This window comes from Enterobacter hormaechei ATCC 49162, from assembly GCF_001875655.1.
In the GTDB taxonomy this organism is placed as follows: domain Bacteria; phylum Pseudomonadota; class Gammaproteobacteria; order Enterobacterales; family Enterobacteriaceae; genus Enterobacter; species Enterobacter hormaechei.
In genome coordinates, this window is sequence record NZ_MKEQ01000001.1 from 1,021,505 (window position 1) to 1,941,969 (window position 920,465).

Genomic DNA, 920,465 nt, shown 5'->3' on the forward strand with positions numbered 1-920,465 from the left:
AAACTGTTCTGGCTGGACGAGGCGGAACCGGAATACCGCGCCTATGATTTTGACAACTATCGCTACCACGCCGGTCCGGTGCTTGAAGTGGGCAATCGCTACCCGCGTGATTTTGCGCAGGGCTTTTACGATGGGCTTCAGGCGAACGGTGAAACCGACATTGTTAACCTGGTACGCTGTGCCTGGGCAGGCAGCCAGCGCTTCGGCGTGCTGGCCTGGTCGGGTGATGTCCACTCCTCGTTCCATGCTTTTCGCAATCAACTCGCCGCGGGACTGAATATGGGGCTGGCGGGGATCCCATGGTGGACGACCGATATCGGCGGCTTCCAGGGAGGGAACGTTAACGACCCGGCGTTCCACGAATTGCTGATCCGTTGGTTCCAGTGGGCGGTGTTTACGCCGGTTCTGCGCATGCACGGCTATCGTGAACCGCAGATCCAGCCCCCGGAGCGCTACCGGGACGGTATTCCTCAGTGCAACAGCGGTTCGCCTAATGAACTGTGGAGTTACGGAGAAGAGAATTACGCCATCATGCAGCACTGGCTTACCGTGCGCGAAACCCTGCGCCCGTATATTGACGCGCTATACCAGCAGGCTCACCGGCATGGAGACCCGCTTATGCGTCCGCTGTTCTGGCACTATCCTCAGGATAAGCAGAGCTGGGCATGTGAAGATCAGTATCTGTTTGGCGAAGATCTTCTCGTGGCGCCGGTTATGCAGGCCGGTCAGCGTGAGCGCGATGTCTGGTTGCCGCCAGGCAATAGCTGGATCGCCCTGAACGGAGAGCGCTACGCTGGCGGGGAGTATATCAGGGTGCCCGCGGCGCTGGACACCATCCCGGTGTTTGTCCGTGAGGGCAGCCCGCTGGTGGGCGATCTGGTGAGCTAATTTCAGGCAAGTGCCCAAAAATAGACAATTTTTTCAGTAAAGCCTGCCTGCCGTCGCGTTTGCGCGTAAAGTAAGCAGGCTTACTATTTTTGGCAAGGATCCCGTCATGTTCGACCCTACTCTGCTCATACTTCTGGCCCTGGCTGCGCTGGGTTTTGTCAGCCACAACACCACCGTCGCGATTTCCATTCTGGTACTGATCATCGTTCGCGTCACGCCGTTAAACACCTTCTTCCCGTGGATAGAAAAACAGGGGCTTACCATCGGGATCATCATTTTGACCATCGGCGTGATGGCCCCGATTGCCAGCGGAACGCTACCGGCCTCAACGCTGCTGCACGCCTTTGTAAACTGGAAATCGCTGGTGGCGATTGCGGTAGGCGTTTTTGTCTCATGGCTTGGCGGGCGTGGCGTGACGCTGATGAGCAGCCAGCCTTCTCTGGTGGCCGGTCTGCTGGTGGGTACCGTGCTGGGCGTAGCGCTGTTTCGTGGCGTGCCGGTTGGCCCGCTGATTGCCGCCGGACTGGTTTCGCTGTTTATCGGGAAGACGTAGTCAGGCTGGCGATATAACGGGCAGGCGTCTGCCCAAGTCCTTTCCTGAACATGGTGATAAAGGCGGTGGTGGAGTCATACCCCAGCGCCTGTGCCGTCTGCTGGACCGACTTCCCGCCAATCAAGAACTGCAATGCGACAATCAGCTGGAGCTGGTGCCGCCAGCGGCGAAAGCTTAAGCCGGTCTCTTTCACCACCAGCCGCGCCAGATTGCGCTCGCTCATGGCAAAGTGGCTGGCCCACTGCGCCAGCGTCTGCCAGGCGGCAGGTTCGTTTGCCATGGTCTCACTCATCAGGCGAATTTTCGGATGCGATGAAACCGGCAGCTGTAGATGCTCCTGCGGTTGCAGGGGCAGTTCGTCAAACAAGACGTCTACCAGCCGTCCGGTAGCGGGAAGAGACAGTTCTTCCCGTGATCTGTCCGCGAGCGCCAGCACCAGTTCCCGCACCAGGGGCGATATTTTCAGCGTACAGGTACGCAACGGCAAGTCGAGCGCACCGGGTTCAACAAACAGCAGGCAGAGCTGCGCGCCGGGCGTCGCCTTGTTGCTGTGCGGCGTTTGGCCCGGGATCCACACCGCATACTGGGGCGGCACCATCAGCATCGCGTTTGCCACTTCACAGGTGATCGCGCCACCCAGCGCCATAATCAGCTGCCCTTTGCGGTGCTGATGCTGCGGAATGTATTGTTCCTGTGCCACCACGCGGATGCGAAAGGCTACCGCCGCGTCGTGCTGGCTATCGGGATCGTAGCCGTCTAGCCCCAGTCCGTACATAAAGTTGTCCGATATGAGCGATAAACTGTCATTTTAGCCTGATTTCAACCACGACTTAAATCGGTATGGTATGCGCTCGCCTGAACGTAAGAGACAATAATGACTACTGCTATTCAACCTTCCGGGAAACAGGGTGCGCTGCTGGTTGCAGGCATCCTGATGATTGCCACGACGCTGCGCGTCACCTTTACCGGCGTTGCCCCCCTGCTCGACACCATTCGACAGGACTATGGCTTAAGCACGGCGCAAACCGGCCTCCTCACGACGCTGCCCCTGCTGGCCTTCGCCTTGATCTCTCCCCTTGCCGCAGGCGTCGCCCGGCGCCTGGGCATGGAGCGCAGCCTTTTTATCGCTCTGCTGCTGATTTGCATCGGGATTGGCGTACGTTCGCTGCCGTCGGCCTCGCTGTTGTTTATCGGTACGGCGATCGTGGGCTGCGGAATTGCGCTGGGCAATGTCCTGTTACCCGGATTAATCAAACGCGATTTCCCGGGCCAGGTCGCAAAACTCACGGGGGCGTATTCGCTGACGATGGGGGCCGCCGCCGCCGCAGGGTCGGCGCTGATCGTCCCGCTGTCGCTGGGGAGTGCTGGCTGGCACGGGGCGCTGTTGATGCTGATGTTCTTCCCGCTGGTGGCGCTGCTGCTGTGGTTACCGCAATGGCGCAACAGACCAGCCGCCACCCTGACCGGAGCGGGCGCGTTGCACAATCGGGCTATCTGGCGCTCCGCCCTCGCCTGGCAGGTGACGCTTTTTCTGGGCATTAACTCGCTGATTTACTACGTCATTATCGGCTGGTTACCCGCGATTCTGCTTAGCCATGGCTACAGTGAAACGCAGGCTGGCTCCATGCACGGGCTTCTCCAGCTGGCAACCGCTGTCCCCGGTCTCGCCATTCCGCTGATCCTGCACCGTCTTCACGATCAGCGTGGCATTGCCGGGCTGGTCGCCCTGATGTGCGCCGTCAGCGCAGCCGGGTTCTGGTTCGCGCCGGGGCTGGCCGTCGTCTGGACGCTGGTGTTTGGCTTTGGATCCGGCGCCACCATGATCCTCGGTTTGACGTTTATCGGGCTGCGCGCCAGCTCGGCCCATCAGGCCGCGGCGCTCTCCGGCATGGCACAGTCAATTGGCTATCTTCTGGCGGCCTGCGGTCCACCGCTGATGGGGAAAATTCACGATACCGCCGGAGACTGGCGCATTCCGCTGCTCGCCTGTGCGCTGGCCGCGGTGGTGATGGCCCTGTGCGGCATGCTTGCCGGGCGTGACCGGGAGATCACACCCCGCTGACACACAAGGCAGACCTGACGGTCTGCTTTTTTATCCCTGCGCCGCCCGGAGCATGGCCTGTACCAGCACGACCGGACGCCCTTGCAGCGCAGCTCGCTCATGCTGGAACAGGGTAATCACAAAGAAGGGATGGGTCACCAGCTCTGCCGCGCGGATCTCGCCCTGCTCGTCCCAGCCCGTTACGCGCATGTCGCCCTGCTCAAGCTGGCTGGCAAACTCAGGTGAGACGCCGTAATTGCAGTGATACCCTTCCTGAATTTCCGGCTTGCCGTACGCTCTGGCAATCAGCGTGTTGTTCCGCAGTTCGATCGCGTCGGTTTTTTCCACCAGCGAACAGGTTAGCGGCGCAATCACCATCCTCCCTTCGGTATCCGTTTCGGCATGGCCTGCATCGTGCCAGCCCAGAACATTACGCGCATACTCAATCAACGCATGCTGGAACCCGCCGCAGGTGCCGAGAAAAGGAATGCTGTTCTCACGCGCGTAACGTGCCGCAATAAATGCCGCCTCGGTGTTTTTATACGGGCTTGCCGGTACCAGCCAGATGGCATCGTACCCGACCAGGTCTTCGGGGCTGGTCAGCTCAGGCGTGGCGAGCCAGTCATAATCAGCGGTGAGATCCAGAACCGCAGCGGCGTCGTCAATTGCCAGCGGGATCGCCTGGTGCGCAATAACATCGGGATTGTAATCACCTACCAGCGCAATGCGCAGCGTTGTTTTAACCGGGGAGAGTTCCATGAGAGATTCCTTATGCAGGAGGATTTTCAGATAACATAAGGAACCTCAGACTACCGATCTTTTGCAATTATCACAATACCTTAAATTGGGTGGATAAACGCCGGGTGCTATAGTGTTCTTGCTGAAGGTCGTAAGGAAATGAGGAGGACCCATGATTCAATGTAAACGCGTGTATGAGCAGGCGACCTCAAAAGACGGTTACCGGATCCTGGTCGACAGACTCTGGCCGCGAGGGATAAAAAAGAGCGACCTTGCGTATGATGAGTGGTGTAAAGCGCTAACGCCGTCCAGCGAACTACGAAAAGCTTTCCACAGTGAAACGATCGATTTCACCGCGTTCAGTGAGGCCTATCGAAAAGAGCTGGCGCAGCATCAGGATGAAGGCAAACGCCTTGCGGCCCTCGCCCGACAGCAGACCGTGACGCTACTCTATGGGGCGAAAAATACGGAGCAGAATCACGCCCGGGTGCTGGCAGACTGGCTGCGTAAACTGTGATTAACCGATCGCCAGTTCATCAACGATGTGTGGCATCTCGTCCGGAGTAAGCGGCATCAGATGTTCCGGGCGAACAAACGCAAAACCGTGCTGGTTATCAAACGCGTAGACATCACCGGTGACCAGCCACAGCGCACGCGCTGACGTGGCGGGTAATTGCGTCATGACGCCGTTAACCGGGTTCACAAAACGCTGGCCCGGCTGACAAAGGCCAAACAGCTCCACGGATTTACCGATATTTCGACGGCCTGCCGTCGTACGCGCACCCACGATCATCGCCATGCTGCCCGGTTTTAACTGAAACATACTTCTTCTCGCACACGTACTGCCAGAAACTGGCTAAGAATAATCCTAAAGAGAAGTGTATCGCAGTTTTATTGCCGTTGTCATCTGGTCGGTTGCGGGTGATCGCGGCGGTAGAGATCCCATTCATCGATCACTTCCCCGCCCGGCAGTTTGCACTCGGTGCGAACGCCCTGAGGACTTTGAACAGGAATTTGCTCTCCCCCTTTCTCAAGACAGTACACTGACGCCGGGTTGGCCATACCGATAGCGTGCGGCGGCTGAGGCGCATCAGGAGGGGTTGTCTTTGTTGAGCAGGCGGCCAGCGGTAACGCCAGCGCCAGAAGAAGATATTTCATCATCATGATCCTTCAGGTGTTTTGAAAACGTCAGAGTAACGGGTCATTGCCGTTTTCTCCATGTTTTCTCCATTAAACCTACACTATTTCCCCCTATAGTAGGGCCTGTTCTCACTCTGACCAGAGAACATCATTCCGTAATCAAGATGTTTTGCCCCGATCTCCGCATCGGGGCTTTTTTTTGCCTGTCCCCCAGCCCGCTTCCCGAAGAATATATAAAATTTTTCTCATTCATGTTTTACTATGGCCGGAGTCTATATTTTCAGCATAACATGCAGATACAGAGGTCTTCTGCATGGGAGTTAACCTGCCTCATGTCAGATATCATTCTTGCCCGTGTTTCAGAAACCCTCTCCACTGAGCAATCTCTCGACAGTCTGGTGCGTCAGCTACTGGAAATGCTGGAAATTGTGACGGATATGGAATCAACCTACCTGACGAAAATCGATATTAATGCGCGTTTGCAGCATATATTGTACGCCCGTAACAGCAAGCAAATGCAGATCCCGGAAGGGTTCAGCGTGCCCTGGGACGAAACGCTGTGTAAGCGCGCCATTGATAGCGATACGGTGTTCAGTAACGAGGTGCCCGAACGCTGGCCGGAGTGTGAAGCGGCAAAAGCACTGGGTATTACAACCTATATGAGCGTGCCGGTTCATCTTGCGGACGGTTCTCTGTACGGCACGCTTTGCGCTGCCAGCACCGCGCAAAAACAGTTCAGCGAGCGTGGCGAGCAGGTGATCAGACTCTTTGCCGGGTTAATTGGTCAGTACATCCAGAAAGAGTCGCTTGTGCTTCAGCTTCGCGAAGCAAACGCGGCGCTCATTGCCCACTCTTACACCGACGCCCTCACCGGCCTGCCGAATCGCCGCGCTATTTTTGAAAATCTCACCACCCTGTTCTCACTGGCGCGCCACCTTAACCGCAAGGTCATGATGGCCTTTATTGACCTCGATGATTTCAAGCGAATCAATGACCAGTACGGGCATGAGGCGGGCGATCGGTTCCTCGTACAGGTCGGCAGGCGACTGACGCACGAGCAAACGCAGGATGAGATTATCGGCCGACTCGGCGGCGATGAATTTCTGGTTGCCAGCCTGAGTCACGGCGATGATGGCGACGCCAGCACAGAGGTCAACGCAATCAAAACCCGCCTCAATAGCCGCATTGCGGGTGAATACGGGTTAGGTAATGCCACTATTCTCTATCCTGGAGCAAGCCTTGGCGTCGTTATCGTTGATCCTCACAGCACTGATGAAGATAGCGCCCTGCGCACCGCAGACCTCGCGATGTATCAGGATAAAAAAGGGAAAAGCAAAACAGGCTTTGTCGCGTTAGATTAAAACCGTACACTCTACGGCCTTATAGAAACTCAAACAGGTGATGGCATGAGAATAGGGATCCTCTTTCCGGTGGTTATTTTTATCACGGCGGTGGTGTTTTTAGGCTGGTTTTTCATCGGCGGTTACGCCGCGCCGGGAGCATAAATGAGAAAAACGACCCTCATCATGCTGATTGTCGCCATCGTGGCCGTCGCCGGAACGCAGCTAGGCTGGTGGTAACGCCCAACGTAAAAAGGCCGCCGTCAGGCAGCCTTTTTTAACACAGGTCAGATTTAGCTTTTGATTTTTCTGTAGATAAACAGAACCACCAGCGCGCCAATCACCGCGACGACAAAGCTGCCGAAGTTGAAGCCATCAACTCTGCCAAAGCCGAACAGGGTACTGATCCAGCCACCGACGACTGCACCCACAATCCCCAGAATGATCGTGACGATGAAACCGCCGCCATCTTTGCCCGGCATGATCCACTTCGCCAGGATCCCCGCAATCAGCCCAAAGATAATCCAGGATAAAATTCCCATAGCTTTCCTCTCTGTATGGTTTTTGTCATTAAATCAACGACACAGAAAAGGATAGCACAGGATCTGAGAAAGGAAATTTGTGATAAGAATCACATGGTTCGTTTGAGTGAAATATGAGCAGCAAAAAATTGTCGTTCCACACTCATCGTGGGGTTGCATCTTTTACTGAGAAAGATTATCTTTCTCATTACTGAATAGTTGAGCAAATCACTCAGGTATTCAGTACGACATTGCTCACATTGCTTCCAGTATTTCTTGCCCACTTTTGAGTGGGCTTTTTTTTGCCTGAAACCACCAAAATCTGGCGTTTTATTTGTGAGAGTGAAACGCTAATCTCTGTGGCTCCTGAACAGCAAAAAACGTTGATAACATGAACGTATCGAGCAAGTTTGTCATCTGTCTTAATCTTGTTTCTGCCAGTACGCTACTGTTACTGCTCTCTACACGGTATGAGTGGTTCTGAAATGAACGGAGCCTGGCACGGTGGCTTTCATTTCAGTTCCGGGCAGGCTCAACTCTCATACTTGTAGCTTTTATGACCTGTGTTAAGATCCCTGCACCTCAGGACGTGGCGGGACAGCAGGAAAATGAAGAAGGCCATAGCCGTTGCTATCATCTCAACCTTTATGGTCGTCCTGTCGCTGTATGCGGTTAATGCCATTATCGCTGAGCAGCAAAAGAACCGGCAGAGAGATCTCTCCCACACACTCTTAAGCTATTCCGAAGCATTCACGCAAAATATCGCCAGTACGCTAAAAAATACCTCCGTACAGGGATGCGATAGCGAAAGTCTGAACGTCTACCGAAAATTAAAGATGCGCAGTCTCTATTTCGCCGATGTGGGGTTTATTGAAAAGGGGAAAATTACCTGCACCGCGTTTTGGGGCAAACTGGCGCATCCCATCACCCTGCCCTCTGAAATACATAAAACCCAGAACGGCTTCAGTCTGGCGCAATTTTCGCAGAAAGATTTCTTTGTCGGCAATGCGACAATTTATAACCATCTTATTATCTTCACCTCCCGTTCGGCCTACGATAAATTTACACCCGTCACTGCCAACTATTCGCTTCGCTCTTCCACTAAAGATTTCGACCGCACCTTTTTCACGGTTACGTCTCCTACAGAAAACCTTAGCCGCTTACAGTCTCTGTTATTTACGCTGGCTGTGACGCAGTGCAGTACACGCTGGGATCTGTGCGTTACCGTCACACACCACGATGCCGGACTGGCCTCACTCTCACACATCGTGATGGTGCTCCTGTGCCTGTTTTTATACTTTATCTGGGTGTCGCTGACGCTATTTTCTCTGCGGCTTTATGAAGACCGGCGTTCTCTGGAGCGAACGCTGGTCAAGGCGGTGAAAGCGAATACCATCAGCGTTCATTTTCAGCCTGTTATTCGGGTGGCCGATAAGAAAATCGTCGGAGTTGAAGTATTATCAAGATGGCAGGATAACAATCACAAAGAGGTTTCTCCTGAGCTGTTTATCCCGTTAATTAAAAAAATTGGCCTGTATAACGTCTATTATCAGAACATGATAAAAAAATCCCTGGCGGAAATTGCTGCGCTGGCCGCTGAACATCAGTTAATAATTTCGTTGAACGTTGGCCGAACGGAAATTGAAGACGGCAAATTCCTGGCGGTGTTACGCCATGAATGCTTACAGAACGCTATACCCTTATCGTTAATCAAAATTGAGTTATCCGAGAACGGCGTTTCCACTTCGGCCATTCTTGAAGAGTTTTGTGAGGAGCTGACATCGGCAGGCGTCAAAATTTCAATAGACGATTTTGGCGTGCAAAACTCGAATCTGGCCAGGCTATCAAATCTCAAATATGACGAGATTAAGGTAGATAAGTCGCTAGTGGACGGCATCAACGAGCACTATAAACAGGATATTCTGGTTATTTTTAGCGACGCGCTCGCTAAACTGCATAAAACCCTCGTTTTTGAAGGGGTCGAAAGCGAAACGCAATATCAGTTCATCGCGCAGAGATACCCTGATGCTCTCGTACAAGGCTGGTACTTTTCAAAGTCACTCACCCGGCACGACCTGGCCAGCCTGCTGGCAGACTCCGCGCGATGATGCGTTATTCATTGCCCCATTGATTCAGGAAGTTTGCAATATCGTCAATGCGATCTTCAGCTATCTCTGCCTGCACAGCCATCTCCCGCTGCGCCTCTTCACTGATTTCCTCATTGTTATACAGGCGAGTGAGTAGCAGCTGGAAGTAGTGTGCCAGCGGCGTACGCTCTGCCTCTTCAACCGGTTTCGCCGTTTCAGTCGCATACTCATCGACAATGTCATAATACTTCAGCGGGATATCCTGGTTCATAGCGTAGTTTACCTGTTGTGTGCATAAAAAACGGGAACCCTCAGGCTCCCGTTATCACTTAACCCAGCGAGTGGATTACATGTTTGCGATAATCGCGTCACCAAACTCTGAGCATTTCAGCAGTTTAGCGCCTTCCATCAGACGTTCAAAGTCATAGGTGACGGTTTTGGCGTTAATCGCGCCTTCCATACCTTTAACGATCAGGTCTGCGGCTTCGAACCATTCCATATGACGCAGCATCATCTCTGCGGACAGAATGATAGAGCCTGGGTTCACTTTGTCCTGGCCTGCGTATTTAGGTGCAGTACCGTGCGTTGCTTCGAACAGCGCGCACTCGTCGCCGATGTTCGCGCCCGGGGCGATACCGATACCACCCACCTGTGCGGCCAGCGCATCGGAGATGTAGTCACCATTCAGGTTCATACAGGCGATCACGTCATACTCAGCAGGACGCAGCAGGATTTGTTGCAGGAACGCATCGGCGATCACATCTTTAATGATGATCTCTTTACCGGTGTTCGGGTTCTTAATTTTCTGCCATGGGCCGCCGTCGATCAGTTCACCGCCGAACTCTTCGGTCGCCAGCTGGTAGCCCCAGTCTTTGAACGCGCCTTCGGTGAACTTCATGATGTTGCCTTTGTGAACCAGGGTCACAGAGTCACGGTCATTGGTGATAGCGTATTCGATGGCTGCACGCACCAGACGCTTGGTCCCTTCTTCGGAGCACGGCTTAATGCCGATGCCGCAATGCTCAGGGAAGCGAATTTTCTTCACGCCCATCTCTTCGCGCAGGAATTTAATCACTTTTTCTGCATCAGCAGAGTCCGCTTTCCATTCGATACCGGCGTAGATGTCTTCTGAGTTTTCACGGAAGATAACCATGTCGGTCAGTTCCGGGTGCTTAACCGGGCTTGGCGTGCCCTGGTAGTAACGCACCGGACGCAGACACACATACAGATCCAGTTCCTGACGCAGCGCTACGTTCAGGGAGCGAATGCCGCCGCCTACTGGCGTGGTCAGAGGGCCTTTGATAGCAACGCGATAGTCGCGGATCAGGTCCAGCGTTTCGGCTGGCAGCCAGACGTCCTGGCCATAAACTTGAGTCGATTTTTCACCGGTGTAAATTTCCATCCAGGAAATTTTACGCTCGCCTTTGTAGGCTTTCTCAACAGCGGCATCAACCACTTTCAGCATTGCCGGGGTAACGTCTACACCGATACCGTCACCTTCAATGAACGGGATAATCGGGTTGTGAGGAACGTTAATCTTGCCGTTTTGCAGGGTGATCTTTTTACCTTCCGCCGGAACAACTACTTTGCTTTCCATTAACCTCTCCTTCGAGCGCTTCTGGTTGTTACTGATCTTATGTTAATAAATTGTAATGAGCCTTCCGATAGTACCTGATTGTCCGACGCCATGAAAGGTCTTCGTTATTAGGCTATAATGCGGCAATTGATAACGCCTGAAAATACCATGAAGAAAACTTCTTTTAGAAAACACCGGGTTGAGCGATTCAGCTCACGACAAGCCACCAGAAGAACGCCAGAACCCCAGCCAACGCGGGTCATACTGTTCAATAAACCCTACGATGTTTTGCCGCAGTTTACCGACGAAGCCGGGCGCAGCACGCTGAAGGACTTTATTCCCGTTCAGGGGGTTTACGCGGCCGGGCGTCTGGATCGTGACAGCGAAGGGTTACTGGTGCTCACCAATGACGGTGTGCTCCAGGCCAGGCTCACTCAGCCGGGCAAGCGTACCGGGAAAATTTACTTTGTGCAGGTTGAAGGCGAGCCGGACGACGCGTCGCTGGCAAAACTGCGCAACGGCGTAACGCTGAACGACGGTCCCACCCTGCCGGCTGGTATTGAGCGCGTGAATGAGCCAGAGTGGCTGTGGCCGCGCAACCCGCCGATTCGTGAGCGCAAATCCATTCCCACCAGCTGGCTTAAAATCACCCTGTATGAAGGCCGCAACCGACAGGTCAGGCGCATGACTGCGCATGTGGGCTTCCCTACCCTGCGACTCATTCGCTATGCCATGGGCAGCTACACGCTGGACTCGCTGGCAAACGGGGAATGGCGGGATGTTACCCCTAAGGAGAACTGATGTTTAAACCTCATGTTACGGTCGCCTGCGTGGTCCATGCGCAGGGGCGATTCCTGGTGGTGGAAGAGACCATCAACGGCAAAGCGCTGTGGAATCAGCCCGCCGGGCATCTCGAAGCCAATGAAACCTTACTCCAGGCGGCCAGGCGCGAGCTGTGGGAGGAGACGGGTATCCGCGCTGAACCGCAGCATTTTATTCGTATGCATCAGTGGATAGCGCCTGACCACACCCCTTTCCTGCGTTTTTTATTCGCCGTTGAGCTTAGCGAAATGTGCGCCACTGAACCGCACGACGACGATATCGATCGCTGCCTGTGGGTGACCGCAGAAGAGATCCTGAACGCGCCAAACCTGCGCTCCCCGCTGGTTGCGGAAAGCATCCGCTGCTGGCAGTCTGAGGCGCGCCTGCCGCTGGATGTCATTGCAGAATTTAACTGGCCGTTTACAGAGGGTGTCAATGGTGGGGGGGCGTGATAGAATACGCCGCCTTGAAGTTCAATGTCGTGAGTATTCCATGTCAGATAATAGCCAGAAAAAAGTGATCGTCGGCATGTCCGGCGGTGTCGATTCCTCCGTTTCCGCCTACCTGTTGCAGCAACAGGGCTATAAGGTGGAGGGCCTGTTCATGAAGAACTGGGAGGAAGACGATGGCGAGGAATACTGCACTGCCGCTGCGGATCTCGCCGATGCGCAGGCCGTGTGCGATAAGCTCGGCATCGAACTGCACACCGTTAACTTTGCCGCAGAATACTGGGACAACGTCTTTGAACTCTTCCTCGAAGAGTACAAAGCGGGCCGCACGCCAAACCCGGATATCCTGTGCAACAAAGAGATCAAATTCAAAGCCTTCCTCGAATTCGCCGCGGAAGACCTGGGCGCAGACTACATTGCGACCGGCCACTATGTGCGTCGCGCGGATGTGAATGGCAAAAGCCAGCTGCTGCGCGGCCTGGACGGCAACAAAGATCAGAGCTACTTCCTCTACACGCTGAGCCACGAACAGATTGCCCAGAGCCTGTTCCCGGTTGGCGAGCTGGAGAAGCCGGAAGTGCGTAAGATTGCAGAAGATCTGGATCTGATCACCGCCAAGAAAAAAGACTCCACCGGTATCTGTTTTATCGGCGAGCGTAAATTCCGCGAATTCCTGGGGCGCTACCTGCCTGCACAGCCGGGCAAAATCGTCACCGTTGACGGTGATGAGATTGGTCAGCACCAGGGACTGATGTACCACACTCTCGGCCAGCGCAAAGGTCTGGGTATCGGCGGCACCAAAGAGGGCAGCGAAGATCCGTGGTACGTAGTCGACAAAGACGTCGAAAACAATATTCTGGTGGTGGCTCAGGGTCACGACCACCCGCGTCTGATGTCCGTTGGACTGATCGCGCAACAGCTGCACTGGGTCGATCGCGAGCCGCTGAAAGGCACGCTGCGCTGCACCGTGAAAACGCGCTACCGCCAGACAGACATCCCTTGCACCGTAACCGCACTGGATGACGATCGCATTGACGTGCGTTTCGACGAGCCGGTTTCCGCCGTTACCCCTGGCCAGTCTGCTGTTTTCTACAGCGGCGAAATTTGCCTCGGCGGTGGGATCATCGAACAGCGCCTGCCGCTGCCTGCTGTTTAAACCGTTTGCACACATAAAGGAGACCGTGTGGCGAAGAACTATTACGACATCACCCTGGCGCTGGCGGGAATTTGCCAGTCTGCCCGTCTGGTGCAACAGCTGGCGCATCAGGGTCATTGTGACGCCGATGCCCTGCACGTTTCACTCAACAGCGTTATCGATCTTAACCCCGGCTCCACGCTGGGCGTCTTTGGCGGCAGTGAAACCAATCTTCGTCTCGGTCTTGAAACCCTGCTCGGCGTGCTCAACGCCAGCAACCGTCAGGGGTTGAACGCGGAACTGACCCGCTACACCTTAAGCCTGATGGTGCTGGAGCGTAAGCTGAACGCGGCAAAAGGCGCAATGAATACCCTGGGCGATCGCATCGCCGGGCTTCAGCGCCAGCTCGACCATTTTGACCTCCAGTCCGAGACCCTGCTGAGCGCGATGGCCGGTATCTACGTCGACGTGATTAGCCCGCTCGGCCCGCGTATTCAGGTCACCGGTTCGCCTGCCGTATTGCAAAGCCCACAGGTACAGGCGAAGGTACGCGCTTCGCTGCTGGCAGGCATCCGTGCCGCCGTGCTGTGGCAACAGGTCGGCGGTGGCCGCCTACAGTTAATGTTTTCTCGTCATCGCCTGACGACTCAGGCAAAACAAATTCTTGCTCATTGTTAACCTCCCGGAGTTGCGAATTATGGAATTATCCTCACTGACCGCCGTATCCCCTGTCGATGGACGCTACGGCGATAAAGTCAGCGCGCTGCGCGAGATCTTCAGCGAATATGGCCTGCTGAAGTTCCGTGTTCAGGTTGAAGTACGCTGGCTGCAAAAGCTGGCCGCCCAGACAGCAATCAAGGAAGTTCCTGCTTTTGACGCAAAGGCAAACGATTACCTTGATAAAATCGTTGCTGAGTTCAGCGAAGAAGATGCTGCGCGCATTAAAACCATTGAACGCACCACCAACCACGACGTGAAAGCGGTTGAGTACTTCCTGAAAGAGAAAGTGGAAAGCGTCCCTGCCCTGCATGCTGTGTCTGAATTTATTCACTTCGCCTGTACATCTGAAGATATCAACAACCTGTCTCACGCGCTGATGCTCTCCACCGCGCGGAAAGAAGTGGTGCTGCCTTACTGGCGTAAAATCATCGACGCGGTGAAAGCGCTCTCCGTGGAATACCGCGACATTCCGCTGCTGTCCCGTACTCACGGCCAGCCAGCAACCCCATCCACCATGGGGAAAGAGATGGCGAACGTGGCGTACCGCATGGAACGCCAGTATCGTCAGCTGGAGCAGGTTGAGATCCTCGGCAAAATCAACGGCGCGGTGGGTAACTACAACGCCCACATCGCCGCGTACCCGGAAGTGGACTGGCACCAGTTCAGCGAAGAGTTCGTGACCTCTCTGGGGATCCAGTGGAACCCGTACACCACCCAGATTGAGCCGCACGACTACATCGCCGAGCTGTTTGACTGCATTGCGCGCTTCAACACCATCCTGATCGACTTCGATCGTGACGTCTGGGGTTACATCGCCCTGAATCACTTCAAGCAGAAGACCATCGCCGGTGAAATCGGTTCGTCCACCATGCCGCACAAAGTGAACCCAATCGACTTCGAAAACTCCGAAGGTAACCTGGGCCTGGCAAATGCCGTGTTGCAGCATATGGCGAGCAAACTGCCGGTGTCCCGCTGGCAGCGCGACCTGACGGACTCCACGGTGCTGCGTAACCTGGGCGTGGGCATTGGCTACGCGCTGATCGCCTACCAGTCCACCCTGAAAGGCGTGAGCAAGCTGGAAGTGAACCGCGATCGTCTGCTGGACGAGCTGGATCACAACTGGGAAGTGCTGGCGGAGCCGATTCAGACCGTGATGCGTCGTTATGGCATCGAAAAACCGTACGAGAAACTCAAAGAGCTGACCCGCGGTAAGCGCGTTGATGCTGAAGGTATGAAACAGTTTATCGACGGTCTGGCGCTGCCAGAAGAAGAAAAAGCGCGCCTGAAAGAGATGACTCCGGCAAACTATATTGGCCGCGCCATTACCATGGTTGATGAGCTGAAGTAATTGCCCTTCCCCCTTTCCACCCGGAAAGGGGGCTGCTTTTCATTATCGTGTTGACGTTTTCTCGTCCCATGACAGGCTTTGCCTGAATTAACGCCTGCCGTCAGGCAGATTGTTATTTTTCGTCGTGGAATAACTTTCCGGAATATAGCGTTTTAAGCCGAACGGGCATAGCCTGAACTGGCACGGGGTGTCAACCGCGCACGGGCGATCCATCTCCTGTCGGTTGCCTGGACACGCGTTTTTCTGCCTGAATCCCATCCAGCCTATTGATGTAAATGGCATTGCCTGTGCTATCCATACTCTTCTGCGCCGATCGTTAATCAGGATCCCCTGGTTTGATGTGGTGATGATTTCACCTGCCCGAACGTAATAATCTCCCTTTAACCACAGGATATAATTCAGGCCATACTGTGTCTCAACTTTGCAAAAGATGGTTCCGCTTTCCGGACTCGCAATAGTCTCAACAACCTTCCATTCCATAAAATCCTCTTTACTCGCTATATTGCTGTTTTGTTGTGTAAAAATGCTGCTTTTCTGGCACATCTTATGCAAATCTAATTTCGCACCATAAAATAAGCGTAGATAAAGATGGCAAAAGTGAGAACATCCTTACAAAAAAAAGGGCAATATTTACAAAACTAGCGAGCCCGTTCATACCAAAAAGCGACGCGCCTTCAACAGTCAGTAAACGGATGGTTGTTTTATGCGAATTACGGAAGCTTGCGAAAACAAGGCAGTTTATATTACCCGCGCAATGCCTCCTGTGTTCAGGAGCCTAAAAAAATCATTTAATTTCATCACGCTGGTGCAACCTGGATAATCAGCGTTAAACTATTCATACCATTTATAAAGGGAGAAATGATGATGCGCGTACTGGTTGTTGAGGATAACGCATTGCTACGTCATCACCTGAAAGTTCAACTTCAGGAGATGGGTCATCAGGTGGACGATGCTGAAGACGCAAAAGAGGCCGATTATTATCTCAATGAACACCTGCCGGACATCGCCATTGTCGATTTAGGGCTGCCGGATGAAGACGGTTTGTCCCTTATACGCCGCTGGCGTAGCCATGACGTTTCTCTGCCGGTGCTGGTGCTGACCGCTCGCGAAGGCTGGCAGGACAAGGTTGAAGTCCTGAGCGCTGGCGCGGATGATTACGTGACCAAACCCTTCCATATTGAAGAGGTTGCCGCGCGTATGCAGGCGCTGCTGCGCCGCAACAGCGGGCTGGCGTCGCAGGTGATCTCTCTGCCGCCGTTCCAGGTGGACCTCTCCCGCCGCGAATTTTCAATTAATGATGAAGTGATCAAGCTGACCGCATTCGAATACACCATCATGGAAACGCTGATCCGTAACAACGGTAAAGTGGTGAGTAAAGATTCCCTGATGCTTCAGCTCTATCCGGATGCCGAGCTGCGCGAAAGCCACACCATCGACGTACTGATGGGTCGCCTGCGTAAAAAAATACAGGCGCAGTACCCGCATGACGTGATCACCACCGTGCGTGGTCAGGGCTACCTGTTCGAATTACGCTAAATGAAAGGAATTTTGCGCCATATTTTACCCCTTTCGCTGCGGGTTCGCTTTTTGCTGGCAACCGCCGCCGTCGTGCTGGTGCTGTCACTCTCTTACGGGATGGTGGCGCTGGTCGGGTATAGCGTGAGCTTCGATAAAACCACCTTCCGCCTGCTTCGCGGTGAAAGTAACCTGTTTTATACCCTGGCTAAGTGGGAGAACAACCGGATCACCGTTGAGATGCCGGAAAATCTCAACCAGCAAAGCCCGACGCTGGCGCTGATCTACGATGAAAAAGGGAAACTACTCTGGGCCCAGCGCGACGTTCCCTGGCTGAAAAAGCGCATCCGTCCAGAATGGCTGAAAACCAACGGTTTTCATGAAATAGAAGCCGACCTCAACTCCACCAGCAGCCTGCTGCGTGACGATCGCGCCTTACAGATCAAGCTTAATGAGATCCGTGCCGAAGATGACGACACGGAAATGACCCACTCGGTCGCGATTAACCTTTATCCCGCCACGCTGCACATGCCGCAATTAACCATTGTGGTGATCGATACCATACCGGTTGAGCTGAAACGCTCGTATATGGTCTGGAACTGGTTCGTGTATGTTCTGGCTGCCAACCTGCTGCTGGTGATCCCTCTCCTGTGGGTCGCTGCGTGGTGGAGCCTTCGACCGATCGAATCTCTTGCCAAAGAGGTGCGCGAGCTGGAGGAACATCACCGCGAGAAGCTCAACCCGGAGACCACGCGTGAGCTGACCAGCCTGGTGCGCAACCTCAACCGACTGCTGAAAAGCGAACGTGAACGCTACGACAAGTATCGCACGACGCTCACCGACCTTACGCACAGCCTGAAAACCCCGCTGGCCGTGATGCAAAGTACCCTGCGTTCCATGCGCAGTTCGAAAATGAGCGTGGATGACGCCGAACCGGTGATGCTGGAGCAAATCAGCCGGATCTCACAGCAGATCGGCTATTATCTGCACCGCGCCAGCATGCGTTCCGGAAGCGCCCTTTTGAGCCGTGAACTGCACCCGGTAGCTCCGCTGCTGGATAACCTCACCTCTGCGCTGAACAAGGTGTACCAGCGTAAAGGGGTTAACATCAGTCTGGATATCTCACCTGAAATTAGCTTTGTCGGTGAGAAAAATGACTTTATGGAAGTGATGGGAAACCTGCTCGATAACGCCTGCAAATATTGTCTGGAGTTTGTCGAGGTGTCCGCGCGGGTAACGGATAACGAACTGCATATTATCGTTGAGGATGATGGTCCTGGCATTCCCCGTAATAAACGCGAAGTGGTGTTCGATCGCGGTCAGCGGGCCGATACGCTGCGGCCAGGCCAGGGTGTCGGATTATCCGTCGCCAGGGAAATTGTCGATCAATACGAAGGTAAGATTGAAACCGGTGAAAGTTTGCTGGGCGGTGCCCGTATGGAAGTCATTTTTGGCCGCCAGCATCCCGTATCGAACGATAGTTAACCCGAAAGGTGAAAAATACGCGGATCTCGCAGCCAGGGGGCGGGGCTTCCGTTATAATCCGTCTCAGTAAGAGCCTGCGGAATACAAAAATATGGATTATCAATTAACGCTTAACTGGCCCGAATTTATTGAACGTTACTGGCAAAAACGCCCGGTCGTTCTTAAACGCGGGATCAGCAATTTTATCGACCCTATTTCTCCTGACGAACTCGCTGGTCTGGCGATGGAAAACGAGGTAGACAGCCGACTGGTGAGCCACCAGGACGGGAAATGGCAGGTCAGCCACGGTCCCTTTGAAAGCTACGATCACCTGGGTGAAAGCAACTGGTCTTTACTGGTGCAGGCGGTCAATAACTGGCACGAACCCACCGCAGCCTTGATGCGTCCGTTCCGCGCCCTGCCAGACTGGCGAATGGACGATCTGATGATCTCCTTCTCGGTGCCCGGTGGCGGCGTGGGTCCGCATCTCGATCAGTACGACGTGTTTATCATTCAGGGTACCGGGCGCCGTCGCTGGCGCGTGGGCGAAAAAGTGCCAATGAAGCAGCACTGCCCGCACCCGGACCTGCTTCAGGTTGATCCGTTTGAAGGGATCATTGATGAAGAGCTGGAGCCAGGCGACATTCTTTATATCCCGCCGGGTTTCCCGCATGAAGGTTATTCCCTGGAAAACTCGCTGAACTATTCGGTCGGTTTCCGCGCACCCAGCGTACGCGAGATGATCAGCGGATTTGCTGACTATGTTTTACAGCGCGAGCTGGGCAGCTACCGGTACAGCGATCCGGACGTTCCGGCGCGTGCGCACCCGGCGGATATTCTGCCAGAGGAGCTGGATAAGCTGCGCGGTATGATGCTGGATCTGATCAACGAACCGGAGCACTTCAGACAGTGGTTTGGCGAGTTTATCAGCCAGTCGCGTCACGAGCTGGACGTCGCACCGCCAGAGCCGCCGTATCAGGCGGATGAAATTTATGATGCGCTCCAGCAGGGCGATAAGCTGGTTCGTCTGGGCGGGTTACGCGTACTGCGCATTGGCGAAGAGGTATTCGTTAACGGCGAGCGACTGGACTCTCCGCACCGCCCGGCACTGGAAGCGATTGCCAGCCATATGGTGCTGACTGCGGAAACCTTTGGCGACGCGCTGGACGATCCCTCCTTCCTCGCCATGCTGGCCGCGCTGGTGAACAGCGGGTACTGGTTTTTTGAGGACTGAGCCGCTTTAATGCCCGGTGGCGCTGCGCTTACCGGGCCTACGATCGAAATGTAGGCCGGGTAAGGCGTAGCCGCCACCCGGCTTTTTACTTCCGCTCCCCCGCCGCAAATTCCTCAATCTCACCCGCCCAGTCTGCCGGATATAACCCTTCCCGCACGTCCCGGTGAAACGTTGAATATGGCCAGTCGACGACTTTCCCGACATAGCCATGCTTCAGCGGATTAATATAGACGTAATCCATATGCCGCCGATAATCCTGCTCATTGCGAAGAGTGTGCTCCCAGAAACGCGGTTGCCAGACGTGGCGCATCTCAATGTTGCGGCTGAATGTTTTTTTGATATCGCGCCAGCGCGCTGAAAAGTCACTGTCCCCTTCCGGCAGGGTCCAGATACAGTGCATATGTTCAGGCAGGATAACCCAGGCGTTAATGGTGAACGGTTTCGCACGCTTAACCATGGCGGTAGCGGAACGCAGGCTGTCGATGTGGCGAGTCAGTAAATCGCTCTGGCGGTTTTGCAGATTGACGGTGAAAAACCAGGTCCCACCGGGGATGTAGTGGCGGCGGTAGTTTGACATCTGAACTCCCTGTTCATTTGCCGGGTGGCGGCTACGCCTTACCCGGCCTACAAAAGCCATTCCTGTAGGCCCGGTAAGCGAAGCGCCACCGGGCATTTTCTTACCGTTTCGCGGTTAACTCCGCTATCCGCACGATCACCTGCACCGCTTTCTCCATCCCTTCCAGCGTCACGAATTCATGCTTGCCGTGGTAGTTATATCCACCGGTAAACAGGTTCGGGCACGGCAGGCCCATAAACGACAGCTGGGAACCATCGGTACCGCCACGGATCGGTTTCATCACCGGCTCGATGTCACAATCGCGCATCGCCTGCTGGGCGATATCAAGAATGTGCGGATGCTCCATCACCTTATCGCGCATATTGTAATAACTGTCTTCGATGATCAGCTCAATATAGCAATCCGGGTGCAGCCCCTTGCCGACCTTTTTCGCGATCTCCATCATCTTACGCTTGCGCGCTTCAAAGGCTTTGCGGTCGAAATCGCGGACAATATAGTGCATCTGCGCACTGTCCACGGTCCCCTTGATGCTGGTCAGGTGATAAAAACCTTCATACCCTTCCGTCATCTCCGGACTCTCTTCGGCGGGCACTTCCGCATGAATACGCGCTGCCAGCGACAGGGCATTCACCATCACCCCTTTCGCAGACCCCGGGTGCACGTTATTCCCGACGATTTTGATCGTCACCGATGCCGCGTTAAAGTTTTCATACTCAAGTTCACCCACACCGCCACCGTCGACGGTGTAGGCCCACTGCGCGTTGAACGCCTCAACGTCAAAGTGTTTCGCGCCTTTTCCAACCTCTTCATCCGGCGTGAAGGCCACGCGGATATCGCCATGCGGGATATTTTTGCCCTTCAGCACCGCCAGCGCCGTCATGATCTCGGCGATGCCCGCTTTGTCATCGGCACCCAGCAAGGTTTTGCCGTCGGTGGTGATTAACGTCTGCCCCAGTAACTGATGCAGTACCGGGAACATCACTGGCGACAGCACTTCGTCGCCAATGCCCAGCGCAATATCACCGCCGCGGTAGTTTTCAACAATCTGCGGATTAACGTGTTTACCGCTAAAATCAGGTGAGGTATCGACATGAGAAATAAAGCCAATTGCCGGGATATCTCCGTCAATATTCGCCGGCAGCGTTCCCATCACGGTCCCTTTTTCGCTCAGCGTGACGTCGACCAGCCCCATGGCCTCCAGCTGCTCTTTCAGCAGATTTAGCAGCTTCCACTGGCCTTCGGTGCTTGGCACCTGTCGGACCCCTGGCTTAGATTGGGTATCCAGCGAAACGTAATGTAAAAAACGCTCAAGTAGTTTATCCATGCAGTCACCCTCACTTTTTGTGACAACATTATCATTAAGCAGCAAAACGCAAATATTGCGTCAGGTCACTTTTATCCCGCAAACGAGAACTTTTTACGTTTATATCGTTCTGCGTTAATAAATGTAGCCTATGAATAAGTGAGAAGGATTGGCGATTCAATGGGTTTGCCGTAGAATGTCCGCCCTCATTACGAGTCACCAAGGTGGTTACACACAAACCCCGCTTCAGTCTGCTGCCTGAGGCGTCTATATGGGACAGCGCGAAAATTGAATACACAACCCCGTTCCCTTTCACCGCTGGTGCAACTGGAACGAATTCGTAAAAGTTTCGATGGCAAAGATGTCATTTCCGACCTTAATCTGACCATCAATGACGGTGAGTTTCTCACGCTGCTCGGCCCCTCCGGCTGCGGCAAAACCACCGTCCTGCGCCTTATCGCCGGGCTGGAAAGCGTCGATAACGGCCATATCCATCTTGAGAACCAGGACATTACCCAGGTTCCTGCCGAAGATCGCCACGTCAATACCGTCTTTCAGAGCTATGCCCTGTTCCCGCACATGACCGTGTTTGAGAACGTGGCGTTTGGCCTGCGGATGCAAAAAACACCGGCCAGCGAGATCCCGCCGCGCGTTACCGAAGCCCTGCGCATGGTGCAGCTGGAGGCGTTCGCCCAGCGAAAGCCGCATCAGCTGTCCGGCGGACAGCAGCAGCGTGTGGCCATCGCCCGCGCCGTGGTCAACAAACCGCGCCTGCTCCTGCTGGATGAGTCCCTCTCCGCGCTGGACTACAAACTGCGCAAGCAGATGCAGAACGAGCTGAAAGCGCTTCAGCGTAAGCTCGGCATCACGTTCGTATTCGTCACGCACGATCAGGAAGAAGCCCTGACCATGTCAGACCGTATCGTGGTAATGCGCGACGGCAAGATTGAACAGGACGGCACGCCGCGTGAAATTTACGAAGAGCCGAAAAACCTGTTTGTCGCCAGCTTCATTGGCGAAATCAATATCTTTAACGCCACGGTGATTGAGCATCTGGACGATCGGCGCGTCCGCGCGAACGTAGAAGGCCGCGAATGCAATATTACCGTCAACTTTGCCGTCGAGAAGGGTCAAAAGCTCAACGTCCTGCTGCGCCCGGAAGATCTCCGCGTTGATGAGATCCACGACACGGCTGACGTCGAAGGGCTGATCGGTTACGTTCGCGAACGCAATTATAAAGGGATGACCCTTGAATCCGTTGTCGAACTGGAAAACGGCAAAATGGTGATGGTCAGCGAGTTCTTCAACGAGGACGATCCGGACTTCGACCACTCACTGGATCAGAAAATGGTCATCAACTGGGTAGAAAGCTGGGAGGTTGTACTGGCTGATGAAGAACACAAGTAAGTTCCAGAATGTGGTGATTGCCACGATCGTCGGTTGGCTTGTGTTGTTTGTCTTTCTTCCCAACCTGATGATCATCGTAACCAGCTTCCTGACCCGCGACGACGCGAACTTCGTGGCGATGATCTTTACGCTGGACAACTACGCGCGTCTGCTCGATCCGCTCTATTTTGACGTGCTCCTGCACTCGCTCAATATGGCGCTGATTGCCACCCTCGCCTGTCTGGTGTTGGGGTATCCGTTCGCGTGGTTCCTGGCCCGCCTGCCGCAAAAAGTGCGGCCGCTGCTGCTGTTTTTACTGATTGTGCCTTTCTGGACCAACTCGTTAATCCGCATCTACGGGCTGAAAATCTTTCTCAGCACCAGAGGTTATCTGAACGAGTTTCTGCTGTGGCTGGGGGTGATTGAGACGCCGATCCGCATCATGTTCACCCCAAGCGCGGTGATTGTCGGCCTGGTCTATATCCTGCTGCCGTTTATGGTGATGCCGCTCTATTCCAGCATTGAAAAGCTCGATAAACCGCTGCTGGAAGCGGCAAAGGACCTGGGCGCCAGTAAGTTACAAACCTTCGTCCGCATCATTATTCCGCTGACCATGCCGGGAATTATCGCCGGATGTCTGCTGGTCATGCTGCCTGCGATGGGCCTGTTCTACGTATCGGACCTGATGGGCGGGGCGAAAAACCTGCTTATCGGTAACGTGATTAAAAGTCAGTTCCTGAACATCCGCGACTGGCCGTTCGGCTCGGCCACCAGCATTACGCTGACAGTGGTGATGGGGCTGATGCTGCTGGTCTACTGGCGTGCCTCGCGCCTGCTGAATAAGAAGGTGGATCTGGAATGATCGGTCGACTGCTTCGCGGCGGTTTTATGACCGCCATTTATGCGTATCTCTATATTCCGATCATCATTTTGATCGTGAACTCCTTTAACAGCTCACGCTTCGGGATCAACTGGCAGGGGTTTACCACCAAATGGTATGGCCTGCTGATGAACAACGACAGCCTGCTTCAGGCCGCTCAGCACTCGTTGACGATGGCAGTGTTCTCTGCCACCTTCGCGACGCTGATTGGCTCGCTGACCGCCGTGGCGCTGTACCGCTACCGTTTTCGCGGTAAGCCGTTCGTCAGCGGCATGCTGTTTGTGGTGATGATGTCCCCGGATATCGTGATGGCCATTTCACTGCTGGTGCTGTTTATGCTGTTGGGCGTCCAGCTCGGTTTCTGGTCGCTGCTGTTCTCGCATATCACCTTCTGCCTGCCGTTTGTGGTAGTGACCGTCTACGCGCGCCTGAAAGGGTTCGACGTGCGGATGCTGGAAGCGGCGAAAGATCTGGGTGCCAGCGAGATGACCATCTTGCGCAAAATCATTCTGCCGCTGGCGATGCCCGCCGTGGCAGCCGGATGGCTGCTCAGCTTTACCCTGTCGATGGACGACGTGGTTGTCTCCTCCTTCGTCACCGGGCCGAGCTATGAAATTCTGCCGTTGAAGATCTACTCAATGGTTAAAGTCGGTGTTTCACCCGAAGTGAACGCGCTGGCGACTATTCTGTTGGTGTTATCGTTGGTTCTGGTGATTGCCAGCCAGGTTATTGCTCGTGATAAAACAAAATCTCAGGGGACACGGAAATGAAAAAAATGCTTGCCGCTGCGGCACTGGTGCTCGGAATGGGTGCCGCGCATGCTGATGACAGCAAAACGCTCTATTTCTACAACTGGACCGAGTATGTGCCGCCGGGCCTGCTGGAACAGTTCACCAAAGAGACCGGCATCAAGGTTATCTATTCCACCTACGAGTCGAATGAAACCATGTACGCCAAGCTCAAAACCTACAAAGATGGCGCGTATGACCTGGTGGTGCCGTCGACCTATTTCGTCGACAAAATGCGCAAAGAGGGCATGATCCAGAAGATCGACAAAACGAAGCTAACCAATTTTTCAAACCTCGATCCTGAAATGCTCAACAAGCCGTTCGACCCGAACAACGACTACTCTATTCCGTACATCTGGGGCGCGACGGCAATTGGCGTCAACAGCGATGCCATCGATCCCAAAACGGTTTCATCCTGGGCTGATCTGTGGAAGCCGGAATACAAAAGCAGCCTGCTGTTAACCGACGATGCGCGCGAAGTGTTCCAGATTGCGCTGCGTAAACTCGGCTATTCCGGCAACACCACCGATCCGAAAGAGATCGAAGCGGCGTATAACGAACTGAAAAAGCTGATGCCAAACGTGGCGGCGTTCAACTCGGATAACCCGGCTAACCCGTATATGGAAGGTGAAGTGAATCTGGGGATGGTCTGGAACGGCTCTGCGTTTGTGGCGCGCCAGGCCGGGACGCCGCTGGAGGTAGTCTGGCCGAAAGAAGGCGGCATCTTCTGGATGGACAGCCTCGCGATCCCGGCGAATGCGAAAAACGTCGATGGTGCCGTGAAGCTGATTAACTTCCTGCTGCGCCCGGATGTGGCAAAAGAGGTGGCGGAAACCATCGGCTATCCAACGCCGAACCTGGCCGCACGTAAGCTGCTCAGCCCTGAAGTGGCGAATGATAAATCGCTCTATCCGGACGCTGAAACCATCAGCAAAGGGGAATGGCAGAACGACGTCGGTGACGCGAGCCGCCTGTATGAAGAGTATTACCAGAAACTAAAAGCAGGCCGTTAATGCACAACGGGCGACGCAATGTCGCCCGTTACTCTTACAGCCCCTTCAGGAGTTTATCCACAAAGGCTGGCACCACCTCGCTAGCCAGACCGTAATGCTTCTCTTCAAACTCGCTCCCGACCTGGCTTGGCTCCAGATTGAGTTCCACCGTATGGGCACCTTGCAGTCGCGCTTCATGAACAAATCCCGCCGCTGGATAGACATGTCCCGAAGTACCGATGGCGATAAAGACGTCCGCCATGGCCAGGGCACTGTAGATCTCATCCATTCCCAGCGGCATTTCGCCAAACCAGACCACATGCGGACGCAGACGCGAAGGGAACTGACAGCAGTGGCAGCGGTCTTCGTCCAGCACGTCCTCTTTCCAGTCCAGTACCTGACCACTCCATGCGCACCGCACTTTGAGCAGTTCGCCGTGCATGTGAATGATGTTGTGGTTCCCGGCCCTTTCGTGAAGATTATCGATGTTCTGCGTCACCAGCAGAAAACGATCTCCCAGCGCCTCTTCCAGCTTTGCCAGCGCCAGGTGCGCCGCATTCGGCGCGATCTCCGGCTGCTGAAGCTGGCGACGGCGGGCGTTATAGAACGCCTGCACCAGCGCCGGGTCGCGGGCGAAACCTTCCGGCGTCGCCACATCTTCAACCCGGTGTTCTTCCCACAGTCCGTCCGCTGCGCGGAAGGTCTGAATACCGGATTCGGCGGAGATCCCCGCCCCGGTCAACACCACCACTCTGGGTTTATCCATCGCTTCTGGCATCATCCTGTCTCTGAAAAAGATCCGCTGACGCAGGCGTTCACGTAAGCGGCGTTTATTTTTGCGAAAACGGCTGAGTCGACCCTGGCGACGCGACAGCATAATAACCTCGTAAACTAATCGGTGAGATGAAGGAATGCGGCTCCGCGCATGCCTCCTGCGTCCCCGTGTCGCGCACGCTCAATGCGCGGCACGCGGGCGACCGGCAATAAATGTCGGGGCAGACGCCCGGACAACTGTTCCGTAATCGCGGTAAAGTTTGACAGCCCTCCCCCTATCACCAGAAGATCCGGATCGACGATGGTCAGGATATTCCCCAGACACACCGCCAGCAGATCGAGATAGCGCTCAACATGCTCTCGCGCCTGCGCATCCCCTTGTTCCCACAAGGTTATGATCTCAGGGGCCTCACGTTTCTGATGATAGAAGTGTTCATAAAGCCATGCAAACCCGCGGCCTGAGAGATAGTTCTCGATGCAGCCGTGCTGGCCGCAGCCGCAGCGGGTTAGCGGGAAATCACGTCCGACGACATCCAGCGCATCCACCGGCAGACGGATATGACCAAATTCGCCGGTAATGTAGCTGCGCCCGGTAATGGGCTTGCCGTTAATGACAATCCCGCCACCCACTCCCGTCCCGAGGATCAGCCCCATTACCAGCGGATAGCGACGAAACTCGTCGTCCCAGGCTTCGGAAAGGGCAAAGCAGTTGGCATCGTTGTCTAAGCGCACGTCGCGCTCAAGGAGAGCAGAGAGATCGGCGCGCAGCGGTTTGCCGCTGGCGGCAGGCACGTTGGCGGCATACAGCGTACCGTCGTCGGTTTCGGGCATACCCGGAATACCAATGCCAACGCTGCCTTTGACGCCAAACCGTTCATCCGCTTGCGCCACCAGCGCGGCAATGGCGGTTAAAAATTGATCGTAGCTTTCGCGCGGCGTAGGAACGCGGGTTTCCCATTGTAGCTTAAGGTCTTTATCGAACACGCCGAGCGCAATCTTGGTGCCGCCAATATCAAATCCGTAATACATGATGCATTCCTCTGTTTGATTCAGCGGCCAAAAGACCGCTAAACCATGACGAAATTACTGGCCACTTAATACCCTCGCCGGATCAATTCGGCTTGCGCGACGCGCCGGATACCAGCTTGCCAGCAGACTCAGTAAAAGTGCTGTAACCAGCACATAAATAACGTCCAGCCAGTGCAGTTCAGACGGCAGGAAGTCAATAAAATAGATATCACCCGACAGGAACTGATGGCCGATAAGCGCTTCAATCCCGTTGATAATCGGCGTCAGCTTAAGGGAGACCACCACGCCGATCGCCACGCCGCAAAGGCTGCCAAACAGCCCCGCCAGCAAACCGTACCAGACGAAGATGGCGCGAATAAGCCCGTCTTTCGCCCCTAAGGTACGTAGCACGGCAATGTCGCCGCTCTTATCCTTAACGGCCATCACCAGCGTCGAGACGATATTAAAGCACGCCACGCCAATCACCAGCACCATCGCCAGATACATAATCGCGCGGATCATCTGGATATCACGGTACATATACCCGTAAGTGCCGATCCAGCTTTTGATGTAGACGTAGTTATTGGTCACACTGCCCGCGTCACGCACCAGTTTATTGGCGTTGAAGACGTCGTTAACCTTGATGGCAATGCCCGTCACGCTGTCGCTCATATCCAGATACTGGCGCGCATCTTCCAGCGGCACCATCGCGAAGCTGTGATCAAGCTGGCCGCTCAGCTGCAAAATACCGGTGACGTGCAGACGCACGCGCTTAGGCTGCTGCAATTTGTGGTCAGCGCTGGCATTCGGGATCATGATCGAGACCCAGTCGCCCTGCTTCACCTTCAGCGCATCGGCAACGCCTTTGCCCATGATGATCTGCTGCTCGCCAGCCTTAAAGTTGGCCCATGCGCCATTTTGCACATAGCGCGGCAGCGCGCTCAGACGCTCCTCCTGTCGAGGATTTACCCCTTTCACCTGAATGGCGCGCAGGTTTACCCCGCTCTCCACCAGCCCGGTAAAGTTGATGTACGGTGCAGCCGCCGCAATGCCGGGCACCTTTTCCACTTTATTTAGGGCATCACGCCAGTTAGACCACGGCTGATTAACCGGCTCGATTTCGCCGTGGGGGACAACGGCCAGAATGCGGTTATTCAGTTCACGCTCAAAGCCGTTCATGGCGCTTAAGCCCACGATCAACACCGCCACGCCCAGGGCGATCCCGATGGTGGAGATCACGGAGATAAGGGATACCATCCCACTCCGGCGACGACCGCGGCTAAAGCGTAACCCGATGAGTAACGATAACGGTGAAGCCATTACTCCGCTCCCATCAGCGTCAGTTCTGCATTCAGACGACCGTCGCGCATTTCCAGCTGACGTCCCATCCGTTTAGCCAGTTGCAAATCGTGGGTAACCACCAGGAACGCCGTCCCCTGCGCGGCATTCAGTTCGCCGAGCAGCTGGAAAATGCTGTCTGCGTTACGCGCATCGAGGTTACCTGTCGGTTCATCCGCCAGCACCAGACGCGGGTTGTTGACTAACGCACGGGCGATCGCCACACGCTGACGCTCACCGCCGGAAAGCTCAGACGGACGGTGATTCCCGCGATGACCCAGCCCTACCGCTTTCAGCATGTCGCTGGCGCGGGCATTAATTTCCGCGGGCTTCTTTTTACCAATCATCAGCGGCATCGCCACGTTTTCCAGCGCCGTGAAGTCCGGCAGCAGATGGTGGAACTGATAGATAAAGCCCAGCTCACGGTTACGCAGCTCGGCTTTCGCCGTAGACGACATTTTACTCAGCGGCTGCCCGGAGAAGATCACATCGCCTTCGGTTGGCGTGTCCAGCCCGCCAAGCAGGTGCAGCAGCGTACTTTTACCGGAGCCGGAGCTGCCGACAATCGCCATCATCTCGCCTTCACCCACGCTAAAACTCACATTGTGCAACACGTCGGTCTGCACAGTGCCTTCCTGATAGCGTTTGGACAGGTTGTCGCACTGCAACAGGATCTTATTCATAACGTAAAGCCTCAGCGGGTTGAGTGGCGGCAGCCCGCCAGGAAGGATAAAGCGTAGAAAGCAGCGCAATGGCCATCGCGGCCAGCGCAATGCCGACCACCTGGAGCGGCTCGATAGCCACCGGCAGCGCCGCGCCATCAAGCAGCGCGCCGATGATCGGCATAAGATTATTGAGCTGGCTGGCGAGCAGCGCACCCAGCGCCGCGCCGAGCAGCGCGCCGATGATGCCAGCGCTGGCACCCTGAACCATAAAGACCGCCATGATCTGGCGCGGGGTCAGCCCCTGGGTTTGCAGAATGGCGACTTCGCCTTGCTTCTCCATCACCATCAGCCCCAGCGAGGTGATGATGTTAAATGCGGCAACGGCCACGATCAGGCTTAGCAGCAGCCCCATCATGTTTTTCTCCATGCGCACGGCCTGGAACAGCTCGCCTTTCCGGTCGCGCCAGTCCTGCCATTTCGTCCCTTCCGGTAACGTCTGCTGGCTAAGGGTATCCACCTTCAGCGGCGCATCCAGCCACAGACGCCAGCCGGTAATGTTCCCCGCCGGGTAGCGCATCAGACGCGAGGCGTCCTGAATGTTCACCAGCATCTGGTAACCATCGACTTCGCTGTTCGCCGCAAACGTGCCAATTACATTGAACAGGCGCTGGCTTGGCAGACGCCCCATTGGCGTAAACTGGCTGGCCGAGGGCACCATTACGCGCAGCTGATCGCCACGGTTAACCCCAAGCTGCCCGGCAAGCTGCTCGCCGAGGATAACGTTGTATTTACCCGCTTCGAGGTCGGTTTGCTTCACGTTAACCAGAAACGGCGTCAGCGGGTCTTTTTGCGCCGGGTCAATCCCCAGCATCACGCCAACCGCCACGCTGCGGGCGCTTTGCAGCACTACATCGCCCGTTGTGAGCGGCGCAACGCGCGTGACACCCTGTAACTTCACCGCGCTTTCCGGCAGCTGTTGCGGGTTAACGGAACCGTGAGTGGAAGAGAGAACGGCCTGCGGCATCAGCCCCAGGATATTGTTTTGCAGCTCGCGCTCGAAGCCGTTCATGACGGAAAGTACCGTCACCAGAGCCATCACGCCAAGCGTAATGCCAATAGTCGAAAGCCAGGAGACAAAGCGACCGAAGCGGTCCGCGGCGCGCCCACGCATGTAACGTAAGCCTATGAAGAGTGCGACAGGTTGATACATGAAATCCGTCTGTTTGCTGATAGCAGACCCACGAGTATATAAGCGAATCCGTTAAGCGTAAATGACTGAAACCGTAAGATTCGGTAATCATTTTTCCGAAAAATTCAGATAAATCATCATGCTACTGACCGAACTTCCGCCAGACAGCCTCCACCTTTTCCGAAAATCGTCCTGATACAGACTGTTACCCGTTACATCGGAGTTTCATTTTACAACAATCGACCTTTCGTTTATGGCAACAAGGTCGTCACGCACAATGAAACAAAAAGCATTATGGATTAACCAGATAAAAGGTCTATGCATCTGCCTGGTGGTGATTTACCACTCGGTGATCACCTTTTATCCTCACCTGGACGGGCTACAGCATCCGTTATCGGGCCTGCTCGCCAAATGCTGGGTCTACTTTAATCTTTACCTCGCCCCGTTCCGTATGCCGGTGTTTTTCTTTATCTCCGGCTATTTGATCCGTCGATATATTGACGAGGTGAACTGGCGCACCAGTCTCGACAAGCGGATCTGGAGCATTGTCTGGGTACTGGCCCTGTGGGGCGTCCTGCAATGGCAGGCACTGACCCATCTCAATGCCTGGCTCGCCCCCGAGCGAGAACTGGCGACATCATCCAATGCGGCCTACGCCGATTCCGTTTCAGGGTTTGTGCTGGGGATGCTCACGGCCAGCACCAGCCTGTGGTATTTGTACGCGTTAGTGGTCTACTTTACGCTCTGTAAACTGCTGAGCCGCTGGAAACTGCCGATGCTGGGACTTCTGGCGCTGGCAAGCATCGCCATTAACTTCCTGCCGTTACCGTGGTGGGGAATGAACAGCGTGGTGCGCAACATGATCTACTACAGCCTCGGCGCATGGTACGGTGCGCAGTTGATGGCGTGGATGAAAGGGATGGATCTGCGCCACAGCTGGCTGGTACTTATTGCCTCTGGCGCGGTGTCGGTGGTGTTGTGGTTCGCTAACGTCCCTCTGCCGCTCTCGCTGCTGTCGATCGTGGTCATCATGAGACTCTTTTACAGCTTCGAGCAGCGTTATGCCGTTCATCCCAATAACCTGCTGAACGTCATCGGTTCAAACACCATCGCGATTTATACCACTCACCGCATTTTAATTGAGGCGTTTAGCCTGCTGCTGATTCGCGAAATGAATGCGGCGTACTGGCCGGTCTGGGCAGAATTAACGCTGATTCTGGTCTATCCGTTTATCAGCCTGCTCGTCTGTACGCTGGTTGGGCTGGGGGCACGTAAGCTGTCGACCGCCCTCTTTGGCGATCTTTTCTTCTCTCCTCCCGCGCGCCTTACGCCACAGACCGCTACCCGTTAATCTTCGCTGCCCCCATCCGGGGGCACTTTCCCTCTTGTGCGGTTACGATTTGCTTATGTAAAACGATCGAGGATAATAAAGACATTGCGTATCAGTGATATGCCCCAATACTGTTGGTATATCCCCAAGAGACTCTGACATAGCCATGCCTGAACACTATCGTTACTCCTTGCCTGTCAAAGCGGGCGACCAGCGCCAGCTGGGCGAACTCACGGGCGCGGCCTGCGCCACGCTGGTGGCAGAAATTGCCGAGCGGCATCCTGGCCCGGTGGTGCTGGTTGCCCCGGACATGCAAAACGCCCTGCGCCTGCACGACGAAATTCGTCAGTTCACCGACAGTCTGGTATTCAGCCTGGCCGACTGGGAAACGCTTCCCTACGACAGTTTCTCTCCGCACCAGGAGATTATCTCCTCGCGCCTGTCGACACTGTATCAGCTCCCCACCATGCAGCGCGGTGTGCTGATTGTGCCGGTGAATACCCTGATGCAGCGCGTCTGCCCCCACAGCTATCTGCACGGCCATGCGCTGGTGATGAAAAAAGGCCAGCGCCTGTCGCGCGATGCCCTGCGCGTGCAGCTGGACGGAGCCGGTTATCGGCATGTCGACCAGGTGATGGAGCACGGCGAATACGCGACGCGCGGTGCGCTGCTGGATCTCTATCCGATGGGCAGCGACCGACCGTATCGTCTGGATTTCTTCGATGATGAGATCGACAGCCTGCGCGTGTTCGACGCCGACACCCAGCGCACGCTGGAGGAAGTGGATTCCATTAACCTGCTCCCCGCCCATGAGTTTCCGACGGATAAAACCGCCATCGAACTGTTCCGCAGCCAGTGGCGCGACAGGTTCGACGTGAAGCGCGATGCCGAACATATCTACCAGCAGGTCAGCAAAGGCACCCTTCCGGCCGGGATCGAATACTGGCAGCCCCTGTTCTTTAACGAACCGCTGCCGGCGCTGTTCAGCTACTTCCCGGCGAATACGCTGATTGTGAATACCGGGGATATCGATGCCAGCGCCAGCCGTTTTGAAAGCGAAACGCGCGCCCGCTTTGAAAACCGGGGCGTTGACCCGATGCGTCCGCTGCTGCCGCCGGAAATGCTGTGGCTACGTACCGACGAGCTTAACGCCGAGCTGAAACGCTGGCCGCGTATGCAGCTAAAAACCGATTCGCTTGCCGATAAGGCGGCGAACACCAATCTCGCGTTCCGGACGTTGCCGGACCTGGCTGTTCAGGCGCAGCAGAAATCCCCGCTGGATAATCTGCGTAAATTCCTTGAGTCCTTTACCGGACCGGTGGTGTTCTCCGTTGAGAGTGAAGGCCGCCGTGAAGCGCTGGGCGAACTGCTGGGACGGATTAAAGTCGCGCCTAAACGCATTCTTCGTCTGAGCGAAGCCACCGGAAACGGCCGTTACCTGATGATCGGCGCCGCCGAGCACGGATTCATTGATACGCTCAATAACCTGGCATTGATTTGTGAAAGCGATCTGCTGGGCGAGCGTGTCGCGCGCCGTCGTCAGGACAGCCGTCGCACCATCAACCCGGACACCCTGATCCGCAACCTGGCCGAACTGCACCCCGGTCAGCCGATCGTTCACCTTGAACACGGCGTGGGTCGCTATCAGGGTATGACCACCCTCGAAGCAGGCGGTATCAAAGGTGAATACCTGATGCTGACCTACGCCAACGACGCCAAACTGTACGTGCCGGTGTCGTCCCTGCATCTGATCAGCCGTTACGCCGGGGGCGCGGAAGACAACGCGCCGCTGCATAAGCTGGGCGGCGATGCCTGGGCGCGCGCGCGGCAGAAAGCGGCGGAGAAAGTGCGCGACGTGGCGGCCGAGCTGCTGGATATTTACGCCCAGCGCGCGGCCAAAGAGGGCTATGCGTTTAAGCACGATAAAGAACAGTATCAGCTGTTCTGTGACAGCTTCCCGTTTGAAACCACGCCGGATCAGGCCCAGGCCATCAATGCCGTACTGAGCGACATGTGCCAGCCGCTGGCGATGGATCGCTTAGTCTGCGGTGACGTTGGCTTCGGCAAAACCGAAGTGGCGATGCGCGCCGCCTTCCTTGCGGTGGAAAACAACAAGCAGGTGGCGGTGCTGGTGCCGACTACCCTCCTCGCCCAGCAGCACTTCGACAACTTCCGCGACCGCTTCGCCAACTGGCCGGTGCGCATCGAGATGCTGTCGCGTTTTCGCAGCGCCAAAGAGCAGACGCAGATCCTGGAACAGGCAAGCGAAGGCAAAATTGATATTCTGATCGGCACTCACAAGCTGCTGCAAAGCGACGTGAAGTGGAAAGATCTGGGGCTGCTGATTGTCGACGAGGAGCACCGCTTCGGGGTGCGCCACAAGGAGCGCATCAAAGCGATGCGCGCTGACGTCGACATTCTGACCCTGACCGCCACGCCGATCCCGCGCACCCTGAATATGGCAATGAGCGGCATGCGCGATCTGTCGATTATTGCCACACCTCCGGCGCGCCGTCTGGCGGTGAAAACCTTTGTTCGCGAGTACGACAACCTGGTGGTGCGCGAGGCGATCCTGCGCGAAGTGCTGCGCGGCGGCCAGGTGTATTATCTGTATAACGACGTTGAAAACATTCAGAAAGCCGCTGACCGGCTGGCAGAGCTGGTGCCGGAAGCGCGCATCGCCATTGGTCACGGGCAGATGCGCGAGCGCGAGCTGGAGCGGGTGATGAATGATTTCCACCACCAGCGTTTCAACGTGCTGGTGTGTACCACCATCATTGAAACCGGCATTGATATCCCGACCGCGAACACGATTATTATCGAACGCGCGGATCACTTCGGCCTGGCCCAGCTGCACCAGCTGCGCGGGCGCGTCGGGCGTTCACACCATCAGGCCTACGCCTGGCTGCTGACGCCGCATCCGAAGGCGATGACCACCGACGCGCAAAAGCGTCTGGAAGCTATCGCCTCGCTGGAAGATCTGGGTGCTGGCTTTGCACTGGCGACCCACGACCTGGAGATCCGCGGCGCCGGTGAGCTGCTGGGTGAAGACCAGAGCGGCTCCATGGAGACCATCGGTTTCTCCCTGTATATGGAGCTGCTGGAAAATGCCGTCGACGCGCTTAAAGCCGGACGTGAACCGTCTCTGGAAGATCTCACCAGCCAGCAGACCGAAGTGGAGCTGCGCATGCCTTCCCTGCTGCCGGATGATTTTATTCCTGACGTGAATACTCGTCTGTCGTTCTACAAGCGCATTGCCAGCGCGAAAAGCGAAGGCGAGCTGGAGGAGATCAAAGTCGAGCTGATCGACCGTTTCGGCATATTGCCCGATGCGGCGCGCAACCTGCTGGATATTGCCCGGCTGCGTCAGCAGGCGCAGAAGCTGGGGATCCGCAAGCTTGAAGGCAATGAGAAAGGCGGCGTGATTGAGTTTGCCGAGAAGAACCATGTCGATCCGATGTGGCTGATTGGCCTGCTGCAAAAACAGCCGCAGCATTTCCGTCTTGATGGCCCGACGCGGCTGAAATTTACCCAGGATCTGACGGAGCGTAAAACCCGCATGGACTGGGTGCGTAACTTTATGCGCCAGATGGAAGAGAACGCTATCGCATAACGGATCCCCCATCAGCGCCCGGCTGGTGGGGGACAATTTACAAACTCTTTGCACTTCGCCCGAACTTCCCGACTATACATTCGCCATAATTATCATTAACACCTTATAAAACAATAACCTTATCATTTGCATGGATTATGATAATGATGACCTCTTCGCGTTTTACCCGCTGGCTGACTCTGTTTGCGCTGGCCGCGACGGTTGCCGTCGCGCTCCCTGCTCGCGCCAATACCTGGCCTCTTCCGCCTGCCGGCAGCAACGTCGTAGGTGAAAACCGCTTTCACGTGGTTGAAAACGATGGCGGTTCGCTGGAAGCGATTGCCAAAAAATATAACGTCGGGTTCTTGGCACTGTTGCAGGCCAATCCGGGCGTTGATCCGTATGTACCCCGGGCGGGCAGCGTACTGACGATTCCGCTGCAAACCATCCTGCCGGACGCGCCACGTCAGGGCATTGTAATTAACCTCGCCGAGCTGCGTCTGTATTACTACCCACCGGGCAAGAATGAAGTGACCGTCTACCCTATCGGTATTGGTCAGCTGGGGGGCGATACGCTCACGCCTACCATGGTCACCACCGTCTCTGATAAGCGCGCCAATCCCACCTGGACCCCGACGGCAAACATTCGCGCCCGTTATAAAGCACAAGGTATCGATCTGCCTGCCGTGGTGCCCGCTGGCCCGGATAACCCGATGGGGCACCATGCGATCCGCCTGGCGGCCTACGGTGGGGTTTATCTTCTGCACGGCACGAATGCGGATTTCGGGATCGGGATGCGCGTCAGTTCCGGCTGTATTCGCCTGCGTGATGACGACATCAAAACGCTCTACCGCGTGATCTCTCCTGGCACAAAAGTAAATATCATCAATACCCCGATTAAAGTGTCTGAAGAGCCGGGGGGCGTCCGTCTGGTTGAGATCCACCAGCCTCTGTCGAAAAATATCAATGACGATCCGCAGACGCTGCCGATTAACCTGAATGCGTCGATGGTGAGCTTTAAAACGAACGCCAACACCGATGGCGCGGTAATGGAGCGGGCGATGGAAGCGCGCTCGGGTATGCCAACCGATGTCACGCGGCATCATGAGGTTGTTCAGCAATCAATGTAGAACGGTTAGAACGACAAACGCCCTGCTAATGCAGGGCGTTTTTTATTGCAGTGGCATAACGGAGGGTTGCGTTACGCTTATTTGTAGATAACTGCGGTACCGTGCAGGGTATTAGGACCGGTCACAGAGGTGATGCGGAATGATTTCGCACCCATTTCGTCAGCTTTTTGCGCCAGCTGATCTTCCAGTGAGCCCAGGTTAGTCCCGGCTGTGGCAGAAATGGTACCGACTTTTTGCTGGTCTGCTGGAGTAGATTGCACTTCAACAGCAGCGAAACTTGCGAAAGAGAGTGAACTCAGAACAGCGGCAGCGATGAGGGTTTTAACGTTTTTCATGATTTTGTACCTTTAGGCAGATGATGTAGTGGTCGTTAGTTATTTAGTTAACGATCGATAGGTAAATGATAGATGTGATCCAGGTCACACGTCAACTCCTTTTTATAACGACCGTTAAATTAATTTCATTTGCCTTATATTTCATAAAGATAAAATTAAATTATTTTTCAGAAATCACCGCTGGTCGTCGCAGGCGTTTATTTTTATAATGATTATTCAACAAAACAACAGAGGACCAACGGCACATGACAACCGATGTCACGCGTTGCGCAAAGAAAAGCCGTGGCCGACCAAAAGTGTTCGACAGGGATGCGGCGCTCGATAAGGCCATGACGCTCTTCTGGCAGCATGGGTATGAAGCCACGTCGCTTTCCGATCTGGTGGAAGCGACGGGCGCGAAAGCCCCTACCCTGTACGCAGAGTTCACCAACAAAGAAGGCTTATTCCGGGCCGTTCTGGACAGATACATCTCGCGCTTCGCGGCAAAACATGAAGCCCAGCTGTTCTGCGAAGAAAAATCCGTTGAGCAGGCATTGCAGGATTATTTCACGGCAATCGCATCCTGCTATACCAGTAAAGACACGCCTGCGGGCTGTTTTATGATCAACACCTCCGCCACCCTTGCGGCATCGTCTAAGGAGATAGCCAATACGGTTAAATCCCGGCATGCGATGCAGGAGGAGACGCTCAGCACGTTTCTGGCTCAGCGTCAGCAGCGCGGCGAAATCCCGGCGCATTGCCGTCCGCAGGAGCTTGCCCGGTATCTGAGCTGTATTTTACAGGGGATGTCCATCAGTGCCCGTGAAGGGGCAACGCTGGAAAAATTGCAGGGAATTACGCAAACCACGCTGCGCCTGTGGCCTGAACTGCTTAAACTCTGACGCAAAAAAAAGCTCCTCAGCCTGAGCGCATGAGGAGCTAAGTTCAGAGAACATCTTTTTTACACTTTGTTATTCAGTATCAGCTGACCATTACCGTCGAGAGGGATCTGCGTGCCCGGATCTTTATCCATGCGGATTTTCCCCTGCTGATCGCCGATTTTGTAGGTTACGTCGTAACCCAGCATTTTTTCAGACTTGTCATACACGGTTTTACACCGTTGCTGCGTTGTGGTGTAGGTATCATTTTCCTGCATCGCGCCCTGCACCTGGTTACCGGCATAACCGCCACCCAGCGCACCGACAACGGTCGCAACATCCTTACCACGGCCACCACCAAACTGATGACCAATCACCCCACCTGCAACCGCACCCAGCACGGAGCCAGCGATACGGTTTTCATCCTGAACCGGACGACGATGGGTGACAGAAACATTACGGCACTCCTGACGAGGCGTCTTGACCGTCTCTTTGATCGGTGTAGCGGAAACCACCTGCGCATACTGCGGGCCACGATCAAGTACGTTCAGACTGGCAACGGCAGCCACACCTAACGCAGCAGCGACGCCAATCCCTATACCCGCCAACATTGATTTATTCACGGGACTTCCTCCTTTGTTGCAATTGGTAGCAATTTTGCCGCGCAGTAAACGCTTCGCCAATAAGATAAAGGATCAAAAACCGGGGCGATGAGCTGGGATAGCGTCTGTTTAGGAGAACTCTTAAGGGGTCTGGAGCGAGATGAACAGCATGATGTGCTGAAAATTCCCTCCGGAGAGCCCGGAGGGAGAGAGAAATTAGTGCAGCTTCAGGCGTGGGCGGATCACGCGGTTGATGCGGCCGACCAGCATCATCAGGCCGGTTTTGAAGTAGCCGTGCAGCGCAATCTGGTGCATACGATACAGAGAAATGTACACGAAGCGGGCGATGCGCCCTTCCACCATCATGGAGCCGCGCATCAGGTTGCCCATCAGGCTGCCCACGGTGGAGAAGTTTGAAAGCGACACCAGAGAGCCATGATCTTTGTAGACATAGGCTTTCATCGGCTTGCCTTTCATCTGCGCCAGGATGTTATGCAGCACGAGGCTTGCCATCTGGTGTGCGGCCTGAGCGCGAGGCGGTACAAACCCGCCTTCCGGACGTGCGCAGGAGGCACAGTCGCCGATGGCAAAGATTTCAGGATCGCGCGTCGTTTGCAGCGTCGGCTCTGTCACCAGCTGGTTAATGCGGTTCGTCTCCAGCCCACCGATATCTTTCATGAAATCAGGCGCTTTGATCCCCGCGGCCCAGACCATCAGGTCGGCCTGGATGTATTCGCCGTCTTTGGTATGCAGGCCGCCCTCATCCGCACTGGTCACCATGGTCTGGGTCAGTACGCGCACGCCCAGTTTGGTCAGCTCGTTGTGCGCCGCACCGGAAATACGCGGCGGCAGCGCAGGCAGAATGCGTACACCCGCTTCCACCAGCGTCACATTCAACGCTTCGTTAGTCAGCCCTTTGTAGCCATAGCTGTGCAGCTGTTTCACCGCGTTATGCAACTCTGCCGATAACTCAACGCCCGTTGCGCCGCCACCCACGATAGCAATGTTAACCTTGCCGTTGGCACCCATATTATTGGTGTACTTCAGGAACAGGTTAAGCATCTCCTGATGGAAACGACGCGCCTGATGCGGGTTGTCCAGGAAGATGCAGTGCTCTTTTACGCCTGGGGTGTTGAAGTCGTTAGAGGTGCTGCCCAGGGCCATCACCAGCGTGTCATAGGCCAGCTTGCGCTCAGGAACCAGCAGCTCGCCTTTATCATCGCGCAGCTCAGCCAGCGTGATGGTTTTGTTTTCACGGTTGATGTCCACCACCGAACCCAGCTGGAACTGGAAATGGTGGTTACGCGCATGCGCCAGATAGCTCAGCGCATCCACACCCTCATCCAGCGACCCGGTCGCCACTTCGTGCAGCAGCGGCTTCCACAGATGGCTGTGGTTACGATCCACCAGCGTAATTTTGGCTTTCTTACCGCGCCCCAGCTTCTTACCCAGCTGTGTCGCCAGCTCCAGTCCGCCAGCACCACCGCCGACAATCACTATCTTTTTCAATGGCGTAGTCAACGTGACCCCCTCAAATTATTAACCAATTGTTAATTAAAAGTTATATAAATAACCCTTAATTAACAACAGGTTACTGCGCTGAAACCATTCAGATTCATTGAGAATAGCACGTCAGGCGCATTGGTCATACCAAAATTGATATGTATCAAGTTTTGATGGTTTAAAAGTAGACAACTCTGACAAAAAAGAGGCCCGGTACGCTTTCACGTACCGGGCCTTTGTCAGGTTCAGGGAGGTCAGCCCAGCGTTTTGAAGGCTTTAATGCGCTGCAAATGCGGCGAAATGTTTTTGAATTTGTGGGTCTGCTCTTCGTCCCAGACAATTTCGTAGTAATGATGCAGAAGCTCGGCGGCGCGGGAGCTGTTTAGCGCCTCATCGTTGCGGGAGAGGATCACCAGACACCGGTCGCGGTTCTTTTCACGGAAATTGCTCACGCATTTGGTTGCGATATCGGCGTACTCTTCCGGACGGTCAATCTTGCCTTCCATGTTTTCGTTTGGAAACAGGTTAGGGTTAAAAATGACCTGACGGATATCGCATAAAAAACCGATACGCTCTGCCCAGTATCCCCCCAACCCCACGCCGCAGATTAGCGGGCGATCGTCGATATTGAGCTGCAACATTTTGTCCACTTCTTTCAGCAGATGTTGCATGTCATGCTTCGGATGACGTGTGCTGTAACTGATCAGCCGGACATCCGGATCGATAAACTGCAATTGCAGCACTTTCTCATGATTACCAGGACTGTTTGAGTCAAAACCGTGTAAATAGATGATCATCGTCTCACCACGCTACGCCTTCCGGGATGAATTAAAGGGCTGCTTTATGTGCCTGCCAGCGCTCGTTCAGGGCTTCAAGCCGGGCGTTTACTGTTTTCCAGCGCGCCGAGTCCATCAGCTCCTGACGACTAAATGAACCTTTATGATACAATTGTGTAACACGTTCAGCATTGATCGGCGACAGGTTATCCAGCACGCTCACCGCCCCTTTACGATTATTGCAGACGAGGATCATATCGCAACCCGCATCCAAAGATGCCTGCCCACGTTCAGCATAGCTGCCCATGATCGCCGCCCCTTCCATGGATAAATCGTCAGAGAATATCACGCCATTGAAGCCTAACTCCTGACGCAGCACGGTTTTCAGCCAGTGCGGAGAACCGCTGGCCGGACGCGGATCGACCTCACTGTAAATGACGTGAGCTGGCATGATGGCATCCAGCTTGTTATCGGAAATCAGCGAGCGGAAAACAGACATGTCTTTCGCGCGAATGTCGGCTTCCGGGCGCGGGTCATGTGGGGTTTCTTTATGGGAATCCGCCGTTACCGCCCCGTGGCCCGGGAAATGTTTGCCGGTGGTTTTCATGCCCGCATCGTGCATACCGTCGATGAAGCGCGTCGCCATGGCCAGCGCGATACGCGGATCCTCATGATACGAACGCTCACCAATTGCCGCGCTAATGTGTCCTACGTCCAGCACCGGGGCGAAGCTGATGTCGATATCCATGGCGATCATCTCGCTGGCCATCAGCCAGCCAGCGTCCTGCGCCAGTTGGCCGCCCTCTTCGGTCCCCAGCAGCGCAGCAAAAGATTGCGCGGCGGGTAAACGGGTAAACCCTTCGCGGAAACGCTGCACGCGTCCCCCTTCCTGGTCCACGGCCACCACCAGGTGATTGCGTGACGCCGCGCGGATCTGGCGAACCAGCTCACGTAACTGCTCCGGATCATGATAATTGCGGGTGAAAAGAATCAGCCCCCCGACCAGCGGGTGCGCCAGAATTTCGCGCTCTTCCGCATCCAGCTCAAACCCTTCAACATCCAACATTACTGGACCCACACCAACCTCTCTTATCCTTTCGTTTGTAACTGACGCCAGGCATCATTTGCCAGCGCAATAAATTGTTTGTCACGTGTCTGCTGAAGGCGCATTTCAAACCATCCCGCCATCAGCATCAGCACCCACGGACGCCACCGCGCGACCTGCCGCGCAAGGGTGAGCGCATTGATGTTGGCATTCCGGGCATAGGCGATCACAAGCTGCTCGCGCGAGGCCTCATCAGGCATCCAGACCGCAGCGAGTTCGAGCGCCACGTCACCGTCCCCGACATACTCCCAGTCGATAAGTTTCTCGCCCGCCGTGGTATGAACGATATTCCCCGCGTGGACATCCATATGCAGCGGCGCCAGGCGTAACGCCTGCGGCTCGCCCGCTCTGCGCAGCCGCTTAAGCTGCGCCAGCCAGTAAGGCGTACGTCGTTCAGGCGCAGCCTGCTGCCAGTAGCGTTCCAGCAAGGGGAGCAACATTACCCGCCAGCCCAGACGCGGCTGGCGATGCAGATGATACAGCATGGCTGCCAGCGTGGGCGTATCGGGAAGCTCGCTTTTGATCTCACCCGCAATAAACTGCACCGCCATCCAGTCTCTGATAAAAAGATGCGGTTGCGGTGCAAGGTCGGCGGGCAGGCGCTTCAGGGCGCGGAACTGGCGACGAAAATGGGAGGCAGGCGCGGCGGCATCGTGATGCTGACGTAAAACCAGCCGATGGTCGCCACGCTCAATAATGCAACTCGCGCCGCCAAGCCCGGCGGGGGCTTGCGGCGCGATAACACGGTACTGAGGGAAATAGCGCGTCAGGACATCATCACGCGTGCGCTTATTGTTGCGTAACGGCACCTTTACCTGACCAGATAATTTCGCCGGTCTGCACCAGCATTAACTGCATCTGCAACGACGGCGTGTTCACGTTGCCTGTCGCGTTAGAATAAAGGACATACTGCGCGCCAACGTTGCGGGCAATACCGATCGCTTTACTGCGCGAACCCAGGCTGTCCTGAGGCGACAGGCCAAGCTGCTGCTTAGCCACCGCGAGCTGCTGGGCTGAGACCAGCGTAAATTTACCGTTATTCGCCAGCGCGTTACGCAGGGTTTCCGTCGCTTCTCCCGCATTCAGGGAACCGTTTGTACGGTTGTTCACGCTGTCCACCAGCAACACGCTGCCAGGCGTAACGCCCTGCGCCTGCAACATTTTGCCTACCATCGGCTGCATTGCGCCGTTCCAGTCATAGTGACGTACTCGCGGCGCAGGCTGTGCGGTGTCGTCCGGATGTTCGATCGGACCAGGCTGTGCCGGGATGGTCGGTACAGACGGCACGGTTGGAACAGGTTGCGCTGGGGTTGTTGGCTGTTCCGTTCCCGGCTTCGCCTGATCCACCGGTGCAGGTTCTTCCGTTCGCGTCACACAACCCGCCAGAAAGAGTGCAAAGGCACTCAGGAGCGCATAACGGCTCATTGTTTTAATCAAGGTTCACTCCTTACAAATAAAGATAAAGTCTCACCTTATGTGCACCCAGATAGCTGGCGCTGCCGTAAAGCGTAACCGACGATCTTGCCGGGATCGTCACGCTGCGCGGCGCCTCAAGCGGGTGCATCTCAAGACCTCTCACGTCATACCAGTAGAAGCGATAATGCACCGTCACTGGCTCTTGCCTTTCGTTATAGAGCGTAGAGGAGGCAGAAGACTGAATTTCGCTTATGGTCAGCGAAGGCTTCTCCGCCGTGATGCCCGCAGCAAGTACTGAGGACTCCATCACCAGCGTCTGTTCCTCACTGACCGGGATGGCGGGACGCGCGCTGCACCCAACCATGACCAGCGTTACGATCAGCGCTGCAATACGCCCAATAAACATATTAAAGACCTTTATGTGCCAGCATCGGTCCCAGTGGACGTCCACCCAGCAGATGCATATGAATATGATAGACTTCCTGCCCGCCATGGCGATTACAGTTCATGATCAGACGGTATCCGTCTTCAGCAATCCCTTCCTGCTCGGCGATTTTCGCGGCCACCGTAAGCATACGGCCTAGCGCCACTTCATGCTCGGTTTTAACGTCATTGACGGTCGGGATCAGAATATTGGGAATAATAAGGATGTGCGTCGGCGCCTGGGGAGAAATGTCGCGGAAAGCCGTGACCAGTTCATCCTGATAGACAATATCCGACGGAATTTCGCGGCGGATAATTTTACTGAAAATCGTTTCTTCAGCCATGACCTTTTCCTTTTAAGTTTAATCTGGCGTCGTGCGTCCGTTGTTAACACACATTGACTGTTTTACTGTGTGACACAAGACAAGAGTATGAGCGAGTTTCTCCTGTCCTTTCAACCTTCTCCCGTGATTTCTTTCCTGATTGGCCCCCATCTGGCTGAAGAGGCATCGCTTTAGGACATTTCTTTTCTGAAACCTGATTTCAGTTCATCCCGAAACATCTGTTTACAGCGGTAATCACAATGCGTATATTTCGCATTTGCATTTTCATGCGCATTTTTAACATAGAAAACGACGTCAGCCCGTGCTATCGGGACTGTCGCGAACTACCTTCACCATTCACTAAGGGTTTGATGATGTCTTTCATTAATCACACCAGGGATGGGCAACGTCAGCCTGCCGCAACACCTTCGTTGCTGGCCGCCTGCATTGCTATGGCATTGACGCCAACCACCGCTTTCGCTGCCTCTACAACCGAAGATACCGTTGTCGTTGATGGCGGTTTTGACAACACACAGGATCTGTCTGCCAGCCAGGATCAGGATTACAGCGTAAAAACCACCACCACCGGCACTAAACTGCTGCTGGTCCCTCGCGATATTCCGCAGTCCGTCAGCGTTATCAGCCAGCAGCGTATGGCTGACCAGAATCTGCAATCCATCGGACAGGTGCTGACGAACACCACGGGCATTACGGCGCAGGTGCAGGACAGCGACCGTACCGTGTTCTACTCACGTGGGTTTTTCGTCAGCAACTACGCCTACGACGACCTGCCGACGTCTATCAGTGAAGTGTGGAACTTTGGTGATACCGCCGCCGATACCGCGATTTATGACCGTATTGAAGTGGTCCGCGGTGCCACCGGCCTGATGTCCGGCACGGGCAACCCGGCGGCATACGTTAATATGGTGCGTAAGCATGCGGACAGCCCGGAATTTAAAGGTAACGTCTCCGCCAGCTACGGCAGCTGGGACAAGCAGCGCTACGTGCTGGATCTCCAGGCGCCGCTGGTAGAGTCAGGTAAGGTACGGGGCCGTCTGATCACCGGTTATCAGGACAACGACAGCTTCGTGGATAACTACCACTACCGGAAGAAATTCCTCTACGGCGTGATGGACGCGGATGTCACCGACAGCACGACCCTCTCGGTAGGGTATGAGTATCAGGAAAGCCATACCGCCGACCCGACATGGGGCGGACTGCCGACCTGGTACAGCGACGGAAGTAAGACCCACTACAATCGCAGCCAGACCGTCGCACCTGACTGGGCTTATTCAGATAAAGACAGCACCCGCATCTTCGCAAACCTGACTCAGCGTTTCGATAATGGCTGGGAAGCGCACATCAACGGCATGCATGCTGAAACCAACTTCGACTCCAAACTGATGTATATGTCCGGCTACCCGGATAAAGAGACCGGCGCGGGTCTGGTGGGTTATGGCGGCTGGAACCGCGGGGAACGTAAACAGGATGCGGTTGACGCCTTCCTGCGCGGCGGCTTCGATCTTTTTGGCCGTCAGCACGAAATGATGTTCGGCGGCAGCTTCAGCCGTCAGCGTAACCATTACGACAACTCCATGCCGGATGCGGTATACGGCATGGTTGATGTCGGCAACTTTAAGAACTGGAGCGGGAACATTGCCGATCCGCAGTGGACGCTGTGGAAACTCTACAGCAAGGATGATATTCGTCAGTCTTCAGCCTATTCCTCTGCGCGTTTCTCGCTGGCCGATCCGCTGCACCTGATCCTGGGCGCGCGCTACACCCAATACAACATTCGCTATAACCCGGCAGGATCGCCGAATACCCGTCTGGAAAGCACTAAAGATGACGTCACGCCGTACGCAGGCCTGGTGTATGACATCAATGAGGACTGGTCGACCTACGTCAGCTATACCTCCATCTTCCAGCCGCAGGATAAGCGCGATGCCAGCGGACGTTATCTCGACCCGACCACGGGCAAAAGCTACGAAGCCGGGGTGAAGGCAGACTGGTTTAATACCCGCCTCACTACCTCGCTGGCAATTTTCCGCATTGAGCAGGATAACGTCGCCAGCAACACCTATACCTACATGCCGAGCGGTGAGTCGATCTATGAATCGCTGGACGGCGTGGTCAGCAAAGGGGTTGAGTTTGAGCTAAACGGTGCGCTTACCGATAACTGGCAACTGACCTTCGGCGCGACGCGTTACATTGCAGAAGATAAGAATGGCAACGCCGTCAGCTCCGATCAGCCGCGTACGACCATGAAGCTGTTCACCCGTTATCAATTGCCAATGCTGCCGGAACTGACCGTGGGCGGTGGCGTCAACTGGCAAAACAAAGTGTGGACGGACGTGGAAGGCGGCCCGGCAGGACGCTCCCGCGCAGAGCAAGGCAGCTATGGGCTGGTGAACCTGTTCAGCCGTTATCAGGTCACCAAAGACTTTGCTGTTCAGGCTAACGTCAACAACCTGTTCGACAAAGAGTATTACGACTACGTCGGATCTTATGTGGTGTATGGCGCGCCGCTGAACGTCTCGGTGAGCGCAAGCTACGATTTCTGAGTGACAGAAGCCCGGTGGCGCTGCGCTTACCGGGCCTACCCATCACGTAGGGCGGGTAAGGCGCAGCCGCCACCCGGCACCACAAACCGCAGTAATAAAAAAGGCAGCCATTCGGCTGCCTTAGTCTCCCCAGGTCACAGCTTAGTTGTTGCGGATGTACTCATCCATTTCGGTTTTCAGGTTATCGGATTTGGTTCCGAAGATTGCCTGAACACCAGAACCTGCAACAACGACGCCCGCTGCGCCCAGTTTTTTCAGACCCGGCTGGTCTACTTTCGCCACGTCGGCAACGCTCACACGCAGACGAGTGATACACGCGTCCAGGTTAGTGATGTTTTCTTTACCGCCGAAGGCAGCGACCAGAGCAGGTGCCATTTCGCTGGTCACACCGGCTTTGCTGTCTTCAGTTGCATCTTCACGACCTGGAGTTTTCAGGTCCAGTGCTTTGATCAGCACGCGGAAGACGGTGTAGTACACCACTGCGTAGCCCGCACCCACGATTGGGAACAGCCACAGCTTGCTGCTGTTACCGGACAGAACGATAAAGTCGATCAGGCCGTGAGAGAAGGACGTACCGTCACGCATACCCAGCAGAATACAGATTGGGAATGCCAGACCTGCCAGTACCGCGTGGATGATGTACAGGATCGGCGCAACGAACATGAAGGAGAACTCGATCGGCTCGGTGATACCGGTCAGGAACGAGGTCAGCGCTGCGGAGATCATGATACCGCCCACTTTTGCACGGTTCTCTGGTTTAGCAGAGTGCCAGATAGCAATTGCAGCGGCTGGCAGACCGTACATTTTGAACAGGAAGCCACCAGACAGTTTACCTGCCGTTGGGTCGCCTGCCATGTAGCGAGGAATATCACCGTGGAACACCTGACCTGCTGCGTTGGTGTATTCACCAATCTGCATCTGGAATGGAACGTTCCAGATGTGGTGCAGACCAAATGGTACCAGGCAGCGCTCAATGAAGCCGTAGATACCGAACGCCACAACCGGGTTCTGGTAAGCTGCCCACTGAGAGAAGGTCTGGATTGCCGTACCGATTGGTGGCCAGATGAAGGACAGGACTACACCGGTGAAAATCGCGGCCAGACCAGAAATGATCGGCACAAAACGTTTACCCGCGAAGAAGCCCAGATACTCAGGCAGCTTGATGCGATAAAAGCGGTTAAACATGTACGCTGCAATCGCACCGGAGATAATACCACCGAGAACACCGGTGTCCGCCAGGTGCTTAGCGGCAATCTCTTCAGCAGGTAAATGCAGTACCAGTGGCGCAACCACAGCCATGGTTTTCACCATGATGCCGTAAGCAACAACGGACGCCAGAGCGGATACACCGTCGTTATTGGTGAAGCCCAGAGCAACACCGATAGCGAAGATCAGCGGCATGTTAGCAAAAACAGAACCGCCTGCTTCGGCCATCACGTGGGAAACTACGGCTGGCAGCCAGCTGAAGTTTGCAGAACCGACACCCAGCAGGATACCTGCGATAGGCAGTACGGATACTGGCAGCATCAGCGATTTACCGACCTTTTGCAGGTTAGCAAATGCATTCTTAAACATAATTGAGAGTGCTCCTGAGTATTTGTGCTTTTTTTACGCTTTCACGCATTGGCCCGGGGGGAGTACCGCGCCGTGGACAGGACATCTAAGCGCCCTTTATTTATTACACAGAGTAAAATAATTCCCTCTGAGTTTGTTTGACGGCTATCACGTTTCAGTTCAAGACGGTCAAAAAACTTGCAGATATTTACATAAAGCATGTCTGGATGTGTCTAAAAACGCCATCACCGCCCCAAATGAGGCGGTGAACTTTACTCGTTTTACTTATTAATTACGAGCCTAAAAATAACAGGTGTATCAGACAGATTGCAGGCGGGCGGGGTCGATATGGAACAGGCTGGCGAAGTTTTCCGTTGTCACGCGAGCCAGCTCTTCAATACTGACACCTTTCAGAACGGCCATATACTCAGCGACATCCCGGGTCATCGCTGGCTGGTTCTCTTTACCACGATGAGGCACCGGCGCCAGGTACGGGGAATCGGTTTCCACCAGAATACGATCCAGCGGAACATAACGCGCCGCATCACGCAGTTGCTCAGCATTGCGGAACGTGACGATCCCCGAAAACGAGATATAAAAGCCTAAATCAAGCAGCTTACCCGCCGTTTCTCTGTCTTCTGTGAAACAGTGTAGTACGCCACCGCAATCCGTCACCTTTTCTTCCCGCAGGATCGCCAGCGTGTCGGCGCGGGCATCGCGGGTATGAACGATAACCGGCTTATTCAGTTCACGGCCAATACGGATGTGGTTGCGGAAGGATTCCTGCTGGCGAGGTTTTGTTTCCGGGGTGTAAAAATAGTCGAGACCGGTCTCACCCATCGCCACAACGCCCTCTTCTGCGGCAAGGCGACGTAAGTCCTCAACGTCATACTCCTCGTCCTGATTCAGCGGATGTACGCCACAGGAGAAAACGACATTATCGCGCTCGCCAACCAGTTCACGCATGGAGCGATAACCCGGCAGCGTGGTCGCCACAGCCAGGCAAAATTTCACATCACGCGCGGCGGCTTTCGCCAGCACGTCGTCCACATTTTTATGCAGGGATTGATAATCCAGGCCATCAAGATGGCAGTGTGAGTCGACTAAAAACATAATGTCTCTCTCAGAGGTGGGAAACCGGTGGTATTACACCCGGTTGCAGGTAGTGTTCGATACGCAGTAACTGGTCGGTCAGTAAAAGCTCACGATTAAGACCGGTCACTGTCAAAAGTTGTTCACGACTCTGGCAGATATCATGAAGGATAGCGAGCAGCGACTGCCCTGACAGGCGATTCGCCAGCGTGGTGACCAGCGTCCACACGTCAGGGTTAGTCAGAAGGGTAGCCCCTTGCTGGATCTTGAGCGCATCCAGCAGCAGCGCAGCCAGCCAGTGGAGCCGTTCCGCAGCCTGATCGCTGTTCAGCGCTGGCAGTACGCTAAGCCAGTCGTGGCTGTCGAGGGCGGATTCAACCGCACGACAAAGCGTTTCACGCTGGGACCATACCTCCGGCTGCAATAAGGCCAGTGCAGCCGCAGGCGCGCCGCTGCACAGGCGTAACGCCGAGCGCGCCGCATCTTGTGACACCGTCACTTCTCGCTCAAGCCAGGCGAGCGCCCAGGACTCCTGGGGTACAGCGAGGTGGTGAAGACGGCAGCGACTGCGTAGCGTCGCCAGCAAGCGTTCCGGCTCTCGGCAGGAGAGGAAAAACCAGGTATTCTCTGGCGGCTCTTCCAGGGTTTTTAACAGGGCGTTGGCGGCCGCTTCCGTGAGCAGCGCGGCGTCTTTCAGCCACACCACTTTCGCCCCGCCCAGACGCGCATATTCGTACAGTTTCTCACTGACCTCACGCACCGCGTCAATACCGAGCGTATTTTTGCCCTTCTCCGGTTCGAGGGTGTAATAGTCAGGATGCGTACCCGCCTGCATGAGCTGGCAACCCCTGCACTTACCGCAGCTTTTATGCCCTTCCGGCTGCTGGCACATCAGAAAGCGGGTGATGGCGTAAATCAGCGCATCATCCCCCATTCCCGGCAGCGCCTGGATCAGTAACGCATGATGCCCCCGACCAACCTGATAGCTGCCGATCAGCTGTTCAAAGTGCGGGCGCAACCATGGATACCATTTCATGCCTGCTGCTCCTGTAGCCACTGCGTAACGGCCTGCTGAATATCACGCGTAACGTCTTCCAGGGATTGCGTCGCATCGATGGTACGAATGGTATCGTCCTGCCCGGCCAGTTCCAGGTAACGCGCGCGGGTGCGGTTAAAGAAGTCGAAAGACTCCTGTTCAATGCGATCCAGTTCGCCGCGGGCCCGGGCACGCTTCAGGCCCACCTCAGGCGTTACGTCCAGATACAGCGTCAGGTCAGGACGGAAATCGCCCAGAACCGCGTCGCGAAGCGTAGCCAGCATGGTCTGATCGATACCCCGGCCTCCGCCCTGATACGCCTGGGTTGAGAGATCGTGGCGATCGCCAATCACCCATTTCCCTTCTGCCAGAGCGGGCGTGATCACCGTCTCCACCAGCTGAACGCGCGCCGCATAGAACATCAGCACTTCCGCTTTGTCGGTAATAACTTCATCGCCAACGGATTTGATATCCAGAACCAGGCTGCGCAGTTTTTCCGCCAGCTGCGTACCGCCCGGCTCGCGGGTGAAGACCATGTCGGCGACGCCAAGCGATTTCAGCGTATCAACCACCACGTTACGGGCGGTGGTTTTACCCGCCCCTTCGAGTCCCTCAATGACAATGTATTTACTGCGCATTTTTTTCCTTAAGTGCCTTCAGATAGTCCTGAACGGAGCGATTATGGCTGGCCAGGTTGGTATTAAACGTGTGCCCCCCTTTTCCGTCAGCCACAAAATAGAGATACGGCGTTTTGGCCGGGTGCGCGGCGGCCTTCAACGATGCTTCACTCGGCGTCGCAATCGGTCCAGGCGGCAAGCCGCTAATCACGTAGGTATTATACGCCGTTGGCGTCTCCAGATCTTTTCTGGAGATCCTGCCGTTGTAGTTTTCGCCCATGCCATAGATGACGGTAGGATCGGTTTGCAAACGCATGCCGATGCGCAGACGGTTTATAAACACCGAAGCAACCTGGTCACGTTCGGCAGCAACGGCCGTCTCTTTCTCGATGATCGAGGCCATCGTCATGAACTGGTTTTGATCTTTATACGGCAGGCCATCAGCTCGCCCTTTCCAGGCAGCTTCTACCGCCGCGACCATTTTGTTGTGCGCGCGCTTCAGAATGGCCACATCCGTCGTACCTGCCGTATACATCCACGTGTCGGGCCAGAACCAGCCTTCAACCCACTCGGGATGTTCGAATTTTAAGGCGTCTGCCACGGTCTGGTAGCGGTCATCTTTCAGCGTATGCTTGATGTACGGCGCGTCACGCAGCTGCCGGAGATAATCGCTCAGACGCATACCTTCCACAAAACGCAGCGGGAACTGGGCTTCTTTACCACTTTCCAGCAGTTGCAGCATCTCACGCACGGTCATGCCAGGGGTAAAGCGATAGGTGCCCGCCTTGAAGTGGGACAGTTCCGGCTCAATACGCAGCAGCCACTGGAAAACGCGTGGGCGGTTAATAATTTTGTCGCCATACAGCTGCTGACCAATCGCCTGCCGCCCGGTCCCCGCTTTCAGGGTAAAAATCGTCTCGTCTTTAATCAGGATTTTACTGTCCGCCAGTTGGCGAACTTTCCATACTCCCGCTCCGCCAGCAATACCCAACGCAACAATAAGGAGAAGGACAAAGCGCAACATTTTCTTCATGACTATCTGGTTTGCTCACATATCGGGGCTAAAAACTGGAACAGCTCGCGGGATGACCAGCACTTGTGGCCATAAGCGCGAACGGGCACAACGGGCATCAGCGCATTGCAGATAACGACTTCATCAGCGACCATCAGCGCCTCTTCCTTTGCGTTGACTTCGACAACGCGAAAGCCTCCGCGTGCCAGCTGATGCATACAAAACTGCCGCATAATGCCGTTGACTCCGGCCTGCTCCAGCGAAGGCGTGAACACGTCACTGCCCTTCCGCCAGAGTAAATTAGCCGCACAGCATTCCGTAATGTACCCTTCGCTGTCAAGAACCAGCGCCTCCACGGCCTCCGTCTGCTCAAGATGATTACGAATAAGCACCTGTTCAAGGCGATTAAGATGTTTTATGCCAGCGAGCATCGGGTTTCGCCCCAGACGTACCGGGCTAAGCGCCAGGACTACGCCCTCTTCACGCCAGCGCGCGTAATGGGAAGGGTAATCAGAAACGGAAAGGATCCGCGTGGGATGCAGGCAGGCAGAGCCGCTATAGCCCCGGCCACCGCTGCCGCGGCTGATGATGACTTTCAAAACACCGCATGCTTTGCCTGACGCCAGCTGCCGCATTTCACTTTCAAGGGTGTCCCACTGCGAGAAGGGGATCAGTAATGTCTCGCAGGCTTTTCGTAAACGAAGGATATGGGCATCAGGCAGGCATACGTCACCGTTGAGAATACGCGCAGTGGTGAAACAGCCATCGCCAAACTGGGTCGCCCTGTCGCTTGCTGGCAGCGTTTCTTGCTCAAGGCCATTAATTAAAAACATGGTGGCTCCTTATGCGTGGTGGCTCAGTCTGGCAGGATGTGGGTAGCCGGACAAGGGGATTTCACCTAATAAAAAAGGCCCGGCAAGCGGACCTTTTTTTATCGTCAGCGACTAATCAGACTCAGACCTTTTTGAAGATCAGAGAACCGTTTGTGCCACCGAAGCCGAAGGAGTTACACAGGGTGTACTCCATACCGCTCACCTGACGCGCTTCGTGAGGTACGAAGTCCAGATCGCAACCTTCATCCGGGTTATCCAGGTTGATGGTTGGCGGTACAGCCTGATCGCGCAGCGCGAGAATAGAGTAGATTGACTCTACTGCCCCCGCAGCACCCAGCAGGTGACCGGTCATGGATTTCGTGGAGCTAACCAGTACGCGGCTGGCAGATTCGCCGAAGATAGACTTAACCGCCTGCGCTTCTGCTTTATCGCCTGCTGGCGTAGAAGTGCCGTGCGCGTTAACGTAGCCAATCTGTGCCGGCGTAATGCCCGCATCACGGATGGCGTTTTCCATCGCCAGCGCAGCACCCGCGCCGTTCTCTGGAGGAGACGTCATGTGATAAGCATCGCTGCTCATGCCAAAGCCAACAACTTCAGCATAGATTTTCGCACCACGTTTTTTCGCGTGTTCGTACTCTTCCAGTACGATCATGCCTGCACCGTCACCCAGCACGAAACCGTCACGGTCTTTATCCCACGGACGACTCGCCGCCTGAGGATTATCGTTTCGGGTAGAGAGCGCACGCGCTGCACCGAAGCCACCGACGCCCAGTGGGGTACTGGCTTTTTCAGCGCCGCCCGCAACCATAGCATCTGCATCGCCGTACGCGATGATACGCGCGGCCTGGCCGATGTTATGCACGCCAGACGTACAGGCTGTCGCGATTGAGATGCTTGGGCCACGCAGGCCGAACATAATGGTCAGGTGACCTGCCACCATGTTGACAATGGTAGACGGAACGAAGAACGGGCTGATTTTACGTGGGCCACCATTCATCAGAGATGTATGGTTTTCTTCAATCAGACCAAGACCGCCAATCCCGGAGCCGATAGCGGCGCCGATACGGGTCGCGTTCTCTTCCGTAATCTCAAGGCCAGAATCCTGCATGGCCTGAACGCCAGCGACAATTCCATATTGAATGAAGGCATCCATCTTGCGCTGTTCTTTGCGCGAGATGATCTCTTCACAGTTAAAATCCTTTACTAAGCCAGCAAATTTCGTTGCATAGGCGCTAGTATCGAAATGGTCGATTAGGCTGATGCCGCTCTGACCGGCAAGGAGAGCTTTCCAGGTGGACTCTACGGTATTGCCGACAGGAGACAACATGCCAAGTCCGGTCACAACTACACGACGCTTAGACACGTTTGTCCTCCAGGGAGGGATAAAAAAAGAGATTCGTGGGACGACAAAAGATAAAACTCAGGCGGTCGAATGACCGCCTGGAGATGTTCACTTACGCCTGGTGACCGTTGATGTAATCAATGGCAGCCTGAACGGTGGTGATTTTCTCAGCTTCTTCGTCCGGAATCTCAGTATCAAACTCTTCTTCCAGAGCCATTACCAGCTCAACGGTGTCAAGAGAATCTGCGCCCAGGTCTTCAACAAAGGAAGCGGAGTTCACAACTTCTTCCTGCTTAACGCCCAGCTGTTCGCCGATAATTTTCTTAACGCGTTCTTCGATAGTGCTCATACTCTTAAATTTCCTATCAAAACTCGCTTTCGCGATGGTTTTCGTAGTGTATAAAATGTTGAAAAATTTGCAACTAAATCCCGGCAGGTCTTACCACGATTTTACGTTATTTTGAGGCCATTTGCCCAAATAACGCAAATATTTTCGATCGTGATTAAACCATGTACATCCCGCCGTTGACGTGGAGGGTTTCACCAGTGATGTAACCCGCTTCGTCAGAGGCTAAAAATGCAACCGCGCTGGCGATTTCTTTAGGGTCGCCAAGACGACCCGCTGGAACTGCCGCCAGCGTACCCGCACGCTGATCATCGGTCAGCGCACGCGTCATGTCCGTTTCAATAAAGCCCGGAGCAACAACGTTTACAGTAATTCCGCGGGACGCGACTTCACGCGCCAGCGACTTACTGAAACCGATCAGACCTGCTTTCGCCGCAGCGTAGTTAGCCTGACCAGCATTTCCCATGGTACCAACCACAGAACCTACAGTGATAATACGACCATGACGCTTTTTCATCATAGCGCGCATTACCGCTTTTGACAGACGGAATACAGATGACAGGTTGGTTTCGATAATATCGTTCCACTCGTCGTCTTTCATTCGCATCAGCAGGTTGTCGCGAGTGATCCCGGCATTATTGACCAGAATATCCACTTCGCCAAACTCTGCGCGAATATTTTCCAGAACAGATTCGATAGATGCTGGTTCAGTCACATTCAGTACCAGACCTTTACCGTTCGCACCCAGATAGTCGCTGATGGCCTGTGCGCCATTCTCGCTGGTCGCAGTCCCGATCACCGTCGCGCCGCGCGCAACCAGTGTTTCAGCAATAGCGCGCCCGATACCGCGGCTAGCGCCGGTCACCAGGGCAATTTTTCCTTCAAAACTCATGGTATTCCTCTTTTATTGCGAGAGTGCCGCTTTCATTGCTTCCGGCTCGTTAATCGCCGAGGCAGTCAGGGTGTCTACAATACGTTTTGTCAGGCCAGTAAGAACCTTACCAGGGCCGACTTCATACAGGTGTTCAACGCCCTGAGACGCCATAAACTCAACGGTTTTGGTCCACTGCACCGGGCTGTAAAGCTGGCGAACCAGCGCGTTACGGATAGCGTCGGGTGCGGTTTCGCACTTCACATCGACGTTGTTCACAACGGAAATCGTCGGTGCGTTAAAGGTCATTTTTTCCAGCTCAACCGCCAGCTTATCAGCAGCGGGCTTCATCAGCGCACAGTGGGATGGCACGCTCACCGGCAGTGGCAGTGCACGTTTTGCACCCGCAGCTTTACAGGCAGCACCTGCACGCTCAACCGCTTCTTTATGACCCGCGATAACCACCTGGCCTGGCGAGTTAAAGTTTACCGGAGAAACGACCTGACCTTCAGCAGATTCTTCACAGGCTTTAGCGATAGCAGCATCATCCAGACCAATAATGGCAGACATGCCGCCCGTGCCTTCTGGAACCGCTTCCTGCATGAATTTACCACGCAATTCAACCAGACGTACCGCGTCAGCGAAGGCAATCACGCCTGCGCAGACCAGCGCAGAGTATTCACCCAGGCTATGACCCGCCATCAGCGCTGGCGCTTTGCCGCCCTGCTGCTGCCATACGCGCCACAATGCGACGGAGGCTGCCAGCAGCGCCGGTTGGGTCTGCCAGGTTTTGTTCAGCTCTTCAGCGGGGCCCTGTTGGGTCAGCGCCCACAGATCATAACCCAGCGCATCAGAAGCTTCACGGAAAGTCTCTTCAATTACCGGATAGTTTGCTGCCATTTCAGACAACATCCCAACGGTTTGCGAGCCCTGTCCCGGGAACACAAAAGCAAATTGCGTCATTTTTTAATCCTTATCCTAGAAACGAACCAGCGCGGAACCCCAGGTGAACCCGCCACCAAAGGCTTCAAGCAAGACCAGTTGGCCCCGTTTAATTCGTCCATCGCGTACCGCTTCGTCAAATGCGCACGGTACCGATGCCGCAGAGGTGTTGCCGTGGCGATCAAGCGTCACCACAACGTTATCCATAGACATGCCCAGCTTCTTCGCCGTCGCGCTGATAATACGCAGGTTAGCCTGATGCGGCACCAGCCAGTCGAGTGCGGCGCGATCCAGATTGTTCGCTTCCAGCGTCTCATCAACGATGTGAGCGAGTTCAGTCACGGCGACTTTGAACACCTCGTTACCCGCCATGGTCAGGTAAATCGAACTGTCCGGATTAACGCGATCGGCGTTAGGCAGCGTTAACAGCTCGCCATAGCGACCGTCAGCATGCAGATGCGTGGAGATGATTCCCGGCTCTTCGGACTGTCCCAGCAGCACCGCGCCCGCACCATCGCCAAAAATAATGATCGTGCCGCGATCGGTTGGATCGCAGGTACGCGCCAGCACGTCAGCCCCGATCACCAGCGCATATTTTACGGCGCCCGATTTTACGTACTGATCGGCGATGCTCAACGCATAGGTGAAGCCCGCGCATGCAGCGGCAACGTCAAATGCCGGGCAGCCTTTGATGCCGAGCATGTTCTGTACCTGGCACGCTGCGCTTGGGAAGGCATGCGTGGCTGAGGTGGTTGCCACCACGATAAGCCCGATCTGTTCTTTATCAATGCCCGCCATCTCAAGCGCACGCTGAGCGGCTTCGTAGCCCATGGTGGACACGGTTTCGTCTGGCGCGGCGATACGACGTTCACGGATACCTGTGCGCGTGACAATCCACTCGTCAGACGTATCTACCATTTTTTCAAGATCGGCGTTGGTACGCACTTGTTTTGGCAGGTAGCTGCCGGTACCTAAAATCTTCGTATACATGTACGCTCAGTCACTTTTAGCTAATACAGATCCCAGGCGAGCGGCAATCCTCTGAGGGACTTGTCGCTGCACCGCCTGCACTGCCTGTTCAATCGCGACGGTAAATGCTCGCTGATTGGCGGCGCCATGACTCTTAATCACGATGCCGCGCAATCCTAACAGACAGGCGCCATTATACTGGTCGGGGTTGAGGTGACTGAATCGCCGCGTCAGGCTTTTTTGTAACCAACGCTTTAATAAAATCAGCCACCAGGACCTTTTTTTACCCTCCCCCTGCGATTTCAGCAGAGAAAGGAACATTCTTACGACCCCTTCCATGGTCTTCAACGTTACGTTTCCGGTGAAGCCATCACACACTAATACATCCGTTTTGCCCGTCAGCAACTCATTGGCTTCGAGATAACCAATATAGTTGATGGAGGGGACCTGTTTGAGTATTTCCGCAGCGTCGCGAATACTGTCCAGGCCTTTGGTCTCTTCTTCACCAATATTCAATAACGCAACGCGGGGATTGTTAATCCCGACCACGTCTTCTGCCAGCACTGACCCCATTACGGCAAACTGAGCCAGCATTGTACTGTCACAATCCACGTTAGCGCCCAGGTCGAGCACCACCGTTTTGCCCTTCTGCTGGTGCGGCAACACCGTCACCAGCGCCGGACGCTCAATGCCCTCAATCGGCTTGAGCAATAATTTCGACAGCCCCATCAGCGCGCCAGTATTTCCCGCGCTGACGCAAGCCTGGGCGCGCCCCTCTTTCACCAGCTCCAGCGCCATTCGCATAGAGCTGCCGCGGCTATTACGAATAGCCTGCGATGGCCGGGCATCACTGGCAATAACTGACTGCGCAGGAATAATCTGCAGACGCGAACGTTGTTCAAAGTCAGCTTTTGCAAGTAATGGCGTGATTGTGTCGGGATTACCGACTAAAAGAAGTGTGAGTTGCGAATTAGAATTCAGTGCCTGCAATGCTGCAGGCACTGTCACGGTAGGGCCGAAATCTCCCCCCATGACATCTAACGCCAGGGTTAGACGTGTCAAGGTATCGTCGCAGCCTGGTTCGGTAAACTCCCCGTTTGCACGGGGAAGTTCCTCACTAAGCCTAATCACGCTGACGCGTGATTACTTAGTGATAACCTTGCGGCCGCGGTAGAAACCGTCAGCGGTGATGTGGTGACGCAGGTGTTTCTCACCAGAAGTCTTGTCTACAGACAGGCTGGTAACTGCGGTCAGCGCGTCATGGGAACGACGCATGCCACGTTTGGAACGGGTTGGTTTATTCTGTTGTACGGCCATGGACCTTACTCCTCAATTACTTACGCTTTAAGCTGGCTAATACGGCAAATGGGTTTGGTTTTTGCGCTTCATCAGGCAGTTCCCCAAAGACCATGTCCGCCTCGGACACTTCACAGTGTTCAGAATCATGCACCGGAACGACTGGCAGGGAGAGGATGACTTCATCTTCAACCAGCGCCAGAAGATCGATTTCACCGAATTCGTTAACCTCAATCGGCTCATACGCTTCCGGGAGTGCTTCAGCCTGTTCGTCAGAACGAACCGGACTGAAACAATACGTTGTGTGAACATGCTGTACAAACGGTTTCCCGCAACGCTGACATTCGAGCGTTACCGTCACCTTTGCATCACCGGTTAACACGGCGAGGCGCTGGTTGTCGATAGCGAACGACATGGAGCATTCTACATCACTGTCCACACTGACTACAGATTCGGCAATACGCTCAGCCTGATCGGAAGAATAGATTCCTTCGTAATCGAGGCGTTTTTGAGCCGTACGAACCGGATCAAGAGTCAGGGGTAATTTTACCTTTTGCATAGGGCGCGCATATTAACTTTGTAACGTCATAGAGTCAAAGAAAAAGGCAACCAGAGCTGCCTTTTGCCAATTATTCGCACACATTGCGGCCTGTAGTTTAAAATGGCTGGCATCGATACGCTATATCTGGTGATAAAAATATGCCAAATCTCGTCCTTGCTTCCACTTCACCTTATCGCCGAATGCTGCTGGAAAAGCTCGGGATCCCGTTTGAATGCGCTGCGCCGGAAGTGGATGAGACACCACAGCCGGGCGAGTCACCGCGTCATCTGGTGACGCGTCTCGCGAAAGAGAAAGCACAGTCGCTGGCCGTACGTTACCCCGCTCATCTGATTATAGGCTCCGATCAGGTTTGTGTGCTGGACGGCGAAATCACCGGCAAACCGCATACGGAAGAAAACGCCTGCCAGCAGCTTTTGCGTGCGCGGGGCAGTATCGTGACCTTTTATACGGGCCTGGCGCTTTATAATTCTGCCTCCGGTCATCTGCAAACCGAATGCGAGCCGTTTGATGTCCACTTCCGCCATCTCAGCGAGCAGGAGATTCTGAATTACGTGCGCCGTGAACGTCCGCTGAACTGCGCAGGAAGCTTTAAAAGCGAAGGACTGGGGATTGCGCTGTTCGATAAGCTGGACGGTCGGGATCCGAACACGCTGGTGGGGTTGCCGCTGATTGCGCTGTGCCAGATGTTAAGGCGAGAAGAGTGTAATCCGCTGACGGCGTGAGCGTTGCGGCCTGATGCCCTCACCTCGGCCCTCTCCCACAGGGAGAGGGAGGAAGGCAAAATCAGCCGCGCAAAACCTTCAGGCAGCGTTTCAACTGCTCATCCAGCGGCGCTTCAATACGGATCACTTCACCGGTATTAGGATGGGTAAACTTCAGTGCGGCCGCATGCAGGAACAGACGCGACAGCCCCGTGCCCGCCAGCTGCTTATCAAACTCACGATCGCCATAGCGGTCATCAAACGCAATCGGATGGCCCGCAAACTGGGTATGGACGCGAATCTGGTGGGTACGCCCTGTCACTGGGCTACAGCGCACCAGCGTGGCGAATTCGTAGCGCTCTTCGACTTTAAAGCGCGTCTCAGACGGTTTCCCTTCCTGATTAACACGAACAATGCGCTCGCCGCTTTGCAGAATATTTTTCAGCAGCGGGGCCTGCACCACTTTCACGTGGGACTGCCACTGACCGCGCACCAGCGCCAGATAATCTTTCTGCATCCCTTTTTCGCGCAGCTGTTCATGCAGGGAACGCAGCGCAGAACGTTTTTTCGCTACCAGCAGCACGCCAGAGGTATCACGGTCAAGACGGTGAACCAGTTCGAGGAAACGCGCTTCCGGGCGCAGGGCGCGTAAACCTTCAATCACACCGAAGCTCAGGCCGCTCCCCCCGTGAACCGCCGTTCCGGACGGTTTATTCAGCACCAGAATGTGGTCATCCTCATAAAGGATAACGTCGCTCAGGGCCGCAACTTTTTGCAGCTTCGGAGAAACGACCTCTTCTTCACGCTCTGCAACACGTACCGGCGGAATGCGGACTTCATCGCCCGCCTCGAGCTTATACTCGGGCTTCACGCGTTTTTTGTTCACCCGCACCTCGCCCTTACGCAAGATGCGATAAATCATACTTTTTGGCACGCCCTTAAGCTGGGTGCGCAAAAAATTATCGATACGTTGCCCCGCCTCATCGTCGGCGATGGCAACCATTTTTACGGCTGGAGTCTCTGTTTTCATGGTTGGCGATTCTAAATAGCGTCAGGCATTAGCGCCACTCATTTTTCTATGCTTATATTTACTTTTATCCGGACCACTCCCCTTTCGCGCAATCGATTTGGTGGTTATTAAACCAATCACCCCGTTGAAGTGAAGAAACTGTGAGTAACCGGGTGATAATTGGTAAAAGTCATCTTGCTATAACCCGGCGAGCAGTGGAATAATGAATCCGTTTTCCGCGTTAAATCCGGGTTTTGTAAGGATATCGACGGAATGACCAATTTTGTCTGACCGATCATCCACGCAGCAATGGCGTAAGACGTATTGATCTTTCAGGCAGTTAGCGGGCTGCGGGTTGCAGTACTTCCCGGTATAAGGATTGTTTTCTGGAGAGTTTTCCCAGGCAATTCCCCTGATAATTGCGCTGTGTTTCCGTATGAAATACAGGCAACCGACACTCTGCGCCTCTTAAGCGAGCGACAACCGTGAGGTTGGCGACGTGAACAGACACGAGGCCATCGGTTCATACCCCGGAAAGCGTCACCTTGCCCGCAGCTTTGTCGTCAATGTAAGAATAACGAGTAAGTTACGATGAAAAGAATGTTAATCAACGCAACTCAACAAGAAGAGTTGCGTGTCGCCCTTGTGGATGGGCAGCGCCTGTACGATCTGGATATCGAAAGTCCTGGACACGAACAGAAAAAAGCGAACATTTACAAAGGCAAAATCACCCGCATTGAACCAAGCCTTGAAGCTGCATTTGTCGATTACGGTGCTGAGCGTCACGGTTTCCTTCCTCTCAAAGAAATTGCCCGCGAATATTTCCCTGCCAACTACAACTCCCATGGCCGTCCGAACATCAAAGATGTTCTGCGTGAAGGTCAGGAAGTTATCGTTCAGATCGATAAAGAAGAGCGCGGCAACAAAGGTGCTGCACTGACCACCTTTATCAGTCTGGCAGGCAGCTATCTGGTATTGATGCCAAACAACCCGCGTGCGGGTGGCATCTCTCGCCGTATCGAAGGCGATGACCGCACCGAGCTGAAAGAAGCGCTGGCAAGTCTTGAGCTGCCAGACGGCATGGGCCTTATCGTGCGCACCGCAGGCGTCGGCAAATCTGCCGAAGCGTTGCAGTGGGACCTGAGCTTCCGCCTGAAGCACTGGGAAGCCATTAAGAAAGCGGCTGAAAGCCGTCCTGCTCCGTTCCTGATCCACCAGGAAAGTAACGTTATTGTGCGTGCTTTCCGTGATTATCTGCGTCAGGACATCGGTGAAATTCTGATTGATAACCCGAAAGTGCTTGAGCTGGCTCGCCAGCACATCGCCGCGCTGGGTCGCCCGGATTTCACCAGCAAAATTAAACTGTACACCGGTGAAATCCCGCTGTTCAGCCACTATCAGATTGAATCCCAGATCGAGTCTGCCTTCCAGCGTGAAGTGCGTCTGCCGTCCGGCGGTTCTATCGTTATCGATACCACCGAAGCGCTGACCGCTATCGACATCAACTCCGCGCGTGCAACCCGCGGCGGCGACATCGAAGAGACCGCCTTCAACACCAACCTTGAAGCCGCAGATGAAATCGCCCGCCAGCTCCGCCTGCGCGACCTGGGCGGTCTGATCGTTATCGACTTCATCGACATGACCCCGGTTCGCCACCAGCGTGCGGTTGAAAACCGTCTGCGTGAAGCGGTACGCCAGGATCGTGCGCGTATCCAGATTAGCCATATCTCGCGCTTCGGCCTGCTGGAAATGTCCCGTCAGCGCCTCAGCCCGTCACTCGGCGAGTCCAGCCATCATGTTTGCCCGCGCTGTTCCGGTACGGGTACCGTGCGTGACAATGAATCTCTCTCCCTCTCTATTCTGCGTCTGATTGAAGAAGAAGCGCTGAAAGAGAACACCAAAGAGGTTCACGCCATTGTTCCGGTGCCGATTGCCTCTTACCTGCTGAACGAAAAACGTGCAGCGGTGAGCGCAATCGAAGCGCGTCAGGGTGGCGTTCGCTGCATCATCGTGCCAAACGACGAGATGCAAACCCCGCACTATCACGTACTGCGCGTGCGTAAAGGCGAAGAGACAAGCACCCTCAGCTACCTGCTGCCGAAGCTGCATGAAGAAGAAATGGCGCTGCCATCTGATGAAGAGCCTGCCGAGCGTAAACTGCCTGAGCAGCCAGCATTAGCAACCTTCATCATGCCGGAAGCACCGCCGGAAGCGACGCTGGAAAAACCAGCGGCAAAACCTGCTGTACAAAAAGCGGCGCCTGCCGCGCCAACAGCGCAGCCTGAGCAACCGGGTCTCCTGAGCCGCATCTTCGGTGCGCTGAAAAAAATGTTTGCTGGCGAAGAAGTACAGCCTGAGCAGCCGAAAGAAGCACCAAAAGAAGCGAAGCCAGAGCGTCAGCAGGACCGTCGTAAGCGTCAGAACAATCGTCGCGATCGCAATGACCGCAACGACCGTAGCGATCGTAACGAGCGCCGTGATAATCGTTCCGAGAACAACGAAGGTCGTGAACAACGCGAGGACAACCGTCGCAACCGTCGCGAGAAGCAACAGCAGAACGTTGAAGATCGTGACATTCGCCAGCAGGCGGGCGATGAGTCCGAGAAGAGCAAACAGCGTGACGAGCAGCAGCCTCGCCGCGAGCGTAACCGTCGTCGTAACGACGAGAAACGCCAGGCCCAGCAGGAAGTCAAAAACCTGAACCGCGAAGCGCCTGTAGAACAGCAGGACACGGAGCAGGAAGAGCGTACTCAGGTTATGCCGCGTCGTAAGCAGCGTCAGTTGACCCAGAAAGTACGTGTGGGTGCTGTTCAGGCGGAAGAAAACGACGTTATCGCGGTTGAAGCGGCAGAAAGCACAACGGGTACACAGGTTGCGAAAGTTGACCTGCCAGCCGTAGTGGAAAATCAGGTTGAGCAGGACGAAAGCAGCGAAAACCGTGATAACGCGGGTATGCCGCGTCGCTCCCGCCGTTCTCCACGTCATCTGCGCGTGAGCGGTCAGCGTCGTCGTCGTTACCGTGACGAACGTTACCCGACTCAATCTCCAATGCCACTGACCGTGGCGTGCGCGTCACCTGAAATGGCATCCGGTAAAGTCTGGATCCGTTATCCGGTTGCTCGCCCGGAGCAGGCTGTTGAAGAACAGGCTGTGACCGAAGAGGTGATTGCACCGGTAGCGGCGGTGGAAGAGGTCGTGACTGAAGCGGCAACCGTGGTTGAACCGCAGGTAGTTGAAACGGCGGCACCGCAGGCCGTGGAAGTGGAAACGACCCATCCTGAAGTGATTGCTGCGCCGGTCGATGCCGCCCCGCAGATCATCGCCGAAGAAGATACCGTGGTGGCTGAAGAAGTCGCGGAAGAAGCTGAGCCGGTCTCCGTAGCAGAAGAAACCGCAGACGTTGCCGTTGAAACGGTGACGGAAGAGGTTGTTCAGGACGTTGAGATTCAGGTTGAACCTGTTGTTGAAGAGGTCAAAGCGCCTGAAGTGAAATCCGAGCCAGTTGAGGCCGTTGCCGCGCCAGCGCCTGCTCACGTTGCTACCGCGCCAATGACTCGCGCCCCGGCACCTGAGTATGTTCCTGAAGCGCCGCGCCATAGCGACTGGGTTCGTCCGGACTTCAACTTCGAAGGTAAAGGTGCTGCCGGTGGTCACAGTGCGACGCACATGGCTACTGCCCCTGCTACCCGTCCTCAGCCTGTTGAATAACGCACGCTAAGACTGAAAGCCGACCTTCGGGTCGGCTTTTTTATGGCTGTTGCAGGGGCTTTCTCATCCCGGTCACCTCCGGCATTATCTGCCGCATTAACTCCAGAAAACGCCGCAAGCGCGCCGGATAATAACGAGACCAGGGGTAAACCAGATGTACCGGTAACGCTGCCGGCTGCCACTCTGGCAGTAAATGCACCAGTCGTCCTTCCTGAATATCATCCTGTACCGTCCAGCTGGAAACCACCGCCACGCCAAGCCCGGTGAGTGCCGTATTGCGCGCCACATACAGGCTGTCGGTACTCAGGCGTGGCGTAATGGTAACCCGCGCCGGGGCAGATGATGCATCGTGGAAAAGCTCCACATGGCGTTGATAAAAAGAGCTGATGGCAATCCAGGGAAGCTGTTGCAGATCGTCCGGCGTGCTAACCGCGGGATAACGGGCCAGTAGTTCCGGTGACGCCACCACCGAGCGCGGCACCTCGGCCAGCAGCACAGATACGGTCGCCGGATCGACTTCCGCGCCTACCCGAATAGCGCAGTCCAGATTATCACCAAGGAAATCAGCAGACCGATCGTTGAGCATCCACTCAACAGACAACTGCGGATAACGCTGCAAAAACTCGGTTAACGGTTTCAGAAGCTGATCCTGGCCAAACGCGTGTGGAGCGCGCACCCTCAGCACCCCGACAGGCTCATCTTCCGTCTGCCCCACCTCGTCTTCCAGCGCCAGCCAGCTGTCAATCACCCGTCGGGCATGCTGATAGCAGCGTTCGCCGTCATCGGTCAGCCGGGTCGTATGCGTTGTGCGCAGCATCAGGCGCACGCCCAGCATAGTTTCAAGCGACTGCAACCGTCGGCTCACCGTGGCCTGGGTTGTTGCCAGCTGGCGTGCCGCCGCAGAAAGGGAACCTGCCTCAACAATGCGAACGAACGTCCGCATCAGTTCTACGCGATCTATACGCTCAGACCTTTTCATCTCAATCTTACTCATACGCTACACGTATAAGCGTTTTACCACCGCGCCCGCTACCGTCGCAAGGCGTACTGATAAAAAATAGCCGCATACGACGAATGAGGAACATCTTATGAACACAACCACCACCACCCGGGCCGTAAGCCGCTGGGTAATTTTAATGCTGGCGCTCGGTGCGGGCTTCAGCGTGGCATCCATCTATTATGCCCAGCCTCTGCTGCCGCTGATGGGTTCAGACCTGCACCTGAGCATCGAAGGCATGGGCCTGGTCCCGACCCTCACCCAGGCGGGTTATGCCCTGGGCATCCTGTTTCTGCTTCCGCTCGGCGATCGCCATGACCGCAGAACGTTGATCCTGATAAAAAGTGCGGCCCTGGCGCTGTTCCTGCTGGGCTGTAGCCTGACCGGACAACTGCACTCCCTGTTGCTCACCAGCCTGCTGATTGGCATGGCCGCCACCATGGCGCAGGATATTGTCCCGGCCGCAGCGATCCTCGCGCCGGAAGGCAAACAGGGAAAAACGGTCGGCACGGTGATGACCGGCCTGCTGCTGGGGATTTTGCTCTCCAGAACCGTGAGCGGCGTGGTGGGTGAAGCCTTTGGCTGGCGGGTGATGTATCAGCTGGCCGCCGCAAGTATTGCCTTTGTCGGCGTGGTGATGTGGGCCGTGCTTCCCCGCTTCGCCGTTCACTCCACGCTGAGCTACCCGGCGCTGATGCGCTCCATGGAACACCTCTGGCGTCGCTACCCGGCGCTGCGTCGGGCCGCACTGGCCCAGGGTTTTCTGTCGATTGCCTTTAGCGCATTCTGGTCAACGCTGGCGGTAATGCTGCTGGAACGGTATCACCTTGGCAGCGCCGTGGCAGGTGGGTTTGGTATTGCCGGTGCCGCAGGCGCGCTGGCCGCACCGCTGGCAGGGGGGCTGGCGGATAAGCTGGGGGCCGGTAAAGTGACCCAACTGGGTGCCGCGCTGGTGACCCTTTCGTTTGCCCTGATGTTCCTGATGCCAGCACTGGGTGTACACGGTCAGCTGATCCTGATTGCCCTCTCCGCGGTCGGTTTCGATCTTGGCTTACAGTCCAGCCTTGTGGCCCACCAGAACCTGGTCTACAGCCTTGAGCCGCAGGCTCGTGGGCGTCTGAACGCCCTGCTGTTTACCGTCATTTTCATCGGAATGGCGCTGGGTTCAGCATTAGGCAGCAATATCTATACACTGGCAGGTTGGTCTGGCGTGGTGGCGCTGGCAACCCTGTGCGGTGCCATTGCGCTGGCTATCAGAGTGATTGAAGGCGCCCGGGTGCTGTCCGCACAGGCCGAAAGTGTGTAAAAAAAATGCCCAACCCGGACGGGTTGGGCAGTCAAAACATGCCCAGTTTCATGACATGTTCCAATCGGTCAGCGTCTTATCTGTTCATCTGGAACAAAGACATACCCTGCATATCGCTAAAGGCTTTATACGAGGCCTGCAACGCCGCCTGCTGCATGGTGTAGGACGAAATCACCGAGTTCCAGTCCACGTCAACCAGGTTACTCATTTGCTGGGTCTGCCCCAGCGCCCGGTCTTCACCCAGAGCGTCCAGCTTGCCCAGCTCGTCCAGCTTGATACCGAGGTCGGCGCGCACGGTCAGCACGTTGTTGAGGGAGTTGCTCAGGCCACGGTTGGCTTTATCAATCGCCGCGGTAAACGCTTCAGCCTTCGTTTCGTCATCGCCAATCGGTTTATTCAGCGCATCGATGGCAGCATCGAGGATCTTGAACAAATTCGTTTCCGGCGCACTACCATCTGGCTCTGGCTTCGCATTGCTGGTGAAGCTGGTGAAAACTTCAGTGCCCGTATGGCTGATTTGCATCGTGCGCGCGGAGTCAACCTGCTGGCTGATTGGCGTTCCGCCGCCCTTATAATCACCCGTAGTCTGGTCGAAAGCCGCCGCTTCGGTTTTGTAACCGGAAAAAATATATCGACCGTTACCGTCCGTGCTGTTAGCCAGGTTCATGAGCTGATCGCGAATACCTTGCAGGTTCGTTGCCAGCGAAGCGCGGTCATCATCACTTAACGTACCGTTGCCCGCATTGACAATCTTTTCCTGAGCAGCCTGGATAGCGGTTGTCACTTGCGATAACACGTTCTCTTCCAGCGATACTTTCGTCGTAGCGAAGGAGCGCGCCAGCGCATACTGGCTGTTTTGCGTTTGAGCCTGAGAGAGCACCACGGCCTGCGAGGCGGCAATCGGATCGTCAGATGGACGGTTGATGCGCTTACCCGTAGACATCTGCTCGCCGTAGCTGAGCCAGAGACTTTGGGAGTTCGTCACGCCGCGCATGCTTTGCTCATACATCATTTGAGTACTAATACGCATTTTTTATGCCTCAGCCTTAGCGGATATTGATCAATGCATCAAACAGCGTGCTCGCCGTTTGCAGCACCTGCGCATTCGCCAGATAGTACTGCTGATAGCGTTGCAGGTTGCCATACTCTTCATCCAGGTTAACCCCGGAAATTGACTGCTGTTGTTTGGTCAGCTGCGTCACCACGTTAACTTTGGTTTCGCTGCTGGTTTTCAGCGACGCCGTGGTGCTGCCCACCGTACTGACCAGCGCGGCATAAGCATCGTTAAAGGTTTTATTCCCCCCCACCAATTTGGCGCTCTGCAAATCCAGCAGCTTCTGGCCATTGGTATTGTCGCTTTCGCCGCTTCCTTGCGCGGAGGCCATCGCCAGTTTGGATTCGTCGCTGATCGCAACGTCCATATTCACAATAACGTCATTCACCGGTTTAACGATGAAACTGTCTTTATTATTGGCTGAGCCGCTAATCTTGACGTTGAGACCATCAAACGACAGATTACCGCCAGTATCAGGTTTGGCCGTGAAGCTGGTGTTGTCTGACAAACGCGTGATTGTCCAGTCAGTACCGTTGTACTCAACTTTATAGTTTGTCGCCTGGACCTTTGTACTGTCCGTCATTGTTGCCGTAACGGACGCGCTCCCGGTGTTTTTGCCGTTACTCAGTACCGCCGGAGAGCCAAAATCAAACAGCTTGCCGCCTTTAACCCCGTTGGCATCAAAGCCCGCCTGGTGCTGGGTATTCATGGCATCCGCAAACGCCAGCGCCATCTGGTTAAGCGTATTTCGCGCCTGATCCAGATCCTGAGAACGGAAGGTTAACAGGCCCCCAAGCGACCCCGTGGTGATCTGTTTTTCCGAGATTTCCACGTTGCCCACGGTTGCATCCACATACGCAAGCGTTGTACGTGCAGGATCCGCACTGGATTTCACCGCCGCCAGCTGGCTGGCGTTGCTGCCCTGTACCAGGGTGTAACCGTTGGCGATAGAGATGTTGTAGGTGCCGCTGTCCTGTACGGTAACGTCCACACCGACAATCTTGTTCAGTTCACTCACCAGCTGATCGCGCTGATCGAGCAGTTCGTTCGGGGATGCGCCCGCACCAACGCCAGTCAGCCGGGAGATCTGGTCGTTAAGATTGGCAATCTGCTTCGCATAGTTATTGATCTGATCGACGCTGGTAGAAATCGCCGTATTCACCTGCGCATCCTGATCGCGGAGATATTGATCGTTGGTTTTAAACTGGTTAACCAGACCATCCGCCTTCCCGAGCACCGTCTGGCGTGCAGCCGGATCTTCTGCGTTACTTACCAGCGTTTGCAGACTTTTAAAGAAATCCTGGAGGTTGGCAGAGAGCGAGTTAGTGGTATCCGAGAGCACGTCGTCAATTTTTGACATCTGCTGGTAGCGCGTGGTCAGCCCACTGCTCTGGTTCTGCGCCGCGCGCAGCTGGTTGGTGATAAACGCATCATATTCACGCTGAACACCGGAGACATAGACCCCGTTACCCACCCAGCCACCGCCGGTCAGGGTGCTGTTGGATGCCCCCAGAATGGTGGTCTGGCGGGTATAACCTGCCACGTTATAGCTTGAAATATTATTACTGACGGTATTGAGTGCCGACTGTGCAGCACTGAGGCCACTCATGGCGCTGTTAATCAAACTGGACATGGGGGTTCCTTTTATACGTTCAGACACGAGTCCTGATGAAGGTTATCGGCAACCTCCACCGGGACTTGAGAACTTTCAGAACAGATTTTCGAGATCTGTGCTATAGGCTTTGCTGACCTTCTCAGACATGGATTTCAGTTGCTGGATCATGCTGGTCAGCTTGCGCGCATAGTTTGGATCGGTCGCGTAGCCGGCATTCTGCAATGCCTGAGCGCCCTGCTCTGGCGTAGCGGCCTGGGTCACGGCGGTGTAGCGCGGATTCCGGCTCAACAGCCCGACATAATCCGACAACGCTTCCAGATACGAGCTATAGACGCGGAATTTGGCTTTCACCTTCACCGCCGCACCATTTTCATATTCGGTGGTGGTGATTTCCGTGGTCGGCCCCTTCCAGCTGGAGGTGGCCTTCACGCCAAAGATGTTGAAGCTCGGCTCGCCGTTCTCCCTGCGGATCTGACGTTGACCCCAGCCCGACTCCAGCGCCGCCTGCGCCAGAATCAGATGGTGCGGCACGCCACTCTCTTCACTGGCAAGACGCGCTGGCAGAGAGAGCTGCGCCAGGAAGTCTTTGCTGTCGCCAGAGAGCGGCTCGTCACGCGTTTCTGCTGGCTTCGGCATCGCCTTACGCACCATCTGCGTCAACGCCTGATTTTGATAACTGGTCACCTTTTCCAGATCAAACTTCAGCGGCACCTGCTGCGGGGTCTCTTCAGGCGGCAGCCCCTGAGCGGCTGCGGTCTGCTTCACAATCATGTCCGCCAGGCCAAGTCCCTTTCCGGCGGTCATTTGCTGGGCAATCTGCTGATCGTACATGCTGGTGTAAAGCCGCGTGGAATCGCTGCTGAACATGCCATCTTTCGGCAGGGTTTCACGCATGCTTTTCAACATCATCTGCACGAACATGCCTTCCACCTGACGGGCAACCGGGCGGATATTCGCCGCCGGATCCTTGCCCGCTTTGGTTTTCAGCTCGTTGAGCGACTGGGCATCCCAGGCGGCACTGGTCAACAGTTTGCTATCGGTCAGCATTTAGATGATTTCCAGTTTAGCGCGCAGGCAGCCTGCACTTTGCATGGATTGCAGAATGGACATCAGATCCATTGGCGTTGCACCCAGCGCGTTCAGGGCACGCACCACGCTGTTCAGGTTGGCGCTGGAACGCACGCTCTGCAACGAACCGCCGCTCTGACGCAGATCAATCTGCGTTTGCGGGGTCACTACCGTCTGACCACCACCAAACGGCGTATCCGGCTGGCTGACGTTGGCCGAACGGTTAACCGTGACGGAGAGATTACCCTGCGCCACGGCACAGCTGTCCAGCGTCACTTCGCGGTTCATCACCACCGAGCCGGTACGGGAGTTGATAATGACTTTCGCATCCTGCACCGGCACGTTCACTTCCATGTTCTGGATATCGGCCAGCATCCGCACCTGGTTACTGCTCCCGGTTGACGTGCGGATCTGCACGGTGCGGGCATCCAGCGCGGTGGCGCTGCCGTAGCCCCGGCTGCGGTTGATGGTGTCAGCGATCTGCTGCGCCATCGTAAAGTCTTCGTTATTCAGTTGCAGGTTAATGGTGTTACCGGTACCGAACTGGGTCGGCAGTTCACGTTCAATGATCGCGCCGTTGGTAATACGCCCGCCGTTCAGCTGGTTCACCTGCACGCTGCTGCCGCCCGCCGACGCGCCTGCCCCGCCAACCAGTATGTTGCCCTGCGCCAGGGCATACACCTGGCTGTCGACGCCTTTCAGCGGGGTCATCAGCAGCGTACCGCCGCGCAAACTTTTGGCGTTACCCATCGACGAGACAACCACGTCGATGGTCTGACCCTGACGCGCAAAGGCCGGATAAGACGCGGTCACCATCACGGCCGCCACGTTTTTCAGCTGCATGTTGGTCCCGGCCGGTACGGTAATACCGAGCTGAGAGAGCATGTTATTCAGACTCTGGGTAGTGAACGGCGTCTGGGTCGTCTGGTCACCCGTCCCATCCAGCCCCACCACCAGGCCGTAGCCAATCAGGGAGTTTTCACGCACGCCCTGCACGCTGGTGAGATCGCGAATGCGGTCCGCCTGCGCAACGGTTGCGACCAGCGTCAGTGCCACGGCGAAGAGAAATTTATACATAGGTCACCTCGCTTACATCGGCGATAAGTTAAGGAAGAAGCGTTGCAGCCAGCCCATATTTTGCGCTTCGTTGATGTAGCCGTTGCCGACGTACTCAATGCGCGCATCCGCCACCTGGGTGGACGGTACGGTGTTGGTGCCGCTGATGGTGCGAGGGTTAACCACACCGGAGAAGCGAATAAATTCCGTACCCTGGTTAATGGCGATCTGTTTTTCACCCACCACGTGCAGGTTGCCGTTCACCAGAACCTGGTCAACCGTTACCGTCAGCGTTCCGCTGAAGGTATTGCTGGCGTTCGCACCACCTTTACCGTTAAAGGTGTTGCCGCCAGAGGCTTCCACATCCGCACGGGCGTTGCCGAACAGCCCTTGCAGATAGCGCGGTACGGTGTCGAAGCCAAAATTGGTTTTGCCGTCGCGGCTGGCGTTCGCCGACGAGCTCTTGCTCGCACTGACGTTTTCCTGCAACACAATGGTCAGCGTATCGCCAACGTTACGCGGACGACGGTCTTCAAACAGCGGCTGATAACCGTAATTAATCGGCTGCGCGGTCTGGAAAATAGAGCCGTTCACCACCGGCGCGGGGCCGGGAACGGGTTGGGCGGTAGTCGCACCCTGTACCAATGGTTTAGACGGGATCCAGGCACACCCGCTGAGGGTGACGGCCAGAACAGTCAGGATCGGATAACGAAACGCCGCGTTTTTTTGCATTGCCTTCATCTTCGAAAACAGGGAGCCGGTGCGGGGTTTACCGCACCGGGCTACACCTTAAAGTTGCGTCAGTTTTTGCAGCATCTGGTCGGTCGTCGACACTGCTTTACTGTTAATTTCATAGGCGCGCTGAACCTGGATCATATTCACCAGCTCTTCCGCCACGTTGACGTTCGAGGTTTCCACATACCCCTGATACAGCAGCCCCGCCCCGTTCAGGCCCGGTGTACTTTCATTTGGCGTACCGGAAGATTGCGTTTCGGTGTAGAGATTCTCACCGATGCTTTCCAGGCCGGTATCGTTCATGAAGGTCGTCAGGTTGAGCTGGCCAACCTGGACCGGCGCGGCCTGCCCTTGCTGCGTGACGCTGACGATGCCGTCGCGGCCAATGGTGATGCTCAGTGCGTTCGCCGGGATGGTGATTGCAGGCTGAACCTGGAAGCCGCCCGCCGTCACCAACTGACCGTTCTGGTCCACCTGGAACGAACCGTCGCGAGTATAGGCAGAGGTTCCGTCAGGCAGTTGCACCTGGAAGAAACCCTGACCTTTAATGGCAACGTCTTTACTGTTGTTGGTCTGGGACAGGTTGCCCTGGCTGTGCAGACGCTCGGTGGCAACCGGGCGCACGCCAGTACCAATTTGCAGACCAGACGGCAGCGTGGTTTGCTCAGAAGACTGCGCTCCCGGCTGACGAATCGTTTGATAAAGCAAATCTTCGAAAACCGCACGCTGACGCTTGAAACCATTGGTGCTGACGTTTGCCAGGTTGTTGGCAATCACATCCATATTGGTTTGCTGTGCGTCCAGACCGGTTTTCGCGATCCATAAAGAACTGATCATAGGGAGTCCTGTTAACTCATAGCCAGAAGTTGGTTAGCCTTGCTCGCGTTTTCATCGACGCTGCTGATGATTTTCATCTGCATTTCGAAGCGGCGAGCGCTGGCGATCATGTCGGTCATGGCTTCCACCGGTTTGACGTTACTGCCTTCCAGCACGCCGGACATCACGCGGATGGTCGGGTCGGCCTGTAACGTAGCGCCACGCGTGGCCTGAGCCGCCTGGGTCAGACGAAACATCCCATCATCGCCACGCTGCACTTCATTGCCTTCCGCTTTCACCAGCTTCAGACGACCGACAGGCGCAACGGTGTTAGCCGGGTCACCCGGGTTTAACGCCGAGATCGTCCCGTCTGCCGCAATGGTCAGCTCTGACCCTTCCGGCACCGTCAACGGACCGGCTTCGCCCATCACCGGATGCCCCTGAATCGTCAGCTGCCCGGTGGCGCTTACCTGGATATTACCGTTGCGGGTATACCCTTCCCCGCCGTCAGCCGTTTGCACCGCCAGCCAGCCGTCCTGCTGAAGGGCAACGTCCAGCGGACGCGCGGTGTAATCCATCTGGCCTGGCGTCATGTCGGCGCCCGGCGTGGAGGCGGTGACCAGCGTACGCGTGGGCAATGACAGCCCTTCTACCGGCACTGCGCGCAGCGCGTTGAGCTGCGCACGAAAACCTGGCGTGGAGGCGTTCGCCAGGTTGCTGGCGGTAACAGCCTGCTGATTGAGCGTCTGGCTTGCTGCGCCCATCGCGGTATATATTGCGTGATCCATTGCGCTTTCCCGTCAGCTGCTTAACGCAGGTTAACCAGCGTGTTGAGGATCTGATCCTGGGTTTTGATGGTCTGCGCGTTGGACTGGTAGTTACGTTGCGCGACGATCATGTTCACCAGCTCTTTACTCAGATCGACGTTCGAGGCTTCCAGCGCGCCGTTGGTCAGCGTACCGAAGTTGCCGGAACCCGCAGTACCCAGCAGGGCAACACCGGAGGACTGCGTGGCAGACCAGACGTTATCCCCTTCGGATTTCAGGCCTTCGTTGTTGGCGAAGTTTGCCAGCACGATCTGGCCCAGCACCTGGGTCTGTTCGTTGGAGTAGTTACCGACAACGGTGCCGTCATCGTTGATCTGATAGCTCACCAGATCGCCCGGCTTATAACCGTTCTGGCTCGTCGCCACGATGTTGTTTGCACCGGTGTTTTGCTGCATGGAGTTGGCGAAGCTCATGGCAAACGTGGCTGGCGTCGCGCCCGGAACAGTACCCGTGGTGATATCAATACTCCCGCCCCCCGTCAGCACACCGCTCTCGTTAAAGGTCAGCGTGGTTTCTTCCGTCACCGCGCTTCCCGCCACGCTGCCGTCCTGCGAATACACCTTCCAGGAGTTGGCTGGCGTCGCGTTTTTGACATAGAACAGGTTCATGTTGTGCGCATTACCCTGGCTGTCAAACACCGTCACGGTGCCTTTCTTGTTGTAAGAGTCAGGGTTGGCCGGGTCGAAGGCGACGGTTGGCGCGGTATCGGTGGAGTTCAGGTTGATCTGCTGAGAGGCCGTCGTGGTGGACTTCGCCGCCATCAGCGTCGTTGGGATGGAGATCGCCTGCGGATTCGCACCGGTTTGCACCGTCGGCGGCGTGCCCGCAACCGGATAACCGGTTAACTGAAGCCCCTGCATGTTCACCAGGTTACGGTTTTCATCCAGCTTGAACTGGCCATTGCGGCTGTAGAACACGGAACCGTTGGCGTCCACCATACGGAAGAAACCGTTCTGGCTGATGGCGACGTCCAGACCGCGACCGGTGTTGGTGGTCGTCCCGTCGGTGAAGTCCTGGGTGATGCCCGCCACCTTCACGCCCAGGCCCACTTTAGAGCCTGCAAACATATCTGCAAAAGACGCAGAACCGGATTTAAAACCATAGGTCGCGGAGTTGGCGATGTTGTTGCCAATGACGTCCAGGTTGGTGGCCGCAGCATTCAGGCCGCTGACCGCTTGAGAAAAGGCCATGACTTACTCCTGATAAGTATGAAGGCTTAGATAATCTGCCGAACTTCGTCGAGTGTGGTGGTACCGGAGGTACCCAAATCCAGCTTGTTGCCATCGCTACCTTTGATGACCCCCTGAACCAGGGCAAACTGAAGCGGCTGAGCCACCAGCTGGGTCGTACCGCTGCTGGCGCTGATTGCCACGTTGTAAGAGCCGTTTGGCGCTTTCGTGCCGTCGGTCAGGCTGCCATCCCAGGTAAAGGTGTGGACGCCCGCTTTCAGCTCGCCGATATCAATGGTGCGTACCACTGCCCCCGTAGCGTCAGTGATGGTTGCGGTGACTTTGTCGGCTGGCTGCTGCAACTCAACGCCAAACGGCGTGGTGGTGGTGGTTGAGGTGCCATCGGTGGTGCTGGTGCCCGCCAGAATCGTGGTCCCCGGGATCATCACCCCGTGACCAATCAGGTTGGCGGCCTGCAAGGACTGGCTATTATCGATTTGACCGGAGACAGAGCCGAGGGTGGTGTTCAGTTTCTCAATGCCGCTGACGGTACTGATCTGCGCAAGCTGCGTGGTCAGTTCGTTGTTCTGCATCGGGTTGGTCGGATCCTGATTTTTCAGCTGCGCCACCAGCAGGGTCAGAAAGCTGCTCTGTAAATCGGAGGCATTACTCCCGGTAAGGGAGCTGGAACCGGTCGCACTGCTGGTGCTGTTGACGCCGGTATTTGTCGGGTCATTCACGTTTACGGCGATGGACATGCGTGTCTCCTTTACTGGCCGAGAGTGAGTGTTTTGAGCATCATGCTCTTCACGGTATTAAGCACTTCGACGTTTGCCTGGTAGCTGCGTGACGCAGACATGGAGTTCACCATCTCCCCGACCACATCCACGTTCGGCATTTTCACGTAACCGCTGGCATCCGCGAGCGGGTTGCCTGGCTCGTAAACCAGCTTGTCGGGCGCCTGGCTCTCAACCACATCCGCCACTTTTACGCCGCCCGTTGCCGCACCCGGAGCGGCATCAACCTGGAAGACGACCTGCTTAGCGCGATACGGTTGTCCGTCAGGGCCGGTCACGCTGTCGGCGTTGGCCAGGTTACTGGCTGCCACGTTCAGTCGTTTGGACTGCGCCGTTAATGCCGAACCGGCGATATCAAAAATATTCAGCAAGGCCATTTACTAATTGCCCCCCTGTAGGACGGTCATCATGCCTTTGATTTGCCCGCCGAGTAGCGTCAGGCCTGTCTGGTATTGCAGGCTGTTATCGGCAAACTGTGTGCGCTCCCGGTCCATGTCGACGGTGTTGCCATCAAGCGAGGGTTGATCGGGAATACGGTAAAGTAAGTCGGTCGCAGGCGCGGTCATCGCCTGAGCGGGAATATGACGTGAAGATGTCAGGGCCAGTGAGACACCCGTTCCTTCGGCACGTCCACGCTCCATCACTTTTTTGAGTTCACTGGAAAAATCAATATCGCGCGCCTGATACCCGGGGGTATCCGCGTTGGCAATATTGGCGGCTAAAATCTCCTGCCGCTGGGCGCGTAAATTGAGCGCTTCCTGCTGAAAACGTAACGCGGCGTCGAGTTTATCGAGCATGTCTCCTCCGCTGATGAGAAAATTTCAGTTCACAGCTTAAATCTCAAGGCGTCTCCCTTATCGACGGAATAAGCGCAAAATGCGTCGCTATTTGTTGCGTTGATGGAAAACCACTGCGGGTAGAATTTGCTTAATTCTGGACATGGTGGAACGTGCGATGCGGACTTTTAAACGTGGCCTGGCGGCGACCCTACTGCTTTTAAGCCCTCTGGTGCAGGCGGAGGGGTTAGAGGACCAGCTCAATACATTTTTTGCGCAGAAGCTGGCCGGTTTTAGTGATGACGTACGCGTGACCGTGCGCACTCCGCCCAACCTTTACCCTTCCTGCGAAGCCCCGTCATTTAGCGTGACCGGCACTACCCGGCTATGGGGCAACGTGAACGTGCTGGCGCGGTGCGCCAATGAAAAACGCTATTTACAGGTTGCGGTTCAGGCGACGGGCAATTATGTTGTCGCCGCCGTTCCAATTCCGCGGGGCAGCCTGCTGCAACCTGACAGCGTAACGCTGAAGCGAGGCCGCCTGGATCAGCTTCCACCGCGAACGATGCTGGATATTAACCAGGCGCAGGAGGCGATGAGCCTGCGCGATGTCGCCCCTGGACAGGCGATACAGCTCTCCATGCTGCGTCAGGCGTGGCGAGTGAAAGCGGGTCAACAGGTGATGGTGGTCGCCAATGGCGAAGGCTTTAGTATCAACAGCGAAGGAAAAGCACTGAATAATGCCGCAGTGGCGCAAAATGCCCGGGTCAGAATGTCCTCAGGCCAGGTGGTCAGCGGCACGGTCGGTCCTGATGGGAATATTCTGATTAACCTGTAATCTTTTTAAAGATTTCGCGGCGACTGCCGATAAATATTCAACAAATGATGATGTCAGGCGCAAACGCCGCGAACCCTCGATGAGGACAACACTATGAGCATTGATCGTACATCAGCCCTGAAGCCGGTTAGCACTGTACAACCTCGCGAAACGAATGAGGCTGCCCCGCAAAAAACGCGTCTGGAAAAAACGTCGACGGCTAACAGCACCAGCGTCACGCTGAGCGATGCGCAGTCGAAGCTGATGCAGCCAGGCAGCAGCGATATCAACATGGAACGTGTTGAAGCGCTGAAAACGGCTATCCGTAACGGCGAACTGAAAATGGATACCAGCAAAATCGCTGATGCGCTGATTCAGGACGCACAGAGTTTCCTCCAGAGTAACTAACCGTATGAGTCGACTGTCAGAAATACTGGATCAGATGACGGTGGTCCTGAACGACCTGAAAACGGTGATGGATGCAGAACAGCACCACCTCTCTTCTGGTCAACTCAACGGCAGCGCGTTGCAACGCATTACTGAAGATAAAAGCTCGCTGCTGGCGACCCTGGATTATCTGGAAAAACAGCGACGCGCTGAGCAAGACGCGAAACGCAGCGCCAATGATGAGATCAATGAACGCTGGCAGACCATTACAGAAAAAACCCAGCATCTTCGCGATCTCAACCAGCACAACGGCTGGCTGCTGGAAGGTCAGATTATCCGTAATCAGCAGGCGCTTGAAGTGTTAAAGCCCTATAAAGAGCCGGGGCTGTACGGTGCGGATGGTCAGACGGCCACGGCACGTATCACGGGCGGGAAAAAGATTTCGATTTGACGCAGTAGCGGCACGTCATAAAACGGGGAGCACCTTTTGGTGAACTCCCCTTTTGGCGTTTATACCATGCGGCGGGTGAACTCTTTCACCTTGAAGCCAAGCACCGCCAGCGTGGCAAAGTACGCCACCACACCGACGGCCACCACGGCCATCAGACGCATCAGGCGATAAGGCATGGTGCCCTGCGCCCAGTCAGGCATGACATACAACATGCCAACCAGCGCTGCCGCCATCACCACTACCGCAATCACCAGACGCAGCAGGAAGCTTGCCCAGCCCGGCTGCGGTGTGAAGATATCCTGCTTACGCAGTTGCCAGTACAGCAGCCCGGCGTTCAGACAGGCCGCCAGACCAATCGACAATGACAGACCCGCGTGTTTCAGCGGTCCGATAAACGCCAGGTTCATCAGCTGCGTCATGATCAGCGTCACAATGGCAATCTTAACCGGCGTTTTAATGTCCTGACGTGAATAGAAGCCCGGCGCCAGCACCTTCACGACAATCAGCCCCATCAGCCCCACCGAGTAGGCCACCAGCGCACGCTGGGTCATGGCGGCATCAAAGGCGGTGAATTTCCCATACTGGAACAGCGACACCGTCAGCGGTTTCGCCAGGATCCCCATCGCCACCGCGCTTGGCAGCGCCAGCAGAAAACAGAGACGCAGGCCCCAGTCCATCAGGCGACAGTATTCGTCATGGTTGCCGCTGGCGAAACTTTTCGACAGGGACGGCAGCAGAATAGTCCCCAGCGCCACGCCCAGCACCCCGGACGGAAACTCCATCAAACGGTCGGCGTAGTACATCCAGGACACCGAGCCAGACACCAGGAAAGAGGCGAAGATGGTATTGATGATGAGCGAGATCTGGCTGACGGACACGCCGAGTATCGCCGGTCCCATCTGTTTAATAACGCGCATTGCGCCCGCATCTTTGAAATTAATGCGCGGCAGAACCAGCATGCCGATCTTTTTCAGGTGCGGAAGCTGATAAGCAAGCTGTAACACCCCGCCGACGGTCACGGCCCAGGCCAGTGCCAGCACCGGTGGGTTAAAATGCGGCGCGGCGAACAGCGCAAAACCAATCATGCTGACGTTGAGGAACGTGGGGGCAAAGGCCGGAACGGAGAAGCGGTTCCAGGTATTCAGGATGGCCCCCACCAGCGACGCCAGTGAAATCAGCAGGATATAGGGGAAGGTGATACGCAGCAGTTGCGTGGTCAGGGCAAATTTATCCGCCGTGTCCGCAAAACCCGGCGCCGTCACCATGATCACCCAGGGTGCTGCCAGCATCCCCAGAACGGTCACGATCGCCAGCGCCAGCGTCAGTAATCCGGAAACGTAGGCCACAAAGACGCGGGTGGCATCTTCGCCCTGTTTGCTTTTATATTCCGCGAGGATCGGGACAAATGCCTGCGAGAAGGCCCCTTCGGCAAAAATACGACGCAACAGGTTCGGCAGCTTAAACGCGACGAAAAAGGCGTCAGTCGCCATCCCTGCACCAAATACCCTTGCCACAATGGCATCGCGCGCAAAGCCAAGCACGCGGGAAAACATGGTCATCGAGCTGACGGCCGCCAGCGATTTTAATAAGTTCATTAACGTGAAGTTCCACAACCCTACGGATTTGTAGGCCAGGTAAGCGAAAGCGCCACCCGGCAAAGCCAACAAGCGGCGCTTAGTCTAACCGGATTTCAACGAATTACTATCGGCAGATGTAACAGTGAATTATTCGCTCATGGCTTCCCGCCAGAGTCGTTCCACGATGCGCTGCGCCAGAATAGCCTGCTCCCCGGACGTTTCAGGAACTGTCTGATTCTGCACGCAGGTGATGAAGTGACGTGCGCAGCCCACAAAACCACGCTGCTCCAGCGTGCTCTGCCAGCCGGGAACGGGTAACGCGACCACGCCGCTGCCCTTCTCTTCCCGCCACTCTCGCATATCGGTAACGTCATACAGCGCCCCATCCGTTACGGCCTGCACGGACTCGCGCTGGCTGCCCGCCCGACGATGCATGCTGGTTGTTACCTGCAAATGCTCAACGGCAAAATGATGTTCGGCATAGACCATCTCACCCTGCTCGTTGGTCAGCAGCGTGCCGCTTTGCAGCTGTGCATGTCCGTTACTCAGCCACAGGGCCGTATCCACGACGTGCAGATAATCATCCAGCAGCGTGAAGCGCAGATCGTTCGGCCCCACGCTGTCGGTACGGTGCTTATCCATACGCAGAGAGGCAAACGAGCCGGACCGGGCCTTAAGCTGCTGGTAGAGCGGCGCAAAACGGCGGTTGAAACCGACCATCAGCGTCAGCTTTTTCCGCGCGGCCAGCTCAATCAGACGTTCTGCATCCTGCACATTCTCCGCCAGGGGTTTATCCACGCAGACGTGAACGCCCGCATTCATTAACTCGCTCACGACCTGGTAGTGCGTCGCGGTTGAGGTATGCACAAACACCGCATCACATTCACGGGCTAAATCCTGAAGCGAACCGGCATAAGGGATGCGCCAGGTTTTACAGATACGCTCTGCTTTCTCGCGGGTGGGCGACCACGCCCCTTGCAGCGTCCAGTCTGACGCTGCGCCTAAAACGGGCAGCCAGGCTTTTTGCGCAATCCCCCCCAGCCCCACGACACCTATACGTAATGTTGTCACGATTAATCTCCAAGATGTGCGAGTAACGCATCCAGACGCTGCTTCAGCCCGGCAACCTCGTCTTCCAGCGCGGCCACGCGCGCGGTCAGGCTGTCGTTTGACGCTGCCGTATCGGATTCTGCGGCCAGCGCAGAGGGCTCCACGTCGCCGCTAAACAGGTGCATATAGCGGCTTTCACGCTTGCCCGGCTCGCGGGCCAGACGGACGACGTAAGGACCGTCCTCGCGCGTGGCCAGCCCCTCCAGGGTCTGCTCAACGTCCTGCATATCCTGAAATTCATGCATGCGGGAGGCGCGGGTGCGCAGTTCGCCCGGCGTCTGGGCGCCGCGCAGCAGCAGCGTGGTGATAACCGCCACTTCTGCGGCGCTCAGTTTTAAATCGCCAAATTCAGAATTACAAAAGCGCTGTTCATATTTAGTGACGCGATTACCGAAACCGCTGACGGTGCGCAGGTAGTGGCGCTTCACCAGCTCATCAAGGATATCCTGCACTTCGTGTTCGCCCAGGTTCATCACCGGCTCACGGTTTGTCTTCTGGTTGCAGGCCATCGTGACGGCATTCACGGACAGAGGATACTGTTCCGGCGTCGTGACCTGCTTTTCCAGCAGGCAGCCGATCACGCGCGCTTCGGCGCCATTTAACTGATATTTCATTTTTTTCTCCTTAACGACCCGCGGTCCAGTCCTGCGTGGTGAGCGCGGTGAGCACATGGTCCCGCCACTCGCCGTCAATCAGCAGATAATCTTTGGCATAGCCCTCTTTCTCAAACCCCAGGCGGGCCAGCAGATCGCCGCTACGCTTATTGTGCGGCATGTAGTTCGCCATAATGCGATGGATATGTTGCGTGCGCTGCATGTAGCGAATCGCCGTCGTCAGCGCTTCAAACATAAGCCCCTGCCCCTGCCATTTCTGGCCGATGGAATACCCGAGATAGCAGGCGTGAAACGACCCGCGTACCACGTTTGAAAAATTGGCAATGCCAACGATCTCTTTCTCTTCCGGATCGAGAAGCGCGAAATAAAACGCACTTCCCTGTTTGTGAAATTCCGCAATCATACTGAGGCGCGCCTGCCAGCCGGAGGGGTAGCAGTGGCTCTCGTCCCGAACGGGTTCCCAGGGTTTTAAAAACTGGCGATTCTCGGCGTAATAATCCGCCAGACGCCAGGCATCACGCTCATGCACCAGACGAACGACCAGCCTGTCCGTCGTCAGACGCACTTTTGGCACATTACTGCGATAGCCAAACATCGATACCACTCCTTCCCGTCGCTTCTGCTCTGCCTGTTAGCTTTACTATACCTGCGCCGGTGCCTTCTGTGAAAACAGTGACATACCATTTTGATCGCTTTTCACATTTTTCGATGAGAACTCTCTATCAAAGCACCTTTTTGATAAAAAAATATTGTCTCCAGCGGGTATGGGAAAAAGCGTGGCGACACCGCAGAATGTTAGCGTGCTCACCTTTTATTTTCCCTGGAGGGAAAATGTCCCGCGTATCACAGGCCAGGAGCCTGGGTAAATATTTCCTGCTCATCGATAACATGCTGGTCGTACTCGGCTTTTTTGTCGTTTTTCCGCTTATATCGATTCGTTTTGTCGATCAAATGGGCTGGGCGGCGTTGATGGTCGGGATCGCGCTGGGCTTACGCCAGTTTGTACAACAGGGTCTGGGCGTGTTTGGCGGCGCAATAGCCGATCGCTTCGGCGCGAAACCGATGATCGTCACCGGCATGCTGTTACGTGCGGCGGGGTTCGCCACCATGGCCATCGCTCATGAACCCTGGCTACTGTGGTTCTCCTGTTTCCTTTCCGGAATTGGCGGCACCCTTTTCGACCCACCGCGTACCGCGCTGGTGGTGAAGCTTATCCGTCCGCAACACCGGGGCCGCTTCTTCTCAATTTTGATGATGCAGGACAGCGCCGGTGCGGTCGTGGGCGCCCTGCTGGGAAGCTGGCTGCTGCAATACGATTTCCGTCTGGTCTGTGCCACCGGCGCGGTACTGTTTATTCTCTGCGCGCTGTTTAACGGTCTGTTCCTCCCGGCGTGGAAGCTGTCGACGGTTAAAGCGCCAGTGCGGGAAGGGCTTGACCGCGTGCTGAGCGATAAACGCTTCGTCACGTATGTGTTAACGCTGACCGGGTACTACATGCTCGCCGTGCAGGTCATGCTGATGCTGCCGATTATGGTTAACGATATTGCAGGCACACCCGCAGCGGTGAAATGGATGTATGCCATTGAAGCCTGCCTCTCTCTGACCCTGCTCTATCCAATTGCCCGCTGGAGCGAGCGCCGCTTCCGGCTTGAGCACCGTCTGATGGCCGGACTGCTGCTGATGACGCTGAGCATGATGCCCATCGGTCTGGTGAGTTCGCTTCAGCAACTGTTTATGCTGATCTGCACCTTCTATATTGGTTCAATCATTGCCGAGCCAGCCCGTGAAACGCTGAGCGCGTCACTTGCCGACGCCCGGGCCCGTGGCAGCTACATGGGGTTCAGCCGTCTCGGACTGGCGCTTGGCGGCGCACTGGGTTATACCGGTGGCGGCTGGCTGTTCGATGCCGGAAAAGCGCTTCATCAGCCGGAACTGCCGTGGGTCATGCTCGGCATGGTCGGCTTTATGACGCTGATTGCCCTCTGGTGGCAGTTCAGTGATAAACGCAGCACCCGTGGGATGCTGGAGCCTGGCGCATAGCCTCCTTTCACTATCAGTTTTTTCTGCTGGTTTCTGTAGGATCACCCTGACATACTGGCGTATCAGGACAGATGCGCCGATTTTATGTTGAGGAACGCCATGAAAAAGATCGTTATTGCCGCTGCGTTAATTGTCAGTGGTCTGCTGGTGGGTTGTAATCAGCTTACGCAGTACACCGTCAGTGAGCAGGAAATTAATCAGGCGCTGGAAAAACATAATAACTTTTCAAAAGATATCGGCGTACCCGGCCTTGCGGATGCGCATATCGTCCTGACGAATCTCGCCAGCCAGATTGGACGCGAAGAGCCGAACAAAGTCACCCTTTCCGGCGATGCCAGCCTGGACATGACCTCGCTCTTCGGCAATCAGAAAGCGGACATCAAGCTGAAGCTCAAGGCACTGCCGGTGTTCAATAAAGAGAAAGGGGCAATTTTCCTGCAAGAGATGGAAATCGTTGATGCAGTTGTGACGCCGGATAAAATGAAACCGGTGCTGCAAACGCTGATGCCTTATCTCAACCAGTCGTTGCAGAACTACTTTAACCAACAGCCTGCCTATGTTCTGAGCGAAGACAAGAGCAAAGGCGAATCTCTGGCGAAAAAATATGCCAAAGGGATAGAGGTGAAACCGGGTGAAATCATCATTCCTTTCACCGACTAAACATGACGGGCGCTGAGGCGCCCGTTTTTTTTAACGGAATAGTGTGCAAACGAAAACGTTTCCGCTTATGATTTGTGTCCGGCAAAAACAGCCATCTTATGACTGATCCCTTTCAAGCCGGAGCTTCCATGACTGTACAATCCCAGGTTCTCAAAATCCGCCGCCCAGACGACTGGCACATCCATCTTCGTGATGGCGACATGCTGAAAACCGTCGTGTCTTATACCAGCGAAATTTACGGCCGTGCGATTGTTATGCCTAACCTGGTTCCGCCAGTCACTACCGTCGAGGCCGCGATTGCCTATCGCCAGCGTATCCTTGATGCCGTTCCGGCCGGGCACGATTTTACCCCATTAATGACCTGCTACCTGACGGACTCGCTGGATCCCAATGAGGTTGAGCGCGGGTTTAACGAAGGTGTGTTCACCGCCGCGAAGCTCTACCCGGCGAATGCCACCACCAACTCCAGCCATGGGGTGACCAGCATCGACGCCATCATGCCCGTCCTGGAGCGTATGCAAAAACTGGGAATGCCGCTGCTGGTGCACGGGGAAGTGACCCACGCTGACATTGATATTTTCGATCGCGAAGCCCGTTTTATTGAAACGGTCATGGAGCCGCTGCGCCAGCGTCTGCCGGGGCTGAAAGTGGTGTTTGAACACATTACGACCAAAGATGCCGCAGAGTATGTCCGGGATGGCAATGAGCTGATTGCCGCCACCATTACCCCGCAGCACCTGATGTTTAACCGTAACCACATGCTGGTGGGCGGTGTTCGTCCACATCTGTATTGTCTGCCGATCCTCAAGCGCAATATTCACCAGCAGGCGTTGCGTGAGCTGGTTGCCAGCGGCTTCCCTCGCGCGTTTCTCGGCACGGATTCCGCCCCGCATGCCCGTCACCGTAAAGAGGCGAGCTGCGGCTGTGCAGGCTGCTTTAACGCGCCGACCGCCCTGGCAAGTTACGCAACCGTGTTTGAAGAGATGAATGCGTTAGACCATTTCGAAGCCTTCTGCTCCCTCAACGGCCCGCGTTTCTACGGTCTGCCCGTCAATGACACGTTCATTGAGCTGGAGCGTAAAGACAGCCAGGTTGAAGCATCGATTGCACTTACCGATGATACGCTGATCCCCTTCCTGGCCGGTGAAACCGTAAGCTGGTCGGTAAAACGCTAAAAAAATCATCCCCCCTGTTGCCAAACAGACAAGATAACTGTATAAATAAACAGTATATTACACAGGGGGCATTTATGCGTATTGAAGTCACCATTGCCAAAACCACCGTCCTGCCTGCTGGCGCACTCGACGCTCTGGCAGGTGAGCTATCCCGACGTATTAACAGCACTTTTCCTGAAAACGATGGCGCCGTAACGGTACGTTATGCGACGGCAAACCATCTTTCCGTCATCGGTGGCGCGAAAGAAGATAAAGAACGCATCAGCGAAATTTTGCAGGAAACATGGGAAAGCGCCGACGACTGGTTCATCACTGATTAATATTTGCTCCCTCATTGTGTTTTTTTGCCGGGTCGCCCCGGCTTTTTTTCGTTTCGTCTTCTGAAAGTTCAAATTATTTCAGCATCTTCTTAGAAAATCGTGAACAAGATGGCGTTTTATTGTTCGAACAATCCTAAAAAGCAGAAAAATGTGTTGCTACCCGTTTATTTTTTCCTTCTTAACCCTTATTAATTGATATACTGAAATTGCTTTCAGAAAAACATGCATTGAACCTCAAAGTCGTTGTCTTCTAACACGCATTAAGGGGGTTATAATGGAAAAGAATAGTGATGTCATCCAGACCCATCCGCTCGTTGGCTGGGATATCAGCACCGTAGACAGCTACGATGCGCTGATGCTGCGTTTGCACTACCAGACCCCAAATCAGCAAAACCGTGATGAAGCGGAAGTTGGACAGACGCTGTGGCTTACAACAGACGTCGCCCGTCAGTTTATCTCTATTTTGGAAGCAGGCATTGCAAAAATAGAATCTGGCGACTATCAGGAAAATGAGTATAAACGGCATTAACCCTTATGCCCCTTTTGACTCAACAGGCACCCTCGCGGTGCCTTATTTATTTCGTTCTTGTATAAGCCCCCATAGTTAATTACTCTGCTAACAAAGCGTTAGTAAAGAGAAGCCTATGAAATACGATTTGATCATTATCGGAAGCGGCTCCGTAGGATCTGCCGCCGGTTATTACGCAACGCAGGCGGGCCTGAAAGTGCTGATGATTGATGCCCACCTCCCTCCCCACTCTGAAGGAAGCCATCACGGCGATACCCGTCTGATCCGTCACGCTTACGGTGAAGGTGAACGTTATGTACCGCTGGTGCTTCGGGCTCAGACGCTGTGGGATGAGCTGGCCGCACTCACCGAAGAACGCATTTTTGAGCGCACCGGGATCATTAACCTTGGTCCAGCCAACTCCACGTTTCTGGCGACCGTCGAGGAGAGCGCGAAAGCCTACCACCTGGACGTCGAGCGTCTGGATGCGAACGGCATCATGGCGCGCTGGCCGGAAATTTCTGTCCCGGAAGACTACATTGGATTGTTTGAAGCCAATTCCGGGGTACTGCACAGCGAAACGGCCATTAAAACCTGGATTGATCTCGCCGCTAAAGCGGGCTGCGCGCAGTTGTTCAACTGTCCGGTCACGGGCATCACCCACCATGCGGAAGGTTCCACCGTCACCACGTCTGAGGGGGAATATACCGCCACGCGCCTGCTGGTGAGTGCGGGAACGTGGGTGACGAAACTGCTGCCGGACCTGCCCATTCAGCCGGTGCGCAAAGTCTTCTCATGGTTCCAGTCGGACGGGCGTTACAGCAGCCAGAACAAATTCCCGGCGTTTACCGGCGAGTTACCCAATGGCGATCAGTTCTACGGTTTCCCCTCTGAAAAAGACGCGCTCAAGATTGGCAAACATAACGGCGGACAGGTCATTTCCTCCGCGGAAGAACGCAAGCCATACGGCGCTTATGCGCAGGATGGTTCCGAAGCCTTCACGTTCCTGCGTAATATCCTGCCAGGCGTAGGCGGGTTGCTTTACGGCGCAGCGTGCACCTACGACAACACGCCGGATGAAGACTTTATCATCGACACCCTGCCCGGGCACGACAACATTCTGCTTGTAACCGGGCTTAGTGGTCACGGGTTTAAATTTGCCTCGGTGTTAGGGGAAATCGCCGCCCAGTTTGCTCAGGGGATCACGCCTTCGTTTGATCTCAAGCCCTTCGCGCTCTCGCGCTTTAACCGATAATACCGCTCCAGGCTCCGAATAACCGGAGCCTGTTTAGCGAGAGAGGCGAGATGCGCAGACTGGTGAATTACCTTATCAATAACATCCGCGAGCATTTCATGCTCTACATTGTCCTTTGGTCGCTGCTGGCGATCATTGATGTCATTTATATTGTATTCTTCTGAAAAACCTCACTGACATTTATTGACATTCCTTTAAACTTATTTAACCTATATTTTTTAAAAAACGTCACCTCAAATTTATTGAACGAAGCGATTGAAATACATTGCGGAAAAACATTCAAATTCGCTGAAATAAATTAAATAAAAAACATTATTCATTTTTTTCAGTTGCATTATTTATTTAATCCGGCCATTTTTATTGCTCAGTCATTTGAGAACGGAAATTCATATGCAATGGCGTAACTCCTCCAGCCGCTACGGAATAATATCCATGTGTTTACACTGGCTATTTGCACTTGCCGTCTATGCCATGTTTGGTCTCGGCCTCTGGATGGTGACATTAAGCTATTATGACGGTTGGTATCATCAGGCCCCCGAATTGCACAAAAGCATTGGGGTTCTGCTGATGATGGGTCTGGTTTTTCGCGTGATCTGGCGACATGTCTCTCCGCCTCCTTCCGCGCCCAAAAGCCATGGCCGACTTACCCGCCTGGGCGCTGTTGGCGCACATCTCGCACTCTATGCCCTGCTGTTCGCCATTCTGATCAGCGGCTATCTCATTTCGACCGCAGACGGCAAACCGATCAGCGTGTTTGGGCTTTTTGACGTCCCTGCCACGCTGGCTGACGCCGGTTCACAGGCTGATACCGCCGGTGTGGTTCATCTGTGGCTGGCATGGAGCGTAGTGGTCCTGTCTGTCCTGCATGGCCTTGCGGCCCTGAAACACCACTTTATTGATAAAGACGATACGCTGAAGCGCATGCTAGGCCGTTCGTCAGTTGACTCTGGAGCATAAAATGAAAAAACGCCTGTTGGGTATCGCATTAGGTTCGCTGCTATTTACCACCGGTTCGGCCATTGCCGCTGACTATAAAATTGATAAGGAGGGTCAGCATGCCTTCGTCAATTTCCGTATTCAGCATCTGGGTTACAGCTGGTTATATGGCACATTCAATGATTTCGATGGCACATTTACTTTCGACGAGAAAAACCCTGCTGCCGATAAAGTGAACGTCACCATTAATACCAACAGCGTCGATACTAACCACGCCGAGCGTGATAAACATCTGCGCAGCGCTGAATTCCTGAACGTGGGTAAATTCCCGCAAGCTACTTTCGCGTCGACAGAAGTGAAGAAAGACGGTGATAAGCTCGCTATTACCGGTAACCTGACGCTGAACGGCGTGACGAAACCGGTCACACTCGATGCCAAATTAATGGGACAGGGCGACGATCCGTGGGGTGGCAAACGTGCTGGCTTTGAAGCCGCAGGCAAAATTCATCTGAAAGATTTTAATATCACCACCGATTTAGGCCCGGCATCGCAGGATGTGGAGTTGATTATTTCGGTGGAAGGCGTTCAGCAGAAATCATAAAACAGGCCCGGCAGGCTTTCGCGCCGCCGGGCAGTGTTTTACTCGGGGTCCGGAATACCCAGTTTGGTATTCAGTCGGCCCCGGGATTTATTAAAGATCTTGTTCCCGTTCTCGCGCCCGGCACGGCGGCGACGTTGCTCTTCTTCTGGCAAGATACTCTCTTCACTGCACAGCTCGCTACAGCAGCCATTAAATTTCTCGGCACATGCAGGGCACTGAATAAACAGCAGATGACACCCGTCGTTTTTGCAGTTGGTATGCGTGTCGCACGGCGTACCGCACTGGTGGCAGTGCGCGATCACGTCCTCGGAAATTCGCTCGCCCATACGCTCATCAAAAACAAAGTTCTTACCGATAAAACGCACCGGTAAACCCTGCTCACGAGCGCGGCGGGCATATTCAATGATCCCACCCTCAATGTGCCAGACTTTATTAAAACCGTTGTGCTTCATCCAGGCGCTGGCTTTTTCGCAGCGGATCCCCCCGGTGCAGTACATCACGATCTTTTTGTCTTTATGCTCCTGCATCATCTCAACGGCTTTCGGCAGTTGTTCGCGGAAGGTATCGGCAGGAATTTCCATCGCATTTTCGAAGTGCCCCACTTCATATTCGTAGTGGTTACGCATATCGATGAACACCGCATCCGGATCGTCGAGCATGGCGTTCACTTCAGCGGCCTTGAGGTACTCCCCCACATTCGCGGCATTGAAGCTCGGATCGTCAATACCATCCGCCACAATACGCTCACGCACTTTCATGCGCAGCACCCAGAATGATTTGCCGTCATCATCCAGCGCAATGTTCAGGCGTAAGCCGTTAAGCGCCGGATCAAATCCGTAGAGGAGTTCGCGAAAGGCGCTGACTTTGCTTTCCGGCACGCTGATTTGCGCGTTAATCCCCTCACGCGCCAGATAGACGCGGCCAAACACATTCAGGGCGGTGAATGCCTGGTAAAGCGCATCGCGGGTCGCCTGTGGATCGTCGATGGTGAAATATTTATAGAAAGAGATTGTCGTGCGCGGTTCGGTTTCGGCCAACATACGCGCTTTCAACATCTCATTCGAAACGCGGTTGTGTAACACTGGCATGGTGTACAAGTCCTGCAATCGTTGAGAAATAAAAATCGGTCGGCATCATATAGCAAACAAAGACAATTTACATCCACACAATTTACGCTACATTTCAGTCAATCTGATAAATCATACTTAACAGTTGCCTGTTCTTTCAGGTTTCGATGACAGACATTTTGGCTATGCCCTAAAAAATGAGACAATAGCCCTTCAGGACGTTAGAACACAGGACAGACATGACCCAGTTACCGAAATTTACTGCCGCGCTTTTGCACCCCCGCTATTGGTTAACATGGTCAGGCATTGGCTTGTTGTGGCTTATTGTACAGCTGCCTTATCCCGTCATTTTCCGCATGGGTAAAGGGCTGGGCCGCATTGCTCAACAGGTTATGAAACGTCGCGCCAGGATCGCCTACCGCAACCTTGAGCTTTGCTTTCCTCATATGAGCGAATCTGAGCGCCACGACATGGTGGTTAAAAACTTCGAATCGGTCGGCATGGGGCTGATGGAGACCGGTATGGCCTGGTTCTGGTCGGATAAGCGCATGGCGCGCTGGACGGAAGTGGCCGGGACCGGCATGGATCCGGTGCATACTCTTCAGGCCAACCAGACTGGCGTCCTGCTGATTGGCGTTCATTTCCTGACGCTCGAAATTGGCGCGCGGATGTTCGGCATGCAGGCGCCGGGTATTGGCGTTTATCGTCCTAACGATAATCCGGTAATCGATTTGATCCAGACCAACGGACGCATGCGCTCTAATAAAAGCATGATCGACCGCAAAGACCTGAAAGGGATGATCCGCGCCCTGAAATCAGGTGAAGTGGTCTGGTATGCCCCGGATCATGACTATGGCCCGCAATCCAGCGTGTTTGTTCCGTTCTTTGCGGTGGACGATGCCGCGACGACGACCGGGACCTGGATGCTGGCGCGAATGTCCAAAGCGGCTATCGTGCCGTTTGTACCGCGCCGTAAACCAGACGGTTCAGGCTATCAGCTCATCATGCTGGAGCCGGAACTCGCGCCACCGCTGATTGATGCGGAAACCACCGCGCGGTGGATGAACGGCATTGTCGAGAAATGCATTATGCTCGCCCCGGAGCAGTACATGTGGCTGCATCGCCGCTTCAAAACCCGGCCTCAGGGCGTCCCTTCCCGGTATTAATCTGCATGCGGCCTTCCGGGCCGCATGTTGTTTTAGCTTTAAAAGCTCCCCGTCATTGCGGCAATCATACCCCAGGCGCATAATTAGCAGGCTTATTACCTCACTGTTTACGGTGCCCTGCACCTCATTATGCGGATAGTTATGTCCCCCACAGATGCCCCCATAAACTGGAAACGTAACCTGACGGTTGCGTGGCTGGGTTGTTTTCTTACTGGCGCCGCCTTTAGCCTGGTGATGCCCTTCCTGCCCCTCTACGTTGAACAGCTCGGCGTCACCGGCCATAGCGCACTGAATATGTGGTCCGGGCTGGTGTTCAGCATTACGTTCCTGTTCTCCGCCATTGCGTCGCCGTTCTGGGGTGGGCTGGCGGATCGTAAAGGCCGCAAAATTATGCTGCTGCGCTCCGCGCTCGGCATGGCGATCATTATGCTGTTGATGGGGGTGGCGCAGAACGTCTGGCAGTTCCTGATATTACGCGCACTCCTGGGCCTGCTCGGGGGATTTATCCCTAACGCCAACGCCCTGATCGCCACCCAAATCCCGCGCCAGAAAAGCGGCTGGGCGTTGGGCACGCTCTCCACTGGCGGTGTCAGCGGCGCATTGCTGGGTCCGCTGGCAGGCGGGCTGCTGGCCGACCACTACGGGCTTCGGCCGGTATTCTTCATAACCGCCAGCGTGCTATTCCTCTGTTTCCTCGTGACGCTTATCTGCATCCGCGAGCATTTCACGCCCGTGGCCAAAAAAGAGATGCTGCACGCCCGTGATGTGCTGGCTTCGCTGAAAAACCCAAAGCTGGTGCTGAGCCTGTTTGTAACCACCATGATTATTCAGGTGGCCACCGGTTCAATCGCGCCGATACTGACGCTCTATGTCCGCGACCTGGCCGGCAACGTCAACAATATCGCCTTTATCAGCGGTCTGATCGCCTCTGTTCCCGGCGTGGCCGCGCTGCTGAGCGCGCCGCGGCTCGGCAAGCTGGGAGATCGTATTGGCCCGGAAAAAATCCTGATCTGCGCCCTGATCGTCTCCGTCCTGCTGCTGATCCCCATGGCGATGGTGCAGACTCCGTGGCAGCTTGGCGTCCTGCGCTTCCTGCTGGGGGCTGCGGATGGCGCACTGCTTCCGGCTGTACAGACGCTGCTGGTCTATAACTCCACCAACCAGATAGCCGGACGTATTTTCAGCTACAACCAGTCGTTTCGCGATCTGGGTAACGTCACCGGACCGCTGGTCGGCGCGGGGATTTCGGCCAGTTTCGGTTTCCGGGCGGTCTTCATCGTGACGGCAGGCGTTGTGCTGTTCAACGCCGTTTATTCCTGGCTCAGTTTATCCCGGGCGTTACGCCCGGGGCGCATAACACAACATCGTGACGGCTAATTTACGCATTCATACTTGCAAAATCATATAATCAGCTATTCTTTCCCTGAATACCTTCACGAAAAACAGGGAGACACCAATGACCATGTACGCCACGCTGGAAGAAGCAATTGATGCCGCTCGCGAAGAGTTCCTCGCCGATAATCCCGGCATTGAGGAAGAAGATGCTGACGTGCAACAACTCAATATCCAAAAATACGTCCTACAGGACGGCGATATTATGTGGCAGGCCGAATTCTTTGCTGATGAGGGTGAAGATGGTGAATGTCTGCCGATACTGAGTGGTGAAGGTGCGCAGGCGGTTTTCGACGGCGACTATGACGAAATTGAGTTACGTCAGGAGTGGCTGGAAGAAAATACGCTGCACGAATGGGACGAAGGTGAGTTTCAGCTTGAACCGCCGCTGGATACCGAAGAGGGTCAGGCCGCAGCGGATGAATGGGACGAGCGATAAGCTGTCGTTACTCGTAAGGGCCGTGGCTGGCATCGATGGGCAGCAGTAGCGTGTCGAAAATCAGCGAAAACGGCAGATCGAGCACGGTGAGATAGCGCCATGCGGAATCATGGACATCCCACTGTACGCCGGGATAGTACTGATTCCCGTGGCCCTGCCCGGGGATGGTGCGACTGATAATGCTGCCGCAGCCGCTGAGCAGGCATGCCATCATGATGACAATGATTACTTTCATTTCTGACCTCTAAAAAAATACCGGCGATTAAGCCGGTATTTTATTTGGCGGGTAAAGAAGCGTTACTTCGCCTTCAGTGCCAGCGGATTCAGCTTCACATCCTTGTAGTAGTTCACCCACGAAGAGTATCTCTCCGGCGCGGACCACACGCGGTAGTGAAGCCTTGCCATCGTCACCGGATCGCTCAGCAGCACCAGACGACGGTCGCGGTTAAGCTTTTCTGGCGTCTCGTTCAGCGCCTGCTCAACGTGGCGGTCGCGGGCAATCTCCAGCACCTGGCTGGCGCGGTGACGCGCCGTCGCCATTGCGGTTGCCAGCGCGTTGAATGACGGGTTAAACACGGCGTGCATAAAGCCATCATCCAGCGTGCGTTTGCGGTTCTGCTCCAGGTAGGTATCGGTATCCACCAGCACCTGCGGCGGAGAATACTCTTCCGGGATCAGGAACAGCTTCCAGCGTTTGGTACGCAGCCCCACCGTGGAACGGCTGGAGATCACCGACACAAACGGCGACAGGATCAGCGAGAAGACGATTGGCGCCAGCCAGAACAGGAAACGCAGATCCAGCCAGGCCATACCAACGGCCCACACCAGGCCCAGCAGCAGTTGAGAGCCGTGGCGCATAAAGGCTTCACTCCACGGCGTAGAGTCATCGTCACGCTGCGGGGAATTCCACACCACTTCCCATCCCAGGAACGCGCTTACCACGAACACCGTATGGAACAGCATACGCACCGGTGCCAGCAGGACCGAGAACAGCACTTCCAGCAGCAGTGAGAGGGTCACGCGGCAGAAACCACCGTACTCCTTCGAACCTTTGCACCAGATCAGAATGATACTGAGCAGCTTAGGCAGGAACAGCAGCACCATGGTCGACGCGAACAGCGCAATCGCCAGCTCCGGACGCCACTGCGGCCACACCGGGAACAGCTGGCGCGGTTGCAGGAAGTACTGCGGCTCCGTCAGGGCATGCACGACCTGCAACGCGGTTGAGAGCGCGAGGAACATAAACCACAGCGGTGCAGACAGGTAGGACATGACGCCCGTCAGGAACACCGCCCGGTGAACAGGGTGCATCCCTTTCACCAGGAACAGGCGGAAGTTCATCAGGTTACCGTGACACCAGCGGCGGTCGCGTTTGAGTTCATCCAGCAGGTTCGGCGGCAGCTCTTCATACGACCCAGGCAGATCGTAAGCAATCCAGACACCCCACCCTGCACGACGCATCAACGCCGCTTCCACAAAGTCATGCGACAGAATGGACCCGGCAAACGACCCTTCACCCGGCAGCGGTGCCAGGGCACAGTGCTCGATGAATGGCTTCACGCGGATAATGGCGTTGTGGCCCCAGTAGTGAGATTCACCCAGCTGCCAGAAGTGCAGACCGGCGGTAAACAGCGGCCCGTAAACGCGGGTCGCAAACTGCTGGCAGCGTGCATACAGCGTGTCCATACCGGACGCTTTTGGCGAGGACTGAATAATACCCGCGTTCGGGTTGGCTTCCATCAGACGGACCAGCCCGCTCAGGCAGTCGCCGCTCATCACGGAGTCCGCGTCCAGTACCACCATGTAGCTGTACTGGTTACCCCAGCGACGACAGAAGTCATCGATGTTCCCGCTCTTACGCTTCACACGACGACGACGACGGCGGTAGAAGATCTGCCCTTCGCCCTGCACTTCAGCAATCAGCTCCATCCAGGCTTTTTGCTCTGCCACGCAGATATCCGGGTTGTAGCTGTCGCTCAGGATATAAATGTCGAAATGCGCTGCGTTACCGGTCGCCTTTACAGACTCCCAGGTAGCACGCAGCCCGGCGAATACGCGGTCAACGTCCTCGTTACAGATAGGCATGATCAGCGCGGTGCGGTGCTCAGGGTTGAGGGGTTCATCCCCGACCGTCGACGCGGAAATGCTGTATTTGTCACGTCCCATCAGCAGTTGCAGGAAGCCCATCAGCGCTGTCCAGAACCCGGCAGAGACCCAACAGAACAGCACGGCGAACAGCAACAGAATGCCGCTCTGTAAAATATACGGCAGCAGCTGCATGAAGGAGACCCAGATATCCTGGCCAATCATGTCAGCAGGGTTAATCAACGCCCAGCCCTGGTACGGCAGAATGGTTTTCATGTACCAGGTAGCGACAACCGTCTGCGCCAGCGTCAGCAGCAGCAAAATGTAACGACGAATCGTTCCCACGGTACGCCATTTCTGCTCGGACGCCTGCTGTTCTTTGGTCAGACGTGACAGATAGCGCGGCGTCACGTCACGCCCACGCAGGCGATCCCAGAAGCGGCCCACCGGGTTGGTGCGCCACGGATCGGGGAACATAGAGGAACGCGTGGCCTTCGGCATCGCCTGTAGCTGGTCACGCCCTTCGTCATCCTTGATTAACTGCCCTTCTGCCAGCGAGTCCGGCCATGCCTGCTCCAGACGTGCCTTCACTGACCCCAGCGGCGTATCATCATCACGGGAAAAGTGACGATGTTCACCATCCAGCGCGGTGTGAACCGCGCGGATGTCGCTCGCAGGGAGTGCCGCTTTTTCAATGTCCGTTAGCGGCATGGCATCAATATATTCAGATGTATTATTCATTGGCAGGTAGCTGATAGCTCCAGGTTTCACTCAGCGGCTTATCGTTACTGACCAGCGCGGCGCGCATTTCAGTGGTCTGTTTCGGATCTTTCACCTTCACGCGCAGGGTCAGACGCCACCCTTTGGTGACCGGATTGTAGCGCACGGCGTTCTCAACGATTTCACCGTTATCGCCAATGCTGGCCTGTGCCGTCACGGCAGTATCCGGCGCCAGTTTTTTCATATCCTGGCCGGTGAAGTCCACGATAAACGCCAGCGTGCCATCCGGCTGACGAATCAGGTTGGACTGCTTCACGTCACCCGTCGAACGGCGCGTCTGCATCACATACGCGTTATCCGGTGCGTGCAGTTTGTCTTCGTCACGGCTGAAGGTGATCGCATACTTGAAGTTCATCTCTTTACCGGCTTCCGGCAGCTGATCCGGGGTCCAGTACGCGACGATGTTATCGTTGGTTTCATCGTTGGTTGGAATTTCAACCAGCTCAACCTTACCTTTACCCCAGTCGCCTTTCGGCGTAACCCAGGCGCTTGGGCGCAGATCGTAGCGGTCATCCAGATCTTCAAAGCGGGAGAACTGACGGCCACGTTGCAGCAGACCAAAGCCCTGCGGGTTTTCCATCGCAAAGCTGCTGACGGCGAGATGTTTCGGGTTGTTCAGCGGACGCCAGATCCACTCACCGTTACCCGCATGGATGGAAAGGCCATTGGAATCATGCAGTTCAGGACGGAAGTTGGTCGCCGGAGAAGGCTGGTTCGGCCCGAACAGGAACATGCTGGTCAGCGGCGCGACGCCCAGTTTGCCCACTTTATCGCGCAGGTAAACTTTAGACTGCACGTCAACGACCGTGTCACGCCCAGGCATGATCACGAAGCGATAAGCGCCTGTCGCACGAGGGGAGTCCAGCAGCGCATAAATTGTCAGACGTTTGTCGGTTGGTTTTGGACGTTCGATCCAGAACTCGCGGAAACGTGGAAATTCTTCACCTGATGGCAGCGCGGTATCAATTGCCAGACCGCGCGCAGAAAGCCCGTACACCTGCCCCGCGCCAATCACGCGGAAGTAGCTGGCGCCAAGCATGCTGACGATTTCGTCGTTTTTATCTTTGCTGTTAATTGGGTAAAGCACCTTGAAGCCGGCAAAGCCGAGGTCTTTCACTGTGTCTTTATCGTGTTGCACATCGCCAAAATTGAAATAATCCGGGCTGTACTTGATTTTGCGTACCGCGGTCGCCGTCACTTCATTGATGGCAACCGGCGTGTCGAAGTACATACCCTGGTGGTAAAATTCAAGCTTGAACGGGGTTTTAATATTGTTCCAGTACGCTTTATCGTGATTGAACTGGATCTGCTGATAGTCCGCGTATTTCATGTCGCGGAAAACGGAGGGCAGGTTACTTTTTGGCGCTTCGTAGCTCTTGCCCGCCATCGATTTAGCCTGTTTTGCGACGTCATCGATGTTAAAGGCCAGTGCAGATGAGGTATACAGTGACAACAGCACTGCTACACCCAACCAACGCATTTTCATCATTTGTGGTTTATGTTTCATAATAAGTAAGCACTTCCCCCTTTGTGTGCTTATATCGATCCGATCCATTTTAATGGAAACTCAGGCAATCCGACAACATTATCACTGCTTTGTTCAGCTCGCTGGCTCATGGATTAAGCAAATGAAAGAACCCGCATTTCACTTTGCGTGCTTATCCTGGAGACAGGGTGTCGGTCTTGGTGTAGGGTTGGCTCCGAATGTAACCATTATGAGCCTTAGGGATAAGGCGAAAAGTCTGAGAATGCGCAAAGTTATATGAGCACAACCCCTGTACAACGTGAATATTTCCTCGACTCGATCCGCGCATGGCTCATGCTATTGGGGATCCCTTTTCATATTTCACTGATCTATTCCAGCCACACCTGGCACGTGAACAGCCAGCTGCCCTCCTGGTGGCTAACGCTGTTTAACGATTTTATTCATGCCTTCCGCATGCAGGTGTTTTTTGTCATTTCCGGCTATTTCTCTTATATGCTCTTCTTGCGCTATCCCCTGAAGCGGTGGTGGAAAGTGCGCGTGGAGCGCGTGGGTATACCGATGCTGACGGCCATCCCGCTGCTGACGCTGCCGCAGTTCATCATGTTGCAGTATGTGAAAGGCAAGGCGGAAAACTGGCCGAATCTCTCCCTCTATGAGAAATACAATACTCTGGTCTGGGAGCTGATCTCGCACCTCTGGTTCCTGCTGGTACTGGTGGTGCTCACCACGGTGAGTTTGCTGATCTTCAGTCAACTGCGCCAGCGCGCGAGCACCGCGTCTTCGACCTTCTTCGGCAACATCACCCACGGCAAGCTGTCGCTGCTGTTTCTTGCGCTGGGCATCGCTTATGCCGCCGTCAGGCGTACCCTGTTCATTGTCTACCCACCCATTTTGAGCGATGGGCTGTTTAATTTCGTGGTGATGCAGACACTGTTCTATATTCCTTTCTTCCTGATTGGGGCGCTGGCATTTATTCATCCCCGGCTTAAAGCGCTGTTTACTACCCCCTCCCCCTGGTGTGCAGTGGGTGCCGCGCTGGCCTTTGCCGCCTATCTGCTCAATCAGCGCTACGGCAGCGGCGACGCATGGATGTATGAGACGGAGAGCGTGATAACGATGCTGATGGGGCTGTGGATGGTGAACGTGGTGTTCGCCCTGGGCCATCGTCTGCTGAATTTTAAGTCCAGTCGCGTAACCTATTTCGTTAATGCGTCGCTGTTTATCTACCTGGTTCACCACCCGCTGACGCTGTTTTTCGGCGCATACATTACGCCGCATATCACCTCGAATGCGCTGGGCTTCTTCACCGGCCTGGTCTTTGTGGTTGGCATTGCTATTGTGTTGTATGAAATCCACCTGCGGATCCCGCTTTTGCGTTTCCTGTTCTCAGGCAAACCGCAGGTTAAAGCGGAATAACAAAACGGCGCCTCCGGGGCGCCGTTTTTGCATTTCAGGCATCAAAATGCCTGGCTACGCTCGGTCAAAATCCGCTGATACAGGTCGGCGGTTTGCTCATCGAAACAGACGAAAATGACTTTTTCCGGCATGGGTTTGAGGGAAAGGTAGTGATAAACGGTATTCACGGCGATCGTTGCTGCCGCTTCCTTTGGATAACCGTACACCCCCGTGCTGATGGCGGGGAACGCCATGGTTTTATACCCGTTATCTGCCGCAAGCCGCAGGCAGTTACGATACGCCTGCTCCAGAATCTCAGCCTCATGGCGGTCGCCCCCGTGCCAGACCGGGCCAACGGTGTGGATCACCGCTTTTGCCGGGAGATCGCCCGCGAGCGTGATAACCGCATGCCCCGGGGGACACTCTCCCTGCTGCTGGCGCACGGTTTTGCATGCTTCGAGAAGCTGAGGACCTGCGGCCCGGTGAATGGCTCCATCCACGCCGCCCCCACCCAGCAGGGAGGAGTTGGCTGCGTTGACGATCACGTCAACGTGTACCGTCGTGATATCGCCATGAATAACGTCGATTTGCGGTCTCATAAAACACCCTCTGCAACCCGCCTTTTTCCTAAGTGTATCGCAGAGGGAGAAGGAGAAAAACCGCCGCGAAAGAAACGGCCGCTAGCGGTAATCCACCTGAACGACCGCCAGCGTTTTCTTTTCATTCAGGTATTTCATGGTGACAGCAGCCAGATCGGATTGCGTACGATGGCCCCGGAGCGCTTCGTCATAACTGATAGTATGCGTTTCCATACGGTTATTTTTTGGACAGGAGATTGCAAACTGCTGATGCCGGGGCGTCACTTCGCATGGGTCAGCAACCACCGCGCCGCGAAAATGAATTACCCCACCATTTACAAGGGTTGCTGAATAAGCCGGAGAAAAAATAGAGGACAAAAGCAGTCCCAGACCTGAAATAATAGACGCTGCGGATTTGAACATTATTTGTACTCCTCAATGTAATTCGTCCTTGAGGGGTAAAAACGCTCCGTTATGACCTATGAAATATCAGTTTACGGAACCAAATTGCCGGGTTCTTGATATCAGCATAGCTTAACTGCGCAGCTCCGCCACTTTTATAAATCATTGATTTAATGAATGATTAATGCGTGTGCATCGGTACGGTCCATTGCTGCGATAAATAGAGCGATTTTCCATCAGATACGGTGACAATTATTTTTACCGCATCCCCTGAGCGAATATTAAAACTGATTCGGCTTAAATCAATCGGCTGATTAGCGGGTATAAAAAGGGTATTTTTCTGCCGCGATGTACTTTTTCCCACCAGCCCCTCGCGAACAGATAACACCTCAACCTGGCATTCGCAGGCGTCCGCCAGGGTGACCTGAGGAATAATGGTTGTCATATTTTCCTGTTGTGACGTGCTGAACGTTATCTGGCTGGCAAGCGCGGCAAGGAGAATGAAGGTGCTCATGAGATCCTCCCGAAAAAAAACAGGGCCTGTGCCCTGTTTTTGGATACAGAAAAAATCAGTACTGATGCGCGGTCGCGTTGTTGCCAAAGCCAACCTGATGCACAGTCACCGTTGAACCGGACGCCGTCTGGTCTACCGCCGCACCGTTGCCGCCGCCGAACTGTTTCACATTGATAACAGAGTCTTTGCTATTCCACTGGTCGATGGTGGCGCTGTTACCAAAGCCTTTTTGCAGCAGATCGATAGAGCTGTCATCAGATCCCTGTCCAACATCCGCGCCGTTACCGCCACCATGCTGGGTAATGGTCAATTCAGAATCTCTGGCGTCCGTCTGCAAAGCAAGCGCGGAGTTACCGCCGCCGTACTGGTAAATGCTCAGGGTTGAATCAGGGCCGTTATTACCGCCACCCCAACCACCACCGTGGCCGCCGCCAAATTGTGGTACCGCACCTGCGAAAGCACTGCCAGAAACGACGATTGCTGCAATAACTGCCACTTTGATAAGTTTCATGGTAAACCCCCATCGGATTGATTAAGGCGTCACACATCGCTAGCGTTGAATAACACGAATAGCCATTTGCGACTGTCTCTGTACTACAACTGCTGTTTTCTGCGTACCATACTGCGTTATATTCGCCCTGTTACCCGAGCCTTTCTGGATAATCATGGCGGTGTTGCCAAAAGCGCCCTGCTTAATACTCGCATCGTTACCGTTGCCGGTCTGATCGATATAAGCAAGGTTATACGTCCCTGACTGATCAACATTCGCTCGGTTATTCCCGCCCTCCTGGGAAATAACGGACAGTAATTTAGAACCGCCCTGGCGAACGTCAGCATTATTACCTGAACCCTGTTGACCAATAATGGCTGCCTGATTGTATGAAGCTTTACTTAATTCATTTATCGCAAAATTATATTCAGAAGCGGCTAAATCTGAATCACCTGCGATGACATACCCAGGCGCACCCAGTAATGTAAACATCATAAACAACGTTTTGTTTTTCATGCTGTCACCCTGGACCTGGCGATTAAATAACTGTTCTGTTCTCCGCTAACGCGATTCATTTTGTTAACGCCGCGTTACGGAAAAGAGTATGTCTGCCGAAACATGTTTTATATCTCACCCGTGCGCCTTATTTTTATATTTTGATTCACCTCAAAGTCGTAAATTCCGGCTAAAAACCCCTCCGCGCGCAGCTGATGCGGAAAAACAGCCTTCTCCCGGCGCCTGTACAACAGCGAGGCTGGTTGTCCAACCTGTGTCAGCTTGTTCAGACAAAAACAACGGTGCCCTTGATCACGTGCGTGACACGAAGCAAGTTTTCTTAAGAAAACCGTCCGGCTTAGAGAAGTCTTACCTTTTTATCGACATTCATACTTTTTGCCGCTTGGCTTATAATAATATAAAACAAGATAATTCAATTAATTATAATATATTGTATGCTTTTTAAAATGTGTGCACGTTTATACACCTGTACAACTTTCCCCTTATCTTTAAATCTATTGCGACCGTCAAATACACAAATTAATATTGAATTTTACATTCTGTTACACGATTAACACTTGCTTTAAAGTTTGCAATAGCTAGATTGAAAACAGCAGTACGTTATTTGTTTTTTAAATTTACCGCCTCCTCTGGAGGAAGGTTTTTTAACTACACACAGCAGTGCCACACCTGTCAGTACTTCTGGTGCCCTTTACATAATACGAAGGGCAGCTGCCGGGTGTCATAAATAACGTGGGGTTTCATCATGTTTAATGAAGTCCATAGCTTACCCGGTCATACATTATTGTTGATCACTAAACCTTCCTTACAAGCGACAGCGTTATTGCAGCATTTAAAGCAATGTCTGTCGCTTAACGGGAAACTGCATAATATTCAACGTTCTTTTGATGATATCGCTCCTGGCAGCATCATTCTTCTCGATATGATGGAAGCGGATAAAAAACTCATCCATTACTGGCAAGATAATTTAAGCAGGAAAAACAATAATATCCGCGTGTTGTTATTGAATACGCCTGATGAGTATCCTTTCCGCGAAATTGAGAGCTGGCCGCATATTAACGGCGTGTTTTACGTCACTGAAGAAGAAAACCGTGTCGTGGAGGGGTTGCAGGGCATATTGCGGGGGGAGTGCTATTTTTCGCAAAAGCTGGCCAGCTACCTTATTACCCACTCCGGAAATTATCGCTATAACAGTTCAGAATCGGCTCTTCTGACGCACCGTGAGAAAGAGATCCTGAACAAACTGCGTATTGGTGCTTCAAATATTGAAATCGCCCGTTCGTTATTTATCAGCGAAAATACGGTTAAGACGCATCTTTATAATCTTTTCAAAAAGATAGCTGTTAAAAATCGCACGCAGGCGGTGTCATGGGCAAACGATAACCTCAGGCGTTAATAGCATGAAACGCACCTTAAGTTGGATTGCTGGCGCAGGTTTTATGCTTGCTGCCGGAAACCTTCAGGCTGTTGAGGTGGAAGTCCCCGGACTATTAACCGACCACACCGTCTCCTCTGTCGGACACGATTTTTATCGTGCCTTCAGCGATAAGTGGGAAAGCGATTATCCGGGTAACTTAACCATCAACGAACGGCCCAGTGCACGGTGGGGAAGCTGGATCACAATAACCGCTAATCAGGACGTTATTTACCAGACCTTTTTATTCCCAACGAAAAGAGACTTCGATCAGAACGTCGCTTTCGCACTGGCACAAACCGAAGAAGCTATTAACCGCCTACAGCTGGACAAGGCCCTTTTGAGCACAGGCGATTTAGCAAAAGATGAGTTCTAGCAACGACACCTATTTCGGAGGCTGTAATGCGTCTCGCACACACAGTGATTTCGTTAATGCTCATTGCGCCGTTGAGCTGGGCCGGAAATATGACATTCCAGTTCCGCAACCCTAACTTTGGCGGCAACCCGAATAACGGAGCCTTTATGCTTAACCAGGCTCAGGCTCAAAACTCCTATAAAGACCCCAGCTATGATGATGATTTCGGTATCGAGACCCCGTCAGCCCTGGATAATTTCACTCAGGCCATCCAGTCGCAAATATTAGGTGGCTTATTAACCAACATTAATACCGGCAAACCCGGCCGGATGGTCACAAACGACTTTATCGTCGATATTGCCAATAAAGACGGGCAGCTTCAGTTAAATGTGACAGACCGAAAAACCGGTAGAACCTCGACAATCCAGGTTTCAGGTTTGCAGACCAGTTCAACTGATTTCTAAACAACCCCAAAATAAGGACAATTATCATGCAGCGCTTTTTTATTTTAGTTGCAGTGTGCTTATTAAGCGGTTGTTTAACTGCCCCGCCAAAAGAAGCCGCTAAACCCACCTTAATGCCCCGTGCCCAGAGCTATCGGGATCTGACGCATCTGCCGGTGCCAACCGGGAAGATATTCGTCTCGGTGTATAACATTCAGGACGAGACGGGCCAGTTCAAACCGTACCCGGCCAGTAACTTCTCGACGGCCGTGCCGCAGAGCGCCACCGCGATGCTGGTTACTGCCCTGAAAGATTCTCGCTGGTTTATCCCGCTGGAACGTCAGGGGCTGCAAAACCTGCTTAATGAACGAAAAATCATTCGTGCCGCACAGGAGAACGGTACCGTTGGCGTCAATAACCGCATGCCGCTACAGTCTCTCACCGCAGCCAATATCATGGTGGAAGGCTCGATTATCGGCTATGAAAGTAACGTGAAATCGGGCGGCGCGGGTGCGCGTTACTTTGGTATTGGAGCCGACACGCAGTATCAGCTGGATCAGATTGCCGTTAACCTGCGCGTGGTTAACGTGAGCACGGGTGAAATTTTATCCTCCGTCACCACCAGCAAAACCATTCTCTCTTATGAAGTGCAGGCAGGGGTATTCCGCTTTATCGACTATCAGCGTTTGCTGGAGGCCGAAATTGGTTACACCTCCAACGAGCCGGTCATGCTGTGTCTGATGTCGGCCATCGAAACCGGCGTGATTTTCCTGATTAATGACGGTATCGATCGCGGCTTGTGGGATCTTCAGAATAAAAGTGACGTGAGTAATGCGGTGCTGGTGAAATACCGTGAGATGTCGGTGCCGCCGGAGTCCTGACTGGCAGCGTATAAAAAAGGCGAGATGTCCGTCTCGCCTTTTTTTATTTACTCACCGCAGGAACGTTCTGGCTCTTTTCGCGTCGGGCCGCAAGCCAGAGACCACTGTTTTTCATGGCATAGCCAAACAGTAATCCCAGCATGACCGAAGGAACCACCAGCTTCCAGTCCCCCTGCCCTGCAAAGGTCGCACAGGCGCCCATAAACGTGCCGGGCACAAAGGACAACAGCAGATGTTTTGCCTGAACGCACATCAGGAAGGCCACAATACCGGTCATGACGTACCCCAGAATTTCCACATGCGGCGCCAGCGCGCTGCCCTTCATAATGACCAGCGCCCAGACCACGCCACTCAGCAACGTGCAGCCTGAAATAAACAGCCCTTTGAGACCACCCTGCGGGCAGGCGAAATAGGCCGTACAGCCAAGAAAACCGGCCCAGCTCAACAAACCGAGAGACACCGCCACCCAACCCCAGAGGCCGGAGAGGATGCCAGTCGTGATTGCAATACAAAGTAATATGTTCATGGTGCGCATCTTAGCAGATGCGCACCATGGAAATGAGATCAGAAGCACATTACGTGCAAGTTTAAATGTATGGTTGCAGGATTTCTGTGATTCAGATCACTCTTCGTTCTCTTCTTCCAGCTCATCCCACATAGCAGCGATAGCGTCGCGCGTCAGCGGAGCCAGCGTTCTCCAGAATGGCGAGGTGGCATGTGCTTCAACTTTGCCCAGGAAGGTGCCCACCCATGGCAGCAGATACGTTTCGAAGAGGGTTTCAATCGCCTCATTCTCATCATCACCTGCATTATCTTCAATCCAGGAGGCCGCCAGCAGCAGCGTACCGATATGATCCGCAGGCATGTCCGTCAGCGGCATGCCGCGTTCTGAAAGAAATGCCCGCACTTCCGCTTCGGTCGCACCGTCCTGCCAGGCAGAGCGATACGGCGATACGCGACACTCTTCCCCCACGAACAGGGCGTTGTAATCCGTTGAAATCTGCTGCATATCGCAGCTTTTTTGCAAGCGTTCCAGCAACTCATCCTGTTCCAGCGGCCAGCTCTGCGCCAGTTTACCTTCACGAATCAGGGTAAACAGCGGAACCAGCAGCGGATCCTGCGGCTGGCGGTAATATAAGGTGCCCAGCACGCGGCAAAGGATGGAAAACTCATTCATGTTTTTATTCCATTATTAATTAAAGATCGGCAAATTCGTCTATCGGCGCCATGCCGCGCGACTCAAGGAAATCGAGCATACGACGCGGCGTGACGTTCAGGATCTGTTCTTCCGGGAAATTCACGTCCTGCAATATTTTCAGGCACTCGCTGAAATCCCCCAGCGTGAAGGCCGTGTGGGAATCAGAGCCCAGCGCCACCATGCCGCCCGCGTCACGCACGGCCGCCGCCACTTCGCGGCAGTTGGCTTCACTGCCCTTACGAGAGTGAACAAAGGAGGAGTTGTTAATTTCCAGCGCCACGCGATGCTCCGCTGCCGCCTGCGCCACGGCCTGAATATCAATCGGGTATTTTGGATTTCCCGGGTGGCTGATAATGTGCACGTTGCCACTGGCAATGGTGGCAATCATCGCCGCGGTGTTGGTCTCTTTATCCTGAGGCGCAAAGACCGGCTCGTGGAATCCCGCGAGGATCAGATCTAACGAGGTCAGCATCGGGCCGGTGCAGTCAATCTCACCGTCGGTATTTTTGATGTTCGCCTCGATGCCGCGCAGTATCCCGATACCGTCCACCAGACGTGGCCAGATACGCATATTCACAAAATGCCAGTAGTGCGGCGCATCCGCCATATCCGGACCGTGATCGGTTATCGCAAACAGCTTGATGCCTTTCAGCTTCGCCTGAGCGATATAATCATGGAGGTTACTGTAAGCGTGGGTACTGGCGACGGTGTGCATATGCAGGTCAACGGGATACATCTTTCTCTCCTCTGCGGTTTTTCCAAAGGATAGCAGTTATCAGCGGCGAATATTAGCAAAAACCCGGCGAACGCCGGGTTTCTCTCAGTAGCCTCGCTGTCTGTTGACCTGTCCGGTCACCGCATTGCCCTTCTCTATTTCGCTGATGGTATGCGAGATGTACGCCACGGCCTCCGCCGGTCGCGTCACGGCAGCAATATGGGGCGTCATCGCCACGCGCGGATGTGCCCAGAGTGGGCTGTCTGTTGGCAGCGGTTCGCGGCTATACACATCCAGCATTGCCCCTTTCAGTTTGCCGTTATCCAGCGCTTTCAGCAGATCCTCCTCCACAACGTGTACCCCGCGCGCCAGGTTCATTAAGTAGCTATCATCTGCCAACTGGTTGAGGAGCGCGTCATTAATAATCCCGACCGTTTCCGCCGTATTGGGCAGCAGGTTGATTAACACGCGCGTGCCATTGAGAAAGGCCGGAAGCTCATCCGTTCCGGCAAAACTCTCGACGCCCGGATAATCCTTACGGCTCCGGCTCCAGCAGCGCAGTGGGAAGCCCCACGGGGCGAGCGCTTCGGCGACTTTCGAACCCAGCACCCCCGCCCCGAGGATGCCGATGGTGAAATCTTCACGCTGATAATCCGGGAGCGGTTCCCAGTGGGATTGCTGTTTAAACGCCTGATAATCGTCGAAGCGGCGGAACCAGTGCAGCACCTGGCTTACGGCATATTCCTGCATCTGCTGCCCCATACCGGTATCTTCCAGACGAAACAGGGGGATCTCTTCTGGCAGCATTTCAGGGTGTGCTTTCAGCTTGCTCAGAATGGAATCCACGCCGGCTCCGAGCGCGAACACGGCTTTCAGCTTACGGCCCTGGAGCATTTCTACCGGCGGATGCCAGACCAGCGCGTAGTCAGCATGTTCATTGTCGCCCTGTTTCCATTCGCGAACGCGTGCGCCAGGCAGTGCCGCGGTGAGTGCCTTAATCCAGTAAGCCGTATCAAACGTGGGGTGATAGAAAATAATATCCATAGTCATTGCCTTTTATTGCGCTGTTTTATTTTCATTTTCAACTGGATTGCCAGCATAGCAAATTTATCGCCAAACCGCGTTGCTGATAAAAGAGGCGCTTTTCGCACATTTCGGAATCAGGTTGCCTGAAGTTTGTCTAAACGCGCTAAATTACTGAAAAAGTGAGTTGACGGCAGTACGGCTTTTCCTTACATTAGCGCCCGTCCCGACAACAATGGGATGACAATATGGTGAGGTGTCCGAGTGGCTGAAGGAGCACGCCTGGAAAGTGTGTATACGGCAACGTATCGGGGGTTCGAATCCCCCCCTCACCGCCATATTCAAGACAAAAGCTCGTACGAAAGTACGGGCTTTTTTCTTTTATATTTTCCGTAAGGGGGGGATGAGAGCCCCCCGTGCTACATTCAGCTCGGTGCGGCCTGAGCCCCTCACCCTAGCCCTCTCCCCAAAGGGGCGAGGGGATCGTTACTCCTCCACCATCCGCGCATACTCATCGGTAAGAAAATCCACCAGCGTTCTGACGGATGGCAGCAAACCGCGCCGTGACGGATATACCGCGTGGATCACTTCCCGTCTGGGTTCCCAGGTGTTCAGCACCCGTACCAGTTCCCCTGATGCCAGCTGATCCTTGACCATTAAAATCGGCAGTTGCACCACGCCCACGCCCGCCATTGCCGCTTCACGCAGCGCCAGCATATCGGTAGTAATCAAGCGCGGCGTGAAGTGAATTTCTGCTTTAGCGCCCTCCGGCCCGCTCAATTCCCATTTATGCAGATGCTTACCCGCCCCCATACTTAACCCCGGCCATTCGCTGAGTTCAGAGGGCATCGCCGGGTTGCCCATCCGTTCAATCAGTGCCGGTCCGGCAACCAGACAGTGCCCCCTGTCTGCCAGTACCCTTAATACCAGATCGCTGTCATCAAACGGTCGCGGGCGAACGCGGATCGCCACATCCACACCCTCCGCCACCAGATCGACCCGCCGATTAGTGGCTTCAAGCTGGAGGTTGATCCCCGGATAGCGCGCCATAAACCGCGCCAGCATAGGCCCCACGTGAACGTGCAGCAAGGTGACGGGGCAAGTGATCCTGACCATACCGCGCGGTTCAGCCTGTAAAGCGGCCACCGCCTCCTCCGCAGCTTCGGCCTCCACCAGCATGGCTTTACAGTGCTGATAGAACGTCTGCCCTACCTCCGTCACTGTAAACTGCCGCGTGGTTCGTTGTATCAACCGAACACCCAGGCGTTCTTCCAGCTGCGCAATTCGACGGCTCAGTTTCGACTTTGGCTGATCGAGCGCCCGCCCCGCCGCCGCAAAGCCGCCATGCTCCACCACCTTAACAAACCATACGAAATCATTGAGATCCTGCATACGCCCTCATTGTTCCATTTTAAGAACAGTGAATGTCATTTTCACTATCTACCGGGATATTAAACCTGAATATAAGCTAATTACATCAACAGAACATCAGGAGGTAATCATGAAAAACGTAACAGGCGTGTATACCGCACCTCGTCCGCACTGGGTCGGTGACGGTTTCCCGGTTCGTTCGATGTTTTCTTACCAGACGCACGGCGAGCCGCTGAGCCCTTTCCTGCTGCTGGACTACGCCGGACCGCATACCTTCCCGGCGGACGGTGCGAAACGCGGCGTAGGCGAGCACCCTCATCGCGGCTTTGAAACGGTAACCATCGTCTACTCAGGCGAAGTAGAGCACCGCGATTCCACCGGCAGAGGCGGCGTCATCGGCCCAGGCGACGTGCAGTGGATGACGGCTGGCGCAGGCATTTTGCACGAGGAGTTCCACTCCAGCGCGTTCTCGCAGAAAGGCGGGGAACTGAAAATGATGCAGCTGTGGGTCAACCTGCCCGCCAAAGACAAAATGGCGACGCCTGGCTACCAGAGCATCACCAAAGCCGATATCCCGGTGGTCACGCTGCCGGATAACAGCGGAACATTGCGCGTGATTGCTGGCCGCTTTGAAGAGGTCACCGGCCCGGCCCATACCTTCTCACCGCTTAACGTATGGGATCTTGCGCTACACCAGGGCAGCCACCTGACGCTCAATCAGCCCGAAGGCTGGAGCACGGCGCTGGTTGTCGTTGAGGGCAGCGTGACGGTAAACGGCACCACGCCAGCGGGTGAAGCGCAGCTGGTCGTGCTGAGTCAGAGCGGTGACAAACTGCATCTCGAAGCCAGCAGCGACGCAAAAGTGCTGCTGATGGCCGGGGAGCCGCTGAATGAACCGATTGTGGGCTATGGCCCGTTTGTGATGAACAGTAAAACCGAAATTGCCGAAGCGATTCGCGATTTCAACTCTGGCCGCTTTGGCCAAATCTAAACGTAATAAAGGAGCGCATTATGTCTACCCCTGCAAACTTCAACGGTGCACGTCCCGTTATTGACGTAAACGATGCCGTTATGCTGCTTATCGATCACCAGAGCGGACTGTTCCAGACCGTTGGAGACATGCCAATGCCTGAGCTGCGCGCCCGTGCTGCGGCGCTGGCAAAAATTGCCTCGCTGGCGAAGATCCCTGTCATCACCACCGCGTCGGTTCCACAGGGTCCGAACGGTCCGCTTATCCCGGAGATCCACGCCAACGCACCGCATGCGCAGTATGTGGCTCGCAAAGGTGAGATTAACGCCTGGGATAACCCGGAGTTTGTGGCGGCGGTGAAAGCCACCGGGCGCAAAACGCTGATTATTGCCGGTACGATCACCAGCGTCTGCATGGCCTTCCCGTCCATCAGCGCGGTGGCGGACGGATATAAAGTGTTTGCGGTAATTGATGCCTCCGGCACCTACAGCAAAATGGCGCAGGAGATCACCCTTGCACGCGTGGTGCAGGCAGGCGTGGTGCCGATGGATACGGCGGCAGTAGCCTCTGAGATCCAGCGCACGTGGAACCGTGAAGATGCGGGTGAATGGGCTGAGGTGTACACACACATCTTCCCTGCCTACCAGCTGCTGATTGAAAGCTACAGCAAAGCGCAGGATGTGGTGAAAAACAGCGAAGTGCTCGATTCACAGCGTTAATCCTGCGCGCTACGGCATAAGCTGATTAAGGCTTAACCGAACAAGCACGAATGCAGAAAATCTGCTTGACCGTTTTAGCGCAACTCCCTATAGTAGCGCCCCGTTGCCCCCCAAGCGGTCAGGCAGCAAAACAATATGGTGAGGTGTCCGAGTGGCTGAAGGAGCACGCCTGGAAAGTGTGTATACGGCAACGTATCGGGGGTTCGAATCCCCCCCTCACCGCCATATTCAAGACGAAAGCTCGTACGAAAGTACGGGCTTTTTTCTTTTATTATTCCGTAAGGGGGGGATGAGAACCCCGACCGGGGTTCGACAACTGGCGACAGCCAGTTGGACAGACTGTGAGCGTAGCGAACAGGCTGCCCGGAGGGCGAGCGAAGCGAGTCAATCCCCCCCCGGTGCAAACTGAACCACCTCAGCTACAAAAAAGCCCGCGCATAAGCACGGGCCGTTTTAAACCATTCCTCAGCTATTCAACTTACCTGCCGGCTGCTTTCCTTCGGGAGATGAAACCTGCCCAGGATTAGCAACAGCCTCATCCTTACGCTCCTCCAGCCAGTAATCCGCATTTTTAATTCCCAGCCGAACCGGGTCAAAGTGGGGATCCAGCCCCTGCGCATTCTGGATTTCATAATCCTTCAGGCTGGCAAACGCTTTTTTATGCAGCAGAACGATGGCAATAATGTTGAGCCATGCCATCAGCCCTACGCCAATATCCCCTAATCCCCAGGCCAGATCCGCGGTGCGAACCGTGCCATATACCGTCGAAGCCATCAGACACAACTTGAGCAGGAACGTCAGCCATGGGCGATGAATCTTACGGTTGATGTAGGCGATATTCGTTTCAGCGATGTAGTAGTAAGCAATGATGGTCGTGAAGGCAAAGAAGAACAGCGCGATGGCAACAAAGTAATTACCGAAGCCCGGCATCATACTTTCCATCGCCGTCTGCACATAGCCAGGACCGGCCGCCACGCCTGCAATCCCGGTATAGAGCGCTGCACCGTCGACGCCCTGCACGTTATACAGACCGGTGATCAACAGCATAAACCCGGTCGCGGAGCAGACAAACAGCGTGTCGATGTACACGGAGAACGCCTGAACCAGCCCCTGTTTCACCGGATGGCTTACGGCCGCCGCCGAGGATGCATGTGGCCCGGTACCCTGCGCCGCCTCGTTGGAATAGACGCCGCGCTTCACGCCCCACATGATAGCCTGGCCCAGAATAGCGCCAAACCCAGCTTCAAGGCCAAAAGCACTTTTCCAGATCAGCAGTATAACTGAAGGAAGCTGATCAATATTGATAGCGATAATCACGCACGCGACAATAATATAGCCGAGTGCCATAAACGGAACCACCATGCTGCTAAAGCTGGCAATCCTTTTCACGCCACCGAAAATAATAAAACTCAACAGCACGGCAAGTAACGCCGCCGTGACATTCGGACTCAGACCGAAGGCAATATCCAGGCTCGCACCAATAGAGTTTGCCTGCACGCCTGGCAGTAATAATCCGCAGGAGAAAATCGTTACGATGGCAAATAACCATGCGTACCACTTCACGCCTAACCCTTTCTCAATATAAAAGGCAGGACCACCACGATATTCGCCGTTAATTTTTTCTTTATAAACCTGACCTAACGTGGATTCGACAAACGCAGAGCTTGCCCCCAAAAATGCCACGACCCACATCCAGAAAAGCGCACCGGGTCCACCAAAGGTAATGGCGGTCGCGACACCGGCAATATTCCCTGTCCCCACGCGGCCCGCCAGGGTCATCGTCAGCGCCTGAAACGACGACACGCCAGCCTCGGTAGGACGCCCCTGAAACATCAGGGTAATCATATGTTTTATATGCCGTAATTGCAGAAAGCGACTACGCAGTGAGAAATAGAGGCCGACACCCAGACATAAAAATATTAACGCCGGGCTCCAGATAACACCGTTAATTGCACTAACCAGTTCGTTCATGTATGACCCTCAGCGTGATGTTCCAGAGGAAACGATCCCCTGGCGTGTTTCTTTTTAGAATTTTGTTTGAACAAGTACGAAACATAGATAATAACCCAAAAGACACCAACTTAATTTTTACTGCTTAATCATGTTCTGTGACAACATTCACGTTTAATTTTAAACTAACAATTAGCGTGATCATTATATTCATAGATATTTTGTGGGTATTATAAATACATATCACATTTCCGCGGCCTGTATAAAAACCGTCCACTACTGATTGGCAGTAATATTATTAATACCGCAAAATGGCGCGTAAATCCCGTTGAATGTTATAGGAAATAAATATGATTTAAAAAACCACTATTACAAAGGGAATAAAAGAAGCTTCCCGGCATGACGCCGGGAAGAAATGGCTTAAAAAGTGAAATGATCTTACTCGGAGTACACTTCCAGCGTGCGTTGACACAGCGCTGAACGGACGCAATCCTCTTTCCTGAAGCGGACCACCCCTATCATCTCATCTTCCTCAAAACGTGACATGGCATCGCTCAGGCCGGACTTCACTCCCGAAGGCAGGTCACACTGGGTAATGTCGCCGTTGACGATGACCGTCACGTTCTCCCCGAGGCGCGTTAAAAACATTTTCATTTGCGCAGCGGTCACGTTCTGAGCCTCGTCAAGAATAACGACCGCATTTTCAAAGGTACGTCCGCGCATATAGGCGAACGGCGCGATTTCCACCTTGCCAATCTCTGGTCGCAGGCAGTACTGCATAAAGGAAGCGCCCAACCGCTTCACCAGCACGTCATAGACGGGCCTGAAGTACGGCGCAAACTTCTCGGATATATCGCCGGGCAGGAAGCCCAGATCTTCATCCGCTTGCAGTACCGGACGGGTAACGATGATCCTTTCCACGTCTTTATGAATCAGCGCTTCCGCTGCTTTGGCCGCACTGATCCAGGTTTTCCCGCATCCGGCTTCCCCGGTTGCAAAGATGAGCTGTTTACTCTCGATAGCATTCAGGTAGTGCGCCTGAGCTTCATTCCGCGCCACAATTGGCGATGCATCGCGGCTGTCCCGCGCCATGCCAATGGATTCTACGCCGCTCATCTGCACAAGCGAGGTGACCGATTCTTCTTCACGCTGTTTATGGCTACGTGAATCCCGTCTCAGCACACGTTTTGCTTCGCGACGAGCTTTGATCACTGCTTTTTGTCTTCCCATGGATAGCACCTTGAGTTGTTGGTATTCATCACACGCGCCAGTTTCGGCACGATTATGCGCACGAACATCAGAGGGTTGGCTTCCTTGTAAGCCATTGCTTGTATTACCGGATGACGATACAGAACGGCTACGCGCACCGTTATGCACGTCGGTAGAAACAGGTTTTTGAAGTGAAGGAGAGAATTTGGTGGTGAGGAAATCGCTGCCGGAGTCTGAGCCTCCGCGCCGGGTGCTGCGGTTGATGTGTTTACCTTGTCCAGTACAGGACGCAACCATTCGCGATCTCCATAGTGAGTTAATATCACTGCCGGGAACTACCGCTGTCTTACCTTAAGTACATCAGGGTTTATCATAAATGCAACATTTATTTTACCTGAGTGCAACTTTTCAGACTGCCCCTACATGGAAAATCAGTCTCATATAGAAATATTACAGAAATATAACAATAAGATAGTCCTGGGAAAAAATAATGTCCCCGCGAACTGTCGCAGGGACGATTATCAGGCTTCTATCAGACCCTGGGCGAGATACGCGCCAGCATCGTGCGCGCCCGGCAGGGCAAAGAAATAGCCGCCGCCGATGGGCTTAATGTACTCCTCCAGCGCTTCGCCGTTGAGCCGCTTCTGCACGGTGAGGAAGCCCTTCTCCAGATCGTGCTGATAGCAGACAAACAGCAGTCCCATATCAAGCTGCCCGGAGTTGGTCACCCCCAGCGAGTAGCTGTAACCCCTTCGCATCATCAGGCTGGACTGCGTCTCTTTGGTGCGCGGATTGGCGAGGCGAATATGGCTGTCCAGTGCGATGACATCCCCGTTCGGATCGCGGGCATAGTCAGGCTCATCGTGCTCATTCTTCATGCCGAGCGGTGCGCCAGTGTGCTTATCGCGGCCGAAGATCGTCTGCTGCTCTTTCAGTGGCGTGCGGTCCCAGAACTCCACGTGGAACTGGATGATGCGCACCGCCTGATAGCTGCCGCCTACCGCCCAGGCCGGTTCGCCCTGATCCGCCGTCACCCAGACCACGTTTTTCATCAGCGCGGCATTGCTGCTGTCCGGGTTGGCGGTGCCGTCTTTGAAACCGAGCAGGTTGACCGGCGTCTCTTTCCCCTTACTGCGCGCGGCGTGGTCAGAGATAAATCCTTCCCGCTTCCAGCGCACGCTCAGCAGATCCGGGGTGTGCTTGATGATATCGCGCAGGGCGTGGATCACCGTATCCTGGGTATTGGCGCAGATCTGCAACAGCAGATCGCCGTGGCACAGCGCCGCGTCGAGAGAGTCATTCGGGAAACGCGTCATTTTTTGCAGCGCTTTCGGCTTCTGCTTCGCCAGTCCGTAGCGATCGTCAAACAGCGATTCCCCCACCGACACGGTGATGGTCAGGTTATCGGGCGCGATAAACGCTCCGAGGATCCCGGAATCCATCGGCGGCAGGCGCGGATTCGGTGTTTCCGGCGCCGGACCGCCCGCGGTAAGGAAGGCAATGCGCGTGGTTAACAGCCTGAACAGACGTTCAAGGTCGGCCTTATCACTCGCCAGCGAATCGAAAGCCACCAGCATCATCGAAGCCTGTTGCGGCGTCAAAATACCCGCCTGGTGCTCGCCATAAAACGGCTGCGTTTCCATACGCGCATCCGGGGAGAGTGTGCCGGGGGCGGTTTGCGGTTTTGCCGCATGCGCGACCGGGCAACCTCCCGCCAGGGCAAACGCGCCGCCCAGCGCCCCTACCCCTTTCAGCAACCGACGTCGGGTAGGTTCCGCGACGTCGTACTCGTCATGCTTATTCATCGCTTAGTCCAGACCCAGAACGCCACGCAGCAGGGAGAGATCTTCCGCCAGCGTCGTAATCGGGCCTTTCAGCGCGTTACGGTCAGCATCGGTCAGCTTGTCATAGGTTTCGAACCCGTCTTTCGTGCGGTATTTCGCCAGGATGGTGTCAACTTTCTTAAAGTTGGCGTCCACTTTCGCCAGCAGTTCGCCGTTCTCTTTTTGCAGCTGAGGCCGCAGGAGATCGACAATTTTCTGTGCGCCGTCAACGTTCGCCTGGAAGTCCCACAGGTCGGTGTGGCTGTAGCGATCTTCTTCACCGCTGATTTTGCTCGCGGCCACTTCTTCAATCAGGCCCGCTGCGCCGCCCACCACTTTCGACGGCGGGAAGGCCAGTTCGGTGATGCGTTTTTGCAGCTCCAGCACGTCACTGTTGAGCTGATCGGCGTATTTCTCCATCCCTTTGGTAGCGTTATCGCCAAACAGGGCTTTTTCCAGACGGTGGAAGCCGGTGAATTTCGGATCGGCGGCCTTCTGCTCATAGTCATCTTCACGGGCATCAATGCTGCCATCGAGATCGGAGAACAGCTCGGCAATCGGCTCGATGCGCTCGTAGTGCTGACGGGTTGGCGCATACAGGGATTTCGCTTTTTCGATATCGCCCGCTTTCACCGCATCGGTAAAGGCTTTGGTACCCGCCACCAGGTTCGCCGTCTCTTTGGTGACGTAGGCTTTATAGGCAGTAATCGCGTCGCCCAGGCTCAACAGGGCTGTGCCTTTGGCCGCGTCCGCCGTCGCTGCGCCTTTGACGATCAGCTTACCTTTCGGGTTAGTCAGCAGGCCGCAGGTCATCTCATATTCCCCCGGCTGAAGATTAGCGGTCATCTTCTGGCTGAAGCCTGGCGCGATATTCTCACGCTCTTCCACCACCATCACGCCTTTGAGGATCTCCCACTCCAGCGCCTTCTGGCTGTGGTTCTGAATAATAAACTGGGTTTTGCCGCTGTTGACGGTGATGGTCATCGGCTCGCACTGCTTATCGTTGACGGTGACTTTTACCTGCGGAATATCTGCCGCCTGAGCGGTGAAGGCAGAAGCGAACAGCGCGGCAATGCCTGCGCATAACGCACTACGACGGAACTGATTGGCCATGACTCTTCCCTTTAAAAGTATGTTGTAACTAAAACAGCACTTACGGCGCGACGCGCGACGTCTGCGAGTCGGTACGCGGCGGCATAACGAACAGGATCAGCGCCGGAACCAGATAGATAAAGTACATTGCCACTTCGCTGACGCTCGGCGTTTCCTGGTAGCCAAAGATGCCTTCGAGCAGGGTGCCGGTCAGCGAATGGGTGGACAGAACGTTGCTGAGGTCAAACGCCACGTCCTGAAAATGGTTCCACAGGCCCGCTTCGTGGAAGGCGCGGATTGCGCCTGCCGCCAGCCCCGCGGCCACCAGCAGAATAAACAGGCTGGTCCACTTGAAGAACGCGCCCAGGTTGAGGCGAATGCCGCCCCAGTAGAGCAGGAAGCCAAGCACGACGGCGGTTGCCAGCCCGAGCATCGCGCCCAACGGCGGCCAGATGCCCACGTCCTGCTGGAAGGCCGCGAGCAGGAAAAACACGGATTCCAGGCCTTCACGCGCCACGGCGAAAAAGACCATCATGATCAGCGCCCAGCCGTGGTGGTTGCCTTTTTGCAGGGCGTTATCCACCGCCTGCTCCAGCTGCACCTTCACGTTGCGGGAGACTTTGCGCATCCAGAAGACCATCCACGTCAGGATGAACACCGCAATCACGGCGACGATCCCTTCAAACAGCTCTTGCTCTTTCTGCGGGAATTCACCGGTGGTTTCATTGATAAGAATCCCCAGCCCCAGGCAGAGCGCCGCGGCAAGGAAAACGCCAACCCACATCACGCCAATCCAGCGCCCACGCTGGGTGCGCTTCAGATAACTGGCGATAAGGCTAACAATCAGGGCCGCTTCAAGGCCTTCACGTAACATAATGAGAAAAGGAACAAACATGCCGACACCTTAAATGTTTATCGCGGTCAACTGATGCAAAGAAAGGTAAATTCTTGTGATAGTGATTATCATTACGGCAAGAAGAAAAACAAGCGAAATGTGTTGCGTTTTAATGACCAGATGTAAACGCATTGCGGAGTAATAATTGCATGAGTAACCGTTACGTTTATAAGGTATAACGAAAATGCCCATTTACGGTTAACCGGGGCTGTGGCTAAATGTCCGCCTCGCAAACCAACCGATCATAAACCATGTTTAAAATTGTCCATTTCCTGCTGGCGCTGGTCATTATTCTTGCCCTTGCCTGGCTGGTGAGTTTCGACCGCCGAAAAATTAGTATTCGTTTTGTTTTACAGCTGATCGTCATTGAAATTGCGCTGGCGTTCTTTTTCCTCCACGCAGAAAGCGGCCTGTTTATTATTAAATACGTCTCCGGTTTCTTTGAATCGCTGCTTAAATTCGCCGCCGAAGGGACGAATTTCGTCTTTGGCGGAATGGGGGAAAAAGGGCTGGCGTTCATTTTCCTTGGCGTGCTGTGTCCGATTATTTTTATCTCTGCGCTGATTGGTATTCTTCAGCACTGGCGAATACTGCCGATCTTTATTCGGGTTATCGGCACGCTGCTGTCAAAACTGAACGGCATGGGCAAGCTGGAATCCTTTAACGCGGTAAGCTCGCTGATCCTCGGGCAATCGGAAAACTTCATTGCCTACAAGGGTGTACTGGGGGATCTCTCCTCGCGTCGTCTGTTCACCATGGCCGCAACCGCCATGTCGACGGTCTCTCTGTCGATTGTCGGGGCGTATATGACCATGCTGGACGCCAAATTTGTCGTTGCGGCGCTGATCCTGAACATGTTCAGTACTTTTATTATTCTCTCCGTCATTAACCCGGCCCGCCCGGAAGCCGAACCCGATATCAAACTGGAAAAACTGCATGAGTCCCAGAGCTTCTTTGAAATGCTGGGCGAGTATATTCTGGCCGGTTTTAAGGTGGCGATGATTATTCTGGCGATGCTGATTGGCTTTATCGCCCTTATTAGCGCCGTTAATGCCCTCTTCTCCAGCGTATTCGGCATGAGCTTCCAGCAGATCCTGGGTTACGTGTTCTATCCCCTGGCGTGGCTTATCGGGATTCCGCTGAGCGATGCGCTAAACGCGGGCAGCATTATGGCAACGAAACTGGTGGCGAATGAATTTGTGGCGATGATCGAGCTGCAAAAAATAGCCCACCAGATGTCACCGCGCGGGCTGGGTATTTTGTCCGTGTTCCTGGTGTCGTTCGCGAACTTCGCCTCCATTGGGATTGTAGCGGGGGCAATAAAAGGCCTGAACGAGCAACAGGGTAACGTGGTGTCGCGGTTTGGTCTGCGTCTGGTGTACGGCGCGACGCTGGTGAGTTTGCTGTCGGCGAGCTTTGCGGGGTTGGTGCTGTAAGTTTTGTGCCCGGCGGCGCTTCGCTACAATACAACAACGGCGGGATATCCCGCCGTTTTTATTAGAACTGCACGCACACCGGCTGGTCGACGCGCATCACCGACTCCTGCGCGAAGCGTGATTTATAAATCCCGCGTAACGCTTCGATATTTGTTTCGCTCTGCGCATCTTTACCGTGGATCAGCATCAACGCTTTGCTGGGTTCACGCGCCACTTGTCCGTTGTTACCCAGCCACTGCCCGCGCGCATCAAACACCGTTAAGCCATCGCGAAAGCGCGGCGTCACGTCCTGGTCAACAAACTGCTGCCACTCGCTACCGGTAATCTGCGCCCCTGCCGGACGGTTTAAGCCGAAATAGAGCGTGGTCTGCTGCATCTGGTTATCCGCTTTGCAGATGTCAGTCGCCGTATTCTGCGACGGTGCCGTACAGCCTGCCAGCAACACGAATGCCGCCGCCATCAACCCTGTTTTAATCATCATTTATTATTACTCACACTGGTGAACGATCTGTCCCCTCTCCCCTTTGGGGAGAGGGTTAGGGTGAGGAGAAAATTATTCTGCCTGAAGCTTAGACGGCGGCGCGGTGTGGTAATGCGCGTCCGCATCCGCGAAGCGCTTCTGGATAGAGGCAGAAGGCGCTTTACCCAGCAGGCTGAACACCACAATGCCGATGCTGCCGAAGATGAAGCCCGGAATGATTTCGTACAGGCCCAGCCACGCGAACTGTTTCCAGACGATAACGGTCACCGCCCCGATGATCATCCCCGCAAGCGCGCCGTTACGGGTCATGCGAGACCACATGACGGAGAACAGAACGACCGGACCAAACGCGGCACCGAAGCCCGCCCACGCGTAGCTCACGAGGCCCAGCACGCGGTTATCCGGGTTGGCCGCCAGCGAAATCGCCACCAGCGCCACGGCCAGCACCATAAAGCGCCCTACCCACACCAGCTCTTTCTGGCTCGCGTTTTTACGCAGGAAGGCTTTGTAGAGGTCTTCGGTGATCGCACTGGAGCAGACCAGCAGCTGGCAGCTTAGGGTGGACATGACCGCCGCCAGGATCGCGGAGAGCAGGATACCGGCAATCCACGGGTTAAACAGAACCTGCGCCAGCTCGATGAACACGCGCTCGGCGTTCTGGTTCACCGCGCCCGCCTGCGCCGGGTTGTTGTTGAAGTACGCGATACCGAAGAAGCCGACCGCACACGCCCCCGCCAGACACAGGATCATCCACGTCATACTGATACGACGCGCGTGAACGATGGTGTGGTGAGAATCCGCCGCCATAAAGCGCGCCAGAATGTGCGGCTGACCGAAGTAGCCCAGACCCCAGCCCATCAGAGAGACGATGGCCACAAAGTTCAGCCCTTTCAGCATGTCGACGTTTTCAATGCTCTTCTGCTTGATCACTTCCAGCGATTCACCAAAACCGCCGACGGTGAAAATCACAATCACCGGGGTTAGGATCAGGGCGAAAATCATCAGGCTCGCCTGTACGGTGTCGGTCCAGCTTACCGCCAGGAACCCGCCCACGAAGGTATAGAGGATAGTCGCGGCCGCACCGGCCCACAGCGCCGTTTCGTAGTTCATGCCGAAGGTGCTTTCGAACAGACGCGCGCCCGCCACGATGCCCGAGGCACAGTAGATGGTGAAGAACAGCAGGATCACTAACGCGGAGATAATGCGCAGGATACGGCTGTTATCTTCAAAGCGTCCGGTGAAGTAGTCCGGCAGCGTCAGGGCGTTGTTGTTGGCTTCGGTGTGCACGCGCAGACGGCCTGCAACCAGCTTCCAGTTGATCCAGGCGCCGACGGTCAGGCCGATGGCGATCCAGCTTTCGGAGATCCCGGAGATGAAAATCGCGCCCGGCAGACCCATCAGCAGCCAGCCGCTCATGTCGGATGCACCCGCAGAGAGCGCGGTGACCATCGGGCCTAAACTGCGGCCGCCGAGGATGTAGTCGTCAAAGTTTTTAGTGGAACGCCATGCCAAAAACCCTATCAGGATCATGCCAAAAATATAAACGAGAAATGTCACCAGCATCGGTGTGCTAATAGCCATTTAAATTCTCCAAAATGTCGAGCGACAACCGTCCGGGTTGCCTTGTTATGTCATCACCGGAACGTAGTGATGTGTGTATGTATTTCCGTTGGGCGCGCTATCCTGCCGTATACGCATCCCACTGACAAACGATTTAACACTGCATTTACATGAATTTCATCCCTGGTTTTATACGTCTTTCCTATAGGTTGCACTTGCTCACGCTTTTACGGGTTGCACCTTTAAAAAGTGTTAAGCACCGCATAAAAACTGGGCTTAGAAACTACCGCGCGTTCTTTTTCTCAGCTAACTAATCGTTAACAATCCATTCATTTTCCAGCTTGCAAACCAGGTCACATTTAACACGGTTGCACAAAGTTGCAACATGGTGGATATTTCACGCTATCAACAGAACGCTATTACAGAACAACAGGAGTTTTGGCATGGGGATGACCACCATGGGGGTTAAGCTGGATGACGCTACCCGCGAACGGATTAAGACCGCTGCGACCCGCATCGACCGCACACCGCACTGGTTAATCAAGCAGGCGATTTTTAACTATCTGGAAAGACTGGAGAGTGAGGAAGGTCTGCCGGAGCTGCCTGCCCTGCTGGCGGGCGCAGCGAACGAAAGCGAAGAGGCTGCGACGGCTGTGGAAGAAAACCACCAGCCGTTCCTCGAATTTGCCGAGCAGATCCTGCCGCAGTCCGTCAGCCGCGCCGCCATTACCGGCGCTTACCGCCGTGCTGAAACCGACGCCGTGCCGATGCTGCTGGAGCAGGCGCGCCTGCCGGAAGCCGTTGCCGCCCAGGCGCACAGTCTGGCGTATCAGCTCGCCGACAAGCTGCGTAACCAGAAAACCGCCAGCGGACGCGCCGGTATGGTGCAGAGTCTGTTGCAGGAGTTCTCCCTCTCCTCGCAGGAGGGCGTGGCGCTGATGTGCCTGGCGGAAGCGCTGCTGCGTATTCCGGATAAAGCCACCCGCGACGCGCTGATCCGCGACAAGATCAGCAACGGCAACTGGCACTCCCACATTGGCCGCAGTCCGTCCCTGTTCGTTAACGCCGCCACCTGGGGTCTGCTGTTTACCGGCAAGCTGGTCTCGACCCATAACGAGGCCAACCTCTCCCGCTCCCTGAACCGCATCATCGGCAAGAGCGGCGAGCCGCTGATCCGCAAGGGCGTGGACATGGCGATGCGCCTGATGGGCGAGCAATTCGTCACCGGGGAAACCATTGCTGAAGCGCTGGCGAACGCCCGCAAGCTGGAAGATAAAGGCTTCCGCTACTCCTACGACATGCTGGGCGAAGCGGCGCTGACCGCCGCCGACGCGCAGGCCTACATGGTCTCTTACCAGCAGGCGATCCACGCCATCGGTAAAGCGTCGAACGGTCGCGGCATTTATGAAGGCCCGGGCATCTCTATCAAGCTTTCCGCCCTGCACCCGCGCTACAGCCGCGCGCAGTACGACCGGGTGATGGAAGAACTCTACCCGCGCCTGAAGTCCCTGACCCTGCTGGCGCGCCAGTATGACATCGGCATCAACATCGACGCCGAAGAGGCAGACCGTCTGGAGATCTCCCTCGATCTGCTGGAAAAACTGTGCTTCGAGCCGGAGCTGGCGGGCTGGAACGGGATTGGTTTCGTTATTCAGGCCTACCAGAAACGCTGTCCGTTCGTCATTGACTACCTGATTGATCTCGCCAGCCGCAGCCGTCGCCGACTGATGATCCGTCTGGTGAAAGGCGCCTACTGGGACAGCGAAATCAAGCGCGCCCAGATGGAAGGTCTGGAGGGCTATCCGGTCTATACCCGCAAGGTGTACACCGACGTCTCTTACCTCGCCTGTGCGAAAAAACTGCTTGGCGTGCCTAACCTGATTTATCCGCAGTTCGCGACCCACAACGCCCATACTCTGGCGGCGATCTACACCCTGGCCGGGCAGAACTACTATCCGGGCCAGTACGAATTCCAGTGCCTGCACGGCATGGGTGAACCGCTGTACGAACAGGTGACCGGTAAAGTGGCGGACGGCAAGCTGAACCGTCCGTGCCGTATCTATGCCCCTGTGGGCACCCACGAAACCCTGCTGGCCTACCTGGTACGTCGTCTGCTGGAGAACGGGGCGAACACCTCCTTCGTTAACCGCATCGCCGACACCACCCTGCCGCTGGACGAGCTGGTAGCCGATCCGGTGCAGGCCGTTGAGAAGATGGCGGCGCAGGAAGGGCAGATTGGTCTGCCGCATCCGAAGATTGCCCTGCCGCGCGAGCTGTATGGTGCAGGCCGCGTCAACTCAGCCGGTCTGGATCTCGCCAACGAACACCGTCTCGCGTCGCTCTCCTCTGCCCTGCTTAACAGCGCATTGCAGAAGTGGCAGGCCAAACCGATCCTTGAGCAGTCCGTTGAGGACGGTGAAATGCAGCCGGTGATCAACCCGGCAGAGCCGAAAGATATCGTTGGCTACGTGCGTGAAGCGACCGAAGCGGAAGTGGATCAGGCGCTGGAAAACGCGGTCAACAACGCGCCAATCTGGTTCGCCACCCCACCGCAGGAGCGTGCTGCCATACTGGAACGCGCGGCGGTGCTGATGGAAGATCAGATGCAGTCGCTCATCGGCATTCTGGTGCGTGAAGCGGGTAAAACCTTCAGCAATGCCATCGCCGAAGTGCGCGAGGCGGTCGACTTCCTGCACTACTACGCCGGTCAGGTGCGCGATGATTTTGATAACGAAACCCACCGTCCGCTGGGTCCGGTCGTCTGTATCAGCCCGTGGAACTTCCCGCTGGCGATCTTCACCGGCCAGATTGCCGCCGCCCTTGCCGCAGGCAACAGCGTGCTGGCAAAACCGGCAGAGCAGACCCCGCTGATTGCCGCGCAGGGCATCAATATTCTTCTGGAAGCCGGCGTACCGGCGGGCGTGGTACAACTGCTGCCGGGCCGTGGTGAAACCGTCGGGGCCAAACTGACCTCCGATAACCGCGTGCGCGGCGTGATGTTTACCGGCTCGACCGAAGTGGCCTCCCTGCTGCAACGCAACATCGCCACCCGTCTGGATGCGCAGGGCCGTCCAACGCCGCTGATCGCTGAAACCGGCGGCATGAACGCCATGATTGTCGACTCCTCCGCGCTCACCGAGCAGGTCGTTGTTGACGTGCTGGCCTCTGCCTTCGACAGCGCGGGCCAACGCTGTTCCGCCCTACGTGTACTGTGTTTACAGGATGACGTGGCTGACCACACGCTGAAGATGCTGCGCGGTGCGATGGCGGAATGCCGCATGGGCAACCCGGGCCGTCTCACCACCGACATCGGGCCGGTGATCGACGCGGAAGCCAAAGCCAACATTGAAAACCACATTCAGACCATGCGTGCCAAAGGCCGCCCGGTGTTCCAGGCGGTGCGCGAGAACAGCGAAGATGCCCGCGAGTGGCAGACCGGCACCTTTGTGCCGCCAACGCTGATTGAGCTGGCAAGCTTCGACGAGCTGAAAAAAGAGGTCTTTGGTCCGGTGCTGCACGTGGTGCGCTACAACCGAAACAACCTCAACGCGCTGATCGACCAGATCAACGCCTCCGGCTACGGCCTGACGCTCGGCGTGCATACCCGTATCGACGAAACCATTGCCCAGGTCACCGGCAATGCCAAAGTCGGCAACCTGTACGTCAACCGCAACATGGTCGGCGCGGTCGTGGGCGTGCAGCCGTTCGGTGGCGAAGGCCTCTCCGGCACCGGTCCGAAAGCGGGCGGTCCGCTCTATCTGTACCGTCTGCTGGCGAACCGTCCGCAAAATGCGCTGGGCGTAACGCTGGCGCGTCAGGATGCGGAATATCCGGTGGATGCGCAGGTGAAAGCCGTACTGACCCAGCCGCTGGACGCGCTGATCAAGTGGGCTGACAATCGTCCTGAACTGCGGGCGATTGCCCGTCAGTACGGCGAGCTGGCGCAGGCGGGAACACAGCGTCTGCTGCCGGGTCCAACCGGCGAGCGCAACACCTGGACGCTGATGCCGCGCGAGCGCGTACTGTGCGTGGCCGATAACGAGCAGGATGCGCTGGTGCAGCTGGCCGCCGCGACCGCGACGGGCTGCGAGGTGCTGTGGCCGGAAGATGCGCTGCATCGCGATCTCGCCAAACAGCTGCCAAAAGCGGTCTCGGCCCGCATTCGCTTTGCGAAGGCCGATGCGCTGCTGGCCCAGCCGTTTGACGCGGTGATCTACCACGGTGATTCCGATCAGCTGCGCGAACTGTGCGAGCAGGTAGCGGCCCGCAGCGGGGCGATTGTCTCGGTGCAGGGCTTTGCGCGCGGGGAAACCAACCTGCTGCTGGAGCGTTTGTACGTAGAGCGCTCGCTCAGCGTCAACACCGCGGCGGCAGGCGGTAACGCCAGCCTGATGACAATCGGTTAACGCTGTGCTAATAAGGCTCCGGAGACGGAGCCTTATTTTATTGGGGAGTATATGAAACGATTTCTTATCGCAGGCGCAGCACTGCTGCTGAGCGCCAGTGCGCTGGCCGACGAGTGCGACAACGCGACCACCCAGCTTGAGCTGAATACCTGTAGCGCGCAGCAGTACCAGGCCGCCGATAAAAAGCTCAACGAGACGTATCAGGCCGCCATCAAACGTGCGGCGGCCCCCCAGCGCGACCTGCTGAAAAAAGCGCAGCAGGCATGGATTAGCCTGCGCGACGCGGACTGCGCGTTTATCGGTTCGGGTACGGAAGGCGGAAGCGTTCAGCCAATGATTGTGAACCAGTGTCTGGCGGAGAAAACCGCCGAGCGCGAAGCGTTTCTGGCCACGCTGATGCAGTGTGAAGAGGGCGACTTAAGCTGCCCCCTCACCCCGGCCCTCTCCCCATAGAGGCGAGGGAGAAAAGACAGCACAGAGCAGTCCCCTCACCCCATAGAGGCGAGGGCTAAAAGACAGCACCGAACAGTCCCCTCTCCCCTCTGGGGAGAGGGTTAGGGTGAGGGGGGAACTAGCGCACGCGGATCCCTTCGATAATCATCCGCTGTACGTTTTGCAGGGTGCTCTGGAAAAACGCCTCGTTCTGGAGCGTTTTACCCGTCACCGCCTCGACCTGGGCCGCGAAGTCAGCGTAGTGCTGGGTTGAGGCCCAAATCATAAAGATCAGGTGCTGCGGATCGACGGGCGCCAGTTTTCCGCTGGCGACCCATCCGGCAATAATCGCCGATTTATCGTCCATCAGCTGCTTTAAATCCCCCGTCAGTTCCGCCTGCAACAGCGGCGCGCCCTGCAACATCTCCAGACAAAACAGCCGTGAGGCCTGCGGGTAATCACGCGATACCTCCAGCTTCAGGCGTATGTACTCCTCAATCGCCACCAGCGGGGCCAGCTCTTCGCGAAAGGCTTTAAGCGGCGCGAGCCAGATATCGAGGATCTGCTGCATCACCGCCACATACAGCGCCTCTTTCGACGGGTAGTAGTAGAGCAGATTGGTCTTGGACACCCCCGCCTGCTCCGCCACCTGCTCAAGGCGCGTACCGTGAATACCAAACTGCGAAAATGTCTCCAGCGCGGCGCTGAGGATCGCCTGTTTCTTGGCGCTCACCGCCTGCGAACGTTTACCGGGTGTTTTCACTGCGCCTTGTGTCATTTTCGCTCTCCATTTTCTTTCCTGCGCTCAGCATAGCAAAACCCCCGTCTCGCCACGACCTTCTGCACCCCCATCGCGCATGAGTGCCTGTTTTCTGTGCAATGTTTTTGACCATTCAGTCCACATTTTTTACACCCAATTCACCAACCAGCAGTTAACACATTAATAACAAAGCTTTTTTCAAAACTGGCACTCCCTTTGCAAAATCGCCGTTACACCTGCGACGTAATGAAGAGAGGTTCGTGATGAAAATTGGCGTATTTGTACCGATCGGCAACAACGGCTGGCTTATCTCGACCACTGCCCCGCAATACATGCCGACCTTTGAGCTGAATAAAGCCATCGTGCAGAAAGCGGAGCACTACCATTTCGACTTTGCGCTCTCGATGATCAAACTGCGCGGCTTTGGCGGCAAAACTGAATTCTGGGACCACAACCTGGAGTCCTTCACCCTGATGGCGGGCCTGGCGGCGGTCACCTCCCGCATCCAGATCTACGCCACCGCCGCCACGCTCACCCTGCCCCCGGCGATCGTGGCGCGGATGGCCTCCACCATCGACTCCATCTCCGGCGGGCGCTTTGGCGTTAACCTGGTCACCGGCTGGCAAAAACCGGAGTACGAGCAGATGGGGATCTGGCCGGGCGACGATTACTTCTCGCGTCGCTATGACTACCTGACCGAATACGTGCAGGTGCTGCGCGACCTGTGGGGCAGCGGCAAAAGCGATTTCAAAGGCGACTTCTTCACCATGAACGACTGCCGCGTCAGCCCGCAGCCGTCGGTGCCGATGAAGGTTATCTGCGCCGGGCAGAGCGACGCGGGAATGGAATTCTCCGCCAAATACGCGGACTTCAACTTCTGCTTCGGCAAAGGCGTTAACACCCCTGCCGCCTTCGCCCCTACCGCCGCGCGGATGAAAGAGGCCGCCGACAAAACCGGGCGCGACGTGGGCTCCTACGTGCTGTTTATGGTGATTGCCGACGAAACCGACGACGCCGCGCGCGCCAAATGGGAGCGGTATAAGGACGGCGCTGACGACGAAGCGCTGAGCTGGCTAACCGAGCAGAGCCTGAAGGACACCCGCTCCGGCGCGGATACTAACGTGCGGCAGATGGCCGACCCGACCTCCGCCGTCAATATCAACATGGGCACCCTGGTTGGCTCGTATGCCAGCGTCGCCAGAATGCTCGATGAAGTGGCTGCCGTGCCCGGCGCCGAAGGCGTACTGCTGACCTTCGATGATTTTCTCACCGGCGTGGAAACCTTCGGCGAGCGCATTCAGCCGCTGATGCAGTGCCGCGCCCACATCCCAGCCGTGACGAAGGAGGTGGCGTAATGACGACCTTAACCGCGCGCCCGGAAGCCATCACCTTTGACGCGCAGCGCAGCGCGCTGATTGTGGTGGACATGCAAAACGCCTATGCCAGTAAAGGCGGGTATCTGGATCTGGCGGGGTTTGACGTCTCCGCCACGCAGCCGGTGATCGAGAACATCAAAACCGCCGTGAGCGCCGCGCGCGCGGCGGGCATGCTCATCATCTGGTTCCAGAACGGCTGGGACGACCAGTACGTCGAAGCTGGCGGCCCTGGCTCACCCAACTTTCACAAATCCAACGCCCTGAAAACCATGCGCCAGCGGCCCGAACTCCAGGGCACGCTGCTGGCGAAAGGCGGCTGGGATTATCAGCTGGTGGATGCGCTGGTACCGGAACCCGGCGACATCGTGCTGCCGAAACCACGCTACAGCGGCTTTTTCAATACCCCGCTCGACAGCCTGCTGCGCAGCCGGGGCATTCGTCATCTGGTCTTTACGGGCATTGCCACCAACGTCTGCGTGGAGTCCACCCTGCGCGACGGCTTTTTCCTCGAGTATTTTGGCGTGGTGCTGGAAGACGCCACCCATCAGGCCGGGCCGGATTTCGCCCAGAAAGCCGCCCTGTTCAATATCGAAACCTTTTTTGGCTGGGTCAGTACCGTCAATGATTTCTGCGACGCGCTGGATCCCCCCCTCGCCCGTATCGCCTGAGGAGAACCGCTATGCCGAAATCCGTGATTATTCCGCCGGGCACCAGCACCCCGGTTGCCCCGTTTGTTCCCGGCACCCTCGCCGACGGCGTGGTGTATGTCTCTGGCACGCTGCCGTTTGATAAAGACAACAACGTGGTGTTTATCGATGACCCAAAGGCGCAAACCCGCCACGTGCTGGAGACGATCAAAACCGTGATCGAAACGGCGGGTGGCACGATGGAGGACGTGACCTTCAACAGCATCTTTATCACCGACTGGAAAAACTACGCCGCGATTAACGAAATCTACGCGGAGTTTTTCCCCGGCGATAAACCGGCGCGGTTTTGCATTCAGTGCGGGCTGGTGAAGCCGGACGCGCTGGTTGAAATCGCCACCGTTGCGCACATCGCAAAGTGAGGCGACCATGAAACTGTCCATTTCCCCGCCCCCCTTTGCAGGCGCGCCCGTAGTGGTGCTGATTGCCGGGCTGGGCGGCAGCGGGAGCTACTGGCTGCCCCAGCTCGCCATGCTGGGGCAGGAGTATCAGGTGGTGTGCTACGACCAGCGGGGCACGGGGAATAACCCGGATACCCTGCCGGAAGACTACACCCTCGCACACATGGCCGACGAGCTTACTCTGGCGTTATCCGAGGCCGGGATCGTCCGTTACTGCGTGGTGGGCCACGCGCTGGGGGCGCTGGTCGGCCTGCGGATGGCCATCGATAAGCCCGACGCCCTCATCGCGCTGGTGTGCGTTAACGGCTGGCTAACCCTTCATGCCCATACCCGCCGCTGTTTTGACGTTCGCGAACATCTGCTGCATGCGGGCGGCGCGCAGGCGTGGGTCGAGGCGCAGCCGCTGTTCCTCTACCCGGCAGACTGGATGGCCGCCCGCGCTCCGCGGCTGGAGGCCGAGGAAGCGCTGGCGCTGGCCCATTTCCAGGGTAAAAGCAATCTGCTGCGCAGGCTGCATGCGCTGAAGCAGGCCGATTTCAGCCAACACGCTGCATGCGTTCGCTGCCCCGTGCAGATTATCTGTTCCGCCGACGATCTGCTGGTGCCGTCCGTCTGCTCCGCTGAACTGCACGCCACCCTCCCGCACGCCCGCAAAACGGTCATGCGCCAGGGAGGTCATGCCTGCAACGTCACCGAACCGGACACCTTTAACACCGTGCTGCTTAACGGGCTTGCCAGCCTGCTGCACAGCCCTGAACCCGCTTTGTAAGGAGCTTTAATGAGCGAAGCCATTACGCCCGCCGCGCTGGAAACGCTGTTTACCGGCGCACGAACCCATAACGGCTGGCTGGATATACCGGTCAGTGACGAGACGCTGCGCGAAATTTATGACCTGATGAAATGGGGGCCGACGTCCGCCAACTGCTCCCCGGCGCGCATTGTCTTTGTGCGAAGCCCGGAGGGTAAAGAGAAGCTGCGCCCGGCACTCTCCAGCGGCAACCTTGAGAAAACGCTCTCCGCCCCGGTCACGGCGATTGTCGCCTGGGACAGCGAGTTTTATGAGCGCCTGCCGGAACTGTTTCCGCACGGCGATGCCAGAAGCTGGTTTACCTCCAGCCCTGAGCTTGCGGAAGATACCGCCTTTCGCAACAGCTCGATGCAGGCCGCGTACCTGATCTTCGCCTGTCGCGCGCTCGGGCTGGACACCGGGCCGATGTCCGGCTTTGACCGGGAAAAAGTGGACGCGGCCTTTTTCACGGGCACGCTGCTGAAAAGCAATCTGCTGATCAACATCGGCTATGGCGATATGAGCAAAGTCTATGGACGCTTACCGCGTCTGACCTTCGAAGACGCCTGCGGTCTGGCGTAAGGAGCCACCATGACGACACCCGATCAACAAACGTTCCGTGATGCCATGGCCTGCGTCGGTGCGGCGGTCAATATCATCACCACCGACGGCCCGGCGGGAATGGCGGGCTTCACCGCCAGCGCGGTATGCAGCGTGACCGATTCGCCGCCGACGCTGCTGGTTTGCCTCAACCGTGGCGCGTCCGTCTGGCCGATCTTCAGTGAGAATCGCACCCTGTGCGTTAACACGCTGAGCGCCGGACAGGAGCCTTTATCCAACCTGTTTGGCGGTAAAACGCCGATGGAGGACCGCTTTGCCGCCGCTCGCTGGGAGACGGGTGAGACGGGCTGCCCGCGCCTGGAGGCGGCCCTGGCCTCGTTCGACTGCCGCATCAGCCAGGTGGTCAGCGTCGGTACTCACGATATTCTGTTCTGCGACATCGTTTCCATCATTCGCCACCCTGCACCGCAAGGGCTGGTGTGGTTCGACCGGGGCTACCACGCACTTATGCGACCCGCCTGTTAACCCGCATTAAGGAGACAGATCATGTTCGGACTTCCCCACTGGCAGTTGAAATCGACCTCCACAGAAGCAGGCGTGGTCGCGCCGGATGAAAGGCTCCCGCTCGGGCAGACGATGGTGATGGGTGTGCAGCATGCGGTCGCGATGTTTGGTGCGACGGTGCTGATGCCCATGCTAATGGGGCTGGATCCTAACCTCGCCATATTGATGTCGGGTATCGGTACCCTGCTGTTCTTTTTTGTCACCGGCGGGCACGTGCCGAGCTATCTCGGCTCCAGCGCCGCCTTCGTCGGGGTGGTCATTGCGGCAACCGGGTTTAACGGTCAGGGCATTAACCCCAACCTGAGCGTAGCCCTTGGCGGCATTATCGCCTGTGGGCTGGTCTACACCCTGACCGGACTGGTGGTGATGAAAGTCGGCACGCGCTGGATAGAGCGGATGATGCCCCCCGTTGTCACCGGGGCGGTGGTGATGGCGATAGGCCTGAATCTCGCGCCGATTGCGGTGAAGAGCGTTTCCGGTTCACCGTTTGAAAGCTGGATGGCGGTGATTACGGTGCTGTGCATTGGCGTGGTGGCGGTCTTTACGCGCGGCATGATCCAGCGGCTGCTGATCCTGGTCGGTCTGATTGCGGCCTGTCTGGTCTACGCACTGCTGGCGAACGTGTTCGGCCTCGGCAAGCCGGTTGATTTTACACTGATTCACCAGGCTGCCTGGTTCGGCGTGCCGCAGTTGACCTCACCCACTTTTAACGCTCAGGCGATGATGCTCATCGCGCCTGTCGCGGTTATTCTGGTGGCTGAAAACCTGGGCCATCTGAAAGCCGTAGCGGGAATGACTGGCCGCAATATGGACCCGTACATGGGACGGGCGTTTGTGGGAGACGGTCTGGCGACCATGCTTTCGGGTTCCGTGGGCGGCAGCGGCGTCACCACTTATGCGGAAAACATCGGCGTGATGGCGGTGACCAAAGTCTACTCGACGCTGGTCTTTGTCGCGGCGGCGGTGATGGCGATGCTGCTCGGCTTTTCCCCGAAATTCGGCGCATTGATCCACACCATCCCGGCACCCGTGATTGGCGGCGCCTCGATTGTGGTATTTGGTCTGATTGCCGTCGCGGGGGCACGCATCTGGGTGCAGAATCATGTTGATCTGAGCCAGAACGGTAACCTGATCATGGTGGCGGTGACGCTGGTGCTGGGGGCGGGTGATTTCGCCCTGACGCTGGGCGGGTTTACGGTGGGCGGGATAGGCACGGCAACGTTCGGCGCGATCCTGCTCAACGCCCTGCTGAGCCGCCGGATGGCTGCCGCGCCGCAGGGCGCCGTGGTGACTCAGGATCCGTGAAATCTACACGTCGGGTGACGGCGACGCCTTACCCGACGTGCATGTTCCTTAAGAGCGATCACACCTGCTCAAACAGTCGTTCGATAGATTGCGTGGGGAAGAACAGTGAACTGCTGTTTTCACCTGCCAGCGGGATAAACCCCAGCTTCAGATAAAATCGTTTGGCCCGTTCGTTAAGCGCATCCACAAAAATTCCGTGGACGCCAACAGCCTGCGACGCCAGATAAACAACGCGCATAGCGTGTGTGACAAGCGTTGTTCCCCACTCGTTTCCCTGTAGTTCTTTATGGACAGCCAGACGTCCCAGCGTCACGCTGGGGACGTTGCTGTATGGGATGCGGCGCTGCTGAGTCTTTGAAGGAAGCATCGCTTTTTCAAAGCAACTTCCCGAAAGCGTGTAATAGCCCAGGATACGTGGGTGGTCGCGTTCTTTAAGTAGGTAGCCGCGTAAAATACGTCCGCTGTGCTGACGTACCAGGTGATCGGTAAGGAAGGCATTGAGCGAGGGTTCACCACAATCGAAATTGCCGAAATCGTAATCGGTTCCCTCTGATAACATTTCGATCGTGAGATTTGCCACGACGCTTCACTCCATGTTTCGAAGACGTTTCGCCGCGCGTTTCAGGCGTTCATTTGGCTCTGGCGGATTATCGATGGCATCCATAACGGCATTCCATGAGGCTTCGTTTAATACGAGACGCCGATGCTGTTCGATGACTTCGGCAGCCCGCTCTGACGCACTGTTCACCATAAACTGGGTGATCGTTTGGTTGGTCATCGCTGCCGCTTCTTCAATCATTGTTTTGTCTTCGTCCGATAAGCGAAGATCGATACGCTGTTTTTTAAGTGCTGGCATGGTTTCATTTATCGTGTACGGTTTTTATCCGTACATATCGTAGTTAAACCTGCGCTTTATTTCAATCAAAAGCTTATTCGGCCGTTAAATCGCTCGCCGCATTCCGGCGCTTGCGGAGCTTTAACTCACTCACCAGTACGCCGAGAATAATAAACGCCGCGCCCACCAGCGCCAGCAGCGGCAGACGCTCCCCGGCGAGTCGCCCGAAAATACCCGCCCACACCGGCTCACCGGTGTAAATGACCGTCGCCCGTGTCGGGGATACGCTGCGCTGCGCCCAGTTCATGGTGACCTGGATAATGGCGCTGAAAATGCCCAGCCCCAGCGCCACGACGATAAGCCCTGTGGACATCGGCGGCACAGACTCCCCTGCCGGGACCATCGTCGCGAACGCCACCAGCGACGCAGTGGCAAGCTGCACGACCGTCACCCGCTTAACGTCCACTTTCCCTGCCCAGGCGCTAATCAGAATAATTTCAGCCGCAATGGCAACGGTCCCCACCAGGGTGATGATCTCCCCCGGCCCCAGCGCCAGCAGATTATTTTCCGGCCCGGCTAATAAAATGAGGCCGATGAACGCCAGCACGATGCCAATGCACGACATCAGGCCCGGCATTCTGCCGAGGCACAGCCACTGCAACAGCGGCACCAGCGGTACGTACATGGCGGTGATAAAGGCAGATTTACTGCTGGAGATAGACTGAAGTCCCCACGTTTGCAGGCTGTAACCCATGGCAATCGCCACGCCAATGGCGACACCCGCTTTAAGCTCTCTCAGGGTCAACCCGCGCAGCGTTTTCAACGAAATAAGCGCCACGGCGATTGCCGCGGTTGCAAAGCGCAGACCCACGAAGAAAAACGGATCGCTCATCGTGACCGCGTACTGAACGGCGAGAAAGGTTCCGCCCCAGAACATGGTGATTAAAATCAGGATGGCTTCCTGAGGCTTAATGGAGAAGGTAAAACGGGAAACGGACATGGGACACCAGCACGAAGAATCAATCCTGTAGTGTGCGATGCCTTTGGTTACAGTTCAATGTTGCAGACATAAAAAAACCGCCGGGAAACCCGGCGGCAGGGAGTTAACCCGGCGTACTACTTGTTGCTGCCGTGGCTATTTTTACCCCCTTTTTTACCAGCCTCTGATGCGCGCTGAGGGTCGTTTTTAAAGTTGCCCCCGCTAGACTGGCCACCTTTACGACCTGCTTCTGATGCTCTTTCACGGTCTTCAGCGAAATTACCTGAACCACCACGATGGTTTGCCATCTCTAACCTCCAGAGTGTGAAACATTAGACATCATATTGCATTCAGTAAAAGAGGATTCTTTCACCTCGCGGCTCAAGGGCAGTGCCTTTATCTGTGCCGCGTGAAACTAAGCTTAGTGTAATGCGGCTATCCGGCAAGCGAGAGGTAATATTCTGCAACATGATCTCAGCCTTTCGTATGAAATATTTCAACGGTTATACATAAGCCATTCTTATATTTTGGAAAATCCGCGCCGCTAAAGTTGTTTCATTTTGCTACAAGGCGCACAACCAAAAGATATTGTTATATATCAAAGAAATGCCGTTCATTTTTGCAGTCTGGCTGTGATGTCATATCTTTAAAGGAGCGCAGCGATCCGCTGTAAGAAAACCAACGAGGAGTGATGCAAAATGGCAAAAGTTCTGGTGCTCTATTATTCCATGTATGGACACATTGAAACCATGGCTCACGCAGTAGCAGAAGGCGCAAACAGAGTAGACGGCGTTGAGGTCGTGGTTAAACGCGTACCGGAAACCATGCAGGCGGAAGCCTTCGCCAAAGCTGGCGGGAAAACACAAAATGCCCCGGTGGCGACCCCGCAGGAGCTGGCAGACTATGATGCCATTATCTTCGGCACCCCGACCCGCTTCGGCAATATGTCCGGCCAGATGCGCACCTTCCTCGACCAGACGGGCGGGCTTTGGGCCTCCGGTGCGTTATATGGCAAGCTCGCCAGCGTGTTCAGCTCTACCGGCACGGGTGGCGGTCAGGAGCAGACGATCACCTCAACCTGGACTACCCTTGCACATCATGGGATGGTGATAGTGCCAATTGGCTACGGCGCGCAGGAACTGTTCGATGTTTCCCAGGTTCGTGGCGGGACACCGTATGGCGCAACCACCATTGCCGGTGGGGATGGTTCACGCCAGCCAAGCAATGAAGAACTTTCAATCGCCCGCTATCAGGGTGAATACGTCGCGGGTCTTGCCAAAAAACTGAACGGCTAACCCAACAGGAGGACAAGTATGCCAACGCAAGAATCCAAAGCTCACCACGTGGGTGAATGGGCAAGTTTACGCAATACCTCTCCGGAGATTGCCGAAGCCATCTTTGAAGTCGCCAATTATGACGAAAAGCTGGCTGAACAGATTTGGGAAGAAGGCAACGATGAAGTGCTGGTTCGCGCCTTCGAAAAAACCGACAAAGACTCGCTGTTCTGGGGCGAGCAAACCATCGAACGTAAAAACGTCTGAACGTGCCCCCCGCTCGCGCGGGGGGATTTCTGCTATTTCGCCGCGTTATTCATCACCGCATTGAATTTATCGATCGGACAGAAGCCATTGCCATCCACCGGACAGCCCTTCAGCTCCAGCGTCACGCGCTGCGCAGGGGATTGCAGCGACAGTACGCTGGCGTTACGCAACTGGTCAGAACTCTGGTAAACATACTCAATTTTCATCAGCTCCTGATTAGTGTTTTTGTCATGCCAGCGCTGGAAGACAATTTTACCGCCAATCGGGGTCCGTTCCTGCTGGTCGTGCAGCTGATATGGCCTGAAGTCCAGCGCAGTCAGCAGCGAGGCGATGTTGGAGTCATGCCCCACCAGCAGGGTAATTTTTGGCGCTTTTGCCTGTTCGGTCACCAGCGCTTTATCAATGTACTTCACCAGCGGTTTAGCCACGTTTTGCGCCACGTCCGTCGAGGTAAACAGCGAATCCTGATAGCCATTTTTCAGCTTCGACAGCACCCGCCACTGCTGATCGGTTTTGATTTCGCCCCAGGCCACCTGGTCTGTCGGGAAGCCTTCGTAATACTGTAGCGTGAACGCATCCACCAGCGAGTTACCCACCTTCAGCGGCCCGGAGACGCCCGGCTCTTTTTCATAGTCGGCACTGAAGGTATCTTTCGCGTCCGCCAGCGAGCAGACTTTTTTCTCTTTGCAGGACGGCGAGTCGGCGTAGCTGGTCATCTGCTCCAGCAGCTTGTAGCTTTCGCCAAGCTGCATTTTCTGCCGCTCGGACTCCATCGCTTTCAGCGCTTTTTCGCGGAATTCCGGGGAGTTATCGGTAATGACCGGATTGAATGTCGGATCCATGGTGCCCATTTTTTCCTGATGATGCACAGGAACATCGCACCCCGGGAACGCGCCGGTGTTAAAGAACTGGGCGGTCGCCACGGTGCGCTGGAGGCTGTTGGCGTAGGCATAGACGGTATCCGCTGGCGGGCATTCACCCGTCTTCACCATCCCCTGCTCTGCCAGCCACTCGCGCATATAGTGACCCATATACACTTCCAGTACGCCCCCTTTGGTGGTGAGCTGTCCACCCGGAACGTCCCACTCCGGCCACTGCTTCGGCGTGGACTGCTCCAGCACGCTGCCGTTATTGGCAAGCGGCGCGCGCAGGTTGTGGCGGCTCATGATGAGCACCTGTTCCAGCTGATAGCCGTCCGGCGTGACCTGCGCCTGTGCGCCAAAGGTCACGGAAAGGGTACCTGCCACAGCAACTGCGAGTAGTGCTTTTCTCATCCCTAATTCCTCACACGTTTTTTAATGTCGCACTGAGTGTGACAGATTCGTGACAGGTTTTTCGGGAAGCATTTCTCATACTGATAAATACGTGACTCGCTGATTCAGACGCTGATGCCGGTGACGATGCCGACATACAGCGCTGCCCATGCGCAGGCTGAAAGCAGGCTGACGGCGTATACCTTTAACGCGTTCAGCCTGAGCATGCCCGCCGCCAGCGGCACGATATAGCGCAGTACCGCCAGGAAACGCGAAGTGAACAACACCAGCACGCCATTTTTATGCAGCTGGTGCTGTACCCGCAAAAACTTATCGGCATGTTTTGCCGTGAAGCGTGACACCAGCCGGGTATGCCCCATCAGCTGGCCGATATGGTAATTCAGCACCGAACCTGCCGTAGCGCCCATCACCACCGCCAGCCACGTCAGCGCCGGATGCATGCTTGACTGGCTGACGGCGATCCCTGCCAGCAGCATGACCGATGCGGGCGGCAGCACGGAGGAGACCAGCACCGTCGATTTACTCAACGCCATAATAACGAGCAGCGCGAACAGATGCGTCGGATAATGCGCAAAATGATCCAGCAGCGTGTCCAGCCATGCCATTTTACTCTCCCGATAACCAGTGAATTCTCCATTAGAAGTGAAACCGGTTAAATAAAACGTCAACATCCCTTTAATAATATTCATTTAAACCGTACTTAAACATTATTAAAATTCTTCGGCAGCCATTTTAAATAAGCGTATTATCCCTCCCGTTTTACAACGATCTCGTTATGGCGAGGCTCCTGTACAAATACACGTTATCGCTCTGGTGGGTTCGAGAGAACCGGCACAGGGTAAAACAGGCACTGTCGAATCAAGGCTTTGTCAGTATAACTTCCCTTTCGGGATACGGTGTACAGTGCTGAACCCAGGACGTGGGGATCTCCTTTCCGACATGCCCTGTCTTGCTCGCCCCTGAGAGATTTTATTATTCAAAGGGAATTTACTATGTCTTACGCTATTCACAACCAAAACCTGGCTTTTAATGACAGCGCCATCGCGCAATATATGAATACCGATTTTATTGTTATCGATATTTCATTATGCGTGGCTCTGGCACGCGAACAGTTCTTTGAAAAATTAAAAGACGATGATATTCCGTCGCATATTTTTATCGAAGATAACGGTCGCCTCGCGGGTTTGATTGCCGTACGCAAACTCTTGCAGGCCACGGATACCGTACAGCCCGTAAAGGGGCTGATGATATCGGATTTTATCCAGCTCAAACCGGAAGATGAGCGGGCGGATGTCGCCGGGGTCCTGGCGCACGCGGGTGCGGATGTTGTGCCGGTAGTAACCCACGGCAAGCTGGTGGGCTGCCTGACCGAGCGCGAAATCGCCCATCTGCTGGAAGATGATGTGACAGAAGATGCCCAGCTTCAGGGGGCGACGCTGCCGCTGGAAAAGCCCTATCTGGAAACCAGCGCCTTTAGCCTGTGGAAGAAACGCTCCGTCTGGCTGCTGCTGCTGTTTGTTGCAGAAGCGTATACCAGTTCGGTGATCCAGCATTTTGAAGAGGCGCTGGAATCCGCCATCGCGCTGGCGTTCTTTATTCCGCTGCTGATTGGCACCGGCGGAAACAGCGGGACGCAGATCACCTCGACGCTGGTGCGCGCCATGGCGCTGGGGGAAGTTCACCTTCGCGACGTGGGTCGCGTGCTGCGCAAAGAGATGAGCACCTCGCTAATGATTGCCGCCACGCTGGGTCTGGCGGGCTGCATTCGCGCCTGGATAATGGGCATTGGGATGGAAATCACGCTCATCGTCAGCCTGACCCTGGTCTGCATTACGCTGTGGAGCGCAATCGTCTCGTCGGTGATCCCGATGGTACTGAAACGCTGCAAAATCGACCCGGCGGTGGTCTCCGCACCGTTTATCGCCACGCTGATCGACGGAACCGGGCTGATTATCTACTTCAAAATCGCGCAGTATACGCTGGGGCTGGAATAACGAAAAAACCCTGCGATATTGCTATCGCAGGGTTTTCGAATTTGGCGGAAGCGTAGAGATTCGAACTCTAGAACCCTTTCGGGTCGCCGGTTTTCAAGACCGGTGCCTTCAACCGCTCGGCCACGCTTCCAAAGTGAGGCGCACTATAAACATCTCTGAGCATGATGTAAAGCATGAAATTGCATTACGTTAAGCATCTTCGTCGTTCCCTTCCGCCTCGCTGACTTTTTCATCATCGACTGGCTAAAATGTAAACATTTATTTTTACATTCATTACGTTTATTAAATTCGCGGGTGGTCATTTAGACTCTTTTTCGTACAACACCCATTAACCGTGCATCACTGCGATACGAGATTAGCCATGACTTTATTTAACGACGATTATGAATTTTATATTTATCAGTGATAACTATTACCTTTGCCATGGTGTTTCAAGCGCCCTGACATCCACCTGTTTGATTCGCGATGACGCGGATATTCACGATCTCAACAGGCTCGATCCAGCAATGGATTTTATCATTGCGATTGAACAGGATAAGTTACGCAATAAAACCATTCAGCAGGTCAAAAAAGTCAAACGTGATTACATCGTCCTGATGCATGAGATAGAAGCCAACAGCGCGGTGAGAATCGATAATATTATCTATTCGTCGATGCATTTTACTGCTCACCCTTTTCAACAATTAATGCGTTTTTATCGGGCGCTGAGAACACACTCCTTTACGCGACGCGAATATGACGTGCTGAAGCTTTTTCATATGGAAAACCATGAGATCGCGAAAAAGTTAAAACTGTCACAAAAAACCACCAGCACCTACCGCGTGAGGATCCTCGAGAAATTAAATATGCGTTCTAAAAATATTCTGGCGATGACCCGGATAAAATCGGCGATTGTCGATCAGAAGCTGTGACATTTCGCCTGGCCTCGCCAAAACCGACGCATCAGTTTTCGCCCTGAGGGGGTTTAGCTGGCGCGGGATACCAGTTCTCTTTGGCAACCATCACGCTGCCCTCCGGCTGCATAACAAAATTCGGGGACATGATCTGCACGTTAAATTCATTAAACACGTCCTGTATCTGGCTGTGCAGTTCATTGCGGGCAACCGCGAGGGACTGATCGGGCAGCAGACGAACCTGCAATTCGTAAGCGATATACCAGTCCATTAACCCTAACTGGCGCACCAGCGGCGGCTCGGTAAGGTCAATTCCTTTTGCCCGTTTCGCAGCCAGCTCCAGCATGGCATGCACCTGACGCCATGGGGTGTCATAACCGATCGTGACGCTGACCGTCAGATTGAGGCTGCCATCGGGCTGTAGCGCGCTCAGGTTGGTGATCTTACCGCTCACCACCACCGCATTGGGCACGGTAACGACATAATTTTCCCGGGTAATAATTTTGGTCGCCAGCATGCCTATTTCACTGACCTTACCTTCGTTATCCGCCACCCGAATGACATCGCCTTTACGCAGGGCGCGGGAGTAAATCAGGACCAGACCGCTCATGGCATGGTTCATTACCCCCGCCGAGCCCAGCGTTAACATCAGGCCGAAGAAGACGCTAATACCTTTAAACGCCAGCGAGTTTGCGCCGGGGAGAAACGGCCAGGCGGCAGAGAGAGCAAATAGCCAGACGGCAACGGAAATGAGCTTGCGGGTCGCCCCCACGGTTTCCGGATGGACGCCGGGGAGTTGCAGACGACCAGCCTCCACCTGATTGAGCACCACCTTGAGAAGCTTCAGAATAAAAGCGGTAAGGAGGAAAATGATCAGCACAATCGTCAGCCCCGGCAAGGCCGAGACAATTGCCAGGGCGATTTGCTGCACCACGCGAAGCGTCCAGTCCCCCAGCGACGTGCCCCACACCCGGGTCCATGGAAACAGGCTGAATGCCCAGCTCAGCCAGACGTAAAAGCCAATCAACCCCAGCAGGAACATCAGGATGCCGTAAAGCCGAATCTCAATTGCGCCTATGTACCGCCGCCAGCTTTGCGGTACACGGCTGCGATTCTCCACAATACGCCGACGGTAGACGCGCCGGAACCAGCGCCAGGATCGCCAGGCGCCATAGCAGAGCAGCATAAGCGCCAGCAGACCAGCGGCTGTTTTTACCGTCGACAGCGCCAGCCAGCCGGTATCGTATTGATCGCGCAGCGCCATTCTCTGCGCTTCCATGCGCGCCAGCACGCGCTGCGCGGCCTGATCGAGGGTAAGATCGTCCCCTTCATCCAAATCCCCTTCCGTCAGCAGCATCACCGGCTTACCGTTCATCACTATCAGCCGTCCCTGCTGGTTATAGCGGGTGACGGGGACGACGCTGAGCGGCTCACGTACATCCGCCTCGGTAAAATTGCGCAGGGTGTTGCGGATGCGTAAAACGCGCTCTTCGGGCGTAGTCAGGCCAAACTTCGCCTGTAGCATGACGATCGGCTGATGGAAGATATAGACGGTTCGGGCGCGCTCCTGCTCCGTAGGCGCCTGGCGAGGCTCTGCGGCATACGATGAGAAGGCGCTCAGGGCGGCAAAACAGAACGCAAACGCGAGCAGGATTTTTTTCATCCTCACTACCCCAGGTCAGAAATCTTGTTATTTTTCAGGCAACCCGCGAATGCCAGGTGGGTATGTTGAGAATAGTCCAGCCTTCCGTTTCTGCAAGATGCAACCGTGAGCGTGTTGCTCTCAAACACAATATATGTATTATGTTATAACATAACATTTTCGGATTGCGTTCTATGAGACTTAAAAAAGGGTTATTTCTGGCTTCACTTCTTTCCATGGCACCTGCCGCTTTCGCCGCAACCTCCTGGCCTCTCACGATAGAAAATTGCGGCGTAACGCAGACCTTTGCGCAGGCTCCTCAGCGCGTCGTGACCGTGGGTCAGCATGAAACTGAATTATTGCTCGCTCTGGGGCTGGAGAAAACGATCGCCGCGACGTCGGTCTGGTTCGGTGAACTTCCGGCTCCGCTGGCGGATGCCGGAAAAAACCTTCCCCGGCTCACAGAAAATTCGCCCTCTTTTGAAGCTGTGGTGGGACAGAAACCGGAGCTCGTTCTCGCGCAGTATCACTGGCACATTGGTCCGCAGGGAGAAGTGGGAACACGTGAGCAGTTTGCATCGCTGGGAATAAATACCTGGATCTCCCCTGCCGACTGCACGGATAAAGCGGTGACGGAAACGTCAAACGCAGACGGAGCACGAAGCGCGCCGTTTTCACTGGCGGAAATTACGCGGGAAGTGACAGATCTGGCCACGATTTTTGATGTTTCCGCCCGAGGTGAGCAGCTCAACCGCGCGCTGACGGAACGTATCGAAAAGGCCCGGGCGCGCGTCTCAGCGAAACCGCTTCGCGTCGTGTTCTGGTTCTCCAGCAGCCGTCTGAACGGCGACCCCTGGGTGGCGGGGAATTACGGCGCGCCTGGCTGGATCAGCCGCACGCTGGGGTTGAAGAACATTATTGACTCTCACGACGAATGGCCAGCTGTAACGTGGGAACATATTGCCCGGTCGCAGCCGGACGTGATTGTTATCGCTGAGATGTCCCGCAGGCTCTACCCTGCCGATGACGTTGCGGTAAAAGAAGCATTCTTGCGCAGTGACCCGGTGACGAAGAACATGCCTGCGGTCAGGAACAACCACATCATCGTGGTGCCAGCGATGTCGTTAAACCCTTCATTGCGTAACGTTGATGCCGTTGAGCTTATCAGCGATCGACTGGCTTCTTTCCGGGATGAACAATGAGTCCGTTGGCTTTTGAACGCCGCCAGCAAACTTTACTGGCGGCAGGCATCATGGCGCTGCCGCTGATGCTGGTCTTTGCCGCCAGTATCGGTGATATGCCGGTGTCGTATGCCAGTACCGGGAAAGCGATCCTCAACGGACTGGGGTTGACCGCTTATGCGTTGCCGCAAACAGAGGAAGGTATCATCTGGGAATATCGCATGAGCCGGGCAGTAATGGCGGCGTGCAGCGGCGGTGGCCTGGCGCTGTGCGGGCTGGTGTTACAGTCGATCCTGCGTAACCCTCTGGCTGAGCCGTATCTGCTGGGGATTTCCGCGGGCGCATCACTGGGCGCCGTCTGTGTAATGCTTCTCGGTATCGGGGGAAGCGTGATTGGCGTGAGCAGCGGTGCGTTTGTCGGCTCCTGCGCCGCCTTTGCGCTCATCATGCTGATTACAAACGGCATGAGCGCAAGCCCGTCACGCATTTTACTGGCTGGCATTGCGGGTACTCAACTCTTCAACGCCATGACCGCGTACGTTGTCAGCACGTCCGCCAATGCCGAGCAGTCCCGTAGCGTCATGTTCTGGCTGCTGGGGAGCCTGAGCGGCGTGCGCTGGCCTGACGCGCTACTGGCGCTGGCCGTTACGCTTGCAGGTTTACTGGTGATATTTCTCTTTTCGCGGGCGCTGGATACCTTCACCTTCGGGGATGAGGTCTCTGCCACGCTGGGGATCCCGGTTACCGCCGTGCGTATTGTCTTATTGCTGACCTGCGCCGTCGTCACCGCAACGATGGTGAGCGCCATAGGCGCAGTGGGGTTTGTGGGACTGGTGATCCCCCACGTGACGCGCATGCTATGCGGGCCGGGTCATCGTCGCGCGATCCCGCTGACGTTTCTCATCGGCGCCCACTTTATGATCCTCGCAGATATCGTCTCACGCACGCTGATTGTGCACCAGGTTCTGCCCATCGGAGTGGTGACTGCGCTGGTGGGCGCCCCCGTCTTTGTGGCGTTGCTTTATCAAAACCGAAAGGAGCATCCATGAATATTACCGTGGCCGGGTTAACCGTAACCCGACAAGCGCAGACGGTGCTGAAGGATATTGATCTCGACCTGCCATCCGGGCAGATTGTCGGCCTGTTAGGGCCAAACGGCTCGGGCAAGTCGACGCTATTGCGCTGTCTCGCCGGGCTGATCCCGCGACTTAGCGAACGTGTTGCGCTTAATGGCACAACGCTTGGCACGATGCCACTGAAAACACGCGCGCAGACCATGGCCTTTGTTCCGCAACATGCTGAAGTCGACGGAGAGCTGACCGTTGAGGAAATCGTTAGACTGGGGCGTACGCCCTACCGGAAAACATTCCAGAGAACCACTCGCGAGGATGAGGCTGCGGTTGAACAGGCGATTGGCCTGATGCAGTTAACCGGATTGCGCCAGCGGCGATGGCAGTTTTTGTCTGGCGGAGAGCGTCAGCGAAGCCAGATAGCCCGCGCGCTGGCCCAGCAGCCGCAGGTGCTGTTGCTTGATGAACCAACGAACCACCTGGACATTCAGCACCAGCTGGAGCTGATGCGGCTCGTTTCACAGCTGCCGCTTACGGTGGTGGTTGCACTGCACGATCTCAACCTTGCGGCCAATTACTGCCAGCGGCTGATCCTCCTGAAAGCCGGAAAGATTTCAGCCACGGGCGCGCCCGAAGCGGTGCTGACGCCAGCAAACATCGAGGACACCTGGTGCGTAAAAGCGCAGGTCAGTAAGGCCGACGCCGGGATCACGATAAGCTACAACATGGGCGGCATGGCTGAAGTCTGGCGCAAAAGCAAAAACCCCTGCGATATTGCTATCGCAGGGGTTTCGAATTTGGCGGAAGCGTAGAGATTCGAACTCTAGAACCCTTTCGGGTCGCCGGTTTTCAAGACCGGTGCCTTCAACCGCTCGGCCACGCTTCCTAAGTGAGGCGAACTATAAACACCTCACCGCGCGCTGTAAAGAGTGCGCGCATTCGTTCGCTTTAAAAATAGCCAAAATGCGTTTAATCGGTTGAATAGACGACAGATTGGCCATTTTGCCAGCATAATATCCACCGCGGATCGTTAGTGCTTTTTGATGTACATATCTTTGGTGTAGTAATACCCGAGCTTGTCCGGCGTGAATCCCCCCACCCAGGGTTTTACCAGGTGCGTGCGCACGTAGTGATAGACCGGGATCGCCGGTACATCGCGTCCCAGCAGATCTTCTGCCTCCTGGTAGAACTTACCGCGCTCCTCCGCCGTTTTCGATTTCGCCGCGTTCGCCAGAGCCCGATCGTAGTCCGGATTGCTGTACTGCGTGGTGTTTTGGCTATCCCCGGTACGGAAGGTGTTCAGGAAGGTTGCCGCATCGTCGTAATCGGCAATCCAGGCGTAGCGTACCGCGTCAAAGTTATGGGTGTGCATAGTATCAAGCATGGTTTTCCACTCCTGATTTTGCAGCTTCGCCTCCACACCGAGGTTCTTCTTCCACATAGAGCTGGCGGCAATGGCAATACGCTGATGCGATTCTGACGTGTTATAGAGGAGATTAAAGCTGAGCGGATGGCTGTCGTTAAATCCGGCTTCGGCCAGCAGCTTTTTCGCCTCGGCAATGCGTTTATCCATCGGCCAGCTGGCGTAATCCGGGTTCTGTAGCTTGACGCCGCCAATATCCGTCTGGCTGATCAGCCATGCCGGGCGCTGCCCCTGCCCTAATACTTTCCCGGCGATGATGTCTTTATCCAGCGCCAGGTTCAGCGCCTTGCGCACGCGGGCGTCGTTGAACGGCGGCCGGGTGGTGTTGAACTGATAATAATAGGTGGCAAGCTGCGGTGAAACGTCCAGCTCGCTCCCCAGCGTTTTCTTCAGCTGAGCAAACTGGTTGATCGGCACCGTGTAAACAATGTCGATTTCGCCCGCTTTGTAGCGGTTGACGTCAGCAGCTTCAGAGGAAATGGGCAGATAGGTCACCTTGTTGATGACGGTATGTTCGTTATCCCAGTATTTCGGGTTCCGCACCGCCACGATGCGTTCGTTCACCACCCACTGTGACAGTTTATAGGCCCCGCTGCTGACGAAGTGCTCCGGCTTGGTCCACTTATCACCGAAACGGCCTACCAGGACTTTATCTATCGGCACCAGAGACGGGTGAGCCAGCATCGCCAGGAACGCGGCATTTGGCTGCGTGAGCGTCACTTCCAGCGTGGTGTCATTGATGGCTTTCACACCCAGCGACTCGGGCGCTTTTTTGCCTTCTGCAATATCAGCGCCGTTGACGATACGCATACTGCCGGGATAGCTGGCATAGGGAGAGGCGGTTTTCGGGTCGACCAGCCGCTGCCAGCTCCAGACAATATCTTCCGCGGTGATGGGGGTTCCGTCGCTCCAGGTAATGCCCGGGCGCAGATGGAAAGTCCAGACGGTGTTGTCTTTATTTTCCCATTTCTCCGCCAGGCGCGGCTGGATTTCACCTGCCGGAGAGACACTGACCAGCCCGTCGAATAAATCGCTGATAATATTGAATTCGACATCGCTTTCGACTTTATGCGGGTCGAGCGAGGCGGGTTCACTGCCGTTGTTTCTGACCAGTTCCTGCTTATCTGCCAGCTGGGTTCCTGCCGGCACGTTAGCCGCCCAGGTTGCCGTGCTCGCGCACAGGATCCCCGCGGTTAACAAAGAGAGCGTAAAGTGCGTGCGTGTTTTTGGTTTCATTTCCTTCGCCTTATTGTCTGTTTTTATGACGATCCGGAAATAACTCGTAGCGGCCTTAGGGAAATAACGCAATATTTTTCAGTAACCTATAAGAGGTTGATCTGAATCCGCCCTACAAACCGCACTTCATTCTGAGGACAAAGGCTTTACCAGAATAAAAAACCAGCATAATCCCTAAGGGGCTGAGTAAAGATGGGTAAAACCACTTTGCGTCTGCCGCGCCGTTTCCTATTCTTTGCGCTAATTACATCTGTCATAAGAGAGTGACTCATGGATCGTATTATTACTTCTTCACGCGACCGCACATCGCTACTCAGCACCCATAAGGTGCTGCGCAATACTTATTTTATGCTCAGCCTGACGCTGGCGTTTTCGGCGATCACCGCGACGGCCAGCACCGTACTGATGCTGCCTTCTCCGGGTCTGATCCTGACGCTGGTGGGTATGTATGGTCTGATGTTCCTGACCTACAAAACCGCGGATAAACCAGTAGGTATTCTTTCCGCGTTCGCCTTTACCGGCTTCCTGGGCTACATCCTGGGGCCAATCCTGAACGCCTATCTGTCTGCCGGTATGGGTGACGTGATTGGTATGGCGCTGGGCGGTACCGCGCTGGTGTTCTTCTGCTGCTCGGCCTACGTGCTGACCACCCGTAAGGACATGTCCTTCCTTGGCGGTATGCTGATGGCGGGTATCGTGATTGTGCTGGTCGGTATGCTGGCGAACATCTTCCTGCAATTGCCTGCGCTGCATCTGGCAATCAGCGCGGTGTTTATCCTGATTTCATCCGGCGCAATCCTGTATGAAACCAGCAACATCATTCATGGCGGTGAAACGAACTATATCCGCGCCACCGTGAGCCTGTATGTGTCGCTGTACAACATTTTCGTCAGCCTGCTGAGCATCCTGGGCTTCGCCAGCCGCGATTAACTCATCGTGTTGTGAACATGGCCCCGCTTATGCGGGGCTTTGTTTTTTTGGTAGACTGATGCGGTTTTTGACTAACGCGTGAATGATTATGTTGAGTTTTGAAGGCAAAGAGATCGAAACCGATAACGACGGTTATCTGAAAGAGAGCAGCCAGTGGAGCGAAGCGCTGGCGGAGAAAATTGCGGAAAACGAAGGAATTACCCTCTCCCCGGAACACTGGGAAGTGGTGCGCTTTGTGCGGGAATTTTACCTTGAATTCAACACCTCACCCGCTATCCGCATGCTGGTCAAAGCCATGGCAAATAAGTTTGGCGAAGAGAAAGGCAACAGCCGTTATCTGTATCGCCTGTTTCCGAAAGGCCCGGCTAAACAGGCGACAAAAATTGCCGGTCTGCCAAAACCGGTAAAATGTATTTAATAGCGAATACTGAAGTCAGCGTATTCCCGGCCGGGTTGATGCGGTTCCGTTAGCACTTTATCAACCCGCGCGCTGCGCGGTCCGCCCGCTTTCAGCCACGCCACCAGCTTCTCTACCCGATCCGCCTCACCGCAGGCCACGACCTCCACGCTGCCGTCATCCATGTTACGCGCATACCCCGTCAGCCCAAGCTGAAGGGCTTCGCGCTGGGTGCTGTAGCGGAATCCGACGCCCTGTACAAGGCCATAGACCCAGGCAATGGTGCAAACATTTGACATCATCCTTCTCCTTATCCGACTGGCGCGTTGCATTTCCTCACTGAAGTCGGGAAAAGGGCGGCCATTTCATTGGAATCGACAGAATAGCAAATTATGAGTGTACGTTTAGTGTTAGCCAAAGGGCGCGAGAAGTCATTACTGCGCCGTCATCCCTGGGTCTTTTCCGGCGCGGTTGCCCGCATGGAAGGTAAAGCCAGCCTCGGTGAAACCATCGATATTGTTGACCATCAGGGGAAATGGTTAGCACGCGGCGCATATTCACCTGCATCTCAGATCCGCGCGCGCGTCTGGACGTTCGATAAAGAAGAAACCATCGATATCGACTTCTTCGTCCGTCGTCTGCAACAGGCGCAGCAGTGGCGCGAGTGGCTGGCAAAGCGTGACGGACTGGACAGCTATCGTCTGATTGCCGGTGAATCCGACGGGCTGCCAGGGGTGACAATCGACCGCTTCGGCAATTTCCTGGTGCTGCAACTTCTCAGCGCCGGGGCGGAGTACCAACGTGCCGCGCTGATTAGCGCGCTGCAAACCCTGTTCCCGGAATGCGCCATTTACGACCGCAGCGACGTGGCGGTGCGCAAAAAAGAGGGCATGGAGCTGACGCAAGGCCCGGTCACTGGCGAACTGCCCCCTGCCCTGCTGCCTATCGAAGAACATGGCATGAAGCTGCTGGTGGATATCCAGGGTGGCCATAAGACCGGGTATTACCTCGACCAGCGTGACAGCCGTCTGGCGACGCGCCAGTACGTTGCCGATAAGCGCGTGCTGAACTGCTTCTCCTATACCGGCGGCTTTGCGGTCTCTGCCCTGATGGGCGGCTGTGCTCAGGTGGTGAGCGTCGACACCTCACAGGAAGCGCTGGATGTGGCGAAACAGAACGTTGAGCTGAACAAGCTGGATCTGAGCAAAGCGGAGTTTGTGCGTGACGACGTGTTTAAACTGCTGCGTAAATACCGCGACCAGGGCGAGAAATTTGACGTCATCGTGATGGACCCGCCGAAGTTTGTGGAAAACAAAAGCCAGCTGATGGGCGCCTGCCGTGGCTATAAAGATATCAACATGCTGGCGATCCAGCTGCTGAACCCGGGCGGCGTACTGCTGACATTCTCCTGCTCTGGCCTGATGACGACAGATTTATTCCAAAAAATCATCGCCGATGCCGCAATAGATGCGGGTCGTGATGTACAATTTATAGAGCAGTTCCGTCAGGCCGCCGATCACCCGGTGATCGCTACCTACCCGGAAGGGCTGTATCTGAAAGGGTTTGCCTGTCGCGTCATGTAACTTGAAAAGAGAAATATTGCCCGCACATAGTGTGTATGTAATGTTTCCCGGGAGGTGACTATGATTGCCAGCAAATTCGGTATCGGCCAGCAGGTCCGCCACACCTTGCTTGGATATTTGGGTGTGGTCGTGGATATCGACCCGGAGTATTCCCTTGATGAACCGTCAGCAGACGAGCTGGCGGTTGACGCAGAGCTTCGCGCCGCGCCCTGGTATCATGTGGTTATGGAGGGCGACGATGGTCAGCCTGTCCATACCTATCTTGCCGAAGCGCAGCTGAGTGGTGAACTACAGGATGAGCATCCGGAACAACCCACTATGGATGAGCTTGCTCAGACCATCCGCAAACAGTTACAGGCACCAAGACTGCGAAACTAAAGGTGTTAAAAAGCCCGTCAAACGGGCTTTTTTTATTTTGCCAGCCCCAGACGGGGGATATCGATTGCCGGACAGCGATCCATCACCACCTTTAACCCGGCATCGCGCGCCAGCACAGCCGCCTGCTCATTAATCACGCCCAGCTGCATCCACAGCGTTTTCGCGCCGATAGCGATCGCCTCCTGCGCCACGCCCCAGGCCGCCTCTGAATTGCGGAACACGTCCACCATATCTACCTTTTCCGGCACGTCCGCAAGCGTCGCATAGCCCTGCTGACCCAGCAGCGTTTTCCCCGCCACCTTCGGCGAAACCGGGATTACGTGATAACCCTGGTCCAGAAGGTATTTCATGACCCGATAGCTTGGGCGATCCGGTTTATCGCTCGCGCCGACCAGCGCGATAGTGCGCGTGGACGTCAGAATCTCGACAATGTCGTTCTCTTTCATGCTCTTCCTCCTGGTTTTTTTTAAAGTGTACGTCAAAGCGGATATCTCAACCACGCATCACCTACAGAAGTATGAGGGCAAAACGGCAGAATATGTCTATATGTTAGTAAACGTGATTATCGAAAACTTTTGATACATTCTTACCGAGTGTTTTGTCTACAGGAGTCTGCTATGAAAACCGGCATTGCCTCGGCTGTGGTTGCGTTAATCATGCCGGTTTGTGTTTTCGCAACCACCCTCAGACTCTCAACCGACATAGACCTGCTGGTGCTGGACGGGAAAAAAGTCTCCAGCTCCCTGCTGCGAGGTGCAGACAGCATTGAGCTGGATAACGGTCCGCATCAGGTGGTTTTTCGGGTGGAAAAGACGATTCGCCTCGCCGACAACGAACAGCAGGTATACATTTCGCCTCCGCTGGTTGTGAGCTTTAATACCCAGCGTATCAGCCAGGTCAACTTCAGTCTTCCGCGTCTCGTAACAGAAAAAGAGTCACTGGCATTTGATGCTTCGCCACGCATCGAGCTGGTGGACGGAGATTCCATGCCCATCCCGGTAAAGCTGGATATCCTGGCGCTGACAAAAAGGCCAAAAGGAACAGATTACGAAGCAGACACGGAGATCTATAACAGGGCCAGCAGACGCGCTTCCCTGCCCCAGTTCGCCACCATGATGGCGGATGACAGCACCCTGCTTTCGGGCGTATCGGAGCTGGATGTACTCCCCCCTCAGTCACAAACGCTTACTGAGCAGCGCCTCAGGTTCTGGTTCCAGAATGCCGATCCGGACACGCGCGCCCGTTTTCTGCAATGGGCAAAACGACAACCTTCGTCATGAGCCACATTTTTTTGTCCTTTCTCTTGCAGCATCAGTCAGTTCCCGTCATCGTGTAGCGAGGTAACCTCACGGATAAGATTATGGAACTGACAACTCGCACACTTCCGGCGCGCAAGCATATTGCTCTGGTTGCGCACGATCACTGTAAACAAATGCTGCTGAACTGGGTTCGCCGCCATCAGCCTCTGCTACAGCATCATGCCCTTTCTGCTACGGGAACAACCGGCAACCTGATCCACCGCGAAACCGGTCTGGAAGTAAATGCCATGCTGAGCGGCCCGATGGGAGGGGACCAGCAGGTAGGTGCTCAGATTTCGGAAGGCAAAATTGACGTTCTGATTTTCTTCTGGGATCCACTGAATGCGGTTCCGCATGACCCTGACGTTAAAGCGCTGCTGCGTCTGGCGACGGTGTGGAACATTCCGGTAGCCACCAATCTTTCAACGGCAGATTTCATCATTGAATCGCCGCAGTTTAACGATCCGGTGGAGATTTTGATCCCGGATTATCCGCGTTATCTTGCGGAGAGACTGAAGTAGTTTTTTGCCGGGTGGCGGCTCCGCCTTACCCGGCCTACACAATTGCCCGCGTCGTTACGGCTTTCTCGCCACCGGTACGTCAATACTCTTCAAAATATCGACAAACACCGACGGCTCCTCTTTGTTAAACAACAGCCACACGCGATGGCGCGCGCGGGTTATCGCTACGTACAATAAACGCCGCTCCTCTGCATCCGGGAAATCTTCGGGAACAGGCAGTAACGCCTCTTCCATCACAGATTCCCGCGCCGGTGCCGGGAATCCGTCGCTCCCCTCTTTTAGCCCCACCACAATCACGTAGTCGGCCTGCTGCCCTTTACTGGCGTGAATGGTCATAAAATCGAGCTGTAGTTTTGGCCAGCGCGTCGCCGCTTTTTCCAGCGCCGTCGGCTTCAGGTGGTGATAACGCGCCAGGACCAGAATGCGCTCATCCGGTTTCGCATAGCCGCTCAGTTTATCCAGCAGCGGTTCCAGCTGATCGTCCGCCAGCAGGGTGACGGCCTTTTTATCCCCCGACGTCAGGCTGTTAAGCGGTTTCGACAGCTGGTGCGGGTTCTGCTGAATAAAACGGTTGGCTATTTCGCCAATCCGCGAGTTGAAGCGGTAGGTGGTGTCCAGATCGCTGCGATCGCCTTCCCCAAAATAGTGATGGAAGGCCGTCGTGAGAGAAAGCTGCGCCCCGCTGAAACGGTAGATAGCCTGCCAGTCATCACCCACGGCAAACAGCGACGTGTGTTTATTCTGCGCCCGCAGCGCCGAAAGCAGCGCAGCGCGCTGCGGCGAGATATCCTGAAACTCATCCACCAGAATGTGTTTCCACGGGCTGACGAAGCGCCCTTTCTCCAGAATGATAATGGCCTGATGGATCAGCCCGGAAAAGTCGACCGCGTTTTCGTCTTTCAGCGCGGTTTTCCACGCTTTTAGCATCGGTGCCATCAGCTTAACCCGCTTAGAAAACACGGCGCGGATAGACTCCGGTGCGCTTTCTATCATCTCTGCCTGAGATCCGCCATGCGTGCGCATCAGGCTTACCCACCGGTCGAGACGAGAACCCAGACGGCGCGCCAGCTTTTCATCCTGCCAGAAGCTGCCCTCTGGCACCTCCCAGTGGAGTTCCTCTTCAAGCCACTGACGCCAGCCTTTCGCCTGCGCCTTTTTTTCACTGCATTGCTGACGCCATGCCTTGATAAACAGCGCCTGGCGAGCCTGAGCATCATTCTCCAGTTTGCTGACAACAGGCACTTTTTTGCTGCCCTGTTGAATGATGTGTAACGCAAGGGAGTGGAAGGTGCGCGCCGAGATATCCTGGGTATGCAAACGCGCCTGAATGCGTTCATCCATTTCCTGCGCCGCCTTGCGGCCAAAGGCCAGCAATAAAATCTGGTCGGCAACCGCCTCGCCCGTCGTCAGAAGCCAGCCCGCGCGCGCCACCAGCACCGACGTTTTGCCGCTCCCGGCACCTGCCAGCACTAATAAAGAGTGCTCGCCATTCACCACGGCGCGCGCCTGGGCAGGATTGAGGGGCGATGATTCCACCGTACTGAAGAAATCGGCATATTGCGTAAGCATCGCATCGGTCCAGGCCTGGTTGTGCGCCATTCGGCTTTTCTCGATATCGCTCAGCCATGCCTGACACTTCCGCCACGCGTCGCGGCAGTTATCAAACTCCTCAAGCCGCGCCACCGGTAAAGGCAATGCCGTCAGCGCCTGGGCGATTTTTTGCTGAAGCCCGGCAGTTTGCTGGCGCGTCAGCCACCTCTGCTGAGTATTGCTTAGCGCGATATCATCCAGTACCTGTTGCAGCACCTGTGCGGCAATCACGCTCATCTCCTGGCTCCACTGCTGCCAGCGCGTGTTCAGATGATGGTGGAAGCGTTGGGTTTCCGCCCACTCGGTCCCGTGGAGTCGCACCACTTTTTCTTCTGGCAGAACGAACTCCAGTTCTCCCCAAACCAGCCCTCGCTTGCAGTGAATGGCCAGTAGCTGATTAAACGGAATAAGGTATTCGTGGCGTTCACCGGACACTTTCACTCCCGCATTGAGGAGGACAACCTTGTCGTAAGGGTGTTGCGCCAGGCGTTTGCCCATTGAAGTTGCTTTCAGTTCCATATCCTGCCGGATCCACGAGGTCATAATTTGTCAGACAGTTTAACTGCCAGTTTTAAGGTGCTCCAGCCCAAAAAAACGTTACAATCACCGGGCGTTAATCATATCGAAGGAAATGAGGGTTTATGCGTACCGTTCTGAATGTGTTGAATTTTGTCCTTGGCGGTTTTGCCACCACCCTTTCCTGGCTTTTTGCCACCCTGGTGAGCGTCGTGCTCATCTTCACCCTTCCGCTGACGCGCTCCTGCTGGGAAATCACCAAACTGTCCCTCGTTCCTTATGGAAATGAAGCCGTACACGTGGATGAGCTGGAGCCGGAAAGAAAAAATGCTTTGATGAATACCGGCGGCACGCTGCTGAATATTCTGTGGCTGATCTTCTTTGGCTGGTGGCTGTGTCTGATGCATATCTTCGCCGGTATTGCCCAGTGCATTACGATTATTGGCATTCCGGTTGGCATCGCGAATTTCAAAATTGCCACCATCGCCCTGTGGCCGGTAGGACGCCGCGTTGTCCCGGTTGAAGTGGCACAAGCCGCGCGTGAAGCCAATGCCCGTCGTCGTTTTCAATAATAAGGACTGGCCGCTCTCATGCTAAGCCCCCTGCTTCGTCGCTATACATGGAACAGCAACTGGCTTTATAACGTCAGGATCTTTATCGCCCTCTGCGGCACCGCCGCGCTGCCGTGGTGGCTGAATGATGTGAAGCTCACCATCCCCCTCACGCTTGGGGTGGTGGCTGGTGCGCTGGCAGATCTCGATGACCGGCTGGCCGGTCGTTTGCGTAATCTGGTCATCACGCTGGTCTGCTTCTTTATTGCTTCCGCGTCCGTTGAGCTGCTTTTCCCCTGGCCCTGGCTGTTTGCCTTAGGGCTGACCGTCTCCACCAGCGGCTTCATTTTGCTCGGCGGCCTCGGGCAACGCTACGCCACTATCGCGTTCGGCGCCCTGCTGATTGCCATTTACACCATGCTGGGCGTCTCCCTTTACGATCAGTGGTATCAGCAACCGGTCCTGCTGCTGTTGGGCGCTATCTGGTATAACCTGTTGACCTTAACCGGGCATCTTATTTTTCCGGTCCGTGCCTTACAGGACAACATTGCCCGCAGTTACGAACAGCTGGCCCACTATCTGGAGCTGAAATCCCGGCTGTTCGATCCGGATATCGAAGAGGACAGCCAGGCGCCACTGTACGATCTGGCGCTGGCAAATGGCCAGCTGGTCGCCACGCTGAATCAGACCAAAGCCTCTCTGCTCACCCGTCTGCGCGGCGATCGCGGTCAGCGCGGTACCCGCCGCACACTGCACTACTACTTTGTCGCCCAGGATATTCACGAGCGCGCCAGCTCATCGCATGTGCAGTACGCTGACCTGCGCGAGAAATTCCGCTACAGCGACGTGATGTTCCGTTTCCAGCGCCTGCTGTCGATGCAGTCTCAGGCCTGCCAGCAACTTGCGCGCTCAATACTGCTGCGCACGCCCTATCAGCATGACCCTCGCTTTGAGCGCGCATTCAGTCATCTGGATGCAGCCCTCGATCGCGTTCAGGCCAGTGGGACATCGCCGGAACAGTTCAAAGCGCTGGGATTCCTGCTCAACAACCTGAGAGCCATCGATGCTCAGCTCGCCACCATTGAGTCTGAACAGGCAATGGCGATGCCGGGCAATGACGCTGACAACCAGCTTGCCGATGACAGTCTGAACGGTTTCAGCGATATGTGGCTGCGCCTGAGCCGTCATTTTACCCCGGAATCCGCACTCTTTCGTCACGCAGTGAGGATGTCGCTGGTCCTGTGCGTGGGCTATGCCTTTATCCAGATCACGGGACTGCACCACGGCTACTGGATCCTGCTGACCAGCCTGTTCGTCTGCCAGCCGAACTATAACGCGACCCGTCATCGCCTCGCGCTGCGTATTGTCGGGACATTAGTCGGGGTCGCTATCGGGCTGCCGGTGCTCTACTTTGTGCCATCGGTCGAAGGGCAACTGATCCTGATTGTGATTACCGGCGTCTTGTTCTTCGCCTTCCGCAATGTGCAGTACGCCCACGCCACAATGTTCATCACGTTGCTGGTTCTGCTCTGCTTCAATCTGCTGGGTGAAGGCTTTGAAGTGGCCCTCCCCCGCGTGATCGACACGCTTATCGGCTGCGCCATCGCCTGGGCGGCGGTGAGCTTTATCTGGCCGGACTGGCGTTTTCGAAATTTACCCCGCGTGTCCGACAGAGCAATGAACGCCAACTGCCGCTATCTGGATGCCATTCTTGAGCAGTATCATCAGGGTCGTGATAACCGTCTGGCCTATCGGATTGCCCGTCGCGATGCGCATAACACTGACGCGGAGCTGGCTTCCGTTGTCTCGAATATGTCAACAGAGCCGCGCGCCACGGCAGAAATCCGGGAAACGGCCTTCCGCCTGCTGTGTCTGAACCATACGTTCACGAGCTATATCTCTACCCTTGGTGCCCACCGTGAGAAACTGACGAATCCGGGGATCCTGGCGCTACTGGACGACGCCGTTTGCTACGTTGATGATGCGCTTCATCATCAACCTGCGGATGAGCCACGGGTTCACCAGGCACTGGATGAGCTGGTGCAGCGTATCGCACACCTTGATCCTGGTACCGACAACAAAGCGCCGCTGGTCCTACAGCAAATTGGCCTGCTTATCGCTTTGCTGCCGGAAATTTGTCGACTGCGACAGCAGATTGCTACCTGGCGGAATGATGGCCCTGTGACTCAGGCAGCGCATTAAACCACTCCGTAAGCTCCCGGCGAATATCCGCCGGGAGTGCCGCTTCATGTAGCCCTTCGATGGCCCCTTCCAGCGCGAACAATACCCGGATACTCAGCGCTTTATTTTTAGAGCGCATTTTCAGCCAGCTCGTTTTTGCCCCCAACTGTCGTAGCATCTCTTCGTTGGTGATGCCCGCCTCCATAAGCAGGACCTCAATCTGAAAGGTCAGGTTCGGCAGATCTTTAAGCCGGTTACGCTGATGGCGCTGGTAGCGCTCTTTCCTGGCAGCATCGAGCGCAAACGAGGAGAGCTGAAGCAGTTTTTCCCTGTTTTGCCACAGGCCTTCATCCACACGGTAGTAATTAAGCAGCACAGGACGTCCTCGTTTCATCAGGGTCAGAAAAGAGGAGGCATTTTTTACACAGTATTTTGCACTTTGCTCACAAGCGCGAAGGTACAGCTCGCCGTCAGACACCATCGCGAACACCGCTTCATCCACGGCGAGGGTGTAGCCGCCAAACAGGGCGCGATGATGAATTTCACCCAGCGGAGAGAGGTATTCCTGCGATTGATAAATCCGCTCATAGGATATCTTTTTCATGATAATTCCATTAAAAATCATACAGTAAACACGATATTTCTTACTAACGGATCCGTTAGCAGGAAAATAGGCAACTTATTGCCGTTGGGCAAGATGATTTTTTCAGGTTCACCAGGAATGGATGAAATTTGCGAGTCGCTTTCCGAAAATGAGGTTGATCTTTATGCACACAGGGGTTACTGTATATCCATACAGTAACTACAGGGCTGGAATGAATATGTACACTTCAGGCTATGCAAATCACTTAACACCTTTTTCTTCTGCCGCGGGCAATGCTGCGCAGAATTCTATCGGGCGTGTATCGACAGGGCTTATCAGTGAAGTGGTTTACCGTGAAGACCAGCCGCTGTTAACACAACTCTTACTCCTGCCGCTTTTGCAGCAGCTCGGGCAACAGTCTCGCTGGCAGCTCTGGCTGACGCCACAGCAAAAATTGAGCCGTGAATGGGTTCAGTCGGCTGGCCTGCCGCTGGCGAAGGTGATGCAGATTAATCAACTCTCCCCTTGCGATACGGTCGAGTCGATGGTTCGGGCATTACGTACCGGGAACTATAGCGTCGTGATTGGGTGGTTGCCTGAGGATCTGTCGCAAGAGGAACATTTGCGTCTGACTGAAGCTGCTGAAGAAGGTAACGCGATGGGCTTCATCATGCGACCGGTTCGTGGAGATTCCTATCGCAGAGGACAACATCCCGGCTTAAAAATTCACTCAAATGTGTACCATTGAGTCATTTTAAGAGTTTTCCTGGAATTTTTTTCGACCGCAGTATGCAAAAAAAGTTCAACGCGCCAAAACTGCGGCAAGGCTTGTCTGACGCGGTTCTCGTTAATTTTACTGCACAAAATTCATTCAAAAATTGTTAAATATTAGGTATACGGAACTTTTTTTTTCATATGCCTGACGGACTTCACACTTGTAAGTTTTCAGCTACGTTGTAGACTTTACATCGCCAGGGGTGCTCGGCCTAAGCCGAAGATATCGGTAGGTTTATATTTGACCACGCCCCCCGGTGAAGGATTTAACCGTGATTCCTCCGATGGAGATATTCATGGCAAATTTTGGATGATAACGAGGCGCAAAAAATGAAAAAGACAGCTATCGCGATTGCAGTGGCACTGGCTGGCTTCGCTACCGTAGCGCAGGCCGCTCCGAAAGATAATACCTGGTATGCAGGTGGTAAACTGGGCTGGTCTCAGTTCCATGACACCGGTTGGTACAACAGCAGCCTGAACAACGATGGCCCTACTCACGAGAGCCAGCTGGGTGCAGGTGCGTTCGGTGGCTATCAGGTTAACCCATATGTTGGCTTTGAAATGGGTTACGACTGGTTAGGTCGTATGCCTTACAAAGGCGACAACGTAAATGGCGCTTTCAAAGCTCAAGGCGTACAGCTGACCGCTAAACTGGGTTACCCAGTAACTGACGATCTGGACGTGTACACCCGTCTGGGCGGCATGGTATGGCGTGCAGACTCCAGCAACAGCATCGCTGGTGACGACCACGACACGGGTGTTTCCCCAGTATTCGCTGGCGGCGTTGAGTGGGCAATGACCCGTGACATCGCTACCCGTCTGGAATACCAGTGGGTTAACAACATCGGTGACGGTGCTACCGTTGGCGTTCGTCCAGACAACGGCATGCTGAGCGTTGGTGTTTCTTACCGTTTCGGTCAGCAGGAAGATGCGCCAGTCGTAGCTCCAGCACCGGCTCCAGCTCCAGAAGTACAGACCAAGCACTTCACTCTGAAGTCTGACGTTCTGTTCAACTTCAACAAAGCTACCCTGAAACCAGAAGGTCAGCAGGCACTGGATCAGCTGTACACCCAGCTGAGCAACCTGGATCCTAAAGACGGTTCTGTAGTGGTTCTGGGCTTCACCGACCGTATCGGTTCTGACGCTTACAACCAGGGTCTGTCCGAGAAACGTGCTCAGTCTGTAGTTGATTACCTGGTATCTAAAGGTATCCCAGCTAACAAGATCTCCCCACGTGGTATGGGCGAATCTAACCCAGTGACCGGTTCTACCTGTGACAACGTGAAACCACGCGCTGCACTGATCGACTGCCTGGCACCAGATCGTCGCGTAGAGATCGAAGTTAAAGGTATCAAAGACGTTGTAACTCAGCCTGCGGCATAAGTTATCGTCTTATAAAAAAACCCCGCCATGCGGGGTTTTTTATTATCTGAAGAAAGGCAAAACGTTATTTTTTACCTAACAGTGCCTGAAGATCGTTCTTCAGCGTCGACATCTGGCTGGCATACTTCTCTTTGTGCTCGGCATCTTCAATCAGCTGCACCACCGTTTCCGACAGGGTTTTCCCGCGCCGTTGCGCAAGCCCGGCCAGACGTTGCCAGACCATAAACTCCAGGTCGATGGATTTCTTACGGGTGTGCTGATGCTCGGCATTGAAATGCCGTTTACGACGAGCACGGATAGTTTGCTTCATCCGGTTCAACAAGGCCGGATTAATGTGTTTCTCAATCCAGCCGTTGACCTGTACCGGTTCGTTTTCGAGGGTCAGCAACATATCCACAGCTTCTTGTGCCGCGCTGGCTTCGATGTAGCAGGTGATCAGCTCCCCTTCACGGTGCTTTTTGACCAGGTACTTCCATTTCCAGCCGCTTTCGAGGTTTTCCAGTTGTTGATATTTCATTGCGATCTCAGTGTTACCGTGTAACTCTGTTCAGAATATCAGTTTTTTGGCAATCTGCTGAAAAGAAATCATATCCTGTGAAACACCGCAGGCGATCCGCATGACGAAAACCCGAATCCTGATTGGGCAGAGTGCGCCGCTTACGGTATACTCCACGGTTTTACTTCTGACTAAAAAACATCAACTTTGACCATTACGAAACTTGCATGGCGTGACCTGGTTCCGGATACCGAGAGCTATCAGGAGCTGTTTGCACAGCCAGACCTCACAAAAGAACACGAATTCATACTTAGCGATACACAACCGCGTTTGCATTACGCGCTGGAGCAGATGTCATCCCCATGGGCTACATCTCCTTTCATGCTGCTCAAAGCCCCGGAAGAAGCCGAGTATCTGACGCTTCTCGGTGATGCCATGCGCCAGTTGCAGCCAAAAACGAACGCCGTTTTTGGTGGTCAGTATCATATTGCCGGACGTGACGTGACGTTCGAACCTGCCACGCAGGCAGACGGACTGTTCGCGGCAAAAGGCGAGGTGATTACCGCCAACTGGGTGGAAGCAGAACAGCTGTTCGGCTGCCTTCGTCAGTTCAATGGCGATGTGTCACTACAACCCGGGCTGGTACACCGCGCGAATGGCGGCGTGTTGCTCATCTCCCTTCGCACCCTGCTTGCACAGCCTCTGCTGTGGATGCGCCTGAAAACGGTGGTGACGCAGCAACGTTTTGACTGGGTAGGATACGACGAGTCACGTCCTCTTCCTGTTTCCATCCCGTCTATGCCACTGTCGCTGACCGTCGTGCTGACGGGTGACCGTGAATCCCTGGCTGATTTCCAGGAAATGGAGCCAGAACTTGCGGAGCAGGCTGTCTACAGCGAATACGAAGACAATATTCAGATTGCCGATGCCGATGATATGGCGCAGTGGTGTCAGTGGGTTATGGCCGTGGCAGAGCGTTTCTCGCTGCCTTCCCCTGCCGAGGATGCGTGGCCGGGCTTGATCCGTGAAGCCGTACGCTACACCGGCGATCAGGAAACCCTGCCGCTCTGCCCGCTCTGGATCGGTAAACAGCTGCGTGAAGTGGGCGTTATCAGCGGCAACGGTATGTTCACCGGTGAGCAGCTTAGCCAGATGCTGGCCCAGCGTGAATGGCGTGAAGGCTATCTTGCTGACCGTATGCAGGATGAAATTCTGCTGGAACAGATTCTGGTGGAGACCGAAGGCGAACGTATCGGGCAAATCAACGCCTTGTCCGTCATCGAGTTCCCCGGGCACCCCCGCGCCTTTGGCGAGCCTTCCCGTATCAGCTGTGTCGTGCACATTGGCGACGGCGAATTTACCGATATCGAACGTAAGGCGGAACTGGGCGGAAACATTCATGCTAAAGGCATGATGATCATGCAGGCATTCCTGATGTCTGAACTCCAGCTTGAGCAGCAGATCCCCTTCTCTGCCTCGTTGACCTTTGAACAGTCCTACAGTGAAGTCGACGGCGACAGCGCCTCAATGGCGGAGCTGTGCGCCGTGATCAGCGCGCTTGCGGACGTGCCGATTAATCAGAATATTGCGATTACCGGATCCGTGGATCAGTTTGGTCGTGCCCAACCGGTGGGTGGACTGAATGAGAAAATCGAAGGCTTCTTCGCTATCTGTCAGCAGCGCGGCTTAAACGGCAAACAGGGCGTGATTATTCCAGCGCCTAACGCTCGCCATTTGAGCCTGAGCCAGGCGATTCTGGATGCGGTAGAGCAGGAACAATTCACCGTCTGGGCCATCGAAGGGGTTGAGGATGCACTACCCTTACTGACGAATCTGGTCTGGGACGGCGAAGGCCAGACAACCCTGATGCAGACCATTCAGGAACGTATAGCTCAGGCGACACAGCAGGATGCTCGTCATCGTTATCCCTGGCCGTTACGCTGGTTAAGTTGGTTTAGTGCAAACTGATCGGACTTGTTCAGCGTACACGTGTTAGCTATCCTGCGTGCTTCACTAAAATAAGGCTTACTGAGAACATGGTAGATAAACGCGAATCCTATACGAAAGAAGACCTTCTTGCCTCTGGTCGCGGTGAACTGTTTGGCGCGAAAGGCCCGCAGTTACCGGCCCCTAATATGCTGATGATGGACCGTGTCGTGAAAATGACCGAAACCGGCGGCAACTTTGATAAGGGTTACGTAGAAGCAGAACTCGATATCAACCCGGACCTGTGGTTCTTCGGTTGCCACTTTATTGGCGATCCGGTAATGCCTGGCTGCCTGGGGCTCGATGCCATGTGGCAGCTGGTTGGCTTCTATCTGGGCTGGCTTGGCGGTGAAGGCAAAGGCCGTGCGCTGGGCGTAGGCGAAGTGAAATTCACCGGTCAGGTTCTGCCTACCGCGAAGAAAGTCACCTACCGTATCCATTTCAAACGCATCGTTAACCGCCGCCTGATTATGGGCCTGGCGGACGGTGAAGTGCTGGTAGACGGTCGTCTGATCTATACCGCGAACGACCTGAAAGTGGGTCTGTTCCAGGATACCTCTGCTTTCTGATAACGGCTTTTAGCCCCTTCCAGAAAGGCGAAACCTCCGCATTGCGGAGGTTTCTTTTTAAAGAGACGGTATCAAGCAAGTACTGCCCTGTCTCCGATGGCTTCTCGCCAGCCCCCTAGCCATTGGGACCTTTGATTCAGGGCCTGATAGGGACACATTTCTTTTGAACGTCCGGCGATGCCAGCCTGATAACCACGTTGATGAGCCCTTTCCAGGCGATCTCGTTTCTGTCTCTTCATGCCTCGTTTCCCTCATTCTTTTGTCTGGTGGAAAGAAAACAGTGGTTGCAATAGGTGCAAGCACAGTTAACGAATACCCCGAATCGGCGTCAGCGTCAACGTTCAAAATTCATACGGGTGTCATATTTGTGAGCTACATGGAAGATCGTTTGTACAAAAAATATGACGCGGGACAAGTAACAACCTGAACATAAAACGAAAAAAAAGCCGCAATCAGCAAGAAGCTGAGTGCGGCTTTCGTCGATGAATTTTACTTATGGCAACCGGGAAATCTCTCTTGCTATTGCGGCCGCCTCCTGTGCCCACCCTTGCGCAAGCACTTTCACCATTTCGTCATAGCCATCTTTCTGCTGCTTCAGTTCCAGATGGAAAGGACGCTTAATCAGCTGGCCCTGGTGATTTAACAGCCACTCCCCGCTGATAACAACGGCACCATCATAGCGGCCATGGAATCCCGTCACGTTAACATTGAGGGTATCCTGATCGCTTCCCAGAGGCTGCGAGGCGACCACCCAACCTGGGAGCTGGCTGCTCAGATTCGCCACCAGCGTATTGCGTAGCTGCTGATCCAGCGGACTGGCCCACAGGTTATTGTTGGCGATAACGTACTGCACATCGCTGGTCTGGTAGACCACCCCGTTGCCCGCCAGATAATCTGGCACGGCAACCTGTTCAACCCACAGCAGACGGCTGCCCTGTGAGGCGCTGCTCTGCGCACCGGACTGCGCGCTTAATGGCAGCTGGTAGTAGCTTTTGTTATCGCTTCCAGAGCTACAGGCCGTTAATACCAGTGCGCCTGCGATGATTAGCCATTTTTTCATTGTTTCGCCCTCTTAGGCTCAGGATCCTTTTTGTCTTTCGCTTCAAACACCAGCGCGTTGCTCTTTTCATTGAGCGTTTTCAGAACGGGCTGTAGCTCGCGTAAAACCTGATCAAGACGCTGCATATCCGCCACCATCTTGTTGTAGGCCGCTGAACCCGGCTGGAAGCCCTGCATACTGCGATTCAGTTCGCGCAACGTTTTCTGCATATCCTGCGGCAGCTGCTGCATGGACTGGTTGGCGGTGATTTTGTTGATATTATCCAGCGTGGCTTGCAGACGTTGCATCGTCGCCTGGCTCTGACGCAGTGACCCCGTCGCAGCCTCAAGCATTGGATTCAGCGGCAGATTGTTGATCTTATCCAGCGTTTCCATCAGGCGCTGTTGGATCTGCGCCAGGCCACTGCTGACCGTAGGAATGATTTTGTAGCCGCCAAACTCACGGATCCCCGTCATGGGTGGCGCTTTTGGATAGAAGTCCATATCGACATACAATGCCCCTGTCACCAGGTTGCCGGTTTTCAGCGAGCCGCGCAGACCGCGATTCATCAGGTCGGTAATATGCTCGCCGATATCCTGATCCTCACCAATCTGGTTAAGCAAACGCTCAGGCTCAATGCGGATCAGCACCGGAATACGATAATCGTCATCAAGCATCTGCTTAAGACCCGGAACAAAGTAAGGCACTTGTCCCACCGTCCCCAGACGAATACCGCGGAACTCGACTGGCGCCCCTGGCTGCAAGCCGCGTACAGAATCCTTAAAGAACATCAGGTAGTCGATGTGATCGGTATAGAGCGCATCCTGGATGCTCTTTTGATCGTCAAACAGTCTGAAGGCGGTTTTCTCCGCCACCGGTTGTCCCAGATCCAAGCCTTCCGGCACGTCAAAACTGACGCCCCCACCAAAGAGCGTGGTGAGTGAACCCATTTCAACGCGCATCCCCGCAGAGGTGAGGTCTACTGCGATCCCGCTGTCTTTCCAGAAGCGAACGTTGCTGGTAACCAGGCGATCATTAGGCGCATTGATAAATAGCTGATAGCTGATGGTCCGTTTTTGCGGATCGAAGGTGCTTGTTTCAACCGAACCGACGCGATACCCGCGGAACAGCACCGGATCGCCCGGTGAGAGCTGGCCCGCTTTTTTGCTGTCCAGAATAACGCGGATCCCTTTTGCATCCGGCGGCGCAAGTGGCGGTGAATCCAGCAGCTGATAGTTTGCTGGCTGGACGCCTTTGTTGCCGGGCTGGAGTTCGATATAAGCCCCTGACAGCAACGTCCCTAAGCCGCTGATCCCCTCTCTACCGACCTGCGGTTTCACTACCCAAAAAACGGAATCTTCATGGAGCAGTTTTTCCATGCCAGCATGCAGGCGGGCCTTGATTTCAACATGGGTTAAATCATCCGTCAGGGTCGCGCTTTCCACGACACCCACATCCACGCTGCGGCTCTTGATGGTGGTTTTACCGCCCTCAATCCCCTCTGCATTGGTGGTGATTAGCGTCACTTCCGGCCCCTGATGGCTGTAATGATAAAACAGGATCCATGCACCGATCAGCGCGGTCACGATGGGGAAAATCCACACCGGCGACCAGTTTCTGACCTTCTGCACTTTAGCCTCTCCACTCTTATTTTCCATGCTCTTACTCTTCCTCATGGCTTGAATCGGGCTCACGATCCCACGATAAACGAGGGTCGAAGGTCATGGCCGCAAACATGGTCATAATGACGACCAACGCAAACATCAGCGCTCCCATAGCGGGATAAATACTCATCAGTCCCCCCATGCGCACCAGCGCTGAGAGAACCGCAATCACGAACACGTCAATCATCGACCAGCGGCCAACAAATTCCACTACCTCATAGATTAAATGCATACGCTCGCTGTCGCGCTTACCATGCCCTTTTGCATCCCAACAGAGCCAGGCAATGGCAATCATCTTTAAGGTCGGAACCATGATACTGGCGAGGAATATGACGCCTGCCACAGGGTATGATCCCTCGCTCCACAGCAGTATTACCCCGGCCAGTATGGTCGAGGGCATTCTGTCGCCGAGCAGATCGGTGATCATGATCGGCAAGATATTGGCGGGCAGATAGAGCATGACAGAGGTCACCAGCAGCGCCATGGTCCATTGCAGACTATTTTTACGCCGGACGTGACCTTTTGTTTCACAGCGCGGACACACCTCGACATCCGCGGGCAGCACGGCGGTGCAGCAGGAGCAGGAGCGCAGACCCTGACGGATACCCGGTACACCCACCTTTACCGTCTGCGAGAGCGTCGGCGCCGGGGCAATATCATCCCAGGCCCAGCGTCGGTCCACGCACTGGAACGCGCGCAGTTGCAGCACACAATACAGACACCAGGGAATAAAACTGCTGCCAATGCCCACATCGCCGTACGCCATGAGCTTCACGAAGCTCACCAGGATACCCGCAAGAAAAATTTCCGCCATCCCCCAGCTTTTCAGCTGGAACAGGATCCGCGCGAGTTTGATTTTAAGGACAGTGGGCATCCTGACGCGGTTGACCAGCAGCAGAATGACGACCAGGCAAAAAGCCGGGACGATCTGCACGAAAAGAAGAAAGAAGGTGCCAAGGCTGGCGTAATCTACCGAGAACATTACGCCTGGAATTTCCAGTAAATCCACCTGACTGGTCATCCCGCCCACTTTCATATAGATGAAAGGGAAGAGATTGGAGAGCAGTAACATGAATAGGGCTGCCAGCGCGTAAGCCGTAGGACGCTGCCTTGGCGCATCCCACTCGGTCGTCAGCGTCGCTCCGCAGCGCGGGCAGGCAGCCTTATGTCCGTGACCAAGCTCTGGCAACGCCACGAGCATATCGCATTGCGAGCATAAAATATGCCGATCGGCATGGTGCTGGTCACACATAGTTTATCCCTGTTTATGCGCCGTTTTTCAGAGACTCAAGGTACTCCCAGCGCTCAAAAGCCTCTTCCAGCGCCTGTTCAGCCTGGGAGAGTTCAGCCAATACTTTCTGAGTATAGTCGTGAGGCTGCGTAAAGAATGACGCATCAGCGACCTGAATTTGCAGTGCTTCCAGTGCAGCTTCCAGCTCTTCCAGACGCTGCGGCAGCCCTTCCAGCTCGCGCTGCAAGTTATAGCTCATTTTAGCTGGAGACTTTTTGACAGTTTCTGCTTTCGCAACAACAGGTTCGGCGACATTTTTGGTCTTCGCCTGTTTTTGCGCCAGCGACTGCGATTGCTGCCCACGCGCGTCATGATAGCCGCCCACATATTGTCCGATGCGTCCTTCGCCTTCGAAGATCCAGCACTCGGTCACGGTGTTGTCGACAAACTGACGATCGTGGCTGACCAGCATCACGGTTCCCTGATAACCATCAATCAACTCTTCCAGCAGTTCCAGCGTTTCGACATCCAGATCGTTAGTCGGTTCATCGAGAATCAATAAGTTACTGGGTTTCAGGAACAGACGTGCCAGCAAAAGACGGTTACGCTCCCCGCCGGACAGCGCGCGCACCGGCGTCATGGCGCGTTTCGGGTGGAACAGGAAGTCCTGTAGGTAGCCCAGCACGTGACGCGGCTTGCCGTTAACCATTACCTCCTGTTTACCCTCAGCGAGGTTATCCATCACCGTACGGTCTGGATCCAGCTCTGCGCGGTGCTGGTCAAAGTACGCTACTTCCAGTTTAGTACCGCAGTGAATACGACCGCTGTCGGCCTGAAGCTGGCCCAGCATCAGTTTCAGCAGCGTGGTTTTACCGCAGCCATTCGGACCGATAAGCGCAATCTTGTCACCGCGCTGCACCTGAGCGGAGAAATCGTTCACCAGCACTTTGCCGTCAACCGAATAATTCACGTTCTCCATTTCGAAGACAATCTTGCCCGAGCGGGACGCCTCTTCCACCTGCATTTTGGCGCTACCCATGACTTCGCGGCGTTCGCTACGTTCGCGGCGCATCGCCTTCAGGGCGCGAACGCGGCCTTCGTTACGGGTACGACGCGCTTTAATGCCCTGACGGATCCATACCTCTTCCTGCGCCAGCTTGCGGTCGAACTCCGCATTTTGCAGCTCTTCCACGCGCAGGTTCTCTTCTTTCTCCAGCAGATAGGTATCGTAATCGCCCGGATACGTCACCAGCTTGCCGCGATCGAGATCGACAATGCGCGTTGCCATGTTGCGGATGAAAGAACGGTCATGGGAGATGAAGATAATGGTGCCATTAAAGGTTTTCAGGAACCCTTCCAGCCAGTCAATCGCTTCGATATCCAGGTGGTTCGTCGGTTCGTCCAGCAGCAGCACCTTAGGCCCGCTCACCAGGGCACGACCCAGCGCCGCTTTACGCAGCCAGCCGCCGGAGAGCGCTGACAGCTCCATATCCGCTTCCAGGCCAAGCTGGGCCAGCACTTCGTTAATGCGGTTTTCCAGCTGCCACAGGCCGTGGTGATCGAGCATCTCCTGCACTTTTGCCAGCTCGTTGAGATTCTTGTCGCTCGGGTCCGTCATCACCAGATGCGAAATCTCGTGGTAGCGTTTGAGGTATTCCGCCTGCTCTGAAATCCCTTCGGCCACGAAATCATACACGCTGCCGGTGACGTTACGCGGCGGATCCTGTTGCAGACGAGAGACGATCAGATCCTGCTCGTAAACAATACGACCGTCATCCAGCCCCTGTTCACGGTTGAGGATTTTCATCAGCGTTGATTTACCTGCGCCGTTACGACCCACCAGACAGACGCGCTCGTTATCTTCGATATGCAGCTCTGCATTATCGAGAAGCGGTGAGTCGCTGAAAGAGAGCCACGCGCCGTGCATACTAATTAAAGACATTTATTTTTCCTTTCAGACCGCGGAGATCAGCCAGCAGTTGTGGATTTGACGGTTACGGGCAAAGTCCTGAGACAGCGTTTTTTGGCTGATTTCTTGTGCTTTCAGTCCCAGTTCGGCCAGGCCGTCGTGATCCATGCGGAATCCGCGCTTGTTGTTCGAGAACATAATAGTGCCGCCTTTACGCAGCAGACGCTTCAGGTCGGTCATCAGGCGCAGGTGATCGCGTTGAACATCAAAGCTATCCTCCATACGCTTGGAGTTAGAGAAGGTCGGTGGATCGATGAAGATCAGATCGAACTGCTCATCGGTATCACGCAGCCAACCCAGTACGTCGGCCTGTAACAGGCGATGCTGACGGCCGGTTAAACCGTTAAGACGCAGGTTGCGCTCAGCCCACTCCAGATAAGTCCGGGACATGTCTACCGTGGTGGTGCTACGCGCACCGCCAAGCCCCGCATGGACGCTGGCGCTGCCGGTATAGGAGAACAGGTTCAGGAAGTCCTTGCCCTTGCTCATCTGGCCCAGCATACGGCGGGCGATACGGTGATCGAGGAACAGGCCGGTATCAAGGTAGTCGGTCAGGTTAACCCACAGGCGCGCGTTATATTCGCCCACTTCGATGAAGTCACCCTTCTCGCCCATCTTCTGATACTGGTTTTTGCCTTTCTGACGCTCACGGGTTTTCAGCACCAGCTTGTTAGGCGAAATGCCGAGTACGGCGATGGTGGCCGCAATGACATCCAGCATACGCTGACGCGCTTTCTGCGCATCGATGGTTTTCGGCGGGGCGTATTCCTGAACCACCACCCAGTCCGCATAGCGGTCAACCGCTACGTTGTATTCCGGCAGGTCTGCGTCGTACAGACGATAGCATTCGATGCCTTCCTGCTTCGCCCACTTCTCAAATTTTTTCAGGTTTTTGCGCAGGCGGTTGGCGTAATCTTCCGCCACGCCAGTCGGTTTGCTGTCTGCCGCAATCTCTGCCAGATGGTAGTTCTTCTGCACGCAGTCCAGCGGGCCGTTTTTCGCTTTGAACTGGCGATCGGCACGCAATTGCAGGCAGCTCAGCAGCTCCGGCGAGGCGCTAAAGAGAGAGAGGTTCCAGCCGCCGAAATGCGCTTTCATGTTGCGCCCCAGCAGGCTGTGCAGCGCAATCAGCGCTGGCTCGCTGTCCAGACGTTCGCCGTACGGCGGGTTGCTGATCACGGTCCCGTACGGGCCTTTTGGCAGCGGGTTGGTCAGGTTGGCCACGTCTTTCACCTCGAAGGTGACCAGCTCGCCGATACCGGCGCGACGGGCGTTGCTGCGCGCGCGTTCAATCACACGTGCGTCGCTGTCTGAACCGTAAAAGTGAGAGGTGTATTCCGCCAGCCCCTTACGCGCGCGGGTCTGCGCGTCGTCTTTGATCTCTTTCCAGATAGCTTCATCGTGCTGTGCCCAGCCTTTGAAGCCCCACTGTCCACGATGCAGTCCTGGCGCACGGTCGGTGGCCAGCATCGCGGCTTCAATCAGCAGCGTACCGGAACCACACATCGGATCGAGCAGCGGCGTACCCGGCTGCCAGCCGGAGCGCATCACGATGGCGGCGGCCAGCGTTTCTTTGATCGGTGCCATCCCGGTGCGATCGCGATAGCCGCGAAGATGCAGACCGGCACCGCTCAGATCGAGGGAGATGCTCGCCGTGTCGCCGTTCAGCCAGACGTTAATACGCAGATCCGGGTTTTCACGATCAACGTTCGGGCGTTCCTTATTGCGCCGCGTGAAGCAGTCCACAATGGCGTCTTTGACGCGCAGGGCACCGTACTGGCTGTTGCGGATCTCATCGTTGACGCCGTTGAAATGCACCGCAAAGGTGGCGTCAGGGGTGAAGATCTCTGTCCAGTCGATCATCTGTACGCCGGTGTAGAGATCAAGATCGCTGTAGACCTTGCACTCTTTCATCGGCAGCATGATGCGCGACGCCAGACGGCTCCACATCAGGCTCTGGTAAATAAGCCGCGTGTCGCCCTCAAAATGGACACCACCCTGAACCACCCGGCACTCTTTCGCGCCCAGGGCTTCCAGTTCAGTTTTTAACAGCTCTTCCAGCCCACGGGCCGTACTGGCAAACAGAGAATTCATATCGTCACTTTTACTCATAGAAAATTGTCGCGCATTATAGCTAATATGGCGTGTATGTCATAAAGTTGAAGGCTTATTTTCTTTCGCGGGAGTGTGCAGTGGCGACGTTATCCAGGCTTTTTATTCATCCGGTGAAATCGATGCGCGGTATTGGCGTGACTCACGCGCTGGCCGACATGAGCGGATTCGCCTTCGATCGTATTTTTATGGTCACCGAGCCTGACGGTACGTTTATCACCGCTCGTCAGTTCCCGCAGATGGTTCGCTTTACCCCTTCCCCGCTTCATGACGGTTTGCATTTGACCGCGCCGGACGGCTCAAGCGTCGTGATCCGCTTTGCTGATTTTGCGCCGGTTGATGCGCCAACGGAAGTGTGGGGCAATCATTTTACCGCGCGTATTGCGCCGGAAAGCATTAACCAATGGCTGAGCGGCTTTTTCTCCCGTGACGTTCAGCTGCGCTGGGTGGGGCCTGCGCTGACCCGTCGCGTGAAGCGCCACGACGCGGTTCCCCTCTCCTTCGCGGATGGTTTTCCCTTCCTGCTAACCAGCGAGGCCTCGCTGCGTGATTTACAAAACCGTTGCAAAGCCAGTGTGCAGATGGAGCAGTTTCGCCCGAATCTGGTGGTGACCGGAGCGGATGCCTGGGATGAAGATACCTGGAAAGTGATCCGCATAGGCAGCGTTATTTTTGATGTCGTGAAGCCGTGCAGCCGCTGTATTTTTACCACCGTCAGCCCGGAGAAAGGCCAGAAACACCCTTCCGGCGAACCGCTGAAAACCTTGCAGTCATTTCGTACCGCGCAGGATAACGGTGATGTCGACTTCGGTCAGAACCTGATCCCCCGCTCCAGCGGCGTGATCCGCGTGGGCGATGAGGTCGAAATTCTGACCCGCGGGCCTGCCAGGGTGTACGGCGCAGGTCAGGAAGAAGAGATGGTTGACGTTGTGACCAACGTCGCTTCCGCGGTGGATATTCACTGGGAAGGCAAAGTTATCCGTGGTAACAATCAGCAGGTGCTTCTGGAGCAGCTGGAGCAGGCGGGTATTCGCGTCCCGTATTCCTGTCGCGCGGGGATTTGCGGATGTTGTCGCATCAAACTGGTCGAGGGTGAAGTGAGTGCCCTGAAGAAATCGGCGATTGGCAATGACGGCACGATCCTGTGCTGTAGCTGCGTGCCAAAAACGAGCGTACAGCTCGAAGCTTAAACCGCCTGTTCAAGGCTGAAGGAATCGACGCGCAGCTGTGGCTTCAGCCTGTCATTCATTACTTTAATGGCATCACCTAACTGCATGACTCGCCCGGCAATGGTCACGCCGGGTTGGGCCAGCAAACAGAGCGCGGCGTTTTCACCGGGTTCAACCACCAGCAAATTCACCTCTTCTTCGGTATCGCTCAGATTGACGCTTGCCGCATCGCCGATAGCCGGGGTCCAGCTCATGCCGTGCGCGAGGAAATGCCAGCTTTTCGGCATTTGTGGTTTCAGGAAACGGATCGCCACCAGCGCATTTAAAACCAGTTCAGCGCGCTGTTCTTTGGAGAGATCGAACTCGCGGCATTTTTCTTCAAAAGAGAAATAGAGTGCAGCATCGTCAACGCAAAAGCCTGAAGGAGCAAACGCGTCTGGCGTTAACATTCGGCGCGCAAAACGAGAGCGAAACAACATGCCATTGGCTAAGTCGAGCATCATACGGTCATGCTCGTCACAAAAATACCAGCGCCAGTTATCGTCAGGTTTAATTCGCATGTTTCTCTCCCGTCCCCTAAACGTCCTGTACTAAAAATGTCCTGTTTGTCGCTTCGCTTATAACACCAGTAATAAAAGACTATAATGTCTAAATAAGCAACAATGACGGAATATAAAACAACCAGGGCTGGAAATAAAGCCCTGGTTGTCTGATTAAGAGAAAAGATTAGATATGCGTGACGATTTCTTTAATCAACGGCGGCCCTTTAAAAATAAAGCCGGAATAAATTTGCACCAGCGATGCGCCTGCCGCCATCTTCTCACGTGCAGCGATGACGGAGTCAATGCCACCCACGCCAATAATCGGCAGCTGGCCTTTTAATTCCGCGGAGAGTGCGCGAATAATTTCGGTGCTTTTTAATTGTACCGGACGGCCGCTTAATCCACCCGCTTCGTCACAGTTTTTCATTCCCTGGACGAGAGAGCGATCGAGTGTCGTATTGGTTGCAATCACACCATCAATATTATGGCGAACTAAACTGTCGGCAACCTGGATCAATTCTTCAACCGAAAGATCCGGGGCGATCTTAACCGCGACCGGGACATATTTATGGTGGATCGCCTGTAGCGCCGTTTGTTTATTTTTAATGGCGCTAAGAAGATCGTCGAGCGCTTCGCCATATTGTAATGAACGCAGCCCTGGGGTGTTAGGCGAGGAGATATTCACCGCGATATAACCGGCATAGGCATAGACTTTTTCCATACAAATCAGATAGTCATCTTTACCCTGCTCAACCGGCGTATCTTTATTTTTGCCAATATTAATACCCAGCACGCCATCAAAATGGGCTTTTTTAACGTTCTCTACCAGATGATCGACGCCAAGATTATTAAAGCCCATGCGGTTGATCAGCCCCTCGGCTTCAACCAGGCGGAACAGACGCGGCTTATCATTTCCCGGCTGCGGGCGCGGCGTCACCGTCCCGATTTCGATCGAGCCAAAGCCCATCGCACCGAGTGCATCAATACATTCGCCATTTTTGTCCAGACCGGCCGCCAGGCCCAGTGGATTTTTGAAGGTCAGGCCCATGCACTGAACTGGTTTTTCTGGCACGTTTTGACGCACCAGCGCGGCCAGAGGCGTTCCTGTAATACGGCGTAACTGCTGAAATGTAAATTCATGAGCGCGCTCAGGATCGAGCTGGAAAAGGGCTTTACGAACGAAGGGGTAGTACATGAACTCTCCTGGATTCCCGGTGTGCAAACCGGGAGGGGATTATGTGCGATCCCGCCCGGAAAGGGAATTGACCTGTGGCAAAAAAAGCCATGTAAAACGCAATCGTTTACTTATCGGTTCGCTTCTTATGCATTTTTCTGCATTCATCCTGAGGATAAATCATTTAGTGGAATAACCACACAATGTCACACTCCTGAAAATTGTTATGAATGTTAGATAAAAGCAAACAATTAGTTATAAGGAGCAACCATGCGCGTCATTACTCTGGCCGGAAGCCCCCGCTTCCCCTCTCGCTCCAGCGCTCTGCTGGAATACGCTCGCGAAAAGCTTAATGCTCTGGATGTGGAAGTGTGCCACTGGAATTTGCACAATTTCGCGCCTGAAGATCTGCTCTACGCCCGTTTCGACAGCCCGGCGCTGAAAACCCTGATCGAACAGCTTAAGGGGGCTGACGGGCTGGTCGTCGCGACTCCGATTTATAAAGCCTCTTTTTCCGGCGCACTGAAAACGCTGCTCGATTTGCTGCCTGAACGCGCGCTGGACGGTAAAGTCGTCCTGCCGCTGGCCACAGGCGGTACGGTAGCCCATTTACTGGCGGTGGATTATGCCCTTAAGCCGGTACTGAACGCGCTGAAAGCGCAGGAGATCCTGCATGGCGTCTTCGCTGACGACTTACAGGTGATCGACTACCAGCATAAACCGCATTTCACGCCAAACCTGCAAACCCGCCTCGACAGTGCGCTCGACACCTTCTGGCACGCCCTGAATCGTCGGGATCGCCACGCAGCGGCATTTTATCAAACACAAGGAGTGGCGCATGTTTAAAACCGTTACCCGTATCGGGCTGGCAGGTCTGCTGGCAGTGGCGTCGCTGGCTCAGGCGGCGGAGAAAGCACCGGAGAGCCTGCGTATCGGTTATCAGAAAGGCAGCGTCAGCATGGTGCTGGCGAAAAGCCATGCGTTGCTGGAGAAGCGTTTTCCAAAGACCACATTCTCGTGGGTCGAATTCCCTGCCGGACCACAGATGCTGGAGGCGCTGAACGTCGGGAGTATTGATTTAGGCAGCACCGGCGATATCCCGCCGATCTTTGCGCAGGCTGCCGGGGCGGATCTGGTTTACGTTGGCGTTGAGCCCGCCAAGCCGAAGGCAGAGGTGATCCTGGTGCCGGAAAACAGTGAGATCAAAAGCGTGGCCGATCTTAAAGGTCATAAGGTTGCTTTCCAGAAAGGTTCCAGCTCGCACAACCTGCTGCTGCGCGCGTTGCAGGAGGCTGGCCTTACATTCACCGATATCCAGCCCGTTTACCTGACGCCTGCCGATGCGCGCGCGGCGTTTCAGCAAAAAAATGTTGATGCCTGGGCTATCTGGGATCCGTACTACTCCGCCGCACTGTTGCAGGGCGGGGTACGGGTGCTGAAAGACGGCACCTCCCTGAAGCAGACCGGTTCGTTCTACCTGGCAGCACGTCCTTACGCTGAAAAAAATGGCGCCTTTATTCAGCAGGTGCTGGACACCTTCTCTCAGGCCGATGCGCTGACCCAGAGCCAGCGTCAGCAGAGCATCACGCTGCTGGCAAAAACCATGGGCCTGCCTGAACCGGTGATCGCCACCTATCTGGATCACCGACCACCCACCACCATTGCACCGGTTGATGCCCACGTTGCCGCTCTCCAGCAGCAAACGGCAGACCTCTTTTATCAAAACCGCCTGGTTCCAAAGCAGGTGAATATTCGCGAACGCATCTGGCAACCCACTGGCATTGAAGGAAAAAAATCATGAGTCTGAATCTTTTCTGGTTTTTACCCACCCACGGTGACGGACACTATCTTGGCACAGAAGAAGGCGCCCGCCCGGTTGATCACGGCTATTTACAGCAGATCGCCCAGGCAGCAGACCGCATCGGTTTTACCGGGGTGCTGATCCCGACGGGCCGCTCATGTGAGGATGCATGGCTGGTTGCCGCGTCGATGATCCCCGTCACCCAGCGCCTGAAATTCCTGGTAGCCCTGCGCCCGAGCGTGGTGTCGCCAACCGTCGCAGCGCGCCAGGCGGCAACGCTGGACAGGCTCTCTAACGGCCGCGCGCTGTTCAACCTGGTAACGGGCAGCGATCCGCAGGAGCTGGCGGGCGACGGCGTCTTCCTCGATCATACCGAGCGTTATGAAGCTTCCGCGGAGTTTACCCGCGTCTGGCGACGTCTGCTGGAAGGGGAAACCGTTACCTTCGAAGGAAAACATATCCACGTTCGTGATGCGAAACTCTACTTCCCGCCGGTACAGCAGCCGCGCCCGCCGCTCTATTTTGGCGGATCGTCGGATGTCGCCCAGGATCTGGCCGCCGAGCAGGTCGATCTCTATCTGACCTGGGGTGAACCGCCTGAACTGGTGAAAGAGAAAATTGCCCAGGTACGCGCTAAAGCCGCAGCACATGGCCGTACGGTGCGCTTCGGTATTCGCCTGCACGTGATCGTCCGCGAAACCAACGACGAGGCCTGGCAAGCCGCCGACCGTCTGATCGCTCATCTGGACGACGACACCATCGCCAAGGCACAGGCGGCGTTTGCCCAAACTGACTCCGTGGGCCAGCACCGGATGGCCTCCCTGCACAACGGCAAGCGCGAAAATCTTGAGATCAGCCCGAACCTGTGGGCCGGGGTGGGTCTGGTGCGCGGCGGCGCGGGCACGGCGCTGGTCGGCGACGGTCCCACCGTGGCGGCACGCATTAATGAGTACGCGGAACTGGGGATCGACAGCTTTATCCTGTCTGGCTATCCGCATCTGGAGGAGGCGTACAAGGTAGGTGAACTGCTGTTCCCGCATCTGGATGTCGCTATCCCGGCCATTCCGCAGCCACGTCAGCTTCAGTTACAGGGCGAAGCCGTGGCGAACGCGTTTATCCCGAGAAAAGTCGCGCAAAGCTAAGGAGTCACTATGTCTGCAACCGCACAAAAATGGCTGCTGCGGGCCGCGCCGTGGTTTCTGCCCGTCGGCATTGTCCTCGTATGGCAACTGGCGTCGTCAACTGGCTGGCTGTCGAGCCGCATATTGCCCTCTCCGGAGGGCGTTGTGGAAGCATTCTGGTCGCTCAGCGCCAGCGGTGAGCTATGGCAGCACCTGGCCATCAGCTCCTGGCGCGCGGTAATCGGCTTATCGATTGGCGGAAGCATCGGCCTGACGCTGGGACTGATCAGCGGCCTGTCACGCTGGGGTGAGCGGCTGCTGGATACCTCCATTCAGATGCTGCGTAACGTGCCGCATCTGGCGCTGATCCCGCTGGTTATCCTGTGGTTTGGCATTGATGAGAGCGCCAAAATTTTCCTCGTGGCGCTGGGGACGTTGTTCCCTGTTTATATCAATACCTGGCATGGGATCCGTAATATCGATCGCGGCCTGGTTGAGATGGCCCGCAGCTATGGTTTGTCAGGTTTTGCCCTGTTTACCCATGTGATCCTGCCGGGCGCCCTGCCCTCCATTATGGTTGGGGTGCGTTTTGCGCTCGGCCTGATGTGGCTGACCCTGATCGTGGCGGAAACCATTTCGGCTAACTCCGGTATTGGTTATCTGGCAATGAACGCCCGCGAGTTCCTGCAAACGGACGTGGTGGTGGTTGCTATTATCCTTTATGCCCTGCTCGGCAAACTTGCGGACGTCAGCGCCCAGTGGCTGGAGCGTAGCTGGCTGCGCTGGAACCCGGCCTACACCGCTCAGGAGGCGAAAGCATGAATACTGCACGACTGAACCAGGGTACACCGTTACTGCTGAACGGCGTGACCAAACGCTACGGCGATAACACCATTCTGAATGCGCTGGATCTGCATATTCCCGCCGGACAGTTTGTGGCCGTTGTCGGTCGCAGCGGTGGCGGCAAGAGTACCCTTCTGCGTCTTTTAGCCGGGCTGGAAGCGCCAAACGGCGGTGACATTCTGGCAGGCACCACGCCGCTGGCTACGATTCAGGATGATACGCGCATGATGTTTCAGGACGCGCGTCTGCTACCGTGGAAAACGGTGATGGATAACGTCGGGCTGGGTCTGAAGGGCAGCTGGCGGAAGGACGCCCGGCAGGCCCTCGCCGCAGTCGGGCTGGAACATCGCGCGGGAGAATGGCCTGCGGCCCTGTCGGGCGGTCAGAAGCAGCGCGTGGCACTGGCCCGGGCGTTAATCCACCGCCCCGGCCTGTTACTGCTTGATGAACCGCTCGGCGCGCTTGATGCTCTGACCCGGATCGAGATGCAGGATCTGATTGAGACCCTCTGGCAGGCGCACGGCTTTACGGTGCTGCTGGTGACGCATGATGTAAGCGAAGCTGTGGCAATGGCAGACCGGGTGCTGTTAATAGAAGACGGGAAAATTGGTCTGGATCTGACGGTGGATATTCCACGTCCTCGCCGTGTGGGATCGGCCAGGCTGGCGGAGCTGGAAGCCGAAGTGCTGGATCGGGTGATGAAGCGTGGGGGAGCGGAGATCCAGCGGATAAAGGCTAATGCCTGATGCCCTCACCCCGGCCCTCTCCCACAGGGAGAGGGAGGGTTAAGCTTTCTATCAAGCCAGTGCTTTAGCAATCTTCTCGTACAGATCGCCAGACAGGTTTTCCAGCCCTTTCAGCTGCTCAAGCGCGGCGCGCATTTTCGCCTGGCGCTGCGCATCGTAGCGTTTCAGGCGGATCAGCGGCTCAATCAGACGAGACGCCACCTGCGGGTTACGGCTGTTCAGTTCGGTCAGCATTTCAACCATGAACTGATAACCGCTGCCGTCTTCGGCATGGAACGCGGCCGGGTTGCTGCTGGCGAATGCGCCAATCAGAGAGCGGACGCGGTTCGGGTTACTCATGGTAAACGAACGGTGCTTCAGCAGGCTGCGGACCTTGCTGAGCACATCGGCCGCCGGGCTGGTGGCCTGAAGAATAAACCACTTGTCCATCACCAGACCATCCTGATGCCACTTGTCGTCGTACTCCTGCATCAGCGCATCGCGGCACGGCAGCTCGGCGGCAACGCTTGCAGCCAGCGCGGCCAGCGCATCCGTCATGTTATCGGCGTCGTGGTACTGCTTGCTGACCAGCGTGTTCGCCAGCTCTGCCTCACCAAACGCCAGATAACGCAGGCAGGTATTGCGCAGGGAACGTTTACCGATATCCGCATGTTCCACCCGATACGCGTCCAGCTTGTTGGCGTTGTAAATGGCGAGGAACTCATCTGCCAGTTCGGTCGCCAGCGTACGGGTCAGTGCTTCACGCACGGCGACAATCGCAATCGGATCAATGATGTCAAACAGCTCGGCGATTTCAGTCGCAGACGGCAGCGTTAAAATTTCAGCCGCCAGCGCCGGGTCAATCTTCTCATCCAGCAGGATGGCACGGAACGCGTCGGCCACATGAACCGGCAGCGTCAGCGGCTGGCCCTGCTGGTAACGGTTCACGTTAAGCTTGATGTAGGTCGCCAACAGGCTTTGTGCCGCATCCCAGCGAGAGAAATCGTTGCGTGCGTGTCGCATCAGGAACGTCAGCTGCTGATCGCTCCACTTGTACTCAAGTTTAACCGGCGCGGAGAACTCGCACAGCAGGGCAGGAACAGGCTGGAAATAGACGTTATCAAAGATAAAGGTCTGCTCTGCCTGGGTCACGTTCAGCACGTTATGTACCGGGTGACCGCCCTTCTGTAACGGGATCACGTTGCCTTCGTTGTCGTACAGTTCAACGTTGAACGGAATGTGCAACGGATGTTTCTCTTCCTGCTCGGCCGTTGGCGGCGTGCGCTGGCTGATGGTCAGCGTGTACTGCTCGGTTTCCGGGTTGTAGTCGTCTTTGACCGTCACAATCGGCGTACCGGCCTGGCTGTACCAGCGGCGGAAATGTGAAAGATCGACGTTAGAGGCGTCTTCCATCGCCTGGACGAAGTCATCGCAGGTAGCCGCACTGCCGTCGTGACGCTCGAAGTAAAGCTGCATCCCTTTCTGGAAATTCTCTTCGCCCAGCAGGGTGTGGATCATGCGGATAATTTCAGCGCCTTTTTCATACACCGTCAGGGTGTAGAAGTTATTCATCTCAATGACTTTGTCCGGACGGATCGGGTGCGCCATTGGGCTGGCATCTTCTGCAAATTGCAGACCACGCATGGTACGTACGTTGTTGATGCGGTTCACCGCCCGCGACCCCAGATCGGAGCTGAACTCCTGATCGCGGAAGACGGTTAAGCCCTCTTTCAGGCTGAGCTGGAACCAGTCGCGGCAGGTGACGCGGTTCCCGGTCCAGTTGTGAAAATATTCGTGGCCGATAACGCGTTCAATATCGAGATAATCTTTATCCGTTGCGGTATCGGTACGCGCCAGCACGTATTTGGAGTTAAAGATGTTAAGACCTTTATTCTCCATCGCGCCCATGTTGAAGAAGTCGACGGCAACGATCATATAGATGTCGAGGTCATATTCGAGGCCAAAGCGCGTTTCATCCCACTTCATGGAGTTGATGAGGGAGGTCATTGCCCACGGCGCGCGGTCAAGGTTGCCACGATCCACGAACAGCTCCAGCGCGACTTCACGGCCAGAGCGCGTTTTAAAGGTGTCGCGCAGAACATCGAAATCTCCCGCCACCAGCGCAAACAGATAGCAGGGCTTCGGGAATGGATCCTGCCACTGCACCCAGTGACGACCGTTCTCCAGTTCCCCCTCGTCAATCCGGTTGCCGTTGGAGAGCAGGTACGGGTACAACGTTTTGTCGGCAATAATTTTGGTGGTAAAGCGCGCCAGGACGTCCGGACGATCGAGATACCAGGTAATATGGCGGAAACCTTCGGCTTCACACTGGGTACACAGGGCCACGCCTGACTGGTAAAGCCCTTCCAGCGCGGTATTGGCGGCAGGGCTGATTTCGTTCACGATGCGCAGGGTAAAGCGTTCCGGCAGGTTGTCGATGACCAGCTGGTTGCCTTCTTCTTTATAGTCTGACCAGGCTTCATCATTAATGTGCAGGGAAACCAGCGTCAGGTCTTCACCATCGAGACGCAGCGGCACAGCTGTCGCGCTCTGGCGCGTCACCTGGCTTACCGCCGTCACGACGGTTTTTGTGGCATCCAGGTCAAAAGTCAGATCGATATCGCTTATCAGGTAATCCGGCGCACGGTAGTCGTGGCGGTATTTAGCTTGTGGCTGTTGTGTCATAGAAAACCTTATGCATCGTTTGTCGAGTAACGATTCAATATATTCCTGTTGTGTAAAACGCGCTATGCAGAATGTTCATCTTTTCAGGCACAACGCCCTTTTTAGCTACATTTTTATAACACGGGGCACGAAATGCACTCGACCATAAAGTGTGCTTATGTTGTGATCGGGGTTCAATAAATCACTAAACAAGGTATACTCCGGAGTTGTTTATTGTACTAAACGCTCCCGTGAGAGGATGCTACAGCGCACCTATGACTCAATTCGCTTCTCCGGTTCTGCATACGTTGCTGGATACCGACGCGTACAAGCTGCATATGCAGCAAGCCGTGTTTCACCACTATCATGATGTTCATGTTGCGGCGGAATTCCGCTGCCGGGGTGACGACTTGCTGGGTATCTACGCAGATTCCATTCGTGAACAGGTCGATGCCATGCAGCATCTGGCGCTCAACGATGACGAATATCAGTGGCTTTCTGGCCTGCCTTTCTTTAAAGCGGACTACCTGAACTGGCTGCGTGAGTTCCGCTATAAGCCGGAACAGGTCACCGTCACCAATGATAACGGCAAGCTGGACATTCGTCTGACCGGCCCGTGGCGCGAAGTGATCATGTGGGAGGTGCCGCTTCTGGCCGTGATCAGCGAGCTGGCCCACCGCTATCGTTCCCCTGAAACCGGTGTGACGCAGGCGGTTGCCGCTCTGGAGAATAAACTCGTTGAGTTTTCCAGACTGACCGAAGGGCTGGATATGTCCCGCTTCCGTCTGATGGACTTTGGCACGCGCCGCCGCTTCTCTCGCGAGGTTCAGGAGGCCATTGTCAGACGTCTGCAACAGGAGCCGTGGTTCGTTGGCACCAGTAACTACGATCTGGCACGTCGCCTTGATTTAACGCCGATGGGCACCCAGGCGCACGAATGGTTCCAGGCGCACCAGCAGATCAGCCCTGACCTTGCCAACAGCCAGCGCGCCGCCCTTGCCGCGTGGCTTGAGGAATACCCGGATCAGCTGGGTATTGCTCTTACCGACTGCATTACCATGGACGCGTTCCTGCGCGACTTTGGCCCTGAGTTTGCCGAACGCTACCAGGGTTTGCGCCATGACTCCGGGGATCCGGTTGAATGGGGTGAGAAAGCCATAGCCCATTACGAAAAACTGGGTATCGACCCCATGAGTAAGGTGCTGGTCTTCTCCGATAACCTTGACCTGGCGAAAGCCGTTGACCTTTATCGCCACTTCTCATCGCGGGTGAACCTGAGTTTCGGGATCGGTACGCGGTTAACCTGCGATATCCCTCAGGTGAAACCGCTGAACATCGTCATAAAACTGGTGGAATGTAACGGTAAGCCGGTCGCGAAGCTCTCCGACAGCCCGGGCAAAACCATCTGCCATGACAAAGCGTTTGTCCGCGCATTACGTAAAGCCTTCGATCTGCCGCAGGTTAAAAAAGCCAGTTAACGGCTTCGGGGAGCCTTCATGGCTCCCCTTCTCTTATTAATTTCTTATTTCTTCTCTTAAGACGGTGAAATTTACTTGTCTGATAGCGGATGGCAGGTAACATAGATATCCCCCCGATAAGGGCGGACAAGTGTTTATTTTTTCCGACTATTAACAGAGAGAATATTATGAGCGTTGTGCCTGTAGCCGACGTACTCCAGGGCCGTGTCGCCGTTGACCAGGAGGTCACCGTGCGCGGATGGGTGCGTACTCGCCGAGATTCTAAAGCTGGCATCTCCTTCCTCGCCGTCTATGACGGTTCCTGCTTTGATCCTGTACAGGCCGTCATTAATAATTCTCTGCCCAATTACAATGATGACGTTCTGCACCTGACAACAGGCTGTTCCGTGATCGTCACCGGTGTTGTGGTGGCCTCTCCGGGCCAGGGTCAGAGCTACGAAATTCAGGCGACCTCGGTGGAAGTGACCGGTTGGGTTGAAGATCCGGACACCTATCCGATGGCGGCTAAGCGTCACAGCATTGAATATCTGCGTGAAGTCGCGCACCTGCGTCCGCGCACCAACCTGATTGGTGCGGTTGCTCGCGTGCGTCATACATTGGCGCAGGCGCTGCATCGCTTCTTTGACGAGCAGGGTTACTTCTGGGTGTCTACTCCGCTTATCACGGCATCCGATACCGAAGGCGCAGGTGAAATGTTCCGCGTATCAACGCTGGATATGGAAAACCTGCCGCGTACGCCGGAAGGTAAAGTCGATTACGACAAAGACTTCTTTGGTAAAGAAGCCTTCCTGACGGTTTCCGGCCAGCTCAACGGCGAAACCTACGCCTGTGCGCTGTCTAAGATCTACACCTTCGGCCCAACCTTCCGTGCGGAAAACTCCAACACCAGTCGTCACCTGGCGGAATTCTGGATGCTGGAGCCGGAAGTGGCCTTTGCCGATCTGAATGACGTAGCGGGCCTGGCTGAAGCGATGCTGAAATACGTGTTCAAAGCCGTTCTCGAAGAGCGTGCAGACGACATGAAATTCTTCGCTGAGCGTGTCGATAACGACGCCATCGCCCGTCTTGAGCGCTTCGTCTCCGCAGACTTCGCGCAGGTGGATTACACCGATGCGGTCGCTATCCTGGAAAAATGCGGTGAGAAATTCGAGAACCCGGTTTACTGGGGCGTGGATCTCTCCTCCGAGCACGAACGTTATCTGGCAGAGAAGCACTTCAAAGCACCGGTTGTAGTGAAAAACTATCCGAAAGACATTAAGGCGTTCTATATGCGCCTTAACGAAGACGGTAAAACCGTTGCCGCGATGGACGTCCTGGCGCCGGGCATCGGTGAGATCATCGGTGGCTCCCAGCGTGAAGAGCGTCTGGACGTGCTGGACGCGCGTATGCAGGAAATGGGGCTGAACCCGGCGGACTACAGCTGGTATCGCGATCTGCGTCGCTACGGCACCGTTCCGCACTCCGGCTTTGGCCTGGGCTTCGAACGTCTGATTGCCTACGTAACAGGTGTACAGAACGTACGTGATGTAATTCCATTCCCACGCACACCGCGTAACGCAAGTTTCTAACCGACCTCATCATGCATGGCCAGCAAATGCTGGCCATTATTTTATCCTGCAATGTCAGTTTTCGTCAGTCAAAAGTAAGCATCTTTAAACCACAACCCCGCGATAACCTCTACCTGTTACGTTTTGTTTCCACGAAATATCTGTGGACAAAAAATTAACCACATTCTCATTGCGCCTAATACAATTCTCATCGATAGCATAAAAAACAACCAATTTCACAGCCATCTGGACGGCTTTTTTTGCTCATAAGAAAAATTGCGCCGTTTAACTTCTGTTTATATGAAAGACCTTTATATAAATTAAATATAAGGAAATCATATATATAAGAATAAAGCGGGTGTTTATTTCGCCAGGGAACGCTGAAATTTGAGGTGCTTCACAAAGTTCCTAAAAATACACATTTAGTTACACATATTTTCTTTTAGAAACTGAATCTTGAAGATTGTAGCACTTTCAGTGTAGCGAAACGGTTCTATGAATGGAAAGATGCCTGTCAGACACATAAAGACACCTAACTCTCATCAATAGTTCCGGAAATATTTATTGACAGAATTTATTGACGGCAGTGGCGAGTGTCATAAAAAAACCAATGAGGGTAATAAATAATGATGAAGCGCAATATCCTGGCAGTGGTAGTCCCTGCCCTGCTGGTAGCCGGTGCAGCAAACGCTGCTGAAATCTATAACAAAGACGGCAATAAATTAGATCTTTACGGGAAAGCAGTTGGCCTGCATTACTTCTCTGACAGTGATGGCAACGATGGCGACAACACTTATGCGCGTCTGGGCTTCAAAGGCGAAACTCAGATCAACGATCAGCTGACTGGCTACGGTCAGTGGGAATACAACTTCCAGGGTAACAACTCTGAAGGCGCTGATGCCCAGAACGGCAACAAAACCCGTCTGGCATTCGCAGGTCTGAAATTCGGTGACGCAGGCTCCTTCGACTACGGTCGTAACTACGGCCTGGTCTATGACGCAATCGGCATCACCGATATGCTGCCTGAGTTTGGTGGTGACACCGGCGCAACCGACAACTTCTTCTCTGGCCGTACCGGTGGTCTGGCGACTTACCGTAACAGCAACTTCTTCGGTCTGGTTGATGGTCTGAACTTTGGCGTTCAGTACCTGGGTAAAAACGACCGTGATATCGCAGTACGTTCCAACGGCGACGGCTGGGCAACCTCTCTGAGCTATGATTTCGAAGGCTTCGGCATTGTCGGTGCTTATGGCGCCGCTGACCGTACCAACAACCAGCAGACGCTGGATTGGGGTAAAGGCGACAAAGCTGAGCAGTGGGCTACTGGTCTGAAATACGACGCAAACAACATCTACCTGGCAGCTGTATACGGCGAGATGCGTAACGCCGCGCGTCTGAGCAACAGAGGTTTCGCTAACAAGTCTCAGGACTTCTCCGTTGTGGCTCAGTACCAGTTCGACTTCGGCCTGCGTCCGTCCATCGCTTACTACAAATCTAAAGCGAAAGACGTAGAAGGTATCGGTGACGAAGACTACATCAACTACATCGACGTTGGTGCGACATACTACTTCAACAAAAACATGTCCACCTATGTTGACTACCAGATCAACCAGCTGAAAGACGACAACAAGCTGGGCATCAACAACGACGACATCGTGGCTCTGGGTCTGGTTTACCAGTTCTAATCAGCACACCTCGTTGTTATATACTTAATGAACAGGGCTTCGGCCCTGTTTTTTTTATTCCTGAGAGGAAAAAATAGCGACTTTTGAAAAGCCGCACGCTTTTCGTCGCAAACGGTTGGCATTTTGTAAATCTACCGTTAACCTGATAGCGGATTTCACTTCTGTAATCACAATGGAACTTCGTCATGTTTGAGAACATTACTGCCGCTCCTGCCGACCCAATTCTGGGCCTGGCCGATCTGTTTCGTGCCGACGACCGCCCTGGCAAAATCAACCTGGGTATTGGTGTATATAAAGATGAAACCGGCAAAACTCCGGTACTGACCAGTGTAAAAAAAGCTGAGCAGTATCTGCTGGAAAACGAAACCACCAAAAACTACCTCGGTATTGATGGTATCCCTGAATTTGGTCGCTGCACCCAGGAGCTGCTGTTCGGCAAAGGCAGCACCATTGTGAGCGAAAAACGCGCCCGCACGGCGCAGACCCCAGGCGGTACCGGCGCACTGCGCGTGGCGGCAGACTTCCTGGCGAAAAATACCGCCGTGAAACGCGTGTGGGTCAGTAACCCTAGCTGGCCGAACCATAAGAGCGTGTTCAATTCTGCGGGTCTGGAAGTGCGTGAATATGCCTACTACGACGCGGCAAATCACTCTCTCGACTTTGACGGCCTGCTGGCAAGCCTGAGCGAAGCCCAGGCGGGCGACGTGGTGCTGTTCCACGGTTGCTGCCACAACCCAACCGGTATCGATCCTACGCTTGAGCAGTGGGAACAGCTGGCTAAGCTGTCCGTTGAAAAAGGCTGGCTGCCGCTGTTCGACTTTGCTTACCAGGGCTTTGCCCGTGGTCTGGAAGAGGATGCTGAAGGACTGCGCGCATTCGCCGCCGTGCATCAGGAGCTGATTGTCGCAAGCTCCTATTCCAAGAACTTTGGCCTGTATAACGAGCGTGTCGGCGCCTGTACGCTGGTGGCCGCTGACGATCAAACCGTCGATCGCGCATTCAGCCAGATGAAGTCCGTGATCCGCGCTAACTACTCCAACCCACCCGCACACGGTGCGTCTGTGGTCGCGACGATCCTGAGCAACGATGCGCTGCGCGCGATCTGGGAACAAGAGCTGAACGATATGCGTCAGCGCATTCAGCGCATGCGTCTGCTGTTTGTGAACACGCTGGCAGAGAAAGGTGCTGACCGTGACTTCAGCTTCATCATCAAGCAGAACGGCATGTTCTCCTTCAGCGGCCTGACCAAAGAGCAGGTGCTGCGCTTGCGTGAAGAGTTTGGCGTGTATGCCGTTGCCTCTGGCCGCGTAAACGTTGCAGGTATGACGCCTGACAACATGGCGCCACTGTGCGAAGCCATTGTCGCAGTGCTGTAACCTGCACCCACAAAAAAGCCTGCATCGCGCAGGCTTTTTTATTTAACCAGGTTTACCAGACAGGCATTTCATCCTGAAGGAACGGGTTATGCAACCGCTCATCGCCCAGCGTCGACATCGGGCCGTGTCCAGGAATAAACGTCACATCATCACCCAGCGGCAATAACTTCTGCTTAATCGACTGAATCAGCTGACCGTGATCGCCGCGCGGAAAATCGCTGCGTCCTACGCCCCCTTTGAAAATCACGTCACCGGAAATCAGCAGACGCGAAGCGTCATCAAAGAAGACAATATGACCGGGGGTATGCCCGGGGCAATGCAACACCTGTAAAGTTACATTCCCCACGTTAACGCGATCGCCTTCGTTCAGCCAGCGGTCCGGTGTCAGTGGCTGACAGTCTTCCAGGCCAAACATACGGCTTTGGGCAGGTAGCCCCTGTAGCCAGAACTCATCTTCTTTTTCCGGGCCGATAATCGGCACACCGTAGTGTTCAGCCAGTTCAGCCGCTGCACCCACATGGTCAAGATGACCATGGGTCAGTAAAATCTGCATCAGCGTCACACCGCTGGCAGCGACTTCCTGCTTGATTGTCTCAGCGTCTCCGCCAGGATCGACAAGCGCGGCCAGTTTAGTTTGTTCACACCAGATCAATGAACAGTTCTGTGAGAACGCGGTAACCGGAATAATACGATAGTTCATACTGCTCCTGTGTTTCGTTATTACCAGTGCCGAACCGGCCCGGTATCAATATGCACAAAGTTGCTACGTGGGTAGTATCCTACACCACCTGCGCGCATAGATAACGCCGCTTTGCGAATATTGGCTAACGAAACGCCTTCAATATGGAAATCCATCGCCTGACCTTTGGTGTGATAGCTTTTTTTCGCTACCCCACGGCTGTGGGCGCGCAGTTCATTGTTGGTATCCAGAGAGCGATAGCCAGAAATGAGTTGCACCGGCCTTTTGGTGCCCAGCAGTCCCTGCAAACGGTAAAGCTGATCGAATAATCCAGGGTCGATGGCTTTGATTTTATTCGCGCGGAAATCACGGAAAAAATGGTTGAGTCTTGCTAATTCATCCTGAATATAGCCTCTGCCATCGAAAAATTCCGCTTTAAGCGTCTCACCAGTGTGCAGATTGTTGAGCGTTAAAATACGCGGACGAGGTGTCGAGAGGGTGGCAAATGCTGGCGTCGGAAGGATGGCCGCTGCGCCCAGCGCAACGCCACCTAACGCCAGCAATTTGCGGCGATTAGCGTCAAATTTGTCCATGATAATCAGGTCTACAGGTAAAAGAAATTGTCAATATGCTTAGCGCACGAAGGGCACCATAACTGGCAAAACCTGTTACGTCAAGGCGCCCAATCCCAGTAAATACGCGGCTTACAGCCAGATCGCCTCATATTCACCATAACTTACGACAATCATTTTTACCGAACTACTTCATTTACCTGATTAATTGTTCCGCTTTTGGCAAAATTTGTGCGCCGGATCGCGCTGTCAGATCATAATTGTAAATATCTGTACGGTACTGGGTACGTCCGTCCGAGCCCACAAACGCCGTCAGATAATAAAGATTAACCGGAATATTGTGGCGAATATTAACGTAACGCGTATCCCCCTGCTTCAGGGCATCTGATATCCGCGTATCGTTCCAGCCTGCATCCTGCAACAGCATATTCGCCAGCTCCGAAGCCTTGTTCACGCGAACACAGCCGGAACTGAGCGCGCGCGCATCTTTCTGGAACAGATTATGGTTCGGGGTATCATGCAGATAGATAGCGTCCGAACTTGGCATATTGAATTTGTAACGCCCCAGTGAGTTATGTGCGCCCGGTGCCTGCTGGAAACGGAACGGCAGGTTCGAAGGCGTAATCGTTGACCAGTCCACCATCCAGGGGTCAATCGCTTCTTTGCTGTTCCAGCCCCGCATCACCGTATAGTTATGTCGCTCCAGATATCCCGGATCATTCCAGACCTTAGGCAGGATATCTTTGCGCGCCAGCGTCGGCGGCACGTTCCACGGCGGGTTAACCACCACGTTATTAAGCGCGCTGCTCATCATTGGCGTTTTACGATCAGGCCGACCCACAATCACACGGGATGCCAGCACTTCGCTACCGTCCTGATAGTAGACCAGGGAGTACGCCGGAATGTTGACCATAATACCGGTAGACAACGTGCCCGGCAGCAAGCGCAAGCGCTGGATATTCAACGCCAGCACCCCTGCCCGCTGGGCCGGAGAGACGTTCAGCCAGTCGCGAGTGGAGGGACCAATCACGCCGTCGGCCCCCAGCCCCTGTGCGGCCTGGAACTGCTTAACCGCCGCGACCAGCTCACGATCGTATGCAGCGGGCTTATTGCTCAGCACAGCGGCGGTTTTCTCTTTTACCGGCGCCGACGGGCTGACGACCGCGTTTTGCGTCTCGTCTCCGGGCAGCGCAATTTTAGGACCATTGTCGAGAATACCGGAGCGTTTCATAATTTCGCGGATCGCAGGCACATCGCTGCTCCACTGCCCCGGACGCAGCGTTGTGGTGCCGCGCAGCTGAGGCCAGGGGCGGGAATCCGCAACCAGCTCAAGGAGCGACTGATGCATCGTGGCATATTGCGGATGGGCAGGTGCCAGGCTTGCGATAAAGCGCGGCAGTTCACCATTATCCAGCGACAGTTGCCACTGATTAATAACGGACAGCGCGGGCGTTGCCAGCTTGTACGGTTTACTGCTGTATAACCAGCGGTTGCCGTTCACCGAAATGCCCGCCACAAACTGTAAGTAGCCCATCATGGCATCAGACAGCACCACGTCACGCGCCTGTCCGGTAACGGCAGGGTCGGTCAGGAGTTCAACCCAGGTCGTGAACTGCGGCTGAAAACCCGCAATCGCGACTTCAGCCAGCTGCTGCTGGAAGGCACGTACCGCCTCGCGATTTTCCCACATCGGTTTCATATCACGCGCCGCGTAAAGCAGCGTGAGCTGGTTAATATAAGCCGGGGTATAGCCCGAGGGCAGCCCGGTCATAAGCTGCTGGCGCAAGGATTCAATGTCGATGCCTTCCGGCAGCGGTTTAATGCCGGCCATAATGGCCGTGGCCGGAGACTGATCCAGCGGTTGTGACAGTGACGTCGGCTGCACGCCCATCGTCGCGGAGCTGTCAGTCGGTACAATTTCAGGCTCATCGGCCTGAGCGGTAAACAGTGGAGCAAACATCACTGTCAGGCACAAACTCAGCGCAGACAGCTGACGACCACGATTTTTATTAAGCAACATCCCTTGCCCCCTGTTTTTCACGACATGCCCATTATTCTGGAGCTTTCCTTCAGTATAGAAAGGCATACACGCTACTGCCTTACCTTATGTAAAGAAGTTTAAAGATAACGCAGCCCTGAACACAAGTTAAGTGAATAAAAAAAGCGGCGCCTCAGCGCCGCCCTTTGTCGCACCCCGCGTTAAGAGGCGTCAGCCGTGCCCGGTAATGACTCCGGTGGCTGTGGTGCGAAACCGCGCAGGCCAACGACGTGTACGTGCTCGCTATTCTGGAATACCTTACGCACCAGTTTATAGGTCGTCCCTTTTTCCGGGCTGATGTTTTCCGGCGCCGCGATAATGAGCTGCATATCAAGGCGATCGCAAAGCTCAAACAGCGTGGCAATGGAGCGGGCGTCGAGACGCGCGGCTTCATCGAGGAACAGCAGGCGGCATGGAGAGATGTCTTTGCCACGCAGACGACGCGCTTCATCTTCCCAGCTTTGCACCACCATCACCAGAATCGACATACCGGTACCGATGGCTTCCCCGGTAGAGAGCGCACCGGATTCAGCGCGCAGCCAGCCGTCGGAACCACGGTTAACCTCAACTTCCATTTCCAGATAGTTGCGGTAGTCCAGCAGCTCCTCACCGATGGTTTGTGGCGTACGCTGGCCCATGTCAATCTGCGGATTCAGACGTTGATACAGTTTCGCCAGCGCTTCGGAGAAGGTCAGGCGGTTACTGTTGAACAGATCCTGATGCTGCTCATGCTGTTCAGACAACACGTCCAGCAGCGTGGAGTGCGCTTCACGCACGTTCACGTTCAGCCGCACGCTGTTGACCTGGCCAAACGACACGCTTTGCAGCCCCTGGTTCAGCTGACGGATACGGTTCTGCTCGCGCTGAATGGTTTTACGAATAATATTCGCCACGCTGCGGGAGCTGATTGCCAGCTTCTGTTCGCGGGAGGTCAGCTCCTCCGTCAGACGGCCCAGTTCGATCTCCATCTGTTCGATGGCTTCTACCGGATCGTCGGTACGGATGATGTCCTGACGAATACGCTCGCGTAAGTGCTGATAAACCGCCACGAAGAACTGAATTTTGCGCTCAGGACGCTTCGGATCTTCGGACATGCGCAGCACGTCGCGCAGGTGTTCATTGTCCGCCACGGCCAGACGCAGCGCACCCAGCGCCTTATCCGACATCGAACGCAGTTCATCGGCAGACAGGTACGCCAGCTCGCGACGGTGCAGACGACGTTCCACGTTATTGTCTTTCACCATGCGCATTACCGCGCACCAGCCCGCCTTCGCGGTCACAACCTGTTCACGCATCTCAAAATAGTCACGCTCCAGCTTGCGCAGGCGTCGTGTCAGGTTGTCCATTTCCGCTTCACAGAAGGTCAGCGCTTTTTCCAGCTGATTACGCCGCGCGCGGTTGTTGCTGAGCTGAGCATGCAGCTCATCGCGACGAATACGCGCCCGCTCTTCTGCACCGCTGTCGGCGCGCACCCCAATGTCCTGCAACTCTTTATGCAGATCGTTTAATAGCTCTTTCTTGGTGTCGAAGGAGCTTTTCAGCGACGCCATGACCTGGCTGTACTGGCTCAGCTGTGCGGCGTGAGTACGCATCGCTTCACGGGTGCGCGTACGTTCTGCTTCGGCCTGCTCCAGACGCTGGCGCAGCTTTTCATTCAGATCGCTGTTCCCGCTCAGCATTTCTGCTGAATCGGAGTAGCCGAAATGCGCGCGACGTTGCACCACTTCCGTCAGGGCAAACGCCTGCTGACGGGCTTCGCGCTGCACCTGTTGTGACCAGGCGTAATCTTCTTTTAACTGCTCAAACTGTTCCGGGTCGCTCTGAAGAACGGAAACCATCGGCTCCAGTTTTGCCAGCTGATTGCCGTGCTGCTGCACAAAGCGCGCCGCTTCCTGTGCCTCGTCCAGACGTTCCTGAATTTCATCCACGCGGTCGGCGAGCGTATCGTCCGCCAGCAGGTTCAGGCGCGGCAGGATGCGGTTAAGCGCCGCAACGCCCTCTTTCGCCTGCTCGAACTGCACGCGGCTTTGCTGGTTGTCATTTTCATGGCTGGCAAGCGCACGCTCCAGCTCACCACGGCGGGTGTTGAGCTTACGAATTTCGGCTTCCGGATCGGGTTCAAAGGCAACGCCCAGATGGCTGCCGATAAAGCGGCTGAACGCCTGATGCAGACGCTGGGTTTTCTGCACATCAAACGACAGGGTTGCAAAACGTTCTGAAAGCGTTTCGCGCTCGGCGTGCAGGCTTTCAATTCGGTTTTCACGCGCGGCGCGGCCAAACAGCGGCAGTTCCGGGAAGCGCGAGTAACGCCACTGGCGATCGGCGATTTTCACCACCACCGCTTTTTCCAGCTCGTCGACGCTGAATACGCTGTCATCAAACGACTGCGGATCCCCTTCGATGAGGTAGAGATCTTCCGGACAGTCTTCCAGCCCTGCCAGCTGGTCTGAAATCAGCGACAGATCTGGCACCACAATCGCGTTACGGGACGGACCGTACAGCGCGGAGAAGTACGGCGCATCGTCCAGACCAACGTCGTCGTAAATTTCAGACAGCAGCACGCCGCCGAAACGCTCGGCTAAGGCATTCAGGCGCGGATCTTCTGACCCACCCGGCTGGCTTAAACGTTCGATTTCTTCATCGACGTCACGCTTGCGCGCGCCCACTTCGTCACGCTCAACAATTGCTTCACGCTCGCGCTCCAGCAGCTGTTGCATGTATTCGGTGACGTCCTGGCTGGAGGCAAACTCCTGGCCACACTGTTCGCTGAGCTGGTTCAGGCTGCTTTGTGCGGCCAGCCAGATCGGCGCACGCTGTAAGAGCGTCTTCGAACGGGACTGAAGCTGCTCCAGCTCCTGACGCAGCGTCATACGCTGTTCGCTGGCGTTCGATACGGTATCGGACAGGGCCGCAATACGCGCTTCCAGCTCCTGGTGCAGGGCTTCAAGCTCGTCAAAATCGTAATTTTTACCCTGACGTTTGCAGAATTCCGCCAGCAGACGCTCCGCTTCCTGCTGTTCACGCAGACGCTGTTCCAACTCGTTCAGGCGCATGCGCAGCGGCTGCACCTGCTCGGCCAGATGGCGTTGATTGACGCCGTCGCGCAGCAGTTCACGGGCAACGTCCCACGCTTCGTTACGCGCCAGCGGACCGTTAATCGCCACCACCAGCTGGTACGCCTGCTCAAACTGGCTGTGCGCCGTTTGCGCCACGCTCATTTTCTGATCGAGAGAAAGCAGTTTTTCAGTGGCTTCCTGCTCTTTGGCCTGGAACGTATCCAGCCATTCGTCAGCGCTTTCCGGGGTCAGGTCCGGCAGGTGGCATAGCTCTCTAGCACGCTGCAACGCCTGCAACGCCTGGTTGTACTGAATCGCACGCGTCTGCTGCACGTCCAGCGCCTGCTGGTAGTCAGCGAGCTGGCTTTTCAGCTCATCCACTTCCAGCTCGGCGGCTTCCGCGCGGGCTTCGTTCTCTTCCTGCAATTCGGCGGCTTCGGCCACCACTTCATTTTGCTCTTCAAGACGAATTTGCAGCTCATCAAGATCGGCTTCGTAGCGCTCGATTTTTTCCTGCTGACGCAGCGCGGTCTGCACCAGGTTCAGGTGATCGCTGGCTGCCTGGTAATCGGCTTCCAGATCCCCTTCGGCACCGTTGTGCTCACCCAGTTCGCGCGCCATTTCGACATGCTTATACTGCTCGGCCACCAGCTGTTTGCGGGACGTAAACAGCTCGCGGCGATACTCTAACGCCTGGTCGAGATGGATGCGGCGCTCGTTGGCGTGGCGCATATAATCCGCCGCCACGTAGTTAGTGGCTTCGCTGATCAGGTGTTTAAACAGGTCGCGGTCAGACTGTGTTACGCGAATCGCTTCCAGCGTCATGCGGTTTTCACGCAGCGCAGCTTCCATATCCTGGAAGGCCTTACGCACGCCGCTGTTTTCCGGTAACAGATAGTCACGCAGGGAGCGGGTAATGGCGCTGGAGATACCGCCGTACAGAGAGGCTTCAATCAGACGGTAGTATTTACTACGATCTGACGCACTGCGCAGACGACGGGCCACCACACCCAGATCGAACATCAGAGAGTGGTAGTCGGTAATGGAGTTAAACTGCTTAAACTGTACGCCTTCAATGGCTTCCAGCTTGTCTTTCAGCTCCTGGAGCGTCAGGACGCGCGCCTGGCGTTCATTCAGGGTTTCCGTCAGCAGCGCGGTCGGCTGCACGGAGGTTGGCAGCCCCTGGATCGCAAACGGTTTGATATCCACTTTACGGTCGCGGCCAGCAACCTGTTGCAGGCGCACGCCTACAACCACGCGCTGATGACGGGAGTTGACCACGTCCAGCACGGAATAACAGACGCCCGCTTTCAGCTTACCGTGCAGACCTTTATCACGAGAGCCGCTCGTGGCGCCCGCTTCGGTGGTGTTACGGAAGTGCAGCAGGGTCAGGTCAGGGATCAGCGCCGTCACGAAGGCCGCCATGGTGGTGGATTTACCCGCCCCGTTACCGCCGGAGAGCGTTGTCACCAGCTCATCCAGATCGAAGGTTCGGGCAAAGAAGCCGTTCCAGTTAATCAGCGTTAGTGAGCGAAATTTACCGCGTTCAATCATTACTCTTCCTCCCCGCTATCCGGCTGATTCTCTTCGTGCTCGTCATTGAGCTGCAAATGGTTTTCCACCGGCATCGCTTCACCGTCACGGATCATGCGCAGCTGTGCTTCACGCGCATCGTCACCCGCGCGCACGTCGGCGCCAAAGCGGAAGACCGATTCGGTGATGCGGAACTTACTGCTGTCGTGACCCATGAACCAGACCATTCCCAGACGGCGCAGACGGTTAAGGGAAGATCGCACTTTTTCCTGTAATTTCTGACGGTCCAGATCGGACCCCGTCGAGCGGTTATTCACCAGCTTGAGCAGCTTACTTTCATCCGCCAGCGACAGCAGCTCATCGTAAAGCTCCTGCTGGGTGAAGATCCCTTCATTCGCCAGACGTTCCGGGCTGAGGTAGAGGTAGCAGAGAATTTTGCCGACCATCATATCCAGTTCGGAAATCACCGAGCGCGGAATAAGCGTGGTAGAGCGCGGACGCAGGTAGAAAAACCCTTCCGGCGCGCGGATCAGCTCAACGTTATAGCGAGCGTAAAACTCTTCCAGATACTCCTGAAAGTCCATCAAAAAGGCGTGATTATCCAGCTCGTCAAGGCCAATGTGACGACCGGCACGCAGCTGGCTGTCCAGCGCCGGAAACAACGGATTCGCCAGCGCCTGTGCCAGCTTAACTGGCATCACGTGTTCAATATTTGTCAATGACATGCGCCTGTACCTTGGCTCCGTAATCGTTAATCGGCTGCCACTTCGGCGGCAGTCCGGTGAAATCGGCTTGTGCGATGCCCAGGCGCACCGCCTGGTCTACAACAATGCGGGCAACATCGAAGTGGCGCGCGCGCGGATACTGCGCCAGATAGTCGCGTACCACGAGGCCAAGATCCAGCGGTGCTTGTCTGGTTTTGTAGACAGCGAGCTGTTCTTCGATCATCGCCGCAAGTTGCTCGCGAATTTCGTTAAATTCTTCGTATTCCAGATCCGGCGGCAGTTCCCCGGTGACCTCTTCATCGCGCAGCGCCATCTCTTCGTCGCGCATATCCAGCAGACGATCGGCGTTGGCATAGGTCAGCGCCCACGGCGCATCAAAGTAAGTCTGCACCGACTGGCGCAGACGCTGAGCAAAGACGCGGTTTTTATCCATATCAATGGCGGTACGGATAAATTTATGCACGTGGCGGTCGTAGCCGATCCACAGGTCGATCGACTGCTGGCCCCAGCTGATAATGCGGTCAAGCTTGCTTTGCAAATCGAACACCAGACGGTCGACAAAATGCAGATCGTCGTGCGCCATCGTCGCGTCCTGGATGCGCAGCAGGTTGGCCTGAAGCTTATCTCCCGCCGCCTCCAGCGTATCCTGCAATTCACGCAGCGTACCCGACGTTTCTGACAGTAAGAGTTCACAGCTGGAGATGGCCGCACGCCAGTCTTTATTCAGCAACTGGGCAATATCGTCTTTCACCTGCTGCTGCTGTTCGTCCATCAGACGTTGAGTCAGATCGATACTGTCGAAAATCTCGGCGACCGAGTATTTCAGCGGCGCGTAAACGTTGCGGTGCCAGTGGAATTCGTCACCGTTTTCATCGGCCGCGTCGGCGGCACGCTTCAGCTCGCCTGCAACAATAGAGAGCTGCATGGAGAGACGCAGGGTGGAAAACTCGCGCTGGCGGATGTAATAGTCGGTAATGCCAATGCCCAGTGGCGTAAGACGATAGATGGCGTTTCCTTCCGCCTGTTCGCTGGTAAAGCGGTTCAGCAGACGTTGACGCACCATATCATTGATTGCGTTGTTGGCACGCACGCTAATGGTTTCGCTGGTTTGCTCAAACGCATCACTGACGTGGCGGAACGCATCCACCAGTTCGCCTTCACTCATTTCGCCATCAAGACGTTCGCCGTTTAGCGTCGCAACCGCCAGCAGGAATGAGAGTCTGTCTACCGGCAGCGAGATGGAGAAATCGTTTTTCCTGGCCCAGGCAACCAGTTCGGGGACTGTCTGGGAAAATTCACTCATAGATTATCCTTGCATCTGCGGCTTGCGCGCGGTGACGTGTATATAGCGGCCAAGGCTCAGATAAGGCTCCTGGCGGCAGTACCGCGTCTCTATTTCTGTTAAGGCGTCTAAACAGTCATCCTGTTTTTGTTTATCACGCAGATAATCATGAAACACCCTCACGCCGGTTTTGCCGGTAATTTCCCAACCGATCTCCTCCAGCCAGCCATAGACCTGCTGCGGTTCACGGGGGAAATCCGGTGAAAGCGTGCGTCGTTTCTTTTTATACATGCCCTGCTGTACGTAGCCAAAATTGCCAACCAGCACGTTTCGCATCAGCAGGCCGTTGGCATTGTAAAACATCAGCGATAACGCACCGCCCGGGCGCAACATCGACCACAGCGTTTTTAACATCGCCTGTGGTTCGGCGACCCATTCGAGCACAGCATGAAACAATATCAGATCAACCTGCGTTTCCAAATGCTGCGGAATGTCCTGAGCGGCGCAATGTATAAAATGCATGTTGTCGCTCACACCTTTCTCTTCTGCCGCTCGCCCGGCACGTGCAACCATCTCGGCAGAAAGATCGCAAAGCGTGACGTGATGTCCCCGCTGCGCCATCAGAATTGCAGTCTGGCCTTCCCCACCGCCGGCATCCAGCACGCGCAACGGTCGGTCACCGAATTCCGCCAGCAGCTTGTCCAGATCCTGCCAGAGGATCGTCTGACGAAGCTGACCTTTGGTGGTGCCATAAATGTTGCGCGAAAACTTTTCCGCGATGTCATCAAAATTGCGATCCCGCATTGGGAGGGTTCCACTCACTGCAAAACCGCTATTTTGTCACACCCGCGCGGAGAATGAACCACTCTGGTGTAATATCACGGGCAATCGCCTGCTGTATGGTTAAAAAAGGAACCAAAAAGGATGCTTTTTACCCTAAAAAAATATATCGGAGGCATGATGCTTCCTCTTCCCCTGCTGCTGCTTCTCATCGCGCTGGGGCTGGCATTGATATGGTTTAGCCGCTTTCAGAAAAGCGGTAAATCTCTCGTTACCGTGGGCTGGCTGGCGCTGCTGTTACTCAGCCTGCAACCGGTCGCTGACGGTTTGTTACGTCCGATTGAAAACACCTACCCGACATGGCAGGGAAGTCAGAAGGTGGGCTATATCGTGGTGCTGGGCGGCGGGTATACCTGGGATCCGAACTGGGCACCCAGCTCGAACCTGATCAACAACAGTCTGCCGCGTCTGAACGAGGGGATCCGCCTGTGGCTGGCCAATCCGGGATCGAAGATGATCTTCACGGGCGCTGCGGCAAAAACCAACCCGGTCAGTACCGCTGAAGCAGGAGCGAGAGTGGCTGAATCCCTCGGCGTACCACGCTCCGCCATCATCACGCTGGATAGCCCAAAAGATACCGAAGAAGAGGCGGCCGCAGTGAAACAGGCCATCGGTGATGTCCCATTCCTGCTGGTGACTTCTGCTTCACACCTGCCGCGCGCAATGATTTTCTTTGAGCAGCGGGGCCTGCATCCGCTTCCTGCTCCGGCAAACCAGATGGCTATTGACGCCCCGCTCAATCCGTGGGAACGAATAATCCCGTCCCCCGTATGGCTGATGCACAGCGACCGCGTCGGCTACGAGACGCTTGGCCGCCTCTGGCAGTGGCTCAAAGGTTCCTCAGGCAAGCCAGGGCAGGAGTGATTTAGCGGCCAGATCGAAACTGGCGCGATTAAAGCGCCCGGTGTTGACCAGCTGCGCCACCTCATCCCAGAGCAGATAGAGCCAGCGCCGCCAGAGAAAGGCCTCCGCGACAGGAGCGCGCTGAAGATAGTGCCAGAGCAAATCTTCCGCCGCCCCGCCCTCGCTGAGCCGGAACAGTTCGTACTCACGCGGCGCCCAGAGCATGATCCCCGGCCCGACCATCGCCAGCAGCTGGTCGCTGCGCGAGTCTTTCAGCATACTGCGCAACGTGAAGTTGCCGTGCACCAGCACGCAGTTGTCGTTAAAACCTTCAAACAGCGTCGGCAGACATTCCCGGGTGCGGAACAGAATACGTTTGTCCTGCATCGTTAAACCGGTGTTGTTGAACTGGTTCAGCGTGCCCCACAGCACTTCGACACGCTGGCGATACCACAGCGGCCACAGGTTTTCCTGCGTGCTGTCTACCGCGCCGACAAGACCCCGGCTGTCCTGCCGGTGCCAGGCAAGCAGAGCCTCAACAATCTGATCTTTCAGCTGTTCCCAGCGCGCCGGTGTACGCGTCGGGGCCTCAACAGAGACCCCGCGTAAACGCTCAATAAGCAGAACATCCGGGCCGGGATGATCCTCATGCGTCATCACGCCGTAAACCGTCGGCATACGGACCGTTCCTTCCCGCGCCAGCATTGACATTTTCCAGGCCAGCTGTCTGGCGACACCAGGCGAGGTAAAACTTCTGGCCATCAGCGGCATGGGGTTTCCCTGACTGTCATACAACGACCAGAGTGCGGTATCGGCCTTTTCATTCACGCACTCCACCCGGCTTAGCTTTTCGCCCAGCAGATGGCTGAGTTCAGCACGCAGTTGTTCCATATGAGATTACCCCCATTAAGACTACTGCTTTTATAATGAGCGCGTGAACCCCGGATGTCACCCGGTAGAGATCAATAATGAAAAAGAAAAGAGAAAAATAGCCAGGCGGGAGAGCATCCCCCCGGACGAGGGGATGCCAGCGAATTAACGCATTTCGACGCGTACGCGCTCAAGATCTTCAGGGGTATCCACGCCGGTGCCAGGGATTTCACGGGCAACCGCAACGTGAATTTTCTCGCCGTACCACAGCACACGAAGCTGTTCGAGCATTTCGATATGCTCCAGCGGGCTTGGCGACCAGGCGACATAGCGACGAATAAAACCGGCGCGGTAGCCATAAATTCCAATGTGGCGCAGGAAGGTTTCGCCGATCGTCTCTTTCGATTGTGCAAAACGGTCGCGATCCCACGGAATGGTGGCGCGGGAGAAATAGAGCGCGTAGCCCTCTGCGTCCGTGACCACTTTCACCGCATTCGGATTGAACGCCTCTTCAGCGTGGTGAATCGGCACCGCGAGGGTCGCCATGCCAACCTGACGCTGCGCCAGGTTGTCGGCCACCTGACGGATAATCGCCGCCGGGATCATCGGCTCATCGCCCTGCACGTTCACAATCACCGTCTCGTCGCTGAAACCACATTTTTCGACGACTTCCGCCAGACGCTCGGTGCCTGACTGATGATCGGCACGGGTCATGCACACTTCCCCACCCGCGGCCTCAACCGCTCGCGCGACATCCGGGTGATCGGTGGCGACGATGACGCGTCCGGCACCCGATTCGCGCGCCCGTTCAAGCACGTGCACAATCATCGGCTTACCGTTGATATCCACCAGCGGTTTACCCGGCAGGCGCGTTGAAGCATAACGCGCAGGAATAATGACAACAAAACTCATGGTTTGCTCTCTTCTGCCACCAGGGAACGGGCTTCATTTTCCAGCAGGACCGGAATACCGTCACGCAGCGGGAATGCCAGGCTGTCCAGTTTGCAAATCAGCTCTTGTTTATCCTGGCTGTAATAGAGTTTGCCGTTGCACACCGGGCAGGCAATAATTTCAAGTAAACGGTGATCCATAGTTCCTCCGTATGGGTAATCGCTAAAGCTTATCACATTCCGTTTTCAGGGAGTGTCTGTTTCCCAGCCACCTCGACAGGTCGTAAACAGCCCCGCAGGTACGCGACCGAGTACAATTTCATGCGCCCCCTGCCAGCGCGCAAAGTCACTGAGCGCAGTCGTTAACCCTTTTTCCAGGCCAGCCGTCACTTTTATGCCCTCTTCGAGCCAGAGCGCGATAATTTCAAGCATGCCGGTTTTACGGTGCATTTTAGCGTCCATCCGCCCGACCAGCTGGCCTTTGTGCAGCAGCGGCAAAACAAAATAACCATACAGACGCCTTGGCGCCGGGGTGTAGCATTCCAGACGGTAGCTGAAATGAAACAACTGCCCGGCCCGCTTTCTGTCCCAGACGACGGGGTCGAACGGCGACAGCACGGCACTGTGGGTCGCCTGAAGTTTGCCCTCCTGCGCCTGCGGCAGCAGAGGGAACAAATCCGCATGCAACCACATTTCACCTAACGACGCTACCGAGACCGGCATGACGCGCTGTTCGCGCTGCCACGTTTCCAGCAGCGGTTTTAGCTGCGGCTGACGCAGACGATAATAATCCGCCAGCCACTGCGGGCGAAATATGCCCAGGCTGCGGGCGCTGTTTTCAAGCATGATGGCTTCGGCTGCGTCCTGAGACAGCAGGTCACGCGTATCGTCCCAGTGAGGCATAACGCGGTGCGTGAGGTCATAGACGCGCTGAAAATTGCGACGCTCGACCACCATCACTTTACCCGACGTAAACAGCCCTTCGAGATGACGTTTGTGCGGTTTCCACTCCCACCATCCGCTTGCGCCTTTTCGCGGATGTTCAAAATCCGCGGAGCGTACAGGACCGTTTTCCTGAATATGGGCAATCAGTTGCTCTATTTCCGCCGCGTGTTCCACCATCCACTCCTGGCGGTATTTCCAGCCCATTTTCTCCGGGGCGAGCATGCGGTGACGCACCAGTGCAAAATCGCTGCGCGGGAGAAAACAGGCTTCATGCGCCCAGTATTCCATCAGTTCGCCCTGACTCAGCGCATTATCCAGCCATTGCGGAGGATAGTTTCCCAGGCGGCTAAACAGGACCAGATACGGGCTACGCGCCACGATGTTAATGGTGTCGATTTGCAGCAACGACATGCGTTGCACGGTTGAGAGGATATCCGCTGGCTGCGCGCGGCGGCGGGGCTTTTTCAGAAGCCCCTGGGCGGCAAGATGCAGGTTTCGTGCGGCTGCAAGTGAGAGTTGCGGTAGAGACATGCGTTTTCCTGTCAGTCAAAGCGCCACCGGAACCGCGTAGAAGTTACTGCACTAACGCGAGCAGTTCCTTGAGCAAATGTTCCGGCTGTTCGCCGCTGAGTTCAGCGTCAACCGGCAGATACCACCAGTTTTCTTTCGCAAAGGCCCGGCATTTTACCGCGTCTTTTTCCGTCATGATCAGCGTCTGACCCGGCGCTGCCAGCCTGTCGACCTCTTCGGCAACCAGCGCCTGGTGATCGGCCAGCGGTATACGTTTTTCCAGCCGTCCGCCACATTGCTCCAGCGTCGCGAAGAACCGCGGCGGATGACCAATCCCGGCCATCGCAACCAGTTGCCCCAGTTGTGCGACGTCTTTACGTTCGCCGGTCAGCAAATTCACGGCCTGTCCGGGACGAAGATGCATTGGGATTTCGCCCGCTCTGGCTTCACCGCCGTTCACAATCACGGCATCGACGGTCTTCAGGCGCGACGCACGCTCACGCACAGGCCCGGCGGGCAGCCACCAGCCGTTGCCAAAACGTCGCACGCCGTCAATGACCACGATCTCTTTGTCACGCGCCAGCGCGTAATGCTGCAAACCATCATCAGTAATAATGATTTGTACGTCATGCTTCGCAAGCAGTGCCTTCACGGCATCACTGCGCACCGGCGATACCGCGACCGGCGCGCCTGTACGCTGGTAAATCAGTACCGGCTCATCACCGGCTTCAGCGGTTGTCGTGTCAGGGCTCAGAACCAGAGGATACTGCGCCGCTTTGCCACCGTAACCGCGTGAGACAACCCCCGCGCGGATGCCGCGCTTCTGGAGTTGTTCTACCAGCCAGATCACCACCGGGGTTTTGCCGTTTCCACCCGCCGTCAGGTTACCGACCACCACTACCGGTACCGGTGCGCGCCAGGCGCGCTTGATCCCGAGGCGATAAAGCAGACGAATAGCACCGCTCACCAGGCCATACAGCCAGGAGAGCGGGAGTAGCAGCACCCACAGAGGGGATTCACCTGACCAGATGCGTGCAATCATTGACCGAACTGCATTTTATGAAGCTGCGCGTAAACACCCCGTTGTTCCAGCAGGTCCGCATGGCTGCCGCGTTCAACGATCACGCCGTCTTCCACCACCACGATTTCGTCAGCCTGTTCGATAGTCGACAGGCGGTGCGCGATAACCAGCGAGGTGCGGTTTTTCTGTAATTCATCCAGAGCCGACTGGATAGCGCGTTCAGATTCCGTATCCAGTGCAGATGTCGCTTCATCCAGGATTAGAATCGGACTGTTGCGCAGCAGCGCACGGGCTATCGCGATACGCTGACGCTGACCACCGGAGAGCAGCACGCCGTTTTCACCAATGACCGTATCCAGACCATTATCCATTTTGTTAATGAAGTCCATCGCATAGGCCATACGCGCCGCATTCTCGATCTCTTCACGGCTATACTCTTCGGTACGGGCATAGGCAATGTTGTTCGCCACCGTATCGTTGAACAGATGCACGTTCTGCGAGACCAGCGCGACCTGATTACGCAGCGACTGTAGGGTATATTCCCGCAGGTCATGACCATCCAGCAGGATCTCGCCCTGGTCGATATCGTAGAAACGGGTAATCAGGCTGGCAATGGTCGACTTGCCTGAACCGGAACGACCGACCAGCGCAACGGTTTTCCCCGCCGGGATGGACAGGCTGATATCGCGCAGCGCCGGTACTTCGCGGCCAGGATAGGTAAAGGTGACGTTGCGGAATTCCAGGTCGCCTTTAGCGCGCGCGATCACGCGTGTCCCTTCATCTTTTTCCTGTTCGGAATCGAGGATGCTGAACAGCGTCTGGCAGGCTGCCATCCCACGTTGGAACTGGGCGTTGACGTTGGTCAGCGATTTCAGCGGACGCATCAGCGCAATCATGGATGAGAACACCACGGTAATGGTACCCGCAGTCAGGGTTTCCATGACGCTCGGGAAGCTTGCGGCATACAGGACAAAGGCCAGTGCCAGAGAGGCAATCAGCTGAATGATCGGATCGGAAATCGACGAGGCCGATACCATTTTCATTCCTTGCAGGCGCATTCTGTTGCTGACCTTATCAAAGCGTTTGGTTTCGACTTCCTGACCGCCGAAAATCAACACTTCTTTATGGCCTTTCAGCATCTGCTCGGCGCTGGTAGTCACCTGCCCCATCGTATTCTGCATATTTTTACTGATGTTGCGAAAACGCTTTGATACCACGCGAATAGCGATAGAGACAATCGGCGCCAGCACAATAAGGATGAGCGACAGTTGCCAGCTGTAATAGAACATCATCGCAAACAGACCGATGATGGATGCGCCTTCACGCACAACGGTAATTAGTGCGCTGGAGGAGGAGGACGCCACCTGCTCTGAATCGTAGGTAATACGTGACAGCAGCGTACCGGTTGACTGTTTATCAAAGAATGAGACTGGCATCCCCATCATATGGCTGAACAACCGACGGCGCATGGTCATCACCACTTTACCGGATACCCAGGAGATGCAGTAGCTGGATACATAGCTGGAGATGCCGCGTAAGATCATCAGCCCAATAACCACCAGCGGCATCCATAGCAGCACTGAACGATCCGTTTTACCAAAACCGTCATCCAGTAACGGTTTGAGGAGCGATAACATAAACGTATCGCTGGCTGCGTTGAGGATTAACGCTACGCCCGCCACGATCAAGCCTGCTTTGAAAGGAGCAATCATCGGCCAGAGCCGGCGGAACGTTTGCCACGTGGAGAGATCTTTGTCGTTATGCATTCAAAAAACCAGCATTTGTTGAAATAGCCGCATATTCTACCCGTTATCTACGGGCGCGCCAAACCACTGATGATACCAACGCGGTAAATAGTGTTCGCGTAAGCGGCGAATTTGCCGACTATGGTGCGAAAACGTCACGGATATCTGCCCGGACTGCGGGGTATCAAGCCAGAGATAACCCTCATTTCGATAGCGCCGGACCACTTTGACGGAAGGGAAACGCCACGCGTTATAGCGGGCCATTGAGGCCAGCGACACCTGCCCCTCCACGCGCTGTAGCAGCGGTGTCGAGGATGACGTGTTACTTCCATGATGCGGCACCTGAATCAGTGTAGCCGTAAGTTGACGCCAGCGGTGGCTCAGCATTCCCAGTTCTGCCTGCGCTTCAATATCCCCGGTCAGTAAAACGCTCTGTTCGCCGTCATCAATTTTTACCACGCAGGAGCGGTTGTTACCTTTCACCGGAGTGTTTGCGGGTGGCCAGTGCACGGAGAACGTTAATCCCTGCCACTGCCATCGCTGCCCACGAAAGCAGGGAAGATGCCCGGCCCAGGCTAAGGGGCTTCTGATCCACATTGCGGGCCAGGCAGCTTTTAGCGATGCCAGTCCCCCCGCGTGATCGAGGTGTTCATGGCTCAGGATCACCCCTTCCGGCCTCAGGTGATGCCAGCGTAGCCAGGGGATGATCAGCTGCTGCGCGCTGTCCCCACCTGGCCATGCCAGCCCCGTGTCATACAGAATCGTCTTACCGTGACGCTCAATGACCATCGCCAGCCCCTGCCCTACATCAAGCATATGCAGGGACCAGCTGTCGGTTTTTACCCTGTGCCAGAGTGGAAATGCCAGTACCACGCTGCCTGCCAGACAGACTGCGGGTACTGTGCTGAAGGCCCTGAATCGCCAGCCAATGATCAGCAGCCAGGGCAGTAACGTCAGGTATTGCCAGCGTTCATCAACGTCCTGCCAGCCATTCGGCAAACGCATCAATAGCCAGAAAAGCCCTGCCAGAGATTTATCGGCAGCCAGCCAGACGATACTTTCCAGCGCCGCCACAGGAAACAGATGCAGAAACATGCCGAGCAGGATCAGCGGAACTGAAATAAAGGTCACCAGAGGAACAGCAAACAGATTCGCCACCAGCGAAGAGAGACTGAAACCATGGAAAATCAATATCTGTAGCGGCAACAGGAGCAGCAGCATTCCGACCTGCAAATACAACAGCGTAATCAGCGTCCGCAGGCACCAGCCCCGTTGCCAGTGCGCGAGAGGCAACCACTGATACCAAAAAATAAGCGCGGCGACCGCAAACGCTGACAACGCCAGGCTTTGTGACAGTACCGCCAGTGGGTCGAAAATCAGGATCGCCGCCACGCAGGTAAGCCATACCTGCCAGGGCGACCACTGGCGACCGCTCATTTTTAATGCAGCCAGTACCACAAGCGCGATAACCGTACGCAGCGCGGGCGGCTGCAAGCCCGTTAACCATGCATAAAACGCGGCAAAAATCAGTCCTGCCAGCAAGGGAATTTGCCAGATAATCCAGCGGCCCGGCAGGAAGAACTGGATGCCCCGCGCCAGAAACCAGATAACGGAAGCGGCCAGCGCAATATGTAATCCCGAGATTGCCATCAGATGCATCGTACCGGTCTCGCGCATCAGGTTTTTTATCTCCCGCGAGACCGACAGCCGCTCACCCATTCCCAGCCCCAGGATCACGGTCCCCCACTGATATGCTGAAAGTGTATTCTGTAGTGATGTCAGGTATTGCGCACGCAGACTACAGTGTGCGTCAACAATCTCCGCATGGGTAAACCGTCCGCTCAGCGTCTGGTGTCGGGCAAAGGCATTTTTCTGCGAATCATAACCGCCATCGTTGAGTTCTCCATGCACTGCCCTGAGCCGCAGGGTCGTTGCCCAGCGTTGGCCGACGCAGACGTTTTGTGGCAGGTAGTTGCCATACAGCGCCACGCCTATGGCAGCCCACACGCGCTTCCCATTGAGGCTGACAATCCTTCCCTGATGCATCGTTGCGCCGTCCGTTGCGGTAATGACTACCTCGGCCTGCTGCGGTGCTTTCGTCAAATGGTTCATCGGCCACACGCTTTCCTGAGCGGCCAGAATGCCCCAGCATAAAAAGAGCAATGCAAGGCCTGAAAACGTAAGCCATTTTCTCTGCTGTAGTGATAACGCGATTCCTGCGGCAATCAGCATCCAGACGGTCTGCAAATCTGGCAAAACGGGCAACCAATAGAGCGGAATTATGGCCAGAATGGCGCAAATACTGATGACGTGGATCCCCATCTTCACCTCCATATTTCAGGTGATTATGCGGCGGGACTGATGCGTCGTCAGACAGAAAAGGCGTGATTTACAGCGGGCGCTGCAACGTTTTTAAGTGTTTACAGCAAAGAGAAAATAAGAATGCGGCGCGTATTCAGAAATGCAGGGGCGGGATACAAAAAAAGCACCCTGAGGTGCTTTCTTTAAACTCAGTTTAACCCTAAGGATTAAACTCAGTTACCGTAAATATTGGCGCGATCGCGCAGTTCTTTACCCGGCTTAAAGTGCGGAACATACTTTCCTTCCAGCTCCACTTTATCGCCAGTCTTCGGGTTACGCCCGGTACGTGGTGCACGATAGTGCAGAGAAAAACTACCGAAACCGCGGATTTCAATGCGCTCGCCCTGGGCAAGAGTGGTAGCCATATGCTCCAGCATCTCTTTAACGGCATCTTCCACAGCCTTGGCAGGGATATGCGGTTGCTGACTGGCAAGTCTTTCAATCAATTCTGACTTGGTCATGATTCCTCCGGTTCCTTTCAAACCCATTAGCTGAACAGCTTATTAAACAAGGGCGGCCGTAGCCGCCCTTTGTTATTGATTACAGGACGAATCCTGCAATCTGTCAAGTCTGCTCTCCATCCTTCGCGCTGTAAATGCGTTACAGCTCAAATGATGGTGCGAACCTGAACTTACTCGCCTTTAGCTGCTTTGAAAGCTTCAGCCATTGCGTTGTTAGAGAAGTTTGCATCTTCCTGTTTGTTCACAGTTGCGATTGCATCTTTCTCATCAGCTTCGTCTTTAGCACGAACAGACAGGCTGATTGCACGGTTCTTACGGTCAACACCGGTGAACTTAGCTTCAACGTCGTCGCCAACGCTCAGAACCAGAGTTGCATCTTCAACGCGGTCACGTGAAGCTTCGGAAGCGCGCAGGTAACCTTCAACGCCGTCAGCCAGTTCTACGGTTGCGCCTTTAGCGTCAACAGCAGTCACTTTACCGTTTACGATTGCGCCTTTCTTGTTCAGTGCAACCCAGTTGTTGAACGGATCTTCTGCGAGCTGTTTAACGCCCAGGGAGATACGCTCACGCTCTGCGTCAACTTGCAGAACAACTGCTGCGATTTCGTCGCCTTTTTTGTATTCACGAACTGCTTCTTCGCCTGCAACGTTCCAGGAGATGTCAGACAGGTGAACCAGGCCATCGATGCCGCCGTCCAGGCCGATGAAGATACCGAAGTCAGTGATAGACTTGATTTTACCTTCAACACGGTCGCCCTTGTTGTGGGTTTCCGCGAACTGCTGCCATGGGTTGTTTTTGCACTGCTTCAGGCCCAGGGAGATACGACGACGTTCTTCGTCGATATCCAGAACCATCACTTCCACTACATCACCAACGTTAACAACTTTGGATGGGTGGATGTTTTTGTTGGTCCAGTCCATTTCGGAAACGTGCACCAGACCTTCAACGCCTTCTTCGATTTCAACGAAGCAGCCGTAGTCAGTCAGGTTGGTCACGCGACCAGTCAGTTTAGTACCTTCTGGGTAACGCTTAGCGATAGCTACCCATGGATCTTCGCCCAGCTGTTTCAGGCCGAGGGATACACGAGTACGCTCGCGGTCGAACTTCAGCACTTTAACAGTGATTTCGTCGCCCACGTTCACGATTTCGCTTGGGTGCTTAACGCGTTTCCACGCCATGTCGGTGATGTGCAGCAGGCCATCAACGCCGCCCAGGTCAACGAATGCGCCGTAGTCAGTGAGGTTCTTAACGATACCTTTGACTTCCATGCCTTCCTGCAGGTTTTCCAGCAGCTGATCGCGTTCTGCGCTGTTTTCGGATTCGATAACGGCACGACGGGAAACAACAACGTTGTTACGCTTCTGGTCCAGCTTGATTACTTTGAACTCAAGCTCTTTGCCTTCGAGGTGCAGGGTGTCACGGACTGGACGAACGTCTACCAGTGAACCTGGCAGGAACGCACGAATACCATTCAGCTCAACAGTGAAGCCACCTTTAACTTTGCCGTTGATAACACCGACCACAGTTTCAGCTTCTTCGTAAGCTTTCTCCAGCGTGATCCATGCTTCGTGACGTTTCGCTTTCTCACGAGACAGCAGGGTTTCGCCGAAGCCGTCTTCTACTGCGTCCAGAGCAACGTCAACTTCGTCACCAACCTGGATTTCCAGCTCGCCCTGGGCGTTTTTGAACTGCTCAGCCGGGATGGCAGACTCAGATTTCAGACCGGCGTCAACCAGTACTACGTCTTTGTCGATAGCAACAACAACGCCACGAACGATGGAACCCGGACGGGTTTCGATTTCTTTTAAGGATTCTTCAAACAGTTGAGCAAAAGATTCAGTCATGTTTAATCTTCAGGTTAATATTAACGTCCACCTGGCTCCGTGCCGGATGGGGTTGTTTCACATACCCGCCGTCAATCCATTGCAGCGGGGGTACTGCTAAATCGGTCGCGTTTACGCGAGTGCCAGTTTTTGGCGCGCATATTGTAGCGCTTTTTCAATCACTTGCTCAATAGTTAAACTGGTTGAATCCAGAACTAATGCATCTTCTGCGGGAACAAGTGGTGCGACGGCGCGGTTACGATCGCGGTCATCGCGCTCTTTTATCTCGGATAAAAGGCGATCAAAGTTAACACTAAACCCCTTTTCCTGCAACTGAAGCATGCGGCGTTGAGCACGTTCTTCCGAAGAAGCGTCAAGGAAAATTTTCACGGGTGCATCAGGGAATACCACGGTTCCCATGTCGCGGCCGTCGGCGATCAGCCCCGGCGCTTCGCGGAAACCGCGCTGGCGACGTAACAGCGCTTCACGAACGCGTGGGAAAGCCGCCACCTGAGAGGCCGCATTGGCCACTTCCTGCGTACGGATTTCACCGCTGACATCTTCCCCTTCCAGGATCACTTCAAGGTTGCCATCAGTAGAGACAAAGCGCACATCCAGATGCGCAGCCAGCGGCACCAGCGCTTCTTCAGACGCAACATCCACATGATGATGCAGCGCAGCCAGCGCCAGCACGCGATAGATTGCTCCCGAATCTAAAAGATGCCATTGCAATGCTTCCGCCATCGCTTTGCACAGAGTACCTTTCCCTGCGCCACTTGGCCCATCAATGGTGATTACCGGGGCAATTGCCGTCATCTTTTTCTCCTTAATTAAGGCATACCGTTTACATGAACGCCGCGCATTATACGCGCCAACGTGCGCAACTGTTACCTTTGCGTGCAAATTACGGAATGATTGAAGCAGAGTGTAGAAGAAATGAAAGAGGATGACTGTCAGAAAGCGTAAGGAAATGCCGCATCGAATGATGCGGCATAGGGTCATCAGGCCAGAGTGCTGATGCGCGCCAGCTGCTCGAAGTAGTCCGGGAAGGTTTTTGCCGTACACTTCGGATCGAGAATAGTCACTGGCGTATCGGACAGCGCCACCAGCGAGAAACACATCGCCATGCGGTGATCGTTGTAGGTGCCAATTTCTGCAAATTGCAGTTTCGCTGGCGGCGTGATGCGAATGTAGTCTTCGCCCTCTTCTACCTCCGCCCCCACTTTACGCAGCTCGGTTGCCATTGCGAACAGGCGGTCCGTCTCTTTTACGCGCCAGTTATAGATGTTACGCAGTGTAGTGGTTCCTTTGGCAAACAGCGCCGCCGTAGCAATGGTCATCGCCGCATCCGGAATATGGTTCATGTCCATATCGATGGCGTTCAGCTCGCCGTGGGTACAGGCGATAAAGTCATCACCCCAGGTCACCACCGCGCCCATTTTTTCCAGTACGTCAGCAAAACGGATATCGCCCTGCACGCTGTTGCGGCCAATACCCGTCACTTTTACCGTACCGCCTTTGATCGCGCCAGCGGCAAGGAAATAGGAGGCGGAGGAAGCATCACCTTCAACCAGGTAGTTGCCCGGGGACTGATACTGCTGCGCTCCACGCACCACGAAGCCCTGATATGACTGGTTTTCCACCACAACACCAAAGGTGTTCATCAGGTGCAGCGTGATATCAATATACGGCTTAGAGACCAGGTCGCCTTTAATGCTGATAACGGTGTCCTGTGGTGCCAGCGGTGCGGTCATCAGCAGCGCGGTCAGGAACTGGCTGGAAACGCTGCCGTCAACCTCAACGTTACCGCCTGTAAAACCACCGCGCAGACGCAGGGGCGGGTAATTTTCCTGCTCAAGATAATCGATCTGCGCGCCGCCCTGACGCAGGGCATCCACCAGATGGCCGATCGGACGCTCTTTCATTCGCGGCTCGCCGGTCAGCACAATATTGTTGTCCCCCAGACACAGCGCTGCGGCCAGAGGACGCATCGCTGTACCCGCGTTACCCAGGAAAAGCTCCAGCGCTTCAGCAGAATGTAACGCACCGCCGTTACCGGTGACTTCACAACGGGTACGATCGTCAGACAGCGCGTACTGAACGCCCAACGCTTTCAGTGCATTGAGCATATGGCGCACGTCATCGCTGTCCAGCAGATTGGTGAGGACGGTGGTGCCGTTTGCCAGAGCTGCCAGCAGCAGAGCGCGGTTCGAGACACTTTTTGAACCAGGCAGATTAATGGTGCCATCTACCCGCGCGATAGGTTGTAACGTCAGGGATTCCATGAAACTCAACTCTCAACTCAACATAATAAAAACCCCGCAGGAACGCTGCGGGGGTGAAAAACAGCCAATTAACCGTGACGACGTTCGAAGTCGATCATGAAATCAGTCAGGGCCTTAACGCCTTCCAGCGGCATGGCGTTATAGATAGAGGCGCGCATGCCGCCTACTACTCGGTGGCCTTTCAGCGCATGCAGACCCGCCGCGAAGGACTCTTCCAGGAACAGGTTATCCAGGTTGCTGTCCGCCAGCTGGAACGGCACGTTCATACGTGAACGGTTAGTGTTGGCGACGTCGTTACGGTAGAAATCACTCTTGTCGATCACGCCGTACAGCAGTTCAGCTTTTTGCTGATTGATCTTGTCCATCTGCGCCACGCCGCCTTTTTGCTTCAGCCATTTGAAGACCAGGCCGGAGAGATACCAGGCAAACGTTGGTGGGGTGTTGAACATGGAATCGTTGTCGTTCAGGACAGTGTAATCCAGAATTGACGGGCAAGACTTATGGGCTTTCCCCAGCAGGTCTTCACGCACGATAACGATAGTCAGACCCGCAGGACCGATGTTTTTCTGGGCACCCGCATAGATGACGCCGTAGCGGCTGACATCCAGCGGGGTAGACAGAATGGTGGAAGAGAGGTCCGCTGTCACAATCACATTTTCGCCAAAGTCTGGCTCTTCGTGTATGGCGATACCGTCGATGGTTTCGTTCGGGCAGTAGTGGAGATACGCGGCGTTGTCAGAAAGCTGCCACTCGCGCATTGGCTTCACGGCGCGCAGACCGTCAACGGTCACTTTTGCATCGATAACATTCGGTGTGCAATATTTGTGTGCTTCTTTTACCGCACTGGCTGCCCAGTAGCCGGCATCAACGTAATCAGCGGTGGTTTTGTCGCCGAGCAGATTGAGCGGGATCCCCGCAAACTGGCCGCGTCCGCCGCCGTGACAGAACAATACTTTGTAGTTCGAGGGAATATTCAGCAGATCGCGAAAATCCTTTTCTGCCTCCTCCGCCACCTGAATAAACGCTTTACCCCGGTGGCTGACTTCCATCACCGACGTACCCAGACCGTTCCAGTCACACAGCTCCTGTTGAGCCTGTTTAAGTACGTCTGCCGGTAACATTGCCGGACCTGAACTGAAATTAAAGACTTGAGCCATTTCCCCTCACCACGCTAAAAGCCATAAGTTATAACTGTGGATATCGGTTTTATCATTCAGTGACACGCGCCGCAATGTCTAAAACTGATGACCGGAGAAATGTGTCCCTCGTCACACAAAACAATCTGCCGCACCGTTGTCACAAAACCGACAAAATCGCTGTCAGGTGATGCGTTTAGCCCGGCTAACCTTCGTCCATTCTGGATTCGTACAGCGGGGGCATAATTGATGATCGCCCGCCTGCATGACCACCACATGACTACATTTTATGCAGGCGTACTCGCCCGCTTCAGGTACGGTTTTGTATCGTTCGATGAGCATATCCGGCAGAATACACAGGCCGGGCTTCACCTCATCGTCAGAATAGTAATAGACGCTGATTTGACCGTTCGTTTCCATAATCGCCAGACGTACCTGCCCCAGTTGCTCAACGCTGCTCAGACGGAGTTCCATAAAAAACTCAAACTCCGTCATATTGGCGCTTTTCACATTCTCCCAGGCCAGTTGACCCTCTTCGACAATCACCACCGGCTTCCCTTCCAACAGATCTTCCAGTTTCTCACTTTTCGACATCAGCCACATGACCAGCCGGTACAGCAGCGCAAGCGTCACGAAGACGATAAAGACCGGCACCATCGGCACATCGTCATAAAAGGCAACGTCCCCTGCTGCCGACCCCAGCGTCAGGATGATCAACACTTCAAACAGCGACATCTGCCGCACGCCACGGCGTCCGGTGATTTTCAGAAACAGGAAAACGAGTACAAAGGTGTACAGGCTGCGCAACGCCACTTCGCCTAAAAACTCTGGAGGGACTTTATCAAACGCCATCCGCTGGAGATCAAATGCTTTCATTTTTCTATGCCTTAACAGTAGGTTACTGCTTATAAGCATAGCCCAGCCATTTATTTTCGTCGGAGATAGCACCCGTCACGCAAAACCCGTATCATTGCGCGCTTTACGTACGATAAAAGTGAACGCCATGACTCAAACGTTTATCCCCGGCAAAGACGCCGCTCTGGAAGATTCCATCGCTCGCTTCCAGCAGAAACTGACCGACCTGGGCTTTAATATCGAAGAAGCCTCCTGGCTGAATCCGGTGCCTCACGTCTGGTCCGTGCATATTCGCGACAAAGACTGTGCGCTGTGCTTTACCAACGGTAAAGGCGCGACCAAAAAAGCGGCGCTGGCCTCTGCGCTGGGTGAGTATTTTGAGCGTCTGTCCACCAACTATTTCTTCGCCGACTTCTGGCTGGGCGAAACCATCGCCAACGGTCCGTTCGTTCACTACCCGAACGAAAAATGGTTCCCGCTGACCGAAGATGACGAACTGCCGGAAGGTATTCTCGATGCCCGCCTGCGCGCGTTCTACGATCCGGAAAACGAACTGACCGCCAGCATGCTGATCGATCTTCAGTCTGGCAATGAAGAGCGTGGTATCTGCGCCCTGCCGTTCACCCGTCAGTCTGACGAGCAGACCGTTTATATTCCGATGAACATCGTCGGCAACCTGTATGTGTCTAACGGCATGTCTGCCGGTAACACCCGTAACGAAGCGCGCGTGCAGGGATTGTCTGAAGTTTTCGAGCGTCACATCAAAAACCGCATTATTGCTGAATCCATCAGCCTGCCGGAGATCCCGGCAGACGTGCTGGCGCGCTACCCGGGCGTGGTGGAATCCATCGCCAAACTGGAAGCGGAAGGTTTCCCAATCTTTGCTTATGACGGCTCTCTGGGCGGCAAATATCCGGTGATCTGCGTGGTCCTGTTCAACCCGGCAAATGGCACCTGCTTCGCCTCTTTCGGCGCGCACCCGGACTTCGGCGTGGCGCTGGAGCGTACCGTGACCGAACTGCTGCAAGGCCGCAGCCTGAAAGATCTCGATGTCTTTACCCCGCCAACCTTCGATGACGAAGAAGTCGCCGAGCACACCAACCTCGAAACGCACTTCATCGACTCCAGCGGTTTGATCTCCTGGGATATGTTCAAGCAGGACGCGGACTATCCGTTCGTGGACTGGAGCTTTGCCGGTACGACGGAAGAAGAGTTCGCCACCCTGATGGCGATCTTCAACGCGGAAGATCAGGAGGTCTACATTGCCGACTATGAACACCTCGGCGTCTACGCGTGTCGTATTATTGTGCCGGGCATGTCGGATATCTATCCGGCAGAAGATCTGTGGCTGGCGAACAACAGCATGGGCGCGCATTTGCGCGAAACCCTGCTGGCCCTGCCAGGCAGCGAGTGGGATAAAGAAGATTATCTGAACCTGATCGCCCAGCTGGACGAAGAAGGACACGATGATTTCACCCGCGTACGCGAACTACTGGGTCTGGCGACCGGGAAAGATAACGGCTGGTACACCCTGCGCATCGGTGAGCTGAAAGCGATGCTGGCGCTGGCGGGCGGCGATCTGGATCAGGCTTTGGCCTGGACCGAGTGGACGATGGAATTTAACCAGTCCGTCTTCTCCGCCGAGCGCACTAACTATTACCGTTGCCTGCAAACGCTACTCCTGCTTTCTCAGGAAGACGGTCGCGAGCCATTGCAGTATCTGAACGCCTTTGTCCGCATGTACGGTGCGGATGCCGTTGAAGCTGCCAGCGCGGCGCTGAGCGGTGAAGAGCCGTTCTATGGCCTGCAAGCGGTTGATAGCGATCTGAAAGCCTTCCCGGCACATCAGTCGCTGCTGAATGCATATGAAAAATTGCAGAAGGCAAAAGCCGCTTACTGGTCAAAATAAGCGCACATAACATTAATGGCTGTAGGCGTATTCAATCGCCTGAGCTATATTACGGGGCAATTTCATTGCCCCTTTTTTTTTATTTTTTCGCAATGACGTTTGATTGTAATAATTAAGTTAATCACGGGTAAATATATAAACACTTACCTGAGCTTTATTGTTACCTATTATAATAAATACTCCATTTTAATTAACTGTCCAACAGGAGGCTGAAGGAAAAAATTCAACTCTTTTCATAACTTTTAAAATTTATTTTTTTACGGATAATCAAATACTTACTCCGCTTTTGTTGTAAAACCATACACATTGCGGGCCTATAAGCCAGGCGAGATATGATCTATATCAATTTCTCTTCTATAATGCTTTGTTAGTATCTCGTCGCCGACTTAATAAAGAGAGAGTTAGTGTGAAAGCTGACAACCCTTTTGATCTATTACTCCCCGCTGCGATGGCGAAAGTTGCCGAAGAAGCGGGTGTCTACAAAGCAACGAAACATCCGATGACGACGTTCTTTCTGGCCATTACGGCTGGGGTGTTCATCTCCATCGCTTTCGTCTTCTATATCACAGCCACTACCGGCACGGCCGGGATGCCTTTCGGCATAGCGAAACTGATTGGCGGTATTTGCTTCTCACTGGGCCTGATTCTCTGCGTCATCTGCGGCGCCGACCTCTTCACCTCGACGGTGTTGATTGTTGTGGCAAAAGCCAGCGGAAGAATTACCTGGGGTCAACTGGGGCGCAACTGGCTCAACGTCTACGTTGGCAACCTGATTGGCTGTCTGCTCTTTGTTCTGTTGATGTGGCTTTCTGGCGAGTACATGACCGCCAACGGCGGCTGGGGGCTTAACGTCCTGCAAACCGCCGACCACAAAATGCACCATACATTTATCGAAGCCGTTGCTCTCGGCATCCTCGCAAACCTGATGGTCTGCCTGGCGGTCTGGATGAGCTACTCTGGTCGTAGCCTGATGGATAAAGCCATGATTATGGTTCTGCCGGTTGCGATGTTTGTTGCCAGCGGCTTTGAGCACAGTATTGCGAATATGTTCATGATCCCGATGGGGATTGTTATCCGCAACTTTGCAAGCCCGGAGTTCTGGACCGCCGTTGGTTCAACCCCGGAAAGTTTTTCACACCTGACTATTATGAACTTTATTACTGATAACCTGATCCCCGTCACTATCGGGAACATTATCGGTGGGGGTCTGTTAGTTGGGTTGACATACTGGGTCATTTACCTGCGTGGCGGCGATCATCATTAATGGTTGTCTCAGGCAGTAAATAAAAAATCCACTTAAGAAGGTAGGTGTTACATGTCCGAGCTTAATGAAAAGTTAGCCACAGCCTGGGAAGGTTTTGCGAAAGGTGACTGGCAGAATGAAGTCAACGTCCGTGACTTCATTCAGAAAAACTATACCCCGTATGAAGGTGACGAATCCTTCCTGGCTGGTGCGACTGACGCAACCACCAAGCTGTGGGACAGCGTAATGGAAGGCGTTAAACTGGAAAACCGCACTCACGCGCCAGTTGATTTTGACACCTCCGTTGCGTCTACCATCACTTCTCACGATGCTGGCTACATCAACAAAGCCCTTGAGAAAATCGTTGGTCTGCAAACTGAAGCACCACTGAAACGCGCAATTATCCCGTTCGGTGGTATCAAAATGGTTGAAGGTTCCTGCAAAGCGTATAACCGCGAGCTGGACCCAATGCTGAAAAAAATCTTCACCGAATACCGCAAAACCCATAACCAGGGCGTATTCGATGTTTACACCAAAGACATTCTGAACTGCCGTAAATCTGGCGTTCTGACCGGTCTGCCAGATGCCTATGGCCGTGGTCGTATCATCGGTGACTACCGTCGCGTTGCGCTGTACGGTATCGACTTCCTGATGAAAGACAAATACGCACAGTTCGTCTCTCTCCAGTCTGACCTGGAAAACGGCGTAAACCTGGAAGCGACTATCCGTCTGCGTGAAGAGATCGCTGAACAGCACCGTGCGCTGGGTCAGATCAAAGAGATGGCGGCTAAATACGGCTGCGATATCTCTGGTCCTGCGACCAACGCTCAGGAAGCTATCCAGTGGACCTACTTCGGCTACCTGGCCGCTGTTAAGTCTCAGAACGGTGCAGCAATGTCCTTCGGCCGCGTATCCACCTTCCTGGATGCGTACATCGAACGTGACCTGAAAGCAGGTAAAATCACCGAGCAAGACGCTCAGGAAATGATTGACCACCTGGTCATGAAACTGCGTATGGTTCGCTTCTTGCGTACCCCAGAATATGATGAACTGTTCTCTGGTGACCCAATCTGGGCAACCGAATCTATCGGCGGTATGGGCGTAGATGGCCGTACTCTGGTTACCAAAAACAGCTTCCGCTTCCTGAACACCCTGTACACCATGGGTCCTTCTCCGGAGCCGAACATCACCGTTCTGTGGTCTGAAAAACTGCCTCTGAACTTCAAGAAATTCGCCGCTAAAGTGTCCATCGACACCTCTTCTCTGCAATACGAGAACGATGACCTGATGCGTCCTGACTTCAACAACGACGACTACGCTATCGCTTGCTGCGTAAGCCCAATGGTTGTTGGTAAGCAAATGCAGTTCTTCGGTGCGCGTGCAAACCTGGCGAAAACCATGCTGTACGCAATCAACGGCGGCGTTGATGAAAAACTGAAAATGCAGGTTGGTCCTAAGTCTGAACCTATCAAAGGCGACGTGCTGAACTATGACGAAGTCATGGAGCGCATGGACCACTTCATGGACTGGCTGGCGAAGCAGTACGTGACCGCGCTGAACGTTATCCACTACATGCACGACAAGTACAGCTACGAAGCCTCTCTGATGGCGCTGCACGACCGTGACGTCGTTCGCACCATGGCGTGTGGTATCGCAGGTCTGTCCGTTGCGGCTGACTCCCTGTCTGCAATCAAATATGCGAAAGTTAAACCAATTCGTGACGAAGATGGTCTGGCGATCGACTTCGAAATCGAAGGCGAATATCCGCAGTTCGGTAACAACGACTCTCGCGTTGATGACATGGCGGTTGACCTGGTAGAACGTTTCATGAAGAAAATTCAGAAACTCACTACCTACCGTAACGCTATCCCGACTCAGTCTGTTCTGACCATCACCTCTAACGTTGTGTATGGTAAGAAAACCGGTAATACCCCAGACGGTCGTCGTGCTGGCGCGCCATTCGGCCCAGGTGCTAACCCAATGCACGGTCGTGACCAGAAAGGTGCGGTTGCCTCTCTGACCTCCGTTGCTAAACTGCCGTTTGCTTACGCGAAAGATGGTATCTCTTACACCTTCTCTATCGTGCCAAACGCGCTGGGTAAAGACGACGAAGTACGTAAAACGAACCTCGCGGGTCTGATGGATGGTTACTTCCACCACGAAGCGTCCATCGAAGGTGGTCAGCACCTGAACGTGAACGTGATGAACCGTGAAATGCTGCTCGACGCGATGGAACATCCTGAGAAATACCCTCAGCTGACCATCCGCGTATCTGGCTACGCAGTACGTTTTAACTCCCTGACGAAAGAACAGCAGCAGGACGTTATCACCCGTACTTTCACTCAGTCCATGTAAGTGGAATTGACTGAAATCACGCGTTAAAAAGCGTACAATAAAGGCTCCACGCAAGTGGGGCCTTTTTAACACCCTCGCTTCATCAGTCTCTTTTGTCCGCTATCTATACTCTATGGATAACAGCCAAAACAGACTCGACATAGCCTTTGAGCTGTGCAACTACACAGGCCCCCGGATGGGCCAAATTCGGAGATATCACCGCAATGTCAACTATTGGTCGCATTCACTCCTTTGAATCCTGTGGCACCGTCGATGGCCCGGGGATCCGCTTTATTACTTTCTTCCAGGGCTGCCTGATGCGCTGCCTGTACTGCCATAACCGCGACACCTGGGATACCCACGGTGGCAAAGAAGTCACCGTTGAAGATCTGATGAAAGAGGTGGTGACCTATCGCCACTTCATGAACGCGTCCGGCGGTGGCGTGACGGCATCTGGCGGTGAAGCTATCCTTCAGGCTGAGTTTGTCCGCGACTGGTTCCGTGCCTGCCGTAAAGAAGGTATTCATACCTGTCTCGACACCAACGGCTTTGTGCGCCGTTACGATCCGGTTATTGATGAACTGCTTGAAGTGACCGATCTGGTCATGCTCGATCTCAAACAGATGAACGATGAGATCCACCAGAATCTGGTTGGCGTCTCGAACCACCGTACGCTGGAATTTGCCAAATACATTGCCAACAAAGGCGTCAAGACCTGGATCCGCTACGTGGTTGTTCCCGGCTGGTCAGATGATGATGATTCCGCGCATCGTCTGGGTGAATTTACCCGTGATATGGGGAACGTGGAGAAAATTGAACTCCTGCCCTATCACGAACTGGGTAAACATAAATGGGTGGCGATGGGTGAAGAGTACAAGCTTGATGGCGTGAAGCCGCCGAAAAAAGAGACGATGGAGCGCGTCAAAGGTATCCTTGAGCAGTATGGCCACAAGGTCATGTATTAAAGAGAAGGCCCGGTGAATACCGGGCCTTATTATATTCTATTTAAATACGCCGTTAATAACGGAAGTCACAATTGCCGTACTCAGCGCAATTAAGACCAGATCGTCACCCACCACGCGCCATTCATAGCCCGGGTAGGAAGGAAGCTGGCCCAGCATAGAGGCTGGCACGGTTTTCTTCGCAATACCCGGAGGCAGTGGCTTACCGCGCGCCAGGTTTTTCGCAATACCTGGAGGCAGAGAGTCATAGCCCGTTAAGCCGTAATTCAGTGCCAGATGGCGCGCATGATCAAAGCTCACGCGAGCATCCACATCATTCCCGACATCTTTGCTGCTTTTGAAGCTCTTGTCCGATTTGCCCGGGTTATCCTGACCGCCATTTTGCTTATTACCATGGTTACCGGAATTACCATGATTGCCGCTATTACCCTGTCCGCCACCGTTACCGTGACCACCGCCATTCCCGTTGCCAGGGTTAGCCATGACCGGAGCCGTTGCAAACGTTAAAGACAACACTACGGCAAGTGCGGTAGTGGAAAAACGACGTGTAGACATGATTGCTGCCTTTTAGTGGTAGAACTCATTTGAATTATCGCCAGGCGGGAAAAACAAACAATACGTAAAAGTCTTATATGTGACAGGGACAAAAAAGCCTGTCGATGACAGGCTTTTTATTAATCAGGCATGTGCCACTGGCGTTGGATGTTCGCCCACTTTACGCAGCAGCATTAAGAGATAGATAAACGATACGCTGGCGATCATGATAAACAGTAAATTATCGGAATAATTCTGCATCAGCATCGCGGTAAACGTCGGCCCTAATAAACTGCCGATCGTATAGCTCAATAACAGCGCCTGGTTCATTGCCACGAGCTGGTGATGTTCTACTTTCTCACAGGCCCAGGCCATTGCGACCGGATAGAGCGTAAAACCTGCCGCACCCAGAATGAACAACGCAGGTGCCATCGCGGCGTTGCTGAGCATGGCGAGACAGCCCATGATCACCACAAAAACCTGAACGCGCAGCACCAGCAGCCGACCAAAGCGGTCCGCCAGGCGACCAATCGGCCATTGCCCGACAATCCCGGCGCTGACCATCACCGCCATCCAGAAACCAATCCCGGAATCACTGACCCCCTGATGGTTAAGCCAGAGCGGCATCAGGCCATAGAGCGAGCCCAGCACAATCCCGGAGATAATGCAGCCGTTAACCCCCAGACGCGCCTGGCGCAGTCTCAGCATTGGCCACACGTGCGTGGCTTCCTGGTGTTCGCTGTTTTGATTCACAATGCGGGTAAAGAGCAGCGGCAGGATCGCAGCCAGCACCATGCCCGTCACCCACGGCAGCACGCTCATCAGGTCGGTTGGCAGTTTGCTGACCATCAGTTGTCCCAGTACGGTACCGACATAGTAAACCATCATATAAGCCGCCAGCAGGCGTCCGCGGTTGCGGGATGTGCCGCTACACATCAGCGCACTCTCAACGACCACCCAAATCATGGCGCAGCCGACACCGGCAATAAAACGCCATACCATCCAGCTCCAGAAGCCGACCATCAGGCCTAACCCGGCACAGCCGACGGCAAAGATCAGCGACGCCAGGTAATAACTGCGGTTAAAACCAAAGCGCTTAATAAGGCCGCCCGTTAATAAGGTGCCCAGCAGATTGCCCGTAAAAAAGGACGAGCTAACCATACCCACCTGCCAGGTCGGTAAGTTTTCATGGGCGAGCCATAGCGGGACGAGTGTGTTTAACACCGCGATCGCCAGGGTCAGCAAAAGCAGGCCACAGAGCAACAAAAGCACCGGGCGGGTATAGGTGGTCATGGATTAAAAACCGTGAGGAAGTTCAGATTTCGTGCGCATCATGCCACTGGCAAAAACAAAGTCAATCCACCGGTTCTGGCGTCACGCACAATATGCACCACGTCGATTTAAAAAACTCATCCTGCTAATGCAAAGCCTGCTACTGATATTAATTATCTATTTGTTTTTATTTATTTCCGGGAATTTTTACAACGAAACATCAGTCGAAAAATTTCATGAATGAAAAAAGAAAAGCCGGGCGCTATGTCCCGGCTTTTTATAACAAAATCTAAAATTAGCTGGCGATAGCCATACCGACCGTCATATGCAGACCGTAAAAGACGCCGCGACCGATCAACTCCCCGGCCAGCACCAGCACAAAGGCCAGTGACAGCAACGGTAGCGCAGGCGAGTAACCTTTAAGCTGAGGAGCAATCCAGCACACCAGCGCCGCCGTCAGCAGTACCACGCGCCAGGCCATCAGCGAACCGTAATCCGGCACCAGCGCCGAAGCCTGCTGGATAGAGCTGTGAATGGTCGCCAGCTCCGCTCCCTGCATCAGCGCCACGACGGTACTGACGACCAGCGCCAGCAGCGAGATCGCGGGCAACAGGCGCATCGCCCAACCACTCACACCTGCCACGCGCAGCAGCAAATAACCCAGCAGCGGCCCGCCGATAAACATCGTCAGGAAGAAGCTCATCGGTGTCCACACGCTGTACCAGGTCGGAACCGTATCGATGGTGTTGTACACCCGAACCATCATCCAGACGAAAACAACGCCCAGCACCATGGTGACGATGAGCCACAATGCACGTAACCCTGACGGCAGCTTTTTCAGCGCTGCCAGCAGCCACCCCAGCCCGCCCACGGCGAAGAAAATGGCGCCACTGGCAATCTCGTTACTCAGCGAGGAGGCGCCCACGCGGTTCAGGGAGTTGAACGCGCGCATCGGCGACCCCAGGTGCAGCGTGGAGGCAATAAAGCCAATCCCCATCAGCACCCACAGGCCAAACATGCTCAGTACCAGACGCTGCTGCTGTTCGGCATTGAGATTACCTTTCAGCAGCGCCAGCGCGAGCACGATAAACCCGCCCACCACGCACTGTCCAAATACCGTGAAGATCATCAGCGGCCATTCATGCCATCCACTTCCCATCTCACACCTCCTTCGGGTTTGCCAGGTAGCCGGTGGTGTCACCCGTCGGACGGCTGTTGGCGTTAGGTTTGATCACAATACTCGGCTTCGTGAAGTGCGCAGACGGCAGCGGCGCGACGGCAGCAAGCTGGCCGTGTTTTTTGCGCAGCTCCTCAATCGGGCCAAAGTCCAGCGCGCGCAGCGGGCAGGACTCGACGCAGATGGGCTTTTTGCCGTCCGCCACGCGGCTGTGGCAGCCGTCGCACTTGGTCATGTGGCCTTTGGCGGCGTTGTACTGCGGCGCGCCGTACGGACAGGCCATGTGGCAATAGCGACAGCCGATGCAGACATCCTCGTTCACCACCACAAAACCGTCGTCGCGCTTGTGCATTGCCCCGCTCGGACAGACCTTGGTACAGGCCGGATCTTCGCAGTGGTTGCAGGCAATCGACAGATAATAGGCGAAGACATTCTGATGCCAGACGCCGTTGTCCTCCTGCCAGTCGCCGCCCGCGTATTCATAAATACGGCGGAAGCTGACGTCCGGGGTTAAGTCTTTGTAATCCTTGCAGGCCAGCTCGCAGGTTTTGCACCCGGTGCAGCGGCTGGAATCAATAAAAAATCCATACTGGGTTGTCATCGGTTACTCCTTACGCCTTTTCAACCTGAACGAGGTTTGTGTGGGATGGGTTGCCCTTCGCCAGCGGCGACGGACGCTGCGTAGTGAGAACGTTGATGCAGCCCGCCTGATCGATACGGTTCGCATCCGGGTTATACCAGGCCCCTTCCCCCAGCGCGACAACGCCAGGCATCATGCGCGGCGTCACTTTAGCTTCGATATGCACTTCGCCACGCCCGTTGAAGATACGTACGCGATCGCCATTGCTGATACCGCGCGCTTTCGCATCCATCGGGTTGATCCACATCTCCTGTCGGCAGGCCGCTTTCAGTACATCAACGTTGCCGTAGGTGGAGTGAACACGCGCTTTGTAGTGGAAACCGGTCAACTGAAGCGGGAATTTCTTCGTCAGCGGATCGTTGTAGTTTTCGAAACCAGGGGTATAAATCGGCAGTGGATCGATAACGTCCCCTTCCGGTAATTCCCAGGTTGCGGCAATTTTTGCCAGCTCTTCGGAGTAGATCTCGATTTTGCCTGACGGCGTGGTCAGCGGATTCGCCTGCGGATCTTCACGGAACGCTTTATACGCCACGTGATGCCCTTCCGGGTCACGCTGCTTGTACATGCCCTGCTTGCGGAAGGTGTCGAAGTCCGGCAGGTCAGGAATCGCTTTACGAGAGAGTTCGTGCAGATGGCGCATCCACCCTTCCTGCGTGCGTCCCTCGGTGAACTGCTGCTCAACGCCAAGACGTTTCGCCAGCTCGGAGGTCATCTCATAGATGGTTTTGCACTCGAAGCGCGGCTTGATGGCCTGGTCGGTAAAGATCACGTAGGACATGTTGCCGCAGGAGGCGTCCAGCGCGAAATCCATCTGCTCAGACGCGGTGCAGTCTGGCAGCAGAATATCGGCATACTTCGCCGACGAAGTCATGTGGCAGTCGATCACCACAATCATTTCGCACTTCTTGTCGTCCTGCAAAATTTCATGGGTACGGTTGATTTCAGAGTGCTGGTTGATCAGGCAGTTACCGGCATAGTTCCAGATCATTTTGATCGGCACGTCCAGCTTGTCTTTGCCCCGGACACCGTCGCGCAGCGCGGTCATTTCCGGGCCGCGTTCGATCGCGTCAGTCCACATAAACATGGAGATGCTGGTCTGAACCGGGTTATCCAGCGTTGGCATACGTTCAAACGGTACTTCATATGAACCTTCACGCGCGCCAGTGTTACCGCCGTGAATACCGACGTTGCCGGTCAGGATAGAGAGCATAGAAATAGCGCGGGTGGCAATTTCGCCGTTCGCGTGACGCTGTGGACCCCAGCCCTGGCTGATATAAGCCGGTTTTGCTGAACCAATTTCACGCGCCAGCTGAACAATACGCTCAACCGGAATACCGGTAATGGTGGACGCCCACTCAGGGGTTTTCGCTATACCGTCGCTGCCCTGACCAAGTATATAGGCTTTGTAATGCCCGTTCGCCGGTGCGCTGGCTGGCAGGGTCTTCTCGTCGTAACCAACGCAGTATTTATCCAGGAATGGCTGATCGACGAGATTTTCTGTAATCATCACATACGCCAGCGCGTTTACCAGCGCAGCATCCGTGCCCGGCCGGATGGGGATCCACTCGTCTTCACGTCCTGCCCCGGTATCGGTATAGCGCGGATCGACGATGATCATGCGGGCATTAGATTTGGCGCGCGCCTGCTCAAGATAATATGTTACCCCGCCGCCGCTCATGCGCGTTTCGCCCGGGTTATTACCGAACAGCACCACCAGTTTACTGTTTTCGATATCGGACGGGCTGTTACCGTCAGCCCAGCCGCCGTAGGTGTAGTTCAGGCCAGCGGCAATCTGTGCGGAAGAGTAGTCACCGTAGTGATTGAGATAGCCGCCGCAGCAGTTCATCAGACGGGCGACAAGCGTCTTACCGGGTGGCCAGGAGCGGGTCATGGTGCCGCCCAGCGTCCCGGTGCCGTAGTTCAGGTAGATGGATTCGTTGCCATACTCTTTGATCAGACGCTGCATGTTGGTGGCGATGATATCGTAGGCTTCGTCCCAGCTAATACGCTCGAACTTCCCTTCCCCACGCTTACCGACACGCTTCATCGGATATTTCAGACGATCCGGGTTATAGACGCGACGTCGCATTGAGCGTCCGCGCAGACAGGCACGAACCTGATGTAACCCTTCGTAGTTATCGTCCCCGGTATTGTCGGTTTCGACATATTTGATTTCACCGTCCACAACATGCATACGCAGGGGACACCGGCTACCACAGTTAACGGTACAGGCACTCCACACCACTTTTTCCGGGGCTGAAGCGGGAGACAGAGCCTCCGCCGCCGACGCCAGACGGGTAAAAGGGAGCGTAAAGGCGCTGCTGGCAACCGCCAGACCACCTATTGCCGTGGTTTTCATCAACCCACGGCGAGTGACCTCGGCAGCCATAAACGCTTCAGGCGCTTTGATTTTCATAAAGACTCACTTTGGTTGCTCACAAAGAAAAGAGAGGCGGCGCAAACCGCTATGTAGTTTTATATATAACGAATTACTACGTTATTGGTGTTTTATGCTAACTTTCATTCGGAGAAGTATTACTACTTTAGAGTGAGGAGGTATTGCGTCGTATCAATTCAGAGGGATAAAAAAAGCGCCCGAAGGCGCTTTTGTGCGTAAGTGCAAAATCATTAACCGATGAACTGCTGACCTTTCATGTAAGGACGCAGCACTTCAGGGATCTCAATACGTCCGTCAGCCAGCTGGTAGTTTTCCAGCACAGCAACCAGCGTACGGCCTACAGCCAGACCAGAACCGTTCAGGGTATGAACCAGACGGGTTTTCTTGTCAGACTTGCTGCGGCAACGCGCCTGCATACGGCGTGCCTGGAAATCCCAGACGTTAGAGCAGGAGGAGATTTCACGGTAGGTGTTCTGCGCTGGCACCCACACTTCGAGGTCGAAGGTTTTGCAGGCGCCGAAGCCCATGTCACCGGTGCACAGCGCCATACGGCGATATGGCAGGCCGAGCAGCTCCAGCACTTTCTCTGCGTGACCGGTCATCTCTTCCAGCGCGTCCATAGACTCTTCCGGACGAACGATCTGCACCATTTCAACTTTATCGAACTGGTGCATACGGATCAGACCGCGAGTATCACGACCGTAAGAACCCGCTTCAGAGCGGAAACACGGAGAGTGCGCGGTCAGTTTGATTGGCAGATCGTCTTCGTCGATGATCTCATCACGCACGAGGTTGGTCAGCGGCACTTCCGCGGTTGGGATCAGCGCGTAGTTGCTGCTGTCAGCTTCCTCGTCCAGCGGACGGGTATGGAACAGATCGCCGGCAAATTTCGGCAGCTGGCCTGTACCGTACAGCGTATCGTGATTAACCAGATACGGAACGTAGGTTTCGCTGTAGCCGTGCTGCTCGGTATGCAGATCCAGCATGAACTGCGCCAGCGCACGGTGCAGATGGGCAATCTGACCTTTCATTACCACGAAACGAGAACCGGTCAGCTTAACCGCAGCCGCAAAGTCCAGGCCCGCATGTATTTCGCCCAGCGTCACGTGATCGCGTACCTCGAAGTCAAACTCGCGAGGCGTACCCCAGCGTTTCACTTCAACGTTGTCGTTTTCGTCTTTGCCGACAGGCACGCTGTCGTCAGGAATGTTCGGGATCGCCAGGGCGATATCACGAATTTCAGCCTGAAGAACGTCCAGTTCAGCTTTCGCCTGATCCAGCTCTTCACCCAGTTTGTTCACTTCCAGGCGTAATGGCTCAATATCTTCCCCGCGCGCTTTCGCCTGGCCAATGGATTTCGATCGAGAATTACGCTCTGCTTGCAGATTTTCAGTTTGTACCTGCAAAACTTTACGACGCTCTTCAAGAGCGCGCAGCTTATCTACATCCAGCTTAAAGCCCCGGCGTGCCAGTTTTTCAGCGACTGCGTCTGGCTCATTACGCAGCAGATTGGGATCGAGCATGCTTATCCTGTGCTTATCGAATTAAAAGAGGAAAAAGTGACCACAGCCTGCGGCCACAGAGATATATTGCCAACATTACCGCAACGATTGAACTAACGGTAGCGTTTTATAGGGCTATTTTGATCCTGTCCGGCAAGCCAGGCGAGCTTTTCGCCAATCTTGCCTTCAAGACCTCTGTTTGTGGGGTGATAATAGCGGGTTTGTGCCATCTCCTGCGGGAAATACTCTTCCCCGGCGGCGTAGGCGTTGGGTTCGTCATGGGCGTAGCGATACTCCTGCCCGTAACCCATCTCTTTCATCAGTTTGGTTGGCGCATTGCGCAGATGAACGGGCACATCGTAGTCCGGGCGCTCGCGCGCGTCCGACATCGCCGCTTTGAAGGCGGTATACACCGCATTGCTTTTCGGCGCGCAGGCCAGATAGACAATCGCCTGCGCAATGGCACGCTCCCCCTCCGCAGGTCCGACGCGGGTAAAGCAGTCCCAGGCGGAGATAGCGACCTGCATGGCGCGCGGATCGGCATTGCCGACATCTTCCGACGCAATGGCCAGGCAGCGACGTGCGACATATAGCGGATCGCCACCGGCGGTGATGATACGCGCGTACCAGTAAAGCGCCGCATCCGGGGCACTGCCGCGCACGGATTTATGTAATGCAGAGATCAGGTCATAAAAACGGTCGCCTTTATTATCGAAGCGCGCGCTGCGCTCCCCGGCTATTTCGGTCAGCAGCTCCTGCTTCAGCACCCGCTTTCCGGCATCGTCCACTTCGGCCATGTCGGCCATCATTTCCAGCGTATTCAGCGCCCGGCGCGCATCGCCGTTAACCAGTTCTGCAATCGCCCGCCGCGTGTCGTCCGGCAGAACGATATCCTGCCCGCCGTAGCCGCGCGCCTTATCCTCCATCGCCTGCGTCAGAACCTTTTCGATATCTTCCGTGGTCAGGGATTTAAGGAGATACACGCGCGCACGGGAAAGAAGCGCCGAGTTCAGCTCAAACGATGGGTTTTCCGTGGTTGCGCCGATGAAGAAAATCGTACCGTCTTCAATGTGCGGCAGGAACGCATCCTGCTGGCTCTTGTTGAAGCGGTGGACTTCGTCAACAAACAGAATGGTGCGACGCCCGGCATTGCGGTTTTGCCGCGCCCGCTCGATCGCCTCGCGGATCTCTTTTACACCCGACGTCACCGCAGAAATCCGCTCAACGTCTGCATTGGCGTAACGGGCGATCACTTCAGCGAGGGTGGTTTTACCGGTTCCGGGTGGACCCCAGAGGATCATGGAGTGCAGATGCCCCGCCTCAATAGCGCGCGGCAAGGGTTTCCCCGCAGCCAGCAGGTGTTGCTGGCCAATATACTGCGCTAAATTTTCTGGCCGCATACGGGCGGCCAGAGGTTGAAACGCATTATCTGAAAAATCGAGCGACAGGTTGCTCACTCATGCCTCTTACTTATTGCGTTGGTCGTCCACCGTTACGCCCTGCGGCGGGGTAAAGGTGAATTTCGATGCATCAACGGCGCCGTTTTGCTGAGACTTCAACTGATAGCTACTGTGCTGATCGTCCTGCTCAACCGCACCAAACTGATTGATAGTACCGTTGCTGCTCACGTTAATGGTGAACTGTTTCAGGTTACCGTTGCTGCCTTTTGGCGTCAGGACAAACTCATCACCGTTTTGTTTAATGTTGTACTGCTGCCAGTCGCTGGACTGGTTACGGGCAATGAGCATAAAGGGCGTATTGCTGGTCGCGTCTTTCAGCCAGGTAGCGGTCGCCTGCTCAACAAACGGGTTGTAGAACCATAAGGTTTTACCGTCAGACACCAGAACGCTTTCATCCGGCTGGGTCATATGCCAGTTGAAGAGATTCGGGCGTTTGACCCACAAATCCCCCTGACCTTCCTGCACCGCGTTGCCGCTGCCGTCAGTCACTTTTTGCGTGAAGCTGGCGTGGAAGCTGCTTACTTTATCCAGTCGGCTTTTAAGGTCGCTGGCTGCATCAGCCCAGACGCTGCTGGCAACAAAACTGGAGAGTAATGCACAGGCGATGGCGATTTTTTTCATTGTTATTCCTTAAAATACGTCTTCCCGATATGGGGGTTCCGTTTCTATTCTGGACCTGCCCGAAGGCAGGCGACAGAAGAATATGCTTAATTTTTGCTGATTTACCCTTCTTTGCAATCGCTGAAGGTTAATCAAACGGCGGTGGCGCGAGCACCTCACGGTTACCGTTATGCCCCTGTTCGCTGACGATACCCTGCGCTTCCATCTGCTCGATAATACGCGCCGCGCGGTTGTAGCCGATGCGGAACTGACGCTGCACACCAGAGATGGACGCTTTACGTTTTTCGGTGACGAAATTAACCGCCTGGTCGAATAACGGATCCAGCTCTTCGCCGCCGTCAAAACCACCGCCGCCGCCTTCGCTTTCGCTGTCGGAGGTGATGCCGTCAACGTATTGCGGACGTCCGCGCGCTTTCCAGTCCTGCACCACGGCATGCACTTCCTGGTCGCGAACAAACGCACCGTGGACACGCACCGGCGAGGTGGAGTTCGGGCCGGAATAGAGCATATCACCCATCCCCAGCAGCGACTCTGCACCGCCCTGGTCAAGGATAGTACGCGAGTCAATTTTACTCGACACGGTAAAGGCGATACGGGTCGGGATGTTTGCCTTAATAAGACCGGTGATAACGTCGACGGACGGACGCTGTGTTGCCAGCACCAGGTGGATACCCGCGGCACGCGCCTTCTGTGCCAGACGCGCAATCAGCTCTTCCACTTTCTTGCCAACGGTCATCATCAGGTCGGCGAATTCATCCACCAGCACCACGATGTAAGGCAGTTTTTCCAGCACCGGATGCTGGGCATCCATGCTGTCACCCGGCTTCCAGTATGGGTCCGGAATCGGACGGCCCATGCGCGCCGCCTCGGCGATTTTCTCGTTATAACCGGCCAGGTTACGCACGCCCAGCGCCGACATCAGCTTGTAGCGACGCTCCATTTCATTGACGCTCCAGCGCAATGCGTTGGCGGCGTCCTTCATGTCGGTTACCACTTCCGTTAACAGGTGCGGAATACCTTCGTAGACGGACAGTTCGAGCATTTTCGGGTCGATCATGATGAAACGCACATCTTCAGGCTGCGCTTTGTAGAGCATACTGAGGATCATGGCGTTCACCCCGACCGATTTACCGGAGCCAGTGGTACCCGCAACCAGCAGGTGCGGCATCTTCGCGAGATCGGCAACCACCGGATCGCCAGCGATATCTTTACCCAACACCACGGTCAGCGGGGATGGGTTATCGCGGAATTTGGTGTTATCCAGAACTTCACGCAGGTAGACGGTCTGGCGTTTCTTGTTCGGCAGCTCAAGACCAACGTAAGGCTTGCCTGGGATCACTTCCACTACGCGTACCGCCACGGTGGACAGAGAACGCGCCAGGTCGCGGGACAGATTCGAAATACGCGCCGCTTTTACGCCCGGCGCCAGGTTCAGTTCGAAACGGGTGATCACCGGACCCGGTGAGTAGTTCACCACATCCGCTTTAATACGGAAGTCAGCCAGACGTGCTTCAACCAGACGGGCCATCTGCTCAAGGGCAAAGGTGTCAACCGGCTCCACTTCTGCTGGCGGCGGCGTTAACAGATCCAACGATGGCAGCGGCGTGCTTGGGCGTTGCAGCGGGCGGCTGTCTCCGTTACGCATCAGCAGCGGGTGAATCAGGCTTTCCTGCGGCTGTGGTGCTGGCTGCTGGTACTGCGGCTGCGGCGGTTGGGCAGGCGTCTGCGGCTGAGCATAAGCCTGTAGCGCTGGCTGTTGTGGCTGCGCATAAGCCTGTGGCGCTGGCGACTGATGCACCGGTTCCGCTTCCGGCATCACGCTCGGCGTAAACAGCGGCTCGCTCGGCCCGTCATCCACCAGATCTTTCATCGGTGAAAATTCAAAATCTGACAGCGAGAACGGGGTTGCACCCGAAGGCTGTTCACCGGAATAACGTTGCTGTTGCGTGGCCGCAAACTGACGCGCTAATTCCGCTTCGGCAGCATCATCCTCATCCTGCTGAGAATGAACATCGTGTTGGTACTCGTTCCCATACCGCTGAGTCTGCTGGGCGGCAAACTGACGCGCCAGCTCATCCTGATGCAGTTCGTCGGCATCATCTTCGTAGTCGGACTCACGGGCTTTCTCTTCCGCCATACGCTGGGAAGGCAGTTTAATGCCATAAGAGGCCAGCTCCCGGCGCGTCGGTACGCGCACGCGATTAGGGCGCGGCAATTGTGGACCAATGCCCTCTTTCACCTGAGGACGCGGCGCACCGTCAGTTACCGGGCTGAACAGCGGAGCGGACGCGGCAGCGGCTGCCGTTGCCTGCTTCACGGTTTCAGCTCCCGACGCAACGGCTGGCGTGGGGTCTACAGGTGCAACGCTCGCAGAAGGCGCTTTTGCAACAGGCTCCTGCACCGGCTCAGGCACGGGCTGATACCAGGCGGCAAGCTGCTCGCGCTCACGGGCGCGGCGCTCTTCCACTTCTTCAAAATAGTACAATGGCGGACGGGATGGCTTCGCTTCCTCCACCGCTTCGGGTTCAGGCGCAGGCGCAACGTATGGCTGTTCAGATACAGCGGGTTCGGGCGTATAAGCCTGATACGGTTGTTGCGGCTCGCTGGCAGGCTCAGGCGGCTGATACGGTTGCTGCCACTGTTCCTGCTGCACAGAGATATAGCTTTCAGGCTCCGGCGCAATGGTCGGTTCAGGCGTATGGACGCCTGGCGCAGTCTGCCAGTCTACCTGCGGTTGCTGGATCGCGGACTCTGGTGCCGGAACAGGCGAGGACGGCATGACGGCTTCAACAGGCGCAACATGGGCCTGCGCAGCCGTCGTTGCGGCAGCAGCAGCGGCTACCGGTTCAGTCACGGAATGACCATTCAACAGCGGATCGTATTCGTCATACTCACCCGGCGTGGCTCGATGACCAGAGAACAGCACGTCATCAGGATCGACGGCCGCACCGCGATACTCAATCTGCTCGTCTTCATCCATACGCTTGCCGGAGAAAAGCGCGGCATCCGTTTTACGGCCTAACGGGTTAGCAAATTTTTCAGCAACGCGCTGACGGCGCGCCAGAGCACCGCGCAGAATACGCGCGCGACGAGATTCACGACGCTCATCAGGCGCATCGTCTTCTTCATACTCATCTTCATATTCGTCTTCATCGACCCACGTATCGTCGCGACGGGTGCGATTGCTGGCAAACGTGAGCAGAGTCAGAATAAAGCTGCCGATTTTTTCGGCAATGCTCACCCAGGACCAGCCGGTAAACAGCGTCAGTCCCGCCGCCCAGATACAGAGCAGCGCCAGCGTGCCGCCGCTGCTGTGAAGCATCGGTTGCAGCGCGGAACTTAACAGGCTGCCAATCACCCCGCCAGAGGCGAAATACCAGATATCATCGGCATTGATCGCCGCCAGCCCACAGGAGGTGAGGATCAGCGCCAGGGCGCCAATCAGACGCAGCGAAACGGCAAAATAATCGATGTAGTCGTCGTTCTGTCGATGACGCCATGCAAACCAGCATCCGCCAATAATAATGACGGGAAGGGTATAGGCCATCACACCGAAAATGAAGAAGAGCGTGTCCGCAAGCCAGGCGCCGGGAACACCACCTAAGTTATGGATAGGCTCATGCCATGCGGTTTGCGACCAGCTGGGATCCGAGGGGTTGAAACTGAGTAAGGCAGCCATCAGCCAGACGGCAAAAAGGGCAATAACAATCAGTAACGCCTCAAGGAGACGACGTCCGCTGCTTAGCTTAGATAATGTGACTTCTTTGTCTTCAGTGTATTCCTGGCTCAAGAAAGGCTCTCCAGGTATCAGGCATGTCCTGCCTGTGTGCTAAAACGGACAACAGCGCCGGGACTCCCCGGCACTGTTGCTGTATGGATTAACAGGAGTGTAATCAAACTACACTGATTTTGCACCTGTTCCGTGTTAGCGCGTCTTAATAACCAGACGATTGCTCTGTTTGACCTCTTCCATCACCACATAAGTACGGGTGTCGTTCACGCCTGGCAGACGCAGCAGGGTTTCACCCAGCAGCTTACGGTAGGCGGACATATCAGGCACACGGGTTTTCAACAGGTAGTCAAAATCACCGGAAACCAGATGACACTCTTGAATTTCTTCAAGTTTTTGTACAGCGGCGTTAAATTGCTCAAACACATCCGGCGCACCACGATTCAGAGTAATCTCAACAAATACCAGAAGTGAGGCATCCAGATAATGCGGGTTCAGCAGAGCCGTATAGCCCTGAATAAAACCCTGTCTTTCCAGTCGACGCACACGCTCAAGGCACGGCGTCGGGGAAAGTCCCACACGTTTTGAAAGCTCGACGTTGGAAATACGCCCATCCTTTTGCAATTCATTAAGAATGTTACGATCGATACGGTCGAGATCTTTGCCAGGGCGCTTCTTGCTATCTACCATTATTATTGTCTCTCTGTATTCCTTCCCTACTCCTGCCTGGACCCTGTGCACATCACTGTTCAGAGCCTGTACCCGTTATTCATCACATCGCCTGGTTATGTATTAGACGCGATGTGGATTCGGGTTCTGCGGTAAGAAGACCGTTGCCCGAAAGCAGTCACAGACATCACGTATGGCGTCTGTCCACACCATGCGTAGATTTCACTGACCCGGTAAAAATGGCATTTCCGTGCATGTCTATGCGACATGCAGTTCGTGCGTCTTTTTTTCTTCCTTGAATGTTTTCGCAAAAGCGCAGGGGATTGTCAAAGCAAAACATCGATTTTTAGTACAAGATGCCGGATATTCATTACGGAGGGGTATTAATCCTCATTTTATTGCCTTATAAACGCGCAGTTTTCAGTAGCAGACGTGATGTGACCGCCTATGACCCATAGGGCGCGTCTATTGCATATATCGGAAGCAAAACTGTCGTGCTCTTTTTTTACGGCAACAAATTCCCTACAATCCAGCCCATTGCCTGCCAACAACAATGGGGATCTCATGGGCACGACCAAACACAGTAAGCTGCTAATCCTTGGTTCTGGACCTGCGGGATATACCGCAGCGGTCTATGCTGCACGCGCTAACCTGCAACCGGTACTGATCACCGGGATGGAAAAAGGCGGTCAGCTGACCACCACCACGGAAGTGGAAAACTGGCCGGGCGACCCGAACGACCTGACCGGGCCGCTGCTGATGGAGCGCATGCATGAGCATGCCACCAAATTCGAAACCGAAATTCTGTTCGACCACATTAATAAAGTGGATTTGCAGAACCGTCCGTTCCGCCTGACGGGTGACAGCGGCGAGTACACCTGCGATGCGCTGATCATCGCCACCGGCGCCTCTGCCCGCTATCTCGGCCTGCCGTCTGAAGAAGCGTTCAAAGGCCGCGGCGTGTCAGCCTGCGCCACCTGCGACGGTTTCTTCTATCGCAACCAGAAAGTTGCAGTGATCGGTGGCGGCAACACCGCTGTGGAAGAAGCGCTGTATCTGGCAAACATTGCCTCAGAAGTGCACCTGATCCACCGTCGCGACACCTTCCGCGCGGAGAAAATCCTGATCAAACGCCTGATGGACAAAGTGGCGAGCGGCAACATTGTGCTGCACACCAACCGTACGCTGGAAGAAGTGACCGGCGATCAGATGGGCGTGGCGGGACTGCGTATCCGTGATACCCAGAACACCGATAACGTCGAAACGCTGGACGTGGCGGGCCTGTTTGTGGCAATTGGTCACAGCCCGAACACGGCTATCTTCGAAGGCCAGCTGGAGCTGGAGAACGGCTACATCAAAGTGCAGTCTGGCATTCACGGCAACGCCACCCAGACCAGCATTCCAGGTGTCTTCGCGGCAGGTGACGTGATGGACCATATTTATCGCCAGGCGATCACCTCTGCGGGCACCGGCTGTATGGCCGCGCTGGATGCAGAACGCTATCTGGATGGACTGGCTGAACAAGGTAAATAATCTTTACAAGTCAGTAACAAACGTAAATAAAGGCGGCCACAGGTCGCCTTTATTTTTGCTCACGTGTAACATGCAGATGTCTAATTTCTTATAACGTCACCTGCAAAGTACGCAATGGAAAAAACCCGTCAACAAGAGTTAACACGCTGGCTGAAACAGCAAAGCGTTCTGTCCCGCCGCTGGCTTATGATCTCCCGCATTCTGGGTTTTATCAGCGGTCTGTTGATTGTTGCCCAGGCATGGCTGCTGGCCCGCATTCTCAATCATATGATCATGGAGAACATCCCGCGCGAAGCGCTGCTGTTGCCGTTTATCGTTCTGGTGCTGGTTTTTGTTCTGCGTGCGTGGGTGGTCTGGCTGCGCGAGCGGGTTGGGTTCCATGCCGGGCAGCACATCCGCTATGAGATCCGCCGCAAGGTGCTCGACCGGCTTTCTGAAGCCGGTCCTGCGTGGATCCAGGGCAAACCGGCCGGTAGTTGGGCAACGCTGATCCTTGAGCAAATCGATGATATGCACGATTACTACGCGCGGTATCTTCCACAGATGGCGCTGGCAGTTTTTGTGCCACTGCTGATCGTTATCGCTATCTTCCCTGTTAACTGGGTGGCGGCGTTGATCCTGCTGGGCACCGCCCCGCTGATCCCGCTGTTTATGGCGATGGTCGGCATGGGCGCGGCAGATGCAAACCGTCGCAACTTCCTGGCGCTGGGTCGGTTGAGCGGTCATTTCCTGGACCGTCTGCGCGGAATGGAAACCCTGCGGATCTTTGGTCGTGGTGAAGCGGAAACCGAAAACATTCGCCTGGCGTCGCAGGATTTTCGTCAGCGCACCATGGAAGTGTTGCGCATGGCCTTCCTCTCTTCTGGCGTGCTCGAATTCTTTACTTCCCTGTCGATTGCGCTGGTGGCGGTTTACTTTGGTTTCTCCTACCTCGGCGCGCTGGATTTCGGCCACTACGGTACGGCGGTAACCCTTTCCGCCGGGTTCCTGGCGCTGATCCTGGCCCCGGAATTTTTCCAGCCGCTTCGCGATCTCGGCACCTTTTACCATGCCAAAGCGCAGGCGGTGGGTGCTGCCGACAGCCTGAAAACCTTCCTGGAAACGCCACTGGCGCATCCGGAGCGTGGTGAAGTGACGCTGAATACGAATGATCCGGTGATCGTTGAAGCACAGGATTTTTCTGTTCTGTCCCCTGAAGGCAAAGTGCTGGCCGGTCCGCTGAACTTTACCCTGCCTGCCGGACAACGTGTGGTGCTGGTGGGTACCAGCGGCTCAGGTAAAAGCTCATTGTTGAATGCGCTGTCAGGTTTTATGGCGTATACCGGGTCGCTGCGTATCAACAAAACGGAGCTGCGCGAACTTGATCCTGATGCCTGGCGCAAACAGCTAAGCTGGGTGGGTCAAAACCCTCAGTTGCCTGCCCCGACGCTGCGCGAGAATGTGCTGCTGGCACGGCCAGATGCGCGTGAAGATGAGCTGCAATCGGTCCTCGACCGCGCCTGGGTCAGCGAGTTTCTGCCGCTGCTTGCGCAGGGTGTCGATACCGTCATTGGCGATCAGTCTGCCGGGCTGTCAGTAGGCCAGGCACAGCGCGTCGCGGTTGCCCGTGCATTGCTAAACCCCTGTTCGCTAATGCTGCTTGATGAACCCGCGGCCAGTCTGGACGCTCACAGCGAGCAGCGCGTGATGGATGCGCTTAATGCAGCCTCACGCCAGCAAACCACACTGATGGTGACCCACCAGCTGGAAGGTATTGCCGACTGGGATCAGATCTGGGTGATGGAAAACGGACACATTGTTGAGCAAGGCGATTACGCCGCGCTTGTTGCCGCGCAGGGGCCGTTTGCGACCCTGCTGGCGAACCGTCAGGAGGATATCTGATGCGCGCCCTGCTTCCCTATCTTGCACTGTATAAACGGCACAAATGGATGCTGACGCTCGGCATTGTGCTGGCGATCGTCACTCTGCTCGCCAGCATCGGCCTGCTCACGCTTTCCGGCTGGTTCCTCTCCGCATCTGCGGCCGCAGGCTTTGCCGGGCTGTACAGCTTTAACTACATGCTCCCTGCCGCCGGGGTGCGCGGCACGGCGATCACGCGAACAGCCGGACGCTACTTCGAGCGTCTGGTCAGCCACGACGCGACTTTCCGCGTGCTGCAACACCTGCGTATTTACACCTTCAGCAAACTGCTGCCCCTCTCCCCTGCCGGGCTGGCACGTTTTCGACAGGGCGAATTACTCAACCGCGTGGTCGCAGATGTGGATACGCTGGATCACCTCTATCTGCGCGTCATTTCACCCATGGTGGGCGCGTTTGTAGTGATTGTCGTGGTGACGCTGGGGTTGAGTTTTCTGGATGTTCCCATCGCGCTGACGCTCGGCGGCATCATGCTGATGACGCTGATTATTCTGCCCCCCCTGTTTTATCGTGCAGGTAAAACCACCGGGGAAAACCTGACGCGTCTGCGCGGAGAGTACCGCCAGCAGCTCACCGCCTGGTTGCAGGGACAGGCCGAACTCACCATTTTTGGCGCCAGCAAACGCTACCGCGCCCGCATGGAAAATACGGAGCTGAACTGGCATGAAGCCCAGCGTCGCCAGTCAGAGCTGACCGCGTTCTCTCAGGCGCTGATGATGTTAATCGGCGGTATTGCCGTTATCGCCATGCTCTGGATGGCCTCCGGTGGCGTGGGCGGTAATGCACAACCTGGCCCGCTGATTGCGCTGTTTGTTTTCTGTGCCCTGGCCGCTTTTGAAGCTTTAGCCCCGGTCACGGGCGCTTTTCAGCATCTCGGCCAGGTTATTGCCTCTGCGCTACGCATTACGGATATTGCCGAGCAGGAGCCGGAAGTGACGTTCAGCGCCGGTCACACCGCCGTGCCGGAGCAGGTCGCGCTCACGCTCAGCAACGTCACTTTCGCCTACAATAATCAGGCGCAAAACGCGCTGGAAGAGATCAGCCTTTCTGTTGATGCCGGGCAGCGCATAGCGATCCTTGGCCGTACGGGATGTGGAAAATCGACGCTTCTGCAACTCCTCACGCGCGCCTGGGACCCGCAGCAGGGCGAGATACGGTTTAATGACATTCCGCTGTCTGGTTTCAGCGAAGCGGCCCTGCGTAAAACGGTCAGCGTCGTGCCCCAGCGGGTGCATCTGTTCAGCGCTACGCTGCGTGATAATCTTCTTCTGGCGGCACCAGACGCCTCCGACGATACGCTGCGGGCGATGCTGGAGCAGGTTGGGCTGCACAAGCTGCTTGAAGACGACGGGTTGAACAGCTGGCTGGGTGAAGGCGGTCGACAGCTCTCCGGCGGCGAACTGCGTCGTCTGGCTATTGCACGTGCGCTGCTGCACGATGCGCCGCTGATGTTGCTGGATGAGCCGACAGAAGGACTGGATGCCACGACAGAGAGTCAAATCCTTGATTTACTGGCGACAGTGATGAAAGGTAAAACCGTGCTGATGGTCACACATCGTCTTCGCGGACTGGTGAATTTCGATCAGATAATTGTGATGGACAACGGACACATAATTGAGCAAGGTAGTCACGCAGAGCTGCTGGCAAAACAGGGTCGCTACTACCAGTTTAAACAGCGCCTGTAGACTATATTTGTAGCGTCCTCTCTCGCGTACTGGAGTTCTGTTGTCATGCGCCTGGTGCAGCTTTCTCGCCATAATATTGCGTTCCCTTCTCCGGAGGGGGCGCTACGTGAACCTAACGGATTGCTGGCTCTGGGCGGCGATCTTAGCCCGGCACGACTCTTAATGGCTTACCAGCGCGGCATCTTCCCGTGGTTTTCTCCCGGCGACCCGATCTTATGGTGGTCTCCCGACCCGCGAGCCGTGCTGTGGCCTGGGCAGTTTCACCTGAGCCGCAGCATGAAGCGTTTTCACGCAAAATCCCCCTTTCGCGTCACGCTCAATCACGCGTTCGGGCAGGTCATTGAAGGCTGCGCTGAAGATCGTCACGAAGGCACCTGGATAACCCGCGATATCATCATCGCCTACCATCAGCTTCATGAACTGGGCTACGCGCATTCCATCGAAGTGTGGGACGGCAGCAACCTCGTCGGGGGCATGTACGGCGTGGCGCAGGGTACGCTGTTTTGCGGCGAGTCGATGTTCTCTCGCGCCACGAATGCCTCGAAAACCGCGCTGCTGGTTTTTAGCCAGGAATTTGCCCGACGTGGCGGACAGCTGATGGATTGTCAGGTGCTGAATGAGCACACCGCCTCGCTCGGTGCCGTTGAAATCTCCCGCCGACACTATATCGAACACCTTGAACAGTGCCGAAAGGAGACCCTTCCACGCGATTTTTGGGTTCCCAGAACGCTCTTTATGCCCAATGCCTAAATGTTTTCCGCATATTTTTTATGAGGGTGTTATAATTACGCCGCAGAGTAGCTTCTGCCTGTTGCCCCGCCGCCGTTTGGGACCCTCGCTTCAGATAACGTCCTGACGTTTATCCTGTCGTCTCCCCTTTACGAATGCGCTTTCTGTTCGGTTGTACCGTGACGCTTGGGCAATACGCTGAGACTGTTTTGCTGCGTTTTAAACGCGCAATTCTTTACTTAATTGAGGAATTTCGGCATTATCTTGCCGGTTCAAAACTTGGTAGTGATACCCCAGAGGATTAGATGGCCAAAGAAGACAATATTGAAATGCAGGGTACCGTACTTGATACGTTGCCTAATACCATGTTTCGCGTAGAACTGGAAAACGGTCACGTGGTAACTGCGCACATCTCCGGTAAAATGCGCAAAAACTATATCCGCATTTTGACGGGCGACAAAGTGACTGTTGAACTGACCCCGTACGACCTGAGCAAAGGCCGCATTGTCTTCCGTAGTCGCTAATTGTTTTCGCCTGTAATGGCAGATGAATATTAAATAAGGCCGGGATTTTCCCGGCCTTATTTTTTTGTCAGGACAGTCGATTATTTGAACGGTTGGTTGGGTTTAGTTTCGGGTTTTGTGTTGGTTGTACGGTGGTGCACACAATAAAATCACACAGCCTCACACTCGATGATTTCTAAGCTGCCTGTACGGCAGTGAACACAGACGTGAACATGTTCAATGCAATCTTCATTTTCTAAGCTGCCTGTACGGCAGTGAACCTTAACGCCCTGAATCCATCCGCTTACGGTCGTTTCTAAGCTGCCTGTACGGCAGTGAACAGAAACAAATCTTCGCCATCTTATTGTTCGAAAAGAAAATAATCAACATATCTACCTCAAACCCTTTTTCTGCGGCCTTGATTAGCACAATAAAAATCAATAACTTAAAGAACCGCTCGTAAAAAGGGTTTCGCCATACCGCGCCGGAGTCCCTCCCCCGACGCGCTACACCACTGTCAATTAATGATATGAATTGCAGGCTTTCCACATTCAGGTGCAGCCACATCTGCCGCCATCGAATGTGTAATGTCATGCAACAATCCTGTCAGATGGGGCAGCATCTCGCGGTCAAAATGCGACACCAGCAGCACGTGGTTTAATGCCCGGCAGTAATCGCACTTGGTTTCGGTATCTTCCAGAAGCCATTCTTTTTCCTTCAGCCGTTCCGCCTCGTCGTCAAATTCAACCACCTGAAAGTCACACATTGATTCTGCGAGTTCGGTTTTGACTACGTCCAGATAAGCACCGAGACAACGGCAAATGGGCTGCGTTTGCGGAAGCGAATGGCAATCCAGCAGGATTTCAGTGAGCAGATTACAGCGCTCGACGAGGGTTGGGAGATCAGGGGTGAGAGAGAGTTCGCTGTAGAGTTGGGAGATAGTCTGGTTTTCCATATTCATAATTTCCATATCAAGAGCTGAAAACTACCACCAGAAACGCCAACTTCGGGTGGCAGACTGAACCGGTTTGGCGTACCGACCATATGGAAAATCGGCGCTTCAAAAGAAGCCCCGGTTCAGCCCACCATATTTGAAGATACGGATTATACCGCACCTAAAAAAAGTGTGAACGAAACCAGTGACGTTGCTGTGCGCAACATCTTTCCATATGTGTGTTATCAGGACGCCAATCCCGACACCTGTTTTTGCAGGTGCGCCGCCATTTTATTACTGTAGTTTTATCCAGCAACAGACATCGAAAGAAACTGGAAAGCGCCTCGCAAAATTTCGCTGCGGCCTGTTCCCCTCACCCTAATCCTCTCCCCAAAGGGGCGGGGGACTGTTCCGTGCAGACATTATTCCCTCAGCCCACAGGGAGAGGGAGAAAAGCAGGCATAAAAAAACCGGGCATTCGCCCGGTTTTTAAGTTTAACGGTCAACTCAGTGAGCCGCTTCTGGCTTGTGCTTCGCCGCACTCTGGAAATCGTACGTCAGTTCGTTCTTCGCCTGATCCAGCCCCACCGTTACCTGGCCGCCGTCCACCAGCGAACCAAACAGCAGCTCGTTAGCCAGCGGTTTCTTCAGGTTGTCCTGAATCACGCGCGCCATCGGACGAGCGCCCATCGCACGGTCGTAGCCTTTCTCAGCCAGCCAGTTGCGGGCCTCCTGACTCACTTCCAGCGACACGCCTTTCTGATCCAGCTGAACCTGCAACTCGACAATGAACTTGTCCACCACCTGGTGGATCACCTCGGTAGACAGATGATCGAACCAGATAATGTTGTCCAGACGGTTACGGAACTCCGGCGTGAAGATCTTCTTGATCTCTTCCATCGCATCGGTGCTGTTATCCTGGTGGATCAGGCCGATGGATTTACGCTCGGTTTCCCGCACACCCGCGTTGGTAGTCATCACCAGCACCACGTTGCGGAAGTCCGCCTTGCGCCCGTTGTTATCGGTCAGCGTCCCGTTATCCATCACCTGCAACAGGATGTTGAACACGTCCGGGTGCGCTTTCTCGATTTCATCGAGCAGCAGTACCGCATGCGGATGCTTGATTACCGCGTCGGTAAGCAGGCCGCCCTGGTCAAAGCCCACGTATCCCGGAGGCGCACCAATCAAACGGCTGACGGTGTGACGCTCCATATACTCGGACATATCAAAGCGCAGCAGCTCAATGCCCAGCGCTTTGGAAAGCTGAACCGTCACCTCGGTTTTCCCCACGCCGGTCGGGCCAGCGAACAGGAAGGAACCAACCGGCTTGTGGTCATGCCCCAGGCCAGCACGGGCCATCTTGATCGCTTCGGTTAAGGCCTCAATGGCTTTATCCTGACCAAAGACCAGCATTTTCAGGCGATTGCCGAGGGTGCGCAGCGTGTCGCGGTCGCTCTGAGAAACGCTCTTCTCAGGAATACGCGCGATGCGGGCCACCACGGACTCGATATCCGCCACGTTCACGGTTTTCTTCCGCTTGCTGGCAGGCATCAGGCGCGCACGCGCACCCGCTTCGTCAATCACGTCGATCGCTTTATCCGGCAGATGACGATCGTTGATGTATTTCACCGCCAGCTCCACCGCCGCACGTACCGCTTTCGCGGTGTAACGCACGTCGTGGTGCGCTTCGTACTTGGTTTTCAGGCCGTTGATGATCTGCACCGTTTCGTCAACCGACGGCTCGGTAACATCGATTTTCTGGAAACGACGCGCCAGCGCACGATCCTTCTCAAAGATGTTGCTGAACTCCTGATACGTCGTGGAGCCCATCACGCGGATCTTGCCGCTGGAGAGCAGCGGTTTGATCAGGTTAGCCGCATCCACCTGGCCACCGGAAGCCGCACCTGCGCCGATGATGGTGTGGATCTCATCGATAAACAGGATGCTGTTGGTGTCCTGCTCCAGCTGTTTTAACAGCGCTTTGAAACGTTTTTCGAAATCACCGCGGTATTTGGTGCCCGCCAGCAGCGAGCCAATATCCAGCGAGTAGATGGTGCAGTCGGCAATCACTTCCGGCACGTCGCCCTGCACTATGCGCCAGGCCAGCCCTTCGGCAATCGCGGTTTTACCCACGCCAGATTCCCCCACCAGCAGCGGGTTGTTCTTGCGGCGACGACACAGCACCTGGATGGCTCGCTCCAGCTCTTTGTCGCGGCCAATCAGCGGGTCGATACCGCCAACGCGAGCAAGCTGGTTAAGGTTGGTGGTGAAGTTTTCCATACGATCCTCCCCGCCTGCTTGCTCTTCATTGCTGTTGATCTGTCCGCTGGGATCCGATGCCTGGTTAGGCTCGTCTTTGCGCGTTCCGTGAGAGATAAAGTTGACCACATCGAGTCGGCTGACTTCGTGTTTACGCAGCAGGTAGGCCGCCTGGGACTCCTGCTCGCTGAAGATGGCGACCAGAACATTGGCGCCCGTCACTTCGCTACGTCCGGAAGACTGGACGTGGAAAACCGCGCGCTGCAACACGCGCTGGAAGCTGAGCGTCGGCTGCGTGTCGCGCTCTTCTTCACTGGCTGGCAGCACCGGTGTAGTTTGTTCGATGAAGGCTTCGAGTTCCTGACGTAGCGCCACCAGATCCACGGAGCAGGCTTCCAGCGCTTCGCGGGCAGATGGGTTGCTAAGCAATGCGAGCAGCAAGTGCTCGACGGTCATAAACTCATGTCGGTGCTCACGCGCTCTGGCGAAAGCCATGTTTAAACTGAGTTCCAGTTCTTGATTGAGCATAGGCACCTCCCCCAATTTTATGCCTTATCAGGCCTTTTCCAGCGTACACAGCAACGGATGCTCGTTCTCCCTTGCATAGTCGTTCACCATCGCTACTTTGGTTTCCGCGACTTCGGCAGTAAAGATGCCGCAGATCGCTTTGCCACGATAATGAACGGTAAGCATCAGTTGCGTTGCACGTTCAACATCATAAGAAAAGAACTTTTGTAGCACGTCAATAACAAATTCCATCGGCGTGTAATCATCGTTCATTAACATAACTTTATACATAGATGGCGGTTTTAGCGCGTCGCGCACTTTATCTTCCGCCAGCTGGTCAAAATCCAGCCAATCGTTGGTCTTACCCATTATGCATAACCACTTTGAATCTACCTCAGATGTTAGATAACAATCATCTATTACTGTCATCCGCGATGTCTGTCACAAACTGTTGCAATAGCGTTAACTGCCTCAAATTTTGGTTGATTATTGTCCCAACTCCAGCGCCAAACGCTTGACGGCTTCTTCCGATTCTCTAAATTGTACAAGCGTGAGTTGGCGAGGTTTTGAACAGCCCCCACTCCACCACCGGTTCATTCCATCTTAATTTATAAGATTTACGAAGGATGTCGAAGCATGGAAATGGGTACTGTTAAGTGGTTCAACAACGCCAAGGGGTTTGGCTTCATTTGCCCCGAAGGCGGCGGCGAGGATATCTTCGCTCACTATTCCACCATTCAGATGGATGGTTACAGGACGCTCAAAGCCGGGCAGTCCGTCCGGTTCGATGTACACCAGGGGCCAAAAGGCAATCACGCCAGTCTTATCGTGCCCGTTGAAGCAGAAACGGTTGCATAGCTCTCTGATTCATTGTGTACACCCCGCAGGCAAAATGCCAGCCCGATCGGCTGGCATTTTTATTTTCGGGCTATTCCCGCGCCAGTGCATCCACCGGATCCAGCCGCGCCGCGTTTCGCGCCGGCAGCCAGCCAAACAAAATGCCGGTAAACGTGGAACATAAAAACGCGGTGAGGATTGCCATCGGTGAGAAGCCAATCTCCCACCCCGGTAAAAAGAGCTGGAGCGCGAAGGCGATCATCATCGAGAGCGCAATCCCCATCGCGCCGCCCACCAGACACACCAGCACCGCTTCAATCAAAAATTGCTGGAGCACGTCGCTGGCTCTGGCCCCGACCGCCATGCGGATGCCGATCTCCCGCGTACGTTCGGTCACCGACACCAGCATAATGTTCATCACCCCTATCCCGCCGACGACCAGCGAAATCACCGCCACCAGCGTCAGGAACAGCTGAAGAGTACGTGTGGTCTTTTCCGCCGTTTTCAAGAGGCCGTCCATGTTCCAGGTGAAGAAATCCTTTTTCCCGTGACGCAACGTTAACAGCCGTTCCAGCTGCTGTTCCGCCAGCGCGCTGTCGTAGCCCTCTTTCACCCGCACGGTAATGGAGTTAAGCCAGGACTGTCCCATAATGCGCCCGGAAATGGTGCTGTACGGCAGCCAGACGCGCAAAATTTTGCTGCTGCCAAACATCGACTGTTTCTCTTCCGCCACACCAATCACCGTGGCGGGCATGTTCCCCACCAGGATCACTTCCCCCACCACACGGGTTTTATTGGGGAAAAGCTGTCTGCGCGAGTTAGCGTCCAGCACCACCACCTGCGCCCTACCCGCCAGCTGTTCGGCGTTGAAGGTCGCCCCTTCGCTGAAGGTCATGCCATAAACGTTGAAGTAATCTCCGCTGACGCCGTTAGCGCTGGCCGCCACGTCGATGTTGCCGTAGCGCAGACGCAGGTTTTGCGACACGGCAGGCGTGGCGGAGTTCACCCACGGCTGCTTCTGAATGGCCGCCAGATCGTCATACTTTAGCGCCTGCTGATACTGCGGCTCGTCGTCGCCAAAATCTTTGCCGGGGTAAACGTCGATGGTGTTAGTCCCGATGGCGCGAATATCCGCCAGCACCAGCTGTTTCGCCGCATCGCCCACCACCACAATCGACACCACCGAGGCGATACCGATAATAATGCCGAGCATGGTCAGCAGGGTGCGCATTTTGTTGGCCGCCATCGCCAGCCAGGCCATGGTCAGCGCCTCGCGAAAGCCGCTGGAAAACTGTCCCCAGCCGGTAGACGCAGGCAGGGCTTCTTTCGGCGCCGCCGCTCTGGACTGACGCGGCGGCGGGTTGCTGACCAGCTCGCCGTCGCGGATCTCGATGATGCGTTCGGCCTGTGCCGCCACCTGCGGATCGTGGGTGACGATAATCACCGTGTGCCCCTGATCGCGAAGCTGATGCAGGATCGCCATCACCTCTTCACCGGAGTGGCTGTCGAGCGCGCCGGTTGGCTCATCGGCAAGGATCACCTGCCCGCCGTTCATCAGCGCGCGGGCAATACTCACGCGCTGCTGCTGACCGCCGGAAAGCTGCGAGGGCTGATAGTCCACACGCTCCGCCAGCCCCAGACGCGTTAACAGCCCCTTCGCGCGTTCGAGACGTTTTTTGCGCTCGACGCCCGCATACACCGCTGGCACTTCCACGTTCTGCGCCGCACTCAGGTGGGAAAGCAGATGGTAACGCTGGAAGATAAAGCCAAAATGCTCGCGACGCAGCCTCGCCAGCGCGTCGCCGTCCAGAGTAGAAACATCCGTCCCGGCCACGCGATAGGTGCCGCTGGTGGGCTTATCCAGACAGCCGAGAATGTTCATCAGCGTCGATTTACCCGAGCCAGACGCCCCGACAATCGCCACCATTTCACCGGCTTCCACGCGCAGGGAGATGCCTTTCAGCACCTCCACCGGCCCGTCGCCGGACGGATAGTTGCGACGAATGTCATTCAGCTCAAGCAGCGCCGTCATTGCGCGGCTCCGGGCAGGCTTTCGCTGGTGACCACTTCCTCACCCTCTTCCAGCCCTTTCACCACCACCACGTCGGTGTCGTTACGCGCGCCAATCACCACTTCCCGCTCGCGGATTTCGCCGTTGCGCAGTACTTTCACTTTGTAGCGATTGTCCCCGGCGGATTCGCCCAGCGCGGAGAGCGGAACCGTCAGCACGTTTTTCACGCCAGTCAGTTGGATATGCACCTGGGCGGTCATATCCAGACGCAGCACGCCCTGCGGGTTTGGCACCTCAAAACGTGCATAGTAGAAGATGGCGTCGTTGACCTTCTCCGGCGTCGGCAGAATATCTTTCAGCACCCCTTCATAGCGGGTTTGCGGATCGCCCAGCACCGTAAACCAGGCTTTTTGCCCCGGCTTAAGATGGATGACGTCCGCTTCAGATACCTGAGCTTTCACCAGCATGGTGCTCATATCCGCCAGGGTCAGGATGTTCGGCGCCTGTTGCGCGGCGATAACCGTCTGGCCTTGCAGGGTGGTTATCTGCGTCACTTCCCCGGCCATTGGCGCCACGATTTGCGTGTAATCGAGGTTGGTTTTCGCCGTATCCAGCGAGGCCTGATTCCGCTTGATTTGCGCGTCGATGGTGCCAATCTGCGCCTGCTTCACCGCCAGTTCCGTGGCGGCAGTGTCCAGATCCTGTTTCGAGATGGCCTGCGTTTTCGCCAGCGCCTGCTGGCGCGTCAGGGTGACCTGGGCCAGATTACGCTCCGCCTGAGCCTGAGCGCGCTGGGCGCGCAGCTCCATCAGCGTCGCTTCCACTTCGCGGATCTGGTTTTGCGCCTGCTCAGGATCGATCACCCCCAACAGCTGGCCTTTTTTAACCTTATCGCCAATTTCAACCGACAGGGTTTTTAACTGGCCGCTGACCTGCGCGCCCACGTCAACCTTACGCAGGGCATCCAGTTTTCCCGTCGCCAGCACGTTTTGTTGTAGCTCGCCCGGACGAACAATCAGCGTTTGATACTGCGGTACCGGCGCGTTCAGTACCTTCCATAACCAGAATCCGCCCGCTAACACCACTACCGCCAGCAGCAGAAACAGCTTTCTGCGTTTTCCCTTCAGGTTCATAAATATTCCAAATAATTGTTCTGGCTATCATCACCGTTGATTTTATCTAAACCACTCCTCAACGAAACCCCCGATCCCCGTAATCGTCGGGAATTGTTTACCCGATGTTGATAAAGCGCCTGCTGAAATAGCGATATTCCACCAGAAGCAGGATCTAACATGTCTTCCATCGTCGATACACCTTATTCAACGCTACCCCAGCCTAAATCGGGCTGGCAATTGTTCAAAAGCCTGGCATCGGGTTCTCTCGCGCCGGGGCTGGCGTGGCAAAATCCGGCCTATCGACGTAAGTTTATGTTGCGCTCGCTGGCAACGCCGTTCACCACTGCGCGCCTGCTTGGACACCTTGCCAAACAGCCCCGTCTGATGCAGATCCTGCGCGTGCAGCCCGGCCTGCCGTGCCGCCTGCACCGACCGTGGCTGACCGTCAATATGGGCCGTCAGAATACGCTGGACGCATTGAACGATCACTATCAGATGATGAGCCGCCATCTTCCGGTGTCGCTGCTAAATGGCTACCTCTCCAGTCAGGGCATCACCCTGGTGACGTTAACGGGCAAAGAGGAGCAGCCGTTTAGCGTTCGCCTGAGCGCGGATGCGTTTCTGGACAAAGAAGGAGAAGCGACCCTCACTTTTTGCGACCACCAGAACACGGTGCTGGCCGAGCTGACCTTTACGCTGTGCCAGTACGAAGGCAAGTCAACGCTGTTCATCGGCGGAATGCAGGGGGCGAAGGCGCATGTCGCGCACGAACACATCCAGCTTGCGACTAAAGCCTGTCACGGACTGTTCCCAAAACGTCTGCTGGTGGAAGCGGTCATGACGCTGGCAGGTGCCTTCCCGGTCGAGCAGATCCTCGCGGTGAGTAATGCCACCCATATCTACCGCAGCTGGCGCTATCGCAAGAAAAAAGAGGGAAAATTGCTGGCTGATTACGACAGCTTCTGGCGCTCTCTTGGCGGAGAGCAGCAGGATAACGGCAACTTTGCCCTGCCGCTGACCATGCCACGCAAGCCGATGGAAGAGATAGCGAGTAAAAAACGGTCCGAGTACCGCCGCCGCTATGCCCTGCTGGACAGCCTGATCCAACAGGTTTCACAGGCCACTGCCCGTTAATCTGCCCTCCCGCGAGCCAGCCAGAGGACGCGGGAGAACATTTTACGCAGCAGCGTGGGTACCGACTCCACGCCTCGCCTGCCCGCTTCCGTCGCCACTTCGATGGCCAAATCCGGTTTTGACGAACGGTGGATCGCTTTCGCGATCACCCGGCGCATATTCATCGGCACATCCACCGGGATCATCGCCACGCGGTGAAAGACGTCGTCAAAGCCCTGGCGGTACATAAAGTGCTCCATGTCCATCGCAGGCAATGCGGTCAGATGTTCACGCTCCGCCTCCCGATCGTTATTGAGCAGGCTGCGTACGGTCGCCGCATATTTTTTACCCGCCTCATCGCCATCCACCAGCACGTGCCACTCGATCCCCATCCGGCGCGCAAATTTGATCAGCGGCTTTAAGCCCGACTGAGCAAATTCGATCACCTTGATCCCTTCGGCATCAAAGTGGTGCCCGCACTGGCGAGCCAGCTCGTTTATCACCCAGGTTTCCGTTTCGCCTTCCACCAGTAACCAGCAGCGGGCAAACAGGGATGAGGCTCGGTTAAAGCGGATATGAAAGGCAATCCGTCGGCCATCTTCGGCATTTAACCCGCCGGGTCCAAGCCGGTAGGCGGTGACACGCGACGATTCACGCACCAGGCGGCAGACATACTCCACCGGCGTCAGGGAGAGCAACTCTCCGGAATTCGTGGTGGTGACACGCTGCAACGGCAGCAGATTCAGAAGATGCCACGCCACGGAAAGCATAATCGGGTGCAGCCGCGTTTCCGGATCTTCCACCAGCAGCAGCGGGCGCGCATCCCGATCCAGGCGCACCGTCCCTTTCGCCTGCAAAAGCGTGGAGAATAATCCCAGCAGGATCACCCGATGCGTGCGCCCGCCGGGGCGGTCGATCATGCGGTTGATAATGTCGAGATAGCGCCAGCTTCGTTGCTCATCGTGCGAGCGGCGGCGCATCAGACGGTGGCGCGCCTGCCCCGTTCCCTGCTCGGAGAAGTAGTGCTCCAGTAATTGCACCATGGCAGACAGCCCCTGACGGATCTGGCCGTCGGTGAGGTTCTGCGGGCGCGAGACCAGTTCACGGGCGAGGAAATCCAGTTCGCGGGCGGTCACCTCCACTTCGGGCATATTCGGCACGGTGCCGTTGCGGATCCGCCGCATAAAGCGCGCGTCACGTAAGCGCAGCACGGGGGAGAGACGGATAAGATGGCGGGCAAGCTCGTCAATATTATCGAGCGGGATCGGATTCCCCTTCTCATCCAGGAATTCACGCAGGGTTAACACGCCGTCGTTTTGCGCCATTTCGCCCTCAAGGCGATAGAAAATACGGTGGAACCCATCTTCACAGGGCACCCAGCAGGGCGACATTGGGCGAAAACGACGCACGCGATGGCGACCAGGCTCAGATTCGCGGAAGGTCAGGATGATATGCAGATGTTTCTCGCGTCCGTTGACATCCCCCGGCGGAAACCAGAAGTCATCATGAACGAAGTGGTACAAGTTCTCTTCGGGCGAAAGCAGCAGCGTCAGGGCATCCAGCAGGCTGGATTTACCCCAGGCATTTTCGCCTATCAGGACGTTGTTCTGTTCCAGTTGCAGTGACAGGCGGTTAATCCCGCGAAACCCGACAATCTCCACACGTTCGAGTAGCATACATCCCCCGCATTTCGGCCACTTTTTCCTTCAAGTTATCAGCAGTATAGCGGCAGGCTGTGGGTCACGACAGCAGAATATACGCCCCGTTAATAATTGGGCTATGCTCTATTTACCTCCGATCTGAACAAGGATTGACATCACATTGCCTTAAATCAAATTTAATGAATTTATTTGAGTGGCGAAGGGATGTTGATGGTTTCAAAATACGGGCTCTTTGAGTCGTCAGCCCTTTATGGCGATATAACCCGCGCGCAGGAATGGGTGCGGACGTTTATTATTGAGGTGGTTATGTTCAGAAAATTAGCGGCAGAATGCTTTGGTACATTCTGGCTGGTGTTTGGTGGCTGCGGTAGCGCAGTACTGGCAGCCGCATTTCCGGAGTTAGGTATTGGCTTTGTCGGCGTCGCGCTGGCATTCGGTTTAACCGTATTAACCATGGCATTCGCCGTGGGGCATATTTCCGGTGGTCATTTCAATCCGGCCGTCACGTTAGGTTTATGGGCGGGCGGACGTTTCCCGGCGAAAGATATTATTGGCTATATTATTGCCCAGGTTATCGGCGGTATTATTGCCGCGGCGGTGTTGTACGTCATTGCCAGCGGAAAAGCCGGGTTTGATGCCGCGGCCAGCGGATTTGCGTCGAACGGTTTCGGTGAACACTCTCCAGGCGGCTACTCAATGCTGTCTGCTATCGTGATTGAAATTGTGCTCACCGCAGGTTTCCTGCTGGTGATCCACGGTGCCACGGACAAATACGCGCCTGCGGGCTTCGCCCCTATCGCTATTGGTCTGGCGCTGACGCTGATCCACCTGATCTCCATTCCGGTGACCAACACCTCCGTTAACCCGGCGCGCAGCACCGCCGTCGCCATTTTCCAGGGCGGCTGGGCGCTTGAACAGCTGTGGCTGTTCTGGGTGATGCCAATTATCGGCGGTATTCTGGGCGGCGTGCTGTATCGCACCCTGCTGGAAAAACGCGATTAATTAAGTGCGGTCTGTAATGTCGGGTGGCGCTAAAGCTTACCCGACCTACGTTAGTGTGCACTTTGTAGGCCGGGTAAGGCGTAGCCGCCACCCGGCTTTTTTTGTAGCTTTACCTCACAGCCTTTATTGGGTAGTGTCTCTGGCGCTTAACTGTTACTCAAAAGGACCGGCTGTTCATGTTCTCAGGACTCCTCATCATTCTCCTGCCCCTGATTGTGGGCTATCTTATTCCGCTGCGTCATGAATCGGCCTTAAAGCTAATTAATCGTTTTCTCAGCTGGATTGTTTACGTCATTCTGTTCTTTATGGGGATCAGCCTGGCCTTCCTGGATAATCTGGCGACGAACCTGCTTTCCATCCTGCATTATTCTGCGGTCACGGTAGTGGTTATTCTGCTGTGCAATATCGCCGCCCTGTTCTGGCTGGAACGCACTATTCCCTGGAAAAATCACCATCATCAGGAAAAACTCCCCTCCCGTATTGCGATGGCGCTGGAATCATTAAAACTGTGCGGCGTGGTGGTACTCGGTTTTTTACTGGGGCTGACCGGCTGGGCATTTTTACAGCATGCAACGGAAGCCAGCGAATATACGCTTATTTTCCTGCTCTTCCTGATTGGTATTCAGTTGCGAAATAATGGCATGACGCTGAAACAGATTGTCCTTAACCGCCGGGGAATGATTGTTGCCGTTATCGTTGTGGCCAGCTCAATGGTGGGGGGCGTAATTAACGCCTTTATTCTCGACCTGCCGCTGAAAACCAGCCTGGCGATGGCGTCCGGGTTTGGCTGGTATTCGCTCTCCGGTATTCTGCTGACCGAATCGTTTGGTCCGGTCATCGGCAGCGCCGCCTTCTTTAACGATCTGGCCCGCGAGCTGATCGCCATTATGCTGATCCCCGGCCTGGTACGCCGCAGTCGCTCAACCGCGCTGGGCCTGTGCGGGGCCACCTCAATGGACTTTACCCTGCCGGTGTTACAGCGTTCGGGCGGGCTGGAAATGGTCCCTGCCGCTATCGTCCACGGCTTTATTCTGAGCCTGCTGGTGCCCATTCTGATGGCGTTCTTCTCAGCCTGATACTGCTTTGGCGGTAGTGAACCTGCCGCCAAAATTGCGCTAAATCAATAACCCTCCACTTAGTACAAGAAAGCACTTTTCTCTGTTGTGGCACAGGCATAACCTTAAACATGTATCTCAAATATAACTTTAACAGGTGTGATTATGTTTTGTGTGCAATGTGAACAAACCATCCGTACCCCGGCAGGCAACGGCTGCTCTTACGCGCAGGGTATGTGCGGCAAAACCGCAGAAACGTCCGATCTTCAGGATCTGCTGATTGCGGCGCTGCAAGGCTTGTCCGCCTGGGCGTTTAAAGCCCGCGAGTATGGCATTGTCGATCACTATGTCGACAGCTTTGCGCCGCGCGCATTTTTCTCCACGCTGACTAACGTTAACTTCGATTCTCCACGCATTGTGGGCTATGCCCGCGAAGCGATTGCCCTGCGTGAAGCCCTGAAAGCGCAGTGCCTGAATGCCGACGCCAGTGCCCGCGTGGACAACCCGATGGCGGAGCTACAGCTGGTGAGCGACGACCTGGGCGAGCTACAGCGCCAGGCCGCAGAATTCACCCCAAATAAAGACAAAGCGGCGATTGGCGAGAACATCCTCGGCCTGCGTCTGCTGTGCCTGTACGGCCTGAAAGGTGCTGCGGCCTACATGGAGCACGCGCACGTTCTCGGTCAGTACGACAACGCTATTTACGCCCAGTACCACAAAATCATGGCCTGGCTGGGCACCTGGCCTTCCGATATGAATGCCCTGCTTGAGTGTTCAATGGAAATCGGCCAGATGAACTTCAGAGTGATGAGCATTCTGGATGCCGGTGAAACCAGCACCTACGGTCACCCAACGCCGACGCAGGTCAACGTCAAAGCGACCGAAGGCAAATGCATCCTGATCTCCGGCCATGACCTGAAAGATCTCTACAACCTGCTGAAGCAGACCGAAGGCACCGGCGTGAACGTTTATACCCACGGCGAAATGCTGCCCGCGCACGGCTACCCGGAGTTGCGTAAATTTAAACATCTGATCGGTAACTACGGCAGCGGCTGGCAAAACCAGCAGGTTGAATTTGCCCGCTTCCCTGGCCCGATTGTGATGACCTCTAACTGCATCATCGACCCGACCGTCGGCGCGTATGACGACCGTATCTGGACCCGCAGCATCGTCGGCTGGCCGGGCGTGAGCCACCTTGAAGGCGACGATTTCGGTCCGGTTATCGCTCAGGCGCAGCAGATGGCAGGCTTCCCGTACAGCGAAATTCCGCACCTGATCACCGTTGGTTTTGGTCGTGAAACCCTGCTCGGTGCCGCAGATTCCCTGATTGACCTCGTCAGCCGTGAAAAACTACGCCACATCTTCCTGATCGGCGGCTGTGACGGCGCGCGCGGGGAACGTAACTACTTCACCGATTTTGCCACCCGCGTGCCGGAAGACTGCCTGATCCTGACCCTGGCCTGCGGTAAGTACCGTTTCAACAAGCTGGACTTCGGCGACATCGAAGGTCTGCCGCGCCTGGTGGATGCCGGTCAGTGTAACGATGCGTATTCCGCCATCATTCTGGCGGTCACGCTGGCAGAGAAACTGGGCTGCGGCGTGAACGATCTGCCGCTCTCGCTGGTGCTCTCCTGGTTCGAGCAGAAAGCGATCGTGATCCTGCTCACCCTGCTCTCGCTCGGTGTGACCAACATTGTCACCGGGCCGACCGCGCCAGGCTTCCTGACGCCGGATCTGCTGGCCGTGCTGAACGAGAAATTTGGTCTGCGTTCCGTGACCAATGTTGAAGATGATATGAAGCAACTGCTGAGTGCGTAAGGAGTAATTCATGACCATGCCAACCTCACAATGTCCGTGGCGGATGCAGGTTCATCACATCCATCAGGAGACGCCGGATGTGTGGACGCTGTCGCTGCTGTGCCATGACTACTACCCGTACCGCGCAGGCCAGTATGCGCTGGTCAGCATACGCAATTCGGCGGATACGCTGCGCGCCTACACGATCTCCTCCACGCCGGGCGTGAGCGAATATATTACGCTCACCGTCCGTCGGATTGATGACGGCGCAGGCTCCCGGTGGCTGACCCGGGACGTGAAGCGCGGGGATTACCTCTGGCTGTCTGACGCGCAGGGCGAGTTTACCTGTGACGACAAGCCGGAAGATAAATTCCTGCTGCTGGCGGCGGGTTGTGGCGTGACGCCGATTATGTCGATGCGTCGCTGGCTGGCGAAAAACCGTCCGCAGGCCGACGTGCAGGTCATCTTCAGCGTACGTTCCCCGGAAGATGTCATTTTTGCTGAAGAATGGCGCAACTATCCGGTAACGCTGGTCGCGGAAAATAATGCCACGCATGGCTTTGTCGCGGGCCGTCTGAGCCGTGAACTGCTGCAAAGCGTACCGGATATTGCGAACCGCACCGTGATGACCTGCGGCCCGGCGCCATACATGGAGATCGTGGAGAAAGAAGTGAAAGCGCTCGGCGTGACGCGCTTTTTCAAAGAGCAGTTTTTCACACCGGTCGCGGAAGCGGCGACCAGCGGGATGAAGTTCACGAAGCTGCAACCGACGCAGACCTTCTTTGGCCGCGTGGGCACCACGCTGCTTGAAGCGCTGGAAAGCAACAACGTACCGGTGGTGGCGGCCTGTCGTGCCGGGGTGTGCGGTTGCTGTAAGACCAAAGTGGTTTCCGGTGAATATACGGTCACCAGCACCATGACGCTGACCGACGCCGAAATTGCAGAGGGTTATGTGCTGGCGTGTTCATGCCATCCACAGGGCGATCTTGTTCTGGCATAAACTGTCGCTGTTCTTCCGCAGGCCCGGTAAGCGTCAGCGCTACCGGGCTTTTTTGCCCGTGCAGGCCAGCTCATTTGCCTTTCGAACCCCTGTAGGCCCGGTAAGCGTCAGCGCCACCGGGCTTTTTTGCCCGTGCAGGCCAGCTCAATTGCCTTTCGAACCCCTGTAGGTCCGGTAAGCGTCAGCGCCACCGGGCTTTTTTGCCGGGTGGCACTACGTTTACCCGGCCTACGTTGAGCCTACTGCCTGTACGACAGTGAACTTATTTAAGGACTCACTATGCAAGACATTTCATTTCTAAGCTGCCTGTACGGCAGTGAACGAAAGCCATTAGTTCAGAGAGCGATGGCGTGTTTTCTAAGCTGCCTGTACGGCAGTGAACGCAGGTTGTCGAGCCACTCCGCCTCGGCCTCCTTTCTAAGCTGCCTGTACGGCAGTGAACCTTCTTGTTGTTAATGTCGGTCTTAACCATCATTTCTAAGCTGCCTGTACGGCAGTGAACCATAACAATCTACACCTATCACCTTGTCAGATAAAGAATTCCCCTAAAAATCTCTCAAAAACCCTTTTTTACCACTTACCATTCAGCACAATAAAATCAACCACTTAAAACCCACCAATAAAAAAGGGTCCGCGGTCCCCTTCCTGCATTCCAGCATCCAGCATTCACTTCCACGCCGGGCCTTTCCCCAGCGCAAACCGCACAGCCCCTGAAAACGCCAGCATCAACCCGCCGACGGCAAGGGGTAAAAAGAGTTTGCCAAAATCGTCGTGCTATAGCTTTTCATTAATAGCGTTCAAAAAACACATAACCCGTTGAAATGATATCTGTTTTCATCCAGTCGATGACCAGATCATGCTGAATAATCGCGCAGAAAACCACTTTTAACTGATGGGTATTGAGCAGGCAATACAGTCACTTTCTTCTAAGCTTGTAAGCGATATCACATAAAGGAGATGGACAACCATGAAACAAACCGTGGCTGCATACATAGCGAAAACCCTTGAGCAGGCTGGCGTAAAGCGTATCTGGGGCGTCACCGGCGATTCCCTGAACGGACTCAGCGATAGCCTCAACAAGATGAAGACCATTGAATGGATGCCCACCCGCCATGAAGAGGTCGCCGCCTTCGCCGCAGGTGCCGAAGCGCAGCTTACGGGCGAACTCGCCGTCTGTGCGGGATCCTGTGGACCAGGAAACCTGCATCTCATCAACGGCCTGTTCGACTGCCACCGCAACCACGTGCCGGTGCTGGCGATTGCGGCTCACATTCCGTCATCCGAAATCGGTAGCGGCTATTTTCAGGAGACACATCCGCAGGAGCTGTTCCGTGAATGCAGCCACTATTGCGAGCTGGTGTCGTCGCCGGAGCAGATCCCGCAGGTGCTGGCGATAGCCATGCGTAAAGCGGTCCTGAATCGCGGCGTTTCGGTGGTTGTACTGCCAGGAGACGTGGCGCTGAAGGCCGCCCCTGAAACCGCCACCACCCACTGGTACTCTGCGCCACAGCCAACCATTACCCCTGCCGATGAAGAGCTGAAAAAGCTGGCGCAACTGCTGCGATACTCCAGCAATATCGCCCTGATGTGCGGCAGCGGATGCGCTGGCGCACATACAGAATTGGTAGAATTTGCCGGCAAGCTGAAAGCGCCAATTGTTCACGCCCTGCGCGGGAAAGAGCACGTTGAGTACGATAACCCGTACGACGTCGGCATGACCGGGCTGATCGGTTTTTCCAGCGGCTTCCATACCATGATGAACGCCGATACGCTGATCCTGCTCGGCACCCAGTTCCCGTACCGCGCGTTCTACCCGACGGATGCCAAAATTATCCAGATCGACATTAACCCCGGCAGCATTGGCGCGCACAGCAAGGTGGATATGGCGCTTATCGGCGATATTAAATCCACCCTCGCCGCCCTGCTGCCGCTGCTGGAAGAAAAAACGGACCGCAAATTCCTCGATAAAGCCCTGAGCGACTATCGTGATGCGCGCAAGGGGCTGGACGATCTCGCCAAACCGAGCGATAAAGCCATCCACCCGCAGTATCTGGCGCAGCAGATCAGCCACTTCGCCGACGACGATGCCATCTTCACCTGCGACGTGGGCACCCCCACCGTCTGGGCCGCACGCTATCTGAAAATGAACGGCAAACGTCGCCTGCTTGGGTCGTTCAACCATGGCTCGATGGCCAACGCCATGCCCCAGGCGCTGGGCGCAAAAGCGACGGCACCGGAACGTCAGGTGGTGGCGATGTGCGGCGACGGCGGGTTCAGTATGCTGATGGGAGATTTCCTGTCAGTGGCGCAGATGAAGCTGCCGTTGAAAATCGTGGTCTTTAACAACAGCGTACTGGGCTTCGTGGCGATGGAGATGAAGGCCGGGGGCTACCTCACGGACGGCACCGAGCTGCATGACACCAACTTCGCCCGCATCGCCGAGGCCTGCGGCATCACCGGCATTCGGGTAGAGAAAGCCTCCGAGGTGGACGACGCCCTGCAACGCGCCTTCGCCATCGACGGCCCGGTGCTGGTGGACGTGGTGGTCGCCAAAGAAGAGCTGGCGATCCCGCCTCAAATCAAGCTGGAACAGGCCAAAGGTTTTAGCCTCTACATGCTGCGCGCTATCATCAGCGGGCGCGGTGATGAAGTGATCGAACTGGCAAAAACCAACTGGCTCAGGTAAAACATTTCACAAGACCTCTTAAATTAAAGGGATGTGAAATGATTGATTTACGTAGTGATACCGTTACCCGTCCGGGCCGTGCCATGCTCGAAGAGATGATGGCCGCCCCGGTCGGGGACGACGTCTACGGCGATGACCCGACGGTCAACGAACTCCAGCGTTATGCGGCAGAACTGAGCGGTAAAGAAGCCGCCCTGTTCCTGCCCACTGGCACGCAGGCTAACCTGGTGGCGCTGCTCAGCCACTGCGAGCGCGGCGAAGAGTATATCGTCGGCCAGGGGGCGCATAACTACCTGTACGAAGCTGGCGGTGCGGCGGTGCTCGGCAGCATCCAGCCACAGCCGATTGATGCCGCGCCGGACGGCTCCCTGCCGCTGGATAAAGTCGCGGCAAAAATCAAAGCCGACGATATTCACTTCGCCCGCACCAAACTGCTCAGCCTCGAAAACACCCATAACGGTAAAGTCCTGCCGCGCGAATACCTCAAGGCCGCATGGGACTTTACCCGCGAGCGCAAGCTCGGCCTGCACGTTGACGGCGCACGAATCTTTAACGCCGTGGTGGAGTATGGCTGCGAGCTGAAAGAGATCACCCAATATTGCGACTCGTTCACCATTTGCCTTTCTAAAGGTCTGGGTACGCCGGTGGGCTCTCTGCTGGTGGGCAATGCGGACTACATCAGGCGCGCCAACCGCTGGCGTAAAATGACCGGCGGCGGCATGCGTCAGGCGGGTATTCTGGCGGCTGCCGGACTCTACGCCCTGAAAAATAACGTGTCTCGCCTGAAAGACGATCACGACAATGCGGCGTGGATGGCAACGCAGTTGCGTGAAATCGGCGCTGATGTCATGCGTCACGACACTAACATGCTGTTTGTGCGCGTGGGAGACGAGCATGCTGCCGCGCTGGGCGAATTTATGAAGGCCCGTGGCGTGCTGATCAACGCCTCCCCGGTCGTGCGACTGGTGATGCATCTTGACGTTAACCGTGAGCAGTTGACCGAGGTGGTGAAACACTGGCAGGCGTTTTTACAGCGTTAAGGAGCATAGCGTGCCGCAACGTATTCTGGTGCTCGGCGCCAGCGGGTATATCGGTCAGCATCTGACCACGGCGTTAAGCCAGCAGGGGCACCAGGTGCTGGCAGCGGCACGCAACACTGAGCGCCTGCAAAAGCGACATTTGCCTGGCGTGACCTGTCACAACGTTGACCTTAACTGGCCGAAGGAGCTTCCTGCGCTGCTCGAAGGGGTCGATACGCTTTACTATCTTGTTCACAGCATGGGCGAAGGCGGCGATTTTATCGCCCACGAGCGTCAGGTGGCGATGAACGTCCGCGATGCGTTGCTGCAAACGCCGGTGAAGCAGGTGATCTTCTTAAGCTCGCTCCAGGCGCCTGAACACGAGCAGTCCGACCATCTGCGGGCCCGCCAGCTGACGGCCGACACATTGCGCAGCGCTAATATACCCGTTACCGAACTGCGGGCGGGGATCATCGTCGGCGCGGGTTCCGCCGCGTTCGAAGTGATGCGCGATATGGTCTACAACCTGCCAGTGCTGACGCCCCCGCGCTGGGTACGCTCGCGCACCACGCCGATTGCGCTGGAGAATTTACTCCACTATCTGGTGGCATTGCTGGATCACCCGGCGGAGCAGCATCGCGTGCTGGAAGCCGCTGGCCCTGAAGTGCTGAGCTACCAGGCGCAGTTCGAACATTTTATGCGGGTCAGCGGGCGCCGCCGCTGGCTTATCCCCGTCCCCTTCCCAACCCGCTGGATTTCAGTGTGGTTTTTGAATGTGATCACCTCGGTTCCCCCGACGACCGCCAAAGCGCTGATCCAGGGGCTGAAGCACGATCTGCTGGCGGACGATCGCGCGCTGCGTACGCTGATCCCTCAGGAACTGATCCGCTTCGACGACGCGGTACGCAACACGCTCAAAGAGGAAGAGAAGCTGGTCAACTCCAGCGACTGGGGCTACGACGCGCAGGCCTTTGCCCGCTGGCGGCCCGAGTACGGCTATTACCCGAAACAGGCGGGCTGCACGGTAAAAACCTCTGCCAGCCTTCACGCGCTGTGGGAGGTGGTGAACCAGATCGGCGGCAAAGAACGCTATTTCTTCGGCAATATCCTCTGGCAAACGCGCGGCGCGCTGGATCTGCTGGTCGGTCACCGGCTGGCAAAAGGTCGCCCGGCGCATCCGTACCTTCAGGTGGGCGATGCTGTTGATAGCTGGAAGGTGATTATTGTCGAGCCAGAAAAACAGCTGGCGCTGCTGTTTGGCATGAAAGCACCGGGGTTAGGTCGGCTTTGCTTTACGCTGAAGGACAAAGGCGACCATCGTGAACTGGACGTTCGGGCATGGTGGCATCCGCACGGAATGCCGGGTCTGTTTTACTGGTTGCTGATGATCCCGGCACACCTGTTTATCTTCCGCGGAATGGCGAAACGGATTGCGCAACTGGCAGAACAAAAGCAGGAAGGTAAGTAAATAAAACGCTTTTTCTTTCACCTTTCCCATTGCAACACATCGTAATTCACGAAAGAATGCGCACGAAATTCTTTTCAACACAGTGGATTGTTATGAAGGTACTGGTTACCGGGGCGACCAGCGGCTTAGGCCGAAATGCGGTCGAGTTTCTGCGCAACAAGGGCATCAGCGTGAGGGCCACCGGTCGCAATGAGGCGATGGGTAAACTCCTGCAAAAAATGGGCGCTGAATTTGTCCATGCCGATCTGACGGAGCTGGTCTCCTCGCAGGCGAAGGTGATGCTCGCCGGTATCGACACGCTGTGGCACTGCTCCAGTTTTACCTCCCCGTGGGGCACGCAGGAAGCCTTCGACCTCGCCAACGTGCGCGCTACGCGTCGTCTGGGCGAATGGGCCGTTGCCTGGGGCGTGCGTAACTTTATTCATATCTCCTCCCCGTCGCTCTATTTCGACTATCACCACCATCGTGATATTCAGGAAGATTTCCGCCCGGCACGCTTTGCCTGTGAGTTTGCCCGCAGTAAAGCGGCGGGCGAAGAGGTGATTGACCTGCTGGCGCAGTCAAACCCGCACACCCGCTTTACCGTGCTGCGTCCGCAGAGCCTGTTCGGGCCGCACGACAAGGTATTTATTCCGCGGCTTGCGCAGATGATGCACCACTACGGCAGCGTGCTCTTACCGCGCGGCGGCGATGCGCTGGTGGACATGACCTATTACGAAAATGCCGTTCACGCCATGTGGCTGGCGAGCCAGCCGGACTGCGATAAGCTGGTGTCGGGGCGCGCGTATAACATCACCAACGGCGAACCCTGTACCCTGCGCAGCATTGTGCAAAGACTGATTGACGAGTTAAAGATCGACTGTCGGATCCGTTCCGTTCCCTACCCGATGCTGGATATGATCGCCCGCAGCATGGAGCGCTTTGGCAGTAAATCCGCCAAAGAGCCTGCGCTGACGCACTACGGCGTGTCGAAGCTCAACTTTGATTTTACGCTGGATATTTCGCGCGCGGAAAACGAGCTGGGGTATAAGCCGATTGTTTCGCTGGATGAAGGCATTGTGCGTACGGCGGCGTGGTTACGCGATCACGGGAAGCTTCATCGCTAGCGTTTTTGCCTGGTGGTGTCACCGTACTGTTCCCTCGCCCCTCCGGGGAGAGGGTTAGGGTGAGGGGAAAGTGCAAATACTAAAACGGCAACCCGAGGGTTGCCGTTTCGCTTTTACAGAGCCGTCCAGGCTTCAGCCCAGGCCAGGCCTGCGCCCGGTTCATAGTACGCTGGCGCGTTGTTACACCAGCCGCTGTACGGGAACGGTTTGCACTGGAACAGTTTACCGTGGTTATTCACGATATCACCCGCGTTGTACTTGCTGTTCGCACTCCACGCAGGATAAGACGTGTCGCCTTCGGATGGCGTTGACGCCTTCGCCTTAACGTTCAGCAGGTAAGAGGTGGTGCTGCTCAGCTCGCCATCGCTGACGGTCAGGCTAACTTCATACTGCTGCGCCGTTGCAGACTCAGGTGCCGCGAAGGTCACGACCGCTTTGTCCTGACCGGTAACAGTCTGACCGTCCTGTGAACGCCAGGTATAAGTCAGTTTGTTGCCGTCTGGATCGGTAGAACCTTCCGCGCTCAGAGAAACCTGCGCACCCGCTTCCACTGCGCCGATCGGACCCGCAATCTGCGCAACCGGTGCGTGGTTTACCGCAACCGGTTCAACCGGGGTTTCGTCCGGTACAGGCGCTGGCGCCGGTGCTGGCGTTTCATCTTCGGACGGTGCCGGTGCTGGCGTTGGCGTTACCGGGGTTTCGTCCGGCGTTACGGCAGAACCGTCGTCGTTAACGATGTTCACGTTATAGAATTTCTGTACACACTTGGTGTAGTCACCGTCTTTGAATGCGCTGAACGGCGTCTGGTAGCCCACCAGCTGGCAAGAGTAAGTCTTACCGTCCGGCGTATCTGCGCTCCATCCCCAGTCCTGTTCCCAGTAAATCTTCAGGGCGCCAGCGCCACCTTCGTCGAACTGTTTCATGTTGGCGCAACCCAACACTTCGTTCGCCGGAACAGGCACTTTCAGGTAGTTCGCGAACTCTTTGTAGTACTTGATACGGTTCTGAGACTGTGCAATTTCAGTCGGGCCGCCGCACTCAACGCCGCCGTTGATGATCTGGGTGGTCACACCGAAGCCCGGGACCAGACCGTTGGCTTTATCGCGATCGTTCGGCTGCCACGTGCCGTCGATAACCTGCAACATGCTTGGTTTTGGCGGCTGTGGATAGGCGAAGAAGAAGATCGCACTCGCCAGGTTCAGCCAGGTGTCCGCTACCAGCTCAGGTTTGTCGAGCAGGGTGCGCACGTCGCCGTACATCGCTTCAGAGAATGGACCGTAGTTGTAGTTGTAAGACAGCTGCTTCGCACCGCGACCAAAGTAGCTCAGGAAGTCACCGTCTTTATCTTTACCGCAAGGCCAGGTCTGACCCTGCCAGACGTCCGGGTTACATTCGCCGTTATAGCCGCCCTTCTGCCCTTCGCTCCAGCCCATTTCACGCACGTGCACCAGCGCCTGACGCCATTCGGCTTCCGGACGCCAGCTTTCGTGGCCGCCGGTTTCCTGGGCAAAGTGAGCAAACATGGTTGCCAGCTCTTTGCGGCAGATCGCGTCGCTGTCGCGACCGTCGTTATAGGTTTTACACAGCGCAGGGAATTTACCTACTGCTTTCAGGAAGTTGCTGTAGGTGTATGCCTGAGCACGCAGCGGGAAGAGATATTCCCAGTCGCTGGCTTTCACGATCCCTTCAACGCGTTTTACGTTTTCCGGGTTCGCCGCGCGGCCTGGCTCAATCAGTTCGACCTGGGCGTTATCCAGCGTCTGAATGGTCTCTTTAACCGAAGCCATCAGAGGGAAATCCGTCAATTCCTTCTCTTTCTTCGCCAGATCGCTGGCTTTGATGGTGTACGGCTCACTGCTGGTTTCCTTCAGATTTGCAGCCTGGGCCATTAATGGCGCCACGCAGGCTCCGGCAATGAGTACACTCAGTAACGTCCTTTTGTTCATATCAATATTCCTGTTCGTATCAAATTAAATGTTAAAAAACCGGTTTAGGTATTATTCCGTTAATACATAAACCACATTCAGCTGTTTTCTCTTTTCGAAGAACACCTTCAGGAATTCTTCAAAAATAAAAAACGTTAATAACGTGCTGCTAATTTCAGTTGCTGGTATTTGGTCCAGACCTTACGGGCATATTTCATTCGCTGCGGATAATTTTCTTTTTTCAATCCGGCGTTATAGGCACCCACGGCCTCCCAGTTATAGCCATATACCTTGATCATGCCGGAGAGGATTGAAGCGCCCACCATGATGGACGTACACGGCTCCGTCATTAACCGGTATTCGTCGATACCTCTGCTTTCCAGCGCCGTAAAATGCGAACTGTTGATTTGCATCAGCCCGACATCCCGCGTGCCATCGCGGTTTTGCCCAACCGCATACGGGTTCATTCCGGATTCCACATTCGCTATCGCGTACAGTAAATAGGGATCGACATGATAATAATGCGCCGCTTTATCCCAACAGTTTGCCAGTGCACTTTGGCTTATTATCAATAACAACAAAATCAATTTTTTCATTTTTACCTGCTGACAGTTTCGGTTATTTCTCCTTAGCAACATCCTGTAAAATGAATTTTGAATAACTCCCCCCCTTTAGGAGGGGGAGTTATTAATGGGTTAGATTATTTGCAGTCTGTTGAAGGACCTTCTTTCACCCATACGTCGCTGTTAGCTGGGTTATCACCGCTGGTCCACCATTTCGCACGGTAAACATTACCTTCGTAAGTGGTGGTATCGCCGCCGTTATAAACCATGTCAGAACGCCAGTTCATCTTCACGTTGCTGACCAGTTCCCAGGCATCCACACCGAAGCCAGGCTGGTTGCCCTGCGTCCAGTACTTCGCTTTCCACACCAGATGGTCGAAGCTTACGGTATCGCCATTGTTGTAGATCTTGCTTGCATCCCACGCAGCATATTTGCTGGCGTTAGCATCGACAGGTGCGTCGCAGCTGTTCGTTGCAGAGCCTTCGTCAGATGGCGGAGTCACGTCATCAGCCGGAGGAGTTACGTCGTCAGCTGGTGGGGTCACGTCATCAGCCGGTGGCGTTACGTCAGCCGGTTTCGGATTCACGGTAACCTGCACGTTAGACTGCACGCTGGTTTTACCATCGCCGACCACTACGCTCAGGGTATAGGTAGAGGTAGAAGTCACGTCTGGTGCAGTAATGCTCACGTTCGCGGTATCAGTACCGGTGGCGTGCATGTCTGCTGGTACGCTCCAGGCGTAGGTCAGCGCGTCACCGTCAGGATCGGCAGCCTGTGCATGCAGAGAATAGGTTTCACCCGCCTGAAGCGTTACCGCTTCCATCGCGTTCACAACCGGCGCCTGGTTCGCTTTCGGCGCTTTGTTCACAACCTGCACATCAATCGCGTTGCTCAGGCCTTTCGCATCCGTTACCGTCAGACGGAACGTCATGGTCTGGTCGGTCGTCGCGGCCGCTACGTTGAAGGTCGCTTTCGCTTTGGTGCTGTTGTTGATGGTGACAGACGGACCAGAAACCTGAGTCCATTTGTAGGTAATCGCATCGCCATCAGGATCGCTGGAAGCAGAACCATCGAGCGTGACGGTTGCCGGGCCAGAAACGTTCTGATCCGCAGATGAAGCGATTGGCGCATGGTTAGTCACCACCGGATCAACCGGAGTAGAACCGCCCAGCAGGCTTTCGTTCATCGCGTTCAGGATGTCGCCGGTGTCAGAATCGATAGACCATGCGAACAGGCCGCCCAGTTTATTCGCCAGAACATACTTACCTTTCGCCGTGGTTGAACGCGCATCTTCATACGTGATCAGGTCGCCGGTAGTTTTGTTGAAGACGTAAGGGGCTTCCGCGTCCGCGTCGTAGCCGTATTCCCAGCCTGGTTTGCCTTTGTATTCGTTGACGATCTGACGATAGTCAACCACGCCTGGTTCCCAGGTCCCTTTCACCATACCGGTCGCAGTACCAGTGAATGGATTGTTACCGGTGTAGCCATGTACGCCGGTCCAGCCGCGGCCATACATGCCCGCACCCACCACGATCTTGCCTGGCTGTACACCCTGGGAAAGCAGCGCGTTAACGCCATTTTCAGTGGTGTAGTCAGTGTCCGGACGCCATGCTGGCGCACGCAGCGCAGCCTGGTGGCCCAGAACGGTGTTGCTCCAGCCGCCGTAGAAGTCGTAGCTCATCAGGAAGATGTGGTCGAGGTACTGCTGAGCGGCAGTGTAATCCACGTCTTCGATCTTATCGCGACCTGCACCGATGGCGCTGGTCAGTTCATAGGTACGGCCCGTCTGTGCAGACAGCTCGTTCAGCATGGTGCGCAGGTCGTGCATCAGTGCGGTATAGGTGGCTTTATCCTGCTGCGGGTTGCCCAGGTTTTCGCTCACACCGCCGCCGCCTGGGAATTCCCAGTCGATATCCACGCCGTCAAAGAATTTCCAGGTCTGGAGGAACTCTTTCACAGACGAGACAAAGCGTGCACGGATAGCCGGGTCGCCCATGTGGAAGAACGGATCGGAAAGCGTCCAGCCGCCGATAGATGGCAGCACTTTCAGGTCAGGATGTGCTTTTTTCAGCGCCATCAGCTGGCCAAAGTTACCTTTGTACGGGTCGTCCCAGTTGGAGACGCCAGCCTGTGGTTTTTGCAGCGCAGCCCATGGGTCGTGGATCGCCACGGTATAGTCAGGACGGCCCTTACAGTCGTTCTGAAGCACGCGGAAGCTGTTGCCGCCTTCAATGGTTTTCAGGCCGTCGTTAATGCCGTCACCGCCACAGATTGGAATGAAGCCGTACAGAATGTGGTTGAGGTTAGCCGCAGGAATTTTATCAACCGGGAAGTTACGATCGTAAACGCCCCATTCCGGGAAATAGGCTGCAACCACTTTATCGGTGTGCTTCGCGAAAGCCTTGTTGTTTTCCTGCATGGTGGTGTTCAGCGGCAGCAGGTGGCTACCGTCGGTGTCAGCCACGATAATCAGCTTGCTGGCGCTTTTCGCACAGCCGCTGGCGTTACAGACTTCAACCTGCTCCTGATAACGTCCACCTTTTTTCACTTTGAACGTTGCTGAGCCGGTCGCGCCGCCAGCGCCGGTCCAGACGGTCTGTCCGTCCAGCAGCACTTTTGCTGAGGTTGGCGCATCGCCACTCCAGACGTTCCACTCAACTTTTACATCCACGCCATCGTTATGCACTTTGACAAGATTGTTATAATCCTGAGCAGCCTGATCCACTTCCACCAGGGCAAATTTGTCATTGCCATAGCCGATCGTCGGTGCACCCGGCGCTGCTGCAAATGCAGAGCTGGTTGCCGCCGCAATAAAGAGCGCCAGATATTTTGGCTTCATAAATTTCATTTTTATTTCCTGATAAATTTATTCGTAACGTAATAACCCATGTCTCTCCGTGAGATCATGGATGCATTTCGCGTAGTGCGTATTTAACCAACCTGAGTGCCGTGAACAAAAATAGATTTTTTTGCTGCGTTGTATTCCTCCATTAAAAGATACAAGCCCAATTCCGTGTAGCTTATATCCCTTACGATACACTGAGCGCAAAGAGACGTCCTTCTCTTCCACCATCAAAAAGATTTATAAAAAATCTTGACCTGTATATTTAAAATGTGAAAGTAAGCTGCTGACTAATAAACACCACTATTCCAGCAAAGGCGAGGTAGGGTCCGAAAGAAATAGTGAGGTTATTTTTATTTAAATTATTTGCGGCGAAATATCCGACAATACCGCTTAACGCTGCCGCCAGTTCAATGGAGGGTAATGCCTGCCAGCCGCACCAGGCACCCAGCGCGGCCAGTAGCTTAAAATCACCGTAACCCAGACCTTCGCGCCCGGCCATCAGCCGAAAAGCCCAGTAGAGCAGCCAGAGCGACAGATAGCCCGACACGGCGCCGAACAGGGCGTCGCGTAGCGGCAACGTATGGTCAAACGCATGGAGCACTAACCCCGCCCACAGCAGCGGCTGGGTCAGGCAGTCCGGAAGCAGCTGGTGCTGCCAGTCGATCATGGCCAGCGGCAGTAAAAACGCCGCCAGCAGCCATAAGGAAAACAGCGACTGAAGGTCTGGCATAACCCAGGCCGTGACGCCGCAAAACAGCGCGGAGAAAAGTTCGACCAAAAATATCCGCAGTGGGATAGCCGTACCGCACTGGTGACAGCGTCCGCGCAATAAAAGCCAGCTGACCAGCGGGATATTTTCCCACGCCGCTAGCGTGTGCTTACACACGGGGCAGTGCGAGGCCGGAAAAAGCAGATTGCCGCTCCCCTCCACCTCCATCACCATCCCCGGGACACGCTCGGCCACGACGCCTAGAAAACTGCCTGCAATCCCCCCCAGAATCGCACTCATTATCGGGAAACCCAGCGGACAGGTATCCCACATCAGCACGACGGTATTCATGCGGATTTGGACCAGGTAAGCTCCACCTGCGCTTTAACATCGCTGAGATGATCCACCGGCGTAAGATTCATTTTCTGTAATCTGACGCCGGAGGTCTGATTAATTTCGCGCAGCCAGCTTTTTAATTCATAAACGTTAACGCGATTCACGACAAAGGATAATGTTTGTCCCTCCTGGCGCACATCCGTCAGCGAGAGATTAATTTCATGGGCGCTGTTCTCTACCACCGTGCGTGGATTATCCGTTTTGACTAACTGAACCTGAAGATGATTTTTATCAATTTCACTGCGCATCCAGTTAAGCGTCTCTTTTTGTCTTTTTAGCGTTGATTTACTATTTTGAATCATATTATCCAAGGGAATTACTCCTGCGTAATACACCGCAGCCCCGAAAATGGCGACGGCACATAGTTTTAAAATCACTTTTTCCCGGGCGCTATAATTCTGATAGCGCGATTTCAACTGCGCGATTCGCTCTTTCATTTATGTTTCCCTGCGATCATGGCGGTATAGGGTTCGGTTGTTGAAACAGGCTGTAAGGAAAAATCAAAATTCTCACTGGTCTGATTAACAAACGCCTGTAGCGCGGGCTGATTTTGCGCACTGACGCTCAGGGTCAGCCGGTTTTGCTGTGCATCGTATTCCAGCAGATCGATTTCCATCGCCGGAACGGCCTGCCTGGCGCTCTCCAGCTCTTCCAGCTGAAGGAAGATCCCTTTGCTCTGTTTCTTCAGGTTTTGACCAAAGTGATATTTGATGTTGGTCTGCTGGCGCATGCTGGGGAAATGGTGCTGATACACCTGGACGATCTCCTCCTGCAACTGGTTTTCCTGCTGCACCAGCATCCAGGCCATTGCGATACGCGGCCCCAGTAGCAGGCCGACTGACAGCAGGCCCGCCGTCGCCATTGCCACCTTCATGCTTTTCGCGGCCCGGCCATTACTGGCCTTTGGGCTGAACTCACTGTGCAACATATTGACGCGACAGCTTTGCCACTGCGGCTGAATCAGCACCAGCGGGTGTTGCCAGGCGTACTGGACATCCACGTTAACGCCTGCGGGGGCATCGCCGTAGCAACAGACTTCCCCTTCCCCTGTTTTCTGCATGAGCAGCGGCAGCAGGCTCGCCTCCATTTCACCGGCCACGTGGGGCGAAAAGCGCAGCCAGTAGCTCCCCTCCTGCGCCACCAGCGTACTGCCGCCTGCGGTCACGGGCAGCAGCCAGGCATCAGGCAGGGCCTGAATCACCTTTAATCCGGCGTCCTGACAGCGGGCCAACGCCGCACGCAGGCGATCGGCATCCATCGCCACGGCATCGACCTCGGCCCCTTTTTTATGCAGCACCGTCCAGTGCAGATTGTCCACGTCACCGATCAGCGTCTCCTCCGCCATCCACGAGAAGGCCATCGCCTGAGAAGCCACTTTTTTCGGCAGCGTGAAATGCCGGAAGATCATGTCGCTGGCGGGAAGCAGTAAACAGACGCGCGCAGCCAGCGGGTGATCCGCCAGCGCCTCCAGGGTGTCGAGCACCTCAACGCGTTCACTGCCGGACTCACACCACATTATTTTCCCGCCCTCGCGGCTGTCGGGACGAACAAAAAGCACCTGTTTCATAACGTTCTACTTTTCTTATTCAATCATTCGGTAACGACGCTGCCACGTCACGATCTCACCGGCTTCGTTATTGACCTGAAGCTGGCTGACCACGCGAAGCGTTAATTCATCGGTATTGCCGCTGTAATTGACGCGGAAGTACCGGCTGTTTAGAGAAAATTGATCGGCCACCTGCGGGAGATCGTCTTTTAACTGCGGGAAGGTCTGCTCCAGCGCTTTGCTGAACGCTTCCAGATTTTCCCAGCCCGATTCCGGACGCGAATCCAGCAGGCGAACGGCGTCATCCCGCGTGAGTTTTCCCGGGAACATGGCCGCCAGCACGGCAGCCTGTTCCGGTTGCAGGGTGTTGACATCAACCTTGCTGGCGGCGTCCGGCAGGGCGCACAACAGCTTGCTCACCTTCGGATAGGCCGCCACCGGGAACGCGGGCAGCCGTTTGATCTCCGCGATGTTGCGCATCATCTGGTTTGCTGGCTGCCGCGCGGGCACGACGCCAGCCCACGCATCGCTCTCGGCCCCCTCTTTCGCCGTTGTGCTGTCGCCGTCGAGATAATCCACCAGCTGGAAATAGACCTCCTCCGCCGTGCTCTGGCTGAGGCCGCTCTCCGTCAGCAGTTGCTCAATAATTTGCGCTTTACGCGGTTTTTCTGGCACGGCGGGGGCGCTTTGCCCCTGGGGTGCGGCGTCGGCGGTCAACAGGTTATTGACGTTGAAGCAGTCCTGCGCGTCTTCCACCTGGCTCACAACCGTGTAGTCTTCCCCTCGCGTCTCCAGCGGCTGATGCCAGTCACCATCCAGAGAGAGCGGCTTACTCTCGCCGCTGGCGTCGGTCTGTAGCCGATCTTTCACCACTTTCTCCTGGGCCAGCATCGCCCAGCGCAGCTGCTGCTGGCTGACCTGATAATGGGTTTTCTGCAAATTACGGCAGAACTGCTGGCTGATTTTGGCGGCCAGCGCTGACATCATTACCAGCAAAATCAGCACCACCAGCAGGGCGACACCTTTTTGTTTATGGATCCGGCTCATGGTTTGGCCTCCGGCGCAGGAGCGGCTTCCGGTGCAGGGGCGGCTTCCGGGGTCGTCGCAGGCGCGTCAGCGGCCTTCTCCGGCGCTGCGGCAGCGGCCATCTCCGGCATGTCACCCGGCGTGGTAAACACCCAGCGCCAGGTATCACCGTTTTCCATCGTCAACGTCACCTCCACGCCGTCCGGCAGATGGGCGGCGTCGCTCCAGCTTTTCAGCCATCCCTGACGGTAAAAACGCCATTGCAGGGATTTCACCTCGCTGATAATCGGCACTTCGTCAGGCTTAGCGTCTGCCGGGCCGTCAATCACCGGCCAGACGTCGCGATACAGACGCCCCTCTTCCAGCCGCCAGCGCACGCGCTCCAGTTGAACCGTTCCGCTCACCCCGTTCAGGGTGGTCAGTTCAAGGGCATCCCCCTCCTGACGAAATATCTCCGGCTCGTTACGCGGGGCGCGGGCCTGAAGCTGGAAAAAATCGCGCTCCATCAGGCTCCAGGCGCGCTGAAGCTGGTTGAGCTTTGCGGCGCTGGCATCGGTGGCCGAACTGGTGCGCATCGCGCCGTCCAGAATTTGCCAGGCCAGGGTGCTGATCACCGCGAAGATGGTCAGGGCAATCATGATCTCCAGCAGGGTAAATCCGCGCTGGCGTCGCGTATTTTTCACTTGCTCTCTCCCGGCGGAATGATGTGCAGCGAAATAACCGGCTGGCTGTCGTCGCCTTCCGCATAGACGCGAATGGCGTTTGCCCAGCCGTTGTCGGCGGTTTTCACCCGCTGCTTGCGCCAGTTCCAGCTGCGTCCGCCCATGATTTCCGTTCCCTGCTGCTCGGCATCCGGGAAGTCGGTTTTCGTGAGCTGCGCTTCCGCCAGCTGGTTTTCCGCCACCCAGCTGGCCTGAAGCGTGTCGGCCAGACCGTGGGTAAAGCGCACGTTCAGGGAGACCGAGTTCATCAGCGCCAGCGCAGCGGTGGAGAAGATCACCAGGGCGACCATCACCTCCAGCAGCGTCATTCCCTTTTGCTTTTTGTTGCCGTTAGCCATCGTTTTCTACCGATACCGGGGCCGCGCCCTGCGACACCACGCGGAAATGGTGCTGTTTGTCATAACTTTGCAGCGTCAGGGTGAAGCGGCTGATTTCACCGTCCGGTAAAAAAATCACCTGCGGCTCGGACGCTACCGTGGCGGCCAGGCGCTGCGGCGAGAGCGAAACGTGCATCTCTTCCGGGAAATCGCCTTTGGTGGTAATCCGTCCCGCGGATAACGGCACCCAGTGACGTTCGCCGTTTTTATCAGCGAGCGTCACCAGCTGATATTTATCGGTGGTGATCACCAGCCCGACGATATTTCCGTCCATCACCGCGCGGTCTGAACCATAATCAACGAGCGCTTTCAATTGCTGGCCAAATATATCCGCACCGCTGCGCGAAGGTATTGTTGACACCACCATCATGGCGCAACTGGCAAATATCACCAGCGCCAGAATAATTTCCAGCAACGTAAAGCCGCGTTGATTTTTCATTATTTCTCTTTCTTATCCAGAGACCAGTTTGTAATATCATCGGCGGTATTGGCTTCACCGTCCGGACCGGCTGAGAAAACGTCTACCGCGCCGTGTTCGCCTGGGCTGACCAGAATATAATCACCGCCCCACGGATCCTGCGGCAGGCGACGGATATAGCCGTCTGCACGGTAGCCGTTCGGGATTGGCGCGATTTCAGGCTTGGTCACCAGCGCCTGCAAACCCTGCTCGGTAGTCGGGTAGCGGTGGTTGTCCAGCTTATACATGTCCAGCGAGCCTTCGAGCGCGACAATATCGCTGGTTGCTTTTTGCTCGTCCGCTTTCTCTTTATTTCCCATTAAGTTTGGCACCACCATACTCGCCAGGACGCCGAGAATAACAATAACCACCATTAATTCGAGCAATGTGAAGCCCGCCTGGCGAGCCAGGTTTTTACGTTTTAAAGCCATGATTTAACCTACCATATTATTAAGTTGCAGAAGCGGTTGTAATATTGACAGTACGATGAATAAAACAATCGTTGCCATGGATACCACCAGCGCCGGTTCAAAGACCGACAGCGTTAATGTAATTCGATGCTGTAATGCCGATTCCTGGTTTTCCGCCGCGCGGTCCATTAAATTACCTAATTCCCCGCTCTCTTCCCCGGAGGCAATCATATACAGCATGGTCGGCGGGAATAATTTCGCCTGTTCAAGCGCCGCATACAGCGAGGCCCCCTGGCGCACGGTGTCGGCGGCCTGCTCCAGCACCTGCCGGGCATAGAGGTTTTCGATACCGTCCATCGCGATATACATCCCCTCCAGCAGCGGCACGCTACTGGCCTGCAAAATGCTCAGGGTACGGATATAGCGGGCGCTGTTGATGGCGCAGACCAGTTTTTTGATCGGCGAGCCGTTTACCAGCCAGCTGTGCCAGCGAAAACGGTTTTTGGCATTCCTCAGCCAGGTTTTGAAGCCGATAAAGCCGCCCCCCAGAATGCCCACAATATAAATGCCCCAGGCTTGCAGGAAATCACTCACCGCAATCAGCGTCCGGGTGGTGATCGGCAGTTGCTGCTTCATATGGGTGAACTGCTCGATCACCTGCGGCACCACCGCCACCAGCAGGATGCTGATAACCGCGATGGCAACAACGGTGAGGGTGATCGGGTAGACCATCGCCTGCGTCAGCTTGCTTTTCATCTTCTGGCGCTGCTCGTTGTACTCCGCCAGCTTCTCCAGCACATCGCCCAGATGACCGGTCTTTTCACCCGCCATCACCAGCGTGCAGTAGAGCTTGTCGAAGGTGCGCGGGAACTGGCTGAAGGCGTCGAACAGCGTATGCCCCTCGACCACCTTCTCGCGGATCTCCACCACCATCGCCGCCAGCTTTTTGTCTTCCGTCTGCTTCGAGATCGCCTTCAGCGCGCTCTCCAGCGGCAGGGCCGCATTCACCAGCGTGGAAAGCTGACGGGTAAACATCGACAGCACCGGCGTGGAGAGCTTTGCGCCGGTTTTCGCTTTTCCGGCCGTCGCCGCCTCGCGGGTTTCGGTGATGCTGACGGGCATGAGCTTTTGCTCGCGCAACATCTGGCGAACCTGCTTCTGCCCCTCGGCCTGTAGCGTCCCGCGCTGGGTTTTCCCCGCGGTATCCGTCGCCGTCCAGGCGTAGAAAGCCATTACGCATCCCCCCCACGCTCGGCGGTGACGCGCATCACCTCTTCCAGCGAGGTCACGCCGCTAATCACCTTCAGCAGCCCGTTTTCACGCAGGCTGTAGGCCTGCTTAAAGAGCTGCGTTTCGATAGACATTTCGTCTTTATCTTCATGAATGGCGCGGCGCATGGTGCTGTCCACCACCAGGAATTCATGAATACCGGCGCGGCCCTGATAGCCGCTCTGGCGGCAGTGTTCGCATCCCACCGCGCGGTAAATGGCTTTTGGCGGCGCGTCCATAAAGCTGAACAGCGCTTTTTCATTTGCATCCAGCGGACTGGTGGTCCGGCAGTGCGTACACAGCCGACGCACCAGACGCTGGGCAATGACACCGAGCAACGATGAACCAATTAAAAAGGACTCCAGCCCCATGTCCCGCAGACGGGTTATCGCCCCTGCGGCACTGTTGGTGTGCAGCGTAGACATGACCAGGTGACCGGTAAGCGACGCCTGCACCGCGATCTGCGCGGTTTCACCGTCACGAATTTCCCCGATCATCACCACGTCCGGGTCCTGACGCAGAATGGCGCGCAGCCCGCGGGCAAAGGTCATGTCCACGCGCGGGTTAACCTGCGTCTGCCCCACCCCTTCCAGCTCGTATTCAATCGGGTCTTCAACGGTCAGGATGTTGCGTTCGTGGCCGTTCAGCGCCGAAAGAATGGCGTACAGGGTGGTACTTTTACCGGAACCTGTCGGTCCGGTGACCAGGATAATGCCGTGAGGGCGGTCAATCAGCCCCTTTAATTTCTCCAGTTCTTCGTCGATCAGCCCGAGCTTGTTGATGTCGGGCTTCAGGTTACTTTTGTCGAGCAGACGCATGACCACGCGCTCGCCGTACTGAGACGGAATGGTCGAGACGCGCACGTCGATGGCCTTGCGACCGATGCGCAGGGAGATACGACCATCCTGCGGCAGTCGTTTTTCAGCGATGTCCAGCTTCGACATGACCTTGATACGCGACACCAGCAGCGGCGCGAGCTTACGCGCCGGTTGCAGTACCGGACGCAGCACGCCGTCGACGCGAAAGCGAATGCTCAGCGTGCGTTCGAAGGTTTCGATATGGATATCCGACGCGCCGTCTTTTACCGCCTCGCCGAGAATGGCGTTGATCAGGCGGATCACCGGCGAGTTTTCGTCGTTATCGAGCAGATCTTCGTTATCCGGGATCTCCTCGGTTAACGCCATCAGATCGATATCCGCGTCCATGTCATCCACCAGCTGCTGCGACACGCCGCTGCTCTGCTGCCAGATCTTCGCCAGCATCTCGTCAAAGGCTTCCGGCGTCAGGGTGACCGGGACGAACGCGCGTCCCAGCACCCGGCGCACTTCCAGCAGTGCAAACGCCGGGGTGTCATCACGGATATAGACGTCATTGTTATAAAATAAAACGCCGTTATCTTTTGCGTAGCTGCTGCTACACAGAGTTTTACTCAGTTCGTCCACGTTGCCCCTCCGCCTTATTCTTTAAACGGATTGCGCGTCGCGCTGGTTTTCACCGGTGCGGCGCTGGTGCTGGCGGAAGGAAACGCGGGCAGAACAGGGCCTTCCTCCGGTTCAACAATGCCTAGTTTTTTCTCCTCCGCACGCTGCATCTGGCGTACGCGGATCTGGTCATATTTCTCTTTCGACGCCGCGCTGTAGTTGTCATCGTCACGCAGGACGGTGGTATGGATAAACACCATCAGGTTGCGTTTAGAGGTATCCTGCGAGGTGTAACGGAACAGCTGTCCGACCAGCGGAATATCACCCAGCAGCGGCACTTTAGAGACGGACTGTTTGGTGACGTTCTCCATCAGACCGCCGAGTACTACCGTCTGGCCACTGTGCACCATCACTTCGTTATTGATCGTGCGCGTGTTGAACGTCGGGCCGAGGCTGGCGTCTTCCGTCGCGTTGTTATCGACGCTGGACACTTCCTGCTCAATTTTCAGGTGGATCATGTCGCCATCATTGATTTGCGGCACAATTTTCAGCTTGGTACCGACCGTTTTACGCTCAACGGAGTTAAACACGTTGTCGCCACTGGTGGTCTGCGACCCGGAAAGCACCGGCACGTCCTGACCCACGTTGAACGACGCTTCTTTGTTATCCAGCGTGACCACGCTTGGCGTGGAGAGAATGTCGTTTTTGCCGTTGGTCGAGAGCGCGGTCATCAGCATGCCGAAATCACCGTTAAAGAAGCCGGTCGCCAGGCCAGTGAAACTCGTCCCCTTCATGGTGCCATTTTTGATCTGGCTGATTGGCAGGTCAGTTGCGCCGAACTGTACGCCACCGTGCTTGCTCGTCCACTGCACGCCAAGATCCATACCGTTGCCGTCCTGCACTTCAGCAATGATCGCTTCCACCAGCACCTGCGGACGGCGAATATCCAGCTTGTCGATCACCTTCTCAAGGGAGTTCATCACGTTAGGCTGCGCGGTGATCACCAGAGCGTTGGTTGACTCGTCGGCGGTAATATTCAGATCCGTGGAGGCGCTCGCGGTTTTCGCTTTGGCGGTGCCCGGCTTGTCTTTCAGCTGCTCGCCAATCCCGGTGAGCACTGGCACCACTTTGGTGGCGCTGGCGTATTTGAGGTAGAAGACGCGGGTGTTCCCCTCGTTATTCTGTTCACGATCCAGCTGGTGGATAAGCGAACGGGTACGCGCGCGCGCATCTTCCGGGCCGCTGATCACCAGGCTGTTGGTTTCGTCGTCGGCCACCACTTTGGTGGCCAGCTGCGGCGCGTTCTGCCCTTTCTGCTCCTCGTTGCTGAGGTTGTTCAGCATTTCTGCAAGCTCTTTGGCAGAGGCAAAGCGCAGCGGCACAATTTCGCGCCGCTGGATACCGTTGTTATCCACGCGCTGCACCAGATCCACCAGACGGTTAACCACCGAGGCTTTCCCGGTTAACAGCAGCACGTTCGACGGCTCGAAGTGGACCACGTTGCCAATGCCTGTCGCATCGTTAAGCTGACGCAGCAGCGGGGCCAGCTCGCGCACCGGGACGTTTTCCATGCGCACCACGCGGGTGATGATCTCGTCACCTTTGCCCGGGTTTTTGCTGTCTGCCAGCGGCGCACCGGCGGTGCGGGCTACGCTTGAGCGCACCACTTTCACCATACCGTTGTCCATTGGGATGACCGACAGACCGTACAGATCCAGCACGCTCAGGAAGAACTGGTAATATTCGTCTTCCGTCAGCACGTTGTAGGTTCTGACCGAGACGGTTCCCTGAACGGACGGATCGACCAGTATGGTTTTGTTGAGATTGCGACCTACCGTATCGATAAACTCGCGAATATCAGTATTTTTAAAACTCGCGCTAAAGTTAGCTGCAAGCAGCGAACCTGAATATAACGACAATGCGGTCAGCGCCACGCACGCCCAAGGAAATTTCTTCATGTCTGTACACTTGTTAATTGTTTAGAACATTAACCCGAATATTTTCAAGGTGAGCGTGACGTCGGACGACGACCTCCGCTTCTTTCATTTTCGACCAGTTAGCAATAATACTTTTTGCTTTTGCTTCATCCGTCATATCGACAGAATTAACTTCTACCGCAACATCACCTTTTTCCAGACCAGACTGGCTGTAAAAGGCGGACGCATTCCTTGGGTTTATCCTGTAGCCTTCCAGGTGGCCCTTTTCGATTATTGGTTTTAACACCAGATAATCATCAAGATGCACGCTGTCAGCGCCTGCATCTTTTGTCGATTTCGTTACCGGGCCGCTGTCCACGCCGCCTTTAAAATAGTCTGGCTGCTTTAATGCCAGTACCTGCGTAGCACCTTCATAATTAACCACCACATTATCTTTATTAATTTCCTGAATAAATGCGTCGTTAAAACCGGTCAGCGGTTCGCCTTCACGGTAGCTTTTCTGGCCGCCAGGCGTTTTGATGACGGCGAAGGAGAGCCAGGGGTCATCGCTTCTCACAATGCCTTCGATTTCCGCCGCCAGCGGGGCTTTCACCGCTGCCGGTAAATTTTCCTGACGAACGGCAGCGGTAAAGAGCGTAAAGGGTTTTTCGTTACGCGACGCTTTCAGCGGCTGTTCATCAGAATCAGCCAGCTTATTCGTAACTTTTTTATAATCTTTAAAGGTGAGATACCCCTGCTGGCCGCAAAAGATAAGCAGCACAAACATAAAACAAGGCGTTATCCACCGTGACAGAAATGAGAACCTCATTTTTTATCCGGCCTGTAGCAAAGCAAAAATAAGCAGCGTCATACTGCGCCAATATGGAGGAAAATAGTAATAAGCTGTTGCAAAAGCGACCACCGACTTCGCCACTAACTTTCATAAAGAAAAATATTGACCGTATAAAATCCAGATGTTAGGCACGGCCTGGTGGATATTTTTACCCTGTTTGCAAATTGACCACCTCAGGGCATTACCGTACTTTCTGGTGCTGTTGCTATTCCTAATCAGAGACGGTAAGTCGTTATGTATCAGAGCCACTTTAATTTTAAAAATCCGCCATTCAGGACAATCACCCGTTTATCCGGTGATTTTCTGGTGCCTTATCATCAGGACGTGTTCAACCTGCTGAAAGAGAAAACCCAACTGGCGGGAATTATCGGGCTGTTTTGCGACGACGCGCCGCTTCTGAGCCAGTTCATTGATGCGCTGAAAGCCAGCAACAACACCGTTCTTGCCATCAACGCGTTTCCCAAACTGAGTGCCAGTAGCCTGCTGTACAAACTCAACCCGGGAACGAAAGCGATTAAAGATCGCATGCAGGCGGTGGATGCCGTCGTGCGCCAGTGGCAGGAGGGGAAAGCGAAATCCAGAGTGCTGACGATTGCCCATGCCGAAGCCATGAAAGAGAGCTGCCGTGAAGTATTGGGCACGCTGCTCACGCGCGCCCAGGAGCTGAACTTCCGGCTCTCCGTGGTCCTCACGGGCACGGCGGATCAGGCAATCCTGCTCGGGCAACCTGAACTGCGCGAATATACGCACACGCATCATGTCCTGCGCCCCCTGACCTGCCGCGAATACCTGAGCTATGTTCAGGCCCAGTGCGAAGAACACGGCTGTGAAAATTCACCGTTAACCCCAGCCCGCGTGCGCAAAATGCACACGCTGACCAAGGGCAACATCAGCAAACTGAACGCGCTGGCGCACCTGTCAATGCTCGCCGCCTGGACAGAACGCGCGGCGCAGGTCAGCCCACGACATTTACGTCTGGCGGCGGGAGAGATCCTGCCCGCCAAAAAACACGGTAAGCGCCTGGCAACCGTGGGGCTGTTTGCGTCCGTGCTGTTTGCCACCTGCGGCTGGTATTTGACCTCGTCCATCAGCGCGCGTCTTCCGATCCAACTGCCGGTGCCGGTCAGCTGGAAACAGCAGGTGCCAAAAGCCGACGCGCCCGTGGTGCCGGTTATCGACAACGAAATGGTTAATCAGCCGGATGCGATGCACCAGCTTTATCTGATGTGGGGGTATGACGCCTCGGCGGAAGATGCGCTTTGTGAGAACGCCGCGAAGGTGAACCTGATGTGTAAACAGGGGAACACATCGCCGGATACGCTGGCGAAAGAGGGTTATCCGTGGGTGAGTGAACTCAAAACGGGCGGGCATCTTAACTATGCGGTGGTCGCCCGCGTTGGCGACACCTCGATTGACCTGTTGATGAATAACCGCACCTGGCAGGTGAGCCGCAGCTGGTTTAACCGCCATGCGACCGGCAACTTCACCCAGTTGCACCGTCTGACGCCGGAAGGTAAGGACGCGATCGGCGCGGCCAGCGACAGTAAAGACATGGCCTGGCTGGATCGGCAATTAAGCCTGGCGCTGAGCCAGCCCGAAACCCATGCCCGGATCTGGACCGCAGAGATGATGAAACGCACCCGCGAGTTCCAGCAAAAAATAAATCTGCCCGTGGATGGCATCCCTGGAGAAGATACGCTGATGCAGTTAATGCGCGTAACCAACAGTACGCCAAGCGTACTGATCCAGGCCAACCAGACGAAAACGGACGCGAAAACGCAGGAGAAGAAAGCCTAATGTCAACCATCTGTCTTGCGGCCCAGCGCAGCTACACCACCGGGGAAGCGGTCTGGTTTTCGTACCGCCTTCCCAGCCTGAAAACCGTGTTCGGCAACAGCCTGTTATGGATGGTTGGGCTTTGCGCCATGCTGGTTGCCGGCCTGTATGCGCATATCTACTGGAACCTGCGCCATCCGGCCCCTGAACCGGTAAAAGCCAGCGTTGCGAAACCGGAAACGCAGCTTTCCGATATGCATTACGTGTACGTGAGTAAACCGTTCCCGCATCCACATCCCGCCCCCGCGCCGATGCATGTTGATGTTCCACCGATGCAGGATCTGCCTATTAACAGCGATGATGCCGACTGGCAGCAGGCGCCCGACGGTGCAGTGCCGCACGACACCTCGCGGGATACCTTACCGGGAACCGAGGCGCACGAGCAGGATATGCCTTCCGCCAGCGCTGACCATAATGACCGTGATAACGCGTCATTAACGGAATTATTTAAGCAGGCGTTAAAAGAACAGGAGCGAGATTATTCGCAAGGCAAAATTCCCGCGCCGCCGGTTGACGAAACGCAGGATAATTCTCAGGCCAGCTTAAAAAATTATGGACATAGCCGTTCTCCCTTAAGTATTAAAGAAGAACGGCTGGAGCAGGATTAGTATTTTTCAGGAAGCGTGGTGAGGTTAAGCAGTCGCCCTTTTTCGACCACAATATACTGACCTTTTTTAAGGTCGGAGAGAATTTTGATAATGGTACTACGCGCCAGGTTAGTGTATTCCTGAATGTAATCGTAAACGTTAATATCACGTTGCTGATGAACAATCAGATCATTAATCTCGTACAAAAATTCGCGAACAACGGAATAAGCACTGCGGGCAACCAGAACATCATCACGCTTGCTCAGCATGCAAATATACCAGGACAGGACTTTGGTCAGTTCTGGCCATAAGTTTTTTTCGGTCATCAGCTGGGCGAAGTCCTCCTTCCTGACTGAGCGAACAATGGTATTCGCCCTTACAAGGCCGTACATGTGGGTGGCGTTGTAATACATAGATGAGAGGCCAAAGATGCAATGCCCGGTCACGGTAAACATGCACAGTTCGTCAGATTCACGTCGAAATTCCACTTCGCCGCTGACGATAATATGAATATACCCGGTATCAGCAGTGGAGATTTTTTGCCATTTCTTTAATGTTTTTTCTTCAAAGACTGAAGTTGCTGAAATGATTTTTTCCATTTCATGATGCGGACGTAATTTTTTTGCATAGATGCTTAACATTGTTATACCCGATTTAAGATATGATTATAAAAAAACATGGCCACGGCATGGGCGCCGAACCATAAAGCCCTTCCTGGTGGAAATTTAAAAACAAGCAAAAAAAGTGAAGCTTTTAATTTATTTGCCAGAATACTTAGCAAGCTATGTGTCTATCTTAAATCCGGATAATTTTAAGTCAATTTACTAAAAGTTAATTGATTTTGTACTTAAGATTAATCTCATAGAAAATCAGAGAAAAATACTCTCTATGAGGTATATAAATGGCTCAACCTTGCCCGTATTTCTCTAAAAGTGCTTCGGCAATGGCCATCGTTTCCACATCTGCTATGCCGTTCCATAATTGCGGACGAAAATGCATCTGGAAGACCATAATGATGCGTTGCTGCTGTGCTGGCGTAGCGTCCTCGGGGACTTCGTAGCCGTAGCGCGACAGCAAATCGAGCAGGACAGCCGTATCGACCTGCTGATAACGTGGTCGTCCGTTGATATAGAAGTTTACGCGTGCCGGATCGGGCCATGCGCCTATGCCCTGTTGCGCCAGTTCATGCCACGGGAACAACGGGCCAGGATCGTCTTTACGCTGCGGGGCGATATCCGAATGCGCCACCACGTTCTGCGGCTTGATGTCGTAACGGGCGATGATGTCTCTGGCGAGTGGGATCAGCGCCGCAATTTGCTTTGGTTCAAAGGGGACGAAGGTTTTCACGCCATGCGTTTTCCGCCAGCCGCGATTTTCAAGCTCAATGCCAACGGACGTATCATTTATACGGTTAGTGCCACGCCAGAAGCTGATGCCTGCATGCCAGGCCAGTTCGCTCTCCGGCACCAGTTGCCAGATACGGGGTTTGCCGTCCGGTGCGGGGGGATTGGCGGGGATAAGATAATGTGAACTGACGTTTTTATCGGTTAACGTCGCAAGCGACGTGTCAAAATCATCTGCGGTGTAGTGGATCACCAGCACCTTTATTCGCGGGTAGGCCGCCTGCGCCTGATGGCGCGTATCCAGTTCGTACGCGCCTTTATCAACAATGCCTTTTTCCTGGGCACATCCTGCCAGCAGCAATGCCAGCAGGAGGGTTGAGAGCGAACGCTTCATCGACGGGTTTTCACCGCCGTGCCGCTTACGCTGACCATCAGCATGCTGGCATCTTTCCCGACCGTTTCGTAGTCAATATCTATGCCCACCACCGCATCCGCGCCCAGTGCTTTGGCCTGCTCGCCCAGCTCTTTAAACGCAATTTCGCGGGCCTTACGCAGCTCTTTTTCGTACGCGCCGGAACGTCCGCCGACAATGTCCCGAATACCGGCAAAGAAGTCGCGGAAGATATTGGCGCCCAGAATCGCTTCGCCGGTCACCACGCCGCAGTACTCGGTAATCGGTTGTCCTTCCAGGGTTGGCGTTGTTGAAAACTGCATACTTTCTCTCCTTCTTTAGCGTTCAATGCGTTAGCAACAGCATTATCGGTTCGTTACGCTATGATTGAAAGGATAGTTAATAAATAAGGAAATCAACATGCGCTACTCTGCTTTAACGCTTTTAGTGCCATGCGCGCTGGTGCTCAGCGCCTGCACAACGCCGGTCACGCCAGCCTTTAAGGATATCGGAACCCGCAGCGGCCCTTGTATCGAGGGCGGCCCGGACGCCGTGGCGCAACAATTTTATGATTACCGTATTCAGCATCGCGGGAATGACATAACTGCCCTGCGCCCGTACCTGAGCGATAATCTGGCGAAACTGCTGAGCGATGCCACCCGCGATCCGCAGCACAATGCGTTGCTGTCATCCGATCCGTTCTCCAGCCGCGCCACGCTGCCGGACAGCGCTGAGGTCGCCAGCGCGTCCACCATTCCGAATACCGACGCACGCAATATTCCCCTGCGCGTGAAGCTGACCCAGGGGACGCAAACCTGGCAGGATGAGGTGCTGATGATTCGTGAAGGCCAGTGCTGGGCAGTCGACGATGTGCGCTACCTCGGTGGCAGCGTTCATGCCCCGGCTGGCACCCTTCGCCAGTCGATTGAGAACCGCTAAGGCATCCGTTAAATAAACGTTAACCCCGTAAAATGTCCGGCATTTCATGCGGAATGCCGACATTTATACTCGCCCCCCTTCCTCTTCACTATTTTGTGCTATGTTTAAGAGGAAACACGGGTTATATTTAACTTTTAACGCAGAAATATTGCATAACTATTCTGTCAACGGTACTATCTGCGGCCTCAATTGCTATAGATTGCCTGGATGAGTAAAGACTGCCCCGATGAGTATTAAACTAAACGGCATTAACTGCTTCTACGGCGCACACCAGGCGCTGTTCGACATTACGCTGAGTTGCCCGGAGGGCGAAACGCTGGTTTTGCTCGGCCCAAGTGGCGCGGGAAAAAGCTCCCTTCTGCGTGTTCTTAATCTGCTTGAAATGCCCCGTTCGGGCACGCTGGCCATCGCCGGTAACCATTTTGACTTCGCGAAAACCCCGTCTGATAAAGCGATTCGTGAACTGCGTCAAAACGTGGGCATGGTCTTTCAGCAATATAATCTCTGGCCGCATCTGACGGTGGTGCAAAACCTGATTGAAGCGCCGTGCCGCGTGCTCGGTTTAAGCAAAGACCAGGCAATGGCGCGAGCGGAAAAGCTGCTGGAACGTCTGCGTCTGAAGCCGTACAGCGATCGTTATCCTTTACATCTCTCTGGCGGTCAGCAACAGCGTGTGGCCATCGCCCGTGCGCTGATGATGGAGCCAGCGGTGCTGCTGTTTGATGAGCCAACCGCGGCGCTGGACCCGGAAATTACTGCCCAGATCGTGAGTATCATTCGTGAGCTGGCGGAAACCAACATTACCCAGGTCATCGTGACCCACGAAGTGGAAGTGGCGCGCAAAACCGCCAGCCGCGTGGTTTACATGGAAAACGGGTATATCGTTGAGCAGGGTGATGCGAGCTGCTTCACCAACCCGCAAACCGATGCCTTCAAAAACTACTTATCTCACTGATGTGTTAGGGAAATTATAATGAAAAAAGTCTTGATTGCCGCGCTGCTTGCTAGCGTCAGCCTTTCCGCTACCGCAGCCCAGACCATCCGTTTCGCCACTGAAGCGTCCTACCCTCCGTTTGAATCCATTGATGCGAACAACAAGATTGTTGGCTTCGACGTGGACCTGGCAAATGCCCTGTGTAAAGAGATCGACGCGACCTGTACCTTCAGCAACCAGGCGTTTGACAGCCTGATCCCAAGCCTGAAGTTCCGCCGTATCGACGCCGTGATGGCCGGTATGGACATCACTCCGGAGCGTGAGAAGCAGGTTCTGTTCACCACCCCTTACTATGACAACTCGGCGCTGTTCATTGGTCAGAAAGGTAAATATGCCTCCGTTGACCTGCTGAAAGGCAAGAAAGTCGGCGTGCAGAACGGCACCACGCACCAGAAATTCATCATGGATAAGCATCCGGAAATCACTACCGTGCCGTATGACAGCTACCAGAATGCGAAGCTGGATCTGCAAAACGGTCGTATCGATGCGGTGTTCGGGGACACGGCTGTCGTGACTGAATGGCTGAAAGCGAACGACAAGCTGGCCGCCGTGGGTGACAAGGTGACCGATAAAGACTACTTCGGTACAGGTCTGGGTATTGCCGTGCGTCAGGGCAACACCGAGTTGCAGCAGAAATTCAACGCGGCGCTGGAAAAAGTGAAGAAAGACGGCACCTACGAAACCATCTACAAAAAATGGTTCCAGAAGTAATTCCTGATGAATGAAATTTTTCCTTTAGCAAGCGCCGCCGGGATGACCGTCGGCCTTGCCGTTTGTGCACTGATTATCGGCCTGGTACTGGCGATGTTCTTTGCGGTGTGGGAGTCCGTTAAGTGGCGCCCTGTCGCATGGCTCGGTTCAGCGCTGGTGACTGTGCTGCGTGGGCTGCCGGAAATTCTGGTGGTCCTGTTTATCTATTTCGGTTCCTCACAGCTGCTGTTAACGCTGTCGGACGGCTTCACCCTTAATCTCGGCTTTGCGCAGATCCCGGTGCAGATGCAGATCGAGAACTTCGACGTCAGCCCGTTCCTGTGCGGCGTGATTGCGCTCTCCCTGCTCTATTCGGCCTATGCGTCACAAACGCTGCGCGGCGCGCTGAAAGCGGTGCCGCAGGGTCAGTGGGAATCCGGCCAGGCGCTGGGCTTGTCGAAAGCGGCGATCTTCTTCCGGCTGGTCATGCCGCAGATGTGGCGTCATGCCCTGCCAGGGCTGGGTAATCAGTGGCTGGTACTGTTGAAAGATACCGCGCTGGTGAGCCTGATCAGCGTGAACGATTTGATGCTGCAAACCAAAAGTATCGCCACCCGTACGCAGGAGCCTTTTACCTGGTACATCGTCGCGGCGGCTATCTACCTGGTGATCACGTTGCTGAGCCAGTACGTTCTGAAGCGTATTGATCTGCGCGCAACGCGTTTTGAACGGAGACCAGGCTGATGCTGGATTATTTACCCGAACTGATGAAAGGGCTGCACACCAGCCTGACGCTGACCGTCGCGTCTATCATCGTGGCGCTGATCCTGGCGCTGATCTTCACCATCGTCCTGACGCTGAAAACGCCGGTGCTGGTGTGGATTGTACGTGGCTACATTACGCTCTTTACCGGTACGCCGCTGCTGGTGCAGATCTTCCTGATTTACTACGGTCCGGGGCAGTTCCCGTCGCTACAGGAATATCCGGTTATCTGGCACCTGCTCTCTGAGCCATGGCTCTGCGCCCTGATTGCCCTCTCCCTGAACAGCGCGGCTTACACCACGCAGCTGTTTTACGGTGCGATCCGCGCGATCCCGGAAGGCCAGTGGCAGTCCTGCGGGGCGCTGGGCATGAGCAAGAAAGACACGCTGGCGATCCTGCTGCCCTACGCCTTTAAGCGCGCGCTCTCTTCCTATTCCAACGAAGTCGTTCTGGTGTTCAAAAGCACCTCGCTGGCCTACACCATCACCCTGATGGAAGTGATGGGCCATGGACAGCTGTTGTATGGACGCACCTACGACGTGATGGTGTTCGGTGCGGCGGGTCTGGTCTATCTGGTGGTCAACGGCCTGCTGACGCTGATGATGCGCCTGATCGAGCGTAAAGCGTTGGCGTTCGAGCGCAGAAATTAATCAGCTTAATGCATAAATCTGTTTTCACAGTGCGGGTAACCTGATGGGTTATCCGCATTTTTTTATGCTTTAAATAATATTTACTCATATTTATTGCATATAAATTCATTGAATGGCATTGTACATCCATGCCGCAGACACGGCGCATAATGACAAGACAGACGGGAGCATTACCATGAAAAAGTTAGTTCTGGCCGCATTACTCGCAACCTTCGCCGCTGGCGCATCCGCCGCAGATAAAATCAGTTTCGGCGTTTCTGCCACCTATCCGCCGTTTGAATCGCTGGATGCCAGCAATCAGATCGTGGGTTTTGATATCGACCTGGCGAAAGCGCTGTGCAAACAGATGCAGGCCGACTGCACCTTTACTAACCACGCGTTTGACAGCCTGATCCCGTCCCTGAAATTCAAAAAATATGACGCGGTGATCTCCGGCATGGACATTACGCCAGAGCGTAGCAAGCAGGTCGCGTTCACCGATCCATACTACGCCAACTCGGCGGTGGTGATTGCGAAGAAAGGCGCATATACCTCTTTCGATCAGCTGAAAGGCAAACGCATCGGCATGGAAAACGGCACCACGCACCAGAAATATCTCCAGGACAAACATCCTGAAGTGAAAACCGTGGCCTATGACAGCTACCAGAACGCAATTATCGACCTGAAAAATGGCCGTATCGATGGCGTATTTGGCGACACCGCGGTCGTGAATGAGTGGCTGAAAACCAACCCGCAGCTGGGTACAGCGACGGAGAAAGTGACCGATCCGCAGTACTTCGGCACTGGCCTCGGCATTGCCGTGCGTCCGGATAACAAGGCCCTGCTGGAAAAACTGAACGGCGCGCTGAAAGCGATCAAAGCGGACGGCACATACCAGAAAATCAGCGAGCAGTGGTTCCCGCAGTAATCTCTTTTTGTCGGGTGGCCTGGCCTGCGGGGGTGGTCTGTAGGCCGGGAAAGCGCAGCGCCACCCGGCAATTTCTCACAACGGCACAAAGAACCTGAACCGCGCCCCGCTCACGGACTCCATCAGCCTGATCCCGCCGCCGTGCAGCTCCAGCATTCTTTTCACGATCAACAGCCCTAACCCGCCCCGGTGCTCCCGCGCGGCCTGCGGATTTAACGCTGACGGTCGCTGGAACAGCTCGTCCCGTAACGCGCCGTCAACACCCGTTCCACTGTCAGCCACTTCAACCTGCAACCGGTCGTTCTCCTGCCACACCGCCAGACGGATGTCCCCGCCTGCTGGCGTATGGCGTATCGCGTTATCCAGCAGATTCGTCACCACCCGTTCAATCATGGAAACATCGGCGAACACCTGCGGCAGCGGACCCGGCACGTCAATGTGCAGGTTTAACTCCCGCGTGCGGGCGGTGAGTTCAAACTTCTGCGCCACGTCGGAAATCAGTTCGGCCATGGCAAAACGCTCGCGCTGGGGTTTGATGCCGCCGTGCTCAAGACGCGCCAGCTCGAACAGCTGCTGCGACAGATGGCGTACCTTCTGCCCCTGACGCAGTGCGGTAGCAAGGTACTGCTGGTGCTCCTGCGGCGACAGCGTTGCAGATTTCAGCGACAGGGTTTCCAGATAACCCAGCAGTGAGGTCAGCGGGGTGCGTAAGTCATGCGAAATATTGGCGATAAACTCCCGGCGCTGGCGATCGCTGTCGGCCAGCCGATCCCACTGGGAGGTGATTTTGCGCGCCAGCTCAATAAAGGTGTTGCGCAGGATCGCCACTTCATCGTGACCGGCAGGCTCGAGCGGCTGGGCCGCCAGCTGCTTAATTGCGCTGATGCTGTCCTGCTCCAGCCCGGCCACGTTCAGCGTGAGCTGTTTAACCGGGCGCGTCACCCAGTACCAGAGCAGCAGCCCCGCCAGCAGACCAAACAGCGCCACCAGCAGCATCGACCACAGCGCCGTACTCCAGAGCGCCTTGTGCCAGGCCATCTCCGCCAGCGCGTTGGACTCCTCTCCCTGCAAAATAATATATAAATACCCCTTCAGTTCACCGTCCTGCCGCAGCGGGGTGGCGCTGAACACTTTCTTATTCTGGCTTCGGGGATCGTCGCCAAACACCGGCATCACCGTCCCGCTCAGGAAACTCTGTATCGGCGCGAGGTCAATTTTTTGCCGCTGAATGTGGCCCGGCGGGGCGGCATCAGCCAGAATCTCGCCATCTGGCGAGACAACATACAGCTCGACGCTCGGATTAAAGGTCATCAGCCGGTCGAACAGCGGTTTTAAGGCACTGCGATCCACCCTGCCCTGCGCATCCAGAATCGCTTCCCGCTGCACAATCTGCTGCGCCAGCCCGCCGGAGAGCCGCTGTACCATCGCGTTGCCGTACTGCATGCTACTGTAGAGCTGCACCGCACAGGCGACGCTCGCGCAGAGCAACAATAACACCGTAAACAGCAGCGTCAGGCGCTGGCTCAGGCTAAAGCGCCGCATCATGATTCAGCTCCGCAAATTTGTAGCCTTTGCCCCAGACGGTACGCACGATCTCCGGTTCGGCGGCATCTTTCTCAATTTTGATCCGCAGGCGGTTAATGTGGGTGTTGACGGTGTGTTCGTAGCCTTCGTGCTGATACCCCCACACCTGCTCCAGCAGCGCCAGCCGCGAAAACACTTCACCAGGATGGCGCGCAAAGAAGTAAAGCAGTTCAAATTCACGCGGGGTGAGATCGACGTGTTGACCATTGAGACGCACGGTGCGCGCCAGCGGGTCGATAGTCAGGCCGTGCGCCTGAATAATGCCATCCGTCTGCGCCTGGCCCATCGCCTGCTGACGGCGGAACAGCGCCTTAATGCGGGCAATCAACTCCTGCACCGAGAAAGGTTTTGCCAGATAATCATCCGCCCCGGTCTCCAGACCGGTAATACGGTCAGTTTCACTGCTGCGGGCGCTAATAATGATGATGGGCAGGTAGCGGGTCATCTGGCGGATACGGCGGCAAATCTCCAGACCATCAACATTCGGTAGCATCAGATCGAGGATCACCGCATCCCACGGCTGTTTTTCCAGAAGCGGTAATGCCTTTCCCCCGTCCGGCTCGTGGGTAATGGTGTAACCTTCGTCTTCTAAGTTGAGGCGCAGGAGCGCCGCGATATCGTGGTCGTCTTCCACCAGCAGGATCTGCTTCATGGGTAAGCCTTTATTTGTTTCTCATGGCTTAAGCTTACCTGATTTCGAGCGGGGGAAGAGTTCACATTTTGTTGAACATTGTGCGGGGTTTATGCCGGGTGGCGGCTACGCCTTACCCGGCCTGCGCTTTGGTTAACAACGTCAACACTTCATAATGCGCGGTATGCGGGAACATATCGAACAGCTGAACGCGTTCAATGCGGTAGCCCGGCAGGCTGGCGATGTCTTTCGCCATGGTCTGGGCGTTACAGCTGGAGTAGACGATGTACTCCGGCGCCATCTGGCTCAGGTAGTCGCAGAGCGCCTGGCCGATGCCCCGGCGCGGCGGGTTCACCAGCACCAGTTCCGGCACGTTGCCCTGCCCGGTGGCGAACTGCGTGGAATCCAGCGCCTGGAAGTGCAGATTCGTTAACCCCAGTTCGGCGGCGGACTGCTTCGCGCAGGCGATAGCCTCGGCAGAAATCTCAATGCCGGTGAGCTGCATGTCTGGCGTGGCGCAGTGCAGGCCGAAGCCGCCGACGCCGCAGAACAGATCCCACATATGATGGACACGTAACGCGCGCACCCAGTCACGCGCGGTGGCGTACAGCGCACTGGCGACGGTCGGGTTAGTCTGGAAGAAGCTTTGCGGACGGATCCACAGCGGCACGCCGTTAAAGTTCTCCGCCAGCGCATGCTGGTCGGTGAAGAAGATCTCTTTCTCCCCTTCCATGATAGCCATGTGCACCGGCTGAATATTTGCGGTAATCACCTTGAGCTGCGGAAGCTGTTCCTGCAACTCCGGCAGCGCCGCGCGCAGTTGCTCCAGCTTGGTTTCCGAACGCAGCACAAAGCGCAACATCATTCCGCCGTCGATCTGGCTTTCGGTCAGCAGAAGGTACTTCAGCTCGCCGCGCCTGCGGGCAACGTTATAGGGCGTTAACCCCGCGCGGGCGATAAACGGTTTCAGCGCAGCGAAGACAGGCTCAAACGAGGCGGGATACAGCGGGCAGCCGGTGAGATCTTCTGGCGTGCCGTCGCGGTGCAGCATCCCCAGCAGCGGCTTTTCAACGCTGCCGCTAACCACCATTTTGGCTTTATTGCGAAAGCCCTGCTCCGGGCCGCTGACGGGTGCGCACCACTCGCCCACCGCGTGTGCTGCCAGCAGCTGTTGCAGGTCGACCATTTTGGCGGTGAGTTGTTGAGGGACCGGCTGTTCTATCCACTGACAGGATCGGCAGCGTCCGGCGTCATAGAGTGCGCACTGCATATGAAAACCTTAAGGATCACGAGGGCTGCGATTATACACATTATTGCAGGCGGAAGAACCGCCGGCTCGAGGCTGGTGCAAATAGCAGGAACAGGACCAGCATATCCGGCAGTTTTTGCATCACCAGTGAATGGAAAATCTCACGTCGTGACTCACCGGGTATGCTGAACAGTTCCGGATAGCCATAGCCCAGCGAGGCGGCCCACAGATAGCTGGCGGCGGTGATCTGCGTCAGCAGATAGACCCAGCGCGCCCAGTTACGCCCTTTCACCAGCGAGAACGCGCAGTAGATCTCAATAAACACCAGCATCAGGCTGCTGAGAAACACCAGCGTCAGATTCCACGTTTGCGCGCTGCGGTGAATAAATTCCCCCATTCCGCGCGGCCCCAGCGTGTTCATTATCATCAGCACATCCAGGCAGCGGATCATAATAATGGCGAGCGCCGCCACCTGCACCAGCGCAGGGACGTTCGGACGAGCGTGCGAATGACGTGTTTTTTGTAAGAATCCCACTGTTTTTACTTCCCTGAAAAACAGTGCCGCGTCATACGCGGCACATCACTGGAAATAGTAATTCCTTCAGCCGCGTCTTGCACGCTGGATATCGCGCACTCGCTGTTTTTCCGCGCGCGCCATCAAATACCAGGCGATAAATCCGACAATTCCGACCACGCCAAGAATGATGGAGGCCAGGGCGTTGATCTCCGGATTCACCCCCATCCGCACGCTGGAGAAGACCAGCATCGGCAGCGTCGTCGCGCCCGGCCCCGACACAAAGCTGGCGATAACCAGATCGTCGAGCGAGAGCGTGAACGCCAGCAGCCAGCCGGAGATCACCGCGGGCATAATCATCGGCAGCGTGATGATGAAAAAGACCTTCAGCGGCGTTGCGCCGAGATCCATCGCCGCCTCTTCAATAGAGCGATCCAGCTCGCGCAGCCGCGAGGAGATCACCACCGCCACGTACGCGGTACAGAAGGTCACGTGCGCCAGCCAGATGGTGAGCATCCCGCGATCCGCCGGCCAGCCAATGGCGTGCGCCAGGGCAACAAACAGCAGCAGCAGCGACAGGCCGGTGATCACGTCCGGCATCACCAGCGGGGCGGTGATCATAAACGCAAAACCATTTGCGCCGCGGAAACGGCCAAAGCGCACCATCACCAGCGCGGCGATCGTGCCCAGTACGCAGGCCATCGTCGCCGCCAGCGCTGCAATGGTCAGGCTCAGCCCCACCGCGCTCATCATCGCATCATCGTGGAACAACTCGCTGTACCAGCGCGTCGACCAGCCCGCCCAGACGGTCACCAGCTTAGAGCTGTTGAATGAGTAGATCACCAGCATCAGCATCGGCGCATACAGGAAGGTAAAGCCGATAACGAGGATCGCAATGCGCCACGGGGAGCGTACTACCGGTAAGTTGTTCATCCGTGGTCTCCCATCTGTTTCTGCTGGTGTTTGTGGAACCACATGATCGGCACGATCAGCAGCAGTAACATCACGATCGCCACCGCCGAGGCCACTGGCCAGTCGCGGTTATTGAAGAACTCCTGCCACAGCACACGGCCAATCATGATGCTGTCCGGGCCGCCGAGCAGTTCCGGGATCACAAACTCCCCGACCGCCGGGATAAACACCAGCATCGACCCGGCAATGATCCCGCCCTTGGTCAGCGGCACAATGACGCTAAAAAAGGTTTTCAGCGGACGTGCGCCGAGATCCAGCGAGGCTTCCACCAGCGAGTAATCGATCCGCGTCAGCGCCGTATAGATCGGCAGCACCATAAACGGCAGATAGGCATAGACAATCCCGATATACACCGCAAGATTAGTGTGCAGGATAGTCAGCGGCTGGTCGATCACCCCCAGCCACAGCAGAAAGTTATTCAGTATGCCGTTATTTTTCAGGATCCCCATCCACGCGTACACGCGGATCAGGAACGACGTCCACGACGGTAGAATGACCAGCAGCAGTAAAATATTTCGCGTCGACGGCTTACTGTGCGCCACCGCCCACGCCAGCGGGTAGCCCATCAGCAAACAGCAGATCGTTGAAATAGCTGCAACCTGTAACGACTGCAAATAGGCTTCGAAATAGAGCGGATCGTCGGTCAGTTGCAGGAAGTTACCGAGGTTTAAGGTCAGCGTCAGCTGGCCGTCAGCCCACTCCCACAGGTCGGTATACGGTGGGATTGCCCGCGCCATCTCCGCCAGGCTGATCTTAAAGACGATCAGGAACGGCAGCAGAAACAGCAGGATCAGCCAGATATAGGGCATGGCGATGACCAGCTTGCGGCCATGCACCATCTGCATGCGCGCCAGCCAGGGCGCGAAACCGCCCGGTTTTTTGACGCGGGCTGGAGGTTCAAGTGTGCTCATGACCGCTCCTTATACCGTCAGGACTACGCAACTGTCCGCATCCCAGCAGAGGCTTACTTCATCGCCCCAGGTTGGCTGTCCCTTGCGATACCGGTGCTCGTTCTGCAACTGGGCGCTGAGCATCTGCCCGCTTTTCAGGCGCACATGGTAAATCGACAGATCGCCAAGATAGGCAATGTGGACCACTTCGCCCACGGCAAAGTTATAGCCATCGGCGGGCGGCTCATCGCAAAGCATGATTTTTTCCGGGCGCAGGGCAACATAAACCGGCACGTTGTCCACCACAGAGTTATCCGAGTCAACCTTAAGCGGGTGCACCAGCCCTGGCGATTCAATCACCAGGCCGTCTTCCTGACGTTCCTTCAGCAGCCCTTCGAAGACGTTTACCGAGCCGATGAACTCCGCGCTGTAGCGGGTTGTCGGGTGTTCGTAAATCTCTTCCGGCTCGCCAATCTGCACGAACTTACCGCGATTCATGATCGCAATGCGCCCGGCCATGGTCATCGCCTCTTCCTGGTCGTGGGTCACCATCACGCAGGTCACTCCCACGCGCTCAAGGATATCCACCACTTCCAGCTGCATACGGTCGCGCAGCTTTTTATCCAGCGCGCCCATCGGCTCGTCGAGCAGTAATAATTTCGGACGCTTCGCCAGACTTCTTGCCAGCGCGACACGCTGGCGCTGGCCGCCGGAGAGCTGGTGCGGCTTACGCTTCGCAAACTCCTGCATATGCACCAGGCTCAGCATCTCCGCCACGCGCGCGGTGATTTCGGCTTTCGGCAGTTTGTCCTGCTTCAGACCAAAGGCGATGTTCTGCTCAACGGTCATGTGCGGGAACAGGGCATAGGACTGGAACATCATGTTAATGGGCCGCTGGTACGGCGGCACGCTGGAGAGGTCAACGCCATCCAGCACGATCTGCCCGGCGGTGGGCTGTTCAAACCCGGCGAGCATGCGCAGCAGCGTGGATTTACCGCAGCCGGATGCGCCGAGCAGTGCAAAAATTTCACCTTTATAGATCGTCAGGCTGACATCGTCCACGGCATGCTGGCCATCGAAGGATTTGGTGAGGTTACGAATTTCAAGAAGCGGGGTCAGCGCTTTACGGACTTTCGCCTGCGGGCGGGGGATCGCGTCATTCACGGGGTGCTCTCCGGCATAGATCAAATCATGGTGCAGGCGCACCAGAACGGTGCGCCTGTTGCCGGGGGCGCTAACGCTTGCCCGGCCTAAGACTCACGGTAACTTATTTACCGCTCTTCACCTTCGTCCACGCGCGGGTACGCACACGGTCAATTTTCGGTTCCTGTACTTTCAGGGTGAACAGCTTGGCAAACACATCGGCTGGCGGATAGATCGCCGGATTATTGCGGATCTCTTCGCTCACCAGCGGCACAGACGCTTTGTTACCGTTGGCGTAGTAGACGTGGTCGCTGATGTGGGCAATCACTTCCGGGCGCATCAGGTAGTTGAGGAACTGATAGGCTTCGTCTTTGTTTTTCGCATCAGCAGGCATCGCGAAAACATCAAAGAAGGCCAGCGCCCCCTCTTTCGGAATGAAGTAGGAAACGTTCACGCCGTTTTTGGCTTCTTTCGCGCGGTTAGCCGCCTGCCAGACGTCGCCCGCCCAGCCGATTGCCACGCAGATGTCGCCGTTGGCCAGGTCATTGATGTACTGAGAGGAGTGGAAGTAGCGAATATTCGGACGCAGCTTCAGCAGCAGGTCGGTCGCCGGGCCGGTGTAGTCATCAGCCTTGCTGCTGTTCGGATCTTTGCCGAGATAGTTAAGCACGGTGGCAAATATCTCTTCCGGTGCATCAAGGAAAGAGACGCCGCAGCTTTTCAGCTTCTCGAGGTTTTCCGGCTTCAGCACCACGTCCCAGCTGTCCAGCTTGACGTCCGGGCCGAGCGCCGCTTTGACTTTATCCACGTTATAGCCAATACCGGTGGTCGCCCACAGGTAAGGCATCGCATATTTATTCTCCGGATCGTGCTTCGCCACCAGCTTCAGCACTTCCGGATCCAGATTTTTCCAGTTCGATAACTTGCTCTTGTCCAGCGGCTGGAAGACACCCGCCGTTAGCTGACGCTCCAGGAAGCTTGCAGACGGGACGACCAGGTCAAAGCCGGTGCTGCCTGCCATCAGTTTGCCTTCCAGCACTTCGTTGGAATCGAATACGTCGTAGACCACTTTAATACCGGTCTCTTTTTCAAAATTAGCCACCGTGTCCGGGGCAATATAGTCAGACCAGTTATAGACATGCAGCGTTTTTTGTTCCGCAGCGAGCGTGCCGGCAGAGACGGCCATCAGAGCACCCGCAACCAGACCCGATAACCATTTTTTATTCAAGGCGATCATATTGTTATTCCTTCTGAAAGCTCGTTAACAAACGAACCAAAACTGTGCAGCCTGAAGATATGCAATAATCATGCATAGTTTGTCGCTCTGCCCGAAATAAAATACCGCCCTTTTCCGGCAGGTTCCGCTCGCTTTTTTAAGCACCGCAAGAATAACTGTAGCCCGTGTCTCCGGCTATAGCCCAGACGAAAAAACGCCTTTTATCAATTTTTTATGCAGATTATGTCTACGTGATAAGCCGAAACGGCCTGAGAGGAGGTGAAAAATTCTTTAAAGAAAGGTTAAAAGCAGCAGAAAAAACGGTGTAATGCAGCCGCTCTGGCAGCGACTGCGCAAAAGTCAGACGGGCTTAGTGGAGAAAATTGGGAGATGCATCATTATTCTCGGCATCATCTTCCGCGCTATACAGCAGGTGATGTGCGTTGGCTTCCATCATTACCATGGAAATTTGCTCTTCGCTCAGGCGCATAAACCAGGCGAACTGCTTGAAGGAGAGCCCTGCGCCGGAGAATAAAGACTGGCAAACCACCAGCTTCGGCAGATTATCATCCTGTATGTCGAGAAACGCTTTCACCGTCAAAGAACTGGCGTTGATCGCAGACAAATCAGACGCCAGCGCCAGCAGCGCTGAAGGCTTCACTTCAGCCAGCGCGGAGAACAGGATCACGTCGTTAATCAGATCGATTTTGGCATCGAAAATGCCATCGAAATTTTGCATATGAGGCAGATGCAGCGCCTGACAGGAGTCGCATTCGAAGAAAGTGATACCGGCATCATCAAGCCATTGACGTAACGTATCCAGTGTAGGGACGACCTGTAAATCCATCGCTGTGCAGCCTCTTAAATAAAAACGTTGTCCAGATTACGCAAAAAGTGCGCGCGGATCCATTTAACCGCCCGTTTTCAGGCAAAATCCCGGCGTCGCATGGCGCTCAATCCATGCGATCATTTTACCTGCTATATCAACCCCAGTGGTTTTTTCCACCCCTTCCAGCCCCGGCGAGGCGTTGACCTCCATTACCAGCGGCCCGCGCTCGGCACGCAGCAGATCGACCCCCGCCACGTCCAGGCCCAGCGTCTGCGCCGCTTTCACCGCAATCTCGCGCTCGCGTTCGCTGATAAGGGCGACCCGCGCGATACCGCCGCGGTGCAGGTTAGAGCGGAAGTCGCCCTCTTTCGCCTGCCGTTCGATGGCGGCCACCACTTCATCGCCCACCACGAAGCAGCGGATGTCGCGCCCTTTGGCCTCTTTAATATACTCCTGCACCAGAATATGGGCATTCAGACCGCGAAAGGCGTCAATCACGCTCTCCGCCGCCTGACGCGTCTCCGCCAGCACCACCCCGATACCCTGCGTGCCTTCCACCAGCTTAATGACCAGCGGCGCACCGCCCACCATGTCGATCAAATCGCTGGTGTCGTCCGGCGAGTGGGCAATCCCGGTGACGGGCAGATCGATCCCCTGACGCGCCAGCAGTTGCAGCGAGCGCAGCTTGTCGCGGGCGCGGGAGATCGCCACCGACTCGTTGAGCGGATAGCTGCCCAGCATTTCAAACTGACGCAGTGCGGCCGTGCCGTAATAGGTGATCTGGGAGCCAATGCGGGGAATGACCGCATCAAAATGCGGGAGTTTGCGGCCTTTGTAATGAATCGACGACGCCGCAGGATCGATGTTCATATAGCAGGACATCGGATCGAGGATCTCAACCTGATGTCCGCGTTTCGCCGCCGCTTCTCGCAGGCGTTTACATGAATAGAGCGTTCCATCCCGGGACAATATGGCAATTTTCACCCTGCACCTCTCTAAAGACATGGGAAAAGCCTGCCTATCATACACGAGGCGCAGGAGGAATGGACTAACGCGTTGCCCAGCCCTGTTTGTGCAGGTACTCAAGAATGAACGGGCGGTTCTCCTTAATGATGGTGCGACGAATATGGTCGCTCCAGGTATCGCGGCGGTTGTTGCTGTCGCGCGTCAGATAGTAGTTGGCCAGCTCTTCATCGTATTGATTCAGAACGTCCTGGTCGACCGGCTGGTAGTGGTTTTCATGCACCAGCATCGCGGCAGGAATACGCGGCTTCAGATCCGGGTTATCCGCCGGCCAGCCGAGGCACAGGCCAAACAGCGGCAGCACGTGTTTCGGCAGCTTCAGCAGTTCAGTTACGCTCTCAATATTGTTACGCAGACCGCCGATATAAACGCCGCCAAGCCCCAGCGACTCCGCCGCGGTGAACGCGTTTTGCGCCATCAGCGCCGTATCCACCACGCCCAGCAGCAGTTGTTCCGCCAGCCCCAGCTCCGCCTCAGGGCAGATTTGCAGGTGGCGGTTAAAGTCGGCGCAAAATACCCAGAACTCCGCCGCCTGGGCAACGTGCTTTTGCCCCCCCGTCAGCGTCACCAGCTGTTCACGCATCGCCGGATCGGTGATGCGGATAATGGAGCTGCACTGCAAAAAGCTGGAGCTGGAGGTGCCTCTTGCGCTGTCGATGATCGCGTCCCGCTGCGCCTGGGTAATCGGCTCATCGGTGAAATGACGAATGGAACGGTGGGAACGAAGCAGGTCAATGGTTGGCGTCATTTTGTCTCTCTTTGTGTTGCGTAAAACGTATGGCAGCCAGTATAGGCAATGATCCACATGATGTAATTGGCGAAACATAGCCTGACTGTATCAAAGTGACAGGTGAAACCTTCTTTCCATGACGGCAGGTTATCGTGCACTATAGGCGTTATTCGCCGTCAGGCTTGTTTTTTGAGGAGAGAGAAATGTTTGCAGTAATTTTTGGTCGTCCAGGATGCCCTTACTGTGTGCGCGCGAAAGAGCTGGCTGAGAAGCTGACTGAAGAGCGTGATGATTTCAACTTCCGTTACGTGGATATCCACGCGGAAGGCATCACTAAAGCCGATCTGGAAAAAACCGTGGGTAAACCGGTTGAAACCGTGCCGCAGATCTTCCTCGATCAGAAACACATCGGCGGCTGCACTGATTTCGAAGCCTACGCCAAAGAACACCTGGGCCTGTTTGCGGCTCAGTAATGCGAAGACGCCCTCACCCGGAGGGCGTTTTTATTTACGGTGCTTCCGCTGTTGCAGCAGGCTACGCGTAAATAAGAAACAGAGCGCCCCCAGCGCGCACCAGAAAACACCGCTCAGCAGCCACGCCACTTCCTGCCAGACGCTTCTCGACGAGATTAACAGCAGGCGCATCAGGAGTAAGCAGAGGGGAGCCGCAAGCATGGCTCCGATAAGCGGCATCACCACCTCGCCTTTGCGCGAGAGAAAACTGGCCACTGCCCCCGGCAGGATGAAAAACAGCAGGCCCAGCTCGGGATGACCAGACGCTCTGAAGGCGCCCTTCACGTTAAAAGCAAGCGACATGCAAACGACCGTAAACAGCAAAAAACAGCTGATTACGCCAGCCCAGTTTCGTTTAAAGTTCAAACTATCCTCCTGACTTATCTCTATCAAATACAAAAATCGTCCGGTGGACGCCCAGTCAGATAAAGCATTGCGGCAATCCTTGCCAAAGCACGCCCAGAAGTCGTGCGATAATAGGTGGCTGTCGGTAGCTATTACGATTAAACTAACCGCCTGCTAGTGTTTAGGGTATTTATCAGGAAACAGGGATGTGAGAAGTGATTCCCTGACTCTGAAAACAGTAGCCCAAATAGTCCTTTCATTCAACAACTTACTGGTAAACAAGAAGTTAGCCTCCGTGAATATAAACGTCGCAGACTTGTTAAATGGGAATTACATCCTGTTATTATTTGTGGTACTGGCACTGGGCCTTTGTCTGGGTAAATTGCGCCTGGGTTCAGTTCAACTTGGTAATTCCATTGGCGTTTTAGTCGTCTCCCTGTTATTAGGCCAACAACATTTCAGTATTAACACGGACGCGCTTAACTTAGGTTTCATGCTGTTTATTTTTTGTGTCGGCGTGGAAGCCGGTCCGAACTTTTTTTCCATTTTTTTCCGGGACGGCAAAAATTACCTGATGCTGGCGCTGGTGATGGTCGGCAGCGCCCTGCTGATTGCGTTAGGGCTGGGCAAACTGTTTGGCTGGGACATCGGCTTAACGGCCGGTATGCTGGCAGGCTCGATGACCTCCACGCCGGTGCTTGTTGGCGCGGGGGATACGCTTCGTCATTCTGGCATGGCAGGCACCCAGCTTTCCGCCGCGCTGGATAACCTGAGTCTGGGCTATGCCCTGACCTATCTGATTGGTCTGGTGAGCCTGATTGTGGGCGCGCGCTATCTGCCAAAACTCCAGCATCAGGATCTCCAGACCAGCGCACAGACCATCGCCCGCGAGCGCGGTCTGGACACGGACTCCAAACGTAAAGTGTACCTGCCGGTGATCCGCGCCTACCGCGTCGGGCCGGAACTGGTTGCCTGGACCGACGGGAAAAACCTGCGCGAGCTGGGGATTTACCGTCAGACTGGCTGCTATATCGAACGTATCCGTCGTAACGGCATTCTGGCGAACCCGGACGGTGACGCAGTGCTCCAGATGGGCGATGACATTGCCCTTGTCGGCTACCCGGATGCCCACGCGCGTCTCGATCCGAGCTTCCGCAACGGGAAAGAGGTGTTCGACCGCGACCTGCTGGACATGCGTATCGTCACCGAAGAGATTGTGGTGAAAAACCACAACGCCGTGGGCCGCCGTCTGGCACAACTGAAGCTGACCGACCACGGATGTTTCCTTAACCGCGTGATCCGCAGCCAGATTGAAATGCCTATCGACGATAACGTGGTGCTCAATAAAGGCGACGTGTTGCAGGTCAGCGGCGATGCCAGACGTGTTAAAACCGTTGCCGACCGTATCGGCTTTATCTCGATCCACAGCCAGGTGACGGACCTGTTAGCCTTCTGCGCCTTCTTTATTGTCGGCCTGATGATCGGGATGATCACCTTCCAGTTCAGCAACTTTAGCTTCGGCATCGGTAACGCAGCCGGTCTGCTGTTCGCGGGGATCATGCTGGGCTTCCTGCGAGCGAACCATCCCACGTTCGGCTATATCCCTCAGGGGGCGCTGAACATGGTGAAAGAGTTCGGTCTGATGGTCTTTATGGCGGGTGTCGGCTTAAGCGCCGGGAGTGGTATTGGCAACGGTCTGGGCGCTGTCGGCTGGCAGATGTTGGTTTCCGGACTTATCGTCAGCCTGGTACCGGTGGTGATCTGCTTCCTGTTCGGCGCCTACGTGCTGCGCATGAACCGCGCCCTGCTCTTCGGCGCGATGATGGGGGCGCGCACCTGCGCACCGGCGATGGAGATCATCAGCGATACCGCGCGCAGCAATATCCCGGCGCTGGGCTATGCAGGCACGTACGCGATCGCCAACGTGCTGCTGACGCTGGCGGGTACGTTGATCATCATCATCTGGCCAGGACTCGGATAAATCTCAAGTTTGCGTGTGACGCAAAAAATTTTCGTTACGCGCAGAACTTTTTTCGCAGGGTGCAGTCATAACTAGTGCCACTGCTTTTCTTTGATGTCCCCAATTTGTGGAGCCCATCAACCCCGCCGTTTTGGTTCAAGGTTGATGGGTTTTTTGTTGTCTGAAATTCTATGATTCAGAAAATCAACTAATTACAACCCCGCTTTCTTATGTTGTGCGCTAGCACGAATGCCTTTCTGAACAAAATGCACTTCCCCTCACTCTTTTCCCTTTCTTGCTCAAGAAAACCATCGCACTCAGGCAGCAAATGAATAAAATCAGGAAAAAGGTCAGTAAGGAAAGCCACATGTTCGATTTTTATCCCGAGAAAATCTACAGTCGAGTGGAAGTAATGGGTAAACCATCACCAGTTCCGCCAGTGAATGGTGTCTACTTCTGGTGGTTCAAGGAAATACCGCCAGGTGTGCCGACCGATGGCTGTATTACCTATGCCGCGTACACGCTGCTTTATGTAGGTATTTCACCCGACCAACGAGGGAAACCTAACAGCCGTTCAAATTTAAGAACACGTATCAAAACGCATTACAGCGGTAATGCAGCTGGCTCCACACTTAGGCGCACACTTGGCGTGCTATTAAGCAGTGTAAGTAGTTTCCCCCTGCGCCGCGTTGGATCTGGCTCCAGAATGACATTTACGCATCCAGGCGAGCAGTGGCTTGATGTCTGGATGGAAAACAATGCCAAAGTTCACTGGTTCCCTGCTGAAGCGCCCTGGAAACTTGAAGACACGCTGATCGCATCGCTTTCCTTACCATTGAATATCCAAGGAAATGCTCATGACTTTAAAATGACGCTTTCAGGAATGCGAAGTAAGGCTGCTGCGCAGGCAAGATTGATGGAGATTGCTGATGAGAGAGGTTTCAGAAGGAGATTGGCAGCGCAGTGACATGATAGATCTCCAGTGCAACTTGCCTATCAAAATCATTAGACTGATTATTCATGCAATTTTCGGGTGAGATTGTATGCGCTGGATTTTTGTAGGTGACGCCAAAAGCAAACATATGTTTATGCTTCATTAATGTATGATTGTGCAACCTATCATTCTAAACTGTCACCTAGTATGCAAACATTAATGGTGTTTGTACAAGGGGGAATGTACCCGCAGGGTATGAGTTTACTTAAAGTATATCGTATAGGTGTGACATTTATTTTTAGATATCTACCCGCATACTCAGTGTTTCACTTAAGGAGAGCACAATACGTTAAAGTCGTTTCACTGAACATCAAATAACCAACATAAATAAGTCGATTGGGCACTGTTTGATCAAAAAAATTGGAATCTTTTCTGTTAGACTAACTGTCCCAAAAACCACGTTCAATATTTATATATCAGAAACGTTTTGGGCTAATTTTTCAAATTTTAAACTTGCTGCATACTATGGAGCATTCTAGTTTAACACTGTTAGAATTAAAGGATTTTGAAATGGATTTATTTCTCGTTGTGGTTTTACTATTAGCCTTATCCGCCCCAATACTGGCTGTCATTCTGCTCAAGAAGAACAAACAGCATAAGGTGGAAGTTGAAAAGCTGAACCATCAAAACATCACTCTTTCGCATGAACTAAGTGAAAACCAGGAACGTTTAGCGCAGGCTATTCGAGAACACTCTGAACTGGAAGGAAAAGCAGCTTCGCTGTGGCAGTATGAGGAGTTGCATAGCGCAGTTCTCGAAGCTGAGAAAAAAATTAAAACCGCGGATTCTATTGCGACAAATAAAATTAATGAAGCGCAACTTAAAGCCTCAAGCGTTATTTTAGAAGCAAATAACCATGCCCGATTAACAATTAGCAATGCCAACAATGAAGCCACCATCATCACTAAAGAAGCCCGTAACGCTCGATTAAAAGCCAAAGAAAAATTAGATAATGCTAATAGTAGAGCCGACGAGCTGATATCCAATGCAAACGATAATGCCGTTAACATAATCACAGATGCAGAGAACCGAGCAAAACAAATCGCCGGTTCTGCATATGAGGCGAAAGAGTTCGCGGAGACTTACCAGGCTGTGGCTAAGTCAATGAAAAATAAAATTGAAGGATACGGTGATGAATGGATAATTCCAAATAGAAGCGTTTTGGACGAGCTAGCAGACAATTATGAATTTACTGATGCGGGGAAAGAACTGCAAAAAACCAAAGAGTTAACCAGGTCTCTTATCAAAACAAGCAAAGCGGCAAGCTGTGAGTATGTCGAATCTAACAGACGAAACACCGCAATAAAATTTGTACTAGATGCTTTTAATGGAAAGGTTGATAGCACCCTTTCAAAAATTAAACATAACAATTATGGTAAATTATCTCAAGAAATTAAAGATGCTTTTGAGCTTGTGAATTTTAATGGCTCTGCTTTTAGATCCGCCAGGATTACTGATATATACTTACAGGCCCGTCTCAATGAGCTTAAATGGGGAGTGGCTGTAAATGAAATCATGCTTGAAGAAAAAGAAGAACAAAGACGAATCAAAGAGCAATTGCGTGAAGAAGAGAAAGCGCGTCGCGAGTACGAAAAAGCGATTAAAGAAGCTGAAAAAGAAGAAAAAGCAATTCAACAGGCCATTGAGAAAGCGACTAAAGAACTGATGCTCGCAGGTGAAGAACAACGTTTAGCCCTCGAAGAGAAACTAGCTGAACTACAAATTAAATACGAAGAAGCTGAAGCCAAAAACCAGCGAGCCATTTCGATGGCGCAGCAAACACGATCAGGTCATGTATATGTGATAAGTAACATCGGTTCCTTTGGCGAAAACGTTTATAAGATTGGAATGACACGCCGACTTGAACCACTTGATCGAGTTCGTGAGCTTGGGGATGCCAGCGTACCATTCTCATTCGATGTGCATGCAATGATCTACAGTGATGATGCCCCTTCGCTTGAAAATCACCTTCATAAAGTTTTTAATGATAAACAGGTAAACAAAGTTAATTCACGTAAAGAGTTCTTTAATGTTGGTATTAAAGATATTAAATCTACAATTCAAAAAATGAATATTGATGCACACTGGACGATGTTTGCAGAGGCAAAGGAATACAGAGAATCTTTAGCTATTGAGAATGAGCGCAACGCAGCATTTATAGATAATGATGAGTTAGTTGTTGCATAAAATATCGTCGTCATAATATGACCTGGCATACTAATGATACGCCAGGTCATATCGTAATCTCTGCTTCTCTCCCGCCATCATCAAGCCGCAGCCGAAGGTCTTCCGCCATATGGCATTGCTCAGCGAATCCGGGCTAGTTATCGACCGTTGTGAGGATAAATGGATCCACTAACGTCTCTCTCCCAACATGCCTGCATGGGCGGCAACCGTTATCGACAACAGTTGGAACTGCCTGCGGGAAAAGACGTGCATGAAGATGAAAACCGGATTCCTGGCTCGTGCTGACCACAACATATCCATAAAAACAGATATAATGCAGCAAAAGATGTTTTTGGCAGGGGCTACGTCTCTCCTTCACACCGTTATGAGTCACTGATATGAGCCACATCACCATTTATCACAACCCCGCCTGCGGCACGTCGCGCAATACGCTGGAGATGATCCGCAACAGCGGTACGGAACCAGAGATTATTCTCTATCTGGAAAACCCGCCGTCACGCGATCAACTGACCACGCTGATTGCAGACATGGGGATTTCCGTGTGCGATCTGCTGCGTAAAAACGTCGAACCTTATGAGCAACTGGGCCTTGCACAGGGACCTTTCACCGACGACCAGCTTATCGATTTCATGCTGCAATACCCTATTCTTATTAACCGTCCGATTGTGGTAACGCCGCTGGGCACCCGTCTGTGCCGCCCTTCTGAGGTCGTGCTCGACATCCTTCCAGACGCGCAAAAAGGGGCATTTACGAAGGAAGATGGTGAAGTCGTCGTTGACGCCAGCGGGAAAAAAATTTCCCGGCAGTAGGCGTAGTTGGGCGAGCGCTATCAGACGGTATCCTCGCCCGCAATCCTCCCCACCATCGTCCGGATCTCCTCACGGGATAACGGCGCCCGATCGGTCACAAAATGCAGCGTCATCCCTTCGATAAACGCATCAAGCGCGCGGGCGGTGGCCGGATCAAACCACTGCTCCAGCGTAGTCTGGCTCATCTTCATCCAGTCCTGCATGACCGTTTTCAGCGCGGCGCTGCGGTGCATAAAGGCGTACAACTGATACATCAGCGCCATATTGTGTGGCGTGGTCACGGCGGAGCTGTGGATCAGCGTGGTAATGGCCTCGCACGCCCTCTCCCGCCCGGTCACCCCCGCGAAGAAATCCCGGTACTGCTGAGACATCTGCTGCGTAAACCACGTGAACGCCTCCTCCAGAAGCGACTCCATCCCGTCGAAATAGTAGGTCATCGACCCCAGCGGCACGCCTGCGCAGGTGGCAATCTTGCGGTGCGTGACGGCATGAATACCGTGTTCAGCAATGGTGTCCAGCGTCGCCTGGAGTATCTTCTCGCGGCGGTTAGGGTCGTTCGGTGGTCTGCTCATAAAATCCTCATCCGGTTTATGTACAAATGTACACAAAGTTGCTAGTGTTGTCGCTATTGTTGTACTTCTGGTGCTTATCCCAATGACGCTAACTTCTCCTCGCAAAGCCCTGCATCTGCGCATGTGGGCGCTGTTTATGTTCTTCTTCATCCCCGGACTGCTGATGGCTTCCTGGGCGACGCGTACCCCGGCAATCCGCGATACGCTGTCCGTCTCGACGGCGGAGATGGGGATCGTGCTGTTTGGTCTGTCGATTGGCTCGATGAGCGGCATCCTCTGCTCGGCCTGGCTGGTGAAGCGCTTTGGCACGCGCGCGGTGATCCGCACCACCATGTGCTGTGCAGTAGCAGGTATGCTCGGTCTGAGCGTGGCGCTGTGGTTCGCCTCGCCGCTGATGTTTGCCCTTGGGCTGATGGTGTTTGGCGGCAGCTTTGGTGCGGCTGAAGTGGCCATTAACGTGGAAGGGGCCGCCGTCGAACAGGCGATGAACAAAACGGTACTGCCGATGATGCATGGCTTTTACAGTCTCGGCACGCTGGCGGGCGCGGGCGTGGGGATGGGGCTGACGGCGCTGGGCATCGCGGCCAATGTGCACATTTTACTGGCGGCGCTGGTCTGCATTATCCCGATCCTCACTGGCATCAGGGCCATTCCCGCCGGTACGGGACAAAACGCCTCGGACGAACAGAAATCTGCGGCAAAAGGATTGCCCTTCTATCGTGATTTCCAGCTGATGCTGATTGGCGTGGTGGTGCTTGCAATGGCATTTGCTGAAGGCTCCGCCAACGACTGGCTACCGTTGCTGATGGTGGATGGGCACGGATTTAGCCCCACCTCCGGCTCGCTGATTTACGCCGGGTTTACGCTCGGTATGACCGTCGGACGTTTTACCGGCGGCTGGTTTATCGACCGCTACAGCCGCGTGGCGGTCGTCCGTGCCAGCGCCCTGCTGGGCGGGCTGGGCATCGCGATGATTATCTTTGTGGATGTGGACTGGATTGCTGGTGTGTCGGTGATCCTGTGGGGACTGGGCGCCTCCCTTGGCTTCCCGCTGACCATTTCCGCGGCCAGCGATACCGGCCCGGATGCGCCGACGCGCGTAAGCGTCGTGGCGACCACGGGCTACCTTGCTTTTCTGGTGGGGCCACCGCTGCTTGGGTTCCTCGGTGAGCACTACGGGTTACGCAGCGCGATGCTGGTGGTATTAGGGTTAGTGATTATTGCCGCCCTGGTGGCGCGCGCGGTGGCAAAACCGGAAGCAGAACCAACGTCAATGGAGAAGGGATATGAGCGTTAAACTGATTGCAGTCGACATGGATGGCTCCTTCCTGAGCGATGCAAAAACCTATAACCGCGCGCGTTTTCTGGCGCAGTACGCGCGCATGAAAGCGCAAGGCATCCGTTTTGTGGTCGCCAGCGGAAACCAGTACTACCAGCTGATCTCATTTTTCCCGGAGATCGCCCATGAAATCGCCTTCGTCGCCGAAAACGGCGGCTGGGTGGTGGATGCGGGCGAAGATGTGTTTAACGGCGAGCTGTCGAAAGAGCACTTCCTGACCGTCGCCACCCTGCTAAACGACGTGCCCGGCATTGAAATCATTGCCTGTGGAAAAAACAGCGCCTACACGCTGAAAACGTATGACGACCTCTTTAAAGAGATCGCCGCGAAATACTATCACCGCCTTGAAAGCGTCAGCAGCTTTGACAACCTCAACGATATTTTCTTCAAGTTCGGGCTTAACGTCTCTGATGACGAAATACCGCGCATTCAGGCGCTGCTGCATGAGAAGCTTGGCGACATCATGGTGCCGGTGACCACGGGACACGGCAGTATCGACCTGATTATCCCCGGCGTGCACAAGGCTAACGGTCTGCGGATCCTGCAAGCGCGCTGGGGCATTGACGACAGCGAGGTGGTGGCCTTTGGCGACAGCGGTAACGACGTGGAGATGTTGCGACAGGCTGGGTTTGGCTTCGCGATGGCCAATGCCAGACCGCATATTAAAGCGGTGGCCCGCTATGAAGCGCCAAATAATAATGACGAAGGGGTGCTGGACGTGATTGATAAGGTGCTGGACGGGAAGGCGCCGTTTAATTGATTCCGTGCGCTCTGGTGTCCTCTCCCCTTACCCAGGCCCTCTCCCCAAAGGGGAGAGGGATAAAGATTACGGTTGCAGGGCGTTTCCGACGCGTTTGTCCTTCAGGAACACCACCATCAGCCCTACCCACAGCACACCGTTTGCGAGATTGAACAGGCTGAACAGCCCGTTGCCGCCGAAAGCATAGGCGTGCTTGCTCACCTCAATACCGACGGTGAAAATCAGCATTTGCAGCATCCCCATCGCGGCGGACACCGTGCCTTTACTCATTTCACTGGCAAACAGCGTCAGGCGTACCAGACCGGCATTCGCCACGCCAATACCAAACGCGTAAACGCTCAGCCCCGCCGTCATCCACAGGTACGCATGAGACGAGGCTACGGTCGCCACCGCCGCGATAATCAGCCCTGCCGCAATGGGCCAGCCGCCCATAATAATCAGCGAACGCACGGTACGACGCGACGTCAGACGCGCCAGCACCAGGTTACCGATAATCAGCGCGCCAAAAATCGGCACCTGTAACAGGCCATACTCATAGCTGCTAAGCTGCTCGCCGCTGATGATAATAACCGGCGACTGGGCAATCCACGCCAGCAGCGGCAGGCTGACAAAGCCCGTCGCCAGCGCGCCCGCGACAAAACGGCCGTTTTTCAGCACCGCCTTATAATCCCGCCCCAGCTCTTTAAGCGAGAGCTTTTCGCCCAGGCGGGTGGCGGTTTCCGGCATCGCCCGGTGCAGGCCGAAGAAAGAGATCGCCGCGAGCGCGGCAAAGAGGACGAACATCCCTTCCCACGGCGCAACGTGGACCCATGCGGCGCCCACCAGCGGCCCCAGAAGCGGCGCAATCAGCGCCACGTTTGCCATCAGCGCGGTAATTTTGATACACACCGCCTCCTCAAACGACTCCTGAATAGCGGCATAGCCCACGGCGCCGATAAAGCACAGGCTCACGCCCTGAAGGAAGCGCAGCAGCGTGAATTGCTCAATATTTTGCGCCAGCAGGGTGGCGAGACAGGTGACGATAAACCACACCACGCCCGTCAGCATCACCGGACGGCGGCCAATACGATCCGACAGCGGCCCTAACAGCCACTGTAAAAACATACCGCCCGCAAGATAGGCGGTCATGGAGGTTGGCACCCATTCAATACCTGCGTTGTACTGCTCAACCACAGCCAGCATGCCTGGCTGGATCATGTCGTTGCCGATGTAGGTAGAGAATTCGTAAAGCACCAGACACAGAGGAAAAAGTAACGCCTGACGACCCAGACGATTACCGGAAGAAGAACGGTTTATCATGCAATCTCTTTAGTATGAAAAAATCGCGATGAGTGTAATGAATTGCCGCTGTCTGAGATAGCACAATCACGTGAAAACACAGAAATAAGGCACTTATCGTTGTCGTTTAAGGTTTCCTTAAGTTGTCCTCCCTATGATAGTGCTATTTCACGTTATTGACCGAAACTATGACACACGCCGTCAGCCCTTCAGAATTATCTAAGTTACCGACAAACAAGACAAAACGCCTTTACCGTTTGCCCGTCCGCTTTTATGGTTATCAGCTTTTCGTGCTGATCGTCCTTGCGGTGCTTTTTACCTGGCTTTCGCGCGATGAATCACTTGACCGATGGATCACCGGCTTCTGGTATGACGCGGCGACGCACCATTTTCCGCTCCAGCAAAACCCGCTGCTGGATCTGCTGAACCATCGACTGGCGAAATACATCGCCATTGCGCTGGCTGCCGCATCGCTGATTTACGGCGCTTACAGACGCAATGCCCGGCTGGTGACGGCCGCGCTTCTGATGGGGCTGGGTGCGCTGGTGGTGGGGGTGCTGAAAAGCATAAGCCACCACAGCTGTCCGTGGGATCTGGTGGAGTATGGCGGCAAAGCCGTTGCGTATCCCCTGTTCAGTGCGATCCCGACCGACAGCGGACCGGGACGCTGCTTTCCCGGCGGCCACGCCTCAAGCGGGTTTATGGTCATGGGGCTGTTTTTTGCCTTCTGGCGTGAACGTCCGCGCCTGGCCTGGACCTTCGTCGCGGTGGGTGCGGTGATGGGCCTTTTGATGGGCTTCGGGCAGGTCATGCGCGGGGCACATTTTTTCTCTCACAACCTGTGGGCCGGGTGGTGGGTCTGGTTTTCCCAGGTGCTGGTTTACGGGCTGGTTTCCACCTGGTTTGCTAAAGAGTAACGAGATTATGTTAGAAAATCTGAACTACGAACTGTTTTACCTGCTCAACGCCACGCCGTCGTCACCGGAATGGATGATTGATCTCGCCACCTTTATTGCGAAAGATGTGATCAGCATTGTCCCGGCGCTGGCCGTGATCCTCTGGCTATGGGGGCCGCGCAAGCAGGTCACTGCCCAGCGCCATCTGGTGATCAAAATGGCGATGGCAATCGGCGTCAGCGTGCTGGCAAGCTACGTGCTGGGCCACGCCTTTCCGCACGATCGTCCGTTTGTCGATCGCGTCGGTTATAACTTCCTGCACCATGCGCCGGATGACTCGTTCCCGAGCGATCACGGCACGGTGATCTTCACCTTTGCGCTGGCCTTCCTGTTCTGGCATCGCCTGTGGTCCGGCGTGGTGCTGATGGGGGTCGCGGTCGCCATCGCCTGGTCCCGCGTCTACCTGGGCGTGCACTGGCCGCTGGATATGGTCGGCGGTTTCCTGGTAGGGCTGATGGGCTGCGTCAGCGCAGCCATCCTGTGGAGCCTGTTTGGTCCGGCGCTTTATCGTGGATTATCACAGGCCTATCGCATTCTGTTTGCCCTCCCGATCCGCAAAGGCTGGATACGTGACTAACCCCGGTCCGTCAGGTTACACTTGAGCCCCCGCCCTGCGGGGGCTCACTTTTTTAGCCCGAGGATCTATGGAAACACGTCGCGATGACCGCATTGCTCAGCTGCTTCAGGCGCTGAAGCGCAGCGATAAGCTGCATCTTAAGGAAGCCGCTACCCTGCTTGGCGTGTCTGAAATGACCATTCGTCGCGATCTGAACAGCGACAGCGCCCCCGTTGTCCTGCTTGGCGGGTATATCGTCCTCGAACCGCGCAGCGCCAGCCATTATCTGTTAAGCGATCAAAAAACGCGTCTGGTGGAAGAGAAGCGCAAAGCCGCGCGGCTCGCCGCCTCGCTGGTGCAGCCGCATCAAACGCTCTTTTTTGACTGCGGTACGACCACCCCGTGGATCATCGAGGCCATCGACAGCACCGTTCCCTTTACCGCCGTCTGCTATTCGCTAAACACTTTTCTGGCCTTGCAGGAGAAACCCGCGTGCCGGGTGATTTTGTGTGGCGGCGAGTTTCATGCCAGCAACGCCATCTTCAAGCCGCTGAATATTCAGGACACGTTGAGCAATTTATGCCCGGATATTGCCTTTTACTCGGCGGCAGGCGTGAACGTGAAGCAGGGGGCAACCTGTTTCAATCTTGAAGAGTTACCAGTGAAACAGTGGGCACTCAACGCCGCGCAGCAGCACGTGCTGGTGGTGGATCACAGTAAATTTGGCAAGGTCCGTCCGGCAAGGATGGGAGAACTGTCGCGCTTTGACGCCATCGTCAGCGATTGCCGCCCGGATGATGAGCTGGTGGCATATGCGAAAGCGCAGCAGGTGAAGTTGATGTATTGAGATTATGCCGGGTGGCGGCTTCGCCTTACCCGGCCTACAACGGCTCGAACGTAGGCCGGGTAAGCGCAGCGCCACCCGGCAAAACCTAGCTGAACCAGCTACCAAACCAGCCGTGGAATTTCATTAACACAAAGTCCCATATCCGGCTGAAGAAGCCGCCCTCTTCCACCGCTTCCATCACCACCAGCGGACGCTGCTCAATGGATTTGCCGTTAAGCTGGAAATCTATCGTCCCGACGACCTGGCCTTTTTTCAGCGGTGCGGTGAGCTGTGGCTCGGTCAGGGTATAGCTGGCTTTCAGGTTTTTCAGCTGCCCGCGAGGAATGGTGACGGAACCCGCTTCACCAGCCCCCAGGTTCACTTCGCTTTTATCACCAAACCAGACGCGCTGGCTGACGAAGGTGGCGTCCGGCTTAATCGGCGTGACGGTTTCAAAGAAGCGGAAACCCCAGGTCAGCAGTTTTTCGGATTCGTTAAAGCGAATGCGATCGGTTTTCGTCCCCAGCACCACCGAGATCAGGCGCATATCGCCCTGCGTCGCGGAAGCCACCAGGTTGTATCCGGCCCCGGCGGTGGTCCCCGTTTTCATACCGTCCACGTTAACGTTACTGCTCCAGAGCAGACGGTTACGGTTAGGCTGGCGGATATTGTTGAAGGTAAACTCTTTCTCTTTATGGATGGCGTACTCATCCGGCACGTCATGGATCAGCGCTTTGCCCAGCAGCGCCATATCGCGCGCGGTACTGAACTGACCCGGCGCATCCAGGCCGTGAACGGTTTTGAAGGTGGTGTTGGTCAGGCCCAGTTTTTGCGCGTAGCCATTCATCAGCCCAATAAATGAGTCCTGACTGCCCGCGACGTAATCGGCCAGCGCAATACAGGCATCATTTCCCGACTGAATAATGACCCCTTTATTCAGATCGGAAACGGAGACCTGGTCGCCAGGTTTGAGGAACATCACGGACGAGCCGCGCAGCGCCGGGTTACCGGTCGCCCAGGCATCTTTGCCGACGGTGACCATATCATCCAGCTTGATTTTGCCCGCTTTCAACGCCTGGCCGACCACATAGCTGGTCATAATTTTCGTCAGGCTCGCCGGGTCAAGTTTTTCGTCGGCGTTACCTTCCGCCAGCACTTTCCCGCTGGCGTAATCCATCAGGATCCAGGCGCGCGCATCGACAGGCGGCGCTTCGGGCGCTGTCTGTTCCGCCGCATGGAGCGTTGGGGCAAAAAGGAAAAGCAGCGCCGAGCCTGCCGCCAGGCTGCGCAGAGAAGAAGTTTTTTGCGTCATAAATGCCACCCGAGTGTCCATTCTAAAAATCACGTCACAATCACCGTGTCGCAAGAAGCGATGAGTAATAGCGCACTACAGCGTTCAAAGAAACCTGTTCCAGGTAAAGTTTTTAAAGTTTATGCAATAACATTCAGATACGCTTTGATTGCGGCGTTTTTTTTAGCATCTGTTGCGTAATTGTTAGGTTTATCTCACCATGACGAAAAGCTGACTCGGATTCACATCTCATCGGGAGTAAATATGATTACGCTGTGGGGCAGGAACAATTCGACCAACGTGAAGAAAGTGCTCTGGACGCTGGAGGAGCTGGATTTACCGTTCAATCAAATTATGGCTGGAATGGCGTTCGGGGTGAATAAAGACGCTGACTATCTGGCGATGAACCCCAACGGGCTGGTGCCGTTGCTGCGCGATGACGAGACAGACGCCACGCTGTGGGAGTCCAATACCATCGTGCGTTATCTTGCCGCACAGTACGGCCAGGGTCGGCTGTGGGTTGAAAATCCGGCCCAGCGCGCCCAGGGCGAAAAATGGATGGACTGGGCAAACCAGACGCTTTCCCCCACGCACCGCGTGATCCTGATGGGGCTGATCCGCACGCCGGAAGCCGATCGTGATTATCCCGCCATTCATGCCGCCCAGGACGCCTGCGAATCCCTGTTCGCGATGATGGACGACGAACTGGCGAAGCACACCTGGTTCTCCGGTGAGACGTTCGGCGTGGGTGATATCGCCGTCGCCCCCTTCGTCTGGAACCTCACCAACATGGGTCTCAGCTGGACTCCGCGCCCTCACCTGGAGCGCTGGATCCAGCAACTCAGCGAGCGCCCGGCGTATCGCAACGTGGTGATGATCCCGGTGACTTGATTACGACCCGGACGGGCTGACTTTCAACAGTTGCCCGTCCGTCTCGTCGGTCAGCACGTACAGATAGCCATCCGGCCCGACGCGCACATCGCGAATACGCTGATCTTTATCCCCCAGAATGCGTCCGTCCTCGGTCACGGTATTGCCGTTTACGCTCAGTACGATGACGTCTTTCTCCTTCAGCGCGCCGATAAACAGCTTGTTTTTCCACTGCGGGAAGACGTCGCTGTTGTAGAACGCCATGCCGCTGACGGCGGGCGACACTTTCCAGACAAACAGCGGTTTTTCGGTGCCTTCAACGTGCTCGCCTTTTGCTTCCGGGATTTTCAGGCCGCTGTAATTGATCCCGTGCGTCGCCACCGGCCAGCCGTAGTTTTTTCCCTTTTCAGGAATGTTGATCTCATCCCCGCCGCGCGGACCGTGTTCGTTGAGCCACAGCGTGTCACTCCACGGGTTCATCGCCATCCCCTGGGGATTGCGGATACCATAAGACCAGATTTCAGGGCGCGCACCGGCGGTGTTCACAAACGGGTTATCCGGCGGCACTTTCCCGTCTTCCGTCAGGCGTACCACCTTGCCCTGAAGCTTATCCAGATCCTGCGCCGTCGGGCGCTGGTTGTTTTCACCTAAGCCAATAAAGAGATGGCCTTTACCGTCAAACACCAGCCGTCCGCCAAAGTGGTTGCCGGTAGAGAGTTTCGGCATCTGTCGGAACACCACCTGGAAGCCCTCAATGCGCGACAGGTCATCGCTCAAGCGCCCGTAGCCCACCGCGGTACCTGCTTTGCCATCCTTGCCTGCCTCGGCGAAACTGAGCCAGACCCGCCGTGACTGTGCGAAATCCGGGGCCAGCGCGACGTCCAGCAGTCCGCCCTGGCCGCTCGCCCATACTTTCGGCACGCCAACAATCGGATCGGATAGCCCTTTCCCTGCCTGCCAGTGCTTAAGCTGCCCGTCTTTTAGGGTGATCAGCAGCCCCTTATTGTCTGGCAGAAACGCCAGCGACCAGGGGTGATCCAGTTTTGTCTGTAGCACGTCAACCTTAACCGACTCGGGCGCCGCAAGCAGCGAAAGCGGGAATAACAGCACAGGAAGGAAAATCAGCGAGGATCGAGGCATAACGCACTCCTTTATCGACATATGGCTTAAAGATTAGCCACTGTTCCCGGGTGCGTTACCACTTTTACAAAAGCTTAATCAGAAGGGGGAGTTGCCTCCCCCGGGGGTCAGTGGTGGGCAAGCGTTTCCGGCTTGTTCAGACACATGATGCAAAGCGCGAGCGTGGTCAGGCAGTTTTCAAGCTTCTCCGCGTTAACGGCAATAAAATTCGGGCAGTCGTGACGTCCATTCATCAAACAGACCCCGGCGATGGAGAGCACCTCGGCGGCACGGCGCAGCGCCACTACCTCGCTTTCAGCGTAGTGCGCTTTCAGAATGGGTGCTTTTTCACGCATGAAATTGCAAAGTTCAAAGAAGTTATCACGCAGATTTTCGCTTTCGCTGACTGACATATACCCTTTCGCCTTGCGCAGTTGCAGATATGCAGCCAGGTCGATTCGGGCGTTGATCAGCTTGTTAAGCAGATCGCGTTTCAGTCTGTCAACGGACATGCTATTTCCTCCTCTGTCAGCCATGTTACCTTATTAAGAATAAGGTCATTTTTTGTACAATGTAATGCCTGAGATCAATAAACGATAACTGATTAACATTCTTTACAATGTTACAACGATTGCCCGGATCAACTGAGCCACTAAGAGTGTATAAATCCCCCGCGATACGCTGTAAAATCCCGCCCTGATAACTCCATAATTGATGAATTTTTAACCTATGAGCAATGTTACGCACCCGCCGAAAATCGGCTTTGTCTCCCTGGGCTGCCCGAAGAACCTGGTGGATTCCGAACGCATCCTCACTGAACTTCGCACTGAAGGCTATGACGTGGTGCCAAGCTACGACAACGCCGACATGGTGATCGTCAACACCTGCGGGTTCATCGACAGCGCGGTCCAGGAGTCACTGGAAGCCATCGGTGAAGCCCTCACGGAAAACGGCAAAGTGATTGTGACCGGCTGTCTGGGCGCGAAAGTGGATCAGATCCGCGAAGTGCACCCGAAAGTGCTGGAGATCACCGGCCCGCACAGCTACGAGCAGGTGCTGGAACACGTTCATCACTACGTACCAAAACCAAAGCACAACCCGTTCCTGAGCCTGGTGCCGGAACAGGGCGTGAAGCTGACGCCGCGCCACTACGCGTACCTGAAAATTTCCGAAGGCTGCAACCATCGCTGCACCTTCTGCATCATCCCGTCGATGCGTGGCGATCTGGTGAGCCGTCCAATTGGCGAAGTGCTGGCAGAAGCCAAACGCCTGGCCGATGCGGGCGTGAAGGAGTTGCTGGTCATCTCCCAGGACACCTCCGCCTACGGCGTGGACGTCAAACACCGCTCCGGTTTCTATAACGGCGAGCCGGTGAAAACCAGCATGGTCGGCCTGTGCGAGCAACTGGCTAAGCTCGGGATCTGGACGCGTCTTCATTACGTCTACCCTTACCCGCACGTTGACGATGTGATCCCGCTGATGGCGGAAGGCAAAATCCTGCCGTATCTGGATATCCCGCTGCAACACGCCAGCCCGCGCATTCTGAAGCTGATGAAGCGTCCTGGATCCGTTGACCGCCAGCTGGCGCGCATCAAACAGTGGCGTGAGATCTGCCCGGATCTGACCCTGCGTTCGACCTTCATTGTCGGCTTCCCGGGTGAAACCGAAGAAGACTTCCAGATGCTGCTCGACTTCCTGAAAGAAGCGCGTCTGGACCGCGTGGGCTGCTTCAAGTACAGCCCGGTTGAAGGCGCAACCGCCAACGAACTGGCGGACCAGGTACCGGAAGAGGTAAAAGAGGAGCGCTGGAACCGCTTTATGCAGCTGCAACAGCAGATCTCCGCCGAACGCTTGCAGGAGAAAGTGGGCCGCGAAATTCTGGTCATTATCGACGAAGTGGACGAAGAAGGGGCGATTGGCCGCAGCATGGCGGATGCGCCTGAGATCGACGGCGCGGTGTACCTGAACGGGGAAACCAACGTCAAGCCGGGCGACATCATTCGCGTTAAGGTTGAAAACGCCGACGAGTATGATTTGTGGGGTAGCCGGATTTAATTAACTTTCATCCCCCTCACCCCGGCCCTCTCCCCAGAGGGGAAAGGGTGTTAAAGTTCCCTCTCCCCTCTGGGGAGAGGGTTAGGGTGAGGGGCAAGGTCCAACAAAACACTACCCCTTTATCCTCGGATCCAGCGCGTCGCGCAGCCCATCCCCCAGCAGATTAAACGCCAACACGGTCAGGAAAATCGCCAGGCTCGGGAAAATCGCCACGTGCGGGGCAATCACCATATCCGCCCGCGCCTCGTTCAGCATCGCGCCCCACTCCGGCGTCGGTGGCTGTGCCCCTAACCCCAGAAACGACAGGCTCGCCGCCGAGATAATCGACACGCCTATGCGCATGGTGAAATAGACCACGATAGACGACACCGTTCCCGGCAGAATATGGCTAAACAGGATGGTGGCATCGCTGGCCCCCATGCTGCGCGCCGACTCGATAAAGGTTTGCTGCTTGAGTACCAGCGTGTTGCCGCGCACCAGGCGCGCGAAAGCGGGAATCGAGAATACCGCCACGGCGATGATGACGTTCGCCATGCCGCTGCCCATCACCGCTACCACGGCAATCGCCAGCAGAATACCGGGAAAGGCAAACAGCACGTCGCAGATGCGCATGATGATGCGGTCCCACCAGCCTTCGTAGTACCCGGCCACCAGCCCCAGCACGGTGCCAATTGCTGCGCCCATCAGCACCGCGAAGACCCCGGCCGCCAGCGAGATCTGCGCCCCGACCAGCACGCGGCTGAAAATATCGCGCCCGAGCGAGTCCACGCCAAACCAGTGCATCATCGACGGTCCGTCGTTCAGGCGGTCGTAGTCAAAGTAGTTTTCCGCATCAAACGGGGCTATCCAGGGGGCGACGATCGCCACCAGGATCAGTAGCAACACAAACAACCCGGCAACCATAGCGACGGGCTGACGACGGAATCGCCGCCAGAATTCCCCCCACGGGGTGCGAATATGGTCCGGCCTGATCCCCGGCATCGCGTTCAAAACGGCCTGACGCCGCCAGTTCAACAATCGCATCTTACTTATACCTGATGGCCGGGTTAATGGCGGCGTACAGCACGTCCACCACTAAGTTGATAAGAATAAACTCCAGCGAGAAAAGCAGGACTTCTGCCTGAATTACCGGATAGTCGCGCATGTCTACCGAATCGACGAGCAAGCGCCCCAGCCCCGGCCAGTTAAAGACCTTTTCCACCACGATAGAGCCGCCCAGCAGAAAACCAAACTGAAGCCCCATCATCGTCACCACCGGGATCATCGCGTTACGAAAACCGTGCTTCAGAATGACCCATTTCTCGCTCACCCCTTTTGCCCGCGCGGTGCGAATATAATCTTCGCTCAGCACGTCGACAAACGAGGCGCGGGTAAAGCGGGCCATTACCGCCGCAACCGCCGCGCCAAGCGTCATGGAGGGCAAAATGTAGTGCTTCCAGGTGTCGGCCCCGACGGTCGGCAGCCAGCCCAGCTCGACGGAGAAAATCTGCATCAGCAGCATGCCCAGCGCAAACGCCGGGAAAGAGATGCCGGTGACCGCCAGCGCCATACCGAGCTTATCCGGCCAGCGGTTGCGCCAGACGGCGGCGACAATGCCCGCGCCCAGGCCAAACACAACCGCCCAGCTCATACTGGCAATCGTTAACCAGAAGGTGGGCATAAAGCGGCTGGCAATCTCTTCCGATACCGGACGACGCGACACCATTGAAATGCCAAAATCGCCCTGAAGGACGTTGCCAATGTAACGCAGAAATTGCCTGTACAGCGGCTGGTCAAGACCGAGCTGCTTACGTACCAGTTCAATAACCGTCGCATCTGCTTCCGGTCCGGCAATCAAACGCGCCGGATCGCCGGGCAGCATGTGGACAAACAAAAACACCAGCACGGCCACAATCAGCAGCGTCGGGATAAGCCCCAGCAGACGTTTACAAACATAATTCAGCATGAGTTTTATTTTAAATCCGCGTCATCAAAGCTAAAGCCCGTATCCGGCATGATGTAAAAACCGGTCAGCGCTTTGTTGTGGGCTGAGACCAGTTTTTCCACCACCAGCGGCACCCACGGCGACTCTTTCCAGATAATGTCCTGCGCCTCTTTGTACAGGCGCGCTTTCTCTTCCGGTTTGGTGGTTTTCAGGGCATCCGCCAGATCCTTATCCACCTGCGGATTACTGTAAAACGCGGTGTTGAACAGCGTTGGCGGCCAGTTCTGGGAAGCAAACAGCGGCGACAGCGACCAGTCTGCTTCACCGGTTGAAGCCGTCCAGCCGGTGTAGAACATCCGCACGCCGCTCTCTTTCTGCCCTTTGCCTTCCACTTCCGCCGCTCGCTGTCCGGCATCCATCGCCGTGACCCTAGCTTTAATGCCCACCTGCGCCAGCTGCTGCTGGGTAAATTGCAGCACCTTTTGCGCGGTACTGTGGTTATGCGACGACCACAGCGTGGTGCTAAAGCCGTTCGGATAGCCCGCTTCTTTCAGCAGCTCCCGCGCTTTCGCCGGATCGTACGGCCATGGCTGATAGCTCTGCGCGTACTCGATGGTGGGCGGCATCACGCCCGTCGCGGGCGTGGCGTAGCCGGCAAAGGCCACCTTCACCAGCGCCTGGCGGTTAATGGCGTAGTTGATGGCTTCACGCACCTTCGGGTTATCAAACGGTTTCTGCGTGACGTTCATGCTGATGTAGCGCTGCATAATCGACGGGCTGGCCACCAGTTCCAGCTTGCTGTTTTTCGCCAGCAGCGCCGCCTGTTCGTACGGGATCGGGAAGGCAAACTGCGCTTCGCCGGTTTGCAGCATCGCGGCGCGGGTATTGTTGTCCACGACCGGACGCCAGGTGAGGGTATCCAGCTTCGGCAGTCCCTGCTGCCAGTATCCGGCGAATTTTTTCACCTTCACAAAATCGGTCTGATTCCAGGTAAGCAGTTCGTACGGTCCGGTCCCCACCGGGTGGAAGCCAATCTCTTTGCCATATTTTTTCAGGGCAGCGGGCGAAATCATTGCCGTCGCCGGATGCGCCAGGATATTGATAAACGCCGAGAACGGCTCTTTGAGGGTGATCTTCACCGTCGCCGGGTCAATCACCTCGGTACGGGCGATATTTTTATACAGGTTATAGCGCTTCAGACCGTTTTCCGGGTTGCTGGCACGGTCCAGGTTGACCTTAACCGCCTCGGCGTTGAAGTCGGTGCCATCCTGAAACTTCACGCCGGTACGGAGCTTAACGGTATAGATCAGCCCGTCGTCCGACACGGTATACCCTTCCGCCAGCACGTTTTTCAGCTTCATCTCACGGTCCAGGCCGAACAGCCCCTGGTAGAAGGATTTTGCCACCGCCTGAGAAAGGGTGTCGTTAGCATCATACGGATCCAGCGTCGTGAAGTTTGACCCCACCGCCACCACCACGTCTTTCGCCGCGAACGCGGGAGCGGCAGCCAGCGCAGCCATCACGCTCGCGGCCAGCAGCCATTTACGAGCAACAAAAGGAACCATTGTGTTCTCCTGCCTGTTGTAAGTTATAACCGCGAGAATGCATTGTCCTGACGCGGCGGTGCGACAAAATGACCGGGTCCCACCTCACGCAGCGCCACGCGCTCCAGGGTTTCGCCCCGTTTACGAATATTGCTCGGCATTTCGTCCTGCAACAGCACGCGCTGGGCGTGGCGATGCTCAGGATCGGCAACCGGTACGGCGGCCATCAGCTTGCGGGTGTACGGATGCTGCGGGTTTTCAAACACCGCCCGACGGGGGCCGATTTCAACAATCTGTCCCATGTACATCACCGCCACGCGATGGCTGATCCGCTCCACCACCGCCATATCGTGGGAGATAAACAGAAACGCGATGCCTAAATCCCGCTGTAAATCGAGCAGGAGATTGATGATTTGCGCGCGGATGGAGACATCCAGCGCGGAAACGGACTCATCCGCAATCACCACTTTTGGATTCAGGGCCAATGCCCGCGCAATACAGATGCGCTGCCGCTGACCGCCAGAAAATTCGTGCGGATAACGCCAGGCATGCTCCGGCTTCAGGCCCACGCGCTCCAGCAGCCACGCGACACGGCGCTGTGCGGCTTCACCGTCGAGCAGGTTATGCACCCGCAGCGGCTCCATAATCGAGTACCCCACCGTATGGCGCGGATCGAGCGACGCATAAGGATCCTGGAATATAAACTGAATATCCCGGCGCACCGCCTGCAAGTTACTGTTAGGGAGGGTGTCGATGCGCTCACCGTTGAAGGTGATGCTCCCCTCCTGCGACTCCACCAGCCTGAGCAGCGCCCGCCCGGTGGTGGATTTACCGCAGCCGGACTCCCCCACCAGTGCCAGCGTTTCGCCCGGCCAGAGATCAAAACTGACGTTTTCAACCGCATGCACTTCGCGCTTCACGCGATTGAGGACCCCGCTACGCAGCGGGAAACGGGTCACCAGGTCACGCACTTCGAGGATTGGCCTGCCGGGAACCACCGTATTCTGCTCGGTTTCGTCTTCCTGCTGGCCCAGTTCGGTCTGGGAGAACAGCGGAAAGCGGCGCGGAAAATCACTGCCATTCATGGCGCCGAGACGCGGAACCGCCGCCAGTAGCGCTTTGGTATAAGGATGCACGGGCGCATGAAAGACCTGCTCCACCGTACCGGTTTCGACGGCATTGCCCTGATGCATAACCAGCACCCGGTCGGCAATATCCGCCACCACCCCCATATCGTGGGTGATGAAAATCACCCCCATCTCCATCTCCTGTTGCAACACCTTAATCAGTTGCAGGATCTGGGCCTGAATGGTGACATCCAGCGCCGTGGTGGGTTCGTCCGCAATGAGCACCGCCGGACGGCACGACAGCGCCATCGCAATCATCACCCGCTGGCGCATGCCGCCGGAAAGCTGATGCGGGTAGCGGGACAAAATTGCGTGCGCCTCCGGGATACGTACCAGCTCCAGCATCCGTTTCGCTTCGTTGAGCGCCTCATCACCGCTCAGTCCCTGATGGAGGCGGATAGATTCGGCAATCTGCTCACCCACCGGGAAAACCGGGTTCAGGGAGGTCATCGGCTCCTGAAAAATCATCGCAATATCTGCCCCGCGTACCCCCTGCATCTGGGACCCGCTCAGCTCATTGAGATCGATAACCTGACGGTTGCGACGGCGCAACAGCATCCGCTCGCTGGTGACCTGCCCGCCCGTCTGCTCTAGCAGACGCATCAGCGCCAGCGCGGTAACGGATTTACCGGATCCGGACTCGCCTACAATCGCCAGCGTTTCGCCACGATTGAGCGAAAACGACAGGTGCTGGACTGCCGGGATAAACTGCCGCTCTTCCTGAAAGGCAATATTCAGTTGGTGGACAGCCAGCACTTCGCAGTTGTCCAGCTCTTCACGGTGCGGCACGCTATGCCCCCTTATTCACGATAAATTCCTGTGCTGGGCGCATCGCCGGCATACCCCCACGCCCGGTACATCCCTTCACTGTTGAACGGCAGCGCCACGTTGCCTTCCCGATCCACCGCAATTAAGCCTCCCGCGCCGCCCAGCGCGGGGAGTTTCTCCATCACTACCCGCTCGCAGGCCTCGCTCAGGCTTAATCCGCCGTAATCCATCAGCGCGGTAATGTCGTAGGCCGCCAGCGCGCGGATAAACACTTCGCCGGTGCCGGTGCACGACACCGCCGCCGTGGCGTTATTGGCATAACACCCGGCCCCCGGAAGCGGACTGTCGCCGACGCGTCCGGGAAGCTTGTTAGTCATACCGCCTGTCGACGTCGCGGCGGCGAGGTTACCGGCTTTATCCAGCGCCACCGCGCCTACCGTGCCCATTTTGCTGCGTTCATCGAGCGGCGCGGCATGGTCCAGCTGCGTCATCCCCGCTGTACGGGCCTCCAGCAGTTGCCGGTAACGCTCCTCGGTGGAAAAAAGATCGGGCGAGACCGTGTCCATCCCGTGCTCGACGGCAAATTTCTCCGCCCCTGCGCCGGTCATCAGCACATGCGGGCTGTGATCCATCACCAGACGCGCGGCCAGCACCGGATTACGCAGACGGCTGACGCCCGCCACCGCCCCCGCTTTCAGGGTGACGCCGTCCATCACGCAGGCATCCAGTTCGTGCGTTTCATCGCGCGTAAAGACCGAGCCAATGCCAGCATTAAACAGCGGGCACTCCTCCAGCAGACGCACCGCTTCGGTCACCACGTCCAGCGCGCTGTCGCCCGCTTCCAGCATCCGCTGGCCTGTTTCCACAATGGCGTTCAGCGCGTCAATATAACGCTTCTCCTGCTCGGGACTGAGCTGTGCACGGGTGATTGCCCCGGCACCGCCATGAATTGCGATAACCGCTTTACTCATTTCGCATCACCCATCAGCCTGGCTGGCTGCTTTTTCTATAAATATCATTATCGTCGACGAATCTTCAGATGATTTTTGAATATAGAAAGACGCAACTGTGATGTAAAGCGTACACCCATCGGGTCATACAGTTAGCCGCACTTTTCTGCCATAATGAGCGCTTTCGTTGTTACTCCGCAGGAGCCCACCATGGATTTTACCGCCGGACTGATGCCGCTTGAGACGGCACTTTCGCAGATGCTTGACCGGATTACTCTACTGCACGATGTTGAGACGCTGCCGCTTGTGCGCTGTTTTGGCCGTATTGCCGCACGCGATATCGTCTCGCCGCTGAACGTGCCGGGGTTCGATAATGCGGCGATGGACGGCTATGCCGTACGTCTGGCGGATGTACAAACGGGTCAGCCGCTGCCGGTGGCAGGTAAAGCGTTTGCCGGGCAGCCGTTCAACGGTGAGTGGCCTGCGGGTACCTGCGTGCGCATTATGACCGGCGCACCGGTGCCCAAGGGCTGTGAAGCCGTGGTGATGCAGGAAGAGACCGAACAGACCGACGACGGTGTGCGTTTTACCGCCAGCGTCAAAGCGGGTCAGAATATCCGCTGCACCGGGGAAGACATTACCCTCGGCGCAACGGTCTTTGCCGCCGGGCAAAAACTGACGGTGGCCGAACTGCCGGTGCTGGCATCGCTTGGCATCGCGGAGATTGACGTCGTTCGCAAAGTGCGCGTGGCGGTGTTCTCCACGGGGGACGAGCTACAGCTTCCGGGTCAGCCGCTGAACGAGGGGCAGATTTACGACACCAACCGTCTGGCGGTGCACCTGATGCTGAAGCAGCTGGGCTGCGAGGTGATTAACCTCGGCATCATTCCTGACGATCCGCAAAAACTGCGCGCCGCGTTTATCGACGCTGACGCCTCTGCCGACGTGGTGATCAGCTCCGGCGGCGTCTCGGTTGGCGAAGCGGATTACACCAAAACCCTGCTTGAAGAGCTGGGCGAAATCGCCTTCTGGAAGCTGGCGATTAAACCGGGCAAACCGTTCGCGTTTGGCAAGCTTCCGCACAGCTGGTTCTGTGGCCTGCCGGGTAACCCGGTCTCTGCCGCGCTGACCTTCTACCAGCTGGTGATCCCGCTGCTGGCGAAGCTGTCAGGTAACAATGCCAGCCCGCTGCCTGAACGTGTGCGCGTGCGGGCGGCAACGCGCCTGAAAAAATCACCGGGCCGTCTCGACTTCCAGCGCGGCATTCTGGCGCGCAACGCCGACGGTGAACTGGAGGTGAGCACCACCGGGCATCAGGGTTCGCACATCTTTAGCTCCTTCAGCCAGGGCAACTGCTTTATCGTGCTGGAGCGCGATCGCGGCCACGTCGAGGCGGGCGAATGGGTTGAAGTGGAACGCTTTAACCACCTGTTCGGAGGCTGACATGACGGTGGAACTGAGCGACCCGGAGATGATGCGTTACAACCGCCAGATCGTGCTGCGCGGGTTTGATTTCGACGGTCAGGAAGCGCTTAAGGCGGCCAGCGTGCTGGTTGTTGGCCTGGGCGGTCTGGGCTGTGCGGCGGCGCAATACCTGGCTGCGGCGGGCGTCGGCAGCATGACGCTGCTGGATTTCGATACCGTGTCGGTGTCCAACCTGCAACGCCAGACGCTGCACGGCGACGCGACGGTGGGTCAGCCAAAAGTGGAATCAGCACGCACGGCGCTGACGCGCATTAATCCCCACGTTCAGTTCACCCTGATTGACGCGATGCTGGATGACGACGCGCTGTTTGCGCAGATAGCACGGCATGACCTGGTGCTGGACTGCACCGATAACGTCGCCATTCGCAACCAGCTTAATGCGGGCTGCTTTGCCCATACAACGCCGCTGATTTCCGGCGCGGCGATCCGCATGGAGGGGCAAATCAGCGTTTTCACTTACGCTGAAGGAGAGCCGTGCTACCGCTGCCTGAGTCGTCTGTTTGGCGAGAATGCCCTCACCTGTGTCGAGGCGGGCGTGATGGCACCGTTAGTGGGCGTTATCGGTTCCTTGCAGGCGATGGAAGCCATCAAAGTATTGGCGCGCTACGGCACGCCAGCGGCGGGCAAAATCGTGATGTACGACGCAATGACCTGCCAGTTCCGCGAGATGAAACTGATGCGTAACCCGGGGTGTGAGGTTTGTGGAGGTTAAAGCAAACGGCAACCTTCAGGTTGCCGTTTTAGTGTTTGCTCCCTCTCCCCGTGGGAGAGGGCTGGGGTGAGGGCATCAGGCCGCCCCCGTCAGATCGACGTCCGCCCAAACGCCCCCTGCCAGTCCTGCTCAAACTTCACAATCGCCGCATCCACTGCCGGAGAGGTAATAAACTGCTGCGCCACGTCCAGCGGCAGCGTGATGGACTCGCACCCTGCCAGCAGGCAGTCCAGCGCCTGGCGCGGGGTTTTAAAGCTCGCCGCCAGCACCTTTGACTGCGGGGCATGCAGGGTCAGCAGCTGTTGCAATTCGACTACCGTCTGGATCCCGTCCCCGCCCTGCGCATCCACGCGGTTCACGTAAGGTGCGACATACTCCGCCCCCGCCAGCGCGGAGAGCATCCCCTGCGCTGCGCCGTAGACCGCCGTGCCCAGCGTCGGGATCCCTTCTGCTTTCAGCATTTTGATCGCCGCCAGCCCTTCTGCGGTCACGGGTACTTTCACCACCAGATCATTGATGATCGCGCGCAGTTTACGTGCGTCTTCCACCATCCCTTCAGCGGTCGTCGCCATCACCTGCGCAAACAGACGGCCCTTGCCGCCCAGCGCGTCGTGCAGCGCGGGCAGTAGCTCTTCCAGAGGCGTTTTTCCCGCCGCCACAATGCTTGGGTTAGTGGTCACGCCCGCCAGCGGGAAGATACGCGCCAGCTTTTTGACTGCCGCAACGTCAGATGTGTCGAGATAAAGTTCCATGATGTCACCCTCAAAATTAGCCTGCATTTACCCTATCACAGCAAAACCTGCTCATGAATTGACCCACATCAAGATAACTTTCATTCGAAAGTCATTTAATCTTCATATGTAATTCGAGGGCAAAAAAATGATCTTCAATGTACAGCGTTATTCCACCCACGACGGCCCCGGTATTCGAACCGTGGTATTCCTGAAAGGCTGCTCGCTGGGCTGTCGCTGGTGCCAGAACCCGGAAAGCCGCTCCCGCACGCGGGACGTACTGTTTGACGCACGTCTGTGCCTGGAAGGCTGCGACCTGTGCCAGCAGGCGGCACCGGGCTGTGTTGAACGCGCGCTGAACGGGCTGGTCATTCACCGTGAAAAACTCGATGAAGCCACGCTCAACGCCCTCACCGACTGCTGCCCGACGCAGGCGCTTACCGTCTGCGGTGAAGAGAAGCAGGTGGAAGAGATTATGGCGACCGTCCTGCGCGACAAGCCCTTCTACGATCGCAGCGGCGGCGGGATCACCCTCTCCGGCGGCGAGCCGTTTATGAACCCGACGCTGGCACACGCCCTGTTTAAAGCCAGCCATGAACAGGGCATTCATACCGCCGTTGAAACCTGCCTTCATGTGCCGTGGCATTACATTGAGCCGTCATTACCCTACGTCGATCTGTTCCTCGCGGACCTGAAGCATGTGGACAGCGACGTATTCAAACAGTGGACCGATGGCTCAGCCAAACGGATCCTGGACAACCTGAAACGCCTCGCCGCTGCCGGGAAAAAAATCACCATCCGCGTGCCGCTGATCCAGGGCTTCAACGCCGATGAAGCGTCTGTTACCGCCATTACCAATTTCGCCGCCGACGAGCTCGGCGTCGAGGATATTCATTTTCTGCCGTATCACACGCTGGGCATGAACAAATACACCCTGCTCGGCCAACCCTACTCTGCCCCTGACAAACCGCTGGATAACCCTGCCCTGCTGGACTTCGCGCAGCAGTATGCCTGCCAGAAAGGGTTAACCGCGACCTTACGAGGATAAACTTATGACCACTCTGAATCTCAACACCCTCAGCGAACGTATTAAAGCGCATAAAATGGCGCTGGTGCATATCGTTAAGCCGCCGGTCTGTACCGAGCGCGCACAGCATTACACCGAAATGTACCAGCAACACATGGACAAGCCGATCCCGGTACGTCGCGCCCTGGCGCTGGCGCATCACCTGGCAAAACGCACCATCTGGATCAAACACGACGAGCTGATTATCGGTAACCAGGCAAGCGAAGTGCGCGCCGCGCCGATTTTCCCGGAATACACCGTCTCCTGGATTGAGAAAGAGATTGACGATCTGGCGGACCGTCCGGGTGCGGGCTTCGCGGTGAGCGAAGAGAACAAGCGCGTGCTGCATGAAATCTGCCCGTGGTGGCGCGGTCAGACGGTACAGGATCGCTGCTACGGTATGTTCACCGACGAGCAGAAAGGCCTGCTGGAAACCGGCATCATCAAAGCGGAAGGCAACATGACCTCCGGTGACGCGCATCTGGCGGTGAATTTCCCGCTGGTGCTGGAAAAAGGGTTAGACGGCCTGCGCGCGAAAGTGGCCGAGCGCCGCTCGCGTATCAACCTGACGGTACTGGAAGATCTGCACGGCGATCAGTTCCTGAAAGCCATTGATATTGTGCTGGAAGCCGTCAGCCTGCATATCAAGCGTTTCGCCGATCTGGCGCGTGAGATGGCCGCCAGCGAAACCTTCGACAGCCGCCGCGACGAGCTGCTGGCCATGGCGGAAAACTGCGACATCATCGCCCACGAACCGCCAAAAACCTTCTGGCAGGCGCTCCAGCTGTGCTACTTCATTCAGCTGATCCTGCAAATTGAGTCTAACGGCCACTCCGTCTCCTTCGCCCGTATGGACCAGTACCTTTACCCGTACTACCGCCGCGACGTGGAGCTGGACCAGAGCCTGGACCGCGAACACGCCATCGAACTGCTGCACAGCTGCTGGCTGAAACTGCTGGAAGTGAACAAAATCCGCTCCGGCTCGCACTCCAAGGCTTCTGCGGGCAGCCCGCTGTATCAGAACGTCACCATCGGCGGCCAGAAGCTGGTCAACGGTGAGCCGATGGACGCGGTCAACCCGCTCTCCTACGCGATCCTCGAATCCTGCGGCCGCCTGCGCTCCACTCAGCCGAACCTGAGTGTGCGCTACCACGCCGGGATGAGCAACGACTTCCTCGACGCCTGCGTGCAGGTGATCCGCTGCGGCTTCGGGATGCCCGCGTTTAACAACGATGAAATCGTCATCCCGGAATTTATCAAGCTCGGCGTGGAACGAGAGGACGCCTACGACTACGCCGCCATCGGCTGCATCGAAACCGCCGTCGGCGGCAAGTGGGGCTACCGCTGCACCGGCATGAGCTTTATCAACTTCGCACGCGTGATGCTCGCCGCGCTGGAAGGCGGCCGCGACGCCACCAGCGGCAAGGTATTCCTGCCGCAGGAGAAAGCACTTTCTGCGGGTAACTTCGACAATTTCGATGAGGTGATGGCGGCGTGGGACAGCCAGATCCGCTACTACACCCGCAAATCCATTGAGATCGAGTACGTGGTGGACACCATGCTGGAAGAGAACGTCCACGATATTCTCTGCTCGGCGCTGGTGGATGACTGCATCGAACGCGCGAAAAGCATCAAGCAGGGCGGCGCGAAGTATGACTGGGTTTCCGGCCTACAGGTGGGGATCGCTAACCTCGGCAACAGCCTGGCGGCGGTGAAGAAGCTGGTGTTTGACCAGGGCGCTATCGGTCAGCAACAGCTGGCGGCGGCGCTGGCGGATGACTTCGACGGGTTGACCCATGAGCAGCTGCGTCAGCGTCTGATCAACGGCGCGCCGAAGTACGGTAACGACGACGACAGCGTGGACATGCTGCTGACGCGCGCCTACCAGACCTACATTGAGGAGCTGAAGCAGTACCACAACCCGCGCTACGGTCGCGGCCCGATTGGGGGGAACTATTACGCGGGCACGTCGTCCATCTCCGCAAACGTGCCGTTTGGCGCAGCGACAATGGCGACGCCAGATGGCCGTAAAGCCCACACTCCGCTGGCGGAAGGGGCAAGCCCGGCGTCCGGTACGGATCACCTCGGCCCGACGGCGGTGATCGGCTCCGTGGGTAAACTGCCTACCGAGGCAATTCTTGGCGGCGTGCTGCTGAACCAGAAGCTGAATCCGTCGACGATGGAAAACGACAGCGATCGCCAGAAGCTGATGGTGCTGCTGCGTACCTTCTTCGAGGTGCATAAAGGCTGGCATATTCAGTACAACATCGTCTCCCGCGAAACGCTGCTGGAAGCGAAGAAACACCCGGATCAGTATCGTGACCTGGTGGTGCGCGTGGCGGGTTACTCGGCGTTCTTCACCGCCCTGTCGCCGGATGCGCAGGACGATATTATCGCCCGTACTGAGCATACGCTGTAAAAAAACGCCCGGTGGCGCTGCGCTTACCGGGCCTACATTGTTCCCCCGTAGGCCGGGTAAGGCGAAGCCGCCACCCGGCTTTCTGACTTTCATTCGAAATTAAATTTGTGCTCCCCGTCACCTTGTTATTAGAATGTTTCAAAACGCAGTGACCCAGGAGCACAGTATGACCGTAAAAGTTATCGTCACCGATATGGACGGAACTTTCCTTGATGATGCCAAGCAGTACGATCGTGACCGCTTCCAGGCACAGTTTGAGCAGCTTAACGCCCGCGACATTGAATTCGTTGTCGCCAGCGGCAACCAGTATTACCAGCTCATCTCCTTCTTTCCCGAACTGAAAGACCAGATCTCCTTCGTCGCGGAAAACGGCGCGCTGGTCTTCGATCACGGCGAACAGATTTTCCACGGCGAGCTGACGCGCCATGAATCGCAGATCGTCATTGGCGAACTGCTGAAAGACAAAGGGCTGAACTTCGTGGCCTGCGGGCTGGAGAGCGCATACGTTAGCGATAAGGCACCAGAAGCCTTCGTGGCGCTGATGTCGAAACACTACCATCGCTTAAAGCGCATCAGCGATTACCGCGAAATTGACGACGTGCTGTTCAAGTTCTCCCTGAACCTGCCGGACAGCGATATCCCGAACCTGGTCGATAAGCTGCACGTCTCGCTGGACGGCATTATGAAGCCGGTCACCAGCGGCTTCGGTTTTGTCGATTTGATTATTCCCGGCCTGCATAAAGCCAACGGCATTAGCCGCCTGCTGAAACGCTGGAAAATCTCCCCGCAGGAGTGCGTCGGCATTGGCGACAGCGGCAACGATGCCGAGATGCTGAAGCTGGTGAAATACTCCTTTGCGATGGGTAACGCGGCAGAGAGCATCAAAGAAATCAGCCGCTACAGCACCGACGATAACAATCATCAGGGCGCGCTGAATGTCATTCAGGCCGTGCTCGACGCGCACTCCCCGTTCGACGCCTGATCCCCTTCCTCGCCGGAGCCTCGCTCCGGCCCCCTCACTCTTTTCTCATCCTGTGGCACCCGTCAAGGTTTTAAACTTGCATTAACTTATTTTTAACTTAAAGTATCACTTGTAGACACTTTTACTTTCGAATGAAAGATGCGAGGCAGTTATGACCTTTACCAGCGAAACGTTGCCAGCGGACCACAAAGCGGCAATTCGGCAGATGAAACGCGAGCTACGGGCCCAGATCGGTGACGTCCAGGCGGTTTTCGACCGGCTCAGTGACAAAATCGCCACCCGCGTGGCGGAAATTAACGCATTGAAGAATAAAGGCGAAACCGTCTGGCCGGTGATCCCGTTTACGGATGTGAAAAACGGCACGATTACCGACACACAGCGCGAGGCCATTAAGCGCCGCGGCTGCGCGGTGATCAAAGGCCACTTCCCGCGTGAGCAGGCGCTGGCATGGGATCAGTCGATGCTCGACTACCTCGATCTGAACAAATTTGACGAGGTGTACAAAGGACCGGGCGATAACTTCTTCGGCACCCTAACGGCCTCTCGTCCGGAGATTTACCCGATCTACTGGTCACAGGCGCAAATGCAGGCGCGCCAGAGTGAAGAGATGGCACAGGTGCAGTCGTTCCTGAACCGTTTATGGACATTCGAGAGCAACGGTAAACAGTGGTTCGACCCGGACGTGAGCGTGATTTACCCGGACCGCATCCGCCGCCGTCCACCGGGAACCACCTCAAAAGGGCTGGGGGCGCATACCGATTCCGGCGCGCTCGAGCGCTGGCTGCTGCCCGCTTATCAGCAGGTCTTTGCCCGCGTGTTTGACGGCAACGTCGACAAATACGATCCGTGGAACGCCGCGCACCGTACCGAAGTGGAAGAGTACACCGTGGATAACACCACCAAATGCTCGGTGTTCCGCACCTTCCAGGGCTGGACGGCGCTGTCGGACATGATCCCCGGCCAGGGTCTGCTGCACGTGGTGCCGATCCCGGAAGCAATGGCTTACATTCTGCTGCGTCCGCTGCTGGATGACGTGCCGGAAGACGAGCTGTGCGGCGTGGCGCCGGGGCGCGTGCTGCCCATTTCGGAGAAGTGGCACCCGCTGCTGATTGAAGCGTTGACCAGCATTCCGGCGCTGGAAGCCGGTGATTCCGTGTGGTGGCACTGCGACGTGATCCACTCCGTCGCGCCGGTTGAAAATCAGCAGGGCTGGGGCAACGTGATGTATATTCCTGCCGCGCCGATGTGCGAGAAAAATCTCGCCTACGCGAAAAAGGTCAAGGAAGCGCTGGAAACCGGCGCGTCGCCGGGAGACTTCCCGCGCGAGGATTATGAAAAGAGCTGGCAGGACCGTTTTACCGTGAACGATCTCAACATCCACGGCAAACGCGCGCTGGGCATGGTCTAACTGTCGTACAGCCCTTCCCGCTCCACGGCGGTGCGTCGTTTCCCCTGACGTATCCGCCGTACCGACTCCCGTACGGTCAGCGTGCCGTTAAGCAGCAAGGTTCCCACCGGCGCATCCGGGCGCATCAGCCGCTGCTGGAGCATATGCACCGCTTCCGTTCCCAGTTCATCGCGGGGGACATGCACCGCCGTCAGCGGCACGTCCTGGATGGCGGCCAGATTAAAGCCGTCAATGCTCATCACCGACACGTCCTGCGGCACGCGCAGACCGTGGTTTTGCAGGGCGCTGATGGTGCCCGCCGCCATAAAGTCACCCCCTACCAGGAACGCCGTCGGCAGGTCTTTTCCCTGCTGCTGGTGAAGCCACTCGCTCACCAGTTGCTCCGTCTCTCTGGCGCTGAAGCTCGGCACCACCAGCAGGTCGCGCCTGTCGCTGAACCTGAGGTTATGGCCGTGCCACGCGTCACGGATCCCGGACAGGCGCAGCTCCATAGTGTAGCGACGCAGGCACAGCACGTTCATCACCTCACGGTGTCCCATCTCGAACAGGTACTCCGCCGCCCGCTCGCCAATGGCGCGGTGATCAGGCGCGACGGCGAGCAGGCGCATGTGGCGGTCCCGGCAGTTAATCAGCATGCAGGGTTTCCCCACGTCTACCGCCAGATCGTGGATATGCGGATCGTCGATACCGAGGAGGATTGCCGCCTGGGTGTCCGCTTCGTTCATGCGGGCCAGAAACAGCTGGGCATCGCTGTCGTTCTCCTCCAGGGCACAGTAGCGCAGACGCACCTCGTGCGAGGCCAGCCCTTTGCTCACGCTCTGGATGACGCGGTAGTAAAAGATGTCGGACCGCTCATCGAAGGCGCGCTGCGGGGCGAACACCACCAGGCTGTTAAGCAGCAAACGCCCCGCCGCCATACCGTCCATTACCCCCAACTCCCGCGCGCATGCCAGCACCTTTGCCCGTGCCTTTTCGCTGGTGTTTGCCTTCCCCGCCAGCACGCGGGAAACGGTGCTGATGGAGAGCTGAGTACGGGCGGCGATTTCGTTGATTTTAAGCCTTTTGTCCATTTTGTGATCTGGCTCCGGATGTGAAATGAAAAAATTTTCACAGCATGTTTATCAGGTAATAACTTGTCTGAGGGCCATAATGCCGAAAAACAGACCTCGGTTATGAGAAAGTTTGCACAAAATCCACTATTCCCTGCTCAATTTCTCTCTTAAGGTGAACCTGTCACACAACTTCCATACTAGTTGTATAGCAGCATGGCACTCTAAAACTGATAACTTTCAAATACCTGACGCTGTGTGACGCCTGAACCTTTGTCCCCTTACCGTCCGTCTTGTGGAGAAGAAAATGAGTCAGGACATCAATAACACCGTTGCGACAAGCAAAACCCGTCGCGTCATCAGGAACCTGCGCTGGTACGTACTGGTGCTGTTTCTTCTTGGCGTGACCGTCAACTACATCACCCGTAACTCGTTAGGTATTCTCGCCCCGGAACTGAAAGAGAGCCTTGGGATCACCACCGAGCAGTACTCCTGGATCGTCGGTGCGTTCCAGATCGCCTATACCATTTTCCAGCCCCTGTGCGGCTGGCTGATTGACGTCATCGGCCTGAAAATCGGCTTTATGGTCTGCGCCGGGATCTGGGCGCTGATGTGTATCTTCCACGCGGGTGCCGGAAGCTGGCTGCACCTCGCGATCCTGCGCTTCTGTATGGGGGCGTCAGAGGCCGCCGCCACGCCCGCGAACGCCAAAACTATCGGTGAATGGTTCCCGAAATCAGAACGCCCCGTTGCCGCAGGCTGGGCGGGGGTGGGCTTCTCCATCGGTGCGATGCTGGCCCCGCCTATCATCTACTTCGCGCACGCGTCGTTCGGCTGGCAGGGTGCGTTTATGTTTACCGGCGTGCTGGCGCTGCTGTGGGTGATCCTGTGGTGGGCGTTTTATCACAACCCGGAACAGCATCCGAACCTGAGCCGCGATGAGCTGGCGTTTATCAAGCAGGATAACGAACCTGCACCGGTCAAACTGCCTTTTCTGACCGCGCTGAAAACCGTCTCGAAGAACAAACGTTTCTACGGTATCGCCATTCCGGCCTTTATGGCGGAACCGGCCTGGGCCGTGCTGAGCTTCTGGGTGCCGCTGTACCTCGCCAAAGAGCACGGCATGGATCTGAAACAGATTGCGATGTTTGCCTGGCTGCCGTTCCTGGCCGCCGATCTCGGCAGCGTGGCGAGCGGCTACCTGACGCGGCTGTACACCCGCTGGTTCGGTTGCACCCGCGTTAACTCGGTCGTCGCAAGCTCCGTCACCGGCGCGTTCCTGATGATTTCTCTCGCCGTCGTCGCCGTGACCCGCGACCCGTATATCACCATCGTGCTGATCTCCATCGGCGGCTTCGGGCACCAGATTATCTCCTGCATGCTCAGCGCGCTGGTCGTGGAGTCGTTCGACAAAGGCCAGATGGCGACCGTCAACGGCATGCGCGGCTCGGCAGCGTGGATCGCCAGCTTCCTGTTCTCGCTGTTAATCGGGGTGACCGCCGACAAAATCGGCTTTAACCCGCTCTTTATCGCCATGGGCTTCTTTGACCTGCTTGGCGCTGTTTTCCTGGTGGCATTTATTGCTGAACGTCGCGCCAAGCGCGCCTGATAGTGGATGTATTGCATATGAAAACCCTGAAAAACTGGACCGTCGATACGCAGTCGGCAAACCATCTTGAACTGCTGGTGGATAATCAGCACCGCCTGTGCCTGTATGTGCTGGAAGAGAACCTGTTTCGCGTGCTGATAAAACGCAAAGGCGAGCTGGCGCTGGACCGTACCTGGAGCATTGCGCCGGAACAAGACGTGCCGTGGGAAGGCCGCCGTCGTGACGACTTGAGCGGTTTCTCCTGCCCGGCCTGGACGCTGACGCAACAGGGCGACACATTAACCGTAGCGACTGAACAGCTGCGCGTGACCGTCCACCAGCCGCTGTGGCTGGAGTGGCACTACCGCAATGAGGCGGGCGAGTGGCAGCCGCTGGTCAATGACCGCCCGACCAGCGCCTACCTGCTCAACGCCCACGGTGACGGGGTGGCGCACTATCTCAGCCGCCGCAAGGACGAGCGTTTTTACGGTCTGGGTGAGAAAGCGGGTGATTTACAGCGCAACGGCAAGCGCTATGAGATGCGTAACCTGGACGCGATGGGCTATAACGCGGCCAGCACCGATCCGCTGTACAAGCACATCCCGTTCACCCTCACCCGTCGCGACGACGTGAGCTACGGCCTGTTCTACGATAACCTGAGCAGCTGCTGGCTGGATCTGGGTAACGAGATCGACAACTATCACACCGCCTACCGCCGCTGGCAGGCGGAAGCGGGCGATATTGATTACTACATCTTTACCGGCAAGCGCGTGCTGGACGTGACCAAAGCCTTCGTGCGCCTGACGGGGAAAACGCTGTTCGGACCGAAATGGAGCCTGGGCTACAGCGGCTCGACCATGCACTACACCGACGCGCCGGACGCGCAAAACCAGCTGATGAACTTCATCCGCCTGTGCGATGAGCATGCCATTCCGTGCGACTCGTTCCAGCTCTCCTCCGGCTATACCTCCATCAACGGCAAGCGCTACGTCTTTAACTGGAACTACGACAAGGTGCCGCAGCCAAAGGTGATGAGCCAGGCCTTCCACGACGCGGGGCTGAAGCTTGCGGCAAACATCAAGCCGTGTCTGTTGCAGGATCATCCCCGCTACAGCGAAGTGGCGGAACGCGGCCTGTTCATTCGTGATTCAGAAACCGATGCACCGGAACGTTCCAGCTTCTGGGATGACGAAGGGTCGCACCTCGACTTCACCAACCCGCAGACGGTGCAGTGGTGGCAGAACGGCGTCACTACCCAGCTGCTGGAGATGGGCATTGATTCCACGTGGAACGACAACAACGAGTATGAAGTGTGGGACGGGGAAGCGCGCTGCTTTGGCTTCGGCCAGGAGATTGCCATCAAGCACATTCGCCCGGTGATGCCGCTGCTGATGATGCGCGCCTCGCTGGAAGCACAGCAGCGCTTTGCCCCGGAGAAACGTCCGTATCTCATCTCCCGCTCCGGCTGCGCCGGAATGCAGCGCTACGTTCAGACCTGGAGCGGCGATAACCGCACTAACTGGGACACCCTGCGCTATAACATCCGCATGGGGCTGGGCATGAGCCTTTCCGGGCTGTTCAACGTCGGTCACGACGTGGGCGGTTTCTCCGGTGACAAGCCGGACGCCGAGCTGTTCGTGCGCTGGGTGCAGAACGGCGTGATGCACCCGCGCTTTACCATCCACTCGTGGAATGACGATCGCACCGTGAACGAGCCGTGGATGTATCCCGGCGTCACGCCCGCCATTCGCAGCGCGATTGAGCTGCGCTACCGTCTGCTGCCGTATCTCTACACCCTGCTCTGGCAGGCGCACGCCGACGACGAGCCGATGCTGCGCCCGACCTTCCTCGACCACGAGCACGACGCGCAAACCTTTGAAGAGTGCGACGACTTCCTGCTGGGCCGCGACCTGCTGGTCGCCAGCGTCGTCGAAGCCGGGCAGCGCGAACGCCGCGTCTGGCTGCCGGATAACGATACCGGCTGGTACGATTTTTACACTCACGCGTGGTATGCGGGCGGCCAGTCGATCGTTCTCGACGCGCCGCTGGAAAAACTGCCGCTGCTGGTGCGTGCCGGGGCCGGTTTACCGCTCAGCGAACGCATCCGTCACGTGAGCGCCGATAAAGACGATACCCGCGAGCTTAAACTGTTCCCGGTGAAAGGCGTCGGCACCACCTCCGGGCTGCTGTTCGAAGACGACGGCGAAAGCTGGGGCTACCAGAACGGCAACGCGCTGTGGGTGGAATGGGAGATGGTGTGCGACGGCGCGACCATTAACCTGAAGGTCAACGCGCGCGGCGACTATCGTCCGGCGTGGAAGGCGCTGAAGGTATCGTTGCCTGTTGGGGAAAAACGTACGTTGCGGGTGAACGGAGTTGAAGGGGGCGAGTGGGTGCTGTAACAGATCCCCTCACCCTAGCCCTCTCCCCAAAGGGGAGAGGGAACTTGAACACCCTCTCCCCTTTGGGGAGAGGGCCGGGGTGAGGGGGTTGTTTTAACTCTCGATACCTTTACTGCGCAGGTAATCTTCGTAGTTACCGGTGAAGTCCACCACGCGCTCTGGCGTAATTTCGATCACGCGGGTCGCCAGTGAGCTAACGAACTCACGGTCGTGAGAGACGAAGATCAGGGTGCCCTGATACATCTCCAGCGCCATGTTCAGCGATTCAATCGATTCCATATCCAGGTGGTTGGTCGGTTCGTCCATCACCAGGATGTTTGGTTTTTCCATCATCAGCTTGCCGAACAGCATGCGGCCCTTCTCACCACCGGAGAGCACTTTAGCAGGCTTTTTGATGTCGTCCTGGCTGAACAGCAGACGTCCCAGAATGCTGCGTACCGCCTGCTCGTCGTCGCCTTCCTGCTTCCACTGGCTCATCCAGTCGAAGACGGTCAGGTCGTTTTCGAACTCATATTCATGGTCCTGCGCGTAGTAACCAATCTGCGCGTTTTCAGACCATTTCACGGTACCGTTGTCCGGTTGCAGTTCACCCACCAGGGTTTTCAGCATTGTGGATTTACCCACGCCGTTGGCGCCGAGGATGGCAATCTTCTCGCCCACTTCCAGCAGCAGGTTGAAGTTTTTGAACAGCGGACCGTCATCGAAGCCTTTGCTGAGGGCTTCCACTTCCAGCGCGTTACGGAACAGCTTTTTGTCCTGCTCGAAGCGAATGAACGGGTTCTGACGGCTGGAGGCTTTCACCTCTTCCAGCTTGATTTTGTCGATCTGACGAGCACGTGAGGTGGCCTGACGCGATTTTGAAGCGTTGGCGCTGAAGCGGCTCACGAAGGATTGCAGGTCTGCAATCTGCGCTTTCTTCTTGGCGTTGTCGGCAAGCAGACGTTCACGCGCCTGGGTGGCCGCCGTCATGTACTCATCGTAGTTGCCCGGGTAAACGCGCAGCTCGCCGTAATCCAGATCCGCCATGTGGGTACACACCATGTTCAGGAAGTGACGGTCGTGCGAGATGATGATCATGGTGCTGTCGCGGTCGTTCAGCGTCTGCTCCAGCCAGCGGATGGTGTCGATGTCCAGGTTGTTGGTGGGTTCGTCGAGCAGCAGGATGTCCGGGTTAGAGAACAGCGCCTGTGCCAGCAGCACACGCAGCTTCCAGCCTGGTGCGACTTCGCTCATCGGGCCGTAATGCTGTTCAACCGGAATGCCCACGCCCAGCAGCAGTTCGCCCGCACGCGCTTCCGCAGAGTAGCCGTCCATTTCGCCGTATTGCGTTTCCAGATCGGCCACTTTGTAACCGTCTTCTTCGCTCATTTCCGCGAGACCGTAGATACGATCGCGCTCCTGCTTCACTTCCCACAGTTCCGCGTGCCCCATGATCACGGTGTCGAGCACGGTGAACTCTTCGAAGGCGAACTGATCCTGACGCAGCTTACCGATGCGCTCGTTCGGATCGAGCGACACGTTGCCGAGCGTTGGCTCCAGATCGCCGCCGAGGATCTTCATGAAGGTGGATTTTCCGCTACCGTTGGCACCAATCAGGCCGTAACGGTTGCCGCCGCCAAATTTGACGGAAATGTTTTCGAACAGCGGCTTACTGCCAAACTGCATAGTGACGTTGCTGGTAACTAACACGGAGAGATTCCTGCGAAAAGTGTGATAAACACGGCATTATGCCACAATTCCGAATTGAGATCCCGTGTTGCGGTAATCCACTAAACTTTAACAAAATCGAAAAAAATGTGATTTCGTACACATCTGAATTCCCAGTTAACGGGAATGCACATATAATGCGCTCCCATTACAGATTCAGACTTATCAACTCATCGCCAGAATGGCTTAGATACCTCGCATAACATGAACATGAAATTAACAACGCTTTTTGCGGCGGCGTTAGCCGTAGTAGGTTTTTGTAAGACCGCGTCTGCGGTGACGTATCCCCTGCCGACAGACGGAAGCCGTCTGGTGGGTGAAAACCAGGTGGTGACGGTGCCGGAAGGTAACACTCAGCCGCTGGAATACTTCGCGGCCCAGTATCAGCTCGGCCTCTCTAACATGCTGGAAGCGAACCCGGGCGTTGACCCGTATCTGCCGAAAGCGGGTACGGTACTGAATATTCCACAGCAGCTGATCCTGCCGGATACCGTGCATGAAGGCATCGTGATTAACAGCGCCGAAATGCGTCTGTATTACTACCCGAAAGGCACCAACACCGTGATCGTGCTGCCAATCGGTATCGGCCAGTTGGGTAAAGACACCCCGCTGAACTGGACCACCAAAGTGGAGCGTAAGAAAGCAGGCCCAACCTGGACGCCGACCGCCAAAATGCACGCGGAGTACATTGCTGCTGGCGAGCCACTGCCCGCCGTTGTACCTGCCGGCCCGGATAACCCGATGGGTCTGTACGCACTGTACATTGGTCGTCTGTATGCGATCCACGGTACTAACGCCAACTTCGGTATCGGCCTGCGCGTAAGCCACGGCTGCGTGCGTCTGCGTAATGAAGACATCAAATTCCTGTTCGATAACGTGCCGGTGGGTACGCGCGTCCAGTTCATTAACGAACCGGTGAAAGCGACGTCAGAGCCGGACGGCAGCCGTTACATTGAAGTGCACAACCCGCTGTCCACCAGCGAAGACCAGATCAACAACAACGAAATCGTACCGATTACGCTGACCAGCGCGGTGCAGTCTGTCACCTCTCAGGCGGATGTTGAGACGGCCATCGTTGACCAGGCGATTCAGAACCGTTCCGGTATGCCGGTGCGTTTGAACTAATCGCAAAACAAATTAAAAAAGCGGGCCGCGAGGCCCGCTTTTTTTTATCCGTTATTCACGATAACTATGCCGCCATGGTCATAGCGATAGTGACAATGGGCGTACTCCAGCGGCGTACCATCTTCCAGATAGATCACCTGCTCCACCTCCAGCACCGGGTCGGTTTGCTCACCGACAAGATGCTGCATATCCAGCGCGCTAGGCTTCAGCGCCCGCACCACCCGATACGATCCCATGATCTTCAGCCCCAGCGTCTCCTGCACATACTGGAACACCGAACTTTCGAGATGGGTTTTGTTCAGGCCGGGCACCAGATTGAGCGGCATTACCGTCGCGTCCAGAGACATCGGCTCACCGTTCAGTAAACGCAGGCGGATAAAGTCATAGATCGGCGTATCCGGATTGATCATCAGCGATGCCTGCTCTTTCTCGTTCGGGAAGCGCAGTTCGAAGTGCACCACCTGGCTCGTCACCGTGCCTAAATGTTCCCAGGTTTTGGTCGCCCCGAAGTAGTCGCTGCCGGAGAGATCCCACTGCGAGAGCTGAAGGAAGTTTTTGCGGATGAACGTGCCCTGCCCCTGACGGGTATAAACCAGCCCTTCAACGATAAGCTGACGCATCGCCTGCTGGATGGTCATCCGGCTGGTGCTGAACTCCGCCGCCAGCGCGAACTGGTCCGGCAGCGGTTCATTGGCGGCGTAATGCTGGCTGATAATGCGTTTCTTAATTTCCCGCGCTATGGTGATGTACTTCGCCGCCATCGTCCTTCCTTAAATTAGTTTTCTATCCCGCTGTTTTTCAAGGCCACTCGCTCGGCAACTTTGAGGAAAGGCAGGTAGAAGAATACACCAAATACGATGATTGCCAACTGCACCACCACCGCCCGCCAGTCCCCCGCCGTTGCCAGCCATGCGCTGAGGATCGGCGGCGTGGTCCACGGGATCATCACCACGCAGCGCGACATCAATCCCAGCGTGGTACAGAGCCAGGCAAAGTAAATGCCGATAGCGGGCAGGAGGACAAACGGGATCATCAGCGGCAGGTTAAACACAATCGGCAGGCCAAAAATCACCGGCTCGTTGATGTTAAACAGGCCCGGGGCCAGCGACAGACGCGCCACCTGCTTCGCTGATTTCTGTCTGGAGAAGATGAAGATCGCGATCAGCAATGAGATTGTGCTGCCCGTGCCGCCCACCATGCCAAAGGTCGGCACAAAGATATTGTTGATGATGTGCGGGATCGGCTGGCCGTTGGCGAAGGCCAGCATGTTCTCGTTGGTGTTGATCAGCAGGAACGGCTCCAGCACCACGCTGTTGACCACCGACTGATGAATACCGAGGGTGAACAGGAAGTTGCCGAAGCTGTAGATGAAAATCGTCCCCGGCAGGCTGGTGTTGATCAGCCGCAGCGGCTGCTGGATAAAGGTGGTAATAAGATGGATCAGATCCGTGTGCAGTACGTTCGCCAGTATGGCCGCCAGCACGGCGAACAGCGAGAGCGTGAGGATGGTCGGGATCAGCGCGGTAAAGGATTTGCTCACCGCTGGCGGTACGTTTTCCCCGAGCGAAATGTGCAGCGCCTTGAGCCGCGAAATGGCGATAAACAGCTCCGTTGAGAGCAGCCCAATCAGCACCCCGGCGAAAATCCCGGTAGAGCCGATATTGGCGAACGTCAGCACCTGGGTGACGCTCACCGCGGCGTCGCTGCCGACGGGCGTAATCTGTAAGCGCATCGGCATCATGATGATGAAACTGCTGACGGCGATAACCACTGCCGAGACCGGATTGTCGAAATCTTTGTTGCGCGCCAGCGACCAGGCGATCATCGGGGCCAGCAGCAGCGCGGCGATGTTCAGCGTGCCGTTGATGATCGCCTCGCCCCACACCTTAAACTGCGTGAGCGTGTCGCCTTCCAGCACCCATGGAAACACCACGTTATTCACCAGCACCGCCAGTCCGGCAAGGATGAAAATTGGCATCACCGTGGCGAAGGCATCGCGCAGAGAGCGAAGATGCACCTGATTTGCCAGGCGCGCTGAAAACTCAACAAATCTGTCGACAAAAGACTGCATGTGCGGTGTTATTTTTGTTTCAGACATAGCGGATAGTTCCCATCAATCAGTCACAAAAACGGCCCGGCAGCGTACGGCTTACATCTCGCGTCCGTTGGTATGGATAACCTGTTTTAACCACGCGTAGCTCTTCTTCGGCACGCGCTTCAGGTCTTTCAGGTCATGGTTTTCACGGTTGACATAGACCACGCCGTAGCGCTTACGCATGTCGCCCTGGGAGCTGAGAATGTCAATTAACCCCCAGCCGAGGTAGCCGATCACCTCTGCCCCATCCTCGAACATCGCCTCCTTCATGGCCTCGATGTGCGCCCGGTGGTAGTCGATGCGGTAGGTGTCCTCAATCGGATTTACGCCGTCCCAGGACTCAATGACGCCAATACCGTTTTCAATCGGGAAGACCGGCATCCGCCAGTCGTTGGCATAGCGGGTGATGATGGTGCGAAAGCCCAGCGGATCGATCTGCCAGTTCCACTCGGTGGCCTTCAGGTACGGGTTGTTTTTTTCGCCGTGCAGCAGGTAATAGTTCACTGGCGTGCCTTCCGGGATGGCATCGCTGTCCAGCGTTTTGCTGGCGTAGTAGCTGAAGGCCATATAGTCGTTTTTCGTGCGCGCCAGCAGTGCTAAATCCTCGGCGCGATAGATATCACCGAAGCCCTCCTGCTCCACCACCGCCATCACCGCCGGGCTGTAGCCCTGACCGGCAAAGACGCGCAGCAGGTTCTGGTTGAGAAATTCATCGTACTGCTGGGCACAGAAAATATCGCGCGGTTTGCAGGTGGCTGGATAGATCAGCTGGTGCGCCAGCATGCCGCCCATCAGCTGGCCCGGTTTGGTCTGGTGCAGATATTCGGTCAGCGACATGTGCGCCACCATCGTATGGTGCTGAAGTTCATACAGCTCGCGCAGGGTTTGCTCGCCTTTCAGATAGCCCGAAATCCGGAAGGCTTCCGGCATATGGAAGATGTTCTGCTCGTTGAAGGTCAGCCAGTACTTCACGCGGTCGCCGAAGCAGTCGATCATCTTTTTGCCGTAGCGGATAAAAGCCTCCATCACGCGGCGGTCGTTGAAGCCGTTGTACGCCTGCGCCAGCGCCAGCGGCATATCGAAGTGGTAGAGGCAGACCATCGGCTCAATACCCCGGGCGATGAGATCGTCAATAAAGCGGTCGTAAAACGCAATGCCTTCGTCGTTGAAGGGGCCGTCACCCAGCGGGCAGACGCGGCTCCAGGAGATCTGGAAGCGGTAGCAGTTCATGCCCAGATCCTGCATCAGGTCGAAATCTTCCCGGTAGCGGTGATAGGAGTCAGTCGCCACTTTCCAGTCAGAGGTGTTCTCCCCGGCCTCGCGGATGTCGTACACCGACATGCCCTTCCCACCCTCGTTCCATGCCCCTTCCGTCTGCATGCTGGACACCGAGTTGCCCCATAAAAAGTTGGCTGGCAGCAAATTGTTCATGCTTTCTCCCTATATGACTAGTCATTTAAATTTAATGACTAGTCATATAGGCGAAGATGAAATTTCGATCAAAGAGAAGGATCGTTTTTTGTGAGCAGTGCGGAAAAAAAAGCCCCGGTAAGCGAAGCGCTACCAGGGCGAGGAAGGTTATTGTTGTGCAAGCTGATTTTGATAACGCATAACGCTTTCCTCGCATGGCGATTGGGTGTCTGTGAGTGATATCCGCCCCCCAGCCATCGCGAATGTGGCGTCCCTGTCCGTTTCTTGCCCAATCCTCCGAATCTATCCGCGCGGAGCGTCGCCAAAGACGCTGTAGTCCGGCAACTGCACCTGCTGATACGGCTCCCAGCCGCCGCCGAGGGCTTTGTAGAGCGCCACCAGGTCAAGCGCGCTCTGCACCTGCGCCTGTGCCCGTTGCTGTTCGGCCTGAGCAAGCTGGCGCTGGGCGTCCAGCACGTCGATAAAGCTGGCGATACCCTGCCGGTAACTGTCACTGGCGAGATCAAAGGCGTTTTGCAGCGCATCGATCGTTTTAGCCAGGCCCGCCTCACGCTGCTGGTCAGTGCGATAGCTCACCAGCGCATTTTCAACGTCCCCGAGCGCCGTCAGCACCGTCTGACGGTAGTCCAGCACCGCTGCCCCCTGCTGCGCGCGCGCCACCTTGACGCTGGAGACCAGCCGACCGCCCTGGAAGATGGGAATGGAGACCTGCGGGCCAAAGCTGTAGAAGTGGCTGCTCCAGTCGGTCAGCCAGTTGGATTCGCTGTTGCGCAGGCCGAACTGCCCGGAGAGGGTAAAGCTCGGGAACAGCTGTGCCACCGACACGCCAATCTGCGCCGTGGCGGCGTGGAGGTTCGCCTCGGCTTCGCGCACGTCCGGGCGACGGCGCGCAAGGGTGGACGGAATACCGGTCTGCACAATATCCGGCAGCGCGGGCATCGGCTGCACGGACTGGAGTTCGGCATCCAGCGCACCCGGCGGCTTGCCGAGCAGGATCGCCAGCCCGTTCATCGCCTGGCGCTCCTGCGCCTGATACTGCGGCAGTTGCGCTTCAAGATTGCCCAGCTGCGCCCGGGCGTTTTCTACGTCCATCTGCGGTGACAGCCCGCCCCGCTGACGGCTTTCGGTCAGATCCAGCGTCTGCTGCGCGCTTTCAATCTGGGTATTCAGCGTGGCGATAATGCTCTGTGCCCCGCGCAGCTGTAGCCACGCCCGCGCCACTTCGGCTTCCAGCGACACCAGCGCATCGTTACGCTGCTCTATCGCCGCTTTCTGCTGCGCTTCGGCGGCCTCCACCTGACGACGCACCTTGCCCCAGAGGTCGATTTCCCACTGGGCGTCGAAGCTGCCCTGGTAGAGGTTAATCGGCTGCGTCAACGGGCCTAACGCGCCCCGCAGTTCAGGATCGATATTATCTAACTGGTCATACACGCCGTGGGATTTAAGCTCCCCTTCCAGCCCAAGCTGCTGGCGCGTCGCCTGCACATTGCCATTCACCGACGGGAAAAAGGCCCCACCGGCCTGGTTAATCTGTTCGCGCGCGCCGGCAATGCGTAATACCGTTTGCTGTAGCGTCAGATTCCCGGCGATGGCACGTTCAATCAGGCTGTCGAGCTGCGGCGAGCCAAAGGTTTTCCACCACCGCGGGTTGGCGGCGGCGGAGGACGTTTGCGATTTCACCGCGCTGTCGCCCTTATCGTTCCAGTGCGTGGTGGCGGGCGGCGCGGGCGGCTGGTAGTCCGGCCCGACGGCGCAGCCCGCCAGCAGCATCATTATCATCAGGGGGTGTAAACGTCTGTGTATCATCAGTGTGCTCCTGCACTCCCCTCGCTCTTAACCGGCGAGAGCAACAAACAAAACGGAATCAGTACCAGGGCCACCGCGCTCAGGATGGTGAAGACGTCGATGTAGGCCAGAAAGCGCGACTGCTCGATCATCGTCTGGTACATCCGCCCGGTGGCAATACCGGTCGGATCGCCCACCTGCGTGGTGAAGTTCTGGATCGCCTGGGCGCTTTCGCGTATCGCCAGCTGGAACTGCTCATTAAACGGCGAAGCGTGGTAAGCCAGATGCGCGCTGTGCGCCTGCGAACGCTCGGTGATGGCCGCCGTCGAGAGCGAAATCCCAATCGAACCGGCCACGTTGCGGAACATGGTAAACAGCGCCGCCGCGTCGGCGTTAAGCCGCCTTGGTATAGAGATAAAGGCAATGGTGGTCAGCGGTACAAACAGGAACCCCAGGCCAATCGACTGGGCGCTGCGGAACAGCACCAGCGTTTCGAAATCGATATCCGGCGTCAGCGTGCGGGACCAGAAGAACGACACCGCCAGGCAGGTAAAGCCGAAGGCGATGATCCAGCGCGTCTGCACCACCGGCATCAGCTTCAGCACCAGCGGGATGGTCAGCACAATCAGCACCGCCCCGGGCGAGAGCACCAGACCGGACCAGGTGGCGGTATAGCCCAAATCCTGCTGCGCCAGCTGCGGAATAACTACCGAGCTGCCGTACAGGATCATCGCCATCCCCGCCATCAGCAGGCTGGAGACCGCAAAGTTGCGATCCTTCATGCAGTGCAGATCCACCACCGGCTTTCTGGCATACATCAGCCAGTAGATGGCGCCGATAATGCCGACCAGCGTCAGCACCGCGAAGGTGCGGATAAAGTTCGAATAGAACCAGTCATCATCTTCGCCCCGGTCGAGCATCACCTGCAAACAGCCAAGACCGAGGGCGATCAGGCCGATCCCCGTCCAGTCCACGGTAAGCTTCTCTTCCGACTTTTTCTCCCACGGCGGATCTTCCAGCAGCTGGTAGATGGCCAGCACCGTCACAATCCCTACCGGGATATTGATAAAGAACACCCAGCGCCAGGAGTAGTTATCGGTGATCCAGCCGCCCAGTGTGGGGCCAAGTACCGGCGCGACAATAATGGCAATGGATGAAAGGCCAAAGGCTTTGCCCCTGTCCTCCGGCTTGAAGTAGTCAAGCAATACCGACTGCTGGGTGGGCTGCAACCCGCCGCCAAAGAAGCCCTGCATCACGCGGAACAGGATGATTTGCCATAGCTCGGTGGCGATGCCGCACAGAAACGAGCAGATGGTGAACATCACAATGCAGATCAGGAAGAACTGCTTGCGGCCAAACAGACGGCTCAGAAAGGCCGAGATGGGCAGCACAATGCCGTTCGCCACCAGGTAGCTGGTGAGCACCCAGGTGGATTCGTCATAGCTGGCCGAGAGCGAGCCAGCGACGTGCGGCAGCGCCACGTTGACGATGGTGGTGTCCAGAATTTCCATAAACACCGCCAGGGTGACCACAATCGCCACCGCCCACGGGTTACTGGCGGGCTTCCAGTTATCGTGGCTGTGATCCGTCATTCCACGGTGACCTTCGGTTCAACCGACAGCCCCAGCGGCAGCGGCTTGTTCGGATCCAGACCTTTATCAATGACGATTTTCACCGGCACGCGCTGAACGATCTTCACAAAGTTACCGGTCGCGTTTTCCGACGGGAAGGCGGAGAAGCGCGAGCCGCTGCCCTGCTGAATACTGTCTATATGGCCTTCAAGTTCCATATCCGGCCAGGCATCGACGGACACGGTCACTTTGTCGCCCGGCTTCATGCGCTCAAGCTGCGACTCTTTGAAGTTCGCCACCACCCACACGTTCGGGGAAACCAGCGAGAACAGCGCCGTACCCGCCTGCACCAGCGTGCCGGGCTGGACGTTGCGTTTGGTGACAAAACCGTCGAACGGGGCGCGGACCTCGGTATAAGAGAGGTTCAGGTTGGCGGTTTCCAGCTGCGCTCTGGCCTGATCGACCTGACGCTCGCGGGCTTCGACGTTGGTCTCCTGCTGGCGGATTTGCAGCTGAACCTGCTCCGCCACTTCCAGCTGCGCCTGCGCGCTGGCCAGACCCGCCTGAGCACTCCGCAGTTGGGCGTTCGCGGCATCGATACTTTGTTGCGTGGTCGCGCGCGGGTCAACGCCGCGCTGACGGCGGTACTCTGCCTGCGCGTTGGCCATATCCGCCTGGGCTTTCAGTACCTGAGCTTTGGCTTCATCGCGCTGGGCGGGATATTGCACTTTCGAGAGCGCCAGCTGCGCCTGCGCCTGATGCAGCTGCGCAATTGCCAGCCCAAGCTGGGCCTGAGCCTGATCGCGCTGAGCGGTGGTATCGCGAGGATCGATCACCACCAGCACATCCCCTTTCTTCACGCGCTGGTTGTCCCGTACGCGAAGCTCGGTCACGTAGCCCGCCGTTTTAGGGGCGATCGTCACCACGTCGCCATCGGTAAAGGCGTCGTCGGTGGTCTCTTCGTTACGGGTTAAAAACCACCAGACCAGCGCCACGATCACCATCACGATGACCACAATGCCAAGGATAATTAACGGTTTTTTGCCCGGGCGCTTGCGCTCGTTATTGTTTTTATCCTGCTCGTCAGCAGGTGGGTTTTGATCTTCTGCCATAGTTCAGCAACGGTCCTGTCAGTGAGCGGCATCACACTATGCCGTTCACTAAAGCTAGGACGTTGCTATACATTTGCCAGGAAAAACTGACAAATTGCGCACTATATGAGAAGGAATAGTCCGAAACCGACCGCCGCTGACCAGAGCAGCATCGGGATTGACCAGAGATGGAAGCGCCACCAGATACGGCGATCGTTTGCCATGCGCAGGGCGATCAGGTTTGCCAGCGAACCAGGCAGCAGCCCAAAGCCGCCGACGTTGACCGCCCACGCCAGCAGTACCGTCGGGGGAACATAGTTAAGCAGTAAGATGGTGGACGGCACGTTGCTGATAACCTGCGAGAGACCAATCGCTGTCAGCCATAAGCCTGGCTGGGACAGACCGCTGACGCTATGGAGAACGTTCTGCAATACCGGGAGTTGGATCAGCAGATGCACATCAATAAACATCGCCATAAAGACCAGCAGCAGAGTCCAGTCGACGCTCACCAGCACCCGCCGGGCGAGGAACAGGAAGCCGCACGCCACCAGCAGCGCGCCCACCAGCGCCTGGTTTAACTCAAGCGCGGTAAGGAAAACGATGTACAGCCCCAGACAGCTCCAGACGAGACGCGGCTGCCACTGGGGGCCGGTGGTACCGCTGTGGTACTGCAACGATTTATTCGGGAAAGCAAACCAGCCCACCGCGAGTAGCGTCGCCACGATCGCGAGCGCCAGCGGTGCCATCTGCCCGGTAAACGCGGTAAACGACAGGCCAGAGCGTCCCCACAGCAGAATGTTCTGCGGGTTACCGATCGGTGTAAGCAGCGAGCCAGCATTGACGGCCAGCGCTTCAAAGATAATCAGACGGGTGACCGGTATTTCGCACAGCTTACGCAGCGTGAGGGTGAGCGGCACCACGATAAACAGCGCCACATCGTTCGTGAGAAACGTCGACAGCAGCGCCGCCGAAAAGACCATGAACAGGGCCAGTTTGCGCTCGGTGGCAAAACGGCGCACCATTTTGCGCCCCAGCACGTCAAAATAGCCGCTCAGCTCAACCCCTTTGGTGAGCATCATCAAACCGCTCAGGGTAATGATGGTGCGCCAGTCTATTGCCGCAGGCCAGGTCTGCGGCGCAAAGGGCACAAAGACGCTAAGCCCCACGCCAATGAGAAGTAAAAGATGGAAAAAACGATCGCGTTTCAGGGCCTGCAAGCCGGGGATGTTCATTCAGCGGAGGGACCGTATTTAAGCGTAAATTCGCGGAACCTCACCAGCGTCTCTTCGCTGACATGGTGTTCCATACCTTCGGCGTCCCGACGGGCAATTTCCGGGCTGACGCCCAGCACGAGTAAAAAATTCTCGACGATCTGGTGACGCTCGCGGCTCTCCTGCGCCAGCTTTTCACCCTCAGCGGTGAGAAACACCCCGCGCCAGGGGATCATCTCGATCAGCCCTACTGACGCCAGACGTTTTAACATTTTGGCAACGGTTGGCTGCGAGACCCCCAGCCGCGCGGCCATATCCACCTGGCGCGCTTCTCCAACCTCACGAATCAGATCAGAGATCAGTTCGACATAATCATCAATCAGCTCCCGGCGGTGCGCCTCGCGCACCTGGCGGAAGCCTTCCACATGCTCTTCAACGTTCACCAGTTGCGTCGTTTTTTTTGTTGTTGGCTTACCTGCGCGACGGTTCATTGTGCTTCCTCAATGGGGTTGACGCTTCCAGCGCCCTGTAACGGAGCGCACATTGTAAACCATAGCTCTACAAGCACAAAAAATTAACGAATTAGCCATAGCTATACAATATAGCCTGTGCTATATCTGTATGTAATGCAGTCACCCTTCACGGATCGAAGGGATCATGAATCAGGAGGTCTTATGAATGAATTCAAGAGGTGTATGAACGTGTTTACCCACTCTCCTTTTAAAGTGCGTTTAATGCTGTTGAACATGCTGTGCGATATGTTTAACGCCAAACCGCAGCAGGACGACAAATCTTCCCACTAAGCGGCGTCGCGGTACGCCGCTTCATTTTCCTGTCACATTTCCGCTGTAAACTGCTTTATTCCCGATTATTTTTACGGATTTGCAGCCCCCTTCGCAAAACATCTGTTTAGCAACTGTTGACCTTAATTCACGCTCGCACTATCTTCTTGCAGCCCTGCACAATTTGCGGCTCGCTGAAGCGGACCTCTCATTCCCTTTCCACGCACTGTCCGGCAGGCTTTGACCCTTGACGCCAGGGTGAGCACATGGCGTTTTCGTGATAGTGATCTATGAACGTAACCCTGATTGATACACTTGTTACCCGCAGCCGGGCCTTAAGCCCGTGGACGGGATTCTATTTTTTGCAATCGCTGTTGATTAACTTTGCCCTTGGCTATCCCTTCAGCCTGCTTTATGCCGTCGGGTTTACCTGCATCCTTCACCTGCTGTGGCGAAGCGCACCGCGCGTGCAGAAAGTGCTTATCGGGATCTGTTCTCTGGTCGCCGCGGCCTATTTCCCGTTTGGCCAGGCCTACGGCGCGCCGAACTTTAATACCCTGCTGGCGCTGCACTCCACCAATATGGAAGAGTCCACGGAGATCCTGACGATCTTCCCGTGGTACAACTACGTGGTTGGCCTTTTCATTTTTGGCCTGGGCGTGATTGCGGTTCGCCGTAAGCAGGTTGAGAAAAAGGCATGGGGTAAAATAGAAAGCCTGTGTCTGGCCTTTAGCGTGGTGACGTTTTTTGTTGCGCCGGTACAGAATCTGGCCTGGGGCGGCGTGTTTAAGCTTAAAGATACCGGTTATCCGGTATTTCGCTTCGTCAAAGACGTGGTGGTGAATAACGAGGAAGTGCTCGACGAGCAGGCGCGTATGGCCGAGCTTTCCACGATGAAAGACACCTGGAACGTGCTGGCAGTGAAGCCGAAGTACCACACCTATGTGGTGGTGATCGGCGAAAGCGCGCGTCGCGATGCGCTCGGCGCATTTGGCGGCCACTGGGATAACACGCCGTTTGCCAGCACCGTCAACGGTACGCTGTTTACTGACTACGTGGCGGCCAGCGGCTCGACGCAAAAATCCCTCGGTCTGACGCTCAACCGCGTGGTGGATGGAAAACCGCAGTTTCAGGATAACTTTGTCACCCTGGCCAACCGGGCTGGTTTTCAGACGTGGTGGTTCTCCAACCAGGGACAGATCGGCGAGTATGATACCGCCATTGCCAGCATCGCTAAACGTGCCGACGAGGTGCAGTTCCTGAAAAGCGGTGACTTTGAAGCGGATAAAAATACGCAGGATGAAGCGCTGTTAAAAATGACCGCGCAGGTTTTTGCCACCCAGCGCACCCAGCCGCAGCTGATCGTCCTGCACCTGATGGGTTCTCACCCGCAGGCCTGCGACCGCACGCAGGGGAAATATACCGAGTTTGTGCAGTCGAAAGAGACCTCCTGCTACCTCTACACCATGACGCAAACCGACGATCTGCTCAGCAAACTTTACGCACAGCTGCGCAACAGCGGCGACAGCTTCTCAATGGTCTATTTCTCAGACCACGGGCTGGCGTTTAAGGAGCGCGGTAAAGAGGTGCAGTATCTCGCCCACGATGATAAATACCAGCAGAATTTCCAGGTACCGTTTATGGTGCTGTCGAGTGATGACAAAACGCATCGCATCATCAAAGCTCGCCGTTCCGCGAACGATTTCCTGAAATTCTTCTCCCAGTGGACGGGGATTAAGGCGAAAGAGATAAAAAATGATTACCCGTTTATCTCCGGGAAGAAGGGCCCGCCAGTCTACATTACCAACTTCAAGTTACAGAAAGTCGACTATAACCATCTTGGGACGGATATTTTCGATATTAAGAGTAAGTGATCTCTGCCGTCTCGTGCGGGCTGATGTTCTCACCCTGGCCCTCTCCCACCGGGAGAGGGTTCCCCAGTAATTTCAAAACAGAAGCAATAACGTTGCCTTCAGAATAACTGAAGGCTTTCAGCGATGCCTCGGTCCGGCTGTAAATCGCTGAGGCGTTTCCTGTAGGCCGGGGCGAGGCGCAGGGATGCGCCGAGAGGGCGGGCTTTACAGGGATGTTACCTCCGCCCGTCCCCGATAAGCCGGAAGGAATAAGCCGAGGGCACCGCGAAGCGGCGATTTACCGCCGGAAGCCCGGGTCGCCAGGGTGGTGGCGACTGAGCCACCCTGGCACGTTCACCGGTCATGCCGTGACAGAGTAGCAGGGAACATAAAGTGAACGGAATGACCACCAGAGTCGTATGTTCCCCCTCACCCCAGCCCTCTCCCATGGGGATATGGTACAAACAAAAAAAAATCCGCCTCAAAGGGCGGATTTTTTACTGGCTCACCGAAGTGATTAGAAGCGGTAACCTACGCCCGCGATCCAGGTGCCAACGTCAACGTTGCGGATACGGCTCTGCTCATAGGAGAAGTCCAGAGCAACGTTTTCGATTGGGTTGAACTGCATACCAGCGCCATAAGAGAAACCGTAGTCGCTGTTGCTTGCAGTACGGTTCAGACCTTCGTTTTCGGTCTGCTGGAATTTACCGTAGCCAACACCTACAACACCGTAGATGCTTGCCCAGTCATTCAGGCGGTAAGCAGGACCCGCGGTGATGCCGTAGTACTGACCTTTATTGTAAGAGCCATTTTCAGTACGATCTTTCTCGGTGTAAGTGAAAGAACCGATCACACCCAGCGGGTTGTTGTCTTGCTCGTAACGGTACTTCAGGTTGAAACCGTTGGTTTTGTTCATCACGCCCTGCATATCGCTCTGAGCGTAACCACCAGTTACAGTAGAAGTTGCCGCTACAGCGGTACCTGCGGAAACAGCCAGAACAGCTGCCAGTGCTGAAAGACATGCAATTTTTTTCATAACCACCTCAAATGTGCTTCAAGTAAGTCCGTAAGTTTTAAATATATCAAAAAATTCTGTGAAACTCTTTGTCATTCACGATGTCTAATGCGACCTTTCCTGTAACAGAACATTTCCAGCACAAGCTATCTCGTTAAAATAACACCAGATTTTCACCGGTAAATGCTAATAGTGCGCGTCATCGCCATTTAGTTCATCCAGATTATTCCTAATCTTGCAGGCGATAAAAGCATCAACGTTTCTTCATTTTACGGATTTTCCCTGGATTTTTTTCAACAGTAGCTCAACCGTTGCAGCTTATTTCCATTACACTGCGACTTTTACCTCTTTTGACATAAATTGACAGGAGAAAGGATGCCTGGTTTACCCCGTAAATCATCGGTCTGGATGCCGGTGGCAGTCATACTCATCGCGATGATGTCCATACAAAGCGGCGCATCGCTGGCAAAATCGCTCTTCCCGCTGGTGGGTGCGCCGGGCGTCACGGCGCTGCGTATCGCGTTAGGCACACTGATCCTCGTGGTTATCTTTAAACCCTGGCGGCTGCGTTTTAAAAAGGAGCAGCGACTGCCCCTGCTCTTTTATGGGCTGGCGCTGGGAGGGATGAACTACATGTTCTACCTCTCTATTCAGACCATCCCGCTGGGGATCGCGGTTGCGCTTGAATTTACCGGCCCGCTGGCGGTTGCCCTCTTCTCTTCTCGTCGTCCGGTAGACTTTATCTGGGTCATACTGGCCGTCCTGGGGCTATGGTTCCTGCTGCCGCTTGGTCAAAGCGTTTCACAAGTCGATCTGACAGGGGCTGCTCTGGCGCTGGGCGCGGGGGCGTGCTGGGCGGTGTATATTCTCACTGGCCAGCGTGCGGGCGAAGAGCACGGCCCCGCGACGGTCGCCTTAGGCTCGCTGATTGCCGCCATCATTTTTGTCCCGATCGGAATGGCACAAGCCACGGACTCCATATGGCAATGGTCCATCCTGCCGGTTGGGCTGGCGGTCGCCATTCTCTCCACCGCGCTTCCCTACTCTCTGGAGATGATCGCCCTGACGCGTCTGCCCACACGCATTTTTGGTACGCTCATGAGCATGGAGCCCGCGCTGGCTGCCATATCAGGAATGATTTTCCTCGGGGAAACCCTGACCCTGGTGCAAACGCTGGCGCTCTGTTCCATTATCGCGGCGTCAATGGGCTCCACGCTGACCATGCGCCCGGAACCAAAAGTTCAAAAAATTGACCTTAACTAAGCCTTAAATTCTGCATGGCTTACCCGCCATGCAGAATATACCTCTCATCAGTGCTTCAAATAATTTCTTACAAACTCTGTTATATTGCCAAAATATTTCACCTGCCCGCCTTGTCAGGAGAGGAATTAAGATTGATCTGCATCAATTTATATAAACCCCTTTAATTTCAATGCACTGGCAATACACCACACCTTTCGCTATTAAACCAATAGGCAGAGCCAAACCGCAGACAATAAATCCGGTGCTATACTTAGTTCCGTAATTACCTGGGACACAAACATCAAGAGGATATGAGATTATGAGTACCGCTAAACTGGTGAAAACGAAAGCGTCTAATCTGCTTTATACCCGTAACGATGTATCGGATAGCGATAAAAAAGCGACCATTGAGCTGCTGAATCGCCAGGTGGTCCAGTTCATCGATCTTTCGCTGATCACCAAACAGGCCCACTGGAATATGCGCGGTGCAAACTTTATTGCCGTTCATGAAATGCTGGATGGCTTCCGCACAGCACTGGTGACTCACCTGGATACCATGGCCGAGCGCGCCGTACAGCTGGGCGGTGTGGCACTGGGTACCACACAGGTGATCAACAGCAAAACGCCACTGAAAAGCTATCCGCTGGATATTCATACCGTTCAGGATCACCTGAAAGAGCTGGCGGACCGTTACGCGATTGTGGCGAACGATGTGCGTAAAGCGATTGGCGAAGCAAAAGATGAAGACACCGCTGATATCTTCACTGCCGCGTCACGCGACCTGGATCAGTTCCTGTGGTTCATTGAATCCAACATCGAATAATCCCTGCGGATTATCTGAATAACCCTCGCCCCTGGCGGGGGTTTTGCACATTTATGGTGCGCACTTTTGCCCGCAACGGCCGCAAAAGTGAATAAAATGTAATAATCACCTCACACAACCGTTAACGGAAGATTGTTTTTTCGTCAGATTCTGCGCTAAATATCCCCTTGTCAGAAGGCCTTATCGACGCGCACCAAAACGGTGCTCCATTCTGGTGCAACCTGACAAAATTGCCACGCTTTTTGTGCAATGCGTGACATCATCCCCTTTGCAAAACAACAGCTTGTAAAACTGGCATGATTTTTTCATTGTGCCAGAGGTTCTCGCAGGGGATCGCCCCGTGGATATAAAAGGAAATGCTATGAAGTCTGTATTAAAAGTTTCACTGGCTGCACTTACCCTGGCGTTTGCGGTGTCCTCGCAGGCTGCCGACAAACTGGTTGTGGCGACTGACACGGCGTTCGTACCGTTTGAATTCAAACAGGGTGATAAATACGTTGGTTTTGACGTGGATCTGTGGGCCGCTGTCGCAAAAGAACTCAAACTGGATTACACCCTGAAGCCAATGGATTTCAGCGGCATTATTCCGGCACTGCAAACCAAAAACGTTGACCTGGCACTGGCAGGCATCACCATTACCGAAGAGCGTAAAAAAGCGATCGACTTCTCTGACGGCTACTACAAAAGCGGCCTGCTGGTGATGGTGAAAGCGGATAACAACGACGTGAAAAGCGTGAAAGATCTCGACGGTAAAGTGGTCGCCGTGAAGAGTGGCACCGGTTCCGTTGATTACGCGAAAGCCAACATCAAAACCAAAGACCTGCGTCAGTTCCCGAACATCGACAATGCTTACATGGAACTGGGCACCAACCGCGCTGACGCGGTGCTGCACGACACGCCTAACATCCTTTACTTCATCAAAACCGCCGGTAACGGCAAGTTCAAAGCCGTAGGCGACTCTCTGGAAGCGCAGCAGTACGGTATCGCGTTCCCGAAAGGCAGCGATGACCTGCGTAACAAAGTGAACGGCGCGCTGAAAACACTGAAAGAGAACGGCACCTATAACGAAATCTACAAAAAATGGTTCGGTAGCGAGCCTAAATAATTTCACCTGACTTCAGGTTTGTAACGCCCGGTGGCGCTCCCGCTTACCGGGCCTACGTTTTTTGTTTTTCACCACGGTATACAGGAATACATCATGCAGTTTGACTGGAGCGCCATCTGGCCTGCCATTCCTCTCTTGCTTGAAGGCGCTAAAATGACCTTGTGGATTTCGGTCCTCGGTCTGGTTGGCGGGTTGATTATCGGTCTTGTCGCCGGTTTCGCCCGCACCTACGGCGGCTGGATTGCAAACCACATCGCACTGGTTTTCATCGAAGTGATCCGCGGCACCCCTATTGTGGTGCAGGTCATGTTCATCTACTTTGCCCTGCCGATGGCCTTCACGGACCTGCGCATTGACCCGTTCAGCGCCGCCGTTGTCACCATTATGATCAACTCCGGCGCCTACATTGCGGAAATCACCCGCGGCGCGGTGCTGTCGATTCATAAAGGCTTCAGCGAAGCCGGTCTGGCGTTAGGTCTTTCCCGTCGCGAAACCATCCGCCACGTGATCCTGCCGCTGGCGTTGCGCCGCATGCTGCCGCCGCTGGGTAACCAGTGGATCATCAGCATTAAAGACACCTCGCTGTTCATTGTTATCGGCGTGGCCGAGCTGACCCGTCAGGGCCAGGAGATCATCGCGGGCAACTTCCGCGCGCTGGAAATCTGGAGTGCGGTGGCCGTTGTCTATCTGATTATCACGCTTGTCCTGAGCTTTGTTCTGCGTCGTCTTGAAAGAAGGATGAAAATCCTGTGATTGAATTTAAAAACGTTTCGAAGCACTTTGGCCCAACCCAGGTGCTGCACAATATCGATTTGAACATCAGGCAGGGTGAAGTGGTGGTGATCATCGGGCCGTCCGGTTCCGGTAAATCCACCCTGCTGCGCTGCATTAACAAGCTTGAGGAGATCACCAGCGGCGATCTGATCGTCGATGGCCTGAAGGTTAACGATCCGAAAGTGGACGAGCGCCTGATCCGCCAGGAAGCGGGCATGGTGTTCCAGCAGTTCTACCTGTTCCCGCACCTGACGGCGCTGGAAAACGTGATGTTCGGTCCTCTGCGCGTGCGCGGGGCCAGCAAAGCGGCAGCGGAAGCGCTGGCAAAAGATCTGCTGGCGAAGGTTGGTCTGGCGGAGCGTGCCCACCACTATCCTTCCGAGCTGTCCGGCGGCCAGCAGCAGCGCGTGGCCATTGCCCGTGCGCTGGCGGTGAAGCCAAAGATGATGCTGTTCGATGAGCCAACGTCGGCACTCGACCCGGAGCTGCGTCACGAAGTGCTGAAAGTTATGCAGGATCTGGCGGAAGAAGGCATGACGATGGTGATCGTGACCCACGAAATCGGCTTTGCCGAAAAGGTGGCGTCCCGTCTGATCTTCATTGATAAGGGCCGTATCGCGGAAGACGGGAATCCGCAGGCGCTGATTGCGAACCCACCAAGCCAGCGCCTCCAGGAGTTCCTGCAACACGTCTCCTGATAGACACACCCAGAGCCGGGCATGCCCGGCTTTTTTACGCCGGATTGTTCCCAAAACCTCCCCTCCGCTTCCCGCGCTCTATACTTATCATTTTGCACGATATTTTTGTCGGAGGACGCCGTGCCGTGGATCCTGTTGCTACTGTTAAGCCTGTTCAGCGCGCCATCACTTGCTGTAACCCTTCCCGGCGTCACCACCGGCGCCACCGCCACCCAGCAAAATGCGCCGCCAGAACCCGACGCTGAACAGAAAAAAGCCGCCTACGGCGCGCTTGCCGACGTGCTTGAAAACGACACGTCCCGGCAGGAGTTGATCGATCAGCTGAGAAAGGTGGCCGCCACGCCGCCTCAGGATCCGGTTCCCGCTATTGCGCCGCCGGAAGCCGAAGAAGAAAAAACGGTACTGGAAAACGTCACCGACATCAGTCGCCGCTACGGGGAAGCCCTGTCGTCGCGTTTTGCCCAGCTCTTTCGCAACCTGGTTGGCACCTCCCATAAGCCTTTTAATCCTCACACCTTTTCCGCCGCCGCCACCCAGTTTGCTATTCTGGCCGGTGCCGTATTCATTTTTTACTGGCTGTTGCGCCTGTCAGTCTGGCCGCTTTACCGGAAGATGGGTCAGTGGGGACGTAAAAAGAATCAGCATAAAAGCAGCTGGCTGCATCTTCCGGCAATGATTACCGGAGCCTTTATTATCGATTTACTGCTGCTGGCCCTGACGCTGTTTGTCGGCCAGATGCTGGCCGACCGTCTTAATACCGGAAACAAAACCATCGCGTTTCAGCAGGGGTTGTTCCTCAATGCGTTTGCCCTGATTGAGTTCTTTAAGGCCCTTCTGCGGTTGATCTTCTGCCCGCGCGTGCCGGACCTTCGCCCCTTCGCCATTTCGGATCAGAGCGCCAAATACTGGGCGGTGCGACTCAGCGTGCTGAGCGGGTTGATCGGCTATGGCCTGCTGGTTGCCGTACCCATTATCTCCAACCAGGTTAACGTGCAGTTCGGCGCGCTGGCGAACGTGCTGATCATGCTCTGCATTACCGTCTGGGCGCTTTACCTTATCTTTCACAATAAAAAAGCGATTACCGACAGTCTGCTGCACCTGGCCGATCGCTCCCTCTCCTTTTTCAGCCTCTTTATTCGCGCCTTTGCGCTGGTGTGGCACTGGCTGGCCAGCGCCTATTTTATTGTGCTCTGTTTTTTCTCCCTGTTCGACCCGGGTAACAGCCTGAAATTTATGATGGGGGCGACGTTCAAAAGCCTGGCGATCATCGGCATCGCGGCCTTTGTCTCGGGCCTGCTCTCCCGCTGGCTGTCGAAAACAATCACTCTCTCGCCGCAGGTGCAGCGTAATTACCCGGAACTGCAAAAGCGGGTGAACGGCTGGATGACGGTGTCCCTGAAAGTGGCGCGTATTCTGACGGTCTGCGTGGCAATTATGCTGCTGCTGAACGCGTGGAGTCTGTTTGATTTCTGGAACTGGCTGCATAACGGCGCGGGGGAAAAGACCGTTGATATTCTTATTCGCATCGCGCTGATCCTGTTCTTCTCCGCCGTCGGCTGGACGCTGCTGGCAAGCCTTATCGAAAACCGTCTGGTGTCGGATGTCCACGGCAGACCGTTGCCGAGCGCCCGCGCCCGCACGCTGCTGACCCTGTGCCGCAATGCGCTGGCGGTGATTATCAGTACCATCACCATCATGATTGTGTTGTCGGAAATCGGCGTGAATATCGCCCCGCTGCTGGCGGGCGCCGGTGCTCTGGGGCTGGCGATCTCCTTTGGTTCGCAGACGCTGGTGAAGGACATTATCACCGGTATTTTTATCCAGTTTGAGAACGGGATGAACACCGGGGATCTGGTGACCATCGGACCGCTCACCGGCACGGTGGAACGCATGTCCATTCGCTCCGTCGGCGTGCGTCAGGATACCGGCGCGTACCACATCATTCCGTGGTCATCGATCACCACCTTTGCCAACTTTGTGCGCGGCATTGGTTCGGTGGTGGCGAATTACGATGTCGATCGTCACGAGGATGCCGATAAGGCGAAACAGGCGCTGCGGGATGCGGTGAGCGAGCTGATGGAGATGGAGGATATTCGCGGGCTGGTCATTGGTGAGCCGTCGTTTGCGGGCATCGTCGGGCTGACGAACACCGCCTTTACCCTGCGCGTGTCGTTCACCACCCAGCCGCTAAAACAGTGGACGGTGCGCTTCGCTCTCGACAGCATGGTGAAGAAGCACTTCGATCTGGCGAACGTGAGAGCGCCGGTGCAGACGTATCAGGTATTGTCGCCGCCCGCTTCGCCGCTCCCTCCGCAGGAGCCGACGCTGTAGCCGAGCCGGGTGGCGGCTTCGCCTTACCCGGCCTGCGATGGGGTGCTATTTGCGGCGTTTGTTATCGTCCATAAAGGTCCAGGCAATAAAGCGGCTCTGCTTCTGGCCCTGCGCCATCTCTTTTTTGACCACTTTCACCGCGCCGACGTCGGTCAGGGCGCGGTAAAGCGGCGGCAGGTTATCGCCACGGGAGACCAGCGTGGTAAACCATTTCACCTGACGACCAAAGCCCTTACTCTCGGCAATCATGCGCAATATAAAGGCCACTTCCCCGCCCTCGCACCACAGCTCCTGCTGCTGGCCGCCAAAGTTCAGCGCGCCATCTTCAGCCTGGCCCAGGTTACGCCGCTTGCGTTCACTTCCCGCGCGTGCGGAGGCGGCGGAATCGTGGAACGGCGGGTTGCACAGGGTGGCATCATAGTGTTCGTTCTTATGAATGATGCCGTTGAAAATAGCCGCGGCATCCTTCTGACGACGCAGACGAACGGCCCGGCTTAACCCCGGGTTGGCGTTGATAATGGCTTGCGCGCTGGCGAAGGCCTCGGCACCCGTCTCGCTGCCGGTAAACCGCCACTGATACTCATGTGCGCCAATCAGGGGGTAGATCAGGTTCGCGCCGGTCCCGATATCCAGCACGGTAGCCTGTTTCGGCACCACGCCGCCATTGTCATCTGCCAGCAGATCGGCAAGGTGATGGACGTAATCCGCACGGCCTGGCACCGGCGGGCAGAGAAAACCCTCCGGGATGTCCCAGTGCGTAACGCCATAAAAATGGGCCAGCAGCGCTTTGTTCAGCGTTTTAACCGCCAGCGGATCGGCAAAGTTTACCGAGGGTTCACCGGCTGGGGTCTGAACGATAAAATCCTGCAACGCAGGGCAGCTCTGGCACAGGGCTTTCATGTCGTAGCGGCTACGATGGCGGTTACGCGGGTGCAATCCCGGCTTTTGGGAAGTCATGGCATTCTCCTTTAAACAGCCGCGTAAGATACCCCGTGACGGCGCGGGGGTAAATATCTGTCTGCACTGTACAAAAAACAGACGGAAATCAGCAATTTGTATGTCTATGATCTGTCAGCACATTGTCAGCATTTATCGTTCAAAAAATAAGCAGATCATCATCAAATTTTTGCGCTAAATCACATTCGTCAGGCTTCTAAACTTAAGAGGAATCACCTGTGGTTTCCCCTGAGGATGTGATTATGAAAAAGTATCTGACCTTAATTATTGCGGGTGCGCTGGCAGGCGCATCGTTCTCTGCCTGGTCCGTTCAACCCCTGACCGACAGCACCGATACCAGCCAGCTACGCGCGGCCGGGACGGTCTCAGTCAGCCGGGCAAGCAACCTTGATGACCTTCAGGACAAGCTGGCCGAAAAAGCCCGTCAGGAAGGAGCGAAAGGCTTCGTGGTGAACGCTGCCGGTGGCGATAACCATATGTACGGCACCGCGACCATCTATAAATAACGCCCTCTTTTCTCACACTGCATCTGCCAGGCAGATGCAGTCCTCATTTCCTTCCTTCAGCTTGACTGTGCGTTTTTTAACCCCATATTGAGAGGTATGGCTTAAACCGATCAGGAGAACATGATGGCTTCCGGCTGGGCGAATGACGATGCCGTTAACGAACAGATCAACAGTACTATTGAAGATGCGGTTGCCCGTGCTCGCGGTGAAATTCCGCGCGGCGAAAGTTTAACGGAATGCGAAGAGTGCGGGGAGCCTATTCCTGAGGCCCGGCGTAAAGCCATTCCCGGCGTACGGCTATGCATCGCCTGTCAGCAGGAGAAAGATTCAAAAAACGCGGCTCATTCAGGATATAATCGCAGAGGATCGAAAGACAGCCAGTTACGTTGACTTTCCTTTACCGTAGTTAACCGCGCCAGCAGTTTACTTTACGCTCACGACTTTTAGCGAAACGCGTAGCAAAACGTGCCCTTCTCACTGCTTCTGTAAAGCGCATCCACAAGAAGTGTCAATTGCGCTTCTGAATTTATTAATAATCAATAAGTTATTTGTCATTCAATTTTTTTGAGCAACCACGTCAATTCTCTTCGATTTTATCTTCCGCTGAAAACCGTGATACTTATCACATCGACGGAACATCGTCCCCTTAACAGAATAACCTGCGAGAATTGACCTATGAAAACCATCAAATATGCTGTTGCCGCTGTTGCCCTGTCCGCTCTGTCTTTCGGCGCTTTCGCTGTAGAGCCTGTCTCCTCTACTCAGGCACAGGATCTGAACAAAATCGGGGTGGTGAGTGCTGAAGGCGCGACCACGCTGGACGGTCTGGAAGCCAAACTGGCTGAAAAAGCTGCCGCTGCTGGCGCAAGTGGATACACCATTACCTCCACTAACGGTAATAACAAGCTGAGCGGTACTGCGGTTATCTACAAGTAATCGAACACATTATGCTCCACCCTCGCCATACCCTCTGGTGAGATGCTCCAACCCTCATTGACCCTGTTGTTGTTACCCTTGTTTGCCCGTCCGCCACTGGACGGGCTTTTTTTTGCTTAAAACGACTGCGCCACGCGCTGCAACCCGGCGTCCACGGACTCCACTTCCCCTGCCGCCAGCAGACAGCAGGCCATTTGCAGCTTGATTGACTGCGGAACCGGCACCTTTCCGGCCAGACACTGCACTATCCAGTGCGCGGTGACCTGCGGATCTTTCGACTCAGGCAGGATCACATCGCTGTTCTCTTCCCCACGTTCGAGCACGACCCGCGTTCCGGCAGGCTCAATCAGCATCAGCTGTGGACAACGCTGCGGGTTGGCGTACACCTCCCCTTCCGTCCCGTGCATCAGCAACGCCCGCCCGCCGATTTCGGCAAAGAATTGTCCAACGCGCGTCACGTACTCCGGATGGGAGACGCTGGAAAGACGCAGCGCAGCATCTTCGGCAAACGGCGTCGCCAGCTTCGCGAGGGTGTGAGCGCTGTTACGTACCCCCATGCGCCAGCGCATATCCAGCTGCTTTTCCAGCGGCGGGCAGAGCGCACGCACGGGAATATAGACCGGCTGGTTCCCCTCCAGTTTCGCCTGCGCCTGACCAGCATGGAGAGTGGGTTCGATGCCTAATAATTCCAGAATGGTTTCTGTCAGTACGCGCGTCGGATCTTCGCTCACGCCATGCACCACCACCGGGAAACCGAGTTTCTGCAACAGAATTGCCAGCAGCGGCGTGAGGTTTGCCTGCTTACGCGCGCCATTGTAGGTCGGGATCACAACCGGCATCGGCTTCGTGACGGGCGGGGTTAAACGCATCGTCTGTGCCTGCATGGCCTCGTAAAAACCGCGCATCTCCGCTTCACCTTCCCCTTTGATGCGCAGCGCAATCAGAATGCCGCCCATTTCCAGCTCCGGCACGTCGCCATTCAGCATATGCGTGTACAACGCACGGGCTGTCTCCTGGTCCAGATCCCGGGCATGGTTTTTCCCACGCCCTACCTCTTTGATAATTTTGCGGTAATCCACGACATTTCTCCTGACAGCATCATCTTGTTAACAATATAGCCCGATGAACACGCCCCCGATAGTGTTTTGTGATCAATATCAACCCGCTGTTTTCAGCTAAAAAAAATAAACTCAAGCATTTTTTGCATTATTTGTGATTGGGACAAAAGATTCGTGCTTGCCTTTTTTTTGATTAAATAAACATCTGAAAGTCATTAAAGGCCAACGGTGAAAACGTCCAGGCAACGTTTTTGCCAGAAACAAATCAGGATTTACTATGAACAAGGTTGCATTAGGGTTATTTATTGCCGCAACGGTGGGATGTTCTGCATCCGCATTTGCGGCAACCAACGGCGAAGGCCAGATCAATTTTAACGGCGAAATTATCGATTCTGCCTGTCAGGTCGTGAATGGATTAAGTAATCCATTAAACGTTGAGTTGGGTAAAGTGTCAAAAACGGTCTTTACGGGTGCCGGTTCGACCAGCACATTAACGAAGTTTAATATTGAGTTAACGAATTGCCCGGAAACGGTGACCTCCGCAGCGATTAACTTTGGCGGTACGCCGGATGTTAATAACAACACTGCGCTGGCAATCACGCCAGATACAGATGCTGCGACCGGTGTGGCCATCCAACTGGTTGACGATTCCGGACAACCTGTCAGCCTGTATACGCCTTCGAAGGAATATCCGTTAACCTCCGGTACGGCGGTTAACGATCTGGAGTTCGGCGCGCGTTATATTCAGACCCAGGCAGCCATTACCGCAGGTCCTGCCAACTCGGTATCGACCTTCACCGTTATTTATAACTGATCTTATCAATCCCGGGATATTAATGCTTTTGCGGGCATTAATATCTCGTCTATTTATTGAGAAATCTTTATGCGCCACGGTTATTTACTGAGCACTCTTTTACTGGTAGCCGCCTCGGCACATGCGGGGGTCATTATTAATGGTACCCGTCTGGTCTATCAGGGAGATAAAAAGGAATCATCTCTTGGTCTTTCAAACCCAGATACGACGGATTATCTGGTACAGTCCTGGGTCGATTCTGGCAGTAAAAATCCGGCCAAAGCCCCGTTCCTGATCACTCCGCCGCTTTTCCGTCTGGATGCGAAAGAGGATAACGTCCTGCGCGTGGTGCGTACGGGTGGAAATTTACCGGAAGACAGGGAATCCCTGTACTGGTTGAATATTAAAGCGATCCCGTCTTCAAAGCACGTTGAAGGCATGAATACGCTGCAAATTGCCATTAATACCCGCATTAAATTGCTGTATCGCCCGTCTGCGGTAAAAGGCAAACCAGACGATGTGGCCGATCAACTTGAATGGCGTCGTGAAGGTAACGATTTAGTGGTGAATAACCCCACGCCTTTCTATATGAATTTCCAGACCGTCACGCTGAATGGTCAGAAAGTCACAAAAGCGACCTGGGCCGTACCAAAAACCGAAACGCATTTTGCTTTACCGGGCAACGTCGGAGGCTCGACCGTCGCGTATTCCATTATTAATGATTACGGCAGCGTCAGCCATACCTGGTCGAAGTCCGTTCATTAATAATATATCCCTGTCATAAGATGATCATGTACAGCCATAAAAAGCCGTTCACTTGCCGATTTTCGTCATTACTGGTCATTCTTTGTGGCCTGGTAATGGCGATCTTTGCGCAGCAGGTTTTGGCGGATGATTATTTTAACCCTGCCCTGCTGGATATTGATAATCCGCAGCAGGGCATGACCGACCTGTCTGTCTATGAAAAAGGACCGGGCCAGGCGCCGGGTAAATATCAGGTTGCGGTGTTTATCAATAACGCGAAAATTGATACCCGCGACGTTACCTTTACGTTAGTAAAAGATGCCGAGGGCACCAGCACGCTTCAGCCCTGCTTTAGCCTCGAGGATTTAAAAAGCCTCGGTATCAAAACCCAGAAATACCCGCAGCTGATGGCAAAAGGCCAGTGTGCCGATTTACGCGCTATTCCTGCGGCTTCCGCGACCTTTCGCGTGCGCAATCAGCAGCTACTTCTGAGCATTCCCCAATCGGCGCTGGGCCAGGTGCCTCGCGGTTACATCGACCCGAAAGAGTTTGACGAAGGGATCAACGCAGGCCTGCTTAACTACAGCGCAAATGCCAGCCAAAGCCATGCGCGCCAGCAGGGGGAGCAGGATAACAGTAGCCAGTACGTCAACCTGCGTCCCGGTTTGAACATCGGTGCCTGGCGGGTACGTAACTATTCCACCTGGAATCGCAGCACCACGGGTAACGAGGAGGAGCACAAATTCACCTCCGTTTACACCTATGCGCAACGCGATATTGTGGCGATGAAAAGCGACCTCACCGTTGGCCAAAGCTCCTCGCCTTCCGACGTTTTTGACAGCGTGCCCTACACCGGCATAGAGCTGAAATCCGATAACGACATGCTGCCGGACAGTCAGAAAGGCTATGCCCCCATTATTCGCGGCACCGCCCACAGCAACGCGCTGGTAATGGTCCGCCAGAACGGGTACGTCATTTATCAGAACACGGTTGCACCGGGGGCGTTCGAAATTAACGACCTCTACCCAACCGGCAGCAGCGGCGATCTCCAGGTCACGGTGAAAGAAACCGACGGCAGCGAAAGCCATTTCGTCGTGCCCTATGCCTCCGTGCCGGTGTTGCAGCGTGAAAAAAATCTGCGCTACAGCGTTACCGCCGGGCGTTATCGCGCTTATGACAAAGATGTTGAAAAGACGCCGTTTGCCCAGGGGAGCGCCATCTACGGTTTACCCTACGGCTTCACCGCGTATGGTGGCCTTCAGCAGAGTAGCCATTACCAGTCGCAGGCAATAGGTGCCGGGAAAAACATGGGCGATCTGGGGGCGTTCTCCATCGACGTGACCCGCGCCAAAGCCTTGCTGAAAAAACAGCAGGCGAGTACAGGCCAGTCGTGGCGCGTACGCTACAGCAAAGATTTCGCCGGTTCGGGCACCAACTTCACGCTTGCGGGCTATCGCTATAACAGCAAGGGGTTTTACACCCTGGACGACACTATGGAGTCGTATACCCATTCCGACGACTGGTCTGCCCCCCAGCAGCGCCGAGCCCGTACCGAAGCAACTATCGACCAGACGCTGCCGGAAGGCTGGGGGTCCGTCACGCTGAGCATGGTGAAGGAAACCTACTGGAGCCAGAACCAGGACATGACGTCCATGAGCGTCAGCTACAACAACAGCTGGCACGTCGTAAGCTACAGCCTCAGCTACAGCATGAACAAAAACACCCAGGACAGCGATGAAGACGGTAATGAGGTCACGAACGACAACCAGTTCTCGCTGAGCGTTTCGGTACCGCTGGATCGCTGGATGCATAACACCTGGGCCACATACAACCTGAACAACACCAAAGACGGCACCACGCAGAACATCGGCCTGAACGGTACGGCCCTGAAAGAAGACAACCTGAACTGGAATATTCAGGAAGGGCTAAGCAGCACGGGGAGTGGTAATTCAACCAGCCTGAGCGCCGACTACAAATCGACCTATGGCGAAGTGAACGCAGGAGTCAGTCAGGATCAGCATCAGCAAACCCTGAACGTGGGTGTGCAGGGCGGCGTGATTGCCCATGCGAATGGCATCACGCTGAGCCAGCCGCTGGGTGAGACGATCGCGCTGGTGAAAGCCCCGGGAACGCACGGGACGCACATCGCGAACCAGACGGGCGTCGAAACTGACTTCCGCGGCTATACCGTCGTGCCGTACGTGACCGCCTATCGTCACAACACCATTGCGCTGGATACCGAAACGCTGCCGGACGACGCCGACGTCACCCACGCCGCGCAGATCGTGACCCCAACCCGCGGTGCCGTGGTACGCGCCAGCTTTAATACCCGCGTGGGCAATCGCGTACTGATGACGCTCACGCAAAACGGAAAACCGCTGCCCTTCGGCGCAACGGTTACCACGGACGATAAGGACAGCGAATTTATTGTCGGGAATGACGGCCAGACCTACCTCTCGGGTCTGCCACAGCAGGGGCATCTCAACGTCTCCTGGGGACAGGAGGCAAGCGAGCACTGCGTCGCTGACTATGCCCTCACGGATGAGAAAGCGAAATCCAGCATCATTAACGCTGCCGCGCAGTGTCATTGATTACCGAGCAGGCAAAACATTATGCAAATGATTAAACAGTGCTTTTTCTTACTGATCCTGGGGACCGCGGCGTTATTTATGCCGCATGCGAAGGCGACCTGCACGACGCCGGATCTCCCCAAAATGATCAACGTGGCATCCATTTCTGTCCCGACGACGCTGGCCGTTGGCGCAACCATCCCCGGTACAGAGCAGAGCGTTCACGTTGCCGGGCATTGCGATCAGAGTAACGACAGCGGTCTGGAAATCGTTTCCTGCTACTACGGCACCGGCTCGGAAATTCCCGGGCTCAGGGGCGTATACGATTCCGGCGTACCGGGCATTGGGGTCGCGCTGATGAACGATCAGGGTCAGCGTATCAGCGGCGCTGGCGGCATAGAGTGCGATTCCCGCGGCACCCCCGTTGGCTACGTCTCTACCGATGGTACCCAGTCTTTTAATTTTGAGGTCACGCTTGAACTGGTGAAAACAAGTGACACCGTGACATCCGGCACGCTGGTGCAGTCTCAGACCGAATTCGGCATTGGCGTTTTCGGCCATGAAGGGATTGGTAACCCTAACCACATCGCCTATTCAGGTAACGTCATTCTGCATCAGGTTACCTGCTCCGTTTCGCCGAAAAACCTCACCGTTAATTTGGGCGATTTTCCCGTCAGTGATTTTATGAGTGTGGGTTATCTCTCCAGCCCCGCTCAAAATTTTAATGTCAGCGTTAACTGCGATACAACCGTACAGCCTGAGTTAAAAATCACCAGCGCTAACGGGTATGAAACCGCATTTGATGGGGTGCTTAAGCTCACGAAGCAGACAGGGATGGCAACCGGCGTCGGGGTGAGAATGTTGTTTGATGACCATATTGCCACCTTTGACACCTACGTCACTACCCAACGACAGGCCGTGGCCAATGAAACGCTGGAAATCCCCTTTCAGGTTCGATACGAGCAGATCGGTGATGTCGTGACGCCCGGCCCCGCCAACACCGTGGCAACCATTACTCTCGCCTATAAGTGACCAACATGAAAAAGACAATCGCATTGCTGGCGCTGGGCTTAATGACCCAGGCCCATGCAGAGGACATTCAGATCCAGATGACGGGAAATATTTACGCCAATACCTGCATCATCGATACCGCCAGCAGGAATCTGACGGTGGATCTGGGTCAGGCAGTATCGGGCAGTTTTAAAGACGTGGGCGATACCGGCGAGTGGAAAGATTTCTCGCTGTCGGTATCACATTGTCCGGCGACGCTCGCGCTCGCCACCGCATTTTTCTACGGTCAGCCAGACAGCACTCACCCGACAAAATTTGCCAATACCGGCACCGCAAAGGGGCTGGCGCTGGAGCTGGCAGATCGTCAGGACAAAATATTAATCGCCCCGCAGGCGGCATTTAACGCCGCCATTAATCCGAGTGACCATACCGCCACGTTTCCGTTGTCCGCACGCTATTACGCCACCGCCATGCCCGTCACGGCTGGCACCTTCAGCAGCGTTGTGCAGGTGACATTCACTTACCAGTAGGACCGCGCCCCTTAGCATGGATGCTTTTTCGACGCCCGGCAGACCGTTTAGCCGGGCGTTTTTTTACCTCCGGCACGTCCGGCTGCTCAATCGGGAACACCGGCAGCGCATTCAACAGCCGTTGACCATAGTTTTTGGTGAGCAGACGTTTATCGTAAATCACCACCTCGCCCCAGCAGCCGTGGCTACGAATCAGTCGTCCCACCTGCTGGATCAGGTTAAACGACGCCGCAGGCAGGCTTTGCACCTCAAACGGATAGCGGTTAAGGCTTTTCAGCCACTCGCCTTCGGTGATCACCACCGGGCTGTCGATGGGCGGGAAGGCGATTTTATGGATGTGCACCTGCGTCAGGTAGTCACCTTTCAGATCCAGACCTTCCGCAAAAGACTGTAACCCCACCAGCACGCTGCGTTCGCCGTTATCAATGCGCTTACGGTGGGTTTCCACCAGGCGGTAGCGCGGCTGATCGCCCTGTACCAGCAGGAGCAGTCGCAGATCGGTCACGTACTCAAGAAAGCGCTGCATCGCGCGCCCGCTGGCAAACAGTACCAGCATGCCGGGGTATTTTTTGCTCTCGACCTGTTCGCGGAAGTAGGCCGCCATTTCCGCAATATGCTGCTCTTCGTTGTCGATAAGCGGCTCATAGTGCATGCGCGGAATGACCAGCTTGCCCTGTTCGCAGTGATTAAACGGCGAGTCGAGGGCCACAAAACGGTCCCCCGCTTTCTCTTTCAGGCCGCTCATCTCCTGCAACCTTGAGAAGCTGTTCAGGGAACGCAGGGTCGCTGACGTCACCACCACGTGCGGCACGCTGCGCCAGATCAGCTTTTCCAGCTGATCGGCCACGCGGATGCCTACGCAGTGGAAGAACAGGTGTACCTGTCCGTCCCGCACTTCGCGAGTGGCCCATTTGGTGACCGGCGCGCCGGACGCCTGCGCCATCGAGGCCAGCCGCCAGAGCTTGCTCTGCGCCTCAAACATACCCAGCGCACGGTTCATTTGCAGCAGAATGCGATGCAAACGCACCACGTCATGGCTACCGGTTTTCTCGCTGAGATCGTTTAAGAACATCTCCGCCAGCCCGCGCAGCTTTTCGAGGTGCTTCGCCAGCTGCTGGCAAATCTCCATCACCTCTTCCGGAAGCTCCCCCATCGCAAAGCGGTGTTCCGCTTCCTGGGTCGCGGGAAGATACAGATTCAGAATATTATTCAGCGAGGAGATAAGGCCGTACACCTCTTCGCAGTGCTCGCTCAACCGCTCCGGGACCGCCAGCGGCGGCGTGGTTTTCGGGCGGAACTGCTCCATGCAGGTTGCCACCAGCTTGCAGAACAGATCCAGTTGCAGGCGAAACCACGGGGCGGTAATTTCAGCGCTCATCTCCAGCGCATCCCGCGCCACGTCCGGCAGATGGTGGCCTTCGTCGAGCACCAGCAGCAGGTTTTTTGGCTCCGGCAGCACCGATTCGCTCTCCAGCGCGGCCATCACCAGCGCGTGGTTTGCCACCACCACTTCCGCCTCCTGAATTTCACGCCGGGCGACAAAAAACGGGCATTCGCGGTAGTAGTGACAGTTACGGTTCAGGCAGCTCGCTTTATCGGTGCTGAGCCTGCGCCACAGGTCGTCGCCAATCGCCTGGCTGGTGTGGTCCCGCAGGCCGTCCCACTTGTAGCCGTCGAGATCGGCCTTCAGCTTTGCGCACTGCTCCTGCTCCGCCTTGTTATTTGGCGTCAGTTCGTCATCCAGAAACGCGAGCAGATCCTGCTGCGAAGGTTCACTGCTGGCCAGCGCCGCCAGATTGCGCGGGCAGACGTAGCGCCCGCGACCAAAGGCGGCGGTGAACCGCAGGTCGGGGATAATTTTGCGTAAAAGGGGTAAATCTTTGCTGAAGATCTGATCCTGCAAGGCGACGTTCGCGGTGCTGACCACCAGCGTTTTGTCCTCCTCCCGCGCAATGGCGATGCCGGGAATGAGGTACGACAGGGTTTTCCCGACGCCGGTTGGGGCTTCAATCGCCAGATGTCGCCCGTCGTCCCCGGCGAGCGTTTTTGCCACGTCGGCAATCATCTGCCGCTGCGGCGCTCGGGGGATAAAATCGGGGATCTGCTGTTGTAGCGCCTTATACCATGCGCCAATTTGCGCTTTGAGCGCAGCGGTTAAAGCCATTAGAAAACCTGAAATACTGTATAAACAGCCACTATTGTGGCACTTTCTTTTCGCTGCCGCAAAAAGAAAAGCCCGGCTTTACGACCGGGCTTCCAGATTACTGCGGGTTAGCAGGTTTGCGCGGGCGGCGTCGGCGCTGCCCTTCCCCTGCCGGCTTCCCTTCGCCGCTACGCCACGGGTTTTCACCGGCCGGTTTGCTGTCGTTGTTACGACGCGGCGGTTTGCCTGATGACTTCGGCGCGCCGCCTTCGGCACGACGCGGCTGCTGGCCACGACCACCACCGCCCTGACCGCGACCGCCACCCTGACGACCGTTCTGAATCGGCTCGGCTTTGATCGACGGATCCACTTCATACCCCGGGGTTTCAATACGCGGGATCTCTTTCTTCAGCAGGCGTTCAATGTCGCGCAGCAGCTTGTGCTCGTCCACGCAGACCAGAGAGAGCGCTTCGCCGGTTGCCGCCGCACGACCGGTACGGCCGATACGGTGAACGTAGTCTTCCGGCACGTTTGGCAGCTCGTAGTTCACCACGTGCGGCAGCTCTTCAATATCCAGACCACGGGCGGCGATGTCGGTCGCCACCAGCACACGGATGTCGCCGGATTTGAAGTCCGCCAGCGCACGGGTACGCGCGCCCTGGCTCTTGTTACCGTGAATGGCAGCGCTGCGGATGCCGTCTTTATTCAGCTGTTCCGCCAGGTGGTTCGCACCGTGCTTGGTGCGGGTAAAGACCAGCACCTGCTGCCAGTTGCCCTGGCCGATCATCTGGGAGAGCAGTTCCCGCTTGCGCTTCTTATCAACGAAGTGAACGTGCTGCGTCACCTGTTCGGAGGCGGTGTTGCGGCGCGCGACTTCCACCTCCAGCGGGTTGTGCAGCAGTTTTTCCGCCAGCGCCTTGATCTCGTCGGAGAAGGTCGCGGAGAAGAGCAGGTTCTGACGACGCGCAGGCAGTTTAGCCAGCACGCGGCGAATGTCGTGAATAAAGCCCATGTCGAGCATGCGGTCGGCTTCGTCCAGCACCAGAATTTCGATGCTGTCCAGCTTCACCGCGTTCTGGTGTTCGAGATCCAGCAGACGTCCCGGCGTTGCCACCAGCACGTCCACGCCGCCGCGCAGCTTCATCATCTGCGGGTTAATGCTGACCCCGCCGAAAACCACCAGCGAACGAATGTTGAGATAGCGGCTGTACTCACGCACGTTCTCGCCAATCTGGGCCGCCAGTTCGCGGGTTGGGGTGAGGATCAGCGCACGCACCGGACGACGGCCTTTGGCGTGCGGCTGGTTTTTTACCAGCAGCTCTAACAGCGGCAGGGTAAAGCCCGCGGTCTTACCGGTACCGGTCTGCGCACTTGCCATCAGGTCACGGCCCTGCAAAACAGCCGGAATAGCCTGCTGCTGGATAGGGGTTGGCTCAACGTAGCCCTGCTCTGCGATGGCGCGCAGAATTTCCGGGTTCAGACCAAGGGAATCAAAAGACATAAAAACTCCGAACCGCCCCGACCATCACAGGTGTAGTTTTCAGGGAGATATAACGAATAGAAGGACAAAAACCACAATGTCGCGAAGGTGCGGAGTGTAGCAGCTTTTGTGACGTGGCGCATAAAATATCCCCGGGAATGACTCGACGGATGGGCGAATCAGGCATAATCTTAATCAATCGATTGATTAATTTTTAATGCTGCCATGAATACAACCCCAACGACAACCAAAGGTGAACAGGCGAAAAGTCAGCTTATCGCCGCCGCGCTGGCGCAGTTTGGCGAGTATGGCCTGCATGCCACCACGCGGGATATTGCCGCTCAGGCGGGACAGAATATTGCGGCCATCACCTACTATTTTGGCTCAAAAGAGGATTTATACCTCGCCTGCGCCCAGTGGATCGCGGATTTTATCGGCACCAGCTTTCGTCCTCACGTTGAAGAGGCCAGCGGGCTGCTGAGCCAGCCGACGCCGGATCGTACCGCTATCAGGCAGCTTATTCTCAATGCCTGTCACAACATGATCCGCCTGCTGACGCACGACGATACGCTGAACCTGAGCAAGTTTATCTCCCGCGAGCAGCTCTCCCCCACAGCCGCTTATCAACTGGTACACGATCAGGTGATTGCCCCGATGCACACCCATCTGACCCGACTGATCGCCGCCTATACCGGACGGGACGCCGGTGATACCGAGACCATTTTGCATACCCACGCCCTGCTGGGCGAAGTGCTCGCCTTCCGTCTGGGGCGTGAGACCATCCTGTTACGTACGGGCTGGACACAATTCGATGAGGATAAAGCCGCGCAAATTAGCCAGGTCATTACCTGTCACGTTGATCTGATCCTGCAAGGCTTAACGCAAAGGAGCCAGAAGTCATGAAAAAACCTGTCGCCATCATCCTGGTGGTTGTTGTCTTGCTTGCTGCGGGAATTGGCGGCTGGCTGTGGTATCAGAGCCAGCAGGATCGTGGCCTGACGCTGTACGGCAACGTGGATATCCGCACCGTGAATATGAGCTTCCGCGTCGGCGGGCGGCTGGCCTCGCTGAGCGTTGACGAAGGCGATACCATCAAAGCCGGACAGACGCTGGGGATGCTGGACAAAGCCCCGTTTGAGAACGCGCTGATGCAGGCAAAAGCAGGCGTCTCCGTCGCCCAGGCGCAGTATGACCTGATGCTGGCGGGCTATCGTGATGAAGAGATCTCCCAGGCCGCCGCTGCCGTTAAGCAGGCAAAAGCCGCCTATGACTATGCACAGAACTTCTATAACCGTCAGCAAGGCTTATGGAAAAGCCGCACCATTTCCGCCAACGATCTGGAAAACGCGCGCTCGTCCCGCGACCAGGCGCAGGCGACGCTGAAATCCGCGCAGGATAAGTTAAGCCAGTACCGCACCGGTAACCGCGCGCAGGATATCGCCCAGGCGAAGGCCAGCCTTGAGCAGGCGCAGGCGCAGTTAGCCCAGGCGGAGCTGGACCTTCGCGACACCACGTTAATTGCGCCGTCTGACGGCACGCTGATGACCCGCGCCGTGGAGCCGGGCAGCATGCTCAGCGCGGGCAGCACCGTGTTAACGCTCTCCTTAACCCGTCCGGTGTGGGTGCGCGCTTACATTGATGAGCCGAATCTTGGCCAGATGCAGCCGGGCCGCGAACTGCTGCTTTATACCGACGGTCGCCCGGACACGCCGTATCACGGCAAAGTGGGCTTCGTCTCCCCAACGGCCGAGTTCACGCCAAAAACCGTTGAAACGCCGGACCTGCGTACCGACCTGGTGTATCGCCTGCGCATCATCGTCACCGACGCGGACGACGCGCTGCGTCAGGGCATGCCTGTTACCGTGACCTTAAATGACGGGGAACGACATGAATGATGCGGTTATCCAGCTCACCAATCTGGTCAAACGCTTTCCGGGAATGGCTAAACCGGCGGTCGCGCCGCTGAACTGTACGATTCAGAAAGGCTATGTGACCGGGCTGGTGGGGCCGGATGGCGCGGGTAAAACCACGCTGATGCGCATGCTGGCGGGATTGCTGAAGCCGGATGAAGGCAGCGCCAGCGTGCTTGGCCTCGATCCGATCAAAGACGACGCGGCGCTCCACGGTATGCTCGGCTATATGCCGCAGAAGTTTGGTCTGTATGAAGATCTGACCGTGATGGAAAACCTCAATCTGTATGCGGATCTGCGCAGTGTCACCGGCGAAACCCGGCAGAAAACCTTTGAGCGTCTGCTGGCGTTTACCTCCCTCGGCCCGTTCACCGACCGGCTGGCGGGCAAACTCTCCGGCGGGATGAAGCAGAAGCTGGGGCTGGCCTGCACGCTGGTGGGCGAACCGAAGGTGCTGTTGCTGGATGAACCCGGCGTGGGCGTGGACCCTATTTCCCGCCGCGAACTGTGGCAGATGGTGCACGAGCTGGCGGGCGACGGCATGCTGATCCTCTGGAGCACCTCTTACCTGGATGAAGCAGAGCAGTGCCGCGACGTGCTGCTGATGAACGAAGGGGAACTGCTCTATCAGGGTGAACCCACCGAGCTGACGCAAACCATGGCCGGGCGCAGTTTCCTGCTGCACAGCCCGCAGGAGTCCAACCGCACGCTGCTGCAACGGGTGCTGAAGCTGCCCCAGGTGAGCGACGGGATGATTCAGGGCCGTTCGGTGCGCGTGATCCTCAAAAAAGAGGCCACCGCCGATGATATCCGGCGGGCGCAGGGTATGCCTGAACTCGACATGACAGAGACCACACCGCGCTTTGAAGATGCGTTTATCGATCTGCTGGGCGGGGCGGGAACCTCGGAGTCGCCGCTTGGCGCCATCCTGCACACGGTGGAAGGTACGCCGGGCGAAACGGTGATTGAAGCGAAATCGCTCACCAAAAAATTCGGCGATTTCGCCGCCACCGATAACGTCAATTTTGCCGTCAGGCGCGGCGAGATTTTTGGCCTGCTCGGGCCGAACGGTGCGGGGAAATCCACCACCTTTAAGATGATGTGTGGCCTGCTGGTCCCTACTTCCGGCAAAGCGCTGGTGCTGGACATGGATCTGAAGGTCAGCTCCGGCAAGGCGCGCCAGCACCTGGGCTATATGGCGCAGAAGTTTTCACTCTACGGCAACCTGACGGTCGAGCAAAATCTGCGATTTTTCTCCGGCGTCTACGGCCTGCGGGGACGGGCGCAGAACGAGAAGATTCGTCGCATGTGCGACGCCTTTGGCCTGACCGATATTGCCTCACACGCGACCGACGCGCTGCCGCTTGGCTTCAAACAGCGGCTGGCGCTGGCCTGCTCATTGATGCACGAGCCGGATATCCTGTTTCTTGATGAACCCACCTCAGGCGTGGATCCCCTCACCCGCCGCGAATTCTGGCTGCATATCAACAGCATGGTGGAAAAAGGCGTGACCGTGATGGTGACCACCCACTTCATGGATGAGGCGGAGTACTGCGACCGCATCGGGCTGGTCTATCGCGGCAAGCTGATCGCCCACGGCACGCCGGATGACCTGAAAGCGCAGGCCGCCGACGACGCACAGCCAGACCCGACCATGGAGCAGGCGTTTATCACCCTCATCCACGACTGGGATAAGGAGAATGCCCATGCGCAGTAACGCCCTTTCCTGGCGCCGGGTGCGCGCCCTGTGCGTTAAAGAGACGCGGCAGATCGTGCGTGACCCCAGCAGCTGGCTGATTGCGGTGGTGATCCCCCTGCTGCTGCTGTTTATTTTTGGCTACGGCATTAACCTCGACTCCAGCAAGCTGCGGGTCGGGATCTTGCTGGAGCAGCAGAGCGAAGAGGCGCTGGATTTCACCCACGCCATGACCGGCTCGCCCTACATCGACGCCACCATCAGCGACAACCGCCAGGAACTGATCCAGAAAATGCAGGCCGGTAAAATTCGCGGCCTGATCGTCATTCCGGTCGATTTCGCCGCCAACATGGCGCGACCGGGTGCCGATGCGCCGATCCAGGTGATCACCGACGGCAGCGAGCCGAATACCGCGAATTTTGTGCAGGGCTATGCGGAGGGGATCTGGCAGCTGTGGCAAATGCAGCGGGCGGAAGATCGGGGCGAAGAATTTAAACCGCTGATCGACGTGCAGACGCGCTACTGGTTTAACCCCGCCGCCATCAGCCAGCACTTTATTATCCCGGGGGCGGTGACGATTATCATGACGGTGATTGGCGCGATCCTCACCTCGCTGGTCATCGCCCGCGAATGGGAGCGCGGCACCATGGAGGCGCTGCTCTCCACCGAGGTAACGCGCGTCGAGCTGTTGCTCTGCAAGCTGATCCCCTACTACTTCCTCGGCATGCTGGCGATGCTGCTGTGTATGCTGGTCTCGGTATTTATTCTCGGCGTGCCGTACCGCGGTTCGCTGGTGGTGCTGTTCTTTATCACCAGCCTGTTTTTACTCAGTACGCTGGGGATGGGACTGTTAATTTCCACCATCACCCGTAACCAGTTTAACGCCGCACAGGTGGCGCTTAACGCCGCCTTCCTGCCGTCGATTATGCTCTCCGGCTTTATCTTCCAGATAGACAGCATGCCAGCGGTGATCCGCGCCGTGACATACATCATTCCGGCGCGCTACTTTGTGAGCACCCTGCAAAGCCTGTTCCTGGCGGGGAATATCCCCGTAGTGTTGATTATCAATACCCTGTTTTTGCTGGCGTCGGCGGTGATGTTTATCGGGCTGACGTGGATGAAAACGAAAAGAAGATTAGATTAGCCATCGGATTTTGTAGGTCGGGTAAGCGTAGCGCCACCCGACAGGAGGACGACGCGATGTTTCACCGTTTATGGACCTTGATCCGCAAAGAGCTGCAATCGCTGCTGCGTGAGCCGCAGACCCGCGCCATTCTGGTGTTGCCGGTCTTGCTCCAGGTTTTACTGTTTCCGTTTGCCGCCACGCTGGAGGTCACCAACGCCACCATCGCCATTTACAACGAAGACAACGGCAAGCATTCCGTCGAGCTGACCCAGCGTTTCGCCCGCGCCAAAGCCTTTACCCATGTCCTGCTTCTGGAAAGCCCGCAGGCCATCCAGCCCACCATCGACACGCAGAAAGCATTATTGCTGGTGCGCTTCCCGGCGGATTTCTCCCGTAACCTGGATACCTTCCAGACCGCACCGATGCAGCTGATCCTCGACGGACGTAACTCCAACAGCGCCCAGATTGCGGCAAACTATCTGCAACAGGTGGTGAAGGATTACCAGCAGGAATTAATGACAGGCAAACCCAAACCCAACAACAGCGAGCTGGTGGTGCGCAACTGGTACAACCCGAATCTGGACTACAAGTGGTTTGTGGTGCCGTCGCTGATCGCCATGATCACCACCATTGGCGTGATGATCGTCACCTCGCTGTCCGTGGCGCGCGAACGTGAGCAAGGTACGCTGGATCAGCTGCTGGTCTCGCCGCTCGCCACCTGGCAGATATTTGTCGGCAAGGCGGTGCCAGCGCTGATCGTCGCCACCTTCCAGGCCACCATCGTACTGGGCGTCGGAATTTGGGCGTACCAGATCCCGTTTGCCGGATCGCTGGCGCTGTTTTACTTCACGATGGTGATTTACGGCCTGTCGCTGGTTGGGTTTGGGCTGCTGATTTCCGCGCTCTGCTCAACGCAGCAGCAGGCGTTTATCGGGGTGTTTGTCTTTATGATGCCGGCGATTTTGCTTTCAGGGTACGTTTCGCCAGTGGAGAACATGCCGGTGTGGTTACAGAATTTGACGTGGATAAACCCGATTCGTCACTTCACGGATATCACCAAGCAAATCTATCTGAAGGATGCGAGTCTGGATATTGTGTGGGGAAGTTTGTGGCCGCTACTGGTCATCGCGGCCACAACGGGCTCAGTGGCCTATGCGATGTTTAGACGAAACATCGCGTAGTTTTTTCTCTTTGGTGAGCAACGACACCACCGCGGGTCCTGCAAGGATAGCCAGACCCGCGAGGGCCAGCAGCAGGTTGTTTTGCAGCACGCGTGACAACAGCCACAGGACGATCATTGCCGCACCAAAATACCAGGTGGTGGTGAGCTCTTCGAGCACATCACCCACTTCACGCCAGCGCGCGTCGTGGTGACGCTGTAAAAACAGCATCGACAGCACGGTCACGCCGTAAAGCACACATAACCCTAAGCCGACGCGCACCAGCGTGCCGCTCATCCAGCCCATCACCAGTACGGCCACGACCAGTAAATGCAACATAATCTGCCAGCAACTCAAACCGGTTGCGACACGAACGCGTTGTTGCCACTTCATGGCTTCTCTCCTGAAGGATTTTTCTCTGCTAGTTCAGACTACCGCACTTTACGGAAAATTCCGTAACGCCGCATCTTTTTGTGACGCCTACTACACTTTATTTTCATCGGGATAGTCACCCAGGAAGGTGTTTATGAGCAAAAAAACGCAGCATTTCTCGCTTAAGGTGCTGACGATAAACATTCATAAGGGCTTCACAGCATTTAACCGCCGCTTCATTTTACCGGAGCTGCGCGACGCGGTACGCACTGTCAGCGCCGATATTGTCTGCCTCCAGGAGGTCATGGGCGCACACGAGGTGCACCCGATGCATTTCGAAAACTGGCCCGACACGCCCCATTACGAGTTTCTGGCGGATACCATGTGGAGCGATTACGCCTACGGGCGCAATGCGGTCTACCCGGAGGGGCATCATGGTAATGCGGTACTGTCGCGTTTTCCTATCGAGCATTATGAGAACCGGGACGTCTCGGTTGGCGAAAGCGAAAAACGCGGGCTGTTATACTGCCGCATCACGCCCCCGGCGCTCGATTTTCCCATTCATGTCGGCTGTGTTCATCTTGGCCTGCGTGAAGCCCACCGTCAGGCCCAGCTACAGATGCTGGCAGACTGGACCAATGCGCTGCCGGAGGGCGAACCTGTTGTCGTGGCCGGTGATTTCAACGACTGGCGACAGCGTGCCAACCATCCGCTAAAGGTACATGCGGGGCTGGAGGAGATTTTTACCCGCGCACGCGGTCGCCCCGCGCGGACGTTTCCGGTGCGCTTCCCCCTGCTGCGCCTTGACCGCATCTACGTAAAAAATGCCCACGCCAGCAGCCCGACGGCGCTGGCTTTACTCAACTGGCGACATCTCTCCGACCATGCCCCACTCAGCGCGGAGATCCACTTATGAAATGCACATGGCAGGAAGGTAACCGTATTACGCTGCTGGAAAATGGCGATAACTATTATCCGGCGGTTTTTGAGGCGATTAGCCACGCACAGCAGAAAGTTTTTCTGGAAACGTTCATCTGGTTTGAAGACGACGTGGGCAGGCAGTTGCACAGCGCACTGCTGCATGCCGCCCGTCGCGGGATAAAAATCGAGGTTCTGCTTGACGGATATGGCTCGCCGGATCTTAGCGATGATTTTGTGAATGAACTCACCGCCGCAGGGGTGGTGTTCCGCTATTACGATCCCGGCCCACGTCTGTTCGGCATGCGCACCAATCTGTTCCGTCGGATGCACCGCAAAATTGTGGTGGTGGATGAAAAGGTGGCCTTCGTTGGCGGCATCAACTACTCCGCCGAGCATATGTCGGATTACGGCCCTGAGGCTAAACAGGACTATGCGATCCGCATCGAAGGACCGGTAGTTCAGGACATCCAGCTGTTCGTGCTGGAAAATTTACCCGGCAAAGAGGCCGTTCGCCGCTGGTGGCGACGCCGTCATCGCCCGGAGGAGAACCGCAAGCCCGGCGAAGCGCAGGCGCTGTTTGTCTGGCGGGATAACGAGGAGCACCGGGATGATATTGAACGTCATTACCTGAAGATGCTGGCGAACGCGAAGCGCGAGGTGATTATCGCCAATGCCTATTTCTTCCCCGGCTACCGGATTTTGCACGCCATGCGCAACGCGGCCCGACGCGGCGTGACCGTGAAGCTCATCGTGCAGGGCGAGCCGGATATGCCGATTGTGAAGGTCGGCGCGCGTTTGCTCTATCGCTATCTGGTCAAAAGCGGCGTGCAGATCTATGAATATCGCCGCCGCCCGCTGCACGGCAAAGTGGCCGTGATGGATGACCACTGGGCGACCGTCGGCTCCAGTAACCTCGATCCGCTGAGCTTATCGCTCAACCTGGAAGCGAACCTGATCATCCACGATCGCCAGTTTAACCAGACCCTGCGCGATAACCTTCAGGGTCTTATCACCCGAGACTGCGTTCGGGTGGATGAATCTATGGTGCCAAAACGCAGCTGGTGGAACGTGGGCATCGGCGTGGTGGTGTTCCACTTCCTGCGCCACTTCCCGGCCATGGTGGGCTGGCTGCCCGCCCATACGCCGAAACTGGCGCTGGTGGATCCGCCTGTGCAACCCGAAATGGAAACCCAGGACCGCGTAGAGGCGGAAGATGGAGGGAAAACCTGATGTCGAAATCTCATCCTCGCTGGCGGCTGGCGAAAAAAATCCTGACCTGGCTGTTCTTCATCGCCGTCGCGGTCCTGCTGGTGGTGTATGCCCAAAAGGTGGACTGGGAAGAGGTGTGGAAAGTTATCCGCAACTACAACCGGACAGTCCTGCTGGGGGCCGTTGGGCTGGTGATTGTGAGCTACCTGATGTACGGCTGCTATGACCTGCTGGGGCGCGCCTACTGCGGGCATAAGCTTGCCAAACGGCAGGTTATGCTGGTCTCGTTCATCTGCTACGCCTTTAACCTGACGCTGAGCACCTGGGTGGGCGGGATTGGCATGCGCTATCGCCTGTATTCCCGCCTGGGCTTACCGGGTGGCACCATTACGCGCATTTTCTCGCTGAGTATCACCACCAACTGGCTGGGGTATATCCTGCTCGGCGGGGTGATTTTCACCATTGGCGTGGTACAGCTGCCTGCACACTGGTATATCGATGAAGCTACCCTGCGCATTCTGGGCATCGTACTGCTGCTGATCATCGCCGCCTACCTGTGGGCCTGCGCCTTTGCCAAACGTCGCCATATGACCATTAAAGGCCAAAAGCTGGTGCTGCCGTCGTGGAAGTTTGCCGTCCTGCAAATGGTGGTTTCCAGCGCCAACTGGATGGCGATGGGGGCCATTATCTGGCTGTTGATTGGCGAAGATGTGAACTACTTCTTCGTGCTGGGCGTGCTGCTGGTGAGCAGTATTGCCGGGGTCATTGTGCATATTCCGGCGGGGATCGGCGTACTGGAAGCGGTGTTTATCGCGCTGCTTGCGGGGGAGCATGTTTCTCACGGGACGATAATCGCCGCCCTGCTCGCCTACCGCATGATCTATTACTTCCTGCCGCTGGCGCTGGCAACGGTCTGTTATCTGGTGCTGGAGAGTCGGGCGAAAAAGCTGCGCGCGAAGAACGAGAAGGCGATGGCAAAATAAAAGCAAAACGGCAACGAAGTTGCCGTTTTGAGAACCGTAGGCCGGGTAAGGCGAAGTCGCCACCCGGCAAAACAACCCTAGCGACGGAAGCCAAAAATCCGCAGCAGCATCAGGAACAGGTTGATAAAGTCCAGATAAAGCGTCAGCGCGCCCAGAATCGAGTATTTGCGCAGGTTCGAACTGTCGCGAACGTCAATTTGTTCACCGATATTTTTCAGCTTCTGGGTGTCGTAGGCGGTCAAGCCAACGAAGATCACCACCCCGATATAGGTCACTGCCCACATCAGCGCTTCACTCTTCAGCCACAGGTTTACCAGCGACGCCAGCACAATCCCGATCAGCCCCATAAACAGCATGCTGCCGAAACCGCTCAGGTCGCGTTTGGTGGTGTAACCGTACAGGCTCATCACACCGAACATCCCGCCGGTGACGACAAAGGTGCTGGCAATGGAGGAGTAGGTATAGACGATGAAAATACTGGAGAGCGTCAGCCCGGTCAGCGCTGAATAGAGCATAAACAGCGTGGTCGCCATGCCCGCGCTGAGCTTGTGCACCAGTCCGGAGAGCACGAACACCAGCGCCAGTTGCGCAATAATCAGCCCAAAGAAGGTGATTTTGCTGGAGAAGATGAACATCATCAGTTCAGGCGTGTTTGCCGCATACCACGCGATAAACGCGGTAAGCAGCAGGCCGACCGTCATCCAGCCATACACCTGAGCCATGTAGGTTTGCAGCCCGCTACGGGTCTGCTGAACTATCGAATCGGAACGCGGAAATCGGTCCATGATTCACTCCTGATTAAGTAAACACACACGTTAAGACTAACACATCCACGTAAACCTGTTACCAGCGGCTGGCTGCCTGTTTATCGCTGTCCCGCGATTCCACCCAGCGCTCACCTTCCGGCGTCGCTTCACGCTTCCAGAACGGCGCTTTGGTTTTGAGGTAATCCATGATGAACTCCCCCGCCGCAAAAGCACTCCCGCGATGGGCGCTGGTGACGCCGACAAACACAATCTCTTCACCGGGCCACATTTCGCCGATGCGATGGATAACCGTAACGCGCCCAAGCGGCCAGCGGCCTCGCGCCTCTTCGACAATGCCCGCCAGCGATTTCTCGGTCATCCCCGGATAGTGCTCCAGCGTCAGCGCTTTTACGCTGTCGCCGAGATTATGATTACGCACTTTCCCGGTAAACGTCACGACCGCGCCGTCTTCATCGCGCTCTGCCAGCCAGCTGTATTCGGTACCGACGCTAAAGCGTTCAGGGCCGACCAGAATTCGGGTTTCCGTCATCTTAACCCCCTGTGACCGGCGGGAAGAAGGCCACTTCGTCCCCTTCGGCCAGCGGGTGGTTCAGTTCCACCAGCGTCTGATTCACGGCGGCCAGTAGTTTGCTTTCGTCCAGCGCCAGCGCCCAGCGGTCGCCTTGCGCCGCCAGATGCGCACGCAGGGCGGCGACATTTTCAAAAGAGCCGTCCAGCGTCAGGCTGTCGGTATTGACCAGCTCGCGGACCTGGGCAAAAAAGAGCACCTTAATCATGGCTTTCCACCTTAAAATCGCCGGATTTGCCGCCGCTTTTTGCCAGCAAACGCACCGGACCAATCACCATATCTTTCTGCACCGCTTTACACATATCGTAGATGGTCAGCGCCGCCACGGAGGCTGCCGTCAACGCCTCCATCTCCACGCCGGTTTTCCCGGTTAAGCGACACAGGGATTCAATACGCACGCGGTTATGCTCCGGCTGTGCCTGCAAATTCACCTCTACCTTGCTGAGCATCAGCGGATGGCAGAGCGGGATTAAATCCCAGGTACGTTTGGCGGCCTGAATTCCGGCGATGCGCGCGGTGGCAAAAACATCACCCTTGTGATGGCTGCCGTCGATGATCATCGCCAGCGTTTCGGGCAGCATGGTGACGAACGCTTCCGCGCGCGCCTCGCGCACCGTTTCGGCCTTGGCGGAGACATCCACCATATGCGCTTCGCCAGCGGCGTTAATGTGGGTCAGTTGTGACATAGCTTATTTCTTTAAATGGGGATGGAAATTACACGGACGGGTACGGGCATCCAGCTGCGGGGCAATAATGTTTTCCCACGCGGTGCGACAGGCTTTGGTCGACCCCGGCATGGCGAAAATCAGCGTCCTGTTCGCCACCCCCGCGACGGCACGGGACTGAAGCGTAGAGGTGCCAATCTCTTCAAACGAGAGCATGCGGAACACTTCGCCGAAGCCTTCCACTTCGCGATCGAACAGCGGGATCAGCGCTTCTGGCGCCTGGTCGCCTGCGGTAAAGCCGGTGCCGCCGGTGATCAGCACCACCTGGACGTCATCGCTCGCAATCCACTGTGAGACCTGAGCGCGAATGGCGTAACGGTTCTCTTTGACGATCGCTTTATCAACGATCTGGTGTCCGGCTTCGTGTGCCGCCTCGCGCAGCCAGTGGCCGGAGGTATCATCCTCTTCACCACGACGATCGGAAACGGTAAGAATAGCAATGCGTGTCGGGATAAATTCCGCGCTTACCTGACTCATCTTCTGGTTCCTTCTAAAGCCTGATTACCCGCCGATATAGGACAGGTTCTGAGTAATGCCGGTGTTGCCCTGATGCAGGAAATGGGTCTGTTTTTTGTGCGTCAGGGCCTCGGAAATGCGGGCTTCAAGCGCGTCCTGTTGGGCGTCATCTTCCAGCAAATCGCGCAGATCGACGCCGCCATCCCCGAACAGGCAGAGGTGCAGCATGCCGACGGAGGAGACGCGCAGGCGGTTGCAGCTGGCACAGAAGTCTTTCTCATAGGGCATGATAAGCCCAATCTCACCTTCATAATCCGGGTGACAAAAGACCTGTGCCGGGCCATCGCTGCGCTGGCGGATCTGGTGGATCCAGCCGCGTTTCAGCAGCTCGTCGCGCAGCACCATGCCGGAGATGTGATGCCGACGGAACAGCTCGCTGCCCTCCCCGGTCTCCATCAGCTCAATGAAACGCAGTTGAATGCGCCGCGGTTTGATCCACGCCAGGAAGGTGTCCAGCTGATGGTGGTTCACATCACGCATCAACACGGTATTGACTTTGACCTTGTCGAAACCGGCGGTGAATGCGGCATCGATGCCGTCCATCACCTGGCGGAACTTGTCCTGGCCGGTAATGGCGTGGAACTGACGGGCGTCCAGGCTATCGACGCTGACGTTAATCGCCGTCAGCCCCGCATCACGCCAGTTCGCCACGTCACGCGCCATGCGGTAACCGTTGGTGGTCACCGCAATCTGGCGGATACGTTCGTTTTCACGCACGGCGGCAATGATGTCAGGGAAATCACGACGCAGGGAGGGTTCGCCCCCGGTCAGACGCACTTTTTCCGTACCGAGTTCCGAAAACGCGCGCGTAACGCGGCGTACTTCATCCACGGAGAGAAAGCCGTTATTGGTGACGCTGCCCGGCTTGTAGCCATCGGGCAGGCAGTAGGTGCAACGGAAGTTGCACACGTCGGTAATCGACAGACGTAAGTAGAAAAACTTACGCGCGAAAGCATCAGTAAGTTGTGAAGCCATGTACACCTTTCCAGATCGGGAGGCACAGTCATTTCTTTCTGTACCCTGGTGGCAAAACCGCCACGGCCAGGGCGCCATATCTCTCGACACAGGCGCCAGGGCTAGAGTGTATGTTTTCAGTGTTGAAAACAGGGTTATGGCGATAGTAGCGTGGAAATCGCCACTTCGCCATTATCGCTTTTCGCTATATAAATTTATATATAGCGGCGTTATCGTGCATTTTCACTAAAGAATACGCATAAACAGCGCTTTCGCATTGATATACGTCATTATGGAAGGTAAGAGGCATCGTCTTTTAGGAGTAGTTGCGTTACTGTGACGCAAGCTAAACAGGATAAGGAATAGGTATGCGCAATCGCACTTTTGCGGATCTGGACCGCGTGGTCGCTCTTGGCGGAGGACACGGTCTGGGACGGGTTATGTCGTCGTTATCGTCACTCGGCTCACGCCTGACGGGCATCGTGACAACAACGGACAACGGCGGCTCAACCGGGCGGATCCGACGTGCTGAAGGCGGGATCGCCTGGGGTGACATGCGCAACTGTCTCAACCAGCTCATCACGGAGCCAAGCGTGGCTTCTGCGATGTTTGAGTATCGTTTTGGCGGGAATGGCGAACTTTCAGGCCATAACCTCGGAAATCTGATGTTAAAGGCGCTGGATCACCTGAGCGTGCGCCCTCTGGAAGCGATAAATTTAATTCGTAACCTGCTGAAGGTGGATGCGTTGCTGATCCCGATGTCCGAACAGCCGGTGGATTTAATGGCGATCGATGCTGAAGATCACGAAGTCTACGGCGAAGTTAACATCGACCAGCTTCTGCTGCCGCCAAAAGAGCTGATGACCTATCCCAGCGTACCCGCTACGCGTGAGGCGGTAGAGGCGATTGGCGAGGCCGATCTGATCCTGATTGGGCCGGGGAGTTTTTATACCAGCCTGATGCCGATCCTGCTGGTGAAAGAGCTGGCGCAGGCGCTACGCAGAACGCCCGCGCCCATGGTCTATATCGGTAATTTAGGCCGCGAACTCAGTCCGGCGGCGGCAAGCCTGTCGCTGGCGGATAAGCTGGACCTGATGGAACAGTACGTTGGTAAGAAAATTATCGATGGTGTCGTGGTCGGGCCGAAAGTGGATGTGTCGGGGATTGGCGATCGCGTGGTGGTACAGGAGCCGCTGGAAGCCAGCGATATAAAATATCGCCACGATCGCCACCTGCTGCGCGAGGCGCTGGAAAAGGCGATTCAGGCGTTGGGTTAGGTTCGCTCTGTGCGGCCTGATGCCCTCACCCCAGCCCTCTCCCACGGGGCTGAGGAATCCCCACAAATTAATGCGAGCAGTGAACCATCCCCTCGCCCCTTTGGGGAGAGGGTTAGGGTGAGGGGCACATACGGCGGTAGTGGTCATTCCGTTCACGTTATGTTCCTTGCTACTCTGTAAGCATATGACCGGTGAACGTGCCAGGGCGGCTCAATCGCCACCGCCCTGGCGACCCGGGCTACCGGCGGTAAATCGCCGCTTCGCGGTGCCCTCAGCTTATTCCTTCAGGCTATCGGGTCGGGCATGAGCCTGCATCCATGCAGGCCACGCCCTCTCGGCGCATCCCTGCGCCTCGCCCCGGCCTTACGGAAACGCTTCGGCGATTTACAGCCGGACCAGGACGTCGCTGCAAGCCATCGTTCATTCTGAAAGTCGCTTTATTGCTTCAGCTTAAAAATTACTGGGGATCCCTCAGCCCACGGGGAGAGGGGGAATACACGCCGCTTTACCTACGATGCCGCAATAAACAGATCCCGCAGCTGATGCAGCTGATCGCGGATTTGCGCGGCCTCTTCGAACTCCAGATTCTGCGCATGCTGCATCATCTGCCCTTCCAGCTCGTGGATCTTCTGCTGCAACGCTTTCGGCGTCAGCGCGACGGTATCCTCTTCCACCACTGAACGGGCCTTGCCGCGGCCTTTCGCTTTGGTCTTCGCAATGTTCTGACCCAGCGCCAGGATATCCACCACCTTTTTGTTCAGCCCTTGCGGCGTGATGCCGTGCTCTTCGTTGTAGCGCTGCTGCTTCTCGCGACGACGTTCCGTTTCGCCAATCGCTTTGGCCATTGACGGGGTGATTTTATCCCCGTACAGAATCGCCTTGCCGTTGACGTTACGTGCGGCGCGGCCAATGGTCTGGATCAGCGAGCGCTCGGAACGCAGGAAGCCCTCTTTGTCCGCGTCCAGAATCGCCACCAGCGACACCTCCGGCATATCCAGACCTTCTCGCAGAAGGTTGATACCCACCAGCACGTCGAACTCGCCCAGACGCAGATCGCGGATAATCTCCATGCGCTCCACGGTATCGATATCCGAGTGCAGATACCGCACCTTCTCGCCGTGTTCTTCCAGATACTCGGTTAAATCTTCCGCCATACGTTTGGTGAGCGTGGTGACCAGCACGCGTTCGTTGATGGCGGAACGGGCACGTATTTCCGAGAGCAGATCGTCCACCTGCGTCGCCACCGGACGCACCTCGATAATCGGATCCAGCAGCCCGGTTGGACGCACCACCTGGTCCACCACGTCATCACCGGATTTTTCCAGCTCGTAGTTGCCCGGCGTCGCCGAGACGTAGATAGTCTGCGGCGCGAGCGCCTCAAATTCTTCAAACTTCATCGGACGGTTGTCCAGCGCTGAAGGCAGTCGGAACCCGTATTCCACCAGCGTCTCTTTACGCGCGCGGTCACCGCGGTACATCCCGCCGATCTGGGGGATCGTAACGTGGGATTCGTCGATCACCAGCAGGCCGTCCGCCGGAAGGTAGTCAAACAGCGTCGGCGGCGCTTCGCCCGGCCCGCGCCCGGAGAGGTAGCGCGAGTAGTTTTCGATGCCGGAGCAGTAGCCCAGCTCGTTCATCATCTCCAGATCGAACTGGGTGCGCTGGCTCAGGCGTTGCTCTTCCAGCAGCTTATTGTTCGCCAGCAGCACCTTGCGGCGGTCCGCCAGCTCGATTTTGATCTCTTCCATCGCCTGCACGATACGCTCGCGCGGCGTTACGTAGTGCGTTTTCGGGTAGATGGTGAAGCGCTGGATGACAGACTCAACGTGACCGGTCAACGGATCGAACAGCGACAGGCGTTCAACCTCTTCGTCGAACAGCTCCACGCGCAGCGCCATGTCGTCCGATTCCGCCGGGAAGATATCAATCACCTCGCCGCGCACGCGGAAGGTGCCGCGCTGGAACGCCTGATCGTTACGGGTGTACTGCAACTCCGCCAGGCGACGCAAAATCGCACGCTGATCGATGATCATCCCCTGCGTCAGGTGCAGCATCATCTTGAGATAGAGATCCGGATCGCCCAGGCCGTAGATCGCCGACACCGAGGCCACCACCACCACATCGCGACGCTCAAGCAGCGCCTTGGTCGCCGACAAACGCATCTGCTCGATGTGTTCGTTCACCGAGGCATCTTTCTCGATAAACGTGTCAGAGCTGGGGACGTAGGCTTCCGGCTGGTAGTAGTCGTAGTAGGAGACGAAATATTCCACCGCGTTTTCCGGGAAGAACTCTTTCATTTCGCCATACAGCTGCGCCGCCAGCGTTTTGTTTGGCGCGAGAACCATGGTCGGACGCTGGAGATCGGCAATGACGTTGGCGATGGTGAAGGTTTTGCCCGAACCGGTTACCCCCAGCAGGGTCTGGTGCGCCAGCCCGTCTTCCAGCCCCTCTTCCAGGCGACGAATAGCCTCGGGCTGATCCCCGGAAGGACGGAAAGCAGAATTCAATTTGAACGGTTTACTCATGGGCGACGACCTGATGACAGAATAAGCGGCAGGTGAGTAATTTTACTCGTTGTGGCCAGGATTGCCAGTAAAAAACACTGGATGAAAAACCAGTAGCGTGTCAGGATATTTAGCGTAGCACAGAGCGGATTAGTGCGTTCGCGAGCCAAATTTCGACTGTGACAAAATAAAACACCAGCCTCAGGGGGTTATCCCCAGAACTATTACTTTTTTAACATTTGTCAAGGGCGGTTATGAAAGTTTTATGGCAACGGGTCTCGCCGGGGTTGAGGGAATTGCTTTTATCTAATTCTTTAAAAAATAAAGACTATTTCATAAAGCCGCGTTTCGCATCAATTTGGGCGTAAGCCGCGTATTCTCTCGCTTATCGCGTGTTTTCTAACTCTAATGCACAAGGTTATCCACAGGAATAGTGGATAACTGCTTCCAGCCCGTACAGCATGCACCCCAGCAAATTCCCGGTTTTTCCCACGAAGCGGCAGTAAAAAATTTTTATCACGCTTTTTTGCCTGGAAAACGTTCATTTTTTCATAAGCGACTGGCGAGATCTTAATCACAATTTTGTCATTTCCCCTGCACCACGATCCAACATGCCCGGCACCGGGAGTGTGCAATTCGAACAAACGTTCACCTTTTGATAGTGAGTTATTCCTAAAAAAAGCCTTTTTTTAATCATTATGAAGTTCCTGGCAGGCGTTTTGCAGATATCAGTCTGTGCATTACCCCCATACATTTTTAAGGAGAGAAAGATGTTGAGTCTGCGTGCTGTAAATCAGTTTTACGGAAGCCAACATACGCTATGGAACGTGAATATCGATTTCCCGCAGGGCGTGTGCACGGGCATTATTGGCCTGCCTGGTATGGGTAAATCCACGCTCATGAACTGCATTACCGGAAAAGTGCCTGTCGAGAGCGGCACCATCATCTGGCATGAGGCTGGCGCGCCGCCGCGTAATTTGCTCAGCCCTGCGTCAGAACGCCTTGCGCCGCCAACAATAGGCTATGTCCCGCAGGATCGTCGGATATTCTCCCAGCTGACCGTCGATGAAAATCTGCATATCGCCATGCGGGCGACGGGGGAACCCGACCCGACATCAAAAAATGAGGTGTACGCCCTGTTTCCGGAGCTTTATCCGCTGCGGCAGATCCGTGCCTCTACGCTGTCCCCTGACGACCAGTATCAGCTGGCCCTCGCCAGCGCGCTGGTTAATCGCCCGCGCGTGTTAATTCTGGATGAACCCATGCATGGCGCAGGGCAAGGTTTCGCCCGCAGGCTGGGGCAACTGCTGGTGCGGTTAAATCGGGAGCTGGGTATGACGGTGCTGTTAGCGGAGCAACAGCTGTCGTTTATCCGCCGGGTAGCGGATCGTTTCTGCATGCTTTATCGCGGGCGTAACGTGGCACAGGGCCACGTTAACGAGCTGGATGACGATCTTATTGCGCATTGGATGGCGCGGGACATACGGCGCTGAGGTCAAGATAGCGCCCGGTTTGTGCGTGCTCTGCGCCGTCGGCAAGCCACGGGATCTCGCCGAGAAACGGCGCAGGCAGTACCCGCTTCAGCGTCGCCAGATATTCAGCATGACGTTTTCCCGGCGCCACCACGTCATTGGCAATCCACCCTGCCAGACGCAACCCGGCCTGCTGCACGGCCTGAGCGGTCAGCATGGCGTGGTTGATACAGCCAAGCTTCACGCCGACCACCAGAATGACCGGAAGCTGCTCGGCCTGCACCCAGTCAGCAAATGTCTGCTCGTCCGAAAGCGGGGTAAACCAGCCACCGGCCCCCTCCACCAGCACCCAGTCGGCCTGGCTTTCCAGGGCGCGTAACCCGGAAGAGAGAACCGAAAAATCAATCGGTCGATCTTCATCGGCGCTGACGATGTGCGGCGAGGTGGGTTCCGCAAAGGTATAGGGATTTACCGCAGAGTAGGCCAGCGCAAGGCTGCTGTTACGCTGTAGCGTCAGCGCATCAGTATTGCGTAAGCCTTCCGGCGTCATCTCGCTGCCAGAGGCCACGGGCTTATACCCGGCCGTCGTTTTCCCCAGCAGACGCGCCGCCTGCAACAGCGCGGCGCTGGCAACCGTTTTACCGACTTCGGTGTCCGTGCCGGTAACAAAATAACGTTCAGTCACGTTCAATAATCCCATGAAAAAGGTGATAAGAGAGCGGGAACTGGCCCCGCTCCTGCGGCCACGCCAGCTCCAGACGCTGGAGTTGTCCGCGGGTAAGGGGCTTCTTCTCCCGCCCGGCGTGCAGGTGCGTAGCGCCTATGCCCTTAAGCGATCGCATGGCGCTTAACGCATCGCTAAATTCGAGGGTGACGGTCTGGACCACGCTGCGATAGCGCCAGCCGGTCAGCGCCTGAATGACCTGCTCGTGCGAGAGAAACCGGTTGGCATGCGGCTTTGCATCCACCGCTTTCCATGCCTGATTCAGCTCCGGCAAAGAACTTTCCAGCAGCGTGGTAAACGCTAACGTCCCGCCGGGCCGCGCCACGCGGTATAGCTCGCGTAGCGCCTGCGGCAGGCTGGCACACCACTGCACCGCCAGATGGCTCCAGACAAGGTCAAACTGAGCATCCTCCAGCGGAATGGCCTCAATATCGGCCACCAGATAATGGTCTGCTGACTGCTGCTGGCGGGCTTCATCCAGCATCTGTGCGGATAAATCCAGCGCCGTAACGTGGCTTCCGGTTGCGCGCCAGTAGCGGCTATTGCCTCCTGGCCCGCAGCCGGCGTCCAGCACCTGTGGAAACCGTTGGTCGCCGAGCGCGGACAGCAACCCGCGTGCGCTCAGGCGTTGCAGCTCATCGTGCCGGGAATAGCTTTGCGCTGCCCGGCCAAACGCGGCGGCGACGGCCTGTTTATTGACAGGAGACATGCAGCGCCTCCAGAAGCGTATCGATATCCTGCGGCTCGTGCGCTGCCGTGAGCGTCAGACGCAAACGCGCAGTACCTGGCGGCACGGTAGGCGGACGGATCGCCGTGACCCACTGCCCCCGTTCTCGTAGCGCCTGTGCCAGCGCCAGCGCCCGGGAGTTTTCACCCACAATCACGGGCTGAATGGCGCTGTGCGAATCGGTGAGCCGGAAAGAGAGTTCGTTTATCCCCCGGCGAAAACGCTGAATATGTTCAGCCAGACGCGCCCGGCGTTCAGCGCCGTCTTCGCTGCGGATCACCGTAAGCGACGCAGAGAGCGCCACGGCCTGCGCCGGGGGCATGCTGGTGCTGTAAATCAGGTGTCGGGCGAACTGCACCAGGTAATCGGCCACCGGCTCGCTGCACAACACCGCGGCACCGCTGACGCCAAAGCCTTTGCCAAAGGTGACCACCAGCAGTTCCGGCCTGACGCGTTGCTGGTACGCGCTTCCACGTCCCTCCTCGCCGGTGACGCCAATGCCGTGGGCATCGTCGACCAGTAGCCAGGCGTTCTGCTGTTTCGCGGTCTCGTGCAGCGCGGCAAGGGGTGCGCTGTCGCCGTCCATGCTGAAGACCCCTTCCGTTACCGCCAGCTGAAGTCCTGAACAGGGTTTACCCAGCATGACATTCAACTGTGCGGCATCGTTATGGGCAAAACGCCGCAGTTGTGCCGGGCTGAGACTGGCCGCTTCAAGCAGGGAGGAATGGCTCAGGCGGTCCGCGACGATGCGGTCATCTTTGCCCATCAGGGCGGCAATCACCGCCTGATTCGCGGCAAAACCGGAAATAAACAGCAGCGCACGCGGGTAACCCAGCCAGTCGGCCAGTGCCTCTTCCAGCGCCTGATGCGCCGTGGTGTAACCGCTGACGTGCCCGGAGCCACCGCTGCCCACGCCGTAGCGATCCGCGCCCTGCTGCCAGGCACGAACGATCTGCGGGTGCTGGCTCAGGCCCAGATAATCGTTGCTGGAGAAATTACAGAAGCGCTGGCCTTCCCGGGTAAGAAAACGGCCCGCGCCGTTTTCCACTACCCTCCGAACCCGGAAGGCCTCCGCCGCCCGCCGCTCGTCGAGCGCGGTATTGATACGTGCCTGCCAGGTCATACGGCTGCCGCGTTGTAGAACTGGTCAGTGTCGGCGTTGAAAATCTGCTGCTCCAGCTGCTGCTGTTGCTCGTTATCCCCCGCCAGCACCTCGGTCTGGTGCGGGTTCAGCCCCAGCTTGCGGAACAGCTGGACGTCTTTGTCCTCTTCCGGGTTTGGCGTGGTCAGCAGTTTGCAGCCGTAGAAGATGGAGTTGGCCCCGGCCATGAAGCACATTGCCTGGGTCTGCTCGTTCATCTGCTCACGACCGGCAGAGAGACGAACGTACGAGGTTGGCATCATGATGCGCGCCACCGCGATGGTGCGGATAAAATCAAACGCATCCACGTCCTCGTTATCCGCCAGCGGCGTGCCTTTAACCTTCACCAGCATGTTGATGGGGACGCTTTCCGGCGGGGTCGGCAGGTTCGCCAGCTGTAACAGGAGACCCGCACGATCTTTTACCGTCTCGCCCAGTCCTACGATCCCACCGGAGCAGACCTTGATCCCCGCATCACGCACTTTATCCAGCGTGTCCAGACGCTCCTGATAGGTGCGCGTGGTGATGATGTTGCCGTAAAACTCAGGCGAGGTATCGAGGTTGTGGTTGTAGTAATCCAGCCCCGCCGCCGAGAGGCGCCGGGCCTGCTCCTCGTTCAGCGTGCCCAGGGTCATACAGGCTTCAAGCCCCATCTCCTTCACCCCCTTCACCATCTGCTCCAGATACGGCATGTCGCGGTCATGCGGATTTTTCCACGCCGCACCCATGCAGAAGCGGGTCGAGCCAGCGTTTTTGGCCTTGCGCGCGGAGTCGAGCACCTGCTCCACTTCCATCAGGCGCTCGGATTCGAGACCGGTTTTGTAGCGCGCACTCTGCGGGCAATATTTGCAGTCTTCCGGGCAGGCCCCGGTTTTAATCGACAGCAGCGTGCTGACCTGAACATGGCGCGGATCGAAGTGCTGACGGTGCACCTGTTGCGCTTCAAACATCAGCTCCAGGAAAGGTTTGTTGAATAATTCAGTGACTTGCGACATCGTCCAGCGTGCGTGGTGAGCCATCGGGCTTCTCCAAAGGGTTTTGTTAATTGTCGGTTCGGTTTATACTTGTAAACCTAAAACTTTTCAAAATGGTTTACAAGTCGATTATGACCCAGGACGATCTCGCCTTCGACAAGCAGCATATCTGGCACCCTTACACCTCCACGACCCGCCCCCTTCCCGTCTATCCGGTAGCCTCTGCCCACGGCTGCGAGCTGCATCTCGCCAGCGGCGAGCGGCTTGTTGACGGGATGTCCTCCTGGTGGGCGGCGATCCATGGCTACAACCATCCGCGACTGAACGCGGCGATGAAAGCGCAGATTGACCAGATGTCACACGTGATGTTTGGCGGGATCACGCATCAGCCCGCGGTGGATTTATGCCGTCGACTGGTGGCGATGACGCCTGAATCGCTGGAGTGCGTTTTCCTGGCCGATTCCGGCTCGGTGGCGGTGGAAGTGGCGATGAAAATGGCGTTGCAGTACTGGCATGCGAAGGGCGAAACGCGCCAGCGGTTCCTGACCTTCCGCAACGGCTACCACGGCGACACCTTCGGCGCGATGTCGGTGTGTGACCCGGACAACTCCATGCACAGCCTGTGGAAAGGTTATCTGCCGGAAAACCTGTTTGCGCCAGCCCCACAGAGTCGCTTCGATGGCGAATGGGACGAGATGGACATGGTGGGCTTCGCGCGGCTGATGGCGGCCCATCGCCACGAGATTGCCGCCGTTATTCTCGAACCGATTGTGCAGGGCGCGGGCGGAATGCGGATGTACCATCCCGAGTGGCTGAAGCGCATTCGGAAGATGTGCGACCGCGAAGGGATCCTGCTGATTGCCGATGAGATCGCCACCGGCTTTGGCCGCACCGGGAAATTGTTCGCCTGCGAGCATGCGGGGATCACGCCGGATATTCTGTGCCTGGGCAAAGCGCTCACCGGCGGCACCATGACGCTCTCCGCGACGCTTACCACCCGCCAGGTTGCCGACACCATCAGCGACGGCGACGCGGGCTGCTTTATGCACGGTCCGACGTTTATGGGCAACCCGCTGGCCTGCGCCGTCGCAAGCGAGAGCCTTGCCATTCTGGAGAGCGGCGAGTGGCAGACGCAGGTGGCGGCGATTGAGGCGCAGCTGAAGCAGCAGCTAAGTGCGGCGGCGGAGGCGGAATACGTCGCGGACGTCCGCGTGCTGGGCGCCATCGGCGTGATCGAGACAACGCACCCGGTGAACATGGCCGCGTTGCAGCGCTTCTTCGTTGACCAGGGCGTGTGGGTGCGACCTTTCGGTAAGCTGATTTACCTCATGCCGCCGTACAGCATTTCTGCGGATCAGCTCCACAAGCTGACCGGAGCAGTGGTTAAAGCCGTTAACATTTCAGCGCATTTCACGATTTAACCCCATGCGTTACACTTTCTGAATGAGTGAGTAACGAGGGGAAATCGGATGAAAATCATCAGTAAAGATTTGCGCGATGGCGAAAAGCTGCCGGAACGTCACGTGTTTAACGGGATGGGTTATCAGGGGGATAATATCTCTCCCCATCTGGCGTGGGATGATGTCCCCGCGGGAACCAAAAGTTTTGTCGTGACCTGCTACGACCCGGATGCACCCACCGGCTCGGGCTGGTGGCACTGGGTGGTGGCAAACCTGCCCGCCGACACGCGCGTGCTCCCGCAGGGGTCCGGTTCCGATCTGGTTGCCCTGCCTGAAGGGGCGATTCAGACCCGCACTGACTTTGGCAAAGCGGGCTACGGCGGCGCAGCGCCGCCAAAAGGGGAAACGCACCGCTATATCTTCACGGTGCACGCGCTGGATGTGGACAAGATTGAGGTCGACGAAGGGGCGAGCGGCGCGATGGTAGGGTTTAACGTGCATTTCCATTCGCTGGGCAGCGCGTCGATTACGGCGATGTATTCGTAAAAAAAGCCGGGTGGCGGCTACGCCTTACCCGGCCTACATTTCGCACGCGTAGGCCCGGTAAGCGCAGCGCCACCGGGCAAAAAAAATCACAGCACCGGCGGCAACAGCCCCACCAGCCGCCCTTCTTCCAGAAGCTGTATCGCCATATCAATATCCGGCGCAAAGAAGCGGTCATCATCGTAGTGCGTAACGTGCTCGCGCAGCGTATGACGCGCCTGCTCCAGCAGCGGGCTGGATTTTAGCCCTTCGCGCAAATCAATACCCTGACACGCCGCCAGCCACTCCACCGCCAGTACGCCGCGGGTGTTGGAGGCCACCTCCCACAGTCGACGCCCGGCAGCCGGGGCCATCGAGACGTGATCTTCCTGGTTCGCGGAGGTGGGCAGGCTGTCCACGCTGTGCGGGTGCGACAGCGCTTTGTTTTCGCTTGCCAGTGCCGCAGCTGTGACCTGAGCAATCATAAAGCCCGAATTCACCCCGCCATTACGCACCAGGAACGGTGGCAGCTGGGACATATGTTTATCCATCATCAGCGCGATGCGACGCTCGGACAACGCGCCGATTTCGGCAATGGCCAGAGCGATATTATCCGCCGCCATTGCCACCGGCTCGGCGTGGAAGTTGCCGCCGGAGACCACCTCGTTTTCCTGGGCAAACACCAGCGGGTTATCGGACACCGCGTTGGCTTCCACCAGCAGCACCTCCGCCGCCTGACGCAGTTGCGTCAGGCATGCGCCCATCACCTGCGGCTGGCAGCGCAGAGAATACGGATCCTGCACCTTCTCGCAGTTGTGATGAGAATCAGCAATGTCGCTGGTGTCGGTAAGAACATAGCGGTACAGGGCGGCGGCATCAATCTGACCGCGCTGGCCGCGCACCTCATGGATGCGTGCGTCGAACGGACGACGCGAGCCGAGCACCGCCTCGGTAGTCAGCGCACCGCACACCACCGCGGAGGCGAACAAATCTTCCGCTTCAAACAGGCCACGCAGCGCAAAGGCCGTCGACGCCTGGGTGCCGTTGAGCAGCGCCAGCCCCTCTTTTGCCGCGAGGGTGATCGGGGCTAATCCGGCTTTTTTCAGTGCTTCCTTCGCAGGAAGCCACTCGCCCTGCCAGCGCGCCTGGCCTTCACCCAGCAGCAGCAGCGACATATGTGCCAGCGGCGCCAGATCGCCGGAGGCGCCGACAGACCCTTTCGCCGGGATCCACGGATAAACTTCCGCATTGACCAGCGCCATCAGCGCCTGGATCACGCTCAGACGAATGCCCGAGAAACCGCGCGCCAGGCTGTTGATTTTTAACACCATCATCAGGCGGACAATCTCGTCGTCCAGCGGCTGGCCCACCCCCGCCGCGTGCGACAGCACCAGCGAACGCTGTAAGTTTTCCAGATCGTGCGTGGCAATGCGGGTCTGCGCCAGCAGGCCAAACCCGGTATTGATACCGTAGGCGGTGCGTCCCTCCGCCACAATCGCCTCCACGCAGGCTACGCTGTCGTTAATGGCACGGTGGGCGCTTTCATCAAGGGCGAGTGTCACCGGCTGACGCCAGACCTGACGCAGCTGTTTGAGGGTCAGCGAGCCGGGAGTAAGTGTTAACGCGTTCATGCAGGCTTTCCTTGTGTGGCAGGGATCATCGGCAGGTTCAGGCCCTGCTCTTTGGCACAGTCAATGGCTATCTCGTAACCCGCATCCGCGTGACGCATCACGCCGGTAGCCGGGTCGTTATGCAGCACGCGAGCAATACGTGCCGCCGCTTCGTCAGTACCGTCGCAGACGATGACCATCCCAGAATGCTGGGAGAAGCCCATCCCGACGCCGCCGCCGTGGTGCAGCGACACCCAGGTCGCGCCGCTGGCGGTGTTCAGCAGGGCATTCAGCAGCGGCCAGTCGGAGACTGCATCCGAGCCGTCGCGCATGGCTTCGGTTTCACGGTTCGGGCTGGCGACGGATCCAGAGTCCAGGTGGTCGCGGCCAATGACGATCGGCGCGGAGACTTCACCGCTGCGCACCATTTCGTTGAAGGCGAGGCCAAGTTTTTGCCGCCACTCCAGCCCGACCCAGCAGATACGTGCCGGAAGGCCCTGGAAATTAATGCGCTCGCGCGCCATGTCCAGCCAGCGGTGCAGATGCTCGTCGTCGGCGACAATTTCCTTCACTCTGGCGTCGGTTTTATAGATATCCTCCGGGTCGCCGGACAGGGCAACCCAGCGGAACGGCCCGATGCCGCGGCAGAACAGCGGGCGGATATAGGCAGGCACGAAGCCGGGGAAGTCAAAGGCGTTATTCACGCCCATCTCTTTCGCCATCTGGCGGATGTTATTCCCGTAATCAAAGGTCGGAATGCCCATCTTGCTGAAGGCCAGCATCGCGGAGACGTGTTCCGCCATTGAACGCTTCGCCGCCAGCACCGTGCCTTCCGGGTCGGTTTCCGCCTTTTGCTGGTAGTCTTCCCACGTCCAGCCTTTTGGCAGATAGCCGTGGAGCGGATCGTGGGCGCTGGTCTGGTCGGTGACCAGATCCGGACGCACGCCGCGCGCCACCAGTTCCGGCAGAATATCCGCCGCGTTGCCGCACAGGGCAACCGACACGGATTTGCCTTCAGCGGTGTATTTTTTGATGCGCGCCAGCGCGTCATCGAGGTTGTCGGCCTGTTCATCGACATAACGGGTACGCAGACGGAAATCGATGCGGCTCTGCTGGCACTCAATGTTCAGCGAACATGCGCCCGCCAGCGTCGCGGCCAGCGGCTGCGCGCCACCCATGCCGCCCAGTCCGGCGGTGAGCACCCAGCGGCCTTTCAGTGAGCCGTTGTAGTGCTGGCGGCCTGCTTCCACGAAGGTTTCATAGGTGCCCTGCACAATCCCCTGACTGCCGATGTAGATCCAGCTTCCGGCGGTCATCTGGCCGTACATCGCCAGCCCTTTCGCGTCCAGCTCGTTGAAGTGTTCCCACGTCGCCCAGTGCGGCACCAGGTTGGAGTTGGCAATCAGCACGCGGGGCGCATTTTTATGGGTTTTGAATACGCCGACCGGTTTGCCGGATTGCACCAGCAGCGTTTCGTCGTTTTCGAGATTCGTCAAAGACTCAACAATGGCGTCATAGCACGCCCAGTTGCGCGCGGCGCGGCCTATGCCGCCGTAGACCACCAGCTCGTGGGGATTTTCCGCTACCTCAGGATCAAGGTTGTTCATCAACATGCGCAGCGGTGCTTCGGTGAGCCAGCTTTTTGCAGTGAGCGTGGTGCCGCGCGCGGCGCGGACATCCTGCTTGCGGTATTTCTCTGACGACATTGTGTGTTCCTCATAAGGGACAGATGATGCATTTAGATATACTTGTATAGACAAGCACACACAAGGTCGGATTTAACAAAAAAGATACAATTTTGCTATATTGCGTTAGCGATCACGCTTATAAAACTTATGACATAAAGTGGCCCTGCAACCGGTAGCGGTTCCCCGGGAACAGCAGCTTCGCATGCGATACAATTTGCGAGGATGACCAGGTACGACGGCGGATCAGCAGGCAGGGATCGTGCTCTTTAATACGCAACAACTCGCACTCCTGCGGCGTGGCGCGCACCGCCTCCACGATATGCTCCCCTTCCGTCAGCGGGGCGACGAGCGAGAGATACGCATGTGGCGTGGTTTGGGTGTAATCCTGGCCCAGATAGTCCGGTATCCGCTCCGCGTTGACGCAGCGATCTTCAATCTGGACCGGAATGTCGTTCTCATAATGCACCATCACCGAATGGAAAATCCGGGTGCCCTCTTTCACGTTCAGCTCGATGGCCTGCTCGGCGCTGGCCTGCGTCTCTTCAAGCACCAGCACCTCGCAATGATGCTGATGCTTGCGGGCGGCAATCTCATCGGCAATGCTGCGGATTTCAAACAGCGCCGACTGTCCTTTTGGCTCCGCCACAAAGGTTCCGACCCCTTGCAGGCGCACCAGCAGCCCTTCATCGGTCAGCTCACGCAGTGCGCGATTGATGGTCATGCGGCTAAAGCCAAACTGCGCCACCAGCTCCGCTTCGGAGGGAATACGGTCGTGCGGACGCCAGACGCCAGCGGCAATTTTTTCGCTGATCGCCTTTTTCACCTTCCCATAAAAAGGTGCGGGTGGGCTGGAGGGATGCTGCGGTGAGCGTGAAAACATGCTGACTCCTGTAATGTGTTTATGCCCACCAGTGAGCAATTTGCCAGGCCAGTCGGGCGGCAAGCTTCGCCCCCTGTCCGTCCCGATCGTAGTGCGGATTAAATTCCACCAGATCCGCCGCCTGTAGTTTACCGCTTCGGCAGATACGCTCAATCACCGGGAACAGATCCAGCGCCGGGATCCCCAACGCCGCAGGGGCAGACACGGCGGGCATTTCCGCGGCAGGCAGCACATCAAGGTCAACGGTGAGATAAACCCGGTCGGCCTGCGCAAGAACGTTATCCAGTGAGGGTAGCGCATTCCGGCGAAAATCAAGATCTTCAACCAGCGTCACGTTCAGTCGCTCAGCTTCCTTCCACAGCGCCTGGGTATTCGCCGCGCGGCTTACCCCCAGGCAGGCGTAGTGAAACGCCCGCGAATGAGACGCGCAGTAGTGCGCCAGCTGGCGGAACGGCGTGCCGGACGTCGCCCGTTCAGCCTTGCGTAAATCGAGGTGCGCATCCAGGTTGATCACCGCAATGCGCTCGTTCGGAAAGGCGTCCAGCACGCCGCGCCCGTGCGCCCAGGCGGTTTCATGTCCACCGCCGAAAACCAGAGTACGCATCCCGGATTGCTGGCACGCGGTTATGGCCTCGCTCAGCGCCTGCTGTGCCGCCTCCAGCGCGTGGCCTTCAACATAAACAGAACCCATATCCACGAGACGCTCATGCCCCTGATGGCTCGCCATATTCGCCAGCGCGCCGCGCAACACATCGGGCGCCTGTGCTGCACCGGGTCTGCCCTGATTACGCTTGACCCCTTCATCACATTCAAATCCCATCAGAGCGATGCCTGACGACGCAGGTGCAAAGTGTTCGCGCTGCTGTGTGGTCTGGAAGAGACGTTTCGCGGTGCTGGACTCGGCGCTGTCGTCACGCCCCTGCCAGACCTGCGGGGAAACGGGATGCCACAATTTCATGCTACCTGCCCCCGAAAAACACGTTGATATAAGGGATTTCGCCCCGGCTCGTAAACCATCTCAACCGGATGATTCGCCTCCCAGACGACAAAATCAGCCACATAACCTGGCTTTAACTGCCCGTGCGTCGCGCCGCGTCCTAGCGCCTGCGCCGCATGCCGCGTCACGCCAGCCCAGGCCTCTTCCGGTGTGAGGCCAAACTGGACGCAGGCCATGTTCATCGCCAGATGCAGGCTGGCAAACGGACTCGTTCCCGGGTTGTAGTCGGTGGCCACCGCCATCGGCACACCCTGCTCTCTGAGCTGCGCCACCGGTGGACGCTGGCGCTCCTGAAGAAAATAGAACGCGCCGGGGAGCAGTACCGCCACCGTACCGCTTTGCGCCATGGCCTGAATACCTGCATCATCGAGATACTCGATATGATCGGCCGACAGCCCTTTATACTGGCTGACCAGCGCCGCGCCGCCCAGATTCGACAGCTGCTCTACATGCCCTTTTACCGGGATGCCGAGCGCGGTGGCGGCCCGGAACAGGCGCTCAGTTTGCGCCGGGGTAAAGCCAACGTTTTCACAAAACACGTCCACCGCTTCAAATAACTCTTTTTGCCACAGCGTGGGCATGATCTGCTCACAGATCAGCGCCAGATAGGCATCCGGATCCTGTCGGTACTCGGCAGGAACGGCATGCGCGGCCAGTAGCGTCGGGCTGATATCAATCAGATTGTTCAGGCTGAGCTGGCGGGCCACCAGCAGCATTTTCTCTTCGGCTTCGGCATTCAGACCGTATCCCGATTTGATTTCAACGGTCGTTACGCCTTCATTCATTAGTCGCTGGAGTCGCTGCTGCGCCACCGCGAGGAGCGTTTCCGGCGAACTGTTGCGGGTGGCCGTGACCGTGGCGTTAATTCCGCCGCCCTGCGCGCTAATGGTCTGATACGACACGCCGTTAAGCCGTTGCTCCCATTCCGCTGCGCGATCGCCGCCGAACACCAGATGGGTGTGACAATCGATAAGGCCAGGGGTAACCAGACGCCCGTCGAGATCGACACACTGGCGATGCCCGGCGGGGATCTCTGATTCAGGAATAACGGCCAGAATCGTCTGGCCGCGCACGACGAGAGCATGGTGTTCTTTCAGGCCATAGGGTTCCGGCTCACCTGTCGCCAGGGTTGCCAGTCGCGCATTTCGCCATATCACATCATCGGGATGAAGCTGCTGCATGTGCCTTCCACTTGTCATGGGTTGTATAGACATTTATTTTCATCTGTCGCCTGCTGTCAACCGCCTTGCGGGAAAATGTTATTTTTTTGTGATGACTTTCCCGTCGCCTCCGGGCAAAAATGCAACTTTTCCCCTTTTTATCTTCCCGTTTCGCTCAACTTAGTATAAAAAAGCAGGCTATTTCGTCTATCCAGATAAGACTTGCATACCCAGGAGCATTACCTTGACTATTTCCAGGATTTCCCGTCTGGCGTTGGCACTCGCCTTTGGCGTGACTTTATCCGCTTGCAGTTCAACACCACCGGATCAGCAACCTTCTGAGCAGGTTGCTCCGGGCACCGCTTCCCGTCCGATCCTGTCAGCGGATGAAGCGAAGAACTTCACCCGTGCGCACTACTTCTCGGCGATGGATCCTAATGCAGCTCCGTGGACGCCTTCTTCTATTAACCTGCCGAAACAGCCAGACTTCGTTGTCGGCCCGGCTGGGGCGCAGGGCGTCACGCACACCTCTATTCAGGCAGCCGTTGATGCCGCAATCACCAAACACAGCGCATCCCGCCAGTACATTGCCATCCTGCCTGGTGAATACGAAGGCACCGTTTATGTTCCGGCGGCACCGGGAAGCATTACGCTTTACGGCCTGGGCGAAAAAGCGGTCGACGTGAAAATTGGTCTGGCGATTGATTCAGAGATCGACACCACCACCTGGCGTCATCTGGTGAACCCGGCCGGTAAATACATGCCAGGGAAACCGGCGTGGTATATGTTTGATAACTGCCAGCGCAAACGTGCCGCCACCATTGGCGTGATGTGCTCGGCGGTATTCTGGTCGCAGAACAACGGTCTGCAATTGCAGAACCTGACCATTCAGAACACCCTGGGCGACAGCGTTGACGCCGGTAATCACCAGGCCGTGGCGCTGCGTAGCGATGGCGACAAGGTACAGATTAACAACGTCAATATTCTGGGCCGCCAGAACACCTTCTTCGTGACCAACAGCGGCGTGCAGAACACCCTTCAGAACAACCGTCTGACGCGCACTCTGGTGACCAACAGCTACGTTGAAGGCGACGTGGATATGGTCTCCGGTCGCGGTGCGGTGGTGTTTGAGAACACCGACTTCCGCGTGGTGAATTCACGTACGCAGCAGGAAGGTTACGTCTTCGCGCCAGCGACCCAGTCCAACCTGTTCTATGGTTTCCTGGCCGTGAATAGCCGCTTTACCGCAGCGGGCGATGGCGTGGCGCAACTCGGTCGCTCTCTGGACGTGGACTCCGCCACTAACGGCCAGGTCGTGATCCGCGACAGCGTGATTAACGAAGGCTTCAACATGGCGAAACCGTGGGCGGATGCGGCGATCTCAAAACGTCCATTCTCCGGCAACACCGGCACGGTGGATGATAAAGAGAACGTGCAGCGCAACCTGAACGACGCTAATTTCAACCGCATGTGGGAATACAACAACCGCGGGCTGGGTAGCAAAGTGGTCGCTGAGCCGAAGCAGTAACGCGCATGTTGCCGGGTGGCGGCTGCGCCTTACCCGGCCTAGCCCATGCAGTAACCGCGCATAAAAAAACCTCGCATTTGCGAGGTTTTTTTTCGTCTACGGATCAGTGCGCGTTAATGACAACCCACATTGGCCCTTGTCCGACCGCATAGCGTCCTTTCTCTTCCAGTAGACCCTGCACGCCCTTGATTTCATAGAGCGCAATGTGGTGGGATTTCTGCCCCGCCGCAATCAGGTATTTGCCGCTGTGATCGACATTAAAGCCGCGCGGCTGGGTTTCTGTCGGCTGGAAGCCTTCAACTGCCAGAACGCTGCCATCCTCAGAGACGCTGAAAACGGTGATCAGACTGGAGGTACGGTCACAGGCATACAGGTGGCGGCCATCCGGCGTGATGTGAATATCTGCCGCCCAGCGTGTGTCGGAGAAGTCAGCTGGCATCATGTCCAGCGTCTGTACGCACTCGATCTGCCCGTTAGGATCGTTCAGTTCCCACACGTCTACCGAGCTGTTCAGCTCGTTCACGACATAGGCATACTGCTGATTCGGGTGGAAGACCATGTGGCGCGGGCCTGCGCCTTCCACGGTGGTGACTTCCGCTGGGCTTTGTGCGACCAGATGGCCGTCATCGCTCAGGGTAAACAGGCAGATGCGATCCTGCTTCAGCGCTGGCACCCACAGCGTACGGTTATCCGGTGAAATGTTGGCGGAGTGGCAACCTTCGAGCCCCTCTACCACGTCGACGGTTTCAACGGGAATACCGTCTTCCAGGCGGGTGACGCTCACGCAGCCTGCATTGTAGGAGCCGCTGAAGATAAAGTTGCCTTTATGGTCGGTAGAAATATGGGTCGGGCTGCCCGGCAGCGCGGCTTCTGCGGTGTAAGTCAGCGCGCCGTCATCCGGGGAGATGCGGTATGCCAGTACGCGGAATTCCGGGCGTACGCCGACATAAAGAAAACGTTTATCCGGGCTGACGACCATCGGCTGTACCTGGCCTGGCACATCAACAACCTGAACCAGCGTAAGCGAACCTTCTGTATTCAAACGCCAGACATGGATCTGCTGACTTTCAGGACTGGCGGTATAAACGGTTTGTTTCATGAATACTCCTGATTATTTTTAACGGTGAATGCTGAATTGTAGTTCGGGATTTTGCAGGGATCCGCTCTGGGTGTACCATCCCGACAGACCTTAAATTCAACATTAACCCGGAAGAAAAAATGACCTCGCGAGTGATTGCCCTGGATTTAGACGGAACACTGCTTACCCCTCAGAAAACCCTGCTCCCCTCTTCTCTTGAGGCCCTCAAACGAGCCCAGGAAGTGGGGTATCAACTCCTCATCGTAACGGGTCGACACCACGTAGCCATTCATCCTTTTTATCAGGCACTGGGCTTAGATACACCTGCAATTTGTTGTAATGGCACCTATTTGTATGATTATCAGGCAAAAAAGGTTTTAGCCTCCGATCCGCTTCCCGTTACGCAGGCGCTGCAATTGATTGATTTGCTGGATGAGCACGCGATTCACGGCCTGATGTATGTGGATAACGCCATGGTCTATGAGCGTCCTACCGGCCATGTGATCCGCACCAGCAACTGGGCACTGTCACTGCCGGAAGCGCAGCGTCCGGTGTTCACTCAGGTTTCCTCCCTGCGCCAGGCGGCGGAAGACGTCGAGGCAATCTGGAAGTTTGCCCTGACCGATGAAGACACCACTAAACTGAATACCTTCGCAAAACATGTTGAGCATACGCTGGGTCTGGAATGTGAATGGTCCTGGCACGATCAGGTGGATATTGCCCGCAAAGGCAACAGCAAAGGCAAACGTCTGACCCAGTTCGTGGAATCGCAGGGCGGATCAATGCAGGACGTAATTGCCTTCGGCGATAACTATAACGACATCAGCATGCTGGAAGCGGCCGGAACGGGCGTGGCGATGGGCAATGCCGATGATGCGGTGAAAGCGCGCGCTGACGTGGTGATTGGCGATAACACCACCGACAGCATCGCGCAGTATATTTATACCCACCTGCTGTAATCAGGCGGTGATGGAAACGCTCTTGATTTGCGCGTAAAGCCACAGGCCAGGCTTGATGCCTAACTCATCCCTGGCCCACGGGCTGATGCGCGCCCACAGCGTTCTGCTGCCCACCTCCAGCTGCACTTCCACCTGGCCGTTATCATCAAAACACTGCGCCACTTTTGCGCGCAAAATATTGCGGATACTGGTTTGCAGCGGCGGTTGCAGCACCAGGGAGACGTCCGACGCCTGAATGCGGATCCGTAACGTCGACTGAATCGGCGTATCGATTTTATTCACCCACAAATGCTGATCGCCCAGCGCCAGCGCGGTCATCGCATAATGTGGATGGTGCTCCAGCACGCTCACCTTCAGAATGCTGCTCTGCTGCTCCTTTGGCAGCCACGGATGCATAACGCTGCTGCCCCACACCTCTTCCAGATTGCCGAATGCCTTCACCCTGCCCGCTTCCAGGACCAGCACTTTGTCGGCCAGATGTAAGATCTCATCCAGCGAATGGCTGACGTAGAGCATTGGCACGTTGATTTCCCGCGCCAGACGTTGCAGGTACGGCAGCAGCTCGCGCTTGCGCGGAATATCCAGAGAGGCCAGCGGCTCATCCAGCAGCAACAGCTCCGGCGCGGTTAACAGGGCGCGGCCAATTGCCACGCGCTGTTTTTCCCCCCCCGACAGCGACGACGGCAGACGATCCAGCAGCGGTTCGATGCCCAGCAGCGCCACCAGCTTATCAAACTGTCCGGCCATGCTTTTTGCCATGCCGTAGCGCAGATTTCCGCGCACGCTGTAATGCGGAAACAGGCGCGCATCCTGAAACACATAGCCGATGCGGCGTTTTTCCGGTGACAGGCAGACCTTCTTCTCCGCGTCATTTAAGACGCGGTTATTTAACACAATACGGCCAGACTGGGGACGCGTCAGGCCGCTAATCGCATTAATTAGCGACGTTTTACCTGCCCCGGACACGCCAAAAATGGCGGTAATACCGCTGGCAGGCAGCGTTTCGTTCAGCGTCAGGGTGTGGTTGCCCAGGGTTTGCGTAAAATTGAGTTCCAGCATCACGGTTTCCCCATCCGTTCACGGCTGAGGCGCGCCAGCCACTCGGACACCAGCAGCGAGACCAGGGCGAGCACAATCGAAATAATACACAGCCGGGCCGCCGCACCTTCGCCGCCCGGCGTCTGAATCAGGGTATACATGGCCGACGGGATGGTCCGCGTCTCGCCGGGAATGTTCGACACAAAGGTGATAGTCGCACCAAACTCGCCCAGCGAGCGGGCGAAGGCTAACACCGTACCGACGATAATACCCGGTAGCGTGAGCGGCAGCGTGATGGTCAGAAAGACCCGCCAGCGGCCAGCGCCGAGCGTGCGGGCGGCCTGCTCTAGCCGGATATCCACCCCTTCCAGCGCCAGGCGGATAGCGCGCACCATTAGCGGGAATGACATCACCGCCGCGGCCAGCACCGCACCACGCCAGCTGAAAGCAAAGGTCAGGCCGAACCAGTCATACAACCATTCGCCGATGAAACCGCGCCGCCCCATGGAGATCAGCAGCAGATATCCAACCACCACAGGCGGTAAGACGAGCGGAAGATGGAGAACACTGTCGAGCAGGGCTTTGCCTGGAAACTTCACGCGAACCAGTAACCAGGCAAAGAACACCCCGAAGGGCAAACTCAGCGCAACCGCCAGGGAAGAGACTTTCAGGCTCAGCAGCACGGCCTGCCATTCAGGTTCGGTCAATATCATTCGTGAGTCGTAAATCCGTAACGTTTAAAGATAGCGGACGCTTCCGGCCCCTTCAGGTAGTCAACGAAGGCCGTCACGGTCGCATTTTTATGTCCATCAACTATCGCAACAGGATATTCCACTTTCTTATGCGAGTCTTCCGGGAAGGTGCCTACCACCTTCACACCTTTACTGGCGACGGCATCGGAGCCGTAAACAATCCCGAGTGGGGCTTCGTTACGCTCCACCAGCGCCAGCGCGCCGCGCACGTCTTCTGCGGGGGCCAGTTTCGGCGATAAGGTCTCCCATGCGCCCAGTTTTTGCAGCGCTTCTTTGGCATAAATCCCGGCAGGAACATGCTCCGGATCGCCCACCGCCAGACGGCCGCCGTTGAGCAGACGGGTCCAGTCCGTCTGTTTGTTAATGGCGATGTCGCCCTGCTTACCGTTTACGGGCGCGACCACCACCAGGCTATTTCCCAGCAGCGTTTCGCGGGTAGCCGTTTCAACAGACTTTTTCTCAACCGCATAATCCATCCATTTCTGATCGGCAGAGATGAACAGATCCGCAGGTGCCCCCGCTTCGATCTGGCGAGCCAACGTGGACGAGGAGGCAAACGACGAGACGACCTCGACGTTTTTCTCTTTTTTGTATACCGCAGCAATATCCTGCATCGCGTTAGTCAGCGACGCCGCCGCAAAGACCGTGATTTTTCCTTCATCCGCCAGCGCGTGGCCGGTGAGAGAGAGCGTCAGCGTTGCCCCTGCAAAAAGGCGTACCCATGAACGTGCCATTTGAATCTCCTGTACGTATCGTTATATACAAACAAATATAACGATATGTCGCAGGCGTTCCTAGCGCTAAATCGTACCCATTAATGCGTAAACGCAAGGAACGTTGTAAAAGATATCGGCGGGAGAGGGATAAACTTGAGAGCAAAACGCCCGGGCTGGCCGGGCGTTTTGGAGGAAATCATTGCTGCTTTTTAGGCTGGTCTCGACGATGACCAATGTTCGAAAAGACGTTGAACACTTCACCCAGGCCGTAGATGGCACCGAGGATGATAGCCATCACTACTGGCACCATGATTACCGCGAATACCAGACTTTTCAACAACTCTAACATGGTTTTCTCCAGATCTTGTGAACGGCTTATTCTACCCTGAAAAGTAAGAAAAACATCCCCTTTTGTGCGGTGCGCTTTCCGCCCCCGGGCATTTGGGTCACAATAGCCTTTTTGCCAGGACACTGTTATGCAGGCCGAAATTCTCCTCACCCTACGACTTCAGCAGAAGCTTTTCGCCGATCCGCGGCGCATCGCCCTGTTAAAACAAATAGAACAAACTGGCTCGATTAGCCAGGGGGCCAAAAACGCCGGCATCAGCTATAAAAGCGCCTGGGATGCGATTAACGACATGAATACCCTGAGCGAACACACGCTGGTGGAGCGCGCCACCGGCGGGAAAGGCGGCGGCGGCGCCGTGTTGACGCGTTACGGGCAACGTCTGATCCAGCTCTACGATTTACTGGCGCAGATCCAGCAAAAAGCATTTGATGTGTTGAGCGATGACGACAACCTGCCGCTGGACAGCCTGCTGGGCGCCATCTCCCGTTTCTCCTTGCAGACCAGCGCCCGTAACCAGTGGTTTGGTACGGTGACCGGGCGTGACCATTCGCAGGTGCAGGAGCATATTGAGATCCTGCTCGCGGACGGCACGACGCGCCTGAAGGCCGCCATCACCGCGCAAAGTGGTCAACGCCTTGGGCTGAACGAAGGTAAGGACGTGCTGGTATTACTCAAAGCCCCCTGGATCAGCATCACGCTTAATCCTGAGCAGGCCGCAGAAGCCGATAACCAGCTACGCGGACGTATCAGCCACGTCGAGCGCGGTGCAGAACAGTGTGAAGTGCTGATGACCCTGCCGGATGGACAGCCGCTCTGCGCTACCGTGCCGGTGAACAACGCCACCGAATTAGAAGAAGGTGCTGTGGTGACCGCATATTTCAATGCAGACCGGGTAATTATCGCCACATTGTGCTAAGCGCATTGACAACCCTGCTAACAGTGAGTATCCCTGACATCTGTTGCTGCAAAAAATGGGATAACACATGTCATCATTGCATATTTCGCAAGGCACGTTTCGTCTTAGCGATACCCGTACCTTATCGCTGCCAGAGTTGACCCTGCGCGCCGGAGAAAGTTGGGCGTTTGTGGGCACGAACGGCAGCGGAAAATCGGCGCTGGCCCGCGCTCTGGCGGGTGAATTAACCCAGCTGAAGGGTGAACGCCGGTGCACCTTTACCCGGATGACGCGCCTTTCCTTTGAACAGTTGCAAAAGCTGGTCAGCGCTGAGTGGCAGCGTAACAATACCGATTTGCTCAGCCCCGGCGAAGAAGATACCGGCCGCACGACGGCGGAAATTATCCAGGATGAGATAAAAGATCCTGCCCGCTGCCAGCAGCTGGCGGAGCAATTTGGCATTACCGCCCTGCTTAACCGTCGCTTCAAATACCTCTCTACCGGCGAGACGCGCAAAACGCTGTTGTGCCAGGCGCTGATGAGCGAGCCGGAACTCCTGATCCTGGATGAACCCTTTGACGGGCTGGATGTGCAGTCCCGCGCGCAGCTTGCAGCATTGCTGGCGACGCTCAACCAGCAGGGATACACCCTTGTGCTGGTCCTTAACCGCTTTGATGAGATCCCGGATTTCGTACACTATGCGGGCGTGCTTGCAGACTGTAGCCTGACCGAAACCGGCGAGAAAGCCGTGCTGCTGCGGCAGGCGCTGATTGCGCAGCTGGCGCACAGTGAAAAACTGGACGGTATCGCCCTGCCGGAGCCGGATGCGCCTTCGGCACGCCACGGGCTGGATCCCGCTCAGCCGCGCATTGTGCTGCGCGACGGGGTGGTTGCTTACGACGATCGCCCTATTCTTCATCACCTCAGCTGGACGGTTAATCCTGGCGAGCACTGGCAGATTGTCGGCCCCAACGGGGCAGGTAAATCCACGCTGCTGAGCCTGATCACCGGCGATCACCCGCAGGGATACAGCAACGATCTGACCCTCTTTGGCCGTCGGCGCGGCAGCGGGGAAACCATCTGGGACATCAAAAAGCACATCGGCTATGTCAGCAGCAGCCTGCATCTGGACTACCGGGTGAGCACCTCGGTGCGAAACGTGATCCTCTCTGGCTTCTTTGACTCTATCGGTATTTATCAGGCGGTATCCGACAAGCAGCACAAGCTGGCGCAGCAGTGGCTGGATATTCTGGGCATGGACAATCGGATAGCCGATGCGCCATTCCACAGCCTGTCGTGGGGGCAGCAGCGGCTGGCACTGATCGTCCGCGCGCTGGTCAAACACCCTACGCTACTGATTCTGGACGAGCCGTTGCAGGGGTTGGATCCGCTTAACCGTCAGCTGATCCGCCGCTTTGTGGATATCCTGATTAGCGAAGGTGAAACCCAGCTGCTGTTTGTGTCCCACCATGCGGAGGATGCGCCATCCTGCATCACCCATCGGCTGGAATTTGTCCCGGACGGCGAGCATTACCGCTACCTGCTAAGCAAAATCGATTAACCTCTGGAGGGCGCTGCCCTCCGCTTTTCAGACAACCTGCAACAACACATCTCTATCTCTTTGATCTACAATGCACTCACTCTTTTAAAAAGCGGGTGTGAAAACCAGTGTAAACGATACCACTATTTTATCCCATGTCACACTTTTCGCGTCTCTGATATGCTATGGTTAATTCATACCATAAGCCTAATGGAGCGAAATATGCGAGTTCTGGTAACAGGTGGTAGCGGTTACATAGGAAGTCATACCTGTGTGCAACTGCTGCAAAGCGGCCACGATGTCGTCATTCTTGATAACCTGTGCAACAGTAAGCGCAGCGTGCTGCCGGTCATTGAACGCCTTTCGGGTAAACAGCCGACTTTCGTGGAAGGCGACATCCGCAATGAAGCGTTGATGACGGAAATCCTTCACGATCACGCGATTGAAACCGTTATCCACTTCGCCGGCCTGAAAGCGGTTGGCGAATCGGTGGCAAAACCGCTTGAGTACTATGACAACAACGTCAACGGTACCCTGCGCCTGATCTCCGCCATGCGTGCGGCGAACGTTAAAAACTTTATCTTCAGCTCCTCCGCCACCGTCTACGGCGATCAGCCAAAAATCCCTTACGTTGAAAGCTTCCCGACCGGTACGCCGCAAAGTCCGTACGGCAAAAGTAAGCTGATGGTGGAGCAGATCCTCACCGACCTGCAAAAAGCCCAGCCGGAGTGGAGCATCGCGCTGCTGCGCTACTTCAATCCGGTTGGCGCGCATCCGTCAGGGGATATGGGCGAAGATCCGCAGGGCATTCCTAATAACCTGATGCCCTATATCGCGCAGGTTGCCGTAGGGCGTCGCGAATCCCTGGCGATTTTTGGTAACGATTATCCCACCGAAGATGGCACCGGCGTACGCGATTACATTCACGTGATGGATCTGGCCGACGGCCACGTAGCGGCGATGCAGCAGCTGGCGGATAAACCGGGCGTGCATATTTACAACCTCGGCGCCGGGATCGGCAGTAGCGTACTGGATGTGGTGAACGCCTTCAGTAAAGCCTGCGGCAAGCCGGTGAATTATCACTTCGCGCCCCGCCGTGACGGCGACCTCCCGGCTTACTGGGCCGATGCCACCAAAGCGGATAAAGAGCTTAACTGGCGTGTCACCCGCACGCTTGATGAAATGGCACAGGATACCTGGCACTGGCAGTCACGCCATCCGCAGGGGTATCCGGACTAAGGATTTGTCATGACGAAATTCAATCCCGTCGATCACCCCCATCGTCGTTTTAACCCGCTCAGCGGGCAATGGATTTTGGTTTCACCGCATCGCGCCAAGCGCCCCTGGCAGGGGGCGCAAGAGACGCCTGCCAAACAGACGCTGCCTCAGCACGATCCGGACTGTTTCCTCTGTCCAGGCAATACGCGCGTGACGGGCGATAAAAACCCCGATTACACAGGCACTTTCGTTTTTACTAACGACTTTGCCGCGCTGATGACCGATACGCCGGACGCGCCGGAAAGCCACGATCCGCTGATGCGCTGCGAAAGCGCCCGCGGCACCAGCCGCGTGATCTGCTTCTCTCCCGATCACAGCAAAACCCTGCCGGAGCTGAGCGTTGAGGCGTTGAAAGAGGTGGTTACTACCTGGCAAACGCAAACGGCGGAGCTGGGCCAGACCTACCCGTGGGTGCAGGTGTTTGAAAATAAAGGCGCGGCGATGGGATGCTCAAACCCCCATCCGCACGGTCAGATTTGGGCGAACAGCTTCCTGCCAAATGAAGCCGAGCGTGAAGACCGACTGCAAAAAGCGTATTTCACCGAGAACGGTTCGCCGATGCTGGTGGATTACACCCAGCGTGAGCTGGCGGATGGCAGCCGTACCGTGGTGGAAACCGCGCACTGGCTTGCGGTAGTCCCTTACTGGGCGGCGTGGCCGTTTGAGACGCTGCTACTGCCTAAAGCCCATGTTCAGCGCATCACGGACCTCAACGACGCCCAGCGTGACGACCTTGCGCTGGCGCTAAAAAAACTGACCAGCCGTTACGACAACCTCTTCCAGTGCTCTTTCCCCTACTCCATGGGCTGGCACGGCGCGCCGTTTAACGGCGAAGAGAATCAACACTGGCAGTTACATGCACACTTCTACCCGCCGCTGCTGCGTTCTGCGACGGTACGTAAATTCATGGTGGGCTATGAAATGCTGGCGGAAACCCAGCGTGACCTGACGGCGGAACAGGCGGCAGAACGTCTGCGTGCCGTTAGCGACGTCCATTATCGCGAATCAGGAGTCTAAAAAATGAGTCTGAAAGATAAAACACAATCCCTGTTTGCTGAGAAATTTGGCTACCCTGCCACCCATGTTATTCAGGCGCCAGGCCGCGTTAATCTGATCGGCGAGCACACCGACTATAACGACGGTTTTGTCCTGCCCTGTGCCATCGACTACCAGACGGTGATCAGCTGCGCGAAACGCGACGATCGTCACGTGCGGGTGATCGCTGCGGATTACGACAACGAAATTGACGAATTTTCTCTCGATGCGCCGATCGTAACCCACGACAGCCAGCAATGGTCGAACTATGTTCGCGGCGTGGTAAAGCACCTGCAAAAGCGTAACAAGAATTTCGGCGGAGCCGATCTGGTGATCAGCGGCAACGTGCCGCAGGGGGCGGGATTAAGCTCTTCTGCATCACTGGAAGTGGCGGTCGGCACCGTGTTCCAGCAGCTTTATCATCTGCCGCTGGACGGGGCGCAGATCGCCCTCAACGGTCAGGAAGCGGAAAACCAGTTCGTGGGCTGCAACTGCGGCATTATGGATCAGCTGATTTCCGCGCTGGGTAAGAAAGAACATGCTTTGCTGATTGACTGCCGCTCCCTCGGGACCAAAGCGGTTCCGCTGCCGAAAGGTGCGGCGGTGGTGATCATCAACAGTAACTTCAAACGCACCCTGGTGGGCAGCGAGTACAACACCCGCCGCGAACAGTGCGAAACCGGCGCGCGCTTCTTCCAGCAGCCAGCCCTGCGTGATGTCTCACTTGATGAATTTAACAAGGTTGCTCACGAGCTGGATCCGGTTGTCACGAAGCGCGTGCGTCATATACTGACGGAAAATGCCCGTACTGTAGAAGCCGCCTCCGCGCTGGCAAAAGGTGATCTGAAACGGATGGGCGAGCTGATGGCAGAATCGCATGCCTCAATGCGTGACGATTTCGAAATCACCGTGCCGCAAATTGACACCCTGGTGGAAATTGTGAAAGCCACGATTGGCGACAAAGGCGGCGTGCGTATGACCGGCGGCGGATTTGGCGGGTGCGTCGTCGCCCTGGTGCCGGAAGAGCTGGTCCCTGCCATTCAGGACGCGGTGGCTAAACAGTACGAAGCCAAAACGGGCATCAAAGAAACTTTCTATGTCTGCAAAGCATCACAAGGAGCCGGACAGTGCTAAACGAAACACCAACACTCGCACCGGATGGTCTGCCGTATCGCCTGTTAACCCTGCGCAACAGCGCCGGGATGGTGGTTACGCTGATGGACTGGGGCGCAACGTTACTTTCTGCCCGCGTACCGATGCCTGACGGCAGCGTGCGCGAAACCTTGCTCGGCTGTGCATCGCCCGAGCAGTATATCGAGCAGACCGCGTTTCTGGGCGCATCCATCGGCCGCTACGCCAACCGCATCGCCAGAAGCCGGTTTACGCTGGACGGCGTAGAGTATTCCCTGCTTTCAAGCCAGGGTGAAAATCAGCTGCACGGCGGCCCGGAGGGGTTTGATAAACGTCGCTGGAAGATTGTGCAGCAGAATGACGGTGAGGTCTGGTTCTCTCTGGACTCCCTCGACGGAGACCAGGGCTTCCCGGGCAATCTCACCGCAACCGCGCGCTTCACCCTGACCGAAGATAATCGCATCGCCATTGAGTACCGCGCAACGGTCGACAAGCCGTGCCCGGTCAACCTGACCAACCACGCCTATTTCAACCTTGACGGCAACCAGACCGATGTTCGCAGCCACAAACTTCAGATCCTGGCGGACGCGTATCTGCCGGTCGATGAGATGGGTATCCCTTATCAGGGGCTGAAGCCAGTTAGCGGTAATAGCTTTGATTTCCGCCAGCCGAAAACCATCGCCCAGGATTTCCTCAGTGATGACGATCAGCGTAAGGTGAAAGGCTACGACCACGCTTTCCTGTTGCAGGCGAAAGGCGATCTTTCTCAACCTGCCGCACAGGTCTGGTCGGCTGATGAGAAGTTACAGATGACGGTCTACACCACTGCCCCTGCGCTACAGTTCTACTCCGGTAACTTTCTGGAGGGGACAACGGCGCGTGAACATGACGCCTACAGCGCCTGGCAAGGACTGGCGCTGGAGAGCGAGTTCCTGCCGGACTCGCCTAACCATCCTGAATGGCCGCAGCCGGACTGCGTGCTACGTCCGGGTGAAGGGTACGTGAGCGTCACCGAGTATCATTTCATTCCGCGCGCTTAATGTCCGGCGGCGCTACGCATGTACGGGCCTGCGAATGAAGGCCGGATAAGCGAAGCGCCATCCGGCAAAAAAGCCAGCCCTCCCGACGAGGGCTTTTTTCTGCTCCGCTTGCTGAAAATAGCGGCGATCGCAGACAAAATCATAACCCTTGATTCACATGCATCTTACACTCTCGAACTATTTTCGCTATGGTTAGGGTTAAGCGTTGCTGCTGGCACAGTCACGGCAATATAATGAGAATTGTTATCATTCAAAATGCTTGAGGAGTAAGAAATGGCTAATACTAAGCTTGTCCTGGTGCGCCACGGCGAAAGCCAGTGGAACAACGAAAACCGCTTCACCGGTTGGTATGACGTTGATCTGTCCGAGAAAGGCGTGAGCGAAGCAAAAGCGGCAGGTAAACTGCTGAAAGAAGAAGGCTTCACCTTTGACTTTGCTTACACCTCTGTGCTGAAACGTGCCATCCATACCCTGTGGAACGTGCTGGACGAGCTAGATCAGGCCTGGCTGCCGGTTGAGAAATCCTGGAAACTGAACGAGCGTCACTACGGTGCGCTGCAAGGTCTGAACAAAGCGGAAACCGCAGAAAAATACGGTGACGAGCAGGTTAAGCAGTGGCGTCGTGGTTTTGCAGTCACGCCTCCAGAGCTGAGCAAAGATGACGAGCGCTACCCGGGTCACGATCCGCGTTACGCGAAGCTGACTGAGGCTGAACTGCCGCAGACCGAAAGCCTGGCGCTGACCATCGACCGCGTTGTGCCTTACTGGAACGAAACCATTCTGCCACGCCTGAAAAGCGGCGAGCGCGTCATTATCGCTGCTCACGGTAACTCCCTGCGTGCGCTGGTGAAATACCTGGACAACATGGGCGAAGATGAGATCCTCGAGCTGAATATCCCTACCGGCGTGCCGCTGGTGTACGAGTTCGACGAAAACTTCAAGCCAGTTAAACATTACTACCTGGGTAACGCCGACGAAATCGCTGCAAAAGCGGCGGCCGTGGCGAACCAGGGTAAAGCGAAGTAATATTCGCCGGACATAAAAAAAGCGTGGAGCAATCCACGCTTTTTTATTGCCTGCGACAAACTTAACCGCGACGCGCTTTAACCGCATCCGCCAGCTGACGCAGGATCGCATCGGTATCGTCCCAGCCAATGCAGGCATCCGTCACGCTCTTACCGTAGACCAGCGGCTCGCTGCCCTCCAGGTTCTGGTTGCCTTCCACCAGATGGCTCTCAATCATCACCCCAATCACTGCGCGTTCACCGCTGGCGATTTGCTGACAAACATCTGCGCCGACTTCCATCTGCTTTTTGAACTGTTTGCTGGAATTCGCATGGCTGAAGTCGATCATCACCTGCGGCGGCAGCCCTGCTTTTTCCAGCCCGGCCTTCACCTCTGCCACGTGTTTAGCGCTATAGTTAGGCTCTTTACCGCCGCGCAGAATGATATGGCAATCGCCGTTACCGCTGGTGTTCACGATAGCCGAGTGGCCCCACTTGGTCACCGACAGGAAGCAGTGCGGTGCGCCAGCTGCATTGATGGCATCAATGGCGACCTTAATAGTGCCATCAGTGCCATTTTTGAAACCCACCGGGCATGACAGGCCAGACGCCAGCTCGCGGTGCACCTGAGATTCAGTCGTACGCGCGCCAATAGCGCCCCAGCTCATCAGGTCTGCCAGATACTGCGGGGTGATCATATCGAGGAATTCACCGGCAGCAGGCAGCCCGCTGTCGTTAATTTCCAGCAGCAGCTTACGCGCAATGCGCAGGCCGTCGTTGATCTGGAAACTGTTGTCCATGTGCGGATCGTTGATCAGCCCTTTCCAGCCCACAGTGGTACGCGGTTTTTCGAAATAAACGCGCATCACGATTTCCAGTTCGTCTTTCAACTCCTCACGCAGGGCCAGCAGACGCGACGCATACTCTTTGGCCGCAGCAGGATCGTGAATGGAGCATGGCCCAATCACCACCAGAAGACGATCGTCGCTCCCTTTGAGGATCTTGTGGATCGCCTTGCGGGCATGAGACACCGTGTTGGCGGCATTTTCGGTGGCGGGGAATTTTTCAAGGAGCGCTACGGGAGGTAATAACTCATTGATCTCTTTAATGCGTAAATCGTCGTTCTGATAATTCATCTTCTTTCCGGCTCTGCCATATCTTTAGTAATGAAAGCAATGCTTTCAATCTAACTTGTCGGCCCTGAAGTGTAAACGGGCTTTTACACTTCACGCAGATAATTCCTGGAATTCAGCTAAAATACGCAACAAAATAGCGAAAAATGAGATCTGGCCTAAAATTTTTACTTGTAACGACTGAATTTAAATATTTATACGCGATTCCATCCTGACATAACTCGGGAAACTGGGATCTTTCGCCACTGAACAAGATGCACTGTTGGAGAATGTTATCCAGCGTAACGATAAGAACAGGAGCACCATGATGAAAATGACGAAACTGACTACGCTTTTCCTGACGGCAACCCTTACCCTGGCAAGCGGTAGCGTACTGGCAGCCGATACCGGCTCTTCCGGCAGCAACGGCGACGCGAATGCCGCTGCCGAAGCGGGCCAGGTTGCGCCGGATGCAAAGCAGAATATTGCGCCGAATAATGTTGATAACAACAATATCAACACGGGCAATACCAATACTGGCGGTACGAACACCGGCACGATGAATCATGACGGTATGAGCACTGACGAGGTTCATAAAAACTCAATGTGTAAAGACGGCAAATGCCCGGACCCGAATGACAAAGTGGGCAGCGATGCCGATACCAAAACAGACGGTACGACTCAGTAACCTTCTGTAAGGTAAAAGAGGGAGAGCGAATGCTCTCCTTTTTTATTTAAGCTCTTAAAAACGCTACACTAAAAATAATAATAAATCAGGAACGATACCATGGCGCACTCCCACTCCCATCCTCCCGCTGCTGGCGATGAAAATGCCAAACGGCTTCTGCTGGCCTTCGGCGTCACCGCCACCTTTATGATCATAGAAGTGATCGGCGGGCTGATATCCGGCTCTCTGGCGCTGCTGGCCGATGCCGGGCATATGCTGACCGACGCTGCCGCGCTCCTGTTTGCTCTGCTGGCCGTGCAGTTTGCCCGTCGCCCTCCCAATGCCCGCCATACCTTTGGCTGGCTCAGACTGACCACGCTTGCCGCCTTCGTGAATGCGATTGCACTGGTGGTGATTACTATTCTTATCGTCTGGGAGGCTTTTCAGCGCTTTCGGCATCCTCAACCGATAGCCGGAACAACGATGATGGTCATCGCCGTTGCCGGGTTGGTCGCCAATATTCTGGCGTTCTGGATTTTGCACCGCGGCAGCAGCGAAAAAAATCTGAACGTGCGGGCCGCGGCGCTTCATGTGCTGGGCGATCTGCTGGGTTCTGTGGGTGCCATCGTAGCGGCGCTGATTATTATGGGCACGGGCTGGACCCCTATCGACCCGATTCTTTCCGTGCTGGTATCGTGCCTGGTATTGCGCAGTGCCTGGCGGCTATTGAAAGAGAGTGTTAACGAGTTGCTGGAAGGCGCTCCTACGTCGCTGGATATTGGCGAGCTAAAACGCAATCTGTGTCGCTCCATTCCTGAAGTTCGTAACGTTCACCACGTTCACGTCTGGCTGGTGGGTGAGAAACCGCTTATGACGCTGCACGTTCAGGTTATCCCGCCCCACGATCACGATGCGTTGCTTGAACGTATTCAGCACTTCCTTGAGCATCACTACGAAATTGCCCACGCCACCATTCAGATGGAGTATCAGCCGTGTAACGGGCCAGACTGTCACCTGAACGAGGCGCAGTCCGGCCATTCACATGCCCATCACCATTAACGGGAAAGCGCGCGAGAGCCACGCTCACGCGCGCTGTTAATCCACATACGGCTGCCGTTCAGGGCAATGAAGGTCAGCAGCATGTACTCCAGCGACATGGCATACACGCCCTGACGGGCAAAAATCACCACGCTTATCACGTTAATGACCACCCACAGCAGCCAGTTCTCCACGTATTTACGGGTCATCAGGATCATTGCGGCAATCGACAGCACCATCATGCAGGAATCCCAGAATGGGAAGGCATCCGGCTGAAGTTCAGGCATCGTCACGTTTAATCCCAGACCCGACATCACCGCGACCGCCACGCGCGTCAGGAAGGCAAATACCGGATCAATAAAGACCGTCATAAAGCCGATAGCCACCACGCAGGCAGCGAACCAGGCGATGGCTTTTGGCAACGGTAGCCAGCGGATTTGTAGCTCCGCCTCCTGCTGACTGTTTTGCCGCGACCAGGCATACCAGCCATAGATATTGGCCGCGAAAAAGAACACCTGTAGAAGCAGGCTGGCGTAGAGCTGGATCTGGAAGAAGATAATCGCAAACAGCGTGACGTTAATCAGCCCGAACGCATAGTTGCTGATCTTCTCAAGGCTGGCCAGCCAGATACAGAGTAATCCGGCCAGCGTCCCTACCGCTTCAATCCAGGACAGGTCATAGCCGCCCGCACCAATCGGGATATGAACCAGGATGTTCTGTGTGCTAAAAAAATCCATTTTTTCTCCGGGGCGTAATGAGTTAAGTACGTAGTGTAGCCGCAAAATCCAGCATACGGTTAAGCGGAATTAACGCGCCTTCACGCAGGGCGGCATCTACGTGGATTTCATGCGCTGCGCCACCGTTCTCCAGCCCCTCCGCAATCGCCTTGAGTCCATTCATCGCCATCCACGGGCAATGCGCGCAGCTGCGACAGGTCGCCCCTTCTCCGGCGGTCGGCGCTTCGAGCAATACTTTTTCCGGCACGGCCTGCTGCATCTTGTAGAAGATACCGCGGTCGGTCGCCACAATGAGCTGCTTGTGCGGCAGGGTTTTCGCGGCATGTATAAGCTGGCTGGTGGAGCCGACGGCATCCGCCATGTCAACGATGGACTGCGGGGATTCCGGGTGCACCAGAATGGCGGCGTCCGGGTATAACCCTTTCATGCGTGTCAGTGCCTGGGTCTTAAACTCGTCGTGAACGATACAGGCACCCTGCCAGCACAGCACATCCGCACCGGTCTGTTTTTGCACGTAATTTCCCAGATGGCGATCGGGCGCCCAGATGATTTTCTCCCCCAGGCTGTCCAGATGTTCAATCAACTCAACGGCGATACTGGACGTCACTACCCAGTCTGCCCGGGCCTTTACAGCAGCGGAGGTGTTGGCGTAGACCACAACGGTACGGTCGGGGTGGGCATCACAGAAGGCGGTGAATTCATCTATCGGGCAACCGAGGTCGAGGGAGCATTCAGCATTCAGCGTCGGCATCAGAACCGTTTTTTCCGGGCTGAGGATTTTTGCCGTTTCCCCCATAAAACGAACGCCCGCGACCAGCAGCGTGGAGGCAGGATGTTTAGCACCGAAACGCGCCATCTCCAGGGAGTCTGAGATACAGCCGCCCGTCTCTTCCGCCAGCTGCTGAATTTCCGGGTCGGTGTAGTAATGCGCCACCATCACCGCATCACGCTCTTTAAGAAGGCGCTTGATTTTCTCACGATAAAACTGCTTCTCATCCCGGCTTAGCGGAGCAGGCTTCGGCGGGAAGGGATAGATTGCGGTTTCGGGATTAAACATCACACTCATTATGGCTTCTCGTTTTGCTGGCTTAACAATATTGCCTTTCTTTTGCATGAGATAACAAAAATGAGGCAATGGTGTTTTATATACTAAACAAGATAGCGAATCTGAGGGGAAATGTCATCGGGAATTGATGCTGGCGGCAATTGTCGGGTGGCGGCTTCGCCTTACCCGACCTACAAAGCACGGGCGAACGACAGATAGCAAAAAGGCGCCTTTAGGGCGCCTTTCTACATTGGTGGGTCGTGCAGGATTCGAACCTGCGACCAATTGATTAAAAGTCAACTGCTCTACCAACTGAGCTAACGACCCCTTGCGGGATGTACTTCAAATCTATTCAGGCTGGTGGGTCGTGCAGGATTCGAACCTGCGACCAATTGATTAAAAGTCAACTGCTCTACCAACTGAGCTAACGACCCATTCGGGTGTTGCCTGAATTATCACTCGGAACCAATAAAATTGGTGGGTCGTGCAGGATGACTCGGCTTCGCCTCGCCCTTCGGGCCGTTGCTAAAGCAACGTTATCCTTCACGTTTAATATCTGAGTAAGACATTAAAATTGGTGGGTCGTGCAGGATTCGAACCTGCGACCAATTGATTAAAAGTCAACTGCTCTACCAACTGAGCTAACGACCCGAGTGGTGGGTGATGACGGGCTCGAACCGCCGACCCCCTCCGTGTAAAGGAGATGCTCTACCAACTGAGCTAATCACCCACTCTGTACTGCCGGAACTGCTTTAAGTGGTGGGTCGTGCAGGATTCGAACCTGCGACCAATTGATTAAAAGTCAACTGCTCTACCAACTGAGCTAACGACCCACTTTTGCGCTGCTTTCACGTTGTTTGATATCCCGTGGCAACGGCGGCATATATTACTGATTTAAGAATTCAGCGCAACAAAAATTTCGATGAAGATCACTTAACTGCTTAGGAATCATGCTGCACGACCAGAAATAACGCGATTTCTGGTCATGCGGTAATCAACCCATCGAACTCAAACGTTTTTGCGCTTGTTTAGCGCCGTCGGTACCCGGGAATTTCGCAACCACCTGCTGATAAACCGCTTTGGCTTTTGCAGTGTCGCCTTTGTCCTGCATGATCACGCCGACTTTATACATCGCATCAGGCGCTTTCGGTGATTTCGGGTAATTTTTCACCACAGAGGCAAAATAAAACGCCGCATCATCCTTTTTACCCTTGTTGTAATTCAACTGACCCAGCCAGTAGTTCGCATTTGGCTGGTAAGTGGAATCAGGGTACTTCTTAACGAAGTTCTGAAACGCAACGATAGCATCGTCCTGACGCGATTTATCCTGCACCAGGGCAATGGCCGCGTTATAGTCCGTATTCGCGTCACCGCTCTGTACAGGCGCACCAGACGACGCGGAAGCATCTGCCGCAGGCGCAGGCGCTGCCGCACCGCTTTGATCGCCTGCCGCTGGCTGGGCTGCTGCTCCGCCGCTGTTCAGGCTATCCATCTGCAACAAGATTTGCTTCTGGCGCTCCACAACCTGATTAAGCTGATACTGACTCTCCTGGATCTGACCACGGAGGGAATCAATATCATTCTGGTTATCGGAAAGCTGCTGCTGGAGTTGAGTTAAAAGCTGGCTGTGAGCGTTAGAAATACGCTCGAGTTGAGTGACCCGGTCTTCTACCGAGCCTGAGCCGACACTACTGATTGGTGCCTGAGCAAAAGCGGCCCAGGGGGCCGCTATTCCAACCAGTAACGACAGACTCATCAGATGATGTCTGAAGTTACTGCTCATGCAATTCTCTTAGTAAACGAGTACGGCACGACGGTTTTTGGAGTAAGCCGCTTCGTCGTGACCCAGTACTGCTGGTTTTTCTTTACCGTAAGAAACGATGGAGATCTGGTCAGCAGAAACGCCTTTACCCTGGAGGTACATTTTAACAGCGTTTGCACGACGTTCACCCAGGGAGATGTTGTACTCCGGAGTACCACGTTCGTCCGCGTGACCTTCTACGGTGACTTTGTAAGACGGGTTGCTACGCAGGAAGTTTGCGTGCGCATCCAGCATCGCAGCGAAGTCAGAACGGATGTCGTATTTATCCAGATCGAAGTAAACGATGTTGTTCTGCTGTAACTGCTGCATCTGAAGACGCGCTTGCTCTTCAGAAGACATATTGCCATTGCCGTTAGCGTCCATACCGGTGCCGGCACCCATCATGCCTTCGCCGCTCTGGTCATTGCTTGCGTTCTTGTTAGAAGAACACGCTGCGATTGCCATAACAGGCAGAGCGATCATCAGCCCCTTCAGCACTTTGTTCAGTTGCATTTCTAAGATTCCTTTAGTAATCAATTAATTATTATTACAGATACGGCGACCAGGCAGGTGATTTTACCTGTCCATCAGTTGCCGGAAGACGCGCTTTGAAACGCCCATCTGTAGAAACCAGATTCAGCACGGATCCCATCCCCTGAGAAGAGCTGTAGATTACCATGGTGCCGTTAGGTGCCAGACTTGGCGTTTCATCCAGGAACGTTGACGACAGTATTTGTACGCCCCCCGTTACCAGATCTTGTTTGGCAATGTGTTGCTGACCACCCGCAGTGCTGACCATTACCATTGTTTTACCATCGGCACTGACGTCAGCATCCTGGTTCTGAGAACCTTCCCAGGTAATACGCTGCGCTGCTCCGCCGTTGATATTCACTTTATAAACTTGTGGACGACCTGCCTGGTCAGACGTAAAGGCCAGATTCTGGCTGTCCGGGAACCAGGTTGGCTCAGTATTGTTGCTACGACCATCCGTGACCTGACGGATCTGACCAGAACCAATATCCATCACGTACAGGTTCAGGCTACCGGTTTTAGACAGGGCAAACGCCAGTTTAGTCCCATCCGGAGAGAACGCAGGTGCACCGTTGTGACGCGGGAATGACGCAACCTGACGCACAGCACCGTTAGAGAGCGTCTGGATAACCAGCGCGGAACGGCCGCTTTCGAAGGTTACGTACGCCAGCTTAGAGCCGTCCGGAGACCATGCCGGAGACATCAGCGGCTGCGGAGAACGGTGTACGGTAAACTGGTTGTAGCCATCGTAGTCAGAGACGCGCAGCTCATAAGGGAACTGGCCGCCGTTGGTCTGTACTACGTACGCGATACGGGTACGGAACGCACCTTTAATACCGGTCAGCTTCTCGAACACTTCGTCACTCGCAGTATGACCTGCGTAACGCAGCCACTGCTTGTTCACTTTATAGGTGTTTTGAGCCAGAACGGTACCCGGCGCACCGCCGGTATCCACCAGCTGATAAGCGACGTTATAGCCACCGTCTGGTGCAGGGGTAACCTGTCCGATAACCACCGCGTCAATACCCAAAGCAGACCATGCGGCAGGCTGAACTTCCTGCGCAGTACCCGGCTGCTGTGGCAGACGAGAACGATCTAAGGGATTAAATTTACCGCTGTTACGCAGGTCAGCTGCAACAATGCCGCCAATATCTTCAGGCGCGGCACCTGGCCCTGCCCACTGGAACGGAACGACACCGATTGGACGCGCCGAGTCCACCCCTTGGGTGATCTCGATACGTACTTCTGCGTGCAGTACAGCTGCCCACAGCATTAAAAAACCAAATGCTACACGTAATGCCTGCTTCATCATATCTCCCTTATCTGGGTAACCTTACCCACGATAATTTAGCAGAATGTTAACAAACCCAAATAGACAAAACTACTTATCCTGTTTACGACAATAGACTGTTTTTCATACTTCCGTTAGAGGAGATGATTACAGCTTAAAGTCCAGTTTGGCATCTTTTATCTTTTCATAAACAGCCTCATTAGGCGGTTTAGGAATGTTCGCCGATCTTGCGGCGGCCAACGCTGCCTGACAAAGCGCAGGATCGCCCCCTTCAGACGTCACACTTTTCAACCTGCCATCTGGCGCAAGATTGATATGCAACACGCACTGCTTACCCTGATACAGGCCTGCATCAAAGAGGCGGCTTTGAATCGCAACCTGGATCTGCTTAGCGTAAGCACTAATATCTGCACCAGTCGCCCCACCGTTGGCGCCAGAGGTACCGCTGTCTTTCGACGGCTGGCCACTGCCTTTCGCTCCACCGCCTGTTTTCGGTGCATTTTTACCGGAACTCAGGTCGCCAAGCAGGTCGTCAACACCGGCGGCAGCGGCGGCTTTTTCAGCAGCAGCCTTTTTCGCTGCGGCTTTTTCGGCAGCCGCTTTTTTATCGGCAGCGGCTTTCGCGGCGGCGGCTTTTTTATCTGCGGCGGCCTTCTCAGCGGCAGCGGCTTTTTCTGCCGCAGCTTTCTCAGCGGCGGCCGCTTTTTTGGCAGCATCGGCAGCCGCTTTCTTCTCTGCTTCCTGCGCAGCTTTTTTGGCGGCTTCCGCTTCGGCTTTCTTCTGCGCATCCGCTGCGGCTTTCTTCGCGGCTTCAGCTTCTGCTTTCTTCTGTGCATCAGCAGCGGCTTTCTTCGCGGCTTCGGCCTCTGCTTTCTTCTGTGCGTCAGCAGCCGCTTTCTTCGCGGCTTCTGCGGCTAATTTCGCCTGTGCATCTGCCTGCGCCTTCGCGTCTGCTGCGGCTTTGGCTGCCGCCTCTTCCGCCTGCTTCTGCTGTTCCTGCGCTTTTTTCGCTGCGGCTTCAGCCTGTTTCTGCTGCTCCGCCTGCTCTTTGGCGGCTTCCTGCGCCTGCAAACGCTCTTTCTCAAGCTGCTTCAGACGTTCCTGCTCGGCGGCCTGCTTCTCACGCAGCTCTTCCGCCTGCTGTTGCGCCTGTTTTTCACGCTGCTCTTCCGCACGTTTTGCGCTCGCCTGCTGCTGTTGCTGGCGATTATAGTTCTGCACTACCGCACCGGGATCCACCATGACGGCGTCGATGGACGAGCCTCCACCGCCTCCCGATGCATCAATGTGCTCATCGAACGAACTCCAGATCAGCGCTGCAAAAAGAATCACGTGCAGCACTGCGGAGACGATTATCGCTCGCTTAAGCTTGTCGTTCTGTTCGGTTGCCTTTGACACTATCGGTTCCCAAAAACTACGCAGATGATCAAATAGGCTGAGTCATTAAGCCAACTGACTTAACGCCCGCGCTATGTAGCAAGTTCAGCGCTTTGATAATTTCATCATATGGTACGCCTTTCGCACCACCGATTAAGAAGACCGTCTTCGGATTTGACTCCAGGCGTCGTTGCGCTTCAGCAATAACCTGCTCTGGCGGAAGCTGATCCATACGATCTTTCTCGACCACAACGCTGTACTGCCCTACGCCGGAAACCTCAATGATGACCGGAGGATCGTCATTGGTGCTTACCGCCTGTGATTCTGTTGCATCCGGCAGATCAACTTCCACGCTCTGGGTGATGATGGGCGCTGTCGCCATAAAGATCAGCAGCAGCACCAGCAGCACGTCCAGTAACGGAACGATATTGATTTCGGACTTGAGCTCGCGACGACCTCGTCCACGCGATCTGGCCATGGTTTACCCCTTGTTGCTCTCGGTGCTGGTAAACGCCTGACGATGCAGAATCGCGGTGAACTCTTCCATAAAGTTGTCGTAGTTCAGTTCCAGTTTGTTCACGCGCTGGTTCAGACGGTTGTACGCCATTACCGCCGGAATTGCGGCGAACAGACCGATTGCGGTCGCGATCAGTGCTTCTGCGATACCCGGTGCAACCATCTGCAACGTTGCCTGCTTCACCGCGCCCAGCGCGATAAAGGCGTGCATAATCCCCCAAACCGTACCAAACAGGCCGATATACGGGCTGATGGAGCCAACGGTTCCGAGGAAAGGAATGTGCGTTTCAAGATTTTCCAGCTCGCGGTTCATGGAGATACGCATCGCACGCGACGCCCCTTCCACGACGGCTTCCGGCGCATGATTGTTTGCCCGGTGCAGACGAGCAAACTCTTTGAATCCGCTATAGAAAATTTGTTCGGAGCCGGTCAGGTTTTCACGGCGCCCCTGGCTCTCCTGATACAGACGAGAAAGCTCAATACCCGACCAGAACTTATCTTCAAAGGCTTCGGCTTCGCGGCCAGCGGCATTGAGGATACGCGTTCTCTGGATAATGATGGCCCAGGATGCGATTGAAAAACCAATCAAAATCAACATGATAAGTTTAACCAGAAGGCTTGCCTTAAGGAACAAATCAAGGATATTCATGTCAGTCACTGCTTAAACTCCGCGACAATAGACTTAGGAAGCGCACGAGGCTTCATTATGGTTGGATCAACACAAACAATCAGGACTTCAGCTGAGTTCAGTACCGTGTTCTCTGCATTGACTATCCGCTGCGTGAAAACCAGTGAAGTTCCGCGCATTGATGTAATTTCTGTTTGGACTTCGAGCATATCGTCGAGTCTGGCAGGCGCAAAATACTCAAGCGTCATCTTGCGTACCACGAAGGCAACTCGCTCAGCCAACAGCACCTGTTGACTAAAGTGATGATGGCGCAGCATCTCTGTGCGTGCCCGTTCATAAAAAGCAACGTAGCTGGCGTGGTAGACCACACCACCGGCATCGGTATCTTCGTAATAGACACGTACCGGCCATCGAAACAGCGTTGTATTCACTTTACATCCCGGTAATACAAGAAAATTGGAGCTTTCAAACTTCGCTACTATACGCGCGGGAATGATGGTTTGGAATGGGGGAAAGTAAACGGAGAGTAAATTTTTATGGGCTCGGGTAAGCCCATAACGTTAACGGACATTTCTTATTCAGAAGAAGAAGAAAATCAAACCGGCGAGGAGAACCAGATCGGCAATCAGTGGGCAGAAGATGCCTTGCCAGTGAAGGGCTTTCGGACGAAAGCCGACACCGTGAATCACACCTGCGCACACCGCCCACATCATCAGGAAGCCGTGCCAGATCTCAAGCTCGCTGGTTTTTGCCGCGAAGCGCGACGGGTCCCAGAAGATACAGCCTGCCAGCAGTAATGCCATCACTAAAGAAAGCGCCCGCAAGGGGCGCTTATCCATTACCGCATACAGCGTTGCGATAATGTTCATCAGTGTTTTTCTTCACCCGCTTTAGACGCTTCTACATGCTCAAGCGCCAGGGCAGTGATGACACCAAATGCACAGGCAAGAAGCGTCCCTAAAATCCATGCGAAATACCACATATTCAGCTCCTTACTTAGTACATAGAGTGGGTGTTGCTTTCGATATGTTCTTTAGTAATACGACCGAACATTTTCCAGTAACACCAGATGGTGTAAGCCAGAACAATCGGAACGAACACGCAAGCAACATAGGTCATTAAGTTCAGCGTCATATGGCTGGACGTTGCATCCCACATGGTCAGGCTAGCGTTCATCATGGTGCTGGACGGCATCACGAATGGGAACATGGCAATACCTGCCGTCAGGATGATGCACGCCAGCGTCAGTGAGGAGAACACGAACGCCAGAGCGCCTTTCTCCAGACGAGACGTCAGCACGGTCAGCAGCGGCAGCAGCACACCCAGAGCCGGGATAGCCCACAGCGCAGGGGTATTATTGAAGTTCACCAGCCATGCACCGGCCTGACGCGCCACTTCTTTAGTCAGCGGGTTAGACGGCGCAGTATGGTTGATCGCGGAGGTCACCACGTATCCATCAATACCGTACACCACCCACACGCCTGCCAGTGCGAAGCAGACCAGAGTCACCAGCGCCGCCACCTGAGCGGTAGCACGGGAACGCAGGTGCAGTTCACCCACGGTACGCATCTGAAGATAAGTTGCGCCCTGCGTGATGATCATCGCCACGCTCACCACGCCCGCCAGCAGACCAAACGGATTCAGCAGCTGGAAGAAGTTACCGGTGTAGAACAGACGCATGTATTCGTCGACGTGGAACGGCACACCCTGCAACAGGTTACCGAACGCCACACCAATGACCAGCGGAGGCACGAAGCTACCGATGAAGATGCCCCAGTCCCACATGTTGCGCCAGCGGGTGTCTTCAATCTTGGAACGGTAGTCAAAACCTACCGGACGGAAGAATAAAGAAGCCAGCACCAGAATCATCGCCACATAGAAGCCGGAGAACGCAGCCGCGTAAACCATCGGCCAGGCAGCGAACAGCGCGCCGCCTGCGGTGATCAGCCACACCTGGTTACCGTCCCAGTGCGGGGCGATGGAGTTGATCATGATTCGACGCTCGGTGTCATTACGACCGAGAAAACGGGTGAGCATGCCCACGCCCATGTCGAAACCATCGGTGACCGCAAAACCAATCAGCAGAACACCGATCAGCAGCCACCAGACAAAACGCAATACTTCATAATCGATCATTTGATGACTCCTGTCTTAGCGTGCCGGCTGAGTAGTCGCAGCAGACTGCTCGTAGTGGTAGCGACCGGTTTTCAGGCTGCTTGGGCCAAGGCGCGCGAACTTGAACATCAGGAACAGTTCAGCCACCAGGAACAGGGTGTACAGACCGCAAATCAGCAGCATGGAGAAGATCAGGTCGCCTGCGGTCAGGGAGGAGTTCGCTACCGCAGTTGGCAGCACCTCACCGATCGCCCACGGCTGACGACCATATTCCGCAACAAACCAGCCGGACTCGATAGCAATCCATGGCAGTGGGATACCGTACAGCGCCGTGCGCAGCAGCCATTTTTTCTCACCGATACGGTTACGAATGACTGACCAGAACGAGGCGGCGATGATCAGCAGCATGATAATGCCGCAACCCACCATGATGCGGAACGCGAAGTACAGCGGCGCAACGCGTGGAATAGAGTCTTTGGTTGCCATCTGAATTTGCGCTTCCGTCGCGTCAGAGACGTTCGGGGTATAGCGTTTCAGCAGCAGACCGTAACCGAGGTCTTTCTTCACGTCGTTAAATTGATCGCGAACGGCCTGATCGGTAGAGCCAGCGCGCAGCTGTTCCAGCAGCGAGTAGGCTTTCATCCCGTTACGGATACGCTCTTCATGCTGCACCATCAGATCTTTCAGGCCAGTCACCTGTTTGTCGACGGAGCGCGTGGCGATAATACCCAGAGCGTAAGGAATTTGAATGGCGAAGCGGTTTTCCTGTGCTTCCTGATCGGGCACACCGAACAGGGTAAACGCGGCTGGCGCTGGCTGGGTTTCCCATTCAGCTTCAATTGCGGCCAGTTTGGTTTTCTGCACGTCGCCCATTTCGTAACCGGATTCATCACCCAGAACAATAACAGACAGAATCGCGGCCATACCGAAGCTTGCTGCAATAGCGAAAGAACGCTTGGCGAACGCGAAGTCACGGCCGCGCAGCATATAGTAGGAGCTGATGCCCAGCACGAACATCGCGCCGCACACATAGCCAGACGCCACGGTGTGAACGAACTTAACCTGGGCAACCGGGTTCAGGACCAGCTCAGCAAAGCTGACCATCTCCATACGCATGGTTTCGAAGTTGAAATCAGACGCAATGGGGTTTTGCATCCAGCCGTTCGCCACCAGGATCCACAGTGCGGACAAGTTGGAGCCTAATGCCACCAGCCAGGTTACCGCCATATGCTGGACTTTACCCAGACGGTCCCAACCGAAGAAGAACAGACCTACAAAGGTGGATTCGAGGAAGAAGGCCATCAGACCTTCAATGGCCAGCGGCGCACCGAAAATATCCCCGACATAGTGGGAATAGTAAGACCAGTTGGTTCCGAACTGGAACTCCATGGTCAGACCGGTTGCCACGCCCAGCGCAAAGTTGATACCAAACAACTTGCCCCAGAACTTGGTCATATCTTTATAAATCTGTTTGCCGGAGAGGACGTAAACCGTTTCCATGATGGCCAGCAGGAACGCCATACCGAGCGTCAGCGGCACAAACAGGAAGTGGTACATCGCGGTCAAGGCAAACTGTAAGCGCGACAGTTCGACTACGTCTAACATTATGACTCCTTGCTCATCGCATGAAGACTCCGAGAGTGAACCCCGTTAGATAAGGATCCACACGCATGCCCCAATACAAAGTTATCTGCGTCCCTTCTTCGTTGCTTATTCTCAACAGGAGGAAAAAGCAATGATGAAAGGTTACAAATACGTTAAGAAAAAACCAAATTGATCCCGTAAATATAATACGCTGCAAAACCCTTACAATAAACAGGTTTTTATTCGAACAGATTTACGTTTTTCGACGGCGATCAATTTATAGCAAAATTACCACTTTTCGGCCATTTTGATCGGGAACAATTTAACGCCTTTTGGAGCCTTTTTCCAAGGATTAAACATTGATTTAAATCAAAATCAGTCAGAACTGTTAATGATGTTTCTTTGTGATACGGATAGTAAAGACCTTGTTAAGGATATGTATATTTAAAGGCATTGATGGTTATAAAAGCCCGAAGAAGATATAAACAGTTGTGATTTTTATTAACGCCCGTGAAAAAACACGTTTTGCAGGAAGACAAACCTATAATGTTAGCCGCTTCACAGTATTTTTCTTTTACTTTGCTACCAGCCCAAATGATTACATTTTATTCACTTTTATAATCTTAAAATTAACACCCTTTCGTGACTATTTGATGAAATAAAGGCCGCAGGTGATGCGGCCTTTATATTGTTATGAGGATGACCTTTCAATTTTTATGCTGAAGGTGCGTGACTGGCCTGGCCGGAATGGCCCCGTAATACCCGAGCCGTCCTCCCCCTGCGCGTTAACGGCCTCATTCATGTCCGTTTCGCAACACGCCAGGACAGCACGGTTCACCGACAGCGCCACATCGCAGGTGCGGGTCTCCGACGGGTTGTACAGACGCAGAATCATCTCATCACGATCTTCCGCCTTTTTCAGCGCACTGAGCATACATCCATTTGGCGCCAGCGTTAGCAGGCTGTAGCTACAGGGCGTGGTGAAAGAGGCACGGTTAAGCTTCATCGCATCCCACGGAATTTTGTTATAGCAGTGCACCGGCGTTAACCACGACTTCGCCTGCTGCGCAACACCGGCACTGACGGCCGTGCCAGTAAAACTGAACAGGCTAAAGCGACAGGTTAACTGGCCCCGCATCTGTGAATCAGGCACCGGCATTTTGATCCCGGACGGTCTGCCCGGACGCAGAAGTAAATCTTCCTTCCCAAGCAACCCCACGCCGCGAAGCAACGTCAGGGCAAAGGTTTTTTGACGCTCGCCAGTCACTTCAAATTCGCGTAACCCTTCGGTGAACAGCGCCAGCCCGTTACGCCGTTCCTGGAGCACAGCGTAGTTGAGCAGATTCCACACCGGCAGCGGCGCTTCCTTCCAGCCCTCCTCCTGCCAGTTCGCCATCGCGTCATCCTGAACAGGGCGCGTCAGCGAACCGAACTGGGTATCGGCTAACACCGCGTCCGTGGTGAACGGCGTCGGGATCAGCACCCGCACGCGGTGATCATCCGCGTGATTTCCCAGACGCGCCTCGACGTCGATACGTCGGCTGTTGTGGCTGAGCGTAACCGTGAGTTCTGCCTCAAGCGTTCCCGTCTGCTGGCGCGCCGAGCGTTCGGCGAGATCTGCCGGTACCGCCATATGATGGCGGATTATCGCCCTGCTCTGCCAGGCGTCGTGGATCACCTCAACCTCGTGCTCGCCCTGTGCAGAAGTGAGTCTCCACTCTTCCCGTGAAGGCGAGTAGTCGTACTCATCGCCATCATCCGAACTCTCTTCAATTTCAAGTACCCGGTCATAGATAAGCCCGGATTCTTTATCACGCAGACGCAGGGTACCATCGTCGTTTAAGGCGATCTCCCAGAACGCATTTTCCAGCAAAGCCTCCGGGGACTTCGCCGCGTCGAGAACCTTACCAGCCACATGCGGCTCAATATAGAGAGTGCGGTAACCCATTGATGGCAGAATTTGTTTGACCTGAATGTCAAACTCCATAAATGGATCGTAGTTGCCGTAATGCACAATCTGCCGGTCAATCAACCCGGGGTCGATCTCGCGTGCGCTGCGGAGGTAGTAAGGAATTTCATTCCCCTTATCGTCCAGCAGGCGGAACTGGCTGGCGCGCAGACGCAGCGTGGTGTTGATCACCTCCTCACGCGGCCAGGGCATCAGGTTAAACATCACCAGTTTGTCTTCATCGCTCTGCGGCATGTTGTCGACGATCTTGCGCATATAGAAGCTCGTCAGGTTATCGGCCATGTCTTCCGCCAGTTCGAAGCGGGACATCACCTCGCGATGCACTTTGTCACTACAGCAGCAGCCGATACTGTCGTGGGCGTGATTCTTGAGGATCTCTTTCCACATTTTTTCCAGCAAGCCGTGGTGATACTCAAAGCCCAGCGTCCACGCAAGCGTGGCCAGCGGCTCAAGGACGTTGACGATTTTATTCTCTATTCGGGCGTGAGCGATTTTGATGTCCATCCGCGTGGAGCCGATCGTACGGTGCACCCGCATATATTTACCGTCAATAAACTCCCCTTTCAGCGTCGCCAGTTCATCGCGGTGCGCGTCGATGTGGTCAAACACCTCCTCAAAGCGGCTCATCACAAACTGACGCTGCGGGTAGATTTCGCGGAGCTTATCCATCACCGTAAAAATGTTCTGCTGGAGCGGCATCTGGTCATGGCCGTTAGGCAGCAAAATTTCTTTCGTCACGGAGGCTTTTTCGAGCACCTCGAGCCAGGCGTCGAGCCGTTTCCGCAGCCCGGCTTCATCCTCCGGTAAGTACTTACCAATCGCGTAGCCCAGCGGCAGCACCTGCGCCGTGACTTCACTGCCGTCCTGGCTTTGCCAGAGAAACTCTGTTTTATCGGTACCGTGCCGCTCGGAACAGCCGCGCCAGAACATGGTGCGCGTGATGCCGAAACCGTTATAAATGTGCGGCAGCTGGGAGGACATGCCGAAAGAGTCTGGCAGATAGCCAATTTTCATCGGCTCGCCAAAGGCCAGACAGTCGCGAATGCCGTACATCAGATTTCGGATAATCGACTCGCCGGAGACGAGGGTGGTATCGGTCTGGGTATACCAGGGTCCGATTATCAGCTTCCCGGCCTCCACCAGCGCTTTCACGCGTGGTCTGTTTTCCGGCTTCACGGCAAAATAATCTTCCAGCACCGCCGTCTGGCCGTCGAGAACGTAGTATTTATACTCTGCGTCCTGCTCAAGACGGGTGAGGATCTCTTCCATATTGTTGACCAGAAGAATACGTGACGCTTCGGTGGTGAAGTACCACTCACGGTCCCAGTGCATATGTGGCGTGATATGAACGCGAGATACTGCTTTCATCTTCGTTTCCTGTCAGTGCGTGTTTAGGATGTTATGTCTTCAGTCACGTAGGTGCCGCGCTTCACGGCATGGCGTCGCCAGAGCAGTAAAATGAGCGTAGAAATGGCGGTGCCAACCAGCGCGGCGCCAAACCAGCCCGCAGCGGCCATCGCGCCGCCCAGCCCGGCATCATGCAGTAAGAAGAGAGAGAAAATGCCCGCGCCCGGGGTGGAAAGCCCAATCCCCATCGCCCCGACAATCGCTCCGGTCGCCATTGACCCCAGAACAAATGAGCCGATGACCCGCAACGGATCCTCGATAGCCATCGGGATTGCCCCTTCGGTAATACCCGCCAGCCCCAGCAGCCAGGTGGACTTGCCGGTCTCAATTTCGAACTGTTTAAACAGATTCGGGGCCAGCATCGTTGCCGCCGTCACGGTAAAGGCCGACACCATTTTGACGGAGGCAAAAATCGCATAAGGCCCGTAGACACCGTTGGCCATCGCGCCCAGACAGAACGCGTAAGAGGCTTTGTTGACCGGACCGCCCAGATCGAACGAGCACATAAAGCCGAGGATCGCCCCCAGCAGCAGCGCATTCGCGCCGGACAGACCATTAAGCCAGGCGGTGAGCGTGTTATTAAGCCAGGCTACCGGCTCGCCGATCACAAACAGCATCAGGCTGCCCGCGCCCAGCACGCCGATCACCGGATAGAGATAAAAGGTCAGGAAGCCGTTGAACCGGCTGCTCAGACGGACGTGATTTTTCACCCAGCGCATCAGGTAGCCCGCAATCAGCCCGCCGACGATAGCGCCCAGAAAACCGGAGCCGATCATATTGGCGGCAAGACCGGCCGCAAAGCCCGGCGTCAGCGCGGGTTTATCTGCCAGCGAGTAAGCGGTATAGGCCGCCAGAACAGGCACCATCAGAATACCGAGCATTCCGCCGCCCAGTTTGCGGTACATCCACAGCCACGAGTTTTCCTGATCGAAGAGATGCTGCAAGCCGAGGATTTGCGCCAGCAATACCGACACGGCCAGCACCGTGCCGCCAGCGACAATCAGCGGAACCGCAAAAGAGATACCGCTGAGAAGCGCCTGCTTGAGTTCGGTTTTAACGCACTTTTTCGCGTCAGGGTCGACATGCGCAGGACGCGCATCGGATACAGGCGGTAGCGCCAGCGCACGCTCAATGAGCGCTTCAGCATGGCGCAAGGGTTCCGCCACGGGCACCGTAATGGCGGGGATCCCCTGAAAACGCTCACGCTCTTTGATTGCCACTTCTGCGGCAAAAATGCACGCTTTTGCCTCCTGCAACTGCCGGGCGGTGATGCGCCCTTCAATGCCGTTCGCCCCCTGCTTTTCGACCACCACCCTGACGCCCAGCTTGCGCCCCGCTTTTTCCAGATACTCCGCGGCCATGTAGGTATGGGCGATCCCGGCCGGACAGGCGGTCACACAGACAACGGTTGGTGCATCCTGAGAAAGCGTACTCGCCTGCGTCAGCGCATTCGTATCCAATGCCGCCAGAAGCGCCTGAGGGGTGGACGCAGCCTGCACGCGCGCGCGCAGTTCATCATCCGCCAGCCGGGTGGTCAGCGTTGTCAAGAGTTGCATGTGCGTACTGCCTGCTTCCGCAGGAGGGATTGCCAGCAAAAAAATCAGCTCGACCGGCTCCGGGCCATCCACACCTTCCCACAACAGTGGCTCCCGCAAGGTTGCCACCGCAAAGGCCGCTTCTTTCACCGCTGAGCTTTTCCCGTGCGGCACGGCAAGCCCCTCGCCCAGCGCCGTCGGGCCCAGGCTTTCGCGGGCAAACACTTCATCAAGGAAAGACTGCGAGTCGGTAATTTTGCCAAGCGAGACCAGCCGCTCAGCCAGCGCGTGAATAGCGTCTTCACGGCTACTGAAATGTGCATTGAGGCACAGCGCATCAGGATGCGTTAACGCCGTCAGGTTAATCATCATTCTCACCCTATCAAAGAAAAGCATGCAGCGAGTCTGGCAGAATCAACAATACATTTATGTGATCACTTTCACCGATGTCGGATATTTGTATTTAATTTGTATTATTTACAACGCCCCCTAACGGTGCATAATTAGCGAGAATAGTATTAAGAAAACAATACAAAAACGGAATAACATGACCCGTAAACCGATGTACCGACAGATTGCAGATGCGTTGCGCCAGCACATTCAGGAGGGCGAACTCAAGCCCGGGGATGCGTTACCCACCGAATCCACCCTTCAGGAGGCGTACGGCGTCAGCCGCGTCACGGTGCGTCAGGCGCTTAAGCTGCTCACCGAGCAAAACATCATTGAGAGCATTCAGGGCAGCGGATCGTATGTGAAGGAGGAGCGGGTCAATTACGACATTTATCAGCTCACCAGCTTTTACGAAAAACTCGCGGACCGGAACGTTGAAACCCACAGCGATGTGCAGATTTTTGAAGTTGTGAAAGCGGATGCCCCCCTGGCGCAGACGCTGCTGCTGGCAACGGGCGAAAAAGTGTGGCACGTCAAACGCGTGCGCTTTATCAAGCAAAAACCGGTGACGCTGGAAGAGACATGGATGCCGCTCGCGCTTTTTCCTGACCTGACCTGGGAAGTGATGGAAAATTCCAAATATCACTACATTGAGCAGATCAAAAAAATGGTTATCGATCGCAGCGAACAGGAGATCGTCCCGGTCATGCCGGATGAAGACGTGATCGCCGCGCTGGGGATTGATCCCGCCAAACCGATCCTGGAAAAAATTTCGCGCGGCTTTCTCAAAGATGGCCGAGTTTTTGAATATAGCCGCAACAGTTTTAAAAGCGAAGATTACCGCTTCACGTTAATTGCGCGTCGTCATCACTAAAATTTATGCCCTGTATAACAACAGGGCATAATAATTAATAGGATGAAATATTTCTTTGTGTACCTTTTTGTAAGGGCTGACAAAAATAGTATTTACGAAACAAATAACATACAGTGAGCGTGCTCACGCTTATTATTCTGATTTTGACAAAGCCCACGCCTTTACCCCTTATCCACGCTGGCTTTCCGTTATTCATTCGCTAAAGCAATAAATTGCCGCGCTTTTGTTTATAAGGCGAACGGTTCATACTACTCGCGGATATAATATCTCTTTTCCGATTTCATTATGCCTCATTCTCAGCGTGGTTTTTTACACAAAGGGATTCAGGATATGAAACTCAAGAAAATAGCTTTCCTCATGCTTACCCTGGCGGTATCCGGGCAGGTCTGCGCGACCCGCGTCGCCCCCGCAGCCTCTGCGTACACCCGTGAAAACAACGCGGCGATGTATCAGAAGCTTAATTTCAACGACAAGCGCGATATCGACGATGCAAAACGTGGATTTATCGCCACCATCGATCCTTTAATAATAAAAAAAGACAACGGCAAACCGGTTGTTAACCTTGAAAACTGGTCATTTTTAAAAGGTGAAGCACCCGATACCGTTAACCCTTCACTCTGGCGCCATGCGCAGTTAAATAATATTAACGGTCTCTTTAAAGTGACCGACCGCGTATATCAAATACGCGGCATCGATATTTCAAATATGACCATCATAGAAGGCGATAGCGGATTAATTATCATCGACCCACTGGTTATTCCCGAGTCCGCGCGCGCCGGGCTGGAACTGTATTATCAGCATCGGCCTAAAAAACCGGTTGTCGCGGTGATTTATTCCCATAGCCACCTCGACCACTTTGGCGGCGTCAAAGGCATGGTGTCCGAAACGGATGTGAAAAGCGGCAAAGTCAAAATATATGCGCCCGAAGGGTTTGTGGAAGAAGCCGCCAGCGAAAACTTCCTGGCCGGTAACGCGATGAGTCGTCGCGCGCTTTATATGTACGCGATGATGGTCAAACCCAGCGCTGTAGGCCAGGTGGACGATGGGATCGGTAAAACTATCGCCACCAGCAAAAACACGCTCATCACCCCCACCAATATCATTAGCCAGCCCGAGCAGCGCGAAAACATTGACGGCGTTGAGGTGAATTTTATGCTCGCGCCGGGCGCAGAAGCGCCATCAGAAATGATGATGTGGTTCCCACAGTTCAAAGTGTTTGATGGCTCCGAACTCTTCAACGCCACGATGCATAACCTCTATACCCTGCGTGGTGCGAAAGCCCGCAGCGCCGTTAACTGGTGGAAAGCGCTGGATAAAGCGCTGATAAAATATGGCGATCAGGCGGAGATCGCGCTCAGCCAGCATCTGTGGCCCGTCTGGGATAATGCGCGGGTCAAAGATTACATCGCCTCTCAGCGCGACATGTACAAATACATCAACGATCAGTCGCTGAATCTCATCAACAAAGGCTACAACATGGATGAAGTGGCTGAAAAACTTACCCTGCCAGACAGCATCGGCAAACGGTGGTCTAACCGGGGCTACTACGGCTCGCTCAGCCATAACGCTAAAGCAATGTATATGTTTTACATGGGCTGGTATGACAGCAACCCCGCTAATTTGAACCCCCTTCCGGAGAAAGAGGTCGCCCCGAGATATGTTCGCCTGATGGGAGGCGAGGAAAAGGTGTATCAGCAGGCGAAACAGGCGGCGGACAGCGGGAATTATCGTTGGGCGGCGCAGCTGCTGAATCATCTCATTTTCGCCAATCCTGATAACAAGCAGGCGAAAGATCTTCAGGCCGACATATTTACCCAACTGGGTTATCAAAGCGAAAACGCCATCTGGCGCAATGAATATCTCAGCGGTGCGAAAGAACTTCGTGATGGCGTTCCTGTCCTGCCGGTCGCCAGTACGCTGGACAGCGATTTAACCGCCAGCATCCCGCCTGAAACCCTGCTTGATTATATGGGCGTGACGTTAAACGGTCCGAAAGCGGACGGCAAAACCCTTCGTTTTAACTGGACCGTGCCTGAAGGCGACACCTACGGCGTGGAGCTGAATAACAGCGTGATTATTTATCGCAAAGGGCAGCCATTTACCGATGCGGCATTTAGCCTCAAAGCCAATGTCGTCGATGTGGCGCGGCTGATAAGCCATAGCGCGCCCGTGGATAAAATCCTCAATGATGGCACGGTATCGATGAAGGGTAACCCGCAGAAACTGGACGAATTACTCGCCCTGCTGGATGTCTTCCCGCAAATGTTCAATATCGTCACCCCGTAAACGCTGACGGCTCCCGCCTTTAGCGGGCGGGAGCCGTGCGCAATAAAAATAACAGGAGGGCTTTATGCGAAGCTCTGAGCGTAACCTTTTGGTCGCCATTATTGTTTTGATAGTGGGGATGCTGCTCGTCCTATTGCCGGTCTATGTGCGCGCCGATAATGCCCGCGACTGGCAAAACCTGCCTAAAGATAAGAACCTGGTTTTTGGTTACTACAATAATATTCACACCAACACCTCCATTGACAGCGCCCTGCCCGTGGACGGCGCGAGCGTTGATGCCGATCTCTACCTGCTGCGCTATGCCCGCTCTTTTGATATTGACGGGCGAATATCGGCGATACAGATCATTCAACCTTACGCCAGCGTGACGGCCTCGCTCGATAACGCCCGTTATTTCACCGGATCGTTGAGCCATGAAAATCTCGGGGATACGCAGGTTATTTTTGCCCATAACCTGTTTGGTGCCCCCGCGCTAAGCGAAGAGGAGTTTCGCCGCTGGCAGCCTGGAATGTTTCTCAGCGCCGCCATGTGGCTCACGTTACCGACCGGCGACTACGATAGCAGTAATACGATCAACATCGGTGCGAACCGCTGGTCCTTTAAGCCGGAACTGGCCTTTGGTGTGCCCATCGGCGCAAGCTGGCTGGAGCTGAACAGTTGGGTAAGTTTTTACACCGACAATAAAGACTATCAGCAAAATAGCCGCCTTGAGCAGCGTCCGCTCTACACGCTGGAAGGCCACTGGAGCTATACGCTCTCCCCCGCGCTGTGGCTGTCATTAGACGGAAGCTGGGCAAAAGGCGGTGAAACCCGCGTCGATGGGCAGTTACAGGACGATGAGCAAGAAAACGTGCTGCTGGGCGGTTCTGTCGGTTTTATGCTTACCCCGCACTTTGGCGGAATGGTCGCTTACACCGATACAGCCAAACATCGCGATGCCTCGCCTGACGTCACCACGTGGACCTTCAGGCTCCAGTATCTCTGGTAAGGAGACAACGCCGATGCGCTGTATAACAGTTATTCTCGCGCTGCTGGGCGCGTTGCCAGGGCTGTGCCTGGCGGAGGAGACGGATGCCGTAGAAAAAGCGACCAATCCGTTACATCTGTCCACGTCCATTGCGCTTCAGGACTATTACACCCCGCAGCTTTACGGTAGCGATCAGCACACCAACGATACCCTGCTACGCGCAACCGTGCCGATTGCCGCTAACGACTGGGTGCCTGTGCCGCAGATCCTGCGCATGACTGTCCCGCTCGCTACCCGCCCCCAGCCCGGCAGCGGTTACAGCACCGGGTTAGGTGATATCAATCTGTTCGATATTTTTCTGCTTAAACAGGAAGGCGTCAAAATCGGTGTTGGCCCGCTAATCACGGCCTCTTCCGCCTCGGAAGACGAACTGGGAAGCGGCAAATGGCAGGCGGGGTTATCCGCTATCGCCATCAAATCCAGCCCCCGGTGGATGGCGGGTACGCTGGTGCAGTGGCAAAAAAGTTTTGCAGGCGATGGCGAACGTGATGACGTTGAAACAGGGACGTTTCAGCCCATCGTGGTCTATAAATTGCCAAAAGGCTGGTATTTACGCACTTCCGGCATCTGGACCTGGAATATGAAAAGTGACGATTATTCTATTCCACTCGGGTTTGGCGGCGGACGCGCCTGGCCGATAGGAGATAAGGTGATGAGCGCGTTTGTGGAGCCGCAATGGACCGTGGCGCATAAAGGGGACTATTTACCGGAGTTCACCCTTTTCGCCGGGGTCAGCGTGACGTTATAAAAAAAAGGCCGCTTTCAGCGGCCAACCATGTCGAAACGGACATTTTTATACTTCAACGCTCCCCGTCCGGGGAGCAGAGAGGACTTACTTAATGATGGATTTCAGTGCTTCGCCGATATCCGCCAGGCTGCGAACGGTTTTCACGCCTGCGGCTTCCAGCGCTGCGAATTTCTCATCAGCCGTACCTTTACCGCCAGCGATAATCGCGCCTGCGTGACCCATACGCTTGCCTTTCGGCGCGGTCACACCCGCGATGTAACCGACGACCGGCTTGGTTACGTGATCTTTGATATAAGCCGCCGCTTCTTCTTCCGCGCTACCACCGATTTCACCGATCATCACGATCGCTTCAGTCTGTGGATCTTCCTGGAACAGCTTCAGGATGTCGATGAAGTTAGAGCCAGGGATCGGGTCACCGCCGATGCCCACGCAGGTGGACTGGCCGAAACCGTAATCGGTGGTCTGCTTAACCGCTTCATAGGTCAGGGTGCCGGAACGGGAAACGATACCCACTTTACCCGGCTTGTGAATGTGCCCCGGCATGATGCCGATTTTGCATTCGCCCGGGGTGATAACGCCTGGGCAGTTCGGGCCGATCATGCGCACGCCAGCTTCGTCCAGCTTCACCTTCACGGTCAGCATATCCAGCGTCGGGATACCTTCGGTGATGGTGATGATCAGTTTGATGCCTGCGTCGATCGCTTCCAGAATGGAGTCTTTGCAGAACGGCGCCGGAACGTAGATGACGGTCGCGGTTGCGCCCGTTGCTTCTACCGCTTCACGCACGGTGTTGAACACCGGCAGGCCCAGGTGCGTGGTGCCGCCTTTACCTGGCGTTACGCCGCCAACCATCTGCGTGCCGTAGGCAATCGCCTGTTCAGAGTGGAAAGTCCCCTGGCTACCGGTGAAGCCCTGGCAGATAACCTTGGTATCTTTATTAATTAAAACTGACATTATTTCCCCTCCACTGCGGCAACAACCTGCTGAGCTGCATCCGTCAGACTTTTCGCTGCAATAATATTCAGGCCGCTGTCAGCCAGTTTTTTCGCGCCGAGTTCAGCGTTGTTCCCTTCCAGACGAACCACAACCGGAACGTTAACACCCACTTCTTCTACCGCACCGATAATGCCGTCAGCAATCAGGTCGCAACGGACGATGCCGCCGAAGATGTTAACCAGTACCGCTTTAACGTTGTCGTCAGAGAGGATGATTTTGAACGCTTCGGTTACGCGCTCTTTGGTTGCGCCACCGCCCACGTCGAGGAAGTTTGCCGGCTCACCGCCGTGCAGCTTAACGATGTCCATGGTGCCCATTGCCAGGCCCGCACCGTTAACCATGCAGCCGATGTTGCCATCCAGCGCCACGTAGTTCAGCTCCCACTGTGCAGCCTGCGCTTCACGCGGATCTTCCTGAGACTGGTCGCGCATTTCGCGCAGATCCGGCTGGCGGAACAAGGCGTTGCCGTCAGCGCCCAGTTTGCCGTCGAGGCAGATCAGGTCGCCCTGGGTGGTGATCACCAGCGGGTTGATCTCGATCAGCGCCAGATCGCGCTCCAGGAAGATCGTTGCCAGACCCATGAAGATCTTGGTGAACTGCTGAACCAGTTTACCTTCCAGACCCAGTTTGAATGCCAGCTCGCGACCCTGGTAAGGCATTGGGCCTGCCAGCGGATCGATAGCCACTTTGTGGATCAGGTGTGGGGTCTCTTCCGCCACTTTTTCGATTTCCACGCCGCCTTCGGTAGACGCCATGAACACCACGCGACGGGAGCTACGGTCAACAACCGCGCCCAGGTACAGTTCTTTCGCGATGTCGGTCGCCGCTTCCACCAGGATCTGGTTAACCGGCTGGCCGTTCGCATCTGTCTGGTAGGTCACCAGACGCTTGCCGAGCCAATGTTCAGCAAACGCACGAATCTCTTCTTTGCTCTTAACAACCTTCACACCGCCCGCTTTACCACGGCCACCAGCGTGAACCTGACACTTAACTACCCACGGGCCGGAACCGATTTTAGATGCGGCTTCTTCTGCTTCACGCGGGGTAGTACAGGCATAACCCACCGGAGCCGGTAAGCCATACCGGGCAAACAGCTGTTTGGCCTGATATTCATGTAAGTTCATGTGTTCTATCCATCCTTCAGGTAATCGTTAGGTAGTGCTTTTGTAGGCCCGGCAAGCAACGCGCCGCCGGGCAAGACTGCAAAAACTAGACGTCCAGCAGCAGACGCGTTGGATCTTCCAGCAGCTCTTTAATGGCAACCAGGAAGCCCACGGACTCGCGGCCATCGATCAGGCGGTGATCGTAAGAGAGCGCCAGATACATCATTGGCAGGATCTCCACTTTACCGTCTACCGCCATCGGGCGATCTTTAATGGCATGCATACCCAGGATCGCGCTCTGCGGCGGGTTGATGATCGGGGTAGACATCAGCGAGCCAAATACGCCGCCGTTGGTAATGGTGAAGTTACCGCCGGTCAGGTCTTCTACGGTCAGCTTGCCGTCGCGGCCTTTCACGGCCAGCTCTTTGATTTTCTTCTCGATGTCAGCCATACCCAGGGTGTCCACGTCACGCAGAACCGGGGTCACCAGGCCGCGTGGGGTAGAAACCGCCATGCTGACGTCGAAGTAGTTGTGGTAAACCACGTCATCGCCATCGATAGACGCGTTCACTTCCGGGTAGCGTTTCAGCGCTTCAACGACCGCTTTCACGTAGAAGGACATGAAGCCCAGACGGATACCGTGACGTTTTTCAAACGCGTCACCGTACTGCTTGCGCAGGTCCATGATTGGCTTCATGTTCACTTCGTTGAAGGTGGTCAGCATCGCGGTGGAGTTTTTCGCTTCCAGCAGACGCTCGGCCACGCGCTTACGCAGGCGGGTCATCGGCACGCGTTTTTCGCTACGTGCGCCCAGCGCTGGCTGTGCCGCTGGTGCTGCCGCAGGCGCTTTCGCTTCTGCTTTCGCCTCAGAAGGCGCTTTTGCCAGATGCTTGTCGATGTCTTCGCGCGTCAGACGGCCACCTACGCCGGTGCCTTTGATGGCTGCCGGGTCGAGGCTGTGCTCAGCCAGCAGGCGACGGATCGCCGGGCTGAGCGCGTCGTTGCTTTGCTCTTCCAGAGACGCCTGCTGGCGCTGGGCCGGGGTAGACGCTTTCTCTTCAGATTTGGCGCTGGACTCTTTGCCCGCGCTGTTGCCTTCACGCAGGCGACCCAGGATCTGGCGAGAGGTGACGGTCGTACCTTCATCTTCCAGGACTGCATCCAGAATGCCATCCGCTGAAGCCGGTACTTCCAGTACCACTTTGTCAGTTTCGATTTCTACCAGCACTTCGTCACGGGTTACCGCGTCGCCTGGTTTTTTGTGCCAGGTGGCGACGGTTGCATCTGCTACGGACTCAGGCAGGTCGGGAACAAGAATATCTACGCTACTCATTATGTATCCTTTAATTAATCGACGTTCAGCGCGTCATTGACCAGATCTTGTTGCTGCTTCTGGTGAACGGACATATACCCTACCGCCGGAGAGGCGGAGGCCGGGCGACCTGCATAACGCAGAGCAGACCCAAATGGAATCACTTCACGGAAATGATGCTGGCTGCAATACCAGGCGCCCTGGTTGAGCGGCTCTTCCTGGCACCAGACAAAATCATGAACGTGAGCGTACTGTTTCAGCACTTCCTGCATCGCCTGATGCGGGAACGGATAAAGCTGTTCGATACGCACGATGGCGACATCTTTCTGATCGTTCTTACGGCGCTGTTCCAGCAGGTCGTAATAAACCTTACCAGAACACATCACCACACGCTTAACGGCCTGCGGATCCAGCTCATCAATTTCTCCGATGGCTGGCAGGAAGGTGCCGTTTGCCAGCTCTTCCAGGCTGGACACCGCCAGTGGATGGCGCAGCAGGGATTTCGGCGACATCACCACCAGCGGACGGCGCATACCGCGCAGCGCCTGACGACGCAGCATGTGGTAGACCTGAGCCGGGGTGGACGGCACGCAAACCTGCATGTTCTGCTCGGCGCAGAGTTGCAGATAACGTTCCAGACGCGCGGAGGAGTGCTCCGGCCCTTGTCCTTCGTAACCGTGCGGCAGCAGCATCACCAGGCCGCACATACGGCCCCACTTCTGCTCGCCGGAGGAGATGAACTGGTCGATAACAACCTGCGCACCGTTAGCAAAGTCACCGAACTGCGCTTCCCAGATGGTCAGGGTGCGCGGTTCTGCGGTGGCGTAGCCGTATTCGAAGGCCAGCACCGCTTCTTCTGACAGCACGGAGTCCCAGACCTTGAACTGGCCCTGACCGTTATGCACGTGCTGAAGCGGAGTGTACGTTGAACCGTTAGACTGGTTGTGCACCACCGCATGACGGTGGAAGAAGGTGCCACGACCCGCATCTTCACCGGACAGACGAACCGGAATGCCTTCGTCAACCAGCGTCGCGTAAGCCAGCGTTTCCGCACCGCCCCAGTCGAACAGCTTCTCACCCGCCGCCATTGCCTGACGGTCGCCATAGATTTTGGCCACGCGGGACTGCATCTCGATCGCTTCCGGCACGGTGCTGATGCGTTTAGCCAGCTCCTGCAAACGCTTCATCTCTACCTTGTTTGGGTAGCTCTCGTCCCACTCGTGGTTGAGGTACGGCGACCAGGTAAAGGAGTGCATGTTCATTGGACGCAGCTCTTTCACCACGCATTCACCCGCGTCCAGCGCGTCGCGATAGAGGTTGACCATTTCGGTCGCATCTTCGAGCGTCGCCACTTTTTCGCTTTCCAGCTTGTCAGCGTAGATTTTACGCGGCGTCGGGTGTTTTTTGATTTTCTGGTACATCAGCGGCTGGGTTGCACTTGGCTCGTCGGCTTCGTTGTGGCCGTGACGGCGGTAGCAGAAGAGGTCAATGAACACGTCGCGCTTGAAGGTGTTACGGAAGTCCAGCGCCAGACGGGTAACGAAAGCAACGGCTTCCGGGTCATCCGCGTTAACGTGGAAGATGGGCGCCTGAACCATTTTACCGATGTCGGTGCAGTATGGGGTGGAACGCGCATCCAGCGGGTTAGAGGTGGTGAAGCCCACCTGGTTGTTGATCACGATGCGAACGGTACCGCCCACTTCATAACCACGCGCTTTCGACATGTTCAGGGTTTCCTGAACCACGCCCTGCCCTGTGACCGCCGCATCACCGTGAATGGTGATTGGCAGCACTTTATTGCTGCTCGGCTCGTCCAGACGATCCAGACGCGCACGCACGGAACCGATAACTACCGGGCTGACGATTTCCAGGTGCGACGGGTTAAACGCCAGCGCCAGGTGAACCTGACCGCCCTCGGTTTCGATATCCGACGAGAAGCCCATGTGGTACTTCACGTCACCGGTGCCGAGATGCTCTTTATGTTTACCCGCAAATTCGTCGAACAGATCCTGCGGCTTTTTACCCAGCACGTTAACCAGCACGTTCAGACGACCACGGTGCGCCATGCCCAGCACCACTTCGCGCGTGCCGCTCTTACCGGCATGACGAATCAGCTCTTTCAGCATCGGGACTAACGCATCGCCGCCCTCCAGTGAGAAGCGTTTTGCGCCCGGGAATTTCGCGCCCAGATAGCGCTCAAGGCCTTCCGCTGCGGTCAGTTCGCTGAGGAAACGTTTTTTCTCATCTGCTGAGAAATTCGCGTGGCCTGCCACGGATTCGATACGCTGCTGGATCCAGCGTTTCTCTTCGGTGGAGGTAATGTGCATATATTCCGCGCCGATGGAGCCGCAGTAGGTTTGCTTGAGCGCGTCAATCAGATCGCCCAGCTTCATCGTGTCTTTGCCGATGGCAAAAGAACCTACGTTAAAGCTTTCCTGGAAATCGGCCTCGGTCAGATCGTGATAAGCCGGATCGAGATCCGCCACACGTTCCTGCTGCCACAGTCCCAGCGGATCGAGATTCGCATGCTGGTGACCACGGAAGCGATAAGCGTTGATAAGTTGCAGGACTTTAACCTGCTTCGCATTGGTGTCAGGGTCGGAAATCGCAGAAGAGTAACGTGAGGCATCCTTCGCCAGACGACGGAAATAATCACGTGTTTTTGAATGGAATTGATCCGGTTTGACCCCTGTACCAGGCAACTGCTGGAACATGGAACGCCAGTTTGCGTCCACTGAGTCAGGATCGGTTAAGAAGTCTTCATAGAGCTGTTCTATCCAGCTCTGGTTTGAACCAGAGAGGTAAGAAGAGTCCAGCCAGGCTTTCATTGCGCCGTTCTGCATCGTGATCCCTTAAGCATTTTTATGCTTACTTTCGCCGTAGAAACTACCACGCACACCACGTGTACGTGCCGGGGTTCACCTGCGAGCTCTTTTCATTTGGCCCGCGAAGGAACCTTTAGAAACTGTCTAAACTTCAGGGCAGTTTTTAAAGGTTTCTGCAATTTGCCCGGTGGCGCTACGCTTACCGGGCCTACTGTTACGTAGGCCGGATAAGCGCAGCGCCATCCGGCGTTGTTACTTACGCACTGCGCTGCAACAACATCGACTTAATATGGCCGATGGCGCGCGTCGGGTTCAGCCCCTTAGGACACACACTGACGCAGTTCATGATGCTATGGCAGCGGAATACGCTGAAAGCATCACTTAACCCTTCCAGACGAGTCTCGGTTTCGGTATCGCGGCTGTCGATCAGGAAGCGATAGGCAGCCAGCAGACCCGCAGGGCCGATAAATTTATCCGGGTTCCACCAGAATGACGGGCATGACGTTGAACAGCATGCACAGAGAATACACTCGTACAACCCATCGAGTTTTTCACGCTGCTCAGGAGACTGTAAGTGCTCGCGAGCGGGTGGATTTTGCCCATTATTCAATAAGTAAGGCTTAATCTTCTCATATTGTGCATAGAATTGTCCCATGTCCACCACCAAATCACGCACGACCGGCAGGCCAGGCAGAGGACGGATCACAATTTTCTGGCCAGGACGCTGTAGCGCTGAAATCGGCGTGATACAGGCCAGGCCATTTTTGCCGTTCATGTTCACACCGTCTGAGCCACATACCCCTTCACGGCAGGAGCGTCGGAATGACAGCGTAGGATCTTTTTCTTTCAGCTGGATTAAGGCATCCAGCAGCATCATGTCACGACCTTCTTCCGCTTCGAGGGTGTAATCCTGCATACGCGGAGCATCGTCTACATCCGGGTTATAACGATAAACTGAGAATTCGAGTTTCATTATCCTGTCTCCGCATTAGTAAGTACGAATCTTCGGCGGGAACGCCGGACGCAGTTTCGGTTCCATGTTAACGCTACGACGCGTCATGGTTTCCGACTCTGGCAGATACAGGGAATGGCACAGCCAGTTTTCGTCATCACGATCCGGGAAGTCGAAGCGGCTATGGGCGCCACGGCTTTCGGTACGGAAGTTTGCCGACATGGCGGTTGCAAACGCGGTTTCCATCAGGTTATCCAGCTCCAGACACTCAACGCGCTGGGTGTTGAACTCGCTGGAGGTGTCGTCCAGACGGGCATTCTTCAGACGCTCGCGGATCGCTTTCAGCTGCTCAAGCCCTTTGGCCATCGCGTCACCTTCACGGAATACCGAGAAGTTGTGCTGCATACACTCTTGCAGCGCTTTGCGAATTTCCACCGGATCTTCGCCGTTACGGTTGCCGTTCCAGCGGTTGAGGCGTTCCAGAGAGGCATCGATTTCGTCGTCGGTCGCATCACGCAGCGCGCCCTGCTCGGCGATGGATTCCTGGAGATGAAGCCCCACCGCACGACCGAATACCACCAGGTCCAGCAGGGAGTTGCCGCCCAGACGGTTTGCGCCGTGAACGGATACGCAGGCAATTTCGCCTACCGCGAACAGGCCAGGAATCACCACGTCTTCGCCCTGCTCGTTCACGGTCAGCGCCTGACCGGTCACTTTGGTCGGAATACCGCCCATCATGTAGTGACAGGTTGGGATAACCGGAATCGGCTCTTTTACCGGGTCGACGTGGGCGAAGGTGCGGGACAGTTCCAGAATGCCCGGCAGTCGGGATTCCAGCACTTCTTTACCCAGATGGTCGAGTTTCAGCTTCGCGTGTGGACCCCAAGGGCCGTCACAGCCGCGGCCTTCACGGATTTCGATCATGATGGAACGCGCCACCACGTCACGACCCGCCAGGTCTTTCGCATTCGGGGCATAACGCTCCATGAAGCGTTCGCCGTGTTTGTTCAGCAGGTAACCACCTTCACCGCGGCAGCCTTCGGTGACCAGTACGCCCGCACCGGCGATACCGGTTGGGTGGAACTGCCACATCTCCATATCCTGCACCGGCACGCCCGCGCGGATCGCCATCCCAACGCCGTCACCGGTGTTGATGTGGGCGTTGGTGGTGGACTGATAGATACGGCCTGCGCCGCCGGTCGCCAGCACGGTTGCGCGGGCTTTGAAGTAAACCACTTCACCGGTTTCAATGCACAGTGCGGTACACCCCACCACGGCGCCATCGGCGTTTTTCACCAGATCCAGCGCGTACCACTCGGAGAAGATGGTGGTGTGATTTTTCAGGTTCTGCTGATACAGCGTGTGCAGCAACGCGTGGCCGGTACGGTCAGCCGCCGCCGCGGTACGTGCCGCCTGTTCGCCGCCGAAGTTCTTCGACTGGCCGCCAAACGGACGCTGATAGATAGTGCCATTTTCCAGACGGGAGAACGGCAGACCCATATGATCCAGCTCCAGAATCGCTTCCGGGCCGGTTTTACACATATATTCGATGGCATCCTGGTCACCGATGTAATCGGAACCTTTTACCGTATCGTACATGTGCCATTCCCAGTTATCTTCATGGGAATTACCCAGCGCAACGGTGATACCGCCCTGCGCAGACACAGTGTGGGAACGGGTCGGGAAAACTTTAGAGAGCAGCGCACAGGTCTGGCCGCTCTGGGAAATTTGCAGTGCGGCACGCATACCTGCGCCACCCGCACCAATCACAACAGCATCAAATTCTCTGACTGGCAGTTTCATTACACACCCCACACCACAACAAATCCATAAATGACGTAAACCAGCAGAGCAACAACAATAATCAGTTGCAGCGGAAGGCGAATCGCCAGCGGTTTAACGTAATCGGTCAACACCTGCCACATGCCGATCCAGGCATGAATAAGGATGGAGAACAGCGCCAGCAGGGTGAACACTTTGGTGAAGGCCGATCCGAAGAAACCACTCCAGATTTCCCACGTCAGCGTCCCGCTGGTCGCGAAGAAACCGATCATATAGATGATGTACAGCGTGAGGACGATGGCGGTAGCGCGGACCAGAATGAAGTCATGTACGCCGTTGCGTCCTAATGCGGAGGCGTTGCTTACCATACGAGAACTCCTGCGAGAAGTGAAAGCACGACAGTGATCACAAATGAAATGTTAGCGGTACGTTTACCGGCCTCGAACGTCTCTTCCAGGTAGCCAAAGTCCATCAGCATGTGGCGAACGCCGCCAACAACGTGATAGGCCAGCGCGGTCAGAATGCCCCACATGATAAATTTCACGAAGAAGCTGTTCATAATGGCTGAGGCCTGGAGGAATCCTTCAGGGGATGAGAGGCTGGTTCCCAGTAACCACAGCAAGATACCAACCGCCACAAACGTAATCACACCAGAAACACGGTGCAGAATGGACGCTATTGCTGTTACAGGGAATCGGATCGTTTTGAGATCCAGATTGACAGGTCTTTGTTTTTTCACATTTCTTATCATGAATAACGCCCACATGCTGTTCTTATTGTTTCCTTCCTCCGGACTGCGATGCGGGTCAGACAGCGTTCCTTTTCTATAACTGCGCGTCATGCAAAACATTGCTTCCAAATGCTAAAACGACACGTTACAACGCTGGGTGGCTCGGGATTGCAGGGTGTTCCGGAGACCTGGCGGCAGTATAGGCCGTTCACAAAATCATTACAATTAACCTACATACAGTTTGTTGGGTTTTCTCTGGAACAGTGATCGGGGTCACGATAACAACATCTTTTTAATTTTTAATCATCTGATTTGACAAATGTTAAACAATATTGTTACAAACGTCATCAGAAAAGGCATATAATGCGCAAAAGTTATGAGGTCTCTCTTTCACCTGACAAATAGTTATGTAACAGTGTGATGGTATTGACCGAAGTTATCAGGACAGTTATTAGTGATATACAGGTTTGAATAATTCGGACTGCAAAAACGCTGATTTGCTGTTGTTTCACTGATATTTCATTCGTTTACCTGCAAGGCGCCATAGCTCTGTACCCTGGTTTCTCCTCGTGAGCTGAGCGGTAAGCCAAATAACAATCTGGTAACGGTGATTAACAGCTGAAGGCAAATCCGGTAAAAGCAGTCTTAAGCATAAGGCGCTAAGGAGACCGTAAATGGCTGATACAAAGGCAAAACTCACCCTAAATGGTGATGATGCTATTGAACTGGATGTGCTAAAAGGCACGCTCGGTCAGGATGTTATTGATATCCGTACGCTGGGTTCCAAAGGGGTATTCACCTTTGATCCTGGATTCACCTCCACCGCATCTTGCGAATCCAAAATCACCTACATTGACGGTGACGAAGGTATCCTGCTCCATCGCGGCTTCCCCATCGATCAGTTAGCCACCGAATCCAACTATCTGGAAGTGTGCTACATCCTGCTGAACGGCGAAAAACCGACGCAGGCGCAGTACGATGAATTCAAAACCACCGTGACCCGTCACACCATGATCCATGAGCAGATCACCCGTCTGTTCCATGCGTTCCGTCGTGACTCTCACCCGATGGCGGTCATGTGCGGGATTACCGGTGCGCTGGCGGCGTTCTACCACGATTCTCTGGACGTGAATAACCCACGTCACCGTGATATCGCGGCGTTCCGTCTGCTGTCCAAAATGCCTACCATGGCGGCGATGTGTTACAAATACTCTATCGGTCAGCCGTTTGTGTACCCACGCAACGACCTCTCCTATGCGGGTAACTTCCTGCGCATGATGTTCTCCACGCCGTGCGAAGAGTACGAAGTAAACCCTGTGCTGGAACGCGCCATGGACCGTATTCTGATCCTGCACGCTGACCACGAACAGAACGCTTCTACCTCTACCGTCCGTACCGCAGGCTCTTCTGGCGCGAACCCGTTCGCCTGTATCGCCGCGGGTATTGCCTCCCTGTGGGGACCGGCGCACGGTGGCGCGAACGAAGCGGCGCTGAAGATGCTGGAAGAGATCAGCTCCGTGGAGCACATTCCTGAGTTCGTGCGCCGCGCGAAAGACAAGAATGACTCCTTCCGTCTGATGGGCTTCGGTCACCGTGTTTACAAAAACTACGACCCGCGCGCGACCGTTATGCGTGAGACCTGCCACGAAGTGCTGAAAGAGCTGGGCACCAAAGATGATCTGCTGGAAGTGGCGATGGAGCTGGAACACATCGCGCTGAACGACCCGTACTTCATCGAGAAGAAACTCTACCCGAACGTCGATTTCTACTCTGGCATTATTCTGAAAGCGATGGGTATTCCGTCCTCCATGTTCACCGTGATCTTCGCCATGGCGCGTACCGTGGGCTGGATTGCGCACTGGAACGAAATGCACAGCGAAGGCATGAAAATCGCCCGTCCTCGTCAGCTGTACACCGGCTACGAGCAGCGTGATTTTAAGTCTGATATTAAGCGCTAATAAACGTTGGGTGCGGCCTGATGCCCTCACCCCGGCCCTCTCCCACAGGGAGAGGGTGAAAATATTAAAAACGGCAACTTTCGTTGCCGTTTTGATTTTACATCTGGCACCCAGGACACCAGTAAAACGGTCTGGAAGAGATCGTCGCCTTCTCAATCACCCCACCGCACCGCTCGCACTTTTTACCCGCCCGATGAAACACCTTGAAGCGGAACAGCGCCCCGTGATGCTTGTTCTCATCCACCACGCCACGCGTGTTGTACGACAGCCGCGGAATAGCCAGTAACGCGTGCGACAGCGCCTCCAGCTGTTCATCGCTCAGCTGCGACGCTTTGTGCTGCGGCGCCAGCCCCACTTCCCAGAGGATTTCCACCCGCAGGTAATTTCCCAGCCCCGCCAGAAATGCCTGATCGAGCAACAGCCCGGAAAACTGCCGGTTGCGGAATGTGGGGGATAACAGCCGGGCTTTCACCTCGCTCGCCGTCAGGCGCATGTCCAGCACGTCTGGCCCGACACGCTGTAAGAACGGATGCGTCAGCAGCTGCTCCGGCGTTAACATTTCGATATCAGAGGCGCTGTAAAGCAGGATAGCTTTTTCCGCCGTTTGTAGCCTTACACGCAGCACGCGGGTCGTTTGCGGTTGCTCGTCCGCCTCCACCACCCGCCAGACGCCGTAAAGCTGATTGTGGCTATATAACGTCAGGGTATGGGAAAAGTGGGTGAGTAACGCTTTGCCGCGCGTTTCAATGTGGGTCACCGTCTGCCCCACCAGTTGTGATTCAAACGGTTTCAGTTGAGGAAAAGCAAACCAGACGTGAGTCAGAGGTTTGCCCTTTATCGCCACCTCCAGGCTATCCGCCGCGCGGCGGATCTCCGGACCTTCTGGCATGTTATTGTCCTTTCATGATTATTCAGCGCTGACAAGAATGCCCTCGTCCGAGAACGCCGCCCGCAGGCGTCGCGCAAACTGGAGCGCATGCTCGCCGTCGCCGTGTAAACACACCGTATCGGCCTGAACGTTTGCCGTTGTCCCCTCCGTTGAGGTTACTCGCCCGAAGCGCACCATCTCCAACGTTTGCGCCAGTGCTTTAGCTTCGTCGGTAATCAGCGCACCGGCCTGCGTACGCGGAACCAGGCTGCCGTCCGGCAGGTATCCCCGATCGGCAAACACTTCCTGCCGCGTCGTCAGCCCCAGCCGTTCTCCGGCACGGATAAGCTCGCTGCCCGCCAGGCCCACCAGAATCAGTTGCGGATTACAGTCCCGCACCGCGCGGGCAATGGCATCCGCCAGCGCCGGATCTTTCGCCGCCTGGTTATAGAGCATGCCGTGCGGCTTCACGTGGCGCAGCGCGCCATTCTCAGCGCGCACTATCGCCTCCAGCGCGCCGATCTGATAGAGCGTTTGCGCGTACACCGTCTCCGGCGGCAGATCCATCGCCGTGCGGCCAAAGTTCTCCCGGTCGGGAAAGCTGGGGTGAGCGCCAATCGCAACGCCGTTATTCATGGCATTGCGCACGCTCTCCAGCATGGTCTGCGCATCGCCCGCGTGAAAGCCGCAGGCGATGTTGACCGAGGTGACCAGCGTCATCAGCGCCTCATCGGCGCTACTGCCCTCCCCCAGATCGGCATTTAAATCAATCTTTACCATCAAGCCTCCACGCCAGCTGCTCGAGATAGCGCTGCTGATCCTGCCGGGCTTTCAACGCCTCCTCCAGCGAACACTGCACAAAATGTATCGGCTGACCGAGAGGAATTTGCGCCAGATGGTAGCGATCCGCTTCGATAATGCAGGCAATACGCGGATATCCACCCGTCGTTTGCGCGTCGTTCATCAGTACGATGGGCTGCCCGTTGCCCGGCACCTGAATCACGCCCGGCAGCAGGCCATGGGAAAGCAGCTCCCGGTCAGTCGTGCGGGTCAGCGGCTGGCCCTGAAGCCGGTAACCCATGCGGTTGCTCTGCGGGCTGATCTTCCACGGCGAGCGCCAGAAAGACTCTTTCGCGGCTTCATCAAACTCCTGGTATTCCGGCCCCGGTAAGGCGCGGATCACGTTCCCCCACAGCAGCTGTTTCACACCCTGCGTGGTGGTGAAATGCCGCGTTGAGGGTTTTATTCGCAGACGATCGCCGTCGCGCAGCAGCCGTCCTTCATGGCCGCCCATACCTGCTTTCTGGTCGGTACTGGACGATCCCAACACCTCCGGCACGTCGATGCCCCCCGCCACCGCAAGATAGCTACGCACGCCGTGAAGCGGACGCTTGAGCGTCAAACGCTGCCCGGCCTTCGCCCGCAGGCGCCAGCCGGTCCACACCGCTTTGCCGTCCAGCGTCGCATCACAGCCTGCACCGGTTAAGGCAAACCAGGTTTCCTCACCAAATTCAATCTCACACTGGCCCAGCGTAATTTCCAGCGCTGCCGTGCTGCCTGCATTACCAACCAGCAGGTTAGCAATCTCCAGCGACGGACGGTCAAGCGCACCGCAGTAGCTCACGCCGGACTGGCGCAGCCCAAAACGCCCGGCATCCTGTACCGAGGTGTAAAGCCCTGCGCGAATAAGCGTTAACATACCCCCTCCTTCTGCGGGATAAAGCGCAGGGTATCTCCCGGACGCAGGAGTATCGGCGCGTCCTGGCCTGGTTCAAATAGCGGCGTGGAGGTGTGCCCAATCAGCTGCCAGCCTCCCGGTGAAGCGAGCGGATAAATTCCCGTTTGCTCGCCACCAATCGCCACGCTGCCCGCCGGTACGCTCAGGCGCGGCTCAGCACGCCGCGGCGTATGCAGCTGGGGCGATAACCCGCCCAGATAGGGAAAGCCCGGCTGAAATCCCAAAAACCAGACAACATAGTCGACTGAGCTATGCAGCTCTACAACCTGCTTTTCCGTTAATCCACAGTGCCCGGCCACCACGCCAAGGTCGGGGCCTCCCCTGCCGCCATAGACAACGGGGATCTCAATTGCCCGCGATTCCGGCTCCAGCGCCTCGCTCTCCTCCCACCAGCGTTGCAGACGCTCAATAGCATCCAGCGCCCCCGTGTGCGGATCGCGTAGCACCACGGTGATATTGTTCATGCCCGGAATAGCTTCAACCACGCCCGGCATTTCAGGCAGACGCTGTGCCAGCCGCCAGATACGCTTTTGCGTGGCAAGCGTCACCGGCGGCTCAAGCTCCAGAACCACTGCGGTTTCACCCAGAAGATAACAACGCGCTCGCTGCACTTAACTACCTCTCATCAGGCCGGATTAGGGATATCAATAAAGGTCACATCCAGATCGGTATTTTCCGTCAGCCACTCGCTGAGGGCGCGGATGCCGCCACGCTCGGTGGCGTGATGGCCTGCCGCGTAAAAATGCAGGCCTTGTTCACGGGCAGAGTGAACCGTCTGCTCGGAGACTTCGCCGGTAATAAACGCATCAACACCGAAGCGTGCGGCGCTGTCGATAAAGCCCTGGCCGCCGCCGGTACACCATGCTACACGCTTCACGGTATCCGGCCCGGTGTCGCCGCACCACAGCGGACGACGCCCCAGGCGCGCTTCGATCCACGAGGCCAGCTCCAGACCCGGCACCGGCATCGACAGTTCACCCCACGGCACCAGAGGTTCAATTTCGCCCATCACGGTAATCCCCAGCAGCTGCGCCAGCTGAACGTTATTCCCCAGTTCAGGATGTGCATCAAGCGGCAGGTGATACCCGTACAGGTTGATGTCATTCGCCAGCAGCGTTTTGAGGCGATTGCGCTTCATACCGCGGATAATCGGCGATTCGTTTTTCCAGAAGTAACCGTGATGGACGATCACCGCATCGGCTTCCTGGCGCACCGCCTCATCCAGCAGCGCCTGGCTTGCCGTCACGCCGGTGATGATTTTTTGCACCGTGTCGCGCCCCTCAACCTGCAAGCCATTCGGACCATAGTCGCTAAACGAGGCGGTGTTGAGTTTTTCGTTAATCAGGCGTTCCAGTTCACTGTTTTTCATCATCATTCTCTCAAACTTTTCGGGCGGCTTCGTACGCCGCCAGCGTGGCGACGCGCGCCTGTTTATGGTCAACAATGGGACGGGGATAGTTCAGGGTAACACGCTGTTTATCCGCCCATACCCAGGGTTCATGGATGGCTTTGGCGGGAACATCCTTAAGTTCAGGCACCCAGCGACGAATAAACTCGCCGTCGGCGTCAAATCGTTGTCCCTGCGTGGTCGGATTGAAGATCCGAAAATAGGGCGCCGCATCCGTTCCGGTGGAGGCCGCCCACTGCCAGCCGCCGTTATTCGCCGCCAGATCGCCATCGATCAGCTGAGAGATAAAATAACGCTCTCCGGTTCGCCAGTCGATAAGCAGATCCTTCACCAGGAAGCTGGCGGTAATCATACGAAGACGGTTATGCATCCACCCGGTTTCATTGAGTTGCCGCATAGCCGCATCAACAATCGGAAAACCGGTGAGCCCACGCTGCCATGCCTTAAGCAGCGTCTCATTCGACTGCCACTGTACCTGTTCGGTCCAGCGAATGAAGGGCCGATGTTTACACAAATCAGGATGATACGTCATCAGGTGGCGATAAAACTCACGCCAGATCAGTTCGTTCAGCCACACTGCGCCCGCTCCCCCGTCTAACGCATGAGGCTTTTCCGCCAGCAGCCGATGTAAACACTGGCGTGGCGAGAGCGCGCCCAGCGCTAAACAGGCCGACAAGCGGCTGGTGCCTTCAATCGCGGGGAAATCCCGACGCGCCTCGTACTCCGCCGCCCCCTGCGTGCAGAACTGACGCAACCGGGCGATGGCCGCTTTCTCGCTGGCGGGGAATACCGTTTCATCGAACGACTGCTGGGGATAATTCAGCCTGATCGCTGGCAGCTCCGTTATCGTTTCCCCTCTCACGGCCGGGGCGGTAACGCACTCTGGCAGCCCCTCTTTCAGCCGCTTGATAAAGGCATTTTTAAACGGGGTGAACACTTTATACATCTCGTGACTGCCGGTCATTACGCTACCCGGCGCGAGCATCACGCTGTCATCAAAGCCTTCACAGATCACCCCCGAAAGCGTTTTCTCCAGCAGGCGATCCCGCTGCTGCTCGTTAAATTCATACTGATAGTTGTAATAAAGATGCGTTACTGCGTGCTGCTGGCAGATTGCCTGCACCGTCTGGCGCTGCGCGGCAAAATCAGTCGCCTCTTTATAGATCAGTGGAATGCCTTTTTCGGCCAGGGAATGTTGCAGGTCATTCAGATATGCGCTGAGCAATGCCGCTTGCCGGGGCGCCATGTCATGCTGCTGCCACTGTTCAGGCGTGGCGATAAACAGGGCCAGCACATTCGCGTCTTTAGCGCGGCAGGCCGCCGCGAGAGCGAAGTTGTCGTGAATGCGTAAATCCGCGCGAAACCAAACCAGATGGGTGGGCATAAAACTCCAGGCGATTGTCCATTATGTCCGTAAGGGCATGCCGTAAAAGGAAAAAGGCACGCATTGAACTACTTTGCCATGAAGTGTAGACGGGATGAAATAAAAAAGGCCGCACAAGGCGGCCTTAACGCTACTTGTCCTGCGCTATCGGGGTAAAGGCAATAAACACATCCGGTTTATCACTCTTTACAACGAGTACGCTGGCGACAATGAACGCGATGCAAAAATAGCGTTTCACTATGCGGTCCCTGCTGCTAACCGCTCCACCTATCACCACCGGTGATAAATCGGTGGACACAAGCTCTGTGTGGAGCCTGACTCACGGTTGTGGTAACACCTTTCCCGGGACCGGTGCCCATTTGCGAGATGGCGGAAAGGGACGCTGCATAGTAGGCATCACGTGAGCAAAACGTAATCCATTGAACCTGTTTTTAAGAATTTATTTAGGAGTGAAGCGTTTGCTTATTAAACCAGCAGAAGTATGCTTGTAAGCCTCTGTGTGAGAGCTTGAAAACCACCCAACGGACCGCGAATCCCGAGGGACAAAAAAACCGCCACATTGCTGTAGGCGGTTTTTTTATGGCTACGACGTCGCGCCGTATCAGTAGAAATCGCAGGTGGCTTTCTCTGCCTGATCCATCCACACCGGCTTTTCGCTGGTTTTCGCCCAGACGCGGTGCAGGTAGCTGTAGAAACGTGCGCGATCTTTCCAGAACAGCATCACCGACAGGGCCAGCACGCCAGCCACTACGGCGAAAGTGCGACGCATGAAAATGATATGAGCCGGAAACTCTTTATAAAGATCCATAATTTTCTCCCCTGTAGTTGGCCGGAAACCTTCTCCGGAAAATGTGAAATCTGTGACCTGGTTAAAATAATACCGCTTTGTTTGTAATTTTACTACTCATCCGACCACTCATTTTCATCCATTTCGTGAATATTTACATTCGCGCCCGTAATTAAGTTACAAAAAAGTTAACAATTTACTTACCAATAGTTAAATTGTGGTCTTTCCCTTTTTTATACTTTTTTTACACCCACCCTTCTGATTTTTGCGAAATCTTTGCGCCATAAATCCTACCGTTTGTACAACAATAAAAGTCACCCGGAGGTGGAGTGTGAGTGCAGGTCTGATTGCCGGCATCGTGCTGGTGTTCCTGTTATTGGGTTATCTGATTTATGCCCTGATTAATGCGGAGGCGTTCTGATGGCTGCTCAGGCGTTTTTGCTTATTGCCAGCTTTTTACTGGTGCTGTTTGTGCTCGCCAGGCCGCTGGGAACAGCGCTGGCGCGGCTGATCAACAACGTGCCATTGCCGGGCACGAGAAACATTGAAAACGTGCTCTGGCGCATTTCAGGTATCAGCGACCGGGAAATGAACTGGCGCCAGTACCTGATGGCAATCCTGCTTCTGAATATCGTGGGACTTATTGCCCTCTTTACGCTGCTGATGCTTCAGGGCAGTCTGCCGTTGAACCCGCAGCAGTTACCCGGTTTATCCTGGCATCTGGCGCTGAACACGGCGGTCAGCTTTGTCACCAACACCAACTGGCAGTCTTACGCAGGGGAAACCACGCTCAGCTACTTCAGCCAGATGGCCGGGTTAACCGTGCAAAACTTTCTTTCTGCGGCCAGCGGTATCGCGGTGATCTTCGCCCTGACGCGCGCGTTTGCCCGTCAGAATGTCAGCACCCTCGGCAACGCCTGGGTTGACGTCACGCGCATCGTCCTTTGGATCCTGATGCCTGTTGCGCTGATTATTGCCCTGTTCTTTATTCAACAAGGCACCCTGCAAAACCTGCTGCCTTATACCCCTTACACCTCGCTTGAAGGCGCCAGAGAACTTCTGCCAATGGGGCCAGTGGCGTCGCAGGAAGCGATCAAGATGCTGGGTACCAACGGCGGCGGCTTCTTTAACGCCAACTCATCGCATCCGTTTGAAATCCCAACGGCATTAACCAATTTTGTGCAGATGCTGGCGATCTTCCTGATCCCCGCCGCGCTCTGCTTCGCCTTTGGCGATGTGGTTAACGATCGCAGTCAGGGACGCACGCTGCTGTGGGCAATGTCGTTGATCTTCGTGGTCTGCGTCGCACTGGTGATGTGGGCCGAATGGAACGGCAATAGCCACTTCATGCAGCTGGGCGCTAACAGCAATATAAACCTTGAAGGCAAAGAGAGCCGCTTCGGCATTCTTGCCAGCAGCCTCTATGCGGTGGTCACCACGGCGGCCTCCTGCGGGGCGGTGAACGCCATGCACGACTCTTTCACCGCGCTCGGCGGCATGATCCCCATGTGGCTGATGCAGACTGGCGAGGTGGTCTTCGGTGGGGTTGGCTCGGGGCTGTACGGGATGCTGTTGTTCGTTCTGCTCGCCGTATTTATCGCCGGGCTGATGATCGGCCGCACGCCGGAGTATCTCGGCAAAAAAATCGACGTCCGCGAAATGAAGCTAACCGCACTGGCGATCCTGGTTACCCCCGCCCTTGTGCTGCTCGGCACCGCGCTGGCGCTGATGACCGAAGCCGGTCGCAGCGGCATCTTTAACCCGGGCATTCACGGCTTTAGCGAAGTGCTTTACGCCGTTTCATCTGCCGCCAACAACAACGGCAGCGCCTTTGCAGGGTTAAGCGCCAACTCGCCGTTCTGGAACTGCCTGCTGGCATTTTGCATGTTCGTCGGGCGTTTCGGGGTGATTATTCCCGTCATGGCGATCGCGGGAGCACTGGTGAATAAGAAGATCCAGCCGACCACCACCGGTACGTTACCGACTCACGGCGCGCTGTTCGTCGGCCTGCTGATTGGCACCGTTCTGCTGATGGGTGCCCTGACCTTTATCCCCGCCCTCGCGCTAGGCCCGGTTGCGGAATACCTCTCTTTACGCTGATTTTGCGGAGAATTTGTCATGAGTCGTAAACAACTGGCCCTGCTCGAACCGACGTTAGTTCGTCAGGCCCTCATGGATGCGGTAAAAAAACTCAGCCCGCGCGTGCAGTGGCATAACCCGGTGATGTTTATTGTCTGGACTGGAAGTTTACTCACCACCGCACTGGCGATTGCCATGGGAACGGGACACCTTTCAGGGAATGCAACGTTTACTGCCGCCATCAGCCTGTGGCTGTGGTTTACCGTGCTGTTCGCCAACTTCGCCGAAGCGCTGGCGGAAGGCCGGAGTAAGGCGCAGGCCAACAGCCTGAAAGGGGTGAAAAAGACCGCCTTTGCGCGCAAATTACGTGAACCTAAATATGGCGCGCAGATGGACCACGTGCCAGCGGATGAACTGCGTAAAGGCGACGTGGTGCTGGTGGAAGCTGGCGACATCATCCCCTGCGACGGGGAAGTGATCGAGGGCGGCGCGTCGGTAGACGAAAGCGCCATTACCGGGGAATCCGCACCGGTGATCCGTGAGTCCGGCGGGGATTTCGCCTCTGTTACCGGCGGGACACGCATTCTTTCCGACTGGCTGGTGATCCAGTGCAGCGTCAACCCGGGTGAAACCTTCCTCGACCGGATGATCGCCATGGTGGAAGGCGCCCAGCGTCGTAAAACGCCGAACGAGATCGCCCTGACCATTCTGCTGGTGGCGCTGACCCTTGTCTTCCTGCTGGCCACGGCGACCCTGTGGCCCTTCTCCGCCTACGGTGGTACAGCGGTCAGCATCACCGTACTGATCGCCCTGCTGGTCTGTCTGATCCCCACCACTATCGGTGGCCTGCTGTCCGCGATTGGCGTGGCGGGGATGAGCCGTATGCTGGGCGCGAACGTCATCGCCACCAGCGGACGCGCCGTTGAAGCCGCGGGTGACGTAGACGTGCTGCTGCTGGATAAAACCGGGACCATCACCCTGGGGAATCGTCAGGCCTCTGACTTTTTACCCGCTCCCGGCGTGGATCAAAAAACGCTGGCCGACGCAGCGCAACTTTCCTCTCTGGCCGATGAGACGCCGGAAGGCCGCAGCATCGTGATCCTGGCTAAGCAGCGTTTTAACCTGCGCCAGCGCGACGTACAAAGCCTGCACGCCACGTTCGTGCCCTTCACCGCGCAAACCCGCATGAGCGGGATCAACATTCAGGACCGGATGATCCGTAAAGGGTCCGTTGATGCCATTCGCCGTCATATTGAAGCCAATAACGGACACTTCCCTCCGGAAGTCGACCATCTGGTGGAAAGCGTGGCGCGTCAGGGAGCGACACCCCTGGTGGTGGCGGAAGGTGCAAACGTTCTGGGGGTGATCGCCCTGAAAGATATCGTGAAAGGCGGTATTAAAGAGCGTTTCGCCCAGATGCGTAAGATGGGCATTAAAACGGTGATGATCACCGGGGATAACCGCCTCACCGCAGCCGCCATTGCCGCTGAAGCGGGCGTGGATGATTTCCTTTCCGAAGCGACGCCGGAAGCGAAGCTGGCTTTGATCCGTCAGTATCAGGCGGAAGGCCGTCTGGTGGCAATGACCGGCGACGGCACTAACGACGCCCCGGCACTGGCGCAGGCCGACGTGGCGGTGGCGATGAACTCCGGCACCCAGGCGGCAAAAGAGGCGGGCAACATGGTGGATCTCGACTCGAACCCGACCAAGCTGATTGAAGTGGTACACATCGGGAAGCAGATGCTGATGACGCGCGGCTCGCTGACCACGTTCAGTATCGCCAACGACGTGGCGAAGTATTTCGCCATTATCCCGGCGGCCTTCGCGGCCACATACCCGCAGTTGAATGCCCTGAACGTGATGCACCTGCACTCTCCGGCCTCGGCCATTCTGAGCGCGGTGATCTTCAACGCCCTGATTATCGTCTTTCTTATTCCGCTGGCGCTGAAAGGGGTGAGCTATAAGCCGCTGACGGCCGCCGCCATGCTGCGCCGCAACCTGTGGATTTACGGCCTGGGCGGGCTGGTGGTGCCCTTTATCGGGATCAAGGTTATCGACGTGTTGTTAACGCTGTTCAGGCTGGTTTAAAAGGTGAATCGAATGACGATGTTACGTCCCGCTATACTGTTGTTTATTCTGCTGTCTCTGATTACCGGCGGGCTGTACCCGCTGATGACGACGGTGCTGGGCCAGTGGTGGTTTGAGGACCAGGCCAACGGCTCGCTGATCATCCAGAACGGTGAAAGCCGCGGCTCGCGTCTGATTGGGCAGAACTTTACGGACCCGCGCTACTTCCAGGGACGCCCTTCCGCCACTGCGGAAAGCCCGTATAATCCAATGGCCTCCGGCGGCAGCAATCTGGCTGGCAGCAATCCTGACCTGGACAAAGCCGTTGCTGAACGCGTTGCCGCCCTGCGCGCCGCGAATCCACAGGCCAGCCGGGAGGTGCCGGTTGAACTGGTCACCGCTTCCGCAAGCGGGCTGGATTACAGCCTGACGCCGGATGCGGTGGTGTGGCAGATCCCGCGCGTGGCCGCCGCCCGCCAGCTGACCGCCGAACAGGTAAGCCAGCTGGTTGCAGAACATACGCATAAGCCGCTGGTCAGCTTCATCGGCATGCCGGTAGTGAACATTGTTGAGCTGAATCTGGCGCTGGATGCGCTAAGGAAGAACTAAATGACCGACGAGCCCATGCGCCCGGATCCCGACAGGCTGCTTGAACAGACGGCTGAAGCCCATCGCGGCAAGCTGAAAATTTTCTTCGGCGCCTGCGCGGGCGTTGGGAAAACCTTCGCCATGCTGACGGAAGCCCAGCGGCTGCGGGCGCAGGGGCTTGATATTCTCATCGGCGTGGTGGAAACCCACGGTCGCAAAGAGACGGCGGCGCTGCTGAAGGGGCTGGCGACGCAGCCGCCCCAGAGGATCAGCCATCGCGGGCGGCTGGTCACGGAGTTCGACCTTGATGCCGCCCTCGCCCGCCGCCCCGCGCTGATCCTGATGGACGAACTGGCGCACAGCAACGCCCCTGGCTCACGCCATCCAAAGCGCTGGCAGGATGTTGAGGAGCTGCTTGAGGCAGGCATCGACGTCTTCACCACGGTGAATGTTCAGCATCTGGAAAGCCTGAACGACGTGGTGAGCGGCGTAACCGGTATTCAGGTGCGGGAAACCGTCCCCGATCCGTTTTTTGATTCCGCCGATGAAGTGGTACTGGTTGACCTGCCGCCGGACGATCTGCGCCAGCGCCTGCACGAAGGCAAGGTGTATATTGCCGGCCAGGCCGAACGCGCCATCGAACATTTTTTCCGCAAAGGTAACCTGATTGCCCTGCGCGAACTGGCCCTGCGCCGCACCGCCGATCGCGTTGATGACCAGATGCGCGCCTGGCGAGACCTACAGGGGCAGGAGCGCGTCTGGCACACGCGGGACGCCATTCTGTTATGCATTGGTCACGGCAGCGGCAATGAAAAACTGGTGCGTACCGCCGCCCGGCTTGCAGCGAAGTTTGGCAGCGTCTGGCACGCGGTCTACGTCGAAACGCCGCAGCTTCACAGCCTGCCGGAAAATCAACGTCGCGCCATTTTGAGCGCATTGCGGCTGGCGCAGGAGCTGGGCGCCGAAACCGCAACCCTGTCCGATCCGCAGGAAGATAAAGCTATTTTGCGCTACGCGCGTGAGCACAACCTGGGCAAGATTGTCATTGGGCGTCGCCAGCATCGCCGCTGGTTTAGCCGTGAATCATTTGCCGACAGGCTGGCCCACCGCGCACCGGACCTTGATTTAGTCATCGTCGCGCTGGATGACAAGCCCGCCCCCCTGCCCACCCGTACGCCGGACGCACGTACTTTTGGTGATAAATGGCGTATTCAGATCCGGGGCTGCCTGGTGGCCGTGATGCTTTGCGCCCTGATTACGGTGATTGCCAGCCAGTGGCTGATCGCCTTCGATGCCGCCAATCTGGTCATGATTTATCTGCTGGGTGTCGTTGTGGTCGCGCTCTTTTATGGCCGCTGGCCGTCGGTGCTGGCAACGGTGATCAACGTCATCAGCTTCGATCTGTTCTTTATTGCGCCGCGCGGGACGCTTGCTGTCTCGGACGTGCAATACATCCTGACCTTTGCCGTGATGCTTACCGTCGGGCTGGTGATCGGGAATCTGACGGCCGGTGTACGCTACCAGGCACGCATTGCCCGCTACCGCGAGCAGCGCACGCGCCATCTGTATGAAATGTCAAAATCGCTGGCGGTCGGCCGCACGCAGCGGGATATCGTGCAGACCAGCGAGCAGTTTATCCGCTCGACCTTTCATGCCAGTAACCTGATTTTGCTCCCCGACGAGCAGGGGCGCCTTCGCCCGCTGACCTCCGCTTCGGGCATGACGCCCTGGGATGAAGCGATTGCCCGCTGGAGTTTCGATAAGGGGTTACCTGCCGGTGCCGGAACCGACACCCTGCCCGGCGTGCCTTATCAGATCCTGCCGCTGCGCAGCGCGGATAAAAATCACGGGCTGGTCATCGTCGAGCCGTCTAACCTGCGTCAGCTGATGATCCCCGAGCAGCAGCGCCTGCTGGAAACCTTCACCCTGCTGGTCGCCAGCGCCCTTGAACGGCTGGCGCTCACCACGAGCGAAGAGCAGGCGCGGCTGGCAAGCGAGCGCGAAAGCGTCCGAAACTCGCTGCTGGCCGCGCTGTCACACGATTTGCGCACCCCGCTCACCGTGCTGTTTGGTCAGTCCGAAATTCTGACGCTGGATCTGGCGGCGGAAGGTTCAAAACATGCGATGCAGGCCAGCGAAATTCGCCAGCACGTGCTGAATACCACGCGCCTGGTGAATAACCTGCTGGATATGGCGCGCATTCAGTCCGGCGGATTTAACCTCAAAAAAGAGTGGCTCACCCTTGAGGAGGTTGTCGGCAGTGCGCTGAAGATGCTGGAGCCGGGTCTCGGCGGGCGCCATATTGAGCTGGACATGCCGGACCCCCTGACGTTAATCCACGTTGATGGCCCGCTGTTTGAACGCGTGCTGATTAACCTGCTGGAAAATGCCGCTAAATACGCCGGGGCAAAGGCCCGTCTGGGGATTGCTGCCAGGGTGGATAACAGTGCGCTGCGGCTCGAGGTCTGGGATACCGGGCCGGGGATTCCGTCGGGTCAGGAGCGCGCCATATTCGAAAAATTCGCGCGCGGTAATAAGGAGTCCGCCATTCCGGGCGTTGGGCTGGGGCTGGCGATCTGCCAGGCGATTGTCGACGTGCATGGCGGCACCATTTCCGCAGAGAACCGCCCGGAAGGTGGCGCACGCTTTTGTGTTACACTTCCTCTAGAAACCCCGCCAGAACTTGATGAATTACCAGAGGATGTGTGATTAACGTTCTGATTGTTGAAGATGAGCTTGCTATCAGCCGATTTCTGCGTACCGCGCTGGAAGGCGACGGTTTGCGCGTTCATGAAGCCGGTACGCTTCAACGGGGGTTAATTGAAGCGGCCACCCGCAAGCCAGACCTGGTTATCCTGGATCTGGGACTCCCGGATGGCGACGGCATCGATTTTATCCGTGAGGTGCGTCAGTGGAGTCAGATGCCTGTTCTGGTGCTCTCTGCCCGCACTGAAGAGACGGATAAAATCGCCGCCCTGGATGCCGGAGCGGATGATTATCTGATCAAACCGTTTGGCATTGGCGAGTTGCAGGCCCGGCTTCGTGTGGCGCTGCGTCGACACAGTGCCACGTCCCCTTCTGATCCGGTGTACGCCTTTGGCGATATCCGCGTCGATCTTGCCGCCCGCCGTATCGTGCGAGGGGAAGAGGAGATCCACCTCACGCCTATCGAATTTCGTCTGCTGGCCGTGCTGCTCAATAACCATGGCAAAGTGTTAACGCAGCGACAGCTGTTAAGCCAGGTCTGGGGGCCGAATGCGGTCGAGCATAGTCACTATTTACGCATTTATATGGGACACCTTCGTCAGAAACTGGAAGCCGATCCCGCGCGCCCTCGTCATTTATTAACAGAAACCGGTATCGGATATCGGTTTATGATCTGAATAAGTATTCATATTCATTTTAAATAAATAACCCCACCAGCCTGAATATGCCATGAAAATAACGAAGAGATTATTTTCATGGTGATATCCGACCTTCCAAAACACAATGCAAACATCGATTTAACACGAAACCAACAAAACAGCATTTTGATCTGCGTTATTCACTCAAAACGACTAATTATTTCTGAAATGATCGGTTATTGGTGATCAGTTTCACAGTTAATCCCTTTTCTCTGGATAAAATGACCATGCTTTCAATTACTGAAAGGAAACTGAACATGGAAAACAATAATCGTTTAATGCCCCATATAAGGCGGACAACACATATCATGATGTTTGCCCACCGAAACTGTTTTGACTTTCATCTCTTTAACGCCCGGTAGTCCTTCGACTTCTGGCGCATCTGCATACAGGTCATCCTGAAACACGCTATTTTACAGGCTGTTGCCTGTGAACACCTGCGCTCATTCCTTGTGATTCAGATTCTCCGCAACCGGGCGGACTGAATTCTACTCAGCAAAAAAGCAATTAACTGATTTCGTATCAGCGGACACGCTTTGCTTTTTTTCCCGGAAATAATCGATTTCTTTATCGCAAGAAGTCGAGGGCCTCATATTGCCTGAAATAAAGAGAAAAAGATGAAAATGTTAAAAATTGCCGTCAGCCGTGCCTGCCCTGAATGCTTTACCACTTCACGCGACATTGTGGATATCAGCGCATCGGATTATATTGATGTGGCAGCCGTAGTCCTGGCCGTCAGCGATATTTTCAATGGCGTCATAGAAGAAATAGAAGCCACGGGATTCGGTATTCCGGTGTTTATTGCCACGCATAAAGAAGAAAGGGTTCCGGCTGAATTTCTGTCGCGTATTCACGGTGTTTTTGAGTGCTCTGACACCAGCAATGCGTACTACGGACGCCAGCTTGAAGCGGCTGCGCAGAAGTACGAAACTCAGCTCCGTCCGCCGTTTTTCCGCGCGCTGGTCGATTACGTCCAGCAGGGGAACAGCGCGTTTGACTGCCCCGGGCATCAGGGCGGTCAGTTCTTCCGCCGCCATCCGGCCGGGAATCAGTTTGTCGATTTCTTTGGCGAAACGCTTTTCCGCGCCGATCTGTGCAATGCTGACGTGGCAATGGGCGATCTGCTGATCCACGAAGGCGCGCCATGCATCGCCCAACAGCATGCGGCAAAAGTCTTTAATGCCGATAAAACCTACTTCGTGCTGAACGGCACCTCTTCCTCTAACAAGGTGGTGCTCAATGCCCTGCTCACGCCAGGCGATCTGGTGCTGTTCGATCGCAATAACCATAAATCTAATCACCACGGCGCGCTGTTACAGGCAGGAGCGACGCCGGTATATCTGGAAACGGCGCGCAACCCGTACGGGTTTATCGGCGGGATTGACGCACACTGTTTTGAAGAGCGCTACCTGCGGGAGCTGGTGTCAGAGGTCGCGCCAGGCCGCGCGCGGGATGAACGTCCGTTCCGCCTGGCGGTGATCCAGCTGGGCACCTACGACGGCACCATCTATAACGCCCGTCAGGTGGTGGATAAGATTGGTCACCTGTGCGATTACATTCTGTTTGACTCCGCCTGGGTGGGTTACGAGCAGTTTATCCCGATGATGGCCGACTGCTCGCCGCTGCTGCTGGAGCTGAACGAAAACGATCCGGGCATTTTGGTTACCCAGTCGGTGCATAAGCAGCAGGCGGGGTTCTCGCAAACCTCGCAAATCCATAAGAAGGACAGCCACATCAAAGGCCAGCCGCGCTATGTTCCGCATAAGCGTCTCAACAATGCCTTTATGATGCACGCCTCCACCAGCCCGTTTTATCCGCTGTTTGCCGCCCTGGATATTAACGCCCGCATGCACGAGGGGCAAAGTGGGCGCAACATGTGGATGGACTGCGTGGTGACGGGTATCGAAGCGCGGAAACTGATCCTTCAGAACTGTCAGTTTATTCGCCCGTTTGTGCCGGAGACGGTGGATGGTCGTCCGTGGGAAAGCTGGGATACGGCGGACATTGCCACCGATCTGCGCTTCTTCCATTTCGTGCCGGGCGAACGCTGGCACGCCTTTGAGGGATATGCCGAACACCAGTATTTTATCGACCCGTGCAAACTGCTGCTGACCACGCCGGGCATCAACGCCCGCACCGGTGAGTACGATGATTTCGGCGTGCCCGCCACCATCCTCGCCAACTTCCTGCGTGAAAACGGCATCGTGCCGGAAAAATGCGACCTCAACTCCATTCTCTTCCTGCTCACCCCGGCAGAGGACATGGGCAAATTGCAGCAGCTCGTCGCCCAACTGGTGCGCTTCGAGAAACTGCTCCAGAGCGATGTGCCGCTGAAAGAGGTTCTGCCCTCTCTCTGTAAGCAACATCCGGAACGTTATGCGGATTATACCCTGCGCCAGATCTGCCAGGAGATGCACGATCTCTACGCCCGCCACAACGTGAAACAGTTGCAAAAAGAGATGTTCCGCAAGTCTCACTTCCCGCGCGTCATGATGGATCCGCAGGAGGCGAACTATGCCTATCTGCGCGGTGAGGTTGAACTGGTGTCCCTGCGCGATGCAGAAGGCCGTATCGCCGCGGAAGGTGCGCTGCCTTACCCACCGGGGGTGCTGTGCGTGGTGCCGGGGGAAGTCTGGGGCGGTTCCGTGCTGCGCTATTTTGCCGCGCTGGAAGAGGGAATCAATCTGCTGCCGGGTTTTGCCCCTGAGTTACAGGGGGTTTACGTCGAGGAGTGTGACGGTCGCAAAGAGGTGCGCTGCTATGTCATCAAACAACCTGCCGCTCAGCCATCGCTGCTGAAAGGAGAAAAATTATGAGTAAGGCCAACAAGATGGGCGTGGTGCAACTCACTATTCTCACTATGGTAAATATGATGGGTTCCGGGATCATCATGCTGCCCACCAAGCTCGCTGAAGTGGGGACGATTTCGATTATCTCCTGGCTTGTTACCGCCGTAGGTTCGATGGCGCTGGCGTGGGCGTTTGCCAAGTGCGGCATGTTCAGCCGCAAGTCAGGCGGGATGGGGGGCTATGCCGAATATGCGTTCGGTAAGTCCGGTAACTTTATGGCCAACTATACCTACGGTGTGTCGCTGCTGATCGCTAACGTGGCGATTGCCATTTCCGCCGTCGGTTACGGCACGGAGCTGTTTGGCGCGACGCTGACGCCGGTGCAGATTGGGCTGGCGACCATCGGCGTGCTGTGGATCTGCACCGTCGCTAACTTTGGCGGCGCGCGCATTACCGGACAACTCAGCAGCATCACCGTCTGGGGCGTGATCATCCCGGTGGTCGGTCTGTGCATCATCGGCTGGTTCTGGTTCAGCCCGACGCTGTACGCCAACTCCTGGAATCCTCATCACGTGCCGTTCTTCACCGCCGTGGGATCGTCCATCGCCATGACGCTGTGGGCTTTCCTCGGTCTGGAGTCGGCCTGCGCGAATGCGGAAGTGGTGGAAAACCCGGAGAAAAACGTGCCGATCGCGGTACTCGGCGGAACGCTGGGGGCGGCGGTGATCTACATCATCTCGACCAACGTGATTGCGGGGATTGTACCTAATATGGATCTGGCTAACTCCACGGCCCCGTTCGGGCTGGCGTTTGCGCAGATGTTTACGCCGGAAGTCGGGAAAGTGATCATGGGACTGATGGTGATGTCCTGCTGCGGCTCGCTGCTGGGCTGGCAGTTCACCATTGCTCAGGTATTCAAATCTTCCGCTGACGAAGGTTATTTCCCGAAAATCTTCTCCCGCGTCACCAAAGCGGATGCACCGGTACAGGGTATGCTGGCAATTGTAATTTTCCAGAGCGGATTGTCGCTGATGACCATCAGCCCGTCGCTGAACAGCCAGTTTAACGTGCTGGTCAACCTGGCGGTGGTGACGAACATCATTCCGTACATTCTGTCGATGGCGGCGCTGGTGATCATTCAGAAGGTGGCGAAGGTGGATCCGCGCAAAGCGCGGGCGGCCAATATCGTGGCGCTGATTGGGGCGATTTACAGCTTCTACGCGCTCTACTCCTCCGGTCAGGAGGCGATGCTCTACGGCGCGATGGTGACGTTTATGGGCTGGACGCTGTACGGTCTGGTGTCGCCGAGATTTGAATTGAAGAACAAACATAGCTAAAAAAAAGCCCGGTGCGCTAACGCTTACCGGGCCTACGAAGTCAATGCAAAACGGCAACCCTGAGGTTGCCGTTTTTAATGTTTTCTCCCTCTCCTCGTGGGAGAGGGCCGGGGTGAGGGCATCAGCCCGCACCCGAACACGACTTATGCGTTTTTCAGCACTTCGCTGACAATCTCTACCGCTTCTTTCTCAATCTGCTGACGGTGCTCAGCGCCGAGGAAACTTTCACAATAGATTTTGTACGCATCTTCCGTACCGGATGGACGCGCGGCGAACCAGCCGTTTTCGGTCATCACCTTCAGGCCGCCGATGGATGCGCCGTTACCCGGTGCTGCCGTCAGACGCGCGGTGATAGGGTCACCTGCCAGGGTGCTGGCGCTGACCATTTCCGGAGAGAGTTTTGACAGAGCAGCTTTTTGCGCAGACGTGGCGCCAGCCTGGATACGGTTATAGCTTGGCGCGCCGAAACGTTCCGCCAGTTCGTTGTAATGTTCCTGCGGGTTCTTACCCGTAACCGCGGTAATTTCCGCCGCCAGCAGGCACATGATGATGCCGTCTTTGTCGGTTGACCATGGGGTACCGTCGAAGCGCAGGAACGATGCCCCCGCGCTCTCTTCACCGCCGAAGCCGAAGCTGCCGTCGTGCAGACCGTCAACAAACCATTTGAAGCCCACCGGCACTTCCACCAGCTTGCGGCCCAGCGCATCGACCACGCGGTCGATCATGGCGGAAGAGACCAGCGTTTTACCAACAGCCACCTCTTTCCCCCACTGCGGACGGTGCTGGAACAGGTAGTTGATCGCCACTGCCAGGTAGTGGTTCGGGTTCATCAGCCCTGCCGGGGTGACGATGCCGTGGCGGTCGTAGTCCGGGTCGTTGGCAAACGCCAGGTCGAACTTGTCACGCAGCGCCAGCAGGCCAGCCATTGCACATTCGGACGAGCAGTCCATACGGATTGCGCCGTCTTTATCCAGGTGCATAAAGCGGAACGTCTGATCAACGTGATCGTTCACGATGGTCAGATCGAGCTTGTAGTGCTCAGCAATGCGTTTCCAGTATTCGATACCGGAGCCACCCAGCGGATCCACGCCCAGTTTCAGGCCAGCTTTCTGGATCGCGGCCATATCAACGATATCCGCCAGCCCTTCCACAAACGGCTGCACCAGGTCCTGCTCTTTCACATGACCGGAGGCCATGGCTTCATCCAGCGAGATGCGCTTCACGCCGTTCAGACCGTTAGCCAGCAACGCGTTGGCGCGATCTTCCACCACTTTCGTGACGTTGGTATCTGCCGGACCACCGTTAGGTGGGTTGTACTTGATGCCGCCATCTTCCGGTGGGTTGTGGGACGGGGTGATGACAATACCGTCAGCCTGCGCGCCACCTTTTTTGTTGTGTACCAGAATAGCGTTAGACACCGCAGGCGTTGGCGTGAAACCGTTGTTCTCCTGAACAATCACGTCTACGCCGTTCGCCGCCAGCACTTCCAGTACGGAGATAAAAGCAGGTTCAGACAGGGCGTGGGTATCTTTCCCTACATAGCACGGACCGGTGACGCCATTTTTGGCGCGCTCTTCCGCGATGGCCTGAGCAATGGCCAGAATGTGCGGTTCGTTAAAGCTATGGCGCGCCGCGCTGCCGCGGTGGCCAGATGTACCAAACTTCACTGCGTGTTCTGCGTTGCCCACGACCGGTTTCAGCACGTAGTACTGCGCGGTCAGTTGAGCGACGTTAATCAAATCGCGTTGTTGTGCAGGTTGTCCTGCACGGCTGTGATTTGCCATTGCCTGGTCCTTCTGATGCAAGGGTTAAATTGTACCGCAAACCTTTTCGATCAATTCCGCCGGGAACTGCATGGATTGCATGATATGTTCGATCATGCTGCACTTGCGGCCCGTATTGGTGTTGGTGATCACCCAGTATGGCGTACCGGGAACATGTTTGGGTTTGGTTTGGTTGCCATTTTGCAGCAGGGTCTGCTCGTCGCCTGCAAAGTAAACGCGCGTGCGACCGTGCAGCGACTCTGTCGCTTCAGCAAATGCTTTGTGATCCAGAGAGTAAAGTGTAGACAGCACCAGCATAAAGCGGTTAACCGCCTTTTTCTGCTCTGCATATTCATCGGACAGCAGCAGCTCGCGCATCGCGCGCACTTTGTCTTTTGCCGGCATGACGGCAGGTTTTACTTGTGCAACAACGCTCGGCTGAGACACGACATCTTTAGTGGCAGGAGTGGGCTGTGAGGCGGCGGAAATTTTAAGCATGCGCCGTAAAATGTCGGACGCGCTCTCCCCAATATGCCGCGTCTGGCTGGCAATATACTGATAGAGTTCGTCATCAACTTCGATTGTTTTCATCTTAATCCAGTGCGATATCTTATCTGAATACAAGTCGTTGAGATTATAAGGTCAAATCCCAACAGCGGATAGCGTCAAACCAGGTTGGCGGCAAAAGTCGGATTAAACTGGATCCTTGCCCCCGGGCGGCAGAATGGTCAACATGATACCCTAACCTGACAAACCTAAAAAAAGAACTTTGCCATGAAATTGAATACCCGAGCGCAAACTGCACAATCGCCGAACAATAATTCTCCCATCGTACTGGTTCACGGCCTGTTTGGTAGCCTGGATAACCTGGGCGTGCTGGCGCGCGATTTAGTGACCGATCACGCGATCCTCCAGGTTGATATGCGCAATCACGGACTTTCCGGGCGCTCGGAGGAGATGACCTACGCCGCCATGGCGCAGGATCTGCGTGACACCCTCGATGCGAACGATATCCAGAAAGCGACGTTCATCGGGCATTCAATGGGCGGCAAAGCGGTGATGGCGCTCACTGCGCTGGCCCCTGAGCGGATCTCCGGGCTGGTGGTCATTGACGTGGCACCCGTCAATTATGACGTTCGTCGTCACGATGAGATTTTCGCTGCAATCAACGCCGTGACGGCGTCAGGCGTCTCCACACGCCAGCAGGCGGCTACCGTTATGCGCGAGCATCTCGATGAAGAAGGCGTGGTGCAGTTCCTGCTGAAATCGTTTGTTGACGGACAATGGCGCTTTAACGTCCCGGTGCTCTGGGATCAGTATTCGCATATTGTGGGTTGGGAAACCGTGCCCGCCTGGCCACACCCTACCCTCTTTATTCGCGGCGGCAACTCCCCTTACGTTACTGACGCGTACCGAGACACGCTGCTGGCACAGTTCCCGCAGGCCCGTGCTCACGTCATTGCCGGTGCCGGGCACTGGGTACACGCGGAAAAACCGGATGCCGTCCTGCGCGCCATTCGCCGCTATCTTACTGATACTGCGAATTGATTAAAAAGCCAGCGACCGGAAGCCGACGGGCTTCCAGTCGTTGGCGTGTGGATTTGGGTAATGTATGATGGCGCGCTTATCGCCCGGGCATTAGCAGGGCGGCGTGTTTCCCCCGAAGTCTCAGAATCATGGCCAAAGAACAAACGGACCGTACGACACTAGATCTGTTCGCGAATGAGCGTCGACCGGGACGACCGAAAACGAATCCGCTTTCGCGCGATGAACAGCTGCGTATCAATAAACGCAACCAGCTTAAACGCGATAAAAATCGTGGACTTAAGCGTGTCGAACTGAAGCTGAATGCCGATGCCGTCGATGCGCTTAACGAGTTAGCTGACGCGCGCAACATCAGCCGCAGCGAACTGATCGAAGAGATGCTGATCGCCCAGCTTGAGACGTTACGCGGCAAGGCGTGAGTCAGAAAATCCCCAATATTATCTTTTTCATGTAGCACAGAGTGCAGTCCTGCGTGATAGCTGTTTCCGCAGGGTTGCCTGTTCTGCTATTATTGCCCTTATCCGTGGACAATTTGCGCCACCATACCATTAAGTTTCAAGAGGTTATTTTACTCATGGCAATCATCGGCATTTTCTTTGGCAGTGATACCGGCAATACTGAAAATATCGCAAAAAACATTCAAAAACAGCTCGGTAAAGACGTTGCTGATGTGCATGACATCGCCAAGAGCAGCAAAGAAGATCTCGAGGGCTATGACATCCTGCTGCTGGGCATCCCGACCTGGTACTACGGTGAAGCACAGTGTGACTGGGATGATTTCTTCCCAACGCTGGAAGAAGTAGACTTCAACGGCAAGCTGGTTGCCCTGTTCGGTTGTGGCGATCAGGAAGACTATGCAGAGTATTTCTGTGATGCGCTGGGCACCATTCGCGACATCATTGAGCCACGCGGTGCGGCGATCGTCGGTCACTGGCCAACTGCCGGTTACCACTTCGAAGCGTCCAAAGGTCTGGCCGATGACGATCACTTCGTTGGCCTGGCCATTGATGAAGACCGTCAGCCAGAGCTGACCGCTGAACGTGTAGAAAAATGGGTTAAGCAGGTTCGTGAAGAGCTGAACCTGGACGATATCCTTAACGCCTGATATCCCTGCGGCGCAACTCCGGTTGCGCCCGTTTCCAGGTAAAACCGATTAAATTAATTGCTACAAACTTTTAACTTTTTCGTCCAGACCTGTACAATATCCCCCTGGTAAAAAGTGGGTGCCATCGAACAAGTTTGTTGGTGATACCACGTTTTTATAAGCATACTTTGCTTGAGACTTGCAGTTTTCATTTAGCCATGGCAGTTCTATAATGAGACGCATTATCCCAAGTGCATTTTCTGTCACTTCTTCTTTTGAAGTGAATCGTTTAGCAACAGGACAGATTCCGCATGACTGACAACAATACCGCATTAAAGAAAGCTGGCCTGAAAGTAACGCTTCCTCGGTTAAAAATCCTTGAAGTGCTTCAGGGGCCAGACAATCACCATGTCAGTGCGGAAGACCTTTATAAGCGTCTTATCGATATGGGTGAAGAGATTGGGCTGGCAACCGTCTATCGTGTGCTGAACCAGTTTGATGACGCGGGCATTGTTACTCGTCATAATTTCGAAGGCGGTAAATCCGTGTTCGAACTGACTCAGCAGCACCACCACGATCACCTGATCTGCCTCGACTGTGGCAAGGTCATTGAATTCAGCGATGATTCCATTGAATCACGCCAGCGTGAAATCGCCGCCCGTCATGGCATCCGCCTGACCAACCACAGCCTGTACCTGTACGGTCACTGCGCTGAAGGCGATTGCCGTGAAAATGAACATGCGCACGACGCAAAATAAGCGAGTGTTCATACTCTGAGCCAGCCGAAAGGTTGGCTTTTTTTTGCCTTTTTTGGGCAATAAAAAGCCCGGTAGCGCAACGCCACCGGGCGTGAAAACAACTTATTTGTTGTTATTGCGTATCTCGTCCCAGATCTTATCGCAACGCTTCGCCACTTCCTGATCGTTACCGGTTTTACGCGCCTGAATACAGGCCTGGTAATCCATCACGCGAACGCTTTCCTGCGTCGCAAACTGCTCATGCGCTTTCTCTTTTTTCAGCACATTCAGCACGCTCTGACAGGCTTCAATCTTCTCTGGCGATCCTTGTGCTGTATTGATGCAGGCGCTATACGCCTCCTTCAGACGGGAGTCTTCTTTCTGCGCCTGATCCTGCGCACACGCCACCAGCCCCGATGCCAGCAGCGCAACGATTACCCATTTTTTCATCATGTGCAGTCTCCATGCTGGCGGGACTTCACCCGCCAGCGTGTTCATCAGAAGATTGTGAATGGCGCAATGACCATGAATTTCACGTCACGTTCATCCTGGAAGATGTTGTTATATCCCCCGCCGTAGCTTGGCAGATCGGAGTGGTTGTCATACTGAGTGAAATGCAGCTTGAACATGGTTCCCTTGGCACGGCCATCCTGGAGGACGTAGGCAGCATCCAGGCTATAGGCAGACTCTTTCAGGCGCTGGCTCTGATCGTAGATCGGCGCGCTGCTTGGTTTAGCATCCCAACCGTAAGCGTAGGACGCACCCACTGACCATCCTGCAAGGTTCCAGTTTTTGAGGTCGTACATCGCGCCGAAGAACACCGCCTTTTCACCATTGGCGTTGAAATCAGAACGGTTATCCCACCAGATATCCAGGCGACCGTTTGATGAAGCGTAAGTTGGCGTCATGCGTTGCAGGAAGAAGCCCTGATTACCGTCAGCCTTAACCCATGTACCCTCAAGGCGCAGATCCACCTGGCCGATCTTATAGCCAAACGTTAAGGCTTGCAGCCAGGCCGTGCCGTCATATAAGTCGTTGGCCAGCGCGACCTCATCATTAGTCCTTAAGTTATTTTGCGCATCGGCTTTGTCACGTGCGCCATAGAACTGATAGCTGGTAGAGAGTGGGCTGCCAGCGATATCGAATTTATACGATGCTTTAGCAAAGTACTGATCCATGTAGCCTTCAGCCTGACCAAACGCTGCTTCCAGGACAAGGTCATTTTTAAAGTCGTATTTCAAACCCAAAGAGTGGAGATAATCCACTTTGGTTTTACGATCGCCCTGGTAGAACTTGTCCATCTCAATGTGCCACGGTGCTTTGTACTCGTTGGTCCACATATACGAGAAGCTCAACGCGCCCGCATCGCCGTAGTCAAAGTTAGCCCCGGCTTCCGCGCCCTGGTAGGTACCCGGCATAAAGCTCCAGTGCGGCGCTAACAGCGTTTGACCGGTTGGCTGAATATAGCCCCCACGTGCCCACACCGGGCCGTATTTGAATTTCGCTGCTGCCTTGTACAGGCTGATACCGCTTTTATCACCGGACCAGTCTTCGTCATAGGCTTTATTGCTGGAGGAGAACGCAATTTCGTTCGGGTGGCCGCTGTCGCCATTTTCAGCCATTTCGATTGCCGTGAATGCCGCAATATCCAGACCAAACATATCGGCGGCATAGCCTGACTGGAAATCCAGGTTGGCGTTCCAGGTGGAGTGAGAAAGGTTAGTTTTGTATTTATCTTCCGCAACGTCTTTACGGTCACGCTCACGCTGCCAGTAATAAACACCGCCCGTGAGGGTAGAATCTTCAATGAAACCTGCTGCTTTTGCCTCTGGCGCAACCACCAGGCCCGACATTGCTGTGACACCGGCGATAGCCAGCGCCAGCGCACTACGTTTGCCACTGAACGTACGCATAGATTATTCCTCTTTGACGAATTAAAACGCCTTAAACGGCGAAAAACAGAAAAGACCAAAAGGTCAGGGGTAGTCAGAAATACCCTCGAATTAACTACCGTCTTTAGGTTATTTTTCGCGACGCGAATTATCAATGCTTTTCCGTGGGCAAAAGTCAGGATTATGACGAAGTGCACATAATTCGTAGTGCTTTGTAACATTTAGAGGAGAGCGAGGATTGGCGGGGAAATATCAGAAATTTCATCGGGTCGCGCAGGTATTTGCTGTTTATTTTTCATCCTCTTTATATTTCGTAAAAATACAAACTTTTTTTAGAAAAATAAGTAGCACCACATTGACCTGATATTTTAGCGGCTTATCTTTAAGCCCTGGCTTAATACCATGATCATTAAATAAAAAAAACGCCGCAATAAGCGGCGTTTGTTTCTCCTTGACCAGAGCAGCAATATTATTCGCCGATCTTAGTCCAGGTATCACGCAGGCCGACGGTACGGTTAAATACCGGTTTTTCTGCCGTGCTGTAACGGCTGTCCAGGCAGAAGTAGCCTTCACGTTCGAACTGGAACGCTTTGCCCGCTTCAGCGGCTTTCAGAGACGGCTCGGCATAACCCTGCTTGATAATCAGCGACTCAGGGTTGATAACCGCCAGGAAGTCTTCCGCAGCACCTGGGTTAGGCACGCTGAACAGACGATCGTAAAGACGGATCTCAACCGGCAGCGCATGCTGTGCGCTCACCCAGTGGATTACACCTTTCACTTTACGACCATCAGCCGGATCTTTGCTCAGCGTCTCTGCGTCGTACGTACAGAAGATGGTCGTGATGTTACCTTCCGCATCTTTCTCTACGCGCTCGGCTTTGATCACATAGGCGTTACGCAGACGCACTTCTTTACCCAGCACCAGACGCTTGTACTGCTTGTTGGCTTCTTCGCGGAAGTCAGCACGGTCGATCCAGATTTCACCGCTGAACGGCACGTCACGGCTTCCCATTTCCGGTTTGTTCGGATGGTTAGGCATGGAGACCAGTTCGCTTTCGCCCTGCGGGTAGTTTTCGATAACCAGCTTAACCGGATCGATCACGGCCATCGCGCGCGGCGCGTTTTCGTTGAGGTCTTCACGAATGCAGGATTCCAGAGACGCCATTTCGATGGTGTTGTCCTGCTTGGTGACGCCAATACGTTTGCAGAATTCACGAATGGACGCAGAAGTATAACCACGACGACGCAGGCCAGAGATGGTCGGCATACGCGGGTCGTCCCAGCCTTCGACGTGCTTGTCGGTCACCAGCAGGTTCAGCTTACGCTTGGACATGACGGTGTATTCCAGGTTCAGACGAGAGAACTCGTACTGACGCGGATGCACAGGAATGGTGATGTTATCCAGCACCCAGTCGTACAGACGACGGTTGTCCTGGAATTCCAGCGTACACAGCGAGTGCGTAATGCCTTCCAGCGCATCGCTGATGCAGTGGGTGAAGTCGTACATCGGGTAGATGCACCACTTGTTACCGGTCTGGTGGTGTTCCGCGAACTTAATGCGGTACAGCACCGGATCGCGCATCACGATGAACGGAGACGCCATATCGATTTTGGCGCGCAGACACGCTTTGCCTTCTTCGAAGCCACCGGCACGCATTTTTTCAAACAGCGCCAGGTTCTCTTCCACGCTGCGGTCGCGGAACGGGCTGTTTTTGCCAGGCTGAGTCAGCGTACCGCGGTATTCACGGATTTCGTCAGCAGACAGTTCGTCGACGTACGCCAGACCTTTGTTGATCAGTTCAACCGCATAGGCATACAGCTGATCGAAATAGTCAGAGGAGTAGCAGATATCGCCAGACCAGTTAAAGCCCAGCCATTGCACGTCGTTTTTAATCGACTCAACGTATTCGATGTCTTCTTTTACTGGGTTGGTGTCATCGAAACGCAGGTTGCACTGCCCCTGGTAGTCTTGCGCAATACCAAAGTTCAGGCAGATCGATTTGGCGTGACCAATGTGCAGGTAGCCATTTGGCTCCGGCGGGAAACGCGTGTGGACTGTGGTGTGCTTACCACTGGCCAGATCTTCATCGATGATCTGACGAATAAAGTTACTCGGGCGGGCTTCTGCCTCACTCATCGTGGATTCCTCAAAGCGTAAACAACGTATAACGGCATATGATCTTATAAGCCGGACGTAGTGACAACCCTTAAAACGTCCCGGAAGAAAATAATGGGGGCAAATGCTGCAAAAAAAAGCGGCGGAGGATATCCCCCGCCGCTAAAGGCATAACTCTACTCAGGAGCGATTACTTGCCTTTAATCTCATACAGTGGCGTCTGGCCTGCAACCACCTGACCCTGCGCCTGGATCACCAGACCGCTGAAGTCGTCGATGTTGCTGCACACGACCGGGCTAATCATGGAGCGCGCATTGGCATTGAGGTAATCCAGATCCATCTCCAGAATCGGCTGACCTGCCACCACTTCGGCACCCTCTTCCACCAGGCGAGTAAAGCCCTGACCGTTCAGCGCAACGGTATCGATACCCATATGGACAACGATCTCCGCGCCTTTTTCGGTTTCGAGGCAGAACGCGTGGTTGGTGTTGAAGATTTTCACGATAGTACCGGCCGCAGGAGATACAACGGTTTTGTCCGTTGGTTTCACCGCCACGCCGTCACCGACCGCTTTGCTGGCGAACGCTTCGTCAGGCACCTGCTCAAGCGCAACCAGATCACCTGTCACCGGAGAGACCAGCGCAGCGATGGTCACCGCATTTGGCACCGCCTGCGGTTTTGCAACCGGCGCGTCAGCTACTGGCGCGCTGTCCGTTGAGGCGGCAGCGACCGGCCCACGGGCAACCACTTTTTTCATTTCATCGCCGATCGATTCGGCTTTCGCACCCACGATAACCTGGATGGTTTGCTTGTTTAGTTTCACCACACCTGACGCGCCCAGGCGTTTGCACATTGCATCACTCACGCGTGCAGAGTCACCTACGGTCAGACGCAGACGGGTAATACAGGCATCGATCGCTTTCAGGTTGTCAGTACCGCCTACAGCGGCAATGTAGCTGGTTGCCAGCTGGGTTAAACCTTCTTCGGTATTGCTGTTTGCTTCACTGGTCACCACATCGTCTTTCGTATCTTCGCGGCCCGGCGTTTTCAGGTTAAACATACGAATAACCGCGCTGAACAGAACGAAGTAGATAACGAAGAACACCAGACCCATCACCACCAGCATCCAGACGTTGCTGCTTGCCGCTGGCAGGTTGTACATCAACACATAGTCGATAGCGCCTGCGGAGAAGGAGAAGCCAGCATGGATACCCAGAAGGGTGGCGACGAACAGGCTGATACCGGTCAGGATCGCGTGCATCAGATACAGCAGCGGAGCCAGGAACATGAACAGGAATTCCAGTGGCTCGGTCACGCCGGTCAGGAAAGCGGTGATCGCAACGGACAGCAGCATCCCGCCAACCATTGGGCGACGCGCTTTCGGCGCAGCCAGGTACATTGCCAGCGCAGCGCCAGGCAGACCAAACATCATGATTGGGAAGAAGCCAGACATGAACATGCCCGCGGTGCCGTCGCCTGCGTAGAAGCGGTTGATATCACCGTGGAACACCGCGCCAGCCGCGTTGGTGAACTCACCAATCTGGAACCACGCGATGGTGTTCAGTACCTGATGCAGACCGGTTGGGATCAGCAGACGGTTAATGAAACCGAAGATGCCCGCACCCATTGCACCCGCAGACACGATCCACTCGCCGCCCGCATGGATAGCATGCTGCACCGGTGGCCACACGTAGCCAAAGATGGCTGCGAGGATCAGACAGAAAAAGCCCGTCGCAATCGGTACAAAACGTTTACCGCCGAAGAAGCTCAGGAAGTCAGGCAGTTTGATACCCGCCCAACGGTTGTACACGGCACCACCGACCAGACCGGTAATGATACCTGCCAGCACACCCATGTTGATTTCAGGGTTGATGGTTACCATCGCTTTCGTGAGGATGAAGTAACCGACAGCCCCTGCCAGTGCCGCGGCACCAGCGCTGTCTTTAGACCAGCTTGACGCCACACCGATGGCGAAAATCAGCGCCAGGTTGTCAAAAATTGCGCCGCCTGCCTGGGCAATAAACGGCACGTTAAGAAGATCGGGTTGCCCGAATCGCAGCAGCAATGCTGCAACCGGTAGCACGGCGATAGGGAGCTGCAAAGCCCTACCGAGGCGCTGGAAAAAACCTAAAATATTCATCCTATTCCCCCTACGAGACCCATTGTTAAGACTCGCGCATAAACTATGTTTTTATTGTGTCACGAACGATAGATACAGTTGATGATTCACTGGCAGTGTGAGTGTGTGAAAAATTAATTCGTATCGCAAATTAAACACCTATTTTTTGTGATTATTGTCACCAAATATCGTATTAAACCCTCCCTTTCGCTGGCTAACGACGAAAACTTATTTTATCATTCAAAAAATCAAGACGGATTGATCCGGCCTGAAAGGTTCCAGGTTACGCTTAGTTCAGGTTGCACTAATCATCCGCCCACTTTTACTTAAACTTTAGAGGTGAATAATGAGACTGATTCCCTTGGCAACAGCTGAACAAGTCGGAAAATGGGCTGCGCGTCATATCGTTAACCGCATCAACGCGTTCAAACCAACAGCCGATCGTCCTTTCGTTCTCGGTCTTCCAACCGGCGGTACACCCCTGACCGCGTATAAAGCTCTGGTTGAAATGCACAAAGCGGGCCAGGTTAGCTTCAAACACGTTGTAACCTTCAACATGGACGAATATGTCGGCCTGCCAAAGGAACATCCGGAAAGTTACCACAGTTTTATGCACCGCAACTTCTTCGATCACGTTGATATTCCGGCGGAAAACATTAATCTGCTGAATGGAAACGCGCCTGATATTGACGCAGAATGCCGTCAGTATGAAGAAAAAATCCGTTCCTACGGTAAAATCCACCTGTTTATGGGCGGCGTAGGCAACGACGGTCACATCGCGTTCAACGAACCGGCATCGTCACTGGCTTCCCGCACCCGTATTAAAACGCTGACCCATGACACGCGTGTGGCTAACTCCCGCTTCTTTGACGGCGACGTCAATCAGGTACCTAAATACGCCCTGACCGTGGGCGTGGGCACGCTGCTGGATGCCGAAGAGGTGATGATTCTGGTGCTGGGCGCGGTGAAAGCGCAAGCGCTTCAGGCTGCCGTTGAAGGTAACGTGAACCATATGTGGACGATCAGCTGCTTACAGTTGCATCCAAAAGCGGTTGTCGTGTGTGACGAACCGTCCACCATGGAGCTGAAAGTGAAAACGCTGAAATACTTCAACGAGCTGGAAGCTGAGAACATTAAAGGTCTGTAATTGAATAACCGCCTCTTTTATCCGGGGCGGTCGCTTTTTTTAACCGGGGGTCGATATGTACGCTTTAACCCACGGTCGGATTTATACCGGCCATGAAATTCTGGATGACCATGCGATCGTTATCGCCAATGGCCTGATTGAACGTGTTTGCCCGCTGGCGGAACTGCCGCCGGAGATCGAACAGCGTTCCCTCAATGGAGCAGTAATCTCCCCCGGTTTCATCGACGTACAGCTCAACGGCTGCGGCGGTGTCCAGTTTAACGATACCGCAGAGGCGGTAACGGTTGAAACGCTGGAAATCATGCAAAGAGCCAACGAGAAATCGGGCTGCACCAGCTATCTGCCAACACTGATTACCAGCAGCGATGACCTGATGAAACAGGGTATCCGCGTGATGCGCGACTACCTGGCAAAACACCCGAATCAGGCGCTGGGTTTGCACCTGGAAGGACCATGGCTGAACATGGTCAAGAAAGGCACCCATAACCCGAATTACGTGCGTAAACCCGATGCCGAGCTGGTGGATTACCTGTGCGCCAATGCCGATGTGATCACCAAAGTGACGCTGGCACCGGAAATGACCGGCACGGACGTGATCAGCAAGCTGGCTGCCGCCGGGATTGTGGTGTCTGCGGGTCATTCGAACGCGACGCTGAAAGAGGCGAAAGCTGGCTTCCGCGCGGGCATCACGTTTGCCACGCACCTCTATAACGCAATGCCGTATATTACCGGCCGCGAACCGGGGCTGGTCGGCGCAATTCTGGATGAACCGGACGTCTACTGCGGCATTATCGCTGACGGCCTGCATGTCGATTACACCAATATCCGCAACGCCAAGCGCCTTAAGGGCGACAAGCTCTGCCTGGTCACGGATGCCACCGCTCCGGCAGGGGCGAATATTGACCAGTTCATTTTTGCTGGTAAAACAATATACTACCGGAATGGACTGTGTGTGGATGAGAACGGCACGCTGAGCGGTTCTTCGCTGACAATGATCGAAGGGGTTCGTAACCTCGTTGAGCATTGCGGCATTGCGCTTGAGGAAGTGTTGCGCATGGCCACGCTTTATCCGGCGCGCGCCATTGGCGTCGATAAACAGCTTGGCGGTATTGCGCCAGGTATGGTTGCAAACCTGACGGCGTTCACACACGATTATAAAATTATTAAGACCATCGTTAATGGTAACGAGGTCGTCACTGAGTAAGTAAAAGTATGACACCAGGCGGACAAGCTCAAATCGGTAATGTCGATCTCGTTAAACAACTTAACAGCGCGGCAGTTTATCGCCTGATTGACCAGCACGGGCCAATCTCACGCATTCAGATAGCCGAACAAAGCCAGCTTGCTCCCGCCAGCGTGACAAAAATTACACGTCAGCTTATTGAGCGCGGCCTGATCAAAGAAGTCGATCAGCAGGCCTCCACCGGGGGCCGCCGCGCGATTTCCATTGTCACGGAAACCCGCAATTTTCAGGCGATTGGCGTCCGCTTAGGCCGTCATGACACCACGCTTACGCTCTACGATCTGAGCAGTAAGGCCATTGCCGAAGAGCACTACCCCCTTCCTGAGCGCACGCAGGAGACGCTTGAACACGCGTTACTGAATACCATTGCGCATTTTATCGAAAGCTGTCAGCGCAAGATCCGTGAACTCATCGCCATCTCGGTGATTTTGCCCGGCCTGGTTGACCCGGAAAGCGGCGTTATTCGCTACATGCCGCATATTAAGGTAGAGAACTGGGGGCTGGTTGAGGCGCTGGAAAAGCGCTTTAAGCTGACCTGCTTTGTTGGTCACGATATCCGCTCGCTGGCGCTGGCGGAGCACTACTTTGGTGCGAGCCAGGATTGCGAAGACTCTATTCTGGTGCGCGTTCACCGTGGTACAGGTGCGGGCATCATCTCAAATGGCCGCATTTTTATTGGCCGTAACGGCAACGTCGGCGAGATTGGTCATATTCAGGTTGAACCGCTTGGCGAGCGCTGCCACTGCGGTAACTTTGGCTGTCTTGAAACCGTTGCCGCCAATGCCGCCATTGAACATCGCGTTCGCCACCTGCTGGAACAGGGTTACCAGAGCCGCGTCACGCTGGACGATTGTAAGATCGGCGCCATCTGCAAAGCCGCTAATAAAGGTGATGCGCTGGCCTGCGAAGTGATCGAACAGGTAGGACGCCACCTGGGTAAAACCATCGCCATTGCCATCAACCTGTTCAATCCGCAAAAAGTGGTGATTGCCGGTGAGATTGTGGAAGCCGAAAAAGTGTTACTGCCCGCGATTGAAGGCTGCATCAATACCCAGGCGCTGAAAGCCTTTCGCCAGAACTTGCCGGTGGTGCGCTCTACGCTCGATCACCGCTCGGCGATTGGCGCATTCGCCCTGGTAAAACGTGCCATGCTCAACGGGATCCTGCTGCAACATTTGCTGGAATCCTGATCGGACCTTATAGTAACGCCTTCTTTTTTTGATGTCGGATTGTCCATGACCATTAAGAATGTAATTTGTGATATCGACGGCGTGCTGATGCACGACAACGTTGCCGTGCCGGGTGCTGCGGAGTTTCTTCACCGCATCATCGACAAAGGAATGCCACTGGTTCTTCTCACGAACTACCCTTCACAGACTGGTCAGGATCTGGCAAACCGCTTTGCAACCGCAGGCGTCAACGTCCCGGACAGCGTGTTTTATACCTCTGCAATGGCGACCGCGGATTTCCTGAAGCGTCAGGAAGGCAAAAAAGCCTATGTGGTTGGTGAAGGTGCGCTGATCCACGAGCTATATAAAGCGGGCTTCACTATTACCGACGTGAACCCGGACTTTGTCATCGTGGGCGAAACGCGCTCCTTTAACTGGGAGATGATGCATAAAGCAGCTTACTTTGTCGCCAACGGTGCACGTTTTATCGCCACCAACCCGGATACGCACGGTCGTGGTTTTTATCCTGCCTGCGGTGCGCTGTGTGCCGGTATCGAAAAAATCTCTGGCCGTAAGCCGTTTGTTGTCGGCAAACCGAGCCCGTGGATCATCCGCGCCGCGCTGAATACGATGCAGGCACACTCAGAAGAAACCGTCATTGTGGGCGATAACCTGCGCACCGATATTCTGGCTGGCTTCCAGGCGGGGCTTGAAACCATTCTGGTGCTGTCTGGCGTCTCGCAGCTTGATGACATTGATACGATGCCGTTCCGCCCAAGCTGGATATATCCCTCCGTCGACGAAATCGACGTAATTTAATTCAGAACCACGCCTCAGGGCGTGGTTTTTCATTTCCGCCGCCTGAAATCCTTACGTCATCTAACGAAACCCACCTTTCATTGAATAAACATCAATAAAATCGCTTTAGTCATACTCATTTTTTAAGATTCAGCAATTGCCATTGCACTTTTTACGTTTTCACCCGTAAAACGCTTGCGCCCCCTCCCCCTTTTGCGGCATTTTCATAAGCAAGCAACATCACAACGCAACAGGGTTAACGGAGAAGGTTATGTGTTCTATTTTTGGCGTACTGGATATTAAAACTGACGCGGGCGAACTGCGTAAAAAAGCACTCGAATTGTCCCGCCTGATGCGCCATCGCGGTCCGGACTGGTCAGGCGTTTACGCCAGCGATAAAGCGATTCTGGCTCATGAACGTCTCTCCATTGTTGATGTCAACGCTGGCGCACAGCCGCTGTATAACGAGAAAAAAACGCACGCGCTGGCTGTTAACGGTGAAATTTACAACCATCAGGCGCTGCGCGCCGAGTACGGCGATCGCTACGCGTTTCAGACTGGCTCAGACTGCGAAGTGATCCTGGCGCTGTATCAGGAGAAAGGTCCGGAGTTCCTCGACGATCTGCAAGGTATGTTTGCCTTCGCGCTGTACGACAGCGAAAAAGATGCTTATCTGATTGGCCGCGACCATATTGGTATTATCCCGCTGTACATGGGGCACGATGAACACGGCAACTTCTACGTTGCCTCAGAGATGAAAGCGCTGGTCCCGGTGTGCCGCACCATCAAAGAGTTCCCGGCAGGCAGCTATCTTTGGAGTAAAGACGGTGAAATCCGCCCGTACTACCAGCGCGACTGGTTTGATTATGACGCGGTGAAAGACAACGTGACGGACAAAGCCGAACTGCGTCAGGCACTGGAAGAGTCTGTGAAAAGCCACCTGATGTCAGACGTCCCCTACGGCGTACTGCTCTCCGGCGGGCTGGACTCCTCCGTGATCTCCGCGATCACCAAGAAATTCGCAGCCCGTCGCGTGGAAGATCAGGAGCGCTCTGAAGCCTGGTGGCCACAGCTGCACTCCTTTGCCGTGGGTCTGGAAGGGGCACCTGACCTGAAAGCCGCCCAGGAAGTGGCGAACCATCTCGGTACGGTGCACCATGAAATTCACTTCACCGTGCAGGAAGGTCTGGATGCGATCCGCGATGTGATCTATCACATTGAAACTTATGATGTGACCACCATTCGCGCCTCCACGCCGATGTATTTGATGTCGCGGAAGATCAAAGCGATGGGCATCAAGATGGTCCTCTCCGGCGAGGGTTCTGACGAAGTGTTTGGCGGTTATCTCTATTTCCACAAAGCGCCGAACGCCAAAGAACTGCATGAAGAAACGGTGCGTAAGCTACAGGCGCTGCACATGTTTGACTGCGCGCGCGCCAACAAAGCGATGTCTGCCTGGGGTGTGGAAGCCCGCGTACCGTTCCTCGATAAAAAATTCCTGGATGTGGCGATGCGTATCAACCCGCAGGACAAAATGTGCGGCAACGGCAAAATGGAGAAACATATCCTGCGCGAATGTTTTGAATCCTACCTGCCAGCGAGCGTGGCGTGGCGTCAGAAAGAGCAGTTCTCCGATGGCGTGGGTTACAGCTGGATCGACACCCTGAAAGAGGTGGCGGCGAAACAGGTTTCTGATCAACAACTGGAAACGGCGAGCTTCCGTTTCCCGTACAACACGCCAGCGTCGAAAGAAGCGTATTTGTACCGTGAGATCTTTGAGGAGTTGTTCCCGGTTCCAAGTGCAGCCGAGTGCGTACCGGGTGGCCCATCGGTCGCCTGCTCTTCTGCGAAAGCCATTGAATGGGATGAATCTTTCAAAGCCATGAACGATCCGTCAGGACGCGCAGTGGGCGTTCACCAGTCTGCCTATAAATAATGTTCAGATAATCATCAGGCCCTCCGGGGCCTGATTTTTTTGCCTCTCATTTCCCCGCATAAAATCGATTAATAACCAATAATTGTCGAATATTCGGCCTCGCTGTTCGCAACCTAACCAAACAGTCACATTCCGGCCATTTTCATTGAAAAAGGTGTTGACGCTGCAAGGGTCTATACGCATAATGCGCCCCGCAACGCCGATAAGGTAACGCGAAAAAAAGATGGCTACGTAGCTCAGTTGGTTAGAGCACATCACTCATAATGATGGGGTCACAGGTTCGAATCCCGTCGTAGCCACCATCTTTTTTGCGGGAGTGGCGAAATTGGTAGACGCACCAGATTTAGGTTCTGGCGCCGCAAGGTGTGCGAGTTCAAGTCTCGCCTCCCGCACCATTCCCAGGTAAGCGTTGCACGGATGGGGTATCGCCAAGCGGTAAGGCACCGGTTTTTGATACCGGCATTCCCTGGTTCGAATCCAGGTACCCCAGCCATATTTCTTCGATCATGCGGTTCTCCGCGGTATTGGGGTATCGCCAAGCGGTAAGGCACCGGTTTTTGATACCGGCATTCCCTGGTTCGAATCCAGGTACCCCAGCCATCGAAGATTGCAGTACTGGCTACGTAGCTCAGTTGGTTAGAGCACATCACTCATAATGATGGGGTCACAGGTTCGAATCCCGTCGTAGCCACCATATTTACGTTATCGAATACGATTCGGTAAACTGAACATTGTTGGGGTATCGCCAAGCGGTAAGGCACCGGATTCTGATTCCGGCATTCCGAGGTTCGAATCCTCGTACCCCAGCCACTTTAAAGTCGTTAAGCTGTTTGTTTAACGCAATTGGGGTGTCGCCAAGCGGTAAGGCTCTGGTTTCTGATACCAGCATTCCGGGGTTCGAATCCCTGCACCCCAGCCACTTAAAACAAAAAAGCCCGCTCTGCGGGCTTTTTTGTTTTTGTTGTTTGTGTTGTGTGGCCTGATGCCCTCTCCCCACGGGGAGAGGGAAAAAGAATTAGAGTCCCAGGGCGTATTTCAGGGCCTGACGTTTCAGACCACCGGCACGTTCTGCCGCCATCAATCCAATGTTACGCAGTATGCGTACCGGGGCCAGGTCATTACTGAATCCGGCATAGAACAGATCCATCCCCGATTGCATGATGAAGTTATCCGCCATACGGCGCGTCTGGTAGCGCTTCAGCACCTGATGGCTGGCCCAGGCCTCCGCATGACCGCGCGCATTGCTTAAAACGTCCAGTAACGCATCGACGTCACGGTATCCCAGATTCACCCCCTGCCCCGCCAGCGGATGAATGGTGTGCGCCGCGTCACCCACCAGCGCCAGCCCTTCACGGGCATACTGCAACGCATGACGGCGCATCAGCGGGAATGCGCCAGCGGCAACCGGCGTTACGTTCCCCAGACGGCTCGGGAAGTGCTGCCGGATTTCGCGCTGCAACTGATCCATCGACAGCCCCTGCAACTGCCGAATGCGCGCCGGTTTGTCATACCAGACCAGCGAAGCCCAGCGATCAAACAGCGGTAAGAATGCATGCGGGCCGTTCGGCGTAAAATGCTGCCAGGTGCTTTCGCCCGGCGCATTGTCGCACTGGACGGTGATCAGCATGCAGGACTGCTGGTACTGCCAGGCATGGATCCCAATGCCTGCCATCTGCCTGACCTGCGAGTTTGCGCCATCCGCCCCCACCACCAGCTTCACGGCCAGTTCATCGTCGTTGTCCAGCGTCAGGAGATACCCGCCCTCATGACGATGCAGGGCTTTCAGCGAGTCCGGAACGCGCAGCGTCACCTTCGGGTGCGCCTCCAGCGTCTGCCAGAGCGCCAGCTGGAGCACGTTGTTTTCCACCATATAGCCCAGGCGCGGCAGTTTCAGCTCGGCGGCGTCAAACGAGACGTGAGCATTTTCCCACTCCCAGGTTTCAAGACGGCTGTAAGGGTGCGCGCGCATCGCCAGCACCGCCTCCCAGACGCCCAGCCCGCGAAGCAGATCAACAGACGCCGCGCTGATGGCGGAAATACGCACGTCCGGTTGGCTGGCAGGATCGAATGCCGGTGGAGCCGCCTGTTCAATAACGGTTACGTCAAATCCCTGCTGCGCCAGCCCCAGCGCCAGTGCGCCGCCGACCATACCGCCGCCAACAACGGCAACTTCGGTGTTCAGGAGTGTCATGGTCACTATTCCTTATTGGAGAATACCTTAAGTTTACCGGATTTTTGCGGCCCTGAGGTTGACAACCTTCATACTGGTCACAACCGCACCAAAGCATTACAATACGCGGCTTGCAATCCTGAGCTGAGCAAGTCGATGACTAAAAAACTCCATATAAAAACCTGGGGCTGTCAGATGAACGAATACGATTCATCCAAGATGGCCGATCTGCTGGATACCACCCACGGATACCAGCTGACTGAAAATGCGAAAGAAGCCGATGTGCTGCTGCTGAACACCTGTTCAATTCGTGAAAAAGCACAGGAAAAAGTCTTTCATGTGTTAGGCCGCTGGAAGCTTCTCAAACGGAAAAATCCGGACCTGATCATTGGCGTGGGTGGCTGCGTGGCATCGCAGGAAGGTAAGCTGATCCGCCAGAGAGCCCCCTATGTGGATATCGTTTTTGGCCCTCAGACCCTGCACCGCCTGCCAGAGATGATTAACAAGGTTCGCGGCAGCCGTAGCCCGGTGGTTGACGTGAGCTTCCCGGAGATTGAGAAATTTGACCGTCTGCCAGAGCCGCGCGCGGATGGCCCGACGGCCTTCGTCTCCATCATGGAAGGCTGCAACAAATACTGTACTTACTGCGTGGTGCCTTACACCCGCGGTGAAGAAGTGAGCCGCCCGGCAGACGATATTCTGTTTGAAATCGCACAGCTTGCCGCGCAGGGCGTTCGTGAAGTCAACCTGCTGGGCCAGAACGTGAACGCCTGGCGCGGGGAAAACTACGACGGCACCACCGGCAGCTTCGCCGAGCTACTGCGTCTGGTGGCAGCGATTGACGGCATCGACCGCATTCGCTTTACCACCAGCCATCCGATGGAATTTACCGACGACATTATTGACGTCTATCGCGATACGCCGGAGCTGGTGAGCTTCCTGCACCTGCCGATCCAGTGCGGATCTGACCGCGTGCTGAACCTGATGGGCCGTCCACATACGGTGCTGGAGTATAAGTCCACCATCCGCAAGCTGCGTGAAGCGCGCCCGGATATCCAGATTAGCTCCGACTTTATCGTCGGCTTCCCTGGCGAAACCGCTGATGACTTCGAGCGCACCATGAAGCTCATTGGCGAGGTGAATTTCGACGTCAGCTACAGCTTCATCTTCTCTGCTCGCCCGGGCACCCCTGCGGCCGATATGGTTGACGATGTGCCGGAAGAAGAGAAAAAACAGCGTCTGTATATTTTGCAGGAGCGCATCAACCAACAGGCCAACGCGTGGAGTCGTCGTATGCTCGGCACCGTCCAGCGTATTCTGGTGGAAGGCACCTCCCGTAAGAGCATCATGGAACTGTCTGGCCGAACCGAAAATAACCGCGTGGTGAACTTTGAAGGCACCCCGGACATGATCGGTAAATTTGTGGATGTCGAGATTGTAGAAGTGCTCACCAACTCGCTGCGCGGGAAAGTGGTACGCACTGAAGACGAAATGGGTCTGCGTATTGCCGAGACGCCTGAATCCGTCATCTCTCGCACCCGCAAAGTCAACGATTCGGGCGTAGGTATTTACCAGCCTTAATCCTTCTGGCCTGCCTGTCCGGCAGGCCTTGTATTTCCTCTCATCACCCCCAATATCTACCGCAACGCTTGCGCCTTTATTCTATGGCGTGAATAATTTCGGTAATGACCGTTTTATTACGCCGTGTGGCCACAGGTCAGTTAACCAATCAAAGAGGAACAGTTTGAACATAGATACGCGTGAAATTAGCCTTGAGCCCGCAGACAACGCTCGCCTGCTGAGCCTGTGCGGGCCGTTTGATGACAACATCAAACAACTGGAGCGACGTCTGGGTATCGAAATCAATCGTCGCGATAACCATTTCAAACTCACCGGACGCCCAATCTGCGTCAACGCCGCGGCAGATATTCTCCGCAGCCTGTATGTTGATACCGCCCCGATGCGCGGCGAGATCCAGGATATTGAGCCGGAACAGATCCACCTCGCCATTAAAGAGGCGCGCGTGCTTGAGCAAAGCGCGGAAAGCGTGCCGGACTACGGTAAGGCAATCAATATCAAGACCAAGCGTGGCGTCATCAAGCCGCGTACGCCAAACCAGGCGCAGTACATCGCCAACATTCTTGACCATGACATCACCTTCGGCGTGGGTCCGGCCGGTACGGGTAAAACCTATCTGGCCGTTGCGGCCGCGGTCGATGCGCTGGAGCGTCAGGAGATCCGCCGTATTCTGCTGACCCGCCCTGCCGTTGAAGCCGGTGAGAAACTCGGCTTTCTGCCGGGCGATTTAAGTCAGAAAGTGGACCCTTACCTGCGCCCGCTGTACGACGCGCTGTTCGAAATGCTCGGCTTCGAGAAAGTTGAAAAGCTCATCGAGCGTAACGTGATTGAAGTGGCCCCGCTGGCCTATATGCGCGGCCGTACGCTTAACGACGCATTCATCATTCTGGATGAGAGCCAGAACACCACTATCGAACAGATGAAGATGTTCCTGACGCGTATTGGCTTTAACTCGAAAGCGGTTATCACCGGTGACGTCACCCAGATTGACCTGCCGCGTAACACCAAATCGGGTCTGCGTCATGCCATCGAAGTCCTGGCCGAGGTAGAGGAAATCAGCTTTAACTTCTTCCACAGTGAAGACGTGGTACGCCATCCGGTTGTCGCGCGTATCGTTAATGCTTATGAGGCCTGGGAAGAGGCAGATCAGAAACGCAGGGCCGAACTGGCCGCAGAACGTAAGCGCGAAGCGCAGGAGCATGAACAGAAATGAGTCAGGTGATCCTCGATTTACAGCTGGCCTGTGAAGATAATTCCGGCATGCCAGAAGAGGCACAGTTTCAGAAATGGCTGGACGCCGTCATCCCGCAGTTTCAGGAAGAATCAGAGGTCACGATTCGCCTGGTGGATGAAGCAGAAAGCCATGAACTCAACCTGACCTACCGCGGGAAAGATAAGCCGACCAACGTGCTCTCTTTCCCGTTCGAAGCCCCTCCGGGCATGGAGATGCCGCTGCTGGGCGATCTGATCATCTGCCGTCAGGTGGTTGAACAGGAAGCCAAAGAGCAGCAAAAGCCGCTGGAAGCGCACTGGGCACACATGGTGGTCCACGGTAGCCTGCATCTTCTGGGTTACGACCATATTGAAGATGACGAAGCGGAAGAGATGGAATCCCTCGAGACAGAGATAATGCTTGCTCTGGGCTATGAGGATCCGTACATTGCCGAGAAAGAATAGTCAGTTACTGACTACCATGCCGCCGCGCAGGGACATAGCGCGGCGGTTAACGTTGAACTAACAAGAGAACCCTTAACAAACGCCATGAGCGACGACAATTCACACAGTAGCGACACGACAACCACTAAAAAGGGATTTTTCTCCCTCATTCTGAACCAGCTTTTCCACGGCGAACCGAAAAACCGTGATGAACTGCTGGAGCTGATTCGTGATTCCGGGCAGAACGACCTTATCGACGAAGATACGCGCGAAATGCTCGAAGGGGTGATGGACATCGCCGACCAGCGCGTCCGCGACATCATGATCCCCCGCTCGCAGATGATTACCCTGAAACGCAACCAGACGCTGGACGAGTGCCTTGATGTCATTATCGAATCGGCCCACTCACGTTTCCCGGTCATCAGCGAAGACAAAGATCACATTGAAGGGATTTTGATGGCGAAAGATCTGCTGCCGTTTATGCGCAGCGATGCCGAAGCCTTCAGTATGGAAAAAGTGTTACGCCCGGCGGTGGTTGTGCCGGAAAGTAAACGTGTGGATCGGATGCTGAAAGAGTTTCGCTCCCAGCGTTACCACATGGCGATTGTTATTGATGAATTTGGTGGCGTTTCCGGTCTGGTCACGATCGAAGACATCCTTGAGCTGATCGTGGGCGAAATTGAAGATGAGTATGACGAAGAAGAGGATATCGACTTCCGTCAGCTGAGCCGCCACACCTGGACCGTGCGCGCGCTGGCCTCAATTGAGGACTTCAACGACACCTTTGGCACCAGCTTCAGCGATGAAGAGGTGGACACCATTGGTGGTCTGGTGATGCAGGCCTTCGGCCATCTTCCGGCCCGCGGTGAAACCGTTGACATCGATGGTTACCAGTTTAAGGTCGCCATGGCCGACAGCCGACGTATTATTCAGGTTCACGTCAGAATGCCGGACGACTCACCGGTGCCAAAACGGGAAGATTAATGTAAATGGCATTTGCCCCACTCTTTGAACGCCAGCGCGTCCGTTTGCTGCTGGCGCTGTTACTCGGAGCCAGCGGTACGCTGGCTTTTTCTCCTTACGATATCTGGCCAGCCGCGATTCTTTCCCTGATGGGGCTACAGGGGCTGACCCTCAACCGTCGTCCGGTACAGGCCGCGGCTGTCGGCTACTTCTGGGGGCTGGGGCTGTTCGGCTCCGGCATTAACTGGGTCTATGTCAGTATCGCGCAATTTGGTGGGATGCCGGGGCCGGTTAACGTCTTCCTCGTTGTGCTGCTTGCCGCATATCTCTCGCTCTACACCGGCCTGTTCGCGGGTATCCTGTCTCGCCTGTGGCCAAAAACGACCTGGCTGCGCGTGGCGATAGCGGCGCCCGTTGTCTGGCAAATCACCGAATTCCTGCGCGGCTGGGTACTTACCGGCTTCCCGTGGCTACAGTTCGGCTATAGCCAGGTTGACGGCCCGCTGAAAGGGCTGGCGCCAGTTATGGGCGTGGAAGCCATCAACTTCCTGTTAATGATGGTCAGCGGCCTGCTGGTGCTGGCACTGGTCACGCGTAGTTGGAAGCCGCTGGTTGCCGCGCTGATCCTTTTCGCCCTGCCCTTCCCACTGCGTTATATCCAGTGGTTCACGCTGGAGCCCGCGCGCGCCACGCAGGTTTCGCTGGTGCAGGGCGATATCCCGCAGTCATTGAAATGGGATGAGAATCAGTTACTGAACACGCTGAAAATCTACGCCAACGCCACCGAAGAGGTGATGGGCAAATCACAGCTCATCATCTGGCCTGAGTCTGCGATCCCGGACCTGGAGATCAATCAACAGCCCTTCCTGAAGATGATGGACGATTTGCTGCGCGCGCGCGGCAGTACCCTGATCACCGGGATTGTGGATGCGCGTCTCAATCAGCAGAACCGCTATGACACCTATAACGCGATCATCACGCTCGGTAAGGACAGCGACTACAGCTACACCTCCACCAATCGCTACAACAAAAACCACCTTGTACCGTTTGGCGAGTTTGTTCCGCTGGAGTCGATTCTGCGTCCGCTGGCACCGTTCTTCGATCTGCCGATGTCCTCGTTCAGCCGTGGCCCTTACGTTCAGCCGCAGCTGCATGCGCACGGTTTTGCCCTGACGGCCGCCATTTGCTACGAGATTATCCTCGGCGAGCAGGTGCGCGATAACTTCCGCCCGGACACCGACTATCTGCTGACCATCTCAAACGATGCGTGGTTCGGTAAATCGATTGGCCCGTGGCAGCACTTCCAGATGGCGCGCATGCGTTCTCTGGAGCTGGCGCGTCCACTGCTGCGTAGCACCAATAACGGCATCACCGCCGTGATTGGTCCGCAGGGCGAAATCCAGGCCATGATCCCGCAGTTCACCCGTGAGGTGCTGACCACTAACGTCACGCCAACTTCCGGACTTACGCCGTACGCGCGCACCGGCAACTGGCCGCTGTGGATCCTGACCACACTGTTCGGTTTCGCCGCCGTGCTGATGAGCCTGCGTCAGCGTCGTAAATAACCTTACCTTCTGTTGCCGGGTGGCGCTGACGCTTACCCGGCCTACTTTCCCATGCTGTAGGTCGGGTAAGGCGTAGCCGCCACCCGACAATTTCCTCCCAAACTTCAATTCTGGCACGCCTGTTGCTTTGTTTATTCATATCAACGCTGTCTGGCTTAACGTGCAACTTTGTCGCACCAGCGTAGATCATCGGTAGCACCTAAACGGTGCAACGAGAGATTATTGCCTCTGAATGGTGCGGCGCGCTTCGCAAAAATAAACAATAACGCAGCAAAATCTTTACATTAAGCCAGACTAAATGTTAACAAGCTTGCATAACACGGCACTCGCATTTCGCGAGATATAACAACATCACAATGGGTATCGAAGCGTCACTGGCGCTGATAAGAAAGGAGTTGGGTATGCAATTACGTAAACTGGCCACAGCAATGCTGGTTATGGGAATGTCTGCGGGCGTCGTCCACGCTGAAGACGCTCCGGCCGCAGGAAGCACTCTCGACAAGATTGCCAAAAACGGCGTGATCGTGGTCGGCCACCGTGAATCTTCTGTCCCGTTCTCTTACTACGACAACACGCAAAAAGTCGTGGGCTATTCACAGGATTACTCCAACGCCATCGTTGAAGCTGTGAAGAAAAAGCTGAACAAACCTGACCTGCAAGTGAAGCTGATCCCCATCACTTCACAGAACCGTATTCCTCTGCTGCAAAACGGCACATTTGATTTCGAATGTGGCTCGACCACCAACAACCTTGAGCGTCAGAAACAGGCTGCCTTCTCCGATACTATCTTCGTTGTCGGCACTCGACTGCTGACGAAGAAAGGCGGCGACATCAAAGATTTTGCTGACCTGAAAGGCAAAGCGGTTGTCGTGACCTCCGGTACCACTTCCGAAGTGCTGCTGCACAAGCTGAACGACGAGAAGAAAATGGACATGCGCATCATCAGCGCGAAAGACCATGGCGACTCCTTCCGTACCCTGGAAAGTGGCCGTGCCGTGGCGTTTATGATGGATGACGCCCTGCTGGCGGGCGAGCGCGCGAAAGCGAAGAAGCCAGATAACTGGGAAATCGTCGGTACCGCGCAGTCGAAAGAAGCCTACGGCTGTATGCTGCGTAAAGGTGACGAGGACTTCAAGAAACTGATCGATGACACCATCGCCCAGGCGCAAACCTCTGGCGAAGCGGCAAAATGGTTCGACAAGTGGTTCAAGAACCCCATTCCACCAAAAAACCTGAACATGAACTTTGAACTGTCTGACGACATGAAAGCGCTGTTCAAATCACCAAACGACAAAGCTCTTAACTAATTAGAACGACAGGGGCGGGATCTCCTGCCCTCTCGATTGTCGGGAAGCATGGACAGACTATACGTTGAGTGGTCGTTCCCCACTCAGCGCAAAAATTGAGCTTCTCACCAATCTTCGAGGGTAGCACTGCTACCCTTTTTTTTCTGGAGTTTACTATGTCAATTGACTGGAACTGGGGCATCTTTCTGCAACAAGCCCCGTTCGGCAACACCACCTATCTCGGCTGGCTGTGGAGCGGCTTTCAGGTTACCGTTGCGTTATCGATAACGGCGTGGATTATCGCGTTTCTTGTCGGTTCGCTGTTCGGTATTCTGCGTACCGTCCCTAACCGTTTTCTCTCTTCGATTGGCACGCTCTATGTGGAACTGTTCCGTAACGTTCCGCTGATCGTGCAGTTCTTTACCTGGTATCTGGTGATCCCGGAGCTGCTGCCGGAAGATCTCGGCATGTGGTTCAAGGCCGAGCTGGATCCTAACGTACATTTTTTGTCTCGTCCATGCTGTGTCTGGGGCTGTTCACCGCTGCGCGCGTCTGCGAGCAGGTGCGTGCCGCCATACAGTCACTGCCGCGCGGGCAAAAGAATGCGGCACTGGCGATGGGCCTGACTCTTCCCCAGGCCTACCGTTACGTCCTGTTGCCTAACGCTTACCGCGTGATTGTGCCACCGATGACCTCCGAGATGATGAACCTGGTGAAAAACTCGGCCATCGCCTCAACCATCGGTCTGGTGGATATGGCAGCCCAGGCGGGCAAACTGCTGGATTATTCCGCTCACGCGTGGGAATCCTTCACGGCGATCACGCTCGCCTATGTTCTGATTAACGCTTTCATCATGCTGGTGATGAACCTGGTTGAACGCAAAGTACGCCTGCCGGGCAATCTGGGAGGCAAATAATGTACGAGTTTGACTGGAGTTCCATTGTTCCGTCCTTGCCCTATCTGCTGGATGGACTGGCGATCACCTTAAAGATCACCGTTATCGCCATTATCGTCGGTATTGTCTGGGGTACCCTGCTGGCAGTGATGCGCCTGTCGAGCTTTAAGCCGCTCGCCTGGTTTGCCACGGCTTACGTTAACGTGTTCCGCTCCATCCCCCTGGTCATGGTGCTGCTGTGGTTTTACCTGATTGTTCCCGGCTTTTTACAGAACGTACTGGGACTGTCGCCGAAAACCGATATCCGCCTGATCTCTGCCATGGTGGCGTTTTCCATGTTTGAAGCCGCCTACTACTCAGAGATTATCCGCGCAGGTATTCAGAGTATCTCTCGCGGGCAGTCCAGCGCTGCGCTGGCGCTCGGTATGACGCACTGGCAGTCCATGAAGCTCATTATTCTGCCGCAGGCGTTTCGCGCCATGGTTCCGCTGTTGCTGACGCAGGGCATCGTCCTGTTCCAGGATACCTCCCTGGTCTACGTGCTGAGCCTGGCAGACTTCTTCCGTACCGCCTCCACCATTGGCGAACGTGACGGAACGCAGGTTGAGATGATCCTCTTCGCGGGCGGGGTCTATTTTGTGATTAGTTTAAGCGCATCGCTGTTGGTCAGCTGGCTGAAGAAAAGGACGGTATAATGATTTCCCTGAAAAATGTTTCTAAATGGTATGGGCACTTTCAGGTGCTGACCGACTGCTCAACAGAAGTGAAAAAAGGCGATGTGGTGGTGGTATGCGGCCCGTCCGGTTCCGGTAAATCAACGCTTATCAAAACCGTTAATGGGCTGGAGCCTGTCCAGCAGGGCGAGATTGTCGTTAACGGCACCAAAGTGAATGACCGCAAAACTAACCTTGCTCAGCTTCGTTCCCACGTGGGAATGGTGTTCCAGCATTTTGAGCTGTTCCCTCACCTGTCCATCATTGAGAACCTGACGCTGGCGCAGGTCAAAGTGCTGAAACGCGATAAAAAAGCGGCGCGCGAAAAGGGACTGAAGTTACTGGAACGCGTCGGGCTGTCTGCGCATGCGGATAAGTTCCCGGCTCAGCTTTCCGGTGGCCAGCAGCAGCGCGTGGCGATCGCGCGTGCGCTGTGCATGGATCCGGTGGCGATGCTGTTCGATGAACCGACGTCCGCGCTCGATCCTGAGATGATCAACGAAGTGCTGGACGTTATGGTGGAGCTGGCGCACGAAGGAATGACCATGATGGTGGTGACGCACGAAATGGGCTTCGCCCGTAAAGTGGCTAACCGCGTGATCTTCATGGATGAAGGGAAAATTGTTGAAGACTCACCGAAAGAAGAGTTCTTCGCCAACCCGAAATCCGAACGCGCTAAAGACTTCCTCGCCAAAATCCTGCATTAATCTTTTCAGTGCGCAATCTACGGATTGCGCACTGCTTCACGCTTTAGATCTCTTTTTCTATTCGGCGTCACATCACAGCGTTAACCTTGTCACAAATAATGCTAAGAATGGAGAACGCTATGGCACAGCCAATTATTCTCGACTGCGATCCGGGTCATGATGACGCGATCGCGCTCGTCCTCGCACTTGCCTCCCCTGAACTGGACGTAAAAGCTGTCACCTCCTCCGCCGGGAACCAGACGCCGGATAAAACCTTACGAAACGTGTTGCGCATGTTGACGCTGCTGAAACGCACCGATATTCCGGTCGCAGGCGGCGCCGTTAAGCCGCTGATGCGCGAACTGATCATTGCGGATAATGTTCACGGTGAAAGTGGGCTGGATGGCCCGGCGCTACCGGAGCCGGATTTCGCACCGCAAAACTGTACCGCCGTGGAGCTTATGGCGAAGGTGCTGCGTGAAAGCGCAGAGCCCGTGACGCTGGTGGCGACCGGCCCGCAGACCAACGTTGCGCTGCTGCTGAACAGTTATCCTGAACTGCACAGCAACATCGCCGGTATCGTCATCATGGGCGGCGCAATGGGCCTGGGGAACTGGACGCCAGCCGCGGAGTTCAACATCTTTGTTGACCCGGAAGCCGCGGAAATCGTCTTCCAGTCGGGCCTGCCGATTGTGATGGCGGGGCTGGACGTTACCCACCGCGCACAAATTATGGCGCAGGACATCGAACGATTCCGTTCTGTCGGCAACCCGGTTGCAACGACCGTGGCAGAGCTGCTCGACTTCTTTATGGAGTATCACAAAGCCGAGAAATGGGGTTTCCACGGCGCGCCGCTGCATGACCCATGCACCATTGCCTGGCTGCTGAAGCCGGACATGTTTACCACGGTCGAACGTTGGGTTGGCGTGGAAACACAGGGGAAATATACCCAGGGGATGACGGTGGTGGACTATTACTCGCTGACGGGAAATAAGCCGAATACCACGGTGATGGTGGATATCGATCGGGAAGCATTTGTGGATTTGCTGGCGGAGAGGCTGGCTTATTATATTTAGGTCGGAAGGCAAAAAACAATTGGGCATTCCAGGCAGTCTGTCGCCTGATCCCCACAACCTGGCTCTCTCCTGCAAAGAATCTCGTGAAATCATTGTTCAAAAAATAAAAACACTGTTATAGATATTACCCTCCATTTATTCATAATAACAATTATTACTTGCGACCAATTCAATTCAAGAATAAACAGGAGGCATTTTTTTGCAATTTTTTTCAAAAATGAGATAAGCATCGCTTTGTTTTAATAATGACATGCTCGATGATCGAAAGAACATAGCAAAGGAGCCGTTATGTATTACAGCGAAGAGATCATTGAGCGCATTGGAACTGATAAAGAGCTAGCTGTTCGTTTAGATAAAGCGTTAATGGGGGTTAAAGAGGGCGTTGTAGATTATGTCAATGGTCTTGGTGATGCCACAACACGGTTACTTTATTATACATCCTGTCTTACAGAAAACTATCAGGATGTATGTAAAAAACTTGGGTCTGAGGATATAAGGTTTATTTGCGCTCTGTATGAACTTGTCAAGCACAGAGATATTATATTCAGGATGTTGAAAATATATATTGAAACCATCCTAAAAAATAAAAATGAGACCGAAAAGAAAACAATTCTTCAGAAACTGACACCATTTACAAAGAATTATTCCATTAAATACATTTCAAAAAATGGTTTAATTTACGCTGTAGCATCGTATATATGCTACGGGAATAAGATGAATTTATCTGTACAAAATGCATTAATGACAAAAATAGGAAGCAGAGTCGGGTGGATTGTAGGGGGGTTGAATATTTATGGATTTGTACAACGTGCTGCTGAGAGTGCAGATAATCTGAAAAATTTCTGCCCTTTATTTTATAATGCCTTATACATGGAAGGTTTAGAAATGATGTATTTTTTAATAGAACCCATGATCATGAAGTCAGGCTATTTAAATATTAACACGGCAACTGATGAAGAAATTGTCAGAGCACTAAAGAGAATGATGTGACCATGTTTAATTTAGTAAATAGCTTTTTAAGGAACTGTTTACGCCATTTTTTCAAAAGCATAAAAGATGATTGCATTAATAATATTATAGGTTTTGGAATGGTTTTCATTATTGCCATAATTTCAATTTCTGTTTCAGCTCTCATCGACAATAATAAAATAGCATTCGGAATTATCGCTTTGATAGTAATACTTATACTGTTGCTAATGTTCTTTTATAAAGAAAAAAAATAAAATGTCTATACCGGCACATATTTGGCTCACCGATGACAACGGCTCACCTTTGATTGGTGAATATTCAATGCCAACACGATTGGGTTCGACTGAACTTAAATCGTTCAATCATTCCGTATGGATCCCGACAGATCATAACACCGGCAAACTCACAGGAACTCGCCTTCATGTGCCGATCAGATTTGAAAAAGAAATAGACCGTCTCACCCCATACTTATTCAGGGCTGTGTGTCAAGGAAGAGTATTGAAAGAAGCTGTGATAAAAATGTATAAGATTAATGAAGCCGGAATCGAGGTGGAATATTTTAATATAATACTGGAAAATGTAAAGATAACACAAATTTCTCCAGTTCTATTTCCAGTAGGTATTGCAAGTAAACATATGGAAGAAGTTGAGATTCGATATGAATCTATAGAATGGAAATATACTGATGGAAATATAATGTTCAAAGATTCGTGGAATGAAAGAGTCATAGCATAAAAGAAAAGGACTCGCTGGCGTTCCTTTCTGTTTTACTTTTACCTTGTGCGGCCTGATGCCCTCATCCCAGCCCTCTCCCACGGGGAGAGGGAGCAAACACTAAAAACGGCAACGGGGTTGCCGTTTTGCTTTTATTCATGGCTCAAACGGCCGACGCTGGAACTGGTCGTGCCCACATTTCGGACACAGCGACAGCACCTCCGGCGTATAAACGGCCATATGGTGGTGGCACTTCTCACACACCAGGTTCCCCAACCCCACAACTTCGCCGCTGTGATAGACACCGTGGTGGTTTAAGTCCTGAAACACCTCGCGCCATTCCAGCTGCGTTTTATCGGTAATATCCGCCAGCTCCTGCCACAGACTCTCTTTAATGACCCGCATAAAAACGCTGTCGGCCATTTCGTCCTGACTCTCTTCATAGCTTCGCGCAAACTCTTCCAGGTCACGACGCACAGCGCGCGTCACCTCTTCCACTTCGGTTCGCGTTAACTCACCCGTTTGCGTCACGCGTGCGCGTGCCTGTTCAACCAGCGCGTCGATATCACGCTCACCGTTACGCAGCCGTTCCGTCAGTGTCGCTACCAGTTCACGGTAAAATTGAGCAACCTTGTTCATCATTTTGCCTCCCGGGTAAGTAACTGTCTCTAATAATAGACCTTATTTTGACACCGCTTTGTCAGGTGAAGCACAGACCCGGTAAATTCCTGCAAAGTGCATTTGCGTGAAAGGCTGTTTTGACGCGGGCGTTTGGGCTATGCTATGCGGATCTGAATTACCACATCCATTGGCTACATTTGTAGCTGTATTGAACACAGGACCACTGGCTGCCATGCAAGAGCAATACCGCCCGGAAGAGATAGAATCAAAAGTCCAGCAACACTGGGACGAGAAGCGCACCTTTGAAGTAACCGAAGACGAGAGCAAAGAGAAGTATTACTGCCTGTCGATGCTTCCCTATCCTTCTGGTCGACTACACATGGGCCACGTGCGTAACTACACCATCGGTGACGTGATTGCGCGCTACCAGCGTATGCTGGGCAAAAACGTGCTTCAGCCTATCGGCTGGGATGCGTTCGGCCTGCCTGCTGAAGGCGCGGCGGTGAAAAACAACACGGCACCGGCTCCGTGGACGTACGACAACATCGCGTACATGAAAAACCAGCTGAAAATGCTGGGCTTTGGCTATGACTGGAGCCGCGAGCTGGCAACCTGCACCCCGGAGTACTACCGCTGGGAGCAGAAATTCTTCACCGAGCTGTATAAAAAAGGCCTGGTGTACAAGAAGACCTCTGCCGTTAACTGGTGCCCGAATGACCAGACCGTTCTCGCGAACGAGCAGGTTATCGATGGCTGCTGCTGGCGCTGTGACACCAAAGTCGAGCGCAAAGAGATCCCGCAGTGGTTTATCAAAATCACCGCCTACGCTGACGAACTGCTGAACGATCTGGATAACCTGGATCACTGGCCGGACACCGTTAAGACCATGCAGCGCAACTGGATTGGCCGTTCCGAAGGCGTGGAAATTACCTTCAACGTTAACGACTACGACCAGACGCTGACCGTCTACACCACCCGTCCGGATACCTTCATGGGTGCGACCTACCTGGCTGTGGCTGCCGGTCACCCGCTGGCGCAAAAAGCGGCGGAAAACAACCCGGAACTGGCAACCTTCATCGACGAATGCCGCAACACTAAAGTGGCCGAAGCCGACATGGCGACGATGGAGAAAAAAGGCGTTGATACCGGCTTCAAAGCGATCCACCCGCTGACGGGCGAAGCCATCCCTGTCTGGGCGGCAAACTTTGTGCTGATGGAATACGGTACGGGCGCCGTGATGGCCGTGCCGGGTCACGATCAGCGTGACTACGAATTTGCCACCAAATACGGTCTGACCATCAAGCCTGTTATTCTTGCTGCTGATGGCTCCGAGCCCGACCTCTCCGAGCAGGCGCTGACTGAAAAAGGCACCCTGTTTAACTCCGGTGAGTTCAGCGGCCTGAGCTTCGAAGAAGGCTTCAACGCCATCGCCGACAAACTGGCCTCCCTGGGCGTGGGCGAGCGTAAAGTGAACTACCGTCTGCGCGACTGGGGCGTTTCCCGTCAGCGTTACTGGGGTGCGCCAATTCCAATGGTGACCCTGGAAGATGGCACCGTGATGCCAACGCCGGAAGATCAGCTGCCGGTGATCCTGCCGGAAGACGTGGTTATGGACGGCATCACCAGCCCGATCAAAGCCGATCCTGAGTGGGCGAAAACCACCGTCAACGGTCAGCCAGCGCTGCGTGAAACCGACACCTTCGACACCTTTATGGAGTCCTCCTGGTACTACGCACGCTACACCTGCCCGCAGTACAAAGAAGGCATGCTGGATTCCGATGCAGCAAACTACTGGCTGCCGGTAGACATCTACATCGGTGGCATTGAACACGCCATCATGCACCTGCTCTACTTCCGCTTCTTCCACAAACTGATGCGTGACGCAGGCCTGGTCAACTCTGACGAGCCAGCAAAACAGCTGCTGTGTCAGGGCATGGTGCTGGCAGATGCGTTCTACTACGTTGGCGCGAACGGCGAGCGTAACTGGGTTTCTCCGGTTGATGCGATTGTGGAGCGCGACGAGAAAGGCCGTATCGTGAAGGCGAAAGACGCCGAAGGTCATGAACTGGTGTATACCGGCATGAGCAAGATGTCCAAGTCTAAAAATAACGGTATCGACCCACAGGTGATGGTTGAGCGTTACGGCGCTGACACCGTGCGTCTGTTCATGATGTTCGCCTCTCCGGCAGATATGACGCTGGAATGGCAGGAATCCGGTGTGGAAGGGGCAAACCGCTTCCTGAAACGCGTCTGGAAACTGGTTTACGAGCATACCTCTCAGGGTGATGCGCCAGCGCTGAACGTGGCTGCACTGAGCGAAGATCAGCAGGCGCTGCGTCGTGATGTTCATAAAACCATTGCGAAAGTCACCGATGATATTGGTCGTCGTCAGACCTTCAATACCGCAATTGCGGCTATTATGGAACTGATGAACAAGCTGGCGAAAGCGCCGCAGGACGGTGAGCAGGATCGTGCGTTAATGCGTGAAGCGCTGCTGGCGGTCGTTCGCATGCTGAACCCGTTCACGCCGCACGTTAGCTTTACCCTGTGGCAGGAGCTGAAAGGCGAAGGCGATATCGACAACGCGCCGTGGCCAGTGGCGGATGAATCCGCTATGGTGGAAAACACCACGCTGGTTGTGGTGCAGGTTAACGGTAAAGTGCGCGGTAAAATTACCGTCGCGGTCGACGCAACCGAAGAACAGGTTCGCGAGCGCGCAGGCCAGGAACACCTGGTCGCGAAATACCTTGAGGGCGTTACCGTACGTAAAGTGATCTACGTACCGGGTAAACTGCTGAATCTGGTCGTTGGCTAAGCGCGGGAGGAAACGTGCGACAACTGGCAACAATACTCTTATCTCTGGCGGTGCTTGTCACAGCTGGCTGCGGCTGGCACCTGCGCAACACCACGGCAGTGCCAGCTCAGATGAAAACGATGATCTTCGACTCATCCGATCCGAACGGACCGCTGAGCCGGGCCATTCGTAATCAGCTGCGTTTGAACGATGTTGAGCTGATCGAGAAGGGAACCCTGCGTCAGGATGTTCCTTCGCTTCGCGTCCTGAAATCAACGCTGTCACAAGACACGGCATCGATCTTCCAGGATGGTCGAACCGCGGAATACCAGATGGTGCTTACCGTTGATGCGGCCGTATTAATGCCGGGTAAAGATATTTACCCTATCAATACTAAAGTCTATCGTTCGTTCTTTGATAACCCGCAGACGGCGCTGGCAAAAGACGCCGAACAGCAGATTATCATCAAGGAAATGTATGATAAGGCCGCGGAACAGCTGATCCGTAGACTGCCTGCCATTGCCGCGTCGACGAAAAAAGGCGCTGACGTCATCGAAACACCGGATGCCAGCACGCCGGATATGCCAACGTCGCTGGGTAACTGATGATCAGGTTGTATCCTGAACAACTCCGCGCGCAGCTCAACGAAGGGCTGCGCGCGGCCTATCTGCTACTCGGCAACGACCCCCTGTTACTTCAGGAAAGCCTTGATGCGGTTCGCCATGCGGCGGCGGCGCAGGGTTTTGATGAGCATCATACGTTTCAGATCGATAACAGTACCGACTGGAACGCCATCTTCTCGCTTTGTCAGGCTATGAGCCTGTTTGCTTCACGTCAGACAATCCAGATCCTGCTGCCAGAGAATGGTCCTAATGCTGCCATCAATGAACAGCTGACCATGCTGGTCAGTTTGTTACACGGCGATCTGCTGCTTATCGTACGCGGCAACAAACTCACAAAAGCGCAGGAAAACGCGGCCTGGTTTACCCGGCTGGCCACCAGCGCGGTGCTGGTCACCTGCCAGACACCCGAGCAGGCCCATCTGCCAAAATGGGTTGCCGCACGAGCAAAGCAGCACAATTTGCAGCTGGATGATGCCGCCAGTCAGCTCCTCTGCTACTGCTACGAAGGCAACCTTCTGGCACTGGCGCAGGCGCTGGACAGGCTCGCTCTGCTGTGGCCTGATGGCAAGCTGACGCTGCCGCGCGTGGAACAGGCGGTGAATGATGCCGCGCACTTTACCCCCTTCCACTGGGTTGATGCGCTGCTGTCAGCGAAAAGTAAGCGTGCCCTGCACATTCTGCAACAGCTGCGCCTGGAAGGCAGTGAGCCGGTCATCCTGCTCCGTACCCTTCAGCGCGAATTACTGCTGCTGAACAACCTTAAACGCCAGTCGGCACATACGCCCCTGCGCGCCTTATTCGACAAACATCGCGTATGGCAAAACCGTCGGGCGATGACCACGGAGGCGATAAACCGCCTGAGCCAGGAGCAGTTGCGTCAGGCTGTGCAACTTCTGATGCGCGCCGAACTGACGTTAAAACAGGATTACGGCCAGTCCGTCTGGGCGGAGCTGGAGAGCCTCTCTTTGCTGCTCTGCCATAAGGCGCTGGCAGACGTATTTATCGATGGGTGATATGTATTCTTTACAGGCCATGTATGGCGGGACCTTCGACCCGGTGCACTATGGGCATCTTAAGCCGGTAGAAATCCTCGCGAATTTGATTGGGTTGCAGCGGGTAATCATCATGCCCAACAATGTTCCGCCGCACCGTCCTCAACCAGAAGCAACCAGCGAGCAGCGTAAAACAATGCTCGCGCTGGCTATCGCCGATAAGCCTCTCTTTACGCTGGATGAGCGCGAACTGCGCCGGGATACGCCTTCCTGGACATCGCAAACGCTGCGGGAGTGGCGCGCTGAGCAGGGACCCGAGAAACCGCTGGCGTTTATCATCGGCCAGGATTCCCTGCTCAACTTTCCCAGCTGGTACCAATACGACACCATTCTGGACAACAGTCATCTGCTAGTCTGCCGCCGTCCGGGCTACCCGCTGACCATGCGCGACGCGCAGCATCAGCAGTGGCTGGACATGCATCTCACGGACAATATAGAAGAGCTGCACAGTCTCCCCGCCGGGAAAATTTACCTCGCTGAGACACCGTGGTTTGATATTTCCGCGACCCTCATCCGCGAGCGTCTCCAGCAGGGTTTAGACTGTAACGATCTCCTGCCCTCACCCGTGCTGGCCTATATCCACGCACACGGTCTGTATCAGAAAAGTACAGATGCCTGAGCATCATCGGCGAAATTGTCTGTTATTGATTATCCTGCCTTGACAGGCTAAGCCATACTGATATCCTCCGCTGCCAGACTTTCCCGCCGATCGTTGCTTTACAGAAATTGTTTTACAAAAATGGCGATGCAATCTCAGGCGGAGGGTGGGATGATACCCGCCTTCAAAAGCCGGGCGGTGACATTTGTCCCGCGACTGGCGTCAGTTCAGGTATACTGGCTGACCACGAATTCATAGTTTTACAATCTCATTCACCCAGGGGGAAAACTTGCAGGGTAAAGCACTCCAGGATTTTGTTATCGACAAAATTGATGACCTGAAAGGTCAGGACATCATCGCTATCGACGTTAAGGGTAAATCCAGCATCACCGACTGCATGATCATCTGCACCGGGACCTCAACTCGTCACGTTGTTTCGATTGCTGACCATGTTGTTCAGGAATCGCGCGCGGCAGGGCTGCTTCCGCTGGGCGTTGAAGGTGAAGCGACCGCCGACTGGGTGGTTGTCGATCTCGGCGATGTGATTGTCCACGTCATGCAGGAAGAGAGCCGTCGCCTGTATGAGCTGGAAAAACTCTGGGGTTAATGCGTGAAGTTGCAGCTGGTCGCCGTCGGCACCAAAATGCCGGACTGGGTACAAACCGGTTTTACTGAGTATCTGCGTCGTTTCCCAAAAGATATGCCGTTCGAACTGGTGGAGATCCCAGCAGGTAAGCGCGGCAAGAACGCAGATATCAAACGTATTCTCGATAAAGAGGGAGAGCTGATGCTGGCGGCCGCAGGCAAAAACCGCATCGTGACCCTCGATATCCCGGGCAAACCCTGGGATACGCCGCAGCTGGCGCACGAACTGGAGCGCTGGAAGCAGGACGGTCGTGACGTCAGTCTGTTGATTGGCGGACCAGAAGGGTTATCTCCCGCCTGCAAAGCGGCAGCAGAACAAAGTTGGTCACTCTCTGCGCTGACGCTGCCCCACCCGCTTGTGCGGGTTCTCGTGGCAGAAAGTTTGTATCGCGCGTGGAGCATCACTACCAACCACCCTTATCACCGCGAGTAATGACTGACCAGGGTAATTTAAGCAGCGGATGAAACTACAGAATTCTTTTCGCGACTATACGGCTGAGTCCGCGCTGTTTGTGCGCCGGGCGCTGGTCGCCTTTACGGGGATTTTGCTGCTTACCGGCGTGCTGATCGCCAACCTCTATAATCTGCAAATTGTCCGCTATACCGATTACCAGACCCGCTCAAACGAAAACCGTATTAAGCTGGTGCCCATCGCGCCCAGCCGCGGCATTATCTACGATCGTAACGGCACCCCGCTGGCGCTAAACCGCACCATCTACCAGATAGAGATGATGCCGGAGAAAGTGGATAACGTGCAGGATACGCTGAACGCGCTGAGAAGCGTTGTCGACCTGAATGATGACGATATTGCCGCGTTCAAAAAAGAGCGCGCACGCTCTCACCGTTTCACCTCCATTCCGGTAAAAACCAACCTGACAGAAGTACAGGTCGCCCGTTTTGCCGTTAACCAGTACCGTTTCCCCGGTGTGGAAGTCAAAGGCTATAAGCGCCGCTACTATCCTTACGGGTCCGCGCTGACGCACGTGATTGGCTACGTCTCCAAGATCAACGATAAAGACGTCGAACGCCTTGATAAAGACGGCAAGCTGGCTAACTACGCCGCCACCCATGATATTGGCAAGCTGGGGATCGAGCGGTATTACGAAGATGTCCTGCACGGTCAAACCGGTTATGAAGAGGTTGAAGTTAACAACCGTGGCCGCGTGATCCGTCAGCTAAAAGAAGTTCCCCCGCAGGCGGGACATGACGTCTATCTGACGCTCGACCTGAAGCTACAGCAGTATATCGAAACGCTGCTGGCGGGTAGCCGTGCTGCGGTTATTGTGACCGATCCGCGCACCGGCGGCATTCTGTCCATGGTTTCCATGCCTAGCTACGATCCGAACCTCTTCGTGGATGGCATCTCCAGCAAGGACTACTCCGGCCTGCTCAACGATCCAAACACGCCGCTGGTGAACCGCGCTACGCAGGGTGTTTACCCTCCTGCTTCAACGGTTAAACCGTATGTCGCCGTGTCTGCCCTGAGTGCGGGTGTGATTACCCGCAACACCAGCCTGTTTGATCCGGGCTGGTGGCAGTTGCCTGGCTCTGAAAAACGCTACCGCGACTGGAAAAAATGGGGCCACGGCCACCTGAACGTGACCAAATCTCTGGAGGAGTCGGCGGATACCTTCTTCTATCAGGTCGCTTACGACATGGGTATTGACCGTCTGTCTGAATGGATGAGCAAATTCGGCTACGGGCATTACACCGGTATAGATTTGGCGGAAGAACGTTCCGGCAACATGCCAACCCGCGAATGGAAGCTGAAACGCTTTAAAAAACCCTGGTATCAGGGTGACACCATTCCGGTGGGGATCGGCCAGGGCTACTGGACGGCAACACCGCTGCAAATGAACAAGGCGATGATGATCCTCATCAACGATGGCGTCGTGAAAGTGCCGCACCTGCTGCAAAGCACCGTTGAAGACGGCAAAAAAGTGCCGTGGATACAGCCTCACGAGCCACCGGTGGGTGACATTCATTCCGGGTACTGGGAAATCGCGAAAGACGGCATGTACGGTGTAGCCAACCGCCCTAACGGGACAGCGCACAAATATTTCGCTGGCGCACCGTATAAGGTTGCCGCGAAATCAGGTACGGCTCAGGTCTTCGGTCTGAAAGCGAATGAAACCTATAACGCACACAAAATTGCCGAACGTCTGCGTGACCACAAGCTCATGACGGCGTTTGCCCCTTATGATAACCCGCAGGTTGCGGTGGCGATGATCCTTGAGAACGGCGGCGCAGGCCCGGCTGTGGGTACCATCATGCGTCAAATTCTCGACCACATCATGCTGGGTGATAACAACACCGAACTGCCGGCTGAAAACCCGGCAGCCGCTGCGGCGGAGGACCAATAATCATGACGGATAATCCGAATAAAAAATCGCTGTGGGACAAGATCCACATCGACCCAGCTATGCTGCTGATCCTGCTGGCTCTGCTGGTGTACAGCGCCCTCGTAATCTGGAGCGCCAGCGGCCAGGATATCGGCATGATGGAGCGTAAAATCGGCCAGATCGCCATGGGCCTGGTCATTATGGTGGTGATGGCGCAAATACCTCCGCGCGTGTATGAGGGCTGGGCACCCTATCTTTATATTTTCTGTATCATTTTGCTGGTGGCAGTAGATGCTTTCGGGGCTATCTCGAAGGGGGCGCAACGCTGGCTGGATCTGGGGATTGTCCGCTTCCAGCCGTCGGAAATTGCCAAAATCGCCGTCCCGCTGATGGTGGCGCGCTTTATTAACCGCGACGTCTGCCCGCCCTCGTTGAAAAATACCGCCATTGCGCTGGTGCTGATTTTCCTGCCGACGCTGCTCGTGGCCGCACAGCCGGACCTTGGCACCTCGATCCTTATCGCCCTCTCCGGCCTGTTCGTTTTGTTCCTGTCCGGTCTGAGCTGGCGTCTGATTGGTATCGCGGTGGTGCTGGTTGCCGCCTTTATCCCTATCCTCTGGTTCTTCCTGATGCATGATTACCAGCGCCAGCGCGTCATGATGCTGCTCGATCCGGAAACCGATCCGCTGGGGGCGGGCTATCATATTATTCAGTCGAAGATTGCGATTGGCTCCGGTGGCCTGCGTGGAAAAGGCTGGCTGCACGGGACGCAGTCGCAGCTCGAATTTTTACCGGAACGCCACACTGACTTTATTTTTGCCGTTCTGGCTGAGGAGTTAGGGCTGGTTGGCATCCTGGTTCTGCTGGCGCTCTATGTGCTGCTGATCATGCGTGGGCTCTACATTGCCGCGCGCGCGCAAACCACCTTTGGCCGGGTCATGGCGGGTGGATTAATGTTGATTTTGTTCGTTTATGTCTTCGTAAATATTGGTATGGTGAGTGGTATTCTGCCGGTTGTCGGCGTACCGCTGCCGCTGGTGAGTTACGGGGGCTCGGCACTGATCGTGTTGATGGCCGGGTTTGGTATCGTGATGTCGATCCATACCCACAGGAAAATGTTGTCCAAAAGCGTATAAAAATAAGGGGATCGCAATGCGCAAGCAGTGGCTGGGTATCTGCATCGCAGCAAGTTTACTTGCCGCCTGTACAAGTGATGATGGTCAGCAACAGGCAACCGTCGCGCCGCCGCAGCCTGCGGTCTGTAATGGCCCGATTGTTGAAATTAGCGGTGCCGATCCCGTTTACGAACCGCTGAACGCCAGCGTCAATCAGGATTATCAGCGTGACGGCAAAAGCTATAAAATCGTTCAGGATCCTTCCCGTTTCAGCCAGGCTGGCTTTGCTGCCATCTATGACGCTGAGCCAGGCAGCAACCTGACTGCGTCAGGTGAAACCTTCGATCCGATGCAGATCACGGCGGCACACCCGACGCTGCCAGTCCCAAGCTATGCACGCATCACTAACCTGGCGAATGGCCGAATGATCGTGGTGCGCATCAACGATCGTGGTCCTTATGGCAACGATCGCGTGATCTCCCTGTCTCGCGCGGCGGCCGATCGTCTCAACACCTCAAATAATACCAAAGTGCGTATCGACCCGATTATCGTGGCACAGGATGGCTCGCTCTCTGGCCCGGGCACAGCCTGTACCACGGTTGCGAAACAGACCTACGCCCTGCCCGCGCGCCCGGATTTGAGCGGGGGGATGGGGGGTGCTTCAACGCCAGCGGAGCCTGCACAGCCGCAGGGTGAAGTGCGCGCCATCAGTAACGATACGCTGCAAAGTGAAGTCGCGACCGGCGCCCCGGTGAAAAGCAGTGGTTTCCTTGGCGCACCGACTACATTAGCGTCTGGCGTGATTGAAACGAATGAACCTGCCCCAGCGCCTGCGCCTGTTGTTGCTGCACCCGCGGCACAACCCGCCCCGGTGACCGTCCCTGCTGCGACGCAGACTGCTGCGCCTGCGACGGTGAGCGGCAGCTATGTGGTTCAGGTTGGTGCCGTCAGCGACCAGACCCGTGCAGAGCAGTATCAACAGCGCTTAAGCCAGCAGTTTGGTGTGCCAGGCCGCGTTGAGCAAAACGGTGCGGTATGGCGTATCCAGATGGGTCCGTTTGCCAGCAAGTCGCAGGCAGCGTCCCTGCAACAGCGTTTGCAGAGCGAAGCGCAACTCCAGTCGTTTATTGCTGTTGCGAAGTAATTAATCGGTGGTATCCGAAATGTCAATTTGTGTAAACCACGTTAACACTCTCATGATGAAAGTCGGATGCCTGCCCGTATAGCATTTGCTATAGTAAGGCACTTTTTTTAATTCCATCACGGATGTCGTAGTTCTGACCATGAAGACCACTTTTTCTGCTCGTTTTGTGCAGCGCATGGCGCTGACCACGGCCCTTTGCGCTGCTGCCTTCTCCGCAGCTCACGCGGATGACCTGAACATCAAGACCATGATCCCTGGCGTTCCGCAGATCGACGCGGAATCCTACATCCTGATTGATTACAACTCCGGCAAAGTTCTGGCAGAACAGAACGCCGATGCCCGCCGCGATCCGGCCAGCCTGACCAAAATGATGACCAGCTATGTTATCGGCCAGGCCATGAAAGCAGGTAAATTCAAAGAAACTGACCTGGTCACTATCGGTAACGATGCGTGGGCAACCGGTAACCCGGTGTTTAAAGGTTCATCGCTGATGTTCCTGAAGCCAGGCATGCAGGTTCCGGTATCTCAGCTCATCCGTGGCATCAATTTGCAGTCGGGTAACGACGCCTGTGTGGCGATGGCCGATTTTGCAGCAGGTAGCCAGGACGCGTTTGTGGGCCTGATGAACAGCTACGTCTCCGCGCTGGGCCTGAAAAACAGCCACTTCCAGACCGTTCACGGCCTGGACGCCGAGGGTCAGTACAGCTCCGCGCGTGACATGGCACTGATTGGTCAGGCACTGATCCGCGATGTGCCAAACGAGTACTCTATCTACAAAGAGAAAGAGTTCACCTTCAACGGCATCCGTCAGACCAACCGTAACGGCCTGCTGTGGGATAACAGCCTGAATGTCGACGGCATCAAAACCGGCCACACCGACAAAGCTGGCTATAACCTGGTCGCCTCCGCCACTGAGGGCCAGATGCGTCTGATCTCTGCCGTGATGGGTGGCCGTACGTTTAAAGGACGCGAAACAGAAAGCAAAAAACTGCTGACCTGGGGCTTCCGCTTCTTCGAAACCGTCAACCCGCTGAAAGCCGGTAAAGAATTTGCCTCTGAGCCCGTCTGGTTTGGCGATAACGATCGTGCTTCCCTGGGCGTGGACAAAGATCTCTATCTGACCATTCCACGCGGTCGTATGAAAGATCTGAAAGCCAGCTACGTGCTGAATACCACCGAGCTGCACGCCCCGCTGCAAAAGAATCAGGTTGTGGGTACCATCAACTTCCAGCTGGATGGCAAAACCATCGATCAGCGCCCACTGGTGGTGCTGGAGGAAATTCCTGAAGGCAATTTCTTCGGCAAAATCATTGATTACATTAAACTGATGTTCCATCACTGGTTTGGTTAAAAATTGAACACTTGAAAGTGTGATTTTGATCCCCATATACTACGTATCAGTAAAACTCCCGCCCTGTGGCGGGAGTTATTATTTTTTATACACACGCCGGAGCTGACATGAAAACCAAACTTAACGAACTGCTTGAATTCCCTACCCCTTTTACTTACAAAGTAATGGGTCTGGCGAAACCTGAGCTGGTTGATCAGGTGGTTGAAGTGGTACAGCGCCATGCGCCGGGCGACTACTCTCCATCAGTCAAACCGAGCAGCAAAGGTAACTACCACTCGGTCTCAATCACCATCACTGCCACACACATTGAGCAGGTTGAGACGCTGTACGAAGAGCTCGGCAATATCGAAATTGTTCGTATGGTGCTGTAGTCCCTCAGCGGTTGCCCGGTTTGCCGGGTAACCCCCTTCCCCGCTGTGATATACTCCGCGTTACCTATTCTCCCTTGTCTTCGGAGACATCTTTTTGTACCAGGATAAAATTCTTGTCCGCCATCTTGGGCTACAGCCTTATGAGCCTGTCTCTCAGGCTATGCATGACTTTACCGATATGCGCGATGACACCACACCTGATGAAATCTGGCTGGTTGAACATCTGCCGGTGTTCACTCAAGGCCAGGCAGGAAAAGCCGAACATTTATTGATGACGGGCGATATCCCGGTGATCCAGAGCGATCGCGGTGGACAGGTGACATACCACGGCCCGGGCCAGCAGGTAATGTATGTCCTGCTTAACCTCAAACGCAGAAAGCTGGGCGTGCGTGAGCTAGTGACCTTACTGGAACAGACCGTGGTAAACACGCTGGCTGAGTACGGTATTGACGCTCACCCTCGCGCAGATGCGCCGGGCGTCTACGTGGGAGAGATGAAGATCTGTTCGCTGGGTCTGCGTATCCGTAAAGGCTGCTCGTTCCATGGGCTGGCGCTGAATATCAATATGGATCTGACCCCATTCCAGCGCATCAACCCCTGTGGGTATGCCGGTATGGAAATGACGCAAGTGCGCCAGTGGGTCGATACCGCCACACCTGACAATATCCGGCCCGTACTTCTGAAGAACTTTTTAGCGCTGCTTAACAACCCCACCTACGAATATATTCCTGCTTAACTTTCTTCCGGCAGTGGTTCGATTATTTGACGAGCCACTGCTTAATTGCCGCATTTACGCTTTACAATAAACCGCATATTCTATATTTTCGAGTCGCCCATATATTAGCGTCCCATATTAATTAGAACCTTAATAGTACCATCGCAGGGTATCATGTAACGTGCGTGACAATCACCCAACTGCTTGTTTTCGATAAATAATGGAAACTTACGAAACACTTTACGAATCTCTGCAAGCATAATAAATAAATTCAACTATCATTCATATTGTGAATGGATACGGAGTAAGAGCGTGGAGCCTACTAATTTACCAGCCAAACGCCTGAATGAAACCAGCGGCGAAGATAAGCCGCAAATTTTCCGGACTTTACGAAATATTGATCTCAATTTATTGACTATTTTTGAGGCGGTATATGTCCACAAAGGGATCGTTAATGCTGCGAAAATTCTTAATCTCACGCCTTCTGCTATTAGCCAGTCAATTCAAAAATTGCGCGCTATATTTCCCGATCCGTTATTTATTCGTAAAGGCCAGGGCGTAACCCCAACCGCGTATGCCACCCATCTGCATGAGTACATCAGCCAGGGTCTGGAATCGATTCTGGGCGCACTGGATCTCACCGGCAGTTACGATAAGCAACGAACCATCACCATAGGCACCTCTCCCTCTGTGGGCGTTCTGGTCATGCCGGCTATCTACCAGGCTGTGAAGCAGCATGCGCCACAACTGCTGATCCGCAACGTGCCCGTCAACGATCCGGAAACTCAGCTGGCGCAATTCCAGACAGACCTGATCATCGACAGCAACAGCTTTACGGCCAGGGCATTAGGGCATAACGTCCTCTATTCCGACTCTCTGGCGCTCGTGTGTCGTCATAATCACCCTGCGTTGGGCGCACCTTTAACACCAGAAAATTTACGTCAGTACGAACATGCAACCTTTATGTCCGAGGGGCAGGGTCCGGATCCGCTGCGCCAGCGCATTGACGAACTGTTCCCGGACCGTCTGATCAGCTTCAGCAGTTACAATATGTTTACCCTCGCAGCCCTGATTGGCAGCAGCGATTTGCTCTGTATCATGCCTGTACGTCTCTTCACTTTGCTTCAGAAGTGCTGGCCGCTGGAGAGCATTCCAGTGAGTCAACTTTCTACGGAATCTGTTGAAATCTCACTGCATTACAACAAGCTCAGCCTGCGCGATCCGGTGCTGGAAAACGTCATTAACGTGATCCGCCAGGCTTTCTGATCCCGCCTTTCAGCACAAGCCCCTGCCGCATGCGGGGCAAAAGGCACAAAACAACAACTATTTTACAAATTGGCGACCTGGCAGGCTGCTTTATCGCCCCTTTAGATGATATACTGCCTGTCGTTCGTTCAAAAATAGTTGATAATTACAACATTCCCTTGAATTGAAACGCTTTCCTTCGATATTCGCAACTGGAACACGCACGCTATGAGTAAACCCATTGTGATGGAACGCGGTGTTAAATACCGCGATGCCGATAAAATGGCCCTTATCCCGGTTAAAAACGTGGCTACAGAGCGCGAGGCGCTGTTAAGAAAACCGGAATGGATGAAAATTAAACTTCCGGCCGACTCTTCGCGTATCCAGGGGATCAAAGCGGCGATGCGCAAAAATGGCCTTCACTCTGTCTGTGAAGAGGCCTCCTGCCCTAACCTTGCTGAATGTTTCAATCACGGTACCGCGACATTTATGATTCTGGGTGCCATCTGCACCCGCCGCTGTCCGTTCTGTGACGTCGCCCATGGCCGTCCTGTTGCGCCTGACGCTAACGAACCGCAAAAACTGGCGCAGACGATTGCTGATATGGCGCTGCGTTATGTCGTTATCACCTCCGTTGACCGTGACGATCTGCGTGATGGTGGTGCTCAGCATTTCGCTGACTGCATTACCGCCATCCGCGAAAAAAGCCCGAATATTAAGATTGAGACGCTGGTGCCGGACTTCCGTGGTCGTATGGATCGCGCGCTCGATATCCTGACCGCGACGCCACCAGACGTGTTCAATCACAATCTGGAGAACGTGCCGCGTATCTACCGTCAGGTGCGTCCAGGTGCAGACTACAACTGGTCTCTGAAGCTGCTGGAGCGCTTTAAAGAAGCCCATCCGCATATCCCAACCAAATCTGGCCTGATGGTAGGTCTGGGTGAAACCAACGCTGAGATCATTGAAGTGATGCGCGATCTGCGCCGCCACGGCGTCACCATGCTGACGCTGGGCCAGTACCTACAGCCAAGCCGTCACCACCTGCCTGTACAGCGTTACGTCAGCCCGGATGAGTTCGATGAAATGAAAGCCGAAGCGATGGCGATGGGCTTTACCCATGCCGCGTGCGGTCCGTTTGTTCGCTCCTCTTATCACGCCGATATGCAGGCGAAGGGCGAAGAAGTGAAATAAACCTGTAAAATTTATTTACAGTAAAACAAAAAACCGGCTTCGTGAGCCGGTTTTTTATGCAAGCCTTGCAGCATTGCCATTACTCTTTGTGCGAAAGCTTTTGTGCAGTGATGTCATCGTCGGCACTTTTCTTCGCTGCCGCGTCGTCATCGTTCATTGCTTTCTTAAAGCCCTTAATGGCAGCACCCAGGTCTCCCCCCAGCGTGCGTAACTTCTTGGTACCGAACAGCAGGACGACCAGTGCGGCAACCACCAGCAGTTTGGTAATACTAATCTCACCCATAAATACCTTCTTTACATGAAACAGGCTGCATTCCGCCAAAAAACCTGAATGTATTAACGGTCATTTGACGCGTGCACACAATAGCAATCTGTAACAAGGTGAATCAAGCATTGTTGAAAAAAACATCAGATTAATTGCGGTGGCGCAAACCTGCGGTTGCGCAGAACGGGTAATTGCTCACGAGCAAGCGCGATTCGCGCTGAAATTATCTCCGTCAGCAGTAACGCAGGCGCCTCTGCTGCTGCCGCAACCGTAACCCCCAGCGGATCGACAACCCTGCTCTGCCCGATATTCCTGTTACCACACTCCCCCGCGGCCACCACATAACAGGTGGTATCCAGCGCGCGTGCTGCGAGCAGCGTCGCCCAGTGATGCTCCTTTAGCGGTCCTTTGACCCACGCGGCGGGCAGAACCAGCACCTCAGCCCCCTGCAATGCCAGGTTGAGCGCCAGCTCCGGAAAACGAATGTCGTAGCAGGTCATCAGGCCCACTTTAAAACCTTCCACCTCAATCAGCGGCGGAATTACGCTCCCCGGATCAACCCGTCGCGACTCCTGAATGCTGAACGCATCATACAGATGAAGTTTGGCGTAACTTGCGATAATCGCGCCTTCACGTATCGCCACCAGCGTGTTCACCGCGCGCCCCGGCGTGGAGGGAACATGAATAGTCAATATGGTGGTGTGCGTGCTACCGACGCTCTCGGCCAGGAGGCGTTTCAGAAACGCCCCTTCGAGCGTTTGCGCTGATTTTACCGACAGGTCCGGATCACCGTCATCGCGCGCCAGTAACGCTTCAGGAAGCACCAGCAGCGCCGCCCCCTTTTGCTTCGCCTGGTGCATCAGGGAGACGCATTTTTCCGCGTTTTCACTCCAGTCCGGCGTCACCGCGAACTGCCCTACTGCAACATACATAATTGTCTCCCGGTTAAAAACAGCGTTACACTCGACGCACTCACACAGCTAATGCAGGTATTGACAGTGTTACAACTACTTATAGCCGTTTTTATTGGTGGAGGCACGGGTAGCGTTGCGCGGTGGCTCTTAAGCATGCGGTTTAACCCTCTGCATCAGGCCATTCCGATGGGAACACTGGCGGCAAATCTGATGGGGGCGTTTATTATTGGGATGGGGCTGGCCTGGTTTAATCGCATGACCCAGATCGATCCTATGTGGAAGGTTCTGATTACGACCGGTTTCTGTGGCGGCTTAACGACGTTTTCGACCTTCTCTGCGGAGGTGGTGTTTCTGTTTCAGGAAGGCCGGATGGGCTGGGCGCTGACGAACATTGCCGTGAACATGCTTGGCTCGTTTGCGATGACCGCGATCGCATTCTGGTTATTTTCCTCCGCCAGCGGGCATTAAGCGCGACAACCTTAATGTTGGCTTAATTTTTCTCTGTCACTCTTAGCTCAATATTGAACGAGGGTGATAGCATGAAAGAAAATCTGTTGGGCGCGGGAATGGTATTGTTAAGCGTCGCGATCGTCGCCAGCTTTCTGAAGATCTATCTTGTTGGTTGATTCAGAACGAAAAAAACCCGCTCAAAGAGCGGGTTTTGAAATTCTTGCTGACGCGTCTGAATTACAGAGCGATTACGTTAGCAGCAGAAGGGCCTTTGGCACCGTTAGTGATTTCGAACTCTACACGCTGACCTTCAGCCAGAGTTTTGAAACCATTAGACTGGATTGCAGAGAAGTGTACGAACACGTCTTTGCTGCCATCTTCAGGAGTAATGAAACCGAATCCTTTGGACTCATTAAACCACTTAACGTTACCTTTAATCTTAGACATCAAAATTACCTTTACATTAAAAAACGACACAAATGCTGTGTCGGGTATCAGTACAACAATTGTGAGGCGTTTTGTCCAGCGGATCTTTGATAAAAAGTGACAAAAGTCGCGTTAATTTTCACTGTCCGATTTTTATCCTTTACAATTCAATGCCTGTGCATTTTTTGGCCGGATTACCACCAAAATTCAGTTAAAACTGAAACCGCATCCATGCAAAGTAAACGTTACCGTTGTTGTACGTACCCGGTATGTAGGTCATCTGAAACGTCGCCGGACCATAACCGACAGAGGCAAGCGGCAACAGCACCGGAACAGGAATGTATTTCCAGTTATCACGCGCCGTAAACCCTGCCGTATAGCCCAGCCCCAGCCGGAAGTTATCGTCTGATAACGGACGCCAGGTTTTTTCCCAACCGTAGCCGCCAATAGGCTCCCATTTGTTGTAGGAGTCCTTAAACGCCATCAGGTACAGGCCATGCCAGTTACCTTTTTCATCCCAGCGAGACTGACCGAAACCGGCCCCCCACGGACGCTCGTTATAACGGTCTGTTTTTTCTTTATCGTAGGCAAAACGTGCATGCCACGTAATAGCCGGAATATAGAGATCGTAATGCTCGGGTTCGCTCCAGGTTTGCGCGACGTTATCCGTAAAGGTGGTAAACCAGCCTTTCTCTGTTGCGTTGTCTTCTGCATGCGCAACCGAAGCAATCGTTAACTGCCCAAAGATAATCAAAAATAGCAGGATAAATTTATTTCGTAACATCACAATGCAATAACCATTCTTAGTATTCAAAGCAAAGTTTACCATAGGATAGTTGAATGAAGTCTTAACAACATCCGTGTTATTCCTAAACCTCTATTATTAATCTGGGAATATTCTTAAGCGGAATGCCTGCATACGTAAATAAACGTATGCAGGCCTAAAAATTAACGTTGATGTAACAATTTATACAACGCGGGAATAACCAGCATCGACAACAGCGGCGCGGTAACCATGCCTCCAATCATCGGCGCGGCGATACGCTGCATGACCTCCGATCCGCTTCCCCCACCCCACATGATGGGCAGCAACCCTGCCATAATAGTGGCTACCGTCATCACCTTCGGACGCACGCGCAGCACCGCACCTTCGTGGATCGCCCGCATAAGCAGCGCATTTCCCCCTTCGGGTTCGCGAGCCCGATATTTATCAAGGGCATGATTCAAATAAAGAACCATAATTACGCCGAACTCTGCCGCCACCCCGGAAAGGGCAATAAAGCCCACTGCCCCCGCCACTGACAAATTATATTCAAGCAACCACAAAAACCATACGCCACCAATAAGCGCGAAAGGCAATGTCCCCATTATTATCAGGACATCTGATATCCGCTTAAAGGTTAACCATAAAAGAATGAATATAATCATCAGCGTGACAGGTAAGACTATTTTGAGCGAGGCCGTCGCACGCTCCAGATATTCAAACTGCCCGGACCAGGCGAGAGAAACGCCCTGCGGCAATGTCACCTGCTCCGCCACGCGCTTTTGCATCTCATCCACGGCTGACTTCAAATCTCGCCCGCGTAAATCCACATAGACCCAGCTTGAGAGCCGCGCGTTTTCGCTTTTCAACATCGGCGGGCCTTCCGACACGACGATATCAGCCAGCTCCCCGAGCGCCACCTGGCTTCCATTTGCGGTCACTACCGGCAAAACCCGCAGCTTGTCGATATTGTCTCGCAGATCGCGCGGATAACGCAGATTGATGGGATACCGCTCGCGCCCCTGAATCACTTCGCCGATATTCTCCCCGCCCACCAGAGTGGAAACCAGGCTTTGCAGTTCATCCACGGAAACACCGTAGCGCGCAGCCTTTTGCCTGTCGATACGAATATCCACGTAGCGCCCGCCTTTGAGACGCTCCGCCAGCGCAGAGGTGACGCCAGGAACGTGCTTCACCACCTGTTCAATCTGCCGGGCGACACGTTCAATGTCGGCAATATTATTGCCGTTCACCTTAATGCCGACCGGGCTTTTGATCCCGGTTGCCAGCATATCCAGACGGTTGCGGACAGGGGGCACCCACACATTGGCAATGCCCGGCAGCGACACGGTCTTATCCAGCTCGTCCACCAGCTTTTGCGGCGTCATTCCTGGCCGCCACTGCTCGCGGGGCTTAAAGTGGATGGTCGTTTCCAGCATGGTTAAGGGCGCGGGATCGGTTGCCGATTCGGCCCGGCCCGCTTTACCAAACACGCTCGCCACTTCCGGTACACTCTTGATTAACCGGTCCGTCTGCTGAAGCAGCCGCGATGCCTCCCGGGCAGAGATCCCCGGCAGCGTGGACGGCATATAGAGCAGATCCCCCTCATCCAGCGGCGGCATAAACTCGCTGCCCAGATGGCTCAGCGGCCAGAGCGTGGCGAACAGCAGCAAACAGGCCAGCGCCAGCGTCGTTTTCGGGAAGGTCAGCACCTTGTCCAGCAGCGGCTCATAAAGGCGGATCAGCACGCGGTTGATCGGGTTTGCTTTCTCATCCGGGATCTTCCCGCGAATGAAATAGCCCATCAACACCGGGACCAGGGTGATCCCCAGCCCTGCCGCGACCGCCATCGACCAGGTTTTCGTGAACGCCAGCGGCGAGAACATCCGCCCTTCCTGTGCTTCCAGCGAAAACACCGGAATAAACGACAGCGTAATGATTAACAGGCTGCAAAACAGCGCGGGTCCCACTTCAACGGCAGCCCGTTCCGCCAGCCGCCAGTAATCTCCCGAAGTCGGCTCTGTACCCGGATTATCATGCCGCCACTGTTCCAGCACCTTGTGCATATTCTCAATCATCACAATTGCCGCATCCACCATCGCCCCGATGGCAATCGCAATCCCGCCGAGCGACATAATGTTCGCGTTAATGCCCTGATAGTGCATGACCACAAAAGCACCGAGGATCCCCAGCGGCAGTGAGACTATCGCCACCAGCGCGGAACGCAGGTGGAACAGGAACAGCGCACACACCACCACCACCACGGCAAACTCTTCAAGTAGCTTATGCGTCAGCGTTTTGACCGACTCCTCAATCAGCGTGGCGCGATCGTAGACCGGGACAATCTCAACGCCTTTTGGCAGCGTTTTTTGCAGTTCGCTCAGCTTCGCTTTTACCGCACGAATGGTTTCCAGCGCGTTCTGCCCGTAGCGCATGACCACCACGCCACCCGCTACCTCCCCTTCACCGTTAAGCTCCGCTACCCCCCTGCGGATCTCCGGGCCGATGCCCAGGGTGGCAACATCTTTCAACAGAACGGGCACGCCATTCCGGCTGGCGATCACCACCTGGCGAAAATCCTCCAGCGTGTGCAAATAGCCTGTCGTGCGAACCATATATTCCGCTTCGCCCATCTCCAGCAGCGCACCGCCGCTCTCTTTATTCGCGGCCTGCACCGCGCTGGAAAGCTGGCTGTGGGTGATGTTCAACGCGCGCATTTTCGCCGGGTCCGCCACGATCTGATACTGACGCACCATGCCGCCAATGCTTGCCACTTCAGACACATTCGCAACCGTCTTAAGCTCGTACTTTAGCGTCCAGTCTTGCAGGGCACGCAGATCCGCCAGGCTGTGTTTCCCACTGCGGTCGATAAGCGCATATTCATAGATCCAGCCCACGCCCGTCGCATCCGGCCCCAGCGACACCTTCACGCCGGGGGGAAATTGCGTCTGGACCTGGCTTAAATACTCCAGCACCCGGGACCGCGCCCAGTAGAGATCGGTCCCGTCCTCAAACAGCACATACACATATGCATCGCCAAACATTGAAAAGCCGCGCACGGTTTTGGCACCCGGTACGGACAACATGGACGTTGTCAGCGGCCAGGTCACCTGGTCCTCAATGACCTGCGGCGCTTTTCCGGGGTAACTTGCTTTGATAATGACCTGCACATCCGACAGATCGGGCAACGCATCCAGCGGTGCGCGCTGCACCGCCCACCCGCCCCATCCGGCTATCATCAACGCGGCCAGGATCACCAGCAGGCGGTTACGCAGCGAGGCGCGAATCACAGCGGCAATCATGGCGTCACCTCCGGCATTACGCTGCGCAGGCTGGCTTCAGAATCGATCAGGAATTGCCCGGAGGTCACCACGGCATCGCCCTCTTTCACGCCGGACAGGATCGCCGTCCAGCCCTGCGCCGTCAGCCCGGTTTTCACCGTCACGGGGCGGAAATAACCGTCTCCGGTCGCCAGCAGCAGACGCGAAGATTCGCCGCTGTTGATGACCGCCTCCTCCGGCACCGCCAGCACCGGCGGGCGTTGCGTTTCTTCCGCCCGCGTGACGGATAAATACATTCCCGGCTTCAGTTTATGCGCAGGATTCTCCAGCACGATGCGCGCTTTCAGGGTACGCGTGGACGCTTCCATCTGCGGCAGTAGCTCGCTGACCACGCCGTGGAACGACTCTCCCGGCCAGCTCTCTGACGTTGCCACCATTTTGCTACCCACAGCCAGAGACTGCGCCTGCGTTTGCGGGTAATCGACCACCAGCCAGACCGGATCGAGGCTGGCAATTTCAAACAGCGGTGCCGTTGCGCTGATTTGCGCCCCTTCCCGCACGTCCAGTTTCACCACGTAGCCCGCCCGGGCAGCGCGCAGGGTGAGCGTGGTCTGCGGCTTACCGCTGCGTTCCAGCAGGCGAATGACCTCTTCCGGCATAAACTGCAACGCCAGCCGATCGCGCGCCGCGCGGGTTAGCGCGGCATCGCCAAGCTGACGAACGGCGAGATACTCCTGCTGGGCGGTCGTCCACTGCGGGATCCAGAGCTGCGCCAGCGCCTCTCCGGCTTTCACCTGCTGCTGCGGCGCATTAACAAATAATTTCGACACCACGCCACTGGCCGGGGCGGATACCACCGAGACGTTACGTTCATCCGTTGACACCGTGGCAAAAGCCGAGAACGGCGAAACCAGATGGCGCATCTCTGCTTTGACGGTTTTCATTCCCAGATTTTGCTGCTGTTGCGTGCTAATAGCCACGCCTGACGCCGCCTGCTCTTCATCGGCATAGCGCGGGACCAGGTCCATATCCATGAAGGGGGATTTACCCGGCTTATCAAAGCGCTGTCCGGGCATCATGGGGTCGTACCAGTAAAGCACCTTACGCTCCGTGGCGTGTGGCGCGCTGACTGGCTGACGCGTCTGTTTCTGTCCGGCCATATAGCCGCCAGCGGCAGCCGCCGCGATGGCAATGGCCACCGCCGTTAAGGTTGTTATTTTCATTGCGCCAGTTCCTGTGGGATCAGCCAGTTCACGGCAGCCCAGGTCCGCGCCATATCGCGTTCCGCCTGGTTGACCGCCAGTTCCGTATCCAGCACGTCACGACGCGCCTCCAGCAGCGCACCAGGCGCAGACTGCCCGGAGCGATACTGCGCCGTCAGCACCGCCAGCCGCTGACGCTGTAACGGCAGAACCTCGTCCCGCTGACGCTGCCACAGCGTTTGCGCAGCCTGATACTGCGCCACCAGCGCCTGCACCTGAGCGATGTGTTCGCGTTTGAGCAGCGTCAGTTCGTCCGCCGCCTGTATGGAGCGGGAGACATCGGCGGCATAATCCTTGTCCTGACGTTTTGACTGGAACAGAGGCAGATCGACGCTGAACATCACGCCAGCCATGTCGTCATAGCCTTCGGCGCGATGCGCGTAATAGACCTCCACGTCAACATCGGGTATCGCCGCCACGGCAGATTGCGCTGAACGCGCTTTCGCGGTTTCCGCTTCACGTCTCGCCGCTTCCACTTCCGGGTGCTTTACAATGCCCTCCTGCAACGTCATTTCATCGGCAGGAAGACGCTGGTAGCGTGGCAGTGGCCCGCGTACATCCGTTATTGCGTGTCCGGTCAGCTGTAGCAGACGGCTTTGCGCCAGCTGCACGTCCCGCTGCGCCAACGTCTCTTTGTCGCGCATGGCAATCAGGATCGTCCGGAGTGCCAGCACGCTGTCCGGCGTTGCACTTCCCGATCCGACGCTCGCCTTCTGCACGCCGCGCTGGCGTTCCGTTTCCCTGACCAGCGCTCTGGCTATTTTCAGCGCCTGCTGCGCCAGCGCCAGATCCAGCCAGGCCTGGGCGGTATCGCGCTGAAGCGCGGCGCGGACGGCCTCTGATTTTGCCAGCACGCCTCGCGCCTGTGCCTGAAAGGTCCGCGCTTTGCGTTCCCGCTTCTCAGCGCTGACGTAGCTTTGCATGATGCCAATCTTCTGCATGGTCATCCCTTCGCGCGTCAGCCGCCTGTCATTTCTGCCCTGTACCGGCACGTTTTCAATGCCGAATTTCAGTTTCGGGTCGGGTAATTGCGTGGCGGAATCTGCCATCGCATCCAGCGCCTGCGCTTCGTTACGGCTGGCGGAAAGTTCCGCTGAATAGCGCTCGGCTTCGGTCAGGGTGTGTTCGAGCGTCCACGGCTCCGCCTGGGCGGCGGAGCTTAACAGGCCGAACAACACCCCACCGAGCCACTGGCTCAATGTGTGTCGTGTCATGGGGAACCTCGCTTAGCGCGCTGGCGTCAGCGAGACAATCTGAAAACCGTCACCCGCACGCTCCAGCGTGAAGGTCACCTCATCTCCCGGTTTCGCGCCATTCAGCGTGGCGCCCGCTGATAAGGTAAACGGCATGGTCATGGCGGGCCATTTCAGTTCCGGAATCGCGTCGTGCTGAAGCATAACGGTGTTGTCAGCGATCGACTGAACCACCCCATGGCCCTGCCATGTCTGGTTTGCCTGAACGGTGTAAGACGTGAAAGAGACGGCCGCGCCAGCCAGCGCGGAAAGGAATAAAGTACGCATGATAAAACTCCTGTTAAACGTTAAATGAATAAAATCAACGAATTAACAGGTTTTTACTCTCGAAACCGGCAATAGCGGATCGTTGCCGGTGGCCCCACTGCGGGAGGGGTAACGGACCACGCAGAATGGTCCGCAGAGGCGGATTCTGGCGTGATTAAGGTCAGCGTCATGACGGCAGGCAGCGCCACCAGATGCGGCTGCGCAGGGTCTTTTTGCACCTGATCCGGCACACAATGCTTTTCACACAACGGTGAGGCGCCGGTCGCATGCTGCGGCCCCGGCGCCATCATATCCATATGCTGAATAGTGGCCACCTCGCCGCGTACATCCATTGAACAGGCATGGGACGCGACGGCGACCTGACTCTGGATCAGCAGCCAGCCAAACGCCACCAAAAACATCAGCAGATGTTTTTTGAAAAAGCGCAGGCGATAGGTCCAGCTGGCATGCATAGTCGGATTGTCGGCGGTGAAAACGTGGCCCGAGTATAAGCAGGCAAAAGAATGAAAGAGAAATGGTTTTAAAGAGATTTACGTTTTAAATCCGTTTCCGGCAAGTAACACCCAAAACCTTAACACTTCAACATCAATTTAATGACATACAATATCTATTCATCAGGTCAATAACGACTTAATATAAATGACGCAGGTTTAGCAAAAATATTGTCATCATTGCCTTTAGTCGTCTCTTTCTTGATTTTAATCAGCAAGAACAGGCCATTTATTCGGCACATTTCAGGCCTCTTTTTTATTGATTATTTGTGCTCTCGGGTAGCAAGGATACAGGGGAAATCATGCTTACTTTTCTCGAACTCCTCATTGGAGTCGTGGTTATTGTCGGTGTAGCACGCTACATCATTAAAGGTTATTCAGCCACCGGCGTGCTGTTTGTCGGCGGCCTGACGCTGCTGATTATTAGCGCCCTAATGGGCCATCAGGTTTTACCCGCCAGCGAAGCCAGCACCGGATATACCGCTACCGATATTGTGGAATATATCAAAATTCTGCTGATGAGCCGCGGCGGCGACCTGGGCATGATGATCATGATGCTCTGCGGTTTTGCTGCCTATATGACCCATATCGGCGCGAATGATATGGTAGTGAAGCTGGCCTCTAAGCCGCTGCAATATATTAACTCTCCCTATCTGCTGATGGTCGCAGCCTATTTCCTGGCCTGCCTCATGTCATTAGCCGTTTCCTCCGCGACGGGCCTGGGCGTACTGTTAATGGCCACGCTGTTCCCGGTGATGGTTAACGTCGGGATCAGCCGTGGCGCAGCGGCGGCTATTTGTGCCTCTCCGGCGGCGATTATCCTTTCCCCAACTTCCGGTGACGTGGTCCTGGCCGCGAAAGCCGCGGAAATGTCCCTGATTGACTTCGCCTTCAAAACCACACTGCCGATCTCCATCACCGCTATTCTCGGCATGGGCGTGGCGCATTTCTTCTGGCAGCGCTATCTCGATAAGAAAGAGAACGTCAGCCACGAAATGATGGACGTCAGCGAAATTACCACAACCGCCCCGGCGTTTTATTCCATCCTGCCCTTCACGCCGATTATTGGCGTGCTTATTTTTGACGGCAAATGGGGTCCGCAGCTGCACATCATTACCATCCTGGTGATCTGTATGCTGCTGGCGGCCATCCTGGAATTTGTTCGTGGCTTTAATACCCAGAAAGTATTCACTGGTCTGGAAGTTGCCTTCCGCGGTATGGCGGATGCCTTCGCGGGCGTGGTAATGCTGTTGGTTGCCGCTGGCGTGTTTGCTCAGGGCTTAAGCACAATCGGCTTTATCCAGAGCCTGATCTCCATCGCCACCTCGTTCGGCTCGGCCAGCATTATCCTGATGCTGGTGCTGGTGGTGCTGACCATGCTGGCGGCGATGACCACCGGCTCCGGTAACGCGCCGTTCTACGCCTTTGTTGAGATGATCCCGAAGCTGGCACACTCCTCCGGCATCAACCCGGCTTACCTGTCCATTCCGATGCTTCAGGCCTCCAACCTGGGTCGTACCATCTCTCCGGTATCGGGCGTGGTGGTTGCGGTTGCGGGGATGGCAAAAATCTCTCCGTTTGAAGTGGTAAAACGCACGTCAGTGCCGGTGCTGGTTGGCCTGATTATCGTGATTATCGCCACCGAGGTGCTGGTTCCCGGCGCTGCCTAAGCGAAATTTCTGATTTCCAGAAAGCGCCTGCGGGCGCTTTTTGTGCTTTAATAACCCCCAGAAATTAATCGCGCCCAACCAATCAGGAAAGCAAATGTTCAGGAAGGATATCGTTATCCCGTCTGGCGCAGTAGCGCTTGCACTCTGTGTCTTCTCAATACAGGCAGATCCGCTTAAGGCAACCCAGTACGGTGATTTCGATCGCTACGTTCTGGCTCTTTCATGGCAAACCGGATTTTGCCAGAGCATGGTCGAACGTAACCGCAACGAACCGGAAGAGTGTCGACTGCAAAAAGAGAGCAACAACAAAACCGATTTTCTGACCGTCCACGGCTTATGGCCAGGTCTGCCGAAATCTATTGCCGCTCGCGGTGTGGATGAACGCCGCTGGATGCGCTTCGGCTGTGCCACTCGTCCGGTTCCGAACATGCCGGAAGCAAAAGCCAGCCGCAAATGCGACGCCGCCGAGACCGGGCTATCGCTCTCGGGCGCCGCGAAGCTGAACAGCGTGATGCCCGGCGCGGGCGGCAACTCCTGCCTTGAACGTTATGAGTACGCCAAACACGGCGTCTGCTTTGGTTTTGATCCCGACGCTTACTTCGGCACCATGGTGCGCATGAATCAGGAAGTGAAGAGGAGCGCGGTAGGGCAATTTCTGGCGGAGAACTACGGCAAAACCGTCCGCCGTAGCGACTTCGATGCAGCCGTGGCTAAAAGCTGGGGGAAACAGAGCGTGAAAGCGTTCAAACTCACCTGCCATGGCAATCCGGCTTATCTGACAGAGATGCAGATCTCGCTGAAATCCAGCGCCATCAACACTCCCCTCTCTGCCAACGCCTTTGCGCCACAGCCGCATCCGGGCAACTGCGGCAAACAGTTCGTTATTGATAAAGCCGGTTACTGACGGCCTTCCGGCCGGATGTGCGCTGCAACTTAGCCCCTGCGCGCATCCGGGCGTACCAGATCGAACCGATGGCTGTCGCTAATGGCGTAGTAGGCCGTCGGTCCACCCGCACGCAGAATGGGCTGCGCTTTTGCGGTCTGGTAAATCCCCTCTTCCAGCAGCATTTCGGCGATATGGACACCTACGACTTCACCGAGCACCAGCCAGGTGTCAATCGGCGTCCCATCCGCGCCGGTAAGCTGAATGCACTGTGACAAGCGACACTCGAAATTCACCGGACTTTCCGCCACGCGCGGCGCGCTCACAAGCTGGCTGGCTACGGGCGTCAGGCCGGCAAAGGTAAACTCATCCTCGTCATGCGGGAGCGTGGCGGAGGTTTCATTCATCGCCTCGGCCAAATCGCGCGTGGCGAGGTTCCAGACAAACTCACCTGTTTCGGAAATATTCCGCACGCTATCCTTCCAGCCATTGCTGGAAAAACCGATGATCGGCGGGCGATAGTTAAAGCAGTTAAAGAAGCTGTACGGGGCCAGGTTCAGTTGACCGGCCTTATCACAGGATGAGATCCAGCCAATCGGACGCGGACCAATAATGGCGTTCAGCGGGTCGTGCGGCAGGCCGTGCCCCTGAGAAGGTTGGTAAAAGTACATATCGCTCTCTCTACGGTGGGGCTGCAACGCGCATTGCCCGAATTCAGTTTTCCCAGCGTAACGAAATTTCCGTTCAGCGTGAATCGGGATGCCGGGTTTATTGCCAAAAATTCATATGGCCTATGATTGTGACCTTCATCACTTCAAACTTAGGGATTCAGACAGTATCATCAGACACGTTAAACCCTCGCTGCCAGACGGCGAGGGTTTTCTTTTGGATTGGTTTCTGCGTTACACGCAGCATTAACGACATGGAGTAAAAATGTCCAGACCTACGATTATCATCAATGAACTCGACGCAGAACGTATTGACCGCCTGTTGGAAAAACCAGAATTTGCCTCACTGCCGGTAGCCGATGCGCTGAACGAGGAGCTAGACCGGGCGCAGATGTGCACGCCTGAGACCATGCCGCATGATGTGGTCACCATGAACAGCCAGGTGAAGTTCCGCAATCTGACTACCGGGGAGGAGCTAACCCGTACGCTGGTCTATCCGGCACAGATGACCGACAGCAGCACGCAGCTGTCAGTGCTGGCACCCGTGGGGGCGGCGCTGCTTGGACTGCGCACGGGGGATACCATCCACTGGGAACTCCCTGGCGGTGCCTCAGCCCATCTGGAAGTGCTGGAGCTGCTCTACCAGCCCGAAGCCGCTGGCGATTACCTGCGTTAATCCCTTCTGAACAAGCGACCCCGCTTTGCACAGAGGATGCATCTGCATCCTCTTTCCGCACCTTCACCCGAGGGTGTGAATGGACGACCTCACACAACGCCGCCCGGGAAGGCATTGACCAATCCCTTCACTTTCTGCTGCGCTGCTTCCGGAGTGTCTGCGCCAGGCACCAGGATCACCTTGCGGCACTCCTCCTCCCGTTTTTCGAAAATCTTATAGGCGCGCTCCGCATCAGCCAGCGGAAGATAATGGGTCACAATATCTTCTGGGGTAAGCAGCCCCTTTTCGATGAGCGGCAGCAGCTCTCCCAGCCAGGCATGGACGTGCGTCTGGCCCATCTTAAAGCTCAGCCCTTTATCGAACGCATCGCCAAACAAGAAGCCGTGAATAAAACCGGCATACACGCCCGGTACGCTGACCACACCACCGCGTCGCACCGCAGCGATACACTGGCGCAGCGCCTTGCCGCTGCTGCCCTCAATTTTCAGGTTACTGAGGATGGTTTCCGTCGTGCTGCCTTTGGCCTCAAACCCGACCGCATCAATCACCGCATCCACCCCGCGCTGCCCGGCCGTTTGCTCAATGATTTTCTCCGCCGCGTCGTTATCGTCATCAAAGTTAATCGGGATCGCGCCGTAGCGCTCCTGGGCAAACCGCAGTCGATAGGGATGATGGTCAATCACGAAAATCTGCTCGGCGCCGAGAAGCCGCGCGCAGGCAATGGTCAGTAACCCTACCGGCCCGGCCCCGAACACGGCGACGCTGGAGCCTTTCTGGATCTGCGCATTTTTCGCCGCCTGCCAGGCGGTAGGCAGAATATCTGACAGGAAAAGCGCTTTGTCGTCAGACAGAAGCTGCGGCACTTTAAACGGCCCCACGTTGCCTTTTGGCACGCGCACATACTCCGCCTGTCCGCCCGGCACGCCACCGTAAAGATGGCTATAGCCAAACAGCGCGGCAGGGGCGGGAATTTGCTTTTTGTTCAGCGCCGCGCCCTGCCCGCGGTTCGTGTTTTCGCAGGCCGCGTACTGTTGCATTTGGCAAAAGAAGCAGTCACCGCAGGCAATCACAAACGGGATCACCACCCGGTCGCCCTTCTGCACATTTTTCACCTCGCTCCCGCACTCCACCACCTCGCCCATAAATTCATGACCAAAGATATCGCCGTGCTGGACCTTGGGGATTTTTCCGCGATAAAGATGCAAATCAGAGCCACAGATCGCCGTGGCGGTTACGCGCAGGATGATATCGTCAGGCTGTTCGATACCCGGATCAGGCACATTATCGACACGAACATGGTGTGGACCGTGATAGGTGAGAGCTTTCATGCAACCTCCGAAAGGGTGTGGGTAAGCTTATAAAAGGGTAGCTACCTCTCGGGATCTGCCCCGGAATCCGGCTGTTTTGAGATTTATCCTGGCGATATAAAAAGTGCTGTCGGGATTACAGAAACCACTTATATTTTGTGGTTGAATGATTTCAGCGTTTATAAACAAGGAGAAACGGTTATGTATCAAACAATCATTATGCCGGTTGATGTTTTCGAAATGGAACTGAGTGATAAGGCAGTACGTCACGCGGAATTTCTCGCGCAGCAGGACGGAGTTATTCATCTTCTGCATGTTTTACCAGGCTCGGCCAGCCTGAGCCTGCATCGCTTTGCCGCCGACGTGCGTCGTTTTGAAGAGCATTTACAGCATGAAGCCGAGACGCGGCTGCAAACCATGGTCGGCCATTTCAGCATCGATCCTTCCCGCATCAAAACCCATGTCCGCTTCGGTAGCGTACGCGATGCCGTTAACGAGCTTGCCGGGGAGCTGAACGCAGACGTCGTGGTCATCGGTTCGCGCAACCCGTCTATCACCACTCACCTGCTGGGGTCGAACGCCTCCAGCGTGATCCGCCACACCCACATTCCGGTGATGGTTGTCAGATAAAAAAAGAGGCCACCGTCTGGTGGCCTCTTACATTGCAGATGTCGTCTTACTTTCTTTTATTATGCGGTTTTGGTGCGAATCAGGTAATCAAACGAACTCAGTGACGCTTTCGCACCTTCGCCGGTGGCGATGATGATCTGTTTGTACGGCACGGTGGTGCAGTCGCCCGCCGCAAATACCCCTTTCACGCTGGTTTCGCATTTCGCATCAATAATGATCTCGCCCATGCGGTTGCGCTCAATCGCGCCTTCCAGCCAGGTGGTGTTAGGCAGCAGGCCAATCTGCACAAAGATCCCCGCCAGCGCTACGCTGTGGATATCACCACTCACGCGGTCACGGTATTCCAGACCGGTCACTTTGCTGCCGTCGCCTTTCACTTCTGTCGTCTGGGCATTGAGCACAATGTCGACGTTAGTCAGGCTACGCACTTTATCCTGCAACACCTGGTCCGCTTTCATCTCCGGGGCGAACTCCAGCAGGGTAACGTGTTCAACAATTCCCGCCAGATCGATAGCCGCTTCCACGCCAGAGTTACCGCCGCCGATCACCGCCACGCGTTTACCTTTGAACAGCGGGCCGTCACAGTGCGGGCAATAGGTCACGCCTTTGGTGCGATACTGATCTTCGCCCGGAACGTTCATGTTGCGCCATTTTGCACCGGTGGCAATGATCACGCTGCGCGCTTTCAGCACCGCGCCAGAAGCGGTTTCAATCTGGTGTAAGCCACCTTCCACCGCCGCCGGAACCAGTTTGCTGGCGCTCTGGCTGTCAATCACATCCACGTCGTAATCGCTGACGTGCGCTTTCAACGCCCCGGCCAGTTTCTGACCTTCAGTTTTCGGCACGGAAATGTAGTTCTCAATGTCCACGGTATCCAGTACCTGACCACCAAAACGTTCGCCCATCAGACCGGTACGGATCCCTTTACGTGCGGAGTAGACCGCCGCTGCCGCGCCCGCCGGGCCGGAGCCGACAATCAGCACATCGTACGCATCGCGTTGGTTAAGCTCTTCTGCCGCGCGTTTTTCTGCGCCGGTATCCACTTTGGCGACGATTTCAGTCAGCGTCATACGGCCCTGACCGAACTCCTGACCATTCAGGTAAACCGCCGGAACGCCCATCACGTTGCGCTCGGTGATTTCGTTCTGGAACGTACCGCCGTCAATCGCCGTATGCTTAATGCGCGGGTTGAGGACTGACATCAGGTTCAGCGCCTGCACCACGTCCGGGCAGTTGTGGCAGGAGAGTGAGTAATAGGTTTCAAACTCAAAATCACCGTCGATATCGCGGATCTGCTCCAGCAGCGCCTGCGCTTCTTTTGACGGATGACCACCGGTCCACAGCAGCGCCAGCACCAGGGAGGTAAATTCGTGGCCCAGCGGAGAACCCGCGAAACGCGGCCCCTGGTCAGACCCCGGGTTGGCAATCAGGAAAGAAGGCTTACGGACTGCCAGAGTATTGTCTTCTTTAAAGGTCACTTTCGGCGACAGCTCAGCAATCTCTGTCAGCAGTGCTTTGATTTCTGCCGATTTCGCGCTGTCGTCCAGCGTGGCAATCAGCTCAACAGGTTTGGTCAGTTTCTCAAGGTAGGCCTTGAGCTGGGTTTTCATATTCGTGTCGAGCATTATTCTTCCCTCTCTTAAAACGTCATCATGCAAGCCGCCTTATACGGGCTGCCTGAATGCAACTTGCATCATGGTGCTGGAATGAAATGGGCGCGGGTGCGCCCATTGATTGCCGGAGGCACTTCGTTTACCCGGCCTACGATACCGTAGGCCTGTGCAAGCGCAGCGCCGCCAGGCTTTACAGACTTAGATCTTGCCGACCAGGTCCAGAGATGGAGCCAGCGTCGCTTCGCCTTCTTTCCATTTCGCCGGGCACACTTCGCCTGGGTGAGAAGCAACGTACTGAGCCGCTTTCACTTTGCGCAGCAGGTCAGATGCATCACGGCCGATACCTTCAGCGGTAACTTCGATAGCCTGGATAATGCCCTGCGGGTCAACAACGAAGGTCGCACGGTCAGCCAGGCCTTCATCTTCACGCATGTTGTCAAAGTTACGGGTCAGGGCGCCAGTCGGGTCGCCGATCATCGCGTATTTGATTTTCGCGATAGTTTCAGAGCTGCTGTGCCACGCTTTGTGGGTGAAGTGGGTATCGGTAGAAACAGAGTAAACATCGACGCCCAGCTTTTGCAGTTCTTCGTAGTGGTCTGCCACGTCGCCCAGTTCGGTCGGGCAAACGAAGGTGAAGTCAGCCGGATAGAAGAAGAACACGCTCCAGCGGCCTTCGGTATCTTTCTCGGTCACTTCAATGAACTCACCGTTTTTGAACGCCTGGTTTTTGAAAGGTTTAATTTTGGTGTTAATCAAAGACATCTGTACTTCCTCCGTGTTTTCGTTGAGATGTAAGGTAACCAACTTTGTTCATCGGGGCTAATGCGTATGCTTTATCAAATCAATCAGCCAAACCTTACAACTTCAACAAGACAGCAAGGTGAACCTTTTACAGGAAAGCCTGAAAGTAAAAAGGCCGCCTCGACGGGCGGCCCTGATACCTGAATTCCCCGCAGGTACATTCAGTGCCAGCCGGAACTGGCGTTGCGTTGCGCTCTACTTACCTTGTATCAAGGCTGTAACAGCGCTTTGATTACAACACCAGTGAAGAGGAAGGGCAATGCACCGTGGCGGCATTCCTGCCTATAGTTGTGATAGGTTTTATCGAACGATGTACAAATATTAATGCGAAGAAATGTACCCGGTTTATATATCTTTAATGAAATATAAATGTCAATTGTGTATTCCCTTCTCTACCGCACTGCTAAAGATAAAATTATCTTAACTTCCTTTGAAGAACTATTTCATTAATCCGACGCCGTGATATATTAAGGTGACTTAAAAAACTAATTAAGTAAGTTAGTCACACGGATTGTAAATGGCTGGCTTCAATCTATAGTTATCAGTGATGTGATAACTTCAGCATACACGGCATCATCAGGATGAATCATGGCAAATCTCTACGACCTTAAAAAATTTGACCTTAATCTTTTAGTCATATTTGAATGCATTTATCAGCATCTCAGCATCAGTAAAGCGGCTGAAACGCTTTATATTACGCCATCCGCCGTAAGCCAGTCGCTGCAACGCCTGCGCGGGCAGCTTAACGATCCCTTGTTCATTCGCTCCGGTAAAGGCATTACGCCTACCACCGTGGGCGTCAATCTGCATCATCATCTGGAACAGAATCTCAACCATCTGGAACAGACCATTAACATGATGCATTCCAGCGGGCTTAAGAAAAGTTTTGTGATCTACTGTCCGCAATTTATGACGCCCAAAATCATGCTTGAACCCATGCAGCTGCTCATGGACAAGTACAATTATCACATTGAACTGCATGATGTTTTTCTCGCGCCGGATTCCGCTGAAGACCTGTTAGCCTACCGCAAGGCCGATCTTGTTTTCGCCTTCTCTCCGCTGAATAGCCGTTCTACCGCGTGCAGCCTGTATTATGAGATGCAGTTTACGCTGGTCTGCCGGAAGGACCATCCGCGTATCGGGCTGAACGCTACGCCTGATGAACTCCTGCGTGAAAATTTCACCGCCTTTTTAAGCGATGAGACAAGTGTCAAAACGTATCAGGAAAATGCGGAAATACTGCTTCCCGAAAGAAATATTGTCTTTCGCAGTGACTCCTATATTTCACTGCTGTCGATGATCAGCTTCACCGATATTATTGGCCTGGTGCCCGTTCCGGCATTCGAACAATACGGCGAGGCATTAAACCTGCGCAGAATTGAGACTAACCTTACATTCCCGTCCATCAATATATACATGATGTACAACCGCTCGGCGCTGAACAGCCCGGCATTTTCTAATTTTATTGATGAACTTGTTCCACCCCGTAGCTAAAGATGACTGGCTGCTTGATGGGTAGCCAGAAATTCTCCCAGTAACATTCATTAAAATGATATTTAAAAAAAATCATACAATTTACCTCCCTTAATTAATCTCCGCTGTTGTATCCTTTCTGGTATTGACGCCACCGTCAGGCAATTATTACTCAGGAAGAGAATGATCATGTCAATCTATAAAATACCCTTACCCCAAAATGTCCTCAGCGCGACCGAGGCGCGAATAGCGTGGACGCTTGAGAATATCCCCCGGGTTTGCGTCTCCTTTTCAGGCGGTAAAGATTCTACCGTCATGCTGCATCTTACGGCGCTGCGGGCCAGGCAGATGAAAAGAAAAATTGACGTGCTGTTTATAGACTGGGAAGCGCAGTTCACCTATACCATCGCCCACATTGAGCACATGCGTTCACTCTACAGCGATGTGATAGACCACTTCTGGTGGGTAGCCCTTCCCCTTACCACTCAAAATTCGCTGTCGCAGTTTCAACCAGAGTGGCAATGCTGGGAACCCGACACGCAATGGGTGCGACAGCCCCCCGACGATGCCATTACCGACCCTGCCTTTTTTCCGTTTTACCAGCCAGGAATGACCTTCGAAACCTTCGTACGCAGCTTCTCCGACTGGTTTTCCCTCAATCGTCCCGCGGCCATGATGATAGGCATTCGTGCCGATGAATCCTACAACCGCTTTCTGGCGATTGCGTCTGCACGTAAGCAGCGCTTCTCTGACGATAAACCCTGGACGACCGTCGCACCGGGCGGACACACCTGGTATATCTACCCTCTCTACGACTGGAAAACCGCCGATATCTGGACGTGGTTCGCGAAAACAAAATGCTGCTATAACCCGCTCTACGATCTGATGTACAAGGCCGGCGTACCGCCACGTTATATGCGCATCTGTGAACCCTTTGGGCCGGAGCAGCGCCAGGGGCTGTGGCTCTATCATGTCATTGAACCTGAACGCTGGGCGGCCATGTGTGAACGCGCCAGCGGCGTGCGCAGCGGGGGTATTTATGCCGGGCACGATAACCATTTTTATGGACACAGGAAGATCCTGAAACCCGATCACCTCAGCTGGCGCGAATACGCGATGCTATTGCTCGACAGCATGCCGCAAAATACAGCCGAACATTACCGCAATAAAATCGCGATTTATCTTCACTGGTATCAAAAGCGAGGCATGGACGATATTCCCGATACGCAGGAGGGTGACATTGGCGCAAAAGATATCCCTTCCTGGCGACGTATTTGTAAGGTTTTACTTAACAATGACTATTGGTGCCGGGCACTCTCGTTTAGCCCAAATAAGCCTAAACACTATCAGCGCTACAACGAAAGGGTGAAAGCGAAGCGTAAGGAATGGGGAATTTTATGCAACAACGAATAATCAACGAAATGGAAGCTTATCTTCAGACGCTTTCTGAAGACGAGCGAATTAACGCCATAAATGCTTTTCGTCTGGCATTACATCACATCAGCCCTTTCCGCGATCAGCCCATAGACTGCGTATTATGGGTAAAACAGGACGACATCACGGCCAATGATTACAACCCTAATAACGTTGCGCCACCGGAAAAACGGTTGCTCACCACGTCACTGGAGCTGGATGGATTCACGCAGCCTATCGTTGTGACGGAAAATGCGCCGCAGCACTACGAAATTGTGGATGGTTTTCACCGGCATGATATTGGCCGTCATCGGGCTATTCTGAAGCGCCAGCTTAAAGGTTATCTTCCCGTCACCTGCCTGCGCAAAGAGCGTCAGGCAAAGTTCGACCGCATGGCCGCGACCATTCGCCACAACCGCGCGCGTGGCCGCCACCAGATCAACGCCATGGCGGAGATTGTGCGTGAACTGGCGCTGATGGGCTGGAGCGAGGAGAAAATCGGTAAAGAGTTAGGCATGGACAGCGATGAAGTGCTGCGGCTGAAGCAGATCAACGGCCTGCTGGAACTCTTCGCAGACCGTCGTTTCTCAGAAGCCTAGACGGTGAAATAGTCAGAGTTTATTTAAGCGCTCTGCCGCGGCCAGCAGCGTCGATTCCTGTTTCGCAAAGCAAAGTCGGATAAGCTTATGCGGGAAGGGATCGGCGCAGAACACCGACAGCGGAATAGCCGCCACGCCCACCTCTTTCGTCAGCCACTGGCAGAAACTCACATCATCGAGATCGGAAATCGCGCTGTAGTCGGCCAGCAGGAAATAGGTTCCTTCACAGGGTAAAATCTCCAGACGGCTTTTGCTTAACGCATTCACAAACCGATCCCGACGCGCACGGTAAAAATCCGGCAGTTCACGGTAGTGCCCGGGTTCGCTGCCAAGCATATCCGCCAGCGCCAGTTGAGCAGGTGTGTTCACCGCAAACGTCAGATACTGGTGCACTTTACGCAGTTCAGCGCTGATGGCGGCAGGCGCCACGCAGTACCCTACCTTCCAGCCGGTCATATGGTAGGTTTTGCCAAATGATGATACCGCAACTGCACGCTCGCGAAGCTGCGGATGCGCCAGCACGCTGGCATGCCCCTCTTTCGCGAAGCAGATGTGCTCATATACCTCGTCGCTCAGAACATAGATTTCACGTTCGGCAATGGCCTGCCACAGGGCGGCAAAATCACGTTTCTGCCACACCGTCGCCGACGGATTGTGCGGCGTATTCAGGATCACCATCCGGGTTTTATCGCTTAGCAGTGCGGCAAACGCCTGCCAGTCCGGACGAAAATGCGGCGGCTGAAGCGCCACGCGTTTCACCACGCCGCCAGCCAGTTCAATCGCCGGGGCGTAGCTATCGTAGCTGGGATCAAAACAGATAACTTCATCGCCCGTACGCACCAGGGCGGTGATCGCCGCATACAGCGCTTCGGTCGCCCCTGCGGTTACCGTGATATCGCTGTTCGCATCGGGCTTATGGCCGTACAACGCCGCCGTTTTATCCGCAATGGCTTCACGCAACGCCTGTACGCCGGTCATCGGCGCATACTGGTTGGCTCCCTGAGCAACGTGGTACGCCAGACGCTCCTGCAAATATTTCGGCCCGTCAAAATCCGGGAATCCTTGTGAGAGATTAATGGCGTTGTGCTGCTGCGCCAGGGCGCTCATCTGGGTAAAAATCGTCGTGCCGAGATTAGGAAGTTTACTCTGAGGAATCAATGCGTTATGGCTCATTGTGCGTTACCTGCCTGTAATACTTATGTTGCTGACACTATAACACGATGTTAGTCTTTGGCAATCAAGACGCTTAGACGTCTAAACGATATAACTATTCCTGACCGAGAGGGCAAAAGGCAATGACAGACAACCTGCAACTCACGCACCTGGTCGAGGCCTGCCGCTGGATTGGCGCTAAAGGCTGGGCGCCCGCTACCGGCGGCAATATGTCCGTGCGTCAGGATGAACACCTGTGCTGGCTCAGCGAATCGGGAAAAGATAAAGGCAGCCTGACTCCCGCCGATTTTCTACAGGTTGAGATCGCCACCAACCGCGCGCCGTCCGGGCGTAAACCGTCGGCAGAGACCGGGCTGCATACCCTTATCTATCGCCTGTTCCCGGAGGCTAACGCCGTCCTGCACGTTCACACCGTCAATGCGACGGTGCTGTCACGTCTGGTCAACGAGGCCGAGCTGAAGATCACCGGTTTCGAGATGCAAAAATCCCTTACCGGGCAGACCACGCACCGGGACACGGTGTCCATCCCGGTGTTTGATAACGACCAGGACATTGACGCCCTCGCCTCGCGCATCGCCCATTACGCCCAGGAACGCCCGCTTAATTATGGTTTTCTTCTGCGCGGTCATGGCTTAACCTGCTGGGGACGCGACGTGGCCGAAGCCCGCCGTCACCTGGAAGGATTAGAATTCTTATTTGAATGCGAAATGCGTCTACGACAATGGGAGAGAGTATGATTCGCGCGATTGTGACGGATATTGAAGGAACCACCAGCGATATCCGTTTTGTCCATGATGTTTTGTTCCCCTACGCGCGTGAGCGGCTGGCGGCCTTCGTGACCGCGCAGCAGTACGCCGAGCCGGTCAAATCGATTCTGGACAACCTGCGCGATGAAATCAGCGCTCCGCATGCCAGCGTCAGCGATCTCATCAACGTGCTGTTTACCTTTATGGATGAAGACCGCAAATCGACGGCGCTCAAAGCCCTGCAAGGCATCATCTGGCAGGACGGTTACGTCAACGGCGACTTTACCGGCCACCTCTACCCTGACGTGCTGCCCGCGCTGGAAAAGTGGAAGGCGCAAGGGATTGATCTCTATGTTTATTCCTCTGGCTCCGTTGCCGCGCAGAAACTGTTATTTGGCTACAGCGATGAAGGTGATATTACTCATCTGTTCAGCGGCTATTTTGATACCCACATTGGCGCTAAGCGCGAGGTGCAGTCTTATCAAAACATTGCGGCGCAAACGGGCATCGCCCCGTCGCAGATCCTGTTCCTGTCGGATATTCATCAGGAGCTGGACGCGGCTGAACAGGCGGGTTTCCGTACCCTGCAACTGATTCGCGGTGAAGATGACGGCGCGAGCCATCACCATCAGATCCACCAGTTTGACGAGATTAATCCGGAGCAGATCCCTTCATGAGCGCATTGACCATTTATTCCGATAAAGACGCCCGCCAGCACCTGTGGCACAGCACCGACGCCGCCGAAATCGCCCAACAGCTGAACGCCAAAGGCGTGCGGTTTGAACGCTGGGCGGCGGATCGCGATTTAGGACACGATCCCGCGCCTGAAGCCGTGATCGCGGCGTATCAACATGCGATCGACAAGCTGGTGGCAGAGAAAGGCTATCAGAGCTGGGATGTCATCAGCCTGCGCGCCGACAATCCGCAGAAAGCGGCGCTACGCGCGAAGTTTCTCAACGAACACACTCACGGCGAAGACGAAGTGCGCTTCTTCGTGGAAGGCGCCGGGTTGTTCTGCCTGCACATTGGCGATGAGGTGTATCAGGTGCTGTGCGAGAAAAACGATCTGATTTCCGTTCCCGCAGGCACACCGCACTGGTTTGATATGGGCTCAGAGCCGAACTTTACGGCGATTCGTATTTTCGATAACCCGGAAGGCTGGGTGGCGCAGTTTACCGGAGATGCCATTGCGGATGCGTATCCACGCCTGGCTTGATGAGCCAGCACCGAACAGTCCCCTCGCCCCTTTGGGGAGAGGGTTAGGGTGAGGGGGAACATCCCTGTAAAGCCCGCCCTCTCGGCGCATCCCTGCGCCTCGCCCCGGCCTACTGGAAACGCCTCAGCGATTTACAGCCGGACCGAGGCATCGCTGAAAGCCTTCAGTTATTCTGAAGGCAACGTTATTGCTTCTGCTTTGAAATTACTGGGGAACCCTCAGCCCCTTCACCTACCTCACCAGTTGAGCGCCCCTTCAGGCTAGCTATTCTCAGGCAAATTTCCCTGCCGCCACCTCGTCCGGCGTGACCACGCCCGTATCCAGCACCCAACCGCTAATCAGCGAGGCGGGCGTAACGTCAAACGCCGGGTTATAGACCTGCGCGTCCTCCGGCGCCCACTGCACCGCGCCAAAGCTCCCCGCCACGCCCGTCACTTCGCTGGCCGCGCGCTGCTCAATCGGGATCGCGTCCCCGTTCGGACAGTCCGGGTCGAGGGTCGTTTGCGGGGCGGCGACGTAGAACGGAATGCCGTGGAACTTCGCCAGCACCGCCAGGGAATAGGTGCCAATTTTGTTCGCCACGTCGCCATTGGCGGCAATACGGTCTGCCCCCACCCACACGGCGTCCACCTGCCCTTTTGCCATCAGGCTGGCGGCCATGGAGTCGGTAATCAGCTGATACGGCACGCCCAGCTCGCCCAATTCCCATGCGGTCAGCCTGCCGCCCTGCAACAGCGGACGGGTTTCATCCACCCAGACGTTGCTTACCTTACCTTCCTGATGCGCGCGGGCAATCACGCCCAACGCGGTGCCGACACCCGCCGTCGCCAGCCCGCCGGTGTTGCAGTGGGTCAGCAGACGGCTGCCGGGCTTCACCAGCGCGCTGCCCGCTTGCGCAATCGCGTCGCAAAGCCGTTTGTCTTCGTCAATCAGGCGCAGCGCTTCAGCCACCAGCGCCGGAACGAACGCCTCCTGCCAGAGCGCCAGCTTCATGCGGTCGAGATTGTTCATCAGGTTCACCGCCGTCGGACGGGAGGCGCGCAGGGTTTCCAGCGCCACCGCCAGCTCGTCGCGGCTTTTGCCGTTTTCCGCCAGCAGCGCCAGCAGCAGGCTTGCAGAGAGACCAATCAGCGGCGCGCCGCGCACCCGCAGGGCGTGGATGTGCCCAACCAGCGCCTCCACCGTCGAGGCATCCAGCCAGCGTTTCTCCTGCGGAAGCGCCTGCTGGTCGAGAATAAAGAGCTGATTATCCGCCACCCGCAGGCTGGTCGTCTGTAATGTCTGCATGTCGTTAATTCCCTGTTGCGTTGTTGTAGCACATTGTGTCAGGATGAAATCCAGATGTATAGACGTCTACATGTCTTAATTAGCAAAACTGAGGAGCAGGCCATGTCGCAATACCGTACCTTTACCGCTCAGGACGCCGTGGAGTATGCCAGGCAGTTTGGCGGACTTGACGATCCTTCATCGCTGGTAGAGGCGCAGGAAATTGGCGACGGCAACCTCAATCTGGTCTTTAAAATTTTCGACAGCGCGGGCGTGAGCCGCATCATCGTTAAGCAGGCGCTGCCCTACGTGCGCTGCGTGGGCGAGTCCTGGCCGCTGACGCTGGACCGCGCCCGTCTTGAAGCGCAAACGCTGGTGGAACACTACCAGCACAGCCCGCAGCACACGGTGAAAATCCACCACTTTGACCCGGAACTGGCGGTGATGGTGATGGAAGATCTCTCCAGCCATCGCATCTGGCGCGGCGAGCTGATCAACAATATTTACTACCCGCAGGCGGCGCGTCAGCTGGGCGAATACCTTGCTCACACCCTGTTCCACACCAGCGATTTTTATCTGCATCCGCACGAGAAAAAAGCGCAGGTGGCAAAATTCATCAACCCGGAGATGTGCGAGATCACCGAAGATCTGTTCTTCAACGATCCGTACCAGATCCATGAGCGCAATAACTATCCTGCCGAGCTGGAAAATGACGTCGCCGCCCTGCGCGACGACGCTCAGCTAAAAATTGCCGTGGCCTCCCTCAAGCACCGCTTCTTCTCGCACGCCGAAGCCCTGCTGCACGGGGACATCCACAGCGGGTCAATTTTTGTGGCCGACGGTAGCCTGAAGGCCATCGACGCCGAGTTCGGCTATTTCGGGCCGATTGGCTTTGACGTCGGCACCGCCATCGGCAACCTGCTGCTCAACTTCTGCGGCCTGCCGGGGCACCTTGGCATTCGCGATGCCGCCGCCGCGCGCGAGCAGCGCCTGACCGATATTCAGGAGCTGTGGAACACCTTCGCGGAGCGCTTCCAGGCGCTGGCGAACGAGAAATCCCGCGACGCCGCGCTCAGCGCGCCGGGCTATGCCTCCGTGTTTCTGAAGAAGATCTGGCATGACGCCATTGGCTTCTGCGGCACCGAATTAATTCGCCGGAGCGTCGGGCTTTCGCACGTTGCGGATATCGACACCATCCAGGATGAAGCGATGCGTCACGAATGCCTGCGCCATGCGATAACGCTCGGTAAAGCGCTGATTGTGATTGCCGAGCGTATCGACAGCGCGGAAGAGCTGGTGGCAAGGGTGCGGCAGTACAGCTGATTTTCTCCCTCTCCCTGTGGGAGAGGGCCGGGGTGAGGGCATCAAACCGCACTCACCCCAAATACTCAATCACCGACATCCCGCCGTTATAATCCGTGCTGTATATGATCCCCTGCGCATCCACAAACACGTCGCACGACTGGATCACCTGCGGGCGATTCGGCCGCGTATCCATCATCCTCTCCGGCGCGGCGGGCACCAGCGCGCCTGTTTCCACCGGTCGATACGGATTAGAAATGTCATACGCGCGCACGCCCGCGTTCTGGTACGTTGCGAAGATCAGCGTCGAGCTGACGAAGCTCCCTGGCCGGTTCTCGTGCAGGTTATGCGGGCCGAAGTGCGCCCCTTTCGCCACGTAGTCGGTTTCATCCGGCTGCGGAAAGGTGGCGATGCTCACCGGGTTCGACGGCTCGCGGATATCAAACAGCCAGATCAGCTTCTCGCCATCTTCCTGATTGTCGAGCACCGCTTCATCCAGCACCACCAGCAGATCGCGGTCCGGCAGCGGCAGCGCGGTGTGCGTTCCGCCACCAAACGGCGGACTCCAGTTACGGTGGCTAATCAGCTTAGGCTGATTGCGGTCCTTCACGTCCAGCAGCGTCAGGCCGCCGTCGCGCCAGCTGCCGTAGGCGGTATCGCCCGCGATAATCGCGTGATGCAGGGCGTAGCGTTTGCCCTCCGGCCACGTGGGCTTTTCCCCTGCGGCCTGGTTCATCCCCGGCAGCCACCAGCGCCCTGCCACTTCGGGCTTACGCGGGTCCGCCAGATCGATTGTCAGGAAAATATAATCCGTAAAACCGTCGATCAGCGCCGACACGTACGCCCAGCGACCACCCACGTACCAGATGCGGTGAATACCGATGCCGCTCAGCGACAGAAAACCAATCTCGCGCGGTCTGTCCGGCGTGGAGATATCAAACACGCGAAGCCCGGCGCTCCAGCCTTTGCCCTGCACGTCGCTGACGGTCTCCCCCACCTGACGGGTATAGTAGACCTTCTCGTCGGCAAAGCGCGCATCGGCAAACAGATCCCGGGCGTTAATCACCAGCAGCAGGTCGTCGTGCGCCTGTAGGTGCACATTCCAGGTGCCGGGTGGCGCGGGCACGTAGCCCACGGCTTTCGGGTTTTTCGGGTCGCGTACGTCGACAATGGAAAAGCCCTGCGACACCATATGGCCGATATAGGCGAAACCGCGGTGCACCATCAGCTGTACGCCGTCCGGGCGACCGCCCTGATCGCTGTGGCCAATCAGCCGCATATTGCGGCTGTATTCGGGAGGGGGTAATTGAGACACCTTATGCTCCTTACGCCCGGTGGCGCTACGCTTACAGGGCCTACGGGTGCGAAATGTAGGCCGGGTAAGGCGCAGCCGCCACCCGGCTTGGGTTTACTTGTTTTTAGCGGCAAGCGTCGCAAACCACGGCGCAACAAAATCTTCCGTCTGGCCCCAGCCCGGAATGATTTTCCCCAGCGACGCCACGTTCACCGCGCCCGGCTGAGCGGCCAGCAGCGCCTGCGGAATGGCCGCTGCTTTGAAATCGTAGGTGGCAGGCGTCGCTTCCCCGGCAATCTTGTTAGCGATCAGGCGCACGTTGGTCGCGCCAATCAGCTTCGGATCCACCGCCACGCTCACTGCCCACGGGCTACCCGGCTCGCGCATCAGCTGTAAGTCCTGGTTGGAGATGTCGATGCTGTAGAGTTTGATCTCGGTGCGGCCGTTCTCTTTCAGCGCCTTATACGCCCCCTGACTGAAGGCATCCCAGGTGCCCCAGATGGCGTCGATTTTGCCTTTCGGGTACTTCGCGAGGATCGCGCCCACCTTGTTGGCGGTATCGCCCTGCACGTCAGAGGAAACGGCACCGATGGACTCCAGCTCTTTAATTTCCGGATACTGTTTTTGCAGTTCTTTGTACGCCGCCTGACGACGCTCCATCGGCGGGAAACCCGCGACCCACAGCTTGACGATATTCGCCTTGCCGTTGAAATCTTTCGCCAGCTGACCAAAAGAGAGGTTGGTCAGGGAAGCATCATCCTGCTGGGTGACGGTCACGCCCGGGATCTCGCCGTTCATGGCGGTATCAAACACGGCGACTTTGATCCCGGCATCCACCGCTTTCTTCACCAGCGCGGTGGAGTAAGGATCGCGCCCCTGAGAGAGAATAATCCCGTCGTATTTCTGGCTGATGGCCTGATTAACAAAGTCCTGGAATCTGGCGTCGTCCCCGTTGCTCAAAAAGGTGCTGACCTTAAAGCCAAGCTTCTTCCCTTCCTGAATCGCCCCGGCAACAAACTGCGTGGTGTTGTCGTCCGAGCCGAGGTTGCGGATCACCGCGATGCGGATCGGGCCGTCGTGGTTGGCAATGGCAGCAGGAACCGGCGCGGGCGTGGCCGCAAAGCCCGGCAGAGCCGTGAGTAACCCCAGTGCCACCAAAGAGAGCGCAATCTTTTTCATTTATTATCCCGTTGTGTTGTCAGCGTTTTTGTATGTAAGTAATCGCCAGTGCCACCGCGAGCACCAGCCCTTTTATAATGTCCATGGCGTAATACGGCACGGAGAGCATCACCAGCCCGTTCGACAGCACGCCGAGAATAACCGCCCCGACCAGCGTGCCCAGCGCGTTCGGCTTGCCGGATCCGGCCAGCGAGAAGCCAATCCACGCCGCCGCCACCGCATCCATCAGATACCCGCCGCCCGCATTCACCTGCGACGACCCGATGCGCGAGGCCAGCAAAATCCCGCCCAGCCCCGCCAGCAGCGAGGCGATCACGTAGGCCGCCACCTTGTAGCGCGTGGTGCGAATGCCCGAGAGGCGCGCCGCTTCCGGGTTGCCGCCAATGGCGTACATCCGGCGTCCATGAGTGGTCAGCGACAGCCCAAGCTGTGCCAGAAGGGTCACCGCCAGCATGATGATGACGATGGTCGGCACCTGCCCCAGCAGGCTGAACGCCGCCGGAATGGTGCCTTCAGCCATGTCGCCGCTCGGCAGCACCATGTTCTCGGTAATCGACCCGCCGTAGCTGTAGGTCATCGCCACACCCTGGATCACAAACAGGCTGGCAAGCGTGGCGAGCATGTCCGGAATGCGCAGGATGACGATAAGAAAGGCGTTAAACAGGCCGACCAGCGTGCAGAGCGCGAGGGTGATCAGAATCGACTCGGTAGTGCCGAAGCCGTGCCAGACGAAAAGCGAAATCACCAGCGCGTTCGCCAGCGACGCGGTGGAGCCGACGGAGAGATCGAACCCGCCGACGGTGAGCGAAATCGACACGCCCACGGCAATCACCGTCACGATGGCGATCGCGCGCAGAATGTTGAGGATGTTATTCGGATCGAGGAAGCTGTCGGATGCCAGGCCAAACACGGCCACCAGCGCAACGACGGTCAACAGCATGCCCCACCTGTAGAGAAAATCAAAAAGTTGCTGACGGCCAGACGCCGCCGCCGTTACTGAAAGGGCCTTGCTCACGACGCCGTTCCTCCGGTTGAATAATAAAGTAGTGTCTCTTCGCGGGCCTCCGCCCCGGGGATTTCCGCCACGATGCGTCCGTCCCACAGCACGCAGATGCGGTCGCACAATCCCACCAGTTCAGCAAATTCGCCCGAGGCGTAAATCACCCCCTTGCCCTCGCGCGCCAGGCCGTCGATCAGCTGAAACAGATCGGTTTTGGCCTTCACGTCCACGCCTTTGGTCGGCTCGTCGAATATCAGCACGCTGGCATCGTTGCGCAGCCATTTACCAATGGCGATCTTCTGCTGGTTGCCGCCGGAAAGCCGAAGCAGCACCTGCCCCGGCCCGCGCGTGCGCACGCCAACCCGGGCGATAATCTCTTCCGCCCAGCGCCACGCCTGACGATGACCGAACAGGCTCCAGCGCGAGAAGCTGTTATCGGCGCACACGGCAAGGTTCATGCTGACCGTCTCGTCGATAAATATCCCCTCTTTGCGCCGCTCCTCCGGCACCAGCGCCAGACCGCGCAGCACCGAGTCTGCCGGGTCGCGCGGGGTCCAGGCCAGTTGGTTCAGCTCACCGCGTTCGACGCGGCTTTTGCTGGCGCCAAACAGCGCCTTACAGAGTTCGGTTTTCCCCGCCCCCGCCAGCCCGGCAATGCCGAGGATTTCGCCCTTGCGCAGGTGCAGGGAGATATCTTTCAGCAGCGCATCGTCGTGCAGCCCTTCCACCCGCAGCAAGGTTTCGTCGCCGTGCGGCGGTCGCGCGGGCGGGTAGATATCGCTCAGCACATGGCCGAGCATCTTCTCGACGATCGCTTCGCCGCTCAGATCGACCATCGGGCCGGACTCGATCATCTTGCCGTCGCGCAGCACCGTCAGGGTGTCGCAGATGGCCTTCAGCTCGTGAATACGGTGGGAGATAAACACCACGCCGATACCCTGATCTTTTAAACGTCTCACCACCGCAAAAAGACGCTCGCTCTCGTGCGCGTCCAGCGGCGCGGTGGGTTCATCAAGGATCAAAAAACGGCAGTGATGAGACAAGGCGCGCGCCAGCAAAATCTGCTGCTTTTCGGCCAGCGTGCAGCTGTCGATGGCGCGGCGAACGTCGAGCGAAACATCCAGCTGCGCCAGCGCCTGCCGCGCCTGCTGGCGAACGGTGCGCCAGCGGTAGCGGTGCCCCGGCTGCGCCAGCTGGTCGAGCATAATGTTCTCTGCGATGCTCAGCCCGGGGATCAGCGCCACGTCCACCTCCTGCTGCACGAGGTGGATGCCCAGCCGTTTGGCGTCCAGCGGTTCGCGGAGACTTACCGGCTGGTTATTAATGCAAATTTCGCCTTCATAACGATCGTGCGTCCCGCACAGCACCGCCATCAGCGTCGATTTCCCCGCGCCGTTAGCACCGGTCAGCGCATGTACGGACCCGCCGGTTAAGGTGAAATTCACGCGCGACAGCGCCTGAAAGCCGGAAAAGGCCAGGCTGATACCGCGCATTTCAAGGCGACTGGAAACCATCCGCGTAAATCCTTCATTACTCTTCTGATTTAGCGAATTTTTCACAGCTCCGGTTGACTGACAACGACGGAAAAGGCATAAGATAAAGCGAAATATTATTAGCCATCCGGATGTCCAGACATAACATCGGGTTAGCGCTTGCTAAAAAAGGACAACACCATGAGCAACACCGATATCCGCGTCGTGCCCGGCCCGGCGAACTACTTCTCTCATTGCGGAAGCCTTGCGCAGCTGGATGATTTCTTTACGCCGGAACAGCTTTCCCGCGCGGTGTGGATCTACGGCGAGCGGGCAATCGAGGGCGCACGCCCTTATCTGCCGGAGAGCTTTAACGCGCCGGGGGCAAAACATCTGCTGTTTAAAGGTCATTGCAGCGAGCGTGACGTCACTCATCTGGTGAACGAGTCGGGCCGTGAAGCGAGCGTGGTGATTGGCGTGGGCGGCGGCGCGGTGATGGATACGGTCAAGGCCGTGGCGCGTCGTCTGGGTGTGCCGTTCGTGGGCATTCCCACCATCGCCGCCACCTGCGCGGCATGGACGCCCCTCTCCGTGTGGTACAACGATGCCGGTCAGGCGCTACAGTTTGAGATTTTTGACGACGCCAACTTTCTGGTGCTGGTAGAGCCGCAGATCATTCTGAACGCCCCGGCAGAATATTTGCTGGCGGGCATCGGCGATACGCTGGCGAAGTGGTACGAAGCGGTGGTCCTCGCCCCTGAACCGGAAAACCTGCCTCTGACCGTGCGTCTCGGCCTGAACGGTGCGCTGGCGATCCGCGACGTGCTGCTGGCGCGCAGTGAAGAGGCGCTTGCGGATCAGCAGCGCGGGGAACAAACGCAGGCGTTCCGGGACGTGGTGGATGCGATTATTGCCGGAGGCGGTATGGTTGGTGGTCTGGGTGAGCGTTATACCCGCGTGGCGGCGGCGCATGCGGTGCACAACGGCTTAACCGTGCTCCCGCAGACGGAAAAATTCCTGCATGGCACCAAGGTGGCCTACGGCATTCTGGTGCAAAGCGCCCTGCTCGGTCAGGACGACGTGCTGGCGCAGCTGGTGGCGGCGTACCGGCGCTTTAACCTGCCGACCACGTTGCGCGCGCTTGACGTCGACATCAATAACCGCGACGAACTGGATCAGGTGATTGCCCACACCCTGCGTCCGGTAGAGTCGATTCACTATCTGCCGGTTGCGTTAACGCCTGACGTTCTGCGCGCCGCGTTTGAGAAGGTGGAATCCTTCCGCCGTTAATCACGCCGACGGACTATACCTAATGATGGTTCTCACCACTCTCGTAACGAGGTCATCATGCAGATCGATTTAACAGGTAAAAAGGCGCTGGTTACCGGCGCCAGTCGTGGGCTGGGTCGGGCGATTGCGCTGTCGCTGGCGCGCGCCGGTGCCGATGTGGTTATCACCTACGAAAAATCCGTCGATAAAGCACAGCAGGTCGTCGATGAGATCAACGCGCTGGGGCGACACGGCGAGGCGATTCAGGCCGACAGCGCCAGCGCGCAGGCGATTCAGGATGCGGTCACGCAGGCGGCGCGCTCCCTCGGCGGGCTGGACATTCTGGTCAATAACGCCGGGATTGCGCGCGGCGGCCCGCTGGAATCCATGACCCTGGCAGACATTGACGCTCTGATTAACGTCAACATTCGCGGCGTGGTGATCGCCATTCAGGAAGCGCTGGTGCATATGTCTGACGGCGGACGCATCATCAACATCGGCAGCTGTCTGGCAAACCGCGTGGCGCAGCCGGGCATTGCCGTCTACTCAATGACCAAATCCGCCCTTAACTCTCTTACCCGCGGGCTGGCCCGCGATCTGGGGCCGCGCGGCATTACCGTTAACCTGGTGCACCCCGGCCCGACCAACAGCGATATGAACCCGGAAGACGGGGAACAGGCAGACTCTCAGCGTCAGCTTATTGCCCTGGGCCATTACGGTCAGCCGGAAGACGTCGCGGCGGCGGTCACGTTTCTTGCCAGCCCGGCTGCGGGGCAAATTTCCGGCACCGGTCTGGACGTGGACGGCGGGTTGAACGCCTGATCGCATATTTCCTGCAAGCCTCTGTCGCCCGGCAGAGGCCTGTTCGAGCCGCCTCGACGATTCGCGTTTTGCCGCTTTCACCCATTTTTTCTCCGCTCTACAGTATCCCATTAGAAATTCGGAATTTATCTAATAGTCTTATTATTCCCTTATATTTTGTGTGGGCGTACAGTGGAGGTACGGATGAAGATTGTCTGGTCCAATGGTGCAAAGAAGGCATTTTCAAAGATTGACGAGCGGTATCAGCATCGCATTGAGGTAAAGCTCTCCGAGTTAGATGACCGCTCTGCTCCCCGGCCCGATATCAAGAAAATATCGGCGACAGAAGATCATTTCCGGCTACGCGTTGGCGATTACCGCATCATCTATACGCTTCGGGACGATCCCGATGACCATTGTTATGTTTTGGCCGTCAAGCGCAGAACTTCAACGACTTACCTGCATGAGGAGAGTGCCAACTATGGCTGTACAGCTAATCAAGGACGATAACGGGAAAACGCAGTACGTCGTTATTCCCTATCACGAGTATTTTCGTATGCTCTTACAGATGGCAGAAATTGACGATGAAACCGACGACGATCTGGAGGATATTGAGGTCGAACACGATAGCCTGGATGATGTGGAATTGCCCGGAGAAGTGTGCAGCATCATGACCTGGCAGAAGGTCAGCCTACAGGCCGCCTGGCGCATTTTACGCGGTATGTCTCAGCAGGAGGTGGCGGAGAAGCTTGGCATCACCCAGTCCGCCGTGTCACAGCTGGAAGCGCTGGACTCCCGTCCGCAAAAGCGCACCCGCGAAAAGCTGGCGGCGATCTACGGCTGTAAACAGGAGCAGATCAGCCTCTATTTACCAAAAGAGGGTTAACAGCACTTCGCCCCGCCCTTGCCACCGTAGCGGGCGTCCTGGCGGTCGCGGAAAAATTCTTCGTAGGTCATGGGCGTCTGGTCCGGGTGGTTGACGCGCATATGCTCGACGTAGTTATCGTAATCCGGCACGCCAATCATCATTTTAGCGGCCTGGCCCAGGTACTTACCTGCTTTGGAAAGGGTGTCAAACATAAGTCGTTTCTCACATGTTCCCCTCACCCCGGCCCTCTCCCCAAAGGGGAGAGGGTGTTAGAAGTCCCCTCTCCCCTTTGGGGAGAGGGTTAGGGTGAGGGGTGGTTGTTCAAATTAATGCGCCCCTTTCGCCTGGGTCACAATCTCGTCCAGGTTCTCAGGCATTGGCTCATACGGTGTCTCTTTCGCCGTTGGCTTGTCGACTTTCAACGCCGCCAGCGCGGTTTTGAGAGAATACAACGCCAGCACCACAACCACCACCATAAAGAAGATGGTCAGCCCGGCATCCAGACGGTTGTTAAACACCAGCTGCGACAGCTGGGATTCGGTGTACTGCGACGGGATCTTGCCGCTATCGATCATCGCCTGGAACTTGTTGGCGATCGCCAGGAAGCCCACCTTGTTGTCCGGGCTGAAGGCTTTCTGCCAGCCCGCCGTCAGGGTACAAATCAGCAGCCACGCCGTTGGCACCAGTGCCACCCAGGCGTAACGCTGGCGCTTCATCTTGAACAGGACAACGGCACAAAGCATCAGCGCCATGCCCGCCAGCATCTGGTTGGCGATACCGAACAGCGGCCAGAGGGTGTTAATCCCGCCCAGCGGATCGACCACGCCCTGATGCAGGAAGTAGCCCCACGCCAGCACGCACAGTGCCGTCGCCAGCAGGTTAGCCGGGAGTGAATCGGTACGTTTCAGGTTCGGGGAGATCACCCCCAGCAGATCCTGCAACATAAAGCGCGCCGCGCGCGTACCGGCATCCACCGCCGTCAGGATAAACAGCGCCTCGAACAGAATGGCGAAGTGATACCAGAACGAGACATCCATCAGCCCGCCCAGCGCGCCGTGAAGGATGTAGGCCATGCCCACCGCCAGCGTCGGTGCCCCACCCGCACGGGAAATTATCGACTGCTCGCCTACCTCGTTGGCGATATGGGTCAATGTTTCCGGGGTGATCGCAAAGCCCCAGCCACTCACCACCTGCGCGGCAGAAGCGACCACATCAACGGTGCCTGCCGGAGCCAGTACCGCCATCGGGCTGTTCATCGCAAAGTAGACGCCCGGATCGATGATGCAGGCAGAGACCAGCGCCATGATGGCAACGAAGGACTCCATTAGCATGCCGCCGTAGCCAATCAGGCAGGCCTGATTTTCATTCGCCAGCATCTTCGGCGTGGTGCCAGAAGCGATCAGCGCGTGGAAGCCCGACACCGCGCCACAGGCGATGGTGATAAACAGGAACGGGAACAGGTTGCCGGTCCAGACCGGGCCGGTGCCGTCAATGAATTTGGTCAGCGCAGGCATGGTCAGGGTCGGACGCATAATCAGGATGCCGATTGCCAGCCCGACAATGGTGCCGATTTTCAGGAACGTAGAGAGATAGTCACGCGGGGCCAGCAGCAGCCATACCGGCAGCACCGCCGCCACGAAGCCGTAGCCCACCAGCATCCAGGTCAGCTGTACGCCGGTAAAGTCGAAGAACGGTGCCCAGGTCGGGCTTTCCGCTACCCAGCCGCCGGAAATAATGGCAAACACCAGGAACACCAGGCCAATCACCGACACTTCGCCAATGCGTCCCGGGCGCAGGTAGCGAATGTAGATCCCCATAAACAGCGCCAGCGGAATGGTAAAGGCGACGGTATACGTCCCCCACGGGCTGTGGGTCAACGCTTTCACCACGATCATCGCCAGCACCGCGAGGATGATCACCATGATCATAAAGGTCGCCACCAGCGCAATCACCCCGGCGGTCGCCCCCATCTCCTCTTTCACCAGTTCACCCAGCGAGCGCCCGTCGCGGCGGGTGGAGACAAACAACACCATAAAGTCCTGCACCGCGCCCGCCAGCACCACCCCCGCGAGGATCCAGATCATCCCCGGCAGGTAGCCCATCTGCGCCGCCAGCACCGGCCCCACCAGCGGGCCTGCCCCGGCAATCGCCGCAAAATGGTGACCGAACAGCACTTTTTTGTCGGTCGGCACGTAGTCCAGACCGTCATTGTGACGCACGGCAGGCGTCATGCGCGTGCCGTCTACGCCCAGTACCGTCTTCGCGATATAGCGGCCATAAAAACGGTACGCGATCAGATAAATGCAGACGGAGGCGACGACGATCCAGAGCGCATTGATCTGCTCCCCCCGGTTGAGGGCGATGTAGCCCAGGGCAAAGGCTCCCACCACGGAGAGCACCGCCCACGTAAGGTATTTCCCTGAGTTGTTCATAGTTGTTGTCCGTTGTTGTGAAACAGTGAGATGTTACATTTTGTTTCTAGAACAACGGATAAAATTTAACAACTTTGAAACGCAATAATGCGTGGTCAAACCAGAGATTTACACCACAGTGTTAAGCCGATCACTTTCAGCGGAATGCCTTACCCCAACACCATCGTACTCAACCGACAGGTACAGCATCGCCGTCCCTGCTCGTCGAAAACCACGATCTCCCAGCTCTGGCTGGAACGCCCCAGATGCAGCGGCTGACACACGCCGCGTACCTTACCGTGAGAGACCGCGCGGTGGTGGGTGGCGTTCAGTTCCGTGCCCACCACGTTCTGCCCGTCACGGGTCATCAGAAAACCGGCCATTGAGCCGAGCGTTTCCGCCAGCGCCGCCGAGGCCCCGCCGTGCAGCAGGCCAAACGGCTGATGGGTACGCGCATCCACCGGCATTTCGGCTTCCAGCGTATCGTCCCCGAGGCGGGTATAGACGATGCCAAGGTGCCCCACCATCGTGTTCTGGCTGGTGGCGTTCAGCTCATCGAGGGATAAATGACGTTTCCAGATCATTACGCCCCCAGCGTGGAGCCGCCGTCTATCACGATGTCCTGCAAGGTGATATGGCTGGCGGCATCGGATGCCAGGAACAGCACCGTGCTGGCAATCTCCTGCGGACGGGCAATTTTACCGAGCGGAATGCCGAGCTTGAACTGCTCGCCAAAGCCGCGAATGCGCTGCTGTTCGGCATCGTTGCTGGTCCACAGGGTGCGCTGCATGTCGGTATCCGTTGAGCCTGGCGACACCAGGTTACAGCGCACGCCGCTGCCCGCCAGCTCCAGTCCGACGGTCAGCGCCAGGCTTTTCAGCGCCGCTTTTGACGCGCCATAGGCGCTCATGCCGATGCGCGGCGTGTGCGCCGCGTCGGAGGCCACGGTGACAATCGCCCCCCCCTGCTGACGGCGGAACTGGCCCATCGTCTGCTGGAACAGGTTGAACGCACCGCCGACGTTGACCGCAAAAGTCTGCTGCCAGTCCTCCTGCGAGAGTTGATCCGTCGCCCCCATGCGCAGAATACCCGCTGCGTTGACCAGCACGTCGAGCCGCTCAAGGGTGCTGAGTAAACGCCCGCAAACGTCACTCACCTGCGCCGCGTCCGCCACGTCCAGCGTTTCGGTGGCAAACGGATAATCGCCCTGCGGAAAGGCCAGATCGAACCCGGTCACCTGCGCGCCCGCCTCCACAAACGCCAGCGCGGTCGCATAGCCAATGCCCTTACCCGCGCCCGTCACCCAGACCGTTTTGCCGGTAAAATCGAACCCCGCCATTACTTCACCTCGCGGGAGAGCAGCGCCCACCAGGCGTCGAGGGTCGGATTTTTTGCCAGCATCACAAAATCAATGTCGCCGTGCACTTTGCGCCAGCGGGCGGCCAGCGCCATCATGCGCACTGAATCCAGACCGAAGTCGATCAGGTTTTCGTCATCCATCGGTTCGTCGGACTCGTCCAGCAGCGGCAGGATCAGCTCACGCAGCGCGGCTTTCGTTGCCGGAACGGACGGCAGCAGCTCGTCGGTCATCACCACGCGGCCAGAGCGACCGGCCACGTATTTCAGCGACATCAGGTGCTCGTCGCGGGTGAAATCCGCCAGCGCGTCGGCGATAAAGAACGGCTTGATGTCGCGCATAAAGGCGTCGGTGGCGGTGGTCATGCAGCCGATGTGGGCGTACACGCCGGTGATCAAAAGCTGATTGCGGCCGGTCTCTTTCAGCATCTGCTCCAGCGGCGAGCGGTGAAACGCGCTGTAGCGCCACTTCACCAGCACGGTGTCCGCTTCGTCCGGGGTCAGCTCTTCGACGATGCGCTGCTGCTCCGGCGAGCGGGTCAGGCCCGGCCCCCACATATCGTTCAGCAGGGCGCGGTCTTCATCGCTCTGCTCTTTCGGCTGCGCGGTGTAGTACACGGGAATGTTGTGTTCTTTGCAGTACGCGCGCAGTCTGGCGATGTTCGCCACCACCTGCTGCATCATGTCGCTATTTTCGCCCCAGAAGTTCAGAAAGTATTCCTGCATATCATGGATCAGCAGTGCGGCGCGTTCCGGCTCAAACGCCCAGTTCACCTTGTTGGTCGGCAGTTCGGCGGCGGTTGGCAGCGCGTAAGCGGTTAATTTTGGAATGGCCATTCTCTGTTCCTCAGCCCCGGGCGCGTTCAGCAAGCCACAGGCGCAACTGTTTCTTATCAACTTTGCCGACCGGCGTGAGCGGAAGCGCATCCACGCTCTCCACGCGGTCTGGCAGCTTAAATTCGGCAACGCCCTGCTCGCGCAGGAAGCGGCGCACCTCAACCGCACGCAGGGGCTGTTTCACCACCAGATACGCGCAGCTTTTTTCACCCAGCAGGCTGTCCTCCATGCTCACCAGCGCGGCATGGTTCACCGCTTCGTGGCGCAGCAGCAGGTTTTCGATCTCTTCGGCGGCGATCTTCTCGCCACCACGGTTGATCTGATCTTTCTCGCGCCCCTGCACGGTGATGTACCCCTGCTCGTCGATGGCGATCAGATCGCCGGAACAGTAAAAGCCGTCGGCGTCGAAGGCGCTGGCGTTATGTTCCGGGCTGTTGAAATAGCCGCGGAAGGTGTACGGGCCGCGCGTCATCAGACGTCCGACCTCCCCGCGCGGCAGCGGGTTGCCGTCCTCGTCCGCCACCCACACCTCATCATCCGGGCACATCGGGCGGCCCTGGGTGTTAATGATGCGTTCCGGCGCGTCGTCGAGCGCGGTGTAGTTCACCAGCCCTTCCGCCATGCCAAACACCTGTTGCAGCTGGCAGCCGATTTCCGCCGGAATACGCGCCGCAAGCGTGGCGGAGAGGCGCGCCCCGCCCACCTGGAGCAGCTTCAGGGATTTAAGCTGCGCGTTCCCCGCGCCGTCGGCAATCGCCTGCAACCACAGGCTGACCGCGGGCGGCACCAGCGAGGTGACGTTTATCTGATGCTGCTCAATCAGCGGGAAGCAGAGCGTGGCGCTCGGATCGTTCGCCAGCACCACGCAGCCGCCCGCCGTGAAAACGCCTAACGATCCCGGCGAGCTCATGGCGTAGTTGTGCGCCGCAGGGAGCGCGTTCAGATAACGGGTGTGCGCAGTGATACCGCAAATCTCGTTGCTGCGGCGGATGCTGTAGTCGTAATCGTTGTGCGTACGCGGGATCAGCTTCGGCGTGCCGGTGCTGCCGCCGGAAAGCTGGAAGAACGCCACTTCGTCGGCGGGCGTCGGGTTCGGGATGAAATTGTCCGCCGGGCGCGCAATCGCCGCTTCCAGCGCGTGTTCGCCCTTATCGCCGCGCAGCAGCACGACGCGTACCGAGCGATGCGCATCCACAAAAGTGTTGAGAAAATCATCGCCCGCGAACAGCGCGTGGTCGCGATCGGCAATCAGCACGGCGGGTTTGATCTGCAAGGCGTAAGCATTCAGTTCGCTGCGCTGATGGCTAAAGAGCGCGTTGACCGGCGCGACGCCAATTTGCAGCAGCGCGAAGAAGGTGATGTAGAACTCGGCAACGTTGCCGAGCTGCACCAGCGCGGTCTCGCCGCGATGCAGCCCCTGCGCCTGAAGGGCGGACGCCAGGTTATTCACCGACTGATGAAACGCGCGATAGGTGATGCGGCGATCGCCGTCAATAATCGCGACCGCATCGCTGTCCGCATGGTCCGTCAGGATGTGGGTCAGGGGCCGATCCTGCCAGTAGCCTTTTTCACGGTAGCGGCGGGCGAATTCCTCAGGCCAGCGGGTAAAGGGAATAGTCATGAGCGTTCCTTAGTGCAGTCCGAACACGTTGAGCATGGTGGAGAGCTTCACGCCCGTCTCGCGCCACTCGCCCACCGGGGAGGAAGCAGGCACAATGCCCGCACCGGCAAACAGGCGAACGGTATTTTGATGCAGCCGCGCGCAGCGGATAGTCACCACCCACTCGCCGTTGCCTTCGCTGTCGCACCAGCCAACGATGCCGCCAAACAGTTCACGGTCGAAGGGTTCCAGCTCGGCAATCAGCTCTTTTGCCGCCTGATGCGGGAAGCCGCTCAGGGCCGGGGTCGGGTGCAGCAGGCAGGCCAGCGTCAGGGCGTTCTCGTTTTCACGCGCGTCACCTTCTACCGGCGTGGCCAGATGCCACAGCGTTGGCGTGGTGATGAGCTGCGGGGAAGACGGCATGCTCAGATGATGGCTGCGCGGTTGCAGAAGGGTTTTCATCGCCTGGGTCACCAGGTCGTGTTCGTGACGGTCTTTTTCGGAAGCCAGCAGCTTAGTGCCCGCTTCGCGATCCAGCACATCGTCCGGCTGACGGCGCGCGGAGCCTGCCAGCGGCAGCGAGCTAAAATGCGCGCCCTCTTTACGCAGCAGCAGTTCCGGGCTGGCACCCAGCAGTACGCCGCCGTCTTCCAGCGGCACGTGGAAGTTAAAGCTCGCCGGGTTCTGGGCGATCAGGCGCTCCATCAGCGCGCTGCTATCAATCTTTTTGTCGGTGGCGATATCAATCAGGCGCGACAGCACCACCTTATTCACCTGCGGCGTGGCGGTGAGCGACGCGGCGCGAGCGACCATCTCCTCGAAAACCGGCTGCGGTGGGATCTCGGTGCGCTGTTGCACATTCAGCGTCTGCGCGCCGGAGGCGTAGCGTGCGGACTGCTGACGCGCCGGGCGGGAGAAGGTTTGCCAGCGTTGCGGAATATACAGCGACGACGGTTTGCGGGTATCGAAGGGGATCGCCCCGACCATCACCGGATGGGCAATGCCGCTGGCTTTCGCTTTCCGGAAAGCCTGGGCTAATTTCTGCTGAAAGGGACCTGCCGGATCGTCACCGCCGACGGCGGGTTCAGAAAAACGGGCAAAACAGCCGGACGTGGTAAAACTGCGGTAAGGCGACATAAAGAAAAAGCTGTCTGATTGCAGCGTAGTCGCGGTGTGCTGAACTTCCTCAGCCAGGGACGTGTCCATATCATCCTCCTTAAAATGATAAAAGAAGCAATAATGATTATCATTTATATTTTCGTCGGCTAACCTAATCCCACATCGCCCCGCTGTCAACCATCGGGCAATTAACTTGTGCGACAAACGCTTGCATCCCTTCCCCGCAACCATGAAAATGAGAAGCATTATCTTCAATAAAAACAGGATGCCGCTCTGTGAAACTCCCTGCCGTTTGCCGCAATGCCCTTCTTCTGACAGGACTTTTTGTTTTAGGACTAACCTCAGCGGTCGCCGCCGACTGGCCGCGCCAGGTCACCGACAGCCGCGGTGTGTATACGCTTGAGAGCAAACCGACGCGCATTGTCTCCACCAGCGTGACCTTAACCGGCTCTCTGCTGGCGATTGACGCGCCGGTCATTGCCAGCGGTGCGACCACGCCGAACAACCGCGTGGCGGATGCGCAGGGCTTCCTGCGCCAATGGGGGGATATTGCAAAACAGCGTAATGTTGCCCGGCTGTACATCGGCGAGCCGAGCGCCGAAGCGGTCGCGGCCCAGATGCCGGACCTGATTTTGATCAGCGCCACCGGCGGGGATTCCGCGCTGGCGCTGTACGATCAGCTCTCCGCCATCGCCCCGACGCTTATCATTAACTACGACGACAAAAGCTGGCAGGAACTGCTCACCCAGCTGGGGACGATCACCGGGCACGAAAAACAGGCCGCTGAACGCATCGCTGCCTTTGATAAACAGCTCGCCCAGGTGAAACAGCAGATGAAACTGCCGCCGCAGCCGGTGAACGCCATCGTCTACACCGCCGCCGCGCACACGGCGAACCTGTGGACCGCGGAATCGGCGCAGGGCAAGCTGCTGCACCAGCTGGGCTTTACGCTGGCGGACCTGCCCGCCGGGCTGCACACCTCGAAAAGCCAGGGCAAGCGCCACGACATCATTCAACTGGGTGGAGAAAATCTGGCGACGGGGCTGAACGGTGAAGGGTTGTTCGTGTTTGCGGGCGACCAGAAAGATGTGGATGCGATTTACGCTAATCCGCTGCTGGCGCATTTGCCGTCGGTGAAGAACAAACGCGTCTGGGCATTGGGAACCGAGACGTTCCGCCTGGATTATTACAGCGCGATGTTGGTGTTGCAGCGTTTGAATTCAATTTTTAAATAAGTGGCACATTCCCCGTAGGCCCGGTAAGCGCAGCGCCACCGGGCGTTTTGTCGGGTGGCGGCTACGCCTTACCCGACCTACAGGGGCTGCCTGAACCGACGCAACTCCGCCAAAACCGCCAATAAAATCACGCCAACAACGGCTAACACAAACCCGCTGCTGCTCGCCGAGGCCACCGGGGTCATAATCGCCCCCAGCCCGCCGAGGATCGCCGCGCCGATCGCATCGCCCGTCACGTTCTGCGCGGTCCACAGGCCGTTAATGCGCCCGAGCATCCCTTCCGGCGTCTGGGTCTGGATCAGGGTGTACTGCAAAAGCGAACTGACGGCGCTCAGCCAGCCGAAAATCACCAGACACATTACCCCCAGCGCCCACACCGGCATCAGGCTGAAAAAGCCAATGGCGATAAACGAGGCCAGCGTCGCCACCAGCATAATCAATCCCGGTCTCGCGCTCTGCGCCAGGTTGCCGCTGGTGAGTGCCCCGAAGGCCGCACCGAGCGGAATGGCGGCGTACAGCACGCCAATCTCCGAGGCGCTCATCTGCCACTCCCCCGCCAGCGCGGGGTAGAGCACGCGCACCGCGCTTGCCATCGTCAGCAATCCACCGAGCAGCGCAATGCCACCTATCAGCGGGTTGCTGAACAGAAAACGAATCGCAGCCATCAGCGATTTCAGCGGATGCTCGCGCGGCTGCGGCGGAGGCGGCAGGAGCGGCAGACGCAGCAGGGTCAGGGTGGTGATAAACGTTCCCGCCGCCGCCAGCCCGTAGTTCCACGCCACATTGCCGGTCGCCAGCAACAACCCGCCGACCATCGGCGAAATCACTGAACCCAGACGCACGGTGAGCATGGTAATCGCCCCCGCCTGCATCAGGTTTTCGCGCCCGACCAGCGCAGGCGTGGCCGCCAGCAGCGCCGTCACGCCCAGCGAGGCAAAAAAGCCGTCCCACAGCCCCAGCGCGTAAATGGCAATCAGCGACGGCTCCGGCAGCATCGCGTTCAGGCACAGCCCGATAAAGCCCACGCCGCAGGTGCCGCGCGCCAGCAGGATCAGCTTCTTACGCTCGTAGCGGTCCGCCAGCACGCCGCCGACCATCAGGCCGATGAACATCGCCCCGCCGGTTAAGGTGACGGATAACCCCACCAGCCAGCTGGAGTGGGTCATGGACTGGATCTGTACCGGCACGGCGACGCCGAGCAGGCCGAGGGACAAAATGGAGATAAAGCGAGCGATAAAAACGGCGCGATACGCCGGGTGCGTTTTCAGCAGGCTGAGGTTGAGCAGCCAGGATTTTTGATTCATGACAAAGCCTTGAGTCTAATTCTACCCATTCCATGGGCGCACATGCTAACATAGCCAAATAAGATAGATAACGATAATCACTATCATTATCAAATCATGGATGTTGCTATGTCGTTTTCCTCTTCTGCGGTGCGCGCCGTTGCCGTGCCCGCGTTATTGCTACTGCTAATCCTTGCGATTGCACTCAGCCTGCTGGTCGGCGCGAAGCCGCTGCCCGCGTCCGTTATCGTTGATGCGCTCTCCGGCACCTGCCAGAGCGCAGACTGCACCATCGTGCTCGACGCGCGCCTGCCCCGCACCCTTGCCGGACTGCTGGCCGGTGGCGCGCTCGGCCTTGCCGGTGCCCTGATGCAAACCCTCACCCGTAACCCGCTGGCGGACCCCGGCATTCTCGGCGTTAACTCCGGGGCCAGCTTTGCCATCGTGCTCGGCGCGGCGCTGTTCGGGTTAACGTCGCCCTCTGAACAGCTGGTGATGGCCTTTTGCGGCGCGCTGGCCGCCTCGCTGGTGGTCGCGTTTACCGGCAGTCAGGGCGGCGGTCAGCTCAGCCCGGTACGTCTGACGCTGGCGGGCGTGGCGCTCGCGGCGGTGCTGGAAGGCTTGTCCAACGGCATCGCCCTGCTCAACCCGGACGTGTATGACCAGCTGCGCTTCTGGCAGGCTGGTTCGCTGGATATTCGTACCCTTGAAACCTTAAACGTGGTGGTGATCCCGGTGATTATCGCCGCCGCCGTGGCGCTCTTTTTAAGCCGATCGCTGAACAGCCTGAGCCTCGGCAGCGACACCGCGACCGCCCTCGGCAACCGCGTGGCGCGCACGCAGCTGACGGGTCTGCTCGCCATCACGGTACTGTGCGGCAGCGCGACCGCCGTGGTCGGTCCCATTGCCTTTATCGGCCTGATGATGCCGCACATGGCGCGCTGGCTGGTGGGGGCGGATCACCGCTGGTCGCTGCCGGTCACGCTGCTGGCGACCCCTGCCCTGCTGCTGTTTGCCGACGTACTGGGCCGCCTGCTGGTGCCGGGTGAACTGCGCGTCTCGGTGGTCAGCGCCTTTATCGGCGCGCCGGTGCTGATCTTCCTGGTACGACGCAGACCGGGAGGTAGCGCATGATGGCTCCATCCCGTCGTTTACTTACCAGCGTCTCCCTGCTTGTCGTCGCCAGTCTGCTGCTGGCGGTCTGGAGCCTGCAAAGCGGCGCGGTGACGCTTGATTTTTCTCAGGTGTTTAACGCCCTCATTGGCAGCGCGCCGCGCAACATCACCATGGTGGTGACGGAGTGGCGACTGCCGCGCGTGGCGATGGCGATCCTGGTCGGCGCGGCGCTCGGGGTTAGCGGTGCGATATTCCAGTCGCTGATGCGTAACCCGCTGGGCAGCCCGGACGTGATGGGCCTGAATACCGGCGCATGGAGTGGCGTGCTGGTGGCGATGGTGCTGTTCGGACAGCATCTGACGGCGATCACCTTTACGGCGATGGCGGGCGGCATTCTCACCTCCCTGCTTATCTGGGCGCTGGCCTGGCGCAACGGCATCGACACCTTCCGCCTGATCATCATCGGGATCGGCATCCGCGCGATGCTGATGGCCTTTAATACCTGGCTTCTGTTGCAGGCGTCGCTGGAAACCGCGCTCTCCGCCGGGCTGTGGTACGCCGGTTCCCTTAACGGTCTGACGTGGGGAAAAACCTGGCCCGCCGCGCCGCTGATTTTGCTGATGTTTATCGGCGCGCTGCTGCTGGTGCGGCGCATGCGCCTGCTGGAGATGGGCGACGACAGCGCCTGCGCGCTGGGCGTGAGCGTGGAGCGTTCGCGCCTGCTGCTGATGCTGGTCGCCGTACTGCTGACCGCCGCCTCTACCGCCATCGCCGGGCCGATCTCGTTTATTGCCCTCGTCGCGCCGCATATTGCGCGGCGTCTTAGCGGGACGGCGCGATGGGTCTTAACCCAGGCGGCGCTGTGCGGCGCGCTGCTGCTGCTGGCTGCCGATCTCTGCGCCCAGCGGCTGTTTATGCCTTATCAACTGCCGGTGGGCGTGGTAACCGTCAGCCTCGGCGGGATTTACCTCATCGTCTTGCTCGTTCAGGAGTCACGCAAGAAATGACAGATTCAACCACCCGCTTGCGCGGCGAAAACTTGACCCTCGGCTACGGCAAAAAGATCATTGCCCGTGATTTATCCGTCGCCATTCCGGACGGCCACTTCACCGCCATTATTGGTCCGAACGGCTGCGGCAAATCGACACTGCTGCGCACGCTGAGCCGCCTGATGACGCCGGTTGAGGGCAGCGTGTATCTCGACGGGGAGCAGATCCAGCGCTTCGCCAGCAAAGAAGTGGCGCGCCGAATTGGTCTGCTGGCGCAAAACGCCACTACGCCGGGAGACATTACGGTACAGGAGCTGGTCTCGCGCGGACGCTACCCGCACCAGCCGCTGTTTACCCGCTGGCGCAAAGAGGACGACGAGGCGGTGAAGCGCGCGATGCAGGCGACGGGGATCACCGATCTCGCGCAGCAAAGCGTGGACACCCTCTCCGGCGGACAGCGCCAGCGGGCGTGGATCGCCATGGTGCTGGCGCAGGAAACCGCCATTATGCTGCTGGACGAGCCAACGACCTGGCTCGATATCAGCCATCAGATTGACCTGCTGGAGTTGCTGAGCGAGCTGAACCGCACGCAGGGGTATACCCTGGCGGCGGTGCTGCACGACTTAAATCAGGCGTGCCGCTACGCGACGCATCTGATTGCCTTGCGAGACGGCGAAATTGTGGCGCAGGGCGCGCCGAAGGAGATTGTGACGCCGGATCTGATCGCGCAGATCTACGGCATGCGCTGCATGATTATCGAGGATCCGGTGGCGGGTACGCCGTTGGTGGTGCCGTTGGGTCGGCGGTAATTGCCGGGTGGCGGCTACGCCTTACCCGGCCTACATTTTGCTCCCGTAGGCCCGGTAAGCGCAGCGCCACCGGGCATTTGCACTATCCTAAAATTTCCTTCAGTACCGGCCCTATCTTCTCAAACGCCTGCGGTGAAATGATATCCACGTGGGCGCAGTCCTGACTGTACACCTCCAGCTCACTCACCCACGGCGACCACGCAACATGCGGATCCATCGTTCGCGTGCGCTCGGCAACAAACAGCGTTGCTTTGCCGTTAAACCGCGCGCTGTGCGCCGTGGTAAGCAGTCGCACCGCGTCCGCGTAGTTGCCTTCAATGGCATTAAACAACTCGCCGGAGCCCTGCCCCTGCTGGGCGGCGATAAACGCCTGACGTTCGCGTTCGATCTCCGCCAGTACCTCCGGATCGAGGCCGTTGGCCTCTTTCTCCGACCAGTTCTGGGTTTCCGGCGGCCAGGTATCCAGCAGGCCGAGGAACGCCACCGCTTCACCCTGCTCGCGCAGACGGGCGGCAATGCCCTGCGCCAGCGTGCCGCCGAGGGAATAGCCGAACAGATAATACGGCCCCTGCGGCTGCTGCTTACACAACGTAGCCAGGTGGTGCTCAATGACCCCATCCAGATCCGCACACTGCTGCATCGGCCCGTCAGGTCGGGGAGACTGAATGCCGACGATTGACCAGCGCGGGCTGAGGTAGCGCGCCAGCACGCTAAACTGCCAGGCAAAGCCGGACGCCGGATGGAAGCAGAACAGCGTCGGCCCGCTGCTTTCACGCAGCGGGAGAAGAGTTTCATACCCCAGACGCTGCGCCTGCTCGTCGCTCATCTGCGAGTCCAGCAGCGCGCTGAGCTTGCTCACCGTCGAGGCGACCATAACCTGCCCCGGCGTGACCTTGCGGTTAAACGCGCGGCTGAGCTGAGCCGCGAGGCGCATCGCCAGCAACGAGTGACCGCCGAGGGCAAAGAAGTCGGCTTCGATATCGTTCACCGCGCAGCCCAGCAGGAGAGAAAACGCCTGCGCGACGGCGACTTCGGTTTCCGTCTCCGGCGCGCGGCCGGAGGTTTTACTGGTCAGCTCCGGCAGCGGCAGCGCCTTGCGATCCAGCTTGCCGTTGGCGCTTAACGGCAGCGCACTGATTTGCAGCACCACCACCGGCACCATATGCGGCGGCAGCCGGGCTTTAAGTGATTCAAGAAGCGCATCGCGATCCAGCGGTAAGCCGGATTCAGAAACCACATAGCCCACCAGCTGGCGGGCATCCCCGCCCGTGGCTGCGGCCTGGTTGAACACGCAGGCGTGCGCCACGGCCTGAGCCACGTCCGGCAGCGCGAGCATCGCCCGGTCAATTTCGCCCAGCTCAATGCGCTGACCGCGGATTTTGAGCTGGTCATCGCTGCGGCCCAGATATTCCACCGCGCCGTTGTCCAGCCAGCGGGCAACGTCGCCGGTGCGGTACATGCGCTCACCGGGGACGAACGGATCGGCGATAAAGCGGCTGGCGGTGAGGTCCGGACGGTCCAGATACCCCTGCGCCAGCTGAATGCCGGTGAGATACAGATCCCCCGCCACGCCAAACGGCACCGGGCGCATCATTGCGTCCAGAATGCGCAGCCCCGTATTCCACACCGGGAAGCCGATCGGCACGCTGTTGCCCTCCACCGCCGCCAGTTCAGGGCCAAACGCCGGATACCAGCTGACGTCCACCGCCGCTTCGGTCGGGCCGTAGAGGTTGTGCAGCGGTACATGAGTGAGCTGCTCCCACTCGCGGCACAGCGCGGTGGGCAGCGCCTCGCCGCTACAGAAGACCTGCTTCAGCGTATTGCAGCAGTCCACGTTTTCCGGCGTCAGCGAGGCGACAAACGCCGCCAGCATCGACGGCACGAAGTGGGTGGTGGTTACGCCATATTCTGCGAAGAAACGCTGCATCGCCTGCGGATCGCGGTGCGCGTCCGGCTCGGCCATCACCAGCTTCGCCCCGGCGATAAACGGCCACCAGAACTCCCACACCGACACGTCAAAGCTGCACGGCGTTTTCTGCGCCACCACGTCATGCGCCGCCAGTGGATAATGATCCTGCATCCATTTCAGGCGGTTAACGATGGCGGTATGCCCAACCATGACCCCTTTCGGGCGTCCCGTCGAACCGGAGGTGAAGATGATGTACGCGGTCTGCTCCGGCTTCGCCAGCCGCAGAGGTTCAGCATCGGTGGTTGGTAATAGCATGTTGTAACTAAAAGCAGGAATAGGCAGATCGCTAAAGCGCGGGAGCTGCTCGTCGGTGGTAATGAGCAACGAAGGTTTGGCATCCTCCAGCATCATCCGCAGACGGTCGTCCGGGTAACCGGTATCCAGCGGCAGCCACGCGGCCCCTGCTTCAACAATGCCGTGCAGCGCCAGGGTCAGAAACATCGAGCGCGGGAGGGCCACCGCCACGCTGTCGCCCGGCTTCACGCCGCGTTCGCGCAGCAGGTTTGCCAGCGCGACCACCTGCTCGCGCATCTGACGATAGCTGAGTTCAATACGGGCATCCGCCAGCGCGGGGGCGTCCGGCGTTTTGCCTGCCTGCTCCGCCACCAGATCCGCCAGCGTGGTGGACGGTAGCGCCAGCCCGGTATCGTTGATGCGCGCCAGCTGTGTGTATTCCTGCTCAGAAACCGTTTCCACCTCACCGCAGCGCAGGTCAGGGTTGGCCGCAAACTGCGTCAGCATCGCGTCCAGGCGCGCCGCGTGACGCTTCAGCGTCGCCTCGTCGTAACGCTGCTTATTGGCGAGGATCTCAATGCTCAAGCCACCCTGCTCGTCCGGGAACAGCGCCAGCTCCAGATCGTTCACCGGGCCGGTTGCCAGCGTGTGGGTGATAGCCTCCACGCCGTCGAGATCCAGCTGATAATCGAACACTTTGACGTTCAGCACCGGGCCGAACAGGGCTTCGTCGCCCGCGGCCTTCCCGCTGTCGCGCACGATCTGCTCGGCGTCGTAACGCTGATGGCGGCGCATTTTTTTCAGCTGGTTCGCCAGACGCAGCGCCAGTTCCGGCAGGCTCTCCTGCGGGTTAATATTCACCGCCAGAGGCAGGACGTTGAGCACCGGGCCGGTCGCGGTCAGCGCGGCAGACCCCATGCGGCGCATAAAGATAAACCCGGCGGCGTAATCCAGCCGTCCGGTCAGGCGGCCCAGCCACAGCGCCACCAGCGCAAGGACCAGATCGGTGCGCTGCACCTGCCCTGCCGCCTGTGCAATCTGGCTAAAGGCGCGAGCGTCAATTGCAATTTTCAGGCGCAGGATGTCGGTGGTGGCGGCGCGTCCCGGCAAGGGCGCGGAGGAGAGCGAGACCGGAGAAGGCAACTGCCTGCGCTGCTCGGCCCAGAAGGCACCGTCACGCAGATACGCCTCGCTGTCGCGATAGCGCTGATACTCTTCCACCACCTCGGCAAACGGCGTAAACGGGGAGACAGGCGTCGGTTCACCCTTTATCCACGCAGCGTAAATGGCGGCGATCTGACGGGTAATGGCCGGGAAACTGAAGCCATCCACTACCAGATGGTGATAACGCTGATACCAGTACCAGTGACTTTCGCCCACCTGAATCAACTGGTGAAACGCCAGCGGCTGACCGCTGTCGACGCGCAGGTTCTGGTTGAGATCGGCCTCCATCAGCGCCACGGCGGCGTCGTGGGAGTCAACGCGCACGATGGACGGCTCCGGCAGGATCATGGCCTCATCAACCCACTGCCACACCTCGCCGTTATCCTCGGTGAAACGCATCCGCAGGGTGTCGGCCTGCATCATGCCTTCCGCAATGGCTTTTGCCAGCAATGGTGCGTCGACAGCGCCTTTCAGTTCGGTGTAGTGCGCCACGCTCCAGGCGTTTGGCAGGGAGGAAAGCTGCTCTGCCATCCAGATCCCCGGCTGGGCGGCGACGAGAGGAAGACGGTTCATGCGCGCTCCCCCGCAAAATAAGACGGCTCAAGCGTCTGCCAGTATTCTGCCAGCCACTGCTGGCACGCCTCCTGAGATTGCGGTTCGCAGACCACGCGCCAGCCCGCGGGCAGCCCGCACTGCTGCGGCCACAGGCTGTATTGCCCGTGGTCATTTTGCAAAATGGCGAACTGTCCCTGCGGATTATCGAAAGGATTGCTGAATTCCATACAGACTCCGTTAGTGAATAAGCGGCTGCCAGAGGGTCATCAGCCCCTGCGTCAGCCCACCGCGCCAGCAAAGCGCATCGTGTCCGCCGTCAACCTGACGCCAGAAAACCGGCTGCTGCGTGTGTAGTTCGGCGAGGATCGCCTGGTTTGCGCGCAAGATAAGCGGCTCGTTGCGCCCGGCCTCAAGGACGATGCGCAACCCGCGTGCGGTTTTTTCACCCGCTTTGAGTTGTTCGATGAGCAGCCCGTCCTGCGGTGCGCCGCGGTGCGGCCACCAGTAGGATCCGGACTGGCTGAGGATGCAGCCAAAACGCTGCGGCCAGTTGAGGCCAGCATAAAGCGAAGAAAGCCCGCCGAAGCTCTGGCCTGCCACCACGGTACGGTCGGGGCGGTCGCTGAACGGGGCAATGTTGTTTACCTGCGGGAGAAGTTCGTCCTGCACCGCCAGCCAGAAATCGGGGTTACACGGCAGCTCGCGGCTGCGGTGTGCGGTGTCAATGACGTCGATTAAGACATAGACCGCAGGGGGCAGCTTGCCGTCGCGCGTGAGTGACGCCAGCGCAGGCCAGACGGGCATGCTTTCGGCCCAGAACTGCCCGTCGAGCAGCACCGCCAGCGGGCGATCGGGGCGGTCATCCCCGGTGGTAAAAATCCAGACGCGGCGACGGTTCTTCAGACGCGCGCTGTGCCACTCAATGCAGACAGGCTTTTTGTAAGGGGCATCGGGATGGTTCCAGCCCGGCTGTACGGGTGCGTCCGGCATCTCCAGCGCCGAGACGGCGTGCCCGCGCCCGCCGCGCCAGCTCTGCGCATTTAGCGGGTCGGAAATCGCGTGCGGCAGCAGCTTACGCCAGCCTTCGCGCAATGCCATGCGGTCCGGCTGCGCGCCATCAAACACTGCATCGGCAAAATCATTTTCATTATCGGAGGGAATAAAACAGTAGCTCCCGCGCCATTCGGGGCTGAACTCCCCCTGCCACTGCCAGACGTCGGTATCCGGGATGCGTTCAAGGGATTGCGGACGGGCATTCTGATGGTGATCGGTCACGCCGGTGACGTAGAGCCAGACGCGTTTCACCGTGGATGTTTTCTGCGTGCCTGCCGGGTCCCGCCACCAGAAAGTGACGCGATAGTTATCCTGATGACGTTCCCATTCCGGCCCGTTTTTCGCCTGCCACCACGCTTCACTTCCGGTTGTTAACGCCGTCACCCTTATAACCCCATGTTTCACAGTCTTTTTTGTTTCAGAGCAAATTTTATTGATAATATTATTGATAACTATTTGCATTTGCAATAGCGTAATGCCCGCGCTGTGGGAAGCGCGTTCATAAATAACCATAAAAGCGGGACGTACAATGAATAAGAAGATTCACTCTCTGGCCTTGCTGGTCAATTTAGGGATTTATGGCGTCGCGCTGCCCGCCATGGCAGACGACAACACCGCCTCCGCGCAGCACGAAGACACCATGGTGATCACCGCCGCCGAGCAGAATTTGCAGGCGCCGGGCGTGTCGACCATCACCGCCGATGAGATCCGCAAAAACCCGCCCGCGCGGGACGTGGCGGAAATCATCCGCACCATGCCGGGCGTTAACCTGACCGGCAACTCCACCAGCGGCCAGCGCGGGAACAACCGTCAGATTGACATTCGCGGCATGGGCCCGGAAAACACCCTGATCCTGATCGACGGCAAGCCGGTCACCAGCCGCAACTCCATCCGTCTGGGCTGGCGTGGCGAGCGCGATACGCGCGGTGATACCGGCTGGGTGCCGCCGGAGATGATCGAACGCATCGAAGTGATCCGCGGCCCGGCTGCGGCCCGCTACGGTAACGGCGCGGCAGGCGGCGTGGTAAACATCATCACCAAAAAATTCGACGACCAGTGGCACGGCTCCTGGAACACCTACCTGAACGCGCCTGAACATAAAGACGAAGGTTCCACCAAACGCACCAACTTCAGCCTGAGCGGTCCGCTGGGCGGCGACTTCAGCTTCCGTATGTTCGGTAACCTGGACAAAACCCAGGCCGACGCGTGGGACATCAACCAGGGTCACCAGTCCGAGCGCACGGGCGCTTACGCCAACACCTTGCCCGCAGGGCGTGAAGGTGTAGAGAACAAAGACATCAACGGCGTGGTGCGCTGGGACTTCGCGCCGATGCAGTCGCTGGAGTTTGAAGCAGGCTACAGCCGCCAGAACAACCTGTATGCGGGCGATACGCAGAACACCAACAACGACAACGCGCTGGTGAAGAAAAACTACGGTAAAGAGACGAACCGTATCTATCGTCAGAACTTCGCGGTGACCTGGAACGGCGGCTGGGACAACGGCATTACCACCAGCAACTGGGCGCAGTACGAGCACACCCGCAACTCCCGCCTGGGCGAAGGGCTGGCGGGCGGGACGGAAGGCCTGTTCAACAGCAATAAATTCACCGACACCGATCTGGCCGACGTGATGCTGCACAGTGAAATCAACCTGCCGATTGATTTCATCGTCAACCAGAACCTGACGCTGGGTACCGAGTGGAACCAGCAGCGGATGAAGGACTCCACCTCGTTCTCGCAAACCCAGCAGGGCGGCACCATCCCGGGCATGAGCGAAGACCGTAGCCCGTACACCTCAGCGGAGATCTTCTCCCTGTTCGCTGAAAACAACATGGAGCTGACCGACAGCACCATGCTGACCCCTGCCCTGCGCTTCGATCACCACACCATCGTCGGCAATAACTGGAGCCCGTCGCTCAACCTGTCGCAAGGTCTTGGCGATGACTTCACCCTGAAGATGGGCATTGCGCGCGCCTATAAAGCACCAAGCCTGTACCAGACCAACCCGAACTACCTGCTCTACAGTAAAGGCCAGGGCTGCTACGCCAGTTCCGACGGCGTGGGCTGCTACATGATGGGTAACGACGATCTGAAAGCCGAAACCAGCATTAACAAAGAGATTGGCCTGGAGTGGAAACGCGACGGCTGGCTGGCGGGCGTGACCTGGTTCCGCAACGACTACCGCAACAAAATTGAAGCGGGCTACGCGCCGATTGGCCAGACGTCCACCAGCAAAGTCACCACCGATATCTACCAGTGGGAAAACGTGCCGAAGGCGGTGGTGGAAGGTCTGGAAGGCTCCCTGAACGTGCCGGTCAGCGACACGATTAACTGGACCAATAACATCACCTATATGCTGCAAAGCAAGAACAAGGAGACCGGCGACCGTCTGTCGATCATCCCGGAGTATACGCTGAACTCAACCCTGAGCTGGCAGGTACGCCAGGATGTGTCATTGCAGTCGACCTTCACCTGGTACGGCAAGCAGCAGCCGAAGAAATACAACTACAAGGGCCAGCCGGTGACCGGGTCTGAGAAAGACGAAGTCAGCCCGTACAGCATCGTTGGCCTGAGCGCGACCTGGGACGTGACCAAAAACGTCAGCCTGACCGGCGGCGTGGATAACGTCTTCGACAAGCGCCAGTGGCGCGCAGGTAATGCCCAGACGACCGGAAATGCCACCACCGGTGCGTATATGTACGGTGCGGGTGCGTATACGTATAATGAACCGGGTCGCACCTGGTACATGAGCGTCAATACGCGTTTTTAAGGCACTGAAATCCTTCCCTCTCCCCTCCGGGGAGAGGGTCAGGGTGAGGGGAAAACCATGCACACCACCCACAGCACATTTTCTCTCGCCGGCCACACCCTCCACCGCATCACCTTCGACCCCGCCACCTTTACCGACGCCGATCTCCTCTGGCTCCCCCACCACGCACTGCTCGCTGACGCCGGACGCAAACGCAAGGCCGACCACCTGGCAGGCCGCATCGCCGCCGCACATGCATTGAACGATCGCCCCGTTCCCGGCATCGGTCCCAGCGGGGAACCGCTCTGGCCGGAGGACGTTTCCGGCAGCATCACCCACAGCGGCACGCAGGCCATGGCAGTGGTGGTCCGTGATCGACAGGCGCTTATCGGCATTGATTGCGAAGCGATCCTGCCCGAATACGAAGCCAGAGAAATAAAGGATGGGATCGTCGATGCGCAGGAAGAACGTGTGCTTACCCGTACGGAATACCCGTTCGCCCTCGCCCTGACGCTGGCGTTCAGCGCCAAAGAGAGCCTGTTCAAGGCCCTCTTTCCGCGGGTGAAATCATATATGGGCTTTGACTGCGCCCGCGTCACCATGCTCGATGACAGCACGCTTACCCTGGCGTTAACCCGCCCGCTGGCAGACTACACCGAAGGCGCCACCTTCACCCTGCACTGGCAGCTGCACGGTGAGCAGGCGATCACCCTGTTGTCACACGCTCCTGCCGACGGGCCTTCACGCTGGTAACGGCAAACGTCACGATAAACACCGCCGCGAACAGGACCACAATGGTCGGCGCAGGCGCGCTGTCGAGATAAAACGACGCATATACGCCGCTGACCGACACAATGGCTGAAACGGCGACCGCCACCAGCAGCGCCATGTGGAAGCGTCGGGTGATCAGCACCGCCACCGCGCCGGGGGCGATCAGCAGTGAAATTGAGAGAATGATCCCCACCGCTTTCAGCGTTGCCACAATGGTCAGCGAGACCATGCACAGTAAGCCGTAGTGCAGCCAGCGGGTGCGCAGCCCGCTCGCCTGCGCCTGCTGATAGTCAAAGCAGAACAGCAGAAAGTCCCGCCACTTCAGGCCAATCACCAGCGCAATCAGCCCCGCCACCAGACCGCTTTGCAGAATGTCCATGCCGTTTATGCCCAGCATATCGCCGAACAGGATGTGGTCGAGATGCACCTCGGGTTTGACGGCGATGTAGAGGATCAGCCCGGCACCGAACATACCGGAAAAGACGATCCCCATGACCGTATCCTGCTTGATTCGGCTGTTATCCTTCAGGTATCCGGTGGCGACCGCGCAGAACAGCCCGGCCACAAACGCGCCAAGCGCCAGCGGCAGGCCCATCATCCACGCCAGCACGACGCCGGGAAACACCGCGTGACTCATGGCGTCGCCCATCAGCGCCCAGCCTTTGAGCACCAGAAAAACCGAGAGCAGCGCACAGGGCACCGCCACCAGGAGTGAAATCAGCAGCGCGTTGTTCATAAACGCAAACTGGAAGGGCTCAAGAAGCAGCGTCATCATGGGTGTGCCTCCCGCGCGCGACGGCGGCTGGCAAGCAGCCCGTGCTTCGGCGCAAACACAAATGCCAATAAGAACAGCAGCGTCTGGGCAACGACGATAATGCCGCCTGTCGCGCCGTCCAGGTAATAGCTGGCCCACGCGCCGAGGAAGCTGGTGATGCTGCCAATGGCGACCGCAATCATCAGCAGGCGCGGAAAGCGATCGGTCAGCAGCCACGCGGTCGCGCCGGGCGTGACCACAAGGCAGATCACCAGAAACGCGCCGACAGTTTGCAGCGCCGCCACGGTAGAGACCGCCAGCAGCGTGAAGAAGAGAATTTTCAGGCGTTCCGGACGCAGGCCGATGGCGCGGGCGTGGTTCTCATCAAAAAAGGTCACCATCAAATCTTTCCATTTGAGCAGCAGGATAACCATCGACACCACGCCGATAATCGCTAGCTGGACGATATCCTCCGGCGCAATGGCGAGGATATTGCCGAGCACGATGGTCTGAATGTTCACCGAGGTCGGGTTGAGCGAGACCATAAACAGCCCCAGCCCGAAAAAGGAGGAGAAGATCAGCCCGATAATGGCGTCCTCTTTCAGACGGCTGCGCTGGTTGAGAAACAGCATGCTCCCCGCCGCCAGCCCGCCCGACAGGAACGCCCCCAGCGAAAACGGCAGCCCGAGCATATAGGCTCCCGCCACGCCGGGCACGATGGAGTGTGACAGCGCATCGCCGATCAGCGACCAGCCTTTGAGCATCAGATAGCAGGAGAGAAACGCGCACAGCCCGCCCACCATCGCCGAGACCCACATCGCGTTGAGCATGTACTCGTAGCCAAAGGGTTCGAGAAGCGCATTCATTTGGCCTCCTGACGGTGCGTGACGAAGGGGCGCTCGTCGTCGGTAATGATGCGATCTTCCGAGCCGCTGAGCACCACGTGGCGCAGCACGCCGCTGAAGGCGCGCTCCAGGTTCTCGGCGGTGAAGGTGGTGTCCGTCGGGCCGCTCGCCAGCACGGTGCCTTTGACCATCACCGTGTAATCGCAAAACTCTGTGACCGAGCCTAAGTTGTGGGTCGAGACCAGCATGGTTTTACCCTCGTCGCGCAACTCCCGCAGCAGGCTGATGATCCTGGCTTCGGTTTTGACGTCCACGCCGGTAAACGGCTCGTCGAGCAGGATCACCTCCCCCTGCTGGGCAATCGCCCGCGCCAGAAACACGCGCTTCTTCTGCCCACCGGACAGCTCGCCAATCTGCCGATGGCGCAGCCCGAGCATATCCACGCGCTTCAGGGCGTCGGTGACGATCTGCTTATCGCGATCTCTGGGCCGACGCAGAAACCCCATATGCCCGTAGCGGCCCATCATCACCACGTCTTCAACCAGCACCGGAAACGACCAGTTAACCTCTTCCGACTGCGGCACGTAGGCGACCAGGTTCTGACGCAGCGCCCGGTGAGGCGGCAACCCGAGAATAGAGATAGTGCCGCTCGCCGCCCGCACAAAGCCCATCACCGCCTTAAACAGCGTGGATTTGCCGGAGCCGTTCACCCCCACCAGCGCGGCAATCGATCCGCCCGGCACGCTGAACGACGCGTCGCGCAGCGCCGTGTGGCCGTTGCGGTAGGTCACGGTTACGTCTGAGACAACAATCCCCTTGTGCATGGTTACTCCTTCATCCCGTCGCGGATGCCCTGCACCAGCGTGCGGGTGGTGACGTTCAGCAGATCGATATAGGTCGGCACCGGGCCGTTTTCCGCGCTCAGGGAGTCAACGTACAGCACGCCGCCGTAGTGGGCGCCGGTTTCCCGCGCCACCTGACGGGCGGGCTTATCTGAGACCGTGCTTTCGCTGAACACCGCCGGGATGTGATGTTTTTTCACCAGATCGATCACCTTGCGAACCTGCTGGGGAGTGCCCTGCTGATCGGCGTTGATCGGCCAGAGGTAAAGCTCCTTCATTCCCAGATCCCGCGCCAGATAGGAGAAGGCGCCTTCACTGGTCACCATCCAGCGCTTGTCTTCCGGGATCGCCGCGACCTGCTTACGCAGCGGTTCGAGGGTAGCGGTGATCGTCTGCTTGTAGGCTTCCGCGTTGCGCTGATAGGTCTGCGCGTTAGCCGGATCGTACTTCACCAGCGCGTCGCGGATGTTATCGACGTAAATCAGGGCGTTGTCCGGCGACATCCACGCGTGCGGGTTGGGCTTGCCGTTATACGGCCCTTCGCTAATCCCCATCGGCGTAATGCCTTTGGTGACAATTACCTCCGGCACGCCGTTCAGGTGCTGATAAAAACGCTGGAACCACAGCTCCAGATTCATGCCGTTCGCCAGGATCAGCTGCGCCTTCTGCGCGCGTTTGATATCCCCCGGCGTGGGCTGGTACTCGTGGATTTCCGCGCCCGGTTTGGTGATGGAGGTGACGTCTGCGGCATCCCCCGCCACGTTTTTCGCCATATCAGCAATGACGGTAAAAGTGGTGATAACCTGGAACTTTTCAGCCGCCAGCGCGCCCGTGGTGGTCGCGGTCATGAGCAGCGCGCCGAGCAACAGACGCTTCAATCCTTGCCGTGGATGCATCGCAGAAGTCTCCTGAGGTGATTAAATTCAAAGCAAAATTAGCCCGTGCTATAAGGTATAGCACAGGCTATATTTAAATGAAAATAGTTATCATTAAAGTTGTGTCAATGAAGGGCGTGCCTGATGGCGCTTCGCTTATCAGGCCTACGGTAAAGCAGATTTGTAGGCCGGGTAAGCGCAGCGCCACCCGGCAAGAAAGATGGCTGGATTGTTAACGACAGGGGTTTGTCATCATTTAAACATCCGGAAACATCACGCTGTTCCCCGGCGCTTCCCTGTGCAGATGGATAAAGTTCAGGTGCCGTTCATACTGGTCCAGAATGTCCGTGATCACCTGCTCCTTGCTGTAATCCATCAAATCATTCCCCTGGCTGCCCTCCAGCAGGAAGGTTTCCAGCCGGTAGTAGGTCGATTTCCCGCTGCGCGCCCGGTAGGTGAACCCGGGAACCGAATACTGCTGCGGCCAGATCTGATAGACAAAGTTCTGCTCGTCGCCCATGTGCACCAGCAGATCCAGGTGCCCCAGGGTTTCGCCCTCCTCCGGCGGCAGGTTTTTCAGCTCCACGTAAGCACCGCGCAGCTTCAGCTCCTGCGCCACCTCTTCCATCGCCGGGAAGCACACCGTCTCCATCATCTGGCTGGTATAGCGCGTGCCCGGGTAGTTCATCAGGCGCGAGAGGCGTTTTTTCCAGCTCAGCCTGTCCTGCGCGCCCAGCGGACGCGGGGCGGTGTCGCGACTGGCGCTGACGCGGCGGTAATCTTCCACCTTGAGCGATTTATACAGCCCGGCCATCACGAAGAAGATCACGAAACTGAACGGCAGGCCCATGATCACCGTGGTGTTCTGCAATGCCGAAATGCCGTTGGTCATCAGCATGCCGAGCGTCAGCAGGCCGATGGCGACGGACCAGAAGATGCGCAGCCAGTTTGGCGCATCGCTGTTAATGTCCTTCAGCTTCGAGGTGAAGTTCCCCAGCACCAGCGCGCCGGAGTCCGCCGAGGTGACGTAAAACAGCAGGCCGGTGATGGTTGCCACGGAGGCGCTAAAGGTGAACGCCGGGTACTGCGCCAGCAGGCTGTAGAAGCCGCGCTCCGGGTGCGCCATCGCTTCCTGGGCAAAGGTTGCGTTGCCGTGGATGATCTCGTGCAGCGCGCTGTTGCCGAAAATCGACAGCCACAGCAGGGTGAAGGTGAACGGGATGATCAGCGTACCCATCACGAACTGACGGATGGTGCGCCCGCGTGAAATACGCGCCAGGAAAAGGCCGACAAACGGCGACCACGCCACCCACCACGCCCAGAAGAACAGCGTCCAGTTGTTCATCCACTCCACCGGACGGTCAAAGGCGAAGCTGTTCAGCGTCATGCCCATAAAGCGGTTCACGTAGTCGCCCACGTTCAGCACTAAGGCATTGAGCAGGAATGAGGTGTCGCCCATAAACAGCACGAACAGGATCAGGCCCAGTGCCAGCGCCACGTTCAGCTCGGAGAGCACGCGGATGCCTTTATCCACGCCGGAGGTCACCGAGATGGTGGCGATGATCACCGACAGCGCAATCAGCGCCGCTTTGGCCGCCATCGAATCCGGGATATCAAACAGCACGCTCAGCCCGTAGTTGAGCTGCACCACGCCAATCCCGAGCGTGGTCGCGATGCCGAAGATGGTGCCGATCACCGCCGCGATGTCGACCGTGTGACCAATCGGACCGTTAATTTTTTTACCGAAGATCGGGTAGAGCGCGGATCGGATGGTGAGGGGCAAATTATAACGATAGCTAAAGTATCCGAGCGCCATGCCCATCAGGGCGTACATTGACCATCCCGTCAGGCCGTAGTGGAACAGCGTCCAGACCATCGCCTGGCGCGCGGCCTCCATCGTCTGCCCTGCCCCTTCCGGCGGCTGCATATACTGCGTGACCGGTTCTGCCACGGAGAAGAACATCAGGTCGATGCCGATGCCCGCGGCAAACAGCATCGCGGCCCAGCTCAGCAGGCTGAACTCGGGCTTGGACTGCTCTGGCCCGAGCTTCACCGACCCAAAGCGTGAGCAGGCAATGCAGACGACGAAGACGATATAGAGCGTCGCCGCCAGCAGGTAGTACCAGCCGAAGGTCTTCGACACCCAGTTCAGGGTGTGCCCAATCCACTCGGCAGAAAAATCACGAAAGAAAATGGTCGTCAGGGAAAACAACAAAATCAGCCCGGCGGAAGTATAAAAAACGACCGGGTTGATTTTGTCTTTTTCTCTGTCCTGTGAAAGGTCTGTCATCCAGTATCCTCACTGTTTTTGTAACTATTGAAATCCAAAATCGTAACAATTAAGACACATTTTATATTGAACGTCCAATCAAAAACCGCTTTAATGTATTACCAACGCTGATGAATGGAGTGGCAAAAATGCCCAAAGTGGGGATGCAGCCGATCCGGCGCAGGCAGCTTATCGACGCCACGCTGGAAGCAATAAATGAAGTGGGAATGCATGACGCAACCATCGCGCAAATCGCCCGTCGGGCGGGCGTGTCCACGGGGATCATCAGCCACTATTTCAAAGACAAAAACGGTCTGCTGGAAGCGACCATGCGCGACATCACCGGTCAGTTGCGCGATGCGGTATTAAGCCGTTTACGCGCCCTGCCAGACGGCAGTGCAGAGCAGCGTTTGCAGGCGATCGTCGGCGGCAATTTTGATGAAACCCAGGTCAGCGGTGCAGCGATGAAGGCCTGGCTGGCCTTCTGGGCGAGCAGCATGCATCAGCCGATGCTCTACCGTTTGCAGCAGGTCAGCAGCCGCCGGTTGCTCTCAAACCTGGTGTACGAGTTCCGCCGCGAGCTGCCGCGTGAACAGGCTGAAGAGGCGGGCTACGGGCTGGCGGCGCTGATCGACGGGCTGTGGCTGCGCGCTGCGCTGAGCGGCAAGCCGCTGGATAAAACCCTGGCCCAGTCGCTCACCAGCCACTTTATCAGCCAGCATTTACCGACCGACTAACCGAGGAGAATTTATGTCCCGAATGGCAGAACAGCAGCTTTATATCAATGGTGGTTATACATCCGCCACCAGCGGTCGCACCTTCGAGACCATCAACCCGGCGAACGGTGAAGTTCTGGCGAGCGTTCAGGCTGCCGGACGCGAAGATGTCGATCGCGCCGTGGAAAGCGCAAAGCGCGGGCAAAAAATCTGGGCAGCGATGACCGCCATGGATCGTTCGCGCATCCTGCGTCGCGCCGTCGATATCCTGCGCGAGCGCAACGACGAGCTGGCGAAACTGGAAACCCTCGACACCGGTAAAGCGTATTCCGAAACCTCAACCGTCGATATCGTCACCGGCGCGGACGTGCTGGAGTACTACGCGGGGCTGATCCCGGCGCTGGAAGGCAGCCAGATCCCGCTGCGCGAGACCTCATTCGTTTATACGCGCCGCGAACCGCTGGGCGTGGTGGCGGGCATCGGCGCGTGGAACTACCCGATCCAGATCGCCCTGTGGAAATCCGCTCCGGCGCTGGCGGCGGGCAACGCGATGATCTTCAAGCCGAGCGAAGTCACCCCGCTCACCGCCCTGAAGCTTGCGGAGATCTACACCGAAGCGGGCGTGCCGGACGGCGTGTTTAACGTCCTGCCGGGCGTCGGCGCAGAGACCGGCCAGTACCTCACCGAGCATCCCGGCATCGCCAAAGTCTCCTTTACCGGCGGCGTCGCCAGCGGCAAAAAGGTGATGGCGAATTCGGCGGCCTCGTCCCTGAAAGAGGTGACGATGGAGCTGGGCGGCAAATCCCCGCTGATTATTTTTGACGATGCGGATCTGGATCTCGCGGCGGACATCGCCATGATGGCGAACTTCTTCAGCTCCGGCCAGGTGTGCACCAACGGCACCCGCGTGTTCGTGCCTGCAAAATCGAAGGCCGCATTTGAGCAGAAAATCGTTGAGCGCGTGGGCCGCATCCGCGCGGGCGATCTGTTCGATGAAAACACCAACTTCGGCCCGATGGTCAGCTTCCCGCACCGCGACAGCGTGATGCGCTACATCGCCAAAGGCAAAGAGGAAGGCGCGCGCGTGCTGTGCGGCGGCGACGTACTGAAGGGTGACGGCTTTGACAACGGCGCGTGGGTTGCCCCGACCGTGTTCACCGACTGCACCGACGAGATGACCATCGTGCGCGAAGAGATCTTCGGCCCGGTGATGTCCATCCTCACCTATGAAAGCGATGAAGAAGCCATCCGCCGCGCCAACGACACCGACTACGGTCTGGCGGCGGGCATCGTCAGTGCCGATCTGAACCGCGCGCACGGTGCTATTCATCAGCTCGAAGCGGGCATCTGCTGGATCAACACCTGGGGCGAATCCGCCGCGGAGATGCCGGTGGGCGGCTACAAACACTCCGGTATTGGCCGTGAGAACGGCGTCATGACGCTTCAGAGTTACACCCAGGTGAAGTCCATCCAGGTTGAGATGGGTAAATTCCAGTCCATATTTTAACCGGGAGGTTTATTTGCATTTTGACTACATCATTATCGGGGCTGGCTCTGCCGGCAACATTCTGGCGACACGACTGACTGAAGATCCGAACACCACCGTCCTGCTGCTTGAGGCGGGTGGGCCGGATTACCGCTTTGACTTCCGCACCCAGATGCCTGCCGCGCTGGCCTTCCCGTTGCAGGGTAAGCGCTACAACTGGGCGTATGAAACCGAGCCAGAGCCTTTCATGAATAACCGCCGCATGGAGTGCGGACGCGGCAAAGGGCTGGGCGGCTCGTCGCTGATTAACGGCATGTGCTACGTGCGCGGCAACGCGATGGATCTGGACAACTGGGCGAAAGAACCGGGTCTGGAGCACTGGAGCTACCTCAACTGCCTGCCCTACTACCGCAAGGCCGAGACCCGCGACGTGGGGCCGAACGACTACCACGGCGGCGACGGTCCGGTGAGCGTCACCACCTCTAAGCCGGGCGTGAACCCGCTGTTTGAAGCGATGGTAGAGGCAGGTGTGCAGGCGGGCTACCCGCGCACCGACGATCTCAACGGCTATCAGCAGGAAGGCTTCGGCCCGATGGATCGCACGGTCACGCCACAGGGCCGACGCGCCAGCACCGCGCGCGGCTATCTGGACCAGGCGAAACCGCGCCCGAACCTGACCATCCGCACCCACGCCATGACCGATCATATTATCTTTGACGGCAAGCGCGCGGTGGGCGTCGAGTGGCTGGAGGGCGAAAGCACCATTCCCTCCAAAGCGACAGCCAACAAAGAAGTTCTGCTATGCGCAGGGGCCATTGCCTCCCCGCAGATCCTCCAGCGTTCCGGCGTGGGCAACGCTGAACTGCTGAAGCAGTTTGATATCCCGCTGGTACATGATTTACCCGGCGTAGGGGAAAACTTGCAGGATCACCTGGAGATGTACCTTCAGTATGAATGTAAGGAGCCGATCTCCCTCTACCCCGCCCTGCAATGGTGGAACCAGCCGAAAATTGGCGCAGAGTGGCTGTTTGGCGGCACCGGCGTGGGCGCGAGCAACCACTTCGAAGCGGGCGGGTTTATCCGCAGCCGCGAAGAGTTCGAGTGGCCGAACATTCAGTATCACTTCCTGCCGGTGGCGATTAACTACAACGGTTCGAACGCGGTAAAAGAGCACGGCTTCCAGTGCCACGTCGGCTCCATGCGCTCGCCGAGCCGCGGACACGTGCGCATTAAATCCCGCGATCCGCACCAGCATCCGGCCATTCTGTTCAACTATATGTCCCACGAGCAGGACTGGCAGGAGTTCCGCGACGCGATCCGCATCACCCGCGAGATCATGCACCAGCCTGCGCTGGACAAGTATCGCGGTCGTGAAATCAGCCCGGGCGTCGAATGCCAGACCGACGAACAGCTGGACGAGTTCGTGCGCAACCACGCCGAAACCGCGTTCCACCCGTGCGGCACCTGCAAGATGGGCTACGACGAAATGGCGGTGGTCGACGGCGAAGGCCGCGTTCACGGGCTGGAAGGGCTGCGCGTGGTGGATGCGTCGATTATGCCGCAGATTATTACCGGCAACCTGAACGCCACGACCATTATGATCGGTGAGAAAGTTGCCGACGCCATTCGCGGGCGCGCGCCGCTGGCGAAGAGCACGGCGGCGTATTATGTGGCGGATGGGGCGCCGGTTCGCCGTTAAGGTGCGTTTTTCCCCCTCACCCTAACCCTCTCCCCAAAGGGGAGAGGGGACGATGACACCCTCCCCCCTTTGGGGAGAGGGCTGGAGTCTTTTACTGCCGAAATGCCTCAAGCCTTTTAATCTGCCGCCCTTCCCCGTCAAAATTCTCCGCCGCCAGCCAGGCGCGCAGTTCCGCGTCCCTTTGCGGCCATTCGCGGTCAATAATCGAAAGCATATCGCTGTCGCGGTTGCGGCCTTTGCGCACCAGCTTCTGGCGCAGGCGACCTTCCCAGACAAACCCCAGCCGCTCCGCCGCGTTGCGTGAGGCAATATTCATCGAATCACACTTCCACTCCAGCCGACGGTACTTGTGCTCAAAGGCATTTTTCAGCAGCAGCCACACCGCTTCAGTCCCCACGCGCGTGCCCTTCATTCTGCGCGACCAGGTGACGTGGCCGATCTCCACCGAGCCCTGAAAGCGCTCTATTGCCATATAGCAGACCAGGCCTACCGCTTTTTCAGTGCGTAAATCGATGACGGCAAAGGGCACCAGGTCATCATCCAGCACCTTTCCAAGCACCCAGTGCGCGGTAGCCTCAACGCTCATGGGCTGAGTGCTGGCAAGCCAGGTCCAGTCGCTGTCATCCCCCAGCGCGTAGGCCTCGTATAAATCAGCCGAATGACGATCGGCATCCAGCGGCTCGAGGCGGCAATACTGGCCGGTAAGCGGGGTGCGGGTTAACGCGCGGGCGCATTTCCAGTCCGGGACGATATCGTTAACGGTTTGACCATGTTGATTGATTTCGGGCACGGCAATGACTCCCTGAAAGGTAAGGAGTTTGTTATAGCAGGTAAAAAAGCGGGCGAAAAGAGAGAACGTGCAGGCCGGGTAAGGCGCAACCGCCACCCGGCATAAGATTACTTCAGCAGCTTCACCGTGGCGTCGATGTCGATTTCATCTTCGGTAAAGATCATGGTCGTATTCTGGAAAGTGGTGATCGCCAGCTTCTTCACCGTGCGCATTTCGCCCGGCTTTTTCTCGGTTTTCGGCTTGATGCTGTTCATCAGCAGCCCCACCGACAGCACCGCATTCTCTTTGTCGATTTTGGTGTCAACGGGTTCTTCCTCGCTGAACACCACGAAGGACTTGATTGAGGTGAGCTTCACGCGCTCGCCCGCAATATAGAGGTGCTTGCTCTCCGGGATCACTTTCACCGCATACGCGGAAAGGCCTTTGTTGTTGGTGGTTGGCTCGAAGGTCACCGCCGCATCTTTTTTAATCAGATCAGGGTTGGCGACCTTAATCACATGAAAATAGCGGTTGTCGCCGTTTTCATCTTTGATAAATCCAAAGCCTTTATCTTTAAACCACGTTGTGATTGTACCGTTCATCGCTGTTACCGCCTGTCAGATCTCAAGACTAAAGTTTTGCAGCGCGCAGTGTAATGCACAATGGCTGAGGAGACAAAAAAAAGCCCCTGCACGGGCGCAGGGGAAAGTTCATGTCAGAGCTTTTTAGTATTGGTATTTAGTTGAACACCATCCCACCATCAATCAGCAGGGACTGGCCGGTCATGTAGTCGGAATCCGGTCCGGCGAGGTAAGAGACGCAGGCGGCCACGTCTTCCGGCTCGGACAAACGGCCAAGCGTGATGCGTTTGGCAAAGGTTTCCGTTCCGTAGCCGAGCGGTTTACCCGCCGCCTCGGAGACCTGACGGTCGATTTCTGCCCACATCGGCGTTTTAACGATCCCCGGGCAGTAGGCGTTAACGGTGATCCCCAGCGGGGCGAGATCCCGCGCGGCGGTCTGGGTTAAGCCACGTACCGCGAACTTGCTGGAACTGTAGACGGCCAGCTCCGGGTTACCGGTATGCCCCGCCTGGGAGCAGGCGTTGATGATTTTGCCGCCGTGTCCCTCTTTGCGAAACGCGTCAATCGCGGCCTGAATGCCCCAGATCACCCCTTTCACGTTGATGTTGTAAACCTTGTCGACAATCTCCGGGGTGATGGATTCGATTGGCGTGGACGGCGCGACCCCGGCGTTATTGACGATGACGTTGAAGCCACCCAGCGCGGTACGGGCTTTTTCCACCGCCGCAAACACCTGATCGCGGTCAGAGACGTCCACCTTTACGGCGACAGCTTTCCCGCCGTTGCGGGTGATCTCATCCGCGACGGTTTTCGCCGTCTCTTCGTTATAATCCGCGATAGCAACGGCAAAACCATCCTTCACCAGGCGAAGCGCGATCGCTTTCCCAATCCCCTGGCCGGAGCCGGTTACGAGAGCCACTTTTTGCATTTCTCTGTCCTTATGTTGATTCACAAAATCTGGCTGAGATGGAGCTGGCCCATCAGCAGCGGGTTATCGCTGTAGTCGACGGGAATGGCCACCACGGCCGGGCCATCGACATCCATTGCCGCACGCAGCGTCGGTTCCAGCGCATCGGCGCTTTCGACAGCAAAGCCTTTCGCACCGAACGCGTCGGCATAGGCTTTGAAATCGACCGGACCGAACTCCACGCCGGAGAGACGCTGGTATTTTTTCTCTTCCTGAATGGCCACCATGTTGTAGGCGTTATCCACCCAGATGATGTGCAGCACGTTGGCGTTGAGTCGCACCGCGGTTTCCAGCTCCATGCTCGACTGCAAAAAGCCGCCGTCCCCGGAGACGGACACCACCTTGCGCCCCGGATTCACCAGCCACGCGCCAATCGCCCACGGCAGCGCCACGCCCATGGTCTGCTGACCGTTGGAGATCATCACCTGACGCGCGCGGAAGCTGTAGAGGTAGCGGGCGATCCAGATGTGGAAGCTGCCCATATCGACGGTGAGCGTCACGTCGTTGTTCATGATGTCCTGCATAGCGCGCACGATGCGCAGCGGGTGCAGGGCAAACTGGTTAAGCGATGCGCCGCGGCGGTCGAGGAGGTCCCGCTGATGCTGACGATCGACAAGAATTTCCGAGGCGCGCTGGCTGAGTTCAAGTTTGTGCTCAATGCGGCTGGCGAGCAGGTTCAGCGTGGCGGCGATATCCCCCACCAGCTCCAGATCGGGAACATATTTGCGCTCCTCATAGGCGGGCAGCACGTCGATATGTACCAGTGTCGCGTCGCCGCTGTTCCACATGGACGGCTCGTACTCCACCGGGCTGTAGCCGATGCAGATGATCAGATCCGCCAGGTGCAGCAGCCGGTCGCCCGCCTGGTTGTTAAACAGGCCGACGCGTCCGGCAAAGCGGGTGAAGTGTTCCTGATTCACCGCCCCGGCGGCCTGGTAGGTGCTGGTCACCGGAATGCGGCTTTTCTCCAGCAGCTTGCGTAGCGCGGCGCTGTTCGCGGGCTGGCTCGCCATCAGGCCGAGTAAGATGACCGGGTTTTTGGCTTTGTCGATGAGCTTCGCCACGTCGTTAATGGCCGATTCGGGAGCCGGGCCCATCAGCGCCGGGCCGCTGGCAGGCAAAATCGCCCCCGTGGTGGGCTGGTCGACAATATCCTGCGGCAGGCTGACAAACGCCCCGCCCGGTCTGCCCTGCTCGGCGGCGCGAAACGCGTTCGACACCACCTCGGCAATCGCATCCGGCGAATTCACTTCGACGGCGTATTTGGTGACCGGGCTGAACATGGCGACGGTGTCCATGCTCTGGTGCACCAGCTTGGCTTTATCCGCCCGCTTCACCGCCCCGCCCAGCGCCACCACCGGGTCACCCTCGCTGTTGGCGGTGGCGATGCCGGTGATCAGGTTCGAACAGCCCGGCCCGGAGGTGACCAGCGCCACCCCGGCTTTGCCGGTCAGACGCCCTACCGCCGCCGCCATAAACGCCGCGTTAGCCTCGTGACGCACCGGGATAATCTCGATGGAGGAGTCCAGCAGGGAATCGAAAACCTTGTCGATTTTTGCACCCGGTATGCCGAACACCTGCTTCACACCCTGCGCTTCCAGCTGGCCGACAACCATATCGGCGCCGTGCGCCCACTGACGTGACTGTTTTTCACTGTTCACGGTAGTTCTCCTGTTAGTTTTCGACGGCGCGGATAGCCGCATCAAGGTTGCTGGGGTGCAGGTTGGCCTGTAAAAACGCGCTGTCGGCGGGCAGGTCAATCATCAGCTTGTGGATCTCCCCGAAGGTGAGCACGCCGTTCTCCAGCTGGTAGTCGAGCAGGTGGCCCCCGCCCTGACGGTCGTCGGTGATAAAGTGTTCGTGATAGCCCGCCACGTTGATGCCCTGCATATGCTGCGGGGTGCGGAACCCAACCAGCACGCCTTCGCGCTGGTTAAAGCGGAACACCGGCTGGTCGTCCAGCACGTCGGTCATCGCCCGGTACGGCGGCGTCTGGCGCGGTACGGTGCGGGTGTGGGCGTGGCGGAAATTGCCGTCGATGCGCAGCGCGCAGAACAGGTTATCGGAGGGGATCTGCTGGTCGATGACGTCGTGGATCTGCTGACGGCTGACCGGCCCGTCGAAGGTTTTGCGGTACTGCGGCTGGAACCAGGTCATTACCGCGAACGGCGTTTTTTGCTCCGGCTTCGCGGCCCGGGCGCTGCCGTCGGCGCGCAGCTGGTAAACCTGACTGCTGAAGGCAATCATTTCGCCGTCCAGCTCGTTAAAGGTGCCGAGACCAAAATCACCGTGTGCCAGCAGGTCGGCAATGGTGGTCTCCCCTTCGTAGACGCCGCTTAGCAGGGCGCTCATTAGCGATGTCTGATAGATCACGCTGTCAGGATGCTGAGCCGAGAACCCGCGCAGGGTCTCGCATAAACTCGCCTCACAGTCGCATGCAGATGAATGCATCATCATGCCCGTCCTCTTCAACTTTATTTATAAAGGTTAAATAAATGTTGACCCGATTCAGCAGAGAGTTCCAATATAGAATCCATGCTGGTTTGAGACGTTTTTGATATGGAACTTCGTTATCTGCGCTATTTTGTCGCGGTTGCACGCGAGCGACACTTCACCAGGGCGGCCAAAGCGCTGGGTATTTCACAGCCTCCTCTGAGCCAGCAGATCAAACGGCTCGAAGAGGAAGTGGGCACGCCGCTGTTCAGGCGCCTGACGCGCGGCGTGGAGCTGACCGAGGCGGGGGAAGCCTTCTATGAGGACGCCTGCAAGATCCTGGCGCTGAGCGACGCCGCGCTGGAGAAAGCCCGGGGTATCGCGCGCGGGCTGAACGGCAATCTGTCGATTGGCATCACGAGTTCAGATGCTTTTCATCCCAAAATCTTCGCCCTGATACGTCAGTTTCAGGTGCAGAACATGGCGGTGCAGGTTCACCAGGTAGAAGCCAATATGTCGTCGCTGACGACGATGCTGGCGGAGGGCGAGCTGGATATCGCCTTTGTGTGCCTGCCGTGCGAGAGCAGCAAGGTGTTCGAGTTAAAAATCATCGATCGGGAGCCGATGGTGCTGGCGCTGCATCGCGATCATCCGCTGGCGGCGTGTGGCGATTTGGAGCTGGATGCGCTTCGGGATACGCCGGTGGTACTGTTCCCGCAGGAGGTCGCGCCGGGGCTGTATGACCGGGTTTACGGCAGCTGCGAGCGGGCCGGAATCGATATGCAACACACGCTGCAATCTTCACAACTCTCCTCTTCCCTGAGCATGGTCTCCGCTGGCGGCGGGTTCGCCCTGGTGCCGAAATCCATGGCCGCTATTTCTCCGCCGAATGTCACCTACCATGCCCTGCGCTCACCGGAGCTTTATACCGATATCGCGCTCTGCTGGCGGCGCTTTGAGCGCTCGCGAACGGTGAAGCGGTTTCTGGCCATGATGAGCGAGGGGTAGCTACGGTGCGGCTGTGCCCGGCGGCGCTGCGCTTGCACGGGCCTACGGTTCGTGTCCCGGGTTGGCTGGTTGACGGTTTTGTAGGCCGGGTAAGGCGTAGCCGCCACCCGGCAATGCCCTTCTGGAAGCCGCCTCGCAAACATTTAAGAAACCTTATGTAATTCAGGGTTATCCCTTTTCATCACTTCTCCGCGGTCGTAAAGTGCCTGCGTTGCGGCACATCCGTAACCGGGCGTAGGAACCCGTTAGCATGACGTAACATTTTTTCGGACAAAGAGGATGCTAAATGGTTACTACCCCTGGATTTTCATACGTACGCGCTGAAGAAAGCGCTGTTCATCACCTTCTCCACCTGCAACTTCCCGATTCTGCGGATCTCTTTGAACTGGCTGACACCTGTGCGGCGTACGTAAGCGTACTGGTGGAAACGGACGATGCGGTGACATTTGCCACGCTCTGTAAACAACTGCTGGCTGCGCTGAAACGGCTGCGGGAATGCTGCGATGCCGAATTGCCTTCGTATCTGGTTGAACAGCTGATCGCAGGGGAAAAGATCGCCTCCTGTATGTCGGACTGCTGGCAGGATACAGCGTTGCAGGTGGACTATGCCGTGGCGTTAACGCTGGCGGTGATGGGCGGGACGTTGCCTGCGAACGTGGCGAAAGAACTCATCGGGCTGCTGCATGATATGGTCTGGCTGCTGGCGGAGTTTGTGAAGGAGCCTTATATCACGGCGCACTGAGGCGGGTGATGGAAGGCCGGAATACTGCTGGGTGAGAGGCGGGATTTCGGCCTTATACAAAATACAATATTGTTTATAGAATGTCAGTTAAGAGGTAAGAGCAAACATTTGTACTTTCGCCCTCCCCATAGACTGAGAACATAATGACGGCATCTCATTCCTGATATTGTTCGTTTGCCCATTTCTTTGTATTTATTTCCTTTTATTATGCCTATCGCATCCATACATATGAACTATTTCCCAACTGTTTGTTAAAGTATTCATATCCATCTTTGTTACTGGCAATATGCAAACTTTCATTATTTGTAATATCAAAATAATCGAATCCGACTAAAAAGAAACCCTCACGAATTTTGTATGGATTAATGTTTATGCATATAGAGTTTTTCTCGGCCCAATCAACCCAAGCATTATCATTGCTTTGATGCCAGATTCTAATACTATGGTTAAAGTTAGGGTTGTTAAATGTTGAGAAGTAATGTTTAAATAAATCCTTCTTATTTTTGAATAAATATTCAATTATGGACCTTTCTGGATTAACATCAATTTGGTTAATGTTTTTCCCATAATCAATTAAACCATCTCGCATTATTTTACTCTTAATTATTGATTCTTTTATTTCACGTGATAAATGATAGGATAAATCAATAATCTCATGGCTATGCTTATTAAATTCATTATCACAATAATGCGCTATTGCAATATTAATTGCAACAGCGATATCTATTGTAGAAAAATGATAATCACCTGGTTGGTAAAGTGAATTAATTATCCCTCTAAACTCTCTGGAATTAATCAAATCAAGAGGTCTGTAACATTCTCGTAGTTTTTTATCATTAACACTTGTTAGAATATCAATAATACTCTTTTGATATAAGTAATTAGATAGTTTTCTCTTAAATATGTAGTGAAACGGAGATGTAATTACTTCAGATATTTTAATAACGTCATTTAAAATCACTTTGGATACCTGGGATGTAAGCTAAGCACATGTGCTAACCATATCAAACTATTGCAAAAAATATATGTAGAATCTGCACTCCCCTCGCAGTTTCCACATTGTCAACTCACCTACCACTATCTATAATTTTTCCAACCTGGAAACAAGGGGCAAGGATGCACGTAGTTTCAAGAGCGCCTTTCGATACAGCGGCCAGACATTATCCCAATCAAGCATAAGCCCTGGACGATCTTTACCGGGTACTAAAAAAGGAACACTACCCCTCACCAGACGAGATGCGAAAGCGCTTTCCCAGCCTGGACCGGATGAAATACCGGGAAAAATGGTGGGTCATTGAAGTGGGTGGCGGGCATCTAAGAGTAATGTTTTTTGCTGATTTTGAGCGGGGAAAGATCTTCATCAAACACATCAGCACGCACGCAGAGTATGACAAGCTCACGGACTACTACCGGAGAACGAAAGAATGAATTATGCAGCAGCCATCAAAGCGGCAAACGCTCTGACAAACGAGCTCCCTTTCCTGGGTTCAACCCCGTCGCGGCAAGACTACGAGGATGCGCTGGCGCTGGTGGAGTATCTTATCGAGCACGACCCGGATAACCCGCTGGTAGATATGCTCACTGCCAAAATCGATAAGTACGAAAACGAGTCCCCGGAATTTGCAGAATTTAACGCGCGTATTGCCAGTATTCCGTCAGGCGTTGCGTTACTGCGAACGCTGATGGATCAGTACCAACTCACTCAGAGTGATTTCGAGAACGAGATTGGTAAGAAGTCTCTGGTGAGTCGGATCCTGAACGGACAGCGCACGTTAACGCTGGATCATATGCGTGCGCTGGCGAAGCGTTTTGGTTTGCCGGTGAGTGCGTTTGTTGGGAATTAATGCGAGGTTTTCACCCAGACCGACTCCCGAGACTTTAATACCTCTATCTCACTTACCCCGGCCCCTCGCTCCCCGCCGCCAGCAGCGGCACCACCACGTCGCTGATGGGCACCGCAATACCGTGCCTGCGACCGTAGCGCTGGATCACGCCGTTGCGTATGTCCCACTCCATCGGGCGATCGGCCTGACGGTCGGACAGGATCGACAGCATTAAAGATCTGCACTGGGACATTCGCCCCAGCCCGCACATTAGCTCCGTGCAGGTGCGGTCGACGGATAAGATGTTGACGCTCAACCACGCGATTAATATCGCCGGGCTGCTCCAGGCCACCTCGCACTGGCTGTTGACCACGCGGCCTAATAAGCATCAGGAACGGGATTTTCTGCGGTACCTCTTTACCGTTTTCAGGTGTGTCGCTACGGATAGGTGGGCATTCAGACGAGCCGTTATGAGTTTTTAAACAATTAATAAAGAATCAAATAGACAGAGTATCCAATAACCATTCAAGTATTTATTACATTTTCAATCAATATTCACTTAATTATTATTTAAGCAAAACCACCGTATTAATCATTAACAATTTATCCAGATCCAAACCATAAGCCCCCATACTTTCTTAATTTGCATCAATGAAACCGCAGATCGTTTTATATCCACACTGTACAAAATTGACGGCTAATTTTGTACGCGCTAGCGTTGCACTAGTTACGTAACAAGCTAAACCATAAGGTCTTTTCAGGATTTCCTTAAATGGAGTTTTAAACAAATGGCTATTCCCGCTTATTTATGGCTCAAAGACGACGGTGGTGCCGACATCAAAGGCTCTGTCGATATACATGGCCGTGAAGGAAGTATTGAGTTAATCGCACTGAACCACGGCATAATGCAGCCCACGGACAAGCATAACGGCAAGGCTACAAGTCTTCGCATCCATTCCCCCTATTCTTTCGATAAAGAGATCGACGCTTCCAGCCCCTATTTATACAAGGCTGTTAGCACGGGCCAGAAACTAAAATCCGCTGAGATAAAGTTTTACCGTATCAACGATGCTGGTCAGGAAGTGGAATATTTTTCCACCCTTCTGGAAGGCGTGAAGATCGCCAGCGTTTGTCCAATGATGCTTGATATCAAAGATCCTGACTACGAGAAGCATAACCATCTTGAGCTGGTAGAGCTGCTCTATGAAAAAATTACCTGGCGCTACGTGGACGGTAACATCATGCATTCAGATAGCTGGAACGACCGCAAGACGGCATAAGGAGAACATTATGGGATGGAAGTATGAGCAATCAACTGGCAAGATGTATAAAGACGGCAAATTAATTGAGACAGGATATTCCGGTGCCCTTACCAATAAAAATAATCCGGACCGTCAGCATGTGAAGGGTCTGGGTCCGCTGCCGCGCGGAACATATAAAATTGCGGGACATTCGAATTCTAAAGGACCCATTACCATTATCCTTGAGCAAACTTCGGGAGAGAGTTTTGGTCGTTCAGAGTTCCGCATTCATGGTGACCATAAGTACGGTCCAGCCGGATTTGCTTCGGAGGGGTGCATTATTCTCTCACTGTCAACGCGACGTAAAATCCTTCGTGACGGCGGTGAGCTTGAGGTAGTGCGATGAAATACCCAATCGTCCTGCTGCTTTGTGCGCTCACTGTCCCAGCCATTGCAGCCAGCACTGACTGGCCATCAGCACTTCATGGAATCGCCTCAGGTGACACACACTGGATTGAGCAAGCCCCAACGCTGGCTGCCACGGCTGACGTCAGGCAGGCGCAACTGCTGGAGGATGCTTTGGCCGCAGCGCTCACAACAAACACCAGCGCCACACTGAAAGCGCTCCAGACCATTGACGCGGGAAAGTGGCCGCACATGGTTGGCAGCGATATCGTCTGCACGCCGCCTCTAGAGAAATCCCCCGCCGAAGTCGACGCGTTCTATCAGCGCACCCGCCGGGCGCTGCTGGAGACGGTTGAGGGTGCTCAGTGCCTCTGGATCCTGGAAGCAACAATGGTAGAGCTAAACGCTGAGAAAGCCCGTCAGGGTAAGTAAGAGAGTTACCCGGCGCACAACGGCCGGGTCTTTCCTTCACTCCAGACCCTGGCTCACCCCAGCCCCTCGCTCCCCGCCGCCAGCAGCGGCACCACCACGTCGCTGATGGGCACCGCAATACCGTGCATGCGACCGTAGCGCTGGATCACGCCGTTGCGGATATCCCACTCCATCGGGCGATTCGCCTGGCGGTCGGCGAGGATCGACGTACCCAGGTCCTCAGGCGCACGCTGGAAGTTCGCCAGAATCTCCTCCGCCACCGCATCGTCCAGCTTCGCCCCTTCGGCGCGGGCGACGGTAAGCCCTTCGCGCAGATAGGCCAGCGCCAATTCGCTGATATCTTCGCGCCTGAACATTCCGGCGCGGCGGTTAGAAAGCACCATCAGCCCGGCGACTGCGTTTTGCAGCAGCTTGCGCCAGGCGACGGTGGCGAAATCTGTCGAAATTTCAACCGCGCAGCGCGTATTGCGAAGCGCCTCCACCACCCGCTGCACCTGCGGCACGTCCGGCAGCGTCAGGCGCGGTTTTGCCCGCAGCCAGACGGAGGCATCCGGCTCGCGCTGGGCCGGGAACCAGACTACCGACGGCAGCACCGTCGCGCCGTTAACCCACGCCTCAAGCTGGGCTTTTTGCTCTACGCCGTTTTGCAGCGCGCAGACCACGGTGTTTTCATCGCACAGGGCGCGCAGCCACCCGGCGCTGTCGGCATTTTGCGTCGTTTTTACCGCCACAAAAACGAGATCGGCGGGGCGCGTAATGACGGCAGGATCGGTGAGTACCGGACCGGGCACCACGATTTCCCTCTCATCGTGACGCAGGCGCAATTCCGGGTGCGCGGTGCGACCGCACAGCAGCGGCGTGCGGCCCGCATCATGCAATACCGCGGCAATGGTGGTGCCAATCGCACCAGGACCAATCAGCGCAATGGTTGGATAGTCAGACATGGGTCACTCCCCTTTTGCTAAGCCTGAAATCAGTTATACCACCCTGAAAAGAGCGCGCCACGCCCATTGTCTATACTCAACACATAACAGACAACGGAGTGCGCCATGCCCTTACCCGATTTTAAGTCCTCTGAACCTTATACCCTCGGCATTGAACTCGAACTCCAGGTGGTTAACCCGCCGGGTTACGATCTGAGCCAGGACTCCTCTGCCCTCATCGCCGCCGTCAAAGACGAGATCAAAGGGGGCGAAGTCAAACACGACATCACCGAAAGCATGCTCGAAATCGCCACCGGCGTGTGCCAGACCATCGACCAGGCAGCGGCGCAGTTCTCGGTGATGCAGCAGAGCATCCTGCGCGCGGCGGAAGAGCAGCATATCCAGATCTGCGGCGGTGGGACGCATCCGTTCCAGAAATGGCAGCGGCAGGAGGTGTGCGACGACGAGCGCTATAACGTCACGCTGGAGCGCTTCGGCTATCTGATTTTACAGGCGACGGTGTTCGGCCAGCACGTGCACGTTGGCTGTCGGACCGGGGACGATGCCATTTACCTGCTGCACGGCCTGTCGCGCTTTGTGCCGCACTTTATCGCCCTCGCCGCGTCGTCACCGTATATGCAGGGCACGGACACGAAGTTCGCCTCATCGCGGCTGAACATTTTTTCGGGGTTCCCGGATAACGGCCAGATGCCGTGGGTTAACAGCTGGCAGGAGTTCGAGGGGCTGTTCCGCCGCCTGAGTTCCACCAGCATGATCGACAGCATTAAAGATCTGCACTGGGACATCCGTCCCAGCCCGCACTTCGGCACCGTGGAGGTGCGGGTGATGGATACGCCGCTGACGCTCGGCCACGCCATTAACATCGCCGGACTGATTCAGGCGACGTCCCACTGGCTGCTGACCACGCGGCCCTATAAGCATCAGGAACGGGATTTTCTGCTGTATCGCTTTAACCGTTTTCAGGCCTGTCGCTACGGGCTGGAAGGCATTCTGACGGACGTGCATACCGGCGAACACAAAACCGTGGCGGACGATATCGCCTGGCTGCTGGAGCAGGTTGCGCCGTCGGCCGAGAAGCTCGGCGCGACGAGTGCAATCAATGAAATTGCCCTGCTGTTAAAGCAGGGCAAGAGCGAGGCGCAGCGCATGCGGGACTTTATCGCCGACGGCGGCTCGCTTATTTCTCTGGTGCAGAAGCACTGCGAGCTGTGGGCGACGAGTCCGTAAGGCCGTGGCCCCACTCGCGCAGGCGCTGGAACAGCACGAACAGCGCGGGGATGAACACAATCCCTACCACGGTTGCCACCAGCATGCCGCTGAACACCGTGGTGCCGATGATGCGGCGGCTCTGGGCACCCGCCCCGGTCGCCAGCATCATCGGCAGAACGCCGATAATAAACGACACGGCGGTCATCATCACCGCGCGGAAGCGGCGCGATGCCCCTTCCCGTGCGGCATCGACAATCCCCATCCCGTCCATGCGCCGGGCGCGGGCGAACTCCACGATCAGGATCGCGTTTTTGGCCGCTAACGCGATCAGCAAGACCAGACCGATCTGCACGTACACGTCGTTGGCGTAGCCCGCCAGCCACAGCCAGACCAGCGCCCCGCCGATGGCGAACAGCACCGAGAGCATTACGCTCGCCGGCAGCGTCCAGCTCTCATACTGGGCGACGAGGAACAGCCACGCCATCACCACCGCCGCCAGTACGATCCATATCGCCTGGTTGCCGGTCTGCTGCTCCTGATACGACATGCCGCTCCAGGCGTAGTCGTACCCGGCTGGCAGGTTTTCCGCCAGAATCTCGCCCATCGCCGCCATCGCGGTGCTGCTGCTTACCCCTTCCGCTGCCGAACCGCTCATCGATACCGACGGGAACTGGTTGTACTGCTGAATAAAGGGCGCACCGACGGTCGGCGTAATGGTGACGAGGTTGCTCAGACGCACCCGCTCGCCGCTGTTGCTGCGCACGAACAGCTCGCTGATTTGCTCCGCGCGCTCGCGCCACTGCATCTCGTTCTGCATCACCACGTGGTAGACGCGGTTGTTGACGCTGAAATCCCCGGCGCGCGTGCCGCCGAAGGCGGTTTGCAGGCTGCTGAAGATGCGCGACACCGGCACGTCGAGGCGCGCGGCGCGCTCGCGGTCAACGGTCAGCGTCAGCTGCGGCACGTTGCTGCTCCAGGTGGTGAACACGCGGCTCAGCTGCGGATGCTGGTTAGCTTTCGCCAGCACCTCACGCGTCACGCGCTCCAGCTCCGCCGGGCTTTGCCCCGCCTGAGCCTGAATGCGCAAGTCGAAACCGGAGGCGTTGCCCAGCCCCGGCAGCGTCGGCGGCGCGAAGGTCATGATGGTCGCTTCCGGCAGAGCCAGCAGCTGGCGCTAAAGGGTGCCCATCACCTCATCCAGCGGCGGACGCTGACTCCAGTCTTTGAGCATGATGGAGATAAACCCGCCGTTGGAGGCGCTGGTGCCGTTGAGGATGTTAAACCCTGAAACCTGAATCACATCTTCCACCGCCGGGTTTTTAGCGATGAGTTCGCGCGCGGTGGTCATCACCGCTTCGGTGCGCTCCAGCGACGCCGCTTCCGGCAGCTGGACGCTGGCGAAGAAGTAGCCCTGATCCTCCTGGGGCAGGAAGCCCTTTGGCATCGACATAAAGCTGAAAACCACCACCGCCGCCGCGCCTGCGGTGGCCAGCAGCGCCAGCCACGGGCGCAGGTTTAATACGTTCACGATGCGGGTGTAGAAACCGCGTGCGGCATCCAGCCCACGGTTAAAGGCGCGATAAACTGCCGCAGGTTTCTTCGGGCGCGGACGCAGCAGCAGCGCGCACAGCGCGGGCGTCAGGGTCAGCGCCACCAGGCTTGAAAGCGTCACGGCGGTCGAGAGCGTTACCGCAAACTGGCGGTACAGCTCACCGACAATCCCCGGCAGGAGCGCCACCGGCACAAACACCGCCAGCAGCACCAGCGTCGTCGCGATGACCGGCCCGGCAATCTGCCGCAGCGCCAGCGCGGTCGCCGCCGTGCGGCTCTGCCCTTCCGCCATCAGCGTTTCGACGCTCTCCACCACCACGATGGCGTCATCTACCACCATGGTCAGCGCCAGAATAATGGCAAACAGGCTCAGCGTATTGGCGGAGTAGCCGAGCGTATAGAGCACCGCAAAGGTGCCCACCAGCGACACCGGAATGGCCAGGGCGACAATCAGCGTCGCGCGCCAGCTTTGCAGGAACAGGGACACCACGACCACCACCGCCAGCATCGTCAGCGCCAGCGAGACGCCGATCTCTTTGATGGTGGCGGCCACAAACGAGGTGGTGTCGAATTTAACTTCATAGACCAGATCGTCCGGGAAACGCGTGGACAACCGTTCCAGTTCCGCGCGCACCGCATCGGCCACGCGCAGGGCGTTGGCGGACGGCGTGGGGTAAATGCCGAGATAGGCGGAGTCGTGTCCGTTAAGCTGCGCGCCAGAGCTGTAGCTGCGCGAGCCAAGCTCGATGGTGGCGACGTCCTTCAGGCGCACCAGCTGTCCCATCTCCCCGGCGCGAATGATAATGCTGGCAAAGTCGTCGGCCTGGTTTAAGCGCCCCAGCCCGTTGATGGTCAGGGTCTGCTGCTGGCCGTTGAACACCGGCGGCGTGCCGACCTGACCTGCCGCCCCCTGCACGTTCTGTTCGCGCAACGCCTGCGCCACGTCGTCGGTGGTGACGTTCAGGGCGTTCATGCGGTCCGGACGCAGCCAGATGCGCATGCTGTAATCCCGCGCGCCGAACATCTGCACCTGCCCGACACCCGGCAGGCGGGACAGCGCCTCGCGCACCTGCGTGCTGGCATAGTTGCTGACGAACAGCGGCGTGTGGGTATTGTTCGGTGAGTAAAGACTTACCCCCAACATCAGGTTGGTGGCGCGCTTGCGCACCTGCACGCCGTTTTGCTGCGCCTCGGTCGGCAGCTGCGCCAGGGCCTGCGACACGCGGTTCTGCACGTCGATGGCGGCGAGATCCGGATCGGTGCCTGCCGCAAAGGTAATGTTCAGGCTGTAGGTGCCTTCGTCCGAACTGGTGGACTCCATATAGAGCATGTGATCCACGCCGTTCAGCTGCGTCTCCAGCGGCGTGGCGATGGCCTCCGCCACGTCAGCCGAGCTGGCGCCCGGCCAGCTGGCAGAGACATTCACCACTGGCGGGGTGATCTGCGGGTACTGCTCCACCGGAATAATCCTCAGCGCGATGGCCCCCAGCAGGGTGATGACCAGCGCAATCACCATCGCAAAGCGCGGGCGTTTGATGAAAAACGTCAGCATGATGGCTCCTTAATTCAGTATCTGGACGGCAGCGCCGGGCTGCACGCGCTGCGCACCGTCAGTAATCGCTCGCTCACCGGGCTTCACGCCGGAGGCAATCTGGAACTGCTGGCCGATCTGCCCGGCAACCTTCAGCGGGCGCATTTCGGCCTTACCGTCGGCGTTGACCACCCAGGCGAAGAACCCGTCGCCGTTCTGCTGGACCGCGGCGGCGGGCAGGGTCAACACCGGCTGTTCGCTGGCCGGGCGCAAATACACGTTTACGTTGCCGCCGGGCAGGAGCTGATGGCGCGGGTTGGCGAACTCGGCGCGCAGCATCACGCTGGCGGTGCGCGGGTCGATGCGGTTATCCACGGAGGTCAGTTCCCCGCTGATGCGCTGGCCGTTGCTGTCAATCAGCGCCTGCCAGGCCTGCTTCATGGCGCGGATATCCGCATGCTGTCCGGCTTTAGTGGCAAACGCGCCCTCTTCCAGCGCAAAGGCGATGCGGATCGGATCAAGTTGCACCACCTCCACCAGCACGCCGCTGGCAGGGTTGACCAGGCTGCCGACGTGGAAGTTGCTGTGCCCCACGCGCCCGTCAATCGGCGAGGTGATGCGGGTGTAGTTCAGCGTGACGCTGCGGGTGTCAAGCCGTGCTTTCGCCTGCTCCAACGCGGCGCTCGCGACGTCGCGCTGCATGCGGGCGTTGTCCACGTCGTGGCGGCTGATGGCGTTACTGCTGCCCAGGCTTTCGAAGCGGGACAGCTGCTGCTGCGCCTGACGCAGCGTGGCTTCGGCGCTTCTTACTTCAGCCTGCGCCAGACGCAGGGCGGCGCGCGGCTCGGCGTCGTCCAGTTCGAACAGCACGTCGCCTTTTTTCACGTACTGCCCGTCGCGGAAGTGGATTCTGGTGATGACGCCCTCCGTACGCGCGCGCAGCTCAACGGTGTGAATGGCTTCGATGCGGCCCGGGATCTGGCGCTCGGCGGCGTGGGCAGTCTGCTCCACGGTGGCGACGCGAACGGGAATGGCGGCAGCGAATGCGGGTTGCAGCGTGCAGGCGAGGAGTGCGAACAGGAGCGGGAATTTCATGGGAGTACCTCAGCGTTGTCTCCCCTCACCCTAACCCTCTCCCCAAAGGGGAGAGGGAACTTGAACACCCTCTCCCCTTTGGGGAGAGGGCAGGGTGACGGGGGGCTTAGTTATGCGGACTTACGGAACCTGCGGGTCAGTCGCTTCTCGATTTCGACGACGAAGAACATCACCCCCGCCACCGCCAGCGTCACGAACCAGTAGCGCAGCGGCAGCGCTTCGGTACCGAACAGCATCTGCATAAACGGCAGGTAGATAATCGCCGCCTGGAGCAGGAACAGTACGCCCGTTACCAGCCAGATCCCTTTGTTCGCCAGCAGGCCACGGTTCAGGGAGAACCCGTCGGTGTTGCGGCAGTTAATCATGTATACCCACTGGGCGCAGACCAGCATCTGCAACAGCACGGTGCGGATGAACTCCGCGCTGTGGCCGCGCGGGGCCAGCCAGGCTTCCAGCGCAAAGGCGGCGATGGCAATCATGGTGCCGACGAAGGCCACGCGCCACACGGCGTAGGCGTCCATCACGTGCTGCCCGGTCTGGCGCGGCGGACGACGCATAATGTTGCGCTCGGCGGCCTCAAAGGCCAGGCCGAAGGAGAGCGTGGCGGAGGTCGCCATGTTCATCCACAGAATCAGCACCGGCGTCAGCGGAATGATGTTCCCCGCCAGCAGCGCAATCACAATCAATAGCCCCTGCGCCAGGTTGGTCGGCATAATGAACAGGATGGTCTTCTTCAGGTTGTCGTAAACGCGACGCCCCTCTTTCACCGCGCTGGCGATGGTGGCGAAGTTATCGTCCGTCAGGACCATGTCCGCCGCCTCTTTGGTCACTTCCGTGCCTTTAATGCCCATCGCGATGCCGACGTCCGCCTGGCGCAACGCCGGGGCATCGTTCACGCCGTCGCCGGTCATACCGACGATTTCGCCTTTGTCCTGCAACGCTTTCACCAGGCGCAGCTTATGCTCCGGGCTGGTACGGGCGAAGATGTCATACTTCACCGCCGCTTCCGCCAGCTCGGCGTCGTCCATCTTCTCCAGCTGGTAGCCGGTGACCGCCTGCTCGCTGTTGGTGATCCCCAGCATCTGACCGATGCTCATCGCCGTCTGCGGGTGATCCCCGGTGATCATCTTCACGCGGATCCCCGCCTGCTGGCAGGCATTAATCGCCTCAATTGCCTCCGGGCGCGGCGGATCCATCATCCCGGCGATGCCGAGGAAGATCAGACCGTGGTTCAGGTCGTCGTGGGTTAATGCCTGCTCGCCATTTGCTGGCTTGAACGCCGCGGCGACCATGCGCAGTCCCTGACGTGCATAGCGCTCCATCTCGTTTTCCCAGTACGCGCGGTTAAAGGCTTGCGCACCGTTGCGGGTCTGCTGCTGCTCACACAGGGCGAAAATCACGTCCGGCGCGCCGGTAATCAAAATCTGCTCCTCACCGCCAATCTGGTAGTGGGTGCTCATGTACTTGTACTGCGAGTCGAACGGGATCTTGTTAATCAGCGTGGTCATGACCGGCGCGAGGTGGGCTTTCGCCGCCAGCACCTTCAGCGCGCCCTCGGTCGGCCCGCCAGTGATGCCCCACAGGCCGCGCTCGTCCTGAATCAGCTGGCTGTCGTTGCACAGGTCGATGGTGCGCAGGTACTGCTCCAGTACGGTACCCGGCTGGATCTGCACCGGCTCGTCGCTGCCTTCCAGATAGATGTGGCCCACCGGCTCGTAGCTGTTGCCGTCCACGCGATAGCAGGCGTCGGCGGTGATGATGGCTTTCACCGTCATCTCGTTCATGGTCAGGGTGCCGGTTTTATCCGAGCAGACCACGGTCATTGCGCCCAGGGTTTCAACCGTCGGCAGCTTGCGGATAATCGCCCGCTTGCGCGCCATCGCCTGCACGCCCAGGGATAGGATGATGGAGATAATCGCTGGCAGACCTTCTGGTACAGACGCGACAGCCAGGCTAATGAGGGAGAGCAGCAGCTCGCCCATTGGGATCTCGCGAAACACCAGGCTGAAGACAAACAGCGCGGCCATCATCGCCAGAATGATGGCGAAGATCGCCTTGCCCAGCTTGTCCATCTGCACCAGCAGCGGCGTGCGGTGCTTTTCAATGCCCGCCATCATCTGGTTGATGTGGCCGAGTTCGGTCTCCTGCCCCGTGGCAATGACCACGCCAACGCCGCCGCCTGCGCTTACCGTCGTACCGGAAAAGACCAGGTTCGTGCGGTCGCCCAGCGGTAATTCGCCGTTCAGCGGATTCGTGTGTTTATCCACCACGGTGGATTCACCGGTCAGAATCGCCTCTTCCACGCGTAAATTATGCGCTTCGATTAAACGCATATCCGCCGGAATACGATCCCCCGCGCGTAATACAATAATATCGCCCGGGACTATTTCCGTCGTCGGTATGGTTTCATGGTTGCCGTTACGAATAACGCGCGCCTCGCTGGAGAGCATATTACGAATACTCTTCAGGGATTTTTCCGCGTTGCTTTCCTGAATGTGGCCAATTAGGGCATTGATTACCGCCACGCCCAGAATAACCAGCGTATCAACCCAGTGTCCCATTACCGCCGTTAATACGGCTGCCGCCAGCAGGACGTAAATCAGCACATCGTTAAAATGCGCGAGAAAACGCAGCCAGCCCGGCTTGCCTTTTTTCTCCGGCAGCGCGTTCGGGCCATGCTTCTGCAAACGCGCCTGCGCCTCGGTGCGGTCCAGGCCATTAGCCTGGCTCTGCGCCTGAGCAAGCACCTGCTCTACGGTCTGCTGGTACGCCTGCCCACCTGCGGGTGGCATATTCTGCGAGAAATTTTTTTTGGTCATGGTATTTTTCCTTCAATATCCGGTGGACGGAAGCCGGAATTCCTTTCTGGCTTTAAATAATTCATTTTAAAGTCTTGCGGGTTAAATTGATCTACCGCAATATATTGACTACCCGGTTATTCAAAACTGATTAAAATTATTTCGACGCATTGATTTTTACAAAATATTTCTAAACCAACACTAAACGAGGAGGAAGCATGTTTGGTATTTATCGCGGACGGCGCCTGGCGTTATACATTGTCGCAGCCATTGTTATTGCGACGTTAATTGGATACAGCACCTATAGCTTTGTAAAATTATTTTCGTGATACAGACATTTATTTACATAGCGCGATATTAATTTAATCCTCAAGGTTAAATTAATCTCTTTCCGTACATTATTTGTCGGGGCATGGAATTATTTAATTAAAAAAGGGCCGGAGGGTTGATATTGCTTTACGTTAAAGGATGCCGGACAATGACATTTTTAACTGACGATTAACATTACGATGAAACACCCGTTGGAATCGCTGCTGACTGCGGGGGGCATTTTATTGATAGCCCTGATCTCTTGCTTACTGCTGCCCGCGCCGTCGCTGGGTCTGGTGCTGGCGCAGAAGCTGGTTCAGACCTTTCATATGGTCGACCTGAACCAGCTCTACACCATTTTGTTCTGCGTGTGGTTTTTACTGCTCGGCGCTATCGAATTCTTCATCCTGCGTTTCGTCTGGCGCCGCTGGTTCTCACTGGCGTCGTAAGCCAATAAAAAAGCCGGGTGGCGGCGATGCCTTACCCGGCCTGGATTTCCAATTTTAATGTGTCTGGCTGTGATTCTCTTTGCGGTACGCCCCGGGCGGCTGGTTGAAGGTGCGGGTGAAGATGCGCGTAAACGTCTGCTGCGAGTCAAACCCGTAGCGCAGGCAGATTTCGTACACGCGTTCGTCTGATTCACGCAGATCGCGTGCCGCCAGCAGCAGCTTGCGTTCGCGGATGTAGCGCCCCAGACTTTCACCTTTGTATTGCATAAACAGCCGCTGTAAATGCCATTTTGAGTAACCCGCGTGACGGGCAATCTCTTCGATGCGTAACGGCTGATGCAGGTTGTCATCGATCCATTCGACAATCGTATCAATGACCTGAGCGGAAATCGTCATACTGCTCTCCCCCTCTGCTTCTCGCTTAAACATTATTCCCACCACTCGCGAAATTGTTGCGTGCTATCGCTCACCCGTACCGGCTCGCCCAGTTCCGGCGTCAGCAGCCGATAGTTTTTATCCTTGCTGGCTTTCGCCAGCTGGATCAGTGGATCGTTCCAGGTATGTTTCGCCAGCACGAAGCGTCCGTTATGTCCCGGTACGACCGCTTTGGCATTGAGATCTGCCGAGGCCTGCGCCGTTTCCGCCGGATGCATATGGATGTACTTCCAGTCCTGGTCGTACTGCCCGTTCTCCATAATGGCCAGATCAACGCCGCCAAACTGCTCGCCGATAGATTTGAAGTGCGGGCCGTAACCGGAGTCGCCGCTGTAGTAGACCTTCCGCTCCGGGGTGACAAACATAAAGCTGCCCCACAGGGTCTGGTTACGCTTAATGCCGCGTCCGGAAAAGTGGCGCGCTGGCAGCACATGCACCGTCAGCGCATCGCTGATGTGCACAGACTGGTTCCAGTCCCGTTCATCAATAATGTCCTGGCTCATCCCCCAGTAGCGCAGGTGTGAACCGACGCCGAGCGGCGTGACCACGCGCTTCACCTTCGGCAGCAGCGCCTTGATGGTGGCGTAATCCAGATGGTCATAGTGATCGTGGGAGATGATCAGCAGGTCGATTTCCGGCATGCTCTCCGCACGCCACGGATACTCCCCCGCAAAGGCTTTATTGAGGAACGAGAACGGCGCGGCGTAGTTACTCAGAACCGGGTCGATCAGAATGCGTTTTCCCGCCAGCTGCATATACCAGGAGGAGTGGCCGAGCCACACCAGCGTGTCCTGGTCAGGCGACAGACTCGCCAGATCGGTTTTCACCAGCGGCAGCGGCTGCGCCGGACGGGCGTTTTCGGTTTTACGGGTCAGGAACTGCCACCACGCCACCAGCATATTTTGTTGCCCGGTAAAGCCCGGCGTTGGGAGCGTGTTATGGAATTGCCCGTCGCGATAGTGCGGGGAGGCTTCCACTTCAGAGAGCTGCGCGCCCTGCGGTGGCTGGCCAAATCCGGCGTTCAGTACAAACGGTAAACTGGCAGCTGAAGCAATAATCATGACTAATACCACGCAGATGAATAGAGGCTTTTTCATTTCCTGACCCGCCTACGCGCCCCGTCCGATGGTTTGCGCGGGTGATACTTGATTATGAGTGAGTAAGCACTCATTATAGAGAGGATGATTACGCCGTCAAGAAGGTTTTCGATCTTTGACATTCCGCGTTGCAGCGTAACAAGGGAAGTGTTTCAATCAGGGCTTTTACAATTGACGGGAGGAAAAATTTAGTGGCACGTCCGAAGAGTGAAGATAAAAAACAGGCCTTACTGGAAGCAGCCACCGCGGCATTTGCCCAGTCAGGTATTGCCGCCTCAACGGCGTTAATTGCCCGTAATGCGGGCGTCGCTGAAGGGACGCTGTTTCGCTACTTTGCTACCAAAGACGATCTGCTGAATGCCCTCTACCTGCATCTGAAACAGGATCTCTGCCAGACCATGCTGGCGAACCTCGATCGCACCCTCTCCGAGCCAAAAGAACATACCCGCAATATCTGGAACAGCTATGTAGACTGGGGCATACGTAACCCCCTGGCGCATGCGGCTATCCGCCAGATTGGCGTCAGTGAAAAGCTGAGCGCCGAAACGGAACAGGCGGTGAAAGAGATGTTCCCGGAACTTCATGAGTTATGCCGCCGCTCGGTGCGCCCGGTGTTTATGTCCGATGAATTCAAAACGTTTGGCGATGCGCTTTTCTTATCGCTGGCGGAAACCACCATGGAGTTTGCCACCCGCGATCCGTCTCGTGCCGTCGATTTTAAAGCGCTGGGCTTTGAGGCCATGTGGCGCGGGCTTGCAGAGGAAGAGATCCATGGACAGTAAATCCTTGCAGGACCATGCCAGACGCGTCGCGCTGGAGATGCCTTTCACCGAACACTGTTGGCCGTTTGGCCCGGAGTATGACGTGTTTAAGGTGGGCGGGAAAATTTTTATGCTGATGGCGACCGCGCACGGTCGGCCCCACGTCAGCCTGAAATCCGACCCGGAAAAATCGCTGCTTAATCAGCAGATTTACCGTGGCGTGGAGCCGGGCTATCACCTCAATAAAAAACACTGGATTTCACTCTACGGCACGGACGACGTCACGCCTGAACTGGTCACCGACCTTATTACGGATTCGTGGAATCTGGTCGTTGATAAACTGCCAAAAAAAGATCAGAAGTGGATTCGGCCAGGCTGATTGTTCGTCTGAGACGAACAGAATAAGCGCTCGAATCGCACTTATCTTTTCCCGCTTCGCGCGGTAATCTGCTTTCCTTTCACGCCCGCCCGCGGGCGAATTTCATCACCAGGAGTTGTTATGGATATTATTTCTGTCGCCCTGAAACGCCACTCAACCAAGGCGTTCGACCCAGCCAAAAAACTGACCGCAGAAGAAGCGGAAAAAATCAAAACGCTGCTGCAATACAGCCCGTCCAGCACTAACTCCCAGCCGTGGCACTTTATTGTTGCCAGCACTGAAGAGGGTAAAGCGCGCGTGGCAAAATCCGCGGCGGGCACCTATGTGTTTAACGAACGCAAAATGCTGGATGCCTCTCACGTGGTGGTGTTCTGCGCGAAAACCGCGATGGACGATGCCTGGCTTGAGCGCGTTGTCGATCAGGAAGAGGCTGATGGCCGTTTCAATACGCCAGAAGCCAAAGCCGCGAACCACAAAGGCCGCTGCTATTTTGCCGACATGCACCGCGTCGATCTGAAAGATGACGACCAGTGGATGGCGAAGCAGGTTTACCTGAACGTCGGTAACTTCCTGCTGGGCGTGGCCGCGATGGGCCTGGACGCGGTGCCAATTGAAGGCTTTGACGCGGCTATTCTTGATGAAGAGTTTGGCCTGAAAGAGAAAGGCTTCACCAGCCTGGTGGTGGTCCCGGTCGGGCATCACTGCGTGGAAGATTTCAACGCCACGCTGCCGAAATCACGCCTGCCGCTGAGCACGATTGTGACTGAGTGCTAAGTAAAACGGGCCGCTCTGTGCGGCCCGTTACGCTTTACTGATGACCAGCCTGCGATGCGGATGAACATCACGATCGTTGCCCCAGGCAAAGGCAATCCAGCGCTCTTCCAGTTCGGCGTAAGAATTTACGGGCGTTAATGTCCACTCTTCTCCCACCGTACCGTCTGCCACACTAATGCGATAGTTCATGGTAAACGCCCAGTCGATCATCCGCAGCCAGAACCGTTGCCCGTCTCCCGTTTGCTCGCTGTCCGAGACTACGATGTCGTATTCGCTTAGCACCCACTGGAAAAATAATTGCGGTAATCCGCTTATCACGCGCTGGTGGACGGCGCGCGGGGTGCGCCACACCATGACCTGCGTAGCGGCACCGTGGGGAAAGGTGATTTCTTTGTGAAATGTAAGCTTTACGGCATAAGCCGTATAAGGCTTGCCGCCATCGGTAGTCACGAGACGATATTCATCGCCATAACGCGATTTTAAAAACCGGTATCCGACTGGCAGCAAGAACCCCGGCAGATGAAAATCCGCTGTGCCCCGTGCAAGAAATGCTTCGGTATGTTCGACGTTTCGGGAGATAAGGCCGAGTTTTTGGCTGAAGTCTGCGGAATCAATCATCAGTGGCGACATTAGTTGTTTCTCATGGCGTGAGTATAGTCGACTTAACCCCTCATCGAAATGATGTCGATGCCGTCGGTTGGTTTACGTTAAACGCCACCTTACACCTGTCTCATCCGCTTAGCAGAGCCAGCTCTGATTCCCTGAAAGCCCCTCGCAAAAAACTTACTTCCCCTGCTCCGCCAGCCACGCCATCGCCCTCTCCCCTGCCTCATCCACGGGTAAATAGACCAGCAGCCGCGATCCGTTTCGCGGCGCGGAGTACCAGTACATCTGCTGAAGGTGAAAATCCCCCAGCTCGGGATGGGTAAACAGCTTGAGCTGGTTCTCCACGCCGCGCACGTCGTTGCGCTGGTGCCACAGGGTTTTGAACTCTTCGGATACCGCAAAAAAACGCGCCAGCTTCGCTTCCCAGAGCGGGTCCCCCCGATGCTCAGCCATTGCCGCGCGGAAGTAGGAGACGAAAATCGGCAGCACGTCGTCACGTTTGCCGAGCCGCGCGCGCCAGGCCGGGTGGGTAAGAAACAGGTAGATGCAGTTGCGATCTTCCGGCGGGATGGCGTTGAAATCGACGCCCATCAGGTGTCCGAAGCTGTCGTTCCACGCCACGATGTCGAAATTGGGTTTCTGAATACTGGCGGGTTTCGGCAGCAGGGTATCCAGCAGGCGACGGGTGCCTTCGCTGATCCCCTCGCAACACACCGCCTGCGGGGCTTCCCCCGGCGGCAACCCGGCGAGTACAAAAAGATGCCGGGCTTCGGTCGGGGTGCATTGCAGCGCTTTTGCGATGGCGGCCATTACCGCACTGGACGGGTTGACGTCCCGGCCCTGTTCCAGCCAGGTGTACCAGGTCACCCCGACATCCGCGAGCATCGCTACCTCCTCCCGGCGCAGGCCCGGCGTGCGGCGGCGGCCGCTGCGCGGTAAGCCGAGGCGCTGCGGATCAAGGCTTTCCCGCCGTGCTCGCAAAAACGCGCCCAGCTGCTTGCGGGTGTCATCCTGAAGAGAGGTGACAGGTTCAGACATCAGCGCCATAACATCTCCTGCATGGTAGTGTCAGTACCAGTATAAGCAAGAACTGGTACCCGTTTATCAGATGGTTGATGCTACGACTCTACGCTGTTTGACGCAATGGAGTCACCATGAATACGTCAGTTGTTTCACCGGGTCGCGCGGGCCTGATTTTGCTGTTAACCGGCCAGATGCTGCCGCTGATTGATACCTCAATCACCAACGTGGCGCTGGATTCCATCACCCATTCGTTACACGCCACCGCCACCGAACTGGAGCTGATCGTCGCCCTCTACGGCGTGGCCTTTGCCGTCTGCCTGGCCCCCGGCAGCAAGCTGGGCGATAACCTTGGCCGCCGTCGCCTGTTTATGTGGGGCGTGGCGAGTTTTGGCCTGGCCTCGCTGCTGTGCGGCATGGCGGGCAATATCGAACAGTTGCTTGCCGCGCGCATTATTCAGGGCGCGGGCGCCGCGCTGATCATGCCGCAAATTCTCGCGACGTTGCATGTGACGTTAAAAGGAACGGCACACGCCAGAGCGATCAGCCTGTTCGGGGGGATCGGCGGAATTGCATTTATCGTTGGCCAGATGGGTGGCGGCTGGCTGGTATCGGCGGACATCGCCGGGCTGGGCTGGCGCAACGCCTTCTTTATCAACGTGCCGATTTGTCTGGTGGTGCTGGCGCTGAGCCGTCGCTACGTGCCGGAAACCCGCCGCGACACGCCGTCGCGCATTGACTGGATCGGTACCGTCCTGCTGACGGCGATACTATGCTGTCTGCTGTTCCCGATGGCGCTCGGCCCGCAGTGGCACTGGTCGTGGCCGCTGAAGGCCGCCCTGCTGGCGATTGTGCCGCTGGCCTGTTTGATGGTGCTGAACGCGCGCAAAAAAGAGCGTGAGAATGCCCATCCGCTCATCGCGCCGCGCCTGTTACAGCTGCGCAGCATCCGCTTTGGCGTGCTGATTGGGATACTCTTTTTCAGCGTCTGGTCCGGGTTCATGTTCTGTATGGCGCTGACCATGCAAAGCGGTCTGGGAATGGCGCCGTGGCAGTCCGGAAACAGTTTCATCGCACTCGGCGTGACCTATTTTATTTCTGCCTGGTTCGCCCCGCGCCTGATTGCCCGCTACAGCACCAGCGCCATCCTGCTGACCGGGCTGGCAGTTCAGCTTGTCGGCCTGGTGGCGCTGATCGCCACGTTCCGTCACTGGGGAATGCAAAATACCGCGCTGACGCTGGCCCCGGCCACCGGGCTGGTGGGGTACGGGCAGGCGCTGATTGTAAACAGCTTCTACCGCATCGGGATGCGCGATATCCAGCCTGACGACGCGGGAGCCGCGAGCGCGATTTTGAGCACGCTGCAACAGGCTGCGCTGGGGCTTGGCCCGGCAATTTTCGGCGCGATTTTGCTGCACGGGCTACAAAGTTATCACGGAGATTACACCCAGGCGGTCAACGTCTTCCTGATGGTGGAAACGGCCATGATGGTGGTCCTGGCGCTGGCCACGCTGCGTATGCGCCATCGTCTCTGTTTACCGGTCGTCAAGGCCTGTCCGGCGACAAAATAAAACTGCCTGAATTTGCATAATAGATCCGCAGCCGCCATTATGGGGCTGCATCAATACAGGAGACGTTATGCAGGAATTAATTGCTCAGGTTGAAGAGTTAGGGATTGAAATTAATCACACCACCTCTTTAGTGATTATCTTTGGTATTATTTTTCTTACAGCCCTTATCGTTCATTTTATTCTGCACAAAGTGGTGCTGCGCGCATTCGAGAAACGCGCGCAGGCCAGCAGCCATTTATGGTTGCAGATCATTACGCAGAACAAGTTATTTCACCGTCTGGCGTTTACCCTTCAGGGGATAATCGTCAACGTTCAGGCGGTTCTGTGGCTGCAAAAAGGCAGCGAAGCGGCGGAAATGCTCACCACCTGCGCAAAATTGTGGGTGATGGTCTATGCCCTGCTCTCCTTCTTCTCGCTGCTGGACGTGATATTCAATCTGTCGCAGAAAATGGCCACCGCGTCACAGCTTCCGCTGAAAGGGATATTCCAGGGCATCAAGCTGGTGAGCGCCATTCTGGTGGGAATATTAATTATCTCCCTGCTGATCGGCCAGTCACCCGCTATTCTGATAAGCGGCCTGGGTGCAATGGCTGCCGTTCTGATGCTGGTGTTCAAGGATCCGATACTGGGCTTAGTGGCCGGTATTCAGCTTTCCGCCAACGACATGCTCAAGCTCGGTGACTGGCTGGAAATGCCGAAATACGGCGCCAACGGCACGGTGACGGACATCGGCCTGACTACCGTTAAAGTGCGTAACTTCGATAACACCATCACCACCATCCCAACGTGGGCGCTGGTCTCTGACGCGTTCATCAACTGGAGCGGGATGTCCGCCTCCGGTGGTCGCCGCATTAAGCGCAGCCTGAATATCGATACCACCAGCATTCATTTCCTCGACGAGCAGGAGCAGCAGAAGCTGATCCAGGCGAAGCTGCTGAAGCCGTATCTGGCCGCGCGTCATGAGGAAATTAGCCTGTGGAATCAGCAGAACGGCGAAGGGGAATCGGTATTAAACCTGCGCAAGATGACCAATATCGGCACCTTCCGCGCCTACCTGAATGAATATTTGCGCAATCACCCGCGCATTCGCAAAGATATGACGCTGATGGTGCGCCAGCTCGCGCCGGATGCAAACGGCCTGCCGATTGAAATATACGCCTTCACCAACACGGTAATCTGGGCGGAATATGAAGATATTCAGGCTGACATCTTCGACCATATTTTCGCGGTGGTGGATGAATTTGGTCTGCGTATTCACCAGTCGCCAACCGGAAACGATATTCGCTCGCTGGCAGGCGTTATCGCGCAATAATCAGGTGCTGGCGCGGGAAATAAAGCGCCAGTCCATCATTACCCTTTCCGTGGGCGCATCCGGGTTGTCGATTTTATTCAAGAGCAGATCGACCGCCTTGCGCCCGATATCCCGCGACGGCTGTTCAATGGTGGTGAGTGAAATCATCTCTGCCAGCTCGGTGCCGTCAAAGCCCACGACCGCGATATCCTCCGGCACCCGCAGTCCGGCCTGCTGAATGGCGCGCAACGCCCCCGCCGCCAGCGTATCGGAAACGGCAAATACCGCGTCCGGTGGGTTTGTTTTTAACAGGTTTTGCATCGCCGCCATGCCCGCACCGGAGCTAAGCTCACTGGCATACTCCACCGCCTGATAGTCCAGATCCCGCAGGTGAATGACGCTCTTGTAGCCGCGCTCGCGCAGGCGGGCATATTTATAGCTGAGGTCGTGGTTGATGAGCGCAATGCGTTTGCGTCCCCCGTCGGCCAGCTGGCTGACAACGTGCTGGGAGGCATCGACATCATTAATCCCCACGCAAGAGACCGCGCCCGCATCCGCGTATTCGGCGCACTGCACCCACGGCGCGTTGCCAATCAGCGCGGCCAGCTCCGGCAGTTTCGAGAACGCATCCATGGTGATAATGCCGTCGACAATTTTGCCGGAGAGCAGGCTTAAGCCCGAGCGGGAGCGCTCGATGTCCGAGCCGGAATTGCACAGCAGAATGCGATAGCCGTTCTTTTCCGCCTCGGCTTCGATGCCCTTCACCACTTCGGCGCAGAACGGGTTGGCGATGTTCGAGACCATCACCAGGATCATATAGCTGCGGGCGGTGCGCAGCTGACGCGCCAGCAGATTGGGCTGATAGTTACTCTCCTGGATCGCCTGCAAAACGCGCTCGCGGTTTTTCGCCTTCACGGTATCGCTGTTATTCAGTACGCGGGAGACCGTTGCCACGGATACTCCGGCCAGTTGAGCGATTTTCTGAATTGACATAGCGACGATACATCCTGCGGTTAGCGTTTTGTGCAGGCTACCATAAATTGGTTGCCCGGCGAACCGGGCAATGCGTCAGTATCCTACGCGCACCCAGCGCTGTTGCTGATGGCTTTTCACAATCGCATCAATGATATACATCACGTTCGCGCCGTCGTGGAAGGTGGCAAACGCAGGCTTATCCGGCATCGCGCCCGCCTGCACGGCGCGGTAGAACTGCGCCATCATATTTTTGAAGGCATCCGGCCAGCCTTCAATGTGCCCGCCGGGGAAATGGGCGCTGTCGGCCACGTCAGAGTTCATCAGGCCCGGATCGTCGCTGAGCGTCTGGTTGGCCCTGGCGCGATGGCCTATCCACAGCTGCTGGGGGATCTCCTGATCCCACGCCAGCGAGCGCTCGCTGCCGTTAATTTCAAAGGTCAGGCGATTTTTGCGCCCCGCGCTTACCTGCGAGACGCTAAAGCTGCCCTTGCTGCCGTCGTCAAAGCGGAACAGCACCGAGCCGAAGTCCTCGGTCGAGACCGGTTTGTCTTCATACTCCGCCTGCTCGTCATGAGAGAAGGTCTGATGGCCGCCCGCGCTGGCCTTGCGCGTCGGCCAGACGATGGACAAATCAGCCATTACCTCGGTAATGCGCCCGTCGGTCACATACTGCACCGTATCGCACCAGTGGGAGCCGATGTCCGCCACCGCGCGCGATGCGCCGCCGAGCGCGGCATCCACCCGCCAGTTGTAGTCGGTTTCCAGCAGCATCCAGTCCTGCAAATAGCTGCCGTGCGAGGCAAACAGCCGCCCGAGGCTACCCGCGCGCATCATGCTCGCTGCCTGACGCACCATCGCAAACTGGCGATAGACAAAGCTCACGCCGTGCACCACGCCCGCCTGCTCCGCCAGCGCCACCAGCTCGCGCGCCTCGTCCGGGGTCATGCACAGCGGCTTTTCGGAAAACACATGCTTACCCGCGCGCAGGATCTGGCGGTTAATTTCGGCATGCAGGTGGTTCGGCGTGCAGTTATGCACCACATGCAGACTGGGGTGGGCGAGCAGTTCCTCCACGCTGGCATACGCGTGCGGCACGTTAAGCTGACGCGCCTTTTCCTGCGCCTTACCGAGCGCGCCGTCGCAGAGCGCGACCACCTGCACAAACCCGAGACGCCTGATTGCCTCGATGTGTGCCGGGCCAATAAACCCGCTGCCGATAATCCCGACGTTAATCATGCCCGCCTCCTGCGGCGAAATCATCAAACGCCCGCCCGGAAACGGGGATAATATGGCGGCGGATGAACTCGCTGCCTTCGCGCGCGCCGGTATCGCCATCCTTCAGGCAGCACTCCCACTCCAGCACCGCCCAGCCGTCGTAGTCGTACTGGGCCAGCTTGCTGAAAATACCCCTGAAGTCGATCTGCCCGTCGCCGGGCGAGCGGAAGCGTCCGGCGCGGTTGATCCACGGCTGATAACCGCCGTAGACGCCGCTGCGCCCGTTGGGGCGGAACTCGGCATCCTTGACGTGGAACGCTTTAATGCGCGCGTGGAAGATGTCGATAAAGGTCAGGTAGTCCATCTGCTGGAGCAGCATATGGCTTGGATCATAGAGAATGTTGCAGCGCGGATGGTTATCCACCAGCGCCAGAAAACGCTCGAAGGTGACGCCGTCGTGCAGATCTTCCCCCGGATGCAGCTCAAAGCAGACGTCCACGCCCTGCTCGTCGAAGGTATCCAGTATTGGCCGCCAGCGGGTTGCCAGCGCTTCGAACGCTTCCTGGAAACGCTGCTCGTTGTGCGGCGGCCACGGGTAGAAGAACGGCCAGGCCAGCGAGCCGGAGAAAGTGGCGTGTGCTTTCAGGCCCAGTCTTGCCGAGGCGACCGCCGCCTGCTTCAGCTTTTCCGTCGCCCACGCCCGGCGGGCCACGTCGTTGCCGCGCACGGCGGCGGGGGCAAAGTGGTCAAATGCCTCGCTGTAGGCGGGGTTTACCGCCACAAGCTGCCCTTCCAGATGGGTCGACAGTTCGCTGATAACCAGCCCGTGCGCGGCCAGCTTAGCGGCGAAGTCATCGCAGTAGGCCTGGCTCTCCGCGGCTTTTTCCACATCAAAGATATGCGGATGGTTACAGGGGATCTGCACCGCTTTGTAACCCTTCGCCGCCGCCCATCCTGCCAGCCCGTCGAGCGAGTTAAACGGCGCTTCTGCGCCAATAAACTGCGAGAGAAAAATACCCGGTCCTTTTATCGTCCTCATACCACCTCCTGAACGTTACGCCTTGTCATCGTCATACTTAAACGTGAGAAGGAAAATCAGCGCGATCGCCGCGGCAGCCACCGCCGGGATCCACCAGAATGTGACCCACGCCTGCGGCACGGTTTGCCCCGCCACCAGACGGTTGTAGAGCGCGCCGGAAATCTGCGAGCCGAGCAGCATGCCGATGCCGTAGGTGAACATCACAATCATGCTCTGCGCCTGGCCTTTCACCTTTTCGCCCGCCACGCGGTCGGTGTAGATAAAGCCGACGACAAAGAAGAAATCGTAGCAGACACCGTGCAGCAGAATGCCGAGATACAGCAGAATGCGCCCTTCCTCGCTGACGCCCAGCGCGAACATGGCATAACGCACGAACCACGCCAGCATGCCGATCAGCAGCATATATTTCACGCCCAGACGACGGAACAGGAGCGGAATAACCAGCATGAAGACGATCTCAGACATCTGCCCGAACGACATGGCGGTGCTGACGTCGGCAATTCCGGCATCCGCCAGATACGAGGCGGTGTAGGCGTAATAGGTGCCGAGCGGGACGGAGATCAGCATTGCGCAGACGGAGAAGACGAAGAAGTGACGGGTTTTGAGCAGCGCGAAGGCGTCCGCGCAGAAGAGATCCCGCACCTTCACCGGCAGGCCTTTCGCCGGGGCTGGTGTGTGCGGCAGCGTCAGGCTGTAGATCGCCAGCAGCACGGAACTGACCGCCGCCACCTGGAAGATGGTGACACTGGAGGCCACGCCGGTGACGCCGATAAAAATGCCCGCCACGATCCAGCCGATGGTGCCGAACACGCGCACCACCGGGAAGGTTTTATCCACGTTCGCCAGGCTGTGAAACGCGATGTTGTTGGTCAGCGCCAGCGTCGGCATGTAGCAGAGCGTGTAGCCAAACAGCAGGCCAATGAGCAGCGCGCCGTTTTCGGCAATCAGCGCCCCCGGCACGAACCAGAGGATTGCCGCGCCCGCCAGGTGCATCACCGCCATCACCTTCTGTGAAGCGAAGAAGCGGTCCACCAGCATGCCGAGCACGAACGGCGAGAGAATGGAGGCGATAGGCCCGGCGGAGAACGCATCGCCAATCAGCAAAGACATGTTGTGCTGAGTCATCACCAGGCCAAGCGTGACCGACCAGCTACCCCAGATAAAAAATTGCAGAAACATCATCAGCGACAAACGCGGCACCAGCAGCCGGTGTTGCGTTATCGCCTTTTCACTACTCTCAGTTGACACCATGATAAGCCTCACCCGGAAAAAAGTAATCGATTACAAATTCGCTCAATTGAAAAGTAATCGATTACAAAATAAAGATCCTGTGGATCGAAACAGAATTGGGAGAGGGGTCACGATAAAGGTGAAGGGGTGGTGCGGTCTGGTGCCATCACCCCGGCCCTCTCCCACGGGGAGAGGGTGCAAACACTAAAAACGGCAACCTGGTTGCCGTTTTGCTTTTACCTTCGTGAGAGCTTAAACGCCACAAACAGGAACACCACCCACACCGGCAGCAGCATCGCTGACAGGCGCATCTCATCCATGGCGCACATCAGCACCAGAATCAGTCCCAGGAATGCAATACAGATATAGTTCCCTGCCGGGTAGAGCAGCGCTTTGAACTGCGTCTCGCGTCCCTTGCGGCGCATCGCCGCGCGGAAACGCAGGTGCGCGAGGCAGATCATGATCCAGTTCAGCAGCAGCGTCGCCACAACCAGCGCCATCAGCAGGCCAAAAGCCTGTTTCGGCAGCAGATAGTTGATCAGCACCACCAGCGAGGTAATAGCGCCAGAAAGAAACAGCGAGTTGATCGGCACGCCGCGACGGCTGACGCGGGTGAGGAACTTCGGCGCGTTGCCCTGCACGGAGAGGCCAAACAGCATGCGGCTGTTGGAGTAGACCCCACTGTTGTAGACCGACAGCGATGCCACGAGAATAACGAAGTTCAGCGCCGAAGCGACCACGTTGCTGTTCAGATCGTGGAAAATCATCACGAACGGGCTACTGTCAGATTTCACTTCTACCCACGGGTAGAGCGCCAGCAGCACCACCAGCGAGCCGATATAGAACAGCAAAATACGGTACACCACCTGATTGACCGCTTTCGGAATGCTTTTGTGCGGGTCGCGCGCTTCAGCAGCGGTAATGCCAATCAGCTCCAGCCCGCCGAAGGAGAACATAATGACCGCCAGCGAGAGGATCAGCCCTTTCCAGCCGGTTGCCAGGAAGCCGCCGTGCTGCCACAGGTTGTCGATGCTCGCGCGCTCGCCGCCGTGGCCGGAGAACAGCAGCCACAGGCCAAAGCCGATCATGCCGATAATCGCCAGCACCTTGATCAGCGCAAACCAGAACTCGGTCTCACCATACAGGCGCACGTTCACAAGGTTAACGGCGTTAATGATGATGAAGAAGGCCGCCGCCCAGATCCACGTCGGGACGTCCGGGAGCCAGTACTGCATATAGATGCCAGCGGCGGTCAGCTCGGCCATGCCCACCAGCACGAACATCACCCAGTAGTTCCAGCCGGAGAGGAAGCCTGCGAACGGCCCCCAGTATTTGTAGGCAAAGTGTGCGAAGGAGCCAGACACCGGCTCTTCAACGACCATCTCACCGAGCTGGCGCATGATCAGGAAGGCGATAATCCCGGCGATAGCGTAACCCAGCAGAACCGCCGGGCCAGCCATCTGAATGGCGGGGCCGATGCCGAGAAACAGCCCGGTACCGATCGCGCCGCCGAGGGCAATTAACTGAATATGTCGATTTTGCAAACCACGTTGCAGCGTCGGACTCTGATCCGACGAGGCTTCAGCGCGACCATGGCCTGAAGCGGATGACGCGTCTTTCACGCCCTACCCCTGTCTCTTTTTTAGAAGGGCACGTTTTAACACTTCATGCTGGTGGTAGCAAGCTTAACGCCGGGCCAGCGCGTGCGCCCGGCGGATAAACCTTACGAGCCGATGATCCCGCCGTCGGCTTTGACGATCACCACCGTTGACGAACGCGGGCGTCCGTCCGGGCTGGCGTCTGGCCAGTTCGAAACTGCGCGCGGATTGGCCGGGTCGGTAATATCATCTCCGCCCTCCCCCGGATGCTGAATGTTGATAAACAGCGTCCGGTTGTCCGGCGTAAACGCAATGCCGGTGATTTCGCACCCGCGCGGCCCGGTCAGGAACCGGCGATACTCGTTGGTGCCCGGAATGGTAGCCACCATCTGGTTATTGCCCATCCCCTCGTACGCTTTCTTATTAATGGTGCTGGACGAGACATCGGTCTGGATCCACAGCACACCCTGATGGTCAAACGACAACCCATCCGGGCTGCCGAATGCCGCGCCCTGCATCGAGCCTTTGGCCTTCGGATCGTCGCCGTCGGTGCGCCCGGCCAAAACCAGAATATCCCACTTAAAGCGTGCGGCGGCAGGATCGGCGCCGTCTTCGTGCCAGTGCATAATATGCCCAAACACGTTACTGGCGCGCGGGTTGGCGGCATCGACCGGCGCTTTACCCTCTTTACCGCGATCGCTGTTGTTGGTGAGCGTACAGTAGACGCTGCCGCTGGCGTGCGGATCGACGGCTATCCACTCCGGGCGATCCATTTTCGTTGCCCCCACCACGTCCGCCGCCAGGCGGGTTTTAATCAGCAGATCGCCCTGGCTTTCGAAACCGTTGCTTTTATCCAGACCATTTTGTCCGAAGATCAGCGGCAGCCAGTCGCCGCTCCCCTCTTCGTTGAACCTGGCGACGTACAGCGTGCCGGAGGTCAGCAAATGCATATTGGCTTCACGGTTTGCGGGATCGTATTTTTTATCCGAGACAAACTTATAGATGTACTCAAACTTCTGATCGTCCCCCATATAGACCACCACGCGATTATCGGCGGCGAGCGTGACGGCTGCCCCCTCATGCTTGAAGCGGCCCAGCGCGGTGTGCTTGCGCGGCGTGGAGGTCGGGTTGTAGGGATCGATCTCCACCACCCAGCCGAAACGGTTGGGTTCGTTAGGGGTTTTATCGACGCTGAACCGGTCATCCACCTCGTTCCAGCGGTAGGATTCATCGCTGTCGCTGATGCCGTAGCGTTTTTCCAGCGGGTTGAGATCGGCTTTTTTCACAAAAATGTCCGACCAGTTCTCCTCGCAGGTGAGATAGGTGCCCCACGGCGTATGGCCGTTGGCGCAGTTCTGCATGGTGCCCAGCACGCGCTCCCCCTGCGGGTCGGCGGCGGTTTTCATTAAATCCTGGTGCCGTGCCGGGCCGGTAAGCTGCATTGGCGTATTGACGGTAATACGACGAGCGAAGGAAGACGGACGCACCACCTCCCAGTCGCTGCCCGCTTTTTTCACTTCCACCACTGACACGCCCATCGCGTTCTGCCCCTTGCGGGCTTTGTCGAGGCTCCAGTTCGCCGTGCCGTCGGTAAACAGCATCCCGTTATCAATGTATTCATGGTTCATCGCCAGCAGGCCATGCTCCGGATTTTGCCCCCCCTGCGGCAGGCTAAACCACGCCATGCCGTCGTGGTGCATGCCCGCCTGCACGGCCTGTTCGTCCGTGGTGTTGCTGGCGTCCGGCTTAAACGCTGGCATGTTATTTTTGATCCCCGTCGGATCGCCCCAGCGATAGAACGGACGGGCGATGTAGCCTTCCGGCACCCTGACCGTGTCTTCCGTGGAGACGTCGATGCTGGTAAAGCCCAGGGACACCGCCTTTGCCAGCGCGGACGGTTTTGAGACCGCGGCAACGGCGCTTTCGGGGCTGATCAGATACGGGAATGATACGGCAGCCCCCGCGACGGCCCCCATCTGGAGAAAACGGCGGCGGGAGAGGAACACCTCAGCAACCTCGGAGAAAACGGGGTTAGCGCTGCGGTTAGTGATGTCGTCGCGATGTTCTTTTTTAAATACGGATTTGAGGGGTCTGCCCATAGCGGCTTCCTGTCATTGGCCAAGAGGTAAGGTTGTGGCGACCAGTGTAAGAAGCTTTTATTACAATTTTATAACACGCTAACGACGGGAGTGGGGCGTCCCTGCCCCGGATAACGAGGTGGAACGCTTAGAACTCGTAGCCAACCGAGACCTTAAAGGTACGCGGTTCGCCCTGAGTGATGTAGGTGCCGGAATCGTCCACGCTGGCCCAGTAGTTTTCGTTGGTCACGTTGTCGATGCCCGCCCGCAGGGTCATCTGGTTTGCATTGTGATTCACCGCGAAGCGATAGCGCATGCCCAGATCCAGCGTGGTGTAGCTGTCGAGCTTTTTGCTGTTCGCCAGGTCGGCATACTGCGTGCCGGAGTGGTTAACGCGCGCGGTCGCCGTCAGACCCTCAATCGGCTTGATGTCGTACTCTGCGCCCAGCACGGCATAGAAGTTCGGAATACCAATGGCATCATTGCCCTGATTGACGCCATTTTTGGTTTTGGTCAGCTCGGCCTGCAACCAGGTGGCGCTGGCGTTCAGACGCATCCCGAGCATTGGCTCGCCGAAGACGTTCAGCTCCACACCACGGTTACGCTGCTCTGCGTCCAGGCCGTAGTGACCGCTGTCGTCGAGGATGGCCGACGGCATTTTGATCTCAAACAGCGCCAGGGAGCCGCCCACGCGACCAAAGTCCGCCTTCACGCCCACTTCGTTCTGCTTAGAGTGAACGATACCGGTGCTCTGGCCGTAGTTGTTTGCTGAGCGAGGCGCGGTTTCACCGGGCTGCAACGCTTCGGTGTGGTTGGCGTAGAGAGAGATTTCCTCCCACGGCTTATAGACCACACCGTAGGTGGGCATCCAGCGGCTGCCGTCAAAGCCGTCCCCGTCGTTTTCCGCACCGGTGATTTTGTTGTACCCGCGAATCACCACCTTCTGATGGCGCGCGCCTGCGGTGAACAGCAGCTTGTCATCCAGCACGCCCAGGGTATCGCTCAGCAGCCAGCCCTGTGTACGGGTGCGCCCGCTGGTCAGCGGATCGCTGTATTTGCCGCCGGAGCCGCTGAAGTTGGTGCTGTCCGGCATAGCCACGCCGGTGTTGTGGTAGATGTTAGTGGTCGGGTTATCCGCCGCGGCCGACATTTTCCACGCGATTTTTTCGTTTTTGGTCATTGCGGAGTACCCGACGTTCACCTTGTGCGAGACGAAGCCGGTGCTGAAGTTGCCGCGAATGCCCGCCATGCCGCTGACGGAATCGCTGATGCGGTTGGTATCAAGGCGGCTGACCGTCGCATTACCGCTTTTGTCCAGGAGCTTCGGCGCGCTGTAGATCCCTTCTTCGTGCGCGTGCTGCGCGCCGAGGCCGGTATACGCCGTCCAGATATCGGTAATGTCGTACTCGCTGCGCCACATCCCGAACTCGTTTTCGATATCGCTGTAGGCCCATTTCTGCGAGAAATTGCGATCGTTCTTCGGCGGTTCTGGTACGAAGTCCACCGCCGAGATGTTGACGCTGGTCGGGCTGCCGTGGAAAGTTTTCTTCTGATAGCCCAGATCCAGCGAGGTGCGGAAACGGTCGCCTTTGTAGTCCAGACCGGTGGAGAGCAGCGTGGTGCGGCGGCGATCGTTCGGCACGCCGGTTTCCCCTTCGCGATGCACAAGGTTCACGCGCGCGCCAAACTGGTCGTTATCACCAAAACGGCGCCCCGCATCCAGCGTGGTGCCAATCTGGGAATCCGAGGTGTAGTCAACGCCCACTTTCGCCTGCGGAGTGTCGCCCGCGTGTTTTGGCTCAAGGTTGATCATCCCGCCCACGCCAGAGCTTGCCGCGCCGTTCATCAGGGAGTTGGCGCCTTTGAAGATCTCAATGCGGTCGACCATCTGGGCATCCACCACCTGACGCGGCAGCACGCCAGAAAGCCCACCAAAGGTCATGTCGTCGCCGTCAAACTTCAGGCCGCGAATGCGGAAGGTTTCCGCGCTGTTGCCGTACCCCTGAACGAACTGCACCCCCGCATCGTTGGCGACCACGTCAGCAATGGTTTTCGCCTGCTGATCTTCCACCAGCTTCGAGGTGTAGCTGATAATGTTGAACGGCACGTCCATGGCGTTCTGCTGACCGAGCATCCCCATTCGTCCGCCGTTCGCCACCTGCCCGTCAAGGAAGGCGGGCACCAGCTGGTCGCCGCCGGGTTTGAAATCACTCCCCGTCGTGGACTGGACGACAATGGTGTCCTCTTTTTTCTCATCCGCCGCAAAAGCGGAGTGTGTAACCGCGCCAATGGCAATCGCCAGCAGCGTTTTGTGCATTGTGGTGTTGTTCATCATGAGCTCTTAACGTGCGCGCAAAAATGACCCGTTGTCGGGCCTTAAATTTATTAAAAGAAATGCAAATGAGAACTATACGCATTATGCATGCGTAATCAAGTGTCAATGGCATCTCTGCGCGAGAAGAGGCAAGAAACAATGCTGGGGGGGACGTATGGCGCGCAACCACCCCGAAGCCGGGGTGGTTGCTAAGGGATTATTTTTTCTTGTAAATATCGGCAGTGCCGTGGATCTTGTTGTTGGTATTACCGGAAGTCAGCACCAGCACATCAGCACCTTGCTTATCGGCTTTCTCGATCAGCTCTTTTTTCGCATCGTCGACCGATACTTCATTGGAGGTGTTAACAGTACCGATTTTTTCATACTGTGATTCTACTTTCTCAAACTCGTTTTTTGTCAGCAGTTCAGCCGCAAAGGTATTGGTGGTAAACAGAAATGCAGCGCCCATCAAAATAGCAGTCGTTTTTTTCATAAACTTTTTCCTTGAGATTAATCAGCAACTACAAAAAGCCCCACCAGTAAGAGTGAGGTGTTATGAGCATGGTAGAGGAATTGCAAAATTGCCACAGCGTAAGAAAAATACTGTTATAACAGTCAATTGTGCTGTGAAAAACGTGCGTTAACGCTATTTTCGGTATGAGTGTTTCAGGGAGAAAATCAGCAGGACGTCACGCAGGCGGAAATCTGTGAAATGTAATGGCACGCCCTGTAGGATTCGAACCTACGACCTACGGCTTAGAAGAACGTAGAGTGCTATTTAACACACTGTAATATCATTATTTTTTCCGCGCTCGCACCGCGTTTGTGTCATAACGTGTCATTACATGCCGTCGTATTTCCTTCTGATTCATCCATGCATGACACAACTGTGACACAGAGAGTACACAGCCATGCCTCAGGTATAGCTGTGTAGTTTTCTTCACATCACCGGACAGTCATCAAACTCACCAGAGCGCGCATCGTTGATGATGTACGTGATGACTCCAAATATTGGTAGCGCTCCGCTTATGCCATCGTCGTTCCCGGGTAACTTCTCTCTTCTCCCGTTCGTTACGTTCTCAAGATGAGGCTGCGGGTATATTCGATACCTCTTTACTTTAAACTCACCGTTGCAGTCACAGATAAGCAGCGAGCCGTCACATGGCTTAAGGGACGAATCAATCACAAGCAGCGCATCCTTCATGATGCCGCACCTGTAGATAGTCTCACCAGCCCGCATGTAGTACGTAGCGGCTGGTTTATGGATAAGGCGCTCATCAAGCGATATGCGTGATTCAACGTAATCAGCAGCCGGGCTCGGGAATCCCATAACTCACCTCCGATGGTTACTGTATATGCATACAGTATTATCGATCGGCGGTATCGATCAATAGTCTTTGTGGTGCTACACTTCAGACCTTTCCGAATTCACTGATTTCTATAATGTTAAAGTTATTCGCCAAGTACACATCAATAGGTGTTATCAACACGCTCATTCATTGGGTGGTGTTCGCCGTTTGCATTTACGCATTCCATACAGGTCAGGCACTTGGCAACTTCGCCGGTTTCGTCGTAGCGGTGTCGTTCAGCTTCTTTGCAAACGCCAGGTTCACTTTTAAGTCCTCCACAACCACCATGCGCTACATGCTGTATGTTGGATTTATGGGAACCTTGAGCGCAGCTGTTGGTTGGGCTGCAGATAAGTCCGGTATGGCCCCTATCATCACATTAGTCGTGTTCTCCGCCATCAGTCTGGTGTGCGGTTTCATTTATTCAAAGTTCATTGTCTTTAGGGATGCGAAATGAAAATTTCTCTGGTCGTTCCCGTCTTCAACGAAGAAGACGCGATACCTATTTTTTATAAAACCGTTCGGGAATTTGAAGGTCTTAAGCAGCATGAAGTCGAAATAGTCTTCATCAATGACGGCAGTAAAGACGCGACAGAATCAATTATTAAAGCGCTTGCTGTTGCCGATCCGCTGGTTGTTCCACTGTCATTCACAAGAAACTTCGGTAAAGAGCCCGCGCTGTTCGCCGGGCTTGACCACGCAACCGGTGAAGCAATCATCCCCATTGACGTAGATTTGCAGGACCCTATAGAGGTAATCCCACACCTGATTGAGAAGTGGCAGGCCGGTGCGGAAATGGTTCTGGCAAAGCGTTCTGATCGCTCTACCGACAGCAGATTAAAGCGTAAATCTGCCGAGTGGTTCTATAAACTCCACAATAAAATCAGCAATCCAAAGATTGAAGAAAACGTGGGTGATTTTCGCCTGATGTCGCGTGATGTTGTAGAAAACATAAAGCTCATGCCAGAACGCAATCTGTTCATGAAAGGCATATTGAGCTGGGTTGGTGGTCGCACTGATGTTGTTGAATACGCGCGTGCTGAGCGCGTTGCCGGTAATACAAAATTCAATGGATGGAAATTGTGGAACCTTGCCCTTGAAGGGATCACAAGCTTTTCCACATTCCCTCTCCGTATGTGGACTTATATAGGGTTGTTTGTTGCGGGGCTTTCATTCCTGTACGGTGCGTGGATGATTGTTGACACGCTGGCATTTGGAAATCCAGTTCGTGGGTATCCATCCTTGCTGGTATCTATTTTGTTCCTTGGCGGCGTGCAGCTTATAGGGATCGGTGTGCTTGGTGAGTACATTGGCAGAATATATGTTGAGGTCAAAAACAGACCTAGATACATTCTTAAGGGTAACAAATGAGCATTGAAAACAAAAACAACCAATATTTTGCATTATTTTTAATGCTCTTGGTTATTTTTCTACCTTTTATTACGTCAAATATATACTACATTGATGACATTGGTAGATCTTCCGAAGGATATACCCGATGGGGAATAGACGGCAGGCCTTTTGCCGATGCCGTTATGATTGCATTAAACTTTGGAAAGCATATCGCTGATATGCACCCACTGCCACATATCTTAGCGCTCGGGTTTATTTTATTTACATTTTATAACTTCAGAAATGAATATGTTGGTAAAGACATTTATGCATCACTTGTAATGGTGAGCTTTTTTTCATCGCCTTTTATATTCGAGGTTTTAACTTATAGATTTGACGTGCTAACAATAATGATTGGCATATCGCTTTGCTTTAATGCTTTTTACGTGAGATGTAAATCTCATTTGTTATCATATGTTACACAAACGCTTATCTTAGTTGCAGCGTTATCATCGTATCAAATAGTAATTAATGTGTTCTTGATTCTAGTCGTGATGGAGTTCGCGAGCTCTGTTGCAAAAAATATAAACAATAAAGATATAATTATAAGAGGGGTGACTAGATTATCGCAGGCATCCTTATCTCTTCTTGTTTACATGAAAATAGTATTACCTGCATCTTTCGATGGGGAGCATGGAGATAATCACCCAAGTATATCAAGCAACCTTTTTAATTCTTTAATTGAAAACTCGAACAGTTATTACAAATATTTTTGTGAGTCACTTTTCGGGGGCGCAACTACTTATATACTAGCAATAGTGGTCGCAATTGGGTTTGTTAGTTCATTAATAATATCGTCCGCTTACTATAAACAAAATGGGTCAAGGGGTTTAATTTGCTCACTGCTTTTAGTAATTACTCCTTTTTTAGCCCTTCCATTGACAATGGTAAGCTTGCTTGCTCTTGATTCATCAATCTCTCACTTCCCAAGAGTATATATTGGTATTTCAGCTTACATAATGTATATATGTTTTCTTTTTTATAAAGCATGCAGTATTTCTAAGCTAGAAACATTAAAGGCCATGATTCTCATCCCAATTATCTATGGAACTGGATATGGTTATTCATATGTCAATGCATTATCCGATCAAGATAAACTTAACAGGCAAACTATCTACTCGATTAAAGAAAGCACGAAGGATATTGATTACAATACTGTATATCCAATATTTGTTGGTAATGCGCCAGAGTCCCCAGTGCTCAGCAACGCAAAAAGGAACTACCCATTAATTTCCAGTATGGTAGTAAATTACTTCAGCACATGGTATTGGCCGCATCGCTACTGGTCATTTAATGGATATCATCAACTGTATCTTAGAAAGAAAACCGGATTGATTGATTATAATAAAAAAATGATGTGTTCTTTTGAAGTATACAAAAAAACCCAGGATTTCACTATAAGGAAGAACGGCGACATAATTATAATCGACTTTAATAGGTCGAAATGTTAAATAAATAAAGGGCGCTAAACGCGCCCTTCCATTCACACATTTCCTACATTGAACTTCTTGTTTGTTAGTCCTAGAGTGGTGTTATTAGACCCTCCTGAATATTCATTGTAAACCATTGCAATATCGCACGTTATGAATGCATCAAGCGACTCCCACCCTGCAAATGTAATTATAATCCTGCCGTCTGTTTCACACCTAATAGACGGATTTAATGCCGTTCCTGTTGTGTACAAAGTATTTGTATTGCCCGTTAATGTTACATTTCCTGCTGTAGTACCTTGTACCAATTGTCCAACTACACTGCCACCCCATGTACTTGTGCTTCCTGATGAAGGCGATGTCGCTTTAATATTAACAGAAAGGAAACAGATTGTTCTATATACACTCATCGATCCAATCTGGAAGCTTGATGCATCACCTGATGCTTTTCTTATCGTACATGTGGTTTTAAGCGATTGATATGCATTTTTAACAGCATTTTTAGTTGTGAAATCATAAAGATTGCAGTTATTAAACATGACCTTATCGCCATAGTTTTGAGCATACAATGCCATTTCTGGTGCAGAGACATTATCCAAAACTATTTGCCCACTAGAGGTCGCCGCCCCTGCTAATTGGTTAGTGTTTAAATATACACTACCACCATTCAACTTTCTTACTACAAGATCTTTTAGGTAAAACCCATTTACGCTATCACCAGATTTCCAGTTATCTCCACTATTGAAATTATATACCCAAGCGTTATTGCCGGAATCCCCACCTCCTAACTCAATCCTACCTTTTATATATATGTTGGAATAAACATATCCTCTTGCTGTCACATCTCCTATAGTTTCATCAATCATTTTAGTAGTACCTATCACACTCCCCCAATTCCCACCAACAACATCGTAATCTATTGTGATATTTCGCATCACTCCTGAGATAAGTGGCTCTGTTATTGAGCTGTCCCATCCCCAATCCAACCATATTGGTGCTACACGATAAGGAAGTGTGTATCGTCCTGTGCTCCGATATTTATACTTAACATATAAATTACTAACCTGATTGTCCATATTTCCGTTAAAGAAATACATCTTTATGGGGGTACCCTGCTGGGTGTCAACGGCATCAACGGTTATCTGTCCGCCTGCGCATTTATTCTGCAAAAAGAAATCTCGTCTACATCCATTATTAGTTGTATAGATATCAACTGTTCCAATGTCAGTAATTGAGTGTGGATATCTGGTGTCGTTGTTTACGCTTCTTGCATAAAGATTTTTTACCGAATGCGCTTCATATCCTTGGTAACACTTATTAGTCTTACCAATAAATGTGAAGTTATCGCATCCATTCAGGCGCAGTGGGGTCAGTCCGCGCTTATCATCACCCACATACTCAAGGGTGGAAGATGCATCCACTTCAAACACCAGATTGGTGATATTCGTCAGGTCGAACACGCGCGTCAGGTCAAATGCACCGGAGTAAAGCAGGGTGTCCCTGATAACCAGTCCGCGGATTTCAAGCCAGTCCATATTGCTCAGGGTTACGATCGTACCTAAACCACCGCTACCTGGGCCAAAGTTCACAACCTGGTCAAAAATAATTTCAACGTTTTTTAGGTTGTTAGATGTGATGTAAGACTGCAAAGATTGCAGCGTACCGAATCGGGAGAAGTAAAGGACGCGTTTATTTACAACAGAATCAAGAGCATCTTTTACTGTAGATGAGCCGTAGCCGACCAGACTTGCCTTTTCACCGCTGGAAAGATCAGTTCTTAGTGATGCATCGCTAACAGCAGACCACGCGCCCACTCCAATTCCACCTGTGGTATCTGGATTTGATGCTGCGGGAACATCCTTCGGTAACTCCCCACTCCAGTAATACCAGCTCTTACTCTCCTCATCCCATATAAAATCTGTGCGTGATGCGAGTGATGCTCCATCCAGGAATGTATTGGAACCGTCGACAAAACCAGTCAACTTATCATTGACTTCATCTACTGAAGGAACATCCAGATTCGCACGCGCCTGACCAATATCTGCAAGGTCAGAAAGGTTGTTTTTAGAACGAAGAAAATGCGTTACAAGAAGCTTTTGGTCTGTACTGTTCTGGTTTATCAGCAACTGTGCGGTATCAATGGTATCTGTTGCTGCGGGTAAGTCGGTTAATTTTACTTTCTGTTCGGCCATTTATGCAGTCCTGTACCATCCGGCAAGTTTGACGTATTGGTTCGTTACTGAGAATGGAGCACCATCTCCAGCACTTCCTGTGTCACCCTTTACAGGGTGGTCGTGAGCGCCAATTGCTACCGTGTGGGCGTGTTGATAACTGGATGTGCTTGTTGATTGAGATGAGCTGATATCGTCGCTGCTTCCATCCTGTGAGCCTCCAGTCCATTTGCCGATGCTTCGCAGTGGAACCGTATGGGAGTGGTTATCCTGACTTGTGTTTTTGGTTCCATAGTCAAACTGACCTGTTCTTAAATCTACCGGGTGTACATGCGGTGAAAGATTCGCCCCTGTCAGAGTTACAGAATCACTCCCACCCTGCTGGAGAACGTCACTACCGGTGCTGTTAGCAAGACGAATAGTCCTTCCAGCGCCTGGAATTCGTGCCCACGTAGAACCCTGCCAGGTTGCATTTGGGTTGACGTCATTTGCGAACCACTCTACTTTTCCAACCGGATAGCGCATGTTGAATAAGGCAGTGGCAAGGGCATCAAGAGTGATTGAACGGTCGTTACCGTTCTGATTGATATGCATCAGGTCTGTTGATTCTGCATCTGAGGCGGATGGTAAATCTGTAAGGTACTTAAGAAGAATGTCGGCCATTAAGCCCCCTCAAGCGCTGTAACGCGAGCCTTCAAGTCAGCTACCTGCGCGTATAAGTCGTTTAGTAGTGTATTGAGGTGATTTGCTGCGAGCTTGCTGCCTGCCGAGATTGAACCATCTGGCATCCGCACTGGAGGCACGAACCCGCTGGAAAGGATTTCATCTGGTACGGGCTCTTTATTTTTCTGCCCGTCCGCATAAGTGACGTCAGTATCTGCAAATGATGTGATAGCCATTTAATTTCTCACTTAGGCATAGCGCCGCAAAGCATCGTCCCGGTGACGCCATAGTCACGGGAGAAGATAAGAAGGTAATCGTCGTCAGCGACGCCGAGATATGAGTCGTTTACTTCAAGTACACCTGACACGGACCCAGCCGCATCAAGATATGAGCCAGCAATGAATACAGACCCACGGTTAAGTCCAAGTGCCGTGTCGGTGTCTACCTGCATTGCTGTGTTATCGCCGACCTGTAACGCTTGCCCTGAATTGGTGTCTATTCCCGCCAGGGAGAAACCGTTGAGCCCATAATCATGTGTTGAATATGCTCTGACACCCGCCACAGATGCGCGGTCGACGATGGCGTTGATGTTTGTTGGGACATAAGGTCCGGTTGCGTGAACGCTGAATGCGGCAGGATAGAGCTCAACCAGTTCGACATCAGTACTTGAAGTAGTGGTTGCCGTTACGACCATGACGTTATCTGGTGTTCCGCTGAACGCAGTCGCCAGTTTCGCCTGCATGATTGCCCGGCGATAATCATCGTCAGACATTCCATCACGACCGACATCAACGTACTGTCCGAATCTGTCCAGCTCTATGCCGTGGGCGTTGTATATGCTTTGCGTCAGGTAGATGTATTTGGCGCGCGCTTCAATTTCAGGATGAAGTACGCCAACAGCAGCAAAGAGATCTGGAACCTGTCCGCCTTTTTTAAGCCAGTCAGTAGGCCTTTGTCGTATCAGCGCAAGAAAATCGATATCAATCCAATCATCAGACACCTGTGACCTCCACATTGGCAGCGGAGAACGAAGCAAATGAGTTTTCAGCAACGGAAATGTTACTTTCTGCAAACGTAGTTCCGTCAGTGCTGACGGTGATGGTCATCTTCCCGATGCCAGTTGTATTGGCATAGATGTAGCCGTAAATGCGCTGGGTAATAACGTCATCTCCAAGACCAAGCGTCGCACCGTAAGCAACAACACCTTGCTTGATAGCGTCCACAACAGTCGCAGGCAATGGCTCCTCAGTATCCAGAAGGACAACGTCAACTTTGACGTAAATATCCACTTCTGTAGGTCGTGAAAAGTTAACCAGATGGGGTCTTTCGTACCGGTCATATACAGTGATCGCAATTGAACCGTATGTCGCTATACCTGCACCTTTGTACTTCCAGATTGCGTCAGCAATATCCTGTTCAAGACCGCCAGAAACGATAGTGTGGATGGCTTTTGGAGGAATGCTGTCCACTGTCGTCATGGTGTCGTTTTCAATGACTTTGGCTAAGGTTACGCCGCTGACTTCCGTAATCAGGCGAGTCTCAATTGCTGGGATGGTTGCCGCACCGCCAGATGATGCCCTGCTCTGGTATAAACGTTGGCGGTAATCTGTGTCTGATTCGCGATCTGAACCTGTTGCCCCCTGAACGAGGTTATTAACTCCAGTCCATCCGGTGATCGCACTTACAGGATTGTTTAATCCACCAACAGGAACGACAATCGGACCTGCTTCAGTTGCCTCAAAGATTGCCGGTGAACCAATTAACTGCCACGCCAGCCCAGCGCTAAGCGACACTGCGTAACCTTCAATGAGGTTTTCAGAGGTGAGTCTGATTACTGAGCCGTTTGCTGTGGCTGAATACTGGCTTGTTGAGTCCACTACTGCGGCAAGGCCTGTAGCAATGGTGTTTACCGTGTCTCCTGCAACTTTCGTGTAGGTATGATCAACGCCAGCAATCCGTACCGTGTAACTGGTTTGTGTGTTGTTAGATACCCTCACCTCTCCATCCAGAAGCGTCGAGCGTGAGATGGTATAATCTTCCGTCATTCTGAACTGGTAATTACCGAAAGAAGCTAAAGAACCAGAAGGAACAAGTCGTGATTCAGATCCATAAATAACGGCGTTCACTTTTGTCGTGGTTTTGCCATGCCGGGTAATCCCACCCATCCAGTCGCCGAGAGCATCAAGGGCGAATCCCTCAGCAGAAGCAAGAAACCGGCTGGCCCACAACTCCTCTTCAGTTTCGAAGTGAATTGCGTTTTGCTCAGCTTCAATTCCGATCCACTGTCCGGTGGTCGAATCAGCCTCTCTGTTAATCGGTCCGACGACCGTTTCAATTGCATCACCGATTTCCTGAACCATCTCCGGTAATGTCGGCTTGTCAAAGCCTGTCGCAGTAATGTAATCAGCCATATGCACCTTATTTCAGGCATAAAAAAGCCCCGCACATTGGCGAGGCATATTGAAGGGGTATTTATCAGGGGTACTGCACCAACCCGTACTCAGTGTTGGCTGTAAACTCTACGCTCAGCTTTCTCTCGGCACGGTCAAAGTTGTAGGTAAATTCAACGATTCCGGTGACTCCTTCTACAGCGAGGATTTCTGTACGGATGGCTGATAGCGCTCCGTTAAGCGTTACCTGCTTACCGAGAACATCCTGTAGGTAAGGCGTTCCGAATTGACTATCCAGGAACCACTCTCCGCGCCACAGATTAAGCCTGAACTCCACCTGTTGCCTGACGCGCTCAGCTCCATCTACGTACTGAAGCAGGCCGTTAGTGAACACGACTTTATTATCGGTAATTCTGAAATCTATCATCTTGGACCTTTTAATAAAAAAGCCCATGTTTATGGGCTTATTCCTGGCTCAATTTCGAGATTATTTCTCAATCATCAAGGAGTCCAGACTTTGGTGCAGGCTGGTTTTTCCCTTTGTATATCCTTGATAATTCAGTTATCTCCTCATCCATTGAGCCTACACGGGAGCTGACCTTTTCCAGAAGGGAGATAATCTGCTTCTGATTGTCAATGTGCTCCTGGATTTTCCAATACCAAAGGTTGAATTTCCTGAATACGATGAAAAGAACTATAAGAACTACCAGAATAATCAGCGCGTTTTCCATGTTGCCCCGTTAGTTAATAGGCTCTCCAGTGGTTCCACCACTATCGCCAGGATGTTTGTGAGTGCCTATTTTAATACCATTTATAACTACGTCACCAATTACCTGCATCGTCCCTGTAATGGTAGCTACCGATGTTTCACCGCCCGAGCCAGTCATGCCGCCCTGGTAAGTGAACAATTGCTCAACAGTCATGCTTCCTTTAACGGTATGCAGCGGGGTTGTTTCTTCCACCCCACCTGGAGCTTTAATAGTCATTTTCCCGTTGGCGTCGATAGCAATGAAGGCGTCGCCAAAATACATTCTCACGTCATCGTTGCCAGGAACAGCATCGCTGTAACCCGCACCTGGAATAACGTATGAGTCGATGATGTCAAATCGCCTTGTGTCGTCGCTTCCATCGGTTGCCTGCTGGCAGACCACCAAAAGGCATTTATCTCCTGCCTGAACTGGTCCTTTTAATCCGGCCTGACCGTTTGCAAACTGCGGCCACACCATACGCAAATCGCTCAGTACCGGATAGGCATTGGTATCTCCATCTGCGTATATTTTCTCGCCATCAGGCTTTACCGTTACCTTGCCTCCGGAGTAACTCACCACGGTACATGGAAGTGCAGTGTTTACCGTGTCCATTTCGGAGCTTACAAGCCGCCTAAGCGCTTCTACTACATCACTGTTATCAGCCATCAGATAAACCTCAATAGCGCTTCCACGCTCCATTCCTGCCCGTGCGTATCTCCGGTGTAATGTGCTTCTTCAACTCTGAAGAACTCCCCATCAATTCCGCGAGATTTAAGCTGCACATAAGCGCCAGGATAAATGGCAGGGTTGAGCAGTGATTTCACCCGGTAGCCCTGCACCTCAAGAGTTACCCTGTCTTTTAGCTTCGCCGTTGGGTCTTCTACATCCACCACCGTCCTGACGATACCTTTCTGACCGTATTTTATGCCCTGCTTGGCTGCCGTCTTCTCGGTCATGGTTTTTGCTTCACGACGGGGATATCCGATCATGCCAGTGTCTTTCGACAGCACGACAGCAGTATCTGCATAGACGCCACCCTTTTTGATAATCTGTATTTCGCTATCCTGAGCGCTCCACTCCAGCCCGAGATAATTACAGACCCTGTCCATGGCATCACGAACCCTGCCGTTATAGGCATATCCGCCGACGTACTGCTTATCCTGAACCTTGCTAATGCTCTTCTTTATTGGCAGCCCGAAGTTCTTCGCCACTCCATCCAGAACAGTCATTGCTGACGTATTTGGAGGGAAGGAAACGCTTATCTTGGCGTCGCGTAAAGGTATGACGCTATCCCTTAACTCCATCTCCGTTATGATGTCAGGACCGTCCTGATACGTCAGGCTACGGCATGTGGTGCCTGTGAAGATAGTGATAGCCCCGATGTCATTGACGTATCCTGCCTTGATGATGACCACGTTATTTACGGTCTCCATCAAAGTGATTGTTGTGGGCGCGGCGTTGTAGATTTTGAGTGATGCTTCGTTGGCGGTTTTGCTGGCTGTTTTGGTAATATCGAACTCAAATCGCAGGTCTTTAATACTTACTGCCTCACCCTGAGGCTGACCTACGATGATTTCACCCGTTCGCAGAAACAAACTCATCTATTTCTTCCTTAGTGGCATACACCAACAGGTGATCGCCTCCAATCGAATCGATATCAGGGCGAACCTTTTCACCATACGTACGGATGAAGTAGATATCGCCGGAGAAATTATCGAAACTGAAGTTCTTTAGAAGCGGGTAATTCTGTACAAGCTTAACTCCAGTTATGATGGGCAATGACTCACGGTCATAGATACCAAGCGACCAGAAGCCAAAGCGCTCATTCCATCGCAGGCGAAGCGTAACCGGTGTATCGTCGAAAACAGCCTGCAATGTCTGGTCAGTAAATCCAGCCTGAAAATTTAGTGGGGTCATGGGGTGACATTACCTATGATGTTGCCGAGATATTCCTGAAGCTTGCCGCCCGAGCCGGACAACCCATCCAAAGCCTGACTCAGGATTGAACCAGTATTCTTACCAACGTTTTTGGTTGGCGTAGCCCGGTTAGCAGTAGCGGGGTCTGCTGAGTTTGATGTCCCGGCTTTAGCAGTAGCGCCATTACTGGTCGCATCCGTTTTCCTGACGCCTACACCAGGCGGAACCTCTGTCGTAGCTGTGCTGACGATATTTGCCTGAACAGCATCTATCGTAAAATTGACCGCATCACCATCATCCACCCTTCTGGGAATGTTAATTCCCTGAATCAGCATATTCTCGTAGGTGTAATTTTTGGTGTAGATGGTTACCAGTTCGTTTGAAAGAAAGAGCGAGTCAAGGAGCTTGATCGCTGTGTTAACCCTGTCTTCCCCGTCGAAGCCGCTATCCAGAGCGTTTGCCGCCTGAGTTAATACCCCCGTCACCGGCGCGTTGCTTATCATGCCGGCAACGGTAATTTTTTTCGGCTGACGGATGATGTGATCTGATATTGGCGACCCGTTTTCTACGGGATTCATTGTCACATCGCGCGTCCACTCATGGGTTTCCTGGTCCAGCGTGTCGAACTCAAGATTCCCGACGCCCGGGTCATTAAGACTGAAGGTGCTATCGCCTGACGAGTTCCAGAGGAAGCCGAGCACATCAGTTGCCATGCTAACCTCCAGTGTTGAAGTTTAATGTGTTACCCAGCGCATTCCATCCGTAGTCACTGAATGCTGACTTGGCGCTATCCTGGAGGAATTTCACCTGCTCGTCAGGCGTTCCGGCAGGCACTGAGATGTTGCCAATATTGACATCAATCTTAGGCCCAGCCGCAGCGGATGGTGGTGGCAGAGAAAGAGATTGGTAACTTGGGAGTAAAGTATTTCCACCTTTTGCGTCCTGATTGAAACCCCTTACCCCTGCAAGCATGTCAGACCACATTCTCGGCACATCAAATGCACCGTTGGTTTGTGCATTTCCCCAGGACGCCCATTTACCCAAGTCCTCAACAAGCCATCCGGCCTTTTCTTTCAACCATGGTCCGAACCTTGTAGTTCCTAGCTTATCACCCCACTCCTGCGCCTTATCCTGGCTGGAGTTAAAGAAGTTGGTAAGGCTTTTGAGGACGTTTAGCGCCCACACGGCCATGTCCTTCATGTCGGTGAGGGCCACTTTCAAAGAGTTGATTGAATCGGTGTACTCAGAAACCGGTCCTATCATGTCTCCCAGAAGCGATTTATTTCCATTTAGCCAGGAGTTTATATCCTCACCAACAAGGAACAGAGCAGCAAGTGCAGCTATCACCAAGAATACAGGGCTTGTGAGTGCGGTAAATGCTGCGGACAAGAGATAAACAGAACCTACAAGGCCTGCTGCGCCAAGAGCTACTCCAAGCAGCTTTACGGCATTCTCTGCGCCACCAAGAGCATCAATAACTGAGTCCAGTGCATACTCGATTTTATCAGCCATCCACAGGAACTTATTTGCCACCCATGTCACAGCTCCACTGCTGCGGTTGAGCCTGTTGATAAACATCGACCATCTGTTATTTACCAGAACAAGCGCCTGACCAATGGTCATAGGCATTTGTTTAAACTGGTCGACGAACTGCGGAAGGACTTTAATCAACCCCTCAGCAAGCATTTTCCCCGTAACCTTACCGGTAGAGATGAAAGCCTTAAGGTTATTGTTCGCCCCTGGAATGGCTTTACCAAGCGCTCTGAACAGGTCAGGAGCCACATCGATAAGCGTGTTCATCTCTTCCATCTGGACAGTTGGAGAACCAATTGCCTGACCAAGCTGGAAGAAAGCCTGTCCCTGCGCAACAGCTGTTGAGCCTGAAGCAGCAAGCGCTATGGATACTGCATCGGTGAGCTGTAAAACCTGCTCCTGGTCTTTATAGAAATCCTGAGTGGCGTTACCAGCCTTGATGTAAAATGATGCATACTCTTCAATGCCCTGCCTTGCTGCGCTTGCCCTTTTAGCCACAGTGTCGAATGCTTCTGCACCGGTAGTGATTGTCTGCGGCAGCATTCCAATGCGAGCCTCCAGAGACTGCATCTCGTCAGCCGTTTTGGCAATGTTTGAGATCGTTACAGCACCGAATACCGTCGCAAGCACACCGCCAAGCGCATTGAATGACTGAATGGTTTTATCCACCTTTCCGTCTACCCTGTCCAGCCCTCGCCCCACACTATCTGATCCGGTAAGGCCGAGGCGGATAAGTAACTCTCTTATGACCATTTACTTCTCCATTGGCGTGTTCAGATAGTCGGTCATCTCTATGAGGGCGTTAAGCTTTAGCAGGTCTTCGCATGTGATAAGGCCTGACTTAACCTCTGCAACCGTACACATATTTCTCATTATCGGACGCCATACCCATAGCTCTGTTTCAACATCTTCCCTTAACTTTCCTGGGTCGCGCTTTTCGCCAGTGACTGAACCCGATTTGCAAGCTCTTCTGGGCTTAACCCAAACAGGGTGAGAACTTTCGTAAAAAAAGGGGTGAAGTTGAGCTTCAGCACTTCCCAGCACAGCTCGAAGAAGTCGAACAGCGTGTCTACGGTGAACACTAGGTTCATTGCGTTAGGGCTGTCGATTTTCTTCTCGTCTGTAACGCTGAATGTTGATGAGTCTCGCAGGATAGGAATGATGACCTCCTCCAGCGTTTTCTCATCGATGCCGGCCAGTAACTGAATGGCGTTTGCATCACCGCCTGAAGCCAGGCCTTTATCAAGCAGCGTTTTTAGTTTTACTAGGTGCTTTGCCGCAGCGAAGGCGTTCATTTTGGCGGCTTTAAACTCTTTGTCACCGATATGGAAGGTTGCGAATTCCTGAGACATATGGACCTCAAAAAAAACCGCCCGAAGGCGGCATTGTTAAACGTTGTTACCACCGAGGGAGAATTTCAGGTCAGCACACTCAAAGGTGTAAATGCGTTCACCAACCTCGTTAGTTGAGAAGGCCACGTCGCCGAGCTGATAAAGCCAAGCCTGTCCTGCTGCAATAACAGTACGGCCAGAGAAGTCAGTTACTGATACCGGATAAACTGCCTTGCCGTCCTGCGTTAATGAATCAAGGTTCATCAGTGCAGATAGTTCATCGTTTGCCGCGGATGTCTGCAAAAGGTGCAGTTCGATCTGCCCACGCTTATCCGTTACTCGCGCGCGACCTACTGAGCCATCGAGGCCAGCGCGTGATTCATAGAAGTTGGCATTCTTACGAGCCGTAATGGAGTCTCCATCACTGAAGCCGGTTAATAGCAGCGGGCCGATAGTGACAAATACTTCTGAGCCGTCATAAGAGCCAGTTAATTCAGCAGCCATAATTAGCCCTCGTAGCTATAGGTAAGTGAGCCGGTGATTTCGACCACCTGGATTGCGCCAGCCAGAAGCGCCACAAACTCGATATAAAGAGTGCGGGTAGCTTTGATATCAGCAGATACGTCGGCTGCATTAGGGTAAGTGATACGGAAGCCAGGGATTGTGTTGCCTTCGCTGTCACGCTCGTCAGGAGCGATGCCGCCTGCCTGTTGACCCTGAATAAGTGAACCGTTCAGGTTGTTGACGATGAGGGCAATACCACCATTGGTATAAGGCACCTTCTTCTGGCGGATCATCAGAGAAGCCATGTTCTTCTGAATGGTGTCTACAAGCCAGTCACGGAATCGCACAACATCAATCCATTCGCCAGAGGCAACCTTGCCTTTGTTAATCAGGTAGGTGTTTTCTGCGTACTGTTCGTAGGCGTTGGCATTCTTCTGGAAGATGTAGCTCTGCTCTGTGTCGCTGAACTTGCTCGGCGTGATAGCTGCCAGTGTTTTAAGTGCCCACGTTTCGCCACCGGGCGCGATGGTGAAGCACCGACCCATCCATGCCATTTCAGGATACTCAGTCGCGGCTGCCTTGTGAGCAATTAGCGCTGTACGCAGATATTGAAGGTCCTGCAACTGCGATGCGATATCGTCATCAGCAGACGTCCAGATATCAGCATTATTGCTGCAAGCGAAGAACAGTTTGGTCTGCGTCTCAGCCCATGCCGCTGCATCCTGAATTAGTGCGTCACCACGTTCTACCAGAGCAAATCCGTACCAGCCCGGGTCTTCCTGCTGAATGGCGTTAAGGTCAGCCTCTAAACCGTCTGCTGATCCTGCGGTTGAGATTGACAGATTGGTCACTGGCTTAACGATGGTTGCTGTCTCAGGAACTTTAACTACCAGGTGTAGCCCTTCAGCATCAGCGGTGCTGGTAAACAACGCATCAACTACAGATTGTGCCGCCAGCGCTGTTTTCAGACCGGTATATACATCTGACGCATCATCACCACTCGCTGCTGTGTACGTTACGGTGGTGCCATTCACGCTGAATGCGAAAATGTTGCCCGTTGTGATCGTCGCGTTGGTTACTGTCAGGTCAACAGAAACGGCGTTTCGGCGACCTACCCATGCCTGATTTGGGCGCGGGGTCTGACTAAATACTGCTGAGAGCGCCTTGAGCGTCTGCGGGTCAAGTCCGTCCTGCTGCGCCGCGCTGTAGCTTGAATATTTACGGATTCGCTCACTGAATGCCGTTGTCGGCGAAACTGCAAGTGGAATGCCGAATGACGCCTTCGCGATACTCGCTGTGTCCAGCGAAATATTCACGTTGGCAATCTGGCTTAGATTTGCCATTGATGAAACTCCGTGTTGATTAGTCGGATGTGACGGCGATAGTGAGGTGTGTTTCTATTCCGCCGATGTCGCCTGTCGCATCAACGGTTTCTATGAGCCCTACGTTATCCGTGTACCTGCCGGTGTAGCGGAATGTAAGGTCTACATTCGCCATCGCTTCGAAGTTTGCTTCATCTCGCAGACCTGTAAGGTCGTTAACCTGGGCGCTGTTTGCGATAATGAATTTTTCTCTGCGCATCAGGTAGCGTGATGTGGTTTTACGGATGTTATTAATCAGATCGTCGCAATGCTCTCGTGCGCTTCCGCCGTACACATTAACCATCACCGTTCCTTCTCTAACGCCGTGTGACGGCATTACACCCTCATCATCTACTTCGCCATGCTCATCCCTGCCTACGGCCGTGCGCGTTGATACACGAAGCGTGGCATAAGGCATAGGGAGCCGGGAGTTATTCTGATTGGCGTAAGCGAGAGGTACGGGTAATAGCTGGGACAAAACACGGTAAGCGGCAGACTCTACAGCATCAGGAACGAAATTCGACACTGTGGTTTCAGCCATCGCGTTTCCTTACCACATAATATTTATAGTGGGGTATGATTCCGTTTTGCCATGGTTCACGGTGCTTAACTTCGTAGTTAAAACCATCAATAACGACAAGTGCAGGCTGAGCCATTGGGAAATCATCAGTAATCTGAAGCTTGGTGTCGCTGTACAGCCGGCGATAATCAGTTAACCTCCTCCCTTCCTCCAGACTCTCAATCTCCTGCGTATCTTTGATGCTTTGTACGCTGAAGTAAGCTGTTGACTCCGTCATTACCCCATCAACAATCACGCCGTTAACCAAAGTCGAAGGCGATGGAGTAAATACCTGATAAGGCCTGCGAAACGGATTGCTCATCTCGATGTTCCATAAGGGTGTATGGCATAAGTAATGCTATTAAGCATCGTGCCCGTATCAACAAGTGGCTTTGAAGACTTTTTCCTGTCTATGGTGTATTCGGCGTTTGGTGCCCATGATTCGTTAAGGATGCTCTCTTTTATCAGTTGGACCATTTTTACTCCAACTGCATTCATAAGCTGGTCTTGATTGATTTTCCCATCAACAATCCCACGCCGCCCCTGATAAAAGAATCTGACAAGTGTCTCCACGTTTTTATCGAAAGCATTTCTCATGAAGGGACGTGATGGAGTTGTTCTGGTACCAAATTCGTTCCAAGTAGCATATTCAGCGACAAGCACTCCATCATTAACCTCCCCTTTTTGAATCCCTGCCACTACCTCAACGGGCTCCAGCTCATTAAGTCCGACCCTTATTCTTCTCCAGACCTCTTTTTTGTCTGTGATTTTTACGGACACAAGCATCCCCCCACGACTCCGCGAGTCATAATCGAGAATCCTGCCCCCCTCTTCTTACGGAGCAGTTGCAGCAGGTTTCCGTATGTAGTCCCGCTGAGGTAACTGGAATCATTTGATACGTTGCCATAAGTGATTGCCAGATCACCTTCCTTGCGTGAGAGGATGCGACCAGACGATGTGGAACCGTTATCAGAGTAACCGCCAGGCGATGCCATGATATGGGCCGCCATTAGAGCCAGAGCTACGTTATATGCGTCTCCGTACTCGTCTTCGCAGACAAACAGTGATGCAAGGTCGATGTAGCCCTGAACAACCTCATCAGGAACAGCCGCAAATTCAGGCGCTAGCTTGCGGAAGATTTCCAGAGGCGTAAGACCTTCAAATGCGGCAATGTTCATTACTTCTTGTCCTTCTCTTTTTTCTCTACCTGACTGGCGGTTACGGCTTCATCTTTGTCAGCGAGTCGCAACTCACCTTTAGTGATGGATGCCTGCACCGTTTTGTTGTCCTTCCAGGAATCGTCGACTTCGGCAGTCTGACCCGGCGCCAGTTTCTGGCCGGCGATGTAATACAGTCGTGCTGATGCGTTGGTAATCTTCATTGGTAATCCTTAAGAAAAGAGGCCGAAGCCTCTTAAATGCCTTTGATGAGATGCAGTGTCAGCGGCAGGTAAACCTGTACGCCGGTAGCGCGGCTGTGGCATGGAATCTTGAACGCCAGGTTGTTAGCCTGAGGTGGCAGTTGTTCGAACGGCTGCGGGATTTCCATGGATGCGTTATCAGCGTTACGCTCCATTACTAGGGCAGCCTTAGTGCCTGCGCCATCGATGTCTTCCAGCTCGTTTACACGAATCCACTGCATACCCGGATACTGGGTGTTGAAGAATGTCATGTAAGACGTGTTGGTGTTTGGCATTGCCTTAGCCAAAATCTTGAACTTGCTTGGCTGAAGGCCAATTACGTTCGCACCATGCAGGCCTTTGGTGATTGTCTCGATAGCAGATACTGCGTCCTCAAGCTCACCAGACGCGATCTCGCCAGTAGTCCAGCCAGCAGAGGTGGTTACTGGGATGTTTGGATGTTCCAGAACGCCGACGATCTGATAATCATCATCGCCGTAGAACGCCAGGTCATTAACCTTCACGTCGTGCGCTCGACGGGCAGCGTTAGCCAGACGAGTTGGCAGATTCTTACCGGTTGCCTGTGATGCTCGAATTTCCATCAGGCTGTATTCGTAGAAGTTACCCAGGCTGAACACCTTGCCGGTTTCTTCACGATAGTTAACGCCGACATTTGGCAGGTCGTCAGAATAGTCAGCGATGATGCGAGCCATGCCTACTGCATCCCATACGCCGTAAGTGAACGTTTTGGCGTATGAAGGGATTTCTGATGTGACCGGGAAGAGAGTGGTCGCAGTCAGTGCAGGGTATTCGACTTCGTAAACCTTGGTTTTAACGTAGTCCAGCTCACGAGCCAGGAAGATTGACTCACCTTCATCCAGTCGAATGCCGTTAGCCGCCGCGCCGTGTTCAATAGCGAACAGGTCCGCTTCGTCGTAATTCATCTGTTCCATTATTGTTCCTTATGCGGTTGGCTGTGTGGTCTGGTTGCGGATTTGAACTTCAGCCAGGTTAACTGTTGCGCCAGCGCTGTTTTTGAAAGTGGTGAACTTACCAGTGAACACCCAGCCAAGAGCCAGAGAGCCACCGGTCGCTGCTACCTTGCCAGCGTCTGCGCCAGAGGTCAGAACGTTAACGCCTGTACCCATGGTTGGTGCTGCTGATAAGGTGGTTACAGCCCAGATTCGGCCCCATGTCATCACGTTGACGGCATCGCCATCTTCATACTGACCGGTTACACAGCCGTAGTGGCTGAAGCGGCAGATACCCATCAGGTTTGCTGCATCGCCAGCCGCAGATACCTGTTTAACTACGTGCTTGTCGTTAGCCACTGATACGCGAGCTACCACATAGCCAGGCCTGATAGCGCCTTGTGCTGCGTTGCAACCGTCTGTGATTTGATGGGTTGAATCTGAACGCATGCCGGGCATTGCGATCTGCATGTCGTTATCGTAGGAAGTCTGAACAGGCATTATGCTGTCTCCTTTTTGCCGTGCAGGCGGTCGAGGTATTTTTGGCGAGCAGCAGCAGAGCCTTTTGGTTCAGCGGAGTCATCGCGGGTTTGGGCTTTGTCCTGATTGACGATTTTGCGCTGCTGCTCCATAGGTGCTGACTCAATCGCCATGTCGAAAGCGACATTGATGTAGGTGTCGTCTTTGCCGTCGAGCTTGATAGATGGCTTCAGCTTGGCTACAACCGCTTTCTTGACGGCAATATCATCCAGGCCATCACACTTGATGCCGTGCTTCTCTGCTTTTGCTTCGAGTTCTGTGCGAGCTTTAATGGTTTTCTCTGCATCTTCGCGAGCGTGCTTCAGCTTGTTTTCAAACTCTGCTGCGTCAGCTTTCAGAGTGTCGCGCTCTGCTGTGATGGTGGAGATGGTTGTTTGCGCTTCGGACAGCTTGGCATTAGCGTCCTCTGCATCCTGTTTAAGGGCGTTGAACGCCACGACGACTTCAGGAGAAGCATCGTACTCAAGCCCGTTGTCGAGTCGCAATTTCTGCATTGTTTTACCTTTTGGTTGGTTGTCGTCATCGTCTAAGGTGATTTCTTCATCACCGTCGAGATTCAGTGTTGCTACATCACCGGCCCGGGCTTTAGATACGAGGGCGAGATGATTGATGCGAATGTTTCGCTGGACTGCGTCATATGGCTGACCATTCCATTCGCCTGGAGTCTCATCGAGGTCGAGTCGGTAGCCGAGGGATAGTTGCTTTGTCCTGCCGCTGGTTGCTGAGTTAATGGCGTTCTCGTCATACACCATGATTGGTACTTTGACGTTTTCACCATCCTGCCTGCCTGGCTCAAGCATGGTTCCGACCATGTGCTTTTTAGCGTTGCGGGAATTAACCGCCCCCGGGTGACCGATAGTGATAGGCTTGCCTTTGAAGCTAGCCAGTGAGTCAGCGTTGAATACTTCTTCAGGTGGGCGTAGCTCGCGACGCACTGAGCCATCTGGATTTCGGTATAACTGGATTCCAACGCGACCTACTACCGGAACGTCCTCCAGATAGCCATCCTCGTTTACGGACGCACGAAGCTCTCCCACATCGAAGCGAGATACTGTTTTCATGTTTTGCCTTATTTATTCGCCGATATCGAAAACTGAACCAGACCAGTCGGGCTCTGCGTAACATCGACACCGAACAGGTTGCCCGGGATGTCCATCAGGCGGCGGCTTGCTCCACTTGTAGGAATTTCCCTCTCGCGCTCTGTGCTCTGGCCTCTCGCGTTCATCAAGTACGCCTCGCCATTTGTAGCCTGTTACCCCGGCATCGGCCTGACGCTGCTTTGTGAGCGCTGAATTAGCCTTGCCTATCTGGTCAACTGCAATCAGCTTTGCGCGCCTCTCAGTGACGCCATAGCGCTCCTGAATCTGCTTCTTGATTGTGTCAGCGCTTGAGCCATTCATTACACCGCGATGGATGATGCCTTCCATGTCCGCCAGTTCGTCAGCAGGTATGGACTTAATCAGCCTGATGTTCTCTGATACCCATAACTCCTGCATCTCTCTCAGCCATGGCTCTGCGCGATAAGCATCTACGCCAAGTACACCCGATGAGACGGGAACAGTTGTCTGTCCGGCAATAACAGCCTGCGATGGTGGGATGTCATAGCCGGTTCCGCCCTTCACAACCAGCCGCCATTGCTTGTCGTTAAACTGGCTCGTTAGCGCGAAGAATGTCGGGAGGCGTTCAATTACTGGCTGGAAGATGCGGTTGCCAGCGTTGCGGAGATAAGCCAGTACAGCCGACATATCGTCCTGCCAGCCATCGAACCGGATATCGCCATATGCTGAGTTTATTTCTCTGTTGAACTGCCTGGTAGCCTTTACAAGCGCGTTGGTGTAGTCGCGTTCTATGCCGTAGGGATGAAGCCAGACTTTAGCCATTGCTCATCTCCGGATAGACGTAGCCTCCACGTTTTTTCAGTGTGGCGATACCTTCATCGTTGCTAACCCACCCAAGCTGCGAATAGCGTTCATCAGCCTGTGACCATTGGTTAGCCGTCTCTGCCTGCTCTTTCTCTGTTGGTACTGAGAGAGGATTGAACTTAATCGTCCAGGTTTTATCAGTGGTGAGGAAGTTGACTACCTTTTCAATTGCAGGTCTCGCCTCATCCTTTTGCTTGCGTCCAATCAGTTGCTTCCATGACTCAGGAACGGTGGTTTTATCCGCTCCCTGACCTGATGGCGTTTTGGTGAACAGGATTTGCTCATCGATGCCGGTCAGCGCTGATATGCGTAACTGCTTCCGGTCCTGTACATCGACTACGCCCTCCAGAGAGCCGTTAAGCAGCTCGTACTTCTCCGTGTTCGCGTCCACGCCGATGGTATTGCCGTTGCTGCATGAAGTGGTCAACAAAAACTGGCCACCGCGTTAGAGTTTTTCCAGTATCGGTTTTCTGATTCGTTTGGCGTTAACCCACCATTATATTCGTGCGGTCTTAGTGCGCTGTAATATCCAACGATATAGTCCGTTATTGCGTGAGCTGCATCGCTGAAGCTTACATAGCCCGTCGCCGGCACCCATTCGTTCTTCAGACTCCTGAAGAAGCGCTCCATTGGGCTGTTATCCCAGCAGTTTCCACGCCGACTCATACTCTGCCTGATCCGGTATCGCCACAGTAACTGCCGGAACTGCCTGCTCGTATAATGGCTGCCTTGATCGCTGTGGAACATCACCCCGACGGGCTTACCACGGGTTTCCCATGCCATTTCCAGTGCTTTCATGGTGAGCCTGCTGTCCGGCGAGAACGACATGGCCCAGCCCACTGGCTTTCTTGCGAACAGGTCGAGAACAACGGCGAGGTACGCCCAGCGCTTACCCGTCCAGATATAGGTCACATCACCGCACCACACCTGATTTGGTTCCGTTACGGCGAACTGTCGCTCAAGATGATTCGGGATAGCAACGTGCTCATGACCGCCACGCTTATACCGGTGAGTCGGCTGCTGGCAACTGACCAGCCCCAGCTCTTTCATGAGTCTGCCAGCAAGCCAGCGCCCCATTTGGTAACCTCTCTGGGTTGCCATTGTGGCGATGCTTCTTGCTCCGGCAGAGCCGTGGCTGATGCCATGCAGTTCAAGTACCTGACTGCGTAATACAGCCCGTCTGCCGTCTGGCTTTTCAGGACGGTTTTTCCAGTATTTGTAGCTGCTGCGATGAACCCCGAACACATGGCAGAGAGTGGCCACAGGATAACGCGCCCTGAGTTTCCCGATTATCGAGAACTGTTCAGGGAGTCTGACATCAAGAGCGCGGTAGCCTTTTTTAATATTTCATTTTCCATTTCAATACGTTGTAGCTTTTTCCTGAGCTCACGGATTTCAATTTGTTCCGGGGTAATGGGGGAGGCTTTTGGTGTTTTGCCCTGCCGTTCATCACGTAATTGTTTCACCCATCGCGTCATTGTGGAAAGGCCGACATCCATAGCGCTGGCTGCATCTGCCACGGTGTAGTTCTGGTCAACGACCAGTTGAGCGGATTCGCGTTTAAACTCTGCGCTGAAATTTCTTTTTTTCATTATGACACCTGTGTTGTTCTGAGGTGAGCATATCACCTCTGTTCAGGTGGCCAAATTCAGTAAACCACTTCACTCTCCGTCGAACACATGACATCTGCTGGCGTGAACGTAGTAAGGCGTTCCTGAGATAGGGTTGATCTGGTACTGAGTTATCTCTCCGTACGTTGCGCTTTCAGGGTTAGTATCGCGCAGGAAAGGCTGCACCTGATATCGGTCATAAACACGGACAAACTCAAGTTCACCCTCGCCTATTGGTGACTGAAGGTCTTTGCCATCATTAACGCCGAATAGCATCAACGAGCCGCCATATAAGCGAGCCCATGCCACTGCGTCAGTAAACTGCTGAGTGAGGTTCAACTCGTCCCAGCGCGACTTAATCTCCGGCTCGTTGTTCGCGCCATCTACAGAGAAGCCGGCACGAAACATTTCATCTGCCACCACATCGATAATACGGCGACCCAGTCCGTCACCGAGATAGATGCTGTCGAGAGTTGCTTTGGTTAGCAGGTGAGCTGTACGGATGCGGCTGTAGGCTGACCTGTCACCGCCCGTTCCGATGTTCATGAACACGTTTTGATAACTGTCCATGTTCATCTTTTTGTCGATTTTCTTTTGCTGCCTGTTGTTGCGTTTAGCCATTGCCTCACCTTAACTGGCAAGGGCTTTGAGCCTCGCCAGAGCATTAGAAGTTGGCGCAAAGGCCATAATTAAAGAGTCGGCCATGTTTGGCGACGGGATGCCGCGTTTTTTCATGTCCTTTTTGCTCTCTACCTTTACCCTGCCGTTGTTGTCGTAATCGACGCGTGGGCGTGACAGTTCTGCCTTGAGGTATTCGAGATTTTTGATGTCAGATGAAAGGCTGATGAGTTGGTCGTCAGGGAACGTCTCGCCATGCTCTATAGCTCGCCAGGTGTTATAGAAACGATTTCTCACTCCCCACCATGCCTGAGCCTTAAGGTTCGCGAACATGTCTTTGTTGGTCTTTCCTGGCTGGTATTCTCGGTCTGGCTCAAAAACTGCCGCCGCCGCATTGAATCCCTCTACCTGGCTTCTGGCGATGCGGTTTAATTGCGCCTTCACGCCAGCGCCAACCCCTATCGAGTCGTAAATGACCTTGTCTGCGGCAATGGAGTCTGCGTACTGATTAACCCTGTTAGCAGACTCAATGACATCGCCTCGACTCCACTCCTGAACATCCTTAACTACTGAGCCATGAGCCATAGTGATCGCGTTGCTATCCTCGCCTTCATCGGCAACGTCAAAGCCGATTCTCTTAGCGCCAGATGCCTCAAAATTGAGCTTAATGTGTGCATCTACCGCTGCTGCTATCCAGGAAGGCTTAATAATGGCTAGGTCGCTATCTGCTACCGGCTGCCCTTCCCAGATATGCTGATATAGGTCGAAGTCCTTACGCTTGCACTCCTCCATTTCGAGGCGCAATACATCTGGGAAGTGAGGGTTATCGTTCCAGTTAACCGTCAGCAGGCAAATATCATCAGGAGGGTTGATGACGAATCTTTGGTGAGTATCGTCTAGAATGTTCTTTGGGTTGTAGCTTACCCATATTTCAGAGCCAGGCTTTCGAATCGTAGGAATGAGCACATCCCAGCTGGCCTTTGTTACTGCCTCAGCCTCTTCTACCCAGCATATGTCTATGCCTTCCAGGGATTTCACTTTCGTGATGTTGTTTTTAATCCCGTAAAACATGAAAAGGCTGTTCGTCGCCAGGTGGCGGATATAGACCTTCTGTATTTCGAACTCGTGGTTATATCCCTCACGCTCTATCGTGTCGGCGATAAGCTGAATAACGGAGTCAGCGATGCTTGCCTGAAATTCACGAGCACAAAGGAATCGGTACGTACCCCTGCGGGATATCTCAACGAGTAGCCGGGCGATAGACCATGACTTGCCGCTGCCTCGACCGCCCTTTGCCACCTTGTAGCGATGAGGTTTAATGAACGGCTTGAATACAGGGTTAAGTTTCGTCATCTTCAAAAAGTTCCGACAATGGCTTTGTGGCCGTAATCGTAAGCTTCGACTCTTTCGGAGGTTCCCATCCCTGCAACTCTGCAAGTTGCTTGATGGCAGCTTTCGGATCGTGAAGCTTGATTGATATTCCTCGCTTACCCGCCGTGAGCTCTGATATTGCTGATAACGATCCAGCGCTCTGCAATGCTGAATCTTTAAACTTCCAGCCAGCCTGAATGATTGGCTTGCCATTATCGTCTGTGCCGAGCTCTACCTCGCTAAATTCAACCATCTCATGCAAAGATGCCCTTCCCATCACTGAAAGCCGTTCTAGGGCTTCCTGTCGCGTCATAACCGCGTTTGTGATGGCTTCCTTGTTCATCTCGTCGATAAATGCCTTTACCTTAGGATTGGTTAGGATTTCACTCGCACACGCACTGGCGGTTTCATCTTTCTTGGCCTTACCACCGGCTTGTTTGTACGCATCAATTTGGCTAAGCCCCTTTACGATGCCTAACGCAAACTTCTGCTGTAGTTTTGTCAGATCATCGAATAGGGCTTTCTGGTATTCAGTTAGCTCCATGTCGATTCCTTGTGGTTGTCATCATCGAAGCCCCTAGGAAGGAGCTTCTGTAATGGCTACTTCACTGTTTCGATGGTCGATCCGTGAGAGTTCATCACGTAAACCTGGTCGCCCGGATAGATGAACTGGTAGCGGATGCCATCAAATGCTTTCTGCTTTGCATGCTCAGGACTCTCAAAGTCTTCGATAAGAACAGCAATAGCCTGGTAATCTAGTACCCCCTCTCGCTCACTGACGATTAGCTCCTCTTCCTGCAATGCATTTTTGCACTCTGCATCTGCATAAACATCAGGTAGCCAAATAGCAAAGTCAGGGCTTGAGTGGTAATCAATCAACTTAAGAATATCTTCAAATCTTTCGGAGTCTGGTCGCGCTACCGTGAATGTCGGCAGCTCGCAGATATGGGTTACACCGTTGATGATGGTTTTCACTGTGAACATGGTTACTTCCTTCTTCGTCTTCTGGTTACTACAAAAAAGCCCCGCGGATGCGAGGCTGTGAGAATTTGCTACGTTTAAAGTCCAGAGGAGAGACAGTGTCAGAACCTCAGGGATGAGGTTCTATTTCCCCTGGGTCTGCTTATCCCACTCCTCGCGGAACCTGGATGGGTTTTGACTTCCTTCTAATGACATGATCACCTCACTTTAAGCACTGCTCTTTGATGTAGTCCTGCAAATAGCCGACCTGCTTTGTCACTGTGACGATTCGCTCTCTGAGGGTGAAATAATCCCGTTCAGCGGAGTCAGTAAGTCGGGGGCCGGAAGCATCGCCCAGGCCGCCGGAGCTGGTCGTTCCGTTCGCGGGACAGCTTGCGTTGAGCTGCAGCCGCTTACGGCCAGCAATGACATCGCTATGCAGACGCTCAATGGTTTCTTTCGCATCAGCCAGTTCTCCGGTGTATTTGGCATCCAGCGCAGCTGCATCGCGCTGGCGGGTCTGCATGTCTTTGATGGTAGCGTTCGCCAGGCTGAGCTTCTCAGTGGCTTCATCGCGCTGGTCTTTGTAGGTGATGGCGTTGTCGCGGTAGTGGTTAATCGCCCAGGCCATGGAAACCAGCAGGCAGATAACGACAGCGCAGATGATTGCTGTTAATCGGCTCATCGCTCATCCCTTACGGATTGCTGAACTTTGCCTACCAGTTGCGTATGCGAACCTACTTCAGAAATGCCGATACCGCTTATGCCGATGTATTCCTTCCCGGTTTGCTGATCCTGAATGAGGTATACGCCACGCCAGTTATCGTAAGCCAGGGTATCCCTGAACTCTGACATTTTGGTCACCTTAATGCGGTCTGCGTCAGAGGACAGTTGAGAGGAAACAGCCATTGTTGATTTTGCTGGCTCAGGGCCACGATCACAGGCCGTAAGCATGAATAAAGCTACCAGTAATGCCACTCTCATTTTTGGCTCCATTCGCATACTTCACGCTCAATCTCGCGTCTGGTAATAAGCCCCTTCCACTGCTTGCCACCGGCATACGTCCAGCGCTGCAGTTCTTTGCATGCACCTGGTACATCACCGGAGTTAAGCTTCTTCAGCAGCGTCGAGCTGGCAAAAGCACCAGAGCCAACGTTGTAGGTAAAGGAGTAAAGCGCTGCACGGGTAGGCTCAGGGATACGAACCTTGATCAGCGGGTCGATAGCATTTGCCACCTTTCGCAGATCGGCCTTCAGCAGGTTGTCGCACTCTTTGTCGGTGTAGCGGTGACCGCGGCGGATGTCCGCTCCGGTGTGCCCATCGCAAACAGTCCAGACGCCGACCACATCCTGATAGACGTAATAGCGCCGTCCTTCCAGCCCGTCGGCATTGCCCAGCATTACTGCAGCAATGGTGATTGCTCCGGATCCGCCAACAATGGCACCCACCAGTTTATTCCTGAGTGTCGGGTTCATCTCGGCTCCTGCTGCGGCGGTTGTCTTCGCGGATCTTGAAATATAGATTCGTCAGATACGTCAGTACGGCAATGATGATACCCACCAGCACGCCGATAGCGTTCCACTGCTCGGGGCTGTAGGCATTAAGCATGCCGTTTAGGATGCTCCCGGCTGAAGCGCCATAGGCAGCACCAGTGGTTATTTTTTCCATGCGATACATGCTCTCACCTCGCGTAGTTAGCGGGTGCTGTTCGTGTAGTGGGAAAGGCCGTCAGACACGATAGCTACGGGGCATCTGGAATTGATTGTCTGCGGCCTGAATAAAAAACCCGGCGACAAGCCAGGAAGATGAGGGTAAGGCAATGTCGGCTCTCTGGCCTAATGGTCCCAGGTAGTGGGTTCTGGTGCCGGGCAAAGGAATCGAACCTCTGACGCGCAGCTTACAAGGCTGCCGTTCTGCCACTGAACTAGACCGGCGAATTTGGCGGGACAGGAAGGATTCGAACCTTCGACCATTCGGTTAACAGCCGAACGCACAACCGCTGTGCTTCTGACCCTGAAACGAAAAAGCCCAAGGCGTTAACCTCGGGCTTGAATTTTTTTGCTTCGGAACGACTGAACGGATTCCCAGCGTTAGAGATGAATCTATCCAGTTTTTCCGCGAAATGCAATACCTATTTCCTATATATTTTCAACATTAGGGAAAATTATTTTCATCTCGTTACTTTTGAGAGAATGGAATCAGCCATAGACTCCTGTTTATGGCATTCGGCGACCAACTCCTCAAATAGCGGCTGAAGTTGCTCATATGCCGCCGTTTTCTTTATCTCCGCAACAGTATTAACGCCCTCAATTACCGTTGAGAACTTAAGCCTGGCGTAACCTCTACCACCGCAGCGGTCGCAGGCTTTCATTACTGGAACGCCCTGGCGATCGCTTTCTGCCTTGTCCAGCACCTTACCTTTGCCATGGCAGCGACACGAATTGCTGATAACGCCTTTTCCGTTACACGGCTTGCATTTAACTCGCACCACCTCACGCGCCTGTGTCCAGCTCTCCCAGTCGCTTGGGCGAACGGCACGCGACATTTTCGACCAGTAAGGCGGTTTCCCCCATGGGTATGAGACCTTGTTGGTAAACACTTGCGCCTCTGTAAATCCGCCACCATCACAGCAATCACATTTTCGAGTGCTGGCAGCACTTCTTGAATAATCCTGGTATGCAAAAGCGCAGAGAACCTTAAGCACGCCTGACCGAGCTGATTCATCGAGTTCAGACAGTGCTCTGAATTTACCTGATAACTTACGTGCCTGCTCATAGAGTCTCTCCAGTGCTATATCTGGGCTGCTAATGCCGATTTTCGAGAGGTAAAGATCGAAACCAAACCCGCACTTGTGGCCAGCAAGGCCAAGCGCCGCCATAACGTCAGTGCCGGTGAGACTGTCTGATGAGGTTGCGCGAGGAGAGTCACTGAACATCGGTGATTTAGGCGCAAAGTATTTAGCGATTGATTCGAGGTTCATTATGCGGCTTCCTTATGTGGCTGATTGGTTTTGTTCTGGCTGTGCTTTGCTACTGGTGGCATGCTGGCGCGCTTAACGCTTTCTGCCTGGTACCGGAGGAAGTCGGTGTGGTTCATGCGGCCTCCTGTCGGCGGGCCCGGCGTTTTTCCAGCGCGCGGGCCTTACGGGTGAAGATGGATTTGATGCGTTGCAGGTATTGGATGTCGAACCGGCGGACGGAGTTATCGTTGTTTATCGCCTCAACTTTTTCGGCGCCGATGCGCTCAATTAGACCCTGCTCGAAAGCCTTTTGCGCACCGTCCCGATCCCGGTTGCAATAGACACACTGGGCAGCGGTATTGTGAAGGTTGAAAGCCAGGTGCGCCGCTGCGCCGCGGGTGCGGTAGTGGCCGCAGTCCATGGTTCCGCCAAACTTCTGCTCCGGCATCCTGCCGCAGCTGATGCATGGCTTACCGGCATCCCTCAGACGGACGTACCGGTTGAAAGCTGTCTGCGCTTCAGATCTCCACTGCGGTTTCGTTTTTAGCGCCACCTTTCTCGCTTTCAGATCCCGGCGTTCCGCGCGCTCTTTCTCTTTGCGCTCCTTGATGCGCTTAGCCGCGGATTTCACCTTCTCCTTCTCGCGTTCTTCCATTGCGAGGATTGCGCCGTGCTCCGGGCTGCACCAGCGGATCCGAATGTCGTGAAATTTCGGCACGAAGTATTCGCCGCATACTTTGCACTTACGGCGGGATGGTTTACGCATGGTTCCTCCGAGCCGCGAGACGCAGCCATTTCTGATCCACCAGACGGGCGGTGTAGTCCTTGAAAGTCGGGATTTCGGACGGCTTAACCGCGGCCTTACGCTTGCGGCGCGCCGGAACGCGGAAGATTTCGTTCGTGATGACGCGGGAAAGTGGAGTAGACATCAGGCCTCCTGCTTATCGCGCAGTTGCTGGTACTCGCAACTTTGGGGAATGGTCAGGTGACAGCCAATGTTCATCGCCCAGGCTTCGACCTTGCACAGGAAGATGTACATTTCGCCCGTTTCCAGATCAGACGTATGGCGGAGGGATTGGACGGTGGTGACCTCGCCGGACACGACGTCTACCCGATCCTTGCTTTCGTAGCCGAGATACGTGTGCTTCATCGCGTCTTTAACCCACTCGGGTGTAGCGAAGGTCTTTCCGCGGGCGATGAGGTACTCGCTGATTTCCGTGTACCACATGTGGCTGAGCGCGTTCTGCGACAGGCTGCGCTTCTCGCGCCACGGTTTCACCTGCAGGCGGAAGCACTGCCCGGCATCCAGCAATGGCTGAATCTGCTGGCCTATGGCCGCGAAATTACCGCGATGGAGTTTGATCCCGTCTACTGGAAGAGTCATACGGCCTCCTTAACGGAAACCGCAGAATGCAGAAAATCGCAGGTGCATTTCTGCATCTGTGACAAGGTGAGGAGTTCAGATTGTGGTCGCATTTAAGTCCCCTTAAATGCGCAGAAGTCACCGGAGTTGTTCAGGCTCCGATGACATGATTATGGACGGTTGATTCAACAAAATCAACGCGAGAAAAAGGCCTCCGGAGAGGCCCTGGCTGTCGATATGGGGATTCCCATTTCGCTTGTATGGTAGCTATGGTTTGAATCTATGCTTAGTTAACCTCGCCCCCAGTTCCCACTCTTCCATGGCCACAGTCTTACCCTTCCTGATTTGGCTTTCTACCTCCTGCTGCGGCGCTGCTGGATACGCACTACCTTCCTGCCCTGGCTCATTACTTCCGGTGCATGCATTACGGTGGTCATTGGCGTGCGGGCAGCGTTTGTTGCCGCATTCAGGGCAGACGACAAAGCGGCTATCACTAAAAGTCAATGGGCGGCAGGTTAGGCATGAGCAACCCGGAATCACCGGAGAGTTGCCGCTCACAGCCTCCTGAAAGCGTCCAAGCTCCACATACTCCTGACATGACCACCCGCCATCAATAAAATCGCGAGCTTCAACAGCGTCGAAAGTGAACGATGTTTCACCGCCAGTTGGTGAGGTTAAGCCGTACAGGTCTGCTACCGGCTTAAACTGTGTGGCTGGAATATTTTCCGGAATATTTTGCGGTTCGTTTTGTGGTCGATCGGCACCCTGAAGCATGGCGGCGCGGCTGGCGTTCAAATCACCGTAAATCTGACCGATGAGATTAAACCCCTCCATTGGCCAGTCAGTCGGAGAATAAGCAACTGCTCCATCTTCGGCCACGAATAAAAAACCAACTGGTTTCAAATCTGGCACAGATACCGGCGCTGGCGGGGCAGAGTACAAGCGAGTTCCATCCTTGAAGTTTTCCCAATCAGCCTGACCATCAGCGGCTATGCACACCACCCTTGCTTCCGGGTGGCATCCGCAATCGTCATATTCTCCAAGGACGACCTCGCCAACAGCCTCCGCTTCGAGCGATGCCAGCGCGATACGAAATACCTCAGCGGTTAGACTGCGAGATGACTGATTATCGTGCGCCGGGTCGCTAAGGAAGCCAGTAATAAATGCCTTCAATTGCTGATTGTGAATCTCGCGTTTGTCGATGTTGCTCATTGGGCGGCCTCCTGGCTATCTGTGAGCACTAAGCGCCCATCACAAAGCGCCTTGATGATTTCCTGATACTCCCACCCGAAGTACATGCTCTCGACGTAGACACGCAGAGGTGGATAATCATGCTGCTTACGGCGAATGAAAGCCTCCGCTGCTTCACGGGTAAGGTGGGCGTTGATGTTCTGCCACTCTTTACAAGTTCCGCAGACAGTGTGGCCGTCAAGGTCAGCCAATACTTCCCACTGAGCGTCTTCGTCGAGATCGGTAAATGCTGTATCGCACTGGTCAATGCAGAAGGCGTTTAACTCTTCCTGCTGCTGTTCATCCAGATCGTCCCAATACTCTTGCGGGCAGTCCCATTCGCATTCATCGAAATGGACTATCTTCGATTCGCCGTACTCTTCTGCCAGGCCATAAATGGTTGCCTGCTTCTGAACCATGAAAATTGGGTCAGCTGTGGCATGGCGGTTTACCCCCTCGCCGCGATGGTGATACTTCAAACGTTCAATGAAATCAGCGAAAGTTTCCGGCGTTAATTTCGCGCCGTCTGCGATAGAGTTGCTCATGACTGCACTCCTTTGCGAAGCTGGGCTGCGAATCGTTCAGCATCAACAGCACTGCCGCAATATGCAGCGCGAGTCATGGAATCCAATTCGTCGCGGTTCTTTCTGACGTATTCCTTCTGGCTTTCAGCAAACATCTCCACCCCCTGCGCCCGCACTTCAGCCAGGAAAGCGTCTGTCGCCGGGGTTTCATTCAGAGCGCGGCATACATCATCGTGGCAACTGTCATGCTCAGTTCCACAGCATGGGCATACAGTGAAACCATCACTATGCTCACTGATAGCCGACTTCAGCCCCGCATTCTCCGCAGCCAGCGCCGCGAATGTGGTTTCAACTACGTTAAGCAGAGTCGTAACTTCTGCCGGCGACATGTGCTCACCACAATCGGCATTCATCCTGGCGTTTTTAACCAGATCTTCGTATTTGTTGCTCATACCCCTACTCTCCCCCAAACCATCAATACTCGCTTCATCGCCGCGCTGTTTCGGCACTCCTGGCAGATCACGTTTGTCTCTGTGCGCTGCACCAGCTTCGAATTTCCGTTTGGCATCGCCGGTATGGTTTCCGGTGCGTACTTCATGCCGTAGCTGGTCAGCCGATACAGCCGCTGGCCATGCTTGCCTTCGAACTCGATCAGGCCGTCTGCAAACAACGTGCTTAACGGGCCGGAAATCTTTTTGGTGGTCATGCCGATCATGGTGGCAATACGCCCACTGTTCAGGCCCGGGTTATTACGTAGGGCTGCAAGAATCTGCCCACGAATTGTTATGGTCATGCTGCCCCCTTAGAACGGTAAGAATCCCACGTGAATGACAGAGTGCACCCGCCGCCATCGCTCATGCGATCAAGAACGCGTTCGCCGATGAATGCAGCCAGTTCTTCCCGGGTCTGGTTGCTGATCAGGATGGTTGGCTTCATCCGCTCATAACGGGTGTTGATGATTTCGAACATGATCAACTTCTCGGCGTCGCTTCCGAACTGCACGCCGACCTCATCGATAATCAGCAGGTCGGGCTTCGTGAAGTAACGGATAACTTCGTCTTCAGTACGGCTTGACCCCTTCGACCAGGTTGACTTGTACTCCCTGGCAATTTTCAGCGCGGTGGTGAACACAGCTGAGCTTTGGTGCTCGGTGATTGCATGCCGGGCGATAGCCAATGCGAGGTGGTTCTTGCCAGTTCCAGGCTTGCCACACATCACCAGGCCGCCACCCTTCTGCAAACGCTCAGGCCAGCGACTGGCGTATGCCTGACAGACCTTCAGGGCGCGTTTCGCTTCTTCGTTCACCGGTTCATAATTCTCCAGTGAACAGGATTCAAACCTGGCCGGGATGCTCAGTCCATCCAGCAGGCGCTCGATGTTTCTTTTGCGGGCTGCTTCGTTGATGCTAATTCTTTCCGCCTGCAAGCGGCCTAACTCCTCTTTGAGGCATTCAGGGCAGCAGCTTGGGCGCGGGGGAATTTTCACGACTGAGTTTAAGAAATGCCTGGTCCTGCATTCAAAGGGGCCATGCGTTTCGCAGTTCTCGGTGCTGATAGTTAGCTCGATATCTTCATGCTGAACTGGCGGCTGGCTCAGCTCAGCAATGCGTTTCTCAAGTTGATTGATTTTTTCATCCAGCGTCATGATCAGTCCCTCGCCCATGCAGGAATTTCAGTCTGGCCGTAGTCTTTGCCAGCAAAGTTCTCAGATACGCGAGACTGCGCGCGAGGCGGCTGCTTGGCTGTCTTTGGCTCAAACAAACCCTGCCAGCCATTCGCGATGCTCTGGTTGATGATTTCTTCAGGCTGGTATCCGCTGCACTTGCAACGCTCAAGCAGGTTGATGGCCTGGGTTACCGTCTGCTGAGACTTAATCGGTTTCTTCAGGTCGCGACGATAATCGACCCATGACTTCCAGACTGAAACTGACAGCCATTCAGGAAGGTCAACACCAGCCGGATCGAACGAAGCCGGTTTGGGGGATTTAGGGGGTTTATTAATATTGTCTTTATTGTCTTTTGTAATAGTGTCTTTTGTGTGTCCCCATTTTGGTGACAGGGTTGTCACTGTTTTGGTGACACTTTTTGTCACCACCGTAGGGACACTGTCACTACCATGGTGACAGTCACTACTATGGTGACATTTTGGCGCAGGCTTAGTGCCCGGAATTACCCATTCACTCAGGTTTTTGTTGGGCCCGATCAGCATGCCGTCGGACACCAAAACATTCATCGCAATGAGTTCGTTTTTGGCAGCGTTAACCTTCTGGCGAGGTAGTCTGGTCAGCTCAGAAAGTTGTGAGTCTGCTATGCGGTCCATCTTCTTGTTGAACCCATAGGTTTTGCGGCAAACAGCATGAGCTACCTTGGCCTGATTTTTGGTCAGGTTCGCGCCGATAAGCTCCTCATACAACTCGTTTGCCAGACGGGTGTACCCATCGTCTGTATCGGCCACGCGTTGCTCCTGTATTCCCGAAACTACAGCGGGAAAGTTGAGAATTTCTGCGGTGTTTGACATACTTACTCCCGTTACTTGGCGTAACACAGTGTGATAAGGGCCTTTGAAGTTACCGCTTCAAGGGCTTTTTCTTTTCTTGTGCCTCTCATATAACCCCCAGCATCGATGTAACCATCGTCATCAGCGGTCCTACCTGCTCCGGCATGAGGCGGAACAGCGACGCTATACCCTCGCTTACCTCTTTCAGCTTCTGATGCTCTGGAGCGTCCAGCAGCACGGCCTGTTTAGCCTCAGCGAGTTCTTTCTCGGCTTCAGCCAGACGAGACATTTTGCAATCGGCACCGATAAGGCGAGTGCGATACTCAACAGGCAGCACGGCCATGATTGCGGGCGTCAGCTGGCGCACGTTCTCGCGGTACTGCTCGGAGTCGAAGCGATTATCCAGGAAGCGAAACAGTTTCTGGCGCGCCCGGCTGATGTCTTCCGGAAAGCTGATGGCGGTACCGCCCTGCTCCCGGTATTCGTTGATGATCAGCGCCGAAACGACGTCCTGATTGTCCAGCGCCGACGACCATGCCCGGACCGCATCGCGGATCTTTTCGTGGTCTGGCGCCGCTTTAGCTTGAGCGCGGTTTATCATCGCTCCCGGGTGGATTCCGGTATTGTGTTGATACGCAAGTGAATGCATTGCTTTCCCTTTCGTGGTTAGGGCCGCCAATCAGGCGGCATTATTTTTTGGTGGGAACAACGCATCGAGAGATGTATTGCTCCCCAGCTTATTCATCGCATCAACCAGGCGGCGGCACGAATCCAGGTCTGGTGCTCGTATGCCAGCTTCATAGTTAGCAAGGCGGGACTGGTTCCAGCCGCACGAACCTGCTAACTCTGATTGAGTGATGCCAAGCTTCTTACGTTCGTTGGCGATATTGTTCATGCTGATCCTTTCAAGAATGGTCACTCAGCATCATTAAACACAATTCGTGATTATTAATCAACACAATTCGTGTAAAGCTTTTTAACACGGCGCGTGATACAAAATGAGAATGAATAGAATCGAAGATATAGCGGGCCGCATTAAGCGACTTCGCGAAGATAAAGGGCTGTCACAAAAGGCTCTCGCAGAGCTTTGCGGGTGGGCCTCGCAGTCACGCATAGGGAATTACGAATCAGGCACCAGGAGCGTTAGCGTTGATGATGCAACTGTAATAGCTAAGGCGCTGGGGGTTGCGCCTGCCGAGCTGCTTTTTGGCGATGACTACAAAGGCCCTTACAAGCCAGGTGATAAATACCCAGTTATAAGCAAGGTGCAGGCAGGAGCATGGTGCGAAGCTGTTGAGCCGTACACCCTTAAAGATATCGACCTTTGGCTTGAATCAGATGCTCACATTCAGGGGGAGGCGTTCTGGCTGCAGGTTGATGGTGACTCAATGACGGCGCCAGCTGGCTTGAGCATTCCTGAAGGAACCTTTGTCCTCTTCGATACTGGTCGGGAGGCGATCAACGGAAGCTTGGTAATAGCAAAGCTATCCGATTCTAACGAGGCGACTTTTAAGAAGCTGGTGATCGATGGTGGGCAGAAGTACCTGAAGGGCCTTAACCCGCAATGGCCACTCGTGCCGATTAATGGTAACTGCCGGATTATTGGGGTTGCTGTAGAGACAAAGTTGCGTTTAGTTTAAATGTGCTAAATATAAAATGCACAGACTATTGATTCAAATAGTAATTTCAGAATGCCGTGCAAACAATATCATACATATTTGAGACTTCTTCCTGTTGACATTTTCACCCTGGACTTACCATAATGGTAATAAAGATATGTAGTAGGTATAAGACTGGTGCGCCAAAGGAGCCCTTGAGAGATGGCGAAGAGCGCATCATTGAGGGAGGCCCGCTGTATCCTAACCTCCTGGCGGAGTTAGCAAGGTGCCAAGTAAACTCTGTTACACATAAGACAAATGATTTTTTAGCACTTCATCGTGTGGATCTGGGGGATGTTCGTACATACGTAGAACTAGCCTTAAAAGGTGGGCGATACATCAACTCACAGTGGTGCAATGGTAACGCTCCGAAAGGACTATTTGCATGTGATGCTTATGTAGTGCCTGCGCAATTGTACATACCCCACGAACGTTGCGAGTGCACAGTTATGTTATACGTAAAAGTATGCCTTTTAGACTCTGGAAACACGGTAGCAGTCATTTCATTGCATGAATCAACTGAAAACTAAGGACAAATCATGAAACGTTATTCACTCTGCCCAATATGCGGGGATGAAGGGTTGCATGAAACGAAAACCAAAATCCTCAGGGAGTTTGAGGGTTTTAAAAAAGAGGTCCCGTTCCATGCATCTGTTTGCGAATCATGTGGCTCAGAAACTCTGACAGTTCAGCAGGCAAAATTTAACAAACGCCAGATGACTGATTTTTATCGAGAAGCTGATGGATTGCTTACAGGCGGTCAGATAAAGGCAATCAGAGAGGATTTACATCTTACCCAATCTGAAGCAGCAATCATTTTTGGTGGGGGCAAAAACGCGTTTACTAAATATGAAAATGGTGACGTTACGCAATCATTTGCGCTGGATAAGCTTTTAAGAACGGCTTACTCGGTTCCCGCTGCTTTTGAGTTTCTCCGTAAAGGTTGTCCAGCCGTAACCACCGTAGAGTATACCAATCGCACTACCGAGTTAGAGATGATCAAGACTTATCTTGTTTCAAAAACTGGTCACCTTAAATACGCGAAAAGTCCTGCTGAAGATTCGGTAAAAGTCGTCATCCAGAATTATGTGTCTGAACCAACTCAGCATAATACTTGGCATATGATTGAAACGATTGCCTTAGGTAGTAAATTATGATTTTAAGAGAAGTAAAAGATGTACTGTTGAGAAAGTCTTCTCTCACTTTTGATGCTGACACAAACATTTTTATGTTAGAGGGCATGGATCTAACCCTTCACTCGAATAACCGTATTGTTAGCGTACAAGTTGCTGAAAAGTATGAAGATGAAGAGCTAACTAAGATAAGTCGATGCGCATGTCTTTTCAGGCTGCAATGTTCGATAAGAGCAACTGAAGCAGGGCAAGATCCAGAAACATCTAAAGTTCTGTTCGAAATTGAAGCTCAGCACGATGTTGTTTTTGACTCAGACTCAGTTGTAACAATCGAAGAGATAGAAAAGTTTAGCGCTGATGACATAATTAACAATGCGGCTTGGCCGTATTGGAAAGAGCATGTTACTTCGCTTTGTTCCAAAGCTGGACTCAGCCCTTTGCAGGTGCCATCAGCTCAGAAGAATGATCCAATAAAAATTACAGCCAAGCGAGAGTTGTAAACAAAACCGGCCGCGTGCCGGTTTTTTTGTGTCTGCCGATCCCCATTCGACCACCACCACCACGTCAGCGTAACCAATTGAATATTATGGGATGCTGGCATTAACGGCGTCTATTCCCCGCCAGCTGGTAAACAACCCGATCCCTCTGGTAAACGCTGTCATCCTTGGTAAACGATTTACCATTGGTGACACCGTTAACCATCTATAAGCCTTTCCGCACTATCTCAGCCGCATCCCTGTTCACGCCCTTCCCTATCACGTTTCCTGTTTCCTTCCGGTACTGCTTCAGCTTGTCGATGATGTTTTGCTGGGTCATGGGTAAATCAGCCAGTGACAATTCCATCACCGCCCGCCCCATCGCCTGAATTTTCATGCTTATACGCTCTTCATCCAGAACCATGCACATCCCTCCTGCTGTTTTTTTAAGCGTAGCACTGGTATTTAAAAAAATAAATTCCCTTTCAAATCAGCAACAACACGCTTTGTTGTCATCATTAATCACAATTCGTGTTGACCAATAAAACACAATATGTGATTATCCACCCATCGAAACGAAACATCGACAGCTGAGCGAAGTTAGCCAGCGGCGGACAGCAAGTCGCCTGCTCATTAAGAATTCAGTCAAGCAGCAAATCACCCGGAGCGCTCCTGGCAAATTGAAATGGCGCCCAATGGGATTGAGGCAGGTGTGTAACGCGTGGCGGGTATAGCACACGAAGAGGACTCCGCACCGGAATGGTTTGCTGCTCAGTTCCCGAACATCGGGGCAGTAGTACCAAAGGAATATTTTAGGGTGAAGCGGCGTGGGAAATCGGTGACACGCACAGCGTCTACGTGAGCGCATCGTATTTCACGATTGGGCAGGCAGGTGGCCCAGAGAGTTCGGTTTCGTCCGACCTTCAACACATCGCCGGGGTAACGTCCGGCCTTCACCACCAAAACATTTCTCCCGCATCAGCGGGTAACGACAGAGGGTAAGGCGATGCCGAGACTGATTGTGCTTTTGAATGTCGATGACGCTGAAGGAGTAGAGATAGCCAAGGATGAATTCGACGAAAACTTAACGTTTAGCTCATGGCATGAAGCCGATGACTGGTGTGCACGAAACACGAGATGCGTTTGGGTTAAAACCATAAACCTCGATGACGATGATGATGACTAACCCGCTCCGGCGGGTTTTTTATCGGCCATACATAGGCAGATTTTCGAGTCTGCCCATTTATGACAACCGGCGGCCATCCACCGCCCATTAGCGCAGAAGTCTTTAGTTCTGACATTCGGGAAAGACCGGGAGAGAAAATGAATTGGTCAAACTACTTTACTTACGATCCAAAGCTCGGCCTGCTGCGATGGAAGCAAAGACCTGCTGATATAGATGACTCAGCAGCAAAAATCAGATCGTGGAATAAGCGATACGCAGGCAAGGAAGCCGGAACTACGAGAACCGATGGATATATCGCTGTTGAGATCGTTTTCCTTAAGCGAAAAATAAAAGCCCACAGAATTATATGGGAGATGCACAACGGTCCTATTCCTGACGGACTCGTAATTGACCATATAAACCGTAACCGATCTGATAACAGGCTTGAAAATATCCGGGTGGTCACGCGTCGAGATAACTTTCTGAACTCGGAAAGATTCGACGGAAAGCCGATTCCGCCAATCAAAACAGACGAACATCGGACCTTCAAAAAGCAGAGAACTCACGCCAAAGGCACGAGCAAGTTGAAGCTTAGCCGTCCCAAACCATGGTCGGCAAAGATATGGGTTGATGGCCGCAACGTTTCACTCGGCTATTACGCGACAGAATCTGAAGCGAGCGCTGCTTATCAAGCGGCAGTCGCCAAGTATCGAAACAACTAACCACCGGCGGCGCGGCCTTAAGCGCGGAGATGATTATGAGCACCGGAATCGGAAATCACGAGTTCAGCACGAACTATCGAAACATCTACAAACCAGACCTGGCCATCTGCCCTTATTGCGGATTCGAAAGCTGCGAAGCTGACCACTGCGATGTAGGGATCGGCATGGTTCAGTGTGGTCCGTATTACTGCCCACAATGCTGTGCATCTGAAATTAGCAGCCTGGATACGCGAGAGCTTACTGACCGTGAAAAAGAAACCGGGTGGTTTAAGCCTGATAGCCCGGTAAGCGATGTCGCCAACACGGTCAACGGCCAGTTGGTTAATCACAAAGAAGCCAAGCAGGCTTACGACATTGGCTTGCTCGATGTTAAGAAATTAGACCGGGAGGCATCATGACAGTCACCCACAACGGCAAGCAGTACATCGCCAAAAAGCTCAACGATAACGAGTGGCAGCTGACGTCGGTATCGGCACCGCGTGAAAAGTTGTTGCTTAACCGCTGGCAGATGCATATCGCTGGCCTCCTGGAACAGGTTGAGGTGAAGGTATGATCAACCACTACGGCACTACCCCGCTCATTCGCCAGTGCGTCACGCCCGGCATGATGGCAATGCATGAAGGCCGAACCTATCGCGTCTCAGCAGTCATTCAGGAGCGCAAATGGGTATACCTGCACACCGATGCAGAAATCATCCGTCTCAGTGACTGCGTGATTGACGTCCTTCTGGACGGTCACGGCAACCCTATCCAGCACTAACCACCCTATTCAACCGATCGGCCTGGCATTACGCGGGCGGGATCTGCACATCCAAATTTCAGGAGAAACCATGAGCGAAGTAACGGACTTAACTGTCATCGAAATCAAGCCGGAGCAGGCACCAGTGCTTTACGTAGCCGGCGGCCTTGACGCTTATCTCGAGCAAATCCGCCAGGCAGTGAACGAAGTGCCGGACCTGTCCACGAAGAAAGGCCGTGACCGTGTCGCCTCTCTGGCGGCGCAGGTGTCCCGCAGCAAGACGGCGATTGAAAAGCCGGGCCGTGAGTACCTGAAGCGCCTGAAAGAGGCTGTGCGTCCGGCTGAGGCCGAAATTAAGCGATTCGTTGATGCCTGCGACGAGCTGCGCGATGCGACCCGCCGCCCACTCACTGAATGGGAAGCCGAGCAGGAACGCATCAAGGCTGAAGAGGCCATGAACGCGCTGCACGCCGAAGCGTTGGTGATGAACGAAGAGTTCGACCGCCAGCGCGCCGCGCAGATCGAGGCAGACCACGAAATGGCTCTGCTGATGAATGACAAGTTTGACCGTGACCGCGAAGAGCAGCGCCGTCAGGCGGAACAGGCTCAGCGTGAACGTGACGAACGACTGAAGCAGGAAGCGGCAGAACAAGCCCGCCGCGATGCCGAAGCGAAGCACAAAGCGGAGATTGAAGCCGCAGCGCGCCGTGAAGCTGAAGAGAAAGCACGTGCAGAGCTGGCTGAACGCCAGCGCGTCGAAGCGGAACAGCGTGCGGCACGCGAGAAGCAGGAAGCAGAAGCGCGGGCGGAACGCGAAAAGGCCGCGGCGGTGGAAGCTGAGCGCCTGAAGGCAAAACAGGCAGAAGAAGCCCGCCAGGCGGAAGAAAAACGCAAAGCCGATGAGCAGGCGAAGCGCGAGGCTGACGTGAAGCACCGCAAGACGGTCGGCACCAACATCGTTAACGCGCTCACCAGCTACACCAGCTTAACCCGCGAACAGGCTATCGAAGTTCTTACCGCTCTAAAAGATGACCTGATCCCCTGCGCGAAAATTCATTACTGAGGTGAATCATGAATATCACATGCGAGTGCGTAGACATGCGCACATCCGTCGGCCCCCACAACACCATCAAAGTTGAGATGGAGGGCGTTGTCCTGGCCGGCACCGTTAAAACCCGTGACGTACTACCCCAGCTCGACGGCGCAGAAGTCATCGAGTGGCTGGCTGAACAGGGTTACGTCATCACTCATCAGGAGCGTGCAGCATGACGGCAGCAGAACGGTGGGATGAAGAGTCGTTCCTTCGCCTTATGCGCGACGTGATACCAGAAAAGCCAGAAAACGACGACGAGCCAGTCAGCCTGGCCGCCGAGCGGCAGAATCCGGTCATTAGCTGGGATGAATTTGCGGGGAATTACACATGAACCTTGATGATTTAGATGCGCCATTTGCCAGTGAGGATATTGAATGGCGCATTCAGCAGGCGGGAAAAAACAATAACGGAATCTGGGCCAAGGTGCTGGCCTACGTAACCAACCGCGCAATCATGAAGCGGTTGGATGAAGTTTGCGGCAAAGCTGGCTGGCGTAACGAATACCGCGATATACCGAATAATGGCGGCGTTGAGTGCGGTATTTCCATAAAAGTTGAAGGCGAGTGGATCACCAAGTGGGATGCGGCAGAAAACACACAGGTTGAAGCTGTGAAAGGTGGCCGCTCTGGCGCCATGAAGCGCGCCGCCGTGCAATGGGGGATCGGTCGTTACCTCTACAACCTGGAAGAAGGGTTCGCAGTGGTTTCAGCAACGCGCGCGCCCGGGTTCCAGTACGCCAAATCAAAAGAGGTTGGCGTGTTCTACTGGAAGGCGCCTGCTCTACCAGGGTGGGCATTGCCATCAGGAACACCAATCGAGCGGGGCCAGCAACCGCATGATGGTCATCAGCAGCGAGACCAGGCAACTCAGTCCGTGGATGCGGACAAAATCCTCGCCGAATTCTCTGCATACGCTGGATCTGAAAACGATAGCGAGCGGCTTAAGCATCGCTATGAAGATACCTGGAAATTACTTAACGGCTTTACTGAGCACCAGAACAAATGCAAAGACGTTACAGGCATTCGACTCAAAGAACTTAAACAGGCGGCGTAAATGGCTAGCAAAGGCGTAAACAAAGTGATCCTCGTCGGCAACCTCGGGCAAGACCCCGAGGTCCGTTATCTTCCGTCCGGCGGCGCAGTGTGCAGCGTGACGCTGGCAACTTCGGAGTCATGGCGAGATAAAGCCACTGGCGAACTGAAAGAGCAAACGGAATGGCACCGCGTCGTTCTGTTCGGAAAGCTGGCTGAGGTGGCCGGAGAATACCTGCGCAAGGGCTCTCAGGTTTATATCGAGGGCCAACTGCGTACACGAAAATGGACAGATCAGGCTGGCGTGGAGAAGTACACCACGGAGGTAGTGGTAAACGTCGGCGGCACAATGCAGATGCTTGGTGGCCGCCAGGGCGGTGGAGCGGCACCGGCAGGTGGCAGCCCAGTGCAGGGCGGAAATCAGTTCAGCGGCGGCGCACAGCCTCGCACACAGCAGCAGTCTGCACCCGCCCAATCTAACGAACCGCCAATGGACTTCGACGACGATATACCCTTTTGAAGCATCTCCCGGTCAGGAGGAACCAATGAACAAATTTACCCCAGAGTATCGAAAATACCTTCTCCGGCCAATCCCTGACCGGAAGCTTTCACCAGCTGAGCGAGCCGATCGCAAAGAGCTTTACCAAATCATCCAGCAAGAAAGAGCCAACGACGATTCACCCCCTTCCCCATCCAACTACACGCCAGCTGACCCATACCTAAACGACAATCGCAAAGGCCTCGGCGGCGCTTCAAGGAGTGACTAATGACTCACGCTCACGACGACATCAGGGTTGGCACACTCTGCCTTCCCTTCATTGGTAACGGCTGGCTAATGCCATGGGGTGAAGTGGTCAGCAATCCATTAAAGGCGCAGCGGCTCGCTGAGGAATATCGGGAAAGGCAGGAGGCGGCATGAATAACATCCCCAACCAGGACATAGACGCCCTCGTAAAATCAGGCGCCCTTTTCGTTTCAAACCATTCTGGCGGTAAAGATAGTCAAACGATGCTTATCAAGCTGCTTGAGGTTATCCCGCCAAAGCAGATCGTCGTAGTGCATGCTTCGCTTGGCGCCATGGAATGGCCTGGCGCGCTGGAGCTAGCCGAGAAGCAGGCTGGGGGTTCTGGACTGCCGTTCATCGTTGCCAGGGCGCGCAAGACCCTGCTGGAGATGGTGGAGCGACGCTTTGCGAATCGCCCAGAAGTGCCGAGCTGGCCGTCAGCTAGCACGAGAAAATGCACTAGTGACCTGAAGCGCGGCCCTATCCAGCGTGAGGTGAGAGCCTACGCGAAGGCGAACGGTTTCAAAGTAATCGTCAACTGTCTCGGTCTGCGCGCCCAGGAGTCCCCTGGCCGAGCCAAGCGTCAGGTGTTTCGCAAGAACGAAACTGATTCCAACTCGGTGCTGACCTGGTACGAATGGTTGCCAATTCATGAGCTGAAGGTGGAAGAGGTGTTTGCCTCAATTCGCGAGGCCGGTCAGGAACCGCATTACGCTTACGCGTTGGGAAATGAGCGTCTTAGCTGCGTGTTCTGCATCATGGCGAGCCGAAACGACCTGCGGAACGGTGGACGGCATCACCCAGAGCTGCTTGAGCAGTACGCAGCGCTGGAGGCGCACACCGGGTACACGATGCACATGAACCGCATCCCGATAAAGGAGCTGGCAGCATGACCGGAAAATACTCTCTTATCTACGCAGATCCTCCCTGGTCTTACGGCAACACCATCAGCAACGGTGCCGCCGCCGACCACTACTCCACCATGAAGCTCATCGACATCAAGCGCCTGCCAGTGTGGGAACTTGCCGCCGAAAACGCCGTGCTGGCGATGTGGTACACCGGAACGCATAACCAGGAGGCTATCGAACTGGCCGAGGCCTGGGGTTTTGCCGTTCGCACGATGAAGGGCTTTACCTGGGTGAAGCTGAATCAGAACGCCGAACTGCGCATCAACAAGGCGCTGGCCGAGGGTGAAATCACCGACTTTTACGACTTCCTAGATCTGCTTAACGCCGAGACGCGCATGAACGGCGGCAACCACACCCGGGCCAATACCGAAGATCTGCTGATTGCTACCCGCGGCGCCTGGCTGGAAAGAAAGCACGCCGGGATTAAGCAGGTGGTCTACAGCCCGCTCGGCGCGCATAGCGAAAAGCCGTGGGAAGTGCGCCACCGGCTGGAGCTGCTTTACGGTGATGTGCCGCGCATTGAGTTGTTTAGCCGCTGCGCGGCGCCGGGCTGGCACCACTGGGGAAATCAGTGCGCCACCGCCGCGGTTGAATTGCTACCCGGCTGCGCCATCGACGCTGTGAAAAAGGAGGCCGTATGACGCCAGAAACAGACAACGCCATCCGTGCTGCCTGCCGCCGCTGCACCGAGGAAATCCAGCAGGCCATGCGCAAGAAACCAAAGCCTAACTGGAACGAAACGGTACCTCCCATCATCAACAAGCATCACAAGAAAATAGAAGCTCTGGGAGTTAGCCTCCTGGAGTTTGTCGTATACACAGGGCGCCTGAATAAAAGGTTTGGAGTTGAACAATGACCCTTACGCAAAACAGGTTAAAAGAAGTGCTTAGTTATGACCCCTCAACAGGGGTTTTTTATTGGCTAAACCCTACTGCTTACTGCATGCATCCAGGTGATGTCGCTGGGTTCGTAGATTACACAGGCTATGCCTACATAAAAGTAGACAAGGTCAAATATTCAGCACATCGCCTCGCATGGATTTACGTCTATGGACACTCACCAATTGAGCAGATCGACCACATTAACAATGTCAGATCGGATAACAGAATTGTTAATTTAAGACTGGCCACACGCTCTCAAAACATGATGAATCAACCAGCCAGAAAGGGCAGCATTTCAGGGGTTAAAGGAGTTAGCTGGGACAAAAAAATGCAAAGCTGGCGAGCAAGATGCCAAGCCAATGGTGAAAGGATAAACATTGGGTGGTTCGACTCAATAGAAGAAGCCGCAGAAAGTCTCAGAGTTTATAGACAGCAATACCACGGCGAATTTGCTAACCATGGAGATCATCATGACAACAGAATTTAAAGCGTTACCCGTAGAACGCAACCAATACGGTTACTGGACTCACCCGCTTTACGATGAATTTTGCGATGGCCGCGAATCCATTTCGCCCATTGAGTTCAACGCATGGCTGGAGAAGAACGGCCTCGAGTGGAAAGTGATTTACCGCGATGAGGATGACGTCGATCCAGATGTTGACGGCTATGACATTTCATCGTGGCAGCCCGAAACTCCCGCCGGTGGTGGTTGGTTTGTCGGTTCAATTCACGACACGGAAGATGGGGCGGTATGCATCTGGCTGCGGCACGCTGGCGGTGCGGAATGAACAGAGCCTCGCCCGTCGATTTGAGGAAAAGCCTCGACATTGCCAATCACCTGGCGCACATCGGCATTCGCTTTGTGCCGATCCCGGTGGCGACCGAGGAAGAATTCCAGACGCTGGCCGCCGAGCTATCACGACGGCTTGAGCAGATGGCAGTCGAAGCAGAGAAGAATGAAGGCGGTGCTGCATGAAGGCACTAATCACCAGGTCGCTAAAGCGGCCTTTTTTATTGCTGGCGTTCACATTCAACCGTATTAACCGACAGTTCCGGGAGCATTGACCATGGCCGATATCATCGATACCGCAGCAGAGATTGAAGAGCTTCAGCGTAACGCTGCCCTTTCCGCTCACCGGCTGAACCGCAATGCCGTATCAGCTGAGCGTTGTGAAGAATGCGACGAACCAATTCCCGAGCCGCGGCGCGCTGCCGTTCCCGGCTGCCAGACGTGCGCAGAGTGCCAGGGTGTTATCGAACTTAAGAATAAGCAAAGGGGAATGTGATGTGGCCTATATGCAAACACTGCGGCCGTATGTGCTGGAGTGAATGGTGTATTAAATGCGACAAGCGGGGGTGAAGTGATGGATTACAGCAAGCTAGGCGATTTTGAGATAAACAAACTGGTCGGCGATGTCGTTTTCAAAGGACTATGGTCATGCAGGCCGGGCACTGCGGGAAATAAAAGTGACTCATGGTATTACGGTAACGCGGATGCTTCGCTCAACCCGCTATCACCGCTTCCCGACTACTGCAACGATGCGGCTGCCGCATGGCCGATAATCACCGCAAATAAAATCAGCATTTACGCAATGAGCGAAGCGGACAAAAGAGGCGGTTGGGGGGCCGAGGCTTTTCATCCCAACGATGCATATAGCTTTAACGATAACCCACTTCGTGCCGCAATGATTGTCTTCCTCATGATGCAGGAGTCAGCCAATGTTCCAGCTAATTCAACGGGGTCAGATTTACGCTGACCAGCACGGTTGGCCCGTCATAATCCACAGTTGCACATCACAGATAGTCCGATACTGGCGACAGGGCCGGATCAACACCGCTTCAATCGACCGTTTTAACAATGATTTTGAGCACCTCGATCACCGTGAGGCGGCACAGATACGCGCCGAACTGGAGACGAGCGAGCATATTAAATTGCTGCGCGCCCAGCGTGCTGCGTGAACATCGACATAGGCCCATCAGGGCTTTTTTTACGCCCGGAGATTAACGAATGCGAGTAGATAATGAAGTTCTGAACGTACTGAGCGCGGCAGAGTGTAATGGCCCGCAACTCTTCCTTACCGGTCAGCTTGATCGCAACCTCTACACCAGAACAAACAAAGTGCTGGAGGCGGCTGGAGGAAAATGGAACCGCAAAGCCAAAGCGCACATTTTTGATACCGATGCCTCAGATCGCATCGAGCAAATTATTCTCACCGGTGACGTCGTTGTACCAAAGGATGATTTTGAGTTCTTCCCGACCCCGCCAGCTGTAGCCGAACGAGTAATAGAATTGGCAGATATTCAAAACGGCATGCGGGTTCTTGAGCCAAGTGCTGGTAAGGGAGCCTTAGCGCTGGCCGCTCAACAATCAGCTTTGGACGTTAAAGTCGATATGTTCGAACTGATGCCAGAAAATAATGCTCACCTTCACAGTATGAATATCAAAAACGCGAAAATTGGTGACCCCATAGACTTCCTTTCTGTTGAGCCGATGGCATCTTTCGATCGCATTGTTATGAATCCTCCTTTCGGCCGACAGGCAGACATCAAGCACGTTTCTCATGCACTGAAATTCCTTAAGCCGGGCGGCCTGCTGGTATCGGTAATGGCTTCTTCTGTGACGTTTCGCAGCAACAAGCTGACAACTGATTTCCGCCAGCTCATAGAGGAGCGCGGCGGCCACATCGAAGAACTACCTGAAGGTGCATTTAAATCATCTGGAACGATGGTGAATACCGTCATCGTGGTCATTCCAGGCTGACGCAACTGATAGCCAGTTATGAGCTGGCTATTGGGTGCGAAAGCACTGCTCCGTTATCCCCCATTTTGCCCGGCTCCGCGCCGGGTTCTTTTTTGCCTGGAGGAAATGCATGGTTGAGGCAAAAACACTGACAGCCAGACAGGCGGCCGAGCTACTAATCACCTCACCGAGAACTGTCTACCGTCTTATCGACTCGGGGCAGTTGGCCGGGAAGAAGATCGGGAACAAATACCGAACGACCGACGTCGCCTGTATTGCGTATTTACATGACCCGCGCGATCCTGTTCCTGCGAGCGCGGGTGAACATAAAGGAGAAATTTTATGTCAATCACCCTCAGAGGCGGCGTATGGCACTGTCATTTCGTTACGCCGTCAGGGAAAAGAATTAGACGATCTCTTGGTACGGGGGACAAGAAACAAGCGCAGGAGCTGCACGACAAGCTGAAGGCTGAAGCGTGGCGGGTTGATAAAATTGGAGAGCTGCCGACGAGGACGTTTGAGGAATGTTGCATCAGGTGGATCCGCGAGAAGGAGCATAAGCGGTCACTCGATGACGATAAGACCAAAATCGAATATTTCCTGCGGCATTTCTCCGGCCGGGATATTTCAACCATCACAGCTGATCAGGTTCATGAGGCTGTTTCGAAGATGGTCAACCGTAAGCATATTCAGGTCTGGGAGTCGCGCAGGGACGCGGCTATACGCCGGGGGAAGGAACCGCCTCCGTATGCTGAGAAACCGGTAAGCCAGGCCACAAAGAGTCAGCACCTTTCTTTCATGCGATCTCTGTTCAAGGCTGCGGCTAATGACTGGGGCTGGATTAAAACGGCCCCGGTTATAAAAACGAAAAAGCCGATCAGCAAACGCATCCGATGGCTGACCAGGGACGAGGCAGAACGGCTTATCTCCTGCATGCCGGAGTCGATAAAGCCGGTGGTGATATTTGCACTGGCAACCGGCCTGCGCCGCTCCAACATCATTGATCTGGAGTGGCAGCAGGTCGATATGCAGAGAAAGGTTGCATGGGTAAATCCGGAGAACGCGAAGGCGGGCAAGGCTATCGGCGTGGCTCTGAATGATACCGCATGCAGGGTGTTAAGGGATCAGATCGGGAAAAGTTCCAGGTGGGTATTCGTTCACACGAAGCCATCAACGCGCCCGGATAAAACCGTCACTCCGGCTGTCCGCAAAATGCGAGTGGATGACAATGTCGCCTGGCGCATTGGACTGGAAAGAGCGGGTATAGAAGACTTCCGTTTTCATGACCTCCGGCATACCTGGGCGAGCTGGTTAATTCAGTCCGGCGTTCCGTTGTCAGTTCTGCAAGAAATGGGCGGCTGGGAGTCCATCGAAATGGTACGTCGATACGCTCACCTGGCACCGAACCACTTAAGCGAACACGCACGGAAAATTGATGCCATTTTTGGCAACCATGACACAAATACGACACAAGGAGAAAATCAGGCTGGCTTGAAACTGGCGTAAGCGACTGTTTTTAAATGGCACGCCCTGTAGGATTCGAACCTACGACCTACGGCTTAGAAGGCCGTTGCTCTATCCAACTGAGCTAAGGGCGCACGGAGAAGAGTGTACTTCGCGGTGGTGAAACGCCTGGAATTATACGGTCAATGCGTAGTGAGTCAATGCCTTTTCCGCCTTCTCTGGCGATAATGACTAGTTGATTGTAAATACGGCTGTTTTTTCAACATTTATCCCTCTTTTACGGGCTGCGAAAAGGCTTAGCCGCTTTTAAGTAACGCCTGCTGTTTTCCTGTTCACTTCGCCTTCACACTGTCCTGCGGTATCCCGGCCGCCAGGAGGCTGGAAGTGAACAGGACGACGGAGTGACAGCGCCAGACCAGACAGGTTTCCCCTCGCACGTGCAACACATCTCACGCGACATTACAGGCATCAAGCTTGAACCCATTGTCGCCCTCTCCTCATCGCGCACGGTAGGGGCCGAAGTGCTCAGCGTGTTGTCGCCGCATCAGCAAAGCGAAGGCTTTTTCCGCGACTTGTCCGCCGCCGGGGCGCTTATGCTGCTGGAAGCACAGATCGCCGCGTTAAAAAACCCCTTCCCCTGTGACAACCTTTTCATAAATTTGCCGATAACCGTTCTGACCATACCGGAAATGTTCCAGCGTTTACTGCAACTGAATAGCCCACCGCTGAACATTGAACTCGTGGAACCTGCCTCGTTCTTTTCACTCTCAGACCCGGCACGTCTGAGGGTGAGTTGTGCGCTTCAGCAGTTGACCGCGCAGGGGCACCGGATCTGGCTGGATGATATTGATGAAGCGTCAGGACGTGCATTTTTAGCCTGCCGCCTGCCGTTAAGCGGAATAAAAATCGATAAGATCGCTTTCTGGCGTTTACGTGCAACGCCGGCGCTGACACAGCTGGTCACGCTTTGTTCAAAAATCGCTACGAATGTGCTCATTGAAGGCATTGAAACAGAAAGGGATCGTGCATGCGCACTTCAGGCTGGCGCGCGCTTCGGTCAGGGATATTATTGGCCATCCTGGAGATGGCAGGAGGACTGAACGGTCATCGCCAAGAGGGAAGCTATGCGAATGACAGTGCGCCGTTATCGGCGTCGTCGGACAGGAAGTGATTCACTGGGTTCTACGCACTCGCCTTTTGCTCTCCCATTTTTTGATCGTCTCGAATATTTGAGCCAGTCAATCAACCAGACCCGCAAAACCGATGCTCCCTTTATCATTCTGGTCACACAGGATAATTTTTTCCGTTCCGGTTTTCTGAGCGGGCAGTCGCCCCTGAGCAATTGCTGCGACTATTCCACGCTGGATGCCGCCCTCAGTGATTTAAATCACTGGCCTTCATCGCGTCTGGTCGTCGACATCGAGAGCCGCGCCTCGCCGCTCATTGACCTGCTGGACCGATTACGCCGCCACAGCCTGTTCGCCCCCTACCTGACACCCTACCTGCTCGTCCGCGCCGATGATTATGATGCCCGCCTGTTTTGTAAAGCGGCTGGCCCTTTTCATGTGCTTGAACGCCAGCTTACGGCGCTGGCTATGCAACAAACTTTGCTGGAAGCGCCCTCCCCTCCCGGACACCGTAAAGAGTGGTTTTCCCGGGATGAATGGCCGATCTTACAGGCACTGTCGCAGGGTAGCTCCTTGCGCCAAATCGCGCAGTTACAGAACCGCCCTTACAGCCGCATTATTTACCGTCTCAGCTGCATCCTGGCGAAACTTGGGCTGAATCATCGTCATGAGTTGCTACATCTTCTCAACAACCTCTCAGATTTCACGTATTAACGTATTCAGTAACCCCTTAATTCCTAAAGACCTTTAGGAAATTACTTAGGATATATGTTAAATTTTTGTGTTTTTTAACAAAACTTTCGATTTTATAACTATTCCTAATTCTTCATCTTCAACCCTGCAAAATGCTGCCTGCACGCTCGATGAGAGTGGTTTTATCCATGCGTTAAGGTTCTGGCGTTTCCGTTAACAGGATGATAATGGTGTAAAAACAAGCGATTCACCTGTAAAAGAAAGCGATGAGAGGTGAAGAAAACAGCAGATAGTGCTGTTCTGTTGTTTGGATCGTTAATCTGGCATGAGATGTTTGAAACGGGGGGATAACGTACGAACAAGCGGATATCTGGGAGGGCGGACGGGCGGGAAACAGGCTGTCACAGCCCTCGCATTTTTAACATTTGATTAACACACAGTAAGATCGTTTATTTTTTGTTATTACATAAAGATGAAAGTGTGTGGTAAATGCAATATCAGGACATTTTTGCTAATTTTAAAAAGTTAGCGATTCAGATCCAGAAGATAATAATCAGCAATATATGGATATTAATTTACAGGCTTTTCGGACAATACTTAAACGGTATAATAAGACGTGTTTGACACGCGAATAAGAAAAATCATTTTGCCATAACCAGCCTTATGAGATAACTGCGCTGAGGCATTGATATCACCACTACGTAAACAAGGATGCTTTCGCTCTTCCCAGGGACATTTACCGTACAAGGATCTGCGCAATTATCCTTCCGGCTTTTCGAGAGTTTTAACAAAACTCAGCATAACGCTTTTAACAATCTGAGGCATAAAAAATGAAACCGGCATCCGTTATCATTATGGACGAACACCCTATCGTCAGAATGTCGATAGAAGTCCTGCTACAGAAAAATAAAAACATCCAGGTTAAACTGAAGTCAGGCGACAGCCACGAAGTACTTGACTGTATACGCAATCACCCCATTGATCTGGTCATTCTCGATATTGAAACGACGGGCACAGATGGGTTCGTATTACTGAAAAGAATCAGGAACTTAAATAAAGACATTAAGGTTCTTTTCCTCTCTTCAAAATCTGAAGCTTTCTACGCAGGGCGCGCCATCCGCGCCGGGGCAAATGGTTTTGTCAGCAAGCGAAAGGATCTGGGGGAAATTTATAACGCGGTGGAAATGATCCTGACGGGCTATTCTTTTTTCCCCTCAGAAACATTGAGCTTTATAAACCATCTTGGCTCCCGGACAGGTGCCGCTGTGGATATGCCATTATCGAATCGTGAGGTGACGGTTCTGCGATATCTGGCGAACGGATTATCAAATAAGGAGATTGCGGATCAATTATTACTTAGCAACAAAACAATTAGCGCCCATAAGTCTAATATCTTTTCCAAGCTGGGTGTGCAAAGTATCGTTGAATTAATTGATTACGCGAAAGCGCACGAATTACTGTAACCCTGCACTCTCCCTGCAACGTATAACCGTAACAGGGAGAGTATATCCGATTAATTATAATTAATCATGAATGTTGCATCGGCGTCAGCCCGGCCCGGCTGTGGGTTATCCGCCGTGGCGATATAATTGGCATAAAACGACAGTTCGGCATTTCCCTGCGCATCTACCGACACCGTCTGGCTCGCCTGCTGTAAGGCGAGGCGCGTTTTATCCCGGTCGAGGATCTCCACGGCCACGTTGCTGGCTGCGCTGGCATCATTCAGCGCCAGCAGGCTGTTATCATGCCCGTCAACCTTCCCCGTAAACGTGACCGAAGCCGCCCCAGGCGGGCATCCGGTCAGCTTAAGGGTGAACGGCACAGGCTGCGTCCGGCTTCCCGTTGTGCGAAGCTGCTTCGTTGGCCAGGTGCCGAGCGTGACGGTTTTATTGCTGTCATCCCCCTCCGCCACGCAGGTAAAATCGACGATATTGCCGTAAAGCTGAATGTTAATTTCCCCAAGCGCCGTCTCTGCATACGCATGGGGGCAAAGCGCAAAGAGCGCGACGGCTAAACACCGCATCCCGTTTCGCATACCTGCTCCTTAGTCGTAGTCGACGCGTAAATAGCCGCGCGAGGTAAAACGCCCCTCGGCAGGTTTTTTCCCGGTTACGCTGACGGGCCACGCGCGGATCCCCACCTGCGCCTGCGCGCTGTCGTCCAGACGGAACGGAATTTTACTGGTCAGGTTGTTCGGCGTCAGCGGCACGCCATTACTGTTGGCAATCACAAAGCCCACATCCGCGTTATCGGAAACCAGCGTACTGCCTGAAACCTTCTCCGCTTCAACGCGCATCGTCAGCATGGCGTTCGCCTCGACGTTAGTGCATTTTATGCCGATGGTTTTGCTTTGCGCTGAGACACCCTCCGGCTTATTCCCGATGCCCGCTTTACTGAACAGGGAGGCGCCGATGTCCCCAAAATCGAACTCCACCACATTCCCGGCATTAATTTCACAGCTCTGAGGCACCTGAATGGTCCCGCTGTAGCTGATGGTATAGACCGGCGTGGTGAGGGGATCCGAGGAGGTGGTGGTGACGTAAACCCGGAACATGGTCGCCCGGGGGATCACCACCATATTGATAAAGCGTCGGGTCACTTTAAGCCGAAAGACGAGGCTGGAATCCTGTACGCCAAACGGTTTGTTTTTAGACACATTCGGGTGGCTCCCCATCTGAATGTATTTTTTGGGCGGATAAAACGTGCCAGTGGAGCTGTCGGTGATTTTCATCGCCCCGTCCAGATAGTCGTTAAGCTTCAGATACTGGTAGCCATCGCTGGTGCCGGTGACCGGGAAATCGGTCACATAGCTGCGCTTGGTGGTGTTCCCGATCGTTCCCTTAGGACAGACGGCGTTAACGCCCACCCACTGGGACTTCTCGCTGAGCGTGACCACCTGCCCCACCTGGTTATTGGAACTGTTGAATTTGTCCGTCAGGTCGTAATACACCTCCGTCGGTACGCCATTTTCATTGACGCAGACGGTGGCGAACGCCGCAGATACCGGCAAAAACGCCAGAAGGGATAACCCCAGATAATGGATTTTATTCACAGCGGATCCCCTTAAGTGTGATCGCCTGTTGCAGGCTCTGTTCTGGCAGGCTGTAAGGTGCACGACACTGGGACTGTTTCCCGTCTCCCCACTGAATCAGCAGTTCTCCGCTCAGCGGCAGCCCGCTCAGGTAAATCTGGCCGTCATCTCCCACCATGCTGGTGACGCCGCTTTTGGTCTCACGCACCACCGCCCCAAACGGTACAGGCTGGTTATCGCGCTTCACGGTGAGCAGCGCGCGCACGCCGATGCGGGTGTCAAAACTGGCGCGCACCAGCGCACCGTTCGTCGGCACGACGCTGGAAACGTTATTTTCAATGTCGGTGTTGTTGCTCATGGTGTTGGTGTCGAGCGCCACGCGGTTGTAACGGTACACCGTGGCGTACGGCATTACCGCATAGCCACGCCAGTCTGTTTTGACGCCGGTCTGGTTTTCGACGCTGACGCCTGACGCACCCGGCGCTTTGATCAGAACGTTGGTATCGCCCAGCGGCTGACTGAATGTGATGCCGTCGGAATGCCCCACCACGCCGCCGGAGAGCTGCCAGTTGAGGTCATGCTGATCCCGGGTGTAGTTGTAGCCCACGCCCAGCGTGCCGTACGTCGCCTGCCAGTTGGCACTGGCGCTGCCGCTGGCGCCGTTGTTGCTGGTGTGGCCCTGCGTGACGCTGTAGTTCAGGTTACGATCCTGGAGCAGCGTTCCGCTGATCCCGGTCTGCCAGCTGGTATCACCGTCGCTGTTACGGCTGGCTGAGGCCGTGGCATAGGCCCGGTCGATCGCGCTGTCGCGACGGTAGCCGTGACGGGTAAACAGGCTGAACGGGACGGAGACGTTGAACGAGGCGATCCGGTCGGTTCCGTCAATGCCGACGGACTTGTTCCACGACCAGGATAAGGCGTAGCTGATCCCTTTCACCCCGCCCGCGTAGCCGAGCTGGTACCAGACGTTGGACTCGCTGGTGCCCCAGTAGCTTTGCTGGCTGCCTGAGACGTACAGCGAACCGTAATCGCCAAGAGACTGGGAGATATTGAGCTGGAATCGCCCTTTTTTATTCAGCGTCAGGTTGTGATAGCTCTGCACGTCCGGCACGCCGTCATCATCCTGATCGTCGCCATACTGGTAGCCTTCCATTGTGCGCCAGGCCACATCGTCGAGGGTGTAGAAGCCTTTGGTCGAGTAGCGATAGCCCAGTAGCTGGAAGTTGGTGCCGAATCCGTTAAGGGATTTGGCGTACAGGAACCGCAGGGACTGCCCCTCATGGCGGCTGTCATCCGCAAGCTGACTGCGGGCATGCGTGAGATCAAGTGAGACCGCCCCCCAGTCACCGAGGTTTTTCCCCGCGCCAATGGCAATGGCGGTATACCGCGAGGCCAGCTGCGTACCGCCGTACAGCGTATAGCCGTCGGCAAGGCCCGCTATCATCGTTCCCTGAGCGAAGAATGGCGTATCCTGCTCGCTGTTGCCGCTGCGATAATCCCCCGCCACCAGATCGTATTTCCAGCGTCCTTCACGCTGGAGCAGTGGGACGGTGGAATACGGTACGGTGTAGCGCTGCTGGCTGCCGTCCTTCTCTTCCACCGTCACCTCCAGGTCACCGCTTGAGGAGGTCGGGTTAAGGTCGGTGATCGCAAAGGCCCCCGGCTGCACATAGCTCTGGTAAATCACGTATCCGTTCTGGCGGATCACCACTTTGGCGGGGGTGCGGGCGATTCCGCGTACGGTCGGTGCGTAGCCTTGCAGGCTGTCCGGGTACATGCTGTCGGACGAATAGAGCCGCCCACCGCGAAAACCGACGCTGTCGAAGACATCGTTACCGGTGTTGCTGTCACCCAGCACCAGCTCGCTTTTCAGCGGGATAATCGTACGCTGCGCCCAGGTGCCGATATTTTGCCAGCTGCTGTGCCGCTGGCCGTTGCTATCGGTGTAACGCCACGCGCCGTTATTGCGTAATCGCCAGGCGCCATAGTTCAACCCGCTTTGCAGGTTCAGATAGTAGCTGTCGTCGTCGCTGCCCCGGTTGCCGGTAAAGCTGTAGTTCAGCAGCGCGGCGGGGATACCTTCATCCCACTGTTCAGGCGGAATATACCCCCGGGCGCTGTTTTGCATCGCCACCTGAGGCAGGCTGACGTTAAGGCGCAACGAGGCGAAGTTAAACGCCGTTTCGCTGCCGGGAATGGCCGTGGTGAGGGGAACGCAGGTATCGCCCTGCACGTTGCTCAGTTCCGGGAAGGCGGCGATATTGACGCCAAAGCGATCGAGCATCGCGCGCGTTATACACGGCGACAAACCGCCCGCGACCGGCGGCGTGTTGTCAGCTTGCTCAAACCGCACATCCTGCGTGCCGATAAACTCATCGTTACGCCAGATATCGACGCGATAGACGCCAGGTGCCTGCTGATGGCCTTTTTCAAAACGCGACAAATCCGCCACGTTCGCCGCGTCATCGGAGAGAAACGCCGGGTTAAAGTAGCTCTCGCCCCAGCCAGCCTGTGGCCAGAGCGTTGCCATCAGTGCCAGCGCAACCGGGCAGTAACGCCATTGAGTGTTCATCGCCCTGTCTCTGCTCACAGGCTGACGCTACGCGCCGGGGTAATGGCGCCATAGTCGTTCACACTCTGCCAGGAGAGCGTGCCGCTCGCTGCGGTGGGCAGCACTTGCTGCGCCGAGCTTTTGGGGGCAACCATCAGGTTATCCAGGGTCTGACCGCCAAGTTTCAGATTGACCAGCGTGACGTAATACGGCGAGGCATTGCTCACCTTAAGATGGTTGCCGACGCGCTCAAAGCGCAGCTGTGAGAGCGCCTCTTCCGGCGGCATCGCCAGACTAGCCGGGCGAACAAACAGCTTGATGCGAGACAGAATGGCCAGTTGCAGGACGTTGTTGCCGTCCTGATGTTTTTTGCTGACGGAGGGAATCGCTTTGACGTTCATGTAAAAAAGCGATTCGCGATCGGCAGGCAGCGCCGGGCCTGCGTAGATAATGCGCAGGGTGTTTTCGCTGGCTGGCTCGCTGACAAACAGCGGCGGCGTGACGGCAAAGGTTTTTTCCTTTTGCCCGTTAGCATTTTCTATCCACGCGTTAATTAAATAGCGCTCTTGTTTATTGCTGTTGGTGATCGCCAGCGACGTTTGTTTTGCATCGGCCGGATAAATAACGCGCGTCGCGCCCAGCGCAATTCCGCCGGACGCATTCGCGGTGGCAGAAATCATCATCAAAATAAAAGATAAAAACAGTCCAGGTTTAATCAGGGTGTTCATCACAACCGTACCTTTAATAATTAGTTCGCAGGCGTCAGGGATAAATCAACGTAAACCAGACATTCGACTGAATAGTGCCTGGTACAAGGTGTTCGGATATTGCCCGGTAGCGGGCGCTGAAATGAAATGCCAGCTCGCGGGTATTAATGGGCAACCAGCTCACCGCCGTCGCGTTCGGGATGATTTGGCGTTGCTGTTCGTCAAAAAGCGCCAGCCCGACACCACTGCTGACCGCGTTTTCCCCCGGCCGCGATGTCGCCAGGAAAACCTGCGGGTCTTCTGCCGGTGTCACTCCCTGGAACTGGATCCCTACGGTGCGGGAGACGTCCACGCTGCAATCCAGCAGGCGTACGGTGAAAGGCACATTAACCGTGGAAAAGCTGCCGACGCCGGAAAAGGCGTTTGTGCGGTATTGCCCCATATCCACGCGCATATTCTGGCTGTCCGGGGCCACGGCGCAGCCGCCGTTAACCAGCTCTCCCCTGAGGTGTACTTTGCCGCCGTCAATCACAACGGTATGTGCGTTTACCGCTGGGGCAATCGCAAGGGCACACAGCAGTATCCCAGTCCTTGTCATCCTTCGCTCCCGGTATAAGCGATTAAAAGACCTCTTCCCTGAGGCCAGCCACATCCCTGTATTCAGGCATTACTCGTATTTCATTACGAATGTTGCGTCCGCGTTGGCCTGGCCTGGCGCGGTGGTTGCCGCCGTGGCTTTATAGCGCGCGGTGAAGTTCAGGGTGTTAGTCCCTTCAATCAGACTCTGCGCCGCAGAGAAGGTGGCGCCATCCGGGGTCAGCGTGGTGGATTTGCTGTCGAGGATCTCAATGCCCACGCCCTTCGCGGAGTTGTCGTTGTTACCGGAGCTTACCGCCAGCAGCGTTTTGTCGGTGGCGTCGATCTGGCCGGTAAACGCGACAGCAGCGGTTTTCGCTACCGCAGGATCGCAGTCGTTCAGTTCGATGGTGAACGGAATATTGGAGGTGGTGTCACCCACTTTGGTGAATTTCGCGGTACGGTACTGGCCGAGATTAACCGTCTGCTCAGAAGAGTCAGTATTTACTGAACACGCGGCATTCACTAATTCACCTTTAAAATGCACCGTACCACCGTTTACAGATACAGGCGCTACCGGATCTTCTGCGTGAGCGGCACCCGCGACCAGGGCCAGAGTTGCAATAACAGTAGAAGCAATGTTGCTGAGTTTCATGTCTATTCCTTTAAAATGTAAATAACCCTTCCCGCGCATATTCGGGAATAAGAAATACGTTCAATTAAAAAATTGAAGGCTTATTTCGGAGAGGACAAAGTAGCTCAGGAATCTATTTTGTAATATGTCAAAACGCTGCCATTTTGCCAGGTCACATCCTAATCCCCTCTAAGAAATTGACCATACCCCCAGAAGGGGTTTTGCAGGCCAGCGATGAAATCTCGTAAAGGGTGACTGACAGCGGCGCTCGCTTCTGACAAAATACAGGCAATCCCCCCTTTCTAACGTTACAGACGGAATCTTCTCTCTGATGGCAGCAAAGATTATTGACGGTAAAACGATTGCGCAGCAGGTGCGCTCTGAGGTTGCGGAAAAAGTGAAGGCGCGTAAAGCCGCCGGATTTCGCGCCCCCGGGCTGGCCGTTGTGCTGGTTGGCAGCAACCCGGCTTCGCAAATTTATGTCGGCAGCAAACGCAAAGCGTGCGAAGAGGTGGGGTTCGTCTCCCGCTCTTACGATCTGCCGGAAACCACCAGCGAAGCAGAACTGCTGGAACTGATCGACACCCTGAATGCCGATAAAGAGATCGACGGCATCCTGGTTCAGCTGCCACTGCCTGCGGGCATTGACAACGTGAAGGTGCTGGAGCGCATCGCGCCGGACAAAGACGTTGACGGCTTCCACCCGTATAACGTGGGCCGCCTGTGCCAGCGCGCGCCGCGCCTGCGTCCATGCACCCCGCGCGGCATCGTGACGCTGCTGGAGCGTTATAACATCGATACCTACGGCCTCAACGCCGTGGTGATTGGCGCCTCCAACATCGTGGGCCGCCCGATGAGCATGGAGCTACTGCTGGCGGGCTGCACCACCACCGTCACCCACCGCTTCACCAAAAACCTGCGTCACCACGTCGAAAACGCCGATCTGCTGATCGTGGCGGTCGGCAAGCCGGGCTTTATTCCGGGCGAGTGGATCAAAGAGGGCGCGATTGTCGTGGACGTGGGGATTAACCGTCTGGAAAACGGCAAAGTGGTCGGCGACGTAGTGTATGAAGATGCCGCGGCGCGCGCGTCTTACATTACCCCGGTCCCGGGCGGCGTAGGCCCGATGACGGTAGCAACACTGATTCAAAATACCTTGCAGGCGTGCGAGGAGTATCACGACGTAGAGGACGCGTAATCATGGCAACTTTTTCTTTAGGTAAACACCCGCACGTTGAGCTGTGCGATCTGCTGAAGCTGGAAGGCTGGAGCGAAAGCGGCGCGCAGGCAAAAATCGTTATCGCGGACGGGCAGGTGAAAGTAGACGGCGCGGTGGAAACCCGCAAGCGCTGCAAAATTGTCGCGGGCCAGACCGTGAGTTATGCAGGGCAGAGCGTGACCGTGACGGCCTGAGGCCCCTCACCCTAACCCTCTCCCCAAAGGGGAGAGGGAACAGTCCGAACGCCGTTTGTAGGTCGGGTAAGGCGTAGCCGCCACCCGGCAATTTCTCTCACAATCCCCTCACATCCATCGCGGTTAATTATCGATCAACTTCAAATAATCACTATTTCATCTCTTGAAAGGTGAGATTTCAGTTGCGCGTTTTTCAGACTTTCCCCACGATAAGTAGAACGTTCTACTAAAACGTTCTACTTACAATAACAGCGCTAAAAAAAGCGCTACTCGGGGGAAATCAGCATGAGTCTGATATCAGGGTTTGTTAAATCGCTGTCTAAATTATCGATGATTGGTCGCGCCTTAATGCTGCCAATTTCACTGCTTCCCGCTGCGGGCCTGCTGCTGGCCTTCGGCGATAAGTTCCACCTGCCGCTGATGATGAACGCTGGCGGGGTTATTTTTGATAACCTGCCGATGCTGTTTGCCATCGGCTCTGCCGTGGGTCTGGCGTCGGAGTCCGGTATCGCGGCGCTTTCTGCGGCGGTGTCGGTGTTTGTCACCAACATCACCATCAGCACCGTGCTGAGCATTACGCCGGAAATGGCCTCTCAGGGCGGGAAATACGCCATGGTCGTCGGCATCCCGACGCTGCAAATGGGCGTCTTTGGCGGCCTGATCTGCGGTATTCTTGCGGCCTGGTGCTACAACCGTTTCCACACCATGCAGTTGCCGGAGTTCCTCGGCTTCTTCTCCGGTAAGCGTTTTGTGGCGATTGCGACGGCGTTCCTGTCGTTCCTCCTCGGCCTGCTGCTGCCGTACGTCTGGCAGCATATTCAGTCCGGGATCGACGCCCTTTCCGTGGTGGTGAACGGCGACAACCAGGCGGCCTCGACCTTTATCTTCGGCCTGGTGGAGCGCGCGCTGATCCCGCTCGGCCTGCACCACATCTGGTATCCGTCGTTCTGGTATTCTTTCGGGGATTACACCACCCAGGCAGGCCAGGTGATCCACGGCGACCAGACCATCTGGTTCAAGATGCTGGAAGAAGGGGTGAAATCCTTTAGCAGCGACACCTACCAGAACGCCGGGAAGTTCATGCAGGGTGAGTTCCCGCTGATGCTGTTCGCGCTGCCCGCGGCATGTCTGGCGATGTACTACGAAGCGCATACCAAAAATAAGAAAATCGCGGCCGGTATTCTCTTCTCTGCGGCGCTAACCTGTTTCCTGACGGGGATCACCGAGCCGGTGGAGTTCACCTTTATCTTCGTGGCGCCGATTCTCTACGTTTTCAACGCCATCATGGCGGGCCTGGCGTACATGACCATGTACCTGCTGCATGCGCATATCGCCAAATCGTTCTCGGCGGGCTTTATCGACTACCTGTCGTTCGGCATCCTGCCGTCGTTTAATGGCTATCAGACCAACTTCCTGAGCGCCATTATCATCGGCATTCCGATGGCGTTGATCTATTACTTCACCTTCCGCTTCGTGATCCGCCGTTTCGACGTGAAAACGCCGGGCCGTACTGAAGTGACCGCCAGTGCGAATGACAAGTCCGATTCCGAACTTGCCACCGAAATCATCGGCCTGCTGGGCGGTGCGCAGAACATTGATTCCGTCGGCTCGTGCATCACCCGCCTGCGTCTGGAAGTGGCGAAGAGCGATGCGGTGGACCGCGACGGGCTGAACGGGCTTGGCGCGCGCGGCGTGGTGTTCGTGGGCGACAACGGGATACAGGTGATTTTCGGGGCCAGAGCACAGTTTATCGCCCAGACCATGTCCACGATGATTGGCAAATAATAAGATGCCTGAAAGAGGCGTCTCCTGTAGGCTGGGGGACGCCTCTTATCTGGCTGATAATCGGTAAATTTCAGGGAGCGGTTTTGAAGAAAGTCAGCATTATTGATGTTGCAAAGCATGCGGGCGTGTCGGTCTCTACCGTCTCGCTGGTGCTGCGCCAAAAAGGGAAGATCTCAGAGGCGACGATCGGGAAGGTCAATGCCGCCATCACCACGCTGGGCTATATTCATAACGTCGCCGCTGCCAACCTTCGCGCCAACACCTCCAACTTAATCGGCCTGATCCTGCGCGACTTCAGCGACAGCTTTTCCATTAAAGTGATGGCGAGCATCGTTCAGGAGCTGGAGAAGCAGGGTTATATGGTTTTTCTCGGCCAGCCGCTGAACGACGGCGAACATCTTGAACGGACCCTGCTCTCGTTTAAGCAGCAGGGCGTGGCGGGCGTCATCTACCTGGCGTCGGACACCCGCGCCGCCTCTCTCCCGGAACACATTCGTCACTGCCCGCTGCCGCTTGTGGCGGTTTCGCAGTCGTTGCTGGAAGAGAAATGCAATCTGGTGATGCGCGATAACCGCCAGGCGGCGAACCTGGCCGCGCGGTATCTTATTGAGCGCGGGCACCGCAACATTGCCTACATTGGCGGGCGCGACGGGTGCCGTATCCGCGAGCAGCGCCTGCTTGGTTTTCGCAGCGCGATGACGCAAAACGGGCTGGTCTGGCGTGAGGAATATTCTCCCGCCTGCACCGATGACACGCAGGCGGCGGCCATGGCGACTCGCCAGCTGCTGGAGAAGAACAATACAATTACCGCCCTGCTCTGCCATTCACCAGATGCAATGCTCGGTTCGATCTCGGGCATTCACCAGGTGGGGCGCACGGTGGGTAAAGACGTGTTTTTAACCCAGCAGGTGGCGCTGATTGGTTTTGAAGATATGCTTCACGTTAACCTCACATCGCCGTCGCTGACTTACGTGTCGTCTGCCAGTGAAGAGACAGGCCGCCAGGCGGCAGGGCTGATGATCCGCAGGCTGAAAGAGCCGGATCTGCAAACGCAGCGCATTACCCTCTCCGGGCAGCTTATTGCGCGGGAATCGGCGTAAAATCAGAATTTAGCACAGGTTTGCTGCGGCGGATCTGCTGCTATATTCCCATGATTTGCCATGGATAAATGCAATGCCTACCGTCATCACTCACGCTGCCGTTCCTCTGTGTCTGGGCTTAGGGCTCGGAACCAAAGTCATCCCACCCCGCCTGCTGTTTGCCGGGATCGTCCTCGCCATGCTGCCGGACGTCGACGTACTGGCGTTTAAATTCGGTGTCGCTTACGGCAACATTTTCGGCCATCGCGGTTTTACGCATTCGCTGCTGTTTGCCTTTATTTTGCCGATACTTTGCGTGCTGGCAGGCCGACGATGGTTCCGGGCCAGCCTGACGCGCTGCTGGCTGTTTTTAACCGTGTCGCTGCTGTCGCACAGCCTGCTGGATTCGATCACCACGGGCGGGAAAGGCGTCGGCTGGCTGTGGCCCTGGTCGGATGAACGTTTCTTTGCACCGTGGCAGGTGATCAAGGTCGCGCCGTTTGCACTGTCGCGCTATACCACCCCGTACGGGCATCAGGTAATCATTTCAGAACTGCTGTGGGTGTGGCTGCCGGGGATGGTGCTGATGGGGGTGCTGTGGTGGAAGAAGAGAAGGTAAAAAAAAGCCGGGTGGCGGCTGCGCCTTACCCGGCCTACTTTCACCTGTAGGCCCGGTAAGCGTTAGCGCCACCGGGCGTTACGGACTTACTTACGACGCCAGGTGGTCCCCTGCGGGCCATCTTCCAGAATAATGCCCATCTCGGTCAGACGGTTACGCGCCGCATCCGCCGCCGCCCAGTCTTTCGCCTGACGCGCTTCCAGACGCGCTTTAATCAGTGCTTCAATTTCCGCCACTTCACCGTCGTCCGCCTGCGCACCGCTTTGCAGGAACACGTCCGGCTCCTGCTCCAGCAGGCCGAGCACGGAGGAGAGCTTACGCAGATGAGACGCCAGCGCATTCGCCGCCGCCATGTCTTCTGACTTCAGGCGGTTCACCTCACGCGCCATGTCGAACAGCACGGAGTAGGCTTCCGGGGTGTTGAAGTCGTCGTTCATGACCTCAACAAAACGGGCTTCGAACGCCTCGCCGCCTGCGGCCGGAACAGACCTGTCGGTGCCGCGCAGTGCGGTATACAGACGCTCCAGCGCAGCGCGCGCCTGCTTCAGGTTCTCTTCGCTGTAGTTCAGCTGGCTGCGATAGTGACCAGACATCAGGAAGTAGCGCACGGTTTCCGCGTCGTAATACTTCAGCACATCGCGGACGGTGAAGAAGTTGCCCAGCGATTTCGACATCTTTTCGCGGTCCACCATCACCATCCCGGAGTGCATCCAGTAATTCACGTACTCGCCGCCGTGGGCGCAGGTAGACTGTGCGATTTCGTTTTCGTGATGCGGGAACATCAGATCCGACCCGCCGCCGTGAATGTCGAAATGGTTGCCCAGCTGTTTGCAGTTCATCGCGGAACATTCAATGTGCCAGCCCGGACGCCCTTCGCCCCACGGGGATGGCCAGCTTGGTTCGCCCGCTTTGGACATCTTCCACAGCACGAAGTCCATCGGGTTACGCTTCACGTCCACCACGTCCACGCGCGCACCGGCCTGGAGCTGATCCAGATCCTGGCGGGAAAGCGCACCGTAGGTGGGGTCCGTCGGCACCGAGAACATCACGTCGCCGTTGTCCGCCACATAGGCGTGACCGCGTTCGATCAGCTTTTCGGTGATCTCGATGATTTCATGAATGTGATGAGTCGCGCGCGGCTCGCTGTCCGGGCGCAGAATATTCAGGGCATCAAAATCTTTGTGCATTTCCGCGATCATGCGATCCACCAGCGCGACAAAGCTTTCGCCATTTTCATTAGCACGTTTAATGATTTTGTCGTCAATGTCGGTAATGTTGCGCACGTACTTCAGGTTATAACCCAGGAAGCGCAGGTAGCGTGACACCACGTCGAACGCGACAAAGGTACGGCCATGGCCGATATGACAGAGATCGTAAACCGTAATACCACACACGTACATGCCGACTTCCCCGGCATGGATAGGTTTAAATTCCTCTTTTTGGCGCGTCATTGTATTAAAGATTTTTAACATCGAAGATTCCATGTAAACACGTGTGTGGATTGTTTGTTCCTTATAATACCCATAATTCGGAGTATGGTCAGCACACAATGCAAGGTGATCGTGTCCTGTGGTTATGCTATAACAAGCCCCTATATGTGACCCGAGCACGGGTCGACGCACCACAATAACGGAACAGGATGCAAAAATGGTTACTTTCCACACTAATCATGGCGATATCGTAATCAAAACCTTTGATGACAAAGCGCCTGAAACAGTTAAAAACTTCCTGGACTACTGCCGCGAAGGTTTCTACAACAACACTATTTTCCACCGTGTGATCAACGGCTTTATGATCCAGGGCGGCGGTTTCGAGCCTGGCATGCGCCAGAAAGAGACGAAAGAAGCGATCAAAAACGAAGCGAACAACGGCCTGAAAAACACCCGTGGTACGCTGGCAATGGCCCGTACTCAGGCGCCACACTCTGCAACCGCACAGTTCTTCATCAACGTAGCGGACAACGACTTCCTGAACTTCTCTGGCGAAAGCCTGCAAGGCTGGGGCTACTGCGTATTCGCAGAAGTGGTTGAAGGAATGGACGTGGTCGACAAGATCAAAGCCGTTTCTACTGGCCGCAGCGGTATGCACCAGGACGTTCCTAAAGAAGACGTTGTGATCACAAGCGTGACCGTCAGCGAGTAATTGGTGGCGACACTCTTTATTGCGGATCTGCATCTGCAAACAGAAGAACCGGCGATCACCGCCGGTTTTCTGCGTTTTTTACGCGGTGAAGCGAAAAGCGCCGATGCGCTGTACATTCTGGGCGACCTGTTTGAGGCCTGGATTGGCGACGACGACCCGAACCCGCTGCACCGTGACATGGCTGCGGCCATTAAAGCGCTGGTGGATTCCGGCGTCCCCTGCTATTTCATTCACGGCAACCGTGATTTCCTGATTGGCCAGCGCTACGCCCGGGAGAGCGGCATGACGCTACTGCCGGAAGAGCAGGTGCTCGACCTCTATGGCCGCAATATTCTGATCATGCACGGCGACACGCTCTGCACCGACGATACCGGCTACCTGGCGTTTCGCGCCAAAGTCCACACCCCGTGGATCCAGAAAATGTTCCTCGCCCTGCCGCTGTTCATCCGCAACCGCATCGCCGCCAGAATGCGCGCGGGCAGCAAAGCCGCCAACAGCAGCAAATCGATGACCATTATGGACGTCAACCCGCAGGCGGTGGTAAACGTAATGGAAAAGCATCGCGTTCAGTGGCTGATCCACGGCCATACCCATCGTCCCGATGTGCATTCCCTTATCGCCAACGGTGAACCGGCCCATCGCGTCGTTTTAGGCGCCTGGCACAGGGAAGGATCGATGGTGAAAGTCACGCCGGAAGGTGTGGAACTGATCGCCTTCCCGTTTTAACCTCTCCCCGTTTTTTCGCCCATTTCTCGACCACGCAACCGTTTTCCTTGCCGGTATTACATGCTATTCTCTGTGCCCTCGAAAGCAGTGTGTTCCGCACCACAGGAGTTTTAAGACGCATGTCTTCCCGCAATAATCCGGCGCGTGTCGCCATCGTGATGGGGTCCAAAAGCGACTGGGCTACCATGCAGTTCGCCGCCGAAATCTTTGAAATCCTGAATGTTCCGCACCACGTTGAAGTGGTTTCCGCGCACCGTACGCCGGATAAACTGTTCAGCTTCGCCGAAAGCGCCGAAGAGAACGGTTACGAGGTGATCATTGCTGGTGCGGGCGGCGCAGCACATCTGCCGGGCATGATTGCCGCCAAAACGCTGGTGCCGGTACTGGGCGTACCGGTACAAAGCGCCGCGTTAAGCGGGGTGGACAGCCTTTACTCTATCGTCCAGATGCCGCGCGGTATTCCTGTCGGTACGCTGGCGATTGGTAAAGCAGGTGCTGCAAATGCCGCCCTGCTGGCCGCGCAGATCCTGGCGACGCATGATAAAGACTTACATCAGCGTCTGGCTGAGTGGCGTAAAGCCCAGACCGACGAGGTGCTGGATAACCCGGATCCGCGGGGTGCAGCATGAAGCAGGTTTGCGTTCTCGGTAATGGTCAGCTTGGCCGCATGCTGCGTCAGGCCGGTGAGCCGCTGGGTATTGCCGTCTGGCCCGTCGGGCTGGATGCCGAGCCGGAAGCGGTGCCGTTCCATCAGAGCGTGATCACCGCCGAAATTGAACGCTGGCCGGAAACCGCCCTGACCCGCGAGCTGGCGCGCCATAACGCCTTTGTGAACCGCGACGTATTCCCGATCATCGCCGACCGTCTCACGCAAAAACAGCTTTTCGACAAGCTCGGCCTTGCGACCGCGCCGTGGCAGCTGTTGTCTGACAAAAGCGAGTGGAATGACGTGTTCGCGATGCTGGGCGAGCTGGCGATTGTGAAGCGTCGCGTGGGTGGCTACGACGGTCGCGGGCAGTGGCGCCTGCGCGCGCACGACACCGCCGAACTGCCGGACAACTGCTACGGCGAGTGCATCGTCGAGCAGGGCATTAACTTCAGCGGGGAAGTGTCGCTGGTGGGCGCACGCGGGCACGATGGCCGCACGGTGTTCTACCCCCTGACGCATAACCTGCATCAGGACGGCATTCTGCGCACCAGCGTCGTCTTCCCGCAGGCCAATGCCGACCAGCAGGCGCAGGCGGAAGAGATGCTCTCCGCCATCATGCACGAGCTGGGCTATGTGGGCGTGATGGCAATGGAGTGTTTCGTCACGCCATCGGGTCTGCTGATTAACGAACTTGCGCCGCGCGTGCACAACAGCGGCCACTGGACGCAAAACGGTGCCTCCATCAGCCAGTTCGAGCTGCATCTGCGCGCCATTACTGACCTGCCGCTGCCGCAGCCGGTGGTGACCAGCCCGTCGGTGATGATCAACCTGATCGGCACCGATCTGAACTACAACTGGCTGAAGCTGCCGCTGGTGCACCTGCACTGGTACGACAAAGAGGTCCGCCCGGGTCGTAAAGTGGGCCACCTTAACCTGAACGATACCGACACGGATCGCCTGAGCGCCACGCTGGAAGCAATTGTTCCCCTGCTGCCGCCAGACTATGCAAGCGGCATTGTCTGGGCGCAGTCAAAACTGAAGTAAGTATCCCCCGCCGGGGAGTTGACCTTCCCCTTCCCCGGCGTACAATCCCCGCCCATTGCTGCTCAGTTTTCTTCTGGAATCACCATGAACGATGGAACGGACTATCGCGCGATCCTCGCGTCCGATACCCCAATAATCGACGTTCGCGCGCCGATCGAATTTGCCCAGGGTGCGATGCCCGCCGCACTCAACCTGCCCTTGATGAACGACGACGAGCGTGCCGCCGTCGGCACCTGCTATAAACGCGAGGGACCCGAAGCCGCACTGACGCTCGGCCATCGCCTGGTCAACGGCGAGACGCGAGAGGCACGCATCAACGCCTGGCGCGAGGCCAGCCTTGCCCATCCTGAGGGCTATCTCTGCTGCGCGCGCGGCGGTCAGCGCTCCCACATCTCTCAGGCCTGGCTGAAAGAGACGGGTGTCGATTACCCGCTGATCCGCGGCGGCTATAAGGCCCTGCGCCAGACGGCGATTCAGGTGACCGTTGAGCAGTCACAGAAACCGATGGTGCTTATCGGCGGCTGTACCGGCAACGGTAAAACGCTGCTGGTGAAGCAGCACGTACAGGGCATTGATCTGGAAGGGCTGGCGCACCATCGCGGCTCGTCGTTTGGCCGCACGCTCACCCCGCAGCTTTCTCAGGCGAGCTTCGAGAATCACCTTGCGGTTGAGCTATTGAAAAAAGATGCTGCGCGCTGGGTACTGGAAGATGAGGGCCGGATGATTGGCTCTAACCACCTGCCGGAGTGCCTGCGCGACCGCATGGCTGACGCCCCTATCGTGGTGGTCGAAGATCCGTTTGAGATCCGCCTGGAGCGCCTGCGCGAAGAGTATTTTGACCACATGTGGGCCGATTTTTCTGCTGCCTACGGCGAGGAAGCGGGCTGGAAAGCGTACAGCGAGTACCTGCATCACGGCCTGTTCGCCATTCGCCGTCGTCTTGGACTACAGCGTTTTGCGGAATTTACCGCCCTGCTGGACGCTGCACTTGCCGAACAGCAGCGAACGGGCTGCACTGACGCACACTTCAGCTGGCTTGCGCCGCTGCTGAAGGACTATTACGACCCGATGTACAGCTATCAGCTGGATAAAAAAGCGGAGAAGATTGTGTATCGCGGGACCTACGAAGAAATTGCCGAATGGCTTGAACGCTAAAAAAAGCCGGGTGGCGGCTACGCCTTACCCGGCCTACGCGTGCTTTTGTAGCCCCGGTAAGCGCAGCGCCACCGGGGAACAAACCACTTAGAAGTCGTAACGCAGACGCACCAGGTTCATGTCGCCCAGGTTGTCGGTGCTGGAAGTGAACACGTGTTCGTAATCCACGCGGAAACCGTAATCCAGCTGGAAGCTGATACCCACGCCGTTGTCGATACGCTGGTAGTTACGACCATTCACGTACTCAATGCGGTCACCCATGAAGTACGGCTGGATGGATTTCACCGCATACTGACCCACCGGGAACTTGTACCCGGCAAAGTATTCAATACCCCATGCATCACCGGCGAAGTAGTCGTTAACAGACACTTTTTTGGTGGTCATGAAGTTCTGATACCAGCCGCCGCCCGCGGAGAAGGTCCAGTTATCCGGCGTCCAGCTCAGCGCAGTACCGAGGATGTTCTGGTCGTAAGATTTGCTGTCGCCGTTGTCCGGGTTACGCATGTCCGCGCGAGTGTAGTTCCACGCGGCGCCCCAGGTCAGGTCGGTGGTCAGATGGTAATCAATACCCAGCGAGCCGCCGCCTTTACGCTTGTAACGCAGGCCGTTGCCCGGCAGGTATTCGCTGTCTTCAAACAGGTAAGAGGCGTAGATGTCGGCATCGCCCACGGTTTTCTTGTACTTCAGCATCTGGCGTGAACGGTATGAACCGTCGTAGTCGCCGTTGATCCCGTTACCCGGCGCCTGACCAATCATGTCGTAGTCCCAGATATCGGTTTTTGCGCCCACCACGTCATAGTACACGCTGTTCTGTTGACCGAAGGTCAGCGTACCCCAGGTGTCGCTCTTCAGGCCGGTGTAGAGCATACGACGTGAGGTGTCGTGCGCGCCGTCGGCATAGTGGTTATCCCAGTTAAACTGCGCCGGAATGTTCACACCCAGCTCGTAGTAGGTGATCCAGCTGATGTCATCGAACAGGTAGTAGTCTGCCGCGAAACGGAAGCGGGTACCGCCGTCAAAGCCGTTACGCTTGTAGCCGTTTTTGCCGTCATCACCGGTCATGTTCTGGAACTGAGGACGGATGCTGCCGCCAACGGTGAAGTTCAGGCGGCTCAGCGGATTACCCGCCTGCGGATCTTGTTTCAGAAGGGTGATTTCCGCCTGCGAGGCGAAAGAAGCCAATGCCACTGCTGCGCCGATCGTTGTCGCCAGCGCTGTTTTTCTTATAGTCATTCTTTTTCCTTGATAGACACGCTGCTAAATATTTAGCTGGTGAATATTAACCGGAAAAATTCGGGCTGTGTGGGCGGGTTTTTAATGTTTTGTGCTACTAAATGCAGGGGCATTAACGATTTGTGCCGTTAAGCGACAACGCACCAGCAGAAATGCCGGTGCGTCATCATCACGTCAGTAAACTAGCTGACAAACTGGCGGAACAGCGCTTTACCTTTCAACAGCCGGGTTCCGAGCCAGCCGCCGCACAGGGACAGCAGCACGGCGCCGCAGACGGGCAGCGTTACCCACAGCCGCCAGTCAGGCTCCCACGGGAAGTCGAAGACGTTGTTCTGGAGTACCGCCAGCGCGGTTTCCGCCCCGATGGCCGCCACGAGGCCCGCTACCAGCCCGAGCAGGGCAAATTCGCTCCACAGCGTGGCGCGCAGCAGCCGTTTACTGGCCCCCAGCGTGCGGTAGACCACCAGCTCCTGATGACGCTGACGCATGCCCACCTGCACCTGCGCCAGCAGCAACAGCACGCCGCAGATTGTCACCAGCACCACCATCACCTCCAGCGCACGGCTCACCTGCTCCAGCACCTGCCCGACCTGTTTGAGGATCGCGCCGATATCCAGCAGGCTCACCGTCGGGAACTCCCGGTTAAGCTGGGTCAGCATGCCGTTGCCGTTTTCCCAGCGGAAGCTGGTGAGCCAGCTCTGGGGCTGTCCGTCCAGCGCGCCCGGCGGGAAGATGAAGAAGAAGTTTGGCCGCAGGCTTTCCCAGTCCACTTTACGCAGGCTGGTGACTTTGGCGGTGAAATCCTGGGTATCGCCGGTGAAGGTGACGCTGTCTCCCAGCTTCACGTTCAGGCGCGTCGCCAGCCCCTCTTCCATCGACACCTCCCCCGCTTTCGGCGGCCAGGTGCCGGCGGTAATCGGGTTATGGTCCGGCCGTTTCTCCTGCCAGGTCAGGTTCAGTTCGCGGTTAAGCGACTCATCTTTATTTCCCTCCGTCGACTGGCCGTTGATCTGCGTCAGACGCGCCCGCACGATCGGATAGAACGACTCGGGGATAATGTGATGCTCCGACAGGAAGCCCTTCAGCGGCGTCACCTGTTCGGGGGCAATGTTAATCAGGAAATAGTTCGGGCTTTCCGGCGGAAGCTGCTGCTGCCAGCGATCCAGCAGATCCCCGCGCAGCACCAGCAGAAGCGCCAGCAGCATAAACGACAGCGAAAATGCCGAGAGCTGGCTGAGGGTAGACCACGGCTGGTGCAGCAGACGGTTCACCGCCAGCCGCACCGGGAGTGATTTCACCGTCAGCTTTTTGAGCAGGCTGAGCAACAGCCAGCCCAGCGCGCCGCACAGCAGCGCCAGCACCACCGCGCCTGCCAGTACCGCCCAAAGAAGCGTACTGCCGCCCATCAGCCAGGCCAGCAGCGCGACCGCCACCGCAATAATCACCGGCAGGTAAACCTTCAACGGCCAGACGTTGGCCACCACATCGCGGCGCAGAACGCGCAACGGCTGGGTGGCGAGCAGCAGCCGGTACGGGCGTAACCCCACCAGCAGGGAGATCGTCGTCATCGCGCCAATGGCCCACAGCCACGGCCAGAGGCTTGCCGGGGGCAATGCAGCCGGAAGCACCGGTTTCAGCAGCACCATCAGCAGCTTTTCAAACAGCAGCCCTATCGCCCCGCCGGTAATAGCCGACAGCGCCAGCACCATCAGCCACTGGCCGACAATCAGCCTGCGCAGCTGCGCCCGGCCCGCGCCCAGGGTTTTGAGGATCGCCACCAGATCGTAGCGGCTGCGGCAGTAGTGCCCCATCGCCACGGCCACCGCCGCAATAGCCAGCAGCAGGGTTAACAGCGCAGAGAGCAGCAGGAACTGCTGAGAACGTTCGAGGGATTTGCCGAGTGCCCCCTCGTCCTGCTCCAGCCCGTACCAGCGGTGCTCCGGCTTGAGCTGCGGCAGAAGCCATTTTTCATACGCCTCCAGTTGGGCAGGCGTTCCGCCAAACTTATAGCGCCAGGTGACACGGCTGCCCGGCTGGACGGCACTGGTTTTCGCCACGTCGGCGGTGTTCATCAGCAGGCGTGGCGCAAGCTGGAACGGGTTAAAGCCGGAGTCAGGCTCCTGCACCACCTCCCCGGCGATTTTCAGCGTCGCATCGCCCACGTCAATACTCTCGCCGGGTTTCAGGTTCAGAAGCGCCATCAAGCGCGATGCCAGCAGTACCGTACCGGGCGTCGGTTTAAGCCCCGGCGGGCTGGTTTGTAAGTCACCGTACATCGGGTAGATGTCGTCCACGGCTTTCACGCTGGCGAGCTGCGGCGTATCGCCCGCGAAGGTCATGGTCTGGAAGGTGATCTGCTCCCCCACCTTCAGCCCCTCTTTGCGCGCTGCCTCAATCCAGCCCGGCGGCACCGGGCGAGAACTTTGCAGGGTTCGATCCCCCGCCATAAATTCCCGGCTCTGCTGGCTTAGCCCCTTTTCCATACGATCGCTGACGCTGCCGAGCGCCAGCACGCAGGCCACCGCCAGGCTCAACGCCAGCCAGACAATCAGCAGCGAAGGCGAGCGCCATTCGCGCCAGAACCAGCGGGCAATCATGCTTCCTCCTGAAGAACGCCGTTGACCAGCCGCAGGCGACGGTCGCAGCGGGCAGCCAGCTGGGGATCGTGGGTGACAAGAATCAGCGTCGTGCCGTGCTCGCGGTTGAGGGAAAACAGCAGATCGGCAATTTTGTCCCCGGTTTTACGGTCGAGATTGCCCGTTGGTTCATCGGCAAACAGCACTTCCGGCCGTCCGTTAAACGCCCGGGCCAGCGCCACGCGCTGCTGCTCACCGCCGGAGAGCTGTGCCGGAAGATGGTCGAGACGTTTCCCCAGCCCCAGCTGTTCCAGTAAGGCCTTCGCGTGATCGCGGCTTTCACGGGTATTTTCACCGCGCAGCAGGCCGGGCAGTTCAACGTTTTCCAGCGCGTTCAGCGTCGGGATCAGCATGAAGGACTGAAAGACAAACCCGATATGCCGGGCACGCAGCGCGGCGCGGGCCTCTTCATCAAGCGCGTGGAGAGGCTGGCCGACCAGGTTCACTTCACCACTGCTGCCATCGTCCAGACCGGCGAGAATAGCCAGCAGCGTGGACTTACCGGAACCGGATTCGCCAATCAGGGCGATGGTTTCGGCACGTTTGACAACGAGTTCAACTCCGGTGAGGATGGAAAGCTCGTGTTCTCCCTGACCGACGGACTTCTTAAGACGATGAACTTCAACAATGTTTTCCGCTGGCATTTGCCCTTCCTGTTTTTGATGCTGATGACCTTCCGCGCGGCGGCTGCGGACACGTTATTGATTCTGGGTGACAGCCTGAGCGCGGGCTATCGTATGGCCGCCAGTGCGGCCTGGCCCGCCCTGCTCAATGATAAATGGCAGTCCCGGACGACTGTCGTTAACGGCAGTATCAGCGGCGATACGTCGCAGCAAGGCCTGTCGCGCCTGCCTGCCCTGCTCAAGCAGCATCAACCGCGTTGGGTGCTGGTCGAACTCGGCGGCAATGATGGTTTGCGCGGCTTCCAGCCTCAGCAAACAGAGCAAACGCTGCGGACCATTTTGCAGACCATTAAGGCCGCCAACGCCCAGCCGCTGCTGATGCAAATTCGCCTGCCCGCTAACTACGGCCGTCGGTATAATGAGGCGTTTAGCGCGATCTATCCTAAGCTTGCCAAAGAGTTTGATATTCCGCTGCTGCCATTTTTCATGGAAGAGGTCTATCTGAAACCCCAGTGGATGCAGGATGATGGCATTCACCCCAATCGCGATGCCCAGCCGTTCATTGCCGACTGGATGGCAACCCGGCTGGCTCCTTTAGTAAAACATGACTCGTCAAACAGCTGAGAACCTGACAGGTAAAGTTATGCAAAAATCGGTCTTAATAACAGGATGTTCCAGCGGAATTGGCCTTGAAAGCGCCCTTGAACTGAAGCGTCAGGGGTTTTGGGTGCTGGCAGCCTGCCGCAAACCCGAGGATGTTGAACGCATGAGAGGGCTGGGATTTACCGGCATACTGCTGGATCTCGATTCGCCAGAGAGCGTGGAGCAGGCCGCCGATGAGGTCATCGCCCTGACCAACAACCGTCTTTACGGTCTGTTCAACAACGCGGGCTACGGCGTGTACGGCCCGCTACAGACCCTCTCACGGGAACAGCTGGAGCAGCAGTTCTCCGCAAACTTTTTCGGTGCGCATCAGCTTACCATGCGCCTTCTCCCGGCCATGCTGCCGCACGGCGAAGGGCGCATCGTGATGACCTCCTCGGTCATGGGCCTGATCTCCACGCCGGGCCGCGGGGCTTATGCTGCCAGTAAATATGCGCTTGAAGCCTGGTCCGATGCGTTGCGCATGGAGCTGCGCCACAGCGGTATTAAGGTCAGCCTGATTGAGCCGGGTCCCATTCGCACCCGCTTTACGGAAAACGTTAACCAGACGCAGGCGGACAAACCGGTCGAAAACCCCGGAATAGCGGCGCGTTTTACGCTTGGCCCAGAAGCCGTCGTTGCCAAAGTGCGCCACGCGTTTGAGAGCGATACACCTAAAATGCGCTATCCGGTTACGCTGGTAACCCATGCCGTCGGCTGGTTGAAACGCCTGCTGCCCGGGCGGATGATGGACAAAATTTTGCAGGGTTGAGTTGAAGCGACGACGCTTACCCCCATGTAAAGAGTAAACCGATAAAAGAGAATGCCGCATGTCCGTACAGAATATCGTCAACATAACTGAAGCTAACCTGCAACAGACGCTCGAACAGTCGATGACCAAACCGGTGCTGTTCTACTTCTGGTCTGAACGCAGCCAACACTGTCTGCAACTGACGCCGGTCCTGGAAAGCCTTGCCGCGCAGTACAACGGTCAGTTCATTCTGGCGAAACTGGATTGTGACGCCGAACCGATGGTCGCGTCCCAGTTTGGCCTGCGTGCGATCCCAACCGTCTACCTGTTCCAGAACGGTCAGCCGGTCGATGGCTTCCAGGGGCCGCAGCCGGAAGAGGCGATCCGCGCCCTGCTGGATAAAGTCCTGCCGCGCGAAGAAGAGCTGAAAGCGCAGGAAGCCATGGCGCTGATGCAGGAAGGCAAGTACGACGAGGCGCTGCCGCTGTTAAAAGACGCCTGGCAGTTGTCGAACCAGAACAGCCAGATTGGTCTGCTGCTGGCAGAGACCCAGATTGCCCTGCACCGCCCCGAAGACGCGGAAGCCGTGCTGAAAACGGTGCCGATGCAGGATCAGGACACCCGTTATCAGGGTCTGGTGGCGCAGATTGACCTGCTCAAACAGGCGGCGGATACCCCTGAAATTCAGCAGCTTCAGCAGCAGGTTGCGGACAACCCGGCGGATGCCGCGCTGGCAAGCCAGCTGGCGCTTCAGCTTCATCAGGTGGGGCGTAACGAAGAGGCACTGGAACTGCTGTTTAGCCATCTTCAGAAAGACCTGGGCGCCGCAGACGGTCAGGCGCGGAAGATGTTCCAGGAGATCCTCGCCGCACTCGGTACCGGTGATGCGCTGGCGTCGAAGTATCGTCGTCAGCTGTACGCGTTGCTCTACTAACCCAAAAATGCCCGGTGGCGCTAACGCTTACCGGGCCTGGAAAAGCCGATATTACCCTGTCTTTTTCAACTGCGTCACCACCAGCTGGTGGCGCGCGTTGTAAAACTTCCGATAGGTCAGGTAGCAGGCAATAATCGTCGACAGGCTCGCCGTAGAGAGCAGCATAAACGTCACCATAATCTGGTACTTAATGGCTTTTACCGGATCGATACCGGCAAAAATCAGCCCCGACATCATTCCCGGTAAACTGACCAGCCCCACCGTTTTGGCGGAATCCACCGTTGGGATCAGCGAAGAACGAATGCTATCGCGGATCAACCGCGCCGAGGCCACCTTAGGCGTCGCACCCAGGCTTAACTTCTCCTGAAGCTGCTGCTGTTCACTGCTGAAGCGTTGCCCCAGATTGTTGTAGCACAACCCAACCGCCACCATCGCATTGCCCGCAATCATCCCGGATATGGGGATCACCTGCATCGGCGTAAACTCAATCGAGCCGGAGAGCACTAGCACCGCCAGCGTTAACGCGGTTCCGGTGGCGATGGCGATAAACGATGAAATGAACGCTTTATCGATGTATTTACTGCGCTTCTGCGCATTCCACGCCGCGTTAAAGCAGATAAACAGCACCATCAACAGGGTCAGCACGGCATGGTTGACGTTGAAGATGTATTTCAGCACATAGCCGACGATGACGAGCTGAATGACCGCACGGGCGATACTCCACAAAATGTCTTTTTCCAGCCCCAGCTTTTCCCGGTAGCTGACCACAATCGCCACCAGTACCAGTACCATCGACAGCGCCAGCGATTCGTTGGTTATATTATGTTCACCCACGGTGAGCCTCCTGCATTTTCCCGCCCTGCGGCCTGAGCGTGATGACATCATCCGCATGGGTAATTTCGTTTGAATCATGCGTCACCCACAGCACGGCAATATTCTGCTCCCGGGCGTAGCGGTGGATAATGTCATTGACGTTGCGTTTGTTAGCGTCATCCAGCGCGCTGGTGATCTCGTCCAGCAACAGCGCCTTCGGCAGGAATTGCAGGTTACGGATCAGCGAGACGCGCTGCTTTTCCCCGCCTGAGAGGTCGGCGATCGATTTGGTCAGCGTTTCCGGCGAAAGCCCAAACCGGGCCAAATCGTCGGCAAACTTTTTCGGTTCAGGCGTTTGGTTGCGGATGTCCCAGGGGAACACCAGATTGTCGTACACCGTGTCACCAAACAGGGACGGCGTTTGCACGCAGTATGACACCTGCTGGCGATAGCTTTCCGGTGAAAGCGTGGCGATATCTTTCCCTTCAAACAGAATGGTTCCTTCCGTCGGGCTGAGTAACGAGGCCACGATTTTCAGGAGTGTGCTTTTGCCGCACCCGGAGGGGCCGGTAATCAGTTTAAATTCGCCCGGCGACAGACAAAAATCGACATGCTGAAGCAGGGTTGTGTCACCCACGCGAAAGCCAACATCCCTGATATCCAGAAGCTTTTTTTTATTATTCATTCCGATTCCGTTAAGCGCTGTAATAAGAACAGCCTTTAGCATAATCCTTTCCGGTATACAGCGCGAATAGCCTTAATCTATAGCAAGTGTTAAACTTTTTGTTCGCTAATTGTCACCTCTATAACTACAGGAAGTCAGCAACATGACACATATCTTTTATGAGTTCTCTTCCCTGAAGCCAGGTGTTCCTGATGTGGAAACATTAATGGAAGTCATCAATTCTTCAGAACTCACGCGTTTTGTCATGGGTGCTGAGGTGGTCGATTTTGTTAAGAAGGCGCTCATCGTTAACACCACGATCGGTAGCTTTAAAAACTGCTATTTTGCTTTCGATGACGGGGCTTACTTTCTTGAATTTGACGGCAAGGGTAAATCGAGACGCTTTACCGAGGTGCCGGACTGGTTCGTTTCTCCTGCGGAATTTGCCCGCTCGCAATGGCTGATTAACCATGACCTGGCCGATGTGAAGGCGACGACGTTTATTGACGTGCTGATGTCCTATCCGCTCAAAGAGCGCCGGGCGCACTGTAATCTGCTGTTTGGTCTGGATCTGCATAAGGTCAATGTGGTTCCGGCGCCAATAGCGCCTGCCGGAAAAATGGGCAATAAAAACGGGAAAACCACCAAGCCGCGCGTCACGGATCTCGGCTCATTTGAGCTATTTACCGCGTTCTTTGCGCGCATGAAAACCGCCGTCTATGCAAATGAATTCCCTACCCTACAGGTGCTGACCGGCCAGGAGGATCTGACAAAAGCGCCGCACAGCTTAAAGCAAGGGATCAGAACCTGGTTTAAAGCGATTACCGGCGATCTGCCGCCGAACAACAAACGTGTCGGGGCGGGCAATGCAGTGCTGTTTTGCGCCCCCATCCGCGAGCAGATCCAGCAGATAGAGGCCATCGGCCTGGAAAAATACTATCAGGGCTTATCGAAAGCCATCGCTGACGCCGGGGATGGGTTTATCACCGACTTCAGCTATACCTGGTCTGAAGCGTAACGCTTTGCGCCCCGCATCCCGAACGGGGCGTTTTATTTCTACAAGTCCGGTTCCCACCTCTTTACAGGGGCGAAAAGCCGTTCGTTAGCCGATATACTTACGTTCAACAAATACGCAATTTTTCTCGTTACGGCATGCAAAACAGGAGGTTTTTATGCTCATCGTTGTCCCTGTCCTTATTTTCGTTGCGCTGGTTATCGTGGGCGCAGGCGTCAAAATTGTCCCACAGGGTTACCAGTGGACCGTCGAACGTTTCGGTCGCTACACCAATACCCTTCAGCCTGGTTTAAGCCTGATCGTCCCGTTCATGGACAGAATTGGGCGTAAGATCAACATGATGGAGCAGGTACTGGATATCCCTTCCCAGGAAGTCATCTCCAAGGATAACGCCAACGTCACCATCGATGCGGTGTGTTTTATTCAGGTGATTGATGCGCCGAAAGCGGCCTATGAGGTGAGCAACCTGGAGCTGGCGATCGTCAACCTGACCATGACCAACATCCGTACCGTGCTCGGCTCGATGGAGCTGGACGAAATGCTCTCCCAGCGCGACAGCATCAATACCCGCCTGCTGCACATTGTGGATGAAGCCACCAATCCGTGGGGGATCAAAGTGACCCGCATTGAGATCCGCGACGTGCGCCCACCGGCAGAGCTGATCGCCTCCATGAACGCCCAGATGAAGGCCGAGCGTACCAAGCGCGCCTATATTCTTGAAGCCGAAGGGGTGCGGCAGGCCGAGATCCTGAAAGCGGAAGGGGAAAAACAGTCGCAGATCCTGAAAGCCGAGGGCGACCGTCAGTCTGCCTTCCTCCAGGCGGAAGCGCGTGAACGTTCGGCGGAGGCGGAAGCCCGCGCAACGCAGATGGTCTCCGAGGCGATTGCCGCCGGGGATATCCAGGCCGTGAACTACTTCGTCGCGCAAAAATATACCGATGCGCTGAAAGAAATCGGCTCTGCGAACAACAGCAAAGTGGTGATGATGCCGCTGGATGCCAGCAGCCTGATGGGATCTATCGCCGGGATTGCCGAACTGATTAAAGACGGCGGAAACGAGCGTAAAAAATGATTGAACTCATCGTTGCACATCCTCATGCGTTCTGGCTAAGCCTTGGCGGCTTGCTGCTGGCCGCCGAGATGCTTGGCGGCAATGGTTATCTGCTGTGGAGCGGTGTGGCCGCGGTGATCACCGGGCTGGTCGTCTGGCTGCTGCCTGTCGGCTGGGAGTGGCAGGGTGCGCTGTTTGCCGTACTCACGCTGGTGGCCGCCTGGCTGTGGTGGCGCTGGCTGAACAAACGGGTTCAGGCGCAGAAGCCCGTCGACGCGCATCTCAACCAGCGTGGGCAGCAGATCGTGGGTCAACGTTTTACGCTTGATAACGCGCTGATCAACGGACGCGGTCATATGCGCGTGGGCGACAGTTCGTGGCCGGTGGTGGCCGATGACGACCTCAGCGCCGGCACACGGGTTGAGGTCATTGCGGTGGAAGGCATTACCCTGCGGGTGAAAGCCTGCCAGGCTTAAGCCTTGCGATGACAGCAGCCGGAAAGATTGTCGATAATCGGGCAGTCGGCGCTGTCATCTCCCGGGCAGGATTCCGCCAGCTGTAGCAACTGCTCACGCATCGCCTGTAATTCGATAATATGGCGTTCGATCTCCGCCACTTTTTCCAGCGTACGTTTTTTCACGTCGGCGCTGTGGCGCTTCGGATCGTTAAACAGGTTTACCAGCTCGCCGCACTCTTCCAGGTTAAATCCAACCTGTCTTGCCTGACGCAGTAACGTCAGTTCATCAAGATGCAGCTGCGTATAGCTGCGGTAGCCGTTCTCACTGCGCAACGGTGGCGTCACCAGCCCTTTTTCCTCATAAAAGCGAATCGCTTTGCTGGTTAAGCCGGTTTTTTTCGCAACATCGCTGATATTCACATTTCCCCCTTGACCTTCCCCTTGATGGAAGGTTTAACCTTCATAACAGTTAGCGAAAAGCAGAGTGAAGGTCAACAATTGACCAGAACATTATACGGGAGTTTTGTTATGTCTCACACTATCGACCTGACACTGGACGGCCTCTCCTGCGGCCACTGTGTCAAACGCGTTAAAGAAAGCCTGGAACAGCGCCCTGACGTGGAAAGCGCTGACGTGACGATCGATCATGCCGCCGTAGTCGGCAGCGCCAGCGCCGAGGCGCTGATTGATACCATTAAACAGGCTGGTTACGGGGCGGAGTTAAGCCACCCAAAGGCTAAACCGCTGGCAGAGTCATCATCCCCGTCGGAAGCACTGACAGCGGCCACTCCTGAGCTTCCGGTAGCAGATGATCTTGATGACAGCCAACAGCTGCTGATCAACGGCATGAGCTGCGCCAGCTGCGTCTCACGGGTACAAAACGCCTTACAGGCAGTACCGGGCGTCGCACAGGCACGGGTAAACCTGGCGGAGCGCACTGCGCTGGTGATGGGCAGTGCCTCTGCCGCAGATTTAGTGCAGGCCGTGGAGAAAGCGGGCTACGGGGCGGAGGCCATCGAAGATGATGCCGAGCGCCGTGAACGCCAGCAGGAAACGGCCATCGCCACCATGAAGCGCTTCCGCTGGCAGGCGATCGTCGCCCTGCTGGTCGGTATTCCGGTGATGGTGTGGGGCATGATGGGTGACAACATGATGGTCACCGCAGACAACCGCACCCTGTGGCTGGTGATTGGTCTGATTACCCTTGCAGTCATGGTGTTCGCTGGCGGGCACTTCTACACCAGCGCCTGGAAGAGCCTGAAAAACCGCACCGCGACGATGGATACGCTGGTCGCGCTCGGGACAGGCGCCGCGTGGCTGTATTCGATGAGCGTTAACGTCTGGCCGCAGTGGTTCCCGATGGAGGCGCGCCATCTTTATTATGAAGCGAGTGCGATGATTATTGGTCTGATCAACTTAGGCCATATGCTCGAAGCCCGCGCGCGTCAGCGCTCGTCGAAAGCACTGGAACGATTACTCGATTTAACCCCGCCGACGGCCCGCGTGGTGACGGACGACGGGGAGAAAAGCGTTCCGCTCTCAGAGGTGCAGCCGGGTATGACGCTGCGCCTGACCACCGGCGACCGCGTACCCGTCGACGGTGAAATCACCCAGGGCGACGCCTGGCTGGATGAAGCCATGCTGACCGGGGAACCGATCCCCCAGCAGAAATCACAGGGCGACGCGGTCCATGCGGGTACGGTGGTGCAGGACGGCAGCGTGCTGTTCCGCGCCAGCGCCGTCGGCAGCCATACCACCCTTTCGCGCATTATTCGCATGGTGCGCCAGGCCCAGAGCAGCAAGCCGGAAATCGGTCAGCTTGCCGATAAAATCTCGGCCATTTTTGTGCCGGTGGTCGTCGGCATTGCCCTGCTGAGCGCGGCAATCTGGTATGTCTTCGGCCCGGCGCCGCAGATTGTCTACACCCTGGTGATCGCCACCACGGTGCTGATCATCGCCTGCCCTTGTGCCCTTGGTCTGGCCACGCCGATGTCGATTATCTCTGGCGTCGGACGCGCCGCCGAATTTGGCGTTCTGGTCCGTGATGCTGACGCCCTGCAACGGGCAAGCACGCTGGACACCCTCGTCTTTGATAAAACCGGCACGCTCACCGAGGGCAAACCGCAGGTGGTGGCCGTCAGTACCGCTGGCTGTACGGAATCGGATGCCCTGCGCCTTGCCGCCGCGCTGGAGCAAGGCTCCAGCCACCCGCTGGCGCGCGCCATCCTTGAGAAAGCCGGTGATGCCCGCCTGCCGCAGGTAAGCAACTTCCGTACCCTGCGCGGTTTAGGGGTCAGCGGTGAAGCCGAAGGGCATACGCTGCTGCTGGGTAACCAGGCACTGCTTAATGAAAACGGGGTTGATACGTCCGCGCTGGACGCTGAGCTGAACGCGCAGGCCGCTCAGGGCGCGACGCCGGTTCTACTGGCGGTGGATGGCAAAGCTGCGGCGCTGCTTGCCGTGCGCGATCCGTTACGTCAGGACAGCGTGGATGCCTTACAGCGCCTGCACCGCGCGGGCTATCGTCTGGTGATGCTGACCGGGGACAACCCGACCACCGCCAACGCCATTGCGAAAGAAGCCGGTATTGATGAAGTGATCGCGGGCGTGCTGCCGGACGGCAAAGCGGACGCCATCAAGAACCTGCAAAGTCAGGGTCGTCAGGTGGCGATGGTGGGCGATGGCATCAACGACGCCCCGGCGCTGGCGCAGGCTGACGTAGGCATTGCAATGGGTGGCGGGAGCGATGTCGCCATTGAAACCGCTGCGATCACCCTGATGCGTCACAGCCTGATGGGTGTGGCGGATGCGCTGGCGATTGCGAAAGCCACGTTGCGCAACATGAAGCAGAACCTGCTGGGGGCGTTCGTCTATAACTCACTCGGGATTCCGATTGCCGCCGGGATTTTGTGGCCGCTGACCGGCACCCTGCTGAACCCGGTTGTCGCGGGTGCGGCGATGGCGCTCTCGTCAATTACCGTGGTGAGCAACGCCAACCGTCTGCTGCGGTTTAAACCGAAGGATTGAACCTTGTACCCGTACGCGCTAGCATGAACCTTTCCGTTTATGGAGCGCGTATGAGTCTGTTTAGCCGTATAAAAGCATCGTTTCGCGCCCTCTTTCCCCGCCGTTATTCCTGGCCCGGTATGGATATTTCGCTTCCGGGCGGGCAGCATCTGCACCTGGTGGGAAGCATTCATATGGGCACGCAGGATATGTCCCCCCTGCCCTCCGGCCTGATCAAACTGCTGAAGCGCGCCGACGCGCTGATCGTCGAAGCCGACATCTCCGGCCATGAATCGCCGTTTGCCGGGCTGGAAAGCGATCGCCCTCTGGCTGAACGTCTTAACGAGACGCAGCTGGCTGAGCTTACCCGTCTTGCGGATGAAACCGGCGTCTCACTCTCTATGCTCGACACCCTGCCCCTGTGGCAAATTGCCATGGTGTTACAGGCGACGCAGGCGCAGCGCCTGGGGCTACGCGGTGATTACGGTATCGATTATCAACTGCTGAATGCAGCAAGGGCGCGCAACCTGTCCGTCATTGAACTGGAAGGCACGGACAGCCAGATTGCGCTTCTTCGCCAGCTTCCCGATGACGGCCTGATACTGCTGGATGATACCCTGACCCACTGGCACACCAACGCGCGTCTGCTGCAAACGATGATTGGCTGGTGGCTGGATGCGCCGCCCGCAGACGGTAAGCTGGCGTTACCGTCGACGTTCAGTGAATCGTTGTATGATGTGCTGATGAATGCGCGTAACCAGGCGTGGCGGGAGACGCTGTATGCCCTGCCTGCCGGTCGTTACGTGGTCGCGGTTGGCGCGTTGCATTTGTACGGAGAAGGGAATTTGCCGTCACTGCTGAAATAAAAAAATGGCCAATATCTCTATTGGCCCGTCAAAGAGGAATTTCATCGTTTTTATTATACCGAAGTGACCTTCGGCTACGCCGATTGTCGCTCAAAGTAACCATCACTGCCAATACTATTGCGCAAGATGGTGCTATTTTTTAGACAAACGTCAGGCGTATGCTGCTGGCATGAATCGCCTGTCGCAAGAAGGATAGCCATGACTCCCGCCGTTAAATTACTCGAAAAAAACAAAATTTCTTTCCGGATCCATACTTACGATCACGATCCGAACGAAACCAACTTTGGTGATGAAGTGGTGCGCAAGCTGGGGCTGAATGCGGACCAGGTCTACAAAACGCTGCTGGTCGCGGTGAATGGCGATATGAAGCACCTCGCCGTGGCAGTGACGCCCGTCGCCGGACAGCTTGATCTGAAGAAAGTCGCCAAAGCGCTGGGGGCCAAAAAGGTCGATATGGCAGACCCGATGGTTGCGCAACGCACGACGGGTTATCTGGTCGGCGGGATCAGCCCGCTCGGGCAGAAAAAGCGCCTGCCGACGCTGATCGATGCGCCTTCGCAGGAATTTGAGACGATCTATATTTCTGGCGGCAAACGGGGACTGGATATTGAACTGGCCGCAGGCGATCTGGCGAAAATGCTGGACGCGAAATTTGCGGATATTGCGCGCCGGGAGTAGACGAAAAAGCCGGGTGGCGGCTACGCCTTACCCGGCCTACATGTTGCTCCCGTAGGCCCGGTAAGCGCAGCGCCACCGGGCAACAAAACCCCGCACTACTGCCAGCTTACCTCGCCCTTCGGCTCATACGCATTCACGTCAATCGGCGAGTTCTGCTCGATGTACTGCTTCAACACTTCCGCATCAATAAACCCGGTGTTTACATAGCCCGGTTTGTTATCGATATGCGGATAGCCGTCGCCGCCGGTGGCGTTAAAGCTTAACGTTGCCAGACGGTAGGTTTTCGCCGGATCCACTGGCTCACCTTTGATTTTGAGATCGTTGAGCTTGCCGTCTTTCGCCACAAAGCTGACGTTAGCAAACTGGGGATACGCCCCGGAGTCCGGCTTCATCTGCGCCACGGCGGTCAGGTAGTCAATCACCTCTTTCCCGCTCATGTCCGCATACACCACCACGTTGCCAAACGGCTGCACTTTGAGCACGTCTTTATAGGTGATGTTGCCGCCTTCGATGGAATCACGAATACCGCCGCCGCTCATCACGCCGAAATCCGCATTCGTACGTGCCATTTGCGCGGCCAGCACCAGACGCCCCATGTTGGTCTGTACGAAGCGGACTTTGCTGCGGTCCCCCTCCAGACGACCATTCAGCGTGCCAATTTTCACGTCCAGCTGCGCTTTCCCTTTGCTCTGGAACGGCGTCAGCAAAGAGAGCATCTGCTGGTTTTCAGCGATCTCAGGCGTGTAGAGCACGCGCTCACTTTTGCCGTCCGGGTAGGTCACTTTCTTCTTCAGGTTGACCGGAATAAGCTGATAGTGCACCAGCTTCATCTCGCCGTTACGGAATTCGAAATCCGCGCGGCCCACGTATTTACCCCATTCGTGGGCCTGCACAATCCAGATCCCGTTCTGACGATCCGGCGCGCACGGCGTGCCCGGCACGTAGTCCACCTGCTTTTTGTTCTCCGACGCCATGCACACCGGATCCTGTGAGTGACCGCCCACAATCATCGCCAGCGACCCCGCCGGGAGGCTGCGCGCCATCTCCACGTCGCCCGGCGCATTGGAGCCATGCTCGCCGTTATCGTAGTGCCCCATATGGGTGGTGGCGATAATCACGTCCGGCTTTTCGTTCTGCTGTAACTCCTGGATCACCAGCTTCGCTTCGTCTGCCGGTTTACGGAATTCGATGTCGGTGAAAAATTCAGGGTTGCCAATTTTCGCCGTATCGTCGGTGGTTAAGCCGATAACCGCGATCTTCAGATCCTGTCGCTTAAACAGCACCCACGGTTTAAACAGGCGCTCGCCGGTGCTTTTCTGATAAATATTGGCGGAAAGGAACGGGAATTTGGACCACTTCTCCTGCTGGCGCAACACGCTCAGCGGGTTATCAAATTCGTGGTTTCCGACGGCCATTGCGTCGTAACCAATTAAATTCATGCCGCGGAAATCAGGCTCGGCATCCTGCAAATCAGATTCCGGTACGCCAGTATTAATATCCCCGCCCGACAGCAACAGGACGCTGCCTCCCTGGGCCGCGACCTCTTTACGAATGCCGTCCACCAGCGTTTTTTGCGCCGCCAGGCCATATTCACCGTATTCGCTGCGCCAGAAATGGCCGTGATGATCGTTAGTGTGCAGAATGGTAATTTTATAGGTTTTATCTTTTTCATACGCCTGCGCAGGCAGGCTTGTCAGCCCCCATGCGGCGATGAGCGCCAGCGCGACGCCACGCTTTATCAACTTCATCTTCTCTCTCCCTGACCCATAGACAAACGCAAAAATTACAGTGACTCACAAGAATAGACAAATAAGTTTTCAGAATTGCGACTTTCTTCAAATGTCACGGACGGGTATGTTAGTCGGATAATAATTACTCCCTGCATCTCTAATAACAAATCGACGTGGTATTTATGGCAATCAGTGAATCAACCCAGCCCGTCCAGGGCGCTCCGGCGTCGCCGCCGAAATCGCGCACTTCCTTTAAAGTATTAGGCGCAATCAGTCTCTCTCATCTGCTCAACGACATGATCCAGTCGCTGATTCTGGCGATCTACCCGCTGTTGCAGTCGGAGTTCTCTTTAACCTTTGTACAGATCGGGATGATCACCCTGACCTTCCAGCTGGCCTCTTCACTGCTACAGCCGGTGGTGGGCTACTGGACAGATAAATACCCGATGCCATGGTCGCTGCCCATTGGCATGTGCTTCACCCTGAGCGGGTTAGTGCTGCTGGCCATGGCGGGCAGCTTTGAGGCGGTACTGGTTGCCGCGGCGCTGGTAGGAACCGGTTCATCGGTATTCCACCCGGAATCGTCCCGCGTGGCGCGTATGGCCTCCGGCGGACGTCACGGGCTGGCGCAGTCTCTGTTCCAGGTGGGAGGGAACTTTGGTAGCTCTCTCGGTCCTCTGCTGGCGGCGGTGATTATCGCGCCCTACGGTAAAGGCAACGTGGCGTGGTTTGTGCTGGCCGCGCTGCTGGCGATTGTCGTGCTGGCGCAAATCAGCCGCTGGTATGCCGCGCAGCATCGCGTGAACAAGGGCAAGCCTGTCGCGAAGATCGCCAATCCTCTTCCGCGCAACAAAGTGATCCTTGCCGTTAGCGTGTTGCTGGTGCTGATTTTTTCGAAATATTTCTATATGGCGAGTATCAGCAGCTATTACACCTTCTATCTGATGCAAAAATTCGGATTATCGGTACAAAACGCCCAGTTCCACCTCTTTGCCTTCCTGTTTGCGGTAGCGGCAGGCACGGTGATTGGCGGCCCTGTCGGGGATAAAATTGGTCGTAAATATGTGATTTGGGGCTCTATCCTCGGCGTTGCCCCGTTTACGCTGGTTTTACCGTACGCAACGCTGGAGTGGACCGGGATTTTGACGGTGATTATTGGTTTTATTCTGGCATCGGCATTCTCAGCCATCCTGGTCTACGCGCAGGAGCTGCTGCCGGGGCGTATCGGTATGGTTTCCGGCCTCTTTTTCGGTTTTGCCTTTGGCATGGGTGGCCTTGGTGCGGCCGTGTTAGGGATGGTTGCAGACCACACCAGCATCTTCCTGGTTTATAAAATCTGCGCTTTCCTGCCTCTTCTGGGGATGTTGACCATATTCCTGCCTGACAATCGTCATAAAGCGTAGTTTCAGGGCTGCCAAAGTTAAACTTTGGCAGCCGCATAACCTGATGCCATAAGGCTTTCCCCTTCATCCTGCCCACAAACTTTGCTAAACCTGCCCTTTTTCACGCTCATTGCTCTTTTATTCTGATTTCAACAATTATTCATAAACATACGTGTAAAAATTGTCATAAACTATTAATCGGCTTTTTGGTATTTGCACCAAAAATGGATCACCCATCGCGAAAGGAGACGGAATGCACCACGCCACACCGCTTATCACCACCATTGTTGGTGGACTTGTGCTCGCTTTTATCCTCGGCATGATTGCCAATAAACTGCGTATATCGCCTCTTGTGGGCTATTTGATAGCGGGCGTGCTGGCAGGGCCGTTTACGCCGGGTTTTGTCGCGGATACCAAACTGGCGCCGGAGCTGGCGGAACTGGGCGTGATCCTGCTGATGTTTGGCGTCGGACTGCATTTCTCCCTGAAGGATTTGATGGCGGTAAAGTCGATCGCCATACCCGGCGCGATCGCCCAGATAGGGGTGGCGACGCTGCTGGGCATGGCGCTTTCGGCGGTGCTGGGCTGGTCAATCATGACCGGTATCGTTTTTGGGCTGTGTCTTTCAACCGCCAGCACCGTGGTGCTGCTACGCGCGCTTGAGGAAAGACAGCTGATAGACAGCCAGCGCGGACAGATCGCGATAGGCTGGCTGATTGTAGAAGATCTCGTGATGGTGTTGACGCTGGTGCTGCTGCCCGCCGTCGCCGGAATGATGGAAAAAGAGAATATCGGCTTCGCCTCGCTGGCGCTGGATATGAGCATTACCATCGGTAAGGTGGTGGCGTTTATCGCCATCATGATGCTGGTAGGCCGCCGTCTGGTGCCGTGGATCATGTCCCGCAGCGCAGCCACCGGCTCGCGTGAACTGTTTACCCTTTCGGTCCTTGCGCTGGCGCTGGGCATTGCCTTTGGCGCCGTCGAGCTGTTCGACGTCTCCTTCGCGCTGGGTGCATTCTTCGCCGGGATGGTGCTGAATGAATCCGAGCTGAGCCACCGCGCCGCGCACGATACCCTGCCGCTGCGCGATGCGTTCGCGGTGCTGTTCTTTGTCTCCGTCGGCATGCTGTTTGACCCGATGATTCTGGTTCAGCAGCCGCTGGCCGTGCTGGGTACGCTGGCCATCATTATCTTTGGTAAGTCCGTTGCCGCCTTCTTCCTGGTCAGGATGTTCGGTCACTCGCCGCGCACGGCGTTGACCATCGCCGCCAGCCTGGCGCAGATCGGTGAGTTCGCCTTTATTCTGGCCGGTCTGGGCATGGCATTGAACCTGCTGCCACAGGCGGGACAAAATCTGGTACTGGCGGGGGCGATCCTCTCCATCATGCTAAACCCGGTCTTGTTTGCCCTGCTGGAGAAATATCTCGAGAAGACCGAAACCCTCGAAGAGCAGACGCTGGAAGAGGCAACGGAAGATGAGAAGCAGATCCCGGTGGATATCTGCAACCATGCGCTGCTGGTCGGTTTTGGCCGCGTCGGCAGCCTGCTGGGTGAGAAGCTGATGGCGCAGGGGATCCCGCTGGTGGTGATTGAAACCTCCCGCACCCGCGTCGACGAGCTTCGCGCGCGCGGCATCCGTGCGGTGCTGGGCAACGCTGCTAACGAAGAGATTATGAATCTGGCGCATCTGGACTGCGCCCGCTGGCTGCTGCTCACTATCCCGAACGGTTACGAGGCCGGGGAGATTGTGGCCACCGCCCGTGAAAAATGCCCGCATATCGAAATCATTGCCCGCGCCCATTATGACGACGAGGTGGAGTACATCACCGAGCGCGGCGCGAATCAGGTGGTGATGGGCGAGCGCGAGATTGCGAATACGATGCTGACAATGCTGACGAAGCCGCCGGTTGAAGAGGCGGTGACGGGGTAGCTTGTGCGGTCTGATCCCCCCTCACCCCGGCCCTCTCCCCGTAGGGGAGAGGGTGTTCAAGTTCCCTCACCCCTTTGGGGAGAGGGGCAGGGTGAGGGGTTTTCTTTTATCTGTCCCAATACGCCTCTTCGAGGCTGTCTTCCCGTTCCGGCAGCCCCCGCGTTAAGCGCGGAGAGTGCTGGTTCAGCACCTGGTAGCTCACGCGGTTCGCATACTTACACACCTGCGCCAGCGAGGAATAGGTCAGCCAGTTGAAGGTATGTTTGCTGGAATTCGGCACATTGGTTTTGTGGTAGGCGTTGGCGGTGATGTCGTGCAGCAGCGCCGCCAGCGCGCCGTCGCCTGCGCCGTTGGTGTTCATGATCTTCTCAGGTCCGCCCATATAGGGCGCAATGTGGGAGAAGATACGCAGCGGGTTAATGCAGTCTTTATGACGCATGGCGCGGCTGAACTCATATTGGTTAAATTCGGCGATTGCGCCCGGCAGCAGCGGATGCTGGGTTTTACGCTTGCTCTCTTCTTCCGTGAAGCCCGCCATGTACAGTCCGACCGGCCCGGCGGTGCAGAGCACCAGATCCACCCAGTCCAGCGCTTTATCAGACGCCAGCAGCGGATCGCTTTCGCCGGTCAGCGCTTCGGCTTCTTCTTCGTTCATCGCCAGAATAGAAACGTGTTCTTTCAGGAAGGTCTGCCACCACGTCGGGTTGTCGGCAATCACGAATTTGGTGCCCAGCGTCAGGACCACAGGCACGTTGTATTTCTTCGCGTACTCGATGGCCTTCATGGTTGCGTCCGGCATCGGTTCGCCCGGCTTGCAGCGCACCAGATAGGAGGTCAATACCAGCGCAGACGCGCCCGCGATCACCTCTTCCGGGATACTTTCGGCGCGCAGCTTGTTCATATGGCCGGGGCTGATGGCAAAGGTACGCTCGCCGGAATCGCTTATCAGCGTAAAGCAGCGGCCAATCGGCCCGTCAACGCCCTGCAAATAGTTCAGATCGGTGCGGCTGGAGGTATTGCACAGGTAGCGGTAGGCATAGCCACCGATTTCGATATTGCTGCACATCACGCCAAGCAGGACCGAGCGGTCATCTGCCAGAACGGAGTAGTTGTGCATGGTGTTGCCGATGGTGCCGCCAGCAAACTGATGGGTGATGAGATTTTCGCGCATCAGCTCCTGATACAGCGCTTCGGCCACGTCATCCTCAATCACCAGAGAGTGTCCGGCGCTCAGACCGTAACGCGCGACAAACGCATCATCCACTTTGGCTTCAATATCCACCAGCGTCTGATCGATACCGACCACCCAGGCAGCGCTGGTTTCGCTTTCCTGCTGAATTTGCTGTAACAGCGGGTCGCGGGCATCGACGGGGAAATAGTGTTTGGACTTACGTTTACCGGGAAATTTCATGGTCTGAACTGTGCAAAGAATACGGGCCGGGAATGGTAGCACAAACCCGGTCCGTAACGCGATCAGCGGCAGGCGGTGACCAGTGACACCATCATGTCGATATGCTCAGGGGAGTCGTTAAGCGCCGGAATGTACTCGTACTTTTCACCGCCAGCCTCAAGGAAAAATTCCCGGTTTTGCACCGCGATCTCCTCCAGCGTTTCCAGACAGTCCGCCGAGAAGCCCGGCGACATCACCTGAATGTGCTTCACGCCTTTCTCGCCCAGCATTTTAAGCGTTTCATCAGTATACGGGGTCAGCCACGGCTCGCGGCCAAAGCGCGACTGGAAGGTCATCATCACCTTCTCCGGCGGCAGGCCGAGGGCGGAGACCAGCTCGCGGGTGGTATCGCGGCAGCGCTGGGGGTAATCATCGCCTTCGTTGGCGAAACGCTGCGGAATACCGTGATAGGAGAGCAGCAGCAGATCCGGCTCGCCATGTTTTTCAAACGACGCGCGCGCGCTGCTGGCAAGCGCCTGAATGTACAGCTCGTTATCGGCGTAGTCGCGGATAAAGGTGATACCCGGTATACGGCGGCGGGTCGCCAGAATACGCGCCAGTTCGTCCCAGACGGCAGCCACCGTGGAGCAGGAGTACTGCGGATAAAGGGCGAGCACCACAATGTGCTCAACGCCCTGCGCCAGCAGAGAGTCGACGGCGCTTGCCAGGGACGGCTTGCCGTAGCTCATGCCGAGCGCAACGGGCATCTCAGGCAGGCGGGCGGCCAGCGCTTTTTCCTGTCGGCGGCTGTACACCATCAGCGGCGAGCCCTCTTCCATCCACACGGACTGATAGAGTTTAGCGACGCGCGGCGAACGAATCGGCAGGATGACGCCACGCAGCAGCGGCCACCACAGCAGTCTCGGGGTATCCACGACGCGCGTGTCGCTTAAAAATTGTCGCAGGTAGCGTTTTACCGCGTCTGATGTAGGTGCTTCTGGAGTGCCCAGATTGGCAAGCAGGATGCCGGTTTTCGCCTGACTCATTCACGCCTCTTAACCATTTGATAGGTTGTCAATTGTAGCGGAAATGCGTTTAAACGAAACCCATTGCTGTAATAGGTAAGATGAGAATATTTCTCACCCGGAAGCCCGGGTGAGAGGCGCGCAATTAGCCGAGGATTTTTTCCAGCTCTGCACGTACGTCAGCCACGGCTTTGGTACCGTCGACTTTGGCGTATTTGGTGTTACCCGCCTGCGCTTCTTTGGTGTAGTAGCCAATCAGCGGCGCGGTCATCTGATGGTATTCCACCAGGCGTTTACGCACGGTCTCTTCCTGATCGTCTTTACGGGTGGTCAGCTCTTCGCCGGTCACGTCGTCTTTGCCTTCAACCTTAGGTGGGTTGAATTTGATGTGGTAAACGCGGCCAGAGGCAGCGTGCACGCGACGACCAACGATACGGTCAACGATCAGCTCGTCCGGTACGTCGAACTCCAGCACGTAATCCACGTTGATGCCCGCTTCTTTCATGGCGTCAGCCTGAGGAATGGTGCGTGGGAAGCCGTCCAGCAGGAAACCATTGCGGCAGTCTTCCTGAGCAATGCGCTCTTTCACCAGCGCGATAACCAGTTCGTCGGTTACCAGCTTGCCTGCGTCCATGATGTCTTTAGCTTGTTTGCCCAGCTCGGAGCCAGATTTAACAGCGGCACGCAGCATGTCACCAGTAGAGATTTGCGGAATACCGTATTTCTCCATGATGAACTGAGCCTGAGTTCCCTTACCCGCGCCCGGAGCGCCAAGCAGAATAATACGCATTGCGAAAATCCCCTCAAATGTCGATTCAATTTTTCAAAAGCGCTAAACAATACCACCAGAACGGGTATCGCTCAAGGAAGGCGGGGAGGCTGAAACGGTTAATGAGGGCAGATAATTTGGGAGAGTGCAGACAACTGCCCCTCACCCTAACCCTCTCCCCAGAGGGGAGAGGGGACGATTATACCCTCTCCCCTTTGGGGAGAGGGCCAGGGTGAGGGGTCGTGTTTAATTACGCCAGCAGCAGCGCATTCACACGTTTAATGAACAGGTTAGGGTCTTCCAGCGTACCGCGCTCGGCCAGCAGGGACTGATCCAGCAGCAGTTCAACCCACTCGGCAAAGCGGGCGTCATCCTGGGTATCCGCCGCGCGTTTCACCAGTGGATGATCCGGATTAAGCTCAAAGATATATTTCACTTCCGGCACGGCCTGGCCCGCCGCAGCGAACAGTTTCGCCATCTGGGTGCTCATTTCGTCCGCATCGGTGGTGACAATGGCTGGCGTATCGGTCAGACGGTGCGTGAAGCGCACCTCTTTCACGCGGTCGCCCAGCAGGGTTTTCACGCGCTCAACGAACGGCTCCAGCGCCTTCTCGGCTTCTTTCGCGCTGTCGTCCACTTCATCCGCCAGCTTATCGATAGACTCGTCAGCTTTGGCAACAGACTGGAAAGATTTACCGTCGAACTCGGTCAGGTAGTTCATCATCCACTCGTCGATGCGGTCAGACAGCAGCAGTACTTCAATGCCTTTCTTACGCAGCAGCTCCAGATGCGGGCTGCTCTTCGCTGCCGCATAGCTGTCGGCGGTGATGTAATAGATCTTCTCCTGCCCTTCTTTCATGCGGGAAACGTACTCTTCCAGCGACACGGTCTGCGCGGAGGAGTCGTTGTGCGTGGAGGCGAAGCGCAGAAGTTTAGCAATGGTTTCAACGTTCGCGGTGTCTTCCGCCGGGCCTTCCTTCAGCACCAGGCCGAACTGTTTCCAGAAGGTCTGGTATTTTTCCGCATCGTCTTTCGCCAGTTTTTCCAGCATCTGCAACGCACGTTTGGTCAGGGCGTTACGCAGGTTACGGGTGACGGTGCTGTCCTGGAGGATTTCACGGGAGACGTTCAGCGGCAGATCGTTGGAATCTATCAGGCCACGCACAAAGCGCAGGTAGTTCGGCATGAACTGCTCGGCGTCGTCCATGATGAAGACGCGCTGCACGTACAGCTTCAGACCGTGCTTGTGATCGCGGTTCCACATGTCCCACGGTGCCTGCGCCGGAATGTACAGCAGGCTGGTGTACTCCTGCTTCCCTTCCACTCGGTTGTGGCTCCAGGTCAGCGGGTCGGTAAAGTCGTGGGCAATGTGCTTGTAAAACTCGTTGTACTCGTCGTCTTTGATTTCAGCCTTGTTGCGCGTCCACAGCGCCTGCGCCTTGTTGATTTTCTCCCAGGAAACCACGGTTTCGCCGTCTTTCTCTTCCTGTTTTTCAATCTCAACCGGCAGCGCGATGTGGTCGGAATACTTGCTGATGATGGAGCGTACGCGCCAGTCGTTCAGGAAGTCGTCTTCGCCTTCACGCAGGTGCAGGGTGATTTCGGTGCCACGATCCGCTTTGGTGATGTCATCAACGGTGTACTCGCCTTCCCCTTTGGATTCCCACAGCACGCCGTTCTCTGCGCTGTCGCCCGCGGCGCGGGTGCGCACGGTGACTTTATCCGCCACGATGAACGCCGAGTAGAAGCCCACGCCAAACTGACCGATCAGCTGGCTGTCTTTCGCCTGGTCAGAGCCCATGGACTCAAGGAACGCTTTGGTGCCGGATTTGGCGATGGTCCCGAGGTGGTCGATCACCTCGTCACGGTTCATCCCGATGCCGTTATCGGCGATGGTCAGGGTGCGGTTCTCTTTATTGAACGAGACGCGCACGCGCAGTTCGCCGTCGCCTTCATACAGATCCGGGTTAGACAGCGCGCGGAAGCGCAGCTTGTCCGCCGCATCGGAGGCGTTGGAAATCAGCTCACGCAGGAAAATTTCTTTGTTGGAATACAGGGAATGGATCATCAGGTGCAGAAGCTGTTTCACTTCTGACTGGAAACCACGGGTTTCTTGTCCTTTCATCTAAGTCGACCTCAACAATGCCATTTAATGGGGTTGTAAAACGTTGAGTGAGAGATGGGGATAAGGGGGGAGATTTTCAAGCGGAGGCCGCGCGCGCAGCCTCCGTTTGGTCAGAAAATAATCTTGTGACGTCCGGCCAGAGAGTGCGACAGCGTGGTGCCGTCGACCATCTCCAGCTCACCGCCGACCGGTACGCCGTGGGCGATGCGGCTGGCGTCAACGCCGTACTGCGCGCACAGCTCGGCGATGTAGTTGGCGGTTGCTTCCCCTTCCACCGTGGGGTTGGTGGCGAGGATCACCTCTTTGATCGTTTCGGACTCCAGGCGCTGTTCAAGGCGGTCGAGACCGATATCGTCCGGGCCGATGCCGTCCAGCGGGGAGAGATGCCCCATCAGCACGAAATAGCGGCCGGAAAACTGCCCGGTTTGTTCGATGGCGTAGATGTCCGCCGGACTCTCCACCACGCAAATCTGACCGTTTTCCTGACGACGCGGGTTCGTGCAGATGTTACATACGTCCTGCTCGGTAAAGGTCCGGCAGTCCGCACAGTGACCAATTTCTGACATGGCGCGGGTCAGAGCCTGCGCCAGGCGCATCCCGCCGCTGCGGTCGCGCTGCAATAGCGTAAACGCCATGCGCTGCGCCGACTTCGGGCCAACACCCGGCAGGCAGCGCAGTGCTTCCATTAACTGCGTGAGCAGCGGACTGGTTTGCATCAGAATGGCATCTTAAAGCCCGGCGGCAGTTGCATACCGCTGGAAACAGAGGCCATTTTCTCTTTCTGGGTTTCGTCGATACGGCGAGCGGCATCGTTAAACGCGGCTGCAACCAGATCTTCCAGCATCTCTTTGTCGTCTTCGAGCAGGCTCGGGTCGATTTCAACGCGACGGCAGTTATGCGCACCGTTGATGGTCACCTTGACCAGACCGGCACCGGATTCACCCGTGACTTCCAACTGAGCGATCTCTTCCTGCATCTTCTGCATTTTTTCCTGCATCTGCTGAGCCTGCTTCATCAGGCCACCCAGACCGCCTTTTCCACCAAACATAGGCTTCTCTCTTCTTTCACGTTAAGGATTACAACCGTAAGTCAGACTCACGATCAAATGGGGCGAATACTCTCTTCATCCAGATCGGCGTCGAAGAACCGGCGCAGGGTCTGGATGTTGTTATCCGCAATAATCGCCTCGCGCGCCTGCGCGAGCTTCTCTTCATAAATGGCCTGTCGCCACTCAAGCGGCGTTTTCACCGCCGGATTATCATCTTCAATGATAGTCAATTCAACCGGCACACCCTGTAATGCGCTCAGCGCCTCGGCCAGCGCCTTTTGCGCGCCAGGGGAGTTGAGGTGCCGCTGGCCCGGGCGCAGGTGCAGACGCACCTGATTACCGTCCTGCTCTTTCCAGGCGTTCAGCGCGACCTGCTCCACCAGCTTCGGCAGGTGCAGTTTGCTGACCTCAGCGGCCCAGGCGTCGCGCTCGATGGACTCTTCCGCGAGCTTCGCGGACAGCTCCGGCGTTTTTTCATGCTCCAGCGCCTTTTTCAGCGCTTTTGGCGTGGCGACCACTTCCTTGACCGTTTCAACAACGGTGGTCGCCTTCCAGCGGTATGCCTCTTCTTTCGCCGGGGCTTTTTGCTCGAGCGCGGACGGTGCCGGACGCGACTGTACGCGCTCCGTTACCGAGGCCAGTCGTTCAAGCGCGGCGTTGTTCACCGGCCGCGCTCTTGCAGGCGCTGCCGGTTCACTCTTTTTTGGTTTGGTTGCTCCCTGCGCACGTTGCAACTGGCTTCGTGCGGCAAGCACCGAACTGGTGGCATCCGACAGCGGCACATTTTGCTGCGGCGGCGGTGTCGGTTGCGGTGGCACCTGCTGCGGTGACATGACCGCGGTTGGCGCGACCGGCGCAAAGGACTGCCGGGGCGCTTCCGGCTCCGGCATTGGCATGCGCGGATGGAAGGCCAGCGCGCGGAGCAGCGTCATTTCAACGCCCATCCGGCGATCCGGTGCAAACGGCAGCTCTTTGCGGCCAATCAGCAGCGTTTGATAATAAAGCTGAACGTCAGCCGGCGGTACGGTGCGCGCAAGTTCACGCATCCGCGGTTCAATAGTCGCCATGTCTGCGCCAATGGCCGACGGAGACAGTTGCAGCATCGCCACGCGGTGCAGCAGGCTGAGCATCTCGACCAGCAGCGCTTCCCACTCAATGCCACGGGCGGCGGCGTCGTTGACGAGCGTCATCACCCGCTCACCGTTGGCGGCAATCATCGCTTCGATAAGCGACAGCGCCTGATCGTCATCCAGCGTGCCGAGCATGGTGCTGACCGCCTCGGTGGAGAGTTTACCGTCACCGCTGGCAATGGCCTGATCGGTCAGGCTTAGCGCATCGCGCAGGCTGCCGTCCGCCGCACGGGCCAGCAGTTGCAGCGCGCGAGGTTCGTGGACGATGTGCTCTTCATCGAGGATATGCTCAAGCTGCGCGCGGATCTGCTCAACGTCCAGCGCCTTCAGATGGAATTGCAGGCAGCGCGAGAGGATCGTGACCGGCAGCTTTTGCGGATCGGTAGTCGCCAGCAGGAATTTAACGTGCGCGGGCGGCTCTTCCAGCGTTTTCAGCAGGGCGTTGAAGCTGTGGCGCGACAGCATGTGCACTTCATCGATCAGATAGACCTTGAAGCGTCCGCGCGCCGGGGCGTACTGCACGTTATCGAGCAGATCGCGGGTGTCTTCCACTTTGGTACGCGAGGCGGCGTCGATCTCGATCAGATCGACAAAGCGCCCCTGCTCGATCTCCCGGCAGTTGTCACACACGCCACACGGGGTGGCGGTGATCCCGGTTTCGCAGTTGAGACCTTTTGCCAGCAGACGGGCAATAGAGGTCTTACCGACGCCGCGGGTGCCGGAAAAAAGATAGGCGTGATGGATGCGACCTAGCGACAAGCCGTTCGCCAGGGCCGTCAGCACATGTTCCTGACCGACAACGTCAGCAAAGGTTTGTGGTCGCCATTTACGGGCTAACACCTGATAACTCATGGGCAGGCTCTGCAACGCTGGAAGGTGAATTAATGGAGGGGAATGCTATCACAACCTCACCCATTGAGCGAGGTTGTGAGATACGGGATTAATGACCCGGGAATGGCACCAGGCTGTAGCTGGTAATACCCTGTTTTTCCAGGCGCTGCTCGCCGCCGAGATCGAACAGGTTGATGATGAATGCCGCGTCGGTCACTTCCCCGCCCAGACGACGGATCAGCTTCACGGTCGCTTCGATAGTGCCGCCAGTTGCCAGCAGATCATCCACCACAAGCACTTTGTCGCCTGGCTTGATGGCATCAACGTGAATTTCCAGCTGATCGGTGCCGTATTCCAGCTCATAGCTCTCCGCAATGGTTTCACGCGGCAGTTTGCGCGGTTTACGCACCGGCACAAAACCCACGCCCATCGCCAGCGCAACCGGTGCGCCAAACAGGAAGCCACGGGCTTCGGTACCTACTACTTTGGTGATCCCGGCGTTTTTATAACGCTCGACCAGCAGTTCAATGCTGAGCGCGTACGCTTTCGGGTCTTCCAGCAAGCTGGTGACATCGCGGAAAAGAATGCCAGGTTTTGGATAGTCCTGGATACTTTTGATGCTATTTTTCAGATATTCAAGCTGCTGTGCAGTTGCGGTCATCGGTTTGTGCCTAAATGAAACAGTGTTACTCACGGCGCGCGACGAGTCGGTCAAAGTAACAGTTGTTTAACCTTTGACCAGGCGCACCTGTGCTCGAAAACGGTCGAATTTACTGGCTGTGCGCCATAATTGCAACCGCCATGATGAGGCTTCAGTGCTTTTGTTGCTTTTCATCAACCACGGGGATCCGCCACATAAAGATCAGCAGGCAGGCCAGGATCGCCAGCAGCAGAATACGCACCCACATCATTTTCACCAGCCATAACGAGACGGCAAAGGTGATCAGGATGAAGGCAATGGCGCGCGGCTTGGCTCCGGGCGGCATGGCACGGTGTTTTTGCCAGTGTCGCAGGTAGCCGCCAAACCACGAGCGGTACAGAAGCCAGTGGTGAAAACGCGGCGATGAGCGGGCGAAACACCAGGCCGCCAGCAGGATAAACGGGGTGGTCGGCAGCAAGGGCAATACAATGCCCAGCGTACCCAACACTACCGCGAGCCAGCCAATGATGATTAAAATAGTACGCTGCATAATGCGAATCGTTATCAAACTGAACGGCTACTTTACCACTGGAGAGCGCATTGAAAACAGCACTGCTTCTTGAGAAGCTGCAAAATCAGCTGATCGCTCTGCGGGCGCAGGCCACACCGCTGATGGGACATGCCACGCTGAAACCGCGCTTTGACCGGCAGCTTTTCCGCACCCGCAGCACCGTTATTCAGGATTACCTTGCTGAGATGCAGACCCACCTCGACGAGCTTCGCCACGCGGTTGAGAGTGAACAGCAGGAACAGGTGGCGTGGCTTGCGGCGCATCTTACCGAGCAGATCACCGCCCTGCACCGGGAAATCGCCACCTGGCCGCTACGGGCGTGGGACAGCGCCTCGCCTGGACTCGGAAAATGGCAGCGTAAGCGGCTGGAGAACCAGGAGTTTGAGCGCCGTCTGTTTGAGATGAAGCGCGAGCGCGAAGCCCGCCTGAACAATAGCGAAACGCTGGAAGAGCAGCAGTTATTAATGCGTGAAATCAGCGCGCTGGAAGGCCGCATCGTCCGCTGCCGTCAGGCGCTGGATGAGATAGAACGCGTCATTGAACGCCTGACCCGTTAACAGGAGCCACACTGATGTCACTGGAAAATGCCCCCGACGAGGTCAAGCTGGCCGTCGATTTAATTATGTTGCTGGAGAATCACGCGATCCCGGCGGAGACGGTGCTGAAGGCGCTGGAGATTGTGCGGCGGGATTTTGAGGGGAAACTTCCCCCTCACCCTGCCCTCTCCCCTGAGGGGAGAGGGTAATAGTTCAGGCGGGAGTAGGGTCATCCCCCTTAATCTCGCGCTTCACTTCCGTATGCTCATCGCCTTTCTCATTGCGCAGGTGCACTTCAAGCTGGTTGAAGGCGATATTAATGTTGTTTTCACGACACAGACGGTCAATGGTGCGGTTCAGCTCATCGACGGTGTAGCTGCGATCGCGCAGTTCGCGTACGTACAGGCGCAGCTCATGATCCAGCGTGCTTGGCCCGAAGGTGGTGAAGAACACGTCAGGTGCAGGATCGTGCATCACTTTAGGATGTGATTTCGCGGCTTCCAGCAGAACCTCTTTCACTTTATCCAGATCTGATCCGTAGGCCACCCCGAGTCGGATCACCACACGGGTGGTGGTATCCGAGAGCGACCAGTTGATCAGGCGCTCGGTCACAAACGCTTTGTTCGGGATGATCACCTCTTTACGATCGAAGTCGGTAATGGTGGTCGCACGAATACGGATCTTACTGACGGTCCCGGAGAAGGTGCCGATAGTGACGGTATCACCGATACGCACCGGACGTTCGAACAGGATAATCAGGCCAGAGACAAAGTTACCGAAGATCTCCTGCAAGCCGAAGCCCAGACCTACCGACAAGGCCGCCGCCAGCCACTGAAGTTTATCCCACGAGACGCCCAGCGAACCGAATACCGTCATCGCCCCGACAATAATAATGACGTAGTTCAGGATGGTGGTAATAGCATACGACGCCCCCTGGCGCAGGTTCAGCCTTGAGAGCACCAGCACTTCCAGCAGACCCGGCAGGTTGCGGATCAACGCCCAGGCCACCACTGACGACACCAGCGCAAAGAGCAGGCTGCCCATGGTGACGCTTTTCATTACCGCAGCGCCCGCTTCGGTACCGTTGTATTGCCAGAGGGTGATACTGTCGAGGTAGGCGAAGACGGTGATTAAATCAGACCAGATGGCCCAGAACATCACCGCAAACAGCGCGATCATCACCAGCATGGTGATACGCATCGTTTGCTGGTTAACCTGCTCCAGGGCAATGGTCGGCTCTTCCTGCGGCTCTGCCCCTTCAGCCCCCTCTTTCACCTGATGCTGCCGACGGGCAACAGCACGACGATACGCAATGCGGCGCGCCGCCACGCTCAAACCACGCAGCACGGTCTGGAACAGCAGGTTCCACACAATCACCAGATAAACCGTTTCGATCCAGCGGCCTGACAGACGAAGCGTGGTATAGAAGTAACCCGTCGCGGTCAGCACCATCAGCGCCAGCGGAATGATCGCCAGCACCGTTACGGTAACCAGACGAAGATTGTGAGACTCTTTATCCCGCCAGCTGTCGCGGCACATTGGCCACATCAGGACGGCAATCAGCAGCAGGTTGAGCATAATCACCAGCTGCCCCAGCACGTCATCCATCAGATGCAGCGGCGAAAGCTCGGCCACAACAGACCAGAAGTGCAGCGGTAGCAGCGCGAGGCTGATGCGCACAATCTGGCGACGCCAGTGGCTGGTGAGTTTTTCCGGCATGTTGAAGTGGCGGACGGCGACGCCATCTTTTTCCAGCACTTTCCAGCACAGGCCAAACACCAGCCAGAACAGCGCCAGCTTCTTGCTAAACGCCCACAGCAGATCGCTGATATTCAGCTGCATGGTCAGCAGGATCAGGCCCACGGCGAGTATCAACAGGCAGACCGGCAGAGCACGGATCAGGTCGATCAGGATAGCTTTCGGGGTGTGCAGCTGGCTGTCGTTACGCAGTTGCCCCACTTCCGAGGCCAGCTTCGCCTGGTACTGTTTCAGCCATTTCAAACGCCAGCGAATCAACCCGGCAATCAATAACAGCGGTAATCCGGCCAGGAAGGCAATCATCACCGCAGGCCAGGCTTTCTCCCAGTTCACGGTAATTTTCATGCTTTTGATCTGGGATTTCAGCGTTTCCGGGAAAGATTTAAACCAGTCCCAGTCCATGGGTTTGTTGCTGTTCACCCAGAAAATCTGCTGGGTCAGGATCTCCTGGAGGCTTTTTGAAACGCTCACCAGCTGCTGCTGGTTGATTTGCAGGTTAATCGCCATCATCAGCTGATTGCCCAGCTGCTTGTTAAGCTGATCGAGCAGTTCGCGGCGCATGTCCACGACCTGTAACAGCGCGTCGTGAACTTCTGCGTTCACTTCACTTGAATGGCCCTCTTCCACTTTGGCAACGAAGGTATCACTCTGGAACAGCGCATCGCGCTGCTGGTTGACGTCAAACTGTTCAAGTCGCAGATCCGCAATGCGGTTGGTCATATCTTCCAGCTCGTCGGCGGACGGCAGCGTCTGCTGTTGCTGGTAGAGAATGCGCGACAGCAGCAGGCTGCCCTTCAGGACGGCAATCTGCTCTTTGACGTTACGCTCGGCCTGCAACGCGCGATCCAGCCAGTTTTTGACTTTGATATTTTGCTGCACCAGCGCGCTGCCGTTTTCCGTCGCCTGAATCAGACGCTCGCTCAACTGGTGGTTAATCTCCAGCTCCTGCTTCACCAACGGGTTGGCCTGAATACGCGCCGTTTCGTCTGGCGAGACCGCTTCCTGCGCCGTTTTTTCGGTCAGCGTCAGGCGCTTGCTGTTCACCGCTTCCTGCAACAGCTGAAGCTGATGCTCAAGCCGGTTGATATTCGCGGTCACGTAGTCACGCTGTTTTTGCAGCGCATCCTGTAGCACCGTGTTGCCTTCCAGACTCTTGCGCTGCTGTTCAATCTCCGCGTTCAGCAACGTCTGCTGGATATTCAGCAGCGTTTGCTGGGTGGGACGAAGCGCCCCTTCCCCCACGGTGATGCCATTCAGACGGTTACGTATCTGCTGAAGCTGTTGCGACGCGGAATACATGGCGTTCTGCACGCGCTCTGGCTGGGTTTGCAGCGAAACCAGCTGGCTGTTGTAGGTCGAGAGATCGGACTGCGCCGTTTGCAGATCGTCCAGCAACTGCGCCACGCGCGACTCAAGCTGGCGCAACGACAGCGTGGTAAGCGTTTTTCGGGTTTCATCGTCGTTATCGACGTCGCTGAGCGCATTCAGCGCCTCCGTAGCCTTACGCATGTTTTCCGGCGCCTGAGCCACCTTCTGTCGCAACTGGGCCGTTTCGGCTTTGATGCGATCGATCTTGTCCAGCGTTTCCAGGGTTTCCGTCAGATCCTGCTGAACGAGTTTCTCCTGGGCGGAGAGATCTTTCTGCTTATTCAGGGTGTCGAGTTGCGCCTGAACCTCAGCACGCGTGGGAGTGTCACTGCCGTTGTCTGCACGGGCATACGAAAGCGGTGCGGCTGCAAAGTAAAACAGCAGGATCAAGAAAACGGCCAGAACAGGATGTTGCGAGCGATTGGTGTGCAGCATAGTCTTGAATGTGATGTGAGAAATGACCGGAAATAGTCGGGCGTGAAGGATATCACGCCCGGATGAAGCAGAATAGCACGAAGGTAAGCGTCTACAATTTTTACCGGATCCGATCAGGCAGGGCGCGGGCTAAGTTTACTTTGCAGAGTCGGACAGAGCTGGCACATCTCGAGAAAAATTTCCACGTAGCTGCGCGCCTCTGACTTAAGATCGAACGACTCCGGGGCGAAAAGCCAGTTTTCCATCAGGCCGGAAATATAGCTGCGCATCAGGATCGCCGCCCGGCGGGTGAGTAATGTGGCGGGAAGCATTTTGGCCTGCATGCATTCTGTGAGCACCTGTTCGATGCGATCGTAGCTTTCCAGACAGAGGTCGCGCTGCGCCTGCTGAACCACCGCCATTTCGCCAACAAACTCACATTTATGGAAGATGATTTCCATCATCAGACGGCGACGCTCTTCAACAACTGTCGCTTCAAGGATATATACTAGAATTTCTCTTAACACTGAGAGTGGATCGTGAGGGAATTTTGCCCGATACTCACTCTCAAGATCGCTAATGCTGGACTCTGAAAGCTCCCAGATTTCACCAAACAGGTCGGACTTGTCTTTGAAATGCCAGTAAATCGCTCCCCGCGTGACGCCCGCGGCCTGAGCAATCTGTGCCAGCGAGGTTGCCGAAACACCCTGCTGTGAAAACAAACGCATCGCCACATCAAGAATGTGTTGTCGGGTTTCCAGCGCTTGTTGTTTGGTTTTTCGTGCCATACGTTGATGAATTTACAGGAGTCAGATTTACATACATTTATGAATGTATGTACCATAGCATGACGATAATATAAACGCAGCAATGGGTTTTTAGACTCAGGACCCTTGATCAATTTGAAATCGGACACTCGAGGTTTACATATGAACAAAAACAGAGGGTTAACGCCTCTGGCGGTCGTTCTGATGCTCTCAGGCAGCTTAGCGCTTACAGGATGTGACGACAAACAGGCTCAACAAGGAGCTCAGCAGGTGCCAGAAGTTGGCGTCGTGACGCTCAAATCCGAACCTCTCCAGATGACAACAGAACTACCGGGCCGCACCAGCGCCTACCGCATTGCGGAAGTGCGCCCTCAGGTAAGCGGTATCATCCTGAAACGTAACTTTACCGAGGGCGGTGATGTCAAAGCAGGTGAGTCTCTGTATCAGATTGATCCAGCAACCTATCAGGCGTCTTATGAGAGCGCGAAGGGCGATCTGGCGAAAGCCGAAGCAGCGGCCAAAATTTCGCAGCTGACGTTGAATCGTTACAAGAAACTGCTCGGCACGCAGTACATCAGCCAACAGGATTACGACACTGCCCTGGCCGATGCGCAGCAAGCTAACGCAGCCGTTGTGGCGGCAAAAGCGGCGGTAGAAACCGCGCGTATTAACCTGGCCTACACCAAAGTGACCTCCCCTATCAGCGGTCGCATTGGTAAATCTGCCGTCACCGAAGGTGCGCTGGTGCAGAACGGTCAAACTACCGCGCTGGCCACTGTGCAGCAGCTTGACCCGATCTACGTTGACGTCACCCAGTCCAGCAACGATTTCCTGCGTCTCAAACAGGAACTGGCCAGCGGTCAACTGAAACAGGAAAACGGTAAAGCCAAAGTGGAACTGGTTACCAACGACGGTATCAAGTTCTCACAGACCGGCACACTGGAATTTTCTGATGTGACCGTCGATCAGACCACCGGCTCTATCACCATCCGGGCGATTTTCCCGAATCCGGATAAAACCCTGCTGCCAGGTATGTTCGTACGCGCCCGTCTTGAAGAAGGGACTAACCCAAGCGCCATTCTGGTTCCGCAGCAAGGTGTGACCCGTACGCCACGTGGCGATGCGAGCGCGCTGGTTGTGGGTGCCGATAACAAAGTCGAAATGCGCAATATCACTGCAACGCAGGCGATTGGCGACAAGTGGCTGGTGACGCAAGGTCTGAAAGATGGCGATCGCGTAATTATTACTGGTTTGCAAAAAGTTCGTCCTGGTGCGCAGGTCAAAGCTCAGGAAGTGAAATCTGACGACAAACAACAAGCGTCGGCCGCTGGCCAGTCAGAACAAACCAAGTCTTAACTTAAACAGGAGCCGTTAAGACATGCCTAATTTCTTTATCGATCGCCCCATATTTGCGTGGGTGATCGCCATAATCATCATGCTGGCCGGGGGACTTGCGATCCTGAAGCTGCCTGTTGCGCAATATCCAACGATTGCGCCGCCGGCAGTGACGATCTCCGCAACCTACCCGGGCGCTGATGCCAAAACGGTGCAGGACACCGTTACGCAGGTTATCGAACAGAACATGAACGGTATCGATAACCTGATGTACATGTCCTCAAACAGTGACTCAACCGGTACGGTTCAGATCACCCTGACCTTTGAATCCGGTACGGATGCGGACATTGCGCAGGTTCAGGTGCAGAACAAATTGCAGCTGGCGATGCCCCTGCTGCCGCAGGAAGTGCAACAGCAGGGTGTGAGCGTCGAGAAATCGTCCAGTAGCTTCCTGATGGTTGTCGGCGTAATCAACACCAACGGCACCATGACGCAGGAGGATATTTCCGACTACGTGGGCGCCAACATGAAAGACGCCATCAGCCGTACGTCTGGTGTGGGTGACGTTCAGCTGTTCGGTTCCCAGTACGCGATGCGTATCTGGATGGATCCGAATAAACTGAACAACTTCCAGCTGACGCCGGTTGACGTGATTAACGCGATTAAAGCGCAGAACGCCCAGGTTGCCGCCGGTCAGTTGGGTGGTACGCCGCCGGTGAAAGGCCAGCAGCTTAACGCCTCTATCATCGCCCAAACGCGTCTGACCTCCGCCGATGAGTTCAGTAAAATTCTGCTGAAAGTGAATCAGGATGGTTCGCAGGTGCGCCTGCGTGACGTGGCGAAGGTTGAGTTGGGCGGTGAGAACTACGACGTAGTTGCGAAGTTCAACGGCAAACCGGCTTCCGGCCTGGGTATCAAACTGGCGACAGGCGCTAACGCCCTGGACACCGCGACGGCTATCCGTGCAGAGCTGAAGAAGATGGAACCGTTCTTCCCGTCAGGTCTGAAAATCGTTTATCCGTATGACACCACGCCATTCGTTAAAATTTCGATTCACGAAGTGGTAAAAACCCTGGTTGAGGCGATCATCCTCGTCTTCCTGGTCATGTACCTGTTCCTGCAAAACTTCCGCGCAACGCTGATCCCAACCATCGCCGTGCCGGTTGTACTGCTCGGGACCTTCGCGGTGCTGGCGATATTTGGCTACTCGATAAACACCCTGACAATGTTCGGGATGGTGCTCGCCATCGGCCTGCTGGTGGATGACGCCATCGTGGTGGTAGAGAACGTCGAGCGTGTCATGGCGGAAGAAGGCCTGCCGCCGAAGGAAGCAACCCGTAAATCAATGGGCCAGATCCAGGGCGCGCTGGTCGGTATCGCGATGGTACTGTCAGCGGTATTTATCCCGATGGCCTTCTTCGGCGGCTCTACCGGTGCGATTTACCGTCAGTTCTCCATCACCATCGTTTCGGCGATGGCCCTGTCGGTACTGGTTGCACTGATCCTGACGCCAGCCCTGTGCGCAACGATGCTGAAGCCGATTCAGAAAGGCGGCCACGGCGAGCACAAAGGGTTCTTCGGCTGGTTCAACCGCATGTTTGATAAGAGCACGCACCACTACACCGACAGCGTGGGTAACATCCTGCGCAGCACCGGTCGTTACCTGCTGCTCTATATCATCATCGTGGTAGGGATGGCTTTCCTGTTCGTTCGTCTGCCAAGCTCGTTCCTGCCCGATGAAGACCAGGGCGTGTTCCTGAGCATGGCTCAGCTTCCGGCCGGTGCGACGCAAGAGCGTACGCAGAAAGTGCTGGATGAGATGACCGACTACTTCCTGACCAAAGAGAAAGACAACGTTGAATCCGTGTTTGCGGTTAACGGCTTTGGCTTCGCGGGTCGTGGTCAGAACACCGGTATCGCCTTCGTTTCTCTGAAAGACTGGTCTGAACGTCCGGGCGCAGAGAACAAGGTAGAGGCGATTACTGGCCGTGCGATGGGCACCTTCTCGCAGATTAAAGATGCGATGGTCTTCGCCTTTAACCTGCCAGCGATTGTTGAACTGGGTACGGCGACCGGCTTCGACTTCCAGCTGATTGACCAGGGCGGTCTGGGCCATGAAAAACTGACTCAGGCGCGTAACCAGCTGTTTGGTGAGGTGGCAAAACACCCTGACCTGCTGGTGGGTGTACGTCCTAACGGCCTGGAAGATACGCCGCAGTACAAAATCGATATCGACCAGGAGAAAGCTCAGGCGCTGGGCGTGTCCATCAGCGACATCAATACCACGCTGGGCGCGGCCTGGGGCGGTAGCTACGTCAACGACTTCATCGACCGTGGTCGCGTGAAGAAAGTGTACGTGATGTCTGAAGCGCAATACCGCATGCTGCCGAACGATATCAACAACTGGTACGTTCGCGGCAGCAATGGCCAGATGGTGCCGTTCTCCGCCTTCTCAACCTCGCACTGGGAATACGGTTCGCCACGTCTGGAGCGTTATAACGGCTTGCCATCGATGGAAATCCTCGGTCAGGCGGCACCAGGCCGAAGCACCGGTGAAGCCATGAACCTGATGGAAGAACTGGCCAGCAAACTGCCTGCGGGTATCGGCTACGACTGGACCGGCATGTCCTATCAGGAACGTCTGTCCGGTAACCAGGCCCCTGCCCTGTACGCCATTTCACTGATTGTGGTGTTCCTGTGTCTGGCGGCATTGTATGAGAGCTGGTCGATTCCGTTCTCCGTAATGCTGGTGGTACCGCTGGGGGTTATCGGTGCGCTGCTTGCCGCAACGTTCCGTGGGCTGACCAACGACGTTTACTTCCAGGTAGGCCTGCTGACAACCATTGGCTTGTCGGCGAAGAACGCGATACTTATCGTTGAATTCGCCAAAGATCTGATGGAGAAAGAAGGCAAAGGACTTATCGAGGCGACGCTTGAAGCGGTGCGTATGCGTCTGCGTCCAATCCTGATGACGTCCCTGGCATTTATCCTGGGTGTTATGCCGCTGGTTATCAGCTCCGGTGCTGGCTCCGGCGCGCAGAACGCGGTGGGTACCGGTGTAATGGGTGGTATGGTCACGGCGACCGTTCTCGCCATCTTCTTTGTGCCGGTGTTCTTCGTGGTGGTTCGTCGCCGCTTCAGCCGTAAAAATGAAGATGTTGAGCACAATCACTCGGTAGAACATCACTGATACCGGTTTCACATGATAAAAAGGCCGCATTTGCGGCCTTTTTCATTTTCTGAAAATTCATAAAATAGACCTATTGTCATTCTATTTATTTTCTTCTTTTTAATAAGGCCTATCATAATAGGCTGATAACTTACACCAGGAACTTAGCCTTCTTTTATTCTCATTTCTCGGCGTAAATTATTCGGACTATTCCTAAGTAATGAAAAATATCTGAAGATATCTGATTTCGGACTTCACATGAAACTTTGCGCTAACTCAATGAATTTTAAGGAAGCGATAAAAAACGTCTTTTTTATTGATTAACGCGTTCGCTGCAAAAGGTACATTTGCGTAAAGGCTCGCACAGTAACGATTTAATTGTAATTTTTCGTAATAGCGCGGTGAAATCTTGATCAGAGTGGCTTATAGTTAGAGTTATCAGGAACACAGCTCCCGTGTGGCTTAACAAGTTGTATCCATCCCGACATGATGTTCGGTGAGTAAAAAATCACTCAGAAGGGGATGCGCTATGGACGAGTACTCGCCAAAAAGGCATGATATCGCGCAGTTGAAATTTCTCTGCGAATCCTTGTACCATGACTGCCTTGCCAATCTTGAAGAAAGTAATCATGGCTGGGTAAACGATCCAACGTCTGCTATCAATTTACAGCTCAACGAGCTGATTGAGCATATCGCTACCTTCGCACTTAATTATAAAATTAAGTACAATGAAGATAATAAGTTGATAGAGCAAATTGATGAATACCTGGACGACACCTTTATGTTGTTCAGCAGCTACGGCATTAACGCACAGGATTTGCAGAAATGGCGTAAATCAGGAAACCGTCTATTTCGCTGCTTCACGAATGTCAGCAGAGCAAACCCGGTTAGTCTTTCCTGTTAGAATTATTACAATTACTAAGGTGAATTTATGTCTGAAAAACCATTAACGAAAGTCGATTATTTGATGCGCCTGCGACGCTGCCAGTCAATTGACACCCTCGAACGTGTTATTGAGAAAAATAAATACGAGCTGTCTGATAATGAACTGGCGGTATTTTATTCAGCCGCTGACCATCGCCTTGCTGAACTGACCATGAATAAACTGTATGACAAGATCCCCTCTTCGGTATGGAAATTTGTCCGTTAATCATTGAAGAGAGGCTATAAAGGCACTACGCCCGTTGTTAAGCTGAATTTACCTTTCGTATTACGCTTCAAGTGCAAACGCCAGGTTCCCGTATAAAACGTATCTCTGCGCAAGAATGTTGTGATTTCCGTCACAGCCACTTTTAGGGAACGTTCCCTTTCCGGCTAATCCTCTTTACGCTACGTAAAACGATCCCAGAGAGGTTCCCATGAGTGAAGAAAAACAGAAGATGATTGCAGGTGAATATTACCGCCCTGGCGATGACACGCTGCGGGCTGACCGTTTACGCGCGCGTCATCTTATTCACCGCTATAACCATACCGCACCCGATGAGAAAGCCGAACGTCGCGCCGTGTTAGCTGAGCTGCTGGGCCAAAGCGAAGGTGCCTATATCGAGCCGAGCTTCCGCTGCGATTATGGCTATAACATCTATTTGGGCAAAAATTTTTACGCCAACTTCGACTGCGTAATGCTTGACGTCTGTCCTGTTCATATTGGTGATAACTGTATGCTCGCACCGGGTGTTCACATTTATACGGCCACGCATCCCCTGGATGCGACCGAACGTAACAGTGGGCTGGAGTACGGTAAACCGGTCACTATTGGAGATAACGTCTGGATCGGCGGACGCGCGGTGATTAATCCGGGCGTGACCATTGGCGATAATGTGGTGATTGCTTCCGGTGCGGTAGTGACCAAAGACGTCCCGGCCAATGCGGTCGTAGGCGGGAATCCGGCAAAAATCATAAAAATGCTCTAAGTGCATACTGAGTAACTGTTATGCTTTTTCCTGGCATAACTGTTACTTTCATCGCGTAAACCCCTCTCATAAAATAGGCCGATCACCTGTATTTTCAACAATCATAAAGGCAAAAAATGACAGAGATACAGCGCCTGCTTACCGCCACCATCGACGATCTCAATACCCGCGAAAAGCGCGACAATCGCCCGCGCTTTAGCATCAGCTTTATTCGCAAACACCCCGGTTTGTTCGTCGCCATGTACGCCGCCTGGCTGGCAACGCTTATCGTCATGCTGAGATCTGAAACGCTGGTCGATTCCGTCTGGCTGCTGGTTGTGCTGTTCGTGGTGTTTAACGCGTTTTTCTTTTTCGACGTCAATCCGCGTTACCGGTATGAAGATATCGACGTACTCGATTTCCGCGTGTGCTACAACGGGGAGTGGTACAACACGCGTTATGTGCCGCCTGAACTCATCGACAATATTATGCGCTCCCCCTCAGTCGAAACCGGGCTTAAAGAGAAGCTACAAAAAATGGTTTCGACCAAAGGCGAACTGTCGTTTTATGACGTTTTTACCCTCTCCCGCCCTGCCAGTAGCTGACAGGGCTGCACCAGGAAAAGGCGCTGAGCACGTGTTTAGCGCCTTTTTTTACGCCCCTGCACCGCCTTAAAACGCGGGTTAGATTTGCAAATCACGTACAGACGCCCTTTACGTTTAACGATCTGGCAATCCGGGTGACGCTGTTTTGCACTGCGCAATGAGTTAAGCACCTGCATGATTAGCCTCGCTTCGCATCAAGAAAGCCGCCAAAACGCTTGCGGAAGCGCGCCGCGCTGCCATCCGTCGAGAAGGTCTTCTGCTTCCCGGTGTAAAACGGATGTGATTTAGAGGAGACATCAAGGGTGACGTAGGGATACGTTTCTCCCTCAAGCTCAATTTCACGGTCTGTCTTAATCGTTGAGCCGACTTTAAAGTATTCATTCGCCGTGGTGTCATGAAACACAACGGTGCGATAGGTTGGATGGATATTCGGTTTCATCTCTGGCCTTCATGTATTGTTATAACATAACAAAATAATATCTGGGCTTTGCTGCAAAAACAACCCCTGTGACGCTCCGCCTGTTTTTGAAAGGTTTATTCAGATACCTGCCTGAGACTGTCGCATGCTATAACGATATCATTTAACGATAAAAAACCTTCTCCTCTGGCGCGGAATCTCCATGCCCCAGGCGGGCATAGGGAAAGGATAAAGCAGCATGCGAACCCGACATCTGGTCAACCTGGTAACAGGCGTATTGATCTTCTCAGTGCTGGTCCCTGTGTGCCTCAGTATCTGGCTGGCGCATCGTCAGGCAGAGGATAAATTTGTGGATGCACTGGACATCTTCGCGTCACGCGTCCTGGTACGCACCGACAGAGTCGTCTCCCAGGCAAAACAGGCGCTCACGCACATGCAAACATTCGATGCGCCCCCCTGTTCCCCCCTGCATTTACGCGAGATGCGTCGGGTCGCATTTTCGTGGCGCTATATCCAGGAAGTGATGTATATCGAGAGTACGAAGCCGCTCTGCTCTTCTCTGGAACAATCCAGTAATACGGCAACCTTACCCCCTCCTATGCGAATCACCGGGGATGGTTACCGCGCGTGGCTCACCTCGCAGAACGACCTTGGTATTCACCGCTATATGGTCGTTATGGGGAAAGGCCATTATCTGGTCATGATCGATCCGGCATCACTGGTGGATGTTGTTCCGTTCGGTGATATTTCGATGGACGCCGCGCTGGTGGGCAGTTCAACCCATCGTATATTCGCCCACAGCAATCCGCCCGATCCGCACATTCTTACCAGGGTGAGTGATAAGCAGGACATTTCAAGCCTCCAGTACAACGGCTCGATGTATATTTTTAAACCCGTACCCGAGCTTGGCTTTACGGTAATCGCCTGGGCGTCGTTGAAACCGCTGGCGGAATCCTGGCACCAACAGCTGATCATCTGGCTACCGGCTGGCATTCTGATAAGCCTGGTTGCTGCCCTTATTGTTCTGCGCATCCTCCGCCGGTTGTTATCCCCGCGTCACCGCCTGATCGACGCGATCAACAACCGGGAGATTGAGGTTCACTATCAGCCCATCGTGGCGCTGTGTAGTGGAAAACTGGTGGGTGCTGAAGCGCTGATGCGCTGGCCGCAGCCAGATGGCACTAACCTGTCGCCCGATCTCTTTGTTCCGCTGGCTGAGCAGACGGGGCTGATTTCAACGCTGACGCAACTGGTGGTGAATGAGGTGTTTGAGGATTTAGGCGCCTGGCTGCATCAGCATCCGGAAATGCACATCTCTGTCAATCTTGCGCCATCCGATTTAACGTCTCCCGAGCTGCCTCGCCTGCTGAGTCAATTGCTCAACAAATGGGAAGTTCACCCGCGCCAGATCGCCCTTGAATTAACCGAGCGCGGCTTTGCCGATCCCGCCGTCAGCGTGCCTGCCATCGCTGCGTTTCGCCGCGCCGGGCACGCTATCTACATCGATGATTTTGGTACGGGTTACTCCAGCCTGAGCTATTTGCAGGATCTGGATGTCGATACTCTGAAGATTGATAAATCCTTTGTGGACGCGCTGGAGTACAAGCACGTGACTCCCCACATCATCGAAATGGCCAAATCGCTTAAACTGGCGATGGTCGCTGAAGGCATTGAAACTGAAGGGCAGATTGAATGGTTGCATCGCCACGGCGTGCAGTACGGCCAGGGCTGGTATTTCAGCAAGGCGCTGCCTGAAGCGGATTTCATTCTCTGGGCCGGACACAACCTGGAGAAGCACATTACTTAAGGTACGATTTGATCACCTGCATCACGACCCCGAGATCGGCCTCGCGCTGCGCTTCCTCTGGCTCTTTCACCACGTGATCGGTTAAATGTCCCTCAATCACCTGCATCATCATGCCGTTTACCGCGCCCCTGATCGCCGCCAGCTGCTGTAACACCTCGGCGCATTCATGATCGCTGTTGAGCATTTTTTCCAGCGCAGTGCTCTGCCCCTGAATTTTCTTCAGGCGGGTCAATAACTTCTTTTTATCACGGACCGTGTGTGACATCGCTTAGCTCCTCTTTGGTGACGTAAAAAGCATATCACGCTCTACTCCCCCTGGGTATTTTTCTACTGGGGGGTAGTATTAACCTACTGGGGGGGAGTACTATTCCCGGCATGTTTTCCACCCCGGAATATTCAATGAACGATTTTTCTTCTCTTATTCAGCAGGGCAACGCCTGGCTGTTTGTCCCCAGCGCCATCCTGCTTGGCGCGCTCCACGGCCTTGAACCAGGTCATTCAAAAACAATGATGGCGGCTTTCATCGTGGCGATCCGCGGTACGCTGAAACAGGCGGTATTGCTTGGGCTGGCCGCAACGCTGTCTCATACGGCGGTCGTCTGGATCATTGCGATGGCGGGATTATGGTTTGGTCGGGGATGGGATGCACATACGTCTGAGCCATGGTTTCAGCTGATCTCCGGGGTTCTGATCGTGACGATCGCCCTGTGGATGGCGTGGCGGACCTGGCGGGAGAGCCAGCCGCATCACCACCATCATGATCATCATCATCATCACGACCACGCGCATCATCATGACCACTCGTCTCCTCTGGTTGAAGAGGAGTGGCAGGATGCCCACCAGCGCGCACACGCCCAGGACATTAACCGACGCTTCAAGGGTAGAGAGGTCACTACCGGGCAAATCGCGTTATTCGGCCTGACCGGTGGGCTTATCCCCTGTCCGGCCTCCATTACCGTGCTGCTGATCTGCCTGCAACTGAAACATTTTGCGCTCGGCGCCACGCTGGTGTTCAGCTTCAGTATCGGACTGGCGCTCACACTCGTTGCTTCTGGCGCAATTGCCGCATTAAGCATGAAACACGCGGCGAAGCGCTGGCCCGGCTTTAGCGCCTTTTCGCGCAAGGCGCCGTGGATCTCCGCGGCACTGATCGCGCTCGTCGGGATTTATATGGGCATTCACGGCGTAAGCGGGATCCTGGGATAAGCATTGCGGCCACAACAGTGGCCGCACGTTACCGCTCAGCCGTTCTGCTGCCAGCTAAACGTGTAGCGCAGCTGGCGGTTTTGCAGAATGAAGGCCGGGGCCACGCTCGGGCTCCATGAGTCGTCCCCCCCTACGCCCATGTGAAACGCGTCAAGATTTAGCCAGCAGCCAGCCTCTTCCCGCAGCAAATGCTGATGCGTTGTCTCATGCAGCTGCCGCTGGCTATAACGGCTCAGTGAGAAATGGAACTGTCCCTGCAACTGATGGGAGCCAAACGTCAGCTCGCGGGTGTCGCAGCGCAAACCGTTCTCCGTCGGGAAGATATACGGCGTATGCATCTCTTCCAGCGGTAACGCCCATCGCCCCTGCTGCGCCGCCAGTTTTCTGTCCGGATAGTTCTCCAGCGGACCCAGCCCCAGCCAGCGCACCGTTTCCGGGATATCCGCCAGCATAACGCTCAGGCCCACGCGAGCGGGCTCAGGAATATCAGACGCCACCGTCACCTGCACATCACCGTGCAGCACACCGTGGTCATCAATCCGCCAGACCTTGCAGCTGATAAACAGCGCTTTACCCTGATGCTCCCAGACGTGCTGCGTGGTCACCACCACCTCACGGGCATGCTGCTCCGCTTCACACTGGAGGAGGCGCGCGGACATCTCATACATCCCCGCCGCTTTCCAGCGCTCCCCCCACGCGTTCGGATCGATGCGGGTCGCCTCGCTGACGCCAATGTCATTGTCCAGCGGGGCGCGGGTAAAGTTATCCGTTAGCGGAGAAAGGAGCGTTTCAGCGCTCCCATTCCACCACTGGATCAGGTTGCCGGTGAGACGGCTAAACTGCCAGCGCTGCTGCTGATGAGTGATATCCAGCACCTCGTCCTGCACCGTTAGCTGCGGAGGGATCCCGCCTGCTTTCGGTGGCGCAAGGTACAGCGGAGCCGGGAGCGGCCACTGATCCCAGGCACAACGATGGCCGGGTGGCGACCACGGTGTGGCCTGCGGCTGAACAACCTCCACATTGAGCCAGACTTCGCCCGGCTCAGCGGCAAGTTCATGCAACGGGATCTCAACGCGCTGCGTCCCCTGGGGTGCCACAGAAAGGGCTATTTCGCCAGAGGCCAATACCGCACCGTCACGCGCCACCGACCATTGCAGATGCTCGTTATCAGTATGACGGAACAGATAATCGCTCTGGATCTCGACCACCAGCGGAGCAGTGCTCACCAGCGTAAAGGTAAAGAACTGCTGGGCACGCTGTGCCTCGTAAAGGGCGGGGTGCGGAGTACGATCGGGAAACACCAGCCCGTTGAGGCAGAACTGACGATCGTTAGGCGTATCGCCAAAATCGCCGCCGTAGGCCCAGAATGCCGTGCCGTCTTCCGCTTTTTTCGTCAGCGCCTGATCGACCCAGTCCCAGACAAACCCGCCTTGCAACCGGGGATGGCTACGGAATGCCTGCCAGTAGCTGGCAAAGCCGCCAAAGCTGTTGCCCATCGCGTGGGCATACTCGCACAGGATCAGCGGACGGGTTTCGTCCGGCATGCCGATCCACTTTTTAATCGACCACTTTGGCACCGCCGGGAACGGCTGATCCTGATCGACGCGGGCATACATCGGGCAGACAATATCGGTTGCCGCCGTGCTGGCGCCGCCGCCTTCGTACTGCACCGGCCGCGTGGGATCGGTGGTTTTCAGCCAGCGGTACAGCGCATCGTGGTTCGCCCCATGACCAGACTCATTCCCCAGGGACCAGATGATAATTGACGGATGATTCCGGTCCCGCTGCACCATACGCGTTACGCGTTCGCTCATGGCAGGCAGCCAGCGCGGATCGTCCGCCAGGCGGCTCATCGGCACCATGCCATGGGTTTCAATATTCGCCTCATCGACCACGTACAGGCCGTAGCGATCGCAAAGCGTGTACCACAGAGGATGGTTCGGATAATGCGAGCAGCGCACGGCGTTGAAGTTATGCTGCTTCATCAGTTCAATGTCGCGGCGCATGGTCGCCTCATCCATCACCTGCCCCTTCTCAGGATGATGTTCATGACGGTTCACGCCGCGGATCAACAGCGGTTTGCCGTTAAGCTTCAGCAGACCGTTGCTGATGTCGACGCGTCTGAAGCCAACATCGCAGGCTTCAGTCTCCAGCACGTTGCCCTGCACATCCCGAAGCGACAGGGTCAGCCGATAGCATTCCGGTGTTTCAGCGCTCCACAGCGCGGGATTGTTCACGGGCATCGCCACCGTGAGCCGCTCCGCCCAACGGCCACGTTCATCCACAATGGCCGATCCGGGTTGTTGCGTGGTTCGCGCACAGGCTTCGCCGTTACGCCACAGGGTAAACGCCACCTCGCATTCGGCGTAGCGTGATCCTTCCAGCGCAACGTCAACCCTGAGTACCGCCCGATCGCATTCGGCATTCAGATCGGTCACGATCTGATAATCCGCAATCCGCGTTTCCGGCTTGTGCAACAGCGAGACGTCACGAAAAATGCCGCTCATCCGCCACATGTCCTGATCTTCCAGGTAACTTCCGTCGCACCAGCGTAACACCATCACCGCCAGGCGGTTCTGCCCCGGTCGCAGCACGGCGCTGAGGTCGAACTCAGCGGGCAGACGGCTGTCCTGCGAATAGCCCATCCACTGGCCGTTACACCACAGATGAAAAGCTGAATTCACCCCGTCAAAAATAATGCGGGTTTGCCCGCCGCTCAGCCAGGCATCATCCATCTCAAATGTGAGCGAGTAACAACCGGTTGGGTTTTCAGCCGGAACATACGGCGGGTTCACATTTATCGGATAGGTGACGTTGGTATAAATGGGGATATCAAATCCTTCCCTCTGCCAGTTCGATGGCACAGGCATCTCAACGGCATCCGCCAGATCGTCCGTGACCCATGCCTCGGGAACCTGCTCTGGCGCCGGGAAAAAGCTGAATCGCCAGACACCGTTCAACAAGCGCCTGCTCAGAGAAGGCTTATCCTCCCGGGCAACGGTTTCATCGCGCCAGCTATGAAACGGCGCGTGCGCGGCCAGACGGTTCCACTGCGTTACGCCGGGGTTTTCCCAGTCACGACGGGCCAGAAGTGCGCTGAGGGTCAGCGGCAATGTAGAAGACATATCAACCTCTTTGCGAAGCGCTCACAATTTTAATCAACATGCCCTGGTAAACGGTGGCGGTAAAGACTTTGATCGTCACCAGGCGAGGCCGATCACAAAAGCGTTAGCGGCGCGCCAGTTTCTCCGCCAGCAGCGCCAGCGTTCTTAGCTGTTGCGCCAGATCTTCACGATCGGCCTGCTGTGCGGCGCGCGGCGCGGTGGAATGACGAACGATCAAGGTAACGGGAAGTTGTTCTTGCCGGCGTTCCTCATGATGGGCAGGCGCCATGAGCCACTCCACGCTGCGTTCACCGGCCTCGCGGAACGCCTGCCGAACGGTGGTCAGCGGGGGCGAAAACCACGCGCTGTCTGCCGTATCATCAAATCCGACAACCGAGATCTGACCCGGCACGGCAACGCCTTTTTCAGCACAGGCGCGTATCACGCCGAGCGCCATCTGATCGTTAGCGACGAGGATCGCCTCTGGCAGTTCTGCCCCCGCTAAAAGCTGATGCCCTTTCTCATAGCCCGAGGCCGCGCTCCAGTCCCCCTGAACGACGGCAAACGCCTCCACGCCAGCCTCAGCCAGCGTGGTTTTCCATCCCGCCAGACGCGCCCGGGCAGAGACAGAACTTTCCGGCCCGGCGAGCAGCGCAATTCGCTGGTGCCCCAGCGAAAGCAGATGCTCCGCCCCCAGGCCTGCGCCCTGTTCGGCATTGAAAACGAGGCTATTAACCCGGGCGGAGGGGGAAACATCGAGAAAAAGAACCGGGATCGGCGAGGCCATTTCCTGAAGCATTTCTGCCTGCGTATCTTCCAGCGGAACGTTCACCAGCAGCGCCTCTACGCGCTGCGCCAGTAACTCCTGCAAGGCAGCCTGCCACTGCGCGGGCTGCTCCACCATAGAGATGAGCACGCTTGCCCCCCGCTCCCCTGCCCGGGATTTTACAGCTGAAGCGATTTGCGACGGCGCATGCAGCGCCAGATCGCTGGTCATCAGCCCCAGCGTGCGGGTGCGTTTCCCGGCCAGCTGCTGCGCGCCACGGTTAGGCACATAGTGTAGCGCCGCCATGGCCTGCCGGACCTTTTCCCGCGTGCGGGCAGAAACGTGTTCCGCGTCGTTAATCACCCGGGAAACGGTCTGATAAGAAACGCCCGCCACGCGGGCAACGTCATAAAGAGTGATCGCTTTCATACATTCTGGCGTCGCAAAAAGAGAGGTCACTATTCTGACACAGTTACGCCATCATAGCCTGTGAGCGCTTCGCAAAATTAAACAACCTGCTCCGGCTGCGATGCGTTTTGCACGCGCGGCCTCTGGCGAAACCACGGCAAACAGAGCTGGATCAGCGGGCCGATGGTTAATGCATACAGCACGGTTCCAACGCCAAACGCTCCTCCGAGGAGGTAGCCGACGATCAACACGGTCACCTCGATCGCGGTACGCACGCTGCGGATCGACCAGCCCAGCCGGGCGTGGATACCGGTCATCAGGCCGTCGCGCGGGCCTGCGCCAAAGCCCGCGCCGATATACATCCCGGTGGCAAGGGCGTTAACCACAATGCCGGAAACCAGCAGGATAATGCGCACGGGCAGCGAGGTCAGTTCCGGGATCAGCGCCATTGACGCATCTGCCGCCAGACCGATACAAATCACATTACTGATAGTCCCCAGCCCCGGCAGCTGACGCAGCGGGATCCACAGCAGCAGCACCGCGGCGCCGGTTAAAATAATCACCGTGCCGATGCTCATTCCGGTCTGGATGGCGATGCCAAGATGAAACACATCCCACGGGTCGACACCCAGGTCCGAACGAATAAACATCGCGGTTGAAAGCCCGTACAGGCCTAAACCGACATAAAGTTGTACCAGACGACGTACCATTTTCTTTTCTCCCAGGAACCAGGTTCCATCTTCGGTGAAAATGGCACTATGATTAATGTCCAGTTTTCAAATAGTGGACTGCACATGTCATCACGTCGTTTTGGTAGCCAGTCTCTGGTACGCCTGTTAGGGCACTGGCAACAGGCCTCTTCCCGCACCCCGCTGTGGCGCCAGCTGGCTGATTCGTTACGCCTGTTAATTCTGGATGGCAGGCTGGCGCTAAACACCCGTCTGCCCGGAGAGCGGGAACTGGCCGCCGCACTGGACGTCAGCCGTACCACCATCAGCAGCGCGCTGGCGCATCTGCGGGAAGAGGGTTATCTGGAGAGCCGTCAGGGCAGCGGTTCGCGGACGATCCTGCCCGACAGCCGTGCAGTTCCCACGCTTTCCACTGCCAGCGCGGCGCTGGATCTCTCAACCGCCGCGCTCAACGCGGGGCCAGAGATCCACCAGGCCTACACCCACGCGCTGACGGCCATCACGCCGAATCTGGCATTGACGGGGTACGATCAGCTTGGGCTTCCGTCGCTGCGTGAAGCTATCGCCGCCCGCTACACCGCACGCGGTCTGCCCACCCGGGCAAATGAAGTGATGGTGGTGAACGGTGCCGTCAGCGGCTTCGCCCTGATCTTAAGAATGATGACCGGCCCCGGCGATCGTGTGGTGGTGGATCATCCCACCTACCCGCTGGCGATAGCCGCCATTCAGGGGGCGCTGTGCCGACCCGTGGGCGTCTCGTTGCCTGAAACGGGCTGGGATACCGACGGTTTTGCCGCAACGCTTGCCCAGACCGCCCCGCGTCTGGCCTATCTGATGCCGGATTTTCATAATCCGACGGGGCGCTGCATGGATGCCGCAACGCGCCAGACCATAACCGATATCGCCGCGCAAACCCGCACCACGCTGGTGGTGGATGAAACCATGGTCGATCTCTGGTTCGATGCTCCCCCGCCGCCGCCGCTGGCCGCCTTCAACCCGGAGGCCGCGGTGATTACGCTGGGTTCCGCAGGAAAAAGTTTCTGGGGTGGGCTTCGTCTCGGCTGGATCCGCGCCTCGTCCCGCACTATCGCCACGCTCGCGCAGGCGCGCGACACGCTGGATCTCGGCTCTCCGGTGCTGGAACAGCTGGCCACGCTGTGGCTTATCGAAAACAGTGAAACCTTCCTGCCTGCTCGTCGGCAAATGCTGGCAGAACGGCGCGACCGCTGCGGCCAGATGCTGCGCGAACATTTCCCCGAATGGCGTTTTCAGGAAGCGGAGGGAGGGCTTTCATACTGGATTGAATTGCCCGGCATGCTGGCAACTCAACTGGCGGCACGCGCCGAGACGACAGGTATCATTATGGGCACCGGCACGCGCTTTGGGCTTTCAGGCGCGTTTGACCGCTATCTGCGTATGCCCTTCTCACTCAATCCGCCAGAACTTGAAGAGGCTTTATTGCGAATCAAACCGCTGTGGCTTGCGTTAAATAAAAGTGTAGCGCCAGTAAAACGGAGCCTGGTGTAAATTATTCGCCAGAAACAATAAAAACTGCTGACTGTATCGCATGCAGTCAGCAGTTTTCATGAAGAACAACTTAATGTTGAGGTGGAATCGGGAAGCCTTTCAGCGAAATAATGAAATTTTCACCTTCTTTCTTTATTTTTGCACCGGTATCACACCAGTCAGACGCAATTCGAAAGAACTCATCACTTCCTACATTCCAGCCAAGGCGAACATGTTTCACGTAGCCGGAACGTAACAGGTTGCAGGCCTCGTTGTAGTCACTGGCAGTCGATAGTTGTTGTTTCATTTTCTCTTCTTCAGAAGTTTACGTAGTGCTTTGATTTCTTTAGGAGTAAATGGAGTTACGCTCTCTTCTTCCGTATGCTGATTATCAACATCCTCTTCCGATACTCCCGCCTCTTCTACTGCTTCAAATGCCAGCAGCAGCAGTTTCTCTGTGGTCACGCTTAAATTTTCATTATTGTCTTCCGCATAGTGGCGAAGTCTTTCTTTTAGCGCTTCATCAATCTTTACGTTTAAAACCGCAGTTACCATGATTGTCACATCCTTTCGGAACACGTGTTTAATTTAATACACGAAGATAAGTTTGTTATCCAGATATATATTTTTTGCTTATGACAAAACAAAGACATCCGAAAATAAAATGGCAGTCTATTATTACAGGTTTATGACAATATTATTTCAGTTGAATGAAGGCTGTATTACACGGAACAAAATAGCCGCATCATTTGAGCGGTTATAAAGGGGGAGCGACTGGAGAGGAGCACAAATGGGTGGGGGCCCTGCCAGCTACATCCCGGCACCCACGTCGTCTGCCCTGGCTGCTTCCTTCCGGACCTGACCTGGTGAACAGAGTAGCGTTGCGGGAGAACCAACAGAGCCCCCATTGAGAGCGTTGATAACCAACGCGCTGGCGCATTATCCCCATGAAGCACCGCAATTGCAAGCCGCTGGCAACCGGATGCTGGATTATTGCGCAAACTGACCCGACAATGGGGTTTATCTTCGTATAACATTACCCTTCGCTGATTTCCCGCAGGAGAAACAATGGACGAACATGACACTTTCCCACAGCGAGTGTGGCAAATCGTGGCCTCAATTCCGGAAGGTTGTGTCACAACCTATGGGGAAGTCGCCCGGCTGGCAGGTTCTCCGCGCGCGGCGCGTCAGGTTGGCGGCGTACTAAGAAGGCTACCGGAGGGAAGTACGTTACCGTGGCACCGGGTCGTCAATCGCCATGGCGCAATTTCCCTCACCGGGCCAGACTTGCAGCGCCAGCGGCAGGCATTACTTTCAGAAGGGGTGCAGGTGTCCGGGGCAGGACAGATTGATATGCAGAAATATCGCTGGGCGTACTGACGCCCTCTTCGTCAACATGAAGAGGGCGAAAGAGGATTACATCTGTGTTGGCGGTGTCGGCAGAGTCGGCTGATTGGTCTGCGTTGCAACAGGCACTTCTGTTTGCTGCACCGGTACCAGGGTCAGGTCGATTTTGGTGCCGCCTTTGTTGACCGCTTCCTGCACGGTATCGGTAATAAAGACCAGCTTATCGTTGATCGTTACCGCCGCGCTCAGGAGGATGCGCGCATTAGGCTGCACGTCAGACGGGTTGTACGGCAGCACAAAGCTGAACGGCGCCTGTTTACCCTCTGTACGAACCGCGCGCTGCGCAAGCACTTTGGACGGCGCATCCGCCAGGGAAGCATCAGACAGCGTGACCGTTAAAACCGCATCCGGCGGCAGCGCAACCTTCTGTTTGATCCAGATCGTACCGGAAACATTTGGCTGCTGAATAGCTTGCTGTGAAAGGGTGTTAATCCCGTTTGCGCTTGCTGTTGGCACCGGTACATCGGCACTCTTACCAGCACAGGCGGACAACGCTACCGCAATTGCTACACCACTGAGCATAGGCACGAGTTTCATTGAAGTCTCCTTATCATCAATGCACCAGCGGGATCGATCCCATCTGATGTCGTTTTATTCACACAACGAATACAAGTGTGGCACAAATCACGGATTTATGCCTAATTTCGTCCGGATATTAAGATTATTCTACCCATCGGACCACTTTCATTTCTGCGTTATAATCAGCGTATCTTTCGCCACGGCGTTTATTGAGGACCACTATGAGTCAGGCACTGAACAATCTGCTGACATTGCTGAACCTGGAAAAAATAGAAGAAGGGCTTTTTCGCGGACAGAGCGAAGATTTAGGTTTACGCCAGGTTTTTGGCGGCCAGGTCGTGGGGCAAGCGCTGTATGCCGCAAAGGAGACCGTCCCGGCAGACCGTCTGGTGCACTCGTTTCACAGCTACTTTTTACGCCCCGGTGACAGCGCTAAACCGATTGTGTACGACGTGGAAGTTCTGCGTGACGGCCAAAGCTTCAGCGCCCGCCGCGTGGCGGCCATCCAGCATGGCAAACCCATCTTCTACATGACCGCCTCGTTCCAGGCGCCAGAGCCGGGCTATGAACATCAAAAAATGATGCCGCCTGCCCCGTCACCGGACGATCTGAAATCGGAAACCGAGATTGCCCGCGCGCTGGCGCATCTTCTTCCGCCGCAGGTTAAAGAGAAATTTCTCTGCGATAAACCGCTGGAGATCCGCCCCGTCGAGTTCCACAACCCGATGAAAGGCCACACCGCCGAGCCGAAACGCCAGGTGTGGATCCGGGCCAACGGGACCGTACCGGAAGATTTCCGCGTACATCAGTATCTGCTGGGTTATGCCTCAGATTTCAACTTCCTGCCAGTGGCACTACAGCCGCACGGCGTGGGCTTCCTGGAAAAAGGGATGCAGGTGGCAACGATTGATCATTCCATGTGGTTCCACCGCCCGTTCAACATGAATGAGTGGCTGCTTTACAGCGTGGAGAGTACGTCTGCCTCAAGTGCGCGAGGATTTGTGCGCGGAGAGTTTTATACGCAGGATGGCGTGCTGGTGGCGTCTACCGTGCAGGAAGGCGTGATGCGTAATCGCGGATGATGTCGTGCGGCCTGATGCCCTCACCCTGGCCCTCTCCCACAAGGAGAGGGAATAAACATTAAAAAACGGCAACCAAAAGGTTACCGTTTTGCTGTTTATTAGGCGTTATACGCATTCTCGCCGTGGCTGTTGACGTCCAGGCCTTCGCGCTCCTGCTCTTCCGGCACGCGCAGCCCAACGGTCATATCAGCCAGCTTGTAACCGATAAAGGCCACAACACCGGACCAGACAACGGTGATCGCGATGCTTTCCAGCTGTACCAGCACCTGATGCATCATGGTCACGCCTTCTGCGTAACCTACGCCGCCCAGAGATTGGGCAGCAAAGATCCCGGTCATGATACAGCCGATAATGCCGCATACACCGTGTACGCCAAACACATCACACGGATCGTCAACGCGCAGAACACGTTTCAGTGCGGTAACGCCCCACAGCCCCGCCAGACCCGCGACGATACCGATCAGCAGCGCACCGCCTACGCCCACGTAACCGCACGCTGGGGTAATACCCACCAGACCGGCAATCGCTCCAGAACAGGCACCCAGCAGCGATGGCTTGCCGCGGACGGCCCACTCGCCAAATACCCACGAAAGGATAGCGCCAGCGGTGGCCACCACGGTATTCACGAAGGCCAGCGCGGCGATTTCGTTAGCAGCGCTGGCTGAACCCGCATTGAAGCCGAACCAGCCAAAGTAGAGGATGGCGGTGCCGGTAAAGACCATCGGCAGATTGTGCGGCTTGAAGGCTTCCTTACCGAAGCCCACGCGCTTGCCAATCAGGTATGCGCCTACCAGACCGGCTACCGCGGCGTTGATGTGTACAACGGTGCCGCCCGCAAAGTCCAGCGCGCCATGAGAAGCTAACAGACCACCGCCCCAGACCATATGTGCAATCGGGATATAGGAGAGCGTCAGCCAGACCACCACGAAAATCAGTACCGCAGAGAAGCGGATACGCTCAGCCAGCGCGCCCACAATCAGCCCCACGGTGATGCAGGCGAACGAGCCCTGGAACGCGACATGAATATACTGATAGAAGCTGCCCATCACCGCGGTCAGCTCGATATTTTTCAGCATCGCCCAGTTAACGTTGCCGAAGAAGGCGTTGCCCTCTCCGAAGGCCAGCGAGTAACCGTAAACCACCCACAGCACGCACACCAGCGCGAACGTGACGGCAACCTGCGTCAGCATGGAGAGTACGTTTTTGCCGCGGATCAGACCGCCGTAAAACAGCGCAATCCCCGGGATTGTCATGAACAGCACCAGCGCGGTGCAAATCATCATAAAGGCGTTATCGGCTTTGTCTGCCACAGCCGGTGCAGCCATTGCCAGGCCCGGCAGCAGTGCCAGCGACCCCAGAGCTGTTTTCATTGTTGCTATCTTCATTTTCTCGATCCCTATCACTGTGTGCCAGGAGTTACTTACAACGCCGCTTCGTCAGATTCGCCGGTACGGATGCGAATGACGCGCTGGAGTTCGGCAACGAAAATTTTGCCGTCGCCAATTTTTCCGGTGTAGGCCGCTTTGCTGACGACATCAATCACCTCATCAAGCTGATCATCGGCAATCGCCACATCAATCTTCACTTTTGGCAGGAAGTTAACGCTGTATTCCGCCCCGCGATAAAGCTCGGCATGACCCTTCTGACGCCCAAAGCCTTTCACTTCGGTGACAGTCAGCCCCTGAATACCCATGGAAGACAGCGCTTCACGCACGTCTTCGAGTTTGAATGGTTTGATTACCACCGTAACCAGCTTCATATATCCCCTCCAGTCAGAATTCGGTAATGGCCGCAGCTAACACGAAAGGGATATTGCAAAGGGTGTGCCAGAACTGAAATGTGAGCAGGAAAGCGGCGCGGCGCGCAGATATCGAGAAGGGGTGAAAAAAAACGCACCATGGCAGTGCAGGGTGCGTTTCAGTTTTGCACCAACAGTTATGACTGTTAGCGCATTGCCTTGTTATGGTGCATCAGGCGCTGAGTGACTCTTCCTCGCGCACGCTGGCGGCCAGCTCATCGCCTGCCAGCTGCAACTGATACATCTGCCAGTAACGTCCTTTCGCCTCAAGCAGCGCTCTGTGCGTGCCCCGTTCAACGGCCTGGCCACGGTGCAGCACCAGAATGGTATCGGCATCGACGATCGTCGAGAGGCGGTGGGCGATCACCACCAGCGTGGTGCGATCCCGCACGGCAGCCAGCGCCTGCTGGATCGCCTGCTCGGTGCCGGAGTCAATGCTTGCGGTCGCTTCATCCAGGATCAGTACCTGCGGCGTCTCAATCAGCACGCGCGCCAGCGCAAGAAGTTGCTTTTGCCCGACAGAGAGGTTGTTGCCCTGCTCCCCCAGCCGGGTATTGATCCCCTCCGTTAACCCGCGCGCCAGATCCGCCAGCTGCACCGTTTCCAGCACGTCCCAGACCTGCTCCTGAGTAAAGGGCCGACCCAGCGTGACGTTGGCGTAGAAGGTATCGGCCAGCACGACCGGATCCTGCTGCACCATCGCGACGCCCTTACGCAACGCGTTGTGGCTAAGCGAGGCGAGAGGCCGTCCGTCCAGACGGATCTCCCCCTGCGTCAACGGATAGTAGCCCATCAGCAAACTGGCGAGCGTGCTTTTGCCACTGCCGGTATGCCCAACCAGGGCGACAAAACCGCGCGACGGCACTTCAAGATTGATATCCTGCAAGACCAGCTGGTCGTCGCGGTAGGCAAACGAGACATGATCAAACGCTATGGATCCACTTTCCAGCGGGCGTTCGTCATTGCCATAGGTCTGACGCGGCCTGTCCATCAGCTCGAACACGCGCTCGCCCGCGACCACCGCCTGTTGCAGCATCGATTGCTGCGTGGTGAGTTCAATCAGCGGTTCGTTAAGGCGGCCAAGGTAGCTGATAAACGCGTACAGCACCCCCACTTCAATGGTTCCGCGCGTCGTCAGGCCAAACAGCATCAACAGCCCGCAGAGCACCAGCGCAGAGAAGAGGCTCAGCAGCGGACGTAACAGGAAGCCGTCCAGACGTAACGTCTGCATCCGCGCCATATAGTGCGAGCGGCTGGCCTCCCCCATTCGCTCGCCAAAACGCGCCTGCTGGCGAAACTGCTGGATAACGCTCATGCCGTTGATCACTTCGTTAAAGCCATCATTGATATCTGCGAGGTAAGCGCGCACACGACGAACAATCGGCGTGCTGTAGCGCTGGTAAATCACCATCACAATCAGCACCGCCGGGAAAATGGTGATCGCCACCAGCGCCATTCGCCAGTCCAGGCTGAACATCGCTACCAGCATCGCGCCAATCAACGCGGCACTGCGCAGAACCGTTGCGACAACGGTTACATAGAGGTCGCGGATCACCTCGGTGTCATTGGTGACGCGCGAAATGACCTGCCCGACCGGCTGAGTATCAAACTCGCTCAGCGGCTGGCGCAGCGCGGCATCCATCACATCCGTGCGTAGCTGTTGAACCACGCCCACGGCGGCCCGGTTAAACAGCAGCGATTGCGCGTAGTGCAGCCCCGCCGCCGTCAGCTGTAGCCCGACATACGCCACGCCCAGCCCCGCCACCAGCCCCAGCGGCAGATAGCTTTTCGCCACCATGTTATCGATGAAATAACTGATAAGCAGCGGACCGGTGACCTCCGCAATCGCGGCGATCCACAGCAACAGTACAGCGATGGAAAGCGGTTTACGCCATGGTGAGCCATAGGCGAGCAGGCGTTTTAACGTCGGCCACATCTGTCCAAACTTACGCATCGGCGACCTCCTCATCCAGCGCGGCTTCAAGCTGTTGATAGCGGTACATATCCCGATACCAGCCGGTCTGTTCGGTAAGCTGATCATGCTGACCACGCTGAGCAATATGCCCATGCTGAAGCACAAGAATTTCACTGGCTTCTGTCAGCGCCGACAGACGGTGTGCGCTGATGATGACCGTGCGCCCCTCCCCCCACTGGCGAAGGTTATGCAGAATTTGATGTTCAGTACGCCCGTCAACCGCCGAAAGCGCATCATCCAGAATCAGGATCTCAGCGTTCAGCAGCAGCGCGCGGGCAATAGAGATACGCTGTTTTTGTCCGCCGGAGAGCATAACGCCCCGCTCACCCACTTCCGTATCGTAGCCCTGCGGCAGACGCAGAATATCCTCGTGCACGCTGGCTAAGCGCGCCACGTGCTCGATCTGGTCCTGTGTCGCCGTCGGGCACCCGAGCGCGACATTGTTGGCAATGGTGTCTGAAAACAAAAACGGCGTCTGGCTGACGACCGCCAGACGGCTGCGCCAGTCATCCAGCAGCAGGCGCGGCAGCGGAACGTCGTGGAAACGGATATCGCCCTCGCTCACGTCAAAATGACGCTGAATAAGTGACAGAATGGTACTTTTCCCGGCCCCCGTCGGGCCGCAGATGCCCAGCATCTGACCTGGACGCAGCGTGAAGCCGACGTTTTCAAGCACCGGGTGTTCCGTTTGCGGGTAGATAAAGGCGCGAATATCCGCCTTCAGGATACCCGGACCTTCAGGTACTGGCTCGCTGCCATCGTTCACCACCGGCACTTCCGCCAGCATGGCGCGGATGCGGCTGTAAGCGGCGCTCCCGCGTTCAACGATATTAAACATCCAGGCCAGCGCCAGCATCGGCCAGATCATCAGCCCGAGGTACATCGCAAAGCTGGTTAACTGTCCGAGGGTCATGGTGCCTCGCACCACCATCCAGCTGCCGCCGCCCACCGCCAGCAGGTTCGCCATGCCAATTGCAATATAAATGGTTGGATCGAAACGGGCGTCGATACGTGCCACGCGCATGTTTTTCGCACCGGTGTCGGCGGCGTCTGCGGCAAACAGCGCGGACTGCCTGTCCTCCAGACCAAACGCTTTAATCATGCGGATGCTGGTCATGCTCTCCTGGGTGCGATCGTTCAGCGACGAGAACGCCGCCTGCGCCAGCTTAAAGCGTTCATGCAACTGCTCGCCGTAGCGGTTAATCGCCAGCGCCATCAGCGGCATCGGCAACAGCGCCAGCAGCGTCAGCTCCCAGCTAATTTGCGTAGACATGACAATCAGTACCGCACAGCCCATCACCAGGGAATCCACGAGCGTTAATACCCCTTCACCTGCGGCAAACACCACGCGATCCACGTCGTTAGTGGCGCGGGCGATGAGATCCCCGGTACGGTGACGCAGATAAAACTCAGGGTGCTGGCGGCTCAGCTGACGATAAAAATCCTCGCGCAGCTCAACGGCAAGCTGATAGGACGCGCCGAACAGCAGCACGCGCCAGACATAACGCAGCAGATAAACCACCACGGCCGTCAGCACCAGCGTACCGACCCACATCATCACCCGTGCAGCGGTGTAATGTTGTTCCGTGACGCCATCCACGACGTATCCCACCACTTTGGGCGGGATCAGTTGCAGGATGGCAATGATAATAAGCAGGGCCACCGCGCCGAGGTAGCGTTGCCACTCCCGACGGAAGTACCAGCTTAATTGGGCAAATAATCGCACGCGGTATTTTCCTGAAGGTATTTTATGAAGTTATTCAATGGGTAATGCTGTGGTGTATTTAATCTGTTCCATGGCGAAACTGGAGGTGACATCGGACAAGCCCGGTACGCTATTGACCAGCCGCTTGTAAAAATCATCGTAGCGCTTCATGTCTGCCACCTGAACGCGCATCAGATAGTCGTATTCCCCCGCCATGCGCCAGAAGCCCAGCACCTCGGGCATATCGGAAACCTGGGTGACGAAGCGGCAGTACCATTCGCTGCTGTGATGCTGCGTTTTTATCAGGACGAAGGCGGTCAGTCCAAGCCCCAGTTTTTCGGGATCCAGCAACGCCACCCGTCCCAGCAGAATGCCGTCATCTTCCAGCTTCTTGAGGCGCTTCCAGCATGGTGTGGTGGTCAGATTAACGGCATCTGCCAGCGCCTGCAAAGAGAGGGTGCAGTCGCTTTGCAGCAAAGAAAGCAGCTTGCGGTCAATTTTATCTAGCATACCCACCTCGCAGAGAAAATTATTCTCCTTACATTCTATTTTAAAGGCCAGATAGCAACAATTTTTTCTGTGCTTTTCGCTATGCTGGGCACAAAATGACAAACGGATAACTACGATGAATAGCACCTGGGTTAAACATGCCATCAGCGAAATAAATGCCGACTATCAGCGCTCGGCAGACACCCACTTGATCCGCCTGCCTCTGCCTGGATTTCCCGGCATCCAGCTTTACCTGAAGGATGAAAGCACTCATCCTACCGGCAGCCTGAAGCATCGCCTGGCGCGTTCACTCTTTTTATACGGTTTATGTAACGGCTGGATTAAAGAAGGCACCACGATTATTGAATCGTCATCCGGCTCAACTGCCGTCTCCGAAGCCTATTTTGCCCGCCTGCTCGGTCTGCCGTTTATCGCCGTCATGCCCGCCTGCACGGCGAAACGTAAAGTCGAACAGATCGAATTTTACGGCGGACGCTGCCACTTTGTGGAAAGCGCCTGCGAAATCTATGCGGCCTCCGAAATGCTGGCCCGCGAACTGAATGGCCATTATATGGACCAGTTCACCTTCGCCGAGCGCGCCACCGACTGGCGGGGCAATAATAACATTGCGGACAGCATTTTCCGCCAGATGACCCACGAGCCGCACCCCGTCCCCGCTTACATTGTCATGAGCGCGGGCACGGGCGGAACCTCCGCCACCATCGGACGTTATATCCGCTGCCAGGGTTATGATACCCAGCTGATGGTGGTTGACCCGCAGAACTCGGTGTTCCTCGATTACTGGCAATCCCGGGATGCCAGCCTGCGCAGCCCAGTGGGTAGCAAGATCGAAGGGATTGGCCGTCCGCGCGTCGAACCCTCATTCATTCCGGACGTTGTGGATGAGATGCTCCGCGTGCCGGACGCCGCCAGCGTCGCGACGGCGCACTGGCTGGAGACACAGCTTGGCCGTAAAGTCGGGGCTTCTACCGGCACCAATATGTGGGGCGCGCTACAGCTGGCCGCGAGGATGCGTGACGAAGGCCGTACCGGATCTGTCGTCACGCTGCTGTGCGACAGCGGGGAGCGCTATCTGGACACCTATTACAACCCAGATTGGGTAAAGGCCAATATTGGCGATGTTGCACCGTGGAAAGCGCAGATTTCGCAGCTGGTGAAATAAAAAAAGCCAGGCTGTAGCCTGGCTTGCTGGAAGGGTCTCACTATTCGGGGGAATATGGGAGGTTATTTTTGTCCAGCCAATGCGTCAAAAAATGGGACACGGCTTCGTTACGACAGTGTCCGATAACCGGTAAATGCGGGAGCGCGGCGATAAGTTGCGGCATCGCGTTCCCCATAATCAGCCCACGGCCAACGCTGCTCAGCATCTCGTGGTCGTTCATGGCATCGCCAAAGGCCATACAGTCCTGCATCGTCAGCCCCAGATGATCGCTCAGCACCGCGAGAGCGGAACCTTTATTACAGCCCACCGGCAGCACTTCAAGACAGTCCACCGCCGAGAAGGTCAGGTGCGCCCGGTCGCCCAGCGCCTCATTAAGCTGAATACGCAGGCGGCAGAGATCGTCGTGATCGCCACAGAAGCAGATCTTGGTCACCTTGTGTGCCGGAATACGGCGCAAATCGATTAGCTGATATTTAAAGCCGCTGTAGACGTGAGCGTGCAGTAAGTCCGGAAGCTCACGCCCGGTAAACCAGCCTTCATCGTTAAAAACATGCACGCTGGCCTGCGTATCCCAGGAGCTGTGCAGGACAATGTCCGCCACTTCCGGATTCAGATCCTGACGGTGCAGCACATCGCCGTCGACGGAGTGAATGCGCGTCCCGTTGCCGGTGATCAGGAACGCCTCGAGGGAAAATGTTCCCAGCAGATGGCGCATCTCCAGCACATGACGACCAGTGGCAAACGTCAGGGTGACTTCACGCTCGCGCAGGCGCTTAAGTGTGTTCAGGGTTTGCTCTCCTAAACGGTGATCCGGCATTAACAGCGTGCCGTCCATATCAAATGCAGCGAGCCGAGCCATGATTACTCCCGAAATGTGATGCGGTTAACTTGTGCATCAGTATTACGTGAGATATACGGAAGTAATAGTGAATAGATGATAATTATTGTTCCGGGTTTTCCATGCGCCAGCTTAACCGTCTTAACCAGTATCAACGTCTGTGGCATCCCTCCGCTGGCGCGCCGCAGCAGGTGACCATCAGTGAACTTGCCAGCCGCTGCTTTTGCAGCGAGCGACATGTACGCACCCTGCTGCGTCAGGCACAGGAGGCGGGCTGGCTAAGCTGGCACGCCCGGTCCGGCCGAGGAAAGCGTGGGGAATTACGCTTTCACGTCACCCCGGACTCGTTGCGTAATACGATGATGGAAGCCGCTCTGAAAAGTGGCCAGCAGCACAATGCGCTGGAGCTGGCCCAGCTCGCGCCTGAAGATTTGCGATCGCTACTGCATCCGTTTATGGGCGGGCAGTGGCAGAACGATACGCCGACGCTGCGTATTCCCTACTATCGCTCGCTGGAGCCGCTTCAGCCGGGGTTTTTACCTGGCCGGGCGGAGCAGCATCTGGCGGGACAGGTATTCTCTGGTTTGACCCGTTTCAATGGTAACAGCAGTGAACCCACGGGCGATCTGGCGCATCACTGGGAAGTCTCTGCTGACGGCCTGCGCTGGCATTTCTACATCCGCTCCACCCTGCACTGGCATAACGGCGATAAAATAGAGACGGCACAGCTCCGGCAAAGCCTGACGGCGCTGTTATCCCAGCCCGGCATGGGCACGCTTTTTCGCAGCGTCCAGTGTATCGAAACCACACATCCGCAGTGCCTGACGTTTATTCTGCATCAACCTGATTACTGGCTGGCGCACAGGCTGGCAACCTATTGTAGTCGTCTGGCGCATCCTGATTACCCCGTGGTGGGCAGCGGTCCCTTCCGGCTAAGCGTTTTTGAGCCTGAGCTGGTGCGTCTGGAAAGCCATGATCAATATCACCTAAGCCATCCGTTGCTTAAGGCTATCGAGTACTGGATCACGCCGCAGCTTTTTGACTACAGTCTGGGCACCAGCTGTCGCCACCCGGTGCAAATCGCCATTGGGGAGGCCGACGAGCTGGCCAGTCTGCGGCTGGTGAGTAACAGCACCAGCCTCGGCTTCTGTTACCTCACGCTGAAGCAGAGTCCGCGTCTGAGCGAGCTACAGGCAAAGCGGCTGATTAATATCATTCATCTCTCAACGCTTCTGCACACGCTTCCCCTGAACGAAGGGCTTATCACCCCTACCGAGGAACTGCTTCCCGGCTGGGCGATCCCCCAATGGCCTGATTTAACCGACGTTGCGCTGCCAGAGACATTGACGCTGGTTTACCACCTGCCAGTTGAGCTTCACACCATGGCCAGCCAGTTAAAAGAATACCTTGCGCGACAGGGTTGTGAACTGACCGTCATCTTTCACGACGCCAAGACGTGGGATGGATGCCAGCAGCTTGCCGATGCAGACATCATGATGGGAGACAGACTGATCGGCGAAGCGCCAGCGTACACCCTTGAGCAGTGGCTCCGCTGCGATGCACTCTGGCCTCATCTGCTGAGCGCACCGGCATACGCCCATTTGCAGGCCACGCTGGATGCGGTGCAGACGCAGGCGGACGATCGGGATCGACACGCAGGACTACAGGCTATCTTCAGTCGGTTAATGGAGACAGCCGTCCTGACGCCGCTTTTTAACTACCAGTATCAAATCAGCGCGCCTCCGGGCGTCAACGGGATACGCCTTAACACCCGCGGCTGGTTTGACTTCACCGAAGCCTGGCTTCCTCCCCCAAACGCGTGAAGAAGCTGGTCGCCGCTTTAGCCAGGCGTTAACATGACGCTTTTACTGTAACTGTCGAGATGATCTATGAAACGTGCTGTCGTCGTGTTCAGCGGAGGACAAGATTCCACAACCTGCCTGATTCAGGCGCTTCACCAGTATGATGAAGTTCACTGCGTCACTTTTGATTATGGTCAGCGTCATCGCGCTGAAATCGATGTCGCTCGTGAACTGGCCCTGAAACTGGGTGCCCGTGCTCATAAAGTGCTGGACGTGACGTTGTTAAATGAACTGGCCGTCAGCAGCCTCACCCGCGACAGCATTCCAGTGCCTGATTACGAACCGGATGCCAGCGGCATTCCGAACACCTTCGTACCGGGCCGCAACATTCTCTTCCTGACCCTGACGGCGATCTATGCTTACCAGGTGAAAGCCGAAGCGGTGATCACGGGCGTGTGTGAGACCGACTTCTCAGGCTATCCGGACTGTCGGGATGAATTCGTGAAAGCACTCAATCACGCCGTCGATCTGGGAATGGCAAAAGAGACCTGCTTCGAAACGCCGCTGATGTGGCTGGATAAAGCCGAAACCTGGGCGCTGGCCGACTACTGGGGCAAGCTGGATGTTGTTCGCAATGAGACCCTGACCTGCTACAACGGCATTAAAGGGGACGGTTGCGGACAGTGTGCCGCCTGTAACCTGCGCGCGAACGGGCTGAATCATTATCTTGCGGATAAAGCGGGCGTGATGGCCGCGATGCAGAAAAAAACCGGCCTGAAATAAGGGCGACCTGACCGTGCTGTCGAACGGTAAGTGGCGACAGCACGGTTATTCCTGAACATTTCTTACGCGATCATCAGTTCCAGCTTTTCGCGCAACTCCCCTTCCAGCGGTAACGCTTTCTGCGTTTTGAGATCGATACAAACAAAGGTGATCAGCGCATCGGCCACCACCTGCCCTTCAGGATCCAGCGTGACGACCTGACTCAGCACGCCGCTTTTGCCATTCAGTTGTTGGACCTCACTGGTTACGGTAAGCACATCCCCCAGCACGGCCGGGCGGCGGTAGTTAATGTTGATATTGACGACCACAAACGCGATGTTGTGTGCGGTCAGCCACTGGAAACTTTCACTGTTCTCCAGACCGTCCCAGCGCGCCTCTTCAAGAAATTCAAGATAGCGGGCGTTATTGACGTGCTGATAAACATCGAGGTGATAACCACGGACTTTGATTTGTGTCTGCATAGCGCAATAGCCTTTCGTTGTTATAGGTTCAGAGGTCATAACTGGTATGACCTCTTTATCCTGGCAAATTTTTGCCGCAGTGCAAGTGATTACGCGATTACAGCGTCAAATGTGCGAGATTGCGCTCAACCAGCGCGCTGCCCATACCCGGCACCTGCTTGAGATCGTCAAGGGTTTTGAAAGGACCATACTCTTCACGATAGCTGACGATGGCCTGCGCTTTTTTGAGACCCACGCCGTTCATTACACGAGCCAGATCTTCTGCGGACGCAGTATTGATACTGACCCGCGTACCTTCCTCTTCGGCCGCTTTCGGGCTGGCCGTCGCGTTGGCTTTACCATGACCTTGTGATGTTGCCTCCGCCTGGTTTTGTGCAGCCTGCGCTTTAGCCGCAGGTGTCGCCGCCAGCGCACCCGCACTCATCCCGGAAGTGGCAATAGCCAGTGTAATTAACAGTGCTTTGATTCCACATTTCATGCTGTTTTCTCCTTGTTTGTTGACAGCCACGCCACGATAGCCGCACGGGAAAACAGGGACAAACAGCAGATTGCAGAAATGGAAAAGGCCGCGAAAGCGGCCTTTAGTTTTTGCAGAGCGTTACGAAAATCTGCGAGCAGATACGTAATTATTGCTCCTGAGTGACCGCATCACCCAGCTTGATTTTGGCTTCTTTACGCAGGTTGCTCATCATCGCTTCGAAGGCAATCTGGGCATTGTTCTGGGTAATTCCCTGAACCATGGCCTTCTTCTGCGCCTCTGGCAGCGTACCGGCTTTCACTTCATCCAGCGCCAGAAGAACCACGTTACCCTGCATATCGGTTGTGGTGCCAAAGACAGGTTTGTCTTTCGCTGGCAGGCTCAGACCAAACGCCGCCTGGCTGACAGGATCCTGACCGGTACGGCTCAACGTTTTGGCTTCGCCAAAGCTCAGGCCAGCCGCTTTCAGCGCATCGTTCTTACCGGCTTTCAGATCGGCCAGAATTTTCTCTGCATCCAGTTTTGCCTGCTGTGCCGCTTTGTTATGTTTCACCAGCGCCACTACCTGATCTTTCACTTCCGCCAGAGGTTTCACTGCCTCGGCTTTGTGCTCGCTGACGCGCAGTACGAACGCACGGTCACCGTCAACGGTAATGATGTCTGAGTTACTGCCCGGCGTTCCGTTCTCACCTACCAGACCACCATTGAAGATGGCATCTGCAACCGGTTTGAAGTTCAGTTCTTCCGGCAGGTTTTCGTGGCTGAACCAGCCCGTCTCAACCGCTTTCACACCCGCAGCCTGCTCAGCGCCCGCCAGTGATTCGTTGTCGTTGCTTGCGGCATTGCTCACCTTCTGTTGCAGTGCATAGAAGGCGTCCAGCGCTTTCTCCTGCTTCACTTTCGCAGCGATATCATCACGAACGTCAGCCAGCGGCTTGGTTTTCGCCGCCACGACATCGTCCAGACGTGCCACCAGGAAACCAACGGAGGATTTGATCACACCAGACAGCTGACCTTTCTCTTTCAGGCCTGCATTTTTCAGCTCGTCAGGGGTAGTAGAGGCTTCCAGCCAGCCCATATCACCGCCGTTTTTGGCAGAAATAATGTCGGTGGATTTTGCTTTCGCGACGGTGGCGAAATCAGCGCCTTTGTTCAGCTCGTCCAGTACGGCTTTCGCTTCTGCTTCCGTTTTGGTCTGGATCACGCTGTAACGGTTACGCTGCGGCTGGGTGAACTGATCCTGATGCTGGTCGTAATAAGACTGGATCTCCGCGTCAGTCGCGTTTTCCTGCATCGCAGCTGCATCCAGCTTGATGTAGCTTACGCGGAACTGTTCCGGCGAGATGAAGTTGTTCTTGTTTTGCTCGTAGTAAGCATTAACTTCAGCGTCGATAACCTGCTGTTTCGCCGCCAGTGCGTTGACATCAATCGTCGCTTCGCGCACCACGCGTTGCTGCGCCACCAGGGCCGCCAGCTCTTCAGTTTCGCCTTTCAGCATGAAATCTGTGCCCACCACAGCGTTGATCAGCTGTTGCGTGGTCAACTGGTTACGCAGCGCCTGAGCGTACTGGTCAGCCGTCATACCCATCTGGTTAACAATGCTGTTGTAACGCGCGTTGTCGAATTTCCCATTCGACTGGAAAGCCTGCGTCGAGAAGATGGCTTTTTTAACCTGCTCATCGCTGATGCCCAGACCGAGGCTTTTCGCGTACTGATCCAGCAGCGCTTCGTCGATAAGGCGGTTCAGCGTCTGCTGACGCAGGTTTTTCATATAGCCTTCGTTGGCTGCAAGTTCAGAGTATTGGTCGCCCAGCTGTTGCTGCATGCGGTTACGTTCACCAGCAAAAGCGTTCTCGAACTGCCCACGGCTAATTTCCTGGCCATTCACTTTTGCGGCGTAGTTCGCGCCACCGCCGATGAGGTAACTACTCACACCGGTCAATATGAACGACACGATAATGATACCGAAAATAATCTTGAGCACGAGACTGTTAGCAGCCGTGCGTAAGCTGTCCATCATGGTGTAACAACACTCCGCTGTAGGTGACTGGTTACCTGACGCTGACGGAAAATCCTGACCGTCGCGCGTAAAGGCGTATTGTGACAAGAAAACAGGGCAATTGTCAGCCCACAACTCGCATAAACTCGCACAAATCAGGTCTGGACAAACAAAAAAGGCACATCAAACGATGCGCCCTTGTACTTTTCAGCTTCCCTGGAGCGGGAAAGCAATCAGTTTACTGCGTCTTTCAGCGCTTTACCTGCACGGAAACCCGGCACTTTAGCGGCAGCAATGGTGATCTCTTTACCGGTCTGAGGGTTGCGGCCAGTACGGGCTGCACGCTCTTTAACCGCAAAAGTACCGAAGCCTACCAGTGCAACGTCGTCCCCAGCTTGCAGAGATTCAGTAACAGAAGCAATTAAAGCATCTAAAGCACGTCCAGCTGCAGCTTTAGAAATATCAGCACCCGCAGCAATTTTGTCAATCAGTTGAGATTTATTCACTGTTCTCTTCCTCTCTTTATAATTTATATCGCACCTGAATCCTTCACAGCGCGACCGCGCAGCAGTTATATCAGTCCTGCTATGACCTTACAACACCCGTTGTTGATGGCTAACTCAATCAGCAATCTAAATTAGCTATACAAAAAAAGGCTGGCAAGTACGAAATGACTTACCAGCCTTGTTTTTATTGGCGCTCTTTGCGCGAGGTCACTATTTTGCGGTTACAACCTGCATTCCTGACGGTTCATTTTGCAGTGCGAGAGTCAGAACTTCCTCAATGCGTTTCACCGGATGGATCTGCAAGTCAGCAATAACGTTGTCCGGAATCTCTTCCAGATCGCGTTTATTTTCGTAAGGGATCAATACGGTTTTGATCCCACCGCGGTGTGCCGCCAGCAGTTTTTCTTTTAACCCGCCGATTGGCAGTACCTGACCACGCAGCGTAATTTCACCGGTCATGGCCACATCCGCACGAACCGGGTTACCTGTCAGGCAGGAAACCAGCGCCGTACACATGGCAATACCCGCGCTTGGGCCATCTTTCGGCGTCGCCCCTTCCGGAACGTGAACGTGGATGTCGCGTTTTTCGTAGAAATCCGGGTTGATACCCAGTTTTTCCGCACGCGCGCGCACCACGGTCAGCGCCGCCTGGATGGACTCCTGCATCACTTCACCCAGCGAACCGGTGTAGGTCAGCTTACCTTTGCCCGGGACACAGGCGGTTTCGATGGTCAGCAGATCGCCGCCCACTTCCGTCCATGCCAGACCGGTTACCTGACCAACGCGGTTTTCGTTGTCCGCGCGACCGTAGTCGAAGCGCTGAACGCCCAGGTACGCATGCAGGTTGTCGCCGTTAATCACGATGTGTTTCAGGCTCTTATCCAGCAGCAGTTGTTTTACCGCCTTACGGCACAGTTTCGAGATTTCGCGCTCAAGACTACGCACGCCCGCTTCACGGGTGTAGTAACGAATAATGCCGACAATGGCGCTGTCCTCAACGGTCAGCTCGTTAGCTTTCAGCGCGTTACGCTCAATCTGCTTCGGCAGCAGGTGCTGCTTAGCGATGTTCAGCTTCTCGTCTTCGGTATAGCCGGACAGACGGATCACTTCCATACGATCCAGCAGCGGCGCTGGAATGTTCATGGAGTTGGAGGTCGCGACGAACATCACATCGCTCAGGTCGTAGTCGACTTCCAGATAGTGATCGCTGAACGCGACGTTCTGCTCTGGATCAAGCACTTCCAGCAGCGCCGACGCCGGATCGCCACGCATGTCCGACGACATTTTGTCGATCTCATCGAGCAGGAACAGCGGGTTTTTGACGCCCACTTTCGCCATCTTCTGGATCAGCTTGCCCGGCATCGAACCGATATAAGTACGACGGTGGCCGCGAATTTCCGCTTCATCACGCACGCCGCCCAGCGCCATGCGGATGTATTTACGTCCGGTCGCTTTGGCAATGGACTGCCCCAGAGAAGTTTTACCTACCCCTGGCGGTCCTACCAGGCACAGGATTGGGCCTTTAATTTTGTTTACACGGCTCTGTACCGCGAGGTACTCAAGAATGCGGTCTTTCACACGTTCCAGGCCGTAGTGGTCGGTATCCAGGATCTCCTGGGCCTGACGCAGGTCTTTTTTGACCTTACTGCGGGCATTCCACGGAACCTGCACCATCCACTCGATGTAGCCACGTACAACGGTCGCTTCCGCCGACATTGGAGACATCATTTTCAGCTTCTGCAACTCAGCTTCGGCTTTCTCTTTCGCCTCTTTCGGCATCTTCGCCGCGTCGATCTTACGCTTCAGCGCTTCGTTTTCATCCGGTGCGTCGTCCATCTCGCCGAGCTCTTTCTGAATGGCTTTCATTTGCTCGTTCAGATAATACTCACGCTGCGATTTTTCCATCTGCTTTTTGACGCGGTTGCGAATGCGCTTCTCAACCTGGAGCAGATCGATCTCAGACTCCATCATCGCCATCAGGTATTCCAGACGTTCGTTAACGTCGGACATTTCCAGCACGGACTGTTTGTCAGCCAGCTTCAGCGGCATGTGTGCGGCGATGGTATCCGCCAGACGTGCAGGATCGTCGATGCTGTTCAGCGACGTCAGCACTTCAGGTGGGATTTTCTTGTTCAGCTTGATGTAGCCTTCGAACTGGCTGATCGCGGTGCGTACCAGCACTTCCTGCTCGCGCTCATCAAGTTCCGGGGAATCAAGGTACTCTGCCTTCGCAGAGAAGTGCTCGCCATCGTCTGACAGAGTGGTAATACGCGCACGCTGTAGGCCTTCCACCAGCACCTTCACGGTGCCGTCTGGCAGCTTCAGCATCTGCAAAATAGAGGCCACGGTCCCGACGGTGAAAAGATCGTTTACACCCGGCTCATCCGTTGATGCTTCCTTCTGCGCGACCAACATGATTTTTTTATCATGATCCATGGCGGCTTCGAGGCAACGGATAGATTTTTCCCGCCCTACAAATAAGGGTATGACCATGTGCGGATAAACCACCACATCGCGCAACGGCAATACGGGGATTTCAATGCGTTCAGAACGCTCAGGATTCATAGAGCTCTCTCTTAGTTTAGTGTCCGCCAGGTAAACTGGTCATGTAACTGTGCTTCACACAACCATTAACATGTAATCCAGTATATGGGGATGTTTCCCATACATTCAACGCCATGAATACGGAAAAAGTAAAGGGGAGATAAAATCCCCCCTTTTTGATTAACTGATTGTATGAAATGGTGAATTATTCGCCAGATGCCTGCTGCGCTTCCGGTTTACCGTAAATCAGTAACGGCTTGGTCTGGCCACCAATGACGGACTCATCGATCACCACTTTTTCGACGTCTTCCATGGAAGGAAGATCGTACATGGTGTCGAGCAGCGCGGCTTCCACGATAGAACGCAGGCCACGGGCACCGGTTTTACGCGCCATCGCTTTCTTGGCAATCGCGTCCAGCGCTTCGTCACGGAATTCCAGCTCAACGCCTTCCAGATTGAACAGCGCCTGATACTGCTTGGTCAGCGCATTTTTCGGCTCTTTCAGGATCTGAATCAGCGCGTCTTCGCTCAGTTCGTTCAGGGTCGCCACAACCGGCAGACGGCCGATAAATTCCGGAATCAAACCGAATTTGATCAGATCTTCCGGTTCAACCTGCGCCAGCAGCTGGCCTTCATTTGGTTTTTCAGACGTGGCTTTCACCGTTGCGCCAAAACCAATGCCGGAGCCGGTTTCCACACGGTGAGAGATCACTTTATCCAGGCCTGCAAACGCACCACCACAGATAAAAAGGATCTTGGAGGTATCAACCTGCAAGAATTCCTGCTGCGGATGTTTACGTCCACCCTGCGGTGGCACCGCCGCAACCGTACCTTCAATCAGCTTCAGCAGCGCCTGCTGCACGCCTTCGCCCGATACGTCACGGGTGATGGACGGGTTGTCTGATTTACGAGAGATTTTGTCGATCTCATCGATATAGACGATACCGCGCTGGGCTTTCTGTACGTCGTAATCGCACTTCTGGAGCAGCTTCTGGATAATATTTTCAACGTCTTCACCCACATAACCGGCTTCGGTCAGGGTGGTGGCATCCGCCATAGTGAACGGAACATCCAGCAGGCGCGCCAGCGTTTCCGCCAGCAGGGTTTTACCGGAACCGGTCGGCCCAATCAGCAGAATGTTACTTTTGCCCAGTTCTACGCCATTGCTGGTATCGCCGTTACGCAGACGTTTGTAGTGGTTGTATACCGCCACCGCCAGCACTTTTTTCGCCTGCTCCTGACCAATGACGTAGTCGTCCAGGTGGTGGCGAATCTCGTGTGGCGTTGGTAACGCGCTGCGCTCACGGTGCGGCGCGACTTCTTTAATCTCTTCGCGAATGATGTCGTTACATAAATCGACGCATTCGTCGCAGATATACACGGACGGCCCGGCAATCAGTTTACGCACTTCATGCTGGCTTTTGCCGCAAAAAGAGCAGTACAGCAGTTTGCCCGAACCATCTTTGCGTTTATCTGTCATGAGTCCAAACCTCTTTTTAAGTTCTATGTGCCGCACATGACGACGCAAATGCCATTCTCAGACGCAAGCTGCTTCCAGGCAACGTGCCGCCCTACCTTAGTATAGCGGCACACTCGCGTCGCGGGCATCAATTACGATGGGTCAAAATGGAGTCGACTAAGCCGTACTCAACTGCCTCTGGTGCAGAGAGGAAGCGATCGCGCTCGGTATCGCGCTCGATCTGCTCGAGAGGTTGACCCGTATGCTGCGCCATAAGTTCATTCATGCGCGCTTTTACTTTCAGAATTTCACGGGCGTGGATTTCAATATCCGTCGCCTGGCCCTGGTAACCACCCAGCGGCTGGTGAATCATCACGCGGGAGTTAGGCAGGCAGAAACGCTTACCTTTCGCCCCTGCGGTTAACAGGAAGGCCCCCATGGATGCCGCCTGCCCCATACAAATGGTGCTGACATCCGGCTTGATGAATTGCATGGTGTCATAAATAGACATGCCCGCCGTAATCACACCGCCCGGCGAGTTAATGTACAGGTAAATGTCTTTTTCCGGGTTTTCCGCTTCCAGGAACAGCATCTGCGCCACGATCAGGTTAGCCATATGGTCTTCCACCTGGCCGGTCAGAAAGATAACGCGTTCCTTGAGCAGACGGGAATAGATATCGAAAGAACGCTCACCGCGTGAGGTCTGTTCAATAACCATTGGCACCAGCGCCATATGGGGTGCAAAGTTATCTCGTTCGCCACTGTATGACATTTCCGTCTCCTGGTTCAAAATTGAAAACACCTGCTGTACTGATTGTAACCTTATGGACGGATTATCAGCCAGTCTCAATCATCGTCATTACATACTAATGGGGGTCGCCACGCCCTATTTCAAGCATAACAACGTTTTGTTGTAACGCTAACACTGAAAGGGCGTTTTAGCACCCTTCCAGGACTAAAGCTGTGATAAAAAAAACCCGTCGCCGGAGGGCAACGGGTTTTTTGTTCAAACTTTAAACCGTTGGGGCGAAATTACGCCTGCTGGTTCATCAGTTCGGTGAAAGAGGTCTCTTTTTCGGTTACTTTCGCTTTCGCCAGTACCGCTTCAACAGCCTGCTCTTCCAGTGCGACGTTGCGCATGTTGTCCATCAGCTCTTTGTTCTTACCGTAGAACTCGATCACTTCTGATGGATCTTCGTATGCAGAAGCCATCTCTTCGATCAGGCCTTTCACACGCTCTTCGTCAGCTTTCAGCTCGTGGGTACGAATCACTTCGCCCAGCAGCAGGCCAACAACAACGCGGCGTTTCGCTTGCTCTTCAAACAGCTCGCGTGGCAGTTCCATCGCTTGCTGCTGGTTGCCACCGAAACGCTGTGCAGCCTGACGGCGCAGAACGTCGATTTCGCTGTCGATCAGGGCCGCTGGAACGTCGATGTCGTTCGCTTTCACCAGACCTTCAATCGCCTGAGACTTCACGCGGTTACGTACAGCGCCGTTCAGCTCGCGTTCCATGTTTTTACGCACTTCGGCACGCAGGCCCGCAACTGAACCATCTTCCACGCCGAAACGCTTGATGAATTCTTCAGTCAGTTCTGGCAGTTCGCGCTCTTCCACTTTCTTCAGGTTGATGACGAACTTCGCTGCTTTACCTTTCAGGTTTTCAGCGTGGTACTCTTCAGGGAAGGTCACGTCGATGGTGAACTCTTCGCCCGCTTTGTGGCCTTTGATACCGTCTTCGAAGCCTGGGATCATACGACCCTGGCCCATCGCCAGTACGAAATCAGACGCTTTACCGCCTTCGAACTCTTCGCCGTCTACTGAACCGGTGAAGTCGATGGTTACGCGGTCTTCCGCGTCAACAGCGCCTTCTTTCTCTTTCCAGTTCGCCTGCTGCTTACGCAGGGTATCCAGCATGCCGTCAACGTCTTCATCGGTCACGGAAACGATCGGTTTTTCAACTTCGATTGATTCCAGACCTTTCAGCTCAACTTCCGGATACACTTCGAACTCTACAGAGTAGGTGAAGTCTTCGCCCTGCTTGTATTCGCCCGGCACGTAGTTCGGTGCGCCAGCTGGATTGATTTTTTCTTTGATGATCGCGTCGATAAAGTTGCGGCTCATCAGTTCACCCAGCACATCCTGACGCACGGAAGCGCCATAACGCTGAGCAACAACATTCATTGGTACTTTGCCCTTGCGGAAGCCGTCAATACGTACTTTTTTTGCTACGTTGACCAGCTCGCTTTTCACAGCAGTTTCGATGCTGTCAGCAGCGATAGTAATCGTTACACGGCGGCCAAGGCCTTGAGTGGTTTCAACTGAAACTTGCATCTTGTTACCTCAAAAAAATCACAGTGCTCGGTCAACTCTGAATCTGTCTGTTATACCGGGATGCTCTCTTATGTGCAGATTCACATTCCCTGTCGCCAGAATCATCCCGAAGACATTCAATAAGACGCGGCATTATAGCGGCATCACTTAGGTGAGTCGAGAACGGTTGGAGCATGTTGCTGCGGCTTTTTTCACACTTTAAGGCTATTTTTAGCCTTAAAAACGCGCCATCCGCTCAAAACTCAGACAAAACAAAACGGCCCGAAGGCCGTTTTGACGAAATCTGTAAGCAACATACTGGAAAAACTCCGGCGGTTGCAAATCCGATTTATCAGGCGATGGTGCCTGCACCCCGACAAGGCGGTGATGCGAATACCGTATCCTGTAGCCCTTCCCATTCCTTAATGGTGTAGGTATGCAGCGCCAGCGCATGTACGGTTGTGGAGAGTTCATCCGTCAAGGTGCTGTAGATCAAGCGGTGTCGGTTCAGGAAACGTTCTCCCGTGAAGCGATCGCTGACCAGAACCACTTTGAAGTGGCTTTCAGAACCTGCCGGCACGTTATGACGATAGCTTTCGTCGACAACTTCGAGAAACACAGGGTTGAACGCTGCCCTTAATTTTTCTTCTATCTGTTCACGTATCATCATGAAATCACTCCTCCGACAACGCTAAGATGTCACCCATCCCTTTAAATATTAGCCGCTTTTACCGGTTCCATTACACCTTGACAACAAATATTTAGCTTTCGTCTGATTTTCTCATCCAAACGAATGAAGTTCACTATGAGGTTCATACGTTTTGTCACTTACAGGCAAAGAAAAGCGGAAAGCTGGTCAGTTTTCAGACAAGGCGATGAATTTACATGCGTTGACCACTTCCCCTGGCCGTTGGCGATGTTATGATGGCGGCAATTTTTCTCTCTTTGCTTACGATTCGTTGAGAACCCGAAAATGTTAAAAAAAATCTTCTTTCCGTTGGTAGCACTCTTTATGCTCGCCGGTTGCGCGACCCCGCCGACGACCATTGACGTTTCACCAAAAATTACCCTGCCTCAGCAGGATCCAAGCCTGATGGGCGTCACGGTCAGCATTAACGGCGCCGATCAGCGTCAGGACCAGGCGCTGGCGAAAGTGACACGCGACAACCAGCAGGTGACGCTGACCGCCTCCCGCGACCTGCGCTTCCTGTTGCAGGAAGTACTCGAGAAACAGATGACCTCCCGTGGCTACATGATTGGCCCAAGCGGCGCGGTTGACCTGCAAATCATCGTGAACAACCTGTACGCTGACGTCTCCCAGGGTAACGTTCGCTACAACATTGCGACCAAAGCCGATATCGCCATCATCGCTACCGCGAAGAACGGCAACAAAATGAACAAAAACTACCGTGCAAGCTATTCCGTTGAAGGCGCATTCCAGGCCTCCAACAAAAATATCGCTGACGCGGTTAATAGCGTGCTGACGGATACCATTGCCGACATGGCACAGGACACCAGCATTCACGACTTCATCAAGCAGAACGCCCGTTAATCCTGCTGACTGACCCGGTGCTTCACCGGGTCAGTTCATAAGAACATGTCCAGTCACTACTTACGCATTTTCCAGCAACCGAAATCAGCGATTCTGCTGATCCTTGGCTTTGCCTCCGGTTTACCGCTCGCGCTCACCTCCGGCACGTTACAGGCGTGGATGACGGTCGAGAATATCGATCTTAAAACCATTGGTTTCTTTTCGCTCGTCGGTCAGGCCTACGTCTTTAAATTTCTGTGGTCGCCGGTGATGGACCGCTATACCCCGCCGTTCCTCGGGCGGCGGCGTGGCTGGTTAGTGATGACGCAGGTGCTGCTGTTGCTGGCCATTGCCGCAATGGGTTTCCTTGAGCCGTCAACACAGCTGCGCTGGATGGCCGCGCTTGCGGTGGTCATCGCCTTCTGTTCCGCTTCGCAGGACATTGTTTTTGACGCCTGGAAAACGGACGTTTTGCCAGCAGAAGAGCGGGGTGCCGGTGCGGCAATCAGCGTGCTTGGCTACCGCCTGGGTATGCTGGTTTCCGGCGGGCTGGCACTGTGGCTTGCCGACCGCTATCTCGGCTGGCAGGGAATGTACTGGCTGATGGCCGCTCTGCTGATCCCCTGCATTATTGCCACGCTATTCGCGCCTGAACCGAGCGATGTGATTCCGGTCCCCCGCTCGCTGGAGCAGGCCGTCGCCGCGCCGCTCCGCGACTTCTTTGGTCGCAATAATGCCTGGCTGATCCTGCTGCTGATTGTCCTTTATAAGCTCGGCGATGCTTTCGCCATGAGTCTGACCACCACCTTCCTCATTCGTGGCGTCGGGTTTGACGCAGGGGAAGTCGGCGTGGTGAATAAAACGCTGGGGCTGTTTGCCACAATCGTCGGCGCGCTGTACGGCGGCGTATTAATGCAGCGCCTGACGCTGTTCCGCGCTCTGCTGATCTTCGGCATCCTTCAGGGCGCATCGAATGCCGGTTACTGGCTGCTGTCGATTACCGACAAGCACATGATCAGCATGGCGACGGCGGTATTCTTTGAAAACCTGTGTGGCGGTATGGGCACCGCAGCATTTGTTGCCCTGCTGATGACGCTGTGCAATAAGTCATTTTCCGCCACCCAGTTTGCGCTGCTCTCTGCTCTTTCCGCCGTCGGGCGCGTATACGTTGGCCCTGTCGCAGGCTGGTTTGTTGAGGCCCACGGCTGGCCGACATTTTATCTCTTCTCGGTGGTTGCGGCCGTGCCGGGGATTTTATTGCTGCTGGTCTGTCGCCAGACGCTGGAATATACCCAGCGAACGGAACACTTCATGCCGCGCACGGAATATCAGGCCGCCTATCGGTTTTCCCTGCGCCTGCTGATGGCAGGGTGTCTTGCTCTGGTAGTGTGGCTCGCGGTACTCATCATGAATGCGACCACCACCTTGTCGCTTCCTTTTGAAACGCTGCTGCTTGATGCAGGCGTGTTTCTCGCCGTGGTCGGGATCCTGACCGGTGGGATGCTGGATTTCATGTCATTGCGAAAAACGCAGATGACATGAAGTAAAAAACGAAAGGTTATTTCCCGTTGTAATAACGACCCGAAATTATAACGGCGAAATAACCGCCATCGGCAAAAAAAAATATTTGTTGTTTTGTGCGGCATAGCATTCGGAAATTATTGGAGCTTATTTCGCTACGCTATTTTTCATTAAACGATTCAGCATTCGAAAGATTGAATTTTCGTTTTTTAGTTGTCTTTTTATTGATAATTAATTGTTAATTATTTGTGTATTTTCTGCAATGGTTATACCAATTGTCCCTTTTGCGGTATGCTGGGGCACCCTTTCGTTATAACGCCCACTCCGTGCGGCTTCCGTCTGGAAACGCGACATAATTTGCAACACTTGTGACATGTGCGGCAGAACCCGGTAACACCTTCCTGACACAGGGCTAATGATGTTTACAGTAATGTAACCTTCCCGTAAAATGCCCCCACACTTTAAACGCCACCAGACTCCCGTGGAATTGAGGTCGTTAAATGAGACTCAGGAAATACAATAAAAGTTTGGGATGGTTGTCATTATTCGCAGGCACTGTATTACTCAGTGGCTGCGATTCTGCACTACTAGACCCCAAAGGACAGATTGGACTGGAACAACGTTCATTGATACTGACGGCTTTTGGCCTGATGTTGATTGTGGTTATTCCTGCCATCTTGATGGCTGTTGGTTTCGCCTGGAAGTATCGTGCGAGCAATAAAGATGCGAAGTATAGCCCTAACTGGTCACACTCCAATAAAGTGGAAGCTGTGGTCTGGACGGTACCTATTCTGATCATCCTGTTCCTTGCCGTACTGACCTGGAAAACCACTCACGCACTTGAGCCAAGCAAACCGCTGGTTCACGATGAAAAACCGATTACCATTGAAGTGGTCTCCATGGACTGGAAATGGTTCTTCATCTATCCAGAACAGGGCATTGCTACCGTGAATGAAATCGCCTTCCCGGCGAACACTCCGGTTCAGTTCAAAGTGACCTCCAACTCCGTAATGAACTCCTTCTTCATCCCACGTCTGGGCAGCCAGATTTACGCGATGGCCGGTATGCAGACTAACCTGCACCTGATCGCGAATGAAGCAGGCACCTACGACGGTATCTCCGCCAGCTATAGTGGCCCGGGCTTCTCGGGTATGAAGTTCAAAGCTATCGCTACGCCAGACCGCGCGACTTTCGACCAGTGGGTTGCAAAAGCGAAGCAGTCTCCAAACACCATGTCTGACATGGCGGCGTTCGAAAAAGTGGCTGCACCTAGCGAATATAACAAGGTGGAGTACTTCTCTAACGTGAAACCGAATCTGTTCAAAGATGTTATTGGCAAATTTATGGATCACGGCATGAGCATGGACATGACCCAGCCTGAAGGCGAGCACAACACGCACCAGGGTATGGAAGGCATGGACATGAGCCACGCGGAAACCGCTCACTAAGGGGCCGAGGAAGAAAATGTTCGGAAAATTGACATTGGATGCGGTGCCGTACCATGAACCCATTATCATGGTTACGATTGCTGCAATTATCATTGGTGGCGCGGCCTTAGTTGGCCTCATCACTTACTTCGGTAAGTGGAGCTACCTGTGGAACGAGTGGCTGACTTCGGTTGACCACAAAAAACTCGGCATCATGTACTGCATCGTCGGTATCGTCATGTTAATTCGTGGCTTTGCGGATGCGATCATGATGCGTAGCCAGCAGGCGCTCGCTTCTGCGGGTGAAGCAGGCTTCCTGCCACCGCACCACTACGATCAGATCTTTACCGCCCACGGCGTTATCATGATCTTCTTCGTGGCGATGCCGCTGGTTATCGGTCTGATGAACGTAGTCGTTCCGCTGCAAATCGGCGCGCGCGACGTGGCGTTCCCGTTCCTGAACAACCTGAGCTTCTGGTTCACCGTTGTCGGCGTTATCCTGGTTAACCTGTCACTGGGTGTGGGTGAATTTGCCCAGACCGGCTGGCTGGCCTACCCGCCGCTGTCGGGAATTGAGTACAGCCCGGGCGTAGGTGTTGATTACTGGATTTGGGCGCTTCAGCTCTCCGGTGTCGGTACCACCCTGACCGGTATCAACTTCTTCGTGACCATCCTGAAGATGCGTGCTCCTGGTATGACGATGTTCAAGATGCCGGTATTTACCTGGGCATCTCTGTGCGCCAACGTACTGATTATCGCGTCGTTCCCAATTCTGACCGTCACCATCGCGCTGCTGACCCTGGATCGCTATCTGGGTACCCATTTCTTCACGAATGATATGGGTGGCAACATGATGATGTACATCAACCTGATTTGGGCCTGGGGTCACCCGGAAGTGTACATCCTGGTTCTGCCGGTGTTCGGTGTGTTCTCCGAAATCGCGGCAACCTTCTCGCGTAAACGTCTGTTTGGTTACACCTCTCTGGTGTGGGCAACCGTGTGTATTACCGTTCTGTCGTTCATCGTCTGGCTGCACCACTTCTTCACCATGGGTGCGGGCGCGAACGTAAACGCCTTCTTCGGTATTACCACCATGATTATCGCGATCCCGACCGGGGTTAAGATCTTCAACTGGCTGTTCACCATGTACCAGGGCCGTATCCAGTTCCACTCCGCCATGCTGTGGACTATCGGCTTCATCGTGACCTTCTCCGTAGGTGGGATGACCGGCGTACTGCTGGCGGTACCGGGTGCTGACTTTGTTCTGCACAACAGTCTGTTCCTGATTGCGCACTTCCATAACGTGATCATCGGCGGCGTCGTCTTCGGCTGCTTCGCTGGCGTGACCTACTGGTGGCCAAAAGCGTTCGGCTTCACCCTGAACGAAAAATGGGGTAAACGCGCGTTCTGGTTCTGGATCATCGGCTTCTTCGTGGCGTTTATGCCGCTGTACGTGCTGGGCTTCATGGGGATGACCCGTCGTCTGAGCCAGCAGATCGATCCGCAGTTCCACCCAATGCTGATGATTGCAGCGGGCGGCGCAGCGCTGATTGCCTGCGGTATTCTGTGCCAGCTGATTCAGTACTACGTGTCTATCCGTGACCGTAACCTGAACCGTGACCTGACCGGTGACCCGTGGGGTGGCCGTACGCTGGAGTGGTCTACCTCTTCTCCACCTCCGTTCTATAACTTTGCCGTCGTGCCGCACATTCATGAGCGTGATGCGTTCTGGGAAATGAAAGAAAAAGGTGAAGCGTACAAGCAACCTGAACATTACGAAGAGATCCATATGCCGAAAAACAGCGGTGCGGGCATCGTGATTGCCGCCTTCGCAACGGTATTTGGTTTCGCAATGATCTGGCACATCTGGTGGATGGCGATTGTTGGCTTCGCTGGCATCGTAATCAGCTGGATTGTGAAGAGCTTTGACGAGGACGTGGACTACTACGTACCAGTCCGTGAAGTTGAAAAGCTGGAAAACCAGCATTTTGACGAGATTTCTAAAGCGGGGCTGAAAAATGGCAACTGATACTCTGGCGCACTCGACTGCCCACGCGCATGAACATGCGCACCATGATACAGGACCGACGAAAGTCTTCGGTTTCTGGATCTACCTGATGAGCGACTGCATCCTGTTCTGCTGTCTGTTCGCAACCTATGCCGTTCTGGTGAACGGCACAGCGGGCGGCCCGACCGGTAAGGACATTTTTGAACTGCCGTTCGTTCTGGTTGAAACCGCACTGCTGTTATTCAGCTCCATCACCTACGGCATGGCGGCTATCGCCATGTACAAAAACAACAAGAGCCAGGTTGTCTCCTGGCTGGCGTTGACCTGGCTGTTTGGTGCTGGCTTTATCGGGATGGAAATCTATGAATTCCATCACCTGATCATGGAAGGCTTCGGCCCGGATCGTAGCGGCTTCCTGTCAGCGTTCTTCGCGCTGGTAGGTACCCACGGTCTGCACGTGACCTCGGGTCTGATCTGGATGGCAGTGCTGATGTTCCAGATCTCCCGTCGCGGCCTGACCAGTACTAACCGTACCCGTATCATGTGCCTGAGCCTGTTCTGGCACTTCCTGGACGTGGTATGGATCTGTGTGTTCTCTGTTGTCTATCTGATGGGGGCGATGTAATGAGTCATTCTAACGATCATGGCGCTTCCCACGGCAGCGTAAAAACCTATATGACAGGTTTCATCCTGTCGATCATTCTGACGGTGATCCCGTTCTGGATGGTGATGAACGGTTCTGCATCCAAGCCGGTTATCCTGGGCGCAATCCTGGTGACCGCGGTGATTCAGATTCTGGTGCATCTGGTTTGCTTCCTGCACATGAACACCAAGTCCGATGAAGGCTGGAACATGACGGCCTTTATCTTTACCGTGATTATCATCGCTATCCTGGTAGTCGGTTCCATCTGGATTATGTGGAACCTTAACTACAACATGATGGTTCACTAAGAGCGGCGAGTATGTTTAAGCAATACCTGCAAGTCACGAAACCAGGCATCATCTTTGGCAACCTGATCTCCGTAATCGGAGGGTTCCTGCTGGCCTCTAAAGGCAGCATTGATTACGCCCTCTTTATTTACACGCTGGTCGGTGTGTCACTGGTGGTTGCGTCCGGTTGTGTATTTAACAACTACATCGACATGGATATCGACAAGAAGATGGAAAGGACCAAAAATCGGGTGCTGGTTAAAGGCCTGATTGCCCCTTCCGTCTCGCTGGTGTACGCCACCTTGCTGGGTATTGCTGGCTTTATGCTGCTGTGGTTTGGTGCTAACCCGTTGGCCTGCTGGCTGGGGGTGATGGGGTTCGTGGTGTATGTGGGCGTCTACAGCCTGTATATGAAACGTCACTCCGTCTACGGCACGCTGATTGGTTCTCTCTCCGGCGCTGCGCCGCCGGTGATTGGCTACTGCGCCGTCACGAACGAGTTCGACAGCGGTGCGCTCATCCTGCTGGCTATCTTTAGCCTGTGGCAGATGCCGCACTCCTACGCCATCGCGATTTTCCGCTTTAAGGATTATCAGGCGGCGAACATTCCGGTTCTGCCGGTCGTGAAAGGCATTTCAGTTGCCAAAAACCACATCACGCTGTACATCATCGCTTTTGCTGTGGCAACGCTGATGCTCTCTCTGGGCGGTTACGCCGGATATAAATATCTGGTGGTAGCAGCCGCGGTGAGCGTCTGGTGGCTCGGCATGGCTCTGCGCGGTTACAAAGTGGAAGATGACAAAGTCTGGGCACGTAAGCTGTTTGTGTTCTCAATTGTCGCCATCACCTCTCTGTCCGTGATGATGTCCGTCGACTTCATGGTGCCAGATTCACAAAACCTGCTGACTTACGTCTGGTAAGCTGGCTGAAGTGAAAACGCCGGGTTTAGCCCGGCGTTTTTTTTTGGTGCGGCGTCACCCCTTTCTTCAACAGTATATTGCCGTATTTCGCGGTCTCCCCCGTCACCACAATGGCGTACGCTTTCTGTGCCCGCGCATAAAACGCATACCGATCGATACGCGTAATCCCCTCCCCTTCCGCCTCACCGAAGAGTGCGTGGCGATAGCGCGCTTCCACCCGTATATCAAGCGTATCCCCGTCGACAGGGGCCATCATCACCAGCGGTGGCGCATAGCTGTCGAGTTCAAACAGCGGGATCACCGCCGCCAGCAAATCGCTGACGAGCAGGCCATCTGCGCGGATCACCTTTGGCCCCAGGCTGTGCGCGGGAAAGTGCGCATCTGCAAAAATAATCTCGTCACCATGGCCCATTTCTGCCAGCGTTTTCAGCAGCTCGGGTGAAATCAGTGGGGATATCGTTTTAAGCACGGGTTTGCTCCTCAGGATAGAAATAACGGTAACGATAGTGGACCCGATCGCGAGCAGCCTCAGCGCTGGCCGTTTCTCCGACGCCCCACCATCCGTATAAAGACGCCCCCAGCACGGTCGTATCAGCGTCTTCAAGCACCTTCACCGGGATCCCAAGCGCATTGGCCTTAAGCTGGTTCCACAGCCTGTTGCGGCTCCCTCCCCCCACCAGCAGGAGTTCACGCGCCTTAAACTGCGCAATCGCCTCCAGCGCCAGGAGGTTTTCTTGCAGATGCACCGTGAGTCCTTCCAGGGCTGCGCGGTAAAAATGCGCTGGCGTGGTGTTGAGCGTCACGCCCTGCCAGCCCGCGAGCGGAGAATCGAGCAGTTGGGTATTCATCGTGACGCCATCCGCGCCGTGCGGGATCGCCGCCGCCTGAGTCAGAATGGTGTCCCAGTCGGCATCAGGCGACCAGAACAGCGCGCGGATCCACTCCAGCACGCCAGACGCCAGATATTGCAGTCCCGGATTATAAAGCCCCGTCCGGCTATCCAGTTCGCAGGTTGCGCCCGGGTATTGCACCAGCGAAGCGGTATTAACCTGCGAGGTGCGCGCCATCAAAATCTCCCAGGTTCCCGACGAGAGAACCGGCTCATTAACCCCCGCACCGGCACCAAAAAGGGCGAACTGCGTGTCGTGCCCGGCGGAGATCACCGGCACGCCGCAGGGCAATCCGAGCCTGGATGCCGCGTCGGGCTGCAATTCACCCATCATTTCGCCGGGGGAAACCAGCGGCGGGAAAAGGAAATGAGGGACGCCTGTCTTGCTTAAGATCGTTTCGCTGAAGCGCCGCTGATGGAGATCGAACATCTGGCTGGTACCGGCCATCGTGAGATCGGTCGTCATCTTTCCGGTCAGGCGATGGTTGATAAGCGAGGAGATAAAAAGCCAGGCGTGAGCACGCTGTAACAGTTCGGGATGGTTGTCCTGAAGCCAACGTAACTTATACAACGTGTTAAAACTAAACTGGCCAACGCCGGTGATCTGCTGTAGCTCAGCCGGAGAGCACGAACGGGCAACCGCCTCCATCACCGGCACGGTGCGGGGGCATTTCCAGCTAATGATCGGGTAAAGCAGCGCTCCACGCTCATCCACCAGCGCGCCATCCACGCCAAAGGTCGTCACACTCATTCCGCACAGGTCATGCTCGCTCAGCACTGCGCTGATTTTCTGACAACAGACGGCAAAACGTTGCATGATGGCGTCGAGCGACCACTGGTGCCAGGCCGGATTTTCAGCGGCGCTCTCGCTTTCATTTGCCACCGCGGCGCGCGCCACAATATTCCCTTCGGGATCCAGCGCAATGGCGCGCACATTAGTCGCGCCACAATCGAGAACCAGAAAACATTTTTTCATCGCGGTCCCCACAGGCTGCCAGCCCGCCAGAGCAGGCTGGCAGGCCGGCTTAATGTTTGTATAACGGTCCGTAATTTTCACAGGCGCGGTAATCCTGCCCTTCTGGATCCATACCGTGAGCGCCCCAGGCCGTCGGCCGATAAATCAGCGCCTCCGGCACGTTATGCATGCACACAGGGATGCGCAGCATGGACGCCAGGGTGATGAAATCAGCCCCGACGTGCCCGACGGTTAATACCCCGTGGTTAGCGCCCCAGTTCGCCATCACTGAATAGACGTCGCTGAACGGGCCTTTCCCGGTCAGGCGTGGGGCAAACCAGGTGGTCGGCCAGGTTGAATCGGTGCGCTGATTCAGAATGTCATGCACCTGTTCCGGCAACTCAACGCTCCAGCCTTCCGCTATCTGTAATACCGGCCCCACACCCTTGATGAGGTTTACGCGGGTCATGGTAAATGGCACGCCACCCCGGGTGAGGAAGTTTGATGAGAAACCGCCCCCGCGGAAGTATTCATGCACCGCCGGACACCAGTGGGTTGCGGCCAGGCACGCGCTGGCTTCCTGCTCAGTAATGTCCCAGTGCGGTTTCAGGGTCGGTTTTCCCTCTGCGTCTTTCTGCTCCGCGGTACCGTCCAGCGCCGCAGAGCCGGAGTTGATCAGATGAATAATGCCGTGTTCAGCCCGTCCAGTGAGCTTCTGGCCGGTCACACGCTCCACCGACTCCGGCGACCAGTAGGTGCGTACATCAGCAAATATCTGCGCGGTACCGGTCATCAGGTGCCCAAACAGCATCGCTACCCCGTTCAGGCTGTCATTTTCCGTCGCCACCACGAACGGCTGGCGAATTCCGTTCCAGTCGAAGGAGCTGTTCAGCAGCGCTTCTGCGGTATCGCCATTCGGATAGTGATCCGTCCAGTGGCGCTGCCCCTGGAAGCCGGACGCAATGGCGTTATAGCCCAGCGATTCCTCCACGCGGCCCATCGCAGCAAGTTTGGGGTTGCCCTGCATCATGTCGCGAATGCACATCGCCATCAGCAGGCTTTCCCGCAAAATCGCGGCATTTTCCTGTTCATTGCGGCGATACTGCGCCGCGTTTTTATCCTCGCCGAAACGGAAATGTGCTTGCGCCCAGTCCAGGGCCAGCTCAAGTTCTTGTTCGTCGTAAATCTTATGATCGATGCGGCGGCGCAGTTCGGTCATATCCACCGCCTGCACCTTCATCCCCAGCCAGGATTCAAAGAAGTTGTGATCGACAATCGAGCCAGCGATCCCCATCGAGACGCCGCCCACCGACAGATAACTTTTCCCCTTCATGCTGGCGACCGCCAGGCCCGCCCGGGCAAAGCGCAACAGTTTTTCCTCAACGTCTGCCGGGATGGCCTCATCGCCCGCATCCTGTACATCGTGGCCGTAAATGGAAAACGCCGGGATCCCTTTCTGATTATGCGCCGCCAGCGCCGCCGCAAGGTATACCGCCCCCGGACGCTCGGTGCCGTTAAAGCCCCAGATCGCTTTCGGGCGCAGCGGATCCATATCTATGGTTTCACTCCCGTAACACCAGCAGGGGGTGACGGTGATCGTCAGACCCACGTGGCACGTGCTGAACTTCTCTTCACACGCGGCAGACTCCGCCATTCCGGCAATACAGCTATCAGCAATCACGCACTCGACGGGCGTACCGCAGGGGTGGCGTAATTTTTCACTGAGTAGCGCCGCCGTGGCTTTCGCCATGTTCATGGTCTGCTCTTCCAGAGACTCGCGTACCCCCATTCGGCGGCCATCAATAACAGGTCGAATGCCAATCCGGGGTAACGCTTTTATCGTTTTCATAGCCCTTCCTCACGTTGGTTAACCTATCCGTCTCAGGGGGCATCGCCGTGAAAAAGCGCCCGGGCAGCACCGTGAACGGAAAGCGGTGAAATTTGCTAACTCGAATTAGCTTAGGGTTCACTCTAAAAATGAGACAAGGTAAATGTGCAGGATCTGTGAGCAAATTCACGATGAGAGGTCAAAATTCGATCAGCGTCAGGTATTACGATTCAGCAAAATTAAAATATATTTTTTAAATTCAATCAAATAACAAAATACCTTTGCACGACGTCACAATTTGAATACAAATGATTTGGCTAAATTATGACCCTAAAATAGCTTTTAAGGACGAAAGCTAAGTCGAGTTAGCTTATTAACCACATCACTGTGCCTTGTGATTCATTGCCTTTCCAACACAGGAATTTTGCAATGTCAGAGACTCTTATTCAGATGACGCGCATCACCAAACGCTTTCCCGGCGTGCTGGCGCTGAATCAGGTTGATTTCGATTTACGCCGCGGCGAAGTTCATGCCCTGTTAGGTGAAAATGGTGCCGGAAAATCGACGCTAATGAAAATATTGTCCGGTGTTTACCAGCCCGATGCCGGTGAAATTCGCTTTGAAGGGCAATCCATATCATTCAGCGATCCGCTAAGTGCTCAGCACGCAGGTATTACGATTATCCATCAGGAATTTAATCTCTTTCCCGATTTAACCGTGGAAGAAAATATCTTTATTGGCCGTGAGTTCTGCAAAAATAGTCGCTGGCAGTTAGATAAACGCGCCCAGCGACAGGCAGTTGAGAAAATACTGCACACGCTGAATTTAAAAATCGCCCCTGACACCCGCGTCAGTGAATTAACCGTAGCCCAGCAGCAGATGGTGGAAATTGCCAAAGCGATTTCGGTTAATGCCAAAGTGCTGATCATGGATGAACCCACAGCCGCCCTGACTGAAAGTGAAATTGAGAGTCTGTTTGACGTCACGCGGATGCTCAAGGCTCAGGGCACGGGGATTGTCTATATTTCGCACCGTCTGGAAGAGCTGGCGCTGATCGCCGATCGCGCCACCGTCATGCGCGACGGACAATACATCGCCACCGTGGATTACGAAACGGTCCAGATTGGCGAGCTTATCGCCATGATGGTTGGCCGCAATCTCGATAACATCTACCCAAAACGCCCGCCGCCTCAGCGTAGAGAAAAAGTGCTGGAGGTGAACGGCCTGTCGCGTAACGGCGTACTGCATGACATCACCTTCACCCTCTGGCGCGGTGAGATCCTCGGCCTCGCTGGCTTAATGGGCTCAGGCCGAACGGAACTGGGCCGTGCCCTGTTCGGTGCCGATGCGATCGACGGCGGTACCCTGACGCTGAACGGTATCCCCACCCGAATTAAAGACGTGGCTGACGCCATTGAAAAAGGCATCAGCTATTTAACAGAAGACCGCAAAAAAGAGGGACTCGCCCTCGGCCTTTCCGTTGAGATGAACATTATGCTCGGCAATTATCCGGACTACGCCGGTGCCGCGGGTCATGTCAACGAAAAACGCTGCCGGGAGGCCAGCCAGAAACTGGTGGATGCACTGCGAATAAAAACGCCGCATCTGGAACAGGCGGCACTGAATTTAAGCGGCGGTAATCAACAGAAGATCATTATTGCCCGCTGGGTCTGTAAAGACACCGATATTTTAATTTTTGATGAGCCAACCCGGGGAATTGATGTCGGCGCCAGGCGGGAAATTTATGAATTAATGAACCGCCTTGTCGCGAAAGGTAAATCGATCATCATGATTTCATCCGAACTGCCGGAAGTATTAGGAATGTGCGACCGCATACTCGTGATGCGCAGCGGCCGCATAGCCGGTGAAATAGAGGCTGAGCACGCCACCCAGGAAAAAATCATGCAATACGCCACGCTGGAGGATTAATCATGCCCGTTACCGTTCCATCGCCGCAAAGCGGAAACCCTACGATGAAAATAAATAAAGCGCTCCTGATGCGTCTGGCGCCCCTTTTAAGTCTGGTGCTGCTGGTTCTGTTTTTCAGCTTCAGCTCACCGTTCTTCTTTAATACTGAAAATATCATGACTATCGCCCTGCAAACGGCGGTGATTGGCATCATGGCCATTGGCGTGACCTTTGTGATTATTACCGCCGGGATCGACCTGTCACTCGGATCGGTGGTGGCGTTCTCCGGTGTTGCCGTTGGCATAACCGCCGGGTTTGGTATGCCGCTGCCGGTCTGTATTCTGGCGGGCGTGCTGGCCGGTGGCGTATGCGGGTATGTGAACGCCTTTCTGGTCACCAAAATGACCATTCCACCGTTTATTGCCACCCTCGGCCTGATGATGTCGGTACGCGGCATCAATATGGTGATGACCGATGGCCGCGCGATCTATTTTTCTGACTACCCACAGTTCAAGCTGCTGGCGCAGGGTCGCCTGTTCGACATTCTGCCTTATCCGGTGTTCTACCTGGTCATCGTGGCGCTGATCGCCATGTGGATCCTGAAGAAAACGGTGATGGGCCGCTATATCTACGCAGTCGGCAGCAATGAAACGGCGGCACATCTTTCCGGGATCAACGTCCAGCGCGTGAAAATTTTCGTTTACGCCTTCTGCGGTCTGTTAACCGGCGTGGCCGGGGTGATCCTCGCCTCTCGTCTCAACTCCGGCCAGCCAACCGTAGGCGTGGGTTATGAGCTGGAAGCTATTGCGGCGGTCGTGATCGGCGGGACCAGTCTGATGGGCGGCGTGGGCACCATTGGCGGCACCATCATAGGCGCGTTCATTATGAGCGTGCTGAAGAACGGCCTCAATCTCATGGGCGTGTCCCAGTTCTGGCAGATGGTGGCAATGGGCGTGGTCGTCGTTGCCGCCGTCTACCTGGACACGTTACGTAAAAGAATGCGTTAGGTTCTCGATACAACAAGCCCTGCCAACCCTACAACGGAGCAAAATAATGAAAACCAGCCATATCCTGAGCGCCCTGTCGCTCGTTGCCATCCTGTCCAGCAGCGCGCTGGCCAAAGATTTAAACCTGCCGGTGGTCAGTAAAGGTTACCAGCACGAATTCTGGCAGACGGTCAAAATGGGGACGGAAGCTGCCGCAAAAGAGTTAGGTGATAAAACCAGCTACGTTGGCCCTGCCGATGAAACGCAAATCGCCGAGCAGATCCAGCTAGTCGAAAACACCATGGCACAAAAGCCAAACGGCCTGTTGCTGGCTGCCCTTGATGCAAACGCCCTTGCCCCGCTGGTGGAAACCGCCAACAGCCGGGGGATCAAAGTGGTGACCTTCGACTCAGGCGTGAACTCCGATATCCCGGCCAGCTTTGTCGCCACCAATAACCGTAAGGCGGGCGCACAGGCGGCGGATGCGCTGGCGGAGCAGGTTGGCCAGAAGGGGAAAGTGGGTATTATCGCCCACGTAGCGGGGACGACGTCAGCCATTGAGCGCTCCGAAGGGTTCAGCGAGCGGATGAAAGAGAAGTACCCGAATATTCAGGTTCTGCCAGTGCAATACAGCGATGGCGACCCGCAAAAAGCGATGGATAAAACCATTGATATGGTTCAGGCCAACCCGGATATCGCCGGTATTTATGCCACCAATGAAGGCTCAACCCTGGGCGTTGCGAACGCTATCGACAGCCAGAATCTGAAGGGCAAAGTGAAAGTCATCGGTTTTGACAGCACTGAAGCCATCATTAACTTCCTCAAAAACGGCGTGATTCAGGGCTTCGTGGTGCAGGATGCGTACCAGATTGGTTATCAGGGCATAAAAGCGCTGAACGCGGTAATTTCCGGACAAACGGTAGCGAAAGAAATTGATATTCCAGTGAAATATGTCAATGCGCAGAATATCAACACCCCTGAAATTGATAAACTGTTACATCCATTTGGTAAAAAATAAGGATGTTCATGATGCGTGACGGCTATTTTCTCGGGGTCGATGTGGGTTCAGCCAGCGTGCGTGCAGGGCTTTACTCTGCGCAAGGCGCGCGGTTGAGCTTCGCGACTCGTCCGATTTCGCAGTTTCACGCCAGCAACGCGCGGGTGGAACAATCCTCTGCGGAGATCTGGCAGCAGGTTTGCGCGGTGGTGCGGGAAGCCGTCGCCTCCTCTGGGATCTCACCCGACGCCATTCGTTCGATTGGCTTCGACGCTACGTGCTCACTGGTCGCGCTGGATGCGGACGGTAACGGCCTGAGTGTCTCCCCGGACAGCCCGGCCTCGCAGGACATCATTATGTGGATGGATCATCGTGCTCGCGAAGAGACCGTTCGCATCAATGCCACACGCGACCCGGCCCTGTGCTACGTGGGCGGCGAGGTGAGTATTGAGATGGAACTGCCCAAACTGCTGTGGTTGCAGCGGCACCATCCTGACACCTGGGATCGGGCCTGGCGTTTTTTCGACCTGGCCGATTTTCTGGTCTGGAAAGCGACGGGCCAGGACGCCGCCAGCCTGTGCACCCTCACCTGTAAATGGAACTACCTTGCGCATGAGGCGCGGTTCAGCGAGTCGCTGCTCAGGGATGTGGGGCTGGAAACCTTACTGACAAAAATTCCCGATACTATTCTGGACGTTGCTGAATGCGTCGGGAAACTCAGCCCGCAGGCAGCGCAAGCGCTGGGTTTGCACGAAGAAGTGGTGGTGGCAAGCGGCATGATCGATGCCCACGCGGGTGGCGTAGCGCTGACTGGATCCCATCCGGAAGGCACGCTGGCGCTCATCAGCGGGACCTCGAACTGCCACATGCTCGCAAGTCAGACGGAGATCCACACGCCCGGCGTCTGGGGGCCTTACTGGAGCGCCATGCTGCCGGGCTACTGGCTGACGGAGGGCGGGCAAAGTGCCGCCGGGGCGCTGGTGGACTGGACGTTGCGCGAGCACGGCGCCAGTGCAGACCTGTTTGCCAAAGCAGAAGCGGCACAACGTCATCCGGTGGCGCTGCTCAACGACTGGGTAGCCGCACTAGAGCAGGAAGAGAAGTATCCCACCCGCAACCTGCACATTCTGGCCGATCACCACGGCAACCGTTCGCCGCGTTCGCGTCCGGATGCGCGGGGCAGCGTGGTCGGCCTGACATTAGAAACCGGTGAACGCGCGCTGGCGAGGCTCTATCTGGCCACGCTACAGGCCATCGCCTATGGCACGCGACACATTATGGATACCCTGAAACACCACGGGCACAGCTTGTCGCGCATTGTCATTTGTGGCGGAGCCACCCATAACCGGCTCTGGCTGCGGGAGTATGCCGATGCCACGGGCTGCGATATCCATCTTTTAGCCGAAGAAGATGCCGTCACCCTCGGCGCGGCCATTTGTGGCGCTGTGGCGAGCGGTGCATGGGCAACGCTGACCGACGCTACCCGTGAAATGGTTAAAGCTGGCGACATCATCACCCGTCGTCCGGAAACCGCAGCCTTCCACCGGCAAAAATATGAGGCGTACCTGATGCTGTGGACCCAGCAGCAGTCGCTTAATATCCTGATGCAGCAGGAAATGTAATGGCAGGATGCATATGCTTTATCAGCAGTTTTTTACGTACGTTAAGGATTGAGGCGTAGCAATGGCCAAAACAGTTGAACAGATAGCGAAGGATCTGAATTTATCCGTCACCACCGTGCGGCTGGTACTGGGCGGAAAAGCCGAACAGTACCGAATCAGTGTGAAAACACAGTCCCGAATTAATGAACACGTTGAGCGCTTCGGCTATACCCTCAACCATTCGGCACGCAGTCTTAAGCTAAACAAAACCGAGACGCTGGGGCTTATCGTGCCCAACATCTCGAACGTGTTCTTTGCAACCCTCGCCGAGAAACTCGAACTGCGCTGCCGCCGTTCGGGCTACCAGCTGATGATCAGCTGTACTTACAACGATGTGGATTACGAAAATAAGCTGGTGAAAGCCCTGATGGCGCGCAACGTGGACGGCTTGTTTATCGTTCCCTCGACGCTGGAAAACCAGCAGCATCATTTGCGGCAGATCCAAAAACCCCTGGTGCTCCTCGACCGGGATTTTGGCTTTACTGACAACGCGCTGGTTGAGAGTCATAACGAGGCCGGGGGGGATGAACTGGCCCGGAACATGCTGGCAGAGAGTAAAACGCCGCTCTGGTTCCTGGTGGGCGATACCGCCCTGCCCAGCATTACGGACCGTCTGAACGGCTATTTGCAGGCCCTGAAAGCCGCCGGTATTCACCACCGCGAATGGGTCATCGAAGGGCCAGACAATACGCCGGAAGGGGGGTATGCCCTGATGGATTCGCTTATCGACAGCCAGGGTGTGCCGCAGGCGTTTATCGCCTCATCATTACCGGTACTGGAAGGAGCAATCGAAGCCCTGCGCACGCGTACCGGCACCGTGCCCCCACACATAAATATCGGCACCTTCGATGAGCACCCCATGCTGGGGTTCCTGCCTAACAGCGTCTGGTCCATGCAGCAGGATGAAGATACCTGGGCGGAAAAAGCGTTTGAACTGATGCAGCGAGCCATCGACGGCGAAGCGGTCAACGAGACGGCGAAAGTCGATATGAAGCTGGTCAAACGTTCCCGCCAGTAAAAATAAAACTGTACCCGGAGAATAAAAATGGAACGAGCCCGATTAGCCAGAGACATTATCGACACCTGCCTTGAGATGACCCGGATGGGGTTAAATCAGGGCACCGCAGGCAATATCAGCGTTCGCTATCGCGACGGCATGCTGATTACGCCCACCGGTATTCCCTATGAGCATCTGACCGAAGAGAGTATCGTCTATGTCGATGCCGAGGGACGGCACGAAGAAGATAAACTGCCGTCCAGCGAATGGCGTTTTCATCAGGTTGTGTATCAGACCCGCCCGGACGCTCACGCCGTCGTCCATAACCATGCGGTTAACTGCACCGCCGTCTCGATACTCAACCGCCCTATTCCTGCCATTCACTATATGATTGCCGCCGCCGGGGGGAACTCCATTCCCTGCGCGCCTTACGCGACCTTCGGGACACGCGCGCTGTCAGAGCATGTCGCGGTCGCGTTACGCGATCGTAAAGCGACGCTGTTGCAGCACCACGGGCTGATTACCTGCGAAGAAAATCTCGAAAAGGCGCTATGGCTGGCGCAGGAGGTCGAGGTGCTGGCAAAACTCTACCTGGCCACGCTGGCGATTGTGGATCCCGTTCCGGTACTCAGCGATGAAGAAATTGCCATTGTTCTTGAGAAATTCAAAAGCTACGGGTTGCGCATTGAGGCGTAATTTTTTTTCCGGGGGTGCTTTTATTACACCCTCGTAATATCTCTTAAACAAACACCTATTTACCGCACTTATCACCCCGCCTAAACTATGGCCTGCTTTTTGGTAGAGGTGGTAATGAACGATTATAAAATGACGCCAGGCGAGCTACGCGCGACCTGGGGTTTAGGGACTGTGTTTTCGCTACGGATGCTTGGCATGTTTATGGTCCTGCCTGTTCTGACCACGTACGGCATGGCGCTACAGGGGGCCAGCGAAGCGCTGATTGGCCTTGCGATTGGCATTTACGGTCTGGCGCAGGCCATTTTTCAGATCCCGTTTGGGCTGCTTTCCGATCGCGTTGGGCGTAAACCGCTGATTGTCGGCGGGCTGGCGGTGTTTATCATCGGTAGCGTCATTGCTGCGCTTTCAGATTCTATCTGGGGCATTATTCTTGGTCGCGCGCTTCAGGGATCAGGGGCGATTGCCGCCGCCGTGATGGCGCTCCTCTCAGATTTAACCCGCGAGCAAAATCGAACGAAAGCGATGGCCTTTATTGGCGTCAGTTTTGGCATCACCTTCGCCATTGCCATGGTATTAGGACCGATTATTACTCATGCCCTTGGCCTCAACGCCTTGTTCTGGATGATTGCCGTTCTCGCCGCCACAGGCATTGTCATTACCCTCTGGGTGGTGCCAGACAGCAAGAATCATGTTCTGAACCGTGAGTCGGGCATGGTCAAAGGTAGCTTCAGTAAAGTACTGGCTGAGCCCAGACTGCTGAAACTCAACGTTGGCATTATGTGTCTGCACATTTTGTTGATGTCTACCTTTGTCGCGCTGCCCGGCCAGCTTGCCGCTGCGGGCCTGTCCGCCGCCGAACACTGGAAAGTGTATCTGGTAACGATGCTGATTTCGTTTGCTTCCGTAGTGCCGTTTATTATCTATGCCGAAGTTAAGCGTCAGATGAAACGGGTATTCCTGGGCTGCGTGACCCTGATTGTGATTGCAGAAATTATTCTCTGGGGTGCGGGCTCACACTTCTGGGAATTGATTATCGGCGTTCAGCTCTTTTTTCTGGCGTTTAATCTGATGGAAGCCCTCCTCCCCTCGCTTATCAGCAAAGAGTCACCGGCAGGATATAAAGGCACGGCGATGGGCGTTTATTCCACCAGCCAGTTTCTGGGCGTCGCGATTGGCGGCTCGCTGGGTGGCTGGGTTGACGGGATGTTTGACGGCCAGACCGTGTTTCTGGTTGGCGCGCTGCTGGCAATGGTATGGCTGGCCGTGGCAAGCACGATGAAAGAGCCGCCTTATGTCAGCAGCCTGCGCGTGGAAATTCCGGAAGGCGTGGAGATAAACGCCTTGCTGCAACAGCGTCTGGAAGCAAAAGAAGGGGTTAGCGAGGTCTTTATTGTCCCTGAAGAGCGTAGCGTCTACGTCAAAATTGACAGTAAAGTGACCAATCGCTACGAAGTCGAACAAGCCCTGGTTTAAGCGACTGTTCAATCATGTCAGGCACATTTCGCATGTGCCTGACCGCACCGAGGAATCATTCATATAATCTATATAAAAATACGTTACCCCACACTCCAGGAAATATAATCTTCCATTTTGTTTCAGGATAACCGTAAAACGTTACCATTTTTCACTGTTTTTAGCTTAACTCCCGCGCACAGCAGTTAAAGTAATAATAAAATTCACTCAACAATTCATTTCATAAAATGTATTCACACCACCTTAAAACAGTCGTTAAATTTCCTACATTGTATAACGTCAAATTCTAAATACACTTTTGTCTGGGCATGAAACTCAGAGGCTATGTTTATGGAAGGGACATGCTGTCAATAATATAGGTAACTGTTCTTACTTTATTTTTATTAACATGTTATGGATTAACAAATGAAAAAGATTCTTCTCGCTTCAACCCTCGCGCTGTGTGTCACTTCAGCGTTTGCCGCCGATCCTTCGGCTGTACTGAAAGTTAAAGGCACCCTTACCAACGCGGCGTGTACTCCGGAACTGAGTAACGGCGGTGTTGTTGATTATGGCATGATCCGTCTTGGCGAACTCTCTGCGACCGCGACAAACCAGCTTGGTCAGAAAAACATCGATCTGACAATTAGCTGCGCCAGCAATACAAAAGTGGGTTTTCAGGTTGATGATGACCGCAACAGTTCCGACGCGTATCTGACCGTTGAAAATGCATACTTTAATGGTTCTTCAGCATCACTTGGCTTTGATACCTATGGTGTTGGTGTGACTGACGGAGGTGTGAAAATCGGAAGCTGGGCGGTAAGCGCCAGGACCGACAGTATTCTTGCTGATGGTAAATCCGTAGACTTTATTTCAAGCCCGGACTGGAGCGATAGCGGCGCACCAAACTGGACCTCCAACGCCACAAAGGGCCAACTGTCTCCGACCCGAGCGGTCTACAGTGTAGCCGCTACAGGTACGCTGGAGCCCGTTGCATTTAAATCTGTGACTTTCCCACTTCAGGTTTCTCTGGCCATTCAGAATACCGCCACGCTTGCCATTACCGACGATACCGCAATTGACGGTCAGGCAACGATTACGCTGAAATATCTGTAATTCCTGTTTAGCGGGTTCCAGATTCATAAAAAAAGAGCCGTTCATTATGACGGCTCTTTTACTCTTTTCTCTGAAATTAATCGCGGAAGTTTTTAAACTGGAACGGCTGACCTAAATCGCCGCCGCGTACCAGCGCCATAACGGACTGGAGATCGTCGCGAGATTTCCCGGTCACACGAATTTCTTCGCCCTGGATCTGCGCCTGGACCTTCAGCTTACTGTCTTTGATGAGCTTAACGATCTTCTTCTGCACCGCGCTCTCAATACCCTGCTTCAGCTTTGCTTCTACAAACCAGTTCTTACCGCTGTGCACAAATTCGTCTGGTACATCGAGAGACGTTCCTTCGATGCCGCGCTTTAACAGCTTGGCGCGCAGAATGTCGAGCAGCTGATTTACCTGGAAATCAGACTCGCTCAGCACCTTAATGGTCTTATTTGCGTCGTTCAGCTCAAACGACGCCTCAACGCCACGAAAATCAAAACGTGACTCAACTTCGCGGGTTGCGTTCTCAACGCCGTTGCGAACTTCCTGGATATCAACTTCGGAAACAATATCGAAAGATGGCATCTTTTCTTCTCCCTTCACTTTTGTTGCGTTGCATAATACCCGCTACGAGGCATAACTCAACAGAAGCTTAGCTGTATAATTAAGCTGTAACACCTGGCGCAGTTGCAGGTGAGGAGGAACAATGAAAATTACAGTGCTCGGATGCGGAGCGCTTGGCCAGCTGTGGCTGACCGCGCTGTGCAAGCACGGACATGAGGTTCAGGGCTGGCTGCGCGTGCCCCAGCCCTATTGCAGTGTCAACCTGATTGGTGAAGACGGAAGCATTTTTAATGAATCCCTCACCGCGAACGATCCGGATTTCCTCGCGCAAAGCGACCTGCTGCTGGTGACGCTCAAAGCGTGGCAGGTTTCTGACGCGGTAAAAGCGCTGGCCGCGCAGCTCCCCCCCACTTCCCCCATTCTGCTGCTGCATAACGGCATGGGCACACTTGATGAGCTGAAAAGCGTTCCACAGCCCCTGCTGATGGCGACCACCACGCACGCTGCACGTCGCGACGGCAATATCATCGTGCATGTCGCCAGCGGCGTGACGCATATCGGTCCGGCCCGCGAGCAGGATGGCGATTACAGCTATCTGGCCGATATCCTGCAAAAGGTATTGCCGGACGTCGCCTGGCACAACAACATCCGCCCTCAGCTGTGGCGCAAGCTGGCGGTAAACTGTGTGATCAACCCGCTGACGGCACTGTGGGACTGCCCGAACGGCGAGCTAAAAAACCATCCGCAGGAGATAGCGACGCTGTGCGAAGAAGTCGCTTCGGTGGTGGAACGCGAAGGCTTGCACACCTCCGCGGATGATTTACGCTATTATGTCGAGCAGGTGATTGATAGCACTAAAGAAAATATCTCTTCGATGCTACAGGACGTACGTGCGTTACGTCACACCGAAATCGACTATATCACCGGCTATCTGTTAAAGCGCGCCCGTGCGCACGGTATCGCGGTACCTGAAAACGCCCGCCTGTACGATCAGGTTAAACGTAAGGAGAATGAGTATGAGCGCGTCAGCACTGGTATGCCTCGCCCCTGGTAGCGAAGAGATGGAAGCTGTCACCACTATTGATTTACTGGTGCGGGGCGGTATCACGGTGACCACCGCCAGCGTTGCCAGCGACGGCAATCTTGCGGTCACCTGTTCACGCGGGGTGAAAATCCTGGCGGATGCCCCGCTTGTGCAGGTAGCGGACGGTGATTACGACATTATCGTGCTGCCCGGCGGCTTAAAAGGCGCGGAGTGTTTCCGCGACAGCCCGCTATTGGTCGAAACCGTGCGACAGTTTCATCTTTCCGGGCGTATCGTCGCCACCCTCTGCGCCGCCGCCGGAACGGTGCTGGTTCCGCACGACATATTCCCCATCGGCAATATGACCGGCTTCCCTGCGCTAAAGGAGACGATCCCGGAAGACCAGTGGGTGGACAAACGCGTTGTCTGGGATCCGCGCGTTAACCTGCTCACCAGTCAGGGGCCAGGCACCGCGATTGATTTTGGCCTGAAGATTATCGACCTGCTGGTCGGGCGCGAGAAAGCGTACGAAGTGGCGTCATCGCTGGTGATGGCAGCGGGGATTTATAACTACTATGAAGAGTAGTGCATAAAAAAAGCCGGGTGGCGGCTACGCCTTACCCGGCCTACATGTGCTCATCTTTTCTCCCTCTCCCTGTGGGAGAGGGCCGGGGTGAGGGCATCAGGCCGCACTCCCCGACAATAAACTACGGACGATATACCTTCACGTTCGCGAAGCCCTGCTCACGCAGATACAGCGCCTGCAAACGGCTCATGACCCCGCGTTCGCACCACAGCAGATACGTTTTGCTCTGGTCGAGATCGCCAAACTGGGTGCTCAGCTTGTAGAACGGCAGTGATACCACCTCCACGCCTTCCACCTGCAACGGCTTGTCATCCTGCTCATCAACAGAACGGATATCCAGAATCGTATCGTTAGCACCAAAGCCGCTGACGGTTTCAACTTCTACCACTTCCTGCTCGGTCTGCTGGGCAATCTCGCGGATATCGATGTTGGACGCTTCCGCCACCACTTTTTCCAGGATGCTGAAATCGAAGTTCTCTTCTTCCGCTTCGATCTTCGCCTTCACCGCTTTGATGGTTGGACTTTTTGAGATCACGCCGCAATATTCCGGCATGGTACGGGCAAAATCTTCAGTACCGATTTTGCGCGCCAGATCGATAATGTGCTCTTTATCGTGCGAGATCAGCGGACGCAGGATCAGCGTATCAGACACGTTGTCGATAAGACGCAGGTTGGTCAGCGTCTGGCTGGAGACCTGCCCCAGCGCTTCACCGGTGACCAGCGCCTGCACGCCGTAGCGCTCAGCCACTTTGGACGCCGCGCGCACCATCATGCGCTTCAGCACCACGCCCATCTGCCCGTCGTCCACTTTTTCGAGGATTTCACCGACGACCGGCTCAAAGTTGATCGCCACAAAACGTACGCGGTGAGAGCTGCCGAAGCGGTTCCACAGGTAATGCGCCACCTGACGTACGCCGATTTCATGCGCCGCACCGCCCAGGTTAAAGAAGCAGTAATGCACGCGGCAGCCGCGACGCATCAGCATATAGCTGGAGACGCCGGAGTCGAACCCGCCAGAGATCAGCGACAGCACATCTTCCTGAGTGCCGATAGGGAAACCGCCAATACCTTCGTAGCGGCCCTTTACCAGCAGCAGACGATCGTTCTCGATCTCAAGGTTAACGGTGACGTCCGGGTTAGTCAGTCGCACGCGCGCCGTCTCGACGTGCTGGTTCAGACCGCCGCCGACGTAGCGTTCAACTTCAATAGAGCTAAACTCATGCTTACCGCGGCGCTTCACGCGCACACAGAACGTTTTCCCTTCGATCTGGTCGCGGTACTGTACCAGCGCCTTTTCGAAGATATCGTGCATATCGGTGAAGGGAACGTCTTCCACTTCCAGAATATGGTGAATACCCGGGATACGGGTCAGCGCGTCGCGAATATCAAGACGTTTGTTTTCGTCTTTCGCGCGGACTTCTACGTGGTCCCAGTGACGCACCACGGCGAGCGTTTCGTCGTAGTGTTTTAATACGTTACGAATGTTCCCGGTGAGAATTTTAATAAAGCGCAAACGCACGGATTGGCTTTTGATGGTGATTTCAGGGAACAATTTAATGATAAACTTCATGGCGGCAATGTTTCTTAGGCAAGCTTATAAAGGCTTGTAGTGGAAAATGATACAGCAGCCCACACCCGTGGCTGCATCCAGGCGCGCAAGTATACCACCATCGCGCCACTCGCGTTATTTGATAATTGCCCCGAGTCCGTTACCATGTCAGGGCGAAAAATTTAAGAGTCAATTCACTATGCCGAAGAAAAACGACGCACCGGCCAGTTTCGAAACTGCGCTGAGTGAACTGGAGCAGATCGTTACCCGTCTTGAGAGCGGCGATCTCCCGCTGGAAGACGCGCTCAACGAATTTGAACGCGGCGTGCAGCTTGCGCGCCAGGGGCAGGTAAAACTCCAGCAGGCCGAGCAGCGTGTACAGATCCTGCTTTCCGACAGCGAAGACGCTAAAACCACGCCATTCACACCGGACGCCGAGTAAATGGATTTTACCAACGCGCTTCAGGCGCGCGTCGTTCGCGCCAACGACGCGCTGCGCCGTTTCATTGAGCCGCAGCCTTTTCAGAACACTCCACTGGTAGAAGCCATGCACTATGGCGCACTCTTGGGGGGTAAACGCCTGCGTCCGTTCCTGGTGTATGCCACGGGCAACATGTTCGGTATCAGCGATAACACGCTGGACGCCCCGGCAGCCGCCGTGGAGTGTATCCACGCCTATTCGCTGATCCACGATGATTTGCCAGCCATGGACGATGACGATCTGCGTCGCGGTCAGCCAACCTGCCATATCAAATTTGGCGAAGCGAACGCGATTCTGGCGGGGGATGCGCTGCAAACCCTGGCCTTCTCGATTCTGAGCGATGCGCCGATGGTTGAGGTGAGCGATCGCGATCGTCTGGCAATGGTGTCCGAACTGGCAATGGCCAGCGGTGTGGCAGGCATGTGTGGCGGCCAGGCGCTGGATTTAGAGGCTGAAGGTCGTCAGGTGACTCTGGAACAGCTGGAGCGCATCCACCGTCACAAAACGGGTGCGCTGATTCGTGCAGCCGTTCGCCTGGGCGCGTTGAGCGCGGGTGAACGCGGGCGCAACGCCCTGCCGATTCTGGACAGATACGCAGAAAGTATCGGTCTGGCATTCCAGGTTCAGGATGACATTCTGGATGTGGTGGGCGATACTGCAACATTGGGAAAACGTCAGGGTGCGGATCAGCAGCTTGGCAAAAGTACCTACCCCGCCCTGTTGGGCCTTGAGCATGCCCAACGTAAAGCCCGGGATCTGATAGACGATGCCCGCCGGTCGCTGAATGAGCTGGCCGCGCAATCGCTGGATACCTCGGCACTGGAAGCGCTAGCGGACTACATAATCCAGCGTGATAAATAAACTATAAATCTCGATGAGCCTTTGATGAGTTTTGATATTGCCAAATACCCGACACTGGCGTTAGTTGACTCCACTCAGGAGTTACGTCTGTTGCCGAAAGAGAGTCTGCCGAAGCTGTGTGACGAGCTGCGTCGCTACCTGCTCGACAGCGTTAGCCGCTCCAGCGGCCACTTCGCCTCCGGACTTGGCACGGTTGAGCTGACCGTGGCGTTGCATTACGTCTATAACACGCCGTTCGATCAGCTTATCTGGGATGTCGGCCACCAGGCCTATCCGCACAAAATTCTGACCGGACGTCGCGATAAAATTGGCACCATTCGCCAGAAAGGTGGCCTGCACCCGTTCCCGTGGCGCGGCGAGAGTGAATATGACGTGTTGAGCGTCGGTCACTCTTCCACCTCGATTTCAGCAGGTATCGGTATTGCCGTTGCCGCCGAAAAAGAGAACAAACAACGCCGCACCGTCTGCGTGATTGGCGACGGAGCGATCACCGCCGGGATGGCCTTTGAGGCCATGAACCACGCGGGCGATATCAAACCGGACATGCTGGTTATCCTCAACGATAACGAGATGTCGATCTCCGAGAACGTCGGCGCGCTGAATAACCATCTGGCGCAGCTGCTGTCCGGCAAGCTTTACTCCTCACTGCGTGAAGGCGGTAAAAAAGTCTTCTCCGGCGTGCCGCCGATCAAAGAGCTGCTTAAGCGTACTGAAGAACACATTAAGGGCATGGTCGTGCCGGGTACGCTGTTCGAAGAGCTGGGCTTTAACTATATTGGCCCGGTGGACGGCCACGATGTGCTGGGTCTGGTGACGACGCTTAAAAACATGCGTGACCTGAAAGGCCCGCAGTTCCTGCACATCATGACCAAAAAAGGGCGTGGCTACGAACCGGCGGAAAAAGATCCGATCACTTTCCACGCCGTACCGAAATTTGACCATACCAGCGGTTGTCTGCCAAAAAGCAGCGGCGGCATGCCGAGCTATTCAAAAATCTTTGGCGACTGGCTGTGCGAAACGGCGGCGAAAGACAACATGCTGATGGCGGTGACCCCCGCCATGCGTGAAGGCTCCGGCATGGTGGAGTTTTCCAAAAAATATCCGGACCAGTATTTTGACGTCGCCATTGCCGAGCAGCACGCCGTTACCTTCGCTGCGGGACTGGCAATTGGCGGCTACAAGCCGGTGGTGGCGATCTACTCCACCTTCCTGCAACGCGCCTACGATCAGGTTATCCATGACGTTGCCATCCAGAAGCTGCCGGTGCTGTTTGCTATCGATCGTGCGGGCATCGTCGGGGCTGACGGACAGACGCACCAGGGGGCGTTTGACCTCTCATTCCTGCGCTGCATCCCGGACATGGTGATCATGACGCCAAGCGACGAAAACGAGTGTCGTCAGATGCTCTATACCGGCTATCACTATCAGGAAGGCCCCTGTGCGGTACGTTATCCACGCGGTAATGCCCTGGGCGTTGAATTGCAGCCGCTGGAAAAACTGGACATCGGTAAAGGCCTGGTGAAACGTCGCGGTGAAAAAGTGGCGATCCTGAACTTTGGTACGCTGATGCCGGAAGCGGCAAAAGTCGCTGAAAACCTCAACGCGACGCTGGTGGATATGCGCTTTGTGAAGCCGCTCGATGAATCTCTGATTCTGAGCATGGCGGAAAGCCATGACGTGCTGGTCACGCTGGAAGAGAACGCCATCATGGGTGGCGCGGGTAGCGGCGTGAACGAAGTGCTGATGGCGAACCGTAAAGCCGTTCCGGTGCTTAATCTCGGCCTCCCTGACCACTTCATCCCGCAAGGCACTCAGGACGAAGCGCGCGCCGACATTGGTCTGGATGCCGCCGGTATCGAAGCCAAAATCCGCACCTGGCTGGCCTGATCCCTCCCCTTTTCTGCTCCTGCTATGCTTAAACACAGTGTTTAAATAGCAGGAGCGGAACCATGCAATACACGACATTAGGAAAAACGGACCTTAAGGTGTCCCGGCTTTGCCTGGGGTGCATGACGTTTGGCGAGCCTGACCGGGGGAATCATGCCTGGACGCTGCCGGAAGAGAGCAGCCGCCCCATCATCAGGCGCGCCATTGACGGCGGCATCAACTTTTTCGATACCGCTAACAGCTACTCCGACGGCAGCAGCGAAGAGATTGTGGGTCGCGCCCTGCGTGATTTTGCCCGTCGGGATGATATCGTGGTCGCCACCAAGGTGTACTACCCGTCAGGCGATCTGGCTGAAGGCCTTTCTCGCGCGCAAATTCTCCGTTCCATTGATGACAGCCTCAGACGCCTGAACATGGATTACGTCGACCTGCTGCAAATTCACCGCTGGGATTACAACACCCCGATTGAAGAGACGCTTGAAGCGCTAAATGACGTCGTGAAAGCCGGTAAAGCGCGCTACATCGGCGCATCGTCCATGCATGCGTCGCAGTTTGCCCAGGCGCTCGATCTCCAGGCGCAGCACGGCTGGGCGCGCTTTGTCACCATGCAGGATCACTACAACCTGATTTACCGGGAAGAAGAGCGCGAGATGCTGCCGCTCTGCTATCAGGAAGGCGTGGCGGTGATCCCCTGGAGTCCGCTGGCGCGCGGGCGATTAACCCGCCCGTGGGGGGAAACCACCGCCCGGCTGGTATCGGATGAAGTGGGTAAAAACCTGTATGACGATACAGAAGCCAGCGATGCGTTAATTGCCGAACGTCTGGCCGGGATTGCCGACGATATCGGTGCAACGCGCGCGCAGGTGGCGCTGGCGTGGCTGCTGAGCAAGCGCGGTGTCGCCGCGCCGATTGTGGGCACATCGCGGGAAGAACAGCTGGATGAGTTGTTGAGTGCGGTGGATTTATCGCTGACGCCGGAGCAGATTGCCGAGCTGGAAACGCCGTATCAGCAGCATCCCGTGGTGGGGTTTAAGTAAACTCTTGCCGGGTGGCGCTGCGCTTACCCGGCCTACGATCGCACCCTATTTGTAGGCCGGGTAAGCGCAGCGCCACCCGGCAATACAGAGCGCACAAACTCACGCGAAGTGATCGTACCCTTTCCAGTCGAGCGTAACCGGGGAGCCGTCACGGACAAACAGCAGCCCTTCACTTTCCGGCATCACCTGCCCGATACAGGTAAATTTCGCCCCCAGATGCGCTAACGCCACATCCAGCGTCCCGCGATTCAGTTCGGGAACGGTAAAGCACAGCTCATAATCTTCCCCACCGGATAACGCCCAGCGCAGCGCCTGTTCAGGCCCGGCATGGCGAAGCAGCTGCTCTGACAGTGGGAACAGATCCAGATCGATCCGCGCGCCCACGCCGCTGGCTTTCAGAATATGACCAAGATCGGAGATCAGCCCGTCAGACAGATCGATAGCCGAACTGGCCCGCTCGCGCAGCGCCTGACCGTGCAAAATACGCGGCGTGGGTCGCAGGTGGCGTTTCACCAGGTACGCCGCATCGTCAGCATCTTCAACCGCTAAACGGTTCTGAAGGATCGCCAGCCCGGCCGCGCTGTCCCCCGGCGTACCGGTGACGTAGATCCAGTCGCCCGGTTTTGCGCCCGAGCGTTTGAGCGCGCGCCCGGCAGGCACATAGCCGTGGATCGCCAGGGTCATCGACAGCGGACCGGCAGTGGTATCGCCGCCAATCAGCTGCATATCGTAATAATTCAGCTGTTCAAACAGCGCATCGCTGAAGGCTTCAAGCCAGGCTTCATCCACCTCCGGCAGCGTCAGAGCCAGCGTCAGCCAGGCCGGGTCGGCGCCCATTGCCGCCAGATCGCTGACGTTGACCGCCAGCGCCTTATACGCCAGGTCAGCAGGATCGATATCGGGCAGGAAGTGACGCCCACACACTAAGGTGTCGGTGCTGATTGCCAGCGTCTGTTTTTCAGGAATATTGAGAAGTGCACAGTCATCGCCAATGCCGGTTTCAACATCAAGACGAGAGGTTCTGACACGGTCGAAATAACGGGCAATCAGGGAGAATTCGCCGCATGCCATACGTTATGCCTCAGCAAATAAAAGAAAAAACCGGAGCCGCACTGCCGTTACGGCAATGCAGGACTCCGGTTTGCGGATCACTTTTTGTGGGGACGGATCGCAGGTGCGGCTTTATCCAGCACGCCGTTAACAAACTTGTGGCTGTCTTCAGCGCCGAAGGTTTTCGCCAGTTCGATCGCTTCGTTGATGGCCACTTTGTACGGCACATCATCACGTTTTGACAGCTCAAACAGCGCGATACGCAACACTGCTTTTTCGACCTGGCCCAGCTCTTCAAGCAGACGGGACAGGTATGGCTTCATCAGACCATCGAGATACGCGCTATTAGTCGCCACTCCCGACAGCAGTTCACGGAAGTACAGAACGTCAACGTCTTTCACGTCCTGTTCTGACAGGAACTGGTATTCAACATCAGCGATGTCGTTCTGGGACAACTGCCAGGAGTAAAGCGCCTGAACGGCACATTCACGGGCGCGGCGACGAGCAGCAGGTTTCACGGAATTCCCCTTACAAAAAAATCAGGCCTTAATGGCTTTCAATACATTGATCATTTCAAGCGCGGTCAGTGCAGCTTCTGCACCTTTGTTACCGGCTTTGGTGCCAGCACGTTCGATGGCTTGTTCAATACTTTCGGTAGTCAGTACGCCGAACGCAACAGGAATTTCAGCATCCTGTGCAACATGCGCCAGACCATTGCTTGCACCGCCCGCAACGTATTCGAAGTGCGCAGTGCCGCCACGAATAACAGTACCCAGCGCAATCACCGCGTCGTATTTACCGGTTTTCGCCAGCGCGCCTGCTGCCAGTGGCAGTTCGTAAGCACCTGGTACCCAAACGACGGTAATGTTGTCATCTTTAACCTGGCCGATGCGTTTCAGGGCGTCAACCGCACCTTCCAGCAGGCTATCGTTGATGAAGTTGTTGAAACGCGCGATGGTGATGGCGACGCGAGCGTCCGGGGTAGCTACAGCAGCTTCAATAATGTTCATACTCTTCCTTTACGGGTTCATTTGGCCCCGCAGGGGGGCGGATTTTATCATAATACTTTGCGCACTGCTTCCCTATTTCAGGAGCAATTACGCTGTCGTTAAATGGAGGCAGACATCCGGACCTACCGGACGGATCTCGCTGAATGTGAGTTGCGGCGCGTCGGCCAGTTTTTCAAGGCCGGGCAGCACAAACAGGCCGCGCGCGTCGTAACCTAATAGTTTAGGCGCAACGTAGACGAGAAGCTCATCCACCAGCCCCGCCTGGAGCAGCGCACCGGCGAGCGTCGGACCGGCTTCGACCCAGATGCTGTTGACCTGCTGTTTGCCGAGCAACATCATCAGCACCACTAAATCCAGATGTCCGTTATGCTCCGGCACCATAATGCTGCGTACGCCTTGCGGCCAGTCGCGGGTATCTTCTTTGGTGCGGGCAATCCAGGTTTCACCCGGCTGCTGCACGATACGGTGCTCTGGCATCACACGGTTCTGGCTATCAATAATAATGCGCAGCGGCTGACGCAGATTCTCCTGCGGATAAAGTGCCTGGGTATCGGCATTCAGCTCATCCCAGCGCACGGTCATGGCCGGATCGTCAGCCAGCACCGTTTCACTGCTGGTGAGAATAGCATGGCTTTGCGCGCGCAGACGTTGCACATCGCGCCTTGCCTGCGGCGAGGTGATCCACTGGCTTTCGCCGTTCGCCATCGCCGTGCGGCCATCCAGTGACGCGCCAAGCTTAAGCTGGATAAACGGGAAGCCGGTGCGCATGCGCTTCAGGAAGCCTTTGTTGATGGCTTCCGCATCCTGCATCATCAGGCCGTGACTGACGTCGATCCCCTCCTGTTGCAGACGATACAGCCCGCGGCCCGCCACCTGCGGGTTGGGATCCTGCATGGCGGCAACAACGCGCGAGACGCCCGCCGCAATCAGCGCTTCACAGCACGGCGGCGTACGTCCGTGATGGCTGCATGGCTCCAGCGTTACGTAGGCCGTCGCGCCACGCGCTTTCTCACCCGCCATGCGCAGGGCATGCACTTCAGCATGCGGCTCGCCTGCGCGATAGTGAAAACCTTCCCCCACAATCTCGCCATCTTTAACAATGACGCACCCGACATTGGGGTTAGGGTGAGTGGTAAACCGACCGCGCTGCGCCAGCTTCATAGCTCGCGCCATGTACATCTCATCGTGCATGAGCTTAATCCTGTAAGCGGGCGATCTCTTCGCCAAACTCTTTGATGTCTTCGAAGCTACGATAAACGGAGGCGAAGCGGATATAGGCGACTTTATCGAGCTTTTTCAGCTGTTCCATCACCAGATTGCCGATCATTTTGCTCGGCACTTCCCGCTCACCTAACCCCCGCAGATAAGATTTGATGTGGTTTAACGCCATTTCGACGTCATCGGAGCTGACGGGCCGTTTTTCCAGCGCCTTGAGCATCCCGCTACGCAGTTTTTCTTCATTGAACGGTTCGCGCACATCGTTACTTTTTACCACGCGCGGCATTACCAGCTCTGCCACCTCAAAGGTGGTGAAACGCTCGTTGCACACCAGACACTGCCGACGACGGCGCACGGAAGACCCTTCGCCTACAAGACGCGAGTCGATGACTTTGGTATCCACAGCGGAGCAAAATGGGCAATGCATACGATGTCCCTGTTATCTGGTTAACTGATTTCTATTTTACCCTGAACTGGCCCGACAACAAAGGAAGAGCTTTTTGAGACAAAGGATCTATGCCTGAGGGCACTATCCTGTCTACCATTGCAGCAATCTGTGATTTCAAGGAATTAAACGCAATGACAAGACGTTACCTGAAAATAGTGCTGGTGGGGAGCCTGTTCACGCTCAGCGCCTGCGCACAGCAAAGTGAAGTCCGCGAGATGAAACAAAGCGTAAATACGCTGAACGTGGCGATGGACAAACTTAACAAAGAAACCGTGAAGATCACCCAACAGAACGCGCTCAATGCGAAATCCAGCAATGGCGTTTATTTATTGCCAGGCGCAAATACGCCCGCGCGCCTGAACAGCCAGATTGGTACGTTAAAGATGTCTCTGGTGAATGTTGCAGCGAATGCTGATGGTACTCGCGCAACATTACGCATTCAGGGTGAATCCAACGATCCGCTTCCCGCGTTCAGCGGCACCGTAGAGTGGGGCCAGATTCAGGGCACCACGGAGAACTACCAGGAAGTGAACGTGAAGAATCAGCTTTTCACCGCCCCCGCCAGCACGCTGGCGCCGAGCGATGTTGATATCCCGATCCAGCTGAGCGGACTCACGCCAGAACAGTTGGGCTTTATCCGCATTCACGACATTCAAACCACCGCGCAATAACCCTCCCTTTTAGCGGAGTGAAATGTCACTCCGCTAACATTTACATTTCGTATGGATTGGCAACATAAATGATTGCCGCTACAATCCCGCCCGTCTAAAGTACGCAAACGTGAACGCAATCGATTACGTGTGTGAGCGATATGTGAAACAACACATATTTTTGTGAGCAAGGATTCCTATAATAGGCTCCGCAGAAACACGAAATATTTAGAAACGCAATTCGCGCATTTTTCACTCCCGGAAGGGAATTTCAATCAGTGGCATGATTATGAAAAAAACATTACTCGCAGCCGGTGCAGTTCTGGCACTGTCCTCCTCTTTCACTGTTAACGCAGCGGAAAACGACAAACCGCAATACCTCTCCGACTGGTGGCACCAGAGCGTTAACGTGGTAGGCAGCTACCACACCCGTTTCGGACCACAGATCCGTAACGATACTTACCTCGAGTACGAAGCGTTCGCTAAAAAAGACTGGTTTGATTTCTACGGTTACATGGATGCACCGGTATTCTTCGGCGGTAACACCGATGCGAAAGGTATCTGGAACCACGGCTCCCCACTGTTCATGGAGATCGAACCGCGCTTCTCCATCGACAAACTGACCGGTACCAGCCTGGCGTTTGGTCCGTTCAAAGAGTGGTATTTCGCGAACAACTATATCTACGACATGGGCCGCAATAAGTCTGGTCGTCAGAGCACCTGGTATATGGGTCTGGGTACAGACATTGAGACTGGCCTGCCGATGAGCCTGTCCATGAACGTCTACGCAAAATACCAGTGGCAGAACTACGGCGCTGCGAACGAGAACGAGTGGGACGGCTACCGTTTCAAAGTGAAATACTTCGTGCCAATCACCCAGCTGTGGGGCGGCAACCTGAGCTACATCGGCTTCACCAACTTTGACTGGGGTTCAGACCTGGGCGATAACGACTTCCGTGACCTGAACGGTAAGAAAGCGCGCACCAATGATTCTATCGCGTCCAGCCACATCCTGGCGCTGAACTACGATCACTGGCACTACTCTGTTGTTGCGCGTTACTGGCACAACGGTGGTCAGTGGAACGACGACGCCAGCCTGAACTTCGGCAACGGCGACTTCAGCGTCCGTTCTACCGGTTGGGGTGGTTACCTGGTCGTGGGTTACAACTTCTAATCCAGCGTTGAGTGCCGGGTGGCGGCTTCGCCTTACCCGGCCTACAAAACCCGATAACGTCGCAAATCGTAGGCCGGGTAAGCGAAGCGCCACCCGGCGCATAAGCCAGCTCAGGCGCTGGCTTTTTACTGCTTCACCTTCCGTAAAAAATCCGCCAGCGACCTGTCCGCGCTTTCGCTAAAGCGTCTTTCCGTCAGCGTAATATGCAAACACCGGTCGAGACGGAAACAGCGGTAGTCATCGCGCCGCTCACACCATGCCGCCAGCAGCCAGTGCTCTCCCCAGAAGAACAGCCCCAGCGGCTGAACCTCACGCCAGGTTAACTGCCCGGCTTCATCCCGGTAGTGCAGCGCCAGCACACGCAGGGCAGAAATTGCCTGGTGGATCACGTCGAAACCACTACGGGAGTGTGGCTGAAGGGCAATATCCGGCGCGTAAATCCGCGTCTGTTCAGCTTTTCGGCGGCTCTCTTCTGGCAGGATCGCCAGCACTTTCTCCTGAGCCGACTCCAGCTCGCGCGACAGCGATTCCCCGCCCCAGGTTTTGAGCAGGCGAATCGCCACCATCAGCGCCTCGGACTCCTTGTTGGTCAGCATCAGCGGCGGTAAATCAAAACCCGACATCAGCCGATATCCGCTTCCCGCCTCGCCTTCCACCGGCACGCCGGAAAGCGACAGGTCGCGGATATCGCGGTACACCGTGCGCTCGGACACGCCAAGCCTTTCCGCCAGATGCGCTGCCGTTGTCAGACGCCTGCCCCGCAGGATCTGCACAATCTGGAACAAACGGTCAGCGCGTCGGGTCATCGGTTTACTCTCATACCGGTTGATGGAGGCCGACGCGATTACCTTCGCTGTCGGTAAACAGGGCTATAGTGCCAATGCCTTGCGGCAGTTCCAGCGGGCCAAACACGCACTCTCCGCCCGCAGAAGCAACACGATCTAGCGTGGCCGCCAGATTGTCAGTATGCAGGTAAATAATAGCGCCCTGCAAAGACGGTGTAATGCCGTCAAATTTTGCCAGCGCCCCGCCGGTATACGGATCCTCATGCGGGAAAACGGCCAGCTCCGCACAGTCCATTTTCTCGCGACGCAGCGCGAGCTGCATCACCGGCTCATAAAATTTAATGGCGCGATCCATATCCGAGACCGGAATTTCAAACCAGTTAATAACACTTTTCATACGTCCTCCTGCCTGTTGTTAGGGTTCAGAAGGAGTCTACGACAGGGCTCCTGACAGCATACTGTCAGGAGTGTTTGTGAGATGCAGACAAAAAAAATCCCGACCACCTGGCCGGGATTTTGATATCGCATAAGACTCTTACGGCAGAATAGACGGCTGATCCGCCCCTTCTTTTTCGACCTTCTGCTGGAGCAGGTGCTCGCGCTTCATGCCCAGTTTCAGTGCCAGCGCGGACGCGACGTAGATAGACGACGCCGTACCGATGGAGACACCAATCAGCATGGTCAGCGAGAAGCCTTCCAGCACCGGACCACCGAACAGGAACAGCATCAGGATCACCATCAGGGTGGTGCCGGAGGTGATCAACGTACGGTGCAGCGTCTGGGTCAACGACACGTTAAAGATTTCGTACGGCGTACCGCGACGGATCTTACGGAAGTTTTCACGAATACGGTCAGATACCACGATACTGTCGTTCAGTGAGTAACCGATAACGGACATCAGGGATGCCACGATGGTCAGGTCAATCTCAATGTGGAACAGAGACAGTATGCCCATGGTGATCACCACGTCGTGCGCCAGGGCGATAACCACACCGGCCGCCAGTCGCCACTCGAAGCGGAAACCGACGTACACCAGGATGGAGATCAGCGCTACCAGCAGCGCCATCGCACCGGTCTGCGCAAGGTCTGCACCGACGCTCGGGCCGACAAACTCAATACGCTTAACCGTTGCATCCTGGCTGGTCGTTTCGTTAATCACCTGAACGACCTTACTGCCCAGCTCCTGGCTGCCATTGGCATCGTGCACCGGCGGCATACGCACCATGATGTCGCGGCTGCTGCCGAAGTTCTGCAACAGCGGCTCTTCAAAGCCCGCTTTTTGCAGCGATTCACGCATCTGGTCCATATCGACCGGTTTTTCCAGGGTAATTTCGATCACCGTACCACCGGTGAAATCCAGACCCCAGTTAAAGCCTTTCACGCCCATAACGGCGATGGACAAGATCAGCAGTAACCCTGAAATGCCGAAGGCCCAGTAGTCCCAGCGCATAAAGTCCCAGACTTTACGGCCGTGGTTCAATTGTTCAACAGTATATTCCTGTGCCACAACGCACTCCTCAGATAGACAGCTTTTTGACGCGCTTGCCGCCGTACAGCAGGTTCACGATGGCACGGGTGCCGACAATAGCGGTAAACATCGACGTTGCGACACCGATACCGGTAGTAATCGCAAAGCCTTTGATCGCGCCAGTACCCACTGCATACAGGATAAGAACCTTAATCAGTGTTGTTACGTTCGCATCGAAGATGGAGCTGAACGCCCCTTTGTAGCCTTCTTCAATCGCCTGCTGTACAGAGCGACCGTTGCTCAGCTCTTCTTTGATACGTTCGTTTATCAGTACGTTGGCGTCGACCGCCACCGCAAGGGTTAGAACGATACCCGCGATACCTGGCATGGTTAGCGTCGCCCCCGGCAGCAGGGACATAATACCGATGATCAGCACCAGGTTGGCAATCAGCGCGGAGGTCGCAATCAGACCAAACTTCTTATAGAAGAAGATCATGAAGATGATGGACACCGCCAGACCGGCCAGACACGCTTCCAGACCCTGTTTGATGTTCTGCATACCCAGGGTTGGGCCGATGGTACGTTCTTCAACAATCTGAATTGGCGCAATCAGCGCACCGGCACGCAGCAGCAGAGAGAGCTGACGCGCTTCGTTCGGGTTGCTGATACCGGTAATACGGAAGCTGTTACCCAGACGAGACTGGATGTTGGCGATGTTAATCACCTCTTCCTCTTTCACCAGTACCGCACGGCCATTGGCGTCTTTCTTACCGCTGTCTTTGTACTCCACGAACAGGGTCGCCATCGGTTTACCGATGTTGTCCTTGGTGAAGTTAGACATGATGTTGCCACCTGCGCTATCCAGCGAGATGTTAACCTGCGGCTGGTTGTACTCATCCTGGCTTGAAGTGGAGTCGGTGATATGGTCACCGGTCAGGATCACGCGTTTGTACAGCACAACCGGCTGGCCTTCGCGGGTTTGTTTCACTTCGGAATCGCCCGGCACACGGCCTGAGGCCGCAGCAGCCTGATCGACGTTGGAGTTAACCAGACGGAACTCCAGGGTCGCCGTCGCGCCCAGAATCTCTTTCGCACGGGCGGTGTCCTGGATACCTGGCAGTTCGACCACGATACGGTCAGCACCCTGACGCTGTACCAGTGGCTCCGCCACGCCCAGCTGGTTTACACGGTTACGCAGAATGTTGATGTTCTGCTGAACGGCATATTCGCGCGCTTCACTCAGACGCGCGTCGGTCATTACCGCACGCAGCTGGTTGCTGCCCTGAGAGGTGATCACCAGATCGCGGTGACGCTGAGACAGATAGGTCACAGCCTGATCGCGTGCCGCGCTGTCGCGGAACGTGATGCTCATGCCGTAGTTATCTTCTTTACGTACGGTGGTGTACGGAATGCCCTTATCGCGCAGATCGCTGCGCAGGCTGTCGATATTCTGTTCCTGTAGCTTGCCGAGCGCGGTATCCATATCCACTTCCATCAGGAAATGAACGCCGCCACGCAGGTCAAGACCCAGTTTCATTGGCTCTGCATTCAGCGCAGCCAGCCAGCGTGGGGTTGCAGGAGCAAGGTTAAGCGCCACGACATATTTATCACCCAGCACGCCCATCAGCGCTTCACGTGCGCGGAGCTGCGTGTCGGTGGTGTCGAAGCGAGCAAGAATTGCGCCCTCTTCCAGTGCCACAGACTTAGCGGTAATTTTTTCTTCTTGTAACGTTTTCTGGACCTGGATCAGCGTTTGCTCACTGGCGGCGACACCGCGCGCGCCAGTGATTTGAACGGCCGGATCCTCACCATACAGGTTGGGAAGCGCGTACAGCAGGCCGACGATAATCACGACGACCAGCATGATGTACTTCCACAAAGGATAACGGTTTAACACGGCAGTTCCCTTTGGGAAAAGTTGGGATTACAGCGCCTTCATGGTGCCTTTCGGCAGAACGGCAGCTACGAAGTCACGTTTGATAACCACTTCAGTGGTGTCGTTGAGGGCGATAGCAATGTAGCCGTTTTCCGCTACTTTGGTTACGCGACCCACCAGGCCACCATTGGTCAGGACTTCATCGCCTTTCGCGATGGAGTTCATCAGGTTTTTGTGCTCTTTAGTACGCTTCTGCTGTGGACGCAGGATCATGAAGTAGAAGATCAGACCGAACACAACCAGCATCAGAATCAGAGACATCGGGCTGCCCTGCGCTGGTGCACCCGTTGCTGCTACCGCATCAGAAATAAAAAAGCTCATTCAAATTCCCTCATTATTAAAATTAATCAACGTTCAACGGTGGAACATCCCGCCCCTGACGTTGGTAGAAATCGGTCACGAAGCTCTCTAATTTACCCTCTTCGATAGCCTTACGTAAACCAGCCATTAAGCGCTGATAATAACGAAGATTATGAATGGTATTGAGACGCGCACCTAAAATCTCATTGCAACGATCGAGATGATGCAGGTACGCGCGAGAATAATTGCGACAGGTATAGCAATCGCACTCGGAATCGAGCGGGCTGGTGTCACTCTTATGCTTCGCGTTACGGATTTTCACCACGCCATCGGTAACGAACAGATGACCGTTACGCGCGTTTCGGGTTGGCATGACGCAGTCGAACATATCAATGCCGCGACGTACGCCTTCCACCAGATCTTCTGGTTTACCTACACCCATCAGGTATCGTGGTTTATCCGCCGGGATTTGCGGGCAAACATGCTCCAGAATACGGTGCATATCTTCCTTCGGCTCACCCACAGCCAAACCGCCGACAGCGTAGCCATCAAAGCCTATCTCTACCAGACCTTTAACCGAGATATCGCGTAAATCTTCGTAAACGCTGCCCTGAATAATGCCGAACAGCGCATTTTTGTTTTGCAGGGAGTCAAAACGGTCACGGCTACGCTTCGCCCAGCGCAGGGACATCTCCATGGAACGTTTCGCATAGTCCCAGTCCGCCGGGTATGGCGTACATTCGTCGAAGATCATCACGATATCGGAGCCGAGATCGTACTGAATCTCCATGGATTTTTCCGGATCGAGGAAGATCGGATCACCGTTAATCGGGTTACGGAAATGTACGCCCTGCTCGGTGATTTTACGAATATCGCCCAGGCTGAAGACCTGGAAACCGCCGGAGTCGGTGAGAATGGGGCCTTTCCACTGCATAAAATCGTGCAGATCGCCGTGGAGCTTCATGATCTCCTGACCCGGACGCAGCCACAGGTGGAAGGTGTTGCCGAGGATAATCTGTGCGCCAGTGGCTTCAACTTCTTCCGGCGTCATCCCTTTTACGGTGCCGTACGTGCCCACAGGCATAAACGCGGGGGTTTCTACCACGCCGCGATCAAACACCAGACGACCGCGACGCGCGCGGCCATCGGTGGTATCGAGTTCAAATTTCATTTTTTCTCCGACGTCAGAAAAACAGTCCAACGTTGTAACACGGTGCCGCGGACTTATTCCCCGACACGCTCATTCAAAGCCTGCGGATTGTACGTGATAAACATCGCGTCACCGTAGCTAAAAAAGCGATATTTTTGTTCTACCGCAGACTTGTAGGCGTTCATCGTATGCTGATACCCCGCAAACGCGGAGACCAGCATAATCAGCGTCGATTCAGGCAGATGGAAGTTGGTCACCAGCGCATCAATGACTTTGTACTGATAACCCGGGTAGATAAAGATCTGCGTATCGCCAAAGAACGGCTCAATCAACTCGCTTTTCGCGGCCTGCGCGGCGCTCTCAAGGGAACGTACCGACGTTGTACCCACGGCCACAACGCGGCTACCGCGCGCTTTCGCCGCCAGCACCGCGTCCACAACCTCCTGCGGCACTTCGGCATACTCGGAGTGCATGATGTGGTCTTCGATGCTGTCCACGCGCACCGGCTGGAACGTACCCGCGCCGACGTGCAGCGTCACAAACGCCATCTCAATGCCTTTGGCGCGCAGTTTTTCCAGCAGCGGTTCATCAAAGTGCAGGCCCGCCGTTGGCGCCGCCACTGCGCCAGGCTTCTGGCTGTAGACGGTCTGGTACAGCTCGCGGTCGGCCTCTTCGTCCGGGCGCTCAATGTACGGCGGCAGCGGCATGTGGCCGATGGCGTTCAGGATATCGAGCACCGTACGCTCGTCGTTGAATTCCACTTCAAACAACGCGTCGTGACGCGCGGTCATGGTCGCTTTAATGCTCTCGTCATCCCCCAGCAGCAGCTCAGCGCCCGGCTTCGGCGCTTTGGATGCGCGAATATGTGCCAGAATACGTTTATCATCGAGCATACGTTCGACCAGCACTTCAATCTTGCCGCCGCTGGCTTTACGGCCAAACAGACGCGCCGGGATCACGCGGGTATTGTTAAAGACCAGCAGATCGCCAGGGTTGAGCTTGTCGAGCAGATCGGTGAAAGTACCGTGCGTCAGCGCGCCCGTTGGCCCGTCCAGTGACAGCAAGCGACAGCTGCTACGCTCAGGCATGGGGTAGTGAGCAATCAGGGATTCAGGTAGTTCAAAGGAGAAATCGGCGACGCGCATGACGTATACTCGTGACTTAAAAACAGGCGGCATAGTCTAGTGCTCACACCCTTTTGCTGCAACAACTAGCCGCTTCTGGACAAATAAAACGCATGAATTTTCTCGCTCACCTGCATCTCGCTCATCTCGCGGACAGCTCCCTTTCCGGCAATTTGCTGGCCGATTTTGTGCGCGGTAACCCCGCGGAGGACTATTCCCAGGAGGTTGTCGACGGGATTTTTATGCACCGCCGCATCGATGTGCTGACCGATAATCTGCCGGAAGTGACGGAAGCCAAAGCCTGGTTCCGCCCCGAAACGCGACGCGTGGCGCCGATCACGCTCGACGTCATGTGGGATCACTTCCTGTCGCGCCACTGGTTACAGTTGTCGCCTGACATGTCGCTGCCTGAGTTTGTGCGCTACGCCCACGCGCAGGTGTCGATCATTTTGCCGGACTCCCCGCCGCGCTTTGTGAATCTGAATAACTATCTGTGGTCTGAACGCTGGCTGGAGCGATACCACGAGATGGATTTCATTCAGAACGTGCTGAACGGCATGGCGAGCCGTCGCCCGCGGCTGGACGCGCTGCGCGACTCATGGCATGACCTGGATGAACATTACGATGCGCTGGAAACCCGCTTCTGGCAGTTCTATCCGCGTATGATGGCGCAGGCAAAAAACAAAGAACTGTGAAGTCGGTTCGATTGATAGGTAAAAGCTGGTGGAACGATTGTTACCACCTCTTTGTCTTATTCCCGTACTGCCTCTATACTGGCCCGCGTTGCGTTCTAAATAACCTTAGTATCTACAGGAGAATCATATGGTTCTGGTAACTCGTCCGGCTCCGGATTTTACAGCTGCCGCCGTTCTGGGCAACGGTGAAATCGTTGAAAACTTCAACTTCAAACAGCACACCAACGGTAAAGCGACCGTTCTGTTCTTCTGGCCAATGGACTTCACTTTCGTTTGCCCGTCTGAGCTGATCGCGTTCGACAAACGTTACGAAGAATTCCAGAAGCGTGGCGTGGAAGTGGTTGGCGTCTCCTTCGACTCTGAATTTGTACACAACGCATGGCGTAACACCCCTGTCGAAAACGGCGGCATCGGTGCGGTGAAATACGCGATGGTTGCGGACATCAAACGCGAAATCCAGCAGGCTTACGGTATCGAACATCCGGACGCTGGCGTTGCACTGCGTGGCTCTTTCCTGATCGACGCAAACGGCATCGTTCGTCACCAGGTTGTGAACGATCTGCCGCTGGGTCGTAACATCGACGAAATGCTGCGCATGGTTGACGCGCTCCAGTTCCACGAAGAGCACGGTGAAGTGTGCCCGGCTCAGTGGGAAAAAGGTAAAGAAGGTATGGCTGCTTCTCCAGACGGCGTAGCTAAATACCTGTCTGAGAACGTATCCAGCCTGTAACCGGCACGGTTTACGAAAAAACCCGCGAATACGCGGGTTTTTTTATGCCTGATGCTTTATGCCGCACCGTCTTTTTTTACCTCGCGCCAGATGCGCCACGCCATACCCGCAAGCACCATCACCCCTGCGATCAGTACGCCCCAGACCATCAGCGTTTTCAGCCTGCTTTCCTGCTCTGCCGCAGACATCGCGGTTAAACGCGCCTCGCCACCCAACGGGACAGGTTCCAGCGTATCGGCCACCGGCAGGGCTGCCAGATCGTAGGTTTTACGTAGCCCGGCCGGGATCAGCATATCCGTCTCCACGCTCGCCGGTTTCGCAGCCCCGTTCCCCCACGCAAGCAGGTACGGCCCCTTCCCTTGCGCATTGAACACCAGATCATAGCGCACCCGTTGCCCGATCACGCCCGGCAGGTTCTCGGGCAGACGCGCATTGAGGGTCTTAATTTTTACCGCCTCGACCAGCCCGCCCGAGAGCGGAACAGGTTCAGACGTTTTACCGCCGAGCTGGTAGATCACCTCTTTTTTCAGCGTGTGCCACCGATCTTTGTCTGCCCCCCGCCATGCTATTTCTGCCGGGAGAACACCCTCGCCATTCAGCATGAAGCCGATCGCACTCAAAGGCTGCGGACGCGTCCAGCGCCACACGGCTTCGCTTTCGGATAACCGTTCTCCCTCTCCCGCCAGGCTAATGTGTTCCGATTCCGGCTGCGCTGGGATGTTAATCGCGTTGACGCCGGTTAACGTCAGGGCAGAACGCCCCGTGTTCAGCACTAAAAGCAGATAACGATTCGCCTCAGGGGATAACACCAGATCGGTATCGATGCGATCGAGCTTCAGGCGATCCTGTCCGCTCACCACATCCAGCAGCGGCATCTCTTCACGCAGGGTATACCAGTTTTTCAGATCCTCGCTGTAATAGACCGAGGCCGTCCCCTGCCACGAGCCATCCGGCGTGTCCCAGTTTAACTGGAGCTGAGAGAGCGGAACCTCCGTCGCGTTTTCCGGCAGGGTCAGCAGATAGTGCTGCCCGGAAGGCGCCGCGTGCTGCCCTTCCAGCACAATTTCCACGCCGTTTCTGGCCCGTAGCATGATTTTATCGCCACTCCCCTCTTCCCCGCCCGGCGAGACGTTAAGCGCAAAGAGGCGCAGCGCCGTGGTGGTCGGTGCCGACTGTGGGCGCGTCGTAGTAATCAGGCTGAACGGTACCGGCTCGCCCGACTGATTAAACACGCGGACGTCTCGCAGATCGGGCGATGTGCTCTGCTGATAAACCGCCAGCGGCAGCATGACCCGATACCACGGCGAAGAGGCAGAAGTATCAAGGGACAGGCCGTAGGCATAATCACGTGGGGATTCCGCTGGCGCGCCTTCGCTGAATGCCGGACCAGCCAGAGCCAGCAGCGCTGAACAACAAACCGCTTTCATCCATTTCATTTTTCTTCTCCTGCCTTAGGCGGTAGCGGCGAGAAATAGCCCACAATCAGCACCAGGATCGCCACGCCAATAAACGCGACGGCGCGCGCCAGGCCACCACCGCCCGCACTGTCCACCAGCATCAGTTTAAGCATCACCACGCCCAGCAGCACCGCACCGCCAAGCCACTCCTGGCGAGAGGCCCGACGGGTGGCGCGGATCATGACCACCAGCGCGCAGAACATCCAGAACAGGGCAAAGGTGGTCTGGATAAGCCGGGAATGCCACAACGACTCCATATTCCAGGCCACCTCACCGTACCACGCCAGCGCGCGAAGCAGCGCGCCGTTAAGCCACCAGAAGCCAAACGCCATCAGCACAACGGCGGGCCACGGGCGGGATTGCGCAAGCGATGCCGGGTAGTAGCGATCCACAGCCCGATAAAAGACCACCAGCCCCAGCAGCGCAAACGCCGCCCCTTCCTCAAGCGGGTTCACCAGCGGCAGCCAGGTCTGCCGGTAGACCACCCCGTCCTGGAAATTGGTCACCACCAGCAATACCATGAGTGCCACCACCACAGGGATCATGGCAAGGCAGGCATAGAGGGCTGGCCATGCCCGGAACGGCCACACGCGTCGGCGTACTGCCGCGGAGAGCGCCATAATCACTCCGCTGCCGACAGCCATCGCAATGCCGCTTCCCCAGGCCGCCATGCCCCATGGCAGAGATCGGGCAAACCAGTAAAGCTCGGCGGCCAGGGCGAGTAAAATCATCCACACCAGCGACAGGTGCAGCCCCATTGAGGTGCGCGCCAGAAGTTTATCTTCGTCGCGCCGCAGGAGCATCAGGGCGGCAGGCAGCGCAATACCCCAGGCCAGATTTGCCCAACCGGCCGCCAGGATCTGCTGTTGCCAGACCTGATACAGCACCATCAGCAGCATCACCGGCCACAGCAGCCATTTGCTGGCATCCAGCTCCCGCCATGCCAGACGAGCGGCAGCCTGCCGCCAGCCCCAGGCCGACGCCGCCGTCAGGGCCAGCACACCTGCCAGAACCGATAACTCCTGCTTCACGATCAGCTGCGACGCACCCAGCAGCGCCACTAACCAGAACAGCAGCCCACCGGCCAGCAATACCCAGCTGCCCGGCAGCGCAATTTTCCGCCACAGCCAGGCCGCAGCCAGCCAGCAAAGACTAAGCACCGCGAAAATAAGCAGCAGGCTAAGCGAGGTGACGCCGTCCATCTGCGCCCATATCGCGCTGCCGAGCGCCAGCACCAGCAGCGCCGTCCCGCTATAGCTCATGCGCCGCTGCTGCTGTTGTACGCCCAGCCAGAGGATCCCCAGCCCTTCCAGCGCCCAGGCCATCGCCGTCCAGCGCGCCGAAAGCGCCAGCGGAATGGCAAGCGTGGCAAACCCGCCGCCGATCGCCAGCGCCGCCATAACCAGTGGTCGTCCGATGGAGGGATAGCGTCGTAGCGCGAGGAACGCCAGTGAGAGATAAAACGCACCATAGCCCAGCGCGCCGATCGCCGGGCCGTACGTCCAGTGTGACGTCATGCCGTACTGCATCCCAAACCCCACCAGCGGCGGGGCAAACAGCAGTACGCCATCAATAATCTGTTTGCCTTTTTCCTGCGCCCGCAGCGACAGCGCTACGCTAAACACGCCAAAAATAAGCGTATTGGCGATCAGGAACAGCTGACAGATAACATAGTCTTCCGGCTGGTAGTCGCTCAGCCCCCACACCCCGCCAACGCCGAATGTAAAGAGCAGCCCGAGCAGGTTTAGCTCGCGCCAGTGCTGCCAGATGCTGATAACGAGAATGCCGATGGACAGCAGAAGATAGAAGGAGAACAGCGCCACAAAGCTACCGCCCCCGGTAGAGAGGAGCAGCGGCGCAAGATACCCGCCGAGGCTCGCCAGCATGGCGAGGCTGAGCGCCTTTTGCAGCACGGCCAGTCCGACGCTCGCCGCGCAAATCACCACCAGCAGCGCAAATGCCAGCGTCATCGGCAGCATCTGCCACAGCCGGAATGCGCCAAAGACGGTCAGGTAGAGCACGCCGGTCGCCCCGCCCTGGAGGATCAGCGCGTAAATCCGCTGTCTGTGACGCAGCCGCCATCCAATGACCAGCAGCACCATGGCAAACAGCGCCGTGGCCGCCAGGCGAAGCTCAAGCGGAAACAGTGAATGCTCAACCGTATAGCGCAGCAGGAAAGAGAGGCCGAGGAAGAGCAGCACAATCCCCAGTTTTGCCAGCGGATTGCCCTGCATAAACCAGCGCGTCAGCGAGGTCAGGATGCCGCCAAAGGCGGAAGGTCGTTTTGCCGCCTGTACAGGCGCAGGTTCAGCTTCAGTGACGGGCGGTGCGGGACGCCAGGGATCGACAGGTGCGGTAACGGCCTCGGCCACCGGCGCTGGCTCCTCCAGCGGCGCGGCAGTCTGCACCCGCTCCGGCGCTTTATCAGCCACACCGCGCAGCTCAAGCGCCTCAATGCGCTGGCGAAGCCGGGCGATCTCCTGCCTCGCCGCCGTGCTTCGGTTAAACCCTATCACCGCCAGCACGGGTGCCACCACCAACGCAAACACCAGGAACAAACAGCCAAGGATGTAAAGCTCGTCCATGTTTCCACCTTCACCGTAAACGATCCGTTAAGATTGACACAACTCGTTGCATTTGCGCCATCTTAAAAGGTGAAAACCACTCTGCCTGTGCTTAGCTGCCGAACCAGACCGCCGCGGAGATCCCTGGAAGCGACAGTACGCTTTCCTGGAACGTCGCTTTACCCTCTTTGCTCTTCCACGTTTTACCAGCCAGCAGCGGTGAATCTTCCAGCACCACTTCGCACGCCTCGCCCCGGTTGATCGCCACCAGCACGCGCTGCTGGTTATAGACGCGGACAAACACCACCACGTTATCGTGGGCGTACATCACCTGACAGCCCCCGTAGCGCAGGGCCTGGCTCTGCTTGCGCAGCGTCGCCATACGCTGGTACAGGCTGAACAGGTCACGATCCTGCTTTTCAGATCCCCACGGGAAGGTTTTACGGCAGAACGGATCGTTATTACCGTCCAGCCCCACTTCATCACCATAGTAGATGCAGGGTACGCCCGGCCAGGTAAAGAGCCAGGTCACCGCCAGCGGCAGACGCGCCACATCCTTACCCAGCAACGATTTAAATCGCGCGGTATCGTGGCTGTCGAGCTGGTTAAACATCCGCAGCTGCTGCTGATGCGACAGGCCAGCGCGATAGTTCTCCATCCACGCCATGCAGGTTTCGGCGTCAATATGCTGCGGATCGTAAGAGATATCGGTGTTAGCGAGGAACCCCCACAGCGGGAAGGTGAAGCCGCGATAGTTCATCGCCGCGTCTTCTGCATCAGCCTGCAACCACTGGCGCGCGTCGCCAAAGTGCTCCCCGAACACGAATGCTTCCGACCGGGCCGCTTTCGCCGATCGGGTAATGGCGGCGACATGCTGAAGGTTATTCCGCGCCCCGCCTGCTTCACCCAGCATATGCACCACATCCAGCCGCCAGCCGTCCATGTTCCACGGTGCTTTCAGCCAGTGGCGCACGATGCTGTCATCGCCGCCGTAGATCTCATTCACCAGCGATGGCGACTGGAAATCGAGCTTTGGCAGGCTCGGGTAGCCCAGCCAGTCCAGCGCGCGGCCATTCTCGTCAAAACTGTACCAGTCGCGCTGCGGCGAATCCGGGTTGTGGCATGCGCCCCCCATCGACTGATTGTGGCGGTCAAACCACGCGTGAGAATCACCGCTGTGATTGAACACGCCATCAAGTATCAGGCGCATACCCTCTTTTTGCGTGTTGTGCCGCAGCCGCAGCAGCGCCTCGTCACCGCCAAACTGCTCGTCAACGTGGCGATAATCCTGCGTATCGTATTTATGTACGCTTGGCGCTTTAAACACCGGGTTCAGGTACAGCGCCGTCACGCCGAGCTTTTTCAGGTACGGCAGCTTTTCGCTAATACCGTCGAGATCGCCGCCGTAAAACGTCGAGCCGCCAGCCTGCGCCGTCACCGGTTCATCCCATTTTTTCAGGATGATGTCGTGACCGACCGCATGATGGTAATAAACCTTGTCCTGATCGGCGGTGCGCTTTTCACTGCGCGCAAAGCGGTCCGGGAAAATCTGGTAAAAGACCTGATCGTTAACCCACTGCGGGCCGTTATCCGGGTGATCCACGGCAAACTGCTCCAGCCGGGCCGGAGGAAAACGGCTGAAGCCCTGCGGGGTAAACCACAGCTGACGGTTGTTCCACAGCAGTTTGAAGCTGTAGCGACGGCGCGGCTGTCCGCTGCACAGGTCGATATTCGCCCGCCACGCCGTGACGCCCGGCTGCGGCTGGCTGCGCACTTTATGCATTTTCAGCGACGTTTCTTCATTATCCACTTCAGCGCGCAGGGTCACACGTTCAGGCTGGTTGTCCCCTGCCAGCCAGAGCGTAATCACAAGGTTGTCTTTGTTTTGCTTAACAAATGGAGCAACCGGAAGGTGCCAGGCGTTTAACATCACGAATCCCCTTTGATGAAATTGACGTCACCTTGCCACAGGGTGATTAAAGATAGCTCATCGTGTTCGGGATTATTGGGGGAGGAGAACGGAGGAGGAGATTTTTTCCAGGGCAAAAGGGAGTATAGGCCGGGTAAGCGCAGCGCCACCCGGCATTTTTACCTTACTGTGCTTCCGCCAGCTGACGGTCGCGGCGGCATTTAAACACCCAGCCGATCAGCAGCAGAACGATCCACGCGAAGCCCACGTAAAGGGAGATACGGGTATCCGGGTGATAACCAATCAGGCCAATGATGAAGACCAGGAAGATGAGGCCGACAATGGTCGTTGCCACCCCGCCCGGCACTTTAAACTTCAGCGCTTTGGCCTCTTCTGGCGACAGGCGGCGACGGAACGCAATCTGCGACAGCAGGATCATGATCCACACCCACACGGTGGCGAAGGTCGCCAGCGACGCAATCACCAGGAAGACGTTCTCCGGCATGATGTAGTTCAGGTAAACCGAGAACAGCAGCGCCACGGTCATCACCACCACCGTTACCCACGGGGTGCCACGACGCGAGGTTTTGGCAAACACCTTCGGCGCACTGCCCTGCTCCGCCATGCCGTGCAGCATGCGGCCCACGCCGAACACGTCACTGTTGATGGCCGACAGCGAGGCGGTCAGCACCACAAAGTTGAGAATGCTGGCAGCAAACGCAATGCCCATATGCTGGAAGGTCAGCACAAACGGGCTGCCGTTGGTGCCCACCTGGTTCCACGGATAGATGGACATAATCACAAACAGCGTGCCCACATAGAACACCAGGATACGCATCGGCACCGAGTTGATGGCGCGCGGAATAGACTTCTCCGGATCTTTCGCTTCCCCGGCGGTGATGCCGATAATCTCAATACCGCCGTAGGCGAACATGACCATCTGGAGCGACATGACCATCCCGAGCCAGCCGTTGCTGAAGAAACCGCCGTTGCTCCACAGGTTATGGATGCCGGTTGGCTGACCGCCGTTGCCGATACCCCAGATGATAATGCCGAAACCGGCGAGGATCATGATGATAATGGTCGCGACTTTAAAGAAGGAGAACCAGAACTCCAGCTCACCAAACACCTTCACGCTCATCAGGTTAACGGCGCAGATGATCAGCACCACGCTCAGCACCCAGATCCAGTGCGGCACGGCGGGGAACCAGACCCCCATATAGATGCCAAACGCCGTCACATCGGCAATGGCGACAATCAGGATTTCGAAGCAGTAGGTCCAGCCGGTGATAAACCCGGCCAGCGGGCCGAGGTTTTCCTGCGCATAGCGTGAAAACGAGCTGGCAGACGGGTTGTGAACCGACATTTCGCCGAGGGCGCGCATGATAATATAGGCCGCAGCGCCGCCGATGATGTAGGCCAGCAGAACGCTTGGACCGGCCATTTTGATGGCATCTGCCGAGCCATAAAAAAGACCGGTGCCGATAGCCGAGCCCAGCGCCATAAAGCGGATGTGGCGGGTGCTCAATCCACGTTTAAGTTTGTTAGTGCTTTCCATTAAAATCTTGCCATTCAACACGAAAAAAACAAAAAACCACGGGGCCTTAAGCCCCGTGGTTAAACAATTTGTTGCCGTTGATTAATGGGCGTTGGTTGCCACCTGACGCCCGGCCGCACGGTCCCAGATAATGGCCAGAACCAGCGCTACAACGGAAGGCATCAGCCAGGCCAGGCCCTGCTCGGACAGCGGCAGACGCTGTGTCCAGGCTGGCAGGATGTCTGCGAATGCTGATGCTTTGATCCCGTCAAGGATACCAAAAATCAGGCTGATAAACATGGCTGGCGCAATAATTCGCGTCGAGCTATGCCACCACGGACGGGTGAAGCTCAGCACTACCAGTACGATACACGGCGGGTAGATCGCCGTCAGCACCGGAATTGACACCTGAATCAGGTGGCTCAGACCGAGGTTTGACACCGCCATGGAGAAGATGCCGAGAATAAACACCAGCGTGCGGTAAGAGAGCGGCAGATACTGGGCGAAGAACTCCGCGCAGGCGCAGGTCAGGCCCACCGCCGTCACCAGACAGGCCAGGAAAATCAGTGCCGCCAGCAGCATGCTGCCTGCACCACCAAAGGTGTGCTGCACGTAAGCATGCAGGATCGCCGCGCCGTTTGCGCTCTGATCAACCAGCGTTGCGCTATCTGAACCCAGACGGAACAGCGCCAGATACAGCAGCGTCAGGCCGACACCGGCCATCAGGCCAGCCCAGATGGTGTAGCGGGTCAGCAGTCGCGCTTCGGTCACACCGCGGGAACGCGCGGCGTTAACGATAACGATACCAAACACCATCGCACCCAGCGTATCCATCGTCAGATAGCCGTTCACGAAACCGTTTGAGAACGCGGCGTTCTGGTAGGCGTCCATCGCGGTGCTGATCGGACCCGCAGGCCAGACGATGGCCGCAACGGCCAGCACAATCAGCGCTACAATTTTCAGCGGTGCCAGGAAGTTACCTACGGTATCCAGCAGTTTACCCGGATAGAGAGAAACCAGAATCACGATGGCGAAGTAAATGAGGCTGTAAATAAACAGCGGCATCGCGCCGTCACCGGTCAGCGGGGCGATACCCACTTCAAAGGAGACGGTCGCCGTACGCGGGGTCGCGAACAGCGGGCCAACGGCCAGATAGCAGACGGTAGCCAGCAGCACGCCAGCCACTTTGCCAATCGGGGTGCTGAGGCTGTCCACACCGCCACCCACTTTCGCCAGCGCGATCACGGTCAGTACCGGCAGGCCCACGGCAGTAAGCAGGAAGCCAAACGCAGCTGTCCAGACGTGTTCACCCGCCTGTAAGCCAACCATTGGAGGGAAAATGATGTTGCCTGCGCCAACGAACAGCGCAAATGTCATAAAGCCCAGCGCGATAATGTCACGCGATTTCAAGTGATGGGTCATAAAACCTTACTGCCTGTGGATGTGATGTTGAAAACGTTGAGATTTTCGCCATCCCTGACGGGACGATACAGCGGAAAATTTGCTCAATTTCAGCGGGATATGCTCCCGTCCTGGCGTGGCGAAGAATAGTTTTTCGATTTACCACGCAAATACAGTCGGTCTGACAGTATATGGGGGGCAATTTAAACGCTTATAACGTTTAAAGGCAAGAAGGGATCGTAAAACCAGAACAATATGCCAGCATGAAAATTCAGGCCAACATAATATGCCATGTATAAGAAAAACTCATGGCTAATCATGCGAACAAAAAAGCACCAGCCGTATAATATTCATTCGCGTTTCGCTTGACTGCAAAGCAAACGGGCCAGCAATCGCTGGCCCGTGGAAAGGTAGCCTGACACACTCGCCGTCAGGCGCGCTTTTTGGCAATTAATCGTTCCGGGATAACGAAACTAAAGCGCGTGCCCTTACCCAGGGTACTTTCGATATTGAGCCGGCTTTCGTGGTGGCTGACGGCATGCTTCACGATAGCCAGCCCCAGTCCGCTCCCCCCGGTCTGCCGCGAGCGCGCCTTATCCACCCGGTAGAACCGTTCGGTGAGACGCGGAAGGTGTTCAGGCCCAATCCCCGGCCCGTTGTCCTCGACGCTAAACTCAGCCCCCGCCAGGGTATGCTGCCAGCACACCGTAATATGCGTCCCTTTCGGGGTATGATTCACGGCGTTATAGACCAGGTTTGAGATAGCGCTCCGCAACTCATCTTCACTGCCCAGCACTTTCAGCGTGTTATCAACGTCAAAAGCCAGCGTGTGCTGATTATGACTCAGCGTTTGGGCTTCGCGCTCCACCACCCGCAACATCATCGGCACATCAATGATGTCATTTAGCGCCAGCGACGGGGCGGCCTCAATTTTTGAAAGCGTCAGCAGTTGTTTAACCAGCCCTTCCATGCGGAACGTCTGCTCACGCATGGTATGCAGCGCTTTCTCACGCGGCGCCCCTTCAAGCGTTTGCTCCTGCATCATCTCCAGATAGCCCTGAAGCACCGTCAATGGCGTACGCAGCTCGTGGCTGACGTTAGCAAAGAAGTTGCGGCGAGCGCCCTCAAGCTGGTGCATCTGGGTAACGTCACGCGCTACCATCAGCCACTGGCGATCGCTGTAGGGCATCACGCGGATTTCCAGATGGCGACCGTTATTGAGCTTAAGGTTGTGTGGGCGGGAAAAATCCCGCTTTTTCAGATACAGCGTGAACTCGGGATAACGCAGAAGGTTCAGGATGTTCTGGCCATTATCATCCGGCCAGCGCAGGCCCAGCAGCTGTTGCGCGAGGCCATTACACCAGAAGATCGTCCCTTCTTCTGTTGTCAGGATCACCGCATCCGGCAGCGACTCCGCACCGCTGCGAAAGCGTTTGATCAGGCTTCCCAGCTCGCGACGGCGCTTTTTATTACGCATCTGCATCTGGTGCAGGCCGTAGAGTAGCGGTTCCCAGCTTCCGCTTCCCGGCGGGGGGGTCATACTTCTGTCGACCCATAGCCACCAGGAGAGACGCAGTAAATTCCAGAAATGCCAGACGAGCAATCCCGTCACGGCCACCAGTAAAAACCACGGCAGATAGCCAAAAATAGCCCCCAGAATGAGGGCCGGAATACAGCATAAGATCAGTTCAAAGACGAGCCTTTTCCATGACAGACGTTCCAGCACGCGTCACACTCCTGTCATTGTTCAGAAACGGGTCGAGAAACGATAACCCGTGCCGCGGACCGTCTGTACCATGCGATCGTGGCCGCTCAGTTCCAGTGCTTTACGCAGGCGGCGAATATGGACGTCAACCGTTCGGTCTTCGACATAGACGTTAGTTCCCCAGACGTTATTCAGCAACTGTTCGCGGCTGTAAACGCGCTCCGGGTGTGTCATAAAGAAGTGCAGGAGTTTAAATTCGGTTGGCCCCATATCGAGGGGGTTTTCACCGGTCATGACCCGGTGTGAGGTGGGATCCAGACTCAGACCCTGCATCTCAATCACCTCTTCCACCGCCATCGGTGAAATTCGGCGCATCACGGCTTTAATACGCGCCACCAGCTCTTTCGGGGAGAACGGTTTGGTGATGTAATCGTCCGCGCCGGTTTCCAGACCGCGCACGCGATCCTCTTCCTCGCCACGCGCCGTGAGCATCACCACCGGGATATCGCGGGTCATCGCCTCGCGTTTGATATGCTTGATAAACTGCAATCCGGAACCGCCAGGCAGCATCCAGTCCAGCAGGATCAGATCGGGCCAGGGTTCATTCAGCTGATTCACCGCGCTGTCATAATCTTCCGCTTCAACCGGCTGGAAGCCATTTTGTTCAAGCACGAAGCACACCATTTCACGGATCGGAGCTTCATCTTCTACGACCAGAATACGTCTCGCCATACTTTGCCCTGTCTTATCGTATTTAAGTTACAAGTCTGTAATGCGGCGTCATTATGCGTCAGATTTATGACAGATTTATGAAAAACATTACCACTATAAATGGCAAACTGTTGTTTTATTACAGCGGTTATTTTCCGTTCCCCGAAAGTTTATAATCCTGCTTTCTTATTATTGCCACGGATCTCTTATGCGCATACTTCACACCTCAGACTGGCACCTGGGTCAAAATTTTTACAGCAAAAGCCGCGCCGCGGAACATGACGCGTTCCTGAACTGGCTGCTGGAGACGGCTCAGGCTCATGAGGTGGACGCGATTATTGTGGCGGGCGACATTTTCGATACCGGCTCGCCGCCGAGCTATGCGCGTGAGCTGTACAACCGTTTTGTGGTCAACCTCCAGCAAACCGGTTGTCACCTGGTGATTGTCGCCGGAAACCATGACTCCGTGGCGACGCTGAATGAATCCCGCGACATTCTGGCGTTCCTCAATACCACCGTGGTGGCCAGCGCCGGACATGCGCCGCAGATCCTGAAAAAGCGCGACGGCACGCCGGGCGCGGTACTGTGCCCAATCCCGTTTTTACGCCCGCGCGATATCGTGCAAAGCCAGGCCGGTCTGTCCGGCAGCGAAAAACAGCAGCATCTGTTGCAGGCCATCACCCACTATTATCACCAGCAGCATACGCAAGCCTGTGCCCTGCGCGGCGATCAGGCCATTCCGATCATTGCGACCGGGCACCTCACCACCGTCGGAGCCAGTAAGAGTGACGCGGTGCGCGAGATCTATATCGGTACGCTGGACGCGTTTCCGGCGCAGAACTTCCCGCCCGCCGACTACATTGCTCTCGGGCATATCCACCGGGCGCAGGTCATCGGCGGCTGCGAGCATATCCGCTACTGTGGCTCCCCTGTTTCGCTCAGTTTCGATGAAACCGGTAAGGCCAAGTCCGTGCATCTGGTGAGCTTCACCGATGGCAAACTCAGCGCCGTCGAGACGCTGGAGGTGCCGGTCACCCAGCCGCTGGCGGTGCTGAAAGGCGATCTTGCCGCGATTACGGAACAGCTTGAGCAATGGCGCGGCGCAGAGCTTGATCCGCCAGTCTGGCTGGATATTGAAATCATCACTGATGAGTACCTGCATGATATGCAGCGAAAAATTCAGGCGCTGACCGAAGATTTGCCGGTAGAGGTGCTGCTGGTGCGCCGCAGCCGCGAACAGCGCGAGAAAATTCTGCTGAGCGCCCAACGTGAAACGCTAAGTGAACTTCGGGCAGAAGAGGTATTCGAGCGGCGGCTGGCGCATGAAGAGATGGACGACGCCAGACGCGTCAGGCTGAACGAGCTGTTTATTCAGACGCTGCACGCCCTCAATGACGAGGAAGAAAACGCATGAAAATTCTGAGCCTGCGTCTGAAAAACCTGAACTCGCTCAAAGGCGAGTGGAAAATTGATTTCACCGCGGAGCCGTTCGCCAGCAACGGGCTGTTTGCCATCACCGGCGCCACCGGCGCGGGGAAAACCACGCTGCTGGACGCCATCTGCCTGGCGCTGTACCACGAAACGCCGCGTCTGAATAAGGTCTCCCAGGCGCAAAACGACCTGATGACGCGCGATACCGCAGAGTGTCTGGCAGAGGTGGAGTTTGAGGTGAAAGGCGTCGCATATCGCGCTTTCTGGAGCCAGAACCGCGCCCGCAACCAGCCGGACGGGAACTTACAGGCACCGCGCGTAGAGCTGGCCCGCTGTGAGGATGGCAAAATCCTGGCGGATAAGGTCACGGATAAGCTGGAACAAACCGCCGCGCTGACCGGGCTGGACTACGGTCGCTTTACCCGCTCGATGTTGCTCTCCCAGGGGCAGTTTGCCGCCTTCCTGAATGCTAAACCGGGCGATCGCGCAGAACTGCTGGAAGAACTGACCGGGACGGAAATTTACGGCCAGATTTCCGCCATGGTTTTTGAAAAACACAAAGCGGCACGCAACGCGCTGGAGAGGTGCGAAGCACAGGCCGCAGGCGTTGTGCTGCTGAGTGAGGAACAGCAGCAGCACTTGCAGCAACGTTTGCAGGCACTTACTGACGAAGAGAAAATCCTGCTGGCACAGCAGCAGAGCCAACAGAAAGATTTTCAGTGGATTGCGCGTAACGACGAACTGATACGTGAACAGCAGCGCGCAGCCGCTTCCCAGCAGCAGGTGCAACAGGCACTGACGGACGCCGCGCCCCAACTGGCGAAGCTCCAGCTGGCACAGCCCGCCGCCCAGCTACGTCCCCTGTGGGAGCATCAGCAGGAGCAGACCACCCGCCTTGCGCAAACAACAGCGCGAATTGTTGAAGTAAATACTCGCTTACTCGACAGAGCGGCGCAGCGCTCGCGTATCCGCAACGGTGCGCTACGCAATCGTGAACAGTTGCAAACAGAGCACACGGCACTGACGCAGTGGCTCACCGAACACGATCGTTTCCGTCAGTGGGGGCAGGAAATTGCCGGCTGGCGGGCACACTTTGCGCAACTGAGTCGCGATAAAAATCAGCTTGCTGCCCAGGCAGCGCGCATGGCTGAACTTCGCCAGAAGCTGGCTGAGATGCCGGAGAGCACGCTGTCGCTGACGGCTGAGGATCTCGCGACGGCAATGGAGCAACAGGCGCAATCGCGGGCGCTCCGCCAGCGCCTGACCGCGCTTCACGCTCGCTATCAGCCGCTGCAAAAACGACTGCGACAGAATGCAGAAAGCGTGCAGAAAGCGCAGGCGGAGCAGGTTAAGCTCAATGACACGTTGACCCTGCGGCGTCAGCAGTATAAAGAGAAAAATCAACACCTTGCCGACCTGAAAGCGCTCTGTGAGCGTGAAGCGACAATCAAAGATCTTGAGAACTATCGTGCTCAGCTGGAAGCGGGTAAGCCTTGTCCACTCTGCGGTTCACGCGAACACCCGGCGGTCGTCCAGTATCAGGCGCTTGAACTGACCGACAATCAGCGCCGCCGCGACGCGCTGGAGAAGGAGGTTGCCGCGCTAAAAGAGGAAGGATTGCTGGTGCTCGGGCAGGTGAATGCGCTGACCCAACAGATCCAGCGCGAGACAGACGAAGCCCAGGCTCTTACTCAGGAAGAGCAAGCACTCACTCAAGAGTGGCTGGAGGTCTGCACTTCCCTGAACATAGCCCTGAATATTCAGGATGATATCGCCCCCTGGATGCACGAACAGGAGCAGTACGAACGCCAGCTTTATCAGTTCAGCCAGCGTCTGACGCTGCAAAACCAGCTCAATGAACAGGAAGGTCAGGCGCGCCAGTACCAGCAGCAGCTGACGGCGACGCGTCAGGCATTGGCGGCCTCGCTAGAATCACTGTCGCTTAACGTGCCCGATGAAGGCGCTGAAAGCGCCTGGCTGAGCGCGCGCGAAAGCGAATATTCCCGCTGGCAGGAAAAACAGACCCAGCACGTTACGATTCAGGAACGGATTAACGCCCTGACGCCCGTTCTGGATACGCTGCCGGTTTCCGATGACGCAGAAGCCGACGCGGTGATCCCTGAGAACTGGCGCGGGATCCACGACGAATGCGTGTCGCTGCAAAGCCAGCTCACCACCCTACAGCAGCAGGAGTCCCTTGAGCGTGAACGGCTCCAGCAATCACAGGCTCAGTTCAGCGCCGCGCTGACCGCGAGCTGCTTTGCCGATCGGGAGGCATTTCTCTCCGCCCTGCTGGATGAGGCGTCGATCCGCCAGCTTGAACAGCAAAAGCAGACGCTGGAAAACCAGCTTCAGCAGGCCACGGCGCTCTCCGTACAGGCAAGCCAGCAGCTTGAGGCGCATCAGGCACAGCGCCCGGAGGGGCTGGAAACCGACGCCGCTACCCTTCAGACCCGGTTACATCAGCTGGCGCAACAGCTTCGGGATAACACCACGCATCAGGGGGAGATCCGCCAGCAGCTCAAACAGGATGCCGATAACCGTCTGCACCAGCAGGCACTTATGCAGCAGATTGAGGAGGCGGCGCGTCAGGCCGACGACTGGGGCTATCTCAATGCGCTGATAGGCTCCAGCACAGGCGATAAATTCCGTAAATTCGCCCAGGGGCTGACGCTGGATAACCTGGTGTGGCTTGCCAACCAGCAGCTTAACCGTCTGCATGGTCGCTATCTGCTTCAGCGTAAAGCCAGCGACGCGCTGGAGCTGGAAGTGGTCGACACCTGGCAGGCCGATGCGGTACGCGATACCCGCACCCTTTCCGGCGGGGAGAGTTTCCTGGTCAGTCTGGCGCTGGCCTTAGCGCTTTCCGATCTGGTCAGTCACAAAACGCGCATTGACTCGCTGTTCCTCGATGAAGGGTTCGGGACGCTCGACAGCGAAACGCTGGATACCGCGCTGGATGCGCTCGACGCGCTGAACGCCACCGGAAAAACCATCGGCGTGATCAGCCATGTAGAGGCAATGAAAGAGCGTATTCCGGTGCAGATCAAAGTGAAGAAGATCAACGGGCTGGGATATAGCAGGCTGGACAGGGAGTTTGCGGTACAGTAAATGGGGGGATGGTGCGCTCTGGTGCCCCTCACCCTAACCCTCTCCCCAAAGGGGCGAGGGGATGGTTCACTGCTCGCATTAATTTGTGGGGATCCCTCAGCCCACGGGGAGAGGGAACAAACATCAAAAAGCCGTTTTGCGTTTATTCCGGCCACAGCCACGCCGCGCCGCGCACGCCGCTGGAATCGCCGTGGACGGCTTTGCGGATCGGCGTTTCGCACTCGCCGCCAAATACCCACTGTTTCACCAGCGTGGGCACCGTCGCGTACAGGCGGTCGACGTTGCTCATGCCGCCGCCCAGCACAATTACGTCGGGATCGAGAATATTGATCACATGCGCCAGTGATTTTGCCAGCCGCATTTCGTAGCGGCTGAGCGCCAGTTCAGCCACCGGATCCTGCTCCTCTACCAGACGCATAATCTCGTTACCTTTCAGCGGCTGGCCGCTCAGACGATGATAATCGGTGGCAAACCCCGTGCCGGAAATAAAGGTCTCAATACAGCCCTGCTTACCACAGTAGCACGGCACTTCGGCGCGGTATTTGAGTTCATCTTCGTCCATCCACGGTAACGGGTTGTGCCCCCACTCGCCCGCGGTGCCGTTACCGCCAATATGCGAGCGTCCGCCGAAGGCCACGCCCGCCCCGCACCCGGTGCCGATGATTACCGCAAAAACGGTTTGCGCGCCAGCCGCTGCGCCATCGACGGCCTCAGACACCGCCAGGCAGTTAGCGTCATTTGCCAGACGCACTTCCCGGTTCAGACGTTGGCTTAGGTCTTTATCAAACGGCTGACCGTTGAGCCAGGTGGAGTTGGCGTTTTTCACCACGCCGGTATACGGCGAAATGGAGCCGGGGATCCCCATACCGACCGTCCCCGTCTCGCCCGTTGCCTGCTCTGCCATATCGACCAGGCGAGCAATCGTCTCAAGGGTCTGGTGATAATCATCGCGCGGCGTAGGCAAGCGGTGGCGAAACAGTTGCTCCCCCTGCTCGCTCAGCGCAATGACTTCTGTTTTGGTGCCGCCCAAATCAATCCCAATACGCACAAGACACTCCTCATTTTTTTGATTATCAACAGAGTAGAAGCCCGCTTCCCGATTAGCAATGCAAGCGATGCGACAATTCGTTATCATGCCCGCTGATTTAACGACAAGGCCGTGGAAATTATCATGCTGTGGTTCAAAAATTTGATGGTTTACCGTCTCAGCCGCGACGTTTCGCTGCGTGCAGAAGAGATGGAAAAACAGTTAGCCGCTTACTCCTTTACCCCTTGCGGTAGCCAGGATATGGCAAAAACCGGCTGGGTTCCGCCAATGGGTTCTCAAAGCGATGCGCTGACCCACGCCAGCAGCACGGGGCAAATTATCGTATGCGCCCGTAAAGAAGAGAAGATCCTGCCGACGCCCGTGGTTAAGCAGGCGCTCGAAGCGAAGATCTTCAAGCTGGAAGCTGAACAGGGCCGTAAGCTTAAAAAAACCGAAAAAGATTCGCTGAAAGATGAAGTGCTGCACTCGCTGCTGCCGCGCGCCTTTAGCCGCTTTAGCCAGACCATGATGTGGATCGACACCGTTAACGGGCTGATCATGGTGGACTGCGCCAGCGCCAAAAAAGCGGAAGACACGCTGGCGCTGCTGCGTAAGAGCCTTGGATCATTACCCGTGGTTCCGCTGGCGCTGGAAACGCCGATTGAGCTGACCCTGACCGAGTGGGTGCGCAGCGGGACTGCCGCGCAGGGCTTCCAGATCCTCGATGAAGCAGAGCTGAAAGCGCTGCTGGAAGATGGCGGCGTGATCCGCGCGAAGAAACAGGATCTGGTGAGCGACGAAATTGCCGTACACATTGAAGCGGGCAAAGTGGTGACTAAACTGGCACTCGACTGGCAGCAGCGCATTCAGTTTGTGATGTGTGATGACGGCTCCGTGAAGCGCCTTAAATTCTGCGATGAGCTGCGCGATCAGAACGAAGACATCGACCGCGAGGATTATGCTCAGCGCTTTGACGCAGACTTTATCCTGATGACCGGCGAACTGGCGGCGTTGATCCAGAATCTGGTGGAAGGTCTCGGCGGCGAAGCGCAGCGCTGACAGGCAAAACGTAGGCCGGGTAAGCGAATGCGCCACCCGGCATGCTTTTATTTCAGATAGCGGCACAGATAAGAGGTTGGCTCTGCAACCTGTAAATGGAATTCGCTGTGGCCTGGCACGTTGAAAACCTGCCCGGCACTATAGACTTTCCACTCCGTTTCACCCGGCAGCAAGACGTTCAGCGCGCCGCTGACCACCGTCATCTCTTCCGCTTCTGCGGTGCCAAAGGTGTATTCCCCTTCCGCCATTACGCCGACACTGGCGCGGCCAGTGCTGCTGCTGGTAAAACCAATGGATTTCACTTTACCGGAAAAGTATTCGTTACTTTGAAGCATGAACTGGCCCTTATATTTATAGAGAAAAATCCACTATAGGGGCCATGCTCATGACCTGTCACGCAAAATCATTACACCAGTAATTCTGACGCCAGGCGCGCCATCAGGACGTTAGAGAGCAGCACCGGAACATCCAGCGCCTTTTGCAGTAAATCACGATGCCGCTGATGGAAGCCCAGGCAGTCCAGCATCAGGACATCCGCTCCTCTGTCGATCAACTCCTGCCCGGCCGCAATCAGCTTCGCTTCGCTGTCCCAGAACGGGTTTGCCAGCGCGTACAGCGGGGTGTGCTCCAGCGCGGCCCACTTCACCGTCTGGTTATCCAGCAGTTCCTCAACGGGAACGATGACCCCAACCTGATGACCATCAACAATTGACGCCACCAGCGGCGGAATGATCCGCATCGGTTCGAGCAGAATGGCATTACGCGCGCTGAGACCTTTAACGGGTGCCGTACTCATCAGCAGGATGACGTCATAGTCCTGATTATCAAGCACTTCTATTACGCCCTGTAGCGCGCGTTCGATTTTCTGGCGCGACACATGCGCCAGTTTGCCGTCACTGAGTAACGTTGCCAGGGGATCTTCCCCCTCCCCGACAGCGTAGTCTTCCATGACCTCTTCCCGGCTCAGCTTCCCTAACAGACTGAAATGCGTAATCTGTTGTTCAGAGACATGCTCCGTTAAGAGCGGTAATACTTCGCTTACAGGCACCACACCAATCGTGAGGATCGCCAACGTCGCCTTCATTTTGATCGCCTTCCGTTACTACCACAACTGCCACACAGGTACAGGCTCACTACGCTGTACTGTTCATTTATTCAACAAAACAGCACCAAGCGTAGCAGGGGATCTCTACACCGTAATGTAAAGATCGACGGGCCTTTCCGAATCCACCTGTAATAACTAAATATTAACTGCTACTTAACATCGGCGATAAGTTAAAAGTGTGATTCAGGCACGGTTGTAACGAATTCGGCTCCCTGTCAGGACTTTTCGGGATCCTCATAGCGCCGTTTCGCATCCAGCGCTTCCTGTTCAGTTTCATGTTCACTGATCAGCGAATCGGGTTTGGGGTGGTCGGCACGCAACTGGTACCAGGTTACGGTCTGATCGCCATTACCCTTTTCAACGGTAACGATGCGGGCTTCACGTGGATAGGGAGGTCTGGTTGGCATAGCTCATCCTTTTTTTATGTCTGAGCTATGAGTATAGACGGCTGTTAGCTGGCGCAAGCCAAACGCAGGGCGGTAATAATCTGAATCGCAACTTTCTCGGGTGACGCAGACGCATCCACAACGTGGTGCGCCGCCTCGCGGTACAGTGCATCGCGTTCGGCGAGCACGTCGCTGACCTCTTCACTCAGCGGTTTTGCGGTCAGCGCCGGACGCTGCCCCTCTTCCGGAAACGCCTCCAGGCGCCCCACCAGCGTCGAGACCGGGGCACAGAGATAGATCACGACGCCCTTTTCACGCATAAACTGGCGGTTATACGGCGCCAGAATAATGCCGCCACCGGTCGCAATCACGGTTGACGGTACGGTCACCGCTTCCAGCGTGGCCGTTTCGCGCGCACGGAAGCTCTCCCAGCCCTCATTCTCCACGATATCGGCAATCGTCTGACCGGCATTTTCCTGGAGCCAGTGGTCAGTATCAACAAACTGACTCTGGCACAGACGCGCCAGCGCCAGACCAACGGTGGTTTTCCCACAGCCGCGAGGGCCAACTAAAAAGATGGGTGGGTTCATAACCAGGTGTTCCCCTTGCTGCCGGATAACTGAAGGCTGTAAAGAAATGATTGCAGAAGATGTTGCGCTAACTTTACTGCAAAGCGGTACGGAATGACAAGCCTGTGGAAGCCACACTGTACCACAAAACAGCCCGGAGGAGGATTACGCCGGGCGGCGCTTCACTTCCAGCAGCCATTTATCCAGCTCGGCGGCAAACTGCTGGCGATCGCGCTGCGACAGGCTATCCGGCCCACCGGTTTGCACGCCGCTGGAACGAAGCGTATCCATAAAATCACGCATGGTGAGCTTCTCCCGGATCGTTGCCGGCGAATAACGTTCTCCGCGCGGATTCAGCGCCGCCGCCCCTTTCGCCAGTACATCGGCAGCCAGCGGGATATCTGCGGTGATCACCAGATCCCCTGCGTCACACAGACGCACTATTTCGTTATCCGCCACGTCGAACCCGGCCGGAACGCGCAGAGAACGGATGTATCTGGAGGGCGGCACGCGGATGTTCTGGTTCGCCACCAGCGTCAGCGGCATCTGCACGCGCTCGGCAGCACGAAATAAAATCTCTTTAATCATATTCGGACACGCGTCCGCATCAACCCAAATCGCCATAGTCTCTCCCCATTATGATTCTGGCGACTATTGTCGCCTGCATTTCGTTGTTAAGCTATCTGTGAGAGATAACAACGCATAATAACGGAGAGACGTGATGGATAAGAAAATCGGGTTTATCGGCTGCGGAAACATGGGTAAAGCTATCCTCGGCGGACTGATTGCCAGCGGGCAGGTGCTGCCGGGGCAGATTTGGGTCTATACCCCATCACCGGATAAGGTCGCGGCGCTGCGTGATGAGTATGGTGTCAACGCCGCCGAAAGCGCACAGGAAGTGGCTCAGGTAGGGGATATTGTCTTTGGCGCCGTGAAGCCGAATATCATGATTAAAGTCCTGAGCGAGATCACCTCCAGCCTGAACAAAGAGACCCTGGTGGTGTCAATTGCCGCAGGCGTCACTCTCGATCAGCTCGCCCGCGCGCTGGGCCACGACCGTAAGATTGTTCGCGCCATGCCAAACACCCCGTCGCTGGTGAATGCCGGTATGACCTCCGTTACCCCGAACGCGCTGGTCACATCTGAAGACGTGGCGGATGTACTGAATATTTTCCGCTGCTTTGGCGAAGCCGAAGTGATTGCCGAACCGATGATCCACCCGGTTGTCGGCGTGAGCGGCTCTGCCCCGGCGTATGTCTTTATGTTTATCGAAGCCATGGCCGATGCCGCCGTGCTGGGCGGTATGCCGCGCGCGCAGGCCTACAAATTTGCGGCGCAGGCGGTGATGGGCTCGGCCAAAATGGTGCTGGAAACGGGTAAACATCCGGGCGAACTGAAAGATATGGTGTGCTCGCCGGGTGGCACAACCATTGAAGCCGTGCGCGTGCTGGAAGATCGCGGGTTCCGCTCCGCCGTGATCGAAGCGATGGAAAAATGCATGGAAAAATCAGAGAAGCTGAGTAAGTCCTGATGCGTCATGCCGGGCGTCAGGCGGCCACTTCGGTGCGGCCCCGTCCGGCATTTTTGGCTTTATAAAGGGCCACGTCTGCCGCCTTTAGCCATTCGCGATAGTGGGTGAACTGTGCGCCCCAGGGGGCAACCCCAACGCTGATACACAACCTCGCCATTGGCGCGCCGTGCAGCGGCATGTTGACCAGCCGTTCATGGACGCGCGACATAGCAGCAATCGCGCTGTCGGCAGGCGTGCCGGACATAATCACCGCAAACTCATCCCCTCCGAAGCGGCCAATATAATCGCCTGAGCGCAGGGTCAGCTGAAGCTGGCGCGTGATGGCGACAATCGCTTCATCTCCCACGTCATGCCCCCAGGTGTCGTTGATCGTCTTAAAGTGATCGATATCGATGAGCAGTATCGTCGCCTGTCGATGACTGCGACGGCAGGTCTCAAATTCATTACGCAAAAGCGTTTCCCAGTGACGGCGGTTGAACACGCCGGTCATTCCGTCGCGGGTACTCATCAGCTCAAGCCGACGTTTATGCTCTGCCAGCCGGATCGCCGTGCGGTGACTCAGCCAGGCAAACAGCATGGGGTAAACCATCAGCACGGGAAGCGTCAGCCACAACGTCAGCGGTTCAGAGGTCAATACCACAGGCGTGCCCGTGAATTGCACGGTGAGCAGGGCAGACAGGGCAAGCAGTGCGACTCCTGACAGAAATAACCGGCATCCCCCCGATCCCATCATGTTCATGCCGATCATCACGATCAGCGCCGCCGCTGGCAGCGCATTGCATCCTGTCAGCCCCATCCAGACGCCAGCAACGATGGCATCGACTTTCAGATTAACGACTTCCCTGCTGTGGGGTTCAGCCGAACGAAAAGCCAGCTGCCAGGCCAGATGGGGCCAGACAAAGACCCAGCCCACCAGCAATAACCACCAGACACCGGAAAGAAACTGACTTACCAGAACGCTGGCAAGCGGAACAAACAGCGCCGCCAGACCCACGATGCGTGCCAGTCGTATTCGCCGGGCAAATCGCAGACCGGAACGGTATGAATCATCCTGAGAAAGCTGCTGGTACCACGCTTCCCGAATGTTCTCGTGAGTGTCATAAAACTCATCATTCATCATTTTTGGGAATATTCTGAAACATTTTCCCAAATTATAGAGAGGGGGTTAGCGGGGAAAGTATGAAATTTTGGGTGAGCCACCGCCGTGACTCACCCGTTCGCACTACGCCTGTTTCTTCAGGCACGCGCTCATGAACTTGCTGCGATCGTCCCCTTTCAGCATCTGCTGTGTCGCCTGGGCGTTGCACTCGCGCATTTTTTGCTGCTGCGGGGTCAGGCTTTTTTCACCTGGTTTGGTCGCACCATTTTTAAGGCAGTCGCTCATATACGTTTTACGGGCATCCCCTTTCAGACTTTGCGATGTCGCCTGTTGGTTACAGGTTGTCATGCGTTGCTGCTGGGGCGTTAACGTTTTCTCTTCCGCGTGTGCTGAGGCGACCAGGCACAGTCCAGAGAGCAGGGTAACCAGTATTGTTGTTTTCATTGCACCATCCTTTATGTGAAGTTCCACGTTAAGTCTGGTTCGTTACGGAAAAAAAACCACCCTGCGCCCCTGATTTTCGCCGGGTTTCCCGATTATTTCAGTCCCGTCGCGGCACAATGATCGTTAATCGGTTTCCCCAGGGGGAGGCGATAATTAATAGCGGAAATTATGCGGTGAAAAGTGTGCTCTGCCTCAATTTAATTTCCCCTGAAAAAATGTGTGAAAATAAAAACAGAGCGACGCCAGGCATCCTGCATGACAATTCTGTGACACGTCATTTCACCTCAGGCAGTTTAGCTGCGAGGATGCCTTAAAAGCTTCTTTACGTATTGCTGAAGCAGCTCCGCATCTTCCGCAGGCACCTGTGAATCAGGACGCGCTTTTTCCAGCGCGCCTTCAACGTTGTCGATCAACGCCTCCTGTTCCGGCTTTGCCATCTGTCGCAGCAGCGCCGTCACAACGATTTCCAGCGCCTCAACCTGGGCTACCAGCTCTTTCGACTCTTCTTCCTTTTGGGCAAGCTTAACCAACAACTCAGCAATGAGATTTTTCATGGTGCTATTTCCTTATGTGATTTCCACTGAAATTAACACCCTCACTGAATAATGAAAAGCATGGATTAGCTTTATCTTATGCAAAAGTGACATCGCTGCCAAAAAAGATATTTCGAAGCGAAAGCGAAACGTTTTTCTAAAACAAAGGCGCCGCATTTCGTTATATAAAAATGCGGCGTTCATAAGAATAAATAATATATTATCGCGTTTACCGGGCCGACTTTGACTCAGCGATTTGCCTGCGACGGCGCAAGGCAAAGGCCAGTTGAATAATATTCAGAAGTACCACCACCGCCGTCGCGGCAAATACCCAGCGGAAACCCGCCATCGCCGAGACCGAGGCGCCAATAAGCGGACCCGCTACGTTGCCTAAATACATGAACGACTGGTTGTAGCCAAAAATGCGGCCGGTGACCTGGTCACTGGAATATTTCACCAGCAGCGTCTGAACAGCGGGCAGCATGGCACCATCCGCAAAGCCAAGCAGGAAGCGCAGGATACCGAGCTGAAGGGGTGTGGTGACGAACGACATGGCGAAGAAGAGGATCACGGCAATGATGAGCGTTGCCATCAGAATACGTGCCGTACCGATCCTGTCGCCCAGTTTCCCCAGACGCGGAGCGGACATGAGCGCCGACACGCCAGGCACGGCGGCAATCATCCCGCTCAGAAACGCAATGTTGCTGCTGTCCGGCTCCATCGACTTGATAAACAGCGCCAGAATCGGCCCCACCGAGCCGTTGCAGAGCTGGATCACCATTGTCGTCACAAAGAGGCTAATCATCAGGCCTGGATAAGGCAGCGAGGCGAAAACCGCCTTTCCGCTCAGGCGTTCGGATTTGCTGACAACCGGTCGTCCGCCCTCTTTGATCAGAAAAAGGGTAACCAGGAAGCTGATCGTCAGCAGGATGGCGGTAATGATAAAGACCGCACGTAGCCCGACATGGTCAGCCAGGAAGCCGCCGAGCAGCGGGCCGCCAATTACCCCGCTGATCTGGGCGGTGGAAAGCGTGCTCAGTGCCCAGCCGCTCCGCTCACGCGGCACCTGTGAGGCCACCAGCGCCATGGCATTGGGAATGTACCCGGAAGTCAGCCCCATTATCGCCCGCAGAATAAACAGCTGCCAGACGTTAGTCGCGAAGGCCTGGAGCAAAATGGCTATCGCCATCCCCAGCGAGGCGCGGAGCAACATCAGCTTGCGCCCCTTGCGATCCGCCAGGCTGCCCCACATCGGCGACACAATGGCGGACACCAGAAACGTCACGCTGAACGTCAGGCCGGACCACATAGAGAGCGCTTCATGGGAAGTGACCCCCAGCTGCGACACGTACAGCGGCAGGAAGGGCAATATCTGGCTGATAGCCAGTCCGGTGAAGAAGCAGCCGAACCAGACGGAAATGAGGTTAACTTTCCAGGATTCCATAACAGAAATAGTCTTCATTTTTAGGCGAATTCGCCGACAGATTAGCAAGTTACGCGCATTGACATAGCGCCAGAGATGCGGACTTGCAGACTTTGGTGTTTTATCTTCCCAGTCATCATATTTGTGAAATAAGTCACAATTTATCCAATTTTCGGCGGAAGATTATGCTTCATCGACATAATCCATAGCCGCGCATCCCCAGATGGAAATGGTTGGCATGGGCGGCATTATAGTCCGGCCCCAGACCGTTACCGTAATAGCCACAGCTTGCCGAGAGCAGGGCCTGTAGCCAGGGCTGCGTCTTTTCCGCTTTCCAGCCGTTCAGGACGGTAACGCGCTGTCCATTTGCCAGCCTGAAAGCGCTGATATCGAGCGCATCGGCCGTGGCATGTTCACTGCGCCGCGCATCCGGGCGGCTGTAGATATTACGGCAGGCGAAGCTACCCAGATGTTCAATACGCGTCAGCTCGCTTCCGGTCCAGGTTTTGGTGAGCGGCCGGGCCTGCTGGCTGACAAACAACGCCGAGCTTAACGCCAGGGGGCAACTGGCCAGAAAGCTGCTGTTCAGGCTCACCGGGCCAAAATCGCGCACGCGCACCACGTTACTCAGCGGACACTCACCGGCGCTGTCAGCGACAGCCTGGGTACGGATAAGCCGACGTTGATTCGCCTGCGCTAACAGGCTTTCGCATGCCTGCGGTGTTAAACGTCGAAGTTTAAACTGGGTTATTTTTCCGGGCGGATCGTCAAGCGTAAGCGGCACGAAAGGGTTGTAATGCGGCGGCAACCAGCGGTAGCCCACCGTGGCGATCCCGGCAATAATGATAAGAATAAGCAGACTTTTTCCTTTCACGCGCCCCCCTTCAACATCCCTCAAAACATTATGGCAGAAGGCCGCGAAACCCGCCGGGCATCGTGGTATGTTATTGGCTTTTCGTCAGACTGGAAGAGAGTGAGATGGCAAAGCAGCGCGTAGGTATTGTCTTTGGGGGAAAATCGGCAGAGCACGAGGTGTCATTGCAGTCGGCTAAAAATATCGTTGATGCGATTGATAAAAGCCGTTTTGACGTGGTGCTGCTGGGCATTGATAAACAGGGCCAGTGGCATGTGAACGATGCCAGCCAGTATCTGTTACATGCTGACGATCCGGCGCACATCGCCCTTAATCCTTCTGATATCAGCGTCGCAACGGTACCGGGCGTGGCACAGGGACAGCTTATCGATGCCGGAAACGCGCAGGCGCTGGCACAGATTGACGTGGTGTTCCCCATCGTTCACGGCACGCTGGGAGAAGACGGCTCTCTGCAAGGTATGTTGCGGATGGCGAACCTGCCGTTTGTCGGCTCCGATGTGCTGGGCTCTGCCGCCTGCATGGATAAAGACGTCACTAAACGTTTGCTGCGCGACGCCGGTCTGAATATTGCGCCGTTCGTGACGCTCACCCGCGCCAACCGCGATAAACACAGCTTCGCGCAGATCCAGGCGCAACTCGGCCTGCCGCTGTTCGTGAAACCGGCGAATCAGGGCTCGTCCGTCGGCGTGAGCAAAGTCACCAGCGAAGCGCAGTTTAACGATGCCGTTCGTCTGGCCTTCGAGTTTGACCATAAGGTGGTGGTTGAGCAGGGAATTAACGGCCGTGAAATTGAATGCGCCGTACTCGGCAACGATTTCCCCCAGGCAAGTACCTGCGGTGAAGTGGTGCTGAACAGTGACTTCTATTCCTACGACACCAAATATATTGACGACAAAGGTGCTCAGGTTGTGGTGCCCGCCGCGCTCGATCCTGACGTTAACGACAGGATCCGGGCGATCGCCATTGAAGCCTGGCAGGCGCTGGGATGCAGTGGGATGGCGCGCGTCGACGTGTTTCTGACGCCGGATAACGAAGTGGTGATTAACGAAATCAACACCTTGCCGGGCTTTACCAATATCAGTATGTACCCGAAACTGTGGCAGGCCAGCGGGATAAGCTATCAGGAACTGATCACCCGCCTGATTGAACTGGCGCTGGAGCGTCACGCCGCTGACAGCGCCCTGAAAAGTTCCGTTAACTAACGGTTAGTCGGCTTTCTCTGCCGCCGTCGTCTCATCGGGACGACGGCGGATAATGAATCCCGCCAGCCAGAAACTGATTACCCAGGTCACCAGCCCAACCGCATAGGTTTGCCAGCCTTTCGCTTCAAATCCCAGCAGCCCGACAACACCGTTGAGAATAAAGATCAGCCCGATCGCAAAGGCGTAGTAATGCCAGTCACGGCGTAGTTTGGAAGTGAGCTTCATGACAACTCCGGCAGAAAAAAAACTATCCTCTCACAGTTTGATGAAAGCGTCTGTGGCGGATACGTAAATTCTGAAATGCAGCGCAGTTTCACTTATGTTATCAATTTGTGACGTGATGCAGAAATCGACAATCCAGGAGGAATCCTGAGCCGAATTTCCCACGATTCTGATATTGACAAATGCTATGACCTGTCACACTCACCCTGTACGACGCGTATTAAAACAGAGTGTTATTTTCGGGAGGTCTTATGGCAGACTTTACGTTGTCGAAACCGATTTTTGGCGGAAAACAACCAAAAACCTCCACAGCGGGGAATATTGCCTATGCCCTGTTTGTTCTGTTTTGTTTCTGGGCAGGTACCCAACTGCTGAACATGCTGGTGCATGCCCCTGGCGTGTATGAGCATCTGATGCAGGTTCAGGATACAGGCCGCCCGCGCGTTGAAATCGGCTTAGGCGTGAGCACCGTATTCGGACTCATTCCCTTCCTCGCGGGCAGCATGGTTTTAGGCGTGATTGCGCTCGTCCTGCGCTGGCGCAGTCGCCACTGATTACAGTCCCATACAGCGAGCCCGACGATCGTCCACGCGTTTCGCGAACCAGGCGGTCGTCAGGTTACGCGTGATCTTCGGGCTTTCAAGCTGAATGCCTGGCAGAATCGCTCTTGGTAATGCCTTTCCACTTTTCTTCTCGGCCAGCGCAAAGACCTGCTTATACAGATCCGTTTTCTCAAACGCCAGGCTGTCGCCCTTCTCCAGCTGTCGGCGAATGTCGCTGTTGCTCATCTCCAGCGTCGTCGAAAGCTTTCGTACCGCACGTTCGGTGGTTCCGGCCTCACTGCTGCCGTAGGCAATGAGATCGCCGTCGAGGGCGAGCTTGACACCGCTGGCGCGGCTTACAGCATTCTGGAAGGCCGCATTTCGGCTGGCGTACCAGCCCGCGTTAAAGTCCGCAAAACGATACAGCGGTTTATCGTAACTGGCCGGATAATTCAGCAAGTGATACGTCCCAAACCACAGTCCACCGCGCAGGGAGAAGACCTCCTGACGCACCGTACCGTCGATATCCCACGGATAACCATCGGTATGTTTTTCCGCGAAGGCGATACTGACCTGCATCGGACCGCCGGTATGCACCGGATTCAGCGAGCCAAACAGCTTCTGCCCCATCGGCACCATATTGATGAAATCATCGAAAATGGCGCTGAGCTGTTTCTCGGTTTTCACCGTATCCAGCCGTTCGCTGTAGCTTTTACCGTTTGGCGAGGTGATTTTAAGGGCGGTATGCACCAGGAAAACCGGGATATGCATCGACTCGGCCCGGCGGTCGATCTCCTTCCAGGCGATTTTGTTCAGGCCAGGCACGACAGGATCGGACTGATACATCGATTCCTGCTGCGCCACCGCCAGCACCGAGCAGATATTCTCCTCAGTGGGCGCGATCTTCTGACTTTTGAAGGTTGTGGCCAGCGCATCAGCCCACGCACTGCGATCCTTCACGCTGGCGGGCATTTTTTGCCGCACCACGCTCGCCACATCAACGGGCTTCTCCCCTTCTTTGAGCGGGGCGGCCCCTTTTTCGGCACAGCCCGCCAGCACGAAGGCGGCAAGTAACGTCAGCGGTAATGCACGTGGTACGGCAAATGGCATAGCAATTCCTTTTTTAACCTAATGTATGGGTGACTTCCTGCAAGTCCTTATCGTCCAGCTCACGCTCGAAACTGCGTAAACGTTTGTAGATGGACATCAGCTCCACCAGCGTAGTCCAGGAGCTAATCAGGTACTGGAACGAACCGCGAACCTGACCAAAGACGTTGGTGATCTGGGTCATCAGACCGAGCGTAATCGTACCCGCAACGATGGACGGGAACAGCAGGAACAACCCGAAAACATTATCAACCTGAAGATAAAGAATGCGCGCAATATTGAAATACATGTAATGGAAATAGAGGCGGAAGTAGTTACGACGTACAGCGCCAAACAGCTCGCGCACGGTAGGCGGTGACGCACGGTTGGCATCATCTTCGCCATACACCAGCTCTTTACGGTAGGCTGCTTCCACACGCTGGTTTTTAAACTCCAGCCCCGGCAGCTTGATCCCCACGACCGCCAGCAGCCCCGTCCCCATCAGTGACCAGACAATCGCGGCGATCACCAGGCCGTATGGCAGATGGCCGACAATCGGCAGCTCCGGAACGTGCGACGAGAGCGTCACCAGCACCGGCAGGAAGGCGATTAGCGTCATGATGGCATTGATAAAGCTCACGCCCATATCTTCCAGCGTAGAGGCAAAACGCATGGTGTCTTCCTGCACACGCTGTGCGGCACCTTCGATATGACGCAGGTGCTGCCAGTGCGCCATATAGTGTTCATTCATCGCGGTACGCCAGCGGAACACGTAGTGGCTGACGAAAAAGTTATTCATCACGCCGATCACCACGGCGATCAGGGCGATGCCGAGGAAGATCCCCACCTCATGGTAGAACTGATTTATGGTCACTTTGTGCGGCGAACTCAGCGCCGTCTGGATCAGATCGTAAAACGGCGCATACCAGGCGTTAACTGCTACGCCCACTTCCACCAGGAACCAGGTGACAAAGATGATTAATGACGTGCCGAGAATCGACCAGTATTGCCAGCGGTGAGGAGAATAGACGAACCAGAACATGGCGAAAAGCCCTACGCAGAGCACGTAGTAAGCGTAGAAAAGCAGATAGCTCATGGACCAGAAGCGCGCTGCGCTAATGGGAATGTCGCCCGTCGCGCCCGTAAGACGGGTCAGCCACGCGCCGCCACCGGCCTGCCAGAAAATGACAGCCAGCAGTGCCCAAATAAATGCCGACAGGAAAAATGGCCCCGGCTTTGGGAAAAAAGACTTAAACATTGTGCTTCCTTCTTGTTGTTATGGCTGTTGCTGTGTTCAACATATCGCCACACGAAACCTTGCCCGTGCCAGCCTACCGGTTCAGGCAAAAAAGTCAGACCTGCGGGTGAATTATTAGTTCGCTTTCCGGCTTCAGGAATTGTTTCGGTGCGTTTCATTCGCAACAGCGATCGTAGCGTCTATCATACGGTCGATGTCACAAAATGGGAGCCACGCCGCAAGTAAATTGTTCAAATTTACCCACGGTTACGTTTTTCTCGCTATCGTTATGCAAATCGGGCCATTGCCCGACACCGATTAGTAGTATAAATACCCGTAACTTTCCTTATTCACTTGATGGATGCTTTTCGTTGAAACGTTGTCTGCTCTCTTTCGCCGCGCTGTGTGCGGTGAGCCTGTCCACCGCTCAGGCAGCACAGCCTCTGACGGCCCCGGTTCTGGCCTCTGACATTGCCGATCGCTACGCAAACCTCATTTATTACGGCAGCGGTGCGACGGGAATGGCGCTGGTGGTGATCGACGGTAACCAGCGAGTGTTTCGCAGCTTCGGTGAAACACGACCGGGAAATAACGTTCGCCCGCAGCTGGATTCCGTGATCCGCGTGGCGTCGATAACCAAGCTGATGACCAGCGAAATGCTGGTGAAACTGCTCGATCAGGGCGTGGTGAAACTCGACGATCCGCTCAGCAAATACGCGCCGCCCGGCGCTCGCGTGCCGACATATCAGGGAACGCCGATCAGACTGGTGAACCTGGCGACCCATACCAGCGCCCTGCCGCGAGAACAGCCTGGTGGCGCTGCGCATCGCCCCGTCTTTGTCTGGCCAACCCGCGAGCAGCGCTGGAACTACCTGAGCACCGCCACCCTGAAATCAGCCCCTGGCTCGCAGGCGGGTTATTCTAACCTGGCGTTTGATCTGCTGGCCGACGCTTTAGCGACGGCCTCAGGTAAACCCTACCCTCAACTGTTTGAAGAGCAGATCACGCGTCCGCTCGGAATGAAAGATACCACCTACACCCCCTCCCCGGATCAGTGCAAGCGCCTGATGGTGGCGGAAAAAGGGGCCAGCCCGTGTAACAACACGCTGGCAGCCATTGGCAGCGGTGGCGTTTACTCCACGCCTGGCGACATGATGCGCTGGATGCAGCAGTTCCTCTCTTCGGATTTTTACGCGCGCAGCAATCAGGCCGATCGTATGCAGACGCTCATCTACCAGCGCGCTCAGCTCCGCCGCGTCATTGGCATGGATGTTCCCGGCAAAGCCGATGCCCTCGGCATGGGCTGGGTGTATATGGCACCAAAAGATGGCCGACCGGGGATTATTCAAAAAACCGGCGGGGGTGGCGGATTCATCACCTACATGGCGATGATTCCGCAATCAAACGTGGGAGCGTTTGTGGTGGTCACCCGCTCCCCGAACACACGCTTCGTGAATATGAGCGATGGCGTGAATAACCTGGTCGCCGAACTGAGCGCCAATAAAGCGCAGGTTCTTACGGCCTCGAACTAGCCTCAATAGTCCGTGGGCAAACGGTTGATACTGACCAGTTTGCCCCGGCTCATATTGATATAGTTCCCCTGCCGCAGCGCCGCCAAAACTTCTGCAACAACCGAGCGTGAAATACGCGTGCTACGCTGAATATGATTCATAACGCCAATTTTTGAACGCAGCGTGTCATCCCACTCGGCCATATTGATCAGCATCGCCCGGATCTGGCTATAGGAATTATTTCCGACCAGCTGCGTATCACGCTTCCCGAGAATATGGTTAATCCAGGACAGCCAGCAGAAAGCATCCTGCCAGAGATGCTGTTGCTGAATAAGTTGACACGCGCGAGAGGCGGGTAAATAAAATCCGGAACAGGGCGTTTGTGCCATCAGGGAATATTCCAGATAGCTGTCATTTATCCATGCGCTTAAACCATAAATAAAAGGTGCCCGTGCGATCCCCACAAGAAGTTCATCAGATTTACGGTGGACGGCGACAAGTCCGGATTGTATTACAAAGGTGGATGGCTCATCATCATTATTATTACCGGTTGTTATTAATTGCTGTGGATCGTTCTTAAAAAGGGTACCGGCGACTTCCAGACACGTTATGAGCCGGCTTAATTCAGAAAGTGGTTTCGCATTAACGTTCATGCATACCTCAAGTCATCTGTATCTGTCGGTTCTTTATTATTTTTAAACCATATAAAAAAGCGGGGGTAAAATCTCCCGCGCTTTCTATTTTACCAGGTGTATTTCACACCCAGGTTTGCACCCCAGTTCTGGTCAACGTCGCCGCCGCCCAGATAGGTCGCATCAGTGTAAGCACTGAAGTTTTTCGTGAAGCTGAACTGCGTGCCCAGTCCCACGCGAACCGCAGAGCCTTCCACGCCGTTATCAATGCTGTCATTGTTGATGTCAGCATTGTTGTCGGCATCGTCATACACGTAAGCCAGTTTGAAGTAAGGCGTTAACGCCTGCTCGCCGCCGTAGTTGAAGGTATAACCTGCATCTACGCCCAGTTCATAACGCATACTGTCGTAAGACTGGCCATCGATACGCATGTCGTTGCTTAACTGATAGTCATCACCGGACTGGAACAGGCCAGAGATCGCCGCGTAAGGCGTGACGTAGCCAGACAGGTTGGGTTTCCAGTCATAGCCCAGCTTCATCCCGAAACCAACGGCGTCAGTCGTCGTATTACCGTCAACATATTGACCGTTGCTCATGGTGGCAGAGAGGTCATTGTTGAAGCGGGTGTAGCTCAGGGAGCTGTCGAGGAAGATGTCGTTCATGAACTTCGCCGACGCGTAGATCATCGCAGTCTGGCTATCCTGATCGACCTGACCCGTACGATCGCTGATATCACCCTTCGCGAAACCAGCCGCACCACCGACAATCCACTTCGCGTTATTACCGCCGATCTGAGTATCCAGACCAACCATAATGCCGCTTACGTCCTGATCGTAGCTAACGGTGCCATTATCTGCGTCAAAGTTGCCGCCAAAATAGCTCACCCACGCTCCGCCGTTATCCGCCAGGCCGTGACGGCTGTTGGTCAGACGCGTACCCACGGTATCCTGTTGCAGATTCCAGATGTTGGTATTAGCTGAAGGGATGCTCAGCGCCATGTTGGCGTAGTCAGTCAGCTCTTCCTGCTGGAGAACAACGGTGTCGCCCTTCTGCTGCGCCTGATAGGTGTAAGCCCCTAAATCGGCTTTATTTGCCGCAGTAAAGCTGGCAGCAGTACCCGCATTATTGTCATAGACGCGAACGATCTCTTTGTTTTTGTAGTCAGCAACAGAGCCTGCGCCAGTTGCATCATCGATGCGCACTTTATAGTTACCGGCAACATCACCGTTCACCGCCAGGTGACCGTCAGAGTTCAGCGCAACAACACCATAGTCGTAGCCCGTTTTATAGCGATCGTTGGTGATATAGCGAGCGTTGTCCAGGTCGCTGTTCAGCACATAATCGCGGCTGGCGACGTTGAGCACACCGCCGTCGGTCAGCACCATGTTGTGCGTATCAACCTGACCCAGACCCAGCGCCAGCTCCGCACCGTTGTCCACGGTAATGGTGTTGGCATACAGCTCTGCGGTCTCTTCAGTCAGTGCCGCACGGCTGCCGCTGTCCAGATACAGGCTGTCGGTTGCTACCCCACCGCTGTCGCCAATATTCAGCTCAGACGCATTGGTCAGGGTGATGGAATCCGCCAGCAGGCCGGAGTTTTCAACATTGACCTGAGACTGGTTGTTCACCGTCAGCGCGTCGATGTTGGAGATCTTACGGGTATCCCACTCGGAACCGTTATTCAGCGCCACGTTGAACAGGCCGCTCTGATACACCTCTTCGCCCGCTACGTGACCGTTGCTGTCGAAGGTAGAATCAGGCCAGATGCTGTTTGGAGAAAGCGTGTGCCAGTCTACTTCGCTGTAGCCTTCACCATACATTTGCGCCGTGCCGATGGCTTCAACGCTGGACTGCGCGGCACCCACCCATTTGCTGCCGTTGGTCAGCGTGACATCCAGCTTGTCGGTATCATCCCAGCCGTTGGTCGTTGGGTTATAGACACCGTCATTGGTGGTATCCGTTGCCGGATCGCCATTCTCGTAGAAGTTGTTATCAAAGGTGCTGGCGAAAAGGATATCGCCGGTAATGGTAGAGTGATCGAAGGTGGCGGTGGTCTGCATGGCGTTATCAGACGCGCTGGCCGCAACGATCAGCGCCGCATCATCCGCAGCCGTGGCGTTGGTTTCACCGTAGTCACTCGGCTTCGCCGTTTGACCATAGAAGCCGCTGGTACCCAGATCGCTATACGCGCCAGAGGTCAGCACGGAGTCTTTTACCACCAGCGTATCGGTAAAGATATTGCTGTTGTTTGCCACGCCTTCAACACCGTCGTATGGCGTGTTATCCAGTTCATGATAACCCTGCGTCAGTGTGATACCCGCGACGTGGGAATTGTTCTGAATAACGATATCAGATTCTACGTCCAGGGTGATGGCGTTACCCAGACCATAGGTGTCCAGATAATGCGTTTCTGAGGTTTCGCCATTGACGACATCATACGCGTAATGCTCGTAGGTATCGTTGATGGTGGAGTTATCAACAGTCAGGCCAAAACGATCATACTGGGTATGACGGGTGCCGTCGGTATCCGTACCATCTGCACACGTCGTGGTCATACACTCTGACGTGATCATGCCGTTAATGGTGCTGTTAGAAATACTCAGCGTGTTCGCACGGCCATTGACACCATCATCCAGATAGTATGTCGAAATAACCCCGTTCACGGTTGATTTATTCACGACCGGATAAATATCACCGTCATGTCTGGCGTCTGAATAATCCCAGTCAGCGTAGCCATTAAACCACGGCGTGGACGCCGTATTGTCATATCCAAAAGTATTATATGTCGTTCCTGATATATCTTTCGCATTGGCCTGAGAAGCGATAGCCAGGGTGCAGGCTAATGCAAGTTGAGATACAACCAGTTTCTTTTTCCATGTTTGCATTGGGTCATCCCTCCTCAGGGACGTAAGCAAGTTTGTCCATCAAATCATTTGGCAATGTTTAATTGCGGAAGGAATTATGCAGTTTCACTTCAAAAAGGTTCAATGAATGATTCCATTAAGTCCGCATTCAGACAAATAAGATCTCCTACCCGATTTTATATCAGACATTATAAATAAAAATCTTAAAATCAGCACCTTGAACGATTATTCCATTGGCTGTGAAAATATAATAAAAAATAATAGATCATTTATAATGATACTTTCACTTCAATACAGAAATAACGCCAATATCTCTACGCGTCTAAAAAGCCAAATTAATTCCCCGGTTAATAAATGTATTGCTGCGAGCCGTGGCGCATGTTGCAAAATCAAAAAGCCCACTTTAGTAAAGCACCTCCCCCCCACTTTCAGGTACACTGTCCCTCTTTGTTCCACAAACATCAGGCATACCATGACCGATTTAATTGCACGTCCCCGTCGCCTGCGCAAGTCACCCGCACTGCGCGCCATGTTTGAAGAGACAACACTGACCTTAAACGATCTGGTGTTGCCGATTTTTGTTGAAGAAGAGATCGATGACTACAAAGCCATCGACGCGATGCCCGGCGTGATGCGCATTCCTGAAAAGCATCTGGCCCGCGAGATTGAACGCATTGCGAATGCGGGGATCCGCTCGGTGATGACGTTCGGCATCTCCCACCACACTGACGCGACCGGCAGCGATGCCTGGAAAGAAGACGGCCTTGTCGCCCGTATGTCGCGCATCTGTAAAGAGACTGTGCCGGAGATGATTGTCATGTCCGATACCTGCTTCTGCGAATACACCTCTCATGGCCACTGCGGTGTGCTGTGCGATCACGGCGTGGACAACGATGCGACCCTGCTGAACCTTGGCAAGCAGGCGGTAGTTGCCGCCGCTGCGGGTGCGGATTTCATTGCGCCTTCTGCGGCAATGGATGGGCAGGTACAGGCGATCCGCCAGGCGCTGGACGCTGCGGGCTTCACCGATACCGCCATCATGTCCTACTCCACCAAATTTGCCTCCTCTTTCTACGGCCCATTCCGTGAAGCTGCGGGCACGGCGCTGAAAGGGGATCGTAAAACCTATCAGATGAACCCGCTGAACCGCCGCGAAGCGATTCGTGAATCTCTGCTCGATGAAGCGCAGGGCGCAGACTGCCTGATGGTGAAACCGGCGGGCGCGTATCTGGATATCCTGCGCGACATTCGCGAACGCTCCGAACTGCCGCTGGGCGCATACCAGGTGAGCGGCGAGTACGCGATGATCAAATTCGCCGCGCAGGCGGGTGCCATCGACGAAGAGAAAGTGATCCTGGAAAGCCTCGGTGCGATCAAGCGCGCGGGCGCGGATCTGATCTTCAGCTATTTCGCGCTGGATCTCGCTGAGAAAAAAATCCTCCGTTAATCTTCACCAAACTGCAATACAACCGACATCTGCTCCTTCTACTGTCTGGGCAAGACGGCAGGAGGAGTGATCAATGTTTAGTCTCGACAGCGTTCTTGATGACCTTTGGCCTCAGGCGAGGCCCGCACCCTGGCAAAAAAGTCTGTTAAAAAGACTGCTCCACGAAGACGAATTTCAGCAGTTTGCCGCCAGCCACCGTCACCTGAAAGGGCTGGATATGGTGGAGCAAGTTCTGGAACACCTTGATATTCTCTGCTCCGTTTCCGCCCGCGATCTCGAACAAATCCCCGAACACGGCCCACTCATAGTGATAGCTAACCACCCGACGGGCACCCTGGATGGGCTGGCGCTGCTGTACGCCGTTTCCCGCGTACGCCGCGACGTCCGGGTTGTCACCAACAGGATGCTGTCCCACCTTGAGCCTCTGAGTTCATTGTTTATCCCCGTGGATAATATGGGCGGCAGAACCGCAAAAGCGTCTCTGATGCAGATGGAACAGCATCTGCAAAACGCCGGTGTGCTGATCTTCTTTCCGGCGGGCGAAGTCTCCCGCCCAACGCGCAAAGGCATCCGCGATAAAAAATGGCATCCGGGCTTTTTCAAGCTAGCCAGCAAACTGCGTGTGCCGCTACTCCCGGTACATATTCAGGCGCACAACAGCGTGTTGTTTTATGCCAGCACGCTGGTCTCACCTACGATTTCCATGCTGCTGCTGATGCAACAGATGTTTCGCCGCCGTCACAGCCAGCTGCCGATCAAAATCGGCCAGCAGATTGCCTGGAATGACCGCTTTAGCGCTACCCTTTCATCGCGTGAGATGGCCGAGCAGTGCCGTCAGCACGTGATACGTCTTGGCAAGGGATTGCCTGGCGTCTTTAAAACCCAGTGCGCCATTGCCCGCCCGGAAGACAGGGCCACGCTGAAGCGCGAACTGGCGCAGGCCGAGTGTCTGGGCAAAACCAGCGATGGTAAGACCATCTATCTTTGGCAACGCAACGGGCAGGAAGAGGCGCCTTTGCTGCGCGAGCTGGGGCGGCTGCGCGAGATTGCCTTTCGTGCCGTGGAGGAAGGCAGCGGGAAGCGCCGGGATACCGACAGCTACGATGATGACTATCTGCATCTCATTCTGTGGGATGACGATGACCTGGAGATTGTCGGCGCGTACCGTTTTATGCCAACGGCCATGCAGGTGGAAAAGCGCGGCGTCGAGGGGTTATACAGCTACAGCCTGTTCCACTACGACGAAAGGATGCAGGACATACTGGAGCACGGCATTGAGCTGGGACGAAGCTTTATACAGCCGCGCTACTGGGGACGTCGCGGTCTGGACTATCTGTGGTCAGGCATTGGCGCCTATCTGGCGCGCTATCCGCACTACCGCTACCTGTTTGGCCCGGTGTCTATTTCCGGTGGCCTGCCGCCTGCGGCACGGGATCTGCTGGTCGCCTTTTACCGCCTGTGGTTCCCGGCCAGCCATCCGTTAGCCGCTTCGCGTCAACCCTACCCGGCCTCACTTCCGGACGTACTGGCGCAATTTGGCGGGGTGGATTACGTGGACGATCTGACAAAGCTGAAAACGCTGCTCGGCAACCTGGGTTGCGGCATTCCGCCGCTCTATAAACAGTATTCCGAGCTATGCGAGCCAGGCGGCGTGCAGTTTATTGATTTTGGCAGCGACCCGGCGTTCAACAACTGCGTTGACGGGCTGGTGCTGGTGGATTTGTGTTACCTGAAGGCGAACCGCTATCAGCGGTATATAGAAGCACATTTAACACCCTCACCCCAGCCCTCTCCCTAAAAGGGAGAGGGTGAAAACCGCACCGGACAGTCCCCTCGCCCCTTTGGGGAGAGGGTTAGGGTGAGGGGCTCAAAGCGCACGATAATACGGCTTATCCCCCAAAATCGTCGCCCGCTGCATAATCCTTCGCTGCGGCAGGTAATCCGCATTCGCATAGTGCTGCGTCACGCGGTTATCCCAGATCGCCAGATCGTTCTCCTGCCAGCGCCAGCGCACCTGAAATTCCGGTTTAGTGATATGCGCAAACAGGAAGCCGAGCAGCGCCTCACTCTCTTTTTCCGCGACGTCCACAATGCGCGTGGTGAACCCTTCGTTCACAAACAGCGCCTGTTTCCCCGTGACCGGATGGGTACGCACTACAGGATGCAGCAGCGGGGGATGTTTTGCGACCGCATCCAGCCAGCGCTGGTGTTCCTCTTCGCTTTTGCGGTACTTGTATTCCTGGAACGATTTTTTGAAGTCATGCTCCGCTCGCAGGCCACTCAGCAGCGCCCGGAACGGTGCGGACAGCGCCTCAAAGGCCGCAATGCCGCTGGCCCACAGCGTATCGCCCCCGGTTTCCGGCAGCAATTTTGCCGCCAGAATCGCGCCCGCGGGCGGCGTCTCGATAAAGGTCACGTCCGTATGCCAGTTGTCATTATCGGGCGGGTTATCGTTATGGGTGTCCAGAACAATGATTTCCTCCACCCCTTCCGCATGCGGGTAAACCGGGTGGATATGCAGGTCGCCAAAACGCAGGGCCAGCGCGCGCTGCTGCTGTGGGGTAATGGCCTGCTCGCGCAGGAACACCACCTGATGGCGCAGCACCGCATGGTACAGCTGCTCAAACTGGTTATCGCTCAGCGGACGGGTTACGTCCAGGCCTGACACCTGTGCGCCAATGTACGGCCCCAGCGGGGTAATGGTCAGACGTTCACTCATTGTATTTCTCCATGCCAGGGCGTCAGGCGACGCTGTAGCGCGCGCAGTCCCAGTTCTAATCCAAAGGCGATCGCGGCGATCACCGCGATCCCTGCCAGTACCACGTCAGTCGCCAGGAACTCTCCCGCCGACTGCACCATGAAGCCCAGGCCGCGCGTGGCGGCAATCAGCTCTGCCGCCACCAGCGTGGACCAGCCCACCCCAAGGCCAATGCGCAGCCCGGTTAAAATCTCAGGCAGCGCGCCGGGTAAAATGACGAACAGCAACACCTGCGTGCGGCTTGCTCCCAGCGACTGCGCCGCGCGAATGCGTACCTGTTGCGCACTCTTTACCCCAGCCAGGGCCGACATCGCGACCGGTGCGAAAATCGCCAGATATATCAGTAAGATTTTTGACGTCTCGCCGATGCCAAACCAGATCACCATCAGCGGCAGGTAAGCCAGAGGCGGTACCGGGCGGTAAAGTTCGATCAGCGGGTCGAGTATGCCGCGCACCGTCGGACTCAGTCCCATCGCGATCCCCACCGGAACGCCAATAATGACCGCCGCCAGCAGCGCCACCAGAATACGTGTCAGACTGGCGCCTAAATGCTGCCAGAGCGTGGCATCCATAAAGCCCTGCGGCCCGGCGATGGTAATCAGTTTTTCCAGGACCTGGCCTGGCGGGGGCAGAAACAGCGGGCTGACCCACTGCTGCGCGGCAACAGCCCACCATACCGCCAGCAACACCACCAGCGTGCCGACGCTCAACGTGAGCTGGCGCGAGAACGGCCAGCGTAAGGCGAGACGCGTCCGCCGCGTTTTTTCACTGAAAACAATGCTCATGAGAAGGCCTCCCGTTGCTCAAACACCCGGCTTAAGACGTACTCACGCTGTTCAATAAACAGCGGGTCGGACTTGATGCTGCGCACCGGCTCCCCCGCCACGTAGCGCCGGGCAAACTCAAGCGGTAAACGTTCCAGCACGCGTCCCGGCCCGGGTGATAACAGCACCAGTTCGGTCGCCATAAACACAGCCTCTTCGATGTCGTGAGTAATCAGCAGCACCTGCTTGCCGGTTTCGTGCCACAGGCGCAGCAGCAGGGTTTGCATCTGCTCGCGGGTGAAGGCATCCAGCGCCCCGAACGGCTCGTCCAGCAGCAACAGCTGTGGGTTTGCCGCCAGCGCACGGGCGATCCCGACGCGCTGACGCTGCCCGCCCGAAAGCTGCCAGATGAAGCGTTTTTCAGCCCCCTCCAGCCCGACCTTTTTCAGCATGTCGCGCGCCGTATTCAGACGCTGTTCACGCGCTACGCCAGCCAGTTGCAGACCAAACGCAACGTTTTCCTGCACGTTTCGCCACGGAAGCAGCCCTTCGTTCTGAAAGACCACGCCTCGCTCTGCGCCCGGCCCCGTTACTCGTTTCCCTTCCAGGTGGATCGTGCCGTGCTGATACGGTACAAACCCGGCGATCAGGTTCAGCAGCGTGGTTTTCCCGCAGCCGGACGGTCCCAGCACCACCAGCAGTTCACCGCTGTCCAGCGTCAGGTTGATCGCTTCCAGGGCCGGTTTGCCGCCGTAATCGGCAGACAGGTTTGTAATGTTCAGCATCGCTGCCCCCTTATTTCACAAAGCGATCGGTCACGAACTGGCTGTAATCCGCCGCCACCGCAGGTACTTTGCCCTGCTCTTTGAGGAACGTTGCAGTGTCGACAATCGCTTTGCTCACCGGCCCGTTCAGCTGCTGGACCTGCTGCGCAGGCGTCAGATAGGTGTTGCCTTTCACCAGCCCCGGCACGTCCGCTTCCGGCACGCCGCTCAGACGTGAGAGTTTCTCCAGGTTGGCGGGCTGTTTCAGCCATTCATCCGGGTTGCTGATGTAGGGTTGCTGGGCGTCAATGGCGCTTCTGGCGAAGGCTTTCACTACTTCAGGGTGTTTTTCAGCAAAGTCCTTACGTACGACCCAGACATCAAGGGTTGGCGCGCCCCACTGCCCCACTTTTTCGGAGTCGGTCAGCACGGTGCCCTCCTTTTCCAGCTCGTTAACGGCGGGCGCCCAGACGTATGCCCCGTCGATGTCGCCACGCTGCCAGGCGGCAATAATCGCCGGAGGTTGCAGGTTAATGATTTGCACCTGGCCCGGCTTAATGCCCCAGTGTTTCAGCGCGGCCAGCAGGCTGTAATGCGTAGTAGAGATAAACGGCACCGCGATGCGTTTGCCGATCAAATCTTCGGGTCTGGTGATGGTTTTCTTCACCACCAGCGCTTCGGAATTTCCGAGCTGCGAGGCGAGCAGGAAGACTTCGATCGGCACCTGCTGGCTGGCGGCTACGGCCAGCGGGCTGGAGCCAAGGTTGCCAATCTGCACGTCGCCCGAGGCAAGCGCCCGCACAATCGCCGCGCCGCTGTCGAACTTGCGCCAGTCGACTTTCGCCCCGCTCTCTTTGGCGAAGGTGTTATCCGCCTGCGCGACTTTCGCCGGTTCCGCAGAAGTCTGATACGCCACGGTGACGTCCACCGCCTGCGCCTGAAATGCCCACAGCGCCAGTGCGCCGAGAAGTGTAATTCGCGATGAAATTGCCATAGTGCCTGCTCCCCTTGTTGTTATGGAGGCAGTATTTCCGGCGCGGGAAGTTTGATAAAGGAATAAAAAAGAATCGCTAATGACGATTCGTTTTTAGAAAAAAAGCGGGAAAGGATAGTTGGTTTTGTGCGGTTGTTTCGCCGGGTGGCGCTGCGCTTACCCGGCCTACGGTTCGTGCAGTTTGTAGTCCGGGTAAGCGCAGCGCCACCCGGCAAAGACCTCAGCGCTGCGCGTTAAGCTCAGCAATATCTTTCGGCGTGGTGCGACAGCATCCGCCGATTAACTTCGCTCCCGCTTCCAGCCACTGCGGTAAATACCCTGCCAGCGTCTCGCAGGCTTCACCGTGGTGATGCCAGGTTTTGCTCACTGCATCATAATGCTCGCCCGAGTTCGGGTAGACCACCAGCGGCAGCGACGTCAGGCTGTGCAGATGGGTCAGCGCCGCGGTGGTGTTTTCCAGCGCGATACAGTTGATCCCCAGCGCGACAACCTGCGGATAGTTTTCCAGCACAGAAACGACATCCCGCAGCGGCGTTCCGTCGCTCAGGTGCTCGCTGTCACGCAGGGTAAATGAGAACCATGCCCGGGCGCGGGGATACGCCGTGAGCAACGCGGCCAGCGCCTTTATTTCCGGGAACGACGGCAGCGTTTCACAGGCCAGCAGATCCGCGCCTGCATCCAACAGCGCCTCTACACGCGGGCGATGGAATTCTGTGAATTCTTCAGCGCGACGCACGTAGTCACCGCGATATTCAGATCCATCGGCAAGATACGCGCCGTAAGGCCCTACCGACCCCGCCACCAGCAGCGTGCCCGCCTGTGCGTTCTCCGCCAGGTATGCTTCGCGTGCTTTGCGTGCCAGCTCTACGCTTTTACCAATCAACGCCCGGGATTGCGCCTCGTCCAGCCCGCGTGCGGCAAAACCCGCAGGCGTGGCCTGATAGCTGGCGGTGATCGCCACCTGTGCCCCCGCGCGGTAGTAGTCGAGGTGCACGTCACGGATCAGCTCAGGGTTTTCCATCAGCACTTTGGCCGACCAGAGGCTGTCGGCAAGGTTACAACCGCGCGCTTCCAGCTCCGTTGCCATCGCCCCATCCAGCACAATGAACGGCTGGTTTTCAAGGAGGGCGGTAAGCGGATTATTCTGCGACATGTTCAGGCTCCTGCGTGGTCAGATTTCGGGTGAGGTAGTACGCACCATAGCACAGGGCGACAAACGGAAGCCCGCAATAAAGGGCGATACGCTGGCTGGGATCAAACCACAGGCCAACGCAGGCCACCAGGCAAAGGATGAAGCCGAGCACGGGCACCAGCGGATACCATGGCGCGCGATACTGCAACGCCGAAAGCGGCTGCCCGGCTTGCACGTGACGGCGACGAAACATGAAGTGCGACGCGCAGATGCTGATCCACACCGCCACCACCGCAAAACCGGAAATGGCGGACAGGGCCACAAACACCGTATCCGGCGCGACCACGCTGGAGAACAGCGCCAGCACGCCGCCCAGCATGGAAACGGAGAGCGCCGTCAGCGGCACGCCGTTTTTGTTGACGCGGGCAAAGCAGCGCGGCAGCGTTTTCTCGTTCGACAGGGACCAGAGCATACGGCCAGAGGCGTACAGGCCCGAGTTCGCCGCCGAGAGGATCGCCGTCAGGATCACGAAGTTGAAGATATCAGCCGCATATGGAATGCCGACCTTTTCAAACACCAGGACGAACGGGCTTTTCTCCACGCCAGCCTGCTGCATCGGGATCAGCGCCGCCAGCACAAACACGGTGCCAATAAAGAAGATGATCAGCCGCGCGATGGTAGTGCGGATAGCGACAGGAATAACCTTGTGCGGGTTTTCCGTTTCCCCTGCCGCGATGCCGATAAGCTCCGTACCCGAGAAAGCAAAGTTGACCGCCACCATGGTCATCAGGATCGGCAGACCGCCGTGCGGGAACCAGCCTTCAGCGGTGATATTGCTCAAGCCCGGCGCGGGTGAACCGTCCTGCATCGGGATAAAACCGAAGATCGCCGCGCCGCCAAGAATAATGAAGGCGATGATGGTGATGACTTTCACCAGCGAGAACCAGAATTCCCCTTCGGCGAAGAAGCGCGTGGAAATCACGTTAAGGCCAAAAATCACCACGCAAAAGACAACGCACCACGTCCAGACGGGAACCTGCGGAAACCAGTACTGCATACAGAAACCGGCGGCGGTAAAGCTCGAACCCAGCGCCACTGTCCACGTAAGCCAGTAGAGCCACGCCACGGTATACCCTGTCGCCGGGCCGAGATAGCGAGCGGCGTAGACGTGGAACGCGCCGGTCTCGGGCATCGCCACGGAAAGTTCGCCCAGACATTGCATAACCAGCCAGACCACCAGCGCACCGATAAGATACGCCAGCAGCGTGCCCGCCGCGCCAGTTGTCGAAATGATGTATCCGGTATTGAAAAATAACCCTGTGCCGATAACGCCACCCAGCGAGAGCATAATCAGGTGGCGGGTTTTCATGGTGCGCTTAAGCTGCCCGTTTTGTTGTTCTGTTTGCATATTACCTTCTAAACGTATGGACATCTAAACATCCAAAGAAGGGTGTTATACCGCGATTGTCAACAAAAAGCCACCCGGCGCGACTTCGGCGCAATTATTGGTAAATCCTTAAATCAGTTCTATAGTCGACACAGTTTCTTCTTCACCAGGACTCACTATGCGATTTAACGGACTGACCAAAGGTTTCTTTATTCTCATCCTTGCCCTTGTTACCTGGGCTTTCTTTGACGTGCTGTCGCCCTATTTCTCGGCGATTCTTTGGGCTGCGATCCTGACCATCATTTTCAACCCGGTGAAAAACAAACTGCGTACCGCACTGGGCGATCGCAACGGGCTGGCTTCACTCCTTACCCTCGGCATTATCTGCCTGATCGTGTTTATTCCGTTGATGGTGATCCTTTCTTCGCTCGCGGTGGAACTGAACATGGTTTACACCAAGCTGCAACAGAACAATACGCAGTTCCCGGAAGTGATCGCAGGTATCTTCAACCGTCTGCCGGACTGGGCCAGCGGCTTCCTGGCGGATCACAACCTGACCAATGCCGCGCAGATCCAGAAAAAACTCTCTGATGTCGCGTTACAGGGCGGGCAGTATCTGGCAGGAAGCGCGTTCCTGATCGGTAAAGGGACGTTCGGCTTTGCTATTAGCTTCGGCATTATGTTGTATCTGCTGTTTTTCCTGCTCAAAGACGGGCCTTATCTGGTGCGCCAGATCCTCGACTCGCTGCCGCTGTCTGACTTCGTCAAACAGCACCTGTTTGCTAAATTTGTCGGCGTGTCACGTGCCACCGTAAAAGGCACGGCGGTCGTGGCGGTGGTTCAGGGTACGCTTGGCGGTATTGCCTTTGCCATCGTCGGTATTGACGGTAGCGTACTGTGGGGAGCGCTGATGGCGTTCCTCTCCCTGGTGCCTGCCGTCGGCTCGGCTATCGTCTGGGTTCCCGCCGCCATCTTCCTGTTTGCCACCCACCAGCTGTGGCAGGGTCTGTTCATTGTGGGCTTCTTTGTCATTATCGTCGGGCTGGTGGACAACCTCTTACGTCCGCTGCTGGTGGGCAAAGACACTAAAATGCCGGACTACCTGATATTGATCACCACGCTTGGCGGTATGGAGCTGTACGGCATTAACGGCTTTGTGATTGGGCCGCTGATTGCCGCCCTGTTTATCGCCTGCTGGAACCTCTTCTCCGGCCGCGACCACGCTGGCAACGCCGAGGAGCTGGACGCAGAGTTTATCGAAGAGGGAAAAAATCCTCCGGATCTCTAACGAAACGCGTTCTGTCAGGCGGCCCTGTGCCGCCTTTTTTTTCGCGATAAATCAGGGGTTTTCTATAATCTGAAAAGAACGCTCTTCCACATTTGTCGTAGAAGGATCCAACTGGTGCGAATCGCCACGATCACAAACTGGGCTTATGGTGTCACAGTGTGCCTGACCATTGCCTCCGGCATCGTCATGCTGATGGCTTCCCATGCCGACAACGTCGAACGTCAGGCTGTTAAACAACGACAAATTTTTGACCAGCTTACGGAAGAGATTGAAGCAGAAACCTGGATGCTCTCCGATTTAGCGCGCCTTTACGCCATCAAAAAAGAGCCCGATGTGCTGAAAACGTACCAGGCGAAAGAAGGTGAACTGAAGAATATTGAACACAAGGTGGGACAGTTAAAAGATACGGGTGCAACGGGCGAAGAGCTGGCGCTGCTGTATGAAGGACTGAAGATTGTCGATGGACTACAGGATGAACAGCAGGCAGCTATTGGCAGCGTTGCCCGGGGCGAGGAACAGCAGGCCATTGCGTTACTCTTTGGCAAAAGTTACGAACTTGAAACGGAACGCGCCCAGAGCAAAATTGACCATTTTCGTCTGTTGCTGGATAAGCGCATTATTGCCGATGTCCAGGCGGCGACCAAAACGTCAAAAACGCTGCGCACCCTCTCAGAGGTGATGGTCGGCCTGACCGCCCTGCTCTTCTTATTTGTGATGGGCTTTATTCTCAAGCATCGCGTGCTGCGCCCGGTGGTGCGTCTCAGTGATGTGGTTCACCGGCTGGCCTCACAGGATTACGCTGTCGAAACGCCCAGTTTCAGCCAGGTCGATGAGATAGGCGATATGGCGCAGGCCATTCGCATTTTCCGCGAGAACGGGCTGGCCAGGCAGCGGCTTGAAAAAGAACGCGACGCGGACTGGGCCATCCGCGAGCTGCTTGCGCGAATGACCCAGCGCTTGCAGGGCTGCGAGAACGTCAGCGACGTGATGAATGTGGCAGAGTTATTTGCCCCTAATATCGCGCCGGGCGTTTCCGGGCATCTCTATATTCTGGAGCGCGATCCCTGGCAGATGCGCTGTGCAGCCGAATGGCTGTCGCCCGAAGGGGAGAAAAAGCCGTTCCATCCTGACGAATGCTGGGCCGTCCGGCGTGGCCAAAGCCATCCGCCCGTCAACGGCGAGCCGGATATCGGCTGTTATCATCTGCCGGAATCACAGGCGCAACAATCATTGTGCGTTCCCTTAATTGCTCAGGGCGAAGCGATTGGATTGCTCTCATTCCAGAACATCACGCCTGAAACGGCGCCTTCCCGCGCCTATCTGGAACTGATGGCCGAGGCGCTGGGTCTGGCACTGGCTAACCAGCGACTACGGGATGCTCTTCTGGAAAAAGCCCTGTTCGATCCCTTAACGGGGCTGCGTAATCGCCACCATCTGGAAGATACGTTCCGCACTCAAATGAAGCAGGCCATGCGTAACGATGAGCCGGTAAGCTGCCTGATGATCGATATCGATCACTTCAAGAGTATTAATGACCGCTTTGGTCATGAGGCCGGAGATCTGGTGATCAAAAGCGTGGCAACCATTATTCAACGAGCGGTACACGATACCGGGCTGGCCTTCCGCTATGGGGGCGAAGAGTTTCTGGTACTGCTTACCGGTGCAGATGAGGAGGCAGCGCTCGCCGCAGCAACGGAGATCTACAACGGCGTGCATGCGCTTTCGCTGCGCTACGGGCTTTCGGAAATTGGCCCGGTGGATGTTTCGACTGGGATCGCCAGCTATCCACAGCACGCCCAGAGCGATAATTTGCTGCGCGCAGCGGACGTCGCGTTATACCGGGCAAAAGAGCTGGGGCGAGCGAGGATCGTCAGTTTTGGCAGGCTGGAGGCGGGCTAACGGTGATATTCACACTCCAGGTTCAGGGCAGCGCGACCGCCCAAAGCACCACCATACCCAGTGAATTACTCCGCTTTTCTACGTACAGGGTGCCATCGATAAAATAATTTCCCTGCGGATAACAGATGCGGATCTCTCTTTTGAGTTCCGGCTCATAGACTCCCGCCCCCGAGCAGCTTTTTCGGCTGCCGGATTCATACCGGTAAGGTTGGCTCCAGGCAGAGTATTCTCCGCCCAGTAGCCAGGCCGCGGTAAAGATAACGAAAATGGCAACCGGCAGGCTGAAGATGATGAGACCGAGGTAAAGTTTGACAACGTCGACAATGGCTTTGTCTTTAAACGCCCTCTTCGCAATTAAAATCACCATCGCCACCAGCGGCAGCAGCAATGTGCCAACCGCAAGATACTGTTCCCCCCGAACCGTAAGGAATGTCACGCGATAAATCTCGATTGACCAGACAACAAAACCAAATATCAACGCCAACCCGCCAACGATGAGTGGGATCAGAAAGGCATAACTGTCTTTTTTCATATGAACACGTCCTTGTTAAGCGTCTGCGGTCAGGAGGCTAATCATCGCGCGGGTGGCTGCCGACTGACGTCGGTGCGGCGCGAAGATCACCGAGAAAGGCCGCGAGCGACCGCGTAAATGGGGCAGCACCTCGACGAGCTGGCCGCGTTCTATCCTGTCACGGACGATAAATTCATAGCTCTGGCAGATCCCCATCCCCTGCTCCGCCAGTGATACCACGCCCAGCACGTCATCCGATATTTCGAAAGTTGAACGGGGCAGCCAGTCAACGTCGCGTCCATCATCCCGGAACACCCAGGGCGCGATACGACCCGTGCGCGGCATGATAAAAGGCAGGCAGCTGTGCTGTTGCAGCTCGTCCAGCGTCTGCGGGACGCCCATTCGATGAAGGTAAGCGGGTGACGCAACCAGCAGCAGCGCCGCCTCTTCCAGCTTGCGCGCCACTAAGCCACTGTCAGGCATCTGACCCAGACGAATCGCGAGATCGAATCCCTCCGCGATCAAATCGACATTGCGATTGGTGATATTCAGTTCCACCTGAACGCGCGGGTGCTGTTGAGAAAAGCGAGCCAGCAGGGGCGGCAGACGATAGTGCCCATAGGTGGTCGGAACACTGATCTTCACGCGGCCGGTCAGATCGCCTCCCTGACCACGTCCATCGCGCTCGGCATCATCAAGCAGGGAAAAAGCCGATCGCGCCTGCTCCAGATAAATACGTCCGGCTTCCGTAAGCCCCACGCGGCGGGTGGTGCGCTGTAATAACTGGCGCCCCAGACGCGCTTCAAGACGGGAAACCGCACGACTCAGGACCGAGGGGGTGGTTGAGAGCACGACCGCTGCGGCAGTAAATGAGCCATGTTCAACAACGGTAATGAAGACTTCGACATCGCCAAGATAATCAAATTTTCGGCTCATTTTGCTCTTTCACGAACAAATGTTTTTCAATTTCGCTAATTTATCCCCCGCTGAGTGATGAGTAAAGTGGCCTCACACATCATCAGAAGGTAAAAATTATGGATCTTCAACTCAGCGGTAAGACAGCGCTGGTTACAGGCGCAACGGCAGGAATTGGTCTGGCCATCGCTCGCACGCTGGCGCGAGAAGGCGTTGCAGTGACGATCACCGGCCGTGAAAAGGCAAAGCTGCAAAACGCCGTTGCCGAAATCAGCAATGCCGCACCTGGCGTGCCGGTAAGCGCCGTTATCGCAGACCTGGGAAGCGCAGAGGGTGCCGAAGCACTGTTCGCGGCTTGTCCGGATACCGACATTCTTATCAATAATCTGGGCTTTTACGAAGCTAAACCTTTCGCCGACATCACGGACGAAGAATGGCTGCGCATGATCGATATTAACGTCATGTCCGGGGTTCGCCTGTCCCGGCATTACTTCCCGCGCATGCTGGAGCGGAACTGGGGGCGGGTGATTTTTATGTCCAGTGAAGTTGGCGCGTTCACGCCGCCAGACATGGTGCATTACGGCGTCAGTAAATCTGCCCAGCTCGCCGTTTCGCGCGGTATGGCAGAACTGACCAAAGGCACTGCCGTAACGGTTAACAGCGTGCTTCCTTCGGCGACTCGCTCTGACGGCATCATTGACTACCTTCGCCAGACCGCGCCCGAACCGGGTATGACCGATCGGGCGATCGAAGCACACTTCTTCGAGACCTACCGGCCCAGCTCGTTGATTGCCCGCATGATCGAAGCAGACGAGATAGCCGCAATGGTTGCGCTGCTTGCAAGCCCGCTTGGCGCCGCATCTAACGGGGCTGCGGTGCGCGTTGAAGGCGGCACGTTCCGCTCCATTCTGTAACTGTGAGTTCACCGGAGTATAGACATGTCTAACCGTAGTTTGTCCGCCATCGCAATGGTGGTGCTGTTGTCCTTCACGAGCGCAGCCAGTGCGGATAATGGCGCGATGCCTGAACGCTGGCGTAGCTATGCTGGCGTAAGCTGGGATCACCCCGATCGCACGGCAATCCCGGCAACGTTTTCCGGATCGGTGAATGCCCCCATCGCCGGGATCCACTTTGATGCAAAAGGAACAGCCTACGTCAGTACACCCCGGCTGATATCAGCCAGCGCACCTGCCACGTTGAGCGTCCTTGATACGACGGTTGCGTCAGGTCCGGCACGCCTGACCGCATTCCCCTCCCGCGAGGGAAATGCGGTGGACGGACCTTTCGGGCAAAGCCTGCGCAACGTCCTCGGTTTTTATATCGATCGCCGTAACGGCTGGCTATGGGCGCTGGATATGGGCTTCGTCGCGGGAGAAGCGGAATCTCCCGCAGGCTCGCAAAAACTGGTGGTGCTGGATCTGAACTCTGGACGCACGATCAAACGCATCTCTCTGGATAGCGTGGCTGACCGTAAAGCCAGTTTCCTCAATGATGTGGCTGTTGATGAGCGTCGCCGCATCGCCTATATCTCCGACAGCGGATCGCGCAGCGCGCCTGACAACCGTGCGGGTCTTATCATCGTTGATTTCACCTCCGGCCAGACCCGGCGCGTACTGGATCGTCACCCTGCCGTGCGGGTTGAGCCGGGCGTGAAAGTCGTCGCACACGGGCACGAGGTGTGGCCGGGTAAACCGTTGCTGATTGGCATCAACGGCATTGCACTCTCACCGGATGCAGGTACGCTGTACTGGACAGTGACGACGGGTACCCATGCCTATGCGTTGCCGACGGCAATCCTGCGACAGCCGGGTTCGACCGATGCGCAAATTGCGTCCCGAATTGAAGATCTCGGTGATGTGGGCGGCAACACTGACGGGATCGTGACCGATGCGAAGGGCAATCTCTATATAACTGACGTCACCCGGAACGGTATCGTCAGGTACGATCCCGTAAGCAAAGCGATGTCACCGATCGCGTCAAACGAAGGCATATACTGGCCCGATACGCCGACCATCCATCCTGATGGCGATCTGGTTTTTACCTCCAGCCGTCTGAGCGATCATTTCACGGGAGCGGTGAAGGCTGGCGATGAGCGCTATGATTTGTGGCGTTTACCAGCAAAGGCATTGACGCCGGAGTAAGTGGATCCGGTCCGGTTACGAACAGCCCGATGCCCTCTCCCGCCCGGCCAAATAATCGCTAAAAACCACTGCGCCACCCGATGGGTGGCGTTTTTACATCCTGACAATGATGCATAAATGTAGGGAGAGAGAAAATATATAAATTAGTAGGATAACTAAATTATAATTCTTATACTTATGTTAAAAAGTGGAGGCTGAAATGCGATTAATCCTAATGCTGTGCTGCTTTTTAGTACAAAGCGCCGCCCTTGCGGGTGAGTTGCCCAAACCTGCTGGTAAACCCATTTTAACAATTTCCGGTAATATAGAAAATACGAACGAAAATGGAAAAGCCGTTTTTGATATTGCCAGCCTTGAAAAACTGGGGATGGTGAGTTTCCAGACAACTTCGCCCTGGTATAATGGCCGCACAAAGTTTGAGGGTATCCCCATGCGCAAACTCATGGAGTATGTTGGTGCAAAGGGATCTGTCCTGAATGTGGTTGCACTCAATGATTATACTACCGTCATTCCACTTAGTGACTTCCAAAAATACAACGCCATACTGGCTTTAAAGGTCAATGGCGAATATATGCGCATCCGCGATAAAGGTCCGTCATTCATTGTCTACCCTTATGACAGTCTTCCTGAACTGAATAATCAGATTTATTACTCGCGATCGGCATGGCAGGTCAGCAAAATGAAGATTGAATAGCAGTCCAGGAGAACATAATGAACAGGATACTGGTTGGTATCATTTTTTCTCTTTTTATCACAACTGGATATATAGCCTTTCTTGTCTATGACCGTCAGCAGGAATTACAAAAGCTGACTCACTACACTGAGTCCTGGTCTGTAGCCCAACTGGTATCTGAATATTACCGATTTGAATCATGGATTGGTCTGTACGCAACCGATACTGATGACGTCACGGTAGACCAGGTTCGCATGCGCCTGGAAATCATGCTTAGCCAGAATGATTTATTGAAAGAGGGCGGCCTGGGTCGTTATATAGACAGCGAAAAAGCGCATCAGGCGCTCGCCGTACGCCTTGAAAACATCCTGACCTATCTTGATGGTCATCTTGAGCAAATGAGCCGCTCAGAGTTAAAGCTATATTTAAAAAGCATGCATTTACTGGATGCGCCGCTAAGCCAGCTTTCATCCACGGCTTTGACAAAAGATGTTAACACCATCAATGAAACCAACCAGAAAATACAGGTCCTGTATTATATCTATTCAGCGCTTTCGCTATTACTGGTTATTTTAAGTTTCATCCTGGGATTTTTGATTATCTATCAAAATAAAAATATTCTTAAAGCGCATACACAGGTGAAAACGCTGGCTGAAGAACTTCAGCTATCAAAGGAAACCCTGCAAATCCAGAATTCAAAACTGGAATACGATGTTTATCATGACTCCCTTACCGGCATGAAAAACCGTCTTTTCTTCTGGGATGATCTCAACAAACTTAATCAACAGGCTGAAAAAAATCATGTCTCTGTGACGGTAATGTTATTCGATTTAGACCGGTTCAAAGAGGTGAATGATACTTACGGTCATGATGCCGGCGATTTACTGTTACGTGAGGTATCCACCCGCCTTAACGCTTTGAGCCGCTTTTCAGAAACATTTTATCGTTTGGGCGGTGACGAGTTTGCGTTTCTCTCCAACGGCTTAACCGAAACCGCAGCCGTTTCACGTGCGCGAGAAATCAGTGATAGCATCAGCAAACCCTATACAATTAATAATCAACTCATAAAAATAGCCACCTGCGTGGGTATTGTTTTATCGGATAACGAACGACGTTCAGATTACCTGTACAAATTCGCCGACCTGGCGCTCTATGAAGCCAAGAAAGAAGGTTCTCAGCAAATTAAAGTTTTCCGTCAGCGAATGCTACAGAAGTTGCAGGAAAGCAGAACCCTTGAAAATGATATGGCCAGGGCGATAGAGAATAATGAATTTGTTGTTTATTACCAGCCTATTGTGAATTCCGTCAGCAAGGAAATCTACGGCTATGAAGCGCTTATTCGCTGGATGCACCCCGTTAAGGGAATGCTCTCCCCGGATAGCTTTATTTTCGCTGCTGAAAAAACCGGCATGATCAACGAGATAGGTAAAACCGTACTGAAACTGGCGTGTAGGGAAGCGGTCTCCTGGGCTGTTCCGGCCAGGATCTCCGTAAACGTCTCGCCTGTTCAATTGGGCAGCAAATCATTTATTAGTACGGTGCAGTCCATTCTGGCTGAGACCGGGCTACCGGCTAACCGTCTTGAGTTAGAGGTCACAGAGTCATCCCTCTTTAGTGACAGAAATAACCCCATTACTATTCTCAAAAAACTACGTTCACTGGGCGTAAGAATTTCCATCGATGATTTTGGTACGGGTTATTCATCCCTCTCCAGACTCAGTGAACTGAACTTTGATAAAATCAAAATTGATAAATCTTTTGTCAGTCCGATATCTACACAAGAAGATGCGCTTAATATTGTAAAGCTGATTACCGGTATGGCTAAAAGCCTTAATATGGGCGTCATTGCCGAGGGCGTCGAGACCGAAGAGCAGCTTGAGCGGCTTCAGGCTCTGGGCTGCGAGCTTGTGCAGGGATATCTTTTCAGCAAACCACAGCCTCAGGTCGACAGCAAAATTAAGAGCGGCCAGCGATGACCTTCTCTCCTCAGCCCGATACCAACCGGGATCACATTTTTTACCCCTGGGTATTCACTGACAATAAACAGGTGTTATCATTCACCCCGTAAATACCTATCAACTCTATCCGAGGCTTTGATGCTGGAGAATGTAATCATCCGATAATCAGCTTCCCGACCTTTCCAGGCCGGACTGATTATCAATGCGCCGAAATCGTATGCGGACACCGCTGTGTGTTTGCACGTTTTGCACATGATGATTAAACAGGTTTTCCAGTATGAATTTATCCCGTCAGGAACAACGTACCTTACACGTTCTCGCCAAAGGTGGCCGTATTGTACACGTCCGCGATACCTCTGGCCGCGTCACTGCCGTTGAATGCTATACCCGCGAAGGGCTATTGCTGGCTGACTGCACGCTCGCCGTTTTCAAAAAGCTCAAAACCAAAAAGCTGATCAAATCCGTTAACGGTCAGCCCTACCGCATTAATACCACCGGGCTGAACAATGTTCGCGCCCAGCCTGATAATCGTTGAGGAGAGGATGATGGATATCCCACGTATTTTTACCATTAGCGAAAGCGAACACCGCATTCATAACCCCTTTACGCCAGAGAAGTACGCGACGCTGGGCCGCGTGTTACGCATGAAGCCAGGCGCACGCATTCTCGATCTCGGCAGCGGTTCGGGAGAGATGCTCTGCACCTGGGCGCGTGATTACGGTATTACCGGTACCGGCATCGACATGAGTCAGTTGTTCACCGCGCATGCCACGCTGCGCGCAGAGGAACTCGGCGTCAGTGAACGCGTTCATTTCATTCATAACGACGCAGCTGGCTACGTCGCGGATGAAGAATATGACGTGGCGGCCTGCGTTGGCGCCACATGGATTGCGGGTGGCGTAGCCGGGACGACAGAACTGCTGGCAAAAAGCCTCAAGCCCGGGGGAGTGATGCTCATCGGCGAACCGTACTGGCGTCAGGTCCCCGCATCGGAAGAGATAGCTCAGGCCTGCGGCGTCTCGTCGATTGCAGACTTTCTCACTCTGCCCGGTCTGGTTGCATCTTTCGATCAACAGGGCTATGACCTGGTGGAAATGGTGCTTGCAGACCAGGAAGGCTGGGACAGGTACGAAGCCGCAAAATGGATGACGATGCGTCGCTGGCTGGAGGAAAACCCAGACGATGACTTTGCGAAGGAGGTTCGGGCGGAGCTGACGATAGCGCCTGAACGTCATGTGACGTACACGCGGGAATACTTTGGCTGGGGGGTGTTTGCGTTAATGGCGCGATAATGTGGCGCTGGCGGTATAGTCTTTAAGGTTATGCCGCCGTTCAACTTCTTACAGGTACAAAACGATGGGACGAAAATATGCAACCATCAGCAACATTTGCTGCCATGATCTGCGGAATGCAAGGTAACTAATTGATTTAGAATGGTGCGATAATAGGAACCATACTAACCATTCAAGAAATTGATATTTATAATTTTTTTCTTTATTGACTTATGAGATACCCCCATAGATACCCCCAAACTAATTTCTCTAACCCAAGTTAATACCTAAAAGGAATCCAACTAGTTCTTGTATTCACAAAGAAGCACATTGTAATAAATTACAGTTGAATGTTCATTTGCCACTAACATTCTGATAATAGTTGCAAGCAAAGCTATAACGTTATTTAAGAGTTAACAATTTTGTATCACATCCCTCATACAAGATTCCAAATGCTTGTAATTACTTAATTAAGTTATAGTGATCTATCACTTTTTCTAACCGTTCCAGTAAACTAGTAAATCTCGAAAAATCAATATCATTTTTATGTGCATTGACTATGTGCGTTGCAAATGCCTCCTTGCTCAAATCATTGCTTGGATCACGATCAGCAACTGTATTAAAACATTTACCTTTATGTTGCTTAAGTCGATCAACATTGCTAAAGAAATACTCTATGTCAGTTTCAGGACACCCTTCAACTTGAGGTGTGAGCACTAGATATAAATTGCAAAAAATATGAACAAAATCGGATTGACGAATATCTGCAACACCCGCTGGAAAAATCTGAATACCCTCAACTCCATTCACGTAATTGATCAGATTCTTAGGCCCAGAGTCATTATCTACGAATATAATAACCGGATTAGACGGTTTAGGGGCTTTGTAATCATGAAAGTAATGTCTGTAATGTATAACAAAGTCCTTAAGGTAATCAGTGCCACCAAAAAGCTCTAACAAATATTTGGTACGTTCATTGTATTCGACGAACTGCGTTAATAACTTATACGGTGCTAGGGCGGTTTTTTCAATTGCTAATTTAGGGAATAACGCTGCTAATTTGTGAATGGCTGCTTTCAAATACACATTATCAGTTTTACCTTCTGTGAGAATAGTCGGTTTTTTATTACCATAGAACATACGATAAAACAGAAATTTACTAAATGTTTTTTCTCTCGAAGTATGTAAGTAACGTCTGCTTTTGGCATGACCATTTTTGAGAGCATCTTTTTTCAAATGATACTTCGGATTCAGCTTCTCGCTTTGTCGAAGCCGATTATAATGATCAACTTGGTCGATGAAATTTAACTTCCCTTCCAACCTATTTATATTGCCAACTACTTCAACACCATCGACAATCTCTTTAAACTGACCAGTTCTGAAGAGATGATTGCATTGAGCACGCACAAGACGCCAATACTCTTTCTTAGTGTTAGGTTTTTTATTTACGACTAACCCCGTCACTTCCTGCCGTGAATCTTTATATTGATTTCTAGTTTTAGTTTCATTAATTGAAAATCCTGAGCGCTTAATCTCACTTTTAATTACCTTACCGGCTACAAATGTATGATTATCGGATTTTGCTATTGACGAGGGTAAACTATCCTTCCTTGTGGAAAAGGTTATATCGTCTGCATACCTTGAATACGTACATGAATATTTTGATGCAACAGCAGCCAATTTAATGTCTAAAGCATGTGTTATCAAATTAGAAATAACTGGGGAACAAGGGCTACCCTGTGGTAGTTCATTATTATAACATGCAATCTTTGCAATCACTGTAGCTATTTCTGGCTCGAGTAAGAAATTCTTGTTTTTTATGAAAAAACCTCTTACTCTTCCGAAATTAAAACTACCGAAAAAGTTTTCTAAATCTATATTGAAAACGTGTTTCTTACCTAAATGCATCATTGCATTAGTTATTATAGAACGTTTCCTTTCAAAGCCATGCGACAATGAAGGCTGTTTAATTTCCGAACCAGAGCATTTTAATTTTAAAATTATGGAGTTTTTTGCTTTTTGCCTTGCTATCTCTGAGTTTGGAAATTTATCAAAAATAATTTCATCTAAGCAATCTAGCAATAATTCAGAAAGAGATGCCTGTATATTTTTTAACATACCAGAGGGGGCACTAATAATTCTATTGCCACCATTTTTCTTTGGTATCTCGAATTGAACGTATTGAGTCTCGGGCTTAGTTTTATATAAGCAATAGGTTAATGCTGAAGGCTTAACGCCTAAAAGCTTAGCCAAATCCGGCTTTGTTTTTGCAGCTTTTAATAAATCCAATTTTTTCATGATATGTCACCATTGAAAATGGTTTATGGGCACTCTTACGCAAACTTGACAAGAATTCAAGAAACGCCAGGACAATGAGTTCCTGAAAGGCAATCCTATCGGACATTTTTTTCACTGATCGCGAAACGCGACCCAAAATCTGCCCATAAACCGTCTTTAACTTACCAAAATTTGAACAAGTTGCAATTTCTAATTTTATTCCAAACCCTATCAAAAATAGTAGCGTGATTAATATCGCATTATCTTAAATTAATTTTGCATTTTACGTTGAATAACCGATGTCAGTTCGAAGCAACTGTAACTTAGAGCGCGTTCTGCCAAAAATCCCCACTGGCGCTGACGGTGGGTGAAAACTTTTGACAACTCAATCTGAACGCCAGCGTCCGGGCAAACCAGAACAGCGATCTGAAAGATGCTCGAGGATGGTTGCAAAGGGGGAGTGCTTAACACCTCCCCTTCACGAGTTCGTGTACCTGAAGTTTTCTGAAGCGGTAGCGGTTGACACTTTCCCCCTAGTTTTCCCTAGTAAGGCATAACAAACCATAACAGGCTGACACCTGCCCTGCTTCGCATCAGGATTAACAAAAGCTAACAGCCAAGGCTCAACAAATCTCAACGCCAGCCCTTTACACTTCTGCTGTAGCTGCTGTTCGTAGGCGTCAGGATCCGTTAGGTTGGGTTGACACTTTTCCCAGTTTCTCGCGAAAAAGTGTCAAGTTTGAGGGGCTGGGGGGTTACAGTTTTTCGCCGTCCAGCAGGCAGAGTGACATTAAACCAGTTTTGTTCCAGTCATCCAGCGTATCGGGGTGCATTGTGGCAACGTAAGCCAGCTCAGAACGAAGAAACCGTAAAGCGCCTGCTGCACGGTCTTTGCCATAGAAGCTGTGGGTTTCTTCATCCAGCCGGAAGAGAATCAGTAGTTGCTCTTCGGGCTCGTGCTGAACATCAAAACCCAGCTCAGCGGCTGCGGCCTCTATCCTCTGGCCAGCATCAATATCAGCCGGCAGCTTTTTCCCGCTGTCATGCTTCCATACCCATGCGGCGGCCTGCGCCCACGTCATTTCAGTCTGGTGTTCGCCAGCACCAGCAGAATTTTGTTTAGCCTGCGATGCATCAACATCCACTTTATCGCCTGAAATTACAATTTCACCGCGGGCTATCCAGCCGTAAACAGTTTGCCGGCTGACGCCCATATGCCTGGCGTAGGCTGATTTACTTAACAGCATCCTGTGTTTCCCTCCGGGCAGAAAAAAACCGCCCTCAGGCGGCCTGCTTCTCTTCTGAATGTGTCTGCCGCTGGCTGCCTTTGAGCATCGCGCTGACATGTTCGCTTAACTGATCAAGGCCGGTCATGCGGGGGAGAACTTCTGATGGATCGTCGTTCTTCCCGTAAACGAGATTGTTATACCAGGTTCGGACAGCTGTAATTTGTGCGACGTCTTTCCTTACCGCGTCGACCAGCTCGGCAACCGCGCTAATCACCTGCCCGTTCTCTGATGCGATACGGGAGAAGCCGAGACGTTTTAGCTGTTCCGTATCGAGTCCCGAACACACTGCGTGCGCCCTTAGTAAGGCGTCCGCCAGATCCGGATGCTTTCCACTGTGCATCGACAGCAGCATTTTTTCCTGACTGCGGCGATCCAGCCTGGCGAATGTCTGGCGCATTTCGCTGTCACGCATGAATCCCTGAACATCATCAGATGCCAGTGGATTAACCGGAGCGAGCTTATTCTTCAGGTAATCGAGAATGTTTGCGGCCTGCTCGCTTACAGCTGCCACCCCGCGGGTAAAGTCTTTGAGCGTGTCCGGGTTCCGGGCTTCACCTGCCCTGCGGTTTTTTGCCTGTTCGTTCAGATCCGGATCGTTGCGGATAACGTCCAGCAAATCCGCCTCAGCTTCGGCCTGCTGCGCCGTTGTCCTCAGGCTGGTGAGTTCCCCCGCCATACCACGGAATAAAGCGGCCATCTGAGTATTTGGCGCAACAACCTTACCGGCATAACCCGCCAGCTCGATGCTGTGTTTCCCTATTTTGATTGAGTAGCTCACTGGCCAGCCTCCATTTTTGACAGCCCTGCATCAAATACCTTGCGTGCAACTGCATGGATTGACGGCGCGATCCCCATGCCCGACTTCTGGCGCTCCCTCTCCTGAATGGTTTTCAGAGCCTGAATCTGTTCCCCGTTCAGCAGAACGGGCTTAACGTTAACCTTGCTCATGATGCCCCCTGTAATAGCGACCATTAAAGTTCCATTAATCGCAACAATCAAATAATTAATTGCGATTTATGAAACGATGTTAATGAAATTACAGGGGTGCACAACGCGAAAAGTGTGGATGCGTTTTAAAGAATTTGCCCTCAAGGTATACATGGTGTTCATAAAGGCAATATATTTCTTATAAAACAATACATTAACCCATGAATACCAGCCTACATTTTGGGATTTCAGGTGTACACGGTATACATCATTCTGTTCAATAAACCACCAGATGATTAATGAGAGAATGAACACCATGTACACCCTGTGTATACCTGAAAACAAGGTATACATGGTTTATTTCACTGATTTATATATAAATTATTCTCTCGATGTATACCATGTATACCTTTCTCCATATTTATCTGAACTTCATTCTTTATGACCGGCTACAGGATGCGTCTGAGGTAACCAGTCTTCCGCACTTTCCGAAAGTTCGACGTTAGTCACCATGCCACGGGCTCTACGTTCCTTACGGTACTCGTGATTAAACTCCCGCATCGCGCTTTCCATCCCCTCTGCGAATTTATTCAGCGTCAGCGGCTTGTCGAAACCGTTGGCCTCCAGGAATGCCAGATAAGCGTGATAGAGATAAATTCGCGGATAGTGAGGCGGATTGCGGTTTCCTACCATCATTCCCGCACAATCAGCCAGTCGCTCAAGGTGAGCGCAGAAGGCATACAGCGGATCCGTTTTCTGCTTCACCTCCAGTGCTTCTTCGCTGTTCCGTTGCTCCAGCAGCAGCGCCCGCGCTTTTTCCGGGTCCGCAAAGTTCGCCAGCAGCCGACGAACAACCACCGGAATTTCAGCGGATATCTTCTCTGCCAGGTCGGGATCCTTATCCTCTTCGCTGACGCGCCGGTTAAACTGGAAAATTACGCGGCGCCGGGAAACGCCGCCGGCACGTTCGGTGAAAATCATCGGCGTGTTGTTCGTGGCCACAACCACCGCCCGCAGAACGGCGGTGTACTGATGCTCGTGTTTCGGGTCGATCTCCACCGCATCCCCGCCGGTGATTGCCTTTATCCCGGTGCCCTCACCTGAATATTTGGGCTGATCAGGAAGCGTTATCATGCTCTTACCGACGAACTGCGCCCGTCCGCGTGCGCTGTCGAGCGCCGCCATGTTCCCGCTCGCAGTGTTATGCGCGCCGGCCAGCATCGTGGCGATATGGGTAAAGACACTTTTCCCGCTGCCACCCTCCCCGGTTATCTCGAGGAACAGCTGCCAGTCGTACCGGTTCGCCAGAACCATAAAGAGCGCCGCAGCGATACGCTGCATCTTAATTGCGTCTCTATCTGATGCGTAACTTAGCCATTTATGGAAGTTCGGCGCGTGGTCGCGGAGGTTTTCGCCCGGCACCGCCGGCATGTAGGTCACGCCGTTGTGGTTGGTCAGCCAGTTATCCTGGCTGTGTTCGGAGAAAACGCCGGTTTCCATATCGTAGACGCCGTTTGCAAAGGGGATCAGGCTGCGCCGCGGCTCTCCCATTACCGGGATAACGATTTTCAGGGCGTCGATAACGTTGTTGATCGCACGCTTGCTGAAGTTGGTTTTGTTCTCGTTGTAGATAGCCACCATTTCGCGGCTCAGCTCGAGCAGAGACGTTTTCTCCCAGATGCCGGCACGGTAGACGTACACGCCCTCGCTGTTTTCATTGATTGCAATGCCGGTGTAACGCGCGGCCAGTATGAGCGCCTTTTCGTTATCAGCCAGGTCGCGGAGGTTTACATCCGTCAGCGGTTTGCCGATCACCATGCTTTTGCCGGCTTCCGCATCGGCTTTGAGGCGCGGCAGTTGCGGCGTCCAGTCCTCCAGAAGCTGATAACCTTCAGAGTAGAATTGCGCGCGCTCCACGCCGGCCACCGCCAGCTTTGTAGCGAGAATGGTTATCTGCCGTTCGGTCAGATGCCCGCCACGACAAACCCGGGCATAGAGCCGGCCATCATCCACAATCCGGATATTCTCCAGCTCCGCCAGCTGCTTTTTATCCAGCACGACCGGCGGCACGGTGTCACCAATCGGGTTCATTTCCTGCCATGCTTTGGCGAACGTCCAGGCATCGGCTCCGGCAAAGATAATTGACTCCTCCATGAGATCCGCCGGCTGCTTTTTAAGGTTTGGTGCATTCTTCATTTTCTGTTTCCTCGCTCCCTGATGATTTCCCGCATGACCCGAATTCGTTCGATGCCCTGCACCCGCATAATCCGATCGATATCTTTTTCGCCGGCGACCGGCGCGGAAGAAACAAATTCAAACTCCCGTACCAGTCTTTCGGGCGTGCAAAAACACGGTGAGCTGTACCCTTCACGGCAATATGTCACTCTGTCGAATCGGTAACTTTCGATAATTACTATGTTGCCCCGACTGTCCTTCCATTTATCGCCCGGCCTGATTTCAGGGTGAGCGCGGCCACCAGCAGCTAAGCCGGAATTTTTAATCGTCATATTTTTTACCTCACGCCGCTGGCGGGATTACCTGATAACCAATTTTCCTCAGAAAGCGCGCGGCACTCTCCACCGTAAAAATGATCTCGTCGTCCAGAAGGGGGCGCATCGACTGCAACCCGTTCGACGTGTCCACCAGATAGCGACCACCGGCCGGAAAACTGAATACGTTTTTGCCGTCGGCCCGGCGAACCAGATCGTAAACAGGAGTCATAATTTCCCCTCCCCGTCCCTTAATAACTGGCTGGCAAAACAAAATCGCACACTATTTAATTGCGCAGGGATGTGATCGGCGAAAGCACCGAGACAGCAAATTGGGATAACCGTTGTCATACAGATACCTCCATGGCCAGACGGGATTGAATGGCGGAGGCCTTGCTGCCTAACTGGAGGTAAGTTCGGGTGATTGCCGGGTTACTGTGCCCGAGCATTTCAGAGGCGACCAGCAAACCCTGTTCGCCGCCGGCGGACATGAGATTAAAGGCGGCAATCTTGCGGCTGGAATAGGCACTCAGGCGCAGACGCGTGTTTACCACTCGGGTAAACCACACCATTACGTTGTGCAGTTTCTTCCAAATCGTCTGGCGGCTCACGCTACCTTCCAGAGACTGGCAACGGTTACTTTCAATCTGGCTGCGGGAAAATACCAGGTCGTCCCCGATAAGATTGCGCTCCATGCGTTCACGCAGCCGCTTGATAATGCCCGGCGGCAGCTGTTTGGTATCGTGCTTAACTTCAGCCTTTGCCACCAGCTCAAACACGATCGCCTGTTCTTCTTCCGTCATGCCGGCGGCCAGTTCGTCGCAGTTCACGCTATCCCAGTGCATGTAGGCAATGTGATCGCCAGCAAGCCGGGCAGCGTCCTTGCGCTGCTGGCGAACAATCTCGAGCCCCTTCCGGGTCGCCCTGGCTTCTGCTGCTTTGGTCTGCTTCGCTACGATGATTGTCGCAATGCCGGTTTCCCAGTTGATGCAGGAGTAACGGAAGTTGCACACGTCGCTGGTACGCCAGCCGGTAACGGTCGCAATATCCCACCAGAGTAAAACCCAGTCCGGCTGTGTCTGCTGGATGCGTTCACGCAGTTTGCGCTGCTCTTCCCGTTCGTATACGGGGGTCATGGTGCGGGTGCCTTTCGTGGTAGTGGCTTTTACCACGTTTCCGCGCAGCTCGCGTGCTTTAGCTGTAAGGGTCTGGAGCTTAAACATGCTGTACCTCCTTAAGACGAAAACGACACGCCAGAATACAGACACATCCTGCAGGCGTTTTTTCGCGTGCTTCGTGTTCGGTGGAAGCAGTAACGTTGACGATCTGATTTGTGAATTCACCCAGGGTGAGAAAACGCCATGTAAATTCAGGGCGTGTTTGGGTAGACTTAGTGCAAGCCATAATGTTAGTACCTCTAACGTTGTGGTCAGACGCCCTGAAAGTGTTCCCGCACTTCGGGGCGTTGTTTTTTTTAACTTCTGTGTGTAATGTGTCATCACACATAAACACATTACATCGGGTGTAATTAACGTGTCAACACACAAAAACGAGAGACGTGGTAATCCTCCATTCCAGTTTCGGCTGGATCCAGAACTGCGAGAAATGATGGAACGGGCACAACAGCAAGATGGTGATGAATCACTAGCTGCGTGGCTGAAGAGGATCGTTCGCAAAGAACTCCAACAGCGTGGAATTGCCCCTAAAGAGTAAATAATGAAAAAAATCCTTCTTGGTCTTCTCGTCTTATTAATAGCAGTATTCGCACTCAAATCATGCCTCAGCAGTGAGAGCGCTTGCGGAAGTAACGAAAAAGACGTACTGAAGCAAAGTTGCGAAAAATTACTAAACAAAAATTGATTATCGCAGGGGGCGACGGAGAGAGCCTCGCCCTTGCTACGGGTAATAATTAATTGGCTGCTTTCGTTGCGAGCGAAGCCCTGCCCCAGATGGGCATAAATGTTCTTCATGGCATTAACCTTTTCGAATTGTTTAGTGAGCTGTCGCGACAAACTTATTTTGAGTGCTCAACATCGCAAGAGCACGCAAGTTATTCACGAACTCAATTTTTTTCATCCGTTAAAGGGCGAACTTCAGTAAACGGCTCATGACCATCTTCGCCTAACAGCTCGGGCTGATACTTACGCCATAGCTGGCTCTCCTCCCGCACAAGAGCCTCTTTTACTGCCTTACACTGCTGCAACTTATACCCGCGTTTGCTGGCCTCCTGCTGATAAGCAGCCATGCGCCGGCTGAAGTCGTTCAGGAACACGAACGGCACTCCATAGAAGCCAGTTTTACGAATTGAGGGAATGACCTCACGGAATACCCAATTACTGAACTGGTGCGCAAAGGTGCCGGGAGTAGTCGCCTTACGACTACGTGAGATCAGTTTGTAGAATCCTGACTCGCAGACAGTTCGCATAGTCTGCTTTCCACCAGGGGTGGGTATTAAACACTCCCCCTTTTCATCATCATCCAGACGTCGCAAAGCAACCTTGTGATCAGTTATTTCCAGAGCTGCGCATACATCTGCCGCGACAAACCATGGCTCCCCCAGTATCTTAACAATTCGTACTTTTGCATCCTCAAATTTAATGACCGAAATATCATCACTGCTGTTTTCAGGGTGAGCAAAACCCTGCCCGGCACGGGCATTTTTGATAGTCATATTAGTTTTCCCCGGGCTAAGTTACAGTTGTGGCTTTGTGGAAATTAACGCATCACGCTCTTCGATCCTCTGGCTTATCCATTCGTCAATTTCACTTTCAACAAATGCGATAGATCGGGCTCCAATTTTAACTGATTGTGGAAAGCGATTTTCTTTAAGGAGACGATAGATCCACGCTTTGCTATAGCCTGACCGTTTCTGTACTTCTGCAAATCTAATTAATGAATAAGACATATATACCTCGTGTCGTCTAATGAAGTTCACGAGAATAATTTAATCAGAACTAGAACTATGATTGTGGAAACCGATATAAGATTGTTGGAAGGGATGACAGATAGCCTACAGGCCATAAAATCGTTTTTTTAAGTGCGTTTGGAAATGACTAAAGCATGAACGCGAGACTTTGGAAGTTGAGACTCGCGTTCACATTAACTTTGGAAATGCTAACCATCGCTTTCTGGAAATGTGACTTCCAAAGCCTCCTTTATGAGGTTTGTCATCTGTTTTTCCGTCACTACCATCCCTTGATAACCTAGAGTAGCCAGGTTCTGTGCAACCGCACGAGCAATTGCCAGTTTGTTCAGGCGCTCACCATTTCGATAGCTCTTACTTGATTTTTCGAGGGCGATAGCCATACCTGCAATCATCATCAATGCAGTGTTTTTACCAGGGAACTCCCCCCATTGATCTAGATAGACCTGATTTGTTTGTTCATTTACAGTTGGTTGCTGTAAGGGTAAAGGCCAGTTGAAATTATGTTCTGTAACCCATTTTTCAACCTCACTACGCACGAGTATACAATCACGCCGATCATGATCCATGTTATCGTAGTGGGAAATATCCCTTGCGGTTAGTTTTGAATTATCAATCGCATCCCAGAGAGATTCTTTATAAGCTTCATATTCGTGAGATTTTTCACCTGTAATATTTTCTCTTGGATTTGCGCCAACAATTAAACGTGCAGAGTCACTAAGAGAGATGCTATCTCTTGAAAGATATGGAACAAGCCAACTTGGTAAATTTTTCTTTAAACCAATGTTATATTCCAATAAATTATCATGCAGATTAAGGCCTAACGTTTTCTCAATCTCTGAACGATTAAATCCTATAAAATCAAATGAATTCATAGCATCACCTTAAAATGGAATATCATCATGAAAATTGAGATCTGAAGAGCTAGAGGTTTGCTCTTGGCCTTCTTGTGTCATAGATGGAGTCCATCCCTCGTAAGGAGGTTCATCCATAGTAGGGTTTGCCATAACACTGCTAAGCATTTCATAGGCACTAAAAGAAGGATCACCGAAGGTTGGTCGTCTGGTGATTCCACGAGAGTCTTGTATTAATAGACTCGGCGCGTATTCTTGTTCTTCATCAAGTTTAATGATTATCCAATTTGCGATTTGATCCCTTGTCATATCAGGGAATTTTGCCTCAATTCGAGCAATCAATTCCCTAATGCTTATAAACTGCTGTTTTTTTGCTTTGAGCTCTACTGCTGGATTAAGCATACGCCACCTCGCGTCCTCTATCTGGTGGCATTGCCAGCCCGCAGAGGTGCGCGGGTTTTCGGTGATCAGCCTAGACAATGCCTAATTATTGTTCGTCTACTGAAGTCTACTACTGTCAATTAGCACTGTCTATACATACAGTTAAGCGCTTTTCCCAAACGTTCCATGCACTACATTTTCGCCGTTTTCCAACGCCTCCATATAGTCGGCATACCATTGAAGCATTTCACGGCGGCCGTCTATGTATTGAGCATGGTTGTAAGTACCTCGAATAGAGTTTCTGTCGACGTGTGCCAGCTGCGTTTCTATCCACGCGGTGTTGTAGCCCTGTTCGTGCAGGATGGTACTCATGGTGTGCCGGAAACCGTGCCCGGTGACTTTTCCGTCATAGCCAATCCGCTTAAAGACTTGGTTTATGCTGGCTTCACTCATTGTTTTTCGCGGATCGTTACGGCCAGGGAACATAAGCGGGTAATTGCCTGTCAGCTCTTGGAGCTGGCCAATAAGCGAAAGAGCTTGCCTGGACAACGGCACCACATGAGGGCGACGCATTTTCATACGTGAGGCTGGTATTTCCCAGACCGCCTTACTGATTTTGATTTCATCCCAAAATGCCCCGCGGAGTTCGCCGGTACGCAAGCCGGTGATAATCAGCAGACGAGCGGCCAAAACTACTAAAGCGCTTCCGGTATATCCTGACAACGCCTTGAAGAAATCAGGCAATTCTTTCGGTGTGAGGAAAGGATAATGATTGGACTCATGCCCTTGCATGGCGCTGGTAAGATCCGGAGCAGGGTTATACTCAGCACGGCCGGTGACTATTGCGTAACGGAAAACTTCCCCGCAGCGCTGCCTAACTTTTTTGGCCTTTTCTGTAGCGCCGCGCCCCTCAATGCGCCGCAGCACATTCAACAGTTCAAGCGGTTTGATATCGGCTATTGGTTTTTTGCCAATGTAAGGGAAGACATCTTTGTTGAAAGCCTCCAGGATGTCTGAAGCATACCCAGCAGACCATTTTTTTAGTTTGCTGCTGTGCCACTCAAGGGCAAGATCTTTGAAGGTATTGTTTAACTGAATTTCACGGGCAATCTTCTCTTCCCGTTTCGCTTCCATAGGATCGATACCCCCAGCGATACCCCTTTTGGCTTCTTCACGTTTTGACCGAGCATCGGCCAATGTGACTTCAGGATACACGCCAAGCGCTAACAGCTTCTCTTTACCGGCTACACGATACTTGAGCCGCCAGTATTTGCCACCATTAGGTTTAATCAGGAGATACAAACCACCACCATCAGCCAGCTTGTAGGGCTTATCTTTAGGTTTGGCGGCGTCCACCTGCCGGGCGTTTAGTTTCACTTGGGGGTACCTCCTCTAGACCGAACAGCATATACCCCCATAAGTACCCCCAAATGACCGTAGATCTCAGGGAACTTTAGTAGACGTAGAAATACTAAAAGGGGCTGTAAAGCGCAGATTATAAGGGGTTTCAGTGAACTTTAGTAGACTTGGGGAGACGTTAGAATGGTGCCGATAATAGGAGTCGAACCTACGACCTTCGCATTACGAATGCGACGTTATTATATTTTTACCCCTTTAAAAACCTACTCTTAAAACAAGTAATTCATTATAAAACATTGTGTTATGAAAAACACCTGTTGATAAAAATTGACAGGTGTTGATGTTTATTCCCCCATTTTACTTACACCAGCAGTTACATTATGGTGATGTAACATTTCTCATCTGGAGCCCCAAAATGGCACTTCCAAGACAAAAACTCACCTTCGAGCGCATTCGAAAATTTGCTTTATCTGAAGGAAAAACCCAGGCATTTCTTTGGGATGCGGACGTAACTTCCCTGGCATGTCGGGCAACTCGCGGAACAAAAGCTTTTGTGTTCCAAAGCGTATATGCGGGAAAAACCCTTCGCATGACCATTGGCAACATTAACGATTGGAGGATTGATGATGCCAGGGCCGAAGCCAGGCGGCTGCAAACATTAATCGATACTGGGATAGATCCGCGTATAGCTAAGGCAGAAAAAATTGCTGAAGCGGAATCACAGCAGGCTGAATCTCGTAAAACGAAGGTAACCTTCACAAGCGCTTGGGAAGATTACCTTGAAGAATTGAGAACCGGAATCAGCGCAAAAACTAAACGCCCATATTCTACTCGATACATTGCCGATCACATTAACTTGTCCAGCCGTGGAGGGGTAAGTAAAAAAAGAGGCCGGGGCCCAACCTCGGCTGGACCATTGGCTAGCTTACTCGACCTACCGTTATCGGAACTAACACCAGAGAACATTGCCGCATGGCTAAGTACAGAGAGACAAAATCGGCCTACCGTCACTGCTCATGCCTACCGGCTGTTGCGTGCATTTATCAAATGGGCTAATTACCAGAAAAAATATCAGGGAATAATCCATGGCGATATTGCACAAGATCATAACGTGAGAAAAGTGGTTCCAGTATCAGCGAGTAAAGCGGGAGATTGCTTACAAAAAGAACAGTTAAAAATCTGGTTCAGTGCCGTACGTAGCCTCAATAATCCCATTGCATCGGCCTATCTCCAAGTACTTTTGCTCACCGGTGCACGGCGTGAAGAAATTGCGTCACTTCGGTGGTCTGACGTAGATTTCAAATGGTCAAGCATGAGGATTAAAGACAAGATCGAAGGCGAACGTATCATCCCTCTCACTCCTTATGTTTCTGAGCTGTTAAGTGCGCTAGCGCAATTCCCAAATTCTGACGTAAATAAGGAGGGTTGGGTTTTCAGAAGTAACAGCAAAAGTGGCAAAATTATTGAACCGCGTTCAGGACACAACAGAGCGTTAGCTCGAGCTGAGTTACCACATATCAGCCTTCACGGCTTACGCCGTAGTTTTGGCACTCTTGCTGAATGGGTTGAAGTGCCAACAGGTATTGTTGCTCAAATTATGGGACACAAACCAAGTGCACTGGCGGAAAAACACTACCGCCGTCGTCCGTTAGATCTGTTGCGCAAATGGCATGAAAAAATTGAGAGGTGGATCTTACAGCAAGCAAATATTGTAAAAAAATAACCGTTGATATGCGTTGATTTCATTTAATATCAATAGATTACAGAACAACATCCATCGTTGACATAAGTGTATTTTAAGGTTTAAATTCCATCGTCCACTTTTAAATCAGGAGATAAAGCATTATGTCTAATTCTTTGATGAGTTCTGCGCAAACTAGCTCAAAGGCTCGAATAGTACGGGTCGTGGGTAAGATCAAAGTTGTTCGTTCTAGTAAGCAGCGACAAACCTGTGCTGAGTCCATATTTCAGGAAAGACAGATGAACATCAGGATTCGAGCTGCTCTTGGACACCTCAATGAAAAAAACTCTTTATACAATAAAAACAATCGACATAAAACTTTGGGCGTTTTTTTTTGCACGTATCATCTCGCACAAAAATCTGGCCGAAAACTCGCAAGGTAATGCGTCTAAATCAACTAAAAGTACCTCATCCGGCTCAAGCGAAGGTAGTGACCCTGACCCTGAAGCTTATTCAAGCTTGGCTTTTTCGTTTTCTTTTTGGTCCTTTCTTTCCCTTCTAATTTCATTACTTTTTGTATATGCCTGCATCTCAATCATTGAGGTGGTAGCATGAGCATATATGAGCAATCCAGAACATCTTTATCTGAACTTGTTTCCACAAGTGAGTTAGCACATCTATTAAACCTTAAAGCCCAAACAATTCGAAAATGGCTTTGCCAAGACAAGCTGCCTAATGGTTTACCACGCCCAAAGAAAATTAACAGCCGACATTATTGGTTACGCAAAGACATTGATAGGTTCCTATTAACCTTCTCAGTATATTGTAATTAACAGCAGCCTCAAAATCATAACTCCCCAGCTATTCTAAAGAATAGCTGGCTTAATTAACAGAAACAATCCGTCAATAAAAGATACTAAATCACCACCGTTTATCACATTTTACATTAACGAAAGTCAAGGATACATATGAAAAAACGCATCACTTTCAGCGCAAACAAAAAATCAACTATTGATGCAATCGACGACTATAGCAATGCAAAAGGATACTCTAGGTCAGAGGTGATATCATTTTTGTTAAACGCCACAGCCCCAGCATTGAATAAAATAACATCGCAATATCATATAGCTCAAACTTTGGAGTCAACATTAGGCTGTATTTTTGAAGAGAAGGCCCCCTCAATCGCACGGGGTGAGCCAAAATTAACTTACGAAGAGTTTTTTTATTCCGTCTGGAACACTCACATTCGACACCGGAACGAGGTTGTCGATCAAGATTTTTATGCGCACAAAATACCTCATGATAAGATGGGTAAGAGCGAAAAAAAATTAATTCATGAAAAGCTCTCATACATTATAAAAAGTTTCAATGTAAAAAAAGCAATTTTTATTTACACAGATCGGCGCGTGAACCGCAAACATCTCATTGCAGGAGGGTTATCTAATATCATACTGATAAAGGACACAGTCTACGATGGTTGTTTTTTTGATTTGAGCAGCATTGTGATTATGCCAATCTTTGAACTTATTACATTTGGAGTTGAGGCAGTATTGAAAAGAAATAAAACTCCCCCTAAACAATCATGCTATTGCTGGATACCAATTTATTACACAAATGATCTAGCGGTAATGGTTCCGGTAATTGCCGAAGGCGATACACCTCAAAAGGCGATGAAAGGAGGAGATGCCATCATTATTAATCCCTTTAACGGTGAAGTAAACCATACATTCTGATACCAATGTTAAGCATAACCACTTAGTTTACATACATCTCGACAGTATGGAGTTATTGCCTAATAGCTAGATGAGAGCAAAAGATGCCTACTAACAAAACAAAACCAAAGAAAATGCAGGGAAGACCTGAAGGAAGTAAATATTCTTATCTAATTCAGAATGAGAAGGCTAAGCATTACTCTCAATCCAAGGTGGCAAAGATCTTAGGAATAAGCATTTCCACGGTAAAAAGATACTGGGATAATGGTATCTTTGGATGATTATAATTGCAGAGTTACTTTTTAAGTATTTTACTGCACGGGTAATGGGTTGATAACAAGTTTTATTGTTGGAAAGGTATTATAAAGCAATCATTACTACCAACAGTTAATTAACATAACTAATTACAGACATTCAACTATGTCTTATCATATTACTATATACGGCTATCGAAAGCCGTAGGACTAGCTACAGGATCGAAACATGGAATTATATCATGGTTCACATGGTGAGCATGTGCTCGCCTATAAAAAAAATATTGAACGAGTCGTCAATGATGCACTCAGTGAATTCCCCAGAACAATGGCATTACGTGTTGATGTACATTACCCCCCCATTCTAGACAGAGGTGATACTGTTTGCTGTTTTCCTAATCTAGAGCCTGGTGCCATATCCCGTTTCCGTAATGCATTAAATGCCATGTTGGAGGCCAATGAGAGAGCCAGAGCCGCCAACGGTAAAAGAATATATCCAAACCGAGTTCGTCATGTTTGGGTAAGGGAGTTTTCCGAAGAGGGAAAATGTCATTTTCATATTGGTCTTTTTTTTAACAAAGATGCTTATTACCATTTAGGTGATTATGAGGCTGAAAGCAATTTAAGGATGATGATTGTAAGAGCATGGTATAGCGCACTGGGATTGGAACTGGATGATTATCCGGGATTGGTTCACTACCCTGAAAATTGTCGTTATATATTAGACGTCAATGATTTTAACTTTGAAGGAGAATACAATAAATTACTGAATCGTCTTGACTACCTGGCTAAACTTGATACAAAAGTATACGGAGATGGCGACCGTAGCTTCGGCTGCAGTCGCTGGTAATTTATTTTTTTACAGAAATGGCCTTTCTTATGGATGGAAAGGCCAAACCCATCAGTTAAAGATGGTTGTTTTACTATAATCCAACGACCTCATCCCCGATATTAGTCAAAATCATTAATTCTTTAATCTCTCGTTGTGCCAACTGTAATTCAAACTGCTCTTGAATTAACATCCACTTCGACCAACTTCCACCGACTACATGCGATAACCGGAGTGCCATAGCTTTCGTCAGTGAAACTGAACCGTTCAACAATTCAACTATCTCTTGCTCGCGACATCCCATGTAAACCGAAAATTTATTCAGTCCTATATTTGATACCGCTAGTATTTCGGCCAGTTTAATGCCGGGATGATCAGGAAGTAAGGTCATGCCGTATTCATCCTGATAAATTCCATAAATAGAACAGCCAGTTTCTCTCAGTTCTCGTAAATTCTTCCCTGCAAACTTCAGCTCGTGTGAAAGCCCGAGAAACTCACCAGTAAATTCATATTCTGCTTCAGGCCTATGGTGGCATTTGATCAATGCAAATGCCGCCCCTACTTTTTCAACTGTTACAGTAACCGACATTGAACCACCTCCGTCAAGATAATCGATGAACGTTTTAGACTGTCCAGCTGTTCGACACCACTTCTGCCTGCTTCAAAATCAGTTCCACGGCGCCCGGCGTTTTGTCCGGCGGATACTTATACTTACGCAGCGTCTGGCGCACCAGAATACGCAATCGGGCACGCACGCTTTCACGCACCTGCCAGTCCACGGTGGTGGACTGCCGCAATTTCAATGTCACTTCGATGGCCAGCTTTCTCAGCGTATCATCGCCCAGTTCACGCACTGCACTTTCATTTTCAGCCAGCGCATCATAGAAGGCGATTTCATCCGGGGTCAGCCCTAACGCATCATCACGCGCCATCGCCTCCTGGAACGCTTTCGCCATCTGGATCAGCTCTTCAATCACCTGCGCGGTCTCAATGGCGCGGTTATTGTATTTGAGCAGCACCGCTTTCAGTCGGTCGGAGTATTTCTTCTGCTGCACCACGTTATTGCCCGAACGGGCATGAATGCCGTCATTGAGCAGTTTTTCCAGCAGTTCCACTGCCAGATTACGCTGCGGCATTTCCCGCACTTCTTCCAAAAACTCATCGGACAGCAAACCTATGTTCGGTTTATCCAGCCCGGCGAGTGCGAAGACATCCTCAACCCCGGTCGCGACAACCGCGTTATCGAGGATCTTGCTCAGAAGAGAGTTTTTTTCTGACTGGCTAAACTTTGCCTTCGGATCGAGCTTGATAAGCCCCACCCTGACCGCCGAAAGAAACGCGAACTCCTCCTGTAAGGGTTTCGCCTCATCCAGCGTATTACACAGTGACCAGGCTTTATTCATCGCCAGCGAAACATCGAGGTAGCGTTTTTTACCGTCATCCAGCCCCAGAATATAGTTCACCGCATCGCGTAAGAACGCTAACGGGTCGCGAGAAAAACCTGCATAACTGAAGCCGGGTTTTCCTGCCGAGGGCGCAAACATCCCATGAATAATGTCGATTTTTTCCAGCAGAATGGCAAAGGCTTCCCGGGCATCGACCGTGGACTGCCCTTTGCCTTTTGAGTCGGTATAGGTTTTCAGCGCCTGCTTCAGCTCGTTGGCAATGCCGATGTAATCGACCACCAGCCCGCCGGGCTTATCGCGGAACACGCGGTTAACACGCGCAATGGCCTGCATCAGGTTGTGGCCACGCATCGGCTTGTCGATATACATGGTGTGGCAGCACGGCGCGTCAAACCCGGTCAGCCACATATCACGGACTATAACCAATTTGAGCGGATCGTTTAAATCTTTAAACCGAGTTTCAAGGCGCTTTTTAGTCTGCTTGTTGTAGATGTGTGGCTGGAGATGGTCTTTATCCGATGCCGAGCCGGTCATAATGACTTTAATAGCCCCTTGTTCGACATCCGTGCTGTGCCAGTCTGGGCGGATCTCGGTGATGGCATTGTAGAGCTTCACACAGATATCACGGCTCATGGCGACTATCATCGCCTTGCCATTCATCGCCGCATTGCGTGTTTCAAAGTGCTGAACCAGATCGGCCGCGACCTGTTTGATGCGTGGCTCAGAACCTACCAGCTTTTCCAGACGGCTCCAGTCACCTTTGGTTTTCTCCTGCTGGCCGGTCTCTTCATCTTCCACCAGCTCATCCACCTGATCGGAGAGCGTTTCCAGCTCCTCATGGTTCAGGTCGAGCTTTGCCAAGCGGGATTCGTAGTAAATCGGCACCGTCGCGCCGTCATCCACCGCATCCTGAATATCGTAGATCGAGACATAATCACCGAACACGGCACGGGTATCTTTATCTTCAGACGCAATCGGTGTACCGGTAAAGCCCATAAACGACGCATTCGGTAGCGCATCGCGCATATGCTTGGCGTAGCCGTATTTATAGGCCCCGGTTTGCCGGTCCAGCGTGGCGCTCAGGCCATATTGGCTGCGGTGCGCTTCATCGGAAATCACCACGATGTTGCTGCGGACGTTAAGTGCCGGATGGCTCTGTTCACTGTCCAGCGGCGCAAACTTCTGCACGGTGGTAAAGATAATGCCGCCGGATTCACGGGCGTTGAGCAGCTCGCGCAGTTCGTCGCGGTCGTTGGCCTGTAACGGCGTTTGCTTGAGTAAATCATGCGCCTGGCAAAACGTGGCGTAGAGCTGCCCGTCAAGATCGTTACGGTCGGTCACCACGACGATGGTCGGATTATTCATCTCTGTTTGTTGCAGCAGCTTTCCGGCGTAACAGCACATGGAGATACTTTTGCCGGAGCCCTGGGTATGCCACACCACGCCCGCTTTTTTACTGCCGGGGGTAATGTTGCTGCGCAGCGGAAGATGTTTACCGGTAGAGGCCACAATCGTTGCCGCAACCGCTTCACGCACCGCGTGGAATTGATGGTAAGCGGCAATCTTTTTGATAAGCCGTTTGCCATCGTTTTCAAACAGCACAAAGAAACGAATGTAATCGAGCAGCAGTTCGCTATTAAAGAAGCCCTGCACTACCGTTTTAAGCTGCCAGTGAAACTGCGGTTTATCATCTTCGTTCGCCACCGTTTTCCACGGCAGAAAACGCTCTTCATCAGCGGTCAGAGAGCCGATACGCGCATTTTGCCCGTCGCTCACTACCAGCGCTTCGTTACAGATAAACAGGTCGCTGAGTTCGTTTTTATAGGTCTGCAGCTGGTTAAACGCAGCCCAGATATCGGCATTGGCATCAATCGGGCTTTTCAGCTCAATCACCGCCACCGGCAGGCCGTTGATATAGCAGATAATATCCGGACGACGAACCTGTTTTATCCCCTGAATAGCCACCTGATTTACGACCATAAAGCGGTTATTGCCGGGATGGTTGAAATCCATCAGCAGGGCTTTATCGTGAACCGTTTTGTCTTCACGCTTGTACTCAACGGGTACGCCGTCGAGCAACAGGTGATGGAATGCTTTGTTGCTGACGACCAGATCCGGGCTTTCGGGGCGGGTAATACGGAGTATCACCTCTTCCAGCACGGAAACAGGGAGATGGGGGTTGATGGTTTGCAGCTGCTCCAGCATCACCGGGCGCAGAAACACATCATGAAATGAAGCACGCAGCGGGTTGTCGCCATCCGGCGCGAGATCTGGCCCGTGCAGCACTTCCCAGTCCTGTTCAGCAAACCATTTCAGGCATTGCTGCTCTAAATCGTCTTCGCTCAGCATTACTCTTCCTCTCCCTCGGTGATCATACCGGTCTGTTTCAGCTCAATCGCCAGTTCCAGCAGGCTCGGGCGGATCGCTTTTTCCAGACGGTTCATGCTATCCATCATCCAGTCGATAATGACAGGCCAGATCTCTTTATTGCCGCCGTCAAACGTCTTTGAACAGACGATCTGGCAGCTTTTTCGCTCTGGCAGCAACCGCCAGTCGAGCGGCTCGCCAAACAGCGATTCAATGTGCGTTTTACGTTCCTGAAGGCGTTCAAATAACCAGGTGTTTTCCAGCGCATCTCCGCGCGAAATATTGAGCTGCACGCGAGCGTCTTTCTGGGAAAAGATAAGCTCAAACGGCACGCCGCTAACGCCCGACCCGGCAGCCAGCCAGTGATCGGTTGAGGGAGCGCGGTTGTTAAACAGTGAACAGGGGCTGGTGCGGAATTTTTCCAGCGCCATCGTCCAGAACTCGCGGCGCAGATAGTGACGCTGCTGCAGTTCGCTACTGCTGGAGGTGGACTGCTCTTCCGCCTCTTTTTGCGCCATGCCAATCATGTACGACTCCGCTTCCGGGGTTGGGATAACCTGGCGGATATCGACAAACACGTCTTCACCAAAACGGTAGGGGGTCACTTTGAAGCACTGGGCGCGGATACCAAACTGCATCAACCACAGCGCGGTATTGGTGACCTCTTTGCGGAAATTGGCCGCAACCATGATGACGCGCTGGGTGCCTTTGCGGTTGAGCACCCCTTCTTTCAGGCTTTCCCAGCCCATAAATTCGGCGATGACCTCTGCCGCCTGGCGGTTCTCGTTGGGCTCATACTGATCCAGATAAAGCTGGAAGATCTCCACCACGCTCTCCTGACGCAGGTTGGCGCAGTAGCCGGCATATTTCAGCGCCTGCCAGACGACGTCGCGCCCGGAATCATCAAGCTTATTTTCGATGATGACCAGGTTGCCTTTTTTATCGAGCGCCAGCAGATCGAGACGTTCTTTGGTGTCGTCAAAACCGGCGAACTCTTTCTGGATAATCAGCAACTCATCGTCGTTGTCGCGGGTTAACGCCTGGGGATTCTTTGCCAGCCACTCCTGCAGGTGATCGCGCTCGCGAAAGCCGAGGCTGCTGAACGACACCTCTTGCAGAGAATGCAGACTATTGGTCGGCGTATCGACTTTATACATTTTCCGCCTCACTTACCGCCTGCTCGGCTTCCGGTAGGGTGATTTCACCCGAGAGGAGTTTGGGGAGAAGGGTGTCGCGGAGTAATGCCAAAGATTGAGAGTGTTTTAAATTTACATGTGCACGCTGATGCAAAAGCAAGGCTGATGATTCAAACAAATTTACTAATGCCATAGGGGGGAGTGGATAGCTCAAACTATGTATATGATTACGGTTCAAAGAAGGAACAGCTGAACCTGCATTAAACGCTTTCATATCTAATAGTCGCAGCAACTCATAAGCGTAACAGGGTGTTGCACGTTTGAATTCCTTTACCCAAAGGGTTGTATTCAATGGCCAATAATCTTCAAGCGTTAAATAAACTTTACCAAGCACACCAGAACGACCAGTTATAACGCCCGGAGCTTTAGCCATTGCCACATTATGAGTACCGTTGGGGCCACTGGCGGCAATCAGAGGAAACTCACCATCTTTTCGTGCCGATGAAGGGAGATCAAAACCTCTCTGTAATACCAACAAATCTTGAAGCTTCCCTAACTCCCATGTCACAGGGATATTTCCCAACTCACTATCCTGCATCGCGGACGGAAACAGTTCTGCCGTGGCTTTTAACTCGGCATATTGTTCAGGGTGTTCACGCTCAAAAACCACCAGCGCATCATCATCTTTTCCGGAAATCGCTGTCATAGCGGCAAGCATCGCGTCTTCCTGCGAACCGCCCGCTTCCAGCACTGCCATTTTGGCCTTTACGGGTTCAAAATTAACAAACCAGCTTTTGAACAGGGCTTGTGCCATTTGTTCGAGGGTTTGGTTTATCTGATTATTCGTGAATACTTTCTCTTCCTGCAATTCGATGAGCTTACTAATATTACAAGCATTCTCAACAGGTAAAACACTTACTGGAATATTATTAATAAGGTCTTTGCTAACATTAGGAAAAGTTGATCCTGTCGCAGCTGCCAGCAATTTAGGAAGATAAGTCTCTAATACAGCTTTAACGTAAGGTGTCGGATATCCGTTTCGACCTCTTATTGCAGCAAGACCTCGACCTATACAATATTTTTGATCAGAATAGTTCATCCTGCCGGTTGTTGAACCACGAACACAAAATAAAATATCTCCTGGTAGCGATATTTTTTTTGCATATGCAGTATGCTGCACAGGTGCAGGGTAACGGTCAGTAAACTCTGTAGGTCCATTCAATAAGGGGAGTCCTATCCCCTCATTATTAACCTCTTCGCCTTTAGGGGATTGCCCCATAATAATCTCTGCAATATGAGAGAATGGGATCTCAAAACTCATAACCCAGCCCCCCCAGATTCGCCTTAATCTGTGCTTCTAGGTTCGCGCTCTCTTCCAACTGATCTTTCAGTTGCGTCGTCAATCGTGCCATTTTCTCGGCAAAGGGTTCATCATCTTCGTCTTGCTCGGTAGCACCAACATAGCGCCCAGGGGTCAACACAAAGTCGTTTTTCTGAATATCTTCCAGCGTTGCAGAGAAGCAGAATCCGGCTTCGTCTTCGTACTCTTTATCTGCCTGCCATTTGTGGAAGGTGTCGGCAATTCTGGCGATATCTTCACGAGTAAAGTCACGCAGCACGCGGTCTTTCATAAAGCCAATCTTGCGGGCGTCGATAAACAGCACTTCGCCTTTGCGGTGCGCTTTGCCGTTGCCGCTGGATTTGTCTTTGGTCAGGAACCAGATACAGGCCGAGATTTGGGTGTTGGTAAAGAGCTGGCCCGGTAGCGCCACCATGCACTCGACCAAATCGGCTTTGATCAGGTTACGGCGGATTTCGCCTTCGTTGTTGGTGTTGGAGCTCATCGAACCGTTCGCCAGCAGCAGCGCCATCGAACCTTTTGGCGCAAGGTGATGGATCATGTGCTGCATCCACGCAAAGTTGGCGTTGCCCTGCGGCGGTGTGCCGTATTTCCAGCGCACGTCGTTTTCCAGCTTGGCGTTCCACCACTCCTTCATGTTGAACGGCGGGTTCGCTATCACGAAGTCAGCTCGCAGATCCGGGTGCTGGTCGTCCAGCAGGGTGTCGGCGTTTTTGCTGCCGAAGTTAAAGTCGATACCCCGGATCGCCATATTCATTGCCGCCAGCTTCCAGGTGGTCGGGTTCGACTCCTGGCCGTAAACAGAGATATTGCGCTTCTGCTCGGCGGCGTTGTACTGCTTCTCGCCCGCGTGCTCTTCGATAAAACGGTCGCTGGAAACAAAGAACCCGCCGGAACCCATCGCCGGGTCATACACGCGCCCGTTATACGGTTGCAGCATTTCAACAATCAGGGTGACGATACTTTTTGGCGTGTAATACTGGCCGCCCTGCTTACCTTCCGCCAGCGCGAACTGGCCGAGGAAATATTCGTACACGTGACCGAGAATATCTTTGCTCTTTAAGTTGAGCTTCTTGCCGTTATATTCCGGGTTGCTGAAGTTGGCGTCAGAGAAAGTATTAATCAGCCCGGTCAACACTTCGTTGCCCAATTGATACTGGCTGATACGGTTCAGAATACCTTTCAGCTTCGGGTTGGTTTTTTCGATTTCATCGAGCGCGTTATCCACCAGCCAGGACACAGAGCGCAGCGTCACATCCTTGCCGGTGGTTTCATCCACCCACAGCACGGTGCCGGTCGGCAACATGGCTTTGTTTTTCAGCGTGTCCCAGCGCGCGGCTTTCGGCACCCAGAAGATGTTCTTTTCGGTGTAGTAATCTTCCACCTCCAGTTCATCCACAATCGCCTGTGCGTACTCTTCATCAGAGTCGTAACCGTCGCGCGACATGGCATAGATGTTGTCCGGGTTGCCGACATCGCGGAACAAGGTGATTAGCTCCTGCTGACGCGCCTCGAAGGCATCGGACACATACTTGAGGAAGATAAGCCCCAGCACCACGTGCTTGTAGTTGGCGGCATCCATGTTGGCGCGTAGCTTGTCGGCGGCTTTCCAGAATTTGTTATCCAGCTCGTTCAGGAACTGTTGTTCGGCGTTGTTCATGAAAATCCTCAGGGGCGATCGCAGCGATAGTGCAAACATGCCTATCTTAAATTTGGTTTTGGAATGCTAATCGCAAAATGATACCCGGAATGACTAGGTTCATAAACGAGATAGCGCAAAGAAGTGGAAGATGGGCTATGGCTAAGTTGACATTAAGTTCCGGGCCTCAAGCAGACGTCTCAACGTTGTCTCGCGAATATGCCAAATTATTCCGCAGCAGATGCTCAGCCCTACGGATTGACAGTCTATATTACTCTCCAAACAGTCTTCATTTACCTTCGGTTTTACGATACATGTCTGGTCGGTTGATCTGCCAGACAAAGTCTGGTCGGTTCAACGGGAGATACCCCATTTTCTGGTATAGCCAAGGGGCGCTGTCAGTGACCAGCATTATCCGTCGCAGGCGTGACATCAATGGATGGGCGTGACAGCATTCAATCAACCAACGACCGAGGCCACTTTTCTGATAGTCGTTCAGCACGTAGACGTCGCACAAATAACCAAAAGTGGCAAAGTCTGTCACCAGACGGGCGAAACCGATCTGTCTTGTGCCATCCAGTAGGCCAAAACAAAGGCTGTTCTGGATAGATACACTGACCGTTTCTATATCAATATGAAGTGGTCAACAAAAACTGGCCACCGCGTTAGAGTTTTTCCAGTATCGGTTTTCTGATTCGTTTGGCGTTAACCCACCATTATATTCGTGCGGTCTTAGTGCGCTGTAATATCCAACGATATAGTCCGTTATTGCGTGAGCTGCATCGCTGAAGCTTACATAGCCCGTCGCCGGCACCCATTCGTTCTTCAGACTCCTGAAGAAGCGCTCCATTGGGCTGTTATCCCAGCAGTTTCCACGCCGACTCATACTCTGCCTGATCCGGTATCGCCACAGTAACTGCCGGAACTGCCTGCTCGTATAATGGCTGCCTTGATCGCTGTGGAACATCACCCCGACGGGCTTACCACGGGTTTCCCATGCCATTTCCAGTGCTTTCATGGTGAGCCTGCTGTCCGGCGAGAACGACATGGCCCAGCCCACTGGCTTTCTTGCGAACAGGTCGAGAACAACGGCGAGGTACGCCCAGCGCTTACCCGTCCAGATATAGGTCACATCACCGCACCACACCTGATTTGGTTCCGTTACGGCGAACTGTCGCTCAAGATGATTCGGGATAGCAACGTGCTCATGACCGCCACGCTTATACCGGTGAGTCGGCTGCTGGCAACTGACCAGCCCCAGCTCTTTCATGAGTCTGCCAGCAAGCCAGCGCCCCATTTGGTAACCTCTCTGGGTTGCCATTGTGGCGATGCTTCTTGCTCCGGCAGAGCCGTGGCTGATGCCATGCAGTTCAAGTACCTGACTGCGTAATACAGCCCGTCTGCCGTCTGGCTTTTCAGGACGGTTTTTCCAGTATTTGTAGCTGCTGCGATGAACCCCGAACACATGGCAGAGAGTGGCCACAGGATAACGCGCCCTGAGTTTCCCGATTATCGAGAACTGTTCAGGGAGTCTGACATCAAGAGCGCGGTAGCCTTTTTTAATATTTCATTTTCCATTTCAATACGTTGTAGCTTTTTCCTGAGCTCACGGATTTCAATTTGTTCCGGGGTAATGGGGGAGGCTTTTGGTGTTTTGCCCTGCCGTTCATCACGTAATTGTTTCACCCATCGCGTCATTGTGGAAAGGCCGACATCCATAGCGCTGGCTGCATCTGCCACGGTGTAGTTCTGGTCAACGACCAGTTGAGCGGATTCGCGTTTAAACTCTGCGCTGAAATTTCTTTTTTTCATTATGACACCTGTGTTGTTCTGAGGTGAGCATATCACCTCTGTTCAGGTGGCCAAATTCAGTAAACCACTTCACATTGATTCAGTGCGATGTGCAGTTGTACCAGTGGAAAGGATGGTTTGAGGCGAATAAGATGACGCCACCCAATAATTATGGCCTTCGATTTGACCGTAGCTTTCTGGCGATTGCTGCCGCAGTTGACGGCTTGGGAGTTGTGCTTGAATCAAAACTACTGGCTGAACGTGAAATCGCTAGCGGTAAACTGGTATGCCCACTTGTAAACAGTACCAGCGAAATACATTACATCGGTCATTATTTGGTTTTCCCCCAGCACCAGCACATGCATTCTGCGCTTGATGTGTTCAAAACCTGGCTACTGAATGAACTCAATCTGGGTAAAATTCGTTGATCATGTTCACATTAATCGGGGCTCTGAATTCAAAGTAACTTTATTACTAAGCATTATTTTGTGAAGGCTCTCACTTTTGCTCGCGGCTCCGAAACTTTGCTGGGTTGAGATTTTAAGGTGTATCACGGCGGCTCATACTCTCAATAAATCCCTGTTAGTAAATGCTGCTATTATAACTCATTCATTGCCTGAGCCAGCAGTCGCGCAGCTGCCTCAAGCGCAGAGGATTGAAAAAATCTTCAGATATATATCATCACTCTGAACATACGCAATTAACGGCGGAATCTCACGATTCTACCGTTTTTTATTATTTTTCAGAGGAGTAGTGATGAATAATTCTGAAGGTTTGAAGTCGTTTCAGCAATCGCTTGCTGATCTGCCGCAATGGGTATCAGAGCGGCTTCTGCAGCAAATTAACCAGTTAACTAACTACGAACCAGTGATCGGCATTATGGGTAAAACCGGTGTTGGGAAGAGCAGTCTGTGCAATGCCCTGTTTGCCGGAGATATATCACCGGTCAGCGATGTGGCGGCCTGTACACGTGAGCCACTGCGCTTTCGCCTGCAAGTCGGCGACCGCTATATAACGCTGATGGATCTGCCCGGCGTGGGCGAAAGTGGCGCTCGCGATACCGAGTATGCTGCGCTGTACCGTGAACAGCTTCCTCGCCTCGACCTGGTACTGTGGCTGATTAAGGCCGATGACCGGGCGCTGACGGTGGATGAACATTTTTATCATCAGGTGATTGGAGAGGTATACCGGCATAAGGTGCTGTTTGTTATCAGCCAGTCGGATAAGGCCGAACCTACCAGCGGTGGGGGACAGTTGTCCACGGCGCAGAAGCAGAATATCAGCCGCAAAATCTGCCTGCTGCATGAGCTGTTCCAGCCCGTCCATCCGGTGTGTGCTGTGTCGGTCCGTCTACAATGGGGGCTTAAGGTGATGGCCGAGCGGATGATTAAGTGCCTGCCACGTGAGGCCACCAGCCCGGTGGTGTCGCAACTCCATCCTTCCTTTCGCACGACGGTAGTCCGGGAACAGGCTCGTAGCGATTTTGGTGAAACCGTCGGGGCCGTACTCGATAGCATCAGTGCCTTTCCCCTGATACCCGCCCCGGTGCGGGCCGTCATTCAGGCCGTGCGCACCACGGTGGTGTCAGTGGCCCGCGCCGTCTGGGATTTCTTCTTCTGAGTATTTAACCCATCCCTGTTACTTCCCTGCCCCTGTCGCCGATACGACGGGGATCCCTTTTATTTGTTTTCCCGTTATGAGGAGTCTGCTTATGACCCGTCTGGCTTCGCGCTTTGGCGCAGCAAACCTTATCCGTCGCGACCGTCCGTTAACCCGTGAAGAGCTGTTTCGCGTAGTGCCCAGTGTATTCAGTGAGGACAAACACGAGTCCCGTAGTGAGCGTTATACCTATATACCCACCATCTCCCTGCTCGACAGCCTACAGCGAGAAGGCTTCCAGCCATTCTTTGCCTGTCAGACCCGCGTGCGTGACCCGGGTCGTCGTGAACATACAAAGCATATGCTGCGTCTGCGGCGGGAAGGGCAGATCACCGGTAAACAGGTGCCGGAAATTATTCTACTCAACTCTCACGATGGAACCAGTTCGTATCAGATGTTGCCGGGACTATTTCGTGCGGTTTGTCAGAACGGGCTCGTCTGCGGTGAGTCGTTTGGCGAGGTGCGGGTGCCACACAAGGGGGACGTGGTGAGTCAGGTGATTGAAGGCGCGTATGAGGTGCTGGGGATTTTTGACCGGGTGGAGGAGAAACGGGATGCCATGCAGTCGTTGCTGTTGCCACCCCCGGCACAGCAGGCACTGGCAAAAGCCGCCCTCACATACCGCTTTGGTGAAGACCACCAGCCGGTGACTGAATCGCAGATCCTCTCCCCTCGCCGCTGGCAGGATGAGAGCAATGACCTGTGGACCACGTACCAGCGTATTCAGGAGAACCTGATTAAGGGCGGGCTCAGTGGCCGTAATGCCAAAGGAGGACGGTCACATACCCGTGCCGTTCGCGGTATCGACGGGGACGTGAAACTTAACCGGGCACTGTGGGTGATGGCGGAAGCCCTGCTCACGCAACTGCAGTGACCGTTTAATGTTGCTGCTTTGTTAATATCGGACACCACCTGTCCGCATCGCACCGTGCTGACGGTCCTCACTCACCGAGGGAAGGCCTGTAACCCCCGCTGCCTCTGGCTTTTGCAGAAATGAAAAATAGTTTCTGTGGTGTCCATACCCTGTCCGACCCCCTCTTTAAAGTAATCACATCATTTTCAGTCAGTTAACTTTCACGGAGAACGTCTCATGACACAGGCAGAACGCCGCCATGACCGGCTGGCTGTCAGGCTGTCACTGATAATCAGCCGTCTGGTGGCAGGGGAAACGCTGAGTGTGCGTAAGCTTGCCGCTGAGTTTGGTGTGTCGGTACGCACGCTGCGGCGTGATTTTCGTGAGCGGCTGATGTATCTGGACCTGGAGTATCAGTCCGGATATTGCCGCTTACGCACTGCGGGCAGTGAGACGCAGATGGTGCCCGACGTGCTTATCTTTGCCCACCGCAGCGGGATGGCCGGTCTTTTCCCTGGCTTTGACCGTCGTCTGGTAAACGCACTGCTGATGTGCGATGAGTCTCCCTGCGTAATCGCACCCGCCAGTCCGGCTCCTTCGCCATCAGGCGCATTGTCTTTCTGGCGACTGATTCAGGCCATTACCGGGCGCAGGCGGGTGACTCTGATTGCCGAGGGGCAGCGCTGTGAGCGGCTGGCTCCCTGCCGGTTACTTATCCACCAGCAGGCCTGGTATCTGGTGGCAGAGCACGACGGACATATCGCCGTATTCTCCCTGGATGAAATCCATCTGGTTCAGCCCCTGCAGGAGACTTTCCGGCGTAACGACAGTCTGTGTCGTCTTGTTGAAGACCCGGGCTTTATTCAGTCCTTACCCCATTTTCGCTTTATCCAGCAGTCACTGCTTACGTTTGTTCCGGCCAACAGCTCACCAGAATAGCGCAAGCGTTGTTATCAACCCGGCAACAGGGAGGAGCCCTATGCCCGTTATTGCCATTATCGCCATTGTTGTCATCGTCATCATTCTGAACAAAACCGGGGTGTCCGACAGTCTCGCGGCCCTGACCCTTGCCACTGTTGCCGCACTGCTGACGGGAGGTGGCGCAGCCGGTGCTGCCAGTGTCGCGCTAACACCGTTCGTCGGCGTGCCGGTGGGTATTTTCGTGGGCATTTATGTCTTTGCCAAAGTGGTTCGTCTGATTTCAGGAAAAAAATAATGAAACGTAAAACACTGCCTCTGCTGGCGCTGGTTGCCACCACTATGTTTCTCATCGCATGCGATGACAGAAGTGATGACCTGAAGGCCATCAGTAAATTTAAGGACCTCACCCCACCGCGTTTCAGTGATGTGGTCAGCCACCAGGATGATGTCAGCGAAGAATGGTCACAGGTTGACTACTTATCCGGTCCCACCTTGCAGGTTTTACGTACCCGCCAGTCGCCCGATGGCTGCGAGGATGGCAGTTACTACTACCTCGTGGATATGCAGGAAAAAACCGTCCAGCCACTGATGAATGCGCTGTGTATTGCCGATAACATCAAACTGGAATACCAGGAGGTGACTGACCCGTATACCAAAGAAAAATACTTTGAGTACGCCCATGACGGCAAACTGATGGGGCAGCTACTGATACCCTCGAACCCTGACAATCAGGAATAAAAACAACGATAAAGGAAACAGAAATGACAATACGTTCACTAAGTCGGTTTGTGCTGGTGGGTGTACTGCTCGCGAGCTTTAATGCCTCTGCTATCCCGGGGTTCTGGCAGCAGGGTTACGGTCAGGGCAATACGGAATACAGTGTGACCGAAGCCAGCGGGAAGACGTTTACCATCAACTGCACAGGGAACCCGGACCAGAATGGTTTTTATCAGCATTCAGTCTTTCTTACCCTTGCCGATGACAAGATGGTCAGTTCGCACGATGACGACACTACTATCACCGTAGTGATGGATCACCAGCAGTACATTATTCCGTCCAGCCTAGGCTGGCGTAACGGCGATAACGCCTGGTTTGACTTCATCAGCAATATCTCTGAGGCCGGGCAGTTCGACGTCTACGTCAATGACCACAAAGCAGGGACCTTCACTGCGGACCGGAAGAACGCTGAGAAAGTTCTGTCCACTCTCGGAGACTGCAGCAACGACTGATAGTAGTATCTTCCCCAGCAAATCCACCCCGACAGCTAGCAGGCTGCCGGGGTTTTCTTTTATCAGGAGCCCGAAAATGACCCAATCCGTGTTGCTGCCACCGGGGCCTTTCACCCGGAGACAAGCGCAAGCGGTCACTACCACGTACAGCAATATCACACTCGAAGACGACCAGGGCAGTCACTTCCGTCTGGTGGTTCGTGATACTGAAGGCCGGATGGTCTGGCGGGCATGGAACTTTGAGCCGGATGCCGGTGAAGGTCTTAACCGCTATATCCGCACCTCAGGCATCCGTACAGACACGGCCACCCGCTGATCGCGAAGCATTTACCCGCATTCACCTCCCCGAACACACTTTATATCCCCATACGCCAGCCATCGCCGCTGGCGTTTTTATTGACGGAGACATACCCATGACAACACAGACGCAGCACGACCTCGCACCCGCTAACCAACCCGAATTTGAACTGACCGTCACGCCGGTCCCCGATGAACAGCGTATCGATTTCTGGCCACAGTACTTTGGCGCTATCCCGCAGTGGCTACTCCTGGAGCCGCATATCTTCGCCTGGATGGACCGCTTCTGTGAGGGCTACAGCGGTGGTATCTGGTCGTTCTACACCCTCAGCAATGGCGGCGCATTTATGTCCCCCGAGCCTGACAACGATGAGACATGGCGTCTGTTTAACTGCCTGAACGGTAACGATGCCCAAATGAGTGCAGAAGCAGCAGGTATTGCTGTCTGCCTGATTGCGTATAGCCACCATGCCTGCCGTACAGAATGTGACGCGATGACCGCACACTATTACCGCCTGCGGGAGTATGCCATGCAACATCCAGAGGCTCACGCCATTCTGCGTATTATCGACTGACCGAAGGAGCAACAGATGAAACAGCTTTCCTTTTTACCCGGCGAGATGACGCCACAGGACCGGCGTCTCATTCAGCGGGCGCTCAGGGCTCTGGACCGCCACCTGCATGAGCCCGGCGTAGCCTTCACCTCTACCCACGCCGTACGTGAATGGCTGCGACTGCATATGGCCGCGCTTGAGCGGGAAGAGTTCCGGGTGTTGTATCTGGACAACCAGAATCAGTTGATTGCCCATGAAACGCTCTTCACCGGCACGATTAACCGCACCGAGGTGCATCCCCGGGAGGTGGTCAAACGTGCTCTGCACTTCAACGCGGCGGCGGTGATACTCGCGCATAACCATCCTTCCGGCGAGACGACACCTAGCCAGGCCGACAAAACCCTCACGCAGCGACTGGTTCAGGTGCTTCAGCTGGTGGATATCCGCGTCCCTGACCATCTGATTGTCGGTGGCAGGCAAATCTATTCGTTCGCAGAACACGGTCTGCTTTGAGGTATTACATGAAAATTATCAGTAAACGCAGGGCAATGACGATATACCGCCAGCATCCTGAGTCCCGAATCTTTCGCTACTGCACCGGCAAATACCAGTGGCACGGTAGCGTCTGTCATTACACCGGCAGGGACGTTCCGGATATCGCCGGAGTCCTCGCGGTATACGCCGAACGCCGCCAAGACCGCAATGGGCCCTATACCTGCCTGATGAGCATCACCCTGAACTGACAATAGTGGAGAACTGTAATGAGCAACCCTACCAGGGGCCTGCAGCGGGAGATTACACTGCGCCTGGGAGCCCGTCTGGTGCAGGAAGGCAACCGACTGCATTATCTGGCTGACCGGGCCAGCATCACCGGCAAGTTCAGTGACATCGAATGCCGGAAGCTGGATGAAACATTCCCGCACTTTATCCGCCAGATGGAATCGATGCTGACCACCGGTGAACTCAGCCCCCACCATGCCCACTGCGTTACCCTGTACCACAACGATTTAACCTGCGAAGCCGACACCCTTGGCAGTTGCGGCTACGTATACATCGCCATTTACCCCACTCAGCGTTAATTACCTACACGAGAGCAAACATGAAAACTTTACCTGCAACAACTCAGCGGGCGGTGAAGCCCTGCCTGTCACCCGTGGCTGTCTGGCAAATGTTACTGACACGTCTGCTGGAACAGCACTATGGTCTGACAATAAACGACACGCCATTCTGCAATGAGGCTGTGATTAAGGAACACATCGATGCCGGTATCACCCTAGCCGATGCCGTGAATTTTCTGGTAGAAAAATACGAGCTGGTTCGTATCGACAGGAAGGGATTTAGCTGGCAGGAACAGACTCCGTATATTTCCGTAGTAGATATTCTGCGAGCAAGGCGCTCTACCGACTTGCTAAAAACTAACGTGAAATAAACGATTAAATACAGAGCAGACTAAAGGAAAGCAAAATGCTAATCTCACAGACGAAAAAGCTCCTGCTGTAACCTTCCCTCCCCTGCAAAAAACCTGACATTTTCTTTTAGGACCAACAATGGGACCAAAATGAAAATTGAATTGAAGGTTATCAGCTATTAAACAACAAGTTAAACAACCAATTCAGACTCCGCCAGCCCAAAATCCTTTGTTGATGGTCACCAGAGCCTGATACGAAGTCCTGAAAGCCCGCACGGCGCAAGCCCTGCGGGCTTTTTTGTACCTTCAATTTGACCTGGGAGGCTGAGGCCCCCCCCTCAATCCGGCTCGTTTAGGACTGGCGTAAAACCTCAGCGCTCCCCCGCTTTTCCCTTCATATCCGCCACCACCACATTCCCCCCCATATCCATAATTTGACGCAGCGTCGGTACCGGAATTCCCCGGTCAACAATCACCGCATCAAACTCGTTCAGGTGGGCAAAATGGTAGAGCGCCCGGCGCTCAAATTTAGTGTGATCCATCATCAGGATGCGCTGCTTCGCCGAATCAAACATCGCCCGCTTGGTCTCTATGGTCTCCGCCGACTGGTGGAAAACGATCCCATCCATCACCGCCGACATACTGACAAAAAAGACGTCGGCGCGCAGTCCGGCGATTTCCTGACGCGTGGAGTGGCCCATAAACGCGTTGCACCAGTTGTAGTACTGGCCACCCAGGCCGAGCAGGGTAATATCGCGAATATTGCGTAGCTCGTTCATCAACGTGAGTGAATTGGTGATTACCGTCAGCGGCGCTCTGGCGGGCAGAAAGCGCGCTATCTGAAAGACAGTGGTGGAATCATCCAGGAAGATGGCCTGCCCCGGCTCTAGGTAACCTGCCGCCACTTCGGCAATCGCCTGCTTCTCTTCAAGCTGACGGGTGGCGCGGTAAATGTCACTGGATTCCACAAGGCTCGTGGCCGTCGCCGAGACCACGCCGCGAGATTTATGCAATAGCCCGCGCTCCACCAACTCGTCAATATCCCGGTGGGCAGTCATCAGGCTGATATCAAAACGCTCGGTAATGTCCTCAATACGGATTGCACCTTCCGCCATTACCGCTTCAACAATCAGCTGACGGCGCGCCAGTTGACGAGCCTGACGACTGTCGCTGGGAAGGGTATCCGCCATAAACAGATTCAGAGAGGGGTCCTGCGGTGTTTGCGCCATAATCCGTCCATTAAAGAGAGGAATGAGTTCCGATCTTTGTTAATTACACCGTGTTAGCCATAGTTTAGCAACACGGTGTTTAATCCCGGGGTCGGCGTAAACGCCTCGCCCGGGCTACTCTCTTGCGAACTTAGTCTGCAAGCATAAATGGAGAGGTAATTTTCGCCGCGTTTTCTTTGGTGATTAACACGCAGTCAAACAGCTGTTTCTCTGACGACGCGCCGGTTTTGCCGGTCTTAAGGAAGGTGTCCGCCTGCTCAACCGCTTTAGCGGCAAAGGTCGCCACCGGCTGCATCACGGTATAGGCCAGCGTCCCCTCTTTCACTGCATCCACCGCATCCGGGGAGCCGTCGAAGCCGCCAACGGTCACCTGTTTCAGCTTACCCGCCTCTTTCAGCGCCGCAATCGCACCCAGCGCCATCTCATCGTTACCGCTGATCACCCCTTTCACATTCGGGTTAGCCTGCAACAGAGACTGCATCTTGTTATAGCCCTGGGTACGGTCCCAGTTAGCCACTTCACTACCTGTCTTTTTCAGATCCGGGTACTGGCTCAGCACCGTCTCAAAACCGTTGGCGCGGGTGGCGGCGTTATTATCAGACGGTGGCCCCTTCAGCTCAACGTAGTCGCCCGCATCACCCACCTGCTGCACCCATTGCTGTGCGCCAAGCGCCGCGCCCTGGGCGTTGTTGGAAACCAGCTGCGCCTTCGCCAGGCCGCTCTGGTTCAGCTCGGCGTTGATAATAAACACCGGGATATTCGCCGCGATGGCCTTTTTCACCGAGCCAACCGAACCGTCGGCGTTCGCCGGGTCGAGAATAATGGCCTTCGATTTATTGGTGATCGCGGTATCAATCAGCTGGCTTTCGGTATTGGTGTCGCCCTTATGCGCACTCACCTTCGCCGTATAGCCGAGTTTCTCAGCCGTTTTCTGCGCCACCTGGCCTTCCGTCAACCAGTAGGGGTTAGAGGGATCGTTGACGATGATGGTCATCAGCCCGTCAGCCCAGGTTGGTGTGGCGATAGCGGTAAGTGCCACCGTGGCAGCGGCCAGGATAAAACGCTTGCTGTTAAGGTACATAGGTTGTTGCTCCGTTATTTTAGGGGTACAGGTTACGGATTAACGTTGGAACGGAGACGACCTGGCTTCCGCCCAAACAGGGAATAGATTAACGTCGACTCCGTCCGTACTGCAGAGTGTTAAGCAGTACGGCAAGCACGATGACCGCCCCGGTAAAGACGGTCTGCCAGTAAGCAGAAACGCCAATGATCACCAGGCCATCAGAGAGAAAACCGATAACGAACGCGCCCAGCAACGTACCGCGCACGTTGCCGCGCCCACCGGTCAGCGCCGCGCCGCCAATCACCACTGCGGCAATCGCCGTCAGTTCGTAGGTGGTGCCCGCCGTGGGGCCCGCGGAGGTCAGCTGGGATGAGAGCACCAGTCCCGCCATCGCCGCACAGATCCCGGAGAGCACATAGACGCTGATTTTGACGCGCTTCACCGGCACGCCGGAGAGCTCAGCCGCCCGCTCATTCCCGCCGGAGGCATACAGCCAGCGGCCAAAGGCGGTGCGGCTCAACAGATAGCCGCAAATCAGCGCGGTAACGCCCAGAATCAGCACCCCGACCGGGACATTGAAAATGCGGTTGAAGCCCAGCCAGTCAAAACCGGTATTGCCCAGGGCGTCGCTGCCGGAAAGCTTGTTGTAGGTCAGGCCGTTGGTCATCAGCAGCGCGATACCGCGCGCGACATACAGCGAGCCAAGCGTGGCCACAAAGGCAGGAACCCGGCACCAGGCAATCAGCACGCCGTTGACCAGCCCCACCAGCGCACCCACCGCCAGCGTCAGAATCGCCACCGCCCAGACCGGCAGATAGAGCACCACGCCCAGCGCTTCCAGATTGATGCCCTGCATCATGTAGCCGGCGCACACCCCGGCAAGCCCGAGGGTTGAACCCACGGAAAGATCGATGCCGCCGTTAAGGATAACCAGCAGCATACCAATAGCCGGTAGGCCAAAGATCGCCACGTGCGAGGCCATCGTCAGGAAGTTCGCGCCGCTGAAGTAGTTCGGCGACATCAGTGAGAACACCGCGATAATCACCAGCAGGGCAAAGAACGCACGCCCCTCAAGCAGAATACGCGCCAGGCTCATGCTCTTAGTGGTGCCAGTACGACTTTTTACGGCCCGGGCTGGCACGGCCAGCTGCTGAGTTCTGTCAGTCATGGTTTTCGCTCCCATTTTCATCGTTATGCCACCAGGGACTCGCCGGAGGCCGCCATGATGCGTTCTTTGGATACAGAAGAGTCAAACACCGCCGAAATGCGGCCTTTGCTCATCACCACAATACGGTGCGCGATGCTCAGGCACTCCCCCACTTCCGAGGTGGAGTAGATCACCGCCAGCCCCTGCCGGGCGTTCTCTGCCAGCAGGCGGAATACTTCAGCCTTAGCGCCGATATCAATGCCGCGGCTCGGCTCATCCAGCAAAATCACCTTCGGATGCGTCGCAAGCATTTTGCCGATCACCACCTTTTGCTGATTGCCGCCGGAGAGCGAACCGATGGCCGCCTCGCCGCCCGCGGTTTTCACCGTCACGTTACGAATGCTCTCGGTAATCAGCGCCTTTTCCTTGCGGGTGGAAAGCGTCAGCCCGCGCACGAAGCGCCCGATGCTGGCGAGGGTCAGGTTTTCACCTACGGTCATGGTTTGCACCAGCCCGTCCCGCTGACGGTCTTCCGGCACCAGCGCCAGGCCGCTGGCAATACGCTCAGCAATGCTCAAACCCGAGACGTCGCTCTCTTCAATATGAATCTCCCCGGACGACTGGCGCAGCCGACCCGCCACACACTCCATTAGTTCAGTACGACCCGCGCCCATCAAACCGTAAATGCAGACGATCTCCCCGGCGCGGACGTCCAGCGACAGGTTATCCACCAGCCGGATACCGGCTTTCCCCTTCACCGTCAGCGATTTCACCGACAGCGCGGTATCACCAAAGTCGTAACCCGACGGCGGCGCGCCGAGGTCAAAGCTTTCCCCCACCATGTTGCGGACAATCCAGTCGAGGTCGATTTCATCGCGGCGGGCGTAGGCGGTCATCACGCCGTCGCGCAGCACCACCGCGCGGTCGGTAATTTCCAGCGCCTCTTCCAGATGGTGGGAGATGTAAACGATAGCTACCCCCTGGCTGGTCAGGTCGCGGATCACCTGGAACAACACCTCTACCTCTGCCGCACTCAGCGCAGAGGTCGGTTCATCCATGATCAGGATCTGCGAATTCACCGACAGCGCACGGGCGATCTCGACGATCTGCTGCTGCCCGAGGCGCAGGTTCTCCACCGGGGTCAGCGGATCGATATCCTCTTCCAGCGACTTCATCAGGTGGCGGGTTACTCGCGTCTCTTCGGCAAAATCGACACCGCTGGAGGTCATGATTTCACGGCCAATAAAGATGTTGTCGCGCACGTTCATGTTCGGCGCGAGGTTCAATTCCTGGTGGATTATCGAGATCCCCTGGTTGCGGGCATCGGTAGCGGAGTTGAACACCTTCACCTCGCCATTCAGCAGGATCTCGCCGCTGCTCGGGGTGATCACACCGGAAAGGATCTTCATCAGGGTCGATTTACCCGCCCCGTTTTCACCAAACAGCGTGGTGACTTCGCCACGGCGAATATCAAAGTTCACCCCCTTCAGCGCATGGGTTGAGCCATACACCTTGCTGACGTTTTTCGCCGACAGGATTATTTCTCCGCGGGTCAACGCTGAATGAAATTCACGCTGCTTCATTTGACCTCCAGGCTGACCGGGGTCACCAGCCAGTTATTAGGGGTGAGTAAGCGGAATACCCCCACGCCTTCGACAAGCTTGCCGGACAGGGCGGTACGGTCGAGCTTGTCGAGCAACGAGGCCTTCAGCGCCTGGTTAATCGCCGAACCCGCGTTCTGATACTCAATCTGGTTGGTGAAGTCACCGAACTGGATCTTGCCGGTCACGTCGCGCAGCTCGGTGCCGGTGAGGACCGGGCCGGTCTGCAGCCGCGCCTTCATCCCTTCCGGCAGACCTTCCACGTGAAGCGCAAAGATGCCCGATTTCCCCTCACCCACCGTGCCGGAGAAGCGAACCGGCAATACCGGCAGCGTGGTGCCGGTGGCGTACTTCTTCACCGCCTCCAGCTGGTTGACCTTCAGCGCGTTGGCAAGCTCAACAGCCTCCACCGCATGAGATTCGACGTAGCTTTTAATCCCTGGGAAGGTTTTCTCACCGTAGGTGCTGGCGGAGAACCCCTGCTCCTGTGCATCCTGCCCGGAACCGATTTTGACCACCTTGGTATCAATGGCCATGGCCGCCACCACTGCCGCTGCGGCCAGGCCACACAGCAGATAACGCCTCATACGGCGGCAGGAATGTAGGGTAGAGAGTGCGGAAACACCGGACATAATGTTGACCTCACAGACAGTTAGCACCGACGCTTTATTGCGTCTTGATGTTATAAATACGATAACTATATGTGATGAGAATTGTTCCTTTGTTGCACTAATGTCAATTTAGTCTTTGGGATTTTGTGTAGAACGCGATCTGGATCTAACATTTCTATACCATAACAATCACACCACAACCCCGCGCCAGAAAACCCCCTTCACGCCACCCATCCTGCGAACCAGGCGACAAAATCGTGATCGTCTTCGCTTTCCGGAATGAAATTTATTCCATTTAAAGAAAAATAATACAGCCACTATGTTAACTCTGTGATAGATGATGTATGACTGTATTTATCAAAACACTTACATCCAATTAACATTTCGGTGATGGGGTTATGAACACATTCACTCTTCTCACGCGAGGCCCACACCCGGCCAACGGAGGCACCCATGGATAACCGCGATATTATTCTCGGTCTGGACTCAGGCACTTCCGTGGTCAAAGCGGTGGCGTTCGATCTGGAAGGCCAGCAGCTCGGATGTGCATCGGCGCGCAACCGCTACTCTCGCAGCGAGGGCCACGGCGCGGCGCTGCAGTCAATGAGCCAGACCTGGCAGGATGCCGTTGCCGCTATTCGTAAGCTCGCCGAGCGCGTCGATAATCTTGCCGCCCGTGTGGTGGCGATTGCCGTCACCGCCCAGGGCGACGGCACCTGGCTGGTCGGGGCCGGGAACCGCCCGGTCTCTGATGCCTGGATCTGGCTCGACGCGCGCGCGGCTCGCACCGTCGAATCGCTCTCCCGCTCGCCCCTGTCGCGGATGCGCTTTGAAGCGACGGGTACCGGTCTGAACACCTGCCAGCAGAGCGCACAGATGGCGCACATGGATCGCTATCACCCGGAATTGCTCAACGGCAGCGAAGTTGCCCTGCACTGCAAAGACTGGCTGTACCTGAATCTGACCGGCGTGCGCGCGACCGACCCTTCGGAAGCCAGCTTTACCTTTGGCAACTTCCGCACCCGGCGCTATGACGACAACGTCATTGCCGCCCTGGGGCTGGAGCACCGCCGCCACCTGCTGCCTGACATCGTCGACGGCGTCGAAACCACGCATCCCCTCACCGCTGAAGCGGCCGCACTGACCGGGCTGAGAGCCGGCACCCCGGTCAGTCTGGGCTACGTCGACATGGTCATGACCGCGCTGGGTGCCGGTGTCCACACCGGCGAGGCCAATACCGCCTGTTCGGTGGTGGGCTCTACGGGTGTGCATCTGCGCGCCGTCCCTACGGAAAGCGTCTGGCTGAACGATGAGCAGACCGGGTACGTCATCCCCCTGCCGTGGCCAGGCTACGTCACCCAGGTGCAGACCAACATGGCCTCGACGCTCAACCTCGACTGGCTGCTGCATGTCGCCAGCGACCTGTTGAACAGCTTCGGCTGCGAGGTCGATCATGCCCGACTGGTGCAGCACATCGACCGCTGGCTCAGCGAGGCCAAACCCGGCGCGCTGCTCTATCACCCCTATATCTCCGAAGCGGGCGAACGCGGGCCGTTCGTCAACGCCGAAGCCCGCGCCAGCTTTGTTGGCCTGAGCTACCGTCATGGCTTTGGCGACATGGTGCGCGCCGTTATTGAAGGGATCGGCTTTGCCGCCCGCGACTGCTATCAGGCGATGGGTGGGGCGATGCCCGCCGAGCTTCGCCTCACCGGCGGAGCCATTCGTTCGCCACAGCTGCGGCAGATCCTCTCTGCCTGCGTCGGCGTACCGGTACGCAGCAACAGCCGCGAGGAGACCGGTGCCGCAGGGGCCGCAATGATGGCGGCCGTCGCCATTGGGGCTTATCCGTCAATGGCCCGCTGTGTGGAAACCTGGGTCAAGCCGTTACTGGATACGCCGGAAGCGCCGCCGCCTGAACTCGTCGCGCGCTACCAGCATCTCTTTGGCACTTACCAGCATCTTCGCAGCGAGCTACCTTCCGTGTGGCACACCTTACACCAGCCTGATGCAGGCCTTTAATTGGGTTAATGGAGTCTGTCATGAGCAAAAAAATCGTGGATCTGTTTATTATCGGCGGCGGCATTAATGGCGCGGGGATCGCTCGCGATGCGACCGGACGCGGTCTGTCGGTGATGATGTGTGAAAAAGACGACCTCGCCGAGGGGACCTCCTCCCGTTCCGGGAAGCTGGTACATGGCGGGTTACGCTATCTCGAGTATTACGAGTTTCGGCTGGTGCGCGAGGCGCTGATTGAGCGTGAAATCCTGCTCAACGCCGCGCCGCATATCATCTGGCCGATGCGCTTCGTGCTGCCGCATAACCCGAGCGATCGCCCGGCGTGGTTTATTCGCCTGGGGCTGTTCCTCTATGACCACCTTGGCGGGCGCAAAAAACTGCCTGGCACCCGTACGCTGGATCTGCTGCGTGATCCGGAAGGCGCGCCGATCCTCGATAGCTTCCATAAAGGCTTTGAGTACTCAGACTGCTGGGTTGACGATGCGCGCCTGGTCACCCTGAATGCCGTGGACGCCGCCGAGCGCGGCGCCACCATTCTGACCCGCACCCGCTGCGTGGCCGCCGAGCGTAAAGCCGGTGCCTGGGAAATTACCCTGCAAAATACGCAGACCGGCGAACAGCACCGGGTACGGGCAAAAGCGCTGGTGAATGCCTCCGGCCCGTGGGTGCTGGACATCATCAATGATGTGACCCGCTCCCACAGCAAACGCAGCGTGCGCCTGGTAAAAGGCTCACACCTGATCGTGCCAAAATTCTGGGAGGGTCAGCAGGCCTACCTGATGCAAAACCACGACAAGCGCGTGATTTTTATCAACCCGTACGAAGGCGATAAAGCGCTTATCGGCACCACGGATATTCCGTGGGAAGGCGATGCCGACTCCGTCGAGGCGGACAACCGCGAGCAACAATATCTGATTGATGCGGTTAACCGCTACTTCAAAGTGAAGCTGACCGCCGCTGACGTGATTACCCGTTTCTCCGGCGTTCGCCCACTGTTTGACGATGGCAAAGGCAACCCGTCGGCGGTCACGCGGGATTACGTGTTTGAGCTGGATGACCAGCAGCAACTTCCGCTGCTGCACGTCTTTGGCGGTAAAATCACCACCTTCCGTAAGCTTGCCGAACACGCGTTACAAAAACTCGGACCGTTCTTCCCGCAAATGGGCGCAGACTGGACGCGCAGCGCCCCGCTGCCTGGTGGTGAAATTCCCGGGGCCGACTTTGAGTCCTATCTGCAAACCCTGAAAGAGCAGTATGCCTGGCTGCCCACGCCGCTGCGCAAACACTACGCCCGGCTGTACGGCGCGCGTCTGCCCCAGGTGCTGGGGGGCGCGAAGCAGGTGGCCGATTTGGGTCGTCATTTTGGCGGCCTGCTGTATGAAGTCGAAGTGCGCTATCTGGTTGAAAAAGAGTGGGCCCAGCAGCCGGAAGACGTACTCTGGCGTCGCACCAAGCATCGCCTGCACCTGAGCGATGCCCAGCAACAGGCGTTCAGCGACTGGTTCACCGACACCTTCACCGTTCAGCCGTGCGCCCAGGCCAGCTAAGGAGACGACGATGGCACTCACCCTTTCGCTCAATACCAATCCGCTGGTGAATCGCTTTGCCGAACCTGAGGAGCTGATTCAGACCATCGCCCAGCGCATTCGCATCCGCGACGTGCAGCTGACGCATGAGTTTATCAATCCGGGCTGGCCGGCAGCGACCATCAACCAGATGACCCGACGAATGAAAAAAGCGCTGCAGGAGACCGGGGTGCGCGTCACCTCCGGGATGACCGGCCCGTACGGTCGCCTTAACCACTTTGGTCATCCGGACGCCAGCGTGCGCCGCTACTATATCGACTGGTTTAAAACCTTTGCCGATATCACCGCCGAACTGGGTGGTGATTCGGTGGGCTCGCAGTTCGCCATTTTTACCCTGCGAGATTATCAGGATCTCGCCCGCCGCGACGCGCTGATAGCTATCGCCATTGAGTGCTGGGCGGAGGTGGCCGAGCACGCGAAGTCAGCCGGGCTGAAGTATCTGTTCTGGGAGCCGATGAGCGTCGGGCGTGAGTTTGGCGAAACCATTCCCGCCTGTCTGGCGCTGCAAAAACGGCTTAGCGCGGAGCCGATGGCGCTGCCGATGTGGATGATGGCAGATATTGACCATGGCGATGTCACCTCCGCCGATCCGCGGGATTATGACCCCTACGCATGGGCCAAAGCGGTGCCCCGCTACTCGCCGATTATTCATATAAAACAGAGCATGGCGGACAAAGGCGGACATCGGCCATTTACATTACCGTATAATACCCACGGTCGGATCCAGCCGGAACCGCTGCTGAGCGCCTTCGCGCGCGGCGGTGCAGAGAACAATGAAATCTGTCTGGAGCTGAGCTTTAAAGAGCGCGAGCCGACCGACAGCCAGGCCGTTGCCGGTATCGCTGAGAGCGTCGCCTTCTGGGCACCGCATATCGACACCGGCGTGCAGGACCTGAACATTTAACGTTGCTGGCTCGGGCCAGATCACAGGAGTGAGATATGTCTTCATTAAAGGTCGCCTTTATTAAAGCCAACTGGCACAGCGATATCGTGTCGCAGGCGCTGGTCGGTTTTCAGCAGGAAATGGAGAGCCAGCACGTCAGCTGCGATGTGCAAAGCTTGGACGTGCCCGGTGCGTTTGAGATGCCCCTGCTGGCCCAGCGTCTGGCAAAAAGTGGCCGCTATGATGCCATCGTCTGCGCCGCGCTGGTGGTTGACGGCGGCATCTACCGCCATGATTTTGTTGCCCAGGCGGTGGTCAGCGGTCTGATGCAGGCCCAACTTGCCACTGAGGTACCGATGTACTCCATTTCGTTGACGCCGCACCACTTCCAGCCGACGGCAGAGCACATTGGTTTCTATACCGATCACTTCGTGAAAAAAGGCCAGGAGGCTGCCCGGGCGGTGGTGCAAATCCATAGCTTGCAGATGCCAAAAGATTAACGCATGAAAAAACCTCTCGTTCCCGACAGCGAGGAGTCGCTCGGCCTGCGTGCCGCCTGGCTCCACTACGTAGGCGGCCTGACCCAGGCCGCCGTCGCCAAACGTCTTGGCCTGCCCTCCGTGAAAACCCACCGCCTGATTGCCCGCGCCGTGGCGGAAGGGGCAGTAAAAGTCACCATCGATGGCGATATTGTTGCCTGCGTGGAGCTGGAGTCGCGCCTCTGCGCGCGCTTCGGCCTGAATTTTTGCCGCGTCACCCCGGACCTTGCCGAAGAGGGACTGCCGTTGCGCGCGCTGGGCCTCGCCGGAGCGGAGTACCTGCGCAACCTGTTGAGCAATAATCCGGATATCACCATCGGCATTGGCCACGGCCGCACGCTTTCCGCCGCCATCCATCAGCTTCCGCACCTTGACGCCTCCCATGCCCGCTTTGTTTCGCTGCTGGGCTGTCTGACACGCAACTACGCGCTGAATCCGCACGATGTCATGCACCGTATTGCCGAAAAAACCGGGGCGCAGGCCTATATGATGCCGGTGCCTTTCTTTGCCAATACCGTGGAAGACCGCGAAGTCCTGCTCTCCCAGCGCGGCGTAAGTGAAGTCTTCAGTATGGCAGCGGGCAGTACGGTAAAACTGGTGGGTATCGGCACAGTCGAACCGGCGGCGCAACTGGTGGAAGCCGGGCTGATTGCGGTGCAGGAGATTAACGACATATCCGCCGCAGGGGCGATAGGTGAGATGCTGGGTCACTTCTTTGACGCTCGTGGGCAGCGCATCACCAACAGCCTGACGGCGAGAACCCTGGCGGTAACCCTTGATGCGCGTCGTCGGGAAAATATCGTCGCGCTGGTGGGCGGTCAGAGTAAAGTGGCGGCAACGAAGGCGGTGCTGGCAAGCGGCCTGCTCAGCGGATTAATTACCGACGAGCAAACCGCGCGGCCCCTACTGGCTGAGGCTTAATACCGTACGAATGTTTCGGGCGCTGGTGGCGATAATATCAATCGCCCCGGTACGCAGTGCGCCCATAATCGCCATCGCCTTGGTGTTCTCCGAGGCAATCGCAATGACGCAGGGGATCTGCCGTAGCTCATCAATGTTCAGGCCAATCACCCGGTTATCCATCACCGTATTCACATGCTCACCGCGGGCGTTGAAGAAGTCATAGCCCGCAATGTCGCCAATCACGCCCTGATGCAGACCAGCATTACTGATCTCCTGCGGGGTAAACCAGCCCAGCTTCACCATGTAGCTATCTTCATTCATATCGCCAATACCCACCAGCGCAATATCCGCTTTCCGCGCCCGATCGAGGGTATCTTTGATGGTACCGTTTTGCAGCAGCAGATCTCTCAGCTGCGGGTTTTCCACGTAGGCTGGTGCGTATAACGACTCGCTGCTGCCACCAAACTTGCGAGCCAGCAAACGGCTAATATGGTCGGCGTTAATCACGTCCCCAGGTCGATGTGTACCGCCAATGCCGCAGATAAAACGGCAGTCACGCGGTGAGATCGCACCCGAGTTTTCGGCCACTGCCGCCACGTTGCGCCCCTGCCCAACCGCCAGCGTCACGTTATCTTTAAGCACGTTATTGAGATAGCTTGAGACCAGCGAGGCCACCTGACGACGCTGCTCACTCTCATCGGCATAGTCAAGGGCGATAAGCGCCCGGCTGACGGGAAAACGTTCGGTCAGTTGCTTTTCCAGTTGGGTGCTGAAGATAGGGTGGTAGCGCACGTTGATTTCAACGATCCCTTCCTCCTTCGCCCGCTTCAGTAGCCGCCCGACCTTGATGCGGGAAAAACCAAACTTATTCGCAATCTCCTCCTGCGTCACTTCATCACAATAGTAAGCAACCGCGATTTCGGTAAGTAACTCGTACTCCTGCGACACAGTGGGTTTATCCATGCGATATGATTCTCCAGAGCTATAGGTTAGTGTCGGTCAGTATATCAGAAACACATTTTTAACCGCGCACACGTGCTGTCAGCGCGAGCGCTTCATCCAGAATAGTGGCTACCGCCTGCGGCTGATGGGAAAAGCGACCAAGGAAAATACCGTCGGCGTCCGGCCACAGTCGAGTGAGCAGACCCGGCCCGGCGCTACCGCCGTAGATAACCCGGCACTGCTGGCCAAAGCGCTGATGCAGCGCATCGCGCAGCGTGCGGCAGACGTAGCGAATAAAGTTATCGCTAGCGGGCTCCGCCGCGCCGATGGCCCACTGCGGCTCCCAGGCAAAAATCAGCGACGCCAGCGGTAGCGGGCGGTGTGCAAGCAACGCCTGCGCCTGCTCCAGAGCAAAGGCAGCCGCTTCGCTGGCGCTCATCCGCTGCTCTTCGCCAATACAGATAACCGGCGTCAGCCCGTTGGCGAAAGCCATGTCAATTTTACGGTTAATCACCGCGACCGTTTCGCCAAAGTGACGGCGGCGCTCGGCGTGACCGATTTCCACGTACCGGCAGCCCATCTCCTGTAGCAGGCTGGCGCTGGTTTCCCCGGTCCAGGCACCGGCAGGCGCTTCGCAGACGTTCTGCGCCCCGGTGGCCATGCGGGTATCGGCAAAGGCACACAGCGCAACAGGCAGGGTGGGCATCGCGGGGAAGGTAAACAGCTCAACCGGCGCACGGGCCAGAGCTGGCTGTCGGAGCATAGCTGCCACCGCCTCGCACCATTGCTGCGTTTGCTGATAGCCAAAGTAGGCCTTATGGCTAATACCGACAATCACATTTCCACTCATATTCCCCCCGAATGACCAGCCTGTTTACGACCGCTCTACGGCCATCAAATGAACACTACCAGTTCAATGGTACAAAACAAATGCAGCCCCGACGAAACTGTGAGCTCTCTCATAATTTCGGCAATAGTCATGCATCTTTCCCACTAGGTCCTTTTTTATTCGCCTTCACCAGGCTAATAATAAATGAACATAAGAACATTATGTGATCTTTAGTTCATCACCACAACGCTATGCACTCATCTGCGAGGAAAAACCATGTTAAAAGTTGCTATCGGAGCCGATGATGCGGCTACCACTCTGAAAAATCAGGTGAAAACCTATCTGCAGGAAAAAGGGATCGAGGTCGTGGACTTCAGCCACGACGTTGCCGGCAACGATCAAATGTACCCGGACATCGCCTTTAACCTCGCCTCGTCTATTCGCGAGGGGCAATTTGAACGCGGGATACTGCTGTGCGGCACCGGGATCGGGATGGCGATCGTCGCCAATAAAGTGCCGGGGATCCGCGCTGCCCAGTGTCATGATGTCTACTCCGCCTCCCGCGCCCGCAAGAGCAACAACGCGCAGATAATGACTCTCGGTGCCCGCGTTATCGGCAGCGAGCTGGCATTAACCATCGTCGACAGCTGGCTGGATGCAGAATTTGAAGCGGGCCGTTCGGCGTCAAAAGTTGAGCGTATCGCCTACTACGAAAACAAGGTTCACACCCACAACGCACAGTGATAAGGGTTTGCCGCGATGACTCTGTTAGAGAAACTTAAAGCAGTGACAACGGTGGTGGCGGATAGCGGTGACATGAACGCTATCCGCGAGCATCACCCTGAAGATGCCACCACCAATCCGTCGTTGATTTTGAAAGCAGCAGCGCAGCCGATCTACCAGCCACTGATCGAGCAAGCCGTCTCGCTGGCCCGCCAGCAGGGCGGCTCGCAGGAAACACAGTTGATCAATGCCAGCGATCATCTGGCAGTGAACATCGGCGTGGCACTGCTAAGTCAGGTTCCCGGCAAAGTCTCCACCGAGGTGGATGCCCGTCTCTCCTACGACCGGGGGCTGTGCGTGGCGAAAGCGCGCAAGCTTATTCGCCTGTACGAGCATCAGGGTGTTGACCGTTCCCGCGTGCTGATTAAGCTTGCCTCTACCTGGCAGGGCATCAAGGCGGCGGAAGAGCTGGAGCTCGAGGGGATCCACTGTAACCTGACGCTGCTCTTCTCCTTCGCACAGGCCCGTGCATGCGCCGAAGCGGGCGTGTGGCTGATTTCCCCGTTTGTCGGGCGTATTTACGACTGGTATCGCGACCGCAACCTACTGACCAGCGACGATCCCCAGCAAGACCCGGGAGTGGTCTCTGTCCGTCGGATCTATGACTATTACAAGCAGCATCGTTACCCGACGGTCATTATGGGGGCCAGCTTCCGTAAGGTGGAACAAGTGCTGGCGCTGGCAGGCTGCGACCGTTTAACCATTTCCCCGGTGCTGCTCGACGAGCTGGCAACGCGCGATGGCGAGCTGCCAACGATGCTGAAGCCGCCGGTGATTGCCCAGGAAGCCCCTTCACCGCTCTCGGAGTCGGAGTTTAACTGGCTACATAATCAGGATCCTATGGCGGTGGACAAGCTCGCAGAAGGTATTCGCCTGTTTGCCCAGGATCAGGAGAAGCTGGAGGGGCTGCTGAAGGCGGCGTTTGCCAGAGAGGCGGTTGGGCAGGTGTAACAGTTTTGTCGCCTCGCCCTTCTTCAGGCGTTGGGGAGATGACGGAAGCCCGCACGGCATGAGCCCTGCGGGCTTTTTTGTCTCCTTACTCTACTCAGCCGTTCCTGTCAGACATTCCCGCCGTTATCCCCTTTCAGCTTTTCGCGAACAGGCTAAACACGCCAAGCACTAAAGCACTGTAGAAAATCACCCGGTATACGTTGTCGGAGATTGAAACCCACTTGCGGACAATACCCAGCAGCACCACCACTAACGCCGCGGGATAGATGGCACAGAGGACCGGCACCGCGAACGCAATAAGGGAGTTTAATCCCAGCACGGATATCGCCGCCGAGGCGATAAGGGTACTGGCCACCAGCATGCCGTAGGATAAACCCGTCGCATGGCTAAAATAGCGCGCGGTACCTGTGGTTAGCCCAATCGATGTCACCAGACACGCCAGGGTAATAATTACCGCCAGCAGGTTCCGGCCATATGCGCCAAATACTGTCGCCACATAATGGCTGATGATCTCAAGCCCGTTTGTCGCTGCGGCCACAGGACTATGCGCCCCCATCGACAGATAGCTAATATAAATAAGTATTAATCCCGCTGCGGCAATCCCTGCTGCTGCCGCGGAATATTTCAATATCCCGCGTTGATCTTTAACACCACGCCGCTGGCAGGATGAGAGCAATGATCTGTGGACCACATACCAGCGTATTCAGGAGAACCTGATTAAGGGCGGGCTCAGTGGACGGAGTGCGAAAGGCGGACGAACGCATACCCGTGCCGTGCGCGGTATCGACGGTGATGTGAAGCTTAACCGGGCTCTATGGGTGATGGCGGAAGCGATGCTCTCCGGATTTGAGGCAAACGGATGTTAACTCCGGCTTTATGCGGACACCTCCTGTCCGTTCGCTGATTGATTTCCAGGCAGTTTTTCCTCAAAAAGACTATGAAGCCGCATTCTGATTGCATTCATCCTGCAGAAAAAATACCGCTTCCGCTGTCCGTATCCTGTCCGGCCCTCTCGTTACACTAATCACTTAATTTTCAGTCCATTAACAGGATGGGGAACGCCTCTCATGTCTCAGTCTGAGCGCCGCCATGAGCGCCTTGCGGTCCGCCTGTCGCTGATTATCAGCCGTCTTGTGGCGGGTGAAACGCTGGCCATACAGACACTGGCCGCCGAATTTGGCGTGTCAGTGCGCACATTGCGTCGGGATTTTCGCGAGCGTCTGGCCTATCTCGACCTGGAGTTCCGTAACGGGCAATGTCGTCTGCTATCCGGCAGCCGTCAGAGGGAGCTGACGGTGCAGACCTTCGTCCGTCAGTCCGGTGTGGAGGCGCTTTTTCCGGAGATAGACAACCAGCTGGTCAACTCACTATTGAGTGCCAACGAATCTCCCTGCCTTATCTGGCACAGCACCAACGCCAGAACACAGGCACGGAGTGAAGTTTTTACGCGACTGATTCGCGCCATCACTGAACACCGTCGGGTTACGTTACTGGCAGAAGGTCATCGTTGCACAGGTCTGGCCCCCTATCGACTGGTGTGCAGCGATGGCTGCTGGTACCTGACCGGTGAACATGAAGGACATATATCGGTTTTCACGCTGGGTGATATTCATACGGTCACATTCAATCCTGCGCTTTTTGTCCCAGAGACACAGCTACGTAATCTGTTGTCACACCCCGATTTTCTTCGGGTTTTACCTCACTTTCAGACTTTCCATTCACTTCTCGTTGTCGGTGACAACGGTTTAGCATGCAACAAAACCAGCTAACTCGAAAAAAATGGCAGAGCATCACTGTAGATAAACGTTGGCGAAAATTACTTACACATGCAGTTACACGCAAAAAATCATGATGTAAACAAAGAGGGAGCCTTTACATAACTTATTGATTTAGATGGTGCCGATAATAGGAGTCGAACCTACGACCTTCGCATTACGAATGCGCTGCTCTACCAACTGAGCTATATCGGCCCTGAGAGACCGGTTACGAGCGTAACCACGGGGCAAAAGAGTAGATCTAACCGGGTGATGCGTCAATGCCCTTTTGAATCAAACGGCTATTTTTGCATCACCCGCGATTATTTACGCACGAATGGTATCATCACCGAAGCCGATCCACTTGTAGGTGGTCAGCGCTTCCAGCCCCATCGGACCACGGGCGTGCAGCTTCTGTGTGCTCACCGCCACCTCGGCGCCCAGACCAAACTGGCCGCCATCGGTGAAGCGCGTCGAGGCATTGACGTAAACCGCAGACGAATCCACTTCATTCACAAAACGATCGGCATTGCGCAAGGTGCGCGTCAGGATCGCATCAGAATGTTGGGTTCCGTGTTCACGAATATGCGCAATGGCGTCATCGAGATCCGCAACTACCTTCACGTTCAGATCCAGCGACAAATACTCATCGTCGTACTGCTCCGCGTTAACCGGAACGACCTTCGCCGGACCGTCTTTCAGCAGCGCGAGAGCCTTGTCGTCCGCATGCAGCGTGACGCCGCTTTCCGCCATCTGCTTGCTCAGCGCTGGCAGGAAGGTACTGGCGATGCCCTGATGCACCAGCAGCGTTTCTACCGTATTACAGGTGCTTGGGCGCTGGGTTTTAGCGTTGACGATAATCTTCAGCGCAGGTTCGATCTCCGCGGTGTCATCCACCACGATGTGGCATACGCCAATCCCGCCGGTAATGACCGGAATGGTGGATTGCTCACGGCACAGCTTGTGCAAACCCGCGCCGCCGCGTGGTATCAGCATGTCGATGTATTTGTCCATGCGCAGCATCTCGTTGACCAGCGCACGGTCGGGACTTTCAATCGCCTGCACGGCCCCCGCCGGTAAACCACACTCCTCCAGCGCCTGCTGAATGACGTTTACCGTCGCGGCATTGGTGCGCCAGGTCTCTTTCCCGCCACGTAAAATAGCGGCGTTACCGGTTTTCAGGCACAGGGAGGCGACATCCACCGTCACGTTTGGACGCGCTTCGTAAATCACCCCAATGACGCCGAGCGGCACGCGACGACGCTCAAGACGTAACCCGCTGTCGAGCACCCCACCGTCAATCACCTGCCCTACCGGGTCGGCGAGGTTGCACACCTGACGAACGTCGTCGGCGATACCTTTCAGACGCGCCGGGGTGAGCGCCAGACGGTCGAGCATCGCTTCGCTCAAGCCGTTGCGACGCGCTTCCAGCAGATCCTGCTCGTTGGCGAGCAAAATTTCCTGCGACTGCGATTCCAGATAATCAGCGATTTTTTCCAGCACGCGGTTTTTCTCGCGGCTGGAAAGGAGCGCCAGTTTATAAGAGGCGGCTTTCGCGGCTGCGCCCATTTGTTCCAGCATGTTCTGGCTCCTTAACGAATAATCATGTCGTCGCGATGCACGGCAACCGGGCCATATTCATAGCCCAGGATGGCGTCGATCTGCTGGGAATGGTGGCCAGCAATCCGACGCAGCGCGTCGCTGTTATAACGACTTACGCCATGAGCGATGTCGCGACCTTCAAGGTTACGGATTCGGATCACTTCACCACGCGAGAAGTTGCCTGTCACGCTTTTAATTCCTTTTGGAAGCAATGAGCTTCCTCTTTCCAGAATAGCGGCGGTCGCGCCTTCATCCACGGTCAGTTCGCCAGCCGGGGGCGCGCCAAAGATCCAGCGTTTACGGTTTTCCAGCGGGGATTCCTGGGCGTGGAAGCGCGTGCCCACAGAGAGGCCCTCCATCACATCACCTATCACGCCCGGACGGCTGCCCGCGGCTATGATAGTGTCGATACCGGCCCGGCACGCCACGTCCGCGGCCTGTAGCTTGGTGCCCATACCACCTGTCCCCAGACCAGAGACGCTGTCACCCGCGATGGCGCGCAGCGCATCATCAATGCCGTGAACGTCTTTGATCAGTTCAGCCTGTGGATTGGAACGCGGATCAGCGGTAAACAGCCCCTGCTGATCGGTCAGAAGCAGCAGCTTATCGGCCCCTGCCAGAATCGCCGCCAGCGCAGAGAGGTTATCGTTATCGCCCACTTTGATTTCAGCGGTGGCAACAGCGTCGTTTTCGTTGATGACCGGAACGATATTGTTATCCAGCAGCGCGCGCAGCGTATCGCGGGCGTTCAGGAAACGTTCTCTGTCTTCCATATCCGCGCGCGTCAGCAGCATCTGCCCGACATGAATGCCGTAGATGGAGAACAGTTGCTCCCAGAGCTGGATGAGTCGGCTTTGTCCCACGGCGGCCAGCAGCTGTTTGGAGGCGATCGTCGCGGGGAGTTCGGGGTAGCCCAGGTGTTCACGCCCGGCGGCAATCGCCCCGGAGGTCACAATTACAATACGATGCCCAGCGGCATGCAACTGAGCGCACTGACGTACAAGCTCAACAATATGGGCACGATTCAGGCGGCGCGATCCGCCCGTTAACACACTGGTACCGAGTTTTACCACCAGCGTCTGGCTGTCACTCATGATTCTCTGCCGTTCAACAATAAGGGAAAATGATGTCAGTCAGACGTTTTAGCAGGTGTCAGCCCCGTTGCCAACTGCCTTAGCACCTGACCCGTCACTTTGTTGCGCGGGATCAGGAAGCGTAGCGGCAGATTTTGACAATTTTATTACCGAAAAATTAAAACATACTTTTTTAGACATATTCTTACTTTGTCATAAAACTTTCACCCACGAACGATAAAACCCTTCCTGTTTTTCACGGGGTAATAAGCCGAATCTTATTGCTCAGCGAATATTAGCGCGTTTTTATAAAATCAGGATTGAAAATGAAAAAGAGCACTCTGGCATTAGTGGTAATGGGCGTAGTTGCTTCAGCATCTGTTCACGCAGCAGAAGTTTATAATAAAAACGGTAATAAACTGGATGTGTACGGCAAAGTAAAAGCAATGCACTATCTCAGTGATGATGATGCTAAGGATGGTGACCAGACTTACGTTCGTTTCGGCTTTAAGGGTGAAACGCAGATTAACGATCAGCTGACGGGCTACGGACGTTGGGAAGCTGAGTTCGCAGGTAACAAAGCTGAGAGCGATTCTTCTCAAAAAACACGTCTGGCATTTGCTGGTCTGAAACTGAAAGACTTCGGCTCTCTGGATTATGGCCGTAACCTGGGCGCGCTGTATGACGTCGCCGCCTGGACCGATATGTTCCCTGAGTTCGGCGGTGACGGCCTGGCACAGACCGATAACTTTATGACGAAACGCGCTTCCGGTCTGGCCACATACCGTAATACCGATTTCTTTGGCCTGGTTGACGGTCTGAATATGACCCTGCAATACCAGGGCAAAAATGAAAACCGTGACGTGAAGAAGCAAAACGGTGACGGTTTCGGTACGTCCCTGAGCTATGACTTCGGCGGCAGCGATTTCTCTGTGATTGGTGCGTATGCCAGCTCCGATCGCACCAACGAGCAAAACCTTCAGGCGCGCGGGGAAGGTAAAAAAGCAGAAGGCTGGGCAACCGGTTTGAAATATGATGCCAACGATATTTATCTGGCCACTATCTATTCCGAAACCCGCAATATGGCCCCTATTTCCGGCGGCTTTGCAAATAAAGCGCAAAACTTCGAAGTGGTCGCGCAATATCAGTTTGACTTTGGTCTGCGTCCATCTGTGGGTTACGTGCAGTCTAAAGGCAAAGATATCGAAGGTATCGGCGATGAAGATATCGTGAAATACATCGACGTAGGTGCGACATATTATTTCAACAAAAATATGTCTGCGTTTGTTGATTATAAAATCAACCAGATCGATGACGATAATAAACTGGGCGTAAGCAGCGATGATATCGTTGCGCTGGGCTTGACCTATCAGTTCTGATGCTGTGGTAATAAAAAAACCGGCCCGGCCGGTTTTTTTGTGCCCGGTGACGCTGCGCTTACCGGGCCTACAGGACAGTACATTTTGCAGGCCGGGTAAGGCGTAGCCGCCACCCGGCGCAGTGACATCATCAGGCCCTTAACTTCACCGCTTCGCTGGAAAAATCGTCCGCAGGTTCCAGCTTCAGATCCAGCGTTGCCAGCAGGTCACGTGCTTTGCCGTGAAATTCTTTTAGCGTATGCTCCAGACGATCAATCACTTCCTGATCTTTGATGCTCGTCGC

At 55.4% G+C, this 920,465-nt stretch carries 888 protein-coding genes, 20 tRNA genes, 1 other RNA gene, 8 pseudogenes, 2 riboswitches and 1 other annotated feature (2 of these 920 running past the window's edge); of the genes and pseudogenes, 417 read left to right on the forward strand and 500 right to left on the reverse strand.

Features of this window, described 5'->3' with window-relative positions; all coding sequences use genetic code 11:
• Both BH712_RS05170 and BH712_RS05175 read left to right on the forward strand, forming a co-directional pair.
• Positions 1–888, forward strand: the 3' end of a protein-coding gene (locus tag BH712_RS05170) for a glycoside hydrolase family 31 protein (RefSeq protein ID WP_006809199.1). Its footprint begins 1,149 nt before the window's first position; the window shows 888 of its 2,037 coding nt (coding positions 1,150–2,037); its start codon lies off the left edge, out of view; its stop codon occupies positions 886–888.
• 106 nt (positions 889–994) lie between these two features.
• Positions 995–1,441, forward strand: a complete 447-nt coding sequence (locus tag BH712_RS05175; RefSeq protein ID WP_006809200.1) for a DUF441 domain-containing protein — start codon at positions 995–997, stop codon at positions 1,439–1,441.
• On the opposite strand, the gene BH712_RS05180 is transcribed toward BH712_RS05175, so the two are convergent.
• On the reverse strand, positions 1,425–2,216 hold the full coding sequence (locus BH712_RS05180; protein WP_006809201.1) for an AraC family transcriptional regulator: 792 nt from the start codon (positions 2,214–2,216) through the stop codon (positions 1,425–1,427). The two genes, BH712_RS05175 and BH712_RS05180, sit on opposite strands and share 17 nt — an antisense overlap.
• 99 nt (positions 2,217–2,315) lie before the next feature.
• Between BH712_RS05180 and BH712_RS05185 the strand changes: the two genes are divergently transcribed.
• Positions 2,316–3,503, forward strand: a complete 1,188-nt coding sequence (locus BH712_RS05185; protein WP_006809202.1) for a CynX/NimT family MFS transporter — start codon at positions 2,316–2,318, stop codon at positions 3,501–3,503.
• A gap of 30 nt (positions 3,504–3,533) precedes the next feature.
• Here BH712_RS05185 and BH712_RS05190 read toward each other — a convergent pair whose 3' ends face one another.
• Entirely contained in the window at positions 3,534–4,241 is a 708-nt protein-coding gene (locus BH712_RS05190; RefSeq protein ID WP_006809203.1) for a CTP synthase C-terminal region-related (seleno)protein, read from the reverse strand.
• 151 nt (positions 4,242–4,392) lie between these two features.
• Here BH712_RS05190 and BH712_RS05195 point away from each other — a divergent pair, with 151 nt between their 5' ends.
• Complete coding sequence (locus BH712_RS05195) at positions 4,393–4,737, forward strand: DUF488 domain-containing protein (RefSeq protein ID WP_006809204.1); 345 nt, start codon at positions 4,393–4,395, stop codon at positions 4,735–4,737.
• Here the strand turns inward: BH712_RS05195 and BH712_RS05200 are convergent, their stop codons facing one another.
• Positions 4,738–5,043, reverse strand: coding sequence for a hypothetical protein (locus BH712_RS05200; protein WP_006809205.1), 306 nt, complete (start codon positions 5,041–5,043; stop codon positions 4,738–4,740).
• An 80-nt stretch (positions 5,044–5,123) separates the two neighbouring features.
• Entirely contained in the window at positions 5,124–5,378 is a 255-nt protein-coding gene (locus BH712_RS05205) for a putative hemolysin (RefSeq protein ID WP_032673529.1), read from the reverse strand.
• Between the two features lie 314 nt (positions 5,379–5,692).
• Here BH712_RS05205 and BH712_RS05210 point away from each other — a divergent pair, with 314 nt between their 5' ends.
• Genes BH712_RS05210 through yoaJ form a run of 3 tightly spaced genes read left to right on the forward strand, consistent with a single transcriptional unit; the run spans position 5,693 to position 6,940 of the window.
• The gene (locus tag BH712_RS05210; protein WP_032673530.1) at positions 5,693–6,721 is read left to right on the forward strand and encodes a sensor domain-containing diguanylate cyclase; all 1,029 of its coding nucleotides are present in this window, start codon (positions 5,693–5,695) and stop codon (positions 6,719–6,721) included.
• 45 nt (positions 6,722–6,766) lie between these two features.
• Positions 6,767–6,865 carry a YoaK family small membrane protein gene (locus BH712_RS24535; RefSeq protein WP_032673531.1) on the forward strand — a complete coding sequence of 33 codons (99 nt, stop codon included), beginning with the start codon at positions 6,767–6,769 and terminating at the stop codon, positions 6,863–6,865.
• The gene (gene yoaJ, locus BH712_RS25370) at positions 6,866–6,940 is read left to right on the forward strand and encodes a protein YoaJ (RefSeq protein ID WP_071785224.1); all 75 of its coding nucleotides are present in this window, start codon (positions 6,866–6,868) and stop codon (positions 6,938–6,940) included.
• 53 nt (positions 6,941–6,993) lie between these two features.
• Here the strand turns inward: yoaJ and BH712_RS05220 are convergent, their stop codons facing one another.
• Positions 6,994–7,242, reverse strand: coding sequence for a GlsB/YeaQ/YmgE family stress response membrane protein (locus BH712_RS05220; RefSeq protein WP_003857896.1), 249 nt, complete (start codon positions 7,240–7,242; stop codon positions 6,994–6,996).
• A 370-nt stretch (positions 7,243–7,612) separates the two neighbouring features.
• On the opposite strand from BH712_RS05220, the gene yncL reads away from it, so the two are divergent.
• Entirely contained in the window at positions 7,613–7,705 is a 93-nt protein-coding gene (gene yncL, locus BH712_RS05225) for a stress response membrane protein YncL (protein ID WP_071850032.1), read from the forward strand.
• Between the two features lie 124 nt (positions 7,706–7,829).
• Positions 7,830–9,329 carry an EAL domain-containing protein gene (locus BH712_RS05230; RefSeq protein WP_006809208.1) on the forward strand — a complete coding sequence of 500 codons (1,500 nt, stop codon included), beginning with the start codon at positions 7,830–7,832 and terminating at the stop codon, positions 9,327–9,329.
• Between the two features lie 4 nt (positions 9,330–9,333).
• Here the strand turns inward: BH712_RS05230 and BH712_RS05235 are convergent, their stop codons facing one another.
• Complete coding sequence (locus BH712_RS05235; protein WP_006809209.1) at positions 9,334–9,579, reverse strand: DUF2543 family protein; 246 nt, start codon at positions 9,577–9,579, stop codon at positions 9,334–9,336.
• A gap of 75 nt (positions 9,580–9,654) precedes the next feature.
• Positions 9,655–10,905 (reverse strand): NADP-dependent isocitrate dehydrogenase, encoded by a 1,251-nt coding sequence (icd, locus tag BH712_RS05240; RefSeq protein WP_003857898.1) that lies wholly within the window; start codon positions 10,903–10,905, stop codon positions 9,655–9,657.
• A 117-nt stretch (positions 10,906–11,022) separates the two neighbouring features.
• On the opposite strand from icd, the gene rluE reads away from it, so the two are divergent.
• From rluE to purB, 5 genes are read left to right on the forward strand one after another with little or no spacing between them, the layout of a single operon-like run.
• Entirely contained in the window at positions 11,023–11,685 is a 663-nt protein-coding gene (gene rluE, locus BH712_RS05245) for a 23S rRNA pseudouridine(2457) synthase RluE (protein ID WP_006809210.1), read from the forward strand.
• Complete coding sequence (locus tag BH712_RS05250; RefSeq protein WP_006809211.1) at positions 11,685–12,158, forward strand: NUDIX hydrolase; 474 nt, start codon at positions 11,685–11,687, stop codon at positions 12,156–12,158. Before rluE ends, BH712_RS05250 begins: the two co-directional genes overlap by 1 nt.
• Positions 12,159–12,198: 40 nt before the next feature.
• Positions 12,199–13,311, forward strand: a complete 1,113-nt coding sequence (mnmA, locus tag BH712_RS05255) for a tRNA 2-thiouridine(34) synthase MnmA (protein ID WP_032103856.1) — start codon at positions 12,199–12,201, stop codon at positions 13,309–13,311.
• A gap of 27 nt (positions 13,312–13,338) precedes the next feature.
• Positions 13,339–13,968 (forward strand): high frequency lysogenization protein HflD, encoded by a 630-nt coding sequence (gene hflD, locus BH712_RS05260; protein ID WP_006809213.1) that lies wholly within the window; start codon positions 13,339–13,341, stop codon positions 13,966–13,968.
• A 19-nt stretch (positions 13,969–13,987) separates the two neighbouring features.
• Positions 13,988–15,358, forward strand: a complete 1,371-nt coding sequence (purB, locus tag BH712_RS05265; RefSeq protein ID WP_006809214.1) for an adenylosuccinate lyase — start codon at positions 13,988–13,990, stop codon at positions 15,356–15,358.
• 87 nt (positions 15,359–15,445) lie between these two features.
• On the opposite strand, the gene BH712_RS05270 is transcribed toward purB, so the two are convergent.
• Positions 15,446–15,838 (reverse strand): hypothetical protein, encoded by a 393-nt coding sequence (locus BH712_RS05270; RefSeq protein WP_169313197.1) that lies wholly within the window; start codon positions 15,836–15,838, stop codon positions 15,446–15,448.
• A gap of 384 nt (positions 15,839–16,222) precedes the next feature.
• Between BH712_RS05270 and phoP the strand changes: the two genes are divergently transcribed.
• The 3 genes from phoP (at position 16,223) to BH712_RS05285 (ending at position 19,571) form a co-directional block, all read left to right on the forward strand.
• Complete coding sequence (gene phoP, locus BH712_RS05275) at positions 16,223–16,894, forward strand: two-component system response regulator PhoP (protein ID WP_026094318.1); 672 nt, start codon at positions 16,223–16,225, stop codon at positions 16,892–16,894.
• Complete coding sequence (phoQ, locus tag BH712_RS05280) at positions 16,895–18,358, forward strand: two-component system sensor histidine kinase PhoQ (RefSeq protein ID WP_006809217.1); 1,464 nt, start codon at positions 16,895–16,897, stop codon at positions 18,356–18,358.
• A gap of 91 nt (positions 18,359–18,449) precedes the next feature.
• The gene (locus tag BH712_RS05285) at positions 18,450–19,571 is read left to right on the forward strand and encodes a ribosomal protein uL16 3-hydroxylase (RefSeq protein ID WP_006809218.1); all 1,122 of its coding nucleotides are present in this window, start codon (positions 18,450–18,452) and stop codon (positions 19,569–19,571) included.
• Positions 19,572–19,656: 85 nt separating this feature from the next.
• Here BH712_RS05285 and BH712_RS05290 read toward each other — a convergent pair whose 3' ends face one another.
• A complete protein-coding gene (locus BH712_RS05290; RefSeq protein ID WP_032673532.1) occupies positions 19,657–20,148 on the reverse strand; it encodes an REP-associated tyrosine transposase in 492 nt (163 codons plus the stop codon).
• Between the two features lie 100 nt (positions 20,149–20,248).
• On the reverse strand, positions 20,249–21,472 hold the full coding sequence (gene pepT / locus BH712_RS05295; RefSeq protein ID WP_006809220.1) for a peptidase T: 1,224 nt from the start codon (positions 21,470–21,472) through the stop codon (positions 20,249–20,251).
• Between the two features lie 237 nt (positions 21,473–21,709).
• On the opposite strand from pepT, the gene potA reads away from it, so the two are divergent.
• The 4 genes from potA to potD are packed head-to-tail and all read left to right on the forward strand — an operon-like array spanning position 21,710 to position 25,518.
• Positions 21,710–22,858, forward strand: coding sequence for a spermidine/putrescine ABC transporter ATP-binding protein PotA (gene potA / locus BH712_RS05305; protein WP_162837483.1), 1,149 nt, complete (start codon positions 21,710–21,712; stop codon positions 22,856–22,858).
• Positions 22,842–23,699: a spermidine/putrescine ABC transporter permease PotB gene (gene potB / locus BH712_RS05310; protein ID WP_006809223.1), complete on the forward strand. Its 858-nt coding sequence runs from the start codon at positions 22,842–22,844 to the stop codon at positions 23,697–23,699. The genes potA and potB overlap by 17 nt, the downstream gene beginning before the upstream one ends.
• Complete coding sequence (gene potC, locus BH712_RS05315; RefSeq protein ID WP_006809224.1) at positions 23,696–24,487, forward strand: spermidine/putrescine ABC transporter permease PotC; 792 nt, start codon at positions 23,696–23,698, stop codon at positions 24,485–24,487. The genes potB and potC overlap by 4 nt, the downstream gene beginning before the upstream one ends.
• Positions 24,484–25,518 carry a spermidine/putrescine ABC transporter substrate-binding protein PotD gene (gene potD / locus BH712_RS05320; RefSeq protein WP_006809225.1) on the forward strand — a complete coding sequence of 345 codons (1,035 nt, stop codon included), beginning with the start codon at positions 24,484–24,486 and terminating at the stop codon, positions 25,516–25,518. Before potC ends, potD begins: the two co-directional genes overlap by 4 nt.
• A gap of 34 nt (positions 25,519–25,552) precedes the next feature.
• Here potD and cobB read toward each other — a convergent pair whose 3' ends face one another.
• Genes cobB through lolC form a run of 5 tightly spaced genes read right to left on the reverse strand, consistent with a single transcriptional unit; the run spans position 25,553 to position 30,492 of the window.
• On the reverse strand, positions 25,553–26,374 hold the full coding sequence (cobB, locus tag BH712_RS05325) for a Sir2 family NAD+-dependent deacetylase (protein ID WP_006809226.1): 822 nt from the start codon (positions 26,372–26,374) through the stop codon (positions 25,553–25,555).
• 14 nt (positions 26,375–26,388) lie between these two features.
• Positions 26,389–27,300, reverse strand: coding sequence for an N-acetylglucosamine kinase (nagK, locus tag BH712_RS05330; protein ID WP_006809227.1), 912 nt, complete (start codon positions 27,298–27,300; stop codon positions 26,389–26,391).
• A gap of 54 nt (positions 27,301–27,354) precedes the next feature.
• Entirely contained in the window at positions 27,355–28,599 is a 1,245-nt protein-coding gene (gene lolE, locus BH712_RS05335; protein WP_032673533.1) for a lipoprotein-releasing ABC transporter permease subunit LolE, read from the reverse strand.
• Positions 28,599–29,300, reverse strand: a complete 702-nt coding sequence (gene lolD / locus BH712_RS05340) for a lipoprotein-releasing ABC transporter ATP-binding protein LolD (protein WP_006809229.1) — start codon at positions 29,298–29,300, stop codon at positions 28,599–28,601. Before lolD ends, lolE begins: the two co-directional genes overlap by 1 nt.
• Complete coding sequence (gene lolC / locus BH712_RS05345; protein WP_006809230.1) at positions 29,293–30,492, reverse strand: lipoprotein-releasing ABC transporter permease subunit LolC; 1,200 nt, start codon at positions 30,490–30,492, stop codon at positions 29,293–29,295. Before lolC ends, lolD begins: the two co-directional genes overlap by 8 nt.
• Positions 30,493–30,748: 256 nt before the next feature.
• On the opposite strand from lolC, the gene BH712_RS05350 reads away from it, so the two are divergent.
• The 3 genes from BH712_RS05350 to ldtC all read left to right on the forward strand — a co-directional run bounded on the left by BH712_RS05350 (position 30,749) and on the right by ldtC (position 36,523).
• A complete protein-coding gene (locus tag BH712_RS05350) occupies positions 30,749–31,822 on the forward strand; it encodes an acyltransferase family protein (protein ID WP_006809231.1) in 1,074 nt (357 codons plus the stop codon).
• Between the two features lie 145 nt (positions 31,823–31,967).
• Positions 31,968–35,414 carry a transcription-repair coupling factor gene (gene mfd, locus BH712_RS05355; RefSeq protein ID WP_006809232.1) on the forward strand — a complete coding sequence of 1,149 codons (3,447 nt, stop codon included), beginning with the start codon at positions 31,968–31,970 and terminating at the stop codon, positions 35,412–35,414.
• Between the two features lie 143 nt (positions 35,415–35,557).
• Positions 35,558–36,523: a L,D-transpeptidase LdtC gene (gene ldtC / locus BH712_RS05360; RefSeq protein WP_032673534.1), complete on the forward strand. Its 966-nt coding sequence runs from the start codon at positions 35,558–35,560 to the stop codon at positions 36,521–36,523.
• Between the two features lie 77 nt (positions 36,524–36,600).
• On the opposite strand, the gene bhsA is transcribed toward ldtC, so the two are convergent.
• A complete protein-coding gene (bhsA, locus tag BH712_RS05365; RefSeq protein ID WP_006809234.1) occupies positions 36,601–36,858 on the reverse strand; it encodes a multiple stress resistance protein BhsA in 258 nt (85 codons plus the stop codon).
• Between the two features lie 245 nt (positions 36,859–37,103).
• Between bhsA and comR the strand changes: the two genes are divergently transcribed.
• Positions 37,104–37,739, forward strand: coding sequence for a TetR family copper-responsive transcriptional repressor ComR (gene comR, locus BH712_RS05370; RefSeq protein WP_006809236.1), 636 nt, complete (start codon positions 37,104–37,106; stop codon positions 37,737–37,739).
• Between the two features lie 59 nt (positions 37,740–37,798).
• Here comR and BH712_RS05375 read toward each other — a convergent pair whose 3' ends face one another.
• From BH712_RS05375 to hinT, 8 genes are all read right to left on the reverse strand, one after another.
• Positions 37,799–38,338, reverse strand: coding sequence for a glycine zipper 2TM domain-containing protein (locus tag BH712_RS05375; protein WP_006809237.1), 540 nt, complete (start codon positions 38,336–38,338; stop codon positions 37,799–37,801).
• A 195-nt stretch (positions 38,339–38,533) separates the two neighbouring features.
• The gene (locus BH712_RS05380; protein WP_032673535.1) at positions 38,534–39,838 is read right to left on the reverse strand and encodes an NAD(P)/FAD-dependent oxidoreductase; all 1,305 of its coding nucleotides are present in this window, start codon (positions 39,836–39,838) and stop codon (positions 38,534–38,536) included.
• Positions 39,839–40,074: 236 nt separating this feature from the next.
• Positions 40,075–40,617 (reverse strand): alpha/beta hydrolase YcfP, encoded by a 543-nt coding sequence (ycfP, locus tag BH712_RS05385; protein ID WP_006809239.1) that lies wholly within the window; start codon positions 40,615–40,617, stop codon positions 40,075–40,077.
• Between the two features lie 31 nt (positions 40,618–40,648).
• Complete coding sequence (gene nagZ, locus BH712_RS05390) at positions 40,649–41,674, reverse strand: beta-N-acetylhexosaminidase (RefSeq protein WP_032673536.1); 1,026 nt, start codon at positions 41,672–41,674, stop codon at positions 40,649–40,651.
• A gap of 11 nt (positions 41,675–41,685) precedes the next feature.
• The gene (thiK, locus tag BH712_RS05395) at positions 41,686–42,510 is read right to left on the reverse strand and encodes a thiamine kinase (RefSeq protein ID WP_006809241.1); all 825 of its coding nucleotides are present in this window, start codon (positions 42,508–42,510) and stop codon (positions 41,686–41,688) included.
• Positions 42,491–43,135 (reverse strand): penicillin-binding protein activator LpoB, encoded by a 645-nt coding sequence (gene lpoB / locus BH712_RS05400; RefSeq protein WP_085929697.1) that lies wholly within the window; start codon positions 43,133–43,135, stop codon positions 42,491–42,493. Before lpoB ends, thiK begins: the two co-directional genes overlap by 20 nt.
• Before the next feature lie 13 nt (positions 43,136–43,148).
• Positions 43,149–43,523, reverse strand: a complete 375-nt coding sequence (locus tag BH712_RS05405) for a YcfL family putative periplasmic lipoprotein (protein WP_006809242.1) — start codon at positions 43,521–43,523, stop codon at positions 43,149–43,151.
• 1 nt (position 43,524) lies between these two features.
• Positions 43,525–43,884 carry a purine nucleoside phosphoramidase gene (hinT, locus tag BH712_RS05410; protein WP_006809243.1) on the reverse strand — a complete coding sequence of 120 codons (360 nt, stop codon included), beginning with the start codon at positions 43,882–43,884 and terminating at the stop codon, positions 43,525–43,527.
• 353 nt (positions 43,885–44,237) lie between these two features.
• Between hinT and fhuE the strand changes: the two genes are divergently transcribed.
• Complete coding sequence (gene fhuE, locus BH712_RS05415; RefSeq protein WP_032673537.1) at positions 44,238–46,427, forward strand: ferric-rhodotorulic acid/ferric-coprogen receptor FhuE; 2,190 nt, start codon at positions 44,238–44,240, stop codon at positions 46,425–46,427.
• Between the two features lie 141 nt (positions 46,428–46,568).
• Here the strand turns inward: fhuE and ptsG are convergent, their stop codons facing one another.
• The 14 genes from ptsG to yceD all read right to left on the reverse strand — a co-directional run bounded on the left by ptsG (position 46,569) and on the right by yceD (position 58,896).
• Entirely contained in the window at positions 46,569–48,002 is a 1,434-nt protein-coding gene (ptsG, locus tag BH712_RS05420) for a PTS glucose transporter subunit IIBC (RefSeq protein ID WP_006809245.1), read from the reverse strand.
• Positions 48,003–48,299: 297 nt separating this feature from the next.
• Positions 48,300–49,094 carry a metal-dependent hydrolase gene (locus tag BH712_RS05425; protein ID WP_006809246.1) on the reverse strand — a complete coding sequence of 265 codons (795 nt, stop codon included), beginning with the start codon at positions 49,092–49,094 and terminating at the stop codon, positions 48,300–48,302.
• 10 nt (positions 49,095–49,104) lie between these two features.
• Complete coding sequence (gene holB, locus BH712_RS05430; protein ID WP_006809247.1) at positions 49,105–50,109, reverse strand: DNA polymerase III subunit delta'; 1,005 nt, start codon at positions 50,107–50,109, stop codon at positions 49,105–49,107.
• Entirely contained in the window at positions 50,106–50,747 is a 642-nt protein-coding gene (tmk, locus tag BH712_RS05435; protein ID WP_006809248.1) for a dTMP kinase, read from the reverse strand. Before tmk ends, holB begins: the two co-directional genes overlap by 4 nt.
• Positions 50,737–51,759 (reverse strand): cell division protein YceG, encoded by a 1,023-nt coding sequence (yceG, locus tag BH712_RS05440; protein WP_006809249.1) that lies wholly within the window; start codon positions 51,757–51,759, stop codon positions 50,737–50,739. Before yceG ends, tmk begins: the two co-directional genes overlap by 11 nt.
• 2 nt (positions 51,760–51,761) lie before the next feature.
• Positions 51,762–52,571: an aminodeoxychorismate lyase gene (gene pabC, locus BH712_RS05445; protein ID WP_006809250.1), complete on the reverse strand. Its 810-nt coding sequence runs from the start codon at positions 52,569–52,571 to the stop codon at positions 51,762–51,764.
• Positions 52,572–52,692: 121 nt separating this feature from the next.
• Complete coding sequence (gene fabF, locus BH712_RS05450) at positions 52,693–53,934, reverse strand: beta-ketoacyl-ACP synthase II (protein WP_003857950.1); 1,242 nt, start codon at positions 53,932–53,934, stop codon at positions 52,693–52,695.
• A 91-nt stretch (positions 53,935–54,025) separates the two neighbouring features.
• Positions 54,026–54,262 (reverse strand): acyl carrier protein, encoded by a 237-nt coding sequence (acpP, locus tag BH712_RS05455; protein WP_003857954.1) that lies wholly within the window; start codon positions 54,260–54,262, stop codon positions 54,026–54,028.
• Between the two features lie 154 nt (positions 54,263–54,416).
• Positions 54,417–55,151, reverse strand: coding sequence for a 3-oxoacyl-ACP reductase FabG (fabG, locus tag BH712_RS05460; protein ID WP_006809251.1), 735 nt, complete (start codon positions 55,149–55,151; stop codon positions 54,417–54,419).
• Positions 55,152–55,163: 12 nt separating this feature from the next.
• A complete protein-coding gene (gene fabD, locus BH712_RS05465; RefSeq protein WP_006809252.1) occupies positions 55,164–56,093 on the reverse strand; it encodes an ACP S-malonyltransferase in 930 nt (309 codons plus the stop codon).
• Positions 56,094–56,108: 15 nt separating this feature from the next.
• The gene (locus tag BH712_RS05470) at positions 56,109–57,062 is read right to left on the reverse strand and encodes a beta-ketoacyl-ACP synthase III (protein WP_003857960.1); all 954 of its coding nucleotides are present in this window, start codon (positions 57,060–57,062) and stop codon (positions 56,109–56,111) included.
• 6 nt (positions 57,063–57,068) lie between these two features.
• On the reverse strand, positions 57,069–58,103 hold the full coding sequence (plsX, locus tag BH712_RS05475) for a phosphate acyltransferase PlsX (protein WP_017693638.1): 1,035 nt from the start codon (positions 58,101–58,103) through the stop codon (positions 57,069–57,071).
• A gap of 81 nt (positions 58,104–58,184) precedes the next feature.
• The gene (gene rpmF / locus BH712_RS05480) at positions 58,185–58,358 is read right to left on the reverse strand and encodes a 50S ribosomal protein L32 (RefSeq protein WP_003857964.1); all 174 of its coding nucleotides are present in this window, start codon (positions 58,356–58,358) and stop codon (positions 58,185–58,187) included.
• A 16-nt stretch (positions 58,359–58,374) separates the two neighbouring features.
• Entirely contained in the window at positions 58,375–58,896 is a 522-nt protein-coding gene (yceD, locus tag BH712_RS05485) for a 23S rRNA accumulation protein YceD (protein ID WP_003857966.1), read from the reverse strand.
• A gap of 140 nt (positions 58,897–59,036) precedes the next feature.
• On the opposite strand from yceD, the gene BH712_RS05490 reads away from it, so the two are divergent.
• A complete protein-coding gene (locus BH712_RS05490; RefSeq protein WP_032673538.1) occupies positions 59,037–59,621 on the forward strand; it encodes a Maf family protein in 585 nt (194 codons plus the stop codon).
• A gap of 61 nt (positions 59,622–59,682) precedes the next feature.
• On the opposite strand, the gene rluC is transcribed toward BH712_RS05490, so the two are convergent.
• Complete coding sequence (gene rluC / locus BH712_RS05495) at positions 59,683–60,630, reverse strand: 23S rRNA pseudouridine(955/2504/2580) synthase RluC (RefSeq protein ID WP_003857970.1); 948 nt, start codon at positions 60,628–60,630, stop codon at positions 59,683–59,685.
• Positions 60,631–61,200: 570 nt separating this feature from the next.
• Here rluC and rne point away from each other — a divergent pair.
• The gene (gene rne, locus BH712_RS05505) at positions 61,201–64,317 is read left to right on the forward strand and encodes a ribonuclease E (protein WP_032673539.1); all 3,117 of its coding nucleotides are present in this window, start codon (positions 61,201–61,203) and stop codon (positions 64,315–64,317) included.
• 40 nt (positions 64,318–64,357) lie between these two features.
• Here rne and BH712_RS05510 read toward each other — a convergent pair whose 3' ends face one another.
• A complete protein-coding gene (locus BH712_RS05510) occupies positions 64,358–65,296 on the reverse strand; it encodes a LysR family transcriptional regulator (RefSeq protein ID WP_102765812.1) in 939 nt (312 codons plus the stop codon).
• A gap of 109 nt (positions 65,297–65,405) precedes the next feature.
• Between BH712_RS05510 and BH712_RS05515 the strand changes: the two genes are divergently transcribed.
• Complete coding sequence (locus tag BH712_RS05515; RefSeq protein ID WP_006809257.1) at positions 65,406–66,620, forward strand: MFS transporter; 1,215 nt, start codon at positions 65,406–65,408, stop codon at positions 66,618–66,620.
• A gap of 76 nt (positions 66,621–66,696) precedes the next feature.
• Here BH712_RS05515 and flgL read toward each other — a convergent pair whose 3' ends face one another.
• The 11 genes from flgL to flgB all read right to left on the reverse strand — a co-directional run bounded on the left by flgL (position 66,697) and on the right by flgB (position 76,554).
• Positions 66,697–67,650: a flagellar hook-associated protein FlgL gene (gene flgL, locus BH712_RS05520; RefSeq protein WP_006809258.1), complete on the reverse strand. Its 954-nt coding sequence runs from the start codon at positions 67,648–67,650 to the stop codon at positions 66,697–66,699.
• Between the two features lie 16 nt (positions 67,651–67,666).
• The gene (gene flgK, locus BH712_RS05525; protein WP_006809259.1) at positions 67,667–69,307 is read right to left on the reverse strand and encodes a flagellar hook-associated protein FlgK; all 1,641 of its coding nucleotides are present in this window, start codon (positions 69,305–69,307) and stop codon (positions 67,667–67,669) included.
• Positions 69,308–69,382: 75 nt separating this feature from the next.
• The gene (gene flgJ / locus BH712_RS05530; protein WP_006809260.1) at positions 69,383–70,336 is read right to left on the reverse strand and encodes a flagellar assembly peptidoglycan hydrolase FlgJ; all 954 of its coding nucleotides are present in this window, start codon (positions 70,334–70,336) and stop codon (positions 69,383–69,385) included.
• Positions 70,337–71,434, reverse strand: coding sequence for a flagellar basal body P-ring protein FlgI (locus BH712_RS05535; RefSeq protein WP_006809261.1), 1,098 nt, complete (start codon positions 71,432–71,434; stop codon positions 70,337–70,339). It lies immediately after the preceding gene.
• A gap of 12 nt (positions 71,435–71,446) precedes the next feature.
• Positions 71,447–72,145 (reverse strand): flagellar basal body L-ring protein FlgH, encoded by a 699-nt coding sequence (gene flgH / locus BH712_RS05540; protein WP_003857987.1) that lies wholly within the window; start codon positions 72,143–72,145, stop codon positions 71,447–71,449.
• 57 nt (positions 72,146–72,202) lie between these two features.
• Positions 72,203–72,985: a flagellar basal-body rod protein FlgG gene (gene flgG, locus BH712_RS05545; protein ID WP_000625853.1), complete on the reverse strand. Its 783-nt coding sequence runs from the start codon at positions 72,983–72,985 to the stop codon at positions 72,203–72,205.
• A gap of 11 nt (positions 72,986–72,996) precedes the next feature.
• Positions 72,997–73,752 (reverse strand): flagellar basal body rod protein FlgF, encoded by a 756-nt coding sequence (locus BH712_RS05550; protein WP_006809263.1) that lies wholly within the window; start codon positions 73,750–73,752, stop codon positions 72,997–72,999.
• Between the two features lie 20 nt (positions 73,753–73,772).
• Positions 73,773–74,981, reverse strand: a complete 1,209-nt coding sequence (gene flgE / locus BH712_RS05555; protein ID WP_006809264.1) for a flagellar hook protein FlgE — start codon at positions 74,979–74,981, stop codon at positions 73,773–73,775.
• A 26-nt stretch (positions 74,982–75,007) separates the two neighbouring features.
• On the reverse strand, positions 75,008–75,718 hold the full coding sequence (flgD, locus tag BH712_RS05560; RefSeq protein ID WP_006809265.1) for a flagellar hook assembly protein FlgD: 711 nt from the start codon (positions 75,716–75,718) through the stop codon (positions 75,008–75,010).
• Between the two features lie 11 nt (positions 75,719–75,729).
• On the reverse strand, positions 75,730–76,134 hold the full coding sequence (flgC, locus tag BH712_RS05565; protein WP_003857997.1) for a flagellar basal body rod protein FlgC: 405 nt from the start codon (positions 76,132–76,134) through the stop codon (positions 75,730–75,732).
• 3 nt (positions 76,135–76,137) lie between these two features.
• Positions 76,138–76,554, reverse strand: coding sequence for a flagellar basal body rod protein FlgB (gene flgB / locus BH712_RS05570; RefSeq protein ID WP_006809266.1), 417 nt, complete (start codon positions 76,552–76,554; stop codon positions 76,138–76,140).
• A 157-nt stretch (positions 76,555–76,711) separates the two neighbouring features.
• Between flgB and flgA the strand changes: the two genes are divergently transcribed.
• The 3 genes from flgA (at position 76,712) to flgN (ending at position 78,188) form a co-directional block, all read left to right on the forward strand.
• Positions 76,712–77,371 (forward strand): flagellar basal body P-ring formation chaperone FlgA, encoded by a 660-nt coding sequence (gene flgA / locus BH712_RS05575; RefSeq protein ID WP_032673742.1) that lies wholly within the window; start codon positions 76,712–76,714, stop codon positions 77,369–77,371.
• A gap of 93 nt (positions 77,372–77,464) precedes the next feature.
• A complete protein-coding gene (gene flgM, locus BH712_RS05580) occupies positions 77,465–77,758 on the forward strand; it encodes a flagellar biosynthesis anti-sigma factor FlgM (RefSeq protein ID WP_003858002.1) in 294 nt (97 codons plus the stop codon).
• 4 nt (positions 77,759–77,762) lie between these two features.
• Entirely contained in the window at positions 77,763–78,188 is a 426-nt protein-coding gene (gene flgN, locus BH712_RS05585; protein ID WP_006809268.1) for a flagella biosynthesis chaperone FlgN, read from the forward strand.
• Positions 78,189–78,247: 59 nt separating this feature from the next.
• Here the strand turns inward: flgN and murJ are convergent, their stop codons facing one another.
• The 4 genes from murJ to rimJ all read right to left on the reverse strand — a co-directional run bounded on the left by murJ (position 78,248) and on the right by rimJ (position 82,084).
• The gene (gene murJ / locus BH712_RS05590) at positions 78,248–79,783 is read right to left on the reverse strand and encodes a murein biosynthesis integral membrane protein MurJ (RefSeq protein ID WP_032673540.1); all 1,536 of its coding nucleotides are present in this window, start codon (positions 79,781–79,783) and stop codon (positions 78,248–78,250) included.
• A gap of 129 nt (positions 79,784–79,912) precedes the next feature.
• A complete protein-coding gene (locus BH712_RS05595; protein WP_032673541.1) occupies positions 79,913–80,836 on the reverse strand; it encodes a Gfo/Idh/MocA family protein in 924 nt (307 codons plus the stop codon).
• 2 nt (positions 80,837–80,838) lie between these two features.
• Complete coding sequence (locus BH712_RS05600; RefSeq protein ID WP_006809271.1) at positions 80,839–81,489, reverse strand: YceH family protein; 651 nt, start codon at positions 81,487–81,489, stop codon at positions 80,839–80,841.
• 10 nt (positions 81,490–81,499) lie between these two features.
• The gene (gene rimJ, locus BH712_RS05605) at positions 81,500–82,084 is read right to left on the reverse strand and encodes a ribosomal protein S5-alanine N-acetyltransferase (RefSeq protein ID WP_006809272.1); all 585 of its coding nucleotides are present in this window, start codon (positions 82,082–82,084) and stop codon (positions 81,500–81,502) included.
• Between the two features lie 236 nt (positions 82,085–82,320).
• Here rimJ and mdtH point away from each other — a divergent pair, with 236 nt between their 5' ends.
• From mdtH to BH712_RS05650, 9 genes are all read left to right on the forward strand, one after another.
• Positions 82,321–83,529, forward strand: a complete 1,209-nt coding sequence (gene mdtH / locus BH712_RS05610) for a multidrug efflux MFS transporter MdtH (RefSeq protein WP_006809273.1) — start codon at positions 82,321–82,323, stop codon at positions 83,527–83,529.
• A gap of 99 nt (positions 83,530–83,628) precedes the next feature.
• Complete coding sequence (locus tag BH712_RS05615) at positions 83,629–84,189, forward strand: lipoprotein (RefSeq protein ID WP_023305855.1); 561 nt, start codon at positions 83,629–83,631, stop codon at positions 84,187–84,189.
• Between the two features lie 128 nt (positions 84,190–84,317).
• On the forward strand, positions 84,318–85,364 hold the full coding sequence (gene pyrC / locus BH712_RS05620; protein WP_032673542.1) for a dihydroorotase: 1,047 nt from the start codon (positions 84,318–84,320) through the stop codon (positions 85,362–85,364).
• 74 nt (positions 85,365–85,438) lie between these two features.
• On the forward strand, positions 85,439–85,684 hold the full coding sequence (gene dinI, locus BH712_RS05625) for a DNA damage-inducible protein I (RefSeq protein ID WP_006809276.1): 246 nt from the start codon (positions 85,439–85,441) through the stop codon (positions 85,682–85,684).
• A 274-nt stretch (positions 85,685–85,958) separates the two neighbouring features.
• The gene (bssS, locus tag BH712_RS05630; protein ID WP_006809277.1) at positions 85,959–86,213 is read left to right on the forward strand and encodes a biofilm formation regulator BssS; all 255 of its coding nucleotides are present in this window, start codon (positions 85,959–85,961) and stop codon (positions 86,211–86,213) included.
• Between the two features lie 115 nt (positions 86,214–86,328).
• Positions 86,329–87,447 (forward strand): N-methyl-L-tryptophan oxidase, encoded by a 1,119-nt coding sequence (gene solA / locus BH712_RS05635; RefSeq protein WP_006809278.1) that lies wholly within the window; start codon positions 86,329–86,331, stop codon positions 87,445–87,447.
• A 50-nt stretch (positions 87,448–87,497) separates the two neighbouring features.
• A complete protein-coding gene (locus tag BH712_RS05640) occupies positions 87,498–87,611 on the forward strand; it encodes a YceO family protein (RefSeq protein ID WP_003858014.1) in 114 nt (37 codons plus the stop codon).
• 226 nt (positions 87,612–87,837) lie between these two features.
• Complete coding sequence (locus BH712_RS05645; RefSeq protein ID WP_006809279.1) at positions 87,838–88,404, forward strand: cytochrome b; 567 nt, start codon at positions 87,838–87,840, stop codon at positions 88,402–88,404.
• 1 nt (position 88,405) lies between these two features.
• A complete protein-coding gene (locus BH712_RS05650; protein WP_006809280.1) occupies positions 88,406–88,984 on the forward strand; it encodes a YceI family protein in 579 nt (192 codons plus the stop codon).
• Positions 88,985–89,022: 38 nt separating this feature from the next.
• Here the strand turns inward: BH712_RS05650 and trhO are convergent, their stop codons facing one another.
• Entirely contained in the window at positions 89,023–90,072 is a 1,050-nt protein-coding gene (trhO, locus tag BH712_RS05655; protein WP_006809281.1) for an oxygen-dependent tRNA uridine(34) hydroxylase TrhO, read from the reverse strand.
• Between the two features lie 218 nt (positions 90,073–90,290).
• Here trhO and BH712_RS05660 point away from each other — a divergent pair, with 218 nt between their 5' ends.
• The 3 genes from BH712_RS05660 (at position 90,291) to BH712_RS05670 (ending at position 93,048) form a co-directional block, all read left to right on the forward strand.
• On the forward strand, positions 90,291–91,217 hold the full coding sequence (locus BH712_RS05660; RefSeq protein ID WP_006809282.1) for a Kdo(2)-lipid IV(A) acyltransferase: 927 nt from the start codon (positions 90,291–90,293) through the stop codon (positions 91,215–91,217).
• Positions 91,218–91,358: 141 nt separating this feature from the next.
• Entirely contained in the window at positions 91,359–92,594 is a 1,236-nt protein-coding gene (gene mdtG / locus BH712_RS05665) for a multidrug efflux MFS transporter MdtG (protein ID WP_032673543.1), read from the forward strand.
• Positions 92,595–92,673: 79 nt separating this feature from the next.
• Positions 92,674–93,048 (forward strand): MysB family protein, encoded by a 375-nt coding sequence (locus BH712_RS05670; RefSeq protein WP_003858026.1) that lies wholly within the window; start codon positions 92,674–92,676, stop codon positions 93,046–93,048.
• Between the two features lie 7 nt (positions 93,049–93,055).
• Here BH712_RS05670 and BH712_RS05675 read toward each other — a convergent pair whose 3' ends face one another.
• The 3 genes from BH712_RS05675 to mdoG form a co-directional block, all read right to left on the reverse strand.
• Entirely contained in the window at positions 93,056–93,283 is a 228-nt protein-coding gene (locus BH712_RS05675; protein ID WP_006809284.1) for a YceK/YidQ family lipoprotein, read from the reverse strand.
• Positions 93,284–93,345: 62 nt separating this feature from the next.
• The gene (gene mdoH, locus BH712_RS05680) at positions 93,346–95,874 is read right to left on the reverse strand and encodes a glucans biosynthesis glucosyltransferase MdoH (protein WP_006809285.1); all 2,529 of its coding nucleotides are present in this window, start codon (positions 95,872–95,874) and stop codon (positions 93,346–93,348) included.
• Positions 95,867–97,420 carry a glucans biosynthesis protein MdoG gene (gene mdoG, locus BH712_RS05685; protein ID WP_015570847.1) on the reverse strand — a complete coding sequence of 518 codons (1,554 nt, stop codon included), beginning with the start codon at positions 97,418–97,420 and terminating at the stop codon, positions 95,867–95,869. The genes mdoH and mdoG overlap by 8 nt, the downstream gene beginning before the upstream one ends.
• Positions 97,421–97,675: 255 nt before the next feature.
• Between mdoG and mdoC the strand changes: the two genes are divergently transcribed.
• Positions 97,676–98,815, forward strand: a complete 1,140-nt coding sequence (mdoC, locus tag BH712_RS05695; protein ID WP_006809288.1) for a glucans biosynthesis protein MdoC — start codon at positions 97,676–97,678, stop codon at positions 98,813–98,815.
• Between the two features lie 41 nt (positions 98,816–98,856).
• Here the strand turns inward: mdoC and ymdB are convergent, their stop codons facing one another.
• The 5 genes from ymdB to csgB form a co-directional block, all read right to left on the reverse strand.
• Positions 98,857–99,393 carry an O-acetyl-ADP-ribose deacetylase gene (ymdB, locus tag BH712_RS05700; RefSeq protein WP_006809289.1) on the reverse strand — a complete coding sequence of 179 codons (537 nt, stop codon included), beginning with the start codon at positions 99,391–99,393 and terminating at the stop codon, positions 98,857–98,859.
• An 81-nt stretch (positions 99,394–99,474) separates the two neighbouring features.
• Positions 99,475–99,795 carry a type 1 fimbrial protein gene (locus BH712_RS05705; protein WP_006809290.1) on the reverse strand — a complete coding sequence of 107 codons (321 nt, stop codon included), beginning with the start codon at positions 99,793–99,795 and terminating at the stop codon, positions 99,475–99,477.
• 160 nt (positions 99,796–99,955) lie between these two features.
• Complete coding sequence (gene csgC, locus BH712_RS05710) at positions 99,956–100,288, reverse strand: curli assembly chaperone CsgC (protein ID WP_006809291.1); 333 nt, start codon at positions 100,286–100,288, stop codon at positions 99,956–99,958.
• 55 nt (positions 100,289–100,343) lie between these two features.
• Positions 100,344–100,799 carry a curli major subunit CsgA gene (gene csgA, locus BH712_RS05715; protein ID WP_006809292.1) on the reverse strand — a complete coding sequence of 152 codons (456 nt, stop codon included), beginning with the start codon at positions 100,797–100,799 and terminating at the stop codon, positions 100,344–100,346.
• A gap of 39 nt (positions 100,800–100,838) precedes the next feature.
• On the reverse strand, positions 100,839–101,294 hold the full coding sequence (gene csgB / locus BH712_RS05720; RefSeq protein ID WP_000792383.1) for a curli minor subunit CsgB: 456 nt from the start codon (positions 101,292–101,294) through the stop codon (positions 100,839–100,841).
• A gap of 88 nt (positions 101,295–101,382) precedes the next feature.
• Between csgB and BH712_RS24550 the strand changes: the two genes are divergently transcribed.
• The 5 genes from BH712_RS24550 to csgG all read left to right on the forward strand — a co-directional run bounded on the left by BH712_RS24550 (position 101,383) and on the right by csgG (position 104,387).
• The gene (locus BH712_RS24550) at positions 101,383–101,739 is read left to right on the forward strand and encodes a hypothetical protein (RefSeq protein ID WP_139237268.1); all 357 of its coding nucleotides are present in this window, start codon (positions 101,383–101,385) and stop codon (positions 101,737–101,739) included.
• A 300-nt stretch (positions 101,740–102,039) separates the two neighbouring features.
• Positions 102,040–102,690 (forward strand): biofilm master transcriptional regulator CsgD, encoded by a 651-nt coding sequence (gene csgD, locus BH712_RS05725; RefSeq protein WP_006809293.1) that lies wholly within the window; start codon positions 102,040–102,042, stop codon positions 102,688–102,690.
• Between the two features lie 4 nt (positions 102,691–102,694).
• Positions 102,695–103,084 carry a curli production assembly/transport protein CsgE gene (gene csgE, locus BH712_RS05730; RefSeq protein WP_006809294.1) on the forward strand — a complete coding sequence of 130 codons (390 nt, stop codon included), beginning with the start codon at positions 102,695–102,697 and terminating at the stop codon, positions 103,082–103,084.
• A gap of 26 nt (positions 103,085–103,110) precedes the next feature.
• Positions 103,111–103,527 carry a curli production assembly/transport protein CsgF gene (csgF, locus tag BH712_RS05735; protein WP_006809295.1) on the forward strand — a complete coding sequence of 139 codons (417 nt, stop codon included), beginning with the start codon at positions 103,111–103,113 and terminating at the stop codon, positions 103,525–103,527.
• Positions 103,528–103,553: 26 nt separating this feature from the next.
• Positions 103,554–104,387: a curli production assembly/transport protein CsgG gene (gene csgG / locus BH712_RS05740; protein ID WP_006809296.1), complete on the forward strand. Its 834-nt coding sequence runs from the start codon at positions 103,554–103,556 to the stop codon at positions 104,385–104,387.
• 43 nt (positions 104,388–104,430) lie between these two features.
• On the opposite strand, the gene BH712_RS05745 is transcribed toward csgG, so the two are convergent.
• The 4 genes from BH712_RS05745 to ghrA all read right to left on the reverse strand — a co-directional run bounded on the left by BH712_RS05745 (position 104,431) and on the right by ghrA (position 107,344).
• Complete coding sequence (locus BH712_RS05745) at positions 104,431–104,913, reverse strand: DUF1097 domain-containing protein (protein ID WP_126507009.1); 483 nt, start codon at positions 104,911–104,913, stop codon at positions 104,431–104,433.
• 96 nt (positions 104,914–105,009) lie between these two features.
• Positions 105,010–105,564, reverse strand: a complete 555-nt coding sequence (locus BH712_RS05750; protein ID WP_006809298.1) for a TorD/DmsD family molecular chaperone — start codon at positions 105,562–105,564, stop codon at positions 105,010–105,012.
• Between the two features lie 19 nt (positions 105,565–105,583).
• Positions 105,584–106,321, reverse strand: coding sequence for a phosphatase (locus tag BH712_RS05755; RefSeq protein ID WP_006809299.1), 738 nt, complete (start codon positions 106,319–106,321; stop codon positions 105,584–105,586).
• Positions 106,322–106,405: 84 nt separating this feature from the next.
• On the reverse strand, positions 106,406–107,344 hold the full coding sequence (gene ghrA, locus BH712_RS05760; RefSeq protein WP_032673545.1) for a glyoxylate/hydroxypyruvate reductase GhrA: 939 nt from the start codon (positions 107,342–107,344) through the stop codon (positions 106,406–106,408).
• Between the two features lie 229 nt (positions 107,345–107,573).
• Between ghrA and BH712_RS05765 the strand changes: the two genes are divergently transcribed.
• Positions 107,574–107,661 (forward strand) — tRNA-Ser (locus BH712_RS05765).
• 148 nt (positions 107,662–107,809) lie between these two features.
• On the opposite strand, the gene BH712_RS05770 is transcribed toward BH712_RS05765, so the two are convergent.
• Complete coding sequence (locus BH712_RS05770; RefSeq protein ID WP_006809301.1) at positions 107,810–108,715, reverse strand: LysR family transcriptional regulator; 906 nt, start codon at positions 108,713–108,715, stop codon at positions 107,810–107,812.
• A gap of 109 nt (positions 108,716–108,824) precedes the next feature.
• Here BH712_RS05770 and BH712_RS05775 point away from each other — a divergent pair, with 109 nt between their 5' ends.
• The 3 genes from BH712_RS05775 (at position 108,825) to BH712_RS05785 (ending at position 110,608) form a co-directional block, all read left to right on the forward strand.
• Entirely contained in the window at positions 108,825–109,685 is an 861-nt protein-coding gene (locus BH712_RS05775; RefSeq protein WP_032673546.1) for a pirin family protein, read from the forward strand.
• Between the two features lie 20 nt (positions 109,686–109,705).
• Positions 109,706–110,383: an isochorismatase family protein gene (locus tag BH712_RS05780; RefSeq protein WP_003858068.1), complete on the forward strand. Its 678-nt coding sequence runs from the start codon at positions 109,706–109,708 to the stop codon at positions 110,381–110,383.
• 137 nt (positions 110,384–110,520) lie between these two features.
• Positions 110,521–110,608 (forward strand) — tRNA-Ser (locus BH712_RS05785).
• Between the two features lie 240 nt (positions 110,609–110,848).
• Here BH712_RS05785 and BH712_RS05790 read toward each other — a convergent pair.
• From BH712_RS05790 to efeU, 5 genes are all read right to left on the reverse strand, one after another.
• Positions 110,849–112,354 (reverse strand): alanine/glycine:cation symporter family protein, encoded by a 1,506-nt coding sequence (locus BH712_RS05790; RefSeq protein ID WP_006809303.1) that lies wholly within the window; start codon positions 112,352–112,354, stop codon positions 110,849–110,851.
• Positions 112,355–112,771: 417 nt separating this feature from the next.
• Positions 112,772–113,563 (reverse strand): phosphate starvation-inducible protein PhoH, encoded by a 792-nt coding sequence (gene phoH, locus BH712_RS05795; protein WP_032673547.1) that lies wholly within the window; start codon positions 113,561–113,563, stop codon positions 112,772–112,774.
• A gap of 500 nt (positions 113,564–114,063) precedes the next feature.
• Complete coding sequence (gene efeB, locus BH712_RS05800; protein ID WP_006809305.1) at positions 114,064–115,347, reverse strand: iron uptake transporter deferrochelatase/peroxidase subunit; 1,284 nt, start codon at positions 115,345–115,347, stop codon at positions 114,064–114,066.
• 3 nt (positions 115,348–115,350) lie between these two features.
• On the reverse strand, positions 115,351–116,478 hold the full coding sequence (gene efeO / locus BH712_RS05805; protein WP_006809306.1) for an iron uptake system protein EfeO: 1,128 nt from the start codon (positions 116,476–116,478) through the stop codon (positions 115,351–115,353).
• 40 nt (positions 116,479–116,518) lie between these two features.
• On the reverse strand, positions 116,519–117,352 hold the full coding sequence (gene efeU / locus BH712_RS05810) for an iron uptake transporter permease EfeU (RefSeq protein WP_006809307.1): 834 nt from the start codon (positions 117,350–117,352) through the stop codon (positions 116,519–116,521).
• A 251-nt stretch (positions 117,353–117,603) separates the two neighbouring features.
• On the opposite strand from efeU, the gene BH712_RS05820 reads away from it, so the two are divergent.
• Complete coding sequence (locus BH712_RS05820) at positions 117,604–118,788, forward strand: NupC/NupG family nucleoside CNT transporter (protein ID WP_006809308.1); 1,185 nt, start codon at positions 117,604–117,606, stop codon at positions 118,786–118,788.
• Between the two features lie 61 nt (positions 118,789–118,849).
• Here the strand turns inward: BH712_RS05820 and BH712_RS05825 are convergent, their stop codons facing one another.
• A complete protein-coding gene (locus BH712_RS05825; protein WP_006809309.1) occupies positions 118,850–119,269 on the reverse strand; it encodes a DUF3574 domain-containing protein in 420 nt (139 codons plus the stop codon).
• A gap of 72 nt (positions 119,270–119,341) precedes the next feature.
• A complete protein-coding gene (gene putP, locus BH712_RS05830) occupies positions 119,342–120,850 on the reverse strand; it encodes a sodium/proline symporter PutP (RefSeq protein ID WP_006809310.1) in 1,509 nt (502 codons plus the stop codon).
• A gap of 422 nt (positions 120,851–121,272) precedes the next feature.
• Between putP and putA the strand changes: the two genes are divergently transcribed.
• Both putA and BH712_RS05840 read left to right on the forward strand, forming a co-directional pair.
• Entirely contained in the window at positions 121,273–125,235 is a 3,963-nt protein-coding gene (gene putA, locus BH712_RS05835) for a trifunctional transcriptional regulator/proline dehydrogenase/L-glutamate gamma-semialdehyde dehydrogenase (RefSeq protein ID WP_006809311.1), read from the forward strand.
• A gap of 51 nt (positions 125,236–125,286) precedes the next feature.
• Positions 125,287–125,688 (forward strand): lysozyme inhibitor LprI family protein, encoded by a 402-nt coding sequence (locus tag BH712_RS05840; protein WP_006809312.1) that lies wholly within the window; start codon positions 125,287–125,289, stop codon positions 125,686–125,688.
• A gap of 118 nt (positions 125,689–125,806) precedes the next feature.
• Here BH712_RS05840 and rutR read toward each other — a convergent pair whose 3' ends face one another.
• On the reverse strand, positions 125,807–126,445 hold the full coding sequence (gene rutR, locus BH712_RS05845) for an HTH-type transcriptional regulator RutR (protein WP_006809313.1): 639 nt from the start codon (positions 126,443–126,445) through the stop codon (positions 125,807–125,809).
• A gap of 245 nt (positions 126,446–126,690) precedes the next feature.
• Between rutR and rutA the strand changes: the two genes are divergently transcribed.
• Genes rutA through rutG form a run of 7 tightly spaced genes read left to right on the forward strand, consistent with a single transcriptional unit; the run spans position 126,691 to position 132,125 of the window.
• Entirely contained in the window at positions 126,691–127,782 is a 1,092-nt protein-coding gene (gene rutA, locus BH712_RS05850) for a pyrimidine utilization protein A (RefSeq protein ID WP_006809314.1), read from the forward strand.
• Positions 127,782–128,471 (forward strand): pyrimidine utilization protein B, encoded by a 690-nt coding sequence (rutB, locus tag BH712_RS05855; protein ID WP_006809315.1) that lies wholly within the window; start codon positions 127,782–127,784, stop codon positions 128,469–128,471. Before rutA ends, rutB begins: the two co-directional genes overlap by 1 nt.
• Positions 128,472–128,482: 11 nt before the next feature.
• Positions 128,483–128,869: a pyrimidine utilization protein C gene (gene rutC, locus BH712_RS05860; RefSeq protein WP_006809316.1), complete on the forward strand. Its 387-nt coding sequence runs from the start codon at positions 128,483–128,485 to the stop codon at positions 128,867–128,869.
• A gap of 7 nt (positions 128,870–128,876) precedes the next feature.
• A complete protein-coding gene (gene rutD, locus BH712_RS05865) occupies positions 128,877–129,677 on the forward strand; it encodes a pyrimidine utilization protein D (RefSeq protein ID WP_006809317.1) in 801 nt (266 codons plus the stop codon).
• A gap of 9 nt (positions 129,678–129,686) precedes the next feature.
• Positions 129,687–130,277 (forward strand): malonic semialdehyde reductase, encoded by a 591-nt coding sequence (locus BH712_RS05870; RefSeq protein ID WP_006809318.1) that lies wholly within the window; start codon positions 129,687–129,689, stop codon positions 130,275–130,277.
• Between the two features lie 9 nt (positions 130,278–130,286).
• On the forward strand, positions 130,287–130,781 hold the full coding sequence (gene rutF / locus BH712_RS05875) for an NADH-dependent FMN reductase RutF (protein ID WP_006809319.1): 495 nt from the start codon (positions 130,287–130,289) through the stop codon (positions 130,779–130,781).
• 21 nt (positions 130,782–130,802) lie between these two features.
• Entirely contained in the window at positions 130,803–132,125 is a 1,323-nt protein-coding gene (gene rutG, locus BH712_RS05880) for a pyrimidine utilization transport protein G (protein WP_006809320.1), read from the forward strand.
• A gap of 58 nt (positions 132,126–132,183) precedes the next feature.
• On the opposite strand, the gene BH712_RS05885 is transcribed toward rutG, so the two are convergent.
• The 4 genes from BH712_RS05885 to BH712_RS05900 form a co-directional block, all read right to left on the reverse strand.
• Complete coding sequence (locus tag BH712_RS05885) at positions 132,184–132,705, reverse strand: GNAT family N-acetyltransferase (protein WP_006809321.1); 522 nt, start codon at positions 132,703–132,705, stop codon at positions 132,184–132,186.
• Between the two features lie 6 nt (positions 132,706–132,711).
• Positions 132,712–132,981, reverse strand: a complete 270-nt coding sequence (locus BH712_RS05890; protein ID WP_001303459.1) for a type II toxin-antitoxin system TacA family antitoxin — start codon at positions 132,979–132,981, stop codon at positions 132,712–132,714.
• 73 nt (positions 132,982–133,054) lie between these two features.
• Positions 133,055–133,960, reverse strand: coding sequence for a DMT family transporter (locus BH712_RS05895; protein ID WP_006809322.1), 906 nt, complete (start codon positions 133,958–133,960; stop codon positions 133,055–133,057).
• A gap of 116 nt (positions 133,961–134,076) precedes the next feature.
• Complete coding sequence (locus BH712_RS05900; protein WP_001273664.1) at positions 134,077–134,247, reverse strand: con-10 family general stress protein; 171 nt, start codon at positions 134,245–134,247, stop codon at positions 134,077–134,079.
• A gap of 390 nt (positions 134,248–134,637) precedes the next feature.
• Here BH712_RS05900 and wrbA point away from each other — a divergent pair, with 390 nt between their 5' ends.
• Positions 134,638–135,234: an NAD(P)H:quinone oxidoreductase gene (gene wrbA / locus BH712_RS05905; RefSeq protein WP_006809323.1), complete on the forward strand. Its 597-nt coding sequence runs from the start codon at positions 134,638–134,640 to the stop codon at positions 135,232–135,234.
• Positions 135,235–135,252: 18 nt separating this feature from the next.
• Entirely contained in the window at positions 135,253–135,480 is a 228-nt protein-coding gene (locus BH712_RS05910; protein WP_006809324.1) for a YccJ family protein, read from the forward strand.
• 32 nt (positions 135,481–135,512) lie between these two features.
• On the opposite strand, the gene agp is transcribed toward BH712_RS05910, so the two are convergent.
• Positions 135,513–136,754, reverse strand: a complete 1,242-nt coding sequence (gene agp / locus BH712_RS05915) for a bifunctional glucose-1-phosphatase/inositol phosphatase (RefSeq protein WP_006809325.1) — start codon at positions 136,752–136,754, stop codon at positions 135,513–135,515.
• Between the two features lie 104 nt (positions 136,755–136,858).
• Complete coding sequence (locus BH712_RS05920; protein ID WP_032673548.1) at positions 136,859–137,359, reverse strand: DedA family protein; 501 nt, start codon at positions 137,357–137,359, stop codon at positions 136,859–136,861.
• 157 nt (positions 137,360–137,516) lie between these two features.
• Positions 137,517–137,686: riboswitch (M-box (ykoK) riboswitch) on the forward strand.
• A 60-nt stretch (positions 137,687–137,746) separates the two neighbouring features.
• Between BH712_RS05920 and BH712_RS05925 the strand changes: the two genes are divergently transcribed.
• Positions 137,747–138,748, forward strand: a complete 1,002-nt coding sequence (locus BH712_RS05925; RefSeq protein ID WP_006809327.1) for a magnesium transporter — start codon at positions 137,747–137,749, stop codon at positions 138,746–138,748.
• 42 nt (positions 138,749–138,790) lie between these two features.
• Here the strand turns inward: BH712_RS05925 and BH712_RS05930 are convergent.
• A tRNA-Ser gene (locus BH712_RS05930) sits at positions 138,791–138,878 on the reverse strand.
• Between the two features lie 253 nt (positions 138,879–139,131).
• Between BH712_RS05930 and BH712_RS05935 the strand changes: the two genes are divergently transcribed.
• The gene (locus BH712_RS05935) at positions 139,132–139,659 is read left to right on the forward strand and encodes a helix-turn-helix domain-containing protein (protein ID WP_006809328.1); all 528 of its coding nucleotides are present in this window, start codon (positions 139,132–139,134) and stop codon (positions 139,657–139,659) included.
• A gap of 31 nt (positions 139,660–139,690) precedes the next feature.
• On the opposite strand, the gene BH712_RS05940 is transcribed toward BH712_RS05935, so the two are convergent.
• A complete protein-coding gene (locus BH712_RS05940; RefSeq protein ID WP_006809329.1) occupies positions 139,691–141,304 on the reverse strand; it encodes a mechanosensitive ion channel family protein in 1,614 nt (537 codons plus the stop codon).
• A gap of 173 nt (positions 141,305–141,477) precedes the next feature.
• On the opposite strand from BH712_RS05940, the gene BH712_RS05945 reads away from it, so the two are divergent.
• Genes BH712_RS05945 through BH712_RS05955 form a run of 3 tightly spaced genes read left to right on the forward strand, consistent with a single transcriptional unit; the run spans position 141,478 to position 144,346 of the window.
• A complete protein-coding gene (locus BH712_RS05945) occupies positions 141,478–142,485 on the forward strand; it encodes an ABC transporter substrate-binding protein (RefSeq protein ID WP_006809330.1) in 1,008 nt (335 codons plus the stop codon).
• Positions 142,482–143,513 carry a FecCD family ABC transporter permease gene (locus BH712_RS05950; RefSeq protein WP_006809331.1) on the forward strand — a complete coding sequence of 344 codons (1,032 nt, stop codon included), beginning with the start codon at positions 142,482–142,484 and terminating at the stop codon, positions 143,511–143,513. The genes BH712_RS05945 and BH712_RS05950 overlap by 4 nt, the downstream gene beginning before the upstream one ends.
• Entirely contained in the window at positions 143,510–144,346 is an 837-nt protein-coding gene (locus BH712_RS05955) for an ABC transporter ATP-binding protein (protein WP_226864999.1), read from the forward strand. Before BH712_RS05950 ends, BH712_RS05955 begins: the two co-directional genes overlap by 4 nt.
• Here BH712_RS05955 and BH712_RS05960 read toward each other — a convergent pair.
• Positions 144,333–144,420: transfer RNA gene (locus BH712_RS05960), tRNA-Ser, on the reverse strand. The two genes, BH712_RS05955 and BH712_RS05960, sit on opposite strands and share 14 nt — an antisense overlap.
• 144 nt (positions 144,421–144,564) lie before the next feature.
• Positions 144,565–146,193 (reverse strand): ABC transporter substrate-binding protein, encoded by a 1,629-nt coding sequence (locus BH712_RS05965; RefSeq protein ID WP_032673549.1) that lies wholly within the window; start codon positions 146,191–146,193, stop codon positions 144,565–144,567.
• A gap of 270 nt (positions 146,194–146,463) precedes the next feature.
• On the opposite strand from BH712_RS05965, the gene yccA reads away from it, so the two are divergent.
• Together yccA and tusE are read left to right on the forward strand one after the other, a co-directional pair.
• A complete protein-coding gene (yccA, locus tag BH712_RS05970; protein ID WP_003858127.1) occupies positions 146,464–147,123 on the forward strand; it encodes an FtsH protease modulator YccA in 660 nt (219 codons plus the stop codon).
• Between the two features lie 88 nt (positions 147,124–147,211).
• A complete protein-coding gene (tusE, locus tag BH712_RS05975; RefSeq protein ID WP_003858129.1) occupies positions 147,212–147,541 on the forward strand; it encodes a sulfurtransferase TusE in 330 nt (109 codons plus the stop codon).
• Here tusE and yccX read toward each other — a convergent pair.
• Positions 147,538–147,819 (reverse strand): acylphosphatase, encoded by a 282-nt coding sequence (yccX, locus tag BH712_RS05980; RefSeq protein ID WP_174269505.1) that lies wholly within the window; start codon positions 147,817–147,819, stop codon positions 147,538–147,540. The two genes, tusE and yccX, sit on opposite strands and share 4 nt — an antisense overlap.
• 93 nt (positions 147,820–147,912) lie before the next feature.
• Here yccX and rlmI point away from each other — a divergent pair, with 93 nt between their 5' ends.
• Together rlmI and hspQ are read left to right on the forward strand one after the other, a co-directional pair.
• On the forward strand, positions 147,913–149,103 hold the full coding sequence (gene rlmI / locus BH712_RS05985) for a 23S rRNA (cytosine(1962)-C(5))-methyltransferase RlmI (protein ID WP_015570890.1): 1,191 nt from the start codon (positions 147,913–147,915) through the stop codon (positions 149,101–149,103).
• A gap of 60 nt (positions 149,104–149,163) precedes the next feature.
• A complete protein-coding gene (hspQ, locus tag BH712_RS05990) occupies positions 149,164–149,481 on the forward strand; it encodes a heat shock protein HspQ (RefSeq protein ID WP_006809336.1) in 318 nt (105 codons plus the stop codon).
• 32 nt (positions 149,482–149,513) lie between these two features.
• On the opposite strand, the gene BH712_RS05995 is transcribed toward hspQ, so the two are convergent.
• Positions 149,514–149,927, reverse strand: a complete 414-nt coding sequence (locus BH712_RS05995; RefSeq protein ID WP_006809337.1) for a CoA-binding protein — start codon at positions 149,925–149,927, stop codon at positions 149,514–149,516.
• Between the two features lie 171 nt (positions 149,928–150,098).
• Here BH712_RS05995 and csgI point away from each other — a divergent pair, with 171 nt between their 5' ends.
• The gene (gene csgI / locus BH712_RS06000) at positions 150,099–150,761 is read left to right on the forward strand and encodes a curli synthesis inhibitor (RefSeq protein WP_006809339.1); all 663 of its coding nucleotides are present in this window, start codon (positions 150,099–150,101) and stop codon (positions 150,759–150,761) included.
• Positions 150,762–150,841: 80 nt separating this feature from the next.
• Positions 150,842–151,300, forward strand: coding sequence for a methylglyoxal synthase (gene mgsA / locus BH712_RS06005; protein ID WP_006809340.1), 459 nt, complete (start codon positions 150,842–150,844; stop codon positions 151,298–151,300).
• 54 nt (positions 151,301–151,354) lie between these two features.
• Here mgsA and helD read toward each other — a convergent pair whose 3' ends face one another.
• Complete coding sequence (helD, locus tag BH712_RS06010) at positions 151,355–153,409, reverse strand: DNA helicase IV (protein ID WP_032673550.1); 2,055 nt, start codon at positions 153,407–153,409, stop codon at positions 151,355–151,357.
• A gap of 122 nt (positions 153,410–153,531) precedes the next feature.
• Between helD and BH712_RS06015 the strand changes: the two genes are divergently transcribed.
• On the forward strand, positions 153,532–153,978 hold the full coding sequence (locus tag BH712_RS06015) for a YccF domain-containing protein (protein ID WP_006809342.1): 447 nt from the start codon (positions 153,532–153,534) through the stop codon (positions 153,976–153,978).
• Positions 153,979–153,996: 18 nt separating this feature from the next.
• Entirely contained in the window at positions 153,997–156,159 is a 2,163-nt protein-coding gene (yccS, locus tag BH712_RS06020; RefSeq protein WP_006809343.1) for a YccS family putative transporter, read from the forward strand.
• On the opposite strand, the gene BH712_RS06025 is transcribed toward yccS, so the two are convergent.
• Complete coding sequence (locus tag BH712_RS06025; RefSeq protein ID WP_032673551.1) at positions 156,116–156,742, reverse strand: TfoX/Sxy family DNA transformation protein; 627 nt, start codon at positions 156,740–156,742, stop codon at positions 156,116–156,118. The genes yccS and BH712_RS06025 overlap by 44 nt on opposite strands.
• Before the next feature lie 217 nt (positions 156,743–156,959).
• On the opposite strand from BH712_RS06025, the gene sulA reads away from it, so the two are divergent.
• Both sulA and ompA read left to right on the forward strand, forming a co-directional pair.
• Positions 156,960–157,469, forward strand: coding sequence for an SOS-induced cell division inhibitor SulA (gene sulA / locus BH712_RS06030; protein ID WP_032673744.1), 510 nt, complete (start codon positions 156,960–156,962; stop codon positions 157,467–157,469).
• 356 nt (positions 157,470–157,825) lie between these two features.
• Positions 157,826–158,878: a porin OmpA gene (gene ompA / locus BH712_RS06035; RefSeq protein WP_017694761.1), complete on the forward strand. Its 1,053-nt coding sequence runs from the start codon at positions 157,826–157,828 to the stop codon at positions 158,876–158,878.
• Positions 158,879–158,942: 64 nt separating this feature from the next.
• Here the strand turns inward: ompA and matP are convergent, their stop codons facing one another.
• Positions 158,943–159,395 carry a macrodomain Ter protein MatP gene (gene matP, locus BH712_RS06040; RefSeq protein WP_006809347.1) on the reverse strand — a complete coding sequence of 151 codons (453 nt, stop codon included), beginning with the start codon at positions 159,393–159,395 and terminating at the stop codon, positions 158,943–158,945.
• Positions 159,396–159,581: 186 nt separating this feature from the next.
• Between matP and BH712_RS06045 the strand changes: the two genes are divergently transcribed.
• Both BH712_RS06045 and fabA read left to right on the forward strand, forming a co-directional pair.
• Positions 159,582–161,342, forward strand: a complete 1,761-nt coding sequence (locus BH712_RS06045; protein ID WP_006809348.1) for an AAA family ATPase — start codon at positions 159,582–159,584, stop codon at positions 161,340–161,342.
• A 68-nt stretch (positions 161,343–161,410) separates the two neighbouring features.
• Positions 161,411–161,929, forward strand: a complete 519-nt coding sequence (gene fabA, locus BH712_RS06050; protein ID WP_000227926.1) for a bifunctional 3-hydroxydecanoyl-ACP dehydratase/trans-2-decenoyl-ACP isomerase — start codon at positions 161,411–161,413, stop codon at positions 161,927–161,929.
• Positions 161,930–162,000: 71 nt separating this feature from the next.
• Here the strand turns inward: fabA and rmf are convergent, their stop codons facing one another.
• The 6 genes from rmf to rlmKL all read right to left on the reverse strand — a co-directional run bounded on the left by rmf (position 162,001) and on the right by rlmKL (position 169,926).
• Entirely contained in the window at positions 162,001–162,168 is a 168-nt protein-coding gene (gene rmf, locus BH712_RS06055) for a ribosome modulation factor (protein ID WP_003858162.1), read from the reverse strand.
• 254 nt (positions 162,169–162,422) lie between these two features.
• Positions 162,423–162,989 carry a membrane integrity-associated transporter subunit PqiC gene (gene pqiC / locus BH712_RS06065; RefSeq protein WP_006809349.1) on the reverse strand — a complete coding sequence of 189 codons (567 nt, stop codon included), beginning with the start codon at positions 162,987–162,989 and terminating at the stop codon, positions 162,423–162,425.
• Positions 162,986–164,626, reverse strand: coding sequence for an intermembrane transport protein PqiB (gene pqiB, locus BH712_RS06070; RefSeq protein WP_032673552.1), 1,641 nt, complete (start codon positions 164,624–164,626; stop codon positions 162,986–162,988). The genes pqiC and pqiB overlap by 4 nt, the downstream gene beginning before the upstream one ends.
• A 4-nt stretch (positions 164,627–164,630) precedes the next feature.
• Positions 164,631–165,884 carry a membrane integrity-associated transporter subunit PqiA gene (gene pqiA, locus BH712_RS06075; protein ID WP_006809351.1) on the reverse strand — a complete coding sequence of 418 codons (1,254 nt, stop codon included), beginning with the start codon at positions 165,882–165,884 and terminating at the stop codon, positions 164,631–164,633.
• Positions 165,885–165,897: 13 nt separating this feature from the next.
• Positions 165,898–167,805 carry an ABC transporter ATP-binding protein gene (locus tag BH712_RS06080; protein ID WP_006809352.1) on the reverse strand — a complete coding sequence of 636 codons (1,908 nt, stop codon included), beginning with the start codon at positions 167,803–167,805 and terminating at the stop codon, positions 165,898–165,900.
• A gap of 12 nt (positions 167,806–167,817) precedes the next feature.
• The gene (gene rlmKL / locus BH712_RS06085; RefSeq protein WP_032673745.1) at positions 167,818–169,926 is read right to left on the reverse strand and encodes a bifunctional 23S rRNA (guanine(2069)-N(7))-methyltransferase RlmK/23S rRNA (guanine(2445)-N(2))-methyltransferase RlmL; all 2,109 of its coding nucleotides are present in this window, start codon (positions 169,924–169,926) and stop codon (positions 167,818–167,820) included.
• A gap of 98 nt (positions 169,927–170,024) precedes the next feature.
• Here rlmKL and BH712_RS06090 point away from each other — a divergent pair, with 98 nt between their 5' ends.
• Positions 170,025–171,134: a YcbX family protein gene (locus BH712_RS06090; RefSeq protein ID WP_006809354.1), complete on the forward strand. Its 1,110-nt coding sequence runs from the start codon at positions 170,025–170,027 to the stop codon at positions 171,132–171,134.
• Here the strand turns inward: BH712_RS06090 and zapC are convergent.
• Positions 171,131–171,673, reverse strand: coding sequence for a cell division protein ZapC (gene zapC, locus BH712_RS06095; protein WP_006809355.1), 543 nt, complete (start codon positions 171,671–171,673; stop codon positions 171,131–171,133). The genes BH712_RS06090 and zapC overlap by 4 nt on opposite strands.
• A 166-nt stretch (positions 171,674–171,839) precedes the next feature.
• Positions 171,840–172,850 (reverse strand): quinone-dependent dihydroorotate dehydrogenase, encoded by a 1,011-nt coding sequence (gene pyrD / locus BH712_RS06100; RefSeq protein ID WP_006809356.1) that lies wholly within the window; start codon positions 172,848–172,850, stop codon positions 171,840–171,842.
• A 249-nt stretch (positions 172,851–173,099) separates the two neighbouring features.
• Between pyrD and ssuE the strand changes: the two genes are divergently transcribed.
• From ssuE to ssuB, 5 genes are read left to right on the forward strand one after another with little or no spacing between them, the layout of a single operon-like run.
• Entirely contained in the window at positions 173,100–173,675 is a 576-nt protein-coding gene (gene ssuE / locus BH712_RS06105; protein WP_006809357.1) for an NADPH-dependent FMN reductase, read from the forward strand.
• The gene (locus BH712_RS06110; RefSeq protein ID WP_006809358.1) at positions 173,668–174,630 is read left to right on the forward strand and encodes a sulfonate ABC transporter substrate-binding protein; all 963 of its coding nucleotides are present in this window, start codon (positions 173,668–173,670) and stop codon (positions 174,628–174,630) included. Before ssuE ends, BH712_RS06110 begins: the two co-directional genes overlap by 8 nt.
• Entirely contained in the window at positions 174,627–175,772 is a 1,146-nt protein-coding gene (ssuD, locus tag BH712_RS06115; protein WP_006809359.1) for an FMNH2-dependent alkanesulfonate monooxygenase, read from the forward strand. Before BH712_RS06110 ends, ssuD begins: the two co-directional genes overlap by 4 nt.
• Positions 175,773–175,781: 9 nt before the next feature.
• Positions 175,782–176,573, forward strand: coding sequence for an aliphatic sulfonate ABC transporter permease SsuC (ssuC, locus tag BH712_RS06120; protein WP_006809360.1), 792 nt, complete (start codon positions 175,782–175,784; stop codon positions 176,571–176,573).
• Positions 176,570–177,340, forward strand: a complete 771-nt coding sequence (gene ssuB / locus BH712_RS06125; RefSeq protein ID WP_006809361.1) for an aliphatic sulfonates ABC transporter ATP-binding protein — start codon at positions 176,570–176,572, stop codon at positions 177,338–177,340. Before ssuC ends, ssuB begins: the two co-directional genes overlap by 4 nt.
• Positions 177,341–177,391: 51 nt before the next feature.
• Here the strand turns inward: ssuB and pepN are convergent, their stop codons facing one another.
• A complete protein-coding gene (pepN, locus tag BH712_RS06130; RefSeq protein ID WP_006809362.1) occupies positions 177,392–180,004 on the reverse strand; it encodes an aminopeptidase N in 2,613 nt (870 codons plus the stop codon).
• A gap of 254 nt (positions 180,005–180,258) precedes the next feature.
• Between pepN and pncB the strand changes: the two genes are divergently transcribed.
• The 4 genes from pncB (at position 180,259) to BH712_RS06155 (ending at position 186,069) form a co-directional block, all read left to right on the forward strand.
• Complete coding sequence (gene pncB / locus BH712_RS06135) at positions 180,259–181,461, forward strand: nicotinate phosphoribosyltransferase (RefSeq protein ID WP_006809363.1); 1,203 nt, start codon at positions 180,259–180,261, stop codon at positions 181,459–181,461.
• Between the two features lie 167 nt (positions 181,462–181,628).
• Positions 181,629–183,029 (forward strand): asparagine--tRNA ligase, encoded by a 1,401-nt coding sequence (asnS, locus tag BH712_RS06140; protein WP_003858191.1) that lies wholly within the window; start codon positions 181,629–181,631, stop codon positions 183,027–183,029.
• Positions 183,030–183,634: 605 nt separating this feature from the next.
• On the forward strand, positions 183,635–184,693 hold the full coding sequence (gene ompF, locus BH712_RS06145) for a porin OmpF (RefSeq protein WP_006809366.1): 1,059 nt from the start codon (positions 183,635–183,637) through the stop codon (positions 184,691–184,693).
• Between the two features lie 185 nt (positions 184,694–184,878).
• Positions 184,879–186,069, forward strand: coding sequence for an amino acid aminotransferase (locus BH712_RS06155; protein WP_006809367.1), 1,191 nt, complete (start codon positions 184,879–184,881; stop codon positions 186,067–186,069).
• A gap of 52 nt (positions 186,070–186,121) precedes the next feature.
• Here BH712_RS06155 and BH712_RS06160 read toward each other — a convergent pair whose 3' ends face one another.
• The 7 genes from BH712_RS06160 to cmoM all read right to left on the reverse strand — a co-directional run bounded on the left by BH712_RS06160 (position 186,122) and on the right by cmoM (position 196,758).
• A complete protein-coding gene (locus BH712_RS06160; RefSeq protein ID WP_006809368.1) occupies positions 186,122–186,769 on the reverse strand; it encodes an MBL fold metallo-hydrolase in 648 nt (215 codons plus the stop codon).
• Positions 186,770–186,789: 20 nt separating this feature from the next.
• Entirely contained in the window at positions 186,790–187,341 is a 552-nt protein-coding gene (mepK, locus tag BH712_RS06165; protein ID WP_003858202.1) for a peptidoglycan L,D-endopeptidase MepK, read from the reverse strand.
• A 175-nt stretch (positions 187,342–187,516) separates the two neighbouring features.
• Positions 187,517–189,340 (reverse strand): L,D-transpeptidase, encoded by a 1,824-nt coding sequence (gene ldtD / locus BH712_RS06170; protein WP_032673553.1) that lies wholly within the window; start codon positions 189,338–189,340, stop codon positions 187,517–187,519.
• Positions 189,341–189,519: 179 nt separating this feature from the next.
• A complete protein-coding gene (gene mukB, locus BH712_RS06175; protein ID WP_006809370.1) occupies positions 189,520–193,968 on the reverse strand; it encodes a chromosome partition protein MukB in 4,449 nt (1,482 codons plus the stop codon).
• The gene (gene mukE, locus BH712_RS06180) at positions 193,968–194,672 is read right to left on the reverse strand and encodes a chromosome partition protein MukE (protein ID WP_006809371.1); all 705 of its coding nucleotides are present in this window, start codon (positions 194,670–194,672) and stop codon (positions 193,968–193,970) included. Before mukE ends, mukB begins: the two co-directional genes overlap by 1 nt.
• Positions 194,653–195,975, reverse strand: coding sequence for a chromosome partition protein MukF (gene mukF / locus BH712_RS06185; protein ID WP_006809372.1), 1,323 nt, complete (start codon positions 195,973–195,975; stop codon positions 194,653–194,655). The genes mukE and mukF overlap by 20 nt, the downstream gene beginning before the upstream one ends.
• A gap of 3 nt (positions 195,976–195,978) precedes the next feature.
• Positions 195,979–196,758: a tRNA uridine 5-oxyacetic acid(34) methyltransferase CmoM gene (cmoM, locus tag BH712_RS06190; RefSeq protein WP_006809373.1), complete on the reverse strand. Its 780-nt coding sequence runs from the start codon at positions 196,756–196,758 to the stop codon at positions 195,979–195,981.
• 120 nt (positions 196,759–196,878) lie between these two features.
• Between cmoM and elyC the strand changes: the two genes are divergently transcribed.
• Complete coding sequence (elyC, locus tag BH712_RS06195) at positions 196,879–197,658, forward strand: envelope biogenesis factor ElyC (protein WP_006809374.1); 780 nt, start codon at positions 196,879–196,881, stop codon at positions 197,656–197,658.
• Here the strand turns inward: elyC and BH712_RS06200 are convergent.
• The 13 genes from BH712_RS06200 to BH712_RS06260 all read right to left on the reverse strand — a co-directional run bounded on the left by BH712_RS06200 (position 197,635) and on the right by BH712_RS06260 (position 212,560).
• Entirely contained in the window at positions 197,635–198,528 is an 894-nt protein-coding gene (locus BH712_RS06200; RefSeq protein ID WP_006809375.1) for a YcbJ family phosphotransferase, read from the reverse strand. The two genes, elyC and BH712_RS06200, sit on opposite strands and share 24 nt — an antisense overlap.
• A gap of 144 nt (positions 198,529–198,672) precedes the next feature.
• Positions 198,673–199,419, reverse strand: coding sequence for a 3-deoxy-manno-octulosonate cytidylyltransferase (gene kdsB / locus BH712_RS06205; protein ID WP_006809376.1), 747 nt, complete (start codon positions 199,417–199,419; stop codon positions 198,673–198,675).
• Complete coding sequence (gene ycaR, locus BH712_RS06210; protein WP_006174474.1) at positions 199,416–199,598, reverse strand: protein YcaR; 183 nt, start codon at positions 199,596–199,598, stop codon at positions 199,416–199,418. Before ycaR ends, kdsB begins: the two co-directional genes overlap by 4 nt.
• 45 nt (positions 199,599–199,643) lie before the next feature.
• Positions 199,644–200,873, reverse strand: a complete 1,230-nt coding sequence (locus BH712_RS06215; RefSeq protein WP_006809377.1) for a winged helix-turn-helix domain-containing protein — start codon at positions 200,871–200,873, stop codon at positions 199,644–199,646.
• 43 nt (positions 200,874–200,916) lie between these two features.
• Positions 200,917–201,894 (reverse strand): tetraacyldisaccharide 4'-kinase, encoded by a 978-nt coding sequence (lpxK, locus tag BH712_RS06220; RefSeq protein WP_006809378.1) that lies wholly within the window; start codon positions 201,892–201,894, stop codon positions 200,917–200,919.
• On the reverse strand, positions 201,891–203,639 hold the full coding sequence (gene msbA / locus BH712_RS06225) for a lipid A ABC transporter ATP-binding protein/permease MsbA (protein WP_006809379.1): 1,749 nt from the start codon (positions 203,637–203,639) through the stop codon (positions 201,891–201,893). The genes lpxK and msbA overlap by 4 nt, the downstream gene beginning before the upstream one ends.
• A 36-nt stretch (positions 203,640–203,675) precedes the next feature.
• Positions 203,676–205,940: a ComEC family protein gene (locus BH712_RS06230; RefSeq protein WP_032673554.1), complete on the reverse strand. Its 2,265-nt coding sequence runs from the start codon at positions 205,938–205,940 to the stop codon at positions 203,676–203,678.
• A 212-nt stretch (positions 205,941–206,152) separates the two neighbouring features.
• Positions 206,153–206,440 carry an integration host factor subunit beta gene (ihfB, locus tag BH712_RS06235; RefSeq protein WP_003858233.1) on the reverse strand — a complete coding sequence of 96 codons (288 nt, stop codon included), beginning with the start codon at positions 206,438–206,440 and terminating at the stop codon, positions 206,153–206,155.
• A 170-nt stretch (positions 206,441–206,610) separates the two neighbouring features.
• Entirely contained in the window at positions 206,611–208,284 is a 1,674-nt protein-coding gene (rpsA, locus tag BH712_RS06240; protein WP_003858235.1) for a 30S ribosomal protein S1, read from the reverse strand.
• 111 nt (positions 208,285–208,395) lie between these two features.
• Entirely contained in the window at positions 208,396–209,079 is a 684-nt protein-coding gene (gene cmk / locus BH712_RS06245) for a (d)CMP kinase (RefSeq protein ID WP_000125020.1), read from the reverse strand.
• Positions 209,080–209,264: 185 nt separating this feature from the next.
• A complete protein-coding gene (gene aroA / locus BH712_RS06250) occupies positions 209,265–210,548 on the reverse strand; it encodes a 3-phosphoshikimate 1-carboxyvinyltransferase (RefSeq protein ID WP_006809383.1) in 1,284 nt (427 codons plus the stop codon).
• Between the two features lie 68 nt (positions 210,549–210,616).
• Complete coding sequence (serC, locus tag BH712_RS06255; protein ID WP_006809384.1) at positions 210,617–211,705, reverse strand: 3-phosphoserine/phosphohydroxythreonine transaminase; 1,089 nt, start codon at positions 211,703–211,705, stop codon at positions 210,617–210,619.
• A gap of 162 nt (positions 211,706–211,867) precedes the next feature.
• Positions 211,868–212,560, reverse strand: a complete 693-nt coding sequence (locus BH712_RS06260) for a DUF421 domain-containing protein (RefSeq protein ID WP_032673555.1) — start codon at positions 212,558–212,560, stop codon at positions 211,868–211,870.
• Positions 212,561–212,687: 127 nt separating this feature from the next.
• Here BH712_RS06260 and ycaO point away from each other — a divergent pair, with 127 nt between their 5' ends.
• The 4 genes from ycaO to pflA all read left to right on the forward strand — a co-directional run bounded on the left by ycaO (position 212,688) and on the right by pflA (position 218,990).
• Positions 212,688–214,448, forward strand: a complete 1,761-nt coding sequence (gene ycaO, locus BH712_RS06265; RefSeq protein WP_032673556.1) for a 30S ribosomal protein S12 methylthiotransferase accessory factor YcaO — start codon at positions 212,688–212,690, stop codon at positions 214,446–214,448.
• 406 nt (positions 214,449–214,854) lie between these two features.
• Positions 214,855–215,712, forward strand: coding sequence for a formate transporter FocA (gene focA, locus BH712_RS06270; RefSeq protein WP_017384832.1), 858 nt, complete (start codon positions 214,855–214,857; stop codon positions 215,710–215,712).
• 51 nt (positions 215,713–215,763) lie between these two features.
• Positions 215,764–218,046, forward strand: coding sequence for a formate C-acetyltransferase (gene pflB, locus BH712_RS06275; protein WP_006809388.1), 2,283 nt, complete (start codon positions 215,764–215,766; stop codon positions 218,044–218,046).
• 203 nt (positions 218,047–218,249) lie between these two features.
• Complete coding sequence (gene pflA, locus BH712_RS06280; RefSeq protein ID WP_006809389.1) at positions 218,250–218,990, forward strand: pyruvate formate lyase 1-activating protein; 741 nt, start codon at positions 218,250–218,252, stop codon at positions 218,988–218,990.
• Between the two features lie 36 nt (positions 218,991–219,026).
• Here pflA and BH712_RS06285 read toward each other — a convergent pair whose 3' ends face one another.
• The 10 genes from BH712_RS06285 to lrp form a co-directional block, all read right to left on the reverse strand.
• Positions 219,027–219,542: an anti-virulence regulator CigR family protein gene (locus tag BH712_RS06285; RefSeq protein WP_006809390.1), complete on the reverse strand. Its 516-nt coding sequence runs from the start codon at positions 219,540–219,542 to the stop codon at positions 219,027–219,029.
• A 123-nt stretch (positions 219,543–219,665) separates the two neighbouring features.
• Positions 219,666–220,814: an MFS transporter gene (locus tag BH712_RS06290; protein ID WP_006809391.1), complete on the reverse strand. Its 1,149-nt coding sequence runs from the start codon at positions 220,812–220,814 to the stop codon at positions 219,666–219,668.
• A 274-nt stretch (positions 220,815–221,088) separates the two neighbouring features.
• A complete protein-coding gene (locus BH712_RS06300) occupies positions 221,089–221,952 on the reverse strand; it encodes a dimethyl sulfoxide reductase anchor subunit family protein (protein ID WP_039273510.1) in 864 nt (287 codons plus the stop codon).
• A gap of 1 nt (position 221,953) precedes the next feature.
• Entirely contained in the window at positions 221,954–222,571 is a 618-nt protein-coding gene (locus BH712_RS06305; RefSeq protein WP_022647979.1) for a DMSO/selenate family reductase complex B subunit, read from the reverse strand.
• 10 nt (positions 222,572–222,581) lie between these two features.
• A complete protein-coding gene (gene dmsA, locus BH712_RS06310; RefSeq protein WP_006809394.1) occupies positions 222,582–225,026 on the reverse strand; it encodes a dimethylsulfoxide reductase subunit A in 2,445 nt (814 codons plus the stop codon).
• A 212-nt stretch (positions 225,027–225,238) separates the two neighbouring features.
• Positions 225,239–226,531, reverse strand: a complete 1,293-nt coding sequence (gene serS, locus BH712_RS06315) for a serine--tRNA ligase (protein WP_006809395.1) — start codon at positions 226,529–226,531, stop codon at positions 225,239–225,241.
• Between the two features lie 92 nt (positions 226,532–226,623).
• Positions 226,624–227,967, reverse strand: coding sequence for a replication-associated recombination protein RarA (gene rarA / locus BH712_RS06320; RefSeq protein WP_006809396.1), 1,344 nt, complete (start codon positions 227,965–227,967; stop codon positions 226,624–226,626).
• 9 nt (positions 227,968–227,976) lie between these two features.
• A complete protein-coding gene (lolA, locus tag BH712_RS06325; protein WP_006809397.1) occupies positions 227,977–228,591 on the reverse strand; it encodes an outer membrane lipoprotein periplasmic chaperone LolA in 615 nt (204 codons plus the stop codon).
• Positions 228,592–228,718: 127 nt separating this feature from the next.
• On the reverse strand, positions 228,719–232,381 hold the full coding sequence (locus BH712_RS06330) for a DNA translocase FtsK 4TM domain-containing protein (protein ID WP_006809398.1): 3,663 nt from the start codon (positions 232,379–232,381) through the stop codon (positions 228,719–228,721).
• 135 nt (positions 232,382–232,516) lie between these two features.
• Complete coding sequence (lrp, locus tag BH712_RS06335; RefSeq protein WP_000228469.1) at positions 232,517–233,011, reverse strand: leucine-responsive transcriptional regulator Lrp; 495 nt, start codon at positions 233,009–233,011, stop codon at positions 232,517–232,519.
• Positions 233,012–233,554: 543 nt separating this feature from the next.
• Here lrp and trxB point away from each other — a divergent pair.
• The 5 genes from trxB to infA all read left to right on the forward strand — a co-directional run bounded on the left by trxB (position 233,555) and on the right by infA (position 239,378).
• Positions 233,555–234,523, forward strand: coding sequence for a thioredoxin-disulfide reductase (trxB, locus tag BH712_RS06345; RefSeq protein ID WP_006809400.1), 969 nt, complete (start codon positions 233,555–233,557; stop codon positions 234,521–234,523).
• A gap of 114 nt (positions 234,524–234,637) precedes the next feature.
• Positions 234,638–236,404 carry a heme ABC transporter permease/ATP-binding protein CydD gene (gene cydD, locus BH712_RS06350; RefSeq protein ID WP_006809401.1) on the forward strand — a complete coding sequence of 589 codons (1,767 nt, stop codon included), beginning with the start codon at positions 234,638–234,640 and terminating at the stop codon, positions 236,402–236,404.
• Positions 236,404–238,125: a heme ABC transporter ATP-binding protein/permease CydC gene (gene cydC, locus BH712_RS06355; RefSeq protein ID WP_006809402.1), complete on the forward strand. Its 1,722-nt coding sequence runs from the start codon at positions 236,404–236,406 to the stop codon at positions 238,123–238,125. Before cydD ends, cydC begins: the two co-directional genes overlap by 1 nt.
• 45 nt (positions 238,126–238,170) lie before the next feature.
• On the forward strand, positions 238,171–238,875 hold the full coding sequence (aat, locus tag BH712_RS06360; protein WP_006809403.1) for a leucyl/phenylalanyl-tRNA--protein transferase: 705 nt from the start codon (positions 238,171–238,173) through the stop codon (positions 238,873–238,875).
• A 284-nt stretch (positions 238,876–239,159) separates the two neighbouring features.
• Complete coding sequence (gene infA, locus BH712_RS06365) at positions 239,160–239,378, forward strand: translation initiation factor IF-1 (protein ID WP_002211347.1); 219 nt, start codon at positions 239,160–239,162, stop codon at positions 239,376–239,378.
• Between the two features lie 496 nt (positions 239,379–239,874).
• Here infA and BH712_RS06370 read toward each other — a convergent pair whose 3' ends face one another.
• From BH712_RS06370 to clpS, 3 genes are all read right to left on the reverse strand, one after another.
• A complete protein-coding gene (locus BH712_RS06370; protein WP_006809406.1) occupies positions 239,875–240,327 on the reverse strand; it encodes a hypothetical protein in 453 nt (150 codons plus the stop codon).
• 471 nt (positions 240,328–240,798) lie between these two features.
• Positions 240,799–243,078, reverse strand: coding sequence for an ATP-dependent Clp protease ATP-binding subunit ClpA (clpA, locus tag BH712_RS06375; protein WP_006809407.1), 2,280 nt, complete (start codon positions 243,076–243,078; stop codon positions 240,799–240,801).
• Positions 243,079–243,105: 27 nt separating this feature from the next.
• Positions 243,106–243,426 (reverse strand): ATP-dependent Clp protease adapter ClpS, encoded by a 321-nt coding sequence (gene clpS / locus BH712_RS06380; RefSeq protein WP_006174393.1) that lies wholly within the window; start codon positions 243,424–243,426, stop codon positions 243,106–243,108.
• Positions 243,427–243,693: 267 nt separating this feature from the next.
• Here clpS and cspD point away from each other — a divergent pair, with 267 nt between their 5' ends.
• On the forward strand, positions 243,694–243,915 hold the full coding sequence (cspD, locus tag BH712_RS06385) for a cold shock-like protein CspD (RefSeq protein WP_006809408.1): 222 nt from the start codon (positions 243,694–243,696) through the stop codon (positions 243,913–243,915).
• Positions 243,916–243,985: 70 nt separating this feature from the next.
• Here cspD and macB read toward each other — a convergent pair whose 3' ends face one another.
• Positions 243,986–245,926, reverse strand: a complete 1,941-nt coding sequence (macB, locus tag BH712_RS06390) for a macrolide ABC transporter ATP-binding protein/permease MacB (RefSeq protein WP_006809409.1) — start codon at positions 245,924–245,926, stop codon at positions 243,986–243,988.
• Positions 245,923–247,038, reverse strand: coding sequence for a macrolide transporter subunit MacA (gene macA, locus BH712_RS06395; protein ID WP_006809410.1), 1,116 nt, complete (start codon positions 247,036–247,038; stop codon positions 245,923–245,925). Before macA ends, macB begins: the two co-directional genes overlap by 4 nt.
• 159 nt (positions 247,039–247,197) lie before the next feature.
• On the opposite strand from macA, the gene BH712_RS06400 reads away from it, so the two are divergent.
• Complete coding sequence (locus BH712_RS06400; RefSeq protein ID WP_006809411.1) at positions 247,198–248,154, forward strand: VirK/YbjX family protein; 957 nt, start codon at positions 247,198–247,200, stop codon at positions 248,152–248,154.
• On the opposite strand, the gene BH712_RS06405 is transcribed toward BH712_RS06400, so the two are convergent.
• The gene (locus BH712_RS06405) at positions 248,151–249,809 is read right to left on the reverse strand and encodes an ATP-dependent endonuclease (protein ID WP_006809412.1); all 1,659 of its coding nucleotides are present in this window, start codon (positions 249,807–249,809) and stop codon (positions 248,151–248,153) included. The two genes, BH712_RS06400 and BH712_RS06405, sit on opposite strands and share 4 nt — an antisense overlap.
• 291 nt (positions 249,810–250,100) lie before the next feature.
• On the opposite strand from BH712_RS06405, the gene aqpZ reads away from it, so the two are divergent.
• The 8 genes from aqpZ to BH712_RS06445 all read left to right on the forward strand — a co-directional run bounded on the left by aqpZ (position 250,101) and on the right by BH712_RS06445 (position 260,927).
• Positions 250,101–250,796: an aquaporin Z gene (gene aqpZ, locus BH712_RS06410; protein ID WP_026080729.1), complete on the forward strand. Its 696-nt coding sequence runs from the start codon at positions 250,101–250,103 to the stop codon at positions 250,794–250,796.
• A 176-nt stretch (positions 250,797–250,972) separates the two neighbouring features.
• Positions 250,973–251,872, forward strand: a complete 900-nt coding sequence (locus tag BH712_RS06415; protein WP_006809414.1) for a LysO family transporter — start codon at positions 250,973–250,975, stop codon at positions 251,870–251,872.
• A 144-nt stretch (positions 251,873–252,016) separates the two neighbouring features.
• A complete protein-coding gene (hcp, locus tag BH712_RS06420; RefSeq protein ID WP_006809415.1) occupies positions 252,017–253,669 on the forward strand; it encodes a hydroxylamine reductase in 1,653 nt (550 codons plus the stop codon).
• A 10-nt stretch (positions 253,670–253,679) separates the two neighbouring features.
• Positions 253,680–254,648, forward strand: coding sequence for an NADH oxidoreductase (gene hcr, locus BH712_RS06425; protein WP_006809416.1), 969 nt, complete (start codon positions 253,680–253,682; stop codon positions 254,646–254,648).
• Positions 254,649–255,615: 967 nt separating this feature from the next.
• Positions 255,616–257,334 carry a ubiquinone-dependent pyruvate dehydrogenase gene (poxB, locus tag BH712_RS06430; protein ID WP_006809418.1) on the forward strand — a complete coding sequence of 573 codons (1,719 nt, stop codon included), beginning with the start codon at positions 255,616–255,618 and terminating at the stop codon, positions 257,332–257,334.
• Positions 257,335–257,372: 38 nt separating this feature from the next.
• Positions 257,373–258,374, forward strand: coding sequence for a low-specificity L-threonine aldolase (ltaE, locus tag BH712_RS06435; RefSeq protein ID WP_006809419.1), 1,002 nt, complete (start codon positions 257,373–257,375; stop codon positions 258,372–258,374).
• Between the two features lie 10 nt (positions 258,375–258,384).
• On the forward strand, positions 258,385–259,821 hold the full coding sequence (locus BH712_RS06440; protein WP_006809420.1) for an SDR family oxidoreductase: 1,437 nt from the start codon (positions 258,385–258,387) through the stop codon (positions 259,819–259,821).
• Positions 259,822–259,913: 92 nt separating this feature from the next.
• The gene (locus BH712_RS06445) at positions 259,914–260,927 is read left to right on the forward strand and encodes an NAD-dependent epimerase/dehydratase family protein (RefSeq protein WP_032673746.1); all 1,014 of its coding nucleotides are present in this window, start codon (positions 259,914–259,916) and stop codon (positions 260,925–260,927) included.
• Between the two features lie 113 nt (positions 260,928–261,040).
• Here the strand turns inward: BH712_RS06445 and BH712_RS06450 are convergent, their stop codons facing one another.
• From BH712_RS06450 to gspC, 15 genes are all read right to left on the reverse strand, one after another.
• Positions 261,041–262,873, reverse strand: coding sequence for a glycoside hydrolase family 19 protein (locus tag BH712_RS06450; RefSeq protein ID WP_006809422.1), 1,833 nt, complete (start codon positions 262,871–262,873; stop codon positions 261,041–261,043).
• 134 nt (positions 262,874–263,007) lie between these two features.
• Complete coding sequence (gene iagB, locus BH712_RS06455) at positions 263,008–263,448, reverse strand: type III secretion system invasion protein IagB (protein WP_006809423.1); 441 nt, start codon at positions 263,446–263,448, stop codon at positions 263,008–263,010.
• 104 nt (positions 263,449–263,552) lie between these two features.
• Complete coding sequence (locus BH712_RS06460) at positions 263,553–266,264, reverse strand: glycosyl hydrolase family 18 protein (protein ID WP_006809424.1); 2,712 nt, start codon at positions 266,262–266,264, stop codon at positions 263,553–263,555.
• A gap of 259 nt (positions 266,265–266,523) precedes the next feature.
• Positions 266,524–267,321 carry a prepilin peptidase gene (locus BH712_RS06465; protein WP_006809425.1) on the reverse strand — a complete coding sequence of 266 codons (798 nt, stop codon included), beginning with the start codon at positions 267,319–267,321 and terminating at the stop codon, positions 266,524–266,526.
• Positions 267,318–267,803: a type II secretion system protein GspM gene (gene gspM / locus BH712_RS06470; RefSeq protein WP_000664395.1), complete on the reverse strand. Its 486-nt coding sequence runs from the start codon at positions 267,801–267,803 to the stop codon at positions 267,318–267,320. The genes BH712_RS06465 and gspM overlap by 4 nt, the downstream gene beginning before the upstream one ends.
• Positions 267,800–268,933: a type II secretion system protein GspL gene (gene gspL, locus BH712_RS06475; RefSeq protein WP_000815757.1), complete on the reverse strand. Its 1,134-nt coding sequence runs from the start codon at positions 268,931–268,933 to the stop codon at positions 267,800–267,802. Before gspL ends, gspM begins: the two co-directional genes overlap by 4 nt.
• A gap of 15 nt (positions 268,934–268,948) precedes the next feature.
• A complete protein-coding gene (gene gspK, locus BH712_RS06480; protein WP_006809426.1) occupies positions 268,949–269,959 on the reverse strand; it encodes a type II secretion system minor pseudopilin GspK in 1,011 nt (336 codons plus the stop codon).
• Complete coding sequence (gene gspJ, locus BH712_RS06485; protein WP_006809427.1) at positions 269,956–270,621, reverse strand: type II secretion system minor pseudopilin GspJ; 666 nt, start codon at positions 270,619–270,621, stop codon at positions 269,956–269,958. Before gspJ ends, gspK begins: the two co-directional genes overlap by 4 nt.
• The gene (gene gspI / locus BH712_RS06490; protein ID WP_006809428.1) at positions 270,618–270,998 is read right to left on the reverse strand and encodes a type II secretion system minor pseudopilin GspI; all 381 of its coding nucleotides are present in this window, start codon (positions 270,996–270,998) and stop codon (positions 270,618–270,620) included. The genes gspJ and gspI overlap by 4 nt, the downstream gene beginning before the upstream one ends.
• Positions 270,991–271,476: a type II secretion system minor pseudopilin GspH gene (gspH, locus tag BH712_RS06495; RefSeq protein WP_006809429.1), complete on the reverse strand. Its 486-nt coding sequence runs from the start codon at positions 271,474–271,476 to the stop codon at positions 270,991–270,993. The genes gspI and gspH overlap by 8 nt, the downstream gene beginning before the upstream one ends.
• On the reverse strand, positions 271,476–271,925 hold the full coding sequence (gene gspG / locus BH712_RS06500; protein ID WP_006809430.1) for a type II secretion system major pseudopilin GspG: 450 nt from the start codon (positions 271,923–271,925) through the stop codon (positions 271,476–271,478). The genes gspH and gspG overlap by 1 nt, the downstream gene beginning before the upstream one ends.
• A gap of 3 nt (positions 271,926–271,928) precedes the next feature.
• Complete coding sequence (gene gspF, locus BH712_RS06505; RefSeq protein ID WP_006809431.1) at positions 271,929–273,137, reverse strand: type II secretion system inner membrane protein GspF; 1,209 nt, start codon at positions 273,135–273,137, stop codon at positions 271,929–271,931.
• A complete protein-coding gene (gene gspE, locus BH712_RS06510) occupies positions 273,137–274,615 on the reverse strand; it encodes a type II secretion system ATPase GspE (protein WP_006809432.1) in 1,479 nt (492 codons plus the stop codon). The genes gspF and gspE overlap by 1 nt, the downstream gene beginning before the upstream one ends.
• Before the next feature lie 14 nt (positions 274,616–274,629).
• Positions 274,630–276,552 (reverse strand): type II secretion system secretin GspD, encoded by a 1,923-nt coding sequence (gene gspD / locus BH712_RS06515; protein ID WP_006809433.1) that lies wholly within the window; start codon positions 276,550–276,552, stop codon positions 274,630–274,632.
• Between the two features lie 13 nt (positions 276,553–276,565).
• A complete protein-coding gene (gspC, locus tag BH712_RS06520) occupies positions 276,566–277,297 on the reverse strand; it encodes a type II secretion system protein GspC (protein ID WP_006809434.1) in 732 nt (243 codons plus the stop codon).
• A 300-nt stretch (positions 277,298–277,597) separates the two neighbouring features.
• On the opposite strand from gspC, the gene BH712_RS06525 reads away from it, so the two are divergent.
• A complete protein-coding gene (locus tag BH712_RS06525; protein ID WP_006809435.1) occupies positions 277,598–279,160 on the forward strand; it encodes an ExeA family protein in 1,563 nt (520 codons plus the stop codon).
• Positions 279,160–279,807, forward strand: a complete 648-nt coding sequence (locus BH712_RS06530; RefSeq protein ID WP_006809436.1) for a hypothetical protein — start codon at positions 279,160–279,162, stop codon at positions 279,805–279,807. Before BH712_RS06525 ends, BH712_RS06530 begins: the two co-directional genes overlap by 1 nt.
• Here the strand turns inward: BH712_RS06530 and BH712_RS06535 are convergent.
• From BH712_RS06535 to BH712_RS06545, 3 genes are all read right to left on the reverse strand, one after another.
• Positions 279,804–280,427 carry a helix-turn-helix domain-containing protein gene (locus tag BH712_RS06535; protein ID WP_000949155.1) on the reverse strand — a complete coding sequence of 208 codons (624 nt, stop codon included), beginning with the start codon at positions 280,425–280,427 and terminating at the stop codon, positions 279,804–279,806. The two genes, BH712_RS06530 and BH712_RS06535, sit on opposite strands and share 4 nt — an antisense overlap.
• Before the next feature lie 265 nt (positions 280,428–280,692).
• A complete protein-coding gene (locus BH712_RS06540; protein ID WP_006809437.1) occupies positions 280,693–281,523 on the reverse strand; it encodes an N-acetylmuramoyl-L-alanine amidase in 831 nt (276 codons plus the stop codon).
• Positions 281,520–281,843, reverse strand: a complete 324-nt coding sequence (locus tag BH712_RS06545) for a heavy metal-binding domain-containing protein (RefSeq protein ID WP_006174327.1) — start codon at positions 281,841–281,843, stop codon at positions 281,520–281,522. Before BH712_RS06545 ends, BH712_RS06540 begins: the two co-directional genes overlap by 4 nt.
• 97 nt (positions 281,844–281,940) lie before the next feature.
• Here BH712_RS06545 and BH712_RS06550 point away from each other — a divergent pair, with 97 nt between their 5' ends.
• The 6 genes from BH712_RS06550 (at position 281,941) to artJ (ending at position 286,462) form a co-directional block, all read left to right on the forward strand.
• Positions 281,941–282,459, forward strand: coding sequence for a lipoprotein (locus BH712_RS06550; protein ID WP_006809438.1), 519 nt, complete (start codon positions 281,941–281,943; stop codon positions 282,457–282,459).
• A gap of 226 nt (positions 282,460–282,685) precedes the next feature.
• Positions 282,686–283,414, forward strand: coding sequence for an arginine ABC transporter ATP-binding protein ArtP (gene artP / locus BH712_RS06555; protein WP_006809439.1), 729 nt, complete (start codon positions 282,686–282,688; stop codon positions 283,412–283,414).
• Positions 283,415–283,432: 18 nt separating this feature from the next.
• A complete protein-coding gene (gene artI, locus BH712_RS06560) occupies positions 283,433–284,164 on the forward strand; it encodes an arginine ABC transporter substrate-binding protein ArtI (protein ID WP_006174322.1) in 732 nt (243 codons plus the stop codon).
• 6 nt (positions 284,165–284,170) lie between these two features.
• Entirely contained in the window at positions 284,171–284,887 is a 717-nt protein-coding gene (gene artQ, locus BH712_RS06565; RefSeq protein ID WP_006809440.1) for an arginine ABC transporter permease ArtQ, read from the forward strand.
• Positions 284,887–285,555 (forward strand): arginine ABC transporter permease ArtM, encoded by a 669-nt coding sequence (gene artM, locus BH712_RS06570; protein WP_003858369.1) that lies wholly within the window; start codon positions 284,887–284,889, stop codon positions 285,553–285,555. The genes artQ and artM overlap by 1 nt, the downstream gene beginning before the upstream one ends.
• Positions 285,556–285,730: 175 nt before the next feature.
• Positions 285,731–286,462: an arginine ABC transporter substrate-binding protein ArtJ gene (gene artJ, locus BH712_RS06575; RefSeq protein WP_032673560.1), complete on the forward strand. Its 732-nt coding sequence runs from the start codon at positions 285,731–285,733 to the stop codon at positions 286,460–286,462.
• A 75-nt stretch (positions 286,463–286,537) separates the two neighbouring features.
• Here artJ and BH712_RS06580 read toward each other — a convergent pair whose 3' ends face one another.
• The 11 genes from BH712_RS06580 to nfsA all read right to left on the reverse strand — a co-directional run bounded on the left by BH712_RS06580 (position 286,538) and on the right by nfsA (position 297,261).
• Positions 286,538–288,007 carry a sensor histidine kinase gene (locus BH712_RS06580; protein WP_006809442.1) on the reverse strand — a complete coding sequence of 490 codons (1,470 nt, stop codon included), beginning with the start codon at positions 288,005–288,007 and terminating at the stop codon, positions 286,538–286,540.
• A complete protein-coding gene (locus tag BH712_RS06585) occupies positions 287,991–288,698 on the reverse strand; it encodes a response regulator transcription factor (protein WP_006809443.1) in 708 nt (235 codons plus the stop codon). The genes BH712_RS06580 and BH712_RS06585 overlap by 17 nt, the downstream gene beginning before the upstream one ends.
• Before the next feature lie 112 nt (positions 288,699–288,810).
• The gene (gene rlmC, locus BH712_RS06595; protein ID WP_006809445.1) at positions 288,811–289,947 is read right to left on the reverse strand and encodes a 23S rRNA (uracil(747)-C(5))-methyltransferase RlmC; all 1,137 of its coding nucleotides are present in this window, start codon (positions 289,945–289,947) and stop codon (positions 288,811–288,813) included.
• 40 nt (positions 289,948–289,987) lie between these two features.
• Complete coding sequence (locus BH712_RS06600; RefSeq protein WP_102765876.1) at positions 289,988–290,485, reverse strand: YbjO family protein; 498 nt, start codon at positions 290,483–290,485, stop codon at positions 289,988–289,990.
• A gap of 42 nt (positions 290,486–290,527) precedes the next feature.
• Positions 290,528–291,373, reverse strand: a complete 846-nt coding sequence (gene potI / locus BH712_RS06605; RefSeq protein ID WP_006809447.1) for a putrescine ABC transporter permease PotI — start codon at positions 291,371–291,373, stop codon at positions 290,528–290,530.
• On the reverse strand, positions 291,370–292,323 hold the full coding sequence (gene potH / locus BH712_RS06610) for a putrescine ABC transporter permease PotH (RefSeq protein ID WP_006809448.1): 954 nt from the start codon (positions 292,321–292,323) through the stop codon (positions 291,370–291,372). The genes potI and potH overlap by 4 nt, the downstream gene beginning before the upstream one ends.
• A 9-nt stretch (positions 292,324–292,332) precedes the next feature.
• The gene (gene potG, locus BH712_RS06615; protein WP_006809449.1) at positions 292,333–293,466 is read right to left on the reverse strand and encodes a putrescine ABC transporter ATP-binding subunit PotG; all 1,134 of its coding nucleotides are present in this window, start codon (positions 293,464–293,466) and stop codon (positions 292,333–292,335) included.
• 103 nt (positions 293,467–293,569) lie between these two features.
• Positions 293,570–294,682, reverse strand: coding sequence for a spermidine/putrescine ABC transporter substrate-binding protein PotF (gene potF / locus BH712_RS06620; protein ID WP_006809450.1), 1,113 nt, complete (start codon positions 294,680–294,682; stop codon positions 293,570–293,572).
• A gap of 349 nt (positions 294,683–295,031) precedes the next feature.
• On the reverse strand, positions 295,032–295,508 hold the full coding sequence (locus BH712_RS06625; protein WP_003858385.1) for a YbjN domain-containing protein: 477 nt from the start codon (positions 295,506–295,508) through the stop codon (positions 295,032–295,034).
• 63 nt (positions 295,509–295,571) lie between these two features.
• Positions 295,572–296,474: a 30S ribosomal protein S6--L-glutamate ligase gene (gene rimK / locus BH712_RS06630; protein WP_000684313.1), complete on the reverse strand. Its 903-nt coding sequence runs from the start codon at positions 296,472–296,474 to the stop codon at positions 295,572–295,574.
• Between the two features lie 64 nt (positions 296,475–296,538).
• Complete coding sequence (gene nfsA / locus BH712_RS06635) at positions 296,539–297,261, reverse strand: nitroreductase NfsA (protein ID WP_006809453.1); 723 nt, start codon at positions 297,259–297,261, stop codon at positions 296,539–296,541.
• Between the two features lie 185 nt (positions 297,262–297,446).
• Between nfsA and BH712_RS06640 the strand changes: the two genes are divergently transcribed.
• A complete protein-coding gene (locus tag BH712_RS06640; protein WP_006809455.1) occupies positions 297,447–297,716 on the forward strand; it encodes a GrxA family glutaredoxin in 270 nt (89 codons plus the stop codon).
• A 30-nt stretch (positions 297,717–297,746) separates the two neighbouring features.
• On the opposite strand, the gene BH712_RS06645 is transcribed toward BH712_RS06640, so the two are convergent.
• Positions 297,747–298,121: an inner membrane protein YbjM gene (locus tag BH712_RS06645; protein WP_032673562.1), complete on the reverse strand. Its 375-nt coding sequence runs from the start codon at positions 298,119–298,121 to the stop codon at positions 297,747–297,749.
• Positions 298,122–298,395: 274 nt separating this feature from the next.
• On the opposite strand from BH712_RS06645, the gene BH712_RS06650 reads away from it, so the two are divergent.
• From BH712_RS06650 to arsC, 4 genes are all read left to right on the forward strand, one after another.
• A complete protein-coding gene (locus BH712_RS06650; protein WP_001024855.1) occupies positions 298,396–300,081 on the forward strand; it encodes an aspartate:alanine antiporter in 1,686 nt (561 codons plus the stop codon).
• Between the two features lie 307 nt (positions 300,082–300,388).
• Positions 300,389–301,027 (forward strand): GIY-YIG nuclease family protein, encoded by a 639-nt coding sequence (locus tag BH712_RS25100; RefSeq protein ID WP_226864997.1) that lies wholly within the window; start codon positions 300,389–300,391, stop codon positions 301,025–301,027.
• Positions 301,028–301,564: 537 nt separating this feature from the next.
• On the forward strand, positions 301,565–303,241 hold the full coding sequence (locus tag BH712_RS06660) for an SNIPE associated domain-containing protein (RefSeq protein WP_032673563.1): 1,677 nt from the start codon (positions 301,565–301,567) through the stop codon (positions 303,239–303,241).
• Between the two features lie 377 nt (positions 303,242–303,618).
• Positions 303,619–304,050: a glutaredoxin-dependent arsenate reductase gene (arsC, locus tag BH712_RS06670; RefSeq protein ID WP_006809461.1), complete on the forward strand. Its 432-nt coding sequence runs from the start codon at positions 303,619–303,621 to the stop codon at positions 304,048–304,050.
• 20 nt (positions 304,051–304,070) lie between these two features.
• On the opposite strand, the gene BH712_RS06675 is transcribed toward arsC, so the two are convergent.
• The gene (locus tag BH712_RS06675; RefSeq protein WP_006809462.1) at positions 304,071–304,622 is read right to left on the reverse strand and encodes a TetR/AcrR family transcriptional regulator; all 552 of its coding nucleotides are present in this window, start codon (positions 304,620–304,622) and stop codon (positions 304,071–304,073) included.
• 82 nt (positions 304,623–304,704) lie between these two features.
• Between BH712_RS06675 and BH712_RS06680 the strand changes: the two genes are divergently transcribed.
• Together BH712_RS06680 and BH712_RS06685 are read left to right on the forward strand one after the other, a co-directional pair.
• On the forward strand, positions 304,705–305,919 hold the full coding sequence (locus tag BH712_RS06680) for an MFS transporter (protein ID WP_006809463.1): 1,215 nt from the start codon (positions 304,705–304,707) through the stop codon (positions 305,917–305,919).
• A complete protein-coding gene (locus BH712_RS06685; protein WP_006809464.1) occupies positions 305,909–306,721 on the forward strand; it encodes a Cof-type HAD-IIB family hydrolase in 813 nt (270 codons plus the stop codon). The genes BH712_RS06680 and BH712_RS06685 overlap by 11 nt, the downstream gene beginning before the upstream one ends.
• Before the next feature lie 66 nt (positions 306,722–306,787).
• On the opposite strand, the gene BH712_RS06690 is transcribed toward BH712_RS06685, so the two are convergent.
• Entirely contained in the window at positions 306,788–308,020 is a 1,233-nt protein-coding gene (locus BH712_RS06690) for an MFS transporter (RefSeq protein ID WP_006809465.1), read from the reverse strand.
• 167 nt (positions 308,021–308,187) lie between these two features.
• Here BH712_RS06690 and BH712_RS06695 point away from each other — a divergent pair, with 167 nt between their 5' ends.
• The 3 genes from BH712_RS06695 (at position 308,188) to deoR (ending at position 310,358) form a co-directional block, all read left to right on the forward strand.
• Positions 308,188–308,916 (forward strand): phosphatase PAP2 family protein, encoded by a 729-nt coding sequence (locus BH712_RS06695; protein ID WP_006809466.1) that lies wholly within the window; start codon positions 308,188–308,190, stop codon positions 308,914–308,916.
• A gap of 7 nt (positions 308,917–308,923) precedes the next feature.
• Positions 308,924–309,532, forward strand: a complete 609-nt coding sequence (gene ybjG / locus BH712_RS06700; protein ID WP_006809467.1) for an undecaprenyl-diphosphate phosphatase — start codon at positions 308,924–308,926, stop codon at positions 309,530–309,532.
• A 67-nt stretch (positions 309,533–309,599) separates the two neighbouring features.
• On the forward strand, positions 309,600–310,358 hold the full coding sequence (deoR, locus tag BH712_RS06705; protein WP_006809468.1) for a DNA-binding transcriptional repressor DeoR: 759 nt from the start codon (positions 309,600–309,602) through the stop codon (positions 310,356–310,358).
• 85 nt (positions 310,359–310,443) lie between these two features.
• Here deoR and dacC read toward each other — a convergent pair whose 3' ends face one another.
• Positions 310,444–311,649: a serine-type D-Ala-D-Ala carboxypeptidase gene (gene dacC, locus BH712_RS06710; protein WP_032673748.1), complete on the reverse strand. Its 1,206-nt coding sequence runs from the start codon at positions 311,647–311,649 to the stop codon at positions 310,444–310,446.
• A 243-nt stretch (positions 311,650–311,892) separates the two neighbouring features.
• Here dacC and BH712_RS06715 point away from each other — a divergent pair, with 243 nt between their 5' ends.
• A complete protein-coding gene (locus tag BH712_RS06715; protein WP_006809470.1) occupies positions 311,893–312,519 on the forward strand; it encodes a glutathione S-transferase family protein in 627 nt (208 codons plus the stop codon).
• Here BH712_RS06715 and BH712_RS06720 read toward each other — a convergent pair whose 3' ends face one another.
• Both BH712_RS06720 and bssR read right to left on the reverse strand, forming a co-directional pair.
• Positions 312,520–313,638: a PQQ-dependent sugar dehydrogenase gene (locus BH712_RS06720; protein ID WP_032673564.1), complete on the reverse strand. Its 1,119-nt coding sequence runs from the start codon at positions 313,636–313,638 to the stop codon at positions 312,520–312,522.
• Between the two features lie 107 nt (positions 313,639–313,745).
• Positions 313,746–314,129: a biofilm formation regulator BssR gene (bssR, locus tag BH712_RS06725; protein WP_032673565.1), complete on the reverse strand. Its 384-nt coding sequence runs from the start codon at positions 314,127–314,129 to the stop codon at positions 313,746–313,748.
• Positions 314,130–314,346: 217 nt separating this feature from the next.
• On the opposite strand from bssR, the gene rimO reads away from it, so the two are divergent.
• Complete coding sequence (rimO, locus tag BH712_RS06730; protein ID WP_006809473.1) at positions 314,347–315,672, forward strand: 30S ribosomal protein S12 methylthiotransferase RimO; 1,326 nt, start codon at positions 314,347–314,349, stop codon at positions 315,670–315,672.
• Between the two features lie 111 nt (positions 315,673–315,783).
• Here rimO and gsiD read toward each other — a convergent pair whose 3' ends face one another.
• Genes gsiD through iaaA form a run of 5 tightly spaced genes read right to left on the reverse strand, consistent with a single transcriptional unit; the run spans position 315,784 to position 322,006 of the window.
• Positions 315,784–316,695 (reverse strand): glutathione ABC transporter permease GsiD, encoded by a 912-nt coding sequence (gene gsiD, locus BH712_RS06735; RefSeq protein ID WP_006809474.1) that lies wholly within the window; start codon positions 316,693–316,695, stop codon positions 315,784–315,786.
• Between the two features lies 1 nt (position 316,696).
• Positions 316,697–317,617, reverse strand: a complete 921-nt coding sequence (gene gsiC, locus BH712_RS06740) for a glutathione ABC transporter permease GsiC (protein ID WP_006809475.1) — start codon at positions 317,615–317,617, stop codon at positions 316,697–316,699.
• Positions 317,618–317,622: 5 nt separating this feature from the next.
• Positions 317,623–319,161: a glutathione ABC transporter substrate-binding protein GsiB gene (gene gsiB, locus BH712_RS06745; RefSeq protein ID WP_006809476.1), complete on the reverse strand. Its 1,539-nt coding sequence runs from the start codon at positions 319,159–319,161 to the stop codon at positions 317,623–317,625.
• A gap of 23 nt (positions 319,162–319,184) precedes the next feature.
• Positions 319,185–321,056, reverse strand: coding sequence for a glutathione ABC transporter ATP-binding protein GsiA (gene gsiA / locus BH712_RS06750; protein WP_006809477.1), 1,872 nt, complete (start codon positions 321,054–321,056; stop codon positions 319,185–319,187).
• Positions 321,057–321,067: 11 nt separating this feature from the next.
• Positions 321,068–322,006: a beta-aspartyl-peptidase gene (iaaA, locus tag BH712_RS06755; protein WP_006809478.1), complete on the reverse strand. Its 939-nt coding sequence runs from the start codon at positions 322,004–322,006 to the stop codon at positions 321,068–321,070.
• 189 nt (positions 322,007–322,195) lie between these two features.
• Here iaaA and moeA point away from each other — a divergent pair, with 189 nt between their 5' ends.
• Together moeA and moeB are read left to right on the forward strand one after the other, a co-directional pair.
• The gene (gene moeA / locus BH712_RS06760) at positions 322,196–323,428 is read left to right on the forward strand and encodes a molybdopterin molybdotransferase MoeA (RefSeq protein WP_032673566.1); all 1,233 of its coding nucleotides are present in this window, start codon (positions 322,196–322,198) and stop codon (positions 323,426–323,428) included.
• A gap of 1 nt (position 323,429) precedes the next feature.
• Positions 323,430–324,182, forward strand: a complete 753-nt coding sequence (gene moeB, locus BH712_RS06765; protein ID WP_006809480.1) for a molybdopterin-synthase adenylyltransferase MoeB — start codon at positions 323,430–323,432, stop codon at positions 324,180–324,182.
• An 89-nt stretch (positions 324,183–324,271) separates the two neighbouring features.
• Here the strand turns inward: moeB and fsa are convergent, their stop codons facing one another.
• Positions 324,272–324,934, reverse strand: a complete 663-nt coding sequence (gene fsa / locus BH712_RS06770) for a fructose-6-phosphate aldolase (RefSeq protein ID WP_023303353.1) — start codon at positions 324,932–324,934, stop codon at positions 324,272–324,274.
• Positions 324,935–325,061: 127 nt separating this feature from the next.
• Here fsa and BH712_RS06775 point away from each other — a divergent pair, with 127 nt between their 5' ends.
• From BH712_RS06775 to BH712_RS06790, 4 genes are all read left to right on the forward strand, one after another.
• Positions 325,062–325,961 carry a glycyl-radical enzyme activating protein gene (locus BH712_RS06775; protein ID WP_006809482.1) on the forward strand — a complete coding sequence of 300 codons (900 nt, stop codon included), beginning with the start codon at positions 325,062–325,064 and terminating at the stop codon, positions 325,959–325,961.
• Positions 325,962–325,965: 4 nt separating this feature from the next.
• On the forward strand, positions 325,966–328,398 hold the full coding sequence (locus BH712_RS06780; RefSeq protein ID WP_006809483.1) for a formate C-acetyltransferase/glycerol dehydratase family glycyl radical enzyme: 2,433 nt from the start codon (positions 325,966–325,968) through the stop codon (positions 328,396–328,398).
• Positions 328,399–328,564: 166 nt separating this feature from the next.
• The gene (locus tag BH712_RS06785) at positions 328,565–329,380 is read left to right on the forward strand and encodes a Cof-type HAD-IIB family hydrolase (protein WP_032673567.1); all 816 of its coding nucleotides are present in this window, start codon (positions 328,565–328,567) and stop codon (positions 329,378–329,380) included.
• A gap of 151 nt (positions 329,381–329,531) precedes the next feature.
• Positions 329,532–330,788, forward strand: coding sequence for a DUF1479 domain-containing protein (locus tag BH712_RS06790; RefSeq protein ID WP_006809485.1), 1,257 nt, complete (start codon positions 329,532–329,534; stop codon positions 330,786–330,788).
• Here the strand turns inward: BH712_RS06790 and BH712_RS06795 are convergent.
• Positions 330,785–331,858, reverse strand: a complete 1,074-nt coding sequence (locus BH712_RS06795) for a LacI family DNA-binding transcriptional regulator (protein ID WP_006809486.1) — start codon at positions 331,856–331,858, stop codon at positions 330,785–330,787. The genes BH712_RS06790 and BH712_RS06795 overlap by 4 nt on opposite strands.
• A gap of 286 nt (positions 331,859–332,144) precedes the next feature.
• Between BH712_RS06795 and BH712_RS06800 the strand changes: the two genes are divergently transcribed.
• On the forward strand, positions 332,145–333,446 hold the full coding sequence (locus BH712_RS06800) for an MFS transporter (RefSeq protein ID WP_032673568.1): 1,302 nt from the start codon (positions 332,145–332,147) through the stop codon (positions 333,444–333,446).
• A gap of 17 nt (positions 333,447–333,463) precedes the next feature.
• On the forward strand, positions 333,464–335,827 hold the full coding sequence (locus BH712_RS06805; RefSeq protein ID WP_006809488.1) for a glycoside hydrolase family 31 protein: 2,364 nt from the start codon (positions 333,464–333,466) through the stop codon (positions 335,825–335,827).
• A 93-nt stretch (positions 335,828–335,920) separates the two neighbouring features.
• Here the strand turns inward: BH712_RS06805 and BH712_RS06810 are convergent, their stop codons facing one another.
• Positions 335,921–337,516, reverse strand: coding sequence for an ABC-F family ATPase (locus BH712_RS06810; protein ID WP_006809489.1), 1,596 nt, complete (start codon positions 337,514–337,516; stop codon positions 335,921–335,923).
• Between the two features lie 222 nt (positions 337,517–337,738).
• On the opposite strand from BH712_RS06810, the gene ldtB reads away from it, so the two are divergent.
• On the forward strand, positions 337,739–338,659 hold the full coding sequence (ldtB, locus tag BH712_RS06815) for a L,D-transpeptidase (protein ID WP_006809490.1): 921 nt from the start codon (positions 337,739–337,741) through the stop codon (positions 338,657–338,659).
• Positions 338,660–338,703: 44 nt separating this feature from the next.
• On the opposite strand, the gene BH712_RS06820 is transcribed toward ldtB, so the two are convergent.
• From BH712_RS06820 to mntR, 8 genes are all read right to left on the reverse strand, one after another.
• Positions 338,704–339,420, reverse strand: a complete 717-nt coding sequence (locus BH712_RS06820) for a GntR family transcriptional regulator (RefSeq protein WP_006809491.1) — start codon at positions 339,418–339,420, stop codon at positions 338,704–338,706.
• 14 nt (positions 339,421–339,434) lie between these two features.
• Complete coding sequence (locus tag BH712_RS06825; RefSeq protein WP_006809492.1) at positions 339,435–340,757, reverse strand: PTS sugar transporter subunit IIC; 1,323 nt, start codon at positions 340,755–340,757, stop codon at positions 339,435–339,437.
• Between the two features lie 51 nt (positions 340,758–340,808).
• The gene (locus BH712_RS06830) at positions 340,809–342,185 is read right to left on the reverse strand and encodes a glycoside hydrolase family 1 protein (RefSeq protein WP_006809493.1); all 1,377 of its coding nucleotides are present in this window, start codon (positions 342,183–342,185) and stop codon (positions 340,809–340,811) included.
• Positions 342,186–342,467: 282 nt separating this feature from the next.
• Positions 342,468–343,991 (reverse strand): efflux transporter outer membrane subunit, encoded by a 1,524-nt coding sequence (locus BH712_RS06835; RefSeq protein WP_006809494.1) that lies wholly within the window; start codon positions 343,989–343,991, stop codon positions 342,468–342,470.
• Positions 343,991–345,562, reverse strand: coding sequence for a DHA2 family efflux MFS transporter permease subunit (locus tag BH712_RS06840; protein ID WP_006809495.1), 1,572 nt, complete (start codon positions 345,560–345,562; stop codon positions 343,991–343,993). Before BH712_RS06840 ends, BH712_RS06835 begins: the two co-directional genes overlap by 1 nt.
• Entirely contained in the window at positions 345,559–346,653 is a 1,095-nt protein-coding gene (locus tag BH712_RS06845; RefSeq protein ID WP_006809496.1) for an HlyD family secretion protein, read from the reverse strand. The genes BH712_RS06840 and BH712_RS06845 overlap by 4 nt, the downstream gene beginning before the upstream one ends.
• Before the next feature lie 101 nt (positions 346,654–346,754).
• Positions 346,755–347,864, reverse strand: coding sequence for an anion transporter (locus tag BH712_RS06850; RefSeq protein WP_006809497.1), 1,110 nt, complete (start codon positions 347,862–347,864; stop codon positions 346,755–346,757).
• Entirely contained in the window at positions 347,861–348,334 is a 474-nt protein-coding gene (gene mntR / locus BH712_RS06855; RefSeq protein WP_001081699.1) for a manganese-binding transcriptional regulator MntR, read from the reverse strand. The genes BH712_RS06850 and mntR overlap by 4 nt, the downstream gene beginning before the upstream one ends.
• 183 nt (positions 348,335–348,517) lie before the next feature.
• Between mntR and mntS the strand changes: the two genes are divergently transcribed.
• Both mntS and BH712_RS06865 read left to right on the forward strand, forming a co-directional pair.
• Positions 348,518–348,646: a manganase accumulation protein MntS gene (gene mntS, locus BH712_RS06860; RefSeq protein ID WP_001303253.1), complete on the forward strand. Its 129-nt coding sequence runs from the start codon at positions 348,518–348,520 to the stop codon at positions 348,644–348,646.
• A gap of 269 nt (positions 348,647–348,915) precedes the next feature.
• Complete coding sequence (locus BH712_RS06865; RefSeq protein WP_006809498.1) at positions 348,916–350,499, forward strand: phosphoethanolamine transferase; 1,584 nt, start codon at positions 348,916–348,918, stop codon at positions 350,497–350,499.
• 496 nt (positions 350,500–350,995) lie between these two features.
• On the opposite strand, the gene ompX is transcribed toward BH712_RS06865, so the two are convergent.
• Positions 350,996–351,514, reverse strand: a complete 519-nt coding sequence (gene ompX / locus BH712_RS06870; protein ID WP_006809499.1) for an outer membrane protein OmpX — start codon at positions 351,512–351,514, stop codon at positions 350,996–350,998.
• 354 nt (positions 351,515–351,868) lie between these two features.
• Here ompX and rhtA point away from each other — a divergent pair, with 354 nt between their 5' ends.
• The 6 genes from rhtA (at position 351,869) to ybiO (ending at position 358,466) form a co-directional block, all read left to right on the forward strand.
• Positions 351,869–352,756: a threonine/homoserine exporter RhtA gene (rhtA, locus tag BH712_RS06875; protein ID WP_006809500.1), complete on the forward strand. Its 888-nt coding sequence runs from the start codon at positions 351,869–351,871 to the stop codon at positions 352,754–352,756.
• A gap of 298 nt (positions 352,757–353,054) precedes the next feature.
• Complete coding sequence (dps, locus tag BH712_RS06880) at positions 353,055–353,558, forward strand: DNA starvation/stationary phase protection protein Dps (RefSeq protein ID WP_000100801.1); 504 nt, start codon at positions 353,055–353,057, stop codon at positions 353,556–353,558.
• A gap of 361 nt (positions 353,559–353,919) precedes the next feature.
• Positions 353,920–354,663: a glutamine ABC transporter substrate-binding protein GlnH gene (gene glnH / locus BH712_RS06890; RefSeq protein ID WP_006809501.1), complete on the forward strand. Its 744-nt coding sequence runs from the start codon at positions 353,920–353,922 to the stop codon at positions 354,661–354,663.
• 93 nt (positions 354,664–354,756) lie between these two features.
• The gene (gene glnP, locus BH712_RS06895) at positions 354,757–355,416 is read left to right on the forward strand and encodes a glutamine ABC transporter permease GlnP (protein ID WP_003858462.1); all 660 of its coding nucleotides are present in this window, start codon (positions 354,757–354,759) and stop codon (positions 355,414–355,416) included.
• A complete protein-coding gene (gene glnQ, locus BH712_RS06900; protein ID WP_006809503.1) occupies positions 355,413–356,135 on the forward strand; it encodes a glutamine ABC transporter ATP-binding protein GlnQ in 723 nt (240 codons plus the stop codon). The genes glnP and glnQ overlap by 4 nt, the downstream gene beginning before the upstream one ends.
• A gap of 120 nt (positions 356,136–356,255) precedes the next feature.
• A complete protein-coding gene (gene ybiO, locus BH712_RS06905; RefSeq protein WP_032673569.1) occupies positions 356,256–358,466 on the forward strand; it encodes a mechanosensitive channel protein in 2,211 nt (736 codons plus the stop codon).
• Between the two features lie 45 nt (positions 358,467–358,511).
• On the opposite strand, the gene rlmF is transcribed toward ybiO, so the two are convergent.
• On the reverse strand, positions 358,512–359,423 hold the full coding sequence (gene rlmF, locus BH712_RS06910) for a 23S rRNA (adenine(1618)-N(6))-methyltransferase RlmF (RefSeq protein ID WP_006809505.1): 912 nt from the start codon (positions 359,421–359,423) through the stop codon (positions 358,512–358,514).
• 242 nt (positions 359,424–359,665) lie between these two features.
• Here rlmF and mcbA point away from each other — a divergent pair, with 242 nt between their 5' ends.
• The 3 genes from mcbA to ybiJ all read left to right on the forward strand — a co-directional run bounded on the left by mcbA (position 359,666) and on the right by ybiJ (position 360,865).
• On the forward strand, positions 359,666–359,929 hold the full coding sequence (gene mcbA, locus BH712_RS06920; RefSeq protein ID WP_032673749.1) for a DUF1471 family periplasmic protein McbA: 264 nt from the start codon (positions 359,666–359,668) through the stop codon (positions 359,927–359,929).
• Positions 359,930–360,052: 123 nt separating this feature from the next.
• On the forward strand, positions 360,053–360,319 hold the full coding sequence (locus tag BH712_RS06925; protein WP_032673571.1) for a DksA/TraR family C4-type zinc finger protein: 267 nt from the start codon (positions 360,053–360,055) through the stop codon (positions 360,317–360,319).
• Positions 360,320–360,604: 285 nt separating this feature from the next.
• Positions 360,605–360,865 carry a DUF1471 family protein YbiJ gene (gene ybiJ, locus BH712_RS06930; RefSeq protein WP_003858474.1) on the forward strand — a complete coding sequence of 87 codons (261 nt, stop codon included), beginning with the start codon at positions 360,605–360,607 and terminating at the stop codon, positions 360,863–360,865.
• 116 nt (positions 360,866–360,981) lie between these two features.
• Here ybiJ and ybiB read toward each other — a convergent pair whose 3' ends face one another.
• The gene (gene ybiB / locus BH712_RS06935; RefSeq protein WP_006809509.1) at positions 360,982–361,944 is read right to left on the reverse strand and encodes a DNA-binding protein YbiB; all 963 of its coding nucleotides are present in this window, start codon (positions 361,942–361,944) and stop codon (positions 360,982–360,984) included.
• Positions 361,945–362,200: 256 nt separating this feature from the next.
• Here ybiB and BH712_RS06940 point away from each other — a divergent pair, with 256 nt between their 5' ends.
• The 5 genes from BH712_RS06940 (at position 362,201) to BH712_RS06960 (ending at position 367,571) form a co-directional block, all read left to right on the forward strand.
• Positions 362,201–362,737, forward strand: coding sequence for a fimbrial protein (locus tag BH712_RS06940; protein ID WP_006809510.1), 537 nt, complete (start codon positions 362,201–362,203; stop codon positions 362,735–362,737).
• A gap of 69 nt (positions 362,738–362,806) precedes the next feature.
• Positions 362,807–363,481, forward strand: coding sequence for a fimbrial biogenesis chaperone (locus BH712_RS06945; protein ID WP_006809511.1), 675 nt, complete (start codon positions 362,807–362,809; stop codon positions 363,479–363,481).
• Positions 363,482–363,501: 20 nt separating this feature from the next.
• Entirely contained in the window at positions 363,502–366,051 is a 2,550-nt protein-coding gene (locus BH712_RS06950) for a fimbria/pilus outer membrane usher protein (protein WP_006809512.1), read from the forward strand.
• A 21-nt stretch (positions 366,052–366,072) separates the two neighbouring features.
• The gene (locus BH712_RS06955) at positions 366,073–367,062 is read left to right on the forward strand and encodes a fimbrial protein (RefSeq protein WP_006809513.1); all 990 of its coding nucleotides are present in this window, start codon (positions 366,073–366,075) and stop codon (positions 367,060–367,062) included.
• A gap of 5 nt (positions 367,063–367,067) precedes the next feature.
• Positions 367,068–367,571 (forward strand): fimbrial protein, encoded by a 504-nt coding sequence (locus tag BH712_RS06960; RefSeq protein WP_032673750.1) that lies wholly within the window; start codon positions 367,068–367,070, stop codon positions 367,569–367,571.
• On the opposite strand, the gene dinG is transcribed toward BH712_RS06960, so the two are convergent.
• Together dinG and rhlE are read right to left on the reverse strand one after the other, a co-directional pair.
• Positions 367,558–369,735, reverse strand: coding sequence for an ATP-dependent DNA helicase DinG (gene dinG, locus BH712_RS06965; protein ID WP_006809515.1), 2,178 nt, complete (start codon positions 369,733–369,735; stop codon positions 367,558–367,560). The two genes, BH712_RS06960 and dinG, sit on opposite strands and share 14 nt — an antisense overlap.
• Positions 369,736–369,832: 97 nt before the next feature.
• Entirely contained in the window at positions 369,833–371,215 is a 1,383-nt protein-coding gene (rhlE, locus tag BH712_RS06970) for an ATP-dependent RNA helicase RhlE (RefSeq protein ID WP_006809516.1), read from the reverse strand.
• Positions 371,216–371,419: 204 nt separating this feature from the next.
• On the opposite strand from rhlE, the gene cecR reads away from it, so the two are divergent.
• The 5 genes from cecR to BH712_RS06995 are packed head-to-tail and all read left to right on the forward strand — an operon-like array spanning position 371,420 to position 377,107.
• Complete coding sequence (gene cecR / locus BH712_RS06975; protein WP_006809517.1) at positions 371,420–372,097, forward strand: transcriptional regulator CecR; 678 nt, start codon at positions 371,420–371,422, stop codon at positions 372,095–372,097.
• The gene (gene hlyD / locus BH712_RS06980; protein ID WP_006809518.1) at positions 372,094–373,089 is read left to right on the forward strand and encodes a secretion protein HlyD; all 996 of its coding nucleotides are present in this window, start codon (positions 372,094–372,096) and stop codon (positions 373,087–373,089) included. Before cecR ends, hlyD begins: the two co-directional genes overlap by 4 nt.
• The gene (locus BH712_RS06985; RefSeq protein WP_032673573.1) at positions 373,082–374,821 is read left to right on the forward strand and encodes an ATP-binding cassette domain-containing protein; all 1,740 of its coding nucleotides are present in this window, start codon (positions 373,082–373,084) and stop codon (positions 374,819–374,821) included. The genes hlyD and BH712_RS06985 overlap by 8 nt, the downstream gene beginning before the upstream one ends.
• The gene (locus tag BH712_RS06990) at positions 374,811–375,944 is read left to right on the forward strand and encodes an ABC transporter permease (RefSeq protein ID WP_032673574.1); all 1,134 of its coding nucleotides are present in this window, start codon (positions 374,811–374,813) and stop codon (positions 375,942–375,944) included. Before BH712_RS06985 ends, BH712_RS06990 begins: the two co-directional genes overlap by 11 nt.
• 56 nt (positions 375,945–376,000) lie before the next feature.
• On the forward strand, positions 376,001–377,107 hold the full coding sequence (locus BH712_RS06995; protein ID WP_032673575.1) for an ABC transporter permease: 1,107 nt from the start codon (positions 376,001–376,003) through the stop codon (positions 377,105–377,107).
• On the opposite strand, the gene BH712_RS07000 is transcribed toward BH712_RS06995, so the two are convergent.
• Positions 377,069–377,479 (reverse strand): YbhQ family protein, encoded by a 411-nt coding sequence (locus BH712_RS07000; RefSeq protein WP_006809522.1) that lies wholly within the window; start codon positions 377,477–377,479, stop codon positions 377,069–377,071. The genes BH712_RS06995 and BH712_RS07000 overlap by 39 nt on opposite strands.
• A gap of 133 nt (positions 377,480–377,612) precedes the next feature.
• Here BH712_RS07000 and BH712_RS07005 point away from each other — a divergent pair, with 133 nt between their 5' ends.
• Genes BH712_RS07005 through BH712_RS07015 form a run of 3 tightly spaced genes read left to right on the forward strand, consistent with a single transcriptional unit; the run spans position 377,613 to position 380,571 of the window.
• Positions 377,613–378,374 carry an endonuclease/exonuclease/phosphatase family protein gene (locus BH712_RS07005; protein WP_006809523.1) on the forward strand — a complete coding sequence of 254 codons (762 nt, stop codon included), beginning with the start codon at positions 377,613–377,615 and terminating at the stop codon, positions 378,372–378,374.
• A complete protein-coding gene (clsB, locus tag BH712_RS07010) occupies positions 378,371–379,609 on the forward strand; it encodes a cardiolipin synthase ClsB (RefSeq protein WP_006809524.1) in 1,239 nt (412 codons plus the stop codon). Before BH712_RS07005 ends, clsB begins: the two co-directional genes overlap by 4 nt.
• Positions 379,609–380,571: a lysylphosphatidylglycerol synthase domain-containing protein gene (locus BH712_RS07015; RefSeq protein ID WP_003858505.1), complete on the forward strand. Its 963-nt coding sequence runs from the start codon at positions 379,609–379,611 to the stop codon at positions 380,569–380,571. Before clsB ends, BH712_RS07015 begins: the two co-directional genes overlap by 1 nt.
• A gap of 77 nt (positions 380,572–380,648) precedes the next feature.
• On the opposite strand, the gene BH712_RS07020 is transcribed toward BH712_RS07015, so the two are convergent.
• The 6 genes from BH712_RS07020 to moaA all read right to left on the reverse strand — a co-directional run bounded on the left by BH712_RS07020 (position 380,649) and on the right by moaA (position 384,122).
• Positions 380,649–381,356, reverse strand: coding sequence for a Bax inhibitor-1/YccA family protein (locus tag BH712_RS07020; protein WP_006809525.1), 708 nt, complete (start codon positions 381,354–381,356; stop codon positions 380,649–380,651).
• Positions 381,357–381,414: 58 nt separating this feature from the next.
• The gene (gene moaE, locus BH712_RS07025; RefSeq protein WP_006809526.1) at positions 381,415–381,867 is read right to left on the reverse strand and encodes a molybdopterin synthase catalytic subunit MoaE; all 453 of its coding nucleotides are present in this window, start codon (positions 381,865–381,867) and stop codon (positions 381,415–381,417) included.
• A 1-nt stretch (position 381,868) separates the two neighbouring features.
• Positions 381,869–382,114: a molybdopterin synthase sulfur carrier subunit gene (moaD, locus tag BH712_RS07030; protein WP_006809527.1), complete on the reverse strand. Its 246-nt coding sequence runs from the start codon at positions 382,112–382,114 to the stop codon at positions 381,869–381,871.
• A complete protein-coding gene (gene moaC / locus BH712_RS07035; protein WP_006809528.1) occupies positions 382,107–382,592 on the reverse strand; it encodes a cyclic pyranopterin monophosphate synthase MoaC in 486 nt (161 codons plus the stop codon). Before moaC ends, moaD begins: the two co-directional genes overlap by 8 nt.
• 3 nt (positions 382,593–382,595) lie before the next feature.
• Complete coding sequence (gene moaB, locus BH712_RS07040) at positions 382,596–383,108, reverse strand: molybdenum cofactor biosynthesis protein B (protein WP_006809529.1); 513 nt, start codon at positions 383,106–383,108, stop codon at positions 382,596–382,598.
• A 24-nt stretch (positions 383,109–383,132) separates the two neighbouring features.
• Positions 383,133–384,122 (reverse strand): GTP 3',8-cyclase MoaA, encoded by a 990-nt coding sequence (moaA, locus tag BH712_RS07045; protein WP_006809530.1) that lies wholly within the window; start codon positions 384,120–384,122, stop codon positions 383,133–383,135.
• A riboswitch (molybdenum cofactor riboswitch) is annotated at positions 384,110–384,243 on the reverse strand. It overlaps the preceding gene by 13 nt.
• A gap of 226 nt (positions 384,244–384,469) precedes the next feature.
• Here moaA and yvcK point away from each other — a divergent pair.
• Positions 384,470–385,378: a uridine diphosphate-N-acetylglucosamine-binding protein YvcK gene (yvcK, locus tag BH712_RS07050; RefSeq protein WP_006809531.1), complete on the forward strand. Its 909-nt coding sequence runs from the start codon at positions 384,470–384,472 to the stop codon at positions 385,376–385,378.
• A 509-nt stretch (positions 385,379–385,887) separates the two neighbouring features.
• Here the strand turns inward: yvcK and uvrB are convergent.
• Positions 385,888–387,903 (reverse strand): excinuclease ABC subunit UvrB, encoded by a 2,016-nt coding sequence (uvrB, locus tag BH712_RS07055; RefSeq protein WP_003858519.1) that lies wholly within the window; start codon positions 387,901–387,903, stop codon positions 385,888–385,890.
• Positions 387,904–388,652: 749 nt separating this feature from the next.
• On the opposite strand from uvrB, the gene BH712_RS07065 reads away from it, so the two are divergent.
• A complete protein-coding gene (locus BH712_RS07065) occupies positions 388,653–389,375 on the forward strand; it encodes an ABC transporter ATP-binding protein (RefSeq protein ID WP_006809532.1) in 723 nt (240 codons plus the stop codon).
• Here BH712_RS07065 and bioD read toward each other — a convergent pair.
• Genes bioD through bioB form a run of 4 tightly spaced genes read right to left on the reverse strand, consistent with a single transcriptional unit; the run spans position 389,338 to position 392,965 of the window.
• Entirely contained in the window at positions 389,338–390,039 is a 702-nt protein-coding gene (gene bioD / locus BH712_RS07070) for a dethiobiotin synthase (RefSeq protein ID WP_169313198.1), read from the reverse strand. The genes BH712_RS07065 and bioD overlap by 38 nt on opposite strands.
• On the reverse strand, positions 390,032–390,787 hold the full coding sequence (gene bioC / locus BH712_RS07075) for a malonyl-ACP O-methyltransferase BioC (protein WP_006809534.1): 756 nt from the start codon (positions 390,785–390,787) through the stop codon (positions 390,032–390,034). Before bioC ends, bioD begins: the two co-directional genes overlap by 8 nt.
• A complete protein-coding gene (bioF, locus tag BH712_RS07080; RefSeq protein ID WP_006809535.1) occupies positions 390,771–391,928 on the reverse strand; it encodes an 8-amino-7-oxononanoate synthase in 1,158 nt (385 codons plus the stop codon). Before bioF ends, bioC begins: the two co-directional genes overlap by 17 nt.
• Positions 391,925–392,965 carry a biotin synthase BioB gene (gene bioB / locus BH712_RS07085; protein ID WP_006809536.1) on the reverse strand — a complete coding sequence of 347 codons (1,041 nt, stop codon included), beginning with the start codon at positions 392,963–392,965 and terminating at the stop codon, positions 391,925–391,927. Before bioB ends, bioF begins: the two co-directional genes overlap by 4 nt.
• A 68-nt stretch (positions 392,966–393,033) precedes the next feature.
• On the opposite strand from bioB, the gene bioA reads away from it, so the two are divergent.
• Both bioA and BH712_RS07095 read left to right on the forward strand, forming a co-directional pair.
• Complete coding sequence (bioA, locus tag BH712_RS07090) at positions 393,034–394,341, forward strand: adenosylmethionine--8-amino-7-oxononanoate transaminase (RefSeq protein WP_006809537.1); 1,308 nt, start codon at positions 393,034–393,036, stop codon at positions 394,339–394,341.
• Between the two features lie 48 nt (positions 394,342–394,389).
• Positions 394,390–394,866, forward strand: coding sequence for a kinase inhibitor (locus BH712_RS07095; protein ID WP_006809538.1), 477 nt, complete (start codon positions 394,390–394,392; stop codon positions 394,864–394,866).
• 86 nt (positions 394,867–394,952) lie between these two features.
• Here BH712_RS07095 and hutH read toward each other — a convergent pair whose 3' ends face one another.
• The 5 genes from hutH to hutI form a co-directional block, all read right to left on the reverse strand.
• A complete protein-coding gene (gene hutH / locus BH712_RS07100; protein ID WP_006809539.1) occupies positions 394,953–396,473 on the reverse strand; it encodes a histidine ammonia-lyase in 1,521 nt (506 codons plus the stop codon).
• Positions 396,470–398,158, reverse strand: a complete 1,689-nt coding sequence (gene hutU, locus BH712_RS07105; protein ID WP_006809540.1) for a urocanate hydratase — start codon at positions 398,156–398,158, stop codon at positions 396,470–396,472. Before hutU ends, hutH begins: the two co-directional genes overlap by 4 nt.
• Positions 398,159–398,285: 127 nt before the next feature.
• On the reverse strand, positions 398,286–399,020 hold the full coding sequence (locus tag BH712_RS07110) for a histidine utilization repressor (protein ID WP_006809541.1): 735 nt from the start codon (positions 399,018–399,020) through the stop codon (positions 398,286–398,288).
• A gap of 19 nt (positions 399,021–399,039) precedes the next feature.
• Positions 399,040–399,978, reverse strand: coding sequence for a formimidoylglutamase (hutG, locus tag BH712_RS07115; RefSeq protein WP_006809542.1), 939 nt, complete (start codon positions 399,976–399,978; stop codon positions 399,040–399,042).
• Positions 399,975–401,198: an imidazolonepropionase gene (hutI, locus tag BH712_RS07120; RefSeq protein ID WP_006809543.1), complete on the reverse strand. Its 1,224-nt coding sequence runs from the start codon at positions 401,196–401,198 to the stop codon at positions 399,975–399,977. The genes hutG and hutI overlap by 4 nt, the downstream gene beginning before the upstream one ends.
• A gap of 223 nt (positions 401,199–401,421) precedes the next feature.
• Here hutI and BH712_RS07125 point away from each other — a divergent pair, with 223 nt between their 5' ends.
• Positions 401,422–402,705: a putative acyl-CoA thioester hydrolase gene (locus BH712_RS07125; RefSeq protein ID WP_006809544.1), complete on the forward strand. Its 1,284-nt coding sequence runs from the start codon at positions 401,422–401,424 to the stop codon at positions 402,703–402,705.
• Between the two features lie 103 nt (positions 402,706–402,808).
• On the opposite strand, the gene pgl is transcribed toward BH712_RS07125, so the two are convergent.
• Entirely contained in the window at positions 402,809–403,804 is a 996-nt protein-coding gene (gene pgl / locus BH712_RS07130) for a 6-phosphogluconolactonase (RefSeq protein ID WP_006809545.1), read from the reverse strand.
• 119 nt (positions 403,805–403,923) lie between these two features.
• Here pgl and BH712_RS07135 point away from each other — a divergent pair, with 119 nt between their 5' ends.
• Positions 403,924–404,742, forward strand: a complete 819-nt coding sequence (locus BH712_RS07135; protein WP_006809546.1) for a pyridoxal phosphatase — start codon at positions 403,924–403,926, stop codon at positions 404,740–404,742.
• Here the strand turns inward: BH712_RS07135 and modC are convergent, their stop codons facing one another.
• The 4 genes from modC to BH712_RS07155 all read right to left on the reverse strand — a co-directional run bounded on the left by modC (position 404,743) and on the right by BH712_RS07155 (position 407,597).
• Positions 404,743–405,801 carry a molybdenum ABC transporter ATP-binding protein ModC gene (gene modC / locus BH712_RS07140; protein ID WP_006809547.1) on the reverse strand — a complete coding sequence of 353 codons (1,059 nt, stop codon included), beginning with the start codon at positions 405,799–405,801 and terminating at the stop codon, positions 404,743–404,745.
• A complete protein-coding gene (gene modB, locus BH712_RS07145) occupies positions 405,801–406,493 on the reverse strand; it encodes a molybdate ABC transporter permease subunit (protein WP_006809548.1) in 693 nt (230 codons plus the stop codon). Before modB ends, modC begins: the two co-directional genes overlap by 1 nt.
• Positions 406,490–407,266, reverse strand: a complete 777-nt coding sequence (gene modA / locus BH712_RS07150; RefSeq protein WP_006809549.1) for a molybdate ABC transporter substrate-binding protein — start codon at positions 407,264–407,266, stop codon at positions 406,490–406,492. Before modA ends, modB begins: the two co-directional genes overlap by 4 nt.
• A 178-nt stretch (positions 407,267–407,444) precedes the next feature.
• Positions 407,445–407,597, reverse strand: coding sequence for an AcrZ family multidrug efflux pump-associated protein (locus tag BH712_RS07155; protein ID WP_003858549.1), 153 nt, complete (start codon positions 407,595–407,597; stop codon positions 407,445–407,447).
• A gap of 127 nt (positions 407,598–407,724) precedes the next feature.
• Here BH712_RS07155 and modE point away from each other — a divergent pair, with 127 nt between their 5' ends.
• The 7 genes from modE to gpmA all read left to right on the forward strand — a co-directional run bounded on the left by modE (position 407,725) and on the right by gpmA (position 415,542).
• A complete protein-coding gene (gene modE, locus BH712_RS07160) occupies positions 407,725–408,513 on the forward strand; it encodes a molybdenum-dependent transcriptional regulator (protein ID WP_006809550.1) in 789 nt (262 codons plus the stop codon).
• Positions 408,514–408,580: 67 nt separating this feature from the next.
• Positions 408,581–410,053, forward strand: a complete 1,473-nt coding sequence (gene modF, locus BH712_RS07165; protein WP_006809551.1) for a molybdate ABC transporter ATP-binding protein ModF — start codon at positions 408,581–408,583, stop codon at positions 410,051–410,053.
• A gap of 201 nt (positions 410,054–410,254) precedes the next feature.
• On the forward strand, positions 410,255–411,271 hold the full coding sequence (gene galE / locus BH712_RS07170; protein ID WP_032673576.1) for a UDP-glucose 4-epimerase GalE: 1,017 nt from the start codon (positions 410,255–410,257) through the stop codon (positions 411,269–411,271).
• A gap of 9 nt (positions 411,272–411,280) precedes the next feature.
• Positions 411,281–412,327, forward strand: a complete 1,047-nt coding sequence (galT, locus tag BH712_RS07175) for a galactose-1-phosphate uridylyltransferase (protein ID WP_006809553.1) — start codon at positions 411,281–411,283, stop codon at positions 412,325–412,327.
• 3 nt (positions 412,328–412,330) lie between these two features.
• A complete protein-coding gene (gene galK / locus BH712_RS07180; protein ID WP_006809554.1) occupies positions 412,331–413,479 on the forward strand; it encodes a galactokinase in 1,149 nt (382 codons plus the stop codon).
• Positions 413,473–414,516: a galactose-1-epimerase gene (gene galM / locus BH712_RS07185; RefSeq protein ID WP_006809555.1), complete on the forward strand. Its 1,044-nt coding sequence runs from the start codon at positions 413,473–413,475 to the stop codon at positions 414,514–414,516. Before galK ends, galM begins: the two co-directional genes overlap by 7 nt.
• Before the next feature lie 273 nt (positions 414,517–414,789).
• Entirely contained in the window at positions 414,790–415,542 is a 753-nt protein-coding gene (gene gpmA / locus BH712_RS07195) for a 2,3-diphosphoglycerate-dependent phosphoglycerate mutase (RefSeq protein ID WP_006809557.1), read from the forward strand.
• Positions 415,543–415,603: 61 nt separating this feature from the next.
• On the opposite strand, the gene aroG is transcribed toward gpmA, so the two are convergent.
• Positions 415,604–416,656 (reverse strand): 3-deoxy-7-phosphoheptulonate synthase AroG, encoded by a 1,053-nt coding sequence (aroG, locus tag BH712_RS07200; RefSeq protein WP_006809558.1) that lies wholly within the window; start codon positions 416,654–416,656, stop codon positions 415,604–415,606.
• Positions 416,657–416,960: 304 nt separating this feature from the next.
• Here aroG and BH712_RS07205 point away from each other — a divergent pair, with 304 nt between their 5' ends.
• Both BH712_RS07205 and zitB read left to right on the forward strand, forming a co-directional pair.
• Positions 416,961–417,320 carry a protein YbgS gene (locus BH712_RS07205; protein ID WP_032673578.1) on the forward strand — a complete coding sequence of 120 codons (360 nt, stop codon included), beginning with the start codon at positions 416,961–416,963 and terminating at the stop codon, positions 417,318–417,320.
• A gap of 99 nt (positions 417,321–417,419) precedes the next feature.
• On the forward strand, positions 417,420–418,358 hold the full coding sequence (gene zitB, locus BH712_RS07210) for a CDF family zinc transporter ZitB (RefSeq protein ID WP_006809560.1): 939 nt from the start codon (positions 417,420–417,422) through the stop codon (positions 418,356–418,358).
• On the opposite strand, the gene pnuC is transcribed toward zitB, so the two are convergent.
• The 20 genes from pnuC to mngA form a co-directional block, all read right to left on the reverse strand.
• A complete protein-coding gene (gene pnuC, locus BH712_RS07215; protein WP_006809561.1) occupies positions 418,355–419,074 on the reverse strand; it encodes a nicotinamide riboside transporter PnuC in 720 nt (239 codons plus the stop codon). The genes zitB and pnuC overlap by 4 nt on opposite strands.
• 22 nt (positions 419,075–419,096) lie before the next feature.
• On the reverse strand, positions 419,097–420,140 hold the full coding sequence (gene nadA, locus BH712_RS07220; protein WP_032673579.1) for a quinolinate synthase NadA: 1,044 nt from the start codon (positions 420,138–420,140) through the stop codon (positions 419,097–419,099).
• A 230-nt stretch (positions 420,141–420,370) separates the two neighbouring features.
• Positions 420,371–420,446, reverse strand: a tRNA-Lys gene (locus tag BH712_RS07225).
• Positions 420,447–420,477: 31 nt separating this feature from the next.
• Positions 420,478–420,553: transfer RNA gene (locus BH712_RS07230), tRNA-Lys, on the reverse strand.
• 141 nt (positions 420,554–420,694) lie between these two features.
• Positions 420,695–420,770: transfer RNA gene (locus BH712_RS07235), tRNA-Lys, on the reverse strand.
• A gap of 3 nt (positions 420,771–420,773) precedes the next feature.
• Positions 420,774–420,849, reverse strand: a tRNA-Val gene (locus tag BH712_RS07240).
• 27 nt (positions 420,850–420,876) lie between these two features.
• A tRNA-Lys gene (locus BH712_RS07245) sits at positions 420,877–420,952 on the reverse strand.
• 161 nt (positions 420,953–421,113) lie between these two features.
• Positions 421,114–421,902, reverse strand: coding sequence for a cell division protein CpoB (cpoB, locus tag BH712_RS07250; RefSeq protein ID WP_006809563.1), 789 nt, complete (start codon positions 421,900–421,902; stop codon positions 421,114–421,116).
• A 9-nt stretch (positions 421,903–421,911) separates the two neighbouring features.
• Positions 421,912–422,433 carry a peptidoglycan-associated lipoprotein Pal gene (gene pal / locus BH712_RS07255; RefSeq protein WP_003858578.1) on the reverse strand — a complete coding sequence of 174 codons (522 nt, stop codon included), beginning with the start codon at positions 422,431–422,433 and terminating at the stop codon, positions 421,912–421,914.
• Positions 422,434–422,467: 34 nt separating this feature from the next.
• Positions 422,468–423,760, reverse strand: a complete 1,293-nt coding sequence (gene tolB, locus BH712_RS07260; RefSeq protein ID WP_032673581.1) for a Tol-Pal system beta propeller repeat protein TolB — start codon at positions 423,758–423,760, stop codon at positions 422,468–422,470.
• A gap of 129 nt (positions 423,761–423,889) precedes the next feature.
• Positions 423,890–425,140, reverse strand: coding sequence for a cell envelope integrity protein TolA (gene tolA, locus BH712_RS07265; RefSeq protein ID WP_032673582.1), 1,251 nt, complete (start codon positions 425,138–425,140; stop codon positions 423,890–423,892).
• Positions 425,141–425,168: 28 nt separating this feature from the next.
• Positions 425,169–425,597 (reverse strand): colicin uptake protein TolR, encoded by a 429-nt coding sequence (gene tolR, locus BH712_RS07270; protein WP_006809567.1) that lies wholly within the window; start codon positions 425,595–425,597, stop codon positions 425,169–425,171.
• Positions 425,598–425,600: 3 nt separating this feature from the next.
• The gene (gene tolQ, locus BH712_RS07275) at positions 425,601–426,293 is read right to left on the reverse strand and encodes a Tol-Pal system protein TolQ (protein ID WP_008501101.1); all 693 of its coding nucleotides are present in this window, start codon (positions 426,291–426,293) and stop codon (positions 425,601–425,603) included.
• Positions 426,290–426,694 (reverse strand): tol-pal system-associated acyl-CoA thioesterase, encoded by a 405-nt coding sequence (gene ybgC / locus BH712_RS07280; RefSeq protein WP_003858593.1) that lies wholly within the window; start codon positions 426,692–426,694, stop codon positions 426,290–426,292. Before ybgC ends, tolQ begins: the two co-directional genes overlap by 4 nt.
• A gap of 147 nt (positions 426,695–426,841) precedes the next feature.
• The gene (gene ybgE, locus BH712_RS07285) at positions 426,842–427,132 is read right to left on the reverse strand and encodes a cyd operon protein YbgE (RefSeq protein ID WP_006809569.1); all 291 of its coding nucleotides are present in this window, start codon (positions 427,130–427,132) and stop codon (positions 426,842–426,844) included.
• Positions 427,132–427,245, reverse strand: coding sequence for a cytochrome bd-I oxidase subunit CydX (gene cydX, locus BH712_RS07290; protein WP_006177208.1), 114 nt, complete (start codon positions 427,243–427,245; stop codon positions 427,132–427,134). Before cydX ends, ybgE begins: the two co-directional genes overlap by 1 nt.
• Positions 427,246–427,259: 14 nt before the next feature.
• Positions 427,260–428,399 carry a cytochrome d ubiquinol oxidase subunit II gene (gene cydB / locus BH712_RS07295; RefSeq protein WP_006809570.1) on the reverse strand — a complete coding sequence of 380 codons (1,140 nt, stop codon included), beginning with the start codon at positions 428,397–428,399 and terminating at the stop codon, positions 427,260–427,262.
• Between the two features lie 15 nt (positions 428,400–428,414).
• A complete protein-coding gene (cydA, locus tag BH712_RS07300) occupies positions 428,415–429,983 on the reverse strand; it encodes a cytochrome ubiquinol oxidase subunit I (RefSeq protein WP_006809571.1) in 1,569 nt (522 codons plus the stop codon).
• Between the two features lie 670 nt (positions 429,984–430,653).
• Complete coding sequence (gene mngB / locus BH712_RS07305; RefSeq protein WP_006809573.1) at positions 430,654–433,299, reverse strand: mannosylglycerate hydrolase; 2,646 nt, start codon at positions 433,297–433,299, stop codon at positions 430,654–430,656.
• A gap of 23 nt (positions 433,300–433,322) precedes the next feature.
• Positions 433,323–435,239 (reverse strand): PTS 2-O-a-mannosyl-D-glycerate transporter subunit IIABC, encoded by a 1,917-nt coding sequence (gene mngA / locus BH712_RS07310; RefSeq protein ID WP_032673751.1) that lies wholly within the window; start codon positions 435,237–435,239, stop codon positions 433,323–433,325.
• 181 nt (positions 435,240–435,420) lie between these two features.
• On the opposite strand from mngA, the gene BH712_RS07315 reads away from it, so the two are divergent.
• From BH712_RS07315 to BH712_RS07330, 4 genes are all read left to right on the forward strand, one after another.
• Positions 435,421–436,137 (forward strand): GntR family transcriptional regulator, encoded by a 717-nt coding sequence (locus tag BH712_RS07315; protein WP_000197182.1) that lies wholly within the window; start codon positions 435,421–435,423, stop codon positions 436,135–436,137.
• 330 nt (positions 436,138–436,467) lie between these two features.
• Entirely contained in the window at positions 436,468–438,423 is a 1,956-nt protein-coding gene (locus BH712_RS07320; RefSeq protein WP_032673583.1) for an alkyl/aryl-sulfatase, read from the forward strand.
• Between the two features lie 64 nt (positions 438,424–438,487).
• Positions 438,488–439,411 (forward strand): transporter, encoded by a 924-nt coding sequence (locus BH712_RS07325; RefSeq protein WP_006809576.1) that lies wholly within the window; start codon positions 438,488–438,490, stop codon positions 439,409–439,411.
• Positions 439,412–439,424: 13 nt separating this feature from the next.
• Positions 439,425–440,198 (forward strand): hypothetical protein, encoded by a 774-nt coding sequence (locus BH712_RS07330; protein WP_006809577.1) that lies wholly within the window; start codon positions 439,425–439,427, stop codon positions 440,196–440,198.
• Positions 440,199–440,282: 84 nt separating this feature from the next.
• Here BH712_RS07330 and sucD read toward each other — a convergent pair whose 3' ends face one another.
• The 8 genes from sucD to sdhC form a co-directional block, all read right to left on the reverse strand.
• The gene (sucD, locus tag BH712_RS07335; RefSeq protein WP_006809578.1) at positions 440,283–441,152 is read right to left on the reverse strand and encodes a succinate--CoA ligase subunit alpha; all 870 of its coding nucleotides are present in this window, start codon (positions 441,150–441,152) and stop codon (positions 440,283–440,285) included.
• Positions 441,152–442,318, reverse strand: coding sequence for an ADP-forming succinate--CoA ligase subunit beta (gene sucC, locus BH712_RS07340; protein ID WP_006809579.1), 1,167 nt, complete (start codon positions 442,316–442,318; stop codon positions 441,152–441,154). Before sucC ends, sucD begins: the two co-directional genes overlap by 1 nt.
• Before the next feature lie 85 nt (positions 442,319–442,403).
• A complete protein-coding gene (gene odhB / locus BH712_RS07345; protein WP_006809580.1) occupies positions 442,404–443,630 on the reverse strand; it encodes a 2-oxoglutarate dehydrogenase complex dihydrolipoyllysine-residue succinyltransferase in 1,227 nt (408 codons plus the stop codon).
• 14 nt (positions 443,631–443,644) lie between these two features.
• On the reverse strand, positions 443,645–446,452 hold the full coding sequence (gene sucA / locus BH712_RS07350; protein ID WP_006809581.1) for a 2-oxoglutarate dehydrogenase E1 component: 2,808 nt from the start codon (positions 446,450–446,452) through the stop codon (positions 443,645–443,647).
• A 238-nt stretch (positions 446,453–446,690) separates the two neighbouring features.
• The gene (gene sdhB / locus BH712_RS07355) at positions 446,691–447,407 is read right to left on the reverse strand and encodes a succinate dehydrogenase iron-sulfur subunit SdhB (protein WP_006809582.1); all 717 of its coding nucleotides are present in this window, start codon (positions 447,405–447,407) and stop codon (positions 446,691–446,693) included.
• A 15-nt stretch (positions 447,408–447,422) separates the two neighbouring features.
• Positions 447,423–449,189 carry a succinate dehydrogenase flavoprotein subunit gene (gene sdhA / locus BH712_RS07360; protein ID WP_003858619.1) on the reverse strand — a complete coding sequence of 589 codons (1,767 nt, stop codon included), beginning with the start codon at positions 449,187–449,189 and terminating at the stop codon, positions 447,423–447,425.
• On the reverse strand, positions 449,189–449,536 hold the full coding sequence (sdhD, locus tag BH712_RS07365; RefSeq protein ID WP_003858621.1) for a succinate dehydrogenase membrane anchor subunit: 348 nt from the start codon (positions 449,534–449,536) through the stop codon (positions 449,189–449,191). The genes sdhA and sdhD overlap by 1 nt, the downstream gene beginning before the upstream one ends.
• On the reverse strand, positions 449,530–449,934 hold the full coding sequence (gene sdhC / locus BH712_RS07370) for a succinate dehydrogenase cytochrome b556 subunit (protein WP_026080740.1): 405 nt from the start codon (positions 449,932–449,934) through the stop codon (positions 449,530–449,532). Before sdhC ends, sdhD begins: the two co-directional genes overlap by 7 nt.
• A gap of 638 nt (positions 449,935–450,572) precedes the next feature.
• Between sdhC and BH712_RS07375 the strand changes: the two genes are divergently transcribed.
• Positions 450,573–451,856: a citrate synthase gene (locus BH712_RS07375; RefSeq protein ID WP_006809584.1), complete on the forward strand. Its 1,284-nt coding sequence runs from the start codon at positions 450,573–450,575 to the stop codon at positions 451,854–451,856.
• A gap of 97 nt (positions 451,857–451,953) precedes the next feature.
• Here BH712_RS07375 and nei read toward each other — a convergent pair whose 3' ends face one another.
• The 7 genes from nei to BH712_RS07410 all read right to left on the reverse strand — a co-directional run bounded on the left by nei (position 451,954) and on the right by BH712_RS07410 (position 458,062).
• The gene (gene nei, locus BH712_RS07380; protein ID WP_006809585.1) at positions 451,954–452,745 is read right to left on the reverse strand and encodes an endonuclease VIII; all 792 of its coding nucleotides are present in this window, start codon (positions 452,743–452,745) and stop codon (positions 451,954–451,956) included.
• Between the two features lie 18 nt (positions 452,746–452,763).
• Positions 452,764–453,504 (reverse strand): 5-oxoprolinase subunit PxpA, encoded by a 741-nt coding sequence (gene pxpA, locus BH712_RS07385; RefSeq protein ID WP_006809586.1) that lies wholly within the window; start codon positions 453,502–453,504, stop codon positions 452,764–452,766.
• Positions 453,491–454,423 (reverse strand): 5-oxoprolinase subunit PxpC, encoded by a 933-nt coding sequence (gene pxpC, locus BH712_RS07390; RefSeq protein ID WP_006809587.1) that lies wholly within the window; start codon positions 454,421–454,423, stop codon positions 453,491–453,493. The genes pxpA and pxpC overlap by 14 nt, the downstream gene beginning before the upstream one ends.
• Positions 454,417–455,073, reverse strand: coding sequence for a 5-oxoprolinase subunit PxpB (gene pxpB, locus BH712_RS07395; RefSeq protein WP_006809588.1), 657 nt, complete (start codon positions 455,071–455,073; stop codon positions 454,417–454,419). Before pxpB ends, pxpC begins: the two co-directional genes overlap by 7 nt.
• 14 nt (positions 455,074–455,087) lie before the next feature.
• On the reverse strand, positions 455,088–455,831 hold the full coding sequence (locus BH712_RS07400; protein WP_032673753.1) for a type 2 GTP cyclohydrolase I: 744 nt from the start codon (positions 455,829–455,831) through the stop codon (positions 455,088–455,090).
• Between the two features lie 10 nt (positions 455,832–455,841).
• Positions 455,842–457,254 (reverse strand): deoxyribodipyrimidine photo-lyase, encoded by a 1,413-nt coding sequence (gene phrB, locus BH712_RS07405; protein ID WP_006809590.1) that lies wholly within the window; start codon positions 457,252–457,254, stop codon positions 455,842–455,844.
• 601 nt (positions 457,255–457,855) lie between these two features.
• The gene (locus BH712_RS07410) at positions 457,856–458,062 is read right to left on the reverse strand and encodes a YbfA family protein (protein ID WP_006809592.1); all 207 of its coding nucleotides are present in this window, start codon (positions 458,060–458,062) and stop codon (positions 457,856–457,858) included.
• A 310-nt stretch (positions 458,063–458,372) separates the two neighbouring features.
• Here BH712_RS07410 and kdpF point away from each other — a divergent pair, with 310 nt between their 5' ends.
• The 9 genes from kdpF to potE all read left to right on the forward strand — a co-directional run bounded on the left by kdpF (position 458,373) and on the right by potE (position 470,305).
• Complete coding sequence (kdpF, locus tag BH712_RS07415) at positions 458,373–458,462, forward strand: K(+)-transporting ATPase subunit F (RefSeq protein WP_003858638.1); 90 nt, start codon at positions 458,373–458,375, stop codon at positions 458,460–458,462.
• Positions 458,462–460,141, forward strand: a complete 1,680-nt coding sequence (kdpA, locus tag BH712_RS07420) for a potassium-transporting ATPase subunit KdpA (RefSeq protein WP_006809593.1) — start codon at positions 458,462–458,464, stop codon at positions 460,139–460,141. The genes kdpF and kdpA overlap by 1 nt, the downstream gene beginning before the upstream one ends.
• An 18-nt stretch (positions 460,142–460,159) precedes the next feature.
• Positions 460,160–462,208: a potassium-transporting ATPase subunit KdpB gene (gene kdpB / locus BH712_RS07425; protein ID WP_006809594.1), complete on the forward strand. Its 2,049-nt coding sequence runs from the start codon at positions 460,160–460,162 to the stop codon at positions 462,206–462,208.
• A 12-nt stretch (positions 462,209–462,220) separates the two neighbouring features.
• Positions 462,221–462,796, forward strand: a complete 576-nt coding sequence (gene kdpC / locus BH712_RS07430) for a potassium-transporting ATPase subunit KdpC (RefSeq protein WP_006809595.1) — start codon at positions 462,221–462,223, stop codon at positions 462,794–462,796.
• Positions 462,797–465,484: a two-component system sensor histidine kinase KdpD gene (gene kdpD, locus BH712_RS07435; RefSeq protein ID WP_006809596.1), complete on the forward strand. Its 2,688-nt coding sequence runs from the start codon at positions 462,797–462,799 to the stop codon at positions 465,482–465,484. It begins immediately after the preceding gene.
• Positions 465,481–466,158 (forward strand): two-component system response regulator KdpE, encoded by a 678-nt coding sequence (kdpE, locus tag BH712_RS07440; RefSeq protein WP_006809597.1) that lies wholly within the window; start codon positions 465,481–465,483, stop codon positions 466,156–466,158. Before kdpD ends, kdpE begins: the two co-directional genes overlap by 4 nt.
• A 278-nt stretch (positions 466,159–466,436) precedes the next feature.
• Complete coding sequence (gene speFL / locus BH712_RS24290) at positions 466,437–466,541, forward strand: leader peptide SpeFL (protein WP_003858645.1); 105 nt, start codon at positions 466,437–466,439, stop codon at positions 466,539–466,541.
• A 255-nt stretch (positions 466,542–466,796) separates the two neighbouring features.
• Entirely contained in the window at positions 466,797–468,995 is a 2,199-nt protein-coding gene (gene speF, locus BH712_RS07445; RefSeq protein ID WP_006809600.1) for an ornithine decarboxylase SpeF, read from the forward strand.
• Complete coding sequence (gene potE / locus BH712_RS07450; protein ID WP_006809601.1) at positions 468,992–470,305, forward strand: putrescine-ornithine antiporter; 1,314 nt, start codon at positions 468,992–468,994, stop codon at positions 470,303–470,305. The genes speF and potE overlap by 4 nt, the downstream gene beginning before the upstream one ends.
• Positions 470,306–470,448: 143 nt before the next feature.
• Here the strand turns inward: potE and pgm are convergent, their stop codons facing one another.
• Both pgm and seqA read right to left on the reverse strand, forming a co-directional pair.
• Positions 470,449–472,089 (reverse strand): phosphoglucomutase (alpha-D-glucose-1,6-bisphosphate-dependent), encoded by a 1,641-nt coding sequence (gene pgm, locus BH712_RS07455; RefSeq protein ID WP_003858649.1) that lies wholly within the window; start codon positions 472,087–472,089, stop codon positions 470,449–470,451.
• A 24-nt stretch (positions 472,090–472,113) separates the two neighbouring features.
• Positions 472,114–472,659, reverse strand: a complete 546-nt coding sequence (gene seqA, locus BH712_RS24565; protein WP_006809602.1) for a replication initiation negative regulator SeqA — start codon at positions 472,657–472,659, stop codon at positions 472,114–472,116.
• 183 nt (positions 472,660–472,842) lie between these two features.
• Here seqA and ybfF point away from each other — a divergent pair, with 183 nt between their 5' ends.
• The 4 genes from ybfF (at position 472,843) to fur (ending at position 475,455) form a co-directional block, all read left to right on the forward strand.
• On the forward strand, positions 472,843–473,616 hold the full coding sequence (gene ybfF, locus BH712_RS07460; protein ID WP_006809603.1) for an esterase: 774 nt from the start codon (positions 472,843–472,845) through the stop codon (positions 473,614–473,616).
• A gap of 128 nt (positions 473,617–473,744) precedes the next feature.
• Positions 473,745–474,032 carry a LexA regulated protein gene (gene ybfE / locus BH712_RS07465; protein ID WP_003858652.1) on the forward strand — a complete coding sequence of 96 codons (288 nt, stop codon included), beginning with the start codon at positions 473,745–473,747 and terminating at the stop codon, positions 474,030–474,032.
• 155 nt (positions 474,033–474,187) lie between these two features.
• Positions 474,188–474,718, forward strand: coding sequence for a flavodoxin FldA (gene fldA, locus BH712_RS07470; RefSeq protein WP_003858653.1), 531 nt, complete (start codon positions 474,188–474,190; stop codon positions 474,716–474,718).
• A 290-nt stretch (positions 474,719–475,008) separates the two neighbouring features.
• Positions 475,009–475,455, forward strand: a complete 447-nt coding sequence (fur, locus tag BH712_RS07475; RefSeq protein ID WP_003858655.1) for a ferric iron uptake transcriptional regulator — start codon at positions 475,009–475,011, stop codon at positions 475,453–475,455.
• Positions 475,456–475,557: 102 nt separating this feature from the next.
• Here fur and chiQ read toward each other — a convergent pair whose 3' ends face one another.
• The 4 genes from chiQ to nagE all read right to left on the reverse strand — a co-directional run bounded on the left by chiQ (position 475,558) and on the right by nagE (position 481,582).
• Positions 475,558–475,884: a ChiQ/YbfN family lipoprotein gene (gene chiQ / locus BH712_RS07480; RefSeq protein WP_032673754.1), complete on the reverse strand. Its 327-nt coding sequence runs from the start codon at positions 475,882–475,884 to the stop codon at positions 475,558–475,560.
• 47 nt (positions 475,885–475,931) lie between these two features.
• Positions 475,932–477,347, reverse strand: a complete 1,416-nt coding sequence (chiP, locus tag BH712_RS07485) for a chitoporin ChiP (protein ID WP_006809606.1) — start codon at positions 477,345–477,347, stop codon at positions 475,932–475,934.
• A 448-nt stretch (positions 477,348–477,795) separates the two neighbouring features.
• Positions 477,796–479,463, reverse strand: coding sequence for a glutamine--tRNA ligase (gene glnS / locus BH712_RS07490; RefSeq protein ID WP_006809608.1), 1,668 nt, complete (start codon positions 479,461–479,463; stop codon positions 477,796–477,798).
• Between the two features lie 169 nt (positions 479,464–479,632).
• Positions 479,633–481,582, reverse strand: a complete 1,950-nt coding sequence (gene nagE / locus BH712_RS07495) for a PTS N-acetyl glucosamine transporter subunit IIABC (RefSeq protein ID WP_006809609.1) — start codon at positions 481,580–481,582, stop codon at positions 479,633–479,635.
• A gap of 325 nt (positions 481,583–481,907) precedes the next feature.
• Between nagE and nagB the strand changes: the two genes are divergently transcribed.
• The 12 genes from nagB to BH712_RS07555 all read left to right on the forward strand — a co-directional run bounded on the left by nagB (position 481,908) and on the right by BH712_RS07555 (position 488,773).
• Positions 481,908–482,708: a glucosamine-6-phosphate deaminase gene (nagB, locus tag BH712_RS07500; protein WP_003858663.1), complete on the forward strand. Its 801-nt coding sequence runs from the start codon at positions 481,908–481,910 to the stop codon at positions 482,706–482,708.
• A gap of 55 nt (positions 482,709–482,763) precedes the next feature.
• On the forward strand, positions 482,764–483,912 hold the full coding sequence (nagA, locus tag BH712_RS07505; RefSeq protein ID WP_006809611.1) for an N-acetylglucosamine-6-phosphate deacetylase: 1,149 nt from the start codon (positions 482,764–482,766) through the stop codon (positions 483,910–483,912).
• An 8-nt stretch (positions 483,913–483,920) separates the two neighbouring features.
• The gene (gene nagC, locus BH712_RS07510) at positions 483,921–485,141 is read left to right on the forward strand and encodes a DNA-binding transcriptional regulator NagC (protein WP_006809613.1); all 1,221 of its coding nucleotides are present in this window, start codon (positions 483,921–483,923) and stop codon (positions 485,139–485,141) included.
• A 45-nt stretch (positions 485,142–485,186) separates the two neighbouring features.
• The gene (gene nagD / locus BH712_RS07515; protein WP_003858667.1) at positions 485,187–485,939 is read left to right on the forward strand and encodes a ribonucleotide monophosphatase NagD; all 753 of its coding nucleotides are present in this window, start codon (positions 485,187–485,189) and stop codon (positions 485,937–485,939) included.
• Positions 485,940–486,189: 250 nt separating this feature from the next.
• A complete protein-coding gene (gene asnB / locus BH712_RS07520; RefSeq protein ID WP_006809614.1) occupies positions 486,190–487,854 on the forward strand; it encodes an asparagine synthase B in 1,665 nt (554 codons plus the stop codon).
• 225 nt (positions 487,855–488,079) lie between these two features.
• Positions 488,080–488,156 (forward strand) — tRNA-Met (locus BH712_RS07525).
• An 8-nt stretch (positions 488,157–488,164) separates the two neighbouring features.
• Positions 488,165–488,249: transfer RNA gene (locus BH712_RS07530), tRNA-Leu, on the forward strand.
• 23 nt (positions 488,250–488,272) lie between these two features.
• A tRNA-Gln gene (locus BH712_RS07535) sits at positions 488,273–488,347 on the forward strand.
• A 32-nt stretch (positions 488,348–488,379) separates the two neighbouring features.
• Positions 488,380–488,454: transfer RNA gene (locus BH712_RS07540), tRNA-Gln, on the forward strand.
• Between the two features lie 17 nt (positions 488,455–488,471).
• A tRNA-Met gene (locus tag BH712_RS07545) sits at positions 488,472–488,548 on the forward strand.
• Positions 488,549–488,589: 41 nt separating this feature from the next.
• A tRNA-Gln gene (locus BH712_RS07550) sits at positions 488,590–488,664 on the forward strand.
• A gap of 34 nt (positions 488,665–488,698) precedes the next feature.
• A tRNA-Gln gene (locus BH712_RS07555) sits at positions 488,699–488,773 on the forward strand.
• Positions 488,774–488,869: 96 nt separating this feature from the next.
• Here the strand turns inward: BH712_RS07555 and ubiF are convergent.
• A complete protein-coding gene (gene ubiF / locus BH712_RS07560) occupies positions 488,870–490,045 on the reverse strand; it encodes a 3-demethoxyubiquinol 3-hydroxylase (RefSeq protein WP_006809615.1) in 1,176 nt (391 codons plus the stop codon).
• Positions 490,046–490,180: 135 nt separating this feature from the next.
• Between ubiF and miaB the strand changes: the two genes are divergently transcribed.
• From miaB to BH712_RS07625, 12 genes and pseudogenes are all read left to right on the forward strand, one after another.
• Complete coding sequence (gene miaB, locus BH712_RS07565; RefSeq protein WP_006809616.1) at positions 490,181–491,605, forward strand: tRNA (N6-isopentenyl adenosine(37)-C2)-methylthiotransferase MiaB; 1,425 nt, start codon at positions 490,181–490,183, stop codon at positions 491,603–491,605.
• Positions 491,606–491,768: 163 nt separating this feature from the next.
• A complete protein-coding gene (locus tag BH712_RS07570; protein ID WP_003858674.1) occupies positions 491,769–492,815 on the forward strand; it encodes a PhoH family protein in 1,047 nt (348 codons plus the stop codon).
• The gene (gene ybeY, locus BH712_RS07575; RefSeq protein WP_006809617.1) at positions 492,812–493,279 is read left to right on the forward strand and encodes an rRNA maturation RNase YbeY; all 468 of its coding nucleotides are present in this window, start codon (positions 492,812–492,814) and stop codon (positions 493,277–493,279) included. Before BH712_RS07570 ends, ybeY begins: the two co-directional genes overlap by 4 nt.
• 84 nt (positions 493,280–493,363) lie before the next feature.
• Entirely contained in the window at positions 493,364–494,242 is an 879-nt protein-coding gene (gene corC, locus BH712_RS07580; protein ID WP_006809618.1) for a CNNM family magnesium/cobalt transport protein CorC, read from the forward strand.
• Positions 494,243–494,247: 5 nt separating this feature from the next.
• On the forward strand, positions 494,248–495,786 hold the full coding sequence (gene lnt / locus BH712_RS07585) for an apolipoprotein N-acyltransferase (RefSeq protein WP_006809619.1): 1,539 nt from the start codon (positions 494,248–494,250) through the stop codon (positions 495,784–495,786).
• 401 nt (positions 495,787–496,187) lie between these two features.
• Positions 496,188–497,093 carry an amino acid ABC transporter substrate-binding protein gene (locus tag BH712_RS07590; RefSeq protein ID WP_003858681.1) on the forward strand — a complete coding sequence of 302 codons (906 nt, stop codon included), beginning with the start codon at positions 496,188–496,190 and terminating at the stop codon, positions 497,091–497,093.
• A 155-nt stretch (positions 497,094–497,248) separates the two neighbouring features.
• Positions 497,249–497,988: pseudogene (gene gltJ, locus BH712_RS07595) on the forward strand (glutamate/aspartate ABC transporter permease GltJ).
• Positions 497,988–498,662, forward strand: coding sequence for a glutamate/aspartate ABC transporter permease GltK (gene gltK / locus BH712_RS07600; protein WP_006809621.1), 675 nt, complete (start codon positions 497,988–497,990; stop codon positions 498,660–498,662). Before gltJ ends, gltK begins: the two are co-directional and overlap by 1 nt.
• The gene (locus tag BH712_RS07605; protein ID WP_006809622.1) at positions 498,662–499,387 is read left to right on the forward strand and encodes an amino acid ABC transporter ATP-binding protein; all 726 of its coding nucleotides are present in this window, start codon (positions 498,662–498,664) and stop codon (positions 499,385–499,387) included. The genes gltK and BH712_RS07605 overlap by 1 nt, the downstream gene beginning before the upstream one ends.
• A 119-nt stretch (positions 499,388–499,506) precedes the next feature.
• Positions 499,507–500,442: a pyrimidine-specific ribonucleoside hydrolase RihA gene (gene rihA / locus BH712_RS07610; RefSeq protein WP_032673586.1), complete on the forward strand. Its 936-nt coding sequence runs from the start codon at positions 499,507–499,509 to the stop codon at positions 500,440–500,442.
• A 288-nt stretch (positions 500,443–500,730) separates the two neighbouring features.
• On the forward strand, positions 500,731–501,432 hold the full coding sequence (locus tag BH712_RS07615) for a hypothetical protein (protein WP_006809624.1): 702 nt from the start codon (positions 500,731–500,733) through the stop codon (positions 501,430–501,432).
• Positions 501,433–501,666: 234 nt separating this feature from the next.
• A complete protein-coding gene (locus BH712_RS07625; protein ID WP_032673755.1) occupies positions 501,667–502,146 on the forward strand; it encodes an Hcp family type VI secretion system effector in 480 nt (159 codons plus the stop codon).
• A gap of 135 nt (positions 502,147–502,281) precedes the next feature.
• On the opposite strand, the gene BH712_RS07630 is transcribed toward BH712_RS07625, so the two are convergent.
• Positions 502,282–502,764 (reverse strand): zinc ribbon-containing protein, encoded by a 483-nt coding sequence (locus BH712_RS07630; RefSeq protein ID WP_032673756.1) that lies wholly within the window; start codon positions 502,762–502,764, stop codon positions 502,282–502,284.
• 214 nt (positions 502,765–502,978) lie between these two features.
• On the opposite strand from BH712_RS07630, the gene leuS reads away from it, so the two are divergent.
• The 14 genes from leuS (at position 502,979) to lipA (ending at position 517,935) form a co-directional block, all read left to right on the forward strand.
• A complete protein-coding gene (leuS, locus tag BH712_RS07635) occupies positions 502,979–505,561 on the forward strand; it encodes a leucine--tRNA ligase (protein WP_006809627.1) in 2,583 nt (860 codons plus the stop codon).
• 14 nt (positions 505,562–505,575) lie between these two features.
• Positions 505,576–506,145, forward strand: a complete 570-nt coding sequence (gene lptE, locus BH712_RS07640) for an LPS assembly lipoprotein LptE (protein ID WP_006809628.1) — start codon at positions 505,576–505,578, stop codon at positions 506,143–506,145.
• Positions 506,145–507,176: a DNA polymerase III subunit delta gene (holA, locus tag BH712_RS07645; protein ID WP_006809629.1), complete on the forward strand. Its 1,032-nt coding sequence runs from the start codon at positions 506,145–506,147 to the stop codon at positions 507,174–507,176. The genes lptE and holA overlap by 1 nt, the downstream gene beginning before the upstream one ends.
• Complete coding sequence (gene nadD / locus BH712_RS07650; protein ID WP_006809630.1) at positions 507,169–507,834, forward strand: nicotinate-nucleotide adenylyltransferase; 666 nt, start codon at positions 507,169–507,171, stop codon at positions 507,832–507,834. Before holA ends, nadD begins: the two co-directional genes overlap by 8 nt.
• A 268-nt stretch (positions 507,835–508,102) precedes the next feature.
• On the forward strand, positions 508,103–508,420 hold the full coding sequence (gene rsfS / locus BH712_RS07655) for a ribosome silencing factor (protein WP_003858696.1): 318 nt from the start codon (positions 508,103–508,105) through the stop codon (positions 508,418–508,420).
• A 3-nt stretch (positions 508,421–508,423) separates the two neighbouring features.
• Entirely contained in the window at positions 508,424–508,891 is a 468-nt protein-coding gene (gene rlmH, locus BH712_RS07660; protein WP_003858701.1) for a 23S rRNA (pseudouridine(1915)-N(3))-methyltransferase RlmH, read from the forward strand.
• Positions 508,892–508,919: 28 nt separating this feature from the next.
• The gene (gene mrdA / locus BH712_RS07665; protein WP_006809631.1) at positions 508,920–510,821 is read left to right on the forward strand and encodes a peptidoglycan DD-transpeptidase MrdA; all 1,902 of its coding nucleotides are present in this window, start codon (positions 508,920–508,922) and stop codon (positions 510,819–510,821) included.
• A 2-nt stretch (positions 510,822–510,823) separates the two neighbouring features.
• The gene (mrdB, locus tag BH712_RS07670) at positions 510,824–511,936 is read left to right on the forward strand and encodes a peptidoglycan glycosyltransferase MrdB (protein WP_006809632.1); all 1,113 of its coding nucleotides are present in this window, start codon (positions 510,824–510,826) and stop codon (positions 511,934–511,936) included.
• A 16-nt stretch (positions 511,937–511,952) separates the two neighbouring features.
• Positions 511,953–513,059, forward strand: a complete 1,107-nt coding sequence (rlpA, locus tag BH712_RS07675) for an endolytic peptidoglycan transglycosylase RlpA (protein ID WP_006809633.1) — start codon at positions 511,953–511,955, stop codon at positions 513,057–513,059.
• 139 nt (positions 513,060–513,198) lie between these two features.
• Positions 513,199–514,410 carry a D-alanyl-D-alanine carboxypeptidase DacA gene (gene dacA, locus BH712_RS07680; protein WP_003858714.1) on the forward strand — a complete coding sequence of 404 codons (1,212 nt, stop codon included), beginning with the start codon at positions 513,199–513,201 and terminating at the stop codon, positions 514,408–514,410.
• Positions 514,411–514,517: 107 nt separating this feature from the next.
• On the forward strand, positions 514,518–514,781 hold the full coding sequence (gene ybeD, locus BH712_RS07685) for a DUF493 family protein YbeD (protein ID WP_003858718.1): 264 nt from the start codon (positions 514,518–514,520) through the stop codon (positions 514,779–514,781).
• Positions 514,782–514,875: 94 nt separating this feature from the next.
• A complete protein-coding gene (gene lipB, locus BH712_RS07690; RefSeq protein ID WP_006809635.1) occupies positions 514,876–515,517 on the forward strand; it encodes a lipoyl(octanoyl) transferase LipB in 642 nt (213 codons plus the stop codon).
• Positions 515,518–515,808: 291 nt separating this feature from the next.
• Entirely contained in the window at positions 515,809–516,762 is a 954-nt protein-coding gene (locus BH712_RS07695; RefSeq protein ID WP_006809636.1) for a YbeF family transcriptional regulator, read from the forward strand.
• A 207-nt stretch (positions 516,763–516,969) separates the two neighbouring features.
• The gene (gene lipA / locus BH712_RS07700) at positions 516,970–517,935 is read left to right on the forward strand and encodes a lipoyl synthase (protein ID WP_006809637.1); all 966 of its coding nucleotides are present in this window, start codon (positions 516,970–516,972) and stop codon (positions 517,933–517,935) included.
• A 79-nt stretch (positions 517,936–518,014) separates the two neighbouring features.
• Here lipA and tatE read toward each other — a convergent pair whose 3' ends face one another.
• Together tatE and BH712_RS07710 are read right to left on the reverse strand one after the other, a co-directional pair.
• Positions 518,015–518,218 (reverse strand): twin-arginine translocase subunit TatE, encoded by a 204-nt coding sequence (gene tatE / locus BH712_RS07705; protein ID WP_006809638.1) that lies wholly within the window; start codon positions 518,216–518,218, stop codon positions 518,015–518,017.
• Between the two features lie 125 nt (positions 518,219–518,343).
• Positions 518,344–519,132 carry a deaminated glutathione amidase gene (locus tag BH712_RS07710; protein WP_006809639.1) on the reverse strand — a complete coding sequence of 263 codons (789 nt, stop codon included), beginning with the start codon at positions 519,130–519,132 and terminating at the stop codon, positions 518,344–518,346.
• Between the two features lie 66 nt (positions 519,133–519,198).
• Here BH712_RS07710 and crcB point away from each other — a divergent pair, with 66 nt between their 5' ends.
• Positions 519,199–519,582, forward strand: a complete 384-nt coding sequence (gene crcB, locus BH712_RS07715; RefSeq protein WP_032673587.1) for a fluoride efflux transporter CrcB — start codon at positions 519,199–519,201, stop codon at positions 519,580–519,582.
• Positions 519,583–519,801: 219 nt separating this feature from the next.
• Here the strand turns inward: crcB and cspE are convergent, their stop codons facing one another.
• The 7 genes from cspE to BH712_RS07750 all read right to left on the reverse strand — a co-directional run bounded on the left by cspE (position 519,802) and on the right by BH712_RS07750 (position 527,268).
• Entirely contained in the window at positions 519,802–520,011 is a 210-nt protein-coding gene (gene cspE / locus BH712_RS07720) for a transcription antiterminator/RNA stability regulator CspE (RefSeq protein WP_002439184.1), read from the reverse strand.
• 190 nt (positions 520,012–520,201) lie between these two features.
• On the reverse strand, positions 520,202–520,819 hold the full coding sequence (gene pagP / locus BH712_RS07725; RefSeq protein WP_006809641.1) for a lipid IV(A) palmitoyltransferase PagP: 618 nt from the start codon (positions 520,817–520,819) through the stop codon (positions 520,202–520,204).
• Between the two features lie 119 nt (positions 520,820–520,938).
• The gene (locus BH712_RS07730; protein ID WP_006809642.1) at positions 520,939–524,055 is read right to left on the reverse strand and encodes an efflux RND transporter permease subunit; all 3,117 of its coding nucleotides are present in this window, start codon (positions 524,053–524,055) and stop codon (positions 520,939–520,941) included.
• On the reverse strand, positions 524,052–525,257 hold the full coding sequence (locus tag BH712_RS07735) for an efflux RND transporter periplasmic adaptor subunit (RefSeq protein WP_006809643.1): 1,206 nt from the start codon (positions 525,255–525,257) through the stop codon (positions 524,052–524,054). The genes BH712_RS07730 and BH712_RS07735 overlap by 4 nt, the downstream gene beginning before the upstream one ends.
• Positions 525,254–526,510, reverse strand: coding sequence for a TolC family protein (locus tag BH712_RS07740; protein WP_006809644.1), 1,257 nt, complete (start codon positions 526,508–526,510; stop codon positions 525,254–525,256). The genes BH712_RS07735 and BH712_RS07740 overlap by 4 nt, the downstream gene beginning before the upstream one ends.
• Before the next feature lie 12 nt (positions 526,511–526,522).
• Positions 526,523–526,816, reverse strand: a complete 294-nt coding sequence (locus BH712_RS07745) for a copper-binding protein (RefSeq protein ID WP_006809645.1) — start codon at positions 526,814–526,816, stop codon at positions 526,523–526,525.
• A gap of 53 nt (positions 526,817–526,869) precedes the next feature.
• The gene (locus BH712_RS07750) at positions 526,870–527,268 is read right to left on the reverse strand and encodes a hypothetical protein (RefSeq protein WP_006809646.1); all 399 of its coding nucleotides are present in this window, start codon (positions 527,266–527,268) and stop codon (positions 526,870–526,872) included.
• A gap of 341 nt (positions 527,269–527,609) precedes the next feature.
• Here BH712_RS07750 and dcuC point away from each other — a divergent pair, with 341 nt between their 5' ends.
• Positions 527,610–528,977 (forward strand): anaerobic C4-dicarboxylate transporter DcuC, encoded by a 1,368-nt coding sequence (gene dcuC / locus BH712_RS07755; RefSeq protein ID WP_017382481.1) that lies wholly within the window; start codon positions 527,610–527,612, stop codon positions 528,975–528,977.
• A 94-nt stretch (positions 528,978–529,071) separates the two neighbouring features.
• Entirely contained in the window at positions 529,072–529,881 is an 810-nt protein-coding gene (rna, locus tag BH712_RS07760) for a ribonuclease I (RefSeq protein ID WP_006809648.1), read from the forward strand.
• 29 nt (positions 529,882–529,910) lie between these two features.
• Here rna and BH712_RS07765 read toward each other — a convergent pair whose 3' ends face one another.
• On the reverse strand, positions 529,911–530,531 hold the full coding sequence (locus tag BH712_RS07765) for a flavin reductase family protein (RefSeq protein ID WP_006809649.1): 621 nt from the start codon (positions 530,529–530,531) through the stop codon (positions 529,911–529,913).
• Between the two features lie 262 nt (positions 530,532–530,793).
• Between BH712_RS07765 and rnk the strand changes: the two genes are divergently transcribed.
• The gene (gene rnk, locus BH712_RS07770) at positions 530,794–531,204 is read left to right on the forward strand and encodes a nucleoside diphosphate kinase regulator (protein WP_006809650.1); all 411 of its coding nucleotides are present in this window, start codon (positions 530,794–530,796) and stop codon (positions 531,202–531,204) included.
• A gap of 89 nt (positions 531,205–531,293) precedes the next feature.
• Here the strand turns inward: rnk and BH712_RS07775 are convergent, their stop codons facing one another.
• Positions 531,294–532,532 carry a zinc-dependent alcohol dehydrogenase gene (locus BH712_RS07775; protein WP_006809651.1) on the reverse strand — a complete coding sequence of 413 codons (1,239 nt, stop codon included), beginning with the start codon at positions 532,530–532,532 and terminating at the stop codon, positions 531,294–531,296.
• A gap of 180 nt (positions 532,533–532,712) precedes the next feature.
• Between BH712_RS07775 and uspG the strand changes: the two genes are divergently transcribed.
• Complete coding sequence (gene uspG, locus BH712_RS07780) at positions 532,713–533,141, forward strand: universal stress protein UspG (RefSeq protein ID WP_006809652.1); 429 nt, start codon at positions 532,713–532,715, stop codon at positions 533,139–533,141.
• 59 nt (positions 533,142–533,200) lie between these two features.
• Here the strand turns inward: uspG and ahpF are convergent, their stop codons facing one another.
• Together ahpF and ahpC are read right to left on the reverse strand one after the other, a co-directional pair.
• Positions 533,201–534,766 (reverse strand): alkyl hydroperoxide reductase subunit F, encoded by a 1,566-nt coding sequence (ahpF, locus tag BH712_RS07785; RefSeq protein ID WP_006809653.1) that lies wholly within the window; start codon positions 534,764–534,766, stop codon positions 533,201–533,203.
• Between the two features lie 186 nt (positions 534,767–534,952).
• Positions 534,953–535,516, reverse strand: a complete 564-nt coding sequence (ahpC, locus tag BH712_RS07790) for an alkyl hydroperoxide reductase subunit C (protein ID WP_014882974.1) — start codon at positions 535,514–535,516, stop codon at positions 534,953–534,955.
• Between the two features lie 627 nt (positions 535,517–536,143).
• Between ahpC and citR the strand changes: the two genes are divergently transcribed.
• From citR to BH712_RS07805, 3 genes are all read left to right on the forward strand, one after another.
• Positions 536,144–537,049, forward strand: coding sequence for a DNA-binding transcriptional repressor CitR (gene citR, locus BH712_RS07795; RefSeq protein ID WP_006809655.1), 906 nt, complete (start codon positions 536,144–536,146; stop codon positions 537,047–537,049).
• 168 nt (positions 537,050–537,217) lie between these two features.
• Positions 537,218–538,441 (forward strand): phosphoadenosine phosphosulfate reductase, encoded by a 1,224-nt coding sequence (locus BH712_RS07800; protein ID WP_032673757.1) that lies wholly within the window; start codon positions 537,218–537,220, stop codon positions 538,439–538,441.
• Complete coding sequence (locus BH712_RS07805) at positions 538,426–539,040, forward strand: IbrB-like domain-containing protein (protein WP_006809657.1); 615 nt, start codon at positions 538,426–538,428, stop codon at positions 539,038–539,040. Before BH712_RS07800 ends, BH712_RS07805 begins: the two co-directional genes overlap by 16 nt.
• A gap of 12 nt (positions 539,041–539,052) precedes the next feature.
• Here BH712_RS07805 and BH712_RS07810 read toward each other — a convergent pair whose 3' ends face one another.
• Positions 539,053–540,213 carry a pyridoxal phosphate-dependent aminotransferase gene (locus BH712_RS07810; protein ID WP_006809658.1) on the reverse strand — a complete coding sequence of 387 codons (1,161 nt, stop codon included), beginning with the start codon at positions 540,211–540,213 and terminating at the stop codon, positions 539,053–539,055.
• 122 nt (positions 540,214–540,335) lie between these two features.
• Here BH712_RS07810 and BH712_RS07815 point away from each other — a divergent pair, with 122 nt between their 5' ends.
• Genes BH712_RS07815 through BH712_RS07825 form a run of 3 tightly spaced genes read left to right on the forward strand, consistent with a single transcriptional unit; the run spans position 540,336 to position 542,175 of the window.
• Positions 540,336–540,950, forward strand: a complete 615-nt coding sequence (locus BH712_RS07815; protein WP_006809659.1) for a methylthioribulose 1-phosphate dehydratase — start codon at positions 540,336–540,338, stop codon at positions 540,948–540,950.
• Positions 540,947–541,636, forward strand: coding sequence for an acireductone synthase (gene mtnC / locus BH712_RS07820; protein WP_006809660.1), 690 nt, complete (start codon positions 540,947–540,949; stop codon positions 541,634–541,636). The genes BH712_RS07815 and mtnC overlap by 4 nt, the downstream gene beginning before the upstream one ends.
• Positions 541,633–542,175, forward strand: a complete 543-nt coding sequence (locus BH712_RS07825) for a 1,2-dihydroxy-3-keto-5-methylthiopentene dioxygenase (RefSeq protein ID WP_006809661.1) — start codon at positions 541,633–541,635, stop codon at positions 542,173–542,175. The genes mtnC and BH712_RS07825 overlap by 4 nt, the downstream gene beginning before the upstream one ends.
• Positions 542,176–542,445: 270 nt before the next feature.
• Here the strand turns inward: BH712_RS07825 and mtnA are convergent, their stop codons facing one another.
• Complete coding sequence (gene mtnA / locus BH712_RS07830) at positions 542,446–543,462, reverse strand: S-methyl-5-thioribose-1-phosphate isomerase (RefSeq protein ID WP_006809662.1); 1,017 nt, start codon at positions 543,460–543,462, stop codon at positions 542,446–542,448.
• Positions 543,463–543,564: 102 nt separating this feature from the next.
• On the opposite strand from mtnA, the gene mtnK reads away from it, so the two are divergent.
• Positions 543,565–544,764 (forward strand): S-methyl-5-thioribose kinase, encoded by a 1,200-nt coding sequence (mtnK, locus tag BH712_RS07835; protein WP_032673590.1) that lies wholly within the window; start codon positions 543,565–543,567, stop codon positions 544,762–544,764.
• A 52-nt stretch (positions 544,765–544,816) separates the two neighbouring features.
• On the opposite strand, the gene BH712_RS07840 is transcribed toward mtnK, so the two are convergent.
• From BH712_RS07840 to BH712_RS07855, 4 genes are all read right to left on the reverse strand, one after another.
• A complete protein-coding gene (locus BH712_RS07840) occupies positions 544,817–546,058 on the reverse strand; it encodes an LVIVD repeat-containing protein (RefSeq protein ID WP_006809664.1) in 1,242 nt (413 codons plus the stop codon).
• Between the two features lie 93 nt (positions 546,059–546,151).
• Positions 546,152–547,216, reverse strand: coding sequence for a sugar ABC transporter substrate-binding protein (locus tag BH712_RS07845; protein WP_006809665.1), 1,065 nt, complete (start codon positions 547,214–547,216; stop codon positions 546,152–546,154).
• A 19-nt stretch (positions 547,217–547,235) separates the two neighbouring features.
• Positions 547,236–548,231 carry an ABC transporter permease gene (locus BH712_RS07850; RefSeq protein ID WP_006809666.1) on the reverse strand — a complete coding sequence of 332 codons (996 nt, stop codon included), beginning with the start codon at positions 548,229–548,231 and terminating at the stop codon, positions 547,236–547,238.
• Complete coding sequence (locus tag BH712_RS07855; protein WP_006809667.1) at positions 548,228–549,730, reverse strand: sugar ABC transporter ATP-binding protein; 1,503 nt, start codon at positions 549,728–549,730, stop codon at positions 548,228–548,230. The genes BH712_RS07850 and BH712_RS07855 overlap by 4 nt, the downstream gene beginning before the upstream one ends.
• A gap of 159 nt (positions 549,731–549,889) precedes the next feature.
• Between BH712_RS07855 and BH712_RS07860 the strand changes: the two genes are divergently transcribed.
• From BH712_RS07860 to BH712_RS07875, 4 genes are all read left to right on the forward strand, one after another.
• Positions 549,890–550,978 (forward strand): oxidoreductase, encoded by a 1,089-nt coding sequence (locus tag BH712_RS07860; protein ID WP_006809668.1) that lies wholly within the window; start codon positions 549,890–549,892, stop codon positions 550,976–550,978.
• A gap of 57 nt (positions 550,979–551,035) precedes the next feature.
• Entirely contained in the window at positions 551,036–551,779 is a 744-nt protein-coding gene (locus BH712_RS07865) for an SDR family NAD(P)-dependent oxidoreductase (protein ID WP_006809669.1), read from the forward strand.
• 183 nt (positions 551,780–551,962) lie between these two features.
• Entirely contained in the window at positions 551,963–552,268 is a 306-nt protein-coding gene (locus BH712_RS07870) for a type II toxin-antitoxin system RelE family toxin (RefSeq protein WP_032673591.1), read from the forward strand.
• A complete protein-coding gene (locus tag BH712_RS07875) occupies positions 552,240–552,644 on the forward strand; it encodes a helix-turn-helix domain-containing protein (protein WP_032673592.1) in 405 nt (134 codons plus the stop codon). The genes BH712_RS07870 and BH712_RS07875 overlap by 29 nt, the downstream gene beginning before the upstream one ends.
• Here BH712_RS07875 and BH712_RS07880 read toward each other — a convergent pair.
• The 7 genes from BH712_RS07880 to entC form a co-directional block, all read right to left on the reverse strand.
• Positions 552,641–552,838, reverse strand: a complete 198-nt coding sequence (locus tag BH712_RS07880) for a YbdD/YjiX family protein (protein ID WP_006809671.1) — start codon at positions 552,836–552,838, stop codon at positions 552,641–552,643. The two genes, BH712_RS07875 and BH712_RS07880, sit on opposite strands and share 4 nt — an antisense overlap.
• Positions 552,839–552,952: 114 nt before the next feature.
• Positions 552,953–555,058, reverse strand: coding sequence for a pyruvate/proton symporter CstA (gene cstA / locus BH712_RS07885; RefSeq protein WP_006809672.1), 2,106 nt, complete (start codon positions 555,056–555,058; stop codon positions 552,953–552,955).
• 149 nt (positions 555,059–555,207) lie between these two features.
• Positions 555,208–555,621 carry a proofreading thioesterase EntH gene (gene entH / locus BH712_RS07890; protein WP_006809673.1) on the reverse strand — a complete coding sequence of 138 codons (414 nt, stop codon included), beginning with the start codon at positions 555,619–555,621 and terminating at the stop codon, positions 555,208–555,210.
• Positions 555,621–556,376 carry a 2,3-dihydro-2,3-dihydroxybenzoate dehydrogenase EntA gene (gene entA / locus BH712_RS07895; RefSeq protein ID WP_006809674.1) on the reverse strand — a complete coding sequence of 252 codons (756 nt, stop codon included), beginning with the start codon at positions 556,374–556,376 and terminating at the stop codon, positions 555,621–555,623. The genes entH and entA overlap by 1 nt, the downstream gene beginning before the upstream one ends.
• Complete coding sequence (locus BH712_RS07900; RefSeq protein WP_032673593.1) at positions 556,376–557,230, reverse strand: isochorismatase; 855 nt, start codon at positions 557,228–557,230, stop codon at positions 556,376–556,378. Before BH712_RS07900 ends, entA begins: the two co-directional genes overlap by 1 nt.
• 10 nt (positions 557,231–557,240) lie before the next feature.
• Complete coding sequence (entE, locus tag BH712_RS07905) at positions 557,241–558,851, reverse strand: (2,3-dihydroxybenzoyl)adenylate synthase EntE (protein ID WP_006809676.1); 1,611 nt, start codon at positions 558,849–558,851, stop codon at positions 557,241–557,243.
• 9 nt (positions 558,852–558,860) lie between these two features.
• Positions 558,861–560,036 (reverse strand): isochorismate synthase EntC, encoded by a 1,176-nt coding sequence (gene entC, locus BH712_RS07910; RefSeq protein ID WP_032673595.1) that lies wholly within the window; start codon positions 560,034–560,036, stop codon positions 558,861–558,863.
• Positions 560,037–560,224: 188 nt separating this feature from the next.
• Here entC and fepB point away from each other — a divergent pair, with 188 nt between their 5' ends.
• Positions 560,225–561,184 carry a Fe2+-enterobactin ABC transporter substrate-binding protein gene (fepB, locus tag BH712_RS07915; RefSeq protein ID WP_006809678.1) on the forward strand — a complete coding sequence of 320 codons (960 nt, stop codon included), beginning with the start codon at positions 560,225–560,227 and terminating at the stop codon, positions 561,182–561,184.
• A gap of 77 nt (positions 561,185–561,261) precedes the next feature.
• On the opposite strand, the gene entS is transcribed toward fepB, so the two are convergent.
• The gene (entS, locus tag BH712_RS07920; protein ID WP_006809679.1) at positions 561,262–562,488 is read right to left on the reverse strand and encodes an enterobactin transporter EntS; all 1,227 of its coding nucleotides are present in this window, start codon (positions 562,486–562,488) and stop codon (positions 561,262–561,264) included.
• Between the two features lie 108 nt (positions 562,489–562,596).
• Here entS and fepD point away from each other — a divergent pair, with 108 nt between their 5' ends.
• From fepD to fepC, 3 genes are read left to right on the forward strand one after another with little or no spacing between them, the layout of a single operon-like run.
• Positions 562,597–563,601 carry a Fe(3+)-siderophore ABC transporter permease gene (fepD, locus tag BH712_RS07925; RefSeq protein ID WP_032673596.1) on the forward strand — a complete coding sequence of 335 codons (1,005 nt, stop codon included), beginning with the start codon at positions 562,597–562,599 and terminating at the stop codon, positions 563,599–563,601.
• Positions 563,601–564,590: an iron-enterobactin ABC transporter permease gene (gene fepG / locus BH712_RS07930; protein ID WP_102765825.1), complete on the forward strand. Its 990-nt coding sequence runs from the start codon at positions 563,601–563,603 to the stop codon at positions 564,588–564,590. Before fepD ends, fepG begins: the two co-directional genes overlap by 1 nt.
• Positions 564,587–565,381 carry an iron-enterobactin ABC transporter ATP-binding protein gene (gene fepC / locus BH712_RS07935; protein WP_006809682.1) on the forward strand — a complete coding sequence of 265 codons (795 nt, stop codon included), beginning with the start codon at positions 564,587–564,589 and terminating at the stop codon, positions 565,379–565,381. The genes fepG and fepC overlap by 4 nt, the downstream gene beginning before the upstream one ends.
• Positions 565,382–565,463: 82 nt before the next feature.
• Here fepC and entF read toward each other — a convergent pair whose 3' ends face one another.
• Genes entF through fes form a run of 3 tightly spaced genes read right to left on the reverse strand, consistent with a single transcriptional unit; the run spans position 565,464 to position 570,740 of the window.
• Positions 565,464–569,321, reverse strand: coding sequence for an enterobactin non-ribosomal peptide synthetase EntF (gene entF, locus BH712_RS07940; RefSeq protein ID WP_006809683.1), 3,858 nt, complete (start codon positions 569,319–569,321; stop codon positions 565,464–565,466).
• A complete protein-coding gene (locus BH712_RS07945; protein ID WP_006809684.1) occupies positions 569,318–569,530 on the reverse strand; it encodes an MbtH family protein in 213 nt (70 codons plus the stop codon). The genes entF and BH712_RS07945 overlap by 4 nt, the downstream gene beginning before the upstream one ends.
• 10 nt (positions 569,531–569,540) lie before the next feature.
• Entirely contained in the window at positions 569,541–570,740 is a 1,200-nt protein-coding gene (gene fes / locus BH712_RS07950) for an enterochelin esterase (RefSeq protein ID WP_032673598.1), read from the reverse strand.
• Between the two features lie 145 nt (positions 570,741–570,885).
• On the opposite strand from fes, the gene BH712_RS07955 reads away from it, so the two are divergent.
• Positions 570,886–573,126: a TonB-dependent siderophore receptor gene (locus BH712_RS07955; RefSeq protein ID WP_006809686.1), complete on the forward strand. Its 2,241-nt coding sequence runs from the start codon at positions 570,886–570,888 to the stop codon at positions 573,124–573,126.
• A gap of 57 nt (positions 573,127–573,183) precedes the next feature.
• A complete protein-coding gene (gene entD / locus BH712_RS07960; RefSeq protein ID WP_006809687.1) occupies positions 573,184–573,858 on the forward strand; it encodes an enterobactin synthase subunit EntD in 675 nt (224 codons plus the stop codon).
• Here entD and BH712_RS07965 read toward each other — a convergent pair.
• The 5 genes from BH712_RS07965 to betT all read right to left on the reverse strand — a co-directional run bounded on the left by BH712_RS07965 (position 573,812) and on the right by betT (position 579,482).
• The gene (locus BH712_RS07965) at positions 573,812–574,651 is read right to left on the reverse strand and encodes a metal ABC transporter permease (protein WP_006809688.1); all 840 of its coding nucleotides are present in this window, start codon (positions 574,649–574,651) and stop codon (positions 573,812–573,814) included. The genes entD and BH712_RS07965 overlap by 47 nt on opposite strands.
• Positions 574,648–575,496 (reverse strand): iron/manganese ABC transporter permease subunit SitC, encoded by an 849-nt coding sequence (sitC, locus tag BH712_RS07970; RefSeq protein ID WP_006809689.1) that lies wholly within the window; start codon positions 575,494–575,496, stop codon positions 574,648–574,650. The genes BH712_RS07965 and sitC overlap by 4 nt, the downstream gene beginning before the upstream one ends.
• Positions 575,493–576,299, reverse strand: a complete 807-nt coding sequence (gene sitB, locus BH712_RS07975) for an iron/manganese ABC transporter ATP-binding protein SitB (RefSeq protein WP_006809690.1) — start codon at positions 576,297–576,299, stop codon at positions 575,493–575,495. The genes sitC and sitB overlap by 4 nt, the downstream gene beginning before the upstream one ends.
• Positions 576,300–576,301: 2 nt before the next feature.
• Positions 576,302–577,213, reverse strand: coding sequence for a metal ABC transporter substrate-binding protein (locus BH712_RS07980; protein WP_006809691.1), 912 nt, complete (start codon positions 577,211–577,213; stop codon positions 576,302–576,304).
• 235 nt (positions 577,214–577,448) lie between these two features.
• Entirely contained in the window at positions 577,449–579,482 is a 2,034-nt protein-coding gene (betT, locus tag BH712_RS07985) for a choline BCCT transporter BetT (RefSeq protein ID WP_006809692.1), read from the reverse strand.
• A gap of 128 nt (positions 579,483–579,610) precedes the next feature.
• Here betT and betI point away from each other — a divergent pair, with 128 nt between their 5' ends.
• From betI to betA, 3 genes are read left to right on the forward strand one after another with little or no spacing between them, the layout of a single operon-like run.
• Complete coding sequence (gene betI / locus BH712_RS07995; protein WP_003858827.1) at positions 579,611–580,198, forward strand: transcriptional regulator BetI; 588 nt, start codon at positions 579,611–579,613, stop codon at positions 580,196–580,198.
• A 13-nt stretch (positions 580,199–580,211) separates the two neighbouring features.
• On the forward strand, positions 580,212–581,684 hold the full coding sequence (gene betB, locus BH712_RS08000) for a betaine-aldehyde dehydrogenase (protein WP_006809694.1): 1,473 nt from the start codon (positions 580,212–580,214) through the stop codon (positions 581,682–581,684).
• Between the two features lie 13 nt (positions 581,685–581,697).
• A complete protein-coding gene (betA, locus tag BH712_RS08005) occupies positions 581,698–583,362 on the forward strand; it encodes a choline dehydrogenase (protein ID WP_006809695.1) in 1,665 nt (554 codons plus the stop codon).
• A gap of 91 nt (positions 583,363–583,453) precedes the next feature.
• Here betA and BH712_RS08010 read toward each other — a convergent pair whose 3' ends face one another.
• From BH712_RS08010 to budA, 5 genes are all read right to left on the reverse strand, one after another.
• Complete coding sequence (locus BH712_RS08010; RefSeq protein WP_032673758.1) at positions 583,454–584,152, reverse strand: GNAT family N-acetyltransferase; 699 nt, start codon at positions 584,150–584,152, stop codon at positions 583,454–583,456.
• Positions 584,153–584,259: 107 nt separating this feature from the next.
• Positions 584,260–584,733: a cold-shock protein gene (locus BH712_RS08015; RefSeq protein ID WP_006809697.1), complete on the reverse strand. Its 474-nt coding sequence runs from the start codon at positions 584,731–584,733 to the stop codon at positions 584,260–584,262.
• A gap of 136 nt (positions 584,734–584,869) precedes the next feature.
• Positions 584,870–585,640: a (S)-acetoin forming diacetyl reductase gene (locus tag BH712_RS08020; protein ID WP_032673599.1), complete on the reverse strand. Its 771-nt coding sequence runs from the start codon at positions 585,638–585,640 to the stop codon at positions 584,870–584,872.
• A 20-nt stretch (positions 585,641–585,660) separates the two neighbouring features.
• Positions 585,661–587,340 (reverse strand): acetolactate synthase AlsS, encoded by a 1,680-nt coding sequence (gene alsS, locus BH712_RS08025; protein ID WP_006809699.1) that lies wholly within the window; start codon positions 587,338–587,340, stop codon positions 585,661–585,663.
• 13 nt (positions 587,341–587,353) lie between these two features.
• Positions 587,354–588,133, reverse strand: coding sequence for an acetolactate decarboxylase (budA, locus tag BH712_RS08030; protein WP_003858848.1), 780 nt, complete (start codon positions 588,131–588,133; stop codon positions 587,354–587,356).
• 105 nt (positions 588,134–588,238) lie between these two features.
• On the opposite strand from budA, the gene BH712_RS08035 reads away from it, so the two are divergent.
• Together BH712_RS08035 and BH712_RS08040 are read left to right on the forward strand one after the other, a co-directional pair.
• A complete protein-coding gene (locus tag BH712_RS08035; protein WP_006809701.1) occupies positions 588,239–589,120 on the forward strand; it encodes a LysR family transcriptional regulator in 882 nt (293 codons plus the stop codon).
• 286 nt (positions 589,121–589,406) lie between these two features.
• Positions 589,407–589,862 carry a hypothetical protein gene (locus BH712_RS08040; RefSeq protein WP_006809702.1) on the forward strand — a complete coding sequence of 152 codons (456 nt, stop codon included), beginning with the start codon at positions 589,407–589,409 and terminating at the stop codon, positions 589,860–589,862.
• 211 nt (positions 589,863–590,073) lie between these two features.
• Here BH712_RS08040 and BH712_RS08045 read toward each other — a convergent pair whose 3' ends face one another.
• A complete protein-coding gene (locus BH712_RS08045; protein ID WP_032673600.1) occupies positions 590,074–590,823 on the reverse strand; it encodes a hypothetical protein in 750 nt (249 codons plus the stop codon).
• Positions 590,824–591,044: 221 nt separating this feature from the next.
• On the opposite strand from BH712_RS08045, the gene BH712_RS08050 reads away from it, so the two are divergent.
• Positions 591,045–591,290 (forward strand): type II toxin-antitoxin system HigB family toxin, encoded by a 246-nt coding sequence (locus tag BH712_RS08050; protein ID WP_226865158.1) that lies wholly within the window; start codon positions 591,045–591,047, stop codon positions 591,288–591,290.
• Complete coding sequence (locus tag BH712_RS08055; protein ID WP_006809705.1) at positions 591,287–591,706, forward strand: helix-turn-helix domain-containing protein; 420 nt, start codon at positions 591,287–591,289, stop codon at positions 591,704–591,706. Before BH712_RS08050 ends, BH712_RS08055 begins: the two co-directional genes overlap by 4 nt.
• A 52-nt stretch (positions 591,707–591,758) precedes the next feature.
• On the opposite strand, the pseudogene BH712_RS08060 reads toward BH712_RS08055, so the two are convergent.
• A pseudogene (locus BH712_RS08060) lies at positions 591,759–591,911 on the reverse strand (ketopantoate reductase C-terminal domain-containing protein); the annotation flags it as partial.
• On the opposite strand from BH712_RS08060, the pseudogene BH712_RS08065 reads away from it, so the two are divergent.
• The 4 genes and pseudogenes from BH712_RS08065 to BH712_RS08080 form a co-directional block, all read left to right on the forward strand.
• Positions 591,907–592,130, forward strand: a pseudogene (locus BH712_RS08065) (glutamate-cysteine ligase family protein); the annotation flags it as partial. The pseudogenes BH712_RS08060 and BH712_RS08065 sit on opposite strands and share 5 nt — an antisense overlap.
• Before the next feature lie 343 nt (positions 592,131–592,473).
• On the forward strand, positions 592,474–592,965 hold the full coding sequence (locus tag BH712_RS08070) for an Hcp family type VI secretion system effector (protein WP_006809707.1): 492 nt from the start codon (positions 592,474–592,476) through the stop codon (positions 592,963–592,965).
• A gap of 10 nt (positions 592,966–592,975) precedes the next feature.
• The gene (locus tag BH712_RS08075; protein WP_006809708.1) at positions 592,976–593,332 is read left to right on the forward strand and encodes a tlde1 domain-containing protein; all 357 of its coding nucleotides are present in this window, start codon (positions 592,976–592,978) and stop codon (positions 593,330–593,332) included.
• Positions 593,329–593,763: a hypothetical protein gene (locus BH712_RS08080; protein WP_006809709.1), complete on the forward strand. Its 435-nt coding sequence runs from the start codon at positions 593,329–593,331 to the stop codon at positions 593,761–593,763. Before BH712_RS08075 ends, BH712_RS08080 begins: the two co-directional genes overlap by 4 nt.
• Positions 593,764–593,816: 53 nt before the next feature.
• On the opposite strand, the gene BH712_RS08085 is transcribed toward BH712_RS08080, so the two are convergent.
• On the reverse strand, positions 593,817–594,707 hold the full coding sequence (locus tag BH712_RS08085) for an oxidoreductase (protein WP_006809710.1): 891 nt from the start codon (positions 594,705–594,707) through the stop codon (positions 593,817–593,819).
• 105 nt (positions 594,708–594,812) lie between these two features.
• Here BH712_RS08085 and BH712_RS08090 point away from each other — a divergent pair, with 105 nt between their 5' ends.
• Positions 594,813–595,934 carry a YbdK family carboxylate-amine ligase gene (locus BH712_RS08090; protein WP_006809711.1) on the forward strand — a complete coding sequence of 374 codons (1,122 nt, stop codon included), beginning with the start codon at positions 594,813–594,815 and terminating at the stop codon, positions 595,932–595,934.
• On the opposite strand, the pseudogene BH712_RS08095 reads toward BH712_RS08090, so the two are convergent.
• The 3 genes and pseudogenes from BH712_RS08095 to BH712_RS08105 all read right to left on the reverse strand — a co-directional run bounded on the left by BH712_RS08095 (position 595,885) and on the right by BH712_RS08105 (position 602,912).
• Positions 595,885–599,019 (reverse strand): annotated as a pseudogene (locus BH712_RS08095) (efflux RND transporter permease subunit). The gene BH712_RS08090 and the pseudogene BH712_RS08095 overlap by 50 nt on opposite strands.
• A gap of 9 nt (positions 599,020–599,028) precedes the next feature.
• Positions 599,029–600,093 (reverse strand): efflux RND transporter periplasmic adaptor subunit, encoded by a 1,065-nt coding sequence (locus tag BH712_RS08100; RefSeq protein WP_006809714.1) that lies wholly within the window; start codon positions 600,091–600,093, stop codon positions 599,029–599,031.
• Positions 600,094–600,203: 110 nt separating this feature from the next.
• Entirely contained in the window at positions 600,204–602,912 is a 2,709-nt protein-coding gene (locus BH712_RS08105; protein WP_006809715.1) for a cation-transporting P-type ATPase, read from the reverse strand.
• Positions 602,913–603,400: 488 nt separating this feature from the next.
• On the opposite strand from BH712_RS08105, the gene BH712_RS08110 reads away from it, so the two are divergent.
• Positions 603,401–603,649 carry a DUF1158 domain-containing protein gene (locus BH712_RS08110; RefSeq protein WP_006809716.1) on the forward strand — a complete coding sequence of 83 codons (249 nt, stop codon included), beginning with the start codon at positions 603,401–603,403 and terminating at the stop codon, positions 603,647–603,649.
• Positions 603,650–603,703: 54 nt separating this feature from the next.
• Here the strand turns inward: BH712_RS08110 and BH712_RS08115 are convergent, their stop codons facing one another.
• Together BH712_RS08115 and BH712_RS08120 are read right to left on the reverse strand one after the other, a co-directional pair.
• Positions 603,704–604,045 carry a RamA family antibiotic efflux transcriptional regulator gene (locus tag BH712_RS08115; RefSeq protein WP_032673604.1) on the reverse strand — a complete coding sequence of 114 codons (342 nt, stop codon included), beginning with the start codon at positions 604,043–604,045 and terminating at the stop codon, positions 603,704–603,706.
• Positions 604,046–604,077: 32 nt separating this feature from the next.
• A complete protein-coding gene (locus BH712_RS08120; protein ID WP_006809718.1) occupies positions 604,078–605,181 on the reverse strand; it encodes a RomA family MBL fold metallo-hydrolase in 1,104 nt (367 codons plus the stop codon).
• A 191-nt stretch (positions 605,182–605,372) separates the two neighbouring features.
• On the opposite strand from BH712_RS08120, the gene BH712_RS08125 reads away from it, so the two are divergent.
• The 3 genes from BH712_RS08125 to nfsB all read left to right on the forward strand — a co-directional run bounded on the left by BH712_RS08125 (position 605,373) and on the right by nfsB (position 607,095).
• Positions 605,373–605,963, forward strand: coding sequence for a TetR/AcrR family transcriptional regulator (locus BH712_RS08125; protein WP_032673605.1), 591 nt, complete (start codon positions 605,373–605,375; stop codon positions 605,961–605,963).
• On the forward strand, positions 605,953–606,321 hold the full coding sequence (locus BH712_RS08130; RefSeq protein WP_006809720.1) for an MmcQ/YjbR family DNA-binding protein: 369 nt from the start codon (positions 605,953–605,955) through the stop codon (positions 606,319–606,321). The genes BH712_RS08125 and BH712_RS08130 overlap by 11 nt, the downstream gene beginning before the upstream one ends.
• A 120-nt stretch (positions 606,322–606,441) precedes the next feature.
• Positions 606,442–607,095, forward strand: coding sequence for an oxygen-insensitive NAD(P)H nitroreductase (nfsB, locus tag BH712_RS08135; RefSeq protein WP_006809721.1), 654 nt, complete (start codon positions 606,442–606,444; stop codon positions 607,093–607,095).
• A 27-nt stretch (positions 607,096–607,122) separates the two neighbouring features.
• Here the strand turns inward: nfsB and BH712_RS08140 are convergent, their stop codons facing one another.
• Both BH712_RS08140 and BH712_RS08145 read right to left on the reverse strand, forming a co-directional pair.
• A complete protein-coding gene (locus BH712_RS08140) occupies positions 607,123–607,725 on the reverse strand; it encodes a hypothetical protein (RefSeq protein WP_006809722.1) in 603 nt (200 codons plus the stop codon).
• Positions 607,726–607,878: 153 nt separating this feature from the next.
• Complete coding sequence (locus tag BH712_RS08145) at positions 607,879–608,748, reverse strand: helix-turn-helix transcriptional regulator (protein WP_006809723.1); 870 nt, start codon at positions 608,746–608,748, stop codon at positions 607,879–607,881.
• Between the two features lie 107 nt (positions 608,749–608,855).
• Here BH712_RS08145 and BH712_RS08150 point away from each other — a divergent pair, with 107 nt between their 5' ends.
• Positions 608,856–610,292, forward strand: coding sequence for an MFS transporter (locus BH712_RS08150; protein ID WP_006809724.1), 1,437 nt, complete (start codon positions 608,856–608,858; stop codon positions 610,290–610,292).
• Positions 610,293–610,359: 67 nt separating this feature from the next.
• Positions 610,360–611,604: a mechanosensitive ion channel family protein gene (locus tag BH712_RS08155; RefSeq protein WP_006809725.1), complete on the forward strand. Its 1,245-nt coding sequence runs from the start codon at positions 610,360–610,362 to the stop codon at positions 611,602–611,604.
• On the opposite strand, the gene BH712_RS08160 is transcribed toward BH712_RS08155, so the two are convergent.
• From BH712_RS08160 to BH712_RS08200, 9 genes are all read right to left on the reverse strand, one after another.
• Positions 611,605–612,576, reverse strand: a complete 972-nt coding sequence (locus tag BH712_RS08160) for a LacI family DNA-binding transcriptional regulator (protein WP_006809726.1) — start codon at positions 612,574–612,576, stop codon at positions 611,605–611,607. It abuts the gene before it with no gap.
• Positions 612,577–612,651: 75 nt separating this feature from the next.
• The gene (locus tag BH712_RS08165; protein WP_032673606.1) at positions 612,652–613,794 is read right to left on the reverse strand and encodes a Gfo/Idh/MocA family protein; all 1,143 of its coding nucleotides are present in this window, start codon (positions 613,792–613,794) and stop codon (positions 612,652–612,654) included.
• Positions 613,787–614,812 (reverse strand): sugar phosphate isomerase/epimerase family protein, encoded by a 1,026-nt coding sequence (locus BH712_RS08170; RefSeq protein ID WP_006809728.1) that lies wholly within the window; start codon positions 614,810–614,812, stop codon positions 613,787–613,789. The genes BH712_RS08165 and BH712_RS08170 overlap by 8 nt, the downstream gene beginning before the upstream one ends.
• Positions 614,813–614,827: 15 nt before the next feature.
• The gene (locus BH712_RS08175) at positions 614,828–616,063 is read right to left on the reverse strand and encodes an MFS transporter (protein WP_006809729.1); all 1,236 of its coding nucleotides are present in this window, start codon (positions 616,061–616,063) and stop codon (positions 614,828–614,830) included.
• A 215-nt stretch (positions 616,064–616,278) separates the two neighbouring features.
• Positions 616,279–617,664, reverse strand: coding sequence for a phenylalanine transporter (pheP, locus tag BH712_RS08180; RefSeq protein ID WP_006809730.1), 1,386 nt, complete (start codon positions 617,662–617,664; stop codon positions 616,279–616,281).
• Positions 617,665–617,765: 101 nt separating this feature from the next.
• Positions 617,766–619,739 (reverse strand): PhoX family protein, encoded by a 1,974-nt coding sequence (locus BH712_RS08185; RefSeq protein ID WP_006809731.1) that lies wholly within the window; start codon positions 619,737–619,739, stop codon positions 617,766–617,768.
• A 127-nt stretch (positions 619,740–619,866) separates the two neighbouring features.
• Positions 619,867–622,050, reverse strand: coding sequence for a TonB-dependent receptor (locus BH712_RS08190; protein WP_032673607.1), 2,184 nt, complete (start codon positions 622,048–622,050; stop codon positions 619,867–619,869).
• A 199-nt stretch (positions 622,051–622,249) separates the two neighbouring features.
• Entirely contained in the window at positions 622,250–622,525 is a 276-nt protein-coding gene (gene yahO, locus BH712_RS08195) for a DUF1471 family periplasmic protein YahO (protein ID WP_006809733.1), read from the reverse strand.
• A gap of 447 nt (positions 622,526–622,972) precedes the next feature.
• Positions 622,973–623,362: a HumD family translesion DNA polymerase gene (locus tag BH712_RS08200; protein WP_006809734.1), complete on the reverse strand. Its 390-nt coding sequence runs from the start codon at positions 623,360–623,362 to the stop codon at positions 622,973–622,975.
• Positions 623,363–623,475: 113 nt separating this feature from the next.
• On the opposite strand from BH712_RS08200, the gene BH712_RS08205 reads away from it, so the two are divergent.
• The 3 genes from BH712_RS08205 to BH712_RS08215 are packed head-to-tail and all read left to right on the forward strand — an operon-like array spanning position 623,476 to position 626,224.
• Positions 623,476–623,838, forward strand: a complete 363-nt coding sequence (locus BH712_RS08205; protein WP_006809735.1) for a GtrA family protein — start codon at positions 623,476–623,478, stop codon at positions 623,836–623,838.
• Complete coding sequence (locus BH712_RS08210; RefSeq protein WP_006809736.1) at positions 623,835–624,752, forward strand: glycosyltransferase family 2 protein; 918 nt, start codon at positions 623,835–623,837, stop codon at positions 624,750–624,752. The genes BH712_RS08205 and BH712_RS08210 overlap by 4 nt, the downstream gene beginning before the upstream one ends.
• Positions 624,749–626,224, forward strand: a complete 1,476-nt coding sequence (locus tag BH712_RS08215; RefSeq protein ID WP_006809737.1) for a glucosyltransferase domain-containing protein — start codon at positions 624,749–624,751, stop codon at positions 626,222–626,224. The genes BH712_RS08210 and BH712_RS08215 overlap by 4 nt, the downstream gene beginning before the upstream one ends.
• 32 nt (positions 626,225–626,256) lie before the next feature.
• Here the strand turns inward: BH712_RS08215 and BH712_RS08220 are convergent, their stop codons facing one another.
• The 49 genes from BH712_RS08220 to BH712_RS08470 all read right to left on the reverse strand — a co-directional run bounded on the left by BH712_RS08220 (position 626,257) and on the right by BH712_RS08470 (position 658,238).
• A complete protein-coding gene (locus BH712_RS08220) occupies positions 626,257–628,395 on the reverse strand; it encodes a tail fiber/spike domain-containing protein (RefSeq protein ID WP_006809738.1) in 2,139 nt (712 codons plus the stop codon).
• Positions 628,396–629,037, reverse strand: a complete 642-nt coding sequence (locus BH712_RS08225; protein ID WP_006809739.1) for a hypothetical protein — start codon at positions 629,035–629,037, stop codon at positions 628,396–628,398.
• The gene (locus tag BH712_RS08230; protein WP_006809740.1) at positions 629,037–629,273 is read right to left on the reverse strand and encodes a hypothetical protein; all 237 of its coding nucleotides are present in this window, start codon (positions 629,271–629,273) and stop codon (positions 629,037–629,039) included. Before BH712_RS08230 ends, BH712_RS08225 begins: the two co-directional genes overlap by 1 nt.
• Before the next feature lie 8 nt (positions 629,274–629,281).
• Positions 629,282–630,037 (reverse strand): hypothetical protein, encoded by a 756-nt coding sequence (locus tag BH712_RS08235; RefSeq protein ID WP_242431994.1) that lies wholly within the window; start codon positions 630,035–630,037, stop codon positions 629,282–629,284.
• Positions 630,030–631,448, reverse strand: a complete 1,419-nt coding sequence (locus BH712_RS08240) for a baseplate J/gp47 family protein (RefSeq protein WP_006809742.1) — start codon at positions 631,446–631,448, stop codon at positions 630,030–630,032. Before BH712_RS08240 ends, BH712_RS08235 begins: the two co-directional genes overlap by 8 nt.
• A gap of 64 nt (positions 631,449–631,512) precedes the next feature.
• Positions 631,513–631,881 carry a contractile injection system sheath initiator gene (locus tag BH712_RS08245; RefSeq protein ID WP_006809743.1) on the reverse strand — a complete coding sequence of 123 codons (369 nt, stop codon included), beginning with the start codon at positions 631,879–631,881 and terminating at the stop codon, positions 631,513–631,515.
• A 40-nt stretch (positions 631,882–631,921) separates the two neighbouring features.
• Positions 631,922–632,158, reverse strand: coding sequence for a hypothetical protein (locus BH712_RS08250; RefSeq protein WP_006809744.1), 237 nt, complete (start codon positions 632,156–632,158; stop codon positions 631,922–631,924).
• A gap of 9 nt (positions 632,159–632,167) precedes the next feature.
• Positions 632,168–632,842 (reverse strand): Gp138 family membrane-puncturing spike protein, encoded by a 675-nt coding sequence (locus tag BH712_RS08255; protein WP_032673609.1) that lies wholly within the window; start codon positions 632,840–632,842, stop codon positions 632,168–632,170.
• Complete coding sequence (locus BH712_RS08260; RefSeq protein ID WP_006809746.1) at positions 632,842–633,777, reverse strand: phage protein; 936 nt, start codon at positions 633,775–633,777, stop codon at positions 632,842–632,844. The genes BH712_RS08255 and BH712_RS08260 overlap by 1 nt, the downstream gene beginning before the upstream one ends.
• Positions 633,752–634,093, reverse strand: coding sequence for a phage baseplate plug family protein (locus BH712_RS08265; protein ID WP_006809747.1), 342 nt, complete (start codon positions 634,091–634,093; stop codon positions 633,752–633,754). The genes BH712_RS08260 and BH712_RS08265 overlap by 26 nt, the downstream gene beginning before the upstream one ends.
• A complete protein-coding gene (locus BH712_RS08270) occupies positions 634,090–634,806 on the reverse strand; it encodes a phage baseplate protein (RefSeq protein ID WP_006809748.1) in 717 nt (238 codons plus the stop codon). Before BH712_RS08270 ends, BH712_RS08265 begins: the two co-directional genes overlap by 4 nt.
• A gap of 1 nt (position 634,807) precedes the next feature.
• Positions 634,808–636,379: a tape measure protein gene (locus tag BH712_RS08275; protein WP_006809749.1), complete on the reverse strand. Its 1,572-nt coding sequence runs from the start codon at positions 636,377–636,379 to the stop codon at positions 634,808–634,810.
• Positions 636,380–636,540: 161 nt separating this feature from the next.
• Positions 636,541–636,978, reverse strand: coding sequence for a phage tail assembly chaperone (locus BH712_RS08280; protein ID WP_006809751.1), 438 nt, complete (start codon positions 636,976–636,978; stop codon positions 636,541–636,543).
• Between the two features lie 36 nt (positions 636,979–637,014).
• Positions 637,015–637,461: a phage structural protein gene (locus tag BH712_RS08285; RefSeq protein ID WP_006809752.1), complete on the reverse strand. Its 447-nt coding sequence runs from the start codon at positions 637,459–637,461 to the stop codon at positions 637,015–637,017.
• 2 nt (positions 637,462–637,463) lie between these two features.
• Entirely contained in the window at positions 637,464–638,804 is a 1,341-nt protein-coding gene (locus BH712_RS08290) for a DUF3383 family protein (protein ID WP_006809753.1), read from the reverse strand.
• A 19-nt stretch (positions 638,805–638,823) separates the two neighbouring features.
• Complete coding sequence (locus BH712_RS08295) at positions 638,824–639,363, reverse strand: phage neck terminator protein (RefSeq protein ID WP_006809754.1); 540 nt, start codon at positions 639,361–639,363, stop codon at positions 638,824–638,826.
• Positions 639,356–639,703, reverse strand: a complete 348-nt coding sequence (locus BH712_RS08300) for a hypothetical protein (RefSeq protein WP_006809755.1) — start codon at positions 639,701–639,703, stop codon at positions 639,356–639,358. The genes BH712_RS08295 and BH712_RS08300 overlap by 8 nt, the downstream gene beginning before the upstream one ends.
• Positions 639,700–640,167: a phage virion morphogenesis protein gene (locus tag BH712_RS08305; protein WP_006809756.1), complete on the reverse strand. Its 468-nt coding sequence runs from the start codon at positions 640,165–640,167 to the stop codon at positions 639,700–639,702. Before BH712_RS08305 ends, BH712_RS08300 begins: the two co-directional genes overlap by 4 nt.
• Positions 640,152–640,559, reverse strand: a complete 408-nt coding sequence (locus BH712_RS08310; RefSeq protein ID WP_006809757.1) for a DUF4054 domain-containing protein — start codon at positions 640,557–640,559, stop codon at positions 640,152–640,154. The genes BH712_RS08305 and BH712_RS08310 overlap by 16 nt, the downstream gene beginning before the upstream one ends.
• Complete coding sequence (locus tag BH712_RS08315; protein WP_006809758.1) at positions 640,559–640,762, reverse strand: hypothetical protein; 204 nt, start codon at positions 640,760–640,762, stop codon at positions 640,559–640,561. The genes BH712_RS08310 and BH712_RS08315 overlap by 1 nt, the downstream gene beginning before the upstream one ends.
• Positions 640,763–640,794: 32 nt before the next feature.
• On the reverse strand, positions 640,795–641,733 hold the full coding sequence (locus BH712_RS08320; RefSeq protein ID WP_006809759.1) for a DUF2184 domain-containing protein: 939 nt from the start codon (positions 641,731–641,733) through the stop codon (positions 640,795–640,797).
• Between the two features lie 9 nt (positions 641,734–641,742).
• Complete coding sequence (locus BH712_RS08325) at positions 641,743–642,252, reverse strand: structural cement protein Gp24 (RefSeq protein ID WP_006809760.1); 510 nt, start codon at positions 642,250–642,252, stop codon at positions 641,743–641,745.
• Complete coding sequence (locus BH712_RS08330; RefSeq protein WP_006809761.1) at positions 642,252–643,352, reverse strand: DUF2213 domain-containing protein; 1,101 nt, start codon at positions 643,350–643,352, stop codon at positions 642,252–642,254. The genes BH712_RS08325 and BH712_RS08330 overlap by 1 nt, the downstream gene beginning before the upstream one ends.
• A gap of 12 nt (positions 643,353–643,364) precedes the next feature.
• On the reverse strand, positions 643,365–644,171 hold the full coding sequence (locus tag BH712_RS08335) for a phage head morphogenesis protein (RefSeq protein ID WP_006809762.1): 807 nt from the start codon (positions 644,169–644,171) through the stop codon (positions 643,365–643,367).
• Positions 644,164–644,640: an anti-CBASS protein Acb1 family protein gene (locus BH712_RS08340; RefSeq protein WP_071850038.1), complete on the reverse strand. Its 477-nt coding sequence runs from the start codon at positions 644,638–644,640 to the stop codon at positions 644,164–644,166. The genes BH712_RS08335 and BH712_RS08340 overlap by 8 nt, the downstream gene beginning before the upstream one ends.
• Positions 644,637–645,805, reverse strand: a protein-coding gene (locus BH712_RS08345) for an IS3-like element ISEc52 family transposase (RefSeq protein WP_108454466.1) whose coding sequence is annotated in 2 segments (ribosomal slippage) — positions 644,637–645,556 and positions 645,556–645,805 — 1,170 coding nt in all. Because the reading frame shifts where the segments join, the coding sequence is not laid out codon by codon here. The genes BH712_RS08340 and BH712_RS08345 overlap by 4 nt, the downstream gene beginning before the upstream one ends.
• Before the next feature lie 69 nt (positions 645,806–645,874).
• Positions 645,875–646,444: an anti-CBASS protein Acb1 family protein gene (locus tag BH712_RS08360; RefSeq protein WP_006809764.1), complete on the reverse strand. Its 570-nt coding sequence runs from the start codon at positions 646,442–646,444 to the stop codon at positions 645,875–645,877.
• Between the two features lie 9 nt (positions 646,445–646,453).
• Positions 646,454–647,794 carry a PBSX family phage terminase large subunit gene (locus BH712_RS08365; protein ID WP_032673610.1) on the reverse strand — a complete coding sequence of 447 codons (1,341 nt, stop codon included), beginning with the start codon at positions 647,792–647,794 and terminating at the stop codon, positions 646,454–646,456.
• A complete protein-coding gene (locus tag BH712_RS08370) occupies positions 647,781–648,356 on the reverse strand; it encodes a terminase small subunit (protein WP_050806413.1) in 576 nt (191 codons plus the stop codon). Before BH712_RS08370 ends, BH712_RS08365 begins: the two co-directional genes overlap by 14 nt.
• A 56-nt stretch (positions 648,357–648,412) precedes the next feature.
• Positions 648,413–648,796 carry a hypothetical protein gene (locus BH712_RS08375; protein WP_006809766.1) on the reverse strand — a complete coding sequence of 128 codons (384 nt, stop codon included), beginning with the start codon at positions 648,794–648,796 and terminating at the stop codon, positions 648,413–648,415.
• A 199-nt stretch (positions 648,797–648,995) separates the two neighbouring features.
• On the reverse strand, positions 648,996–649,457 hold the full coding sequence (locus BH712_RS24300) for a lysis protein (RefSeq protein WP_082208501.1): 462 nt from the start codon (positions 649,455–649,457) through the stop codon (positions 648,996–648,998).
• Entirely contained in the window at positions 649,454–649,627 is a 174-nt protein-coding gene (locus BH712_RS24885) for a hypothetical protein (protein WP_154816351.1), read from the reverse strand. Before BH712_RS24885 ends, BH712_RS24300 begins: the two co-directional genes overlap by 4 nt.
• Before the next feature lie 125 nt (positions 649,628–649,752).
• Positions 649,753–650,247 (reverse strand): lysozyme, encoded by a 495-nt coding sequence (locus tag BH712_RS08395; protein WP_071850042.1) that lies wholly within the window; start codon positions 650,245–650,247, stop codon positions 649,753–649,755.
• A complete protein-coding gene (locus tag BH712_RS08400) occupies positions 650,225–650,449 on the reverse strand; it encodes a class II holin family protein (protein ID WP_001752682.1) in 225 nt (74 codons plus the stop codon). Before BH712_RS08400 ends, BH712_RS08395 begins: the two co-directional genes overlap by 23 nt.
• A 182-nt stretch (positions 650,450–650,631) precedes the next feature.
• A tRNA-Thr gene (locus BH712_RS08405) sits at positions 650,632–650,706 on the reverse strand.
• 5 nt (positions 650,707–650,711) lie between these two features.
• Positions 650,712–650,786: transfer RNA gene (locus BH712_RS08410), tRNA-Asn, on the reverse strand.
• Between the two features lie 156 nt (positions 650,787–650,942).
• Positions 650,943–651,752 carry an antitermination protein Q gene (locus BH712_RS08415; RefSeq protein WP_006809768.1) on the reverse strand — a complete coding sequence of 270 codons (810 nt, stop codon included), beginning with the start codon at positions 651,750–651,752 and terminating at the stop codon, positions 650,943–650,945.
• A complete protein-coding gene (locus BH712_RS25115) occupies positions 651,752–651,868 on the reverse strand; it encodes a hypothetical protein (RefSeq protein WP_094314629.1) in 117 nt (38 codons plus the stop codon). Before BH712_RS25115 ends, BH712_RS08415 begins: the two co-directional genes overlap by 1 nt.
• Positions 651,865–652,497 (reverse strand): recombination protein NinG, encoded by a 633-nt coding sequence (locus BH712_RS08420; RefSeq protein WP_006809769.1) that lies wholly within the window; start codon positions 652,495–652,497, stop codon positions 651,865–651,867. Before BH712_RS08420 ends, BH712_RS25115 begins: the two co-directional genes overlap by 4 nt.
• On the reverse strand, positions 652,490–652,660 hold the full coding sequence (locus BH712_RS08425; RefSeq protein WP_006809770.1) for a NinE family protein: 171 nt from the start codon (positions 652,658–652,660) through the stop codon (positions 652,490–652,492). The genes BH712_RS08420 and BH712_RS08425 overlap by 8 nt, the downstream gene beginning before the upstream one ends.
• Positions 652,660–653,115 carry a YbcN family protein gene (locus BH712_RS08430; RefSeq protein WP_006809771.1) on the reverse strand — a complete coding sequence of 152 codons (456 nt, stop codon included), beginning with the start codon at positions 653,113–653,115 and terminating at the stop codon, positions 652,660–652,662. Before BH712_RS08430 ends, BH712_RS08425 begins: the two co-directional genes overlap by 1 nt.
• 246 nt (positions 653,116–653,361) lie before the next feature.
• Positions 653,362–654,306, reverse strand: coding sequence for a hypothetical protein (locus tag BH712_RS25120; RefSeq protein ID WP_006809772.1), 945 nt, complete (start codon positions 654,304–654,306; stop codon positions 653,362–653,364).
• Positions 654,303–654,869, reverse strand: a complete 567-nt coding sequence (locus tag BH712_RS08440; protein ID WP_006809773.1) for a hypothetical protein — start codon at positions 654,867–654,869, stop codon at positions 654,303–654,305. The genes BH712_RS25120 and BH712_RS08440 overlap by 4 nt, the downstream gene beginning before the upstream one ends.
• The gene (locus BH712_RS25125; protein ID WP_006809774.1) at positions 654,866–655,300 is read right to left on the reverse strand and encodes a hypothetical protein; all 435 of its coding nucleotides are present in this window, start codon (positions 655,298–655,300) and stop codon (positions 654,866–654,868) included. Before BH712_RS25125 ends, BH712_RS08440 begins: the two co-directional genes overlap by 4 nt.
• A complete protein-coding gene (locus tag BH712_RS08450) occupies positions 655,297–655,641 on the reverse strand; it encodes an ArsR/SmtB family transcription factor (protein WP_006809775.1) in 345 nt (114 codons plus the stop codon). Before BH712_RS08450 ends, BH712_RS25125 begins: the two co-directional genes overlap by 4 nt.
• On the reverse strand, positions 655,638–656,510 hold the full coding sequence (locus BH712_RS08455) for an ATP-binding protein (RefSeq protein WP_006809776.1): 873 nt from the start codon (positions 656,508–656,510) through the stop codon (positions 655,638–655,640). Before BH712_RS08455 ends, BH712_RS08450 begins: the two co-directional genes overlap by 4 nt.
• On the reverse strand, positions 656,495–657,364 hold the full coding sequence (locus BH712_RS08460) for a replication protein (RefSeq protein WP_006809777.1): 870 nt from the start codon (positions 657,362–657,364) through the stop codon (positions 656,495–656,497). Before BH712_RS08460 ends, BH712_RS08455 begins: the two co-directional genes overlap by 16 nt.
• Positions 657,365–657,449: 85 nt before the next feature.
• Positions 657,450–657,992 (reverse strand): toxin YdaT family protein, encoded by a 543-nt coding sequence (locus BH712_RS08465; protein WP_032673612.1) that lies wholly within the window; start codon positions 657,990–657,992, stop codon positions 657,450–657,452.
• Between the two features lie 30 nt (positions 657,993–658,022).
• Entirely contained in the window at positions 658,023–658,238 is a 216-nt protein-coding gene (locus BH712_RS08470) for a helix-turn-helix domain-containing protein (RefSeq protein ID WP_006809779.1), read from the reverse strand.
• A 103-nt stretch (positions 658,239–658,341) separates the two neighbouring features.
• On the opposite strand from BH712_RS08470, the gene BH712_RS08475 reads away from it, so the two are divergent.
• The 3 genes from BH712_RS08475 (at position 658,342) to BH712_RS08485 (ending at position 660,634) form a co-directional block, all read left to right on the forward strand.
• Entirely contained in the window at positions 658,342–658,983 is a 642-nt protein-coding gene (locus BH712_RS08475) for a LexA family protein (RefSeq protein ID WP_006809780.1), read from the forward strand.
• Positions 658,984–659,540: 557 nt separating this feature from the next.
• Positions 659,541–660,158, forward strand: a complete 618-nt coding sequence (locus tag BH712_RS08480) for a type II toxin-antitoxin system MqsA family antitoxin (RefSeq protein WP_006809781.1) — start codon at positions 659,541–659,543, stop codon at positions 660,156–660,158.
• Positions 660,155–660,634: a hypothetical protein gene (locus tag BH712_RS08485; RefSeq protein WP_006809782.1), complete on the forward strand. Its 480-nt coding sequence runs from the start codon at positions 660,155–660,157 to the stop codon at positions 660,632–660,634. Before BH712_RS08480 ends, BH712_RS08485 begins: the two co-directional genes overlap by 4 nt.
• A gap of 202 nt (positions 660,635–660,836) precedes the next feature.
• Here BH712_RS08485 and BH712_RS08490 read toward each other — a convergent pair whose 3' ends face one another.
• Entirely contained in the window at positions 660,837–661,034 is a 198-nt protein-coding gene (locus tag BH712_RS08490; RefSeq protein WP_006809783.1) for a hypothetical protein, read from the reverse strand.
• An 899-nt stretch (positions 661,035–661,933) separates the two neighbouring features.
• Here BH712_RS08490 and BH712_RS08500 point away from each other — a divergent pair.
• The 23 genes from BH712_RS08500 (at position 661,934) to BH712_RS25130 (ending at position 672,178) form a co-directional block, all read left to right on the forward strand.
• The gene (locus tag BH712_RS08500) at positions 661,934–662,497 is read left to right on the forward strand and encodes an HNH endonuclease signature motif containing protein (protein WP_006809785.1); all 564 of its coding nucleotides are present in this window, start codon (positions 661,934–661,936) and stop codon (positions 662,495–662,497) included.
• Positions 662,498–662,532: 35 nt separating this feature from the next.
• A complete protein-coding gene (locus BH712_RS08505; RefSeq protein ID WP_139237271.1) occupies positions 662,533–662,895 on the forward strand; it encodes a hypothetical protein in 363 nt (120 codons plus the stop codon).
• Positions 662,892–663,050 carry a hypothetical protein gene (locus BH712_RS24890; RefSeq protein ID WP_006809787.1) on the forward strand — a complete coding sequence of 53 codons (159 nt, stop codon included), beginning with the start codon at positions 662,892–662,894 and terminating at the stop codon, positions 663,048–663,050. The genes BH712_RS08505 and BH712_RS24890 overlap by 4 nt, the downstream gene beginning before the upstream one ends.
• Complete coding sequence (locus BH712_RS08515) at positions 663,047–663,256, forward strand: cell division protein FtsZ (RefSeq protein WP_006809788.1); 210 nt, start codon at positions 663,047–663,049, stop codon at positions 663,254–663,256. The genes BH712_RS24890 and BH712_RS08515 overlap by 4 nt, the downstream gene beginning before the upstream one ends.
• 70 nt (positions 663,257–663,326) lie before the next feature.
• A complete protein-coding gene (locus tag BH712_RS08520; protein ID WP_006809789.1) occupies positions 663,327–664,298 on the forward strand; it encodes a hypothetical protein in 972 nt (323 codons plus the stop codon).
• 8 nt (positions 664,299–664,306) lie between these two features.
• Complete coding sequence (locus BH712_RS08525) at positions 664,307–664,504, forward strand: hypothetical protein (protein ID WP_001303341.1); 198 nt, start codon at positions 664,307–664,309, stop codon at positions 664,502–664,504.
• Complete coding sequence (locus tag BH712_RS24895) at positions 664,501–664,659, forward strand: hypothetical protein (protein ID WP_006809790.1); 159 nt, start codon at positions 664,501–664,503, stop codon at positions 664,657–664,659. The genes BH712_RS08525 and BH712_RS24895 overlap by 4 nt, the downstream gene beginning before the upstream one ends.
• On the forward strand, positions 664,656–665,381 hold the full coding sequence (locus BH712_RS08530) for a Rad52/Rad22 family DNA repair protein (RefSeq protein WP_006809791.1): 726 nt from the start codon (positions 664,656–664,658) through the stop codon (positions 665,379–665,381). Before BH712_RS24895 ends, BH712_RS08530 begins: the two co-directional genes overlap by 4 nt.
• Positions 665,382–665,879 carry a single-stranded DNA-binding protein gene (locus BH712_RS08535; protein ID WP_006809792.1) on the forward strand — a complete coding sequence of 166 codons (498 nt, stop codon included), beginning with the start codon at positions 665,382–665,384 and terminating at the stop codon, positions 665,877–665,879.
• Positions 665,880–665,904: 25 nt separating this feature from the next.
• Complete coding sequence (locus BH712_RS08540; protein WP_032673613.1) at positions 665,905–666,126, forward strand: hypothetical protein; 222 nt, start codon at positions 665,905–665,907, stop codon at positions 666,124–666,126.
• Entirely contained in the window at positions 666,126–666,278 is a 153-nt protein-coding gene (locus tag BH712_RS08545; RefSeq protein ID WP_006809793.1) for a DUF1317 family protein, read from the forward strand. Before BH712_RS08540 ends, BH712_RS08545 begins: the two co-directional genes overlap by 1 nt.
• Entirely contained in the window at positions 666,275–667,036 is a 762-nt protein-coding gene (locus BH712_RS08550) for a phosphoadenosine phosphosulfate reductase domain-containing protein (protein ID WP_006809794.1), read from the forward strand. Before BH712_RS08545 ends, BH712_RS08550 begins: the two co-directional genes overlap by 4 nt.
• A complete protein-coding gene (locus BH712_RS08555; RefSeq protein WP_006809795.1) occupies positions 667,033–667,692 on the forward strand; it encodes an MT-A70 family methyltransferase in 660 nt (219 codons plus the stop codon). The genes BH712_RS08550 and BH712_RS08555 overlap by 4 nt, the downstream gene beginning before the upstream one ends.
• Positions 667,689–667,907 carry a hypothetical protein gene (locus BH712_RS08560; protein WP_006809796.1) on the forward strand — a complete coding sequence of 73 codons (219 nt, stop codon included), beginning with the start codon at positions 667,689–667,691 and terminating at the stop codon, positions 667,905–667,907. The genes BH712_RS08555 and BH712_RS08560 overlap by 4 nt, the downstream gene beginning before the upstream one ends.
• Positions 667,904–668,419, forward strand: coding sequence for an HNH endonuclease (locus BH712_RS08565; RefSeq protein ID WP_006809797.1), 516 nt, complete (start codon positions 667,904–667,906; stop codon positions 668,417–668,419). Before BH712_RS08560 ends, BH712_RS08565 begins: the two co-directional genes overlap by 4 nt.
• On the forward strand, positions 668,403–668,720 hold the full coding sequence (locus tag BH712_RS08570; protein WP_032673614.1) for a hypothetical protein: 318 nt from the start codon (positions 668,403–668,405) through the stop codon (positions 668,718–668,720). The genes BH712_RS08565 and BH712_RS08570 overlap by 17 nt, the downstream gene beginning before the upstream one ends.
• Positions 668,717–668,908, forward strand: a complete 192-nt coding sequence (locus BH712_RS08575; protein WP_006809799.1) for a DUF1382 family protein — start codon at positions 668,717–668,719, stop codon at positions 668,906–668,908. The genes BH712_RS08570 and BH712_RS08575 overlap by 4 nt, the downstream gene beginning before the upstream one ends.
• A gap of 91 nt (positions 668,909–668,999) precedes the next feature.
• A complete protein-coding gene (locus BH712_RS08580; RefSeq protein WP_006809800.1) occupies positions 669,000–669,218 on the forward strand; it encodes a TraR/DksA family transcriptional regulator in 219 nt (72 codons plus the stop codon).
• A 78-nt stretch (positions 669,219–669,296) separates the two neighbouring features.
• Entirely contained in the window at positions 669,297–669,689 is a 393-nt protein-coding gene (locus BH712_RS08585) for a phage protein NinX family protein (protein ID WP_006809801.1), read from the forward strand.
• Positions 669,652–669,891 carry a DUF4222 domain-containing protein gene (locus tag BH712_RS08590; protein ID WP_032673615.1) on the forward strand — a complete coding sequence of 80 codons (240 nt, stop codon included), beginning with the start codon at positions 669,652–669,654 and terminating at the stop codon, positions 669,889–669,891. The genes BH712_RS08585 and BH712_RS08590 overlap by 38 nt, the downstream gene beginning before the upstream one ends.
• A gap of 49 nt (positions 669,892–669,940) precedes the next feature.
• Positions 669,941–670,693 (forward strand): methyltransferase, encoded by a 753-nt coding sequence (locus BH712_RS08595; RefSeq protein WP_006809803.1) that lies wholly within the window; start codon positions 669,941–669,943, stop codon positions 670,691–670,693.
• Between the two features lie 109 nt (positions 670,694–670,802).
• On the forward strand, positions 670,803–671,138 hold the full coding sequence (locus BH712_RS08600) for a helix-turn-helix domain-containing protein (protein WP_071850067.1): 336 nt from the start codon (positions 670,803–670,805) through the stop codon (positions 671,136–671,138).
• Positions 671,021–672,178: a tyrosine-type recombinase/integrase gene (locus BH712_RS25130; protein ID WP_230372939.1), complete on the forward strand. Its 1,158-nt coding sequence runs from the start codon at positions 671,021–671,023 to the stop codon at positions 672,176–672,178. Before BH712_RS08600 ends, BH712_RS25130 begins: the two co-directional genes overlap by 118 nt.
• A 15-nt stretch (positions 672,179–672,193) precedes the next feature.
• On the opposite strand, the gene BH712_RS08610 is transcribed toward BH712_RS25130, so the two are convergent.
• Positions 672,194–672,270: transfer RNA gene (locus BH712_RS08610), tRNA-Arg, on the reverse strand.
• 303 nt (positions 672,271–672,573) lie between these two features.
• Here BH712_RS08610 and BH712_RS08615 point away from each other — a divergent pair.
• The 3 genes from BH712_RS08615 (at position 672,574) to fimZ (ending at position 675,419) form a co-directional block, all read left to right on the forward strand.
• Positions 672,574–673,236: an EAL domain-containing protein gene (locus BH712_RS08615; RefSeq protein ID WP_006809805.1), complete on the forward strand. Its 663-nt coding sequence runs from the start codon at positions 672,574–672,576 to the stop codon at positions 673,234–673,236.
• A 24-nt stretch (positions 673,237–673,260) separates the two neighbouring features.
• The gene (locus BH712_RS08620; RefSeq protein ID WP_032673616.1) at positions 673,261–673,977 is read left to right on the forward strand and encodes a helix-turn-helix transcriptional regulator; all 717 of its coding nucleotides are present in this window, start codon (positions 673,261–673,263) and stop codon (positions 673,975–673,977) included.
• Between the two features lie 809 nt (positions 673,978–674,786).
• Entirely contained in the window at positions 674,787–675,419 is a 633-nt protein-coding gene (gene fimZ / locus BH712_RS08625) for a fimbria biosynthesis transcriptional regulator FimZ (protein ID WP_006809809.1), read from the forward strand.
• Positions 675,420–675,469: 50 nt separating this feature from the next.
• On the opposite strand, the gene sfmF is transcribed toward fimZ, so the two are convergent.
• The 6 genes from sfmF to fimA all read right to left on the reverse strand — a co-directional run bounded on the left by sfmF (position 675,470) and on the right by fimA (position 681,476).
• Positions 675,470–675,991 (reverse strand): fimbria assembly protein, encoded by a 522-nt coding sequence (sfmF, locus tag BH712_RS08630; RefSeq protein WP_006809811.1) that lies wholly within the window; start codon positions 675,989–675,991, stop codon positions 675,470–675,472.
• A 9-nt stretch (positions 675,992–676,000) separates the two neighbouring features.
• Complete coding sequence (fimH, locus tag BH712_RS08635) at positions 676,001–677,008, reverse strand: type 1 fimbria D-mannose specific adhesin FimH (RefSeq protein WP_006809812.1); 1,008 nt, start codon at positions 677,006–677,008, stop codon at positions 676,001–676,003.
• Positions 677,001–679,559: a fimbrial biogenesis usher protein gene (locus BH712_RS08640; RefSeq protein ID WP_006809813.1), complete on the reverse strand. Its 2,559-nt coding sequence runs from the start codon at positions 679,557–679,559 to the stop codon at positions 677,001–677,003. Before BH712_RS08640 ends, fimH begins: the two co-directional genes overlap by 8 nt.
• Positions 679,560–679,573: 14 nt before the next feature.
• Entirely contained in the window at positions 679,574–680,266 is a 693-nt protein-coding gene (gene fimC, locus BH712_RS08645; protein ID WP_006809814.1) for a type 1 fimbria chaperone FimC, read from the reverse strand.
• 34 nt (positions 680,267–680,300) lie between these two features.
• Positions 680,301–680,843 (reverse strand): type 1 fimbrial protein subunit FimI, encoded by a 543-nt coding sequence (gene fimI / locus BH712_RS08650; protein WP_032673618.1) that lies wholly within the window; start codon positions 680,841–680,843, stop codon positions 680,301–680,303.
• Positions 680,844–680,912: 69 nt separating this feature from the next.
• Positions 680,913–681,476: a type 1 fimbrial major subunit FimA gene (fimA, locus tag BH712_RS08655; protein ID WP_032673619.1), complete on the reverse strand. Its 564-nt coding sequence runs from the start codon at positions 681,474–681,476 to the stop codon at positions 680,913–680,915.
• A 310-nt stretch (positions 681,477–681,786) separates the two neighbouring features.
• On the opposite strand from fimA, the gene folD reads away from it, so the two are divergent.
• From folD to BH712_RS08680, 5 genes are all read left to right on the forward strand, one after another.
• Positions 681,787–682,653 carry a bifunctional methylenetetrahydrofolate dehydrogenase/methenyltetrahydrofolate cyclohydrolase FolD gene (gene folD / locus BH712_RS08660; RefSeq protein WP_006809817.1) on the forward strand — a complete coding sequence of 289 codons (867 nt, stop codon included), beginning with the start codon at positions 681,787–681,789 and terminating at the stop codon, positions 682,651–682,653.
• A gap of 2 nt (positions 682,654–682,655) precedes the next feature.
• The gene (gene ybcJ, locus BH712_RS08665; protein ID WP_006809818.1) at positions 682,656–682,868 is read left to right on the forward strand and encodes a ribosome-associated protein YbcJ; all 213 of its coding nucleotides are present in this window, start codon (positions 682,656–682,658) and stop codon (positions 682,866–682,868) included.
• Between the two features lie 285 nt (positions 682,869–683,153).
• Positions 683,154–684,653 (forward strand): PTS transporter subunit EIIC, encoded by a 1,500-nt coding sequence (locus tag BH712_RS08670; protein ID WP_006809819.1) that lies wholly within the window; start codon positions 683,154–683,156, stop codon positions 684,651–684,653.
• Positions 684,654–684,736: 83 nt separating this feature from the next.
• Positions 684,737–685,753, forward strand: coding sequence for a Mal regulon transcriptional regulator MalI (malI, locus tag BH712_RS08675; RefSeq protein WP_006809820.1), 1,017 nt, complete (start codon positions 684,737–684,739; stop codon positions 685,751–685,753).
• 73 nt (positions 685,754–685,826) lie between these two features.
• Positions 685,827–686,351, forward strand: a complete 525-nt coding sequence (locus tag BH712_RS08680) for a metal-dependent hydrolase (RefSeq protein ID WP_006809821.1) — start codon at positions 685,827–685,829, stop codon at positions 686,349–686,351.
• Between the two features lie 86 nt (positions 686,352–686,437).
• On the opposite strand, the gene cysS is transcribed toward BH712_RS08680, so the two are convergent.
• The gene (gene cysS / locus BH712_RS08685; RefSeq protein ID WP_006809822.1) at positions 686,438–687,823 is read right to left on the reverse strand and encodes a cysteine--tRNA ligase; all 1,386 of its coding nucleotides are present in this window, start codon (positions 687,821–687,823) and stop codon (positions 686,438–686,440) included.
• Between the two features lie 175 nt (positions 687,824–687,998).
• Here cysS and ppiB point away from each other — a divergent pair, with 175 nt between their 5' ends.
• The 5 genes from ppiB to mnmH all read left to right on the forward strand — a co-directional run bounded on the left by ppiB (position 687,999) and on the right by mnmH (position 692,067).
• On the forward strand, positions 687,999–688,493 hold the full coding sequence (ppiB, locus tag BH712_RS08690; protein ID WP_000256009.1) for a peptidylprolyl isomerase B: 495 nt from the start codon (positions 687,999–688,001) through the stop codon (positions 688,491–688,493).
• A gap of 3 nt (positions 688,494–688,496) precedes the next feature.
• Complete coding sequence (gene lpxH / locus BH712_RS08695; RefSeq protein WP_032673772.1) at positions 688,497–689,219, forward strand: UDP-2,3-diacylglucosamine diphosphatase; 723 nt, start codon at positions 688,497–688,499, stop codon at positions 689,217–689,219.
• Between the two features lie 119 nt (positions 689,220–689,338).
• On the forward strand, positions 689,339–689,848 hold the full coding sequence (purE, locus tag BH712_RS08700; protein WP_006809824.1) for a 5-(carboxyamino)imidazole ribonucleotide mutase: 510 nt from the start codon (positions 689,339–689,341) through the stop codon (positions 689,846–689,848).
• Positions 689,845–690,912, forward strand: a complete 1,068-nt coding sequence (gene purK, locus BH712_RS08705; protein ID WP_006809825.1) for a 5-(carboxyamino)imidazole ribonucleotide synthase — start codon at positions 689,845–689,847, stop codon at positions 690,910–690,912. The genes purE and purK overlap by 4 nt, the downstream gene beginning before the upstream one ends.
• A gap of 84 nt (positions 690,913–690,996) precedes the next feature.
• On the forward strand, positions 690,997–692,067 hold the full coding sequence (gene mnmH / locus BH712_RS08710) for a tRNA 2-selenouridine(34) synthase MnmH (RefSeq protein ID WP_006809826.1): 1,071 nt from the start codon (positions 690,997–690,999) through the stop codon (positions 692,065–692,067).
• 87 nt (positions 692,068–692,154) lie between these two features.
• On the opposite strand, the gene BH712_RS08715 is transcribed toward mnmH, so the two are convergent.
• The 3 genes from BH712_RS08715 to ybbA form a co-directional block, all read right to left on the reverse strand.
• A complete protein-coding gene (locus BH712_RS08715) occupies positions 692,155–693,300 on the reverse strand; it encodes a porin (protein WP_000155505.1) in 1,146 nt (381 codons plus the stop codon).
• Positions 693,301–693,482: 182 nt separating this feature from the next.
• Positions 693,483–695,897, reverse strand: coding sequence for a putative ABC transporter permease subunit YbbP (gene ybbP / locus BH712_RS08720; protein WP_006809827.1), 2,415 nt, complete (start codon positions 695,895–695,897; stop codon positions 693,483–693,485).
• Positions 695,894–696,580: a putative ABC transporter ATP-binding protein YbbA gene (gene ybbA / locus BH712_RS08725; RefSeq protein ID WP_006809828.1), complete on the reverse strand. Its 687-nt coding sequence runs from the start codon at positions 696,578–696,580 to the stop codon at positions 695,894–695,896. Before ybbA ends, ybbP begins: the two co-directional genes overlap by 4 nt.
• On the opposite strand from ybbA, the gene tesA reads away from it, so the two are divergent.
• The 3 genes from tesA to BH712_RS08740 are packed head-to-tail and all read left to right on the forward strand — an operon-like array spanning position 696,551 to position 698,886.
• On the forward strand, positions 696,551–697,183 hold the full coding sequence (gene tesA / locus BH712_RS08730) for a multifunctional acyl-CoA thioesterase I/protease I/lysophospholipase L1 (RefSeq protein ID WP_032673774.1): 633 nt from the start codon (positions 696,551–696,553) through the stop codon (positions 697,181–697,183). The genes ybbA and tesA overlap by 30 nt on opposite strands.
• A complete protein-coding gene (locus BH712_RS08735) occupies positions 697,164–697,973 on the forward strand; it encodes an SDR family oxidoreductase (protein ID WP_006809829.1) in 810 nt (269 codons plus the stop codon). The genes tesA and BH712_RS08735 overlap by 20 nt, the downstream gene beginning before the upstream one ends.
• Positions 697,974–698,031: 58 nt before the next feature.
• Positions 698,032–698,886: a co-chaperone YbbN gene (locus BH712_RS08740; protein WP_006809830.1), complete on the forward strand. Its 855-nt coding sequence runs from the start codon at positions 698,032–698,034 to the stop codon at positions 698,884–698,886.
• Positions 698,887–698,937: 51 nt separating this feature from the next.
• Here the strand turns inward: BH712_RS08740 and fetB are convergent, their stop codons facing one another.
• Positions 698,938–699,720: an iron efflux ABC transporter permease subunit FetB gene (gene fetB / locus BH712_RS08745; protein WP_006809831.1), complete on the reverse strand. Its 783-nt coding sequence runs from the start codon at positions 699,718–699,720 to the stop codon at positions 698,938–698,940.
• Positions 699,713–700,384 carry an iron efflux ABC transporter ATP-binding subunit FetA gene (gene fetA / locus BH712_RS08750; RefSeq protein WP_032673621.1) on the reverse strand — a complete coding sequence of 224 codons (672 nt, stop codon included), beginning with the start codon at positions 700,382–700,384 and terminating at the stop codon, positions 699,713–699,715. The genes fetB and fetA overlap by 8 nt, the downstream gene beginning before the upstream one ends.
• A 142-nt stretch (positions 700,385–700,526) precedes the next feature.
• Here fetA and BH712_RS08755 point away from each other — a divergent pair, with 142 nt between their 5' ends.
• From BH712_RS08755 to BH712_RS08765, 3 genes are all read left to right on the forward strand, one after another.
• Positions 700,527–701,381, forward strand: a complete 855-nt coding sequence (locus BH712_RS08755; RefSeq protein WP_006809833.1) for a hypothetical protein — start codon at positions 700,527–700,529, stop codon at positions 701,379–701,381.
• A 154-nt stretch (positions 701,382–701,535) separates the two neighbouring features.
• Positions 701,536–702,450 (forward strand): SPFH domain-containing protein, encoded by a 915-nt coding sequence (locus BH712_RS08760; protein ID WP_003858941.1) that lies wholly within the window; start codon positions 701,536–701,538, stop codon positions 702,448–702,450.
• Positions 702,447–702,905, forward strand: coding sequence for an NfeD family protein (locus tag BH712_RS08765; protein ID WP_006809834.1), 459 nt, complete (start codon positions 702,447–702,449; stop codon positions 702,903–702,905). The genes BH712_RS08760 and BH712_RS08765 overlap by 4 nt, the downstream gene beginning before the upstream one ends.
• Here BH712_RS08765 and cueR read toward each other — a convergent pair.
• Entirely contained in the window at positions 702,902–703,306 is a 405-nt protein-coding gene (cueR, locus tag BH712_RS08770; protein ID WP_006809835.1) for a Cu(I)-responsive transcriptional regulator, read from the reverse strand. The genes BH712_RS08765 and cueR overlap by 4 nt on opposite strands.
• A 108-nt stretch (positions 703,307–703,414) precedes the next feature.
• On the opposite strand from cueR, the gene copA reads away from it, so the two are divergent.
• From copA to ybaK, 3 genes are all read left to right on the forward strand, one after another.
• On the forward strand, positions 703,415–705,913 hold the full coding sequence (copA, locus tag BH712_RS08775; RefSeq protein ID WP_032673622.1) for a copper-exporting P-type ATPase CopA: 2,499 nt from the start codon (positions 703,415–703,417) through the stop codon (positions 705,911–705,913).
• Positions 705,914–705,963: 50 nt separating this feature from the next.
• The gene (locus BH712_RS08780) at positions 705,964–706,758 is read left to right on the forward strand and encodes a TraB/GumN family protein (RefSeq protein ID WP_032673623.1); all 795 of its coding nucleotides are present in this window, start codon (positions 705,964–705,966) and stop codon (positions 706,756–706,758) included.
• 198 nt (positions 706,759–706,956) lie between these two features.
• Positions 706,957–707,436: a Cys-tRNA(Pro)/Cys-tRNA(Cys) deacylase YbaK gene (ybaK, locus tag BH712_RS08785; protein WP_006809837.1), complete on the forward strand. Its 480-nt coding sequence runs from the start codon at positions 706,957–706,959 to the stop codon at positions 707,434–707,436.
• 95 nt (positions 707,437–707,531) lie between these two features.
• Here ybaK and ushA read toward each other — a convergent pair whose 3' ends face one another.
• Positions 707,532–709,184, reverse strand: coding sequence for a bifunctional UDP-sugar hydrolase/5'-nucleotidase UshA (gene ushA, locus BH712_RS08790; RefSeq protein ID WP_006809838.1), 1,653 nt, complete (start codon positions 709,182–709,184; stop codon positions 707,532–707,534).
• A 164-nt stretch (positions 709,185–709,348) separates the two neighbouring features.
• Between ushA and BH712_RS08795 the strand changes: the two genes are divergently transcribed.
• A complete protein-coding gene (locus tag BH712_RS08795; protein ID WP_006809839.1) occupies positions 709,349–710,569 on the forward strand; it encodes an MFS transporter in 1,221 nt (406 codons plus the stop codon).
• A 232-nt stretch (positions 710,570–710,801) separates the two neighbouring features.
• Complete coding sequence (ybaL, locus tag BH712_RS08800) at positions 710,802–712,478, forward strand: YbaL family putative K(+) efflux transporter (RefSeq protein WP_000546191.1); 1,677 nt, start codon at positions 710,802–710,804, stop codon at positions 712,476–712,478.
• Between the two features lie 106 nt (positions 712,479–712,584).
• On the opposite strand, the gene BH712_RS08805 is transcribed toward ybaL, so the two are convergent.
• The 9 genes from BH712_RS08805 to BH712_RS08850 all read right to left on the reverse strand — a co-directional run bounded on the left by BH712_RS08805 (position 712,585) and on the right by BH712_RS08850 (position 721,986).
• Complete coding sequence (locus BH712_RS08805; RefSeq protein WP_006809840.1) at positions 712,585–713,889, reverse strand: inosine/guanosine kinase; 1,305 nt, start codon at positions 713,887–713,889, stop codon at positions 712,585–712,587.
• 62 nt (positions 713,890–713,951) lie between these two features.
• Positions 713,952–714,914 carry a ferrochelatase gene (hemH, locus tag BH712_RS08810; protein WP_000075859.1) on the reverse strand — a complete coding sequence of 321 codons (963 nt, stop codon included), beginning with the start codon at positions 714,912–714,914 and terminating at the stop codon, positions 713,952–713,954.
• Between the two features lie 124 nt (positions 714,915–715,038).
• The gene (gene adk, locus BH712_RS08815; RefSeq protein ID WP_006809841.1) at positions 715,039–715,683 is read right to left on the reverse strand and encodes an adenylate kinase; all 645 of its coding nucleotides are present in this window, start codon (positions 715,681–715,683) and stop codon (positions 715,039–715,041) included.
• A gap of 229 nt (positions 715,684–715,912) precedes the next feature.
• Positions 715,913–717,787, reverse strand: coding sequence for a molecular chaperone HtpG (gene htpG / locus BH712_RS08825; protein ID WP_006809842.1), 1,875 nt, complete (start codon positions 717,785–717,787; stop codon positions 715,913–715,915).
• A 110-nt stretch (positions 717,788–717,897) separates the two neighbouring features.
• Positions 717,898–718,503: a recombination mediator RecR gene (recR, locus tag BH712_RS08830; RefSeq protein WP_006809843.1), complete on the reverse strand. Its 606-nt coding sequence runs from the start codon at positions 718,501–718,503 to the stop codon at positions 717,898–717,900.
• Complete coding sequence (locus BH712_RS08835) at positions 718,503–718,835, reverse strand: YbaB/EbfC family nucleoid-associated protein (protein WP_003858972.1); 333 nt, start codon at positions 718,833–718,835, stop codon at positions 718,503–718,505. Before BH712_RS08835 ends, recR begins: the two co-directional genes overlap by 1 nt.
• A gap of 53 nt (positions 718,836–718,888) precedes the next feature.
• Positions 718,889–720,817 carry a DNA polymerase III subunit gamma/tau gene (dnaX, locus tag BH712_RS08840; RefSeq protein ID WP_032673624.1) on the reverse strand — a complete coding sequence of 643 codons (1,929 nt, stop codon included), beginning with the start codon at positions 720,815–720,817 and terminating at the stop codon, positions 718,889–718,891.
• Positions 719,495–719,559, reverse strand: a sequence feature (DnaX frameshifting element). It overlaps the preceding gene by 65 nt.
• 88 nt (positions 720,818–720,905) lie before the next feature.
• Complete coding sequence (gene apt / locus BH712_RS08845) at positions 720,906–721,457, reverse strand: adenine phosphoribosyltransferase (RefSeq protein ID WP_000127359.1); 552 nt, start codon at positions 721,455–721,457, stop codon at positions 720,906–720,908.
• Positions 721,458–721,608: 151 nt separating this feature from the next.
• Positions 721,609–721,986 (reverse strand): DUF454 family protein, encoded by a 378-nt coding sequence (locus BH712_RS08850; protein WP_001189855.1) that lies wholly within the window; start codon positions 721,984–721,986, stop codon positions 721,609–721,611.
• Between the two features lie 50 nt (positions 721,987–722,036).
• Here BH712_RS08850 and priC point away from each other — a divergent pair, with 50 nt between their 5' ends.
• Both priC and rsmS read left to right on the forward strand, forming a co-directional pair.
• Entirely contained in the window at positions 722,037–722,564 is a 528-nt protein-coding gene (gene priC, locus BH712_RS08855) for a primosomal replication protein N'' (protein ID WP_006809844.1), read from the forward strand.
• Between the two features lie 14 nt (positions 722,565–722,578).
• Complete coding sequence (gene rsmS / locus BH712_RS08860; protein WP_006809845.1) at positions 722,579–722,752, forward strand: pleiotropic regulatory protein RsmS; 174 nt, start codon at positions 722,579–722,581, stop codon at positions 722,750–722,752.
• A 4-nt stretch (positions 722,753–722,756) separates the two neighbouring features.
• Here the strand turns inward: rsmS and mscK are convergent, their stop codons facing one another.
• Both mscK and acrR read right to left on the reverse strand, forming a co-directional pair.
• On the reverse strand, positions 722,757–726,104 hold the full coding sequence (gene mscK, locus BH712_RS08865) for a mechanosensitive channel MscK (RefSeq protein WP_006809846.1): 3,348 nt from the start codon (positions 726,102–726,104) through the stop codon (positions 722,757–722,759).
• A gap of 113 nt (positions 726,105–726,217) precedes the next feature.
• The gene (gene acrR, locus BH712_RS08870; protein WP_006809847.1) at positions 726,218–726,871 is read right to left on the reverse strand and encodes a multidrug efflux transporter transcriptional repressor AcrR; all 654 of its coding nucleotides are present in this window, start codon (positions 726,869–726,871) and stop codon (positions 726,218–726,220) included.
• 141 nt (positions 726,872–727,012) lie between these two features.
• Between acrR and acrA the strand changes: the two genes are divergently transcribed.
• From acrA to BH712_RS08900, 6 genes are all read left to right on the forward strand, one after another.
• Positions 727,013–728,206: a multidrug efflux RND transporter periplasmic adaptor subunit AcrA gene (acrA, locus tag BH712_RS08875; RefSeq protein ID WP_006809848.1), complete on the forward strand. Its 1,194-nt coding sequence runs from the start codon at positions 727,013–727,015 to the stop codon at positions 728,204–728,206.
• 22 nt (positions 728,207–728,228) lie between these two features.
• Positions 728,229–731,375, forward strand: a complete 3,147-nt coding sequence (gene acrB / locus BH712_RS08880) for a multidrug efflux RND transporter permease subunit AcrB (RefSeq protein ID WP_006809849.1) — start codon at positions 728,229–728,231, stop codon at positions 731,373–731,375.
• A gap of 508 nt (positions 731,376–731,883) precedes the next feature.
• A complete protein-coding gene (gene tomB / locus BH712_RS08885) occupies positions 731,884–732,258 on the forward strand; it encodes an Hha toxicity modulator TomB (RefSeq protein ID WP_006809850.1) in 375 nt (124 codons plus the stop codon).
• A 27-nt stretch (positions 732,259–732,285) separates the two neighbouring features.
• Positions 732,286–732,504, forward strand: a complete 219-nt coding sequence (locus BH712_RS08890; RefSeq protein ID WP_001291436.1) for an HHA domain-containing protein — start codon at positions 732,286–732,288, stop codon at positions 732,502–732,504.
• A 208-nt stretch (positions 732,505–732,712) separates the two neighbouring features.
• Positions 732,713–733,264 (forward strand): maltose O-acetyltransferase, encoded by a 552-nt coding sequence (gene maa / locus BH712_RS08895; protein ID WP_006809851.1) that lies wholly within the window; start codon positions 732,713–732,715, stop codon positions 733,262–733,264.
• A 116-nt stretch (positions 733,265–733,380) separates the two neighbouring features.
• Positions 733,381–733,848: a YlaC family protein gene (locus tag BH712_RS08900; protein ID WP_006809852.1), complete on the forward strand. Its 468-nt coding sequence runs from the start codon at positions 733,381–733,383 to the stop codon at positions 733,846–733,848.
• Between the two features lie 35 nt (positions 733,849–733,883).
• Here the strand turns inward: BH712_RS08900 and ykgO are convergent, their stop codons facing one another.
• Together ykgO and BH712_RS08910 are read right to left on the reverse strand one after the other, a co-directional pair.
• Positions 733,884–734,024 (reverse strand): type B 50S ribosomal protein L36, encoded by a 141-nt coding sequence (gene ykgO / locus BH712_RS08905; protein ID WP_003859006.1) that lies wholly within the window; start codon positions 734,022–734,024, stop codon positions 733,884–733,886.
• A 2-nt stretch (positions 734,025–734,026) separates the two neighbouring features.
• Positions 734,027–734,287 (reverse strand): type B 50S ribosomal protein L31, encoded by a 261-nt coding sequence (locus BH712_RS08910; protein WP_006809853.1) that lies wholly within the window; start codon positions 734,285–734,287, stop codon positions 734,027–734,029.
• Between the two features lie 217 nt (positions 734,288–734,504).
• Between BH712_RS08910 and BH712_RS08915 the strand changes: the two genes are divergently transcribed.
• Positions 734,505–736,073, forward strand: coding sequence for an EAL domain-containing protein (locus tag BH712_RS08915; protein ID WP_006809854.1), 1,569 nt, complete (start codon positions 734,505–734,507; stop codon positions 736,071–736,073).
• Here BH712_RS08915 and BH712_RS08920 read toward each other — a convergent pair.
• Positions 736,066–736,338, reverse strand: coding sequence for a metal-sensing transcriptional repressor (locus BH712_RS08920; protein WP_006809855.1), 273 nt, complete (start codon positions 736,336–736,338; stop codon positions 736,066–736,068). The two genes, BH712_RS08915 and BH712_RS08920, sit on opposite strands and share 8 nt — an antisense overlap.
• A 134-nt stretch (positions 736,339–736,472) precedes the next feature.
• Between BH712_RS08920 and BH712_RS08925 the strand changes: the two genes are divergently transcribed.
• Positions 736,473–737,279 (forward strand): nickel/cobalt efflux protein RcnA, encoded by an 807-nt coding sequence (locus BH712_RS08925; RefSeq protein ID WP_032673625.1) that lies wholly within the window; start codon positions 736,473–736,475, stop codon positions 737,277–737,279.
• A gap of 35 nt (positions 737,280–737,314) precedes the next feature.
• Here the strand turns inward: BH712_RS08925 and BH712_RS08930 are convergent, their stop codons facing one another.
• The 3 genes from BH712_RS08930 to yczE form a co-directional block, all read right to left on the reverse strand.
• Positions 737,315–740,404 (reverse strand): beta-galactosidase, encoded by a 3,090-nt coding sequence (locus BH712_RS08930; RefSeq protein ID WP_006809857.1) that lies wholly within the window; start codon positions 740,402–740,404, stop codon positions 737,315–737,317.
• A 103-nt stretch (positions 740,405–740,507) separates the two neighbouring features.
• Positions 740,508–741,578, reverse strand: a complete 1,071-nt coding sequence (locus tag BH712_RS08935) for a LacI family DNA-binding transcriptional regulator (RefSeq protein WP_006809858.1) — start codon at positions 741,576–741,578, stop codon at positions 740,508–740,510.
• Positions 741,579–741,655: 77 nt separating this feature from the next.
• Positions 741,656–742,267 (reverse strand): membrane protein YczE, encoded by a 612-nt coding sequence (yczE, locus tag BH712_RS08940; RefSeq protein WP_006809859.1) that lies wholly within the window; start codon positions 742,265–742,267, stop codon positions 741,656–741,658.
• A gap of 84 nt (positions 742,268–742,351) precedes the next feature.
• Here yczE and yczR point away from each other — a divergent pair, with 84 nt between their 5' ends.
• Positions 742,352–743,773, forward strand: coding sequence for a MocR-like transcription factor YczR (yczR, locus tag BH712_RS08945; protein WP_032673775.1), 1,422 nt, complete (start codon positions 742,352–742,354; stop codon positions 743,771–743,773).
• Positions 743,774–743,843: 70 nt separating this feature from the next.
• Here yczR and BH712_RS08950 read toward each other — a convergent pair whose 3' ends face one another.
• The 3 genes from BH712_RS08950 to ffs form a co-directional block, all read right to left on the reverse strand.
• Complete coding sequence (locus BH712_RS08950) at positions 743,844–744,059, reverse strand: hypothetical protein (RefSeq protein ID WP_006809861.1); 216 nt, start codon at positions 744,057–744,059, stop codon at positions 743,844–743,846.
• Complete coding sequence (locus BH712_RS08955) at positions 744,056–744,307, reverse strand: hypothetical protein (protein ID WP_006809862.1); 252 nt, start codon at positions 744,305–744,307, stop codon at positions 744,056–744,058. The genes BH712_RS08950 and BH712_RS08955 overlap by 4 nt, the downstream gene beginning before the upstream one ends.
• A 246-nt stretch (positions 744,308–744,553) precedes the next feature.
• An RNA gene (gene ffs / locus BH712_RS08960) (signal recognition particle sRNA small type) lies at positions 744,554–744,650 on the reverse strand.
• Between the two features lie 170 nt (positions 744,651–744,820).
• Between ffs and BH712_RS08965 the strand changes: the two genes are divergently transcribed.
• Positions 744,821–745,132 carry an MGMT family protein gene (locus BH712_RS08965; protein ID WP_006809863.1) on the forward strand — a complete coding sequence of 104 codons (312 nt, stop codon included), beginning with the start codon at positions 744,821–744,823 and terminating at the stop codon, positions 745,130–745,132.
• Between the two features lie 36 nt (positions 745,133–745,168).
• Here the strand turns inward: BH712_RS08965 and BH712_RS08970 are convergent, their stop codons facing one another.
• Positions 745,169–745,696 (reverse strand): YbaY family lipoprotein, encoded by a 528-nt coding sequence (locus tag BH712_RS08970; RefSeq protein WP_006809864.1) that lies wholly within the window; start codon positions 745,694–745,696, stop codon positions 745,169–745,171.
• A gap of 203 nt (positions 745,697–745,899) precedes the next feature.
• On the opposite strand from BH712_RS08970, the gene tesB reads away from it, so the two are divergent.
• Positions 745,900–746,760 (forward strand): acyl-CoA thioesterase II, encoded by an 861-nt coding sequence (gene tesB / locus BH712_RS08975; RefSeq protein WP_006809865.1) that lies wholly within the window; start codon positions 745,900–745,902, stop codon positions 746,758–746,760.
• A 98-nt stretch (positions 746,761–746,858) separates the two neighbouring features.
• On the opposite strand, the gene amtB is transcribed toward tesB, so the two are convergent.
• From amtB to BH712_RS09000, 5 genes are all read right to left on the reverse strand, one after another.
• A complete protein-coding gene (amtB, locus tag BH712_RS08980; RefSeq protein WP_032673626.1) occupies positions 746,859–748,145 on the reverse strand; it encodes an ammonium transporter AmtB in 1,287 nt (428 codons plus the stop codon).
• 35 nt (positions 748,146–748,180) lie between these two features.
• Positions 748,181–748,519: a P-II family nitrogen regulator gene (gene glnK, locus BH712_RS08985; RefSeq protein WP_006809867.1), complete on the reverse strand. Its 339-nt coding sequence runs from the start codon at positions 748,517–748,519 to the stop codon at positions 748,181–748,183.
• A 211-nt stretch (positions 748,520–748,730) separates the two neighbouring features.
• The gene (locus tag BH712_RS08990; protein WP_006809868.1) at positions 748,731–750,512 is read right to left on the reverse strand and encodes a SmdB family multidrug efflux ABC transporter permease/ATP-binding protein; all 1,782 of its coding nucleotides are present in this window, start codon (positions 750,510–750,512) and stop codon (positions 748,731–748,733) included.
• Positions 750,505–752,259: a SmdA family multidrug ABC transporter permease/ATP-binding protein gene (locus BH712_RS08995; protein WP_006809869.1), complete on the reverse strand. Its 1,755-nt coding sequence runs from the start codon at positions 752,257–752,259 to the stop codon at positions 750,505–750,507. The genes BH712_RS08990 and BH712_RS08995 overlap by 8 nt, the downstream gene beginning before the upstream one ends.
• Positions 752,260–752,289: 30 nt before the next feature.
• On the reverse strand, positions 752,290–752,748 hold the full coding sequence (locus BH712_RS09000) for an Lrp/AsnC family transcriptional regulator (RefSeq protein ID WP_015571267.1): 459 nt from the start codon (positions 752,746–752,748) through the stop codon (positions 752,290–752,292).
• 115 nt (positions 752,749–752,863) lie between these two features.
• Between BH712_RS09000 and BH712_RS09005 the strand changes: the two genes are divergently transcribed.
• Positions 752,864–753,910, forward strand: a complete 1,047-nt coding sequence (locus BH712_RS09005; protein ID WP_006809871.1) for a PLP-dependent cysteine synthase family protein — start codon at positions 752,864–752,866, stop codon at positions 753,908–753,910.
• A 40-nt stretch (positions 753,911–753,950) separates the two neighbouring features.
• Here the strand turns inward: BH712_RS09005 and cof are convergent, their stop codons facing one another.
• Complete coding sequence (gene cof, locus BH712_RS09010; RefSeq protein WP_006809872.1) at positions 753,951–754,769, reverse strand: HMP-PP phosphatase; 819 nt, start codon at positions 754,767–754,769, stop codon at positions 753,951–753,953.
• Between the two features lie 101 nt (positions 754,770–754,870).
• Here cof and BH712_RS09015 point away from each other — a divergent pair, with 101 nt between their 5' ends.
• Together BH712_RS09015 and queC are read left to right on the forward strand one after the other, a co-directional pair.
• A complete protein-coding gene (locus BH712_RS09015) occupies positions 754,871–756,571 on the forward strand; it encodes an SgrR family transcriptional regulator (protein WP_006809873.1) in 1,701 nt (566 codons plus the stop codon).
• 66 nt (positions 756,572–756,637) lie between these two features.
• On the forward strand, positions 756,638–757,333 hold the full coding sequence (gene queC / locus BH712_RS09020) for a 7-cyano-7-deazaguanine synthase QueC (protein ID WP_006809874.1): 696 nt from the start codon (positions 756,638–756,640) through the stop codon (positions 757,331–757,333).
• Between the two features lie 62 nt (positions 757,334–757,395).
• Here the strand turns inward: queC and BH712_RS09025 are convergent, their stop codons facing one another.
• The 9 genes from BH712_RS09025 to bolA form a co-directional block, all read right to left on the reverse strand.
• The gene (locus tag BH712_RS09025) at positions 757,396–757,794 is read right to left on the reverse strand and encodes a YbgC/FadM family acyl-CoA thioesterase (RefSeq protein WP_006809875.1); all 399 of its coding nucleotides are present in this window, start codon (positions 757,792–757,794) and stop codon (positions 757,396–757,398) included.
• Between the two features lie 97 nt (positions 757,795–757,891).
• On the reverse strand, positions 757,892–758,272 hold the full coding sequence (locus tag BH712_RS09030) for a helix-hairpin-helix domain-containing protein (RefSeq protein ID WP_006809876.1): 381 nt from the start codon (positions 758,270–758,272) through the stop codon (positions 757,892–757,894).
• A 148-nt stretch (positions 758,273–758,420) separates the two neighbouring features.
• Positions 758,421–760,292, reverse strand: coding sequence for a peptidylprolyl isomerase (gene ppiD / locus BH712_RS09035; protein WP_006809877.1), 1,872 nt, complete (start codon positions 760,290–760,292; stop codon positions 758,421–758,423).
• 212 nt (positions 760,293–760,504) lie between these two features.
• On the reverse strand, positions 760,505–760,777 hold the full coding sequence (gene hupB, locus BH712_RS09040) for a nucleoid-associated protein HU-beta (protein WP_002444653.1): 273 nt from the start codon (positions 760,775–760,777) through the stop codon (positions 760,505–760,507).
• Between the two features lie 210 nt (positions 760,778–760,987).
• Positions 760,988–763,342 (reverse strand): endopeptidase La, encoded by a 2,355-nt coding sequence (gene lon, locus BH712_RS09045; protein ID WP_006809878.1) that lies wholly within the window; start codon positions 763,340–763,342, stop codon positions 760,988–760,990.
• A gap of 184 nt (positions 763,343–763,526) precedes the next feature.
• Positions 763,527–764,801 carry an ATP-dependent protease ATP-binding subunit ClpX gene (clpX, locus tag BH712_RS09050; RefSeq protein ID WP_006809879.1) on the reverse strand — a complete coding sequence of 425 codons (1,275 nt, stop codon included), beginning with the start codon at positions 764,799–764,801 and terminating at the stop codon, positions 763,527–763,529.
• 127 nt (positions 764,802–764,928) lie between these two features.
• Positions 764,929–765,552, reverse strand: a complete 624-nt coding sequence (gene clpP / locus BH712_RS09055; protein ID WP_006809880.1) for an ATP-dependent Clp endopeptidase proteolytic subunit ClpP — start codon at positions 765,550–765,552, stop codon at positions 764,929–764,931.
• A gap of 260 nt (positions 765,553–765,812) precedes the next feature.
• Complete coding sequence (tig, locus tag BH712_RS09060) at positions 765,813–767,111, reverse strand: trigger factor (RefSeq protein ID WP_006809881.1); 1,299 nt, start codon at positions 767,109–767,111, stop codon at positions 765,813–765,815.
• Between the two features lie 331 nt (positions 767,112–767,442).
• Entirely contained in the window at positions 767,443–767,760 is a 318-nt protein-coding gene (gene bolA / locus BH712_RS09065) for a transcriptional regulator BolA (RefSeq protein ID WP_006809882.1), read from the reverse strand.
• A 303-nt stretch (positions 767,761–768,063) separates the two neighbouring features.
• Between bolA and BH712_RS09075 the strand changes: the two genes are divergently transcribed.
• From BH712_RS09075 to cyoE, 7 genes are all read left to right on the forward strand, one after another.
• The gene (locus BH712_RS09075) at positions 768,064–768,642 is read left to right on the forward strand and encodes a lipoprotein (protein WP_006809883.1); all 579 of its coding nucleotides are present in this window, start codon (positions 768,064–768,066) and stop codon (positions 768,640–768,642) included.
• Between the two features lie 45 nt (positions 768,643–768,687).
• Entirely contained in the window at positions 768,688–770,163 is a 1,476-nt protein-coding gene (gene ampG, locus BH712_RS09080) for a muropeptide MFS transporter AmpG (protein ID WP_006809884.1), read from the forward strand.
• 479 nt (positions 770,164–770,642) lie between these two features.
• The gene (gene cyoA / locus BH712_RS09090; RefSeq protein ID WP_006809886.1) at positions 770,643–771,590 is read left to right on the forward strand and encodes a cytochrome o ubiquinol oxidase subunit II; all 948 of its coding nucleotides are present in this window, start codon (positions 770,643–770,645) and stop codon (positions 771,588–771,590) included.
• A gap of 16 nt (positions 771,591–771,606) precedes the next feature.
• A complete protein-coding gene (gene cyoB / locus BH712_RS09095; protein ID WP_006809887.1) occupies positions 771,607–773,598 on the forward strand; it encodes a cytochrome o ubiquinol oxidase subunit I in 1,992 nt (663 codons plus the stop codon).
• Positions 773,588–774,202: a cytochrome o ubiquinol oxidase subunit III gene (locus tag BH712_RS09100; RefSeq protein ID WP_003859057.1), complete on the forward strand. Its 615-nt coding sequence runs from the start codon at positions 773,588–773,590 to the stop codon at positions 774,200–774,202. Before cyoB ends, BH712_RS09100 begins: the two co-directional genes overlap by 11 nt.
• Positions 774,202–774,528 (forward strand): cytochrome o ubiquinol oxidase subunit IV, encoded by a 327-nt coding sequence (locus BH712_RS09105; RefSeq protein ID WP_006809888.1) that lies wholly within the window; start codon positions 774,202–774,204, stop codon positions 774,526–774,528. Before BH712_RS09100 ends, BH712_RS09105 begins: the two co-directional genes overlap by 1 nt.
• 11 nt (positions 774,529–774,539) lie before the next feature.
• On the forward strand, positions 774,540–775,427 hold the full coding sequence (gene cyoE, locus BH712_RS09110) for a heme o synthase (RefSeq protein ID WP_006809889.1): 888 nt from the start codon (positions 774,540–774,542) through the stop codon (positions 775,425–775,427).
• Positions 775,428–775,452: 25 nt separating this feature from the next.
• On the opposite strand, the gene fucU is transcribed toward cyoE, so the two are convergent.
• From fucU to fucI, 3 genes are read right to left on the reverse strand one after another with little or no spacing between them, the layout of a single operon-like run.
• A complete protein-coding gene (gene fucU, locus BH712_RS09115) occupies positions 775,453–775,896 on the reverse strand; it encodes an L-fucose mutarotase (protein ID WP_006809890.1) in 444 nt (147 codons plus the stop codon).
• Positions 775,889–777,292: an L-fuculokinase gene (gene fucK / locus BH712_RS09120; RefSeq protein ID WP_032673776.1), complete on the reverse strand. Its 1,404-nt coding sequence runs from the start codon at positions 777,290–777,292 to the stop codon at positions 775,889–775,891. Before fucK ends, fucU begins: the two co-directional genes overlap by 8 nt.
• 49 nt (positions 777,293–777,341) lie before the next feature.
• The gene (gene fucI, locus BH712_RS09125; protein WP_006809892.1) at positions 777,342–779,120 is read right to left on the reverse strand and encodes an L-fucose isomerase; all 1,779 of its coding nucleotides are present in this window, start codon (positions 779,118–779,120) and stop codon (positions 777,342–777,344) included.
• Positions 779,121–779,528: 408 nt separating this feature from the next.
• Between fucI and BH712_RS09130 the strand changes: the two genes are divergently transcribed.
• The 8 genes from BH712_RS09130 to BH712_RS09165 all read left to right on the forward strand — a co-directional run bounded on the left by BH712_RS09130 (position 779,529) and on the right by BH712_RS09165 (position 788,912).
• Positions 779,529–781,028, forward strand: coding sequence for a sugar ABC transporter ATP-binding protein (locus tag BH712_RS09130; RefSeq protein ID WP_006809893.1), 1,500 nt, complete (start codon positions 779,529–779,531; stop codon positions 781,026–781,028).
• Positions 781,029–781,030: 2 nt separating this feature from the next.
• Positions 781,031–782,014, forward strand: coding sequence for an ABC transporter permease (locus tag BH712_RS09135; RefSeq protein WP_032673627.1), 984 nt, complete (start codon positions 781,031–781,033; stop codon positions 782,012–782,014).
• A gap of 46 nt (positions 782,015–782,060) precedes the next feature.
• The gene (locus BH712_RS09140; RefSeq protein ID WP_000858088.1) at positions 782,061–783,011 is read left to right on the forward strand and encodes an ABC transporter substrate-binding protein; all 951 of its coding nucleotides are present in this window, start codon (positions 782,061–782,063) and stop codon (positions 783,009–783,011) included.
• A gap of 11 nt (positions 783,012–783,022) precedes the next feature.
• On the forward strand, positions 783,023–784,612 hold the full coding sequence (locus BH712_RS09145; RefSeq protein ID WP_032673628.1) for an FGGY-family carbohydrate kinase: 1,590 nt from the start codon (positions 783,023–783,025) through the stop codon (positions 784,610–784,612).
• A gap of 61 nt (positions 784,613–784,673) precedes the next feature.
• A complete protein-coding gene (locus tag BH712_RS09150) occupies positions 784,674–785,669 on the forward strand; it encodes a LacI family DNA-binding transcriptional regulator (RefSeq protein WP_006809896.1) in 996 nt (331 codons plus the stop codon).
• Between the two features lie 27 nt (positions 785,670–785,696).
• The gene (fucA, locus tag BH712_RS09155) at positions 785,697–786,344 is read left to right on the forward strand and encodes an L-fuculose-phosphate aldolase (protein ID WP_006809897.1); all 648 of its coding nucleotides are present in this window, start codon (positions 785,697–785,699) and stop codon (positions 786,342–786,344) included.
• Positions 786,345–786,458: 114 nt separating this feature from the next.
• The gene (locus BH712_RS09160; RefSeq protein WP_032673629.1) at positions 786,459–787,817 is read left to right on the forward strand and encodes an MFS transporter; all 1,359 of its coding nucleotides are present in this window, start codon (positions 786,459–786,461) and stop codon (positions 787,815–787,817) included.
• Between the two features lie 405 nt (positions 787,818–788,222).
• Entirely contained in the window at positions 788,223–788,912 is a 690-nt protein-coding gene (locus tag BH712_RS09165) for a DUF1120 domain-containing protein (RefSeq protein ID WP_006809899.1), read from the forward strand.
• A gap of 76 nt (positions 788,913–788,988) precedes the next feature.
• Here the strand turns inward: BH712_RS09165 and BH712_RS09170 are convergent, their stop codons facing one another.
• Positions 788,989–789,480: a YajQ family cyclic di-GMP-binding protein gene (locus BH712_RS09170; RefSeq protein ID WP_023293165.1), complete on the reverse strand. Its 492-nt coding sequence runs from the start codon at positions 789,478–789,480 to the stop codon at positions 788,989–788,991.
• A 121-nt stretch (positions 789,481–789,601) separates the two neighbouring features.
• Between BH712_RS09170 and panE the strand changes: the two genes are divergently transcribed.
• Together panE and yajL are read left to right on the forward strand one after the other, a co-directional pair.
• Entirely contained in the window at positions 789,602–790,513 is a 912-nt protein-coding gene (gene panE / locus BH712_RS09175; RefSeq protein ID WP_006809901.1) for a 2-dehydropantoate 2-reductase, read from the forward strand.
• Positions 790,476–791,069 (forward strand): protein deglycase YajL, encoded by a 594-nt coding sequence (gene yajL, locus BH712_RS09180; RefSeq protein ID WP_006809902.1) that lies wholly within the window; start codon positions 790,476–790,478, stop codon positions 791,067–791,069. Before panE ends, yajL begins: the two co-directional genes overlap by 38 nt.
• Positions 791,070–791,190: 121 nt before the next feature.
• Here yajL and thiI read toward each other — a convergent pair whose 3' ends face one another.
• A complete protein-coding gene (thiI, locus tag BH712_RS09185; RefSeq protein ID WP_006809903.1) occupies positions 791,191–792,639 on the reverse strand; it encodes a tRNA uracil 4-sulfurtransferase ThiI in 1,449 nt (482 codons plus the stop codon).
• Positions 792,640–792,817: 178 nt separating this feature from the next.
• On the opposite strand from thiI, the gene xseB reads away from it, so the two are divergent.
• The 4 genes from xseB (at position 792,818) to BH712_RS09205 (ending at position 796,884) form a co-directional block, all read left to right on the forward strand.
• Complete coding sequence (gene xseB / locus BH712_RS09190; protein ID WP_003859094.1) at positions 792,818–793,060, forward strand: exodeoxyribonuclease VII small subunit; 243 nt, start codon at positions 792,818–792,820, stop codon at positions 793,058–793,060.
• Positions 793,061–793,960 carry a (2E,6E)-farnesyl diphosphate synthase gene (gene ispA / locus BH712_RS09195; RefSeq protein WP_006809904.1) on the forward strand — a complete coding sequence of 300 codons (900 nt, stop codon included), beginning with the start codon at positions 793,061–793,063 and terminating at the stop codon, positions 793,958–793,960.
• 24 nt (positions 793,961–793,984) lie between these two features.
• The gene (gene dxs / locus BH712_RS09200) at positions 793,985–795,847 is read left to right on the forward strand and encodes a 1-deoxy-D-xylulose-5-phosphate synthase (RefSeq protein ID WP_006809905.1); all 1,863 of its coding nucleotides are present in this window, start codon (positions 793,985–793,987) and stop codon (positions 795,845–795,847) included.
• A 62-nt stretch (positions 795,848–795,909) separates the two neighbouring features.
• Positions 795,910–796,884, forward strand: coding sequence for an aldo/keto reductase (locus BH712_RS09205; protein ID WP_006809906.1), 975 nt, complete (start codon positions 795,910–795,912; stop codon positions 796,882–796,884).
• 99 nt (positions 796,885–796,983) lie between these two features.
• On the opposite strand, the gene thiL is transcribed toward BH712_RS09205, so the two are convergent.
• From thiL to nrdR, 5 genes are all read right to left on the reverse strand, one after another.
• Positions 796,984–797,955 (reverse strand): thiamine-phosphate kinase, encoded by a 972-nt coding sequence (gene thiL, locus BH712_RS09210; RefSeq protein WP_006809907.1) that lies wholly within the window; start codon positions 797,953–797,955, stop codon positions 796,984–796,986.
• 77 nt (positions 797,956–798,032) lie between these two features.
• Positions 798,033–798,452, reverse strand: coding sequence for a transcription antitermination factor NusB (gene nusB, locus BH712_RS09215; RefSeq protein WP_006809908.1), 420 nt, complete (start codon positions 798,450–798,452; stop codon positions 798,033–798,035).
• Positions 798,453–798,473: 21 nt separating this feature from the next.
• Complete coding sequence (ribH, locus tag BH712_RS09220) at positions 798,474–798,944, reverse strand: 6,7-dimethyl-8-ribityllumazine synthase (RefSeq protein WP_003859098.1); 471 nt, start codon at positions 798,942–798,944, stop codon at positions 798,474–798,476.
• An 87-nt stretch (positions 798,945–799,031) separates the two neighbouring features.
• Positions 799,032–800,135, reverse strand: coding sequence for a bifunctional diaminohydroxyphosphoribosylaminopyrimidine deaminase/5-amino-6-(5-phosphoribosylamino)uracil reductase RibD (gene ribD, locus BH712_RS09225; RefSeq protein ID WP_006809909.1), 1,104 nt, complete (start codon positions 800,133–800,135; stop codon positions 799,032–799,034).
• 4 nt (positions 800,136–800,139) lie between these two features.
• On the reverse strand, positions 800,140–800,589 hold the full coding sequence (gene nrdR / locus BH712_RS09230; RefSeq protein ID WP_003859099.1) for a transcriptional regulator NrdR: 450 nt from the start codon (positions 800,587–800,589) through the stop codon (positions 800,140–800,142).
• Between the two features lie 152 nt (positions 800,590–800,741).
• Between nrdR and BH712_RS09235 the strand changes: the two genes are divergently transcribed.
• A complete protein-coding gene (locus BH712_RS09235) occupies positions 800,742–801,281 on the forward strand; it encodes a SadB/YajI family lipoprotein (RefSeq protein ID WP_032673777.1) in 540 nt (179 codons plus the stop codon).
• Positions 801,282–801,549: 268 nt separating this feature from the next.
• Complete coding sequence (locus BH712_RS09240; RefSeq protein ID WP_032673778.1) at positions 801,550–802,434, forward strand: nucleoside-specific channel-forming protein Tsx; 885 nt, start codon at positions 801,550–801,552, stop codon at positions 802,432–802,434.
• Between the two features lie 125 nt (positions 802,435–802,559).
• Here the strand turns inward: BH712_RS09240 and BH712_RS09245 are convergent, their stop codons facing one another.
• The 7 genes from BH712_RS09245 to queA form a co-directional block, all read right to left on the reverse strand.
• Positions 802,560–803,240 carry a helix-turn-helix transcriptional regulator gene (locus BH712_RS09245; protein ID WP_006809913.1) on the reverse strand — a complete coding sequence of 227 codons (681 nt, stop codon included), beginning with the start codon at positions 803,238–803,240 and terminating at the stop codon, positions 802,560–802,562.
• A gap of 10 nt (positions 803,241–803,250) precedes the next feature.
• Positions 803,251–803,616: a VOC family protein gene (locus BH712_RS09250; RefSeq protein WP_006809914.1), complete on the reverse strand. Its 366-nt coding sequence runs from the start codon at positions 803,614–803,616 to the stop codon at positions 803,251–803,253.
• A 138-nt stretch (positions 803,617–803,754) separates the two neighbouring features.
• Positions 803,755–804,726 (reverse strand): protein translocase subunit SecF, encoded by a 972-nt coding sequence (secF, locus tag BH712_RS09255; protein WP_006809915.1) that lies wholly within the window; start codon positions 804,724–804,726, stop codon positions 803,755–803,757.
• 10 nt (positions 804,727–804,736) lie between these two features.
• The gene (gene secD, locus BH712_RS09260; RefSeq protein WP_003859106.1) at positions 804,737–806,584 is read right to left on the reverse strand and encodes a protein translocase subunit SecD; all 1,848 of its coding nucleotides are present in this window, start codon (positions 806,582–806,584) and stop codon (positions 804,737–804,739) included.
• A 27-nt stretch (positions 806,585–806,611) separates the two neighbouring features.
• A complete protein-coding gene (gene yajC, locus BH712_RS09265; protein WP_003859109.1) occupies positions 806,612–806,944 on the reverse strand; it encodes a preprotein translocase subunit YajC in 333 nt (110 codons plus the stop codon).
• Positions 806,945–806,966: 22 nt separating this feature from the next.
• Positions 806,967–808,094, reverse strand: a complete 1,128-nt coding sequence (gene tgt / locus BH712_RS09270; protein WP_003859110.1) for a tRNA guanosine(34) transglycosylase Tgt — start codon at positions 808,092–808,094, stop codon at positions 806,967–806,969.
• A gap of 53 nt (positions 808,095–808,147) precedes the next feature.
• Positions 808,148–809,218: a tRNA preQ1(34) S-adenosylmethionine ribosyltransferase-isomerase QueA gene (gene queA / locus BH712_RS09275; protein ID WP_006809916.1), complete on the reverse strand. Its 1,071-nt coding sequence runs from the start codon at positions 809,216–809,218 to the stop codon at positions 808,148–808,150.
• A gap of 92 nt (positions 809,219–809,310) precedes the next feature.
• Here queA and acpH point away from each other — a divergent pair, with 92 nt between their 5' ends.
• Both acpH and BH712_RS09285 read left to right on the forward strand, forming a co-directional pair.
• On the forward strand, positions 809,311–809,892 hold the full coding sequence (gene acpH, locus BH712_RS09280) for an ACP phosphodiesterase (protein ID WP_006809917.1): 582 nt from the start codon (positions 809,311–809,313) through the stop codon (positions 809,890–809,892).
• 127 nt (positions 809,893–810,019) lie between these two features.
• Positions 810,020–810,622: a peroxiredoxin C gene (locus BH712_RS09285; RefSeq protein WP_003859113.1), complete on the forward strand. Its 603-nt coding sequence runs from the start codon at positions 810,020–810,022 to the stop codon at positions 810,620–810,622.
• A gap of 56 nt (positions 810,623–810,678) precedes the next feature.
• Here BH712_RS09285 and BH712_RS09290 read toward each other — a convergent pair whose 3' ends face one another.
• The 7 genes from BH712_RS09290 to phoB form a co-directional block, all read right to left on the reverse strand.
• Positions 810,679–812,058: a DUF3999 domain-containing protein gene (locus tag BH712_RS09290; protein WP_006809918.1), complete on the reverse strand. Its 1,380-nt coding sequence runs from the start codon at positions 812,056–812,058 to the stop codon at positions 810,679–810,681.
• A complete protein-coding gene (locus BH712_RS09295; RefSeq protein ID WP_006809919.1) occupies positions 812,055–814,664 on the reverse strand; it encodes a DUF2339 domain-containing protein in 2,610 nt (869 codons plus the stop codon). Before BH712_RS09295 ends, BH712_RS09290 begins: the two co-directional genes overlap by 4 nt.
• 91 nt (positions 814,665–814,755) lie before the next feature.
• Entirely contained in the window at positions 814,756–816,573 is a 1,818-nt protein-coding gene (gene malZ / locus BH712_RS09300; protein ID WP_006809920.1) for a maltodextrin glucosidase, read from the reverse strand.
• 163 nt (positions 816,574–816,736) lie between these two features.
• The gene (proY, locus tag BH712_RS09305; RefSeq protein ID WP_006809921.1) at positions 816,737–818,110 is read right to left on the reverse strand and encodes a proline-specific permease ProY; all 1,374 of its coding nucleotides are present in this window, start codon (positions 818,108–818,110) and stop codon (positions 816,737–816,739) included.
• Between the two features lie 81 nt (positions 818,111–818,191).
• Positions 818,192–819,511 carry a branched-chain amino acid transporter carrier protein BrnQ gene (gene brnQ / locus BH712_RS09310; RefSeq protein WP_006809922.1) on the reverse strand — a complete coding sequence of 440 codons (1,320 nt, stop codon included), beginning with the start codon at positions 819,509–819,511 and terminating at the stop codon, positions 818,192–818,194.
• 409 nt (positions 819,512–819,920) lie between these two features.
• The gene (phoR, locus tag BH712_RS09315) at positions 819,921–821,216 is read right to left on the reverse strand and encodes a phosphate regulon sensor histidine kinase PhoR (protein ID WP_006809924.1); all 1,296 of its coding nucleotides are present in this window, start codon (positions 821,214–821,216) and stop codon (positions 819,921–819,923) included.
• Positions 821,217–821,237: 21 nt separating this feature from the next.
• Positions 821,238–821,927 (reverse strand): phosphate response regulator transcription factor PhoB, encoded by a 690-nt coding sequence (gene phoB / locus BH712_RS09320; RefSeq protein ID WP_003859122.1) that lies wholly within the window; start codon positions 821,925–821,927, stop codon positions 821,238–821,240.
• Positions 821,928–822,114: 187 nt separating this feature from the next.
• Between phoB and sbcD the strand changes: the two genes are divergently transcribed.
• Both sbcD and sbcC read left to right on the forward strand, forming a co-directional pair.
• Positions 822,115–823,320, forward strand: coding sequence for an exonuclease subunit SbcD (sbcD, locus tag BH712_RS09325; protein WP_006809925.1), 1,206 nt, complete (start codon positions 822,115–822,117; stop codon positions 823,318–823,320).
• Complete coding sequence (sbcC, locus tag BH712_RS09330; protein ID WP_006809926.1) at positions 823,317–826,448, forward strand: exonuclease subunit SbcC; 3,132 nt, start codon at positions 823,317–823,319, stop codon at positions 826,446–826,448. The genes sbcD and sbcC overlap by 4 nt, the downstream gene beginning before the upstream one ends.
• 142 nt (positions 826,449–826,590) lie before the next feature.
• Here sbcC and mak read toward each other — a convergent pair whose 3' ends face one another.
• Positions 826,591–827,496 (reverse strand): fructokinase, encoded by a 906-nt coding sequence (gene mak, locus BH712_RS09335; protein ID WP_032673630.1) that lies wholly within the window; start codon positions 827,494–827,496, stop codon positions 826,591–826,593.
• A 123-nt stretch (positions 827,497–827,619) separates the two neighbouring features.
• Between mak and rdgC the strand changes: the two genes are divergently transcribed.
• Complete coding sequence (gene rdgC / locus BH712_RS09340; protein ID WP_006809928.1) at positions 827,620–828,534, forward strand: recombination-associated protein RdgC; 915 nt, start codon at positions 827,620–827,622, stop codon at positions 828,532–828,534.
• 47 nt (positions 828,535–828,581) lie between these two features.
• Here rdgC and ppnP read toward each other — a convergent pair whose 3' ends face one another.
• The 5 genes from ppnP to BH712_RS09365 form a co-directional block, all read right to left on the reverse strand.
• Entirely contained in the window at positions 828,582–828,869 is a 288-nt protein-coding gene (gene ppnP, locus BH712_RS09345) for a pyrimidine/purine nucleoside phosphorylase (protein WP_003859131.1), read from the reverse strand.
• Positions 828,870–828,940: 71 nt separating this feature from the next.
• Entirely contained in the window at positions 828,941–829,618 is a 678-nt protein-coding gene (locus tag BH712_RS09350) for an AroM family protein (RefSeq protein ID WP_006809929.1), read from the reverse strand.
• A gap of 236 nt (positions 829,619–829,854) precedes the next feature.
• On the reverse strand, positions 829,855–830,046 hold the full coding sequence (gene yaiA, locus BH712_RS09355) for a protein YaiA (RefSeq protein WP_003859135.1): 192 nt from the start codon (positions 830,044–830,046) through the stop codon (positions 829,855–829,857).
• 44 nt (positions 830,047–830,090) lie between these two features.
• Complete coding sequence (gene aroL / locus BH712_RS09360; protein WP_006809930.1) at positions 830,091–830,615, reverse strand: shikimate kinase AroL; 525 nt, start codon at positions 830,613–830,615, stop codon at positions 830,091–830,093.
• Positions 830,616–830,759: 144 nt separating this feature from the next.
• Complete coding sequence (locus BH712_RS09365; RefSeq protein WP_006809931.1) at positions 830,760–831,218, reverse strand: YaiI/YqxD family protein; 459 nt, start codon at positions 831,216–831,218, stop codon at positions 830,760–830,762.
• A gap of 97 nt (positions 831,219–831,315) precedes the next feature.
• On the opposite strand from BH712_RS09365, the gene proC reads away from it, so the two are divergent.
• Positions 831,316–832,125 carry a pyrroline-5-carboxylate reductase gene (gene proC / locus BH712_RS09370; RefSeq protein WP_006809932.1) on the forward strand — a complete coding sequence of 270 codons (810 nt, stop codon included), beginning with the start codon at positions 831,316–831,318 and terminating at the stop codon, positions 832,123–832,125.
• 16 nt (positions 832,126–832,141) lie between these two features.
• On the opposite strand, the gene adrA is transcribed toward proC, so the two are convergent.
• The 5 genes from adrA to BH712_RS09395 form a co-directional block, all read right to left on the reverse strand.
• The gene (gene adrA / locus BH712_RS09375; protein ID WP_006809933.1) at positions 832,142–833,245 is read right to left on the reverse strand and encodes a diguanylate cyclase AdrA; all 1,104 of its coding nucleotides are present in this window, start codon (positions 833,243–833,245) and stop codon (positions 832,142–832,144) included.
• A 102-nt stretch (positions 833,246–833,347) separates the two neighbouring features.
• Positions 833,348–833,668, reverse strand: a complete 321-nt coding sequence (gene psiF / locus BH712_RS09380) for a phosphate starvation-inducible protein PsiF (protein ID WP_032673631.1) — start codon at positions 833,666–833,668, stop codon at positions 833,348–833,350.
• A 293-nt stretch (positions 833,669–833,961) separates the two neighbouring features.
• Positions 833,962–834,222: an anti-adapter protein IraP gene (iraP, locus tag BH712_RS09385; protein WP_003859148.1), complete on the reverse strand. Its 261-nt coding sequence runs from the start codon at positions 834,220–834,222 to the stop codon at positions 833,962–833,964.
• Positions 834,223–834,430: 208 nt separating this feature from the next.
• On the reverse strand, positions 834,431–835,645 hold the full coding sequence (locus BH712_RS09390) for a multidrug efflux MFS transporter (protein WP_032673632.1): 1,215 nt from the start codon (positions 835,643–835,645) through the stop codon (positions 834,431–834,433).
• Between the two features lie 169 nt (positions 835,646–835,814).
• Positions 835,815–836,498 (reverse strand): extensin-like domain-containing protein, encoded by a 684-nt coding sequence (locus BH712_RS09395; RefSeq protein WP_032673633.1) that lies wholly within the window; start codon positions 836,496–836,498, stop codon positions 835,815–835,817.
• A gap of 104 nt (positions 836,499–836,602) precedes the next feature.
• Here BH712_RS09395 and ddlA point away from each other — a divergent pair, with 104 nt between their 5' ends.
• The gene (gene ddlA / locus BH712_RS09400; RefSeq protein ID WP_006809938.1) at positions 836,603–837,700 is read left to right on the forward strand and encodes a D-alanine--D-alanine ligase; all 1,098 of its coding nucleotides are present in this window, start codon (positions 836,603–836,605) and stop codon (positions 837,698–837,700) included.
• Positions 837,701–837,703: 3 nt separating this feature from the next.
• Here ddlA and BH712_RS09405 read toward each other — a convergent pair whose 3' ends face one another.
• The gene (locus tag BH712_RS09405; protein WP_000779380.1) at positions 837,704–837,925 is read right to left on the reverse strand and encodes a DUF2754 domain-containing protein; all 222 of its coding nucleotides are present in this window, start codon (positions 837,923–837,925) and stop codon (positions 837,704–837,706) included.
• 248 nt (positions 837,926–838,173) lie between these two features.
• Here BH712_RS09405 and BH712_RS09410 point away from each other — a divergent pair, with 248 nt between their 5' ends.
• Positions 838,174–838,476, forward strand: coding sequence for a DUF2755 family protein (locus BH712_RS09410; protein ID WP_000763135.1), 303 nt, complete (start codon positions 838,174–838,176; stop codon positions 838,474–838,476).
• On the opposite strand, the gene BH712_RS09415 is transcribed toward BH712_RS09410, so the two are convergent.
• Both BH712_RS09415 and sbmA read right to left on the reverse strand, forming a co-directional pair.
• Positions 838,477–839,574 (reverse strand): DUF1615 domain-containing protein, encoded by a 1,098-nt coding sequence (locus BH712_RS09415; RefSeq protein ID WP_006809940.1) that lies wholly within the window; start codon positions 839,572–839,574, stop codon positions 838,477–838,479. It abuts the gene before it with no gap.
• A 13-nt stretch (positions 839,575–839,587) separates the two neighbouring features.
• Positions 839,588–840,808, reverse strand: a complete 1,221-nt coding sequence (gene sbmA / locus BH712_RS09420; protein WP_006809941.1) for a peptide antibiotic transporter SbmA — start codon at positions 840,806–840,808, stop codon at positions 839,588–839,590.
• 350 nt (positions 840,809–841,158) lie between these two features.
• On the opposite strand from sbmA, the gene ampH reads away from it, so the two are divergent.
• Positions 841,159–842,319: a D-alanyl-D-alanine-carboxypeptidase/endopeptidase AmpH gene (gene ampH / locus BH712_RS09425; RefSeq protein ID WP_006809942.1), complete on the forward strand. Its 1,161-nt coding sequence runs from the start codon at positions 841,159–841,161 to the stop codon at positions 842,317–842,319.
• A 2-nt stretch (positions 842,320–842,321) separates the two neighbouring features.
• Here the strand turns inward: ampH and BH712_RS09430 are convergent, their stop codons facing one another.
• Together BH712_RS09430 and BH712_RS09435 are read right to left on the reverse strand one after the other, a co-directional pair.
• Positions 842,322–842,951, reverse strand: coding sequence for a helix-turn-helix domain-containing protein (locus tag BH712_RS09430; RefSeq protein WP_001102072.1), 630 nt, complete (start codon positions 842,949–842,951; stop codon positions 842,322–842,324).
• A gap of 89 nt (positions 842,952–843,040) precedes the next feature.
• Entirely contained in the window at positions 843,041–845,815 is a 2,775-nt protein-coding gene (locus tag BH712_RS09435) for an autotransporter outer membrane beta-barrel domain-containing protein (RefSeq protein ID WP_006809943.1), read from the reverse strand.
• Positions 845,816–846,266: 451 nt separating this feature from the next.
• Between BH712_RS09435 and hemB the strand changes: the two genes are divergently transcribed.
• Together hemB and olsF are read left to right on the forward strand one after the other, a co-directional pair.
• Entirely contained in the window at positions 846,267–847,241 is a 975-nt protein-coding gene (hemB, locus tag BH712_RS09440; RefSeq protein ID WP_006809944.1) for a porphobilinogen synthase, read from the forward strand.
• A 73-nt stretch (positions 847,242–847,314) separates the two neighbouring features.
• Complete coding sequence (olsF, locus tag BH712_RS09445; protein WP_039273205.1) at positions 847,315–849,039, forward strand: bifunctional ornithine lipid synthase OlsF; 1,725 nt, start codon at positions 847,315–847,317, stop codon at positions 849,037–849,039.
• Positions 849,040–849,108: 69 nt separating this feature from the next.
• On the opposite strand, the gene tauD is transcribed toward olsF, so the two are convergent.
• The 6 genes from tauD to mmuP form a co-directional block, all read right to left on the reverse strand.
• Positions 849,109–849,960, reverse strand: a complete 852-nt coding sequence (gene tauD / locus BH712_RS09450) for a taurine dioxygenase (protein WP_006809946.1) — start codon at positions 849,958–849,960, stop codon at positions 849,109–849,111.
• Positions 849,957–850,784, reverse strand: a complete 828-nt coding sequence (tauC, locus tag BH712_RS09455) for a taurine ABC transporter permease TauC (RefSeq protein WP_006809947.1) — start codon at positions 850,782–850,784, stop codon at positions 849,957–849,959. Before tauC ends, tauD begins: the two co-directional genes overlap by 4 nt.
• Complete coding sequence (gene tauB / locus BH712_RS09460; RefSeq protein ID WP_006809948.1) at positions 850,781–851,548, reverse strand: taurine ABC transporter ATP-binding subunit; 768 nt, start codon at positions 851,546–851,548, stop codon at positions 850,781–850,783. Before tauB ends, tauC begins: the two co-directional genes overlap by 4 nt.
• Positions 851,549–851,558: 10 nt before the next feature.
• A complete protein-coding gene (gene tauA, locus BH712_RS09465; protein ID WP_006809949.1) occupies positions 851,559–852,521 on the reverse strand; it encodes a taurine ABC transporter substrate-binding protein in 963 nt (320 codons plus the stop codon).
• Between the two features lie 220 nt (positions 852,522–852,741).
• The gene (gene mmuM / locus BH712_RS09470; RefSeq protein ID WP_039273203.1) at positions 852,742–853,674 is read right to left on the reverse strand and encodes a homocysteine S-methyltransferase; all 933 of its coding nucleotides are present in this window, start codon (positions 853,672–853,674) and stop codon (positions 852,742–852,744) included.
• Positions 853,661–855,061 carry an S-methylmethionine permease gene (mmuP, locus tag BH712_RS09475; RefSeq protein WP_006809951.1) on the reverse strand — a complete coding sequence of 467 codons (1,401 nt, stop codon included), beginning with the start codon at positions 855,059–855,061 and terminating at the stop codon, positions 853,661–853,663. Before mmuP ends, mmuM begins: the two co-directional genes overlap by 14 nt.
• Before the next feature lie 157 nt (positions 855,062–855,218).
• On the opposite strand from mmuP, the gene BH712_RS09480 reads away from it, so the two are divergent.
• Together BH712_RS09480 and BH712_RS09485 are read left to right on the forward strand one after the other, a co-directional pair.
• Positions 855,219–856,328, forward strand: coding sequence for an AI-2E family transporter (locus BH712_RS09480; RefSeq protein WP_006809952.1), 1,110 nt, complete (start codon positions 855,219–855,221; stop codon positions 856,326–856,328).
• Positions 856,329–856,442: 114 nt separating this feature from the next.
• Entirely contained in the window at positions 856,443–858,227 is a 1,785-nt protein-coding gene (locus BH712_RS09485) for a diguanylate cyclase (RefSeq protein WP_006809953.1), read from the forward strand.
• A gap of 22 nt (positions 858,228–858,249) precedes the next feature.
• Here the strand turns inward: BH712_RS09485 and BH712_RS09490 are convergent, their stop codons facing one another.
• Both BH712_RS09490 and BH712_RS09495 read right to left on the reverse strand, forming a co-directional pair.
• On the reverse strand, positions 858,250–858,759 hold the full coding sequence (locus BH712_RS09490) for a hypothetical protein (protein ID WP_006809954.1): 510 nt from the start codon (positions 858,757–858,759) through the stop codon (positions 858,250–858,252).
• 15 nt (positions 858,760–858,774) lie between these two features.
• Entirely contained in the window at positions 858,775–859,674 is a 900-nt protein-coding gene (locus BH712_RS09495; protein ID WP_006809955.1) for a LysR family transcriptional regulator, read from the reverse strand.
• Positions 859,675–859,772: 98 nt separating this feature from the next.
• Here BH712_RS09495 and BH712_RS09500 point away from each other — a divergent pair, with 98 nt between their 5' ends.
• The 6 genes from BH712_RS09500 to BH712_RS09530 all read left to right on the forward strand — a co-directional run bounded on the left by BH712_RS09500 (position 859,773) and on the right by BH712_RS09530 (position 865,717).
• Positions 859,773–860,567 carry an SDR family NAD(P)-dependent oxidoreductase gene (locus BH712_RS09500; protein WP_006809956.1) on the forward strand — a complete coding sequence of 265 codons (795 nt, stop codon included), beginning with the start codon at positions 859,773–859,775 and terminating at the stop codon, positions 860,565–860,567.
• A gap of 24 nt (positions 860,568–860,591) precedes the next feature.
• Positions 860,592–861,794, forward strand: coding sequence for an L-dopachrome tautomerase-related protein (locus tag BH712_RS09505; RefSeq protein WP_006809957.1), 1,203 nt, complete (start codon positions 860,592–860,594; stop codon positions 861,792–861,794).
• 199 nt (positions 861,795–861,993) lie between these two features.
• On the forward strand, positions 861,994–862,488 hold the full coding sequence (locus BH712_RS09510; RefSeq protein WP_006809958.1) for a putative pterin-binding protein: 495 nt from the start codon (positions 861,994–861,996) through the stop codon (positions 862,486–862,488).
• Between the two features lie 17 nt (positions 862,489–862,505).
• The gene (locus tag BH712_RS09515) at positions 862,506–864,443 is read left to right on the forward strand and encodes a putative bifunctional diguanylate cyclase/phosphodiesterase (RefSeq protein WP_006809959.1); all 1,938 of its coding nucleotides are present in this window, start codon (positions 862,506–862,508) and stop codon (positions 864,441–864,443) included.
• Positions 864,444–864,702: 259 nt separating this feature from the next.
• Positions 864,703–864,960, forward strand: coding sequence for a YjhX family toxin (locus BH712_RS09525; protein WP_006809960.1), 258 nt, complete (start codon positions 864,703–864,705; stop codon positions 864,958–864,960).
• Between the two features lie 10 nt (positions 864,961–864,970).
• Positions 864,971–865,717: an SAM-dependent methyltransferase gene (locus BH712_RS09530; RefSeq protein WP_032673635.1), complete on the forward strand. Its 747-nt coding sequence runs from the start codon at positions 864,971–864,973 to the stop codon at positions 865,715–865,717.
• A gap of 441 nt (positions 865,718–866,158) precedes the next feature.
• On the opposite strand, the gene BH712_RS09535 is transcribed toward BH712_RS09530, so the two are convergent.
• The 9 genes from BH712_RS09535 to BH712_RS25290 all read right to left on the reverse strand — a co-directional run bounded on the left by BH712_RS09535 (position 866,159) and on the right by BH712_RS25290 (position 874,184).
• Entirely contained in the window at positions 866,159–867,994 is a 1,836-nt protein-coding gene (locus BH712_RS09535) for a retron Ec67 family RNA-directed DNA polymerase/endonuclease (protein WP_006809962.1), read from the reverse strand.
• A gap of 734 nt (positions 867,995–868,728) precedes the next feature.
• Positions 868,729–869,220: a hypothetical protein gene (locus tag BH712_RS09540; protein WP_006809963.1), complete on the reverse strand. Its 492-nt coding sequence runs from the start codon at positions 869,218–869,220 to the stop codon at positions 868,729–868,731.
• A 34-nt stretch (positions 869,221–869,254) separates the two neighbouring features.
• Positions 869,255–870,040, reverse strand: a complete 786-nt coding sequence (locus BH712_RS09545) for a hypothetical protein (RefSeq protein WP_006809964.1) — start codon at positions 870,038–870,040, stop codon at positions 869,255–869,257.
• Positions 870,037–870,210: a hypothetical protein gene (locus BH712_RS24900; RefSeq protein ID WP_014830800.1), complete on the reverse strand. Its 174-nt coding sequence runs from the start codon at positions 870,208–870,210 to the stop codon at positions 870,037–870,039. The genes BH712_RS09545 and BH712_RS24900 overlap by 4 nt, the downstream gene beginning before the upstream one ends.
• 411 nt (positions 870,211–870,621) lie before the next feature.
• Positions 870,622–872,385, reverse strand: coding sequence for a DNA primase family protein (locus tag BH712_RS09560; RefSeq protein WP_006809967.1), 1,764 nt, complete (start codon positions 872,383–872,385; stop codon positions 870,622–870,624).
• On the reverse strand, positions 872,382–872,696 hold the full coding sequence (locus BH712_RS09565) for a DUF4222 domain-containing protein (RefSeq protein WP_006809968.1): 315 nt from the start codon (positions 872,694–872,696) through the stop codon (positions 872,382–872,384). Before BH712_RS09565 ends, BH712_RS09560 begins: the two co-directional genes overlap by 4 nt.
• Positions 872,697–872,706: 10 nt before the next feature.
• Positions 872,707–872,910: a hypothetical protein gene (locus BH712_RS09570; RefSeq protein WP_006809969.1), complete on the reverse strand. Its 204-nt coding sequence runs from the start codon at positions 872,908–872,910 to the stop codon at positions 872,707–872,709.
• 115 nt (positions 872,911–873,025) lie between these two features.
• Positions 873,026–873,901, reverse strand: a complete 876-nt coding sequence (locus BH712_RS09575) for a tyrosine-type recombinase/integrase (protein ID WP_006809970.1) — start codon at positions 873,899–873,901, stop codon at positions 873,026–873,028.
• Positions 873,894–874,184: a host cell division inhibitor Icd-like protein gene (locus tag BH712_RS25290; RefSeq protein ID WP_309233083.1), complete on the reverse strand. Its 291-nt coding sequence runs from the start codon at positions 874,182–874,184 to the stop codon at positions 873,894–873,896. Before BH712_RS25290 ends, BH712_RS09575 begins: the two co-directional genes overlap by 8 nt.
• 27 nt (positions 874,185–874,211) lie before the next feature.
• Here BH712_RS25290 and BH712_RS25135 point away from each other — a divergent pair, with 27 nt between their 5' ends.
• A complete protein-coding gene (locus BH712_RS25135) occupies positions 874,212–874,391 on the forward strand; it encodes a hypothetical protein (protein WP_095455415.1) in 180 nt (59 codons plus the stop codon).
• Positions 874,392–874,740: 349 nt separating this feature from the next.
• On the opposite strand, the gene BH712_RS09585 is transcribed toward BH712_RS25135, so the two are convergent.
• The 5 genes from BH712_RS09585 to BH712_RS09605 form a co-directional block, all read right to left on the reverse strand.
• Complete coding sequence (locus tag BH712_RS09585; protein ID WP_006809971.1) at positions 874,741–875,349, reverse strand: BRO-N domain-containing protein; 609 nt, start codon at positions 875,347–875,349, stop codon at positions 874,741–874,743.
• Positions 875,350–875,370: 21 nt separating this feature from the next.
• On the reverse strand, positions 875,371–875,583 hold the full coding sequence (locus tag BH712_RS09590) for a helix-turn-helix transcriptional regulator (protein WP_006809972.1): 213 nt from the start codon (positions 875,581–875,583) through the stop codon (positions 875,371–875,373).
• 209 nt (positions 875,584–875,792) lie between these two features.
• Positions 875,793–876,476 carry a hypothetical protein gene (locus tag BH712_RS25140; protein ID WP_006809973.1) on the reverse strand — a complete coding sequence of 228 codons (684 nt, stop codon included), beginning with the start codon at positions 876,474–876,476 and terminating at the stop codon, positions 875,793–875,795.
• A 9-nt stretch (positions 876,477–876,485) separates the two neighbouring features.
• Positions 876,486–876,857, reverse strand: a complete 372-nt coding sequence (locus BH712_RS09600; RefSeq protein WP_006809974.1) for a hypothetical protein — start codon at positions 876,855–876,857, stop codon at positions 876,486–876,488.
• A 141-nt stretch (positions 876,858–876,998) separates the two neighbouring features.
• A complete protein-coding gene (locus tag BH712_RS09605) occupies positions 876,999–878,213 on the reverse strand; it encodes a tyrosine-type recombinase/integrase (RefSeq protein ID WP_006809975.1) in 1,215 nt (404 codons plus the stop codon).
• 322 nt (positions 878,214–878,535) lie between these two features.
• On the opposite strand from BH712_RS09605, the pseudogene BH712_RS09615 reads away from it, so the two are divergent.
• The 5 genes and pseudogenes from BH712_RS09615 to BH712_RS09635 all read left to right on the forward strand — a co-directional run bounded on the left by BH712_RS09615 (position 878,536) and on the right by BH712_RS09635 (position 882,692).
• Positions 878,536–879,935, forward strand: a pseudogene (locus BH712_RS09615) (tyrosine-type recombinase/integrase).
• A 277-nt stretch (positions 879,936–880,212) separates the two neighbouring features.
• The gene (locus BH712_RS24610) at positions 880,213–880,491 is read left to right on the forward strand and encodes a hypothetical protein (RefSeq protein ID WP_139237272.1); all 279 of its coding nucleotides are present in this window, start codon (positions 880,213–880,215) and stop codon (positions 880,489–880,491) included.
• Positions 880,488–880,709, forward strand: coding sequence for a helix-turn-helix domain-containing protein (locus BH712_RS09620; protein ID WP_003847740.1), 222 nt, complete (start codon positions 880,488–880,490; stop codon positions 880,707–880,709). The genes BH712_RS24610 and BH712_RS09620 overlap by 4 nt, the downstream gene beginning before the upstream one ends.
• 135 nt (positions 880,710–880,844) lie before the next feature.
• A complete protein-coding gene (locus BH712_RS09625; RefSeq protein WP_006809977.1) occupies positions 880,845–881,609 on the forward strand; it encodes a hypothetical protein in 765 nt (254 codons plus the stop codon).
• A gap of 462 nt (positions 881,610–882,071) precedes the next feature.
• Positions 882,072–882,692 (forward strand): inovirus Gp2 family protein, encoded by a 621-nt coding sequence (locus BH712_RS09635; protein WP_023315489.1) that lies wholly within the window; start codon positions 882,072–882,074, stop codon positions 882,690–882,692.
• A 73-nt stretch (positions 882,693–882,765) separates the two neighbouring features.
• Here the strand turns inward: BH712_RS09635 and BH712_RS09640 are convergent, their stop codons facing one another.
• The 7 genes and pseudogenes from BH712_RS09640 to BH712_RS09670 form a co-directional block, all read right to left on the reverse strand.
• A complete protein-coding gene (locus BH712_RS09640) occupies positions 882,766–883,260 on the reverse strand; it encodes a helix-turn-helix transcriptional regulator (RefSeq protein ID WP_006809979.1) in 495 nt (164 codons plus the stop codon).
• Positions 883,261–883,294: 34 nt separating this feature from the next.
• Positions 883,295–886,426, reverse strand: a complete 3,132-nt coding sequence (locus BH712_RS09645; protein WP_006809980.1) for a type I restriction endonuclease subunit R — start codon at positions 886,424–886,426, stop codon at positions 883,295–883,297.
• Positions 886,426–887,601 carry a DUF4268 domain-containing protein gene (locus BH712_RS09650; RefSeq protein WP_001581473.1) on the reverse strand — a complete coding sequence of 392 codons (1,176 nt, stop codon included), beginning with the start codon at positions 887,599–887,601 and terminating at the stop codon, positions 886,426–886,428. Before BH712_RS09650 ends, BH712_RS09645 begins: the two co-directional genes overlap by 1 nt.
• A complete protein-coding gene (locus BH712_RS09655; protein WP_032634419.1) occupies positions 887,594–888,901 on the reverse strand; it encodes a restriction endonuclease subunit S in 1,308 nt (435 codons plus the stop codon). Before BH712_RS09655 ends, BH712_RS09650 begins: the two co-directional genes overlap by 8 nt.
• The gene (locus tag BH712_RS09660) at positions 888,891–890,600 is read right to left on the reverse strand and encodes a class I SAM-dependent DNA methyltransferase (protein WP_032673636.1); all 1,710 of its coding nucleotides are present in this window, start codon (positions 890,598–890,600) and stop codon (positions 888,891–888,893) included. Before BH712_RS09660 ends, BH712_RS09655 begins: the two co-directional genes overlap by 11 nt.
• A 268-nt stretch (positions 890,601–890,868) precedes the next feature.
• Positions 890,869–891,213 (reverse strand): annotated as a pseudogene (locus tag BH712_RS09665) (GNAT family N-acetyltransferase); the annotation flags it as partial.
• Positions 891,214–891,222: 9 nt separating this feature from the next.
• Positions 891,223–892,391 (reverse strand): IS3-like element ISEc52 family transposase gene (locus BH712_RS09670; protein WP_108454466.1). Its coding sequence is split into 2 segments (ribosomal slippage): positions 891,223–892,142 and positions 892,142–892,391, totalling 1,170 coding nucleotides; the frame shifts between segments, so codons are not numbered across the junction.
• A 68-nt stretch (positions 892,392–892,459) separates the two neighbouring features.
• On the opposite strand from BH712_RS09670, the pseudogene BH712_RS09685 reads away from it, so the two are divergent.
• The 13 genes and pseudogenes from BH712_RS09685 to BH712_RS09745 form a co-directional block, all read left to right on the forward strand.
• A pseudogene (locus tag BH712_RS09685) lies at positions 892,460–892,798 on the forward strand (LysR substrate-binding domain-containing protein); the annotation flags it as partial.
• Positions 892,799–893,126: 328 nt separating this feature from the next.
• Positions 893,127–893,990, forward strand: a complete 864-nt coding sequence (locus tag BH712_RS09690) for a GTPase family protein (protein WP_001065553.1) — start codon at positions 893,127–893,129, stop codon at positions 893,988–893,990.
• Between the two features lie 91 nt (positions 893,991–894,081).
• The gene (locus BH712_RS09695) at positions 894,082–894,903 is read left to right on the forward strand and encodes a DUF932 domain-containing protein (protein WP_000197389.1); all 822 of its coding nucleotides are present in this window, start codon (positions 894,082–894,084) and stop codon (positions 894,901–894,903) included.
• Between the two features lie 216 nt (positions 894,904–895,119).
• Positions 895,120–895,821 (forward strand): DeoR family transcriptional regulator, encoded by a 702-nt coding sequence (locus tag BH712_RS09700; protein WP_006812588.1) that lies wholly within the window; start codon positions 895,120–895,122, stop codon positions 895,819–895,821.
• A gap of 40 nt (positions 895,822–895,861) precedes the next feature.
• Positions 895,862–896,098 carry a protein YpjK gene (gene ypjK / locus BH712_RS09705; protein WP_001144031.1) on the forward strand — a complete coding sequence of 79 codons (237 nt, stop codon included), beginning with the start codon at positions 895,862–895,864 and terminating at the stop codon, positions 896,096–896,098.
• On the forward strand, positions 896,098–896,541 hold the full coding sequence (locus BH712_RS09710; protein WP_071850045.1) for a YfjS/YafY family lipoprotein: 444 nt from the start codon (positions 896,098–896,100) through the stop codon (positions 896,539–896,541). The genes ypjK and BH712_RS09710 overlap by 1 nt, the downstream gene beginning before the upstream one ends.
• 23 nt (positions 896,542–896,564) lie before the next feature.
• The gene (gene ykfB, locus BH712_RS09715; RefSeq protein WP_001581459.1) at positions 896,565–897,032 is read left to right on the forward strand and encodes a protein YkfB; all 468 of its coding nucleotides are present in this window, start codon (positions 896,565–896,567) and stop codon (positions 897,030–897,032) included.
• Between the two features lie 76 nt (positions 897,033–897,108).
• Complete coding sequence (locus tag BH712_RS09720; protein WP_000194654.1) at positions 897,109–897,348, forward strand: DUF905 domain-containing protein; 240 nt, start codon at positions 897,109–897,111, stop codon at positions 897,346–897,348.
• A gap of 97 nt (positions 897,349–897,445) precedes the next feature.
• Positions 897,446–897,904, forward strand: a complete 459-nt coding sequence (locus BH712_RS09725) for an antirestriction protein (protein ID WP_000211838.1) — start codon at positions 897,446–897,448, stop codon at positions 897,902–897,904.
• 15 nt (positions 897,905–897,919) lie between these two features.
• On the forward strand, positions 897,920–898,396 hold the full coding sequence (locus BH712_RS09730) for a JAB domain-containing protein (protein WP_000811693.1): 477 nt from the start codon (positions 897,920–897,922) through the stop codon (positions 898,394–898,396).
• A gap of 8 nt (positions 898,397–898,404) precedes the next feature.
• A complete protein-coding gene (locus tag BH712_RS09735) occupies positions 898,405–898,626 on the forward strand; it encodes a DUF987 domain-containing protein (protein WP_000691994.1) in 222 nt (73 codons plus the stop codon).
• Positions 898,627–898,644: 18 nt separating this feature from the next.
• On the forward strand, positions 898,645–898,962 hold the full coding sequence (yafW, locus tag BH712_RS09740; RefSeq protein ID WP_000070396.1) for a type IV toxin-antitoxin system antitoxin YafW: 318 nt from the start codon (positions 898,645–898,647) through the stop codon (positions 898,960–898,962).
• Between the two features lie 20 nt (positions 898,963–898,982).
• Positions 898,983–899,312, forward strand: a complete 330-nt coding sequence (locus BH712_RS09745) for a toxin (RefSeq protein ID WP_001581456.1) — start codon at positions 898,983–898,985, stop codon at positions 899,310–899,312.
• Between the two features lie 350 nt (positions 899,313–899,662).
• Here BH712_RS09745 and BH712_RS09750 read toward each other — a convergent pair whose 3' ends face one another.
• The 5 genes from BH712_RS09750 to BH712_RS09770 all read right to left on the reverse strand — a co-directional run bounded on the left by BH712_RS09750 (position 899,663) and on the right by BH712_RS09770 (position 904,918).
• On the reverse strand, positions 899,663–900,520 hold the full coding sequence (locus BH712_RS09750; protein ID WP_001581455.1) for a DeoR/GlpR family DNA-binding transcription regulator: 858 nt from the start codon (positions 900,518–900,520) through the stop codon (positions 899,663–899,665).
• A 130-nt stretch (positions 900,521–900,650) separates the two neighbouring features.
• Positions 900,651–901,601 (reverse strand): D-ribose ABC transporter substrate-binding protein, encoded by a 951-nt coding sequence (locus BH712_RS09755; protein ID WP_001581454.1) that lies wholly within the window; start codon positions 901,599–901,601, stop codon positions 900,651–900,653.
• Positions 901,602–901,689: 88 nt separating this feature from the next.
• The gene (locus BH712_RS09760) at positions 901,690–902,751 is read right to left on the reverse strand and encodes an ABC transporter permease (RefSeq protein WP_001581452.1); all 1,062 of its coding nucleotides are present in this window, start codon (positions 902,749–902,751) and stop codon (positions 901,690–901,692) included.
• Positions 902,752–902,774: 23 nt separating this feature from the next.
• On the reverse strand, positions 902,775–904,313 hold the full coding sequence (locus BH712_RS09765; protein ID WP_001581451.1) for a sugar ABC transporter ATP-binding protein: 1,539 nt from the start codon (positions 904,311–904,313) through the stop codon (positions 902,775–902,777).
• Positions 904,310–904,918, reverse strand: coding sequence for a DUF2291 family protein (locus tag BH712_RS09770; protein WP_006809989.1), 609 nt, complete (start codon positions 904,916–904,918; stop codon positions 904,310–904,312). The genes BH712_RS09765 and BH712_RS09770 overlap by 4 nt, the downstream gene beginning before the upstream one ends.
• A gap of 477 nt (positions 904,919–905,395) precedes the next feature.
• Between BH712_RS09770 and BH712_RS09775 the strand changes: the two genes are divergently transcribed.
• The 5 genes from BH712_RS09775 to BH712_RS09795 are packed head-to-tail and all read left to right on the forward strand — an operon-like array spanning position 905,396 to position 910,887.
• Positions 905,396–906,961 carry an FGGY-family carbohydrate kinase gene (locus tag BH712_RS09775; RefSeq protein ID WP_006809990.1) on the forward strand — a complete coding sequence of 522 codons (1,566 nt, stop codon included), beginning with the start codon at positions 905,396–905,398 and terminating at the stop codon, positions 906,959–906,961.
• 20 nt (positions 906,962–906,981) lie between these two features.
• On the forward strand, positions 906,982–908,505 hold the full coding sequence (locus BH712_RS09780) for a glycerol-3-phosphate dehydrogenase (protein WP_001581448.1): 1,524 nt from the start codon (positions 906,982–906,984) through the stop codon (positions 908,503–908,505).
• A 10-nt stretch (positions 908,506–908,515) separates the two neighbouring features.
• Positions 908,516–909,448 carry a sugar phosphate isomerase/epimerase family protein gene (locus BH712_RS09785; protein WP_001581447.1) on the forward strand — a complete coding sequence of 311 codons (933 nt, stop codon included), beginning with the start codon at positions 908,516–908,518 and terminating at the stop codon, positions 909,446–909,448.
• A gap of 35 nt (positions 909,449–909,483) precedes the next feature.
• The gene (locus BH712_RS09790) at positions 909,484–909,927 is read left to right on the forward strand and encodes a 6,7-dimethyl-8-ribityllumazine synthase (protein WP_001581446.1); all 444 of its coding nucleotides are present in this window, start codon (positions 909,484–909,486) and stop codon (positions 909,925–909,927) included.
• Positions 909,928–909,930: 3 nt separating this feature from the next.
• Positions 909,931–910,887, forward strand: a complete 957-nt coding sequence (locus tag BH712_RS09795) for a sugar-binding transcriptional regulator (RefSeq protein ID WP_001581444.1) — start codon at positions 909,931–909,933, stop codon at positions 910,885–910,887.
• On the opposite strand, the gene BH712_RS09800 is transcribed toward BH712_RS09795, so the two are convergent.
• Positions 910,870–911,832 carry a sugar-binding transcriptional regulator gene (locus BH712_RS09800; protein ID WP_001581443.1) on the reverse strand — a complete coding sequence of 321 codons (963 nt, stop codon included), beginning with the start codon at positions 911,830–911,832 and terminating at the stop codon, positions 910,870–910,872. The two genes, BH712_RS09795 and BH712_RS09800, sit on opposite strands and share 18 nt — an antisense overlap.
• Positions 911,833–911,890: 58 nt before the next feature.
• The gene (locus tag BH712_RS09805) at positions 911,891–912,661 is read right to left on the reverse strand and encodes a triose-phosphate isomerase family protein (RefSeq protein ID WP_001581442.1); all 771 of its coding nucleotides are present in this window, start codon (positions 912,659–912,661) and stop codon (positions 911,891–911,893) included.
• 255 nt (positions 912,662–912,916) lie between these two features.
• Here BH712_RS09805 and rpiB point away from each other — a divergent pair, with 255 nt between their 5' ends.
• The gene (gene rpiB, locus BH712_RS09810) at positions 912,917–913,384 is read left to right on the forward strand and encodes a ribose 5-phosphate isomerase B (protein WP_001581441.1); all 468 of its coding nucleotides are present in this window, start codon (positions 912,917–912,919) and stop codon (positions 913,382–913,384) included.
• Between the two features lie 15 nt (positions 913,385–913,399).
• Entirely contained in the window at positions 913,400–914,374 is a 975-nt protein-coding gene (gene tal, locus BH712_RS09815; RefSeq protein WP_001581440.1) for a transaldolase, read from the forward strand.
• Positions 914,375–914,507: 133 nt separating this feature from the next.
• Here tal and BH712_RS09820 read toward each other — a convergent pair whose 3' ends face one another.
• Positions 914,508–915,002 (reverse strand): branched-chain amino acid transport system II carrier protein, encoded by a 495-nt coding sequence (locus tag BH712_RS09820; RefSeq protein ID WP_006809992.1) that lies wholly within the window; start codon positions 915,000–915,002, stop codon positions 914,508–914,510.
• A gap of 16 nt (positions 915,003–915,018) precedes the next feature.
• On the opposite strand from BH712_RS09820, the pseudogene BH712_RS09825 reads away from it, so the two are divergent.
• Positions 915,019–915,240, forward strand: a pseudogene (locus tag BH712_RS09825) (DUF932 domain-containing protein); the annotation flags it as partial.
• Positions 915,241–915,441: 201 nt separating this feature from the next.
• On the forward strand, positions 915,442–916,143 hold the full coding sequence (locus tag BH712_RS09830; RefSeq protein ID WP_006809993.1) for a WYL domain-containing protein: 702 nt from the start codon (positions 915,442–915,444) through the stop codon (positions 916,141–916,143).
• A gap of 125 nt (positions 916,144–916,268) precedes the next feature.
• Here the strand turns inward: BH712_RS09830 and BH712_RS09835 are convergent.
• The 3 genes from BH712_RS09835 to proB all read right to left on the reverse strand — a co-directional run bounded on the left by BH712_RS09835 (position 916,269) and on the right by proB (position 918,824).
• Positions 916,269–916,344: transfer RNA gene (locus BH712_RS09835), tRNA-Thr, on the reverse strand.
• Positions 916,345–916,455: 111 nt separating this feature from the next.
• Positions 916,456–917,709: a glutamate-5-semialdehyde dehydrogenase gene (gene proA / locus BH712_RS09840; RefSeq protein ID WP_006809994.1), complete on the reverse strand. Its 1,254-nt coding sequence runs from the start codon at positions 917,707–917,709 to the stop codon at positions 916,456–916,458.
• An 11-nt stretch (positions 917,710–917,720) separates the two neighbouring features.
• Positions 917,721–918,824 (reverse strand): glutamate 5-kinase, encoded by a 1,104-nt coding sequence (gene proB / locus BH712_RS09845; RefSeq protein ID WP_006809995.1) that lies wholly within the window; start codon positions 918,822–918,824, stop codon positions 917,721–917,723.
• 305 nt (positions 918,825–919,129) lie between these two features.
• On the opposite strand from proB, the gene phoE reads away from it, so the two are divergent.
• Complete coding sequence (gene phoE / locus BH712_RS09850; RefSeq protein WP_006809997.1) at positions 919,130–920,182, forward strand: phosphoporin PhoE; 1,053 nt, start codon at positions 919,130–919,132, stop codon at positions 920,180–920,182.
• A 130-nt stretch (positions 920,183–920,312) separates the two neighbouring features.
• Here phoE and crl read toward each other — a convergent pair whose 3' ends face one another.
• Positions 920,313–920,465, reverse strand: the 3' end of a protein-coding gene (crl, locus tag BH712_RS09855) for a sigma factor-binding protein Crl (RefSeq protein WP_006809999.1). The gene runs 249 nt beyond the window's last position; 153 of the gene's 402 nt are visible here — the last part of the coding sequence; the start codon falls outside the window, past its right edge; it ends in the stop codon at positions 920,313–920,315.

Bases quoted from the DNA above. Each gene is read 5' to 3' on its own strand.
- BH712_RS05175 (WP_006809200.1), top strand. From the start codon at position 995: ATGTTCGACCCTACTCTGCTCATACTTCTGGCCCTGGCTGCGCTGGGT.
- BH712_RS05180 (WP_006809201.1), bottom strand. From the start codon at position 2,216: ATGTACGGACTGGGGCTAGACGGCTACGATCCCGATAGCCAGCACGAC.
- BH712_RS05185 (WP_006809202.1), top strand. From the start codon at position 2,316: ATGACTACTGCTATTCAACCTTCCGGGAAACAGGGTGCGCTGCTGGTT.
- BH712_RS05190 (WP_006809203.1), bottom strand. From the start codon at position 4,241: ATGGAACTCTCCCCGGTTAAAACAACGCTGCGCATTGCGCTGGTAGGT.
- BH712_RS05195 (WP_006809204.1), top strand. From the start codon at position 4,393: ATGATTCAATGTAAACGCGTGTATGAGCAGGCGACCTCAAAAGACGGT.
- BH712_RS05200 (WP_006809205.1), bottom strand. From the start codon at position 5,043: ATGTTTCAGTTAAAACCGGGCAGCATGGCGATGATCGTGGGTGCGCGT.
- BH712_RS05205 (WP_032673529.1), bottom strand. From the start codon at position 5,378: ATGAAATATCTTCTTCTGGCGCTGGCGTTACCGCTGGCCGCCTGCTCA.
- BH712_RS05210 (WP_032673530.1), top strand. From the start codon at position 5,693: ATGTCAGATATCATTCTTGCCCGTGTTTCAGAAACCCTCTCCACTGAG.
- BH712_RS24535 (WP_032673531.1), top strand. From the start codon at position 6,767: ATGAGAATAGGGATCCTCTTTCCGGTGGTTATTTTTATCACGGCGGTG.
- BH712_RS05220 (WP_003857896.1), bottom strand. From the start codon at position 7,242: ATGGGAATTTTATCCTGGATTATCTTTGGGCTGATTGCGGGGATCCTG.
- yncL (WP_071850032.1), top strand. From the start codon at position 7,613: ATGAACGTATCGAGCAAGTTTGTCATCTGTCTTAATCTTGTTTCTGCC.
- BH712_RS05230 (WP_006809208.1), top strand. From the start codon at position 7,830: ATGAAGAAGGCCATAGCCGTTGCTATCATCTCAACCTTTATGGTCGTC.
- BH712_RS05235 (WP_006809209.1), bottom strand. From the start codon at position 9,579: ATGAACCAGGATATCCCGCTGAAGTATTATGACATTGTCGATGAGTAT.
- icd (WP_003857898.1), bottom strand. From the start codon at position 10,905: ATGGAAAGCAAAGTAGTTGTTCCGGCGGAAGGTAAAAAGATCACCCTG.
- rluE (WP_006809210.1), top strand. From the start codon at position 11,023: ATGCGGCAATTGATAACGCCTGAAAATACCATGAAGAAAACTTCTTTT.
- BH712_RS05250 (WP_006809211.1), top strand. From the start codon at position 11,685: ATGTTTAAACCTCATGTTACGGTCGCCTGCGTGGTCCATGCGCAGGGG.
- mnmA (WP_032103856.1), top strand. From the start codon at position 12,199: ATGTCAGATAATAGCCAGAAAAAAGTGATCGTCGGCATGTCCGGCGGT.
- purB (WP_006809214.1), top strand. From the start codon at position 13,988: ATGGAATTATCCTCACTGACCGCCGTATCCCCTGTCGATGGACGCTAC.
- BH712_RS05270 (WP_169313197.1), bottom strand. From the start codon at position 15,838: ATGGAATGGAAGGTTGTTGAGACTATTGCGAGTCCGGAAAGCGGAACC.
- phoP (WP_026094318.1), top strand. From the start codon at position 16,223: ATGCGCGTACTGGTTGTTGAGGATAACGCATTGCTACGTCATCACCTG.
- phoQ (WP_006809217.1), top strand. From the start codon at position 16,895: ATGAAAGGAATTTTGCGCCATATTTTACCCCTTTCGCTGCGGGTTCGC.
- BH712_RS05285 (WP_006809218.1), top strand. From the start codon at position 18,450: ATGGATTATCAATTAACGCTTAACTGGCCCGAATTTATTGAACGTTAC.
- BH712_RS05290 (WP_032673532.1), bottom strand. From the start codon at position 20,148: ATGTCAAACTACCGCCGCCACTACATCCCCGGTGGGACCTGGTTTTTC.
- pepT (WP_006809220.1), bottom strand. From the start codon at position 21,472: ATGGATAAACTACTTGAGCGTTTTTTACATTACGTTTCGCTGGATACC.
- potB (WP_006809223.1), top strand. From the start codon at position 22,842: ATGAAGAACACAAGTAAGTTCCAGAATGTGGTGATTGCCACGATCGTC.
- potC (WP_006809224.1), top strand. From the start codon at position 23,696: ATGATCGGTCGACTGCTTCGCGGCGGTTTTATGACCGCCATTTATGCG.
- potD (WP_006809225.1), top strand. From the start codon at position 24,484: ATGAAAAAAATGCTTGCCGCTGCGGCACTGGTGCTCGGAATGGGTGCC.
- cobB (WP_006809226.1), bottom strand. From the start codon at position 26,374: ATGCTGTCGCGTCGCCAGGGTCGACTCAGCCGTTTTCGCAAAAATAAA.
- nagK (WP_006809227.1), bottom strand. From the start codon at position 27,300: ATGTATTACGGATTTGATATTGGCGGCACCAAGATTGCGCTCGGCGTG.
- lolE (WP_032673533.1), bottom strand. From the start codon at position 28,599: ATGGCTTCACCGTTATCGTTACTCATCGGGTTACGCTTTAGCCGCGGT.
- lolD (WP_006809229.1), bottom strand. From the start codon at position 29,300: ATGAATAAGATCCTGTTGCAGTGCGACAACCTGTCCAAACGCTATCAG.
- lolC (WP_006809230.1), bottom strand. From the start codon at position 30,492: ATGTATCAACCTGTCGCACTCTTCATAGGCTTACGTTACATGCGTGGG.
- BH712_RS05350 (WP_006809231.1), top strand. From the start codon at position 30,749: ATGAAACAAAAAGCATTATGGATTAACCAGATAAAAGGTCTATGCATC.
- mfd (WP_006809232.1), top strand. From the start codon at position 31,968: ATGCCTGAACACTATCGTTACTCCTTGCCTGTCAAAGCGGGCGACCAG.
- ldtC (WP_032673534.1), top strand. From the start codon at position 35,558: ATGATGACCTCTTCGCGTTTTACCCGCTGGCTGACTCTGTTTGCGCTG.
- bhsA (WP_006809234.1), bottom strand. From the start codon at position 36,858: ATGAAAAACGTTAAAACCCTCATCGCTGCCGCTGTTCTGAGTTCACTC.
- comR (WP_006809236.1), top strand. From the start codon at position 37,104: ATGACAACCGATGTCACGCGTTGCGCAAAGAAAAGCCGTGGCCGACCA.
- ycfP (WP_006809239.1), bottom strand. From the start codon at position 40,617: ATGATCATCTATTTACACGGTTTTGACTCAAACAGTCCTGGTAATCAT.
- BH712_RS05405 (WP_006809242.1), bottom strand. From the start codon at position 43,523: ATGTTTATTGGGCGTATTGCAGCGCTGATCGTAACGCTGGTCATGGTT.
- hinT (WP_006809243.1), bottom strand. From the start codon at position 43,884: ATGGCTGAAGAAACGATTTTCAGTAAAATTATCCGCCGCGAAATTCCG.
- fhuE (WP_032673537.1), top strand. From the start codon at position 44,238: ATGTCTTTCATTAATCACACCAGGGATGGGCAACGTCAGCCTGCCGCA.
- ptsG (WP_006809245.1), bottom strand. From the start codon at position 48,002: ATGTTTAAGAATGCATTTGCTAACCTGCAAAAGGTCGGTAAATCGCTG.
- BH712_RS05425 (WP_006809246.1), bottom strand. From the start codon at position 49,094: ATGTTTTTAGTCGACTCACACTGCCATCTTGATGGCCTGGATTATCAA.
- holB (WP_006809247.1), bottom strand. From the start codon at position 50,109: ATGAAATGGTATCCATGGTTGCGCCCGCACTTTGAACAGCTGATCGGC.
- tmk (WP_006809248.1), bottom strand. From the start codon at position 50,747: ATGCGCAGTAAATACATTGTCATTGAGGGACTCGAAGGGGCGGGTAAA.
- yceG (WP_006809249.1), bottom strand. From the start codon at position 51,759: ATGAAGAAAATGTTGCGCTTTGTCCTTCTCCTTATTGTTGCGTTGGGT.
- pabC (WP_006809250.1), bottom strand. From the start codon at position 52,571: ATGTTTTTAATTAATGGCCTTGAGCAAGAAACGCTGCCAGCAAGCGAC.
- acpP (WP_003857954.1), bottom strand. From the start codon at position 54,262: ATGAGCACTATCGAAGAACGCGTTAAGAAAATTATCGGCGAACAGCTG.
- fabG (WP_006809251.1), bottom strand. From the start codon at position 55,151: ATGAGTTTTGAAGGAAAAATTGCCCTGGTGACCGGCGCTAGCCGCGGT.
- fabD (WP_006809252.1), bottom strand. From the start codon at position 56,093: ATGACGCAATTTGCTTTTGTGTTCCCGGGACAGGGCTCGCAAACCGTT.
- BH712_RS05470 (WP_003857960.1), bottom strand. From the start codon at position 57,062: ATGTATACGAAGATTTTAGGTACCGGCAGCTACCTGCCAAAACAAGTG.
- rpmF (WP_003857964.1), bottom strand. From the start codon at position 58,358: ATGGCCGTACAACAGAATAAACCAACCCGTTCCAAACGTGGCATGCGT.
- yceD (WP_003857966.1), bottom strand. From the start codon at position 58,896: ATGCAAAAGGTAAAATTACCCCTGACTCTTGATCCGGTTCGTACGGCT.
- BH712_RS05490 (WP_032673538.1), top strand. From the start codon at position 59,037: ATGCCAAATCTCGTCCTTGCTTCCACTTCACCTTATCGCCGAATGCTG.
- rluC (WP_003857970.1), bottom strand. From the start codon at position 60,630: ATGAAAACAGAGACTCCAGCCGTAAAAATGGTTGCCATCGCCGACGAT.
- rne (WP_032673539.1), top strand. From the start codon at position 61,201: ATGAAAAGAATGTTAATCAACGCAACTCAACAAGAAGAGTTGCGTGTC.
- BH712_RS05510 (WP_102765812.1), bottom strand. From the start codon at position 65,296: ATGAAAAGGTCTGAGCGTATAGATCGCGTAGAACTGATGCGGACGTTC.
- BH712_RS05515 (WP_006809257.1), top strand. From the start codon at position 65,406: ATGAACACAACCACCACCACCCGGGCCGTAAGCCGCTGGGTAATTTTA.
- flgL (WP_006809258.1), bottom strand. From the start codon at position 67,650: ATGCGTATTAGTACTCAAATGATGTATGAGCAAAGCATGCGCGGCGTG.
- flgK (WP_006809259.1), bottom strand. From the start codon at position 69,307: ATGTCCAGTTTGATTAACAGCGCCATGAGTGGCCTCAGTGCTGCACAG.
- flgJ (WP_006809260.1), bottom strand. From the start codon at position 70,336: ATGCTGACCGATAGCAAACTGTTGACCAGTGCCGCCTGGGATGCCCAG.
- BH712_RS05535 (WP_006809261.1), bottom strand. From the start codon at position 71,434: ATGTATAAATTTCTCTTCGCCGTGGCACTGACGCTGGTCGCAACCGTT.
- flgH (WP_003857987.1), bottom strand. From the start codon at position 72,145: ATGCAAAAAAACGCGGCGTTTCGTTATCCGATCCTGACTGTTCTGGCC.
- flgG (WP_000625853.1), bottom strand. From the start codon at position 72,985: ATGATCAGTTCTTTATGGATCGCGAAAACCGGTCTGGACGCACAGCAA.
- BH712_RS05550 (WP_006809263.1), bottom strand. From the start codon at position 73,752: ATGGATCACGCAATATATACCGCGATGGGCGCAGCAAGCCAGACGCTC.
- flgE (WP_006809264.1), bottom strand. From the start codon at position 74,981: ATGGCCTTTTCTCAAGCGGTCAGCGGCCTGAATGCTGCGGCCACCAAC.
- flgD (WP_006809265.1), bottom strand. From the start codon at position 75,718: ATGTCCATCGCCGTAAACGTGAATGACCCGACAAATACCGGCGTCAAC.
- flgC (WP_003857997.1), bottom strand. From the start codon at position 76,134: ATGGCCTTGCTGAATATTTTTGATATCGCCGGTTCGGCATTAACGGCG.
- flgB (WP_006809266.1), bottom strand. From the start codon at position 76,554: ATGCTCGATAAACTCGACGCCGCGTTACGTTTTCAGCAGGAAGCGCTC.
- flgA (WP_032673742.1), top strand. From the start codon at position 76,712: ATGCGGACTTTTAAACGTGGCCTGGCGGCGACCCTACTGCTTTTAAGC.
- flgM (WP_003858002.1), top strand. From the start codon at position 77,465: ATGAGCATTGATCGTACATCAGCCCTGAAGCCGGTTAGCACTGTACAA.
- flgN (WP_006809268.1), top strand. From the start codon at position 77,763: ATGAGTCGACTGTCAGAAATACTGGATCAGATGACGGTGGTCCTGAAC.
- murJ (WP_032673540.1), bottom strand. From the start codon at position 79,783: ATGAACTTATTAAAATCGCTGGCGGCCGTCAGCTCGATGACCATGTTT.
- BH712_RS05600 (WP_006809271.1), bottom strand. From the start codon at position 81,489: ATGAAATATCAGTTAAATGGCGCCGAAGCGCGCGTGATCGGCTGCCTG.
- rimJ (WP_006809272.1), bottom strand. From the start codon at position 82,084: ATGTTTGGCTATCGCAGTAATGTGCCAAAAGTGCGTCTGACGACGGAC.
- mdtH (WP_006809273.1), top strand. From the start codon at position 82,321: ATGTCCCGCGTATCACAGGCCAGGAGCCTGGGTAAATATTTCCTGCTC.
- BH712_RS05615 (WP_023305855.1), top strand. From the start codon at position 83,629: ATGAAAAAGATCGTTATTGCCGCTGCGTTAATTGTCAGTGGTCTGCTG.
- pyrC (WP_032673542.1), top strand. From the start codon at position 84,318: ATGACTGTACAATCCCAGGTTCTCAAAATCCGCCGCCCAGACGACTGG.
- dinI (WP_006809276.1), top strand. From the start codon at position 85,439: ATGCGTATTGAAGTCACCATTGCCAAAACCACCGTCCTGCCTGCTGGC.
- bssS (WP_006809277.1), top strand. From the start codon at position 85,959: ATGGAAAAGAATAGTGATGTCATCCAGACCCATCCGCTCGTTGGCTGG.
- solA (WP_006809278.1), top strand. From the start codon at position 86,329: ATGAAATACGATTTGATCATTATCGGAAGCGGCTCCGTAGGATCTGCC.
- BH712_RS05640 (WP_003858014.1), top strand. From the start codon at position 87,498: ATGCGCAGACTGGTGAATTACCTTATCAATAACATCCGCGAGCATTTC.
- BH712_RS05645 (WP_006809279.1), top strand. From the start codon at position 87,838: ATGCAATGGCGTAACTCCTCCAGCCGCTACGGAATAATATCCATGTGT.
- BH712_RS05650 (WP_006809280.1), top strand. From the start codon at position 88,406: ATGAAAAAACGCCTGTTGGGTATCGCATTAGGTTCGCTGCTATTTACC.
- trhO (WP_006809281.1), bottom strand. From the start codon at position 90,072: ATGCCAGTGTTACACAACCGCGTTTCGAATGAGATGTTGAAAGCGCGT.
- BH712_RS05660 (WP_006809282.1), top strand. From the start codon at position 90,291: ATGACCCAGTTACCGAAATTTACTGCCGCGCTTTTGCACCCCCGCTAT.
- mdtG (WP_032673543.1), top strand. From the start codon at position 91,359: ATGTCCCCCACAGATGCCCCCATAAACTGGAAACGTAACCTGACGGTT.
- BH712_RS05670 (WP_003858026.1), top strand. From the start codon at position 92,674: ATGACCATGTACGCCACGCTGGAAGAAGCAATTGATGCCGCTCGCGAA.
- BH712_RS05675 (WP_006809284.1), bottom strand. From the start codon at position 93,283: ATGAAAGTAATCATTGTCATCATGATGGCATGCCTGCTCAGCGGCTGC.
- mdoH (WP_006809285.1), bottom strand. From the start codon at position 95,874: ATGAATAATACATCTGAATATATTGATGCCATGCCGCTAACGGACATT.
- mdoG (WP_015570847.1), bottom strand. From the start codon at position 97,420: ATGAAACATAAACCACAAATGATGAAAATGCGTTGGTTGGGTGTAGCA.
- mdoC (WP_006809288.1), top strand. From the start codon at position 97,676: ATGAGCACAACCCCTGTACAACGTGAATATTTCCTCGACTCGATCCGC.
- ymdB (WP_006809289.1), bottom strand. From the start codon at position 99,393: ATGAGACCGCAAATCGACGTTATTCATGGCGATATCACGACGGTACAC.
- BH712_RS05705 (WP_006809290.1), bottom strand. From the start codon at position 99,795: ATGTTCAAATCCGCAGCGTCTATTATTTCAGGTCTGGGACTGCTTTTG.
- csgC (WP_006809291.1), bottom strand. From the start codon at position 100,288: ATGAGCACCTTCATTCTCCTTGCCGCGCTTGCCAGCCAGATAACGTTC.
- csgA (WP_006809292.1), bottom strand. From the start codon at position 100,799: ATGAAACTTATCAAAGTGGCAGTTATTGCAGCAATCGTCGTTTCTGGC.
- csgB (WP_000792383.1), bottom strand. From the start codon at position 101,294: ATGAAAAACAAAACGTTGTTTATGATGTTTACATTACTGGGTGCGCCT.
- BH712_RS24550 (WP_139237268.1), top strand. From the start codon at position 101,383: ATGTCTGCCGAAACATGTTTTATATCTCACCCGTGCGCCTTATTTTTA.
- csgD (WP_006809293.1), top strand. From the start codon at position 102,040: ATGTTTAATGAAGTCCATAGCTTACCCGGTCATACATTATTGTTGATC.
- csgE (WP_006809294.1), top strand. From the start codon at position 102,695: ATGAAACGCACCTTAAGTTGGATTGCTGGCGCAGGTTTTATGCTTGCT.
- csgF (WP_006809295.1), top strand. From the start codon at position 103,111: ATGCGTCTCGCACACACAGTGATTTCGTTAATGCTCATTGCGCCGTTG.
- csgG (WP_006809296.1), top strand. From the start codon at position 103,554: ATGCAGCGCTTTTTTATTTTAGTTGCAGTGTGCTTATTAAGCGGTTGT.
- BH712_RS05745 (WP_126507009.1), bottom strand. From the start codon at position 104,913: ATGAACATATTACTTTGTATTGCAATCACGACTGGCATCCTCTCCGGC.
- BH712_RS05750 (WP_006809298.1), bottom strand. From the start codon at position 105,564: ATGAATGAGTTTTCCATCCTTTGCCGCGTGCTGGGCACCTTATATTAC.
- BH712_RS05755 (WP_006809299.1), bottom strand. From the start codon at position 106,321: ATGTATCCCGTTGACCTGCATATGCACACCGTCGCCAGTACCCACGCT.
- ghrA (WP_032673545.1), bottom strand. From the start codon at position 107,344: ATGGATATTATTTTCTATCACCCCACGTTTGATACGGCTTACTGGATT.
- BH712_RS05770 (WP_006809301.1), bottom strand. From the start codon at position 108,715: ATGCAGGATCTCAATGATTTCGTATGGTTTGTTAAGGTGGTGGAGCAT.
- BH712_RS05775 (WP_032673546.1), top strand. From the start codon at position 108,825: ATGAAAAACGTAACAGGCGTGTATACCGCACCTCGTCCGCACTGGGTC.
- BH712_RS05780 (WP_003858068.1), top strand. From the start codon at position 109,706: ATGTCTACCCCTGCAAACTTCAACGGTGCACGTCCCGTTATTGACGTA.
- BH712_RS05790 (WP_006809303.1), bottom strand. From the start codon at position 112,354: ATGAACGAACTGGTTAGTGCAATTAACGGTGTTATCTGGAGCCCGGCG.
- phoH (WP_032673547.1), bottom strand. From the start codon at position 113,563: ATGGGAAGACAAAAAGCAGTGATCAAAGCTCGTCGCGAAGCAAAACGT.
- efeB (WP_006809305.1), bottom strand. From the start codon at position 115,347: ATGAATAAGCATGACGAGTACGACGTCGCGGAACCTACCCGACGTCGG.
- efeO (WP_006809306.1), bottom strand. From the start codon at position 116,478: ATGGCCAATCAGTTCCGTCGTAGTGCGTTATGCGCAGGCATTGCCGCG.
- efeU (WP_006809307.1), bottom strand. From the start codon at position 117,352: ATGTTTGTTCCTTTTCTCATTATGTTACGTGAAGGCCTTGAAGCGGCC.
- BH712_RS05820 (WP_006809308.1), top strand. From the start codon at position 117,604: ATGTTTAAAATTGTCCATTTCCTGCTGGCGCTGGTCATTATTCTTGCC.
- BH712_RS05825 (WP_006809309.1), bottom strand. From the start codon at position 119,269: ATGATGATTAAAACAGGGTTGATGGCGGCGGCATTCGTGTTGCTGGCA.
- putP (WP_006809310.1), bottom strand. From the start codon at position 120,850: ATGGCTATTAGCACACCGATGCTGGTGACATTTCTCGTTTATATTTTT.
- putA (WP_006809311.1), top strand. From the start codon at position 121,273: ATGGGGATGACCACCATGGGGGTTAAGCTGGATGACGCTACCCGCGAA.
- BH712_RS05840 (WP_006809312.1), top strand. From the start codon at position 125,287: ATGAAACGATTTCTTATCGCAGGCGCAGCACTGCTGCTGAGCGCCAGT.
- rutR (WP_006809313.1), bottom strand. From the start codon at position 126,445: ATGACACAAGGCGCAGTGAAAACACCCGGTAAACGTTCGCAGGCGGTG.
- rutA (WP_006809314.1), top strand. From the start codon at position 126,691: ATGAAAATTGGCGTATTTGTACCGATCGGCAACAACGGCTGGCTTATC.
- rutB (WP_006809315.1), top strand. From the start codon at position 127,782: ATGACGACCTTAACCGCGCGCCCGGAAGCCATCACCTTTGACGCGCAG.
- rutC (WP_006809316.1), top strand. From the start codon at position 128,483: ATGCCGAAATCCGTGATTATTCCGCCGGGCACCAGCACCCCGGTTGCC.
- rutD (WP_006809317.1), top strand. From the start codon at position 128,877: ATGAAACTGTCCATTTCCCCGCCCCCCTTTGCAGGCGCGCCCGTAGTG.
- BH712_RS05870 (WP_006809318.1), top strand. From the start codon at position 129,687: ATGAGCGAAGCCATTACGCCCGCCGCGCTGGAAACGCTGTTTACCGGC.
- rutF (WP_006809319.1), top strand. From the start codon at position 130,287: ATGACGACACCCGATCAACAAACGTTCCGTGATGCCATGGCCTGCGTC.
- rutG (WP_006809320.1), top strand. From the start codon at position 130,803: ATGTTCGGACTTCCCCACTGGCAGTTGAAATCGACCTCCACAGAAGCA.
- BH712_RS05890 (WP_001303459.1), bottom strand. From the start codon at position 132,981: ATGCCAGCACTTAAAAAACAGCGTATCGATCTTCGCTTATCGGACGAA.
- BH712_RS05895 (WP_006809322.1), bottom strand. From the start codon at position 133,960: ATGTCCGTTTCCCGTTTTACCTTCTCCATTAAGCCTCAGGAAGCCATC.
- BH712_RS05900 (WP_001273664.1), bottom strand. From the start codon at position 134,247: ATGGCAAACCATCGTGGTGGTTCAGGTAATTTCGCTGAAGACCGTGAA.
- wrbA (WP_006809323.1), top strand. From the start codon at position 134,638: ATGGCAAAAGTTCTGGTGCTCTATTATTCCATGTATGGACACATTGAA.
- BH712_RS05910 (WP_006809324.1), top strand. From the start codon at position 135,253: ATGCCAACGCAAGAATCCAAAGCTCACCACGTGGGTGAATGGGCAAGT.
- agp (WP_006809325.1), bottom strand. From the start codon at position 136,754: ATGAGAAAAGCACTACTCGCAGTTGCTGTGGCAGGTACCCTTTCCGTG.
- BH712_RS05920 (WP_032673548.1), bottom strand. From the start codon at position 137,359: ATGGCATGGCTGGACACGCTGCTGGATCATTTTGCGCATTATCCGACG.
- BH712_RS05925 (WP_006809327.1), top strand. From the start codon at position 137,747: ATGTCTTACGCTATTCACAACCAAAACCTGGCTTTTAATGACAGCGCC.
- BH712_RS05935 (WP_006809328.1), top strand. From the start codon at position 139,132: ATGAATTTTATATTTATCAGTGATAACTATTACCTTTGCCATGGTGTT.
- BH712_RS05940 (WP_006809329.1), bottom strand. From the start codon at position 141,304: ATGAAAAAAATCCTGCTCGCGTTTGCGTTCTGTTTTGCCGCCCTGAGC.
- BH712_RS05945 (WP_006809330.1), top strand. From the start codon at position 141,478: ATGAGACTTAAAAAAGGGTTATTTCTGGCTTCACTTCTTTCCATGGCA.
- BH712_RS05950 (WP_006809331.1), top strand. From the start codon at position 142,482: ATGAGTCCGTTGGCTTTTGAACGCCGCCAGCAAACTTTACTGGCGGCA.
- BH712_RS05955 (WP_226864999.1), top strand. From the start codon at position 143,510: ATGAATATTACCGTGGCCGGGTTAACCGTAACCCGACAAGCGCAGACG.
- BH712_RS05965 (WP_032673549.1), bottom strand. From the start codon at position 146,193: ATGAAACCAAAAACACGCACGCACTTTACGCTCTCTTTGTTAACCGCG.
- yccA (WP_003858127.1), top strand. From the start codon at position 146,464: ATGGATCGTATTATTACTTCTTCACGCGACCGCACATCGCTACTCAGC.
- tusE (WP_003858129.1), top strand. From the start codon at position 147,212: ATGTTGAGTTTTGAAGGCAAAGAGATCGAAACCGATAACGACGGTTAT.
- yccX (WP_174269505.1), bottom strand. From the start codon at position 147,819: ATGTCAAATGTTTGCACCATTGCCTGGGTCTATGGCCTTGTACAGGGC.
- rlmI (WP_015570890.1), top strand. From the start codon at position 147,913: ATGAGTGTACGTTTAGTGTTAGCCAAAGGGCGCGAGAAGTCATTACTG.
- hspQ (WP_006809336.1), top strand. From the start codon at position 149,164: ATGATTGCCAGCAAATTCGGTATCGGCCAGCAGGTCCGCCACACCTTG.
- BH712_RS05995 (WP_006809337.1), bottom strand. From the start codon at position 149,927: ATGAAAGAGAACGACATTGTCGAGATTCTGACGTCCACGCGCACTATC.
- csgI (WP_006809339.1), top strand. From the start codon at position 150,099: ATGAAAACCGGCATTGCCTCGGCTGTGGTTGCGTTAATCATGCCGGTT.
- mgsA (WP_006809340.1), top strand. From the start codon at position 150,842: ATGGAACTGACAACTCGCACACTTCCGGCGCGCAAGCATATTGCTCTG.
- helD (WP_032673550.1), bottom strand. From the start codon at position 153,409: ATGGAACTGAAAGCAACTTCAATGGGCAAACGCCTGGCGCAACACCCT.
- BH712_RS06015 (WP_006809342.1), top strand. From the start codon at position 153,532: ATGCGTACCGTTCTGAATGTGTTGAATTTTGTCCTTGGCGGTTTTGCC.
- yccS (WP_006809343.1), top strand. From the start codon at position 153,997: ATGCTAAGCCCCCTGCTTCGTCGCTATACATGGAACAGCAACTGGCTT.
- BH712_RS06025 (WP_032673551.1), bottom strand. From the start codon at position 156,742: ATGAAAAAGATATCCTATGAGCGGATTTATCAATCGCAGGAATACCTC.
- sulA (WP_032673744.1), top strand. From the start codon at position 156,960: ATGTACACTTCAGGCTATGCAAATCACTTAACACCTTTTTCTTCTGCC.
- ompA (WP_017694761.1), top strand. From the start codon at position 157,826: ATGAAAAAGACAGCTATCGCGATTGCAGTGGCACTGGCTGGCTTCGCT.
- matP (WP_006809347.1), bottom strand. From the start codon at position 159,395: ATGAAATATCAACAACTGGAAAACCTCGAAAGCGGCTGGAAATGGAAG.
- fabA (WP_000227926.1), top strand. From the start codon at position 161,411: ATGGTAGATAAACGCGAATCCTATACGAAAGAAGACCTTCTTGCCTCT.
- rmf (WP_003858162.1), bottom strand. From the start codon at position 162,168: ATGAAGAGACAGAAACGAGATCGCCTGGAAAGGGCTCATCAACGTGGT.
- pqiC (WP_006809349.1), bottom strand. From the start codon at position 162,989: ATGAAAAAATGGCTAATCATCGCAGGCGCACTGGTATTAACGGCCTGT.
- pqiB (WP_032673552.1), bottom strand. From the start codon at position 164,626: ATGGAAAATAAGAGTGGAGAGGCTAAAGTGCAGAAGGTCAGAAACTGG.
- pqiA (WP_006809351.1), bottom strand. From the start codon at position 165,884: ATGTGTGACCAGCACCATGCCGATCGGCATATTTTATGCTCGCAATGC.
- BH712_RS06080 (WP_006809352.1), bottom strand. From the start codon at position 167,805: ATGTCTTTAATTAGTATGCACGGCGCGTGGCTCTCTTTCAGCGACTCA.
- rlmKL (WP_032673745.1), bottom strand. From the start codon at position 169,926: ATGAATTCTCTGTTTGCCAGTACGGCCCGTGGGCTGGAAGAGCTGTTA.
- zapC (WP_006809355.1), bottom strand. From the start codon at position 171,673: ATGCGAATTAAACCTGACGATAACTGGCGCTGGTATTTTTGTGACGAG.
- pyrD (WP_006809356.1), bottom strand. From the start codon at position 172,850: ATGTACTACCCCTTCGTTCGTAAAGCCCTTTTCCAGCTCGATCCTGAG.
- ssuE (WP_006809357.1), top strand. From the start codon at position 173,100: ATGCGCGTCATTACTCTGGCCGGAAGCCCCCGCTTCCCCTCTCGCTCC.
- BH712_RS06110 (WP_006809358.1), top strand. From the start codon at position 173,668: ATGTTTAAAACCGTTACCCGTATCGGGCTGGCAGGTCTGCTGGCAGTG.
- ssuD (WP_006809359.1), top strand. From the start codon at position 174,627: ATGAGTCTGAATCTTTTCTGGTTTTTACCCACCCACGGTGACGGACAC.
- ssuC (WP_006809360.1), top strand. From the start codon at position 175,782: ATGTCTGCAACCGCACAAAAATGGCTGCTGCGGGCCGCGCCGTGGTTT.
- ssuB (WP_006809361.1), top strand. From the start codon at position 176,570: ATGAATACTGCACGACTGAACCAGGGTACACCGTTACTGCTGAACGGC.
- pepN (WP_006809362.1), bottom strand. From the start codon at position 180,004: ATGACACAACAGCCACAAGCTAAATACCGCCACGACTACCGTGCGCCG.
- pncB (WP_006809363.1), top strand. From the start codon at position 180,259: ATGACTCAATTCGCTTCTCCGGTTCTGCATACGTTGCTGGATACCGAC.
- asnS (WP_003858191.1), top strand. From the start codon at position 181,629: ATGAGCGTTGTGCCTGTAGCCGACGTACTCCAGGGCCGTGTCGCCGTT.
- ompF (WP_006809366.1), top strand. From the start codon at position 183,635: ATGATGAAGCGCAATATCCTGGCAGTGGTAGTCCCTGCCCTGCTGGTA.
- BH712_RS06155 (WP_006809367.1), top strand. From the start codon at position 184,879: ATGTTTGAGAACATTACTGCCGCTCCTGCCGACCCAATTCTGGGCCTG.
- BH712_RS06160 (WP_006809368.1), bottom strand. From the start codon at position 186,769: ATGAACTATCGTATTATTCCGGTTACCGCGTTCTCACAGAACTGTTCA.
- mepK (WP_003858202.1), bottom strand. From the start codon at position 187,341: ATGGACAAATTTGACGCTAATCGCCGCAAATTGCTGGCGTTAGGTGGC.
- ldtD (WP_032673553.1), bottom strand. From the start codon at position 189,340: ATGTTGCTTAATAAAAATCGTGGTCGTCAGCTGTCTGCGCTGAGTTTG.
- mukB (WP_006809370.1), bottom strand. From the start codon at position 193,968: ATGATTGAACGCGGTAAATTTCGCTCACTAACGCTGATTAACTGGAAC.
- mukE (WP_006809371.1), bottom strand. From the start codon at position 194,672: ATGTCATTGACAAATATTGAACACGTGATGCCAGTTAAGCTGGCACAG.
- mukF (WP_006809372.1), bottom strand. From the start codon at position 195,975: ATGAGTGAATTTTCCCAGACAGTCCCCGAACTGGTTGCCTGGGCCAGG.
- cmoM (WP_006809373.1), bottom strand. From the start codon at position 196,758: ATGCGGGATCGCAATTTTGATGACATCGCGGAAAAGTTTTCGCGCAAC.
- elyC (WP_006809374.1), top strand. From the start codon at position 196,879: ATGCTTTTTACCCTAAAAAAATATATCGGAGGCATGATGCTTCCTCTT.
- BH712_RS06200 (WP_006809375.1), bottom strand. From the start codon at position 198,528: ATGGAACAACTGCGTGCTGAACTCAGCCATCTGCTGGGCGAAAAGCTA.
- kdsB (WP_006809376.1), bottom strand. From the start codon at position 199,419: ATGAGTTTTGTTGTCATTATTCCTGCGCGTTATGCTTCAACGCGCCTG.
- ycaR (WP_006174474.1), bottom strand. From the start codon at position 199,598: ATGGATCACCGTTTACTTGAAATTATTGCCTGCCCGGTGTGCAACGGC.
- BH712_RS06215 (WP_006809377.1), bottom strand. From the start codon at position 200,873: ATGTCTCTACCGCAACTCTCACTTGCAGCCGCACGAAACCTGCATCTT.
- lpxK (WP_006809378.1), bottom strand. From the start codon at position 201,894: ATGATTGCACGCATCTGGTCAGGTGAATCCCCTCTGTGGGTGCTGCTA.
- msbA (WP_006809379.1), bottom strand. From the start codon at position 203,639: ATGCATAACGACAAAGATCTCTCCACGTGGCAAACGTTCCGCCGGCTC.
- BH712_RS06230 (WP_032673554.1), bottom strand. From the start codon at position 205,940: ATGGGGATCCACGTCATCAGTATTTGCGCCATTCTGGCCATAATTCCG.
- ihfB (WP_003858233.1), bottom strand. From the start codon at position 206,440: ATGACCAAGTCAGAATTGATTGAAAGACTTGCCAGTCAGCAACCGCAT.
- rpsA (WP_003858235.1), bottom strand. From the start codon at position 208,284: ATGACTGAATCTTTTGCTCAACTGTTTGAAGAATCCTTAAAAGAAATC.
- cmk (WP_000125020.1), bottom strand. From the start codon at position 209,079: ATGACGGCAATTGCCCCGGTAATCACCATTGATGGGCCAAGTGGCGCA.
- aroA (WP_006809383.1), bottom strand. From the start codon at position 210,548: ATGGAATCCCTGACGTTACAACCTATCGCGCGGGTAGATGGCACCATT.
- serC (WP_006809384.1), bottom strand. From the start codon at position 211,705: ATGGCTCAAGTCTTTAATTTCAGTTCAGGTCCGGCAATGTTACCGGCA.
- BH712_RS06260 (WP_032673555.1), bottom strand. From the start codon at position 212,560: ATGAAAGCATTTGATCTCCAGCGGATGGCGTTTGATAAAGTCCCTCCA.
- ycaO (WP_032673556.1), top strand. From the start codon at position 212,688: ATGACTCAAACGTTTATCCCCGGCAAAGACGCCGCTCTGGAAGATTCC.
- pflB (WP_006809388.1), top strand. From the start codon at position 215,764: ATGTCCGAGCTTAATGAAAAGTTAGCCACAGCCTGGGAAGGTTTTGCG.
- pflA (WP_006809389.1), top strand. From the start codon at position 218,250: ATGTCAACTATTGGTCGCATTCACTCCTTTGAATCCTGTGGCACCGTC.
- BH712_RS06285 (WP_006809390.1), bottom strand. From the start codon at position 219,542: ATGTCTACACGTCGTTTTTCCACTACCGCACTTGCCGTAGTGTTGTCT.
- BH712_RS06290 (WP_006809391.1), bottom strand. From the start codon at position 220,814: ATGACCACCTATACCCGCCCGGTGCTTTTGTTGCTCTGTGGCCTGCTT.
- BH712_RS06300 (WP_039273510.1), bottom strand. From the start codon at position 221,952: ATGGGAAGTGGATGGCATGAATGGCCGCTGATGATCTTCACGGTATTT.
- BH712_RS06305 (WP_022647979.1), bottom strand. From the start codon at position 222,571: ATGACAACCCAGTATGGATTTTTTATTGATTCCAGCCGCTGCACCGGG.
- dmsA (WP_006809394.1), bottom strand. From the start codon at position 225,026: ATGAAAATCAAAGCGCCTGAAGCGTTTATGGCTGCCGAGGTCACTCGC.
- serS (WP_006809395.1), bottom strand. From the start codon at position 226,531: ATGCTCGATCCCAATCTGCTGCGTAATGAGCCAGACGCAGTCGCTGAA.
- lolA (WP_006809397.1), bottom strand. From the start codon at position 228,591: ATGAAAAAAATCGCCATCGCCTGTGCATTACTCTCCAGTTTTGTTGCC.
- lrp (WP_000228469.1), bottom strand. From the start codon at position 233,011: ATGGTAGATAGCAAGAAGCGCCCTGGCAAAGATCTCGACCGTATCGAT.
- trxB (WP_006809400.1), top strand. From the start codon at position 233,555: ATGGGCACGACCAAACACAGTAAGCTGCTAATCCTTGGTTCTGGACCT.
- cydD (WP_006809401.1), top strand. From the start codon at position 234,638: ATGGAAAAAACCCGTCAACAAGAGTTAACACGCTGGCTGAAACAGCAA.
- cydC (WP_006809402.1), top strand. From the start codon at position 236,404: ATGCGCGCCCTGCTTCCCTATCTTGCACTGTATAAACGGCACAAATGG.
- aat (WP_006809403.1), top strand. From the start codon at position 238,171: ATGCGCCTGGTGCAGCTTTCTCGCCATAATATTGCGTTCCCTTCTCCG.
- infA (WP_002211347.1), top strand. From the start codon at position 239,160: ATGGCCAAAGAAGACAATATTGAAATGCAGGGTACCGTACTTGATACG.
- BH712_RS06370 (WP_006809406.1), bottom strand. From the start codon at position 240,327: ATGGAAATTATGAATATGGAAAACCAGACTATCTCCCAACTCTACAGC.
- clpA (WP_006809407.1), bottom strand. From the start codon at position 243,078: ATGCTCAATCAAGAACTGGAACTCAGTTTAAACATGGCTTTCGCCAGA.
- clpS (WP_006174393.1), bottom strand. From the start codon at position 243,426: ATGGGTAAGACCAACGATTGGCTGGATTTTGACCAGCTGGCGGAAGAT.
- cspD (WP_006809408.1), top strand. From the start codon at position 243,694: ATGGAAATGGGTACTGTTAAGTGGTTCAACAACGCCAAGGGGTTTGGC.
- macB (WP_006809409.1), bottom strand. From the start codon at position 245,926: ATGACGGCGCTGCTTGAGCTGAATGACATTCGTCGCAACTATCCGTCC.
- macA (WP_006809410.1), bottom strand. From the start codon at position 247,038: ATGAACCTGAAGGGAAAACGCAGAAAGCTGTTTCTGCTGCTGGCGGTA.
- BH712_RS06400 (WP_006809411.1), top strand. From the start codon at position 247,198: ATGTCTTCCATCGTCGATACACCTTATTCAACGCTACCCCAGCCTAAA.
- BH712_RS06405 (WP_006809412.1), bottom strand. From the start codon at position 249,809: ATGCTACTCGAACGTGTGGAGATTGTCGGGTTTCGCGGGATTAACCGC.
- aqpZ (WP_026080729.1), top strand. From the start codon at position 250,101: ATGTTCAGAAAATTAGCGGCAGAATGCTTTGGTACATTCTGGCTGGTG.
- BH712_RS06415 (WP_006809414.1), top strand. From the start codon at position 250,973: ATGTTCTCAGGACTCCTCATCATTCTCCTGCCCCTGATTGTGGGCTAT.
- hcp (WP_006809415.1), top strand. From the start codon at position 252,017: ATGTTTTGTGTGCAATGTGAACAAACCATCCGTACCCCGGCAGGCAAC.
- hcr (WP_006809416.1), top strand. From the start codon at position 253,680: ATGACCATGCCAACCTCACAATGTCCGTGGCGGATGCAGGTTCATCAC.
- poxB (WP_006809418.1), top strand. From the start codon at position 255,616: ATGAAACAAACCGTGGCTGCATACATAGCGAAAACCCTTGAGCAGGCT.
- ltaE (WP_006809419.1), top strand. From the start codon at position 257,373: ATGATTGATTTACGTAGTGATACCGTTACCCGTCCGGGCCGTGCCATG.
- BH712_RS06445 (WP_032673746.1), top strand. From the start codon at position 259,914: ATGAAGGTACTGGTTACCGGGGCGACCAGCGGCTTAGGCCGAAATGCG.
- BH712_RS06450 (WP_006809422.1), bottom strand. From the start codon at position 262,873: ATGAACAAAAGGACGTTACTGAGTGTACTCATTGCCGGAGCCTGCGTG.
- iagB (WP_006809423.1), bottom strand. From the start codon at position 263,448: ATGAAAAAATTGATTTTGTTGTTATTGATAATAAGCCAAAGTGCACTG.
- BH712_RS06460 (WP_006809424.1), bottom strand. From the start codon at position 266,264: ATGAAATTTATGAAGCCAAAATATCTGGCGCTCTTTATTGCGGCGGCA.
- BH712_RS06465 (WP_006809425.1), bottom strand. From the start codon at position 267,321: ATGAATACCGTCGTGCTGATGTGGGATACCTGTCCGCTGGGTTTCCCG.
- gspM (WP_000664395.1), bottom strand. From the start codon at position 267,803: ATGAAAGAGCGAATCGCGCAGTTGAAATCGCGCTATCAGAATTATAGC.
- gspL (WP_000815757.1), bottom strand. From the start codon at position 268,933: ATGAAACAGGTGCTTTTTGTTCGTCCCGACAGCCGCGAGGGCGGGAAA.
- gspK (WP_006809426.1), bottom strand. From the start codon at position 269,959: ATGAGCCGGATCCATAAACAAAAAGGTGTCGCCCTGCTGGTGGTGCTG.
- gspI (WP_006809428.1), bottom strand. From the start codon at position 270,998: ATGGCTAACGGCAACAAAAAGCAAAAGGGAATGACGCTGCTGGAGGTG.
- gspH (WP_006809429.1), bottom strand. From the start codon at position 271,476: ATGAAAAATCAACGCGGCTTTACGTTGCTGGAAATTATTCTGGCGCTG.
- gspG (WP_006809430.1), bottom strand. From the start codon at position 271,925: ATGGCTTTAAAACGTAAAAACCTGGCTCGCCAGGCGGGCTTCACATTG.
- gspF (WP_006809431.1), bottom strand. From the start codon at position 273,137: ATGGCTTTCTACGCCTGGACGGCGACGGATACCGCGGGGAAAACCCAG.
- gspD (WP_006809433.1), bottom strand. From the start codon at position 276,552: ATGAAGAAATTTCCTTGGGCGTGCGTGGCGCTGACCGCATTGTCGTTA.
- gspC (WP_006809434.1), bottom strand. From the start codon at position 277,297: ATGTTTGTGCTGCTTATCTTTTGCGGCCAGCAGGGGTATCTCACCTTT.
- BH712_RS06525 (WP_006809435.1), top strand. From the start codon at position 277,598: ATGTATCAGAGCCACTTTAATTTTAAAAATCCGCCATTCAGGACAATC.
- BH712_RS06530 (WP_006809436.1), top strand. From the start codon at position 279,160: ATGTCAACCATCTGTCTTGCGGCCCAGCGCAGCTACACCACCGGGGAA.
- BH712_RS06535 (WP_000949155.1), bottom strand. From the start codon at position 280,427: ATGTTAAGCATCTATGCAAAAAAATTACGTCCGCATCATGAAATGGAA.
- BH712_RS06540 (WP_006809437.1), bottom strand. From the start codon at position 281,523: ATGAAGCGTTCGCTCTCAACCCTCCTGCTGGCATTGCTGCTGGCAGGA.
- BH712_RS06545 (WP_006174327.1), bottom strand. From the start codon at position 281,843: ATGCAGTTTTCAACAACGCCAACCCTGGAAGGACAACCGATTACCGAG.
- BH712_RS06550 (WP_006809438.1), top strand. From the start codon at position 281,941: ATGCGCTACTCTGCTTTAACGCTTTTAGTGCCATGCGCGCTGGTGCTC.
- artP (WP_006809439.1), top strand. From the start codon at position 282,686: ATGAGTATTAAACTAAACGGCATTAACTGCTTCTACGGCGCACACCAG.
- artI (WP_006174322.1), top strand. From the start codon at position 283,433: ATGAAAAAAGTCTTGATTGCCGCGCTGCTTGCTAGCGTCAGCCTTTCC.
- artQ (WP_006809440.1), top strand. From the start codon at position 284,171: ATGAATGAAATTTTTCCTTTAGCAAGCGCCGCCGGGATGACCGTCGGC.
- artM (WP_003858369.1), top strand. From the start codon at position 284,887: ATGCTGGATTATTTACCCGAACTGATGAAAGGGCTGCACACCAGCCTG.
- artJ (WP_032673560.1), top strand. From the start codon at position 285,731: ATGAAAAAGTTAGTTCTGGCCGCATTACTCGCAACCTTCGCCGCTGGC.
- BH712_RS06580 (WP_006809442.1), bottom strand. From the start codon at position 288,007: ATGATGCGGCGCTTTAGCCTGAGCCAGCGCCTGACGCTGCTGTTTACG.
- BH712_RS06585 (WP_006809443.1), bottom strand. From the start codon at position 288,698: ATGAAGCAGATCCTGCTGGTGGAAGACGACCACGATATCGCGGCGCTC.
- rlmC (WP_006809445.1), bottom strand. From the start codon at position 289,947: ATGCAGTGCGCACTCTATGACGCCGGACGCTGCCGATCCTGTCAGTGG.
- potI (WP_006809447.1), bottom strand. From the start codon at position 291,373: ATGAACAACTTACCGGTAGTACGCTCCCCGTGGCGCATTGCGATCCTC.
- potH (WP_006809448.1), bottom strand. From the start codon at position 292,323: ATGAGCACACTTGAACCTCCAGCCCGCGTCAAAAAACCGGGCGGTTTC.
- potF (WP_006809450.1), bottom strand. From the start codon at position 294,682: ATGATCGCCTTGAATAAAAAATGGTTATCGGGTCTGGTTGCGGGTGCT.
- BH712_RS06625 (WP_003858385.1), bottom strand. From the start codon at position 295,508: ATGGATTTACAGGTCGTCCCTACACTGGATACGTTACGTCAATGGCTT.
- nfsA (WP_006809453.1), bottom strand. From the start codon at position 297,261: ATGACGCCAACCATTGACCTGCTTCGTTCCCACCGTTCCATTCGTCAT.
- BH712_RS06640 (WP_006809455.1), top strand. From the start codon at position 297,447: ATGTTTGCAGTAATTTTTGGTCGTCCAGGATGCCCTTACTGTGTGCGC.
- BH712_RS25100 (WP_226864997.1), top strand. From the start codon at position 300,389: ATGAATAAAATCAGGAAAAAGGTCAGTAAGGAAAGCCACATGTTCGAT.
- BH712_RS06660 (WP_032673563.1), top strand. From the start codon at position 301,565: ATGGATTTATTTCTCGTTGTGGTTTTACTATTAGCCTTATCCGCCCCA.
- arsC (WP_006809461.1), top strand. From the start codon at position 303,619: ATGAGCCACATCACCATTTATCACAACCCCGCCTGCGGCACGTCGCGC.
- BH712_RS06675 (WP_006809462.1), bottom strand. From the start codon at position 304,622: ATGAGCAGACCACCGAACGACCCTAACCGCCGCGAGAAGATACTCCAG.
- BH712_RS06680 (WP_006809463.1), top strand. From the start codon at position 304,705: ATGACGCTAACTTCTCCTCGCAAAGCCCTGCATCTGCGCATGTGGGCG.
- BH712_RS06685 (WP_006809464.1), top strand. From the start codon at position 305,909: ATGAGCGTTAAACTGATTGCAGTCGACATGGATGGCTCCTTCCTGAGC.
- BH712_RS06690 (WP_006809465.1), bottom strand. From the start codon at position 308,020: ATGATAAACCGTTCTTCTTCCGGTAATCGTCTGGGTCGTCAGGCGTTA.
- BH712_RS06695 (WP_006809466.1), top strand. From the start codon at position 308,188: ATGACACACGCCGTCAGCCCTTCAGAATTATCTAAGTTACCGACAAAC.
- ybjG (WP_006809467.1), top strand. From the start codon at position 308,924: ATGTTAGAAAATCTGAACTACGAACTGTTTTACCTGCTCAACGCCACG.
- deoR (WP_006809468.1), top strand. From the start codon at position 309,600: ATGGAAACACGTCGCGATGACCGCATTGCTCAGCTGCTTCAGGCGCTG.
- dacC (WP_032673748.1), bottom strand. From the start codon at position 311,649: ATGACGCAAAAAACTTCTTCTCTGCGCAGCCTGGCGGCAGGCTCGGCG.
- BH712_RS06715 (WP_006809470.1), top strand. From the start codon at position 311,893: ATGATTACGCTGTGGGGCAGGAACAATTCGACCAACGTGAAGAAAGTG.
- BH712_RS06720 (WP_032673564.1), bottom strand. From the start codon at position 313,638: ATGCCTCGATCCTCGCTGATTTTCCTTCCTGTGCTGTTATTCCCGCTT.
- bssR (WP_032673565.1), bottom strand. From the start codon at position 314,129: ATGTCCGTTGACAGACTGAAACGCGATCTGCTTAACAAGCTGATCAAC.
- rimO (WP_006809473.1), top strand. From the start codon at position 314,347: ATGAGCAATGTTACGCACCCGCCGAAAATCGGCTTTGTCTCCCTGGGC.
- gsiD (WP_006809474.1), bottom strand. From the start codon at position 316,695: ATGCGATTGTTGAACTGGCGGCGTCAGGCCGTTTTGAACGCGATGCCG.
- gsiC (WP_006809475.1), bottom strand. From the start codon at position 317,617: ATGCTGAATTATGTTTGTAAACGTCTGCTGGGGCTTATCCCGACGCTG.
- gsiB (WP_006809476.1), bottom strand. From the start codon at position 319,161: ATGGTTCCTTTTGTTGCTCGTAAATGGCTGCTGGCCGCGAGCGTGATG.
- iaaA (WP_006809478.1), bottom strand. From the start codon at position 322,006: ATGAGTAAAGCGGTTATCGCAATTCATGGCGGTGCCGGGGCAATCACC.
- moeA (WP_032673566.1), top strand. From the start codon at position 322,196: ATGGATTTTACCGCCGGACTGATGCCGCTTGAGACGGCACTTTCGCAG.
- moeB (WP_006809480.1), top strand. From the start codon at position 323,430: ATGACGGTGGAACTGAGCGACCCGGAGATGATGCGTTACAACCGCCAG.
- fsa (WP_023303353.1), bottom strand. From the start codon at position 324,934: ATGGAACTTTATCTCGACACATCTGACGTTGCGGCAGTCAAAAAGCTG.
- BH712_RS06775 (WP_006809482.1), top strand. From the start codon at position 325,062: ATGATCTTCAATGTACAGCGTTATTCCACCCACGACGGCCCCGGTATT.
- BH712_RS06780 (WP_006809483.1), top strand. From the start codon at position 325,966: ATGACCACTCTGAATCTCAACACCCTCAGCGAACGTATTAAAGCGCAT.
- BH712_RS06785 (WP_032673567.1), top strand. From the start codon at position 328,565: ATGACCGTAAAAGTTATCGTCACCGATATGGACGGAACTTTCCTTGAT.
- BH712_RS06790 (WP_006809485.1), top strand. From the start codon at position 329,532: ATGACCTTTACCAGCGAAACGTTGCCAGCGGACCACAAAGCGGCAATT.
- BH712_RS06795 (WP_006809486.1), bottom strand. From the start codon at position 331,858: ATGGACAAAAGGCTTAAAATCAACGAAATCGCCGCCCGTACTCAGCTC.
- BH712_RS06800 (WP_032673568.1), top strand. From the start codon at position 332,145: ATGAGTCAGGACATCAATAACACCGTTGCGACAAGCAAAACCCGTCGC.
- BH712_RS06805 (WP_006809488.1), top strand. From the start codon at position 333,464: ATGAAAACCCTGAAAAACTGGACCGTCGATACGCAGTCGGCAAACCAT.
- ldtB (WP_006809490.1), top strand. From the start codon at position 337,739: ATGAACATGAAATTAACAACGCTTTTTGCGGCGGCGTTAGCCGTAGTA.
- BH712_RS06820 (WP_006809491.1), bottom strand. From the start codon at position 339,420: ATGGCGGCGAAGTACATCACCATAGCGCGGGAAATTAAGAAACGCATT.
- BH712_RS06825 (WP_006809492.1), bottom strand. From the start codon at position 340,757: ATGTCTGAAACAAAAATAACACCGCACATGCAGTCTTTTGTCGACAGA.
- BH712_RS06830 (WP_006809493.1), bottom strand. From the start codon at position 342,185: ATGAACAATTTGCTGCCAGCCAACTTTTTATGGGGCAACTCGGTGTCC.
- BH712_RS06835 (WP_006809494.1), bottom strand. From the start codon at position 343,991: ATGATACACAGACGTTTACACCCCCTGATGATAATGATGCTGCTGGCG.
- BH712_RS06840 (WP_006809495.1), bottom strand. From the start codon at position 345,562: ATGACGGATCACAGCCACGATAACTGGAAGCCCGCCAGTAACCCGTGG.
- BH712_RS06845 (WP_006809496.1), bottom strand. From the start codon at position 346,653: ATGGCAGAAGATCAAAACCCACCTGCTGACGAGCAGGATAAAAACAAT.
- BH712_RS06850 (WP_006809497.1), bottom strand. From the start codon at position 347,864: ATGAACATCCCCGGCTTGCAGGCCCTGAAACGCGATCGTTTTTTCCAT.
- mntR (WP_001081699.1), bottom strand. From the start codon at position 348,334: ATGAACCGTCGCGCAGGTAAGCCAACAACAAAAAAAACGACGCAACTG.
- mntS (WP_001303253.1), top strand. From the start codon at position 348,518: ATGAATGAATTCAAGAGGTGTATGAACGTGTTTACCCACTCTCCTTTT.
- BH712_RS06865 (WP_006809498.1), top strand. From the start codon at position 348,916: ATGAACGTAACCCTGATTGATACACTTGTTACCCGCAGCCGGGCCTTA.
- ompX (WP_006809499.1), bottom strand. From the start codon at position 351,514: ATGAAAAAAATTGCATGTCTTTCAGCACTGGCAGCTGTTCTGGCTGTT.
- rhtA (WP_006809500.1), top strand. From the start codon at position 351,869: ATGCCTGGTTTACCCCGTAAATCATCGGTCTGGATGCCGGTGGCAGTC.
- dps (WP_000100801.1), top strand. From the start codon at position 353,055: ATGAGTACCGCTAAACTGGTGAAAACGAAAGCGTCTAATCTGCTTTAT.
- glnH (WP_006809501.1), top strand. From the start codon at position 353,920: ATGAAGTCTGTATTAAAAGTTTCACTGGCTGCACTTACCCTGGCGTTT.
- glnP (WP_003858462.1), top strand. From the start codon at position 354,757: ATGCAGTTTGACTGGAGCGCCATCTGGCCTGCCATTCCTCTCTTGCTT.
- rlmF (WP_006809505.1), bottom strand. From the start codon at position 359,423: ATGACTTCCCAAAAGCCGGGATTGCACCCGCGTAACCGCCATCGTAGC.
- mcbA (WP_032673749.1), top strand. From the start codon at position 359,666: ATGAAAAAGTATCTGACCTTAATTATTGCGGGTGCGCTGGCAGGCGCA.
- BH712_RS06925 (WP_032673571.1), top strand. From the start codon at position 360,053: ATGGCTTCCGGCTGGGCGAATGACGATGCCGTTAACGAACAGATCAAC.
- ybiJ (WP_003858474.1), top strand. From the start codon at position 360,605: ATGAAAACCATCAAATATGCTGTTGCCGCTGTTGCCCTGTCCGCTCTG.
- BH712_RS06940 (WP_006809510.1), top strand. From the start codon at position 362,201: ATGAACAAGGTTGCATTAGGGTTATTTATTGCCGCAACGGTGGGATGT.
- BH712_RS06945 (WP_006809511.1), top strand. From the start codon at position 362,807: ATGCGCCACGGTTATTTACTGAGCACTCTTTTACTGGTAGCCGCCTCG.
- BH712_RS06950 (WP_006809512.1), top strand. From the start codon at position 363,502: ATGATCATGTACAGCCATAAAAAGCCGTTCACTTGCCGATTTTCGTCA.
- BH712_RS06955 (WP_006809513.1), top strand. From the start codon at position 366,073: ATGCAAATGATTAAACAGTGCTTTTTCTTACTGATCCTGGGGACCGCG.
- BH712_RS06960 (WP_032673750.1), top strand. From the start codon at position 367,068: ATGAAAAAGACAATCGCATTGCTGGCGCTGGGCTTAATGACCCAGGCC.
- dinG (WP_006809515.1), bottom strand. From the start codon at position 369,735: ATGGCTTTAACCGCTGCGCTCAAAGCGCAAATTGGCGCATGGTATAAG.
- rhlE (WP_006809516.1), bottom strand. From the start codon at position 371,215: ATGTCTTTTGATTCCCTTGGTCTGAACCCGGAAATTCTGCGCGCCATC.
- cecR (WP_006809517.1), top strand. From the start codon at position 371,420: ATGAATACAACCCCAACGACAACCAAAGGTGAACAGGCGAAAAGTCAG.
- hlyD (WP_006809518.1), top strand. From the start codon at position 372,094: ATGAAAAAACCTGTCGCCATCATCCTGGTGGTTGTTGTCTTGCTTGCT.
- BH712_RS06985 (WP_032673573.1), top strand. From the start codon at position 373,082: ATGAATGATGCGGTTATCCAGCTCACCAATCTGGTCAAACGCTTTCCG.
- BH712_RS06990 (WP_032673574.1), top strand. From the start codon at position 374,811: ATGCGCAGTAACGCCCTTTCCTGGCGCCGGGTGCGCGCCCTGTGCGTT.
- BH712_RS06995 (WP_032673575.1), top strand. From the start codon at position 376,001: ATGTTTCACCGTTTATGGACCTTGATCCGCAAAGAGCTGCAATCGCTG.
- BH712_RS07000 (WP_006809522.1), bottom strand. From the start codon at position 377,479: ATGAAGTGGCAACAACGCGTTCGTGTCGCAACCGGTTTGAGTTGCTGG.
- BH712_RS07005 (WP_006809523.1), top strand. From the start codon at position 377,613: ATGAGCAAAAAAACGCAGCATTTCTCGCTTAAGGTGCTGACGATAAAC.
- clsB (WP_006809524.1), top strand. From the start codon at position 378,371: ATGAAATGCACATGGCAGGAAGGTAACCGTATTACGCTGCTGGAAAAT.
- BH712_RS07015 (WP_003858505.1), top strand. From the start codon at position 379,609: ATGTCGAAATCTCATCCTCGCTGGCGGCTGGCGAAAAAAATCCTGACC.
- BH712_RS07020 (WP_006809525.1), bottom strand. From the start codon at position 381,356: ATGGACCGATTTCCGCGTTCCGATTCGATAGTTCAGCAGACCCGTAGC.
- moaE (WP_006809526.1), bottom strand. From the start codon at position 381,867: ATGACGGAAACCCGAATTCTGGTCGGCCCTGAACGCTTTAGCGTCGGT.
- moaD (WP_006809527.1), bottom strand. From the start codon at position 382,114: ATGATTAAGGTGCTCTTTTTTGCCCAGGTCCGCGAGCTGGTCAATACC.
- moaC (WP_006809528.1), bottom strand. From the start codon at position 382,592: ATGTCACAACTGACCCACATTAACGCCGCTGGCGAAGCGCATATGGTG.
- moaB (WP_006809529.1), bottom strand. From the start codon at position 383,108: ATGAGTCAGGTAAGCGCGGAATTTATCCCGACACGCATTGCTATTCTT.
- moaA (WP_006809530.1), bottom strand. From the start codon at position 384,122: ATGGCTTCACAACTTACTGATGCTTTCGCGCGTAAGTTTTTCTACTTA.
- yvcK (WP_006809531.1), top strand. From the start codon at position 384,470: ATGCGCAATCGCACTTTTGCGGATCTGGACCGCGTGGTCGCTCTTGGC.
- uvrB (WP_003858519.1), bottom strand. From the start codon at position 387,903: ATGAGTAAACCGTTCAAATTGAATTCTGCTTTCCGTCCTTCCGGGGAT.
- BH712_RS07065 (WP_006809532.1), top strand. From the start codon at position 388,653: ATGTTGAGTCTGCGTGCTGTAAATCAGTTTTACGGAAGCCAACATACG.
- bioC (WP_006809534.1), bottom strand. From the start codon at position 390,787: ATGTCTCCTGTCAATAAACAGGCCGTCGCCGCCGCGTTTGGCCGGGCA.
- bioF (WP_006809535.1), bottom strand. From the start codon at position 391,928: ATGACCTGGCAGGCACGTATCAATACCGCGCTCGACGAGCGGCGGGCG.
- bioB (WP_006809536.1), bottom strand. From the start codon at position 392,965: ATGGCTCACCACGCACGCTGGACGATGTCGCAAGTCACTGAATTATTC.
- bioA (WP_006809537.1), top strand. From the start codon at position 393,034: ATGGTTTACAAGTCGATTATGACCCAGGACGATCTCGCCTTCGACAAG.
- BH712_RS07095 (WP_006809538.1), top strand. From the start codon at position 394,390: ATGAAAATCATCAGTAAAGATTTGCGCGATGGCGAAAAGCTGCCGGAA.
- hutH (WP_006809539.1), bottom strand. From the start codon at position 396,473: ATGAACGCGTTAACACTTACTCCCGGCTCGCTGACCCTCAAACAGCTG.
- hutU (WP_006809540.1), bottom strand. From the start codon at position 398,158: ATGTCGTCAGAGAAATACCGCAAGCAGGATGTCCGCGCCGCGCGCGGC.
- BH712_RS07110 (WP_006809541.1), bottom strand. From the start codon at position 399,020: ATGTTTTCACGCTCACCGCAGCATCCCTCCAGCCCACCCGCACCTTTT.
- hutG (WP_006809542.1), bottom strand. From the start codon at position 399,978: ATGAAATTGTGGCATCCCGTTTCCCCGCAGGTCTGGCAGGGGCGTGAC.
- hutI (WP_006809543.1), bottom strand. From the start codon at position 401,198: ATGCAGCAGCTTCATCCCGATGATGTGATATGGCGAAATGCGCGACTG.
- pgl (WP_006809545.1), bottom strand. From the start codon at position 403,804: ATGAAACAAACCGTTTATACCGCCAGTCCTGAAAGTCAGCAGATCCAT.
- BH712_RS07135 (WP_006809546.1), top strand. From the start codon at position 403,924: ATGACCTCGCGAGTGATTGCCCTGGATTTAGACGGAACACTGCTTACC.
- modC (WP_006809547.1), bottom strand. From the start codon at position 405,801: ATGCTGGAACTCAATTTTACGCAAACCCTGGGCAACCACACCCTGACG.
- modB (WP_006809548.1), bottom strand. From the start codon at position 406,493: ATGATATTGACCGAACCTGAATGGCAGGCCGTGCTGCTGAGCCTGAAA.
- modA (WP_006809549.1), bottom strand. From the start codon at position 407,266: ATGGCACGTTCATGGGTACGCCTTTTTGCAGGGGCAACGCTGACGCTC.
- BH712_RS07155 (WP_003858549.1), bottom strand. From the start codon at position 407,597: ATGTTAGAGTTGTTGAAAAGTCTGGTATTCGCGGTAATCATGGTGCCA.
- modE (WP_006809550.1), top strand. From the start codon at position 407,725: ATGCAGGCCGAAATTCTCCTCACCCTACGACTTCAGCAGAAGCTTTTC.
- modF (WP_006809551.1), top strand. From the start codon at position 408,581: ATGTCATCATTGCATATTTCGCAAGGCACGTTTCGTCTTAGCGATACC.
- galE (WP_032673576.1), top strand. From the start codon at position 410,255: ATGCGAGTTCTGGTAACAGGTGGTAGCGGTTACATAGGAAGTCATACC.
- galT (WP_006809553.1), top strand. From the start codon at position 411,281: ATGACGAAATTCAATCCCGTCGATCACCCCCATCGTCGTTTTAACCCG.
- galK (WP_006809554.1), top strand. From the start codon at position 412,331: ATGAGTCTGAAAGATAAAACACAATCCCTGTTTGCTGAGAAATTTGGC.
- gpmA (WP_006809557.1), top strand. From the start codon at position 414,790: ATGGCTAATACTAAGCTTGTCCTGGTGCGCCACGGCGAAAGCCAGTGG.
- aroG (WP_006809558.1), bottom strand. From the start codon at position 416,656: ATGAATTATCAGAACGACGATTTACGCATTAAAGAGATCAATGAGTTA.
- BH712_RS07205 (WP_032673578.1), top strand. From the start codon at position 416,961: ATGAAAATGACGAAACTGACTACGCTTTTCCTGACGGCAACCCTTACC.
- zitB (WP_006809560.1), top strand. From the start codon at position 417,420: ATGGCGCACTCCCACTCCCATCCTCCCGCTGCTGGCGATGAAAATGCC.
- pnuC (WP_006809561.1), bottom strand. From the start codon at position 419,074: ATGGATTTTTTTAGCACACAGAACATCCTGGTTCATATCCCGATTGGT.
- nadA (WP_032673579.1), bottom strand. From the start codon at position 420,140: ATGAGTGTGATGTTTAATCCCGAAACCGCAATCTATCCCTTCCCGCCG.
- cpoB (WP_006809563.1), bottom strand. From the start codon at position 421,902: ATGAGCAGTAACTTCAGACATCATCTGATGAGTCTGTCGTTACTGGTT.
- pal (WP_003858578.1), bottom strand. From the start codon at position 422,433: ATGCAACTGAACAAAGTGCTGAAGGGGCTGATGATCGCTCTGCCTGTT.
- tolB (WP_032673581.1), bottom strand. From the start codon at position 423,760: ATGAAGCAGGCATTACGTGTAGCATTTGGTTTTTTAATGCTGTGGGCA.
- tolR (WP_006809567.1), bottom strand. From the start codon at position 425,597: ATGGCCAGATCGCGTGGACGAGGTCGTCGCGAGCTCAAGTCCGAAATC.
- ybgE (WP_006809569.1), bottom strand. From the start codon at position 427,132: ATGAACATTATCGCAACGCTGTATGCGGTAATGGATAAGCGCCCCTTG.
- cydX (WP_006177208.1), bottom strand. From the start codon at position 427,245: ATGTGGTATTTCGCATGGATTTTAGGGACGCTTCTTGCCTGTGCATTT.
- cydB (WP_006809570.1), bottom strand. From the start codon at position 428,399: ATGATCGATTATGAAGTATTGCGTTTTGTCTGGTGGCTGCTGATCGGT.
- cydA (WP_006809571.1), bottom strand. From the start codon at position 429,983: ATGTTAGACGTAGTCGAACTGTCGCGCTTACAGTTTGCCTTGACCGCG.
- mngB (WP_006809573.1), bottom strand. From the start codon at position 433,299: ATGAAAGCAGTATCTCGCGTTCATATCACGCCACATATGCACTGGGAC.
- BH712_RS07315 (WP_000197182.1), top strand. From the start codon at position 435,421: ATGACCCGTAAACCGATGTACCGACAGATTGCAGATGCGTTGCGCCAG.
- BH712_RS07320 (WP_032673583.1), top strand. From the start codon at position 436,468: ATGAAACTCAAGAAAATAGCTTTCCTCATGCTTACCCTGGCGGTATCC.
- BH712_RS07325 (WP_006809576.1), top strand. From the start codon at position 438,488: ATGCGAAGCTCTGAGCGTAACCTTTTGGTCGCCATTATTGTTTTGATA.
- BH712_RS07330 (WP_006809577.1), top strand. From the start codon at position 439,425: ATGCGCTGTATAACAGTTATTCTCGCGCTGCTGGGCGCGTTGCCAGGG.
- sucD (WP_006809578.1), bottom strand. From the start codon at position 441,152: ATGTCAGTTTTAATTAATAAAGATACCAAGGTTATCTGCCAGGGCTTC.
- sucC (WP_006809579.1), bottom strand. From the start codon at position 442,318: ATGAACTTACATGAATATCAGGCCAAACAGCTGTTTGCCCGGTATGGC.
- odhB (WP_006809580.1), bottom strand. From the start codon at position 443,630: ATGAGTAGCGTAGATATTCTTGTTCCCGACCTGCCTGAGTCCGTAGCA.
- sucA (WP_006809581.1), bottom strand. From the start codon at position 446,452: ATGCAGAACGGCGCAATGAAAGCCTGGCTGGACTCTTCTTACCTCTCT.
- sdhB (WP_006809582.1), bottom strand. From the start codon at position 447,407: ATGAAACTCGAATTCTCAGTTTATCGTTATAACCCGGATGTAGACGAT.
- sdhA (WP_003858619.1), bottom strand. From the start codon at position 449,189: ATGAAACTGCCAGTCAGAGAATTTGATGCTGTTGTGATTGGTGCGGGT.
- sdhD (WP_003858621.1), bottom strand. From the start codon at position 449,536: ATGGTAAGCAACGCCTCCGCATTAGGACGCAACGGCGTACATGACTTC.
- sdhC (WP_026080740.1), bottom strand. From the start codon at position 449,934: ATGTGGGCGTTATTCATGATAAGAAATGTGAAAAAACAAAGACCTGTC.
- BH712_RS07375 (WP_006809584.1), top strand. From the start codon at position 450,573: ATGGCTGATACAAAGGCAAAACTCACCCTAAATGGTGATGATGCTATT.
- nei (WP_006809585.1), bottom strand. From the start codon at position 452,745: ATGCCAGAAGGTCCGGAGATCCGCCGCGCGGCGGATAGCCTGGAGGTG.
- pxpA (WP_006809586.1), bottom strand. From the start codon at position 453,504: ATGGTAAAGATTGATTTAAATGCCGATCTGGGGGAGGGCAGTAGCGCC.
- pxpC (WP_006809587.1), bottom strand. From the start codon at position 454,423: ATGTTAACGCTTATTCGCGCAGGGCTTTACACCTCGGTACAGGATGCC.
- BH712_RS07400 (WP_032673753.1), bottom strand. From the start codon at position 455,831: ATGAAAAACAGTGAACTGGAACGCCTGATTAACGAAAAACTCAACACC.
- phrB (WP_006809590.1), bottom strand. From the start codon at position 457,254: ATGCCCACCCATCTGGTTTGGTTTCGCGCGGATTTACGCATTCACGAC.
- BH712_RS07410 (WP_006809592.1), bottom strand. From the start codon at position 458,062: ATGGATCTTTATAAAGAGTTTCCGGCTCATATCATTTTCATGCGTCGC.
- kdpA (WP_006809593.1), top strand. From the start codon at position 458,462: ATGGCTGCTCAGGCGTTTTTGCTTATTGCCAGCTTTTTACTGGTGCTG.
- kdpB (WP_006809594.1), top strand. From the start codon at position 460,160: ATGAGTCGTAAACAACTGGCCCTGCTCGAACCGACGTTAGTTCGTCAG.
- kdpC (WP_006809595.1), top strand. From the start codon at position 462,221: ATGACGATGTTACGTCCCGCTATACTGTTGTTTATTCTGCTGTCTCTG.
- kdpD (WP_006809596.1), top strand. From the start codon at position 462,797: ATGACCGACGAGCCCATGCGCCCGGATCCCGACAGGCTGCTTGAACAG.
- speFL (WP_003858645.1), top strand. From the start codon at position 466,437: ATGGAAAACAATAATCGTTTAATGCCCCATATAAGGCGGACAACACAT.
- speF (WP_006809600.1), top strand. From the start codon at position 466,797: ATGAAAATGTTAAAAATTGCCGTCAGCCGTGCCTGCCCTGAATGCTTT.
- potE (WP_006809601.1), top strand. From the start codon at position 468,992: ATGAGTAAGGCCAACAAGATGGGCGTGGTGCAACTCACTATTCTCACT.
- pgm (WP_003858649.1), bottom strand. From the start codon at position 472,089: ATGGCAAATCACAGCCGTGCAGGACAACCTGCACAACAACGCGATTTG.
- seqA (WP_006809602.1), bottom strand. From the start codon at position 472,659: ATGAAAACAATCGAAGTTGATGACGAACTCTATCAGTATATTGCCAGC.
- ybfF (WP_006809603.1), top strand. From the start codon at position 472,843: ATGAAATTGAATACCCGAGCGCAAACTGCACAATCGCCGAACAATAAT.
- ybfE (WP_003858652.1), top strand. From the start codon at position 473,745: ATGGCCAAAGAACAAACGGACCGTACGACACTAGATCTGTTCGCGAAT.
- fldA (WP_003858653.1), top strand. From the start codon at position 474,188: ATGGCAATCATCGGCATTTTCTTTGGCAGTGATACCGGCAATACTGAA.
- fur (WP_003858655.1), top strand. From the start codon at position 475,009: ATGACTGACAACAATACCGCATTAAAGAAAGCTGGCCTGAAAGTAACG.
- chiQ (WP_032673754.1), bottom strand. From the start codon at position 475,884: ATGAAAAAATGGGTAATCGTTGCGCTGCTGGCATCGGGGCTGGTGGCG.
- chiP (WP_006809606.1), bottom strand. From the start codon at position 477,347: ATGCGTACGTTCAGTGGCAAACGTAGTGCGCTGGCGCTGGCTATCGCC.
- glnS (WP_006809608.1), bottom strand. From the start codon at position 479,463: ATGAGTGAGGCAGAAGCCCGCCCGAGTAACTTTATTCGTCAGATCATC.
- nagE (WP_006809609.1), bottom strand. From the start codon at position 481,582: ATGAATATTTTAGGTTTTTTCCAGCGCCTCGGTAGGGCTTTGCAGCTC.
- nagB (WP_003858663.1), top strand. From the start codon at position 481,908: ATGAGACTGATTCCCTTGGCAACAGCTGAACAAGTCGGAAAATGGGCT.
- nagA (WP_006809611.1), top strand. From the start codon at position 482,764: ATGTACGCTTTAACCCACGGTCGGATTTATACCGGCCATGAAATTCTG.
- nagC (WP_006809613.1), top strand. From the start codon at position 483,921: ATGACACCAGGCGGACAAGCTCAAATCGGTAATGTCGATCTCGTTAAA.
- nagD (WP_003858667.1), top strand. From the start codon at position 485,187: ATGACCATTAAGAATGTAATTTGTGATATCGACGGCGTGCTGATGCAC.
- asnB (WP_006809614.1), top strand. From the start codon at position 486,190: ATGTGTTCTATTTTTGGCGTACTGGATATTAAAACTGACGCGGGCGAA.
- ubiF (WP_006809615.1), bottom strand. From the start codon at position 490,045: ATGACACTCCTGAACACCGAAGTTGCCGTTGTTGGCGGCGGTATGGTC.
- miaB (WP_006809616.1), top strand. From the start codon at position 490,181: ATGACTAAAAAACTCCATATAAAAACCTGGGGCTGTCAGATGAACGAA.
- ybeY (WP_006809617.1), top strand. From the start codon at position 492,812: ATGAGTCAGGTGATCCTCGATTTACAGCTGGCCTGTGAAGATAATTCC.
- corC (WP_006809618.1), top strand. From the start codon at position 493,364: ATGAGCGACGACAATTCACACAGTAGCGACACGACAACCACTAAAAAG.
- lnt (WP_006809619.1), top strand. From the start codon at position 494,248: ATGGCATTTGCCCCACTCTTTGAACGCCAGCGCGTCCGTTTGCTGCTG.
- BH712_RS07590 (WP_003858681.1), top strand. From the start codon at position 496,188: ATGCAATTACGTAAACTGGCCACAGCAATGCTGGTTATGGGAATGTCT.
- gltK (WP_006809621.1), top strand. From the start codon at position 497,988: ATGTACGAGTTTGACTGGAGTTCCATTGTTCCGTCCTTGCCCTATCTG.
- BH712_RS07605 (WP_006809622.1), top strand. From the start codon at position 498,662: ATGATTTCCCTGAAAAATGTTTCTAAATGGTATGGGCACTTTCAGGTG.
- rihA (WP_032673586.1), top strand. From the start codon at position 499,507: ATGGCACAGCCAATTATTCTCGACTGCGATCCGGGTCATGATGACGCG.
- BH712_RS07615 (WP_006809624.1), top strand. From the start codon at position 500,731: ATGTATTACAGCGAAGAGATCATTGAGCGCATTGGAACTGATAAAGAG.
- BH712_RS07625 (WP_032673755.1), top strand. From the start codon at position 501,667: ATGTCTATACCGGCACATATTTGGCTCACCGATGACAACGGCTCACCT.
- BH712_RS07630 (WP_032673756.1), bottom strand. From the start codon at position 502,764: ATGAACAAGGTTGCTCAATTTTACCGTGAACTGGTAGCGACACTGACG.
- leuS (WP_006809627.1), top strand. From the start codon at position 502,979: ATGCAAGAGCAATACCGCCCGGAAGAGATAGAATCAAAAGTCCAGCAA.
- holA (WP_006809629.1), top strand. From the start codon at position 506,145: ATGATCAGGTTGTATCCTGAACAACTCCGCGCGCAGCTCAACGAAGGG.
- nadD (WP_006809630.1), top strand. From the start codon at position 507,169: ATGGGTGATATGTATTCTTTACAGGCCATGTATGGCGGGACCTTCGAC.
- mrdA (WP_006809631.1), top strand. From the start codon at position 508,920: ATGAAACTACAGAATTCTTTTCGCGACTATACGGCTGAGTCCGCGCTG.
- mrdB (WP_006809632.1), top strand. From the start codon at position 510,824: ATGACGGATAATCCGAATAAAAAATCGCTGTGGGACAAGATCCACATC.
- rlpA (WP_006809633.1), top strand. From the start codon at position 511,953: ATGCGCAAGCAGTGGCTGGGTATCTGCATCGCAGCAAGTTTACTTGCC.
- dacA (WP_003858714.1), top strand. From the start codon at position 513,199: ATGAAGACCACTTTTTCTGCTCGTTTTGTGCAGCGCATGGCGCTGACC.
- ybeD (WP_003858718.1), top strand. From the start codon at position 514,518: ATGAAAACCAAACTTAACGAACTGCTTGAATTCCCTACCCCTTTTACT.
- lipA (WP_006809637.1), top strand. From the start codon at position 516,970: ATGAGTAAACCCATTGTGATGGAACGCGGTGTTAAATACCGCGATGCC.
- tatE (WP_006809638.1), bottom strand. From the start codon at position 518,218: ATGGGTGAGATTAGTATTACCAAACTGCTGGTGGTTGCCGCACTGGTC.
- BH712_RS07710 (WP_006809639.1), bottom strand. From the start codon at position 519,132: ATGTATGTTGCAGTAGGGCAGTTCGCGGTGACGCCGGACTGGAGTGAA.
- cspE (WP_002439184.1), bottom strand. From the start codon at position 520,011: ATGTCTAAGATTAAAGGTAACGTTAAGTGGTTTAATGAGTCCAAAGGA.
- pagP (WP_006809641.1), bottom strand. From the start codon at position 520,819: ATGGTAAACTTTGCTTTGAATACTAAGAATGGTTATTGCATTGTGATG.
- BH712_RS07730 (WP_006809642.1), bottom strand. From the start codon at position 524,055: ATGATTGCCGCTGTGATTCGCGCCTCGCTGCGTAACCGCCTGCTGGTG.
- BH712_RS07735 (WP_006809643.1), bottom strand. From the start codon at position 525,257: ATGAAAATAACAACCTTAACGGCGGTGGCCATTGCCATCGCGGCGGCT.
- BH712_RS07740 (WP_006809644.1), bottom strand. From the start codon at position 526,510: ATGACACGACACACATTGAGCCAGTGGCTCGGTGGGGTGTTGTTCGGC.
- BH712_RS07745 (WP_006809645.1), bottom strand. From the start codon at position 526,816: ATGCGTACTTTATTCCTTTCCGCGCTGGCTGGCGCGGCCGTCTCTTTC.
- BH712_RS07750 (WP_006809646.1), bottom strand. From the start codon at position 527,268: ATGCATGCCAGCTGGACCTATCGCCTGCGCTTTTTCAAAAAACATCTG.
- dcuC (WP_017382481.1), top strand. From the start codon at position 527,610: ATGCTTACTTTTCTCGAACTCCTCATTGGAGTCGTGGTTATTGTCGGT.
- rna (WP_006809648.1), top strand. From the start codon at position 529,072: ATGTTCAGGAAGGATATCGTTATCCCGTCTGGCGCAGTAGCGCTTGCA.
- BH712_RS07765 (WP_006809649.1), bottom strand. From the start codon at position 530,531: ATGTACTTTTACCAACCTTCTCAGGGGCACGGCCTGCCGCACGACCCG.
- rnk (WP_006809650.1), top strand. From the start codon at position 530,794: ATGTCCAGACCTACGATTATCATCAATGAACTCGACGCAGAACGTATT.
- BH712_RS07775 (WP_006809651.1), bottom strand. From the start codon at position 532,532: ATGAAAGCTCTCACCTATCACGGTCCACACCATGTTCGTGTCGATAAT.
- uspG (WP_006809652.1), top strand. From the start codon at position 532,713: ATGTATCAAACAATCATTATGCCGGTTGATGTTTTCGAAATGGAACTG.
- ahpF (WP_006809653.1), bottom strand. From the start codon at position 534,766: ATGCTCGACACGAATATGAAAACCCAGCTCAAGGCCTACCTTGAGAAA.
- ahpC (WP_014882974.1), bottom strand. From the start codon at position 535,516: ATGTCTTTGATTAACACCAAAATTAAACCTTTCAAAAACCAGGCGTTC.
- citR (WP_006809655.1), top strand. From the start codon at position 536,144: ATGGCAAATCTCTACGACCTTAAAAAATTTGACCTTAATCTTTTAGTC.
- BH712_RS07800 (WP_032673757.1), top strand. From the start codon at position 537,218: ATGTCAATCTATAAAATACCCTTACCCCAAAATGTCCTCAGCGCGACC.
- BH712_RS07805 (WP_006809657.1), top strand. From the start codon at position 538,426: ATGCAACAACGAATAATCAACGAAATGGAAGCTTATCTTCAGACGCTT.
- BH712_RS07810 (WP_006809658.1), bottom strand. From the start codon at position 540,213: ATGAGCCATAACGCATTGATTCCTCAGAGTAAACTTCCTAATCTCGGC.
- BH712_RS07815 (WP_006809659.1), top strand. From the start codon at position 540,336: ATGACAGACAACCTGCAACTCACGCACCTGGTCGAGGCCTGCCGCTGG.
- mtnC (WP_006809660.1), top strand. From the start codon at position 540,947: ATGATTCGCGCGATTGTGACGGATATTGAAGGAACCACCAGCGATATC.
- BH712_RS07825 (WP_006809661.1), top strand. From the start codon at position 541,633: ATGAGCGCATTGACCATTTATTCCGATAAAGACGCCCGCCAGCACCTG.
- mtnA (WP_006809662.1), bottom strand. From the start codon at position 543,462: ATGCAGACATTACAGACGACCAGCCTGCGGGTGGCGGATAATCAGCTC.
- mtnK (WP_032673590.1), top strand. From the start codon at position 543,565: ATGTCGCAATACCGTACCTTTACCGCTCAGGACGCCGTGGAGTATGCC.
- BH712_RS07845 (WP_006809665.1), bottom strand. From the start codon at position 547,216: ATGAAAAAGATTGCGCTCTCTTTGGTGGCACTGGGGTTACTCACGGCT.
- BH712_RS07855 (WP_006809667.1), bottom strand. From the start codon at position 549,730: ATGGTTTCCAGTCGCCTTGAAATGCGCGGTATCAGCCTGGCCTTTTCC.
- BH712_RS07860 (WP_006809668.1), top strand. From the start codon at position 549,890: ATGAGCAACACCGATATCCGCGTCGTGCCCGGCCCGGCGAACTACTTC.
- BH712_RS07865 (WP_006809669.1), top strand. From the start codon at position 551,036: ATGCAGATCGATTTAACAGGTAAAAAGGCGCTGGTTACCGGCGCCAGT.
- BH712_RS07870 (WP_032673591.1), top strand. From the start codon at position 551,963: ATGAAGATTGTCTGGTCCAATGGTGCAAAGAAGGCATTTTCAAAGATT.
- BH712_RS07875 (WP_032673592.1), top strand. From the start codon at position 552,240: ATGGCTGTACAGCTAATCAAGGACGATAACGGGAAAACGCAGTACGTC.
- BH712_RS07880 (WP_006809671.1), bottom strand. From the start codon at position 552,838: ATGTTTGACACCCTTTCCAAAGCAGGTAAGTACCTGGGCCAGGCCGCT.
- cstA (WP_006809672.1), bottom strand. From the start codon at position 555,058: ATGAACAACTCAGGGAAATACCTTACGTGGGCGGTGCTCTCCGTGGTG.
- entH (WP_006809673.1), bottom strand. From the start codon at position 555,621: ATGATCTGGAAACGTCATTTATCCCTCGATGAGCTGAACGCCACCAGC.
- entA (WP_006809674.1), bottom strand. From the start codon at position 556,376: ATGGCGGGGTTCGATTTTACCGGCAAAACGGTCTGGGTGACGGGCGCG.
- BH712_RS07900 (WP_032673593.1), bottom strand. From the start codon at position 557,230: ATGGCCATTCCAAAATTAACCGCTTACGCGCTGCCAACCGCCGCCGAA.
- entE (WP_006809676.1), bottom strand. From the start codon at position 558,851: ATGACTATTCCCTTTACCCGCTGGCCTGAGGAATTCGCCCGCCGCTAC.
- entC (WP_032673595.1), bottom strand. From the start codon at position 560,036: ATGGACACGTCCCTGGCTGAGGAAGTTCAGCACACCGCGACTACGCTG.
- entS (WP_006809679.1), bottom strand. From the start codon at position 562,488: ATGAATCAAAAATCCTGGCTGCTCAACCTCAGCCTGCTGAAAACGCAC.
- fepD (WP_032673596.1), top strand. From the start codon at position 562,597: ATGTCGTTTTCCTCTTCTGCGGTGCGCGCCGTTGCCGTGCCCGCGTTA.
- fepG (WP_102765825.1), top strand. From the start codon at position 563,601: ATGGCTCCATCCCGTCGTTTACTTACCAGCGTCTCCCTGCTTGTCGTC.
- fepC (WP_006809682.1), top strand. From the start codon at position 564,587: ATGACAGATTCAACCACCCGCTTGCGCGGCGAAAACTTGACCCTCGGC.
- entF (WP_006809683.1), bottom strand. From the start codon at position 569,321: ATGAACCGTCTTCCTCTCGTCGCCGCCCAGCCGGGGATCTGGATGGCA.
- BH712_RS07945 (WP_006809684.1), bottom strand. From the start codon at position 569,530: ATGGAATTCAGCAATCCTTTCGATAATCCGCAGGGACAGTTCGCCATT.
- BH712_RS07955 (WP_006809686.1), top strand. From the start codon at position 570,886: ATGAATAAGAAGATTCACTCTCTGGCCTTGCTGGTCAATTTAGGGATT.
- entD (WP_006809687.1), top strand. From the start codon at position 573,184: ATGCACACCACCCACAGCACATTTTCTCTCGCCGGCCACACCCTCCAC.
- BH712_RS07965 (WP_006809688.1), bottom strand. From the start codon at position 574,651: ATGATGACGCTGCTTCTTGAGCCCTTCCAGTTTGCGTTTATGAACAAC.
- sitC (WP_006809689.1), bottom strand. From the start codon at position 575,496: ATGAATGCGCTTCTCGAACCCTTTGGCTACGAGTACATGCTCAACGCG.
- sitB (WP_006809690.1), bottom strand. From the start codon at position 576,299: ATGCACAAGGGGATTGTTGTCTCAGACGTAACCGTGACCTACCGCAAC.
- BH712_RS07980 (WP_006809691.1), bottom strand. From the start codon at position 577,213: ATGCATCCACGGCAAGGATTGAAGCGTCTGTTGCTCGGCGCGCTGCTC.
- betT (WP_006809692.1), bottom strand. From the start codon at position 579,482: ATGACAGACCTTTCACAGGACAGAGAAAAAGACAAAATCAACCCGGTC.
- betI (WP_003858827.1), top strand. From the start codon at position 579,611: ATGCCCAAAGTGGGGATGCAGCCGATCCGGCGCAGGCAGCTTATCGAC.
- betB (WP_006809694.1), top strand. From the start codon at position 580,212: ATGTCCCGAATGGCAGAACAGCAGCTTTATATCAATGGTGGTTATACA.
- BH712_RS08015 (WP_006809697.1), bottom strand. From the start codon at position 584,733: ATGAACGGTACAATCACAACGTGGTTTAAAGATAAAGGCTTTGGATTT.
- BH712_RS08020 (WP_032673599.1), bottom strand. From the start codon at position 585,640: ATGCAAAAAGTGGCTCTCGTAACCGGCTCCGGCCAGGGGATTGGGAAA.
- budA (WP_003858848.1), bottom strand. From the start codon at position 588,133: ATGATGCATTCATCTGCATGCGACTGTGAGGCGAGTTTATGCGAGACC.
- BH712_RS08035 (WP_006809701.1), top strand. From the start codon at position 588,239: ATGGAACTTCGTTATCTGCGCTATTTTGTCGCGGTTGCACGCGAGCGA.
- BH712_RS08040 (WP_006809702.1), top strand. From the start codon at position 589,407: ATGGTTACTACCCCTGGATTTTCATACGTACGCGCTGAAGAAAGCGCT.
- BH712_RS08055 (WP_006809705.1), top strand. From the start codon at position 591,287: ATGAATTATGCAGCAGCCATCAAAGCGGCAAACGCTCTGACAAACGAG.
- BH712_RS08070 (WP_006809707.1), top strand. From the start codon at position 592,474: ATGGCTATTCCCGCTTATTTATGGCTCAAAGACGACGGTGGTGCCGAC.
- BH712_RS08075 (WP_006809708.1), top strand. From the start codon at position 592,976: ATGGGATGGAAGTATGAGCAATCAACTGGCAAGATGTATAAAGACGGC.
- BH712_RS08080 (WP_006809709.1), top strand. From the start codon at position 593,329: ATGAAATACCCAATCGTCCTGCTGCTTTGTGCGCTCACTGTCCCAGCC.
- BH712_RS08085 (WP_006809710.1), bottom strand. From the start codon at position 594,707: ATGTCTGACTATCCAACCATTGCGCTGATTGGTCCTGGTGCGATTGGC.
- BH712_RS08090 (WP_006809711.1), top strand. From the start codon at position 594,813: ATGCCCTTACCCGATTTTAAGTCCTCTGAACCTTATACCCTCGGCATT.
- BH712_RS08100 (WP_006809714.1), bottom strand. From the start codon at position 600,093: ATGAAATTCCCGCTCCTGTTCGCACTCCTCGCCTGCACGCTGCAACCC.
- BH712_RS08105 (WP_006809715.1), bottom strand. From the start codon at position 602,912: ATGACCAAAAAAAATTTCTCGCAGAATATGCCACCCGCAGGTGGGCAG.
- BH712_RS08110 (WP_006809716.1), top strand. From the start codon at position 603,401: ATGAAACACCCGTTGGAATCGCTGCTGACTGCGGGGGGCATTTTATTG.
- BH712_RS08115 (WP_032673604.1), bottom strand. From the start codon at position 604,045: ATGACGATTTCCGCTCAGGTCATTGATACGATTGTCGAATGGATCGAT.
- BH712_RS08120 (WP_006809718.1), bottom strand. From the start codon at position 605,181: ATGAAAAAGCCTCTATTCATCTGCGTGGTATTAGTCATGATTATTGCT.
- BH712_RS08130 (WP_006809720.1), top strand. From the start codon at position 605,953: ATGGACAGTAAATCCTTGCAGGACCATGCCAGACGCGTCGCGCTGGAG.
- nfsB (WP_006809721.1), top strand. From the start codon at position 606,442: ATGGATATTATTTCTGTCGCCCTGAAACGCCACTCAACCAAGGCGTTC.
- BH712_RS08140 (WP_006809722.1), bottom strand. From the start codon at position 607,725: ATGTCGCCACTGATGATTGATTCCGCAGACTTCAGCCAAAAACTCGGC.
- BH712_RS08145 (WP_006809723.1), bottom strand. From the start codon at position 608,748: ATGGCGCTGATGTCTGAACCTGTCACCTCTCTTCAGGATGACACCCGC.
- BH712_RS08150 (WP_006809724.1), top strand. From the start codon at position 608,856: ATGAATACGTCAGTTGTTTCACCGGGTCGCGCGGGCCTGATTTTGCTG.
- BH712_RS08155 (WP_006809725.1), top strand. From the start codon at position 610,360: ATGCAGGAATTAATTGCTCAGGTTGAAGAGTTAGGGATTGAAATTAAT.
- BH712_RS08160 (WP_006809726.1), bottom strand. From the start codon at position 612,576: ATGTCAATTCAGAAAATCGCTCAACTGGCCGGAGTATCCGTGGCAACG.
- BH712_RS08165 (WP_032673606.1), bottom strand. From the start codon at position 613,794: ATGATTAACGTCGGGATTATCGGCAGCGGGTTTATTGGCCCGGCACAC.
- BH712_RS08170 (WP_006809728.1), bottom strand. From the start codon at position 614,812: ATGAGGACGATAAAAGGACCGGGTATTTTTCTCTCGCAGTTTATTGGC.
- BH712_RS08175 (WP_006809729.1), bottom strand. From the start codon at position 616,063: ATGGTGTCAACTGAGAGTAGTGAAAAGGCGATAACGCAACACCGGCTG.
- BH712_RS08185 (WP_006809731.1), bottom strand. From the start codon at position 619,739: ATGGGCAGACCCCTCAAATCCGTATTTAAAAAAGAACATCGCGACGAC.
- BH712_RS08190 (WP_032673607.1), bottom strand. From the start codon at position 622,050: ATGAACAACACCACAATGCACAAAACGCTGCTGGCGATTGCCATTGGC.
- yahO (WP_006809733.1), bottom strand. From the start codon at position 622,525: ATGAAAAAAACGACTGCTATTTTGATGGGCGCTGCATTTCTGTTTACC.
- BH712_RS08200 (WP_006809734.1), bottom strand. From the start codon at position 623,362: ATGGGATTCCCGAGCCCGGCTGCTGATTACGTTGAATCACGCATATCG.
- BH712_RS08205 (WP_006809735.1), top strand. From the start codon at position 623,476: ATGTTAAAGTTATTCGCCAAGTACACATCAATAGGTGTTATCAACACG.
- BH712_RS08210 (WP_006809736.1), top strand. From the start codon at position 623,835: ATGAAAATTTCTCTGGTCGTTCCCGTCTTCAACGAAGAAGACGCGATA.
- BH712_RS08215 (WP_006809737.1), top strand. From the start codon at position 624,749: ATGAGCATTGAAAACAAAAACAACCAATATTTTGCATTATTTTTAATG.
- BH712_RS08220 (WP_006809738.1), bottom strand. From the start codon at position 628,395: ATGGCCGAACAGAAAGTAAAATTAACCGACTTACCCGCAGCAACAGAT.
- BH712_RS08225 (WP_006809739.1), bottom strand. From the start codon at position 629,037: ATGGCCGACATTCTTCTTAAGTACCTTACAGATTTACCATCCGCCTCA.
- BH712_RS08230 (WP_006809740.1), bottom strand. From the start codon at position 629,273: ATGGCTATCACATCATTTGCAGATACTGACGTCACTTATGCGGACGGG.
- BH712_RS08240 (WP_006809742.1), bottom strand. From the start codon at position 631,448: ATGGCTGATTACATTACTGCGACAGGCTTTGACAAGCCGACATTACCG.
- BH712_RS08245 (WP_006809743.1), bottom strand. From the start codon at position 631,881: ATGGGCTTTTTTATTAAAAGGTCCAAGATGATAGATTTCAGAATTACC.
- BH712_RS08250 (WP_006809744.1), bottom strand. From the start codon at position 632,158: ATGGAAAACGCGCTGATTATTCTGGTAGTTCTTATAGTTCTTTTCATC.
- BH712_RS08255 (WP_032673609.1), bottom strand. From the start codon at position 632,842: ATGGCTGATAACAGTGATGTAGTAGAAGCGCTTAGGCGGCTTGTAAGC.
- BH712_RS08260 (WP_006809746.1), bottom strand. From the start codon at position 633,777: ATGAGTTTGTTTCTGCGAACGGGTGAAATCATCGTAGGTCAGCCTCAG.
- BH712_RS08265 (WP_006809747.1), bottom strand. From the start codon at position 634,093: ATGACCCCACTAAATTTTCAGGCTGGATTTACTGACCAGACATTGCAG.
- BH712_RS08270 (WP_006809748.1), bottom strand. From the start codon at position 634,806: ATGGCAACTGATGTGCTCGGCTTCCTCTGGAACTCGTCAGGCGATAGC.
- BH712_RS08275 (WP_006809749.1), bottom strand. From the start codon at position 636,379: ATGGTCATAAGAGAGTTACTTATCCGCCTCGGCCTTACCGGATCAGAT.
- BH712_RS08280 (WP_006809751.1), bottom strand. From the start codon at position 636,978: ATGTCTCAGGAATTCGCAACCTTCCATATCGGTGACAAAGAGTTTAAA.
- BH712_RS08285 (WP_006809752.1), bottom strand. From the start codon at position 637,461: ATGGCTGCTGAATTAACTGGCTCTTATGACGGCTCAGAAGTATTTGTC.
- BH712_RS08290 (WP_006809753.1), bottom strand. From the start codon at position 638,804: ATGGCAAATCTAAGCCAGATTGCCAACGTGAATATTTCGCTGGACACA.
- BH712_RS08295 (WP_006809754.1), bottom strand. From the start codon at position 639,363: ATGGCTGAAACCACAGTGTCGAATTTCGTTCCTGATGCTGTAGAGTCT.
- BH712_RS08300 (WP_006809755.1), bottom strand. From the start codon at position 639,703: ATGAGCAATCCGTTTCGCAGGCCTTATCAGGTATTTACTCCATCGCCT.
- BH712_RS08305 (WP_006809756.1), bottom strand. From the start codon at position 640,167: ATGCTTGTGTCCGTAAAAATCACAGACAAAAAAGAGGTCTGGAGAAGA.
- BH712_RS08310 (WP_006809757.1), bottom strand. From the start codon at position 640,559: ATGAACATTGCCGCATTTGAAGGTCTTACGCCTCTGGAAATCTTCCGC.
- BH712_RS08315 (WP_006809758.1), bottom strand. From the start codon at position 640,762: ATGAAGATTACCAACGCATCAGCACGACTGTATTACATCGCCGGCCAG.
- BH712_RS08320 (WP_006809759.1), bottom strand. From the start codon at position 641,733: ATGGAACAGATGAATTACGACGAAGCGGACCTGTTCGCTATTGAACAC.
- BH712_RS08325 (WP_006809760.1), bottom strand. From the start codon at position 642,252: ATGCCTGTTCAGACTTCCTACGATAACGACATGCAGATCGCAATGCCC.
- BH712_RS08330 (WP_006809761.1), bottom strand. From the start codon at position 643,352: ATGAAAACAGTATCTCGCTTCGATGTGGGAGAGCTTCGTGCGTCCGTA.
- BH712_RS08335 (WP_006809762.1), bottom strand. From the start codon at position 644,171: ATGGCTAAAGTCTGGCTTCATCCCTACGGCATAGAACGCGACTACACC.
- BH712_RS08360 (WP_006809764.1), bottom strand. From the start codon at position 646,444: ATGGCTAAACGCAACAACAGGCAGCAAAAGAAAATCGACAAAAAGATG.
- BH712_RS08365 (WP_032673610.1), bottom strand. From the start codon at position 647,794: ATGACGAAACTTAACCCTGTATTCAAGCCGTTCATTAAACCTCATCGC.
- BH712_RS08370 (WP_050806413.1), bottom strand. From the start codon at position 648,356: ATGGAGCTAACTGAATACCAGAAAGCCCTATTCGATGATCTGACAAAA.
- BH712_RS08375 (WP_006809766.1), bottom strand. From the start codon at position 648,796: ATGTTCACAGTGAAAACCATCATCAACGGTGTAACCCATATCTGCGAG.
- BH712_RS24300 (WP_082208501.1), bottom strand. From the start codon at position 649,457: ATGAGCCGATTAACAGCAATCATCTGCGCTGTCGTTATCTGCCTGCTG.
- BH712_RS24885 (WP_154816351.1), bottom strand. From the start codon at position 649,627: ATGTCAGAGTTCAGGGATACCCTGGCTTACGATAACTGGCGTGGCGTA.
- BH712_RS08395 (WP_071850042.1), bottom strand. From the start codon at position 650,247: ATGAACCCGACACTCAGGAATAAACTGGTGGGTGCCATTGTTGGCGGA.
- BH712_RS08400 (WP_001752682.1), bottom strand. From the start codon at position 650,449: ATGTATCGCATGGAAAAAATAACCACTGGTGCTGCCTATGGCGCTTCA.
- BH712_RS08415 (WP_006809768.1), bottom strand. From the start codon at position 651,752: ATGAACCTCGAATCAATCGCTAAATACTTTGCGCCTAAATCACCGATG.
- BH712_RS25115 (WP_094314629.1), bottom strand. From the start codon at position 651,868: ATGAACCACACCGACTTCCTCCGGTACCAGGCAGAAAGCGTTAAGCGC.
- BH712_RS08420 (WP_006809769.1), bottom strand. From the start codon at position 652,497: ATGCGTAAACCATCCCGCCGTAAGTGCAAAGTATGCGGCGAATACTTC.
- BH712_RS08425 (WP_006809770.1), bottom strand. From the start codon at position 652,660: ATGTCTACTCCACTTTCCCGCGTCATCACGAACGAAATCTTCCGCGTT.
- BH712_RS08430 (WP_006809771.1), bottom strand. From the start codon at position 653,115: ATGACTCTTCCAGTAGACGGGATCAAACTCCATCGCGGTAATTTCGCG.
- BH712_RS25120 (WP_006809772.1), bottom strand. From the start codon at position 654,306: ATGAGCAACATCGACAAACGCGAGATTCACAATCAGCAATTGAAGGCA.
- BH712_RS08440 (WP_006809773.1), bottom strand. From the start codon at position 654,869: ATGAGCAACTCTATCGCAGACGGCGCGAAATTAACGCCGGAAACTTTC.
- BH712_RS25125 (WP_006809774.1), bottom strand. From the start codon at position 655,300: ATGAGCAACAAATACGAAGATCTGGTTAAAAACGCCAGGATGAATGCC.
- BH712_RS08450 (WP_006809775.1), bottom strand. From the start codon at position 655,641: ATGACCATAACAATTCGTGGGCAGATTCTTGCAGCCCTACGTAATAAC.
- BH712_RS08455 (WP_006809776.1), bottom strand. From the start codon at position 656,510: ATGGGCGAGGGACTGATCATGACGCTGGATGAAAAAATCAATCAACTT.
- BH712_RS08460 (WP_006809777.1), bottom strand. From the start codon at position 657,364: ATGTCAAACACCGCAGAAATTCTCAACTTTCCCGCTGTAGTTTCGGGA.
- BH712_RS08465 (WP_032673612.1), bottom strand. From the start codon at position 657,992: ATGCATTCACTTGCGTATCAACACAATACCGGAATCCACCCGGGAGCG.
- BH712_RS08470 (WP_006809779.1), bottom strand. From the start codon at position 658,238: ATGAACAATATCGCCAACGAACGTAAGAAGCTTGGCATCACTCAATCA.
- BH712_RS08475 (WP_006809780.1), top strand. From the start codon at position 658,342: ATGAGAATGAATAGAATCGAAGATATAGCGGGCCGCATTAAGCGACTT.
- BH712_RS08480 (WP_006809781.1), top strand. From the start codon at position 659,541: ATGAAACGTTATTCACTCTGCCCAATATGCGGGGATGAAGGGTTGCAT.
- BH712_RS08485 (WP_006809782.1), top strand. From the start codon at position 660,155: ATGATTTTAAGAGAAGTAAAAGATGTACTGTTGAGAAAGTCTTCTCTC.
- BH712_RS08490 (WP_006809783.1), bottom strand. From the start codon at position 661,034: ATGGTTCTGGATGAAGAGCGTATAAGCATGAAAATTCAGGCGATGGGG.
- BH712_RS08500 (WP_006809785.1), top strand. From the start codon at position 661,934: ATGAATTGGTCAAACTACTTTACTTACGATCCAAAGCTCGGCCTGCTG.
- BH712_RS08505 (WP_139237271.1), top strand. From the start codon at position 662,533: ATGAGCACCGGAATCGGAAATCACGAGTTCAGCACGAACTATCGAAAC.
- BH712_RS24890 (WP_006809787.1), top strand. From the start codon at position 662,892: ATGACAGTCACCCACAACGGCAAGCAGTACATCGCCAAAAAGCTCAAC.
- BH712_RS08515 (WP_006809788.1), top strand. From the start codon at position 663,047: ATGATCAACCACTACGGCACTACCCCGCTCATTCGCCAGTGCGTCACG.
- BH712_RS08520 (WP_006809789.1), top strand. From the start codon at position 663,327: ATGAGCGAAGTAACGGACTTAACTGTCATCGAAATCAAGCCGGAGCAG.
- BH712_RS08525 (WP_001303341.1), top strand. From the start codon at position 664,307: ATGAATATCACATGCGAGTGCGTAGACATGCGCACATCCGTCGGCCCC.
- BH712_RS24895 (WP_006809790.1), top strand. From the start codon at position 664,501: ATGACGGCAGCAGAACGGTGGGATGAAGAGTCGTTCCTTCGCCTTATG.
- BH712_RS08530 (WP_006809791.1), top strand. From the start codon at position 664,656: ATGAACCTTGATGATTTAGATGCGCCATTTGCCAGTGAGGATATTGAA.
- BH712_RS08535 (WP_006809792.1), top strand. From the start codon at position 665,382: ATGGCTAGCAAAGGCGTAAACAAAGTGATCCTCGTCGGCAACCTCGGG.
- BH712_RS08540 (WP_032673613.1), top strand. From the start codon at position 665,905: ATGAACAAATTTACCCCAGAGTATCGAAAATACCTTCTCCGGCCAATC.
- BH712_RS08545 (WP_006809793.1), top strand. From the start codon at position 666,126: ATGACTCACGCTCACGACGACATCAGGGTTGGCACACTCTGCCTTCCC.
- BH712_RS08550 (WP_006809794.1), top strand. From the start codon at position 666,275: ATGAATAACATCCCCAACCAGGACATAGACGCCCTCGTAAAATCAGGC.
- BH712_RS08555 (WP_006809795.1), top strand. From the start codon at position 667,033: ATGACCGGAAAATACTCTCTTATCTACGCAGATCCTCCCTGGTCTTAC.
- BH712_RS08560 (WP_006809796.1), top strand. From the start codon at position 667,689: ATGACGCCAGAAACAGACAACGCCATCCGTGCTGCCTGCCGCCGCTGC.
- BH712_RS08565 (WP_006809797.1), top strand. From the start codon at position 667,904: ATGACCCTTACGCAAAACAGGTTAAAAGAAGTGCTTAGTTATGACCCC.
- BH712_RS08570 (WP_032673614.1), top strand. From the start codon at position 668,403: ATGACAACAGAATTTAAAGCGTTACCCGTAGAACGCAACCAATACGGT.
- BH712_RS08575 (WP_006809799.1), top strand. From the start codon at position 668,717: ATGAACAGAGCCTCGCCCGTCGATTTGAGGAAAAGCCTCGACATTGCC.
- BH712_RS08580 (WP_006809800.1), top strand. From the start codon at position 669,000: ATGGCCGATATCATCGATACCGCAGCAGAGATTGAAGAGCTTCAGCGT.
- BH712_RS08585 (WP_006809801.1), top strand. From the start codon at position 669,297: ATGGATTACAGCAAGCTAGGCGATTTTGAGATAAACAAACTGGTCGGC.
- BH712_RS08590 (WP_032673615.1), top strand. From the start codon at position 669,652: ATGTTCCAGCTAATTCAACGGGGTCAGATTTACGCTGACCAGCACGGT.
- BH712_RS08595 (WP_006809803.1), top strand. From the start codon at position 669,941: ATGCGAGTAGATAATGAAGTTCTGAACGTACTGAGCGCGGCAGAGTGT.
- BH712_RS08600 (WP_071850067.1), top strand. From the start codon at position 670,803: ATGGTTGAGGCAAAAACACTGACAGCCAGACAGGCGGCCGAGCTACTA.
- BH712_RS08620 (WP_032673616.1), top strand. From the start codon at position 673,261: ATGCGAATGACAGTGCGCCGTTATCGGCGTCGTCGGACAGGAAGTGAT.
- fimZ (WP_006809809.1), top strand. From the start codon at position 674,787: ATGAAACCGGCATCCGTTATCATTATGGACGAACACCCTATCGTCAGA.
- sfmF (WP_006809811.1), bottom strand. From the start codon at position 675,991: ATGCGAAACGGGATGCGGTGTTTAGCCGTCGCGCTCTTTGCGCTTTGC.
- BH712_RS08640 (WP_006809813.1), bottom strand. From the start codon at position 679,559: ATGAACACTCAATGGCGTTACTGCCCGGTTGCGCTGGCACTGATGGCA.
- fimC (WP_006809814.1), bottom strand. From the start codon at position 680,266: ATGAACACCCTGATTAAACCTGGACTGTTTTTATCTTTTATTTTGATG.
- fimI (WP_032673618.1), bottom strand. From the start codon at position 680,843: ATGACAAGGACTGGGATACTGCTGTGTGCCCTTGCGATTGCCCCAGCG.
- fimA (WP_032673619.1), bottom strand. From the start codon at position 681,476: ATGAAACTCAGCAACATTGCTTCTACTGTTATTGCAACTCTGGCCCTG.
- folD (WP_006809817.1), top strand. From the start codon at position 681,787: ATGGCAGCAAAGATTATTGACGGTAAAACGATTGCGCAGCAGGTGCGC.
- ybcJ (WP_006809818.1), top strand. From the start codon at position 682,656: ATGGCAACTTTTTCTTTAGGTAAACACCCGCACGTTGAGCTGTGCGAT.
- BH712_RS08670 (WP_006809819.1), top strand. From the start codon at position 683,154: ATGAGTCTGATATCAGGGTTTGTTAAATCGCTGTCTAAATTATCGATG.
- BH712_RS08680 (WP_006809821.1), top strand. From the start codon at position 685,827: ATGCCTACCGTCATCACTCACGCTGCCGTTCCTCTGTGTCTGGGCTTA.
- cysS (WP_006809822.1), bottom strand. From the start codon at position 687,823: ATGTTAAAAATCTTTAATACAATGACGCGCCAAAAAGAGGAATTTAAA.
- ppiB (WP_000256009.1), top strand. From the start codon at position 687,999: ATGGTTACTTTCCACACTAATCATGGCGATATCGTAATCAAAACCTTT.
- purE (WP_006809824.1), top strand. From the start codon at position 689,339: ATGTCTTCCCGCAATAATCCGGCGCGTGTCGCCATCGTGATGGGGTCC.
- purK (WP_006809825.1), top strand. From the start codon at position 689,845: ATGAAGCAGGTTTGCGTTCTCGGTAATGGTCAGCTTGGCCGCATGCTG.
- mnmH (WP_006809826.1), top strand. From the start codon at position 690,997: ATGAACGATGGAACGGACTATCGCGCGATCCTCGCGTCCGATACCCCA.
- BH712_RS08715 (WP_000155505.1), bottom strand. From the start codon at position 693,300: ATGACTATAAGAAAAACAGCGCTGGCGACAACGATCGGCGCAGCAGTG.
- ybbP (WP_006809827.1), bottom strand. From the start codon at position 695,897: ATGATTGCCCGCTGGTTCTGGCGCGAATGGCGCTCGCCTTCGCTGCTG.
- tesA (WP_032673774.1), top strand. From the start codon at position 696,551: ATGAACTTCAACAATGTTTTCCGCTGGCATTTGCCCTTCCTGTTTTTG.
- ybbA (WP_006809828.1), bottom strand. From the start codon at position 696,580: ATGCCAGCGGAAAACATTGTTGAAGTTCATCGTCTTAAGAAGTCCGTC.
- BH712_RS08735 (WP_006809829.1), top strand. From the start codon at position 697,164: ATGACTCGTCAAACAGCTGAGAACCTGACAGGTAAAGTTATGCAAAAA.
- BH712_RS08740 (WP_006809830.1), top strand. From the start codon at position 698,032: ATGTCCGTACAGAATATCGTCAACATAACTGAAGCTAACCTGCAACAG.
- fetA (WP_032673621.1), bottom strand. From the start codon at position 700,384: ATGAATAATAAAAAAAAGCTTCTGGATATCAGGGATGTTGGCTTTCGC.
- BH712_RS08755 (WP_006809833.1), top strand. From the start codon at position 700,527: ATGACACATATCTTTTATGAGTTCTCTTCCCTGAAGCCAGGTGTTCCT.
- BH712_RS08760 (WP_003858941.1), top strand. From the start codon at position 701,536: ATGCTCATCGTTGTCCCTGTCCTTATTTTCGTTGCGCTGGTTATCGTG.
- BH712_RS08765 (WP_006809834.1), top strand. From the start codon at position 702,447: ATGATTGAACTCATCGTTGCACATCCTCATGCGTTCTGGCTAAGCCTT.
- copA (WP_032673622.1), top strand. From the start codon at position 703,415: ATGTCTCACACTATCGACCTGACACTGGACGGCCTCTCCTGCGGCCAC.
- BH712_RS08780 (WP_032673623.1), top strand. From the start codon at position 705,964: ATGAGTCTGTTTAGCCGTATAAAAGCATCGTTTCGCGCCCTCTTTCCC.
- ybaK (WP_006809837.1), top strand. From the start codon at position 706,957: ATGACTCCCGCCGTTAAATTACTCGAAAAAAACAAAATTTCTTTCCGG.
- ushA (WP_006809838.1), bottom strand. From the start codon at position 709,184: ATGAAGTTGATAAAGCGTGGCGTCGCGCTGGCGCTCATCGCCGCATGG.
- BH712_RS08795 (WP_006809839.1), top strand. From the start codon at position 709,349: ATGGCAATCAGTGAATCAACCCAGCCCGTCCAGGGCGCTCCGGCGTCG.
- ybaL (WP_000546191.1), top strand. From the start codon at position 710,802: ATGCACCACGCCACACCGCTTATCACCACCATTGTTGGTGGACTTGTG.
- BH712_RS08805 (WP_006809840.1), bottom strand. From the start codon at position 713,889: ATGAAATTTCCCGGTAAACGTAAGTCCAAACACTATTTCCCCGTCGAT.
- hemH (WP_000075859.1), bottom strand. From the start codon at position 714,914: ATGAGTCAGGCGAAAACCGGCATCCTGCTTGCCAATCTGGGCACTCCA.
- adk (WP_006809841.1), bottom strand. From the start codon at position 715,683: ATGCGTATTATTCTGCTTGGCGCTCCGGGCGCGGGTAAGGGAACTCAG.
- htpG (WP_006809842.1), bottom strand. From the start codon at position 717,787: ATGAAAGGACAAGAAACCCGTGGTTTCCAGTCAGAAGTGAAACAGCTT.
- recR (WP_006809843.1), bottom strand. From the start codon at position 718,503: ATGCAAACCAGTCCGCTGCTCACGCAGTTAATGGAAGCACTGCGCTGC.
- BH712_RS08835 (WP_003858972.1), bottom strand. From the start codon at position 718,835: ATGTTTGGTGGAAAAGGCGGTCTGGGTGGCCTGATGAAGCAGGCTCAG.
- dnaX (WP_032673624.1), bottom strand. From the start codon at position 720,817: ATGAGTTATCAGGTGTTAGCCCGTAAATGGCGACCACAAACCTTTGCT.
- apt (WP_000127359.1), bottom strand. From the start codon at position 721,457: ATGACCGCAACTGCACAGCAGCTTGAATATCTGAAAAATAGCATCAAA.
- BH712_RS08850 (WP_001189855.1), bottom strand. From the start codon at position 721,986: ATGCAGCGTACTATTTTAATCATCATTGGCTGGCTCGCGGTAGTGTTG.
- rsmS (WP_006809845.1), top strand. From the start codon at position 722,579: ATGTCACTGGAAAATGCCCCCGACGAGGTCAAGCTGGCCGTCGATTTA.
- mscK (WP_006809846.1), bottom strand. From the start codon at position 726,104: ATGCTGCACACCAATCGCTCGCAACATCCTGTTCTGGCCGTTTTCTTG.
- acrR (WP_006809847.1), bottom strand. From the start codon at position 726,871: ATGGCACGAAAAACCAAACAACAAGCGCTGGAAACCCGACAACACATT.
- acrA (WP_006809848.1), top strand. From the start codon at position 727,013: ATGAACAAAAACAGAGGGTTAACGCCTCTGGCGGTCGTTCTGATGCTC.
- acrB (WP_006809849.1), top strand. From the start codon at position 728,229: ATGCCTAATTTCTTTATCGATCGCCCCATATTTGCGTGGGTGATCGCC.
- tomB (WP_006809850.1), top strand. From the start codon at position 731,884: ATGGACGAGTACTCGCCAAAAAGGCATGATATCGCGCAGTTGAAATTT.
- BH712_RS08890 (WP_001291436.1), top strand. From the start codon at position 732,286: ATGTCTGAAAAACCATTAACGAAAGTCGATTATTTGATGCGCCTGCGA.
- maa (WP_006809851.1), top strand. From the start codon at position 732,713: ATGAGTGAAGAAAAACAGAAGATGATTGCAGGTGAATATTACCGCCCT.
- BH712_RS08900 (WP_006809852.1), top strand. From the start codon at position 733,381: ATGACAGAGATACAGCGCCTGCTTACCGCCACCATCGACGATCTCAAT.
- ykgO (WP_003859006.1), bottom strand. From the start codon at position 734,024: ATGCAGGTGCTTAACTCATTGCGCAGTGCAAAACAGCGTCACCCGGAT.
- BH712_RS08910 (WP_006809853.1), bottom strand. From the start codon at position 734,287: ATGAAACCGAATATCCATCCAACCTATCGCACCGTTGTGTTTCATGAC.
- BH712_RS08915 (WP_006809854.1), top strand. From the start codon at position 734,505: ATGCGAACCCGACATCTGGTCAACCTGGTAACAGGCGTATTGATCTTC.
- BH712_RS08920 (WP_006809855.1), bottom strand. From the start codon at position 736,338: ATGTCACACACGGTCCGTGATAAAAAGAAGTTATTGACCCGCCTGAAG.
- BH712_RS08925 (WP_032673625.1), top strand. From the start codon at position 736,473: ATGAACGATTTTTCTTCTCTTATTCAGCAGGGCAACGCCTGGCTGTTT.
- BH712_RS08930 (WP_006809857.1), bottom strand. From the start codon at position 740,404: ATGTCTTCTACATTGCCGCTGACCCTCAGCGCACTTCTGGCCCGTCGT.
- BH712_RS08935 (WP_006809858.1), bottom strand. From the start codon at position 741,578: ATGAAAGCGATCACTCTTTATGACGTTGCCCGCGTGGCGGGCGTTTCT.
- yczE (WP_006809859.1), bottom strand. From the start codon at position 742,267: ATGGTACGTCGTCTGGTACAACTTTATGTCGGTTTAGGCCTGTACGGG.
- yczR (WP_032673775.1), top strand. From the start codon at position 742,352: ATGTCATCACGTCGTTTTGGTAGCCAGTCTCTGGTACGCCTGTTAGGG.
- BH712_RS08950 (WP_006809861.1), bottom strand. From the start codon at position 744,059: ATGAAACAACAACTATCGACTGCCAGTGACTACAACGAGGCCTGCAAC.
- BH712_RS08955 (WP_006809862.1), bottom strand. From the start codon at position 744,307: ATGGTAACTGCGGTTTTAAACGTAAAGATTGATGAAGCGCTAAAAGAA.
- BH712_RS08965 (WP_006809863.1), top strand. From the start codon at position 744,821: ATGGACGAACATGACACTTTCCCACAGCGAGTGTGGCAAATCGTGGCC.
- BH712_RS08970 (WP_006809864.1), bottom strand. From the start codon at position 745,696: ATGAAACTCGTGCCTATGCTCAGTGGTGTAGCAATTGCGGTAGCGTTG.
- tesB (WP_006809865.1), top strand. From the start codon at position 745,900: ATGAGTCAGGCACTGAACAATCTGCTGACATTGCTGAACCTGGAAAAA.
- amtB (WP_032673626.1), bottom strand. From the start codon at position 748,145: ATGAAGATAGCAACAATGAAAACAGCTCTGGGGTCGCTGGCACTGCTG.
- glnK (WP_006809867.1), bottom strand. From the start codon at position 748,519: ATGAAGCTGGTTACGGTGGTAATCAAACCATTCAAACTCGAAGACGTG.
- BH712_RS08990 (WP_006809868.1), bottom strand. From the start codon at position 750,512: ATGCGTAAGTTTGGACAGATGTGGCCGACGTTAAAACGCCTGCTCGCC.
- BH712_RS09000 (WP_015571267.1), bottom strand. From the start codon at position 752,748: ATGCTAGATAAAATTGACCGCAAGCTGCTTTCTTTGCTGCAAAGCGAC.
- BH712_RS09005 (WP_006809871.1), top strand. From the start codon at position 752,864: ATGAATAGCACCTGGGTTAAACATGCCATCAGCGAAATAAATGCCGAC.
- cof (WP_006809872.1), bottom strand. From the start codon at position 754,769: ATGGCTCGGCTCGCTGCATTTGATATGGACGGCACGCTGTTAATGCCG.
- BH712_RS09015 (WP_006809873.1), top strand. From the start codon at position 754,871: ATGCGCCAGCTTAACCGTCTTAACCAGTATCAACGTCTGTGGCATCCC.
- queC (WP_006809874.1), top strand. From the start codon at position 756,638: ATGAAACGTGCTGTCGTCGTGTTCAGCGGAGGACAAGATTCCACAACC.
- BH712_RS09025 (WP_006809875.1), bottom strand. From the start codon at position 757,794: ATGCAGACACAAATCAAAGTCCGTGGTTATCACCTCGATGTTTATCAG.
- BH712_RS09030 (WP_006809876.1), bottom strand. From the start codon at position 758,272: ATGAAATGTGGAATCAAAGCACTGTTAATTACACTGGCTATTGCCACT.
- ppiD (WP_006809877.1), bottom strand. From the start codon at position 760,292: ATGATGGACAGCTTACGCACGGCTGCTAACAGTCTCGTGCTCAAGATT.
- lon (WP_006809878.1), bottom strand. From the start codon at position 763,342: ATGAATCCTGAGCGTTCTGAACGCATTGAAATCCCCGTATTGCCGTTG.
- clpX (WP_006809879.1), bottom strand. From the start codon at position 764,801: ATGACAGATAAACGCAAAGATGGTTCGGGCAAACTGCTGTACTGCTCT.
- clpP (WP_006809880.1), bottom strand. From the start codon at position 765,552: ATGTCATACAGTGGCGAACGAGATAACTTTGCACCCCATATGGCGCTG.
- tig (WP_006809881.1), bottom strand. From the start codon at position 767,111: ATGCAAGTTTCAGTTGAAACCACTCAAGGCCTTGGCCGCCGTGTAACG.
- bolA (WP_006809882.1), bottom strand. From the start codon at position 767,760: ATGATGATACGTGAACAGATAGAAGAAAAATTAAGGGCAGCGTTCAAC.
- BH712_RS09075 (WP_006809883.1), top strand. From the start codon at position 768,064: ATGTTAAAAAAAATCTTCTTTCCGTTGGTAGCACTCTTTATGCTCGCC.
- ampG (WP_006809884.1), top strand. From the start codon at position 768,688: ATGTCCAGTCACTACTTACGCATTTTCCAGCAACCGAAATCAGCGATT.
- cyoA (WP_006809886.1), top strand. From the start codon at position 770,643: ATGAGACTCAGGAAATACAATAAAAGTTTGGGATGGTTGTCATTATTC.
- cyoB (WP_006809887.1), top strand. From the start codon at position 771,607: ATGTTCGGAAAATTGACATTGGATGCGGTGCCGTACCATGAACCCATT.
- BH712_RS09100 (WP_003859057.1), top strand. From the start codon at position 773,588: ATGGCAACTGATACTCTGGCGCACTCGACTGCCCACGCGCATGAACAT.
- BH712_RS09105 (WP_006809888.1), top strand. From the start codon at position 774,202: ATGAGTCATTCTAACGATCATGGCGCTTCCCACGGCAGCGTAAAAACC.
- cyoE (WP_006809889.1), top strand. From the start codon at position 774,540: ATGTTTAAGCAATACCTGCAAGTCACGAAACCAGGCATCATCTTTGGC.
- fucK (WP_032673776.1), bottom strand. From the start codon at position 777,292: ATGAAAAAATGTTTTCTGGTTCTCGATTGTGGCGCGACTAATGTGCGC.
- fucI (WP_006809892.1), bottom strand. From the start codon at position 779,120: ATGAAAACGATAAAAGCGTTACCCCGGATTGGCATTCGACCTGTTATT.
- BH712_RS09130 (WP_006809893.1), top strand. From the start codon at position 779,529: ATGTCAGAGACTCTTATTCAGATGACGCGCATCACCAAACGCTTTCCC.
- BH712_RS09135 (WP_032673627.1), top strand. From the start codon at position 781,031: ATGCCCGTTACCGTTCCATCGCCGCAAAGCGGAAACCCTACGATGAAA.
- BH712_RS09140 (WP_000858088.1), top strand. From the start codon at position 782,061: ATGAAAACCAGCCATATCCTGAGCGCCCTGTCGCTCGTTGCCATCCTG.
- BH712_RS09145 (WP_032673628.1), top strand. From the start codon at position 783,023: ATGCGTGACGGCTATTTTCTCGGGGTCGATGTGGGTTCAGCCAGCGTG.
- BH712_RS09150 (WP_006809896.1), top strand. From the start codon at position 784,674: ATGGCCAAAACAGTTGAACAGATAGCGAAGGATCTGAATTTATCCGTC.
- fucA (WP_006809897.1), top strand. From the start codon at position 785,697: ATGGAACGAGCCCGATTAGCCAGAGACATTATCGACACCTGCCTTGAG.
- BH712_RS09160 (WP_032673629.1), top strand. From the start codon at position 786,459: ATGAACGATTATAAAATGACGCCAGGCGAGCTACGCGCGACCTGGGGT.
- BH712_RS09165 (WP_006809899.1), top strand. From the start codon at position 788,223: ATGAAAAAGATTCTTCTCGCTTCAACCCTCGCGCTGTGTGTCACTTCA.
- BH712_RS09170 (WP_023293165.1), bottom strand. From the start codon at position 789,480: ATGCCATCTTTCGATATTGTTTCCGAAGTTGATATCCAGGAAGTTCGC.
- panE (WP_006809901.1), top strand. From the start codon at position 789,602: ATGAAAATTACAGTGCTCGGATGCGGAGCGCTTGGCCAGCTGTGGCTG.
- yajL (WP_006809902.1), top strand. From the start codon at position 790,476: ATGAGCGCGTCAGCACTGGTATGCCTCGCCCCTGGTAGCGAAGAGATG.
- thiI (WP_006809903.1), bottom strand. From the start codon at position 792,639: ATGAAGTTTATCATTAAATTGTTCCCTGAAATCACCATCAAAAGCCAA.
- xseB (WP_003859094.1), top strand. From the start codon at position 792,818: ATGCCGAAGAAAAACGACGCACCGGCCAGTTTCGAAACTGCGCTGAGT.
- ispA (WP_006809904.1), top strand. From the start codon at position 793,061: ATGGATTTTACCAACGCGCTTCAGGCGCGCGTCGTTCGCGCCAACGAC.
- dxs (WP_006809905.1), top strand. From the start codon at position 793,985: ATGAGTTTTGATATTGCCAAATACCCGACACTGGCGTTAGTTGACTCC.
- BH712_RS09205 (WP_006809906.1), top strand. From the start codon at position 795,910: ATGCAATACACGACATTAGGAAAAACGGACCTTAAGGTGTCCCGGCTT.
- thiL (WP_006809907.1), bottom strand. From the start codon at position 797,955: ATGGCATGCGGCGAATTCTCCCTGATTGCCCGTTATTTCGACCGTGTC.
- ribH (WP_003859098.1), bottom strand. From the start codon at position 798,944: ATGAACATTATTGAAGCTGCTGTAGCTACCCCGGACGCTCGCGTCGCC.
- ribD (WP_006809909.1), bottom strand. From the start codon at position 800,135: ATGCACGATGAGATGTACATGGCGCGAGCTATGAAGCTGGCGCAGCGC.
- nrdR (WP_003859099.1), bottom strand. From the start codon at position 800,589: ATGCATTGCCCATTTTGCTCCGCTGTGGATACCAAAGTCATCGACTCG.
- BH712_RS09235 (WP_032673777.1), top strand. From the start codon at position 800,742: ATGACAAGACGTTACCTGAAAATAGTGCTGGTGGGGAGCCTGTTCACG.
- BH712_RS09240 (WP_032673778.1), top strand. From the start codon at position 801,550: ATGAAAAAAACATTACTCGCAGCCGGTGCAGTTCTGGCACTGTCCTCC.
- BH712_RS09245 (WP_006809913.1), bottom strand. From the start codon at position 803,240: ATGACCCGACGCGCTGACCGTTTGTTCCAGATTGTGCAGATCCTGCGG.
- BH712_RS09250 (WP_006809914.1), bottom strand. From the start codon at position 803,616: ATGAAAAGTGTTATTAACTGGTTTGAAATTCCGGTCTCGGATATGGAT.
- yajC (WP_003859109.1), bottom strand. From the start codon at position 806,944: ATGAGCTTTTTTATTTCTGATGCGGTAGCAGCAACGGGTGCACCAGCG.
- tgt (WP_003859110.1), bottom strand. From the start codon at position 808,094: ATGAAATTTGAACTCGATACCACCGATGGCCGCGCGCGTCGCGGTCGT.
- queA (WP_006809916.1), bottom strand. From the start codon at position 809,218: ATGCGCGTCGCCGATTTCTCCTTTGAACTACCTGAATCCCTGATTGCT.
- acpH (WP_006809917.1), top strand. From the start codon at position 809,311: ATGAATTTTCTCGCTCACCTGCATCTCGCTCATCTCGCGGACAGCTCC.
- BH712_RS09285 (WP_003859113.1), top strand. From the start codon at position 810,020: ATGGTTCTGGTAACTCGTCCGGCTCCGGATTTTACAGCTGCCGCCGTT.
- BH712_RS09290 (WP_006809918.1), bottom strand. From the start codon at position 812,058: ATGAAATGGATGAAAGCGGTTTGTTGTTCAGCGCTGCTGGCTCTGGCT.
- BH712_RS09295 (WP_006809919.1), bottom strand. From the start codon at position 814,664: ATGGACGAGCTTTACATCCTTGGCTGTTTGTTCCTGGTGTTTGCGTTG.
- malZ (WP_006809920.1), bottom strand. From the start codon at position 816,573: ATGTTAAACGCCTGGCACCTTCCGGTTGCTCCATTTGTTAAGCAAAAC.
- proY (WP_006809921.1), bottom strand. From the start codon at position 818,110: ATGGAAAGCACTAACAAACTTAAACGTGGATTGAGCACCCGCCACATC.
- brnQ (WP_006809922.1), bottom strand. From the start codon at position 819,511: ATGACCCATCACTTGAAATCGCGTGACATTATCGCGCTGGGCTTTATG.
- phoB (WP_003859122.1), bottom strand. From the start codon at position 821,927: ATGGCGAGACGTATTCTGGTCGTAGAAGATGAAGCTCCGATCCGTGAA.
- sbcD (WP_006809925.1), top strand. From the start codon at position 822,115: ATGCGCATACTTCACACCTCAGACTGGCACCTGGGTCAAAATTTTTAC.
- sbcC (WP_006809926.1), top strand. From the start codon at position 823,317: ATGAAAATTCTGAGCCTGCGTCTGAAAAACCTGAACTCGCTCAAAGGC.
- rdgC (WP_006809928.1), top strand. From the start codon at position 827,620: ATGCTGTGGTTCAAAAATTTGATGGTTTACCGTCTCAGCCGCGACGTT.
- ppnP (WP_003859131.1), bottom strand. From the start codon at position 828,869: ATGCTTCAAAGTAACGAATACTTTTCCGGTAAAGTGAAATCCATTGGT.
- BH712_RS09350 (WP_006809929.1), bottom strand. From the start codon at position 829,618: ATGAAGGCGACGTTGGCGATCCTCACGATTGGTGTGGTGCCTGTAAGC.
- yaiA (WP_003859135.1), bottom strand. From the start codon at position 830,046: ATGCCAACCAGACCTCCCTATCCACGTGAAGCCCGCATCGTTACCGTT.
- aroL (WP_006809930.1), bottom strand. From the start codon at position 830,615: ATGAACCCACCCATCTTTTTAGTTGGCCCTCGCGGCTGTGGGAAAACC.
- BH712_RS09365 (WP_006809931.1), bottom strand. From the start codon at position 831,218: ATGGCGATTTGGGTTGATGCGGACGCGTGTCCGAATATGATTAAAGAG.
- proC (WP_006809932.1), top strand. From the start codon at position 831,316: ATGGATAAGAAAATCGGGTTTATCGGCTGCGGAAACATGGGTAAAGCT.
- adrA (WP_006809933.1), bottom strand. From the start codon at position 833,245: ATGATGAATGATGAGTTTTATGACACTCACGAGAACATTCGGGAAGCG.
- psiF (WP_032673631.1), bottom strand. From the start codon at position 833,668: ATGAAAACAACAATACTGGTTACCCTGCTCTCTGGACTGTGCCTGGTC.
- iraP (WP_003859148.1), bottom strand. From the start codon at position 834,222: ATGAAAAATCTCATTGCTGAGTTGTTGGTTAAGCTTGCCCAAAAGGAA.
- BH712_RS09390 (WP_032673632.1), bottom strand. From the start codon at position 835,645: ATGGAATCCTGGAAAGTTAACCTCATTTCCGTCTGGTTCGGCTGCTTC.
- ddlA (WP_006809938.1), top strand. From the start codon at position 836,603: ATGGCAAAGCAGCGCGTAGGTATTGTCTTTGGGGGAAAATCGGCAGAG.
- BH712_RS09405 (WP_000779380.1), bottom strand. From the start codon at position 837,925: ATGAAGCTCACTTCCAAACTACGCCGTGACTGGCATTACTACGCCTTT.
- BH712_RS09410 (WP_000763135.1), top strand. From the start codon at position 838,174: ATGGCAGACTTTACGTTGTCGAAACCGATTTTTGGCGGAAAACAACCA.
- BH712_RS09415 (WP_006809940.1), bottom strand. From the start codon at position 839,574: ATGCCATTTGCCGTACCACGTGCATTACCGCTGACGTTACTTGCCGCC.
- sbmA (WP_006809941.1), bottom strand. From the start codon at position 840,808: ATGTTTAAGTCTTTTTTCCCAAAGCCGGGGCCATTTTTCCTGTCGGCA.
- BH712_RS09430 (WP_001102072.1), bottom strand. From the start codon at position 842,951: ATGAACGTTAATGCGAAACCACTTTCTGAATTAAGCCGGCTCATAACG.
- BH712_RS09435 (WP_006809943.1), bottom strand. From the start codon at position 845,815: ATGCAAACATGGAAAAAGAAACTGGTTGTATCTCAACTTGCATTAGCC.
- hemB (WP_006809944.1), top strand. From the start codon at position 846,267: ATGACCGATTTAATTGCACGTCCCCGTCGCCTGCGCAAGTCACCCGCA.
- olsF (WP_039273205.1), top strand. From the start codon at position 847,315: ATGTTTAGTCTCGACAGCGTTCTTGATGACCTTTGGCCTCAGGCGAGG.
- tauD (WP_006809946.1), bottom strand. From the start codon at position 849,960: ATGAGTGAACGTCTGACCATTACCCCGCTGGGGCCGTACATTGGCGCA.
- tauC (WP_006809947.1), bottom strand. From the start codon at position 850,784: ATGAGCATTGTTTTCAGTGAAAAAACGCGGCGGACGCGTCTCGCCTTA.
- tauB (WP_006809948.1), bottom strand. From the start codon at position 851,548: ATGCTGAACATTACAAACCTGTCTGCCGATTACGGCGGCAAACCGGCC.
- tauA (WP_006809949.1), bottom strand. From the start codon at position 852,521: ATGGCAATTTCATCGCGAATTACACTTCTCGGCGCACTGGCGCTGTGG.
- mmuM (WP_039273203.1), bottom strand. From the start codon at position 853,674: ATGTCGCAGAATAATCCGCTTACCGCCCTCCTTGAAAACCAGCCGTTC.
- mmuP (WP_006809951.1), bottom strand. From the start codon at position 855,061: ATGCAAACAGAACAACAAAACGGGCAGCTTAAGCGCACCATGAAAACC.
- BH712_RS09480 (WP_006809952.1), top strand. From the start codon at position 855,219: ATGCGATTTAACGGACTGACCAAAGGTTTCTTTATTCTCATCCTTGCC.
- BH712_RS09490 (WP_006809954.1), bottom strand. From the start codon at position 858,759: ATGAAAAAAGACAGTTATGCCTTTCTGATCCCACTCATCGTTGGCGGG.
- BH712_RS09495 (WP_006809955.1), bottom strand. From the start codon at position 859,674: ATGAGCCGAAAATTTGATTATCTTGGCGATGTCGAAGTCTTCATTACC.
- BH712_RS09500 (WP_006809956.1), top strand. From the start codon at position 859,773: ATGGATCTTCAACTCAGCGGTAAGACAGCGCTGGTTACAGGCGCAACG.
- BH712_RS09505 (WP_006809957.1), top strand. From the start codon at position 860,592: ATGTCTAACCGTAGTTTGTCCGCCATCGCAATGGTGGTGCTGTTGTCC.
- BH712_RS09510 (WP_006809958.1), top strand. From the start codon at position 861,994: ATGCGATTAATCCTAATGCTGTGCTGCTTTTTAGTACAAAGCGCCGCC.
- BH712_RS09515 (WP_006809959.1), top strand. From the start codon at position 862,506: ATGAACAGGATACTGGTTGGTATCATTTTTTCTCTTTTTATCACAACT.
- BH712_RS09525 (WP_006809960.1), top strand. From the start codon at position 864,703: ATGAATTTATCCCGTCAGGAACAACGTACCTTACACGTTCTCGCCAAA.
- BH712_RS09530 (WP_032673635.1), top strand. From the start codon at position 864,971: ATGGATATCCCACGTATTTTTACCATTAGCGAAAGCGAACACCGCATT.
- BH712_RS09535 (WP_006809962.1), bottom strand. From the start codon at position 867,994: ATGAAAAAATTGGATTTATTAAAAGCTGCAAAAACAAAGCCGGATTTG.
- BH712_RS09540 (WP_006809963.1), bottom strand. From the start codon at position 869,220: ATGCTGTTAAGTAAATCAGCCTACGCCAGGCATATGGGCGTCAGCCGG.
- BH712_RS24900 (WP_014830800.1), bottom strand. From the start codon at position 870,210: ATGAGCAAGGTTAACGTTAAGCCCGTTCTGCTGAACGGGGAACAGATT.
- BH712_RS09560 (WP_006809967.1), bottom strand. From the start codon at position 872,385: ATGAAGAATGCACCAAACCTTAAAAAGCAGCCGGCGGATCTCATGGAG.
- BH712_RS09565 (WP_006809968.1), bottom strand. From the start codon at position 872,696: ATGACGATTAAAAATTCCGGCTTAGCTGCTGGTGGCCGCGCTCACCCT.
- BH712_RS09570 (WP_006809969.1), bottom strand. From the start codon at position 872,910: ATGACTCCTGTTTACGATCTGGTTCGCCGGGCCGACGGCAAAAACGTA.
- BH712_RS09575 (WP_006809970.1), bottom strand. From the start codon at position 873,901: ATGTTTAAGCTCCAGACCCTTACAGCTAAAGCACGCGAGCTGCGCGGA.
- BH712_RS25290 (WP_309233083.1), bottom strand. From the start codon at position 874,184: ATGTGTGATGACACATTACACACAGAAGTTAAAAAAAACAACGCCCCG.
- BH712_RS09585 (WP_006809971.1), bottom strand. From the start codon at position 875,349: ATGACTATCAAAAATGCCCGTGCCGGGCAGGGTTTTGCTCACCCTGAA.
- BH712_RS09590 (WP_006809972.1), bottom strand. From the start codon at position 875,583: ATGTCTTATTCATTAATTAGATTTGCAGAAGTACAGAAACGGTCAGGC.
- BH712_RS25140 (WP_006809973.1), bottom strand. From the start codon at position 876,476: ATGAATTCATTTGATTTTATAGGATTTAATCGTTCAGAGATTGAGAAA.
- BH712_RS09600 (WP_006809974.1), bottom strand. From the start codon at position 876,857: ATGCTTAATCCAGCAGTAGAGCTCAAAGCAAAAAAACAGCAGTTTATA.
- BH712_RS24610 (WP_139237272.1), top strand. From the start codon at position 880,213: ATGAAAAAAACTCTTTATACAATAAAAACAATCGACATAAAACTTTGG.
- BH712_RS09620 (WP_003847740.1), top strand. From the start codon at position 880,488: ATGAGCATATATGAGCAATCCAGAACATCTTTATCTGAACTTGTTTCC.
- BH712_RS09625 (WP_006809977.1), top strand. From the start codon at position 880,845: ATGAAAAAACGCATCACTTTCAGCGCAAACAAAAAATCAACTATTGAT.
- BH712_RS09635 (WP_023315489.1), top strand. From the start codon at position 882,072: ATGGAATTATATCATGGTTCACATGGTGAGCATGTGCTCGCCTATAAA.
- BH712_RS09640 (WP_006809979.1), bottom strand. From the start codon at position 883,260: ATGTCGGTTACTGTAACAGTTGAAAAAGTAGGGGCGGCATTTGCATTG.
- BH712_RS09645 (WP_006809980.1), bottom strand. From the start codon at position 886,426: ATGCTGAGCGAAGACGATTTAGAGCAGCAATGCCTGAAATGGTTTGCT.
- BH712_RS09650 (WP_001581473.1), bottom strand. From the start codon at position 887,601: ATGTATAAAGTCGATACGCCGACCAATAGTCTGCATTCTCTGCAAGAG.
- BH712_RS09655 (WP_032634419.1), bottom strand. From the start codon at position 888,901: ATGAGTTTTGAGATCCCATTCTCTCATATTGCAGAGATTATTATGGGG.
- BH712_RS09660 (WP_032673636.1), bottom strand. From the start codon at position 890,600: ATGAACAACGCCGAACAACAGTTCCTGAACGAGCTGGATAACAAATTC.
- BH712_RS09690 (WP_001065553.1), top strand. From the start codon at position 893,127: ATGAATAATTCTGAAGGTTTGAAGTCGTTTCAGCAATCGCTTGCTGAT.
- BH712_RS09695 (WP_000197389.1), top strand. From the start codon at position 894,082: ATGACCCGTCTGGCTTCGCGCTTTGGCGCAGCAAACCTTATCCGTCGC.
- BH712_RS09700 (WP_006812588.1), top strand. From the start codon at position 895,120: ATGACACAGGCAGAACGCCGCCATGACCGGCTGGCTGTCAGGCTGTCA.
- ypjK (WP_001144031.1), top strand. From the start codon at position 895,862: ATGCCCGTTATTGCCATTATCGCCATTGTTGTCATCGTCATCATTCTG.
- BH712_RS09710 (WP_071850045.1), top strand. From the start codon at position 896,098: ATGAAACGTAAAACACTGCCTCTGCTGGCGCTGGTTGCCACCACTATG.
- ykfB (WP_001581459.1), top strand. From the start codon at position 896,565: ATGACAATACGTTCACTAAGTCGGTTTGTGCTGGTGGGTGTACTGCTC.
- BH712_RS09720 (WP_000194654.1), top strand. From the start codon at position 897,109: ATGACCCAATCCGTGTTGCTGCCACCGGGGCCTTTCACCCGGAGACAA.
- BH712_RS09725 (WP_000211838.1), top strand. From the start codon at position 897,446: ATGACAACACAGACGCAGCACGACCTCGCACCCGCTAACCAACCCGAA.
- BH712_RS09730 (WP_000811693.1), top strand. From the start codon at position 897,920: ATGAAACAGCTTTCCTTTTTACCCGGCGAGATGACGCCACAGGACCGG.
- BH712_RS09735 (WP_000691994.1), top strand. From the start codon at position 898,405: ATGAAAATTATCAGTAAACGCAGGGCAATGACGATATACCGCCAGCAT.
- yafW (WP_000070396.1), top strand. From the start codon at position 898,645: ATGAGCAACCCTACCAGGGGCCTGCAGCGGGAGATTACACTGCGCCTG.
- BH712_RS09745 (WP_001581456.1), top strand. From the start codon at position 898,983: ATGAAAACTTTACCTGCAACAACTCAGCGGGCGGTGAAGCCCTGCCTG.
- BH712_RS09750 (WP_001581455.1), bottom strand. From the start codon at position 900,520: ATGGCGCAAACACCGCAGGACCCCTCTCTGAATCTGTTTATGGCGGAT.
- BH712_RS09755 (WP_001581454.1), bottom strand. From the start codon at position 901,601: ATGTACCTTAACAGCAAGCGTTTTATCCTGGCCGCTGCCACGGTGGCA.
- BH712_RS09760 (WP_001581452.1), bottom strand. From the start codon at position 902,751: ATGACTGACAGAACTCAGCAGCTGGCCGTGCCAGCCCGGGCCGTAAAA.
- BH712_RS09765 (WP_001581451.1), bottom strand. From the start codon at position 904,313: ATGAAGCAGCGTGAATTTCATTCAGCGTTGACCCGCGGAGAAATAATC.
- BH712_RS09770 (WP_006809989.1), bottom strand. From the start codon at position 904,918: ATGAGGCGTTATCTGCTGTGTGGCCTGGCCGCAGCGGCAGTGGTGGCG.
- BH712_RS09775 (WP_006809990.1), top strand. From the start codon at position 905,396: ATGGATAACCGCGATATTATTCTCGGTCTGGACTCAGGCACTTCCGTG.
- BH712_RS09780 (WP_001581448.1), top strand. From the start codon at position 906,982: ATGAGCAAAAAAATCGTGGATCTGTTTATTATCGGCGGCGGCATTAAT.
- BH712_RS09785 (WP_001581447.1), top strand. From the start codon at position 908,516: ATGGCACTCACCCTTTCGCTCAATACCAATCCGCTGGTGAATCGCTTT.
- BH712_RS09790 (WP_001581446.1), top strand. From the start codon at position 909,484: ATGTCTTCATTAAAGGTCGCCTTTATTAAAGCCAACTGGCACAGCGAT.
- BH712_RS09795 (WP_001581444.1), top strand. From the start codon at position 909,931: ATGAAAAAACCTCTCGTTCCCGACAGCGAGGAGTCGCTCGGCCTGCGT.
- BH712_RS09800 (WP_001581443.1), bottom strand. From the start codon at position 911,832: ATGGATAAACCCACTGTGTCGCAGGAGTACGAGTTACTTACCGAAATC.
- BH712_RS09805 (WP_001581442.1), bottom strand. From the start codon at position 912,661: ATGAGTGGAAATGTGATTGTCGGTATTAGCCATAAGGCCTACTTTGGC.
- rpiB (WP_001581441.1), top strand. From the start codon at position 912,917: ATGTTAAAAGTTGCTATCGGAGCCGATGATGCGGCTACCACTCTGAAA.
- tal (WP_001581440.1), top strand. From the start codon at position 913,400: ATGACTCTGTTAGAGAAACTTAAAGCAGTGACAACGGTGGTGGCGGAT.
- BH712_RS09830 (WP_006809993.1), top strand. From the start codon at position 915,442: ATGTCTCAGTCTGAGCGCCGCCATGAGCGCCTTGCGGTCCGCCTGTCG.
- proA (WP_006809994.1), bottom strand. From the start codon at position 917,709: ATGCTGGAACAAATGGGCGCAGCCGCGAAAGCCGCCTCTTATAAACTG.
- proB (WP_006809995.1), bottom strand. From the start codon at position 918,824: ATGAGTGACAGCCAGACGCTGGTGGTAAAACTCGGTACCAGTGTGTTA.
- phoE (WP_006809997.1), top strand. From the start codon at position 919,130: ATGAAAAAGAGCACTCTGGCATTAGTGGTAATGGGCGTAGTTGCTTCA.